We start from the raw sequence: 911656 nt of genomic DNA, 5'->3' as shown, positions 1-911656 counted from the left end.
TCCGAGCTGCGCGAGCTGGGCGTCCCGCTGGAGACCGGCCGCCGCTCGATCTTCGACCAGCACGACGGCTACCGGATCGCCCGCGCCGACTACGAGCTCGGAGAGATCGAGCTCGAACCGGACGAGGCGACGGCCGTCGCGCTCGCCGCGCGCCTGTGGGACTCCCCGGAGCTGTCCGGGCTGGCCCAGGGCGCGCTGGTCAAGCTGCGGGCGGCGGGCGTCGAGGTGGACGAGTCGCAGGGCGGTGCCGTCGCGCCGCGGGTGCACGCCGGTGAGCCGGCGCTCGGCCCGCTGCTGTCCGCCGTCGAGTCCGGCCGGGTGGTGACGTTCGACCACCGGCGCGGCGGTCCCGGCGGGGAGGTCGTCCGGCGCACCGTCGACCCGTGGGGTGTCGTGTCCTGGCGCGGGCGCTGGTATCTCGTCGGCCACGACCACGGGCGCGACGACGTCCGGTGCTTCCGCCTGTCCCGGATCTCCGGGTCGGTCCGGGCGACCGGCCCGACCGGCGCCGTCGAGATACCGGACGGCGTGGACCTGCGCGGACTGGTCCGGGACTCGGTGGCGCCGCCGCCGGTCAGCGGCAAGGCACGGATCTGGGTTGCCGACGGCAGGGCGCACGGTCTGCGCCGCCTCGGCCGCGATGTCGGGCCGCGCAGGCGCGGGGAGCGCGACGGCGTCGAGATCGAGGTCGAGCTCCGCAGCCCCGGCGTGGTGGCGCGCTGGGTGGCCGGCCACGGCGGGGACGCCGCCGTGCTCGACCCGCCCGACCTGGCCGACGCCGTGCGGGCGCTGTGGATGGGCGCGGCAGGGGAGGCCGTGGCCGCAGGGCCGGCGGACCGGACGGGGCAGCGGTGACCGGCGGCGGCGTGACCGACCGGCTGCCGCGCCTGCTGTCGCTCGCGCCCTACCTGCGGGCGCACCCCGGCGTGCGGATCGCGGACATGGCCGAGGACTTCGGCGTCGACGAGCGACAGCTGCGCCGCGACCTGGAACTGCTCTGGATGTGCGGGCTGCCCGGCTACGGCCCCGGCGACCTGGTGGACCTGTCGTTCGCCGGGGACACCGTCTCGGTCGTCGAGGACGCCGGCATGCAGCGCCCGCTGCGCCTGACGACGGCGGAGGCGACCGCCCTGCTCGTGGCGCTGCGCACCCTCCACGAGACGCCCGGCCTCACCGACACCGACGCCGTCGCCAGGGCCACCGGCAAGATCGAGGCCGCGGTCGGCGAGGCCGCTCCGGGCATGGTGGTCGACACCCCGGCCCCGGAACACGCGGGCACCGGCACCGTCCGGCGCGCGCTGGAGCGGGGTCGCGCCCTGCGGATCGTCTACTACACGGCCGGCCGGGACGCCGTGTCGCGGCGCGTGGTGGACCCGATGCGCCTGCTGCTCGTCGACGGGCGCGGCTACCTGGAGGCGTGGTGCCGCCGGGCCGAGGGGGTCCGGCTGTTCCGGCTGGACCGGGTCGAGGACGCCGAGGTGCTCGACGAGCCGGCCCAGCCGCACCCGGACGCCGAGCCCACCGACGTCTCCGACGGCGTGTTCCGGCCCGCCGCAGACCAGCGGGCGGCCACCCTGGAACTGGGCCCGGACGCGCACTGGGTCGCCGAGTACTACCCGGTGGACGACGCGGCCGAGCCGGACGGGGCCGGGACGATCCGGGTCGTCCTGCGGTTCTCCGACCCGGACTGGCTGGTCCGGCTCGTGCTCGGCCTCGGCGGCGCCGCCCGCGTCGTGGACCCGCCGGAGCTCGCGGCCACGGTGGCCGAACGCGCCCGGCAGGCGCTGGCCGCGTCCGCCGGCTGGTGACGCGCGCACGAACCGCAGGCGCGGATACGGCGAACGCATCAGGGGATCCCCGCCGTCCGGGCGACGTGACCGGGCGGCGAACAACGGACGACGACGGGTGGGCGCGGCCGGGCATCCTGGTCACGCCGCGTATGCTCGCCATCGAGTCCACCGACTTCGACGGAGGTAGACCCATGCCGGGTGGCTACGAGTGGCTGATCATCATCGGCGTCCTGTTGCTGCTGTTCGGGGCGAAGAAGCTGCCGGACATGGCCCGTTCCGTCGGCCAGTCGGCGCGCGTGTTCAAGGGCGAGATGAAGGGCCTGAAGGACGACGCGAAGACCGCCGACCCCCGCGAGGACCTGAAGCCCGACGCGCCGCAGCAGGTGAACCAGGCCGCGCCGGCTACGACGCCGGAGCCGACCCCGCCCGCACAGCCGGCCGCACAGCCGGCCGAACAGCCGGCCGAACGCCCGGAGGGTGAGCCCCCCGCCCCGGCGCAGCACGACCGCACCGACGCACGCTGAGCCCGCCGCCGTGAAGGCCCCGTTCCGCAGACGTCGGCGGAGCAATCCCGACGGCACCATGACGCTCGTCGAGCACATGTACGAGCTGCGCAACCGGCTCGGCATCTCGCTGCTCGCGATCGCGGTCACGACGGTCTTCGGCTACATCTGGTTCGAGGTCGCGTTCTTCGGCCTGCCGAGCCTGGGCAACATCCTGAAGGAGCCGTACTGCGCGCTCCCGCCCGGATCCCGGGCGGTGCTCTCGGCCGACCCGAACTCCTGCACGCTGCTCGGCACCGGTCCGTTCGACCAGTTCATGCTGCGTCTCAAGGTCGGCGCGACGGCGGGTGTGGTGCTGGCCTGCCCGGTCTGGCTCTACCAGCTGTGGGGGTTCATCACCCCCGGCCTGAAGACGAACGAGCGGCGGTACGCGCTGTCGTTCGTGTCGGTCGCGTCGGTGCTGTTCCTCTGCGGTGTGGTGCTGGCCTACCTGGTCATCCCGCAGGGACTCGGCTTCCTGCTCAGCATCGGTAACGAGATCCAGACCACGGCGCTGGCCGGCAACCAGTACTTCGACTTCGTCATCGCCCTGCTGGTGATCTTCGGGGTGAGCTTCGAGCTGCCGCTGCTCGTCGTGGCGCTGAACCTCACGGGCATCGTGTCCTACGAGCAGCTCAAGCGGTGGCGCCGCGGGCTGATCTTCGCCCTGTTCGTGTTCGCCGCGATCGCGACGCCGGGCCAGGACCCGATCTCGATGATCGCGCTCGCGATGGCGCTCACGCTGCTGTTCGAGCTCGCCATCCAGATCTCCCGGATCAACGACAAGCGCAAGGCGAAGCGGCGCCTCGACGAGGGCTGGGACACCTGGGACCCGGATACTCCCTCGCCGCTGGACACCACGCCGTCGGCGATCGAGCCCCCGTCGGCGATCGAGCCGCCTGCGGTCGTCCACCCACCGTCGTCGGTGGAGCCGCACACCACGAACGGGAACTCCGCCGACCGCCGCCGGGACATCGACGACGTCACCTGACCCTCCCGCCCCCGGCGCACCGCGCGCCGCCGCATCGGCCGTACGATCCGGCCCGGCAGCGCACGGAGCGGCACGCGAGGAGCGGTGACTCAGGTGAAGTACGAGCGGGTGGTCATCAAGCTCAGTGGCCAGGCGATGGCCGGCGCCGACGGGTTCGGGTTCAGCGCGCAGGCCCTGCAGCACCTGGCGTCGCAGATCCTGCAGATCCGCAAGCTCGGGGTGCAGGTCGCCGTCGTCGTCGGTGGCGGGAACGTGTTCCGCGGCAACCGCTCCGACACCTGGGGCATCGACCGCGTCGAGGCCGATAACATCGGCATGCTCGGCACCGTGATCAACGGGCTGCTGCTGCGCGGCAAGCTGTCCGCGCTCGGCGAGGACAACGTCCGGGTGATGACCGCCATCCCGATCAACGCGGTCGCCGAGCCGTTCCTTCGGCTGCGCGCGAAGCGCCACCTGGACAAGGGCGCGATCCTGATCTTCTCGGGCGGTAACGGGCAGCCGTTCATCACGACCGACTACCCCAGCGTGCAGCGCGCGCTGGAGATCGGCGCGGACGCGCTGCTCGTCGCCAAGCACGGCGTGGACGGCGTGTACGACGCCGACCCGGGTACGAACCCGGACGCCCGCCGCTACGAGCGGCTCCCGTACGACGAGGTCGTCGGCAAGGGTCTCAAGGTGATGGACCAGACCGCGTTCATCCTGGCCCGCGACCACGGCATCCCGCTGCACGTGTTCGACATCGAGCGCGACGGCCTGATGGCCGCGATCTGCCAGGGCGAGCACCACGGCACGGAGATCAACGCGGCGGTCACCGAGGCGGAGTTCGCCGCGCCGTAACGGATCTCGCCGGTGGCCCGGCCCGGGATGTGACAGATTGGGGGAGTGGTCCCCCGTACCGCGCACACGCCCGACCCAGCCGCCGCTTACGCCGCGGCCAAGGACCGGTCCGCCCGCCCGCACCTCTCCGAGTTCGCCGGGCTCCTGCCGTTCGACCTGGACCCGTTCCAGCGCCAGGGCTGCGAGGCGCTCGAGGACGGGCACGGCGTGCTCGTCTGCGCCCCGACCGGCGCGGGCAAGACGGTGGTCGGCGAGTTCGCCGTGCACCTGGCCATGGCCGAGGGCCTGAAGTGCTTCTACACGACGCCGATCAAGGCGCTGTCCAACCAGAAGTACGCCGACCTGGTGGCGCGCTACGGCGCCGACGCCGTCGGGCTGCTCACCGGCGACACCGCCGTCAACGGCGACGCGCAGGTGGTGGTGATGACCACCGAGGTCCTGCGCAACATGATCTACGCCGAGTCCGATGGCGCGACCCGGCGGCTCGACCAGCTCGGCTACGTGGTGATGGACGAGATCCACTATCTGGCCGACCGCTTCCGCGGCGCGGTGTGGGAGGAGGTCATCCTCCAGCTGCCCGAGCACGTCGCCGTCGTCGGGCTGTCGGCGACGGTGAGCAACGCCGAGGAGTTCGGCGACTGGCTGGTCGAGGTCCGCGGCGACACGACGGTCGTCGTCGACGAGCACCGGCCGGTGCCGCTGTGGCAGCACATGATGGTCGGCACCCGGCTGTTCGACCTGTTCGGCGAGCGCCGCAGCGTCGAGCGCGAGGGCCCGGCCCGCGTCGAGACCGTCGTCGACCCGGATCTGGTGCGCCACACCCGCGAGATGCAGCGCCGCGACGTCGCCGGGCAGCGTGCCACCGACCGCGGCGGGGACCGCGGGCCGCGTGGCCGCAGCCGCGGCGGCGGGCGGGACCGCCGGGTGGAGCGCTCCCGCAACGAGACCGCGGTCGTCGGGCGCGGGTCCCGGTCCGGAGGGCCCGGTGGGTCCGGACGGGGTGGCTTCCGGCCGCCGTCGCGGGTGCAGGTGATCGACCGCCTGGACCGCGACGGGCTGCTCCCGGCCATCACGTTCGTGTTCAGCCGCGCCGGGTGCGACGCTGCCGTCGGCCAGTGCCTGCGTTCCGGGCTGCGGCTGACCGGCCCGGACGACGTGGACGAGATCCGCCGCATCGTCGAGAAGCACACCGGCGACCTCCCCCAGGCAGACCTGGAGGTGCTGCGCTACTGGGAGTGGCGCGAGGCGCTGGAGCGCGGCGTCGCCGCCCACCACGCCGGCATGCTCCCTGCGTTCAAGGAGACCGTCGAGGAACTGTTCGTCGCCGGGCTCGTGCGCTGCGTGTTCGCCACCGAGACGCTCGCGCTCGGGATCAACATGCCGGCCCGCACGGTCGTGCTGGAGCGGCTGGTCAAGTACAACGGCGAGGCGCACGTCGACCTGACGCCGGGGGAGTACACGCAGCTCACCGGACGAGCCGGGCGGCGGGGGATCGACGTCGAGGGCCACGCCGTCGTGATCTGGACGCCCGGTGTCGACCCGGAGCACGTCGGTGGCCTGGCGTCCACCCGGACCTACCCGCTGCACAGCTCGTTCCGGCCGGTCTACAACATGGCTGTCAACCTCGTCGCCCGCCTCGGCACCGACGACGCGCGGGAGATGCTGGAGCGCTCGTTCGGCCAGTTCCAGGCGGACCGCTCGGTGGTCGGGCTGGCCCGGCGGATCGACCGGAACGAGGAGGCCCTGGCCGGCTACCGCGAGTCGATGACCTGCCACCTCGGCGACTTCACCGAGTACGCCGACCTGCGCCGCCGCATCTCCGAGCGGGAGAAGTCGCTGCGGCGCCAGAACACGGCGTCCGCGCGCGAGGAGACCGAGGAGTCGCTGCGCGCGCTCAAGCCGGGTGACGTGATCGCCGTGCCGGGTGGGCGACGGGCCGGGCTGGCCGTCGTGCTCGACCCCGGTCTCGGCGGGCACGCCGGGCGCGACGAGCCCCGCCCGCTGGTGCTGAACGAGGACCGGTGGGCCGGGCGGCTGTCGGTGTCCGACTTCCCGGCCGCGGTCGCCCCGCTCGGGCGGATGCGGCTGCCCAAGCGCGTCGACCACCGCTCGCCGCAGGCCCGGCGGGACCTGGCGTCGTCGTTGCGCAACACCGGGATCGAGGCGCCCGCCTCGGAGCCGCGCGGGCGTCGCAACGGGACCGGCAGCGCCGCAGGCGACCCGGAGCTGGACACGCTGCGCCGGGCGCTGCGGGCGCACCCCTGCCACGGCTGCGACGACCGGGAGGCGCACGCCCGCTGGGCCGAGCGCCACAACCGGCTCGAGCGCGAGACCGAGCAGCTGCGCCAGAAGGTCCGGGCCACCACCCACTCGCTGGCACGCGCGTTCGACCGGATCCGCGGGCTGCTCGCCGAGCGCGGGTATCTCGATCTCGAGGCCGACGCCGTGACCGAGCACGGGCAGGCGCTGTCCCGGCTGTGGGGCGAGTCCGACCTGCTGGCGGCCGAGTGCCTCCGGCACGGCGTCTGGGAGGGCCTGGAGCCCGAGGAGCTCGCCGCCGTCGTGTCCGCGCTGGTCTACGAGTCCCGCCGGGACGACGCGCCGATGCCGCGGCTGCCGTCCGGACCGGTCTCCGACGCCCTGGAACGGACCGTCGAGCTCTGGACGGAGCTGGACGCCGACCAGCGGCGGCACAAGGCCGAGCGCACCAGGGCGCCGGATCTGGCGTTCGCCTGGCCGATGCACCGCTGGGCCCGCGGCGAGTCGCTGGCCCAGGTGCTGGAGGCCGCCGAGCGCAACGGGCACGAGCTGTCCGCGGGAGACTTCGTCCGCTGGTGTCGCCAGGTGCTCGACCTGCTGGACCAGATCGCCGGCGTGGCGGGCCGCAAGGACGGCGTCGGGCGGGTCGCGCACCGGGCGGCGAGCGCCGTGCGGCGGGGCGTCGTCGCCGCCGGGATGGCCTGACCCGGGGCGTCCCCGCGAACGGTGAAGTGGGAAAATCGAGCGATGAGCACCCCGCAGGGACCGGACCGCTACGGCGCCGACCGTGATCCGGACCTGGGCGGCCCGCCCACCTGGGGTACCCCGCCGCCCGGGGGCTGGGGCAGCGACCCGGACGCCGGTCCGCCGACCGGCGCGTGGGACCCGGCCGCCGACGACTACGACGACCGTGCGGCCGGCCGGGGCCACGACCAGCCCTACGGCGACCCCGCCCCGGCCTACGGCGGTCGCCGCCGGGCCGAGGACCGCCACGACGGCGACGGCTGGGGCGCCCCCGCCGACGCGCCGTGGGGTGACCAGTACGGCGAGCGGTACACGGACCAGTACGGGAACGCGCCGCAGCACGGCGCGTACGCCGCCCCGGACGACCCGTGGAACGACCCGGACCGGACCGCGGCGTGGGGCGCCGAGCCGCAGGCCGGCTTCGCGTCCGGTGACGAGCCGTGGGCGCCCCGCGCCGAGTCCCGCGGCCCGCGCCGCGGACCGTTCGGTCTCGGCAGGGGAGCGCTGGCCGGGATCGGCGTCGGCGCCGTCCTCGTCATCGCGCTGCTGGTGGGGCTGTTCGTCTACCCCGGATGGGCCGTGGCCCGAACGCTGGACAAGACGGCCCTGCAGAACGGCGTCACGCAGATCCTGACCCAGGACTACGGCCTGCAGGTCGGGGCCGTCGAGTGCCCGGACGATGTGAAGGTCGCCCCGGACACCGGGTTCGCCTGCCAGGCACTGATCGACGGCGAGCCGGTCACCGTGCCGGGCAAGGTCACCACCGACGAGGGCGACTACCAGGTCAGCAGGGTCTGATCCCGGTCTGATCCGCGAAACCCGGCGACAGCCGGGGCGGTCGGCGGCGATCCTCGGGATCGTGGACGACGACCGTGACGTACGCCTGCTCCGGCCCGACGAGATGCGCGCGGCCGCGGACCTGTTCCGCGGCGCGCTGCACCACCCGCCGGTGTCCGACGTCGAGTGGGACACCAACCCCGTCGGGGACTGCGAGGGCCGGACGTACGGCGCGTTCGAGAACGGCGAGATGGTCGGGACCACCTGGTCGTTCGCGACCAGGACGGCCGTGCCGGGTGGGGCGACGCTCCCCGCGGCGGCCGTCACCCGCGTCGGCGTGCGCGCCGACCGCACCCGTCGGGGGCACCTGACGGCGATGATGCGCACCCAGCTCGCCGACGCCGCCGCCCACGGCGGCGTGCTGGCCCAGCTGACGGCCAGCGAGTCGGTGATCTACGGGCGGTACGGCTACGGTGTCGCGACCCGCGGCGAGCACGTCCGGATCCGGCCGCGGACCGGTGTCCGCGCCGCGGCACCGGAGCGCGGCGAGATCCGGATGCTGCCCCGCGACGGTGCCCGTGACGTGCTGGTCCCGCTCTACGAGCGGCTCGCCCCTGCGCGGCCGGGCACGATGGCGCGCAACGCCGACTGGTGGACCCGGTCACGGGCGTGGGCCGTGAACGATGGCGGCGTGCTGGAGACCGCCGTGCACACCGGCCCGGCCGGCGACGACGGCTACGTCGTCTGGACCGTCGACCGCGGCGACGACTGGGTCCTGCGGGTGTCCGACCTGCACGCCGCGACCCCGGCCGCGGCGGCCGGCCTGTGGCGGTTCCTGCTCGGTGTGGATCTCGTCGACCGGATCGTCGCGTACAAGCGGCCGCTCGACGAGTCGGTCGATCTGCTGCTGACCGACGCGCGGGAGGTACGTGTCGACGGACGCGTCGACGAGCTGTGGGTACGCCTGCTCGACGTGCCGGCCGCCCTCGCCGCCCGGACGTGGGGCGACGGGCCCGCCGTCGTGCTGCGCGTGCACGACCACCTGATCCCGGCGAACGACGCCACGTTCCGGATCGGCCCGGACGGCCCGAAGCTCGTCGAGGGCGACCCGGCCCCCGACCTGGAGTGCGACGTCGACGCGCTGGCCATGGCCTACCTGGGCGACCGGCGGCCGTCGGAGCTGGTCGCGGCGGGCTGGTGGCGCGCGCACGAGCCGTCCGCGCCGGCCCGGGCGGACGCGCTGTTCGCGACCGGCGTCGTGCCGTGGTGCGGGACGGGCTTCTGACGGCGGCTCACACGTCGTCGAACAGGCGCGGCACGTCGACCGCGCCACCGTCCTCGGCGAACTCGGCGGCGACGGCGTCGCGCAGGCGCTCGTCGGCCAGCAGGTCCGCGACCGTGTGCGCGAGCCCCGCTGCGCCGTCGCGCACCGCGGCGTCCCCGGCAGGGCCGCCCGCCGCCGTCGCGAACGCCGGGGTGTGCAGCGACGTGCCGGGCTCGGCCACCGCGATCATCGGGTGGATCGACGGCACGCGCAGGCTGACGTTGCCGAGGTCGGTCGACCCGGTCTCGGACTCCGGCACGACCCCGCGCGGCAGCGCCGTGCGCCCGCGCTCGGCCTGGTGCACGGCCCAGCGGGCGGCGAGCGTGCGGTTGTGCCGGATCGGCAGGTAGGCGGGCGTGGCGTCCCAGGTCAGCTCGTAGCCGCAGCCGGTCATCGCGGCCGCGCCGATCGCGATCGCCTTCACCCGGGTCGCGAGGTCGTGCAGCGCGTCCGGGTCCTGGGAGCGCAGGTAGTAGCGGGCCGCGGCCCGGTCCGGCACGACGTTCGGCGCGCTCCCGCCGTCGGTGACGATCCCGTGCACGCGGTCCGGGTCCGGCAGGTGCTGGCGCAGCATCGCGACGCCCTGGTAGCCGAGCACGACGGCGTCCAGCGCGTTGCGCCCCATCGACGGCTGGGCCGACGCGTGCGCGGCCACCCCGTGGTAGACGACGTCCAGGCGGCGGCGCCCGAGGAACGGGTGCTCGGCGACGTCGTGGGCGAACGGGTGGAGCATCACCGCGGCGTCGACGTCGTCGAACGCGCCGGCACGGGCCATCGTCTCCTTGCCGCCCCCGCCCTCCTCGGCGGGCGTGCCGTACAGCCGGACGGTGCCCGGCGGCCGGGTGCGCGCCAGCGCCAGGAACGCGCCGACGGCGGCCCCGCAGATCACGTTGTGCCCGCACGCGTGGCCGATGCCGGGCAGCGCGTCGTACTCGGCCAGGACCGCGACGACCGGCCCCCCGCTGCCGGTCTCGGCCCGCAGCGCCGTGTCCAGACCGTGCACCCCGACGTCGGCGGCGACGCCGTGCCGGTCCAGCAGCGCCGCGACGGCGGCCGCGGCGCGGTGCTCGGTGAACGCCACCTCGGGGTCCGCGTGCAGCGCCCGAGACAGGGCGACGGCGTCCGGCCCGACGGCCTCCAGCGCGTCGGACACCCTGCGGCGCAACATGTCCGGGGCGCCGTCGTGGGGCGACGTCAGCGGCTCGGCTGCCGCCGCGCGCGCCGCGGTCTCGCGTGCGGCGGCGTCCAGGAACGCGCGGCTCGGTGTCTCCGGGGAGGCGGGGTCGTGACCAACCACGTCCCTCGTTCTACCCCGCCGCCTTCTCCAGCGCCGCCTTCAGGCGCCCGACCGACGACTCCAGGCCCCACCGGGCGGCGAGCGCGTCGAGCAGCTCCCCGTTCGCCGGCTCGGTCGGCAGCGCGGTGTCGCCGCTGAGGTCCACCGGCGCCTCGAGCGCCACCCGCACGACCGGTTCGACGACGGCCAGGTAGTCGGTCGCCTTCGCCATCTTCGCGCGCACGGACGCGCCGATCCGGGTGTCCGCGCCGTCCGAGACGGCCGCGACCAGCTCGTCCCACGTGCCGAAGCGCCCGACGAGCGTCGCCGCCGTCTTCTCCCCGACGCCGGGGACGCCGGGCAGGCCGTCGGAGGGGTCCCCGCGCAGCATCGCCATCTCCGCGTACGCCGCGCCCGCCCGCTCCAGCGGCACGCCGTACTTCGACGCCACCTCGGCCGGGCCGAGGTGCTCGGCCTTGTTCAGCCCGCGGCCGATGTAGAGCAGCCGGACCGGGGTCGGCTCGTCGCGCACGATCTGCATCAGGTCCCGGTCGCCGGACACGGCGAGCACCGGCCCGTCGGCGTGGTGGGCCAGCGTGCCGATCACGTCGTCGGCCTCGTGCCCCACCGCACCGCCGGTGGCGATGCCCGCCGCACCGAGCACGTCGAGGATCACCGGGACCTGCGGCGCCAGCCCGTCCGGCACCTCCTCCGGCACTCCGGCCGGGACCTCGTCGGCCGTGCCGTCGGCCACCCGGTGCGCCTTGTACGACGGCAGCGCCTCGACCCGGAACGCCGGACGCCAGTCGAGGTCCAGGCAGGCGACCAGCCGGGCAGGCGGGCGCTCCGTGACCAGTCGCGCGATCATGTCCAGGAACCCGCGGACGGCGTTCACCGGCGTGCCGTCCGGGGCGGTGACCGACTCGGGCACGCCGTAGAACGCGCGGAAGTACATGCTCGCCGAGTCGAGCAGCATCAACGGGCGGTCGGTCATGGTCGGAGACTATGGCAGGACGGGTGCCCGGCCGGGCCCGCAGGTGCCAGGCATGATGGTGCGGTGAGTGAGAGGGAGCGCCGATGAGCGACGACGTCCGGGAGTGGGAGACCGACCGCGAGCGGTTCGTGGGGGCGCAGGGCAGCTCCGAGTCCATCGACGTCGCGGGCGACCTCGACGGCCTCGACGAGGCGGGCCCGCTCGCCCGCCAGTTCACGCAGCTCACGCAGTCGCTGCTGTCCGCGTCGTCGGTCGGCGAGGTGCTGATCCAGGTCATCGCCGGAGCGCGCCGGATCATCCCGGCCGTGCACCTGGCCAGCGTGACGCTGCGGGACACCGACGGCTCGTTCCACACGCCTGTCGAGACGGACCCGATCGCCGTCGAACTCGACCAGGTGCAGTACCGCAGCGGGCGGGGACCGTGCGTCGAGTCCGCCCGCCGGGACGGGCCGGCCATGGCGATCGCCGACGACCTGGCCACCGACGGCCGGTGGCCGGAGTTCGCGGCCGCCTCGGTGCGCGCCGGGTTCGGGTCGATCCTCGCCACGTCGCTGATGCCGGACCGCACCGGCGCCGACCTGCCCGGCGCGCTGAACCTGTACTCGCGCGGACGGACCGCGTTCACCCCCTCCGACGTCGACCGCGCGCTGCTCCTCGCCACGCACGCGTCGCTCGCGCTCGCGACGACGGCCGCCGTGTCCGCCGCCGATCTGGAGCGCAGCCAGCTGAAGTCGGCGATCGCCTCGCGGGACGTGATCGGCCAGGCCAAGGGCATCCTGATGGCCCGTCGCGGCCTGACCGCCGACGACGCGTTCGACGTGCTGCGCCGGACGTCACAGGACATCAACGTCAAGCTCGTCGATCTCGCGACGACCGTCACCCAGCGGCCCGACGCGCTCGACACGCGCTGAACCCTCGCCCGCCGACCGACTTGCCGGGTGCGCGGGCCGCTGCCACGATCGGGAGATCATGTCGGGTTGAGGACCAGCTCGGCCGCTTGCCACATCGAGCAGCCGGAGGTCATCGACGATGACGACCGTCGATCCCGTCACCCGCCTGTCACTGGACGGCCCCGACCGGCCCGGTCCGGACGGCTCCGGCGTGCACGTGCTGCACGTCCGCGGGCCCCTCGACCGGGCGGCGGGCGCGCGCCTGCTGCGCCTCGCCGACGCCCGGCTCGCGCTCGTGCGGGCAGGCACCCGGCACGACCGACACCTCGTCGTCGACGTCTCCGGGGTGACCGGTACCGACACCGGCGGACTGGCCGCGCTGCGGCACCTGCGCTTCGCGTGCGACCGGCTCGGTATCGGCGTGCACCTCGCCGGGACCGACGCGCTCGGACACGCCGGGGCGCACCTCGGCGGGCAGCTGGCCGGCTTCGACCGGTACCCGACGGCCGCGGTCGCCGTCCGTGCCCTGTGCGCATCGTGACCGGCGCGGTGCCCGGCCGGTCCTCGCCCGCCGGACGTGCCACCGGCGCGCTCGACGTCGCAGCGCCGGGCCGCGTGGCGACCCGGACCTGACCCCGGCCACGGTCCGTGTCGGCCTACCCTGGCCGCATGACCGACGCCGTCCCGACCGAGTTGCTCGCCGACCGGCTCCGACGCGCGGGCGAGGCCGCCGCCGAGCAGGGCACCGACGTCCTGTTCGTCACCCCGGGCACCGACCTGCGCTACCTCACCGGCTTCACCGGCGCCTCGCACGAGCGGCTGACCTGCCTGGTCGTGCCCGCCGCGGGCCACAGGGCGCCACCCGCGCTCGTCGTGCCCGCGCTGGAGGCGCCCGGGTTCGCCGACGTGCCGCTGGAGGCGCTCGGCATCGAGCTCGTCACGTGGACCGACGGCGACGACCCGCACCTGCTGGTCAGCGACCTGTCCGGCGGCCCGACGTCGATGGCCGTGGACGACGACATGCCGGCCCGTCACGTGCTCGGGCTGCGGGACTCGTTCCCCGAGGTGCCGCAGTCGCTCGCCGGGCCGGTGCTGCGCACGCTGCGCATGCGCAAGGACCCGGCCGAGATCGCGCGGCTGCGCGCCGCCGGTGCGGCGATCGACCGCGTGCACGCGCGGATGGGGGAGTGGCTCCAGCCCGGCCGTACCGAGGCGCAGGTGGGTGCGGACATCACGGCCGCGATCGTCGCGGAGGGGCACGCCGAGGCCGCGTTCGTGATCGTCGGGTCCGGGCCGAACGGCGCCAGCCCGCACCACGACGTGTCCGACCGGGTGATCGAGCCCGGCGACGTCGTCGTGATCGACATCGGCGGCCCGTTGCCGGACGGCTACAACTCCGACTGCACCCGCACGTACGCCGTCGGGGGCGAGCCGCCCGCCGAGGTGAAGGAGACCTATGCCGTGCTGCAGGAGGCGCAGGAGCGCGCCGTCGCTGCCGTGCGCCCGGGTGTCAGCGCCGCGTCGGTGGACCGCGCCGCCCGCGGCCCGATCTCCGAGGCCGGGCACGGTGCGCGGTTCATCCACCGCACCGGCCACGGCATCGGGCTCGACGTGCACGAGGAGCCCTACATCGTCGACGGCAACGAGCTCGTCCTCGAGCCGGGCATGGCGTTCAGCGTCGAGCCCGGCATCTACACGCCCGGCTCGTGGGGCGCGCGGATCGAGGACATCGTCGTGGTCACCACCGACGGCGTGGAGCGCCTGAACCACAACCCGCGCGACCTCGTCGTCCTCTGAGCCCCGCCCTCGTCCCGCCGTCCTCACGCGCCCGTCCCCACGCCCCCGCCCCCGCCCTCCCATTCGGGCCCGGGTGGGGCGTGTGGGGCAGGTGAGGCGGGTGAGTACAGGTGGGGGGCTGTCGGATCAGTAGGGGGCAGGGCCCTCGCCCGCGACGGGGACGTGCAGCAGCGTCGGGCCGGTCGCGGCGAGCGCGTCGCGCAGGGCGGCCGCCAGGGCGGCCGGGTCCTCCACACGGCGGGCGTCGACGCCCATCGAGCGGGCCAGCTCGGCGAAGTCGATGCCGCCGAGGCGGGTACCGGGCAGCTTGTCCCCACCCGCGCGCTCGCCGAGCAGGCGCACGGCCGCGTACTCGCTGTTGTCCAGGATCACGAACACGGCGCGGGCCTGCTCCCGGGCGGCCGACCACAGCGCCTGGATCCCGTACATCGCCGACCCGTCGCCCAGCACGCCGACGACGGACCGGTCCGGACGGGCCAGCGCCGCCCCGACGGTCGCCGCGATGCCGTAGCCGAGCGCGCCGCTGGCCGTGGTCAGGAACCCGGCGTCGGTGGAGCGGATCGGCAGGTGGTCGTGCAGCGCGCCGCGGTGGCTCGGCCCCTCCTCGACGACGACGGCGTCGCCCGGAAGCACGCCGGCGAGCGTCGCGTAGACGAGCGCCGGGGTGAGGCCCTCGGCCGGGTCCGGCACCTCCGGGAGGACCCGTCCGGCCGTGACCGGCGGGACGTCGGAGGCGGGCACGACGGACAGCAGCGCCCGCAGCACCGGACCCGGTGAGGCCAGCACGCCGTTCCCGTGCGGGGTGCGGGCCAGCACGTCCGGGTCGTCGGACACGACGACCGTCGGTGGCAGCGGCGCGACGTCCCCCGGCCGCTGCACGTGGTAGGTGAACGCCGGCGCGCCGAGTACCACCACCAGGTCGTAGCGCTCCAGCTCGGCGCCCAGCGCACGGCGCTCCGGGGTGAGGAACCCGGCGAACAGCGGGTGGTCCTCCGGGAACGAGCACCGCCCGGACAGCGGTGCCGCCCACACGGCCGCGCCGCAGCGCTCGGCGAGCGCGACCAGATCCGGCACCGCACCGTCGGCGTCCACGGCCGCACCGGCCACGATCGCCGTCCGCGGCCCGCCGTCCGGACCGGCACCGAGCGCGTCGCGCACGGCGTCGGCCAGCGCCGTCACGTCCTCGACGTGTGCGGCGACCCCGCGCCCGGCCGTCGGCGCGACGTCCGGCATCGGCCCGTCGAACGGGCGCTCCCAGTCGTCCACCGGGATCGACACGAACACCGGCCCGTACGGCGGCGTGGACGCGATCCGGTACGCCCTGGCGAGCGCGATCGGGACCTCGCCCGCGTGCGCCGGCTCGTGCGACCACTTCACGTGCGGGCGGGGGAACGCGGCCGCGTCCGGGGCGCCGAGGAACGGCTCCTCGGCGAGCATCGCACGGGCCTGCTGACCGGCCGTGACGATCAGCGGCGACCGGTTCGCCGACGCGTTGAACACGGCGCCGAGCCCGTGCCCGACACCGCCCGCGGAGTGCAGGTTCACCAGCACCGGACGGCGGGTGAGCTGGGCGTGCGCGTCGGCCATCCCGACCACGACCGACTCCTGCAGCCCCAGCACGTACCGGAAGTCGTCCGGCCACCCGGACAGGAACGGCACCTCCGTCGTCCCCGGATTGCCGAACACCGTCGTCAGCCCCAGCCGACGCATCAGCTCCCGCGTGGCCTCCAGGACAGTTCCCGTCATTCGCCCTCCCGCTCCGGTCTACGACCCCGATCATGCTGCCGCCGTTCGCCGTCCGGGGACCGGGGTGGGAACTCGGGGCGGCGGTCCGGGCGTTCCCCGAGTGAACCACCCGCCCCACGGGGCAGAGTGGACACCAGAACGGCCGGACGTCCCGGTCGCGCCGGGAGACCCCCGGTGGAAGGAGGACAGCGAGATGCCCCAGACCGCAACGCTGAGCAGGCCGCGCAACGGCAAGGTGATCGCCGGCGTGTGCGCCGGGCTGGCGGACCGCCTGGGATGGGGACGCAACACCGTCCGCCTGCTGTTCCTGCTCTCCTGCCTGCTGCCCGGCCCGCAGTTCGTGATCTACCTCGTGCTGTGGCTGATCATGCCGAAGGCCCAGTACTGATCACTCTCACGACCACCGGAGGGCCGGTCCGGCAACGGACCGGCCCTCCGGCTATCCTCACGCCCGTGATCGTGCGGACCTGTTCGACGGCGGCGACGTGTCGCTGCTGTACGCCGGGTCCGCGCACGCTCGGCCGCCTCTAGAGAGCGGTCGCCGGCGCCGACCCGTTCCGGTCCCGAGTCCGCGCCCGCCCGGCCGTCGTGCCGGTGCCCGCACGTCTGCGATCACACAGTGACCTCCACCCCGCACCACCCGGATCTGTCCGGGCACACCGTCCTCGCGCTGCACGCCCACCCCGACGACGAGTCGATCTTCACCGGCATCACGCTGCGACGGCTGGCCGACGCGGGCGCTCGCGTCGTTCTCGTCCTGGCCACCGGGGGAGAGGCGGGTGGCTCGCGGCTCCCGCTGGCCGGCGACACCGTCGCGCTGCGGCGGCGCCGCGAGCTGGAACGGTCCGCCGCACTGCTCGGCGTCGAGCGGCTCGTCCTGCTCGGTCACCGCGACTCCGGCCTGCCCGGCGGCCCGGACCTCGGTCACGAGCAGGCGCTCGCCACTGCCGACCCGCTCGCCCTCGGTCGCCGCGTCGCCGAGCTGGCCGACGCCGAAGGTGCCGCGACGCTCGTGTTCGACGACGACGCCGGCATCTACGGCCACCCCGACCACCGCGCCGTGCACGCGATCGGGAGCACGGCCGCCGCGCTGACCGGAGCCGCCGCGTACCGGACGACCGTGGACCGGGAGCACCTGCACGTCAGCGCCCGCGGGCGTCATCTCGTGCACGGTGCCGCCGCGGCCGCGTCCGTCGCGTTCGGGCGGGTCACCGCCGAGATCACGACGGCGGTCACCGGCTCGGCGGCCGACCTCGCCGTGAAGCGGGCGGCGATGGCCGCGCACGCCAGCCAGATCGACCCGGACCTGCTACCGGGTGCCGACGGTGGAGACTTCGCCGGGACCTACGGCTACGAGTGGTTCCGCCGCGACGGCGCACCGGGCGTGCTGGACGCGCTCGGCAACGTGCACCTGCTGGCCGGAGCCCGCTAGTTCGCCGGACCGACCCACAGCGCCTCGGCCAGGGCCGGACCGATCTCGTGCTCGGTGGCGTCGTCGCCGTCGCCAGCGGCGACCCGGAACGGCCCGCCGAACGGGCGGCGCTCCAGCATCGTCAGGGTGTCCCCGAGCCCGACGGCGCACTCGGCCAGGTAGCGCAGCTTGTCCGGGTCCTCGTCGTCGACCCGCACGAGGCGCCCGCGGGTGCCCGGGTCGACCGTGGACAGGCGCCGGGCGGACACCGTCGGCAACGTCCCGTCCTCGCGCGGGATCGGGTCGCCGTGCGGGTCGAACGACGGGTGCCCGAGCTTCGCGTCGATCCGGGACAGCAGCAGGTCGGAGATGTGGTGCTCGAGGACCTCCGCCTCGTCGTGCACCTCGTCCCAGCCGTAGCCGAGCTCGGAGACCAGGTAGCACTCCAGGAGGCGGTGACGGCGCAGCACGTGCAGCGCCCGGTCGGTGCCCTCGTCGGTGAGCGTGATCCCGCCGTACGGCCGGTGCTCGACCAGCCCGGACCCGACCAGCCTGCGCACCATCCCGGACACCGACGACGCGGACACACCCAGCTTCCCGGCCAGCGTCGACGTCCCGACGTGGACGGTTCCCCGCTCGATCAGCGAGTAGACCATCTTCAGGTAGTCGTCGACGGCGGGCGTGTGCTCCACGCCGTCTAGTCTGCCCTGGTGGCCACCACGGAACGAGCACCGGTCGCAGCCTCGTCGCCACCTCCGAGCCGCGTCTGGCGGGTCCGGCTGCTGACCTGGCTCCTGGCCACCGCGGCCGGCGGGCTGCTGTACGTGAGCTTCCCGCCCCGAACGCTGTGGTGGCTGGCCCCGATCGCGTTCGCCGTGCTCGGCGCCGCGCTGCGGGGACGGCGGCTGCGGTCCGGATTCGCGCTGGGCTTCTGGTTCGGCGTCGGGTTCCAGCTGCCGTTGCTGGTCTGGATCGGGTCGCTGGTCGGCTCGCTGCCCTGGATCGCGCTGGTCGTGTTCGAGTCCCTGTTCCTCGGGCTGGCGGGTGCCCTGATGGCCGCCGTCTCCCGGATGCGCGGCGCGCCGGTCTGGGCGGCCGCCGTGTGGATCGCCGTCGAGGCTCTGCGCTCGCGGGTGCCGTTCGGCGGGTTCCCGTGGGGGCGCCCCGGGTTCGGGCAGGCGGACGGCCCGTTCCTGCCGGTCGCCTCGATCGGCGGGGTCCCGCTGCTGTCGTTCGTGACGGTGCTCGCCGGCCTCGCGCTGGCCGAGGTCGTCCGCAGGGCGCTGCGACGGGAGTGGCGCGCGTTCGCCGTGCCCGCGGCCGTGCTCGTGGTGGCCGCGGCCGCCGGACCGGTGGCCGCGCTGGTGCCGCCGACGCCGGGGCCCGCCGAGCGGACCGTCACGGTCGCCGCGATCCAGGGCAACGTGCCGCGGCTCGGCCTGGACTTCAACGCCCAGCGCCGGGCCGTGCTGGACAACCACGCCCGCGTCACCGAGCAGCTCGCCGCGGACGTCGCAGCGGGCCGGCAGCCGCAGCCGGACCTGGTGATCTGGCCGGAGAACTCGTCGGACATCGACCCGCTGCGCAACGCGGACGCGGCCGCGCGGATCGACGAGGCCGCCGCCGCGATCAGGGCGCCGATCCAGGTCGGGGCCGTGCTGTCCAACGGCGACCGCACCACGAGCAACGCGGCGCTCGTCTGGGAAGCCGGACGCGGTGTGGTCGACCGCGCCGACAAGCGCCGGATCCAGCCTTTCGGTGAGTACATGCCGTGGCGTTCCTTCTTCCGCCTGTTCTCGTCCTACGTGGACCGGGCCGGGTACTTCGTCCCGGGGCAGGGGCCCGGCGTCACGCAGATCGCGGGCGTGACCGCGGGTGTGGCGATCTGCTGGGAGGTCGCGTTCGACGACCTGGTCTCGGACAGCGTGGACGCCGGCGCGCAGATCCTGACCGTGCCCAGCAACAACGCCACGTTCGGGACGAGCGAGATGACGTTCCAGCAGCTCGCGATGTCGCGGGTGCGGGCCGTCGAGCACGACCGGCCGGTCGTCGTCGCGACCACCAGCGGCGTGAGCGCGATGATTCGCCCGGACGGCTCCGTGACGCAGGCGACCGGACAGTTCGTCCCCGGAGTGCTGGTCGAGCGTGTCCAGCTGGAGGGCACGACTACGCTGTCCGGGCGACTCGGAGCGCTGCCCGAGTGGGCCCTCACCGTCGTGGGTGTCCTCTCCGTGATCATCGCCTCCGGTGCGTCTCAGCGGTCGTTCAGGGCGCTGGGCGTAAGGTCGTCGGATCGCACGGGCCGAGGAGAGGACGAGCATGGCTGAGCCACCGGGGCCCGTACTGGTCGTGATCCCGACGTACGAGGAGGCCGACAACCTCGGCCCCACCCTCGCCCGTCTGCACGCCAGCGTCCCCGAGGCGGACGTCCTCGTCGTCGACGACGCGAGCCCGGACGGCACCGGGAGGCTCGCCGACTCGCTGGCCGATGCCGACGAGCGGGTCAGGGTGCTGCACCGCCCGGCCAAGAGCGGGCTCGGCGCGGCCTACCTCGCCGGGTTCGGCCACGCGCTGCGCGGCGAGCACCAGGTCGTCGTCGAGATGGACGCGGACGGCTCGCACGCCCCGGAGGACCTGCCCGCGCTGCTGCACGCGATCGACGACGCGGACGTCGTCCTCGGCTCCCGGTACGTCCCCGGCGGGCGGGTGGTCAACTGGCCCGCGCACCGCAAGCTGCTCTCCCGCGGCGGCAACCTCTACTCGCGGCTCGCCCTCGGCGTCCCGATCCGGGACATCACCGGCGGGTACCGCGTGTACCGGCGCCAGGTGCTCGAGGAACTGCACCTGGACAGCGTCTCGTCGCAGGGCTACTGCTTCCAGGTCGACATGGCGTGGCGCGCGGTGCAGGCCGGGTTCCGGGTCAGGGAGGTCGCGATCACGTTCACCGAGCGCACCCGCGGCGCGTCGAAGATGAACGGCTCGATCGTCGCCGAGGCGCTGTGGAAGGTGACCTGCTGGGGCGCCGCGGCGAGGTTCTCCCGACAGCTGCCCCCGGACCCGGTCGACCCCCTGGCCGAGGACCCGGTCCGCGCCTAGCCGTCAGGTCCGGATCGCGGCGAGTTCTCCGGCCAGGTCGTCCAGGCCGAGCGAGCCCTGGGACAGGGCCGTCATGTGCCAGGCCCTCAGGTCGAACGGGCGGCCGTCCGCCTCGTGCGCGCGACGCGCGGCGGCCCGCCCGTCCAGCCACGCCCGTTCGCCGAGCTTGTAGCCGATCGCCTGGCCCGGTCCGCCGAGGTAGCGCAGCAGCTCCGACGACGCCAGCTCCTCCGGGGCTCCGACGTGCCGGTCGAAGAACTCCCGTCCGAGCTCCGGTGTCCAGCGCTCACCGGCGCCGACCGGGGAGTCGTCCGGGATCGGCAGCGACAGGTGCATGCCGACGTCGATCACCACGCGCACGGCGCGCAGCATCTGGCCGTTCAGGTAGCCGAGCCGGGTGCCCGGGTCGGTGTGGTACCCGAGCTCGTCCATCAGCCGCTCCGCGTAGAGCGCCCACCCCTCCAGGTTCGCGCTGACCGCCCCGGCGACGGCCTGGTACGACGACAGCTCGCCGGCCCGCAGCACCCACTGCGCCAGCTGCAGGTGATGGCCCGGGACGCCCTCGTGGTACCAGGTGCTGACCAGGTCCCACATCGGGTAGCGGTCGTCGGCGGTGCGGGTCAGCCACGTCCGTCCCGGGCGGGAGAAGTCCAGCGACGGCATCGTGTAGTACGGCGCCGCCCCGCTTCCGGCCGGCGCCACGCACGCCTCGACGCGCCGGATCTGCTCGGCCAGGTCGAAGTGGGTGCGCCCGAGATCGGCGACGGTGTCGTCCATCATCCGCTGCAGACGCTCACGGGCCGGCTCGGCGCCGGCCACGACGTCGCCGTGGGCGTCCAGGTGTTCCATCGCCGCTCGCGGGTCGGTCGATCCGGGCAGCACGCGACCGGCCTCGGCGACCATCTCGTCGCGCAGCCGCCGGAACTCCGACCAGCCCCACTCGTAGACCTCGCCCGTGTCGATGTCGGCGCCGTTCCAGTAGCGCACGGCCCGGCGGTAGCGCTCCTCGCCGACGCCGTCCGGCGTGCCGTCGGTGGCGGGCAGGTAGTCCGACGCGAGCCAGTCCCGCAGCTCCGCGACGGCGCCGGTGGCGGCTGCGGCGGAGCGGTCCAGCTCGGCGCGCACCGTGTCGCCCACCGCCGCCTGCCCGGTGAACCCGGCGAACCAACCTCGGCCGTCGTCGTCCCGGGTCCACTCGTCGAGCTGCTCGACGAACCGCCGCACCTGCCGCGGCGCGGCGTACAGCCCGCGGCGCCCGCCTTCGACGAGCGAGGACCGGTACTGCGCGAGCGACTCCGGCACCCGCCCCATCCGGGTCGCGACGGTGTGCCAGTCGTCGTCGGTCTCGACCGGCATCAGCGCGAACACCATCCGCACGCCCGGCACCGGGCCGAACAGCTCGTGCACGGCGCGCAGCTGCTCGCCCGCATCGGACATCTCCAGGCGGGCCCGGACGCGCTCGTCGAGCAGCCGGGCGCAGCGCCGCTCGTCCGGGTCCGCAGGCGTCGCGTCGCCGACGAGCGCGGACAGGTCGTCGAGCACGGAACGGTCGAGCGCGTCGATCGCGGCCTGCCCGGCGGGGGAGAGGTCGGGAAGGGCGTCGCGGCCGTCGGAGAACCCGAGGTCCTCGGCGAGCAGCGGGTCCAGCGCGGCGAGACGGCGGACGTAGTCGTCGGCGAGGTCGCGCACCGGCCGGGTCGTGTCGCGGGTCAGGTCGGGCATCGGCCCATCATGCGCACCGCCGCACACACGACGGAGCCGGGCCCCTTCGCGGGACCCGGCTCCGTGGTGGTGTGGCGCGTCGCGGGTGGTTCGCCTCAGGCGATCTCGGCGCGGCGCTCGCGCAGGAGCGCAAGTCGCTCGTCGAGCAGCTCCTCGAGCTCGGCGATGGAACGCCGCTCGAGCAGCATGTCCCAGTGCGTGCGCGGGGGCTTCGCCTTCTTCTGCTCGGGCTCGTTGCCGTCGACACGGCGCCCGACGCCACCCTGCGGGGACTCCCAGGTGGCCGGCGGCTCGGCGTCGTTGGCGAACGGGACCTCGAACTCGTGGCCGTTGTCGGACACATAGCGAACCATCTGCCGCGGCGCCAGGTCGTGGTTGCGATCGGTCTCGTAGCTGACAGCTCCGAGCCGGCTGCCACGCAGTACGCGGTCGGCCATGCGTCACCCTCCTGTACGTTCGTGCCGAGGCCCTGACGAGCGGACCGCGGCGGTCACTTCGGCGCCACCAGGTGTAACGTTCGTGGTGTCACGGTCATTCCGGCGGCGAGGCGCCCGCGAGACCGCCGATGTACTCGGCGGTAACTCCCGTTCGCCCGACGAACCAGTGTGCCCTGTTCGCCGCCGATACACACGCTGATGTGACGTGTCAGCCATCTGTGACCTGTCTCACCACCCGTTAGCGCGATGTTCACGCACCCGAGCGGGGGAGTCTCAGCCGGTGACCGCGGGCGCCGGCCGCACATGGTCCGGCTTGCGCACCGGCAGCACCGCCGCGAGCCCCGCGACCAGCACGAGGATGATCCCGAGCAGGCCGAGCCGGTCTCCGCCGATGACCGTGAACAGGCCGATCAGCGCGGGCGAGATGAACGAGACGGCTCGGCCGGTGGTGGCGTAGAGCCCGAACAGCTGGCCCTCCTGGCCCTCCGGGCACAGCCGGCTCAGGTAGGACCGCGACGACGCCTGTGCCGGCCCGACGAACAGGCCGAGGATCAGACCGAACACCCAGAACAGCGTCGTGCCGGACACGAACAGCAGGATCAGGCCGACCACCACCAGGCCCGCCAGCGACCCGACGACGACGGCCTTGGGCCCGATCCGGTCGTCCAGCCGGCCCCCGGCCAGTGCGCCGAGCGCGGACACCACGTTGATCACGACACCGAAGATCAGCACCGTTCCCGGGTCCATGCCGTACACCGTCACCGCGATCACGCCGCCGAACGCGAAGATCGCGTTCAGCCCGTCGCGGAACAGCGCGCTCGCACCGAGGAAGTAGACCGTGTGCGGCTGGTCGCGCAGCAGCGCCCGCAGGTTCGCCAGCAGCGCCCGGTACGAGCCGACGACACCCAGGCGCGTGCGCTCGCCGGTCGGCCGGATCTCCGGGAGCGTCAGGAACATCGGCAGCGCGAACACGGTGAACCACACGGCGGCCACCAGCACGACGATCCGGATGTTCAGTCCGCCCTCGGTGCTCACCCCGAGCAGCCCGCCGTCGTCCGCGATGAAGCCGAAGTAGGAGACGGCGAGCAGGATGATCCCGCCGAAGTACCCGAGCGCCCAGCCGAACCCGGACACCCGCCCGACGTTCTCCGGCGTCGAGACCTGGGACAGCAGCGCGAAGTAGGACACCTGCGCGAGCTCGAAGAAGATCGACGCCAGCCCGAGCAGCAGCAGGCCGAGCCACAGGTAGTGGTAGTCGTCGTTGCGGACGAAGAACATCAGCAGCATCGCGACGACGACGGCGGCCGTCCACACGCCCGTCGAACGCAGGCGGTGGCCCGCCCGGTCCGCGCTCTGCCCGATCACGGGCGCCATCAGGGCGATCAGCAGTCCGGCAGCGGCCGTCGACCAGGACAGCCAGGCGTTCGGGGAGAGCGACCCCTCCGGCAGGTTCTTGCCGACCGAGTCCGTGAGGTACACCGAGAACACGAACGTCAGGACGATCGTGTTGAACGCCGACGAGCCCCAGTCCCACATGCCCCATGCCCAGACGCGGCCGCGGGACGGAGCGGCGGCAGCAGCGGCGGGGACGGCGTTCACGCGGCGAGCCTAACGGCGGACCCCGACAGTTCCGTCGGCAGAATCACGGATCTCTCCTACCGGACGGACCGGGCGGCCACGACGTCGCGCAGCACGTCCGGGCGGTCCGAGAGCAGGCCGTCGACGCCGAGGTCGAGCAGCCGGTTCATCTCCACCGCGTCGTCCACCGTCCAGACGTGGACCTCCCGGCCGAGCTCGTGCGCGACCGTCACGAACCGCCGGTCCACGACGGTCAGCGGCCCGAACCCGACGGGAACCTGCGCGAGCTGCCCCTCGACCGCCGGCAGCGCGGCCCCGGCCAGCCGGCCGATCGCCGGAACGGCCGACGCCCACGCCCTGCCGCGCAGCCCGAGCACGCCCCGCTGCCCGAGCGACGTGCACAGCCGCGGCCCGGCCTGCGCGCGGGCGGCGGTCAGGCGGGACTCGTCGAACGCGCCGAGGCAGACGCGGTCCCACGCGTCGAGCTCGTCGATCACGGCCAGCGCCGGTGCGACGACGGCGTCGGACTTCAGCTCGATCGTCACCCGCAGCCCGGGGATCGCGCGCAGGACGTCGTCGAGCCGCGGCACCCGCTCGCGCCCGCCGACCGACGCCTCGGCCACGACGGCCACTGGCAGCGCGTCGATCCGGCCGGTCCCGTCCGTCGTGCGGTCCAGCGTGGGGTCGTGGTGCACCACCACGACCCCGTCCGCCGTGCGGTGCACGTCCAGCTCGACGTAGCCGAGCCCCTCGTCGGCGGCGCGGACGAACGCGGCCAGCGTGTTCTCGCACCCGGCGAGATCGTCGACGTGCCAGCCCCGGTGGGCGTACGCGCGCGGGTAGGGACCGTCGAGGTAGGGGTGCCGGTCAGTCATGGGCCCCATCCTGGATCGTCCCCCGGCGAGGAAGGGGGAAACGTTCGGTGTCCAGCAGGGGTGCCATCAGGTCGCCGTGGCGCTCGAGACGTTCCGGCAGGTCGTCGAGCGTGAACGTCAGATCGGCGGGCTCCCGGCAGGCGTGCACCTCGTCCCAGGTCACGGGCGTCGCGACGGTCGGGCGCTCCCGCCCGCGCAGCGAGTAGCTGGCGATCGTCGTCTTGGCCGGGTTGTTCTGGCTCCAGTCCACGAACACCCGGTTCCGACGCCGGGCCTTGGCCATCACCGAGACGATCTCCTTGGGGTGCTCGGCGGCCAGCCGGTCGGCGACCTCGTGCGCGAACTCGGAGGTCTGCTCCGCCTTCGTCACGGTCACCGGCACGTAGAGCTGGAGGCCCTTGCCGCCGGACGTGCGGGGCCACGCCCGCAGCCCGTGCCCGTCGAGCAGCTCCTCGACGTGCTCGGCGACCCGGCAGCAGTCCACGACGGTCGTGCCGTCGCCCGGGTCCAGGTCGAACACGACGAGGTCCGGCGCGTGCCTGCCGTCGCGCGGGCCGAGGCGCCACTGCGGCACGTGCAGCTCCAGCGCGGCCAGGTTCGCGGCCCACGCCAGGTCCTCGGCGCTCGCCAGCACCGGGAAGTCGGCCGACTCCGAGCGTCCACCGGGCGTCCCGACCCGGGCCGTGCGCACCCAGTCCGGGGCGTGCCGGGACACGTCCTTCTCGAAGAACGACTGCTTCTCGACGCCGTCCGGCCAGCGGACCATCGTGACGGCCCGGTCGGCGATGTGCGGCAGCATGACGTCGGCGACGGCGAGGTAGTGCGCCAGGACGTCGCTCTTCGTCGTGCCGGTGCGCGGGTAGAGGACCTTGTCCGGGTTCGTGAGCTTCGCGCGTCCGTGGCCGGTGAGCGGGCCGCCCCGCTTCCGGGCCGACGTGCCGACCTCGACGCGGTCGTCGGATGCCACGGTGTCCTCCGGGTAGGGCGAGGTCTCGGCCACCGCCAGCACGGCGGGCAGCCCCTGTGCGGCGGCGGCCTGGAGCAACTCCGGGCCCGCGTCCGGGTAGACCGGCGCCACCCGCCAGTGCGGGCCCTGCGGCGCCAGCGCGTCCAGACGCTCCCGGCGCTCGTGCAGCGGAAGCGCCCGGACGTCCTCGCCGCCGGTGTGCAGCACGTCGGAGATCCACAGGTCACCGGACGTCGTCAGCTCGGCGTCCAGCAGGTGCCCGCTCGCCCCGAGCGACGGCCCGAACCCGCGCAACGACGACGGCACCGCGATCTCCTGGTTCCCGCCGGTCCCGTCCGGTGCCAGCAGCGTGACCCGGCCGCCGTCGCTGCGGACGAGCACCCGACGCCCGCCGAAGCGCACCTGCAGCCACCAGCCGTCGCCGTCCGGCAGCGCGTCCGCCTCGGTCGCGACGGCGAGCGGCAGGTCGCGGGGGAGCGGTTCCCCTTCCTGCTCGTCCGTCCCGCCCTTCATCCGGCGCAGCATCCAGGTGTCCCGCTTGCCGTCCGGCCGGTGCAGCAGCACGAACCGCCCGCGCGCCTTCGTGCCGTGCAGCGCGACGGCGACCTCGCGCTCGTTCCACTTCTCGGTCTCGTAGCGGCCGGTGTCCCACACCGACATCCGGCCGCCGCCGTACTCGCCCGCCGGGATCTCGCCCGCGAAGTCCAGGTACTCCATGGGGTGGTCCTCGGTCCGGATCGCCATCCGGACGGTCGAGGTGTCGGTCGGCAGGCCCTTCGGCACCGCCCAGGACGCGAGCACGCCGTCACGCTCCAGGCGCAGGTCCCAGTGCAGCGCCGTGGCGTGGTGCTCCTGGATCACGAACCGGTCGCCGGCGCCGGTCACCGACGGGTCGGTGTCCGGGATCGGTTCCGGTGTCCGCCGCGCGTCGCGCTTGCGGCGGTAGTCGTCCAGGGGCACGACGACAGCGTAGTGAGACCGGCGCCGGAGATCCTTGTGTCTGAGGGTGATCAAATGTCAGCATAGGTTTGCCTTCACCCAGGGAAGGGGCCGCTGTGTTCGCCTGCATCTGCGCCGCCGCGACGGAGTCCGAGGTGCGCTCGTGCGTGCACGCGGGCGCCCGGTCCGTCGACGACATCGGCGACGCGTGCGGCGCCGGCGCCGGATGCGGCAGCTGCCGCGAGCGCCTCGGGATCCTGCTGGCGACGTCCGCAGCGCCGGCCGAGCTGGACGGTCTCGCCGCCAGCGCCTGACCTTCCCCCAGGTAAGCCTCTGCGTTACCCAGTCCGTCCTGAGCGACGGACACGATCGGGTGCTGTCCTACCGTCGTCGCCGACACTGAACACCGGCGACGGATCGGACGGACGGCCATGCGCGGCGACCCCGAGGTCATCTCCCTGCTGAACGACCAGCTGACGAGCGAGCTCACGGCGATCAACCAGTACTTCCTGCACGCGAAGATGCAGCAGAACTGGGGCCTGACGAAGCTGGCCTCCTACACCCGCAGCGAGTCGATCGACGAGATGCGGCACGCGGAGAAGATCACCGACCGCATCCTGTTCCTCGAGGGCCTGCCCAACTACCAGCGCCTGTTCACGCTGAACATCGGGCAGACGGTGCGCGAGCAGCTGCGGGCCGACCTGCAGATCGAGCTCGACGTCGTGGAGCGCCTGCGCCCCGGCATCCGCATGTGCCGGGAGAAGGGCGACATCACCTCGGCGAACCTGTTCGAGGAGATCCTCGCCGACGAGGAGCACCACATCGACTACATCGAGACGAACCTGGAGCTGATGGACAGCCTCGGCGAGCAGCTCTACCTCGCCCAGCTCGTCGACCAGCCGCCGAACCCGGGCTGATCCCTCGTAGGACGCCGTCGCCGAGGTGTGGACGCACGCGTTCGAAGGTACGTTCGACCCATGACGGACGACCACAGCACCGACACGGCCGACCCGGGTACCGCCGAGAAGGACCCGGCCGACTGGACCACCGGCGACGAACCGATGACCGGCCCGCAGCGCTCCTACCTGGAGACGCTGCTCCAGCAGGCCGGGGAGGACGCCCCGGACGACCTGGAGCAGCTCAGCAAGTCCGAGGCGTCGCGGCGGATCGATGCCCTGCAGGAGCAGACCGGGCGGGGGCAGTAGCCGGTCGGCGACCCGCTCACCCGGCCCCGCTCGACGTGAACGTCACGGTCGTCGGAGGCTCGTCGAACCGCGCTGACGTTCACGTCGACGCCCCGCCCGGCGCACACGACGGGTGACAGGGCGCGTGCGACCTGACGCGAGCCGCGCCCGTCGTGGCACCATCGCCCGTGTGACCAGCCGACCCGCCGGCGACCAGCGCCTGCGCGACCTCGCGCGCCTGCGGCGTGTCCGCGACCGGATCGACCGCGAGTACGCCCAGCCCCTGGACGTCGAGGCACTCGCCCGCGGCGCGAACATGTCGGCCGGTCACCTGAGCCGCGAGTTCAAGCGCGCCTACGGCGAGTCGCCGTACAGCTACCTGATGACCCGCCGCATCGAGCGCGCGATGGCGCTGCTGCGCCGCGGGGAGCTGTCCGTCACCGAGGTCTGCTTCACCGTCGGCTGCTCGTCGCTGGGTACGTTCAGCACCCGGTTCACGGAGCTCGTCGGTGTCTCGCCGAGCGTCTACAAGCGACAGGCGGCGCGGGCGGCGGAGGGCATCCCGTCGTGCGTGGCGAAGCAGGTCACGAGACCGGTCAGGAATCGAGAAGCACCGGCGGGCATGCCGCTCCTAGCGTGAACGGCATGGACCTCAGCATTCACGTCACCGCCCTTCCGCACGACGATCCCGATGCCTCGCTCGCGTTCTACCGCGACGTCCTCGGATTCGAGGTGCGCAACGACGTCGGCAGCGGCGCCATGCGTTGGATCACGATCGGCCCGGCCGACCAGCCGGGGACGTCGATCCTCCTCGCGCCGCCGACGGCCGATCCCGGGATCACCGACGACGAGCGCCGCACGGTCGCCGAGATGATGGCGAAGGGCACCTACGGCTGGATCATGCTGGCCACCAAGAACCTCGACGAGACGTTCGACCGGCTGCAGGCGGGCGACGCCGAGGTCGTCCAGGAGCCGACCGACCAGCCGTGGGGTGCGCGCGACTGCGCGTTCCGCGACCCGGCCGGCAACCTGGTCCGCATCACGGAGCAGTCGTGAACGCCCTCCGGTCGGTCACCCTCGAGGTGCCCGACCCGGATGCTGCGCGGGCGTTCCACAAGTCGGTCCTCGGAGCCGACCTGCCGGTGCACGTCCGCGCGGGGGACAGCCCGACCAGCGGGTTCCGCGGGTACACGCTCTCGCTGGTGGTGGCCCGGCCCGGCATGGTCGACTCGCTGGCTACCGCGGCGCTCGACACCGGAGCCACCACGATCAAGCCGGTCGCGAAGAGCTTCTGGGGCTACGGCTGCGCCCTGCGGGGACCGGACGGGGCGGTCTGGACGTTCGCCTCGTCGTCGAAACGCCACGACGGGCCCGCCGAGCCGGTGATCGACAGCACCGTCCTGCTGCTCGGCGTCGCCGCCGTCACGGCGTCGAGGCAGTTCTACACGGGCAGGGGCCTCACGGCGGCGAAGAGCTTCGGCGGCAGGTACGTGGAGTTCGACCGCGGCGGGTCACCGATCACGCTCGCCCTGCTGGGCCGCAAGGCACTGGCGAAGAACGGCGGCGTCGACCCCGACGGCACCGGGTCGTCGCGGATCGTGCTCGGTGGGGACACCGACCCGTTCACCGACCCCGACGGCTTCGTCTGGGAAACGTCTTCCTGACCCCGCGCGATTCAACACCGCGAGAACCCGCACATTCCGGACGGAGACCGATGAGCACCAGCACGGACACGCGGTCGGCGGCCGAGCACACCGCCGACACCCACGATCTGATCCGGGTCGTCGGTGCGCGGGAGAACAACCTGCGCGACGTGCACGTCGAGATCCCGAAGCGACGGCTGACCGTGTTCACCGGCGTCTCCGGCTCCGGCAAGAGCTCCCTGGTCTTCCACACGATCGCCGCCGAGTCCCAGCGGATGATCAACGAGACGTACAGCTCGTTCGTGCAGGGGTTCATGCCGACGCTGAACCGGCCGGACGTCGACGTTCTGGACGGCCTGACCACCGCGATCATCGTCGGGCAGGAGCGGATGGGCGGTGACGTCCGCTCCACCGTCGGCACCGCGACCGACACCGGCGCGATGCTGCGGATCCTGTTCAGCCGGCTCGGACAGCCGCACGTCGGTGGCCCGCAGGCGTTCTCGTTCAACGTCGCCTCGATCAGCGGCGCCGGTGCGGTGACCGTGACCAAGGGCGGCCGGGAGGTCAAGGAGCGCAGGGAGTTCAGCGTCACCGGCGGCATGTGCCCGCGCTGCGAGGGCCGCGGCACGGCGTCCGACTTCGACCTCACGGCGATCTTCGACGAGAACAAGTCGATCAACGAGGGCGCGATCACGATCCCCGGCATGAGCATGGACGGCTGGTTCGGCCGGATCCTGCGCGGCACCGGGTTCTTCGACCCGGACAAGCCGATCAAGCAGTTCACGAAGCCCCAGCTCAACGCCCTGCTCTACAAGGAACCGACGAAGCTCAAGATCGAGGGAATCAACCTCACCTACACCGGACTGATCAACCAGATCCAGAAGTCGTTCCTGTCCAAGGACCGGGAGGCGATGCAGCCGCACATCCGGGCGTTCGTGGACCGGGCCGTCGTGTTCACCACCTGCCCGGAGTGCGACGGGACGCGCCTGGCCGAGACGGCCCGCTCGTCGAAGATCAAGGGGGTCCACATCGGCGAGGCGTCTGCCATGCAGATCAGCGACCTCGCCGAGTGGGTCCGCGGGCTCGACGAGCCGTCGGTCGGGCCGTTGCTGGAGAACCTGTCCGAGACGCTCGACTCGTTCGTCGAGATCGGGCTCGGGTACCTGTCGCTGGACCGGCCGGCCGGGACGCTCTCCGGCGGCGAGGCGCAGCGCACGAAGATGGTCCGTCACCTCGGGTCGGCGCTGACCGACGTGACCTACGTGTTCGACGAGCCGACCGTCGGCCTGCACCCGCACGACATCGACCGCATGAACAACCTGCTGATCCGGCTGCGGGACAAGGGCAACACCGTGCTCGTCGTGGAGCACAAGCCCGAGACGATCGCGATCGCCAACCGCGTCGTCGATCTCGGGCCCGGTGCGGGCTCGGCCGGCGGGGAGATCGTGTTCGAGGGCACGCTGGACGAGCTGCGGGCCTCCGACACGCTGACCGGCCGCCACCTCGACGACCGCGCCCGGATCAAGGAGAGCGTGCGGACGCCGAACGGCGCGCTCGAGGTTCGGGGCGCGGACGACCACAATCTGAAGGGCGTCGACGTCGACATCCCGCTCGGCGTGCTGACCGTCGTCACCGGTGTCGCGGGCTCCGGCAAGAGCTCGCTGATCAACGGGTCGGTGGCGAAACGGGACGGCATCGTCGTCGTCGACCAGTCCGCGATCAAGGGCTCTCGGCGCAGCAACCCGGCCACCTACAGCGGGCTGCTCGAGCCGATCCGCAAGCAGTTCGCCAAGGTCAACGGCGTGAAGCCGGCCCTGTTCAGCGCGAACTCCGAGGGCGCCTGCCCGAACTGCAACGGCGCCGGTGTGATCGACACCGACCTGGGCATGATGGCCGGCACGGCGACCCTCTGCGAGGTGTGCGAGGGCCGCCGGTTCGACGAGTCGGTGCTCGAGTACAAGCTGGGCGGCCGTGACATCGCGGAGGTGCTCGCGATGTCGGTGGCCGAGGCGATGGACTACTTCGCGGCGGGGGACGCGAAGACGCCTGCCGCGCACAAGATCCTCGTGCGGCTGGGCGACGTCGGGCTGGGCTATCTCAAGATCGGTCAGCCGCTGACCACGCTGTCCGGTGGTGAGCGTCAGCGCCTCAAGCTGGCCACGCAGATGGCCGAGTCCGGTGGGGTCTACGTGCTCGACGAGCCGACCACCGGCCTGCACCTGGCCGACGTCGAACAGCTGCTCGGGCTGCTGGACCGGCTCGTCGAGGCGGGCAAGTCGGTGATCGTCATCGAGCACCACCAGGCCGTGATGGCGCACGCCGACTGGATCATCGATCTCGGTCCGGGCGCGGGTCACGACGGCGGGCGGATCGTGTTCGAGGGCACGCCCGCCGATCTCGTCGCGGACCGGTCCACGCTGACCGGTCAGCACCTGGCGGCCTACGTCGGCGCCTGAGGAGTCCGGGAAGCACGTGGGGCCCGGCCGTCTCGGCCGGGCCCCACGTTGTGACTGTCGTGTACTCAATGATCCAGATGCTTGGAGGCTGTTCTGATGGATCACCCTCCCACTCGTCTCGATCCGGTCGCCGTCCCTGTGGCGTTCACGACTGCCTTCTCATCGACCACCCCGTGATAGCCGATCCTGCCGGCCGTCGTCAAGACGTGAACGCCGAAGCGACTCGGACGATGCTCCGGGGGACCGCCGGCATCGGTCACGGTGCGGGGCAGCGGGACGTCGCGCTGAGGCGAACGCCACCCCGGCTTGATCGACAGCACTACTGAGGTTAGGCTTACCTCGTCGCTTCGTGGTGGGAGCGGCGCGTCAGTTCGGGTGGATGGTGGCCCGGCCGCCGGTGCAGGTCGTGCGGTCGGGCCACCATCGTGTCGCGCCCGAGCAGGGACGGGAGCCGGCGGGCGGGAGAGGCCCGTCAGCTACCGTCGGCCGATGGACCTGGCGCAACGGATCGAAGCGCGGGGGAGTGAGTTCCTGCTCTTCGCGTTGACTCCACCGCGACTGACCGTCACTCGTGAGCAGGCCCAGAAGGTCGCCGACGTGACACAGAAGCGCCTGGCCCCGGTGGGCCTCGACGGTCTCGTCCTGTACGACATCGACGAGGAGAGCGACCGCAACCCCCAGGAGCGGCCGTTTCCCTTTCTGCCCACGATCGATCCGGCAACCTTCCGTGCCCGGAACCTGGAGGGCTGGAGCACGCCGGTCGTGGTGTACCGCGCCGTCGGCAAGTACGAGGAGAGTGATCTCCGTGCATGGTTGGAAGCCCAGGACGCCGATCACACACTGACGGTGTTCGTCGGTGCGTCGTCCCGGGACAGGCAGTCGGCGACCTCGCTCGTCCGTGCCCATGAGCTGTGGGCGCGGACACGACCCGATCTACGACTCGGGGGCGTCACGATTCCCGAGCGGCACACCCGCCGGGGCGACGAGCACCTGCGGCTGATCTCGAAACAGGAAGCCGGGTGCTCCTTCTTCGTCACGCAGGTCGTCTACGACGTCAACGCAGCGAAGAACCTGGTGTCGGACTATCGCTACGAATGCGCCGCGCGGGGCCTCGATCCCGTGCCGGTCGTGTTCACGTTCTCGGTGTGCGGCTCTCTCAGGACGCTGGAGTTCCTCGGGTGGCTCGGCGTCGACGTGCCCCGCTGGATCCAGAACGACCTGCGCCACGTCGCCGACACGCTCCAGGCGTCGTACGAGCACTCGCTCGGCGCCGCACGTGAACTGATCGAATACTGCCGGCGCATGCGGGTTCCGTTCGGGGTCAACGTCGAGAGCGTCTCGATCCGTCTCGCCGAGATCGAGGCCTCGGTGGCCCTCGCGCAGCAGCTCGAGCGGGAGCTCCGTCGCCCGAGGTAGCCGAGATGCGTCGTCGGTGATCGACACCCAGGTATTGAGCCGATAATGTGCGTTATGACAGTTCCGGTGTAGCCGGCCCCCCTGGCGGGACCCGTTGTGTGCGTGGACGATCCGCACTCAGGCGGTCTCCTCGATCACGGCCAGCACCACCGGGGCGTCCTGACCCGGCCAGGTGCCGGTGAGGGCCGGACGGTTCGCGGCGTCGACGCCGTCCGGCAGCACCCGCGCGACGATCACGTCCACGGCGCCGGCCTGCACCGTCGTCGACGTCCCGTCCTCGACGAGCGTGACCCGGGCGAAGCGCGGGACATCGATCTCCGTCGACGTCGCACCGCGGACGAGGACGTCCGGGTCGCGCGGCATCTCCAGGCCGCTCGCCTGCTTGATCAGCACCGGCGCCTGCTCCCCTCCGGTGAGCACGGTCGTCGCCAGCGCGGTCAGGTACACGTGGTCGCCGCACCCGTCGTAGACGTAGCGCGTGCCCAGCACGGAGTGCTCGGTCGTGCCGATCAGGTGGTCGTCCATGCCGAACGGCTTCCTCGCCCGGTAGGTGACCGGGATGTGGAGTGTCGCCGTCCCCGCTCGCACGACGTGCGTCTCGATGCCGACCTCACCCGCCGGGTCGTCGAACCGGTAGGCGCCGACGCGCTCGAGCTCGGTCGCCCCGGCGGCCCACGGCTTCGACGGCAGCCACCCGGCCAGCAGGTCGTACTTGCCGGGCGTCAGCTCTGCCTCGTAGATCACGGCCACGGAGCGGACGGTACCGCTCGGGCGCCGGCCGGGTGAGATGACGCTGATGGTTCCCGGCCTCTCCCGGCCGAACGATGGAGGTCATCTCACGCGGGGTGAGAGCTGAACCGCCACACCCGCCGGGTCAGCGGACGCTCTCGCCGGTCTCCTCGTCGATCGCTCCACGCCGGACGCGCGGCGGCGGTGGCGGCTCGAGCGGGGCGGTCACCCCGGCAGAGCCCGGTCCGCGACGCAGCCAGAGCGTCACCACGGTGTGCGGGGCGACCCGCTCCCCCGGCCCCGGCTTCTGGTTCTCGACGAGGAAGTCCTGCGACTCGTCGTCGAACGGCGGCAGCAACGGGTCGTCGCTGACCCCGTGCAGGGACGACCGGTGCAACCGGGCGAGGGCCGCCTGCCATCTGTGGCCGCGGACGTCGGGCACCGGGATCGCCTGCCGGTCGCCGTGCACGAGGGGGTCCTCCGGATCCACCGGCCGTCCCTCGGCATCCAGGTCCCTCCAGCGCTCCCACGCCGATTGGCGGGTGACGCCGAGGCGCGTCGCGATCTCGGCCCACGAGCGGCCGTCGGCGCGGGCGTCGCGCACCGCCTCCAGCTCGACGCGGTCCAGCAGGCGGCGCAGCTCTCCGATATCGGTCAGGGCCTCCAGCGCGTCGGCACGCCGACGACGGGCCAGGCGCTGCCACGCCTCGCTCCCCTCGTCCCACATCCGATCGGCCACGTCGTGTGGCTAGCCTGACAGCGGCGCCCCTTCAATGCGGATCTTTGGGACACCCCACCCTTGCGACGTGCAACCTCGCACGTCGAGGGAGAGGCTGTCCGGACGACCGACGAGGGGGCGATCCGATGGCGGACACGGCATCCACGACCGGGACGGCGGCGGTGCTGGACCGCCTCCCGGTGACCGGATGGCACTGGCGGCTGACCGTGCTGGTGGGGCTCGGGTCGTTCTTCGACCTCTACGAGGTGTTCCTCGGCGGCGTGCTCGCCCCGGTGCTGGCGACCGAGTTCGGGCTGGGCAGCACCGGCAAGGCGCTCGTGATCGCGGCCGGGTTCGCCGGCATGTTCGTCGGCGCCAACGTGCTCTCCGTCGTCGCGGACCGGCTCGGGCGCCGACGGGTGTTCATCCTGAACCTGCTCGTCTACTCGCTGTTCTCGCTGGCCGCCGCGTTCTCGCCGAACATCGAGACGTTCCTGGTGCTGCGGTTCATCGCCGGCATCGGGCTGGGTGCGGAGCTCGTGCTGGTGGACACCTACCTCGCCGAGTTCGTCCCCGGACGGGTGCGCGGGCGGATGACGGCGTGGGCGTACACGGTCGGGTTCCTCGGCGTCCCGCTGGCCGCCCTGCTCGGCGGCAAGCTCGTCGCGAAGCAGGAGCTGTTCGGCATCGACGGCTGGCGCTGGCTGCTCGTGTTCGGCGGCCTCGGCGCCGTGTTCGTCCTGCTCGTGCGCGCCATGCTGCCGGAGTCGCCACGCTGGCTGGAGAGCGTCGGGCGCGACGCCGAGGCGTGGTCGGTCGTGCGGTCGGTCGTGGCGAAGGTGGCACCGGGGACGGCCGTGCCGGAGGAACCCGGGCCGGCCCGCACCCGCGAGGACGCCCGCGGGGTCGGCGAGGTGCTGCGGATCGCGTTCCGCGACTACCGCAGACGCAGCGTCATGCTCGTCGTGTTCCAGATCCTGCAGACCGTCGCCTACTACGGGTTCGGCACGCTCGCCCCGCTCGTGCTGGTGGCCAAGGGGTTCGAGGTCACCGACTCGCTCGGCTACGCGGCGCTGAGCTTCGCCGGCTATCCGCTGGGCTCGCTCGCCTCGGTGCCGCTCGTGGAACGGTTCGAGCGCAAGTACCTGATCATCGCCTCGGCGCTGGGGATCGCGGTGTTCGGCATCGTGTTCGCCGCGGCATCCACTGTGGTCCTGATCGTCGCGGCCGGATTCCTGCTCACCGCCGTGTCCAATGTGTTCTCCAACGCGTTCCACATCTACCAGGCGGAGATCTTCCCGACGGCGATCCGCAGCACGGCCAGCGGCGTCGCGTACTCGTTGTCGCGGGCCACCTCGGTCGTGCTGCCGTTCATCGCCGTGCCGCTGCTCGGCAGTCTCGGCCCGGTCGCCGTGTTCACCGGCTCGGCGGTGCTGATCGTCGTGCTCTGCCTCGACGTCGGCCTGCTCGGTCCACTGTCGACCGGCCTGTCGCTGGAGGAGGTCAGGGGAAACGCCGCTACCGAGCAGTAACCTCGACGCTCCCCCGTCGTTGATCCTCGCGAACGCACCGATGCGAGGGGGACGACGTGGGTCGACGGGGACGGATCGCCGGGATCGTGGCGGCACTCGCCGTGGCGGGTGCGCTGGTGGCGGTGGCGCCGATGGCCGAGGCCTCTCCCCCGCCCGCCCCGAACGTCCTCGACCCCTCCCCTCCGGGGTCCAACGACTGGTCGTGCGAGCCGTCCGAGGCGCACCCGAACCCCGTCGTGCTCGTGCACGGCCTGTCCGCGAACCAGGCCAACAACTGGGGTTACATCGCACCGCAGCTGGCCGGCGCCGGGTACTGCGTGTTCTCGCTGACCTACGGCGCCAGCGGACCGCCCACCGTCGGCGGCCTGGCTCCGATGGAGCAGAGCGCCGAGCAACTGTCCGCGTTCGTCGACCGCGTCCGCGACGCGACCGGCGCGGCCAAGGTCGACATCGTCGGCCACTCCGAGGGCAGCCTGATGCCCGACTACTACGTCAAGTTCCTCGGCGGCGCCGAGAAGGTCGACCGCTACGTCGGCATGACGCCCCTGTGGGACGGCACCGAGACGGCCGGGCTCGCGCTGCTGAACCGCACCGGGCAGCAGCTCGGTCTCGACCCGGTGCTGCGCGCGTCGCTGGACCCGGTGTGCGGGTCCTGCCGCCAGTTCCTCACCGGCTCGGACTTCCTGAAGAAGCTGAACTCCGACGGCGGGCCGGCCGTCGAGGGTGTCACGTACACGATGATCCTGACCCGCTACGACGAGCTCGTCGTCCCGTACACGAGCGGGCTGCTCGACGGCGCCACGAACATCGTGCTGCAGGACGGCTGCCCGACCGACCTGGCCGAGCACGTCGCCGTTGCGTTCGACCCGGTCACGTTGCAGCACATCCGCAACGCCCTCGATCCGGACCACGCCACGCCGGTGCGGTGCACGCCGGTCGGGCCGGACGCGCCGACCGCCGCCACGAGCTGAGTGACAGGCTGGTCGCCGTGAGCACCGCGGCCGACCTCGCCGACGCCGTCTCCCGGGGAGAGGCGTGCACCGACCTCGATCTCACCGAGGCCCGGCTGCGCGACACCGACCTGTCCGGGGCCCGCCTGACCGGTTGCGACCTGTCCGGCGCCGACCTGCGCGGCGCGGCGCTGGACCGGGCGCGGATCGACGGCGGGTCGCTGGCCGGTGCGGACCTGCGGGAGGCGGACCTGTCGGACGCCGTCCTGACCGGTGTCGACCTCTCCGGTGCCCGGCTGGGCGGGGCACTGCTCGGAGACACCCGGTTCGACGGGTGCCGCATGATCGGCGTCGACCTGCGCGGCCTGCGCGGTCTGGCGGCGGCGTTCCACCTGTCCGGCTGCAACCTGCAGGTCGCGGACATGCAGGAGCTGCACCTCAAGGGCATGCGGATCGTCGAGTGCGATCTGTCCGAGGCCGATCTGCGCGGCGCGGACCTGCGCGAGACGGTGTTCGAGCGCTGCCGCCTGCGCGGCACGGCATGGCGTCACGCCCGCCTCGGTGCGGCCGATCTACGCGGCTGCGACCTCGGGGAGGTCACCGCGGACACGCCACGTGATCTGGCCGGTGCCATCGTCTCCCCCGCCCAGGCGGGTGCGATCTGCACGGCGCTGGGGCTCACCGTCCTGGAGTGAGGGCGGTCGCGACCGTGATCGGTCCCAGCGGAGGACGACGGCCACCGGTGGCCGCTCCGCTCCGCACTCGCCGATCATGGGTTTCGCTCAGCTGTCGCCCCGCGCGTCGAGAAGCTGGCCGTCGATCCACGGGTCGCTGGAGCGCTGCGTGCCGAACACGTCGAGCAGGCCGCAGTCGCGACCGACGATCTCGTTCCCGTCGGTCGACCCGCCCATCTGCGGGATACCGCCCCAGGAGCAGGACCGCCGGTCGTCGGCCTTGTCCGCGTCGGCCTTGCGCTTCTCGTCGGCCTTGCGGATCTGCTCCGCGTCCTTCTGGAACGCGGTGATCTGGTCCTGGCTCTGCTGGCCGGCAGCGATGTCCCGGGCGCGGGCGTCGCCGCGGACGTCGTCGACGAGCGCGTCGATCGACTGGCGCTCCTGCTCGCGCTGCCGCTCCCCCGCCTGGCCCGCGGCCTTCGACGCGTCGGCCGCGACGGTGGTGACGTCCGGGCCGATGCCGAGGTCCGGCTGGTTCAGTGCCACCGAGGTCGGTGTGGGGATCGGTGTGGTGACCAACGCCGTTCCGGCGGCCTCGGGTGTGGTCTGTGCCGTGGACCCCACGGCAGCGGTCACCACACCGGCCAGGCCGAGCACCGGAACGGTACTGACGAGGGCGCGTCGTGCCCCCGCCACCTGCGCTCGTCGATGCCGTCCGCTCATCGTCATCGCCTCCCGGATCCTTTGTGCCCCGGGGGCCGAAAATCCAAACACGGACGGTGGCGACTTTCCCGGCGAGGTCACTCCCCGTAGGAGGAGAGCAGCTGGCCGTCGATCCACGGGTCGTGCGAGCGTTCCCGGCCCCGGCCGTCGACGTACCCGCAGTCCCGGTTGGTGATCTCGTCCGGATGGGCCGGGTCGTCGAAACGTGGAGGGCCGTCGAGATCGCAGACGCCGGCACCCGCCGATCGGTCCTGGTGCGCCTCCTGTTGCTTCTGGCGCTCCTGTTCGGCCTGGGCGCGCTCGTCGCGGAGCTGCCGGGCAGCTCCCGCCGCGTCCCCGGCAACGCCGGCGAGCGGTCCTGGTCCGGCGGCGTCCCGGAGCCAGGTCGGCACCGTGCCTCCGGTGGCGCCCGCCGAGATCGGTGCCGCAGCCGCCGGGGATCCCGAGCTCACCCTCGGGGTCGCGAACGCCCCACCGCCGAGCACGACGGCGGCCGTGAGACCCGCCGCGGCGATCACCGGGACGGTCGCCATGAGCAGGCGCCGCACGCGCCGGTCACGCGCCCGGTACCGGTGCCGTCCGCCCATCGCCATCCCGTCCTCGCGCCGGGGATCCACCGCCGGATCCGATGCGACGACTATGCGACCGAAAGCAGGTGACGCCTATCCACCGACCGGGCGCATCTGCCCCACCACACGGTCGCAGTGCCGGGCTGCGGCGCGACCGGTCCGCGTCGTGATCCGGAGAACGCGTTGCGGTCGGGAGAACGCGTCCGCCCGGACACGCGCGAACTCCGGATCAGCGTGCGTGTACCGGATCAGCGCGCGACTGGATCAGCGCGCGACTGGATCAGCGCGCGACCGGGTCAGCGCACAACGGCCGGACCGACCCGCGGACCGGGTTCGGCTCGTCCGCAGGAACGCACGGACCGGATCAGCGCGCGAGCCGGACTCGGCGCGATCGGTCCGCGCCGTGATCCGGACAACGCGCGGCGGTCGGGAGAACGCGTCCGCCCGGACGCGCGCGAAGTCCCGATCAGCGTGCGTGTACTGGATCAGCGCGCGACCGGGTCAGCGCACGACGGCCGGACCGACGCGCGGACCGGATCAGCGCACGAGCCGGCCGCGGCGCGACCTGTCCGCGCCGTGATCCGGACAACGCGCTGCGGTCAGGAGAACGCGTCCGCCCGGACACGCGCGAGCTCCGGATCAGCGTGCACGCGCCGGATCAGCGCGCGAGCCGGGCTCGGTCCGACCGGTTCGCGTCGTGATCCGGACAACGCGCTGCAGTCAGGAGAACGCGTCCGCCCGGACACGCGCGAACTCCGGATTAGCGTGCACCCGCCGGATCAGCGTGCGTCTACCGGATCAGCGCGCGGGCCGGAGGCGCCCACCTGGGTGCCTCAGTTGTTCCGGCCACCCAGGAGCGAGTCGAGCAGCCCGCGCGGGGTGCTCGGCGTCGTGCTCGGGGCCGGGGTGCGGCTGGGGCTCGGCTTCGGGGCGGGGGCGGGGGCGGTGGTCGGCACCGGTGTCGCCGGGGGCGCGACGGACGCCCGGTCCCGGGCCTCCTGGGCGGCACGAGCCCTCTGCGCCGCGTCGGCCACCTCCCGTTGACGGGCCGCCTCGGCGGCCGCGGCGCGGGCCTGGCGCTGCTGCTCCGCGCGCCGCGCCGCCTCGGCACGCTCGTCCTTGATGCGCTGCACGGCCGAGCTGCCGGACGCCGAGACGTTCATGATCATCGGTGTGGCCTCGGGCAGTGCGGAGGGCAGCGCCGCCGTCGTCACGCCCGGGGCCGACGTCGGGGCCCCGTCCGGCCCGATGCCGAAGCGGGGCACCTCGATGCGCGCCGTGGACGTCGCGGGTGACACACCGCCCATGAACGCGGCGACCGTCATGCCCACCACGGCGACGACCGGGACGACGGCCGCGAGCAGCGGCCGGATCGTCCGGTCCTCGCCGGCGAATCGGTGCCGTCCCGGCATCGCCACCCCTCCCGTGCGCGCTACGCCGTTCAGAGTAGGGCACCGGAGGACGGGACGGACAGCCCGTCGTCAGGCGAGCACCGACCGCAGTCGCCCGAGCCGGGTCGTGCGGTCGTTCCGGATGCCGTGTGCCGTGCCCGGAGCGACGCCGTTGAACCGGGGGGATCTGCGCCCGGACCGCAGGCGAGCGCCCGCGCGCGAGGACGTCCAACTCGCCGAACGCGGTCACGACCACCGTGTAGGCGCCGCGTTGCCGACGGTCCGGCGACCTCGACCGGCCGCGGAGCACGCCATGGCGACCAGGGGCGGCCGCCCCGTCGCCGCACCACGGCAGTCCGGGAAGTCGGTCAGCGGAGTCCGGGACGCCGGCCAGCGGAGTCCGGGACGCCGGCCAGCGGAGTCCGGGACGCCGGCCAGCGGAGTCCGAGATGCCGGCCAGCGGAGTCCGGGAAGCCGGTCAGCGGAGTCCGGGACGCCGGCCAGCGGAGTCCGGGACGCCGGCCAGCGGAGTCCGAGATGCCGGTCAGCGGAGTCCGGGAAGCCGGTCAGCGGAGTCCGGGACGTCCGTCAGCGGGCGACGGCCGTGCCGACCGTCGCCCACGGCGGGTTCAGACGGGTCGCCGAGCACGCGGTGCCCTCCCGGGGCACGAACACCGGGCCGCTGCCGCCGGGCGGCAGGATCCGCAGGCCCCGCACGTCCTGCGGGCGGCACTCCGCTGCGTCGTAGCTGCCGGCGTCGCGCACGTCGAACGGCACGACGGCGGCCGCGCGCGGTTCCAGCCGGACCGCCGCGCCGCGGGGCCCGACCGGCAGCGCCGGGTCGCCGACCTGCGTGCCCTCGTTGCCTGCGACGGGGACCACGGACGGGAAGCCGCGCACCACGCACGCGGCGGTGCCGGCGTTCTGCAGGATCAGGTCCTGGGTGACGGAGTCACCGGTCCCGCTCGTCGGGCCCAGCGAGACGGCAAGGCGGTCGCCGGTGCACGGACCGGCCGGACCTCCCGCATCGTCTGACGACGGCGGCCCGGGTGTCGCCGAGACCGCCACCGGCGGTGGGGCCGGTGCGTTCGACAGCGCCCCGCGCAGCTCGTCACCCGCGCCGCACCCCGTCGCGCCCGCCAGGACGCCCGCCAGGAGGCAGGCCGTCAGCGCTGCGAGGGCGGCGGGACGGCGCATGCCGCCAGTGTGTCGCGCGGGGATCATGGGCTCGCGGACAGGTCGTCGGGCACCGCTCGGCTGGGCACCAGCAGGCGGGTCAGAGCCGGTCGAACATCGCCGTGACCGGCCCGTCGATCCGGGCGCCCTGCTTGCGCAGCCAGTCGTCGAGCTTGCGCTGCACCTGGTCCAGGCTCGGCCGTCGCGCCGGCTCGGTGCGCAGCGCCGCCTTGAGCAGGCTCAGGTGCGCGGTGCGGGTCGGCAGGTGGGTGAGCTTCGCGCCGGACGCGGCGGCCCGCAGACCGGCCACCGCGTCCTGGCTCTCGCCGCGGGGGGCGTGCCCGCTCAGCGCGAACGACACGGCCGCCGCCAGCTGCCACCCGTCGGACGCCGGCGTCGCCGGCTGGCCCGCCGCTGCCTCGGGCGCGAGGTAGTCGGGGGTGCCGAGGACGAACCCCGCCTGGGTCAGCGTGGAGTCGCCCTGCTTGCGGGCGATCCCGAAGTCGATCAGGTGGGGCGAGCCGTTCGGGTCCACGACGATGTTGCCCGGCTTGATGTCGCGGTGCAGCACGCCGCTGCGGTGCGCGTCGTCGAGCGCGCCGGCCACGCCGGTCCAGACCCGGGCGGCGGACACGTCGTCGAGGACCCCACGGTCGGCGACGAGCTGGCCGAGCGAGACGCCGTCGACGAACTCCATGACGATGACCAGCCCCTCCATCCCGACGAGCCCGGGATCCGACGAGGCGGGGAGCAGGTCGAAGATCCGCACGCACGCCGGGTGGGTCATGCCGCCGAGTGCGGCCGCCTCGCGACGGATCCGCTCCTCGGTCTCGGCGTCCGGGGCGTGCGCCGACTTCACCGCGACGGTGTGCCCGAGCTTCGCGTCGTGGGCGAGCCACACCCGTCCGAACCCGCCGGCGCCGAGGCGGCGGATCAGGCGGAAGCGGGGCCCGCGCACGGCGCCGGTGCCGGGGGGCCGCATCCCGGGTGCCGGTGCGACGAGCGTCGGTCGCGGTGGCGGGCCGGTGGGCGGCCCCGGCGGGAACTGCCCGCTCGGCGGCCGGAACCCGCCGGACGGGACGGGCGGTGGGCCGGTGCGTGCCGGTCCCGGCGGCAGCGGCGGAGCGGGGGCCGCGCCGGACCATCCGTTCGGCGCCCGTCCGGACGCTCCGCCTGCGCCGTTGCTCCCGGGCCCCGGCGCGACGCCGCCGAACTCGACCGGGTTCTCCGGGCTGCGCTGGGCGAACCGGCGGGCGAGACGGTCGGCCACGGTCCCCTCGGCGGCCGCGCCGGCCGCTGCTCCGGAGGCCTGCGGAGGACGTCGGGACCCGGTCGGCACCGGGGCGTGACCGGACGGCGGGGCCGGCAACGAGCGCCGTTCCGCCGCGGCCAGCGCGGCGCGCGACGGCGGTGGCACCAGTAGCGTGACCACCACGCCGACGACACTCGCGACGAGGATCCCCGCCCACAGGTGCTCCGCCGTCCCCTTCGGTACACCGGCCGTCAGCACGATCAGGGCGAACAGCGGGATCCAGAAGAACTTGGCCGGCCAGCGCGGTCCCCGACGCAGCGCCGTCCGGGCCTGCACGGCGACCAGCAGGACCGCCACCAGCGGCACCACCCCGAGCAGCACGACCGCGATCACCGACTGCACGGCGTCGCCGCCGATCGACTGGGCGACCGTGCCGGAGCCGAGGTAGCGGCTCTGGGTGCCGACGACCTCGCACACCGACGTCCGGATCGTGCGGGTGGTGGCCGCGCTCAGTCCCGGGACGGGCTGGCCCTCGGTCGCCGAGGAGAACACCCGGCCCGCGGCCATGAACGCGAGCAGCGGCAGCAGGCCCGCGCCGAGCACGCCGAGCCCACAGACGAGCACGGACGCCGACGTCCCGTACGTCGAACCGATCCGGCGGCGGAGCACCGCGACGGCCACCGCCGCGGCCGTCGGCAACAGGCCGACCAGCACGCCGAGCGCCGTGACCGACCACGCCCACGGTCCGGGGCACAGATCGGCGGGCACGACGCCGCGCAGGCCGTCGAGCAGCCCGGCGACGAGCGCCACCAGCGCGTCCACGCTCCCCTGACCCCCTCCGCAGTCGGAATCCCCACTATGGCATCACGGCGCGTGGTGACGGGCGCGGACACCGCGGACAACTCCGGCGCGGGTGGTCAGCGCACGAACAGCTCCAGGTCGGTGTTGAAGCGGTCCAGCAGGCCGGCCAGCGCCTCGCGGTCGGCGTCCGGCCAGTGGTCCATCACCTCGCGCAGCGGGGTGAGGCGTGCGGTGCGCACCTCGTCGCGTGCGGCGGCACCCGCCCCGGTCAGGGAGACGCTGACCGAGCGCGGATCACGCTCGTGCGGCGACACCGCGACCAGGCCGGCCCTCGCGAGCCGGGACACCTGCCTGCTGGCCGTCGGCTTGCTGACGCCGAGCTTGAACGTCAACGAGGTCAGCGAGTGCGGCCCCTCCTCGTCGAGCAGCATCAGCACCGGGTACGTGTACCGGTCCACGGCGTCGTTCGGGCCGTAGCCGTGTGACCAGACCGACTCCATGGTGCGCCGGACGAGCAGGGTGATCTGCTTCTCCAGGCTGTGCAGGGAGTCGTCGGGATCCGCACGCGTCGCCGTGGCGGCCCCTCCCGAGGTCGTGTGCGCGCTAATCGGACGTTCCGGACGTTCTCCCATGCCCGAAGAGTACACGCGTTGCGAGTTGCAACGTTGCAAGGTGGAATGCCGTTACGACCCGTTAACAAACGAGGGAGGCTTCCGCCCTGTGTGTGGAATCTGCGGCTGGATCGACTACCGGCACGACCTGGGCTCCGACGAGCACGCCAGGACACTCGCCGCGATGAACCAGACGATGAGCTGCCGTGGCCCTGACCAGGAGGGAATCTGGACCGGCGGCCCCGCGGCGCTCTGCCACCGGCGCCTCGCCGTGATCGACATCGAGGGCGGGCGACAGCCGATGTCCCTCGACGACGACGGTGCCGCGGCGGGGGGCTCCACGCTGCACATGGTCTACAGCGGTGAGACATACAACTTCCGGGAGCTCCGCGCCGAGCTCGAGTCGGCCGGCCACCGGTTCCGCACGGCCAGCGACACCGAGGTGGTGCTGCGCGGGCACCGCGAGTGGGGCCGGAGCGACCCGCGCGACGTCGCGCGCCGGCTGAACGGGATGTTCGCCTACGCCCTGTGGGACACCGCGACCGAGGAGCTGGTGCTGGTCCGCGACCGGCTCGGCGTCAAGCCGCTCTACTACTACCCCACCCCGCACGGTGTGCTGTTCGGCTCCGAGCCGAAGGCGATCCTGGCGAACGCGGAGGCCGAACGCGTCGTCGACATGGACGGTCTGCGCCGCGCGCTGGCCTGGGTGCACGACCCGTCGAACGCCGTGTTCCGCGGCATGCGCGAGGTCCCGCCGGGCTTCGTCGTGCGGATCTCGCGCCAGGGCGTCCGCGAGGAGCGCTACTGGCAGCTCGAGGACACCGGGCACACCGACGACGTCCCGACGACCGTGCAGCACGTGCGTGACCTGCTCGACGACACGGCCAAACGCCAGCTGATCGCGGACGTGCCGCTGTGCACGCTGCTCTCCGGCGGGCTCGACTCGTCGGCGCTGACCGCGATGGCCGCGAACCACCTGCGCGACGAGGGCCGCGGGAAGGTCCGCTCGTTCGCCGTCGACTTCGCGGGCTACGCGGAGAACTTCCAGGCCGACGACGTCCGCGGCACGCCGGACACGCCGTACGTGCACGAGGTCGCCGAGTTCGTCGGCACCGACCACCGGGACATCCTGCTGCACACCGAGGACATGATGGACCCGGCGGTGCGGGCCGCCGCCCTGTACGCACGGGACCTGCCCGCCGGCATCGGTGACATGGACACGTCGCTGTACCTGCTGTTCAAAGCCGTGCGCGAGGAGTCGACGGTCGCGCTGTCCGGTGAGTCGGCGGACGAGGTGTTCGGCGGCTACCGCGACTTCCACGACCAGGACACAGTCGCCGCGGACACGTTCCCGTGGCTGGCCGGGCGCATGATGAACCACGACGCCACGGACCCGGGGCTGTTCAACCGGACCCTGTTCGAGAAGCTCGACGTCGCCGGCTACGTCGACGACCAGTACCGCACGGCACTCTCCGAGGTGCCGGAGCTGACCGGTCCGGCGGCGAAGGATCCGCACGAGCGCCGGATGCGCGAGATCTGTTACCTGTACCTGACCCGGTTCCTGCCGAACCTGCTCGACCGCAAGGACCGGATGAGCATGGCCGTCGGGCTCGAGGTGCGGGTGCCGTTCTGCGACCACCGGCTCGTCGAGTACGTGTTCGGCACGCCGTGGGCGCACAAGACGTTCGACGGCCGGGAGAAGTCGCTGCTGCGGCACGCGACGAAGGACCTGCTGCCGGAGTCGGTGGTCAACCGCGTGAAGAGCCCGTACCCGTCCACCCAGGACGAGGGCTACGAGAAGTCGTTGCGCGACAGGGTCACCCAGATCCTGTCGAAGGGCGAGGACGCCCCGGTGGCCCCGCTCGTCGACATGAACGCGGTCCGCGAGCGTCTGGACTCGGCGTCCAGCCACGAGCAGAACAACATCGGCAAGCGGATGCAGCTGGAGCGGATCATCGACCTGGACGCCTGGTTGGCCGACTACCAGGTGGAGCTCAACGTCTGATCGTTCCCGGGAATCGGTGCGGGTGGGGTCCGCGTTGGCCGTGACATGGGCCTCACCCGCACCGACGGACCGCTGTCCCCGTACGCGCCGAAGACCGTCAACTATGTGATCGACGGACCGGCGCACAAGCTGCTGATGCACCCGTTCCCGCGCCGGGTGCGCGCCGAGTTCGCCGGGCGCACCGTGCTCGACACGACCGAGGGGCAGCTCGTCCACGAGTCGAACCTGCTGCCGGTCCTGTACGTCCCGACATCGGATCTGGACGCGTCCGCGCTGGTCGACACCGACCACACCACGCACTGCCCCTTCAAGGGCGACGCGACGTACCGCTCGCTGCAGGTCGGCGACCGGGTCGCGGACAACGCCGTCTGGACCTACCCGGAGCCCACGCCGGACGCGCAGTGGTTGCGCGGGTACTCGGCGCTGTACTGGAACTCCGCGGACGCCTGGTACGACGAGGACGAGCAGGTCTTCGCCCACCTCACCGACCCCTACACGCGGATCGACGTGCGCCCGACGCGCCGCCACGTCGTCGTGAAGCACGGGGACACCGTGCTCGCCTCGTCGGAGGCGCCGGTGGTGCTGTCCGAGACCGGGCTGAGGAACCGCTGGTACCTCGCACCCGAGGACGTCCGGGTCCCGTTGCGCCCCAGCACGACGCGGATGCGCTGCCCGTACAAGGGCGAGTCGTCGTACTGGAACCTGGACCTGCCGGACGGCACCGAGATCCCGGACGCGGCCTGGAGCTACCCGGACCCGCTTCCGGAGTCGTCACGGATCGCCGGGCTGCTGAGCTTCACCGACGGCGAGTCCACCGGCATCACGATCGAGGCCGACGGCCGCCCCGCCTGACCGCTCTCCACGCCGTCTCCGGCGCATGATCGGGAACTCGGCAGCCCTGACGGACAGTTCTGTCCGGCGACGCTGCCGGGAACCCGATCATCCCCGGGCCGGGTGCCGGTGTGGTGAGGTGGGCCCGTGACGACCGTGCCCACCGGTGACCCGGTCGCCGCGGCGGCAACCGCGGCGATCCACGAGGGCCGGGTCGACGACCTGCGCGCGCTCCTGGCGTCGCACCCCGGGCTGGCGACCGTACGGCTCGGGTCCGACGAGCCCGGCGCGATGTCCAGGACGCTGTTGCACGTCGCGACGGACTGGCCGGGTCACTTCCCGCGGGTCGGCGACACGATCGCGGTGCTCGTCGAGTCCGGTGCCGACGTCGACGGCCGGTTCGCCGGTCCGCACGAGGAGACTCCGCTGCACTGGGCGGCGAGCTCCGACGACGTCGAGGCCCTGGACGCGCTGCTCGACGCGGGCGCGGACATCGACGCGCCGGGCGCCGTGCTCGGCGGCGGCGGCCCGATCGCCGACGCCCGCGGCTTCAAGCAGTGGGCGGTGGCCGCGCGGCTGGTCGAGCGCGGTGCGGCGACGACGTTGATGGACGCCGCCACGCTCGGCCTCGACGACCGCGTCGCCGCCTACCTGGCCGCCACCCCCGCCCCGTCCGGTGAGGAGATCGACCTCGCGTTCTGGGGCGCCTGCCACGGGGCGCGCCGCACGACGGCGGAGCTGCTCCTCGACGCCGGGGCGGACCCGAACCGCGTTCCCCCCTGGTCGGAGGGGACGCCCCTGGACGCCGCGCTGGAGGACGGCCCGTCCGAGCTCGTCTACTGGCTGCGCGGGCGCGGCGCCCGCTCGGTGGTGGACCCCGCTTAGGGCCCGGTCACCGACCTTGATCACCGACCTCGGAGGAGACCGTTCGTCGAGCGAACGGCCCACGCCACGACCGGCGATCATGGTCCGACGGACGTCCCGGGTTCGGCGACCCACTCCCCGTGATCGATGGATGAGGAGCGAGGCATTCGCCACGCGAACGCCTCGCTCCAGAAAACGCGATCATGGACTCGGCGGAGCTGACTCGCGCCACTGCCCCGGGGCAGCAGGGCGCGCCGTCAGTCCTCGTCGGCGACGAGCAGGGCCTCCAGCGCGGGGAGCGCCGCGTCCAGGGCCGCGCGCTGGGCGTCGTCGAGACGGTCCAGGCGACGGGCGATCAGCGCGGTCCGGTGGCTGCGCATCTCCTGCAGGCGGGTGCGCCCGGTGTCCGAGATGCTGATCAGGACGCCCCGCGCGTCGCCCGGGTCGGGGGCGCGCACCACCAGGCCCTGCTCCTCCAGCGCGGTGAGCACGCGGGACATCGTCGGCGCCGTCACGGCCTCCCGACGGGCGAGCTCGGAGAGCCGCAGCGGGCCGTGCAGCTCGACCGTGACCAGCGTGGACAGCTGCAACGGGGGTAGCGACTCGCTGTCGTCGATCCGGATGCGCCGGTTCAACCGGCCCACGGCGAGACGCAGCCGTGCCGCCAGCTCGTCGTCCGCCGATTCGAACCTGCTGGTCACGGTCCCCGTCCCGACGTTGCCGCCCATCCGCACATGGTGCCAAACCGCGGTCAGAGCTTGCGCAGGCGCACCCGTGTGATGTTGTGGTCGGGTCCCTTGGACAGCACCAGGCTGGCCCGGCTGCGGGTCGGCAGGATGTTCTGGGTCAGGTTCGGCGCGTTGATCTCGTCCCAGATCGACTGCGCGCGAGCGACGGCCGCCTCGTGGTCCAGCTCGGCGTAGCGGCGGAAGTACGACTGCGGATCCCGGAACGCGGTCTGGCGCAGCCGCAGGAACCGCTCCACGTACCAGCGCCGCACGTCGGCGGTCGCGGCGTCCACGTAGACCGAGAAGTCGATGAAGTCGCTGACCGTCAGCGCACCGGACGTGGCGGGCTGCAGCACGTTCAGGCCCTCGATCACGACGATGTCCGGGCTCTGCACGATCGTCGTCTCGTCCGGGACGATGTCGTAGACGAGGTGCGAGTACACCGGCGCCGTCACCTCGGGTCGCCCGCCCTTGATCTCGGAGACGAACCGGAGGAGCTTGCGCCGGTCGTAGGACTCCGGGAAGCCCTTGCGGGACATCAGCCCGCGCCGTTCCAGCTCGGCGTTCGGGTAGAGGAACCCGTCGGTCGTGACGAGCTCGACGCGCGGGTGCTGGGGCCAGCGGGCGAGCAGCAGGCGCAGCAGGCGGGCGGTGGTCGACTTGCCGACCGACACCGACCCGGCGATCCCGATCACGAACGGCGTCCGCGCCGTCGTGCCGCCGAGGAAGCGCCGGTAGGCGCGGTAGAGCCGCCCGCCCTCCTCGACGTGCAGGTTCAGCAGCCGGGACAGCGGGAGGTAGACCTCGCGGACCTCGTCGAGGTCGACGAAGTCGCCGAAGCTGCGCAGCTGCTCGAGCTCGTCGGCGGTCAGCGGCAGCCGGGTGGACGCGGCCAGCTGCGCCCAGGCGGCGCGGTCGAAGTCCACGAACGGCGACGCGTGGCCCTTGGCCAGGCCCGTGGGCCGGTCTCCGTTGACGGACGCGCCGACCGGGCCGCTCACTGCGTCACCGAGGTGACCGGAACGCGCCGGCCATGGGGCGGGGCCGGATCCGACGTCGCTTCCGTGCGGGCCGTCATGGCCATCCAACCTAGACCGTTCGGGCACGGATGACCGGGGTGACCTCGCTCGCATCCCGGACGACCGGCCGAGCCCGCCGGGCGATGTGTCCGGACCGGCGTATCGTTGCTCGACGACCGGGATCCGTACCGGAAATCCAGGAGTGTCCGTGCCCGTACCGGTTCGTCCGGCCGGAGTCCCGCGGTGACCGTGCTGTTCTCGGTGCTGGGGCTACTGGCCGTCGCCGCCCTCACGCTCGGCACCGCGGTGTCCGTCGCGTCCGAGTTCTCGCTGACCGCGCTGGAGCGCAGCCAGGTGGACGCGCACGTCGCGCACGTCGGCGACCGCCGCGCCCGTTCCGTGCAGCGCGCGCACCGCTCGCTGTCGTTCCAGCTGTCCGGTAGCCAACTCGGGATCACCGTCACGACGCTGGCCACGGGCTACATCGCCGAGCCCGCCATCGCCGAGCTGCTCGGCCCCGGCCTCGAGGCCACCGGTGTCCCCACCGGACTGTCCACCGCCATCGCCACGGCGCTCTCGCTGGTGATCGCGACGGCACTGTCCATGGTGTTCGGCGAGCTGGTGCCGAAGAACCTGGCGATCGCGCACCCGCTCGGCGTCGCCCGCGCCGTCGTCTGGCTCCAGGCCGGGTTCGCGTCCGCGTTCCGGTGGCTGATCAACGGGCTGAACGGGACCGCGAACGCGATCGTCCGCAGGCTCGGAGTGGAGCCAGCCGAGGAGCTGCGTTCGGCGCGGTCGCCGCACGAGCTCTCGTCGCTGGTCCGCTCCAGCGCCGAGCACGGGACGATCGACCCGGGCACCGCGGCGTTGCTGGACCGCTCGCTGCGGTTCACCGACCGGGTCGCCGACGAGCTGATGACTCCCCGCGTGCGGGTCGAGACGATCGACGCGGACGACACCGTCACCGAGCTGATGGCGCTCTCGCGGCGCAGCGGCTTCTCCCGCTTCCCCGTCCAGGACGGCGACCCGGACGCGATGCTCGGGCTCGTGCACGTCAAGCAGGCGTTCGGCGTGCGGCCGGAAGCCCGTGCGACGACGGCGGTGCGGGACCTGGCGCTGCCGGTCGAGACGGTCCCCGGCTCCCTCGACGGCGACGAGCTGATGGCCCGGCTGCGCGACTCCGGCCTGCAGATGGCCGTCGTCGTCGACGAGTACGGCGGCACCGCGGGCCTCGTGACGCTCGAGGACCTGATCGAGGAGATCGTCGGCGACGTCCGCGACGAGCACGACCGGGCCGAACAGGCCAGGGTGCGCGCGAGCGTGCCCGGCACGTGGATCGTGTCCGGGCTGCTGCGCGCCGACGAGCTGGCCGAGGCGACCGGGTTCGTGATGCCCGACGGCGACTACGAGACGCTCGCCGGGTTCGTGCTGACCCGCCTGGGGCGGATCCCGGACGTCGGGGACCGGGTCGAGGAACAGGGGTGGACGCTGACCGTGCTGCGCCGTGACCGCAACCGGGTGGCCGAGCTGCGGTTGCAGGCGGGCGCCCGCACGCCGGTCGCGGCGGGAGAGCGTGAGGGGGCACGCCGTGAGCGGTGACCTGGTCGCGCTGCTGGGCGCCGTCGCGCTACTGGCGGCCAACGCGTTCTTCGTCGGCGCCGAGTTCGCGTTGATCTCGGCGCGCAAGGACCGGCTGGAGGCGATGGCCGAGAGCGGATCGGCGGGCGCGCGCACCGTGCTCGGCGCGTCGGCGGACCTGTCCCGGATGCTGGCCGCGTCCCAGCTCGGCATCACGATCGCGTCGCTGCTGCTGGGCCGGCTCGGCGAGCCCGCCGTCGCGCACCTGATCGAGGCGCCGCTCGACGCCGTCGGGATCCCGGAGTCGCTCCTGCACCCGATCGCGTTCGCGGTCTCGCTGGTGCTCGTCGTGATCGCGCACATGCTGCTCGGCGAGATGGTGCCGAAGAACATCGCGATCGCCGGGCCGGAGCGCGCGGCGATCCTGCTGGTGCCGCCGTTCCTGATCTGGACGACGATCGCCCGCCCGTTCATCGACCTGTTCAACTGGATGGCGAACTCGACGCTGCGGCTGATGCGGGTGGAGCCGAAGGACGAGCTGGAGTCCGCGTTCACGTCCGGCGAGCTGTCCGAGATGATCGCCGACTCACGGCGGGAGGGCCTGCTCGACGACGAGGAGTCCAGCCGGATCGTGCGGACGCTCTCGTCGGCCGAGGCGACGGTCGCCGACGTCGCCGTCCCGACCGAGGCGCTCGTCACGCTGCCGGCGCGCCCGACGGTCGACCAGCTCACCGCGGCCGTCGCCGAGACCGGGTTCTCCCGGTTCCCGGTCCGCGGCCCGGAGGGGCGGCTCACCGGTTACCTGCACGTCAAGGACGTGCTCGACCTGGCCGACGGCTCCGGCATCGTGATCCCGCCACAGCGGATCCGGAGCCTGCCCGAGGTGTCCGCCGACGACCGCCTGGACGTCGCGATGTCGGCGCTGCGCGCGGCGCGGGCGCACCTGGCCCGCAGCGTCGACCGCGACGGGCGCACGATCGGCCTGGTGACGATGGAGGACCTGACCGAGGCCTACGTCGGTACGGTCCGGGACGCGACGCACGCCGGCGAGCCGTGACTGTCGCGCTCGCCGAACTGGCCGAGTCCGAGTGGCGCGACGCCGCCGCCCGGCACCGGGAACGGATGGGGCGCTGGACGGCGCCGCACCGGGAGCGCCGCCGCCGCGGTGAGGCGCACCCGGTGCGGGACTTCCTGTTCACCTACTACTCGCACCGCCCGGCGAAGCTCGAGCAGTGGGACCCGGGTCCCGGAGTCCGGCTGCTCGGCGACGCGAGCGGGTTCCTGGACCGGCCGGGCTACCGCATCGACGGGGACGCCGTCGTGTTCGACCCGGACCGTGCACCGGACCGGCTGCGCGCCACGGCGGGCTTCCTGCACGGCCTGCTGACCGCGACGGCGTCGCGCGCACCCCGGCTCGGGTGCTTCGGCCTGCACGAGTGGGCGATGGTGTACCGCACCGACGCTCCCCGGCACGGGTCGGTGCCGCTGCGTCTCGGCGCGGCCGGCACGGACGCCGTCGTCGAGGAGCTCGACGTGCACTGCACGCACTACGACGCGTTCCGGTTCTTCACCGAGGCGGCCCGTCCGCACAACGCGCTGGAGCCGACCCGGGAGCGACAGACCGAGCTGGAACAGCCCGGGTGCCTGCACGCCACGATGGATCTCTACAAGTGGGCCTACAAGCTGGCGCCCGCCTGCCCGTCGGAGCTCGTCGGGGACTGCTTCGCACTGGCCCATGACGTGCGCGAGCTGGACATGCGGGCCAGCCCGTACGACCTGGCCGCACACGGGTACGCCCCGGTGCCGATCGAGACCCCGGCCGGGCGCGCCGAGTACGTGCGCGCCCAGGCCGGGTTCGCCGGGCGGGCCGCGCCGCTGCGGGCGCGGTTGATCGACCTGTGCGAGCTGCTGCTCAGGCCGTGACGAGCTCGTCCAGCACGCCACTGCGCGCCGAGGCGACGAGGTCGGCGAGCTGGTCGGTGCTCATCCGGATCTCCTGCCCGAAGTCGTCGGTGATCACGATGCGCTTGTCCGGCGCGGCCTGCTCGTCGACGTACAGCTCGGGGCAGCCGCAGTTGCAGCTCCCGCAGAACGTGGCGATGTGACGCACGGTTCGGGCTCCTCCCGGGTCGGTGACCTGTCGGAGAGTGGTCGCCCGGTGGCGGGCGGGAGTTCCCCGGGTCAGCCCTTCGTGGCCGTCACGAGGTCGCTGGAGAACTCCGTGCCGTCCGGCATCGGGCCGAGCTCGCGCCCGTAGCCGCGGGCGACGTCCGGGCTGTGCCGGGTCGCGACGTCCCAGCCCAGCTCGTCCAGCCTGCGCGCGGCGGGGGTGCGCTCCTCGGGAGAGGCCAGCACGGCCGGGTCCACGCCGAACGGCGCGGTCAGCGCCGCCATGCCGCGGTGGTGGCCGAGCATCCCGATCGCGTCCGCGAAGTGCTCGGCGGCGATCACGCTGCCGGGTGCGCTGAGCTGGTCGATCGTGCGCAGGAGCTGCTCCTGCGCGTCGGCCGGAAGGAACGGCAGGAGCCCTTCGGCGAGCCAGGCCGTCGGCTTCGACGGGTCGTGGCCGGACGCGCGCAGGGCCGCGGCCCAGTCGTCGCGCAGGTCCACGCCGACGACGCGACGGTCGCAGGTCGGGCGCCCGTCGTGGGCGTCGACGACCTCGTCCTTGAACTCCATGACACCGGACTGGTCGATCTCGAACACGGTGACCGACGGGCCCCACACGAGCCGCAGCGCTCGGGCGTCCAGGCCCGCGGCGAGCAGCACGACCTGGTGCACCCCGTCGGCGACGGCCCGGTCGAGGACCGTGTCGAAGAACCGCGACCGCACGCCCTGGTAGCTGGTCATCATCGTCCAGAAGGCGTCGACCTCGTCCTGCACGCCCGGGGCCGGGTCGGACAGCTCCCAGGTCTGGTCCGGACGCACCGGGACGGTCGACGGCGGCTCGGCGGCGGCGACGAAACGGGCCGCCCACGGGTCGTCCACCAGCGGACGGTCCTGGTGTCCCTCGACGGCCCGCCCGGCCGCCACCAGCAGCGCCGTGAAGCCGATGCTGCTGACGATGTCCCACTGCTCGTGCTGATCACTCATCGGTGCTCCCCGGCGCTCGACGTCCTTGATCCATATCGATCGTCGGTGAACGTCGACTCGGACGCCGGGCCGACGTCCGAGATGCCGGGATTCAACCCAGCGTGATCGTTGTCACACGAAGTGTCAGCGTCGTCTCAGCGCTTCTCCACGAAGAAGTCCAGCTCCGGATCGTCCCCGCCGCCGTAGCCGGACAGGTCGGTGACTCCGGACTCGGCCAGCGCGTCCTCGTCGATGAGGACGCGGCCGGTCGGGAGGGCCGGATCGGTGAGCAGCGCGACGGCGGCGTCGGCCATGATCTCCGGGCTCCGCGCCTTCGACGCCGCCTCCTCGCCGCCGAGCAGGTTCACGACGGCGGCCGTCGCGATCGTCGTCTGCGGCCAGAGGCAGTTCGCCCGCACCGAACCGGCGAACTCGGCCGCGAACCCGAGGGTCAGCAGTGTCATGCCGTACTTGGAGAGCATGTAGGGCGGGAACCTGCCGAGCCACGCCGGGTCGAGGTTGATCGGCGGGGACAGCGTCAGGATCTGCGCGTCGGAGGACTTCTGCAGGTGCGGCAGGCAGGCCCTGGTGAGCAGGTAGGTGCCGCGCGAGTTGATCGACTGCATCAGGTCGTAGCGCTTGGGCGTGACCTCGGCGGTGCCCGTGAGGTTCAGCGCGCTCGCGTTGTTGATCACGATGTCGACGCCGCCGAACGACTCGACGGCGGTGGCGACGGCGCGTTCGACGTCGGCCTCCTCGCGCACGTCACCGACGACCGCGACGGCCCTGCCGCCCGCCTGCTCGATCTCCGCGACGGCGGTGTGCACGGTGCCGGGCAGGCGCTCGTCGGGCTGGTCGGTCTTGGCCAGGATGACCGCGTTCGCGCCCTGGCGGGCGGCCGCGAGCAGGATGGCCAGACCGATGCCACGGCTCCCGCCGGACATCACGATCGTGCGGCCCTGCAGGGTCGGGCGGGCGTCGTCGCTCATGGGGGCACCGTAACAGTCAGCGCTGACTGTCCAGTCCGGCTCAGTGCCGGAGATGGGTCACACGCGCGGACCGCAACCGGTTCAGCGCTGCGGCGATCTCGTGGCGGCGCGGCAGCGCGAAGTCCGACAGCGCGCCGTGCGCGAGGCTCTCCAACCCGTCCTCGACGACGTCGCGGTCCAGCCCGTCGAGCACCTCGGCGACGCTCCGCTCGCCGTCCAGCAGGTTCGTCCGCACGGCGTGCGCCAGCGCCATCCCGACGCCGGTGACCTGCGAGGAGTCGGCGAGCTGGGCGACCGCGGACAGGTCGACGTCGTCGGCGCCGAACGTCAGCCGGGCCGTCCCTCGGGCGGTGACCTTGCGCCGCCCGCGCACCTCGGGGTCGACCGACGACGGGTCGACCACCCGGTGCGTCACCGGCGGGAACCCGGTGTGCTCGGCGGCCCGCTCCCCCGCCGCCGCGGCGGCCACCTCGTGCGCCCGCGCGGTGATCTCGTCGGCGCGGTAGGCGTCCATCAGGATCACCGTGTCGGCCTTGTCGAGGTAGTCCCCGGACCCGCCCATCACGAGCACGGTGGACACGCCGAGCTCCTCGTACAGCGGCCGGACGCGGTCCACGAACGGCACCAGCGGCTCGCGCTCCGGGGAGATCAGCCGCTGCATCCGCGCGTCGCGGATCATCACGTTCGTCGCCGACGTGTCCTCGTCGATCAGCAGCACGTCGGCGCCCGCCTCCAGCGCCTCGACGGTGGAGGCGGCCTGCGAGGTGGAGCCGGACGCCGCCGTCGTCGAGAAGTCGTCGGTCGGCTTGCCGTTCGGCAGGTGCGAGACGAACGCGCTGACGTCGACGCGGGTGACGCCGCGCTCGTCCTCGGCGCGGATCTTCACGGCGTCCGGCCGGGTCACGGTCCGCTCGCGGCCGTCGGCGGGCACGTGGTCGTACACGCCGGTCTCCAGCGCGCGCAGGAGCGTCGACTTGCCGTGGTAGCCGCCGCCGACGATCAGCGTGACGCCCTCCGGGACGCCCATGCCGTCGACCGGGCCGCTGTGCGGCGTGTCCAGCGTGACCCGCAGCGACGCCGGGGATGCGAACGGGACGGCGTCGCCCAGCGGGCGGTCGTCGACACCGCTGCGGCGCGGCAGCACGGCACCGTCCGCGACGAACCCGACGAGCCCACGGTCGGCGAGCTGCCCGCGCAGCGCCCTCGCGTCTTCCACGGTGTGCACGAACCGTCGACCCGCGTCGCGATCCACGTCGGACCAGCGCAACGCCGTGCGGACGGCGTCCGGCAGGTCGCCGGTGAGCGTCCGGGCCGCCTTGTGCCCGGCGATCCGCCGCCCGTTGCCCGGGAACGGCGCGCCCAGCTGCACCGTCACGGTCCCGTCCGGATCCACCCGGATCGCGCTGCGCTCCAGCACCTCCTGCCGTCCGGCGTCCACCGTGACCGGGGTGCCGGACAGCGCGTCGCGCAGCGCGCGGGCCAGGAAGCCGCCGAGCGCGCGGCGGCGCACGTCGTTGTCGCGCAGGTCCTCCGGGAGCTCGGCGGACTCCGGGGGCACGACGACCCGCAGCCGCGACGGCGGCGCGAACGGGTCCGACTGCACCCTGCGGACCTCGAGGGAGAACCCGTCCATCTCCCATGTGCCGGCCAGGCTCTTGTAGCGGCCGTAGCTCGCGCCGTCGAGCCGGTGCAGCGACGACGCGAACGCGTCCGTGTCGCCCAGGGTGCGGGTCATCGGTCGTGGGCTCCTCTCGTCCGGTGGGCGCGGGTGCGCGTCGGGGCGTTCCCGCTCCGACGCGTCCCAATCCTCCCGGTTCCCCGCTACCGCGCCCGCAACGTCGCGATCTCCAGCTGGTCGCCGGGCGGCGTTCCCGCGCAGCCGGTGCCCTTGCGGACGACGATCAGCGACGCGGTGTCGCCCGGCGGGTAGACCCGCAGCCCGTTGGACGGTGCGGGTCGGCATGCGGCCGCGTCGTAGTTCTGCACGTTCGTCAGCTTCAGGTCCGCGCCCGCCGACCCACCCGGCGCCAGCCGGACGTCGCCACCGCGCGGTCCGACCATCGCCGCCGACGGCCCGAGCTGGAACAGTCCGGATCCCTGCGTGTAGGAGACGCCAGGGAACCCGCGCAGCGTGCACGTCCGGCCGCTCGTGTTCGTGAGCACCAGCTCCTGGTGCACCGACCCGGCCGCGCCCTCGGCCTTCCCCAGGGAGGCCTTCAGCTCGGGTGTGGTGCAGCGGGTCGCCGCCGCACCGCCGCCCTGGCCACCACTACCCTGTCCGCCGCCGGAACCCGTCCCGTCCCGGGTCGGCTCCGCACCGGCCACGGGACTGGATGGCGCCGACGTCTCCGTCGGTGGTGCCGTCGTCTCCGGTGGCGCGGCCGCCGTCGAGGACGCGCCGCCCCCGTTCGGCCACTCCGGGCCGTCGCTCCCGCATCCGGCCAGCGCCACGACGGCCAGCGCGGCGGCCGCGATCCCGGCCAGCGTCCTGCCAGTGCATGTCATCGCTCTCCCCCGATCGTCGATGTCCTGCAACGGATAAGACGTCCGAGGCGGCTGTGGGTTGCGTATGACAACGATTCCCCGACGTAACGGCAGCGGGTCCGGCGCGAGTGAGTGTCCGACGTGGAGCGGGCCGGGGAGCGGACATGGACGTGCGCACGAGCGCACCGGCGGCGGTGGCCGGGATGGTCGGGCGGACCGACGACCTGGTCAGGCTGTGCCGTGCGACGGGCCGGGAGCGGCTCGTGACGGTCACCGGGCCGGGTGGGTGCGGCAAGACCCGGCTGGTGTTCGAGGCGGTCTCCACGGGGGGCGCCGGCGGCGTCGTCGAGCTCGCCGGGACGGGTCCGCACGCCGACCCGGCCGCCGCCGTGCTCGCCGCATGCGGGTTCCGCGAGGAGCCGGGCCGGGCCGCGGTCGACGTGCTCTGCGACCGGCTCGCCCGCGCTCCGCGGACGGTGGTCCTGGACAACTGCGAGCACCTGCGGGGCGCCGTCGCGGCACTCGTCGCGGAGCTGCTCGGACGGTGCGCGGAGCTCCGGGTCGTCGCCACCAGCCGGGTACCGCTCGGCGTGCCGGGCGAGGTCGTGCTGACGCTGTCCGGTCTGGATCCCGCGGGTGACGGCGCCGACCTGTTCCTGGAGCGCGCCCGCCGGGTGCAGCCGTCGCTGCCCGACGACGGGCCGACGCGCGCCACGGCGGTGGCGATCTCCGAGATGGCCGACGGGCTGCCGCTGGCGATCGAGCTCGCCGCGGCGCACGCCCGGTCGCTGCCGCTGGACGGGATCCGCGACGGGATGGCCGACCGGCTCCGCTTCCTGCGGGCACGCAACGGCACGACCGCCGGGCGGCACTCGTCGCTGCTGTCCTCGCTGGACTGGAGCGCCGAGCTCGTCGGGGCGCCCGCGCGATCGGCGCTGTGCGCGCTGGCGCTGCTCGACGGGCGGTTCGAGCTCGACGCCGCGCTGGCCGCGACCGGCGACCGCGAGGCGCTCGAGGCACTCGTCGACCACTGCCTGGTGCGCTTCGACGCCGCCGACGGGCGATACCTCCTGCTGGACACCGTGCGGGCCTACGGGCTGGACGGTCTCGACGACGCCGGCAGGCGGCACGCCCTCGACGGCCTCCTGGCATGGGCCGCTCGCCTGGCCGGCGACGTCCGCGCCGGACTGGAACGCGCCGATCCGGACGCGCTGCGACGCGTGGACCGCGCGGACGCGGCGCTGTGCAGCGTGCTCGACCGGTCGCTGGAGACCGGCGTCGGCCGTGACGTCGCGGCCGCGATCGCCACCGACATGGCGTTCGGCTGGTCGCTGCGCGGGCGGTGCGCGGAGGGTCTGTCCCGGACGACCCGCCTGGTCGCGACGCTGGACCCGGTGCCGCCCGGTCTCGCATGGGCGCACGGGTTCCTGGCCCTCTACGCGGGCGACGTCGACACCGGCCTGGCGTTCTCCGAGCAGGCCGTGCGGACCGGCGGGGACCGGGTCAGGGCCCGCGCGTTGATCGTGCTGGGCATGGTGCAGGCGTTCGTCGACCCGGCCGGGGCCGAACCGGTGCTCGCCGACGCCGAAGCCGCCGCCGCGGCGGCGGGTGACGACTGGGGACAGGTCGAGGCCGCGCAGATCCGGGCGTACACCCACGTCCACCGGTCCTCCGGCGCGGCCGCGCTGCGCTGCGCGGACGGCGTGCTGCCGGTGCTGGAACGGATGGGGCACGGCCAGCTCGCGGCGTGGGACGCGGCGATCCGGGCCGACGTCGCGGAGGCGGCGGGCCGTTACCCGGAGGCGCTGCGGGAGGGCTACCGCGGACTGGAGGCCGCGACGACCGTGGGCGAGCCGGTCAGCGCGGCCGGATCGTGGATCCCGCTGCTGCGTGCCCTGGTCGCCGTCGGGGACGTCGAGCAGGCCGGCCGCGTGCTCGACGACGGTCTCCGCTTCTTCGACGCGCATCCCGGGCTCGGCATCGACGGCTTCGTGTCGATCGGCACCGCGCTGGTGGCCTCGGCCGGCCCGGCGGCCGAGGCCGTCGACGCCGCGGCGGCCGCGGCGCAGTGCCCCGGCATGGTGCCGGTCGGGGCGGCCGAGGTGGGTCTCCTGCTGGGCGTGGCCCGGCTGCGCTCCGGCGATCCGTGCGGTGCACGGCGGGCCGCGGCGGAGGCCGCCGATGCGGCGCGGTCGCTGGGGCACCGGGGCTTCGTCGCCGTGGCGGACATGGTCGTCGCCGCGGCGGCGCGGGCGGAGGGCGGCACCGTCCCGCTCTCGGTGTTCGACCTGCTCGGCTCGATCCACGACGTCGGCCTGCGTCCTCTGGTCCCGGACGCGCTCGACCTCGTCGCAGCCCTGCACCGGGACGCCGGACGCGATCCCGCCGCCGCCCGGCTGCACGCCGCCGCGACCCACCTGCGGGCGGCTCTCGGCGTCGTCGCGAGCCCCCTGGCGCGCACGCTCGCGCCGCCGCCGGAGTGGTCGGCCGCCCCGGAGCTGGCCGGCGCACGGGCGGAGGGCGCGCGGTTCGGGGAGGCGGGCGCGGTCGGCTACGCGCGGAGGGCCAGGGGCCGGCGCGGGCGGCCGAGGGCGGGCTGGGACAGCCTGACCCCGACCGAGCGCGACGTCGTCGCGCTGGTGGCCACCGGCCGGTCGAACGCCGAGATCGGGGCGAGCCTGCTCGTCTCCCCCGGCACCGTCCGGACCCACCTGCGCAGCGTGTTCGCCAAGCTCGGGGTGACCAGCCGGACCGAGCTGGCGGCACGCGCCGCACAGGCCGGGTCGTAGGTTCCCTCTGCCGTGCGGCAGATGTTCACGCGACCGCGTCTCCCTAACGTCGCCGCCATGACGACACTTCGTGAGCACCCCAACGCCGTCCTGGTCCGTGAGCGGTTCGCCGCTCTGAACGCGGGCGACGTCGCCCCGTTCTACGACGCGGTCCGCGAGGACTTCCACAACGTCAACGACATCGGCGCCGGACCGTGGCACGAGAACCACGGCCGCGACGCGTTCTTCGGGTTCTTCGCCGACTTCGCGGGCCTCTTCGACGACGAGCCGTTCGGGCAGGAGGTGCTCGACGTCCTCGGCTGGGACGACCGGGTCCTGACGATCGTGCGGGAGACCGGCGTCGCCCAGGGGCAGCGCTTCGACAACCGGGCGCTCTACGTGCTCGGTGTGGACCCCGACGGGCGGTACACGTCGCTGTACACGACGGACATGGACCAGGAGACGATCCGCCGCTTCTGGGCCGGCGTCGCGCTGCCCGCGTCCGCGCCGGCCTGGGACGGCGCCGCGGTCGTGTGACGGTCCCGGCGCGCCGTGGCACACTCACGCCCCCACGTCGGAGCCCGACGGCCGCGGATCCCCGCGGGTCGTCGTCGTTCGTCCCGGGAGGACGCCCGTGCCCGCTCGCCGTGACGGCACTCCGCCCCGCTGGCTCAGGCCGACGAACCGTGTCCTGATGACGCTCAAGCGTCTCGGGGTCGGGAGCATGAAGGAGCTTCCGGTGCTCACGCTGCCCGGGCGGCGCAGCGGGCAGCCGCGCCGGACGCCGGTGTCCGTGCTGGAGTTCGAGGGCGGGCGCTACCTGCTCTGCGGCTACCCGACGGCCGAGTGGCCGCGCAACGCCCGCGCCAACGGCAACCGCGGGACGCTGAACGTGTCCGGTGCGGACGAGGCGATCCGGCTCGTCGAGCTCGACGAGCCGGACGCGCTCGAGATCCTGCGGGTCTGGCCGGTCGAGATCCCGCACGGCGCGAAGGTCATGAAGGACGCCGGAGTCGTCGACGAGGTGTCCCCGGAGGCGTTCGAGGGGCTCGTCGGCCGCTGCCCGGTGTTCCGGATCGAGCCCGACGGTGCGGCCGGGGACGGCACGTGAACCCTGCCGTTCCCACGGCGTCCGGAGCCCTGGGTGGGCAACGTGCCGCCCGATCGTCACGATCGTCCTGACGCCGCCTGCCGAGTGTGACGTTCGGGCGGTGCGGGCCACCCGAACGTCACACTCGAGTGACCGGAGACGTGTCTAGTCGACCGGGCGCCACGGGCGCGGCGGGAGCGTCGGCAGCCCGCTCGGCGAGCACTGCCCTCCGCGTTCTCCTGCCATCCGGAACACGAGCCAGCCGGAGATCGCGGCCAGGATCGACCCGGTCAGGATGCCGATCTTCGCCTCGGCGATCAGCAGGTCGTCGTCGAGCGCCAGCTCCGTGACGAACAGCGCGACCGTGAAGCCGATCCCGGACAGCGCCGACCCGCCGAGCAGCTGGCCCCAGCGCAGCGTGTCCGGCACCTTCCCGATGCCGGTGCGCAGCGCGATCCAGGTGGCGGCGGCGACGCCGATCGGCTTGCCGACGACGAGCCCGAGCACGATCCCCCACGTCAGCATCGACGTGAACGCCGCGGACAGCGTCGGGCCGTCCAGCACGACGCCGGCGTTGGCCAGCACGAACAGCGGAACGATCACGTAGCTCGACCACGGCTGGATGCGCAGCTGCAGCCGCTCGTTCGGCGACACCGCCTCGGCCGCGGCGGCCTGGGCGCTGCGGGCACGCTGCGGGGTCGGGTCGAGCAGGAAGCTCTTGCCGGCCAGCAGCGCGCCGGTCATCTCCTGGCGGCGCGGCGCGTACGCGTTCACCAGCAGACCGAGCGCGACGCCGACGACGCTCGGGTGCACGCCGGAGCGCAGGACGGCCAGCCAGGTCAGCACGCCGATCACGGCATAGAACGGCGTGCGCCAGAACCTCACGTAGCGCAGCGCCAGCAGACCGACCAGCAGCACGACGGCGACGAGCAGCGCAGGGGCGTCGATGTCGTCGGTGTAGAACAGCGCGATCGCGACGACGGCACCGATGTCGTCGACGATGGCCAGCGCCAGCAGGAACACCCGCAGCTGGTCGGGGCAGCGCGGGCCGAGCAGCGCGAGCACGCCGAGCATCACGGCCGTGTCGGTGGAGATCGCGATGCCCCACGCGTTCGCCGCCTCGCCCCCCGCGTTGAGCGCCAGGAACACCAGGGCCGGGACGACGAGCCCGCCGACGGCGGCCGCGGCGGGCGCGGCGAGTGCGCGGAAGCCCCGGAGCTCGCCCAGCGTCGTCTCCCGCGCGATCTCCAGGCCGACGGTCAGGAAGAACAGGACCATCAGGCCGTCGTTGACCCAGTGCCGCAGGTCGAGGTCCAGCTCCGCGCCGCCGAGCCGCATCGACAACGTGGTGTGCCAGAACGCCTCGTAGCCCGCCGGGAGGTTCGCCCAGACCAGTGCGATCACGGCGGCCGCGACGAGCAGCACCGCCGACCCCGACTCGGTCGTCAGGAAGCGCCGAGCCGCGGTCGAGAGATCGCCGCGATCGGCAAGGGTCGTGACCGCCATGCGTAGGATTCTGCCGGTGAGCAGCGTGCAGGCGTCCGGGGAGGTCCGTCACACATGACGACCCGGCTGGACCCGCCGGTCGGTCCGTACGACCACGTCCTCGGCCCGCCGGACGCCGAGCTCACGCTCGTCGAGTACGGCGACTACGAGTGCCCGTACTGCCGGGACGCCGCGATCGTGATCGACGACGTCCGCGCCAGGCTCGGCGACCGCCTGCGGTTCGTGTTCCGGCAGTTCCCGCTGCACGAGGTGCACCCGCACGCCATCGCGGCCGCCCTCGCCGCCGAGATGGCCGGCATCGAGGGCCGTTTCTGGGAGATGCACGACGCGATGTTCACCCCGGGACCGCCGCACCTGACCCAGGACGACCTGCGCGCGCACGCGTCGTCGGTCGGCGTTCGCCCGGAACGGGTCGTCTGGCCGGCCACCCAGATCGTCGAGGACCGCGTCGAGGCCGGCTTCAACGCGGCCGTGCGCACCGGTGTGCGCGGCACGCCGACGCTGTTCGTGAACGGCGAGCGCTACGAGGGCGACGTCACCGTCGACGCGCTCCTCGACGCGCTGGAGTCGCAGGCGCGGTCGGCGTAGTGCGACCGGACCCCGCCCGGCCTACGACGGGAGCTGGTCGGCGGTGACGAGCTGCATGTCGCGGAACGTGCCGGACAGGTCCTGCCGGTTCTGCGCGTGCACCCGGAACCCGAACCGTTCGTCCCGGTAGGCGCCCACGGCCACCCAGCCCCCTGCGCCGTCCTCGCCGAAGTAGACCGGCCCCTGTGGCACGAGCGCGATCTTCCACTCGGACTCGTAGCTCGTCCGCCCGGCCCCGGCGTCACGGACCGCGAGGGCCGCGTCGTCCGCGGACGCCCACTCGACGAACTCGGCCCTGGCGCGGGTGCGGGGGTGGTCGCAGGCGAGCACGGCGTCCGCGGTGTGCCCGGCGGACGTCGTGAGCGCCGGCGACGGGACGCAGCCGCGCCGCCCGATCTCGGGGAACGCGAGGCGCAGGGTGGTCGTGTCGGCCGGTGCCGCCGCGGCCGGCGGGGTCGCGCCCTGCCCGGTCAGCACGGCCGTCACGAGGGCGGCTCCGACCAGGATCGCGACCGCGACCACCACCGTGACGACGACCCCGATGCGGCGGCTGCGAGGCGGCTCCCCAGCCGGCGGAACGCTCTCCGCGGGTGGAGTGCCGTCCGCCTGCGGGAGGGCGGAGGAGTCGTCCGCCGGCACCGGGAGCGTGCACGGCGCCGTCCCGTCCAGCCGTTCGGCGGTCGCGTGGTCCGGTCGACGGGGCGGACCGGCGGCGCGTCGGTCTCTCTGGCCGTGTCCGGCGTGGTCGGGTCCGGCGTGGTCGGGTCCGGGCCGCCCGTCCTGCGGCGCCGAAGCAGCCCTGCGCGCGTCGTCGGCGTCCGGTCGGAGGGCCTCCGAGGCGCGGCGGGCCAGCTCCCCCGCCGACGACGGCCGCGCGGCCGGGTCCTTCGCCATCCCGTCGCGCACCACCCCGCTCAGCCCCGACGGAAGATCCGGCCGCGCGGCGGCCGGGTCCGGGGGCGGGGTGTGCAGGTGGTGGTGGAGCAGCTGCGCGGGGGCTCCGTCGAACGGGCGGCGACCGGTCAGCGTCTCGTACAGCACGCAGGCCAGCGCGTAGACGTCCGCGCGACGGTCCGCGGTCGCACCGGCGACCACCTCGGGCGCCAGATAGGCGAGCGTGCCGGGCGCGGCGTCGGAACCGGTCAGCGCGGGCCCGGTGCCGGGGTCGACCGACCGGGCGATCCCGAAGTCGGCCAGGTGCACGAACCCGTCCGGCTCCCCCACCAGCACGTTCGACGGCTTCACGTCCCGGTGCACGAGCCCGGCCGCGTGCGCCGCGTCCAGCGCGTGGGCGACCTGCTCGACGGTGCGCACCGCCCGTTCCGGAGGCAGCGGGCCGTCGCCGAGCAGGGTGTCCAGCCCACGGCCGTCGACGAGGCGCATGTCGAGGAACAGCACGCCGTCGATCTCGCCGAAGTCGTGGATCGGGACGACGTGCGGCGACGACAGCCGGGCCGCCAGCCGGCATTCGCGACGGAACCGCTCCCGGTACCGCGGGTCGTCGGCGAGCACCTCGTTGAGCCGCTTCAGCGCGACGGTGCGTTCGCGGCGGGTGTCGAACGCGCGGTGGACCGTTCCCATCCCGCCCCTGCCGAGCAGCTCCCCGACCCGGTACGGCCCGAACGACCCCGCCTCGTCCACGGCTCCCTCCCCCGCCGCGATCACCGTAGCCGGTCGGTACGGACGTGACACCGGCGCCGATCACGCGCACCGACGTCACCTCCGCACCACGCTGCGGCGGGGTGGCAGCGGAGTCAGACGCGCGCGGGCGTCCGTTCGCGGTCCTGCACGGCCTCGATCTCGTCGAGACTCAGATGCGCCGTCTCGCGGGCGCTGTACGCGGCCCCGGCTGCGACCAGGCAGATCACCGCACCGAACACGGCGACCGGTACCCAGCCGCCCGTCGTGTCCCCCGCGAGGCCCGCGGCGATGGTCGGGGCGAACCCGCCGAGGGCGAACCCGATCTGGGTGCCGACCGCGGTGCCGGTGAGGCGGACCCTCGCCGGGAACATCTCGCCGTAGAACGCCGGCCACACGCCGTTCGCGGCGCTGTAGACCACCCCGGACAGCAGGATCCCGGTCACGAAGATCAGCACGTAACCGCCGGCGGACACCGCCCACAGGTAGGCGGCCAGCGCGAGAGCGCTGCCCAGCGCACCGACGACGAACACCGGACGGCGGCCGATCCGGTCGGCGAGCGCGGCCAGCAGCGGGATGGCGGCGAGCGCGACGACGTTGGCGCTGACCACGACCCACAACATCGTCGAGCGGTCCAGCCCGACGGTGTTCACGGCGAACGACAGCGCGAACACCGTCATCAACGTGCTGACCGAGGCGACGGTCGCGGCGAGCGTGACGCGCAGCAGGTTCGGCCAGTGGTCACGCAGCAGTGCGGCGACCGGCAGCCGGTCCGCCTTCGTGGGGGCGGGCGCGCCGTCCGGGGTCGCGCCGGCGATCTCGGCCTCGAACACCGGTGTCTCGCGCAGCGTCCGGCGGATCAGCACCCCGGCGACGAGCACGACGACGCTCGCCCAGAACGGCACCCGCCAGCCCCAGCTCAGCAGCGCGTCCTCCGGCAGCATCGCGATCGGCAGGAACACCGCGGTCGCGATGATCTGGCCGGCCTGGGTCCCGGAGAGCGTGAAGCTGGTGAAGTAGGCCCGCCGGCGCTGCGGTGAGTGTTCGAGCGTCATCGAGTTCGCGCCGGCCTGCTCGCCGCCCGCGGACAGCCCCTGCAGCAGCCGGCAGGTCACCAGCAGCGCCGGGGCGAGCACCCCCGCCGTCGCGAACGACGGCAGGAAGCCGATCGCGACCGTCGCGACCCCCATCATCAGCAGGGTCGCGACGAGCACCTTCCTCCGCCCGAAGCGGTCCCCGATGTGTCCGAACAGGACGGCGCCGAGCGGCCGGGCGACGTAGCCGACACCGAACGTGGCCAGGGCCAGCAACGTCCCGGCGGCCGGGCTCGTATCGGGGAAGAACACCTTGTCGAACACGAGCGCCGCCGCCGTGCCGTAGATGAAGAAGTCGTAGTACTCCAGCGCGCTGCCGATCCAGGCCGCCAGCGCGGCCCGCTTCGGCTGGGCGGTCGGGGACGAGGGGTCACTCACCGGGACCTCCGGACGTGTGCGTCGTTGCAGGCACTCCGCGGCCGCGCCGCGCTTATGTACCGTCTAGTTACGTACCGGATAGTGAGTTGAGAGTCGGGGGCTGTCAAGCCCCCGTGCTCAGTCCTGGCCCACGTGTGCGGTCAGGTACTCCACGACCAGATCACCGACCATCCGCCGGTACTGCGCCCGGCGGCCGTGTTCCAGCAGGTCGCGGCCGAAGATCGCGCTGAACGTGTGCCGGTTCGCCACCCGGAACACGCAGAACGCACTGATCATCATGTGCACGTCGAGGGCGTCCACGTCGTCGCGGAACAGGCCCGACGCGCGGCCGCGGGTCAGGATGCCGTCCAGGACGTCCACCGCCGGACCGGCCAGCCCGGCGAGCACCGGGGACGTGCGCAGGTGCTCGGCGTGGTGGATGTTCTCGATCGCCACCAGGCGGATGAAGTCCGGATGCGCCTCGTGGTGGTCGAACGTCAGCTCGGCGACCGCGCGCACGGCGCGGGCCGGGGCGAGGTCGTCGACCTCGAGGTCCTGCTCCAGCGCCCGGATGCCGACGTAGGCCCGCTCGAGAACGGCCAGGTAGAGGCCCTGCTTCGAGCCGAAGTAGTAGTACAGCATCCGCTTGGTCGTGCGCGTGCGCGCGGCGATCTCGTCCACCCGGGCACCGGCGTAGCCGCGCTCGGCGAACTCCCCGGTCGCCTCGTCCAGGATGTCCGCGCGCGTCCGCTCCGGGTCGCGCCGGCGACCGGCATGCTCCGGCGCTGCCGCCACGTGTGGACCTCCTCGCTCGCGCACCCGCTCGCCGGACGGTACCCCGCGGGATGCCCGTCACTCTGGCGCGGCGCGCTCACCATCCGGTACAACTAACCAGACAGTACAAAGAGTCGTCGGGAGGCAGCGTGCGTGCCAGCCAGACCGTCACCGGGACGGACCGCCTGCGAACCGGGCTCGTCGGCGCCGGGATCGGCCCGTCCCTGTCGCCCGCGCTGCACGAGCGGGAGGCGGACGCGCTCGGCCTGCCGCTGCGCTACGACCGGTGGGACCTGGACGCGATGGGCGTCGACACGGCCGACGTCGGCACGGTCCTCGACCACGCTCGCGCCGCGGGCTACCGCGGGCTGAACGTCACGCACCCCGCCAAGCAGGCGGTCATCGCCCATCTCGACGGGCTGTCCCCTGACGCCGCCGCCATCGGAGCGGTGAACACCGTCGTGATCGGCGCGGACGGGTCGTTGACCGGCCACAACACGGACTGGACCGGTTTCCGCGACGGGCTGCGGGACGGGCTCCCAGGTGTGCGCCCGGAGCGGGTGGTGCTGCTCGGCGCCGGCGGTGCCGGCGCGGCGGCCGGCTACGCGCTCGCCCGCGAGGGCGTGCGGTGGCTGCACGTCGTGGACGTCGACGGCGGGCGCGCGACGGCGCTGGCGGCCGCGCTGGCCCCGCAGCTGTCCGCGGGTTCGGTCGCCACCGGGCACGGCCGCGACGAGCTCGAGGACCTCCTGCCGCACGCCGGCGGGCTCGTGCACGCCACCCCGGTCGGGATGGCCGCGCACCCCGGGTCACCCTGTGACGCCGCGCTGCTCGCCCACCGGCCGTGGGTCGCGGAGATCGTCTACCGCCCGTTGGACACGGCGCTGCTGGCGGACGCGCGTGCGGCCGGCTGCCGGACCGTCGACGGCGGGCGGATGGTGGTGCACCAGGCCGCCGAGGCGTTCCGGCTGTTCACCGGCCGCACCCCGGACACCGGACGCATGCTCGGCCACCTCGCCGAGCTGGTCGGCGCCGAGCAGGGCTGTGGGCACGGCTCCGAGCACGGCTCCGGGCACGGCTCCGAGCGGGACGGTGCGGACGACGAGGGGAACGGCGCAGGCCGTGTCGCCTGAGAGCCCGCACCTGTCCCTGGCCACGGTGTGCCTGTCCGGCACGCTGGAGGACAAGCTGCACGCGGCGGCCGTCGCCGGCTTCGACGGCGTCGAGGTGTTCGCCCCGGATCTGATCGCCGAGGCGCTGTCGCCCGACGAGATCGGCCACCGGTGCCGGGACCTGGGACTGTCCGTCGAGCTCTACCAGCCGCTGCGCGACATCGACTCGACCGACCCGGACCGGTTCGCCGCCAACCTGCGCCGCGCCGACGCCACGTTCGACGTCATGTCCGGCCTCGGCGCGGACACCGTGCTGGTCTGCTCGTCGGTCTCGCCGGACACCGTCCCCGACCGCGACCGTCTCGCCGGTCAGTTGCACACGCTGGCCGAGCGTGCCCACGCCCGCGGGATGCGGATCGCCTACGAGGCGCTGGCCTGGGGACGTCACGTGCACACGTGGGACGCGTCGTGGGAGGCCGTGCGTGTCGCCGACCACCCCGCGCTCGGGATGTGCCTGGACTCGTTCCACGTACTGGCGCGCGGGTCGGACCCGGCGCCGATCGCCGACGTCCCCGGCGAGAAGATCTTCTTCCTGCAGCTCGCGGACGCGCGCGAGGTGTCCATGGACGTGCTCAGCTGGAGCCGCCACCACCGGCTCTTCCCGGGACAGGGCGCCTTCGACCTGCCCGGGTTCCTCGGGCCGGTCCTCGACGCCGGCTACTCCGGCCCGCTGTCGCTGGAGGTCTTCAACGACGTGTTCCGCCAGTCCGACCCGGTGCGCACCGCGGTCGACGCCCGACGGTCGTTGCTCGCGCTCGCCGAGGCCACCGCGCAGCGCGGCAGCGGCGCCGACCCGGTCGCGACGCCGCCCGCGATCTCCGGACCCGCGTTCGTCGAACTGCGGGACCCGGGCGCGGGACCGCACGGCGAGCTCGGCGGGGTGCTGCACGCGCTCGGCTTCACCCGGACCGGCGTGCACCGCACGAAGCCGGTGGAGCGCTGGGAGCAGGGCGACGCGCGGCTGCTGGTGAACGCCGCCGGCGAGGACGGCAGCAGCGCGATCGCCGCGATCGGCGTCGAGTCGGCCGACCCGCGGGCCGCCGCCCGGCGGTCCGAGCGGCTCTGTGCCCCACCGCTGCCCCGCCGGACGGGGCCCGGCGAGGCCGACCTCACCGAGGTCGCCGCGCCGGACGGCACGTCGGTGCTGTTCTGCCGCTCCGCTCCGGACGGACCGGGCCCGGCCTGGTCGCAGGACTTCGTGCCGACCGGTGACCCGGTCGCGGCGGGCACCGGTGTCGCCGGGATCGACCACATCGGACTGACCCAGCCCTACGACGCGTTCGACGAGGCCGTGCTGTTCCACCGGGCGGTCCTCGGTCTGGACACGGTCGCCGACGGCGAGTTCGCGGCGCCGTTCGGACTCGTCCGGAGCCGCGCGCTCGCCGACGACGCGCGCCGGACCCGGATCGCGCTGACCGTCTCGCTGCTGCGGCGCGGCAGCTGGGGTCCGGCCGTCACCGACCCGCAGTACGTCGCGCTCGCCACCGACGACGTGCTGGCCACCGCGTCCGCCGCCCGCGCCGCCGGGGTGCGGCTCCTGGACGTGCCGTCGAACTACCACGACGACCTGGCCGCCCGACTGGACCTGCCGGCGGACCGGATGGCCGCCTACCGCGAGCTCGGCGTGCTGCACGAGCGCGACGCCGACGGCGACCTGCTGCAGGTCTGCACGGAGCTGCTCGGTGGGCGGCTGTTCCTCGCGCTCGTCCAGCGCACCGGCCGCCACGACGGGCACGGCTGGGCCGACGCGCCGGTCCGGATGGCCGCGCACCGGCGGTCCCGCAGGAACGCGACGACGGCCTGACGGCCCGGTCCGACGGCGCAGTCAGCCCGGGCCGGGGACGTGCTTGGCGCGCAGGTACTCCCCCACCGACTTGCCGATCTGGTCGACCCGCAGGTTCGCCGACCCGCCGCTGCCGAGCAGCCCGACGAGCACCAGGTGCACGGCGCGCAGGTGCGGGAACTCGTGGCGGACGATCGCGCCACCCGCCTCCGGCAGCAGCTCCGCGGCGCGCTTCGTGGTGAGCGTGGCGCGCAACCACTCCCAGTGCTCCGGATCGGTCGCCCAGACCCCGACGTTCGCGTTGCCGCCCTTGTCCCCCGCGCGGGCGTAGGTGAGCGTTCCCAGCTCGACCGGTGATCCGGTCGGTGCGGGCAGGTCGGGCTCCGGGTGCGCCGGTTGGGCCGTCTCCTCCGGCGTCGCCGTCCGGGACGCGCGGGGCACCTCGACGCGGGAGCCGTCGTCGAGCACGGCGTGGTGGTCGAGCAGCGCCGACTCCAGCAGGGCCGGCCAGTACTCGATCCGCGGCCACGGTTCGGACGCCCGGGGCGCGTGCCCGTCGTGGTGGAAGCCCGGGAACCCCTGCAGGTAGAGCGACCCGACAGCCGGAGCGAACCGCCGCAGCGGCTCCTTCTCCCGGGCCGTGGCGATCACCCGGATCGGAACGGTGGCCTCCCACTGGGTGGCCGGGTCGACGGCGGCGACGCCGAGCGGGGTGACGTCGAGCTGGTCGACGTGCCCCTCCAGCGCGGCGCGCAGCTGGTCGCGCAGCAGCGCCACCTTCCCGTCGACGTCCGGAGCGGTGCAGAACAGCATCGTCGAGATCTCGTAGCCGATCGGGGCGAACACGGCGACCTTCGCCGTCGGCGGTGGCGGCGAGCCGGTCACCGGCCCGATCGCCACCCGGTCCGGGCCCTCCTGGGTGAGCGCCGCGGTGTCCAGGTGCACCGTGACGTCCGGGTTCAGGTAGCGCGGGCCCTGGATCTCGTAGAGCAGCTGCGCGGTGACGGTGTCCACCGTGACGGCGCCGCCGTCGCGGGCGTGCTTGGTGATCACCGACGAGCCGTCGGCCGCGATCTCGCCGATCGGGAACCCGGGCCGGGTGATGCCGGGGATCGTCCGGAACCCGGAGAAGTTGCCGCCGGTGGCGTGCGCGCCGCACTCGATGACGTGCCCGGCCGTGACGGCGCCCGCGAGCGCGTCGAACTCGTCCGGATCCCAGCCGTGCCACCAGGCCGCCGGGCCCGCGGTGAGCGATGCGTCGGTGACCCGTCCGGTGATCACGATGTCGGCGCCGGCGGCCAGCGCGGCCGCGATGCCGAACCCGCCGAGGTAGGCGTTCGCGGCGATCGGCCGGGCGCCCCAGTCCTTCAGTGGTGCGCCGGTGTCCAGGTGCTCCATGCCGTGACCGTCGGTGTGGAACTCGTCGAGCCGCCCGTGCACGCCGTCGCCCGCGACGGTGGCGACCCTCAGCGACAGCCCCGCGTCGGCGATCCGGTCGCGGAGCTCGTCGGCCATGCCGGGCGGGTCGAACCCGCCGGCGTTCGTGACCACCCGGATCCCGCGCCGGGCGATCTCCGGCAGGTGCGGCGTGAGCTGGTCGAGCGCGTACTCGACGTATCCGGGCTTCCCGCGTCCGGCCGCTGCGGCGAGTGCGGCCAGGGTGATCTCGGCGAGGTAGTCGCCCATCAGGACGTCCACCGGATCGCCCGCCATGGCCTCGTCGACGGCGGTGAAACGGTCGCCGAGGTAGCCGGAGACGTTGCCGATGCGGACGGGTCGCTGGGCCATGCCCGCGACGTTAACCGCTCGACCTCCACGGCGGTTACCACGCCCACGGGCGCCGGATCACCGATCATCGGTCCGTTGACGGCTCCCGCGGTCCTCACGCACGGTGCTCGGGTGTATACCGGCGCGGTGACGACGTACACCAGGCGTTTCGACGAGCTCGGCGCGACCGACGTGGAGACGGCCGGGGGCAAGGGCGCGAACCTCGGCGAGCTGACCCGGGCCGGCCTGCCGGTGCCGCCGGGGTTCGTCGTCGTGACGCCCGCCTACGACGCGTTCGTCGCCGCGAACGGGCTGCAGGCGCGCATCGACGCGGGTGGACCGGCGGAGATCCGGGCGGCGTTCGAGGCGGGCACGGCGCCGGAACCGGTCGCCGCCGCCGTCACGGCCGCGCTGACCGAGCTCGGTTCCGGGCCGCTCGCGGTGCGCTCGTCGGCCACCGTCGAGGACGTCGCCGACACCAGCGCGGCCGGTCAGCAGGACACGTACCTGAACGTCGAGGGCCCGGACGCCGTGCTGGACGCCGTCCGGCGGTGCTGGGCGTCGCTGTTCACCGACCGCGCGCTCGCCTACCGCGCGAGCCGCCGGATCGCGCCGGAGGGCGTGCGGCTCGCCGTCGTCGTGCAGCGGATGGCCGACGCCGAGGCGTCCGGTGTGATGTTCACGGCGAACCCGTCGAACGGGCGGCGCGACCAGCTCGTGATCGGGGCGGCGTGGGGGCTCGGCGAGTCCGTCGTCGGCGGCACGGTCAGCACGGACGACCACGTCGTCGACGCGGCCACCGGCGCCGTGCTGTCCCGCACCGTCGCGGACAAGACGGTGATGACGGTCCCGACCCCGACCGGCACCGAGGAACGGCCGGTCCCGCCGGAGCGCAGGCGCGCGCCGGTGCTCGACGACGACGCCGTCCGCGAGCTGGCCGCGCTCGGCACCCGGATCGCGGCGCACTACGGCAGCCCGCAGGACGTCGAGTGGGTGCGCACCCCGCTCGGCTTCGTGGTCGTCCAGTCCCGGCCGGTGACGGCGTTGCCGGAGCCGATGGCCGACCCGCCGGCGGACTGGCCGATCCCGTACGACGGCGGCTGGTACTTCCGCGCCAGCATCGTCGAGCAGATGCCGGACCCGCTGACGCCGCTGTTCGCCGACCTCGTCGACGGCGCCGTCACCCGTTCGATCACCAGGCTGATGAACGGCGTGATGGGCCACGGCGCGGTGCGCGACGGCGACGTGTCGCTGCCGACGGTGAACGGCTACGCCTACTACTTCTACCGGACGTCGTCGCTGGTCCGGATGCTCGGCGCGACGCCGACGGCGCTGCGGGCCATGGCCGGTCGGCCGGTGGAGGGCGCGCCGCCGTTCGGGCTCGACGGGTGGCGGGACCGGGCGCACCCGGAGTACGAGCGGACCGTCGCGGACTGGACCGCGCGCGACGCGGCCGGTCTCACACCGTCGCAGCGCTACGACGGCGTCGTCGCCCTCCTGGACGCCGGGTGCGTCTACTACACCTCCGTCCAGTCGATCATCCCGCTGGCCGCGACGAGCGAGCTGGCGTTCCGCGCGTTCCACGACCGTCTCGTCCGCCGCGACGGCGAACCGGCCGGTTACCAGCTGCTGCTCGGGTTCGACTCCCGTCCGGTGCTCGCCGAGAAGTCGCTGTTCGACCTCGCGACGGCGGCCCGCACCGACGGCGTCACGGACGTCCTGACCGGATCCGACGGCGTGACGCTCGCCGGACACCTGCCGCCGTCGAGCCCGCCGGACGGCGCCGACCCGGACGCGTGGACCCGCTGGTGCGCCCGCCTGGCCGAGCACCTCGACCGCTACGGCCACACCGTCTACAACCTGGACTTCGCCGACCCGGTCCCGGCCGACGACCCGGCCCCGGTGCTGGACTCCGTCCGCTTCCACCTCCTCGGTAGCGGGACCGACCCGTACACCCGGCAACGAGCGGCGGCCGGCGAGCGGGACCGCTGGACCCGCGACATCGACGCCCGGCTGGACCCGCTGCGCCGCAGGATCTTCACTGCGCTGCTGAGCTGGGCGCAGGACACCGGCCCGGTCCGCGAGGACGCGCTCGCGGACATGGGCCTGGCCTGGCCGCTGATGCGCCGCATGCTGCTCGGGATCGGTGCCGGGCTGGTCGACGCCGGGACCGTGGACGAGCCAGCGGACGTGTTCTGGCTGCGCGGCACCGAGCTGCGCAGCGCGCTCGACGGCGGCGCCGATCCCGACCTGCGCGCCCGGATCGCCGAGCGCCGGATGCTGTGGCGGGGACGCCGGACCGTCACCGCGCCGCAGCTGCTGCCCGAGCACCCGGCGATGAAGGCCCTGCTGGCCCGCGTCATGCCGGCCTCCGACCAGGCGCAGACCGGCGCCACGATCACCGGGGTGGCGGCCAGCGGCGGCCGGGTCACCGCTCCGGCCCGCGTCGTCGACGGCCCCGGCGGGTTCGCCGACCTGCGGCCCGGCGAGGTGCTCGTCGCCCGGATCACGACGCCGGCCTGGACGCCGTTGTTCACCCGTGCCGCGGCCGTCGTCACCGACGTCGGCGGGCCGCTGAGCCACAGCTCGATCGTCGCCCGCGAGTACGGCATCCCGGCCGTGCTCGGCACCGGGTCGGCCACCGGGCGGATCCGCACCGGTCAGCAGGTGCTCGTGGACGGCGACCGCGGCGCGGTGACCCTGCTGGAGGACGGGGCGACTCCCGAGGAGCCCGACGCGCCGAGCCGCCGGACCGGAGCCGTCCTGGCGGTCGCCGGCGGGTTGGGCGCCGCGGCCGTGCTCGCCGTGCGACGACGGCGTCGGCGCGCCAGTGGGTGAGCGGCCCGCCCGCCCGGCTCGGCACGGCGTGAGGAAGGCGTCCGCCCCGCGTGATCGGCTTCCCGGCAGCGTCGGCGGACACATCTGTCCGGTCACGCCGGACTCCCGATCACCTCAGTAGTCGGTGACCGTCTCGTCCGGCAGGCCGGACCGGTTCGGCAGCCGGCGCAGGTGGACCAGGCGGCTCAGCCGGATCACCGGGCGGATCAGCAGCTCGACGCTGCCGATCACGAAGAGCCAGGTGCCCGCGTACGTCGTGGCCTCGGAGAAGAACAGGATGCTGCCGATCAGGAACCAGGCCGCGACCAGCACGTCGTTGACGATGCTGAGCACCTCGTAGCGCTTCCGGATGACCAGCTCGTCGTGGCCGATCCGGATCGTGATCGGGTGCGGTGTTGCGGGGGCCTGCTCGCTCATCTCCATGACATCGTCGCGCACGCTCAGGTGTCACGCTCGAGGACGGGGCGGGCGGCCAGCCGGGCGGAGTAGATCGAGTAGCCGTCGATCCAGCGGGCCACGGCCGTGGCCAGGAACGTCGCGGCCACCGACGGCACCATCAGCGCGAAACCGGAGTGCGTGAGCTCGAGCACCATGGCCAGGCCGGCCAGCGGTGCCTGCATCGCGGACCCGATCAGCGCGGCCGCCCCGATCAGCGCGTACGTGCCGACCGGCGTGCCGGGCCAGAGCAGCGACCACACCGCCCCGAGTGCCGCACCCAGCGCCGCCCCGGAGGACAGCGTCGGCGTGAACAGCCCGCCGGACGCCCCACTGCCCAGGCACAGCACCGTCATCAGCGGCTTCAGCAGGGACAGCGCCGCGAACAGGGCCACCCCTGAGGTACCCGCGACGAACGCCTGCTCGGCCATGTCCTTGCCGTTGCCGAGCAGCTGGGGCAGCGCGAGGCCGGTCACGCCGAGCAGGCCGAACGCCAGGATCGGCGCCGTGATCTGCCACCACCAGCGCGACGGCTGGTGCGCCGACACCCAGCCGATCGCCCGGACGAACCCGACGGCGACCACCCCGATCACCGGCCCGGCCAGCACCGCCCAGACGACGGTGTCGAGGGTCAGCGTGTGCGCGGGCAGATCGGCGTAGGTCGGGCCGGACGGCAGGTAGACCCAGGCGACGAGCGTCGCCGTCGCCGAGCAGGCCAGCGCGGGCAGCACCACCGGCAGCCGCAACGCCCCGACCAGCACCTCCGCGGTGAACAGCGCGCCGGCCAGCGGCACGTTGTAGACGCAGGCCAGGCCGGCCCCGGCACCACAGGCGACGACCAGCCGTCGTTGCGGGACGGAGAGGCCGGACCACGTGGCGAGCAGGCTCCCGCACACGCCGCCCATCAGCTTCGGCGCGGCCTCCCGGCCGAGTGAGGCGCCGAGCCCGACGACGATCTCGGACAGCACCGACGTCCCGGCGCTGCGCCCGAACGACAGCTTCCCGTCCCCGGTCCAGATCGAGTCGTCCACGTCGGTGCTGCCTCGCACGTAACGCCGCAACAGGAACCAGCCGACGCCGGCGACCACGCCGCCGACCAGCAGGGGCGTCAGCCGCCCGACCGGGGACGCGCGTTCGACGGCGGCCTGGAAGTCCTCCGCGGCGCCGGGCCCGAACGCGAGCTCGGACACCAGGTTCAGCAGCGCCATCAGCAGGGCGCCGAACAGCCCGGCACCGACCCCCGTCGCGACGAGCACGACCCAGAACCGCACGGTCAGCGGCACGTCCCCGTCGCCGGTGACGTTCGGCTGGTCCATCGCCGCCCGTCGTGACGCGATCCGCCTGCGCAGCAGCGGCTGCGGCCACCGTTGCCGCTCCGAACCGGCGGGCCGCCGGCGCGGGGAGTCCGTCGCCATGGCGTCATCCTCCCGCGACCGGTGCCCGGGGCCCGACGGCCCCGCACATCGGGGCCGGCGCCCGGTGATGACCGGCGGCCGGGTCCGGATCGGAGCGGACTTCCACCACGATCCGGCCGGCCGATCATGGGTGCCGGGACGGGCCCGGTGCCGGGCCCGCCCGGTACGTCAGGCGAACGCCTCCGGCGGCGGGCAGGAGCAGACCAGGTTGCGGTCGCCGTGCGCGCCGTCGATGCGGCGCACCGGCGGCCACACCTTGCGGTCGTGCACGCCCGGTGTCGCGCCCGTCGGGTAGGCGGCCACCTCGCGCGTGTACGGGCGGTCCCACTTGTCGACCAGGCAGGCCACCGTGTGCGGGGCGCCGCGCAGCGGGTTGTCCTCCACCGGCCACTCCCCCGCGGCGACCCGGTCGATCTCGGCGCGGATCCCGATCATCGCGTCGACGAACCGGTCGATCTCGGCGACGTCCTCGCTCTCGGTCGGCTCCACCATCAGCGTGCCGGCCACCGGGAACGACATCGTCGGTGCGTGGATGCCGTAGTCGATCAGCCGCTTGGCCACGTCGTCGACCGTGACGCCGGAGTCCTTGGTGATCTTCCGAAGGTCGAGGATGCACTCGTGCGCGACGGAGCCGTCCTCGCCCGCGTAGAGCACCGGGTAGTACTCGCGCAGCCTCCTGGCGACGTAGTTCGCGGCCGCGACGGCGGTGAGCGTCGCCCGGCGCAGCCCGTCCGGGCCCATCATCCGCAGGTAGGCCCACGAGATCGGGAGCACGCCGGGGCTGCCGTAGCGGGCGGCCGAGACGGCGCCGACCTCACCGCGGCCGGGCAGGAACGGCGCCAGGTGCTCGGCCACCGCGACCGGCCCGACGCCGGGCCCCCCGCCGCCGTGCGGGATGCAGAACGTCTTGTGCAGGTTCAGGTGGCTGACGTCCCCGCCGAACGCGCCGGGCCGGGCGACGCCGACGAGCGCGTTCAGGTTCGCGCCGTCCACGTAGACCTGGCCGCCCGCGTCGTGCACGGCCGTGCAGACGTCGCGCACCTGGGCCTCGTACACGCCGTGCGTGGACGGGTAGGTGATCATCAGCGCGGCCAGCCGGTCACCGTGCTCGGCGATCTTGGCGTGCAGGTCGTCCAGGTCGACGTCACCGCGGCCGTCGGTGCCCACGACGACGACGCGCAGTCCCGCCATCACGGCCGACGCGGCGTTCGTGCCGTGCGCCGACGACGGGATCAGGCAGACGTCGCGCTCGTGGTCGCCGCGCGAGCGGTGGTAGGCGGCGATCGCCAGCAGCCCGGCCAGCTCGCCCTGGCTGCCGGCGTTCGGCTGGACCGACACGGCGTGGTAACCGGTCAGCTCGGTCAGCCACCGCTCCAGCTGGGTGATCATCTCCCGGGTGCCGGCGCTGTCCGCCTCCGGCGCGAGCGGGTGCAGCTCGGCGAACTGCGGCCAGGTCACCGGCTCCATCTCCGACGCCGCGTTGAGCTTCATCGTGCACGAGCCGAGCGGGATCATCGTGCGGTCCAGCGCCAGGTCGGCGTCGGCGAGGCGGCGCAGCCAGCGCATCATCGACGTCTCGGACCGGAAGTCGTGGAACGTCGGGTGGGTCAGGTACTCCGACGTCCGCAGCAGGCCATCGGGCAACGCGTCCGACGTGGACTCGTCGAGCGCGTCCACATCGGACACCTCGACGTCGAACGCCGCCCACACCCTGTGCAGGTGCTCGACCGTCGTGAGCTCCGAACAGGACACACCGACGGTGTCGGAGTCCATGGGGCGCAGCGCGATCCCGGCCTCGTGGGCGTTCCTGACGACCTCGGCCGCCCGCCCCGGCGTCCGCGCGACGATCGTGTCGAAGAACGCGTCGTTCTCGAGCTCCACACCGCCCGCGCGCAGTCCGGCGGCCAGCACGGCGGACATCCGGTGCGTGCGCCGTGCGATCGCCGCCAGCCCGTCGGGGCCGTGGTAGGCGGCGTAGCAGGCGGCCATCACGGCGAGCAGCACCTGCGCCGTGCAGATGTTCGACGTCGCCTTCTCCCGCCGGATGTGCTGCTCGCGGGTCTGCAGCGCGAGCCGCAGGGCGGGGTTGCCGTCGGCGTCCCGTGACATCCCGACCAGGCGGCCCGGCAGCTGGCGGGCCTGCTTCTCGCCGACCGAGAGGTAGCCGGCGTGCGGGCCGCCGAACCCGAGCGGCACGCCGAAGCGCTGGGTGCTGCCCACCGCGGCGTCGGCGCCGAGCTCGCCGGGCGGGGAGAGCAGGGTCAGGGCCAGCAGATCCGCGGCGACCACGACGAGCGCGCCGCGGTCGTGCGCCTCGGAGATCAGCGACGACGGGTCGGCGATCCGCCCGGACGCGCCCGGGTAGCTGAGCAGGACGCCGTACATCTCGCCGTCCGGCAGGCCGCCGGACACGTCCGCGACCTCCAGCTCGATCCCGAGCGGCTCGGCCCGGGTGCGCAGCACGTCGAGCGTCTGCGGCAGCGTGTCCGCGTCGACCACGAACCGGGGGCTCGCCGACTTCCCCGCGCGTCGGAGCAACGTCATCGCCTCCGCGGCGGCCGTCGCCTCGTCGAGCAGCGACGCGCCCGCCACCGGCAGGCCGGTGAGGTCGGAGACGGTGGTCTGGAACGCGAGCAGCGCCTCGAGGCGGCCCTGGCTGATCTCCGGCTGGTACGGGGTGTACGCCGTGTACCAGGCCGGGTTCTCCAGCACGTTCCGCCGGATCACCGACGGGGTGCGGGTGCCGTGGTAGCCCAGGCCGATCATCGGGACGGTCACGGTGTTGCGGTCGGCGAGCGTCCGCAGCTCGGCGAGCATCTCGGCCTCGGTGGCCGCGTCCGGCAGCGTCGTGGCGACCGGCTCGGTGTCCCGGATGCTGTCCGGCAGCGCGCGTGCGGCCAGGTCGTCGAGCGAGGACACCCCGATCGACGTCAGCATCCTGGCCAGGCCGTCGGTGTCCGGTCCGATGTGCCGGTCGGCGAACGGTACGCCGCGTTCCAGCTCGGAGAGGGTGTGGCGGGTCTGCGTCGAGGTCACGGTGCCTCCGGTGGGCAGATCGGGGCCAGGGCTTCTACGGCCCTCCCCCTCTGTCCGTGCCCGTGACCCGGGCGCCTGAGAGATTCACCGGAGGCTTCCGGCTTTCCCCGTCGGCGGACGGGCGCCCCGTGGCTCCCGTCGCTTTCCAGAGGCGTCTTCCCCGAGCGGTCCTGGGTGCCTGAGAGATTCCGGGAAGGGTTTGCTCCTTCGGCGCCCGGCGCGTGCTGCTCCGCTGGGACTCTCCCGCTCGGGTTCGGCGACTACCCGGCGAAGGATACCGCGACTTGCGTAGTTCCACGGCACCGATCGCCGAGTGGGGTCGCCACGCTTGCGCCATGACGAACTCGAGCACGCAGGCCCCGTCCGCATCGACCACGGCCGCGTTCCACATCCAGGCGATCCTGTCGTTCGGCGTGTCGCTGGCCGCCGTCGTGATCGGCGTCCTCTACCTGCCGGCCGACCCGTGGATCAAGGCGTTCCTGGCCGTCGGCGTCCTGTACGTGACGACGTCGGCGTTCACGCTGGCCAAGATCGTGCGCGACCGTCAGGACAGCCAGACCGTCGTGAGCCGGGTCGACCAGGCGCGGATGGACAAGCTGCTGGCCGAGCACGACCCGTTCAAGAACGTCGCGTGATCGTCGGCAGGGCTCAGGAGATGGCGCGCCGCGCCCGGCGGCGAGCCAGCTCGTCCTCCGGCGTGTCGTCGACGGTCCCGCCGTCGGCGCGCTCCGCGGGGAAGTCCTTGATCACGCCGCTGATCTCGCGCATGGCACCGGAGACGGCGATCCCGAACACGCCCTGACCGCCCTGCAGGAGGTCGACGACCTCTTCCGGCGACGTGCACTCGTAGACCGTGGTCCCGTCGCTGAACAGCGTGATGCCGGCGAGATCCCGGATGCCGCGGCGACGCAGGTGGTCCACGGCGATCCGGATGTTCTGCAGTGACACGCCTGCGTCCAGCAGCCGCTTCACGATCTTGAGGACGAGGACGTCCTTGAACGAGTACAGACGCTGGCTGCCGGATCCGGCGGCGCTGCGGATGGACGGCACGACGAGCCCGGTGCGGGCCCAGTAGTCCAGCTGCCGGTAGGTGATCCCGACGACCTGGCACGCGGTGGGGCCGCGGAAGCCGACCAGATGGTCCGAGACCCCGTCGAACCCCTCACCGACCAGCGGGTCCGGGAACAGCTCGCCCTGCCCCGGGCCCTCGGGTGGCGTGTCCACGCAGATCTCCGATCCTGCCGAGCGGTCCACCCCGTCGCGACGGACATCACGACGGTGTCCGGAAACCGTATGCCGCCTGACCAGGCCGGTCAACGCGGCTCGCCGGTGCGGGGGACCCACTCGTGGGCGTTTCGCACCCACACGGGCCACCACTCACCTGCTCGGCCGAACATCGCCACGCAGGGTCGCGGCGGAGGTCAGCCCTTGGCGCCGCGGAAGTCCTCGGGAGAGACCGAGTCGAGGAACTCGCGGAACTTCTCGACCTCGTCCTCCTGCTCGTCCGGGATCACGAGCCCGGCCTCGGACAGGACGCTCTCGTCCGCGTGCACCGGGACACCGGTGCGCAGCGCCAGCGCGATCGAGTCGCTCGGGCGCGCGGAGACCGTGACACCGCCGTCGAAGATCAGTTCCGCGTAGAACGTGCCCTCCTGCAGGTCGGTCACCCGCACCTGCTCGAGGCGGCGTCCGAGTGCCCCGATCACGTCCTTGAGCAGATCGTGCGTGAGCGGGCGGGCCGGCTTGACGCCCTGCTGCTCCAGCGCGATCGCCGTGGCCTCCACCGACCCGATCCAGATCGGGAGGTAACGGTCGCCGTTCGTCTCCCGCAACAGGAGGATCGGCTGGTTGGCGGGAAGTTCGACCCTCACACCCACGACGCGCATCTCGCTCATCCGCCCGCCTCCTCAGCTCGCCGCAGCGTCCAGCCCCTGCGGCCCACTACGTGCATGCACTGCCCGGCCCGTTTCCGGCCCCGCGACCGCGTCCCTCCGCCCCACGACTCGTCCCCGCACCGGGTGCCGACGACGCTACACGGACGACCGGCGCGACGCGCGCCTCCGGACGGGCCCGTTGCCGGGGATCGCCGACCGGAGCCCGCTCCCGACCCGCGTGGGTCAGCCGCCCATCCCGGGCTCGCGCGGACCGGTCAGGAACACCAGCCGGAACTTGCCGATCTGCACCTCGTCGCCGTTCGCCAGGACGGCGGTGTCCACCGGCTCCCGGTTGACGTAGGTGCCGTTCAGGCTGCCGACGTCGACGACGACGAACTCGCCGGCGTCACGGCGGAACTCCGCGTGCCGACGGGAGACCGTCACGTCGTCGAGGAAGATGTCGCTGTCCGGATGGCGGCCCGCACTCGTCGTCGGGATGTCCAGCAGGAAGCGCGAGCCCGCGTTCGGCCCGCGCCGGACGACCAGCAGCGCCGATCCGGGAGGGAGGCCGTCCACGCCGGAGACGGGCTGCTCCTGCTGGGCGGGGTTCTCGGCGTCGGCGAGGAAGTCGGCCCGGAAGACCGACGTCGACTCCTGGGGACGCTCCGGGGGGATGTCCGGCCGGTCGTTCGGTGTCACCTCGGGGACTCCTCCTGGGGTGTACGGGGTGTGTCGGGTCGTGCTGCCCCGGCGGGGCGGGCGTCGCGGCGAAGTAGTGAACGTACCGGTCCGCACCGGTGCGTGCCGACCCCCCGACCGGCCTGTCGGCGCGACGTCAGGACGCGTCGGTGAGCTGCTTGTAGGCGTCGGCGTCGAGCAGCGAGCCGAGCTTCTCGACCGCGCCGTCGGCCAGCCGGATCTCGACGATCCACCCGTCCCCGTACGGCGAGGAGTTCACGAGCTCCGGTGTGCTGTCGAGGCTCTCGTTCACGGCGACGACCTCGCCGCCGACCGGCGCGTAGATGTCCGACACCGATTTCGTGGACTCCACCTCGCCGAACGAGTCGCCCTCCGAGAGGGTGTCACCCACGTCCGGTAACTGGACGAACACCACATCGCCCAGCTGCTGCTGGGCATGGTCCGTGACACCGATCCGGACGATGCCGTCCTCGGTGGTCCGGACCCACTCGTGGGCCTCGGTGTAGACAAGATCAGCCGGGATTTCCGAACTCACGCGGGGAGCCTATCCCCCGCCGGCCGGACCCCCCGAGGGGGTCACCGGGCGGCGCAGCGCGAGAACGAACTGCGCCACGTAGAGCACCCCGGTCCACAGGTAGAGCGCCGTCCCCCACCCCGCGAACGCGACCGCGATCGCCCGCACGACCGCCTCGACGGGGCCGGGACCGTCTCCGAGCAGTAGCAGCGGGAACGCGTAGAGCAGCACGAACGTCGCGGCCTTGCCGAGATAGGTGACGACGAACGGGCCGTACCCGCGGCCGCGCATCACGAGCACGCAGACGGCCAGGACGACGTCGCGGGCGATCAGGGCGGCGACCACCCACCAGGGGACGATCTCGCGCAGCCCGAGGCCGACGAGCGCGGCCAGGATGTAGAGGCGGTCGACGGCCGGGTCGAGCACGGCGCCGAGCCGGCTGTACTGGTTCAGCAACCGGGCGAGCTTGCCGTCGAGCCAGTCGCTGATCCCGCCGGCCGCGAGCACGGCGACCGCCCACCCGTCGGCCTGCGGCCCGAGCATCAGCCAGAGGAACAGCGGGACGCCGAGCAGGCGCAGCACGCTCAGCGCGTTGGGGACGGTGACCCACCGGTCCCGCACGGGCTCCTCGACCGTCACGGCGGGAGGCTACTCCGACGTGCTTTTCGGCTGCCCGGCCGTCAGGATGCCGGTCATGGATACGACCTCGCTGCGCGACGTTCAGGGCCCGCTCAAGCAGCAGTACAAGGACGACCCGGAGTCCGCCGTCGTCACGCTCCACGCGGACGGCGAGCTGGACGGCAGCGGCGTGGCCTGCAAGGTCAGCACCGGCAGCGCGCTGGCCGAGGCCGGGCTGCACCCGGCGACCGGCGGTGACGGCACCCAGCTCTGCTCGGGCGACATGCTGCTGGAGGCGCTCGTCGCCTGCGCGGGGGTCACGATGCGGGCCGTCGCGACGTCGATGGAGCTGAACGTGTCCGGCAAGGTCAGGGCCGAGGGCGACCTCGACTTCCGCGGCACGTTGGGCGTCGCGAAGGACGCGCCGGTCGGGTTCCGCGACATCCGCCTGACGTTCGCGATCGACACGGACGCCGCCGAGGACCAGGTCGCGTCGCTGATCAAGCTGACCGAGCGCTACTGCGTCGTGCTGCAGACGATCAAGGGCAGTGCGAACCTCGACGTGTCGGTGACCACCGGTTCCTGATCCGGACGGGTACACGTCGGCGGCTGTGATCGCCCGTTCGGCGGACGGACGATCGTCCCCGTCACCGGGTCGGCGCCGCGACGTGGCCGTTCGTGCACCCGCTCGGCGCGGTACGTTGTCGCTTCGGCGCGACGGACGGCTCGTGCGGGCCACCTGGACGTAGCGTGCTGACGCGGGACGTCCCAGGTCCCGGATTGGTGTCGTGACCACGTGATCAAGCTTGCGGATGACCTGTCATCCGGAGATCACGTGTGCGCGATCCCGGACAGCGAGGAGCATCTCAGCGAGCTGTCCGCCCAGTTCGTCGCGGAGGGTCTCGACCGCAACGAGAAGATCTTCTACTACGACGACGACGGCGCGGCCGACGCGATGCTGCGGAGGCTCTCCGACGACGGCGCCGCGGTCGACGGGCCGCTCAGCAGCGGCCAGCTGACCATCGTGCCCGAGCAGACGACGCACGCGACGTTCCGCACCCCGTTGGGCCAGCTCTACCGCGGGGTGACCGACACCGTCACCGACGCGCTGCGCGAGGGCTACCGCGGCGCTCGGCTCACCGGCCAGATGCACTCGTCGCTCGCTCCCGGCGCGTCCGCCACCCTGCCCGAGTTCGACGGGCTGCTGGACCGCCTGTTGCAGGAGAACCGCCTGACGGCGCTGTGCACCTACGACCACGGGCACTACAGCTCCGAGCAGATCGAGATCATGCGTGCGCTGCACCGGGACCACCTGGCCCCGGTCGGCGCCTACGACGACGGGCTGATGCGCATCGTGCGCACCGGCGTCGCGTCGGCCCGCCTGGCAGGCGAGATCGACCACAGCAACCGGCCCAAGATCACCACCCTGCTGCAGTCCTCACTGGACAGGTCGCTGCGATCCCCGGACGTACCGCCCGAGGTCGTGCTGGACATGGCGTCGGTGCGGTTCATCGACGTCGCGACGGCCGTGGGGCTGGTGCACGCGGCCGAGATGTTCCCGGCCACCCACCGCCTCGTGCTGCACCGCGTCCGGCCACGGGTACAGCGCATCCTCGACCGGTGCGGCGCCCCGTTCGCCTCCCAGCTGGAGGTCACCGCCGACACGGCGGAGGCATCCGAGACCTCCGAGGTGTCCGAGACCTCCGAGGTGCCCGAGACGTCCGAGACATCCGAGACGGACATGGCGTCGTGAGGGCACGATGAGGGTCAACGAGGCCCGTACGCCACGGTTCCGGCACGGCCTGGTGCTGCACGACGGGCCGCAGGACGCGGTGTCCCGGATGCTGCCGCTCGCCTGTGCCGTCCGCGACCGCGGCGGCCGGCTCGCGCTCGCGGTCTCCGACGAGGTCGAGGCCGGGCTGCGCGAGCACGTCGGGAGCGACGCCGTCACGTCGCTCACACCGCTCACCCGCGCCGCGCGCGAGTCCGGTCAGACCGTCGCCGCGTGGCGGGCCCGGGAGCTGCGCGCGATGACCTCGGCCGGCCAGGAGATCGTCGTGCTCGCCGAGCACGACGCGGATCTCGACGGGCCGGACGGCAGTTACTGGACCGAGCACGAGGCCGCGCTGAACATCTCGCTCGGCACACTGCCGGTGACCCAGGTCTGCGCGTACCCGCAGCTGCCGCTGCACCGCGTCGTCTCGGACGCCGCCAACGCGAACCACCCGCTGCTGCTGTACGGGGCGGAGCTCGTGCCGAACCCGGACCACCGCACCCCGGCGGAGGTGTTCGCGAGCATGCCGGTGGCGGCGCCCTACGTGCTCGGTCCGCCGGACATCTTCCTGCGCTACAACACGTTCGAGCTCAGCCGGGTGCGCCGTGCGGTCGAGGACGCGGTGCGCGAGAGCCGTCTCGACCGGGAGCGGGCCGAGGACCTGGTACTGGCCGTCAACGAGATCGCGACGAACGCCGTCGAACACGGGTCCGCGCAGGCCGAGCTGTTCGTCTGGGCGTCGCCCGACGAGCTCGTCTGCGAGCTGCACGACGAGGGCGACCTCGGACTGCCGCTGATCGGCCTCGCGCCGCCGCACCCGTCGCAGCCGCGGGGGCGAGGGACGTGGATCGCACGCCAGCTCTGCGACGCCCTGCACGTCTGGCGGGATGATTCCGGAACCCACGTGCGACTTCTGGCCCACGCCTGAGCTATCCTCGGTGACGGCCGTCGCACGGAGCCGCCCGCCGTCCGTGCCGGTCTATTCCTGCTGTGCCCGCACGACGCGGACGCGCGTCGCCGGGTGTGCGGGTCCTGCCGCGGGCCGACACGCCACCACAACCGAGGGCAAGCCATGTCCGACGATCATCGTCGATCCGTCTCGTCCGTACCCACCGTGCATCTGCTCGGGGCATTCGCCCTGCACACGGGTGGGGAGACCATCCCGCTGCCGGTGGACTCGCGCCGGCTGGTCGCGTATCTGGCCGTGCATCCCCGCCCGCAGCCGACGGCGGCGCTGGCGGCCGACCTGTGGCCGAGCGTGGGCCCGAAGGCAGCCGCGCGGCTGCTCGACGAGGCCGTGGCAGGGGTGGACGTCCCCGGCCTGCTGGCCGCCGACGACAAGGGCCGGCTGGCGCTCGGGCCGGACGTCGCGACCGACCTGTCCGACGCGATGCTGTTGATCCGGGCGCTGTCCGCGAGCCGGATCGAGCAGCGCCCGGACGTCGAACTGCTGGAGCACGACATCCTGCCGTCCTGGACGGCGTCCTGGATCGCGGTCGAGCGCGAGCGGTTCCGCCAGCTGCGCCTCTCCGCGCTGGAGCGTCTGTCCGAGGGCCTCACCGCGACCGGGCAGCACGAGGACGCCGTCGCGATCGCCCGCCGCGCCGTGTCCGCGGCGCCGAGCCGCGAGCGGTCCCGTCGCGCGCTCGTCGAGGCGCTGCTGGCCGGCGGCGACGTGGCCGGTGCGATGCGGGAGTACGAGGAGTTCCAGGAGCTGCTGCGCTCCAGCATCGGCGCGACGCCGGACTCCGAGATGGATCGCCTGCTCGCCCCGCACGACTCCGGGTGGCCGCTCGGTCCTGGCCTGCACCGCCCGGTCCAGCGCTGGGGCGTCGGCATGCCGGGCGTGCGCGCCGGCCGTCCGGCGGGCCGCCGCCTCGCCGCCGGGAGCCCCGCCTCCGGGCGCTGAGCTCGGCCGCCCCACCTCCGCCTCCCGGGCGCAGGCGCGGCCCCCTCCCCCCTTTCCGAACGAACGGCACCTTCGAGCAATGTGACTGCTCGAAGGTGCCGTTCGTTCACGTGGGGGGTGGGCCGGATGGGGGTAGGGGCGACGATCAGTGGAAGCGCGGGGCGCGCTTCTCGGCGAACGCCGTCAGTCCCTCCGTCGCCTCCGGTCCGGCCGCGCTCGTCGCGATCGCGTCGGCCTCGGCGGCCAGCTGGTCGTCCAGCGAGCTCGACCACGTGCGGTCCAGCAGGCCCCTGATCCGGCCGAGCGCAGCCGTCGGGCCCTGGGCGAGGCGGTGCGCGAGCCCCTCGGCCGTGGACACCACCTCCTCGTCCTCGACGACGTCGGCCGCGATCCCGTACTCGGCGAGCGTCCCGGCGTCGAGCACCTCGTCGGACAGCAGGATCCGGCGGGCCCGTGCCGCGCCGACCAGCCGGGGCAGCGTCCAGCTCATGCCGCCGTCCGGCGAGAAGCCGATCCCCGGATAGGCCGGACGCATCCGGGTCGAGCGGCCGGCCACGATCAGGTCCGCGGCGAGCGCGACGCTCATCCCGGCCCCGGCCGCCCAGCCCTTCACGGCCGCGACGGTCGGTACCGGGCTCGACGCCAGCGGGCGCAGGAACTCGTGGAACGTGTCCGCCAGGTGGTGCACGAACGCGTACCGGTCGTCGGCCGAGACGAACCCGCGGACGTCGCCGCCGGTGCAGAACTGGTCCCCGTCGCCGAACAGCAGGATCGCGCCGACCGAGTCCGGCGCCGTCGGGTCCTGGCCGGCGAGTGTGGTCAGCGCATCGGTGATCTCCGGCATCTCCTCGCCGGACAGCGTGCCGTGCTTGCCCTTCGAGATCCGGACGCGCAGGACGCGGCCGTCCTGCTCGGTGACCGGCGCGGTCACGCGTGCTCCTCGCCGGCGCCCGTCGGCCGCGGCCCCCGGGGTGCTGTGCTCGATGGTGAGCTCGCACGCTCGCTCACGAGAGCGCCCGCAGCTTCGGCATGACGTCCTCGGCGAACTGGGACAGGAAGCGTTCCTGGTCGTCGCCGGGACCGTGGAACACCAGATGGTTCAGCCCGGCGTCGACGTACGGCTTGATCTGCGCCACGGCCTCGTCCGGATCCGAGGTGACGATCCACCGGCCGGTGATCTGCTCCAGCGGCAGCTCGTCGGCCAGGCGCTCCATCTCCTCCGACGAGCTCACCGAGTTCTTCTGCTCGGCCGAGAGCGACAGCGGCGCCCAGAACCGGCAGTTCTCCCGCGCCGCCTCCGGATCGCGGTCGTAGGACATCTTGATCTCGATCGTCCGATCGATCGTCTCCGCGTCGCGCCCCTCCTTCTCCGCACCCTCCCTCACCCCGGGGATCAGCTTGTCGGTGTAGAGCTCCATCCCCTTCCCGGACGTGCAGATGAACCCCTCACCCTGCCGCCCGGCGTAGCGCGCCACCATCGGCCCACCGGCCGCGACGTACACCGGCACCGGCGTCGACGGGCGGTCGTAGATCTCCGCGTCGACCGTCGTGTAGTAGTCGCCCTCGAAGTTGACCTTGCCGTCCTCGGTCCACAGTGCACGCATCAGCCGGACCGACTCGCGCAGCCGGGCGAACCGCTCCTTGAACTCCGGCCACTCCATGCCGGACACGGCGATCTCGTTCAACGCCTCGCCGGTGCCCACACCCAGGGCCACGCGGCCGTCGAACAGCAGCGCCATCGTCGCCAGCTCCTGGGCGAGCACGGCCGGGTTGTAGCGGTAGGTCGGGGTCAGCACGCTGGTACCGATCTGCACGCGGCTCGTCCGCTCCCCGACCACGGCCATCCAGCTCAACGCGTACGGCGCGTGACCGCCGTTGTGCCGCCATGGCAGGAAATGATCCGACGCCCAGACACTGTCCAGCCCGAGCTCCTCCGCCCGGACGGCGTACTCCACCAGGTCGCGCGGCCCGAACTGCTCCGCCGACGCCTTGTAGCCGATCTTGAGGTCCACGACACGTCCTCCGTGTGGGTGCGACGCCTTCTGGTTCCGCGGCGCCGCGGGGTGCTGCTCCCCAGCCTGCCGCACCGGCGCGCCGGGCGCCCACCACGGTGGTCCGCGGTGTCGAATCCCTCGCCGGGACGGCGCGTCGGCACCGTCGCGGGGCCGCCGCTCAGTACCGTCGACACCGGATCGGGGGTACTTCACACGGGGGACGTGCATGCTCGGTGCGCGACGGAGGGCGATCCTCCGCCAGATGCTGCGGCCCCCGTACGTCCACCGTTGGACGACGTTGGTCGCCGGGACGTACGTCGTCGTCGTGCTCACCGCGACCGGACTCACCCACACACCCACGCCGGTGGCCGTGGCGGTGCCCGCCGCTCCCGCTCCCGCGCCGGTTCCGAGGGCCGTCCCGGCGTCGGTGCTGGCCGGGACCGCGCAGCCGGGCAGGACCGTCACGCTGACGTTCGACGACGGACCGCACCCGGTCTGGACCCGCCAGGTCCTCGACGTGCTCGACCGGTACCACGTCCCCGCCGTGTTCTGCATGGTCACCGGCCTGGCGAAGGAGCACCCGGACATCGTCCGCGACGTCGTCGCACGCGGGCACACGCTCTGCGACCACACGTCGGACCACGATCCGGGGCTCCGCCTCCGGTCGGACGCCGTGATCGCCCTGGCGATGACCGCGTCGTCCGCCGAGCTCGTCGACGCGTCCGGGGACCCGTCGGTGCGGATCCCGTTCTTCCGTGCGCCGGAGGGAAAGTGGACACCCGCGCTGGAGGGCGGAGCCGCGGAACTCGGGATGCGGCCGCTCGGCTGGTCGGTCGACTCGCGGGACTGGACCGGCATCCCGGCCGACGCCGTCCTGCGCACGGTCCGCTCCGAGCTGGGCGACGGTTCGGTGATCCTGATGCACGACGGCGGCGGTGAGCGGGCGACGACGGTCGCGGTCCTGCGGGGGCTGATCCCGACGCTGCAGGACCAGGGGTACCGGTTCGTCGTCCCGGACGGCACGGCGGAGGTGCCCCGGCCCACGCCCGCGGACGGATCCGGAGAGGTGACCACGGGACGGTGAGGCCCGCTCGTACGATCGCGGGCGTGCCGGACACCTCTCTGCCCGCCGACTGGGGCACCGATCTCGACGAGATCCCGCCGCCGGAGCCGCCGCCCGAGGACGAGGAGTTCGGTGAGCCGTACTCCGAGCCCGAACCGGCCGACGAGCGGCCGAGGTTCACCGACCCGCACGACGTGCTTCGACGTGTGTTCGGCTACGACGCGTTCCGCGGCGAGCAGCAGGAGATCGTCGAGCAGGTGGTCGGCGGCGGGGATGCCCTGGTCCTGATGCCGACCGGCGGCGGCAAGTCGCTGTGCTATCAGGTGCCCGCCCTGGTCCGCGACGGCGTGGGGGTCGTCGTCTCGCCGCTGATCGCGCTGATGCAGGACCAGGTCGACGCGCTGCGGGCGCTCGGCGTGCGCGCCGGGTTCCTCAACTCCACCCAGTCCCCCGACGAGCGCCGCGACACCGAGCGGGCGTTCGTCTCCGGCGAGCTGGACCTGCTCTACCTCGCTCCGGAGCGGCTGAAGGTCGAGTCGACGGTGCGGCTGCTCGACCGCGGCCGGATCGCGCTGTTCGCGATCGACGAGGCGCACTGCGTCGCGCAGTGGGGGCACGACTTCCGACCCGACTACCTGCTGCTGTCCGAACTGCACACGCGCTGGCCGGACGTGCCGCGGATCGCGCTCACCGCCACCGCGACGGAGGCGACCCGCACCGAGATCGCCGAGCGGCTGCAGCTGACGGCGGCGAAACACTTCGTCGCGAGCTTCGACCGTCCGAACATCCAGTACCGGATCGTCGGCAAGAACGAGCCGCGCAAGCAGGTGCTCGAGCTGATCCGCGGCGAGCACCCCGGCGAGGCCGGGATCGTGTACTGCCTGTCCCGCAAGTCGGTCGAGCAGACGGCCGAGTTCCTGACCGCGCAGGGCATGACGGCGCTGCCGTACCACGCCGGCCTGGACGCGTCGGTGCGCCGCGAGAACCAGGCGCGGTTCCTGCGCGAGGACGGTGTCGTGATGGTCGCGACGATCGCGTTCGGCATGGGCATCGACAAGCCGGACGTCCGGTTCGTCGCGCACCTGGACCTGCCGAAGTCGGTCGAGGGCTACTACCAGGAGACCGGCCGCGCCGGCCGCGACGGGCTGCCGTCCACGGCGTGGCTCGCCTACGGGCTCCCGGACGTCGTGCAGCAGCGCAAGATGATCGACGACTCGGAGGGCGACGCCGCGCACAAGCGCCGCCTCGCGTTGCACCTGGACGCGATGCTGGCGCTCTGCGAGACGGTCGCGTGCCGGCGCGCCCAGCTGTTGCGCTACTTCGGCCAGGAGCTCGGCGGCGACGCGAGTAGCGCAGGCGGATCGCGCGTCGACACTGCCTGCGGCAACTGCGACACGTGCCTGAACCCGGTGTCGTCGTGGGACGGCACGGTCCCGGCGCAGAAGGTGCTCTCCACCGTCTGGCGTCTGAAGAACGAGCGGCGGCAGAGCTTCGGCGCCGTGCACGTGATCGACATCCTGCTCGGGCGGAGGACGGCGAAGATCGAGCAGTTCGACCACGACCAGCTGTCGGTGTTCGGCGTCGGCTCCGACCTCACCGAACCCCAGTGGCGCAGCGTGATCCGCCAGCTCGTCGCGCGCGGGATGCTCGCCGTGGGCGGTGCGCACTCGACGCTCGTGTTCACCGAGGACTCCCCCGCCGTGATGCGCGGCGACACTCCGGTCATGTTCCGCACCGAGCCGGAGCGGGCCGCCCGGTCCCGCACCCGGTCCGGCACGAAGGCGCAGGCGGCCGAGCTGTCCGCGGACGCGGCGCCGCTGTTCGAGAAGCTGCGCGCCTGGCGCGCGGGTGCGGCGAAGGAGCAGGGCGTCCCCGCCTACGTGATCTTCCACGACGCGACGCTGCGCGAGATCGCCTCGCGGGCTCCCGGCGACCTGGCCGCGCTCGGCACGATCAGCGGCATCGGCGAGGGCAAGCTCGCCCGCTACGGCGAGCAGGTCCTCGCGGTGCTGTCCGGAGAGGACGCGTGAGCAGGCACCCGGTGGTCGGGCTGACGTCCTACGGTGAGCGCGCCAGTTACTGGATCATCACCGATGAGCAGGTCGTGCTCCTGACCCGCAACTACGTGGACATGGTCGCCGCGGCCGGTGGGACGCCGGTCCTGCTGCCTCCGACCGCGACGGCGGCCGACGCCGTCGACGTGTGCGACGCGCTGCTCGTCGTCGGCGGGCCGGACGTCGACCCCGCGCGGTACGGGGCCGAGCCGGGACCGCACTCGGACCCGCCGCGGACCGAGCGGGACGACTCCGACCTGGCCGCCCTGCGACGGGCGCTGGACCGTCGGATCCCGGTGCTCGGCGTGTGCCGTGGGCACCAACTGCTCAACGTCGCGCTCGGCGGGACGCTGCACCAGCACCTGCCGGACGTCGTCGGGCACCTGCGGCACAGCGTGGAGCCGGCGACGTTCGGTCCGGTCACGGTCGCGCCGGAACCCGGCTCGCGGGTGGCGCGTGCGCTCGGTGGCGATGAGGTCCAGGTGTGGTGCCACCACCACCAGGCGATCGACCGGGTCGCCGACGGCCTGACCGTCACCGCCCGCGCCGACGACGGGACCGTCGAGGCCGTCGAGCTGGACGGGCACCCGTTCGTCGTCGGGGTGCAGTGGCATCCGGAGCAGGAGCCCCGGGACGTGCGGATGTTCGCCGCGCTCGTCGAGGCCGCGGCGGGCTAACCGCCCAGCCGGGCCTCGGCCAGTCCGGACAGGACGTCCGCGGTGTCCTGCGTGGACAGCCCGCGGCCCGCGGCGAGCTGGTCGTAGGTCTCGAACGCGGTCAGCACCCAGAGCACGTCCAGGGCCGTGCCCGGCGGCACCGCCAGCCGGCCGGCCTCGTCGAGCCGGCGCACCGTCGTCTCCAGCAGGGACAGCCGGCCCGCGTCGTGGCGACGCAGCAGCTCCCCCGCCGCCGGGTCGGCGGACCCCGCGGCGAGGATCTTGCGCGCGAGCGCCGGGTCGGTGGCCCAGTACCGGCAGCCCTCGGTGACCATCGCGCGGAGCAGGGTCTCCGGCGGCCCCTCCTCGACGACGGCGGCCAGTGCCGGGAGGTCCGCCCGGCGCTCGTAGTCGGTCAGGACGGCCTCCAGCAGGCCGAGCTTCGAGCCGAACCGCTGGTACACGGTCGCCCGCGCGACGTCGGCCCGGCGGGCCACCTCGTCCAGCGACGAACGGTGGAAGCCGCCGTCGCGGTACAGGTCGCGCGCGGCCGTCAGCACGCGCTCGCGGGTGTCGGCGACGGCCGCGGCGCGCGCCCCGAGGGTGTACCGGCGGGGGCTCACGGCCTTGAGCCTAGCGCCAATCAGTCATACGCTCTGTCTGACTGAATTGGGGGCCTCACCGAGGAGCCGCGATGGACGCGACGACCGGCACCACCCCGCTCGCGAGGGCCGCCCTCTGGCTGATCCCGGTGCACGCGGCACTGCTCGCCGTCGGAGCCGTCACCCACGAGCCGGACCGGGCGGACCTCGGCGCCTACGCCGCGTTCGTGACGACCGGACCGTTCCTGGCCGGCCATCTCGTGGCGAGCGTTCTCGGCGCGGCGCTCGGCTCGGTCGGTGTCGTCGCCGCGCTCGCGTTCCTGTCCGCCGGACCGTCCGGCCGCGCCGCGGCGTGGGGTGCCGCCCTCACCGTCGCCGGGAACGTGATCAGCACGGCCGTGTTCGGCACGGCGGCGTTCGCCCAGCCGGCCATCGGGCGCGCGATCGAGCGCGGCGTGCCGGGCATGTCCGAGTTCGACGCCGACGTGTACGGCACCCCGCTCGTCCTCACCGCCGTCGTCGGGCTGCTCCTGCTCCTCGTCGGTGGCGCCCTTCTCGGCCGGGCGGTGTCCCGAGCCGACGGGCTGCGTGCGGCCGGGATCGCGTACGCCGTCCTGCTCGCGCTGTTCGTCGTCGCCGGGTTCTCCGTGCAGATCGTCCAGCCGTTCGCGGCACTGGGGATGACGGTCGCCGCTGTCGTGATCGCGCTGCGGCTTCCCCGCCGGGCGGTCGCCCCGACGCCGGCCGCCACGACCCGGGTCGCCTGAGCACCAGCATGATCGGCGGGGCCGTTCCGGGCTGCGCTCGGTGATCGCCGGTTCGGTGCGGATCGGCGCCATCAGTGGCCTACATCTGCACCCGATCGGCGATCATGCACGTATCGTCCCGGGCCGCGTTCAGTGATCGCCGGTCCGGCGCGGATCGGCGCCACAAGCGGCACACATCCGCGCCGGACGGCCGATCATGGGTCGCCGGGGACGAGGCTGGCCCGCCGGGGCCGGATCGGCGGGCGCCGCGCGGGCCACCGAGCGTCGACCCGTCAGGCGGTGACCGGCGCCGGGGTGCTGCTCACCGCCGACAGATAGGTGCGGACGGCGGCCGGGTCGGTGGTGCGGAGTGCGAGGTACCCGTCCGGACGGACGAGGATCAGTTCGCCGGGCTCCGGGTGGTACACGGCGGCGACGTGTCCGCTGTGGTCGGACAGATCGGTGTCGGACACCTCGGAGCCCCTGGGGACGATCGAGGCCGTGTGCACACCGGGGTGCGGGTCCGGGACGGTGCCGTACCCGAGCAACGTCCAGCCGGGGTGACGGAGCAGATCGAACAGGCGGGTCCGCGTGCCGTCGGCGGAGCGCATCGGCGCGTCCGGAGCGCGGTCGCCGGAGCACGGTCCGGACGCGGCAGCAACCGCATCGGTCGAGCCGACGGCATCGGGCGAGGGCGAAGCGTCCGTCGAGGCGGACGCAAGGGTCGAGGCAGCGGCGTCGAACCCACGCGGCGACCCGTCCGGTCCCGGCGTGAGCGGGCCTCCGCGGTAGCCCACGCCCAGCTGGAGCGTCCGGGTGCCGTCGGCGCCGCGGTCCTCGAACCGGCGCAGGGTCAGAAGCCCGGACAGGCCGAGCACGTCGGCGGCGACCGGCATCCGCTCCGCCTCGTACGTGTCGAGCAGGCGCTCGTCGGCACCGGCGAGCACCGCAGCCAGCTTCCAGCCGAGGTTCGCACCGTCACCGATGCCGGTGTTCAGGCCCTGTCCGCCCGCGGGCGAGTGCACGTGCGCCGCGTCGCCCGCCAGGAGAACCCGTCCGACCCGGTAGCGGTCGACCATCCGCACGTTGAGCCGCCAGCGCGAGCTCCACCGCACCTCGCGCACGCGGGCGTGACCGGCCCCGGCCTCGTCGAGCACGTCCTGGAACACGGCCGCCGTGAGCGGCCCGTCCCGGTCCACCCCGCCCGCCTGCAGCGCGAACGTGTCCGTCGCCGGGAGCGGGCAGAGCGCGGTGAACGGCTCCCACATGTGCCAGTGGTCGCGGTCCACACCCTCCACGACGACGTCGGCGACCAGCATCCGGATGTCCTCGTTCGTCTCGCCGAGGAACGACACCCCGAGAGCGTGGCGCACGACGCTGGACCCGCCGTCGCAACCGACGACCCAGGACGCGGACAGCGACCCGCCGTCCGTCGTGACCGTCACGCCGTCGTCGTCCTGCTGCACGTCCCGGACCAGCGTGTTCCAGCGCACCTCGACGCCGAGTGACGCCAGGTGCTCGCGCAGGACCAGCTCGGTCCGCCACTGCGGCACGATCAGCGAGCGGGCGTACGGCGAGTCCGGCGTCGGCTCGACGCCGGCGTGCATCTCGTGGTCGACGCCGACGGGCTCCCCGTCCTCGCCGGTCCCCCACCGACGCAACGGGATCCGGAACCGGCCGAGCGACACCAGCCGGCCCGCCAGGCCGAGGTGGTCGAGCAGCTCCAGCGTGCGCGGCTGCACGCCCTTGCCCCGCGATCCCTCGAACGGTCCGGACGCGCCGTCGACCACCTCGACCCGCACCCCGCGGCGCGCCAGCTCGCACGCCGTCATCAGGCCGGTCGGCCCGGCCCCCACCACGATCACGTCGGTTCTCATGGCCCGAACGATAGCCAATTCTGAGACTCAGTACCAGATGTAACTCAGTGCCAATTGAGATGAAGTGACAAACCGTGCGATACTCCCCCGGTGAGTACCGAGGTGGGTGGGCTGCGCGAGCGCAAGAAGGCCAGGACGCGCGCCGATCTGCAGCGGCACGCGCTGCGGCTGTTCCGGGACCGCGGGTACGCGGAGACCACGGTGGACGACATCGCGGCCGCGGCCGAGGTCTCACGCAGCACGTTCTTCCGGTACTTCGCCGGCAAGGAGCAGACCGTCCTCTACGACGACGTCGACCCGCTGATGGCGGAGGCGTTCGGCGAGGTCCCGGAGGGCACGCCGCTGCTCAGCGCGCTGCGCACCGCGATGCGCACCGCGTTCGAGCGGCTGCCGGACGAGAAGCGCGAGCTCGAGGAGGTCCGGATGGACCTCTCGCGCCGCCAGCCGGAGATCCGGGCGGCGCTGCGTGAGGCGTTCAGCGTCGGAGCCATCGCGGAGCAGCTCGCCGCTGGCGTCGGCCGCTCCGCCGACGATCCCGAGGTGGTGGTGTTCGCCGGCGTGGTGGTCGGGGGACGCCTGGCCGCGCAGGAGATGGTCGCCCGGTCCCCCGGCAGCAGCTACATCGAGGCGCTGGACGCCGTGTTCGCCCGGCTCGAGCACGGCATCCCGCTGGCCGACCTGCCGATCGTCGGTACCCCGCGCAGCCCGCTCGCGGACCGGTGACAGTCGTTGTCCGCATTCGGTCATAGCGTGCCCCCATGAGCTCGACGACGACGATCGACTGGAACCACCAGCTGCTCGACCAGCTCCGCTTCGAGTGGGACGCGCAGCTGCGTCCCCGCATCGAGGGACTGACCGACGACGAGTACCACTGGGAGCCGTCGCCCGGCATGTGGGGCGTGCGCCGGCGCGGCGACGCCACCAGCCCCTACGCGGCGGGCGCAGGCGACTGGGTGATCGACTTCGCGTTCCCGGAGCCGGACCCCGCCCCGGTCACGACGATCGCGTGGCGGCTCGGGCACATCATCGTCGGCGTGTTCGCGATGCGGGTGGCAGGCCACTTCGGCGGTCCCGCCGTCGACTACAACTCGTTCGACTACGCCGGAACCGCCGACGAGGCACTGGCCCAGCTCGACGAGCAGCACCGCCTCTGGACCGACGGCGTCGCGGCACTGGGCGCGGACGGCCTGGCCGCGCCGTGCGGGCCCTCCGAGGGCCCGTACGCCGACGAGCCGATGGCCACGCTCGTGCTGCACATCCACCGCGAGGTGATCCACCACGGCGCCGAGGTCGCGCTGCTGCGCGACCTCTACCGGGCCCGCGACCGCTAGGAGACCCGTTGGACCTGGAACGAAGGCTGGCCCGTCCCGGAGCGGAGATCGCGTTCGCGGACACGGGACCCGGGGGACCCGCCGTCGTGCTCACGCACGGCGCCGGACTGGACCACACGATGTTCGACGACCAGGTCGCCGCGCTCACCGGCCGGGGCCACCGCGTCGTCGTGTGGGACATGCGGGGCCACGGGGCGTCGACGCTGGAGCCCGCCGCCCGTTTCACCGCCCCCGACGCGCTCGACGACCTCGGGGCGCTCCTCGACGCATGCGGGCTCGAGCGGCCGGTGCTGGTCGGGCACTCGCTCGGGGGCAACCTCGTGCAGGCGTTCGTACGCTCCCGCCCGGACCGGGCCGCCGGGCACGTCGTCCTGGACTCGACGTGGAACGCGGGGCCGCTGTCCGCGGCGGGACGGCTCGCGCTCGCCGCGGCGGCGCCCGCGCTGGCGATGATCCCGGCGCGGTCGCTCCCCCGGCAGATGGCCCGCGTGTCGGCCGTCGTCCCGGACGTGGTGGCGCGCCTCGAGGAGGTGTTCGCGCGGATGCCCAAGCGCACGTTCCTCGACGTCTGGCGGGCCACCGCGTCGCTCGTCGAGCCCGACCCCGGCTACCGCGCGCCGGTACCGCTCGTGCTCGTGCGCGGCGCACGCGACCGCACCGGCAACATCGCGACCGCCATGCCCCGCTGGGCGCGGGCGGAGGGCGTGCGCGAGACCGTCGTCCCGGACGCCGGGCACGTCGTGACGTGGGACGCGCCGGACGCCACGTCGCGGGTGCTGCTCGACGCCCTGGAGCTCCGGCACCGGTGAGCCCCGGTCAGTCCCGGGGGACCCGCTTGAGCACCGGCGGCAGGTCGCCGGTGTAGAGGACGCCGAGCCGCTGGGTGGCGCGGGTGAGCGCGACGTACAGGTCGTTCAGCCCGCGCGGGGACTCCTCCAGGATCTCCGCGGGCTCGACGAGCACGACGGCGTCGAACTCGAGCCCCTTCGCCTCCTCCACCCCGAGCACGACGAGCGGCGCGTCGAGGTCCTCGGCGTCGGCGCCGGGCGGCAGCAACACCCCCCGCAGTGCCGTGATCCGGGCCGCGGGGCCGAGCACGGCGGTGCGCCCCTCCCCCACGGCCGCCTGCTCCGCGGCGACCCGCTCGGTGATCACCCGCTCGGCGCCCTCGCCGGGCAGCTCGTGCGCCCAGGGCTGGGTACCGGTGCTGCGGACCGAGCTGGGCGGCTCCAAGGACGGGTCGATCTCGGCCAGCACGTCGTCGGCGATGTCGGCGATCTCCGACGGCGTCCGGTAGTTCACGGTGAGCTGCTCCAGACGCCAGCGGCGCTCCACGAACGGCCGCAGCACCTCGTCCCACGACCCGGCGCCGCCGCGGTCACCGGTCTGCGCGATGTCACCGACGACGGTCATCGACCGGGACGGCGAACGGCGCATGACCATCCGCCACGCCATCGCGGACAGCTCCTGCGCCTCGTCGACGATCACGTGCCCGTAGGTCCACTCGCGGTCGGACGACGCGCGCTCCGCCGTCGAGTCGTAGCGGGCCACCTGCAGGCGCTCGGCGAGCCGGTCGGCGTCGATGACGTCGGTGGCGCGCAGCAGCTCCGGGTCCAGGTCCTCCTCCAGGTCCAGGACGTCCAGCACGCCCTGCGCGTACTCGACCTCCTCGCGCAACGCCGCCGCCTCGGCCGCGGCGCGCGCGCTGCCGTCGTCGCCGAGCAGCTCGGCCGCCTCGTCGAGCAGTGCCACGTCCGCCGCCGTCCAGCGCTCGCCCGGCGGGGTGCCCTCGTCCGGCTCGTCGCGCTCCAGGCGGGCCCGCTCGTCGGCCGGGATCCGGCGGGCGACCGAGTTCAGCCGCTTGCGGTCGGCGAACAGCTCGCCGAGCAGCCGCTCCGGCGACAGCGTCGGCCACAGCTCGTCGATCTCGCGCATCAGCTCGGCGGACTCGGCCAGCTCGTCGCGGATCTCGTCGACGTCGCGCCGGTCGAGCAGATCCTTGCCGACGCCGCGGGCGACCTGGTCGGCCAGCAGCCGCAGCAGCTCCTTGCGGAACACCCGGCGTGCCTCGTTGTGCGGCTTGCGGGCCCGCCGCGCCCGCGTGCGGGCCTGTCCGACGGTGTCCTTGTCCAGCACCACCCGCTGCTGCTCGACGACGAGCTCGATCGGCCGTCGCGGCACCTGCTGGCGGTCCCGCACGGCGGCGGCGATCACCGCGGCCATCTCGGCACGGCCCTTCAGCGCGGCCGTGGCCGGGTCCTCGTGGCGGCGCGCGTCGAGGTCGGGGTAGAGCTGGGCGACGGTGCCGAGCACGACACTCGTCTCGCCGAGTGACGGCAGCACCTGGCCGATGTAGCGGAGGAACGTCGGGTTCGGCCCGACGACGAGCACACCGCGGCGGGCCAGCCGGTCCCGGTGGGTGTAGAGCAGGTAGGCGGCGCGGTGCAGGGCGACCGCCGTCTTGCCGGTGCCCGGCCCGCCCTGCACGACGAGCACGCCGGACGGTTTGGATCGGATGATCGCGTCCTGTTCGGACTGGATCGTCGCGACGATGTCGCCCATCCGGCCGGTACGCGCCTCGGACACGGCGGCCAGCAGCGCGGCCTCGCTGGTCAGGCCCTTCGAGGACGCGGCGGCCTCCGCGTCGGACAGGTGCAACGGCTCGTCGTCGACCGCGGTGATCGACCGCAGGCGGGTACGCAGGTGCCTGCGACGGCGCATGCCCTCCGGGGAGGCCGCCGTCGCGGTGTAGAACGGGCGGGCGGCGGGCGCGCGCCAGTCCATCAGCAGCGGCTCGTACTCGTTCTGCTCGTCGAGCAGCCCGATCCGGCCGATGTACCGGATCTCGCCGGAGTCGGTGTCCAGGCGCCCGAACGCCAGACCGTGCTCGGCGGCCCGAAGCGAGGCCAGCCGGTCGGCGTACAGCGCGGCCGCCGCGTCCCGCTGGGTCAGCGCCTGCGGCGTGCCCACGGTCTCGTCGTGCAACGTGTCGTGCAACCGCTTCGCGGTCTCGCGCCGTCGCTGTTCGAGCTGCTCGTAGAGCATCGCGACGTAGGCCTGCTCACGGGCGAGCTCCGTGTCCGGCCCCGCGTCGGGCCCGGAGTCGGCCGGGGTGGGTTTCGGCACCTGAAGGACTTCCTCCACCGAGTGACGTGACGACCGGCCGTCCCGCGCCGCACGACACCCCCGTCGCGGACCGGCCGACGCTCCAAGCTACCAGCGCCACCCCCGTGCCCGCCGCGACATAACGGCGATCAACGGACAGGTACCCCGATGGGGCGGCCCGCGCTCAGCCTCGCTGGTGCGGCGCCCGCCCGTAGGGCTGCTCGACCGGCTCCACCCACTCGACGGCAGGCAGCGGCAGCGTCATCGGGTCGTCCCCGAGCGCGACCGGCTCGTCGTGGTGGCGCAGACGCATCGGCGCACCGCTGACGAGCTGGTACTCGGCCTCGCCCGGCGTGATCGTCACCCGGATCTGGCGGCCCTGCCAGCGCAGCCCGAACGACACCCGCGACAGCGAGGCGGGCAGCACCGGCGCGAACGACAGCCCGTCGGCGTCGCAGCGCATCCCGCCGAACCCGAGCACGATCGCCGACCAGGTCCCGGCCATCGACGCGATGTGGATGCCGTGGTCGGTGTTGCCTCCGAGGTCGTGCAGGTCGATCAGCGCGGCCTCGCCCAGGTAGTTGTAGGCGAGGTCGAGGTGCCCGGTGCGGGCCGCGATGACGGCCTGCGTGCACGCCGACAGCGACGAGTCCCGGACCGTGATCCCCTCGTAGTAGGCGAAGTTGCGGCGCATCTGCTCGTCGGTGAACGCGTCCGCCCGGATCTGCATCGCCAGCACCAGGTCCGCCTGCTTGACGACCTGCTTCCGGTACAGGTCGAAGTACGGGAAGTTCAGCAGCAGCGGGTAGTGCTCGGCCGCGGTGCCCTCGAAGTCCCAGAGCTTGTGGCTGGTGAAGCCCTCGGACTGCGGGTGCACGCCGAGCCGCTCGTCGAACGGGATGAGCATCGCCGCGGCGGCGTCGCGCCAGCTGGCGACCTCCTCGGAGTCCACGCCGAGCCGGGCCGCCGACCGCGGGTGCTTGGCCGCGACCTCGGCCGCGTAGCGCAGGTTCTGCTGCGCCATCAGGTTCGTGTAGACGTTGTTGTCCGCGACCGCCGAGTACTCGTCGGGGCCGGTCACGCCGTCCACCCGGAAGTTGCCCTCCGAGTCGTGGTGGCCCAGCGAGCGCCACAGCCGCGCCGTCGCGACCAGCAGGTCCAGGCCGACCTCGAGCTCGAACTGGGTGTCCCCGGTGGCGTGGACGTGGCGGCGGACGGCGTCGGCGATGTCGGCGTTGATGTGGAACGCGGCCGTGCCGGCGGGCCAGTAGCCGGAGCACTCGTGGCCGCGGATCGTGCGCCACGGGAACGCCGCACCCTTGAGGCCGAGCGTCTCGGCCCGCTCGAACGCCTGGGGCAGGATCGACTGCCGCCAGCGCAGTGCGTCGGCCGCCGCATCCGGGGCGACGAACGAGAGCACCTGCAGGCAGAACGTCTCGGTGTCCCAGAACGTGTGCCCGTCGTAGCCGTCGCCGGTCAGGCCCTTGGCCCCGATGCAGCGGCGCTCGGCGCGGGCACCCGCCTGCAGGACGTGGAACGTCGCCAGTCGGATCGCCTGCTGGAGCTCCGCGTCGCCGTCGATCTCGACGTCGGCGGTCGACCAGAAGTCGTCGAGGTACTCCCGCTGCTCGCTCACCAGGCCGTCCCAGCCGGTGTAGCGGGCGGCGGCCAGGGCGGCACGCACCTGGTCGTAGATCGCGGGCAGGCTGCGGCGCGACGACCAGCCGTAGGACAGGTACTTGACGACGCGCAGCGTCTGGCCGGGCTTGACCCGGGCAATGATCGTGGTGCGGGCGAGGTCCTCGTTCGCGTCCGAGCTGATCTGGACGCCGTCCGGGCCGGTGACCTCGTGGTCCATCGCGGCGCCGACGCGCAGCTCGGACTTGCGCGTGCGGTGCACCAGCGTCGCGTCCGTCTGGCCGGCACGCGACTGCTCGGACTCCAGGACGTCGTCGAGCGCGGTGTCCAGGCGGGGGTCGCCCTCGTTGCGGCCGGGCAGCTGCTCGTTCGCGACGAGCTCGGACTGCAGCACCAGCAGCGCGCCGTCCGTGGCGGAGTTGCCGTCGGAACCGTCCGAGAGCACCTCGACCTCGTAGGAGATCGCGGCGATCGCCCGCTGGGTCAGCGACACCAGCCGGGTGGACTTCACGCGCACCGCGCGCCCGGCGGGCGACTCCCACTCCACCTCGCGGTGCAGCGTGCCGGCCTGCATGTCCAGCACGCGCTCGTGCTTGCGCAGCGTCCCGTAGCGCAGGTCGAACGGCTCGTCGTCGACGAGCAGCCGGATCAGCTTGCCGTTCGTGACGTTGATGATCGTCTGGCCGGACTCCGGGTACCCGTAGCCGCCCTCGGCGTAGGGCAGCGGGCGCACCTCGTAGCAGGAGTTGAGGTACGTGCCGGGCAGGACGTGCGGCTCGCCCTCGTCGAGGTTGCCGCGCAGGCCGACGTGTCCGTTGGACAGGGCGAAGACCGACTCGGTCTGCCCCATCGCGTCCATGTCCAGCCGGGGTTCACGGACGACCCACGGCTCGACGGTGAACGTGGGCAGGTGCTCGGGCTTCACTTCTGCTCTCCCAGCAGGTCGGCGAGATCGTCCACGACGACGGTGGCGCCGTGGTCACGGAGGGCGTCGGCCTGGTCGAGGCGGTTCACACCGACGACGGCGCCGAAGCCGCCCGCGTGCCCGGCCTCGACGCCGGCCAGCGCGTCCTCGAACACGACGGCGGCCTCCGGCGGCACGCCCAGGTCGGCCGCCGCGGCCAGGAACGTGTCCGGCTCCGGCTTGCCCGGCAGCTTCCGCTCCCTGGCGACGACACCGTCGATCCGGAGGTCGATGAACCGGTCCAGGCCGGTCACCGACAGGACCTGCTCGGCGTTGGCCGACGACGAGACGACGGCCGTGGCGATACCGGTGTCCCGCACCGCCTCGAGGTAGCGGACGGAACCCGGGTAGACGTCCACGCCGTTGGACTTGATCTTCTCCTGCACGAGGTCGTTCTTGCGGGTCGACAGACCCCAGAGCGACTCGGTGTCCGGCGGGTCGTCGGGCGTCCCCTCCGGCAGCTCGATCCCGCGGGAGGCGAGGAAGCTGCGGGTGCCCTCCAGGCGGGGCTTGCCGTCGACGTAGGGCCCGTAGTCCGCGGAGATGTCGAAAGGGCGGAAGGCCCCGACACCGGAGCCGTCCCTGGCGCGCAGGAACTCGTCGAACATCGTCTTCCAGGCCGCGGCGTGCACGCTCGCGGTGTCGGTGAGCACGCCGTCGAGATCGAACAGCAGCGCGCGCGTCCCCTCGGGAACCCCCAGCATGCGCGCACCGTATCCGGCGGCGAGCACCAGTGGCGAGCCGGTGGGTGGATCGATCAGGACGGGCCGGCGACCAGCGGCAGGGCGAGCACGACGACCGGTTCGCCCGACTCGCCCACGGCGGCCGTGACCAGGCATTCCCCGTCGCCCGTCGTGACCGCGACGGAGCCGCCTTCCGGATGTGGTTCGACCCACTGCTGCACGGCCTCGCGGACGGCCGCGAGCACGGCCAGCGGCGGGACGGGTGCTCCCGCCAGGTCACCCGCGTCCGGCACCGAGGTCTCCAGGCGGCTGCCGAAACGCGCGTGCTCGATCTCGAGGTAGGCGCGCACGGCGGCCAGCTCCTCGTCGAGCCGGATGCTCGCCTCGCCCGCGCGGTCGGCGGCCCGGGACAGGTCGGCGAACCCGAGCAGCAGCTCGCGGGCCCGCGGCGGGTCGGTGCGGACGAGCGCGGCGATCGTGTTCAGTGTGTTGTAGACGAAGTGCTGTTCCAGGCGCCGGGACAGCGAGCCGTGCCACGGGGCCGGAGGGGCCTCCTCGATCTCCGCGGTGGGTGCCTCTGGCTCGGCGGGCGGTTCCGGGACGGGCTCCGGCCACTCGCTCTCCAGCTCCGGCTCGATGTCGTCCGGCGCGACGAGCCCCAGCCAGGACGGCAGCACGAGACGCCCGGCGGCCGTCCGCCCGCGGTGCTCGACGAGCGCGACCAGGCCCGGCTCGAGCCACCTGGCCTGCTCGGCGATCTCGGCGGGGACACCCGTCGACGCACTCCGCCCGGCGTCGGCGCCGCCGACGCGGAACGGCGGGACGTCCGTGCGGGGCGCCGCGACGATCGCGGCGACGTCCTCACGGTCCTGGGAGGCGCCGAGCCCGACCCGTCCGACGTACTCCGGTCCGTCCGGACCGGGCAGACCGAGCAGCACCGCGGCGATCCGGTCCGGCCCGGAGCGTGGCCATCCGGAGCGCGTCCCGTCCCGCGAGACCGGGACCCACCCGCACACCAGTGCCTGACGGCGCCGGCGCAGCGGCACCCGCAGCCAGTGCCGGGTGCGCCGTCCCGGCTGGTAGGGCACGTCGAGACGCTTGAGGTGCAGGCTCTCCAGCCCGTACTGCTCCGCCGTCCGGACCACCAGGTCCGCCTCGTCCAGCGAGAACGACGGCGGCACCAGGATCGGCGAGCCCAGCCCGAGCTCCTCCAGCTCGCGGCGGCGGTCCCGGTACGGCAGGTCGGCGGTCCGCCTGCCGTCGCACCACAGCAGGTCCGTGGCGACGTAGCCGACCGGGACCTCCTCGACCAGCTTCGGGTCCGGGCGCACGGTGGCGGTGCGGCGCATCAGCGACGGCCGCGACGGGCGTCCGGCCTCGTCCAGCGCGACCACGACGCCGTCGAGCACCATGCCCGCCCCCGGCGCCTGATCGCCGAGCGGAGCCAGGTCCGGGAACGAGCCGGTGACGCTGCGGGCCGTGGACGACAGCAGACGCACCCGCCCCGGCCGCGCGTAGGCGACGCAGCGGTGGCCCACCCAGGCGAACTCCACCGCCCAGCGCGACGCGTCGGTCGCCTCGTCGAGCTCACCGGCGGCCGGGAGCATCGGAGGGACGAGGTCGGGCATGTCCCGCCGGTCCGGCCCCCTCACAGGGCTGCACGGTAGTCGTCGTGCGACCTGCGACGATGAACGGGTGGTTTCCCCGTTGCTGACCGACCGCCTCCCGCACGGCGACGACCCCGACAAGCTCGTCGAGGTGTTCGCGGACTGGGCGTTCGACGAGCGCGGGCTCTCGCTCTACCCGGCGCAGGAGGACGCGCTCCTGGAGCTCGTGACCGGCGCGAACGTCATCCTGTCGACGCCGACCGGGTCCGGGAAGTCGCTGGTCGCGATCGGGGCGCACGCCGTGGCGCTGGCCCGCGGCGAGCGCTCGTTCTACACGGCGCCGATCAAGGCGCTGGTCAGCGAGAAGTTCTTCGCGCTGATCGAGGTGTTCGGCGCCGACAAGGTCGGGATGATGACCGGCGACGCGGCCGTCAACGAGAAGGCCCCGATCATCTGCTGCACGGCTGAGATCCTGGCGAACCTGGCGCTGCGCGAGGGTCGCTCGGCCGACGTCGGCGCGGTGATCATGGACGAGTTCCACTTCTACGCCGACCCGCAGCGCGGCTGGGCGTGGCAGGTGCCGATCGTCGAGCTCGGTCAGGCGCAGTTCCTGCTGATGAGCGCCACCCTCGGGGACACCGACTTCTTCGCAGAGGACCTGAAGCGCCGCACCGGGCGGGAGACCGCCCAGATCACGTCCGTGGAGCGGCCGGTCCCGCTGGTGTTCCGCTACGTCCTCGAACCGCTGCACGAGACGATCTCCGAGCTGCTCGTGACGCACGAGGCGCCGGTCTACGTCGTACACTTCACCCAGCAGGCCGCCATCGAACGGGCCCAGTCGCTGACCAGCGTCAACGTCGCGTCCAAGGAGGACAAGGCGGCGATCGCGGAGACGATCGGCAGCTTCCGGTTCACGGCAGGCTTCGGGAGGACGCTGTCCCGCCTGGTCCGCCACGGCATCGGCGTGCACCACGCCGGCATGCTCCCCCGCTACCGGCGCCTGGTGGAGACGCTCGCCCAGGCCGGGCTGCTGCGGGTGATCTGCGGGACGGACACGCTCGGCGTCGGGATCAACGTGCCGATCCGCACCGTGCTGTTCACGGCGCTCTCGAAGTACGACGGCAGCCGCGTGCGTCCGCTCAAGGCGCGCGAGTTCCACCAGATCGCCGGACGGGCAGGGCGGGCCGGGTACGACACCGTGGGCACCGTCGTCGCGGAGGCCCCCGAGCACGACATCGAGAACGCCAAGGCGCTGGCCAAGGCGGGCGACGACCCGAAGAAGCGCCGCAAGGTGGCGCGCAAGCAGCCGCCGGAGGGGTTCGTCGGCTGGTCGGAGGTCTCGTTCCAGAAACTGCAGGCGGCCCGGCCGGAGCCGCTGACCAGCCACTTCCAGGTCACGCACGCGATGCTGCTGAACGTGGTCTCCCGCGGCGGCGACACCTACGCGGCGATGAAGCAGCTGCTCACCGACAACCACGAGCCGCGGTCCCGGCAACGCAGGCACATCCTGCGGGCGATCGCGATCTACCGGGCGCTGCGCACCGCGGGTGTGGTCGAGGAGTACACCGTGGAGGGTGCCCCCCGACCTCGCGTCCGGATCGTCGACGAGCTGCAGCTGGACTTCGCGCTGAACCAGCCGCTGTCGCCGTTCGCGCTGGCCGCCATCGAGCTTCTCGACCGGGAGAGCCCGGAGTACCCGCTCGACGTGGTCTCCGTGATCGAGTCGACGCTCGACGACCCGCGCCAGGTGCTCGCCGCGCAGCAGAACAAGGCCCGCGGCGACGCCGTCGCGCGGATGAAGGCCGACGGCATCGAGTACGAGGAACGCATGGCGCTGCTCGACGACGTCACCTACCCGAAGCCGCTCGACGAGCTGCTGCACGCGGCCCTGGAGACCTACCGCCGGGGCGCGCCATGGGTGGAGGACGCGCGGCTCTCGCCCAAGTCGGTCGTGCGGGACATGAGCGAGCGGGCGATGACGTTCACCGAGTACGTCTCGCACTACGGTCTCGCCCGCTCCGAGGGGCTGGTGCTGCGCTACCTGGCCGACACCTACCGGGCGCTGCGCCAGACCGTCCCGGAGCACGCCCGCACCGAGGAGCTCTCCGACCTCATCGAGTGGCTCGGGGAGCTGGTCCGGCAGACCGACTCCAGCCTGCTCGACGAGTGGGCGACGCTCGCGGCGGGCGCGGACGTCGGCGACGGCGCCGAGGTCCGACCGGGCGGGGCCGGCGGGCCGGAGACGGCACCGGACGGCGTCACGGCCAACCCGCGCGCGTTCCGGGTGCTCGTGCGCAACGCGATGTTCCGCCGGGTCGAGCTCGCCGCGCTGAGCCGCTGGGAGGAGCTCGGCGAGCTGGATCGCGAGTCCGGGTGGACGGCCGAGCGCTGGCGGGAGGCGTTCGCGCCGTACTTCGAGGTGCACGACCGGATCGGGTTCGGAGCCGACGCCCGCGGACCGCAGATGATCGACATCACCGAGGAGGCGGACCGCTGGCTCGTCCGTCAGGTGGTGGACGACCCGGCCGGGGACCGGGACTGGGCGCTCACCGCGGAGGTTGATCTCGCGGCGTCCGACGAATCCGGCGAAGCGGTGATATGGATCACCGCGTTCGACGACCGGTCCTGACACGGCGTGTGTCCGCGTGTCGGTCAAACGGTCTTGCCCGAACCGCCCTATCGGATGACACCGTTGGTTAGGGTGTTCCGTGGTCACGATGAGTGAACGGCGATAGTCTCCGCGTCGAACCCCGGGGGCTCGGGACCCACGGAGTACGAGACGGCCCCCATGAGCGAGGTGCAGCGAGCGGTGCGACGGCCAGGCCGGCGGCCCGGCCCGGCGTCGGCGCCAGGCGTGGCGCGAGGGCCGGCACCGACGCTCGTCCCGTGCCGGTGAGCGCCGCGGTGTCCCGCGGAACGGAACCGGCCCCCGGCGGGGATCCGCTGCGGAAGTCCCGGGTGCCCACCGCGGAGAGTCTCGCGACACTCCTGCTCGGCCGGATCGTCGACGGCCAGGGCTACCTGGTCCGCTCCGGCGACGAGACCCGCGGCCCGCTGACCCGCTTCGCGGAACAGGTGCTGGTCGCCGTGCTCGCCCCGGAGCACGACGCCGAGGCCGCCCGCGCGGCCGGTCGCGCGCTGGTCGAGGCGCATCTCGTCGACCCGGCCGCGCTGGAGAGTGCCCAGGCCGCCGTCGGCGAGGCATGTGCACCGGCCGCCGACTCGCCGGGGCGCGTCCTGCGCCTGTCCGCCGTCGTCGGGGCCGTGGGCCGCGGCTACGCGCAGGCACTGCGGGTCCGCGCGCTCGGCGAGCACGAGGAGATCACCAGGGCCGCCCTGATCGCCCGCCGCCGGGCCGACGAGGCCCGCTGGTCCAGCGAGGCCCGGTTCCGGGTGCTGTTCGAGCACTCACCGGTCGCGATCGCGATGATGAACCCGCAGGGGGCCTCGATCGAGGCGAACCGCGCGGCGGCCGAGCTGGTCGCCTCGTCCGTGGAGGGGATCCGCGAGACGACGCTGGCGCACTGGCTCCCACCGGACGAGCACCCCGTCTTCTGGGCGGACCTCGCGCGCCTGACGGCAGGCGAGGTCGAGTCGATCGAGGTCGAGCACGCCGTCCTGCGTCCGGACGGCAGTCAGGTCTGGCTGGAGAGCGTCGTCTCCGCGGTCCGCGACGAGGACGGCGGCGTGCGCTACCTGGTGTCCATCACCAAGGACGTCACGGAGCGGATGGAGCTGCAGCGCCGGCTGCGCCACCAGGCCGGGCACGACCCGCTGACCGGCCTGCCGAACCGGTCGCTGTTCTTCGAGCGCCTGCAGTCGGCGATCGACGACGCGGAGCAGGACGGGGCCCGCCCCGGCGTCTGCTACCTGGACCTGGACGGGTTCAAGGTCGTCAACGACACGCTCGGCCACGAGACCGGCGACCGCCTGCTGCAGGCGCTGGCCGAGCGCCTGCGGGACAACCTGGAACCGGCCGGGCACCTGGTCGCGCGGATGGGCGGCGACGAGTTCGTCGTGCTCGTGGAGCGCAGCCCGGACCGGGAGATGCTCGAGGAGGTCGCCGCACTGGCCCTGGAGACGGTCCGGCACTCGGTCCGGATCGGCGAGCACGACATCGCGATCTCGGCGAGCGTCGGCGTCGTCCGGCACGACACCGGCGGCCCCGCGGAGCTGATGAAGGCCGCCGACACCACCCTCTACTCGGCCAAGCACGACGGGCGCGGCCGGTACGCGGTGTTCGACCGCGAACGCCATCAAGCCGACGTCCTGAACTTCGAGCTGTCCGCCCAGATGCCGGAGGCGCTGCGCAAGGACCACTTCCACGTGCTCTACCAGCCGATCGTCCGGCTCTCCGACGAGACGATGGTCGGTGTCGAGGCACTCGTGCGGTGGCTGCGCCCGGACGGCGAGCTGATCGGGCCGGACCGGTTCATCCCGCTCGCCGAGGAGACCGGGCTGGTCGTGCCGCTCGGGAGGCGGGTCCTGGAGGAGTCCTGCCGGCAGGCCCGTCGCTGGCTCGACGCCGACCCGTCGAACCCGTTGGTGATCAGCGTGAACGTGGCCGCCCGGCAGGTCACCGAGAACGACCTGGTCGCCGACGTGGTGCGGGTGCTCGGCGAGCACGGGCTGCCGCCGGAGCTGCTGCAGCTCGAGCTCACCGAGCGGGACCTGATGGACACCCAGGACAAGCCGGCGTCGGTGCTGCGGGAGATCGCCGACCTCGGCGTGCGGATCGCGATCGACGACTTCGGCACCGGGTACTCCAACCTCGCCTACCTGCGCCAGCTGCCGGTGCACCACCTCAAGCTCGCCGGCAGCTTCGTCGGCGGCGCGGGCGACCGCGACGACGTGATCCTCCGCGCGCTGGTCAAGCTCGCGCGGTCGCTGGACCTCGAGGTCACGGCGGAGGCGGTGGAGACCCGCGAGCAGGCCGTCCGCCTCCGCCGCTACGGCAGCGCCAACGCCCAGGGCTGGTACTACGCCCCCGCCGTCCCGGCGGAACGCATCCCGGGCCTGGTGCGGTACCCGTTCGTGCGTTAGCGCCTGTTCTGCTCGTCGCGCCAGGCGATCCAGTCCCGCAGCAGGGCCAGGTCGTAGCCGTCCTGCCCGTCCTGGCCGACCGTGAACAGCCGGACCCCGGCCTCGTACAGCGCCGGGCCGTCCTTCTCCGGTGCGTCCCGCACCCCGGCCGACCGCTCGATCTCCGACGGGTCGCGGCCCAGGTCGCGGCAGTGCCCGTCGAGCACGCCGCACTTGTGTGCCACGGTCTCCGCGTCCCCGAAGCCGTGCCAGATCGACGCGTGCTCCGCCGTGTAGCGCAGCGTCTTCTTCTCGCCGCCACCGCCGATCAGGATCGGGATGTCGCGGGTCGGGGCCGGGTTCAGCTTCCCCCAGCGGTCCCGGATCCGCGGCAGCGCGGCCGCGAGGTCGTTCAGCCGTCCGCCCGCCGTGCCGAACTCGTAGCCGTACTCGTCGTAGTCGCGCTGGAACCAGCCGGAGCCGATTCCCAGGATCAGCCGGCCGTCGGAGATGTGGTCGACGGTGCGGGCCATGTCCGCGAGCAGTTCCGGGTTCCGGTAGCTGTTGCACGTGACCAGCGCGCCGATCTCGACGCGGGACGTGGCCTCGGCCCAGGCGCCGAGCATCGTCCAGCACTCGAAGTGCTTGCCGTCCGGCTCACCGTAGAGCGGGAAGAAGTGGTCCCAGTTGAAGACGATGTCCGCCCCCGCCTCCTCGGCGGCGGCGACGGTACGGCGGATGTCGGCGTAGTCGGCGTGCTGGGGCTGCAGCTGCAGCCCGATCCGTACGGGACGATCGGTGCTCATGCGATCATCCTCTCCGCATCCGCGGAGTTCGGCGCGGCGGGTCGCTCCTACAGCCGGCGCAGCCCGGACAGCACCCGGTCGAGCAGCGCCATGTCCGGCCCGCCGTTCGGGTCGACGCCGAGATGCACCCGCAGGCGCCCCTCGATGGCCAGGTCGTCGATCAGGACGCGGGCGACGCCGAGCGGAACGCCGGTCAGGGCGGCGACCTCGCTGACCGAACGGGGGTTGGCGCACAACGTGATCACCGTGTGCCGCTCCCCGTACTCCCCCGCGGCCGGTCCGGTCGCCGACACCATCGTCTCGATCCGCAGCTCGGCCCGGACCTTCGTGCGCCCGCCGGTCAGCACGTACGGACGGGCCGCGATCGCGACGGCCGGTTCCTCGACGATCCGGGGCAGCTCCGCGGTCGGGCGGTCCTCCTCGGGCTCGGGTTCCGGCTCCGGCGCGGGGAGCTGTGCGGCCTGCTGTTTCTCGGCCAGCCGCTCCTTGCGCGACTTCCGCCCCCGACCACCGAAGCGGGCGCCGGTGAGGCCGACGTCGTCTGCGGACGCGTCGTCCACGGTGGACCCGGTGGTGGCCTGCGGTTCCTCCACCGGAACGCCGTGCGGCGCATCCGGATCGGGATCGTGCCGCGCGCGGCGGGCGGGCGCGCCGAACCGCGCGCCGGTGCGACCGGTCTCCGGTCGGCCCATCCGTCACGCTCCGCTCGGTTCGACTGCTCCACCCCGGTGACATGCCGGGAAAGCCCGAATATGGCGAAGCCCTGCTACCGGTCCGTGTCCTCCGTGTGACGGTCGTGTGACGGCACGCACCGCGTTCCCGTGCTCAGGCCAGCAGGTCCCGGAACGCGGCCAGGGCCGACGCCACCACCGTGTCGGCCGCGTCCACCACGCCGAGGAACGCGGCGAACCCGTGGATCAGTCCCGGCCCCTCCACCCGGTGGACGGTGACGCCGGCGCGTTCCAGCTGGTCGGCGTAGGCCCGGCCCTCGTCGCGCAGCGGGTCGAACTCCGCGGTCGCGATCACGGCGGGAGCGACCCCCCGCACGTCCGTGCCGAGCAGGGCGATGTCCGGGTCCGTGGCACCCGCGCCGCCCGGCAGGTACTGCTCCCAGAAGAACGCCATGTCGGCGGCCGTCAGGAAGTACCCGTGCCCGTTCTCCGCGACCGACGGGTGTGAACCGGTCGGGTCGGTCGCCGGGTAGAACAGGAGCTGCGCGTCGACCCGCATCCCGCCACCGCGTGCCGCCCGCACGGCCAGGCCCGCGGCGAGGCTGGCTCCCGCACTGTCGCCGGCCACACCGATCGGACGGCCGTACGCGCTCGCCGACAGGTAGCGCAGCACCATCTCCGCGTCGTCCAGCGCGGCCGGGTGCGGGTGTTCCGGGGCGAGGCTGTAGTCCACCGACACGACCGTGGCGCCGGTCGCGTTCGCGACGCGGCGGCAGACCGGGTCGTGCGTGTCGAGATCCCCCACGACCCACCCCCCGCCGTGCAGGTACACGACGATCGCGCCGGTGTCCTCTGCCGGGCGGTAGCTCCGCACCGGGATGTGGTGGTCGGGTCCGCCGGGGAACTCGCCGTCCGCGACGTCGGCGACCTCCTCCGGCACGAACCCCGGGCCCCGGCGTGCCATCGACAGCTCGCGGTAGTGCGCCCTGGTCGCGAGGGCGTCGCCATCGCGGACGAGGGGCACGGCGTCCGCCCGCTCCAGCGTGTCCAGGACGGTACGGAAAGCCGGGTCGAGCGCCATGGGGTCGGACGCTAGTCCCGTTCCGCGCCACGGCACTAGCCGAGCGGGCTCCGCGGCAGCAGGCGGTCGGCGACGATCTTGCGCTGGATCTCGCTGGTGCCTTCGAAGATCGTGGTCAGGCGCGCGTCGCGCCAGTGCCGCTCCACCTGGTGCTCGGTGGTGTAGCCGTTGCCGCCGTGCAGCTGGATGCCGTCGCCGGTGACCTCGGCGGCCATCTCGGTGGCGACGAGCTTGACCATCGCCGCCTCCCGCTCGCACGACTCGCCCTGGTCGATCCGGTGCGCGACGTGCTGGTAGAAGCTGCGGGCCTGTTCGACGCGGGCGGCCATCGTGGCGAGCGTGAACCGGACGGCCTGGAAGTCCCCGATCGGGTGCTCGAACTGCCGCCTGCGTTGCAGGTACCCGATGCAGTCCTCGACGGCGGCGCGGGCCAGCCCGACCGCCCGCGCGGCCGTGTGCACGCGGGCGATGTTCAGCCAGGCCTGCGTGGACTGGAAGCCCTCACCACCCGCCGAGAGCTGGTTCGCCACCGGGACCCGGAGCCCGTCGAACTCGAGGTCCCAGGTCTCGAACCCGTGGTAGCCGATCTTGTCGATCGGGGTGCCGGTGATCCCGGGCGGGAACGCGTCGCGCTCCTTCTCGACGACGATCGTGGCCAGGCCCGCGCTCCGCCGCTCCCCCGGCTCCGGGTCGCCGGTCCGGACGAGCACCTGGATGAAGTCGGCGGCCTTGGCGTTGCCGGTCCAGCGCTTGTGCCCGGTCACGACGAACTCGTCGCCGTCGCGCTCGGCCCGCGTCCCGACGGCGGCCAGGTCCGATCCGGCGTCCGGTTCGGACAGTGCGATCGCACCGATCCACTCACCACGGGCGCTGCGCCGCAGCAGCTCCGCCCTGCGGTCCTCGTCGGCGACGCCGGTGCCGGCGCCCTGTGCCCGCGCGATGATCGACCCGACACTCATCCACGCACGGGCCAGCTCCTCGGCGACCATGCAGTACTCGAACGCCCCGAGGCCCATCCCGCCGTACTCCGACGGCACGGTGATGCCGAAGTAGCCGAGCTCGCCCATCTCGTCGAGCAGCTCGCGCGGGATCTCGCCCTTCTTCGGGTCCAGCTCGCCGGCGAGCGGCAGGACCCTGCCCATCGCGAACTCGCGGGCCTGCTTCTGCAACGCCTCCCGCTCCGCGGTGTGGAACGGGGACGGCACGACCGGGATCGGCGGCTCGAGGAACTCGACGGCATCGGAGTCGCTCATGCCGGCAGTATCGACGGTCCCCGCCGCCGTGGCGCGCCGACCTCCCCGGCGGACCAGGCTCTCGTCGTGCACGCCTCGGCGGGATCCCGCAGGTCAGGGCCTCGCGCAGGCCGGGCCTCGTGACCCGTGCCTCACGCCGTCCGCACGCGGTGCTCTGCTCACCTCCACGCGACGGGCTCGGCCACCGTCCGGGCGAGCCACTGCTCCGACCGGTGCTGCGCCGGTGTGAGCAGAGCACGTGGCCTCCCACCGACCCGCATGATCAGCGGCCGACCATGATCGGCGGAACTGGCACGAACACGCCACCGGTGGCGGGATCCGACCGATCCCGCCGATCACGCAGGGCCGCGCCCCCGCCGGGCCGACCGTGATCGGCGGAACCGGCACGAACATGCCACCCGTGGCGCGACCCAGCCGATCCCGCCGATCATGCTGGTCGCCACCACGCCGCTGCACCATGATCAGCGGAACCGGCACGAACACGCCACCAGTGGCGCGGCCTGACCGATCCCGCCGATCACGCCGGGCCTTGCCACCGCCGGAGCGGCCGTGATCAGCGGAACTGGCACAGACGCGCCACCAGTGGCGCAGCCTGACCGGTTCTGCCGATCATGCGGGCGCCTCCACTGGGCGCTGCCATGATCAGCACATGTGGCGGGTAGGCGACACGCATGGCGCGGTCTGCCCGACCGCGGCGAACACTCCGGGCGCCACCACACCACCGGCCACCCGTGATCAGCGGAACCGGCACAGACGCGCCACCAGTGGCGCGGTCTGACCGGTTCTGCCGATCACCAGGTCGGACCGGTCGTGGCCTGGCACGCGGAGCCAGGTTGCGGTCGTGGCCCGGGCGGGGCACCCCGGCCGTCGATCAGGAAGGGCCCTGATGATCAGCGGGTCCGGCAGCTCAGTAGGCGGGCGCGAACGCGTCGGGCCATGGCCCGGAGTGCGTCGGCCGTCGCACCGAGCGCCACGCGGAGCTGGCCGCCGGACGCGGCGGCGGGGGCGCTGCCGGTACGGGCGGCCTCGTCGACCGAGCGGCCGAAGTCGGCGAACAGGCGGCGGCTGACGTCACCGGCCAGGGCGCGTCCGAACTGGGCGATCCGGCCGGAGAGGTAGAGATCCGCGTCCGCGACGAGCGTGCTGCCGCCGTCGCCGACGGGCTCGACCCGCAGGGCGATCACCGCCCGGGTGGCGCTCCCACCCGCGTCGGCCCCCTGGGCCAGTACCCGGAGAGTGCGCGCGTCCGGGTCCCGCTCGACGATCTGGGCGAGCCCGTCGAACCGCAGCTTCACCGGACCGAGCGCGACCGTCGCCCTTCCCCGGTGCCGCCACTCGTCCAGCGACTCGACGAGCTCCGCGCCGGGCAGGCAGCGCACCAGGAGCCCGATGTCGTCGAGCACGCGCCACACGTCGTCGACGCCGGAAGCGAGGGCGCTGCGGACGGCGACGGTGGCGGACGGCTCGCCCGTCGGCATCCGCACCTCGTCCGGGACCGCAGGGCCCGGCGCGGGTTCGCCGGACGGCGCGGCACCGGCGCGCGGAGAACCCGACCGGCCGACCAGCGTGCGCGGACCGCAGTTGCGCGGAGCCGGCACCCCGTCCGGGTACTCGCCGGCGACATCCGAGACGGCGGCGAGGATCCCGCGGTACCCGGTGCACCGGCAGAGCACGCCGGACATCTGCTCCGGCAGGTCGTCGGCGTCGACGGCGGGGTCGTGGGTGAGCAGGTCGTAGCCGGACATCAGCATCCCGGGCGTGCAGAACCCGCACTGCAGGCCGTGGTGGTGGGAGAACGCCCGCTGCAGCGGGTGCTGGTCGTCGGCGGAGCCGAGTCCTTCGACGGTGACGACGTCGGCGCCGTCGCACTGCACGGCGAACAGCAGGCACGCCCGGGCCGCGTCGCCGTCGACGAGCACCGTGCACATGCCGCACACCCCGTGCTCGCACCCCAGGTGCGTGCCGGTCAGGCCGAGCCGCTCGCGCAGCACGTCCGCGAGGTGCATGCGCGGCGGCACGGACACCGTCGCCTCGGTGCCGTTGACGGTCAGCGTCACGTCGGCGAGCTCGTCGGCCGCGATCTTCGCGACGGGCCGGGAGGTCCGGCCTTCGGTGGTGGTCATCCGGCCTCCCGGGACGGCGTTCGCCCGTGCGGTCCGGGCCGGGCGACCGAGCAGCCCCGCGATGTGGCAGCCGCCCGGCCGGGTGTCGACCGATCCCCGTCGAGATCGCACCCATGGCTGTGGTCCCGCGTCTCGCACCACCACCGGTGCGATCTCGACGGGGCCGCTCCGGGTGCGGCGGGGTTCCGACGCCTGTTCGTGCCGGTCATGCCACCACCGCTCGGGTGTGCGCGGCGGCCAGTTCGCGGGCGGCCAGCACCGAGAACAGGCGGCGGCGGTAGCCGGTCGAGCCGTGCGCGTCCCCGCCGGTGTCGACGACCCGGGCGGCCAGTTCGGTCGTCGCCGGGCGGAGCCGCTGCGCGAGGTCGTCGACGGCCGGACGCCGCGCGAGGTCGTCGCCGGGTGCACCGGCGGCAACGGCCCGGGTCGACGGTGCCGTTCCCCCGATGCGAGCGGCGGCGACCGATCCGTCCCGCGACGGACCGTCCGATCCGTCGGTGGCCGTCAGCTCGGCGCGCACCAGCTCCGTCACGTCCTCGGTGACCGGGCGGTCGGAGATGCCGAATCCGGTGAGCACGGCGGACGCGAGCGAGCCGTCCCGGTCGACCCGGACCACCGTCACGACCCCGGCCAGAGCGAAGTCCCCGTGCCGACGGGCGATCTCGGCGAACCCGAAGCCCTCACCGGGGCGGGCCACCGGCAGTTCGACGGCCGTGACGACCTCGTCCGGACCGGCGGCCGTCGTCATCGCGCCGGACGCGAACCCGTCGCCCCGGACCCGGCGCCGACCGCGCGGACCGGCCACCTCCACCGAAGCGCCGAGGCAGGCCACGACGGCGGGCAGCTCGGCGGCCGGGTCGGCGTGCGCGAGGCTGCCGCACACCGTGCCGCGGCTGCGCAGCTCCCGGTGCCCGACGAACGGCAGCGCCCGCCCCAGGAGCGGCACCGCGCCGGACAGCGGGGACCGTTCGACGGCGCGCTGCCGCACGGCCGCGCCGATGCGGAGGACGCCCGGCCCGTCCGAGGCCCCGTCGCCCCGGGCGAGCTCCCCCAGCTCCGCGACGGCCGTGATGTCCACCAGCGTCGACGGGCGCCCGAGGCGCATGGCGAGAACCGGTGCGAGCGACTGTCCACCCGCGAGCACCTTGGCGTCGCCGCCGGTCAGCTCGGACAGGACGTCGTCGAGCGAGCCGGGGCGGACGTAGGCGAACGGGGCCGGTTTCACGTCGTCAGTGCTCTCTGCTCGCTCCGCAAGCTCCGCTCACCGCCCCGTGAACTCCGCCGGGCGCTTCTCGGTGAACGCCGCGACGCCCTCGGCGAAGTCGTGTGTGGACCGCAGCATCGCGTAGGCCTTCCGCTCCAGGTCGATACCGGTGTGGAGCGGGCCGTCGATGCCCTTGTCCAGCACCTCCTTCGCGGTGCGCTGCGCCGCCGGCGAGAACCCGGCCATCCTGTGCGCGAGCTCGTCCGTGGCCTTGTCCAACGAGGGCCGGTCGTCGTACAGCGACGACAGCACCCCCCAGTCCAGCGCCTGCTGGGCGTTGATCCGGGTGGCCGTCATGATGTGGTACTTCGCCCGGGACAGGCCGATCAGGCGGGACAGCCGTTGCGTGCCACCGGATCCGGGGATCATGCCGAGGTTCATCTCCGGCAGCGCGAGCTGCGTGCGCGGCGTGCCGAGGCGGACGTCGCAGGACAGCACCATCTCGCAACCGACACCGAAGCAGTAGCCGTCGATCGCGGCGATCACCGGCTTCGGGCTGCGGGCCGGCGCGGTCACGTTGTGCCCCAGGTCGGTGAAGTCGATCGGGTCGACCTCCATGAACCCGGCGATGTCCCCGCCCGAGGTGAAGTGCTCGCCGTCGGAACGGACCACGACTACCCGGACCGCCGCGTCGGCGTCGATCTCGGCGAACCGGTCGGCGACCTTCTGGCGCATGTCCCAGGTCACCACGGTGTACTTCCCGTGGGACAGCGTCAGGTACGCCACGGGGCCGTCGACGTCGAGCAGGACGTCGCCGCCGGTCAGTGCCATTGCTTCTCCTCGTGATCGGACAGCAGCTGGTGCAGGACCTCGCCGTGCAACGGGAGGCGGGTGATCGCGACGCCGTGCGGGGCGAGCGCGTCGGCGACGGCGTTCGCGAACGCCGCCGGGAAGCTCATCGACGAGCCCTCGCCGGACCCCTTGGCGCCCAGCGGCGTCAGCGGTGACGGGGACACGACGTGGTCGGTGCGCAGCTCGTAGCCGGCCTCCGCGCTCGTCGGGCACAGGTAGTCCAGGAACGTCGCCGACGTCGGCTGCCCGGACGTCGCGTAGGTGAACTCCTCGTACATCGCACCGCCCAGGGCCTGGGTCAGCGCGCCGTACACCTGGCCGTCGAGCAGCTGCTGGTTCAGCACGGTGCCGGCGTCGTGCACGGACGAGACGCGGTCGATCGCGATCTCGAGCGTGTCCGGGTCGATCCGGACCGCGACGATCTCGGCGACGAACCCGTAGCAGAGCGAGGAGTTGATCCGGTCGTCCCGGGTCGCGGCGCGGACCTCGCGGGGCGTGAACGCGGCCTCCTCGTAGAGCCGGGCCGACGTGCCGTCCGGCAGCGCGCCCGGATCCCAGTGCACGACGCCGGCCGCGTGCCGGAACAGCACCGACTCGCCGGACGGGGCGCGGACCGTGCCGTCGACCAGCACCAGACCGTCCGCGGGAACCTCCAGCAGCACCGACGCCGCTGCACGCACCGTCGCCCCGATCCGGTCGGCGGCCTCGACGACGGCGCTCGTCACCAGCGGCGCGAACCGCGACGAGTAGCTGCCGGACGTGACGGTCCACGGCGTCGTCGCCGTGTCCATGTCGATCACGACGCGCACCTGCTCGACCGGCAGCCCGAGCCGGTCCGCCGCGACCTGCCGGGCGACGGTGGCGTGCCCCTGCCCCTGCGGCACCGACCCGAGCATCACGGTGACCCGGCCCTGCAGGTCCACCGACATCCGCACGTGCTCGGTGCTCCCGGACTTGTCGCGGCCCGGCTTGCGCTCGGACGCCGGCGTCGCGAGCCCGACGTAGCCGATGTTCGTGCCGGACGGGTCGGTGACCAGCGCGACCCCGATCCCGTAGTAGCCGCCCTCGGCGCGGACGGACGCCCGGGTGGCGCGCAGCGAGTCCAGCTCGGCGTTCTTCACCGCCAGTTCGACGGCGGCCGCGTAGTCCCCGGAGTCGTAGACACCGCCGGTCGGCGTCTCGTACGGGAAGCGGTCGACCAGGTTGCGCCGCCGGACCTCCACGGCGTCCAGGCCGGTGGCGTCGGCGACGGCGTCCATCAGCCGTTCCAGCCCGAAGTAGAGCTGCTGGCCGCCGAAGCCGCGGTTCAGACCGGTCGGCATCTGGTTCGTGACGACGGCACGCGCCCGGATCCCGACGGCCCCGATCCGGTACGGGCCCGTGATGTTGCCGAAGCAGCGGTACAACGTGGACGGTTCCGGCGGGCGCATGTAGGCACCGACGTTGTCCACCAGGTCCATCCGCAGTGCGGTGACCGTTCCGGAGTCGTCGACGGCGGCGGCGCAGCGCATCACACGGTCCGCGCCCGTCGAGCTGGCCAGCAGGTGCTCGACACGGTCCTCGGTCCAGCGCACCGGCGTCCCGGAGTGCCGGGAGGCCACCGCCATCAGCACGACGTACGGGTAGATGCCCGCCTTGATCCCGAAGCTGCCGCCGATGTCGGCCGGCACGTGCAGCCGCACGCTCGACGTCGGGAGACCCAGCGCGCCGGCCATCACCGGCACCATCGTGAACGGGCCGTGGAAGTTCGCCCACGTCTCGACGGCGGGCCCGTCCGCATCCTGCGTCCAGTGCGCGATCACCGAGTAGCACTCCATCGGCACCGACGAGTAGCGGGGGAAGTCGTACTCCCCCTCCACGACGTGCGCGGCGTCCTCGAACGCCTGCTCCACCGGTCCGAACGAGAACGTCCGGTCGGTCGCGACGTTGGACCCGTTGTCCGCGTGCAGGAGCGGCGCGTCCGGCTCCAGCGCCGCACGGACACTCGTGACCACGCCCAGCGGCTCGTAGTCGACGCCGACGAGCTCCGCCGCGTCCTCGGCCGTGTACCGGTCGGACGCGACGACGACCGCGATCGGCTCCCCGACGAACCGGACCGTGTCCACACCGGACGGCAGGTACGGCATCGCCGCGCCGGTGGACAGCGGGAACGGCCGCACCGCCTCGCGCACCTCGTCCGGCCCGATCACGGCGGCCACGCCGGGATGCGCCCGGGCACGCGAGAGGTCGACGGACACGAGCCGGGCGTGCGGCTGCGTCGACCGCACGACGGCCGCGACGAGCGTGCCGGGCAGCGGGTCCAGGTCGTCGAGGAACCGCCCGGTGCCGCTGACCAGCGCGGCGTCCTCCACCCGGGACGGGGTCCAGCGCTCAGCCACGCGCCTCACCCCGCGCCTCGAAGTCGCCGGCGACCAGCACCCGTCGCAGCGTCTTGCCCACGCCCGAGCGCGGGATCGCGTCGACCGCGACGATCCGCTTGGGGCGCTTCAGCGACGGCAGCGTCTCGCGGGCGAACGCCATCGCCTTCTCGGCCGTGACCGCCGGGTCCGCACCCGCGACCGGCACGACGAACGCGGTGACCGCCTGCCCCCAGCGCTCGTCGGGCAGGCCTGCGACGCACACGTCGTCGATCTCGGGAGAGCGGGCCAGCGCCGCCTCGATCTCGTCCGGGTAGACGTTCTCGCCACCCGAGTTGATCATGTCGTCCACCCGGCCGGACACCCAGAGGTCGCCGTCGGCGTCGGCGACGGCGAGATCGCCGGTGTAGTACCAGCCGTCGCGGATGGCCTTCGCGTCCGCGTCCGGGCGCCGCCAGTAGCCGGCGAACGCCTCGGGACTGTCCAGCGACGCGATCACCTGGCCCTGCTCCCCCGGCGCGACCTCGGTGTCCGGCGGCGCACCCGGCTCCGGCGCCACGAGCCGGACCCGGGAGAAGATCCCGGCCCGCCCGGCGCAGCCCGGCTTCCCGGCGGCGTCCGGGTGCACGGTGAACGTGTAGACCTCGGTGGACCCGAAGTGGTTCACGAACGACTCCGGCCGCACGACGCCGGCCAGCTCCTCGGCCAGCGACGGCGTCATCGCGGCTCCCGCGTACGCGAGCTTCCGCAGCTCCGAGGCATGATCGAGTCCACCGGCGCGCAGCAGGGACCAGAACATCGTCGGGACCAGGTAGAGCGACGAGACCCGCTCGGCCCTGAGCAGTTCGACGGTCCCGGCCGCGTCGAACACCGGCTGCCCGACCCACGTCCCGCCGACGACGATCGAGCAGACCAGGGTCCGCAGGCCCATCGTGTGGAACAGCGGCATCACGCCGAGCACGCGCTCGCCCTGCGCCTGCCGGGTCTGCACGGCGTGTGCGACGGCGGCGGTGCGCTCGGCGCGATGTGTGCGCGGCACGCCCTTCGGGCGACCGGTGGTGCCGGAGGTGTAGAGCACGACGGCGGTGTCCTGCTCGGACGGCGGCGGGCCGGGCGCGGCGTCCGGATGCCCGTCGGCGGCGCGGTCGAGCTCGGCGGCCGTCCGCAGCGGCACGTCCCCGACGGCCGCGGCCGTCCGGCCGGCCTGGGCCTCGTCGGTGACCGCCAGGACCGCGCCGGAGTCGCCGACGCAGTAGGCCAGCTCGTCGACCCCGAATCGGGTGGACAGCGGCACCGGCACCGCGCCGAGCGTCTGCGCGGCCAGGATCAGCGACGCGAGCGGCTCACCGCCGGTCATGGACAGCACGACCCGGTCCCCCGGCCCGACGCCGGCCGCCCGCAGCGCGTGCGCCAGCCGGCTCACGCGGGAGACCCAGGCGGCGTAGGTGAGCGTGCGCCCCACCCCGGACACCGCGGCCCGGTCCGGGTGGCGCTCGGCCGTCCACCGCAGCGTGGTCGCCAGATCCACAACGTCTCCCTCATACCGTCTGAAACAGACCATATGGAGGAGAGTGTCGGTGCCGCAAGAGGCGATAGGGTGCCGTGCATGGCGGTGCGACTGTCCACGACGTCCTATGTCGTGCTCGGGATGATCGCCCTGCGCGGGCCGTCGACCCCGTACGACCTGAAGCGGGCCGTCGGGCGCTCGGTCGGCTACTTCTGGCACTTCCCGCACGCGCAGCTCTACAACGAGCCGGACCGCCTCACCGCGGGCGGCCTCCTGGAGTGCGAGAACGAGCACGGCGGGCGGCGCCGCAAGACGTACTCGCTGACCGACGACGGCCGGGACGCGTTGCGCGACTGGCTCTCCGCCCCGACCGACGAGCACTTCCAGATGCGCGACGTCGCCGAGCTCAAGCTCTTCTTCAACGAGGTCGGCTCACCCGGCGACGTGCCGCGCTTGGCCGAGGAGCAGATCGCGCAGCACCGGGCACGGATCGCCGAGTACGAGCGGATGGTCGAGCGGTTCGGCGATGCGGACTTCGCGCAGCCCCGCATGATCACGCTCGAGCTCGGGCTGGAGATGGAGCACGCGGCGCTGCGGTTCTGGCAGGCGCTGGCCAAGGACGACCTGGACGGTCTCCGGACCCGGCGGAACGCCTGACCGGCCGGGCGGACCGGCAGGGACGTGAGCCGGTGCACCGGACGGCTCAGCCGCGTTCGCCGGCCCGCCGGTAGAGCTCCGCGGCGGCCCGGGAGAAGCCGTCCGGCACGTCGACGGCGGCCAGCGCGTCCGCGGCCTCCTCCATCTCCCCCACCCAGCGCCAGCCCTTGGACGCCGCCTTCGCGCGCACGTCGGCCAGCGCCGACTCGAACCCGACGCCCGCGCGGTCCAGCTCGCCCCGCAGCTCGTCGGTGACCCCGTAACGTTCCGCGGCCTCCGCCAGCGCCAGCCAGACCGTCGGCAACGCCTTGCTCTGCAACGCGAAGCACGCCTTGAGCCCGCTCGCCGTGCCGATGGTGCTGTCGCCCGCCCGCCCGGTGAGCACGCGGGCGTCGAACGGGGAGCCCTCGAACAGCCCGGCCGCGACGGCCGCGCCGGGGCCGGACAGCCACAGCACGGTCGTCCCGCGCTCCCACGCCGGTGGCCCGATCACGGCGCCGTCGCAGACCGTGCCGGCTCCCAGCACCCGGTCGATCTCCGCGACGGTCGCCGGGGACACGGCGTTCGCGTCCACGTAGAGCGGGCGCTCCGCGCGGTCGCCGAGCCCGGCCGCGACCTCCGCCGCGACGTCCCGGGCCGCGTGCGGCGGGCAGATCGAGACGATCACGTGCGCCCGCCGGGCCAGCTCCGCGACGTCCGGGACGGCCTGCAGGTCGGCGATCTCGGCCCGCTTCGCCGTCGGGTGCGAGCGGCCGGCGTCGGCCCAGATCACGGCGCCGGCACGGGCCTTGAGCGCGGATCCGAGCGCGGCCCCCATCGTGCCGGGGTGCAGGATCCCGACCACCGGACGGGCCGGGACGTCCATCACGTACATGCCCGCATCATGCCCGCACCCGGCGCCGCGATGAGGCACAGTGCCGGGGTATGGACGAACTACGCTTCGACTCGGACCTCGTCGGCGGCTGGCTCCAGCTCCCCTCCCCCGCGACGGCCGAGGTGGTCGGGTCCGTCGGCTTCGACATGGTGGTGATCGACGCCCAGCACGGGCTGATCGGCGAGGACGCGCTGCTCGGCATGCTGCAGGCGTTGTCCGCCACCGGTACCCGTGCGCTGGTCCGGGTTCCGGGGCACGGTGACGAGCCCGTCGCCGCGGCGCTGGACCGTGGCGCCGACGGCGTGATCGTCCCGCTGGTGAACTCGGCCGCCGAGGCCTCCGCGGCCGTGGCCGCCTGCCACTACCCGCCCCGCGGTCGTCGCAGCTACGGGCCGACGCGGCTGGGCTGGCACGGCCGCGACACGGCGGCGCCGGGGCGGTGCGTCGTGATGGTGGAGACCCGCGAGGCCGTCGAGGCGCTGGAGGAGATCCTGGTCGTCGACGGGCTGGACGCGATCTTCGTCGGGCCGTCCGACCTGGCGCTGGCGCACGGCATGGAGCTGGCCGCCCAGCACGGCGACCCGGAGTACGACGCGCTGCTGTCCCGGATCACCGACGCGTGCCGGGCGGCCGGGGTGCCGGCCGGCATCTGGTGTGCGGGGCCGGAGAACCTGCACCGCTACCGGTCGCTGGGGTTCACCTTCTTCGGGCTGTCCGCCGAGCACGCCCTGCTGCGCGCGGCGGCGACCGAGGCGCTCGCCCGCAGCCGCCCGGGCGGGCTCGGCTGAGACTCAGGACCCGGTCGGGCGCGGCGACGGGGTCGCGGGCAGCCTCCGCGTCGCACCGCCGGACGGCGCATCCTGCGGCGACGTGGCCGGCGGCTCGGGAGCCGGCGCCGTCGTGCCAGGTGGTGCGTCCTGCGCGGCCGTTCCTCCCGGCACGGGCTCGTCGGACGGCAGCCGCACCGTCCCGGTCTCCCGCGGCGGAGGCTGCTCCACCACCCCGCGCCGGTCCTTGAGCGGCATCGGGTGGAAGTGCTGGATCGACGCGTTCAGGTGCGCTCCGATCACGACCGCGAACCCGATGAAGAAGGCGGCCAGCAGGAACGCGATCGGCGCGGCCAGGGCGCCGTACGTGTAGCCGGTCGTCGTGATCGCGCTCAGGTAGACCCGCAGCCCGGTCACGCCGACCAGGAACACGACGGCGGCCAGCAGCGCACCCGGCAGCCCGCGCCGCCACGGCGGCTTCGCCGGGAGGGCGAGCCGGTAGAGCGTGGTCAGCGCCAGTACGAGCCCGACGCCGAGCACCGGGTAGTACATCCAGCCGATCAGCGACGTGACATCGTCCTGCCACGCACCCGGCAGCAGCCGGGTGATCCGGTCCGGTCCGAGAGCGAGCAGCGGCAGCGCCACGATCCCGACGACGAGCCCGACGACGTAGAGCAGCAGCGCGAGCGTCCGCTGCCAGATCGGGTTCCGCACGCCGTACTGGTCGTGCGCGCGGGTGATCGCGTCCACGAACGACGACATCGCCGACGACCCGGACCACAGCGAGATCACGAACCCGAGGCTGACCAGCTCGCTGCGGCCGGTCGTGAGGATCGAGTCGACGGTCGGCGCGATCACCTCGTGCACCGCGTCCCCACTGAACACGCCGTCCGCGACGTGCAGGATCTCGTCGCGCACGAGATCCAGCGTGTTCGGCGCGAACCAGGACCCGACGTAGCCGAGGCTGCCGAGCAGACCGAGCAGCAGCGGCGGCAGCGACAGCGTCTGCCAGAACGCGGCCGCCGCCGACTCGGAGAAGATGTTGTCGTCCCAGGCGCGCACGAGCGTGCGCTTCACGGTCGCGCCCGCCCGCGCACCGGAGGGCTCCGCCACGGTCGGGGCGCCCTCGGATACGTCGCTCATCGGTCCAGGATGCGGCGGATCGCCCGCTCTGTCCTGCGCTGTCCGCGGCGTGTCCGCGGTGACCGGCGGTTCTGCTCGATCGTGGCGCTCTGTTGCCGCGATCGTCGGGCGATCCCCGCCGAGATGCGGTTCTCCGGGCCGCGACGATCATCGTCGGCCCGCCGAGCCGCATCTCGCCGCGTCCGACCGTCGCCCACCGCCCGCTCGCGGGCGGCTGGGCCACCGAGTCCGGTGCCGAACGCGTCCGCGGCGCGGTACCAGGGCTACCCCCGGGGGTGACCGCCGATCGACCGCTGGTCGGGCGGCAGGCTCCCCCGGCACCGCGCTCGTCGCACCAGCTGCGTCGCTTTTGTAGGAATTGTCAGCGACGTGTGCTACATCACGTCCAGCCGGACGACGCCGTCCGACAACCATGGAGGGGGAATCCATGAGCCAGGCACAGGAGATGTCCCCGGCAGGGCTGCGACGACGGGTCGCCGTCGCGAGCTGCGCGGGCACGACCATCGAGTTCTACGACTTCTTCATCTACGGCACCGCTGCGGCACTGGTGTTCCCGAAGGTGTTCTTCCCGGCGTTGGGCACCGCGGCGGGCACGGTCGCGTCGTTCGCGACGTTCGCCGTCGCGTTCTTCGCCCGGCCCGTCGGGTCGATCCTGTTCGGGCACTACGGCGACCGGATCGGCCGCAAGCGCACGCTGATCTCGACGCTGCTGCTGATGGGCATCGCGACCGTGCTGATCGGCCTGCTGCCCGGTGCGGCGACGCTCGGCGTGGCCGCACCCGTCATCCTCGTGATCCTGCGCTTCCTGCAGGGCTTCGCCGTCGGCGGCGAGTGGGCCGGCGCGACGCTGCTGGCCGCCGAGTACGCCCCACCGGGCAAGCGCGGGCTGTACGCGATCTTCCCGCAGCTGGGTCCGGCCATCGCGTTCTTCCTGTCCAGCGGCACGTTCGTGCTCAGCGGCCTGCTGATCGGCTTCGACGACGAGGCATTCCTCAACTACGGATGGCGCGTCCCGTTCATCGCGTCGATCCTGCTCGTCGGCATCGGGCTGTACGTGCGCCTGAGGATCGAGGAGACGCCGGTGTTCCGGCGCCAGCAGGAGCAGGACTCGTCGGCGCCGCCCACCGGGCTGCCGTTCGCCGGTGCCGTCCGCGACCAGAAGCGGGAGATCCTGCTCGGCGCGGGGATGGCGACCCTGTTCTTCGCGTTCTTCTACATGGGGACGACGTTCTTCACGACGTTCGGCACGGCGAAGCCACCGAACGGCGCCGGGCTGGACCGGATCACCGTCCTGTCGCTCGGCATGGTCGCCGCCGTGTTCTTCGCCGGCATGACGGTCCTCGCCGGGATCCTGTCCGACCGGTACGGCCGCAGACGGATGATCATGGTCGCCAACGGTCTCGCGATCCCGTGGGCGCTGCTCGTGTTCCCGGTCCTCGGCTCGGGGACCGTCGGGTTCGCGATCGGGCTGGCCGTCACGCTGGTGATCTTCGCGATCGCCTACGGCCCCGCTGGTGCCTACCTGCCCGAGCTGTTCGCGACGCGGTACCGCTACACCGGCGCGGGGCTGGCCTACAACATCGCCGGCGTGCTCGGCGGTGGCATCCCGCCACTGATCGCCACCGGACTGCTCGCGTCCTACGGCGGCTTCGCGGTCGGGATCATGCTGGCGGGCATCGCCGTCATCAGCCTGATCTGTGGCCTGGTCCTCGGCGAGACGGCCGACCAGGAGCTCCGGGGCGAGCCGGTCTCGAGCAGCGCCTGACGCGGCGGCCCGGGTCCGTCCCCCACGGGGGCGGGCCCGGGTCAGCCGAGGACGTCGAGGATGGTCTGCGCCGCCAGCGTCGGTGTCAGGTCTCCGGTGCGCACCTCCCGGGTGAGCTCGGGCAGGCGCTCCTTGAGGCCGGGGTCGGTGAGCAGGCGGTCCATCATCCGGTCGCGGACCATCGACCACATCCAGTCGATCTGCTGGTCGGCGCGCCGGGTGGCCAGCTCGCCCGCCTTCTCCAGCGCCTCGCGGTGGGCGAGGACCTTCTCCCACACCGCGTCCAGGCCCATGCCGGTCTGCGCGGAGCAGGACAGCACAGGAGGGCGCCAGTTGTCGCTGGCCGGGGCCATCATGTGCAGCGCGCCGGCCAGCTCGCGGGCCGCCGCCCTCGCGTCACGCTCGTGCGGTCCGTCGGCCTTGTTGACGGCGACGACGTCGGCGAGTTCGAGGATGCCCTTCTTGATGCCCTGCAACGAGTCGCCGGTGCGCGCGATCGTCAGGAACAGGAACGTGTCGACCATCCCGGCGACCGCGATCTCGGACTGGCCGACGCCCACGGTCTCGACGAGCACGACGTCGTAGCCCGCGGCCTCCATCAGCACCATCGTCTCGCGGGTGCGCCGGGCGACGCCGCCGAGCGTGCCGGCCGTCGGCGAGGGCCGGATGAACGCGTTCGGGTCGTTGGACAGCGTCGCCATCCGCGTCTTGTCCCCGAGGATCGACCCCTTCGTGCGCGTCGACGACGGGTCCACGGCCAGCACGGCGACCTTGTGCCCGTTCTCGGTCAGCCGCCCGCCCATCGCCTCGATGAACGTCGACTTCCCGACGCCGGGCACGCCGGAGATGCCGATCCGGACGGCCTGGCCGGCGCCGACGGTCGTTCCGCCCGCGCTCCTCTCGGCCTTCGGCGTGACCTCCAGCAGGAGTTCCTGGGCGGCGCGCTGGTGGTCGGACCGGCTGGACTCGATCAGCGTGATCGCGCGGGCGAGCGTGGTGCGGTTGCCGTCGAGGACCCCCTTCGCGAGGGCGGCGACGTCCGGGGTGCGGGCGGCCATCAGTCGGCGTACACGCTCCCGGCCTCCGGCTGACCGGCATCGCCGTGACCGAGCTCCGCCGCCAGCTTCTCCAGCAGGTCGACGGCCGCCTCGGCGATCACCGTACCCGGCCCGAACACGGCCGCGGCGCCCATTTCCAGCAGCTCCGGCACGTCCTTCGGCGGGATCACGCCGCCGACCACGACCATGATGTCCTCGCGGCCGAGCTCGGCGAGCTCGCTGCGCAGCTCCGGGACCAGCGTGAGGTGCCCTGCGGCCAGCGAGCTGGCGCCGATCACGTGCACGTCGGACTCGACGGCCTGGCGTGCGACCTCGGACGGCGTCTGGAACAGCGGGCCCACGTCGACGTCGAAGCCGATGTCCGCGAACGCCGTCGAGATCACCTTCTGGCCGCGGTCGTGCCCGTCCTGGCCCATCTTCGCGACCAGGATCCGGGGCTGGCGGCCCTCGTGCTCGGCGAACTCGGAGACGAGCTCGCGGGCGCGGTCGATCGCCGGGTTCTTCCCGGCCTCCTCGGAGTACACACCGGAGATGATGCGGATCTGACCGGCGTGGCGCCCGAACACCTTCTCCAGTGCGTCGGAGATCTCGCCGACGCTGGCGCTGTTGCGGGCCGCGTCGACGGCGAGCTTGAGCAGGTTGCCGTCGTCGTCGCGGGACGCGCCCTCGGCGATCTTCTCGGCGGCACCGGTCAGGGCGCGCAGCGACTCGTCGACGGCGCGGTCGTCGCGCTCGGCGCGCAGCCGCTGCAGCTTCTCGATCTGCTCGCGGCGCACCTGGGAGTTGTCGACCTTGCGGACGTCGAGCTCCTCGTCGGCCTCGACCCGGTACTTGTTCACGCCGATCACCGGCTGGCGGCCGGAGTCGATCCGTGCCTGGGTGCGGGCCGCGGCCTCCTCGACGCGCATCTTCGGGATGCCGGCGTCGATCGCCTGGGCCATGCCGCCCGCGTTCTCGACCTCCTCGATGTGCGCCCATGCGCGGCGGGCGAGGTCGTAGGTCAGCCGCTCGACGTAGTGGCTGCCGCCCCACGGGTCGACGACGTTCGTGGTGCCGGACTCCTGCTGCAGCAGCAGCTGGGTGTTGCGGGCGATCCGGGCGGAGAAGTCGGTCGGCAGGGCGAGCGCCTCGTCGAGCGCGTTGGTGTGCAGGCTCTGCGTGTGGCCCTGGGTGGCGGCCATCGCCTCGACGCAGGTGCGGACGACGTTGTTGTAGACGTCCTGCGCGGTCAGCGACCAGCCGGACGTCTGTGAGTGCGTCCGCAGCGACAGCGACTTCGGGCTCTGCGGCTCGAACCTGTTGACCAGCTTCGACCAGAGCAGGCGCGCGGCCCGCATCTTGGCGACCTCCATGAAGAAGTTCATGCCGATCGCCCAGAAGAAGCTCAGCCGCGGCGCGAACCTGTCGATGCCCAGGCCGGCGTCGACTCCGGCCCGCAGGTACTCGACGCCGTCGGCGAGCGTGTAGGCGAGCTCCAGGTCGTTGGTCGCCCCCGCCTCCTGGATGTGGTACCCGGAGATGGAGATCGAGTTGAACTTCGGCATCTCCCGGCTGGTGAAGCTGAAGATGTCCGAGATGATCTGCATCGACGGCTGCGGCGGGTAGATGTAGGTGTTGCGGACCATGAACTCCTTGAGGATGTCGTTCTGGATCGTCCCCGTGAGCTTGTCCGGCGTCACCCCCTGCTCCTCGGCCGCGACGATGTAGAGCGCGAGCACCGGCAGCACGGCGCCGTTCATGGTCATCGACACGGACATCCTGTCCAGCGGGATGCCGTCGAACAGCTGGCGCATGTCCAGCATGGAGTCGATCGCGACGCCCGCCATGCCGACGTCGCCGCCGACGCGCGGGTGGTCGGAGTCGTAGCCGCGGTGCGTGGCCAGGTCGAACGCGATCGAGAGGCCCTTCTGGCCGGCCGCGAGGTTGCGCCGGTAGAACGCGTTCGACTCGGCCGCCGTCGAGAACCCGGCGTACTGGCGCACCGTCCACGGCTGGCTCGCGTACATGGTGGCGTACGGGCCGCGCAGGTACGGGGTGATGCCCGGGTAGGTGTGCAGGAAGTCCAGCTCGGCCGTGTCCGCCGCGGTGTAGAGCGGCTTGACGTCGATGCCCTCCGGCGCCTCCCACGGCGTCGGGGCCGGGTCGGGGGTCCAGTCGCGGGACGGCGTCGTGCTCGAGGTCAGGTCGACACCGGTGAAGTCGGGAATGGTCACTTGTCCGCCTCCAGGGCCGAGTACACGTCGTCGATGACGGCCAGCGCGTCGCAGCCGGCGTAGAGGTAGCCGTCCACGCCCGGTACGTCCTCGGGTGGGCGGCCCGCCAGCAGGATCCGCTGCGCGCCCGCCTCCCGCAGCACCGAGGCGGTCTCGGCGGCGCGCTCGTCGTAGACCTTGTCCGAGGAACAGAGCACCGCGACCGGCGTGCTCTCCTTCCGGAACGCCGCGACGACGTCGTCGGCGGACTCGGTCGGGCCCGCCTCCGGTGCGGCGATCCCGCCCGCCTGCAGCAGGTTGCGGGTGAACCCGGCGCGCGCGGTGTAGGTGGCGAGCGGGCCGAGCGTGGCCAGGAACGCCGACGGCCTGGCGCCGGAGTCGGCGAGGATCGCGTCCGAGCGGTCCCGGTAGGTCTCGTACGCCTCGGCCGGCCGGTACAGCGGCAGCCCGCCGCGTTCGACGGTCTCCATCGGCTCGCGCTCGACCGGCTGCTCGTCGAGGTCCGGGAACTCGCTGACGCCGGTCAGCGGCGCCTTGCGGGTCGCGACGGCCTGCTCCCGCCCGGCCCGCACCTCGCCGACCGTGCGCGCGACGAGCCCGGAGTCCAGCGCGGCGACGGCGCCGCCCTCGCCCTCCAGCTGCTGGAAGTAGGCCCATGCGGCCGTGGCGAGGTCGTCGGTGAGGTGCTCGACGTACCAGGACCCGCCCGCCGGGTCGATCACGCGGCCCAGGTGCGACTCCTCGACGAGCAGCCGCTGCGTGTTGCGCGCGATCCGCCGGGAGAACGCCTGTGGCCTGCCGAGCGCGGTGTCGAACGGCGGGACCGTGACGGCGTCCGCGCCACCGACGCCCGCGGCGAACCCGGCGACCGTGCCGCGCAACATGTTCACCCACGGGTCGCGCCGGGTGAACAGCGCGTCGGACACGACGGCGTGCTGGATCTGCGGCACTCCGGTCTCGCCGGACGCCTCCAGCACACGGGCCCAGAGCCGGCGTCCGGCGCGCAGCGTCGCGATCGTCGGGAACTGCTCAGGGGTCGCGGCGTAGCGGAACTCCAGCTGGTTCGCGGCCGTCGCGACGTCCAGTCCGGCGTCGACGAGAGCGCGCAGGTAGGCGACGCCGGCGGACAGCGAGAAGCCGAGCTGCTGGGCGTCGGAGCCACCGGCCTCGCGGATCGGCGTTGCGTCCACGACGATGGCCCTGACCTGCGGGTGGTTCTCGGACGCACGCGTCGCCAGCGCGGTGACCGAGGCGACGTCCTGGCCGTCGCCGGTGCGGGCGCGGTCGCCGATCGGATCCAGGCCGAGCGTGCCGAGGAGGTCCGCGCCGTGGGAGGCGCCGAGTTCCAGGTACGCCTCGGCGACGTCCGGCCCGCCCTCGACCACGACCGGCGCCAGGCTCAGGTCGACGCCGTCCAGTGCCTTGGGCAGGTCCGCGGCGGAGACACCGGTCAGCCAGATCGAGGTGACGCCGCCCTCCAGGTCAGCGAGCACCGCCTCCGGGTCGACGCCGACGTGGCGCTGGCGCGTGTCCCAGCCGTCCGGCACGTTCCCGGCGGCGTGCGATCCCCTGGTGAACGGCCACGAACCCGGGACGCCCGCCTCCGGAAGCCCCTCGACGTCCTCGGCGGCGTACAGCGGCGCGACGGTGATGCCGTCCGGGCTGGTGCGGGACAGCTTCGTGTAGCCGGCACCGAGCAGCGCGTCCTCGCGGATGCGGCCGCTCTTCTGGACGATCACGTCCACGGCGTCCAGCCAGGCGTCGCGGGTGGGGGCGTCGAACTCACCGGCCAGTACCAGCTCGTCGGGCTCGACGGGCCCCTCGTCGGGGACGTCGGGACCGTCGTCGGACCGGGTCGCTGCCATCACCACTCCTCACCGGCCCGGACGGCCGCACCGACACGCCGGACGGCGGGGACGACCGCGTCCGGAAGGTGCCGGGGAGTCTAGTGAGCGGCCCGGGAACCGGCAGGACTGTGTGGCGCGACGCGCACCGGCTGTGACGGATCCGACGCCGTCACCAGTCGCAGGGCCCGTAGCGGGCAGGCGCGTACGGCGTCGCGCGCGTCCCGCCGCAGGGCACGCGGGACGTGCGGGTCGCGGACGACCGGGTAGCCCCACTCGTCGCGGTCGAGGAGCTCGGGGAGGAGCTCGGTGCACAGCCCGCGACCGTCGCAGCGCGTCCAGTCGACGTGGAGTCGGTCGGTGCTCACGGGGTGCCTCCGATGCTCGTGGGTGCCTCCGATGGCGCTCCGTCGTCGCGCTCCCGAGCGCCGCCTGGTCGCCGCCCACCTCCGGCGCGGCAGTGGCCCGACAGATGGGCCTCGACGTCGTCGGCGAACACCCGCAGCGCCGACGCGGCCAGGCGTGCGGTGCCGTCCGGGTGGTGGCAGGCGCCGCGCCCGGTCACCAACGCGCCCAGGCGGCGGACCTCCCCGGGCAGGCTCGCGTCCCGCTCCCCCGCGGCCAGGCGGTGCAGCGTCGCGGCCATCACGGGCAGGCCGTTGCGGCACGGGCCGCACTGCCGCGCGGACGCCCCCGACAGGTATCCGACGATGTGCGCCGTCTCGGCGAGGCCGCAGGCGCCGGGGGCGAGTGCGATCAGCACGCCGGCACCCGGGGTCGCGCCGTACGGGGCGAGCCCGGCGCGGGACAGCCGGGCACCGGCCGCCTCGGGACCGGCGAGCCAGGCTCCGTGGAAGCCGCCGACCAGCACCGGTCCGGTGACGTCGGCACCCAGCGCGACCGGCAGCGGCACGCCGAGTGGGACCTCCCGTACCAGCTGCCGTCCCTCGACGGTGGCCGTGACCAGCATCGTTCCCGGCTCGTCCGGCGTACCGGCAGCACGGAACGCGTCCGCGCCGTACCGGCCGACGAGTGCGGCGTGCGCGAGCGTCTCGATGTTCGCCACGGCCGTCGGTCGCCCACCGACGCCGACCTCGACGACCCGCCGGGCCTTGTCGCCGGGCAGGCCCGGTCGTCCGTCGATGGCGTTCACGGCGGCCGTCTCCTCGCCGGAGAGGAACCCGTCCGGAGCGTCGACGACGCGCACCGGGACCGGGTCGTCGTGGAACCGGGCCGCTCCGGCGGCACGGACGAGGTCGACGGCCTCCGCCGTCACGTAGACGACGGCGCTGGTCGCCCGCGCCGCGGCGGCCGCGATCTGGAGGCCGTCCAGCACGAGGTGCGGGGCCGCGTGCAGCAGCGTGCGGTCCTTGGCACTGGCCGGCTCGCCCTCCGCCGCGTTCGCGACGACCACGCCGCCCGGCCGGGCCGCGAGCGCGTCGAGCTTGCGCCACAACGGGAATCCCGCGCCTCCACGGCCGGTGAGCCCGGACCGTCGGAGCTCGGTACGGAGTACGTCCGGGCGCAGGGGACCGAGCGGGCCGTGCCGGCGCCGGTGGCCCGCGAGGTCCGGAGCCCCGGCCGCGAGCAGTCCGCCGGTCGCGACGGGATCGAGCGTGGCGGTCATCGGGCTGCCCTTTCCGCGGTGGTCGTGCGCCGGGCGCCGGGCCCGACGTCGCAGGGGTTCTCCCGACCGCGCAGGACATGCGCGGCCTGCGGGGTCGGTCCTGATCCTGCGAGGTCGGGTGGCAGGGCGCCGGCGCGGCGCTCGGCGACCGAGCCCGACTCGGCGAAGCGCGGGGAGAACCGCCACGCGACCGCGCCGGCGACGGCCGCGACACACAGGCCGGTCAGGACCGGCATCCAGGCCGAGCCGGCGTCGGTGCCCGAGCCGAGGCCGTGTGCGAGCGCGACCGGCCAGGCCAGGTAGGCCGTCAGATGGAGCCGCTTCCAGATCCCGGGCGGGATCCGGTGCCGCAGCAGGCTCGTCACAACGAGCGCCGCGACCAGGTCGAACGCGACCGCCCCCAGGCCGTACCAGAACGGCTGGGCCTCTGCCGTGAACGGCACGACGAGGGCCAGGACGTCGAGCTGCGCGTACGGGTCGAACAGGAGGGTCAGCACGTGTATCGCCAGGAACACGACCGAGAGCAGGCTCGCCGCGCGGTGCACGGCGGCGACGGCGAACCGCGGCAGGCCGGCGATGCTGCGCCCGGACCGTCCGGCGATCCCGAGCACGACAACCACTGTCAGCAGCACCAGCGACACGACGCCGGACCCGCGACCGAGGTACCAGAGCGCGTCGGTCATGCCGGCCAGCTCCCGGCCGTGACGATTCGCCCGGACCGGCTCACCAGCCGCGCCGGCACGCCCAGCTCGCGCAGCCACGGCACCGCTTCCAGACCGCGGACGATCGCGGCGGTGCTGAGCGTGTTCGCCTCCACACACGTCCGGGCGGCGACGGTCACTGTGTCCCACACCGGATCGGCGGGAGTTCCGCGGCGCGGGTCGAGCACGTGGTGCAGGACCTGGCGACCGCGGGTCCACCGGCGGCTCGTCGTCGACGACGTGGCGACGGCGTCCCCGTCGGCGATCCGCACCGTCGTTCCGGGGGCATCCGGACCGTCCTGGACGAGCACGTCCCAGCCGCCGCCGGCGCTGCGGCCCGCGGTCGCGACGTCACCACCCAGCGCGACGAGCACACCGGTGCCGCAGATCCCGGCGACGTCGGCGGCGCAGCGGTCCGCGCACCAGGCCTTCGCGGTGGCCCCGAGGTCCAGCAGGACACCGGGCGGGACGGTCAGCCACGCGGCGTCCGGGCCGTCCGGCTCGACGCGGATCCGTCGCCATCCCGGCACCGGCTCCGGCGGCGGGCCGGTCAGCCGGCCGGCGACGCGCGGAACGAGCGTGAAGTCGCGGTCGTAGCCGAGCGCGGACAGCGGGCGCCCGAGCGTGGGGTCGACGTCGCCGCCGGTCCGCTCCGCGGCCCGCAGCGCCTCGGTGACGAGGTTCCCGAGCAGGGCGCTCACCCGGACCGGCCGTCCGTCGTCCGGGAGGCGGGTGACCTCGGAGTCGGTGAACCGGCTGCACGCGCGTTCGACGGCGCGGGTGTGCTCGTCGACGATCAGTCGGGCGCGGTCCAGCTCCCCCGCGTCGGCGACGACGATCCGCGCCGTGGTGCTCCACAGTGGCCATTGGGTGCTGCCGGGGACCGGCGGCAGCGTCTCGAGGAGCGTCATCACGAACCGCCGGAGGTCGCGACGCCGGCGCCGTCGGAGCCCTGGCTCACGGTCGCGCCGGACGGGGTCCAGGACTGCTGGTCGCTACTGCTCGTGCTGCTGTCGTCGTTCGTCCCGCTGCTCACGCTGCCCGAGGCCGACGAGGTGCCGGCCGACGACGTCGCGGCGGACGCGCCGTCGGCGTTCCCGACGGCCGCCACGACGGCCACCGTCCCGGTCCCGACGACCGCCGCGGCCGCGAGCCCTGCCGTGACCATCCGGCTCCGACGGCGTCCGGTCTCCCGGACCGTCCTGGGATCGACGGGCGGTGGGTGATGGTCGGACACGGTGGCCTCCTGCCTCGGGGATGCACCCGAGGTTGGCCGTGGACCCTGTGCGTCGGCTGTGGCGCCGGTATGGCCGGACCGTGGGTCCCCCGGCACGCCGTCCGGGACTGCCGGCCACCACAGATCGGCGGGTCCGGAGCGGAACGGCCACCAGCGGCCGCCATCCTCCGAAGTCGCTGATCATGGTCGGCGGGGTGCCGCAGCCGGCCGATGATCGGCGGGTCCGGAGCGGAGCGGCCACCGGCGGCCGTCTCCCTCCGAAGTGGCCGATCACGGGTCGGCTGCGTGCCCAAGACCCGCCGCGGTGCGGCCGGGCAAGCGCGGGAGCACGTCGGCGCCGAGGCGGGCGACGTTCTCGCGGGTTCGGGCCGGGTCGCCCGTGCAGTCGGTCAGCAGCACGACGTGGTCGACGCCGGTCGCCTCGGCACTCGCCACGAGGCGGGCGACGGCGTGGTTCGCGTCGCCGACGGGGTGCAGGTCGCAGAGCAGGTCCGTGTACTCGTGCGCGTCCCGCGGGGTGCGTGGGGCGCCGTCGAACCGGACGTAGCCGGCCAGGCCCGGCTCCAGCCAGCGTGGGAGCGCCTCCCGCACGACGGCTCGGGCCCGGGCCGTCGAGTCCTCGACGTGCGCGATCCCGGCCGAGACGTGCCGGGGCACGACCTGCCCGCGGTCTTCCCCGCGGTCTCCCCGGCGGGCGGTCGACGGGCGATCGGCACCGACCCGTCCGGAGTCGGGGTGGACACCACCGGACCGGACCGAGCGGCCCACCTCCCGGGCCGCCGGCCGGAGGTCGGCCCCGGCCCGGGCCGGCCGGAGATCGGCCCCGGCCCGGTCGAGTGGCGGGCCGCCGTGACCGGCGCGGCCGGACGATGGGCCACGGTGCCGGCCCGGGTCGGCGACCAGCTCGTCGTACTGCTCGACGAACCGGGCCTTCTCCGCGTCGTCGGCGTGCATGCCCAGCAGCATCGGGAGCCCACGGCCGGCGGCGGCGGAGATCCCGGACCCGGACGTCGCCGCCAGGATCGGCGCCACCCCACCGCGTGGCGCCCCGGGTCGCGGCGCGGGCGTCACCGGGACCGGGCGGAACCGGAAGTGTGGCCCGTCCGCGGACACCGTCGGGCCGTCCAACGTGGACAGCAGGGCGTCCAGGGCCTCGGTGTACCCGCCGTCGGACCAGCGGTCGGCGCCCGTGCCGAACACCTCGAGATCCACCCACGGCCCGCCCCGCCCGAGACCGAGCCGGAACCGCCCGCCGGACACCTGGTCCAGCAGGAGCGCCTGCTCGGCCAGAGCGACCGGATGCGCCGTCGGCAGCACGCTCACCGCCGTCCCGACGGTGATGCGACGGGTGGCGCCGAGCAGGTAGCCGGCGAGCGTCACCGCCGACGGGCACAGGCCGTAGGTCGTGAAGTGGTGCTCGGCGACCCACACGTCGTCGAACCCCGCCTCCTCAGCGGCGACGGCGGCATCGACGGCCGCGCGCAGCGTCGCGCCGTGGTCGCGGCCCGGCCACCCGGCGGCCAGCAGGAACATCCCGATGCGCACGGCCCTACCCTCCCCTGGTGCCCGAACCGTCGACGCTGTACCTCGTCAAGCGCCTCGAGCTGGCGATCCGCAAGGTGCTCGACGACGTCCTGCGCCCGCACGGCCTGACGGCGCCGCAGTACACGGCACTGACGGCGCTCGCCCAGCGCGACGACGCCGGGGCCGACGGTCTCACCTCGGCCCAACTGGCCCGGCGCTCGTTCGTGACGCCGCAGACCATGCACGAGCAGGTGATCGCGCTGGAACGCGCCGGGCTGGTCGCGCGCGAGCCGGACCCGTCGAACCGCCGCCTGCTCCGGATCCGCCTGACCGGGGCGGGCCGGAACCGGATGCGGGAGTGCGCCGACGTGGTCGCCGACCTGGAGGGGCGCGTCGACACCGCGCTGGGACCGGACGAGCGGGACGGGGTCCGGGACGCGCTCGGCCGGGCGCTCGCGGCCGTCGAACCGATGGCCCGCGGCTGACTTGCGATCCCGTCGCGACGTCCCTCATTATCAGGGACCCTGATATCGGAGGTGCCCCGTGCCCGGCGAGTTCACGACCGTCCGCATCGACGTCGACCCGGACGGCATCGGCTGGCTGTACTTCGCCCGCCCGGAGAAGCGCAACGCGATGAGCCCGACGCTCAACCGCGAGATGATCGAGGCGCTGGATCTCCTGGAGGCCGACGACGCCGTCCGCTGCGTGGTCCTCACCGGCGACGGCGACGCCTGGTCGGCCGGGATGGACCTCAAGGAGTACTTCCGGGAGGTCGACGACGCCCCGCCGCACGTCGAGGTCCGCGCCCGGCGGGAGTCCGCGGAGTGGCAGTGGCGCAGGCTGATCCACTTCCCGAAGCCGACGATCGCGATGGTCAACGGGTGGTGCTTCGGCGGAGCGTTCACCCCGCTCGTGTGCTGCGACCTCGCGATCGCCGACGAGGACGCCACGTTCGGCCTGTCCGAGGTGAACTGGGGCATCCCGCCCGGCGGGCTGGTCTCGCGGGCGCTGGCGGAGACGCTCCCGTCGCGCGACGCGCTCTGGTTCGTGATGACCGGCGAGACGTTCGACGGCCGCCGCGCCTCCGAGATGCGGCTGGTCAACGAGGCGGTACCGACCTCCCGGCTGCGCGAGCGCACCACCGAGGTCGCGCGGAAGCTGGCCGGGATGAACACGCACGTGCTGCGCGCGGCGAAGGTCGGGGTGAAGAAGGTCCGGCAGATGTCGTGGGACACCGCGGAGGACTACCTCTACGCGAAGCTCGACGCCGCCACCGGCCACGACCCGGAACAGGGCAAGCAACAGGGGCTCGGCCAGTTCCTGGACGACAGGACGCTGCGCCCCGGGCTGGGCGCCTACGAGCGGGGCTGAGCCGTGCTCACGCTGCGCGACGAGGGGCTCGGCTCGTGGCTGCACCGCCGTGCCCGCACCCGCGCGGACCGGCCGGCGTGGTCCGGCGCCGGTGAGCCTCCGGTGACCTACGCCGAGGCCGCCCGCCGGTGCGACCGCGTCGCGCACGGCCTGGCCCGCCGCGGGATCCGGCCCGGCGACCGGGTCGCCTATCTCGGGCCGAACCACCCGTCGTTCCTGGAGGCGCTGTTCGCGACGGCCGCGGCGGGTGCGGTGTTCGTGCCGCTCAACACCCGTCTCACCGTGCCCGAACTGCGTCATCAGCTCGACGACAGCGGCGCGACGCTGCTCGTCGTCGCCCCCGGACAGGATGCCGGCGGCCTGGAGACCGGCACCGTGACCGTCGACGATCTCGACGACGGCGTCGACGCCGGGCCGCCCGGTCTCCCGATCACACACGCGGACCCGGCGGTCATCCTCTACACCTCGGGTACCACCGGCGCGCCCAAGGGCGCCGTGCTCACCCACGGCAACCTGACCTGGAACGCGCTGGACGTCCTGCTCGACGTCGACGTCCGGGCCGACGAGCGCGCACTCGTCTACACGCCGCTGTTCCACTCCGCGGCGCTCGGGATGGTGACGCTGCCGGTGCTGCTGCGCGGCGGCCACGTCGCGCTCCAGCCGTCGTTCGACGCGGCGACCGTGCTCCGCCGCGTCACCGACGAGCGGATCACGCTGATGTTCGGCGTCCCGGCCACCTACGACGCCGTCGCCGCGCTGCCGGAGTTCGACGCCGCCGACCTGTCGTCGTTGCGCACGCTGCTGTGCGGCGGGGCGCCCGTCCCGGTCGCGACGATCCGGACATGGCAGGACCGTGGGCTGGTGTTCCTGCAGGGCTACGGCATGACCGAGGCCTCACCGGGGGTGCTGCTGCTGGACGCCGAGCACGCGACGCGGAAGGCCGGGTCGGCCGGTGTGCCGCACTTCTTCACCGACGTCCGCGTCCGGACCCCGGACGGCGCCGACGCCCGGCCGGGGGAACGCGGCGAGGTGCTGGTCCGCGCCCCGCACCTGATGGACGGCTACTGGGGACGCCCGGACGCCACCACCGAGGCGATCGAGGAGGGCGGCTGGTTCCGCTCCGGTGACGTCGCATGCGTGGACGACGACGGCTACGTCCGGATCGTCGACCGGCTCAAGGACATGTACGTCTCCGGCGGCGAGAACGTCTACCCGGCCGAGGTGGAGAGCGCCGTGCACGACTTCCCCGGCGTGGCCGACTGCGCCGTCGTCGGTGTCGCCGACGAGCGATGGGGCGAGGTCGGGCGTGTCGTCGTCGTGCCTGCGGCCCGGGCGCGGATCGACCCGGACGAGCTGGTCGCGTTCCTGCGCGGGCGGCTGGCCGGCTACAAGGTGCCGCGCTCGGTCGTGTTCGCCGACCACCTGCCCCGCACGCCGTCCGGGAAGCTGCGCAAGAACGAGATCGCCGCGACGCACGGCGGCCGAGGGGAACAGAGCGGCGACCCGGGCACTTGAGGCATGCATGCCCCCTGTGACCCGCGGCTTCGTCGGCAGGCGCCGCCGGGACGTCCGCCTCCCACCCGGCCAGTACGACGTCGGCGACCAGTGGCCGGTGCTGACCGCCGAGCGCGCCCCGCACCTCGACACGGACCGCTGGACGTTCCGCGTCGAGGGCCTGGTCCGGCGCGAGGTCGAGTGGACGTGGGACGAGATCCGCGCGCTGCCCCGCGACCGGTGGGACGGCGACATCCACTGCGTCACGACGTGGTCGAAGTTCGGCATGCGGTTCGACGGCGTCCCGGTCGACACGTTGCTCGAGGCCGCCGGTCCGCTGCCGGAGGCACGTTTCGTCGTCGCGCACTCGCACTCCGGCTACACGACGAACCTGCCGCTGGCCGACGTCACCGGAGGGCGGGCGTGGGTCGTGTTCGAGGCACAGGGCAGGCCCCTGACCCGCGAGCACGGCGGTCCGGCCCGGCTGCTCGTGCCACACCTGTACTTCTGGAAGAGCGCGAAGTGGGTGTCCGGGCTGCGACTGCTGTCCGACGACGAGCCGGGCTTCTGGGAGCGCAACGGCTACCACGACCGCGGCGATCCGTGGCGCGAGCAGCGCTTCCAGGGCGACTGATGGCGGGCGGGATGGACACCACCGCCCGGCGCACGCTGCGCTGGCAGGCGGCGACCGTCGTCGGGATCCGCGACGAGGCGCCGCGCGTGAAGACGTTCCGACTGCGTCTCGAGCGCGTCTCCGACCACCTCCCCGGCCAGTACTACGTGCTGCGCCTGACCGCTCAGGACGGGTACACGGCGCAGCGGTCGTACTCGGTGGCGTCGGCGCCGGACGGCTCGGACGAGATCGAGCTGACCGTGGAGCGGCTCGACGACGGCGAGGTCTCGGAGTTCCTGCACGACGTCGTCGTCCCCGGCGACGTGCTGGAGGTGCGGGGCCCGGTCGGCGGCTGGTTCGCGTGGACGGGCGACGTCCCGGCGCTGCTGGTCGCAGGCGGGTCCGGGCAGGTCCCGCTGGCCGCGATGCTGCGCTACGCGCGCGACCGCGGACGCCCCGACCTGGTCCGGATGCTGGTCTCGGTGCGCACGCCGGACGACCTGTACGCCGGGCTGGACGGGCCGGAGGTGACCGTCGTGCACACCCGGCGCGCGCCGCTCGACGCGCCGCGCCCTCCGGGACGGCTGACCCTGGCCGACGTCGCGCCGCTCGTGCGCGGCGGCGAGACCGCGTACGTGTGCGGGTCGGCCGCGTTCGCCGGCGCTGCGACGGACCTGCTGGCCGCGGCCGGGGTGCCGGACACCGCGATCCGGATCGAGCAGTTCGGGCCCACCGGCGGCTGACCCTCGACAGATCCGTCCGGTACCGCCGGGTCGAGTTCCTGGTGCGCACGCTGTCCTGAGCGCCGGCCCGCGATCGTCGCTGGTCACGGCCGTCACGCACCGCGCACGGGACACTGCACGACGGAGCGATACCGTGCGGGGATGATCGGCACGCGGGTCCGTGGCGCCCTCGTCGGCGTCGCCGCGCTGGCGCTGACGGGCTGCAGCGCAGCGGTCGTCGCCCCGACGACGGCCGCCGGGCAGGCGGCCGACGCGCCCGGCGAGTGGTCGCAGCGGCCGGTCGTCGACGCGTCACTGGACATCGCGCCGGACCTGGCGACCGCGACCGGCACCGAGACGGTGACCGTCACACCGGACCAGCCGGTCTGCGAGCTCGTGTTCCGCGTGTGGGCGAACCGGCCCAGCACGGTCGTCGGCGGCACGTCGTCCACGGTCACCGGTGCGTCGGTCGACGGGAACCCGGTCGCGCCGCGTGTCGACGCGGCGGGCGCGCCGCCCGGGGCGCCGGGCACGCTCGTCACGCTGCCGCTGGCGGCGTGCGCCCGGGCCGGGACGCCGATCCGCGCCGACCTGCGGTTCACGCTGGCGATCGGCCGCGGCGACGCCGACGAGCGCGTCGGGCACGCCACCGACACGGACACCGCATGGCTCGGCACGCCGATGCCGCTGCTCGCGTGGGTCCGCGGCGAGGGCTGGGAGCGCGACCCGGCCGTCCGGATGGGCGGCGAGTCGGCCGTCTCCGAGGAGTTCCGGCTGGCCGCGCTGCGCGTCACGGCCGGGACCGACCAGGCCGTCACCGGCACCGGGACGGAGACCGGCACGTCGTCGCCGGCGCCGGGTCGCACGACGCACACGTACACGGCAGAGTCCGTCCGGGACGTCGCGGTGGCGGCCGGGGACTTCGCGCTCACCGAGGCGACGGCCGGCGGGACGCGGGTGCACGTCGCGGTCCCGAGGGCCGGTTCGATCGGCTCCGGACAGGAGTGGGCCGACGAGACCACCCGGCAGCTCGCGGCACTGGAGAGGCTGCTCGGCCCGTACCCCTACCCGGACCTGTGGGTCACGGTCGCGTCCGGGCAGGTCAGCGGCATCGAGTTCCCGACGCACGTCCAGTTCGGCGACGTCGGCCGGGTCACCCGGCCATCACTCGTCGCACACGAGCTGTCCCATCAGTGGTTCTACTCGCTCGTCGGGAACGACCAGTCCCGCGACCCGTGGCTCGACGAGTCGTTCGCGACCTTCGCCGAGGCCACCGTCGCCGGCGAGCGGGACACGTACCGGCTCCGCGCGCCGGGCGACCCGGACGTGGTCGGACCGATCGGCGCGCCGATGGCGTTCTGGGACGCACGCGGCGGGTTCAGCGCGTACTCGGTCGGTGTCTACGAGCAGGGCGCCGCCGCTCTGCTGGAGGGGCGCGACCGGGTCGGCCCGGAGCGCTTCGACGCCGCCCTGCGCGCCTACATCGGGGCGAACGCGCACCGCGTGGCGCACCCGTCCGACGTCGAAGCCGCGTTCCGGGACCTCCCGCAGGTACTCGACGTGCTCCACGAGCGCGGCGCGTTCCGTACCTCATAGTTCTGGCCCTCGACCTTCTACACGGAGTAGAACTATGCCTGAGTTCTACACACGGTAGAACCTCGGAGGGGATCCGATGGACGCGCTCGACCTGGCCCGATGGCAGTTCGGGATCACGACGATCTACCACTTCCTGTTCGTCCCGCTGACGATCGGGCTGTCCGTGATCGTCGCGTCACTGCAGACGGCGTGGGTCCGGACCGGGCGCGAGGACTACCTGCGCGCCACGAAGTTCTTCGGGAAGCTGTTCCTGGTCAACTTCGCGATGGGCGTCGTGACCGGGATCGTGCAGGAGTTCCAGTTCGGGATGAACTGGAGCGCGTACTCGACGTTCGTCGGCGACGTGTTCGGCGCACCTCTGGCGATGGAGGCGCTGCTCGCGTTCTTCCTGGAGTCCACGTTCATCGGTCTGTGGATCTTCGGGTGGGACCGGCTCCCCCGCCGCGTGCACCTGGCCTGCATCTGGGCCGCCGCGATCGGCTCGAACCTGTCCGCGTACTTCATCCTGGCCGCCAACGCCTGGATGCGGCACCCGGTCGGCTACGAGGTCGACCCGGTGACCGGGCGGGCGCGGATGACCGACATCGGCGCGGTACTGACGAACGACCAGGCCTGGTCGACCTACCTGCACGTGGTCTCGGCCGCGTTCGTGATCGCCGGGCTGTTCGTCGCGGCCGTCAGCGCCTACAAGATCATGAAGAAGCGGTGGGACCACCCGTCGGAGAAGGGGATGTTCCGCCGCACGATGCGGGCCGGGTTCCTGGTCACCGCGGTCGCCGGTGCGTTGCTCGCGATCTCCGGGGACCACCAGGCGAAGCTGGCCGCGACCTACGAGCCGATGAAGCTCGCCGGCGCGGAGGCCCTGTGGGAGACCGAGCACGGAGCGGGCTTCTCGCTGTTCGCCGTCGGCGACATCCAGGGCAGCCGCAACCACATCAACGTGCAGGTCCCGAAGGTGCTCTCGTTCCTGGCCACCGGCTCGTTCGACGGCGACGTGCAGGGCATCAAGAACGTGCAGGCGCAGTACGAGGCGATGTACGGGCCGGGCGACTACCGGCCGAACATCGCCGTCCTGTACTGGTCGTTCCGGCTGATGATGGGGCTGGGCATGGCCGGGGTCGCCGTGTCGGTGGCCGGGCTGTGGCTGACCCGCCGTGGACGGCTGCCGTCGCCGGCGGGGTGGCGGCGATGGATGTACCGCGCCGTGGTCGTCGCCCTCCCGTCGGCCCTGGCGGGCAACATCTTCGGCTGGGTCCTGACCGAGATGGGCCGCCAGCCGTGGACCGTGCACGGTGAGCTCCTGACGGCGGCGAGCGTGTCGCCCGGGGTCTCGCTCGGCGAGGTGGCGACGTCGTTGACCGCGTTCACGCTGCTCTACGGCGTGCTGGCGGTCGTCGAGTTCCGGCTGCTGCTGCGGTACGTGAAAGCCGGCCCGGGCGCGGTGATGCCGTACCCGTCCTCACCAACCCCCGGCGACTCCCCCCGCGAACCGGCCTTCACCTACTGATCGGGAGGAGCCCACGATGGATCTGCCCACTGTCTGGTTCGTGGCCGTTGCGGTGCTCTGGACGGGCTATCTGGTGCTGGAGGGCTTCGACTTCGGCGTCGGGATGCTGCTGCGCGTGCTCGGGCGTACCGAGGACGACCGTCGCGTCGCGCTCGGTGCGATCGGTCCGGTCTGGGACGGCAACGAGGTCTGGCTGATCACGGCCGTCGGCGCGATGTTCGCGGCGTTCCCGGTCTGGTACTCGTCGATGTTCTCCGGGCTCTACCTGCCGGTGCTGGCCGTCCTGCTGGCGCTGATCGTGCGCGGGGTCGGGCTGGAGTACCGGGAGAAGGTCGACGACCCCGTGTGGCGCGCCCGGTGGGACGCCTGCATCGCCGTCGGGTCGCTGGTGCCCGCGTTCGTGTGGGGGCTCGTGCTGGCGAACCTGGTGCGCGGCATGCCGTTCTCGTCGGCCGGGGTGGTCGACGCCGGGTTCACCGACGTCGTCGACGGCTACGCGCTGCTCGGGGGCCTCACCGTGACGGCGCTGTCGGTGCTGCACGGCGCCGTGTTCCTGGCGCTCAAGACCCGGGGGCCGGTGCGCCTGCGTGCCCGCAGGCTCGCTGTCGTCGCCGGCGTTCCGGTGATCGTCGTGGTGGCCGCGTTCCTGTGGTGGACGGTGTCGCTGCGGCCGGGTTCGTGGACCGTTCTCGTCGCGGGCGGCGCCGCCCTCGCGCCTGCCCTTGCCGTGGTCGCGGCGGCCCGCGGTCGTGAGGGCTGGGCGTTCACGGCGACCGCGACGGCCGTGGCAGGGCTCGCGGTCGTCGTGTTCGGCTCGCTGTTCCCCGCCGTGCTGCCGTCGACGACCGATCCGGCGCTGACGCTGACGGTCGCGAACGCGTCGTCGGCGCCGTACACGCTCGGGATCATGACCTGGGTCGCGGCGATCTTCCTCCCGCTGGTGCTCGCCTACCAGGCGTGGAGCTACTGGGTGTTCCGCCGCCGTCTCGGTGGTGACCCGGTCGCGCCGGAACCCGTGGCGACGACATGACCTCCACGGCGCCCACCCACCCCGCTCCCACCCACCTCCCCTCCGAACGAACGGCACCTTCGGGCAGTGACATTGCACGAACGGCACCCTCGTTCGGGCACGCGACGGGAGGCGGCCACGGAGCGGCCGACCCGCGGGGCGGCGCCGTGCTCTGCTCACCGATACGCGACACCGACCGGACCGGCGACGACACGTCCGGCCCACCCGAGCGGTGCACCGAGGTGAGCAGAGCACAGCCGGCGCCGGAGGAGCCGCCGGAGCCCGCCGGCGGGCCGCCGGTCGATCCGCGGCTGCTGCGCGTCGCGAGTGCCGTGCGCGGCCACCTCGTCGTCAGCGTCGTGTGCGGTGCGGCGTTGACCGGGCTGATCCTGCTGCAGGCCTGGCTGATCGCCCGCGTCGTCGCGGGGGCTACCGACGGCGCGGACCTGACCACCCTCGCGCCGCTGGTCGCGCTCGTCGCGGGGGTGGCGGTGGCCCGGGCGGTGCTGGCCTACGGATCCGAGTCCGCCGCGCTGGCCAGCGCCGCCCGGGCCAAGTCCCAGCTGCGGATGCGCCTGGTCCGCCACCTCGCGTCCCGGCCGCCGGATCCCGACGGCCCCGGCGCCGGCGAGCTGGTCACGCTCGCCACCCGCGGGCTGGACGCGCTCGACGACTACATCGCCCGCTACCTCCCCCAGCTCGTGCTGGCCGTGATCGTGCCGGTCGCGGTGCTGGTCGTGATCACCGACGCGGACTGGATCTCGGGCGCCGTCGTCGCCGTCACGCTGCCGCTGATCCCCCTGTTCATGGCGCTGGTCGGGATGCACACCCGGTCCCGGACCCGTCGTCAGTGGCGGATGCTGGCACGCCTCGGCGGGCACTTCCTCGACGTCGTACAGGGGCTGCCGACGCTGCTGCTGTTCCGGCGGGCGGCGGCCGTCGCCGAGAAGGTGCGGGAGACGACCGACGCGCACCGGCGGGCCACGATGGGGACACTGCGGATCGCGTTCCTGTCCGCGTTCGTGCTCGAGGTGCTGGCGACGCTGGCGGTGGCGCTCGTCGCCGTCGAGGTCGGGCTGCGGCTGCTGTCCGGGAACCTCGACCTCGGGACGGCCCTGCTCGTGCTGATCCTGGCGCCGGAGGCGTACCTGCCGCTGCGCGAGGTCGGGGCCCGGTTCCACGCGAGCATGGAGGGTGTCGCGGCCGCACGACAGGTGTTCGACGTGCTCGACGGTCCGCGCTCGTCGGCCGCCGACGCGCCCGACGCGCCCGACGCGCCCGACGCGGGATGGTCGACGGTTCGGCCGAGCCGCCGGACCATGATCGGTGGATCGGACCGGATCAGGGCGGAGGACAGCCTCGATCCGGACTCGACGGCCGATCACCCGCGAGCGGCGGGGCCGATGATCGACGGTTCGGCGCGCGTCGGCGCCACCCACGGCACCGATCCGCACCCGACCGGCGATCACGCGACGGCCCCGACCTCGGAGATCGACGGTTCGGCGCGCAGGCGTGCCGTCCACGGCACCGATCCCCACCGGACCGGTGATCACGCGGGAACGACGCTCGACCTGGACGGCCTCGTCGTGCGCCATCCCGGCCGCGAGGACGCGGCGTTGGACGACCTCTCGCTGCACGTGGCCGCCGGGGAGTCGGTGCTGGTCCGGGGCTGCAGTGGTGCCGGGAAGAGCACGCTGCTGGCGGTGCTGCTCGGGTTCGTCGAGGCCGAGGCCGGGTCCGTGCGCGCCGACGGAGCGGACGTCCGTGGCCTCGCCCCGGACGCGTGGCGGCGGCGGATCGCGTGGGTCCCGCAGCACCCGCACCTGTTCGCGTGGTCGCTGGCGGACAACATCGCGCTCGGTGAACCGGACGCGGCCCGTTCGGACATCGAGCGGGCCGCGGGACGGGCCGGGTTGGACGCCGTCGCGGCCGCGCTCCCCGACGGCTACGACACCCCGCTCGGCGAGAACGGCACCCGCCTGTCCTCCGGTGAACGGCAGCGGGTCGCGCTGGCCAGGGCGTTCCTCCGGGACGCGCCGCTGGTTCTGCTCGACGAACCCACCGCGCACCTCGACCCGGACACCGCCGCAGCCGTGCGCTCGTCGGCTGCGGAGCTCCTCCGCGGGCGGACCGCGCTCGTCGTCGCCCACGACGACGGCTGGGGCGACCTCACCGGCCGCACCGTCGAGCTCCGCGACGGCCAGGTTGCGAACGAACGCCACACCTGCGCCGCCGGGACGGAGCCGCACGCGCGGACGGTGCGGCGCGCCCTCGCGGGCGCCGACGCGGCGACCGAACCCGGCCCGTCACCCGACCCGGCGAACGAACGTGACACCCGTACCGACGGAGCGGACGAACGCCACGTTCGTGCGGGTGGGGTGGGCTCGCGCACGCGGGCGGAGTTGTCCTGGACCACCGGAGCGGAGCCCCACGGGCGGGAAGTCCGCGCCGCGCTGGCGCCGGTGCTGCGGCCGAGGAGCCGGCAGATCCTCGCCGGGGCGCTGCTCGGAGCGGCCGCGACGGCGTGCGGGGCCGGTCTCCTCTCGCTGGCCGCATGGTTGATCGCGACGGCCGCCACCCAGCCGCCGATCACGGCCGTCGCGGTCGCGGTCGTGCTCACGCGCGCGTTGGGCGTCGGGCGCGGGGTGGCCCGCTACGCGGAACGTCTGGTCGGGCACGACGCGGCGCTCCGTGCGCTCGCCGACGTCCGGGCGCGCGTCTACGCCCGTCTGGCCGCAACCGGACCCGTCCGCCGCCTCCGGACGGGCGATCTCGTCAGCCGGCTGGTCAGCGACACCGAGTCGGTGCAGGACGTGGTCGTGCGCGGCGTGGTCCCGGTGGCCGCGGCCGCCGTGGCCGGGTCGGGCGCGGTGATCCTGGCCGGGGCGCTGTTCCTCCCGGGCGGGCTCCTGCTCGCGGCCGGGCTGGTGCTGGCCGGCGTCGGTGTACCCGCGCTGGCCGCGGCCACCGGTCGCGGGCCCGCCGCACGGGCCGCGCGGGACCGGGCGGGCCTGTCCACGGCACTGGTCGACACGCTGCACGGCGCACCGGACCTGATCGCCTACGGCGCGATGGACCGGTCCGTGGACGCCGTCGCCGACGCGGATGCCCGGCTCACCCGGTGCGCCCGGCGCGACGCGCGGGTGCTCGGCCTCGGGGCCGGTGCGTCCGCGCTGGTGGCGGGCCTGACGCTGGCCGGGGCCCTGCTGCTCGGGGTCGGCGCGGTGGCCGGCGGGACGCTCGGTGCGATCCCGATGACGGTGCTGGTCCTGACCACGCTGGCCGCGTTCGAGATCGTCGCACCGCTGCCCGGACTGGCTGCACGGGCCGGAGCCACCCGGGCCGGGGCGCGGCGCGTGGCGTCCGTGCTGGCCACCCCTGCGCGACGTGCAACCGCTCCCCGTCCGGACCGAGCCGTTTCCGTTCCGAACGCCGCCACTCCCGCCACTCCGAGCGGAGGCGACCCGGACCCCGGCGACGCCACTCACCGGCCGGCCGGACCCGGCTCACACGACATCCGGACACCCGACTGCCGGCGGACCGGCAGAGGGGGCGCCCACGCCGTCGCACCCACCCCCCTGCCGACCGGAGGCGACCTGCGGATCCGCGGACTGACCGTCGCGTACCCCGGTGGTCCCCCGGTGCTCGACGCTCTCGATCTCGACCTCCCGGCGGGCGCTCGCCTGGCGCTGGTGGGTCCGAGTGGTGCCGGGAAGTCGACACTGGCCGGCGTCCTGTTCGGATTCCTCGAGCCGGGCGCGGTGCGGGCCGGGTCGGTGACGCTGGACGGCGTCGAGCTGCTCGGGCGGGACCCGGACGAGGTCCGCGCCGTCGTCAGCGGCGTCCCGCAGGACCCCCACGTGTTCGACTCGACCGTCCGGGAGAACCTGCGTCTCGCCCGCCCGGACGCGACCGACGCCGAGCTCCGGGACGTGCTCGACCGCGTCGGACTCGACCGCCTGCACCTCGAGGAGCTGGTCGGCACCCACGGCAGGCGGCTGTCCGGCGGCATGCACCGACGGGTCGCCGTCGCCCGCGCCCTGCTCGCCGACCCGGCCGTACTCGTCCTCGACGAGCCCACCGCGCACCTCGACCCGGACACCCGCGACGCCGTCCTCGACGACGTGCTCGGCGCGACCGCGGGCCGCTCGGTGCTGTTGATCACCCACGACCCGGCGTGCCTGGACCGCGTGGACGCCGTGCACCGGCTGGCGCCGGTGACGAGGGGGTAACGAACCCGGTGATCGTTCCGACGGCGACGATCGGGGCCCCGAACCGCTGAAACCGAGGGCTCCGAATACCGTGGAGCCGGCTCTCAGCACGGTCACAGGGGCCCGGTGCCAGTCTGTGCCCGTCCGATCTTCCCGCGACGTGAAACATGAGGTCATCCAGCGTGCGAGCGCGTTCCCGACACCCTGCCGCCCCGGTCCGCCGGACCGGCGCTCTGGCGGCCCTTCTCGTGGCCGTGCTGGCGCTCGCCTCCTGCTCGTCGTCGGGATCCGGATCCAGCGCGCCGACCACCGCCGAGGACGCGTCGGCCCGCGCCGTCGACCTCGATCAGGGATGGACCTGGAACAAGCAGCCCGGCCCGATGGAGCTCGGCGTCACGCACACCCGCCAGAGCCTCGACGACACCGAGCCCGCCGAGGCGCGCGAGCGCGGCACGCAGATCCTCGCCGGAAGCGGCGAGGAGTACCAGAACCACCACCTGATGGGTTTCGGCACGCTGAACCCGGAGCCCGCGCCCGGCCAGTACGACTGGTCGTCGCTGGACCGCCGGATGCAACTGACGAAGGACACCGGCGGCAAGGCGATGCTGACGCTCTGCTGCTCGCCGGACTGGATGAAGGGCGGACAGCCCGGCCAGACCGACTGGAGCACGATCGAGCAGGCGCCGACCCCGGACCACTACGGGGACTACGCGACGCTCGCCGCCGAGGCCGTCACACGTTACCCGCAGGTCGACCGCGTGATGGTGTGGAACGAGTTCAAGGGCTTCTTCGACGACGGCCAGAACCGCTGGAACTACGAGAACTACACGAACTTCTACAACCAGGTGTACAAGGCCGTGAAGGCCGCCCGGCCGGACATCCAGGTCGGCGGTCCCTACGTCGTCATGGACAGCGTCGCCCAGGGCTCGCCGTTCGCCTCGGACGTCAGCGGCCCGTGGGGGACGCTGGACCGGCGCCCGCTGGAGGTCCTGGACTACTGGCTGAAGAACAAGGCGGGGGCCGACTTCGCCGTCGTCGACGGGTCGACCACGAACAAGGGCGTGCAGGACGCGATCAGCCCGGTCGACGTCGGAGCGCAGAAGTTCGGCGTCGTCCAGGACTGGATCTCGAAGCGGGCGCCGGAGCTGCCGGTCTGGTGGGCGGAGTTCTACGCGAACGTGCCGGCCGACGCGAAGGCCGGTTACGACACCGAGGCCAGCGCCGTCTCGACGCTCGCCGTGGTGGCGTCGATGAGCCGGTCCGGTGCGGGAGGTGCGCTGCTCTGGGGCCCGGAGGGCGACGAGGGCCTGGACTACTCGTCGCTGTGGACCCCCGCGTCCGAGGCGAGCGGCGGGCAGCCGACCCCGCTGACGGACCCGTGGCGCTGGCTGGTTCCGCGGCTGCGGGACGGCGACGTCGAGATCGGACGCTCGCAGACGAACTCGCTCGCCGCGTTCCGCGATGCGGACGGCAACGCGCTGCTGATGAACCTCAGCGAGAACCCGGTCACGGTTCCCGGGCAGGAGGACCTCCCGGGCTGGTCGGTCGTCGAGGTGCCGGCCACGACCTGATCACCGGTGGGCCGGGCGGACGGCTCCGCCCGGCCCGCCGGAGGGGTCAGTCCAGAGCCCGGCGGGTGACGGTCGCCGCCGCGGCGAGCTTGCCCGCCGCGTTGCGGACGTCCGAGCGGACGACGGCGAACGACCGGCCCTGGTGCACGACGTCGGTGCGCACCGTCGTCGGCCCGTCCATCAGTGCCGGCCGCAGGTACGTGACGTGCAGCGAGCCCGTCGCCATCGGCCTGTCCCGGCTGCCCGGCACGACGGCGACGGCGGCCAGCTCGGCGGCCGTCGCCAGGATCCCGCCGTGCATGGTGTCGCGTTCGTTGGCCAGCGCCGGGCTGCCGGGCAGCGTGAGCGTCGGCCGCACCTCTCCGGCCGCGCGGGCCGGCGCACCGACGACGACGTAGGCGCCGAGCACGGCGGCCGCGTCACCGCCCGGAGGGACGACGTCGGACCCCGGGTCGTCGGCGCCGACGTCCGGCACCTCGGGGATCAGACGCCCCCACTCGGTGGCCACGCCGATCAGCGAGCCGTCCGGGCCGAGCATGTCCCCCCGGGCGACGATGCTGTGGCCGGCGGAGCCGATCACCCATGCCCGGACCGTCACCTCGCCCTCGTCGGGGACCGCGCCGGTCAGGTCCACGGTCATCTCCGTGGTGACCGGCCACATGCCCTCCGGCCGCCCGGCGATCGTGGCCTGTCCGAGCACGGCGTCGAGCAGCACGCACAGCGACGCGAGCCCTGGCCGCCCGTCCGGGCCCACCGTCCACGGGCCGCAGCGCATGGACGCCTCGACGGTCGTCGGACCCGTCGGGCGCAGTGGGCCCACCCGGAACAGCCGGTCGGGACCGCTCGGCGGCAACGGTGCCGCCTCGGTGGCCGTCACGCCTTCGGACCACCGGCGACGTAGATGACCTGGCCGGACACGAAGCCGGACCGCTCGTCGACGAAGAACGACACCATGTTCGCGATGTCCTCGACCGCGCCCGCGCGCTGGACCGGGATCTCCTTGGCGCGCATGGCGACGAAGTCGTCCCACTCGACACCGAGCCGCTCCGCGGTGGCCTTCGTCATGTCGCTGGCGATGAAGCCGGGCGCGATGCAGTTCGCGGTCACGCCGAACCGGCCGAGCTCGATCGCGAGCGTCTTCGTGAAGCCCTGCAGGCCGGCCTTCGCCGTCGAGTAGTTGGCCTGACCGCGGTTGCCCAGCGCCGACGTCGACGACAGGTTCACCACACGGCCCCACCCGGCGTCGACCATGTGCTTCTGGACCGCCCGCGTCATCAGGAACGACCCGCGCAGGTGCACGCCCATCACGGCGTCCCAGTCCTGGTCGGTCATCTTGAACAGCAGGTTGTCCTTGGTGATGCCGGCGTTGTTGACCAGCACGGTCGGCGGGCCCAGCTTCTCCGCGACGGTCGCGACGGCGCTCTCGACGGCGGCCGAGTCGGACACGTCGGCACCGACGCCGACGGCGGTGCCGCCCGCCGACTCGATCGCCTCGACCGTGCCCTTGGTGGCCGCCTCGTCGAGGTCGACGACCGCGACGGCGAGGCCGTCGGCGGCCAGTCGGACGGCCGTGGCCGCCCCGATCCCGCGGGCCGAACCGGTGACGACGGCGGTGCGTCGCTGTGACTGGGTCATCCCTGTTACTCCTGAGGTCTCCCGGTGCTTACCCGGTGATGCTGTCATCCTGCCCAACCCTCTGCGCAGGGACCGGAGCGGCGTTCCTCACGCTCTGTCCGCGAGGCGGATTCGACTACCTTCGAGAACGTCACGTCGTCGACTCGGAAGGTGCACTCATGGCCGTTGACCGACTCCCTCCGAACCTCCGGCTCGCCCTGCCGGACGCAGCCCAGAGCTACGAGCAGGATGCCGAGTGGTGCGTCGTCGACGACGGATCGGGCTGGCGGGAACTCCGGTTCCACGACTACCACGAGATCTACACGGTCCCGGGCCTGTACGAGAAGCTGTTCTACGAGGTACTGCAGTGTCAGTCGCCGCCCGTGGTGACCGACCTGCTGGTCGAGCAGATGGCGACCGAGCGGCTCGACCCGGCGGGTGTCCGGGTGCTCGACGTGGGGGCCGGGAACGGCATCGTCGCCGAGGAGCTCCGCACGCGCGGCGTCACGAAGGTCGTCGGGGTGGACATCATCCCGGAGGCCGCGATGGCGGCCGAGCGCGACCGTCCGGGCGTCTACGACGACTACCGCGTGGTCGATCTCACAACGCTCGACGTGGACGCGGCCGCCGAGATCGCGGGTGGCGGCTTCGACGCGCTGACGGTCGTCGCGGCGCTCGGGTTCGGCGACATCCCTCCGGAGGCCTTCCGGGTGGCCTTCGACATGGTCCGGGTCGACGGCTTCGTCGCGTTCACCATCCGGGACAACTTCCTCTCCGAGACCGACACCAGCGGCTTCGCCGGGCTGATCCGGTCGATGATGGAGTCCGGGGAGCTGGAGGAGCTCGGCGCGGTCACCTACCAGCACCGCCTGGCCACCACCCGGCAGCCCGTGCACTACCGCGCGATCGTCGCGCGCAAGCGCCGTCCGAGGGACTGAGTTCCGCTCCGATCGGCACTCAGGCGCCCTGGGTCGCGTCCGACGCGGCACAGGGCGCGTGAGTCCGGCGACGGCCGGGCGCCGGTACACATAGGGTCCGGCCCATGACCGTCATGGACCGTTTCCGCCTGGATGGCAGGGTCGCCGTCGTGACCGGGGCCTCGTCCGGCCTCGGCGTCGCGTTCGCGAAGGCGCTGGCCGAGGCAGGTGCCGACGTCGTGCTCGGCGCGCGTCGCGCGGAGAAGATGGCCGACACTGCGACGCTCGTGGAGTCCGCCGGTCGGCGGGCGCTCGCCGTCCCGACCGACGTCGCACGTCAGGAGGACTGCCAGGCGCTCGTCGACGCCGCCATGAGCGAGTTCGGACGCGTCGACGTGCTCGTCAACAACGCGGGCATCGGCACCGCGGTCCCCGCCACCAGGGAGACCGTCGAGGAGTTCACGCAGGTCATCGACATCAACCTGAACGGCTGCTACTGGATGGCCCAGGCCTGCGGGAAGGTAATGGGTCCCGGATCGAGCATCGTCAACATCTCGAGCGTCCTCGGGCTGACGACGGCCCGGCTGCCACAGGCGGCGTACGCGTCGTCGAAGGCGGGTCTGCTCGGCCTGACCCGGGACCTGGCCCAGCAGTGGGCGAGCCGAAAGAACATCCGGGTCAACGCGATCGCGCCCGGGTTCTTCACCTCCGAGATGACCGACCAGTACCAGGACGGGTACCTGGACCAGATGTCCGAGCGGATCCCGATGTCGCGCATCGGGGACCCGGAGGAGCTGGCCGCGGCGGTCGTGTTCCTGGCCTCCGACGCCGGCGGCTACGTCACCGGCCAGACGCTTCCGGTGGACGGCGGGCTCACCATCGCCTAGCTCACGCCATCCCGTGCGGTGGCGGTCGCCGATCTAGGGTGAAGCGACCGTTCACCGACGAGGACGAGGTGTGTGCCCGTGGACGACCTGCAGATCGCCAAGTCAGCCAGCCTGATCCCGCCGGCCGACGTGGCCGCGGCGATGGGACTCGACCCGGCCCTGCTGGAGCCCTACGGCACCGACGTCGCGAAGGTGAGGCTGGACGCCGTCGCGGCCATGGCCGACCGCCCGAAGGCGAAGTACGTGATCGTCTCGGCGATCACCCCGACGCCGCTCGGTGAGGGCAAGACGACCACGACGGTCGGTCTCGGGCAGGCGTTGAACAGGACCGGGCGGAAGGCCACGATCGCGATCCGCCAGCCGTCGATGGGCCCGACGTTCGGGATCAAGGGCGGCGCGGCGGGCGGCGGGTACTCGCAGGTCGTGCCCATGGAGAAGTTGAACCTGCACCTCACCGGCGACTTCCACGCCGTCACGTCGGCGCACAACATGCTCTCCGCCGTCCTGGACAACCACCTCTACCAGGGCAACGCGGCGCAGCTGGCGCCGCACTCGATCACCTGGCGCCGTGTGCTCGACATCAACGAGCGGGCACTGCGCAACGTCGTCACCGGCCTCGGCGGCCGGATGGACGGCATCCCGCGCGAGAGCGGTTTCGACATCTCCTCGGCCAGCGAGGTGATGGCCATCCTGGCGCTGGCCACGTCGCTGACCGACCTGCGCGAGCGGCTGGGGCGGATCGTCGTCGGCTACACCGGCGAGGGCAAGCCGGTCACCGCGGAGGACATCCAGGGCGCGGGCGCGATGGCCGTGCTGCTCAAGGACGCCCTGATGCCGAACCTGCTGCAGACGTTGGAGAACACGCCCGCGCTGGTGCACGCCGGGCCGTTCGGCAACATCGCGCACGGCAACAGCTCGGTCGTGGCCGACCAGATCGGCATCCGGACCGGCGAGTACCTGGTCACCGAGGCAGGGTTCGGCGCGGACATGGGCGCCGAGCGCTTCTTCAACATCAAGTGCCGGACGTCGGGCCTCGCACCGGACGCCGCCGTCGTCGTCGCGACGGTGCGTGCGTTGAAGGCGCACTCGGACAAGTACACGATCGTCGCAGGCAAGCCGCTCCCGGAGGAGCTGCTCACGGAGAACCCGGACGACGTCCGGGCGGGCGCGGCGAACCTGCGCAAGCAGGTCGAGAACATGCGCCGGCACGGCGTCTCGCCCGTCGTCGCGATCAACGCGTTCCCGACCGACTTCGACTCCGAGCACCGCGCGATCGCCGAGATCGCCGAGGAGCTGGGCGCCCGGTCGGCGGTGTGCACGCACTTCGCCGACGGCGGCGCCGGCGCGACCGATCTGGCCGACGCCGTCGCCGAGGCGGCCGCGGAGCCGTCGGAGTTCCGGCTGCTCTACCCGGACGAGATGCCGCTGCGGGAGAAGATCGAGACGGTGGCCCGGGAGATCTACGGCGCGGACGGCGTGGACTACACCGGACCGGCGGCCAAGCAGCTCGACTCCTACGAGGCGAACGGGTTCGGCACCCTTCCGGTCTGCATCGCCAAGACGCACCTGTCGATCTCGTCGGACCCGACGCTCAAGGGCGCTCCGACGGGCTGGCGGCTGCCGGTCCGCGAGGTGCGGGCGTCGGTGGGCGCCGGCTTCGTCTACCCGATCTGCGGCGACATGCGCACCATGCCCGGCCTCGGGGCCAACCCGGCCGCGCACCGGATCGACATCGACGAGAACGGCGAGACCGTCGGGCTGTTCTGACGTCGGTCGGGCTCGTCAGGGCAGATCGCTCGTCAGGACAGATCCCTCGTCGGGGCAGATCGGGAGGCTGTCCCGCACACGTCGACGACGGCGATCATGGATCGCGTCATCCCCGAGACCATGGAGGTCCCCGTGCCCGACGACTCCCCGCAGGCCCGCATCGGCAACGTCCACCATCCGGTCGGCGACGTCGGTGCCGCGGTCGCGTTCTACACCGACGCGTTCGGCCTGTCCGCGCTGTTCACCGACGGCGACCGCTACGCCGCGCTGGACGCCGGTGGGACCAAGCTGGCGCTCGCCGGGCCTGCGGAGGACGTGACCGGAGGGGTGGCCGCGCCGTCGTTCAAGGTCGACGACGTGGCTGCGGCGCTGGAGCGGCTCACATCCGCGGGCGGCACGGTCGTCCGGGACGCGGAGGCCGGGCCGCACGAGACCCGCGCCGTGGCCAGGGACCCGTGGGGCAACACGGTGATCGTCTACGGTCCCCGCTGACGCCGGTTCGCGCTGTGATCCGCGGTTCGCACGTCGGTTCGGGGTTCGCACGCGTCCGGGCGCGCGCGTTCTCCGGAGCACCACGCGTTTCGCCGATCACCGCGCTGGCGGTGCTGGCCCTCCGGTTCGCCGTGCGGCTCCTGGTGAGACGGACCTGATCAGTCCAGCAGCACCGTACGGAGGTCCAGGCGGTGCAGGACCCGGTCCGCCGCATGCGGGTCGACCCCCGGCTCCCGACGAGCGGCGAGCACCTCGGCACGGGCGGCGGACAGCGCGGCGGCCTGCGCCGCGGAGACGCGGTCGCGGGTGTCCCGCAGGACGGCGACGCGCTGACGGTCCTCCTCGGACGTCGGTTCGCCGGACAGCACCGCGGCCAGCTTGGCGACCTTGTCCTTCATGCCGGACGCGACGTCGTCGGGCAGGCCCTGGACCTTCTGCTCGAACTCCAGCGTCGCCGCGGCGGCCCGACGGGCACGGAGCACGATCTGCTTCTCGGCGTGGCGCTCCGCGTCCGCCTCGGCGTCGACGCCGAGCAGCCGGACCAGCCACGGAAGCGTGAAGCCCGGGATCACGAGCGTCACCACCAGCACCGACACGGCGATCAGCGTGAGCTCGGAACGTGCCGGGAACGGGGCGCCGGTCGCCGTCGTCACCGGCAGGGACAGCGCGAGCGCCAGGGTGGCGAGCCCTCGCATGCCGCACCACGCCATCAGCGTCGCCTCGCGGCCGGTACGCGGGGCCGCCGACGGGTCGTCCCGGCGTCGCACGGTCCGCCATGCCCCGGTCATCCACAGTGCACGGACGACGACCACGACGGCGCACACGATCGCCGCGTGCCATAGCATCCGCGGGAGCTCGTCACCGGCGTCCTCGACGACCTGGCGCAGGTCGAGCCCGATCAGCCCGAACGCGATACCGGTCACCAGCATCTCGACGACGTTCCACAGCGACGCGGTCGTCAGCCGCTCCCCTGCCTCGTCGGCGTCCGCCCTGGCCCGCAATTGCAGCGCCAGCACGACGACGGCGATCACCCCGGACGCGCCGAGCTCGTCGGCGATCAGGTAGGTCGCGAAGGGCAGCACGAGGGTCAGCGCCGCACGGCCGGTCGAGTCGGTCAGCCTGCTGAGCACGGTCCGGGCCACCCACGCCACGCCGAGCCCGATCAGCACGGCGCCGACGGCACCCGCCACGAACCGGACGGCGAGCAGGGCCGGGCTGATCTCGCCGCCCGCGACCGTCGCGAGCACCGCGGCCTGGAACACGACGAGCGCCGTGGCGTCGTTGAACAGGCCCTCGGTCTGCAGAACGGCCAGCACCCGCCGCGGGATCGACACCGAACCGGCGACCGCCTCGACGGCGACCGGATCCGGCGGCGCGACCATCGCGCCGAGCGCGATCGCCGCCGTCACCGCGATCCCGGGTACGAGCACGTACACCGTCCCGGCCACCAGCGTGATCGTGACGAGCACGAGCGCGACGGCCAGCATCAGGATCGACCGCCACCGCGCCCGGAACACGGCCCACGACGTGCGCTGCGCCGTCGCGTACAGCAACGGCGGCAGGAACAGCGGGAGGATCAGGTCCGGATCCAGCTCGAACCCGTCGGGAAGCCCGGGGATCGACGCCACGACCACACCGAGCACGAGCATCAGCGCGGGCCACGGCAGCCGCAGCCGGTCCCCGAGCCCCACCAGCAGGACGGCGGCCAGCATCAGCCCGACGACGAGCAGCAGGATCTCCACGGCCACACTCTGCCGCAGGTGTGCCAGGATCCCGGAACATGCCCCGCAATCCTTACGACGATCTCCCCCAGGTTCCCGAGTTCACGGTCACGAGCACCGACCTGACCGACGGCGGAACCCTCGCCACCCCGCAGCTGTCCGGCATCTTCGGCGCCGGCGGCGAGGACGTCTCCCCCCAGCTGAGCTGGAGCGGAGCGCCCGACGGCACCCAGTCCTACGTGGTCACCTGCTACGACCCGGACGCGCCGACGGTCAGCGGCTTCTGGCACTGGGCCGTGTTCGACATCCCGGCGTCGACGACCGAGCTCCCGTCCGGCGCGGGCGACGAGAACGGCACGGGACTCCCGTCCGGAGCCGTCCAGCTCCCGAACGACGCGAGCCTCGCGCGCTACCTCGGTGCCGCCCCGCCGGCCGGGCACGGCCCGCACCGCTACTACTTCACGGTGCACGCGCTGGACGCCGCGACCCTGGACGTCCCGCCGACGGCCACGCCGGTGTTCCTGATGTTCAACACGTTCGGCCGGGTCCTCGGCCGCGCCACCATCCTCGGCACCTACGCCAACCTCAGCTGACCGGGTGGGTGGCGGGCGCTCGTTCGACGAGCCGAGCGCCCGCCACCGTCCTAGCATCGGCCGGTGCCCGACATCACGACGCTGATCCTCGACGACCACAACTGGTTCCGTCGTCAGTTCGCGGCGCTCGACGAGCTGCAGGCCGCACCCACCAGCGACCCGCGCGAGCTCACGGCCCTCTGGGAGCCGCTCGCGAACCGGCTCGACGTGCACGCGATCGCCGAAGAGAAGATCTTCTACCCGCAGCTGCTCGAACACGGGGAGGACCCCGAGGACGAGACGCTCGACGCCATCGGGGACCACAACGAGATCCGCGACGGCGTCGCGCAGGCGGCGCGGAACCCGGTGGGTTCCCAGGGGTGGTGGGACGGCGTCTGGGCCGCCCGCCGCGCGAACGACGAGCACATGGGCGAGGAGGAGAACGAGGGCCTCGCCAACTTCCGGCTGAACGCCACGACCGGTCTGCGGGATTCGCTGGGCGCGCAGTTCAGCGAGTTCATGGAGGCCCACCCCACGCCGGAGGACCTCGACAACCGTGACAAGGATCCCGAGGACTACGTGGCCCGCAACGACCCCGACGCCGACGCGCCCGGCCGGGGACTTGGCATCGGCAGCCTGAAGGAGGACTCCCAGTGACCGCCCAGAACCACCTTCTCCGCGACAAGGCCCCCATCCCGGAGCTGGCCTGGAAGGCCGTCGACGACGAGGCCCGCGAGCGGCTCAGCCCGCTGCTCACGGCCCGTCGCCTGGCCGACTGGAACACCGGCACCGCCGGCTGGGAGGTGTCCTCTGTGGACGTCGGCCGGGTCCGCCGGCTCGACGGCCCGCCGCCAGGGGTCAAGGCCGACGGTGCGAAGGCCCGCCTGCGCCAGGTGCAGCCGCTCGCCGAGTTCCGGGTGCCGTTCACGGTGTCCCGCGACGAGATCGACGACATCCAGCGCGGCGCCCAGGACCCCGAGTTCGACGATCTCGCGCGCGCCGCGCGGGAGGCTGCGGTCATCGAGAACCGGGCGGTGTTCCACGGCTGGCCGGAGGCCGGCATCTCGGGCATCTGCGAGGTCTCGCCGTACGACGCGCTGCACCTCGGCGACGACACCGAGCGCTACCCGGACGTCGTCGCGCGGGCGGTGGACCAGTTGCGCCGCAACGGTATCGAGGGCCCCTACGCGATGGCCATCGACCCGGAGGGCTACACCAGGATCGTCGAGACGGCCGAGCGGGGCGGCACGCTGCTGTTCGAGCACCTGAGCCGGATCCTCGGCGGGCAGATCCTGCGCGCCCCCGGTCTCGACGGTGCGCTGGTGGTCAGCCAGCGCGGCGGGGACTTCCTGCTCGACGTCGGTCAGGACCTGTCCATCGGCTACTCCGACCACGACGGCGACACGGTGCACCTCTACCTGGAGGAGAGCTTCACGTTCCGCGTCGTCGAGCCGGACGCGACGGTCACCCTGCGCTGAGCTCGGCCCGTCCGCCGACGCCCGCCCCGCCTTCTCCGCGGGGCGGGCGTCGACGTGTGAACCGCCGTGATCAGTGGAACCGGCCGGAACGCGCCACGGTTGGCGCGCTGATGCTACTCCCGCCGATCATGACCAGCCGGTCTCGCCCCGACCCCGCGCGGCGCCGGTCTCCCACCCGGTGATCGGCGGAACCGGCCGAGACGCGGCACCCGTGTCGCCCTGATGCCACTCCCGCCGATCATGACCAGCCGGGCCCCCCTCAGGCGCCCTGGTGCCACTCCCACCGATCATGACCAGCCGGTCTCGCCCCCGACGCCGGTTCCCCGCCCGGTGATCGGCAGAACCGGCCGAAACGCGCCACCTGTGGCGCCCTGATGCCACTCCCGCCGATCATGACCAGCCGGGCTCGGCCGGGCCCCCCGCGCGGCGCCGGTTCCCCGCCCGGTGATCGGCGGAACCGGTCCCAACACGCCACCTGCGGCGCACCCACGCCACTCCCGCCGATCGTGACCGACCCGGCCCCGCGCGGCGCCGGCCCCCATCCCGTGATCGGCGGAACCGGCCGGAACGCGCCACCTGTGGCGCGCTGATGCCACTCCCGCCGATCATGACCGGCGGGTCGGGCCGCGCGCCCTGCTGGCCGGGACGGGTGCCGGCACGGCAGGCTGACCGGCGTGGACGCGGACGGCACGGTCGACGAGGCAACCGACGAGCTGTACCGGGTCGCGCCGGAGGACTTCGTCGCCGAGCGGGACGCGCGCGTCGCGGTCGCGAAGGAGAACGGCGACAAGGACGCTGCCAGGGCGCTCGGGGCACTGAGACGTCCGTCGCGGGCGGCGTGGCTGGTCAACCTCCTCGTCCACGACCGTCGCGACGAGGTGGAGGGTCTGCTCGGGCTCGCCGAGACGCTCGCCTCAGCCCAGCGCACGCTGGACGGTGCCGCGCTCCGGCAGATGACCGCGCAGCGGAACAAGCTGGTGGGGGCGCTGTCGCGGCAGGCGACCGCGCTCGGCCGCGAAGCCGGGCACCGGGTCGACTCCGGACTGGAGCGCGACGTCCGCGGCATCCTCGAGTCCGCGCTGGCCGACTCCGAGCTGGCCGACCGGATCCGTTCCGGGCGGCTGGTGAAGGCCGAGCGGCACGCCGGGTTCGGTCCCGAGCCGGAGGCCGGCGCCGCACCCCGCCCGGCCGGCCGGGCGCCGTCGGGCAACGGCGATGCCGGAGCCGACCGCGGTGAGACCGGCGACGACGACACCGGCGACGACACGGAGGACGCAGGCGAGCAGCGGCGTCGGGAGAAGCAGATCGCCGAGGCCGAGGCCGCACTGCAGAGGGCCGAGCAGGCGGCGACGGAGGCCCGCGGGACCCACGACCGCACCCGAGAACAGGCCGAGGAGGCGACCCGGCGCCAGGAGGAGAGCCGCGACCGGGTCACCGAGCTGATCGAGGAGCTCGACCGCGCCCGCGACGAGTACGCGGCGGCGAACAAGGCCGCCCACTCCGGGGCGAGCGCGGAGAAGGAGGCCGCCCGCACGGCCCGCGCGAAGGACACGGCGCGCGACCGGGCCGCCGCCGCGCTGGACGAGCTCCGATCGTCCTGATCGCGTATCCGACTGTGCCGGTCGGCGTGGGACCGAGGTGCGGGTGGCGACGTTCGTCGGTACCGCTCGCCGACCTCGCGGGCGGCGGGACGGACACCGGTCGGTGACTGCTCGGGGGTCCCGGACGCTGCCGGCCGGTCGGCACGCCCCGGAGCCGGTCGCGGTGGTGCTGGAGCAGGTCGGGACGGTCACGGAGGTGGCGTCCGTCGCGGTCGACCACACGGGGGCGCGCCGCCAGCCGGACGGCCGCGGCCGCGGGCGGGCGACGCTGTCGGTCGTGCCGTCCGGCCCGTCCGGCGACGCGGGCGTCCCCGGCGCGCTGAGCAGCCTCTGCTCGACGGTGCAGACACCGCCGCTCGCGCACTGCACGCAGGCCGGGCTCGACGTCGGTCGCGTCGACCTGCGCGTCGTGTGGCGGGAGCGCCGGCCGGGCGCCCGCCGAGCGACCCCGCGGAGCGAACGTCGGCACTAGAAGGACTCCCGGATCTCCTTCTTCCGGATCTTGCCGGTCGCCGTTCGGGGCAGCGGCTCGTCGGTCCACCGCACGTGCGCCGGGGCCGCGAACGCACCGACGCGGGCGGTGACGACGGCCCGCACGGCGTCGTCGTCGCGGGCAGCACCGGAGGCCACCCTCACGAGCGCCGCGACCTCCTCCCCCAGGTTCGCGTGCGGCACACCGAAGACGGCGACCTCGACCACGCCGGGCACCTCGTGCACGGCGGACTCGACCTGCACCGAGTAGACGTTCTCGCCGCCGCGCAGCACGACGTCCTTGAGCCGGTCCACGACGTACACCCACCCGTCGCGGACGTGACCGAGGTCGCCGGTGCGGAACCACCCGTCGACGAACGCCGCGGCGTCCGCCTCCGGGTTGTTCCAGTAGCCGCGCACCACGTTCGGGCCGCGGAACCACAGCTCGCCGACGCCGGCGTCGTCCGGCGAGTCGATCCGCAGCTCCGCGCCGGGGTACGGCCGCCCGACCGAGTCCGGGTGCGCGAGATAGTCGGCGCCGGCGTTGAAGCACACCGCCGAGGTCGTCTCGGTGAGCCCGTATCCGTTCGCCGCGCCCTTCCCGAGCCCCTGGCCGATGCGCGCGACCAGCTCCGGCGGGATCGGCGCCCCGCCCATCCCGATCGAGGTCAGCGATGCCAGGTCGGCCGGGTCCGCGCCGGGTCCGCCGTCCACGAGCTGGGCCATCGTGGACGGCACACCCGCCGTGCGGTCGAGCCGCTCCTCGCGCACCAGCGCACGGGCCTCTGCCGGGTCCCAGCGGTAGAGCGTCGCCAGCTTCGCCCCGGTGAGCGCGGCGCCGACGAGACCGTTGATCCCGGCGATGTGGAACAGCGGGTAGGCAAGCAGCAGGCCCGGGTCGGCGGGCGGTTCGGCGCCGGACAGCTCCCGGCCCGCCCGTCCGGACAGCGCCGTGTTGAGGATGTTCGTGCAGTGGTTGCGGTGTGTGCCGACGGCGCCCTTCGGCCGTCCGGTCGTGCCCGACGTGTAGAGGATCGTCGCGTCGTCGTCCGGCGCGACCGGCACGTCCGGCAGCGACGGGTCGGGGTCGAACGCCCTGGTGACGTCGTCCCACTCGATCACGCCGTCCGGTGGCGGACCGCCGCCGCGCACCCGGACCACCGGGACGCCGGAGCCGGCGAGCATCGCGGCCCGTTCCGGATCGGCCACGACGACGCGGGAGCCGGAGTCGGCCACCGCCCACTCCAGCTCGGACACGCTCCACCACGCGTTCAACGGCACCGCGACGAGCCCCGCGCACGCCGCCGCGAAGAACGTCACCGACCACTCCGGCACGTTGCGCGCCGCGATCGCGACCCGGTCGCCCGGCACCAGCCCGTGCGCGTCGCGCAGCCACCGGGCCAGCCCGGCGACCAGTGCGCGGTGCTCGCCGTAGGTGCAGCGCTCGCCCTGGTAGACGGTGAACGTCCGGTCCGCGAACGCCTCGGTCGCGACGAGCAGGTCCCGCAGCGTGTGCGGACCGCGTCGATACACCCGCATCACGACGTCCACCCCGCGCGGCCCCGGCACCGTGACCGTCTCCATCTCGAACTCGGCACCGGGTGCGGTCAACCCGGTGATCACCGGACCCAGCCCGACCTCGTCGGCGTGCTCGCCCACGCGCCACCTCCTTGTCAACGCTCACGATCGTCGCACCGGGTGATCGGAATCAATCCCCGCCGGTCGGCGGATCCGGTGGAGCCCGGCTTAGAGTCGGCCGGTGGGCGCACGGACCGAGCAGGGGATCGCGCGCCTGAAGGGCATCTCCTGGGGCCGCTGGGCGCTGCTCGCCGCCCTGACCGTCGTCGCCACCGTGCTGCTCGGCGCCGTCGACGTCCCCTCCCCCGCGCTGTTCGCCGGGCTGCTCGTCGCGACAGTGCTCGCGCTCGCCGGGTGGGGCCCGGCCCGCGTCGCCAAGCCGGCGACGTCGGCCGCGCAGGCCGTGATCGGTGTCGTGATCGGACTGCTGGCGCGCCCGGACACGCTGGCCACGGTGGCCGACGAGTGGCTGCCGGTGCTCCTGATCAGCCTCGGCACGCTCGGGGCGAGCATGGGCGCCGGGCTGCTGATGGGCCTGCAGCGCGGCGTGTCCCCGCTGACCGGGATGCTCGCGCAGACGGCAGGCGGCGCGTCCGGCCTCGTCGCGATCAGCCGCGAGCTCGGCGGCGACGAGCGGATCGTCTCGGTGATCCAGTACCTGCGGGTCGGGCTCGTCACGGCCACCATGCCGGTCGTCGCGGCACTGGCGTTCGGGGCGAGTGCCTCCGGGGCGGGCGGGTCGCCGGACCCGGGGAACGCGCCCGCCTGGGTCGGGCTCGTCGTGACGGCCGTGTGCTGCGGGATCGGCATCCCGCTGGCCCAGCTCGTGAAGGTGCCCGCCGGGTCGCTGCTCGGGCCGATGGTGATCGCACTGGCGCTCTCGCTGACCGGGCTGTCGTTCGGTGCGTCGGTGCCGTCGCTGCTCGTCGACGTCGCGTACGCGGTGATCGGCTGGCAGGCCGGGCTGCGCTTCACCCGCCAGGCGCTCGGCACCGTCGTGCGGGTGTTGCCGATGGCGACGGCGCTGATCCTCGGCGTCGTCGGGATCTGCGCCGGCCTCGGGCTCCTGCTGTCCGCGACGACCGGCATGACGCCGCTGGAGGGCTACCTCGCGACGACGCCGGGCGGCGTGTACGCCGTACTTGCGACGGCGATCTCGTCCGGTGTGGACGTCACGTCCGTGGTGGCCGTGCAGGTGCTGCGGGTGATCCTCATGCTGCTGGTCGCGCCGTACATCGCCCGTCTGGTCGGGCGGCTGACCGGGGCGCGGGCGCCGGACTGATCGGGGCTGCCACCGAGACGCGGTTCAGCGGGAGTCGCCGCTCTCCGGCGCCCCGCTGCGCTGCATCTCGGCGGGCACACCCGCTGGGCCGAACGGGCGATGCTGACGCAACGGCCGTTGCGGTACCGTCCGGCACGTCGCCCGATCGTGGGCGTGGTGCTCGTGGAAGAGGAACCGTGTCGGGCCTGACGTCGTCGCTGTTCGCCACCGGGAACGGGTGGTTCACCGGCTCGGTCGTCGTCGCCGTGCTGCTGCTCGGCTGGTGGCTCGGGGTCGTGCTGATGGCGGTGCGGTCCCGTCGCGGGACACCGGGGCACGACGACGTCGCGCACGAGGAGCGGCCCGCCCGCCGCCCGTCGCTGTCCGGGTTCTAGAGACGCACGACCCGGCCCGGCGGCGGCTCCGGCACGGCGTCCGGGTGCAGCGCCCAGGCGATCGCCTCGACGCCGTCGACCAGACGCGGTCCGGCCCGCACGACGAACGACGCGGAGTCCAGCGCCGCGACCGGCACCCCGGCCGGAAGACGGTCGCGCACCGCACGGGCCTGCGCGACGGCGTCGTCGAGACCGAACCCGCACGGCGCGACCAGCACCGCGTCCACCGGTTCCGGCAGCGCGTCCCACTCCACCGCGACACTGCGCCCGCCCGGGGTCGCGCCGACGGCCTCCCCGCCCGCACGGGACACGAGCTCCGGCACCCAGTGCCCCGGCAGGAACGGCGGGTCGGTCCACTCCAGCACGAGCACGCGCGGCACCGGCCGTCCGGCGACGGCCGCGGCCACCGCGTCGAGGCGGTGCGTCAGGCCGCCGACCAGGTCCCGCGCGGCGGCGACCGCACCGGTGGCGGCGCCGACGTCGTGGATCGCGGCGAACACGTCGTCGAGACCGTGCGGGTCCAGCGACAGCACGCGGGCACGGGTCCCGATCGACTCCTGCGCCTCGTCGACGGACGCCTGCGGCAGCGCGCAGACCCGGCACAGGTCCTGGGTGAGGATCAGGTCCGGGTCGACGCGGGCGAGCGTGTCGCGGTCCAGCTCGTACATCGGGAGCCCGGCCGCGGCGCGCTCGCGCACGGTCCGGTCGATGTCGGCGGGGGTCATGCCGTGCGCGAGGACCGTGTCCACGACGACCGGGCACCGGTCCCGGATCCCGGCCGGCTCGTCGCACTCGAACGTCACGGCAGCCAGGTCGTCGCCGAGCCCGAGCGCCCCGACGATCTCGGTGGCGGCCGGCAGCAGCGACGCGATCCGCACATCCGGCACCGTACCCGCCCGGCGCACGTGCCACGGCGCGCCGGATACGGCAGGGTGGGAGGACGACGCACGATCGCGAACGAGGAGACATCGATGTCCGTGCACGACCGCGCCGGCACCCGGGCCCGGCCGGAGGACCTGGTGAACGTGCCCGCGTTGCTCGCCGCCTACGCCGAGGACCACCCGGACCCGTCGGTCGCGGCGCAGCGCGTCGCGTTCGGCACGTCCGGGCACCGCGGGTCGTCGCTCACCACGACGTTCAACGACGACCACATCGCGGCCACCAGCCAGGCGATCTGCGAGTACCGGGAGGAGCAGGGCACCGACGGGCCGCTCTACCTCGGCCGCGACTCGCACGCCCTGTCCGAGCCGGCGTGGCGCACGGCGACCGAGGTCTTCGCGGCGAACGGCGTGCAGGTGCTCGTCGACGCGGGCGGCAGGTTCACCCCGACCCCGGCCGTCTCGCACGCCATCCTCGCGACGAACCGCGGCCGGTCGTCGCGACTGGCCGACGGCGTCGTCGTCACGCCGTCGCACAACCCGCCCGCGGACGGCGGCTTCAAGTACAACCCGCCGGACGGCGGCCCGGCCGGCACGGACGCGACGACGTGGATCGCGAACCGGGCCAACGAGCTGCTCGAGGCCGAGCTGCACGGCGTGCGGCGGGTGCCGTTCGAGGCGGTGTCCGCCGACGTCGGGCACTACGACTTCCTCGACGCCTACGTGTCCGAGCTGGACCAGGTGCTGGACATGGACGCGATCCGCGCGGCCGGCGTCCGGATCGGCGCCGACCCGCTGGGCGGGGCGTCCGTCGACTACTGGGCCGCGATCGCCGAGCGCTACTCGCTCGACCTGACGGTCACGAACCCGGAGACCGACCCGGCGTTCTCGTTCATGACGCTGGACTGGGACGGCAAAATCCGGATGGACTGCTCGTCGCCCTACGCGATGGCCTCGCTCGTCGAGATCATGCGCGGCGGTGCTGAGGCTCGTTCCGCTGGCGCTCCTCTCGCTGCTCCCTACCGGATCGCCACCGGCAACGACGCCGACTCCGACCGGCACGGCATCGTCACCGCCGACGGCGGGCTGATGAACCCGAACCACTTCCTCGCCGTCGCGATCGACTACCTGTACCGCAACCGGTCCGGCTGGCCGGCCGGCGCGGCCGTCGGGAAGACCGTCGTCAGCTCCACCATGATCGACCGCGTGACCGCCGACCTGGGCCGGGAGCTCTACGAGGTGCCGGTCGGGTTCAAGTGGTTCGTGCCCGGCCTGCGGTCCGGCGACCTGGCGTTCGGCGGCGAGGAGAGCGCGGGCGCGTCGTTCCTGCGGCTCGACGGCACGCCGTGGTCGACGGACAAGGACGGGATCATCCTGGCGCTGCTCGCCTCCGAGATCACGGCGGTGACCGGGAGGACGCCGAGCGAGCACTACGCCGAGCTGACCGCCCGGCACGGCGAGCCGGCCTACGCCCGCACCGACGTCGCCTGCTCGGCCGAGGACAAGCAGCGCCTCGGCAAGCTGGACGCGGGCGCGGTGACGGCGACCGAGCTGGCCGGCGAGCCGATCACCGCGAAGCTGACGTCGGCGCCGGGCAACGGCGCCGCGATCGGCGGCCTGAAGGTGCAGACGGCGAGCGGCTGGTTCGCGGCACGCCCGTCCGGCACCGAGGACGTCTACAAGGTGTACGCGGAGAGCTTCCTCGGTCCGGAGCACCTGGCCCGGATCCAGGACGAGGCTCGTGACGTGGTGGCCGGTGCACTCGGCGGAGCGAAGGCAGGGGTATGAGCGGGAAGAAGCACCTCGGGTTCGGGATCGACATCGGTGGCTCCGGCATCAAGGGCGCACCGGTCGACCTGCACAAGGGCAAGCTCGCCGACGAGCGCCTGCGCATCCCGACGCCGCAGCCGTCGACCCCGGAGGCGGTCGCCAAGGTCGTCGGCGAGATCCTCGACCACTTCGACTGGAAGGGCGAGTTCGGCTGCACGTTCCCGGCCGTCGTCCAGCACGGGGTCACGCAGACCGCGGCGAACGTCGACGAGTCCTGGATCGGCGCCGACGCGGAGAAGGCGCTGAAGTCCGCGACCGGGCGGAAGGCGCTGGTCGTCAACGACGCGGACGCGGCGGGCGTCGCCGAGGTCGAGTTCGGTGCGGCGGACGGGCACACGGGCACCGTCCTCGTCGTCACGCTCGGCACCGGCATCGGGTCGGCGTTGATCTCGCGGGGCAAGCTCGTGCCGAACACCGAGCTCGGCCATCTGGAGATCGACGGGTACGACGCCGAGAAGCGCGCCGCCGACTCCGCCCGCGAGCGCGAGGACCTGGACTGGCAGGCCTGGGGCGAGCGGCTGACCCGCTACTTCCAGCACCTGGAGAACCTGGTCTGGCCGGATCTGATCGTCGTGGGTGGCGGGGTGAGCAAGAAGTTCGACAAGTGGTCGCCCTACGTGGACAGCCGCACGAAGATCGTCCCGGCGACGCTGCTGAACGAGGCGGGCATCATCGGCGCCGCGATGCTCGCGCACGAGCACGCCTGAGCCGTGCGGCCCGTGAGGCCGTGATCGGCAAGGTCGGCGATCACCCGGCCGCGGGCAGTGATCAGCGTGTCAACGCGGCCGCGATGAGCGGGATCGTCTTCTGCAGGCCGTACGGGATGCTGAGCGCGGACGGGAACGCGATGGAGACGGCCGTCGTCGTCTCGACCGGGACGTAGGCGCCGCGCCGGACGGCCGGGATCTGCTGGAACAGCGGCTCGGCCTCCACCTTCTGCCGCGACGCCGCGTTCGAGTAGGACAGGATCATCACGTCCGCGTCCAGCGTCCTGAGCAGCTCCGGACTCACGACGGCGCGGCCCGGCAGCCGGTCCCCCGCCAGCCCCAGGACCGACGGCGAGAGCGTCAGGCCGAGGTCGGACAGGAACCGGGCGGACGCGTCGTTCGTGCTGTTGATCGTGTAGACGGTCCCGTCCGGGGTGACCGGCCCGATGGTGAACGTGCGGCCGGCGAATCCGGGGTTCTGCTCGCGGGCCGCGCGGATCGCGGCCTCGATGCGGGCGACGGTGTCCGCGGCGGCGCGCGCCCTGCCGAGGGCCTGCCCGACGCGGTTCGTGGTCACCTGCCAGGTGTCCTTGTTGTACCCGGAGGCGCTGGACAGCGTCGGCGCGATGCCGGAGAGCGTCCCGTAGTCGTTCGCGAGTCCACTGTAGTCGGTTCCGATGATCAGGTCCGGCGCCAGCGAGGCGATCTTCTCGAACGGCATGCCGCCGGTCGTGGCGAACAGCTCGGGCATCGGGGAGCCGCCGATCCGCTCCTTCGCCCACGGCGTGATCCCGCCGGGGATCATCGGCGGGAGCTCCGCCGCGGCCACCGGCACGACACCGAGTGCGAGTGCGGCGTCGATGTCCCGGTAGGTCCCGACGGTCACGACGCGCTGCGGCTCGGCGTCGACGGTCGTCGGACCCTCGATGCCCTCGACGGTGACCGGGAAGACCCCGTCGGACGCCGGGGCCGGACCGGTCTCGGTGCGCCCGCAGGCGGCCAGCACGGCGCCGGCCACGCCGGCACCGGCCGCGCGGAACAGATGACGTCGTCCGACCCGGGGAGCGATCTGCGCAGGAGCCACGCCCGGATATTAGGGGAGGCTCTCCTATTCCGCGAGGGTCAGGAGACGGCGGCCACGGCCGCGCGGGCACCGTCGGCGTGCAGGATGCGCAGGCTCTCGGTGAACGCGGCGGCGAACCGCTCGTCGTCGGCCAGATTGCCGAAGACGGGCGTGTAGCGCAGGAACGCCAGCGGGTCGGTGCTCTGCTGCTGCGCGAGCGGGGTGAGCTCGTCGGCGAGACGGTCCTGCTGCTGGATCGGCTCGCCCTGCTCGTCGGTGGCCTCCGCGTACCGCGCCCATCCGGCGACGACGGCGGCGCTGCGCTCGACCGGCCCGCCGTGCTCGAGCTGGTGTCGGACGACCGGCAGCAGGAAGAGCGAGATCCGGTCCGAGGAGCCGTAGTTGATGCGCAGCAACGTGTCCGCGACCGCCGGGTTCGCGAAGCGCTCCATCAGGGTGGACTTGTACTCGTCGAGGTCGATGCCGGGCACCGGACGCAGGGTGGGGGTCGCCTCGACGTCCATGTACGCGCGCAGGAACGGCGCGAACTCCGGGTCCTGAGCGACCTCGTGCACGTAGCGGTGCCCGGCCAGGTAGCCGAGGTAACCCAGCGCCTGGTGGGTCGCGTTGAGCAGGCGGAGCTTCATCATCTCGTAGGGCACGACGTCGTCGACGAGCTGGACGCCGACCCGGTCGAACTCCGGACGCCCGGCCGCGAAGTGGTCCTCGAGCACCCACTGCGTGAACGGCTCGCAGACGACCGGCCAGCCGTCGTGCACGCCGAAGCGCTCGGCCAGCGCTTCCCGGTCGGAGTCCGCGGTGGCCGGAGTGATCCGGTCCACCATGGAGTTCGGGAATGTGACCGACTCGGCCACCCACTCCCCCAGCTCCTTGTCCCGCAACGCGGCGAAGCCGGTGAAGACCCGGCGGGCGGTGTCGCCGTTGCCCTGCATGTTGTCGCAGCTCATGATCGTCAACGGGCCGGTGCCGCGTTCGCGTCGTCGGGCCAGCGCCTCGACGACGAGGCCGAACACGGTGCGCGGCACCGCACCCTCGGCCAGGTCGGCCTGGATGCCCGGGTCCGAGGGGTCGAACTCGCCGGTCACCTGGTCGATCACGTACCCGCCTTCGGTGATCGTCAGCGAGACGATCCGGGTGGAGGGGTCGGCGATCTTCTCGATCACCCTCTCCGGGTCGTCGGGCGCGAACAGGTAGTCCACGATGGACCCGATCACCCGCGGGGACAGCGTGCCGTCGGGTTCCTTGCGCACCAGCGCGTAGAGCCCGTTCTGGGCGTCCAGGACCTGCTGCATCCGGCGGTCGCCGTCGAGCACCCCTACGCCGCAGATGCCCCAGTCACGCGCCTCGCCGGCCTCCAGCAGCGCATCGACGTACATCGCCAGGTGCGCCCGGTGGAACCCGCCGACTCCGAAATGGACGATCCCGGTGGTGATGCCGTCGCGGTCGTAGCCCGGCACGTCCACGCCCGGGATGCCGTCGGTCCACACCGACCCGGTCTCCAGTGACCCCTGCGACTGCATCGACGAACTCCCCCTCGAGTTGCGGAACCGGACGAGCCCCGACCCTACCGACGACGACCAGGGTTTCGCCTACACTCGTCGCAACCTGAACGGCGCGCCGACCAGCATCGCAAGTATCCGTTTGAGCAGCTAATTTGAAACTCAGCTCTTGCGATGAGCGCAAGTCGATGGCTACCGTCACGTCTCGTGCCGGACATCCACCCCGCCGCGGGCGACACCGAGGTCGCCGGACGGGTGCGCGATTTGGTGGAGCGAGGCGGGTGGACCCAGCGCCGGTTCGCCGAGGAGATCGCGCTGGAGGAGACGAAGCTGTCCAAGGCACTCGGCGGCCGCAGGCGCTTCGCGGCGACCGAGCTGGTCGCGATCGCGGACCGCACCGGCGTCACGGTGAACTGGCTGCTGCACGGCCGCGACGACGCCCGTGGCCGCACGGCGGTTCCCGGCGGCGCGGCCGTCACCGAGTCCGGGGACCGGACCTCGCGCGGCGCGTTGGCGCGCGGCCGGATCCTGGACGCCGCGTGGGAGCTGATCGCCGACCGCGGCTACCACCAGGTGCGCACCGCCGATGTGGCGCACGCCGCCGGAACCAGCCCGGCCGCGATCCACTACCACTTCCCGACCCGCTCGCAGCTGCTGGACGAGGCGTTGCGGCACAACGTGAAGCTGGCGTTCGACCGGCAGGTCGCCGGGCTCGGTGAGATCGACGACCCGCACGAGCGGCTGCTGCTCCTGATCGACCTGCAGCTGCCGGTCGGCCTGGTGCTGCACCGCGAGTGGTCGATCTGGATCCAGGTCTGGGCGGAGTCCGCGATCGACCCCGGCCGTCGCGGGCTGTACTGGGACTCCTACGACCGCTGGTTCCGCAGCGTGCTGATGACGCTGCAGGACGGGGCGGACGCCGGCGTGTTCGTCGCCGGCCGGGCCGAGGTGCTGGCCCACCAGCTCACCGCGCTGATCGACGGCCTCGGCATCCAGGTGATGGCCGGGACGCCCGGCACCGGGCCGGACGACATGCGGGAGCTGTTGCACGACTTCATCGACCGGGCCGTGCTGGCGCGTCCGCACGGTGCCGGGGCAGAGGACGACCCGAGCGGAACGGAGCACGGATGAACCGTGACGTGATCATCACCTGCGCGGTGACCGGGGCCGGGGACACGGTGGGCAAGAGCCCGCACGTGCCCGTCACCCCGGCCGCGATCGCCGACGACGCGATCGCCGCCGCCCGCGCGGGCGCCGCCGTCGTGCACATCCACGTGCGCGACCCCGAGACCGGGCAGGGCTCGCGCGCCGTCGAGCTCTACCGGGAGACCGTGACGCGCATCCGCGACGCGGGCGTGGACGTGGTCCTGAACCTGACCGCGGGCATGGGCGGCGACCTGGTGATCGACGCCGAGGACCCGCTCAAGCCGGTCGACGGCACCGACCTGGTGAACGCCCTCGAGCGGCTGCCGCACGTCGAGGAGCTGCTGCCGGACATCTGCACGCTGGACTGCGGCTCGCTGAACTTCGGCGAGGGCAACCAGATCTACGTGTCCACACCGGACATGCTCCGCACCGGCGCGAGGCGGATCCAGGAGCTCGGTGTGAAGCCGGAGCTGGAGATCTTCGACACCGGCCAGCTCTGGTTCGCCTCGACGATGGTGGCCGAGGGCCTGATCGACGCTCCGCCGCTGTTCCAGCTGTGCATGGGCATCCCGTACGGCGCGCCGGTGGACACCGGCCTGCTGGCGGCGATGGTCGCCATGCTCCCCGAGGGGTCGCAGTTCGCGTCGTTCGCGATCGGTCGCGACCAGATGCCGTGGGCCGTGCAGTCGGCGCTGCTCGGCGGCCACGTGCGCGTCGGGCTGGAGGACAACCTCTACCTCTCGCGCGGCGTGCAGGCGACGAACGCCCAGCTCGTCGAACGCGCGGTGGACGTCGTCCAGGGCCTCGGCGCGCAGGTGGCCACGCCGGACCGGGCCCGGCAGATCCTCGGGCTGAAGGAGCGGGCCGGTGTCTGACAGCGGTGTCGCGGACATCCGCACCGTCGCCTGCATCGGCGCCGGTGTGATCGGCGGCGGCTGGGCCGCCTACTTCCTGTCCCGCGGCCTGCGCGTGCGGGCGTGGGACCCGGCCCCGGACGCCGCGGACCGGTTGCGCCGCATCGTCGACGCGGCGTGGCCCGCGCTCACCGACCTCGGTCTGGCCGACGGCGCCGACCCCGGCGCGATCGAGACCCTCCCGACGGCGGCCGACGCCGTCGCGGGCTCCGGGTTCGTGCAGGAGAGCGCGCCGGAGGACCTGGAGCTGAAGCGCTCCCTGCTCGCCGAGCTCGCCGCCGCGGCCGGACCGGGCGTCGTCGTCGCGTCGTCGACCTCGGGATTCCCGATGTCGGACATGGCGACCGCGGCCGCCGACCCGTCGCGCCTGGTCGTCGGGCACCCGTTCAACCCGCCCTACCTGATCCCGCTCGTCGAGGTGGTCGGCGGCACGGAGACGGCCCCCTGGGCGACGGAGCGGGCCGCGGCGTTCTACCGGCACCTCGGCAAGTCGGTGATCGAGATGGACCGGGAGCTGCCCGGGTTCATCGCGAACCGGCTCCAGGAGGCGATCTGGCGGGAGGCGTTGCACATGGTCGCCGCCGGGGAGGCGACGCCGGAGCAGATCGACCGCTCGATCACCGACGGCCCCGGCCTGCGCTGGCCGGTGCACGGCCCGTGCCTGACGTTCCACCTGGCCGGCGGGGAGGGCGGCATGGCCCACATGCTGGACCACTTCGGACCGTCGCTGAAGGCGCCGTGGACCCGCCTGGACGCGCCGGAGCTGACGTCCGAGCTGCGCGACGACATGGTCGCCGGTGCCGACGTCAGCGCAGGCGGGCGGCCGATGGCCGACCTGGTGGCCGAGCGGGACCGCGCCGTGATCGCCGTCCGGCGCGCCGTCGCCGCGGCCCGGGGGCGGGCATGACCGTCCTGCACACGGACACCGTCCGCGACGAGTGGATCGACTACAACGGCCACCTGTCCGAGCCGTACTACGTGCTCGTGTTCGGCGACGCGACGACCGAGCTGATGGAGCGCACCGGCATGGACGCCGGGTACCGCTCGGCGACCGGGTGCTCGCTCTACACCGTCGAGGCGCACGTCCGGTACCTGCACGAGATCGGTCCGGGCGCGTTGCTCGAGGTCACGACACGCGTGCTCGGCCGGGACGCCAAGCGGCTGCGGATCTGGCACGAGCTGTACTCCGGCGGCCGTCTCGCGGCGACCGAGGAGCTGATGACGCTGCACGTCGGACCGGACGGGGCGTGCCCGTTCCCGGAGTCCGTCGCTGCCGAGCTGGACGCGTTCGCGTCGCCGGACGACGCCGAGCCGGAGCACGCGGGCCGGGCCGTCCGGGCGATCGGGGTGGTGCGCCGGTCCACGACCTGACCCACCCACGCCCCGGGGGACCGGGGCCCTGCGCGAGGAGACCCTTCTCATGATCAGCCCGACGGCGGGCGCCCGGCTCACGCTGAGCCGGAGACGCCTGCTCGGCAGTGTGGCCGGGCTCGCCGGAGCGGCGTTGCTGGCCGGGTGCGGCGCACCCGCCGGAGCCCGCGACGCCGGACCGCCCCGCCGCGGCGGAGTGCTGCGGGTGGGTGTGACCGGCGGCGGCAGCTCGGACACGCTGGACCCGCACTCCCCCGCCACCAACCCGGACATCGCCCGCACGCTCTCGCTCTACGAACCGCTGGTGCACTGGGACGACGCCTACACGCTGCAGCCGGCCGTCGCCGAGTCCGTGCGACCCGACCCCGGCGCTCGGAGCTGGACCGCGACGCTGCGCCGCGGGATCGTCTTCCACGACGGCCGCCCGGTCACCCCGGACGACGTCGTCGCCACGTTCCGGCGGATCACCGACCCGAAGGACCCGAAGTCCGGCGCGTCCGGGCTGTCGATGCTGCGCGAGGTCGTCCCGGCCGGTGACCGGCAGGTCCGGTTCGTGCTCTCCGAGCCGTCACCGGTGTTCGACCAGTACCTCGCCGAGTACTCCAACGGCATCGTCCCCGCTGACTTCGACGTCGACCGCCCGGTCGGCACCGGGGCGTTCCGGTTCGAGTCGTTCACCGCGGGGCAGCAGAGCGCGTTCGTGCGCCACGACGGCTACTGGCGTCCGGACCAGCCGTGGGTCGACCGCCTCGAGCTGATCAACTTCGCGGACGACGACGCGCGGATCAACGCGCTGCTCTCCGGTCAGGTCGACGCGATCGACCAGGTGCCGCTGTCGCTGACCGAGGTCGTCGGCGCCTACGACTCGGTGCGGCTGCTCACGTCCCAGACCGGGTCGTGGCTGCCGATCACGATGCGGGTCGACGCTCCCCCGTTCGACGACGTGCGCGTCCGCCAGGCGCTGCGGCTGATCGCCGGGCGTCCCGAGATGATCAACCAGGTGCTGTCCGGGCAGGGCGCGCCGGCCGCCGACGTCTACGGCCGGTTCGACCCGGACTTCCTGTCCCCGACCCGCGAGCAGGACATCGGGCGCGCCCGGGACCTGCTGGCCGCCGCGGGCAGGCCCCGGCTCCAGCTGGAGCTCGTCACGTCCCCGATCCAGGCCGGCGCCGTCGAGGTCGCGCAGGTGTTCGCGACGCAGGCGAGGGCGGCCGGCGTCGAGATCGGCCTGCGCCGGGTCGACACGTCGACGTTCTTCTCCGACCAGTACCTGAGCTGGGAGTTCGCCCAGTCGTTCTGGTACACGCGCAACTACCTCCCGCAGGCGGCGAACTCGTCGATGCCGGAGGCGCCGTTCAACGAGACGCACTGGACCGACCCGCAGTACGTGGCGCTCGTCCGTCGCGCCCGGTCCGAGGTGGACGCCGGGCGCCGGGCCGCGCTGGTGCGCCAGGCCCAGCAGATCGAGTACGAGCGCGGCGGCTACCTGATCTGGGGCTTCCCGGACCAGGTGGACGCCGTGCAGTCCTATGTGGGCGGCCTGGTGCCGAACCGGACCGGGCTCTCCCTGTCCGGCTACGAGTTCCGGAAGGCGTGGGTGGCGTCATGACCGCCGTGTCCGTCACTGCAGACCGGACCTCCTCCCCGCTCGTGCGCATGATCGGCAAGCGCCTGCTGGTCAGCGTGCTCGTGCTGTTCGTGGTGTCGCTGCTGGTGTTCGGCGCGACGCTGCTGCTGCCCGGCGACCCGGCCCGCGCGATCCTCGGGCCGCAGGCCACCCCGGAGCGGGTGGCGGCCCTGACCCAGCAGCTCGGCCTCGACCGCCCGGTCTGGGAGCGCTACCTCGACTGGCTCGGCGGCGTGCTCACCGGCGACCTCGGCTACTCCGCGGCCACCCAGGGCCCGGTGTCCGACCTGCTCGCCGGACGGCTCGGCGCGTCCGGGCTGCTGCTCGTGATCACCGCGGTGATCAGCACGCCGATCGCGTTCGCGCTCGGCACGTGGGCCGCCGTCCGGCGCGGCACCCGCACGGACTCCGTGCTCTCCGGGATCAGCCTCGTGCTGGCGGCGCTGCCCGAGTTCGTGATCGGTGTGCTGCTCGTCGTGCTGCTGTCCACGTCGGTCTTCCGGGTGCTGCCGTCGGTGACGATCGCGCGGCCCGGCGAACCGGTGTGGACACGGCCCGAGCAGCTCGTGCTGCCGGTGCTGACGCTCGCGCTCGTCGTGATCCCGTACGTGATCCGGATGACCAGGGCGACCTTGTCCGAGGCGCTGGACGCCGGGTTCGTCGAGATGGCCCGGCTCAAGGGCCTGCCGGAACGCACGGTGCTCCTGCGACATGCCGTGCCGCACACGATCGGCCCCGTCGCCCAGGTGGTCGCGCTGCAGCTGGCGTGGCTCGCCGGCGGCGTCGTGGTCGTCGAGTTCCTGTTCCGCTATCCGGGGATCGGGCAGGCGCTGATCGACGCCGTCGCGAACCGGGACGTCGAGGTCGTGCAGGCCATCACGATGATCATCGCGGCGTTCTACGTGCTGGTGAACCTCGCCGCGGACGTGGCCGGGATGCTGGCCGACCCGCGTATCCGGACCGGGGGTGCCCGATGAGGAACGGTCTTCTCGCCCGCACCGCCCGCCGTCGCCAGGCGCGGATCGGGGCCGTGCTGACGCTCGTCGTCGTCGTGATCGCGGTGCTCGGGCCGGTGCTCGGCCCGCTGCTGACCGGATTCGGCGTCGACGACTTCGCCGGACGCCCGTTCCGCGCGGACGGCGTCGCGGGCACCGACGACCTCGGCCGCGACGTGCTCACCCGCTTCCTCGCGGGAGGCGGTCCGGTGCTGCTGTACGCGCTGGCCGCCACGGCGATCGGCGTCGTCGGCGGCGCCGTGTTCGGCATGCTCGCCGGCTACTCCGGCGGACGTCTCGACTCGATCGTCATGCGTGGCGGTGACGTGCTGCTGTCGTTCCCGCAGCTCGTGCTCGCGCTGCTCGCGGTCGCCGTGCTCGGCTCGTCGGGACTGCTGCTGGTACTGGTCATCGGCATCACGCACATCCCTCGGGTGGCGCGGGTCGCGCGGCAGGCGACGCTGGCGGTGGCCGGTCAGGACTACGTGCTGGCCGCCCGGATGTACGGCGTACCGCGACGGCGGGTCCTCGCCACCGAGGTGCTGCCGAACATCACGGGACCGCTGATGGTCGAGGTGGGCCTGCGGCTGACGTACTCGATCGGCTACGTCGCGTCGCTGTCGTTCCTCGGGCTCGGCGTGCAGCCCCCCGCGGCGGACTGGGGCCTGCAGATCAACGAGAACCGGATCGCACTGATCGTCGCGCCGTGGGGCGTGCTGCTGCCGGTGATCGCGATCGCGGTGCTGACCGTCGGCACCAACATGATCACCGACGCGATCGCCCGCGAGTCCGCCGACACGACAGGGGAGGCCGTGGCATGACGTCCACACTCGACTGCCGAGGCCTCCGGGTCGCGACGACCGGTGGCCGGGAGGTGCTGCACGGCGTCGACTACGCCGTCGCGCCGGGCGAGATCCTGGCTCTGGTCGGCGAGTCCGGCTCCGGGAAGACGACCGCCGCGCTGGCCGCGCTCGGGCACTTCCGCGCCGGACTGACGTGCACCGGCGGGACGATCGCGTTCGACGGCCACACGGAGTCCTGCCCGGACCTGCTCTCCGAGCCCGCGGCGACGCTGCGCGGCCTGCGCGGACGCCTGATCAGCTACGTGCCGCAGGACCCGGCGCTGTCGCTGAACCCGTTGCTGCGCATCGGCACCCAGATCGACGAGGTGCTCTCGGCCCACGGGCGGGATGCCGGCGCGGGCGAGCGCACCCGCGAGGTGCTCGCCGACGTCGGGCTGCCGACCGACGACGCGTTCCTGGCGCGGTACCCGCACCAGCTCTCCGGCGGGCAGCAGCAGCGGGTCGGGATCGCGGCCGCGTTCGCGTGCCGCCCGGACGTCGTCGTGCTCGACGAGCCGACCACCGGTCTCGACGTGACCACCCAGGACCTGGTGCTGGACACGGTCCGCGAGCTGGTGACCCGTTCCCGGACGGCGGCGGTCTACATCAGCCACGACCTCGCCGTCGTCGCCGGGCTGGCGGACCGGGTGGCGGTGATGCGCTCCGGCGAGGTGGTGGAGACCGGACCGGTGGACCAGGTGCTGCGGTCGCCGGAGCACCCGTACACGCGCGACCTGATCGCGGCCGTGCCGGACCTGAACCGCGCCGTGTCCCGTCCGGAGCTCCCGTCCTCGGACGCCCCGCTGCTCCGGGTCAGCGGAGCCGGAAAGCGGTACGGGCGGAAGACCGTGCTCGACGGCGTCGATCTGGAGCTCGCGCCCGGCGAGTGTTTGATGCTGCTCGGCGAGTCCGGATCCGGGAAGACGACGCTGGCCCGCGGCCTGTCCGGGCTGCTGGACCTGGACGCCGGGACGGTCACACTGCGCGGTGAGGAGCTGTCCACCCCGCGCACCGCGGCCCAGCGGCGCGGCGTGCAGTACGTGTTCCAGAGCCCGTTCGCGTCACTCAACCCGCGGCGCACGGTGGCCGGGTCCCTCGAGGTGCCGCTGCGGCACCTGACCGACATGGACGCCGGCGCCCGGCAGGCGCGCGTGATCGACATGCTGAACCAGGTGCGGCTGGACGAGTCGTTCGCCGGCCGGTACCCGGGCGGCCTGTCCGGCGGCGAGCGGCAGCGGGCGGCGATCGCGCGGGCGCTGGTGACGGCGCCGGACGTGCTGGTCTGCGACGAGGTCACCTCGGCTCTGGACGTCTCCGTCCAGGCGTCCGTCCTGGAGCTGCTGGCGCAGGTCCGCCGCGAGCTCGGGACGGCGATGCTGTTCGTGACGCACAACATCGCGCTGGCCCGCGAGGTCGCCGACCGGATCGCGGTGCTGCAGGGCGGCCGGATCGTCGAGCAGGGCGCCGTCGACGACGTGCTGTCCGACCCGCGGCACTCCTACACCCGGGAGCTGCTGGCGCACACGCCGTCGATGTCACGGTGATCGCGCGGGGTTCGACGGCGCCGGGTTTCGGCGCCGTGGCCGACGCGTTCGCCGACGTCATGGCCGGGTCCGCGGGCGCGTTCTCGGTCGTGCGCGGCGGCGACACGCTCGTCGAGCTGTACGGCGGGCGGGCGCCGTCCGGGCCGACCGGCGCCGGCCCGGACGGTCGGAGCTGGGACGCCGACACCGTCGCCGTCCTGTTCTCGGGCACGAAGGGTCTGGCCGCGACGGCGTGCGCCGCGCTGGCCGGGCCCGCGCCGCACGGTCTGGACCCGGACGAGCCGGTCGCCCGCTACTGGCCGGAGTTCGCGGCGGCCGGGAAGGAGTCGGTCACGGTGGGGCAGGTCCTGTCGCACACGGCAGGACTGCCGTCCGTGGACCCCGCACCGGCCGCGATCGCGTCCGATCTGGACGACCGCGCCGGGGCTGCCGCACTGGCCCAGCAGGGTCCACTGTGGAAGCCGGGGACCCGCACCGCCTACCACGCGCTGACCTACGGGCACCTCGTCGCGGAGCTGCTGCGCCGGGTCACCGGACGTGACCCGCGCGCCGTCGTCGAGGAGGTGGTGGCCCGGGTGCCCGGCGTGCGGGTGTTCCTGCGGACCCCGCCGCCGGCGCCCGCGCGGATCCTCCGGTGCCCCGGCTACCGGCTGTCCACGTTCCTCGACGGCGACCCGGACCGCCGCGCCGCCGTCGACCGGATGTACCGGGCCCTGAGCGATCCCGAGCTGGTGAACACGCCGGCCTGGTACCGGTCCGGTGCGCTGGCCGGTGCCGGGGTGGCCGGCGCGACGTCGATGGCCCGGCTCTACGCCGCGCTCGCCGACCCGGCGCGCTCTCCCGTCCCGGCCGCGGCGCTGGCCAGGGCGACGACCACGCACGCCGAGGGCGTCGACGCGATCAACGACCGCCCGTTGCGCTACGGGCTGGGGTTCGAGCTGGCCGACCCGATCGGCACGTACGGCCCGGAGCCGGTCGCGTTCGGGCACAGCGGCGCGGGCGGCGGACGGCACGGGGCGTGGCCGGAGCGCCGGATCGGGTTCTCCTTCCTGCCCGGCGAGCTGCGCACCGAGGACGCCGACGACCGGGCGTCCACGCTGCTCACGGCGCTGCACACGTGCCTGTGACCGGGCCCGGCGCTGGCCAGGCGATCTGTGGAGGCACTATGTTCCGGCCGTGGGACTGACCATCGAGACTCTCGGCGGCGACATCCCCATGGTGCACCGTGTGTGGTCGGCACGCTGTGACGCCACGACGGTCCTCACCTCGGTGGCCAAGAGCTCTTCGATGATCGCGTTCGCCCGGTCCCGGGACGGGACGACGGTTCACCTGCGCGGACCGGAGACCGCAGCGACACGCCTGACCTGTGAGGAGGGGTGGGAGTTCTTCGGTGTCGAGTTCCGGGTCGGCGCGTACGTTCCCCTGTTCCCGCCCTGCGGTCTGCTCGACCTGAACGACGCCCTGCTGCCCACCCCGTCCGGAAACCGGATCCTGCTGGGCGACCACGACTGGGAGATGCCGGACGAGCAGAACGTCGACGTCTTCGTCGGCAGGCTCGTGCGGGCGGGGCTGTTGTTCTTCGACCCCCTCGTCGACGAGATCCGTCACGGCGAACGGCCGCCGGCGCTGTCCGAACGGTCGGCGCAGATCCGGTTCCGGCGGGCCGTCGGTGTGTCGCGCCGCAAGCTCGTCAGCATCGAGCAGGCACGGCAGGCCGCGAGGCTCCTCGCAACGGGACAACCGATCGCCGACGTGGTCGTCGCCGCCGGCTACTACGACCAGCCCCAGCTCACGCGGGCGGTGAGATGGGCGACCGGCCACACCCCTGCCGAGCTGAGATCCGGCGTCCCGCTCCTCGCGTACTGACACCGGCCGAGCGCCACGCCGGACCGGGCGCGATTCGGTTCGATACAAGACGGACCGATCATCGGGTTGGTTCGCTGCCGGAATGCGCACACTGATCGAATACGACCACCTCTCGCTCGACGGGCGGTTTACCGGCGAGGACTTCTGGTCCGCACAGATGAAGCTCGCCCCCAACGAGAACCACTTCGACTACCAGTTCCGGTTGCTGGAACGCGCGGTCGGTCTCGTTCTCGGGCGGCTCACCTACGAGGGCTTCGCCGCGACGTGGCCGAGCATGACCGGCGGCCTCGCCGAGAAGATCAACTCCCTTCCCAAGCACGTCGCCTCGACCACGCTGACGGAGACCACCTGGAACGCCGAGGTACTCGCGGGGGACGCCGTCGACGCCGTGGCCCGGCTCAAGGAGTCCGGCGACGGCACGTTGGTCAAGTACGGCAACGGTCCCTTCAGCCGGGCCCTCCTCGAGGCGGGTCTGCTCGACGAGCTGCACCTGAGCGTGTCCCCCTTCGTCGCGGGTTCCGGTGAGTCGCTGTTGTCCGGCGTCGGCACCACCGCCATGGACCTGATCGGAGCGACCGACATCGGCAACGGCGCCGTCGTGCTGGCCTACGCGTGCGGTCGGTAGCCACGGCCCGTGCGGGACCATCCGGGGCCGGACGCCGTTGCGGCACAGCGGATCAGGAACGGTCGGTGATCCCCCAGGAGCCCGTCCAGGACTCCCCCGACGCGAGCCGGACGAGCCCGTCACCGGAGTTCAGCGCGTCCGGCGGGCAGGTCATGGGTTCGACGGCGACGGCCCGCCCGACGCCCGGGAAGTCCGACGGGGTGAACACCTGAACCCAGCCGAACGCCGGGTCGGCCCACAGCTCGGTACCGGTGCCGTCGGGGGCGACGACGCGGTGCCGGACCGTGCCGCCCTCGTCGGGCCGGCAGTCGGCGAACGCGTCGTCGAGATCCTGACCGCGCAGGGCGAGGTCGACGACCTCGGCGGGCTCCGGCGGGCCGTCCGGGAGCTGGTCGCGCAGCGGTATCCGGGACCCGGCCGCGAGCGTCAGCCGAAGGTCGTCGGCCGGGACGTCGCCGACCCGCAGGTACGGGTGGAAGCCGAGCCCGAACGGCACCGGCCCGTCGCCGAGGTTCGTCGCGACGGTGGAGACGGTCAGCCCGTCGCCGTCGCGCACGGTGTAGGTGACGGCGACCCGGATCGGCTGCGGCCACCCGGGCTGCACGGTCGCGACGGCGACGAGCGTGACCGATGCGGCCTCGCTCGCGACCGGCGTCCACGGCACGTGCCGCAGCAGCCCGTGGATCGCGTTGCCCGCGGCTGGCTCGGTCAGCGGGAGCTGTTGCGCCGCACCGTCGTACGTCCACCGACCGCCGCGGACGCGGTTCGGCCACGGCGCCAGCACGGCTCCAGCGCCCTTCGGCGGACGTCGCGTCGACGGGTACGGCTCGGTACGGGCCAGGCCGCCGATCGCCGTCCCGGCCAGCGTGGCGCCGACCTCATACACGACGGCGCGGGCGTCGCCATCGACGATCTCGAAGGTCGTGCCGGAAGCGTCCATGGTGCTCACGCGCCCCAGTCTGGACTGCCCGGTCGCGGAGACGTCCCGGCCCCGTCGCACCCCCGCCGGCGTGTCGCACCCCGCGTCGGCGTGCCGCACCGATTGCAGCGGGTGCGCCACGCCGGGAAGGGGTGCGGCACGCCGGAGCAGGTACCGCCGCCGAGGCGGGCTCGGCATGCGGGGCGAGGTGCGGCGCCGGGGCTCCGCGCGGTGACCGGGTGCGCGGTCACCGGGTGCGCGGTCACCGGAGTGCAGGCGGCCCGGGGCGGAGCGCAGCCGCCGCGCCGCCGCGCCGCACCCGGGTCGGCCCGCCGCACCCCGCGTCGCCGTGTCGCACCCCGTGTCGGCGTGTCGCACCCCGTGTCGGCGTGTCGCACCGATTGCAGCGGGTGCGCCACGCCGGGCAGGGGTGCGGCACGCCGGACGGAGGTGCGCGGCCGCCGGGCAGACGTGCGCCACGCCGGACCGAGGTGCGGTCCGCCGCAGCGGTGCATCGCCGGCCGGTCAGCCGACCGGCGTGGCCCGTGCCGCGTCGGCGTCCACCGGGTCCTCGACGGCGGCGGGCGGCGCGAGCGCGGCGACCGTGAACTCGTGCCCCGCCATGCGGGCCAGCGTGACGAGGTGGTCGTGGTGGGTGAACAGCAGCACCTGGAACCGCTGGGCCAGTTCGGACAGGACGGCGGTCGCGGCGACGGCGCGCTCGTCGTCGAACGTCATGAGGACGTCGTCCAGCACGACCGGCACCGTCGGCAGCCCGGCCGCGACCCGGTCGGCCTGCAACTGCTCGATCCCGGCCAGCCGCAGAGCGAGGTGCACCTGGTCGGCCGTGCCCTCGGACAGCCGCGTCGGGTCCAGCTCCTCTCCGTCGGCGCGGACCGCGACGAGCCGCCGTCCGCCCTCGGCGGGCGGGCGGAGCGCGACGAACCGGCCACCGGTCAGGCGCTCCAACAACGCGCCGGCCGCGACCAGCAACGGCGACGCGTGGGTGCGCTCGTAGGTGTCCAGCTCGCGCCGCAGGATCTCGCGTTGCATGTGGACGACGAGGTAGCGCTCGGCCGCGTCGGCGGCGCGGGCCAGGTGCTCCTGGGCCTCGGCGTGCAGCGTGGCCGCGCCGTCCGCGCCCTCCAGCTCGCGACGGCGGGACCGCAGACCACCGAGCTGCTCCAGGATCTCGGCGCGGGTCGTCTCCAGCTCCCGCTCGGTCTCCTCGCAGCGGGCGCGGTGCTCGTCCAGCGCGCTCGGCTCGACCTCCGGAGCCGACGCGACGAGGTCCTCGCCGTTCAGATCGGGCGCGGCGGCGGCCAGCAGGCGGGACGCCTCCGCGATCTGCGCATCGAGTTCGACGGCGCGTGCCCCGCGCTCCGCGGCCGCCTCCAGACCGCCCGCGTCCAGTGTCTCGGTGAGCGCCAGCTCGACGGCCAGCCGGTCCAGCACGGACCGTGCCCCCGCGGCCGCCCGGGCGGACCGGCCGGCCTCCTTCTCGGCCTCGACGATGCCGTCGTCGAGGTGGGCGGCCGACACGGCGGCCTCGGACGCGGCCCGGACCCGCTCGACCAGCTCCGGGAGCCGTCCGAGCGGATCGGCCGGGATCTCCGGCAGGTGGGTCCCGACGAGTGCGGCGACGGCGTCGCGGTGGCCGTCGACGGAGCGCTGCAGGCGGTCGGCCTCCGCGTCGGCGCGGGTCGCGGCCCGTCCGGCCTGTTGCGCCTCGCCGACCGTGTCGCGTCGGGTGCTCCACCCGGCGGGCTCGAGATCGCCGGGCAGCCCGGCCGCGCGGAGGCCGTGCCGCCAGCGCAGCCCGGCCGCCTCGCACTCGTGCCGGGCCGCGTCCGCCGCGCCGCCCGCCCGGTCGGCGTCCGAGCGGAGACGTCCGAGGAGCACCCGGCGGTCGTGCACGCGGTCCGCCTCGGCAGCGAGGTCGGCGGCGGACACGAGCAGCACGTCGAGACCGGCCCCGTCGCGCGGACGGCCCGCCCGGGACAGCGCCGTCGCGAGCGCCTCCTCCTGCGCGCGCGTCTGCTCGTAGAGACCGGCCAGGCGCTCGTCGGCGCGGACGACGTCGGCGTGCGCGCGTGCGGCCTCGGTCAGCGACGCACACACCGCGTCCGCGTCGTCCGGATCCGGTGCCGCGACGCCGTGGGCACGCCAGAGTGCGGTCCACTCGGTCTCGGACTCGATCCTCCGCTTCTCGGCCGCCTCCGCCGCGGTGTCCGCCGCCCCGGCGTCCTCCCGGGCGGTGGCCAGCTCGGACTCGCGGTGCGCGAGCTCGGCGACCCGGTCCGCGGAGTCGATCATGTCGTCGGCCACACGGTCGGCGGCCCCGATCGCCCGCTCCGCCGCCGCGGCCGCCGCAGCGAGGTCAGCGGGACTCGTCGGTTCCCCGCCCTCCGGCACTCGTGCGCCCTGAGCAGCGTCGGACGCCACCGACGGCGCCTGACTACCGGGGCCCCTGCCGGCTCCACCCGGCACTCCAGCGTGCTGAGCCGCATCCGGCGCCGCGAGTCGGGCGGCTCCGCCGTGAACGGCGTCCGGGATCGGGTCGGTGGAGCGACGGAGGGCGTCGAGCAGGGCCTCCACCCGGGTGTCCCGCTCCGCGCGGGCGGCAGCGAGTGTCGCGGGGTCGACCGGACGGCCGCCCCCCGCGACGGCGTCCCGGGCCGTCGTCGCAGCTCGGAGCCGGTCGCGAGCGGCCTCGACGTCGCGGGTCGCGGTGACGGCCTCCTGCGCGGTGTCACGGACGGCGCTGCGCAGGCGCCGCATCACCCGGGCGGGCGGTGTCGCGATCCGGGGGTGCTCCGACTCGGCCGTCTCCGCTGCCTGCCCACCATGATCGGCAAGTGAGGTGGAAATCCGGCCACCCGTGGCCGTTCGCCTCCGGTTCCGCCGATCACCGGTCGTGGGATCGGCCGCGGCCCCGGCGTCCGGCCACAGGGTCCACGCGCCGGCCTCGTCCACCGAGCGGCGGCGCGAACGGCGCTCACCGGCCCTGCTCGCCACCCCGGCACCGGACGCGGGTCCGGATCCGGCCGCGGCCGGTTCACCAGGCGCGGCCGCTGCCCCAGCCACCTCACCGGTCGCGGTCGCCGGCCCGGCCGCGCCAGGCGCGGCCGCTGCCCCAGCCACCTCACCGGTTGCGGTCGCCGACCCTGCCGCACCAGGCGTATCCACCGACCCGGCGACGCCACCCGGCAAGGCCGCCGATCCGGCCACGTCACCGGGCACGGTCGCCGACCCGGGTGCTCGACCCGCTGTCGACGGCCCAGGTATCGAGGCGACCGATCCGTCGGCAGGCGATCCGTCGGCAGGCGATCCGCCGCCAGCCGATCCGCCGCCAGCCGATCCGTACTCGGCGCCGGTCGCCGGCACCGGCCCCGTCGACGGCACCCACCCCGCGGCGGCGAGGGCGTCGTCGCGCCGGGCCCTGGCGTCGGCGCGGTCGGTGACGGTCGCACGCCACTGGGCCGCGGCCGACCCCTCTGCCTCGATCGCGCGTCGCACCTCGGCCACCTGCGCGACCCGGTCGAGGTCCAGCCCGCCCACACCGTCCGCGGCGTCGCGGACCTCGCCGAGTGCGGCCCGGTGCGCTCGTTCGGCCCGCTCCCGCTCGTCCTCGGCGGCCTGGACGGCGGCGGCGAGCTCGTCGAGATCCCGGATCCGGTCCGCGGGCAGGTGCACGGCGGCCAGGCGGTCGGACACCGGCCCGTCGGGCGCGGCGAACAGCGCGGACAGCGCCGTCTCGGCCCGCCGGTGCAGATCGGCGACCTCGGCCCGCAGCGCGGCGGCCCGCTCCGCGTCGGCGTGCATGGCCTGGGCCGCGGCCTCCAGCTCGCGGATGCGGGCGGCGTCGGCGAGCAGCACGTCGTCGACGTCCAGCCCGGTACGACGGGCGCGCAGGTCGTCGGCGCGGGCGCGGTGTTCCTCGGTCGCGCGCTGGGCGGCGGCGAGATCGGCCGACGCCTGCTCGAACTCGTCGAGCCGCACCGCGTCCAGCACGGCGCCGGAGGCCGACAGCGCCGCCCGGTCGACCCGCAGTCCGGCCAGCGTCCGGGCCGGCTCGTGACCGCGACGGGTCTGGCGGGCGTGCTCGCTGTCCCGCGCCGCGATCGTCCGGGAGCGCGCCAGCTCCGAGGCCCTGCGCTCGAGCCTGCCGATCTCGTCGACGAGCGCGGTGACCTCACCGGCCCGCGACATCTGCTCGGCGGCCATCTCCTCGGTGCGCTCGTAGCGCCCCATCGCGGCCCGGACCTCGACCGTCTTGCTGCCGCGGTGGTCGCGGAACAGCTTGTCCGCCTCGCCGTCGAGCGCCCGGGCGACGGCCCGCACGTCCCGGCCGCTCCGGGCGGTGAACACGAGCTCGGCGAGGTCGCCGCCGCCGTCGCAGAGCCGTCGTCCGCCCTCGCGCAGCTCCTCATGCCCGAGCCCGAAGCCCTGCCGCCACCGCTTACGTGCCTCGGCGCCGCCCGGACCCCACGGCGCATCGATCGGGGCGTCGTCGGAGTCGTGGAGCCCGCGGGTGCTCCGCCGGACCGTGATGTCGCGGCCGTCCACGTGCACGCACGCCTGCAGCCCGAGCCGCGACGGGCTGAACTGCCACGCGTGCCGCACCGGCCGCGGCATGCCCCACAACAGGTCCGACAGGGCGTCGAGCAGCGTCGTCTTGCCCGCCTCGTTCGGGCCGCTGACGATGGTCAGGCCGTTCCCGAGGTCCAGCTCCCGGTCCGACCAGCCGCCGTAGCGCTGCAGGACGAGCGTGCGGATCCGCATCAGGCGCCGCCCTCGCCGCTCTCGGTGCCGACGCCCGTCCCGCGTCCGCTGCTCTCGGGCGTGCCGGCGAGCTGGGCCAGCAGCTGTTGTTCGGCCTGACGGGCCAGGCCCGCGAGCCGGTCCGGGTCGCGCAGGTCGAGCAGGCCGGCCTCGCGCAGCGGGCGGCCGATCTCGCGCTCGAGGCCCGCGGCGAGCTCGCGGACGCGGTCCGGGTCGTCGACCAGCCCGGACGCGGCGGCCGCGACGGCGTCGGTCAGCTCCGGGTCGACGATCAGCGCGTCCGCGGGCGGTCCGGTCCGGTTGCGGATCTTCTCGACGACCGCGCCGGCCTTCGCGGCCAGCAGGTCGATCTCCGAGCGCAGCCACTCGGCGTCGGTGAGCGCGGGCGCCGCGCGGGTCGAGCCGGTCAGCGTCACCTGCGCGACGACGGCCCGCGGCGCCGCCTGCACGCACCGCTCCCGCAGGGCGCTCTCGACGGCATCGAGCACGTCGTCGCCGTCGGTGCAGCCCGCGGCGTCCACGACGACCAGTTCCCAGCGCGCGACGTCCAGCGTCAGCGGGGTCAGGGTCGCTCGCTCCCCGGGTTCGACGTCGACGACCAGCGCGCCCTTCGCCCCGGTCTCCTGCGGATGCCTGCCCTGCAGGTTCCCGGAGAACGCGGCGACGTGCGGCCCGTCGCAGACGACCCGCTGCTCGTGGATGTGCCCGAGCGCGAAGTACTCGTACCCGCAGCCGGACAGGTCGTCCGGGCGGCACGGAGCGTACGTGTCGTGCCGGTCGTCACCCTGCACCGACGTGTGCAGCATCCCGACGTTGACCAGGCCCTGGATGCGGTCCGGGTAGGCCGGTACGAGGTTCTCCACGACGGCGCGGCGGGCGAACCCCTGACCGTGCACGGCCAGCCCGACGTCGTCGAGCACGACCGTCTCCGGAGCGTCGACGGACAGACGGTGCGTGTTCGACGGCAGCCGCAGCGACCGCGTGATCTCCGACTCCGCGTCGTGGTTGCCGTTGATCAGGAAGACCGGGATGCCCGCGTCGTCGAGGCGGGCCAGTTGGCGTACGAAGAACGCGCCGGTGGCGTAGTCGCGCCAGTCCCCGTCGTACACGTCGCCGGCCAGCAGCAGGGCGTCCGCCTGGTGCGCGATCGTCTGGTCGACGAGGTTCTCGCAGGCCCGGCGGGTCGCGCCGCGCAGCGTGTCGGCCAGGTCGGAGTCCCCGAGCCGGGCCAGTCCGCGCAGGGGGCTGTCCAGGTGCAGGTCCGCCGCGTGCACGAGTCGCATCCGGCCCCCTTACGACGGCGTCTGGAGAAATCACACACCTGTAACTCGTGGACGAGCGTACAGCGGGGTCTGGGGAAACCACGCGTCGTGCGCCAGTTCACGTCGTCAGGAGTCGGCGTCAAGGCCCTGAGTGTGTCAGCCTGAGACGCGCGGCCGTCGACGTCCCGTCAGTGTCCCAACGACTCCGGAGCGTGAGATGACCCTCCTGTGCGAGCGGTGCTTCGGCCCGATCGACCCGTCCCGCGAGCAGTACTTCCAGCTCGCGCACATCGCGCACGCCGACCGCACCGGCAACGTCGCGTGGAACCACGCCGCCGTCCACACCGCCCCCTGCGGCTCGGCGGAGCCGGTCGCCGACGTCGGCGGCGAGCAGCGCCGAGCGGCATGACGCTGCTCTGCGAGCGGTGCTGTGGTCCCATCCACCGCTCGACCGAGCCGCTGCGGCTGACCTGGCACCGCGTGCCCGACGAGCGGGGCGGTCCGGCCCGCTGGCTGCAGTCCGCCGTGCACGCGCTCCCGTGCGAGGAGCCGGACGTCGGTGAGTGGGACACGATCCGCCGTGGTGCCGCCCCGGCCGCGCTGCGCTGGGCCGCCGAGCGCGACGACCACCGCTAACGCGCCGGAGCCCGCACGCCGAGCGCTGCCGCCGTCCCGGCCATGGCGAGCACGGCGATCGACCCGAGCGCGACGAGCAGCGGCACTGTCCAGCCGGCGGTTCGGTCGTGCACGGCGCCGAGCACGGTCGGCCCGGCGGCCGCGATCGTGTAGCCGACTCCCTGCACGGTGGCCGACATGCGCCGGTTCTCCGTCTCGTCCCGCGCTCCGCGCACCACCAGCGCGAAGATCAACGTGAGCCCTCCGCCCTGGGCGACGCCGCCGACCGCGCACCACACGGCCCAGCCGCCCGGTGCGAACAGGAGCCCGGCAACCAGGACGACCCATGCCGCCACCACACAGCCGACCGCGACGGCCGCACTGCCGCGGCGCAGCAGCAGCGGCACCCCGAACGCTCCGGCGATGGCCGCGATCTGGAACGGCGACGACGCGACCCCGGAGGCCTCGGCCCCCAGCCCGGCGAGGTCGCGCAGGATCAGCGGCAGCCAGCCGGTGATCCCGTAGTAGGCGAACGCCTGCCCGGCGAACGCCACCGACAGGGCCCACACCAGCGGCCGGCGCCACCACTCGTCGCCACCCGTATCGGTCGCCGGCGCAGGCGGCAGGTCCGGCCTGTTCCGCATCGCCCACCACCACACGGCGGCGCTGACCAGGACGAGGACGCACCACGTCAGCAGCGCGAGCCGCCAGTCGACGACGGACGCGATCGGCGCCGTGAACGACAGGGTGATCATCGACCCGACGTTCAGCGACGACGTGTACATCGCCAGCACGCCGTTCGCCCGCTCCGGCAGGTCCCGCCCGATCACGACCGGGACGGCGACGTTCCCGACCGTGATCGCGCCCCCGATCAGCAGCGTCCCGGCGAGTGCGGCGACGAGCCCGTCGGCCGAGCGCAGGACCGTGCCGGCCAGCAGCACGCCGAGCCCGATCAGGACGCCGCGCCGCAGTCCGGCCCTCGCGAGCAGCCACGAGGCGGGCGGGCTGAGCACGCCGAAGCACAGCACCGGAAGGCTGACCAGCAGCGCGACGGTCGCGGCGGACGCACGCAGGTCGGCGCCGACGACGTCGAGCACCGGGGTGACCGCGACGATCGGTCCGCGCAGGTTGAGCGCGAACAGGACGATCGCGGTGATCAGCAGCGCTGCTGACGCCGGACGGGGAGCGTGCACGCGATCATTCTGCGGCGCGTCAGGCGTGTCCGGGGTCGTGTGGTGACCGGTCGAACGCGTCCGGGATGCCGTCGCCGTCGGAGTCGGTGGTCTCGGCGGCGGCGATCCGGCGGTGATGGGCGTTGCGAATCCTGAGCACGACGGTCGCGAGCAGCGCCGAGACCAGCGACCCGAGCAGCACGCCGATCTTGACGTGGTCGTCGGCCGGGCTCCCGGCGCCGAACGCGAGCTCGCCGATCAGCAGCGACACCGTGAACCCGATCCCGGCCAGCAGGGACAGGCCGAGCACGTCGGGCCAGCCGAGGTCGTCGGCCAGGCGGGCGCGGGTGAACCGCTGGACGAGCCACGTCGCACCGAGCACCCCGACCGTCTTCCCGGCGACCAGTCCGGCGACGATCCCCCACGTCACGGTGTCCGCGAACGCCGCGCCCGCTCCCCCACCGACGACCGTCACGCCCGCCGCGAAGAACGCGAACACCGGCACGGCGAACCCGGCGGACAGGGGCCGCCACCGGTGTTCGAGGTGCTCGGCGAGGCCGGGTCCCGGCCCTCCCGTCCGCCGGATCACCGGCACGGCGAAACCCAACAGCACGCCCGCGACCGTGGCGTGCACGCCGGACGCGTGCACGAGCGCCCAGGTCAGCGCCGCCAACGGGAGCAGCAGCCACCAGGATCTGATCCTCCGCTGCACGAGGACCGTGAACGCCGCCAGCGGCAGGAGCGCCAGCAGCAGCGGAACGACCTGCAGGTCGTCGGTGTAGAACAGCGCGATGATCGTGATGGCCAGCAGGTCGTCGACGACGGCGAGCGTCAGCAGGAACGTGCGCAGCGCCGACGGCAGCGAGGAGCCGATCACGGCCAGCACGGCGAGGGCGAACGCGATGTCGGTCGCGGTCGGGATGGCCCAGCCGACGGCCGCTCCCGGAGTGGAGAGAGTGACCGCCGTGAAGATCAGCGCCGGGACGGTCATGCCGCCGACGGCCGCGGCCACCGGGAGCACGGCGCGACGCGGGTCGTGCAGGTCGCCGACCACGAACTCGCGCTTGAGCTCCAGGCCCGCGACGAAGAAGAAGATCGCCAGCAGGCCGTCGGCGGCCCAGGCGGCGAGCGTGAGGTCGAGGTGCAGCGACGCCGGTCCGACCGTGAGCCCGCCGAGCGCGGTGTAGCCGTCCCGCCACGGCGAGTTCGCCCAGATCAGTGCGACGACGGCGGCCCCGACGAGCAGCGCGCCCCCGACCGTCTCGGCGCGCAGGACATCGGCGACGCGTGAGACCTCGCGCCACGAGCCGCGGGAGAACAGTCGGGACGGTGTGGTCATCGGGTTCCTCGAGGTCGTCCAGGTCGGCGCACGCTCACGCCACCGCCGACCAGACTTCCCGGCACACCGCATAGCATCGTAACCGGCGAACGACTGCGCGACACCGGGATGTGTCTGGCCACGCACCGCGTACCTGCGGGACGACCCCAGACCGCCGCACCCGTTCCCGACGTACCGCACCCCGGGCGGCGTGCCGCACCTCGCCCGCGGGCCACACCCGTCGCCCGCGGGCCGCACCCGCACCGGCGGGGGCCGCACCGTCGCACCGGCGGGCCGCACCCGTCGCACCGGCATGCCGCACCCCGCACCACGCACCCCGCACCCGGCGTGCCGCATCCCGTCCACCGCCGGGGCCGCGGTGCTGGGCCGCTGCACGCGATCGGGCCGCCCGTCGCACCCCGCGCCGCACCCCCAACCGCTGGGCCGCACCCCGCACCAGCGTGCCGCACCCCGTCCACCGCCGGGGCCGCAGCCCGAACCGGCGGACCGCACACCGCACCGGCGTGCCGCACCCCCAACCGCTGCGCCGGGGCCGCGTTGCTGGGCTGCTGCACGCAATCGGGCCGCCCGTCGCACCCCGTGCCGCACCCCAACCGCTGTGCCGCACCCCGCCTCGGCGTGTCGCACCCGTCGCAACCGGTGCGACACGCCGGGGCGGGGTGCGACAGGTCCTCCGCCGGCTCCCCGCCGAGGACACAGGCCGCGGCGAGCCACCGCCGAGATCGGCGGAAGTGGCACGGGAGCGACACCATCGGAGCGGTCCGACCGGTCCCCCTGATCATGAGGGTCGACGCGAGCCCGCGGACCAAGATCGGCGGAACTGGCACCGACGCGACACCCGTGGCGCGATCCGGCCGATCCCGCTGATCATGGGACGGCGGACCAGCCCACGATGGCGGTTCAGCGCAGCTCGGCGCGACGGCCCCGGCGGCCGGACCAGGACTCGGCAACCGAGTGAGCCGGCGCGCCACCGTGCGCGGGAGGCGGCGCGACGTTGTAGGCGGGAGCCGCCGCCGGGACCGGCTCGTGCCCCGGGGCAGGCGCCGTGTCGGACGCGGGGGCGGTGTCGGGCGCGATGTCGGGCGCGATGTCAGGCGCGATGTCACGAGCGATGTCAGGCGCGGCGGCCGGGGGGCGCAGGGCCGCGGCGTCGGCGGCGAGGGTGCGGACCCGGTCCCAGTCGCCCGTCACGACGGCGTCGGCCGGGGTCAGCCACGATCCGCCGACGCAGCCGACGTTGCCCAGAGCCAGCCATGCCGGCGCGCTGCCGGACGTGATCCCGCCGGTCGGACAGAAGCGCAGGTCGGGCAGCGGTCCGGCGACTGCCGACAGGAACGGTCGCCCACCGGCCGCCTCGGCCGGGAAGAACTTCATCTCCCGCACGCCGCGCTCGGCGACGGCGAGCATCTCGGCGATCGTTGCGACACCCGGCAGGTACGGCAGGCCGGAGTCGTCCATCGCGTCCAGCAGCGACGGTGTGGCGCCGGGGCTGACCAGGAACTGCGCGCCCGCGGCGACGGACTCCTTCACATGCAGCGGCGTGCGCACCGTGCCGACGCCGACGACGGCGTCCGGCACCTCGTCGGTGATCCGGCGGACGGCCTCGAGCGCGGTCGTCGTCCGCAGCGTCACCTCGATCAGCGGCAGGCCGCCGTCGACGAGGGCGCGGGCGAGCGGAACGGCGCGCTCCGGGTCGTCCAGGACGACGACCGGGACGACGGGTGCGAGGTCGAGCAGCGAGCTGGTGGTGGTCAACGGTTCTCCTCGGTGGAGTCGGACAGCGTCTGGTCAGTGGGGTCCGCGATCACGTGGATCGGCGGTGCCGGGCCGACCACGCCGGTCCGCGATACCGGGCCGATCACGCCGGTCCCCGATGGCTGGGCCGACGCGGCCCGCCGGTGCGAGCGCGGCTGGGCCACGTGCCGGGCACGGTCGTCGGGCCGGCCCGAGCGCAGTCGGCCGAGCCCGGTCACGGGCCGAGCACCCTCAGCCGGTAGCCGGCCGGCAGCGACGGCGCGCGCGAGTCGGCAGGCGTCCCGTCGTGGTCCGACGCCGGCACCCGACCCGAGGCGGTCTACAGGTCGGCAGCGCCGCGGCGGTGCAGCACCCAGCCGGCCCGATGTCGTCACCCAGCACAACGTGATCAGCGGGTCGGCAGCGCGACGGCGGCGCCGCGGTCGGCCGGTCCGACGGCGTCGCGGAACGCGGCGAACAGTTCGCGCCCGGTACCGGCGGTGGCAGTGGACGGGGCGGACGGGACCGGGCGGCCGTCGAACTCGTCGGCGTCGACGAGCAGCGACACCGTGCCGGTGAGCGTGTCCAGACGGATCACGTCGCCGTCCCGGACGCGGGCGAGTGGCCCGCCCTGCGCGGCCTCCGGCGTGACGTGCAGCGCGGCCGGGACCTTGCCGGACGCTCCGGACATCCGGCCGTCGGTGACGACGGCGACCCGGTGGCCCCGATCCTGCAGCACACCGAGCGCCGGTGTGAGCTTGTGCAGCTCCGGCATGCCGTTGGCGCGCGGTCCCTGGTAGCGCACGACGGCCACCATGTCCCCGTCGAGCGAACCGCCCTCGAAGGCCGAGAGGAGGGCGGCCTGGTCGTCGAACACCCGGGCGGGCGCCTCGACGATCCGGTGGTCCGGCTCCACGGCCGACGTCTTCACGACGGCGCGGCCGAGGTTGCCGTCCAGCACGCGCAGGCCACCGTCCGGGGCGAACGGGTCGGACACGCCGCGCAGCACGGTCTTGTCCAGGCTCTCGCCAGGGCCCTCGCGCCAGACCAGCTCGCCGTCGGAGAGGAACGGTTCGCGCGTGTAGCGGGACAGCCCCGGACCGTCGACGGTGACGACGTCCTCGTGCAGCAGCCCGGCGCCCAGCAGCTCCCGGATCAGGAGCTGCATGCCGCCCGCGGCCTGGAAGTGGTTGATGTCGGCCGTGCCGTTCGGGTAGATCCGGGCCAGCAGCGGCACGATCGAGGACAGGTCCGAGAAGTCGCCCCAGGTCAGCTCGACGCCCGCGGCGGCGGCCATGGCCACGAGATGCATCGTGTGGTTCGTCGACCCACCGGTGGCCAGCAGCGCGACGACCCCGTTGACGACGGCGCGCTCGTCGACGACCTCGCCCATGGGGGGTGCTGCCGCCGTCACGATCCGGCGGGCGGCCTCCGCGGTCAGCGCGTCGCGCAGCGGCGTGCCGGGGTTCACGAAGCTCGCACCGGGCAGGTGCAGGCCCATGACCTCCATCAGCAGCTGGTTCGAGTTCGCCGTCCCGAAGAACGTGCAGGTCCCGGGCCCGTGGTAGCTCTTCGACTCCGCGTCGAGCAGCTCCTCGCGCGACGCCGTGCCCTCGGCGTGGCGCTGGCGGACCTCGGCCTTGCGCTTGTTCGGCAGGCCGGAGCTCATCGGCCCGGCCGGCGCGAGCACGACCGGCAGGTGCCCGAACGACAGCGCGCCCATGACCAGCCCGGGGACGATCTTGTCGCACACCCCGAGGAGGACGGCGCCGTCGAACATGTCGTGGGACAGTGCGACCGCGGTCGACATGGCGATGACGTCGCGGCTGAACAGGGACAGTTCCATGCCCTCGCGGCCCTGGGTGATGCCGTCGCACATGGCGGGCACGCCGCCCGCGACCTGGGCGACACCGCCCGCCTCGCGCGCGGCGGACTTGATCAGCGCCGGGTAGGTCTCGAACGGCTGGTGGGCGGACAGCATGTCGTTGTAGGCGGTCACGATCGCGACGTTGCGGGCGGGCGTCGCGGTGAGCGCGATCTTGTCCGGCCCGCAGGCGGCGGCGCCGTGCGCGAGGTTCGCGCAGCCCATCCCCTCCCGCGCGGGTGCGGCGGGCGGAGCAGCGGCGGTCCGGATGCGGCTGAGGTAGTCGGCCCGGCGCGTGGCGCTGCGGGCGCGGACCCGATCGGTGACGGCGGCGACGGCCGGGTGCAGGTCGGGTGGTGTGACGGTCACGGGGCTCCTGACGAACGAGGTGGTCGGGCCGTGCGCTCCGTACTTTATCGATACACTTCGGTACTCGCAAGACGTTACTAGCCGGTCATCTGCGTTCGCGCAGGTTGAAGCACTGTGGTTCACTGGACGAATGCGAGGACGCACGCCCACGAGCGCGCCCGCGACCGCCGGCGAGATCTTCCGGCTGGTGCGCGAGGGCACGGCCGGGACCCGCACCGAGATCGGGCGGGCGACCGGGCTGTCTCGCACGGCCGTCGCGGCCCGGGTGGACCGGCTGCTCGCCGACGGGCTGGTCACCGAGGTGCAGGGTGCGGCGGCCACCGGCGGACGCCCGGCGGCCCGGCTGGAGTTCCACGCGTCCGGTGGCGCGGTGCTCGCGCTCTCGGTCGGGATCAGCCGCACGAAGGCGGCCGTCTGCGACCTGGCCGGTGAGGTGCTGGCCGAGGACGTGCTGGAGCAGCCGGCGTCGAGCGGTCCGGAGACGTTGCTCGGGGCCGCCGTCGAACTGCTGGACAAGCTGCTCGACGGCGTGGACAACCCCGTCGTGCGCGGGATCGGGCTGAGCATCCCCGGCACCGTCGACGGCGGCGTCGGCGGCAGCGCGGGCGTGCCCGCCCTGCCCGGCTGGGAGGGCATCGAGCTCCCGCCGCTCCTGACCACCCGCTTCGACGTGCCGGTGCGCGTCGACAACGACGTGAACGTGATGGCGCTGGCCGAGCACGCCGCCCATCCCGAGGTCGACGACCTGCTGATGGTCAAGGTGTCCACCGGCGTCGGGGCGGGCGTGGTCGCGGGTGGCGTGCTGCAGCGCGGCGCGTGGGGCGCGGCCGGGGAGATCGGGCACACCCCGGTGCACGACGGTCCGGGCATCGGCTGCGGCTGCGGGAACGTCGACTGTCTCGAGGTGCTCGCCAGCGGCGCCGCCCTGGTCCGCGACCTCGCCGCCGCCGGGCGCGACGTGAACGGGATCGCGGACGTCGTCGCACTCGTGAAGCAGGGCGACCCGGACGCGGTCCGGCTGGTGCGCACGGCCGGCCGGCGGCTCGGCGAGGTGCTGGCCGCAGCCGTGAACCTCGTGAACCCGGCCCTGGTGACGATCGGCGGCGACCTGGTCGGGGCCTACGACCCGCTCGTCGCCGGTGTCCGCGAGGCGATCTACCGCCGCTCGGTGGCGGCCGCGACGCAGGACCTCCGGATCGAGCCGGGCCTGCTCGCCGGGCGCAGCGGCGTCACCGGCTGCGCGATCCTCGTGCTCGACGAGGTGCTCGCGCCGTCCTCGGTGGACGCGGCACTGTCCGACCAGGACGAATGAGAACCCTCCGATCAGGAGCGATCGGAACGATCGGGAGCCCGCACCAGGTCGAAGCACATCGGCCGGGAGAACACGAACCCCCATCGCCGGTACTGGCGCAGCGCATGCTCGTTCGCCGCGGACGCGTGCAGCATCGGCCGGTCGCCGCGCTCGACGACGTGGTGCGCGACAGCGCGAACCAGGCGCTCCGCGTAGCCGCGCCCGCGGTACGCCTCGTCGGTGCACACGGCGCTGATCTCCGTCCACCCCGGACCGCGCATGCGCTCACCCGCCATGGACACGAGCTCGTCGCCGTCCCGGATGCCGAGGTAGAGGCCCAGCTCGCCGGTCCGCAGCTTCCACGGTCCCGGCCGGGTGCGGGTGACGAGGTCGGCCATCGCCTCCCGGTCGGTGCCCCCGAGCACGACGGCGCCGGGGTCGGGCCGGGTCTCCAGCGCGCCGCCGTCCATCTGCACGCCGTCCAGCGGGATGATCGCCTCCCAGCCGTCGGGAAGCTGCTCGCGCGGCCCGGTCAGCACGGCCGTTCCGCCCGGTCCCAGCAGCGCGGCCAGGTCGGCCCAGTCGGTCGCGCCCGGATCGGCGCCGACGCCCGCGAACGGCGTCACGTCCGCGTCGAACACGGCGGCGCGGCCCTTGCTCCGCCCGAACCCGGCGAGCGGCCCGCCCAGCGCGTCGAGCGCGGGCCGCTCGGGCAGCACGTCGTCCATGGCATCGATCATGCACCTCGCGCGGCGCGCACCGGACCCGCGTGGCGGCGTGAGTACGGTGACACCGTGACTTCCGCGCCGGAAGAAACCCCCCGCGACGGATGGGCCCGCCTCGACGGCAGCCTGCGCGCCGTCGCGGTCGAGGTGCTCCGGCACGGCCCGCTCCCCCGCGCCGAGCTGGCCCGGCGGCTCGGGCTGTCCCCCGGCTCGCTGACCCGCCTCACCCGCCCCTTGCTGGAGGACGGTCTGCTCGTCGAGGGCGGTCCGGAGCTGCAGTCGCGCACCGGGCGGCCATCGGTCCCGCTGGACGTGCGCGCGACCCGCGCCCGGTTCGTGGGCGTCACGGTCACCGCCGACGAGGCGATCGCCGTCGTCACCGACCTGCGGTCGCGGCTGCTGGACCACGTCATGGTGCCGCTGCCCGGCCGGAGCCCGGACGACGTCGTCGAGTGCGTGGCCGGGATCGTGCGGCGGTTCGCGCCGGTCGAGGGCCTCGGCGTCGGGATCGGCGGGCTGGTCGCCGAGCACCGCGACGTCGTCGTCGCGCCGTTCCTCGGCTGGGACGAGCCGGTCGCGCTCGCTCGCCTGCTCGCCGGGGCGACCGGCGTTCCGTCCTCCGTGGACAACGACGTCAGAGCGCTCGCGGCCGCCGAGCACTGGTTCGGCGCCGGGCGGGGTCTGCACTCGTTCGCACTGGTCACGATCGGGAGCGAGGTCGGGGCCGCGCTCGTCGTGCACGACGACCAGGTGTGCGGCGCACGCGGTCTCGGCGGCGCGGTCGGCCACCTCCCGCTGGTGCCGGCCGACCACCCGGCCGCCGCGGGCGGGCCGTGCGAGCTGGGCCACCGCGGCTGCGCGCAGGCCGTGCTGAGCACCTCCGGGATGGCCGCGGCCGCCCGCGCCCGGTTCGGCCGACCGGTGTCCACCGACGAGCTGTGGGAGATCCAGCCCGTTCTGGACGCCGCCGCCGAGGCGCTCGCCGTGCTCGTCGGCGGCGTGGTCGGGCTCGCCGACCCGGAGGTCGTGCTGGTGTCCGGCACCGGCGCCGGGCTCGTCGACGCCGCGCGGCCCGCGCTCGAGACCGGTCTGGGCGCCGGTCGGCGACCGCAGGCTCCCGCCGTCCCGGTGCGGGTGGCACCGTTCGCCCGCACGGACTGGGCACGCGGCGCCGCCGTCGTCGCCGTCCAGGACCATGTCCGCGGCACTCCAGGAGGTACGCACCGATGACCGTTCTCGCCGACCACTTCCAGGCGCGCTGGGAGCGGCCGCCGTCCGGCACGTGGTTCGCGCCGGGGCGGGTGAACCTGATCGGCGAGCACACGGACTACAACGACGGGTTCGTGCTCCCGTTCGCGCTGGACAAGCGCACTCTCGTGGCCGCGGCGCCGGCGTCCGGGCGGACCCGGGTGGTGTCGCGCAACGAACCGGGCGACGCCGAGTTCGACACGTCGACCGTCGCCCCCGGTGACGTCCCGGGCTGGGCCGCCTATGTCGCGGGCGTCGCGTGGGCGCTGCGCGAGGCCGGGCACCCGGTGCCGGACGCGGACCTGCTCGTCGAGTCCGACGTGCCGGTCGGGGCCGGGCTGTCGTCGTCGGCGGCGCTGGAGTGCGCGGTCGCCGTCGCGCTGACCGATCTCGCCGGGATCACGCTGGACCGCACCGCGATCGCGAAGATCACCCGACGCGCGGAGAACGAGTTCGTCGGCGCCCCGACCGGCGGCATGGACCAGATGGCCGCGATGCACGGGAAGGCCGACATGCTCGTCTTCCTGGACACGCGCGACGACCTGATCGAGCGCGTCCCGTTCCGGCTGGCCCGCTACGGGCTGGCGCTGCTGGTGATCGACACCCAGGCCCCGCACGCGCACGCGGGCGGCCAGTACGGGGAGCGCCGCGCCGACTGCGCCGCGGCCGCGGAGGCGCTGGGCGTGCCGGCGCTGCGGGACGCGACCGTCGCCGACCTCGACCGGATCTCCGACCCGCGGATCCGCCGTCGCGCCCGGCACGTCGTCACTGAGGACGACCGGGTGCGGCAGGTCGTGGACCTGCTGTCCGGCGGCGTCGACCCGCGCGCGATCGGCCCGGTCCTGGACGCCTCGCACGCGTCGATGCGCGACGACTTCGAGATCACCGTCCCGCACGTCGACGTCGCCGCCGCGTGCGCGCGCTCGGCCGGCGCACACGGGGCGCGCATGACCGGCGGCGGGTTCGGCGGGTGCGTGATCGCCCTCTGCGACGACGGCGACGTGGCCGGCGTGACGACGGCCGTCGAGAAGGCCTACGCCGAGCGGGGCTGGACCGCGCCCGTCGCGTTCACGGCCGTCCCGTCGGCGGGCGCCGCGCGCCTGGAATGACGGCTCACCCCGGCCGAGATGAACGTCACCGCTCCGCAGCCGGCTCCGGACGACGGTGACGTTCACGTCGAAGGCGCTGACGTGGCGGTGGCGCGCGGAGGCACGACACCGATCGCGGAGCTGTGACGTACCGCTCGGCGCATCAGCCGTCAAAATCCCTTCTTTGGCTCGCCAGAGACGGATATGAATCGTTACAGTCGACGTCGTGGCACCTCTTCCCGTGACCGACCCGGCCGACGTCATCGTGTTCGGCGGGACCGGAGACCTGGCGATGCGCAAGCTGTTGCCCGCGCTCTACCTGCGCGATCTCGACGGTCAGCTGGACGGGGACGCCCGGATCGTCGCCGTGTCGCGGTCCGGACTGGACGACGCGGACTACCGCGACAAGGTCGACTCCGAGCTGCGCCGCACCGCCCCGCGCTGGACCGGCGCCGACGCCCTCGACGACGACCGGCACGCCGCGTTCCTGCGCCGGCTGCACCACGTCACGCTCGACGTCGCCGACGACGACTGGTCCGGGCTCACCGACGTGCTGGGCCCCGCCGACCACCGGATCCGCGTGCTCTACCTGGCGTCCGCGCCCAGCCTGTTCGGCCGGATCTGCACCGGCGCCGCCGCACACGGCATCGTCGACGAACGCACCCGCGTCGTGCTGGAAAAGCCGCTCGGCACCGACCTGGCGTCCGCGCAGGCGATCAACGACGAGGTCGGCTCCGTGTTCGCCGAGGACCAGATCTACCGGATCGACCACTATCTCGGTAAGGAGACCGTCCAGAACCTGCTGGTCCTGCGCTTCGGCAACTCCCTGTTCGAGCCGCTGTGGAACGCGGGCCAGATCGACCACGTGCAGATCACGGTCGCCGAGTCGCTGGGCGTCGGGAACCGGGCCGACTACTACGACGGCAGCGGCGCCCTGCGCGACATGGTCCAGAACCACCTGCTGCAGCTGCTGTGCCTCGTCGCGATGGAGCCGCCCGCCCGCATCGACGGCGAGGGCGTTCGCGACGAGAAGCTGAAGGTCCTGCAGTCGCTCAAGCCGCTGACCGGCCCGGACGTCGTGCGCGACACGGTCCGCGGCCAGTACACCGAGGGGCTGGTGGACGGCGAGGCCGTACCCGGCTACGCGACCGAGCTGGCCGAGTCGCGCGCCGGCACGCCGCGGGAGAAGGACGCGAGCTCGACGGAGACGTTCGTCGCGCTGCGCGCCGAGGTGGCGAACTGGCGCTGGGCGGGCGTGCCGTTCTACCTGCGCACCGGCAAGCGGCTGGCCCGGCACGCGTCGGAGATCGTGGTGCAGTTCAAGCCCGTCCCGCACTCCATCTTCCCGGCGTTCGGCGAGCAGATCCCGCCGAACCGGCTGGTCCTGCGCCTGCAGCCGGACGAGGGCGTGCGCCTGCACATGACCGCGAAGGCGCCGGGGCCCGGCGGCATCCGCCCGCATCCGGCCCCGCTGGACCTCAGCTTCGCCCGCACGTTCGGCGACCGGCTCCCGGACGCCTACGAGCGTCTGCTGATGGACGTGTTGCGCGGCAACCCGACGCTGTTCATGCGCCGCGACGAGATCGAGGCCGCGTGGCGCTGGGCGGAACCGGTGCTGCGCACGTGGGAGGAGACGAACCAGCTCCCCCGCCCGTACTCCGCGGGCGGCCACGGACCGTCTGCGTCGGCCCGGCTGATCGAGCGCGACGGGCGCGCATGGCACGAGGACTACCAGGACGTCGGCTGAGCCTCGGCCAACTCGGTCAGGGACAGCATCGACGCCGTCAGGATCGACCGCAGCCCCTCGGTCCGGTGGGCCTCCGACGGGGCGAGCTCGGCGTGCACCTCGATCGCCGTGCCGTCTCCGTCGGCGGCCAGCCGCCACGCGAACCGCACGTCGTTGACCTGACAGGAGATCGACACCCGGCCGGCCGCCGCGTCCGTGCGCATCCGTTGCGGCATCGGGAGGTCCGGGTCGCCGCCGAGCCACCACGTGAAGTCCTCCGGCCCGTCCGGCCGGACGGTGCCGTACCACCACTCCGGGAACCGGCTCGGGTCGAACAGCAGCTTCCAGACCTCTTCGACGGGCGCGCCCGCGCGGCCCGTCACGGTGAACTCCGGCATGTCCCGCCATTCGCTACCGTGTCGATCTCCGCCGTCAGCCGGGCGATCTCGCGGTCCGGCTCGACCAGGCCGGCCACCGGCGGGCGGCCCAGGTCGACGAAGTTGGTCATGAACTCGGTACCGCGGTCCGCGCCGTGGTACCGCCGCCACCCGGCCAACGCTTCCTCCAGCCTGCGGAGATGCGCCGTCCGGTCCCCGCGGGCACCGGCGACCAGGCCCTGCACGCGCGCCATCCGCGGAACGAGCGACCACGGCCGGTCGTGCGGCCCGATCTCCTCCTCGGCGGTCCGTCGCAGCTCCGCCTCTGCCTCCTCGGCGAGGCCCTGCGCGGCGAGGGCCTCCGCCATGGCCAGCCGGGCCGCGGGGCGGCTGAACCCGTGCGTCGGGAACGCGAGCGCGTCGCCCAGCATCGTCGCGGCGTCGACGTACCGGTCCGCGGCCAGCGCGACCATCCCTGCATCGTGGCGGGCCGTGCCGACGTGGTCCGGGGTGTCCATCCGCTCGGCCATCACCAGCTGTGTGAACGCCACGCGGCGCGCCTCGTCGTGTCGCCCGAGGTGCCCGAGCAGGTACGCCAGCGCGGACAGGCAGGGCTGCTCGAGCACGGCGATGCCGCGGGTCGTGTCCACCGCGGCCTCGGTCTGTGCCAGCGCCCCCTCGACGTCGCCGCCCGCGCTCAGCGCGCTCGCCGCGTTGACCCGGATCGCGTAGGCCAGGTCCGGGCGCCGTGCCCGCGCCGCCGCCGAGCCGCCCCGGTCGGCGACGGCCGTGCACTCGTCGAAGCGCCCGAGGCGGATCACGGTCATCAACCGGACGTTCTCGATCTCCGCGACGGTGGCGTCGTCCGGCTCCGGCACCAGCGCGGACGCCTGTTCCAACAGCTCCTCCGCGCGCCGGGGATCGGCGGCGCTCGACTCACCCCACGCCTGGCCGAGCAGCACGTCGACGCGCAGCCGGACCGGCGCGTCCGCGCGAAGCGACGCGGCCGCCCGCCGGTAGGCCTCCAGCGACGCCGACGGACGGCAGACGACCGTGCGCAGGACCGTTCCACGCCGGCACCACGCGGCCGCCAGCTCGTCGGGTTCGAGCAGGTCCAGCGCGAGCCTCCACTCGCGCTCGAACTCCTCGGACCGGCCGCTCCATCCGTGGACCTCGGCCAGCTCCAGATGCAGGTCGCCCGCGTCCGGTCGGCAGCGGACGGCCTCGCCCCAGAACCCGGCGGCCTCGGGCAGCGCGCCCAGCGTGCGGGCGTGCCGGGCAGCGCGCTCCCAGCGGGGTCCGGCGAGATCGTCGCGGCCCGCCGCACGCAGGTGCCCGGCCACCTCCGCGGCGACGGCGTCCGGGTCGGCCCCGGGGTCGTCGGCGGCGGCCCGCTCGATCGCCGTCCCGGCCCGCAGGTGGCTGCGGCACGCGTCGCGTCGCTCGGCGCGGGTGGCCTCGGCGAGCAGGGCGTGCCGGAACCGCAGCGACCCGGACGCGCGGTTCAGCAGCCCGGTGTCCAGCACCAGCTGCTCGGTCCCGTCCGGCACGCCGAGCGCGGCGATCTCCGGCGCGGTCAGCGCGCGCCCGGCGGCGGCGACGCACTCGAGCAGCTCACGTCCCGGGTGGTCCAGCGTGCCCAGCACCGCGCGGACGGCCGCCCGCAGCGTCGGCGGCGGGTCGGAGAGCCCCGCGGCCAGCGCCCGGGCACTCTCCACCGCGAGCAGCGGGTTGCCCTCCGCGGCACGGACCGCGCGACCGACGTCGTCCTCGTCCAGTGCGGCGGACGCCCGTGCGACCTCGGCCAGCGCGGCGTCGTCCATCGGGCCGAGATCGATCTCGCCGACGTCGACACCCCGGCCGCCGACGTCGGCCAGCAGGGCGTCCGCCTCCGGGCGGGCCGGCCGGTCGCGGCGGGTCAGCAGGAACAGCACCGGGAGCGCGGCCAGCCTCCGTCCGATGTGGGCACAGAGCGCCATGCTGGCCCGGTCGGCACGGTGCACGTCCTCCGCGACGAGCAGCACCGGGCGCCCGGACGCGGCCCACTCGACGAGCCGCAGCACGGCGTCGGACACCCGCAGCCGCTCCAGCTCCGGCGCCGCGACCGGGGCGGGCACGTCGGCGCGCCCGAGCGCGTTCGCCAGGTCGGGCGCGAGCCTGCCGAGCTCGGCGGGCCAGCGGGTGCCGTCCGGTGGCGGCGCGACGACGTGGACGAGCTCGCGGGCGAGCTCCTGCCACATCGCGAGCGGCGCAGGGTCCCCGACGTCGACCCCGGCACCGACGGCGACCCGGGCACCCGCGTTGTCCGCCCGCCGGGCCAGCTCGGTCACCAGCCGCGTCTTGCCGATGCCGCCCTCGCCGGTCACGACGACCACCCGGCCACGACCCGCCCGCGCCTCCGACCAGGCGTCGGTCAGCGCTCGCAACTCCGCGGCCCGTCCGAACAGCGGGCGCCGCGGTGGACCGGTCCCGGTGCCGGCCTGTTCGGGGTGGCGCAGCGCGGCGAGCGCGGACCGGGTCGGTGGGGCGGGCGGGACGCCGAGTTCGTCGTGCAGCCGACGGACCAGCTCCCGGCCGACGACGACGGCGCCCGCCCGATCCCCGGCCGCGGCCAGCCGTCGCATCAGGGCGCAGTGCGCGGGCTCGTCCAGAGGGGTGAGCGAGCAGCGGGCGCGGCTGTGCGCGGCCGCCGCGGACGGGTCGGACGCCGCCTCCGCGTCGTCGGCGAGCGCGTCCAGACGGCGCACCAGGCGGTTCCGGTGCTCGTCGCGGGCGCGGGCCGCCCAGTCCTGCGGCCATCCGGCGAGCAGCTCCGGGCCACCGGGGTCCGGCTCGTCGACGTCGGTGGCGACCCGAGACGCGTCCAGACCGACGTCGGTGCGGGTGGTGACCACGGTGTCGGCGCCGACGGCCCTGCGCAGCCCCCACACGGCCGTCCGCAGGTTCGCCCGCGCGACGCCGTCCGCCGCGTCCGGCCAGAAGCACGACGCCAGCGCATCGCGATGGTGCGGTCCGGGATGCAGGACGAGGTAGGCGAGCAGGCGTCGCAGCGGCGCCGTCAGCTCGATGGGCTCCCCGTCACGCTCGGCCGACGGCTCGCCGAGCAGCCGCACCCGCAGCATCGGGGCACGGTAGACCCGTCAGCGGTGCATCCGGGAGGTTCCGGACACGGGTACGTCCGGCTCCCCGCTCGGATTGGCCCGAACGGTCGTGACCCACGCTGGGTTGACGGTCCGGTGGACGGGCGCCGGTGACCGTCGTCCCCGACGCCGCCCGCGGTGGGCGGCCGGGAAGGGACGGAATCATGGACGAGGGAATGCTCAACGAGCTGCTGGGCCGGTTCGTCACCGACCTCGGCGCGACGATCGGAGCCGGCGGCATCGTCGTCGGGCACCGGCTGGGTCTGTACCGGGCGCTGGCCGAGGGCCCGGCGACACCGGAGCAGCTGGCGCGCAGGACCGGGACCGACACCCGGTACGTGACCGAGTGGTGCTACGGGCAGGCGGCCGGAGGGTACGTCGAGCGCGACGCGGACGCCTCGACGTTCTCGCTGAGCGAGGAGCAGGCGTTCGCGCTGACCGACCCGTCCGGGCCGCTCTACCTGCCCGGCGCGTTCGTGCTGGCCCTCGGCACCCTGCGGGCCGAGCCGCAGATCACCGAGGCGTACCGCACCGGCGCCGGGATGGGCTGGCACGAGCACCACGAGGACGTGTTCACCGGGTGCGAGATGTTCTTCCGGCCGGGCTATCTGGCCAACCTGGTGGCGACCTGGATCCCGGCGCTGGACGGCGTCGGCGAGAAGCTCGCCGCGGGCGGGCGGGTCGCCGACATCGGGTGCGGCCTCGGCGCGTCGACGGTGCTGATGGCCGAGGCCTACCCGCGCACCACGGTCACCGGCTCGGACTACCACGAGGGGTCGATCGAGATCGCCCGCAAGCGTGCCGCCGACGCTGGCGTCAGCGCGAACACCCGCTTCGAGGTCGCTCCGGCCGACGGATTCTCCGGAAGCGGCTACGACCTCGTCGCGACGTTCGACTGCCTGCACGACATGGGCGACCCGTCGTCGACCGCCCAGCACGTCCGGCGGGCGATCGCCGACGACGGCACGTGGCTGATCGTCGAGCCGATCGCCGCCGACACCGCGGCGGACAACATGAACCCGGTCGGCCGCGTCTACTACGGCTTCTCCGGCTACCTGTGCGTGCCGAACGCGAAGTCGCAGTCCGGCGGGTACGCGCTCGGCGCGCAGGCGGGCGAGGCGGCGATCCGCGACATCGTCACGGCAGCCGGGTTCACCCGCTTCGAGCGGGCGAGCGAGACGCCGTTCAACGCCGTGTTCGCGGCGCGGCCGTAGGTCCGATGAGTTCCCGGTCCCGGTGGCGTCTGTAGGAGCAACAGCCCACCGAGACCAGGAGCCACCCCTATGGACACCACCGCCACCACCGGCCAGTACGTCGACGTCAACGGCATCAGCCTCTGGGTCGAGACCCACGGGACCGGACGGCCGATGATCCTGCTGCACGGCGGGATGATGTCCGGCGAGTCGTTCGGACCGCTGCTGCCCGCGCTGACCGCGGACCACCAGGTCATCACCGTCGACCTCCAGGCACACGGCCGCACCGCCGACATCGACCGCCCGCTCACGCTGGAGGCGATGGCCGACGACATCGCCGCGCTGATCGCCCACCTCGGCCTCGACCACCCGGACCTGGTCGGCTACTCGCTCGGCGGTGGCGTCGCGCTGCACGTCGCGGCGAAGCACCCGGACGCGGTCGGCCGGCTCGTGCTGACGTCGGTCTTCACCCGGTCCGACGCGCTGGACCCGGAGATCCGGGCCCAGCAGGGCCAGGTCAGCGGCGCCGCCGCCGAGTTCATGACCGAGACGCCGATGTACGAGCTGTACCAGCGTGTCGCACCCCGACCCGAGGACTTCCCACGACTGCTGGACAAGCTCGGCGAGTGGATGTCCCACGACCTCGACCTCACCGAGGTGGTCCGCGGCCTGCGGGTGCCGACGCTGATCATGGCCGCGGACGCCGACATGGCGCCGGTGAGCCACTTCGCCGACGTGTTCGCGCTGCTCGGCGGCGGCCTGCGCGACGGCGGCTGGGACCGTTCCGGACGTCCGGCCGGTGGGCACGCGCTGGCGATCGTCCCCGGCGCCACCCACTACGACATCACCGAGTCGCCGCTCTACGCCGCGACGGTCCTTGCGTTCCTCGAGAGCTAGTGCCCCGTCAAGGAACGTCGGTGCCGAAATCGGCGGATCCAGGCGTTCGCCGGCAAGGCGCCGGCCGGGCCTCGTACCGGGCGTACTCGGCCCGGTCGGCAACGCCGCCGGCGGGCGCCTGGGCCGCCGAGTTCCGTGCCGAACGTTTCTGGACGGGGCACTAATTGCGCCAGCGCCCGTACGAGGTCGCGACACCGTCCGCGGTGAGCAGGCACGGGTTCTCCGCGGACGGCACCTGTGGCCACCCGGCGGGCGAGTCCTCCCAGGTCTCGCCACGGCCGTAGGGCGCGAGGTCGAGCACGCCGTTGACGAACGCGAGGCGGTCGATCCCGCGGGCGGTGGTGGCGTAGGAGCGGTACACGTCGTTCCCGTCGCGCAGGAACACCGAGAGCGCGAACCCCGACCCGGCACCGGTGTCGTCGGCGAACGTCGTGCCGCGCGAGCACGCGTAGGGCATCGTCCAGCCCTTGCGCTCCCGGTAGGCGGCGAACCGGTCGAGGTCCATCTCGGTCACGTGCATCCAGCGCACGCCGTGCTCGGCGAGCAGCGTCGGCGCGTGGGCGGGGACGCTGTCCGAGAAGTACGTGCAGCCCGAGCAGTAGTGATCCGGTCCGATGTCCATGAACTGGTAGGTGACCAGCACGTCGTGGCCGTCGAACAGCCCGGCGAGCGTGCGCGGGCCGTCCGGCGTGGTGAACGTGTAGGTGTCCGGGAACGGCGTCATCGGCAGCCTGCGCCGGCGGGCGGCGAGCGCGTCCAGAGCGCGGGTCGCCTCCTTCTCCGCGACCAGCAGGTCGTCGCGGGCGGTCTGCCAGACATCGGGTTCGACGATCTCGGGTCGGGTCATGGCTCCTCCTCCAGGTGCGTCGTGAGCCGGTCCAACGGGCCGTCCCAGTCGCGGGCCAGCGCGGCGAGGAACCGCTGCGCGACCTGCATCGGGGAGGACCGGAGCCGGTAGCGGATCCGGCGTCCCTCGCCGGGCTCCGCTTCGACCAGGCCGGCGTCGGCCAGCCGGGTCAGGTGCTTGGTGATCGCCTGCCGGGTGATCGGCAGGCGGGCGGCGAGGTCGGTGGCCGTGGCCGGGCCGCCGGTCGCCAGAGCCGCGAGCAGCGCCCGGCGACTCGGGTCGGCGAGCGCGACGAACACCCGCTCGGCGACCTGTTCGTCCTCGGTCATGCCGCCAGGGCGTCCACGAGCTCGCCGAGCTCGCGGCCCCACCCCTCGACGTGCCCGTCGTACGCGGTGCGGTGGTGGGCGCCGTCCAGCTGCGCGAACCCGGTCTCGACGACGGTGAGCAGCGTCCCCTCCCCGTCCGCGACGAGTGTGAACTCGACGTAGCTGCGACGCGGGTCGCCGGACGGCACGCCGTCCATGGGCCAGGTGAACGCGAACAGGTGCGGAGGCTCGACGCGCTCCACCCTCAGCTCGGCGTCCTTGCCGACGTCGGTCCACATCAGACGGGCGGCGCCTCCGGGGCGCAGGTCGATCTCGGCGCGGTCGCCGAACCACGACGCCAGCCCTTCGGCCGTGGTGAGGGCGTCCCACACGACCTCCGGTGCGCGACCGATCCGCACCGTCCGCTCGATCCGGTCCGGGAACCCCATGCCGCCTCCCTGTCGCAACTGAACGGTTGCAACGTTAGTCGCAACCGATGAGTTGCGTCAACCGAGAGGTTCGACGGCCCTAGCGCGAGATCAGCGAGAGCGTCCGGATCGGGGCCGTATGCGGCGCCGGACCGGACCGCGTTGCCGATCACCACGCGGGCGAGCGTCGGTCCCGGCCTTGTCAGGCCCGGTGGAGTCGCTCGTCGAGCAGTGCGCGCAGCGGCGCGAGGTCACCGTCGAACGCCGCGCGGGCGGCAGCGCGGTTGCGCTCGCGGTCCAGGCCGTCCCAGTCCAGGGACCAGCCGGCAGTACGGACGAGCTGTGCCGTGAACGCGCGGATCGTGCGCCCGTTGACCTCCCGGAACGGGTGCAGCCATACGAGATCCGTCATCAGTCCGGTCGCGGCGCTCAGGACGTCCGAGCGACCGAGTTCGCGCAGGTGGACCGGATCGGTGCGGTCGTCGAACAGCGTCGAGGCCCGCGTCTCGATCTCCTCGGGTGCGCAGAACATGTTGCCGCCCTTGCCCATCCGGACGGTCCGGATCTTGCCGGCGAACGGGTAGACGTCACCGGCGATGAACCAGTGCATGTGCTGGAGGTGCGGGAGGTCGTAGCCGCCGGGGATCGGCTTCTTCGCGACGTCCCGGATGCGCACGGTCGTCGCGGCCGCCTCAGCCGCGGCCAGCGCAGCCGGATCAGTCATCTTCAGGCGGTTGCGGAGTACCCCGTGTTCGAGGTCGAGATCCGGGTCCCAGGTCACGCCGTGTAGTGCGCCACGATCTGGGCGATGGCCCCATCGGTGGTCAACTCGCCCGCACAGACCGCCTCGATCACCGACATGCCGAACGCATCTGGCTCCAGACCCTCGGCGCGCACGGACCCCAGCGCACTGCGCGCAGCCTGGTCCAGCGTCCGAGCAGCCGGGTCGGCGGCGGCACCGTAGTGGTCCAGCGACACCACGCTCACCTCGATCCGTCGTCGGCGTCCGGGGACACGGTACCGCAGCTCAGGTCCTGCAGCGGTCAGCGGAGTAGAGGTGCGAGTCGGGGAACGCCGTCGCAGCCAGCGCCTCCCCCACGATGATCACGGCGGTGCGCTGGATCCCGGACTCGTCGACGGCCTTCGGCATCTGCTCCAGGGTCCCGCGCAGGACGGCCTCGTGGGCCCGCGACACGTGCGCGACGACGGCGGCCGGACAGTCGGCACCGTAGGACGGGACGAGCGCGTCGACGACCTCGCGGATCCGGTGCACGGCCAGATGCAGCACGACGGTCCCGCCGGCCTTCCCGAGCTCGGCCAGCTTTTCGTGGTCGGGCATCGGCGTGGCCCGGGCGGCGATCCGGGTGAGCGTCACGGTCTGCGCGACGGTCGGGACGGTCAGCTCCCGGCCGAGCGCGGCGGCCGCGGCGGCGTAGGCCGGGACACCGGGGCACACGTCGTAGGGCACGCCCTCGGCGTCGAGGCGCCGCATCTGCTCGGCCATCGCGGAGAACACCGACGGGTCGCCGGACGCCAGTCGCGCGACGTCGAGCCCGTGCCGGTGTGCGCGGACCATCTCCTCGACGATCTCGTCGAGCGTCATCAGCGCCGTGTCCACCGTGCGCGCACCCGGCGGGCAGAGGTCGAGCATCTCCGGCGGCACGAGGCTCCCGGCGTACAGGCAGACCGGCGCGGCGGCAATGATGTCCCTGGCGCGCAACGTGAGCAGGTCAACCGCCCCGGGTCCGGCGCCGACGAAGTGGACGGTCATCGGTTCAGGCTCCAGATCGTCACCGGCATCGACTGCCTCCATCCGTGGAATCCGCCGACCGGCTCGGCCCGGCCGACCTGGACGCGCACGAGCGTCCCGCCGTGGCGGGCGTGCGCGGCGGCGAGTACCGCCTCGGTCTGCACGGTCACCGCGTTCGCGACGACGCGGGCTCCGGTCGCGAGCACACGGTCCAGCACGCCGTCGCGGGTCAGGCCGCCGCCGACGAACACGGCGTCCGGTGTGTCGAGCCCGTCGAGCGCCTCCGGCACCGAGCCGACGACGACCCGCAGCCCGGGCACGCCGAGTGCCGCGGCGTTCGCCGTGATCCGTTCCGCTCGGACGGCCCTGGCCTCGACGGCGACGGCGCGGCACGTCCGGTGCGCGCGCATCCATTCGATCCCGATGCTGCCGGACCCGGCACCGACGTCCCACAGCAGCTCGCCGGGTCGGGGCGCGAGATGGGCGAGCGTCACGGCGCGGATCTCGCGCTTGGTGAGCTGCCCGTCGGAGTCGTACGCGTCGTCCGGCAGTCCCGGTGACTCGCCCAGCAGCCGCGCGTCCGGCTCGGCCACGCAGTCCAGCGCGACGACGTTCAGCGCCGCAGAGGGTCCGCTCCAGCCCCCCGCCGTCCCGCGCACGACCCGCTCGTCGGGGCCGCCGAGATTCTCCAACACGCTCATCCGCGACGGACCGAACCCGTGCCGGGACACCAGCTTCGCGATCTCCGCCGGCGAGTCCTCTCCCGAGCTCAGTACGAGTACGCGCACGCCAGGTGCGAGCCGCCGGACCAGCGCGTCGACCGGACGCCCGACGACGCTGACGGTCTCGACGCCGTCCAGGGCCCACCCGAGCCGAGCGCAGGCCAGGCTCGACGACGACGGGTGCGGGATCACCTGCAGCCGCTCGGCTCCGGCGACCCGGACGAGCGTCGTCCCGATCCCGAAGAACATCGGGTCGCCGCTGGCCAGCACGACCACGCGACGTCCGTCCAGCTCGTCGAGGATGTCGGGGACGGCCGGGACCAACGGCGACGGCCAGGCCCGGCGCGCACCGGTCACGTCGCCCGGGAGCAGGTCCAGCTGACGCGGCCCACCGAGCACGACGTCGGCCGCGACCAGCGCGTCCCGAGCGGTTCCGGTCAGGCCCGCCCACCCGTCCGTCCCGATCCCGACGACCACGATCGGCGGACGCTCAGCCACGGGTGATCCACCGTCGTGGAGCCGGGCGTTCGGTGAGCGAACGACCTGCGCCGCAGCCGTCGATCACCGGCCCCGTGGAGGCAGGCCGCGACGGGGTGATCGGTGAGTGCGGAGCGATCCGGCCATCACGCGTACGGATCGCTCCGGAGTCTCCGATCATGACGTCTCACCGGTCTTGTCGGTCACCCCGGCGCTGTCGAACGTCGCGACGTCGGCGAGAGCGCGGGCCGCGCCATGGAGGAGCGGCAGGGCCAGCAGCGCACCGGTGCCCTCGCCGAGCCGCATCTCCATGTCCAGCAACGGCTCCAGACCGAGGAACGACGACGCGAGCGCACTGCCCGGCTCGACCGACCGGTGCCCGGCGATGCAGTATCCGACGGCGTTCGGAGCCAGCCCGGCCGCGACGATCGCGGCGGCACCGGCACTCACGCCGTCGAGCAGCACGGGCACGCGCAGCGCGGCGGCGCCGAGCACGAGACCGGCCAGGCCCGCGTGCTCGAGGCCCCCGACGGCGGCCAGCGCGCCGAGTGGATCGGCAGGCCCCGGGTGGTGCAGCGCGAGTGCCCGGCGCACGACGTCGGTCTTGCCGGCCAGCGTCTCGTCGTCGATCCCGGTGCCGCGCCCGGTCACGTCGGCCGGGTCGGCGCCGGTGAACGCGCAGATCAGCCCCGTGGCGGCGGTCGTGTTCGCGATGCCCATGTCGCCGGTGAGCAGGCAGCGGTTCCCGGCCGCGACGAGGTCCCTTGCCACCTCGATGCCCACCTCGACGGCGTGCTGGGCCTGGGAACGGGTCATCGCGGGACCGGTGGTCATGTCCGCGGTACCCGGCGCGACCTTGCGCGGCAGCAGGCCGGGCACCGGATCGAGATGGGCGGCCACGCCGACGTCGACGACCTGCACCTCCACGCCGAGCTGCCGTGCGAACGCGTTCACGACGGCGCCGCCTGCGGTGAAGTTCGCGACCATCTGTGCCGTGACCTCCTGCGGCCACGGTGTGACGCCCTGCGCGTGCACGCCGTGGTCCCCGGCGAACACGGCGACGGCTGCGGGCTCCGGTACCGGCGGAGGGCAGGCCCCGGCGATCGCGGACAGCGTCGCGGCCAGGTCCTCGACCCGGCCGAGCGAGCCGCGCGGCTTGGTCATCCGGTCCAGCCGCTCGCGGGCCGCGTCCCGTGCCTCGGCGGACGGCGGCACGATCTCCCGGAGCGTCGAGTCCAGCAGATCCATCGGTTCCTCCCCGGGCAGCGCGCGCCGCCCCCACCGCTCGTCGTGCACGGCCCACTCCAGCGGACGCCGCCGGGCCCACCCGGCGCCGGCCAGCTCCGGCTCGTCCGGGAACTCGTCGACGTGCCCGACACACAGGTACGCGACGACGTCGACGTGCGCCGGGATGCCGAGCATGCCGCGCAGCTCGGCCAGGCCGTCGTCGTCGAAGAAACTGACCCACCCGACGCCGAGCCCCTCGGCGCGCGCGGCCAGCCACAGGTTCTGCACGGCCGAGACGGCGGAGCGCTCGGCCATCTCCGGGCGGGCGAAGCGGCCGAGCGTGTGCCGGCCGCCACGCGTCGGATCCGAGGTCACGACGACGTTCAGCGGCGTCTCGAGGATCGCCTCGGTGCGGATGGCCCGCAGCGCCGACGCGCGCGCCGCGGGCAGGGAGGCGGCGTACCGGTCCCGATGCGCAGCGGCGAGGGCCTGGACACCCGCGCGGACGGCCCGGTCACGGACGAGCAGCACGTCCCACGGCTGCGAGAAGCCCACGCTCGGGGCGGCGTGCGCGGCCCAGAGCACGCGTCGCAGCACGGCGTCGTCGACGGGCACGTCCGGCCGGAAGCCGGTGCGCACGTCGCGGCGGGCGTGCACGACGTCGTAGAAGCCGTCCAGCGGACCTGCCTCCACGAACCCTCCTCGTCGTCGACCCCGACCGAGGACTCGACCACGGGGCGCACGCGGGGGTCAACGCGGCGGGCGGAACTCACACGTCAGTCCGGAGGGACCAGGCGCCCGTACAGGCGCCACCCGGCCGTCGTCGGCTCCCAGTGCAGGTACGGGGTCGGGTCGGGGTCGATGCGCTCCATCGCGGCCCACAGGACCTGCTGGGTGCGCAGGATCTGCAGGACGCGGGCGAGGACACCGTCGAGGGTCGAGGTCATGCGTCCACCGTCCGGCACCGGGCGACGAACCGGAATCGGCAGGAACGACACAGTACAGCGAGATCCTGCCACCCGGCGATCGATTAGCGTGGCGAACGTGCTCCCCGACTCCCCCACCGGCGGCCCGCTGGACGGCGTGCTCGTCGCCGACTTCTCCCGGGTACTGGCCGGCCCGTACGCGACGATGGTGCTCGCCGACCTCGGCGCCACCGTGATCAAGGTGGAGGGACCGGGCGGCGACGACACCCGCACCTGGAAGCCGCCGGTGCGCGACGATGTCGCGACCTACTATCTGTCGATCAACCGCAACAAGCGCTCGATCGTGCTGGACCTGAAGGACCCCGACGACCTCGCCGACGCGAAGCGCCTGGCCGCCCGGGCCGACGTGATGATCGAGAACATGAAGCCGGGCGGGATGGTCCGCTTCGGACTCGACCACCCGTCCGTCGCGGCGACGAACCCGTCGGTCGTCTACTGCTCGATCTCCGGGTTCGGCACCCGCGGCGGAGCCCACCTGCCGGGCTACGACCTGCTCGCCCAGGCCACGTCCGGGCTGATGAGCCTCACCGGCGACGCCGACGGGAAGCCGTTCCGGGTCGGCGCCGCCATGTTCGACGTGCTCACCGGCCTGCACGCGGCCGTCGCGATCCTCGCCGCGCTGCGCCACCGGGAGGCGACCGGCGAGGGCCAGCTGCTGGAGACGAACCTGCTGTCCACCGCGCTCGCCTGCCTGGTCAACCAGACCGAGGCGTACGTCGGCGCCGGCGTGGTCCCGCAGCGGATGGGCAACGCACACCCGAGCGTGTTCCCGTACGAGCCGATGCCGACCGCGGACGGCGAACTGATCGTGATCGCCGCGAACGACGGCCAGTTCCGCAAGCTGTGCACGGTGCTCGGCGACCCCGCGATGGCCGAGGACCCGCGGTTCGCCACGATGTCCGGCCGCGTCGAGCACCGGGTGGAGATCAAGGACCGGCTGCTGGCCCGGCTCGCCACCCGCACGACGCGCGAGTGGTTCCAGGCGATCACCGACGTCGGGATCCCCTGTGGACCGATCAACTCGATCGAGGGCGGCGTCGAGCTGGCCCGCGAGCTGGGACTGGAGCCGGTCGCGACGGCCGCCGACGACGCCGCCGTGCCGACCGTGCGCAGTCCCGTCGACTTCTCCGCGACACCGCCCACCTACCGGCGCTCGCCCCCGCGGCTCGGGGCCGACGGCGACGAGGTCCGGGCCTGGCTCCAGAACGGGTAGCGCAACTATCCACTCTCGGATAGTCTAACTATCCATGACGGTCGAACGCACGACACACGACACGAGCAGCGGCGGCGACATCGTCGTCTTCCTGATCGGGATGCGGATCAACAAGCCGTGGCGCCCTGACGCCTGGTGGCCGGTCGCGTCGGCGATGCCGCGGATGCTGCGCGAGCTGGCGCAGGACCCGGACTCCGGCCTGCTCGGCTACCGCCTGGCGATGAGCAAGGACGGGCCGATCGTGATCCAGTACTGGCGCGACGTCGAGTCGCTGTACGGGTACGCCTCGGACCCGGACCGGCAGCACCGTCCGGCGTGGACGGAGTTCTTCCGGCGGGCGAAGAGGATCCCGGGAGCGGTCGGGATCTGGCACGAGACCTACCACGTGTCGGCCAGCGAGAGCGTCTACGGCGACATGCCGGAGCTGGGTCTCGCCGCCGCCGTCGGCCGCGTCCCGGTCGGCCGTGGGACCGACCGGGCGCGGCAGCGGATGGCGTCCTGAGGCGGGACTCAGAACACCCTGCGGGCCAACGGGATCCGACGCAGCAGCCAGGCTGCTGACCAGCAGACCGGGATGCCGACGGCCAGCAGGATCAGCGCCTTGACCGCGGCCGGTGCGGCGAACCCGCCGAGCGCGACGCCGAGCCACACCAGGATCGGTGCGTGCAGCACGTACACGGCGAACGCCTGACCGGACAGGAACGTCCACACCGGACCGTCACGGTCCAGCAGCTGGCGGAACAGCACCAGCACGACGACCATCGTCGTGGCCGCGAAGACCCCTCCGCACACCGCGGCCACCAACGACGTCACCGAGCCGCCACCCGACGCCGCCGGACCGCCGGCCAGCTGCACCGCGAGCTGGCCGACGATCGTGCCGAGCGCGATCGGTGCGCAGGTCCAGGCCGTCCGCACCCGCAGCGTCCGCAGCCACTGCCTGCGGGCGGCCAGCAGTCCGACCACGAACGCGCCCGCGTACTGCGGCAGGTAGCTCGGCGACGGCAGCCCGACGACGGTCCAGTAGCTACCGTTCGGCGTCCCGATCATCCAGACCCAGGACACGACGCCGAGCGCAAGCCCGAGCCCGAGCACCACGCCGATGCCCGGCGTCCGGCCGATGCGCGTCTCGCCCACACCCGCCCCGAACGCCCGAACCGCCGCGTAGACCAGCGAGAACACCAGCAGCACGAGCACGAACCACAGCGGGCCCGAGTCGAAGTAGCGGACCATGTACGTCGGGAAGTCGGTCCCGGTCGCCTGTCCCCCGCCGTCGGCCCACCCCGGGTACCGGAAGATCGGCGACAGGACGAGCGCGAACAGCACGTACGGAACCCCCAGCCGTAGCAGCCGTCCCCGCACGAAGCCACCAGCGCCGTGCCGGTCCACCGCCGACGGCGCGAAGTAGCCCGCGATCAGGAAGAACAGACCCATGAACCAGGACTGGTTCACCGCGACCAGCGCGTCGAGCGCCACCGAACTGCCGTCGCGGGGCTGCTCCCAGTACGGCCAGAGCGGAAGGTCCGAGTAGGTCAGCGCGGCGTGGTGGGCCAGCACCAGCACGGTCAGCCAGACCCGCACGTTGTCCAGCCACGCCGTCCGCGACGCCCGTGGCGGCGTGGTCGTCGGTCGCGGCGCGGTCGCCGCTCCCCCGGTCTCGATCACTGTCATCTCTCCCCCCGTTCGTCCGGGTGCTACCCGGGTCCGCGGACGGCCGCGACGACCAGGTCCGCGAGCTGCGCTGCGTGCGCCATCAGGTCGTGCTCCGGGTGGACGGCCCAGTAGCCGAACATCGCGTCCAGCGACGCCTGGACGGTCACCGCCATCACCCGGTGGTCGAACTCGCGCGCGGCCCCCTGCTCGACGGCGGCCGCGTACATGTACTCGAGCCCCTCGTAGAGCGCCTCGTTGTCCCGCGCCGTGTAGCGCAGCGAGCCGTCCTTCGTGCGCAGATGCGTGACGATCTCCCCGACGGCGAGGATCTCGTCGCGATGGGTCATCCCGTCGTGGGCGACCGAGAGGATGTGCTCGCGGATCATGTCGAGCGCCGACAGCCCCTCCAGCTTCGGGACGACCCGCTCCGCGATGCCGGTGTAGACCCGCTCCACGCAGGCCTCCATCAGCTCCTCCTTGCCGGAGAAGTGGTACGAGATCACGCCCTTCGACACCCCCGCCGTCCGCGCGATCGCGGCGAGCGACGCCGCCCCGAAGCCCTGCCCGGCCACGGTGGCGACGGCCGCGTCGACGATCTGGCGCCGCCGGGCCTGTTCGATGAACGTCGACCCCTTCTGGCCGTCCGTCCCGGAATCTGACCGCACGGCCAGAAACCTAGCCAGATGGCCAACGGCGGTCAAGGGGATCCCGAGTTGCGCAACGCCGCCGGACGCCGGTCCGCACGGCGACGCTCGGGGTGGCCGCCGCGCTGTTCCCGTTCCTCCTGCTCGTGCTCGTCGCCGTCGTCGCGTGGTTCCGTCGCTACCGGACGGTGGAGCTGGTCACGCGGTTCCGTCCCGCCGCGGCCCGGTGACAGGTGGCGGGACGTGCGCCCGCACCGGGGGCGGGTCGCCGTCGAAGCGCTCGAGCTGCACGGCGCAGAGCTGCCCGGTGCACCCCTGGGCCAGCTTCGACGAGCCGGCGTCGCGGGTGACGACGTTCGGGTTCCCGTGCCGGCACGTGCCGTCCGGTTCCGGGTCCCACCAGGCACCGGTCGGCAGCTGCACGACGCCGGCGCGGATCTCGTCGGTGACGCGGGCGGTGGCCAGTGCGGCGCCACGGTCGTTGGCCATGCGGACGACGTCGCCGTCGGTGATCCCGCGCGCGGCGGCGTCGTCCGGGTGCATGCGCAGCACCTCGCGGCCCCCGCGTTTGGCCCCCCGGCTGTGCGCTCCGAAGTCGAGCTGGGAGTGCAGGCGGGTCGACGGCTGGTTCGCCACCAGCCACAACGGGTGCCGGGCGTCCGGGCGTTCGACGGGCTCGAGCCACGCCGGGTGGCCGGGGCAGTCGTCGTAACCGAACCCGGCGATCGTCGACGACGCGATCTCGATCAGGCCGGACGGTGTCGGCAGCCGGTGCCCCTCCGGGTCGGCGCGGAACCGGGCCAGCACTCCGCCGTCGTCCGGGCCCGGCGGGAGCTCGAGCTCCCCGGCCGCCCAGAAGTCGTCGAAGTCGGGGGCGGGGTCGCCGCGGTCGACGAGCGCCTTCTGGGTGCGCAGGTACAGGTGCCCGAGCCACTCGCGCGCGGTGCGCCCCTCGGTGAACTCGCGGGCGTGGCCCAGGCGTTCGGCGAGCTCGGTGAAGATCGCGTAGTCGTCGCGGGAGCCGCCGACCGGAGCGGACAGCGGCTTCATCGCGACCAGCAGCGGATCGGATCCGGACGCGCCGATGTCCTCGCGCTCCAGCGTCGTCGTGGACGGGAGCACGACGTCGGCGTGCCGGGCGGTGGCCGTCCAGAACGGCTCGTGCACGACGAACGTGTCCAGGCGGCCGACCGCGCGTCGTAGCCGGTTGAGGTCCTGGTGGTGGTGGAACGGGTTGCCGCCGATCCAGTACGCGAGGCGCACGTGCGGGTAGGTGCGACGCTCGCCGTTGTAGTCGTAGGGCTCGCCGGGGTGCAGCAGCATGTCCGCGACGCGCGCGACGGGGATGTACTCGCGTACCGGGTTCGGCGTGCGCTTGAGCGTCGGCACCGGCACCGCGTTGCGCGGGCGCCCGTAGTGCCCGAGCGAGCCGAGACCGTAGCAGAACCCGCCGCCGGGCAGCCCGATCTGCCCGAGCACGGCGGCCAGCGCCATGCCGCCCCAGACCGGCTGCTCGCCGTGCTCGGCACGCTGCAACGACTGCGCGCACGTCACGAGCGTGCGCCCGGTTCCGAGGCGGGCGGCGAGCTCGCGGATCGTCGCGGCGTCGATGCCGGTGATCACGGCGGCCCACTCGGGGGTCCTGGAGGCGAGGTACGGCTCGAGCGTCTCCCAGCCGGCGCAGTGCGTCGCGAGGAACTCCCGGTCGTGCCGTCCGGCCGCGACGACCTCGTGCATCAGCGCCAGCATCAGCGCGACGTCCGTGCCCGGCTCGATGGGCAGCCACTGGGCGTCGACGTCGTCCGGGAGGTCCGGCCTCAGCGGACTGACCAGCACGAACCGTGTGCCGCGGGCCCGTGCCGACCGCATCGCACCGCGTTCGACGTGCCTGCTGACGCCACCGGACGCGACGGTCGAGTTCTTCAGCGCCATGCCGCCGAACGCGAGCACCGTGTCGGTGTGCGCGGCGACCTGGTCCCAGCTCACCGAGTAGCGGGTGACGGCGTCGAACCCGCCCAGGATCCGCGGCAGGATCACCTCGGCGGCGCCGCCGGAGTACGTGTTGACCGACTGCGTGTAGCCGCCGGTGACGGCCAGGAAGCGGTGCAGCTGGCCCTGCGCGTGGTGGAAGCGCCCGGCGCTCGCCCAGCCGTAGCTGCCGCCGTAGATCGCGGCGTCCCCGTGGTCGGTGCGGACGCGGGACAGCTCGCCCGCCAGGCGGTCCAGCACCTCGTCCCAGCCGACCTCGACGTACTCATCGGTGCCGCGGCGGTCGTCCGGACCGGGTCCGTTCTCCCACCAGCTGCGGCGGACCGCGGGGGCGGCGACGCGGGCCGGGTGGTCCAGCGCGTCCGGGATGTTGTCCAGCACGGGCGACGGGTCCGGGTCGCCCGCGTGCGGACGCACCCGCCAGCGCCCGTCCTCGCGACGGGCGTTGAACACACCCCAGTGCGCGCTGTGCGTCACGTCGGTCACGCACTCCACGCTAACCCGGCACATCCCCAAGACGAACGATGTGAGGCGACCGTCCGGCTTCGTACAGTGACGACCGCTCCGGCCGGACCGGACGCGGGGCACGGTGGGGGGCGAACGTGACGGGCGGGGATCTTCTCGACGAGCTCCGCCTGGCCCTGGCCCGGCTCGACGCGCGTCTCGCCGAGCTCGTCGAGCGCGCCCGTGGGGATCGCGGTCCGGTGCACCCGTGGAGCGGTGTCGCCGTCGGGCCGGACGAGGTCGCCGATCTGCTCGCCCGCCCGGCAGGGGCCGTGCTCGGCGTGCCCGCAGGGCGGCCGTTCTCCGCGTGCGTGCGACCGGGATCGGCGCTCGATCGGCTGCGCGAGCGGTTCGGCCTGTCCGGGTTCCAGCTGGACGTCGTCCTGGTCGCGCTGGCCCCCGAGATCGACCTGCGCTACGAGCGGATCTACGGCTTCCTGTGCGACGACCTCACCCGCCGCCGCCCGATCGTCGACCTGGTGCTCGGCCTGCTCTGCGCCTCGGACGCGGAGCGGCTGACCGGACTCGCCGAGTTCGTCGGCGGCTCCACCCTCGTACGGACCGGTCTGCTCCGCGTCGACCCCGATCCGGCGACGCCGGCCGCACCGCTCGCGGCACGCGCCGTGCGCATCGACCCGGACGTCGTCGCGGCGTTGCTCGGCCTCCCCTCTGAGCCCGCGCCCGGCACCCGGACGGTGACGGCGGGACGGTCGCCCGGCGGTCTCGGACGGTCCGGTGTGGACCGGATCGCGGCGCAGCTGCTCACCTCGGTGCGTCCGTACCTGTGCGGGGACACCGACGCGGTCGCGCGCGCACTCGAGGAGCTCGCGGACGGGTTCGACGTGCCGGTCACCGAGCTCGACATCCGCGACGACGCGGTGCGCGCCGACCCGGTCGCCGCCGTGCGGTCCGCGCTGGTGCGGGCCACGGTCCGGGACGAGGTCGTCTGCCTGCGCCTGCACAGCCACACCGACCTCGCCGCGCTCGGGGACACCATCGCCGGGCATCCGGCCACGGCGCTGCTCGCCGGATCGGTCCCCGCGGCCGCGCTGACCGTGCCGCCCGGCACGCTCGCCGAGACGCCCGTGACGACCGGCCCGGCCGACCGCCTGCGGGACTGGCGGGACGCGCTCGACTCCGCGGGCATCCGGCTCCCCGACGACGAGGTCGCCACGCTCGCGCGCCGCTGCCCGCTGCCGGCCGCCACAGCGGCCCGCGCCGCCGTCGTCGCGGCAGGGACCGTCCGCCGGCCGGAACCCGCCGACCTGCGCCGGGTCGCCCGCGCCGCCTCCGGGCACGACCTGGACGCCATCGCCACCCGGATCGACGACGAGGTCGCCTGGGACGAGCTGGTGCTCGACCCGGACCGCGAGGCGCAGCTGCGGGAGCTGTGCCACCGCATCGAGCACCGCGACGAGCTGACCGGCAGCTGGGGCTTCGGCGCGCACGCCAGGGGCACGGCGGGAGTCGGGGCGCTGTTCACCGGACCGCCGGGCACCGGGAAGACGCTCGCCGCGTCCGTGGTCGCGACCGAGCTCGGCCGCCCGCTGCACGCGATCGACCTGGCCCGGGTGGTCAGCAAGTACATCGGCGAGACGGAGAAGAACCTCGACCGGATCTTCGACGCGGCCGACGATGCCGGCTCCGTCCTGCTGTTCGACGAGGCGGACGCGTTGTTCGGCAAGCGTTCCGAGGTCCGCGACGCCCGCGACCGGTACGGCAACATCGAGGTCGCCCACCTGCTGGCGCGGATCGAGCGCCACCGCGGGCCGGTGCTGCTGGCCACGAACCTGCGGCACAACATGGACGAGGCGTTCCTGCGACGCCTGGCGTTCGTCGTCGAGTTCCCGGCCCCGGACGCCGCCGTCCGGCTCCGGATCTGGCGGGCGGTCTGGCCGGACGCCGGGCGGCTCGCCCCGGACGTCGACCTGGCGTTCCTGGCCGAGCGCTTCGAGCTGACCGGCGGCTACATCCGCAACGTCGCCGTCGCCGCCGCGAGCCTGGCCCTCGCCGACGGAGCCCGCACGGTCGGGATGGCGCACCTGGTCGTCGCCACCCGGCGGGAGTACCAGAAGCTCGGCCGCACGCTCGTCGACGGCGAGTTCGGGACGCACGCCCACCTGTTGCGATCGGCGCGGGTGGCGGTCGCGTCGTGATCAAGGATCTGGACGACTCGCTGCGCGCGATGCTGACCGGCGAGGCAGCGACCGGATCCGAGCTGGCGGGCGCCGCGATCTCGTTCGCCACACCGACCGCGGACTGGCGCAACACGGCGAGTGGCCTGCGTCTGAACGTGTACCTGTACGCGATCGAGCACGACCGCGAGCTGCGCTCGCCGGAGCGTCGCAGGCGCGTCGTCGACGGCGTCGTCCTCGTGGAGCCCTCCCCGGCCCGCGTCGTGTGCAGCTACCTCGTCACGGCCTGGAACAAGATCGACCCGGCGGGAGGGGAGGCCGAGCCGCAGGAGCACCGGCTGCTGTCCGACGTGCTCGACGTGCTGCTGCGCAACCCCGTCCTGCCCCGGCCGTACCTCGTCGGGCGCGCCGCGACGGTGGACCCGGCCGTCGTCGCCGCCGAGCCGGGCGGTACCGGCGTCGGCCCGGAGTTCTGGACGGGCCTCGGCACGCCGCTGCGGCCGTCGATCACGGTGCGGGTGCGGGCCGCGCTGCCCCCGCCCACGCTCGACGCCGGGATGCCCGTCTCGACCGTGCGGGTGCGGGTCGCGGGCGCGGACCGGTTCCAGATCGGCGGGACCGTGCACGGCCCGGCCGGCGCCGTCGCCGGGGCGTGGATCCGGCTGGCCGGCGCGGGCACGACCAGCGAGACCGACGACGACGGCCGTTTCGTGCTGCCGGTCGGCGCGGAGGGCACCGCGACGGTGCAGGTCCGCGCGACCGGCTTCCGTCCGGCCCAGCGCGACACCGCCGTCCCCGTCCCGGACGGCCGCTTCGACATCCGCCTCGACCCGCTCTGACCCACGGCCCGACGACAGGAGTGGCGCATGCCCGACCACCAGACGCTCGCCCCCGGCGTGCACATCGAACGGATCGAGCCCACCGGCCCGATCGTCGGCGTCGGCACGAGCGTCGCGGCGTTCCTCGGGCTCGCGCGGGCCGGCGAGGACGCGACGCCGCGCCCGGTGTTCGGCTGGGACGAGTTCGTCGAGCGGTTCGGCGGTCCGGTCGAGGGCAGCCACCTGGCCACCGCCGTCCGCGGGTTCTTCGACAACGGCGGCACCACGGCGTGGGTCGTGCGCGTCGGCGGGGCCGTCCGCTCGGAGATCGGGCTGGCGGCCGCGGAGGCGGACACCGGAGACGCGCTGCGCCTGCGCGCCAGGGAGCCGGGTGCACCCGGCGACGCGATCACGGTGACCGTGCACGACGACCCGGTCCTCCCGGCCGGTGCGACGCCCGCGGCCGTCGTCCGGCGGGCCACCGGCACCGTTGCCTCCGCGGACGGCCGGACGCTCACCCTCGACGACGACCACGCGTCCCGGTTCGCCCGCGGCGACACCGTCACGACCGGCACGAGTGCCACGGCCGTCGTCGTGCGGACCGCCGCCGACACGGTGGTGCTCGACCGGGCGCTCGAGGTCGGCTCGAACGCGACGCTGCGGATCGCCGATCTCACCGTCGGGCAGCGGTCGTTCCGCGTCGAGAACGGAGCCGGCGTGGAGGCGGGCACGGTGCTGCACCTCGCACAGGACGCGACGGCCGAGGACGTCCTCGTCGACGGCGTCGCCGGTGACCTGGTGACGGTCGCCGCGCCCGGTCTGGCCGAGACCTACGCGCTCGGGAGCTCGGCGAAGCCGGTCGGCCTGAGCACAGCGGAGTTCGCGCTGGGCGTCAGCGGCCCGGCCGGTCCGGAACCGGAGTTCCGGCACCTGTCGATGGACCCGCGGCACAGCCGGTACGCGCCACGCGTCGTGGTCTCGGACAACGTCGTCGTGGACCTGCCGGACGAGCCGACCACGGCGGGACCCGCGGGCAGGCGCCCGGCGTCGACGTCGGCCCCGCAATCGTTGACGGGCGGCGAGGACGTCCCGGCGAGCGTCGCGCCGGAGGCCTGGGACCGGGCGCTGACGGCGCTGGCCGGAGTCGACGAGGTCAGCATCGTGTGCCTGCCCGGTGTCGTCGAGCCCGACCTGCAGCAGGTCGCGATCGACCACTGCCAGACGCTCGCGGACCGCTTCGCGATCCTGGACGCGCCGGCGGGCGCTGACATCACCGGCGCCGTCGCGCACCGGGCCGAGCTGTCCTCCCCGAACGGATACGCCGCGCTCTACCACCCCTGGATCGAGATCGTCGATCCCGCCGACCGGACCGGACGGGGACGCGTGCACGTGCCGCCGTCCGGGCACCTCGCCGGCATCTACGCCGGCAGCGACGCCCGGCGCGGCGTGCACAAGGCACCGGCGAACGAGGTCGTCGCCCGGGCCACCGGGCTCGCGTCCACGGTCGTCGAGGCCGAACAGGCGATGCTCAACCAGAAGGGGATCAACGCCCTGCGCACGTTCCCCGGGCGGTCGCAGCCGGTCGTGTGGGGAGCGCGCACGATCGCCGACGAGACGGCGTGGCGCTACGTGCCGGTGCGCAGGCTGATGCTGTTCCTGGAGGAGTCCATCCAGGAGGGACTGCGCTGGGCGGTGTTCGAGACGAACGACCCGGTGCTGTGGAAACGGCTGGAGCGCAGCGTCGGCGAGTTCCTGGACCGGGTCTGGAAGTCCGGCGCGCTGTTCGGGACGAGCGCCGAGCAGGCCTACTACGTCCGCGTCGACGAGCAGATCAACCCGCCGGCCCGCCGGGAGGTCGGCGAGGTCGTCGTCGAGGTGGGGGTCGCGCCCGTCCGGCCGGCCGAGTTCGTGATCGTCCGCATCGGCATCGGTACCGGCGACCCCGGTTCCGGGAACTAGGAGCGCGTCGCATGGCACAGACCGGGGAGCGCATCGACCCGTACCTCGCGTTCAACTTCCTGGTGGAGCTCGACGGCATCGCGCAGGCGAGCTTCCGCGAGTGCAGCGGGCTGTCGTCGACCACCGAGGTGATCGAGACGCGCGAGGGCGGCGACAACACGACGGTGCGCAAGCTGCCGGGCAAGACGACGTACTCGGACATCACGCTCAAGTGGGGTCTGACGGCATCCGACGAGCTGTGGCAGTGGCGCCGCGAGGTGACGCAGGGGGCGTTCACCCGCCGCAACGGCTCGGTCGTCGTGTTCGACCTGTCCAACCACCACGAGGTCGCGCGGTGGAACTTCGTCGCGGCGTGGCCGACCAAGTGGGACGGCCCCGCGTTCAACGCGACCGGCAACGAGATCGCCGTCGAGACCCTCGTGCTCGCGCACGAGGGCATCACGCGGGCATGAGCGGGATGCTCGTCGTCGAGCACGAGTTCACGCTGCCGCTCGGCTACGTCGACGCCGACGGCACGCTGCACCGCCGGGGCACGATGCGCCTGGCGACCGCGGCCGACGAGATCCTCCCGATGCGCGACCCGCGGGTGCAGGCCCTGCCCGCCTACCTGATCGTGATCCTGCTGTCCCGGGTGGTGCTGCGGCTCGGCACGCTCCCCGCGGTCAACCCCGGTGTGATCGAGGGCCTGTTCAGCGCCGACCTGAGCCACCTGCAGGAGCTCTACAACCGGATCAACGCGCTGACCCCGCGCACCGTCACCGCGACCTGCCCGTCCTGCCGCTCGGAGGTCGTCGCCGAGGTGCCGCCGCCGGGGGAATCGTCGGCTACCCCCGCGACCGGGTCTACCGGGAGGTCGCCGAGCTCGGACGCCGTGTCCACTGGACCCACCGCGAACTGATGGAGATGGACCACCGTGACCGCGGCGACTGGCTCGCCGCCGTGCTGGACAGCGAGGGCCGGTCGTGACGGCACCCGAGCCGGACGCCGCGCCGGACGTCGACACGCTCGGCACCCGGCTCGCGGCGAGCGCCCGCGAGCTGGTCGACCGGCGCACCCACCGTCCGGTGTGGACGGCGGGTGCGGCGCCGGTGCTGGCCCGCGCGGCGGAGCGCCCCGAGCCCGCCGACCGGTTCCGCCGCGTCGAGCAGCAGGCGGGCCTGCCCGCGCTGCCCGGCGATCCGGAGCCGGAGTGGAACCCGCTCGGCGCGACCGTCACCGACCGGCTGCCCCCGGGGCTGCGCGCGGCCGGGAACGCGATGCGGGTGCGGACGGCCGCTCCGGACGCGGTACCCGGCGCGGACGCGGTCACCTCCGGGGATCGCACCTCGTTCCGCGACGGCGCGTTCCGCCCGGACGAGCCCGCCGGGCTGGGCCTCGTCGCGCACGAGGCCGCGCACGTCGAGGCCGCCGGACGTCCCGGCGCTGCCTGGCGGCGTTCGACGGCGGCGGGGCGCGCGGACGAGGAACGGTGGGCCCGCACCGTCGAGCGGGAGGCGGTGCAGCGGATGCCCGTCGCGCCGCCGCCGCCCGCTCCGGCCGCGCCGGCACCGTCCGTCCCCGACGTCGGAGCCCCGCAGGCCCACCCGATGGCCGCCGCGACCGACCGGGACACCGTCGCACCGCCGCCGCCCCCGGTGGCCGCCGCCGGTGCCGCCCTGTCCGACGCCGCGTACCGCGAGCTGCTGCGACGCCTGCGCGTCGAGATCGAGCGGGGCGGGTGACATGGCCGCACTCGCGAAGGCGGTGTTGATCGACACCGGCTCCGGTGAGCACGTCCCGGTGATGTACAACCCGGAGGAGTACCGCCTGGAGCAGGGCAACGAGATCGCCGAGATCCCGATCCCCGGTCGCGCGACGCCGCCGGTGCAGTACGTGCGCGGCCGCTCCCGGACGTTGTCGATGGAGCTGTTCTTCGACACCTACGAGCGCGGCGGCACCGACCGCGACGTGCGCGGACCCGTCCGGCGGATCCTCGACCTGCTCGCGCAGCGGCCGTCGACGCACGCGCCGCCGGTGCTGCTGTTCGTGATGGGCTCGATGAGCTTCCGCTGCGTGCTCGTGCAGGCCGACCAGCGGTACACGATGTTCGCCGAGGACGGCACCCCGGTCCGCGCGGCCCTGTCGGTCCGCCTGCAGGAGTACGCGACGGCCGAGGTGACGGTCGAGCAGGGACTGTTCGTCGGACCGCCCGCGGTGCACACGCTGGCCGGCGGGGACACGCTCGCCGGTCTCGCCGCCACCTACCTCGGGGACCCGGCGCGGTGGCGCGAGCTGGCCACCGAGAACGGCATCGTCGACCCGATCGCGCTGCCGTCCGGCACCACGCTGCGGATCCCGGGGGTGACCCGGTGACCGACCGGTTCGCCCCGCGGGCGGTGGTACGTGTGGCCGGCACGCTGCTGGCCGCGGACGTCTCGGCCCGCCTGCTGTCGGTGCGCTACGACAACAACACCGACCTGGCCGACATGGTCACGCTCGTGCTCGACGACAGCGACCACCGTTTCGTCGACGGCTCCCTGTTCGACATCGGTCACCGGCTCGAGCTGAGCATGGGATACGGGTCCGCGCTGCAGGAGATGATGCGGGGCCGGATCGCGTCGATCGCGCCGTCGTTCCCGGCGGGCGGCGCCGCGACGCTGACCGTCACCGCCTACGACCTGTCCCAGCGGCTGCGCCACGACACCGTGACCCGTCCGCCGTGGCAGGGCGTGAACGACGCGGTGATCGCCGCCCGGATCGCGGGCGAGGCCGGGCTGGTCCCGGTGGTGGACCCGTCGCGGTTCGACCACGAGCGCAAGCTGCCGCACGAGGGCACCGACTGGGAGTTCCTGCAGCGCCGTGCCCGCGCCAACCACTTCGACCTGTTCGTGCGCGGCGAGGAGCTGCACTTCCACCATCCGCGCCCGCAGACCGAGGCCCGGGTGCTGGAGTGGGGCGCGACGCTGGCGGGTTTCACCCCGCGGCTGTCCGCGGCGGCCCAGGCCGGCACGCAGGTCGTACGAGGCTTCGACGACGGGTTGGGCCGCGCGGTCGTCGGCGTCGCCTCCGCCGCCGACCTCGGTCTGGAACAGCTGGCCGAGAAGCTCGGCGACACGGTCGTCGAGTCGCTCGTCGGGGCCGGCCTGCGGATCGCCCGCGGCGAGGCCGTGACGTCACCGCTGGACGCCGCGACGCTCGCCCGCTCCCTGCTCGAGGAGATCTCGGAGGGACTCTACGAGGGATCCGGCGAGACCGTCGGAGATCCGGGGCTGCGGGCCGGGGACCAGGTCGAGATCCGCGGCGTCGGGAAGCGGTTCAGCGGACGCTACCGGCTGCGCCAGGTCACCCACACCTACGACGGCGGCGGCTACCGGACGTCGTTCGAGGTCAGCCAACGATGGGGCACGAGCCTGACGCAGCTGCTGCGGTCGTCCACGTCGGACACGGCCGCGCCGGGGCAGGCGCCGACGCACGCCGGCGTCGTCGTCGGCGTCGTGGTCGCGGTCGACCCGGAGAGCCACCGGGTGGAGGTGGAGCTGCCGGGGCGCTCCGAGGAGGACCGCACCGACCCGGTGCCGTGCGTGGCGCTGGGCGCGGGCCCCGGCCGCGGGGTCGAGTTCCTGCCGTCGGTGAACGACCAGGTGCTCGTCGCGTTCCTGGACGGGCGGCTCGCGACCCCGGTGGTGCTCGGGTCGCTGTGGACGGAGGCCGAACCACCGTCCGGGACGGCGGACGTCCGCCGGATCCGCACGACGGCACACACCGTGACGCTCGACGACACCGAGGGGAAGGAACAGGTCGTGATCAGCGACAAGGGGGGAAGCACGGTGACCATGAGCCACGACGGGACGGTCACCGTCCGGGCGAGGCACGGACTCGTCCTCGACGCGGGCGACGGGGACGCCGCCATCACCGCCCGGAACGTGACGGTCACCGTCGCCGCCGACGGGCACATGGACGTCGACCGGAAGGCGTGACGGCGTGGATCCGCAGAACGTGCTGACGACGGCCGGCACCGTGCTGTGCGGGCACGGCGCGCCACCGCCTGCCGCTCCGGTCACCGGCCGGGTCGCGCTCGGGGACGGCGCCGGGATGCTCCGGGTCCGGCTACCGGGCGTGACCGGCACCGCGGCCACGGCGCACCCGGTCCTGGTCACCGACGACGTGGTGCCGCGCGTGGTGGACGGCTGCCCGCGCAAGGACGTGTCGCCGCCGACCCCCTGCCTGACCGTGCAGTCCGTGACCCCCGGCAGCACCTCGGCCGTGCTGCGGGCAGGCGGCGCGCCGGTCCTGCTGGCCGGCCTGGACGGCGTCACCGAGGGACAGCCGACGCTGTCGCTGCAGGTGACGGCAGGCCAGAGTGTCCTGCGGGCCGTGTGATGACGACCGACCCGATCGCCGGCGACCTGCACGGACGCGGCCTGGCGTTCCCGCTGCGGCTCGGGCCCACCGGCGCGCTGGCCGAGTCCGCGGGCGTCGAGCGGATCGAGGAGTCGATCCGGATGATCCTCGGCACCCGGCCGGGCGAGCGGGTGATGCGCCCGACGTTCGGGTGCGAGCTCGGGAGCCTCGCGTTCGCGCCGAACGACCCGACCACGGCGCACCTGGCCCGCCACCACGTCGAGACGGCGCTGCGGACGTGGGAGCCGCGGATCGAGGTCGTCCGCGTCGACGCGGCGCCCGACCAGGTCGATCCCGCCGTGCTCCTGGTCGTCGTGCTCTACCGGATCACCGGCGAGACCGTCCCGCGACGCCTCGACGTCCCGTTCACCCTGGAGCATCCGTGACCGCACCGACGCCGGGGCGGGGTCGCATCCCGGTCCCCGACCTCGACGACCGCACGTGGGCCCAGCTCGTCGACGACGTCCGCGCCCTGATCCCGAAGTACGCACCACAGTGGACCGACCACGGGCCGTCGGACCTCGGGATGACGCTCGTCGAGCTGTTCGCGTGGCTGGTGGAAGGCCTGACGTTCAAGCTGAACCAGGTCCCGGAGAAGAACTACGCGGCGTTCCTCGACCTGCTCGGCATCACCCGTCGTCCGGCGACCCCGGCCCGGACGCTGCTGCGGTTCGTCCCCTCCCCCGGCACGGGCGCGGACACCGTCGCGTCCGGGACGCGGGCCGCGACCCGGCCCAGCGGCTCCGAGGCGCAGATCGTGTTCGAGACCGACACCGACCTCGCCCTGGCCCGCCGGTCCCCGGACGCCGCCGCGTTCGTCGCCGACCTCGACGGCGCCCGCACCCCGCACGACCTGACCACCGCGCTGCTGGCCCCGCTGGCTCCGGCGGGCACGACGGTCGTCGTGCCCCCTGGCACCGTCGGCCTCCTCTGCCTCGGCCTCGCGCAGCCACCGACCGGCGCGTTCGACGTCCACGTCGAGCTGGACGATCCGTTGCCCGCCGGGGCGCAGCCGCAGGTGACGTGGCTGCACTCGGCCGCCGTCGCGCCCGCGGACTGGCCGGCGTTCGTCGCCGCGGCCGACGCGACCGGCGGCCTCCGCCGGTCGGGCGCCGCCCGGCTCACCCCCACCGCCGGCTGGACGCCGCAGAAGCCCGGCGACTGGCAGCTCGGCACCGAACCCGGCGGCACCGACCCGGTGGACCGGGCCACCGCACGGTTCTGGATCGGCGTCCGGATCGCGCACGCGCCGCCGTCGACCGGCGCGTCCGAGCCGGCGACGGTGCGGATCCGGCTGGCCGGGACGGACACCGTCGCCGCCACCAGCGCGCTCACCGTGCGCGTCCCGGAGACGCTGGGGCGCAGCGACGGCACGCCGTTCCAGATGTTCGAGCTGCGCAACCGGCCGGTCCACGGACCCGGCACCGTCGTGAAGGTCGACGGGACGGAGTGGACGCGCCGCGACGAGTTCCCGACCGGGCCCGGAACCTGGTACCGCCTCGACCCGGTCACCGGAGAGGTCCGGTTCGGCGACCACGTCGACCTCGGGACCGGCCCGTCCACCGGCCTCGAGCAGCATCACGGGACGGTCCCCCCGGCCGGCGCGGCGATCACCGCCCACTACCGGTACGTGGAGACGGCGGCCGCCGCGAACGTCGCCCCCGGCACCGTCGTCACCCTGCAGACGCCACCCCCGGGCGTCGTCGCGGTGACCAACCCGGTCGGCGGGCGGGGCGGTACCGACGAGGAGCCGGTGGAGGACGCCAAGGCCAGGGCGCCCGAGCTGCTGCGCAACCGCAACCGGGCGGTCACGGTCGACGACTACGAGTACCTCACCGCCCAGGTCCCCGGCGTGACCGCGGTCCGTTGCCTGCCGCCCCGGACCCTCAGCGAGACGGAGGCCACGGCAGAAGGGGGCGTCGTCGGCCCGATCGGGACGCCGTGGACGTTCGCCGGTCTGAGCCGCGCACCGGGCACCGTGCACGTGCTCGTCACCCCGGACGCGTCGCTCGACGAGCCGCGGCCCACCCCGTCGATCGCCCTCGTGCACGATGTGCGGGCCGAGCTGGACGGCCGCCTCGACCTGGCCGCCAACCTCGTCGTGACCGGTCCCTGCTACCTGCCGATCCGCATCCGGATCGCGGCCCGCGTGTTCCAGCGCGCGCTCGACGAACGCCGCGTCGACAGCGCCGACACCGTCTACGCCGAGATCGAACGGCGGGCCGGGGAGTTCCTGCATCCGGTCCACGGTGGACCGGACGGCGACGGATGGCCCGCCGGACGGTCCGTGTTCGCCAGCGACGTGTACGCGGCGGTGCGCCCGCCGGTGGAGATCGGGTACGTGGCCTCCCTGGTCCTCGGCGCCGAGGTCCCGCTGTACCACCCGACGGGCGTCACCTTCGACCGGAAGCTGCACCGTCCGGTCCCGTTCAACGACGAGCTGCCCACGCCGGACACCGAGTTCGGCCCGGTCGTCCGGGTCGCCGAGTACGAGCAGGTGTGCCTGCACGAGGCGCTCGTCGTCAACAAGGCGGTGGAATGACCGCGCCCGGGTACGAGCGGTTCCTCCCGCCGGTCGTCCGCGCCAGGGCCGACGCGGCCGGCATCGACCTGGACGGCCTCCTGCAGGCGTTCCGGGAGGCCCTCACCGGGCCGTCCGCTCCCGACGCCGCCCGCCCGGCGCCCGGCGAGCGGATCGACCGTCTGGACCGGTTGTTCGACCCGTGGTCCACCGACCCGGAGCTGCTGGACTGGCTGGCCGGCTGGGTGTCCTTCGCCGTACCGCCGGCATGGGACGACAACTACCAGCGACGACGCGCGGTGGCCGAGATCGCCGGAGTGCACGCGCACCGCGGCCGCCGCGAGGGAATGGCCCGCTACCTCGACCTGCACGCCGTGGCGGCGGTACGGCCCCGCGTCGCGATCGACGACGGTGCCCGGATCCTGTTCGCCCGCCCGCGCCCGGACGTCGCCGTCGAGGTGCACGCGCTCCTGTCGTCGGGACCGCTGCTGGAGAGGGCGGCCGGCGCGACCCGGGTGGTGCTGGACGGGCTGGTGCAACCGACCTGCGTCACCCTCACCCCGGAGCTCGACCTGCTGCTCGCCGACCTCGGCGGCCCCGCAGGCGCGACGCAGGTGCCTCCCGGGCTGTGGCGGGTCGACCGCACCGGCCGGGTCGAGCACGCGGGCGCCCCGCCGCTCCCCCGCCGGCTCGGACCCGTCGACTGGGCGCCGCCCAGGGACCCGTCGGACCCGCCCGACCCGGGCGACGTCCCCGCCCCGCACGCGCCGGTCGGGGTCGCGGTCGTCGCCGGTCCGACGGTCTACCTGCTGGACGCCGACCCGGAGGCCGCGACGCCGGGGCGCCTGCTCCGGCTGACCGGTGAGCGGCTCGACGTGGTCGACGAGGTGGCCCGGTGGGACCAGCTCGGTCTCGTCCGGCCGGTGGCGATGGTCGCCCTCGCCGAGGGGGACCTCGTCGTCCTCGACGCACCGGACGGCGACGCCGCACTCGTCGAGATCGACCCGTCGGCGATCCCCGCGGGCGGCACCCCGCCGGGCCGCCACACGCTCGCCGGGCTGGAGGGCGCGGTGTCCCTGCTCGCCCTCGGCGACGGCTCCCTGGTCGTCGGCGCGCTCGGGGGCGACGGCGGACCGGCCGAGCTCGTGCGGGTGTCCCGGCCGTCGTGGACGGCGACCCGGCTTCTGTCCGGAGTGGACGGTGAGCGGAACCCGATCGTCGCGCCCACCGCCGTCGTCGAGGAGGACTCCGCACGGCTGCTGGTCCTCGACGTCGGGCTGAGGCCCCTCGCGGCCGAGAAGGACAACCCGTTCCTGCGCGACGTGGCCCGCCCCGCCCTCGTGCACCGCGTCGACCTGAGCACGTCACCGCCGACGGTGTCGACGGCGTGCCGCCCCGGACGTCTGGTCCATCCGACCGGGATGGTCCTGCACGACGGGACGCTCTACCTCTGCGATCCCGGCGAGCCGGAGATCACGAGCTGGCCGCGTCGGCCGTGGCGCACGACCGACGCCGAGTTCGGCGTGCTCGTGCACTTCGCCGTCGGACCCGCGCTGTCCCGGCCACCGACCGCCGAGCAGGTGGAGATGCAGAAGGCGATCCGGGCCGGCATCGAACGGATCGTGGCCGACCAGCAACCCGCCAGAGCCCTGCCGTCGGTGACGACGGCGGTCTGAACCGAGGACGAGGAGACAGCGATGGACGACGTCGAGCAGTGGGTCCGGGACCGGCGCGAGGTGCTGGTCCGCGAGCGGGAGATCGGCGAGACCAGGCTGCGGGAACTGGAGCGCGAGGTCGCGGTCCTGCAGCGCTCGCTGGTGGAGGTCGGCGGCGCGGTGCGGGTGCTCGACGAGCTGCTGACCCGGATCGACGCGCCGGAACCCGCGTCCGGCGACGCGTTGCGGGTCGGCTGAACCCGCCCGAGAACCGGACGAGGAGCCCTCATGGCCGACATCGTCGGACTCAAGCGCACGGCGTACGCCACCGCCTCGGGCCAGCCGCAGACCGGGACGGTCGGGCGAGCGGAGGCGAACGTCGACTGGTCGAATTACGTCGCGCCGTTGGAGCAGGTGCACAACCGCCTGCACGGGTCCGGTGTCTGCCAGGGCCTCGAGGTGACGGCCACCCGCGACACCGCGAGCGTGCGGGTGCTGCCCGGGGTCGCGGTCTCGCCGTCGGGACGGCACATCTGGCTCGCGGTGGGCGCGCCGGCACGCGTGGGCACCACGAGCGTCACCGTCCCGGACAGCGGCGGCGTCCGCGTCCCGACGTCGGGTGACGGCGAGCGCCTGGTTGTCCTGACCTGGAACGAGCGCATCACGACCGGCAACCAGGTCGAGCACTGCCCGATCCTGACCGTGGAGAACGCGACCGTCGCGCCGGGACCGAACGCCGTCGTCCTCGCGTCGGTCACGCTCACCGCGGGCTCGGTGACGGCGCTGACCGCCGGGGGCCGGTCCGGGCCGCGGCCGGTCACCGGGGGTCTGACCGTGCGAAGGTCGTGGTCACGTGACGAGGCGGGAGCACTGTCCGTCCATGACGCCGGGAGCGGGGAGATCGCCCCGTCCCGCAACGGCACCGGACTGGCGCTCACCTCGCCCGGCGGCATCGTCGAGATTCCCGGAATGGTCCTGATGGGCCGGGTCGACGGGTCGTCCACCGCGGAGGGGGAGCTGCTGGGGGGTGTCGGGTTCGCCGGCATGGGCGTTCAGCACGGTCAGCTGTCGTTCCGCGCGAGGTTCGGCTTCGAGCTCGTCGACCGGTCCCCGACATGGCCGGGGCTCGACTACGACAGGGACACCGTCGAGTACGCCGACCTGACGCTGCGCAACGCGGACGTGCGCGGCGCACTCGGTGTGTCCGGCGCGCACGCCGTCGGCGGCCACCAGACCATCGGCGGTGGCCAGACCGTCGGGGGCGGGCAGACCGTGAACGGCGACGCGACCGTGAACGGCAACGTCACGGTGACCGGCGGCCAGATCGTGGCCGGACACCACCGGGCAGGTGGCCAGACCGTCGACGGGAGCCAGACCGTGGGCGGGGACTCGTCGGTCGGCGGGACCGTCCAGGCGGGCGCAGCGGTGCGCAGTCCGTCGTTCGTGGCGGGCACCGATGTCCGGGTCGGATCGCCCGGCGGACCGCTGGGCGGCACCGGGACCGTCCAGGTCGCCGGAAACGTCGCGATCTCCTCGCCCCGGAAGGGAGACGTCGGCAACGGTTTCGCCAGCTGGAGCGGCGGCGGGCTGTCCACTCACGACGTCTTCGTCCGCGGCGCCCTCTACGCCGGCGGCGACCCGCAGAACCCTCTCGTCGAGATCTACGCGAACGGCACCGTCAGCGCGTCGGTCAAGAACTTCCGGATCCCGCACCCGCAGGATCCGGCGCGCGTGCTCGTGCACGGCTGCGTCGAGGGTCCCGAGAACACGGTGACCTACCGGGGCCGGGCTCGCCTCGCCCGCGGACGTGCCCGGATCACGCTGCCGGCCTACTTCGAGGCGCTGACCCGGCCAGAGGACCGGACCGTGCAGGTCACGCCCGTGCTGGCGGACGGCTCCGCGGTCTCGCCGCTCGGCGCCACGGAGGTCTCCGGTGGCGCGTTCGACGTCCGCACCCTCGACGGCGGCACCGGCGACGGCGAGTTCTGCTGGCAGGTCACGGCCGTACGCGCGGACGTCGACCCGCTCGTCGCGGAACCGGAGCCGGAGCGCGCCGAGGCGGCCGTCGGGTGACCGGTCCGGCCCCGCGCACGGATCGCGCCGAGCCTGCCGAGCTCGCGACGGCAGCGCCGACGACGGTCCCGCTCCCGGCCGCCGGCGCTCCCGAGTGGTGGCAGTCGACCGCGGGCAACCGTGCGACGGCGCTGTGGGCGAGCACGATGATGCTGCCCCCGAGGTCGGCCGGTCGCGCCCCCGAGCCCGCCGCGCCGGCACCGGTGGCGGAGCGGGACGCCGACCCCGGGGTCCTCGACACGATCGGCGGCGCACTCCAGGGCGAGTTCCGGGAGGACCCGACCGTCCCGATGATCCTGATCGACACCGCCGTGTCGCTGATCCCGGGGGTCGACCAGGTCGCCGACGTCCGCGACGTGGCCGCGCACCTCCACTATATGATCAACAACGGCGAGTACCGGAAACCGATGCGCTGGGTCGGGCTGTCCTTCTCGCTGGTCGGCGCCGTGCCGGAGGTCGGGACCGTCGTGAAGGGCATCTCCAAGCTCGCGATCAGGCAGGGACGCCGCCGCGCGGGCGAGCTCGTCGAGCTCGCCCGCCGTGTTCTGCCCGGTGGCGACGACCTCGGACGTCTGCTCGCCTGGTGGAGCGCCCACTGGTCGAGCTGGGTCGCGTACGGCCAGGTGCTCTGGGCGAAGGTTCTCGGGCAGGTCCGGACGACGCTGGAGCGGATCCCGCAGCTCGCCGGCCGGTGGAAGACGCGCCTGCTCGGCGAGCTCGCCGAGATCGAGCGCCGGAGCGTCGACGCGCTGAACGGAGCCTTCTCCGACCTGTACGCGAAGGCCGACGAGATGGTCCGCCAGTTCCTGGGCGTGTTCGGCGTGGACGCCGAGAAGGTGGCCGAGGGTCTCGGGATGCGGCCCGCCCTCGCCACCTCGGGGGCCGGAGGTACCGCGGCGGTCCGGCGGGCCGATCCCGCCGCTCCGCGCACGACGATGATGATGAGCGGCCCCACCGGCAAGAGCGGGACGAACGCGGCAGACCCGAAGGCGTATTCGACCGGCATCCACGGTGACCCGGCGCCCGGTCTCCACCGACACGAGCCCTTCCACAACAAGTACCTCGAAGTGAAGAAGCTCATCGTCGGACGACTGAAAGACGCTGTCTCCCGGGAGAATCCAGTGATCCGACTGCCCGACAAGGTGCACACCATGGTCACCCGGTTCCAGCACTACCTGGGTCTCTTCGACGAGAAGGCGCTCGCCACGATGTCGGTCGACGAGGTCCTCTCGCTCAACCGCCACGCGATGGAGAGTGCCGCAGCGATGCTGCAGATACCCGAGTTCTCGCGCAAGGTGATCGACGAGGTGATGCTGCTGTCCGAGAAGTACGCCCGCAAACTGTTCCCGGAGTAGCCACCGCACCGACGCGGCGGGACAACTAGGGTTCGAGCCGGTTCTCGATCACCGAGGAAGGGACGACCATGGCGAACGCCGCCGCCGTCATCGCCGACGCGTTCGGCAGGATCCGCGAGGACGTGACCTCGGCCGTCGAAGGCCTCGACGACGAGACGCTGGCCCGGCGCCCCGACCTCGGCGACGGTCCGGGCAACTCGATCGCCTGGACGATCTGGCACGGGACCCGCGTGCAGGACGACCACCTGGCCGAGGCGTTCGGGACCGAGCAGGTCTGGACGTCGCAGGGCTGGTCGGAGCGGTTCGGGCTCCCGTTCGACGACGGCGCCACCGGCTACGGCCAGAGCTCCGACGAGGTCGGGCAGGTCCGGGTGAGCGGGGACCTGCTGATCGCCTACCACGACGCCGTCACCGAGCGGACCCACCAGCTGCTCGACGGCCTGACCGACGACGACCTCGAACGGATCCTGCCCGGGACCTGGGGCGACGGGATCTCGCTGGCCGTGCGGCTCGTCAGCGTGGTCGGCGACGACATGCAGCACATCGGGCAGGCCGCGTACCTGCGCGGACTGTTCGGGAAGTGACGCATGGACACCGTCACCGAGGACGGCGTCACGCTGCACTGGGAGTCGACGGGCGACGGTGACCCGATCCTGTTCGTGCACGAGTTCGGTGGCGACCACCGCTCGTGGGCGCCGCAGGTCGAGCACTTCTCCCGCACGCATCGCTGCCTGACCTACGACGCCCGCGGCTACCCACCGTCCGGTGTCCCGGACGACCCGGAGGCGTACTCGCAGGAGCGTGCCGTCTCCGACGCGATCGCCGTGCTGGACGCCGCCGGGGAGACGGCCGCCCACGTCGTCGGGAACTCGATGGGTGGGTTCGCGACGCTGCACCTGGGTCTGCGCCACCCGCAGCGGGCGCGCTCGCTCGTCGTCGCGGGCTGCGGGTACGGCGCCATGCCCGAGGACGACGCCGCGTTCCGCACCGAGTCCCGCGCGCTCGCCGGGCGCTACCGCAACGAGGGCGCCGAGGCCGTCGCCGCCGACTACGGGTCGAGCCCGGGCCGGTTGTTCCTGCGGGACAAGTACCCGGACGCCTACGCCGAACACCTGCGGATTCTCGCCGAGCACGACGCGACCGGTGCGGGGCTGACCATGCTCGGCGTGCAGGCGTCGCGGCCGTCGCTCTACGAGCTGACCGACGAGCTGTCCGCGATGCGGGTGCCGACGCTGATCGTGGCGGGCGACCACGACGGATCCGTCCCGGACGTCGGGCTGATGCTGCTCCGCACGCTCCCGGACGCGGGCCTCGCCGTGCTCCCCCGCTCCGGGCACCTCACGAACCTGGAGGAGCCGGAGCTGTTCGCGGCACTCGTCGAACGGTTCCACGCCCGCGTGCGTTGACCGGGACCGCGACCGGGAGTCCGGGCGGCTACGCCAACACCGCGTGGGCCAGGGTCGATCTCACGGTCACACCCAGTACGTGTCGTGCCGGAACATGAACTCGTCGCGGCCCTCGGCCTCCATCCGCTCGCGGCGGGCCGCGTCGGCGAGCACCTCGAAGTACTCCTCCCGCGGTGCTCCCGGCGCGAAATGCAGCAGCATCGACGCCGGTTCGCCGGACTCGTTGCGGAAGCCGTGGATGCCGCCGGGCGGCACGTGCACGAAGTCACCGGGACCGCACTCGACCCAGCCGCGGCCGTCGTGGATCCGGACCACGCCGGTGAGCACGTAGAACGACTCGGAGATCGACCGGTGGAAGTGCGGCGCGGGCCCGGCCGGCTCCGGCCCCATCATCCAGCGGTAGAGGCCGTACAGCCCGCCGGTGCTCTCGCCGGTGGCGAGGTAGTGGGCGGTCGGGAGTTCCGGTTCCCGGTCCGCGGGGACGCGGACCGCGGAGGGCTCCCCGCTGTCACCGTGGTAGAGGTCGGGCGGGTACGGGCGCGCGAGGCTCATGGCGGCCGATCCTGCCGTCGCCTGCGCCGTCACGGGGAACGTGGTGTGCGAACCGGTGCTCCGGCGACGACAATGTGGGTGCGGTCGCGCGGCCTCCGAGCCGCGGGAGCTTCGAGGGAGCCCAGCTATGGCGTACACGACGATCCCCACGTCCGACCCGTTCGTCCCGTCGCCGGTCGTCCCCGCGCCGGCGACGACCCCGTCGGAGGAGGAACGCACGCTCGCGATCCTGGAGGCGGCCCGGGCGATTCTCGAACGCGGGTGGCTGCAGGACGGGTGGTACCGCACCGGGCCCCGGCCGCTGCGTCAACGTCTGTTCGGCCCGACGCCGGGACCGGACGGGATCGACTCGGCCTGTCTCGTGGCGGCCGTCGCGGTCGCCGGGCACGGTGGCGGGGCGTTCACCCACATCGACCGCGATTCCGGGCCGGCCGTGGACCGGGTATGGGAGTCGCTGCAGGAGATGAAGCGGGGACACCACGACGCACCGGAGGGTGCGGTCGCGCCGATCGTGCGCCGGGCGCGGATGCGTGAGCTGGTCCGGTGGAACGACACACCGGGCCGCACGCGGTCCGAGGTGCTCGGTGTCATGGATCGTGCGATCAGCCGGACGATCCTGGCGCAGATGCGCTGACGCGGCGGTCAGCCCTCGTCGCGCTCCTCGGCTCCGGTCTCGTCGTCGACAGGGTCGACAGGGTCGACAGGTGGACCACACGTCGTCCGGACAGATGTCGGGGCCCGGTTCGGCCACCCCCGAAGCAGTCGAACCGGGCCCCTGGCGAGGCGGGGTGGACGGCTCCCCAGCGTCCGGGCCCACCTGGATTGGTCTACGGTACGTCGCGTTGGCGATGGGGTCCCCGCATCGCACTCGACGAAACCCGGATCCGGCAATCATCACCCGGAGTGCGCAGTAACAGCGCGAAGACTGTCGCGTAGCGGCCCACCGGATCACCCGATCCGGTGACGCCAGGCCGGACAGGTAGTCACACGGTCGGGTGCTCCGGGTCGTCGCCGACGCCCCGGGACCGGACGACGGCCACCGCGCGAGGTCCCAGGCCGCACTCCCGGATCAGGCGGTCGGGTTCACGGCAGGGAGCGCAGTCGTCGATCCCGGGGTGGACCCGGAGTCATGGCGACCGCTCGGCGAACCACGGTTGCGCCCGCTCGGATCGGCGGGACGATCCGTACGTGCTCTACATAGGACCGGTGGAGGTCCCCGGCGGGGACGACCACGAGGGCTACGTCAGCGGGGTGGCCCCGGACGGCGGGCGGTCCGACATCTGGACCGACGCCCGTCGCCTGCCGGAACCGACGATGTACGCGCCGGCCTGCGAGTGCGGCTGGCACGGCACGGCCGTCCACCCGTCCGGTCCGGACGGTTACCGGGCGGCCCAGCGGTCCTGGATCGACGAGCACTTCGCGCTGCTCGCGGAGGTGCTGCCGGTGGTGGACCGGCTCGGCAGGCCGTTGCGTCCGGACTCGGACTTCCTGACCGGCTGACCTCACGCCGCCGTCAGCGCGGCGTACCGGCCCTCCGCGGCGACGAGCGCGTCGTGCGTGCCGGACTCGGCGACCCGCCCGTGGTCGAGCACCACGATCCGGTCGGCATGGCGCACCGTGGACAGGCGGTGCGCGATCGTGATCGTCGTGCGGCCGACGGCGAGCTCGTCGAACGCGGCCTGCACGGCCCGCTCCGTCTCGGTGTCCAGCGCGCTGGTGGCCTCGTCGAGCACCAGCACCCTGGGGTCGCGCAGCAGTGTCCGCGCGATCGCGATCCGCTGCTTCTCGCCGCCGGAGAACCGGTGGCCCCGGGATCCGACCATCGTGTCGTAGCCGTCCGGCAGGGACTCGATGAGGTCGTGGATCTGCGCGGCCCGCGCGGCCTCGACGATCTCGGCGTCGGTCGCGTCCGGGTTGGCGTGACGCAGGTTCTCCCGCACGGTCGCGTGCAGCAGGTACGTCTCCTGGCTGACCACGCCGACGATCCGGGTGAGGTCGGCCGAGGCGATGTCACGCACGTCGACGCCGTCGATCGTGACGCGTCCCGCGGTCGGGTCCTGCAGGCGTGCGACGAGCCCGGCCAGCGTCGACTTGCCGGAGCCGGTCTCGCCGACGACCGCGAGCGTCGTACCCGACGCGACGTCCAGGTCGATGCCCGCGAGAGCCGCCGTGTCCGCGCCCGGGTAGGCGAACGTGACGTCCTCGAGGCGCACGTGCCCGTCGACCCGTGCGGGGTCGATCGCGACCGGGTGCTCCGGCTCGGCGACATCCACCGGCAGGTCCAGGTACTCGAAGATCCGCGCGAACAGGGCGAGCGACGACACGATCTGCACGCCGAGCGAGAGCAGGCTCATCACCGGGCGGAACAGCCCGGCCTGCAGCGCGGTGAACGCGACCAGCGTGCCGATCGACAGCGACACGAACGGCATTCCGGCGGACAGGTAGATCACGGCCGGGACGGCGGCGAACACGACCTGCGTGACGGCCATCGTCCAGCGCCCGGCGAGCTGCGACCGCAGCTCCAGCCCGACCAACCGGTGCGACGACGCGTCGAACCGGCGGATCAGCTCCGGCCCGCTGCCGAGCGTCTTGGACAGCGACGCGCCACTGATCGACAGGCTCTCCTCGACGGTCACGTTCAGGTCGGCCAGCTCGCGCTGCTGCTCGGTGGTGATCGCCCGGCGGGTCCGCGCCACCCGTCGCGTCAGGAAGATCGCAGGCGGCATCACGACGAGCGAGACGAGCGTGAGCGGCCAGGACAGCGCCAGCATCGCGACCAGGGTCGCGATCGTGGTGGTGACGTTCGACGCGATCGACGTCGCCGTCGAGGTGACCACGGACTGCATGCCGCCGATGTCGTTCGTGATCCGGGACTGCACCTCGCCGGTGCGGGTCCGGGTGAAGAACGCCAGCGACTGGCGCTGCAGGTGCGCGAACACGGACGTGCGCAGCCCGTGCATGACCTCCTGACCGATCCGGGTGGATATCCAGGTCTGGGCGACGCCGAGCGCGGCCGTGACCGCCGCGACGGCGACCATGCCGGCGGCGAGCCAGGCCAACAGGACGACGTCGCGCTGCGGGAGCGCGACGTCGATGACCTCGCGCAACAGGAACGGGGACGCCATGCCGACGACGGCCGCCGCGGAGATCGCGGCGATGACGACGGCGAGCGAGCGCCGGTGGGGACGGAACAGCGCGCCGATCCGGCGCAGGGAGACGTCACGGGCCTGGGACTTCTCTTCGCTCGTGGCGGAGCGGGAGCCGCGGCGCCCGGACGGGGGCGTGACCTGTCGGGGATCCAAGTGGGACTCCGTTCGGTGAGGGTCGTGGGTTCGGGAGCGTCAGTAGGGTCGTGAGGGAGGCATTCAGTGAGGTTGCCTCAGTATGAGGCTACAACAGCACTTCTTGCTAGGCTGTTCCCGTGGCCGATCCCGAGTCCCCGACCGAGCTGGTCGACGCGTTCTGGTCGGTCGCCCGGCGGCTGCGGCACGTCTCGGCCGAGGCGCTCGCCCGGTGGGAGCTGTCGCCGTCGCAGGCCAGGGCCCTGTCGGTGCTCGCCCGGCACGGCGAGATGCGCCCCGGGGAGCTGGCCAGGCACCTGCGGATCGCGCCGCGGTCGGCGACCGAGGTCGTCGACGATCTGGCGGACCGCGGTCTGTGCGAACGCGTGCCGGACCCGCACGACCGCCGCGCGACGCTCCTGCGGCTCACCGACCACGGCGTGCGGGCCGCCGAGGGCGTGCGGGCGTCGCGCGGTGAGCAGGCGGATGCGCTGTTCGGGCACCTCTCCTCCGTCGACCGCGCCGAGCTCACCCGGCTGCTCGGATCGCTGCGCGCTCATGTCGAGGACGACGCGCACCGCGACCTCCCGGACGCGCCGCCCGATGGGGCACGATCCTCGACATGACCGACACGGACGCGGCGCCCGTCGACCGGAAGAAGGTGCGCGCGTTCGCCCGCCACCTGTTCGGCGTCTACACCCACGGGGCGCTGAGCTACATGATCGACATCGGGCACCGGACCGGCCTGTTCACCGCTGCGTCCGAGGGGCCGGCGACCTCGTCAGAGCTCGCGGCCCGCGCCGGGTGCGACGAGCGCTACGTGCGGGAATGGTTGGGCGCCATGGTCACCGCGGAGATCATGACGTTCTCCGCCGACGACGATCGGTACGCGCTCCCGCCGGAGCACGCCGCGGCGCTCACCGGCGGCGGGTCGAAGAACATGGGCCCGATGGCGGCGATGGTCACGCTGATGGGCCGCAACCTCGACGGCGTGGAGCGCGCGTTCCGCGAGGGCGGCGGCGTCCCGTACCCGGCGTTCGCGCCGGAGTTCACCGGCGTGATGGACGAGCTGAACCGCCGTCCGCTCGACGAGCTGCTCGTCGACGCGTGGCTGCCGCTGGTGCCCGGGTTCGCCGAGGCGTTGACGTCCGGCATCCGCGTCGCCGACGTCGGGTGCGGCACCGGGCACGCGCTCGCGCTGCTGGCGGCGGCGTTCCCGGCGTCGACGTTCGTCGGCTACGACCTGTCCGAGGACGCTCTCCGGGCCGCCCGCGCCGAGACCGCGGAGCTCGACAACGTGACGTTCGAGGTCGCCGACGCGGCGGCGTTCTCCCCGGCGTCGCCGTTCGACGCCGTCGTCGCGATCGACGCCGTGCACGACCAGGCCGATCCGGCCGGCATGCTCCGCTCGATCCACGACGCGCTCGTGCCCGGCGGCCGGTTCGTGATGGTCGACATGGCCGCGCACTCCGGAGTCGCGGACAACGTGGGCAACCCGTTCGCGCCGTGGATCTACGCGATCTCCACGCTGCACTGCATGACCGTGTCGCTGGCCGCGGGCGGTGCCGGGCTCGGAGCCGCGTGGGGCCAGGAGACGGCGAGGGCGATGCTCGCCGACGCGGGCTTCGGCGACGTCGAGACGCACCCGGCGCCGGGCCAGGCGTTGAACCTGATCTACGTCACGTCACGGCCGGGGTGAGCGGCGCCCGCCGGCGCCCGATGATCAGCGCGTCGGTCCGGATCGCGGCGGAGTCCCGCGCCGATCCGGACGCGTCCGCCGATCAGCCGCCAGGGGTTGACGCCGCCGGGAACGCGGCGCAGCGTCGAGGCATGGCCGCACCGACCGCCCCGCGCCCCGACTCCGCCGACACGATGTCCGAGTTCGAGCCGACGCAGGAGGGAATCGCGCTCCCCCGTCCGCCCGAGTTCGCCACGTCCGCCGAGGAGCGGCTGCACCGCAAGCAGCAGCTGGCCGGGGCGTTCCGGATCTTCGGGCGGTTCGGGTTCGGCGAGGGCGTCGCCGGGCACATCACCGTCCGCGACCCGGAGGACGAGCACCTGTTCTGGGTGAACCCGTTCGGCATGTCGTTCCGGCACATCCGGGTGTCCGACCTGATCGCCGTCGACCACGACGGCGTCGTCCGGCACGGGAACAAGCCGGTCAACCGCGCCGGTTTCGTGATCCACTCCGAGGTGCACAAGGCCCGCCCGGACGTCGTCGCCGCGTGTCACGCGCACTCGGTGCACGGGAAGTCCTGGTCGTCGCTGGGGCGCACGCTGGACCCGATCACGCAGGACGCGTGCGCGCTGTACGGCAACCACGTCGTCGTCTCCGAGGGTGCGGGCGCCGTCGTGGTCGACCAGGAGGCCGGTCGCCTGCTGGCGAAGGGCCTTGGCGAGGCGAAGATGGCGTTCCACCAGAACCACGGGATCTTCACCGTCGGCGACACCGTCGCCGAGGCGGCATGGTGGTTCATCTCCACCGAGCGCAACTGCCAGGCGCAGCTGATGGCCGAGGCGGCCGGCACGCCGACGCTGATCAACCCGGAGAACGCCGAGTTCACCCGCAGGCAGACCGGCAACGCGTTCGCCGGCTGGTTCGCGTTCCAGCCGCTCTGGGACGAGGTCGTGCGGACGGACCCGGACCTGTTCGACTGACGGTCCGACCTGGTCGACATGGCGCTGACGGCTGTTCGACCACGTCTCGGACAGCCCTCACTGCCAGGTCAACGGAGGTTGATCCCTCCGGCTCAGGTCACCCGCCAGGTACCGGTGTAGTCCGGGTCCCGCCGGTCGACGAACGCGCGGAGGCCCTCCGGGGCGTCCGTCGCGAAGTTGATCGTCTGCGTCCGGGCCTCGGCCTCCAGCGCCTCGCGCATCGACGACTGCACGCCGGAGTTCAGCAACGCCTTCGTCTGCGCCAGTGCGACCGGCGGGCCGGACGCGAGCCGGGCCGCCAGGGCCGCGACGTGGTCGGCCAGCTCCTCCTCTCCCACGATCTCGGTGACCAGCCCGAGCGCGAGCGCCTCGTCGGCGCCGAGGATGTCCGCGAGCAGCGCGATCCGCTTCGCCTGCTGCAGCCCGACGACGCGCGGCAGCAGCCACGAGCCGCCGAAGTCCAGTGACAGCCCGCGCCGGGCGAAGATCTGCGAGAACCGGGCGCCCGGGGTGGCGACGACGAGGTCGCACCCCAGCGCCAGGTTCCAGCCGGCCCCGACCGCGATGCCGTCCACCGCGGCCACCGTCGGCTGCGGCAGCTCGTGCAGCAGCAGCGCGATGTCGTTGACCCGACGCATGCCGCGCAACGGGTGCTCGTCCGGCACGCCGCCGGACAGATCAGCACCCGCACAGAACGCCCCGCCCGCACCGGTGACCACCACGGCCCGCACCGACGCGTCGTCGGTGATCGCGGCCAGGGCCTCGGCGAGCGCGTCCCACAGTGCCCGGTCGACGGCGTTGCGCCGGTGCGGGCGGTTCAGCGTCAGCGTGCGGACGCCGCCGTCGTCGCTGCTCAGCAGCACTGGTTCGTCGGCCACGGCGATCACCCTCCCACCGCAGCTGCAGGCCGTACAGCTCGCCGCGACTCCGCTCCGGTCCGCCGAGACACGCCGCTCGACGAGCGTCGCGAGATCGAGTGGTGGGTTCGGGCGGTAACGGTCGCCGCAACGCGCCACTCGACGCAGGCGGGGCGATCGGGCGGCGTGTTCGGGGGCGGTCACCTCGCCGCGGCGCCGCGCCGCAACGCGCGCGGGGACTCGCCGAACCAGCGGCGCGACGCCCGGGTCAGCGCCGACTGCTCGGCCAGCCCGACCATCGCCGTCACCTGGGTGAACGGCAGATCGGTACGGGTGATCAAGCGGTGCGCGGCCTCGCGCCGGACCTCGTCGAGCACGGACTCGAACGTCGTGCCCTCGGACGCCAGGTGACGCTGCAGCGTCCTCGGGTGCATCCGCAGCAGTCGCGCGACCGACCCGATCCGGGCCGGCCCGGTGCCGAGCGACCGGGCCAGCGCCGTCCGCACGCGGTCGGTGACCGTGCGGCCGGGCCGGTCGAAGTGCGTCTCGAGGTAGTCGACGGCGATCGCCCGGACCGTCTCGTCGCCACCCTCGCGCGGGCGGCTGGCCAGATCGGCGGGCACGCGCAGGACGGCGGCCGGCCGCTCGAAGCGGACGTCGGTCCCGAAGAACTCGCGGTAGCGCTGCTCGGCGGCCAGCGGCGGGTGCGGCAGGTGCACCGACCGCAGCCCGTACGGACCGCCCGCGAGCAGCGTGATGATCCGGTGGAACACCCCGATGCCGAGGTCGACGCTCTGCGCGGGCGGTGGCCCGGCACCCGGCTCGTCCCCGCGGCCGTCGTAGAGCAGTCCCATCACGCCGTGCGCGGACTCCGGGTCGTCGATGCGGGCGACGCGCAGCGCGGGGCTGTGCACGAACAGGTAGCGCCCGGCGCCCTCCAGGGCCTCCCCCAGCGTCGGCGAGTTCTCCAGCACGACGGCGAGCGGCCCGAGGATGTCCAGGCCCTGCCTCTCGGCGAGGCGCAGCCCCAGGTCCGGGCAGTCGAGTGTCGCGGCGGCGGCCTCCAGGATGCGGGCTGCGGTGGCGGCGCGGATCAACACGTCGCCGTCCGGGCCGTCGCCGGCGGTACCGTCGTCCGGCGGGTCGACGGCGTCCACCGGCACCCGGAACCGGCCGAGCAGCGCGGCACCGTCACCCCCGAGCGCGTCCACCAGCGGGGTGAGCCCCCGTAGCGCCGCGGCTCGGATCATGGAGACCATGTCGTGCGAGGATAAGTATGTGTCGCCTCAGGTCAAGTTACGACGCTCGGTGGCGGCGACACTGATCGTGCACGCACCGATCGTCGAAGGAGACATCTGATGGCTGCGAAGGACATCGAGCACCTCGACGTGCTGATCGTCGGAGCCGGGCTGTCCGGCGTCGGCGCCGCCTGGCGACTGCAGCAGGAGATGCCCGGCGCGACGTACGCGCTGCTGGAGCGACGCGAGGCGATCGGCGGCACCTGGGACCTGTTCCGGTACCCGGGCGTGCGGTCCGACTCGGACATGTTCACGCTGGCGTACCCGTTCCGGCCGTGGAAGGGCGAGAAGTCGATCTCGTCAGGGGACAGCATCCGGAACTACATCCGGGACACCGCCGACGAGGCCGGCATCACCCGCCACATCCGGTTCGGGACGAAGGTCCTGCGCTCGTCGTTCTCGTCGGAGACGGCACTGTGGACGGTCGAGGCAGAGACGGCGGACGGGCCGAGGACCTACACGGCGAACTTCCTCTACATGTGCTCCGGCTACTACGCCTACGACCACGGCTACCAGCCGGAGTTCCCCGGCCGCGAGGACTTCGCCGGCACCTGGGTGCACCCGCAGTTCTGGCCGGAGGACCTGGTCTACGCCGGCAAGAAGGTCGTCGTGATCGGCAGCGGTGCCACCGCGGTCACGCTGATCCCGGCCATGGCGCAGGACGCCGAGCACGTCACCATGCTGCAACGCTCCCCGTCGTACCTGACGGTGCTGCCGGAGAGCGACCCGGCGGCCGACCGCCTGCGGAAGCTCCTCCCGCCCACGGTCGCGCACACGCTGCTGCGCATGCAGTACGTGACGCTGACGCAGGCGTTCTACCAGCTGGCCCGCCGCCGCCCGGAGCGCGTGAAGAAGATCCTCCGCGGCCTCGCCGTGCGCGCACTGAAGGACGAGTCCTACGTGGACGAGCACTTCACGCCGACCTACGAGCCGTGGGACCAGCGCCTCTGCGTGGTCCCGGACGGCGACTTCTTCCGCGCGATCCGCGACGGCCGCGCATCGGTGGCCACCGACCAGATCGAACGGATCACCGAGAAGGGCATCCTCCTGCGCTCCGGAGAGGAGCTCGAGGCGGACATCATCGTCTCGGCCACCGGCCTGTCGCTGCAGCCGTTGGGCGGCATGCAGATCGACGTCGACGGCACGCAGGTCGACATCGGCGACACGGTCGCCTACCGCGGCATGATGCTGTCCGGCGTGCCGAACCTGGCGTTCTGCATCGGCTACGTCAACGCGTCCTGGACGCTGCGCGCCGACCTGGTCAACCGCTACGTCCCGAAGCTCCTCAAGCACATGCGGGACAAGGGCTTCGCGATCGCCACCCCGTTCGCCGAGCGCACCGGCGACCGCCCGCTGCTCGACCTCACCTCGGGCTACGTGCAGCGCTCCAAGCACCTGTTCCCGAAGCAGGGCGAGCGCGACCCGTGGCGCCTGCGCCAGAACTTCTTCTCCGACGCGCTGCGGATGAACCGCGCCGACGTCGAGAAGGACATGGCGCTCATCCCGAAGTCCGCCCTCAAGAACAAGGAGCTCGCGTCATGAGCAGCCTGTCCCCCTTCCGTTTCGCCGAGGGCACCGCCGTCGTCACGGGCGCGGCGGGCGGCATGGGCGAGGAGATCGCGAAGCTGCTCGCCGTGCGCGGCAGCGACCTCGTGCTCCTGGACCGCGACGGCGACCGGCTGGAGTCCGTGGCCTCCGCGATCCGCGACCGGCACCCGGGGCTCACGGTGGAGACGATCGTCGTCGACCTCGCCGACCGCGACGCGCTCGACGCCGCCGCCCGGCAGGTCCTCTCCGCGCACGCGGAGATCCGGCTGCTCGTGAACAACGCCGGTGTCGCACTCGGCGGCGACTTCGCCCGGCTCACGCTCGACGAGTTCGAGTGGGTCATGGACATCAACTTCCGGGCGCCGGTCCGGCTGACCCACCACCTGCTTCCCGCGCTCACGGCGCGGCCCGGCGGGCACCTGGTGAACGTGTCCAGCCTGTTCGGGCTGATCGCGCCGCCCGGACAGTCGGCGTACTCGTCGAGCAAGTTCGCGATCCGCGGCTTCTCCGAGGTGCTGCGTTCCGAGCTCGAGACGTCCGGCACCGGCGTGACGACCGTGCACCCCGGCGGCATCAAGACCCGGATCGCCGAGACCGCGCGCGTCGGCGTGAACATCCCCGCCGAGGAGGCCGAGAAGGGCAAGCGCGACTTCCAGAAGCTGCTCACGTTCCCGGCGGACAAGGCCGCCGAGCTCATCGTGGACGGCATCGAGAAACGGCGCGGGCGGGTCCTGATCGGGATCAGTGCCAAGGTCCCGGACGTGCTGGCCCGCCTGTTCCCGGCGAACAGCATGAAGGTGTTCGCGAAGCTCGTCGGGGCGTCCGGTCGTCGCAGCGCTCCGTCGCCGGCGAACCGGTGACCGTCGCCGTCGACGAGGGCCTGCGCGAGGTCCGCGTCTCCGGCGCCCGGATACGCGTGCGCACCAGCGGTTCTCCGGACGCGCCACCGGTCCTGCTGCTGCACGGCATCGGGCGCAGCCTGGAGGACTGGTCCGCGCAACACGACCTGCTCTCCGACGGCTACCGGGTGATCAGCGTCGACCTCGCGGGCTTCGGCCTGTCCGACCGGCTGCCGGGCCCGGCGACGATCCGCTCCCTGACCGGCGGGGTGCTCGGCACGCTGGACGCGATCGACGAGCGCCGCCCGCTGCACGTGATGGGCAACTCGCTCGGCGGGGCGGTCGCGCTGACGCTGCTCACCCGGGGACCGGAGCGGGTCGTCTCGCTCACGCTGGTCGACCCGGCCGGTTTCGGCTCCGAGGTGACACCCGCGCTGCGGATCCTCGGCGTGCCGTTCCTCGGCGCGTACCTGCTCCGCTCGATCGACCGCGCCGCCGCCCGTCGTACCGAGCGAGCCCTGTTCGTCGACGACGCGTTCGTCACCGACGAGCGGGTCGAGCACGGCCTCGAGGTGGCCAGGCACGCGGACCACGCCGCCGTGTTCGCCGAGATCGCGACGGAGCTGGGCACGGTCCGCGGGGTACGCCCCGGGTGGCGCTGGGCACTGCTGCGCGAGGTCACCCGCCACCCGCGTCCGACGTTGATCGTCTGGGGCGAGCGGGACGTGATCCTGCCGGCGAAGCACCTGCGCACGGCACTCGCGGCGATCCCGCACGCCCGCTCGCACGTGTTCGGCGGGACCGGACACATGCCGCAGATCGAACGCGCCGACGAGTTCGCCGGTCTCGTCAGGACGTTCCTCGGTAACGCGGTGGCCGAGCGCTCCTAGTCCCTGCGGCGAGATCCCGACGCCCCGAGGAGACGACCATGGCTCCGTCCACGTACACCGTCGAGCGCACCCTGACGATCCAGGCACCGGCGCCGGAGGTCTACCCGCACATCGCCGACTTCCGCCGCTGGATCGACTGGTCGCCGTGGGAGGGCATGGACCCGGACATGACGCGCGAGTACTCGGGAGCCGAGTCCGGCCCCGGCGCCGTCTACTCATGGTCCGGCAACCGCAAGGCGGGCCGGGGCCGGATGGAGATCACCGGTGCCCAGGAGCCGACGCACGTCACGATCGACCTGCGGTTCGAGAAGCCGTTCAGGTCCTCCAGCGAGACCGTGTTCCTGCTGGAGCCCGACGGCCCGGGGACGAAGGTCACCTGGCGGATGACCGGCCCGTCGACCGTCATGACGAAGGTGATGGGCCTGTTCACCAGCATGGACTCGATGATCGGCCCGGACTTCGAGAAGGGTCTGGAGCGCCTGCGCGGGGTCGCCGAGTCCCCGGACTGAGATCTGAACACCTGATAGGTTCGTCAGGTGTCGCTCCCCCTGTCACGCCGTACGTTCCTGCTCGGGGCGGCTGCCCTGCCGCTCGCCGCCTGCGCCGGACCCGCTGGTGGTGGCGGCGAGGCCCTGCGCGTCGCGTTCGCCTCCGGCGGCGCGAAGGAGACGCTCGACCCGCACGTCCTGCCGCTCTACGTCGACCAGGCGCGGGCGAAGGCCTGCTTCGACACGCTGGCCGGGTGGTCGCAGCAGATGACCGCCGAGCCGCGGCTGGCCGAGTCGTGGGAGCCGGACGCGACCGGCAAGCGGTGGCGGATCCGTCTGCGCCGCACGGCGTTCCACGACGGTCGCCCGCTCACGGCCGCGGACGTGCTCTACAGCTTCCGCCGGATCGCGGACCCGGCGACGACCGGCATCGCGGCCGCCCTGTTCCGCGGTGTCGACTTCGCCGCGAGCCGTGCCGTGTCCGGCACCGAGCTCGAGATCGTGCTCGGTGCCCCGAACTTCCTGTTCCCGTTGTCCTGGGGCGCGCCGGGAGCCGAGATCGTTCCACAGGGGACGACGTCGTTCGCGAACCCGATCGGTACCGGCCCGTTCCGGTTCGTGTCGTTCACACCGGGCGGTCCGGCCCGCTACGCCGCCAACGACGCGTACTGGGGCGGGAAGCCGCCGTCGCCGGAGCTGGAGTTCGTGCCGATCCAGGACGAGGAGGCCCGCCTCGGCGCGCTGCTGTCCGGTCAGGTCGCCTACGCGCACGACCTGCGCGCCCCCAGCGCGGTCCGGCTGGAACGCGACAGCCGCACCCGGGTCCTGTCCGCGCCCTCGGCAGCGACCCAGTCGCTCGCGCTGCGCGTCGACCGGCCGCCGTTCACCGACCCGCGCCTGCGCGAGGCCGTCCGTCTCGGCCTGGACCGCGAGGCGCTCGTACGGATCGTCCTGCTCGGGCGCGGGCAGGTCGGCAACGACATGTTCGGTCGGGACCTGCAGTACTACCCGTCGCAGATCCCGCAGGTCGGCCGCGATGTGGCCCGGGCGCAGGACCTCGTGCGCCAGGCCGGGGCACAGGGCCTGGCCGTCGAGCTGCAGTCGAGCGGTGCCGACCCGACGTTCGACCCGGCCACCGCCGTGATCACCCAGCAGCTCGCCGAGATCGGGCTGAGGGTCACGCCGCGCACGCTGCCGTCGGACGGCTACTTCAAGCAGATCCAGAAGGTCGGGGTGTTCTCCCAGACGTCCACCGGCACCCTGCCGATCCCGGACTACATCGGACGCCGGATCGTCAGCTCCGCGACGAGCTACCGGTTCACCGGCTTCACCAGCCCGGAGATCGACCGCCTCTACGCCGCAGCCGTCGGTACGCCGGACGAGGCGGCCCGGACGGCGGCGCTGACGCGTATCCAGGAGCTGTTGCGGAGCGAGTCCGGCGGGCTCGTGTGGGCGAGCCGGGACTGGGACGTCGGCGTCGCGGCCGAGCTGTCCGGGATCGATGCGGCACGGCCGAACACGGCGGCGTGGGCGCGGTTCGACACGGCACGGCTGGGCTGACGCTTTCGCCAGTTGATCGCAACTACCCGATCGTGATGACATGACCTCGATGCTGGGGTCGTTCCGTGCGCTGTCCGTCCCGGCGCGCCTGTTGGTCGTCAACCAGTTCGGGATCAACGCCGGCTTCTACCTGGTGCTCCCGTTCCTGGCCGTGTACCTCGGGAGCCTCGGCTACGCGGCGGCGACGATCGGGCTGGTCCTGGCCCTGCGCAACCTGTCCCAGCAGGGACTGTTCCTGGTCGGCGGCTCGGCCGCGGACCGGATCGGCCCCCGGCCGATGATCATCGCGGGCTGCGCGCTGCGGGTCGTCGCGTTCGGGCTGCTCGGGCTCGTGCAGTCGCTGCCGGGGATCGTCGCTGCGGCCGTCCTCACCGGACTGGCCGGAGCGGCGTTCAACCCCGCCGTCCGGACCTACCTCACGCACGAGGCCGGTCCGCGGCGGGCCGAGGTGTTCGCCGTGTTCAACGTGTTCGCGAACGCCGGCATGCTCGTCGGGCCGCTGCTCGGCGCTGCGCTGCTGGCCGTGGACTTCCGGCTGACCGCGCTCGTCGCCTGCGCCGTGTTCGCCGCGCTCACGCTCGCCCAGCTGTTCGCGCTGCCGGCCCGCCCGGTCGCACCCCCGGAGCGTGGCGTGCTGGGCAGCTGGGGCGAGGCGCTGGCGAACCGCCGTTTCCTGGTGTTCGCCGCGGGCGGCGCGACGTACTTCGTGCTCTACAACCAGCTCTACCTGGCGCTCCCGATCGAGGCGCGACGGGTGACCGGCGTCGAGGGCGCGGTGGCCGCGGTGTTCGTGCTGTCCACGGTGATCGGCCTGCTGTTCCAGGTCCGGATCGTCGCCTGGTGCCGGGCCCGCTGGAGCGCCGGACGGTCGATGGCCGCCGGGCTCGTCGTGATGGGTGCCGGGTTCGTACCGCTCGCACTCGCCGCACCGCTGTCCCCGACCGCACCCGCGGGCGACTGGACGCCCGGCGCAGCGCTCGCCGTCGTCCCCGTACTCGTCGGGACGGCGCTGTTCACGGTCGGGATGGCCGTCGTCGACCCGTTCTACATGGCGCTGCTGCCGGTCGTCGGCAGCGAGCGGCTGGCCGGGACGTACTACGGGCTGTACTACCTGGTCTCGGCCGCCGCCGTCGCCGGCACGAACCCGGCCACCGGGGCGCTGCTCGGCTGGTCCGGCTCGGCCGGTGTCCCCTGGGTGCCGTTCGCCGTCCTGGTCGCCGTCGGGCTCGCCGGGGCGGCGGTCGTCGCGACGCTGGAGCGCCGCGGCGCGCTGGACGAACACCCCGCTCGCCCGGGTCCGCAGCACGGGAGCTCCGCTCGTCGCACCACGGAGGCGGAGTCGTGATCCGCCACGCGGCCGGCCCGACCGTCGCCCGCCTGGCCGTCGCACTCGCCCAGTTCGCGGCCGTGTCCGTGATCGTGTTCCTGCTGACCTCGTCGCTGCCGGGAGACGCGGCGGAGATCGTGCTCGGCCGGGACGCCACCGCCGAGCAGATCGCGACGCTGCGGGCCCAGCTCGGCCTGGACCGGCCCCTGACCGAGCGCTTCGTGTCCTGGCTCGGCGGCCTCGTGCAGGGCGACCTCGGCACGTCGCTGGTGACCGGACGTCCCGTCGTCGACGAGGTGGGTGACCGGCTGGGCGTGACGGCGCTGCTGACCGTCGTGTCGCTGGCCGTGCTGGTGCCGCTCGCGCTCGCCGCGGGGACCGTCGCCGGCAGGCGTCCGGGTTCCACGGTGGACCGAGGGCTGACCGGGCTGCTGGTCGGCCTGCAGGCGGTGCCGGAGTTCGCGCTCGGGCTCGTGCTGGTCGGCGTGTTCGCGCTGCAGCTCGCCTGGCTGCCCGCGACGGCGGCGGGTGGCGCGTTCCTCGGACCCGCGGTGCTCGTGCTGCCGGTCGTCGTGCTCGTCGCGAACCAGCTCGGCCGGCTGGCCCGGCAGATCCGGGTCGGGGTGGTCGCGACCGACACCGCAGAGCACGTCGTCCACCTGCGACGGCTCGGCCTGCCGGAGCGCACCGTGCTGCTGCGTCACGTGCTGCCCGGTGCCGCGCTGCCGTCGATCCAGCAGCTCGCCCGGATCGTGGACTCGCTGCTCGGTGGCGTGGTCGTCGTCGAGGCGCTGTTCGCGCTGCCCGGCGTCGGGTCCGGGTTCGTGGAGGCGGTGGGCGCCCGGGATCTGCCTGTCGTGCAGGGCTACGCGCTGCTGTACGCGGCCACGACGATCGGCGTGAACCTCGTCGCCGACCTCGTGTCCGCACGTCTGACACCGCAACGAGCGGTGCTCGCGTGAGCGCCCGGTCCCGCACGGCCGTCGTGCTCGGTGTGGTCCTCACGGCGGTCCCACTGCTGGCGGCGCTCGCCGGCCCACTGCTCGTCGGACCGCTCGGCCTCGTCGCCCCGACGGGGACGGACGCGCTGCTCCCGCCCGGCGACGGGTTCGTGCTCGGCACGGACGCGCTCGGCCGTGACGTCGCCGGGCTGGCGCTCACCGGCGGCACGACGGTCGTCGCACTCACCGTGGGCGCGCTGGCGTGCGCCTATCTCGTCGGGACGCCGATCGGGCTGCTGCTCGCGGCGACCGGGCGCCGTCGCCTCGACGGGTTCGTGCTGCGGGTGCTCGACGTGCTGCTGGTCCTGCCGTCGCTCCTGCTGCTGCTCGTGCTCGCGGCGACCGGGCGGCGCGGCGTGGTCTGGCTGGTGCTGGCCGTCGCGCTCGTCCAGCTGCCGTCGGTCGTGCGGCTCGTGCGCAGCGCCGCGGCCGCGCCGACGCAGCGGCCCGCGTTGGAGGCGATGACGCTGTCCGGCGAACCGTGGTGGCGCGTGCACCTGCTGGAGTCCGGACGGGCGGCGCTCGGCCCGGTCGCGGTGGACGCGGGCACCAGGGCGGTGCTCGTGCTCGCGATGCTGGCGAGCGCGAACTTCCTCGGCGTCGGCCTGGACCCGGACACGGCGGACTGGGCGGTGGTGATCGAGCAGAACACGTCGTCGCTGTACCTGGCGCCTGCCGCGCTGCTCGTGCCCGCCGGGCTGCTCGTCGCGCTGTGCGCCGGGATCAACCTGCTGGTCGACCAGCTGCTGGACCCGGGCGAGGTCGCGGCGTGAAGGTCCGGGGTCTGGGCGCGACGGCCGGTGCCGCCGTCCTGCTCGACGGCGTCGACCTGGATCTCGACGCCGGCCGGGTGCTGGCCGTGCTCGGCGAGTCCGGCTCCGGGAAGAGCACGCTCGGGACGGCGCTGCTGGGCGCCGCCGCACCCGGCGTGGTCGTGCGCGGCGAGGTCCGCGCCGGCCGGGTCGCTCTGCTCCCCCAGCACCCGGGCGCCGTGCTGGATCCGGTGCGTCGGGTCGACCGCGTGCTCGGCGAGCTCGCCCCCGGCCGAGCCGCTGTTGATCGCGCGCTGGATCTCGCCGGTCTGGAACGCGCTGTGGCGCATCGGTTCCCGCACCAGCTCTCCGGTGGGCAGCAGCAGCGGGCGGCGTTGGCGATGGCACTGGTCGTCGGGCCGGACGTGCTCGTGCTCGACGAGCCGACGACGGGTCTCGACCCGGCGACGACGGACGAGGTCGTCGCGAACCTGGCCGGGCTCGCCCGGACCGGGACGGCGATCGTGCTGCTCACCCACGACGTCGCCGTCGCCCGCGCGCTCGCCGACGACGCGGTGCTCCTGCGGGCCGGGCGGGTCGTGGCCCGCGGACCGTCCGTGCTGGACGCGGCCGCCGTACCGTCCCGCGTTCCGGACCGGCCCGCCGGCGAGCCGGACCGGTTGTCCGTCATCGGGTTGCGGGTCGCGGCCCCGGGCGGTGCGGTGATCCTCGACGACGTGTCGCTGGCCGCCGGACCGGGGACCGTGCACGCGGTCGTCGGGCACTCGGGAGCGGGGAAGACCACCCTGGCCCGCTGCCTGGCCGGGCTGGTCCGGCCGGAGACGGGGACGGTGAGCGTCGACGGCGAGGTGCTGCCGACGGCGGATGCACGGTCGCTCGCGCAGCGGAGGCTGGTGCAGTACGTGCACCAGGACGCCCGGTCGTCGTTCCTGCGCCGCAAGCCGGTGCTCGACCAGGTGGCCCGGCCCGCCGAGCTGTTGCGCGGCGTCGCTCCCGCGTCCGCTCGGGACGAGGCGACCGCGCGCCTCGATCGTCTCGGTGTCGACGCGGCGACGGCGGCGCGGCGGCCGTCCGGGCTCTCCGGCGGTCAGCTGCAACGGGCGGCGCTCGCGCGGGCGTTGCTCGCGGATCCGGCCGTGCTCGTCGGGGACGAGATCACGTCGGCACTCGACGCGGCGCACCGCGACGAGCTGCTCGCCGTCCTGGACGCGCTGCGCGCCGAGCGCGGTACGACGGTCGTGCTGGTCAGCCACGATCTGCCGCTCGTCGCCTCGGTCGCCGACGAGGTCACCGTGCTCGACGGCGGCCGGGTCGTCTCCACCGGCCCCGCGATGTCCGGAGGGTGAGGCGCCCTTCTTCCCGAACGTCGGGCGTGGTGGTCGGGGCCGGCCGGGCACCGGGGCCGTCGGCTGCGGGGGTGTGGTCGCGGTCAGCCGAGCACGGCCTTGTCGAAGCGACCCCAGTCGGCGGTGTTCGGAACCGCGTCCGGGACTCCGGTGAGGTCGGCCGAGATCGCCGACAGCGCGTCCCCCACTCCCCACACGATGTTCCCGGACGCCTCGTGCAGCCTCCGCTGGACGTCGGCGAACGCCTGCGTGCGGGCGGCCTCGTCGGTCGTGGACACGGCACGGGTGTACAGGCGGTCGACCTCCGGGTCCTTCCAGCCGGTGAAGTTGCCGGTCCCGGAGGTGACGAGCTTGCGGCCCACGTAGTCCGGGATCGGGAGGCGACCACCGCTGGTCGCGGCAGCGGCACCGGTGCGGCGGACCTCGCCGTAGTAGTCCGATGCGGGGACGGTCCGCGTCGTCGCGCGCAGCCCGATCTCGGCGAGCTGTTCGGTGATCAGCCTGGCGGCCGGGACGAACGTCGGCTCCAGTGTGGACACCAGCAGCTCGACCTCGCGACCCCGCGCACCGGCCGCGTCGACGAGCGACCGTGCCCGGTCCACGTCGCGGACGACCTGCGGGATACCGGCGTCGTAGTACTGCGCGCCGCGGCCGCGCAGGTCGTTGCCGACCCGGCCGCGACCGAGAAGCACGACCCGGACGAGCGCGTCCCGGTCGATCCCGTACCGGACCGCGTCGCGCAGCCGGGGGTCGGAGAACGGCGGCCGGTCGACCTTGAGGCACAGGTACTGGTGGTTCGAGTCCGCGGCGGCCAGCAGGCGCACGCGGCCGTCGTCGGAGATCCGCCTGCCACTGGCCGGCTCCAGCCCGTACACGCAGGCGACCTGGCCGGAGAGCAGCGCGCCGAGCCGGGCCTGCTCGTCGGCGATCGGCACGATCTCGAGCTCCGGCGACGGCGGCGGGCCACCCCAGTAGCCGTCGTAGGAGCGGTAGCGCGCGGGCGCGTCCGGCGAGAACGAGACGTACCGGAACGGTCCGGTGCCGACCGGGTTCGCGAACGACGTCGTCCCCTGCGGCACGATCTCGGTGCCGGTCGCGCCCCAGGACAGCGGGAACAGGAAGTTCGGGTTCCCCAGCACGACCTCGACGTCGGTGTCGGACACCGCACGGCTGGCCGTGACGTCGACGTCGGCGTAGAGCTGCGCGGCCGTCGCGGTCGTGGCCGGGTCGGCGATCCGGCGGAACGAGTACAGGACGTCCGCGGCCGTGAACGGGCGCCCGTCGTGCCATCGCGTGCGGCGCAGGCGGATCCGCCAGCGGGTGCCGGTCGCGTCGACCTCCCACGACTCGGCCAGCCGTGGCACGGCCGTCATCTCCGGGGTGTAGCCGACGAGCGTGTCGAAGCAGGCGCGCGCCCGGATCTGGTCCACGAACTGCGGTGCGACGTGCGGGTCCAGGTTCTCCTTCGCCCCGCGCCCGGCGATCGCGACGCGCAACGGCTCGCCGCCGCCGGTGGTGCCGCCGCCGCAGGCCGTCACGAGCGGGAGCGCCGCGACACCGAGTGCTCCGGCCAGTACGGACCGGCGGCCGAGCGGTCGCGTCACCGGATCGCCGCGAGCATCCGGCGGTCCAGGAGCTGGGTGACGGTGCCGACCTCGGCGAACCCTGCTCCGCGCAGGGCGGCCTCCCACTGGCCGATCGTGCTGCCGCCGCTGCGCTCCCGGCCGGCGAAGCGGCGCTCCCGGTCCGCGACGACGTCGGCGAGCGCCGGCTCCCGCACGACGGCCGCCCACCACGCCTGGAAGTCCTCGAAGTCCGACGAGCCGGTGCGCGCCTCGGTCCGCGCGATCCGTAGCTCGGCCGTCATCGCGGCCAGGCGGGCCGGTTCCGGGTCGGCCTTCAGCGTGTCGAAGTCGACGAACACTCCGCCCGGCCGCAGCACCGACGCCAGCGCCTCCGCGAACCCGGGCAGGTCGTCGGCCGCGAGCCAGTGCAGCGCGGTGGCCGAGACGGCTGCGTCGTACCGGTCGCCCACCACGTCGGTCCATTCCGGACCGGACAGGTCGGCGTCCACCCAGGACGCGGCGTCGCCGGTGGTGCGGCGCGCGAGCTCGAGCATGACCGGGTCGAAGTCCACGCCGGTGACCTGGGCGCCGGGAAAGCGGGCGAGCGCCCGGCGGGCGAGCGATCCGGGCCCGCACGCCAGGTCCAGCAGGCGACCGGGTGCGGCGCCGAGGCCGTCGACGACGTCGAACATCAGGTCGAACATCGCCTCCCGGTCCGGGACGTAGCCCTCCTGCTGGACGTCCCAGCGCCTCAACCATTCCGCCGCGTCGAAGTCGTAGCTCGTCGCCACCGCTCCCCCATCCTCGTCGTTGCCACTCGGAGGCGATTGCACAAGATGGGCGACGATCATCGCAACCGTCCGTTCGCACAGGCACCTTCTCTGCCGCTTCGGCATATTTGCCGAACCGGCAGAGTTCTGCGTACGCTCGTCGTCGTGGCGGGACTGCGGGAGCGGAAGAAGCAGCAGACACGCGACGCGCTCAGCCTGGCCGCGTTGCACCTGTGCCTGGAGCGCGGGTGGTCGGCCGTGACGATGGAGGACGTGGCCGAGGCCGCGGGCGTCTCGGTGCGGACGCTCGGGAACTACTTCCCGCGCGGCAAGGCCGAGGCGATCGCGTCGCGGCACCTGGACCGGATGCGCGCGGCGGCCGACGCACTCGACGAACGGCCCGTCGACGAACCGCTCGCGGAGTCCGTGACGCGCGCCGTGCTGACGCAGTTCACCGGCGGGACGACGGAGGGCACCGACGCCACGCCGCCGGACCCGGACCGTCAGCGAGCCACCCGGTTCGTGCTCGCCGCACCGGAACTCGAGGCGGAGGTACTGCGCGCCAACGCCATGGCGGAGCAGCGCCTGACCGAGGTGCTGGCGAGGCGCACCGGTTCCGACCCGGACCACGACCTGCGGCCCGCGCTGACCGCGGCGCTGCTCGTCGCGGCCGTGGGGTTCGCACTGAACCACTGGCTCCGGGCCGACCCGCCGGTCGCGCTGGAGCCGCTGCTGCGCGAGGTGCTCGACGAGGCGTCCCGGGGCTTCTCCGGGCCCGATGGAGAGGGGAAGCGATGACCGAGCAGGTCGATGTGCTGATCGCGGGAGCCGGGCCGGTCGGCCTGATGCTCGCCGCCGAGCTGGCGCTGGGCGGAGCCCGGCCGGTGGTGCTGGAGCCCCGGAAGGAGCCCGGCGCGGAGCTGCGGGCGAACGGGCTGGTCGGTCAGGTCGTACCGATGATCGACCGGCGCGGCCTGTACGAGGAGCTGGCCGGTGCGCCCGGCCCGCCCGAGCCGAACCGCGCCTACTTCTTCTTCGGCGGCCTGCCGCTGGACCTGAGCCTGCTCGACGACAGCCCGGTGTTCACCCTGGCCGTCCCGCAGGCACGGATCGTCGCGGTGCTGGCCGCCCGAGCGGTCGAGCTCGGCGTCACCGTCCGATGGGGACACTCGCTGACCGGCCTGACACAGGACGACGACGGTGTCGTCGCCGACGCCGTCGGTCCGGACGGCGACGCCGTCTCGATCCGGGCCCGCTACGTCGTCGGCGCCGACGGCGCGCACAGCGTGGTACGCAAGGCGTCCGGCATCGGGTTCCCCGGCATCGGGCTGGACCGGATGACGACGTTCTCGGCGCAGGTCGCGGTCCCGTCCTCCCTGCTCGATCCGGGGACCGGCGGACTGCGCGTGCCCGGGCTCGACGTCGTCCGCCCGTTCCTGCCGACCCGCACACCGCACGGCGGCATCACCTGGGCGCCGTTCCCCGGCCGCGCCCCGATGATCAGCACGCTGGAGTGGGACCTGCCCGCCGCGGACGGGCCGATGAGCCACGACGAGATGCTGGCCAGCGTGCGCCGCGTCGTCGGCACCGATCTGCCGCTCGACCCGCCCGACGGGGACGGGCCGCACCTGCTGCGCCGCCTCGACGGTGGTCAGATCCGGGTCGCCGAGCGGTTCCGCGACGGGCGGCTGTTCCTGGCCGGCGACGCCGCGCACGTCTACGCCGCGGGCGGCGGGCCGGGACTGAACCTGGGCCTGCAGGACGCGGTGAACCTGGGCTGGAAGCTCGCCTCCGTGCTGCGCGGCACGGCGTCCGACGCGCTGCTGGACACCTACTCGTCGGAACGTCATGCCGCCGCGCACCGGGTCCTGACGGCGGCCCAGGCCCAGGCCGCCCTGCTCGCTCCCGGCGCGGACGTCGACGGTCTGCGCTCGCTTCTCGGTGAGATCCTCACCGACGCCGCGGCCGTCGCGCGTCTGGCCGCGGTCGTCGCCGGGACCGACGTCCGCTATCCCGTCGAGGACGACGCGCACCCGACCGCCGGCTACTTCGCCGCCGACCGGACGATCCACACCGCGTCCACCGCCACGCTCACGGGCACCGGCACAGCCCGCCTTGCCGAGGCCGCCAGCTCTACGGGGTCCGCCGAGTCCGCCGGGCCGATCCGCCTCGCCGAGGCCGCCGGCTCTACCGAGCCCGCCGAGTCGGCCAAGTCCGCCGAGCCCGCCGAGTCGGCCGAGCCCGCCGAGCCCGCCGAGCCCGCCGAGCCCGCCGAGTCGGCCAAGTCCGCCGAGCCCGCCGAGTCCGTCGAGCCCGCCAAGTCCGCCGGGCCCGCCAAGTCCGCCGGGCCCGCCAAGTCCGCCGGGCCCGCCGGGCCCGCCGGGCCCGCCGGGCCCGCCGGGTCCGCCGGGTCCGCCGGGTCCGCCGGGTCCGCCGGGTCCGCCGGGTCCGCCGGGTCCGCCGGGTCCGCCGGGACGATCCGCCTCGCCGAATCCGCTCGCTCGGGGAAATGGGTGCTCGTCGACCCGACGGCCGACGGGCGCCTCGCCACGCTGGCGGCGTCGGTGCCAGACAGCCCGGAGGTGTTGCGCGGCAAACTGTCCGGCGACGGCCCGACGGCACTCCTGGTCCGGCCCGACGGCTACGTCGCCTGGGCGTCGGACCACAACGAGCCGGACGACACCGAACTCGACGCGCTCCACCGCAGCCTGACCCGCTGGTCCGGCCTTGTGTCCACACCCGCTCGATGATCAGCAGATCCGTCCGGATCAGGGCGGTGGTCGGCTCCGATCCGGACCGACTCGCCGATCATGGCCCCGCGGCAGGCATCCGCGCCGGTCATGATCGGCAGGAGTGGCCGGAACGCACCACCGGTGGCGCGCTGCTTCCACTTCTGCCGATCATGAGCACACCGGCCGGCACATGATCGGCGGAACCGGCCGGAACGTGCCACTGGCGGCGCGCTGCAGCCACTTCCGCCGATCACAGTAGAGGCCGGGCTGGTTCCCGCGAGCGGCCGGTCCGCCGGTCCGCCGGTCCGCCGAGCTGCCGGTCCGCCAGGCCGCCGGTCCGCCGATAGGGCTGCTCCCGCACGGAGCCTCCCGTGCATGATCAGCGGAAGTGGTCGCGACGCGCCACCAGTGGCGCGCAGCATCCAGTCCCGCCGATCATGACCAGGCGCGACTCACCTTGATCGGCAGAACTGGCAGGAACACGCCACCAGTGGCGCACTGCTTCCACTTCTGCCGATCATGGTCCGAGGGCCGCGCCGCGACCGAGCAGAGACGGCCCACGAGCAACCCGCCCGGCCCCCGAACATGATCAGCAGAAGTGGTCGGAACGCGCCCCCAGTGGCGCGCAGCATCCAGTCCCGCCGATCATGACCAGGCGCGACTCACCTTGATCGGCGGAACCGGCCGGAACGCGCCACCAGTGGCGCGCTGCTTCCACCTCCGCCGATCATGGTCCGGGGGCCGCGCCGCGAGCGACCAGGAGACGGCCCACGAGCAACCCGCCCGGCCCCCGAACATGATCAGCAGAAGTGGTCGGAACGCGCCCCCAGTGGCGCGCAGCATCCAGTCCCGCCGATCATGACCAGGCGCGGCTCACCTTGATCGGCGGAACTGGCAGGAACGCGCCACCAATGGCGCGCTGCTTCCATTTCAGCCGATCATGGTCCGGGGGCCGCGCCGCGAGCGAGCAGGAGACGGCGCACGAGCAACCCGCCCGGCCCCGATCATGATCAGCGGAAGTGGTCGGAACGCGCCACCGGTGGCGCGCAGTGTCCAGTTCCGCCGATCATGGCCGGGCGGGCCGGGAATGATCAGCGAGAGCGGACCGGGTGCGCTCGTTCTGTCGCCCCGACGGCCGTTCCCGGTGATCCGCGGCGGTCAGGCCGGGGCCCGGCGGGGGCCGCGAAGGAGGCGGCCGGGCAGGGCGTCGGTGGGCTCGCCGTCGACGTACGTCTCCTGCCCTGCGACGAGGGTGTGCCGGTATCCGGTGACGCGCTGTTGCAGGCGCCGGCCACCGGCCGGGAGGTCCTGGTGCATCTCGGGGGCGTGGAGGCGCATCGCGTCCAGGTCGATCACGGTGAGGTCGGCACGGTAGCCCGGCGCGAGCACGCCCCGGTCCAGGAGCCCGACGGCGCGGGCCGTGTCGCGGGCCTGGCGCTGGACCACGAACGGCAGGTCGAGGCGGGCACCGTCACGGTCGCGGCACCAGTGCTGGACCAGGGTCGTCGGGAACGAGCCGTCGCAGATCGTCCCGACGTGCGCGCCGCCGTCGGACAGTCCTGGCACGGTCAGCGGGTGGACGAGCATCTCGTGCACGTCGTCGAGGTTGCCGTGCGCGTAGTTCGCGAACGTGACGTAGAGCATCCCGCCGGCCGCGACGACGTCGTAGGCGATCTCCGCAGGCTCCACCCCCGCCCGGGCCGCCCGCTCGGTCAGCGCCGACGAGGGCGGCGGCTCGTAGTCCGGCGGGTCGCCGAGCTCGTACATCAGGTGGTACTTGTGGATCATGTGACCGCCGAGGCGGCTGCGGTCCTTCTCCCTGGTCTGTGCGGCCAGGACCTCCTCGCGCACCTGCGGGTCACGCATCCGGGCCGCCTGCTCGGACGGGGCGAGCCCGTCGCAGTGCCCGCGCCACACCGGGTTGGTCATGAACGGGTTCAGCGTGTTCGCCAGCCCCATCAGCATGCCGACCGGCCGGGCCGCGACCTGCCCGCGGATGGTCAGCCCGTCCGCGGCGGCCGACTCCATCAGCGACAGCAGCAGCTTGTGCTTCGAGTGGTCCTCCGGGAACTGCAGCAACGAGAACGACAGCGGCCGTCCTGACGCCCCGGCCATCCGCCGGAGCAGCGCGAACTCCGCCTCCGGGTCCGGGAAGTCGGACACCAGTTGCAGCACCCCGCGTCCGGTCTCCCCCACGGCCGACGCGATCGCCACGAGCTCGTCCGCGCCCGCGTCGTAGGAGGGCGTGAGCTCGCCGTCGATGCTGCGGTGGTTCAGCGTCCGGGACGTGGAGAAGCCGAGCGCCCCGGCCTCGATCCCCCGGCGGGCCAGCGACGCCATCGCGGCGATCTCGTCGGGCGTCGCCGGCTCGTGCGCCGCGGCGCGCTCGCCCATCGTGTGCACCCGTAGCGCGGCGTGCGGCACCTGGGTGGCGAGGTCGACGTCGTGCGGGAGCGCCTCGAGAGCCGACAGGAACTCGTCGAACGACTCCCAGTTCCAGGCCAGGCCCTCGTGCAGCGCGACGCCGGGGATGTCCTCCACGCCCTCCATCAGCTCGATCAGGCGGTCGTGGTGCTCCGGGCGGGCCGGGGCGAAGCCGACACCGCAGTTGCCGGCCACCACCGTCGTCACCCCGTGCCACGACGACGGCTGCAGCCGCGACTCCCAGGTCGCCTGCCCGTCGTAGTGCGTGTGGATGTCGACGAACCCGGGCGCGACGACCGCGCCGGCGGCGTCGATCTCCCGCCGTCCGGTCCCGGACACCCGCCCGACCTCGACGATCCGGTCGCCGTCGAGAGCGACGTCCGCGGTGACCGGCGGACCCCCGTTCCCGTCGACCACGCTGCCGCCGCGTACCACCACGTCGTGAGCCGCCATGCCTCCTCGATACGGCGTCCCCGGTCGTCGGGCAACGCGTGACCCCGAATCGGAGCAATGCTCACGATCGGACGAGGAACTCCAGCGACAGCCGCGCGAGCGGCAGGTAGGCGGCCAGAACGGGGGCGGGCCCTTCGACGGTCAGCCAGGTGCGCGTGCCGGATCCGACCGGCGCGACGCCGTGGTCCAGCGACAACGCGAGCGGTCCGAGCGCGACGTCCCACGACCACGTTCCCGCGTCCTCGTCGACGGCGGTGACCGCGAACGCGGCGGTCAGGCCGAGCGGCCCGCGGACCGTGCCGGTGCTGCCGGGGACGATCCTCGGCTCGGTGCACTCGACGCCCAGGATGTACGGCGCCCACACCGGCCAGCGCTCCGGCACCGCGTAGCGCTCCCACACCTCGGCGGCCGGGCGCGGCCCCCGGGCGTGGATCGTGATGCGCACGCCACGATCCTGGCGGCGAACCGGCGCGGGCGCGCGTCCTCGGGCAGGATCCGGACGGAGGTTCCCGTACGAAAGCTGGTCATGCGCCACTCCCGCACCCTGCTCGCGACCGCACTCGCCGGCGTCGCGCTCGTCGTCACGACCGCCTGCGCCGGACCGAACCCGGTCACGAACGCCGCGGCGGGCGGCGAGGCACCGTCCGCGGCCGCCCCGTCCGGCCTGGTCCCGGCGGCGCTGAGTGTCCCGGCGGCACTGGCACAGGACCCGCTGGACGCGCCGCGCACGGTGCAGATCCCGGCGGGCTGGACGATGTCGGTGTTCGCCCGCGTCCCGGACGCGCGGCTGGCGGCCTGGGCTCCGGACCGGACGCTGCTCGTCTCCGTTCCCGAGGAGGGACGGATCGTGCGTCTGGTTCCCGACGGGCGCGGCGGGGCCACCGAGTCGACGCTGCTCGAGGGGCTCGACCAGCCGCACGGCATGGCGTTCACCGGGTCGACGCTCTACGTCGCGCAGTCCGACCGGGTCGACGCGTACGCCTACGCCGACGGGCGGGCCGCGGCTCCGCGACCGGTGGTCACCGGACTGCCGGACGCGAAGAGCCCGGACCTGCGCGGGGCGTACGCGCACGCGTTGAAGAGCGTCGCGGTGGGGCCGGACGGGGCCGTCTACGTGTCGGTCGGCTCGACCGGCAACATCTCCGAGCAGGACCTGACGGCGACGCCGCCACGGGCGTCGATCCTGCGCGTCCCGCCGGGCGGTGGGCCCGCCGCACCGTTCGCGGTCGGGGTCCGCAACGGGACCGGGCTCGCCGTCGCACCGGACGGAGCCGTCTGGACCGCGGTGAACAACCGGGACAACATCCAGTACCCCTACGACCGGCCGTACGCGAACGCGTCCGGCTCGTCGCGCGGCGACGTGATCGACGAGTACGTCACGGCCCAGCCGGCCGAGGCCCTGGCCAAGCTGACGCCCGGCCGGAACCTGGGCTGGCCGTACTGCAACCCGGACCCGGACGAGCAACCGGGCGTGGCGGGCAGCCCGCAGCGCCTGTCCGACATCGGGTTCGTGAACGACCAGGAGACCAATCCGGACGGGTCCATGTTGGACTGCGCTGCCCTGCCCCTGGTCGAGCAGGGCTTCCCGGCCCACTCCGCGCCACTCGGACTGGCGTTCACCGACGGCACGTTGCCCGCCCCGTACGCCGACGGTGCGCTGGCCGGCGTCCACGGCTCGTGGAACGCGAGCCCGCCGCGGGCTCCCGAGGTGTCGTTCTTCCCGCGTCAGGGCGACGGTCTCGGTCCGCAGCAGACGCTCGTCGGCGGGTTCCAGGACGCGGACGGCTCGCGGTGGGGCCGCCCGGTCGCGGCCGTGGCCGGGCCGGACGGCGCCGTCTACGTCACCGACGACGAGGCCGGGGCGGTGTACCGGCTGGCTCCGCCCGGCCGCTGACCCTTTCGTTGCGAAATCGCGACGGCCGCACGGTGGACTGACTCACCGGCAGGTCGGTAAGAAACCCTAGGCGATGGCGCACCGGAACTGCAGTCGAATCGGACATCCAGCAGTGCTCACGACAATTCGTCGGAGCCCACACGGCACGTGATCGCCGCTCGATGTGGTCGACGACGAGGGGGTTCGTGTGACATCAGCGACGCAATCCGTACGGAGTCTCATTCCGGCCCGGATCGACCGATTGCCCTGGTCGCCATTCCATACACGAATGGTCCTCGCGCTCGGAACGGCGTGGATCCTCGACGGGTTCGAGATCACGATCGCGAGCAACGTCGGTGACAAACTGTCCGACTCGTCGCGGCTCGACCTGTCCGCCGCCGCGGTCGGCGGCCTGGCCACCGCCTACCTGATCGGCCAGGTGGTCGGCGCGCTCGTGTTCGGCAACCTGTCCGACCGGCTCGGGCGGCGCCGCCTGTTCATGATCACGCTGGCGATCTACTTCGGTGGCAGCGCGCTCACCGCGTTCACGGTCGGCAGCGGCGCGTTCGCGGTCTCGTTCATCTACCTGACGCGGTTCATCGCGGGCGCCGGCATCGGCGGCGAGTACGCCGCGATCAACTCGGCCATCGACGAGCTGATCCCGGCCCACTACCGCGGTCGCGTCGACATCGCCGTGAACGGCACCTACTGGGCGGGCGCCGCGATCGCGGCCATCGCGCAGGTCCCGCTGCTGTCCGGCGCGATCGATCCGGGCATCGACTGGCGGATCGCGTTCCTGATCGGCCCGGTGCTGGCGATAGTGATCGTCGTGTTGCGCCGCAACCTGCCGGAGAGCCCACGCTGGCAGATCATGCACGGCCGCTCCGCCGAGGCCGAGGAGTCGATCAACTTCATCGAGCACGAGGTGGAGGCGACCGGCCGGACGCTGCCGCCGGTGGACGAGTCCCGCGCGATCGAGGTCAAGCCCGCCGACCAGACGGGCTATCTGACGCTGCTGCGCATCCTGTTCCGCACCTATCCGGGCCGCTCCACGCTCGGCGCGGCGCTGATGATCACGCAGTCGTTCCTCTACAACGCGATCTTCTTCACCTACGCGACCGTGCTCGGCACGTTCTTCGGCATCCAGAACACCGCGATCTACTACATCCCGTTCGCGATCGGGAACTTCCTCGGCCCGCTGCTGCTGGGACCGTTGTTCGACACGATCGGCCGGAAGAAGATGATATCCGGGACGTACGTGCTCTCCGGGATCCTGCTCGTGATCAGCGCTCTGCTGTTCAAGGCGGGAGCGCTGACCGCGACGACGCAGACGGTCGCCTGGTGCATCATCTTCTTCTTCGCGTCCGCCGGCGCGAGTGCGGCCTATCTGACGGTCAGCGAGATCTTCCCGATGGAGGTGCGTGCGAAGGCGATCGCGGTGTTCTTCGCGATCGCGCAGGCGTTCGGCTCGATCGCCCCGCTGTTCTACGGCTCGCTGATCGACAAGGACCACCCGGACCCGTCGAAGCTGTTCGTCGGCTACATCGTCGGAGCCGCCGTGATGATCGTCGGCGGGATCCTGGCGTGGATCCTCGCCGTCGACGCGGAACGCAAGTCGCTCGAGGACGTGGCGATGCCGCTGTCGGTGGTCCGTGCCACCGGGGCGTCCAGCCCCTGACAGCCCCTGAGCCCTGACCGGCCGGGCCGTCCGCCTCACTCACCAGGGCGGGCGGCCCCAGGTCGGCGGCAGCTGCTCGATCGCGCTCGGATACGCACCGGCCGCGACGATCGCCGCGCACCACGGCCGCAGGAGAGCGAGCAGCTCGTCGAGCTGGTCGCCGAGCGCGTCCAGCAGCGGTGCCTGCTGGACGTCCGTCGCGACCTCGATCGCCTCGCGCAGCGCGGCACCCTCGTCCGTGAACACGGCCGGCTCGCCACGGACGAGGCCCTTGTCCCGCAGCCTGTCCAGCCCCTCGTCGAGCGTGGCCTCCGGCCAGCCACGGGTCAGGTGGTAGCGGCGGCGCGGCATGTCCGCGTAGACCTCGGCCAGCAGCCCGGCCTCCACCGGATCCAGCCCGGCCGCCGTCCACGCCGCGACGTGCGCGTCGCCGCGGTGCTCCCGGACCATGTCCGCGGCCCGCCACAGCGCGCCCCACGGCGCGGCCGGCATCGGCAACGACCGCAGGCCGGCGAACAGCGGACGCCCGCTCACCCGTCCGGCCATCGCCGCCCGCAGCAGCAGGTCGGTGGCCCTGGCCGGGTCACCGAGCGGGCCGAGGATCCGCTCCATGGCGGCCGTCGCACCCCGCTCGCGAGCCTCCATGATCTCCGGGTGTGGCGCGGTCGCCCATCCCCGCCCGGTCTCCGGGACGACGACGGCCGGGTCGAACACGCCGAACACGGACGCGACGACCTCGCCGGGCACCCGCCCCATGCACCCGGCGCGGCTGCAGAAGTAGGCGGCCAGATCCGGGAGATGCAGGTAGCCCTCCCCCGGACCGCCTGGGTCGCCCCGGGTGAAGCCGAGCGCGGCGAACGCGTCGTGCACCTCGGGAGCGAAGTAGACCTGCGCGGCGATCGGCTCGACGGCGCCGCGCAACGCGCGGGCGTTGCGGGACAACACGTCGTCGGGAACGGAGGTGGTGAACGCCTGGGGCCTGCTCATCGGGTCGCTCCGATCTCAGGGCCGGGGTCCGGGCGGTGCGGGACGCCGGGGCACGGCTCGCGGGCGGCCGCCGGCACCCGCCCGCGGTAGGCCTCGGCGCCGAGGACCATCGGATCACCTCCGTCGGTCCCCGGCATCCTGCCGACCCGGCGGCCCGACCTGCGAACGGGGACGACACGGCAACGCCCCGCCCCCGGGCACGGCCGGGAACGGGGCATCGGGACGGGTCGTCAGTCGAACGTGACGTCGCCCTGGGCGTTCGTGATCGTCGCCGTGTGCTGCTCGTTCTGGGCCGGGCTGTCGACCACCGCGAGCGTGCACTGGAACGTCGTGCCCGGTCCGCCGACGACGACGGCCTTCCCGTCGGCACAGGTCGCCGTCCACCTGGTGTCCGGGAAGTTCTTCGTCGCGGCGTCGGTGAGGGCCTTCTCCGCCTTCACCGTGGCCGCCCATCCGTTGCTCTGGAAGTCCACGTTGCCCTGGTCGTCCTTCTGCGTGACCGTGAACGGCAGGTTCTGGCCTTCGACGACGGCGGTGCAGGTGAACGTGCCGCCGACCTGGACGTCGACCGAGTCCGGGCAGGTCACGGCGCTCGTCGCCGTACCGGTCTCGGTCTGGGTGGTGGACGCGATCCGGGTCTCGATCTGATCGGTGTTCAGGGTCGGCGTCGCGAGCAGCGCGATCGCCACGATCCCGGCGACGATCAACGTGCCGAGTCCACCGATCACGATGCCCGCGACGGCCAGGCCGGTGCCACCCTCGCCGCGCTTGCGGATCTGGACGAGCGCCACGATGCCCAGGATCAGGCCGATCGGGGCGAGCAGGAACGCTAGGACCAGGGAGACGATCGCCAGAACGTTCGTCCGGCGCGGTGGCGGCACCGGCGGGTAGGGGTACCCCGGCGGCATCCCCTGCTGCTCGGGGATCATCCCGGCCGGCGGCGGTCCGCCCTGGTACGGGAGGCCCGCCGGCGGGCGCTGGTCGTACGGCGACCCTCCGGGCGGCGGACCGTCGTACGGGGAACCGGCCGGCGGCGGCTGGATCTGGGTCATGGCGTCCCTCGACTCCGATATGTGCGCTGCGTCGCGACGGTGCTCGTCGTCACGAGCCTGCGCGTTACCGCCCAGGAGGGGTCCCGCGCGACGACGGCAGCGGGGAGACTCGGCGGCATGGAGCCGCTGCGTGTCGTGGAGTGGGACGGGGACGGGGACGGCCCGGCCGTCGTGCTTCTGGACCAACGGGCCCTCCCCGGCGCCGTCGAGTACCTCCGCGCCAGCACGGTCGCCGAGCTGGGTGAGGCGGTGCGCGAGCTGGCCGTCCGCGGCGCGCCCTGCCTGGGCCTGGCCGGGGTCTACGGCGTCGCGCTCGCCGCGCACCGGCACGGCTCCGTCCACGGCACGGACCTCGACACCGTCCGCCGCGAGTCCGAATGGCTGGCCCGCGTCCGGCCGACGGCCGTGCCGCTGCGCCTCGGGGTCGAGCGGGCGCTCCGGCACCTCGCCGACGGGCCGGCCGCCGTTCTCGCCGAGGCGCACGCGGCCGCCGCCCAGGGGGCGCAGGCGAACGCCGCCGCCACGTCCCGGGCCGCCGACCTGGTGGAGGAGCTCGTCGGGCACCGTCCGATCCGGACGCTGACGGTCTGCAACACCGGCGACCTCGCGACCGGGCCCGGCGGCACGGCGTTCGGCGCGATCCGGCGGCTGCACGAGCGTGGTGTCCTCGCCGAGACGCTCGCCTGCGAGACCCGTCCGCTGCTCCAGGGCGCCCGGCTGACGATCTGGGAGCTGGAACGGGCCGGTATCGGCCACCGGCTGTGCGTGGACTCGGCCGGACCGGCGGCGATCGCCAACGGGCTGGTCGACGCCGTGCTCGTCGGAGCGGACCGGATCGCGGCGAACGGCGACGTCGCGAACAAGATCGGCACCTACATGCTGGCCTGCGCCGCACAGCGATCCGGCGTGCCGTTCCTCGTCGTCGCGCCCGAGGAGACGATCGACCCGGACACGGCGACCGGCGCGGACATCCCGATCGAGGAGCGGGCCGCCGCGGAGGTGACCGCACTGGCCGGGGTACCGACGACCGTGCCCGGCACCCCGGTCTACAACCCGGCGTTCGACGTCACCCCGTTCGAGCTGGTCACGGCCGTGGTCACGGAGACGAGGGCGTGGTGCTCGGCTGTCCGTACGTGACGAACCGGGGAACGACGGCGCCGACCTGCTCGGCCGTCAGCTCGGCCGGGACACCCGCGGCCCTGGCGCGCAGCCACACGTCGCAGAGCCATTCGAGCTGCCGCGCGCCGTCGTAGGCGGTGCCGAGGTCGGGACCGAGCACGATCGTGCCGTGGTGGCGCATCACCGCCGCCCGGCAGCGCCCCGCTGGCACGGACTCCATCGCCGCGCGGACCGACGCGGCCAGCTCGTCGGTGCCGTACGGCGCGTACTCCGCGACCGGGACCGTTCCGCCGAACATGGCCAGCTGGTAGTGCACCCGCGGCACCGCGTCGCGGAGCAGCGACAAGGCCGTCGCCGCCGGTGAGTGGGTGTGCACCACGGCCGTGCCTCCTCCCAGCTCGTGCAGCGCGACGTGCAGCGCGGTCTCGCTGGTGGGACGCCGGTCCCCGCTTCGGACCGCACCGGCTTCGGACAGCTCCACCAGGTCGTCCGGCCGCATCGTCGCGTAGTCGACGCCGGTCGGCGTGATCAGGATCGAGTCCCCGTCGCGGACCGAGACGTTGCCGGACGTGCCGACGACCAGCCCGTCGGCGACCATCCGGCGGGACAGGTCGCAGATGTCCTGCCTCACGAGACGTGGAAGTCGGCGAGGTCGGCCTCCCGGGTCATCGCCCAGTAGTCGACGATCCGGTACGGCGAGTTCGTGACGACGCGCCCGGCCGGGTTGCGGTAGTAGGTGCTCATCCCGGGGTGGCTCCACACCATCCTCCGGTGTCGACTGTCCACGTCGGCCACCGACGCGTCGTGGACGTCACCGCGGACCTCGACAGTGGACAGTCCGGCAGAGGCGATCCGGGCGACCAGGTCCACGATGTACCGGGCCTGCGACTCGGCCACGAAGATGAAGCTGCCCCCGGCTCCCGCGTTCGTGTTCGGCCCGTACATCAGGAACAGGTTGGGGAACCCGGGCACGGTCATGCCGAGGTGCGCCGTGGCGTCGTGGTCGCCCCACACGTCGTGCAGCCTCGTGCCGTCCCGGCCGCGGACGTCGATGTCGGCCAGGTAGTGCTGCGCGTCGAAGCCGGTGGCGAGCACGAGAACGTCGGCCTCGTGGTGCTCACCGGCGGTGGTGCGCACACCGTCCGGGGTGACCGCGGCGACCCCGTCCGCGACGAGCGTGACGTCGTCCCGGCGCAGGGTGGCGTACCAGCCGTTGTCCAGCAGCATCCGCTTGCCGAACGGCGGGTAGTCCGGGACGGACGCCTCCAGCAGGTCGGGCCGCCCGTCCAGTTCGGACTCGATGTGGCGGGTGAAGTAGCGGCGGTGGCCGTCGTTGACGGCGTTCAGCGACCGGTCCGGGTGCTCCCACTCCGGGTCGATCTGCAGCGACGGGTGCACCCGGTCGTTGAACGTCCACGCCAGACGGAAGCGGTACCAGCGGTGGTAGTACGGCAGGTTCCGCATCAACCAGCCGACGTCGTCGGGGAACGGGGTGAAGTACTCCTCGTCCGGCGCGATCCACTGCGGGGAACGCTGGAACACGGTCAGGTGGTCCGGCTTCCCGGCGATCGCCGGGACGACCTGCTGGGCGCTCGCCCCGGCCCCGACGACGGCGACGCGCTTCCCGGTCAGGTCGAGATCGTGCGGCCACGCGGTGGTGTGGAACGCGGTGCCCGCGAACGATCCGAGGCCGGGAAGGTCCGGCACGACCGGGTTCGTGAACAGCCCGACGGCGCTGACCAACGCCGTGCCGGTCCACTCCCGCTCCCCCGCCCGGACCGTCCAGCGACCGCCTGCCCACTCGGCCTGCTGCACCGCGACACCGAACTCGGTGCGGTCGTAGATCGCGAAGCGCGTCGCGACGTCACGCAGGTAGCCGATCATCTCGTCGCGCTTGCCGAAGTGGGTGGACCAGTCGTGGTCGGCGAACGAGAAGGAGTACAGGTAGCTCGGGGTGTCGACGCCCGCGCCCGGATAGTCGTTGACGAGCCAGACGCCTCCGACGTCGTCGTGGCGCTCGAGGATCGTGTAGCCGATGCCGGCCCGCTGCAGCCGCACGGCCGCGGCGATCCCGCACACCCCGGCGCCGATGATCAGGACGTGCTGCGCGGTGCCGTCCACCCGCACCGGCCCGGGGTCCGGCTCGATGCCCATCTCCTCGCGCATCAGGCGCACGTAGTCGTCAGGGACCTCCTCGGCGACGGCGGTGGAGAGCATGCGGCGCAACAGGTCCGGCTCCGGCTCCGGCACCGCGGGCGGCCTGCCGCCCGACCATTCCGTGATCGCCTCGACGGCCGAGCACCTCAGCTCGGCCGCGGTGGGCTCGTCGAAGCCCCCGGAGTCGTTCGGACCCAGGCCCGGAGCTCGACGGGGCCGGAACGGGTCGGCGAGCCACCGCTCGTCACCGGTCAGCTGGAACGTGACCATCGCCAGCGTCGGCAGGTTCGCCGACCCGACGGCCGTCCGCAGCCGGTCGGTGTCGATCGGACGTTCGGGCTCTGGCACTCCGGTCTCCCCTCGTCCCTCCCAGCATGACCCAGACCGGCCCGCCGGGTCAGGCGTGCGCTGTGGTCGACGTGAACGTCACGGTCGTGCGGCACCGCCGGCGGAGCACTGACGTTCACGTCGGCGGGGACCGGGCCGAGGCCCGATCCGGAGCCATCGGGGCGCGCCGGGCCACCGCGGTCGTGACGGATCGGGCATCCTCTGGGCGGACGGACGATGCGGGGAGGCGCGGCGTGGATGCTGACGTGATCGTGGTGGGCGCGGGACTGGCCGGGCTGGTCGCGACCGCGGAGCTGGCCGACGCCGGGCACTCGGTGATCGTCCTCGACCAGGAGCCCGAGCAGAACCTCGGCGGGCAGGCGTTCTGGTCGCTCGGCGGACTGTTCCTCGTCGACACGCCGGAGCAGCGGCGGCTGGGGATCAAGGACTCGGCCGAGCTGGCGCTGTCGGACTGGCTGGGGAGCGCCGCGTTCGACCGCGGCGTCGACGACCCGTCCGGCGAGGACTTCTGGGCGCGGCAGTGGGCCACCGCCTACGTCGACTTCGCGGCCGGCGAGAAGCGCTCGTGGTTGCACGACATGGGGATGCGGTGGATCCCGATCGTCGGGTGGGCCGAGCGCGGGGGGCACCTGGCCGACGGGCACGGCAACTCGGTGCCCCGGTTCCACCTGACCTGGGGCACCGGGCCGGGCGTGCTGGAGCCGTTCGTGCGACGGGTGCGGGCCGCCGTCGACGAGGGCCGCGTCGAGCTGCGGTTCCGGCACCGGGTCGACGAGCTGACGGTCACCGACGGCGTCGTGGACGGCGTGCGCGGCGCGGTCCTGCGCCCGGACGACGCGGTCCGGGGCGCCGCGACGAGCCGCGACGAGATCGGTGAGTTCACGCTGGGGTCGGGCGCCGTGCTCGTCACGGCGGGCGGCATCGGCGCGAACTTCGACCTGATCCGGGCCAACTGGCCGGAACGCCTCGGCACCGCGCCGGAGCACATGGTCTCCGGCGTCCCGGAGCACGTCGACGGCCGGATGCTCGGGATCTCCGAGCGGGCGGGCGCGCGGCTGGTGAACCGCGACCGGATGTGGCACTACACCGAGGGCGTCCAGAACTGGGACCCGATCTGGGCCCGGCACGGCATCCGGATCATCCCGGGCCCGTCGTCGCTGTGGCTGGACGCGTCCGGGCGGCGGCTCGAGGCGCCCAACTTCCCCGGCTTCGACACGCTCGGCACGCTGGAGGCGTTACGCGCCACGGGTCACGAGTACAGCTGGTTCGTGCTGACCCAGAAGATCATCGAGAAGGAGTTCGCGCTGTCCGGGTCCGAGCAGAACCCGGACATCACCGGGAAGGACCTGCGCGCCACGCTCGGCCGGATCCGCCCCGGCGCGCCGGCCCCGGTCGAGGCGTTCAAGGAGCGGGGCGCGGACTTCGTCGTCGCGGACACGCTGCCCGAGCTCGTCGCCGGCATGAACAAGCTCGCCGCCGACAGCGGAGGGCCGGAGATCGATCTCGCCGACCTGGAACGCCAGGTGATTGCGCGCGACCGGCAGCTGGACAACCCGTTCGGCAAGGACCTGCAGGTCATGGCCATCCACAACGCGCGCCGCAGCCGGGCGGAGAAGCTGAGCCGCACGGCCACGCCGCACCGGATCCTCGACCCGTCCGCCGGGCCGCTGATCGCCGTGCGGCTGCACGTGCTGACCCGCAAGACGCTCGGCGGGCTGCAGACCGACCTGTCCGGCCGGGTGCTCGACGACGCCGGCTCCCCGGTGCCCGGGTTGTGGGCGGCCGGCGAGATCGCCGGGTTCGGTGGCGGAGGGGTGCACGGCTACCGCTCGCTGGAGGGCACGTTCCTCGGCGGCTGCATCTTCTCCGGGCGGCAGGCGGGACGGTCGCTGGCGCTGGCCGCGCGCGCGTGAACGAGGAGAGCACCTACGCCGGGCTGCGCGTGCTCGACCTGTCCGCGGTGATCGCGGGCCCGATGGCCACCATGATCCTCGGCGACCTGGGCGCCGACGTGATCAAGATCGAGCGGCCGGGCGGCGAGGACGGGCGCCTGCTGCCGCCGTTCCGGCACGGCACGTCGACCGTGTTCAGCGCGTTCAACCGGAACAAGCGCAGCATCGAGCTGGACCTGACCAGCCACGACGGTCGCGAGACCGCACTGCGGCTGGCGGACACCGCGGACGTGCTCGTGCAGAGCATGCGTCCCCGCAAGATCGACGCGCTCGGCCTGGGTCACGGGGCGCTGGCCGCCCGCAACCCGCGGCTCGTGTACTGCTCGGTGTCGGCGTGGGGCACCGGTCCGCTCGGGCGGGACCTGCCCGGCTACGACCCGGTTCTGCAGGCGTTCACCGGGATCATGGCGCCGAACGGGCACCCCGGCGGGCCGTCGGCGCGGGTCCCGGCGTCCGTCGTGGACATCACGACGGCGATGTGGGCGGCCACCGCGATCCAGGCCGCACTGGCCCGCCGGGAGCGGACCGGACGGGGCGAGCTCGTCGAGATGGCACTCGTCGACTCCGGGTTCGCCCTGATGTGCCACCAGATCCTCACGACGCTCGCGACGGGACGACCGCCGTCGAAGACCGGTTCGGTGACGCCGATGGCGGCGCCCTACGAGACGCTCGCGACACGCGACGGGGAGGTCATGATCGCCGCGGGCAACGACGGCCTGTTCCGCAGGCTGTGTGCCGCGCTGGACGCGCCCGAGCTGGTCGGCGACCTGCGGTTCGCGACCGTCGCGGACCGCGTCGCACACCGCGACGAGCTGCACGCGCTGCTGGAGGCGCGGACGTCCACGATGGACCGCACCGAGGCCGAACGCCGGCTGGGCGCCGCCGAGGTGCCGGTGTCCGCCGTCAACCCGCTGGACGTGGCGCTGGAGACGCCGCTCGGGCGGGAGCGGCACATGGTCGTCGGCGAGGAGGACGACCCGCTGGTCCGGCTGCCGTTCCTGTCCCCCGGCCAGCGGCTGCGCCGCCCGCCCCGCTGCGGCGAGCACACCGCTGAGATCCTGGCCGAGCTGGACCGGCCGTACTGATGCGCAGCTCCGCAGGCTCCGTGCTCAGTACATGACCAGCCCGGCGGCGACGTTCACGTCCTCGCCGGTGATCGCCGCGGCACGGGCCGACGACAGGAACACGGTGGTCTCCGCGACGTCGCCCGCCGTGACCAGGCGGCCCAGCGGCGACCCCTCGGCGAACCGGCGGCGGGCCTCGTCCTCGCTGATCTCCTCCGACTCCGCCTGCCCGGCGATCACCCGGTCCAGCCGCGGCCCCTCCACGCCGCCCGGCGACACGAGGTTGACCCGCACCCCGTGCGACCCGGCCTCGACGGCTGCCGTCCGCACGAGACCGACGAGTGCCATCTTCGACGCCGCGTACGGCGTCCGGTCGCGCAGCGCCCGCTTCCCGGTGATCGAGCCGATCACCACGACCGACCCGGCCCCGGCCGCGTACATGTGCGGCAGGAACGCCTTCAGGCACAGGAACGTGCCGGTCGCGTTCACCGCGAACGTGTCGTTCCACTCGTCGAGCCCGACGTCGACGAGCGGTGCCGTCGGCCCGGCGACGCCACTGTTCGCGACGAGCGCGTCCACCCGTCCGAACTCGGTGACGGCGCGGTCGGCCAGGCCGGCCACGGCGTCCGGGTCGTGCAGGTCCGTCGGCACGACGAGCGCCCGGCGGCCCTGGTCGCGCAGCAGCCCGGCGACCTCCTCCATGGGCTCCACCGACCGTCCGGCCAGCACCACGTCCGCACCCGCAGCGCCCATCCGCAGCGCGATCTCGCGCCCGATGCCCGTTCCGGACCCCACCACGACCGCGACCGCCCCGTCCATCAGCACGGGGCCCACTCTGCTCGGCGGGGTCGCGCGGCGCACACCAGGTCATGACCGACCACGCCCGGGCGATCACCCTCCCCGACACCGTCCTGAGCGCCTGCATCACCTGGTCACACATATTGGGAGACATGCCCTGGCTATCATTCGCAGCGGATGAGGAGATGACTCCTGACCGTCGTCTGATCGCCGTTTCTCGCTCTATTCTCCTGGAGTCTTCGAGGGGGCCTCGATTCCCCGTAGGACCAGATCTGCAATGATCTCGCCAACCTCTGTGCTGTCGAGTCGTCCGCCCGGGTGGAACCAGGCGTACGGACTGTTCACCAGGAGGATGATGCTTTTCAGGCCGGCCGGGTCGACCTGTCGCATTTCACCTGCCTCCTGACCCTCGTGCAGGACGGATGCCCAGATGGCTTCGACGTCGGCCTGCATCTGACGGAACCGCTCACGGCGCTCTCCGGTCAACGCGTACCCGTCGCGCATGTATATGATCAGCTGGTCGCGACGATCGAGGAGCGCCTGGGTCTGGAACACGATCATGCGCCGGAACCGTTCGGCCGCAGGCAGCGGCTCGCCGGCGATCGTCCGCCCCTGCTCCAGGACCGCCTCCACGATTTCCGAGACGATCTCGAACAACAGCTCCTCTTTTGCCTGGATATGATAGTAGAGGGCGCCGCGTTGGATACTCGCACGCTCGCCGATATCCGAGAGAGAGGTCGCGTAGAACCCGTTCTGCGCGAAGAGCTCGATGGCAGCTTCTCGGATGCGCAGTCGGGTCTTGGAGCCCTTGGGTGTCTTTCCGGCTCGCTGAGTGTTCTCCGAGGGCTGGGTCGAGGCCATTTCTGTACTGTATCCCCGGTACAAAGTGAAGGTGACAGGGCCGACCGGCCGGCGGGATCCGGCCGGCCCTGTCGGTCAGGTGGCGAGGGACGGGGCGGTGTAACCGGGGAAACCCTCGGGGTAGATGTCGGCGACCAGGAGACCGGCGCAGGACGGGCAGTAGTACTCGGCCGACATCACCCGCGGCTCGGCCGATCGGCGTCGGACGAACATCCCGAGCCGGTCGAAGCGGTCCACCACGGGCTGCTCGTCACGGCGGGCTGCCTCTCGCCAGTTCCGGGTGATCTCTCCGAGGTCGGCCCGGCAGTACCCGCAGAGCCATCGCTGGTCGCCGTTCCCCGGAGGGGAGAGGACCACCGAGATGCCCATCGACTCAGGCGAGCGCTGTTCCCGCACGGGCTCGCCGCCGAGCCGCGCCTGCCGCATCGTCCGGCGACGGGAGTCCGTCGCCGCGACGTCCGGGGCGCCTGACGGGTCGAGGACCACACCGTAGGCGGTCCGGGCGTGGTCCTGGGTGATGTACTCGTCGTGGACGTCCCGGGCGACCGCGCCCGGCTCGCGCAGGAGTGGGTCGCCCAGACCGCCGCCGGCCCCGCAGCGCATGTGCAGAACGTCGCCCTCGCTCAGGGTGAGGCCTGCGATGTTGGACGGCCGTCGGGGTCGCTCGCCGGTGAGGGTGTCCTCGACGACGGTGCTGCCGCCGGACATGCGCTCGGCGACGTTGGTGTCGTGGATGCTGCTCCAGGTGCCGGTCGCGGCGGGAAGTCCACCGCCTGCGCCTCGTGCCGGGGTCTCGGCGCAGCCGATGGTGACGGCGCCCTGGAGCTGGTCGGTGCCGTGGACGGCCCAGGCGAAGTCCAGGGACTGACCGCCGCGATGGGTTCCGGGTCCGCCGGAGTTGACGTCGAGCTTGCGCCACAGGTAGAGCGCGGGTTGCTTGCTCTCGTTGACCTCGACGCTGGGCAGGCTGACCCCGGGGCTGATCGTCATGCCGTAGGTGTCGAGCCCGTCACCGGGGGTCTGGGCTCCGCCTCCACCGCCGCCGACCGCGTCCATGAAGAACACGACCGTGGGGATTCCGCCGAGTCCGGCACCGACGAGCGGTGACAGGCCCGCGGCGTCCCACGACTGGGCCGCGACCCGGCCGCGCAGCTCCTCGTCCTCGCTGAGGGCGAGGGCCTGGTTCAGCACGTCCTTCACCATCTTGGTGACCTTGGTGCCCGCGATCGCGTGCGCGCCGGTGACGGGAACGGGTTCGGTGGCGTTCACGACGGTCCCCGCGCGGGCGAAGTTCACGGTGATGGGCCACCAGACCCCGGAGTTGAACGGCAGGTCGCCGTAGCACAGGGTGGTCATGACCGTGGACATCAGCGACCCGTGGACCAGCCCGGGGGTGCCGTTGACGAAGGCGTTGACCTGGGGGGCGCCGTCGAACACGAAGTTCAGCTCGGAACCCGAGACCGTCAGTTCGCAGCTGACCTCGAGGAGGAGTTCCTCGCCGTGGCCGTCGTACTCGATCCAGTCGCAGGTCCGGTACACGCCATCGGGTAGCCGCGAGATCCGCGCCCGGAGCGCCTTCTCGCTGAGCTGCTTGTTGATGGTCGAGTACTCCTGGTGGGTCTCCAGGCCGAAGCGGTCGATCAGCTCGACGAGCTTGGTCTGGGCGACGTTGTTCGCCGCGATCATGCTGCGGAGGTCGTTGAGCACGAGATCGGGAATGCGGACGTTGGCCGCGATGTAGCGCTCCCACTCGGGTTCGATCCGGCCGTCGCTGATGATCCGGGTCGGCGGGAAGCGCAGCCCCTCCTCCAGGATCGAGTGTGCGGTGGGGGCGAACCCGGAGATGCCGAGGCCGCCGGTGTCGAGGACGTGCACGTTCGCGAAGGCCCAGCCGATGTGTCCGCCCCGGTAGAACAGCGGCGTGATGATGGCGACGTCGGCCTGGTGCATGGCGCCGCCGGTGTAGGGGTCGTTGACGATCCACCCGTCGCCGGGCCTGACCTCGCGGTCCCCGACGGTGTCGATGATGGCCCGGGTCCCCATGAGGGAGGACCCGGAGTGGAACAGGATCGTCGCGGACAGGCTGAGCTGTTCCCCGGAGGTGTCGAGCAGGGAGGTGGCGAAGTCCTGGACGTCGTAGATCACCGGGGAACCGGAGGTCCGGGTGAGCGTGATCGCCATTTCGTTGGTGATCGCGTCGAGGGCGCGGCGGTGGATCTCGACTGCGACCGGGTCGTGGGTCGTGGTGGTCCTCGGTTCGGTCGTGGTCATCTCACACCTCGCTGATCGTCAGGACGATGTTCATGTGCTCGTCGCGCTCGGCGACCACGGCCGGCGGCACGTAGATCGTCGTGTCCACCGCGTCGATGATCGCGGGGCCGACGAGGCGGCTGCCGGAGGTGAAGCGGGCCTCGTCGTAGGCCGGGATGACCTGTCGGCTCTGTTCCGAGGGCAGGTAGACCTCCCGCTCCCCGCGACGCATCTCGTACTCGGGCGTCGGGTTGGCGGGGTGCGGGACGGCCGGGGGGTGTGGCTGTGGCGCCGAGACCGTGACGGTGTAGTTCAGCATCTGTTGCGGCGCACCGGGCCATGCGGTGCCGACGCCGTAGGTCCGCTCGTAGACGGCGGTGAAGGTGTTCTTCAGCTCCGGAACGTCGGCGGCGGTGATGTCCCGGTCCGGTAGCGGGATCGACAGCGCGTGCACCTGGCCGAGGTACTGGAAGTCGGCCTTGCGGGTGACCGTGATCTGGGCGGGGTCGAATCCCTCAGCGCGCAGGTCCTCGACGGCGGCGTCGATGATCTGTTGCGCCTGTCTGTTGACCCGCTCGATCTCCTCGTCGGAGTCCAGCGTGGACTGGACGCTCTGGTCCTGGCGGAGCAGGAAGTCCGAGACCAGGAGGCCACGGGCACAGAAGACGGCGCTGTTCGCGGGAACGACCACGGTGCTGATCCCCAGCGCCCGGGCGATCTCGACGGCGAATGCGGGCAGCGTGCCGCCGTAGGCGAGGAAGACGAAGTCGCGGGGGTCGTAGCCCTTGTTGACGCTGACCTCGCGCACCGCGTTGGCCATGTTGGTGACCACCAGGTTGTGCACCGCTCCGCTGGCCTGGTCGATGTCGTAGCCCAGCGGTTCGCCGAACCTCTTCACCAGTGCGGAGCGGGCGGCGTCGGGGTGCAGGGAGATCCGGCCGCCGAGGTAGTTGTCGGTGTCCAGGATGCCCATCGAGATCAGGGCGTCGGTGACGGTGGGCTCGGTGCCCCCGGTGCCGTAGGCCACCGGGCCCGGGGTGGAGCCGGCGCTCTGCGGCCCGACCTGGGGGACGCCCCGCTCGCTGATCCAGGCGATACTGCCACCGCCTGCGCCGACCGACACCACGTCGACGAGCGGCAGCAGCGTGCGGAAGCGCCCCACCTGCACCGCGTTGTCGACCTGGACCTCGTTGTCGTGCACGATCCCGGTGTCGAAGCTGGTGCCGCCCATGTCGCCGAGCAGCACCCGCTTGTGTCCCATGCGGGCCGCGAGGTCGTTGGCGCCTGCGGCGCCCGCCGCCGGGCCCGCGCCCAGCAGTGCGAGCGGGAACTGTTTGGCCCGCCGGCCGGTGATGCCACCACCGAGGCCCTGGTAGAAGGCGACACTGCCGGCGAGACCGGCGGAGTGCAGCTTGGTGCTGAGGGTGTCGAGGAAGGTCTCGGCGTTCTGGTGGACGAACGCGTTGAGTACCGCGGTGATCCATCGCGGGTACTCGCCGAGCACCGAGCTCACCTTGCTCGAGGTCGTCACGAAGACCTGCGGATGGCGCGCGGAGATGAGCTCCGCGGCGCGGTCCTCGTGGACGCTGTCGGCGTAGCTGGACAGGAAGCAGACCGCGATCGCGCTGACGCCCCGCTCGTCGACCAGCCGGCGGGCGGCCTCGATGACCTCGGCGTCGTCGAGCGGCACCAGGACCGATCCGGAGCGGTCGATGCGCTCGGAGATCTCGACGGCGTTCCGGCGGTCGAACAGGTCCGGAACGTTGGTCTGCAGGTGGTCGTCGACGACGCGCAGCCGTGGCCCGCCGGCGAAGCGGAACTCGTCGCGGAAGCCTGCGGTGACGAGCACGCCGATGTCGGCGCCCTTGAGCTGGGTGATCGCGTTGGTGACGACGGTGGTGGCGTTGACGAAGAAGCGGGTACGGGTGAGGAGCGTCTCGAGGGTCAGGTCGAGGTTCGCTGCGGCCACGGAGACCGCCTCGAGCACACCCCGGCTGAAGTCGTCGTAGGTCGTGAAGGCCTTGCCTCGGGCTTCTCGCTCGCCCATGACGACGTGCACGTCGGTGTGGGTTCCGCCGACGTCGACACCGATGAACGCCTCGCCGGCGTCGAGGGGCTCTGAACTGCGACTCATGAGTCTTTCTCCTTCGAAAGGCTGGCGGTCAGTGGTCGAGGTCGACGTGTGCCTGGCGGTCGGCCAGCTCGGCGAGGATCTCGGTGGTGTGCTGGCCGGGTTCGGTGGCCGGGCCCTGGATGCGTGCCGGGGTTCGGCTGAAGCGTGGCGCCGGGGTCGGCTCACGGAGCCCGTAAGTGCTGCTCACTGTTTGTCGGGCCATGTGGTGCGGGTGGGTCTCGAGCTCGTCGAGGTCGAGCACGGGGGCGTAGCAGACGTCGAGGTCCGTGAGCTGCTGGTCCCAGTGGCTGAGTGGTTCGGCGGCGAAACGCTCCTCGAGCAACCCGGTCAGCTTCGGCCAGGTCGACCGGTCCCATTGCGGGTGATCAGCGGGTGGGATGTCGAGAGCGGCGAGCAGGGCGCGGTAGAACTGCGGCTCGAGCGCGGCGACGGTGACGTAGCGGGCGTCGGCGGTTCGGTAGGCCCGATACCAGGGTGCGCCACCGTCGAGGAAACTCCGGCCCCGCTCGCCGGTGATGATGCCGTCGCGGCGAAGCTGGAACAGGCTGGCCGCCAGCATGGTGACCCCGTCGAGCATCGCGACGTCGAGCAGCTGACCTGTGCCGGACCGCTCCCGTTCGTAGAGGGCGGCGGTGATGCCCATGACCAGCAACATGCCGCCACCGCCGAAGTCGGCGACCAGGTTCAACGGCACCGGCGGTGGTTCGCCCGGGGTGCCCATCATCGCCAGGGCGCCGCTCAGGGCAAGGTAGTTGAGATCGTGGCCGGCTCGTGGAGCCAGCGGGCCGTCCTGGCCCCAGCCGGTCATCTGGGCGTAGATCAGGCGCGGTCGGGACTCGCGGATCTCAGGGCCCAGGCCGAGGCGCCGGGTGACTCCGGGTCGGAACGGGTCGATCAGGACGTCTGCGTCGTCGATGAGCGCCAGAGCGGTCCTGGTCCCCTCGGCCGTCTTCAGGTCGAGCGCGATGGATCGGCGCCCACGGCTGAGCGGGCCGGTCATGGTGACGGTGTCCTCGGCTACCGGGGTGAGCCGATCGATGCGGATGACGTCTGCGCCCAGGTCGGACAGGACCGTGGCCCCGAAGGCGCCCGGTCCGATGCCGGCGAGCTCGACGACCCGCACACCGGCTAGTGGCCCACTCCCCCGTAGGGGCTGCTGGCCTGCGGTTCCTGTCGTGCTCATGAGTCGAGCCGGAACTTCTGCACCTTGCCGGAGGCGGTGCGAGGCAGCGCCTCGTCACGGAACAGCCACAGCCGCGGCACCTTGTACCCGGCGAGCTGATCGCTGCAGTACGCGGTCAGCTCCGCCTCGGTGGCCGACCGGCCCGGCGCGAACACGATGTGGGCACAGCCGATCTCGCCGAGACGATCGTCGGCGACGCCGGTGACCGCCACCTCCGCCACGGCCGGATGGTCGGCAAGAATCTGCTCGATCTCCGCCGGGTAGACGTTCAGCCCACCCGAGATGATCATGTCCTTGGAGCGGCCGGAGATGTAGAGGAAGCCCTCGTCGTCGACCCGGCCGCGGTCGCCGGTGCGCAGCCATCCGTCGACGATCGCCCGAGAGGTCTCCTCCGGCTTGTTCCAGTAGCCCTGCATCGTCGCCGGGGAGCGGCAGATGATCTCGCCGTCCTGGCCGACAGGGACGTCGATGCCGGTGTCGTCGACGACCCGGAGCTCGGCGAGGCCGGTGGCCTTGCCGGTGGAGCCTGCCTTGGAGCGGCCGTAGCGGGGGTCCAGGGTCGACATGACGGTAGGGAACTCGGACTGGCCGTAGGCCTGGACGACCTGGGCTCCGGGTACGGCCTTGTCCAGCCGGTCGAGCAGTTCCACCGACACCGGTTCGCCCCCGACGATGAGGTAGCGCAGCGTGCTGACGTCGTGGCGGTCGACGGCGCCCGAGTCGAGGACCCGCCGCAGCACAGCGGGCACGATCGTCATGGCGGTGACCCGCTCCGCTTCGATGAGCGTGCACAGGGCGTCCGGGTCGAAGCCCGAGCTGGGGTTGAGGACGATGGTGGCTCCGCGCTGGATCCAGGCGAACAGCCCGGTGTGCAGGCCCGCGGCCCAGCAGAGCGCCGGGATCCCGAGGTAGACGTCGTCGGCGTCGATGGACATGTCCATGACCTGTGAGACGGCGTTGAGCACGATCCCCGCTTGGGTGTGGACGGCGCCCTTCGGACGTCCGGTGGTGCCCGAGGTGTACTGCAGGAGCGCGATGTCGTCGCCGTCGACAGGGGGAAGCGTCGCAGCGTCGGGGTCCGTGGCGAGCAGGTCGTCGAGCGCGAGCTCCCCGGGGTTCGGGGTGCCGTCGATGGCCACGACCCGATGTCCCGGCCGCTCCGCCGCGAGTGGACGCAGGACGTCGAGGAATCGGTCTTCGACGAAGGTCCACGTCGCGCCGGAGTCGTCGAGGTGGTAGCCGATCTCGGGACCGCGCAGCAGGTAGTTGACCGGAACGACGATGGCCCCGGCCTTCACCGCACCGAGGAACGCGACGACGTACTCGGCTCGGTTGTGGGACAGGATCGCGATCCGGTCGCCCTTGTGCAGCCCGCTGACGACAAGACCCGCCGCCAGGCGACCGCTCAGGTCATCGAGCTCCGCATAGGTCAGCCGGGTGGCTCCGAAGACCAGTGCTGTGTGCTCGGCCTCTCCGCGAGACAGGCGAGACTTGCGGAAGAGGTCGGCGACAACCGATCCGCCCATGGTGCCCTCCCTTTCCTGAACGTGGTACCGGTCAGCCGTTCTGGGTCGTGTATTCGGCCTCGGCATCGATACGGAGCACCCGACGGACCGATCGCAGGAGCCCGCTGCCGTCCGCGTCGTGTTGCCAGACCTGCTGGCAGCACAGCTGTGCAGCGGCCAGCAAACTCTGTCGTGCGAGCGCGGGACCGGATTCCGTCTCGGCCTCGGCCCTGGCCACGAGATCGGCGACGTGGTCGGCTGCTTCCTCCGACCACGTTCGGAGGGTGTCGGGCCAGGTACCGGCGTCGGGCAGCGCCGCTATGACCGTGGCACGGTCGCGGGCCGCTCCGCGGTCGATCTCGAGCCGGATGTTGCTCAGGATCGTCAGTGCCGCCCGCAACGACGCGTTGCCGTGCGGGTCCACGACATGCGGGAGAACGTCCGCGCGCAGCCCGCGCTCCACGAGATCGAGCGCCCCCGACGTGGGAATGACGCTCATCGGCCAGCCTCGTCGAGGGCGTCGAGGATCATGACACGCAGTTTTGGAAGGGCGTGGGTCCACCGAGCGATTCGAAGATCGTCCAGGCGTCCCGCTCGCCAGAGCGCCGTACTCCTCAACCACATGGCGGTGGAATAGACCAGCATGAACACGTCCCAGTACGCGATCGACGACGGCGAGATATCACCGCCGCCGGCACGTCGGTAGTCGGCCACGAACTCGGCCACCGGGACCATGTCGCAGGCGAGATCGTCGGACTGTCGATTCGACTTCGCCATGAACCAGGCGAGGTCGCGGGCCGGATCGCCCACCTGAGCGAACTCCCAGTCCAGGAGACCGCTGATCCGCTCGCCCTCGAACAACAGGTTCCCCGCCCGGAAGTCTCCGTGGACCAGAGTGGGTTCCGGACAAGGCGGAAGGTTCGCGTCGAGCCAGCCCAGGGCGTCGGTGAGGATCGGCTCCGCCTGGACGACGTTCCCCTCCACGGCGGAACGCAGGCGCTTGAGCGTCGCTCTGCCGGAGTCGGACGACGGGAGTCCGACGGCACGGACGACGTTCTCCCCGTCAACCGGGACCGAGTGAACACCCACGAGGATGTCGAGCAGTTGAGCCCCGGCTGGACCGCGGCCCGCTCGAGCGAGGAACTCACGTCCCGCCGATGACCATGGCACCACCGCGGCACCCGGCAGACCCGCTGTGGCCAGGAACGGCAGCCCCAGGATGTCGGGGTCGGGCTCGAAGAACAGTGCGGGTGGCGCCGGGACCCCGTGCGCGACGACATCCCGGAGCAGGTGGAACTGCGCCGCACCGTCCAGGCTCAGCAGCTGGTCGTCGACCCGTTCCTGAGCGCGGAGGACGATCCTCTCCCCGTGGTGCAGATCGACCAGCAGCGTCGACGCGGACATGCCCTCGGACGCGAGACTCACCTCGGCGATGTCCGCGGTCCGACCGAGCCGATCACTGAGATACGGCCCCAGAGCCGCGGCCCGCTCGCGGATGCGTGCAGGCGCGGCGTCCGAGCCGCTCGTCTCGTCGACGCTCACGTCGTCGCCAGATCGAGAAGCTCGGCGACCCGGCGGAGCGCTGCTTCGCGCCTGCGGGGGACGTACTCGGTCGGGACCCCGTCCTCGGGAGCGGAGTAGTCCTTCAGGACGGAGCGCGCGACGACCGCGCGATGCACCTCGTCAGGGCCGTCGTAGATGCGAGAGGCCCGGCCGGCGCGGTACATGGCCTCGAGTGGCATGTCGGTGGAGTAGCCGATCGAGCCGTAGGTCTGGATCGCCCGGTCGAGGACGTCGAGGAGCATCCGGGCGCCGTAGTACTTGATCATGCTGATTTCCCGGCGCGCCGCGCGGGATCCTTCGCTGTCGATCCGCCACGCGGCGTGCAGCGTCATCAGCCGAACGGCGTGCAGCTCGGCTGTCGAGTCGGCGATCCAGTTCTGGATGCTCTGGTGTTCGCCGAGCATTCGACCGTGGCTACGGCGGTACAGCGCACGCTCGCAGAGCATGTCGAGCGCTCGCTCGGCCTGGGCGATCCACCGCATGCAGTGGTGAATGCGTCCGGGCCCGAGACGCTGCTGGGCGATGGTGAACCCGGCGCCGACCTCACCCAGCACCTGCGAGGCGGGGATTCGGCAGTCCGCGAAGGTGAGAACCGAGTGGGTCTCGAACGACGACGGCCCCGGCACCGGATCGTGCATGGACCCGATGGCGCGTCCGACGTGACAGCCTTCCTGCGCCCGGTCGACGATGACGATCGATGCTCGACGGTGCGGCTGCTCATCAGGGTCCGTCACCACCATGACCAGGAAGAAGTCGGCGACATCGGCCTGGGTGATGAACCACTTGCTCCCGTTGAGGACCAGCCCGTCGCCGTCCGGGACCGCCCGCAGCTGCAGCAGCGTCGGATCGCTGCAGGCGGTGTCCAGCTCGGTCATCGCGAACGCCGAACGCAGCCGCCCGGCCAGGAGTGGCTCCAGGTAGCGCGTTCTCTGCTCGACGGTGGCGTTGAGTGCCAGGATCTCCGCGTTGCCGGCGTCGGGGGCTCGGCTCCCGAACACGAACGGCCCCAACTCCGAGCGGCCGACCTGCTGGTTGAGCAACCCGAGCTTCAGCTGCCCGTAGCCCTGGCCGCCCAGCTCCGGATCCAGATGCGCTGCCCACAGACCCCGCTCCTTGACCTGTTCCTGGAGCGGCGCGAGAGCACGCTCGAGCTCGTCGCGCGGAAGATCGACCGTCTCCAACGGCTCGACCTCCTCGACCATGAGTCGCCGCGCCCAGTCGAGCTCCGACTGGAAGTCCGCCTCAGTGCTGAAGTCCCAACCCACGAGCGAACGCTAGCGATTTTTTGTACCGGTTGGCAAGTACAAAATTCCGCCAGAGTTCGTCGTCGCAGGCCGGCCCTTCCCTGTCGGGTCCAGCGAGCGTGTGACCAGGTAGAGGAATGTCAACGCCACCTCGTCGGTCGGGAGCGGACGGTCTCTGCCCGGCAGACGAGGTGGCGTTGGAGGCAACCGGCAACAGCGACGCGATCGCGAACCTGCTGGTCTCGCGTGTGGCCAGGGTGGTGGTGTCGAATCCGTCGACGACCCGCGCGATCGCCGAGGCGAAGGTCAGGGAGACGTGCCCCTAGAGCAGGTCGCTGCGGCTGAGCACGCCGACCAGCCGCCCGTCGGACTCCACGACCGGGACCACCCGGAAACCGCGCTCGACGAGCAGGACCCGCGCCGCATTCAGCGGGTCGTCCGGCCCGACGACCTCGACGTCGACGGTCATCGCGGCCCCCGCCGTGCGGGCGGCACCCGGACGGGACGGGCCGAGCATGTCGGCCTCGCTGACGACGCCGAGCAGCAGGCCGCCCTCGTCGGTGACCACCGGGACGTTCGTGAACCGGTAGTCGAGCAGCAGCTGCGCGACGTCGACGACGGGCGTGGACCGGTACACGACGGCGATCCCGTCGCCGCTGTCGTCGGTCATCACGTCGCGGACCTTCAGTGTCGACGGGTCCCGCCCGGCGAGCCGCCCCTCCCCGCGGTGCGCGACGACCGGGAGCTCGCGCGAGTCGTCGGCGCGGCCGGTGAGCTTGCGCGCGGCACGGGCCAGCGGGTTGTCCATCTCGCGGCGGCGCAGCAGGTCGCTGCGGGTGACGACGCCGACGAGCTCGCGACGGTGCACGATCGGCATCACCCGCACCTCGCCGTAGGTGCGCATCCGGTTCGCGATCACATCGACACTGACCGTCGGAGCCATCGACAGCACGTCGGCCGTCATCACCTCGGAGACGAGCGTCTCCGGCCCGAAGCGCGGGTCCTCACGGGCGCGCAGCACGTCGACCAGGCTGATGATCCCGACCAGCCGGCGGCCCCGGTCCACGACCGGCAGAGCACTGAAGTGCATCTCGGCCAGCCGGTTCTCGGCACGGCTGACCAGGTCGTCCGCCTGGACGGTGACGACACGGTGGGTCATGACGTCGCGGGCGCGCAGAACCATGACCAGTGACCGTATCGGAGTACCGATCAGCGGTGCTCCACGTGCCCGAACCGGTGGCGTGTCCGGCTGATCGCCTGTTCGCGCAGCACGGTGAGCATCTCCCTCCGCCCGTCGCGGACGACCGGTGCGTCCAGGATCGACGCGCCCGCCTCCGCGGCGGCGACCCGCAGCTCGTCGGGCACCGTGCCGACCACCCGGATCCGTCCACCGGGCCGCGGCTCCGGGAACCCGCCGTGGCGGTTCGCACCGGGCAGCGGCGGCTCCGCCCAGCCGTACACGTGCACCGGCACCGACGCGCACGCCGCCGCCAGCACGACGCGGGCGACGTCACGGCCCGTCGCACCCTCGCCGGCGACGAGCGCGAGCTCGGGCACCGAGCGGTAGCGGAACACGTTCGACTCGGCGGCCAGGCCGGTCGGGTCGTGCTCGACGGAGAACTCGTCGCGCCAGGCCGCCGCATCGGACGCCGCCGCCTCCCGGAGCCACTGCCGGTCCACCTCCGGCAGGTCCACCGCTCCCAGCACGGCCCGCACCCGGCGGGCGGGCTCCGCGGCCGCGCTCGTCGGCCCGTCGGTCCAGGTCCCGAACTGCGCGACGTAGTTCGGGCCACCCGGCTTCGCACCGGGGCCGACGACGGAGCCCTTCCATCCGCCGAACGACTGCCGCTGGACGATCGCGCCGGTGATGTGCCGGTTGACGTAGGCGTTGCCGACCTCGACCTCCGCGCACCACCGGTCGATCTCGGCGGGGTCGAGCGAGTGGATGCCGCCGGTGAGGCCGTAGCCGGTGGCGTTCTGCCAGGCGATCGCCTCGTCCAGGTCGCGGGCGTACATCAGCCCGAGCACCGGCCCGAAGCACTCGGTGAGGTGGAACCACGAGCCCGGCCGGACGGGCGCGCGGACGCCGGGCGTCCAAAGCGTCTCGCCGATCCTCCTGGGGCGCACCAGCCAGCGCTCGCCACGGTCCAGTGTGGTCAGTGCCCGCTCGAGCTTGCCCTCCGGCGGCGCGATCAGCGGGCCCATCGTCGTCGACGGATCGGTGCCGTACCCGACGCGCAGCGTCCGGACGGAGTCGGCGATCTGGCGCCGCAGCCGCTTCCCGGTCTCCGAACCGGTCGCCGCTGACCCGACCAGGATCGCCAGCGACGCGGCGGAGCACTTCTGTCCGGCGTGGCCGAACGCGGACCGGACGAGGTCGGCGACGGCGAGGTCCGGGTCGGCGCTCGGCGTGATGACCAGCGCGTTCTTGCCGCTGGTCTCGGCGACCAGGTGCAGGTCGGGACGCCAGGTGCGGAACAGCCGAGCCGTGTCGGTGGCACCGGTGAGCACGACGCGGTCGACGTCCGGATGCGTGATCAGGCGCCGGCCGGTGTCGTCCTCCTCGGTGTGGACGAGCTGCAGCGCGTCGGCCGGGATGCCGCCGCGGTGCAGCGCGGCGACACCGACCTCGGCGCACGCCCGCACCTGCGGCGCAGGCTTGATCACGACGGCGGCGCCGGCGGCCAGCGCGGCCAGGCAGCCGCCGAGCGGGATCGCGATCGGGAAGTTCCACGGCGGCGTGACGACGACGACGCGGTCCGGCGTGAACGGGGCGTGGACCAGCTCGTCGGCGCGGTCCGCGTAGTACGCGGCGAAGTCGATCGCCTCGGAGATCTCCGGATCGGCCTCGGCGACGGTCTTGCCGCCCTCGGCGACCATCACGGTGAGCAGCTCGGTGCGCGCGGCGGCCAGCGCGCGGGCGGCCTCGCGCAGCAGCCGTCCCCGCTCGGTCGCCCGCACGTCGCGCCAGCCGGAGGACCTCGCCGTCGCGACCACGTCGTCGACCTCGTCCGGAATGGACAGACGCCGGCCCGCGACGGCGGGCGCCCGCGCGGCGACGGCGCGGCGGAACCAGTCGCGGTTCGCGGCCAGCGCCGGGTCGGTGTCCGGCTCGTTGCGGAACCCCGGGCCGCGGTCCGCGATCTCCTCCCGCGACCGGTCCTGGGTCCGGCGCGGCGTCTCCGGAACGGCGTCCCGGTCCCGGACCGAGGCACGGAACCGGTGCACGTACGTGGACGGCCCGCCGCCGGAGCCGCTCGCGAACAGCGCGTAGAGGTAGTTCTCCGGCGCCGCGTTCTCCTCGAGGCGCCGGACCAGGTAGGAGACGGCCGCGTCGAAGTCGCCGCGGTGCACGACCGGCGTGTAGAGCACGAGCGGGTTCGGGACGTCGGCGGCGACGACCCGGGCCCAGTCCGGAGCCATGCCCTGCAGCATCTCGACGTCGACCTGCGCGGTCGCGCCCCGCGCGTCGGCCAGCTCCAGCGCGAGCGCGACATGGTGCAGATGGTGGCTCGCGACGCCGAGGCGCAGGGCGTGCGCGTGAGCGCCGCCGACAGGAGCGCCAGCGGAACGAGAAGCGGCACCGATCCCCCGGTCCAGGAGGCGGACGTAGTTCGCGTCCACCTCCTCCTTCGTGAGGTACGGCGCCTGCGGCCAGTCGTGCAGCTCGGCCTCGACCCGCTCCATGGCCAGGTTCGCGCCCTTGACCAGCCGGACCTTGACCGGCGCTCCCCCGCTCTCGACGCGGCGCGTCGCCCACTCGCTCAGCTCGCCGAGTGCCCGGACCGAGTCCGGCAGGTACGCCTGCAGGACGATCCCCGCCTGGAGCCCGGCCAGTTCCGGCCGGCTCAGCAGCGTCGTGAACAGCGCGACCGTGAGGTCGAGGTCCTTGTACTCCTCCATGTCGAGGTTCACGAACACGCCGTGCTCGGCGGCCGCCCGGTAGAACGGCAGCAGCCGCGCGACGAGCCGGTCGCGGCTGCCCTCCACGTCCCACGGGACGAGCTGGCTGGCCACCGACGACGCCTTCACCGACACGTAGTCGACGTCCGGTCGTCGCAGCAGCGCGAGCGTGCGCTCGAAGCGCCGGTCCGCCTCGTCCTCGCCCAGGACGGCCTCGCCGAGCAGGTTCAGGTTGAGCCGCACCCCGTCCTCGCGGGCGGTCGCGAGATGGTGGGCCAGATGACGGCCGTCGGCGTCGACGATCAGGTGCCCGACGAGCGCGCGCAGCCGTCGTCGTGCCGCGGGGACGACGACGTGCGGCATCCGCGGCGCGAGCACCGCACCGGTGCGCAGCAACGCCTTGTCCGCGACGCCGAGGAAGCCGGGCAGGCTCGCGCCCGGTCCGGCGATGCCGGCCAGCGCCCGTGCGGCGGCGCGATCGTCGGCGGGCCGGGCGACGCGGTCGACGAACCGGAGCGTGAAGTCCACCCCGGCCGGGTCGTGCATGAGCGCGGCCAGCCGGGCCGACGGCCCGCTCCCGCCCCCGGGCGCGGCCCGCACCGCCCAGCGTCGCACGCGTTCCTCCGCACGCGAGACCAGCGCGTCGTCGATCGGGACCGGGGGCGCCAGGTGGGTGGACTCGCTCACCGGACCCATTCTGGACCCGGCCCGGCCGGGCGGCTCAGGACTCGGTGAGGTCCCGGGTCGGGCAGGTCGCCGAGCAGGGCGAACGCCTCCGGGCACGGCTCGCCGTCACCGCGCTCGGTGCACGCGCGCAACGGGTCCGCACAGCGGCGGGACGTCAGGGGCCGCGAACCCACCACGCCGTCTAGTGCCGTGTCGCGCAGGCACGGGCGGCGTCCACGAAGTGCGCCACGGCGGGCGAGCGGTCCCGACGGCGCCATGCGACCTGCAGCGACACCGACGGCGACGGGCCGGCGAGCGGGCGGAACTCCACTCCCGGCGGGCGCAGGTTCGCGTAGTAGGAGGGCTGCAGCGACACCCCGATCCCGGCCGCGACGAGGCTGAGCTGGGTCTCGATGTCGGCGCCCTCGGCCACGATCCGCGGGGAGAAGCCGTGCTCGCGGCAGTAGGTCGTGATGATGTCGAAGAACGCCGCCCCGGTCGGGCGCGGCCAGAGCACGATCGGCACGCCGTCGAGGTCGCGCGGGTCGACCGTCGCGGACCCGGCCAGCGGGTGGTCGGACGGCAGGACGGCCAGCAGCGGCTCGGACACGAGCTGCTCGACGGCGACGGACGCCGTCGGCGCGGCCTCACGGACCAGGCCGGCGTCCAGGCGACGGTCCGCGATCGCCACCATCTGCGCGGCCGTGTCGTGCTGCGAGACCTCGAGGTGCAGGTCGGGAAAGCGCGCCCGGACCTGGCGCAGGATGCGCGGCGCGATACTCGCCAACGCCGTGCCGACGGACCCCACGAGCAGGGACCCGACCGCGCCGACGGCCGCCTGCGTGACGCGGTCCTGCGCTCGCTCCGCCTCGTACAGCACCCGTGGCGCCGCCTCCAGCAGCGCCCGCCCGGCGGGCGTGAGCTCGGTCGCGCGGGCGCTGCGGTCGAACAGCGGCGCGCCCAGCGCGCGCTCCAGCGTGCGGATCTGCTGGCTCAGGGCAGGCTGGCTGACGTGCAGCCGGGCCGCCGCGCGGCTGAAGTGGAGCTCGGAGGCGACGGTCAGGAACACCCGGAGCTGGCGCAGCTCGACGTCCATAAGGTCTTCCTTATACCAGCATTCCCAGCGGTGATCGGTGAATCGCGGCCCGTTCCGCCGGGCGACAGTGAGGCTCGTGAACCGCGATCACGCGTTCGTCGTCGTCGGCTGCGGGAGCGTCGGCTCGGCCGCCCTGTACTGGCTGTCCCGGATGGCGGCACCGTACGCGTCCGTGCTCGGGCTGGAGCGCGGCGCGGCCGGGAACGCACGCGCCGGCCGGACCGCCGCCGTCGCGCACGCGGGCGGACGCGACGCGCACGCCGCGCTCGCCGGCCCGGCCCACCTGGCGTGGCGGCAGGTGGAGAGCGTGTCCGGCCAGCGGCTCGTGACCCGGACCGGGGGGCTGGTGATCGAGGACCCGGACGTGCCCGCCGTGCGCGGGACCGTCGACCGGCACCTCGCCGTCGCGGCCCGGCACGGGATCGAGGTCGAGGAGCTCGACGCGGGCGGCCTGGTCGCCGGCTGGCCCCAGTTCCGTCCGCGCGGCGGCGAGCGGATCGTGCACCGGCCCGGCGTCGCGATCGTCGACCTGCACCGCGCGGACGCCACGCACGTCGCGCTCGCCCGCGGCCACGGCGCCGAGATCCGGGAGTACGCCCCGGTACGGGCGCTGCACGACTCCGGACGGCACGTCGAGGTCGTCACCGACGACGAGGTCTACCGGGCCGAGCACGTCGTCGTCGCGGCCGGGGCCGGGACGGACGCGGTGCTCGAGGGCATCGCCGCACCCGTCCCCCGGACCGTCGTGCGCGAGCAGGTCACCCGCTACGCGACCCCGCACCTGATCGACTTCTCGCCGGGCCGGTTCCCGGTGTTCACCTGGCGTGGCGCGGGCACATTCCGGGGCCTGCCGGTGCACGGCGAGGTCGCGACGACGCTGTGCCGCCCCGGCGAGCCGGCCGACCGCTCGGCCCGGGAGGCGTTCCTGGCCGAGCGCGTGCCCGGGTTCGCCGGGCCGGAGCTGTCCACGGCCACGCGCGTGGCGAGCGTCCCGGCCGACCGCGAGCCCGTCCTCGACACGGTGGCGTCCGGACGGGTCGGCGTCGCGGCGGGCACCGACCGGTCCCCCGGGCTCGTCTCGCTGGCCGGACGGATCCTGGCCGAGCTGGCCTGCGCCGGGACCACCCGTCATCCGATCGCCGACTTCGCGATCGACCGTCCCGCCCTCACCCGTCCCCCGGCCGAGGTGGAACCGGTACCGCTTCGGTCACGACGCTGGACCTGACACGAAACGGACGAGACCATCGCGCGCGAGCGCGGGGGGTGATCATCGCCGACGGACCCGCGGACGAGAGGGGAACAGTCGATGAGCACACCCACGGGGGACCAGGGCGGGAACCCGCAGTACGGCCAGCAGCCGGAGGGCGGCGGGCAGTACGGCGGGCAGCCGCAGCAGTACGGCGACCAGCAGTACGGCAACCAGCAGTACGGCGGGCAGCCGTATCCGAACCAGCAGTACGGAGCGCAGGCCTACCCGGGCGGGGCTCCGGGGCAGCCGGGCGCGGCGCCCAAGAACGGGCTCGGGATCACGGCGCTCGTGCTGGGCATCCTGGCGATCCTCACCAGCTTCTTCCTGCTCGGCGGACTGCTCGGGCTGATCGCGATCATCCTCGGCGCGATCGGGGTGAACCGGGCGAGCAAGGGCCTCGCGACGAACAAGGGAGTCTCGATCGCCGGCATCGTCACCGGAGCGCTAGGCGTGATCATCGTGATCGCGCTGGTGATCGGCGGTGTCAGCTTCTTCTACTCCAGCGGAGGCGGCGACCTCGTGAGCTGCCTGCAGCAGGCCGGCCAGGACTCGAGCGCGCAGCAGCAGTGCCAGCAGGAGTACCAGAACCAGGTCCAGCAGCAGTACGGAGGCTGAGCCGCCTGCCCGCGCGCGCCTCGGCACGTCGTGGTCGACGATCACGACGTGCCGACGGTCGTCCTGCTGGTCGACGACCTCACGCGGCCGCTGGTGCCGGTGTGCGCGGCCGCGGCGGTCGCCGGAGTGCTGCTCACGCTCGGAGCGGTCCGCGAGCACGGCCGGCTCACGGCCGGCGTGGACCCCGGCGTGCTCCGCCGGCTGCTCCGGTGGAACCTCGCGCGGTCCCTGGCCTGGACCCTCGGCGGCGTGACGGCGCTGGTGCCCGCCGCCGCGTGAGGTCCGGTGGTGCGGCGGCCGCCGAGGTGATCGGATGTCGTCGTGACCGACATCGAGCGGGTGCTGGTGATCGCCGCGCACCCCGACGACATCGACTTCTCCTCCGCGGGCACGATCGCGAGCTGGACCGACGCCGGGATCGCGGTGTCCTACTGCATCGTCACCGACGGCGACGCGGGCGGCTTCGACCCGGCCGTCCCGCGGTCGGAGATCGGCGGCATCCGCCAGGAGGAGCAACGCAAGGCCGCTGCCGCCGTCGGGGTCTCGGACATCGAGTTCCTCGGCTACCCGGACGGGCGGCTGACCGTGACGCTGGAGCTGCGCCGCGACATCTCCCGCTCGATCCGGCGGGTGAAGCCGCAGCGGGTCGTGCTGCCGTCGCCGGAGCGGGACCTGCGCAGCATGTACGGGAGCCATCCGGACCACACCGCGACCGGGGAGGCCGCCCTGTGCGCGGTCTACCCGGACGCGCGCAACCCGTGGGCGCACCCGGAGCTGGCGGCCGAGGGCTTCGAGGCACACACGGTGTCCGAGGTGTGGGTGACCAGCTCGAACGACCGCGCCGACCACTACGTCGACGTCACCGACACGTTCGACCGCAAGATCGCGGCACTGCGCGCCCACGAGAGCCAGACGGCGCACATGACCGACCTCGAGGGCATGCTCGGCCAGTGGGGCGGGCACCAGGCCAAGGCGGCCGGGTTCGAGTCGGGCCGGCTCGCCGAGGGCTACCTCGTGCTCGACACCCGCTGAGTCAGCCGCGGCGGGCCCTGACGTCCAGCTGCGACGCCGCCGTCGCGCCACACCGCTCCAGCGTGCGGGCCAGCCGCGGCCGGACGCCGGACAGGACCAGCCGGTGCGACGACGGCATCTCCTCGGCCGCGTGCACGACACTGACGACCGTCGCGACGTCGGCGAAACGCAGCGACACGACGTCCAGCACGAGGTCGACCGACCGGGACGACGCCGACCGCAGCGTCTCCTCCCGCATCGGTTCGAGCACGCGACGTACCTGCTGGCGATTGCTGTGGTCGACCTCGCCGGCCAACCGCGCCACACCGCCGCGACCGCGCGTGATCCGGAGCAGCCCGTCGTCGTAGAGCGAGTCGTCCGGGACCTCCCGCGAGTGCAGCGTCTGCATCTCCTCGATCAGCGACGACGGGAAGCGGGCCCGGTCGTAGATGCACAGCACGCGGGCCGGTCGCTCGCGCACGACCCGGTCCACGACGCCGTCGACCTCGTGGAGCAGGACACCGCCCGGACGGTCGAGACCGTGGGCGAGGTCGCCGGTGAACCGCAGGCCCCGCCAGCCACCGGCGAGTGCGGTGTCGACGGCACCGTGCAGCAGGCCGCCGAGCGCCTCGGGCCGGGCCTCCAATGCGGACCGGGTCGCCTCCGGCGGGATGATCTGCAGCTGTCCGGTGCGCAGCGGGTCCGCCGTGTCGACCCCGTCGTCGGCCAGGCGCTCCAGCACGGCGGCCGCCATGCCGTCGTCGAAATAGGACACCTGCTCGCCCGCGCCGAGTCCACTCGCGACGAACTCGGAGGCCTGCTCGCGCAGCTGCTCGTCGCTCACCGGCACGACGAGCTGGTGGTCCGGTGCGTCCGCACCGGAACGCTCGTCCGTTCCGGGTACCGCCATCACCGTCCGTTCCCGGGGTCCGCGCCGGGGAGTTCGCGCGTCGACCAGCTGTGACGTTCGGAGCACTGTACGTCATCCGACCGGGTAACGCGATCTCGTCCCGGCCGCTCACGTGGACGGTCTCGATCTGAGACGGCGCCGGTGGGCCGTTCGCGGGAGGCTTCCGCGATGGAGGCGCAGCGCTGGGTCACCGACGTCGGGGGCGGGCCGATGGTGGCCCGGTGGGGCTCGGAGCACCCGTCGGTGCCCGTGCTGGTGCTGCTGCACGGCAACGGCACCAGCGAGCACTCGTTGATCGAGATGTCGCCGTGGCTGCCGCACGGGCCGGTCGCGTACGTCGCTGTGCGGGCGCCGTTCGAGCGCAGGCAGGGCTACGGCTGGTACACCGATCCGGGCGACGGTCCGCCGGACCCGGACGAGCTCGCGCGGTCGGCGCGGTGGCTGCTGGACTGGATCGAGACCGAGGGCGACCCGGAACGTCCGGTCCTGCTGCTCGGCTTCCGGGAGGGCGTGACCGTGGCGGGCGCGATGATGCTGCTCGCCCCGGAACGGTTCGCGGGCGGCCTGCTGCTCTACGGCGCGCTGCCGCTGGACGCCGGTCTGCCGACGGAGCGGGGCCGCCTGCTGGGGATGCCCGTCTACCTCGCCCAGGGCACCGACGACACGCGCACGCCCGCGGCGCAGCTCGCCCTGACCCGGGCGTGGCTCGCCAGGGAGAGCGGCGCACCGACGTGGGCCGACGAGGTCGAGGGCGGCGACCAGGTGGCGGGCAGCGTGGTCGGCGGCGTCGGCACCTGGCTCGCCGACCGGCTCGACCACCTGCGCGCGCACGGCGAGAACCCGCTGCCCGACGGGGAGGAACCGCCGTGGCCCGAGCTTCCGGGCGGCAGGCTCCCGGCCCGCGTCGGCGAGCCACCGGAGACGACCGGCGCGATCCCGCACCGGCAGACGTCGCAGGTCCCGCCGGCGGAGATGCGGGAAGCGCTGTGGGACAAGCTGTCCTCGTTGGACGGTGTGACGCCTGGCGAGGCGACCGTCGGACCGGCGGGTACGCGGTCGCTGCTGCTCGACCGGGGCACCGCCCGTGGACCGGACATCGCCTACCTGTTGCCCGACGACGGCGAGTTCGCCCACCTGCACCCGCCGGACGACGGCGCCCTGCACCTCGCGCTCCCGGAGGCACTGGCCTACGACGCGACGGCGAAGGGCTGGGCCGTCCCGCATCCGCTGGCCGGGCTGCGCCTCGGGCCGGGCGCGGTGCTCGTCCCCGGTCCGCGCGACGACGACGAGCTCGGGGTCGTCGCGGCGATCGTCGCGGCGGCGCACCGGCACGCGACCGTTCCCTCCTGATCCCGACGCGACCACCGCCCCGGCGCGGCCACCTCACCGCGGACCGCCTCCGGCACGGCCTCCCGCGCGACCACCCGGACGCGCGATGCCGCCGCCGAGCGCGGACCGTTCGGCACTGCGAGGCTGGCTCCGTGCCGTCGTCCGGTTCCCTCCGACCCCTCCGGTCGGCCCTGATCGCGGCCGTCGCCGCGGTGACCGTCCTCTCCGCCGGGTGCACCGGGACGTCGAACGCGGCCGCGCCCCCGCCGGCCACCCCGTCCCCGGCCACGACGCCGGGGCCCGTCGCCGCGGCGCGGGCGCCCGGCCCGGACCGGATCGCCGGTGTGCTCGACCGGACGGTGCCGCCGTCGGGCACCGGGCAGTTCGACGTCGTGCCGGGTGGGTCCCCCGCGCCCGCGCGGGGCCGAGTCACAGCCGTCCGGGTCGAGGTCGAGAAGGGACTGACGATCGACGGGCAGGCGTTCGCCGCGTTCGCGCTGGCCACGCTGAACGACCCGCGCAGCTGGGGCCGCGACGGGAACGTCGGGTTCTCGCGTACCGCGGGCGACGCCCCGATCCACATCAAGCTGGCGACACCCGCGACGACCGACCGCCTGTGCGGGTCGCTCGGCACCGAGGGCCGGCTGTCCTGCCGGCAGGGTCCGGACGCGATCCTCAACCTCGCCCGCTGGGTCACCGGCATCCCGGACTACCGCGGCGACCTGACCGGCTACCGGCACTACCTCGTGAACCACGAGATCGGGCACGTCCTCGGCCACCATCACGTGCTCTGCCCCGGCCAGGGCGTCCCGGCGCCCGTGATGCAGCAGCAGACGCTCGGCCTGGACGGGTGCCGGCCGAACCCGTGGCCGTACCCCTGAGTGACCATCCGGGCGGCGTTCGGCGGATTGCCCCCGGCCGGGCGGCGCACCCACACTGACCGGCCATGACCGACGCTCCGGTGCTGAGCACGGGCTGGGAGCGCGACGTCCCGGTGTCCGACACGCTGTCCCGGCGGTTCGTGTTCGCCTACGCCGACCGGATCCAGGAGATGGCCCGGCGCTCGGGTGGCCGCACGGCCGAACGCCCCGGTGCCCGGATGGCCGATCTCGGTTCGCCGTTCGGCTACGACAACGCCGTCGTGCTCACCGAGCCCCCGCGACCGGAGCAGATGCCGTCGCTGATCGCCGCGGCGCACGAGTTCTTCCCGCCGGAGCGGTGGTGGGTGCTGCTGTCGCTGTTCGCCACGCCCGACCTGGGCGAGCTCGGCCTGGTGCCGGTCGGGCACCCGCCGCTGATGCTGCGCCCGCCGGCGCCCGCTCCGCCGCCGCACCCGGACCTCGACGTCCGCACCGTGACCGACGAGGAGACGCTCGCCGACTTCGGCCGGACGCTGGTCACCGGCTACGGGCTCGACGACGTCGGCGTGCCGGCCGTCGCCGACCTCTCGCTCGTCGGCACGCTGCTGCACCTGGTCGTCGGGTACGCGGACGGGGAGCCGGTCGCGACGGCGGGCTCCGCCGTGCACCACGGCATCGTCGAGGTCGACTGGGTGGCCGTGCTGCCCGGGGTGCGGGGCTGGGGTTACGGCGGAGCCGTGACCGCCGCCGCGACGACCGTCGCACCGGACCTCCCCGCCCTGCTGATCTCCAGCGACGACGGTCACCCGGTCTACCGACGTCTCGGCTACTGGGACCTGTACCGGACCACGATGTGGGAGCATCCGCCGCCATGATCCTCACGGGTGCCGGGGTGGACGCGACAGTGCCGGAGATCTGGTCCGCCCGGCCGGGCGACGGGATCGTCGAGCCGGCGGACGTCGTGATGGACCGCGGCTTCGACGTCCGGGCCGCGCTCGAGGCGGTCTGGCCGTGGCTGGTGCAGCTCGGCAAGGGCCGGGCCGGGTGGTACCTGCCGCGTCGGCTGGAGCGGTTGCTGCCCCACGGCAACCGCGCCGCACGGTTGATCGATCCCCGATGGCAGGCGCTCGCGGTAGGCGACGTGATCCCGGACTACGGCGGGCGCGACGAGACGTTCACCGTCGCGTCGATCGACCCGCCGTCGTCGCTCGTGTACCGGTCGACGCGTGGCCGGATGGGCGTGAGCTGGGCGATCACGCTGCGCCCCAGCGGGAGCGGGTCGCGCGTCCACCTGAGACTGCGGCTCGGCCCGGTGCGTCGGCGGTGGCTCGCGACCACCGTGGGGGAACTGTTCGACGCCCTGACGATCGCGGGCATGGCGGCGGGACTGGCCGAGCGGGTGGCTCAGCCGTCCGACGCCGCGCGCCGCAACGCGCGGTAGAGCAGCGCGGAGTCCCCGAGCCTGCGACGCAGCTCGCGCTCCAGCCCGCCGATCGGGTACAGGTTCTGCGGAGCGCGGGAGTCCTTGTAGGACACCGAGGCGAAGCGGGGCAGGACCCGCTGGGTGACTGCGGCGGTGCGGACGGCCGCGTCCGGGGACAGGGTCGCGGAGCACTCGACGCGCACGACGCCCGCCCACGGCGCGCCCGGCGGGCACGGCAGCCGCAGATACCAGGTGTGGCGCTCCCACGAGCCGACGATCCGGAACACCGGCGTCCGCTCCCCCGCCCGCAGGCGCGGCACGACGGCCGCCAGCTCGGACGGCAGGTAGTCGCTGCGGTGGGTCTTCACCACACCGATCACCCGCGGCAGGTCCTGGCTGCCGCGCACCGGACCGTCGACGACGAGCAGGTCGTCGGTGTCGCTCCGTCCGTCGCGTGCCGTGCCCGCCGCGACGAGCTCGGCCTCGGCCAGGTCGCGCTGCAACGCCAGCGACAGCAGCTGCATCGGGGCGACGTCCGGCCGGTCCGGTGTGGACGTCGCGCGGTAGGCGCCCGCGCCGGTCACGACGTCGACGGCGTCCGGCGCGGTGGTGAACAGGCCGCGGCGGACCACGACGCCGGACTCCAGGTGCGCGCCATCGGCGCAGCAGCAGACGACGCCCGCCGCGTAGGACGCGCACAGCCCCGGCGCCGCCGCACCGTCCGACCCTCCGACCCACACCTGCGCGTCCACCCGGCGGACCCCGTCCACGAACAGCACCGCGGACGGCGGCTCGACGGACGGGTCGAGCGGCACCGGCGCCCACGCCGACGGCGCGACCTCGACGCCGGCGTCCACGTCGGCGGCAGGCTCCTCCGGGCCGGAGTCCAGGCTGGTGCCGTACGACGGGTCCCACGGGTCGACGCTGAACTTCACGGCTGACCACCGCCGTCCGCGCGCTCGATCGTCGACGTCCGCTGGTCGCGCCGCACCACGAACCGCACCGGGATCCGTTCGGCCAGCGCGGCGACGTGGGTGATCACCCCGACCATCCGGTCGCCCCGGGTGGCGAGGTTCTCCAGCGTGCTCGCGACCGTCTCCAGGTTCGCCTCGTCCAGCGTGCCGAACCCCTCGTCCAGGAAGATCGACTCCAGCCGGGGTGCGCCCTGCGCGGCCAGGCCGGACAGCTGGTCGGACAGGGCCAGCGCCAGGGCCAGGCTGGCCTGGAACGTCTCCCCGCCGGACAGCGTCTTCACCGGGCGCAGCGCGTCCGCGTCGGCGTGGTCGACGACGAGGAACTCCCCCTTGTCGTGCGTCAGCGCGAACTGGCCGCCGGACAGCACGGCGAGGCTCTTCGACGCGTCCGTGACCAGGGCGTCGAGCGCGGACGCGACGAGCCACTGCGGGAACCGGTCCGAGCGCAGCTGGTTCCCGAGCGTCCTGGCGACCTGCTGGCGCTCCCGCGCGGTCGCGTGGTCGGCGCGGAGCTCGTCCGCCTCGGCGCGGCGCAGGGTGATGCGGGCGTGCTCGGCCTTCGCCTCGGCCAGCGCGGTCGCGACGGCGGCCGGGGCACGCCGCGCGAGCTCGTCGGCCCTCTCCCCCGCACCGACCGGGACCTGGGATCGGGTCAGCTCGTCCCGCAGGCCCGCCAGCAGTCCGTCCCGCGCGGCGTCGGCCGCCTCGGCGGTGGCGGTGGCGTCACGGACCCGCTCGTCGCGGATCGCCGTCTCGGCGACGGCCCAGGTGGTGAGCGCCGACCAGGCCGGTTCCAGACCGGGTCCCTCCGGCAGCGACGGCGGACCGAGCGCGAGGACCGCCTCCCGGGCGTTCCGCAGCTCGTCCTGCGCCGCGGCGACGTCCCGGCCGGTCCGCTCCGTGTCGGCCCGCGCTGCCCGCAGCTCCGCGCGGGCCTCGCCCATCGCCGCCTCCGCCGCTGCCGCGTCCCGCTCGAGTGCGGCGACGCGCTCCAGCTCGGTCGCGGCCCGCGCGTCGGTCGGTGCCCCGTCGAGCGCGGCGCGCAGCTCGCCAGCACGCCCGTCGGCGGCGTCCAGGGTGGACACGGCCTGCTGCTCGGCGCGGACGGCGGCCGTCTCGGCGGTCCGGGCCGCTGCCGTCCGTTCGCGGGCGGCGGCGAGAGCGGCGCCCGCCGTGTCCCGGTCCCGCACCGCGGACGCCGCGGTCTCGCGGGCGGCCGGGATCGCCGCGTCGCGCACCGTGCTCTGCGCGGCGGCCCAGGCGACGAGGTCGTGCCACCCGGCCACCGGGTCGGCGGCCGACGCCGGCATCCGTTGCCCGTGCTCGCCCGGCTCGATACGGCCGAGCGGTTCGCGCGCGGACTGCAGACCGCTCGCCAGTGAGTCGGCGTCCCGGCGCAGGGAGGCGACCCGTTCCGTGGCCGCGTCGCGGTCCCGGCGGGCGGCGCGCACCGCGGTGGCGGCGCTCTCGGCGTCGGCGGCGCGGCGCCGCAGGTCATCCAGCGCTGCGTCGACCCCGGCCGCGTCCGGCCGGCCGGCGAGAGCGAACTCCAGGCGGTCGACCTCGGCGGCCGCCCGCTCGGCCGCGCCGGTGGCCGTCGTGGCCGTGGCCCGTGCACGGTGGTCGTCCGCCTGGGCCGCCTCGTCGGCGTGCTGTGCCTCCTCGACCGCGGACCGCAGGGCCGCGAGATCGCCGTCCGGCAGCGGCGGCGGGAGCACCGCGACGGTCTGCGCGCAGACCGGGCAGTCGTCGCCCTCGACGAGCGCGGGGCGCAGCACGGCGGCGAGGTCGGCCCGCTCGGCGGCGGCCAGCGCGGAGCGTGCGTGCTCGAGGCGGTGCCGGGCACCGTCGCGGAGCTGCCCCGCCTCGTCCGCGGCGTTCCTGGCCCGCTGCCTCTCCGTCTCGGCGGCGCGGGCGGCGTCACGGGCCGCGGCCAGCGACTCGTGGTCGCGGCGGGCACGTTCCAGCGGCTCACGCTCCGGAGCGTCGGCCACGGCGGCACGGACCGTCTCCTCGGCGGCCTCGGCCTCGGCGAGCACCCGGTCGTGGTCGGCGAGCGCGGCGTCCGCATCCGCACGACGGGTCGCCAGGTCGTCGAGGCCGTCCGGGAGCCCGAGCGCGGCCAGTGCATCCCGGTCCGCGACGAGTGTCGCGACCGCCGTCTCCGCCTCGGCCGCGGCCGAGCTCGCCCGCTCGTGGGCGGCACGTGCGTCGTCCTCGGCGGCCGATGCGGCGGTCACCGCGGCCGTCGCGGCCCCGGCCGCCGCCGACGCGTCGTCCCGCGCGGCCAGCAGCCCCGGCCGTGCGGCATCCAGGCGGGCGAGCTCCGCGTGCCGCTCTCGGACCTGCTCCAGCCGCTCCCGGCCGGGTGCCGCCGCGCGGGCGGCGCGGGCCGCGGCATCGGCACGCTCGGCCTCCTCCGCCCGCGCGGCCGCGGTCTCGGACCGCGCCAGGTCCCGCGCGCGGCGCGCGTCGAGCTCGGCGACACCGTCCGGCACGGTCAGGCCGGCCAGCGTGGTCCGCTCGGCGGAGGCGGTGGCGGCCGCCGTCCGCGCGGCGTCCCGCTCGGCCGTCAGCGACTCCAGGCGCGGCACCAGCTCGCCGACCCGCGTCTCCAGCTCGGTGACCAGCGTGACCCGCCGTGCGGCGGCGTTCTCGGCCTCGGCGGTGTCCGCGGCATAGCGCTCCAGCTGCTCGTCGAGGAACTCCACGCGGTCCTGCTGCGTGCGTGCCTCGCCGTTGGCGCGGCGCATGATCTGGTCGTAGACGCCGAGCCCGAGGATCCGTTCGAGCTTGTCCTGGCGCTCGCGCGGCGCCGCGTGCAGGAAGTCCGCGAAATCGCCCTGCGGCAGCACCACACACGTGCAGAAGTCGTCGAACGGCAGTCCGAGCAGCGTCTCGACGGCCTCGGACACCTTCGACGAGCCGTCCTCGACCGGGATCGTGTCCTCGCCCGGCTCTCCGGTCCCGTTCGGGTCGACGAGCTTCTCCAGCCGCGCCTCCCGCACGGTCACCGACCCGCTGGCGGCACGACGCAACTCGCGCGCGACGACGTAACGCTCGCCACCGACGTCGAAGACCAGGGAGACCGTGCCGCGTCCGGCCGTCGGCGCCAGGGCGAGGCGGACGGCGCGCCGGTCGTCCCAGCGCGGGACGGACCCGTAGAGGGCGAACGTCATCGCGTCGACCACCGTGGACTTGCCGGCGCCGGTGGGGCCGACGAGCACGAAGTAGTCGGCGCCGGTGAAGTCGACGACGGTCGGCTCACGGAACGCGGCGAACGACTCCATGCGCAGGACGACGGGCCGCATCAGCGGCTCCCGGTCACGTCGTCGTGCAGCCGCGCGAACAGCGCCTGAACGCGTTCGTCGGCGATGCCGTTCTCGGTGAGGTACTCCGCGAACAGCTCCGACGGGTGGCGTTCCGGCCCGGTCCGCGGCCGGGACACCGTGAGCGGCGCGGCGAACTCGGGGTCGATGCGCACCTCCAGCGCGTTCGGCAGCAGGTCGGTCACGTCGTCGCGCAGGCCGGCCCGTGCGGGTTCGCGCACCCGGACGCGCAACAGGGCGTCGCCGACGTCGTCGGCCATCTCGGCCAGCTCGGCGACGGTGCCGGTCACCGTCCGCAGCCTGCGCCCCTCCGTGATCGGCACGTCCGTCACCTTCGCGGGCGTCGTCGGCGTCACGTCCACGACGCACACCACCGGCTGGTTCTCCTGCTCGCCGAAGTCGACGGCCAGCGGGGCGCCGCTGTAGTGCACCGGGCAGGCCGCCGGCATGCGCTGGCGGCGGTGCAGGTGACCGAGCGCGACGTAGTGCGCGTCCACCGGGAAGATCGTCGCGGGCACGGCGTACTCGAGGATCGACTGGGCCTCCCGCTCGCCGCCGCCCCACGCACCCCCGCGGACCGTGAGATGCGCCGTCACGAGGTTCACCGTGTCCGCGCCGAACCCGGCCGTGAGCGCGGAGAGGATCTCGCGCAGCTGCTGGTCGTACTCCGCGGTGTGCCGATCCGGGGTCTGGGTGACCAGGTCGGCGGCGGTGACGGCATAGCGCTGGGACAGGAACGGCAACGCGGCCAGCCGGGCCCGCTCCCCGGTCCGTGCCGTCAGCTCGACGACTCCGCCCTTGTCGGCCGTGCGCACGTCGCCGACCAGCGTGATGCCGGCGGCCAGGGCCAGCGGGCGGTAGGCCTCCAGCGCGCGGGCGTGGTCGTGGTTGCCGGCGATCGCGACGACGGAGGCGCCGTCCCTGGCGAGCCCGACGAGGGCGCGCATCACCAGGCGTTGTGCCTCCGCCGACGGGGCCGCCGTGTCGTACAGGTCGCCCGCGACGAGCACGACGTCGACCTCGTGGGAGCGCGCGACCTGCACGATCTCGCGCAGCACCCGCTCCTGCTCCTCGAGCCGGGAGCGGCCCTTCAGCGTCTTGCCGACGTGCCAGTCGGCCGTGTGCAGGATCCGCATCAGAACGGGGCGTCCTCGTCGTCCGCCGGACCCGGCATCCGCGCGAACGGGTCCCGCGACGGGCGCCCGTTCGACCGCGCCGACGGCGGCTCGGGTGGGCGGGACGTCACGTCGGCCTCCGACGAGCGCGTCGCCCAGGCCGGGAACGGGAACTCGACGGCGAGCGGAACCGGGATCTCCGGCTGGGACACGAACATCGCACCCGGCTTCGCCAGCGTCGCGCGGGTGCGCTGCGAGGACGGCAGGAACCCGTACTCCGGGCGCCCGGCCTCCGCCGGGTCGAGCCTGCCCACCACCTTGATCGACGAGTTCGAGACGATCCGGCGCTCCACCTCGCTGGCCGTCTGCTGGGCGCCGATCAGGATGATCCCGAGCGAGCGGCCGCGCTCGGCGATGTCCAGCAGCACCTCCTTGATCGGGCTGGAGCCCTCGCGCGGGGCGTACTTGTTCAGCTCGTCGATCATCGTGAACAGCAGCCCTCCGGTGCCGGACGACTCCTTGCGCGCCGTCTCCGCGGCCAGCACCACGCCCACCACGAACCGCTGCGCCCGCTCCGGCAGGGTGTGCAGGTCCACGACGGTGACCTGGTGGTTCTCCGTGGAGACGGTGCGGCCGGGCACGTCCGCGAGATCCCCGCGCACGAGCCGTCGCAGCGGCTTGAGACTGGAGCGCAGCCGGCGCAGGAACGCGTTGATCGTCCCGGTGCCGGTGACCGGGCCGGCCCACTCCCGGCGGTCCTCCTCGTCGGCGAGCCGGTCGGACACGAACTCGACGAGATCGTCGTACGTGCGCAGCGTCCGGCCGCCGATCCGGACGGCGCCCTGGTCGATCTCCGTCGCGTCGTGCCGCAGCCGGGCGGCGACCTGGTGGATCACGGTCGTGTACTGGTTGCGCTCGTCCTCGGCGTCCGCGAACGCGTACGGCAGCAGCTCACCGCGGCAGAACTCGGCGAGCGTCCACCAGAACGGCGTGACCCCGGACGTGCGGCCGGTCACGTCCGGGCGGCCGGACGGGTCGTCCACCACCGGCGGCGCGAAGAACCCGGCCGACGAGAACGGCTCGGCCGGCAGTCCGAGCTGCGTGTATCGGGCACGCTGCTCGTCGTCCAGCCGGGCGTTCGCGTGGTCGAGGAACAGCAGGTCCTCGCCCTTGACGCTGAACACGAGCGCCTTCGTGTTCACGGCGCGGCGGCCGAGCACCGTCGAGTTGAAGATCGAGTACAGCAGGAACAGCGCGAAGCTCGTCTTCGTCGCGACACCGGAGATGCCGCTGATCGAGACGTGCCCGCCGCGGGTGCCGTCCAGGAACTCGAAGTTGCAGAACACCGGCTCGCCGTCCCGGCCGAGCCCGACCGGGACGCGGTGGTCCATCTGGTCGAAGTACAGCGCGGACTCGCGCTCCTCACCGGTCGCGCGACGCGCCTCGGAGCCAGGGGTCGGCGGGACGTAGCACTCCGGCTCGACCCGCGTCGTCGTGATCTCGGCGATCTCCTGCACGTGCGCCGGGAGCACGCCGTCGGCGATCAGGAACACGTCCGACCCGAACGTCGCGCCCTCGTGCCGGGCACGCACCTCGGTGACCACGCCGGACGTCGAGACCGTCCCGATCCCGGGCACCGGTCGCCGGGTGACCACCACGTCGTCGAGCTGCAGGTACTGGCCGGGCGCCAGCCCGACCGAGAACAGCAACGGCGTCGAGTCCTCGGTGCCGGCGACGAGGCCGACGGGGTCCGGATCGGTCACGGCCGTGACGATAGGACCCGGCACCGACAACCGTGCCGCTCACCCGACCGGGGCACTCACGGTGTTCGGCGCGGTCCGTTCGCCGGGGCGCGCATCGGCACGACGACGCGGCCGGGTGCGTGGCCCGGGTCCGGCGCGGTACGCCCGGCCGGGCCGGTGAGCACGTCGATCACCACGGACAATGACGGGTAGTTGCCGTCCGGCAGCCGCCCGATCGCCTGGCGCAGCGGGCCGCCGACGCCCCACGAGTCGGCCTCGGCGATCACCTCCCAGCGCCGGGCAGGGAACCGCAGCCCGGACAGCACGTGCGCCAGGCTCTCCCGGAGCTGGGTGACGTGGGTGGGCGGCGCCGGGCGCGCCTGCGCAGGTTGCGGCGTGCCCTCCGGACGGCGTGGAGGCGTCTGGCCTGCGGGAACGCTCATGCCGCACGCTCCGCGTCGGCGTCGGCGTCGGCGTCGGCGTCGGCGTGCTGGGCGCCGGTGCAGGCCGGGTCGTCGTCGAGATGCCGGAAGCTCAGCCGCTCGACCGGCGTCACGTCCGGTTCGACCGGTTCGGCGTGCCGGAACACGCGGAACACGGTGCCGGTCGACAACGGTCTCCAGCATCGTTCGCAGAGTCGTGTGCGTGGGGAGTCGGGCACGATCGTCACCACCTGAGGAGTCGCAGTGCAACCTCGCCCCCCTTCGCCCGGCGATCACCGAGCGTATGGTGAGGTCTGCCACAGTGTGTGGTATGGACCACGCCCACGGCCACCCGTGACAGGGTGACGTCCCACTGTGCGGAACGAAACGCCCTAGTCTTCCGGTGAGAGTGCGATCGCGTCGTCCACCGCGGCCAACCGGATCCGCCGCCCGGCCGTCAGCTCTCCGGACAGCAGCAGGCGGGACAACGGGCGCTCGACCTGACGTGCGATCGTCCGGCGCAACGGACGGGCGCCGTGCTCAGGACGGTGGCCGTCGCGCGCGAGCAGGGCGACCGCCTCGTCGTCGACGACGAGCTCGACGCCCCGGTTCCGGAGCCGCCCGACCGTCTCGTCGAGCAGCATCCCGGTGATCCGCTGCAGCTCGTCCGGCCGCAGGGGCTCGAACAGCACGATCTCGTCGATGCGGTTGCAGAACTCGGGCCGCAGCCGGCGGCGGGCGAGGTCGACGACGTCGTCACGCAGAGTGTCCACCGGTGTCCCGGAGGCGGCCGCGGCGAGCAACCGGTCGGCCCCCAGGTTGCTGGTCATGATGATCACCGCGTGCCGGAAGTCGGCCGTGCGGCCGCGGGAGTCCGTGAGCCGCCCCGCGTCGAGCACGCCGAGCAGCGTCCCGGTGACGTCCGGGTGTGCCTTCTCGATCTCGTCGAGCAGCACCACGCAGTACGGGTCGCGGCGGACCGGCTCGGTCAGCTGCCCCGGCTCGTCGTGGCCGACGTAGCCCGGCGCCGCGCCGACCAGGCGGCTCACCGACGCCGCGTCGGCGTACTCGCTCATGTCCAGGCGCACCATGCGGTCCGCGGAACCGAACAGCGCCTCGGACAGCGCCCTGGCCAGCTCCGTCTTGCCGACGCCGCTCGGCCCGAGGAACAGGAACGAGCCGACCGGTCGGTCCGGGTGCCCGAGCCCGGCCCGGTTCGAGCGGACCGCGTCGGCGACCGCCCCGACGGCCTCGTCCTGTCCGACCACGCGCCGGTGCAGGTGCTCCTCGAGGTTCAGCAGGCGGTCCCGGTCGGTCACCGAGACGTCGGCCACCGGGACCCCGGTGCGGGCCGCGACGACCTGCGCCACGTCGTCGGCGGTGACCTCGGGCCGTCCGGTGGACGGCCGGGCCGTGCCCAGCCGTTCCAGCTCGCGGGTCAGCAGGGCGGCCCGCTCGAAGTCCTCGACGTCGACGGCGACGTCGCGCGCCCGGCGCAGCTCGTCGGCCTGGCGGTCCGGGTCGTCGGCTCCGCCTCCGGCTCGCAGCGCGACGCGGGCCGCCGTGCGGTCGATCAGGTCGATCGCCTTGTCCGGGAGGAACCGGTCGCGCACGTAGCGCACGGAGAGCATGACGGCGGCGTCCAGGGCGGCGTCGGTGAGCGTGACGCCGTGGTGGCGCTGGTACCCGTCGCGCAGGCCCCGCAGGATCGCGGCGGTCCGCTCCGGCGACGGCTCCGGGACCACCACCGGCTCGAACCGCCGCTCCAGCGCCGCGTCCTTCTCGATGTGCCTGCGGTGGTCGGCCGCCGTCGTCGCGCCGATCATCCGCAGCTCGCCGCGGGCGAGCGCGGGCTTGAGGATGGCGCCCGCGTCCATCGGAGCGCCCTCCGCGGACCCGGCGCCGACGACCATGTGCAGCTCGTCGACGAACAGCACGACCGACCGGTCGGCGGCCACCTGGTCGACCACCGCGGTGAGCCGCTGCTCGAACTCGCCCCGGTACTTCGTGCCGGCGACCATGCCGGCCAGGTCGAGCGCGACGATCCGGGCGTCGCGCAGCGCGGCGGGTGCCGCACCGTCGGCGATGTGCTGGGCGACGGCCTCGACGACGGCCGTCTTCCCGACGCCCGGGTCGCCGAGCAGCACCGGGTTGTTCTTCGTCCGGCGCCCGAGCACCTCCAGCACCTGGGCGATCTCGTCGTCACGGCCGATCACGGGGTCGAGGCGCCCGGCGCGGGCGTCCGCGGTGAGGTCGCGGCCGAAGCGCTCCAGCGGCCCACCGCCGCGCGTGCCGGGCTCACGGGGGCGGGACCGCCCGTCGGGCTCGTCGTCGCGTTCCAGTCCCTCGAACAACCGCCCGACGAGGTCCTCCAGCGGGCCGAACGGGTTGCTCGGCCGGGGGTCGTCGGGCATGGCGGGTCCTCCTGCGGTGGGTCTCCCGCCATCATGCGCCCACCGGCGGGTGCTCCGCCGACGATCAGCTCCCGGACGCCCGGTCCAGCGCCGCCAGCACCTCCTCCGGCTCCCAGCCGACGCGGGTGAACGACGCGGTCACCCGGCCGCCGGCGTCCAGGACGTGCAGCTCGATCCGGTGCCTGCCGACGGTCGACGCGCCGTAGCCGACCCCGAGGTCGAAACGCGCGCGCAGCTCGTCGAAGCCGGAGACCGCCCGGAAGAACCGGGTGTCCGGACCGAAGCACAGGCCGCGGTCGGCGCCGTAGGTGCGGAGACGGTCCGGACGGTCGAACGCGGGGTCGTACGTGATGCCGGCGATCCGGACGGTCGGCCCCCCGGCGTCGAGCGCACGGCGCAGTGCGACGAGCCGGCTCACGGTCGCGGAGCACTTGTACGGGTTCTCGCAGCGCGTGTGGAAGAACGTGACCACCGACGGCCGGCCGACGACGAACTCGTCGAACCCGATGTGCCCGCCGTCCTGGTCCTCGAGCTCGACCGGGCCCGTCCCCACCCCGTCCGGGATCACGGCCGTGGACGAGCAGCACGGGTGGACGGGCTCCGGGGCGTCCTCCGGCAACGCCGCGACGGCCTCCGCCACCCGGGCCCTTGCGGCGGCGGGCAACCGGCGGCTCTCGCCGGCCAGGCCGAGGAGCACGGCGCGAGCGGTCGGATGCGACGACGCCAGCGCGACGAGCGTGGTGATCACCTCCTGCGTGCCGGTCGTCGGGCTCGTGAACGGCCAGGACGGCCGGTAGCTCTCGAACGAGACCGTCGCGTCGATCGCGACGAGGTGCCGGACGGCCCGGCCCAGCGCCGCGACGACGTCCGCTGGCGGGTCGGGGTGGCCGCGCACGCCGATCGCCGCGCCGGCGATCTCGTAGGCCTCCGCGCCGAGCTCGAGGGACTCCCGGACGTACGGCAGCGCAGCGTCCGGCATCCCGGCGTCGGCGAACGCGGCGAGCACGTACCCGCGGATCCGGGTCGCCTCCGGTGCGTCGCGCCCGTCGAACAGCGGGCCGTTCTCCGGGAGGAGCGCGACGAGCTCGTCCCCGGCATCCGGGCACCGGCGCAGGGTGTCGATCCACTCCCCCGCGTCGGTCCCCGGAGCCGGCCGGGCCGCGGTCATCGGTCGGGACCGCGGTCGAGCATCTCCTGTGCGGCGGCCGCGGCGTGCGGTGCGGAGGCGTCGTCACGGATCTCCCGCACCCGGTCCAGGAACGCGCCGTCCTGATAGACCGCCTCGGTGTCCCCGAGGTGCTGGAGGGCGGAGAGGCTGACGGTGCGGACGTCGTCGTAGTCGCCCGAGTCGACCGCGATCTCCTTCGCCACCTCCTGGAAACGGTCCGGGTCCAGTGCCCGCAGCGACGCCGCGCTCTGCTGACGCACGGCGCGGTACTCGTCCTGGTTGCGCAACGCGGCCTCGACCTCGTCCCGCGCATCCGGATACGACCCCAGGTAGCGGATCGCCTCCTGACGTTCGTCCGGCGAGTCGCTGGCGAGTAGCTCGCGCAGACGCGGGAGGTTGTCGAGGTGGTCGTCCTCGGCCAGGGCACGGATCGCCGTCGGACGGTCGACGGGGAGGTCGCCGTTCCCGTCCAGTCCGTCGGCCAGCATCTCCTGCAGCACCGGGTCGTGCTCGTTGGCCAACGTGCTCACGGCCCGTCTCCGCAGGTCGGCATCGTCATCGGTCAACAGGTCCCGGAGCACGTCGCGATACGCCGTCAGGTACGGCTCGAACGTGTCGACGAAGAACGCCGCGGCCCGCAGTGCGGCCAGCGCGTCGAGCCGGAGCGAGGACGCGTTCGCACGCTCCCCGACGACCTGCAGGAGGCACTCGATGCCCCGGCCGGTCGAGACCAGGACAGGTCGGCTGCGACGCAGCACCTCGGTGCGACGATCGGCAGGCAGGTCGGTGTCGGTCAGCGCGGCGGCCGCGGCGGCGATGTGATCGTCCGTGGTCGCGCCCTGGTCGGAGGTGAGCTCGGCGACGTAGGCGTCGTAGTCGGCGGCCACCCGGTCGATCTCGCTGCGGAGCCGGGCGTCCTGGTCTGTCGGGGTGTCGGACATCGGTGTCTCCCTCGATCAGGTCGCGACGCCGTACGGGACGTCGTCGTAGCCGAAGTTCATGTCGGATCCGGGTGAGAGCAGACCGTGGTAGTCGATCATGTCGCCGACGGTCGGTTTCGCGGCCTGCGCCGGCCAGGCGGCGGCGGGCACGGGCACGAACGCTCCCCGGGGAGCGTTCGGCGGTCGACTCGGGTCCTGGGCCTGGGTGATGCCGTTCCACGGCCACATCGTGTCGAGCAGGTTGTGCCCGATCTGCGTGGCCGGGTTCGACCGGGCCGTGCCACGGAAGAAGTACGTCCTGATCTGCGTGCCGTCGAAACGGTCGTTGAGCCGCTGCCAGCGGGCCCACAGCCGATCGACGTTGCTGTGCAGCAGGAAGAACATCGGATCGCGCGGGGCGGTGTTGGTGGCCGAGAGCCACCCGTCGAAGCTGCTGTGCGCGGCTCCGTGCGGATCACCCTCCATCCGGCGGAACCCGCGGAGGGTGTCGGCCTGCTGGGTCGTGACGCCACCGTTGTCGAAGAACGCGCCCGGCGCGGGACCACCGAGAGCCAAGGTCGTCGCCTCCCCGCTGACGAACGCCGGTTGGTCGGCCGCGAACTGCGGCTCGCGCCAGATCCCGGGCTCACCGTCGGTCTGCCAGTTGCTCAGCAGGTTGTTCGGGTCGAACACGACGTTCCTGGCCGCACCCTGGCGACCCATGAACTGCTCGGTGAAGACGTTCGGGGCGGGTCGGTCGAAACGCCAGTACGGCAGGGTCACCGCGGGGTTCTTCTTCTGCAGTTCCCGCTCGAGGTCCAGCAGGTAGGCGCGGTGCCAGGCCAGGAAGCCGGAGAAACCATGCGCCTGACGCAGGGCCGACCGTTCCCGGTGCATCTCGCGGAAGTTCTGGAACAGACCGTTTCCCTCGTCGTTCACCTGGGCGAACGCCGTTGTGAACCGGACCTGCTCGGCCGGGGTCAGCGTGTTCGCATCCTTCCGGATGCGGACCATGACGGACTTCGAGGCCAGCACCGGCTTGTCCGGCTCCGCGACGGACAGCCCCGCGTCCAGGTCGTCGATGCTCGCCGTGCCGCCGGCGACCCAGAACTCGACGGTCGCGCCGGGATCGAGCTTCAGGTCGAGCGTCGGCGTCCGTTCCATGTTCTGCCGGTTCGTGCCGAAGACGAGCTGCCCGCCGGTGTCGGCGCTGTTGGCGAGGCGCACGGTGACCGCGCTGAGGGCACGGCCCCCGGGGTCCGTGCGCGTGAGGGTGGCCCGTGTCGGGGCCCAGGTCAGGTAGTTCCGCCCGGACTGCTTGTCCGCGCGGTCGATCGTGATGTCGATCTGCATGGGACACCTCCGTAGGACGGTGGTTGCCCCGGCGAACTCGCACGTAGCGGGCCCGCGTTACCCCCTCACGCCTGCTCTTCCTCGAGCAGGTCGGCAGTGACTGCGGACTCCGTATCCGGGATACCCAGATCGGCCGCCCGCTTGTCCGCCATGTGCAGCAGACGGCGGATCCGGCCCGCGACCGCGTCCTTCGTCATGACCGGGTCGGCCAGCTGGCCCAGTTCCTCCAGCGACGCCTGCGTGTGCTCGGCACGCAGCCGTCCGGCCGCCTGCAGGTGCTCCGGCACGTCGTCCCCGAGGATCTCCAGCGCGCGCTGCACACGGGCGGCCGCGGCGACGGCGGCACGGGCCGAACGGCGGAGGTTCGCGTCGTCGAAGTTCGCCAGGCGGTTCGCGGTCGCGCGCACCTCGCGGCGCATCCGCCGCTCCTCCCACACGAGCACGCTCTGGTGCGCTCCCATCCGGGTCAGCAGCGCGTGGATCGCGTCGCCGTCGCGCACCACCACCCGGTCCGCACCGCGCACCTCGCGCGCCTTGGCCGTGACGCTCAGCCGCCGCGCGGCACCCACCAGTGCCAGCGCCGCCTCGGGTCCGGGGCAGGTGACCTCCAGCGCGGAGCTGCGGCCCGGTTCGGTGAGCGACCCGTGCGCCAGGAACGCGCCCCGCCAGGCCGCCTCGGCGTCGGAGAGGTCCCCGGAGACGACGGGCGGCGGCAGCCCGCGGACCGGACGGCCACGGTTGTCCAGCAGGCCGGTCTGGCGGGCCAGGCCCTCACCGTCGCGGACCACGCGGATCACGTAGCGGGCGCTGCGCCGGAGCCCGCCCGCGGTGATCACGTGCGCGTCGGCCGTGTGCCCGTACAGCTCGTGGATCTCGCGGCGCAGGCGCCGGGCGACCGACCCGGTGTCGACCTCGGCCTCGATGACCACACGGCCACCGACGATGTGGAGTCCCCCCGCGAAACGCAGCAGGGCGGCCACCTCGGCGCGCCGCGACGACTGCTTGGTGACCGAGAGCCGGCTCAGCTCGTCCTTCACCGACGCGGTCATGGCCATCGCGGGCTCCCTCCGCTCGGGTTCTGCTGCATCACGTCTCCCTCGCCCAACGCCCACACCTCGCGCCCCGGTACGCCCGTACGGAACACAACCGCCTGGTCGGAGCATCGCTGTTGCGCTCCGTCACCGGTCGCGCCCTCCCCCTGCACCGACCAGGTCCACCAGACACTCGGCCAACGCCGCCGGATCGTGACGCGGTGTCGACGATCCACCGTCCGCGACCTCCGCGAACCGCACCTGCCCGTCCGGCGCCAGCATCGTGGCGGCCGATCGGCGGAGCCGCTCCGGCAGCGGCACCGACGCCGTGTCCGCCAGGACCGCGTGCACCGCGAACGACGGCGCGTGTCCGGACAGTACATCCAGATGCTGCTCCGGCGAGAAGCCGGCGGTCTCCCCCGGCTCCGGCGCCAGGTTCAGCAGCACGACGCGGCGGGCGGCCGTCTTCAGCAGCGCGTCCCGCAGCCCCGGTACGAGCAGGTGCGGCAGAACGCTGGTGAACCAGGATCCGGGCCCGAGCAGCACCACGTCGGCGTCGACGACCGCCTGGACCGCCTCCGGGCACGCGGGGGGCTCGTCCGGCCGCAGCCAGACGCGATGCACCCGGCCCGGGGTGGACGCGACCGCCACCTGGCCCCTGATCCAGTGCGTCCCGCCGACGTCCGGCAGCTCGACCTCGGCCTCGATGTCCAGCGGGACGGTGGCCATCGGCAGCACCCGGCCGTGGCAGCCCAGCAGACGGGCCAGGGCGTCCAGGGTGGCGACCGGGTCGTCGGTGACCTCCAGCAGCCCGGCCAGCAGGAGGTTCCCGACGGCGTGCCCGGCCAGCGCGCCGGTGCCCCCGAACCGGTGCTGCACCAGATCCGCCCAGAACCGGCCCTGCTCGTCGTCGGCGGCCAATGCGGCCAGCGCCATCCGCAGGTCCCCCGGCGGCAGCAGCCCGAGCTCGCGGCGCAGGCGCCCGGACGACCCGCCGTCGTCGGCGACCGTGACCACGGCCGTGACCTCGGAGAACACGTCCGGGCGGCGGCGCAGCGCGGACAGCGTCGCGTGCAGGCCGTGTCCGCCGCCGAGGGCGACGACGCGCAGACCCGTCATTCCCGCCCCACGTCCCGGTGGGCGACGTTGACCTGCACGTTCTCCTCCCCCGCGAGCCGGCGGCCGAGCTCCTCGGAGATCGCCACCGACCGGTGCTTGCCGCCGGTGCACCCGACCGCGACGGTCAGGTACCGCTTGCCCTCGCGGCGGTACCCGGCCCCGACCAGGCCGAGCAGCTCCAGGTAACGGTCGACGAACTCCCCGGCGCCCTCCTGGGACAGCACGTAGTCACGGACCTCGGGGTCGCGGCCGGTGTGCCCGCGCAGCTCCGGGATCCAGTGCGGGTTCGGCAGGAACCGGACGTCGACGACCAGGTCGGCGTCCAGCGGCAGCCCGTACTTGAAGCCGAACGACAGCACGGTCACGCGGGTCGCCGCCTCGGTGCCCGGATCGGCGAACGAGCGCTCCAGCGTCGTGCGGAGGTCGTGCACGGACAGGTTCGACGTGTCCACGACGAGGTCGGCGTCCTCGCGCAGCGGGCGGAGCACCTCGCGCTCGGCGTTCAGCCCGTCGGTGATCCGTCCGTCGCCCTGCAGCGGGTGCGAGCGCCGGTTGTTCTCGAACCGGCGGACCAGGACCGCGTCCGACGCCTCCAGGAACAGCAGCTTCGGGCGGTACCCGCGACCGTCGAGGTCCTTGATCACGGAGCCGAGGTCGTCGGTGAACGCCCGGCTGCGCACGTCCATCACGACCGCGATCCGGGTGACCTCGCCCCTGGCGCGCGACCCGAGCTCGACCATCGTGGCGATCAGCTCCGGCGGCAGGTTGTCCACGACGAACCAGCCGAGGTCCTCCAGCACCTTGGCCGCGGTGCTCCGGCCCGCCCCGGACAGGCCGCTGACGACGGCGACCTCGATGCCGGGGGCCGCCGGGCCGCCGTTCGGGTCCGTGGCCCCCGCCGTCGCCGTCATCGCCGTCCCTCCGTGCCGACCGTCTCCTGGTCCGCGCCCGCGCCACCGTGCAGTGCCGCGAGCACCGACTCCGCCGTGCGCCGCCCGAACCCGGGCACCTCGCTGATCTCGTCGAGGCCCGCCGCGCGCAGCTTGCGCACCGACCCGAAGTGCTTGAGCAGGGCCTGCTTGCGCGCCGGGCCGAGGCCGGGCACGTCGTCCAGCGCCGAGGTGGTCATACCCTTGGAACGACGCTGGCGGTGATAGGTGATCGCGAACCGGTGCGCCTCGTCGCGCACCCGTTGCAGGAGGTACAGGCCCTCGCTCGAGCGGGACAGGATCACCGGATCCTCGTCGTCCGGCAGCCAGACCTCCTCCAGGCGCTTGGCCAGGCCGCACACCGCCACGTCGGTGATCCCGAGCGCGGCCAGCTCCGCCGCCGCGGCGTCGACCTGCGGCTTCGCGCCGTCGACGACCAGCAGGTTCGGCGGGTAGGCGAACTTCTTCGGGCGCCCGGTCTCCGGGTCGATGCCGGTGCGGATCGCGGGCTCGGCCTCCTGCGTCGGGTCCACCTCGCCCGATCCGCCCGTGTCCAGCGTCTCGCCCGCCGTCTCGGCGAGGTACCGGCGGAACCGGCGGCGCACGACCTCGGCGATCGACGCGACGTCGCCCTGCTCCGCCGCGTCCTTGATCTCGAACCGGCGGTACTCGGACTTGCGGGCCAGCCCGTCCTCGAACACGACGAGCGAGGCGACCACGTTCGTGCCCTGCACGTGGCTGATGTCGATGCACTCGATCCGCAGCGGTGCGCTGTCCAGCCCGAGGTTGTCCTGGATCTCCTGCAGGGCGGCCGACCGGGCCGTGAGATCGCCTGCCCGGCGCAGCTTGTGCTGGGCGAACGCCTCCTTCGCGTTGCGTTCGACGGTCTCGGCGAGCGCCCGCTTGTCACCACGCTGCGGGACGCGCAGCTGGACCCGGGAGCCCCGCAGGCCGGACAGCCAGCGCTCCTGCGACGCGGCGTCGTCCGGCAGGACCGGGACGAGGATCTCCTTGGGCACCGGCTGGGTGGCGTCGTCGGCCGCCTCGGCCAGCGCCGCCTGCTCGCCGTAGAACTGGCTGACGAACCGCTCGACCAGCTGCGCCGTGTCGGTCGGCTCCACCTTGTCGATCACCCAGCCGCGCTGGCCGCGGACCCGGCCGCCACGCACGTGGAACACCTGGACGGCGGCCTCCAGCTCGTCCTCGGCGAACGCGACGACGTCGGCGTCGGTCCCGTCGCCGAGCACCACGGTCTGCTTCTCGACGGCGCGGCGCAGGGCCCCGAGGTCGTCCCGCAGGCGGGCGGCCCGCTCGAACTCCAGGTTCTCCGACGCGTCGGCCATGTCCCGCTCGAGCCTGCGGATCATCGCGTCGGTCCGGCCGGACAGGAACTCCGAGAAGTCCTCGACGATCTCGCGGTGCCGCTCGGCGGTGACGTTGCCGACGCAGGGTGCGGAGCACTTGTCGATGTAGCCGAGCAGGCACGGTCGCCCGATCTGCCCGTGCCGCTTGAACACACCCGCACTGCACGTCCGCGCGGGGAACACCCGCAGCAGCAGGTCGAGCGTCTCCCGGATGGCCCAGGCGTGCGCGTACGGCCCGAAGTAGCGGACGCCCTTGCGCCGCGGACCCCGGTAGACGTAGAGGCGCGGGTACTCCTCGTTCATCGTCACGGCGAGCACCGGGTAGGACTTGTCGTCCCGGTACCGGACGTTGAACCGCGGGTCGTACTCCTTGATCCAGTTGTACTCGAGCTGGAGCGCCTCGACCTCGGTGCCGACGACGGTCCACTCGACCTTCGCGGCCGTGGTCACCATCCGGCGGGTGCGCGGGTGCAGGCCGGACAGGTCCGCGAAGTACGAGTTCAGCCGCTGGCGCAGGCTCTTGGCCTTGCCCACGTAGATGACCCGGCCCCGCGGGTCGGAGAAGCGGTAGACGCCCGGCGACTCCGGGATGGTGCCGGTCGCCGGACGGTAGGAGCTCGGGTCGGGCATGGTGACTCCCAGAGTAGATCCGGGCACCGACAGGTTGTCGCCGCACCCGGGGCGCGGGCCCGACGATCACGACGGTGTAAGGAACTGTCGGTGGGCCGGGGTACACATCCGCTCGACCGAACATGAGTTCGAAGGAGGCTCGAGATGCTCCCCACCGACGCGCGCCTGGACCGGGTCCGCAAGCTGCTCGCGAAGGCAGAGCGGGCCGGCACGCCGGACGAGGCCGAGATCTACACCGCGAAGGCCGTCGAGCTGATGGCCCGGCACGGCATCGACGACGCGGTGCTCGCCGCGGGATCCGCGGGTCCGGCACGTGCCGATCCGATCGGCGCGCTGCGGATCACGATCGAGGACCCGTACAGCGGCGGGAAGGCGCGGCTGCTGGGCTGGACGGCCGCGGCGTCCGGCTGCCGGTGGGTGATGCACGACGCCAGGGGCGGGCGGGTGGGCGCGGTGACCGTCTTCGGGCACGCGTCGGACCGGGAGCGGGTGGAGCTGCTCTACACCTCGCTGCTGCTGCAGGTGGCCCGTCCGCTCGCGGCGCTACGCCCGCCGGATCCGGGCGAGTCGGTCGCCGCGTACCGCCGGTCGTGGCTCTACGGGTTCGCCGTCCGGATCCACGACCGCCTGCGGGCGGCCGCCGAACGGGCCGCCGCGGAGCACGACGCCGCGGCCCCCGGCGGAGCGCGCACGTCGGCCGCGCTGGTGCTGGCCGACCGGGCCGACCAGGTCGACCGCGCCTACGCCGAGGAGTTCGGTTCGTTACGACGCGCGCGCCGGCCCACGGTGTCCGGCTCCGGCTACGCGCGTGGGGCGGCCGCCGCGGACCGGGCGGACATCGGCGGAACCCGGCTCGACGGCGCGGGACGGGACCGTGTGCTGCCCGGGCGCTGAGCGGCCACTACTGCTCGGGGGTGCGCACCGCGTCGCGGTGCAGCGCCCGCAACCGCCGGATCCCGTCCACGGCGAGACCCCGGTCGACGGCCTGGACCGCGAGGACCGGGTGGTACTCGTCGTCCGGCAGGTCCAGGCGGGCCCACGACGTGCCGTCCGGGAACGCGACACCCTCGACCTCGTCCCAGCCGAACCAGCGTGCGGTGACGATGTTGCGCACCTCGATGCCGCGTGCGTCGGCGCGGACCCGCGGTCGGGCCATGAGCAGCAGACCGCCCGCGATCAGCACGCCCAGCACCATCATCGAGACCTGGTCGGCCGGCCGGAAGATCACGCCCGTGTCCTCGGCGGGCATCAGGTAGGCGACCACGGCGAAGATCACCAGGACGGCGACGGCGCCGACCCACGCGCAGATCAGCAACAGCCGCGGCCGCAGCACGATCGCGTCCGGGCCGGGGCCGGCCTTGTCCTGCTGGTCGTTCATGCCCGCACCGTTCCGTTCTCCTGTTCCGCGCCGTCCCGCAGGCCGCGCAGCACCAGCGCGGACTGCAGCGCGGCCGTGCAGGCCTCGGCGCCCTTGTCCTCGGCGGAGCCGGCGCGCCCGGAGCGCTCCCAGGCCTGCTCGACCGTGTTCGTGGTGAGCACGCCGTTGCCGACCGGGATCCGCTCGTCCAGCCCGACCCGGGTCAGGCCGGCGGTGACCGAGTCGCACACGTACTCGAAGTGCGGCGTGCCCCCACGCACGACGACGCCGAGCGCGACGACGGCGTCGTGCGTGCGCGCCAGCTCCTGGGCCACCACCGGCAGTTCCAGCGTCCCGGCCACACGGACGACGGTGGGCTCGGCACCGGCCGTGCGCGCGGTCGTCAGCGCCCGGTCGAGCAGGACCTCGACGATGTCGGCGTGCCAGTCGGTGGCGACGATCCCGATCCGCAGACCGTCGGCCCGCAGCCGTGTCCCGCCGCCCGGACGGCCCTCACCGCTCATTGCCCGGCCTCGCCGGCGCTCGGCCGACTCGGCCGACCCGGCCGCTGGATCGATGACTCACTCGCCGACGCTCGCTCGCCGAGGCCGCTCGGCCGGCACGCTGTTCGGTGTCCCTGTGCGCGAGCGCTGTGCCGATGACCCGCTCGCTGACGCTCGCTCATGGGTCGATTCTCTCCGCCGGCCGCCCGTGACGCACCGGTGGGGTGGCCGCCGATCTCAGCCGGTCGGCTCGCCCGCGTGGGGACCCGCGGCCGGCGGGGACGGAGGGGTCGCGACGGCACCGCCCAACTCGGGCAGGTCGTGTCCCATCCGGTCCCGCTTGGTCTTGAGGTAGCGGAGGTTCTGCGGCGTCGCACGCACCGGCATCGGTACCCGGCCGGTGACGGTGAGCCCGTAGCCCTCCAGGCCGGCCCGCTTCTCCGGGTTGTTCGTCAGCAGGCGCATCGAGCGCACGCCGAGGTCGGACAGGATCTGCGCGCCGATGCCGTAGTCCCTGGCGTCCGCCGGCAGGCCCATCGCCAGGTTGGCGTCCACCGTGTCCGCGCCGGCCTCCTGCAGCTGGTAGGCCTGCAGCTTGTGCAGCAGGCCGATCCCCCGGCCCTCGTGCCCGCGCATGTACAGCACGACACCCCGGCCCTCCTTGGCCACCGCCTCGAGCGCGGCGTCCAGCTGCGGCCCGCAGTCGCAGCGCAGCGACCCCAGCACGTCCCCGGTGAGGCACTCCGAGTGCACCCGGACCAGGACGTCCTCGCCGTCGCCCTCCGGGGTGCCGACGTCGCCGACGACCATCGCGATGTGCTCGATGCCGTCGAGCAGGGAGTCGTAGCCGTGGGCCAGGAAGTCGCCGTGCGCCGTCGGGATCCGGGCGGACGCGACCCGCTCGACGTGCTTCTCGTAGCGCCGCCGGTAGGCGATCAGGTCGGCGATCGTGATCAGCGTGAGGTCGTGGTCGGCGGCGAACACGCCGAGCTCCTCGCCGCGGGCCATGTCGCCGTCGTTCTTCTCGGAGACGATCTCGCAGAGCGCGCCGGCCGGCGGGAGTCCGGCCATCCGGGCCAGGTCGACGGCCGCCTCGGTGTGCCCCGGCCTGCGCAGCACGCCACCCTCGCGGGCCTGCAGCGGCAGCACGTGGCCGGGGCGGACCAGGTCGTTCGCGACGGTGCCCGGGTCGGCCAGCAGCCGGATCGTGTGTGCCCGGTCGGCGGCCGAGATGCCGGTGGTGATCCCGTTCTTGGCGTCCACGGTCACCGTGAACGCGGTGCGGAACGAGTCGGCGTTCGTGTGGTGCATCGGGGGGAGGTCGAGGCGGGCACAGTCCGGCTCGGTGAGCGCCACGCAGACGTAGCCCGACGTGTAGCGCACCGTGAACGACACCAGCTCCGGGGTCGCGCGTGCGGCCGCGAAGATCAGGTCGCCCTCGTTCTCCCGGTCCTCGTCGTCCATCACGACGACGGGCTTGCCCTCCGCGATGTCCGCGATCGCTTTCTCGATCATCGCGAACCGCTCGGCCCGTTCGGCCGGGTCCATCGTGATGTGCGACGTGTTCGGCAGCTTGTTCCGTCCGTTGCTCACCGGCCGTCTCCTTCGGTCTCCGGCCGGTATCCGGCGGTCGTCCGCTCCACGTACTTCGCGACTAGGGGCCACCTGAACGGCATGCTCACCAGGCTATTCGCTGGTCGCCGCCAAGCGGCGCGACCTGCAACGTCCTTCACCTGCACCCTCCCCGTCGGAGATCTCCCGCCATCATGACTCACCCCGCGCCCACCGCGGATGTGACATGACACGCCGACCGTCCACCGTGTCCCGCCCCGGCACAACTCCGACCGTGTCGTCACAACCACCGGGTGACGCCCCGACATCCGAGCGACCAGAGCCAGGTACCACCCGGTCCGTCCTCGGGAACATGGCGCACACCGTAGCCACCACCCGATCCCCGGAGTCCATGGGAGATCCACCCCCGCCAGACGGAACCACCGCCACGCCTCCCGGTCGCCCCGGCGCGTGCACCCGAACGGGTCGCCATCCGGCAATGGTCTGTCACACAAGCCATCCACGCCACGCCGACGCCCTTCTGGCACGGCGATGCGGGGCCGTCACGGCAGCGGTGATCACCCGCGGGGCGGTATGGGGCCAGCACACCACCCGCCACTCCAGGGCTGACGTCCGGCACGGGACCGTACGGAAGCCGTCAAGATCGAACGCCTGACGGTTCATCTCGCGGAGGTTCTGCACCGCAACAAGCGGCGATGGCGAAGCGCAGACCTCGACTCGTGCGCCGGCACGTTTCCTTGTCGCAACTGCCCGACGGCGAGCGCCGGGAACGACGAGCGACGTCGGTCCCGGTGCTCGACCGGCCGGTCTCCAGCGGATCAGGCGCCGATCAGCCGGTGCGGATCGCTCACGAACTTCCTCGCCGCCCCGGAGGCGAACTGGGCGTACCCCTGCGGCGCGTCGTGGAGGGTGATCACCGTGGCGTTGACCGCCTCCGCGATCCGGACCTTGTCGCGCAGGATCGCGTCCATCAGCGGCCGGTCATTGCGCGCCCGAAACGGGGCGTACATCACGAATGTATGCATGAACAGTCGATCAGGTGATCTCATCGCTCGTCGTGAGCAAGCGTGCGGTGGTGGCGTTCGTGGCGGCGGCCCTGGTGCTGTCGGGCTGTGGGGCGGGCGGATCGGGAGGCGGCACACCCGACCCCGACGGCGAACTGGCGGTGGCGCTGCAGTTCCCACCGCGAGCGGCCTATGCATTCGACGCCGACGACGGCGCACGGCTCCAGTCGCTCGGAGTCGCCGAGACTCTGACCAGCGTGGACGACCAGGTCCGGCCGATCCCCTCGCTCGCGACGGCGTGGACGCAGCAGGGCCGTAGCTGGCGGTTCACGCTGCGCCCCGGCGTCGTGTTCCACGACGGCACCCCGCTCACTCCGTCCGCGGTCGTCGCCGCCCTGCGTTACGTCGCGTCGGTGTCCGCCCCGCCACGGTCGATCCGCGGCATCGGATTCACGATCGACGCGGACGGCCCGGACGCCGTCCGGATCACCACAGCGGCGCCGGACCCGGTGATGCCGCTGCGCCTGTCCAGCGGCAACCTCGGGATACTGTCGCCCGGCGCGTACGCCGGAGGCGGGGCACCAGAGGTACGGCGCACCGCTACCGGCCCCTATGTGCTGGACCAGGTGAACGGCACCGACTCCGCCGTCCTCGTGCGCAACGACCGCTACTGGGGCACGCGTGCCGGAGCGGCCCGGGTGACCGTGCGCTACGTCACCGACCCGCAGGCCCGCGCGCTCGCGGTACAGTCCGGCGACGTCCAGTTCGCCGAGGGACTTCCCCAGGCCCAGGTCGAGCAGGTCCGCTCCGCGGGCGCCGAGGTCGTCGAGTACCCGAACGCACGCACGGTCCCGTTGCAGCTCAACCAGTCCGCCCGCCCGTTCTCCGACCTGCGGGTACGCCAGGCCGTCACGGCGGCGATCGACCGCCCGGTCCTGGCCGGACAGGTGCTCGGCGGCGGGGCCGCACCGGCCGCCGATCTGTTCGGCGCGGCCGTACCGTGGGGCGAGCGCACCCCTCCCCCGGGTGCGGACGTCGAGCGGGCGAAGGCACTGCTGGCCGAGGCCGGCTACGGGCCGCAGAACCCGCTCACAGTGCGGCTGTGGACGTTCCCGAACCGCCCGGAGCTCCCGGCGCTGGCGAACGCGATCCAAGCGATGCTCGGCGCGGCGGGCGTCCGCGTGGAGGTCACCGTCGGCAACTACGACGCGCAGGAGCCGCAGGTGCTCGCCGGCGAGTACGACATGTTCCTCAACTCGCGCAGCTACCTGTCCGACTTCCCGGACGCGGCCAGCACCCTGACCTCCGACTACACCTGCGGTGGCAGCTACGCGATCGACCAGTACTGCAGCCCGGCCTACGACGCGCTGATCGCCCGGCTGAACGGGACCGCCGACACGGCGGCGCGCCAGACATTGTTCGCCGAGGCGGCCCGGATGCTCACCGCCGACGCCGTCGGGGTGATGGTGGTACACCCGCTGAACACGGCCGTGCTGCGCGGAGCGACCGGGTTCGTGCCCGACCCGCTGCAGATCCGCCCGGTGCTGCCGCAGCTGAGACCGACGGCCTGACCCCCGTGGGCGCACTCCTGCTGCGCCGGCTCGTACCGGTCCCGGTCATCCTGCTGCTGGCGTCCGTTCTGGTGTTCGCGCTGCCCCGGCTCGTCGGCGTCGACCCGGCGCGCGCCGTGCTGCGGGCGCGCAGCGCGGACGCGGTGCCGGACCCGGCCGCCGAGGCGCTGGTCCGGACCGAGCTGGGCCTGGACCGTTCGCCGGTCGAGCAGTACCTGCGCTGGCTCCGGTCAGTGCTGCACGGCGACCTCGGATACGGATACGTCGCCCGGACACCCGTCGCCGATCAGATCACGGACGCCGCGGCGGTCTCCGGCCTGCTCGCCGTACTCGCGGTGCTGGTAGCCGCCACGGTCGCGATCCCCGCCGGGGTGTACGCCGCCCGCCGGCCGGGAGGTCCTCTCGACCGGGTGCTCGGGGCCGCGACGATCGCCGGCGTCTCCGTGCCGGAATTCGTGCTCGCGCCCTGGCTGGTGCTGGTGTTCGCGGTCGGCGCCGGCCTGCTTCCCGCAGTCGGCTGGGGCGGGCCGCAACACGTCGTCCTGCCGGTCCTCACGCTCGCCGCCTACCCGGCCGCGCTGGCGGCCCAGCTCGTCCGGGCAGAGACCGCCGACATACTCGGGCGTCCACACGTGCTCCAGGCCCGCGCGAAGGGACTGTCCAGCCATCTCGTGCTCTGGCGCCACGGCGCACGGCTGGCGACGACGTCGGTGACCGCCCTGTCCGGCATGTTCGTCGCCGGCCTGCTCGGCGGGTCGGTCGTCGTCGAGGTCCTGTTCGGGATCCCCGGACTGGGGCGCCTGCTCCACGACGCCGTGCTGGCCCAGGACCTGCCCGTCGTCCAGGGCGGGACGATGCTGGTCCTCGCCGTCGCGGCGACAGCCGGAGTTCTGGTCGAGGTCGCGGGGATCGCGGTCGACCCGATCCTGCGGTCGCGCTCGTGAAGCACGCGCCTGCGGCTGTGCTCGGGGCGGCAACGGTCGTCCTGCTCGTCGGCCCGCTCCTGCTCCCGGATCCGGACGCCGCCGACTTCGCCGCGCTGCTGGCCGGTCCGTCGGCAGCTCATCCCCTGGGCACCGACCAGCTGGGCCGGGATCTCCTGGCCCGTGTGGTCGACGGCGGACGGCTGACCATCGGGCTGAGCCTGCTGACCGTGCTGGTCACCGGACTCACGGGAGTCGCGGTAGGCCTGCTGGCGGCGGCGACCGGGGTCGTCGGCCAGGCACTCATTCGGGTCGTCGACGTCCTCGCCGCCATACCGGTCGTGCTGTTCGGGCTCCTGGCGGCTGTCGTACTCGGCCCGGGGATCGCCTCGGTGCTGATCGCCGTGTCGCTGATCGGCTGGACCCCGTTCGCCCGCCAGACCTACCTCCTCGCGCTCGTCGAGTCGGGCCGCGACTACGTGTCCGGGGCCGTCAGTCTCGGCGCGGGTCCGGTCCGCGTTCTCGTGCGCCACGTCGGACCCAACATCGCCGCTCCGCTCGCCGCGCACGCGCGCGTCCGGTTCGCGGCGACGCTGCTGACGATCTCCGGGCTGTCGTTCCTCGGTCTCGGGGTGCAGCCGCCGACGGCGGAGTGGGGCGCGATGGTCGCCGAGGGGCGCGAGTACCTCTTCACCGCGCCACAAGTGGTCCTGGTGCCCTCGATCGCCGTCGTACTCACCGCCGGAGCGGTCGCGTGGTGGGGACGCTCGAGAACCAACGAATCCTGACAGGCTCGCAACGTTCGGCGTACGAAGAGAAGAGCTTCACCGAGTTCGCCGAGTGATCGTGGTCCGACGAGCCACGGCTCATATCGTGACCCGGAGCGGCTTGCTTGTCGACCGAACTCCACCGAGACAGCATTCTCGCAGCTCAGGCTATCTATAGTCAGCGGTCATCCGCTCCACGTACTTCGCGACTAGGGGCGACCTCAACGGCATGCTCAGCAGGCTCTTCGCTGGTCGCCGCCGAGCGGCGTGACCTGCAATATCCTTCACCTGCGCACCCTCTCCTCGCCGAGATCCTTCCATCATGACGCACCCCGCTCCCACACGGGATGTGACATGACGCGTGACTCCCCGACCATCTTTCAACCGAAACGACGCCGCCGGGCCAGTCAACCACCCGACCCCCGCACCGATCGGCCACGCCTCCGGCACAACACGTTCAGGGCGCCATCCTTCCCAGCGCCGTGTTCGTCGATCCGCCCCAACAAGGCCGTGGCGCCCTTCCGCGCGCAGACGCGGACCGCAGTCCGACCGTGACGCCCGCACCGCGGCCCTCCATCGGGCGGAAGGTGGGCAGGTGTCCGGAGAACCGGGTCAGGCTCCCTGTTCGCCATCGCCGCCGAGTGGGTCGCCCGCCTGGCCCACCACGCCGGGTTGAAGGCAGACCTGGATTCGAGCTAAGGCGTCCCACGCAACCGGACCACACTGGCGCGATCGCAGATGTGAGGGTGCTCCGTTGCCGCCGAGGTTACCGCCGGGTCCGAGCAGGACTGCCACCGGGTACTCGAGCGACTTCTTCCCGTACGTGAGCCCTATCAAGATCTATAAGGTCGAACCGGAGAAATCCGGTCGGTCAACGCTCGTTCTCAGCTTCTACAACGCCGGTTACGCATCGGGCGTCAAGGACTTCCATCTGCGCATGCGTGTGGTCACCCGCAGGCCTTTTCACATTCTCGTCCAACTCCTGTACGACTCCGACGACGTCATGACGCGGGACGCAGTGATCGTCCGAATAGGCCATGAGTGGCTCGAGGCGCACGTCGGCACGGTCGACGGCGTGGTGCGGCCGGGGAGGGACGCACACCAGGCGGAGATCGACGATTACCTCGAGCGCGCCGACCGAGCACTCAACGCCTGGTGACACTGACCGTCGACGCTTCGATCGGCCCCGCCGCGGGCCGTGCTCGCAAAGTCTTCTAACCTCCGAGGTCTCCGCTCCCCACGGAGGTGCACATGGCGCGCACCCTGCGCTCCGCACCATTCGGTTCACCGGCCTACCGAGCCCTGGTACAGGTCGTCCGGCAGGTCAAGGGCGACGATCCGCTGCGGCCGGTCACGGTCGTCGTGCCGTCCGAACGCGTCGGCGTCGCGGCCCGGCGGGCCCTGGCCCGGGGCGACGGCACACCGGGCATCGCGGCGCTACGCATCACCACGCTGCGACGCCTGGCCGAGTCCCTGGCCGCCACCGAACTCGTGGCCCAAGGCCGGCGTCCACTGACCGGAACCCGGCTTGCCGCAGCCGTTCGCGATCTCCTGACCGAGGAACCCGGCGTGTTCGGGCCGGTCGCCGAGCATGTGGGAACGCTGCGGGCGATCGTCGACGCCCATCGAGACCTCAGGGAACTCCCGCCTGGAGCGACGGATCGGATCCCTGACGACGAGGCCGTCGCACGGGACACGGCACGAGTTCACCGCGCCCTCCTCGAACGGGTTCGGCTGGACGGCTACGACGAGGTCGATCTGCTCGACGCTGCGGCCGCAACGGCGCATCGGGTCGAGGACGACGTCGTCGCATTCCTCCCGCGTGACTCGACGGCGCCCGAACGGGCCCTGCTGGACGTAATTGCGGCGCACGGAGAGCTGCACGTGATCGACGGTGCCGAGGATCCGACGGTCGTCGCGGATCGCGTCGTGCACGCCTCCGATCCCGACGAAGAAGTCCGCTCGGCAGTACGCGATGTCGTCGACGTCCTGCGCGACGGGACTGCGGGCCATCGCATTGCGTTGCTGCACACCGCAGCCGATCCCTACGCCCGGCTTCTGCACGACCATCTCTCGCGGGCCGGAGTGACGTACTCCGGACGCGGCGTCCGCACGACGGTGGAGACACGGTTCGGACGCGGGTTGCTGCGAATGCTCCAGCTTCCCGAGCACGGCTACCGCCGCGACGAGGTGATCGGCTGGCTCACCGATGCTCCCGTCCGCGACCACGGCGAACGGGTGCCTGCCTCACGATGGGACCGGATCTCTCGGACCGCCGGCGTCATCCGGTGGGCCTCACCTGGCGGATGGGAACGTCTTACCGCGTTCGCGGCCGAGCGCCGCACGAGAGCGGAGACCGCCGAGCCTGCTCCGGCCGATCGGCTGCGACGAGAGGCAGACGACGCCGACGCGTTGCTGGCGTTCGTCACCGACCTGCGCGACCGGCTCGAACGCTGCGCCCACGCGACGACCTGGGCCGATCTCGGCGACGAGCTGACAGGTCTGTGGGCCTCGGCCGTGGCCGGGGAGGACTTCGATCGACTGGCCCCGGACGAGGCACGCGCCGTCGAACGCATCGGCGCCGCCGTCGAGGGGATCGGCGCACTCGGTGACGGCACGCCCGACGCGGTGATGGCACGGGAGTTGCTCGAGATGCAGCTCTCGGAGGACACCGACCGGGTAGGGACGATCGGGACCGGAGTGCACGTCGGCCCGCTGTCCGAGGGGTACGGCGAGGACGTGGACCACGTCATCGTGCTCGGCATGGCGGAGGGGCTGTTACCCGGACGGCACGTCGACGACCCACTGCTACCCGACCGGGTCCGGGAGCCGCTCGGACTGCCGACGATCGCCGAGCGCACCCGCCGCAGGCACCGGGACCTGCTCGCGGCGCTCTCCGCGGCCCCGAGAGGCGGGCGGACCCTCAGCTTCCCGCGCGGTGACCTGCGCGGCGGCGGCGTCCGGGTGCCGTCCCGCTGGTTGCTGCCGACGTTGCGGGCGCTGACGGGCGATGACTCGGTCAGCAGCACGTCCTGGGACCGGACTGCCGCCGGAGTCGAAGAACGACCGTCCTACGCCGGCTCGGTCCTCGGACGGGCTGAGCCGGCGACACCGCAGGAATGGCGGCAGAAGGCGGTCGCCGCCGGTAGCCCGCCGTCCGACGAGATCCGGGAGCGGGCGGCGCAGGTACGGGCCGAACGCAGCGTGCGGACGTTTGGGCCGTTCGACGGCGACCTGTCCGCCGAACGTCTCCCGGTGCCCGGGGAAGTCTCGTCGATCTCCGCGACCTCGCTGGAGGGGTGGGCTCGCTGCCCGTTCGCCTACTTCGTGAGCCGGATGTTGCGCGCGGCCGCCCCGGTCCAGCCGGAGGACGTGGTCACCCTGTCGCCGCTGGTCCGCGGTGACATCGTGCACCGCACACTGCACCAGCTGGTCGCGACGGCAGGGAAAGAGGGATGGCTCCCGGAACCAGGGCGGCCGTGGCCGGACGACACGAGAGAGGTGCTCGACGAGCTCGCCCGAGAGCAGTTCACCGCGGTCGAACGAGCCGGACTCACCGGCGCAGCGCTCCTCTGGCGCGACGATCAAGAGGCCATCCTGGAAGACCTGACGGCGTGGATCGGGCACGACGACGCCTTGCGCGGTGGCGGTGACCTCCGACCGGTCGTCACCGAGTGGGAGTTCGCGGGCGTCGACCTGCCGCTGCCGGACGGGCGGACGGTTCGGCTCCGCGGAGCCGTCGACCGCATCGACCGCGATCCGTCGGGACGGATCGTCGTCACCGACTACAAGACCGGCCGCCGGCCGCGTTCGGACGACACGGATCCCTGGAACGGCGGACGCCGGCTGCAGCTCCCCCTCTACGCGCTCGTCGCGGCCGAGGAGTTCGAGCACCCGGCGGGCGAGCCGGTCCGGGCCGGTTACTGGTATGTGACCGGTCGGGAGAGGTTCGAGCGGACCGACCTGGAGATCGACGACGAGCTGCGGGCCAGCGCACTGACGACCGTCGGCGCGATCGTGGACGGCATCGCAGGCGGCTTATTCCCGCCAAGACCCTCGGGTGCCCAGCACTACCTCGGGCGCGTCCGCATCGACTGCCCGGCCTGCGAGCCGGACGGTCTCGGCGAGCGTGTCGACGGCGACGACTGGATGCGCCTCGCCGACGACGACCGCCTGGCCGAGCTACCCGCCGTACGCACCCTGCTGTTCGGGGAGGAGTCGTGACCTCGAGCGCGCCCCGGACCCGGCCGGTCGACCAAACCGACCGGGACCGCATTCGCGACGATCTCGATCGCTCGCTGTTCGTCGAGGCCGGAGCGGGATCGGGGAAGACGCGGAGTTTGGTCGAGCGGATCGCCGCGCTCGTCACCTCGGGCGTGCCGATGCGGAAGATCGCCGCGATCACGTTCACCGAGAAGGCCGCCGCCGAGCTGCGCGACCGTCTGCGCGACGAACTCGACGGCCGTGGTGCGGTCGTGGCCCTCGACGAGCTCGACGGCGCCGCGATCGGCACGCTGCACGCCTTCGCCCGGCGGATCCTCTCCGAGCACGCGATCGAAGCCGGGTTACCGCCGCTGCTCGAGGTCCTCGATCATGTGGCGTCCCAGGTCGCCGTGGATCGACGATTCGACGAGCTACAGACCGAATTGCTCGACGACCCGGAGATGTCCTCCACGCTGCGTCTGGCTTTCGCCGCCGGGCTGAAGCTCCCCCACGTGCGGGAGCTCTACCGGGCGTTCGACAGCGAGTGGGATCTCGTCTCGGAGCGGGTCGACCCGACCCCGCCGCCGACGCTCCCTCCTCGGATCGACGATCTGCGGCTGCGCGCCCGGGAGCTGGCCGCACAACGCGACCGCTGCGACAACCATGCGGACAAGCTTGCCGTCCGTCTGGCCGAGCTGGAGGACTGGGCGGACCGAGCGGACGTCGTCGACGAGGCACGGATCCTCACCTCACTGGGTTCCGCGCCGAGAGCGGGTCGGATCGGTCAGGCCGGCAACTGGGGCGGTGCGGCTGGGATCGCCGCGGTCAGGGACGAGCTCGTGGCCTGGCGCGACGACGTCGAGACACGCCACGGCGAGGTCGTGGATCGGGTGCTTCGTCGGCTGGCGGCCTGGGTCGGCTCCCGGGTACTCGCGGCCGCCGACGAGCGCCGCGCGCAGGGACGCTTGCAGTTCCACGATCTGCTCGTGCTTGCTCGGCGGTTGGTCCGGGACAGTGCCGACGCCCGTGCCGCGTTGCAGCGGCGCTTCCCGCGGCTGTTGCTCGACGAGTTCCAGGACACCGACCGCATCCAGATCGAGGTCGCGCTGCGCATCGCCTGCGGCGCGGAGGCGGACGCGTCCGACTGGCGTGACCTCACTCCCCCGCCCGGGTCGGTGTTCGTAGTCGGCGACCCGAAGCAGTCGATCTACCGCTTCCGCCGCGCCGACATCGCGACCTATCTCGACGCTCGCGACGTCCTGGACGACCGCGTCGACCTCACCACGAACTTCCGGTCGACGCACGCGATCATCGACTGGGTCGACACCACGTTCGCTGCGTTGATCAGCGAGCGGGCCGGCGCCCAGCCGGCGTTCGTCCCGCTCGAGCCGCGACCGGACGCCGAGGGCGGGGATCCGGTCGTCGTACTCGGCGCTGCTGCGCACGCCGAGCTCCGGGCCGACGCTGTCCGAGCCGAAGAAGCCCGAGATATCGCCTCGCTGATCACGACGGCACTGTGCGACGGCGATGTCGTGCGGGATGGCGACGGGACCCGGCCCGTGCGCGCTCACGACATCGCGATCCTGGTGCCGACCCGCGCCTCGATCCTCGGGCTGGAGGAGGAGCTGGACCGGGCCGGGATCGCCTACCGCACCGAGGCGGCGACGTTCGTGTACTCGGCGCCGGAGATCCGCGAGGTCATGCTCTGTCTGCGCGCAGTGGACGACCCGTCGGACGAGCTCGCGGTGGTCTCCACGCTGCGCAGCTCTCTGTTCGGGTGTGCCGACGCCGAGCTCTGGCGATGGCGCGACGCAGGCGGGTCGTGGAACCCGTTCGCACCGACGCCCGACGGGCAGGGTGACTGCAGGGTCGCCGATGCGATGAACGTCCTCTCCCGGTGGTCCCGAGGACGTTCCCGCCGCACCCCCGCGGAGCTGCTCGACGACGTCCTGGACGCCCGTCGGGTGCTCGAAGCCGCCGTCGATGGCCCCCGCTACCGCGAGACGTGGCGGCGGCTGCGATTCGTGGTCGACCAGGCACGGGCGTGGTCCGAGGCCGAGCGGGGCTCGCTACGTGAGTACCTGCGCTGGGCCTCACAGCAGGCCGAGGACCGGGCCCGGGTCACCGAGACCGTGCTGCCCGAGCGGGACACCTCCGCCGTGCGGATCACGACCGTGCACGCGTCGAAGGGGCTGGAGTTCCCTTTCGTAGTGCTCGCCGGGCTGGGGTCCGGGCCGGCCACAGTGCGTCCGACAGTGCTGTGGCCGGCCAGCGGCAACTACGAGCTCCGACTCGGCAAGGACCGACCCACCGCCGGCTACGAGGCCGCGGACGCCGAGGAACTGGACCTCGAGGCGTGCGAACGGATCCGGCTGCTCTACGTCGCCGCGACGCGCGCGACGAGCCGGCTCGTCGTATCGCTGCACCGGCGAAGCGGCAGGCAGTGCGCGGCCGCGACCCTCGCGGCCGCCTGCCCGATCGTGCCCTGGACCAGGCCCGACGACATCGCGCCGCTGCCGGGTAGACGACCACATGTCGAGCCGCTCACACGGTGGGAGGTGTGGGACGAGGCGCGACATCGTGCGCTGGCCGCTGGGAAGCGGCCGGAGGCCGAGTCCGCGACCGACATCGCGCACGAGAGGGCTTCGGCCGAGCTGCCCTCGCTGGTCCGCCATGGCCTGGCCAAACAGCCGCGCGACCTGGAGCTATCCGCCTGGCGGAAGGGCCGGTACGGAACGGCGATCGGACGGGCCGTACATGGTGTCCTGCAGACAATCCCGCTGGACACCGGAGAGGGGCTGAACGAGCTGGCCGAGGCCCAGGCCATCGCAGAGGACGTTCCCGGTTACATCGACGAGATCGCCGCCGCGGTCCGTTCCGCGCTGGCAGCACCGACGGTGCAGCGGGCGGCCGGACGGTCTCCGCTGCGGGAGATCTACGTCGGCACGGAAATCGACGGGACACTCGTCGAGGGGTACGTCGACCTGCTGTTCCGCGACGACGACGGGCTCGTACTGGTGGATTACAAGACCGACCAGGCGACCGGCGCCGAATCGATCGCGGCCTACGTGACCCAGCTCGAGGTCTACGCCCGGGCGATCGCCGATGCGGTATGCGAGCAGATCGTGCGACGAGTTCTGGTGTTCCTGCGTCCACGAGGCGCCATCGAGTACGAAGTGGAGGAATCGTGATCGACACGAGCGGCCGCCACGGCGAGAGACGACGGAGGCCATCATGGACAATCTGCTGGTCGTGAACGGCACGTCCGCGACAGCCGCCGGCGAGACGAGCCTGCACGAGCACAACCTGATGGAGCGTCAGCACCTGCAGGAATGGGTGATCGAGAACCCGCAGGTCCTCGGCGACGACGTCCTGATCATCACCTCCGAGTTCGGCAGTTGGGCCGCCGACGCGGACGGGACCCCCGCACACGACCGGCTCGATATCCTGGCCATCGACGGCAGCGGGCGACTCGTCGTCGTCGAACTGAAGCGCGGGACGGCGACCCGCGACGTCCACCTTCAGGCCATCACCTATGCGGCATTGGTCTCCCGATTCACACTCGACACCCTCGCTGAAGCTCATCGCGACTTCCTTCGGCGCCGCGGCAACGAGTCCGACGTGGACGCCGCCCGATCGAGACTGCTCGACCACGTCGGCGACGATCTGGACCCCGAGCTGCTGAGACGCCCCCGGTTGGTTCTGATCGCCACCGGGTTCCCGAAGCAGGTGACCCACACGGTCGTGTGGCTGTCGGAGATGAACCTCGACATTGACCTCGTTCAGGTCTCCGTCTGGCACGTCGGCGGCCAAATCCTGGCCGGTTTCAGCCGCATCTACCCGATCCCCGAGGTGGACACGTTCACGTTGGCTCCTGCCCGGGAGGAGACCAGCACCGTCACGGCGCGGGTCCAACAGCGCACGCGGAGCCGTAACGCGGTTCACCTGATCGTCGAAGCTGGGCTGCTCCCGGACGGAACGCGGATGCGGATGGTGCCGGGCCATGGCACCACTCCGCGAATCCGCGACGACATCGCCGCGTGGGTGGCGGCCGATGACCGGCGTCGATGGGCACGCTGGCACAACAACAGGTCCAAGCCGCTGAGGTGGGAGGCGGACGGCGAGCTCGACAGCGCGACTGGACTGGCCGAGCGTGTTTTCACTGAGGTGACCGGCCAGAAGGCGACCGGCATCCAGGGCACTGCCTGGTGGGTCCTGGATGACGGCAACGCCCCGGATGGTGTTGACCCCGAGGACTGGGCGGCATTGCAGAGCCGCACGCTGGTCGGTCTCGTCGAGGAGGTCAGACCGTCATCGCGCGACTGGAGCGACCTCCACGAGATCCTCACCGCGCTGCCCGAGGGGCGCTGGACAAGCTACGGCGACCTCGCCGAAGCGATCGATAGCCACCCCGTGCCGGTGGGATCGCACATCGCGCGCTGCAACCTCTGTCCGAACGCGTGGCGGGTTCTGAACGCGTCCGGCCGGGTGAGCGCCGGGTTCCGGTGGACCGATCCCGATTGCCTTGACAGACCAGCTGACCTGCTGGTCGCCGAAGGTCTCTCCATGCCTGGAGAGACCGCCGCCCAGACCGATCGTCTGCGCCCTGACCACCTGCGCGCGCTGCTCGACGATGCCGGGCCGTGACGATCAGCGACGAACGAACCGGAGGACACCCCTGATGTGGCGAAGTGGTTGGCTCGGCATCGACGCCTATGGCCAGGACACCCATGGTTTCGCGAACCTCGACACCGACCGGGACGGTGCCGTCGAAGCCGAGATCCACTGGCTCGCCGAGACCGGCGACGTCCATACCTCGTTCCGCCTGCGTTACGCCCCGGACGTCGGCGTAGTCGAACTGCTCGCGAACTTCGCCGCTGAGCATGAGCCTGGCGAGGATGACGACGCGGACGCGTCCGGATGGTCGATCGAGGACACCACAGCGGTCCCGGCCACTCTCATGCCGTACCTTTCGGCCGGCGTGTCGCCTGAACACATGTTCACCGCGCTGGCGTCGCTGCATTCCGAGATGTTTTCGGTGCTCGAGGACGCCCACGGCCTGGGCTGGGATCACCACTGGCTCCCCGGGCCTGGCCCCGACGAGCTCTGGCAGCCCGCCGATCTGGGCACCGGTGCCGGCCCTTTCGCGGTTCGTTCCTGATCGGCCCGCGACCATCAATGCGATGGTGGTCCTCAAGCGTTCCCCAGCAAGCCTATTCTCCCGTCCCGGGTCTGATGGAGACCATCAGACGTGAAGAATGAGCTGCGGGAGCGAGCGATTCGGCTCGTGCTCGACGCGAAGGGCGACCCGCCAGCGCGGGCACAAATGTGTTTAGCCGGATCGGGGGAGCAATTGGGGATCAACCCGGAGATGCTGCGCGGTTGGGTCAAGAAAATCGAGATTGACAACTGCACTCGCCCGGCACGACGACCGACGAGGCGGCCCGTGTCGCGGACCTCAACCGTGAGATCCGCGAGCTGCGGCGGGCGAACGTCATTCTCGAGTCCGTTTCAGCTTTCCTAGCGGCGGAACTCGACCGCCCCCAGCACTTGGTCCTCGACTACATCAACAGGCACAGAGCCGAGCTCGGGGTCAAGCCGATCTGTGCGGTATCGAAATACCGGTGCGAAGATCGCCCCGAGTTCCATGCGTCGAGGACGCGGCCGCCGTCGGCGCGGGCGATGATCGATGCCGAGAACCTCAAAGAGATCGAGGACCCGCAGTGCTGCGCCGGGGCAGGTGACGGATGCAGATCGCGTACGTCGACGCGGCGCGATCGTCGTGTCCATGTCCCGCACATCGCTGCTCCTTGCGGCCCTGTTGCGCTGGACCGGACAGGTCCTCACGAACGCGTACGACACCCGCCGGACGCGACACCGTAGACCCGCTGTCCTACCGACGCTGCGACAGGGGCACCCCAACCGTCTGGTCGACCGTGCTCCACAATCGTCGGGTGCCGACGGCGGTCCACGCCCGTGGGGCGTGCGGCCGGCCGGACTCGTACGGAGGTGTTCCGCCCTGGGCTTTCTCGACAGGTTCCGGCTCGACGAACCGCCGCCGCGCCCGGCCCCATCGGCTGGGCCCACACGATCGGCGGCGCCGACCTCGGTCTGGATTCCACCGGGCTCTCCGGTCGACGTACTCGACTACCGGCTCCCCGATGGAATGGTGTTCGTGGGGCAGCGGCTACGCACGCAGAGCGGCGCCACGGAGCCATCGCTGATCGACCCCGCGCTCCCGGTCGACCGTGCGCGGCCGGACTGGGAGGGCGACGACCTCTTCTACTGGCCGAGCTACGACAGCATCACGCCGGCGTCCCGCGCTGCCTACCTGACCTGGCTCGCGACCGGCCGCCGGCATCCCGGAGTGCCGCTGGGCTACGTGTTCCTGTTCTTCTACGGCCTGGAACGCCGCGTCCTGGTCGACGTGATGGGCGGGCGGCCCGACGCCCGGGCGGAGCTCGGGGCGATTGATCAGGAGGTCCGCGGTCTTCTCGACGTCTACGGCGGGGGCAATGCCCTCGACCGGTACGCGGCGGACTTCCTGGACACCGTTGCTCTGCTGCGGGATGGGCCGGACGAGACCGCGCCGGCGTACGCCGACGGCGACCCGTGGCGGGTACCGCACGCGCTGCGGCTCGGGCTCGCGCGATTCGCGGCGGAGGGCCGCCCCCTCCCGGCCGAGTGGGCGCTGTCGTGGTCGTGGTTCCACCCGGCCGTCTACGCACGCACCCCGCAGACCCGGTGCCCGGCGGAGTTCGCGGAGCTGTTCGCCGTCCGCTACCGGCAACGCCACGGAGACGGTCTCCAGCTGCCGCTCGACCGCCCAGCGCTGCGGCTGCGGTACTCCCCTGCCAGCTCCGGCCTGCTCGGCACCGACGTCGAGCTGCAGGGTGTGCCCGACCTGCTCGAGGAGCCCGGCGCCACCCGTGACCTGAAGGCGCTCGTCGACGACGTCACGACCGAGCTCGAGGCCTACAGCCGCCACCTCGGTCGCCATCCCGAGCAAGCGGGCACGCTCACGGCGGCCGCCCTGCTGCCCGTCGAGCTGGCCGGTTCGACGGGAGCGGCGGCACCGTTCCTGAGCTGGGCACGCACGGCACTGGGCACCGACGCCAGCGTCGTCGTGGACGGCGACGAGCTGATCGGGTTCTGGCCCACCACCCAGTCGTCGAGAATGACCAAGAAGGAGGTCGTCACCTGCGCCCAGCTGCTCGAACGCCACGGCATCGGGATCGAGCCGGACATCCGCCTGGGTGGCCCGGCGCTCGCCTCGGGACCTGTCGTGCTGTTCGACGCGGGCGACGATCCGCCACGCAGCGCGGGTCCTGAGTACCTCGCCGCGACCACGCTGCTACAGCTGGCGGTGGCCGTCAGCGGCGCCGACGGCACCGTGGACTCGTCCGAGCAGGTCGTGCTGCTCGACCACCTCGGCACAGCCCTGTCCCTGACCCCCGGCGAGGTGGAGCGCCTGATCGCCCACCTGCACTGGCTCACGGCCACCGGCAGCAAGCTCACCGGGCTCACCAAGCGGTTGCGCGGGCTGCCCGACGACCGGCGACGCTCCATGGCCGACGTGCTGGTCGCCGTCGCCGCCGCGGACGGTGTCATCTCACCCGAGGAGGTGGCGACGCTCACGAGGATCTACAAGCTGCTCGGCCTGGACCCGGACGCGGTCTACTCCCGGTTGCACAGCCAGGCCGCGGCCGTGACCGGCGCCGCGACGTCCACCGAGCGCCACGGGCGTCGGCGCCACTCCCGGCCCGGCACCACGGTGACCACGGAGCGGCCCGACCCGGCGCCGGCCGGGGTGGTCGAGCTGGATCCGGCGGTGCTCGCCGCGTCCGCCGCGGGCACCGCTGCGGTCTCGACGCTGCTTTCCGAGGTCTTCGCCGACGACTCCGGGCAGGAGGACCCCGAACGGGACGGCGAGACCACCGATCCCGATCAGCCCACTGATCCCGCGGACGGCGCGGCCGTGGTTCCTGGCCTCGATCACGACCACGGACGGCTCCACCTCGCGGTCGTCGCCCGGCCGTCCTGGAGCCGCGCCGAGTTCACCGAGCTCGCCGAGCGGCACGGTCTGCTGCCCGATGGCGCGCTCGGTGTCCTCAACGACCACGCCGTCGAGATCTGCGGCGAACCGCTCCTCGAGGACGAGGGCGACCTCGTGCTCAACGACTACGCAGTGCAGGAGATCCCCCGATGACCGACGCACCCGCGGCGACCCGTATCCGCCCGAAGGACCGGGATGCGGTCCTGCAGTCGCTGCGCGCCGGCGTCGTGCCGCGAGCCGGGCTGCAGCACGTCGCGGTCGGCAGACCGGACGAGATCACCGCCCTGATCACGGACATCGGGCGGGTCGCGGACGGTGGCTCCGCCTGCCGGTTCGTGATCGGCGACTACGGGTCCGGGAAGACGTTCTTCCTGCAGCTCGTCCGGTCGATCGCGCTGCAGCGCAACCTCCTCACCGTGCACGCGGACCTCGCACCCGACCGCCGCCTGCAGGCGACCGGCGGGCAGGCCCGCGGCCTGTTCGCCGAGCTCATGCGCAACATCGCCACCCGCGGTCAGCAGGACGGCGGCGCGATGACCAACGTCGTCGAGAAGTTCGTCGGGACGGCGATGGCCGAGGCCCGCCGGGACGGATCCGATCCCGAGGCCGTCATCCGCGGCAGGCTCTCCCGGCTGAGCGAGCTCGTCGGGGGCTACGACTTCGCGGACGTGATCGCATCGTACTGGCGGGGGCACGAGTCGGGGAACGAGCAACTCCGCGCGGACGCCGTGCGGTGGCTGCGTGGCGAGTTCTCCACCCGCACCGACGCCCGGTCGGCGCTCGGGGTGCGCTCGATCGTCGACGACTCGCAGTTCTACGACCAGCTCAAGCTGATGGCGCGCTTCGCGAAGCTGGCCGGTTTCGACGGGTTGCTGGTGTGCCTGGACGAGATGGTCAACCTGTACAAGCTGGCGAACTCGCAGGCCCGCAGCTCCAACTACGAGCAGATCCTGCGCATCCTCAACGACTGCATGCAGGGCAGCGCCGAGCACCTCGGCTTCCTCTTCGGGGGCACGCCGGACTTCCTCCTCGACCCCCGTCGCGGCCTGTACTCGTACCAGGCCCTGCAGAGCCGCCTGGCCGAGAACACGTTCGCGGTCGACGGGCTGAAGGACTTCTCCGGCCCTGTGCTGCGGCTGGCGAACCTCACCCAGGAGGACTTCTTCCAGCTGCTGCGCAACCTGCGCCACGTCCAGGCGGGCGGGCAGCCGGACGCCTACCTGCTCCCCGACGACGCACTGGTCGCTTTCATGCGGCACTGCTCGGAGCGCATCGGCGACACCTATTTCCGCACCCCGCGCACCACGATCCGGTCCTTCCTGGACCTGCTCGCGGTCCTGGAGCAGAACCCGGGCACGGACTGGACGCACCTGATCGGCGCCGTCGTCGTCGAACGCGACAGCGACCCGGCACTGACGGACCCGGCCCTCGCCGATCCGGACCCCCAGACGACGACGGCGGACGACGATGAGCTCAGCGACTTCAGCCTCTGAGCAGATGCGGCTCCACCTCGGCGTCCAGCGCTGGCTGAACGCGACGGGATGGAGCTCGCTACGGCCGGTCCAGGCCGCGGCCGTCGGCCCAGTGCTCGCCGAGGATCCGGACGTGATCATCACGGCGCCGACGGCGGGCGGGAAGACCGAAGCCGCGTTCCTGCCGATCTGCTCGCGCCTGGCCGGCTCCCGCGACGACGGGCCGGTCCCGGCGGGCGTCGAGGTGCTCTACGTCAGCCCACTCAAGGCGTTGATCAACGACCAGTACGACCGGCTCGGGCTGCTCTGCCGCGACCTCGAGATCCCGGTGCACCGATGGCACGGCGACGTCCCGGCGTCGGCGAAGGCACGGATCCGTCGCAGCCCCGCCGGGATCGTCGTGATCACCCCGGAGTCGTTGGAGGCGCTGTTCGTCACTGCGGGTCCCGACGTCGCGCGCATCCTCGGCGGCCTGCGCTACGTCGTCGTCGACGAGCTGCACGCGTTCCTCGGCACCGAGCGGGGCATGCAGCTCCAGTCGCTGCTGCACCGCGCCGAGGAGGTGCTCGGGCGGCGGGTCCCGCGGATTGCGCTCTCCGCGACGCTCGCGTCGTCGCAGGCCGCCCGGGAGTTCCTCCGGCCGGGCGCCGGTGAGCAGGTGCAGCACATCGACACCGGCCAGCGGGGCGACGTGCGGCTGCGGGTGTTCGGCCACCAGCGCCGGAACCCGACGACCACCGGCGCCGAGGACGAGCCGTCCGACCTCGTCGCGATCAGCGAGCGGCTGTTCACCGGGATGCGCGGGCGTGACCATCTCGTGTTCGCGAACCGGCGCTCGGACGTCGAGCGCTTCGCCGACAAGCTGTCCCGGCTCTCCGACGAGTACCGGGTACCGAACGAGTTCTTCGCCCACCACGGCAACCTTGCCAAGCAGGAGCGCGAGTTCGTCGAGCAACGACTGAAGGACGACGGCCTGCCGACGACGGCGGTGTGCACCTCGACCCTGGAGATGGGCGTCGACATCGGGTCGGTGGACGCGGTCGCCCAGATCGGCCCGCCACCGGGCGTCGCGAGCCTGCGACAGCGGATGGGCCGTTCCGGTAGGCGGGGTGGCGTGCCGCGGCTGATGGTGCACGTCGGCGAGGACGAGATCTCGGAACAGATCTCGCCGCTGGACGAGCTGCGGCCCCGGCTCGTCCAGACCGTCGCGATGATCCAGCTGATGGGCGACCGATACCTGGAGGCGCCCGATCCCGCCCATCCGCACCTGTCGACGCTGATCCAGCAGGTGCTGTCGGTCATCGCGCAGCGCGGTGGTGCCTCCGCATCGGCGCTGTTCGGCACGCTCTGCGACCGCGGTCCCTTCCGCCGGGTTGACCAGCCGATGTTCGTGGACCTGCTGCGCGCCATGGGCGCCGCCGAGCTGCTGCAGCAGGGCTCCGACGGGCTGTTGCTGGCCGGGCGTGTCGGCGACCGGATGGTCAACCACTACAGCTTCTACACCGCGTTCCATACCCCGGAGGAGCTGCGGGTGGTCCACGGGTCGCGCACGCTGGGCACGATCGCCGCCGACCACACGATCCGCGTTGACGGCCTGCTGCTGTTCGGCGGGCGCCGGTGGCGGGTGGTCGAGGTCGAGACCGACAAGAAGATCGTGATGGTGACCCCGTCGTCCGGCGCCCGCCCGCCGAGGTTCGAGGGGTCCGGCGGCCCGCTCGTCGCCGACGAGGTCCGGCGCCGGATGCGGCGGATCTACCTGTCCGACGACGTGCCGGGCTGGATCGACGCCGAGGCCGCCGGGCTGCTCGGCGAGGGTCGGGCGGCGTTCGCGCGACTCGGCCTCGCGCACACCGGGTTCGTGTCCCGTGGCAACGAGACGCTCGTCCTGCCGTGGCGCGGCGACAAGATCATGAACACGCTCGCCGTGCTGATGCAGACCCACGGTCTCGCCGTCGCGCAGGACGGGGTCGCGCTGACCGTCGACGGCGTGTCCGCGCAGTCGCTGCAGGACCTGCTCGCCGGGCTCGCGGCCTCCCCCGCACCGGACGCGCTCGAGCTCGCGGCCGAGGTTCCCGGGCTGGAGCTGGACAAGCACGACCGGTACCTGCCCCGCGAGCTCCTGGTGCACTCCTACGCGGCCCGGTTCCTGGACGCCCCGAACACCTGGCAAGCCGTGCGCGACCTGGGTTCGACCGCCGCCACGACCCCGGCACCCACGCAGGTGCCGGCAAGGGGCCGGGCGACGCTCGGGACGACCCCGTTCGCCGTCGTCGACGCCGAGACGACCGGGTTCGACGCCGACGGCGCGGACCGGATCGTCGAGATCGCCGTCGTACGCCTCGCCCCCGACGGTTCGCTGCTCGACTCCTGGTGCACGCTGGTGAACCCCGGCCGGTCCGCCGGTCCGACAGCCCTGCACGGCCTGACGAGTGCCGACCTGGCCCGGGCACCCGCCTTCGACGACGTCGCGGACGACCTGCTCGCCAAGCTGGGCGATGCGATCGTCGTCGCCCACAACGCCGACTTCGACCACCGATTCCTGCACACAGAGCTGACGCGGGCCGGGCGACCCGCCCCGCAGTGGCCTGTCCTGTGCACCCGCCGGCTCGCCTACCGCCTGGCCAGCGCCACCAGCCGGCGCCTCACCGACCTGTGCCGCTCCGAAGGACTCCACCACGAGGGGGCCCACTCCGCCCTCGCCGACGCCGACGCCACGGGCCGACTGCTCAGCGTCTACCTCAAACGCGCCGACGCAGGTGGCATCACCACCGCCGCCGACCTCGGCGTCGCACCGCTCGTCCTCCCGACGGCGCCGCCCGCACCGTCGAATCCGGCCGAGGTCCACCTCCGCACGACCGCACCGCCCGACCGACGCGTGCTCGCAGGCGACGCCAGCGGGGACCCACGCCTGGACGCCTTCCTCGACCTGCTCGAGACCGTCCTGGCCGACCACGTCATCACCGCGGACGAGGAACGCAGGCTGACCGACCTGGCCACGGCCACCGGACTCACGGCCGCCCAGGTCGCGGCCTGCCGGCACGCGGCGAACGTGGCCCGTCCCGAGCGCCCGATGTTCCGAACAGCAGGTATCCCCCGCCCGTGACCGCGGGCGGTCGACCACAAGCAGCCTGCCGCACGGAGACCCCCGCTCCCCCCGGAGGCGACACCGCATGACGACCCCGCCGGATCCCCTCGTCGACGTGGTCCTCACCCTCGCCGACGAGGACGGCTCCACACCGGACGAGGTCAAGTACCTCGTCCTCGCCGCACTGGACGGCGACGCCGCGCTCGCCGACGCCGCCGACGGCCGGTACGACTGCCCCGAGCCGGCGCCCGCGGGCAAGGGGTCCTCGACCGAGCCGGTCGGCGCCTTCCTGCAGTCGATCACAGTCAGCGGCTTCCGCGGGGTCGGCCCCGAGCGCACGTTGACCCTGCACCCCGCACCCGGCCTGACGGTCGTCGCCGGTCGCAACGGTTCCGGGAAGTCCACGTTCGCCGAGGCCCTGGAGGTCGGCCTCACGCGGAAGAGCTACCGCTGGGCCGAGCGCGCCGCCGACTGGCAGAACGCCTGGGGAAACCTGCACGTACGCGGGCCGCGGCACATCCGCATCCGGATCGGCGAGCAGGACGTCGGCACGACGACTGTCGGGATCGACTGGGCACCGGGCGTCGAACGGTTCGACGACCTGACCAGCTGGGTACAGCGGCCCGGCGCGAAGCGCGAGGACGGGCTCGGCAGCCTCGGCTGGGGCACCGCGATCGGCCTGTACCGGCCGATCCTGTCCTACGAGGAGGTCAGCGGCCTGCTGACCGCCGAGCCGAAGAAGCTCTACGACGCGCTGTGCGCGATCCTCGGGCTCGACCAGCTGGTCACGGCGCAACAACGCCTCGACACGCTGAAGAAGACGACATCGGCTCCCGTCGACGACGCCCGGACCGGGGCGACGGCCGTGAAGAAAGCGCTCGCGGAGTCGACGGACGAGCGCGCGATTGAAGCGCTGCGGCTGCTGCGCAAGCACTCCCGTGATCTCGATGCGCTCCGCGCCCTCGCGACCGGTTCCCGGGCGACCTCCGCCGGCGCGCTGGGCTCCCTGCGGAACCTCGCCGACCTGGAATTGCCGGACCGCGCGACCGTCGACCGAGCCGCCGGGGACCTCCGGGCCGCCGTCGGCGACCTCGCCCTGTTTCTGCCGCGCGCCACCCGTCCGGGGAGCCCGTTCCGGTTCGTCGTGCTCGACGACCCGATCCAGGCCATGGACCCCAGCAAGATCGACGGCCTGGTGTCGGTGCTGGCCGAGCACGCCCGGACCCGTCAGGTCGTCGTGTTCTCGCACGACGACCGGCTGCCGGAGGCGGTCCGCAGGCTCGTCCCGGACGCCCGGATCGTCGAAGTCACCCGCGCCGCCGGTTCCGTCATCGAGATCGGCGACACGCAGGACCCCGCCCGACGCGACGTGGACGACGCCCGGGCGTTCGTCCGTGACCCAGCGGTTCCGGACGAGTTGGTCCGCCGGGTCGTGCCGCGACTGTGCCGGTCCGCCGTCGAGACCGCCGCCCGGGACGCCTGGTACGCCCGTGCGTTCGCCGGCGGCGCGGACCGGCAGGTTGTCGAGTCCACCTGGTCCGACGCGCGCAACCAGCCCCAGCGGATCGCGCTCGCCCTCCATGGAGACCGCGAGCGCTCCACGGACGGCTGGCTCCGCGCGGTGGCGTACTGGTCGACCGCGCTCGGTGTGTGCGGCAGCGCGAACCACGACACGCTCCGCTCAGATCCGAAGTATGCGGTCGAGTGCGTAGGCAGGCTGGTCGACGATCTGCGCGCGACGATCCGATGACCTCCGCCGAGGCGCTGCTGAATCAGGCCGGCGACGTGCTCGACGGCACCGTCCACGTCCCGACGGCCCAGCGGACCCGCTCGGCCGGACATCTCGGCCGGCAGGCGCTGGAACTCGTCGTCGCTCAGGCCTGCCTCGCGCACGACGCCGACCTGCCGGGCGCGCCGATGCGGACCCGGCTGATCGTCCTTGACACGCTAGCGCCGGCCGACGTGTCCCGAGCCGCTCGCTCGGCATGGGAGGGACTGAGCCGGAGCTACCACCGCCACGCCTACGAGCTGCCGCCGACCGACATCGAGATCCGTGTGCTGCTCGCGACCGTCCGGACACTGCTCGACTCCCATGGGAACCGCAGCGACGGGTGACCCGGCAGTCAGTTCACAGCTCCGCCTGTGATGCCGGCGACGACGCGACGGGCCGGCATCAAACAACGCGGGACTTCGCCTGGCATCCGGCGGCGTATCGCAGGCTAGATCAACAATCGTGTCGCACTCGCGACCAGCCCGACCGGCAGCTGGCCACAGCAGATCCGACGCGATCATGTCTCCCCAGTTCTGAGGATCATCGTTAACGAGCCCTCACCAGCTCCCGACAAGCGGACGAACCGCTAACGAGGAGAGGGGCAGCATGACGCTGAGCAACTCGGCCGACGTCACCAACAGCCAGACCGACGGATCCGGCATCGATCCTGGGCTGGCCGCGATCATCCAGGCCACAGAACAGGAACAGCCAGGCCCACAGTGGATCAACCTGCTCGCCGGACCATGGCTGGTGCAAGGCCGACCGGTAAGCGCCGCAGCGTTCGTCGACGGGACACGCGACTCCCTGTTCAACTCCGTGTGGAACACCCCTGACGCTCGCCGATTCCGCGGTTCGGACGCCGAGAAGCGCCAGATCATCCTGCAAGACCTGCAGCCCGCGATGGGCGTCGTTGAGCAGTCTGCGCATGTTGCCGCCGCGGTCCTGCACCTGGTTGACGTCACGATCGTGACGGCGACCGGTCCGTCGCTGCACCCACCGGTGATCCGCATCAAAGCCAACTCTGTCGACGCCTGGTGGGTGACCGACTTCGAGGTCAAGCAGCCCAAGGGCGGCGGAGGCATCGGCGTCGGGTTCAGCTTCTGAGCCCGGTCCGCCCCGAAAGCCAAGGTCGTCCGGCGTCGACCACCGCTCCGCTGTGCCCGGCGTGCACGCGCCGGGACCGAAGGCGGAGACGGGCCGGCTGCCACGGCGAGTGACATGGGGCTTGTCCGGCCGCCGTTCAGCGTTCACCACATGGGTAGGTAAACGCACCTCCGGCTTCAGCAACGGACTCGTCCTCGGTGAGCCCGTCCCCCCGGTAGCGACCGACGGCGTCGACCGCAGTCCGGAGTGCGACCGTTCCGGCCGCGTCGGGAATCCGGGCCTCGGCCTCGTCTCCGCTCAATCGCCCGGAGACGACATCACGGAGTAGGCGCTCGAGCTCAGCCCGGCACTCGCGAGGGTCCCCGCCGCCGACTGCCGTCTCTGGCACCCCAGTGGCCGGGGTCGAGGTCTGCGATGTCGCCGCATCGGTCGAACCCTCGGAACCGATCTTGGCCAGAAGAGTCGGGGGTAGATCGTCGCCAACTCCGATCAGTGTCTCGATCTCGTTCTGGCTGACCGTGAGGACGCGTCCGTCGTCGTTACACATCAGGCGGGAGGTCACCGAGACCGGCTCGCCCGCCGCACTGATGATCCACTGAAACGACCGGCCGTCGACATCGCGGAAGTTGTCCACGGTCTGACCACGCATCCCGGTGCTGCGAAAGTCCCCACCGGTCCCCAGGAACGCAACCGGCTCCCGGGCCGAGCAGTAGAGCTTGCCCAGTTCGATGGAGGTGCATTCACGTGGGACCACGGCCGTTACCCTCGGATCGGATGAGGTCGCCGCCACCGTGCAACCGAGAGGCGACCTCCCGGTGCGGGCCTGCGACGTCGTGCCCGATTCACCGTTGTCGTTCGATGCGGTTACCGCGAGCGTGATGACGACAACTCCCACCGCACCCAGGACGACGATCGCCACCACCGCCATCCACGCCGTCGGCCCCTGCCGTGGCCGACGCACTACATGGAGGGGCTGCGTCGGGCTTTCGTCATACGGCCATCGAGGTGGGCGCTGGGAAGGCAACAGTCACTCCGGGATGACGCACGGATTCAGACCGATGACCCTAGCGAGATACTGTCACCAGCTTCACCCAGGCCTGCTCTCGAGCAGTGACGGCCGACGGCGCACTCGAAGCGCCGCCCTCCGTCACCGGTGCCGACCTGCAGCCAGTCAAGCATGCTCCGCCGATAGCCTCGACCTCACCTGAGGCCGACCTCTGTAATGATCGGGGCAACACGAATGCGCGAACCCACCCACCAGGAAAGCCGGGCAATCAGGGTGTTGGGGTTCATCGCCCTGACCGCATTCGCGGTGTGGCTCCCATTCTATCTCGCGGGAACTTTCGATGGCCCGCATACCGTTGACTCGGCTCCCGCATCGTCGGAACCGCCGACTCCAAGGCCATCGGCTCCGCCGCCTGCGGCGTCATCCGCGGCGACCAGCGGTACCGTCGCATGCACGATCCAATCCGGATCTGGGACTTTCTTCGTCAACGTATGGAGCCAGCCGACGGCAGTTTCGTCGACTGCCAGGGAGGCACCGTTATTCCGGGTGACGCATACGATCTGCTGGATCGCCCCGGCGTCGACCTACGGTGCCGAATCAACACGGAGACTCCCGGTGCGGTGTCGTTCACAGGGGTTTACAGCGATATTGAGAAGCCGAACCTGGCGGCCGCGCGCCAGTTCTGTAGTACTCACGGAGGTACGCCGACGACTGACCTTCGCACCCATGGCGATGGTCGGCATCGTTATCAACCGTCAAATGAGACAGTCAACCGGGCCATCGGCGAGCGGCTCAACCGGCCACCGTGCAGACCCCGTCTCTCCCGGTTGGCACTCACGATCGGCTTGTTCCTCCATAGGCTGCTGGTTGACGCACAGAGGTAGGCCGGGTCGCCGTCGACGGGGGCAACCGGCGACGGTGGCGACGCCGTCCCTGCAAGCCTGCTCGGTACTGTCCGCGCGTGGCCGGGCAAGAAGCTGCGATGCGTAGCGAGCCAGAGACGACTGCGGCCCGTCTCGAACTCCTCAACGAGTACTTCGCTCGGGAGCTGCTCGGGCAGGGCGGAATGGTCTGCGCGAGCCGGGACGAGTGCCGACGATCCGCACTGTTCACCAAGAACGCGGCACCACGGGCGGGGGTCGCGTTCGCCGAGGCGCAGCTCCCCCATGTCGGCCAGCACTTCGATCTCGTCGAGGGCGAGACCGCGCTTCGCATCCTGATCGTTGGCATGGAGATGGGCGAGGCCGAGGAGTGGATCTCCATCGAGCGTCGACGGCAGCAGATCATGGCCTCGGCCGCGAAACCGATGATGGCGAGAAACCCGCACATGCAAGGCGTGACCAGCGCGCTCCGTCTCGGGCTCGGTCGCCCTATCGGCGCGGACCGTCTCGGCGAGCTGCTCGACCTCGACGAGCCAACACACATCTTCGACGCGTGCGCCACCAGCAACGTGCGGCTCTGCTCCGCTCACGGTGACGGCCGGAAATCGCACGGCACCCGCTTCATGTCCGACCGCTGCCTGCGGCACCTCGCCCACACGATCGAGATCCTCGAGCCGACCCTGATCATCGCCCAGGGCGAGGTCGGCACGGCCATCAACGCGGTCGTAGAGCACCGCGAGGACGCCGGCGCACACCTGTCCCGGATCATCGTGCGCGGCGTGCCCACCTTGCTCGTTCGGTTCACGCATCCCAGCGCGTGGGGCAAGGACGGCTGGAGCGGGCTGAACCGGGCCTATCTCCGGAATGTCGTCGTTCCGGTGATGACCGCCGCACGCTCAGCGATCCACCAGACCTGAACAGTGTGCGCGCTGCGCTTGCTCGTCAAAGGTGATGAATGGCGCTAACGGCGTAGCGGGCTGATGCGCTGAATGGACGTAAACAACGCGCACACGTCGGAAGGTGTCGCCATGATCCAGCCGCCAGACACTGCCTCACCCGGACCGACCGGTGGCGTCGCGGGTGCGCCCGCCACCGGCCCCGGTCGCGGGCCCCGGCTCGGGTGGATCGCCGCGGCACTTGGCTGCACGCTGCTTGTGATCCTCGGCATTGTGCTGGTTGTAGGCGGTTCTCCCAACGAGCCGGGTGTCAGCCAGCAGTCTTCGGCGGCGCCGTCAGCTGACGCGTCCCGCGAGCCGGACGACCCGGCACGGTTCGGCTATTCCACGGTGCCCGCACTGATCGGGCTGACCGGCGACCAGGCCAGCGCGGCGTTGAGAGCCGCGGATTTTCGAGCCGTCGACTTCACGGTCAACTATGCGGCGATGAACTCGACCGTCGAGTGGCAGTCACCGGCACCCGGAACCCTGTGGAGCAAGACGTCCTCGGTGAGGCTGACGCTTGACCCGACGACTGCCACACCGGCCCTGCCGCAGCCGAACCCGGTCTACACCGCGGCCCCCGCGGCGCCGACCACGCCATATGTCGAGCCGAGCTCGACCTACACCTACAAGGTCACCGGCCGGAATCGCGCGATGATCACCTACAGCGCCTCGGGCGGGAACACCTCGCAGGTCTCGTCAGCCAGGCTGCCGTGGTCGAAGGCCGTCGACTCCCCGGGCATCAGCGGCATGGACTTCGCCTACGTCTCGGCGCAGAACTCCGGCAGCGGCACGATCTTCTGCCAGATCATCGGACCATCCGGGAACGTGATCTCGGAGAACTCCTCCGAGGGCCCGTACGCGATCGTCACCTGCCAGAAGTAGCGCACGAACTGCTCACCGGGCGACGAGGACAACCATGCAGAAGGAGTGCGCGAACTGCCACACAGGTCTCGGAGTTCCCACGCACAGGTCGGGTGGCGTCCCGGCTGCAGTGGCGTGGAAGAACTCGTGCCGCCCGTGTGCGGAGGTGGCCTCGGAGATGACCGAGCTGGAAGGGGACCGCCCGGGCGGCGCGGCGATCCAGATCTGGCGCTGCCGCGTGTGCGGCTCTCGACGGGCGTGCCGGCCCGGTTGGCGGACTCGCTGTCATTCGTGTCTTGATGAGCGGACCGTGCTCGACGACGCGGTGCTCGACGGCCTCGCCGAGGAGCTGCGAGAGCACCTCGACGAGGAGCGGACCGCCATGCTGCGCGACGGTTTGAATCTCGGCCCGGACGAATGGGTCGACGATGTCGAGGCGTTTCAGCTGTTCTCCGCGCTCGACGTCGAAGACGAGCTGGGGTTCTACGACCGGGCGGGGTGGACGCTCGTTGCCGGCAACCTGAAGGGGCTGCCGTGGGGATGGACCGACGACCCGCACAGCCACGGCGTCTGGGGCCGCCATGACGCGTGCGGAACCCTGCAGAACGTGCGCCGGCTCGCCGAGTGCGCGGTGTGCGAGCCCGAGCCCGGCTCGCGTACCCACCGTGCTCGGGCCGACCGTCAGCAACTGCTCTACGTGGTCGGCTTCGACCACCCCGAGCTCGGCCCGCTGCTCAAGTACGGCCACGGCGACCGCGAGCGCCTCAAGGCCCATATCGCTGGCGGCGCCGAACCCGTCTGGGTGCTGCAGGCTCCCCACCACCAGGTCGTGGCGGCCGAACGAGAATTGCGACGCGAGCACCGCAGCATCGCGATCGGACCCACCACCGGCCTGCCCTCCTCGTTCGGCCGCGGCCGGGAGGTCGTCCCGGCTTCGGTCGATGTAGCGCTCTACGCCGGGCTGCGCGACGCCGGAGCACAACTGGTGACCTCGCAGTTCCTGCGACGGCGCCCGCTCGCGACCTGAGAATCCCGAACCGCCGCCGACGCGGCAGCTCCGATAGTCAGTACTGACTACGCCGATCAGCCCTCGCTAACACCGGCCATCTGGCCGCGATTCGACTGATGACACGCGCGATAGACACCAATCGGATCGAGGAGAGCAGATGGACGCACGCCTGACCGGCCGCCAGCGGCGGACCGTCGACGCCGAGATGTCCCGGGTACTGGGCAACGACGATCGACCGCCGATGGTCTCCGGCTGGACCGAATTCGTGCACAACGTCCAGGCGGAGTCCCAGATCGCCCACGGACAGCCGCGGTTCCCACACGCCATGCACGTCATGCTCACCGTACTGACCGGCGGTTTATGGGCGCTGGTCTGGTGGGCCCACTGGATGGGCTCTGCCCGCCGCCGTTATCAACGTGCCCGCCGCGCCGAGCTGCGCCAGGCCGGCCTCTACAACGCCCGCGACCTGTTCACCCCGGGCGGGCCGCACACCCGCGCCCCGGGTCGATGAGAGAGACGCCTGCCATGACCCTCGCCGACGAGTTCCGCCAGAGCCAGCTCGACGTCTGCGCCGAGCTGATCCGCGACACCCCCTACCGGCCGACCCGCTTCCTGCACGAGATCGGGCAGCACACCGGAGACGAGGCCGTCGAGTTCACCTGCCGCTTGATCATGCAACCAGTGATTTCGTCATCCGGGTTCCGGCGCATGCTCGCACTCGACCGAGCGACCCAAACCATCGAATACCAGGTGCTACTAGAACAGTGGCGGCCGCTGTTCGGCGAGCGCCCCGACGACGTACTCGACATGGCACGGTGGCGTCTCACCCACCACGGCGTCACACCTCCCGACGCCGTCGTCGCCCAGCGACGATGACGCGGGTGACGACTTCGCGATCAACTTAGCCCGGCTCGATACTCGCCGGACCACTCGGCCGATCGGTCGACCCGCTCGCCAAGCGCTAGCCGAGCCCGGAGCGCGTGACGAGTTCACGCGTGCAGGACCACGATCCCTGCAGCGCAGATATCTAGAACTCAACGCTGGAGCGGCATGCTCAACCGAGCGGTCCGGTCCAGACGGCTATCTTTCCAGCTCAGAGCGGGTATAACCGCCCGACAGGCGCTCCACGTACTTCGCGATCACATCCACCTCGATGTTCACCGGGTCACCGGGGTGCAGGGACCCGAGTGTGGTGTCCGCCAACGTAGTCGGGATCAGCGCGACACCGAACCCGTCCGGGTGCAGCGCGGCCACGGTGAGCGACACGCCGTCCACGGCGATCGAGCCCTTCTCCACCACGTACCGGGACAGCTCGGCCGGGAGGCTGAAGCGGACCTCGTCGCTGCGCTCGCCCGGCGTGCGGCCGACGAGCGTGGCGATGCCGTCCACGTGTCCCTGCACGATGTGGCCGTCCAGGCGGCCGTCGGCACGCAGCGCACGTTCCAGGTTCACCCGTGACCCGGGCCGCAGCGCGCCCAGCGACGTGCGTTTGAGCGTCTCCGGCACGAGTTCGACGCGCATCTCGCCACGGCCCGGCGGGCGGACCGCGGTGAGACAACAGCCGTTCACCGCGACCGAGTCGCCGTGCCCGACCTCGACCGCGCGCTCGCCGCGCACCGTCAGCGCGACGACGTCGTCATTGTGGACGAGGTCGACGACCTCGCCGACCTCCTCGACGATTCCGGTGAACACGCCCTCGCCCCTTCCCGGCTTCCCACGACACTCGTCCCGTCCGACCACCACACGACCGCGATCGTCACCCCGATGCCCCGCTTCCGGCCACTCCGGGCGCCCACCGGTGCGGGCTGGTGCGCCGCACCGACTCCCGCAGTGCCGCGACGGCCCGCCCCGGATCGGCGGCCCCGTAGACGGCCGACCCGGCCACGAAACAGTCCACACCGGCCTCGGCGGCCGCCTCGATCGTGTCCGCGTTGATCCCGCCGTCGATCTCGACGAGGAGCGTCAGATGGCCGGTGTCGACCAGGCGGCGGGCGGTGCGCACCTTCTCCAGCACGTCGGCGATGAAGCTCTGCCCGCCGAACCCGGGCTCGACGCTCATCACCAGCAGCGTGTCGTAGTGCCGGAGCAGTTCGACGTACGGCTCCAGCGGCGTTCCCGGCTTGATCGACAGCCCGGCCAGGGCACCTGCGGCGCGCAGGTTGCGCGCCAACGCCTCCGGCTCGTGCGCGGCCTCGACGTGCACGGTGACGTTCGCCGCGCCGGCCTCGGCGTACCCGATCGCCCACCGGTCCGGGTCCTCGATCATCAGATGGCAGTCGAGGGGGATGTCCGTCGCGGCGCGCAGGCTCTCCACGACCGGCAGCCCGAGCGTCAGGTTGGGCACGAAGTGCGCGTCCATGACGTCCACGTGCAGCCAGTCTGCGCCCCCGCCCTCGGCGCCACCGCCCGGACCGGCCACCGCCGCCGCCTCGTCCGCGAGGCGGGCGAAGTCCGCGGACAGGATGCTCGGCGCGATCATCGGCTGCACACGCGCAGGCTACTTCCCGCTCGGGTCCCCGATCGGTGCCCCCGAAGGAGTCGTGTGCCACACCACGCCCACATCACGCCGCTGCCACTCCGACCGGTCCATGATCGGCGGAACCGGCACAGGGGCGCCACCGGTGGCGCGTTACCGCCACTCCTGCCGATCATGGTCAACCGGGCGGCGCGCACACGGCGGGATACGTCCTCGTCCGCCGGCGCCGGCGCAGCCCCTGCGCCCGGCCTCGCCCAGCGCCCGCCCAGCCTAGCCCAGCGTCCGGGACCGACCTTGATCAGCGCAATCGGTCAGGACGCGCCACCAGTGGCACGTTCCGACCACTCCCGCTGATCATGCGGGCGCGGGTCCACCACCGTGCCCGCCCGGCGTCGCCCAGCGTCCGGGGCCGAGCATGATCATCGGAATCGGTCAGGACGCGCCGCCAGTGGCACGTTCCGACCACTCCCGCTGATCATGCGGGTGCGGGTCCACCACCGTGCCCGCCCGACCCCTCCATGATCAGCAGAACCGGTCCAGGTGCGCCACCAACGGCGCATTCCGGCCACTCCTGGCGATCACGGGCGGCGCACCGGATCAGCCCGGAGTCCTGCTGGGCCGTGATCAGCGCAATCGGTCAGGATGCGCCACCGGTGGCACGTCCTGACCACTCCGGCCGATCGTGGTCGGCGGGTGGCCGTCGTCGCGCCGGCGGGGCTGATCGTCGCCGTCGTCCGGGGTGCTGCGCCTGCCCGGCCTCGACGAGTCCCCGGTCCGGCCGGGCCGGCCCCCGGTGAGCCCCGGCGCGCCACAGGCCGTCGGGCGGACGGTCAGCTCTCGGTCGGGCGGCGGAGGAGGGCGATGAACATCGCGTCGGTGCCGTGCCGGTGCGGCCACAGCTGCACCGTCGGACCCTCCCCCAGCGCCGGAATGCCGTCCGGCATCGCCGCTCGTGTGTCCAGGCGCTCCACCTCGGCCAGCGGCGTACCGCGGCGCAGCGCCCTGACCAGCACGCCGACGGTCTCGGACAGGTGCGGCGAGCACGTCACGTAGGCGACGACCCCGCCCGGCCGCACGTGCCGCAGGCCGGCCAGCAGCAGCTCGCGCTGCAGGGTCGCGAGCGCGGTGATGTCCTCCGGCCCTCGCCGCCAACGCGCCTCCGGCCGGCGACGCAGAGCACCGAGCCCGGTGCACGGGGCGTCGACGAGCACGCGGTCGAACGTGTCGTCGGGCAGAGGCGCGGCACGGCCGTCGGCGGTGTGCACGGTGACCGGCAGCTCCGCCACCGCGGATCGGACGAGGTCGGCGCGGTGCTCGGTGATCTCGACGGCGTCCAGCGTCGCTCCGGAGAGCTGCGCCAACCCGCCGAGCAGGGCGGCCTTCCCGCCCGGCCCGGCACACAGGTCCAGCCACCGACCGCCGTCCGGCCCGACGAGCTCGGCGCGGGTCAGGGCGAGCGCGGCGAGCTGGCTGCCCTCGTCCTGCACGAGCGCCATGCCCTCGGCCACCGGCTCCAGCTCGCCGATGTCACCCGCTCCGGCCTCGAGGTGCACACCGTACGGCGAGTAGGGCGCGGGCTCCCCACCCGTGGTGAGCGCCAGTTCCTCGGCCGAGATGTCGCCGGGCCGTGCCAGCAGGTGCACGACCGGCCGGGTGTCGTCGGCGGCGAGCGCGGCCGTCAGCTCCTCCCCGGTCGAGCCGAGCGCGTCGGCGAACGCGCGGGCGATCCAGACCGGGTGCGCGTGCCGCAGCGCCGCCGAGCCGACCGGGTCCTGCTCCGCGTCCGGTGCCAGGCGGTCCAGCCAGGTCGCCTCGTCGTTCTCGCCGATCCGGCGCAGCACGGCGTTCACGAAACCGGCCGACCGCGAGCCGGCCTCACCGCGGACGAGCTCGACGCACGTGTCCACCGCCGCGTGCGGGGGCACCCGGGTGCGCAGCAGCTGGTAGGCGCCGAGCCGCAGCGCGTCCAGCAGCGGGTGCTCGATCTTGCTGAGCGGGCGGTCGGTGCAGGCGTCGATGACGGCGTCGAGCAGGCCCTGTGCCCGCAGCGTGCCGTAGCCGAGCTCGGTCGCCAGCGCGGCGTCCCGGTCGCGCAGGCGGTGCCTGCGCAGGATCGAGGGCAGCGCCAGGTTCGCGTAGGCGTCCCGCTCCCGGACGGCGGTCAGCAGGTCGTACGCCGCCTGCCGGGCGGGGTCGACGCTCGGCGGCCTGCCGGGGCCGACCCGCCCGCGGGGCGGACCGGCGTTGCGCGGCCCGGGCCCGGTCCGTCCGCCGGCACGGCCACCACGGTCTCCCCGGTCATCGCGATCAGAGCGATCACGGCGGTCGGGGCGATCGGAACGGCCGCCGGCACGGTCGAAGCGGTAAGGGCCCCGATCGTCGGAGCGGTTCCGTCCACCGCCGTCCGGACGCCCGCGGCCACGGGCCACGTCGCCGCCGGAACGGTCGTGGCTCGGACGTTCCCCGTCCCGCGTTCCGCCGCCACGCGGACCACCGCGCCCCGCGTCGCGGCCCGACGCGCCTCGTCCGGGCTCCCGGCCGTCGCCACGGCCGGTCTCGCGACCAGCACGACCGGGACGGTCGTCGCCATCGGGGCGTCCACCTCGGCGGTCGGCCCCGTCGCGCGCACCACCGCGGTCGGGCCCGCCGCGCGCACCACCGCGGTCCGATCCGCCGGGTCCTCCGCGGCGGTCCGATCCGCCGGGTCCGCCCCGTCGGTCCTGCCCGCCGGATCCGCCCCGTCGGTCCTGCCCGCCGGGTCCACCCCGTCGGTCCTGCCCGCCGGGTCCACCCCGTCGGTCCTGCCCGCCGGATCCGCCCCGTCGGTCCTGCCCGCCGGATCCACCCCGTCGGTCCTGCGCGCCGCGTCCGGCGTCCCGTCCGCGACCAGCTCCGCGGTTCTGGCCGCCGTCGCCACGACGGCCGGAGCCGGCGCCCCCGCCCGACTGCCGATCGCTCTCGCCCCGGCCGGAGCCGGGCGCCTCGCCCTCCCGACGCTCCGGATCCTGCTCGCTCACCGTGTCTCCTCGCCGTTCCCGCGGCGCCGGGTCGTCGGCACCGGACGGATCATCCCCGTCGTCCGTGCCACTCCCGCCACCGGCGCCGTCGCGCCGGACGCCGGCCGGACCGGGTCGGGCCGCGTCTCGTTCGAGCCCGCCGTCGGCCCGGTCCCGTTCGCCACCGGCCCCGCGTTGCCGATCCGTCCGCCGTCGTGCCCCGCGGAACCGGTCACGCGAGCGTCTCCCCCGCCTCGATGCGGGCGCCGCGCGCCCAGTCCGTGGCCGCCATGGCGCGCTTGCCGACCGGACGGACCTCACCGAGCTCCACCGGGACCGTCGACGTCCCGGCCAGCACCCGCTTGCGCTCCACACGCAGCTCGCCGGGAGCGAGCACCACGTCCGCCGTGCCGGTCCGCAACGGGGCGACCGGACCGACACCGAGCCGCTCGCCGCGGAACTCCACCCAGGCGCCCGGATCGGGCGTGACGGAGCGGACCAGCCGGTCGACGACGACGGCCGAGGACTTCACGTCCACCCGCGCGTCGGCGGTCGTGACCTTCGGAGCCGTCGACACCCCGTCGGCCGGCTGCGGGACGGCCTGCACCGTGCCGTCCTCGATGCCGTCCAGCGTGGCCGTGAGCAAGCCGGCCCCGGAGATCGCGAGCCGGCCGAGCAGGTCGCCCGCCGTGTCCGACGGGCCGACGGTCTCGGTCACCACGCCGAACGTCGGGCCGGTGTCCATGCCCTCCTCGAGGCGGAACGTCGTCGCACCGGTCACGTCGTCGCCCGCCCGGATCGAGGCCTGCACCGGTGCGGCACCGCGCCAGGCGGGCAGCACCGAGAAGTGCAGGTTCACCCAGCCGTTCGCCGGAACGTCCAGGGCGGTGCGCGGCACGAGCGCGCCGTAGGCGACGACCGGCACGCAGTCCGGCGCGGCCTCGCGCAGCGCGTCCAGGAACTCCGGGTCCGACGGGCGACGCGGCTGCCACACCGGCAGCTCGGCCTCGTCGGCGAGCGACGCGACGGGCGACCGCACGACCTTGCGGCCACGTCCGGCTCGGGCGTCCGGCCGGGTCAGCACGGCGACGACGTCGTGGCGGGGCGAGTCGAGCAGCGCCCGCAGGGACGGCACCGCCGGCTCCGGGGTGCCGGCGAAGACCAGTCTCATCGGGCCTTGCCGAACAGCGGGTGCGGGCTGGCCTTCACGACCGGCTCCGGCTCGTCGAACCAGGCCGCCTCGCGGATCTCGCGCATCGCCTGCTTGCGGGTCTCCGGGTCGAGCCGGTCGACGAACAGGACACCGTCGAGGTGGTCGGTCTCGTGCTGGATGGCGCGGGCGAGCATCTCGCTGCCCTCGACGACGAGTGGCTCGCCGTGCATGTCGAACCCGCGGGCCACGACACGCAGCCGCCGGCGGCAGTCCCATCCCAGGCCCGGGATGGACAGGCACCCCTCCATTCCGAGCTGGTCCTCGTCCCCGACCGCCTCCCACGTCGGATTCACCAGATGACCGGTGAAGCCGTCGGCGTCGTAGACGAACACCCGCGCGCTCACGCCGATCTGCGGCGCGGCCAGGCCGGCACCGCCCTCGTCGTGCATCGTGTCCATGAGGTCGGAGACGAGACGGCGCAGCTCGGCGTCGAACGACTCGACCTCGGTCGCACGGGTGCGCAGGACCGGGTCGCCGAAGAGCCGGACGGGCTGGATCGCCACAGGTCTCTCCCTCGCTGCTCACAGTTGGCCGGGTGCGGATGCCGCCGTCCGATTCTGCCACCTCGGCGCGGACCGCCCGATGGCGGCGGAACACCCGTCAGCCGATGCCGGTCGGATCCATCCGCACACGGACCGTATCGGTGGCCTTGCGGGCGCTGCGGCCCGCCTGGGCCGCCGCCAGCGCGGCGGCGAGGCGCCTGCCGTCGGCCCGCGGCACGCGCAGCAGCATGCGTTCGCGCAGCTGGTCGTCCGATCCAGGGGGGCGCTCGCCGGGCCGGTCCGGCGGGTCGATCTCGACCGGGCCGAGCAGCTCCAGCGACTCCGGCGCGTCGGCGGACGCGGTCACGGCGTCGACGGTCTCGGCAACGGCGTCGGCGGCACCCTCGACGGCAGCCATCCGCACCGCGGGAGGGAACCCCACCTCGGCGCGGGCGGCGAGCTCGTCGACCGCGTGGCCGGCCGGGTCCCATCGCACGAGCGCCTGCACCGTGGGGAGCGAGGAGTCCGCGACGACCACGACCCGCCCGCCGTCGGCGTGCGGGACGACGGCCGCCGCGGCGCCCATCCAGCGGCGCAGCGTCTCCTCGGCCACGGCCAGGTCGGGCCGGGACAGCATCGCCCAGCCGTCCAGCAGGAGGGCGGCGCCGTAGCCACCGTCGACGGCCGGTTCGGCACCCGGCGTGGCGACCACCAGCGACGGACCGGCGGGCACCGCGTCCAGCACCGGCGCGCCACCTCCGGACGTCCGGATCGTGACGCCCGGGAACGCGCGGCCCAGCTCGTCGGCCGTCCGTCCGGCACCGACCACGCCGGCGCGCAGCCGCCGGGACCCACACCCGGCACACCGGAACGCCGGCTCGGCCCGCCCGCACCACCGGCAGTGCGGGAGCCCGGCGGCCGCGGCATCAGCGGGCGCGCCCCGCCCGGATCCCGCGCCGACCGGCCCCGCACCGTCGGGTACCCGACCGCCGGGCCTCGCGGCGTCGGCCGCCTCTGCTCGCCCGGGTCGGGCGCCGCCCGCAACGGTGTCGGGAGCGGCCCCGCGACCGCCGGCTCGATCCTCGACCGCCGACGTGGACCGAGCGCCACGGCCGGAGAAGGACGGGCGGTCCGGTCCGGATCCGTTCGCCGAGGACGGCTGGGGCAGGCCGAGAGGGCCGGCGCAGTGCCGGCACCGGGCCGTCTCCCGGCACGTCGCGCACGCGAGCCATGGCAGGTACCCGGACCGCGGCACCTGCACCAGGACCGGTCGTTCGCTCCCGAGCGCGGCGCGGGCGGCCTCGAACGCGACGGCCGGGACGCGGGCCGCACGGGCCGTCGGGTCCCTGGCGAGCTGGGTGTCGGTCTCGCCGATCGCGGTGACCCGGGGCGAGCGCGCCCGCACCGTGGCCCGGTCGGCCATCACCTCGCTGGCCCACCCCGTCGCGACGAGCACCTGGGCCTCCGCCGTCCTGGCGAACCCGCCGACGAGCAGCGCCGCACCGGCCTGGTGCGCGCGCAGCACCAGCACGTCCCGCACGTGCGGGTAGGGGGCGCGCGGTTCGGTGTGCGAGTCGTCACCGTCGTCCCAGATGGCGAGCAGGCCCAGCCCGGACAGCGGCGCGAACGCTGCCGACCGCGTCCCGACCACGACGCGGACGGCGCCGCGGCGCACGGCCAGCCAGCGCCGGTAGCGCTCTGCGGGACCGAGGTCGGCGCTGAGTGCGACGACCCCGTCCGCACCGACACGGGCGGCGCAGGCGGCCTCCAGCACGTCGACGTCGCGCTGGTCCGGGACGACCAGCAGCGCGCTCCGCCCCGCGCTCAGCGTCGCGACGGCCGCCTCGGCGAGCCGCACGGCCCAGGTCTCCCCCGGCAGCGCCTGCCAGACGGCGTGCGCGACCCGGCCTCCGGACAACGCGTCCAGCAGCGCGGATCCACGCGGGTACGACGTCCAGCCGTCCGGATCGGGATCCGGCAGCGGCGGCGTCTCGGTCCGCGAGCGGGGCGTCTCCTTCTCCACCCGCGCGTGCCGCGGCGGGACCGCGAGCCGCAGCACGTCGGTGAGCATGCCCGCCTGGCGGTCCGCGACGGAGCGGCACAGCCGCTCGACCTCCGGCGTGAGCACCGGCTCCGGGGACACGACCTTGTCCACCCAGGCCAGGCGCCCGGTGTGGGCCGACTCCTCGGCCCGGTCGAGCAGGAACCCGTCGACCAGTCGCCCGGCGAACCGCACGCGCACACGCACGCCGGGGACGGCGTCGGCGTCGAGATGCGCGGGTACGCGGTAGTCGAAGGGACGGTCCAGGTGGGCGAGCCCGACGTCGACGACGACGCGGGCCACCGGCGCCGACGGCGCGGGCCGCCATTCGCCTCGGGTCCGGCTCGCCGGTGGGGTGCTCACGCTCCGGGGTCTACCAGACCACCCGGACCCGGCCCGCCACGGACCGGCGCGCGGACCGGCGGGCCGGGCGGCGTGTGGGTCGGTGCAGGTGGGGCTCACGTGCCGGAGCATGCGCCGACCCACCGACATTCTCGGGTGCACGCAGCCCGTGATCAGCGAAAGCGTCCGGATCGAGGCGGGAATCCGCCCGCATCCGGACCGTCCCGCCGATCACCGGCGCGGGGCACGGCCGCTCGACCGTCCCCGCCGGGCTCGGCGCGCCGCCGGCGACGCGGCCACGGCGATCGCGACGCCGCCGCCGCCGGGATCACGCCCGGACCACCGCACGACCGCCACATCCGTGCGGTGCGGGATCACCGCCCGGGCACACGCGTGGCCGGGTCCGGCGAACCGGACCCGGCCACGGGCGTCGGACAGATCAGCTACCGGCGACCGACTTCAGGGCGTCGGCACGCGAAGTGTCCTCCCACGGCAGCTCGACGTCGGTGCGGCCGAAGTGGCCGTACGCGGCGGTCGGGGCGTAGATCGGACGCAGGAGCTTCAGGTCGCGGATGATCGCGGCCGGGCGAAGGTCGAAGACCTCCTCGATCGCGGCCTGGATCTTCGCCGGGTCCACGTTCTCGGTGCCGAACGTCTCGACGAACAGGCCGACCGGGGCCGCCTTGCCGATCGCGTACGCGACCTGGACCTCGAGCCGCTGCGCGAGACCCGCGGCGACCGCGTTCTTGGCCACCCAGCGCATCGCGTACGCGGCCGAGCGGTCCACCTTCGACGGGTCCTTGCCGGAGAACGCGCCACCGCCGTGACGGCCCATGCCGCCGTACGTGTCGACGATGATCTTGCGGCCGGTCAGGCCCGCGTCACCCATCGGACCGCCGGTGACGAACCGGCCGGTCGGGTTGACCAGCAGCTTCGGCGCCGACGGGTCCCAGCCCAGCGCCTCCACCTCCGGCGTGACGACGTGCTGGAGGATGTCCGGGGTCAGCATCCCGTCGAGGTCGACGTCCGCCGCGTGCTGCGAGGACACGACGACGTTCTCGATGCCGGCCGGCTTCTCGCCCTCGTAGGCGATCGTGACCTGGGTCTTCCCGTCCGCACGCAGGTACGGCAGCGTGCCGTTCTTGCGCACCTCGGTGAGGCGGCGGGACAGCCGGTGCGCCAGCGCGATCGGCAGCGGCATGAGCTCCGGCGTGTCCATGCAGGCGTAGCCGAACATCATGCCCTGGTCACCGGCGCCCTGCTTCGCGATCTCGTCCTCGGCGGACTCGACGCGCTTCTCGTAGGCCGTGTCGACACCCTGCGCGATGTCCGGGGACTGGGCGCCGATGGCGATGTTGACACCACAGGTGGTGCCGTCGAAGCCCTTGGCCGACGAGTCGTACCCGATCTCCAGGATCCGGTTGCGGACGATCTGGTTGATGTCCGGCTGGGCGGTGGTGGTCACCTCACCGGCCACGTGCACCTGACCGGTCGTGACCATCGTCTCGACCGCGACACGGCTGCTCGGATCCTGCTCGAGCATCGCGTCGAGGACCGAGTCGCTGATCGCGTCGCAGATCTTGTCGGGATGACCCTCGGTCACCGACTCGCTCGTGAACAACCGACGGCTCGTGTTCGCCACGCGCTGTACTCCATCCGATTCGACTGTCGCGGCCGGATCGCCGCGCTTCACACGGCCGCGCTCATGATCAGCGCGACCTCTGGCGGTCAACCCTAGTGCAGAACCGCCGTCCGTCCGGGATGGAGAATCAGAAAGTAGTCACACAGCGTGACATCGCCCTAGATGTCGTCACCCCGGGTCGCCGGATGTGGTGATTGCCGCACGGATCACGCATCCCGGCATCCCCCAGTCGTTGGACCGGACAGAGCAACGCATCCCGCCAGATGCGTCAGCTCAGTTGCCACGGCCACGGAGCCGGGTCCACCCAGGAGGTCATCGGATGAACACTCGACGTCGGATCACGCTCGCCGTCACCGCGCTCGCCGTCTGCGGGACGTCCGCCGGGATCGCGGTCGCCGGCACCGCGTCCGCGGCAGGCACCGGCACCTGCACCGACACCGTGAAGGTGCGCTCGGAGCCGTCGAAGACCGCTCCCGTCGTCGGTACCTGCGAGAAGGGCCAGAGCACCCGGGTCGGCGCCACGAAGAACGGCTTCGTCCAGCTCGACGAGTTCGGCGGCTGGGCGTCGGAGAAGTACGTGAAGACCGGCTCCGCCTCGCAGGGGCGCACGGCGCCGAACACGACCGACGACTCGGACGGCCGCCGGAGCACGTCGCCGGCCGGTCAGGACCGGGACCGGGATTCGTCCGCGCGCGAGGGCTCCTCCGGTCAGAGTGATTCCGGTCGCACCGGCGACCGCGACGCCCCCGAGGCCACCGGCAGCGGCGGCGCAGACGCGGTCGGCGGCCTCACCGGCCGGTAGGCCCTACAGGCGGGCGCGGACGGCGTCCCACAGCCGGGACGCGAGCAGGGCCTTCGAGCCGTTCGGGATCTCCTGCTCGCCGCCGTCCGCGCCGAGCAGCCACCCGGCGTTGTCGCTGACCTCGAACGCCTTGCCGTCCCCGACGGCGTTCACCACCAGCAGGTCGGAGCCCTTCCGGCGCAGCTTCTCCCGGCCGTGGTGCAGTGGGCCACCGGTCTCGTCGCCGGTCTCCGCGGCGAACCCGACGACGACCTGCCCGGCCGGACGCTCGCGCACGAGCCCGGCGAGGATGTCCGGGTTCTCCGCCAGCCGCAGTGGCGGCACCTCGCCGCCACCCTTCTTGATCTTGTTCTCGGCGAGGTCGACCGGCCGGAAGTCCGCCACCGCCGCGGCCATCACGACGGCGTCCGCGTCGGTGGCCGCCTCGTGCATCGCGACCTGCATCTCCCGCGCGGTCGGCGCGTGCACGACGTGCACGGCGGCCGGGTCGGCCAGCTCGGCCGTGTGTCCCGCGACGAGCGTCACGCGCGCGCCGCGCTGCGCCGCGACCCGTGCGATCGCGTACCCCTGGCGGCCCGACGACCGGTTGCCGAGATAGCGGACCGGGTCCAGCGGCTCCCGGGTGCCACCGGCACTGACCACGACGTGCCTGCCCTCCAGGTCACGCGGCAGCGCGTCCGCCCGCTCCAGCAGCAGGTGCGAGAACTCGAAGATCTCGGCCGGGTCCGGCAGGCGGCCGGGTCCGGTGTCCTTGCCGGTCAGGCGGCCGGACGCCGGCTCCAGCACGACCGTCCCGCGCGAGCGCAGCAGCGCGACGTTGTCCCGGGTGGCGGGGTGCTCCCACATCTCGGTGTGCATCGCGGGCGCCAGCAGCATCGGGCAGCGCGCGGTGAGCAGCGCCGCGGTCAGGAGGTCGTCGGAGCGGCCGTGCGCGAGACGCGCCATCAGGTCCGCGGTCGCCGGTGCGACGACGACGAGGTCCGCCTCCTTGCCGAGGCGCACGTGCTGGACCGACGGAACGTCGGAGAACACGCCGGAGGCGACCGGCTGCCCGGAGAGCGCCTCGAACGTGGCGGCGCCGACGAACTCCAGCGCCGCCTCGGTCGGCAGCACGCGCACGGCGTGCCCGGACTCGGTCAGCCGACGCAGGAGCTCGGCGCTCTTGTAGGCGGCGATGCCGCCGGAGACGCCGAGCAGTACCTGCGGAGGTGTACTACTCACCCTCGGTGTGCTCGAGCATGCCGGACTGGATCTCCCGCATGGCGATCGACAGCGGCTTCTCGCGCGGGCCCGGCTCGACGAGCGGGCCGACGTACTCGAGCAGGCCCTCGCCGAGCTGCGAGTAGTAGTCGTTGATCTGGCGGGCGCGCTTGGCCGCGTAGATGACCAGCGCGTACTTCGAGCTGACCTGGCCCAGCAGGTCGTCGATCGGGGGGTTGGTGATGCCCTCGGGGGCCTGGCCCACGGGGGTGCCGGTCATCGGCGTGCTCACTGAGTCACTCCTGAGGAAGGTTGCGGGACGGCGCGCTCGGCGCGGGAGGTGCGGGGACGGCCGGAACTCCGCGGCCGACCACCAAGTCTACCAACCGTCCGACGGCGGACTGCACGTCGTCGTTCACCACGACGACGTCGAACTCGTCCTGGGCCGCCATCTCCTCGACGGCGGTCCGCAGACGGCGTTCCCGCTGCTCCGGCGACTCGGTCCCGCGGTCGGTGAGCCGCCGCGAGAGCTCCTCGAACGACGGCGGCGCGAGGAACACGGTGACCGCCTCCGGCACGGCCGCCTTCACCGACCGCGCACCCTGCAGGTCGACCTCGACGAGCACCGGGCGGCCCTGCGCCATGGCCTCGTCCACCGGCCGGCGCGGGGTACCGGAGCGCTGCAGGCCGCCGTGCACCTCGGCCCACTCCAGCAGGTCCCCGCGCTCGATCAGCGCGTCGAAACCGTCGCGGTCGACGAAGTGGTAGTCCCGCCCGTCGACCTCGCCGGTCCGCGGGGGCCGGGTCGTCGCCGAGACGCTGAACAGCAGCTCGGGGACGGCCAGGCGCAGCTCGGAGACCACCCGGCTCTTCCCGACGCCGGACGGGCCGGCCAGGACCAGCAGCCGGCCGGTCGGTCCGTCGGGGGAGAGCGCGTCGGTCATCCGGGACGGATCAGGCCGCGAACTCGTCGAGCAGCGCCTTGCGCTGCCGCTCGCCCAGGCCGCGCAGGCGACGGCTCGGGGCGATCTCGAGGCGCTCCATGATCTGCGCCGCGCGGACCTTGCCCACGCTGGGCATGGCCTCGAGCAGGGCGGAGACCTTCATCTTGCCGAGCACCTCGTCGGTGTCCGACTGCTTGAGCACCTCGCCGAGGGTCGTCCCGCCGCGCTTGAGGCGGTCCTTCAGCTCGGCACGGGCCCGGCGCGCGGCCGCCGCCTTCTCCAACGCTGCGGCGCGCTGTTCCTCGGTCAGCTGGGGAAGGGCCACGGTTCTCCTCCGGTCTCGTTTCTGGTCTCGCTCCGACGATCACGCTCCGCCATCGGCCGGCGATCCGGACCGGCGGGCGCGCCGTCGGAGTCCGGGTGACGTCCCCGGATCCTCAGCGAACGTACCCATCAGACCAGGCACGACGCCATTGGGGGTCCCACCTCAGGGTTTGCCGATCGGTGAGCGATCATCCCGGGCGACGGTCCGGATCGCCGCTGGGCTCGAATCGCCGTCGGGTCGGCGCACCGCTGTCCGGTCGGCGAGCGCCGCCCTCCATCCGGCGCGGCCCGGCGTGTCCGTGCCGAGCCGCCCGGCTCGTGGGCCCGACATCACGGCGTGCGGCCCGCCGTCGCACCCGTGAGCTGGTCGTTCAGCGCCGCGGCCGTACCGCGCAGCGCCTGCGGGTCCGGTCCGGCGGCCAGCACCGACCGTGAGGCCGACGGAAGGACCGGACCGGCCACGCCGGTGAACCGTGCGGCGACGTCCGCCGGCCCGGCGCCCTGCGCACCCAGGCCGGGCACGAGCACCGGCCCGTTCAGCGCGGACAGGTCCAGGCCGTGGTCGGCCGTGGCGCCCACCACGACGCCGACGGCACCGGCTCCCGGCCCCGTGTTCTCGGCCGCGGCGGCGTCCACCACCGCCTGCGCGACGGTCGGCACCGACGGGTCCAGCGGACGCGCGAGCTGCACCTCGGCGCCCTCCGGGTTGGACGTGCGGGCCAGCACGAACACGCCGCGTCCGGCGGAGGCGGCCGCGTCCAGCCCGGGCCGCAGCGACCCGAACCCCAGGTACGGCGTGAGCGTCACCGCGTCCGCCCCGAGCGGCGCGCCGGTCCTCAGGTAGGCGTCCGCGTAGCCGTCCATGGTCGAGCCGATGTCGCCGCGCTTGACGTCCAGCACGGACAGCGTGCCGGTCCCGGCCAGCCCGGCCAGGAGCCGTTCCAGCACGGCGATCCCGGCCGCGCCGTGCCGCTCGAAGAACGCCGACTGCGGCTTGACCGTCGACACCTGTCCGGCGAACGCGGCCAGGCAGACATCGGCGAACCGGGCGAGGCCGTCCGGCGTGTCGTCGAGACCCCACGACGCCAGCAGCGGGGGGTGCGGGTCCACCCCGACGCACAGCGGGCCGTACCGGGCGACGGCGTCCCCCAGCCGGTCGCCGAACGTCACGACGGTTCCTCGACGCGGGCGTGGTCGGCCGCGAGCGCAGCGTGCGCCTCCTGCAGGGACCGCACGTCCAGCCCGCCCGCGATCAGCGCCTCGATGCCCTGCACGGCCGCCGCGGCGCCCTGGACGGTCGTGATGCACGGGACGCCGCGGGACACCGCGGCCGCGCGGATCTCGTAGCCGTCCACGCGTGGCCCGGGATTGCCGACCGGCGTGTTCAGGATCAGATCCACGTCGCCGGCCAGGATCGTGTCCACGACGGTGGGCTTGTCCGGTGTGGACCCGTCGCTGTGCTTGCGCACCACGTCGACCTTGATCCCGTTGCGGCGCAGCATCTCCGCCGTGCCGTCGGTGGCGAGGACGCGGAACCCGATGTCGGCCAGTCGTCGCACCGGGAACACCATCGCGCGCTTGTCCCGGTCCGCGATGGACACGAACACCGAGCCGGTCACCGGCAGCGACCCGTACGCCGCGGACTGGGACTTGGCGAACGCGGGGCCGAACGACACGTCGAAGCCCATCACCTCGCCGGTGGACTTCATCTCCGGTCCGAGCAGCGGGTCGACGCCCTGGCCGGACGGCGTGCGGAAGCGGTTGAACGGCAGCACCGCCTCCTTCACCGCGACGGGCGCGTCCGGGTCCGGGCGGCCGCCGTCGCCGTCGGAGGGCAGGAGCCCCTCGGAGCGGAGCTGCTTGATCGACGCACCGAGCATGATCCGGGCCGCGGCCTTGGCCAGCGGGACCGACGTCGCCTTGGACACGAACGGCACCGTCCGCGACGCCCGCGGGTTGGCCTCCAGCACGTAGAGCACGTCGCCGTGCAGCGCGTACTGCACGTTCAGCAGGCCCCGCACCCCGACACCGTGCGCGATCGCCTCGGTCGCCGTGCGGACCTGGTCGGTGACGCTGCGCCCCAGCGTGATCGGCGGCAGCGTGCAGGAGGAGTCGCCGGAGTGCACGCCAGCCTCCTCGATGTGCTCCATCACGCCGCCGAGGAACACCTCGTCGCCGTCGCACAGCGCGTCGACGTCGATCTCGATCGCGTCGTCGAGGAAGTTGTCGACGAGCACCGGGCGGTCCGGGGAGACGGTCGTGGCGCGCGCGATGTACCCGGCCAGCGACGACTCGTCGTAGACGATCTCCATGCCGCGCCCGCCGAGCACGTAGGACGGACGGACGAGCACCGGGTAGCCGATCCGCGAGGCGATCTCGCGGGCCGACTCGAAGCTCGTCGCCATCCCCCAGTCCGGGGCGGGCAGCTTGGCCCGGCGCAGCACCTCGCCGAACGCGCCGCGGTCCTCGGCCAGGTCGATCGCCGCCGCGGACGTCCCGACGACCGGGACCCCGGCGTCGGTGAGCCGCTGCGCGAGCCCGAGCGGGGTCTGCCCGCCGAGCTGCACGATCACGCCGGCGACCGTGCCGCTCTCCTGCTCGGAGTGCACCACCTCGAGCACGTCCTCGAACGTGAGCGGCTCGAAGTAGAGGCGGTCGGCCGTGTCGTAGTCGGTGGACACGGTCTCCGGGTTGCAGTTGACCATCACGGTCTCGAACCCGGCCTCGCGCAACGCCATCACCGCGTGCACGCAGGAGTAGTCGAACTCGATGCCCTGCCCGATCCGGTTCGGGCCGGACCCCAGGATCACCACCTTCGGCTTCGACGTCTGCGGCTCGACCTCGGACTCGGCCGCCGGGTCGGTCTCGTAGGCGCTGTAGTGGTACGGGGTCCTCGCCGCGAACTCGGCGGCGCACGTGTCCACCGTCTTGAACACCGGCCGGATGCCCAGGCGGTGCCGCAGTGCCCGCACGCCGTCCTCACCGGCGAACTCCGGCCGGATGACGGCGAGCTGCCGGTCCGAGAGCCCGTGGCGCTTCGCGCGGCGCAGCAGCGCGGCGTCCAGCACCGGCGCCGCCTCCAGCTCCGCGCGGAGCTCGCCGAGCAGCGCGACCTGGTCGGTGAACCACGGGTCCACACCGGACTCCGCCGACACGTCCGCGACCGACCGTCCACTGCGGAGCGCCCGCTCGATCTCGTAGATCCGGCCGTCCACCGGGGTGCGCACGGCGGGCTCGCCGTGCGGGTCGGGCACGGTCCAGAACCCGGTCGCCGGCGTCTCCATCGAGCGCAGCGCCTTGCCGAGCGCCTCCGGGAACGACCGGCCGAGCGCCATCGCCTCGCCGACCGACTTCATCGTCGTCGTCAGCTCGGGGTCGGCGCCCGGGAACTTCTCGAACGCGAAGCGCGGGATCTTGACCGCGACGTAGTCCAATGTGGGCTCGAACGCGGCGATCGTCTCGCCGGTGATGTCGTTGCGGATCTCGTCGAGCGTGTAGCCGACGGCCAGTCGCGCCGCGATCTTGGCGATCGGGAACCCGGTCGCCTTCGACGCCAGCGCCGAGGACCGGGACACCCGCGGGTTCATCTCGATCACGACCAGGCGGCCGGTCTCCGGGTGCACGGCGAACTGGATGTTGCAGCCGCCGGTGTCCACGCCGACGGCGCGCAGCACGGCGATCCCGACGTCGCGCATGTGCTGGTACTCGCGGTCGGTCAGCGTCATGGCGGGCGCGACGGTGATCGAGTCGCCGGTGTGCACACCCATCGGGTCGAGGTTCTCGATCGAGCAGACGACCACCACGTTGTCGCGGTGGTCGCGCATCAGCTCGAGCTCGAACTCCTTCCAGCCGAGCACCGACTCCTCGATCAGCACCTCGGTGACCGGGGACGCGGACAGGCCGGTGGACGCCAGCCGCTCCAGGTCGGCCTCGGTGTGCGCCATGCCGGAGCCGAGCCCGCCCATCGTGAAGCTGGGGCGGATCACGACCGGCAGGCCGAGCTCGCCGGCGGCGTCGCGGACCTCGTCCATCGAGTGGCACACCCGCGAGCGCGGGACGTCCCCGCCGACGCCGACCACGATGTCCTTGAACTTCAGCCGGTCCTCGCCGCGCTGGATCGCGTCCACGTCGGCGCCGATCAGCTCGACGCCGTAGCGCTCCAGCACGCCGTTGTCGTGCAACGCGATCGCCGTGTTCAACGCCGTCTGGCCGCCGAGCGTGGCCAGCAGCGCGTCCGGGCGCTCCTTGGCGATCACCTTCTCCACGAACTCCGGCGTGATCGGCTCGACGTAGGTGGCGTCGGCGAACTCCGGGTCCGTCATGATCGTCGCCGGGTTGGAGTTGACCAGCGACACGCGCAGGCCCTCGGCGCGCAGCACCCGGCAGGCCTGGGTGCCGGAGTAGTCGAACTCGCACGCCTGCCCGATCACGATCGGACCGGAGCCGATCACCATCACGTGCTCGATGTCCTGGCGGCGGGGCATCAGCGGCCCTCCTCTCCGGACTCGACGTCGGACGACGGGCCGGACCCGGCGGGCGGCGGCCACGGCCGGTCGCTGACCGGCCCGGATCTGCGGGTGTCCGGCGGTGGGTCGGCCTGCGGCTCCGGACGGACCTCCGCCTGCGGTTCCCGGCGGCCGATCGAGTCCTCCACGTCGGAGAACGGCGCGGTCAGCGGGTCCAGCGGGTCCGGCTCACCGGGGCCGGAGCGCGGAACGACCGGCAGCGCGCTGGTCTCCGGCTCACCCGACGCAGGGGACGGCGCCTGCACCGGCAGCGCGCTGGTCTCGGCGTCCTCCACCGACGGGGGCGACGGGACGTGCTGCGGCAGATCCGGCCGGGCCGGTTCCGGCTGGGCGATGTCCGGCTGCTGCGCGGCGTCCGGGACGGTCGCCCCGGGCAGCGGGATCCCGGCCGCTCCCGCGTAGCCGACCGGGTTGTCGACCATGAGCTGCACGAACCGGTCGAACAGGTCCGCGGCGTCGTGCGGACCGGCCGCGGCCTCCGGGTGGTACTGCACGCTGAACGCCGGGAAGTCCTCCCCGGCCAGGCCCTCGACGCAGCCGTCGTTCGGGCAGGTGTGGGTGATCACCGCGGAGCCGTACGGCGTGCGGAAGCGCTCGCCCGCGTCGCCCTGCACGGCGAACCCGTGGTTCTGCGACGTGATCGCCACCCGCCCGGTGGCGTGCTCGATCACCGGGATGTTGATGCCGCGGTGGCCGTAGCGCAGCTTGTACGTGCCGCGCCCGAGCGCCCGGCCGAGGATCTGGTTGCCGAAGCAGATCCCGAACAGCGGGATCCGGCGCTCCAGCACCTGCTTCGTCAGCGCCACAGGGCCGTCCGCCGTCGCGGGGTCGCCCGGGCCGTTGGCCAGGAAGAACCCGTCGGGGCGCAGCTCGTCGATCTTCTCGATCGGGGTGTCGGCGGGCAGCACGTGCACCTCGACGCCGCGGGCCGCCAGCATCCGCGGGGTGTTGTACTTGATCCCGACGTCCAGGGCGGCCACGACGAACCGCCGCTCCCCCACCGCCGGGACGATGTACGGCTCGGCCGTGGTGACCGCGCCGTAGAGGTCGGCGCCCTCCATCGGCGGGCTCTGCCGCACGCGGTCGACCAGCACGTCGTCGCTGACACCGCCGGCCAGCGACGGACCGGAGAACACGCCCGCCCGCATGGCGCCGTGCTCGCGCAGGTGCCGGACGGCGGCGCGGGTGTCGATCCCGGCCACTCCGACGACGCCCTGTGCCCGCAGCGCGTCGCCCAGCGAGCCCGTCGCCCGCCAGTTCGACGGCGTGCGTGCCGGGTCCCGCACGACGTAGCCGGCGACCTGGATCCTCGCGGACTCGTCGTCCTCGCCGTTCCAGCCGGTGTTGCCGATCTGCGGCGCGGTCTGCAGCACGATCTGGCGGTGGTACGAGGGGTCGGTCAGCGTCTCCTGGTAGCCGGTCATGCCGGTGGTGAACACGGCCTCGCCGAGCGACTCCCCGACCGCGCCGTACGGCTCCCCGCGGAAGATCCGCCCGTCCTCCAGGACCAGGACCGCCGTGCCGTCCCCCGCCGTCTCCCCCGTCATGCCTGCACCTTCCCGTCCCGCGCCGTCACTCGGCCACGCAGAACCGTCGCGACCACCGCACCGGGCAGTCGCATTCCCTCGTACGGAGTGTTCGACGCCCGGCTCGCCAGCGCGGCCCCGCGGACCGTCCAGACGGCGTCCGGGTCGACGAGCGCGAACGTCGCCGGCTCGCCCTCGGCGACCGGTCGTCCCTGGTCGGGCAGCCCGCCGATCTCGGCAGGGCGCTCGGACAGCACCCGGGCCACGCCGCGCCAGTCCAGCAGGCCCGGCTCGACCATCGTCTCGACGAGCACCGAGAGTGCCGTCTGCAGGCCGAGCATGCCCGGCTTGGCGACCTCCCACTCGGTGTCCTTGTACTGCGACGCGTGCGGCGCGTGGTCGGTGGCCACGACGTCGATCACGCCCTCGGCCAGCGCCTCGCGCATCGCGCGGGTGTCGTCCGCGCCGCGCAGCGGCGGGTTCACCTTGTGCACCGGGTCGTAGGACGCCAGGCGCCCGTCGGTGAGCAGCAGGTGGTGCGGCGTGACCTCGGCGGTCACCCGGACCCCGGCCGCCTTCGCGGTGCGCAGCACGTCGATCGTGCGGGCCGAGCTGACGTGGCAGACGTGCAGCGCGGCGCCCGCGTCGCGGGCCAGCGCGCAGTCCCTCGCGACGACGGTCTCCTCCGCCGCGGCGGGCCAGCCGGTCAGGCCGAGACGGGCCGCGGCCGCGCCCTCGTGCGCCTGCGCGCCGCCGGTCAGCCGGTGGTCCTCGGCGTGCTGGGCGATCACCGCGTCCAGCGCGCGGGCGTACTCCAACGCCCGGCGCATGATCAGCGGGTCGTTCACGCAGCGGCCGTCGTCGGAGAACAGGCGAACCTGGGCGCGCGAGCCGGCCATCGTGCCCATCTCGGCCAGCCGCTCCCCGCCGAGCCCGACGGTCACGGCGCCGACCGGGTGCACGTCGACGAGCCCGATCTCGGCACCGCGCCGGTGCACGTGCTCGACGACGACGTCGGAGTCGGCCACCGGGTCCGTGTTCGGCATCGCGAACACGGCCGTGAAGCCGCCGAGCGCCGCGGCGTGCGAGCCGGTCTCGATCGTCTCGGACTCCTCGCCGCCCGGTTCGCGCAGGTGGACGTGCAGGTCGACGAAGCCGGGCAGCAGCACGGCGCCGTCGGCGTCCAGTACGTCGGCGTCCTCGGGCGCTTCCAGCCCCGGACCGATCCGGTCGACGACCCCGTCGACGACCAGGACGTCCGTGGGGTCCTCGCCGTACGGGCGGGCGTTCTTGATCAGGAGGTCGGTCATTCGGGAGCTCCCGCGAGCAGGTGGTAGAGGACGGCCATCCGCACGTGCACACCGGTGCGCACCTGCTGCAGGACCGCGGAGGACGGCGCGTCGGCCACCGCGGGCGCGATCTCCATGCCGCGGATCATCGGGCCGGGGTGCATCACGACGGCGTGCTCGGGCAGCAGCGCCGCGCGCGTCTCGGACAGGCCGTAGCGCACGGCGTACTCGCGCGCGGACGGGAAGAACCCGCCGTGCATCCGCTCGGCCTGCACGCGCAGCATCATCACCGCGTCCACGGCGGGCAGCTCGGCGTCCAGCTCGTGCGAGACCCGGCACGGCCAGTGCTCGACGCCGACCGGGAGCAGCGTCGGCGGTGCGACGAGCACCACCTCGGCGCCGAGCGTCGCGAGCAGCAGCACGTTCGAGCGGGCGACCCGGCTGTGCAGCACGTCGCCGACGATCGCGACCCGCCGCCCGGCGATCCCGCCGAGCCGGTCGCGCAGCGTCGCAGCGTCCAGCAGCGCCTGGGTGGGGTGCTCGTGCGTGCCGTCGCCGGCGTTCACGATCGACGTCGGCGTGCCCGTCGTCTCCCGGTCCCGGTCGATCCAGGACGCCAGCCGGTGCGCCGACCCGGACGCCGGGTGCCGGACGACCACACAGTCCGCACCCATCGAGGACAGCGTCAACGCTGTGTCGCGCAACGACTCCCCCTTGGACACCGACGAGCCGGAGGCGCTCACGTTCACCGTGTCCGCGCTCATCCACTTGCCGGCGACCTCGAACGAGACGCGGGTACGGGTGGAGTTCTCGTAGAACATCGTGATCACGGTGCGGCCGCGCAGCGTGGGGAGCTTGCGCACCTCGCGGCCGAGCAGCGCCTGGCGGAGCCGGTCGGCCGTGTCCAGCAGGGCGGTCGCCTCGGTCGCGTCCAGGTCGGCGACGGAGAGCAGGTGCCTCACTCGTCCACCTCCGTCGCCCCGTCGGCGTTGTCGCCGTTGTCGGCGCTGTCGATCGCACCCGACGGGCGCTCGATGAACACGCCGTCGGAGTCGTCGGACTCGGTGAGGCGGACGTCGATCCGCTCCGAGCGCGACGTCGGCACGTTCTTGCCGACGTAGTCGGCGCGGATCGGGAGCTCGCGATGCCCGCGGTCGACGAGGACGGCCAGCTGCACGGCGCGGGGCCGGCCCTCGTCGCGCAGCGCGTCCAGCGCGGCGCGGGTGGTGCGGCCGGACATCAGCACGTCGTCGACGAGCACGACGAGCTTGTCGTCCACGCCGCCCTCCGGCACGGCCGTGGACTCCAGCGCGCGGGCCGGGCCGCGCCGCAGGTCGTCGCGGTAGAGGGTGGCGTCGACGGACCCGACGGCCGGGGCGGTGCCGGTGAAGTCCCGGATCGCGGCGGCCAGCCGGTGCGCGACGTGCACGCCGCGGGTCGGGACACCGAGCAGGACCAGGTCGTCCGGCCGGTCCGGGCCGAACGCCGTCTTCTCGATGATCTGGTGCGCGATGCGCGCGATGGTGCGGGTGACGTCGGCGGCACTCAGCAGTTCCCGTACGGGTACCTGCGCGCCGGCGTCCCCGCGGCGGTACTGCGCCACGAGGTTCTCCTTCCCCGCCTCTCCGGACGGGCTTAAAGGACGGTCTCCAACGCCGGTCAACCTACAGGCGTTCACGCGCCGGAACCGCGTACGCACCGCCCGACGCGACGAACGCCACGCCTGCGGCGCCGACGAGCCACCCGGAGGCGCCGGAGTGTCACGGTCCCATCACGATCTGCTCGACAGCGGCGTGTGCTCCCGGGTTCGCGATACACCGGTCCGGTCGCTTGCGGCTCCGTCGCCGGTGGCATGACCGGGACCGAATTTGCGAGGTGGAACCCTGCGCTACCGCCGACGAGGGACGAGCGTTGCCCCGTTCGGGTAGGAAATGCCTCGTCACCGCCCCGAGGAGGGGTATCAGCTTGACCACGCCGGACCGGACCCGGAGGATTACTCTCCGTATCAATTGGTGAACGTGAGGGTGTGCGACCACGGGATACGGACCGTGCGGCGCCGTCTCAGTGACCCGCTGCCGGTCGGCCGCCCCGCGGACCGACCGAACCCCGGCCGGGTCGAGGACGTTACGAGGGAACGAAGGGATCGCCACATGGGCGACTACGCCAAGGCTCTGGGGGGCAAGCTCCGGGCCATCCGGCAGCAGCAGGGGCTGTCGCTGCACGGCGTCGAGCAGAAGTCGGGTGGACGCTGGAAGGCGGTCGTCGTCGGCTCCTACGAGCGCGGGGACCGTGCGGTCACCGTGCAGAAGCTGGCCGAGCTGGCCGACTTCTACGGCGTCCCGGTGGCCGAGCTGCTGCCGGAGGGTCGGATCCCGTCCGGGAGCGAGCCGGCCACGAAGATCGTCATCAACCTGGAGCGGCTGCAGCAGCTCCCCGCGGACAAGGTGGGCCCGCTGGCCCGCTACGCGGCCGCCATCCAGAGCCAGCGCGGCGACTACAACGGCAAGGTCCTCTCGATCCGCGCCGAGGACCTGCGCTCGCTCGCGATCATCTACGACATGTCCCCCGGCGAGCTGACCGACCAGCTCATCGAGTGGGGTGTGCTGCCGCAGGAGGCCCGCCCGGCCCACCGGGTCGACTGAGGACGGGCGGACGGCCCGCCCGCGAACACCGGGACGTTCGACCTCGCCGGCCCCGGACGGACGCCGCTGCCGTCGTCCCCGGGGGACCGCCATCCTGGCCGCACGGCCCGACCACGGGTCGACCCGTCCCGGGAGGTCGAGATGTCGAGCGCGCGGCTCCGTGCGGGTGCGGTCGATCCGATCGACCGGGCGAGTCCCTCCGACCTGCTCCAGCTCGCGGTCGACCGCGGTCCGGTGCCGTGGCAGGTCGGCGCGTTGCTCGTGACCGACCGCCCCCTCGACGCCGCCGCCGTGCGTCGCGCGCTGGCCGACCGGGTCCGGTCGGTGCCGCGGCTGCGTCGTCGGCTCGTGCGCACGCCACCGCTGTGCGGGCGCCCGGTGTGGGTCGACGATCCGGGGTTCGCCGTCGGACGGCACGTGTCCGAGGCGCGGTGCCCGCCGCCGGGTGACGAGGCCGCGCTGCTCGACATCGCGGTCCGGTCCGTCGGCACCCGCCTGCCGCTCGACCACCCGGCATGGGGCGCCGTCGTGGTCACCGGTCTGGCAGGGGACCGCGGCGCGGTCGTCCTGGTGGTCCACCACGTGCTCGCCGACGGCGTCGGAGGGCTCGCCGCGCTGGCACGGCTGCTCGACGACGCCCCGCCCGACGAGCACGACCCGTTCCCCAGGAGACCCCCGGCACCACACCGCCTGTTCGCCGACGCGCTCGCCGCGCGCGTGCGGGCCGCGACCCACCTGGCGCGGGGACTGCGCAGGGTCCGGGACGCCGCGGGCGAGCTCCGCGCGGCGCGTGCGCCGCGCGCGCCGCGGTCGTCGTTGAACGGCCCGGTCGGCGCGCGGCGCGCGCTGCGGGTGGTCCGCGCCGACCTGTCCGCCGTGCGTGCCGCGGCGCACCGGCACGGCGGCACGGTCAACGACGTCGTGCTCGCGGCCGTGGCCGGCGCCGTCGGCCACCTGCTGGGCGGGCGCGGAGACGGCGCCGGGGAGATCGTCGTCTCGGTTCCGGTGTCGTCCCGGCGCCGCACCGACGCCGGGCGGCTGGGCAACGCGGTCGGCGCGCAGCCCGTATCGGTGCCCACCACGGGTACTCCGCACACCCGTCTGGCCACGGTCGCGCGGCGGACGGCCGGACGCCGGTCGGCGCCGCGCGGGGCGTCCGCGTTCCTGCTCGACGCCGCGTTCCGGGCCGTCGCGGCGACCGGCGCGCTGCCGTGGCTGCTCGCCCGCCAGCGCCTGGTCACGACGTTCGTGACCGACCTGCGTGGACCGGGGGCGCCGGTCGCGTTCCTGGGCGCGCGGGTACGCGAGATCGTGCCCGTCGTGTCGACGACGGGCAACGTCCCCGTCGTCGTCGCGGCCCTGTCCTACGCCGGGACGCTGGCGCTGGCGGTCGTCGCCGATCCCGAGGCCTGCCCCGAGCTGGACGCGCTGGCCACCGACCTGGGCGCCGAGCTCGAGGCCCTCTGCCGGTCAGGGGACGGACCGGACGGCGACGAGCGGCGGCCGGGACCCGCCGGGACCTAGTGCCCTGTCGCGCCTGCCTGCGGGCGAGCAGGCTGCGGCCATGTCACGTTCCGGGACCACCGACCGCGGACGTCCGGTGCGGATCGTCGTCGCCGGCAGCGGCCTGGCCGGTAGCTGCGTCGTCGTGCAGCTCGCGGCGCGCGTGCGCCGACCGATCTCGGTCCTGGTCGTCGACGACGGCTCCCGCCCGGTCGACGACGCCGCGTGGGCGTTCTGGGCGCGGGGACCGCACACCCTGGACCCCGCCGTCTCGGCGCGGTTCGATCGGCTCCGCGTCTGCGCGGGCGGACGGGACCGCGTACTGGACCTCGACGGTTACCGGTACCGGCGGATGCGCGGCGCCGACCTGCGCGGGCTGGTGGAGTCCGCGACCGCGGGCGACGACCGGTTCGCGTTCCGTACCGGGCACGTCGAGCGGATCGAGGACCGTCCGGACGGGGTCGCGGTGCACGTCGACGGTGAGGCGGTGCCGGCCGACTGGGTGCTCGACTCGGTCCTCGGGCCGCCGGACCCGCCACCGCTCGACGCCCGGCTGGCCTTCCACGGGCTGTACGTGCGCACGGCGGACCCCGTGTTCGACCCCTCGACACCGACCCTGCTCGACTTCCGCACCCCGCAGGTCGACGGGGCCTCGTTCGTCTACGTGCTCCCCGACGGGCCGCGCCGCGCGCTGGTCGAGCACACCACGTTCCTCGCACCGGAGGCCACCGCTCCGGACCCGGACCGCTCGGCCGCGGCGGTCGCCGCCTACCTGCACGACGTCCTCGGCTGCCGGGAGCACGTGGTGGAACGGGTCGAGCGGGCGACGCTGCCGCTGCGCTCGCGCCCGACCCGGCGTCGCAGGGGACGCGTCCTGACCGTCGGCGAACGAGGTGGCCTGGTCAAGGCCGCCACCGGCTACGCGTGCGATCGCATCCAACGCGACGCGGCGGCGATCGCCGCGTCCGTCGCGCGCCACGGCCACCCGCTGGACGTCCCCGGCCCTGACCGGCGTCACCGCCTGCTCGACGGCGCCCTGCTCGGGTCGCTGCGCGACGACCCCGGCCTGTGGGAGCGCACCGTCGACGCCCTCCTCGACGGCACCCGCACGGCCACCGCGCTGGCGTTCCTCGACGAGGACACCACGCCGATCGAGGAGGTCAGCCTGTTCGCGGGGCTCCCGGCGGGCAGGCTGGTCCGCGCGCTCGCCCGACGGCAGGGGCGTTGACGCCGGTCGTGACCGCGGGGTCAGGCGTGGACCGCGGCGGCCGCCCGCGCGATCTCCAGGTCCTCGCGGGCGGTCACGACCACGGTCTCGACCTCGGCGCCCACGGCGGAGATCCGGGCGTCGCCGCGCGCGTCGGCGTTGCGCGCCGGGTCGATCCGGACGCCCAGGTGCGCGAGCCGGTCGGCGAGGTCGGCACGAACCGGGGCCGCGTGCTCGCCGACACCGCCGGTCGCCACGAGCACGTCGATCCCCCGGGTGGCGGCCGTCATGGCGGCGACCTCCCGGGCGAGGCGGTGCCCGAACACGTCCAGCGCGAGCGCGGCGTCCGCGTCGCCCGCGGCCCGCGCGGCGAGCACGTCCCGCATGTCACCGGTGGTGCCGGTCAGCCCCGCGAGCCCGGCCCGGTGCTCGAGCGCGTCGGCGAGGTCGTCGATCCCGACACCGCCGCGCGCGAGCAGCCACAGCAGCAGCCCCGGGTCGACCGAACCCGAGCGGGTCGCCATCACCAGCCCGGCCAGCGGGGTGAACCCCATCGTCGTGTCCACGCTGCGACCGCGGTCCACCGCGGCGAGGGACGCGCCGGCGCCGAGGTGCGCGCTCACGACGCGCAGGTCCTCCACCGGGCGCCCGACGAGGGCGGCGGCGCGCCGCACCGCGTAGGCGTGCGACAGCCCGTGGAAGCCGTAGCGGCGCAGACCCCACCTGCGGTTCCACTCCCGCGGCAGCGCGTAGGTCGACGCGGCCGGGTCCAGCGTGGCGTGGAACGCGGTGTCGAACGCCGCCACCGCCGGGACCGCGGGCAGCAGGCGCGTCACCGCCCGCACCCCGGCCAGCGACCGCGGCTGGTGCAGCGGGGCGAGTTCGGTGAGCGCGGCGAGCCGGTCCAGCGTCCCGCCGTCCAGCGCGGTGGGTCCGGACAGCGTGGGGCCGCCGTGCACGACGCGGTGCCCGACGACGTCCACCGGACCGTCCACACCGGACAGGAACTCCTCGATCGGCGCGAGCTCCTCCTCACCGGCCCACCGCTCGACGGTGCGCGCCGCGACCGGCCGCGGGTCCGGCGTCCCGTCCTGGACGTCCAGAAGCGACAGCTTCAGGCTGCTGGAACCGGCGTTGACGACCAGGACGCGCATCAGGACCGGTGCGCCCAGTCGCCGAGCGTCCAGTCGCGCACCTCCGGCATGTCCTCCAGGTGCTCGACGACGTACTCCTGGTGGCGGGCCAGCTGCGCGGTGCACCAGTCGACGAGGTCACCGGCGCCACGCGGTGTCCGGCGCGCGTTGTTCAGCGCGTCCACGACCAGGTGGTAACGGGAGGCGCCGTTGCGCACGACCATGTCGAACGGCGTCGTCGTGCTGCCCTGCTCGACGAACCCGCGCACGTGGAAGCGGTCCGCGCGCGGGCGACCGTGCACCAGCTGGTGGACCGCGCCGGGGAAACCGTGGAACGCGAACACGACGTCGACGTCGTCGGTGAATACCTCGCGGAAGCGCCGCTCGCTCATCCCGTGCGGATGGTCGCGCGGCCGGACCAGGCTCATCAGGTCGACGACGTTCGCCACCCGGACCCGCAGCCGGGGCAGCCGCTCGGCCAGGATCGCCGCCGCGGCCACGGTCTCCATCGTCACCACGTCCCCGGCACAGGCGAGCACGACGTCCGGGTCGTCGGTGTCGTGGTCGGTGCCCGCCCAGTCCCAGACACCCGCCCCGGCGGCGCAGTGCGCCCGCGCGGACTCGAGGTCGAGCCACTGCAGCTGCGACTGCTTGTCGATCACGACGAGGTTGACCCGCGACCGGGAGCGCAGCACCCGCTCGGACACGGCCAGCAGGCAGTTGGCGTCGGGCGGCAGGTAGATGCGCGACACGGTGCCGCGCTGGGTGAGCACGTTCTGGATCAGGCCCGGCCCCTGGTGGGAGAAGCCGTTGTGGTCGTTGCGCCACGCGGTGGAGGTCAGCAGCACGTTGAGGCTGGGCACCGGCGCCCGCCAGGCGAGCTCGCCTGCCTCCTCGAGCCACTTCGCGTGCTGCACCGTCTGCGACGCGCTGACCATCGCGAACGCCTCGTAGGTCGCGAACAGGCCGTGCCGGCCGGTGAGGGTGTAGCCCTCCAGCCAGCCGTGGCAGTTGTGCTCGGAGAGCACCTCCATCACCCGACCGCCGTGCTCGACGGCCACGTCGTCCGGCTCGGTCCGCTCGGCGAACGCCCGGTTCTCGACCTCGAACACGGCGCCCAGCCGGTTGCTGGTCGTCTCGTCCGGACAGAACAACCGGAAGCGGTCCGGGTTGCGGGTGTAGATCTCGCGCAGCAGCTCGCCGAGCTGCCGGGTGGACTCCGCGCGCACCGTCCCGGGGCGGAGCACGTCGAGCGCGTACCCCCGCACGTCGGGCAGGTCGAGGTCACGGGTCAGCAGGCCGCCGTTGGCCTGCGGGGACGCGCTCATCCGCAGCTCCGCCGGGACGTTCCCGGCCTCGACGACCGGGGTCGGCGCGCCCTCGGCGTCGAACAGCTCCTCCGGGCGGTAGGAGCGCATCCAGCGCTCGAGCAGCGCGAGGTGCTCCGGCCGCTCCCGTACCCCGGCCAGTGGCACCTGGTGGGAGCGGAACGTACCGGCGACCCGGACGCCGTCGACCTCCTCCGGCCCGGTCCAGCCCTTCGGCGTGCGGAGCACGATCGCCGGCCACCGCGGTCGCTCCCGGCGGTCCTGCGGGCCGCCCTCGCGGGCACGGCGCTGGATGGCACGGATCCGGTCGTACGCCTCCGCCAGCCCGGTGGCGAAGCGCTGGTGCATGCCGGGCAGGTCGTCGCCGGAGACCTCGAGCACGTCGTAGCCGTGCCCCTCCAGCAACGACCGCACCTCCTCCGGCGGCTTGCGGGCCAGCACGGTCGGGCCGGAGATCTTGGCCCCGTTGAGGTGCAGCACCGGCAGGACCGCTCCGTCGTGGCGCGGGTCCAGGAACGACACGCCCTTCCAGGAGCCCTCGAGCGGGCCGGTCTCCGCCTCGCCGTCGCCGACCACGGCCAGCGCGATCAGGTCCGGGGCGTCGAACACCGCCCCGAACGCGTGCACCAGCACGTAGCCGAGCTCGCCGCCCTCGTGGATCGAGCCGGGGGTGGTCACCGACACGTGGCTCGGGATGCCGCCCGGGGTGGAGAACTGCCGGCACAGGCGGGCCAGCCCCGTCGCGTCGCGGCCGACCCTCGGGTAGATCTCGCTGTAGTGGCCCTCCAGCCACGAGGCCGCGACCAGGGCTGGACCGCCGTGTCCCGGGCCGGCCAGATAGATCATCCGCTGGCCGGTGTGCCGGATCAGGCGGTTGGCGTGGGCGTACACGAACGACAGCCCGGGACTGGTCCCCCAGTGCCCCAGCAACCGGGGCTTGACGTGCCCGGCCAGCAGCGGCTCGCGCAACAGCGGGTTCGCGGCCAGGTAGATCTGGGCGACCGTCAGGTAGTTCGCGGCCCGCCACCAGGCGTCCACCCCGGCCAGCTCGTCGTCGTCCCACGGCGGCACGCCGTCCCCGTCGGTCACTTCTGCTCCTCACCGTGCTCGACGGCCCGGACGACGGCGACCGGGCAGTGCGCGTGATGGACGGCCGCCCGGCTCACCGACCCGAGCAGCGTCCCGACCAGCTCGCCGTGGCCACGGGACCCGACGACGAGCAACTGTGCCCCGGCCGACCCGGTCACCAGCGCCTCCGCCGGCCGGTCGACCACGAGGTGCTCCCGGACCGCCACCGCGGGGAACCGGCGCCGCCAGGGGGCGAGCGCCTCCCGCAGCGCGGCGGACTCGTTGCGTTCGAGCTCGGTCCGGTCCAGGAACCCCGCCGCCGGGCCGGGCACCTCGTCGCTCCAGGCACGCACGGCGACCAGCGGTGCCCCGCGCTCCGAGGCCTGCGCGAACGCGAACCCGAGCGCGGCCACGCCGTCGGCGGCGTCGCTCACGCCGACGACGACCGGGGCGCCATCCGGACCGAGGACGCCGCGCACGACGACGACCGGGCAGCGTGCCGTCGCGGACACCGACACCGCGACCGAGCCGGCCACCAGGCCCGCGAACCCGCCGCGACCGCGGTCGCCCACCACGAGCAGGGACGCGTCCTCGGACGCTGCGCCCAGCACCGTCGCGGGCCGCCCGTCACGCACGTCGCCGTCGACCCGGTCGCGCGGCAGCGTCCGGGCCGCCTCCGCGGCGGCCAGCTCGATCTGCTCGCGGGCCACCCGGAACGCCGCCTCGCGCGGCTCGTCCGCCTCCATCGCCAGCGGACCGAGCGCCCGGAACGACGACCACGGCACGGCCGCGACGAGTCGGACCGGCCGGTCGCGCCGCAGCGCCTCGCCCGCCGCCCAGCGGGTCGCCTTCAGTGCCTCCTCCGATCCGTCGATCCCGACGACGATCGGGCCCTCGCTGTGAACGGTCATCGCGTCTCCCCTCGCATCCTCACCGCGTCCCGTGCGCCACGACGACGGTGCACGCCGCGAACCCGACCAGTGCCCGGCTGCTCGACCCGAGCTGCATCCCCTCGGGCGGTACCCGGCCGTAGGGGCCGACCACGAGCGCGCGGGCGTCCCGTCCGGCGTCGAGCAGCGCCCGCAGCGCCGTTCCCTCCACGATCTCCGTCTCGACCGTGACGCCGGGCTGCCGGTCCTGCGCGGCGGCCCGCGCCGCGTCCGTGACGGCGCGGGCGCGGTCGCGCAGGGTCTGCCAGCCCTCCCCGGAGCGGTGCAGACGCTCACCGGCGTGGGTGACGACGTCCGACCAGGCGTGCACGAGACGCAACGGCGCACACCAGGCCGCGGCGAGGTCGGCTCCGAGGCCGATCGCGTCCGCGTCCCGGCCACCGGCGACACCGACGACCACCGCGTCGCCCTCCGCCCCGGGACGCACGACGGCCACCGGGCACCCCGCCCCGGAGCTGACGGTGTCCGCGATCCGGCCGGCCAGGAGGCCCGTGCCGTGTCCGTGGCTCCCGAGGACGATCAGTCGCGCCCCGGCCGCCGCGTCGAGCAACGCCGAGCCCACGTCGTCGCCCGGCGGGCACACCTCGGGCCGACCGCCGTGCCGCCCGGCGAGCTCGACCAGCCATCCGGCCGGCCGCAGGTCCGGGCCGACGTACGCCACCCGCAGGTCGGCGTCCCAGTGCCGGGCGATCCCGGCCGCCCACTCGACGGCCGTTCCGGAGTCCGCCGGACCGTCCGCCCCCACCACGACGGCGCCGGCCCCGGCCGCTCCGTCTCGCGTCGTCATCACTCGCCTCCCGTACCGCGTGTGCCTGCACGTCCAGCATCGGGCCCACCGGCACGCCCCCGTCAGGGTCGACCGGCCGGACGGACGTCCCGGATCGCCCGACCGGATCCGGACCTTCGGCCCTGGCCGGTCGGGCCCTGCGTACCGGTCCGCCTCGGCCGCCGCGCCGCTACCGTCGTCAGGGCTTCGACTCAGGGAGGTCGACGACATGGACCGCTCCCGGCAGGCGCACGCGGACCTCCACGGGACGACCGACGTCGTGGACCTGGCGATGCGGGCACTCGAGCTCGCCGTGCGTGCTCCGTCGCTGCACAACACGCAGCCGTGGCGGTGGCGGGTCGCGCCCGGGCGGGTCGAGCTCCACGCCGACCGGGGCCGGCGTCTCCACGAGACCGATCCCGACTGCCGGGACCTGCTGATCAGCTGCGGCGCCGCGCTCCACCATCTCCACGTCGCGTTGGCGGGACTCGGAACGGCGAGCAGGACCGACCGGTGGCCGGACGTCGAGGACCGCGACCATCTGGCGACGGTGCGTCTCGTCCCCGGGCCGCCGGACCAGGACGAGGCCGCGCTCGCGCCCGCGATCCGCCGACGCCGGACCGACCGTAGGGCCCACCGGCCGATCCCGGTCCCTCCCGCCGTGCTCGAGACGCTGGGAGTCCGAGCCGCTCGCCACGGCGTGCAGGTGCGTGCGGTGGCCGGCGCCGCGGGCCGGGCGTGCGTGGACGGCGTGCTCGGCGAGGCGGCGGACGCCCAACGACGACGTCCCGGCTACCTCGCCGAGCTGATGACGTGGACGAGTCGCTACGCCGGCGCGCGGGACGGCGTGCCGGCACGGGTGCGGCCGGCGCGGTCCACGGCGACCGGGCCGCAGCACCGTTTCCCGACGGGCCGGCTCACCGGCCCCACACCGCTGGGCGGCGAGAGCGGGACCCTGGTCGTGCTGACGACCGAGGACGACGACGACCGGAGCCGACTCGCCGCAGGGGAGGCGACCAGCGCCGTGCTGCTGGAGGCTACGCGGGCCGGTCTCGCGACCGCACCGTTGAGTCAGGCGCTCGAGCTTCCCGGGACGCGTGCGCGGCTGGCCCGGGAGGCCCTGCACGTCGCGGACCACCCGCAGATGATCATCCGGCTGGGGTGGCCGGTGGACGACGTCGAGTTGCCCGCGACGCCGCGTCGGCCGCCCTCGTCGGTACTGCTGCCGCCCTGACGGCGCCCCCGGTGTCCGGATCGAGGCCCACGTCGCGGACGACCGCCCCGGGTCCGATCGTGACCCAGGTGACCTCCGGCAGGCAGCCGGGTGCACCGACCACCAGGGCGTAGGCCCCGTCCGCCGGAGCAGGCACCCGATAGGAGCCGTCGTCCGCGGCCCGGTCGTGCCCGGCCTCGCGTCCCCCGCCGTCGACGAGGGTCGCGGTCGCTCCGGGAACCGGCCGGCCGTCGGTCCGGTGCCGGACGAGGCCCCGGACACCGGGGCCGTCCGGAGGGGGCCCGGCCGCTCCGCCGCTCGGCGACCGGTCGGGCCGAGCCGGTCCGGTCGCCTGCCGCGGCCGGCGGGAACGGACGGCGTCGGCGATCCCGATCAGCAGCGCCAACGCGACGAGCCCGACGGTCACCCGCAGACCGATCGAGATGGCCACGTCCCAGTCACCGCGGCTGCTCGCCAGGTGACCGAAGAACACGGCCCCGACCAGCGAGATCCCGACGGCCGACCCCACCCGCTGCCCGGTCTGCAGCACGCCTGCGGCCGTCCCGCCGTCCCGCGGTGGGATGTCCTCCAGCGCGAGCGTCTGGTTCGGCGCGATCACCAGCCCGCCACCGACACCGGCGACCAGCAGCGGCCCGGCCACGACCCATCCGGCGTGCGCGAACCCGGCGGCGAGCAGCAGGTCGGTGGCGAGCAGACCGAGCACGACCAGCACCAGCCCGATCACCACGAGGGGCTTTCCGAGCCGGGAGACGAGCCGTCCGCCGACGGCCGCGGACACCGCCGACCCGAGCGCGAACGGCGTCAGCGCCAGCCCGGACTCGAGCGCCGTGTAGCCGAGCCCGGCCTGCAGGTAGATCGTCAGAACGAAGAAGATGGAGGTGAACCCGGCGAAGTAGACGAGCCCGAGCGTCGTCCCCCAGACGTAGCTCGGAGCCTTGAGCAGGGCGAAGTTCACCAACGGGTGGCCGTGGCGGCGCGCCGCCACGCGCTCCCACAGCACGAACACCACCAGCAGCGCCGCGGCGACGGCCATCAGCCACCACGGCGCCGACGCGGTGTCCTGTTCGGACTCGACCAACGGCAGCATCACGGCGACGACGGCGGCGCCGAGTAGCAGCGCACCGACGAGGTCGAGCGGACGGCGCTCGCCCGACGTCTCGTCGCGCGGGAGCAGACGGGCCCCGGCGACCAGCGCGGCCACGCCGATCGGGACGTTGACGTAGAACACCCACCGCCAGCCCTCGGTGTCGCCGCCCCACTGGATCAGCAGGCCGCCGAGCAGCGGACCGACGGCCGTCGAGATCCCGATCGCGGTGCCGAACAGGCCGAACGCACGTCCTCGCTCCGGGCCGCGGAACAGCTGCTGGATGAAGCCGACGACCTGCGGGTTCAGCATCCCGCCCGCGACCCCCTGCAGCAGCCGGGCGACCACCAGGAACGTCGGGTTCGTCGCGAGCCCGGCCAGTGCGCTGGTGAGCGTGAACAGCGCCAGCGAGATCAGGAACATCCGGCGGCGGCCCCGGTCGTCGCCGAGCCGCCCGGACGAGACGAGCACCAGGCCGAACGTCAGCGCGTACCCGGACACCACCCAGGACAGCTCGGCCGACGACGCGCCGAGACCGGTCTGCATCGACGGCAGCGCGACGTTGACGATGCTGACGTCGAGCAGGGTCATGAACCCGGCGACGAGACAGACCCACAGCGCCTGCCAGCGCCGGGGGTCGGGAGCGGGGTCGGCGGTGGTCACCCCGCCATCGTGACCCGCGCACGCGGGGAGCGCTCTACAGCGTCGCCCGGAGGTGCTCCGCGATGTCCGAGATCTGCCCGAGCACGCCGTTCACGTAGCGCGGACTGTCGTCGGTGGACAGTGTCCTGGCGAGCTCGACGGCCTCCGTGATGGCCACCGGGTCGTCGACCTCGTCCACCCAGAGCAGCTCGTAGATCCCGATCCGCAGCAGCGTCCGGTCCACCGCGGGCATGCGGTCGACCGTCCAGCCCTCGGCGTGCTCGGTGATCAGCTGGTCGATCCGCTCGCGGTGCGCGGTGACGCCCTCCACGAGCAGGGCGGCGTAGTCCTGGACGGGCGGGGCGTCGTCGGAGTCCCGACGTGTCCCGAGCACCGCGAGCGCGTCCTCGTCGCGCGCCTCGGACTCGAACAGGATGTCCAGCGCGCGCTTGCGTGCCTTCGTGCGAGCGCGCACGTCAGACGCGGCCGAGGTACCGGCCGTCGCGCGTGTCCACCTTGACCTTGGTGCCGGTCTCGAGGAACAGCGGGACCTGGATCTCGGCGCCGGTCTCCAGCGTGGCGGGCTTCGTGCCGCCGGTCGAACGGTCGCCCTGCAGGCCGGGGTCGGTGTGCTGGATGACCAGCTCGACCGACGTCGGGAGCTCGACGAACAGCGGCGCGTCCTCGTGGAACGAGATCTGCGCGGTCGCGTTCTCCAGCAGGTAGTTCGCCGCGTCCCCGACGACCTTCTCCGGGATCGGCTGCTGGTCGAACGTGTCGCCGTCCATGAACACGAAGTCGGCGCCGTCGCGGTACAGGTAGGTCATGTCGCGGCGGTCGACCGTCGCGGTCTCGACCTTGGTGCCCGCGTTGAACGTCTTGTCCACGACCTTGCCGGTCAGCACGTTCTTCAGCGTGGTGCGCACGAAGGCGCCGCCCTTGCCCGGCTTGACGTGCTGGAACGCCGTCACCGACCAGAGCTGGCCCTCCAGGTTGAGCACCAGGCCGTTCTTCAGGTCGTTCGTGGTCGCCACGTTGCGGTCTCTCCTGACGGTTCGCGGTTGTCTGCGGGCGGGCGGCCTCGCGGAGGGTTCGGGCGCCGATGCGCGCGGACAGGACCCGGGCGCGCACGGCCTGTGTCCAGGATACCGCTGCGCCGTGCCGCGACGCCGGTGCCCCGGTGTGTCCACGATCCCCGCCCGCCCTCCCGGCCTGCCAGGATGTCCGCGGCGGGGCGAGGGGGAGGCACGAATGGTCACGCGGGTGCTCGTCGTCGACGACCAGGCCGTCGTCCGGGCAGGGTTCCGCGTCGTGCTGGGCGGCGCGGACGACATCGAGGTCGTCGGCGAGGCGGCCGACGGCGCGGACGGTGCCGAGCAGGCGGAGCGGCTGCGACCGGACGTCGTGCTGATGGACGTGCGGATGCCCGGCACCGACGGCATCGAGGGCACCCGGCGTATCGCCGCGCTCACCGATCCCCCGGTGCGGGTGCTCGTGTGCACGACGTTCGACCTGGACCGGCACGTCTACGACGCGCTGCGGGCCGGGGCCAGCGGGTTCGTGCTCAAGGACGTCACACCGGAGGACCTGCAGGTCGCCGTCCGCACGATCCGCGCGGGCCACTCGCTGTTCGCGCCGTCGGTGACGAGCAGGCTGGTCGACCAGTTCGTGCCGTCCGAACCGGAGCCGTCGCCGCCGCCGCGCGTCGCGCTCACCGACCGGGAGCGCGACGTGCTCGGCCTGGTCGCGGCCGGCCTGTCCAACGCCGAGATCGCCGACAAGCTGTTCCTCGGTGCGACGACGGTGAAGACGCACGTCTCGCACCTGCTCACGAAGCTGGAGCTGCGGGATCGGGTCCAGCTGGTGGTGTTCGCCTACGAGCACGGCCTGCTCCATGGCTGAGAACCGCTCGGCCGAGGACGGCCCGACCCCGCGCACCACCGACCTCGTCCTGATCGCGCTGCTGCTCGTCTACACGGTCGCCTCGCTGTTGCTGGCCGGCCTGCCGGCGGGGTCGAATGCGGGCGGCATCGCGGTCACCCTGGTCACGCTCGCGGCCGTCCCGCTGCGCCGCACCCGGCCGCGGGCGGCGCTGCTCGTGCTGGCCGTCCCGGACGCCGTCGGGTACGCCCTGCAGTGGCCCGCGCAGGCGCTGCTGTGGGCCGTCGTCGCGTTCGCGCTGGTGCGCGGCCCGGTCAAGGCGGGCCGCCTGCTCGCCCCCGCCGTCCTCGCGGTCGGCGCGGTGTCCGGCGCCGGCGTCGGGCTGGGTGCCGGGGAGGTGGCCTTCGGGATCGGCTACGGGGTCAGCATCGCGTTCCAGATCGGTCTCTACACGCTGGTCGGCGCGCTGCTCGGGCTGGTCAGCCGCTCGGTGCGGGCCCGGGAGGAGACCCGCAGGCGTTCGGAGGAGCGCGCCCGGACGGCGGCCGTGCTGGCCGTGCAACGGACCCGGATCGCCGACGAGCTCGGCAGCGGTGTGCTCGACGGCCTGCGCCGGCTGGTCGCCAGGACCTCCACGCCGGACAGGGACCGGACCGACGTCGGGGCCGAGGAGGTAGCGGGGCTCGAACGCGACGCCCGGGACGTGCTGACCCGGATGCGCCGCACGCTGGCCGCGCTCCGGGAACGGGATCCCGCCGCGTCCGTCGCCTCGCCGGACCTCCCGGACGACGGCCCGCGGACCGGGTGGCGGGCCTGGCTCCCGACGGGCTCCGGGCTCGGCCTGTCCGCCGCGATCGGCCTCGTCGTCCTCGGTGTGGGCGCGCTGCCGCTGCGCCCGATCGGCGTGCCGTACATCGACCGCAGCATGGCGCTGCTGGACATCCCGTGGTCCACCCCGGCCGCGGTCGCGTCGCTGGCCGTCCAGGTGCTCGCCGTCGCGTGGTGGCGCAGCGCCCCGACCACCGCGTTCGCCGTCGCGACGGTTGCCGCGATCGTCACCGGCTCGTTCGGGGGATCGAACGCCATCGTCGAGACGTCGTGGATGTTCCTGGTCTACGCGCTCGCGGTGGGAGCCCCGCCCCGGCGTTCCGGCGTCGTCGCGGCCGTCGGGACGCTCGCCGTGCTCGGCGCATACCTGTCGGTCCCCGTGATGCGGGCGGAGATCGGGGCCGACGCGGCCGGCATCGCCGTGGCCTACCTCGTCGTGCCGTTCCTCTGGTTCGCGGGCGTCCGCCGCCGCGCCCACCGCCTGCACGCCGAGCAGCTGCGCCGCGAACGCCACGAGGCCGAACGTCATGAGGCGCTCGAGGAGGAGCGGCTGCAGGTCGCCCGCGAGCTGCACGACGTCGTCGCGCACCACGTCTCGGCGATCGCCGTCCAGGCGGGCGCCGCCCGCATCACGAGCGATCCGGAGGCCCGCCGCGAGGCGTGGGAGCACATCGCCGCCTCCGGCGCCCGGATCGCGGAGGCGCTGCCGGAGCTGGAGTCGCTCACCCCCGATCCGGGTGGCGTCGCGCTGACCGTCGACGGGGTGGAGGAGCTCGTCGCGCCGGTCCGCGCGGCGGGTGTGCCGGTGACGTGCGAGGTGCGCGGCGACCCGGGCCCGGCGGCCGGTGACCCCGAGCTGTTCGCCCAGCGCATCCTCACCGAGGCGCTGACGAACGTCGTCCGGCACGCCGGTGCCAGCGCCACCCGGGTGCTCGTCGAGCACGGGGCGGACGCGGTGACGGTGCAGGTCGCGGACACCGGACCGGCGTCGGGCCACCGCGCCTACCGGCACGGCTCCGGGCTCGGGACGGCGGGCATGCGCGAGCGCGCACGGATGCTGGGCGGGACCGTGGAGGCGGGACCGGTCGACGGCGGCTGGCGGGTGCACGCGCTGCTCCCCCGCCCGGGCGTGGCGGCCAGTGGGCTCCTCCTCCGCGAGGACGAGGGAGCCGTGTCGATCTCGTCCGCAACGACGACGCGACCGGCCCCCGGTGCCGCCTAACGTCACCGTCGGACGTTGTCGAGGAGGGCGAGGACGATGAGCGAAGCGACCGAACGACCGGAGCTGGTTCCCGCGGAGGGGTCGGGAACGAGCGCGTCGCAGCGGTGGCGTCCCGGCGCGGGCCCCGCCGGGAGACCGTCGCTGGGCTGGACCGAGATCGGGATCGGGATCGTCGCGTGGTTCGTGTTCTCGGTGGTCGCGTTCTTCGTGACCGGTCTGCCCGGCCCGCAGGGGCAGAACACGCTGCCGGTGCTGGCGTCGGGAGCGATCGCGTTCCTGCTGGCGGTGGCCGTCGCGCTGGTCGTGCGGGTGCGGTCGCCGGCCGCGGTCGGTCTGCGGTCGACGACGTGGCGGTGGCTGCTCGCGGGCGTCGGCGTCGGTGTGCTGGCGCGGGTGCTCGCGTTCGGGCTGATCCTCGGCTACATGGCGCTGACCGGCGACAACTCGAACCCGCAGGACTACCTGACCGGCACGGCGGCGGCCGGTGGGCTCCAGCTGGTGGGCCTGATGCTGCTCGGCGCCGTGCTGACGCCGATCGCCGAGGAGCTGTTCTTCCGCGGGGTGCTGTTCGGCGGGCTGCGCCGGTACGGGGTCGTCATCGCGGTGATCGTGAGCGCCCTGCTGTTCGGGATGGCACACGGGTTCAACGTCGTGCTGCCGGTCGCGGTCGTGCTCGGTGCGCTGAACGCCCTGCTCTACGAGCGCTCCGGCTCGATCTACCCGCCCATGATCGCGCACGGGGTGCACAACGCGCTCGGGTTCGCGCTGGCCGCGATCGTGCTGTCCTGACCGCGTCGCCGGGTCAGAGCTCGACGAGCTCGCGCGGGGCCGCTGTCAGCGGCTCCGCGCCGTCGTCGTGCACGACGAGCGTGTCCTCGATCCGGACACCGCCGAGCCCCTCCAGGTAGACGCCCGGTTCGACGGTCACGACCTGCCCGGCCGCGATCTCCCCCGTCCCGCGGGCGGACAGCCACGGCGGCTCGTGGATCTCCAGCCCGACGCCGTGCCCCAGCCCGTGCAGGAACTCCTCACCCCGCCCGGCCGCCACGACGACGTCGCGCGACGCGGCGTCCACGACGGTCACGTCGGTGCCCGGCCGCAGCGCGTCGCACCCGGCCCGCTGCGACCCGGCGACCAGCTCGTGCAGCTCGCGCTGCCACTCGACGGGCGGGCCGAGCACGAACGTGCGGGTCATGTCCGAGTGGTAGCCGCCGACGAGCGCGCCGAAGTCCAGCTTGACCAGGTCGCCGCGACGCAGCTGGGCGCCGGTCGGACGGTGGTGCGGGATCGCCGAGTTCGGGCCCGCGGCGAGGATCGTCTCGAACGCCGGGCCATGGGCGCCGAGCCGGCGCATCCGGTCCTCGAGGTCGAGTGCCACGTCGCGCTCGGTGCGCCCGACCGCGATGCCGCCGTCGGCGAGCAGGGCGGACAGTGCAGCGTCGGCGAGCTCGCAGGCCGCGCGCAGGGCCGCGACCTCGTCGTCGTCCTTGACCATCCGCAGGCGCCCGACCAGGCCGGGAGCGCGGCGGAGCAGGATCGGGCGACCCGACTCGCGGGCCAGCTCCTCCAGGCCGCTGTGCTGATCGACGGTCACGTGGTCGGACTCGAACCCGATCGCTCCGCCGACGCCGGTGTCGCCGACGAGCGCGGACGCGCTGGCGCGGTCGACGACGGTGCGCACGTCCGGCACCTCGTCCGCGGCCTGGGTGCGGTAGCGGCCGTCGGTGGCGAACACGTCGGCGTCCGGTCCGTCCGCGCCGACGACGAGCGCGGCGTTCGACCCGGTGAAGCCGGTCAGGTACCGGACGTTGACCAGGTCGGTGACCAGGAGGGCGTCGAGGCCGTCGGCGCGCAGCAGCGACCGGAGCGCGTCACGACGTTGCGCAGGGGGCATGCGACGAGCCTATGTCCGCTCCGAGGCGGCCGCGTCGCCCGTCATGCCGCACCCCGCCGCGCCACACCGTCCGTCCTGCCGCTCCGGGGTGGCCGCCCACCCGCACCTCTCCTCGGCGTGCCGCACCTCTCCTCGGCGTGTCGCACCGGTCGCGTCGGGTGCGACACGCCGAGACGGGGTGCGTGGACCGGCGTCCCGGCGTGCCCCGGGCGCGTCGACCGGTGTCGGCCCACACCAGCCGGGCCCGGCGCCACGCCTAGGCTGCGCGGTCATGAGTCTGTACTTCCGCCAGCTCCTGTCCGGCCGGGACTACGCCGTGGGTGACCAGGTGGCCACGCAGATGGTCAACTTCTCGTACCTGATCGGGGACCGGGAGTCCGGCGAGGCCGTCGTCGTGGACCCGGCGTACTCGCCGGACGAACTGCTGGCCGCCCTGGACGCCGACGGCATGCGGCTCACCGGAGTGCTCGCCACCCACCACCACCCGGACCACGTCGGCGGATCGATGATGGGCTTCGACCTGGTCGGGCTCGCCGAGCTGCTCGGCAAGAACCCGGTGCCGGTGCACGTCCAGCGCGACGAGTCGGACTGGGTGACGCGGGTGACCGGCCTGTCCGCGACCGACCTGACACCGCACGACCACGACGACGTCGTCGAGGTCGGCGCGCTGCGGATCCGGCTGCTGCACACGCCCGGCCACACGCCGGGAAGCCAGTGCTTCCTGTTCGACGGGCCGGACGGGCCGATGCTGGTCGCGGGCGACACGCTGTTCCTGCAGGGCTGCGGGCGGACCGACTTCCCGGGCGGCGACGTCGAGGCGATCTACCACAGCCTGCAGCAGCTCGCGTCGCTTCCGGGCAACCCGACCGTCTACCCCGGACACCGGTACTCGGACGCCCCGAGCGCGCCGCTGGACGACGTGCGGCGGACGAACATGGTGTTCCGCGCCGGGTCGGCCGAGCAGTTCAAGGCCGCGTTCGGCCGCTGACCGGGTGACGCCCGCCCTCGCAGGCGCCCTCGTCCTCGTCGAGGGCGAGAGCGACCGCGCCGCGCTGGTGGAGCTGGCGGGGCGGCGCGGCTCGCCGGGCGGTGCCCGGTCCGGCGGCGACGCGCTCGGCGGAGCCCCGTACGGAGGCATCGCCTCCGGCGGTGTCGCACTCGTCGTGATGTCCGGGTACACGAACGTCGCGCGCGAGCTGCGTCGCGCCGGGCCCGCGGACCGGGTGGCGGTGCTCTGCGACCGCGGCGCCGAGGCGTTCGTGGCCCGTGCCGTGTCCCGCGTGGGCGTCGAGGCGGGGATCTTCGTCTGCGACGAGGACCTGGAGGACGAGCTGATCCGCGCGCTCGGCACGGACGCCGTGCTCGCGATCGTCGACGCGGAAGGTGAGCGGGACTCGCTGCGGCGACTGCAGAACCAACCCGCGCACCGTCACGGCGACCTGCGCTCGCAGCTGCGCCGCTTCCTGGGCAGCAAGGCCGGTCGCAAGGAGCGCTATGCCCCACTGCTGGCCGCCGCGCTCCCGCTCGACGGGGTGCCGGGCCCGCTGGCCGACGCCCTGGACCACGTGGGTCTCTAGTGCCGTGTCGCGCAACGTTGGTGCCGGAATCGGCGGATCCAGGCGTTCGCAGGCAAGGCGCCGCCCGCAGCTCATACCGGGCGTCTTCGCAAGGGCGGCAACGCCGCCTGCGCGCGCCTGGGCCTCCGAGATCGGTGCCGAACGTTTCGCGATGCGGCACTAGCCGGTCAGCGCCGCGTAGGCCCGCTCCAGCAGCTCCGGCTCCGGACCCTCGAGGCGACCGGGGTTCGCCAGCCCGTCGAGGACGACGAACCGCAGCATCCCGACGCGGGACTTCTTGTCCCCCTGCATGGTCGTCACCAGCTCGGGTAGCACGCCGGGCTCGTAGGAGACCGGGAGGCCGACGCTCTCGAGCACCGTCCGGTGCCGGTCCGCGGTGGCGTCGTCCAGGCGCCCGGCGACCCGCGCCAGCTCCGCGGCGAACACCAGTCCGACGCTGACCGCGTTCCCGTGCCGCCACCGGTAGCCCTCGCGGCGCTCGACGGCGTGCCCCAGCGTGTGGCCGTAGTTCAGGATCTCGCGCAGGTGCGACTCGCGCAGGTCGGCGCCGACCACCTCGGCCTTCACCCGGATCGAGCGCTCGACGAGCTCGGCCAGCACCGCGCCACCGGGCTCCAGGGCTCCGTCCGGGTCGGCCTCGACGAGCTCCAGGATCCGCGGGTCGGCGATGAAGCCGGTCTTGAGGATCTCCGCCGACCCCGCGACGAGCTCGGACCGCGGCAGCGTGCGCAACGTGTCCAGGTCCACGAGCACGGCCGAGGGCTCGTGGAACGCACCGACCAGGTTCTTGCCCGCGGCGGTGTTGATCCCGGTCTTGCCACCGACCGCGGCGTCCACCATGGCCAGCAGCGTGGTCGGGACGTGCACCACCGGTACGCCGCGCATCCAGGACGCCGCGACGAACCCCGCCAGGTCGGTGACCGCTCCCCCGCCGAACCCGACGACGACGTCGGAGCGGGTGAGCCCGGCGTCGGCACACGCCTGCCAGCAGGCCGCCAGGCTGTCCAGCGACTTGCCGTCCTCCGCGTCCGGCACCTCGTGGAGGAGGGCCCGCACGCCGGCGGCGTCCAGGTGCCGCGCCGCGGCGGCGGCCGGGCCGGCGAGCGTCGGCGGGTGCAGGACCAGCACGGTCCGGGCACCGAGGTCCTTCACCGTCGCGGGCAGCCGCGACGCGACCCCCGGCCCGATCCGGACCGGGTACGGGCGCTCGGCCGCGACCTCGACCGTGACCTCGTCCGCCGCCCTGCCGACGATCTCGTCGGCGCCGACCCCGGTCATCGCCCGTCCTCCCCGGCCCGGGCCGTACTCCCGGGCCCCGCTTCGCTGTCGATCCGCGGTTCGATCCCTGCCCGCGGCTCGCGCTCGGCCCGCGGCGGCGCGCCCCCGCTCCGCAGCTCGTCCTCGCCCCGCGGCTCGCCCCCTGCCGGCGGCGGCCCGTCGGACATTGGCCCGTCGGACAGCGGCCCGTCCGTCACCCGCCGCTCACCGAAGCCCGGCGTCGGGAGAGGCGCGCTCTCCCGCGGCGTCGGGCGGTCGTGGGGGTCCTCCGCGTCGTGCCGGGCAGGCGCCACGTCCAGGGGCGTCTCCCCCAGCTCGGTCAGGACGAGCGCGACCACCTGGTTCGGGCTCCGCCGCGACGTGTCCACCCGCACCGTGGCGACCTCCCGGTAGAGCGGTGCGCGCGCGGCCAGCAGCGACCGGAACGTCGCCCGCGGGTTCACCCCGGCCAGCAGCGGGCGGGCGGTGGACATACCGGTGCGCCGCATCCCGTCGGTGAGGTCGACGTCGAGAGCGACGACCCGGTGCTCCCGCAGCAGCGCACGCGTCGCGTCGGCCAGCACTGCGCCGCCGCCGAGCGCGAGCACACCGTGCCCCGCGTCCAGCGCCTCGGCGATCACCTCGCGTTCGAGCAGCCGGAACGCGTCCTCGCCGTCGGTCGTGAACATGTCCGAGATCGTGCGACCGATCCGGTCCTCGATCAGTGCGTCGGTGTCGGCGAACGCGACGCCGAGCTTGCGCGCCAACAGCTTCCCGATCGTCGACTTGCCCGACCCCGGCGGTCCGACCACGACCAGATCCGGCGCCCCGCTCATCGCGCGACCTCGCTCGGATCCGTTTCCTCGCGCGCGCTCGGTCGACGGGTCATCGGGGCGTCTCCGCGAGACCGCGCCGGTAGGTCTCCACATAGGACGCCGCGTTGCGGCGCGTCTCCTCGAGCGAGTCCCCGCCGAACTTGTCCAGCGCGGCCTGGGCCAGCACGAGCGCGGTCACCGACTCGACCACGACGCCCGCCCGCGGCACCGCGCACGCGTCCGAGCGCTGGTGGATCGCGGTGGCCTCCTCGCCGGTAGCGGTGTCGATCGTGCGCAGCGCTCGCGGCACCGTGGAGATCGGCTTCATCGCGACCCGGACCCGCACCGGCTCGCCGTTGGTCATGCCCCCCTCGAGCCCGCCGGCGCGGTTGGACAGCCGCTTCACCGGATCGCCGGGGATCATCTCGTCGTGCGCGGCGCTGCCCCGCCGGTGCGCCGTGCGGAACCCGTCGCCGATCTCGACGCCCTTCATGGCCTGGATTCCCATCAGCGCACCGGACAGCAGGGCGTCCAGGCGGCGGTCGGCCTGCACGTACGACCCGACACCGACCGGCATCCCGTAGGCGATCACCTCGATCACGCCACCGAGCGTGTCCCCGTCGTCGTGCGCAGCGTCGATCTCCGCGACCATCCGGGCCGATGTCTCGGCGGAGAACGCGCGGACCGGGTCCGCGTCGACCGCCCCGAGGTCGTCGGGGCCGGGCACCGGGTCGCCGTCCGGCGCGTCCACGGCGCCGATGCCGACCACGTGCGACACGATCCGGACCCCGAACGCCTGCTCCAGGAAGCGCTTCGCGACGGTGCCGAGCACCACCCGGGACGCCGTCTCGCGCGCGCTGGCGCGCTCCAGGACGGGGCGGGCGTCGTCGAAACCGAACTTCGTCATGCCGGCGAGGTCGGCGTGCCCCGGACGCGGACGGGTGAGCGGCGCGTTGCGCGCCCGGTTCGCGATCAGGTCGGGGTCGACCGGGTCGGCGGCCATCACCGTCTCCCACTTCGGCCACTCGGTGTTCGCGATCCGCACCGCGACCGGTCCGCCCTGGGTGAGCCCGTGCCGGACACCGCCGATCACCTCGAGCTCGTCCGCCTCGAACGACATCCGCGGGCTGCGACCGTGCCCGAGCTTGCGCCGCTCCAGCTCCGCCGACATGTCGCCGGTGGTCACCCCGACGCCGGCCACCATGCCCTCCAGCACGGCGACGAGGGCGGGTCCGTGCGATTCCCCCGCGGTGATCCATCGAAGCACGGCCGTCATCCTCTCACCCGGCCGCTGCGGGTCCCCGTCGTGCCGCTCACATCCGTCACGTGCCCTCACGAGACCACCGCTCCGGCCGCGGTGACCGTCCACGCCGCGCCGAGCAGCGCCGGTCCGTGAGGCAGCGCGGTACCCCGGCCTGCTCGTCCCAGCGCCACCGCCGCACCGGCCAGGCCCGCCGCCAGTACCGCCGCGAGGGCCACGCCGACCGGCAACGCCGGCCACGACGTCCCGGCCAGCGCGGCGCCGACGGCCGCGGCCAGTTTGACGTCGCCACCGCCCACCGCGGACGGCGCGGCGAGCCGGACGGCGGCGTGCACGGCCCACAGCACGACCGCTCCGATCGCTCCGCGCAGCACCGCGGTGCCGCCCAGCGGAACCAGCAGGGCCAGCACCAGCAGGACCGCGGGCAACGTGAGCGCGTCCGGCAGCCGCCGCACCGCGACGTCGACGGCCGACCCCGCGACCGCGAGCCAGCCCAGCCCGAGCAGCAACGCCATGGCGGCACCGGCGACCATGCCCGCGGCCCACGCCGCGATGACCACGCCCCACAGCAGTCCGACCCCGATCTCGCACCACGGCGCCGGGATCCGCGCCCCACGGCGGAGGCGGCCCAGCCACCGCCGCGTCAGCGCGCCGACCACGAGACCGACGATCGTGACGAGCACGGTCGCGGTGGCGGCGAGTGGGAGCGGCATGCGTCGATCGTGCGCCGGCACGGAGCTCGCGGCGGTACCGATCGCTCCGCTGTGGACGGACCGGCCGGGTTGGGGACGGCCGCCACGCATCCGGCCCAGAGGCGCTCGAACCGTCGGGGGCACGTGGTAGCCGCGCCGGTGGCCCGGCCCCGAGGTCGTCCTGTCCTCTGTTCACGTCCGCGCCGCACCTCCGTACTGCATCCGTGTCAGTGCTGGTCCGGGTGGTGATGCGCCGAGGTGAGCAGAGCAAAGCCTCGCCGGGGAGGAGTCCACGGACCGGCCGCGACGCCGGCGAGCCTGCCGGGGCGCGCGTGGCGGACGGGATGCGGCGGAGGAGGATCGACCGTCGTGCCAGACCAGCGTCCGCCCGACCGAGCGTCGCCCCGGATGATCCGCGCCGACGTCGACCACGGGGTCGCCGAGCTGATCCGCGACCCGGACCGGCCGCAGAGCTGGACCCTGCTGCTGGACGGGACGGCGCAGTCGCACGTCGACCTCGACGACCCGGAACACCTGGAGTTCGAGTACGTCCGGCGGATCGCGCACGTCGCGGACCTGGCCGCGGACGCCGGGCAGCCGGTCCGGGCGCTGCACCTCGGCGGTGGCGCGTGGACACTCGCGCGCTACCTCGCGGCGACCCGGCCGGGATCGACACAGCTCGTGGTCGAGATGGACGCGGCGCTGGTCGAGCTGGTGGCTCACCGGCTTCCGGGGCCAGGGCCCGACGACGGGCTCGACATACGGGCCGGCGAGGCGCGGGCGACGCTGGACGAGCTGCCGGCGGGCGCCTACGACCTCGTCGTGCTCGACGCGTTCTCCGGTGCCCGGACACCGGCGCAGGTGACCACCGCCGAGTTCCTGGCCGGGGTGCGACGCGTGCTGGCACCCGGCGGGACGTACGTCGCCAACCTCGCCGACGGCGACCCGTTCCCGTTCCTGCCCGGCCAGATCGCGACGGCGGCCGCGATCTTCACGCACCTCGCGATCGTCGCGTCACCTGAGGTGCTGCGCGGGCGCCGGTTCGGCAACGTGGTGCTGGCCGGACGCGGGCCGGCGCCGGGCCCGCTGCCGATCCCGGCGCTGACCCGGCGCGCGGCGGCCGACCCGTTCCCCGCGCGCGTGCTCGACGACGACCGGACGCGCGCGCTGGCCGGGGACGCGGCCGTCGTCACCGACCGCACCGCGTCCCCGTCGCCGAAGCCGCCGGCCGGGTTCTGGGGGCAGTAGCCGCTACCCGAGGGACGGGTCGACCAGCACCTTCATCTTGTGCCCTGCGTGCAGCGCGTCGAAGCCCTCCTGCACGACGTCCGCCATCGCGATCTTCTCCATCCAGCCCGTGGTGTCGTAGTGCCCGCGGGACATCAGCTCGATCACGGCGCGGTAGTCGTCGCCGGTGTAGCAGAGCGAGCCCTGGATCCGGGACTCGGCCAGCACGAGCGAGAGCAGGGTGACCTCGAGCGGCTTCTCGTAGATCGCGACGCTGACCAGCGGCTTACCGGCCCCCACCGTCGCGACGGCGGTGTCGATGGCCGCTTGCACCCCGGCCGCGTCGTAGGCGGCGTCCGCGCCTTTCCCTCCGGTCGCGTCCTTGACGGACTCCGGCACGTCGACCGACGTCGGGTCGAGCGTCGTGGCACCGAGCTTCTCGATCGCGGCCCGCCGCGTCGGGGACGGCTCGACGACGAACACCGACTCCACGCCGGTGCCCTTCAACGCGTGCCACAGACCGATCCCGATCGGCCCGGCTCCGAACACGACCGCGGTGTCCCCGCCGCGCACCTGACCGAGCTTCGCCGCATGGAAGGCGACGGCCATCGGCTCGACGAGCGCACCCATCTCCAGCGAGACCGAGTCGGGCAGCTTGTGCAGCATCGTCGCCGGAACGACCGTGTACTCGGCCATGCCGCCGTCGTGCATGAGGCCGTGGAAGCCGATCGACGAGCAGGCGTTGTAGCGCCCGGAGCCGCACCGGTCGCACTGGCCGCAGGTGTAGAGCGGCTCCACCGCGACCCGGTCGCCCTCGGCCACCGACGTCACTCCCGACCCGACCTCGACGACCGTGCCGGAGAACTCGTGGCCCAATGTCAGCGGCAGCTCCCGGCCGGTCAGCGGGTGCGGCGCCCCGTCCGGGATGAAGATCGGCCCGGCGAAGTACTCGTGCAGGTCCGAGCCGCAGATCCCGTTGTAGCCGACCTGCAGCGTGACCTGTCCGGCCCCGACCTGCGGCTCCGCGACGTCGGTGACCCGCAGGTCCCCGCGACCGTGGTAGACGACCGCTCGCATGGCCCACCTCTCCCGTGACGACGACGTTGTCCCGCGGTCCGGTCTAGCAGTGACACACGTCGCACAGAAGGGTTGCCCGCGGGTTGCGACCCGCGCGGGGTCAGAACGCGCCGGCCTCCTGGGCCCTGGCGACGTTCGCCTGGTGCTCGGGGTAGGTCACGGCGAAGCAGGACGCGCCCTCGGTCGTGCACCGCACGAAGAAGAACCACGGTCCGGGCGCCGGCTGCAGCGCCGCGGCGATCGCGCCGTCGGACACGGAGCTGACCGGCGTCGGCGGCAGCCCGACGTTGAGGTAGCTGTTGTACGGCCCTGGCGCGCCGCGTGCCTCCGCGGTCGTGCGCAGGGCCTGCACGTCGAGCGGGTAGTTGACGGTCGAGTCCAGCTCGAGACGCTGGTTCGCGCCGAGTCGGTTCGTGATCACCCGGGCCACCCGCGGCATGTCCGGCGCGATCGCCTCGCGCTCGACGAGGGACGCTCGGATCAGGGCCTCGTACGACGACGCGTCGCGCCCCAGCCCAGCGCGTCGCAGGCGCGGTTCGGACGACGCCAGGACGCTGCGCAGCACCTGCAGCGGCGGCTGGGTCGGGTCGATGTCGTACGTGCCGGGCGCGACGAGCCCCTCCAACCGCCGCACCGGAGCGGCCTTCGCCACGCCCGTGCGGGCCCACTCCGGGACGCCGAGCGCGGCCAGGTCGCTCTCGGCCATCACCTTCCGCAGCTCGTCGGCGGGGACGCAGTGACGGTCGTCGTCCTCCCCGACGCAGGTCGCGGTCGAGATCTGGCTGAGGACGCCCGGCGTGACGGTGCCGTTCGGGGCCTTCGTGTCGTCGAGCTGGACACCACCCTTGACGTCCATGAACCCGACCCGCGCGTCCGGTTCGACGAGCGCCTCCGCGGCGGACTCGCCGGACATCCGGTCGCGCAGCTGGTAGTAGCCGGGCTGGACGCGCTGGATCTCCGGCACGTCCTCGGCGGCCCCGACGAACGCGGCGCGGCTGGCCACCACCCCGCGGGCGACGAGCATGTCGCCGATCGCCCTCGTCGAGTCGCCGCGCTCCACCCGGACGACGACGGTGCCGTTCCCGTCGCCCGGGTAGTCGTCCGGCCCGAGCACGATCAGGGCCGACGCCACCAGCGCGGCGCCGAAGACCAGCGCCGTGGCCAGCAGGAGCAGCCGCCGTCGCCGTTGGGACTCGGCGGCAGTGGACCGCGCGTTCACCGGGGGGACCACCGGGCCGGTACGCCGGGGCCGGCGATCGTCACGTCCACGCCGGGTCCGGTCACGCGTTCGAGGGTAGCCGCCACCCCCGGTCCCGAGAGACCGCTCCCCGTGAGTCGATCATGGCCGGGCATGGGGTAGGAGGGTTCAGTGGCCGCGTGCGGCGTCCAGCCAGCCCTGCAGGATCGCGACGGCGGCGGCCTGGTCGACGACGGCGCGTTGCTTGCGTCCGCGCACGCCGCGCCCGGCGAGCTGGCGGGTCGCGACGACGGTCGTCATCCGCTCGTCGGTCAGCTCGACCGGCACGTCGAGCACCCCGCGCAGGGCGTCCGCGAACTCCTGCGCGGCCTGCGCGGCCGGGCCGTCCTCGCCGCGCAGGTTCCGCGGCAGACCGAGGACCACACCGACGGCGAGGTGCTCGTCGACGAGAGCGGCGATCCGCCGGACGTCGGTGCCGCCGGAGGCGTCCCGGGGCACCGTCTCGAGCGGCGTCGCCAGGATCCCGTCCGGGTCGCACACGGCCACCCCGACCCGCACCGCGCCGACGTCGATCCCCAGCCGGCGCCCGCGCGTCCACGTCACCTGTCCTCGCACAGGATGTGGTGGCCTCGCACACGCCCGGGAGCGTGCGAGGGCACCGGAACGTGTGCGAGCACGCGACAGGTCACCCGCGGATCGCCTCGCGCAGCTTCCGGATGGCCGCGTCCACTCCGGACGGGTCGGTCCCGCCGCCCTGGGCCAGGTCCGGCTTCCCGCCACCCCGACCGCCGACGGCCTCGGCGAACTCCGGGATCAGCTTGCCTGCGGCCAGGCCGTCGTCCCGGGCGGCGGCCGTCGTCGCGACGACGAACGCGACCTTCCCGGCCGCCCCGTCCACAGCGAACAGCGCGACCACCCCCGGCACCGAGCCGAGCTTGCCGCGCACGTCGGAGGCCAGCGTCCGCAGGTCGTTGCCGGTGACGCCGTCCGGCGCGGTGACCGCGACGAGCTTCGTGCCGTCCAGGTCCTCGGCCGCCTCGGCGAGCGACCCGGCCGAGGCGAGCACGGCGTCGGCGCGGTGCTTCTCCAGGTCCCGCTCGGCCGTGCGCAGCCGCTCGACCAGCGACTGGACGCGGTCCGGCAGCTCCTCCGGCCGGGCCTTGAGTTGGTCGGCGAGCTGGTTGACCAGCAGGTGTTCGGTGGTGGCGTGCTGGAACGCGTCGAGACCGACCAGGGCCTCCACCCGTCGCACACCGGAGCCGATCGATGCCTCGGACAGGATCCGGACCAGGCCGAGCTCGCCGCTGCGGCGCACGTGTGTGCCGCCGCAGAGCTCGCGCGAGTAGTCGCCCATGTCCACGACGCGGACGCGGTCGCCGTACTTCTCGCCGAACAGCATCATCGCGCCCAGCTTGCGGGCCTCGTCCATCGTCGTCTCGTACGTCTGCACCTCCCGGTCGGACTGCAGGACCGAGTTGACCTCCTCCTCGATCTCGGTCAGCGCGGCCGGGGGCACGGCACCGGTCGGCGAGGTGAAGTCGAACCGCAGGCGGCCGGGAGCGTTGAGCGAACCGGCCTGGGCGGCGGCGCTGCCCAGCGCCCCGCGCACGCCGGCGTGCACCAGATGCGTGGCCGTGTGGGCACGGGAGATGGCGGCACGACGGGCGGGGTCGACGGCGGCGACCACCTCGGCGTCCAACGTCACCGTCCCGTTCGCCACCACGCCACGGTGCACCCGCAGCCCGGCGACCGGGGACTGGACGTCGTCGACGCGCACGACGAACGAGCCGCCGGTGATCGTCCCGGTGTCGGCCTGCTGGCCACCGGCCTCGGCGTAGAACGGCGTGCGGTCCAGCAGCACCTCGACGGAGTCGCCCTCGGACGCGGCGGGCGCGGTGGCGCCGTCGCGGAGCAGCCCGACGATCCGGGCCTCGGACTGCAGCGACTGGTAGCCGAGGAAGTCGGTGGCCCCGTGCGTGTCCAGCACCGCGCGGTAGATCGAGGCGTCGACGAAGCCGACCTTGCGCTCGGCGGCGTCGGCCTTGGCCCGGGAACGCTGCTCGTTCATCAGCGTCGTGAACCGCTCCCGGTCCACCGACAGCCCGGCCTCCTCGGCCATCTCCAGCGTCAGGTCGATCGGGAAGCCGTATGTGTCGTGCAGCTGGAACGCCTTGTCGCCGGGCAGCGTCGAGCCACCGCCCCGCCTGGTGTCCTGCACCGCGGTCTCGAAGATCTTCTCGCCGGCCGTGAGCGTGGCCAGGAACGTGTCCTCCTCGGCCCGGATGACAGCCGAGATGCGCTCGAAGTCGGTTGCGAGCTCCGGGTAGGTGGGCGACATCGCGTCGCGCACCACGGTGGCGAACCGCTCCAGGCACGGGCCGGTCACACCGAGCAGGCGCGCCGAGCGCACGATCCGGCGCAGCAGCCGTCGCAGCACGTAGCCGCGGCCCTCGTTGCCGGGCGTCACGCCGTCCCCGATGATCATCACCGACGAGCGGGCGTGGTCGGCGATGACGCGGAACCGGACGTCGTCCTCCTCGCCATCGCCGTACCGCTTGCCGGACAGCTCCTCCGCGGCGGCGATCACCGGCCGGACCAGGTCGGTCTCGTAGACGTTGTCCACGCCCTGCAGCAGGAACGCGACCCGCTCGACGCCCATGCCGGTGTCGATGTTCTTGTGCGGCAGCTCGCCGATCGGCGGGTGCCCCTTCTTCGGAGACAGCTCGCCGCGCTCGTCCTGCATGAAGACGAGGTTCCAGATCTCGAGGTAGCGGTCCTCGTTCGCGATCGGGCCGCCCTCGACGCCGTAGCGCGGCCCGAGGTCGTAGAAGATCTCCGAGCAGGGGCCCCCGGGACCGGGTACGCCCATGTCCCAGTAGTTGTCCGTGCCGTCCCGGCGCTGGATGCGCTCCGGCGGGAGCCCGGTGATCTCCTGCCAGAGCGCGAACGCCTCGTCGTCGGTCTCGTAGACCGTCGGCCAGAGCCGGTCCGGGTCGAACCCGTAGCCGCCGTCGGAGACGGAGTTCGTGCACAGCGACCAGGCCAGCTCGATGGCGCCGCGCTTGAAGTAGTCGCCGAACGAGAAGTTCCCGGCCATCTGGAAGAACGTCGCGTGCCGGGTGGTCTTGCCGACCTCGTCGATGTCCGGGGTGCGCACGCACTTCTGGATCGACGTGGCGCGCGGGTACGGCGCCGGGACGTCACCGAGGAAGTACGGCTTGAACTGCACCATGCCCGCGTTGACGAACAGCAGCTGCGGGTCGTCGAGGATCAGCGAGGCGCTGGGCACCGGGGTGTGGCCGGCGTTCTCGAAGTGGGCCGTGAAACGGCGGACGATCTCGTGGGTCTGCACCGGAGGACTCTCGTGACGGGTACGGCGACGGGCCGGCCTTGCGGCCAGGCGGTCACCCTACGGCGGCTGACCTGCGCCCGATCGAGCGGGCGCCGATCAATCACCCTCCACGGTACCCGCGCGGGTCCACCGGATTCAGACCGCGACGGCGACCGGCTCGTCGACCCGCTGGGCGGGGATCATCGGCGCGACGGCGATGTGCGGCATCGGCGCCAGCCGGCGGGCCGCACGAGCGGGACGGGCCCGGCGCACCGAGAGCCGGACCGGCGCCGCGGGGGCGGACGGGACGGCGGGCACCTCGGCGACGACCTCGCGTCGCACGGCACGGTCCGCGAGCTCGCGGCGCAGCCGCTGCAGCGCACGGTGCTGGGCCACTCGCACGGCACCCGGCGTCGACCCGATGGCCTCCGCGGTCTCCTCGGCCGTCAGCCCGACGGCGATGCGCAGCGTCAGGATCTCCACCTGGCGGGAACCCAGCACGCCCAGCAGGTCGCCGAGCCGCTCGTTGCGCTCGGCCTCGAGGACGAGCTGCTCCGGCCCCTGCTCGGCGCTGGTGCGCTCCGGGAGCTCCTCGACGGCGTCGCAGCGGTTGCGCGCGATGGCCCGGAACGCGTCGGCGATCTTGTGGCGGGCGATCCCGAACACGAACGCGCGGAACGAGACACCGGCGAAGCGGTAGTCCGGCAGCACGGCCAGGACGGCCATGCACACGTCCTGGGCGACGTCGTCGGCCGAGCCCATGGTCGTCTCGCGGCGGCCGAGGCGGGCCCGGCAGAAGCGCTGCACCTGCGGCTGGATCCGGCTGAGCAGCTGGGCCGTGGCCCGCGGGTCCCCTGCGACGGCGGCGCGCAGCAGCTCGGGCGGGAGCATGTCGTCCTCGCGGGCGCGGTCGGTGGTCTCCGTGACGTCGGTGGTGTCGACCGTGCCCTCGACGACGACCGGGGTCTCCGCACCGTCCACCACGTTCTCCCCGTCCACGAGCAGCATGTCCCTGCACCCCTCCGGCACGGGTCGCCGCGCCGTTCTCCGGCATCACCGAGTACGCCCCGTGACCACACGGGGCGTCGGTGACGCCAATCGGTGTCCTCAGAGCGGGGCGATCTGGGGTCGCTCCGCCTCCGGTCGCGGGGTCCTCCCGCGGCCCGCCGGCCCCGGCCGCGGCCCGGTGGCTCCGGGTCGCCGACCGCCGGTCGGTGTGGGGATAACCCTGGTGGGCGGCGGCCGGAGGGTCAATGCAGATGCTCAATTCTCGGTATGCCGAACGGTGCAGCCCCAGACACCCACCCGACTTATGCCGTCGATCGAGGGCGACCGCATCGGGTGATCACCACGAGTGATGACGTGACCTGAACGGAGCAGGGTCGTTGGGACGGTGACGTCCCGTGCAGCCCACCGGAGGACCGACCCGTGCGCATCCCCCGCTCCGCCCGCCCGCGCCGCGTCGCACTGGCGCTGCTCGCCGCGGGTCTCGCGACCGCGGCGGCGGTGACGGCGGTGCCCGCCGTCGCGGACGTGCCGGGCCTGCCGGACGACGGCGGTCTCACCGAGGAGGCGGCGACGGCACTGGTGCCCGCGGTGCGGGACGCCGCAGGTACCGCGCTGGCCGGGATCTGGTTCGCCCCGGACACCTCGGAGTCCCCGAGCGGGTCGTCCGGCGACGCGCGCGGCAGGCTCATGGTCGGCACCTGGGAACCCGTGCTCGCACCCGTGCTGTCCGGGCTCGGCGCGACACCGGTCGTGCGGGAGGGCCCGCGCCGGGACCCGGAGGGGGCGCTGCGGCTGCTGACCGAGCGCACGGCGGACGGGATGCCACCGTCGATCGCCGACTTCGGCGTGGACGAGGTCGACCAGACGCTCGTCGTCACGGTCGTCGGGCACCCGCTGCTCGGCACGCTGCTCGACGGCCTCGACCCGTCGGTGCTGCGGATCCGGTCCACGCCGACCGCGCCACGCCTGCAGGCCGCGATCGGCGGGGGCGACACGATCACCGACGGGACGAAGCGCTGCACGGTCGGGTTCACCGCCACCGACGGGCGCGCCGACTGGCTGGTCACCGCCGGGCACTGCACCCGCGGCTCCGCGGACTGGGTGTCCGGGCCAGAGTCGGTCGACGTCGGCGGCGGCGCACGGACGGCCGACAACGGGCCGGACGCGGGCGCCATCCCGGTCGCGGGCGGCTGGACCGCCGTCCCGACGGCGGGTGGCGTGCCGGTGCGGGGGTCCCGGGTCGCGCCGGTCGGCGCCCCGGTCTGCCTGTTCGGTTCGACGTCCGGGCGCAGCTGCGGCCCGATCGCGCGGCAGAACGTCGTCGTGAACTTCGGCGGTCAGCAGCAGTCCGGGCTCAGCGCCGCGAACCTGTGCGCCCGCGAGGGCGACTCCGGAGGCCCGTACGTCACCGACGACGGCCAGGCGCAGGGCGTGCACACCGGCGCAGGCGGGCCGGACGGCTGCACGGCGTACTTCACGCCGGTCGGGACGGCGATGGGGTCGCTCGGCCTGACGCTGCGGACCGGCTGAGCCGCCCCTCGGCCCATGATCGGTGGAACCGGCAGCAACGCGCCACCAGTGGCGCACCTCGACCAGTTCCGCCGATCATCGGCCGGGGGCCGGCACCGACCCGGGTTCAGCGGCCGCGCACGGCCCGTCGCAGCTTCGGGACCCGTTCGGCGAGCGTGCGCTCGGCCCCGTGCGTGCCGGGCTCGTAGTAGTCGCGCCCGACCAGGTCGTCCGGCGGGTACTGCTGGGTGAGCACGCCGTCCGGGTCGTCGTGCGGGTACCGGTAGCCGACGGCGTTGCCGAGCTTCTGCGCGCCGGCGTAGTGCCCGTCGCGCAGGTGCGCCGGCACCGCCCCGACGGCACCCGATCGCACGTCGGACATCGCCGCGTCGATGGCGGTGATCACCGAGTTGGACTTCGGCGCCGTCGCCAGGTGCAGCGTCACCTGGGCCAGCGCCAGCCGCGCCTCCGGCATCCCGACGAGCTGGACGACCTGCGCGGCGGCGGTGGCCGCGGGCAGCGCCGTCGGGTCGGCCAGCCCGATGTCCTCGCTGGCGTGGATCATCAGCCGCCGCGCGATGAACCGCGGGTCCTCCCCCGCGACGATCATGCGGGCCAGGTAGTGCATCGCCGCGTCCGGGTCGGAGCCGCGGATCGACTTGATGAACGCGCTGATCACGTCGTAGTGCTGGTCGCCCGCCCGGTCGTAGCGCACGGCGACCTCGGTCACGGCACGCTCGACGGCCTCCAGATCCACCGTGTCTCCGCCATCGGCGACCACCCCGTCGGCGGCCGCCTCCAGCGCCGTGAGCGCCCGCCGCGCGTCGCCGGCGGACAGCCGCACGAGCGCGTCCTCGCCGTCCTCGGCGAGCGTCACGGCGCCGCCCAGCCCCCGCTCCGAGGCGACGGCCCGGCGCAGGAGCTCGCGGACGTCGTCGGGCTCGAGGGACTGGAGCCCGAGCACGAGCGAGCGCGACAGCAGCGGTGACACGACCGAGAACGACGGGTTCTCCGTGGTCGCGGCGACGAGCAGCACGACCCGGTCCTCGACGGCGCCGAGCAGCGCGTCCTGCTGGGTCTTGGAGAAGCGGTGCACCTCGTCGATGAACAGGACCGTGGGTGTGCCGCTGCGGTCGCGGCGCACCCGGGCCTCGTCGATCACCGCGCGGAGCTCCTTGACGCCCGCCGACAGCGCCGACAGCGCGACGAACCGCCTGCCGCCCCCTCCGGCGCCCGCCATCAGCCGGGCGAGCGTCGTCTTCCCGGTGCCCGGCGGGCCGTGCAGCAGCACGGACGCGGGCGCACCGCCCTCGAGCAGCCGTCGCAGCGGGGCCCCGCTGCGCAGCAGCTCCCGCTGCCCGACGACCTCGTCCAGGCTGCGCGGCCGCATCCGGACCGCGAGCGGGGCGCCCGGGGCGGGTGCGTCACCGGCGCCGGCGTCGTCGTCGCCGGCCGGGGGGTCGATGTCGAACAGGCCGTCGGTGCTCATCGTGCGTCCAGCCTGCCACTTCTCCGGTGCCGCCCTCGGACGGCACCGGAGGAGCTCACTGGTGCAGCTCGCCCACCAAGCGCGGCGTGTGCACCTGCCCGGGCGCCTCCCAGTGCCGCAGCTCTGCGTAGGTGACGACGGAGACGCCGACCCCGACCAGGCTGAGCGGCACCAGCAGGATCTGCAGGACGATCGAGCCGATGCCGGACAGCACGGTGCCGTCACCGGTTCCGAAGATCGCTCCGACCAGGAACGTGAACACGAAGTAGTAGATCGTGGCCGCGACGCCGTAGAGCAGCAGTCGCCCGACCGTCGGCCAGAACCGGCGGTTGAACAGCGAGAAGCACCGGTCGATGCCACCGCGCTCGTACATGATCACGCCGACCAGCGTCGCGCCGAACACCAGGCTGAGGTACACGCCGGGCAGGATCAGCAGGATGAAGCCGACGAACGTCATGATGCCGGCGAGGATGCCCCACCCGAGCAGCGGCAACGCCCGGCCCGCGCCGAACCGGAACGCCTCGGCCAGCGTGACCTGCTGACCGGCGGCGTCGTGCGTGACGTAGTAGATCGACACGCCCTGCGCGATCAGCACTCCGGCGACGATCAGGACGGCCGCGATCACGCCGAGCACGATGATCAGCGCGATGCTCTGTGTCAGTACACCGATCAGGGTGAGCAGCCCGCCGAGGATCACGGCCGGGACGTACGACGCCAGGTGGATCAACAGCAGCGGCTGCCAGCTGCGCGTGAACACCCCCAGTCCCTTGCGCATCCACTGGTCGAAGTCCGTGGCGACCAGCGGGTCGGCCGGGTCGATGTAGGCGCCGGGCTGGTCCGGCGCCGGGTAGGCCGCGTAGCCGCCGTAGGCCTGGCCCTGCGGGTATCCGCCCTGCTGGGGATACCCCTGCTGCTGGGGGTACCCCTGCTGCTGCGGATACCCCGGCTGCTGCGGATACGGCTGCTGCTGCGGATACCCCGGCTGCGGATAGGGCTGCTGCCCGGGCGGCGGGTAGCCACCCTGGCCGGGCTGCTGCGGCGCTCCCCCGTACGGCTGCCCCTGATCGTCGGGCCCCCGCTGCGGGTCATTACCGCCGGGAGGAGGCGGATAACTCGTCATGCGCGCGGACAATAGCGCCGCAACCGGAAGGACTGCGACGACGTTCTCTCCCGGGACCGAATCGTGATCGTCGCCGTAACCGTGCGCATCCGGAACGCAACCGGCACGACACACGCGGTGACGAGCGGGCAACCCCGCTGCGGCACACTCGTCGCGCATGGACCTCGTCACCCGCACGTCCTGCCCCCACTGTGGACGGCCGCGCACGGCCGACGACGCCCGCGGCCTGGACTGGAGCAGCACCCACACCCCGGACGGCGTCGGGTTCTTGTGCGGCCCGTGCACCCGGGACCGCCTGACCGAGATCGAGTGCGGCCTCGTGGACACCTGACCGGGCCGACGGCGACCGTTCCCGACGGGACGTAAGGTCGCCGTCGTGCGGGAGATCCTGGAACTGCTGGAACGGGACGCCACGCTGTCCCACGACACCATCGCGACGATGGTCGGCCTGTCCGTGGAGGACGTCGACGCCGCGGTGGCGGAGTGGACGCGCACCGGTGTCATCCGCCGGCACAAGGCGGTCGTGAACTGGGCGGCGTACGACCGGGCGGTCGACGAGGACGGCAGGCGCGGCGACAGCGAGGTGACGGCGTTCATCGACGTGTCGGTCGCACCGGCGCGCGGCGTCGGGTTCGACGACGTGGCGGCCCGGATATCGCGGTTCGACGAGGTGCGCGACTGCTACCTGGTCTCCGGCGGACACGACCTGCGCTGCACGGTCGTCGGCCGCACCATCCACGCGGTCAGCGACTTCGTCTCCCAGAAGCTGTCCACGATCGACCGGGTGCAGTCAACGGCGACCCACTTCGTGCTGGCGACGCACAAGCGCGACGGCGACACGTTCGCCGACCCGGAGCCCGACCACCGCCTGCCGGTGACCCCGTGAGGCCGCTCAACGAGACGATCACCGCGTGCCCGCCGTCGGGCATCCGGCGGTTCTTCGACATCGCCGCCGAGATGGACGACGTCGTCTCGCTCGGGGTCGGGGAGCCGGACTTCGTCACGCCGTGGCGGATCCGCGAGGCGGGCATCTACGCGCTCGAGCACGGGCACACGACCTACACCGGCAACGCGGGCCTGCCGGAGCTCCGACGCCTGATCTGCGACGACCTGGCGAGGCGCTACGACGCGCGCTACACGCCGGACCGCGAGTGCCTGATCACGACGGGCGTGTCGGAAGGGCTGGACCTCGCCCTGCGGGTGCTGCTGAACCCGGGCGAGGAGGTGATCGTTCCGGAGCCCTGCTACGTCGCCTACCAGCCGTGCGTGTCGTTCGCCGGCGGGATCCCGGTCGGTGTCCCGACGCGTGCCGAGGACGGGTTCGCGATCGACGTCGACGCCGTCGAGGCCGCCGTCACGGACCGGACGAAGGCGATCCTGATCGGCTCCCCGGCGAACCCGACCGGCGCCGTGCAGCCGCCCGCCGTGCTGCGCGCGCTCGTCGCACTCGCCGAGCGGCACGACCTCTACCTGGTCTCCGACGAGATCTACGACCGGCTCACCTACACCGGCACGCACCACTGCCTCGGCGCGGTGCCGGGCGCACGGGAGCGGACCGTCGTGCTCGGCGGGTTCTCCAAGGCCCAGGCGATGACCGGGTGGCGGGTCGGCTGGCTCGCCGCGCCCGGCCCGATCGCCGACCTGGCGCTGCGCGTGCACCAGTACACGATGCTGTGCGCGCCGCACGTGTCCCAGGTGGCCGCCGTCGAGGCGCTGCGCGCGGCGGAGGGCGACGTGGCGGAGATGGTCGCGGACTACGACCGTCGCCGACGGGTGTTCGTCAAGGGCCTGCGCGAGCTCGGCCTGGAGTGCCCGGAGCCCGCGGGCGCGTTCTACGCGTTCCCGTCGATCAGGAGTTCCGGGCTGGACTCGGAGACGTTCGCGGAGCGGCTGCTGAAGGCGGAGTCGGTGGCGGTCGTGCCCGGCGGGGTGTTCGGGCCCTCCGGCGAGGGGCACATCCGCTGCTCCTACGCGACGGCGCTCCCCCAGCTGGAGGTGGCGCTGGAGCGCATGGGGCGGTTCCTCTCCTCGCTCTGACGCCCGATCCCCGAGACGGCGGCGAGCGTCGCGCTCCCCGGCACGAGATAGCCGTCGTGGCCGTGGGCGCCGCCGGTCGGCAACGGACGGGCACCGAACGCGGGGTTCGCCGGATCGGCGCCGTGACCGACGTCGCCGAGGCGCACGTGCGGCACGAAGCGGATCCAGTCGTCGGCCGCCAGGGCCGCCCAGACCCGTGCGCGGGTGCCCAGCGCCGTGACGTGCGGGGCCCGTGCGCCGGGTGAGGCGAGCAGCACGACGTCGTCGGCGTCCAGGCCGGAGGCCGCCGTCCCGACCACGACGGACCCGTAGCTGTGCCCGACGACCGTGACGTGCGCGGTGTGCGGGCCGCGCAACCGCGCGACGTCGGCGGCCAGCAGCGGTGCGGCGGCGCGGGCCAGCCGCCCGGACGCGGCGTCCAGGCCGACGCTCTCCGGCGTCGGGTAGCCGACCCACAGCACGACGGCGGCGTCCGGGTCGAGACGGTGCAGTGACCGCGCCCAGGCGAACGGCCGGTGCTGCGGCGCGACCGGGTCGTCGAGCGTGTGCAGGTCGATGCCGGCGCCGGGGACGAGCACGACGAGCCGCGGTGCCGTCGCCGGGTCGCCGAGCGCGACGACCGCGCGGCCGCGTCCCACCGGGTCGCACCCGAGCACCCGGACGTCCGGACCGGCCAGACGGCTCCGCAGTGCCGAGGCGCACGACGGGTCGTTCCCGACCGGGCTCAGCGCGAGCGCCCCGGCGGGCCGGACGAGCATCGTCAGGCCGCTGACCAGCAGTGTCAGCGCGGTGAGGGCGGCGGCGTACCGGCTCGTGTTCACGGCCGGAACGCTGCAGGGCGGCGGCGCAGAGAGCGTCCCGCTGCGGAGCCGTCCTGCGGGCACCACCACCGGGGCGCGGCGGCACCGGACCGGTACCCGGGTACCGGTCGGGACGTCGCTCCGCAGTACGACGACCGGCGCCGTCGCCCTGGCTAGTCTCCGTCAGGTGTCCGCACCGTCCGCTCCCGACCGCACCGCGGAGCTCTGGCGCCGTCCCGGACGCGCGCTGCGGGCGGCCGCGTGGGGCGCCGGGCCCGGGAACGACCGGTGGGTGCGCGCCGGGCGCAGGCACCGTGTCGCGCCGTGGGTGCTCGGCGTGCTCGGCATCGCGCTCGCGGTGGCCGCTGGCGGGTCCGAGTTCACGCCGGACCGCGGGTTCCCGGCCGTCGGCGGGTTCCTGCTGGCCCTGCCCGGTGCCGTCGCGCTGGCCCTCGCGCCGCGCAGGCCGCTGGACGCGTGGCGGATCGCGACGCTGTGGGTGCTGGTGCTGCCGTTCGTGCTGCCACCGCCGGTCACCGGCAGCGTGCCGCCGCTGGAGTGGTGGACCTGGGTGGTCTGGGTGCCGCTGCTGTTCGCCGCCGCGTGGGCCGCCCCCGGGATCGCGACGCTCGGGGCCGGGGTGCTGTCCGGGCTGGTCGTGGCCGCGCTCGTGCTGGTCGGGCCGTGGCCGGTCGCGGCGACGGCGCTGCCGCTGAGCCTGCTCGCGGTGGCGGTCCCGGTGCTGCTCGGCGTGCTGCTAGCGGCCCGCCAGGACGCCGGGGTCGCGCTGGCGCGGGAACAGGAGCGGCGTGCCACCGTGCAGGCCGAGCGGGGCGCGCTGGCCGAGCGGGCCCGGATCGCCCGCGAGATGCACGACATCGTCGCCCACCACATGTCGATGATCGCCGTGCGCTGCGAGACGGCGCCCTACCGTCTGAGCGGGCTGGACGGGCCCGCCGCCGAGGAGTTCGGTCAGGTCGCCGGTGCGGCCCGGGAGGCGCTCGCGGAGATGCAGACGCTGCTCGGCGTGCTGCGCGCCGACGACCAGCCGGGCGCCCGCGCGCCCCAGCCCGGGCTCGCGGACGTCGAACGGCTGCTGACCGACACCGCGGACGCCGGGACGGACGTGCTCTGGTCGGTCGTCGCGGGTCCGGTGCCGGACCAGGTCGGGCTCTCGGCCTACCGGATCGTGCAGCAGTCGCTGGCGAACGCGGCCCAGCACGCGCCCGGCGCGCCGGTGCGGGTGCGGCTGGCGGGCGGGGACGCGGCCGTCGAGATCGAGGTGGTGAACGGGCCCGGCAACGGTCCGGGGCGGCCGGGTGGCGGCACCGGGGTGGCCGGGATGCGGGAGCGGGCCGAGCTGCACGGCGGGCACCTCGAGGCGGGCCCGTCCTCCGATCGGGGATTCGCCGTCCGGGCCGTGCTGCCGCTCGACGGGGAGCCACGGTGAGCGAGCCGATCAGGCTCGTCCTCGTCGACGACCAGGCGATGGTCCGGGAGGGCTTCGCGGCGCTGCTCGGCGCGCAGCCGGACCTGGAGGTGGTCGGCACGGCCGGGAACGGTCGCGTCGCGCTCGAGACGATCGCCGGGCTGGGCTCCGACGGGCGGGCCCCGCACGTCGTGCTGATGGACGTGCGCATGCCGGAGCTCGACGGCATCGAGGCCACCCGCGAGCTGATGGCGCGGCCGGACCCGCCGCGCGTCGTCGTCCTCACCACGTTCGACCTCGACGACCACGTCTTCGACGCGCTGCGCGCCGGCGCGAGCGCGTTCCTGCTCAAGCACGCGCCTGCCGCCGAGCTGGTGCACGCCGTGCGCGTCGTCGCGTCCGGGGAGGCGCTGCTCGACCCGTCGGTGACCCGGCGGCTGATCGCGCACTTCGTCGCCGCCCGCCCGGAGCAGCGCCCGACGCCCTCCGCCCTCACCGCGCTGACCGAGCGGGAGACCGAGGTGCTGCGGCTGATCGCGCGCGGGCTGTCCAACGCAGAGATCGCGGCCGAGCTGGTGCTGGCCGAGCAGACGGTGAAGACGCACGTCAGCCACGTACTGACGAAGTTCGGGCTGCGCGACAGGGCCCAGGCGGTCGTGCTCGCCTACGAGACCGGGCTCGTCCGCCCGTCGGCCTGACCGGCGCGCAGCCCCTCCACCAGGCCACGCGCGATGACCGGTCCGAGGTCGCGGCTGCGCCGGACCAGCCACGGAAGGCCCTGCCCGACGATCCACGCACCCCGGTGCCACGCCGTCACCACGCGCCCGCCCGCGCACTCCAGCGCGACCGGGCGGCCCATCTCCCACCCGGCCGCGACGAGCAGCTCGCCGAGCCCGCGGGCGAGCAGCCGGTGCCCGCGCTCGGACGGGTGCAGGCGGTCCACGCTCCACGACTCCGGCTCGTAACCGCCGGGCAACAGCGCCAGGTCGAGCACGCCGACGCCGGGTGCGCCGGCCACCGCCTCGTCGAGCGCCGCGTTCAGCGCGGCGATACGCCCCTGGAGAGCCCGCCGCAGCGGCGCCGGGAGCCGGAACACGCGGGTGTGGTCGTGGTAGCGCAGGACGATCACGTGCGCGCCGGAACGACGGAGCACGGCCAGCGACTCGGCATAGTCCCGGCCGATCGCCGCGGCGTCGAAGTCGGAGCGCAGCGTGTCGTTCATGCCGGCGCACAGCACCACGACGTCCGCCCCGAGTGCCGCGGCGGCCGGGACCTGGGCGTGCCGGGTGTCGGCCATCCGCGCGCCGCTGCGCGCCAGCGTGGTCAGCCGCACGGCGCCCGGGTCGCCGAGCGCGTCGCACAGGAGGGCGGGGAAGCCGCGCCAGCCGCCACCGGGCAGCGGGTCACCGATGCCGACGGCCGTGGAGTCGCCGACGGCGACCAGGTGACGGACGGTGCGGGCGGGCGACGGGGTCGGGACGGGAGTCGGTGAGGCGGACGTCGACGGGTCGGGAACGATGTCGATCGCGGTCACGACGCAACGATCGGATCCCGACCAACCGTCCGGGTGTGCACACGGTGACGTGTCCCGGACGGGGATCCGAACAGTTGCGTCTCACACCCTGGCCCGGAACGCGGGGAACACCGGCAGCACGCGCGGCGAGTCCGGGAACCGCTCGTCGATCGCGGCGGTCATCAGCCCGGCCAGCCCGGTGGTCGCGGGGAGGGTCGCGGCGGCCCGCTCACCCAGGCCGTACCAGTAGTGCCGCAACGCCGTGGACAGCCACGGCGTGCGGCCCGCGTCCCGACCGAGCGGGCCGTCGCGGTGTGCCAGCCGGGGCAGCAGCGTCCACGTGCACCACCAGACCCACAGCACGTCGGCGTCGACGAGCCGGGGTTCGAGCAGGCCGGTGTCGTCGAGCTCCGGCCAGACCCCGGCCACCTCGGACCGCCATGCCGCGAGCATCTGGGCCGACATGCCGTCGGGCAGCGCGAAGCTCGACGGGCACGCCGGGAACGGGACGCGGAAGTACGCGGCGTCCAGTGCGACGTCGCGGAAGCAGCCCCGCTCGAAGTCGACGAACCGGACACCCAGGCTGGTCACGAGGTTGTTGTCCGGGCAGGTGTCGGCCGTGGAGAACGCGCGGAAGCGGGTGCCGCCGAGCAGCCGCGCCGTCGTCCGCGCCTCGACGGCCGCCTGCGGCGGCACCGTCACACCGAGCACGTCGGCGACGAGTGCGGGCACCTCCGCGAGGGCCGCCCGCGCCTGATCGGCGATCGGGTCCCGGCGGACCCGTTCCCCCAGGCGCCGCAGCAGCGCCCCGAAGTCGTCCTCGCGGCCGGCCGTGCACGCCTGCATCCGCCCCAGCGCGCGTGCCCAGGACAGGAGGCAGCGCGTCGCCGTCTCCGGGTCCGGCCCGAACAGCTTGTCCGCCAGCGAACCGCTGCGCCCGAGGTCCTCGAGCACGAGCAGCCGCTGGTCCGGGTCGTGCGCGATGATCACCGGGGCCGGCCGGGCATCCGCCGGGAGTGCGGTGAACAGCTGGCAGCTCGCCACCTCGTAGCGGAAGGGGTCCACCCCGTCGTCGGAACCGAGGTACTGCTTGACGACGACGCTGCGCCGGTCGGAGAACGGGTTGTGCGTCATCCGGGTCCGGACGACGACGGACTCGCCGTGGCCGCCGAGGTCCTCCGGCTCGGTCAGGTGCACGGTGGCACCCGCTCGGCGGGACAGCAGCCGCTCGGCGCCCGCCAGCGCGTCGTCCAGCGACGGGGACACGGTCATCCCCACGACCCTAAACCGTCAACCCTCCGACAGGGGCCGATCCGGACCGGGACGTCCTTTCCGCCGGGCGCCGTAGAGCACCGCGGAGGCCGCCACGACCACCCCGACGATGTTGATCAGCAGCTGCGCGACCGACAGCCCGGCCTCGGTCCACCGCCCCTCGACGGCGGCCACCGAGGCGAACGCCGCGGCGGGCACCGTGGCGATCGAGATGAACACCCCGACCAGCGCCGACGACCTCGCCGACGTCAGCGACAGCATCCCGGCGGCACCCGCCAGCAGCGCCACGATCAACGAGAACCAGCCGACCTCGTAGATGAAGTCGACCTGGTCCAGGCTGTCCAGATCGGCGCTGTTCATCAGCCCCAGGCCGTCGAACAGCAGGGTGGCCAGACCCGTCACCACCATCGCCGCGAGGAAGCCGATGCCGAGTGCGACGGCGCCGCGCCGCGCCAGATCGCGCCTGCGCAGCACGATCCCGACGGAGACGGCGGCGAGCGGACCGAACTCCGGCCCCAGCACCATCGCCCCGATCACCGTGACCGGGGAGTTCGTCACCGCGCCGATCGCCGCGAGCAGGCAGGCGATGGTCAGGAACGCGAGGAACGCCCCGGACAGCCGGGAGTCCTCGCCGGTGCGTGTCACCAGCTCGTCCCACACGACGGCGTCCTGGCCGTCACCGGGCGCGGCCTCCTCGGCGGCGTCCGCGGCGTCGGACAGCACCGTGTCCAGCGGCTCCAGCGTGATCCCGCCGGTGTGGTCGACACCGAGCGCGGACAGGTCCGCGAGCAGGTCGTCGACGCACTCGCGGGCGACGTCAGCCTCGACCATGTCGCCCTCCGGCTGCACGGCGACTCCACGGAGCACCGCCAGGTGCGCCACGCCCGGGCGGTCCCGGAGCGCGGCGCAGACCTGGTCGGTGACGTCAGCCGGGCTGACCACCCGCAGGTGGAGCACCGCAGGTCAGGCGGCGGGGCCGGGCTTCTCCGGCGCACCGCCCCCGGTCTCGCCCGGCTTGCCGGGCGCCGAGCCGCCGGGGGCCTTCGCCTCCGGCTTCGCGTCGACGCCCGCCTCCTTGCGCTGTGCGGCCGTGATCGGCGCGGGTGCCTGGGTGAGCGGGTCGAAGCCGCCGCCGGTCTTCGGGAACGCGATCACCTCGCGGATCGAGTCCATCCCGGCCAGCAGCGCCGTGATCCGGTCCCAGCCGAACGCGATGCCGCCGTGCGGCGGCGGGCCGTAGGCGAACGCGTCGAGCAGGAAGCCGAACTTCTCCTTCGACTCCGCCTCGGTCAGCCCCATCACCTCGAACACGCGCTTCTGCACGTCGGCCGAGTGGATACGGATGGAGCCCCCGCCGATCTCGTTGCCGTTGCAGACGATGTCGTAGGCATAGGCCAGCGCGTTCCCCGGGTCGGACTCGAACGAGTCGATCCACTCCGGGGTCGGGGAGGTGAACGCGTGGTGCAGTGCGGTCCAGGCGCCGGAGCCGACGGCGACGTCGTCGGTGTCCGCCGCCGACTCGAACAGCGGCGCGTCCACGATCCACACGAACGACCACGCGCTCTCGTCGATCGCCCCGATCCGGCGCGCGATCTCGCCGCGGGCGGCGCCGAGCAGCGCCCGCGCCTCCGACGGCTGCCCGGCGGCGAAGAAGATGCAGTCGCCGGGGTTCGCGCCGACGGCGGCGGCCAGCCCGGCCCGCTCGTCGTCGGACAGGTTCTTCACGACGGGCCCGCGTTCGTCGACCGAGCCGTCCTCGCCGATCAGCACGTAGGCCAGGCCGCGTGCGCCGCGCTGCTTGGCCCAGTCCTGCCAGCCGTCGAGCACCTTGCGCGCCTGCGACGCGCCGCCCGGCATCACGACGGCGCCGACGTAGGGGTTCTGGAACACCCGGAAGCCGGTGTTCGCGAAGTACTGCGTGAGCTCGGTCAGCTCGATGCCGAAACGCAGGTCCGGCTTGTCCGAGCCGTAGCGGCTCATCGCCTCGGCGTAGCTCATCCGCGGGATCGGCAGCGTGATGTCGTGGCCGACCAGCTTCCACAGCGCGACGAGCACCTTCTCGGCCAGCGCGATGACGTCGTCCTGCTCGACGAAGCTCATCTCGATGTCGAGCTGGGTGAACTCGGGCTGGCGGTCGGCGCGGAAGTCCTCGTCCCGGTAGCAGCGGGCGATCTGGTAGTACCGCTCCAGGCCGCCGACCATGAGCAGCTGCTTGAACAGCTGCGGGCTCTGCGGGAGCGCGTACCAGGACCCGGGGCGCAGTCGCGCCGGCACCAGGAAGTCGCGGGCGCCCTCCGGCGTGGAGCGGGTCAGCGTCGGCGTCTCGACCTCGACGAAGTCCTCGCCGGCGAGCACGTCGCGCGCCGCCTTGTTCACGTCGCTGCGCAGCTGCATCGCCCGGGCCGGGCCGGGGCGACGCAGGTCCAGGTAGCGGTGCGTCAGCCGGATCTCCTCGCCGACACCGGTGTGGTCGTCGACCGGGAACGGCAGCGGCGCGGCCTCGGAGAGCACGCGCAGGTCGGTGACGGTGACCTCGATGTCGCCGGTGGGCAGCTCCGGGTTCTCGTTGCCCTCCGGGCGCCGGACGACCTCTCCGGTGACCTGGACGCAGAACTCGGCGCGCAGCCGGTGCGCCCGCTCGGCCATCTCGCCCTCGCGGAACACGACCTGGGCCGATCCGGAGCGGTCGCGCAGGTCGATGAAGATCACGCCGCCGTGATCGCGACGGCGGGCCACCCATCCGGCGAGCGTCACGGTCTGGCCGGCGTTCTCGGCACGCAGCGTGCCGACGGGGTGCGTTCGCATCACGGCGGTCAAGGCTAGTCGCCGTGAGGTGGGGGCCTGCCAGCAGGTTTCAGGTGCCGCAGAACGTCGTGTAGCCGCCCGAGCCGGGCTCGGTGTAGCGCTCGAGACCGGGGCGTTCGACGAACGGGTCGGCCAGCACCTCGTTCAGCCGGTGGAACGGATCGAAGTCCCCCGCGACGGCGGCGGTCAGCGCCTCTTCGACGAGGTGGTTGCGCGGGATGTAGACGGGGTTGACCCGGTCCATCCCGGCCGCGATCTCCCCGCGGTCACCGGACGGCAGCGCCGCACGCCAGCGGGCCGCCCACGCGTCGAACGCCTCGGGCTTCGAGAACAGGTCGCGCACCGGGGCGTCGTCGCCGCGGACGGCGTGCGCGAGCGCGCGGTAGAAGCGCGTGTGGTCGATCCACTCGTCGCGCAGCACGGTCGCCAGGTCCTCGATCAGCGACGGGTCCTCCGGCGCGTCCCGCTCCAGCCCGAGCTTGGCGCGCATGCCGGCGCGCCAGTGCGCGGCGTGCCGGTCGGTGAACGACTGCAGCACCTCCGTGGCGGCGGCGACGGCGGCGTCGGCGTCCGGGTCGATCAGCGGGATCAGCGTCTCGGCGAACCGCGCCAGGTTCCAGGCCGCGACGACGGGCTGGTTGCCGTAGGCGTACCGGCCGCCCTCGTCGATGGAGCTGTAGACGGTGGCCGGGTCGAACCCGTCGAGGAACGCGCAGGGCCCGTAGTCGATCGTCTCGCCGGAGATCGTCATGTTGTCCGTGTTCATCACGCCGTGCACGAACCCGACGAGCATCCACTGCGCGACCAGGTACGCCTGCGCCTCGACGACGCGTTCGTAGAACGCCAGGTACGGGTTGTCGGCGTCGCGGGCGTCCGGGTGGTGGCGGTCGATCGCGTAGTCGGCGAGGCGCTTCAGGAGCTCGACGTCGCCGGTGGCCGCCGTGTACTGGAACGTGCCGACGCGCAGGTGGCTGGACGCGACCCGGGCCAGCACGGCGCCCGGCTCCGGCCCGCGGTCGCGCATGATCATCTCGCCGGTTGCGGTCACGGCCAGCGCGCGGGTCGTCGGGATCCGCAACGCGTGCATCGCCTCACCGACGACGTACTCGCGCAGCATCGGCCCGAGCGGCGCCTTGCCGTCCCCGCCGCGGGCGAACCGGGTGCGCCCGGAGCCCTTGAGATGGATGTCGTGCCGGGCGCCCTTCGGGTCGATCAGCTCCCCGACGAGCAGGGCACGCCCGTCCCCGAGGCGGGGCGAGTAGCCGCCGAACTGGTGACCGGCGTAGGCCTGGGCGATCGGCTCGGCACCCTCCGGCACGACGTTCCCGACGAGCACGCCGACGCCCTCGTCGGTGCGCAGCGCGTCCTGGTCCAGCCCGAGCTCCCGGGCCAGCTGCTCGTTCAACGCGATCAGACGGGGGTTCGGGGCCTGCGCCGCCGACCAGCGCTCGTAGAGGCCGTCGAGATCGCGCACGTAGGTGTTGTCGAACGTGAACGAGGGCCGTACCGCGGTGGTCATGCTCTCCAGGGTAGGCGCGATGGCGCATCCTGCCCGGTCGGTCAGACCTTGTCGACCTGATTCCCGGGGGCGGCGAGGTAGGCGCGCAGGTTCTCCGGGGTGTACCGGCAGGCCCCGTTCTCCGTGCGGTCGACCGCGGTCGACGCGGCCGCCTCCGTCCGCGGGTCGGTGGCACCGAGCTCCCTGCTGATCGGGATGAGCAGCCGGTACGCGAGCGTCATCGAGTCATGGATCGGGTCACACCCGACACCGGCGTTCACGACCGGTCCGGCGCCGGGGGCGCCCGCGGTGCCGGGCAGGAACGCGAGCCCTGCGTCGGCCGCGCCCTCGACCATCCAGCGCAGCGTGACGTCCGCGAGCTGCCGGTCCGGGTAGCCGCCGCCGACGTCGCTGTGCACGCCCGGGAACCAGACCTGGCGCCGCGGCACGTCCCCGGCGGCCGGCGGCGCCCAGATCGACGGCTCGAACGGTCGGCGGTGTTCGTCGATCGCCAGCGCCTGCCGGGCGTGGTCGACGCTGGAACTGAGCTTCGTGTCGTGGAACTGCCACGGCTGGTTGACCTGGTCCACGAGCGCGTTGCCGGACAGCGGGATGCCGAGCGCTCCGACCGTGTCCCAGACGCCGACGAACCGGATGCGCGTCTCCTGGGAGTACCGGTCGCGGAAGGCCTTCGACTCGTCGGCGTCGGGCGCGGACGCGTCGTCGCGGCGCCGGTAGAGGTCGTAGGCCTCCCGGGTCCGGCCGATGTTCTCGCGGGTCAGGGCGCCGCAGTTCCGGATGAAGCCGGCCGTGCTGCGGGCCGTGTAGGCGCCGCGGCTGAAGCCGAGGAAGTACAGCTCGTCGCCGGCGTCGAAGTTGGCGACCACCCAGTGGTAGACGTCCAGGATCACGTCCGAGAGGCCGACGCCGAACAGCCCGCCCGCCAGCCGGTCCCACCAGTCGGTGCCCACCCCGCGGTGGTAGTGGATCCGCTGCTCGACGTCGCCGCCCGTGGGCGCCACGCTGTCGTGGAACCGCGACACGTTCGTCGGCGACGTCTGGTCGGCGGTGTTCCAGGTGCCGTCGCAGCAGACGACGAGTCGCTTCATGGGTCCTCCGCAGCTCGGCGTGACCGGTCACCGACGACCGGGTCACCATGTCAGCACCGACGGTGACCGTTCGGCGTCGTCAGAACTGCCGATACACCGCTCAGATCAGGCTCATCTGGCCCTCCTTCGGGTCCCGGGGTGCCTCCACCGCGCCCGACGTCGTCCGCGGCGTCGGGAACGGGCGGTCCAGCCCGTGCCGGGAGAGCAGCGGCGCGACCCGGCGCGCCAGGAGCTTCCGGTACTCCGGGTCGGCGTAGGCGCCGCGCCGGTAGAGCCGCTCGTAGCGCGGCACCAGCGCCGGGTACTCGCGCGCCAGCCACCGCAGGAACCACTCCCGGGTGCCGGGGCGCAGGTGCAGCGCGATCACCGTCGCGCCACTCGCCCCGGCCGCCGCGACCTCGCCGAGCACGGCGTCCAGCGCCTCGTCGGAGTCGGTGAGCAGGGGCAGCACGGGAGCGACCATCACGCCGCACGTCAGGCCGGCGCCGGTGATCTTCCGGACCATGTCGAGGCGGGCAGCCGGGCTGGGCGTGCCCGGTTCCAGGTGGGACTGCAACGAGCGGTCGACCAGCGCGATCGAGACCCCGACACCGACCGGCACGTCTCCGGCCGCCGCCGTCAGGTCCGGCAGGTCGCGCGTCAGCACCGTGCCCTTCGTCAGGATCGAGAACGGCGTCCCGGACCGGCCGAGCGCACCGATCACGCCCGGCATCAGCCGGTACCGGCCCTCCGCGCGCTGGTACGGGTCGGTGTTCGTGCCCATCGCGACGTGCTCGCGACGCCAGCTCCTCCGGGCCAGCTCGCGTTCCAGCACCCGCGCCACGTTGACCTTGACCACGATCTGGGAGTCGAAGTCCTCCCCGGCGTCCAGGTCGAGGTAGGTGTGCGTGTTGCGGGCGAAGCAGTTGTGGCTGACGACCCCGGCAGCGAGGAAGTCGCCGGTGCCGGTCGTGATGTCGTACATCGGCTGTTCGACGCCCAGCGCCTCGACCGAGACGACCCGCGGCGCACCGCAGGGCGGCGCCGAGAGCGCGGCGCCGGACACGTCGCGGACCCGCCCGACGGCCGGGTCCGCGAGCGCGATCAGTCGCAGGTGCTCCGCCGCACCGCCGCGCACGCACAACCGCACCGCGTCGGCCGTCCGAGCGGGCTCGGCGACCACGCCGAAACCGTTGCGTCGCAGCTCGTCCAGCGTGCGACGGGCGAGATCCCGCCCGACCGGGACCAGTACGACACCGCGCGGCCCGACCTCGCCGCACGCGTCGAGCACACCGGCCAGGAAGCCGGCCGACCACCCGGGTGTCGGATGATCCGGCCACGCGGTCGCCGCCGCCGTGACGGAACCGCCTTGCGCCGCCCCGGTCGGTGCCGCCACGGCATGGGCGATCCCGGTCTGCGGAAGCCCGCTACGCGCCACCGCGGAACGCCCGGCCCCTGCCCCCATGGCACCGGCCCGTGCTGCATCGGCCCGCGCGAGCCCGGCATGCTCAGCCACGACGCGATCGGTCCCGGCGGGCTCGGCACCGGTGTGCCCGGCGGCGGCGAGCTCGGCCCTGCCCGTCGGACCGGCGGAATCGGCGCCTCGGCCGGAGCCGGTTCGATCCGTCGCGGCCGTCCGAAGCCCGGCGAGCAGGTGGTGCACCCGCGCGAGAGCCTCCAGCTCCACCCAGTCCGACGGGAACGGCTCGGCCGTGACCCTGCTCCGCGCCGCGTCCGCGCGGACCAGCCCGCAGACGTACCCCTCGCGGTAGCCCTCCCGACTCGCCGCGCCCCCGCTCGCGACGGCGGCCCGTCCCGGTCCCTGCAGCGCCGTGCCCGGACGGAGGTGCGGACGCCGCCCGCTTCGACACCAGCCGGGCGTCACGTGCCGCCAGCCCTCGTCGGTGAGGAACCGGTGCTCGTCGCTGGTGACGAGCACGACGCCGTCGTCCAGCGTGAGCCGGTGGGCCCGGCGGCGCGTGGACCAGTGCGCCAGCACCGGCGTGCGGACGTACCGGCGGCCGCCAGCGCCGTCCGGCTCGGTGCCCAGCACCTCGTCCCCCTCGCGCAGGTCCGCGATCGGGCGGGTGGACCCGTCCGCGAGCGTCACCGGCGTCGCGCCGTCCAGGCAGTACACGCAGGCGTGCGAGCAGCCGCGGTACGGGTTCACCGTCCAGCCGAACGGCATCGGCGACGTCGACGGCACCCGGTTCAGCGCCGACCGTGCCTCGACCTCGTGGAACACGGTGCCGACGAACTCCGGGGTACGGACCGACCGCAGCAGCCCCCGCATCCCGGGCAGCGCCGCGTCGCCGCCGATACCCTCGTCCCGCACCTGCTGTCCGCTCCACCGCACCAGTTGAGTCGAACAGATGTTCGAGGCCAGCGCAAGTCCCGTGCGCCCGACGGTCGAACGACGATCAGGCAGAGTGCGGGCGTGCGTACGACGACCACGCTCGTGGTGATGGGCGTATCCGGCTCGGGGAAGAGCGCGGTCGCGGCGGCGCTGACCGGCGCGACCGGGTGGACGTTCGTCGAGGGCGACGACCTGCATCCCGAGGTGAACCGCCGGACGATGGCGGCGGGCACCCCGCTGACCGACGACGACCGGTGGCCGTGGCTCCGACGGATCGCCCAGCGCATCGGGGCGGGCGAACAGGCGTGCGAGAACCTCGTCGTCACCTGCTCCGCGCTGCGGCGCTCCTACCGCGACCTGCTCCGCGACGGTCACCCGTCGGTGCGGTTCGTGTACCTCCACGTCGGCGGCGACGTGCTGCGCGAGCGGGTCGCGGCCCGGCACCACGAGTACATGCCCGCGGCGCTGCTGGACAGCCAGCTCGGCGCGCTCGAGCCGCCGGACGCCGACGAGCGGGCGATCACCGTGGACGCGGCGGGACCGGTCGAGGCGACCGTGGCCGCGGTACTGGACGAGGTCGGTGTGCGCGACCCGCGGTGAGAGGCACCGATCGTCCGGGTGGATCCGGCGGCTCGTCCGGGTGACGGGCCGTCATCGGGCGTGACGGGCTTGGCAGGATGCCCGCGTGCAGTCGCAGGAGCCCCCCACCCCGGACGGTGAGCAGAGGTCCGGCCACGCCCGGCACCGCAGGCACCGGACCGATCCGCCGATGCCGCCGGACGGGGCTCCGCTGATCCGCAAGGAGCCCCCGCCGCGCACCGTCGCCGACTACCTGGCCCGCCGGGACCGCGATGGAGGCGTTCCCCCTCCCCCGTGGGCGCCCGACCGCGCCGACCCGCACGGCAGGCTCGAGCAGGGCGGGACCGACCGGCCGGAGTCTCCCGGATCGCCGTGGTCACCGGCGTTCACCGAGACGGTCGGGTCGCCGGACGACGCATCGGACGCGGTGTGGCCCCCGGTCGCCCCCGGATCGTCGGCCCACGACGCGGCCCACGACGCGGTCCCCGACGACGACACGCCGGTGCAGACCTCCGGCGCCGGCCACCCGCCCGGATCCGACGAGGACGACGAGGAGCCGGAGCGGGCCGAGGACCACGGGCCCTCCGGCGCTCCCGGCCGGACCACGGCCCGGCCCGACGACCCCGACCACGCCGTCCCGGGACGGGCCTCGGCCTGGTTCGACGCCGGCGAGCCGGTGGCACCGTCGGCGGGCGTTCCGCGCCAGGCCGACCGGTCGGCGGCGGACCGGTCGCACACCGACCAGGCAGCCGGCGTCCGAACCGCGTCCGACAGCGCGCCCGCCGCGTCCGCCGGCGCCGACCGGCCACACGCCGTCGCGGCGTCGGCCGGGCAGGTCCGGGTCGCCGCACCACCCGAGAACTCGGACGACGGATCGGCCGTCCTGGCGCGGCACATCCCGCGTCCGCGGCCCAGCCCCGGCCCGCGCCGTCCGGTCGGGCCGGGCGCCCCGTCCCCGGACGCTCGCCACGCCGTTCCCGGCGACGTCCCGGAGAGTCCACAGGAGACGACCGGTCCGGTCCTGGACCGCCCCCTGCACGACCGGGCCCCGCACCGCCCCGGACTCGACCGCGGCTCCGACGGGGCCGGTGCCGGCGGCGTCCTCCGTGACCCCGGGCCGCCGGCGCCGCGCTCCACGCCACCGGACGACCCGGTGGACACGGGCGGCGCCCCGAACGACGAGGCCCAGGTGGCGTCACGCGCAGACCCGTCGACGGACGCCGATCTTCCGGTCGACGCCCCTCCGCCCCGGCGTCGTCGCACGCTCCGCCCGGATACCGACCGCTCACGCACGGTGTCCGACGCCGCCCGCGAGCGAGGGTTGCCGGTCCGCGAGCTCGTCGAACCCGCCGGCGCGCCGGGCGGCCCGCCGGGCACCGGGCACGGACACGGGCACGGGCCGGCCACGCCCGCCGGGAAGCGGGTTCGCATCCTGCTCGCGGCGCTGCTCGTGCCGTGTGCGCTCGCGGCGCTCGCCGGTGTCGCGCTGCTGTGGCCGGGCACGTCACCACTGCCGTCGATCCCTCCCCAGCAGCAGGTGCACGGAGACGTCCAGGCGGTCCAGGCGGCCGACTGCACGCCCGGTTCCGGCAGCGGCGGATGCACCGGCGTGACGGTCCGGATGACCGACGGGCCGCGGTCCGGGAGCGATCTCGTGCAGCTCGTGCCCGCCGAACCGTCGACGCCGCGGTTCGCGGTCGGCGACAAGATCGTCCTCGCGTACTCCGGCGGCAACCCGGACGAGGCGGGCTCGTACCAGATCACCGACTTCCAGCGCGGCGCGCCGCTGCTCTGGCTGGCCGCCGCGTTCGCGGTCGCGGTGCTGGTCCTCGGGCGGTGGCGTGGTCTGGCCGCGCTGGTCGCGCTCGGGTTGAGCTTCGTCGTGCTGCTGCTGTTCGTCCTGCCGTCGATCCTGTCAGGGCACAGCCCGCTCGCGGTCGCCGTGACCGGTGCCGGCGTGATCATGTTCGTGGTGCTGTACCTGTCGCACGGGTTCTCGGCCCGGACGTCCTGCGCCGTGCTGGGCACGCTGGTCTCGCTCGTGCTGATCGGCGGGCTGGGGGCGCTGTTCACGGTCGCCACACGCCTCACCGGGCTGGACGACACGACGGCGAACCTGATCGGGACGCTCGGCAACATCCCGATCGACGCCCGTGGACTGGTCCTCGCCGGCCTGGTCATCGGCGCACTGGGTGTGCTCGACGACGTGACGGTCACCCAGGCCAGCGCCGTCTGGGAGCTGCGCGACGCGAACCCGTCCCTCGGCGCGGGCACGCTGTTCGCGGCAGGCATGCGGATCGGGCGGGACCACGTCTCCTCGGCCGTGAACACGCTCGTCCTGGCCTACGCCGGTGCGGCGCTGCCCCTGATGCTGCTGTTCACGGTCAGTTCGACGTCGTTCGGTCAGGTCGTGACGAGCCAGGACGTCGCGACCGAGATCGTCCGCACGCTCGTCGGCAGCATCGGGCTCGTCGCGTCGGTGCCGGTCACGACCGGACTGGCCGCGGTGGTCGCCGCCCGCCGCTGAGCGCTCGGGCCCGACCAGGCCGGCACCGGCAGGCGACGACACCCCCGCCGAGATGCGGCTCAGCGGGGAGCGGAGATCGACAACTCCCGCTCACCCGCATCTCGGCGCGGCCGGCCCGGCCGCGCCCTGGCCGGTCAGCTCCGCCGGGCGAGCAACGTCGCCTCCCCGTTCCCTTCCTCGTGGTGCAGGACCTCGAGCTCGTCGAACGCGGAGAGCAGTTCGCCGGGGGCCGCACGGAACCGGCCGCCCTCGTCCCCGACCTCGCTCAGCACCGTGAGCACCAGCAGCCCACCGGGAGCCAGGCCCGCCGCGAGAGCCGGGTAGAGCGCCGGGTCGCGGAAGCGCTGGCAGACGATCACGTCCCAGGTCCCGTCGGGCAGGCCGTCGTCCAGGTCGGACTCCACCCACCGGACCGTCACCTCGTGCGCGGCGGCCAGCGCCGCACCGCCCCGGAGCGCGACCGGTGACACGTCGACGGCGTCGACGGCGAAGCCGCGCAGCGCCAACCACACGGCCACCTGCCCCGACCCGCACGCCAGGTCCAGCGCCGCGCCGCCGGCCGGCAGGAGCCCGGAACGTCCCCGCAGCGCATCGGGCGGCATCGGCACCGGCGCGGAGACGACGGCGTGCCGCCGGTCCCAGCGCTCCCGGTCGGTCGCCGTCATCCGACGCGGTCGAGCGCCGCCAGCACCTCGTCGACGCACGTGTCCAGCGCGACCGGCGTCTGCTCGCCGGACACCAGGTCCTTGAGCCCGACGGTGCCGGCCTCGATGTCCCGGTCCCCCAGCACGAGCGCGAACCGCGCACCGGACCGGTCGGCCGACTTCATCGCGCCCTTGAGCCCGCGGCCGCCGTAGGACAGGTCCACCCGCACCCCGCGCGAGCGCAACCCGGCCGCGACCGAGACCAGCCGCCGCTTGGCCTCGTCCCCGAGCGGCACGCCGAACACCTCGACGCGCGCCTCCGACCAGGGCCGGACGCCCTCGACACCGCAGGCCATCAGCGTGCGGTCCACACCGATGCCGAACCCCACGCCGGACAGCGACGGGCCGCCCAGCGTCTCCATCAGCCCGTCGTAGCGACCGCCGCCGCCGATCCCGGACTGCGAGCCGAGCCCGTCGTGCACGAACTCGAACGTCGTCTTCGTGTAGTAGTCCAGACCCCGGACCATCCGCGGGTTCGGCGTGTAGGCGACGCCCAGGTCGTCCAGGTACTCGAGCACGCGGGCGTGGTGTTCGGCGGACGCCGACGACAGGTGGTCAACCAGCAGCGGCGCGTTCTCCATCGCCGCGCGCACCGCGGGCCGCTTGTCGTCGAGCACCCGCAGCGGGTTGATACGGGCGCGCTCGCGGGTGGGCTCGTCGAGGTCGAGTCCGGCGAGGTACTCCTGCAGCAGCGCGCGGTAGGCCGGGCGGCACTCGTCGTCGCCGAGGGAGGTGATCTCGAGGCGGTAGCCGCTCAGGCCCAGCCGCTGGAAACCTTCGTCCGCGACGGCGATGACCTCGGCGTCCAGCGCCGGATCGTCCACACCGATCGCCTCGACGCCGACCTGCTGCAGCTGCCGGTAGCGCCCGGCCTGCGGCCGCTCGTAACGGAAGAACGGCCCCGCGTAGCGGAGCTTGACCGGGAGACCCTGCTTGTCGACGTTGTGCTCGATCACCGACCGCACGACGCCCGCGGTGCCCTCGGGGCGCAGGGTCACCGAGCGCTCGCCGCGGTCGGCGAACGTGTACATCTCCTTGGAGACGACGTCCGTCGACTCCCCCACCCCGCGGGCGTAGAGCGCGGTCTCCTCGAACACCGGCAGTTCGACGTAGCCGTATCCGGCACGCTCGGCGGCCGCGGCGAGCGTGTCCCGGACATGGGTGAACCCGGCCGACTCGGGTGGCAGGTACTCCGGGATCCCCTTCGGGGCGGCGAGCGGATCGGGCCGCCTGGCCCTGTCCGCCCGCTCGTCGGTCGCCGCACTCATCCCGCCAGCCTAGATGCCGCCCCGAGGCCCCGACCTCCCAGTATCCGACCTCTCAGGATCATTCTCAGGAACGATCGCTACCCTGCGCCGCGTGGCGACCAACCAGATGCGCCGGGACGCGGCGAAGCGCAAGCTGGCCAACCAGCAGAAGCGGCGCGAGGAGCAGCTCCGCAGGCGCAAGCGCAACACGACCATCGCATCGATCGTCACGGTCGTCGTCGTGATCGCCGCGGGCGTCGGCGTCTACCTCTACGCGACGGCGCCCGAGCAGCTCGGCCCGGACACGTCCGGCGTGGCGACCGCGCCGCTTCCGAAGCGCCCGCAGGCGCTGCCGGCGTCGGTCGACTGCACCTACCCGGCCGCGGAGGCCGCCGCGAAGCCGGTCAGCCCGCCCGCGAACGGACCGGTCAGCACGAACGGCACGGTCGCGGCGAACCTGGACACGAGCGCCGGTCCGATCGACATGACGCTGGACCGCTCGCTCGCCCCGTGCACCGTGAACAGCTTCGTGAACCTGGCCCAGAAGGGCTTCTACAACGACACGACCTGCCACCGCATCACCACCGGCCAGGGCCTTCAGGTGCTGCAGTGCGGCGACCCGACCGGCTCCGGTTCGGGCGGCCCCGGCTACAAGTTCGACGACGAGGTGTTCCCCGGCCTGAAGTACGGCCGCGGCCTGCTGGCCATGGCGAACTCCGGCCCGAACACGAACGGCAGCCAGTTCTTCATGATCTACGGGGACGCCGAGCTGCCGCCGCAGTACACGGTGTTCGGCTCGATCGGCCCGGAGGGCCTGTCCACGCTGACCGACATCGGCAAGGCGGGCGTCGGTGGCGGCGGGGACGACGGCGCGCCCGCGACCCCGGTGCAGATCAGGACCGCGACCGCGTCCTGATCACCCCAGGCGCGACCGGCAGAACTCGAACACCAGCGCCCACTGGAACGCGCGCTGGGCGTTGTCCGCGGCGCCGCCGTGCCCGCCCTCGATGTTCTCGTAGTACTCCACGCGGTGGCCCTGCTCGCGCAGCCGGGCGACCATCTTGCGGGCGTGCCCGGGGTGCACACGGTCGTCCCGGGTGGACGTCGTGACCAGCACCGGCGGGTAGTCGGCGCCGGCGCTGACGTGCTGGTACGGCGAGTACCCGCCGATGAACTCCCAGTCCGACGAGTCCGGGTCGCCGTACTCGGCCATCCAGGACGCGCCGGCCAGCAGCAGGTGGAAGCGGCGCATGTCCAGCAGCGGCACCATGATCACGATCGCGCCGAACAGCTCCGGGTAGCGGGTGAGCATCACGCCCATCAGCAGCCCGCCGTTGCTGCCGCCGTGGATCGCGAGCCGCTCGCGGGTGGTGATCCCGCGCGCGACGAGGTCGCGTGCGACGGCAGCGAAGTCCTCGTAGGCCCGGTGCCGGTTCTCCAGCAGCGCCGACGTGTGCCACGACGGCCCGTACTCGCCGCCGCCACGGATGTTCGCCACCACGTAGGTCCCGCCGCGCTCCAGCCACCCGCGGCCGATCAGCCCGCTGTACCCCGGCGTCAACGAGATCTCGAAGCCGCCGTAGCCGGTCATCAGCACCGGCCCGGTCGCGTCCGGAGCGCCGACCACGAAGTACGGCACCTGCGTCCCGTCGTCGGAGGTGGCGAAGAACTGCCGGACGGCCACGCCGGACGCGTCGAAGAACGTCGGGGCCTGGCGGAGCGTCTCCAGCGGCGCGTCCGGATCGGCGAGGTCACCGCGCATCAGCGTGGACGGCAGCGTGTAGCCGTCCACGTCGAGCAGGTACACGTCGTCGAGCCGCGGGTCCGCGTCCATGATTCCCGGCGAGGAGAACGCCGGACCGGCCGGCAGCTCGCGCGACGCCCAGCCGTCCGCGGGGGTGAGCACCTCGAGGTGCGTGACGACGTCGTCCATGACGGACAGCACGAGGTGGTGGCGCGTCCAGTCCCACCCGGACAGCGAGCGGTGCGCCGTCGGCGTGAACAGCACCCGCCCGTCGCGCCCGCCGGCGAGGTAGTCCTCCAGGTCGAACACGACGAGCGACCCGGCCGGGTGGACGGTCGGCCCGAGCGTCCAGTCCGAGCGCGGCCGCACGAGCAGCCACTCCCGTTCCAGGTCGGCCGCCGCGTCCGCCGGGACGTCGACGAACACCCGCGAGCCGTCCGGTCGCAGCACGTGACGCTCGCTGGTGTGGAAGTCCGGGCTGCGTCCGACGATGTCGCGCTCGTACCCCGGCGTGCTGTCGTGCGCGGCGAACGCGGCGACGTCCGTCGGCTCGGCCTCGAACACGACCGGCGCGTCGGCCACCGCCGTGCCGCGTGACCAGCGCCGGATCACCCGCGGGTAGCCGGACGTGGTGAGCGAGCCCTCCCCCAGATCGGTGCCGACGAACACGGTGTCCCGGTCGATCCAGGACAGCCGGTGCTTCGCCTCGGGCAGCACGAACCCGTCGGTCACGAACTCCTTCGTCGGGAGATCGAACTCGCGGACGACGGTCGCGTCCGCACCGCCGCGGGACAGCTGCACCAGCGCCCGCTCGTAGTCCGGGAACAGCACCGCCCCGCCGGCCCAGACCCAGTTCTCGTCCTCGGCCGCGGCGAGCGCGTCGAGGTCGATCAGGATCTCCCAGTCCGGAGCGGCGGTGCGGTAGGAGTCCAGGGTGGTGCGACGCCAGAGGCCCTTCGGGTGGTCGGCGTCCTGCCAGTAGTTGTAGAGCAGCTCACCCCGGCGCCGGACGTACGGGATCCGGTCGGTGGAGTCCAGGACCGCGCGCAGCCCGTCGCGGACCTCGGCGAACTCCGCGTGCCCGGTCAGCGACGGCAGGCTCTCGTCGTTGCGCTCGCGCACCCAGGCCAGCGCGTCGTCACCGGTGACGTCCTCGAGCCAGATGTGCGGGTCGGCCGGTTCGGGAGCGCTCATGCGCCCCAGTCTGCGCGACGATCAGGTCGCGCTCGTCACCCGGTACACGTCGTAGACGCCCTCGATGTTGCGGACGGCCTGCAGCAGGTGGCCGAGGTGCTTCGGGTCGCCCATCTCGAACGAGAAGCGGGACACCGCGACCCGGTCCTTCGACGTCGTCGTGGAGGCCGACAGGATGTTGACCTTCTCGTCGGCCAGCACCTTCGTCACGTCGGAGAGCAGCCGGTGCCGGTCCAGCGCCTCGACCTGGATCGCGACCAGGAACACCGACTCCGGCGACACCGACCACGCCACGTCGACGAGCCGCTCGTTGCGGGTGGTCAGGTCACCCGCGTTCGTGCAGTCCGTGCGGTGCACGCTGATCCCGCCTCCGCGGGTGACGAACCCGAGGATCTCGTCGCCGGGTACCGGGGTGCAGCAGCGGGCGAGCTTCACGTAGAGGTCGCCGACCGTCTCGCCGTCCTCCGCCAGCACCACGACGCCCGCGTTCCCACCCGTGCGCCGTGGCCGGACCGTCGACGGGGTGGCCCGCTCGGCGAGCTCCTCCTCCGCGTCCTCCTCGCCGCCGAACCACGCGACCAGCCGCTGCACGACGTGCTGGGCGCTGGCCTGGTGCTCGCCGACGGCGGCGTAGAGCGCGGAGACGTCCGGGTAGTGCATCTCCTTGGCCAGCGTGGACATGGCGTCCGCGGAGACCAGGCGCTGGATCGGCATGCCGGTCCGGCGGGCCTCCCGCGTGATCGCCTCCTTGCCCTCCTCGACGGCCTCCTCGCGGCGCTCCTTGGCGAACCACTGCTTGATCTTCGCCTTGGCCCGCGGGGACTTCGCGATCTGCAGCCAGTCCCGGCTCGGCCCGGCGTCGGTGGCCTTCGACGTGAAGATCTCCACCACGTCGCCGGAGGACAGCTGCCGTTCGAGCGCGACGAGTTTGCCGTTGACCCGCGAGCCGATGCACCGGTGCCCGACCTCGGTGTGCACGGCGTAGGCCAGGTCGATCGGGGTCGATCCGGTCGGCAGCGTGACCACGTCGCCCTTCGGCGTGAACACGAAGATCTCGCGCGCGGCCAGGTCGAAGCGCAGCGAGTCGAGGAACTCGCCGGGGTCGGCGGCCTCGCGCTGCCAGTCGAGCAGCTGGCGCATCCACGCCATCTCCTCGACCTCGACCTCCTTGCCTGCGGCCGCACGCACCTCCTTGTAGCGCCAGTGCGCTGCGATGCCGTACTCGGCGGTGCGGTGCATCGACCGGGTCCGGATCTGCACCTCGAGCGGCTTGCCGTCCGGGCCGATCACGGTCGTGTGCAGCGACTGGTAGACGCCGAAGCGCGGCTGGGCGATGTAGTCCTTGAACCGGCCGGGCATCGGCTGCCACAGCGCGTGCACCATGCCGATCGCGGCGTAGCAGTCGCGCACCTCGTCGACGAGCACCCGGACGCCGACGAGGTCGTGGATGTCGTCGAAGTCGCGGCCCTTGACGATCATCTTGCGATAGATCGAGTAGTAGTGCTTCGGCCTGCCCTCGACGGTCGCCGGGATCCGCGCCGAGTCCAGCTGCAGCGTCACCTCGTCGATCACCTGGCGCAGGTAGGTGTCCCGCGACGGCGCCCGGTCGGCGACCAGCCGCACGATCTCCTGGTACTTCTTCGGCTGCAGGATCGCGAACGACAGGTCCTCGAGCTCCAGCTTCACGGTGGCCATGCCGAGCCGGTGCGCGAGTGGGGCGAACACCTCCAGCGTCTCGTTCGCCTTCTTGACCTGCTTCTCCGGGCGCAGGAAGCGCATCGTGCGCATGTTGTGCAGCCGGTCCGACAGCTTGATCACCAGCACCCGTGGGTCCCGGGCCATCGCGACGACCATCTTGCGGATCGTCTCCGCCTCGGCGGCCGTGCCGAACTCGACCTTGTCCAGCTTGGTCACGCCGTCGACCAGGTGCGCGACCTCGTCCCCGAACTCCGCGCGCAGGCGCTCCAGCGAGTAGTCGGTGTCCTCGACGGTGTCGTGCAGCAGCGCCGCGACCAGCGTCGTCGTGTCCATGCCGAGCTCGGCGAGGATCGTCGCGACGGACAGTGGATGCGTGATGTAGGGGTCACCGGACTTGCGGGTCTGGCCCTCGTGCTTGAGCTCCGCGACGTCGTAGGCGCGCTGGAGCAGCATGAGGTCGGCCTTGGGGTGCAGCGAGCGGTGCACCGCGGCCAGCGGCTCCAGGACCGGCTTGACGATCGCGACCCGCTGCGGCGTCATCCGCCGGGCGATCCGGGCCCGCACCCGCCGGGTGGCCGACGGCCGGGCGGGCTCGTCGGCGGCGCTGCCGCCGGTCTCCTGGGTCTGCCCCTGGTCGAGATCGGTCACCAGGCCGCTCCGTGCGGGGTGGACCACGAGCTCATCGCTCCAGAGTAGTCCCCGGACCGCCGCGACGCCGAGACCCGGCCGCGTCCGGGTGCCCGTCCGCGCCGGGTGGTCTGCCCTCAGCCGCTCAGCAGCGCGTCGACCCGCACACCGTCCAGCTTCGCCCGCCCGTCGAGCGCGGTCAGCTCCAGGAGCGTGCCGAACCCGACGATCTCGGCGCCCGCGTCGGTGAGCAGCGCGCAGGCCGCGGCCGCCGTGCCGCCGGTGGCCAGCACGTCGTCGACGACGTAGACGCGCGTTCCCGGTTCGACGACGCCGGCGGGCAGCTCGAGCGTCGCCGTCCCGTACTCGAGGTCGTAGGTGCGGCTGGCCGCGACGGCGGGCAGCTTCCCGGCCTTGCGCACCGGTACCGTGCCGACGCCCGCGACGAGCGCGACGGCCGCGCCGAGCAGGAACCCGCGCGCCTCCACGCCGACGACCACGTCGGCCTCGCCGGTCCGGGCGGCGATCTCGGTGGCCACGGTCGCGAACGCCTCGCCGTCGGCGAGCACCGGGGTGATGTCGCGGAACAGCACGCCGGGCTGCGGGTAGTCCGGCACGCTCCGGACGAGCTCGGCGACCCGGTCCAGCTCGACGGCGGAGTCGAGGTCGGTGTCGATCACCTGGACCGGCGTCGTCACCGTGCCCGCCCCGCCCCGCCGGCCCCGCCGGCTGCCGACCCTCGTCGCCTCTTGCCGGTCGGGCGTCCGGACTTGCCGGTGGGGCGCGCTCCCGGGCGCGGAGCCGTGCCCGACGTGCGGACCGCGGAGCCGCCGGTCGCGGTCGTCGCGAACTCCGGCTCCTCGTCCGCGTCGAGCTCGCCGGCCCGGATGGCGGCCGCACGCTGGCGCCGGGCCCGCACCCTCTTCTCCTGGTCCACGAAGCGCTTGTCGCGCATCTTCAGGTCGACCAGCAGCGGCGTCGCCAGCAGCAGCGACGACACCGCACCGGCCAGCATGCCGACGAGCTGGACGAGCGCGAGGTCGGCGAGCGTGCCGACGCCGAGCAGCCCGACACCGATCACCAGCAGGCCGAGCACCGGCAGCACCGCGATCAGCGACGTGTTCAACGACCGCATGAACGTCTGGTTCAACGCCAGGTTCGCCGCCTCCGGGTAGCTGCGACGGGTGAGCTTGAGCAGCCCGCGGGTGTTCTCCCGGACCTTGTCGAACACGACGACCGTGTCGTAGAGCGAGAACCCGAGGATCGTCAGCAGACCGATCACCGTCGACGGCGTGACCTCGAAGCCGACCAGCGAGTAGATGCCCGCCGTGACGACGATGTCGTGCACGAGCGCGACCAGCGCCGCGATCGCCATGTCCCGCTCGAAGTAGAACGCCAGGAACAGCGTGACCAGCACGAGGAACACGCCGAGCGCGATCAGCGCCTGGGTGGTGATCTCCCCGCCCCACGTCCCGGACACGGCGCTGTCGCTGACCGCGCCCGCGCTCGGCTGCCCGTTCGGGCCGAGCGGCTTGAGGTCGTCGAACAGGCGTTGCTTGAGCGGGTCGAGCTGGGCCGGGCCGAGCGACTCCGAGCGGATCTGGATCGACGCCGAGTCGCCGGCGCCCACCGACTGCACCGAGACCGGCGGCTGCCCGACGACCTCGGTGTAGATCTGCTCGACCTGCTGGCTCGTGATCGTCCCGTTCGCCCCGGTGGCCGGCATCTGGATCTGCGAGCCGCCGGTGAAGTCGATCCCCAGGTTGAAACCGCGGATCACGATCGACAGCACGCAGACCAGCACGAGCGCGCCGAACGCGATGTACCACGTCTTCCTGCGCCCGACGACGTCGACGTTCGCCGTGCCGGTGGTCAGCCGGGTCAGCGCGCTGTCGCGCTCCGGCCGCCTCGTCGTGGCGGTGCTCATGCCCGGCCTCCCCTCGTCGCGCCCGCACGCTCGGCGGTGTCCTCGTTCGCTCTGCGCTGCCGTGCACCGATCCGCGCGACCGCACCGAGCCCGGACAAGCTCGGCTTGCCGAGCGTCCTGGAGCGCGACATGAGGGCGACCAGCGGGTGCGTCACCAGGAACACGACGACGAGGTCGAGCACCGTCGACATGCCGAGTGTGAACGCGAACCCGCGCACCTCGCCGACGGCCAGGATGTAGAGCACGGCGGCGGCCAGGAAGCTGACCGCGTCCGCGGTGAGGATCGTGCGCCGCGCCCGTTCCCAGCTGCGCGGCACCGCGGAGCGGTAGGTTCTGCCCTCCCGCATCTCGTCCTTGAGTCTCTCGAAGAAGATCACGAACGAGTCGGCCGTGATGCCGATCGCGATGATGAAGCCGGCGACACCGGCCAGGTCCAGCGTGAACCCGATCCAGCGTCCGAGCAGGATCAGTACCGCGTAGACGACGGCGCCGGACAGCACGAGCGACAGGATCGTCAGTACCCCGAGCAGCCGGTAGTAGATGAGGCAGTAGACGAACACCAGCAGCAGGCCGATCGCGCCGGCGATCAGACCCGCCTCCAGGGAGGCGATGCCGAGCGTCGCGGACACCGTCTGCGCCTGGCTGGAGTCGAACGACAGCGGCAGCGAGCCGTAGCGCAGCGTCTCGGCGAGGTCCTGCGCACGCTGCTGGCTGAAGTTGCCCGAGATCTGGGTCGGGCCGTAGATCGGCTGGTTGATCCGGGCGTCGGAGACGACGGCGCCGTCCAGCGTGAACGCGACGGTCTTGCCGACGTTGGCCGTCGTGTACTTGCCCCAGATGTCCGCGCCGGTCGCCTTGAACGTCACGGACACGACGAACCCGGCGCCCTGCTGGTTCTGCTCGGCCTGCGCCGAGTTGATCTCGGTGCCCTCCAGGAACGAGGGGCCCAGGATGTACTTCTGCGTCTTGTCCTCACCGCAGACCACCAGCGGCTTGGTCGGGTCGTCGTAGCCGCGCAGCGGGTCCTCGGCGTTGCAGTCCAGCTCGAGCGCGGCCTGCTGCAGCGTGGCCTGGTCGGTGCTCTGCCGCGTCTCGCGCAGCTTGGCGACGATCGCTGCCTGTGCCGGGTCGGCGGGCGACGACGTGCCTGCGCCGTTCTGCGCGGGTGCGGGGGGCTGCGGGGTCGGCGGCGGCGTCGGGTCCTGACGCGGGGCGTCGCCGTCGAGCGGCGTCGAGTACGACACGGGTGCGACGGCCGGGCTCTCCCCCTGTGACTGCGGCTGCGCGGGGGTGCCCTGCTGCTGACCGGGCGTGGCGCCCGGCTCCGGAGTCGCTCCCTGCCCGGGCGTGGTCTGGCCCGTCGCACCCTGGCTCGCCGGGATCGGACCGCCGGTCACCTCGCGGAACCGCAGCTGGGCGGTCTGGCCGAGCTGGCGGGCCTGCTCGCCACCCTCGCCGGGGACCGTGATCGTGATGTTGCTGCCGTCCAGCACCACCTCGGCGTCGCTGACGCCGAGGCCGTTCACCCGCTGCTCGATGATCTGCTGGGCCTGCTGGAGCTGGTCCCGTGGCGGAACCCCACCGTTCTCGGTCCGCGCGGTCAGCGTGACCCTCGTGCCGCCCTGGAGGTCGATGCCGAGTTTCGGCGCGAGCCCTCCACCACCGGTGAAGAACACCAGCGAGTAGAGGACGACCATGACGCCGACGAACGCCACGAGATAACGCCAGGGACGGAACGTCCCCGTGCTTGAGGCCACTGCGGAAAACTCCCTGCCGGTCCGGGCGCGGACGCGGATCGCCGAACCCGTGGGGCCGATCCGCCGAGCCGATCTGCTGGCCCGGCGATGCTACCGACCGCCCGTCGGGGGCTTGACACCGCACACGCGCGAGGGGCACCTCCGCACATCGCGGAGATGCCCCCTGTCCTCGCGCGGCCTCGCTGCGCTCGGTTTCCCTCGCTCCGCCCGGCCGACGTGTGGTCGTCACCGGGCGGTCGGACCGCTCAGTGGATGATCGGCTTGCCCTCGCTCGGGGTGACCTTCGCGTCGGACGACGTCGACGCCGTCTCGTCCGCGTCGTCCTTCGTGTCCTCGACGGCCGGGGTCGCGTCCGCGGCGTCGGTGTTGACCTTCTCCCGGACGGCGGCGCGCAGCCAGGTGGTGACCACGCCGTCGGCGATCTCGATGTCGATCGTCTCCTCGTAGGAGGCGTCGGTGATCACGCCGCGCAGGCCCGAGGTGGTGATGACCACGTCACCCTCACCCAGCGCCTGCTGCATCGCCTGGGTCTCCTGCATCTGGCGACGCTGCTTGCGGCCGTTGAGGAACAGCGGCACGAACAGCAGCAGGATGATCAGGAACGGGAGGAACGTCATCAGCGAATTACCCATTTACCGGCTCTCTCGTCTCGGGTCGAGGCCCCGAGTGTGCCAGCGGGACCGATGTGTCGAAGGGCGGGCCTGCGCGGGCCGCAGGCATCCCGGAGTCCAACGTCCGGGGGCCGCAACGGGTTCCCCCACCAGGGAACCGGACGAATGGTATCGCCTCCTGCCCGAGGTCAGAACAGCGCGGGCGGGGCGTCCGGCGGCGGAGCCGTCAGCCCGAGGTGCGACCACGCCGCAGGCGTCGCCACCCGGCCCCGCGGTGTGCGGGCCAGCATGCCGGCCCGCACCAGGTACGGCTCGCAGACCTCCTCGACCGTGCCCGCCTCCTCACCGACGGCGACGGCGAGCGTCGAGATGCCCACCGGTCCGCCGTGGAAGCTCTGGACGAGCGCCCGCAGCACGGCCCGGTCCAGGCGGTCCAGGCCGAGCTCGTCCACGTCGTAGACGGCGAGCGCAGCCTGCGCGATGTCGCGGCGGATGACGCCGTCGGCCCGGACGTCGGCGAAGTCCCGGACCCGGCGCAGCAGCCGGTTCGCGATCCGCGGGGTCCCGCGGCAGCGCCCGGCGATCTCCTCCGCGCCGTCCGCGCGCAGGTCGATGCCGAGGATCGCGGCGGCGCGGTGCAGCACCTGCTCGAGCTCGTCCGGCTCGTAGAACTCCATGTGCGCGGTGAAACCGAACCGGTCGCGCAGCGGGCCGGTCAGCGACCCGGCCCGGGTGGTGGCGCCGACCAGCGTGAACGGTGCGACGTCGAGCGGGATCGACGTCGCACCCGGCCCCTTCCCGACGACGACGTCCACCCGGAAGTCCTCCATCGCCAGGTAGAGCATCTCCTCGGCCGGGCGGGCGGTGCGGTGGATCTCGTCGATGAACAGGACGTCGCCGGGCACCAGGTTGGACAGCATCGCCGCGAGGTCCCCGGCCCGCTCGAGCGCCGGACCGGACGTCAGCCGCACCGACGCGCCCAGCTCGGCCCCGACGATCATCGCCAGGCTCGTCTTGCCCAAGCCGGGCGGGCCGGACAGCAGGATGTGGTCCGGCGGGTCCCCGCGCTGCTTCGCGCCCGCCAGCACGAGCTCGAGCTGCTCGCGCACGCGCGGCTGGCCGACGAACTCGTCGAGGTTGCGGGGGCGCAGCGACGTCTCGACGTCACCGTCCTCCGGGTGCGCGACGGCGTCGACCTCACGGAGGTCGCCGTCCTCGGCCGGGTCGACACCGCTCACCGCGAGCGGCCCAGACTGGACAGCGCGGTACGCAGCAGCGCCTGCGAGTCGACGTCGGGCGTCGCGGCGAGCACCGCGTCGACCGCCTGCTCGGCCGGCCGGGCCGTGAACCCGAGCCCGACGAGCGCCTCGACCACCTGGTCACGCGGCCCCAGCACGGGCGCGGGCATCCGGGCCTGCTCCCCCGCTGCGCCCGCCGGCTCGGGCGCGGTCACCTTGTCCCGCAGTTCGACGACGAGGCGTTCCGCGCTCTTGCGCCCGACGCCGGGGATGCGGGTCAGGACGGCGAGGTCACCGTCGGCGATGGCGCGGCGGAGCGTGTCCGGCTCCAGCACCGCGAGCGTGGCCAGCGCCAGCCGGGGACCGATCCCGGACACCGTCTGCAGCAGCGTGAACAGCTCCCGCTCCTCGGCGTCGGCGAAGCCGAACAGGGTCAGCGACTCCTCGCGCACGATCATCGACGTGGCCAGCCGCGCCGTCTCCCCGCGCCGCAGACCCGCGAGCGTGTTCGGCGTGGCGAACACACCGAGACCGACACCGCCGACCTCGACCACCGCGTGGTCCAGGTTGATCTCCAGCACCGTCCCGCGCACCGAGTGGATCACCGCTGCTCCTGCTCCTCCGAGGCACGAACGCCCGTTCGATCCGGGACGCTACCGTGCGGGTCCGACATTCCCGCGTCCCGCCCGATGCGTGTCGCCCGGTCCTGTCCAGGCGCGTCTCCGTTCGCCGCCGCGCGTTGCGAGCCGGCCCGACCGGCGCCCGCGGCCCGCGCCGTACCCACCGCCTGATCCGTATCCACCGCCTGATCCGTATCCGCGGCCTGACCCGTATCCGCGGCCCGACCCGTACCCGCGGCCCGACCCGTACCCGCGGCCCGACCCGTACCCGCGGCCCGACCCGTACCCGCGGCCCGACCCGTATCCGCGGCCCGACCGGGGTCCACCGCCCGACGAGAGCCCCGGCTCCGGTCGGCCGCCGCCGGCGCGGTGTCCGGCGTCCGGCCCGCGTCCGGTGTCGACCGGCTGCCGCCTGCGGTTCGGCGGCTGCCCGCGGTCCGCGCCCCGCCCGCGGCCCGGCCACGGAGGGCCGAGCGTGCCGCCAGCTCCTCCCAGGTCGCGGGCGCACCGGGGCGCGCGGCCTGGTCCTGTCGTGCTGCCACGTCCGCCCAGGTCGCGGCGGCGCCGCGGGCCGCGTCCGAGAGGCGCGCCCGGTGCACCGCGGCGAGCTCGGCGGCGCGGGCCTGCGCCTCGGCCATCCGGTCCTGCATCGGCGCCCGCCAGCAGTGACAGATCGCCAGCGCGAGCGCGTCCGCCGCGTCCGCAGGCTTCGGCGCCTCTGCCAGCCCGAGCAGCCGGGTCACCATGGCCCCGACCTGCGCCTTCCCTGCCCGACCCTCGCCCGTCACGGCGGCCTTGACCTCGCTCGGGGTGTGGAACGCGACCGGGAGCCCTGCCCGCGCCGCGACGAGCGCGACGACCCCGCTGGCCTGCGCCGTACCCATCACGGTGCGCACGTTGTGCTGGCTGAACACGCGCTCGACGGCGACGACGTCCGGCCGGTGCCGAGCCACCCACTCCTCGACCGCGTCCGCCACACCGGCGAGCCTGCGTTCCAGCGGCACGTCCGTCCCGCTGCGCACGACACCGACGTCGACGCAGCTCACAGCCCGTCCGGACCCGGACTCGACGACACCGAGCCCGCACCGAGTCAGCCCCGGGTCGACCCCGAGCACCCGCACGCGCACCCCTCCCGACTCCCCCGACGTCGGTTCAGCAGGCTACCGGCGGGCCCCGTCCCGTCCGGCCGGGGCGCGCCGCCACCCTCGCGCCCGCTCGAGCGCCACGCCGCACGGTGCGGACCGGCACGGTCCCACCGCGCCCGTCGCACACCACGCCGAGGCGACACCGGCCCGGGGTGAGATGACGTCAGTCGTTCCGGCGGACGCCCGGGAGAACCATGAGCGTCATCTCACGGGGGCCGGCGCCGTCGCGGACCGGCGCCCGCAGTCGGTCCCGTCGCCCGACGAGCCTCGCGACCCCGTCGAGAGACGACCCGACACCGGACGAGAGGCCTACCCGGACGCACGTCCACCGCGCGTAGCGTCGACCGCGTGGACCGAGACCCGGTGGAGATCACGACTCTGATCGTGTCACCGGTGCACGCCTACCAGGGCCGTCCGGCCGACGGTCCGCGGGCCGATCCGGAACCGGTCACCCGGTCGTCGGTCCTGGTTCGGGCCGGCGACGGGCTCGTCGGCGACCGGTACTGCGGCCACCCCGCGCACCGCCACGCCGCGGTGACCGTGTTCGCCGCGGAGTCGCTGGACACCGTCCGCGACGAGCTCGGGCCGGGGCCCGCGTTCGCACCGGCGACCGCACGCCGCAACATCGTGCTGCGCGGCGCCGACGTCGACGCGCTGGCCGCGCCGGGACGCGGCGGCACCGGGGCCGTGTTCACCCTCGACTCCGGCGACGGCCCGGTGCGGTTCCAGGCCTACCGGGCCGCGCATCCGTGCGGGTGGATGGACGTCGTACTCGCACCCGGCGCGTTCCGAGCCTTGCGCGGCCGGGGCGGCGTCCGTTGCACCCCGCTCGACGACGGCGTGCTCCGCCTCGGTCCGGCCGAACTGGGCATCCTGATGCCCGCAGCCGGCGCCCGTGCAGGCTGACCTCGCAGGCCCCGGCCGGACGTCGCAGGCCCCGCACGGCCTGTGACGTCGCGCGATGCCCTGCGAGGTCGGTGACCCGGCGGGACCGCGCCGACTCAGTGCGCGGCGCTGTCCCAGCTGCGCCCGTAGCCGACGGACACGTCGAGCGACACGGTCAGCTCGGCCGCGGCCGCCATCTCCCGCCGCACGAGCTCCTCGCAGGCCTCGCGCTCGCCGTCGGCGACCTCGAACACGAGCTCGTCGTGCACCTGCAGCAGCATCCGGCTCCGGAGGCCCTCCGCGGCGAGCGCACGGTGCACCCGCAGCATCGCCTCCTTGATGATGTCCGCGGCGCTGCCCTGGATCGGGGCGTTCAGCGCCATCCGCTCGGCCATCTCGCGACGCTGCCGGTTGTCGCTGGTCAGGTCCGGAAGATAGCGGCGGCGGCCCATGATCGTCGCCGTGTAGCCGTCCTTGCGCGCCTGGTCGACGACGCCGCCCAGGTAGTCCCGCACCCCGCCGAAACCGGCGAAGTACTCGTCCATCAGGCCCTTGGCCTCGTCGGTCGGGATCCGCAGCTGGGTGGACAGGCCGTACGCGGACAGCCCGTAGGCCAGGCCGTAGTTCATCGCCTTGATCTTGGCGCGCTGCTCGACGCTGACGTCCGGGGCGTCCACCTTGAACACACGCGCCGCCGTCTCGGCGTGGAAGTCGTGCTGCGAGCGGAACGCCTCGATCAGCGCCTGGTCCTCGGACAGGTGCGCCATGATCCGCATCTCGATCTGGCTGTAGTCCGCGGTCATCAGCTCGCCGTAGGCAGCGCCGTCGGAGCCCGCCCCGCCGTCCCGGCCCACGACGAACGCGTCCCGGATCCGCCGCCCGGCCGCCGTGCGGATCGGCACGTTCTGCAGGTTCGGGTCGGTCGAGGACAGCCGCCCGGTGGCCGCGATCGTCTGCGAGTACGTCGTGTGGATCCGGCCGTCGTCGGCCACCGACTTGATCAACCCGTCGACGGTGACCTTCAGTCGGGTCGCGTCCCGGTGCGCCAGCAGGTGCCGCAGGAACTCGTGCCCGGTCTGCTCGTAGAGCGTCTGCAGCGCGTCCGCGTCGGTCGTGTAGCCCGTCTTCGTGCGCTTCGTCTTCGGCATCTCCAACTCGTCGAACAGCACGGTCTGCAGCTGCTTCGGCGACCCGAGGTTGATCTCCTTGCCGATCACCGCGTACGCGTCCTGCGCGGCCTGGCGGACGGCGGCGCCGAACTCCGACTCCAGGTCGGACAGCATCTCCTGGTCGACGGCGATCCCGGCCGCCTCGAGGTCGGCCAGCACGAACGCGAGCGGCAGCTCCAGCTCGGCGAGCAGCTCCGACCCGCCGCGCTCGGCGAGGTCCGCGTCCAGCGCGTCCGCCAGCTCCTGGATCGCCGACGCCGCGAGCATCTCCTGCTGCGCGGCCTCGTCGTCCTTCTCCTCCTCGCCGCCGAGCAGCGAGAGCTGGCCGTCGTCGGGGGCCTCGGTGCGCAGCTCACGGCGCAGGTAGCGCAGCGCGAGGTCGGCCAGGTCGAACGTGCGCTGCCCGGGCTTGGCCAGGTACGCGGCGAGCGCCGTGTCGCTGGTCAGCCCCGCCAGCGTCCAGCCGCGCGAGCGCAGCGCGTGCAGGACGGCCTTCACGTCGTGCGCCGCCTTCGCGACCGACGCGTCGGCCAGCCAGTCACCCAGCGCCTTCTCGTCGTCCGGCGTCAGGGACGCCAGCGCCAGGTACCCGGCCTGTGGCACACCGGCCTCGGCGCCCGCCGCCCGGTCCTCGACGGTCGGCTCCCCGACGGCCAGCGCGATCCCGAGCACGTCCCGCGCCGCGACAGGCCCGCTGACCCCGGCGAACGACAGCGCGACGCGCCGCCCGTCGCGGGCGTGCGTGTCCAGCCAGGACCGGACCGAGCCCGGCTCGATCACCGAGCCCGCGACCTCGAACCCGGACTCGGCCTCCGGCTCGGCGCTCTGCAGCGTCGCGAACAGGCGCTCGCGCAGCACGCGGAACTCCAGCTCGTCGAACAGCCGATGCACGGCATCCCGGTCCCAGGCCCGCACCTCCAGCTGCGACGGACCGGCCCCCAGGTCGACGTCCCGCACCAGCTCGGTGAGCTGCCGGTTGAGCGTGACGTTGGCCAGGTTCTCGCGCAGCGCGTCCCCGGCCTTGCCCTTGACCTCGTCCACCCGGTCGGTCAGCTCGGCCAGCGACCCGAACTCGCGGACCCACTTGGCCGCCGTCTTCTCCCCCACGCCCGGGATCGACGGCAGGTTGTCCGACGGGTCCCCGCGCAGCGCCGCGAAGTCCGGGTACTGGGCCGGGGTGAGGCCGTAGCGGTTGTCCACCTCGGCCGGGTCGATCCGCCCCAGGTCGGACACGCCGCGCTTCGGGTACAGGACGGTCACATGATCCGTGACCAGCTGGAACGCGTCCCGGTCCCCGGTGGTGATGAGCACGTCGAAGCCCTCGGCCTCGGCCTGCGTCGCGAGCGTGGCGATCAGGTCGTCCGCCTCGTAGCCGTCCACGCCGAACACCGGGATGTTCAGCGCGTTCAGGACCTCCTTGATGAGGTCGATCTGGCCGCGGAAGTCGTCCGGCGTGGTGGACCGGTTCGCCTTGTACTCGGCGTAGCGCTCGGCGCGGAACGTCTTGCGCGAGACGTCGAACGCGACGGCCAGATGCGTCGGCTCCTCGTCCCGCAGCAGGTTGATCAGCATCGAGGTGAAGCCGTAGACGGCGTTCGTGGTCTGCCCGGTGCCGGTGCGGAAGTTCTCCGCGGGCAGCGCGAAGAACGCCCGGTAGGCCAGCGAATGACCGTCGAGCAGCAGGAGCCGGGGGTGGTCCGATCCGGCCTTCTTCACTGTGGTCTGCGTCGCGGTGCTCATCGGTGAGGAGTCTAGAACCGACCCCCGACAGGAACGGCGGCCGCGCCCCCGTCGGCCGTAACGCGGTTCGCTGCTCTTGCGAGTGGGTATCGACGCCGACCTCGACCGGCTGTCGGCGATCGGGCCCGGAGGACACGATGCCGAAGACGAGTGCGCGCGTGCTGGTTGGTTTCGTCCTGTTCAGCAGTGTGTTCCTGGCCGGTTGTCCCGGTGGCGTTCGGGCCGGGGCCCAGGTCGGCGACGACGTCGCGCGTGAGGTGCGGGTTCTCGCCGGCGCTGGTCGTGAGATCCCGTTGCCGAAGCCGCGTGTCACCGTCGCTCCGGTGGAGCTGACTCCGCTCGCCGACCGGGTCGCTGTTCAGACCGAGTCCATCGTCGCTCCGCACGTCGACGATCTGGAGATCGACGACGCGAGGCAGGTCGTCTCCGCCGCGTGCACAGCCAACGACGTCGCGGACCTCTATGGGGCGGAGAGCTGGGAGGACGCCGCTGACACCGCACTGGGGATGACGAACTCCCCGGCCGGGGCACGACAGCGAGTCGCCTCGCTGGCCTCGGACATTGACGATGCAGAATCGAGCTCGGACATCGCCACCTCGGTGGCCGCCTACGCGATCTGCGAGACCACGTAGGCGGCGGCCGTCGCGCTCAGCCGACCTCGGCCATGACCTCGTCGGAGACGTCGAAGTTCGAGTACACGTTCTGCACCTCGTCCGAGTCCTCCAGCGCCTCGATCAGCCGGAAGATCTTCTTGGCGCCGTCCGCGTCGAGCTCGATCTGCATCGACGGGAGGAACGTCTGGTCCGCGGAGTCGTAGTCGATGCCGGCCTGCTGCAGCGCCGTGCGCACCGCCACCACGTCGCCCGCCTCGGACACGACCTCCCAGCTGTCGCCGAGGTCGTTGACGTCCTCCGCGCCCGCCTCCAGGACGGCGAGCAGCACGTCGTCCTCGGACAGCTCGCCCTTCGGCAGCACGACGACGCCCTTGCGGGTGAACAGGTAGGCGACCGACCCGGGGTCGGCCATCTGGCCGCCGTTGCGGGTCATCGCCGTCCGGACCTCGGTGGCCGCCCGGTTCTTGTTGTCGGTCAGGCACTCGACCAGCAGGGCGACGCCGTTCGGGCCGTAGCCCTCGTACGTGATGGCCTGGTACTCGACGCCGGCGCCGTCCGCCCCGGAGCCGCGCTTGACCGCGCGGTCGATGTTGTCGTTCGGGACCGAGCTCTTCTTCGCCTTCTGGATCGCGTCGAACAGCGTGGGGTTGCCGTCCGGGTCACCGCCGCCGGTCCGGGCCGCGACCTCGATGTTCTTGATCAGCTTGGCGAACATCTTGCCGCGCCGGGCGTCGATCACGGCCTTCTTGTGCTTCGTCGTCGCCCACTTGGAGTGACCGCTCATCGGCTCCCCACCTCTCATCTGCTCGCGTCCGGGCCGCCGAGGGAAAGGGCCCCGCAGCCGTGCAGGTCGAACGTGCCGGGCACGGACCTGCGTCAACCTCCCGATGCTACCGGCGACGGCGATCGCAGGCCCGGCCCCCTGTGCGGGCGATCATCGCCGCGTCCGGTACCGGGCGTTGTGCGTACGCGGCCGGAAGAACGCCGTCGACGACGGGTGGAACAGCAGCGCCAGCGCGACCAGCACCTCCAGGACGTGCAGGCTGCGCAGACCGGCCACCGCGAGATCGGCCCATCCGGCCGTCGCCAGGAACGCCCCGACCGATCCCCCGGCGGCCAGATACCCGATCGGCTCGACCACGAGCGACAGCATGCCGACCCCGCCGATCACGACGGCGACCGTCCAGCGGACGGCGTTGCTCCCGGTGCGCAGCGTCAGGACGAGCGCGCCCAGCACCAGGTAGACGCCGAAACGCACCATCACGGCGGGACCGGTCGGCGCGTCCGGAGTGGACAGATGGACGAACGTCTCGGCGACGCCGGCGAGGATGGCGCCCAGCCACAGCGCGACGCTCAGCGTGACCGAGGACGGCCGGACCGGCCGGACGGGATGCGACGGGTGGAGCGGGACGGTGGTGGCCATGAGGAGTCCTCCTCCGACGGCGTGACGGGCTCCACCAGCGTGTCCGCACGGACGTCGCCGCCCCACACGGTGCGCCCCCGGCCGAGCGTGGGGAACGCCTCACCCGGCGGACTCGGGACCGCTGGTCAGAGCGTCGCGCGCACCATCTCGACGAACAGGCCGTGCACCCGCCGGTCGCCGGTCAGCTCCGGGTGGAACGCCGTGGCCAGCACCGGCCCCTGACGCACCGCCACCGGGCGGCCGGCCGCGGCGCCCGCGTCCTCGCCCTCGCTGGTGACGTGCGGGACCGACGCCAGCACCTCGACGTCGCCCCCGGCCTTCTCCACCCACGGCGCCCGGATGAACACCGCGTGCATCGGGCCGTCCGGCACGCCCCGGAACTCCAGGTCCGTCTCGAACGAGTCGACCTGGCGACCGAACGCGTTCCGCCGCACCACGACGTCCAGCCCGCCGAGCTGGTGCTGGTCCGGGCGGCCGTCCAGGATCCGGTCCGCGAGCAGGATCATCCCGGCGCACGACCCGTAGGCCGGCATGCCGTCGCGCAGGCGGTCGCGCAGCGGCTCGAGGAGCTCGAACACGTCCAGGAGCCTGCTCATCGTCGTCGACTCGCCGCCGGGCAGCACCAGACCGTCCACCGCCGCGAGCTCGGACGCGCGCCGCACCGCGATCGGCCGTGCTCCGGACGCGGCCAGCGCCTCCAAGTGCTCCGGGACGTTGCCCTGCAGCGCCAGCACACCGACGGTCGGGGACGACATGCATCCAGGATAACCCGCTGCTACCTGCGGTAACCGGCCGTACGGCGGTGACCCCGGGCACCGTCCGGCGGTGTCCCCGCCGCGGGGCCCGGCCGGATTCTGGTGTGGCGCGGACGCCTCCCACACGTCCGCGTGCGGAGGGGAACAGATGAACATCGGTCGTACGGTCCGGGTATTCCGGGCCGAACCCGTCATGAGTCCGGTCGCCGAGGCCGGGATCACCGAGGAGGAGACGCCCGACACGACGGCACCGGTCGAGGTCGACGCGACGGCGACGGCTCCCGCCGTCCGGGTCGGGGTGTGACCGCCCCGGCACCCGAGTCCCACGGCGATCCCGAGGCGGGCACGGCGCCGGACGTCGCCGGCGTCGTCGTCGGATGGCGGACCTGGCAGATCCGCGACCCGGACCGCGCCCTGCTGCGGTCCCCGCTGCAGGTGTCCACCGAATGGCACGGCGGGGCGCCGCTGGCAGCGGCGTGCGAGCTGCGCGGACACCCGGCACCGGACCCGGACTGCACCTGCGGGATCTACGCGGCGCGGGACCCGGCCGACGTCGGCGGCGTCGGGTTCGGGCGGGTCACGCTGCTCGGGTGCGTCGCGCTGTGGGGCACGGTCGTCGAGGGCGAGCGGGGCTGGCGCGGTGGCGTCGGGCAGCCCGTCGTGCTGTTCTGCGGCCCGGCGCTGCGGCCGGAGATCCGGGCCGAGCTGACCGCGTCGTACGGCGTGCCCGTGCACGTCCTGCCGCAGCCGGTCGCCCTGACCGTCGAACGGCCAGGGATCGACCGTGCCGCCGAGCGCGTCCGGAGCGCCGCCGAGGAGCCGGGCGCGCGCCTGCTCGACCGGGCCGCCCGCGCGTTCGTCGACGCCGCAGGGGCGCCGGTCCGGGAGCCGGTGCGCGCCGCGCCGCCCGCCCGCCGGCGTCGGCGGTTCACGGTCGGGTCGGCCGTGCTGGCCGTCGTCGGAGCGTCGGTGCTCCTGCTCCCGCCGGTCGCCGCGGCACCGGTCGTGACCACGCCACAGGTGGTCAGCCCGCCGTGACCTGGCCGCGGCGGGCCAGCTTCGTCGCGGTGCCGCGCAGCGCCTCGGCGACGGCGGGGGCGACGGTCGTGTCGAACACGCTCGGCACGATGAACGACGGGTTCGGCTCCGACACGACGTCCGCGATCGCCGCCGCGGCGGCCAGCAGCATCTCGTCGGTGATCTCGTGCGCCTGGGCGTCGAGCAGCCCGCGGAACACGCCGGGGAACGCGAGCACGTTGTTGATCTGGTTCGGGTAGTCCGACCGCCCGGTCGCGACGACGGCCGCGTGCTGGGTCGCGACCGCCGGGTCCACCTCGGGATCGGGGTTGGCCAGCGCGAACACGATCGAGTCGTCGTTCATGGTGGCCAGCTCGTCGGCCCCGAACAGGTTCGGCGCGCTCACCCCGACGAACACGTCCGCACCGACCAGCGCGTCGGCGAGCGAGCCGGTGCGCTTGTCGCGGTTGGTCTGCGACGCGATCGAGACGAGGTTGTCGTCCATGCCCTCGCGGTCCGGGTGCACGATCCCGTCGACGTCGACGGCGATCACGTCGGCCGTCCGCTCCGAGGCCAGCAGGCGGATGATCGCCGACCCGGCCGCGCCCACCCCGCACACCACGACCCGGACGTCCGCGAACCGCTTCCCGACCACCCGCAGCGCGTTGCGCAACGCCCCGAGCACGACGACGGCGGTGCCGTGCTGGTCGTCGTGGAACACCGGGATGTCGAGCAGCTCGCGCAGGCGCGCCTCGATCTCGAAGCAGCGCGGCGCGGCGATGTCCTCCAGGTTGATCCCGCCGTAGGTCGGGGCCAGCACCTGGACGGTCCGGATGATCTCCTCGGTGTCCTGGGTGTCCAGGCAGACCGGCCACGCGTCGACGTTGCCGAACTGCTTGAACAGCGCCGCCTTGCCCTCCATCACCGGCATCGCGGCGGACGCGCCGATGTTGCCCAGCCCGAGCACGGCCGACCCGTCGGTCACGACGGCGACGGTGTTGCGCTTGATCGTCAGGCGCCGGGCGTCCTCCGGGTTCGCCGCGATCGCCATCGACACCCGCGCGACGCCCGGGGTGTAGGCCCGCGAGAGGTCGTCACGGGTGCGCAGGTTGACCTTCGAGCGAACCTCGATCTTGCCGCCGAGGTGCAGCAGGAACGTGCGGTCGGAGACCTTGCGGACAGAGAAGCCGTCCAGCGTGTCGATCGCGGCCGTGATCGCCTCGACGTGGTCGGTGTCGCGCGCGTTGACCGAGATGTCGACGACCAGCGACTCGGTGCGCGCCTCGACGACGTCGAACGCGGTGACGACTCCCCCGGCGTGCCCGACCGCTGCGGTCAGGTCTCCGGTGGAGGTGGGACGGGCGGGGGCGTCGACGCGGGCGGTGATCGCGTAACCGGGACCGGGAACGGGCACGGACGGCGACCCTACCGGGCCCGGGAAGCACCCTCGGCCGATCGGGGGTTGTGATCTCGGACGGCGAAGGTGTGTGATCCAGAGCACATCGCTGCCGGAGGTGGTCGCCATGACGGTCAGAGCAGAACGTCAGGCGGGGGGTGCGGCGACCGCGGTCGCCGCGGCCGCACCCGCCGACATCCGCAACGTGGTCCTCGTCGGGCCCTCCGGATCCGGGAAGACGACGCTGGTGGACGCGCTGCTGGCGCACACCGGCACGATCCCGAGGGCCGGCTCGGTCACCGAGGGCACCACCACCTGCGACCACGACCCGGCCGCCGTCCGGCAGCACCGGTCGATCGGGCTCTCGGTCGCCCCGTTCGTGCACGACGGGATCAAGGTCAACCTGCTGGACACACCGGGATACGGCGACTTCCTCGGCGAGCTGCGGGCCGGGCTGCGCGCGGCCGACGCGGCGCTGTTCGTCGTCCCCGCCGCCGAGGGCAGGGAAGGCACGCTCGACCCCGGCACGCTCGCCCTGTGGGAGGAGTGCGTCGCCGCCGGGATCCCGCGCGCCGTCGTCGTCGCGCGGTGCGACGCGGCACAGGCCGACGTGGAGAGCACGCAGCTGGCCTGCCAGGACGTGTTCGGCAGCGGCGTCGCGCCCTGCTACCTGCCGATCCGGCGCGACGACGGCGGCATGGACGCGCTGTACGGGCTGCTGTCCCAGACGCCGGCCGGTTCCGCCCCCGACGGAGCCGAGGACGCCCGGTCGGTCCTGATCGAGGGGATCATCGAGCAGTCCGAGGACGAGGCCCTGATGGAGGGCTACCTGGCCGGCGAGGAGATCCCCGTCGGGACGCTCGTCGACGACCTGGAGACGGCCGTCGCGCGCGGCGCGTTCCACCCCGTCGTGCCCGTGTGCTCCGCCTCCGGCATCGGGCTCGACGCGCTGCTGGAGATCATGACCGGCGCGTTCCCTTCGCCCCAGGAGCGCCCGCTGCCGCGCACCGTCGACGGGCGCGAGCTCGCCCCCGACCCGGACGGCCCGCTCGCCGCCGAGGTCGTGCGCACGGCGTCCGACCCGTACGTCGGCCGCGTGTCGCTGGTGCGCGTGTTCTCCGGGACGCTGCGCCCCGACACCACCGTCCACATCGGATCCGGCGGGGTCGTCCCCTCCCCGCGGACGAGCCCCGAGGCGCACGACGGCGACGAGAAGGTCGCCCACCTGTACTCCGCGCTCGGCTCCGCGCTGACCGAGACCGCGGCCTGCCCCGCTGGAGACATCTGCGCGGTCACCCGCCTGTCCGCGGGCACCGGGGACACGTTGTCCGCCACCACCGATCCGCTCGACCTGGTGGCCTGGGACCGGCCGGAGCCGCTGCTCCCGATCGCGCTCGTGGCCCGCAACCGCGGCGACGAGGACGCCGTCGCGCGGGCGTTGGCGAAGCTCGTCGCGACCGACCCTGCGCTCGCGCTCGAACGCAACCAGGAGACCCACCAGACCGTGCTGTGGTGCACCGGGGAGGCGCACGCCGACGTCGCGCTGTCCCGGCTGCGCGACGCCGGCGTCGAGGTGGAGACGGAGGAGGTCCGGGTCCCGCTGCGGATCACGCTGGACCACGCGGGCCGCGCGACCGGCAAGCACGTCAAACAGTCCGGCGGGCACGGCCAGTACGCCGTGTGCCACGTCGAGTTCGAGCCGCTGCCGCCCGGGTCCGGATTCGAGTTCCGGTCCGCCGTGGTCGGCGGCTCGGTGCCGACGCAGTACGTGCCCAGCGTGGAGAAGGGCATCCGCACGCAGCTCGAACGCGGGCTTGCCGTGGCGGACGGGGAGCCGGCACACCCGGTCGTCGACGTGAAGGCGACGCTGGTGGACGGCAAGGCGCACAGCGTCGACTCGTCCGACGCCGCGTTCCAGACGGCCGGCTCGCTCGCCCTGCGCGAGGCCGTCGCCGCCTGTGGCACGACGCTGCTCGAACCGCTCGACGAGGTCCGCATCCGGATCCTCGACGAGCATCTCGGGGCCGTGCTCGGCGACCTGTCCGGCCGCCGCGGCCGCGTGCTGGGGACCGATGTGGACGACACGCCGGGCCGCACCGTCGTCCGCGCCGAGGTGCCGAGGACGGAGCTGCTCCGGCACGCGATCGACCTGCGCGCCATGACGTCCGGCACGGCGACCTGCACCCGCGCGTTCGCCCGCTACGCCGAGCGCGCCTGACCGCCCCGCCCCGCCCACCCCGCCACGCCCGCCAACCCAGCCACGCCCGCCAACCCCCGTCCCGAACGAACGGCACCTTCGAGCAATGCCGTTGCTCGAAGGTGCCGTTCGTTCGGAGGTCGGGGGCACTGCTCCCCGTGCCGGCCGGCTGCAGCTCGTCGGTGGGCAGGAGCACCGTCAGGACGTCCCGGCCGAGCCCGAGCAGCCCGCTACAGGTCGCGGTTGCGGGCGTCCTCGTCGTACATGCCCGCTTCCGCGTCGAGCGTGTGCAGCAGGCCCGGGTCCAGGCGCGGGATCTGCCCCGTGTCGGCGTCCGCGACGGCGGTGCGCGCGGCCGAGTCGGTCGGCGCGGAGTTGCCGAGCGCCGCCAGTGCGGCGTCGTTGCCGACGTCGGCGCCGGCACGCTCGGAGAGGATCCACCGCACCTCGAGCAGGTCGCAGTAGGCCTGCACCGGCGTGCCCACCCCGCCCAGAGCCTCGTGCGCCGCAGCCGTGCCGGGGTCGAAGCAGACGTCCCGCCAGCTGCGCGCCAGCTCGTCGCCGCCCGCCTCGTGACCGGTCCGACGTCGCAGCCAGTCCTGGTGGGCACGCAGGTCGCCGAGCAGGATCGTCGCCTGCCCCTCTCCCACGTCCAGTCCGGTCAGCTCCCGCAACCGTTCACTGTGGAACGTCTTGTCGCCCACCGCGACCTGCAGGCGCGCCTGCCCCGCGTCGCCCTCGACGGGCCGTAGCGACAGCTCGTCGACGGCGAACCCGAGGTCGTTCAGCTCGCGGATCTTGCCCTCCACCCGGTACCGGTCGCCGAACGCGAACGTCGGGGTGGCGTGCAGCGCGTCCCAGAGCGCCCGGTACCGGTCCGGAATGCCCTGCGCCTCCTCGATCAGCTGCGGGTAGATCTCCGGCGGGCGCTCCAGCCGCGTCGCCAGGTCGATCATCCCGCTGGCCACGTTCTCGACCATGATGTCCAGGTCGTGCTCGCGCTGGCCGTTCGAGATCGTGGCGTGGACCTCGCTGGTCTCGGCGTCCACCAGGTAGGCCGCGAACAGCTGCCCGTCGCGCATGAACAGCGTGTTCGCCAGCGAGCAGTCGCCCCAGAACACGCCGTGCCGGTGCAGTTCGACGAGCAGCCCGGCCATCGCGTCGAACAGCCGGGCGCGGTGGCGCGGGCGGTTGGGCGGCAGCCGCAGGAACAGCCGCCGGTACTGCCACGACCCGACGAGATAGCGCGTGACCAGGATCGACGCGTCGTGCTCCGGCTGGTGCACGACCCCCGCCGGTCGCACGGCGGGCAGCCCGTCGACCTCGAGCCGGCGCAGCACCTCGTACTCGCGGCGCGCGATCCGCTCCGGCAGCTCCTTGAGCGCCCACAGCGTCCCGTCCGCCTCCACGAACCGGACGAGATGACGGCTCGGCCCCACCGGCACGTCGCGGATCGGGACGTCGGTGACGCTCCACTCGCCGAGCGGCTGGTCCCACGGGAGAGCCAGCAGCTCGGGGCCGGTGGCGCGCATCGTCAGCTCCGGAACCGCCATCACCGCCTCCTCCGTCCGAGAGCACGATCCGGGCGGGGCGGCCCGGTGCTGCCACGCACCACCAGCCGGGTAGGGACCAGGACCGGCGCCTCGAACGCCTCACCACGCAGGCCGGCGACGACCATCCGGCCGGCGATCGTCCCCACCTCCCCGGCGGGTTGGCCGACCGTGGACAGGTCGGTCAGCGCGGCCAGCGGGTGGTCGTCCACGCCGATCACCGACACGTCGTCGGGCACCCGCAGGCCGGCCCGGCGCAGTGTGCGGAGCGCACCGAGCGCCACCTCGTCGGAGTGCGCGTAGACCGCCGTCGGCGGTGCCGACCGCCCGAGCAAAGTGCCCATCGCCTCGGCCCCCTCGTCCGCGCCCCAGCCCACGGTCCGCACCAGCTCCTCGTCCACCGGCAGCCCGGCGTCGGCCAGCGCCGCGAAGTACGCCGACGTCCGTCCGGCCGGGTGCGCGCCGCGCTGCTCGGGATCGTAGGCGGCGATCATCGCGATCCGTTTGTGTCCGAGATGGACGAGGTGGTCGACGGCCTGGCGCCCGGCCACGTGGTCGTCGATCCGCACCGACGGGTGCGGGGCGACCTGGGCGCCCGCAGCGACGATCTGCACGCCGATCCGCTCCAAACGGCCCCGTTCCTCGTCGTCGACGGCCAGCCCGACCAGCACGACGGCGTCGACCTTGCGCCGCGCCGGTAGCTCGGTGAAGAACGCGGCGCGGTCCGCGGCGTCACCGACCCGGTAGAGCAGCAGGTCCAACCCGGCGGTCCGCAGCCCCGCCTCCAACCCCTCCAGCACGGCGCCGAAGTACCAGCGCGACAGGTGCGGGACGACGACCGCAACCCGGCCCGTCGCCCCTCCGGCCAGCCGGGACGCCTCCGGGGACACGACGTACTCGAGCTCCCGCGCGACCCGCCAGACCCGTTCCCGCGTGCTCGGTGCGACGTGCGGATGGTCGGACAGCGCCCGTGACGCCGTCGCCGGCGACACCCCCGCCAGGCGGGCGACGTCGGCCAGATTGACCGAGGAGGGCACGGCTCACGATAACCCGAAATCTTGGAAGCGTTTGCACTTACTTCTGAATCTGGCTGAATCTCTCACGCAGCCATAACGATCACGATTGTGACCCTTGACACCTATCACACGAAGGGGTCAGAGTTCGAGGTTGAAAGCGTTTCCAGGCGAGGGGCCTGCCGGATCCGACCTGCCGGGACGTCGACGAGGGGGAGGTCCGTGCCGGTGCGCCCGAACGGACCCGTCCCCGCTCCCCTCCCCGACGAACGGTCGCCGCCCGCGCCGGGCACGTCCGCCGTCCCTGTCCCCGTCCCGTCCGTCCCCGTCCCGCAGAGAGTTCGGAGTTGAACGCCCATGCGTCGCCGTAGATGGAGGAGCCGCGTCCTGGCGGCCGGTGTGGCGGTCGCCGCCCTCGCCGGTCTCGCCGGATGCGCCGGAGGGCCCGCCGGGCCACCGACCCTGACCTGGTTCATCAACCCGGACGACGGCGGCCAGGCCGAGATCGCGCAGAAATGCACGGCGGCGTCCGGCGGGAAGTACCAGATCGCCGTCTCGACGCTGCCGCGCGAGTCGTCCGAGCAGCGCCAGCAGCTCGTCCGCCGCCTCGCCGCGAACGACACGTCGATCGACATCATGAGCATCGACCCGCCCTACATCCCGGAGTTCTCCGAGGCCGGGTTCCTGGCTCCGGTGCCTGCCGACGTCGGTCAGCGCACCACCGCGGGCGTCGCGAACTCCGCGAAGGAGGGCGCGAGCTGGGACGGCAAGCTCGTCACCGTCCCGTTCTGGGCGAACACGCAGCTGCTCTGGTACCGCAAGTCGATGATGGCCGGGACCGGGCTGGACATGTCCAAGCCGGTCACGTGGGACCAGGTCATCGCCGCGGCGCAGAAGAAGAACAAGCAGGTCGCCGCACAGGGCAAGCGCGCCGAGTCGCTGACGGTCTGGCTGAACGCGCTCGTCGAGAGCGGCGGCGGCGAGATCATCACCAACCCGTCGCCCGGCGACCCGAAGGGTGTCCAGCTCGGGCTCGACTCACCGGCTTCGACGAAGGCCGCCGAGATCATGAAGGCGACCGCACCCGTCGCCGGGTCCAGCTTCTCCACGTCGGGCGAGGACGAGAACGCCACCGCGTTCCAGGACGGCGACGCGATGTTCTCGCCGATCTGGCCGTTCATCTGGGGCAAGGTCAAGAGCGCCGTCGAGGACGGCACCGCCCCGGCCAGCACCCAGTCCGACTACGGGTGGGCGCTCTACCCGCGCACCGACGCGTCGAAGCCGAGCGCCCCGCCCTACGGCGGGATCAACCTGGGCGTCAGCGCGTTCAGCACCAACGTCGACCTGTCCTACCAGGCGACCGAGTGCATCGTCTCGACCGAGAACCAGAAGCAGTACTTCCTGACCAACGGCAACCCCGCGGCGAAGATCTCGGTCTTCACCGACCCGGAGGTGGTCAAGGAGTTCCCGATGGCCCCGGTCATCGCGCAGTCGCTGCAGCAGGCGAAGCCGCGCCCGCAGACGGCCTACTACTCCGAGGTCTCGGAGTCGATCCAGCGGCTCTACCACCCGCCGGGCGGTATCGACCCGAACACCGTCGGCCCCGCGACCGCGGACCTGATCCGCGCGGTCCTGGCGAAGGAGAAGCTCCTGTGACGACCACGACGGAACGGACTCCCTCCACGACGGACCCGGCTCCGGGACCGGGCGGCGCCAGCGACCGGGCGAAGGCCGAGCAGCGGCTCGGCTGGATGCTCGCCGGACCGGCGTTCGTGATCATGTTGCTGGTCACGGCGTACCCGATCGTCCAGGCGTTCTACTACTCCCTGTTCGACTACCGGCTCACCGACCCGGAGAACCGCGAGTTCATCGGGATCAACAACTACCTCGTCGTGCTCGGCGACGAGATCTGGTGGACCTCGTTCGGCGTCACGCTGTTCATCACGGTGGTCACGGTCGCCGTCGAGCTGGTGCTCGGCTTCGCGCTGGCGCTGGTGATGATGAAGGCGCTGCAGGCGATCCGGCCGATCCTGCGGGCCGCGATCCTGATCCCGTACGCGGTGATCACCGTCGTGTCCGCGTTCGCCTGGCAGTTCGCGTTCTCGGCCGACTCCGGGTTCGTGAACTCGTGGTTCGACTGGATCCCCGGCATCACGGCGGACACGGCGTGGTTCGACGGCACGTGGTCGTCGCTGTTCGTGATCTGCCTGGCCGAGATCTGGAAGACCACGCCGTTCATCTCGCTGCTGCTGCTCGCCGGACTGGCCCAGGTGCCCGACGTGCTGCAGGAGGCCGCCAAGGTCGACGGCGCGTCCTGGTGGCAGCGGATGACGAAGGTGACCATCCCGAACATGAAGGCCGCGATCATGGTCGCGCTGCTGTTCCGCACGCTGGACGCGTTCCGCGTGTTCGACAGCGTGTTCGTCATGACGGGCGGCGCGAACTCGACGGAGACGGTGTCGTTCCTGGCCTACCGGCAGACGATCTCGCGTGTCGAGATCGGGCTCGGATCGGCGGTCTCGGTGCTGCTGTTCCTGTCCGTCGCGTTGATCTGCGCGCTGTTCATCAAGGGATTCAAGGTCGACCTGTCCCAGGCACGAGGGGAGAAGTGATGTCCACCCGGGAGAAGGTTCTCTGGTACATCGCGGGCGTCGTGATCGTGATCTACGCCCTGTTCCCGGTCGGCTGGATCATCTCGCTGTCGCTGAAGTCGTCCGACGACATCTCGAACAAGGCGTTCCTCCCGACGCAGATCTCCTGGGAGAACTACTCCCAGATCCTCGTCGGCGACGCCGCGGACCTGTTCCTGCCCGCGTTGCGGAACTCGTTCGGGATCTGCCTGATCGCCACGGCGATCGCGTGCATCCTGGCGATGTTCGCCGCCTACGCGATCGCCCGGCTGGACTTCAGGGGGAAAAAGCTCATCCTGTCCACGGCGCTCGGCGTGGCGATCTTTCCGGTGATCTCGATCGTGACGCCGCTGTTCAACCTGTGGCGGCTGATCGGGCTCTACGACACCTGGCCCGGCCTGATCATCCCGTACCTGTCGCTGACGCTGCCGCTGTCGATCTGGACGCTGTCCGCGTTCTTCCGCGAGATCCCGTGGGAGATGGAACAGGCGGCGCAGGTGGACGGCGCGACGACGTGGCAGGCGTTCCGCAAGGTGATCGTCCCGCTGGCGACGCCGGGCGTGTTCACCACCGCGATCCTGGCGTTCTTCATCGCGTGGAACGACTTCGCCTACGGCATCTCGCTCACGTCGTCGGGAGCGGCCCGTCCGGTGCCCGCGGCACTGGGCCTGTTCTCCGGCGCGTCGCAGTTCGAGTCGCCGAACGGCCCGATCGCCGCCGCCGCGGTGATCGTCACCATCCCGGTCGTCGTGCTGGTGCTGATCTTCCAGCGCCGCATCGTGGCCGGTCTGACCAACGGCGCCGTCAAGGGTTGATCCCGTACTTCTCGAGAAAGGAACCGACCGGCCATGGCGTCGATCGAGATGAAGAACATCGTCAAGAAGTACGGGGACGGCTTCCCGGCCGTGAACGACGTGAGCATGGACATCGCCGACGGCGAGTTCATGATCCTCGTCGGCCCGTCCGGCTGCGGGAAGTCCACGCTGCTGCGGATGATCGTCGGACTGGAGGACATCACCTCCGGTGAGATGGACATCGGCGGCACGCGGGTCAACGAGAAGGCCCCGCGCGACCGGAACCTGTCGATGGTGTTCCAGAACTACGCGCTCTACCCGCACCTGTCCGTCTTCGAGAACATCGCGTTCCCGCTGCGCCTGGCCAAGGCGCCGGAGGACGAGGTGCGCAAGAAGGTCAACGAGGCGGCCGACGTCCTGGAGCTCCACGAGCACCTGCAGCGCAAGCCGGCCAACCTGTCCGGCGGTCAGCGCCAGCGCGTCGCGATGGGCCGGGCGATCGTGCGGGACGCGGACGCGTTCCTGTTCGACGAGCCGCTGTCCAACCTGGACGCCAAGCTCCGCGGCCAGATGCGCACGGAGATCGCCCGCCTGCAGCGCAGGCTGGGGATCACGACCGTCTACGTGACGCACGACCAGACAGAGGCGATGACGCTCGGGGACCGGGTCTGCGTGCTGCGCAAGGGCGTCATCCAGCAGGTCGCGTCGCCGCGTGAGCTCTACGAGCAGCCGGTCAACCTGTTCGTGGCCGGGTTCATCGGCTCGCCGCCGATGAACTTCCTGCCCGCCACGGTGTCCGGTAGTGCGCTCGAGACCCCGTTCGGAAAGATCGAGCTCGACTCGGCGCGCGCCGAGAAGATCAAGGGCAAGGACCTGGTGCTGGTCGGGATCCGGCCGGAGTACTTCGAGGACGCGTCGCTCGTCGACGAGGCCAAGAAGCACGTGGGCTCGACGTTCTCGGCCCGCGTGGACGTCACCGAGTGGCTCGGCGACTCGCAGTTCGCCTACATCCCGTACGAGGCCCCCGAGGAGGTCGCGGCGCAGCTCAAGGAGCTGTCCCGGGAGCTGGATTCGGACCAGCTGCGCACGCAGGCGATCGTGTCCATCGACTCGACCAGCCGGATCCGGGAGGGCCGCGAGGCCGAGTTCTGGCTGGACGCGCGGAAGATCCATGTGTTCGACCCGTCCACCGGCGACAACCTCACCCGCGACCCGGAGGCCGGCGCCGAGCTGACCCGCATGGCGAGCGAGGACCGCGCCGAACAGGTGGCGCAGGCCCGCGAGCACGGCACGTCGGTCACCGGCAGGCACCACGCCGAGGAGAAGTAGGCGCCCACCCACTCGTCCGGGCCGCCCCACCTCTCCCCTTCCGAACGAACGGCACCTTCGAGCAATGCCATTGCCCGAAGGTGCCGCTCGTTCGCGGGGCGGGGCGGGTGGCGCGAGTGGGCCGGGTGAGGCGGGGGGGACGACCGCGCGAACGAACGGGCCGTTCGAGCAACATGATTGCTCGAACGGCCCGTTCGTTGCGTGTCGGGGTCAGTTGCGTCTCGGGGTCAGAGGGCCCGGACGGCCTGGCGGTGCCGGGTGACGGCGACACCGGCGATCGTGCGGGCCATCACCGCGAACACGAACCGGCTCGCGGGCTGTACCGCGAACCAGTAGGCCCGGCCGGCCATCCCACGCGGGCGGAACGTGACGCGCTGGACGTAGCGGCTCGTCCGGCGCCCGGTCTCCTCGACGCGCAGCTCCAGACGAGCCGTTCCGGGCATCTTGGCCTCGGCGCGCAGCTGCAGCCGGCGCCCGGGATCGACCTCCTCGATCCGCCACCAGTCCAGCGCCTCCCCCGGCGCGAACCGGGACGGCCGCGTGCGCCGGTCACCGGGCCCTCCGGCCAGACGGTCGAGCCAGCCGCGGACGGTCCAGACGCCCGGCACGGTGTACCACCCGGTGTCACCACCGAGCGTCTCGATCACCGCCCAGACCGCGCGGGCCGGTGCGTGCACGTCGTGCGCGTGCTCGGAGACGAGCTCGAGCGGCCCGGCACCGGGTGGGTCCGCAGCGCCGCGGCCGGCGTCGCCGTCCTCGTCGAGAGCCCGTCGCACGGCCTCGGCGTACGGCGTCGGTCCGCCAGGTGGCTCGCCGACCAGGTGCCACAGCTCGTCGAGACTCTCCTTGTCGCACACCAGCTCGTGGCGCATCGACTCGACGAGCGGTTCGGCCAGGCCGCGCCCGACCGGCGTCAGCGCCGAGACCGCCCGCGCGGTCAGCCGGGGGGCGGAGACCGGCACCGGCAGCGGGAGCGGCTGGGCCAGCCCCGCGACCTCGGCGTACCCGGCCATCAGCCCGTGGTACGTGAGCACCTCCGGCCCGCCGACGTCGAAGGCACCGTGCACATCGGACGGAAGACGCAGGCATCCGACGACGGCGTGCAGCACGTCGTCGACGGCCACCGGCTGGATGCGGTTCCACAGCCGGTCCGGCAGCGGCAGCACGAGCGGCCCGTTCATCGCCGTCTCGGTGAGGTGCCGGATCATCTCGAAGCTCGCCGAACCGGTACCGACGACGATCCCGGCGCGCAGCACGACGGTCGGCACCGGCCCGTCGAGCAGGATGTCGCCGACCTCGCGGCGCGAGCTCAGGTGACCGGACACCTCGCCGTCCGGCGCGTCCGGCTGCAGACCGCCGAGGTACACGATCCGGCCGACGCCGGCCTCCGCGGCGCCGTCGGCCAGCGCCCGCGCGGCGGCCCGGTCGCGCTCGGCGTAGCCAGGACCGTCCATGGCGTGCACGAGATGCACGACGGCGTCGGTCCCGCGGCAGGCGGACGCGACCGTCGCGGCATCGGTGGCGTCACCGACCCGGACCTCGACGCGATCGGGTGCCCAGGCGTGCCCGTCGAGCCGCGACGGGGTCCGCACCAGCACCCGCACCGCGTGGCCCGCCGCGAGCAGGCGCGGGACGAGCCGGGACCCGATGTAGCCGGTGGCGCCGACGACCAGAACGCGCATGCCCCGATCCTGACGGTCGTCGGGTTCGTCCGCTCGCCCGGCCGGTGTGAGCGCGGTCGCCCGACCGGAGATCGGCGCAACCGGTCACGGCGCGCCACAGGTGGCGCGATCCAGCCGGTTCCGCCGATCACGCTGGGTGGGAGCGAGCGCAGCCCCGGCCGCCGTCATGGGAGACCGCCGTCCTCTGCTCGGTGGACGCGCCGGCGTTCTCCGAACGATCGGTGGCCATGATCGGCGGGAGTGGTCAGGACGCGCCACATCGGGCGTGATGCGGCCGATTCCGCCGATCGTTCCGGGTGGCTACGGCTGCAGGTGAACCGTGATCGCCGGAACTGGTCAGACTGCGCCACTGGTGGCGCGTCTGTGCCCATTCCGCCGATCATGGCAAGTCGGGAGCCACCGCGCCCGCTGCGGTGAACGCGTCCGCGCCGCACCGTCAGGAGATTCCCAGCGGGCCGCGGTCCGACCGTGATCGGCGGAACCGGTCAGACTGCGCCACTGGTGGCGCGTCTGTGCCCATTCCGCCGATCATGGCAAGTCGGGAGCCACCGCGCCCGCTGCGGTGAACGCGTCCGCGCCGCACCGTCAGGAGATTCCCAGCGGGCCGCGGTCCGACCGTGATCGGCGGAACCGGTCCAGCCGTGCCACACCGGTGGCGCGATCCGGCCGGTTCCGCCGATCACGGGACACCGACCAGTCGCAGACCGGCGGCCGTGCCCGCGGCCAGGAGGACCACGACGATGAACGGCAGCCGCTTCCAGGCCGCGACGCCGGCGACCAGGACGGCCGCCGGGCGGGCCCAGCCGGCGAAGGCGTCGCCCTCGAACCAGGTGCCGGTCGCGGTCAGGGCCACCAGCAGTGCGACCGCGCCGAGCTCGACCAGGCGGATCGTTCGGGCGGACAGTGACATCCGGTCGTGGGCCATCAGAGGAACGAGCCGCATCAGGTAGGTACCGACGGCCAGGACGGCCAGCGCAGCGACGGTCATGACGGCCTCCCCGGAGCGGCGAACATCAACTGGTGGACGCGGTCCCACCTCGCGAGGACCGTGGTGCACCGGCGCCCGACCGATCGGCGTCCGCCGTCCGGGCCGCCGCCGTCCGGGCCGCCGCCGTCCGAGCCACCACCGTCCGAGCCACCACCGTCCGAGCCACCACCGCCGGAGCCGCCACCGCCAGAGCCGCCACCGCCCGAGCCGCCACCGCCCGAGCCACCACCATCCGAGCCACCACCGTCGGAACCTCGGCCCGCACGGCGCCCGGCCAGACCGACGCCCAGCAGTCCGGCCAGCACCGGGACCCCGGCAGGCGCGAACGGCGAAGCGACCAGCGCGACGGCGGCCGCTCCGGCACCGACCCGGCGCGCGTCGGCCTGACGCAGCATGGGCAGCAGCATCGCCAGCATCGCGGCCGGGAACGCGGCGTCCACACCGAACGCCGTCGGCTCCGGGACGATCGTGCCGAGCACCAGGCCGAGCGCGGTGCCGACCTGCCACATCAGGTACTTGAGGACGCCCAGGGTCCAGAAGGCCCGTCGTGCCCGAGCCGTCCCGCTGCCCCTGGCCAGGACGAACGCTGTCGACTCGTCCGTCACGACGTGTGCCGCGGCGAGCCGCGACGGGCCCCGGCCGAGCGTCGAGGCGATCGCCAGACCGAACGGCAGGTGGCGCAGGTTCAGGACCAGACCCGCGACGACGGCGGCCACCACACCACCGCCCGCCGCGAGGATGCCGGTGACGGCCAGCTGCGCCCCTCCGGCGAAGACGACGACCGACATGGCCATCGTCATCGCCGGGGACAGGCCTGCGGACGGCGCGAGCGCTCCGAACGAGACGCCGACCACTCCGACCGCCACCGCGATCGTCGCGGCATCCCGCACGTCGGCGCGCCGCACCGAGCGATCCGTTCGTTCTGCCGAACACATAACCGGTACAGTGAACGACAGCCGGAACGTTCGTCAAGCCGAACGAGGAGACCGATGGATCGAACGCCGCCCCTCGCCGCGATCGCCGCCGCCATCCGGAGGGAGCGGAACCGGCTCGGGATATCCTCCGCCGAGCTTGCGCGGCGGGCCGGGATCGCGAAGTCGACGCTGTCCCAGTTGGAGTCCGGCACCGGCAACCCGAGCGTCGAGACGCTGTGGGCGATCGCCGTCGTCGCGGGAGTGCCGTTCAGCTCGCTCGTCGAGCCGGAGACGACCGGCGTCCGGGTGATCCGCGCCGCGGACCGGCCCGCGATCGGTTCGGACGAGTCGCCGTTCACCGGGAGCCTGCTCGCCGCCTGCCCGCCGGGGGCCCGGCGGGACATCCATCTGATCACGAGCGAGACCGGGGACGCCCGCAACGCCGCCCCGCACAGCCCCGGCACGACCGAGCACATGATCGTCGCCGAGGGCCGGTGGACGGCCGGACCGGCCGGCGAGGAGGTCACGCTGGACCCGGGTGACTACGTCACGTTCCCCGCCGACCGGCCGCACGGCTACCGCGCCCTGACCGACACCGCCTCCGCGGTGCTGATCATGGAGTACCAGTGACGCCGCTCGGGCCACGCTGGGCCGAGCCGGTCGGGTCGGGGGCGCCCTCGGTGAGGCGGCCGAGCGCCCCGCCGACGCCGTCGAGCAGGCCCTCGGAACCCCCCTTGTCGTCACCGGCGCTCTTGTCGTCGCCGCCCTTGGAGTCCCCCTGCTCGCTCTCCGGCAGCGGATACTGGCGGACCCAGTCCACCTGCATCTCGGACGGCTTGACGCCGCCGCCCCCGTTTCCGGGGAACCAGTCGAGCTGGATGCACAGGTGCATCGGGCCGGGCGGCAGGATCGACGTGTCCGTCGTGGACCACCACTGCTTGCCGTCGACGTAGGTGGTGATCTTCTCCGGCGTCCACTCGACGGCCCAGTTGTGCCACTGGGTCGCGTCGATGTCGACCTTGCCCTGCACCTGGCTGTTGTCGGCGCCGTAGTGCAGGAACAGGTTCGTCTCCTGCCGGAGGTGGTCGGTCATCTCCATGAAGTCGACCTCGCCGCCGACCGGGAAGTTCTCCGCGTCCGGCCAGAGCAGGAGCAGTGCGTTGTACGTCGGGTCGGACGCGGGCGCCTTGACCCGGCCCTCCCAGCGGCCGTACTTCTGCCCCGGGTTCCACGCCATGCCGGCCGTCGTCCCGTCCGCGTCCCCGTTGATCGTGAGCAGGCCGTCCTTCGTGGACGCCGCGTCCGGTGAGCGACGGCCGTTGCCGGCGTGGCCCTCACCGTCGTAGAGGGACCAGTCACCGAGTCCGTTGGTGAAGTCGTCGACTCGGTTCGGCTTGCCCCAGTTGTGCATCACCGCAGCGCTGGTCGCCGCTCCGGCCGGTGCGGCGGGGTCGGCGGGCGCTGCCGGGGCCTTCGGTGCCGCACAGTCGTCGGGCTCGGTGGCCCCGGCCCCCGCGGCCGGCTTGTCGCCCGCGGGCCGGTCACCCGCCGGAGCCTGGGCCGGGTCGTCGCCGGTCGCCGGATCAGCCGCCGGCTTGTCGCCGGTCGCCGGATCAGCGGCCGGCTTGTCGCCGGTCGACGACGTCCCGGAGCCGCCGTCGGCCGGATCCTCGCCCGAGGGCTTGTCACCGGTGGACCGGTCGCCGGTGGACTGGTCACCGCCGGAACCGTCACCGCCGGACTTGTCGTCGCCCTGCCCGCCGGATCCGCCGGACCTGTCCCCGTCGCCGGACCCGCCGGAGCTGCCGGACTTGTCGCCGGAGCTACCGGATCCACCGGACTTCTCGCCGTCGCCGGAGCCGCCGGAGCCACCCGAGCCGTCCGACTTGTCCCCGCCCGAGCCATCGGGCTTGTCGCCACCACCCGAGCTGCCGGACCCGTCGGACTTGTCCCCGCCCGAGCCGTCCCCGGCGGGCGGGTCGTCCGCGACGCCCTCACCGGAGCCGGAACCAGAGCCGGAACCGGAGCCCGGGTCGGCCCCCGAACCCGCGTTCGCCCCGGCGCCGTCGTCCTGGTCCGGCTTCTCCGCGCCGGACTTGTCGCCGGCCGGCTTGTCGGCACCCGGCTCGTCCGCGTCCGGCTTCTCACCCCCGGCCGTCCCCGGGTTCCCGGCAGGGTGGTCACCCCCCGTCGCCGGGTCACCCGTTCCGGATCCGCCTCCGGGGTCGCCCCCGGCCGGCCGGCAGTCCGCCGGCTGTGCAGGTTCCGCCGCGGCGAGGGTCTGATCCGCGAACGCCGCTGACGGGAGCACCGCCAACGACACCACGACGATCCCCGCGATCACCACAGAGCGTCTCATCCGACTCCTCCGCCACAGTCGCCTCGTGAGTCACGAGAGACGCTAGGTGTCACAGCGTCACCATGCGTACCTGTGTCATCACATCGGGCGCGACGCCCGTCGCACGGGTGAGTGCGGAGCGTGGCGGTCCGGAACCGGAGGCTGCTCCTCACACGAAAGCGCCCCGCCCGGAGACCCGGACGGGGCGTGTGTTCGGAAGGGAGTGTGTGTTACCAGCCGCGGCTGGCGTAGCGCTGCTCGGCGGGCAGGTCGGCGACGTTCAGGCCGACCATCGCCTCACCGAGACCACGCGAGACCTTCGCGATCATGTCGGGGTCGTCGTGGAACGTCGTCGCCTTCACGATCGCCGACGCGCGCTGCGCCGGGTCGCCGGACTTGAAGATCCCGGAGCCGACGAACACGCCCTGCGCGCCCAGCTGCATCATCATCGCGGCGTCCGCCGGCGTCGCGATCCCGCCCGCGGTGAACAGCACCACCGGGAGCTGCCCGGTGCGCGCGATCTCCGCGACGAGCTCGACGGGCGCACGCAGCTCCTTCGCCGCGAGGTAGAGCTCGGCCGTGTCCAACGTCGACAGCTTGCCGATCTCGGAGCGGATGGACCGCATGTGCCGGGTCGCCTCGACGACGTTGCCGGTGCCGGCCTCACCCTTGGAGCGGATCATCGCCGCGCCCTCGGAGATCCGGCGCAGGGCCTCGCCCAGGTTCGTCGCGCCGCACACGAACGGCACGGTGTACTGCCACTTGTCGATGTGGTGGGCCTCGTCGGCCGGGGTGAGGACCTCCGACTCGTCGATGTAGTCGACACCGAGCGCCTGCAGCACCTGGGCCTCGACGAAGTGCCCGATCCGGGCCTTCGCCATCACCGGGATGGACACCGCCTCGACGATTCCGGTGATCATCTCCGGGTCGCTCATGCGAGCCACGCCGCCGTTCGCCCGGATGTCGGCGGGGACGCGCTCGAGCGCCATCACGGCCACCGCGCCGGCGTCCTCGGCGATCTTCGCCTGCTCCGGGGTGACCACGTCCATGATCACGCCACCCTTGAGCATCTCGGCCATCCCGCGCTTGACGCGCGCGGTTCCGTGCTCGGGGCCGGCGTTCACGGGGACGGACTCAGCGGACACGGTGCTCCTCAACCTCATTGATGGCGTCGGAGGGATTCTACGTCAGCGTTCTCCGGCGCCCGTAGGGCGCGGAGGCGCCGGTGCGCCGGCCGCGTCCGGCTCCGGGTCGACGATCTCGAAGTAGACCGGGACCGGTGCCGTCCCGGCGAGGTGCAGCCACCGGACCAGGCGCCGCGACCGCAGGCCGAGCGTGTCCCGTACGGCGTCGTTGTGCACCCGGCGGGCGAGGATCACGAGCTGCTGGGCGTCGGCCAGCTCGTCCGTCAGCTGCGTACCGATCCCTGCCCTGTCGACGACGGCGAGTTGCCTGGTCAGCACGTTCTCCGCGGCTTCTCGGGCCTGACGGGAGCCGGCCGGGTCCCGGCCGTCCGGGGTGGGCGCGTCGCCCGCGCCCGCGGTCCGCGCGGCCGTCCGCAGACTCTCCCCCGCCGGCCCGAGCGCGTCGGCGACCCGTTCCGCGACCTCCACCCGCCGGCGCAGCGCCTCCCCCAGCCCGGCCCGGGCCGCGTCGACCCGGACGTGCAGCCGGTCGAGACGGTTGACCCGTGCCCCGCACCACACCGTGAGGCCGATCACGACCAGCACCGCGGCGGCGACCAGCAGGACGAGCAGGATCGCGTTCACGCCGCCCCGCCTGCGACGACGCGTGGGTCGGCGGCGATCGCGGCGCGATAGACCTGCAGCACCTCCCGCGCCACGACCGGCCAGTCGAACGCGGCCGCCCGCTCCCGTCCGGCACGGGTCAGCGCGGCGCGGGCGCCGTCGTCGTCGAGCAGCCCGCCGAGAACCCGGGCCAGCGCCGGTGCGTCACCGGTCGGCACGAGGCGCCCGGCGTCGTCGCCGACGACGGCCCGGAACGCCTCCATGTCACTGGCCACGACCGGCGCTCCCGCGGCCATCGCCTCCAGCAGCACCATGCCGAAACTCTCGCCGCCGAGGTTGGGGGCGCAGTAGACGTCCATCGACCGCAGCGCGGCCGCCTTCGTCGGCTCGTCGACGGCGCCGAGGAAGTCGATCCGCCCGGCGAGGTCCGGGCCGGCCTGCCGGCGCAGCGCCGCCTCGTCGCCGCGGCCGACGACGAGCAACCGCAGGCCGGGCCGGGTCCTGGACAGCGCGCGTACGGCGTCCAGCAGCACCGGCATGCCCTTGCGAGGCTCGTCGAAGCGGCCGAGGAAGCCGACGGTCGGGCCGGGTGGGCGTCCGGGGAGCACGGGGCCGTCCGCGAACCGGGCGACGTCGACGCCGTTCGGCACCTCGGTCGCGTCCCCGCCGAGGTGCTCCACCTGAACCCGCCGGGCCATGGCGGACACCGCGATCCGGGCGGTCACCTTCTCCATCAGCGGCCGCAGCACCCCACCGAACGCGACGAGCGCGCGAGAGCGCTCGGTCGACGTGTGGAACGTGGCGACGATCGGCCCCTGCGCGGCCAGCAGCGCCAGCACCGAGATGCTGAACGTCGTCGGCTCGTGCAGGTGCAGCACGTCGAACTCGCGCTCGGCGAGCCAGCGCTTCACCCGCTGGTAGGTGACCGGCCCGAACGTCACGCGGGCGACGGACCCGTTGTAGGGCACGCCGAGCGAGCGGCCCGCCGACGTCACGAACTCCGGCATCGCGGTACCGGTCTCGGCCGGGGCCAGCACCTCGACGTGGTGCCCGAGCACCCGCAGCGCGGCGGCCAGGTCCAGCACGTGCGCCTGGACCCCGCCGGGGACGTCCAGCGAGTACGGGCAGACGATCCCGACGCGCAGCCGGTCGCCGGTCATCGCGCGGCCATCGCGGGAGTCGGGGCGTCGGCGGCCCAGATCGGCTGCAGCATGTGCCAGTCCTGCGGGCGCTCGGCGATCATCGCGCCGAACGCGTCGGCGATCGCCTGCACGGCCGGTGCGACGGCGGCCCGGTCCGGCACCGGGATCTCCTCGCCGACGAGCACGCCCCACGCATCGTCGGTGAACACGGCGCAGGCGGGGTGCAGCGCGGCACCGGTCAGCGCGGCCAGCCGGGCGGGTCCGGACGGGAAGCGCGCGGGCTCGTCGCAGAACCGCACGTCGACGCCGGTGCCTGCCAGATCGCGGTCGGCGATCAGGCAGACGACGCCGCCGGAGGCCAGCCGCCGGGTCATCGCCCGGTGCGCGGCGCGACCGGCCGCACCGGACTCCGCGGTGACGATCTCGAAGCCGAGCGACTCGCGGTAGGCGACGAACCGGCGGAACAGCGACTCCGGACGCAGCCGCTGCACGACGGTCGTCATGCCGGCCGGCAGCCCCATCCGGACGAGCTCGCGCACGATGTAGACGCCCGCGACGTCCCAGTTGCCGGAGTGCGGCAGCGCGTAGATCACCCCGCGCCCGGCCCGCAGCGTGTCCAGCGAGGACCCGATGCCGTGCACGTGCGGGTCCATCGCCGCGTGCAGCGCCTGCGGGTCCATGGCCGGGAGCCGGAACACCTCGTGCCAGTAGCGGGCGTAGCTGCGCAACCCGTCGCGGACGAGCAGGTCGAGCTCGGCGGCCGACACGTCCGGCCGGACCCTGGCCAGGTTCGCGCGCAGGCGTGCCACGCCGTCACCGCCCCGGCGGGCGGCCAGGTCGGCTCCCGCCCGGAACGCGCGCGCCACCAGCGGCTCCGGCAGCCGCCGGACGAGCGCCCATGCCGCGGCGTACTCCGCCCCGGCCAGGCGCTCCTTCCAGCTCTCGCCGGTCACGCCCGCTCCGCGGCGCTGCGGCGCACGGCGAACACCCGCTGCGCGAGCGTCACGACGGTGCCCGCGGCGAGCAGGCCGAGCGCGACCGGCAGCGCGTAGGGCACGCCGACCCCGGCCAGGAACGCGCCGAGCAGCCCGAGGATCAGGCGTTCCGCGCGTTCCACGAGCCCGCCCTCCGCGGCCAGCCCGACGCTCTCCGCGCGGGCCTTCACGTAGGACACCAGCTGCCCGCCCACGAGACAGACCAGCGCCGCCGCACCGGCCACGCGTTCGTCGCCCCCGCCGAGGCACCACCACGCCAGCGAGGCGAACAGCGCGCCGTCGACGATCCGGTCGCACGTCGAGTCCAGCACCGCGCCGAACGGTGTGCCGTAGCCGCGGGCGCGGGCCATCGCGCCGTCCACGAGGTCCAGCAGCACGAACGCGGTGATCAGCAACGGGCCGGCGACCAGGCCGCCCCACGGCAGGAACCCGACCGCGCTCGCGACGGCGCCGACGGTCCCGGCGACCGTGATCGCGTCCGGGCTCAGACCGCGGTCCACCAGCCAGCGCCCCACCGGGTCGGTGACCCGGTTGACGTGGCCACGGGCGAACAGGTTGAGCATCGGGTACGAGCGCTCTTCTCGTGCGGCGGCAGGTGGGCGCCAGACTAGTCGGGAGCGCCCGGCCCTTCCCACGCGGCGGCCAGCTGTGCTCGTGTCTCGGCGAGCAGCTGCGGGATGACCTTGGTCTGCCCGACGACGGCGATGAAGTTCGCGTCGCCGCCCCACCGCGGTACGACGTGCTGGTGGAGGTGGTCGGCCAGCGAGCCGCCCGCCACGTGCCCCAGGTTCAGGCCCACGTTGAACGCGTGCGGCGCGGCCACCTTCTTCATCGTGACGACGGCCTGGCGGGTGAACGCCATCAGCTCCAGCATCTCGCTGTCGGTGAGGGCCTCGAGGTCCGCGACGTGCCGGTACGGCAGCACCATCAGGTGGCCCGGGTTGTACGGGTGGAGGTTCAGCAGGGCGTAGACCTCGTGGCCGCGCGCGACGACGAGGCTGTCCTCGTCCGGCTCCGACGCGATCCGGCAGAACGGGCATCCCGTGTCGGCCGAGTCCTTGATGTACGCCAGCCGGTGCGGGGTCCACAGGCGGGCGAAGCCGTCCGGCGTCCCGACCCCGTCCTGCGCGACCCACTCCGGATCCTGCGCACCGGTCCCCTCCTGCATGGCCCGATCCTAGGGGCCGGGAAGAAGCCGGTCGCCCTGCGGCGTTGCACCGGTCGTGGTTGATGCTCTCGATGTCCCGCTGTCCGTGCTCGACCTCGTCCCGGTCGCGGCCGGGACGACGGCGACCGACGCGCTCGCGCACAGCACCCGGCTGGTCCGCCGGGCCGAGGAGCTCGGCTACCACCGGTACTGGGTGGCCGAGCACCACGCGATGCCCGGCATCGCCAGCTCGTCGCCGCCCGTGCTGATCGCCCACCTGGCCGGCGCCACCGAGCACATCCGCGTCGGGTCCGGCGGCGTGATGCTGCCCAACCACCGCCCGCTCGTCGTCGCGGAGCAGTTCGGCACGCTGGAGGCGTTGCACCCCGGGCGGATCGACCTCGGCCTGGGCCGCGCCCCCGGCACCGACCCGCGGACCGCGGCCGCCCTGCGCGGCATCCGCCCCGAGCAGCTGTCCGCCGACGACTTCCCGGACCAGCTCGTCGAGCTCGCCTCCTACTTCCGCGGCGATGCCGCCGTGCCCGCGGTGCCCGCCACGGGGAACGCCCCCGCGCTCTGGCTGCTCGGCTCGAGCGGCTACAGCGCCAAGGTGGCCGGGCTGCTCGGCCTGCCGTTCGCGTTCGCGCACCACTTCAGCGCCGAGAACACCTTGCCCGCGCTCGCGATCTACCGGGAGAACTTCCGGCCGTCGACGATGCTCTCCGAGCCGTACGCCCTGGTGGCCGCCGCCGCGTTCGTCGCGGACACCGACGAGCGGGCACGTGAGCTGGCCCTGCCTGCCGCACTGCAGTTCCTGCGGTTGCGGCTCGGCCAGCCGGGTCCGCTGCCCTCGCCGCAGGAGGTCGCCGACTTCGAGTGGTCCCCGTCGGCCCGCCGGTTCGTCGACGACCGCCAGGCCGACCAGATCATCGGCTCGCCCGACACCGTGCGCGAGGGCCTGGACAAGCTGCTGGCCGAGACCGGGGCGAACGAGCTGATGATCACGACGTCGATGTTCGAGGGCACCGACCGACTGCACTCCTACGAGCTGCTCGCCGACGCGGCCGGGCTGGTGCCGTCGGGGCGCGCCGCGGCCTGACAGCGGGCCGTGATGGGATGCCGGACATGACCGATCCCGTCACGGCCGGGCCCGCCGCGTTCCGGGCCGCGATCGAGGCGGGCGACATCGCCGCTGCCGTCGCCCTGTTCGACGACGACGTGGAGTTCCTGTCGCCCGTCGTGCACGCTCCGTACAGGGGCCGGGACGCGTTGCGGCGCATCCTGGATGCCGCGTTCGCGACGTTCGAGGACTTCCGCTACGTCCGCGAGTACGCCGGTGACGACGGTCACGTCCTGGAGTTCGAGGCCCGTGTCGGCGAGCGGTCGATCCAGGGGGTCGACATCCTGCGCGGCGGCGGGTCCGGTGGGGCGATGACGGAGCTCACCGTGCTGGTCCGGCCCTACTCGGCGGCGACCGCGCTGCGCGAACGGATGGGTGCGCTGCTCGGCTGACGCGCCGACCTGCACGGACGCCGCCCGGTGCTGATCATGAACGGGAGATGACCGTCCGGCTCGCTCCACCGGCCGCCGAACCCGGATGTCCTGAATGTCGCAGGGTTCGATCGGCAGGTCGTCGCAGCATGCCTGCCGCTGCTCGACGCACACCCGTGATCATGAGCGCGCCCGGGCGGTGCGGCGCACGATGAAACGGCGGCTCGACCTGCGTGGTCAGGGGCCGGTCACGGACCGGATCCGGCACGTCGAGGTGGTGCCGACATTCGAGTGACGTCGTGCACGGGGCACATCGCGGGCCGCACGGCGCTCGTTGATCCGCCGGAAACATCGCCCCGACCCGGGGCCGGGAAAGGAGAAGCCGGGTGCCCGCAGGTCCCACTCCACCGTCGCGGCGGCCGTCGTCCGACGCCCCCGGTGACCGGCGTGCTGGTGACCGACGGCGCCCGGAGGGCAGGCGCGACGACCGGCGACCGGATCCTGCGGACGGTGGCGACGAGCGCGGCAACCGGGGACCGGAGGCTCGCGACCATGGCGGGCGGGCGCCCGGCTCCGACTCCACGTCCCGTGTGGGCCTGCGGGTCCGGGGCGGCACGGTCCCGCGCGACCCCGGAACGGTCCCGAGGGACCCGGGAACGCCGCCGCCCGCCCCGCGCGAGCCGCAGACCCCGCCGCCCGGCAGGCGTCCCTCCGCCGCTCCGCCCCCGGCGCGACCGGCCGACCGGCCGGCGACTCCCCCGCCGGCGACACCCCCGCCCGACGCCCGTCCGCCTGCGGCAGCTCCGCGGCGTGGTCCCCGCACGGCCCAGCCGGACGGAGCACCGGCGAACGGAGCGCGTCGGAACGGTGCTCCCGCCGACCCGACCCGCCCGGACGGCGCACACGCGAACGGCGCGCGGTCCAACGGTTCGCGGCCCGATGGCGCGCACTCGAACGGCGCACACGCGGACGGCGCCGGTGCCCGGCAGAACGGACGCCGGCACGGCGACGCCACCCGGGACGGCGCCGCGCGCAACGGCGCCCGGCACGACGACACGCGTGCCGACGGTGTGCCGCCGAACGGAACCCCGACGCGTGGCGTCCACGTGGCTCAGGATCAGGGAACGGCCACGACCGGTAGCCGCACCGGACGTCACGGCGCACCCGACCGTGGCCCCGACGGCCCCCCGACACGCATCGCGGGCGACGGCCGGACACGGGCCACCGCAGCCGGAACCACCGGACCGGACGGTGATGGCGCGACCCGGACGATGCCCGCCGACCGCACCACCGCACGGCACGGCCGCGAGGCCCCCACCCGCGCGTCGCAGCGGACCGGAGCCGGTGACGAGGGCGCGCCACCCCGCCGCCGTCGACGCGCGGCCCCCGTCCCGGCATCCGGGCCGCTCGGCAAGGTCGTCGCGTTCGCCGGCCCGGGGATCGAGTTCGCCCGCACGAAGCTGGGCATCCTCGACGCCGAGCAGAAGGCCGCGCTGTCACCGGAGCAGCTGCGCACCCGTCGTCGCAGGCAGATCACGTTCTCGCTGATCGGGACCGCGGCGTCGATCGTGCTCCTGCCGCTGCTGCTGTTGGGGCTCGGCTGGGCGTTCTTCTCCGTGCCCAACCCGGACGACGCGGTGAACAACCAGGTCGCGACCGTGTCCTACGCGGACGGCGCGCAGCTCGCACGGCTCGTTCCCGAGCAGGGCAACCGGATCAAGGTCGGGATCAACGACGTCCCGCAGCAGGTCCGGGAGGCCGTCCTCTCGGCGGAGGACCGCAGCTTCTACTCGAACCCCGGATTCGACATCACCGGCATCCTGCGTGCGGCGTTCAACCAGCTCATCGGCGTGGGCGGCGGCGGTTCGACGATCACGCAGCAGTACGTGAAGAACACGCTCGTCGGCAACGAGGCGTCGTACTGGCGCAAGTACAAGGAACTGATCATCTCGTTGAAGGTCTCGCAGTCCAAGACGAAGGACGAGATCCTCAACGACTACCTGAACGCGATCTACTTCGGCCGCGGCGCGTACGGCATCCAGTCGGCCAGCTTCGCCTACTTCGGCAAGCCGGCGAACCAGCTGTCGCCCAGCGAGGGCGCGCTGCTGGCCGGCGTCATCCAGTCGCCGTCGCGCTGGGACCCGGCGATCGACCCACAGAAGGCGCGCGAGCGCTGGTCGTTCGTGATGGACGGCATGGCCCAGATGAACTGGATCTCGAAGGCCGACCGCGCGAGCGCCCAGTTCCCGCAGACGATCTCGCCGCAGAACAGCTCCGCGTCGAGCTCGCTGACCGACGACCGCGGTCACATCCTGAACGCCGTCAAGTCCGAGCTCTCCAACCTCGGCATCTCCGACCAGGCGTTCTCCCAGGGCGGGCTGCAGGTCACGACGACGATCGACCCGGGCCGCCAGCAGCAGCTCACCGACTCCGTCCAGAAGCAGATGGAGGGGCAGCCGGACGTCCTGCGCACCGGCGCGGTCGCGATCGACCCGAAGACCGGTGGCATCGTCGGCTACTACGGCGGCAAGGACGGCACCGGCATCGACTACGCGAAGGTGTCCAAGCAGCCGGGATCGACGTTCAAGCCGTTCGTCGTGCTCGCCGGGCTCATGAACGATCCGCCGATCGGGCTCGGCCAGACCTACGACGGCTCCGAGCAGGTGGGCCTGCGCAACGCGGACGGCGCGAACTGCCCGAAGTGCGACCTCAAGCAGGCCCTGACGATCTCGAACAACGTCGTGTTCACGAAGCTCGCGGCCGAGGTCGGACCACAGAAGGTCGCCGACGCGGCCCGGCTGGCCGGCATCACGTCCCCGCTGGACAATCCGGACGCGCGCCTCGCGCTGGGCAACAAGGAGACCACCCCGGTCCAGCTGGCGTCCGCCTACGCGACCATCGCCGACGGCGGGGTGTGGCACGCGCCGCACCTCGTGTCCAAGGTTGTCGACTCCGACGGGCGGGTGCTGTACGAGTACCAGCCGGGCGAGGGCGAGCAGCGCTTCCCGGAGCAGGTCGCGCGCAACGTCGCCGAGGGCATGATGGACGTCGCGAAGAACGACGACCTGGCGCTGCCGTCCGGCCAGGAGGTCGCCGCGAAGACGGGCACCGTGCAGTCGCGCATCGAGGGCCAGAACAACGACGCCTGGTTCGCCGGGTTCACGCCGGACATCGTCAGCGCCGTGTGGGTCGGCACCGACCGCAACGACCCGATCCAGGACGCGAGCGGTGCGCCGATCAACGGCAAGGACCTGCCGGGGCACGTCTGGCAGTCGTTCATGGCGGACGTCGTGCGGGCCGGTCAGGCGGTCGACTTCCCGACGTTCAAGGCGATCGGCAAGCCGCCGTCGGACCGTGCGCCGAACGAGCCGGACACGCCCGTGACGCCGGTGCGACCGGCCACGCCGGAGCCGACGCAGGCCCCCGAGCCGACGCAGGCGGCCCCGCCGCCACCTCCGCCTCCCCCGCCGGCGCCGGCGACGTCGTCCCCGCCGCAGTCGACGGCCAATCCGTCCGACGACTCGAACGGCGGCGGCGGGCTCCTCGGCGGCGGGTCCGACCGGTCCGGCGACGGGACGAACGGCTGACCGGTGCCGACCGCGGACCCTGCCCGCCGCGTCGGCCGACCGGCTACGGTTGTCGGTGTGAACGGACGCCATCACTTCGACGTGGTGGCCTGGCGGGCCGATCGCCGGTTGACGCTCTACGTACCGGGGATCGAGGCGTCGACCACCGTCGACGATCCGCGCGGCGCGGAGGACGCGGTGCGCGAGCTCATCGCGGACCTGACCGGGGTGCCGGCCGACGAGATCACCTGCGACATCCGGCTGGGCAGGCCCTGGCGCAGCGGGGCCTGACCCGTCACCCGCGCGGGACCAGCACCCCGGCCGCGACCCGCCGGACCGACGCGGCCAGGTCGTCGAGCACGGTCGTGCGCATCCGCCAGTGCTGCCAGTACAGCGGCACGTCGAGGTGGCGCTCGCCGCCGATCAGCACCAGGTCGCCGGTGGCGGCCTCGGCCATGGCCGGCGCATCGGTGAACATGCCCCAGCCGAGTCCCGCGCGGATCGCCGCGTGGTACCCGTCGGCGGCCGGGACGCGGTGCGCGGGACCGGTGCACGGCCGGTGCGTGATCTGCCGGACGAACCGGGTCTGCAGCCGGTCCTTCGGTCCGAAGTCCACCCGTGGAGCAGCCGGGAACGCATGGACCGGGTCCTGCCCGTCGAACCACTGGGCGGCGATCCCGGGCGTTGCGACGGGCCGGTAGCGGGTCGCGCCGAGCGGCTCGGCGACGCAGCCCTGCACCGGCTCCGGTGCGGTCGTCACGGCACCCACGACCGTGCCGTCGCGCAGCAGCGCCGCGGTGTGCTCCTCGTCGTCGACGTGCAGGTCCAACCGGACGCCGTGCGCGACGACCAGCGGGGTCACCGCGTCCAGGAACCAGTGCGTGAGCGAGTCGGCGTTCACCGCGACCGGCAGGTGGGTCGCCTCCCGCGGGTCGCCCAACGAACGGGTCACCTCGCCCTCGAGCACCGAGATCTGGCGGGCCAGCCGCAGCAGTGCCTGCCCGGCGTCCGTCGCGCGGCACGGGCGGGTCCGGCGGACCAGCACCTGGCCGGCCTGCTGCTCCAGAGCCTTGATCCGCTGCGACACGGCGGAGGGCGTGACGTGCAACCGAGCGGCGGCCGGCTCGAACCCGCCCTCGTCGACGACCGCGCTCAGCGTCGCCAGCCGCTCCCGGTCGTACATGAAGTGATTCTAAGGCTCATGAAGAAACATGAGTTGGACGCCGGGCCACGGGCTTCCTAGCGTCGATCACGTGCTGACGCTCCTCGCCGGTTTCGGGACCGGTATCGCCCTCATCCCCGCGATCGGCGCGCAGAACGCGTTCGTGCTGCGCCAGGGCCTGCGACGGGAGCACCCGGTGGCGGTCGCGTCGTTCTGCTCGGCGGCGGACCTGGTGCTGATCGCGGCGGCGATCGCCGGGGTCGGGGCGCTGGTGACCAGGGTTCCCGGGCTGCTGGAGGTCATCCGGGTCGTCGGAGTGGTCTACCTGCTCGTGTACGCCGCGTTCGCGCTGCAGCGGGCGGTGCGGCCGGGATCCCTGCACGCGTCCGGGCGGGGTGGGTCGCTGCTCACCGTGCTGGGCACGGCCGCCGCGCTGACCCTGCTCAACCCGCACCTCTACCTCGACGTCCTGATGCTCGGCTCGATCGCGAACGCGCACCAGGGCGACGGGCGGTGGCTGTTCGGGGCGGGCGTGATCACCGCGAGCGTGACGTGGTTCTTCTCGGTCAGCCTGGGTGCGTCACGCCTGGCCGGGATGTTCGCCCGCCCCACGGCATGGCGGGTGCTCGACGTGACGGTGGCCGCGGTGATGGTCGCGCTGGCGGTGTCGCTGGCCGTCGGCACGTCATGATCGGCGGACGAGTCCGGTTCGGCGCAGTCTCCCGCCCTGATCCGGACCGGCTCGCCGATCATCGACGCCCGGCCACCCCGCGGCGGTCAGCCCACCTCCACCACCCGGTCGGCCCGGGCCCGGGTCGCCTGCACCAGCCGGGCGTTCGGCTCGTCGACGTCGTGCACCCACTGCCGCGCGAACTCCGGGGCCTTGCCGAACCGCTCGTGCCGGGCGACGAGCCGCTCGAGGCGCACGTCGTCCGGCGGGTCGACGAACCACACCCGGTCCAGCTCGGCCGCGACGGCCGGCCACGGGTCGTCGTCGAGCAGGAGGTAGTTGCCTTCGGTCAGGACCAGGCGCGCGCCGGGCCCGACCCCGATCGCCCCGGCCAGAGGCTGTTCCAGCTCCCGCTCGAACGCGGGCGCCCACACGGTCTCCGGCCCGTCCGCGCGCAGGCGGCGCAGCAGCGCGAGGTAGCCGTGCGCGTCGAACGTCTCGGCGGCGCCCTTCCGGTCCCGCAGCCCGAGCGATTCCAGAGCGACGTCGGCGAGGTGGAACCCGTCCATCGGCACGTGCGCGATCCACTCCCCCGGCCGGTGTCCGGGTGGCGGCACGTCGCGCAGCGCGGCGACCAGGTCACGGGCGAGCGTCGTCTTGCCCGCCCCCGGCGCCCCGGTGACGCCGACGAGCACCCGTCCGCTCCCGTCGCCGACCAGGCTCAGCAGCTCCCGCGCGAGATCGTTCACGACGCCATCTTGCGGTTGACGCGGCGTCAACGCCTAGCGTTCCGCGCGTGACGGAGAGCTGGTCCACGGCCGAGCTGGTCCGCCTGACCGGGATCAGCTCGCGGACGCTGCGGCACTACGACCACGTGGGGCTGCTCGTCCCGGCCGGCACCGGTGCGGGCGGCCAGCGGGTCTACGGACGTGCCGAGCTGCGGCGGCTTCAGCACGTGCTGCTGCTGCGCGAGCTCGGGATGGGCCTGGCGGAGATCGCGTCGGTGCTCGACGGGCAGGACGACGAGGTCGCGGCGCTGCGCCGCCACCACGACCGCCTGCTCGCCGACGCGGACCGCCTGCTGCGGCTCGCCGCCACCGTCGCGAAGTCCATCGACGAGTCCGAAGGGGGAGACCCGATGAGTGCCGAGGAGATGTTCGCGGCGTTCCGCGACGACCCGCACGGCGCCGAGGCGCGCGAGCGGTGGGGCGACGAGGCCGTCGCCGTCCAGCAGACGGCGGCCGGCTGGGACCGGGAGACGGCGGCGGAGGTGCACGGGGAGATGAACGCCGTGCACCGCAGGCTGGCCGAGCTGATGGCGGCCGGCACGCCCGTCGATGCCCCGGCCGTGCAGGACGCCGTCGGCGCGCACCACGCGTGGGTCAGCCGGTTCTGGGTCCCCGGCCGGGAGGCCTACGTCGGGCTCGGCGAGATGTACGTGTCCGACCCGCGGTTCACCGCGACGATCGACGGCTACGCCGAGGGCCTGACGCCGTACCTGCGCGACGCGATGACCGTCTACGCGAACGCGCAGCTGCAGTAGCCCACCCACTCGCCCGCCTCGGCGAACGAACGGCACCGTCGAGCAATGCCACTGCTCGAAGGTGCCGTTCGTTGCGAAAGAGGGGGCGGGTCAGGCCGCGGCGGGCTGCGGCGAGCGGGACTCGTCGGCGCCCGCCGCGGGCGCGGTCGACGTACGGCGGGCGCGCAGCTTCGACCAGAGGCCGCGGCTCGGACGCTCGGCGAGTGCGGACGTGAAGCGGTCCAGGAAGATCGCCACGATCACGACCGCCAGTCCGCCCTCGAACCCGGACGCGATGTCCAGCTGGGTCACCGCGCTCACCACGACGGTGCCCAGTCCCCCGGCGCCTGCCAGGCCGGCGACGACCACCATGGACAGCGCCAGCATGATCACCTGGTTGATGCCTGCCATGATCGACGGCAGCGCCATCGGCAGCTGCACCTCGCGCAGGATCTGGCGCGGGTGGGCGCCGAACGCGTGCGCCGCCTCGACGACCTCGGAGTCCACGCCGCGGATGCCCAGCTCGGTCAGGCGGACGGCGGGCGGGATGGAGAACACGGTCGTCGCGACCACACCCGGGGTGACGCCGATGCCGAAGAAGAACACGGCCGGGATCAGGTAGACGAACACCGGTGTGGTCTGCATCAGGTCCAGCAGCGGCCGCAGCACCGTGCCGGCCGCCCGTCTGCGGGCCGCCCAGATGCCCAGCGGGACGCCGATCGCCGTCGCGATCACCGCGGCGACGATCACGACGCCGAGCGTCTCCATCGTCTCCTGCCACAGGTTCAGCGAGTCCACCAGCAGGAACGCGACCAGCGTGAACACGGCCAGGCCCCAACCGCGGACCAGCAGCGCGGCCACCGTCAGGATGATCACCCACACCCAGAACGGCGGCCCCGTCAGCACGACCGTGAGCGCGTCGACCACGGCCTCGACGACGGCCCCGATGCCGTCGAGCAGGCCGGGTATCGCCTGCAGCAGCCAGAGGACGAACGCCTCGACATAGCTGCCCAGCTCGATCCGTGGCATGTCAGCTGCTCCTGTTCGGGTCGGAGAGGGCGGCCAGCACGGCCCCGCGGGGCACGACGCCGAGCAGCCTGCGCTCGTCGTCGATCACCGCCAGCGGGACGGGGTTGCGGCCCACCTGGTGCAGCAGGTCGATCAGCGGACGGTCGGACTCGGTGGTGCGGAACTCCTCGACGAGCGCGTTCCGGTCGATGCCGGAGTTCCCGTTCGACGCCGCGGTGCCCAGCCAGTCGTCGCGGATCACGCCGAGGATGCGCCTCTCGTCGTCGACGACGTAGGCGCCGGTCGCCTCCGCCTTCCCGAGCCGGACGAGCACATCGGCCGGTCGCTCGTCGAGTGTCACCGTGATCCGCGGGTCCCGGATCACGTCGGACGCGGTGAGTACCCGGCTGCGGTCCACGTCGGACACGAAGTCCCGCACGTAGTCGTCGGCAGGCGACTCGAGGATCTGCGGCCCGGTCCCGACCTGGACCAGCCGGCCGTCCTTGAGCAGCAGGATCCGGTCGCCGAGCAGCATCGCCTCGTTGAGGTCGTGCGTGATGAACACGATCGTCTTGCGGAGCTCCCGCTGCAGCCGCACCAGCAGGTGCTGCATGTCCCGGCGGATCAGCGGGTCGAGCGCCGAGTACGGCTCGTCCATCAGCAGCACGTCGGTGTCGCTGGCCAGCGCGCGGGCCAGACCGACACGTTGCTGCATGCCGCCGGACAGCTGACCCGGACGGGCGTCGGCCCGGTCTCCGAGACCGACCTGCTCGAGCGCCCACTGAGCCTTCTCCCGACGTTCCCCGGGATCGACGCCGCGGATCTGCAGCCCGTACTCGGCGTTCTGCCGCACGGTGCGGTGCGGCAGCAGCGCGAAGTGCTGGAACACCATGGCGATCCGCTTGTTGCGCAACGACCGCAGGTCCGCGTCGCCGAGCGAGCCGAGATCGCGGCCGTCGACCTCGATCGACCCGGACGTGGGCTCGATCAGCCGGTTCAGCAGCCGGACCAGTGTGGACTTCCCGGATCCGGACAGGCCCATGATCACGAACAGCTCACCGGGCTCGATGTCGAACGACACGTCGTGCACGGCCAGCGTCGCGCCGGTGCGCTGCTGGATCTCGCCGCGGCCGATCCCCTCGCCCGCCAGCGCGACGGCGTCGTCGACGGTCTTGCCCTCGCCGAACACCTTGGTCAGGTTCCGGACCGAGATCATCGGGCTCATGCTGCTCCCACCCACCTCTGCACCAGCTGCGGGTGCGTCGCCACGTAGTCCCTGGCCACCGTCTCCACGTCCTCGTTGTCCACGTCGACGCGCCTGAGCATCGTCTCGACGTCGGGCAGCGGCAGCTGGAAGCGCTCCAGCATCGAGGCGAACCGCGGCGCCGTCGTCCGCAGGTCCTTGCTGATCGCCGTCCACGCCGAGTAGTCCGGCATCGCGCACGCACCGTCGCCGGTGTCGAAGCAGCCGTCCTCGTACGGGGCCGGTTCCTGCAGCTGCGTCATGTCGAACTGCTGGAACACGTACGACGGGTGGTAGAGGAACACCAGGATCGGCGCCCGGCGCTCGTAGGCCCGCTGCAGCTCGGCGATCTGCGCCGCCTCGCTGGACGTCACCTGCTCCAGGTCGAGCTTGTACCCGGACAGGCGCTTCGCGTTCTGCTCGGTCGTCAGGAAGCTCGGGTCCGAGTCGATCAGCTTGCCGTCCAGGGCGGGCGCGTACCGGTTGAGCTGGTTCACGTTGCGCAGCCCGGCCAGTGGCTGCCCGGGGGCGAGCGCGTAGGTCGGTACGAACCAGCCCTGCTCGGCGCCGCTGTACGTCGGGCGGAGCACGTCGATCCGGTCCTTCGCCTTGTCCGCCAGCTTCCGCTGGTTCGGCATGGCGATCTCGGACAGCACGTCGACGTCGCCGCGCTGTGCTCCCGCCCACGCCGTCGCGGGGCTCACCTGGATCGTCTTCCAGTCCGTGACACCCAGCTCGGGATGGGTCGTCGCGACCTCGGACAGGATCGTGTTCGTCAGCTTCGCCGCGCTCCACGGGAACTGGGCCGCGCGCACGGTCACGCCGCCGGTGTCCGGCCCCGACGCGCACCCGGTCACGGTGGCCGCGACCAGGAGCACGGCGAGCAGGAGCCGCCGCACCGATCTCACCGTCAACGCAGCACCTCGACGCCGACCGGCCCGTCGCCGCGCAGCGTGACGCGGTGCATCACGCGCCGCGCGTCGCCGTAGTCGCGGTTCGCGTAGTGGGCGGTGGACCGGTTGTCCCACATGGCGACGTCACCCTCGGCCCAGCGGTGCCGGACGATGTGCTCCGGCTTCGTCAGGTGTGCGTAGAACAGGTCGAGCAGGTGCCGGCTCTCGGCCTCGGAGACACCGACGATCCGCGTCGTGAAGCCCGGGTTCACGAACAGCGACCTCCGCCCGGTCTCCGGGTGCACCCGCACGACCGGGTGCACGACCGGCTCCAGCGCCGTGATCGTCTCGCCGTCCCACTCGCTGCCCTGGCCGCCCTGGCGCTGGTGGAGACGCTCGCCGAAGTCCTTGAAGCCGTCGTGCTCGGCGGTCAGCTCGTCGGCCAGGCGCTGGACCGGGGCGGACAGGGAGGCGTACGCCAGCTCCAGGTCGGCCCAGTTCGTGTCACCGCCGGACGGCGGCAGCGTCACCGCGCGCAGGATCGAGCCGAGCGGCGGGCGCTTCATGAACGTGACGTCGGTGTGCCAGATGTCGGAGAACCCGTCGTCGGCGCTGTCCAGCGCGTAGATCTCGGCGTGCGCGGCGTCGATGCCGGGCACGACCGGGTGCGACGCGGTCAGCTCCCCCAGCCTGTTCCCGAGCCGCACCTGGGCGTCGGGGTCGAGGGTCTGGCCGCGGAAGAACAGGACCTTGTACTCGGTCAGCGCGGCACGGACGGCGGCCAGGCGCGTGTCGTCGGCGACGGCCAGGTCGAGGTCGTGGACGAGCACCCCGAAATCGGGGCCCAGTGGCTCGAGGTGGAGGACGTCGGAGGGGCGGGGAGCGGCGCTCGGGACGGTGACGGACACAGTTCTCCCTGGAACGAGACGTGCGGAGGGTCGGAGCGGTCGCTCAACGACAGGCGGACGAACGGGTCCGGCACAGGTCGACGTGCAGTCGAGCCCAGAGCCGGAGGTCCACGATCACCGGGCGATCCTGACCGACCGCCGGTACGGCACGCAAGCGGGCGAGCGATGCCGCACGGACGTCCCCCGGAAATCACCCGTGCCCGGACCGCCGGTGTTCGGCAGACTGGGCCGGTGCCGGACGTCGTCCCGGAGTACGCGCCGGCACGGCCGCCGGCCGTGCTGGCCGGTCACGTGCGCCGGTACCTCGGCTTCCGGGAGTTCAGTGCCGCACCGGTGCGGCGCCGCCAGGCGCCGGTCGGGAGCTGCGCGCTGGTCGTCTTCTTCGGCACGCGGATGTCGATGCGCGGCGCGTTCGGCGCCCTCGAGTGCGGATCGTTCGTGGCGGGGATGGGCGACTCGGCGGTGCTCACCGAGTTCACCGGCGAGCAGTCCGGACTGCAGATCGACCTCACGCCGCTCGGCCTCTACACCCTGCTCGGACACTCGACGGAGTCTCTGACCGGCCGCGTCCCAGCCCTCGACGAGCTCGGCGACCGGGCGCTCGCGTCCATGCCGGAACGGCTGGCGGCGCTGCCCGGCTGGCCGGCACGGATCGCGCACGTGAACCGGCTGCTCGCCGGCCGGATGCTCGACGACCGGGCCCGGCACCCGGATCCGGAGGTCCGCCACGCCTGGTCGCGGCTGTGTGCCACCGCCGGGGCGGTGCGGGTCGATGACCTCGCCGCGGAGACCGGCTGGAGCAGGCGCCACCTGCTGACCCGGTTCCGCGACCAGGTGGGTCTCGCCCCGAAGACGACCGGGCGGGTGCTGCGCTTCGAGCGGGCGTCCGGGCTCGTGGTGGCCGGCACCTCGTCGCTGGCCGACATCGCCGCGACCTGCGGATACTCCGACCAACCCCACCTCGTGCGCGAGTTCCGCGCGCTGGCGGGCGTCACGCCGACGGCGTTCCGGTCGGAGTGGGGTCTCACACCACGCCTCCCGGAGGACGCCCGGCTGTAGCCCGCGTTCCCATTCGTGCAATCCGGTGGGCTCCGCCGCCGCTAGCGTTCCGCGCCATGAGCATGCACCCGACGCTGCGCTACGACGACCCCCGCGCGGCCATCTCGTTCCTCACCGGCGCCCTCGGCCTGCGTGAGGTCGCCGTGCACGCCGACGACTCCGGGACCGTCGTGCACGCCGTCCTGGCCTGGGACGACGGCGACGACACGGACACCCTGCTGCTGGCCCAGCGCTCCGATCCCGCCGGCGCGTTCGACAGCGGCACAGCGGTCCTCTACCTGACCACCGACGACCCGGACTCGTTGCACGACAAGGCGGTCGCCGCGGGCGCGACGGTCGCGCTCGGCCTGACCGACCAGCCGTACGGATCGCGGGAGTTCGCCGTCACCGATCCCGAGGACAACCGCTGGTGCTTCGGGACCTACCGTCCGGGGTCGTGAGCGACGACCCTCTGCCCCGCCTGCGGGAGATCTGCCTGTCACTGCCCGAGGCGACGGAGAAGATCAGCCACGGCTCGCCGACGTGGTTCGTCCGCAAGTCGTTCGTCAGCTACACGCCCTACCACCACGGCAGCGAGCACCTCGCGTTCTGGTGCGCCGCACCACCCGGCGTGCAGGAGGAGCTCGTCGCCGAGGAGCCGGGGCGGTTCTTCCGCCCGCCGTACGTCGGGCACCGCGGCTGGCTGGGCGTGATCCTCGACGGCGAGGGCGAGCTGGCACCCGACTGGGAGGAGATCCGGGAGATCGCCACCGACGCGTACCGGTGCGTGGCGCCGAAGAAGTTGATCGCCGTGTTGGATGGCCAGGCGTGACGCTCTCGACCCTGGATCTGGACGGCCTCCGCTTCGAGTACGACGACGTCCCCGGCCTCGACGACCGCGCTCCCCTGCTGTTCCTCCACGAAGGACTCGGGTCGGTCGGGCTCTGGCGCGGGTTCCACCAGCGGATCGCCGTGGCCTCCGGCCGGCGGGCGGTCGCCTACTCACGACTCGGTCACGGCTTCTCCGACCTGCCGCCCGGCCCGCGCCCGACCACGTTCATGACCGACGAGGCGAAGGGCGTGCTCCCCCGGCTCGTCGACCGGCTCGGGCTGGACCGTCCGGTGCTGGTCGGGCACTCCGACGGCGGCACGATCGCCCTGCTCGCGGCCGCCGGTCCGGTGCCGGTCACCGGCGTCGTCGTGCTCGCCCCGCACACGTTCGTCGAACAGCGGGGCATCGACGGGATCGCCGCCGCCCGCACCGCCTACGACGACGGAGGCCTGCGCGAGCGGATGGCCCGGCACCACCGCGACGCCGACGTCACGTTCCGCAGCTGGAACGACGTCTGGCTCGCCCCGGAGTTCCGCGACTGGGACGTGCGCGCCGAGCTGTCCGGCATCACCGCGCCGGTGCTCGCCGTGCAGGGCGACGACGACGCCTACGGCACGCTCGCGCACGTGGAGTCCGTGCGGGACAACGCCCGCGGCGACGTCCGGATCGTCGAGCTCGGCTGCGGGCACTCCCCGCACCTGGAGCTTCCGGACGACACCGACCGCGCCGTCGTGGACTTCCTGTCCGGTCTCCCCTGAGCCGGCGCACCGCCGGACCGGCCGGCACCGCGCCGGTCACCGCGTGCCGCACCGGTTCGCTCACCGCCGCACCCCGCTCCGGCGTGTCGCACCCGCCGCAACCGGTGCGACACGCCGGGCGGAGGTGCGACACGCCACCCGGCGGGGTCAGGTCGCGGTCCAGCCCGCCCACGCGGTCGGGGTGAACACCAGGACGGAGCCGTCCGGGCGCTCCGCCCGGTACGGCTCGTACTTGTCCTGCAACGCGTCCAGTGCCCGTTCGCGCAGGTCGCCCTCGGTGTGCTCGGCCGCCGTCGCGTCCACGCGGACCCACCAGAGCTGCGACCAGTCGTCGTCGTAGCGGTCGACGACGAGCGCGACGCGCGGGTCCCGGTCGATGTCCCGCAGCCGCGCCAGCCTGCTGTCCGCCTTCGGCTTGATCCTGTCGATCGCCGAGCACACCACGCCGTCGACGACGGCGAACGTCATCGGGATCAGCCGTGGCGTGCCGTCCTTGCGCAACGTCGCCAGCCGGGCGACCCGTGCGGCGGCGAGCCGGTCGTGGCAGGCGGCTTCGTCGAGCTGGGGCACTCGTGTCGTCTCCTCGCTCGGCGAGTCCCGCTCAGGCGGCCGCCGGCACGTCGACGCGCGCGCAGAGAAGGGCGCCGAGGCGGGTCTCGCGGCGCTCGTGCTCGGCGAAGCCGGGCGCGGTGCACAGGTAGAGCGTGCGGCCGTCGGCGCCGCCGAGCATGCAGGCGTAGCAGCCGACCGCCTCCGTCGAGATCTCCTCGGCGATGTCACCACCTTGCCGGACGCGCACGACGCGGTTGTTCTTCGCGTCGGCCACCCAGATCGCGCCCTCGGCGTCGACCGTCGAGATCCCGTCCGGCGCGACGGTCAGCGCGCCGAGCGCCTCCAGCGGCTCCTCGCTCTCCGGCACCGGCCCGAACGCCGCCCAGTCGCGCCGGTCGGACAGCGCGCCGTCGGGGCCGATGTCGAACGCGGACAAGCGGTTGCCGAACGTCTCCGCGACGACGAGCGTCCCGGAGTCGACGAGCGTCGGCCCGTTCGGGAAGTGCAGCGGCTCGCTGGCGACCGACACCGTGCCGTCCGGGTCGACGCGCAGCAGCGGTGCGGCCCTGCGCGGCGCGAGCGACATCAGGTCGAAACCGAAGCTGCCGACCCACGCCGTGCCGTCCTCGGCGACGACCATGTCGTTGAGCAGCGTGTCCGCATGCGACGACAGGTCCGCGTGCGTGGCGAGGGATCCGTCGTGCTCGCGGCGCAGGACCTTGCCGTCGCGCATGGAGACGACGAGCATCCGGCCGTCCGGCAGCCACCCGGTCCCGGACGGTTGCTGCGGCACCTCAGCCTCGGTGCGCAGGTGCGAGCCGTCCTCGTCGGCGGAGAGCACGCGGTGGGTGTAGAAGTCGCTGACCCAGATGCGGCCGGAATGCCATCGCGGCCCCTCCAGGAACGACAGCCCCTCCAGCACCACCGACAGCTCACTCATGTGATCCGCTCCTTCCGACGCCCATGTCGACCGGGGCCGAGTCTGGTGCCTCGCGCGTCGCGGCGCACGGGAATGCGCCGTGCGGTCGTGCGGTTCCATCGGGCACACTGTTGAACACGCAACAACCTGGCACCCCGGAGGTCCCGATGCCCGCCGTGACCGTCTCCGACGTCACCACCCTTCCCCGCGTCCCGGAACCGGGGCCGACCGACCTCGACCGCGGCGTCCGCCAGGTGACGACCGCCCCGTCCGGCCACGAGGGCGAGGGCTTCCCGGTCCGCCGCGCGTTCGCCGGGGTCGACATGCGCGACCTGGACCCGTTCCTGCACATGGACCAGATGGGCGAGGTCGAGTACGCGCCCGGCGAGCCGAAGGGAACCGACTGGCACCCGCACCGCGGCTTCGAGACCGTCACCTACATCATCGACGGCACGTTCGAGCACGGTGACTCGCACGGCGGCGGTGGCACGATCACCAATGGCGACACGCAGTGGATGACGGCGGGCTCCGGCCTGCTGCACATCGAGCGGCCGCCGGAGGCGCTGGTCCGCTCCGGCGGACTGTTCCACGGCCTGCAGCTCTGGGTGAACCTGCCGCGCAAGGACAAGTGGGTCGAGCCGAAGTACCAGGACCTCCGGGCGGCCGAGGCCGGCCTGCTCACCTCGTCGGACGGCGGCGCCCTGCTCCGCGTGATCGCCGGCGACGTCGGGGCGGTCAGCGGCCCCGGCGCGACGAACACCCCGATGGCGATGGTGCACGCGACGATCTCGCCCGGCGCGCAGCTGCGCCTGCCGTGGCCGCGGGAGTACAACGCGCTGGTCTACGTGCTCTCCGGAGCGGGCACGGTCGGCCGCGACGGTCAGCCGATCCACACCGGACAGCTCGCCGTGTTCGGACCGGGTGACCTGATCACCGTGTCCGGCAACACGTCCCAGGAGTCCCGCCTGCCCGGCCTGGATGTCGTGATCCTCGGTGGGCTGCCGATCCGCGAGCCGGTCGCCTGGGCCGGGCCGTTCGTGATGAACACCCGCGAGGAGGTCATGACGGCGTTCGAGGACTACCAGCGCGGACGCCTCGGCGTGATCCCGGCGAACTACGTCCCGCACGGCAGCCTGGGCAACACCACGCCCTGAGCCGACCGCGCTCTCGTAACGAGGGGCACCTTCGAGCAGTGTGATTGCTCGAACGTGCCCCTCGTTCGCGTCGGGGCAGGCTTTTTCAACCTGGGGGTTGAATACGTCGGCGCCGACGGCTACCGTTCTATTCAACCGAGAGGTTGAGAACGGGGAGGGACATGGACGACCGGCTCTCGCGGGTGTTCTCCGCACTCGCCGACCCGATCCGGCGCGACATGGTCGCCCGGCTGGCGGCCGACGACGCGACGGTGAACGAGCTCGCCGAGCCCTACGACGTGTCCCTGCAGGCCGTCTCGAAGCACCTCAAGGTGCTCGAGGACGCGGGGCTCGTCTCCCGGACCCGGGAGGCCCAACGCCGTCCGGTCCACCTCGAGGCGGAGGTGTTCGACCTGATGACGGCATGGATCGAGCGGTACCGGCGGCAGGCCGAGGCGCGCTACGAGCGTCTCGACGCCCTGCTCGCCGCGATGGATTCCCCTGAGCACGACCACACCGAGGAGCAGTCATGAACCAGACCACCAACCCCACCAGCATCACCGCCGACCCGGCCCTGCCGGTGATCCGCATCGAACGCGAGTTCGACGCACCGGTGCACAACCTGTTCCGCGCCCACACCGAGGCGGACCTGGTCAAGCAGTGGCTCGGCCCGCGCCGCCTGCGGATGACCATCGACCGGTTCGACGCGGTCACCGGTGGTGGCTACCGCTACGCCCACCACGACGAGAACGGCACGTACTCGTTCTACGGCTCGTTCCACGAGGTCCGGCCGGACGAGCGGATCGTGCAGACGTTCACGTGGGAGGGCATGCCCGACGGCGTGTGCCTGGAGACGCTGACGTTCGAGGACCTGGGCGACGGGCGGACCAGGCTCGTCGGCACGTCGACGTTCGAGAGCGTCGACGCCCGGGACGGCGCGATGGCCAGCGGCATGGAGGTCGGCATCAACGAGGGCTACGAGCAGCTCGACGAGCTGATGGGCCGGCTCTGAGGTCCGGCTCGGCCCGGCGGCCGTCGGAGTCGTCGGGCCGGCCCGTGGCGAGAACACCGTCGACGGCGGCGGTGTAGCCGTCCCACTGCCGCTCCCGATGGCGGAGCGAGCGCAGCCCGGCGTCGGTCAGCCGGTAGCGGCCAGGACCGTCGGAGGCGACGAGATCGTTGCGGGCGAGGTGGTGCAGCTCCGCGTAGACGGTCCGGACACCGATCCGGAGGCGTCCGCCGGAGCGCCGGGCGAGCTCCCTGTCGAGATCCGCTCCGCTCGCCGGGCGGTCACGCAGGCCCGCGAGCAGCACGAGGTGCAGGTGGTGGCGGTCGCGCAGTGTGACGGTCATCCACGCCTCCCTTCCGTCGGCACGGATACCCACCCTGGGGCCCGCCGGAACTGTCGGTGGGTACTTCTAACCTGGGTTCGTGCTCGTGGTGCATGCCCTCTGGTCCCCCGGTCGGGGCGTGCTGCTCTGGGCGGAGGACGGGGAGCGCCCGGCCCGCACGTCACGCCGGTCGGTGCGCAGCGCGCGGCCGCACCCGTTCGCCGTGCCCTCGGCGGAGCTCGCGGCGATCCACCCGGGCCGCGCGGCGTCGGTCACGCTGCTGCTGCCGTCGCACCCGAACGGTCCGCACGACTCCCCGGGTCTGGTCCGGACGGCCGGTGGTGTGCGGTCGCGGTCGGAGCCGATGCTCGCGCCGTGGAGCGTGCCCGCCGTGGCCGTGGACGCGGCCGAGCTGCTCGACCCGTCGCCCGACGTCCGCTACGCGGACTCGGCGGAGCACCTGCTGTCGGTGCTCCGGCTGGCCGACGAGCTGGCGGCTCGCGGGAGGGTGCTGCCGACGCTCGACGGGTCGGGTCCGGAGCACCGCGCGCGGTGGCGGCCGGTGGTGCAGGGGCTCGACGAGGTGGCGCGGGCGACGCTCGTCGAGTCGATGCCGCCCGAGGCACGGGCCGAGCAGCGCCGCGCCGGTGACGTCGCCGGGCACGACCCCGGTGAGCTCGTCGACGCCGCGCTGGCCGCGTTCACCGACGCCGCGGTCCGTGAGCGGCTCGGCCGGTCCGGCGAGCCACTGCGGCTGGTCCCGGAACGGCGCACGCGCGCGGCCCCGTCCGACGTCGAGGCCTGGCTCGCGGCGCTGACCAGCGACGACGACGTGCTGACCGGCGACGCCGAACCGACCGGCGAGCTGGCCGACGCGCTGGAGTCGTGGGACGAGATCGGCACCGAACCGCCGGGCCCGGCCCGGGCGGTGTTCCGGCTGGCCGAGGTGCGCACACTGCACGACCCGTCGGACCCGGGGCCCGACGAGGAGGACCAGACCGGCGACGGCACGCGCTGGGAGCTCCAGTTCGCGCTGCGGTCGACCGAGGACCCGAGCCTGCAGCTGGACGCGGGAGACGTGTGGTCGGGTACGGCGGACCGGCTGATCGACGGCGCCCAGGAGCTGCTGCTGGCCGAGCTGGGCCGGGCGGCGCAGGCGATGCCGTCGCTCGTGCCGTCGCTGCGCCAGGCCCGCCCGCAGGCGTTCGACCTCGACGTGGCCGGCGCGCACCGGTTCCTCACGCACGACGCGTCCGTGCTGGTCACGGCCGGCTTCGGGGTGCAGCTCCCGGCCGGGTGGAACGGGGCGCGCCCGATCGGACTGCGGTTGTCCGCGAGCTCGGCCGCGGCGCCCGGAGTGATCACCCGCGGCGGTCTGGGGCGGGACGAGCTGGCGTCGTTCCGCTGGTCGATCGCCGTCGGCGACGAGGAGCTCGGCGAGGAGGAGATCGCTGCGCTGGTCGCGGCGAAGGCGCCGCTCGTGCGGGTGCGCGGTCAATGGGTGTCGGTGGACGCGGACGCGCTCGCCCGCGGGCTGGACTTCCTGCGCCGCAAGCGCTCCCACGCGCCGACGGCAGCCGACGTGCTGGCCGTGAGCCGCGGGGAGGTGGACGCGCCGCTGCCGGTCACGAGCCTGCGGGCCGACGGCTGGCTGGGCGATCTCCTGGACGGCACGGCCGAGCGGACGCTGGAGCCGCTGCCCGCCCCGGAGGGACTCGAGGCGACGCTGCGCCCGTACCAGGAACGCGGGGTCGCATGGCTGGCGTTCCTGTCCTCGCTCGGGCTCGGCGCCTGCCTGGCCGACGACATGGGGCTCGGCAAGACGGTGCAGCTGCTGGCCCTGGAGTGTCACGACCGTGCCGAGGGGGCCGGCGCGGACCGGGCGCCGACGCTGATCCTCTGCCCGATGTCGCTGGTCGGGACGTGGCAACGGGAGGCGGCGAGGTTCGCGCCGCACCTGCGGGTGCACGCCCACCACGGCGCCTCCCGCCCGCGCGGCGAGGCGTTGTCGGAGGCTCTGGCCGGCGCCGACCTCGTCGTCACCACGTACGGTACGGCCGCTCGCGATCTCGACGAGCTGGAACCGCGCCGATGGCACCGGGTCGTGCTCGACGAGGCCCAGGCGATCAAGAACGCGAACGCCGGACCGTCGCGCACCGCACGCCGGCTGGACGCGGGCCACCGGATCGCGATGACCGGCACGCCGATGGAGAACCGGCTGGCCGAACTCTGGTCGGTGCTGGACTTCCTGAACCCCGGACTGCTCGGCAGCCCGGAGCGGTTCCGGAACCGGTTCGCGGTGCCGATCGAGCGGCACGGCGACGCGGAGTCCGCACGCACGCTGCGCCGGATCACCCGGCCCTACCTGCTGCGCCGGGTCAAGACCGACCCGGAGGTGATCGACGACCTGCCGGAGAAGATCGAGATCCTGCAGGACTACCGGCTCACCCGGGAGCAGGCGTCGCTGTACCGCACGGTCGTCGACGACATGATGGAGAAGATCGAGGGCTCCGACGGGATCGAGCGCCGCGGCAACGTGCTGGCCGCCATGGCCAAGCTCAAGCAGGTGTGCAACCACCCGGCGCAGCTGCTGCACGACGGCTCCCCGATCGCGCACCCGGACGGCCGACCGCGCTCCGGGAAGATCGCGCGGCTGGACGAGCTGCTCGGCGACATCCTCGCCGCGGGCGACAAGGTGCTGCTGTTCACGCAGTTCACCGAGTTCGCGGCGATGCTGCACCCGCACCTGTCCGCGCGGTTCGACACCGAGGTCGCCTACCTGCACGGCGGCACGTCGAAGACGAAGAGGGACGCGATGGTCACCCGGTTCCAGTCCCCGGACGGCCCGTCGGTGTTCCTGCTCTCGCTGAAGGCCGGCGGTACGGGGCTGACGCTGACCGCGGCCAACCACGTCGTCCACCTGGACCGCTGGTGGAACCCGGCCGTCGAGAACCAGGCGACCGACCGGGCGTTCCGGATCGGGCAGAAGCGCTCGGTGCAGGTCCGCAAGTTCTGCTGCCCCGGCACGGTCGAGGAACGGATCGAGGCGTTGATCGAGTCCAAGAAGTCGCTGTCCGGCATGGTCGTCTCGGACGGCGAGGACTGGCTGACCGGGCTGTCCACCGGCGAGCTGCGGGACGTGTTCGCGCTGGGTGAGAACGCGATCCTGGACGGCACCGAGGGGGCAGACGCCGATGCCTGACGGCCGCCCGTTCTGGGCCGACGAGGACTACACGCCGCGCAAGCCGCTCCCGGTGCCGGGCGGCGGCATCCAGATCCACTCGACGCGCGGCACGGTCGCGCGGACCTGGTGGTCGGCCCGCTTCCTGGACACGCTCACCGATCTCGGCGTCGGCGGTCGGCTCTCCCGGGGCCGCACGTACGCGCGGTCCGGGCAGATCGTGTCCCTGGACGTCGCGGCGGGCGCCGCCGTCGCGCTCGTGCAGGGCACCCGGCCGAAGCCGTACACCGTGCGGATCGGCGTGCGGACATGGGACAAGTCCGAGTGGACGCGGGTGGAGCAGGCGCTCGTCGACGACGCCTGGTACGCCGCAGCGCTCCTGGCCGGGGGGATGCCGCCGGAGATCGAGGAGCTGCTCGGAGGGCTCGGCCTCGCGTTGTTCCCGGAGTCCGGCGCGACCGACCTGTCCATGGACTGCACGTGTCCGGACGTCACGGTGCCCTGCAAGCACCTGGCCGCCGCGTTCTACCTGCTCGCCGAGCGCTTCGACGCCGACCCGTTCGAGATCCTCGCGCTACGAGGGCGGGACCGGGAGACGTTGCTGGAGAACCTCCGCGAACGCCGCGGGACCACGCGCGCGGAGATCGGGCCGTCCGAGCCGTCGGCGTCCGTCCCGCCGCTGGCCGACGTCCTGGACCGCTTCTGGACGTCCGCGCCGGTGGACACGCTCCCGCCCGCTCCCCCGGCGACGTCGCCGGACGCGGTGCTCGACCAGGTGCCGGAGCTCCCGGTGCGGGTGCGCGGCAAGCGGGTGACCGACCTGCTGCGCCCGGCCTACCTCCGGATGGCGGACGAGCCGTAGTTCCGGCCGGACCGGGTCCCGCTGCCCGCGGCGGGTCGCCGGTCGCTCGAACCACAGCGTCGAGTCGCGACCGCTGTCCCGCACCCCGCCGGGGCCAACTTCTACCGGGTGTCGCAACCCGCTCGACGTGAACACCAGGGTCGGCCGCGGAGCCTGGGAGGACGCTCACGTTCACCTCGAGCGGTCGGTCCCTCCGGCCGATGAGTTTCCGACGGGCAGGCGGTCCACCGCATCGAGAGCCCCAGCCGTCCCCCCGGGAGGACATGTGACCAGCACCGAGAACGCCCGTCCCGACTTCGCGCCGACCGCGTCGGCGGTGGCCGCCGTCGTCGCCGGTGTCCGCGACGAGCAGCTGACCGGCCCGACGCCGTGCCCGGACATGACCGTCGCCGCGCTGCTCCACCATCTGCACGGCCTGACCTGGGCGTTCACCGCTGCGGCCGAGAAGTCACCGGAAGCGGGCGGCACCGCGCCGCAGGCCGACGCCGCCGCACTCCCGGCCGCGTGGCGGGACGAGATCCCGGCCCGGCTGGACACGCTCGCCATGGCGTGGGCCGATCCGGAGGCCTGGACCGGCATGACCGCCGCCGGTGGTCTCGACCTGCCGGGCGAGATCGCCGGCACGATCGCCCTGGACGAGATCGTGCTGCACGGCTGGGATCTCGCCGTCGCGACCGGGCAGACGTTCTCGCCGGACGACGACGCGGTCGAGGCCGTGCACGGCTTCACCGCCGCCATGTCCGCACCCGGCCAGGAGGCCGGTCGCGAGGGCCTGTTCGGACCGGTGGTCGAGGTCGCCGCGGACGCGTCGCGGTTCCACCGTGCCCTCGGCTTCGCGGGCCGCGACCCGCACTGGACGCCGTGACAGGACCACCGGAGGCGGCGCTGTGCGCGGTCACCGGGCCGCCGCCCTCACGGCGCGGGGGAACCGCACCGACGTGGCACCCGTAGCGATGATCCGAACGGATGTCACGTTCGTTCGGCGTGGGACGTGGACGGTGCGGCCCGGACCGCGGCGGGTCCAACCGGGGGCGGCGACGCGGAGCCGGCTCAGCCGTCCCGGCCGTTCAGGTACTGCGGGTCGGGGGCCGGGAGCGGTGTCGGCGGAGCGCCGCCGAGGATGTCCCCCATCGCCCGGTAGAACGTGCGGGCCGGTGCCATGCCGCCGTAGATGTTGCCGCTCCCGCAGCTGTAGGGCGGGCTGCCCTCGCAGATCGGGCGGGGCGAGTTCGAGTCGTCGAACACGATGTCGGCGCCCGCCAGATCCGGTGTCGCGCCGACGAACGTCGCGGACTTGTACTCCTGCGTCGTCCCGGTCTTCGCCGCGATCGGGCGGGCCCACTGCTCGGTGCCCGCCGCCGCGGCCGACGTCCCGCCCGGCTGGTCGTCCTTGCTCAGCCCGTTCATCAGCGTGTCCGCGATGCCCGGCGCGATCGCCTGCCGGCAGCCCTCCTGCGGGATCGGGACCGGCTTGCCGTCCGGCCCGGTCACCGACGTCAGCGGCGTCGGCGGGCAGAATGTGCCGTGCGAGGCGAGGGTGGCCTGCACGTTCGCCAGCTCGAGCGCGCTGGTCGGGGTGACGCCGAGCGTGAACGACGCCTGGTTGGACGCCTTCATCGTGGCCGCGATCGACTGCGCGTCGTCGTCCCCCGCGGGCTTCTCGGCGAGCGAGGTGAGCCCGAGGTTGACCGCCATGTCGACAACGGGTGACACGCCCGTCGTCTCCTCCAGCTTCACGAACGCGGTGTTCGGCGACTGTGCGAGAGCGTCCTGCAGCGACAGCTGGCCGGCGTAGTTGCCGGCGTTGCCGACCGGGATCGGATTGCCGTCGCCGTCCTTGTAGATCGGCGACGCGTACCCGCTCGGCGGTACCGGGATGATCGAGTCGATCCCGATGTCGTGCTGCTGCAGCGCCGTCGCCGCCGTGAAGATCTTGTAGACCGAGCCGGCGCCCATGTTCTCCGGCTCGAACGGCAGCCCGTAGGACGACTCCCCGTCCGCGTTGCCGAACGTCCGGTTCGCCGCCATCGCCGTCACCGGGTGGCTCGTGGCCCCCGGCTTCACGATCGACATCACGTTCGCGACGTGCGGCTGCCCGGGCGGCACCTGTCCGTCGACGGCCGCCTTGAGCTTGCCGAGCTGGTCGCGGTCGAGTGTCGTGCGGATCGTGTAGCCGCCGTCGGTCAGCTGCTGCCGGCTCATTCCGGCCTTCTCCAGGTAGGAGAGCACGTAGTCGCAGAAGTAGCCGGCGTCCCCGGCGCCGGTGCAGCCCTCGGCAGGCACCTCGGGGTCCGGTCGCACGCCCAGCGGCGTCGCCTTCGCCGGGGTGGCCTGCGCCGGGGTGATCGAGCCCGCCTGCTGCATCTGGTCGATGACGAGGTTCCGCCGCGCGGTCGAGTCGGCCGGGTGGTTCACCGGGTCGAACTGGGCCGGACTCTGCACCATCCCGGCGAGCATCGCGGCCTGGCCGACGGTGAGCGCGCTCGCATCGACGCCGAAGTAGGCCTGCGCCGCGGCCTGCACCCCGTACGCGCCGTGTCCGAAGTAGACGAGATTCAGGTATCCGGTGAGGATCTGGTCCTTGGTCTGCTGGTGGTCCAGGCTGACCGCCAGCTCGGCCTCCTTGATCTTGCGCGCGTAGTTCGGCGCGACGGCGGCCTCCCGCTCGGCGTCGGTGCGCGCGACGACGTAGAGGTCGTAGTTCTTGACGTACTGCTCGGTCAGCGTCGACCCGCCCTGCTGCGCCCCGCCGTTGGAGTTGTTCACAAGGGCGCGCGCCGCACCGACCGGGTCCACTCCGCCGTGCTCGAAGAACCGGCGGTCCTCGATCGCGACGATCGCCGCCTTCATCGCCGTCGAGATCTTCTCGCTCGGCACGCTCTGCCGGTAACGGTCGTAGAAGTACGCGACGGGCGCACCGGACGAGTCGGTCATCACCGACGTCGTCGGCAATTGCCCACTGCGAATCGAACCGGACGTCTCGGCCGCCGATTCCGCGACCTGGCTCGCGAGAATGCCCGTACCGCCCACCAGGGGGAACAGCATTCCGGCCAGCAGCACTCCGGCGACGACGATCAGCGCCGCCATCTGGCGACCACGCTCCACACGCACGCGTGCAGGTCTACCAGGCGATCCGCCCTCCGTGCTGGACCACCCGATCCGGACGCCGTTCACCGGGGACCACCAGCGACGGACGATTCCGACAGTTCCTGGGAATGGCCTGAGAATGCCGCCACACGGACGGGTGGGCGCGGGTCGGAACGGGCAGACTGACCGATGCGGAGAGGAGTGGGCATTGGGTGAGATGAGTCCGTGGCACTGGCTGATCGTGATCGCGATCGCGGTCCTGCTGTTCGGTGCCCGCCGGTTGCCGGACGCCGCCCGCAGCCTGGGCCGTTCCGCGCGGATCCTGAAGGCGGAGCTGCACGACGAGCCGCGGGACGGCGCGTCGTCGGACGCCACCCCCGCGCCGTCGGAGACGGGATCCGAAGACCCCGCGGACCGCTCCGGACGGGCGGACGGGCCGACCGGCACCTAGCTGCGCTCCGTGCGGAGTCCTTGGGAGAGAACACGACCGCACACGGATGTCGTATTGACCGCTCTCCTCGGCCCTCGCGACGGTGTCGGTACGGGCCGCGCAGCGAGGCGCGGCCTCCAGGTGAGGGGACACCGCATGGGACGGGTCGAGGGCAAGGTCGCTCTGGTCACGGGCGCGGCGCGCGGTCAGGGCCGCAGTCACGCCGTACGTCTTGCGCAGGAGGGCGCCGACATCGTCGCGCTCGACATCTGCCAGGGCCTCAAGACGGTCAAGTACGACGGCGCCACGGACGCCGACCTGGCCGAGACGGCGTCGATGATCGAGGACCTGGACCGCCGGGTGATCAGCCGCAAGGCCGACGTGCGGGACCTGGCGGCGATGGAGTCCGCCGTCGCCGACGCCGTGTCCGAGTTCGGCCGCCTGGACATCGTCGTCGCGAACGCCGGCATCGCCACGGCCGCTCCCGCGTGGGAGCTGACCGAGGAGATGTTCCAGGAGATGGTCGACATCAACCTGGTCGGCGTCTGGAAGACGGTGAAGCCCGCCATCCCGGTGATGATCGAGCAGGGCAGCGGGTCGATCATCCTGACGAGTTCGACGGCCGGTCTGGTCGCGTTCGGCAACCTGGCCCACTACACGGCCGCCAAGCACGGCGTCACCGGCCTGATGCGCACGCTCGCCGTCGAGCTGGCGCAGCACAACGTCCGGTGCAACTCCGTGCACCCGACCACGGTGGACACCCCGATGATCCAGAACGACGTGATCCGGGAGCTGTTCCTCGGCCGCACCGGCGCCACCCGCGACGAGGCGATGAACGAGTTCAAGGGCGTCAACGCGCTGCCGATCCCGTGGGTCGAGGCGGTCGACATCTCGAACGCCGTGCTCTACCTCGCCTCCGACGAGGCGCGGTACGTCACCGGCCACACTCAGGTCGTCGACGCGGGCGGCACCGCCCCCTACCGGAACCCGAACGTCTGACGTGACGGGAACGAATCGGGAGCGCCGCGACCGCATCGCCGCCGACCTCGTCGGGCGGCGCCGGGAACTGGATCTGGTGCTGGCGGCCGTCACGGCGGGCCGGGACATCCTGCTGGAGGGCCCGCCGGGGACCGGCAAGTCGACCGTGCTGCGCGCGATCACACGCAACTGGGACATCCCGTTCGTGCTGGTCGAGGGCAACGCGGAGCTGACGCCGTCGCGCCTGGTGGGGCACCACAACCCGGCGCGCGTGCTGCGCGAGGACTACTCGGAGGACAACTTCGTCGCCGGGCCACTGCTGGAGGCGATGACCACCGGCGGGTTCCTCTACATCGAGGAGCTCAACCGGGCGCCGGAGGACACGCTCAATGTCCTGCTGGCGGCGATGGCCGAGCGCGAGGTGGCCGTCCCCCGGGTCGGCACGATCGCGGCGCTCCCGACGTTCCGGGTGCTGGCGTCGATGAACCCGTTCGACAACGTCGGTACCGCCCGGATCTCGGACTCCGTCTACGACCGCTGGTGCCGGCTCGCCGTCGGCTACCAGGACGCGGCCGAGGAGGCGGACATCGTCCGGGTCCGCACCGGCGCGACCGACGACCGGCTGGTCACCGACGCGGTGGCGATCACCCGGGCCACGCGCGACCACGGCGAGCTGCGCCGCGGGTCCAGCGTGCGCGGGGCGATCGACACGGTCGCGCTGGCCGTCGAGCTGGACAACCTCGGCACGTACGACTCCCACGAGCAGCGGGTGCTCGACGCCGCGCTGCTCGCGCTCTCGGCGCGGGTGGCGGTGGACGAGGCGGCCGAGGTCGGTCCGGAACAGGTGATCACCGAGATCTGGGAGAACCATTTTTTCTCCTCCCCCGGCGGGCAGCGCCGGGTCCGCACCGCCTGAACATCGACAACGCCGTCGCGCTGCCCACCGCGTCCAGCGGTGCCCGACGGACGTGGGAACCGTTGCGCCGCAAGCCGAAGCTGCTCGACGCGGCGCCGTCGGTGTTCCAGCACGGTGCCGGGCCACCGGTCGTCGTCGACCTCGGTTCCCAGCGGGGCGACGGCGACACCGACCGTCAGGAGGCGGGCGGCCAGGGCGTCGTGCTGACGTCGCAGACGGCCCGGGTGCGCGGCCTCGACGAGCTGCTCGAGGACGCTCCGCCGGACCGCGAGGTCGCCCGGATGGCGCAGCGGATCGCACGACGGCTGTCGCTCCGGCGGCGACCGCGCGACCCGCGGGCCGAGCGCGGGAACGGCGCGCTGGCGTCGGTCCCGTACCGCTACCGCAGCGACGACATCGACCTCGACCGCACGATCGAGGTGCTCACCGAGCGCCCGGTGCCGGAGGACACCGACATCGTCGTGCGCGAGCGGATGCGACCGCGCAAGGCCGCCGTGCTGATCGTCGACGTGTCCGGCTCGATGCGTGGGGAGAAGGTGCGGATCGCGGCGGCCACGGTCGCGGCGCTGTCCGCGGACCTGTCCGGTGACCAGATCGCGCTCGTCGCGTTCTGGTCGGACGCGGCCGTGCTGTCGCCGCTGGTCGTGCCGACGACGCCGGCGCGGATGCTGGACCAGCTGGTCCGGATCCCGGCGCGCGGGCTGACGAACGTCGGGTTCGGGCTGTCCGTCGCGCTGACCGAGCTGGAGCGCTCGTCGGCCCGGCGGCGCACGGCCGTGCTGCTCACCGACGCCGTGCACAACGCGGGCCCGGACCCGCGCCTGATCGCCCGGCGCTTCCCGGAGCTGCACGTGCTGCTGGAGACCGACGGCGAGCACGACGCCCCGCTGGGCCGCGACCTGGCCCGTCTCGGCCGCGGCCGGATGGCGCCGGTGGCCACGCACCGTGACGTCGCACCGGCACTGAACCGGCTCCTGGCGGGATGAGGAAGGCCCGGTTAGCGTCGACGGACGTGAAGGTCAGGATCGGGATCGGTTCCATCGGCCCGTCGGGTTCCGAGCCCGGCGCCGAGTTCGACGAGTTCGTGGATGCGATCGAGAAGGCGGGCATCGACTCGCTGTGGTTGCCGGACTTCGTGTCCCAGGGCGGGCCGGACGCCACGATCGGGATGGCGTGGGCCGCCGCCCGCACGCAGAACCTCAAGGTCGGCACCGGCGTGCTCGTGCTGCCGGGCCGCAACCCGTCGCTCGTGGCCGCACAGCTCGCGACCATGGCCGTCCTGGCGCCGAAGCGGATCCTGCCCGCGTTCGGCGTGCGCGCCGCGACGAAGCGGGAGCGCCAGTTCTACCCCGTCGACGGCACGCGTGCCGACGTGTTCGAGGAGGCACTCGTCGTCGTGCGACGGCTGCTCACCGAGGAGTCCGTCACCCACCACGGCGCGTACTTCCACCTCGACGAGGCCCGTGTCGTGCCGCGCCCGCAGAAGCCGCTGGATCTCTGGCTCGGCGGCCGCGCGGACGTCGGACTCCGGCGGGTCGGGCGGCTCGCCGACGGCTGGCTGGGCAGCTTCCTCACCCCGGACGAGGCGGCCCGCGCCCGCACGGTGATCGAGGACGCGGCGCGAGAGTCCGGCCGCGAGGTCGAGGACGACCACTACGGCACGAACATCTCGATCGTGCTTCCCGGCATCGACCCGGACACCGCGCTGCAGCGCGCCGTCGCGCAGCGACCGGACGTCGACCCGAAGTCCCTGGTCGCGGACGGTTGGGACGGCGCCGCCGAGCTCGTCCGGCGCTACGTCGAGGGCGGGCTGACCAAGTTCGTCGTGCGCCCGGCCGGTCCGGTGGCGGACTGGCAAGGATTCATCGACGAGTTCACCGCCGAGATGGGCCCGCTGGAGGACTGAGGGCCGCACCGGCTCGCCTCCCTCGCACCGGCTCGTCCCGCGGCGCCCGCTCGGCTTGGTATGCACCGATCCGGCGAACACTCGCTGTTCCCACGAACGCACGCAGATCCGGCGAACGCACGCAGATCCGGCGAACGCACGCAGATCCGGCGAACGCGCCCGTCCGGACGCGCGCGTTCCGCCGATCAGAGCGCGTTCCGCGGACCAGAGCGCGTCCCGCGGACCAGAGCGCACCCCGCCGACCAGAGCGCACCCCGCCGACCAGAGCGCGTCCCGCGGATCAAAGCGCGTTTCGCCGATCAGAGCGCGTTCCGCGGACCAGCACGCACCCCGCCGACCAGCACGCACCCCGCCGACCAACGCGCGTCCCCCGGATCAGAACGCGTCCCGCCGACCAGCACGCACCCCGCCGACCAGCGCGCATCCCGCCGGCGCGGTTCGGCCGCTACTTACCGCGTCGTCCACATCCCACCGTCCACCGGGATCACCGCGCCGGTCACGTAGGAGCCGGCCCGTGAGGCCAGGAAGCGGCTCGCACCGATCACGTCGTCCGGGCGCCCGATCCGCCCCAGTGGTGACTCCGCGGCGATCTCGTCCCCGGCCGCCTCCAGCGTCGCGCGCATCATCTTGCTGGGGAACGGCCCCGGCGCGATCGCGTTCACGGTGATCCGTCGCGGTCCGAGGTCGCGGGCGAGCACGCGGGTGAGCTGGTGCACCGCCGCCTTGCTGGCCGAGTACGAGTAGTTCGGCAGCTCGGGCACACGCAGGCCGTCGATGCTGCCGATGTTGATCACGCGGGACGGGTCGTCCTCGGTCGCGCCGGCCTCCAGCAGCGGCAGGAACGCCCGGGTCAGGAAGAACGGCGACTTCACGTTGAGGTCGAGCACCTTGTCCCACGCCGCCGCGGGGAAGTCCTCCAACGGCGCGCCCCAGGTCGCGCCCGCGTTGTTCACCAGCACGTCGACCCGCTGTTCGCGGCCGCCGACCTCGGAGGCGAGCCGCAGGCACTCGGCCTCGGTGGAGAGGTCCGCGGCGATCCCGGTGACGCCGAGCTCGGCGGCGGTCTCGGCGACCGCGTCCGCCTTGCGGCTGGAGACGTAGACCGTCGCCCCTGCCTCGGCGAAACCCCGGGCGATCATGCGCCCGATCCCGCTCGTACCGCCGGTGACGACGGCAACCTTGCCGCCGACGTCGAAGAGATCACTCATGCCGCGACCGTAGTCGTGTGCCAGGGTCGGTCACATGGCACGGGACCGCGACGAGCAGGGCCGGGCACGCAACGCGCGCCCGCGGGACGCGGCCGGACGCCCGTTGCCACACGGTGCCGATGGCGTCGAGCGGGTACCGGAGGACCTGGTGCTCGAACCCGACGACGCGGTCGCCGAGGCCCAGCGACTGCTCGACGACGGCCTGCCGTTCCAGGCGCACGAGGTCCTGGAGGGCGTCTGGAAGGCGGCCGGGCCGGAGACCCGTGAGCTGTGGCGGGCACTGGCGCAGGTGGCCGTCGGGCTGACGCACGCCCAGCGCGGCAACGCCCGTGGTGCGGTCTCGTTGCTCGAGCGCGGCGCCGAAGGGGTGCGGCGATGGCGGGTCGGCGCGACCGTTCCGGCCCCGGCCGGCCTGGACCTCGACGGGATCTGCCGCCATGCCGACGACCTGGTGGAGCGGATCGGAACGGACGGCGATGCGCCGGCGGACGGGCTGTGCCCCCGCCTCCGCGGCTGACCCCGCCTCCACCCGGCCCCGCGGGCCCGCCGCCCACTCCCTTCCCGAACGAACGGCACCTTCGCGCAATCACACTGCTCGAAGGTGCCGTTCGTTCGGAAGTGGGCGGGGTGGGTGGGGCGGGCGGGGCGAGTGGGATCGGTGGGACGGGACGGGTGGGATGGGTGGGGTGGCGGGTCTGTGGGGCTGCGCGGAGGCGGGGTCAGCCGGCCACCTCGTCGGCGGCCCGGAGCACGCGCAGCGCGTTGGCCCCGGCCAGCCTCGTGCAGTCCTCGCTGCTCCAGCCGCGGTCGAGGAGCGCGTCGAACAGGCGCGGGTAGCCGGACACGTCCTCCAGTCCGGACGGCAGGTCGGCGACGCCGTCGTAGTCGCCGCCGATCCCGACGTGGTCGATCCCGGCCGCCTCCCGCACGTGGTCCAGGTGCGCGACGACGTCGTCGACCGTCGCCCGGGGCGCCTCCGGCCCGTCCCAGCGCTCGGCGAACGCGTTCCGCGCGGCGAGGTCCCGGTGGTCGAGCCCGGCCGCGTCCATCGCGTCGGCGAGCCGGCCGTCCCACTCGGCCACGGCGCCGGACACGAACCGCGGCACGAACGTCACCATGCACACCCCGCCGTTGCCCGGCAGTGCGGCGAGCACGTCGGACGGCACGTTGCGCGGGTGGTCGGTGACCGAGCGGGCGCCGGAGTGCGTGAACAGGACGGGCGCGGACGTCGAGGACAGCGCGTCGCGCATCGTCGTCGCGGCCACGTGGGACAGATCGACGATCATGCCGATCCGGTTCATCTCGGCGACCACCTCGCGCCCGAACGGGGTGAGCCCGCCGTGCACCGGCTCGTCGGTGGCGGAGTCGGCCCAGTCGTTGTTCAGGTTGTGCGTCAACGTCATGTAGCGGACGCCGGAGCGGCGCAGCGACCGCAGCACGCCGAGCGAGTTCGCGATCGCGTGCCCGCCCTCGGCCCCCATCAGCGAGGCGATCCGCCCGGCCCCGAACGCCGCGTCGACGTCGTCCGCGCTGCCGGTCATGGCCAGCGACGGGTAGCGCGCGGCGAGCTGGTGCACGCGGTCCACCTGCTCGAACACGGCCGTCACGGCGCTGTCGCCGGTGAACGACCCCGGCACGTACACCGACCAGAACTGCGCCCCGACCCGCCCGGCCCGCAGCCGCGGCAGATCCGTGTGCAGCCGCGGCTCCCCCGCCTCGAGGTCCGGCTCCGGCCCGTCGAGCTCGCGCAGCGCCCAGGGCAGGTCGTTGTGCCCGTCGAGGAGCGGGACGCGGGACAGGAGATCGGCGGCGCGCATACCCCGAGTATCCGCACGCCCCGCCCGTGGGAGCCTGCGGGCATGGATCTCGGCATCAGCGGGCGGACCGCGGTCGTCTGCGCGTCCACGAGCGGTCTCGGCGAGGCGACGGCACGGGCGCTGGCCGCCGAGGGTGTCCGCACGGTGGTCTCCGGGCGCCGGGGCGCGACGGCGCAGGCCATCGCCGCGGAGCTGCCGGAGGCGGTCGGTGTCGAGGTCGACCTGACGGCGACGGACGGGCCGGGCCGGCTCGTCGACGCGGCCGTCGCGGCGTTCGGCCCGGTCGACATCCTCGTCCTGAACAGCGGCGGACCGCCGCCGTCGGTCGCGGCCGAGATCTCCGACGAGGAGGTCCTGTCGGCCGTGAACACGCTCGTCCTCGCGCAGCGCAGGCTCGTGTCGCTCACGCTCCCCGGCATGCGCGAGCGCGCCTGGGGTCGGGTGCTGGCGATCGGGTCGAGCGGCGTCGTCGCGCCGATCGCAGGGCTGGCTCTGTCCAATGTGGGCCGGGCGGCGCTCGGCGGTTACCTGAAGACGCTGTCGGCCGAGGTCGCGGCGGACGGCGTCACGGTCAACATGCTGCTGCCGGGCCGGATCGCGACGGCCCGCACGGACGCCGTCGACCGGTCGATCGCCGAGCGGGAGGGCGTCGACGTCGCCGACGTCGCGGCCCGCGGTGCGGCGAGCGTCCCGGTCGGCCGCTACGGACGCCCCGACGAGTTCGGCGCGGTCGCCGCGTTCCTGTGCTCCGAGGCCGCGTCCTACGTCACCGGCACGGCCACCCGCTGCGACGGTGGCGCCGTCCCGTCGTTGTAGCGCTCAGCCGGCCGGAGTCATGATCCGGACGCCGTGCGCCGCGGCGTGCTCGGCGACCGCACCCGGCTCCGGCTGGCCCGCCTGCCCCAGCCGGCCCATCCCGCGCAGGAACGACACCTGGGTCGCGCCGGTGACCAGCACGAGCAGGCGCGCCGAGGCGTCCGAGGCGTTCCGGTAGCGGTGCACGATCCCGGCCGGGATGCGCGCGACGTCGCCGGCGCCCAGCGTGTGCGTCGCGCCGTCGACCTCCACCTCGAGGACGCCGTCGGCCAGGTAGAACACCTTGTCCGCGGACAGCGTGTGCGGCGGCGAGGCCGCGCCGGGCTGCAGCGTCAGCTCGAGGGCCTCCCAGCCGTCACCGGTGTCCGCGCCGGTGGCGACCGGGACCGCCCGGGTGTTCGGCATCGCGAACGCGTCGGCGGTGGCGTTGGTGATGACGGTGGTGTCCATGTCGTCCTCCGTGGTGGTCGTCGTCGGTGCTGGTCGGTGCTGGTCGGTGCTGGTCGGTGCTGGTCGGTGCTGGTCGGTACGGAGAACGCTAGGCAGCGGCGGGCGTCGGCCCCATCCCTGCTTCCAGGGGGTGTCACGTTCCAGGGCCCGCCGCCGAGTACTCCCGTATGCGCGCGATGGAGACCGTCGTGCGCGGCCTGGACGGATCGCTGGACCACGTCACGTTGCGGCAGCGGGCCTCGGCCGCGCTCGGTGACCGGGTGCCTGCCGACCTCGCCGTCTGGGCCGTCCTCGACCCGGCGACGCTGATGTGGTCGCACTGCGTGCTGGACGGCGCCGCCCGCGACGTCGACCTCGAGAACGCGGTGTTCGACAACGAGTACCGCGTCGACGACGTGCTGAAGGTCGCCGACGTGGCGGCCGGCGGTCACGCGGTGACGCTGCATTCCGCGACCAGCGGGGACCCGGCGTCGAGCGCACGCTACCGCGACGTGTTCACCCCGCGCGGGATCACCGACGAGCTGCGCCTGCCCCTGCACGACGGGCGCACGACGTGGGGCCTCGTCGTGCTGCTGCGATCCGGCGGGACGTTCTCCCCGGACGAGGTCGGCGCCACGTCGGAACTCGCCCGACCGCTGGGCACGGCGCTGCGGGACTCGCTGGTGCGGACCGGCCGGGACCTGGTCGGCGGCAACCCGTCCGGAACGATCCTCACCGCCCGCGACGGGCGGGTGCTCGACCTGTCCGACGACGCCCGCGCGCTGCTCGGCTCGGACGGACCGGACGCCGTCCCGGCCGTCGTGCAGGCGATCGCGGCCCGGCGCGCCGCGGGCGGACCGGCCAGCGCGACCACCCCGACCCGCGACGGCCGCTGGCTCGCGCTGCACGCGTCGGCGCTCGGGAAGCAGCTGGCCGTCGTCGTCGAGGAGGTCCGGCCACACCAGGTGGCCGACCTCGTCGTCCGCGGCAGGGGCCTGACGCCACGCGAGCGGGAGGTGCTCGCCGCCGTCGCCAGGGGCCTGTCCAACCGGCAGGTCGCCCGCGAGCTCGCGATGAGCGAGTTCACCGTGCTCGATCACGTCAAGAAGCTGTTCGCGAAGTTCGGGGTGGCCAGCCGCGGCGAGCTGACGGCGTCGCTGTTCTTCGACCACTACGCGCTCCAGCACACGACCTGATCCCATTCGTCCAAGACCGGGACCGGGTCGCGTTCCTACCGTCGTCGGCATGACGACGACCACGACCGCGAACCGAGACCGCCTGATCGGCATGCTGTTCGGCTTCTTCCCGGCCCAGGTGCTGCAGACCGTCGCGCAGCTCGACGTGGCCGAGCACCTGGCCGGCGGGCCGCTTCCGGTCACCGACCTGGCCGTCCGCACCGCCACCGACCCGGACGCGCTGTACCGGCTGGTCCGGGCCGCGTCGATCCTCGGGCTCGTCGAGCTCGACCCGGACGGCACCGTCACGGTGACCCCGGACGGCACGCTCCTGCGCCGCGGCGAACCCGGCTCGGTCGGGCGCCTGGCGATGCTGTTCTGCGGCAAGCAGACCTGGGGCTGCTGGGGCGACATGGCCGAGAGCGTCCGGACCGGCGACAACGCCTGGGAGCGGCTCACCGGGCGTTCCACGTTCGCGTTCTTCGACGCCGACCCGGAGCTCTCCGACACGTTCACCGAGGCGATGGCCGAGGGCACCCGCGCGGCCGCACCGGCGATCGTCGACCACACCGATCTGGACGGTGTCAGCACGCTCGCCGACCTCGGCGGCGGCAACGGCACGCTGCTCGCCGCGTACCTGCGTGCGAACCCCGGTCTGCGCGGCATCCTGTTCGACGGGCCGGGCGCGGTCGGCGACGCCGCGGAGGTTCTGGGCGGGTGTCCGGCCGAGATCGTCACGGGCGACTTCTTCACGTCCGTCCCGGCCGCGGACGCCTACGTCGTGAAGAGCGTGTTGCACGACTGGGACGACGAGCGGTCGCTGGCGATCCTCGCGTCCGTGCGGGCCGCGATCCCGGACGGCGGAGCACTGCTCGTCGTCGAACCCGTCGTCCCGACCGACCCCGGGGCGCTCGCGGAACGACACACCCTGCTGATGAGCGACCTGAACATGCTGGTCTGTACGGGCGGCAAGGAGCGCACGCACGCCGAGTTCGACGATCTGCTGTCCCGCGGCGGGTTCCGGCTGGAGTCGGTCACGCCGTGCCCGCCGTCGGGCTACAGCGTCCTGCGCGCGGTCCCGGCATGAACCGGGCCCGGTCCGCGACGGTGCGGACCGGGCCCGGAAGTCCGGCTGGTGCGATCAGGCGTCGTACTTGATGACCGCGCGCACGTTCTTGCCGTCGTGCATGTCCTGGTAGCCCTGCGCGACCTCGTCGAGCGAGTAGGTCTTCGTGACCAGCTCGTTGAGCTTCAGCGCGCCGGAGCGGTACAGGTCGAGCTGGCGCAGGATGTCCCAGTTCGGGTTCGAGGCGCCGAACAGCGAGCCCTGGATCCGCTTCTGGAACAGCGTCACGTCGGCGAGCGACACCGGCAGCGGCGTCGTGTCGGCGATGTTGCCCAGCGCGGTCACGACGACCGTGCCCGCCTTGCGGATCGACGCCATGGCCTGCCCGATGTACTCGGGCTGGATCACGCCGACGGTGACGATCGTCTGGTCGGCACCCTGGCCGTTCGTGAACTGCTTCGCGAGCTCGGTGGCCTCCTCCATCGTCTCGACGGCGTGGGTCGCGCCGAGCTCCTGGGCCTTCTCCCGCTTCAGCGCGACCGGGTCCACCGCGATGATGTTCGACGCGCCCGCGTGCGACGCACCCTGCACCGAGTTGATGCCGATGCCGCCGATGCCCATGACGATCGTCGTGTGGCCGGGCTGCACGCCACCGGAGTTCACCGCGGAGCCCCACCCCGTGCCGACACCGCAGCCGACGAGGCAGGCCACGTCGAGCGGGATGTCCTCCGGGACCTTCACGCAGGAGTCCTGGGCGACCGTCGTGGTCTCGCAGAACGTCGAGATGCCACACATCTGGCCGACCGGGGTGCCGTCGGTCAGCTTGAGGCGCGTGGTGTCCTCCTCCCACCGGGTGCCGGCGAGCAGGCCGGCGCCCAGGTCGCAGAGGTTCTGCTGGCCGGAGGCGCACCAGCGGCAGTGGCCGCAGGAGGGCAGGAACGAGAAGACGACGTGGTCGCCCTCCTTGATCCCCTTGGTGTTCTGGCCGGCCTTCGTCACGATCCCGGCGCCCTCGTGGCCGCCCGCGAACGGGTAGACGCCGACCGGGATGTCACCGGTGGCGATGTGGTCGTCGGAGTGGCAGAGGCCCGACGCCACCATCTTGACCTGGATCTCGCCGGCACGCGGGTCGTCCACCTCCAGGTCCACGACCTCGTACTTGCCCGGCGCCTGCCGGACGATGGCTCCACGCGTCTGCGTCACGCCTGTCCTCCTCGGGACGTCATCGTCAACTCGGATGCGGAGGCGACCATATGACGTGAGGCACCTGCGGGGAAGTGCCACAGCAGGATCACGCTGGATCGGATTTCTGTCGCCTGTCAGCGGGGCATCCGGCGCCACACGGCGCGCGGCAGCAGGCGCAGGACGGCGAACAGGAGACGCAGCGTGCCGGGCACCCAGACGTCGCTGCGGCCGGACCGCAGCGCGGCCACCGTCGCGTCCGCGACCTGGTCCGGTGTGGACGACAGCGGAGCAGGGCTCATGCCGTCGGTCATCCGCCCGACGACGAACCCGGGCCGCACGACGAGCAGCCGCACCCCGGTGCCGTGCAACGCGTCCGCGAGACCGGACGCGAACCCGTCGAGCCCCGCCTTGGCCGATCCGTAGACGTAGTTCGCGCGCCGCACCCGCACCCCGGCGACCGACGAGTAGACGACCAGCGCACCGCTCCCCTGCCCGCGCAGCGTCGTCGCCAGCTCGGTGAGCACGTGCACCTGGGCGAGGTAGTCGGTGTGCACGATCGCGGCGGCATGGGCGGCGTCGGTCTCGGCGCGGGCCTGGTCGCCGAGGATGCCGAACGCGACCACGGCGACGTCGATCCGCCCGTGCCGCGCGACGACGTCGTCGATCAGCGTGCGGTGCGACGTGAGGTCGTCGGCGTCGAACTCGACGGTCTCGACGGTGCAGCTGCTCGTTCCGCGTCCGCTGCTCTCGGCAGCTCCCGCGGCGCGGACGGCGTCGGCCTCGGCCGACAGGTCGTCGCTGCGCCGCGCGGCCAGCACGACCGTGCCCGCCTCCCGCCCGGCGAGCCGCTCCGCGACCGCGACGCCGATCTCGCTCCGCCCACCCAGCACCAGCACGGTTCCGCCCACGCCGCACACCCTGGCAGGCGCTCTGGGGCAGGATCGCGGGGGTGGGAGACGTGAGCGGTCCGGTGTTCGACTCGGTGCTCGACGGCGTGGGCGCGACGCCGCTGGTCCGGCTGCGCCGGATCGTGCCCGACGGCGGCGCCGAGGTCTGGGTGAAGACCGAGTGGACGAACCCGGGCGGCAGTGTCAAGGACCGCGCGGCGCTCGCCATGGTGCTCGAGGCGGAGCAGAGCGGCGCGTTGCGGCCGGACGGCGTGATCGTCGAGGGCACGTCCGGCAACACCGGCATCGGGCTGGCCATGGTCGCGGCCGCCCGCGGCTACCGGTCGATCTTCGTGATCCCGGACCGCACGACGACCGAGAAGGTCTCGCTGCTGCGCGCGTACGGCGCCGAGGTGATCAAGACGCCGGGTCTGGTGCCGCTGGAGGACCCGCGGCACGTCAAGAAGCTGGCCGCGACGATCGCGCGGGACACCCCGGGCGGCTGGCTCGCCGACCAGTACGGCAACGCGGCGAACCCGGACGTGCACGAGCGCACGACGGGTCCGGAAATCTGGGGGCAGACCGCCGGGCGGGTCACGCACCTCGTCGCGGGCATCGGGACCGGCGGCACGATCACCGGCACCGGCCGCTACCTCAAGCGGGTCGGCGGCGTGACGGTGATCGGCGCCGACCCGGAGACCTCCCGCTACGGCGGCGGCGACGGCAGCCCGTACTACGTCGAGGCCGTCGGGCACTACCTGCACCCGCTGACCGGCGAGGACGACTGGCCCGCCGTCTACGACACGTCGCTGCCGGACCGGATCGAGCGGATCGCCGACGGCGAGTCGCTGCGCACCGTGCGGCGGCTGGCCCGCGAGGAGGGGCTGCTGGTCGGCGGCTCGGCCGGGACCGCCGTCGCCGCGGCGCTCCGTCTGGCCGCGTCCACCGGGCCGGACGCCGTGATCGTCGCGGTGCTGCCGGACTCGGGACGGATCTACCTGTCCAAGTACTTCGACGACGGGTGGCTCACCACCCTCGGTTTCCTCGACGCCGGCACCGGTCCCCTGGTGCGGGACGTGCTCGGTCCGTACGAGCCGGGGCTGCTCGTCGCGGACGCCACGACGACCGTCGCCGAGCTCCGGTCCACACTGGACCGGCTGGACGACCCGCCGTCGTCGGTGACCGTGGTGCAGCCGCGCCGGACCGACGCGACGAGCTGGTCGGTGCCCGACGTGCTCGGTTCCATCCGGCACGACGGGCTGGCCGGGCTCGTGGCCGGCGACCGCGTCGGGACGTGCGCCGGTCCGCCGCCCGCGACCGTCGGTCACGGGGAGGACGCCGTCGCGGTCCGTGCGCGGCTCTCCGGTCTCGCGCCGTCCGACCCGGTCCTGGTGCTCGTCGACGGGCGCGCGGTCACCCAGGTGGAGCGCTCGACGCTGGGATGAGCCGTGTCACATCGCGGGGATCCGGATGAGCACGGTCCTTCGGTGCGTTGTGTGCTGACACGACGACCGTCCGTTCCCGGGAGGGATCCACGTGGACCTGTTGCTGCACCACGGGTTGACCGCGTTCGGCCAGTTCGTGTCCTGGGCCGAGCTGATCGGCCAGCTCGCCGCACTGGCCGTGGTCTTCCTCGCGCAACGACGGAGCATCACGACGTGGCCGGTGCAGATGGCCGCGTGCGTCCTGCTGTTCGCCGTGTACACGTCGGCGCATCTGGGTGGGCTCGCGTTCCGGCAGGTGATCGTGTTCGCGTTCTCGGTGTTCGGGCTCGTCGCGTGGCTCCGCCGTCGCGACCCGGTCTACGGACTGGCCGTGCGGACCGCGACCTGGCCGCAGCGTGCCGGTCTGGCCGGGCTGTTCGTGGCGGGCACCGTCGTGATGGCGCTGGCGCTCGACGCGCTGGACGCGTCCTGGGCACCGTGGCCGGACGCTGCGATCTTCGTCGGGACGGCCGTCGCGTTCCTCGCGCAGGGACTGCGACTGATCGAGTTCTGGTTCGTGTGGCTGGTCGTCGACGCGATCGGGGTACCCCTGCAGATCGCGTCCGGACTGTGGTTCTCGGCGCTGATCTACTCGGTGTTCGCCCTGCTCGTCGTATACGGCTGGTGGACGTGGGTGCGGTCGCGCCGCACGGCGGCGCTCGGCGCCGCCGAGCCGAGTCGCGTCTAGGCCCGCGGCGTCGGAAGCGGGCCCGCTCGCAGGGAGGCCGGCCCGACCGTGTCCCGGCGCGGCATTAGCATCCGGCCGGTGACGTCCCGCCGAGCCGCCGTCCTGGGCTCCCCGATCGCGCACTCGCTGTCGCCCGTGCTGCACCGCGCGGCGTACGCGTCGCTCGGCCTGGCCGGCTGGAGCTACGACGCGCACGAGGTCGACGAGGCCGGCCTGGCCGGGTTCGTCGCCGGGCTCGGGCCGGAATGGGCGGGTCTGTCCCTGACGATGCCGCTCAAGCGGGTCGCGCTCGAGGTGGCCGACCGGGCCGCCGACACGGCGGCCGCGATCGGTGCGGCGAACACGCTCGTCCCAGAACCGGACGGATGGCGGGCGTCGAACACGGACGTCACGGGCCTGGTCGTGGCTCTGAGCCGGGCGCGGGCCGGATCCGCGACGGCCGGAGGCGCAACGGCCGGATTCGCGACGGCCGGCTCGGAGCCGACCGGATGCGTGGCCGGGTCCGGCCGGTCCGGCTGGGGCGACGGCGCACCCGGCTCGGTCGCGGCAGACCACACAGCCGGGTCGCTGACGGCCGGAGGCGCGGCGGGCCGTGATGGCGGTGCGGTCCCGCCGTCTCCGACCGACCGTGCGGTGGGCGCGTCCCCGGCGAGCCCCGGCCGGGCGGTCGTGCTGGGCGCGGGCGGGACGGCGCAGGCCGCGCTGGCCGCGTTGCGGGAGCTGGGCGTCGACGACGTCACGGTGCTGGTCCGCGACGCAGGTCGCGCCGATGCGTTGCGCGACACGGCATCCCGGCTCGGCGTCTCCCCCACGATCGCGCCGGTCCTGACCGATGCCGTCGCCGCGGCCCGCGTGCTGGACGGCGCCGACGTCGTGATCTCCACGCTCCCCGCGGGCGCCGCCGACGAGCTGGCCGGGGCGCGCTGGCGGCCCGGGGTCACGCTGCTCGACGCGGTCTACGCACCCTGGCCGACGGCGATCGCCGCCGGAGCCGCCGCGAGCGGGGCGACGATCGTCAGCGGGCTGGAGATGCTGCTGCACCAGGCGATCGCGCAGGTCGAGCTCATGACCGGTCACCCCGGCCCGGAGCCCGCCATGCGTGCCGCCCTGGACGAGGCGGTCCTCGCACGAGGCTGATCGGGCACGCACAGGCCGGTCGACGGACGAGCGACACGACCTGATCCCACCGCGGAGACCGCGGTCGCCGCCGAGCCGCCGAGCCGCCGCGCATGATCATCAGGACGTGAACGTTGTTCGATCACACGCCAGGAGCGCTGATGTCCTGATGATCTCGCGAGACCGCGACGGACGGTGCACGCTGGGCCGATGGCAGGCTCCTCCCACCCCGACGCGAAGACCTGCGCGGTGTGCGGCCGGACGATCGAGTGGCGCAGGAAGTGGGCCGACGACTGGGAGAACGTCCGGTACTGCAGCGCCGCGTGCCGTCGTCGCGGCGTGAAGCCGGTCGACCGGGATCTGGAGTCCGCGATCACCGACTTGCTCGACGCCCGCAAGGCAGGCGCGACCATCTGCCCGTCCGACGCGGCCCGGCGCGTCGACCCGGACGGCTGGCGCGACCTGATGGAACCGGCCCGGCGGGCGGCACGCCGGCTCGTCGACGCGGGGACGGTGGAGATCACGCAGAAGGGGAAGGTCGTCGACCCGTCCACCGCGAAGGGTCCGATCCGCATCCGGTACGCGCTGAGGCAGAGTGCCGCCCATGCCCCGTGACACCTACACGCACGGTCATCCCGAGGTCGTCGTCCGCTCGCACGCGTCGCGGACCGCGGAGAACTCGTGCGCCTACCTGCTACCGCACCTGAGCGCCGGGACGTCGGTGCTCGACGTCGGGTGTGGGCCGGGCAGCATCACGGTCGACCTGGCGGAGCGGGTCGCGCCGGGCCGGGTGCGTGGGATCGAGGTCGTGCCGGAGCCGCTGGAGCAGGCCCGCGCCGCCGCATCGGAGCGGGGCGTCGACGTGGAGTTCGCCGTCGACGACGCCTACCGTCTGTCCGATCCGGACGACACGTGGGACGTGGTGCACGCCCACCAGGTGCTCCAGCACCTGTCCGATCCGGTCGCCGCGCTCCGCGAGATGCGGCGGGTGGCGAAGCCCGGCGGGCTCGTAGCCGTGCGCGACGCCGACTACGCCGCGTTCCACTGGTGGCCCGCCGACGAACGGCTCGACAGGTGGCTCGCGCTCTACCGGGCCGTCGCGCACGGCAACGACGCCGAGCCCGACGCCGGGCGCCGACTGCTCGCCTGGGCGCACGAGGCGGGGTTCACCGACGTGACGCCGTCCGGGTCGGTCTGGTGCTACGCGACGCCGGAGGAGCGCGCCGCATGGGGCGGGATGTGGGCCGACCGGGTGCACACCGGCGTCGGTCGGATGGCGCGCGAGCGCGGCCTGGCGACCGAGTCCGATCTGGACGAGATCGAACAGGGGTGGCGGGAGTGGACCGCCCACCCGGACGCCTGGTTCGCCATCCCGCACGGTGAGGTGCTGGCCCGGGCCTGACCCGTGATCCTCCGTCGTGGCGCAGAGGATTCGGCCTTCGCGCGCCTCACTCCTCGACCGGAGATCATGCCGCGTTGACCTGACGATGATCCGCAGTTGTGGCGCGGAGCGATCGGTCGGCGAACACCTCGCTCCTCGACTGCGGATCAAGCCGCGGCGATCCCGACGACGATCAACGGTTTTGCCGCCGAGCGTTCGGGAGGCGAACGCCGGCCTCCGGAACGGGTGATCATGCCGGTCCGCGCGTCGGTCAGGCCGGCCGCACGTGACGGGAGACGGCGTAGGCGCCGCCGTCGTACGGGTCACGCGACCACGTCGACCAGCGGTCCGCGAGTTCCAACCCGGCAGCCGCGCACCAGGCGTCGTACTCGTCGAGTGTCGGCCACCCCGGCTGCAGCTGGAACCCGGCGACGAGCGAGCCACCCGTCTCCAGGTGCCGCGCGCAGCCCGCGACCACGCCGGCCCGGTCGGCCGCATAAGGGATCACGTTGCCCGCCAGCACGACCACGTCGAACCGCCGTCCGAGGTCCAGGTCCTCCAGTCCGGACCGGACCCACGCGAGCTCCGTGGCCTTCGCGCGCGCCGCGTCGATCATGTCCGCGTCGGGGTCGACGCCGACGACGGCCAGGCCGCGCCGGGCCAGCTCGATCGCCACCCGTCCGGTGCCGCACCCGCCGTCGAGCACGCTCCTCGGTCCGAGCCCGTGCACCAGGTCGGCCTCACCGTGCGGGTTGTGGCCGGCCGCCTCCATCGCGGCCCACCGCTGGTCGTAGCGGTCCAGATCGACCTGGTCCCGCCACGCCGTCCAGTCCCCGGGAAGCTCCTTCTCGCTCACGCCGGCGACCCTACGGCCCGGCTCCCGTCCGGGCTCTCGGGCGAGGCTTTGCTCTGCTCACCTCCACGCATCGGCTCGCTGGTCCGACCGTGTTCCCTGCTGGTCCGACCGGTGGTGCGTCCGTGTGAGCAGAGCAAGGCGGCCCCGCGGAGGCATCGCAGGCCACCGATCCGAGCGGCCGGTCCGGCCATCACCGTGTCCCCGTCGCGGTGATCGTCGGTTCGGTACCGGAACGCGCCACGGTTGGCCGACCCCGCTACCGAACCGACGATCACCGGGCTGTGGGGCGACGCACCGGGTCCGACGCGCCGCGCACCGGCCCTCGCCGCGGCCTGTCGATCAGTCCGCATGCCGCCCACCCCACGCACCCCGCGTTGGCGTGTCGCACCGGCTGCGACGGGTGCGGCACGCCGGCCCGGGGTGCGGCACGCCGGTATGCCGGCACGGGCGCGGCACTGCGGCACGGGCGCGGCACACCGGCACTGGGCGCGGCACGCCAGCACAAGGCGCGGCGCCGGAACCGGGCGCGGCACGCCGGAACGGGTCGCGCGGCGCTGGACGGGGCGCGACACCGAGGGCCGGCCCGCGAGTTGCGACGCCGAGGGACGGGTGTGACACCCGGCCCCGAGGGACGGCAGGTCGACACGGGGTGCGGCACCGTGGGCTGGGCGTGTGACAGATCCGGCCCAGGTGCGACACGCCAGCCGGGGGGTGCGCGCCAGCCGACCCGGCCGCCGGTGGTGACATGGCCACGCGTCCGGCGGAACGCGCACCGATCCGGAGAACGCACGCGCCCGGACACGGGCGCCCGCCGACGAGGCGCGCGCACTCCGGATCACCGTGCGCACTCCGGACCACCGTGCGGCATCAACCGCCGGGCTGGACGACCGGGCCGGACGACCGGATGCGCCAGATGCCCGAGCGCAGGCGGTGACACGGCACGCGACCGGCCAGAACGCGCACCAGTTCGGACAACGCACACTCCCGGACGCGCGCAGACTCCGGATCGCAGCGCACACCCCGGATCGCAGGCCCACTCCGGACCAGCGCGCACTCCGGACCAGCGCGCACCCCGGACCACCGCGCGGCATCACCCGGCCGGACTGGACGACCGGGCTGGACGACCGGATGCGCTCGATACCCGAGCGCAGGCAGTGACACGGCACCCGACCGACCAGAACGCGCACCAGTTCGAACAATGCACACTCCCGGACGCGCGCGAACTCCGGACCACCGCGCACACCCGGGATCGCAGCGCAAACTCCGGACCATCCCGGACCACCACGCGGGCTCCGGACCAGAGCGCGGACTCCGGACCACCACCCTGCGCGCACCCCGGACCGCCGCGCGGGCTCCGGACCACCGCGCGGACGTCGGGTGCCCCGCGCGGACGTCGGGTGCCCCGCGCGATCAGCCGGGCGAGAGATCAGACCGACAGGTGGTCGACCAGTTTGCGGCGCATCCAGCGGCCCAGGCGGTGGCCGCGGAACAGCGGGTGCACGAGGAGTACCGGCTCGGCGCCCGCGGTCGGGTCCAGCTCGTCGGCGAGCAGGGCCGAGCCGAGGCCGACGAGCGCGCCGCCGTCGGTCCGCACCACCAGGCAACCTCCGCCGGGCGGGACGAGCACGGACCGAAGGTCGGCGGCCGTCCAGTCCAGGTCGGAGCCGGTGTCGTCGGCGTCGGGCAAGCCGGCCAGGCAGGTGCGCAGCAGCGAGTCCAGCTCGGTGATCTCGTCGCCGGTGGCGGGTCTCGCGGTCAGCTCCTCACCGGTGGACAGGACGATCTCGTACCCGGCCTTCCGCGACGGGGCGTCGACCGCACGCAGGAACGCCTCAGCCCTGGCGCGTTCGGTGACCGTGAACGGCGCCCAGCCCCGGCGTGCGAGCAGCCAGTTCCCGGACGGTGCCGGCAACGCCAGCAGGCGCTCGTCGTCCGCGGCGGGCTCCCCGGGAACGGAGATCACCTCGTCGGCGTGCAGGAGCGCCGCGAGGCCCCTGGCGAGGCCGTCGTCGGTCCGGCCGCGCGCCTGCACGAGCAGGTCGAGAGCGCGCGTCGGGGCGTCGACGAGCTCGTGCGGGTCGGCGCGCACCACCAGCACCGCGTCCGGCTCCGACGTGCGCACCGCCGACCGGACCACCTGTTCCAGCCCCTCGGCTCCGAGTGAACCGCCGACCAGCATCTCGTCGACGACCGAGCGCGAGTCCTGCCCGTGCACGGCGAGGCTCAGGATGTTGCCGCACGCCCCCGCGACCGCGGCGGTCAGCCGGGCCAGCGCACCGGACTCGTCGGGCAGCCGCACGCGCACCTTGTGCAGCCCGGTCAGGACGGTGATCCCGGAGTCGGAGGAGGACGGCGAGTCGGGTGACGGGGACGGCGACGGCACCACCCGGAGCACCGGCCGGTCGTCGGAGGAGCCCGCGGACGCCGTCGGCGCCGCTCCCGGCCCGCCGACGTCCCCGACGCTGCTCACGGGACCCGGTCCGACGTCCGCTCCCGCATCCCGCTGTGTGTCCTTGTGCCGCATCCGCGCCTCCACACCACCACGATCGGGGCACGGTGTTGCCGTGTCGCAACGCGATGGTTGCCGGACGGTAAGAGCGTGCCGTCACCGATCTGTGACCCTGGGCGACCACCATGACCCGCCCCGTCCGGCACGGGCCAGGAACGCTCGGGGACCGACCCGCCGTCGTCGGCGAACGGTCGGAGGCGGGCGGTCAGGGACTGCGTCGCTCCGGCTCCCCGACACCGGCCCGCCGGGCCCGCTCGACGGCCTCCGCCCTGCCGTGCACCTGCAGCTTCGTGAACACCGACGACAGGTGGTTCGCGACGGTCTTGCCGGCCAGTCCCAGCTTCTGTCCGATCGCGACGGTCGTGAGCCCGGCGGTCAGCAGCTCGAGCACCTGCCGTTCCCGCGGGGTGAGCTCCGGGAACGGTTCGGAGTCGGCGGACGGGCCGGAGAGCTGGCCGAGCACCCGTCGCGCCACGCCGGGTCCGAAGATCGCCTCCCCTGCGGCGACGGCCTGCACGCCGCGCACGATCTCGTCCTGGCCGGCGCCCTTGAGCAGGTAGCCGCGGGCGCCGGCGCGCATGGCGGCGAACACGGAGTCGTCGTCGTCGAACATCGTCAGCATCAGCACGGCGACGTCCGGGGCGGCGCGGGCGATCTCGCGGGCGGCGGCGACACCGTGCAGGTCGGGCATCTGCAGGTCGAGCACGAGCACGTCCGGCGCCAGCGTGACCGCCTGGCGGACGGCTTCCCGCCCGCCGGACGCCGTCCCGGCCACCTCGATGCCGTCGCGGGAGGCGAGCAGGGCGGAGAGCCCGTCGCGCACGACGGGATGGTCGTCGGCGATCACGACGCGGACCGTCACGCGACCGTCTCCCGGGTACGGGTCACCTCAGCGACGGCGTCCGCGGGCACGACACTGCCCAGAGGCAGCCGAGCGACGACCCGCCCGCCGTCGGAACCGGCCGTGAGCCGCACCGATCCGCCCAGCTCCGCGGCGCGTTCCGTCATCGAGGTGAGCCCGACGCCGGGTGTCCACCCGCCCTCGGAGCCGCCGTCGTCGCGGACGTCGAGCTCGAGCTCGTCACCGACCGCGATGGTCAGCGTGACGTGCCCGGCTCCGGCGTGCCGGACGGCGTTGGTCAGCGCCTCGGCCCCGATCCGGTAGGCGGCGACCTCGGCGGCCGCGGGCAGCGGCGGCAGCTCGTCCGGCGCCAGCACGTCGACGGCCGGTGCCCCGGCGCCGAGCTGGTCGGCGTGCTGCCGCAGCGCACCGACGAGGCCGAGCTCGTCGAGCGCGGGCGGGCGCAGGTCGTGCACGAGGCGGCGGACGTCCTGGATCGCCTCGGTGGCGGCGGCCCGCAGCGCGGTCAGCAGCTCGGCGGCCCTTGCCGGGTCGGACGCGAGGAGGTTGCCCGCGGCGTCGGCCTGGAACGAGATGCCGGTGAGCACCGGGCCGAGGCCGTCGTGCAGGTCGCGGCGCAGCCGTCGTCGTTCCTCCTCGCGGGCGGCGACGATCCGTTCGCGGGACCGTTGCAGCGACGCGGACAGCTCCGTCGCCCGTACCGCGACGGCGAGTGGTGCGGCGAGCACGTCCAGCGCGGCCCGGTCGGTGCGGTCGAGTGCCCGCTGCCCGGACCGGACACCGACGACCAGCGCACCGACCTCCTCCCCGCGGTACACGAGCGGCACCGACTCGACCGCGCCGTCGGGCGAACCGTGGCGGGCCCGCTCGATCCCGTCCCGCACGACCGCCGCGGACGGCAGCCGCAGCGCGTCGCACACGGCCGCCAGCACCGGCCCGATCCCGTCGCCGGGGTCTCCGGCGCGCAGCCGCTCCCCCATCCCGGACAGCGCGCGGACCGGGTCCGACCGGTCCCCGTAGAGCGCGCGGTCGACCAGCCGCTGCAGCCGCACCCGCACGGGGTGGAACGCGATCGCGACGACGAGCGCGGCCAGCACCGCGTTGCCCGGCAACGAGCCGGCGAGTACCCGGTTCGCGAGCGTGACGAGCCCGAGGTACGTCGCCGCCACCAGCGCGGTCAGCACCACGTAGAGCACGGTCCGGGACAGCACCAGCCGGATGTCGAGCAGCTGGTGGCGCAGCACCGCGACCGCGATCGACGCGGGCACCAGCGCGATCGCCAGCAGCTGCAGGATCGGGCCTGCGTCGAACAGCCCCCACGGCACGATGACGACCACGACCAGCACGAGCGCCAGCACCAGCCACAGCAGCTGCCTGCGCCGCTGCTCGTCGCCGCGCCGGTAGCGCACCACGAGGCCGATCACGGCCAGCACGTAGACGAGCAGGTTCAGGATCTCGACGGCGGTCCCGACCGTCGTGATCGCCGGGATCACCAGCCACGGCTGGACCGGGTCACCGGCGACGCCGTCGCCCGCGACGTGCACCGCGAACAGCGGACCGTTGAGCACCGCGAGCGCGGCGGCGGAGCGCCGGAACCGGCCGGTCAGCCCGCCGTCCGGGAACAGCAGCAGCGCCAGCGGGAGGAACGTCGCGATCGACCACGGCCAGGCGTAGCCGGACAGGGTGGCGAGCGTCCGCAGCATCGGCTCGGACGCGCCGTGCTGCACCGCGAGGTCGAGCGGTGGTGCGCCGGCCACGGTGCCGGACTGGCTCACCGCGGCCGCGAGCAGCAGCCAGCCGACCGGGTTGCGCGGTCGCTGCCACGCGATCAGCACCCCGGCGACACCGCAGGACAGCCCGATCGCCGCGTTCGTGACGACGAACGCGTCGATCGCCTCGGAGAGCGTCCACCCGGCCGCGATCGCGGCGCTCACGCCGGTCCCGAGCTCGAGCACGACGAGCGCGGACAGCGCGAACGCGACCGTCGTGCCGATGCGGGAGGGGCTGCTCACGGCGGAAGTGTGGCGCAGCCGGGGGTCCGCTGTCCCGGACCGGTTCCCGGGTGGACCCGGGAAACCGCCCGGGTCATGCCCGATCGACGTCCCTGTCCGGTGGGCGCCGGCCGGCCGCAGGCTCTCCGGCCATGACAACCACCGCACCCGCCCCGCCCACCGGCGCGGCCCGCACCACCCGCCTGCCGGGCCTGGTGCTGCTCGCCGCCGCCGGACCGCTCGCCGTCTCCGTGCTGCGCGGGATCCTGCCCTACTCCACCGACGACTCCAGCCGCACGATCGTGGACAAGATCGCCGCGGCGCCGGGCACGCAGACCGCCGTGCTGTGGCTCGCCTACCTGGCGCTGCTCACGCTGCCGCTCGGCGTGCTGGTCGTCGGCCGGGCCGCCGCGGCCGCCCGGCCGGTGCTCGGCCGGATCGCCGCGACGCTCGCCTGGCTCGGGTTCACCAGCCTGTTCTGGCTCGCCGCCACCGACCAGATGCCGCTCGCCGGCGCGAGCTCCGGAGCACCTCCCGGAACCGTCGCGTCGCTGATGGACGCCGTCAACGCCGAGCCGACCGTGTCGGTCGCCTCGCTGGTGTTCGTGGCCGGGCACATCCTCGGCACCGTCCTGCTGGGCGTGGCGCTCTGGAAGGTGCTGCCGCGCTGGGTCGCCGTCGCGCTGATCGTGTCCCAGCCGCTGCACCTGGTGTTCGCCGTCGTCGTCCCGAACCACCTGCTGGACGCGCTCGCCTGGGCGCTGACCACGCTCGGGTTCGCCTGGACCGCCGCGGTCGCCGGGGGTTCGCGATGAGCGCCGCCGTGCGGACCGGGCTGGTACTGCTCGGGCTGCTGTCCCTCGTGGACGTCGTCGGCGTGTTCACCACCGACGGCACCAACCCACCGATGTCGATCGCGGTGCTGGGCACCGTGCTCGGTCTGATCTCGCTGGTCCTGATCTGGTGGGCGTGGCGCGGGGAGCGGTGGCCGACGGTCGCGCTCGTCGTCGTCCGGCTCGTCTCCGCCGCGACGGCCGTGCCGGCGTTCTTCGTCGGGGACGTGCCGGGCGGGGTGGTCGTGTTCGCCGGAGCGCTCGTGCTGCTGACGCTCGTCGGCTGCGGCCTCGTCCTCCCGGCACTGCGCAGGGCGGGTGCCGGAGCCCGATGACCCTCTGGTCGGTGCACCCGTCATCCCTGCGGGTGCGCCTCCAGGTGCGCCAGGACCGCCAGCACCCGGATGTGGTCCTCGTCGGACGGGACCAGGCCGAGCTTCCCGATGATCGAACCGGTGTGCGTCTCCACGGTCCGCTCCGTCAGGTGCAGGCGGCGCGCGATACCGCGGTTCGTGCGGCCCTCGGCCATCAACGTCAGCACCTCCCGCTCGCGCGGGCTCAGGCGGGCCAGCCGGTCGATCTCCCGGCGTTGCCCGATCAGCCGGGACACCACCTCCGGATCGAGCGCCGACCCACCGGCCGCCACCCGCTCCAGCGCGTCCAGGAAGTCGGCGACGTCGAGCACCCGGTCCTTGAGCAGGTAGCCGAACCCACCGGTCGGCACGAGCTCCACCGAGTGCCGGGTCTCGACGTGCTGGGAGAGCAGCACGATCGGTTGGCCCGGCCGGGCGGCCCGGATCTCCCGGGCCGCCCGGGCGCCGTCGTCGCGGCCCTCCGGCGGCATCCGGATGTCGACGACGGCGAGGTCCGGCCCGTGCTCGAGCACCGCGTCCACCGTGGACGGTGCGTCGGACGCCGTCGCGACGACCGCGTACCCGGCGTCGGCCAGAATGCGGGCCAACCCCTCCCGGAACAGCGCCGAGTCCTCCCCGATCACGATCCGCACGGGAGCTCCGCGGCGACCGACGTGCCGGCGACCGTGCTGGTCACGGTCAGGATCCCGCCCGCGGCGGCGACCCGGTCGGCGAGCCCGTCCAGCCCGCCGCCCGGCCGTGCCGCGGCACCGCCCCGGCCGTCGTCGCGGACGTCGATGCGCAGCCGTCCCTCCTCGCGGGCGACACCGAGGCTCAGCCGGGTCGCCGACGCGTGCTTCACCGCGTTCGCCAGCGCCTCGCTGGCCACGTAGTAGGCCGTGGTCGCCGTGTCGTCCGGCACCTCACCGGGGGCGACGTCCAGGTCGACAGCAAGCGGGGTCGTCGCGGTCAGGCTGCGCAGGGCGGGCCCGAGGCCGTCGTCGAGACAGCTGGGGCGCAGGCCGTTCGCGATCTGGCGCAGCTCCGCCACCGCGGTGGACAGCTCGGCCACGGCCGAGTCGAGCACGCCGTCCATGTCGACGGTGCCGTCGGCCGTGCCCGTGTCGAGGTGGCGCTGGGCCAGCCGCAACGACATGCCGAGCGAGACGAGCCGCTGCTGGGCGCCGTCGTGCAGGTCGCGCTCCAGGCGGCGGCGCTCGGCGTAGGACACCGAGAGCAGGCGGGCGCGGCTGGACTCGGCCTCGACCACGGCCCGGTTCAGCTCCAGCCGCAGCCCGACGACCTCGACCAGCAGCCCGGCCGCGTCGGCGATCTCACGCAGCAGCTCCCGGGACCCACGGTCGCCGCGCAGCAGCACACCGACCTCGCGCCCGTCGCGCAGCACCGGCACCCAGAGCGACGGGCCGGGGTCGAGCGGCTCGCCGTCGGCGTCGACCAGCGTGTCCGTCCCGGGCGGGCGGTAACCGACCCGCAGCCGCGGATCCCGCAGCGCCGCGCGCAGCGCGTCCTGCAGCTGCTCCGGCCGAGCCGTGCCGTCCCGGGCCTTGTCGCGCAGCGATCCGACGGCGGCGAGCGCGGCCCGGCGTTCCGGGTACACGCGCCGGTCCACCCGTCGTTGCAGCCGGGTCCGCAGCGGGGCGAGCGCGAGCGCGCACACGGCCGTCGCCGCGGCCGCGACCGGCGCCGACTCGCCCCCGAACACGACCCCGCCCGCGAACGCGACGGCCGCGTAGACCACGAGGAGCGCGCCGGCCAGCGTCGTCCAGGTGAGCGTGACGCTGAACGCGCGGTCGACGTCGTAGAGGTCGTGCCGCAGCATCGCGACGGCCGTCGCGGCCGGGACGGACAGGTACAGCCCGACCAGCCCGATCACGACGAGAGCCGGTGACCCGAGCGTCAGGAAGCTCCCCATGCACAACAGCAGCGTCACCGGCAGCCACATCCCGGCCAGCGCCAGCCAGCGCAGCTGGGCCCGCCGCACCGGGTCGTCCGAGGACCGGCGGCGGCGCACCAGCGCGACCGCCGCGGCGACCAGGAGGCCCAGGAACACGAAGGACAGCGCGTACACCGGCACGGTCGTCCAGTCCGGGAGCGTGCCGAGCGTGTGCGGGAAGTCCGGGTTCGGAGCCTGGAACGGGCCGGGCGCGACCGCCCCGAGCGCGGCCGAGAGCACGGCGACCGCAGGCAGCGCGACCGCGACCGGACGCCACCGACGGCTCGGCAGGCGCCCCTCCGGGAAGTACAGCGCCAGCAGCGCCAGCGGGACGAACCACCACATCCACGCCATCTGCAGCGCCAGCGGGACCACCAGCCACGCGCCGGGCGGGTCGGCGCCGATCTGCACCGAGACCGCGTAGGCGTCGGTGAACGCGTTCAGGCAGGCGGCGAACCCGGACAGGCACAGCAGCGGACCGATCACGGTGCTCCGGCGGCGGGCGGCGATCACCAGCCCGAGCGCCAGCATCGGCAGGGCCAGCAGGACGCCGAGCAGCGGCCCGACGGGGTCCGTGCCCGGGAGTGCGGTCGCGCCGACCACGAGCGCCACGGCGAGCACGGTGAGCAGCACCGAGAGGGCGCGCGGCCAGGTCATGTCCGAACACTAGGTCGGCGGCGCCCCCGTGTTACCCGTGCTCGCACGGAGGGTCCGGCCCGTTCCCGCCACGATGTGGCGCGGGGTCGTGATCACCGATCGTTCCCGGCAGTCGTCCCCTGTCCCTCCCGGAGGCTGTCATGTCCGATTCCCGCGTGATGCGTGGCGCGATACTGCTCGTCGTCCTGGCCGTGATCGACATCGTCGGGTCGCTGGCCCTGCCCGCGCCGGACGCGGCGCCGCCCGGGTCCGAATGGATCGGCGCCGGGCTGGGAGTGCTCGCGCTCGTCCCGGTGCTCGCGTGGTTCGGCCTGCGCGGGTCGGCGGGCGGCCGGGTGGCGATGTGGATCGCCGTCGTGTTCCGGATCCTCTCGGCCCTGCTGCCGATCCTGGGGCTCGGCGAGATGCCGGTCTGGATGGCCGTCGTCAGCGTGCTCCTGCTGGCGCTCGCGGTCGTCGGGGTGGTGATGGTCCGCCCGGCGCTGGGCCGGCGCGCGACCGCCACGGCCTGAGTCCGGCCGTGCCCGGGCCGGCTGCTCGCCGGCCCGGGCACCGGCGTCAGCCCTCGATCCCGGTGAGCTCGCCGACGGCGGCGCGCTCCGCGTCGTGCACCCGGCCCAGTGCCCCGGCCAGCGCGGCGAACAGGTCCGTCCGCTCCGACGGGCCCAGCGGCGGCTCGGCACTCAGCCCGGCCCGCAGCGCCCACAGCTGGGCGGCGTCCCGCGCGGCGTCGTCCCGTCCGGCGTCACCCTCCGCGGTGATCGACTCCTGGACGGCGGCGGTGAGCTCGCGGAGGCGGGCGAACGCCGGGACCTCGATCGGCAGCGCGGTCTCGGCGACCGCCCGCCAAGCACCGGCGGCTTCCCGCCACGCCGCAGCCGCCCTGTCGAGCGGCGTGTCGATGACCGGACTCGCCTGGTCGAGCATGTCGGCAGTCAGATCGCGCAGGTGTCCACCGGTCATCCCGGCCGGAGAGGCGCCCTCCCAGATCGACGCCAGCGCGTCCACCAGCCCACGGCCGTCGTCGAACACCCTTGGCCATCCCTTCGCCGCCTTCGCGTCGGTCATCAGCCGCGACCACTTGCGCCAGGCGGGCAGCGCGAACGACGTGGACGTCCCGGCGAGGCGGGCGGCGCAGTCCGCGATCCCGGACCGCAGCGCGGCCTGCAGGACCGGCACCGGCACGTCGCCCGCCGGCGCCGGGGCGACCAGCAGGTTGCGGTAGGAGCCGACACGGGCGCGGGCCGCGGCGAGCTCGTCGGCCGGCACGGACAGACGTGCCAGCGTCCGGTCGTCGACGAGACAGGCGTCGCCGGACGTCCCGTGCACGACGACGGGGTGGCCGCCCATCCCGTCCATCGACGCCGGGAGGTGCCGGTACCCGAGCCCGACCCGGTCCGGCCAGACGATCGCCGGCGCGCCGTCGGCCAGGCTCTCGGCGAGGACGCCGGCGGCGCCGACCGAGCCCGCCGTGCGGTGCACCCTGGCCGGAACGCCGAGCCGCTCGAGCGAGGAGAGCAACGCCCGGTCGTGGTACTGCCACTGCGAGGAGAACCCGATCACGACCGGCCGGCTGTCGTCGTGCGCGAACTCCCACAGGATGTAGCCCGCGCCAGGACCGCCCGCGGCGCCGAACACCAGCGCCTCGGTCAGCTCCGCCCCGCCGGAGCGCACGCCGTGGTGGGCCAGCACGTTCGCCACGGACGCCGACTCCGGGTGCACGCCTCCGCGCAGCCGGTACCCGCCGACGGACGTCTCCGGAGCCGGGCCGGCGACGTGGCGCAGGGCGGTGCTGTAGCTCTCCCCGGTGCGCGCCATCCGGGCGCGGACGCGGATCTTGAGCTGCTTGCGACTGGTCATGACCGTGCTTCCCCGGCCGGTCGGCGGACACGACACCACGCCCGTGCACCGCCCCGGCCGGATCAGCAGTTCCTGCGCCGGTCCTGGCCCGACCGAGGCTCTCGAGGTCCCCTGCGCCTCCGCGGCGCCGGGTGGCGTGGGCACCCGGTCTGGAGGTCCGGCGCGGTCGTCGCCGTGGCCGGTGATCCTGCCATACCGACGTCGGTCACGGCACTCGTCCGCGCCTACCCGCAGACCGCCCCGTCGGCCGCCGAGGAGACGAGCTTGGCGTACTTGCCGAGCACGCCGTACCGGTTCGTCGGCTCGGGACGGGTCCACGCCGCCCTGCGGCGCTCCAGCTCGGTGGCGTCGACCTGCAGGTTCAGCTCCCGGTTCGCCATGTCCAGAACGACCGTGTCCCCGTCGGCGACGAGCGCGATCGGCCCGCCGTCCGCAGCCTCCGGAGCCATGTGCCCGACGCACAGGCCGGTCGTCGCACCGGAGAAGCGGCCGTCCGTCACGAGCAGCACGTCCTTGCCCAGCCCGGCACCCTTGATCCGGCCGGTGACGGCGAGCATCTCCCGCATCCCGGGCCCGCCGCGCGGGCCCTCGTAGCGGATCACGATGATCGTCCCGGCCCCGATCTCGCCGTTGTCGACGGCGTCCAGCGCGCCCTGCTCGCCGTCGAAGACGCGGGCGGTCCCGGTGAACGTGGCCTCGTCGAACCCGGCGGACTTGACCACGGCGCCCTCCGGGGCGAGCGAGCCCCGCAGGATCGTGATCCCCCCGGTGGGGTGGATCGGGTTCTTCAGGTCGTGCACGACGGTGCCGTCCAGCCCGGGCGGGGTGAGCTCGTCGAGGTTCTCCGCGACGGTCTTCCCGGTGACCGTCATCGGGTCGCCGTGGATCAGGTCCGCGTCGAGCAGCGCCTTCATCACGACCGGGATGCCGCCGACCTGGTCGACGGCGTACATCAGGTGCGTGCCGAACGGTTTGACGTCGGCGAGGTGCGGGATCCGGTCGCCGACGGTGTTGAAGTCGTCCAGCGTGAGACCGACGCCGGCCTCCCGGGCGATCGCCAGCAGGTGCAGCACGGCGTTCGTGGACCCGCCGAACGCCATCACGATCGCGATCGCGTTCTCGAACGCGTTACGGCTCAGGATCGTCCGCGCGGTCAGCCCGCGGCCGATCATCCCGATCGACGCCTCCCCGGACGCGCGGGCCACGCCGTCGCGGCGGCGGTCCACGGCGGGCGGGCTGGCCGACCCGGGCAGTGCCATGCCGAGCGCCTCGGCGGCGGCGGCCATCGTGTTCGCGGTGTAGAAGCCGCCGCAGGACCCCTCGCCCGGACACATCGCCCGCTCGATCGTGTCCAGCTCCTCCTCGGTGATCAGGCCGCGCGCGCAGGCGCCGATGCTCTCGAACGCGTCCGAGATGTTGACCTCACGGTCGCCCACCCGGCCGGGCATGATCGTCCCGCCGTAGACGAACACGCTCGCCAGATCCAGTCGCGCGGCGGCCATCAACATGCCCGGCAACGACTTGTCGCACCCGGCCAGCAGCACCGTGCCGTCCAGGCGCTCCGCCTCGACGACCGTCTCCACCGAGTCGGCGATGATCTCGCGGCTGACCAGCGAGTAGTGCATCCCGCGGTGTCCCATGGAGATCGCGTCGGACACCGAGATCGTGCCGAACTCCAGGGGGTAGCCGCCCGCCGCGTGCACGCCCTCCTTCGCCGAGGTCGCGAGCCGCTGCAACGACAGGTTGCACGGGGTGATCTCGTTCCAGGACGAGGCGATGCCGATCTGCGGCTTGCGGAAGTCGTCGTCGCGCATGCCGACGGCACGGAGCATGCTGCGCGCCGCGGTGGCGCCGATCCCGTCGGTGACCTGGTGGCTGCGCGGCTTCAGGTCCTGGCCGCGGTCGGTCGTCGTCATCGAGGCTCCTCGCAGGTGGTGGGCGACTCCTGCCTACCCCGCACGGGCGAACGCCACAACAGCAGCGCACCGGTCACGCTGCGCGGTCGTTGATCGCTACGAGAGTAAACGGCTGCCCGCGAGAGGACCTCGAAAAAGATCATGACCCAGCGCTCCCGACTCCTCAGCGGACCCCGGCTGATCGCCGTCGTCGCCGCCGCTCTCGTGCTCGGCCTCGGTGCCGCGGGCACCGCCGTCGCCGGACCCGGCAACGCCGAGGGCACCCCCTGTTCGACGGCCGCGCGTGCCTGCGTCGAGCTCGACGCCAACAAGGCCTGGCTGATCAAGGACGGGAAGGTCGAGCGGGGACCGGTGGCGATCAGCCACGGTGGACCGGGGGCGGACACGCCGCGCGGGGACTTCTCGGTGCAGCGCAAGGACAAGGACCACAAGAGCGCGGAGTTCGACAACGCGCCGATGCCGTGGGCAGTGTTCTTCGCGCCGGGTGGGATCGCGTTCCACGAGGGCCGGACCGACACCCCGTCGGCGGGCTGTGTGCGGCTGGCCCCTGCCGACGCGCAGGCGTGGTTCGAGTCCCTGCAGATCGGCGACAGGGTCGAGGTGCGGTAGCAACCCTTTCACAACGAAGGGCACCTTCGAGCAATCACATTGCTCGAAGGTGCCCTTCGTTCGTGGACGGGGGTCAGCGGCGGGCGGTACCCGCGGCGTCCCGGTCACGGCGCACGTTCGCCTTGCGGCCCTTGAGCGTCGTGCCACCGCGGAGCGTCTTCAGGACGTCGTCCGCGGCGTGCTCCGGGATGTCGACGAGCGCGTGCCGCTCGTGGATCTGGATCGCGCCGATGTCGCGTCCGGACAGACGCGACTCGTTCGCCAGCGCACCCACGATGTCCTGCGGGCGCACACCGGACGCGCGACCGGCGGACACGAACAGACGGGTGGTGCCGGCCTTGGGCGGCCGGGCACCCTGGCCGCGGCTGCCGGGCTCGCGACGCGGGCCACGCCCGGGCTCGCGGTCCCGGCTGCTCCCGCCGCGGCTGCGTACCTCGGGGATCTCGACCTCGTCGTCCGGCGCCGACGTGCCGGAGCGCGCCATCCGGACCGCGGCGGCCGCGATCGTGGCGAGGTCGTGCTCACCGGCCAGCTCGACGACCAGCTCGTGCACGCCGTCGTCGACCCCGCCCTCGTCGGACGCGATCTGCTCGCGCACGGCGCGGGCCGTGCGCTCCAGGCGGGCCGCCTTCAGGTCGGCCACCGACGGGACCGGCGCGGTCGGCACCGACGCGCCGATGAGCCGCTCGATACCGCGCAGGTGGCGCACCGATCCGGGCGTCACCAGCGTGATCGCGACGCCCTCGCGCCCGGCCCGACCGACGCGGCCGATCCGGTGCACATAGGACTCCGGCGAGGACGGCACGTCGTGGTTCACGACGTGGGTCAGCGTGTCGATGTCCAGGCCGCGGGCGGCGACGTCCGTCGCGACCAGCAGGTCGGTCCGGCCGGACTTCAACCGGTCCACGACGCGCGTGCGGTGCTCCTGGTCCATGCCGCCGTGCAGCGCCTCGGCCCGCAGGCCGCGGCCGGTCAGCGTCTCGGTGACGGCGTCGACGTCGGCGCGGGTGCGGCAGAACACGATCGCCGCCGTCGGGCGCTCCATCTCGAGCACCCGGCCCAGCGCCGTCGTGACGTGGCTGCGCGGGACGTGGTACGCGGTCTGGCGGACCTTCGGGGCCTCGCCCTCCGGCGTCGCCTCGCGGGCGATCCGGATGTCCACCGGGTCGTTCAGGTGCTTGCTCGCCAGCGACACGATCCGCGACGGCATCGTGGCCGAGAACAGGACCGTCTGGCGGGTGGGCGGGGTCGAGGACAGGATCTGCTCGATGTCCTCGACGAAGCCCATGTCGAGCATCTCGTCGGCCTCGTCGAGCACGGCGACCTCGACGGAGTCCAGGTTCAGCGCCCTGCGCTCGATCAGGTCGATCGCGCGGCCCGGGGTGGCGACGACGACGTCGACGCCGCGGCGCAGCGCGCCCAGCTGCGGGCCGATCGGGGCACCGCCGTAGACGGTGACGACCTGCGCGCCGAGCCCGCGGCCGTAGCGGGCGACCGCCTCGCCGACCTGCATGGCCAGCTCGCGGGTGGGGGCCAGCACCAGGCCGAACGGCTTGGGGCCGCGGTCACGCCCGGCCCGGCCGTCGGCCAGGCGCTGCAGCATCGGCAGCGCGAACGCGGCCGTCTTGCCGGTGCCGGTCGCGGCCTGGCCGAGCAGGTCACGGCCGTCGATCAACGGGCGGATGGCCTGCGCCTGGATCGGGCTGGGCGTCTCGTAGCCGAGCTCGTCGAGCTCGGTCAGCAGCTGCGGAGCCAGTCCCAGGTCGGAGAACGCCGGCCCGGCCTCGTCGGCGCTGTCGTTGTCGGTGTCATCGCCGTTGTCGTCGGCGTCGGTCACGTCCGCTTCGACGGCGGGGAGCTCGTCGGTGGGGAGATCGGTGGAGAAGTCGTCGTGCTGTTCCAGCAGAATGCTCACTTGGTCCTCGGTCACGGCAGGACGTGCGTTCCGGGGTTCCGGAGGCATCGCCCGCTCCTAGCCCCGGAGGCCCGCGCCGGCACCGCGTACCGTGCCCTACGAACTGGACCCTTGAGGGCTCTCGGCTGACGTCATCGCTGACAGCCGATGACCACCATTCTTCCATGCCCCGCGCGATCATGTGACGCCCGGGGCACGCGACCTGCACCACGCCGCGTGATCGAACCCACGCGGTGCCGGACGTCACGAGCGTCCCCACGACGTCGACGGCCCGACGATCGTGGGAACCGTGGCCGTCTCCTCCCCCGCACGCCCCACCCTTCCCGCGAACCTCCGCGACGTCGGCGGCATCCGCACCGCCGACGGTTTCGTCCTGCGCGACGGCGTCCTGTACCGCGGCGACGCCCCGCAGCCCGGCGACCCCCGCTCCGCCCACCGGCTGGGCCTCGAGCCGACGGCGACCTGGCCCCCGTCCGCCGTCGTCGACCTCCGTTCCGAGTCCGAGACGCGCGGACGGCGGCACCCGCTGGCCGACGTCGCCCGCGTGCACCGGGTCGCGCTCGGCGACTCGCTCGCTCCCGACCGCGTCGCCGACGTGGCCGCCTCGGACCGCGACCTGACCTGGGCCTACCGCCGCCTTGCCGCCGAGGCCGGACCCGAGATCGCCCGGATCGTCGGCCTGCTCGCCCGCGAGCCCGGGCCGCTGCTCGTGCACTGCGCCGCCGGCAAGGACCGCACCGGCCTGGTGATCGGGACCGTGCTCGCCGCCCTGGACGTGCCGCGGGACCGGATCGTCGCCGACTACCTGCGCACGAACGACGTCCTCGACGCGCTGTGGGCCCGCCTGCGTGCCTCCGGTGTCCCGGACCCGGACCACGACTCGCTGTTCGGCGTCGAGGCGGCCGCACTGGAAGCGGTGCTGGACGACATCGAGGCCCACGACGGCGGCGTGCACGGCTTCCTCCGGGCCGCCGGCACCGACCCGGACGACCTCCGCCGCCTGGCCGAGCGCCTCCTCGTCCCCGACGCCGCCATCGCCTGACCGACTACCCGTGCCGCCGATGATCGGCGGAAGTGGTCAGGACGCGCCACCGGTGGCGCAGTTCGGCCGGTCCCGCCGATCACCGGAGCCGGCGAGCACGGCACCCCATGATCAGCGGAAATGGTCAGAACACGCCACCAGTGGCGCAGTTCGGCCACTTCCGCCGATCATGCCGTAGGCGGCGGGGCCGGCTACCCCTTCTCGATCGCAGATTGGTCCGGATCGAGGCAGGAACCCGCCTTCATCCGGACCCGACCGTCGATCACGGTCGGCGCCGCCCCCGCCGCTCAGTCCTTTCCGAACCCGGCCTTGCGCAGGGCCTCGGCCATGGCGTCGTTCATCGGGCCCGGCTTGCGGTTGTCCCGGCTGCCACGGTCGCCGCCGCGCGGGGCGCCACCGTCGCGACCCCCGCCCTTGCCGCCGGTACCGCCCTTGCCCTTTCCACCAGGGCCGCCCCTCCCGCCGTCGCGCCCGCCACGGTCGCCGCGAGGTCCGCCGCCCGGCTTCCCGCGGCCGCCCTCACCACGGCCGCCCTGGCCGCCGTCACCCTTCGGCTTCCCACCGGCGCCCGGCTCGTCGTCCAGACGCAGGGTGAGCGAGATGCGCTTGCGGGCCTCGTCGACGTCGAGCACCTTGACCTTCACCACGTCGCCGGACTTCGCGACGTCGCGCGGGTCGGACACGAAGTCCTTGCTCATCGCCGAGACGTGCACGAGCCCGTCCTGGTGCACCCCGACGTCGACGAACGCACCGAACGCGGCCACGTTCGTCACGACACCCTCGAGCAGCATGCCCACCCGCAGGTCGGCGATCTTGTGCACGCCCTCGGCGAACGTGGCGGTGCGGAACGCCGGACGCGGGTCACGACCCGGCTTCTCCAGCTCGGCCAGGATGTCGGTGACGGTCGGGAGCCCGACGGTGTCGTCGACGAAGTCCTTCGGCTTGATCTGGTGCAGCGCGGCCGTGTTCCCGAGCAGCGCGTCGACGTCGACCTTCGTGCGCTCCACCATCTTCCGGACGACCGGATAGGACTCCGGGTGCACGCCGGAGGAGTCGAGCGGCTCGTCGCCACCGCGGATGCGCAGGAAGCCCGCGCACTGCTCGAACGCCTTGGGGCCCAGCCGCGGCACGTCCGAGAGCGCCGTGCGGGTGCGGAACGGGCCGTTGGCGTCCCGGTGCGCGACGATCGCGCCGGCCAGCGACTCGCTGATCCCGGACACCCGTCGCAGCAACGGGGCGGACGCCGAGTTAAGGTCCACCCCGACCGCGTTCACGCAGTCCTCGACGACCGAGTCCAGCGACCGGTTCAGCGCCGACTCCGGCAGGTCGTGCTGGTACTGGCCGACACCGATGGACTTCGGGTCGATCTTGACGAGCTCGGCCAGCGGGTCCTGCAGCCGTCGCGCGATGGACACCGCGCCGCGCAGCGACACGTCCATGTCCGGCAGCTCGGCCGACGCGTACGCCGACGCCGAGTACACCGACGCGCCCGCCTCGGACACCATGACCTTGGTCAGCTTCAACCCGGGGTTGTTCTTGATCAGGTCGCCGGCCAGCGCGTCGGTCTCCCGGGACGCCGTGCCGTTGCCGATCGCGATCAGCTCCGCGTCGTGCTTCGACGCCAGGTCGGCCAGCGTCTTCTGCGCGCCCGCCTTGTCGTTGCGCGGCTCGTGCGGATAGATCACCGCGGTGTCGACGACCTTGCCGGTCGCGTCGACGACGGCCACCTTCACGCCGGTGCGCAGGCCGGGGTCCAGCCCGATCGTGGCGCGGGTTCCGGCGGGCGCGGCCAGCAGCAGGTCGCGCAGGTTCGCCGCGAACACCCCGATCGCGCCCTCCTCCGCTGCGGCCCGCAGCCGGACGCGGATGTCGATGCCCAGCGCCGTCGCCATCCGGGTGCGCCAGGCCCACCGCACGACGCCGAGCAGCCACGCGTCGGCCGCGCGCCCGGAGTCGGCGATGCCGTACTCGGCCGCGATCGCGCGCTCGTAGGCGGTGGGCGTGTCCTCGTCGGCCGGGTCGAGCGTGACGTCCAGCGCCTCCTCGGTCTCGCCGCGGAACACGGCGAGGATCCGGTGGCTGGGCAGCGTCGTGAACTTCTCGGAGAACGCGAAGTAGTCGGAGAACTTCGACGCGGCCTGGTCGTTCTCCTTGCCCTCCCGGACCGTCGTGACCAGCCGGCCGTTGGTCCACATCCGCTCGCGCAGGCCGCCGACCAGGTCCGCGTTCTCACCCATCCGCTCGACCAGGATCGACCTGGCGCCCTCGAGCGCCGCCCCGGTGTCGGCGACGTCGTCGCTCACGTAGTCCTGCGCCGACGACACCGGGTCCTGCGTGGGGTCACCGAGCAGCAGGTCGGCCAGCGGCTCGAGCCCCTGCTCCCGGGCGATCATCGCCTTCGTGCGGCGCTTCGGCTTGTACGGCAGGTAGATGTCCTCGAGCCGGGCCTTCGACTCGGCGGCCCAGATCCGGGCCTCCAGCTCCTCGTCGAGCTTGCCCTGCTCGCGGATCGACTCCAGGACCGTCGCGCGGCGCTCCTCCAGCTCACGGAGGTACCGCAGGCGCTCCTCGAGCGTGCGGAGCTGCGCGTCGTCGAGCCCGCCGGTCGCCTCCTTGCGGTAGCGCGCGACGAACGGGACGGTCGCGCCCTCGTCGAGCAGGTCGACCGCGGCCTGGACCTGGTCGGCCCGCGCGCCGAGCTCGTCGGCGATGCGGGTGCGGATGGAACGGTGCTGCTGCTGCGGGTCCCCCGAGACCGTCGTGCCTGTCACCCGACCATCGTCGCGAACCGGTCCGGCGGGGCAACCGCCGGGTGGGCGGTCCGTCGCGGGCGAACGGCGTTGATCGCCTGACCTGTCCGGATCGTGGCGGAAACCGGCCGGGATCGCCGACCGTCCCACGATCTCCGGCGCGTCGGTCACACCTGCGTCACACCACGTCGGTCGAGGACGATCCTCGTGGCGTGGACGTCTCGCTCGTGCACGGCTGGCTCCCGCTCGCCGTTCAGTTCGTCGCCGCGCTCGCCCTGATCGCCGTGCTCGCCCGTCGAGGACGACGGTGGTGGGTCGCGTGGGTACCGCTGGCCGCGGTCCTCGGCGTGGCGACGGCGTTCACGGCGGCCGGGATCGCGGGCGCGGCCGGGCTCGTGGCGGATCCGGCGCCGGCGACGTTGTGGGTGTGGGCGGGCGCGGTCGTCGCGGCGCTCGCGCTCGCCGTGACCGGATGGCGACGGGCACGCTGGTGGCGCCGCGGGGTCGCCGTCCTGGCGATCCCGCTGGCCGCGATCGCCGGGACGGTCGTGCTCAACCAGTGGGTCGGCTACGTCCCGTCGACGGCCGTGGCCTACGCGCAGGTGACCGGCGCCCCGCTGCCCGACCAGGTCGACGAGGACGCGCTCGGCGGGCCCGTGGCCACGCCACCGCCGAACGGTGCCGTCGTGCCGATCGGCGTCCCGAACACGGCCAGCGGCTTCGTGCACCGCCAGGAGTACGTCTACCTGCCGCCCGCCTGGTTCACCGCGCGTGACCGGGCGGCCCTGCCGGTCGTGATGATGCTCGGCGGCGAGTTCAGCGTCGCCACGGACTGGATCCGCACCGGGGACGCGGTCGCGGTGGCCGACCGGTACGCGTCGGAGCACGGGGGGATGGCCCCGGTCCTCGTGTTCCCGGACGCGAGCGGCTCGTTCCAGAACGACACGGAGTGCGTGAACGGTCCCCGCGGGCGCGCCGCCGACCACCTGACCGGCGACGTCCGCCCGTACGTGATCGCCCACTTCGGACTGTCCTCGGACCCGGCCCACTGGGCCGCAGCCGGGTTCTCCACCGGCGGCACCTGTTCGCTGGACCTGGCCGTCATGCACCCGGACATGGTCGGCACGTTCGACGACATCTCCGGCGACCGCGCCCCGAACGCCGGCACGAAGACCCAGACGATCACCCGCCTGTTCGGCGGGGACGCGGCCGCCTACGCCGCCTTCGACCCGGCCACCGTGCTCGCGAGGCACGGCCGCTACACCGACCTCGCCGGCCGGATCGACATGGGCACGAACGGCCCGGCGTACCAGCGGGCCGCGGCCACCGACCTGTGCGCGGACGCCGAGCGGGTCGACGTCCGCTGCTCGGTCCGGACGACGCCGGGCGGGCACAACTGGCAGTACGCCGCCCGCACGTTCGCGTCCGAACTGGACTGGCTCATGGGGAGGCTGACCACCCCGCCACCGCCCGGTCCGCGCAGCGGATGATCGATGCATGGTGAGACCGGACAAGGAGCGACCCGACACGCTCGGGCTGGCGACGCAGGCCGTGCACGGCGGGAACGCGGTGGACCAGGGCACCGGCGCGATCCGCACCCCGCTCGTGCTGGCGAACTCCTACGCGCTGCCCGAGGACCCGTCGTCGCTGAGCTGGTCGCAGTTCGACGTCCCGCTCTACACCCGCAACTCCGGCGCCAACCAGATCGCGTTGCAGCGCAAGCTCGCCGCGCTCGAACAGGCCGAGGACGCGCTCGTGCTGGCGTCCGGCGTCGCGGCCCTGCACGCCGTGTTCTTCACGCTGTTGCGCACCGGTGACCACGCCGTCGTCTCGGACGTGACCTACGAGGCCGTCTGGCGGCTGTTCGCCCAGATCCTGCCCGACCGCTACGGCGTCGAGGCCACGTTCGTCGACGCGAGCGACCCGGACGCCGTGCGCGCCGCGATCCGCCCGACCACGAAGCTCGTGCACACCGAGGTGATCGCCAACCCGACGACGCGTCTGTGCGACGTCGAGGCGCTGGCCGGGATCGCGCACGAGTCCGGCGCGCTGCTCTCCGTCGACTCCACGTTCACCCCTCCCCCGCTGTACCGGCCGCTGAGCCGTGGCGCCGACCTCGTCGTCCACTCGCTCACCAAGTACGTCAACGGCCACGGCGACGCCATGGGCGGAGCGGTGATCGGCGCGAAGGCCCTGCTCGACCCGATCCGTGCCGACGCGATGGTCGACGTCGGCGGCGTGATCTCCCCGTTCAACGCGTGGCTGATCGGCCGCGGCGCGATCACGCTGCCGCTGCGGCTGCGCCAGCACCAGGCGAACGCCCGGCTCGTCGCCGAGTTCCTGGACGCGCACCCGGCCGTCGCGTACGTCCGGTACCCCGGGCTGCCGTCGCACCCCCAGCACGACCTCGCGCGCCGACTGTTCGACGGCAGGGGGTACGGCGGGATGATCGCGTTCGCCCTGGACGGGGACGCCGACCTGCAGAACCGTTTCGTCGCCGAGCTGAAGGTGATCACCTCGGCCGTCTCCGTCGGGCACGACGAGTCGCTGATCGTCCACGTCGGCGCCGGCACACGGGGCCGCGCGGCGTACTGGCCCACCGAGTTCCAGGAGCGCGGTCACCTGCGGTTCTCGGTCGGTATCGAGGAGCCCGACGACCTGATCGCCGATCTCGACGCGGCCCTGGACGCCGTCGCGCCCGCGCGCCGACCCCGGCCATGATCGGCGCAACCGGCAGCAACACGACACCAGTGGCGCGATCCGGCCAGTCCCGCTGATCACCGGCCGACGCCGCCCTCATGATCGGCGCACGTGGCACCAGCACGACACCACCGGCGCGATCCGACCGGTCCCGCCGATCACCGACCGGCGACCGACTCGTCCGAACCGTCGGGCCACGGCGATCGAAGGGCCCCTCATGGCACGCCGAGCTCCCCTGCTCCTCATCGTCGCGGCGCTGGCCGTCAGCGCGGCCTGCTCCAGCGATCCGCAGACCCCCGCCCCGCCGACCGAGGCCCCGGCGTCTCCCGGCGTGGCCGGCGTCCCGGCACGGTTCGCCGAGCCGCTCCCGCCCCCGGCCGAGCCGGCCACCTCACCACCGGTCACCGCCCGTCCGGCAGGGCGCACGGTGCCGGTCGGAGCGCTGCCGGAGGGGATCGTGGCCGACGGGCCGAGCAGGCGGGTCGCCGTCGGGGTGCGCGACCCGAACCAGCTCGTGCTGCTCGACGCCGACTCGGGCGCCGTCGCGAGCCGGGTGCCGCTGCCGGGCGTACTGCGTCACCTGCAGGTCGACGAGCCGGGCAGGTCGGTCCTGGTGCCGGACGAGAGCTCGAACTCGCTGATCCGGGTCGCGCTGCCGAACGGGCCGGCCCGGTCGCAGGTGATGACCGGGACGATGCCGCACGACGCGACCAGGGCCACGAACGGCGACGTCTACGTGGCGAACGAGGCGGGCGGCAGCGTCGTCGTCGTACGCGGGGACCAGGTCGTGCACACGTTCACCGACGTCACCCAACCCGCCGGGCTGGCACCGGTCGGCGACCGCACCGGGCTGATCGACGTCCGGGACAACTCGCTGACGATCTACGAGAACGGCACGTTCGCCGGCGTCCGGGAGCTGCCCGCCGGCGCCGGACCCACGCACCTGGTGGCGGACAGGCGCGGGCGCATGATCGCGACGGACACCCGCGGCGGGCAGGTGCTCGTGTTCGACCCGTCCGGCACGCCGCGCCAGGTCGGGCAGGTCGCCGTGCCGGGCGAGCCGTACGGCCTCACCTACGACCCGCAGCGCGACCGGCTGTGGGTCACGGTGACCGCCGCGAACCAGGTCGTCGGCTTCGACATGGCGGACCCGACACCACGCGAGATCGCCCGGATCCCGACGGTCCGCCAGCCGAACACGGTCGCCGTCGACCCGCAGACCGGACGGCTGTTCGTCACCGGCACGGCCGACGGCGTCGTCCAGATCGTCGACCCGCCGGCGTGACCGGTCACGATCCGGGTCCTGCGGTCGCTGTCGCGGCTCACTCCCGGCGCAGGACGAACACGAACGGCTGCTCCAGGCCGCGCAGGTCCATCAGGCCGAGGACGGTGTCGTCGTCGACGAGCCGGAACACGTCGTGGATCGGCAGGGCGTCGTAGCACATCGTGGCGCTGACGACGCCGCGGTACTCGGTCATCCGCAGCCGCGCCGTCGGCGCCGTCGTCGCGAGCAACGGGCCCGCCGTGCGGGCGATCCGGGCCAGCGTCGCGTTGCGCAGCGCCGCCGGGTAGCGCAGCAGCGTCGGCAGCGGGACCAGCGCCGGGTTCAACGAGAACCGCCCGCCGCCGTCGCGCACCATGACGAGCGGGTGCACGTCCTCCGGCGAGTCGAACCGCTTGCCGTGCCAGCCGAAGCGGCCGAGCAGGCCGTCCATCGGGTTGCCGGTCGGGACCTCGCCACCGCTCCAGTTGCCGAGCATCTGCGGCACGGTCACGGCGGGCAGCGCGTCGAAGAACTCCAGCGCCTCGTCGATCGTGGCGCCGTACTCCAGGCGACGCAGGGTCTCCGACGGATTCGCGAGGTCGGTCATGGGCCGACCGTACCGGGGGGTGGCTCCGATCGCGGCACCTTGATCGACGAACAGGTCCGGACCGCGGCGGGATCTGACCCCGATCCGGACCGATCCGCCGATCATGCGGTGCGGGTGGCGCCGCTGCTGGTCCGGGCCTGGCCACGTGATCGGCACGACCGTCCGGATCAGGGCAGGATTCCGCCCTGATCCGGCCCCATCCGCCGATCATGCGAGGTGGCGGGTGGTCGTGAGGTCCGGCTGCCGGTCACGCCGCGGTCGTGGCCTCCGCCTCCGCCCCGGTCGCGGCGATCTCGGACAGGTACTTCTCGCCCTCGTCGCTGGCGAACGTGACCACGGTCGTTCCCGGGTGGGCCGCCAGCCACGAGCGGGCCACGACGAGGTGCGCGCCCGTGCTCGGTCCGACGAACACGCCGAACTCGCGGGCCAGGCGCGCCGTCTCGGCGAGCGCGTCGACGTCGGCGACGTCCACCACGTCGTCGATCTCCGAGCGGTGCCGGTCCACGATGCCGGGGACGAACCCGTCGGAGATCCCCTCGATGCGGTGCCGCCCGATCTCGCCGCAGCACAACGTTCGCGACCCGGACGGCTCCACGCCGATCACGGCGCAGCCGGGGTTGGCCGTGCGGAACGCCCGCCCGACCCCGACGAGCGTGCCGCCGGTCCCGATGCCGCAGACCACGGCGTCCGGTGTGGACGGGAGTCCACCCAGGATCTCCGGACCGAGACCGGTGGCGTTGGACTCGACGTTCCACTCGCCGTCGAACTGCCCGGGGTGGAACCAGCCGTCCTGCTCGCCGAGCGTCCGGGCGAGGTCCTGCGCGTCGTTGACGTGGAAGTCCCCGACCTCGACCACCTCGGCGCCGAACGCCCGGGAGATCGCCGTCCGCTCGGGCGACAGGCCGGCCGCGGTGACCACGACCATCCGGTAGCCACGGACGGCCGCGACCATGGACATCGCGTTGCCGGTGTTCCCGGAGCTGGCCTCGACGATCGTGTCCCCGGGCCGCAGCAGGCCGGACTCCGAGGCCCGGTCGATCACGTGCCGGGCCATCCGGGCCTTCACCGAACCGGACGGGTTGAGGAACTCGCACTTCACCCACACGCCGTCGACCTGCACCAACGGCGTGTTCCCGATGGCGTCGAGAATGCTCATGCGGCCCCCTCCTCCCCCGACGGCACGGACACGAACTCGCCCAGCTGCGTGCGCACCCACGTGTGGAACGACTCGATGTGGTGCTCGGTCGGCACCAGCACGCCGCCGGACCGGTAGCTGCGTGAGGACATGCCGTGCTGGCAGCGCTCGCAGGCGTCGAAGTCCTGGCGGTTGACCCGGTCGAACAGCTCGACCGAGCGGGAGATGTCGGTACCGGCCCCGACGACGGACGGCTCGACGAGCCAGTCGCACTCGACGACCGTGCGGTCCGGCGCCATCGGGAACATCCGGTGCACGATCACGTGGTCCGGCACCAGGTTGAGGAACACCTGCGGCAGGACGGTCGCGGCGAAGTAGCGGCGGTCCTGCTCGTCGTCGATCCCGGGCAGGCGCCCGAGCCCCTCGGACCCGTCGACCGTGAACCCGTCGACCTTGTCCCCCATCAGCGCGCCGTGCCCGACGCCGACCTGCGCCGCCCACCCCTGCGCGAACTCCGGCAGCACCCCGGTGAGCTCCGGGTGGATCGTCGCGCAGTGGTAGCACTCCATGAAGTTCTCGATCACGAGCTTCCAGTTCGCGGCCACGTCGTAGGTGATCCGCTGCCCGAGCGCGAGACCGTCGATGCCGTAGCGGTCCACGGCGGACAGATCACCGAGCCGGGCCGCCACCGAGGCCATCACACTGTCCTCGAAGGACGGCGGGTCCTCGGCCAGGCACACCCAGACGTAGCCGACCCACTCCCGCAGGTGCACGGTGTGCAGGCCGAGCTCGGCCCGGTTCACGTCCGGCATCTGCGGCAGGTGCGGAGCCCCGGCCAGGTTGCCGTCCAGGTCGTAGGACCACGCGTGGTACGGGCAGCGGAACGTGCGGCGCACCTCGCCCGCGGGCTCGGTGCAGAGCATCGCGCCCCGGTGGCGGCACACGTTCAGGAACGCGCGCGCCTCTCCGGTGCGCGAGCGTGTGATCAGCACGCTCTCCCGCCCGACGGTGACGGTGCGGAACGTGCCTGCCTTCGGGATGTCCGTCGAGGCGACGGCGCAGAACCAGTTCGCCTCGAAGATGCGCTCCCGCTCGGAGTCGAAGGTGGACGGATCGGTGTAGGCGGACCCGGGCAGGGTCGGCCGCAGGCTGCTCATGCGACGTGCTCCGGAGTACGGACGAGTGCGGGGCGGGTGGGGTCGAACAGGCCGATCGGGTGGCGGGTCACCCCGTCGGCGACGAGATCGGAGACGATCTCGCCGACGACCGGGACGAACTTGAAGCCGTGCCCGGAGAACCCGCAGGCCAGTACGACGTCGTCGTGGCCGGGGTGCGGTGCGATCACGAAGTGGTGGTCGGGCGTGCAGGTGTAGAGACAGGTCTTGGCGCGCACGAAGTTCCGGACCGCACCGGGCACGTGTCGCCCGACGAACGTGGCGATCTCGTCGACCTCACCCGGGTACACGGTGCGGTCGACCGAGTGCGGGTCGCACGGTGCGCCGCCGCGGAAGAACGCGACCTTCACCGTGCCGTCCTCGCCTGCGCCGAACCCGTAGGCCTGCCGGTCGTTCTCGCCCTCCCAGATCCACACCGGGTGCCCGGCGAACGCGGCCGGGTCGTCCGGGGCGAACCAGAACTGCACGTACCGCTCCACCTGCAACGGGAGCCCGAGATCGGCGATCACCTCGGTCGCCCACGCGCCGGGGGCGAGCACGAGCTTGTCGGCGGAGTAGACGCCGTGGTCGGTGCGCACGCGCACGCCGTGACCGGTCGACGTCCAGTCCAGGACCGTCTCGCCGTGGTGCAGGCGGGCACCCGCCCGGCGTGCGAGCGACAGGTGCGCCCGCACGCTCTCCTCCGGGTTCACGACGCCCGCCCGGCGCTCCACGAGCGCGACGTCGGTGTCCGACGGGCGCAGCTGCGGGAAGCGGGAGCGGATCGCCGGAGCCTCGAGCAGCTCGTGCTCCAGCCCCCACTCCCGCGCGCTGGCCAGCGAGCCGGCCACCGTCGGGCCGTCCGGGCGACCGACCATGACGCCGCCGGTCCAGTCCACGAGAGACCGTCCGGACTCGACGGACGCCTGGTCCCACAGCTCCGCCGCCCGTTGCAGCAGCGGCACGTAGGCCGGGTCCTCGAAGTAGGCCTGGCGCGTGATCCGCGAGCCGCCGTGGCTGGACCCCCGGTCGTGCGCCGGGCCGAACCTGTCCAGCCCCAGCACCGACAGCCCGCGCTCGGCCAGCCGGTACGCCGCGGCCGAGCCCATGCCGCCCAGGCCGACGACGATCGCGTCGTAGCCACCGGAGTAGCCGCTCATCGGGCACCCCGCATCCGGGCCATCGACGGGTCGTACAGCGGGCCGTCCACGACCTCCGCCCCGAGCTTGCGCCCGAACGCCTCCACCTCGACCCGCGTGCCTGCGGTGGCCCGCTCGGCGGGCACCCAGGCGTGCGCGATCGACGCGCCGACCGTGTGCCCGGTCGCCGCCCCGGTCACGTGGCCGATCACCGGCTGGTCGCCGCCGACGGACGTGGCGCCGTCGGCGAGCAGCACCGGGCCGCGCGTGAACCGCCGCGCCTCCGGCACGTCGTAGACCGGTTCCTGGCCGTGCAGCACGGCACCGCAGTGGTCGAGCACGAGCGTGACCAACCGTCTCGGTGGTGACCCGGCCGCGCGAGCCTGATGGACGGCCGCGCGTCCGACGAACGGACCCTTGTCCATGGACACGGCGAACCCGAGCCCCGCCGCGTCCGGCCCGTGCTCGGTGGTGACGTCGCTCCCCCACGCCCGGTAGCCCTTCTCCAGGCGCAGGGAGGAGAACGCGTGCCGGCCCGCGGCGACAAGGCCGTGCTTCGCGCCGGTGGTGTAGAGCTTGTCCCACAACGCTTCCGCGTGCTCGTTGGCGGTCGTCAGCTCCCAGCCGTACTCGCCGACGTAGGAGACGCGCAGGCCGGTCACCGGTATCCCGCCGAGCTCGAACTCGGCGCCGCGGAAGAAGCCCAGCGACGGCGCCAGCCCGTCCAGGATCTCCGGGACGGCCGGGCCCCAGATGCCCAGGCAGCAGGTCTCGGCCGTGCGGTCGACGACGGTGACTCCGTCCTGCGGCAGGTACCGCTGCAGCTCCGCGACGTCGAGCCGGTTCGTGAGCCCCACCAGGAACCGCTCCTCGCCGAGGCGGGTCACGGTCAGGTCGGCCAACACGCCGCCCGCGGCGTCGAGCATCAGGGTGTAGACGACGCGTCCGACGGGCTTGTCGAGGTCGTTCGTCGTGAGCCGCTGCAGGAAGGCCAGCGCCCGCGGGCCGGTGACCTCCACCCGTCGCAGCGGCGTGAGGTCGAACAGCCCGGCCGCACGACGGGTGACCAGCGCCTCCGCGCCGGCGACCGGCGACCAGTTGCGCGCCGCCCACCCGCGCCGCGGGGCGATCTCGCACACCTCCGGCAGGCCCGCGTTCGCGTCGTACCACAGTGGACGCTCCCAGCCGCCCTGGTCGGTGAACACGGCCCGCAGCTCGACCTCGCGCGAATGGAACGGCGTCGTGCGCACCGGGCGCGCGACGGCGGGCGGGTCATGCGGGTGGATGATGTCGTAGACCTCGTCGAACGCCCGGCATGCCCTGGCGCGCACGACGTCCGGGGCCAGCTGCTCGGCGTCGAAGCGGTTCAGGTGGGCGGGCGACAGGTCGATCGGTTCGCCGCCGACGGCCGGGCGCCCGGTCACGATCCACTCCGCGACCGCCTCCGCGACGCCCGCCGAGTGCGTGATCCACACCGCCTCGGCGGACCAGAAGCCGCCCAGCTCCGGCGACTCGCCGAGCAGCGGCATCCCGTCCGGCGTGAACGAGAAGACGCCGTTGATCCCCTCCTCGACCTTCGCGTCGCCCAGGCAGGGCAGCAGCGCGGCCGCGGCCTCCCATGACGGCTCGAAGTCCTCGGGGGTGAACCGGCGCTCCGACGGCATCGCCATGCCCGGGTCGGTCGTGTCCAGCTCGCGCGGGTCCATCGGCATCGCGCGGTGCCCGTAGGCGCCGATCCCGAGCCGGTCACCGTGCTCGCGCACGTAGAGGTCCGCGTCCTGGTGGCGCAGCATCGGCAGGACCGGGTCGGCGCGGCCGGTCGTCGACTCGAGCGCGTGCACCGACTCCAGCGCGCCGAGCAGCGACGTCTTCGCGTACTGGTGCGCCATCGGCACGAGCGGGATGTCGATGCCGGCGAGGTCGCCGACCAGCGGCCCCCACATCCCGGCGCAGGACACGACGACGTCCGCGGCGAACCACTCGTCGCCGCAGCGCACACCCGTCACCCGGCCGCCGGAACGCTCGATCGCGCTCACCCGGCGGTGCGGCAGGAACGTGGCGCCGCGGGTGCGGGCGGCGTCGGCCTGCGCCCGCGCCGCGACCAGCGGGACGGCGAGCCCGTCGGACGGGATGTGCAGGCCGCCGAGGATCTCGTCGCGGTCGATCAGAGGGTGGATCTCCGCGCACTCGGACGGGTCCAGCACGCGGGTCGCGATCCCGGACGCGGATGCCCAGCCGTGCCGGCGCTGCAGGTCGTCCAGACGCTCCGGCGTGGACGCGACCTCGAGGCCGCCGACCGCGCGGAACCCGCGGACGCCCTGTGCCGCAAGGCCGGAGTACTTCGCGACGGTGGCGCTCGCCAGCCGGGTCATGGTCCGGCTGCCGGTCGTCTGGAAGACCAGGCCAGGTGCGTGCGATGTGGACCCTCCGGTGCGGAACAGCGGGCCCTGTTCGAGGACGGTGACGTGCGCGTGGCCGCGCCGGGTGAGCTCGTCGGCCAGTGCGCAGCCGACGATGCCCGCTCCGATGAGAACGATGCGTGGGGTGGTGGTCGCCATGGTGCTTCTCCTGCGAGGACGTTCCCGCGTTGCCCATGCGGCAGCACCCGCCAGTGGCGAGTGGGACACACGAGGGTGCGCCGACGGCGACGACGTTCGGCTGCGTGTGTTGCCTTATATGCAACGACGCTGTAGTGACCGCAACACAGTCGCGCCCGGAAATCCGTCGTGTCAAGGGCGCGTCGACCAGCGGATTCTCCGGGTTTCCGGCGGCAACCCTCCGGTAGCCGTCCGGAAACAACCGCACGGACCTGGCGATCTCCGGTCACGGTCCCGTCGTCGCAGCGCACGACGCTCCACAGTGGAACGGGCAGGTCGGACGGCGCGGCAGTGCCGGGTCGGGCGTTGCGCAAAAAGCAACAGATGCGTCGTCACGTCTGCTGACGATCACGAGGCCGTTCGACGCAACTCCGGTGCTACGGTCGGCCGATCGGCCTTGTTCTCCCCGTCGCGGACTTCGGACCGCTCCTGGTCGGTGCGGTCCTCCTGGCGGCGCTGTTGCACGCCGCGTGGAACGCGATCGCGCACGCCGTCCCCGACCGGATCGTCGGGTTCGCGATGATCGGTGCGGCGGACACCGTGGGTGGCGGCCTGCTCGCCGCGCTCGGCGGTCCGGTGCCGGACGCGGCGTGGCCGTTGATCATCGCGTCGGCGGTGATCCACGTCGTCTACAACCTGCTCCTGCTCGCCGGCTACCGCCTCGGCGACTTCGGGCAGGTCTATCCGCTGGCCCGCGGGACGGCGCCGTGGCTGGTGGCCGTCGCGTCGGTCGTCGTGCTCGGGAAGGACCTGCCGCCGCGCGAGCTGGCCGGGGTCGTCGTCGTGTCGGCGGGACTGCTCGCGCTCGTGCTCGCCGGGGGCGTACCGGGCCGCGCGCAGCTGCCCGCGGTCGCCGCGGCGCTGGGGACCGGGGTGATGATCGCCGGGTACACGGTCGTCGACGGCGTCGGCGTCGGCGTGGCACCGGTCGTCGCGTACACGGGGTGGATGTTCCTGTTGCAGGGCCCGCCGCTGGTCGCGTTCGCCGTGTGGCGGCGCGGCCGCGCGTTCGTCCCGGCCCTGCGCACGTCCGGTGTGCGCGGGCTGACCGGCGGGGCGATCTCCCTGCTCGCCTACGGCCTCGTGCTCTGGGCCCAGACCAGCGGGGCGCTCGCCCCGATCGCGGCGCTGCGCGAGACGAGCATCCTGTTCGGGGCGGTGATCGGGGCGCTCGTGTTCCACGAGCGGCTCGGTGCGCGACGGCTGGTGGCCGCCGCCGTCGTGCTGACCGGGGTGATACTGCTGGCGGCAGGCTGAGGAGGGCAGGTCGTGACCGAACCGGGTCGGGCGTTCGAGGACGGCGTGCCGGGCTGGCTGCGCAACGTGGAGCGCTCACGCAACACGGTCCGGCAGCGGCTCGTCGCGGACCAGGTGGCGGCGCTCGTGGGCGGGGCGGACGCGCTGCGGGTGCTCGACGTCGGGTGCGGGCAGGGCACGCAGGCGCTCGCTCTGGCGCGGCGGGGACACGCCGTCACCGGCCTCGACCCGTCGGAGGAGCTGCTGGAGCGGTTCGCCGGGGACGCCGAGGCGGCCGGTGTGGACGTGCGTCTGGTGCGCGGCCCCGGCGAGAAGGCCGCCGAGCTGGCACCCGGCCCGTTCGACCTCGTGCTCTGCCACGGCGTGCTGATGTACCTCGACGATCCCGCGCCGCTGCTGGACGCGCTGTCCGCCGTCGCGGCACCGGACGCCCGCCTGTCGCTGCTCGTGCGCAACGGGCTCGCGCCGGCGATGCGCCCCGGCCTGCGCGGTGAGTCAGGGGCGGCGCTGGAGGCGTTCGACCGGCCCGACTACACAACCCGCCTCGGCCTCGCGGCCCGCATGCACACGCCGTCGGAGCTGGACGCGCTCCTCGTCCCGGCGGGCTGGCGGCCGCTCCGCTGGTACGGCGTGCGCGTGTTCTCCGACCACAGGGCCGACCCCGGCCCGTCGGAGCTCGACGACCTCGTCGCCGCCGAGGCCGAGGCCGGCGCCCGCGACCCGTACCGGCAGGTCGCCGCCCTCCTGCACGTGCAGTACCGGCGTCCGGACAGGACGATCGACCGGTGACCGCACCCGACCTCCTCGCCGAGCTCGCCGAACTGCGCCGCCGCGTGGACACGCTGGAGTCCCGCGAGAGCATCCAGCTGCTGCGCAACCGCTTCCACGACTACGTCAACACCGACCGGTGGGACGAGATCGGGTCCCTGTTCACCGACGACGCGGAGCTGGACTACGACACGGTCGGCAGCGCGTCCGGCCGCGCGGCGATCACCGAGTTCTTCGCCTCGATCCCGGAGACGCTGCCGTCGGGCCGGGGACCGTTCATCCGGCAGTTCATCCACGCGCACTCGGTGGAGGTCGACGGCGCCACCGCCACCGGCACCAGCCATCTGTTCGCCACCCCGGTGTTCGACGGCGTCAGCCACGTCGTGTCGGCGCGGTTCACCGACACCTACGCCCGTGTCGACGGCGGCGAGTGGCTGTTCGCGTCGGTGACGATGAACGTCTGGTACGCCGTGCCGATCGCCGAGGGCTGGGCGGGCGAGGACCGCAACCGCCTGTAGCCCGTCGGCAGGCGGTGTGGCCGGAGTCTCGGCACGCGGTTCCGATAGGTCCGGTTCCTACCGGAAATTCCGCTGACCTCGAGCGCGGTTCAGGTCATACGGTCGATGACGTCGCTCTGCGAACCGACCCTCTGGAGCCCGCATGCCCTCGTCCACCCGCCGCTGGTGGATCCTCGTGGTGATCGGGATCGCCCAGCTGATGGTGATCCTGGACAACACGATCGTCAACATCGCGCTGCCGTCCGCGCAGCTCGACCTCGCGTTCTCCGACGCCCAGCGCCAGTGGATCGTGACCGCGTACGCGCTGTCGTTCGGGTCGCTGCTGCTGCTCGGCGGGCGGATGTCCGACGTGTTCGGCCGCCGCGGCGCGTTCCTGACCGGGCTGGTCGGGTTCGCGGTCGTGTCCGTGCTGGGCGGGCTCGCCCCGAACGTCGGCGTCCTGATCGCGGCCCGCGCGCTGCAGGGTGTGTTCGGCGCACTGCTGGCGCCCGCCGCGCTGTCGCTGCTGACCACGACGTTCCCCGGCGGCCGCGACCGCGCCGTCGCGTTCGGTGTGTTCAGCGCGGTCGCCGGCTCCGGCGCGGCGACCGGGCTGCTGCTCGGCGGCGCGCTCACCCAGTTCGTCGACTGGCGCTGGTGCATGTACGTGAACGCGGTGTTCGCCGCCGTCGCGATCGTCGGAGCGGTCGTGCTGCTGGACCGCCACGTGCCCGGCACCCGTCCGCACCTGGACCTGGTCGGGACGGTGCTGGCCGCAGCGGGGCTGTTCTGCCTGGTGTTCGGCCTGGGCATCGCGGAGTCCGACGGCTGGTCGTCGCCCGTGGTGCTCGTGACGCTGCCGGTCGGGGTCGTGCTGCTCGGGGTGTTCGTGGCGACCCAGCGCCGGATCCGCTCGCCGCTGCTGCCGCTGCGCGTGGTCCTCGACCGCAACCGCGGCGGGGCGTTCCTGACGATCCTCGCGCTCACGCTGGGCATGTTCTCGCTCAGCCTGTTCCTCACGTTCGTCCTGCAGCGCAACCTCGGGTTCTCGCCCCTGCTCTCCGGTGTCGCGTTCCTGCCGATGGTCGCCTCGATCGTCACGACGTCGACGACGATGCCGTCCACCCTGCTCCCCCGCGTCGGACCGAAGCCGCTGATCGTGGCCGGGCTGCTGCTCGGATCCGGTGCGCTGTTCTGGCTGTCCCGGATGGAGCCGGGCGTCACCTACGCCGGCGGCATCCTCGGACCGCTGATCCTGATGGGTCTCGGGATGGGCACGGCGATGTCGACGTCGATCAACACGGCGACGCTCGGCGTCGAGCCGTCCGACGCGGGCGTCGCGTCGGCGTCGGTGAACACGATGCAGCAGGTCGGCGGATCGGTCGGCACGGCGCTGCTGTCCAGCGTGGCCGGGACGGCCGGGGCCGCGTTCGCCGCGACCGGTGCCGCCTCGCCGCAGGACGCGGCGCTGCACGGCTACGGCGTCGCGTTCGCCGTCAGCTCGGCGGTCTTCCTCGGCATGGCCGTGATCGCCGGCCTGATCGTCCCGTTCGGACGCCCGCACCGTGCGCGCGGCGAGGAGGAGGCCGCCGCTCCGGCCGCGGACACCGTCGAGGAACCCGCTTCCGCGGCGCCCGCCCCTGCCCTCGTGCCCGCGATCGTGGGGCAGGTGCACGGCGCGGAGTCCGCCAGCGTCCTCACGCTGATCGATGTCACCGGCCGTCAGGTCGACCGCGCCACGGCGGGCGACGACGGGCGCTACCGCCTCGTCGCACCGTCGCCGGGCACGTACACCGTCATCGTCGGGGCGGACGGGTACCACCCGGTCGCCGAGCGCCTGTCGCTCACCGCGGAGGTCGCGCACGAACTCGCCGTCCGGATGCGCCCTGCCGTGCCCGCCTGACCCGTCGTCGCACACGTTCCGGTGCCCTCGCACGTGCCCGAGCGTGTGCGAGGGCACCAGTACCTGTGCGACGGCCTCAGCGCAGCACGGACCCCTTCGTCTCCGGCAGGGTCAGGATCGCCACGAACGCGATCGCGGCGCCGACGGCCACGTAGACGAAGAACCAGAGGGCCAGCCCGGCCTCCTGCAGCGACTGCACGACCAGGGGCGCCGTTCCGCCGAACACCGCGACCGTCAGGTTGTACCAGGCCCCGATGCCCAGGCCGCGCAGTTCCGTCGGGAACAGCTCGCTCATGATCGCCGGTGCGATCGAGGTCATCGCCGTGTACAGCCCGAGCCCGACGACGAACACCACGAGCAGGTTCCAGAACCCCGGCCCGATCAGGAACGACAGCGGCACGATCAGCACCGCCGTCGCCGCCGACCAGGCCAGGAGCTGCGGTTTGCGCCCGCGCCGGTCGGACAGGATGCCCATCGGGTACTGCAGCGCCACGAACAGCGCCGTCGCGATCGAGAGGGCCAGGAACACGTCGGTCGCGTCGGCGCCGCGGGACTTCGTCGCGAACGGGGTCAGTGCGGAGAAGAACGTGTAGTAGCAGAGCGTCGAGAGCAGCGTGAAGCCGACGAGCTGCCCGACGGCCTTCGGGTGCTCCCGCAGGGTCAGCATCAGCGGGTTCCGGATCCGGGCCGCGGTGCTCTTGTTCTGCTCGAACTGCTCGGTCTCGGCCATGCTGCGGCGCATCCAGAGCCCGATCAGGCCGAGCACGCCGCCGATCAGGAACGGGACCCGCCAGCCCCAGGACGACAGCTGGTCGTCGGAGAGCGTGGCGGACAGCACGAAACCGAGCACCGAGGCGATCAGGACGGCCGCACCCGTCGAGATGTAGAAGAACGACGAGTAGCGCCCGCGGTGCGCGGCGGGCGCGATCTCGCCGAGGTAGGCCGACGCGTTCGACACCTCACCGCCGAGCGACATGCCCTGCGCGATCCGGGCCACCAGCAGCAGGACCGGCGCGAGCCAGCCGACCATCTCGAACGTCGGCAGGATCCCGATGACCACCGATCCGCCCGCCATCAGCAGGATCGTCACGAGCATCGCCGTCCGGCGACCGCGCAGGTCGGCGAACCGGCCGAGGATGAACCCGCCGAGCGGGCGGAAGAAGAACGCCAGCGCGTAGGTGGCCAGCGTCGAGATCAGCGCGAGCGCCTCGTTGCCGGGCGGGAAGATCTGGGTCGCGAAGTAGATGGAGAACGTCGCGTAGATCGTCCAGTCGTACCACTCGACGGCGTTCCCGATGGACGCTGCGACGAGCGTGCGGACCGGTAGCCGGTGCTTCTCCCCGACGGTCGGTGTGGACACGGCGGGCCCCCTGTCGTCGTGCCGGAATTATCCGGGTCACTCTAGGTGGCCGGATCCGGCATCGGAACCGTTCCGGGCGATGGCGCGCAGCGGTTCCGGTGACGATCGGTATCGACTCAGTGGTCGACGAGCCAGTACCCGGAGTCCTCACGGGACTGGCGCGGCGCCGGGACGCCGAACCGCAGGTCGCGCTCGTGGGCGCGCTGCTCGTTGCGCAGCCGCACCGCGGCGGCGTTCGCCTTCCACTCCCGGCGACGGGTTGCCGTGTCCCGTGACACGGCCGCGGTCGCCACCAGCCCGGCCACCACCAGGACCGCCATCAGAACCGCCAGCACCACCATCTCCGCGAACCCCTTCACGATCACCCGGGCGGCCGCTCCGCCCGATACACCTCCTACGACGGCGGATCACGGTCCGCGGTTGCCCGGCCACGCCTGAGAATCAGCTGTGTGCTGCGCGACCCGCGTCACGGTGGTAGTCCGGAGGCACACGCACCGACCGAGCACCCAGGAGCCTGCATGCCCACCGGATCCCCGGTCGACGGCTTCACCCTGACCTACGACCGGCACGGGTCACCGGCGCCCGGGCGCCCGACCGTCGTCCTGCTGCACGGCTGGCCCGGGGACCGCACCGACATGGGCGCCGTCGCCGAGCGGCTCGCCGGCGACCACGACGTCGTCGTCCCCGACCTGCGCGGGTTCGGCGAGTCGGACAAGCACCACCTCGACCCCGCCGAGTTCTACGGGCCCGCCGGGCAGGCACGCAGCGTCGCAGGGCTCGTCGAGGAGCTCGGGATCGCGGAGATCGTCGTCGGCGGCTACGACGTCGGCAGCCGCGTCGGCCAGCAGCTCGCGAAGAACCGCCCGGACCTGCTGCGCGCGCTCGTCGTCACCCCGCCGGCGCCGGGCGTCGGTCAGCGGATCCTCGGCGAGGCCCCGTTCGCCGAGTTCTGGTACCAGTCGTTCCACCAGCTCGACCTCGCCGAGCGGCTCGTCGACGGGAAGCCGGAGGCGGCGCGGGACTACGTCGGGCACTTCTGGTCGCACTGGTCCGGCCCGGCGTTCACACCGGACGACTCCCGGCTGGACCACATGGCGTCGGTGTACGGGCCCGCGGGGGCGTTCGTCGCCTCGATCGGCTGGTACCGCGCCGGGGGCGGGGTTGTCGCGCGATCGCTGGCCGAGACCGTCCCCGACCCGGCCGACCGGATCACGGTGCCGACGACGTTCGTCTGGCCGGAGCACGACCCGCTGTTCCCGCGGGCCTGGTCGGACCGGCTTGACGAGTTCTTCGCCGACGTGTCGGTCGTCCCGGCCGACGGGGTCGGGCACTTCGTCCCGGTCGAGGACCCGGACACGTTCGCCGGCGCCGTGCGCGCCGCCACCGGAGTGGAGGCTCTGCGATGACGACCGACGTTGCCGAGGACGAGCGTGCACGCAGGCTCGTCGAGGCCGAGAAGATGGCGATCGAGCTGTTCGACGAGACGAGCCGCCGCGGCCTGATCGAGGCCGGCCGGACCGAGAAGGAGGTCAGCGACCGCGTCCGCGATCTCGGCGCCGAGCTGTTCGGCACCGACCGGCACTGGCACAAGCGGGTCGTGCGCTCCGGGGAGAACACGTTGCAGCCGTACGCCGAGAACCCGCCGGACCGCGTGATCGAGGCCGACGACATCGTGTTCTGCGACTTCGGGCCGATCTTCCACGAGTGGGAGGCGGACGTCGGTCGCACGTACGTGCTCGGTGACGACCCGCTGAAGCAGAAGCTGCGCGACGACCTCCCCCTGGTGTTCGACGCAGGCCGGGCGCACTTCGAGGCGCACCCGGAGATCAGCGGCGAGGAGCTCTACCGGCACGTCTGCGGGCTGGCCGAGGAGCACGGCTGGACGTTCGGCGGCCACCACAGCGGGCACCTGGTCGGCGAGTTCCCGCACGAGTGGATCGACGGGGAGCGGATCGAGTCCTACATCACGCCGGGCAGCACGCACGCGATGCGGCGCACCGACCCGTCCGGCAGGCAGTGCCACTGGATCCTGGAGATCCATCTGGTGGACCGGGAGCGGCGGATCGGCGGGTTCTACGAGCAGCTGCTGACGCTGTCGCACTGAACCGCCCGTTCGGACGGGACACCTCCCGCTCCGGACCGGCCATCCTGTGTCGCATGTCCGGTCCGGTCCATCCCCCGCAGGCGCGGCGCTCCCGTGGCGGGCGGATCGCGCTGATCGTGTGGCTCGCCGTGTTCCTTCTGGTCGCGGGCGCGACGGCCTGGTCGGCGATCTCGTACGCCGGGCAGCCGGAGGACCAGCGCGTCCCCTCCGGCGGGGGCGACGTGCTCGTCTCGGAGCCGGGCGAGTACGCCGTCTACTCCGAGACCACCAACGGCACGACCGGCTCACCGGCCACGGTCCGGTCGCTCACCGCCCCGTCCGGCGCGTCGGTGCCGGTGACCCGTCCGGGGTTCTCCGAGAACTACACGTCGGGCACCCGGGTGGGGTCCCGGGTCGGCACGTTCACCGCCACCGAGACCGGCTCGTACCGCATCGTCGGTGACAACCGGGAGTCGACGCTCGGGGACCAGCTCGTGGTCAGCACCCGGACGGTCGGATCGATCTTCGGGGTCGTCGGGGGGGCGATCGCGACCGGCGCCCTGCTCGTCGTCGGTCTGGTCGGCGGGCTGGTCATGCTGCTGGCCGGTCGCCGCAGGCTCCCGCCGCAGGCGGCGTACCCCGGCCCGTACGGCGCCTACCCGCCGCACCACCCCGGCCCGTACCCGAGCACCCGGCAGTCCCCGGGCAACCAGCCGCATCCCGCCACCCGGCAGTACCCGGGGTACCCGGCCACGCAGCGGTACCCGGGCAGCGGACCGGAGCCCGGACCGTCGTACCCGGTGGTGCCGTACCCGGACGCGGCGGGATCCGGCCCGCCGTCGGACGACCCCACGATCAGCGCCCGTCGCGACGGCGAGCCACAGGAGCCCGGCGACCGGACCTGAGCGGCGCCCTACCCCGTGTCACGATCGGCGGATGAACTCGCCGAGGGTGCAGGACGACGGGACGGTCCGGCGGATCACGTTGGACCGGCCGGAGAACGCCAACGCGCTGCGTGCCGACGACGTCGACGCGCTCGCCGAGGCCGTGCGCGGCATCGGGCCGGACACCCGGGCCGTCGTGATCACCGGCAGCGGGGACCGCTCGTTCTGCGCCGGCATGCACCTGGACACGTTCCGCGAGATGGAGCCGTCCGGCGGGCGGGCGTTCATCGGCCGCGTCGCGGCGATGCTGGACGCCGTGCGGCGCTGCCCGGTCGCGACCGTCGCCCGCCTCAACGGCACGTGCGTCGGCATCGCGTTCGAGCTCGCGCTGGCCTGCGACGTGCGGGTGGCGCACCCGGGCGTCCGGGTCGGGCTCCCCGAGGTGAAGCTCGGCATCCCGTCGATCGCGGACGCGGCGCTGCTGCCGTCGTTCCTCGGACCGGCGCTGGCCCACGAGCTGATCCTGACCGGCGACCTCTACACGCTCGACGAGCTCGGCCCGTCGCGCCTGATCAACCGGCTGGTGTCGCCGGAGCTGCTCGACGAGGCCGTCGACGACCTCGTCGGGCGCCTGACCGCTCCGACCCGCGAGGTGATCGCGGCGCAGAAGGGCCTGTTCGAGACGTGGCGCAACCACGGCATCGCGGACAGCGTCACGGCCAGCATCGACGTGTTCGGCGACGTGTTCGCCGACCCCGCCACCCGGACGGCCATCAACGGCTACCGCCGCTGAGCCGGGCCCGGCGCGCAGGATCCCGGCGTCACTACCGTGGGGCCCGTGCCACCCACGACGAAGATCGCCGACCTGACCGGCCCCGGCCTCACCGACGCGTTCGGGGTCGGCGGCACCGACCTGGGCATCATGACGACGGCCCCCGACGGGCGGCTGGTCGCGGTGTTCGGCGACACGTTCGACGACGCGGGGGTCGGCGGCCCCGGCTGGCGTTCCCCCGTCGTGCTGTTCGCCGACCCGCGCAGCGCCACCTCGCCGGGCGGGCTGCTCTGGACCGGCTCGGGAGGCGACCGCAAGGCGTACGCCTGCCAGCTCGTCGACCACCCGCCCGCAGGGTGGATGTGGAAGCGGCGGATCACCACGATCCTGCCCGCCGACGTGATCACCGTCGGCGACACGATGTACCTGCACGCCATGGCCAACCGCGGCCTCGGCAACGTGCTCTGGACCGAGGTGCTCGCGTCCACCGACAACGGCGTCACCTGGGAACGGACCGGGTGCGAACGCCCGGGTGACCACTGCGCCGGGCTGTTCCAGCAGCTCACCTGGTGCCACGGCGACGACGGGTACGTCTACGCCTACACCACCGGCTTCCAGCGCAACGCCGGGCTGCTGCTGCACCGGGTACCCGCCGAGTCGATCACCGACCCGGACGCGTGGGAGCCGTGGGGGTTCGCCGACGAGCGCTGGGCGTGGGGCAACCCGGCGACGATCACGATCCCGGGCGCGCTCGGCGAGCTGAACCTGCGCCGCGTCCCCGGCCCGGACGGCACGCTGCACTGGCTGCTGACGTTCTTCGACGCCGGGAACTACCGGATCGACTCCCTGCTGCTGGACCGGCCGAACGCCGACCTCTACCGCGCTCCACGGGCGACGGTCCTGCACGGCTGCTCGTGGGACGCCGAGGACCACGCCCGCGGGCACGTCGCCCAGCTCTACGGCGGCTACGTCGTGCCCGGTTCGACGCTGTCCGACCTGCACCTCGTGGTCAGCCAGTGGAACACCGGCACGAACTGGCCGTACCGCTCGATGCAGTTCCGCACCGACCTCAGCGAGCTGGTGGCAGCAGGCTGAGGTACCAGCGGTCCCGTTCCTCGGTGATCGACAGCGTGGTCGCCACCGTCCCGGACCGGACGACGGCGACGCCGGGCCCCTCGCGCACCACCTCGGGCGTCCCGGCCGCCCGCATCCGGTCGACGTAGTCCCCGGCGAACGCACGGTCGGCGCCGTCGAGCAGCACCTCGTCGAACGCGGACGCGTCGCCGGCGCGCAGGGCGTCCGACGCCCGGGTGACCAGCTCGGCCTCGGAGCCGGCGCCGCGCTCGCCGGAGGCCGCGATCGCGATCCCCACTCCCGCGATCCAGAACGCCACGAACCCGGCCGCCAGCAGCGGCCGATAGGCCTTCCGCCCGCGCGACGTGCCCGGAATCGCCATCCGCGTCCCTCCCGCGATCCACTCTGGCACACGGACGGCGGATGTGTCCCGATACGCCGAACCAGTAGGACCACCCGCTACGAACACCCGAACGGCGGCACGGGACGATCCGCGCTGTCGGAGGGAGACGTCCGTGAGCCGAGCCTGGTGGATCCGCCCGGCGGTGCTGGTGCTGATCGTGCTGGCCGGGACGGCGCTGCTGGTGGCGACCGGCGTTCCGTCGGTCGAGGAGATCCGCGCCTGGACCGCGGCCGCCGGGTGGGCCGCGCCGGTCGTGTTCGCGCTGCTCTACGCCGCGTTCACGCTCGTGCCCGCCCCGGCGACGGTGCTCTCGATCGCGGCGGGCGTGCTGTTCGGCCTGCCGGTCGGGCTGGCCGCGGCGATGTGCGGGGCGACGCTCGGCGCCGTCGTCGCGTTCGGGCTGTCCCGCGGGCTGGGCCGTGCCGCCGTCGCACGCATCCCCAGCGAGCGGCTGGCGTGGCTGGACGGGACGTTCAGCCGCGGCGGGCTGACCGCCGTGATCGGTGTACGGCTCGTGCCGGTGATCCCGTTCCCGGCCCTGAACTACGCGTGCGGGCTGACCGGGATCGGCCTGCGCCCCTACGTGCTCGGCACGGTCGTCGGGATCGTCCCGTCGGCCACCACCTACACGACGATCGGCGCGTACGGCGCGGACCCGGGATCGGTGCCGTTCCTGCTGGCCGTCGGCGGCGTCGCGGTCCTGGTCCTCGGCGGGTTCGTCGTGTCCCGGCGCCGCAGGCGCGCCGCGGCCGCCGTGCCGGGCGTCCCGGCCACGGCCCTCGACGACACGCGCCCCCTCGACGTCGTGCGCTGAGGCGATCAGGACGCCGGAGCTGCGGGCAGAAGATCGAACCCTGGCGTCTGCTCGACGGCCTCGAGCCGCCGGAGGACGGCGGCGCCGTGGATCCGGGTGGGGCGAGGTGTCGGGGGATCCCTCACCCCACCCGGGGCTCGTGGGAGCTCAGGCGGTGACGATCGTCCCGACGTGCTCGCCGGCCAGTGCCCGGGTCAGGGTCCCGGACACCGTGCCGTTGACGATCTGGAACTGCCGCACGTGCTTGGCCCGGCCCAGCAGCTCCAGCGCCGCGCGGTCCACCGGGTACGTCGCGCTCTCGTCGGCGAGCAGCTCGGAGGCGGTCGCGGTGGGGCGCGGCGCAGCGCCGTCGAGGACGCCGTCGACGTCGCGGACGTAGGTCAGCGACCGGGCCCCGTACGCGTCGGCCAGCAGGAGCGACCCGGCGTCCGTGCGGTGCGGCGGGATCTTCCCGACGGCGGGCGGGAACTCGTGCACGCCGTACGGCGGGAAGCCGTTGGTCACCATGGCGTTCGACGCGGCCAGGTGCACCGGCAGCTGGGTGCCGACGGTCTCGTGGCCGAGGTAGGCCACGCCCTGCTCGGCGAGCAGCGCGGCGACCATGTGCCCGTTCTGCTCGGCCTCGCACCCGGCCAGCTCGGCCAGCGCCCCGGTCGGCAGGCCCAGGTCCAGCCCGACGCCCATCACGTGGCGGGCCCGGATGCCGGCGCCGGTGCAGATCAGGAGCTTGCGGTCGGCCATCGCGGCGCGGAGCTCGTCGACGACCGGGAGCAGCACGCCGCGGCCGCCGTCGATGATCGACCGGCCGCCGAGCACGACGACGTCGAGCATCGGCAGCATCCGGATCACCGGTTGCTGCTGGTCGACCGGCCGCACCTGGCTGCGGTCGAGCAGGGTCTGGCGCATCAGCGCCGAGTCGACGTCCTTGGCGTAGGTGCTGCTCATGCGTGCTCTCCAGCGGTGATGATCGTGCCGACGTGCTCGCCGTTCAGGGCACGGGTGAGGTTGCCGGGCTTGAGCCCGTTGACGATCTGGACCGAGCGCACGAACCGCGCGTGCCGCATCAGGTCCAGCACCGGGCGCTCGATGATCACGTCCGGAAGGTCGCGGGCGATCAGCTCGTCGACGGTGATCTCCGGGATCAGGGTCGCCGACGGGTCGTTCTTCGGGTTGGCCGTGTAGAGGCCGTCCTCGTCCTTGACGAAGATCATGTTCTTGCAGCCGTAGGTCTCCGCGACCAGGTAGCACCCGGCGTCGGTGCGGTACGGCGGGATCACGCCCTCCTCGGGCAGCGGCTGCCACATGCCGTACGGCGGCATCCCGGCGAAGATCGCGGCGCGCACCTCGGACAGGTGCAGCGGCAGCGCCTCGAACCCGGCACCGGCGACGACCGGCACGCCGTGCTCGGCCATCAGGTAGCCCAGCATCCGCGCGTTCTGACCGGCCACGGCGTTGCCCACCTGGGACAGGACGCCGGTCGGCAGGCCCAGCTCGGCGGCCAGCGAGTACGCGTGCCGGGCACGGGTGCCTCCGCCGGTGCCGATCAGCAGCCGGTGCGAGCGGCGCGCCTCCAGGATCTCCTCGACGAGCGGGTAGACCGCCTCGCGGCCGCGGTCGACGAAGCTCTGCCCGCCCACCTTGATCACCGACACGTCCGGCAGCGTCCGCTTGTCCGCGACCGCGTCGGTGGCGGCCAGCAGCTCGGGGTCGCCGAGCGAGCGGGTCATCAACAACGACTCCAGCTCGGCGGCGCTGGTGGCACCTGTCATGGACGTCTCCTCCTCGTCGTCCGCGCCCCCGACCGGTGACGCCGGAACCGACCGTAGCGGTTCCCGGAGAGGCGCTCTGACGTGCACGAACGCGGTCCTGCGTCGGCACGGGACCCTCCACGCCGCGACGGCGTCGACGGTCCCGGCGCCCGTCCCGCATCCGCGTCGACGACCGCCGACCGGGTGATTCGCGGCACACGTCCGTGATCGGACACTGTGGAGGATCCCGGCCGCACACGGCCGCTCCGCTCCGCAGTCCCCGATCACCGGGTGATGTCGATCGCGAACCTCGGCGGGGAATCGGTCCCTGGAGCGTCGCGGGTTCCGGACGCTGTCCCACGTGGACTGGGCCGACCTGCTGCGCGTGCAGGCGGGGTCGTGTCCGACGCGCAGGCGATCGCGCACGGCGTCGCCGCCCGGACACTGCGGCGGAGGGTCGCCGACGGCGAGTGGTCCCGCCCCGCGCCGGGCGTGCTGCTGGTCGGCGGGCACCGGCTCACCGACGAGGCCCGTGCACGCGCGGCGTGGCTCTGGGGAGGGCCGGAGTCGATGCTCAGCGGTTCGGCCGGCCGCGTTCTGGTTCGGGTACCTGTCCGTCCTGCCCGCGGAAGTGCGCCTGACGGTGCCGCCGGCGACGCGGCGCACTCCACCGCCCGGCGTCCGGATGCGACGGCGCGCCGTGGACCCCGCCGACCGCGCGCTGGTGCAAGGGGTGGCGACGACGGCCGGACCGCTGACCGTGCCGGAGACGGCGGCGGAGCTCGACGACGGCGCGTCGCTCCTGGACCGGGCGCTCCAGCGTCATGTCCGGTTCCGCGACGTCCACCGGGCGTACTGCCGTTCGGTGTCCGCTCGCGGAACGGCCCGGGCGGGCGAGCTGATGATCGCCGCCGCGGACCGTGCGGACTCGGGGCTGGTGCGCCGGCTCCGCGGCGCTGCGGGCCGGAGGGCTGTCCGACGGGCTGGTGCTCGGCGAACCGTTCGGACCGTGGGAGATCGACCTCGCCTATCCGGCCGTCCGGCTCGCCATCGAGGTCGACGGCTGGGCGTGGCACTCGGACACGACGCGCTTCCGCAACGACCGCCGGAAGGGCAATGCGCTCGTCGCATCCGGATGGATGCTGTTGCGCTTCACCTGGCACGACATCACCGAACGCCCGCTCGCCTGCGTCGCCGAGGTCCGGCACGCGCTACATCGCGCCGCATGATCGGGCACTCCGGAGCGATACGGCCGCCTGCGGCCGGATCCCTCCGGACCGGCCGATCATGCCGGTCAGGACGCGACGAACGCCGACAGGCCGTCCAGGAGGCGGTCCACGTCGGAGTCGTCGACGTACGGGGCCAGCCCGATCCGGAGCGATCCGCTGTCTCCCAGGCCGAGGCGGCGCGAGGCCTCCAGGGCGTAGAACGAGCCGGACGGCGCGCTGACCCGGCGTTCGGCCAGGAAGCGGTGCGCGTCGACGGGGTCGCGGTCGTCGAACGTCACGAGCAGGGTGGGGGTCCGCCGCGCCGCGCGGGAGCGGACCCGCAGGCCGGGGAGCTCGGCCAGACCCTTCTCGATCCGGGTCCGCAGCCGCTCCTCGTGCTCGTGCACCGCCGCCATCGACGCCGCCACCGCCGCCCGGCGGCCGTCGTGCGGCGAGCCCGCGATGCCCGCCAGCACGTCCACCGCGGCCGTCGTCCCGGCGAGCAACTCGTACGGCAGGGTGCCCAGCTCGAAGCGCTCCGGGACGGCATCCGTGGACGGCGCGAGCTTCCACGGGTGCAGCGTCTCCAGCAGCGCCGGGTCGGACGCCAGCACGCCGCAGTGCGGGCCGAGGAACTTGTACGGCGAGCAGGCGAAGAAGTCCGCACCGAGCGCGGAGACGTCGATCGTGGCGTGCGCGCTCAGATGCACGCCGTCGACCATGAGCAGCGCACCTGTGCCGTCCCCACCCCGCCGGCTGCCGACCCCGGGGGCGTGCACGGCCTCGGCGATCCGCGGCACGTCCGGGCACGTCCCGACCAGGTTCGACGCTCCGGTGACCGCGACCAGGCGGGTGCGCGCGGACAGCACCGTGGACACGTCGTCGAGCTCGCAGGTCTCCGGGTCGAAGTCCAGCCACCGCACGGTCGCACCGGCCGCCTCGGCCGCGAGCACCCACGGCCGCACGTTCGCGTCGTGGTCCAGACGGGTGACGACGACCTCGTCGCCCGGACCCCAGCCCGCGGCCAGCGTGCGGGCCAGGTCGAACGTCAGCGCCGTCATGCTGCGCCCGAACACGACCCCGCGCGGATCGGCACCGAGGAAGTCGGCCATCGCGGCCCGAGCAGCGACGACGATCGCGTCGGATGCCTTCTCCCCCAACGTGATCGAGCCGCGGTTGGCCATCGGCGACGTCATCGCGGCGGCCACCGCGCCGGCTACCGCGTCGGGGACCTGCGAGCCGCCGGGCCCGTCGAAATGGGCGAGTCCGGCCCGGAGCGCGGGGAACCTCGAACGGAGAGCGGCGACGTCGAAACCCATGACACGACCCTTCCATCCGTGTAACGAGTACGCAGGTCACCACCGAAACGAGATATGTTGGTGCTCCCGTGTGAGTTACACCCTTGTGAGGTAAGGCCTGATGTCTCGCTCATGGGACTCGTCCCGGGGACGGCACGTCCCGCGCCGCCGTCGTTCGCTGCACCGGCGGACGCTCGGTCGCATCGTCGTGCTCGGAGTCGCCGTCGCCGCGCTCGCGGCCGGTGGCGCGACGGCGTTCGCGTCCGGATCGGTGCGCGACGTGATCGCCCGCAACCTCAGCGGGGGTGGCGAGACCTCCCAGCAGGCGGCCGCACAGGACGTCCCGCCGGTGCTGACCGTCGCGCCGAACCCGGGCACGACGGACGTCGCGCCACGGGCTCCCGTTCGCGCCGACGTGACGTCGGGCGAGCTGCGTGACGTGGCCCTGACCAGCAACGAGGGCAAGAAGGTCGCCGGAACGCTCGCGCCGGACCGGCGGAGCTGGACGCCGTCGGAGCCGCTCGGCTACGGCCACCAGTACACGTGGAGCGGCAGCTGGATCCGCCCGGACGGCGTCCCGCAGCCGCTCGGCGGCGGGTTCGGCACGGTCGACCCGGACCGCACGACCGACGCGCGGCTGAACATCGACGACGGCGACCAGGTCGGTGTCGCCGCCCCGATCATCATCCAGTTCGACCGCGACCTCTCGGACCAGGCGAAGGCCGCCGTCGAGCGGACGCTGACCGTGACGTCGTCGAAGAAGGCCGAGGGTTCGTGGGCCTGGCTGCCGGACACGGCGGACGGATCGCGGGTGCACTACCGGACGCAGAAGTACTGGCCCGCCGGCTCGAAGGTGACGGTGAAGGCCCCGCTCTACGGCGTCGACATGGGTGACGCCGGCTGGGGCGAGGAGGACCTGAGCAGCACGTTCACCATCGGCCGCAGCCAGATCGTCAAGGCGGACACCCAGAGCCACCAGATCGCGGTCGTCCGGGACGGCAAGGAGGTCGCGCGCTACGACGCCTCCTACGGCAAGGAGTCCGACCCGAACCGGGTCACCCGCGGCGGCACGCACATCGTGATGGCCAAGTCCGAGAAGGTCCTCATGTCGAACCCGGAGTACGGGTACGTCAACCAGCCCGAGTACTGGGCCGTGCGGATCTCGAACAACGGAGAGTTCATCCACGCCAACCCGGCGTCGGTGGGCGCACAGGGCAACCGCAACGTCTCGCACGGCTGCGTCAACCTGTCCACGAAGGACGCCCGCGCCTACTTCGACTCGGCCATGTTCGGCGACCCGGTCGAGGTCACGAACAGCTCGGTGCCGCTGTCCGCGCAGGACGGCGACATCTACGACTGGGCGATCCCGTGGAACGAGTGGAAGGGTATGTCGGCGCTGGCCCAGAAGCGGTAGACCTCAGCCGATCTTCCGCCCGCTCTCGGCCCACGCCTCGTCGCGCAGGACGAACTTCTGGATCTTGCCGGTGGAGGTCTTCGGGAGCTCGTCCGGGAACGTGACGCGCTTGGGCGCCTTGAACCGCGCCAGGTGCGCCCGCACGTGCTCGACGATGTCTTCCTCGGTCGCGCTCTCGCCGTCGCGCAGGGTGACGTAGGCGGCCGGGACCTCGCCCCAGCGCTCGTCCGGGATCCCGATCACGGCGACCTCCAGGACGGCCGGGTGGTCCGCGATCACCTGCTCCACCTCGACGGAGGCGATGTTCTCCCCGCCGGAGATGATCACGTCCTTGCTGCGGTCGCGGAGCTCGACGTAGCCGTCGGGATGCATGACACCGATGTCGCCGGTGCGGAACCAGCCGTCCGGCGCGGCGTCCCGGGTGGCCTGGTCGTCGTCCAGGTAGCCGAGCATGACGTTGTTGCCGCGCAGCGCGATCTGGCCGGTGGTCTCGCCGTCGGCCGGCGCGTCCGAGCCGTCGTCGGTGATCACCCGCACGGCGCAGGCGATCATGTTCCCGACGCCCTGGCGCGCCTTCATCCGGGCCTGCGCCTCGCCGTCGAGGTCGTTCCACTCCGGGCGCCAGTCGCAGAGCATGGCCGGCCCGAACGTCTCGGTGAGCCCGTACAGGTGGGTCACCTCGAAGCCCAGCTCGGCCATCCGCCGCAGGATCGCCGGGCTCGGCGGCGCCCCGCCGGTCGCGACGTTCACGCGCGTCTCGACGGGCCCCGCCTCCGGCGCGTACGCGATCATGGACAGCACGGTCGGGGCGCCCTCGAGGTGCGTGACGCCCTGGTCGCGCACCAGCTCCCAGATCCGCGTCGGGTCCACCTTCGGCAGGCAGACGTGCGTCGCCGCGGCGGCCGTGACCGCCCACGGGAAGCACCAGCCGTTGCAGTGGAACATGGGAAGGGTCCAGAGGTGGACCGACGACGGCGTCAGCCCGGTGTGCCCGACCATCGACAGCGCCTGCAGGTAGGCGCCCCGGTGGTGGTACATCACGCCCTTCGGCTTCCCGGTGGTACCGGACGTGTAGTTGATGGAGAGCAGCGAGCGCTCGTCGTCCGGCACGACGGCGGTCGGCTCGCCGTCGGCGATCAGGCGCTCGTAGTCCTCGCCGACCCGGATCGCCCGCGGCGGCTGCGCGAGCTGTCCGAGCACGTCGGAGACGAGGTCGTCGAACGACGGGTCGTACACCAGCACCGACGCCCGCGAGTGCTCCAGGATGTAGGCGACCTCGCCCACCGAGAGCCGGGTGTTCACCGCGACCAGCGGCACGCCCGCCCACGGCACGCCGTAGGCCGCCTCGATCCCGACGTGCGTGTTCGGCACGAGCACGGCCACCGGCCGCCGGTCCGCGATCGCCGCGAGGCCGCCGGCCAGGCGACGGCAGCGCGACCGCAGCTCGGCGTAGGTCAGGCGCAGGTCACCGTCGACGACGGCGACCCGGTCACCGTGGGCGGCGGCCGCCCGGTCCAGGAACGCGACCGGGGTGAGCGGCTCGAAGGACAGGCTCTGCAGGTCGTCCGGGACCCCGGCGGGATGGGTGGTCACCGGGGCAGCCTCTCCCGACACCGGCCGTCCGGCAACGCCTGCGGGCGGGCGGTGATATGGGCCTGCCGGGCATGGCGCAGGACCGGGGCGGGGCCGGCGTGCCGGGTTGCCGCCGAGGGGACGGCGCCGGGCAGCGGAGCGGTCCGGCCGAGGTGCCGATCCCCGTTGTCGAGGCCTCCAACGCGACCGGCCCCGGTGTGACCGGAGCATGGGTGCGTGGGCCATCCCGGCGGGTTACGTTGCCGGGGAGACGCAGGGCGGCGCAGGGAGGCGACGAGAGAGATGGCGTGGGATTTCTCCACCGATCCGGAGTTCGAGGAGAAGCTGAAGTGGATGCGCGGCTTCGTCCGCGACGAGATCATCCCGCTGGAGACGCTGGATCTCGACCGCCCCACGTTCGACCGGATCACCGCGCCGCTCAAGGAGCAGGTCAAGGAGCAGGGGCTGTGGGCCGCGCACCTGCCACCGGAGCTCGGCGGGGGCGGGTTCGGGCAGGTCTCGCTCGGGCTGATGCACGAGATCCTCGGCCAGTGCCGGTACGCGCCACCGATCTTCGGCAACCAGGCCCCCGACTCCGGCAACGCCGAGCTGCTCGCGATCGGCGGGAGCCCGGAGCAGAAGGAGCGCTGGATGCACCCGCTGCTGCGCGGTGAGCTGCGCAGCTGCTTCTCGATGACCGAGCCGGGCGCGGGCGCCGACCCGACGATGCTCGCCACGTCGGCCGTCCGCGACGGCGACGAGTACGTGATCAACGGGCACAAGTGGTTCTCGTCGAACGCCACCGGCTCCGACTTCCTGATCGTCATGGTGGTCACCGACCCGGAGGCTGCGCCGTACCAGCGCGCGTCGATGATCGTCGTGCCGACGGACACGCCGGGTGTCGACGTCGTCCGCGACATCCCGGTGATGGACCACCCGGAGATCGGCGGCGAGATCTACGGCGGGCACGCCGAGGTGGTCTACCGCGACGTCCGGGTCCCGGTGGAGAACCTGGTCGGCAACCCGGGCGACGGCTTCAAGCTGGCCCAGCAACGTCTCGGCCCGGGCCGGATCCACCACGCGATGCGCTGGCTCGGCCAGTCACGGCGGGCGTTCGACATGCTGTGCGAGCGGGCCGTCAGCCGCGAGGCGAGCGGGAGTCGCCTTGCGGACAAGCAGATGGTGCAGGACTGGGTCGCGACGTCGGCCGCCGAGATGCAGGCCGCGCGCCTGCTCACGCTGCAGGCGGCATGGACGATGGACCAGGTCGGGGCGTCCAACGCGCGGGTCGAGATCGGAATGATCAAGTACTGGGGTGCCCGCGTGCTGCACGACGTCATCGACCGCGCGATCCAGGTGCACGGCTCGCTCGGCTTCTCCGGCGACCTGCCGCTGGAGCAGATGTACCGTGCCGCCCGGGCCGCACGGATCTACGACGGTCCGGACGAGGTGCACAAGGAGTCCGTCGCCCGCCGGATCCTGCGCGGCTACACGCCGGTCGAGGTCCCGACCGAGCACGTCCCGACCCGGACCGAGGCGGCCCGCCGCAAGTTCGCCGCGTACCTGGAGGAGAGCACCGCGAACGCCTGACGCGCGGCTGCAGCCGACCGCCGAGGCACTCAGGCGCCTCCGGCCGCCTCCGGCGCTGCGGAGGGCGCACGGGTCCCACGTGGAGGCGGGGCCGGCTCGTCGAGGCCGGCGCGGTGGTCTGCGACCAGGGCCGTCATCGCCTCCAGGAAGCGGGCGGCGGCGTCCAGCTCGTCGTCGGTGAAGCCGGTCAGCACCTCGTCCATCCGCACGCCGAGCGGGCCGAAGAACGCCGCGCCGACGGTCGCGGCCGCCTCCCCGTGCCGGAGCGTGACACGACGGCGGTCCGTCGACTCGCGGCTGCGGCGCACGTGCCCGGCGCGTTCCAGGCGGTCGACGACGGCCGTCGTCGCGCCCGTCGACAGGTCGAGCAGCTCGCCCAGCGCGCCGGGGGTGAGCGGCTCCCCCGCCGTCTCGGCGCGCAGCACGGCGAGCAGCCCGTGCAGGTCGGTCGGGTGCAGCCCGTGCCGCCCGGCGAACGCGTGGCCGAGCCGCTCGGCCTCCCCCGCGTAGTCCTGCAGGAGGCGCACCAGCTCCTCCCGGCGCGAGGGGTGCGAGGTCGTCACGCGATCACGCCCCCTGCCAGCGCGGCGGGCGCTTCTCCAGGAACGCGGCGATCCCCTCGGCCCGGTCGGCCGAGTCCTCGATCGCCGCGCTCGCGCGGTCGGTGGCCGCCCAGCCGCGCTCGTCCGGCTCACCGACGACGTCCTCGAGCGCCCGCAGCGACGCGGCGACGGCCGTCGGCGAGTTGGCGCAGACCTGCTCCGCCAGCGCGAGCGCCGCGGCGACGGCCCCTCCGGCGTCGGTCAGCTCGTTCACCAGGCCGAGCGTGTGGGCCCGCTCCGCGCCGAGCGGGGCTCCGGTGACCAGCATCTGCTTCGCGACGTTCAACGGCAGCGGCCGGGGAGCCCGGAACAGCGCGCCGCAGTTGGCCACCAGACCGCGGGCGACCTCCGGGAGCCCGAACCGCGCGTCACGCCCGGCGACGACCATGTCGCAGGCCAGCACGATCTCGAACCCGCCGCCGTACGCGAGACCCTCGACGGCCGCGATCAGCGGCGTGGACCGGTCGCGTCGCACGACACCGTAGCTCCCGCCCCGCGCCGTCGGGGTCCCCGCGCCGGAGGCGAGGTCGGTGCCCGCGCAGAACGCCACCGCGTCGCCGGCCAGCACGCCGCACCACAGGGCGGGGTCGTCGTCGAGCTCGTTCAGCGCGGCGTCCAGGCCCGCCGTCATCGCCGGGTCGACCGCGTTGCGCTTCTCCGGGCGCCGCATGCGGATCAGCAGCACGTGGCCGTGCCGCTCGGTCACCACGCGCGAAGGGTCACGCTCCGCCGCCGGCTCGCTCGCAGGCTCGCTCATACCGTCCACCGTAGATCCGGATCCGTAATCTGGAGTCGTGCCGTCCCCGCGCGTCCCCCTGATCGCCGCCTCCACGCTCACCGGGATCGCCGGCGCGACGTGGTGGTTCCGCCGCAACGCCGGTGCCTACGACCGCAGCCTGCGTGCGGTCACGTCCCGATCCCCGCACGCGACGGACGGGATCTTCGCGAACACCGAGCCGGGCGAGCCGCGCCCGGACGTGAGCCCGCGCCGGGTGGTACGGATGGTGCGGCACCGCAACGAGGTCGGCGTGCCGCCGGGCCGGGTGCCGCTGGCCCCGTTGCGCCTGCCCGCCCGCCCGGCAGCGCTGGCCGCGACCTGGCTCGGGCACGCCGGGGTGCTGCTCGAGATCGACGGACGACGGGTGCTGGTGGACCCGGTCTGGTCGAAGCAGGTCTCGCCGGTCCCGTTCATCGGGCCGCGGCGGCTGCACCCCGCTCCGGGACCGCTGTCGGCACTGACCGCGCTCGCCGGAGGCCTGGACGCCGTGCTGATCAGCCACGACCACTACGACCACCTGGACGTCCGCACCGTGCGACGGCTGGCCGCGGACACCACGGCGACGTTCGTGGCCCCGCTCGGCGTCGGCGAGCACCTGCGCCGCTGGGGTGTCCCGGCCGCGCGGATCGTGCAGTGCGACTGGGACGAGACGGCCGACGTCGCCGGCCTGCGCCTGACCTGCCTGGAGGCGCGGCACTTCTCCGGGCGCTGGCTGCGCCGCAACACGACGCAGTGGGGCGCGTGGTCGGTGGCCGGCCCGCAGCACCGGGTCTACGCGGGCGGCGACACCGGCCCGACCGGGGCATTCGCGCGTTCCGGCGCCGCGCACGGGCCGTTCGACCTCACGCTTCTGCCGATCGGTGCCTACGCGACGTTGTGGCCGGACGTCCACATGACACCGGAACAGGCCGTGGACGCGCATCTCGCGCTGCGCGGCGACGTGCTCGTCCCGATCCACTGGGCGTCGTTCAATCTCGGTTTCCACGCGTGGGCCGAACCGGCCGAGCGGCTCGCCCGGGCCGCGTCGGACGCGTCGGTGACGGTGGCGTTCCCGCGGGTCGGCGGCCGCGTCGAACCGGGATCGGTGCTGCCCGACGATTCGTGGTGGACGGTTCTGGACTGATCGGAACCCGCAGCCGGTCGGACGGGAGAACGTAACCCTTTCCTCCGATTGTCTTCGGCCGAACGCGCGTGACGGTGCGGTAGCACACCGTTCTGCCCGTAACACGCATGCGGGGTCGATCGACAACACCGGCACGCATCCCTTATCGTTTCCTCGGAATTTCACGCTACATCTCACACTTCGGATCCGGTGCACGGTTCTCGACGGTCTCCCCGGCTCGTGCGCCCGGAATGCGCTGGAAGGATTCTGCCCGTGGCGAAGCACACCACCGTCACCCTCGTCGACGACCTCGACGGAGGTGAAGCCGACGAGCAGGTGCAGTTCGCCGTCGACGGGAAGTCGTACGAGATCGACCTCTCCTCGAAGAATGCGGAGAAGTTGCGTGACCACTTGGCGCCGTACGTTTCGGCGGCCCGCCGCGCGGGCGGCCGTTCGGCGGCACCGTCGGGCGGCTCGTCCAACTCCTCGAGTGCCTCGGACCGGGCCATGAACCGCGCGGTTCGGGAATGGGCGGTCGCTCAGGGCATGAAGATCTCGGAGCGCGGACGGATCCCGTCGTCGGTTCTGGAGGCGTACCGCAACGCGCACTGAGCCGGAACCGGTTCCAGCAGCCGAAACGGATCCGGGCCCCCTCTCGTCGCCGGAACTGGCAGGATCTCGGGCGGACGCCTGTACCGCCGACGAGAGGGCCCGATGTTCCCAGGAACGTACGCCGCGACGACACCGGACAAGCCGGCGGTCGTCATGGCCGGAACCGGCGAGACGCTCACCTACGCCGATCTCGAGGCCGGCTCCGCCCGGCTGGCGCGCCATCTCGTCGACTCGGGCCTGGGCCGTGGCGACGTCGTCGCGCTGATCACCGAGAACACGCCGCGGCTCTACGAGGTGTACTGGGCGGCGCAGCGTGCCGGCCTCTACATCACGGCGGTGAACCACCACCTGTCCGCCGACGAGGCCGCCTACATCGTCTCGGACTGCGGCGCGAAGGCGCTGATCGTGTCGGCCGGGGTGGCCGGCCTGGCCGCGGCCGTCGAGCCGCTCGTCGACGTCGGGGTCCGCCTCGCGTACGGCGGTGAGATCCCCGGCGCGAGCGGCTACGCCGACTTCGACGAGACGCTGCAGGGCGTCCCGGCCGAGCCGCTGGCCGACCAGCCACGCGGCGCGGACATGCTGTACTCGTCCGGTACCACCGGCCGTCCGAAAGGGATCCGCCCAACGCTGCCGGACCGCCAGATCGACGAGCCGGGCGACCTCTACGTCTCGGTGTTCGGCCGGATGTACGGGTTCGACGCCGACACCGTCTACCTCTCCCCCGCACCGCTGTACCACGCCGCGCCACTGCGGTTCACCGCCACGATCCACGCGGTCGGCGGCACGGTCGTCGTGATGGACCGCTTCGAGCCGGAGGCCGCGCTGGCCGCGATCGAGCGCTTCGGGATCACGCACAGCCAGTGGGTCCCCACTATGTTCGTGCGGATGCTCAAGCTGCCCGACGACGTCCGGACCCGCTACGACGTGTCGTCGCTGAAGGTCGCGATCCACGCGGCGGCGCCGTGCCCGGTGGAGGTCAAGCAGCGGATGATCGACTGGTGGGGGCCGGTGCTCTACGAGTACTACGCCGCCACCGAAGGCGCCGGGATCACGTTCATCGACTCGCAGCAGTGGCTGACCCACCCCGGCTCCGTCGGGCGCGGCGGGGTGCTGGGCGACGTCCACATCTGCGACGACGAGGGCAAGGAGCTCGCCGCCTACGAGGTCGGCACGATCTACTTCGAGCGCGAGGAACGGCCGTTCGAGTACCACAACGACCCGGACAAGACGCGCTCCGCCGAGCACCCGGACCACCAGAACTGGACCACCACCGGCGACCTCGGCTACGTCGACGACGAGGGCTTCCTCTACCTCACCGACCGCAAGGCGTTCATGATCATCTCCGGCGGGGTGAACATCTACCCGCAGGAGGTCGAGGACCAGCTCGCCCTGCACCCGAAGGTGCTCGACGTCGCGGTGATCGGCGTGCCGGACCCGGAGATGGGCGAGTCGGTCAAGGCCGTCGTCCAGCCGGCCGATGGCGTCGAGACCGGGCCGGAGCTCGAGGAGGAGCTGATCGGGTTCGTCCGGGAGCGGATCGCGCACTACAAGGCGCCCCGCACGATCGACTTCACGGACTTCCTGCCGCGCACGCCCACCGGGAAGCTGGTCAAGCGCGAGCTGCGGGACCGCTACACGTCCTGAGCGCCGTAGCGGCGGCGGGCCCACACGGCCGCCGCCACCAGCGGCACGGACACGGCGAGCGCCGCGGCGAACAGCGTCCGGAACCCGCCGGCGTCGGCCAGCGGGGCGGCGAGCGCGGTCCCGGCCGAGCTGCCCAGGAACAGGACGGTGGCGAACAGCGCCACCGCGGTCGCGCGGGCCTGCGGGGTCACCTGCGTCGCCCAGGCCTGCAGCGTGGAGTGCAGGAACGCCCAGGCCCCGCCGAGCCCGGCACCGGCGGCCAGAACCGTCACCGGGTGCACGGCGACCGACGGGGCGGCCCATGCCGCGATCAGGAACCCGCCACCGATCGCGGCCAGGCCGGCAGGGCGGATCCGGCCCACCAGCCGTCGCACCAGGCGGGAGAACAGCAGCGCCGCGACGCCGAACGCCCCGGACACGAGCCCGGCCACGGCCGCCGTCGACCCCAGGGACTGCATCGCGGGCGCCAGGTAGGTGAGCACCGCCAGCACGACGATCCCCTCGACGAACGCGAGGACCAGGATCACCCACGCCCACCCCGTGCCGAGGACGACGCGCAGCGGTGCCAGCAGACCCGCCGGCGCGGCGTCCGACGTGCGACCGGGCTCGGGCAGCCACCGCAGCGCCGCGACCATCCCGGCGCCGGCCAGGGCGGTCACCGCGAACACCCAGCGCCAGCCGACGAGGTCGGCCAGCAGGCCCGCACCCGCCGTCGCCACCGCCGTCCCGAGCGCGGACGCGGCCAGCACGTCCGACAGCGGACGCTGGCGCACCCGCTCCGGCCAGGTGTCCCCGACGTAGACCAGCGACGCCGGGATCAGCGCCGCGAAGCACGCGCCGGTCACCACCCGGCCGACGACCAGCACCGCGACCGTCGGCGCGAGCGCGGACGCACACCCGCCCAGCACCGCGCCGACCAGCGCCAGGCGCATCACCCGCACCCGCCCGAGCCGGTCGCTCACCACCCCCCAGACCACCTGCATCAGCCCGTAGGCCAGGAAGTAGCCACCCGCCACCGCGGCCGCCGTCGCGAGCGGGACGCCGAGGTCCGCGGCGATCGGGACGAGCAGCGGGGCGATCGCGAACCGGTCGCACGTGCTGACCAGCGAGGCCAGCTGGAGCAACCGCAGGCGGCGGACTCCGTCCGGCACGCCGGCGTCGTCCGGGCGGCCCTCGGTCGGGGAGATCACCCGGACACCCTCCCCCGCGGCCGGATCGCTTGCCGGAGCGGGCCGGTGGGGGTCAGAGTGAGCCCGCCCCCGGCGACTCCCCGGGTGGCGACCCCCGACGACGAGGGCGAGGTTCGCGGTGACCAGTGGCACCACTACCGGCACCACCACCGGCCGGGTGACCGGACGCGGGATGACGCTCAGCGACCTCGTCGCCCGGCACGCCCGCACCGGCCCGGACCGGCCCGCGTTCGCCGACTCCCGCGTCCACCGCACCTACGGTGAGATCGACGAGCGGGTGACCCGGCTGGCGAACGCGTTGTCCGCCTGCGGGGTCGGGCACGGCGAGCGGGTCGCGGTGCTGGGGCTGAACAGCGTCGAGCTGGTCGAGGCGTACCTCGCCGTGCTGCGCGCGGGGGCGATCTGCGTGCCGATCAACTTCCGGCTGGTCGCCGACGAGATCGGCTACGCGCTGTCCGACTCCGGCGCGATGGCCGTGATCTGCGACGAGTCGTTCGGGCCCCCGGTGGACGCCGCACGCGAGCACGCCCCCGGCCTCGGCCCGGTGATCACCATCGGAGGTGGGCCGAACCCGCTGGAGACCGTGGTCGCCGAGGCGTCCGACGTGTACACCGAGGCCGCCGTCGCGGACGAGGACGCCGCGTTCATCATGTACACCTCCGGCACCACCGGCCGCCCCAAGGGAGCCGTGCTGACCCACCGCAACCTGCTGCTGCACGCGTTCTCCCAGATCGCCCACCTGGGCATCACCGCGGACGACAAGTGCTGGCTGTCCGGGGCGCCGCTGTTCCACATCGCCGGCCTGGCCGGGATGATCCCCGGCCTGATCACCGGCGGGCGGACGATCATCGCGACGTCCGGTGGGTTCGACCCGGCCGGGACGCTCGCGCTGCTCGAACGCGAGCGCGTCACGTCGTGCTTCTTCGTGCCCGCCCAGTGGGCCGCGATGTGCGCGGTGCCCGACATCGGCGACCGCGACCTCTCCTCGCTGCGCCGGATCTCATGGGGCGCCGCGCCCGCGTCGACGTCGCTGCTCCGCACGATGATCGACACGTTCCCGCAGGCCAGCGTCGTGACCGCGTTCGGGCAGACCGAGTGCAGCCCGGTGACGTGCACGCTGCGCGGCGAGGACTCGATCCGCAAGATCGGCTCGATCGGCACGCCGATGATCAACGTCGAGGTCCGCGTCGTGGACGACGACATGAACGACGTCGCCCCCGGCGAGGTCGGCGAGATCGTCTACAGGGGACCGACCGTGATGCGGGAGTACTGGAACAAGCCCGCCGAGACGGCCGAGGCGTTCCGCGGCGGCTGGTTCCACTCCGGTGACCTCGTCCGCGAGGACCCGGAGGGCTACTACTACGTGGTCGACCGGAAGAAGGACATGATCATCTCCGGCGGGGAGAACATCTACTGCGCCGAGGTGGAGAACGCGCTGGCCGGGCACCCGAAGGTCGCCGACGTCGCGGTCGTCGGTGTGCCGCACCCGCGCTGGGGCGAGACGCCGCTGGCCGTCGTCGTGGCCGCGGACCCGGCGGACCCGCCGACGGCAGAGGAGATCGAGGCGTTCTGCAGGGAGAAGCTGGCCGCGTACAAGCGCCCGACCCAGATCTCGGTCGTCGACGAGCTGCCGCGCAACCCGAGCGGCAAGGTGCTCAAGACCCGCCTGCGCGAGGAGAACGCGGCCGGGACGCTCGTCTCGGAACCGGCCGTCTGACCCACTCCCTCCTTCCTGCCCGTCCCGCCCGCTCCGCCCACCCCGCCCACATCCCGAACGAGGGGCACCTTCGAGCAATGGCATTGCTCGAAGGTGCCTCTCGTTCGGGCAGGTAGCGTCGCGCCGGTGCCCGATCTGACGCCCGAGGAGTTCCGTCGACTCGGTCACCGGTACGTGGACTGGGTCGCCGACCACCGCGCGGGCATCGACGATCTCCCGGTCCGCGACGACGTCGTCCCCGGCTCGGTGCGGTCCCGCTTCGGTCCGGAGGCGTCCGACGGCGCGCAGCCCCTTGACGCGCTCCTGCCCCTGGTGGACGACGTCGTCGCGAGCGCCGACACCCGCTGGCAGCACCCGGGGTTCCACGCGTTCTTCCCGGCGAACGCGTCGCTGACGTCGCTGCTCGGCGAGATCCTCTCCACCGGGCTCGGCGCGCAGGGCATGCTCTGGTCCACCTCGCCGGCGTGCACCGAGGTGGAACAGGCGGTCACCGACCAGCTCGCCCGCGCGCTCGGCCTGCCGGAGGCGTTCACACACGACGGCGGCGGGGGCGGCGTGATCCAGGACTCGGCGTCATCGGCCGCGCTCGTCGCACTGCTGGCCGCGCTGCACCGGCGCAGTGCCGCCACCGGCGGGCCGGCCTGGCGGGAGACCGGAGTGACCGGCACCGAGCGCGTCTACGTCACGGCCGAGACGCACTCGTCGCTGGCGAAGTCGGCGCGGGTGGCCGGACTCGGCGAGCGTGGCCTGCGCACCGTGCCGTTCTCGCCCGGCACGCGCACGATGGACCCGGCCGCGCTCGCGGACATGCTGCGGGCCGACACCGCGGACGGCCTGACCCCGGTGCTCGTGTGCCCGACCGTCGGCACGACGGGCACCGGCGCCGTCGACCCGGTCCGGGACGTCGCACGCGTCGCACGGCCGCACGGCGCCTGGGTGCACGTCGACGCCGCGTGGGCGGGGATCGCGGCGCTGTGCCCGGAACACCGGCACCTCGTCGACGGCGTCGGGCTCGCCGACTCGTTCTGCACGAACGCGCACAAGTGGATGCTCACCGCGTTCGACGCCTCGCTGATGTGGGTCCGCGACGCCCGGTCGCTGCCCGCCGCGCTGTCGATCACGCCGGTGTTCCTGCGGGACAAGGCCTCCGACTCGGGCGCCGTCGTCGACTACCGGGACTGGCAGGTGCCACTGGGCAGGCGGTTCCGCGCGCTCAAGCTGTGGGCCGTGCTGCACGGCCACGGCCTGGACGGGCTCCGCGAGCACGTCCGCGGGCACGTCCGGATGGCCGCCGACCTGGCCGAGCGGGTGCGCACTCACCCCGGCCTGGAGCTCGCGGCGCCGCCGTCGCTGGGCCTCGTCTGCCTCCGTACGACCGAGGGCGACGACGCGACCCGCGTGTTGCTGGAGCACGTGAACGCGTCCGGGCGCGCGTTGTTGTCGCACACCGAGATCGACGGCCGGTACGTGATCCGTGTGGCGTTCGGCTCACTCGGGACGACCGACCGACACGTCGACGAGCTGTGGGCGCTTCTGTCCGGTTCGTGACGCGCGCACACTTCCGTTGTCAGGTTAGCCTGCCCACACGCGGACGGGTGTCGGGGGAGCCGACGGCCGGCCGTACGGCACCTGTACGACGGAAAGGCTCTTCCCCATGCCCCGACCAGGGTCCCTGCTCCGCTCCGTGGCGGCCGTGGCCGTCCTGCTCCTCGCTCTCGCCGGATGCGGCAACGACGCACCCTCCGGTCAGGAGGGCGGCGCACAGGGCGCGTTCCCGACGACGCTGACCCACGCGTTCGGTCGGACGACGATCCCGGCCGAGCCGAAGCGCGTCGTCGCGATCGGCTACAACGAGGCCGACTTCGTGCTGTCCCTCGGCGTCGTCCCGGTCGGCTCCCGCGAGTTCTCCGGCGGTTTCGACTGGCAGAACCGGCCGTGGGCACAGCAGGCGCTCGGCGGGCAGCGCTCGGAGCCGCTGAACGGCACGACGGTCCCGATCGAGCAGGTCGCGGCGCTGCAGCCGGACCTGATCCTCGGCGTCTACTCGTTCATGGACAAGGCGACCTACGACTCGTTGAGCAAGATCGCCCCGACGGTCGCCCAGCCGACCCCGGACGGTGAGGACGCCGCCACCTGGCAGGAGCAGACCAGGATCACCGGGCAGGCGCTGGGCCGCTCCCAGCAGGCCGACCAGGTCGTCGCGGACACGGAGAAGAAGTTCGCCGACGTCCGGGCCGCGCACCCGGATTTCGCGGGCACGAAGCTGACCGTCGACTTCGTCGTCGAGGGCACGCCGACCAACCTCGGCACCGACGACCTGCGGGCCCAGGCGTTCCAGGGACTGGGGTTCCAGGTGCCGGCCACGTCGACCGAGCTCTCCGCGGAACGTCAGGGCGAGCTGGACGGCGACGTGATCGCCGTGCTCGGCCGCAGCAGGGCCGAGGCGATGGCCGACCCGGTGTTCGCGAGCATCCCGGCCGTCAGGGCGGGGCGCGTCGCGTTCCTGTCGGACACGTTCACCACGCAGTTCGCCGGGGCGCTCGGCTACTCCAGCCCGCTGTCGCTGCCGTACGCCGTGGACGAGATGGCGCCGAAGCTGGACGCGGCCCTCAAGGGTCAGGGCGTGACGGGCTCCTGACCGGTCCGAGCGGCGATCCGGCCGGACCCGGTCGCTCGGCGACGCGCTCGGGCATCCGCACGACCTCCTCGTAGAGGTTGCCGAACGCCCAGTGCGCGATCCCGACCCGGATGGCGCCACGCAGCCTGCTCACCGGAACTCCACCTCCCCCGCGCCGGTCAGGCGCACGCACGCGGCCGTCGGCCCCGGTGTGACGGTGACCCCGGGCAGCCCGAACGGCGGTGGTTCGGCACCGGACAGCACGACGTCGTCGATGCCGGTCGCGCCGTTCGGGTGCGCGGGTAGCGGCCGCGGCACGCGCGCCGCCAGCTCGTCGTCGGACATCAAGAGCACCCCCAGGAACGGCATCTCCGACGTGCCGTCGTGCAGCGCGAGCGTCGGGCCGCCGGGCACGGTGTAGTCCCGGAACGCGCCCGGCGGGCGGGTCCCGCGCAGCACGACCCCGAACGGGTACGCCTGCCGGGCGCAGCGCGCGGCGAACCCGAGCCCGGAGGCGCGCTCGGCGTCCGGCTCGTCGATCCACAGCAGTTCGACGAACGCGGCGGCGAACCCGATCCGGCGGTTCCGGGTGCCCTGCCCGTCGTGCCGCATGCCCGCACCGAGCTCCAGGCCGGGCGGCGCCGACTCCGGCGGGCCGGGCAGGAAGACGATCAGGTGGTCCAGCTCCGTCACAGGTCCAGCATGACGCCCCTGCGGTGACACGCCGGTGTGAACGTCCGGTTTCCGGTCGCGGCCGCCGCTTGTCCCGGCGCGCCTGCGGGGCGAGCCTGACCCGGGTCGGCGGAGAAGGGGGCGATGCCAGATGGCTGGATGGACGCTGGTGCACGGCGGGAAGGCGCCGCCCCCGGGCGAGGTCGTGGCACCGGACGAGCGGCTGTCCTGGCCGCGGACGGTCGGGCTGGGTGGCCAGCACGTGGTGGCGATGTTCGGGGCGACGTTCGTCTTCCCGGTGATCATGGGACTGAACCCGAACATCGCGATCCTGGTCAGCGGCGTCGCGACGGCGCTGTTCCTGCTGATCGTGCGCGGGCGGGTGCCGAGCTATCTCGGGACGTCGGCGTCGTTCGTCGGCGGGGTGGCCGCGATCCGCGCGCAGGGCGGCGACTCGGCGGCCGTCACCGGCGCGATCCTGGTCGCGGGCGTCGTGCTGCTGGTGATCGGGCTGGTGGTGCACCGGCTCGGCGCGCACGTCGTGACCCGGGTGCTGCCGCCGGCCGTCACCGGCGCGGTGGTGATGCTGATCGGGTTCAACCTCGCGACCGTCGCGGCGACCGTGTACTGGCCGCAGGACCAGTGGGCCGGGCTGGTCACGATGGTCGTGGTGATCGCCGCGGCGGTGCTGCTGCCCGGGTTCTGGGGCCGGATCGGCGTCCTGATCGGGCTCGTCGTGGGGTTCGCGTTCTCGTTCCTGATGGACGCTGTGGCCGGCCCGATCACCGCTCCAGACGGAGGAGGCGACGTGTCCACGCACCCGCGGGTGGACCTGTCCACCGTCGGGCAGGCGGACTGGGTCGGGCTCCCGCCCGCCACCATGACCGGGCCGGACGGGCAGGAGATCGCCGGGTGGCACCTGCCGACGTTCTCGTGGGTGTTCGTGCTGCTCGTGCTGCCCTCGGTGATCGCGCTCGTCGCGGAGAACACCGGGCACGTCAAGGCCGTGCAGGAGATGACGCGCGCCGACCTGGACCCGTACCTGGGCCGGGCACTGGCCGGCGACGGGCTCGGCACCGCGCTGGCCGGACTGGTCGGCGGCTCCCCCACCACGACGTACGCCGAGAACATCGGCGTCATGGCCGCGACCCGCGTCTACTCCACCGCTGCCTACTGGGTGGCCGCCGCCGTGGCCGTCGTGCTCGGCTTCTGCCCGAAGTTCGGGGCCGTCGTCGTCGCCGTGCCCGGCGGGGTCCTCGGCGGTCTGACGGTCGTGCTCTACGGCATGGTCGGGCTGCTGGGCGCGAAGATCTGGGTGCAGAACCGGGTCGACCTCGGGCACCCGGCGACGCTCATCCCGCTGGCCGCCGGGCTGATCATCGGCATCGGCGGCGTGACGCTGACGATCGGCGGGTTCGAGCTGTCCGGCATCGCGTTCGGCACGATCGTGCTGCTGGTCGCCTACCACGGCCTGCGGGCCGCGCTGCCCCGCGACCGGCGTCCACCAGCCGACGGCCCCGACACCACCGTTCCGGGTGCCGACACCGGGACGCCGGACGGTCCAGGATCGGACGACCACTCGGGGAGGAGCGCGTCATGACCACCACCGTCCGCGCGGCGATCGTCCAGGCGAAATGGACCGGCGACACGTCGTCGACGATCGAGGTGCACGAGTCCTACGCCCGCGTCGCGGCCGAGCAGGGCGCGCAGATCATGGGCTTCCAGGAGGTGTTCAACGCCCCGTACTTCTGCCAGGTCCAGGAGGCGGAGCACTTCGCGTGGGCGGAACCCCTGGACGGCCCGACCGTCACCCGCATGCAGGCGCTGGCCCGGGAGACCGGCATGGTGCTGGTGGTGCCGGTGTTCGAGCGCGAGAGCGCCGGGGTCTTCTACAACACCGCCGTCGTGATCGAGCGCGACGGCGCCGTGCTCGGGAGCTACCGCAAGCACCACATCCCGCAGGTCACCGGCTTCTGGGAGAAGTACTACTTCCGGCCCGGCAACCTCGGCTGGCCGGTGTTCGAGACGTCCGTCGGGACCGTCGGCGTCTACATCTGCTACGACCGGCACTTCCCGGAGGGCTGGCGCGCGCTCGGCCTGGCCGGCGCGCAGATCGTGTTCAACCCGAGCGCCACCAGCCGCGGCCTGTCCGCCTACCTGTGGAAGCTGGAACAGCCCGCCGCGGCCGTCGCGAACGAGTACTTCGTCGCCGCGATCAACCGGGTCGGCGTCGAGGAGTACGGCGACAACGACTTCTACGGCACGTCCTACTTCGTCGACCCGCGCGGGCAGTTCGTCGGCGACGTCGCCTCGGACACCGACGAGGAGCTCCTCGTCCGGGACCTGGATCTCGGCCTGATCGACGAGGTACGCACGCAGTGGGCGTTCTACCGGGACCGCCGCCCGGACGCCTACGGACCGCTGGTGGCGCCGTGAGGACCCGGATCGAGGGCGGCGCCGTTCTGACGGCGGCCGACCAGGTCGCCGCGGACGTGCTCGTCGACGGCGAGACGGTCGTCGCGGTGGCCGCGCCCGGCGCCGTGCCGTTCGAGGCGGACACCGTGGTCGACGCGACCGGCTGCTGGGTGATCCCGGGTGGGGTGGACGCGCACACGCACATGGAGATGCCGTTCGGGGGCACGTACGCGTCGGACACGTTCGAGACCGGCACCCGTGCCGCGGCCTGGGGCGGCACGACGACGATCGTGGACTTCGCGATCCAGTCCCGCGGGTCGTCGCTGCGCGAGGGGCTCGACGCCTGGCACGCGAAGGCCGAGGGCAACGCCGCGATCGACTACGGCTTCCACATGATCCTCTCCGACGTGAACGACCAGTCGCTCAAGGAGATGGAGGCGGTCGTCGGCGAGGGCGTGACCAGCTTCAAGATGTTCATGGCGTACCCCGGTGTCTTCTACTCCGACGACGGGCAGATCCTGCGCGCGATGCAGCGGGCCGGCGAGACCGGCGGCCTGACGATGATCCACGCCGAGAACGGGATCGCGATCGACGTGCTCGTCGAGCAGGCGCTCGCGGCCGGCCGCACCGATCCGCGGTACCACGGAGAGGTCCGGCACGCGCTGCTCGAGGCCGAGGCGACGCACCGCGCGATCGCGCTGGCCCGGGTCGCCGGCGCGCCGCTCTACGTCGTGCACCTGTCCGCGACCGAGGCGCTCGCCGAGATCGCGAACGCCCGCGAGATGGGCGTGAACGCGTTCGCCGAGACGTGCCCGCAGTACCTGTTCCTGGACGTCGACGAGCTGGCGCGGCCGGGGTTCGAGGGCGCCAAGTTCGTCTGTTCGACGCCGCTGCGCCCGGCCGAGCACCAGGCGAACCTGTGGCGCGGGCTGCGGAGCGACGATCTCTCGGTCGTGTCCACCGACCACTGCCCGTTCTGCTTCACCGGGCAGAAGGACCTCGGCGTCGGGGACTTCTCCAAGATCCCGAACGGCATGCCGGGCGTCGAGACACGGATGAACCTGCTGCACCAGGCCGTGCTGGACGGGCACCTCTCGCACCGGCGCTGGATCGAGCTGGCCTGTGCCACGCCGGCGCGGATGTTCGGCCTGTACCCCCGCAAGGGGACGATCGCGCCAGGGTCGGACGCCGACGTCGTCGTCTACGACCCGGCCGCCACGACGACGCACTCCGCCGCCACGCACCACATGAACGTCGACTACTCGCCCTACGAGGGGCGCACGACGGCCGGGGCGGTGCGCACGGTGCTGTCCCGGGGCCGGGTGGTCCTGGACCGCGGCGAGTACCTCGGCGAACCCGGCCACGGGCGCTTCCTGCGCCGCGAACCGTGCCAGTACCTGCGATGAGCGACCTCGACCTCGGTCTGGTGCTGCAGACCGACCCGCCGTCGTCGTTGCTGGTGGAGCGGCTCGTCCGGGCCGAGTCGCAGGGCTTCACGCACGGCTGGACGTTCGACTCGCACCTGCTGTGGCAGGAACCGTTCGTCCTGTACGGCTCCGTGCTGGAACGCACGTCGCGGCTGGTCGTCGGCCCGATGGTGACGAACCCGGCCACGCGCGACCCGTCGGTGCTGGCGTCGATGTTCGCGACGCTCGACGAGCGGCACGGCCCGCGCACGGTCTGCGGCATCGGCCGCGGCGACTCGGCGCTGCGCACCCAGGGCCGCCCGCCCGCGACGATGGCCCGGATGGAGGCGGCGACGCACCTGATCCGGACGCTGACCTCGGGCGGCACGACCGACGACGGCCTGTCGCTGCCGTGGGTCGCGCCGAGCGCCACCCCGGTCCCGGTCTGGATGGCCGGGTACGGGCCGAAGGCGCTCGCGCTGGCCGGGCGGGTCGCCGACGGGTTCGTGCTCCAGCTCGCCGACCCGTACCTGGTGCGCTGGACGCTCGACGCCGTGCGCGCGGCCGCCCTGGACGCCGGCCGGGACCCGTCGGAGATCACGATGTGCGTCGCCGCGCCCGCCTACGTCACCGACGGGTCGGACGACGGCCTGGCGCACGCGCGCGACCAGTGCCGCTGGTTCGGCGGGATGGTCGGCAACCACGTCGCGGACCTGGTCGCCCGCTACGGCGACGGCGGCGCGGTGCCGCCAGAGCTCTCGGACTACATCGGCGCCCGCGACGGCTACGACTACGCGCACCACGGCCGCGCCGGGAACGCGTCCACGGACTTCGTGCCGGACGACGTGATCGACCGGTTCTGCCTGCTCGGACCGCCGTCCGTGCAGCGCGAGCGGCTCGACGAGCTGGCCGGGCTCGGCGTGGGACAGGTCGCCCTGTACGCGATGCACGACGCCGTCGACGCCACCACCGAGGCGTACGGTACGTCCGTCATCGGCTGAAGGGCGGCGGACGTGCAGGGGAGGTGATCACGACGGGCAGGTGAGGCTACCCTGCATCCATGCCTGATTCGGGGGAATCGCCACCCACCGGCGCGACCGTGCTCCGTGGCTCGTTCCGTGCCTTCCGCGGCCGGCTGACCGCCGCGTCGGCCCTGTTCTGCGGGCACCAGGCCGGTGAGGCGCTGGTGCCGGTGCTCGTCGGCGTCGTGATCGACCGGGCGGTCGGCACCGGCGACCCGCTCGCCCTGGTCTTCTGGCTGGCGGTGCTCGGCCTGGACTTCCTGTTCCTGTCCACGTGCTACCGGTTCGGTGCCCGCCAGGCCTGGTTCGCCGACGTCAGCGCGGACGCCCGCCTGCGGATGCAGGTGGCGGACCGGATGCTCGACCCGCGCGGCGGCGCCGAGGCCGGGCGCCTGCCCGGCACGCTGTCGAACATCGCGGTGTCGGACGCGAAGCGGATCGCCGTGGCCAGCTTCATGCTGCCGCTCGGGATCGCCGCCGTGATGGCCGTGCTGGTCTCGACGATCGCGCTGCTGACCATCTCGCTGCCGCTGGGCCTGCTGATCCTGCTCGGCACCCCGCCGCTGCTGTGGCTGATCCAGAAGGTCGGCAAGCCCCTCGAGCGGCGCAGCGAGACCGAGCAGGAACGCGCCGCCCAGGCCTCCGGTGTGGCGGCCGACCTGGTCGGCGGGATCCGGGTGCTCAAGGGCATGGGCGCCGAGGCCGCCGCGGTCCGCCGCTACACCGGCGTCAGCGGCACCGCGCTCGGGGCGACGCTGCGGGCCACCCGCGCCGAGGCCGGGTTCCTCGGGTCGGTCCGCCTGGCGAACGGGCTGTTCCTCGCGTTGATCGCGCTGGTGGGCGGCCGGCTGGCGGCCGAGGGCGATCTCAGCGTCGGCGGTCTGGTCGCGGCCGTCGGGCTGGCCCAGTTCCTGGTCGGGCCGTTGGAGATGTTCGGGGCGGTGAGCGCCCAGCTGGCGCAGGCCAGGGCGTCGGCGTCCCGGATCGCGGACCTGCTGAACAGCCCGCACGCCGTCGGGGCGGGGAACGGGAGCGGTCCGGACGCGCCGCGCGGTGCACTGGCGCTGCACGGCCTGGACACCGACGGCATCGACGGCGTGGACCTCGACGTGCCGGCCGGTCAGCTCCTCGGGGTGGTGGCGCACTCCCCCGAGGCCGCGACCGGTCTGCTGCGCGTGCTCGGACGTGAGACGGAGCCCGCGGGCGGCCGGGTCACGCTGGACGGCGTCGCGCTGGCGGAGCTGACCCCGGAGCGGGCGCGCTCGGCGGTGCTGGTCGCGGCGCACGACGCGCACCTGTTCGCCGGCACCGTCCGGGAGAACGTCCTGGCCGGTGCGCCAGGGGCGGAGCCGGACCCGGCGCTGACGGCGGCACAGGCCGACCAGGTCGTCGAGGCCCTCCCGCGCGGCCACGAGACCGAGATCGCCGCCCGCGGCAGCTCGCTGTCCGGTGGGCAGCGCCAGCGGATCGCGCTCGCCCGCGCGCTGGCCGCCGAGCCACCGGTGCTGGTCCTGCACGATCCGACGACGGCCGTCGACGCCGTCACCGAGAGCCGGATCGCCGACGGCCTGGCCGCGCTGCGGCGTGACCGCACCACGATCGTGATCACGACCAGCCCGGCCCTGCTCGCCGTGACCGACCGCGCCGTCGTGCTCCGCGACGGGCGGATCGTCGGCGACGGCACGCACGCCGAGCTCCTGGACGACCCCGACTACCGAGCGCTGGTGACCGGATGAGCACGCACGAGACCACGACCCGGCTGCTCCCGACGGCGGACGGCGCGCGCGTGCGCGCCGTGCTCCGGGAGCTCGTGCGACCCCAGCGCGGCACGGCCGTGCTCGGCCTGATCGCGCTCGTCGGCGCGGCCGCGGTCAGCCTGCTCGTGGCGCCGCTGCTCGGGCAGATCGTGGACGTCGTCGCCCAGCAGCGCGGCGCGGACGCCGTCACCGGCCCCGTGCTCGGGCTGGTCGGCGCGGCGCTCGGGCAGGGCGTGCTCGCCGTGCTGGGTATCGCGCTGGTCGCGCAGGTCGGCGAGACCATGCTGGCGCGGCTGCGGGAGCGGTTCGTCTCCCGCGCGCTCGGTCTGCGCCTGGAGCGCCTCGAGGACGCCGGTGCCGGCGACCTGACGTCGCGGATCACCGAGGACGTCACGGTCGTCGCGGAGGCCGTGCGGGAGGCGATGCCCGAGTTCGCCCGCGCCGCACTGCTCGTGGTGCTCACGTTCGTCGGGCTGGCGGCGCTGGACTGGCGGTTCCTCGTCGGTGCGCTGCTCGCGGTGCCGATCCAGGCCTGGACGGCGCGCTGGTACCTGAGCCGCTCCGGCCCGATCTACGCCGACCAGCGGATCGCCTACGGCACCCAGCAGCAGCAGCTGCTCGACACCGCGGCCGGGCTGTCCACCGTGCGCGCGCTGCGCCTCGGCGACGAGCACTCCGGCCGGATCCGCGAGCGGGCGGAGAACGTGGTGCGGCTGTCGCTGCGGGTGATCCGGCTGCAGACCCGCTTCTTCGGACGGCTCAACGGGGCCGAGTTCGTCGGCGTCGCGGGCGTGCTCGTGGCCGGGTTCTGGCTGGTCGGCAGCGGGACCGCGACGATCGGTACGGCGAGCGCCGCGGCGCTGTACTTCATCAACCTCTTCACCCCGATCAACATCCTGCTGTTCCAGCTCGACGCCGCGCAGTCCGCGCTGGCCGGGCTGCGCAGGCTGGTCGGTGTGGCCGACCTGCCGCCGGAGCCGGTGCCGGACACCCCGGAGCGACCGGACGGCTCCGGGATCGGCGTCCGCGGTCTGAGCCACTCCTACGTCGCGGACCACCCGGCGCTGCGGGACATCGACCTGGACGTCGAGCCGGGGACGCGCGTCGCGCTCGTCGGCGCCAGCGGAGCCGGGAAGACGACCCTGGCGAAGGTGGTGGCCGGGCTGCACCGGCCGTCGTCGGGCCGGGTGGAGATCGGCGGTGCCGGGCTCGACGAGCAGGGGCCCGAGGTGATCCGCGAGACCGTCGCCCTGGTCACGCAGGAGGTCCATGTGTTCTCCGGGACGCTGGCCGAGGACCTGCGCCTGGCTGCCCCGGACGCGGACGACGCGCGGCTGCACGCGGCGCTGGACGCCGTCGGGGCCGGCGAGTGGGCCAGGGGACTCCCGGACGGGCTGGAGACGGTCGTCGGGGACGGCGCGCACGAGCTGACCGTCGTGCAGGCCCAGCAGCTCGCGCTGGCCCGGCTGGTGCTGGCCGACCGGCCCGTGGTGATCCTCGACGAGGCCACCGCGGAGGCGGGCAGTTCGGGCGCCCGCACGCTGGAGACGGCTGCCGAGGCGGCGCTGGACGGGCGGACGTCGCTGGTCGTGGCGCACCGGCTCACCCAGGCCGCCGCGGCCGACCGGATCGTGGTGCTCGACGGCGGCGGCATCGTCGAACAGGGCACCCACGACGAGCTCGTCGCCGCGGGTGGTGCCTACGCCCGACTCTGGTCGGCCTGGTCCGGCCTGCGCACCCCCGCGCCGGGCGTCTGACCCGTCCGCGCCCCGCCACACCCCCGTCGGACCGAAACGGCTGTGGCATCCGTCCGCATCATCGGAACGGATGCCACAGCCGTGCGGTTCGCGGGGCGGGTCGCGCGGCGGCGTGCGAGCGCGCGCGATGCCGCAGGGCTCAGGTCAGGTACTCGCCCATCCGGCGGAACCAGTCCCCGGCGACGTGCTCGACGTCGTCCTCGTCCCTGACCCGCTGCAGGACCAGGCCGTGCTGGCCGCCCCGCCACGCCTCGGGACCGGCCACGACGATCACGCCGGTGCCCTCCCTGGCGAACACGCGCCCGTTCGTGCCGCCGCAGCGCTCCCGCGACACCGACGCCTCGAGCACCCGCAACCGCCTGCCCTCGTGCAGGCACCACGCGTTCGGGTACGGCCCGGTCTGCGCCCGGACCAGGTTCACCAGGTCACCGGCCGCGCGGTCCCAGTGGATCCGGTTGTCCGGGTCGGCCCGCTTGTGGAAGAACGACGCGTGCGCCGGGTCCTGGGTGAGCCAGTCGGACGGTCCGTTCTCGACGCGGTCGAACGCCTCAAGGGCCAGCGGTCCGAACAGGACGACGGTCCGGTGGAACAGGTCGGCCGTGGTGTCGGTGGCGGTCACCGGGACCGTGCGCTGGGTGATGATCTGCCCACGGTCGAGCTCGGCGTCCATCCAGTGTGCCGTGACACCGACCTGGCTCTCCCCGTTGATCAGCGCCCAGTTCAGCGGCGAGAACCCGGCGTAGCGCGGCAGCAACGAGTCGTGCGTGTTCACCGTGCCGCGGGTCGGGGCGGAGAACACGTCCGGCGAGATCCACGTCCGCCAGTTGCACGCCACCCCGATCTCGGCGCCGCTCTCCTTGATCGTCCGCACGAGCTCGTCGTCGACGGCCTTCTCCCGGTACACCACCGGGATGCCGTGCTCGCGGGCCAGGTCGCCCATCGACTCGTGGAAGATCTCCGGCGCCCACTCCCCCTCTTCGGGGTGGCTGACCGCGAGCACGACCTCGTGCCGGGAGGCCAGCAGGTCGGCGAGCAGCCGAGCGCCCCACTTCTGGTAGCCGAACAGGACGACCTTCATCAGGCGACCCCGGTCCGCGACTTCCGCACGGACGCGGCCAGGTTCTGCACCTCACCGACGGCCTGCTGGTAGCTGAACCGCGGCTCGCCGTTGTAGCCGCCGAGCTGGCCCGCCTTCACGGCGGGCAGGCCGGCGAACGTCGGCTGCTCCTTCACCAGCTGCGCGGGCTGCAGCGAGAACGTCCGGATGTCCATGCAGATCAGGTCGGCCGGGTACTTGGCGGCCTGCTCCCAGGACAGCTGCTCCAGGAAGTCCGTCTTCGGGTCGCCCTTGCGCACGCTGTTCAGCCCGAGCTGGGTGTACCAGAGCAGCGACGCGTAGTACTGCGGGCTCGCGACGTAGAACCCGTCGGTGTCGGCGTAGGCGAACTCGACACGCAGGCCCTGCTTCTCGGCGATCGCCGCCTTCAGGTCGTCCCCGGCCGCGGTGAACTGGTCCCGTGCCTGGCTGATCGGTGCGGCGGCGACGTCGGCGCCCAGGTTCTTCGAGAGCGTCTCGTAGGCGGTGATCACGTCCGGGAGCGGCTTGTTGTACTCCTGGATCGAGTAGACCGGGCAGACCTGCTCGATCTGCGCGATGTCGTCCTTGAGGACCCACCGGTCGGCCGGGGTGGGACCGGCCAGGCTGGCGATCAGCAGGTCCGGGTTCAGCGCGGTGAGCTTCTCCACCGAGATCTGGCTGTAGTCCTCGCCGCCCACGGACTGGACGGCGTTCACGTCCATGTTCCCGGCCTGCAGGTTCGGCTTGCCGTCGGTGTCCTTCGTCGGCCCGTAGACGCCGACCGGTCGCACGCCGAAGTCCCAGAGAGCCGCCGCGCCGCTGACGTAGGCGACGATCCGCTGCGGGCGCGCCGGGAGGCTGATCTTCTTGCCGAGGTCGTCCGTGAACTCCCACGGGCCGCCCTCGGCCGCGCTGCCGCCGGTTCCGGGTCCCTCGGAGCCGCCGCCGCACGCCGTGAGGGCCAGCGCCGCCGCGGCACCTCCGGCCACGGTGAAGAACGAGCGCCTGCTGAGGTCCTGCATGATCACCTCGGTGGTAGTGAATGAAGGGGAGCCTGAGTTGAAGCGATCCTAACCAGACCACGGGCCGTCGGAAACCGGCCCGTTCGTCCGGTCAGCGCCGCCCGCTGAGCTGATCGGCGTCACCGGGGACCGGCACGGCCGGATCGGTGCCGATCTCCACGACCTCGTTGGCCGCGTTCACGTGCACCACCCGCGGTGTGTGCCCGGCGATCTCGTGCGGCTCCAGCGCGGCGAACGTCATGATGATCACCATGTCGCCCGGGTGGACCAGGTGTGCCGCGGCGCCGTTGATCCCGATCACACCGGTGCCGCGCGCCCCGGTGATGGCGTAGGTCTCCAAGCGGGCGCCGTTGTCGATGTCCACGACCTGGACCATCTCGCCCTCGAGGATGCCGGCCTCCTCCATCAGGCCGGCGTCGATCGTCAGGGACCCGACGTAGTGCAGGTCGGCCTCGGTCACCGTCGCGCGGTGGATCTTGGCGTTGAGCAGGGTCCGGTACATCAGCGTCCCTCCAGGTAGCCGGCGAGATCGGCCGGCGTCGGATTCGTGAACAGTTCGGCGATCGGGATCTCCACGCCGAGAGCGGCGTGGATGGTGTCGCGCAGGCGGACCAGCAACATGGAGTGGCCGCCGAGGTCGAACACGTCGTCGTCGGCGCCGACCCGCTCGAGCTCCAGCACCTCGGCGAACGCGGCGCACAGCGCCGTCTCCACCGGACCCTCCGGGTCGCGGCCGGGCGCGTCCGCCTCGGGAGCGGGCAACGCGGCGGTGTCGAGCTTGCCGTTCGCCGTGACCGGCACCGCACCGATCTCGACGAACGCCGACGGGACCATGTAGTCCGGCAGCGTCGCCGCGACGAACGAGCGCAGGGCGGCCCGGTCCGGAAGGTCGTGCCCGACGAGGTAGGCGACCAGCCGCCCGTCGCGGACCACGACGACCGCGCGGTCGACGGCCTCGTGCCCGGCCAGCACGGCCGCGATCTCGCCGGGCTCGATCCGGAACCCGCGGATCTTGACCTGGTCGTCGGCCCGGCCGAGGTACTCCAGGTGGCCGCGCGCGTTCCAGCGCGCCAGGTCACCGGTGCGGTACATCCGGGAGCCGGCAGGCCCGTGCGGGTCCGCGACGAACCGTTCCGCGGTCATACCGGGCTGCCCCAGGTAGCCGCGCGCCAGACCCGCCCCGGACAGGTACAGCTCGCCGGTCACACCCGGCGGCACCGGACGCAGGCCCGCGTCGAGCACGACGGCGCGGGCCCCGGCCACCGGGCGCCCGACGACCGGGGTCGGTGAGTCCGCGACCTGCGCCACCAGCGCGTCCACGGTCGCCTCGGTCGGGCCGTAGAGGTTGTAGGACCGCGTGCCCTCCAGCGCGCGCAGCTCCTCCCACATCACCGGCGGCACCGCCTCGCCGCCGAACCCGACGACCGGCAGCGCGCACCGCGGTCCGGAGATCACGCCTGCGGCGCCGACCTGGGCCAGCTGCGACGGCGTGAGCTCCAGGAAGTCGAGCTTGCGGTCCAGTACCACGCGGGCGAGCAGCGCCGGGTCGCGGCGCGTCTCGTCGTCGACGACGTGTACCTCGTGCCCGTCGAGCATCCAGAGCTGCGGTTGCCAGGACGCGTCGAACGAGAACGGCCACGCGTGGCCGACCCGCAGCGCGCGTCCCCCTGCGGCGTCGACGGCCGGGCGGTGCAGCACGTCCCGGTGTCCGGCGAACAGGTTCGCCAGCGCGCCGTGCGGGACGACGACGCCCTTCGGGCGGCCCGTCGACCCGGACGTGTAGATCACGTAGGCGGCGTCGGCCGGATCCGGGACCGCGCCCCCGGCCTCCCCGGATCCGCTGTCGGACAGCACGACCCGTGGTCGCCCCTGGACGTCCCGGTCGGCGTCGGTGAGCACGACGACCGGGCGCGCGTCGTCCAGGATCTCGGCGATCCGGGCGGGCGGCTGGTCCGGGTCGAGCGGCAGGTACGCCGCCCCGGAGCGCAGCACCGACCAGATCGCCTCCAGGTACCCGGCCCCGCGGGGCAGCAGGATCGCGACGACCTCACCCGGCCCGGCGCCCGCCGCGGCCAGGTGCCCGGCCCTGGCGGCCGTCCGCCGGTCCAGCTCCGCGAACGTCCACGAACCGTCCGCATCGGACAGTGCGACGCGGTCCGGGGTCGCGGCGACGGCGGCCTCGAACAGCTCCGGCGCCGTTCGCGGCGCGGGCGTGGGCTCCGGGCCGGCGCCCCACTCGTCGAGCACCCGGGTGCGTTCCGGCGCGTCCAGGACGTCGATCGCGCCGATCGGCCGGTCCGGGTCGGCCGCGACCGTGGTCAGCACCCGTACCAGGCGCTCGGCCAGCGACGCGACGGTCGGCTCGCGGAACACGTCGAGGCTGAACTCGATCTCGCCCGCGATCCCGTCGGACGTCTCGACGAGGTCGAACGAGAGGTCGAACTTCGCCGTGCGCAGCCCCGCGTCGAGGAACTCCGCGGGCAGCCCGAACACCTCCTCGGCGCGCCCGGGCACCTGGTACACGGCCAGCATCACCTGGAACAGCGGGTGCCGGGCCAGCGAGCGCGGCGGGTTGAGCACCTCGACGAGCCGCTCGAACGGCAGGTCCTGGTGCGCGTACGCGGCGAGGTCGGTCTCGCGGACCCGGCCGACCAGCTCCCGGAACGTCGGGTCGCCCGCGGTGTCCGTGCGCAGCACGAGCGTGTTGACGAAGAACCCGGCGAGGTCGTCCAGGGCGTGGTCGGTGCGCCCGGCGATCGGGCTGCCGAGTGGGACGTCGGTGCCCGCGCCCATCCGCGTCAGCAGCGTCGCGAGCGCGGCGTGCAGCACCATGAACGTGCTGGCGTCGGTCTCGGAGGCGACGCGCCGCAGTCCGTCGTGGACGGCGGCGGGCACGGCGAAGCGCACCCGCCCGCCGCGTCCGGTCGACCGCGCGGGCCGCGTGTGGTCGGTGGGCAGTGCCAGCTCGTCCGGCATCCCGGCGAGCTGGTCGGACCAGTAGCCCACCTGTTCGGCGAGCACGCTGTCGGCGTCCGTGTCGTCGCCGAGCAGCTCGCGCTGCCAGAGCGCGTAGTCCGCGTACTGGACCGGCAGCGGCGCGAGGTCCGGTGCGCGGCCGTCGCACCGGGCCGCGTAGGCGGCGTCCAGGTCGCGGCGCAGCGGCGGCAGCGACCAGCCGTCGCCCGCGACGTGGTGCACGAGCAGCAGGAACAGGTGCTCGTCCGGCCCGAGCTCGATCAGGTGCGCCCGGATCGGCAGGTCGGCGGCCAGGTCGAAGGTGTGGGCCGCGGCCGCGGTCAGCTCCGGCAGCCCGCCGGGGCCGACCTCGAGACGCGGGCGGGCCTCGTCGGACCCGGCGGGCAGCACCACCTGCTCGACCTCACCACCGGACTCCCGGTGCACGGTGCGCAGCACCTCGTGCCGGTCGACGACGTCGGCCAGCGCCCGCTCCAGCGCGGGCGCGTCCACCGGTCCGGTGATCCGCCACGCCCACGGGATGTTGTACGTCGACGACGGCCCGGACAGCCGGTCCAGGAACCACAGCCGCTGCTGGGCGTAGGACTGCGGGATCCGCTCCGGCCGCTGGCGCGGCGTCAGCGGCGGCCGCGCCGCCCGGCCGGTGTCCAGCTCCCCGGCCAGCCGTCGCGGGGTGGGCGCGTCGAACACGGCGCGCAGCGGCAGTTCCGCCCCGAGCACCGCCCGCACGCGGCTCACCAGCCGGGTCGCCAGCAACGAGTGCCCGCCGAGCGCGAAGAACCCGTCCTCCGGCGACACCGCGGGCAGGTCGAGCACCTCGGCGAACAGCTCGCACAGCACCTGCTCCTGCGGCGTGCGCGGCCCGCTGTCCACACGGTGGGTGGTCCGCGGGTCCGGCAGCGCGGCCTTGTCGATCTTGCCGCTGGAGTTGAGCGGGAACTCGTCGAGCACGACGACGGCGAACGGGACCATGTAGGCGGGCAGCCGGTCGGCGGCCGCGGCGCGCACCTGCTCGCCGTCCACGTCGCCGAGGACGTAGCCGACGAGCCGGTCGTCGCGGGCCACGACGGTCGCGCGCCGCACGCCAGGGTGCCCGCCGAGCACGGCGGCCACCTCGTCCGGCTCCACGCGGAACCCACGGATCTTGACCTGCGCGTCGGCCCGCCCGACGTACTCGAGCGATCCGTCGCGGCGCCGCACGACGAGGTCGCCGGTGCGGTACATCCGCTCCCCGGCGCCGGAGAACGGGTCGGCGACGAAGCGTTCCGAGGTCAGGTCGGCGCGGCCGTGGTACCCGCGGGCGAGCCCGTCGCCGGACAGGTACAGCTCGCCGCGCACGCCCGGCGGGACCGGTCGCAGCGCGGCGTCCAGCACGTACGCGCCGGTGTTCGCGACCGGCGTCCCGATCCGGACCTCACCGTCCACGATCGACCAGAGGCTGTCGCCCGCGACCTCCGAGCAGCCGTAGAAGTTCAGCAGGCGCGCCTGCGGCCACCGGGTCGTGACGGCGTCGGCGAGCGCCGCCGGAAGCGCCTCGCCGCTGGTGATCCACGTACGGACGCCGTCCAGCAGGTCCGGCTCGTCGGACAGCCACGTGGCGAGCAGGCCGGGCACGACCGTGACGGTGTCCACACCGGACTCGGCGACGAGCCGGCCCAGCGCGGGCGGGTCGCCCGCCGTCGCGTCGTCGGCGAGCACGACGGTGTCGCCGTTCACCAGACCGCCCAGCAGCTCGGTCGAGCCGTCGATGAACGACAGGGCGCTCTTGGCGATCCGGACGCCCGGAGCTGTGTCGATGCCCGCTCCGCCTGCGCCACGCGGGGCCGACCTCCCCCACGCCAGCCGGTTCGCCAGGGCCCGTTGGGTGCCCGCAACGGCCTTCGGCCGCCCGGTCGAGCCGGACGTGAAGATCAGGTAGGCGAGCTGGTCGGGATGCGGATCGTGCTCCGGGGCGGCGCCCGGCGCCGACGTGTGCGAGGCCGGGTCGATCCGCAGGTCCACGTCCCCGACGTCGCCGACGATCGCCCGCGGGCCGCCGTCGTCGAGCATCAGCGCGATCCGCTCGTCGGGCAGCGCCAGGTCGATCGGCAGGTACGCCGCGCCGCAGCGCAGGACGGCGAGCAGCGTGGCGACCAGGTCGACCGACCGCGGCAGCGCGACGGCGACGACGTCGTCCGGCCGTACCCCGCGCCCGGTCAGGACGGCGGCCAGCACGTCGGCACGCGCGTCCAGCTCGGCGTAGGTGACCGTCCGGTCGCCGTGCCGCAGCGCGACCGCGTCCGGGGTGCTCCGGACCTGGTCGGCGACCATTCCGGCCACCGTGCCGACCGGGACCTCGTCGCGGGCGGTGACCGCGGCGCGCTCGTCGTCGGTGAGGAGGTCGATCGCGTCCAGGGGGCGGTCCGGGTCGGCCAGCGCGCCGGCGAGCAGGCGCCGCCAGCGGTCGACGAGCGCGCGCACGGTGTCCTCGTCGAACACGTCGGTGGAGAACTCGACGTGCCCGCTCACGCCGCCGCCGTCGGGACCGTCGGTCTCGCCGACGAACAGCGTGAGGTCGGCGCGTGCCGTGCCGGTGCGGATCGGCTCGTCGGCGACCTCCAGCCCGGGCAGCCGGACCTGCGCGATCTCGTTGTTCTGCCAGGCCAGCATCACCTGGAACAGCGGGTGGTGGGCCAGCGACCGGGTCGGGTTCAGTGCCTCGACGAGCCGCTCGAACGGCACGTCCTGGTGGGCGTAGGCGTCCAGGTCGACGGCCCTGGCGCGCGCAGTCATCTCGCGCAGGCCCGGTGATCCGCTCGTGTCGGTGCGCAGGACCAGCGTGTTCACGAAGAACCCGACGAGATCGTCGAGCGCCTCGTCGGTGCGGCCCGCGATCGAGGAGCCGATCGGCACGTCGGTGCCCGCGCCGTGCCGCGTCAGCAGCGCGGCCAGCGCGGCGTGCGCGACCATGAACACGCTCGCACCCTCGGCACGCGCGAACGCGGCCAGGTCGCGGCGCAGGTCGGCGTCCCAGCCGAACCGGAACGAGTCGCCCCGGTAGGACGCGACCGCCGGGTGCGGACGGTCCGTGGGCAGCTCGGTGCGTTCCGGCACCCCCTCGAGCACCGTGCGCCAGTGCTCCAGCTGGCCGGCCACGAGCGGGCCGAGGTGATCGCGCTGCCAGAACGTGTAGTCGGCGTACTGCACCGGCAGCGGGTCCCACTGCGGCGCCGTCCCGTCGCGGCGGGCCGCGTACGCGGTCGCGACGTCGCGCCACAGCGGCGCCATCGACCAGCCGTCGGCGGCGATGTGGTGCATCACCAGCACGAGCACGTGCTCGTCGGGCGCCAGCCGCAGCAGGCGGGCGTGCACCGGGATCTCGGCGGGCAGGTCGAACGCGTGACCCGCCGTCGCCGTCACCTCCGTCGCCAGCGCGGCCTCCGAGGTCGGCACCACCGGCAGCTCGACGACCGGGTCGTCGAGCACCAGCTGGTACGGCGCGCCGTCGGTGTCCGGGAACACGGTGCGCAGTGACTCGTGCCGGTCGACGACGTCGGCCAGCGCGGCGCGCAGGGCCTCGACGTCCAGTTCGCCGGTCAGGCGCATCGCCATCGGCATGTCGTACGTCGCCGACGGCCCCTCGAGGCGGTGCAGGAACCACAGCCGCTGCTGGGCGAACGACAGCGGCACCGGCTCCGGCCGGGGCTCGACACGCTGCAGCGGCGGACGGACCGGCTCCGACGATCCCGCCTCCAGCGACGGGGCCAGCGCCTCCGGCGTCGGCGAGGCGAACACGTCGCGGATGTCGATCTCGACGCCGGCCACGGACCGGATGCGCGACACCAGCTTCGTGGCCAGCAGCGAGTGGCCGCCGAGCTCGAAGAACCCGTCCTCCGCGCCGACCGGGACGCCCAGGACGTCGGAGAACAGCTCGCAGAGCAGCTCCTCGGACGGGGTCTGCGGGCCGCGGCCGGTGCTGCGCACGGGTCGCGGATCGGGCAGGGCGGCGGTGTCCACCTTGCCACTGGGCAGCAGCGGGAACCGGTCCAGCACGACGACGTCGGCGGGCACCATGTACTCCGGCAGCCGCTCGGCAGCGCGCTCGCGCAGGCGCCCGGCCAGCGCCGCGACCTCCCGTTGCGCCGCCGGGTGGTTCGCGTACGCCGTCGGTCGGGAGGTGACCGGCCCGCCGCGGTAGGCGCCGACCACCTCGGTCTCCCCGGCCGGTCCGAACACCGCGTCCAGATCGCCGGTGTCCGCCCCGGGAGCCCAGCTCAGCGCGAGCGGACGCCCGAGCCGGTCGGCCAGCGCGTGCAGGTCCTCCGGGTCGGGCGCGGTGCCGGTCTCCGCGAGTGCCGCGCGGGCGTCGGCGGCGGTGGCTCCCCCGGCGTCGACGACGGCGGCCGCGGCGTTCTCGCCGGCCAGGCGCGCGTTGGGCACGCCGGTGATCCGCACCCGGCCGGGGTGCTCGTCCAGCGCACGGGTCAGCGCCTGCTCGTCCTCCCACTCCAGCACCGTCTCCGGCGCGGGAGCCTCCGGTGGTTCGGTGTGCAGCACGACGTCGTAGCGGTGGCGGGTCAGCTCGTTGTGCCGGTGCCCGCGCTTGACCCGGATCTCGACGTGCGCGAACCCGGACAGCGCGCGGAAGAAGTCCGGGTCCAGCACCAGCTCGCCGTCGCGCGCCACCGCGGCGTCGACGTCGGCCGGGAGCGGAGCCGGGCCGTCGCCGTCGTCGGCACGACGAAGGACCTCGACGGCCGTGCGGAGCAGGCGCTGTGTGCGCAGGTTGCGGATGTCGCCGAGGAACACCCGCCCGCCGGGCGCGAGCCGCTCGCGGGCCCGGTCGATCACGTCGACGAGGTAGGTGGCGCTCGGGAAGTACTGCGCCACCGAATTGACGATCACGGTGTCCACATCGGACGCACCGAACCCGTCGAGCTCGTGTGCGGGCCGGACGGCCAGCGTCACCCGTCGCGCGAGGTCCGGGTCGTGCGCGGCCAGGCCCGCCTCGAGGTTCGCGACGGCGTGTGCGGACAGGTCCACACCCCAGAAGTGCTCGGCGTCCGGGGCGACCCGGGACAGCACCAGACCGGTGCCGACGCCGATCTCCAGCACCCGCCGTGGAGCCAGCTCCGTGATCCGGTCGATCGTCGCGGCGTGCCATTCGCGCATCTCGTCGAGCGGGATGTCGGTCCCGTCGTAGCTCGACTGCCAGCCGCGGAAGTTCTCCTCGTACCCTTCATCGCCCGCGTCGGTGAACACCGACTCGTGCAGGTCCTTCCACGCCTGGACCTGCTCGTCCTCTGCGCTCTCGTCACGCTCGGACCGGGGCACCACGTAGGCCAGGACCCGATCGCCGCGCACCGTCGCGAGCGCCGCGGTGACCTGCTCGTCCCCGGCGATCACGTTCTCGATCTCGCCGAGCTCGACGCGGTAGCCGCGGACCTTCACCTGGTTGTCGGCGCGGCCGTGGAACACGAGCCTGCCGTCCGGCGTCCAGCGCACCAGGTCGCCGGTGCGGTAGAGACGCTCGCCGGTCGCGAACGGGTCGGCGACGAACCGCTCCGCGGTCAGCGCGGACCGCCCCAGGTATCCGCGGGCCAGACCGGTGCCACCGAGGTACAGCTCGCCGAGCACGCCCGGCGGGACCGGCGCCAGCGACGGGTCCAGCACGTACACCCGGGTGCCGGGGTCGGCGACGCCGATCGGGACCTCGGACGCGCCGGCCAGCTCGTCGGCGTCGGACGCGCCGAGCGTCGAGTTCACCGTCGCCTCGGTCGGCCCGTAGGCGTTGAACAGCCGCCGCCCGGGCGCCCAGCGTTCGACGAGCTGCGGGGAGACCCGCTCCGTCCCGGCCAGCAGCACCGAGTCGGTGGGCAGCTCGCACTCCGGCGGCAGCGCCTCCAGCAGCGCGGGCGGGAGGATCATGAACGTCGCCCGGTGCTCGCACGCGTACTCGGTCAGCGCGGGGCCCGCCACGCGCCGGTCGGCGGGCACGATCACCAGCCGCCCACCGGACAGGAGCGCGAGGCACAGGTCGAAGAACGCCACGTCGAAGCTCGGGGAGGCGAACTGCAGGACCCGCCGCGTCGCGTCGTCGCCGAACCTCGTCCGCTGGGTCTCGACGAGCCCGAGCACGCCGGAGTGCGTGACGACGACGCCCTTGGGCGTCCCGGTCGAGCCGGACGTGTAGATCACGTACGCGGCGCTGTCCGGCGACGACGGCCCAGGGACGGGACCGGGCTCGGGGAGGGAATCGAGCAGCACCCTCGGGACGTCGCCGAAGTCGGTCTCCCCGTCGGCGGTGAGCACGCAGACCGGGTTCGCGTCGGAGATCATGAACGCGATCCGGCCGGCGGGAAGGGCCGTGTCGATCGGAAGGTACGCCGCACCCGCCTTGAGCACGCCGACCTGCGCGGCGACGGCGTCCATCGAGCGCGGCAGGGCGAGGGCGACCACGGACTCGGGTCCGGCGCCGTGCCGGGCGAGCAGGCGCGCGATCCGGTCCGAGCGCTCGTCGAGCTCGGCGTAGGTCATCGACGCGTCCTCGAGCACGAGCGCCGTGGCCTCCGGGTCACGGGCGACGACGTCGGCGAACACGTCGGTGAACGTGGCCGTCCCGACCGGGTGCCGGGTCCCGCTCCACGCGTCGAGCAGCGTCTCCCGTTCTCCCGCGGCGAGCAGGTCGACCCGGCCGATCGGCAGGTCCGGGTCCGCGACGACGGCGGACACGAAGCGGCGCAGGCGATCCAGCAGCGCGTCCACCGTGGACCGGTCGAACACCTCGGAGTTGTACTCGACGACGCCCTCGATCCCGCCGCCGCCGTCGGCGCGCTCGGTGAGCGACAGCGCCAGGTCGAACTTCGACGTGCCGGTCGTGACCAGCATCGGGTCGACGTCCAGACCGGGCAGCACGACGTCGGCGACGCGGTTGTTCTGCCCGGCCAGCATCACCTGGAACAGCGGGTGGTGCGACAGCGACCGGGCCGGGTTGAGGTCCTCGACCAGCCGCTCGAACGGCAGGTCCTGGTGGCTGTGCGCGTCCAGGTCGCGGTCGCGGACCTGGTCGAGCAGCGCGCGGAACGTCGGGTCGCCGGACGTGTCCGTGCGCAGCACGAGAGTGTTCACGAAGAACCCGACGAGATCGTCCAGCGCGGGGTCGGTGCGCCCGGCGATCGGGCTGCCGATCGGGACGTCCTCGCCAGCGCCGACCCGCGTCAGCAGCGCCGCCAATGCGGCGTGCACGACCATGAACACGGTCGCGTTCCGCTCCCGGGCGAGCGCCGAGAGTCCGGCGTGCAGCTCCGCGTCCCAGCCGAACGTGAAGAGCTCCCCCGCGAACCCGGCGACCGGCGGGTGCGGACGGTCGGTGGGCAGCTCGATCCGGGCCGGCAGGCCGGCCAGTTGCTCGCGCCAGTGGTCGAGCTGGCGGCGGTGCTCGCTGTCCGGGTCGTCGGCGTCGCCGAGCAGGTCGTGCTGCCAGAGCGCGTAGTCGGCGTACTGCACGGGCAGCGGGTCCCAGGCAGGGGCCTCGCCGCGGCGGCGGGCCGCGTAGGCGTCCGCCACGTCACGCCACAGCGGCACCATCGACCAGCCGTCGGAGACGATGTGGTGGAACACGAGCGCGAGCACGTGCTCGGTCTCCCCGAGCACGAACAGGCGGGCCCGCATCGGGATCCGGCCGGCCAGGTCGAACCCGGCCCGCACGGTCCGGGCCAGCTCCGCGTCCAGATCGGACGGTCGCCTCGTCTCCAGCTCGACGCCGGCGTCCTCGGGGGACAGGATCCGCTGGTAGGGGACGCCGTCGTGCTCGTCGAACACGGTCCGCAGGACCTCGTGCCGGGCGACGACGTCGGCCAGCGCGGCCCGCAGGGCGTCGGCGTCCAGCTCGCCGGTCAGCCGGAGCACCAGCGGCACGTTGTACGTGGCGGCGCCACCCTCGAACCGGTCCAGGAACCACAGCCGCTGCTGCGCCGATGCCAGCGGCAGCCGCTCGGGGCGCGCTCGGGCGACGAGCTCGGGGCGCGTCGACGGGGTGTCGGTCCCGCCCGCGTCGTCGACCACGGCCGCCAGCGCGGACACGGTCGGCGCCTCGAACACCGTCCGGACCTGCACCGACACTCCGAGGTCGGCACGCACGCGCGCCACCAGCCGGGTGGCCAGCAGCGAGTGCCCGCCGAGGGCGAAGAAGTCGTCGTCGGCGCCGACCCGCTCCAGGTTCAGGATCTCCGCGAACAGGCCTGCGAGCCGCTCCTCGGCCGGCGTCGACGGCGCGCGGTGCGACGCCGCGGCGACCGGGTCCGGCGACGGCAGCGCCTTGCGGTCGAGCTTGCCGTTCGGGGACAACGGGAGCTCGTCGAGCACGACGAACGCCGCCGGGACCATGTAGTCCGGGAGCGCGCGCGACGCCTCGGCCTTGACGGCGGAGACCAGCTCGGCGTGCGCGTGCTGACGCAGGGGGTCGCTGGTGAGCGCGGCGGGCTCACCGGGCCGGAAGGCCCCCGTCCCGACCGACGCCGCACGACCGGAGCCGTCGTCCAGCTCGGACGGGTGGACGAACAGCACGTCCAGGTCCCCCGGCCGGGCGCCGGACCACGTGCAGTACGCGCGCAGGCCGTGCCGGCGGGCCACCTCGTCGAGCTGGGCCGGGGTCGGGCCGGCCGGCGGCTCCGCACCGACGCCTGCCAGGTCCTGCACGGACGCGGTGGCGGGGCGCGCGTCGAGCTCGGCCAGTGCCGCGGCGGCCGCGGACGAGCGAGCGTGCGGAACACCGTTCACCCGGAGCGGACCGTCGAGCAGGCCCTCCAGCGCGTCCGTCCCGTCCACGTCGGAGCCCCACGACAGCTCCCGGTCCGGTCCGGGCGCGGGGGCCGCCTCGCGGCGCAGCACGACGTCGTAGCGGTAGGCGGACAGCTCGTTCGAGTAGTCCGCCTCCTTCACCCGGACCTCGGCCGCACCCAGCGGCGCGAAGAACTCGGGCGCGACGAGGAGTTCCTTGTCCCCGTCGGTCGCGCGGTCGATCACGCGGCGCAGCGTCCCGGCGTCGGTGCCGGTGTCACCCGCGAACGCCACCGACGCGTGGAACGTGCGGAGCTGGCGCAGGTCGCGGACGTCGCCGACGAACACGGCCCCGCCCGGCGCGAGCAGGTCCAGCGCGCCGCGCAGCACCCGCTCCAGATAGTCCGCGCCGGGGAAGTACTGCACCACGGAGTTGATCACGATGGTGTCGAACCGGCCGGCGGGCAGCCCGTCGAACTCGTCGGCCGCCCGGCACTCCAGGCGCACCGACTCGGGAGCGTCCGACCGCAGCGACTCCACGACGGCCGGCGAGAAGTCCGTCGCCACGTACTCCTCGCACTCCGGCGCGAGCTCACCCAGCAGCAGGCCGGTCCCGACCCCGATCTCCAGCACCCGCCGCGGCCCGAGCGCGCGGATCCGGGCGACCGTCTCGTCGCGCCAGAGCTCCATCTCGCGGCGCGGCAGCGGGCGGCCGTCGTAGCTGGAGTTCCAGCCGACGAACGCGTCGTCCTCCTGCGCGTACAGCGTGTCGTAGAGCTCGCGCCACTCCTCGACACGTGCGTCGCCGCCGCCCTCGGAGGACTCACCGGACGCGGGCACCAGGTAGCCGACGAGCCGGTCGGACTCGCCGACGACGACGGCCTGCGCGACGCCGGCGTGCTCGGCCAGCACGGCCGCCACCTCGCCCGGCTCGATCCGCAGGCCGCGGATCTTGACCTGCTCGTCGGCGCGGCCGAGGAAGTCCAGCGCGCCGTCGGGGCGCAGCCGGGCCAGGTCGCCGGTGCGGTACATCCGCTCCCCCGGGGCGCCGAACGGGTCGGCGACGAACCGCTCGGACGTCAGCCCCGGGCGCGCCAGGTAGCCGCGGGCCAGCTGGATCCCGGCCAGGTACAGCTCACCCGGAACGCCCGGCGGGACCGGGCGGAGCCGGTCGTCGAGCACGTGCAGGCGGGTGTTCCAGACCGGCAGGCCGATCGGGACGGAACCCTCGCGGGACACCGCGTCGGCGGGTGGCAGCGCCCACGACGTGACGTCGACCGACGCCTCGGTCGGGCCGTAGAGGTTGTGCACGACGTCGCCCAGCACCCGCGCCGCGGCGACCGCGACCTCCGGCGAGAGCGCCTCGCCGCTGCACAGGACCCGGCGCAGGGAGACGCCCGCGACGGCGGGGTCGGCGACGAACGCGGCCAGCATGGACGGTACGAAGTGGATGGTCGTGACCCGCTCCGAGCGGATCACCTCGGCCAGGTAGGCGGGATCGCGGTGCCCGTCCGGGCGCGCCACCACCTCGGCCGCCCCGGTGACCACGGGCCACAGGAACTCCCACACCGACACGTCGAAGCTCGACGGGGTCTTCTGCAACACACGGTCGTCGGTGGTCAGGCCGTACTCGTCCTGCATCCACAGCAGACGGTTCACGATGCCCTCGTGCGGCACCACGACGCCCTTGGGCCGCCCGGTCGACCCGGACGTGTAGATCACGTAGGCCGGGTGCGTCGCCCGCAGCGGTGTGGTGCGCTCGGCGTCGGCGACCGGCCCGTCGTCGAACCCGGCGGCGGGGTCGCCGCCGTCCAGCAGGACGGTCCGGTCGTGCTCGACGAGCCCGGCCGTCGCGGACGTCGCGAACAGCAGCACCGGCTCGGCGTCGCCGATCATGAACGCGAGCCGCTCGGCCGGGTAGTCCGGGTCCAGCGGCAGGTAGGCGGCGCCACTCTTGATCACCGCGAGGATCGCGACGACCAGCTCGGCCGACCGCGGCAGCGCCAGCGCCACCGTCGACTCCGGACCGGCGCCCTGGGCGATCAGGTAGCGCGCCAGGCGGTTCGTCCACGTGTCGAGCTCGCGGTAGGTCCAGCTCGTGCCCTCGACGACGAGTGCGGTCGCGTCCGGCGTGCGCCGCGCCTGCGCGTCCAGCAGCTCCGGCAGGGTTCCCGCGGGCAGCGAGCGATCGGTGCTGGGCCGCACCTCGCCGAGCGCGCGGCGCTCGTCGTCGTCGAGCAGTGGGAGGTCGGACAGTCGGCGGCCCGGATCGGCCAGCGCCGCGCGCAGCAGCCGCTCCAGGCGGTCGAGCACCGTCTCGACCGTCGCGCGCTCGAAGATGTCGGTGTTGAACTCGACGATCCCGTCGATGGGGGCGGGACCGTCGGACTCCCCCGCGCGCTCCTTGAGCGAGATCCACAGATCGAACTTCGACGTGCCGGTGCCCGGCATCGTCTCCGACGTCTCCAGCCCCGGCAGCTCCACACCGGCCGTCGGCGTGTTCTGCCAGGCCAGCATGACCTGGAACAGCGGGTGGTGCGACAGCGACCGCGTCGGGTTGAGCTCCTCGACCAGCCGCTCGAACGGCACGTCCTGGTGGGCGTAGGCGTCCAGGCTGCGCTCGCGCACACGGCCCAGCAGCTCGTCGAAGCCCGGGTCGCCGGACGTGTCGACGCGCAGCACGAGCGTGTTCACGAAGAAGCCGACGAGCTCGTCGAGCGCCGGGTCCAGCCGGCCAGCGACCGGCGTGCCGAGCGGCACGTCGGTGCCCGCGCCGAGCCGGGTCAGCAGCGCCGCCAGCGCGGCGTTGACCACCATGAACACGCTGACGCCTGCGGCCTGCGCCCGCTCGGCCAGCTCGGCGTGCAGCGCGGTGTCCCAGGCGAACGTGAACTGCTCCCCCGCGTAGGACGCGACGGCGGGCGCCGGCCGGTCGGCGGGCAGCGCGATCCGGTCCGGGAGCCCCCGCAGCGCCTCGCGCCAGTAGGCGACCTGCGCGTCCAGCAGCTCGTCGGGCGTCTCCCGCTGCCAGAGCGTGTAGTCCGCGTACTGCACCGGCAACGGCGTCCACCGTGGACGGATCCCCTCGCGGCGGGCGGCGTACGCGGCGGCGACGTCGCGCCACAGCGGTGCGAGCGACCAGCCGTCGGCGGCGATGTGGTGCAGCACGAGCGCGAGCACGTGCTCGTCGGGCCCGACCCGGAACAGCGTGGCCCGCACGGGCGGCGCGGCCTGCAGGTCGAAGTCCCGGCGGATCACGTCGTCGAGGCCGTCGGTGCCCTGCACGACGTCCAGGTCGAGCGAGATCGCGTCGGGCTCGAGGATCCGCTGCTCGGCGACGCCGTCGCGCTCGCCGAACACGGTCCGCAGCGACTCGTGGCGCACCATCACGTCGAGCAGCGACGCGTGCAGCGCGTCGACGTCGAGATCGCCGGACAGGCGCACCACGAGCGGCACGTTGTACGTCGCGGACGGCCCCTCCAGCGAGTGCAGGAACCACAGTCGCTGCTGGGCGTAGGACAACGGGATCGAGTCCGGGCGCTGTCGCGGCCGCAACTCGGGGCGCGCGGGCACGGCCGGACCGGCGTCGGCGCCCGCGTGCCCCTCGACCAGCTCGGCCAGTCCGGCCACGGTCGGCGACTCGAACACCGAGCGGACCGACACCTCGACGCCGGTCGCCCTGCGGATCCGCAGCACGAGCCGGGTCGCCAGCAGCGAGTGCCCGCCGAGCGCGAAGAAGTCGTCGTCGATGCCGACCCTGGGCAGCGACAGCGCCTCGGCCATCAGCTCGGCCAGCACCTGTTCGGTCGCCGTGCGCGGCTCCCGGTCGGACAGCGCCGCCGACGGGTCGGGGGCGGGCAGCGCGCGCCGGTCCAGCTTGCCGCTGGACAGCGTCGGGAGCGCGTCCAGCCGGACGAAGCCGGACGGGACCATGTAGTCCGGCAGCCGCTCCGCGGCGAACGCCCGCAGCTCGGCGGCCAGCGCGCGCTCGTCGCGGCGGCCGGCCGGGTCGTTGCCGTACGCACCCGGGTCGCGGCGCAGCGGGCGCACGGGCCGGTAGGCGGGCGCCGTCACGGCGTCCGTATCGGACACGGCGTCGTACACGACGTCCAGCGCGCCGTCGTCGGACCCCGCGTCCCAGGTCACGCGGGTGAGCAGGCCGCGGCTCTCACCGATCTCGCGCAGCCGGGGCTCGTCCGGTACCCCGGTGGGCTCGTCCGGCGCGCCGGTGCCGTCGACGGCCGCGGCGGTCGCGAGCTCGTCGTGCAGGCGCAGGTTCGGGATCCCGGTGACGCGCAGGCGTCCGTCGCGGTGGCCGGCGACCGCAGCGTCCAGTGTGGCCTCGTCGGCGACGTCGACGCCCCAGGTCAGGACGCTCTCGTCGGGCCTCGTGTCGCCGGCGCCGGTGCGCAGCACGACGTCGTAGCGGTGCCGGGTCAGCTCGTTTCCGGTGCTCCCGGACTTGACCAGCACCTCGGCGTCGGCGCCGATCCGCGCCGCGACCGCCGCGAAGTAGTCGGGGTCGAGCAGCAGCTCCGGCTCGCGGGCGATCGCGTCGTCGACCTCGCGGGCCGACGGCGTCCCGCCGGACCGGGTGCGCGCGATCGCGGCTCGGAACGGGCGCAGCGTGCGACGGTTGCGCACGTCGCCGACGACGATCCGCCCGCCCGGCGCGAGCAGCCCGGTCAGCCGGGTCAGCAGGTCGGTCAGGTACCCGACGCCCGGGAAGTACTGCGCCACCGAGTTGATCACGATGGTGTCGAACCGGTGTTCCGGCAGGCCGTCCAGGTCGTGCGCGGGCCGCGCGGTCAGCGTGACCGTGCCGGCCAGCTCCGGGCTCCGTTCGACGTCCGCGCGCGCGTTCGCGATCGCACGCTCGGACAGATCGGTGCCCCAGTACTCGTCGCAGTCCGGGGCGACGCGGGACAGGATCAGCCCGCTGCCGATACCGATCTCGAGCACGCGTCGCGGCTCGAGCGCGCGGATCCGCTCGACCGTCGCGGCGTGCCACTCGCGCATCTGCTCGCGCGGGATCGGCTCGCCGTCGTAGCTGGAGTTCCAGCCGACGAAGTTCTCCTCGATGCCCTCCGCGCCGTCGAAGATCGACTCGTGCAGCTCCCGCCACTCGCCGACGTGGTCGTCCTCGGCCTCCGGGTCGCGGTCACGCCGGACGACGACGTACGCGGCCAGCCGCCGGTCCCCCGGCGTGTCCTCGCGGGCCACGACGGCGACCTGGTCGACGGCCTCGTGCCCGGCCAGTACCGACTCGATCTCGCCGAGCTCCACCCGGAAGCCGCGGATCTTGACCTGGTCGTCGACCCGGTCGAGGAAGTCCAGCCGTCCGTCCGGCAGCCACCGGACCAGGTCACCGGTGCGGTAGAGCCGCCCGCCCGGCTCGCCGAACGGGTCGGCCACGAACCGCTCCGCGGTCAGCCCCGGCCGGTCGTGGTAGCCGCGGGCCAGGCTCTCCCCGCCGAGGTACAGCTCGCCGTCGACGCCGGCCGGGACCGGCCGCAGCGCGTCGTCGAGGACGTAGGCGCGCGTGCCCGGGTCCGGCAGGCCGATCGGGACGGACGAGCCGGCCGGGATGCCCGGGTCGCACAGGCCGAGCGTCGAGTTCACGGTCGCCTCGGTCGGGCCGTAGGCGTTGAACATGTCGCGGCCCGGCGCCCACCGGTGCACCAGCTCCGAGGAGATCCGCTCGGTGCCGGCCAGCAGCGTCGCGCCGTCGGGCAGCGTCACGCCCGCGGGCATCGCCGCCAGCAACGCGGGCGGAAGGATCATGAACGTGACGCCGTGCCGCGTCGCGTACGCGGCGAGCGCCTCGTCCGGGACGCGCAGCTCGGAGGGCACCACGACGAGCGCACCGCCCCCGCCGAAGGCCAGCACGAGGTCCCAGAACGCCACGTCGAAGCTCGGGGAGGCGAACTGCAGGACCCGGCTGTGCGGGCCGATCCCGAAGCGCTCCGTCTGGGTGGCCAGCAGGGGCGCGACGCCGGAATGCGTGAGGACGACGCCCTTCGGACGCCCGGTCGAGCCGGACGTGTAGATGACGTACGCCTTGTGCGCGGACGTGATCGCCACGGCGGGATCGGTCTCCTGCACGACGGCCAGCTCGGCCGTCACCTCCGGCGAGTCCAGCCGCACCACCGGCAGACCGTCGGACACCTGCTCGACACCGGCCCGCGCCGTCGTCACCAGCGCGCGCGGAGCGGCGTCGGCGAGCATGTAGCGGATCCGGTCAGCGGGCAGGTTCTCGTCGACCGGCAGGTACGCCGCCCCGGCGACCATCACCGCCAGCTCGGTGACGATCATGTCGACGGAGCGCGGCACGGCCACCGCGACGACGTCCTCCGGGCCGACCCCGCGGCCGATCAGCAGGTGCGCCAGCCGGAACACCCGCCTACCGAGCTCGGCGTAGTCGAGCTCCACGTCGTCGAACACGAGCGCCGTCGCCGTGCCCCGTTCGCGGACGTGCCGCGCGAACAGCTCGGGCACGGTCACCGGGTCGAGCGTCACATCGGTCGACGTCACAGGTCAGCCATCCATGCGGCGCTGCAGGCTCAGCGGCCGCAGGTCGGTCCAGTTCTGCTCCACGTACCCGAGGCACGCCTCGCGGGTGTCCTCGCCGAACGCCCGCGTCCATCCGGCCGGGACGTCCACACGCGACGGCCAGAGGCTGTGCTGGCCCTCGTCGTTGACCAGCACCAGGAAACGGCCGTCGGTGTCGTCGAAGGGGTTGGTCATGGCTGCTCCTCGCCGGGTCGGGTTCGTCAGCGGATCGTGCGGACGGCGTCGAGCTGGTCGACGGCCGGTGAGCCGGACGGCCTGCCGGCGTCCGTGGATCCGCCGGAGACGATCGAGGAGGCGATCTCTCCCGACCGGACGGCCACGTTGGACAGCAACGTCGACGAGATGCCGTGCGTGTGCTCCGTGGGGCCCTGCACGTAGATGCCCACCGTCACGGGCGTGCCGTCGGCCAGGGCGTCGGTGCCGACCCGGTAGTCCCGCCGGACGTCGAGGCGGCCCTCGACATCGCGGTTGCACGCCTCGGCGAGGTCACCGCCGAGCAGCCAGAGCGGGTCACCCGCCCGGTAGCCGGTCGCGTAGACCACGACGTCGGCGGTGATCACCTCGCGCTCGCCGTCGATCAGCGACTCCACGGCCAGCTCCACCCGGTCGCCGACCTCGACGACGTCGGCGACACGGGAGACGTTGCAGAACTTCAGCCGTTCCTTGCCCGCGACCCGCTCGTGGTAGTGCGTGCGGTACAGGCCGTCGATCAGATCCGGGTCGACGACCGAGTAGTTCGTGTTCGAGTGGTAGTTGAGGATCATCTCCTTCACCCCGTCCGGTGCGGTGTAGAAGTCGTCCACCGCGCCCGGGTCGAAGATCCGGTTCGCGAACGAGCTGTCGTCGGCGGGGCTGTAGCCGTAGCGGGCGAACACGGCGTAGACCTCGGCCGTCGGGAACGAGCGGTGCAGGTAGTCGACGCTCTCCGCGGCGCTCTGCCCGGCACCGATCACCGCCATCCGCTTCGGCTCGGTGCCGGTGAGCTGGGCCGCGTTGTGCAGCAGGTCCTTGTTGTGCCAGATCCGGGAGCCGGGTGTCACGCCGCGCGGCAGGGCGGGACTCAGGCCGGTCGCCACGACGACGTTGCGGGCACGCAGCCGGGTCGTGGTGCTCCCCTTCCGGTACACGACGTCCACGAGCTCGACGGCCTCGGAGCCGGCCGGCCGCACCGGCTCGACCTCGATCACCTCGGCGCCGTAGTCGACCTGGTCGGTGAAGCGCGCTGCGGCCCACTCCAGGTAGTCGTGGAACTCCACCCTGGTCGGGAAGTTGCTGCCGTAGTTGATGAAGTCGACCAGCCGGTCCCGGTCCTTGAGGTAGGACAGGAACGTGAAGCCGCTCGTCGGGTTGCGCAGCGTCACCAGGTCCTTGAGGAAGGAGACCTGCATCGTCGCGTCCTCGATGAGCATCCCGCGGTGCCATCCGAACCGCTCCTGGCGCTCGACGAAGCGGGCCGATACCCGATCGCCGGGCGCGGCCGTCGCGTTGTGCTCGTCCAGCGCGATTGCCAGGCCGAGATTCGACGGTCCGAAACCCACGCCCACCACGTCGTGGACCTCGTGGTCGTTCCCCGTCGTCGCGTCGGTCATCGATGTCCCCTCGCGCTCGTCACCATCGGCATGCCTGTGATTAGGCGAGGCTAACTGGATCATACGAGAGGGCTGGCTGACCAGATGACGTCGCGATGTGAGACGTAACGAACCAACGCCGTGGAGCGACTGGACGAATTGGGCGTCTGGGTCTATACGGCGGATGCGTCGAGCAGAACCCGGACCAGGTCCTTCCACTGCGCGAGCATCGGATCCGACGCGGGATCGCGCGGATCGAACGTATACGTCAGCGCCGTGCCGCGCATCGACGTGAGCAGGAGGTCCCGCAGCTGCTTGAAACGCGGACGGGAGGCGAGCTCGTCGCCGAACATGCGGGCCATCGAGCCCCGGATCGCCGCACCCAGCCGTCGTTCCTCGGGCTGCAGCGCCTCGGCGATCTCGCGGTTGGAGCGGGCGGCCGTCCAGAGCTCGACGGACGCCCAGAAGTGCGGCTCGGAGAAGCTCTGCCAGAGCAGCTCGACGACGCGGTCGGCCCTCTCGAACGTTCCGGTCGGGACACCCTCCAGCAGACGTGTGATCCGCGTCTCGGTGTCGGCGACCCGCTTCACCGCGAGATGCTGAGCGGCGGCGACGAGCAGGCGGTCCCGGGACGGGAAGTGGTGCAGCAGCCGGCCACGGGACACGTCGGCCTCGCCCTGGATGGTGAGCGTCGTCGCACCCGAGTAGCCGCCGTCGACCAGGCAGGCGACGGCGGCGTCCAGGATCCGGGCGCGGCTGTCCTCTGACCGCTGCGCCCGTGACACGGTCACAGGCCGAGACCTCGGCCGATGACCTCCTTCATGATCTCGGTCGTCCCGCCGTAGATCCGGGTGATCCGCGCGTCCGCGTACGCCCGCGCGATCGGGTACTCGTTCATGTAGCCGTACCCGCCGTGCAGCTGCAGGCAGCGGTCGACGACCCGGCCCTGCAGCTCGGTGCACCAGTACTTCGCCTTCGACGCGTCCACGGCGGTCAGCTCGCCCGCGTTCAGCGCGCGCACGCAGTCGTCCGTGTAGTGCTCGGCGATGTCGATCTCGGTGTCCAGCTCGGCGAGCACGAACCTCGAGTTCTGGAACGAGCCGACCGGCTGCCCGAACGCCCTGCGCTCCTTGACGTAGGTCAGCGTGTGGTCCAGCGCCGTGCGGGCCGCGGCGACGGCCGCGATCCCGATCGACAGCCGCTCCTGGGGCAGGTTCGTGACGAGCTGTGTGAAGCCCTGCCCCTCCTCGCCGCCGAGCAGGTTCGCGACCGGGACCTTCACGTCGGTGAACGACAGCTCGGCCGTGTCCTGCGCGTGCTGGCCGAGCTTGTCCAGGTTGCGGCCGCGCTCGAAGCCCTCCATCCCGCGCTCGAGCACCAGCAGGCTCATGCCCTTGTGCTTCTGCGACGGGTCGGTCTTCACCGCGGTGATCATCAGGTCGGCGTTGATGCCGTTCGTGATGAACGTCTTGGCGCCGTTGACGACGTAGTGGTCGCCGTCGCGGATCGCCGTCGTGGACATCGACGCCAGGTCCGAACCGATGCCGGGCTCCGTCATGGCGATACCGGTGATCGTCTCCCCGGACGCGATGCCGGGCAGCCAACGCTGCTTCTGCTCGTCGTCGCAGTAGGCCAGGAAGTACGGCAGGACGATGTCGTTGTGCAGCGTCAGTCCGAGACCGGCCGCCGCCGCACCGGAACGCATCAGCTCCTCGGACTCGACGGCGTTGAAGCGGAAGTCCTTCACTCCCCCGCCGCCGTACTCCTCGGGGATGTCCATCCCGAGGAAGCCTGCCGCGCCCGCCGTCGTGAACAGCTCGCGCGGGACGATGCCCTCGGCGTCCCACCGCTCGTGGTACGGGACGATCTCCTTGTCCACGAAGGACCGGAACGCGTCCCGGAACGCCTCGTGGTCGTCGTCGTACAGCGTGCGCTTCACGACAGTCCCTCCTACCGCGGTGTCATGCGGATGGCGCCGTCCAGGCGGATGACCTCGCCGTTGAGCATCGGGTTCTCGACGATGTGCGCGGCGAGCTTCCCGTACTCCGACGGCTGGCCCAGGCGCGACGGGTGCGGCACCTGCTTGCCCAGCGACTCCTTGACGTCATCGGGCAGCGCGCCGAGCAGCGGCGTCTCGAACAGCCCTGGTGCGATCGTCACGACCCGGATGCCGAGGCTCGCGAGGTCCCGCGCGATCGGCAGCGTCATGCCGACGATGCCGCCCTTCGACGCGGAGTACGCCGCCTGCCCGATCTGGCCCTCCATCGCCGCGACGGACGCCGTGTTGACGATGACGCCGCGGTCGCCGTCGACCGGGTCGCCATGGCTCATCCGCTCGGCGGCCAGCCGGATCACGTTGAACGTGCCGACCAGGTTGACGTTGATGACCTTGGTGAAGTCGGCCAGCGGGAACGGGCCGTTCTTGCCGAACGTCTTGATCCCGTTGCCGATGCCCGCGCAGTTCACCGCGACGCGCAGCTGACCCAGCTCGGCCGCGACGTCGAGCGCCGCGGTGATCTGCTCCTCGCTCGTCACGTCAGCGGAGGCGAAGCGCACGTTCTCGCCGAGCTTGTCCGCGACGGCCTCACCGGCCGACGACGGCAGGTCGACGATCACGACCTTCGCGCCGTTCTCCACCAGCTTCTCGGTGGTGGCCAGGCCGAGGCCGGACGCACCGCCGGTGACGAGTGCGACGGATCCGTTGACGTCCATGTGTCTCTCTCAGTCCTTTCGACAGACAGGCGCGGAACCGAACGAACGGCACCGTCGAGCAATGCCATTGCCCGACGGTGCCCCTCGTTCGGGGTCAGAGCAGCTCGAGGATGGTGGCGTTCGCCTGCCCGCCGCCCTCGCACATGGTCTGCAGGCCGTAGCGGGTCCCGGTGTCGCGCATGTGGTGCACCATCGTCGTCATGATCCGGGCGCCGGAGCCGCCGAGCGGGTGCCCGAGCGCGATCGCGCCGCCGTTCGGGTTCAGCGCGGCCGGGTCGGCCCCGATGTCGGCCAGCCAGGCGAGCGGCACCGGCGCGAACGCCTCGTTGACCTCGAACACGCCGATGTCGGTCAGGCTCAGGCCGGAGCGCTTCAACGCCTTCTCGGTCGCCGGGATCGGCGCGGTCAGCATGATCACCGGGTCGGCGCCGGCCAGCACGGCCGTGTGCACCCGGGCGATCGGGGTGAGGCCCAGCTCGGCCGCCTTCTCGGACGTCGTCATCAGCAGTGCGGCCGCGCCGTCGGAGATCTGCGACGAGTTGCCGGCGTGGATCACGCCGCCCTGGTCGGCCTCCTTGAACACGGTCTTCAGCTGACCGAGCGCCTCCAGCGTGCCGCCGCGGCGCACGCCCTCGTCGGCCGTGACGCCCGCGATCGGGGCCAGCTGGCCGTCGAACCGGCCGTCGTCCTGCGCGGCGGCGGCCTTCGCGTGCGAGGAGAGCGAGAACTCGTCGAGCTGCGTGCGGGAGAAGCCCCACTTCTCGGCGATCATCTCGGCGCCGACGCCCTGGTTCGGGAAGGCGCCGTAGCGCTGCATGAACTCGGTGCCGAACGGGTTCTGGTCCATCAGCGTCGAGCCCATCGGCACCCGCGTCATCGACTCGACGCCACCGGCCACGACGACGTCGTACTGCCCGGCGATCAGTCCCGCGGCGGCGAAGTGCGCCGCCTGCTGGCTCGACCCGCACTGGCGGTCCACGGTCACGCCGGTCACGGTCTCCGGGAAGCCTGCGGCCAGTGCCGCGCTGCGCCCGATGTCGAACGTCTGCTCACCGGCCTGGGACACACAGCCCCAGACCACGTCCTCGATCTGCGCCGGGTCCACGCCGGCGCGCTCGGCCAGCGACCTCAGCACGTGGGCCGACAGGTCGGTCGGGTGCGTCCCGGCCAGGCCGCCCTTGCGCTTGCCCACGGGGGTGCGTACCGCTTCCACGATGACTGCGTCTCGCACGTCCCAGCTCCTTCTCGCGGTGGGATCGCGGCGCCTCGGTGCGCCGCCGACGAGCGCGACGGTAACACCGAACAGTCAGCACTGACTGTCACGGTGGGTGCGAGCCATGTCACCCCTGCGGCAGCACGCCGACGCGGCTGCGCACCCGGGCCTTCGCGACGATCGACTTCAGGTGGTCATGGACGGTGCAGGCGGACACGTGCGGGGCCGTCGGGTCCTGCCGAGATCACCCCACGTGATCAGTCTCGGTCGCGCAGGGCGGACGGCGAATCGCCGGAGTTGCGGACGGGCCGGGTCGTTGTGTCCCCTGACGTGCGGTTCGGGCGGTGAGCGCCGGCGTGACGGCGGTGCAGCTCGCGAACCTGGTCCGCGAGTTCCGGGTCGGGCCCCTCGACCGGCACGCCCGGCGCGACCTCGGTGATCGACAGTGCCCGCACCGGGCTCCTCGGCAGGCCGAGCTCGGCCCGCCACCCGGTCAGCTGCTCCGTCGAGCTGGCGTAGACGATCCGACCGAGCCCGACCCACGCGTGCGCCGCAGCGCACATCGGGCAGTGTTCTCCGGACGTGTAGACGGTGGCCGCGGCCCGCGCGTCCGGAGCGAGGTTGTTCGCCGACCAGCGGGCGATCTCGAACTCGGGATGCCGCGTCTCGTCGCCGCCCGCGACACGGTTGCGGTCCTCGAACAGCACCGCGCCGTCGGCTCCGACGAGAACGGAGCCGAACGGTTCGTCCCCCGCCTCCAGCCCCTCGGCTGCCAGCTCCACGCATCTACGCAGGTGGACCTCGTCCCGATCGTCGATCATGCCGACACGGTAGGCGGCCGTCAGCGGGCGCGGTGCTCGCGGAACCAGGTCGCGATGCCCGGCATGTGCTCCTCGAAACCGCCGGGTGCCGACACGTCGAGCGGCCCGGCCTGCTCGTCGGTGAGGACGAACGGGAACCACCTGCCGATGATCAGCGGGTCCGGAGTCGAGCGGCCACGAGCGGCCGTATCCCTCCGCTGTGGCTGATCACGGTCGTCCAGAGGCGCCGGGTCGGCGGGTCGGGCCGGGACGCGGTCTCGGACAACGATCGGGATCGGCCCTGAGGCCGGCGCCGGTACGACCGATGAGCCGCGGGCGCGGCCGGGGTCTCCCTCCCATGGACACGCACAATCTCGCCGACCGCTACGAGCTCCCCGCCCTCGACTGGTCCTCGATCACCGGCACTCTGGAGGCCGGCGTCGACCAGGTTCCCGGGGCGGGCGGACCCGACCGGCACACCACGTGGCTCACCACCCTCGATCCCGACGGCGCCCCGCACGTCACCGCCGTGGGTGCGCTGTGGCTCGACGGCGGCTTCTGGTTCCAGACCGGCCGGACCACGCGCAAGGGCCGCAACCTGGCCCGTGACCCGCGGTGCACGCTCGCGATCGCGATCCACGACGCCGACCTCGTCGTCGACGGCACGGCCGGGATCGTCACCGACCCCGCCACCGTCGCGCGCCTGGCCGCGATCTGGGCGCAGGGCGGATGGCCGTGCGAGGTCGACGAGTCCGGCACCGCCCTGACCGCGCCGTTCAGCGCACCGTCGGCAGGCGGGCCGCCGTGGTCGGTCTACCGCGTGACCACCCGGTCGGCGAGCGCCGTCGCGACGGTCGAGCCGGGCGGCGCCACCCGCTGGACGTTCTGAGCGTCACACGGGCGAGCGGACCGCCACGGACGCCCGCCCGAGCCCGGAGATCACGTACCCCAGCCCGGCGAACGCGAGCGCGAGCAGCGCGACGTTCCCGGCCACCGCCGCACCGCCGACGGAGCCGGGGTCGAGGAAGTAGTACGGCGCCCGCCGCCCGGCCTCGTTGAGCACGAGCAGCGCGAGTCCGAGGTAGACGACGGGGTACGCGAGCCACGCCAACGGCTGCCACCACCGCACCCCGCCCTGGGTGCGCCCGACGAGCAGCCAGTCGGCCAGCGCGAGCACCGGCATCACGACGTGCAGCAGCACGTTCGCCGGCGAGTAGCCCATGCTCATGCCGGTCAGGAACAGGTTCCACACCAGACCGGCGACCACGACGTAGAGCACCACGGCCCCGCGCAGGCCGGGCCGGGCCGCCGCCCTCGGGCACACCAGCGCCCACAGGTAGTACGCCGCGGCGAGCACGTTGACCTGGTAGGTGAACGTCGTCAGCCGCCACAGCACGCCGGTCCGCGACGTCGTCTCCACCAGCACGAGCGCCGCCAGGACGACGACCATGATCGCGACACGCAGCACCCGGGACACACGGGAGGAACTCCCGGCGTCGAGCCCGGGTTCCGCGACACCGATCACGCCCAGTGCCCGACGCCGCCGATCTTCTCCACGCCGTAGCGCACGATGAACCCGTCGGCGCGCGGTGCCGGGAACGTCGCGTCCGGCGACATGTAGACCTTGGCGAGACGGTCGAGGACGTCCCACGCCCGGTCGCTCGGCTCCACCGTCGCCCGCGCACGGAGCACCGCGTACGGCTGGAGGAACACGCCCTCCTCGCGCGGCGCGAGGAACGACAGCACCACCCTCGGGTCCCGCTCCATGTTCCGGACCTTCAGGTGCCGCGGCAGGTGCGCGGTCACGAGATCGTCGCCGTCGAAGCCCGTCCAGACGACGCTGACCTGAGGGCTGCCGTCGGCGTTGATCGTGGTCAGGTGCACCAGCGGACCGGATTCGACGACGGCGCACAGCTCGGGCGGGATCTCCACCTCGCAGAGCGTAGACCCGGTCACCGCAGGGCGGCGGCGAGTTCGGCGAGCGTCCCGACGTGCAGGTCCGGCTCCGTGATCGACGACGGCGGCGTCGCCCCGCTCCCGGATCGTCCGCGGCGTCGCTCGACCCAGCAGGTCGCGATGCCGAGCCGGGTCGCCGTCGCGATGTCGTGGAACTGGCTCTGCGCGACGTGCAGCACCTCGTCGCGCCCGATCCCGTGCGCGCTCAACCGGCCGAGACACCACACGAACATCTGCTGGTCCGGCTTGTTCACCCCGACGTCCTCGGCCGTGACCACGTCGTCGAACGGGTCGCCGAGCGTGCTGCTCATCGCCGCGGTCGCGGCCCGGTCGGCGTTCGTCAGCGCGACGAGCCGGTAGCGACGCCCGAGCTCGGCCAGCGCCGCGGGGGCATCGTCGAACGCGGGCCAGTCCACGACGGACGACCGCAGCGACGACGCCAGCCCGAGCCGCTCCGAGATCGGGTCGAGCATGGCCGGGAACGGCATCTCCGGGGTGAGCCGTTGCTGCTCACCCTCGGCGTCGCCGAACGCGGCCAGGAAGTCGTGCGACGACGACGGCCTCGCGGCGTCCAGCAACCCCGTCTCGAAGTCGATCAACGTCCCGACCACGTCGAACGTCAGTGCCCGCACGGTCACGGCTCGACCACCAGTTTCCCGACGAAGTCCTTCGAGGCGAACCGCTCCTGCGCGTCGGCCAGACGGGCGAGCGGGTACGTGCCGGCCACCGGCGCACGCAACGCACCGCTCGAGGCGAGCGCGACGACGTCGGCGAAGTCCTCGTGCGTGCCGAACGACGAGCCGATCACCGTGAGCTGACGCAGGTAGACGGTCCGCAGGTCGGTCTCGACGACCGGCCCGGCGATGCCGCCGGCGACCACGTACCGGCCGAGCGGCGCCAGCGCGGCGAGCAGGCGCCCGTACGACGGTCCGCCCACGACGTCGGCGACGACGTCGACCTCCGGGACGGCGTCGTCCCTGCCGAGCACGGTCGAGGCACCCAGCTCGCGGAGTGCGGGGTGCTTGGCGGACGACCCGACCGCCACCACCGTCGCCCCGCGCGCCACGGCGATCTGCACCGCCGCCGACCCGACACCGCCGGACGCGCCGGTGACGAGCACCGTCTCCCCCGCCTTCACCGCGGCGCGGTTGAGCATCCGCATCGCCGTCGTCGCGGCCGTCGGCAGCGCCGCCAGCTCCGCGAACGACAGGTCCCCGCCGACCACGTGCGCGTTCGACGCCGGGACGGTCACGAACTCGGCGAAGCCGCCGTCGCGCTCGCTGCCCAGGTAGTCGGTGTCGACGAGCTCGCGCTCGCCGCCGTCGTAGATCATCGGGTCGACGAGCACCCGCTCCCCCACCCGGCCCGGCGCGACACCGTCGCCGACCGCGTCGATCTCGCCGGCGACGTCGGCGCCCTGGATCCGCGGGAACGCGAACGCGCCGCGCTTCCAACCGGTCGACGCGTCCGGGTCGTCGGCGGAGCCGTAGGCACCCTCGCGGGTCCACACGTCGGTGTTGTTCAGCGACGCGGCCCGCACCCGGATCCGGACCTCGCCGGGTCCCGGCACCGGGTCCGGCACGTCGTCGCGGTACTCGAGCACGTCCGGCCCGCCGAACCGGGTCAGCAGTACGGCCTTCATGATCCCTCCAAGGTATACCGATCGGTTTACTGCTACGACGGCAAAGGTAACCCACCGGTCGGTATAGTGTCGAGTCATGGAGACGACGACCCCCGCCACCGACGCCGGACGGCGCCTGCTCGCGGCCGCGTCCGCGCTGTTCTACGCCGACGGGATCACCGCGGTCGGGGTCGCCGGGATCGCCGAGGCGGCGGGCGTCACGAAGAAGACGCTGTACGACTGCTTCGGCTCGAAAGCCGACCTGGTCGCCGCGTACCTGAACCACCGGCACGCCGTGTGGTGGGAGTACCTGGCCGAGCGCCTGGACGGCGCGCCGTCACCGCGGGTCCTCGTCGTGTTCGACGCCTACCGCGATCATCCGCAGCTCCGGCTCGACCACGGGTGCGCGTTCCAGCGCGGCGCGGCCGAGCTCGGCCACGACCACCCGGGTACCGCGGTGATCCGCGAGCACAAGGGGGCCGTCCGCGCCGAGATCGCGCGGCTGGTCGCCGAGGACGTTCCCGACGACGACGGCGCCCTGGCCGAGCACCTCTTCCTGCTCCTGGAAGGGGCGGCGGCACAGCGCGGGATCGACCGCGACGGCACCGGCCTGGTCCGCGCGCGCGACCTCGCGGCCGACCTCGTCCGCACGGCCGCGAACCGCTGACCCGCGGCGCGTCAGCTCACGGCGTCGTGCGCCGTCGTCAGCGCCCCGTCGATCCGCCGCCGACGGGTCGCCGGCCGTTTCGGCCCCGGCCGGCGCCTCCGGGCTCGTCCGGCGTGCGGACGGGCGCAGCGCGTCCCACCCGGCCGCGAACGAGGGAGCGTGCTCGTCGAACGCCGTCGCGCCGGCAGCGCGCCGGCCGCGCCGGGCGGTCCGAAAACCGGTCGTCGGGCCGGTCGGGGCCGACCTACCGTTCCCGACCATGATTCCCACCGAGTGGCAGGGCCACCGGCGCGCCTCCGACGGCGAGCTGGTCGGCTACCTGGTGCCCGGGGACGGCCAGACCTGGACCCCGGTCACCGTGTTCGGCCTCGCGGTCGACGACGCGTTGGACCGGGACGACGCCGAGCGACGGCTGGACGAGGTCGGCCTGAGCCACCTCGCCGACCGGTGGCTGCTGGAACGGCCCGGGCGTCCGGAGCCGATCGTGGTGCGGATCGTCGAGGCGGACCCGTCGGTGCTGCGGGTCGCGAGCGTCGACTTCGGTGCGGACGTCGAGTACGGCACGGTGTTCGCGCTCGACGTCCCGGTGGACGGGACGCTCCGCCGGGCATGATCGGTTTCGCACTGCAACACTGAATCTTGAGCGATGCTCACGATCTGGAGGCGGTGCATGACGACCACCGGGCACACCCCGGCCGGCGGGAACTCGGTCCCGGGCCAGTGGGACATCACGGAGAGCGTCGGTCTCACGGCGCTCGCCGTGGCCGCGGCACGGGCCGCCGAGTCCGAGCGCCGTGAGGCGCTGGTCCGGGACCGGTTCGCGAACGATTTCGTCCGCGCGTCCGGCCACCCGATGCCGACCGGCACCGACGGCTCCGGCGCGGCATGGACGGCGCTGGTCGACATGATGGCCGTGCGGTCCCGGGTGCTCGACGACCTGTTGCTGCGCGCCGTCACGGACGGCATCCGCCAGGTCGTCGTGCTCGCGGCCGGCCTGGACGCCCGCGCGTTCCGGGTGGCCTGGCCCGCCGGGACCACGCTCTACGAGGTCGACCAGCCGCCGGTGATCGAGTTCAAGCAGCGGGTGCTCGACGTGTCCGGTGCCCGGCCGGCCTGCCGTCGGCGCACCGTGCCGGTCGATCTGCGCGACGACTGGGGCTCGGCGCTGCGCGAGGCCGGGTTCGACCCGTCGACACCGACGGCGTGGCTGGTCGAAGGCCTGCTCCCCTATCTCCCGGCGCAGGCCGAGGCCGACCTGTTCGTCGACGTCGACGCGCTGTCCGCGCCGGGCAGCCGGATGGCGATCGAGGCGATCGCGCTGGATCACGCCGACGAGTTCGTCGGCCGTCCCGAGGTCCGCGAGCTCGGTGCCGCCATGGGCACCGAGCTGCGCGAGCTGTGGAACACCGAGCCGCGCGTCGACGTCGTGGACCGGCTCACCGCGGCCGGGTGGACCGTGCGCCCACGCCAGGTGGCCGAGCTCGGGGCGGAGCTCGGCCGTCCCTTCGACGACGACCTGGGCGCGATGGCCGGCCTGAGCCGGATCGTCGACGCGAGCCGTTCGGCCTAGCGTCCGGCGGACACCGGCTCCGCGTCCTCGGCGTCCTCGGCGGCCGGGGGCCCACGGCCAGCGGGACAGGCATGATCAGCGGGAGTGGTCGGAACGCGCCACCAGTGGCTTATCCGTGCCGGTTCCACCGATCATGGCGAGGCAGGTCAGCGGGCCAGGTAGCCGCCGTCGACCGGGTAGTAGGCGCCGGTCACGAACGACGCGGCGTCCGAGGCGAGGAACGCGACCACGGCGGCCACCTCCTCGGGACGGCCGAGCCTTCCCGGCGCGTGGCGGGCGGCGATCTCGGTCCGGGCCGCGTCGTCGAGGCGGCTCGCCAGCAGCGGCGTGTCGATGTACCCGGGACCCACGGCGTTCACCCGGATCCCGTCCGCGGCGTGCTCCCAGGCCGCGGCCTGCACCAGCCCGACCACGCCGTGCTTGGCCGCCACGTACGACGCGCTGTTCGGCGACGCGACCTGCCCCAGCACCGACGCGATCGTCACCACCGAGCCGCCCCCGGTGTCCCGCATCGCCCGGACCGAGGCCCGCATCGTGTGGAACACGCCGTCCAGGTTGATGCCCAGCACGCGGCGCCAGTCCTCGTCGTCGATGTCGCCGGTCGGCGTCGGCGAGCTCGCGACCCCCGCGTTCAGCACGGCGACGTCGAGGCCGCCCAGCTCGCGCAGCACCTCGTCGGTCGCGGCGTCCACGGCGGACACGTCCCGGACGTCGACGACGGCACCGTGCCCTCCGACCTCGTCGGCGACCCGTTCGACCGCGTCCGCGTCGAGATCCCACACCGAGACGCGCGCACCGGACCCGGCCAGCGCCCTGGCGCACTCGAGCCCGATCCCGGATGCGCCGCCGGTCACGACGGCAACCCGTCCGGCCAGCTGGAAATCGATCATGCGTACCTCCCGACCTCGCAGGCTGCCACCCCACGTCGCAGGTCCTGCGCGACCTGCGAGGTCCGGTGATCCCCTGCGAGGTGCCTAGAACCAGTCGTCGCGTGCGTCCAGGGTCGTGCGGTCCAGTGAGGCCAGCAGGTCCAGCTGCGGGTGCACCGCGGGCAGCTCGTAGCGGTGGAAGTACCGGGCGGCGGCGCGCTTGCCGTCGTAGAACGCGCCATCGGCGTCCCCGACGGCCAGCAGCTGCTCCAGCCAGACCCACGCGACCACCACGTGCCCGACGGCCTCCAGGTACACCGACGAGTTCGCCAGCGTCACGGCCGGATCGCCCGCGCCCCGGAGTGTCTCGGTCACCTCGGCGACACGGCGGACGGCCGCGTCGAGACCCTCCGCGTGCTCGGCCGCCTCACCGCCGGCCTTGCGCGCCGCCTGCACCGTCCGGGAAAGAGTGGACACGAGCAGCTCGAGCCCCGCGCCGCCGGACATGACGACCTTGCGCCCCAACAGGTCCAGGCCCTGGATGCCGTGCGTGCCCTCGTGGATGGCGTTGAGCCGGTTGTCCCGGTAGAGCTGCTCGACGTCGTACTCGCGCGTGTAGCCGTAACCGCCGTGGATCTGGATCGCGAGGTCGTTGGCGCGCAGGCACCACTGCGACGGCCAGCTCTTCGCGATCGGCGTGAGCATCTCCAGCAGCAGGTGCGCGCGGGCCCGGTCCCCGGCGTCCGGGGCGGTGCGCTCGTCGTCGAGGAGCTTGCCGCAGTACAGGTTCAGCGCGAGTGCACCCTCCACGTAGGACTTCGACGCGAGCAGCATCCGGCGCACGTCGGCGTGCTCGATGATCGGCACCTGCGGCGACGACGGGTCCTTGGCGCCGGCGGGGCGCCCCTGCGGCCGGGTGCGGGCGTAGTCCAGCGCGTGCAGGTACCCGGCGTAGCCGAGCGCCGTCGCACCCGCCCCGACGCCGACGCGCGCCTCGTTCATCATGTGGAACATCGACGCGAGCCCGGTGTCCGGCTCCCCCACCCTGTACCCGACGGCGCCCGCCTCGCCGCCCGGCGCGTGCTTGCCCTCGCCGAAGTTCAGCAGCGTGTTGACCGTGCCGCGATAGCCCATCTTGTGGTTCAGGCCGGCCAGCACGACGTCGTTGCGCTCGCCGTTCTCCAGCCACCGCGGTACGACGAACAGCGAGATCCCCTTCGTGCCCGCCGGTGAGCCGGGGATCCTGGCCAGCACCAGGTGGACGATGTTGTCGGACAGCTCGTGGTCGCCACCGGAGATCCACATCTTGGTGCCGTGCAGCCGGTACGTTCCGTCGTCGCGGGGCTCGGCGCGGGTGGTGACGTCGGCCAGCGACGAACCGGCCTGCGGCTCGGACAGGCACATCGTGCCGAAGTAGCGGCCCTCCACCATCGGCCGGACCCACGTGTCGACCTGCTCGCGGCTGCCGTGCGTGAGCAGCAGGTTCGCGGCCGCGATCGTGAGGAACGGGTAGGCCGCGGTGCCGATGTTCGCCGCGTGGAACCACGCGAAGCACGCCTGTGCGACGACGGCGGGCAGCTGCATCCCGCCGACCCGCGAGTCGAGCGCGGCGCCGACGATCCCGGTCTGTCCGAACACCTCCAGGGCGGCGTGCACCTCGTCCGGCAACGTCACCGACTCGCCGTCGAACGTCGGCTCGGACGAGTCGGAGAGCTTGCGGTGCGGCGCGAAGTGCTCGGTCGCGACCTGCTCGGCGAGGTCCAGGACGTCGTCGAACGTGGCGCGGTCGTGCTCGGCGTAGCGCTCGCGCGCGGTCAGCGTCCCGACGTCGAGCCACTCGTGGAGCAGGAAGTCCAGGTCACGACGGGAGAGCAGCAGCGAGCGCACGGAACCAGCCTGTCACGCCGCGCGGGCCCGGTGCAGGGCCACCGCGGCGACGGCCGTGACCGCCAGCCCGGTGCCGCCCGCGACGACGAACGTGACCCGCGGGCCCGCCGCCTCCAGCAGCACGGCCCCGAGCAGGTAGGACACGCCCGCCGCGGCGCCGATCCCGCCGTACAGCGTGCCGAACACGCGCCCGAGCAGCGCGGACGGCACGGTCCGTTGCAGCAGTGTGGTCACACCGACGTCGATCGCCGCCAGCCCGACACCGCGCACCAGCTGCAGCCCGAACGCGACGGCCACCGCCCACGCCGGCCCGGTCAGCAGGTTCCCGGCGCTCGAGACCGCGAACCCGGCCACGACCAGCAGCACCAGCCGTCCGGACCGCCTGCCCAGCACCAGGTATCCGGCCAGCAGGCCGATCCCGACGGCCGCGTACAGCGCCGCCACCGCCCGCTCGCCGGCACCGAGACCGTCGCGCGCCAGGTAGACGAGCGCCACGTCGTCGACGCCGTTGCACGCGACGACCCCGACGAACCCGAGGCACAGCGCCCGCACCAACCGCGCCCCACGCAGGTAGCGCAGCCCCTGCCGCGCGTCGCCGAGCAGCGACGACCGTTCCTCCGGCGCACCGCGCGGGATCGCGGGAAGCAGCAGGAGGATCGCCGCGGACACGACGAACGACCCGGCGTCCAGCGCCAGCACACCGGAGATCCCGACGAGCGGCAGGAGCGCCGCCGCCAGCAACGGCCCGACCGCCTCCGTCCCGTTGGACCCGAGCCCCAGCGCCGCGTTCGCCGCGCCGAGCCGCGGGCCGTCCAGCAGCGACGGCAGCGCCGCCCGCGCCGCGGACTGCCCGATCTGCGCCGCGACCGACCGCAGCGCGACGAGCGCCAGCATCACCGGCAGGCCGGGCAGGGTCAGCGCCAGCACCCCGACCGTGACCGCCTGCACGAGCTCGCAGGCGACCATCAGGCGGCGGGCGTCGAACCGGTCGGAGAGCGTTCCGGTCAGTGGTCCGAGCAGCGCCGGCGCCACGTCGCCGACCAGCAGCAACGCGGCCACGGCGAACGCCTGCCCTGCACCCTCGGACAGGTGGAGCAGCAACGCCACGAGCCCGGCCGAGTCCCCCGCCACGGACACCGCCCGCGCGGTCCACAACGCGCGGAACGCGGGTTCGCGGCGCAGGGCGCGGGACGTCTCGGTCACGAGGGACGGACGCTAGGCCGCACCGCTCGGGCGGGCGACCGCTTTCCCGCCGGCGCGGCAGCGCGCGCTGATCCGGCGTACGCGCGGGTGTGCGGAGAACGCGCGTGCCCTGACGCGCGCGGACTCCGGATCGGTGCGCGGCGAGCGGATCAGCGCGCGCGGTGCGGTGTGGGCGGGCGGCGGCTATCCCCGACCGTGCGTGTCCGCCGGTGCTTCTCCGCCGGCCGGGACCTCCACGCCGCAGCGCTCGCACACCGTGGGCGGGTCCTCGACGGCGAACAGGCCGCACTCCGGGCAGACCCGGTGCAGCCAGCAGGCGGGGTCGCCGCCCTCGTCGCTCATCGCAGGGACGCCAACCGGGTGACCGCCAGCCCGGCGTGCAGTGCGGCCGCGTCGGCGATCACCGCGTCGTCGAAGCGGGCCAGCGGGCTGTGGTTCATCGGGGCCCGCTGCGGGTCCACATCGGACGGGCAGGCGCCCAGCGCGAGGAACGCGCCCGGCACCTCGTCGAGCACGCGGGAGAAGTCCTCGGACACCATCATCGGCGTCGGGGACTCGATCCAGCGCTCGTCGGAGAACAGCTCGGCGGCAACCTCCCGGGCGAAGTCCACCTCCTCGGCCGCGTTGCGGGTGGCCGGGTAGAGGTCCCGGAAGTCGACCTCCACGTCGACGCCGTGCGCGGCGGCGATCCCGCGGCACACCTCGTCGATCACCTCGGGCAGCAGTGCGGCGGTCCGCTGCGACACGCTGCGGATCGTCGCCTCGAACGACGCGGTGTCCGGGATGACGTTGCGCCGCGACCCCGCGCGGACCAGGCCGACGGTGATCACGACCGGGTCGAACACGTCGAACCGCCTGGTCACCGACGTCTGCAGGGCAGTGATCATCTCGGCGGCGGCCGGGATCGGGTCACGGGCGGAATGCGGGCTGGATCCGTGGCCGCCGACGCCGCGCACCGTGACGTCGAGGTCGTGGCAGGCGGCGAAGAACGTGCCCGCCCGGCTGGTCAGCGTCGGCGCGGGGACGATGCCGGACAGGACGTGCAGGCCGTAGGCGTGGTCGACGCGACGACCGGCCGCGTCCAGCACGCCCTCCTCCACCATCACCCGTGCGCCGTCCCAGCCCTCCTCGCCGGGCTGGAACATGAACACGACGTCGCCGGCCAGCTTCTCCCGCTGCGACGAGAGCAGGCGCGCGGCCCCGACCAGCGCGGACGTGTGCAGGTCGTGCCCGCAGGCGTGCATGTTCCCGTTCTCCGACGAGAACTCCTCACCGGACGCCTCGGCGACCGGCAGCGCGTCCATGTCGCCGCGCAGCAGGACCGTCTCGCCCTCACCGGCACCGCCACGCAGGACCGCCGTCACCGACGTCGTCCCGCTGCCGGTGCTGATCTCCAGACCGAGTCCCTCCAGCTCGGCCATCACCCGTTCCTGGGTGCGGGGCAGTTCGAGCCCGGTCTCCGGGTCGCGGTGCAGGTCACGGCGGAGCGCGACGAGGTCGGGCAGCAGCGTGCGGGCGTCGTCCAGGAGGTCCACGCGGGCGAGTCTGCGCGCGCCGCCGCCGGGCGGCAACGCCGCGGAAACCGTCGGTGGGTGGCGTCACCCCGTGGTCGTGAGGCCCCGACAGCTCAGCCCGTCGCCACCACCGGCACCCCGGCGCCGGTCGCCGCGTCCAGTACCCTGGCCGCGACGACGTCCCGGTACGCCTCCGCGCTGCCGAGCAGGGCCGCGTCGGCCACCGCGCGCTTGTAGTAGAGGTGCGCCGGGTGCTCCCAGGTGAACCCGATGCCGCCGTGCATCTGGATGGTGTCGGCGGCGACCCGGTAGCCGGTCTCCGAGCAGGTGGCCTGCGCCATCGCGACGGCGAGCTCCGGGTCGTCGAGCGACGGGTCGGAGAGCGTCCAGGCCGCGTGCAGGGCCGTCGTGCGGGCGTGCTCGGTCGCGACGAGCATGTCCGCGCACCGGTGCTTGACCGCCTGGAACGAGCCGATCGGGCGTCCGAACTGCAGCCGCTCCTTGGCGTAGGCGACGGTCAGGTCCAGCAGGTGCTGGGCGATCCCGACCTGTTCGGCGGCCAGCAGTGTGGCGCCGGTCAGGTAGGCGGCGCGGATCGCGCGGTCCGCGTCGTCACCGGTGGCGAGCACGCGGGCGGTGACGCCGTCCAGCGTGACGCGGGCGTGCCTGCGGGTCAGGTCCAGCGACCCACGCGGAGTCACCTCCGCGGACTCGGTGAGCGCCAGGATCGGGCCGTCCGGTGAGGACGCGACGACGAGCAGCGCGTCCGCCGCCGCGGCGTCCGGGACCTGGTCGACGGTGCCGGACAGCGTGGTCCTGGCCCCCGCACCGCTGGCGGCGACGGTCGTCGCCGATCCGTCGTAGGGCGCGAACAGGGGTGCGACGAGCGCCGCCGTCCTCGTGCCATCGGCCAGCGCGGGCAGCAGCTCGTCGCGGGCGGCGCCGGGCGGGGCGGCGACGAGCGCCGGGATCGCCAGCCCGACCGTGCCGAGCAGCGGCCCACAGAACAGCGCGGCGCCCAGCTCCTCGGCCGCGACGGCCTGGTCCACCATCCCGGCTCCCGCGCCGCCGAGCTCCTCCGGGACGGCCAGCGCCAGCGCTCCCAGCTCCGAACCGAGGCGCGTCCACAGTGCACGGTCGTAGCCCTCGTCGGACTCCATCAGGCGCCGCACGGTCGCCTCGTCGGACTGGCGCTCGCAGAACCGGCGCAGCCCGGCGCGCAGCTCGTGCTGCTCGGACGAGACGGTGAACTCGGCGGGGAACTCCCGGGGCTCAGCCACGGGGGACCTCCTTCCACGGGCGGTCCGAGTCGGCCCGCAGGTCGCCCGGCAGGCCGAGCACGCGCTCGCCGAGGATGTTGCGCATCACCTCGGACGTCCCGCCCTCGATCGTGTTCGCGCGGCTGCGCAGGAACCGCTGCTGCAGGGTGGCGCCCGGATCCGCGGCGAGCCGTTCGGTGCGGTGCATCGTGTAGTCGTCGTAGAGCAGGGCCTCCGGGCCGAGCAGGTCCATGCAGAACTCGTAGATCTCCTGGTTCAGCTCGGCGGCCACCAGCTTGGACACCGAGCCCTCCGGCCCGGGCTGCCCGGCGGTCGCGGTGCGACGGGCCCTGGCCAGGGTCAGGCGGTGCGCCTCGGCCTTCGTCCAGAGCCGGGCCAGCCGGTCTCGCAGCACCGGCGTGCGCTTCTCCGGGTGGGCCTGCCACAGCCCGACCGCCTCGGCGATCGCACCGGAGCCGCGCCGTCCGGTGACGCCGCCGATCGCCGTGCGCTCGTTCATCAGCGTCGTGATCGCGACCCGCCAGCCGGCACCGACGTCGCCGAGCCGGTGGGCGTCCGGGATGCGGGCGTCGTTCAGGTAGACCTCGTTGAACTCGGCCTGGCCGGTCATCTGGCGCAGCGGCCGCACCTCGACGCCCGGCTGGTCCATGTCCAGCACGAAGTAGGTCAGCCCGCGGTGCTTCGGCACGTCCGGGTCGGTGCGCGCCACGACCATCGCCCACCGGGACACGTGCGCGAGCGTCGTCCAGACCTTCTGTCCGTTGAGGACCCACTCGTCGCCGTCGAGCACCGCCGTCGTGGACAGGCCGGCCACGTCGGAGCCGGCGCCGGGCTCGCTGAACAGCTGGCACCAGATGTGCTCGCAGGTCGCGAGCGGGCGGAGCCACTCGCGGGCGAGCTCACGGGTCTGCGTGTACTCGACGACGACCGGGGCGCCCATGCCGTAGCCGATCGGGTTGATCGCGAAGCCGCGCGGACCGCCCGCCTCGGTCACCACACCGTCGACGACGTTCTGCAGGCCACGTGACAACCCGAGCCCGCCGAGCCCCTCCGGGAACCCGACGAAGGCGAGGCCGGCATCGAACAGCGCCCCGAACAGCTCCTCCCGCGACACCGACCGCGGATCATGGTCCGCGACCACGGCGCGGGCCGCCTGTTCGACCCGGACGGCGTCCGAGACGGCGGTGGACGGTACAGCGGTCATCGGCGACCTCCCGGATCCGGCGGTTCGCCCCCGAAACTAGATCAGCCCGGCCGCCCGCGCGAGGACGTCGTCGGCGAGACCGTCTCATCAAGAAAGATGAACCGGGCTAATGGCGACGATCTCCCGCTCGACAGGCGTGGTGTACCGACCGGCTCACCGCCGGGTCCGCTCGCCGACGGGAGCCAACGATGACTGCACCATGGACCGCGAGTCCACCACCGCCGATGCCACCGGTACCCCCGCGGCCGCCCCGCACGGGAGCCCCGCGCTGGGCGATCGCCCTGATCGCGGCCGTCGCGGCGCTGGTGGTCGCGGCCGGTGTGTTCGTCGCGCTCACGCTGACCAGCGGCACCGCGAACGCGAACGAGGTGACCCGCGAGCCGGTCAACACGGCGGGCTCGAACCCGTTCATGCCGGCCGTCGGTACGGACGCCCCGAACGTCGCGACGCCGACGAAGACCGGCGGTACGTTCACGGGCGACACCCCTGGTCTGTACGGCGGCACCCGCGACAACCGCACCTGTGACGCGGCGAAGCTGACCGGCTTCCTGAACGCCCACCCGAGCCAGGCCGCGGCCTGGGCGGGCGTGCTGAACATCCAGACGTCGCAGATCGACAGCTACGTCTCGACGCTGACGCCGGTCCTGCTGCGCTCGGACACGCAGGTGACGAACCACGGCTACGTGAACGGCCGCGCGACGGTCGTGAGCTCCGTGCTGCAGGCCGGATCCGCCGTGTTCGTCGACAAGTACGGCTCGCCCGTCGTGCGCTGTGCCTGCGGCAACCCGCTGACCGCGCCGACGCTGCTCACCGCTCCGGTCTACATCGGCCAGAGCTGGGTGACCTTCAACCAGACCAACATCACGGTCGTGCAGAACACGACGAACGTCGTGAACAACTACACGCTGGTGGACCCCTACAAGAACCGGCCGTTCGAGCGGAAGGTCGGCTACGAGCCGGGCTGGAAGCCGATCCCGGACGGCGACTACGGCGAGACGCTTCCGGGCGGGCAGAACGGCACCACGACGGGCGGAAACGGGACCACGCCGCCCGGGGGCACGGACGGAACCGACGGAACCGACGGAACCGACGGCACGCAGACGGACGGCTCCGGGAACGGCACGCCGGGTGATCCGGGGCTGCGTCAGGCGACGACCGATCCGCTCGAGGCGGCGACGTGCCCCGACGGCACGAAGGCCGGCTCGTCGCAGGCCCAGAGCTCCGGAACGGCCTCCCTGAAGAGCACCGGCGAGCAGGACACGGCGGTGCTCGTGACCTGCGGTGACCAGACCCAGGTCCAGGTCATCGACCCGACCGGATCGGTGATCGACACGCTCACGCCGCAGTCGGTGCCGAACAGCCCGCAGATGCCCGAGTTCCGCTCGGTCGCCCTCAGCGGGACCACCCTCACCGCCACCATGGCCGTGTACGGCGCCGAGGACACGTCCACGCCGAGCGAGACGCAGGACTGGACCTACACCTGGAGCGGCTCGTCGTTCCAGCTCTCGCCGAGTTCGGTGCAGCCGGTCGATCCGGCCGCTCCGACGACGTCGGACTCGCCGGACCTGGTCGCGCCGAACCTCGTCGCGCCGGACACCGGGTCGTCGACGTCCTCGACACCTCCGTCCACGACCACCACCACGACCACCACCGGTTCCGGCGGCTGACGACTCCCCGGCGACGACGGCGGGGCGCCCCTCCGGCGGGGGCGCCCCGCCGTCGTGCGTGCGGGCGCGGGCAGACTGGGACGGTGCCGTCCGAGCTGCCCGACCTGCCCGTGCGGGACGCGCTTGCGGGCGTGACGGCGGCGCTCGACGAGCGGGGCGCCGCCGTGCTCGTCGCACCGCCGGGCACCGGGAAGACGACGCTCGTCCCGCTCGCTCTCCGGGGCCCGTCGTCGCGGGTGCTGGTCGCCGAACCCCGCAGGGTCGCCGCCCGGGCCGCGGCGGCCCGGATGTCCGCGTTGCTCGGCACCGCCGTCGGCGAGGACGTCGGCTACTCGGTCCGCGGCGACTCACGGACCTCGGCGCGCACCCGCGTCGAGGTCGTGACGTCCGGTCTGCTGCTGCGCCGGCTGACGGCCGACCCGGAGCTGCCGGGCGTGCACACCGTGATCCTCGACGAGTGCCACGAACGCCACCTCGACGCGGACCTGCTGTTCACGCTGCTGCTCGACGCCCGCGACGGGCTGCGACCCGACCTGCGGCTGCTCGCGACGTCGGCGACGCTGGACGCCGGGCGGCCCGCGGAGCTGCTCGGCGGGAGCGATCCGGCCCCGGTCCTGACCGTCGAGGCGCGCTCGTTCCCGGTCGACGTGCACCACGTCCCGCCCGCCCGCGGGGAGCGGATCGAGGCGACCGTCGCCCGGGCGGTCCGCACCGCACTGGCGCACGGGAGCGTCCTGGCGTTCCTGCCCGGCGTCGCGGAGATCGGCCGCACGGCCGCGATCCTGCACGACGACCCGTCGCTCGACACGGACGTGCTCGCCCTCCACGGTCGCCTGCCCGCCGCGGAGCAGGACGCGGCGCTGCGCGAGGGGCCGCGACGGCGGGTCGTGCTCGCGACGTCGGTCGCCGAGTCCAGCCTGACCGTGCCGGGCGTGCGGGCGGTCGTCGACGCCGGGCTGGCCCGGTCGCCGCACACCGACCATCGCCGCGGGTTGTCCGGGCTGGTCACCCGCAGGGTGTCGCGCGCGGTGGCCGACCAGCGCGCAGGCCGGGCCGGGCGGGAGGCGGCCGGACACGTGTACCGCTGCTGGCCGGAGGGCGAGACGCTCGTCCGCGCTCCCGAGCCGGAGATCCGGACGGCGGACCTCACCCGGCTCGCGCTGGACCTCGCCGTCTGGGGAACACCGGACGGCGCCGGGCTCCGGTGGTGGGACGCGCCACCGGCCGGTCCCCTCGCGGCCGGCCGGGACGTCCTGACCGCGCTCGGCGCCCTCTCCACCGACGGCGCGGTGACCCCGCAGGGTGCGCGGATGGCCGCCGTCGGGCTGCACCCGCGGCTGGCCAGGGCTCTGCTCGACGACGCCGCCGATCCCCGGACCGCTGCCGAGGTGGTGGCGCTCCTCGACGACGACGGACGGGGCTCCACATCGGAGTCCGATGTGGAGTCATCGCTGCGTGCGCTGCGCTCGGGCCGGGCGCCGGGATCCGGCCGGTGGCGCGACGAGGTGAGACGCCTGTCCGGCCTGGCCCGCAGGCAACGGACGGGTCGGGACGACGATGCCGGGCGGGGCGCGGGCGACCGGGGCGGGTCGACCGACGCCCCTGCCGGCGACACGCGAACCGACCTGCGACCGCGTGACGCCGGTGGACTGTGGACGGCCGAGGCCGAATCGACTGCCGGACGTCGAGGCACCACGCCGCCGGGGAGCAGCAGACCCGACCGACGATCCGGCAGCGGCAGCGGCGACAAGTCGGCCAACGGGGCACCGGGCGACGACCGGCCACCGGGAGCGCGTCGCGGCCCTGGCCGGTCGCAGCGCGACGAGCCGGCCCTGGTCGTCGGGCTCGCCCATCCGGAGCGGCTCGCGCGACGTCGCGACGCGGGGTCGGGCGTGTACCTGATGGCGGGCGGGACGGCCGTCGAGGTGCCGGCGGGACCGTTGCGGGACAACGAGTGGCTCGCCGTCGCCCTCGCCGATCGCCGTCCCGGTGACACGCACGGCCGGGTCCGGCTGGCCGCTCCGGCCGATCGGTCGCTCGCGGAGGAGGCGGGCAGCGCGTTGCTCACCGAGTCCGTCGAGGTGGCCTGGTCCGGCGGCGACGTCTCCGCCCGCCGTGTCCGTCGGCTCGGCGCCATCGAGCTGGACTCGCGCCCGGTCACCGACGCCGATCCCGGCGAGGTGCGCGCCGCACTCGTCCAGGGCCTGCAGGAGGAGGGCACCGGGCTGCTGCGCTGGACCCCGGCCGCCCGGTCGCTGCGCGAGCGGCTGGACTTCCTGCACCGCGCCCTCGGCGAGCCGTGGCCGACGGTGGACGAGCAGAGCCTTGTCGCGAACGCCATCGAGCCGGACGGCTGGCTCGCCGGATCGCTGGCGACCGCCCGTCGTCGTGCTGATCTGTCCAAGGTCGACGCCGGACAGGCGCTGCGCGCGTTCGTCGCGACGCGGGTCGGGGCGGACGTCCGGCGGCTCGACGAGCTCGCCCCGGAACGCCTGCCGGTGCCGAGCGGGTCGCGGATCGCGGTGGATTACACCGGGGACGCGCCGGTGCTGCCGGTGAGGGTGCAGGAGACGTTCGGATGGACGGCGTCGCCCACCGTGGCCGACGGCCGGGTGCCGGTGGTGCTGCACCTGCTCTCCCCCGCCGGACGCCCCGCCGCCGTCACGAGCGACCTGGAGTCCTTCTGGAACAACGGCTATCCGCAGGTCCGCGCCGAACTGCGTGGCCGGTACCCGAAACACGCCTGGCCGGAGGACCCGCGCACGGCCATCCCGGGACGTGGCACCGGCCGCCCCCGCCGGTGATCACCGTTCGCGGAGCGAGCCGTTCGCCCGCCGGCCGGGCGGGCCCGGAGCCGCGGCGCGGGGACCGTCGAGGCCGATGATCGGCATCTTCGGAGCGGAACGGCCACCAGCGGCCGGCTTCCTCCGAAGTGGCCGATCATGGTCGGCCACAGCGGGCCGGGTCTGGACGCCGCTCGGGCGCAGTCCGGAATGACGTGTTCGTCCGTTCACACCGGGCGTCGACGTTGCGCAGCACGGAGCAGCTTGATCGGCCGGTCCGGCTCACGCACGCTGGCCCCCATGGCCGCCGACCCCACCGATCTCCCCACTCCCGACGACGTCCGCGCCGCCGCGTCGCGGATCGCCGGGACCGCGCACCGCACGCCGGTGCTCACCTCCCGCCTCACCGACTCCGAGATCGGCGCGAGCGTCCTGGTCAAGCCGGAGAACCTGCAGCGCACCGGCAGCTTCAAGTTCCGCGGCGCGTTCCACACGCTGTCCCGGCTGTCGGCGGAACAGCGGAGGGCGGGTGTCGTCGCGTTCTCCTCCGGGAACCACGCCCAGGCCGTCGCGCTCGCCGCGTCCGTGTTGGACATCCCGGCGACGATCGTCATGCCCACCGACGCCCCGGCCGGCAAGCTGGCGGCGACGCAGGGGTACGGCGCGGCCGTCGTCGGATACGACCGCTACACCGAGGACCGCGAGCAGATCGCCACCACGCTGTCCGGCGAGCGCGGGATGACGCTCGTGCCGCCGTTCGACCACCCCGACGTGATCGCCGGGCAGGGCACGGCCGCGCTCGAGCTGCTGGAGGACGCGGGCCCGCTGGACGCGCTGTTCGTCTGTCTCGGCGGGGGTGGGCTGCTGTCCGGCTCACTGCTCGCCGCGCAGGCGCTCTCCCCCGGCGCCGCCGTCTACGGCGTCGAGCCCGAGGCGGGCGACGACGCCCGGCAGTCGTTGCGCGCCGGGCGGATCGTGCGCATCGAGCAGCCCCGCACGATCGCCGACGGCGCCGCGACGACCGCGCTCGGCACCCGCACGTTCCCGATCCTGCGCGACCACGTCACGGACGTCCTCACCGTCACCGACGACCAGCTCGTCGACGCGATGCGGACGTTCGCCACCCGGATGAAGATCCTCGTCGAGCCGACCGGCGCGCTCGCGATGGCCGGGCTGCGCGTCGCCGTCGCCGCCGACCCGCAGCGCTTCGCGGGCGCGCGGGTCGGCGTCGTCGTCTCCGGCGGGAACGTCGACCTGGACCGGTTCACGGCCCTGGTCGGCGGGTGAGCGTCAGGCGTACTCGATGACGCCCCGGACGTTCTTGCCGTCGCGCATGTCCTGGTAGCCCTGGTTGATCTCGTCCAGCGTGTAGGTCTTCGTGATCAGCTCGTCGAGCTTCAGAGCGCCGTCGCGGTAGAGCTGGATCTGGCGCTGGATGTCCCAGTTCGGGTTGGAGCCGCCGAACAGCGCGCCCTGCAGGCGCTTCTGGAACAACGTGAGCTCGGAGATCGCGATCGGGACCCCGACCTCCTCCATGTTCCCGATCCCGGTGACGACGGTCGTGCCGGCCTTACGGATGGACGCGAACGCCTGCGCGACGTGCTCGCCGGTCGTCACGCCGACGGTGACGATCGCCGAGTCGGCACCCTGTCCGTTCGTGAACTGCTTGGCCAGCTCGGTGGCCTCCTCCATCGACTCGGCGGCGTGCGTCGCGCCCATCTCCTGGGCCTTCTCGCGCTTGAACGCCACCGGGTCCACGGCGATGATGTTCGACGCCCCGGCGTGCGCGGCGCCCTGGACCGCGTTGATCCCGATGCCGCCGATGCCCATGACGATCACGGTGTGGCCCGGCTGCACCTCTGCGGCGTTCACCGCGGAGCCCCAGCCGGTGCCGACCCCGCAGCCGACCAGACAGGCCACGTTCAGCGGGATGTCCTTCTCGATCTTGACTGCGGACTCCAGCGACGCCGTCGTGTACTCGCAGAACGTCGAGATCCCGCAGACCTGCCCGACCGGCTCGTCGCCGTCGACGGTCCGCAGCCGGTAGCTGCCGTCGGTCCAGCGCGGCCCCTGCAGGATCGACGCGCCGTGGTCGCAGAGGTTCTGCTGGCCGCTGGCGCACCAGCGGCAGTGCCCGCAGGACGGGAGGAACGAGAAGATGACGTGGTCACCCTCCTCGATGCCCTTGCTGTTCGGACCGACCTTCGTCACGATGCCGGCGCCCTCGTGCCCACCCGCCATCGGATACGTACCGACCGGGATGTCGCCGGTCGCGAAGTGGTCGTCGGAGTGGCACATCCCCGACGCCACGAGCTTGACCTGCACCTCGTCCGGTCGCGGGTCGTCCAGCTCCAGATCCACGACCTCGTACTTGCCCGGCGCCTGCCGGACGACGGCTCCACGTGTACGCATGACGATCTTCCCCTGACGGCGTTGTCGTTCGGGTCCGCCGCCGACGCTAGGGCGGACCTGGCCGACGAGATAGGGCGCGACGGGTGAACCGTCCGTCTCCGCGTCCGGCGTGGCCCGGGTGGCGGAGCGCGGATGCGTGGATGCCTCAGCGACGGGTGTCGTGGGCGAGAGCGTCCTGGGCGATGACCGCCTCGCCCGGCAGGCCGGGGACCTCGCGCACGGCCTCCTCGGCGTCCGCGCGCTCGTGCGAGACCGGCTGCTCGGACTCGACGTCGGCCTCGGTGAGCGGGCGGTGGATCGTCGCCAGCAGCCCGACGCCGATCAGGACGACGACGGCGGCGATCACGAACGGCACCGTCGCACCCCAGGCCGCGGCCATCAGCCCGGCGGCGAACGGGGCCAGACCGCCGCCGATGAACCGCACGAACCCGTACGTCGCCGACGCGGTCGGGCGCGGGACCGGCGCGATGCTCATGACGGCCGTCGTCACCAGCGTGTTGTTCAGCCCGACCACGATCCCGGACAGGATCACCGCGACGATCACGACGACCGGCGAGGAGTCGAAGACCCCGATCGCGACGAGCAGCACGGCGATCCCGACGAGCGCCCCGTACAGCGTGCGCGGTGTCCCGAAGTGCCCCTTCAGCCACGGCGCGCCGAACACCGCGAACGCCGCCACGAGCAGGCCCCAGCCGAAGAACACGGCCCCGAGCGCGATCGGCGACAGCCCGCCCATCAGGAACGGTGCGTAACCGAGCAGCGTGAAGAAGCCCCAGTTGTAGAACAGGCCGACGAAGCTCGTCGTGCGCAACGCCTTGTGCCGCAACGCCGTGATCGGCTCGGACAGGCGTGCCCTCTGCGTCGGGACGGGCGTCTTCTCCAGCAGCACGAGGATCGCGACGAGCGCGACCAGCATCAGGACCGAGACGCCGAAGAACGGACCCCGCCAGCTCACCGTGCCGAGCAGCCCGCCGACCAGCGGGCCGGTCGCGATGCCGAGCCCCAGCGCCGTCTCGTAGAGCACGATCGCGCCGGCGAACCCGCCCGTCGCGGACCCGACGATCACGGCCAGCGAGGTCGCGATGAACAGCGCGTTGCCCAGGCCCCAGCCGGCGCGGAAGCCGACGATGCCCCAGATGCCCGACGACATGCCGGCCAGCGCGGCGAACACGACGATCAGCACGAGGCCCGCGACGAGCGTCCTCTTCGGACCGATCCGGGACGACACCCAGCCGGTGACCAGCATCGCCACCGCCGTCACCACGAGGTAGCTCGTGAACAGCAGCTCGACCTCGGCGTGCGTGGCCCGCAGCTGGCCGGACAGCGACGGCAGGATCGGGTCGACCAGGCCGATCCCCATGAACGAGATCACGCAGGCGAACGCGACGGCCCAGACGGCCTTCGGCTGGCGGAACGGGTTGGTCGTAGCAGACGACCCGGACGACACGGACATGGTGAGAATTTCACCAGACAACGCTGATCGTTGGCAATGACAACGACTGTTCCCCGTGTCACCGCACCCCCGGGGGCCGGTCGCCTGCGGAGCCGGCGGGGCGGGGAGGGCAGAGCACCGGCTTCCCGGGAGCACGGTCCGGCGAGTCGACGTACTCGTGGGCGGCCGCGACGTCGTCGAACGCGAACACCCGGTCCACCATCGGCGCGAACGCACCGGACGCCAGCCCGGAACGCACCCAGTGCTCGGCCCGGCGCAGGGCGTCCGGATCACCGGTGACCTCGTGCAGGTGGAAGCGGCGCAACCAGACCGGCGCGTACGTCCCGCCCGGCAGCGGCGTCGACTGCCCGGACAGTCCACCATGGACGATCACGACCCCGCCGGGGGCGCAGGCCCGGACCAGGTCGGCGACCTGCGGGCCGCCGTCGGCGTCGAGCACGAGATCCGCACCCGCGCCGAGCCCGTCGCGCACCGCGGTGACCAGGTCGTCGGCCCCCGAGGTGACGACGACGGCGTCGGCGCCCGCCGCGCGCACCGCGTCGACGTGCTCCGGACCGGCGACGGTCGCGACCACGACGGCACCGGCGTGCCGGGCCGCCCGCAGCGCGGCGACCCCGACGCTGTTCGCCGCGGACGTGACCACCCACCGGTCCCCCGGCCGGGTCCGCACGACGTGCTGGGTCATGCCGTAGACGGCGAGGTACGGCATCCAGATCGTCGCCGCCTCGACGGCGTCCAGCCCGTCCGGACGCGCGACCAGCGCCGACGCCGGGACGACGGCCTCCTCCGCGTAGACCGGGTGGTCGTTCTGGCTGAACGCCGGGAGCACGCTCACCGCGTCGCCGGGCGTCCACCGCCCGACGGACGGCCCCGTCTCGAGCACCGTCCCGGAACATTCGGTGCCCAGCCCCGCGGGCAGCCGCGCGTCCTCGACGTAGGTTCCACGACGGAAGTTGACCTCGGCCCGGTTCAGCCCGATCGCGTCCACCCGGATCCGCACCTCGCCCGGTCCGGGCGCCCGCACGGGGAGATCCTCGATACGCAGCACCTCGGGGCCGCCGAGCTCATGGAAACGAACGGTTGCGACCACGCGACAGGACGCTAGCGGAGGTGGTGCGGGCGATGGACGAGACCAGGTCCGCGATCGGTCACGGGCTGGAACGCACGATGGCGTTCTCCGACGGCGTGTTCGCCATCGCGATCACGCTGCTGGTCCTCCCGCTGACCGACGCGGAGATCGACGGCGACCGCATCGGCGAGAGCCTTCTCGCGCTGGCGCCGACCGTCCTGTCGTTCGTCCTGAGCTTCGCCGTGATCGGGCGGTACTGGATCCTGCACCACAACGTCGTCGACCGGCTGACCCGCGCGGACGGGACCGTGCTGGTCCTGAACCTGGTCTACCTGTTCTGGATCGTGATCCTGCCGTTCCCGACGTCGGTGCTCGGCGAGCACGGCCCCACGACGGCGTCGATCCTGCTCTACGGGGTGAACCTGGTCGCGATCGGCGTCTCGTCGCTGGCGCTGTGGTGGTACGCGTCGCGGCATCGTGCCCTGCTCCAGCCGAGCGTCACGGAGCGCGAGAGGACGGTCCGGCTCGCACGGACGATCGCACCGACGATCGGGATGATCCCGGCCCTGCCGCTCGCCGTCGTCTCACCGCGGTGGGCCGCGCTCTCCTGGCTCCTCGTGATCCCGACGTCGTGGATCGGTGACCGGCTGTTCCCGGAGACGGAGCCGGTCGACTGACCGGCGGAACCGACCCCGGGCCGGTCGCGTCGAACGCCCGTTCTATCCTCACCCTGGATCGCGCCACCGAGACCCGAACGAAGTGAGGCAGTACGTGACCGAGGCCCCGACCGGCACCACCGCGCCCGCCGACGTTCCCGCGGCCCCCGACACCGCCCCGGACGCCGCTCCCGACACCTCCGCGGAGACGACGGTGGAGTCCGGCGCCGAGGAGCAGCCGACCCAGCGCAAGCGGGGCCGCCCCAAGGGCTCCACGGCCCGCACCACCCGTGTCGTCTCGATGACGCTGACGGTGTCCGGTTCCGCGGACGGCGAGTGGCAGGCCGAGCTGAAGAACGGCAGCACCTGGGTCGCCCGCGGGCTCCCGGTCACCGCGTCCGCCGTCTCGCAGGCCGCCGCGGCCCTGCACGCGGACCTCGCGGGCCCGGTGGACGAGGTGATCGACGCGGCCCGCTCGACGCGCGCCGCGCGCGTCGCGGAGCTCGAGGCCGAGCTGGAGCAGGCGAAGAAGGCGCTCGCCGAGATGGAATGAGCGCGCGGCGCTAGGCTGCGCGCGAGTCGATCATCATCACGACACCAGGAGCTGACGTGGCACTCTCCGCCGGAGACACCATTCCCGACGTCACCGTCATGACCATGGGCAAGGACGGCCCGGCACCCGCGCAGTCCGGCGCGCTGCTGGGCTCCGGCACGGTCGTGCTGTTCGGCGTGCCGGGCGCGTTCACGCCCGCGTGCTCGGACCAGCATCTGCCGGGCTACCTCGCGCTCGCCGAGCAGCTGAAGTCGAAGGGCGTCGACAAGGTCGCCTGCATCGCGGTCAACGACGCGTTCGTGCTGGACGCGTGGGGCGAGGCGCGGGGCACCGGGGACGCGATCGAGTTCCTGGCCGACGGCAACGGCGAGTTCGCCAAGGCCGCAGGCCTGGAGCTGGACGGCTCCGGCTTCGGGCTGGGCACCCGTTTCCAGCGCTTCGCCGCGATCATCAAGGACGGCAAGGTCACCGACATCGGCGTCGAGGACGTGCCGACGAACGTGGACGTCAGCAGCGCCGAGGCCGTTCTCGCCAAGCTGTAGCGGCAGTACCCTCGACTCGTGCCGAAGGTGATCGGGGGCTCCCTCGTCGCGCACCGCGACGAGGTCCGCTCCCGGGTGTTCGCAGCGCTGCGCGAGCAGCTCTACGAGCGCGGGTTCGAGTCGGTCACGCTGACCGGTGTCGCGTCGGCGGCCGGACTGGGTCGTAGCTCGATCTACAACCACTTCCCGGACCGCCAGGCGCTGCTCGTCGCGTTCGTCGAGCAGGAGGCCGAGCGCTACGTCGCCGAGCTGGACGCGGCGCTCGCACACGCCGCGACGCCGATCGAGCGGCTGGCCGTGTTCGGTCGTATGCAGCTCCGACGGCTGGCCGAGTTCCACCTGCCGCCGGGGCAGGCACTGGCCGGGGCGCTGGATCCTGCCGCGTACCGCAGGGTCGCCGCGCACGCCGACCCGATCTCCGGACGCCTGGAGCGGATCGTCGCCGACGGGATCGCGGCCGGCGAGATGGCCGCCGAGGGGGCGGGCGGGGACGGCACCGTGCTGGTCGCGATGGTCTCGGCGGCGCTGTCGGCGCGGCGGGTCGTCGACGTGCCGCCGGACGAGCTGGACGCGTCCGTCGAATCGGCCGTGCGGATCGTGCGCCGGATGGTGTCGCCGTCCGGCGATGAAGGCTAGCCTTACCCAGATCGCTGCCCTAGCATCGAGCTGACACGGTGTCAGCTCGATCGGAGGGGCCATGAGCGAACCGCTCTCGACCGCGCTGCGGCAGGCGACCATGGAGGTGCACGAGCGGGCGCACCACTCGTCGTACATGGGGGCGTTGCTGGCGGGTGAGCTGCCGCTGGCGGACTTCACGCTGCTGGCCGAGCAGCACCGTGCGATCTACGGGGCGCTGGAGGCCGCGTCCGACGCGCTCGCCGACGACCCGGTGGCCGGGCCGTTCGTGATCGACGGGCTGCGTCGCGTCCCGGCCCTGCGCGCCGACCTGGAGGCGCTGGGCAGCAGGTCGCCGCGGGTCCTGCCGGCCACGCGCGCCTACGTCGCCCGGATCTGCGCGTCGGTGGACGACCCGCCGCGCTTCGTCGCGCACCACTACACCCGCTATCTCGGCGATCTCGCGGGTGGGCAGATGGTCGGCAAGCTGCTGGAGCGGACGTACGGCGTCACGGGGCCCGGCTCGTCGTTCTACGACTTCAGGGCCCTCGGCAGCCCGTCGAAGTTCCGCACCCGCTACCGCGCGCTGCTCGACGCGGCGCCGTGGGGCCCTGCCGAGCAGGCGCGCGTCGCCGACGAGGCGGTGCACGCGTTCGAGCTGAACATCGCGGTGTTCGACGAGCTCGCGGACGCCGTCGGGATCGCTCCGGCTCTCGCCTCGTAGGACCGGGCTCCGCTACGGTCGTCCGAACTGGACGAACCGGACGGGGGCGCGATGGGCGACGCCACGATCTCGCCCCCGTCCGCCCAGGAGACGTTCGGCCCGTACCGGCTCGAGGCGCTCGTCGGACGCGGCGGGATGGGCGAGGTCTGGCGGGCCTACGACACGCGACGCAAGCGGACCGTCGCGCTCAAGCGCCTGGCCGCCGGGCAGTCCGACCGCCCCGAGTTCCGCGCCCGGTTCCGCCGCGAGTCGGAGCTCGCCGCGCGTCTCGCGGCGCCGAACGTCATCCCGATCCACGACTTCGGGGAGATCGACGGCCGGCTGTACCTGGACATGCGGCTGGTCGACGGCCGGGACATCGCCGCCGTCCTCGCCGCGGACGGGCCGCTGCCGCCGTCCCGGACCGCGTCCGTGGTCACGCAGCTGGCCGCCGCACTGGACTCCGCGCACGCCGCGGGCCTGGTGCACCGCGACGTCAAGCCGTCGAACGCGCTGCTCACCGACGGCGACTTCGTCTACCTGGTCGACTTCGGCATCGCGAAGCCGCTGGAGGACGCGACCGTGGTCACGACCGGCGGCCTGGTCGGGACGCTCGGTTACATGGCCCCGGAACGCCTGCGCGGCGCGGGCGACGACCCGCGCGGGGACGTCTACTCGCTGGCCTGCCTGCTGCACGAGTGCCTCACCGGCGAGCGCCCGTTCCCGCGCACCACGGCCGCCGCCGTCGCGGCCGCGCACCTGCACGATCCCGTCCCGCGACCGTCCGACGTGGACCGGCGCCTCGCCGTCGTCGATCCGGTGCTGGCGCGCGGGATGGCGAAGGACCCCGACGAGCGGTACGCGACGGCCGGGGAGCTGGCGCGGGCGGTCACCGCGGCACTCGCCCGGATCCCGGCCGCCGGGGACGCGGAACCGGCGCGCCCCGACCCCGGCTCGACGCATCCCGCCGAGGCGTCACCCGAACCGACGAGGCCACTCGGTGGGACCGCACCCGGCGCAACCCTCCGGCACCCCGCCGCTCGACGGCCGGACGGGACGCGGGCCGACCCGGGCCGGACAGCCCACGAGCAGGCGCCGGGCGCCCCGTCGTCCCTCGACCCGGGCCCCGACGGTCCGGCCGTGGGCTCCCCGCCCCGCGGCGGGCGACGGATGCTGATCGGTGGTGTGGCCGCCGCGGTCGTGGTCCTCGTCGCGGCCGTCGCGGTGCCACTGCTCGGCCGCGCGGACGACCCGACGCCGTCGGTCCCGGTGCCCGGCTTCGGGACCGGTCCGACGACGAGCCCGACGGTTCCGGCACCCGACCGGATCCCGGTACCGGTCGCCGAGGCCACCGTGCCGGGACGCCCGTCGACGGTCGTGGTCATCGGCGACGGGCGTGCGCACGTCGTCACCGCCCGCACGCCGGGCGTGGACGACCTGGTCACGATCGACACCCGTACCGGCGACCCGATCGGCGAGCCGGTCGACGTCACGGCGGCCGGCGGCGGTCTGGCCGCCTCGCCCGACGGGCGCACGCTGTACGTGCCGCGGTGCCGGGCGAGCCTGTGCGCGCTGGATCTCGTCGACGTCGCGAGCGGGACGTCGACGGCCGGGATCCGCGTCGGGGAGATCCCGACGACCGTCGTGGTCTCCGCCGACGGCACACGGGCGTACGTGCTCGTCTGGCGTCGCAGCGCGGGCGTCGTCGAGTCCGAGGTGGTCGTCGTCGACCTGCGCACGCGCACGACGGTCGGGCAGCCGATCCCGGTCGCGTCGTCCGGGATCGGCGGGCTGGCGCTGTCCGGTGACGGCGCCCGGCTCGTCGTCGCGGACGCGCGGGTCGGCTCGCTGCAGGTCGTGGACACGGCACGGCGGGCACCCGTCGGGCGAGCGATCCCGGTCGGGACCGGCGCGACCGACGTCGCGGTGAACCCGGCGGGCGACCGCGCCTACGTCACCGACGCGGTGGGCGGGACGCTGTCCGTCGTCGACCTCACCGCGGGGGCGTCGGCCGGGCCGCCGATCCGGACCGGTGACGGCGCCGGGGCGGTCACGCTGTCCCCGGACGGCAACCGCGCCTACGTCGCGAACCGGTTCGAGGGCACGCTGTCGGTCGTCGACCTGCCCGCGTCCCGCGTCGTCGGCGACCCGGTCCCGGTCGGCCCGGAGCCGGTCGACGTCACCGCGACCGCGACCCGGGTCGCCGTGCTCGGCGCCACCGGGACGCTGCGGGTACTGGGCTGATCACTCGGCGGCGGGATCCGGGCGCATGAGGCCGACCGGCGTCCCGGACGGGTCGGCGACGAACGCCAGCTCCCCCACCCCGGAGATCACGGTCGCCTCCATCAGCACCCGCCCTCCCCCTGCGACGGCGGCAGTGCAGGCCGTCGCCACGTCGTCGACGGCGACGGTGATCTCGGCGGGCGCGACCGTGCCGTCGTCGAACGTCCGGCGGCCCTGCACCGCGACGAGGAGCCCGGGGTCGCCGCCGCCGGGGTGGCCGACCTTGTAGAAGCCGGGCGGGCCCCACGCCTCGAACCGCCAGTCGAACACGCCCTCGTAGAACGAGCGGGCGGCCTCCAGGTCGTCGGCGTTGATCGCGACGTGCATGACGTCGCCGGTCCTCGGTGTGCTCATGCGGCGATTCTCGAACCGCCGGCACTGGCGCTCCGTCGACGGTGCGCCGCATCCTGTCGCGGATGCGACACGAACCGGACGTGCGGAGCTACGCGGTCACCCACCCCGCGGGCACCGTCGTGCCGCCGCAGCCGCCGGGGTGGCGCCAGGTGCTGTTCGCGGCCGCGGGCGCGATCACCGTCGAGGTGCCGGAGGGGTCGTGGTTCGTCCCGCCGGGCGCCGCCGTCGACGTGCCCGCCGGTGTGCCGCACCGGATCCGCGCCGCCTCCCGCACCCGGCTGCGCAACCTGTACCTGCGCGGCTCCGTCGCGGACCGGACCCGGGTGGTCGCGGTGTCGCCGCTGCTGCGCGAGCTCGTGCTCACGGCCGTCGACCGGGCACCGCTCTACCGCGACGACCCGGGGCACGCCCGCCTGGCCGCGCTGCTGGACCAGGAGCTCGACGGCGCCGCGCCCGTCGAACCTCTGCTGTTGCCGTTGCCCACCGATCCGGTCGCGCGCGCCGTCGCGGACCGGGTGCTCGCCGACCCCGGCGAGCCGGGTGGCACCGACGCGCTGTGCCGCGGCTGCGGTGCCGCGCGCCGGACCGTCGAGCGGCGGTTCCGGGAGGAGACGGGGCTCGGGGTCGCGCAGTGGCGGCGCCGTGCCCGGTTGGCCGCCGCCCTGGAGGCGCTCGCCCGCGGAGATCCACCGTCCCGCGTGGCCGCGCGCGTCGGCTACGCGACGCCGAGCGCGTTCGGGGCGATGGTGCGTGCCGAGCTGGGCACCACGCCGGGTGCGTTGAGCGGAATCTAAAATGGCATCGTGAGCACCGACGAGCCCGTCGGCATCGATCCCGACGAGCTGGCCACCTGCCTCCGTGTCCTGTCCCGTATGGACGACCTGCCGCCCGAGCACCCGGACGCCGTCGCGGTCCGGCGCGCCACGGCCGGGATCTGGAAGTCCGTTCGGCTCCGCAGACGGGCCGAGAAGCGCCGCGCCGTCGTCGACGCCGATGCCGCCGTCACCGCGGCCACCGCCACCGGGGCACCCGGCCGGATCGACGACGAGACCCGCGGCATCCCGCTCGTGTCCACCGCGGCCGGGGCAACGGCGGGCGAGCTGCGCAACGCGCGCAGCTGCTACGTCTGCAAGCAGCGCTTCACGCTCGTCGACGCCTTCTACCACCAGCTCTGCCCGGACTGCGCCGCCGCGAGCCACCGGCACCGCACGGCGCGCACCGACCTCACCGGCCGCCGCGCGCTGCTCACCGGCGGCCGCGCGAAGATCGGCATGTACATCGCGCTGCGGCTGCTGCGCGACGGCGCGCACACCACCATCACCACCCGCTTCCCGCGCGACGCGGCCCGGCGCTTCGCCGCGCTGGAGGACTCGGCGGACTGGCTGCACCGGCTGCGGATCCTGGGCGTCGACCTGCGCGATCCGGGCCAGGTGGTGGCGCTGGCCGACGACGTCGCCGCGGCGGGCCCGCTGGACATCCTGATCAACAACGCGGCACAGACGGTCCGACGGTCGGCGGGCTCGTACTCGGCGTTGGAGGCGGCCGAGCACGAGCCGCTGGCCGGGTCGGACCTGCCGGAGATCGTGACGTACTCAGCCGTCTCGCGAGCGCACCCGTCCGCGCTGGCCGGGCCGGATCTCGCCGCGCTGGCGACGACCGCGCGCAGCGCCACCCCGGAGCGGATCGCCGCAGGGACGGCCGTTGACGCGGGCGGGTTGCTGCCGGACACGGCGGCGGCGAACAGCTGGGTCGACCACGTCCAGCACGTGGAGCCGCTCGAGCTGCTGGAGGTGCAGCTCTGCAACCAGACGGCGCCGTTCGTGCTGATCTCCCGGCTGCGGGCGGCGATGGCCGCGTCCACGGCGGACCGGAAGTATGTGGTGAACGTGTCCGCGATGGAGGGCGTGTTCGGACGCGGGTACAAGGCCCCCGGCCATCCGCACACGAACATGTCCAAGGCCGCGCTGAACATGCTGACCCGCACCAGCGCCGGCGAGATGTTCACCCGCGACCGGATCCTGATGACGTCGGTGGACACCGGCTGGATCACCGACGAGCGGCCGCACCCGCTGAAGATGCGCCTGGCCGACGAGGGGTTCCACGCGCCGCTGGACCTCTCCGACGGGGCGGCGAGGGTCTACCACCCGATCGTCGCGGGCGAGGCGGGCGAGGACCTGTACGGCTGCTTCCTGAAGGACTACGCCGTCTCGTCCTGGTGAGCCCGGTCCCAGACGTTCGTCGCGGACCGTTCGACGATCGCGCGCAGGGCGCCCACGTGGACGTCGAACGCCTGACGACCCTGCGGCGTGAGCCGCACCCGGACCCGCTTGCCGCGCCCGACGCCGTCGCGCTGCAGCTGGACGAGCCCGGCGTCCTCCAGCGTCCCGAGCTGCTTGGACAGGGCCGAGTCGGTCAGCTCCATGGTGTCCCGGAGCAGGCCGAACTCCATCCAGTTCGACGCCGAGAGCAACGACATCAGCGACAGGCGGGTCGGGGCGTGGATGAGCTCGTTGAAGCCCGGTGGCTGGGCCGGCGTGCCCGACACCGCTCAGACCCTCCGTGCGACGACCCGCCGCCACACCAGCCAGCCGGCCAGCACCAGCACCCCGGAGCCGACGGTCGAGACGGTCTGGTCGAACGGGACGTCGTAGGAGCGCATGGGTATGCCGACGGCCATCGCGGCCACGTAGTACGCCACCAGCGCCACCGCGGCCTCGGCCATCTGCCTGCCCGTCGCGGACCTGTGCGCGGTGACCGCGGCGCGGCGGTAGACGATCCACCCGCACACCGCGATCACGACGAGCCCGAGCAGCGGGACGCCCCACTTCGTGAACCAGCCGTTCCACCCCGGGACCTGCGTGCGCAGGTCGGACACCAGGGCGAGCGCCAGCACCACGGCCGCGGCGACGACCGCGAACCAGAGCGGCGAGCTCTCCCGCGCGGCGATCCTCGTGACCTCTCCCCTGCGCCGTTCCACCTCGGTGAGCGCCGCCCGTGCCTGCTCCTCGTCCATGACCCCTCCCCCGGTTCGGAAACTTTCCCGTGCAGGAAGTTTCGCAGATGGTGTCCGCGTCGGCAACCTTTCGACCGGCCGTTCGCAGGCGTGAACACCCGGTCCGTTTCTGTCGGGGACCGCCGATAGCGTGACTCCCGTGCTGGAGCTGCATCGGGCGGAACGCGCGGACACCCTCGTGGACGCGCTCGCCGGCGTGCTCGCCGAACCGGCGGAGGACCCGTTCGCGCCGGAGATCGTCGCGGTGCCGGAACGCGGTGTCGAGCGATGGCTCGCGCAGCGGCTGTCGCACCGGCTCGGCGCCGTCGACGGCCGTGGCGGCGTGTGCGCGAACGTCCTGTTCCCGGCGCCTGCCGCGTTGCTCGGGGAGATCGTGGACGCGGTCACCGGGACGGATCCCGACGAGGACCCGTGGGCGCCCGGCCGGGCCGTGTGGCCCCTGCTCGAGCTGATCGACACCGCGGCCGCGTCCGGGGACGAGCGGTTCACCGGACTGTCCGCGCACCTCGCGAACTCGGGGCACGGTCGGCGGTACGCGCTGGCCCGGTCGCTGGCCGGGCTGTTCGGCTCGTACGCGATGCACCGGCCGGCGCTGCTGCGCGCGTGGGCCGGCGGCCGGGACGAGGTGCCGCCGGACCTGCGGTGGCAGCCGGAGCTCTGGCGGCGCCTGCGCGCCACGCTGAGGGTGGACGGTCCGGCCGAGCGACTGGACCGCGCGGTCGCCCTGCTGGGTGAGGACCGCGAGATCGACGTGCCGTCGGCGGGCGGGGTGCTGCCGCGCCGGCTGTCGTTGTTCGGGCCGACGCGGCTCGCGGCGGAGCACCTCGCGGTGCTGGAGGCGCTCTCGACGCACCGGGACGTCCGGCTCTGGTTGCCGCACCCGTCGCCGGTGATGTGGGACGAGGTCCGCTCCGACGGCGGCCCGCTCCCGGTTCCTCCGGCCCGGGCCGCCGACGCCGGCGCGCGGCGGGTGCGGAACCCCCTGCTCCGGTCCCTCGGGCGCGACGTCCGGGAGCTGGCGCTGCGGCTCCCCGCGGCCGGTCCGGGCGTCGCCGACGTCCACCATCCGGCGGCGGAACCCGGCGGGACGCCGACGCTGCTGCGCAAGCTGCAGGACGCGCTGCGCGACGACGCGGCGCCGGTGCCGCCCGCCGAGCGCCCGGTGCTCGACGGGCGCGACCGCAGCGTCGTCCTGCACTCCTGCCACGGGCCGGACCGGCAGGTCGAGGTGCTGCGCGAGGCGCTGCTGGGTCTGCTCGCCACCGACCCGTCGCTCGAGCCGCGCGACATCGTCGTGATGTGCCCGGACATCGAGGTGTTCGCCCCGCTGATCACGGCGTCGTTCGGGCTCGCCCCGGAGCCGGGCGCGCCGGGCGAGCAGCCGGGGCCCTCGCGCGACGAGCTGCACCCCGGGCACCTGCTGCGGGTACGGCTCGCGGACCGGGCGCTGCGCCAGTCGAACCCGCTGCTCGGCACGGTCTCGACGCTGCTGGAGCTGGCCGGGTCGCGGCTCACCGCGTCCCAGGTGCTGGACCTGGTGGCGTCCACACCGGTCCGGCGCCGCTTCCGGCTGGACGACGAGGCGTTGGAACGGATCTCCCAGCTGGTCACCGAGGCGGGCGTGCGGTGGGGCCTCGACGCCGGGCACCGGGCGCCCTACAAGCTCGGCGGGTTCGCCCAGAACACCTGGCAGGCGGGCCTGGACCGGATGCTGCTCGGGGTCGCGATGGCCGAGACGCCGGGGGCGCCGGCGTGGCTGGGCACGGCGCTGCCGCTGGACGAGGTCGACTCGTCGCGGGTGGACCTGGTCGGGCGGCTCGCCGAGATCGTCGACCGGCTGTCCACCACGTTGGACGCCCTGCGGGGCCCGCAGCCGCTCGACGCCTGGGTGACCGCCCTGGAGGAGGGCTTGTCCGCGCTCACCGACACGTCGCCGTCGGACGCGTGGCAGCGGGCCCAGGCACACGCCGAGCTGTCCGACGTCCTGCGCACGGCCGGGCCCCAGGCGTCCAGCGTGCCGCTGGACCTGCCGGACGTCCGCGGGCTGCTGGCCGAGCGGCTGCGCGGGCGCCCCAGCCGGGCGAACTTCCGGACCGGGACCCTGACCGTCGCGACGCTGGTGCCGATGCGCGCCGTGCCGCACCGCGTCGTGTGTCTGCTGGGCTGCGACGACGGCGTGTTCCCCCGTGCCGGCGTGCCGGACGGGGACGACGTGCTGGCCCGCGACCCGGTCGTCGGCGAGCGGGATCCGCGGGGTGAGGACCGCCAGCTGCTGCTGGACGCGATCTGCTCGGCAACCGAGCACCTCGTCGTCGTGGGGTCGGGGGCGGACGAGCGGACCGGTGCCGAACGCCCGCCGGCGGTGCCGATCGGGGAGCTCTTCGACGCCGTGGACGCGACCGTCCGCACCGCGTCCGGCGAGCGCGCGTCGGACGTGCTGCGGGCGCGGCACCCGTTGCAGCCGTTCGACGGCCGCAACTTCTCCCGCGGCGAACTGCTGGCCGACGGTCCGTTCAGCTTCGACCGGGCCGCACTGCGCGGCGCGCGTGCGGCCGCCCGCGAGCGGGAACCGTTCGCGCTGTTCCCTCCCGAGCCGCTGCCCGACGTCGTCCCCGCCCCGGACACGGTCGAGCTGGAGGACCTGGCGCGGTTCGTGGAGCACCCGGTCCAGGCGTTCCTGCGGCAACGCGTCGGGATGACCCCGCCGGGCGAGAACCCCGAGCCGGACGACGCGATGCCGGTAGCGCTGAACGGGCTGGACAGGTACCGGATCGGCGACCGGCTGCTCGCGGACCGGATCGCCGGCGCTCCGGCGGACGCCGCGGCGCAGGCGGAGTGGCGGCGCGGCGAGCTGCCCCCGGGCGGGGTCGGGCGGACGCTGCTCGACGACATCACCGGGCTCGTCGACGGTCTGGTCGCGGCCGCCGCGGAGGTCGGTGCAGGGGAGGCCGGGTCACAGGACGTGCTCGCGGCGCTGGACGGAACCCCGCTGGAGGGGACGACGGTCGCCGGGACCGTCCCGGGGCTGCACGGCGACACGCTGGTCCGGGTCGAGTACTCCAGCCTCAAGCCGAAGCACCGCCTGCGGGCGTGGGTGCAGCTGCTCGCGCTCACCGTGGCCCACCCCGACCGCCCGTGGACGGCCATCACGATCGGCCGCGGTGGCGGGTCGGTCGCGCGGTCGCTGCTCGGCCCCGTCGATCCCCCGCTCGCGCGGACGACGCTGGCCGACCTCGTCGAGCTGCACCGGGCCGGCCTGCGTGAACCGCTGCCGCTGCCGATCGAGACGTCCCACGCGTACGCGGAGATCCGGCACCGGGACCGTCCGGTCGGGCTGGCGACGGCCCGGGCGCGCACCACGTGGGCCGACGGCGACCTGGGCGACTGGGCCAACCGCGCGACCGCGTTCGTGCACGGCGACCGCGCCCCGTTCGACGTGCTGCTGCGCGGTGCGGGTGCGGGTGGGGAGCCGACCCGGTTCGGCACGCTCGCCATGCGGTTGTGGGCACCACTGCTGGACCACGAGCGGAGGGACGTCCGATGAACGACCTGCTGTCGGCCGAGACGTTCGCCGTGGACGGCCCGCTGCCCGAGGGAACCGTCGTCCTGGAGGCCAGCGCCGGGACCGGCAAGACGTACACGATCGCGGCGCTGGCGACCCGCTACGTCGCCGAGGGCGTGGCCGGGCTGGACCGGCTGATGCTGGTCACGTTCGGCCGGGACGCGACGCAGGAGCTGCGCGAACGCGTCCGGGAACGGCTGTCCGGCACCGAGAGGGCACTGGCCGCGGTGCTGGCGGCGGGTGGGGACCTGGCCGCGGCGCCGGATCCCGCCGATCCGGTCGTGGCGTTGCTGTCGCGCGGCGACCTCGACGAGGTGGCCCTGCGCCGGGAGCGCCTGGCCGCGGCCGCCGCCGGGTTCGACGCGGCGACGATCGCGACCACGCACCAGTTCTGCCAGCAGATGCTCGCCGGGCTCGGGGTCGCCGGGGACAACGACCCGGACGCGGAGTTCGTCGAGCAGATCGACGATGTCGTCACCGAGGTCGTCGACGACTTCTACCTGCGCAAGTACGCCGCGAAAGGGGCGGGACGGCCCCTGTTCAGCCGCGACGACGCCGTGGCGCTGGCCCGCGCCGCCGTCGCCGACCCGCAGGCCGAGCTGGAGCCGTCCGGTGCCGACCCCGGTTCCGCGGCGGCCACCCGGTACTCGTTCGCGTCCGCCGTGCGCACCGAGGTGGATGCCCGCAAGCGCCGGCTGCGCCTCTACAGCTACGACGACATGCTGACCCGCCTCGCGCGGGCGCTGCGCGACCCGCTGCGGGGGCCGGCGGCCCGGGAGCGGCTGCGGTCCCGCTTCTCGGTCGTGCTCGTCGACGAGTTCCAGGACACCGACCCGCTGCAGTGGGAGATCCTGGAGCTGGCGTTCCACCACGCCCCCGGCACGACCCTGGTGCTGATCGGCGACCCGAAGCAGGCGATCTACGCGTTCCGCGGCGCCGACGTGCAGAGCTACCTGCAGGCGGCGCACCAGGCCGACCGTATGGCCACATTGGACACGAACCGGCGCAGCGACTCCGCGCTGCTCGACGCGCTCGAGGCGGTGCTCGGGCAGGCCGCGCTCGGTCACCAGGACATCCTGGTGCTGCCCGTGAAGGCCCACCACGCCGAACGGCGGCTCGCCGGGGCCCCGTCGGACGACCCGGTCCGGTTGCGCGTCGTGGACCGGGACCGGATCGGCGCCGACGACGGCGGACTCGCGAAGGTGGCGCAGGCGCGGCCGGTGGTGGCGCGTGACGCGGCGGCCGACCTGTCGGAGCTGCTCGCCTCCGGCGCGACGTGGGACGGCAAGCCCTTGCGCCCCGGGCAGATCGCCGTCCTCGTGCGGACGAACGCGCAGGGCGTGCAGATCCGGGACGCGTGCACTGGGGCCGGGGTGCCTGCCGTGCTCGGTGGCACGGCCAGCGTGTTCGCCACCGCGGCCGCGACCGACTGGCTGACGCTGCTCGAGGCCGTCGAGCTGCCGCACCTGTCGCTGCGTCTGCGGTCCGCCGCGCTGACCCGCTTCGTCGGGCTCACCGTCGCCGAGCTGTGCGGCCCGGACGCCGACCGTCTGGTCGACGAGCTCGGCGCGGACCTGCGGGCCTGGCACACGATCCTCGCCGAGCGGGGCGTCGCGGCGATGCTGGAGGCGGTGTTCGCCCGCCGCCACCCCGCCGAGCAGCTGCTGCACCGCCCGGACGGCGAGCGGGACCTGACCGACCTGCGCCACGTCGGCCAGGTGCTGCACTCCGCGGCGCTGGAGCGGCGCCTCGGCCCGACCGCGCTGACGGAGTGGCTGCGGCACCGGATCGGCGAGGCGGCCCGGGACACGTCGGCCGAACGGAGCCGCCGGCTGGAGTCGGACGCGGACGCCGTCCAGATCGTCACCGTGCACCGCTCCAAAGGCCTCGAGTTCCCGGTCGTGTACCTGCCGTTCGCGTGGGACCGGTGGGTGAACGAGAAGCCGGCCACGCTGCTCTACCACGAGACCGTCGCCGGCCGTCCGGTCCGCAAGCTCGACATCGGCGCACAGCGCGACGAGGAGCACACGAAGCGCCACCTCGAGGAGGAGTCCGGCGAGGACCTGCGCCTGCTGTACGTGGCGCTCACCCGCGCCTGCAGCCAGGTCGTCACGTGGTGGGCGCCGACGACGACCACGAAGGCCTCCGCGCTGCACCGGATGCTCGTGGGCCGGCCCGAGCCGGGTCACGGTCCGCCCGCCGCCGTCAAGGTACCGGGCGATGCCGTTGCACTGCAGCTGTTCCGCGAGCGTCTCGCCCCCGCCGGGGTGTCGGTGGAGACGCTGTCCGACCGGGATCCGGTGCCACCGGTGACGGCCGGGGAGCGCGACGAGCCGCAGGTCGCGGAGTTCCGCCGGGAGCTGGACACGGCGTGGCGGCGGACGTCGTACACGGCGCTGACCGCCCGGGCCCACGCCGCGCACCGCGCCGTCGACGCCCTCGACACGGCCGACGACGAGCCGGAGGCCACCACCGCACCCGGCGTGCTCAGCGAGCCGGAGCAGGAGGGAACGGTCGACGAGCCGGACACCGGGCCTGGTTCCGGCCCGGTCGCCGTGGGCGCGGCGTCCATGCCGTCCCCGATGGCCGACCTGCCGCTGGGGGCCGACTTCGGCACGCTCGTGCACGCCGTGCTGGAGAACGTCGACACGAGGACGGCGTCCGGCGGGGACGCCGCCCTGCGCGCCGAGCTCGTCGACCGGATCACCGAGGAGCTGGGCCGCCAGCCGTCGGCCGTCGAACCGTCGGAGCTGGCCGACGCTCTGGTCCCGGTGCTGCGCACGCCGCTCGGGTCACTCACCTCCGGGCGGGCACTGGCCGACGTCGTCCCGCGCGACCGGCTGTCCGAGCTGGAGTTCGAGCTGCCCCTGGCCGGTGGGGACACGCCGTCCGGTGAGCTGACGCTGGCCGCCGTGGGAGCCGCCGTCGCGAGGCGTCTCGGTCCGGACGACGTGCTGCACGGCTACGCCGACGCGCTCGACTCCCCCGACCTCGCGGGCCAGCCGCTGCGCGGCTACCTGACCGGCAGCATCGACTCGGTTCTGCGGGTCGACGGGCGCTTCGTCGTCGTCGACTACAAGACGAACTGGCTCGGCCCGCAGGGACCGAGCGGGCGGGTCCCGCTGGTGGCGGCGCACTACACCGCGTCGGCGATGCGGGCCGCGATGGTGGACGCGCACTACCCGTTGCAGGCCCTGCTCTACGCCGTCGCGCTGCACCGCTACCTGCGGTGGCGGGTGCCCGGCTACGCACCGGAGACGCACCTCGGCGGCGTCGGGTACCTGTTCCTGCGCGGCATGTGCGGTCCGGCCACCCCGCTCACCGGCGAGGGCGAGCTCTCCGCGCCCTGCGGGGTGTTCGCCTGGCGCCCGCCCGCCGCGCTCGTGTCCGACCTGTCCGACCTGCTGGACGGAGTCCCCGCGTGACCGCCACCGACGCTCCCGCCACGACACCATCGCGGCCGGAGCGCGACCCGTACGGCCCCCGTGTCGCCCGCACCGCGACCGGGGTGCTCGCGCTGTTCAACGAGGCCGAGGTGCTCGCACCCGGCGACGTGCACGTGGCCCGGCGGCTGGCCCGGCTCGGCGGGCGCGGTGACCCGACCGGCCTGCCGCCCGGTGGATCCGCCGAGCCGGAGTCGGTCGTGCTCGCCGCGGCGCTCGCCGTACGCGCGATCCGCAGCGGCTCGGTCTGCGTCGACCTGACCGAGGTGCGCGAGACCGCCGCTCCCGAGGGCGAGGTCGTCGTCGACGTGTCGACGCTGCCGTGGCCGGAGCCCGCCGCGTGGCGAGCGGAGTGCGCCGCCAGCCCGCTCGTCGCCGACGGCGAGCACGCCCCGCCCGGGTGCCCGCTGCGGCTGGTCGGGAACCTGCTCTACCTGGAGCGGTACTGGCAGGAGGAGGAGCTGGTCCGCACCCAGTTCCAGCAACGCTCCGGCCCGGTCACCGCCGTCGACCCGCAGCGGCTGCGGGCGGCACTGGACCGCCTGCTCGGAGAACCCGGTGCGGAGCGCCAGCGGCTGGCCGCCGCCGTCGCCGCGCTACGTCCGGTCAGCGTCGTCGCGGGCGGGCCGGGCACCGGGAAGACGACCACGGTGGCACGGCTGCTGGCCGTGTTGCACTACCTGCACGGCGCCGTCCCGGGCAGGCCGCCACTGCGGGTCGCGCTCGCCGCGCCGACCGGGAAGGCCGCCGCGCGCCTGACGCAGTCGGTCACCCACGCCGTCGGCACCATGCCCGAGGCGGACCGGGGCGCGGTCGCCGGCACGTCGGCGTCGACGCTGCACCGGCTGCTCGGAGCCAGGGGAACGACCGGCCGCTTCCGCCACCATCGCGGCAACCGGCTCCCGCACGACGTCGTCGTGGTCGACGAGACGTCGATGGTCTCGCTGACGATGATGGCGCGCCTGCTCGACGCCGTCCGGCCGGACGCCCGCCTCGTCCTCGTCGGCGATCCCGACCAGCTGGCGTCCGTCGAGGCGGGCGCCGTGCTCGGCGATCTGGCTCTGGCACGAGGTCCGGAGGAACCCGAACTGCAGGACGCGCTGGTGGCGTGCGGGGCGTTCCGCGCGGACCGGCGCCCGCTCGGATCCGGCGCGGAGCAGGCCGCCGCGGGACCCGGCGAACCGTGTCCGCCGCAGAGAGTGGAGCACGGGGTCGTGAGGCTGACCCGCAACTGGCGGTTCGAGGGCACGATCGCCGCGTTCGCCGCCGCCGTGCAGGGCGACGACGCCGACCGGGCCGTGGAGCTGCTGCGATCGGGCTCTGCCGAGCTGTCGTTCGTCGAGGCCGATCCGGAGACGGTCGGTGCGGAGGGGCTCGCGACGCTGCGCGCCGAGGTCGTCCGGGCCGGCGGCGACCTGATCGGCGCGGCGTCCGAGGGAAACGCCGAGCAGTCGCTGCGGGTGCTCGACGAGCACCGGTTGCTGTGCGGGCACCGCCGCGGTCCCCACGGCGTCGCGCGCTGGACCGGCGAGGTCGAGCGCTGGCTCGCCGCCGCCCGGCCCGGCTTCGACGCCGAGGCCCCCTGGTACCCCGGCCGACCCCTGCTCGTCACCGAGAACGACTACGACCTCGACCTGTTCAACGGCGACACCGGCGTCGTCGTCCGGACCCCGGACGGCCGCCGCGCGGTGTTCTCCCGCGACGGCGTCCCGACCGGGTACGAGCCGGCCCGCCTCGGCGCGGTCGGGACGGTCTGGGCGATGACCGTGCACCGCAGCCAGGGCAGCCAGTTCAACGCGGTGACGGTCGTGCTGCCGCCGCCCGACTCGCCCGTGATGACGCGCGAACTTCTCTACACCGCCGTCACCCGCGCCCGGAAACGCGTCCGGCTGCTCGGCACGGAGGAGGCGGTCCGGGCGGCGATCGCCCGTCCGGCGGGGCGGGCGAGCGGGCTGCGGGAGCGCCTCGCCGTCCGGTGATCAGGCCGGGGTGACGAGGCGTCGTCTCGCCCGGCGGTTGGCCAGGAACGCGACCACCGCGATGAGCCCGATACTGATCCACGACGCGTAGGAGTCGATCACCAGCACGACGTCCACGGCGCTCTGCCCCATGCCGTACCCGAGCCCGGCGACGATCCCCGTCATGAGCAGCGCCCCGAGCAGGTCGAACAGCAGGAACGTCGCGATCCCGACCCGGCTGAGCCCGGCGAGCGCGAACAGCGCACCGGCCGGCATGCCGGGCAGCGCTGCGCCGACCAGCACCGCACGCAGCACCCACGGCGGCCAGGCCCGGACCCGCGCGACGAACCGCTGGGCCCGCTCCCCCGGCGCGAACATCGCGACCACCCGCTCGCCCCACCGCCGTCCGGCCAGCCAGAACAGCCAGTCGAACTTGGCCATCCCGACCACGCCAGCGAGGACGACCAGCCACAGCGAGGTCTCGCCGATCCGGGCGAACGCCGCGCCCGCCCCGATCGCGGACAGGCCGCCGGTCACGAACTCCACCAGAACCGGGTGCGAGGCGAGAAGCAGCGGACGCAGAGGCAACGTCGCGATCGCGAACACGATGACGCCGACGATCAGCCAGAGAAGGACCGTGTCGCCACGACGGGCCGGCCCGTCCCACGGCAGCGCGTCCCGCCACGTCCCGGTGGCCGCGCGGGGCCCGGCCGGCGCGGCGGCCTCCCGGTCACCGGTGGTCGCGTCGTCCATCAGTCTTCCCTCCCGAGACGGGCACGCCGCCGACCGTAGGCAGCCGACGGAGCCGGTGGGGCCGTCTCCGGGGGAACCCCCGGAACTACTGGGCGTCCGACCAGAAACCGGGGCCTACTAGGGTCCGGCGGGGGTTCGGGTCGTCGACAACGACGGGAGGTGCCATGGCTCCGGTGACCAGTGCCGGTCTGCTGCTGCACCGGCGCGGCGAGTTCGGTGTCGAGGTGTTGCTCGGGCACATGGGCGGGCCGTTCTGGGCGCGCAAGGACGAGGCGGCCTGGTCCATCCCGAAGGGCGAGCACGGCCCCGACGAGCAGCCGCTGGACGCCGCGCGGCGCGAGTTCACCGAGGAGATCGGCGCTCCGCCGCCGGACGGCGAGGCCGTCGACCTGGGCACGGTGCGGCAGTCCCGCAAGATCGTCGCCGCGTTCGCTCTGGACGGCGCCGGGTTCACCGGCGCCGAGGCCGTCGCGGACCGCACCGACGACGGCAGCTGGGTGGAGATCGAGTGGCCTCCGAGGTCGGGCCGGACGCTGCGCTTCCCGGAGATCGACCGAGCCGAGTGGTTCGACCTGGACACCGCGCGTCAGAAGATCGTCAAGGGTCAGCTGCCGCTGCTGGACCGGCTCCTCGACACCGTCGGCATCGGTTGATCCGCCGGATCGCGGGTACCCGACGGGCATGGCGAGCAGCATCAAGGACGAGAAGACCTACGAGGCCCTGCGCGACGAGGGCGCGTCGAAGGAGAAGGCGGCGCGGATCGCGAACGCGTCGGCCAACGAGGGGCGCTCGACGGTCGGCAAGCGCGGTGGCGAGGCGGGCACCTACGAGGACATGACCAAGGAGCAGCTCTACGAGCAGGCCAAGAAGGTCGGCATCGACGGCCGTTCGGACATGACCAAGGAAGAGCTGATCGAGGCCCTGCGCGACCACTGAACGTCGGAGCCCGGGACACTGGGAGGCGTGAGACGCCACGACCGCGACGCCGGCGGCGACGCCGAGGTCCTGGAGCGCAAGGCCGCGCTGCGCGACGAGGTCTGGACGGCCCTGACCGAGGCGAAGGTGGCGCGCTTCCCCGGCGCCCGGAACCGGATCTCCAACTTCACCGGCGCCGAGGCCGCCGCCCGTCGTCTGCGTGAGACCGACGCATGGGGAGCCGCGCGGACCGTGAAATCCAATCCGGACTCCGCGCAGCTCCCGGTCCGGCAGTACGCCCTGGAGGACGGCAAGACCGTCTACATGGCCGTGCCGAAGCTGGCCGAGCAGGACCCGTTCTTCCTCCTCGACCCGGACCACCTCGCGGACCCGCCGCGCAAGGCCGTGTCGATCAAGAATGCCACCCGGTCGGCACGGAGGGTGGCGGTGGACGAGCTCGAGCCGGTCGGCCTCGTCGTGACCGGGTGCGTCGCCGTCGGCGAGGACGGGGCGCGCCTCGGCAAGGGCGGCGGGTTCGCCGACCTGGAGTTCGCGCTGGCCCGCGAGGCGGGACTGATCGGCGACGACACGCTCGTCGTCACGACCGTGCACGAGCTCCAGGTGCGTGCGGCGGGCGAGATTCCGTGGGCGTCGCACGACGCGCCCGTCGACCTCGTGGTGACGCCGGACCGGATCGTCGACTGCCGCGAGCACCGGCGGGAGCGCCCGTCCGGCGGCATCGTCTGGGAGTCGCTGACCGACGAGAAGATCGCGTCGATCCCGTTGTTGCGCAAGCTGTCCGAGGAGGTTCGTAGATGACCCGGATCGTGACGGAACTCGGTGACATCACGGAGGCCCGGGTGGACGCCGTGGTGAACGCCGCGAACTCGTCGCTGCTCGGCGGCGGTGGCGTCGACGGCGCCATCCACCGACGCGGCGGACCATCGATCCTGGCGGCGTGTCAGGAGCTGCGCGACGGCGACTACCGGGACGGGTTGCCGACCGGGCAGGCCGTCGCCACCACCGCGGGCGATCTCCCGGCCCGTTGGGTGATCCACACCGTCGGTCCGGTGTACGCGACGTCGGAGGACCGGTCGGACCTGCTGGCCTCGGCCTACCGCGAGTCGCTGCGCGTCGCCGACGAGCTCGGCGCCCGCACCGTCGCGTTCCCCGCCGTCTCGGCCGGGATCTACGGCTGGCCGGTCCCGGACGCCGCACGGATCGCCGTCACCACCGTCCGCGACGCGGGCGCGCAGGTCGAGGAGGCGCGTTTCGTCCTGTTCAGCGACGACGTGCTGCACGCCTTCCGGGACGCCGCCGGCGCCTGACCTGGCGCCTGCCCCACCGCACCGCATCCCGCCGCACCGCATCCCGCCGCACCGCATCCCGCCGCACCGCATCCCGCCGCACCGCATCCCGCCGCACCGCATCCCGCCGCACCGCATCCCTCGTCGGCGCGCCGCACCCCTCCTCGGCGTGCCGCACCCGTTGCAGCCGGTGCGGCACGCCGACGCGGGGTGCGCGAGCTGACCGGATCGGCCCGGTAGCGGCCCGTGCGGCCGTGTCGGGCACGATCACCGCGCCGTGTCCGTGATCGACGCCGAGGAGAACGCATGATCGAGATCAACGGGACGAGCCCGACCGTGCACGAGCGGGCGTGGGTCGCCCCGGGCGCGGTGCTCAGCGGTGCCGTGACGATCGAAGAGGACGCGAGCGTCTGGTACACCTGCGTGCTCCGGGCCGACATGGAGCCGATCACGATCGGCGCGCGGTCGAACGTGCAGGACGGCACGGTCGTGCACACCGACCCCGGCTTCCCCGTGTCGATCGGCGACGGCGTGACGATCGGGCACCGCGCCGTCGTGCACGGGTGCACGATCGGCGACGACGTGCTCATCGGCATGGGCGCCGTGGTCATGAACGGCTGCACGATCGGCGCCGGGTCGCTGGTCGCGGCCGGCGCCGTGCTCACCCAGGGCCTGCAGGTCCCGCCCGGGTCGCTCGTCGCGGGCGTGCCGGGCAAGGTCCGCCGGGAGATCTCCGACGACGAGCGCACGATGCTCGACGTGTCCTCCGCGGCCTACGTCCACTACAAGGGCCTGCACGACGACGCCACCCGCTGATCAGCGCATACGGAGCATCCCGGCCGCCGGTGGCCCGACTCCGCCGGAGTGGCCGATCACGTGCTGACGGCGAGCTGCGGCGCGCCGGGTGACGACGTGCGGGAGCGACGTCAGGCGGCCGGGCCGGGCGGGACCGAGCGCCGGGTTCGGGCGAGCAGCACAGCGACCAGGGCGAACACGACGACGTCGCCGACGATCCACACGCCCCATCCGGCGAGGTCGAGCCACCAGTCGGCGGGGTCGAGCATCGCGACCACCGTGACGGCGAGCCCCGCGACGAACGCCGCCACGGCCCCCAGCGCCCCGACGGTCCGGGGCACATCGGACCGTCGCGCCCCGGGGTCGGTCAGCGCGACGCCGACGAGCACGAGCGTCACGACGCCCCCGACCACCACGAGCATCCCGAGGTTCGCCCACGGCGCCAGCACGTCCGTCATCGGGACATCCTGGACCTTCCGGGCACGGTGGGCCAGCCCTCATCAGGTGGGCCGGCGACAGGGAGACCCGGCACACAGCGTCCGGACCGGCGGGGCTCCCACCAGCGCTGTCTCCGCGATGTCCGCCGCATGAGCAGGGTCACGGGCCCGGACGGCATCGACGAGTTCTGCCGTCGGTTGGACAGAGTAATGACTGTGAACAGCGAAATGGCCACGATCGACCGACTGTCGCCCCGGAACGGTGCCCTGCGGGCCGGGCTCGGGCTCAGCGAGCTCACCGTCGACGAGCTCCGGCGTTCCTCCACCCGGCTCGGCGAGACGGTCGGCGACGCGGAGCTGGAGTCGGCCCTGACCGGCGGCCGCGAACTCGACGACGACCAGTACGACGTCGTCGCGCAGGCGATCAACGAGCGGCTGGTCGAGATCGGGTTGACGCCGATGATCCCGCGGGCCGACGAGATCTGAGACGACCCGCGGGCCGGCTCACCCGCCGATCCGGCTCCGCAGGACGGCCACGCCCGGCCCGTCGACCCGTTCCAGCGCGGCCGGACGCCCGCACACGGCGACGAGCACGTCGAGCCCGCGCCCGCGGATCTCGGCACCGTCGCCGTGAACGAACCCCGCGTCGTCGGCGACCAGGCGCAGCCCGTCGAGCCACCCCCGACGCACGAACCCGATCGCACGCCCACCCGTCACGAACCCCAGGCTGATCCGCACGTCGGCGGGGTCGGGCTCGAACGGCAGGCCGAGCGGGAACGCGATATCCGCGCCGTGCACGAACGCGTCGGTCAGCGGACCGTACGGCCCGACGACGGGCGGGGTGGCCCGGTTGGACGCCCGCTCGCGCAGCAGTGTGAGCAGCTCGGCCCTCGGACGGCGCGCCATCCGGGTGGCGAGCAGCGTGTTCGCACGGTGCGCGTTGCCGCGGGAGCGCAGCACCGCGCCGAGGAACTCGCCCATCGCGGGCGACGACGCGGCGGCCACGTGCCCGGCGACGGTGCGGCAGTCCCACCCGTCGCACAGGCTCGGCATGGCGAGCTGCTCCTCGCTGAGGCCGCCGACCAGCTCGGCGAACGCGCGACGGTTCCGCTCGACGGCGGCGAACACCTGATCGGTCACGGGCGGAGCCTGCCCACGCGCCGGAACCGTGTCCAGGCGACATGCTGGCGGTGTGACCGACCGCGTCCCACAGCTGCGCCAGACCGTGATCGACACGACCGACACCCGGGCACTGGCCGAGTTCTACCGGCAGTTCCTCGGCTACCACTACCGTCCCGGCGACGAGCCGCCCGCACCCGGCGGGCCGGACCCGCAGGCAGGCTGGCTCGTGCTGCACACGCCCGGCGGCGCGTCCGTACTGGCGTTCCAGCGGGTCGAGGAGCTGCCCGAGGTGACGTGGCCGGACGGCGCGCACCCGCAGATGCTGCACCTGGACCTGACCGTCCCGGACGTCGACGAGCTGGAGCACCAGCGCGAGCGGGCGCTGTCCCTCGGCGCCTGGCAGCTGCTCGACCGCACCGACGACCCGGACGAGCCGCTGTACGTGTTCGCGGACCCCTCGGGCCACCCGTTCTGCGTGTTCGTGGGCTGACCCGGGTTCGCATCCCGACACGCGCTCAACGATGCTGGAACCGGCGCCCCACCCCACCACCACAGCGGAGGCCCCATGACGGTCGGCCTGATGGTCACCTGCCTCAACGACGCGTTGTTCCCGGACACCGGCAAGGCCGTCGTGCGGCTGCTGCGCCGTCTCGGCGTCGAGGTCGCGTTCCCGGCCGCACAGACGTGCTGCGGTCAGCCGATGGTCAACACCGGGTATCTCGACGAGGCGGTTCCGTTGCTGCGCAACCACCTCGACGCGTTCGCCGGGTGTGAGGCGATCGTCGCGCCGTCCGGCTCGTGCGCCGGGTCGGTCCGCCATCAGCACCGGCTCGTGGCCGAGCGGGCGAACGACCCGGGCCTGGTCCGCGCCGTCGAGGCGGCCCCGCCCGTGTACGAGCTGACCGAGTACCTCGTCGACGTGCTGGGCGTGACCGACGTCGGCGCCTACTTCCCGCACCGCGTCACGTACCACCCGACGTGCCACTCGCTGCGGATGCTCGGCGTCGGCGACCGCCCGACCCGGCTGCTGAAGGCGGTGCGCGGGCTGCGGCTCGAGGAGCTGCCCGGCGCGGCGGAGTGCTGCGGGTTCGGTGGGACGTTCGCCGTGAAGAACTCGGAAACCAGTATCGCGATGGGCAACGACAAAGCCCGGCACGTCCGCGGGACCGGCGCCGAGGTCCTCGTCGCCGGCGACAACTCGTGTCTCATGCACATCGGCGGCCTGCTGTCCCGGCAGCGGTCCGGGGTGCGGGTCATGCACCTGGCCGAGGTGCTGGCCCGGACCGAGCCGATCGTCTCCGGCTCCGAGCGGGCCGCCGACGACCGCTCGGCGGGTAGCGCACCGACGGTGACCCGGTGAGCGCCACGTTCGTCGGGATGCCGGCGTTCCCGACGGCGGCGAAGGCCGCGCTGTCGGACACCCAGCTGCGTCGCAACCTCGCCCACGCGACCGGCACGATCCGGGCCAAGCGCGCCGCCGTCGTCGGAGAGGTCGACGACTGGGAGGAGCTCCGGCTCGCCGGCGAGGCGATCAAGGACCGTGTGCTGCGGCACCTGCCGCACTATCTCGAACAGCTCGAGGAGTCGCTGACGGCGGCCGGCGCGACCGTGCACTGGGCGCGCGACGCGGACGAGGCGAACCGGATCGTCGTCGACATCGCGAAGCGCCACGAGGCCGACGAGGTCGTCAAGGTCAAGTCGATGGCGACCCAGGAGATCGGCCTGAACGAGGCGCTGGAGGCCGCGGGCGTCCACGCCTGGGAGACCGACCTCGCCGAGCTGATCGTCCAGCTCGGCGACGACCTGCCGTCGCACATCCTCGTCCCGGCGATCCACCGCAACCGCGCGGAGATCCGGGAGATCTTCCTGCGCGAGATGGGCAACGCGGGACGCGCGGCGCCGCCGGACCTGACTGACGTGCCGCGGGAGCTGGCCGCCGCGGCGCGGGCGCACCTGCGGGAGAAGTTCCTGCGCGCCAGGGTCGCCGTGTCGGGCGCGAACTTCGCCGTCGCCGAGACCGGCACCCTGACCGTCGTCGAGTCCGAGGGCAACGGCCGGATGTGCCTGACGCTGCCCGAGGTGCTGGTCAGCGTCGTCGGCGTGGAGAAGGTCCTCCCGACGTGGGCCGACCTCGAGGTGTTCCTGCAGCTGCTCCCCCGGTCCTCGACCGGCGAGCGGATGAACCCGTACACCTCCACCTGGACCGGCGTGACGCCGGGCGACGGGCCGCAGGAGGTGCACGTCGTCCTGCTGGACAACGGCCGCACCGACGCGCTGGCCGACACGGTCGGGCGGCAGTCGTTGCGCTGCATCCGGTGCTCGGCCTGCCTGAACGTCTGCCCGGTCTACGAGCGCACCGGCGGGCACGCCTACGGCTCCGTCTACCCCGGACCGATCGGTGCGATCCTGACCCCGCTGCTGCGCGGCGTCGGGCACGACGAGCAGACCGACTCGTTGCCCTACGCGTCCAGCCTGTGCGGCGCGTGCTTCGAGGTCTGTCCTGTTCGGATCGACATCCCGGAGGTGCTGGTCCACCTGCGCGGCAAGGTGGTCGACGCGCACAAGGAGGGCTCGACGCTGCCGTCGGTGCAGGACATGGCGATGCGGGCGGCGTCGTGGACGCTGTCGTCGTCCGGGCGCACCGGCGCCGCGGAGAAGGTGGCCGGACTCGGGGCCAAGATCGCCGGACGGCTGGCGCACGCGGCCCCCGGCGGCGCGCCCGTGCTGGGTGCGCTGCCCGGACCGGCGTCCGGGTGGACGAACGCGCGCGACGTGCCGGTGCCGGCGACCGAGTCGTTCCGGGCCTGGTGGGAGCGCACGGACGGCGGACGGACGGAGGCGGAGTGACTGCGCGCGAGGAGATCCTGGCGAAGGCCCGCCGGGCGTTGGTCGACGTCCCGGACTCGGCGCCCGAAGCCGATGTGCCGTACGTGCGACCGCAACCGTCGACCGCCCCTGCGACGCCGGAACAGGTCGAGCAGTTCGCCGAACGGGTCGCGGACTACCGGGCCGTGGTGGAGCGGGTCGCGCCGGACGCCGTGGCCGACCGCCTCCGCGCGGCGGTCGAGGGCGCCCGGCGGATCGTCGTCCCGCCCGGATTCCCGGCGTATCTCGTGCCGGACGGCGTCGAGACCGTCCACGACGGACCGGACGTCGACGTCGCCGAGCTCGACCGCTGTGACGGCGTCGTCTCGACGGCCGCGCTCGGCATCGCGACGACCGGCACGATCGTCCTCGATCACGGTGCGGGACAGGGCCGCCGGGCCGCGACGCTGGTGCCGGACCTGCACGTGTGCGTCGTGCGGGCCGACCAGGTCGTCGCCGGCGTCCCCGAAGCCGTGTCCACACTGGACGCCTCCCGCCCGCAGACGTGGATCAGCGGCCCGAGCGCGACCAGCGACATCGAGCTGGACCGCGTCGAGGGCGTGCACGGTCCGCGGACGCTGCACGTGCTGCTGGTCGGGTAGCCGTGGGCCGGCTGCCACAGGAGTTCGACGACGTCCCGTTCTCCGCTCTCGAACCCGGACGGGAGCTGCGCACGACCTACCACCTGAGCGCCGAGCTCGTCGCGGAGTACGACCGACTGGTGGGTGCCGAACGTCCGTCGGAGACGGTGCGCCCCTGGGTGTTCAGCACGTTCCGGCCGATGTTCGCCGGCCTCGGCGGCCGGATGGAGCAGGGGTCGATCCACACCCGGGAGCGGGTCGTCGTGCACGGGTCGGTCCCGGTCGGCGCCGTCCTCGACGTCGTCGTCCGCGTCACCGGCGCGACCGAGCGCAACGGGCGTCGGCACGTCGACCTCGAGATCGCGTACGCCCACGACGGCACCCCGGTCTGCACGACCAGCGGCACCTACCTGTGGGGCGAGGCGACCCGATGAAGCGCGTGTTCACCCAGGACGACGTCGACGCGTTCGGACGGCTCAGCGGCGGCACCGGGCACATCCACACCGACCCGGAGTTCGCGGCCGCGACCCGCTTCGGCCGCCCGCTCGTACAGGGCCTCTACCTGCTCGCCGTCGTCGAACGGGCGCTCGACGAGGTCACCACGGACTGGGCCGACCTGCGGGTCCGCTTCGTCGCGCCGGTCCGGGTGGGCGACGCGTTCGAGGTCACCGTCGTCGACGGCGACGACGGAACGCTGCAGGTCACGGGCTCGACACACGAGACAGCGCTCGTCGGGACGGCCATCCGCGGAACGTGAGCATTGCTGATAGCTCTGACTACGATCTAATCTCGATGGCATGCCCACCACCACCGCGACCGCGCAGGAGCTGTTCGCGGTCGTGACCGGACTGCGCCGGGTCGTGCGCAGGCGGTTGCGCGATCGGGTCCCGGGTCCGCGGCTGCGGGGCGCCCAGCTGGAGTTGCTGCAGGCCGTGGAGGCCGAGCCCGGGATCGGGGTCGCCGCCGCCGCGGACGCGCTGCACCTCGCGCAGAACTCGGTGTCCACACTGGTCAACCAGCTCGTCGCGGAGGATCTACTGGAACGCGGGCGCGACCCGTCGGACCGGCGGGCGGTGCGGCTGCGGCTCACCGAGGCCGCCGAGCAACGGCTGCGCGACTGGCGTGAGGCCCGCGGCCGGCTCGTCGACGACGCGCTGGCCGGCCTGCCCGCCGCCGAGGCCGCGGCGATCACGGCGGCGCTGCCCGCGCTCGCCCACCTGTTGGAACGGATCGAGGAGGGCACATGATCGACGAGCCCGCCGTCGCGTGCCGGGAGCTCCGGTACACGTTCGGCGACACCGTTGCCGTCGACGGCCTGGACCTGGAGGTCCGGCCCGGTGAGGTCTTCGGACTGCTCGGGCCGAACGGGGCAGGCAAGACGACGACGATCCGCATGATCACCACACTGCTGCCCGCCCCGCCGGGCGCGATCTCCGTGCTCGGGTACGACGTCGACCGCCGCCGCACCGCCGTCCGCCGCCTGATCGGCTATGTGCCGCAACAGCTCTCGGCCGACGGCACGCTGACCGGCCGGGAGAACGTCACGCTGTTCGCGCGGCTGTTCGACGTGCCGCGCCGCGACCGGTCCACCCAGGTCGAGACAGCGCTGGACGCGATGGACCTCACCGATGCGGCCGACCGCCCCGCCAAGACGTACTCCGGGGGCATGGTGCGCCGGCTCGAGCTGGCGTGTGCGCTGGTCAGCGCCCCGCGACTGCTGGTGCTCGACGAGCCGACGGTCGGCCTGGACCCGGTCGCCCGCGACGTCGTCTGGGAACGGATCTCCGCCATCCGCGCCACGACCGGGATGACCGTGCTGGTCACGACGCACGCCATGCAGGAGGCCGACGAGCACTGCGAGCGGATCGCGCTGATGCACCGCGGGCGGCTGCGCGCGCTGGGCACGCCGTTCGAGCTCAAGGCGGACGTCGGCGAGGACGCGACGCTCGACGACGTGTTCCGCCACCACACCGGCGACACGCTCGCCGACGACCAGCAGAAGGGGATGCGCGATGTCCGTGCCACTCGTCGCACCGCCGGCCGCCTCGGCTGACCGGGAGCCGGGCCCGCTCGCCCTGACCCGCACGGCGCTGTCCCGGATCGGGACGATGTGCCTGGTCGAGCTGCAGAAGCTCCGCCACGACCGCACCGAGCTGGTCACGCGCGCCGTGCAGCCTGCGCTGTGGCTGATCGTGTTCGGCCAGGTCTTCACCCGGATCCACGCGATCCCGACCGGCTCCACGCCGTACCTGGACTTCCTCGCACCGGGCATCCTCGCCCAGTCCGCGCTGTTCATCGCGATCTTCTACGGAATCCAGATCATCTGGGAGCGCGACGCGGGCGTGCTGTCCAAGCTGCTGGTCACGCCGACGCCCCGGATCGCGCTCGTCGCGTCGAAGGCGTTCGCGGCCGGGGTGCGGGCCGTGGCGCAGGCCGTCGTCGTGCTCCTGCTGGCGCTGTTGCTCGGGGTGGGGGTCACGGGGAACCCGCTGAAGTGGCTGGGCGTGATCGTCGCGCTGATGCTCGGGTCCGCGTTCTTCTGCTGCCTGTCGATCACGATCGCCGGGCTCGTGCTGTCCCGGGACCGGCTGATGGGCATCGGGCAGGCGATCACGATGCCGCTGTTCTTCGCCTCCAACGCGCTGTACCCGGTCGAGCTGATGCCGACGTGGCTGCAGTGGATCAACCACGTCAACCCGCTGTCCTACGAGGTGGACGCCCTGCGCGGCCTGATCGTCGGCACCGACGCGCGGCTCGCGCTGGACTTCGGCGTGCTCGTCGTCGCGGCCGCGCTGCTGATCGCCGTCGCGTCCGCGGTGCTGCCCCGCCTCGCGCGGGGATGACCGGGGCCCGCCGCCCGGCACTGCTGGTCGCGGGCTGCTTCTTCATGGAGTACCTCGACGTCACGATCGTCACGACGTCGGCCGCCCCGCTCGCGGCGTCGCTCGGCACGACGGCGGAGGCGGTCGGCCTGGTGATCTCCGCCTACCTGGTGGCCATGGCCGTGGCGCTGCCGGTGGGCGGGTGGCTGGCGGAGCGCTTCGGCTACCGGCGGGTGCTGCTCGCGGCGATCGCGGTGTTCACGCTGGCGTCGCTGGGCTGCGGGCTGAGCACGGCGTTCGGCGAGCTGGTCGCGTTCCGGGTCGCGCAGGGGGTCGGCGGCGCGCTGATGGTGCCGGTCGGGCGCCTGATGCTCGTCGACGGCGTCGCGAAGCGCGACGTCCCGCGGTTGATGGCGTCCGTGTTCTGGCCCGGCCTCGTGGCGCCGGTGATCGCCCCGCTGCTCGGCGCGCTGCTCACGACGTACGCGGGATGGCGGTGGATGTTCCTGATCAACGTCCCGCTGGGCGCCGTCGGGCTCGTCCTCGCGGTGCGGTGGATCCGGACGTCGGCCGGACGCCCCGTCGCGCCGCTGGACCGGACCGGGCTGGTGCTCACGGCCGTCGGGCTCTGCGGTGTCGTGTGGGCGTCGCATCTCGTGGTCGACGGCGGTGCGACGACGGCCGGGGTCACCGGTGTCGTGGGCCTCGCCGTGCTCGGGTGCGCGGTGCTGCACCTGCGACGGACCGCGCACCCGCTCGTCGACCTGTCCGTGCTGCGGGTGCGCTCGTTCCGGGCCACGGCGGCGGGCGGGGCGCTGTTCTGGATGGTCGTCTCGGCCGTGCCGTTCCTGTTGCCGCTGCAGTTCCAGGAGGTGTTCGGCTGGAGCGCCGTGACGGCGGGTGCGGTGGTGCTCGCCGTGTTCGCCGGGAACGTCGGCGTCCGGCCCGTCTCCACGGCGTTGATCGACCGGTTCGGCCTGCGGACGCTTCTGGTCGTGTCCGGCGTGGTGCTGGCGCTGACGCTCGTGGCCTGCGCGGTCTGGACGTCCGCGGTGCCGCTCGCCGCCGTCGTCGCGGTGTGCGTGGTCAGCGGCGCGGCCCGCTCGGTCGGGCTCACCGCGTACACGACGATGGCGTTCGCCGAGCTCACCGGCGCCGCCCTGCGCCACGCGAACACGCTGAACGCCGTCGTGCAGCAGACGGCGATGGGGCTCGGGGTGGCCGTCGCGGCGACGGCGCTGCAGGGCGGTTTCCGGATGGCGTTCGGGCTGCTCACGGCGCTGACGCTGCTGGCCGTCGTCGACGCGTGGCGGCTCGACCGCGGTGCGGGGGACGCCGTCCGGGCCTGATGGCGATGGGCGGTCCGGCACGGCCGCGCCGCCACGTCCGCCCTGTCACACGTCACGCATGACCGATCCGGGCACCGGTTCCTACCGAGGAGCAGGCACGCCGCCGGGAGCGCGGGTGGTTCCTGCTGCTCGGCGCGTTCCTCCTGATGGTCGCCGTGGCGGGCGCCGTGGTCGGCGCCCCCGCCGCGTACGTCACGTGGCTCGTCCGGCAGGTGCGACGATCGGCCGCCCGCCTCGACGACTGATCGCATGCGGGATGCTGGGCTACGTGCTCGTCCGCCGTGCCTACATCCCGCACCGGTCCCGGCCCGAGCGCCGGGACCGGTGGCCGTACACCGTCCCGTGCATCGCCGACCTCGTCGGACGCGGGCTGGAGTTTCCCGCGCCGGTCACGTTCCTCGTGGGCGAGAACGGATCCGGGAAGTCCACACTGGTCGAGGCCGTCGCCGAGGCGTTCAAGCTGGACCCCCACGGCGGGAAGGCAGGCAACCGCTACGCGCACGACGGCCCGCCACCGTCGCCGCTCGGCGAGGTCCTCGAGCTCGACGTCACCGACCGCGGCCGCCGCATGCGCAGCGGTCCGCGGTCCGCGCGCAAGGGCTTCTTCCTGCGGGCCGAGACGGCATTCGGCTTCTTCGAGGCCGTGCGCGGCGTCCCCGGCTTCTGGTCGGGCGACACCACGGCGATGAGCCACGGCGAGGGCTTTCTCACCGTGTTCGACCAGATGCTCGGCGGGCCCGGCCTCTATCTGTTCGACGAGCCGGAGTCGGCGCTGTCGTTCCAGTCCAGCCTGCAGCTCGTCGCCCTCATGCACGAGCTCGGACGCACCGGCGCGCAGGTCATCTGTGCGACGCACTCACCGATCCTGGCCTCGACACCCGGCGCGGCGATCGTCGAGGTCGGGGACCACGGCACCCGGCAGGCACGGTGGGAGGACCTCGACCTCGTCGCGCAGTGGCGCCGCTACCTCACCGACCCGGATCTCTACCTGCGGCACATGATCGGCTAGCCGCGCCGCAGGATCCGCACGACGACGGTCGCGACCTGCTCCGCGACGACGTCCGGCGGGTGCCGCGGCAGCACCACGTGGCTCACCGTCAGGCGGGTGGCCGTCTCGGCGGCGAGCGCGACGTCGGCCGGGTCGAGGTCCGGCCAGTGCCGGGCGAGGTTGACGACGGCGCGCTCCACCGCGGCGTCGACCATCGGCCCGGAGTCCGCCCCGAACAGCTCCGCCTCACCGGTCAGCAACGCCTTGACCAGCGGGTTCTCCCCCGCCTCCGACAGCGCGGCGCCGACCGTCGCCGACCACGCGGCGTACAGGTCGTCCGCGCCGACCAGCGCCGCCTCCATCCGGCTCAGGAACCCGTCGGTCGCGCGCAGCACGAGTGCGGACGCGACCCCGGCCCGGTCGCCGAACTCGCTGTAGAGCGTCTGGCGGCTGACCCCGGTGCGCGTCGCGAGCTCGCGCATGGACAGGGCACGCGGCCCGTCGGAGACGACCATCTGCTCGGCGACGTCGAGCGCCTCGGCACGCAGGTCCTCCCGCGCCCGCCGGGCCATCGACCGTCGCTCCGCCATTCCGACAATCTAGCGTCCGCCGTCAACTCCCTGGACACATCGGCGCAATATGTCTAACTTCGACGCCGTGACGGTCATGGAACGCGTGCGCCCCGGACGCCTCGTCGACGCGGCGCGGGAGCGCTGGTCGTCGGTGCTGCAGCTGCCCGTCCCCGCCCGGTGGGAGGCGGCGCTCATGGAGCGCGGCCTGCACGGTCGGGACCCCGGCCCGTTCTCCGCGGCGCCGGAGGGTCTGCGGCCGGTGCCCGGCGACTCCGGCCTGCGGGTGCTCGGCCATGCCCTGCCGTACGTGCGGTTCGGCAGCCGGTTCAACCGCGCCCGCACCGACCTGCTCGGGCAGGTCTGGTGGATGCGCGGGCCGACCGGGAACGCCGTCGTCGTCACCGGTCCGTCGGCGACGCGCGAGGTGCTGGCCAACCGGGACAAGGCGTTCTCCCAGGAGGGCTGGCGGTCCACGATCGACCGGTTCTTCCACCGTGGGCTGATGCTGCTCGACTTCGACGAGCACCGCATGCACCGGCGGATCATGCAGGAGGCGTTCACCGCCCCGCGGATCGAGAGCTACGTGGCGCGCACCGTGCCCGTCGTGCGCGAGACACTCCCGTCGTGGGAGGGCACGCTGCGGCTGTACCCGGCGTTGAAGGACCTCACGCTGGACGTCGCGCAGCAGGTGTTCATGGACGCGCGCAGCGGTCCGGAGGCGGCCGCGGTGAATCGCGCGTTCGTGGACTGCGTCAAGGCCGCGAACTCGTTCGTGCGCCGTCCGGTCCCGGGCAGCCGGTGGTGGAAGGGCCTGCGCGGCAGGGCCTTTCTGGAGCAGTGGTTCCGCGACGCGTTGCCGGCCAAGCGCGCGGGGGACGGCGACGACCTGTTCTCCGCCCTCTGCCACGCCGAGACCGACGACGGCGAGTCGTTCTCCGACGACGACGTCGTCAACCACATGATCTTCCTGATGATGGCCGCCCACGACACGTCGACGATCACGGTCTCGTCGGCGGCGTACCACCTGGCCCGGAACCCGGAGTGGCAGGAACGCTGCCGCGCCGAGTCCGACGCCCTCGATCGCACACGGGGTGACGCGGTACCGGACGTCGCGGCGCTGCGCTCGCTGACCAGCCTGGACCTGGTGATCAAGGAGGCGCTGCGGCTCGACGCACCGGTCCCGATCGTGATGCGCGGCGTCGTGCACGACACCGCGGTCGCCGGTTACCACGTCCCGGCCGGCTCCCGCGTCGTCGTCGCACCGGCCGTCAACCACTACGACCGGTCCTGCTGGACCGACCCCGACCGGTTCGACCCGGACCGCTTCGGGCCCGACCGGCGCGAGGACCGCTCGGACCGCGACGCCTGGATCCCGTTCGGCGGCGGCGTGCACAAGTGCATCGGGCTGCACTTCGGCACGCTCGAGGTCACGGCGATCCTGCACGAGATGCTGCGGCGCTACCGCTGGGACGTCGTGTCCGGTCACGAGCTGCGCTGGGACAACACGTCGCTGCCGGTCCCGGTCGGCGGCATGCCGGTGCGGCTGACCCGCAGGTGATCAGGTCGACCAGGTCAGCCCTCCGTCGATCTTGATCGTGGCGCCGGTGGTGAACGACGCCGTCGGCCCGGTCAGGTAGAGCACGGCTCCCACGACCTCGTCGGCCTCCCCGATGCGGCGCAACGGGACCTCCTCGGACTCGAACCGCTCGAGCATCTCCGGCGGCCACGCGTCGGCGATGTCGGTGCGGAACGGGCCGGGCATCACCGTGTTGACGCGGACGTGCGGCGCGTAGGCGTGCGCGAGCCCGACGGTCAGCGCGTTCAGCCCGGCCTTCGCCGTCGCGTAGGGCAGCTCGCGCGGGTTCGGTGCGACGGCGGCGATCGACGACACGTTCACGATCGACCCACCGCCGTTCGCGGCCATGTGTTCGCCACAGCGCGCGCCGAGCCGGAACGCCCCCTTGAGGTTGACCGCGATCACCTTGTCCCACAGCTCTTCGGTGATCTCGGTCAGCGACGGGTAGAGCGGCGACATGCCCGCGTTGTTGACCAGCACGTCGACCCGGCCGAAGTCCGCGAGCACCCGGTCGACGAGCGCGTCGCAGTCCGCCCAGCGGCCGACGTGGCAGCCGACACCGATCGCCTCGACGCCGTGCTCCTCGCGCAGCCGGGCGGCCAGCTCCTCGCACGCCTCGGCCTTCCGGCTCGCGACGACGACCCGGTCCCCCTGCGCGGCGAAGGCCCGGCACATCTCCCGGCCCATCCCGCGGCTGCCGCCGGTCACGACGACGACCCGGCTCACTTCTGGGGGCCCCACTCCCACTCCTCGTCCTCCCTGTCCAGGCGCTCCGTGCGCTCGTGCGCGATCTCCAGCGCGCGAGCCGCCGTCGCCTGGTCCGGGTAGGGGCCCATCCGGTCCTTCGCCGGACAGCCCTCGAGGGGCTCGACCCTCTCGTGCCTGAGACACCAGAACCATTGCTCGTCGCTCATGGGCGAAAGCCTGTCAGTTCGACGGCTCTGGCGCCTCCACCGGTATGTGCACATCGACAAGCACCGCCCGGTCCGCCGGATTCCGGGAACCGGACGACGAGATGGCAGGGTGGGGTCATGGCGCTGGTGCTCGGGGTCGACTCGTCGACGCAGTCCTGCAAGGTCGTCGTCCGGGACGCGGACTCGGGTGAGCTGGTCCGGTCCGGGCGGGCCTCGCACCCGGACGGGACGGAGATCGATCCGGAGCGCTGGTGGGAGGCGCTGCAGCAGGCGCTGGAGCAGGCCGGCGGCCTCGACGGCGTCGACGCGCTCGCCGTGGGCGGGCAGCAGCACGGGATGGTCTGCCTCGACTCCTCCGGCGCGGTCGTGCGGCCGGCGCTGCTGTGGAACGACACACGCTCGGCCGCGGCGGCCGCCGACCTCGTCGTCGAGCTGGGGGCCGAGCGGTGGGCGGAGCTGACCGGCTCGGTCCCGGTCGCCTCGATCACGGTCACGAAGCTGCGCTGGCTCGCCGAGCACGAGCCGGAGAACGCGGCGCGCACGGCCGCGGTGTGCCTGCCGCACGACTGGCTGACCTGGAAGCTGCGCGGTGCGCCCGGCCTGGACGCGCTGGTCACCGACCGCTCCGACGCGTCCGGCACCGGCTACTACGACGCCCGCACCGGCTCGTACCGCACCGGGCTGCTGCAGCGCGCGCTCGGCCGCGACGTGGCCCTCCCCCGCGTGCTGGGGCCGTCCGAGTCGGTCGACGGGCCGGACGGAGTGCGGGTCGGTCCCGGCGCCGGGGACAACGCGGCCGCGGGGCTGGGCGTCGACGCGGGTGACGAGGTCGTCGTCTCGCTCGGCACGTCCGGCACGGTGTTCGCCCGCTCCGAGGTCCAGGCCAAGGACCCGACCGGGATCGTCGCCGGGTTCGCGGACGCGACCGGAGCGTTCCTGCCGCTGGTCTGCACGCTGAACGCGGCTCGGGTGCTGGACGCGGCGGCCCGGCTGCTCGGCTGCGACCTCGACGAGCTCAGCAGGCTCGCGCTGGCCGCGTCACCCGGTGCGGACGGCCTGACCGTCGTGCCGTACCTGGAGGGCGAGCGGACGCCGAACCTGCCGGACGCCACCGGCGCGCTGCACGGCATGACGCTCGCGAACACGACCCGGGAGAACCTGGCCCGCGCGGCCGTCGAGGGCATGCTGCTCGGACAGCGGGTCGGGGTGGAGGCGCTGGCCGAGCAGGGCGTGCGCGTCGAAGCGGTGCGGCTGGTCGGTGGGGCGGCCCGGTCGCGGGCCGTGCGGGAGATCGCGCCGACCGTGTTCGGGGTGCCGGTGACGGTCCCGGAGCCGGGCGAGTACGTCGCCGACGGGGCCGCGCGCCAGGCCGCCTGGGTGCTGAGGCGTGGGGACGCGCCGCCGTCGTGGAAGCCCGCGGCCCCGCCCGCCCGTTTCGAGGGCGTCGAGACCGACGGGCTGTGGGAGCGCTACCGCGAGGCCGCCGACCTGCACCTCACGCGGAAGCGGGACTGATCGACCTCGCGTGATCAGCGGGAGTGGCCGGATCGTGCCATCCGTGGCGCGCTGCCTCCACTCCCGCCGATCATGCGTCACCGACGGCGGCGGCCACCCTCGCGTCGTCGTAGCCGAGCAGGGTGCGGAGCACGTCCTCGGTGTCCGCGCCGAGGTCCGGGCCGACGTTGCGGACCGGCACCGACGCGCCGTCGAGCACCGGGACGACGCCCGGGAAGCCGACGCGGGCCGGAGCGTCGCCGCCGGTGTCCACGTCGAAGTACTGGACCATGCCGCGGGCCGCGTACTGCTCGTCGGCGACGATGTCGGCGGCGTCGTAGATCGGGCCGGCCGGCACACCGGCGTCCAGGAGCTGCTCGAGCACCTCGTCACGGGGCAGCGACCGGGTCCACGCCTCGATGGCCTCGTCGAGCTCGTCCCGGCGGGCCCAGCGGCCGGCGTTGCTCTGCAGATCGTCCGCCGACCCGAGATCGTCGCGGCCGATCACCTGCATGAACCGGCCGTAGATCGAGTCGCCGTTGCCGGCGATCACGACGCTGCCGCCGTCGGCGCACACGTAGGCGTTGGACGGCGCGATGCCCTCCATGCGTCCGCCGACCCGGGAACGTTCGACGCCGTAGGCCAGGTGGTCGGGGATCAGCGACTCCATCATGGACAGAACGGCCTCGTTGAGTGCGACGTCGACGCGCCGGTGCTGCGGCCGGTCCGTCCCCCGGCGGGTCTCCCGCTGGAACAGGCCCATCATCGCGCCGAACGCGGCGTACAGCCCGGCGATCGAGTCGCCGATCGACACCCCGGTGCGCGACGGCGGCCGGTCGGCCTCCCCGACCAGCGCCCGCAGTCCGCCCATCGCCTCGGCGACGGCCGCGAAGCCCGGACGCTTCGACAGCGGCCCGGTCTGCCCGAACGCGGACACCCGCACGAGCACGACCCCCGGGTTCGCGCGGTCCAGCTCGTCCGGGCCGAGGCCCCAGCGCTCGAGCGTGCCGGGACGGAAGTTCTCCAGCACGACGTCGCACTGACGGGTCAGGTCGAGGACGGCGTCGCGGCCGGCGCCCGTGCGCAGGTCCAGCACGATCGAGCGCTTGTTGCGGTTCACCGTGCGGTACAGCATCGACGTGTCCCCGCCGTAGAGCCGCCAGTTGCGCAGCTCGTCCCCGTTCCGCGGCCGCTCGACCTTGATCACTTCGGCGCCGAAGTCGCCCAGCAGGCGCCCGGCCGTCGGGGCGGCGATGTAGTTGCCCAGCTCCAGCACCCGCACCCCGGCGAGCGGCAGGTCCTCATCCGTCACCCGCAGGACGCTACCCGGCGGTCACGGGTGCATCCGCGCTCCCTTGGTCACCTTGTCCACCGCGTTCTTCGGGCCGTGCACGGCGATCGCGACCAGGTCCAGCTCCTCGGTCGCGACGGCGGCCACGGCGGCCCGGTTGTCCTCGTCGTTGCCGGTCGTGAACAGGTCGGAGGTGAACACGGCCATCGGCATCCCGCGGCCGAGCGCCCTGCCGTGCGCCGCCGTGAGCACGTCCTTCGTCGCCTCGAACACGAGCACCGGCTGGCCGAAGACGGGCAGGTAGGTCGCGCCGCCGCCGTCGACGTAGGGCTCGCCGATGAGCTCCGGGACGGCCGCCGCGATGCCGCCGGCCAGGAACGCGGTGACGTTGAGGCGCTGCCAGGGCTCCAGGTCGTCGCGGACCACGATGGCGATCTTCGTCGGGAAGGCGTTCATGCCGCACATCGTCGGACGGCTGCGGCCCCGGGTCTTGTACGTTCCTGACATGGGTTCGGCCGTGCGCGCGTGGCGGCCCGGGGTGCCGGGGATCGCCGAGGTGCTGCACGCGACGTTCACCGACCACGCCTACCCGATGCACACCCACGACGAGTGGACGCTCCTGCTCGTCGACCGCGGCGGCGTCCGCTACGAGCTGCACCGCGACTCGCACGACGCCGACCGGAGCACGGTCATGCTGCTCCCGCCCCAGGTCCCGCACGACGGGCGCACGGCCGACCTGCACAAGCGCGTCGTCTACCTGGAGGCCGGCGCCCTGGAGGCCGAGTTGATCGGTCCGGCGGTCGACCAGCCACATCTACCGGATCCGTTGCTGCGCAGGCGGATCGCAGAGCTCCACGGGGCGCTGGACGACGACGCGCTGGAGGCGGAGAGCAGGCTCGGCCCGATCACCGAGCGGCTGCGCACCCACCTCGCCCCGCGGCTCGACGTTCCGGTCCGGCTCGCCGACCGGCCGCTGGCCCGGCGGCTGCGCGACCTGCTGGACGCTCGGCTCGTCGACGGCGTGACGCTGGACGAGGCCGGGCGGATCCTGCACGCGAGCCCGACCCACCTGGTCCGGTCGTTCGGACGCGAGTTCGGGCTGCCGCCGCACACCTACGTCACCGGCCGCCGGATCGACCGGGCACGGCACCTGCTGCTCGACGGCGTCCCGCCCGCCGAGGTCGCGACGGCCGTCGGCTTCCACGACCAGGCGCACCTGACGCGGCACTTCACGAAGATGCTCGGCGTGGGCCCGGCCCGCTTCGCCGGACGGCGCTGAGCGTGCTGTCGCAAGCCGGGCACCGTGATCAGCGGGCCTGTCCCGCCGGCAGCACGCCGGCGCACGGAACGCGCTCAGGATCGGAGAACGCGTGCGTCGGGGCGCACGCGTTCTCCCTGGCGGAGCGCATCCGACGGATCAGCGTGCGCCGTGTCGGGATGGCCGACGGGGCGGCTACTCCACCGCGAGGGCGGCGCCGAAGCCGAGCAGTGCCACGCCCGTGACGGCGTCCGACGCCCGCCGCACGCGGCGGCGGGAGAACCACGCGCGGGCGCGGTGCACCACCAGGGTCAGAGCCACCAGCCACACGACGCCGAGCACGGCGACCGTCCACGCCAGCAGCAGCGCGTCGCCCACCCCGGTGACCCCGGGCGTGAGGAACTGCGGCAGCACCGACAGGTACATGACCAGCACCTTCGGGTTGGTCAGATTGGACAGTGCCCCGGTGACGAACGCCCGTCGCCGACCACCCGGCGGCACCTCGCCGAGCGCCGCGTACGCACCCCGCCGGGCCGCCCGCAGTGCCTGGATCCCGAGCACGACGAGATACGCCGCACCCACCCAGCGCAGCACCGTGAACAGCACGTGCGACTCGGCGAGCAGCGCACCCAGGCCGAGCGCCGCGACCGTCCCCTGCAGCATGTTCCCGCTGAACACCCCGGCCGCCGTCACCAGGCCGGTCCGCCTGCCGCCGACGAGCGCGGAGCGCAGGAGCACCGCCGTGTCCGGCCCGGGGGCCAGTACGAGCGCGACGGAGATCGCGAGGTAGGGAGCGTAGGTCGCGAGGGTCACGGTCGGCGATGCTCACACACGCCCCCGCGCGGGGTGAAGCGTGTTTCCCGCGACAATGGTCCGGTGACGACGAGACGGCGGCGACGCACCCCGCGCTCCCCGCTGCCGCAGCGGCACGGGCTGGACGCGGCGCGGTTGCGCACGCCCGCCGAGGGCGACTGGCCGACCATGCGGGCGCACCTCGTCGACCGGCTGACCCGCGTCTCCCCCGCCCGGATCGACGAGCTGCTGGCCGCGGGCGAGATCGTCGGGCGCGACGGGCCGGTCGCGCCGGACGCGCCGTTCGTCCCGTGCACGACGCTCTGGGTGCACCGCGACCTACCGGACGAGGCGCCGGTGCCGTTCCGGATCGAGGTGCTGCACCGCGACGACGACATCGTCGTCGTCGACAAACCGCACTTCCTGGCGACGATCCCGCGCGGCAGCCACGTCCGGGAGACCGTGCTGGTGCGCCTGCGTGAGGAGCTCGGCCTTCCCGAGCTCGGGGCGGCGCACCGGCTGGACCGGGCGACCGCGGGTGTGCTGCTGCTGGTGGTGCGCCGGGAGCTGCGAGGGGCCTACCAGTCGTTGTTCGCGAAGGGCCGGGTCGGGAAGACGTACGAGGCGGTCGCAGATCACCACCCGTCGCTGGCGCTGCCGCGCACGGTGCGGTCGCGGATCGTCAAGCACCGCGGCATCGTGCAGGCCCGCACCGAACCGGGCCCGGTGAACGCGGAGACCCGCGTCGAGCTCGCCGGGCACCGGGACGGGACGGCCCGCTACACGCTGCGGCCCCGCACCGGCCGCACCCACCAGCTGCGGCTGCACATGAGCGGCCTCGGCGTGCCGATCCTGGGTGACGACTTCTACCCGGACCTGCACGAACGCCCGCTGGACGACTTCACACGCCCGCTGCAGCTGCTCGCGAGAACGCTCGAGTTCACCGACCCGGTGACCGGCGAGGACCGGCGGTTCGAGAGCCGCCGCACGTTGCAGGCCTGGGACGACCCGGACGGCTGGGCCGAGGGCACTCAGCCCGCGGCGTGACCGTTGCGACCGTGCGGGGCCGCCCCGTTCAGGTCGCCCGTGTTCTCCTCGGCCGCGCGGTGGCGCCCCTCCCGCAGCCCGCGCTGGTAGCTGGCCAGCCGGTTGCGCACCCGGTCCGGCTGACGCTCGGACGCGGCGGGCGCCTGCGGGGCGGGCGGCGGCGAGTTCCGACGCGCGGGCGGCACCATCTGCTGCCCGGGCCGCCGCATCGGGAGACCGTTCGCGGTGACCGGCGGTTCGACGACGCGCTCGGCCCGCGAGCGCGCAGCCTCGAACTCGGCGTCCCCGGCCGTCGTCCAGTTCGTCGGCTCCCCGGACGGCCGGCGGCCGTTCGTGCCGGGAGCGGCGGGTGCGCCGTTCGGCGTCGTGTTCGGGTCCCGGAACCACGCCGACGCGACGGCGGCGAAGATCGGGGTCCCGTCGAGGTCGTCGACCGGCACCGGCACCTCCGAGTCGAACGGCCCGAACAGCTCCACCGGCGGGGTCGTGCCGGACACCGGCAGCGCCTCGGTCACCGGCGGGGCGTCGGGCTCCTCCGGCGGGAACGGCCCCGGCGCGAGCGGGTCCCGGCCCGGCCCTGCCCGGTCCGGCCCGGTCCCGTTCTGCCCGGCACCGCCCGGCCCGATCGGGCCGGGTCCGGGACGGTTCGGTCCGACGCCGTTCGGCCCGGACGGACCCGCGCCGGGAGGGACGGGGCCGGGTTGGTTCGGGCCGGGAAGGTTCGGGCCGCGCTGCGGCGAGCCGGGCTGCTGAGGACCCGGCTGACCCGGGCCGTGCCGGTTCTGTCCGGGCTGGTTCGGGCCGGACAGCTGAGGACCCGGCTGGTCGGGACCGGAGAACTGCCCCGGCCTGCCGGGACCACCCGGACCGCGCGGTCCTGGCGGAATGTGCAGACCCGCGCCCGTCGGACCGGGCGGGCCGGGCGGCGGGAGCGGCGAGCCCTCCTGCGGGGACGACGACGGGGGCGCCAGCGGTGCCTGCGGCTCCTGCGGTGGAGGAGGTACCGGGAGCCGGGCCACACCCGGCCCGGACGGCGTCTCCCGCTGCTCGGCGGGCGAGCCGTACGGGATCTGCGACAGCGGCCCGTTCGGCACGGCGCCCGGCGGACCGGATCCGTTCGGCGCGCCCTCGGTGGAGAACGGGTCGTTCGGGATCGGGGTGTGCGGGTGCGCACCGTTCGTCCCGGCGTCGGCGGCCGGGACCGGTGGCCACGGCGGAGCCGAGGGCTCCGGGTCGGAGGGACCGGACAGCGGGTCGCCGGGCGAGGTTCCTGGCGGAGAGGACGGCGACGGGGCGGACGGCACGAGACCGGTCGGCTCGTCGCCCGCGGAACCGCTGTCGCCGAACACGTCGGACTCGTCGGTGACGGCCGGCTCGTCGGACGAGGACAGGGCGTCCTCTCCCGGTCGCGAACCGCCCGCGAGCACCGACGGCGGCAGCTGCAGCACGGCGACCGGCGACGGCCCGGGAGCCGACGCGACACCGGGCGATCCGCGCACGCCGAGGCGGCCGCCGATCGCCCTGGCGAGCCGCGCGGCCAGGTACAGACCGATCTCCTGCGGAGCGACCGGCCCGTCCGGACGGCCCGCGGACAGCATCCGGTCCAGATCGTCCAGCGGCGTGCGGGTGGGCACCGGGCGCGGGCTGAGCAGCTCCAGCACCAGGCCGCCGTCGGGCCCCCACCGCGTGTGGGCCTCGAGGCGTTCGCCCGGCGCGGTCGCGGCCGTCGCGTGCGCCAGGAGCTCGGCCATGATCTGCGCGAACACCGGGGCCACGGACGGCTCCAGCGACAGGCTGGGCGTCGGCGGGACGACGGTCCGGGACGCGGCCTCGCTGGCCGCCACAGCCGCGGAGAGCGCCTGCCCGAGCGGCACCGGCCCCCCGCCGCTCCCCCGGTCCGGTACCTCGGCGCCTGCCATGACGAGGATGTGGTCGCCGTCGCGCACGCCGCGCCGGGCGGCGGCCGCCAGCTCGGCGAGGTCGGCGAGCGCACCGGGCCGGAGCTCACCGGAGCGCAGCCGCTCGGTCAGCAGCTGCTGGCGCTCGGACCGTGCCCGCAGCCGGTGGGCGAGCGCGGCCAACACGGTGTCGGCCCCTGGCCCGACCGGCGCGGGACCGCCCGGCCCGTGGCCCGTCGGGTCGTCTCGCTGCACGCGCTGTCCTCCGAACGCTGGAACGGAGCCCCCTAGCGGACCCCGACGGCCGATCCTCGCGCAGATTCGGCATGTTCGGGCCCTGAGATTACCGGCCGGTTGACCGGCTGCCTCTCGGCGTGCGGTGGACGGTGCGACACGCGGGGGTCGGCGGTGCACCAGTGGGAACGATCTTCCCAGGTGACAGCGTCGACACGCCCGGCGGACGGGCAGACGCGACGGGCCGTATCCCGGGACGGTGGGGCCGACCGTAGCGCCGATCACCATCCGTCCCACGCACCCCGTGCGCACGGCGTGTCGCGCTAGACTAGCTGTACATATGTCTCACTTCTTGTGGAGGAGGTCGGCGATGCCGGCTGCCGTGTTCCTGGCCCTGGCGATCCTCAGCGAGGTGGCGGCCACGGTCAGCCTGCGGCTCTCCGAGGGGTTCAGCCGGCTGGTGCCGTCGATCGTCGTCGTGGTCGGTTACGTCGCCGCGTTCCTGCTGCTGTCCCGAGCTCTGGTCGCCGGCATCCCGCTCGGCGTCGCGTACGGCATCTGGGCCGCGGCGGGCGTCGCGCTCGTCGCGATCATCGGGGCGGTGTTCCTCGGCGACGGACTGACCCTGGTCCAGCTCGGCGGGATCGCGCTGGTGATCGGCGGAGTCCTGGCGCTGGAGCTCGGGGCGGAGCACCGGTGACCGAGGAGGCGGAGCACCGGTGACCGGGGAGACGGACGGCCGCAGGGCCCGCGGGGACCGCAGACGGGAGCTCCTGCTCGACGCCGCCATGGACGTGATCGCCGCCGGTGGCGCCGGTGCGGTCACCCACCGGGCGGTGGCCGCGCGGGCCGGTGTGCCCGCCGCCGCTCCCGGGTACTACTTCCCCCGCGTCGACGACATCCTGGTCGCGGCCCTGACCCGGGCGGGCCGCCGGTACGAGCTGGCCGTCGAGGACGCCGCGCGGACGGTCCGCGACGGCGGCGAGCCGGTCGCGGCGCTGGCGGCGGCCGTGCAGGGGTGGGACGGCCGTGCCGGCGATGCGGCGATGGCCGCCGAGTACGAGCTCTATCTGCTGGCCGCGCGACGTCCGGAGCTCGCGCCGGTCGCGCTCGGGTGGGCGGACCGCCTGACCACCCTGCTCGTCGACGCGGGCGCCGGTCCGGCGCAGGCACGCGCCGTCGTCGCGCTGGTCGAGGGTGTGCTCCTGCAGTCGCTGCTCGGCCGCACCCTGCCGGCCGACGAACTGGCGGCGGCGCTGAGGCGCCTGCTCAGCCCGTGACCCGGTCGAACCACCGGTCCCACGACTCGTCCCACCGCCCGTCGGACTCCGCCTGGGCCCGTCCGACCTCGGTCCGCACGGCCGCACCGACCGGCCCAGCGAACTCCGGCTTCACGAACACGTACTGCCAGTAGTTCTCGCGCAGCCACACCGACGCGACCCGCTCGTAGCCCGCGGTGACCCGTCCCACGTCGAGCCCGTACGCCGCCACGGGCGGTCCGCCCGCCCCGCCGGTCACGACGATCACGGTCGGGCTCGCCGCCCCGACCACGTCGGTCGGCGCGGCCCCGTGCGCGATCGCCTCGTCGTTGAGCCCGATGTAGTCGATCGCGTTCCACTCGCTGAAGTACGGGATCGCCCCCGCGTCGGTGACCGCCAGCGTGCGCTGCGGGCCGGGCACCGGCGACTCGGCCAGTCCCCTGCCGATCGCCTCGTGGGTGCGCTGCAGGTCCGTCCCGTAGTTCAGGATCACCGGAGCGTCCGGGGCGGACACCCCGGCCACGGCCGTCCATCCGACGGCGACGACACCCACCACCGCCGCGACCACGCGCGGGCGCAGCGCGTCCAGCGCGAGGCCCGCCGCCAGGCACAGCACCGGGACGGCGTGGAACGCGAACCGGTGCACGTAGTCCATCGACGGCCCGGACACGGCGTACGGCGCCCAGAGCAGCACCACGGTCACGAGGGCCAGCACGCCGGGCCTGCGGGTCGCCGTCCTGGCCGCCAGCAGCACGACGAGCACGAGCAGCGGCAGCAGCGCCCACACCGTGGCGGAGATCCAGCGCTCCCCGGCGTCGAGGTGACCGAACTTGACGTAGAACGTGTTCGGCAGCAGGTGCCCGAAGAACGACCACCGCCACAGGAAGTACCCGGCTCCGACGACCGCGGCGCCACCCGTCCAGAGCCAGGCCGTCCGGTCCCGGCGGCGCAGCCACAGCCAGCAGACCAGCGCGGGCGCGACGGCGAGCGCGCCCTCCGGGCGGAGCATGCCGCCGGCCAGCAGCAGGACCGGCAGCTCCCACACACGCGCGTCGCGGCCGTCGAGAACCCGCATCCCGACGATCACCGCGCGCAGCACGACCAGCGCGAACGCCACCGTCTCCAGCCCGGCGACGATGTGCAGGTAGGTCGGCAGGAACAGCAGGAACGCCCCGACCGCACCGACCCGCCCGACCGTCGTGCGCGGCTCGCGCAGCAGCAGCCAGCCGGTCAGCACCGCGCAGACCGCGGACGTCAGCTTCGCGACGACCTCCGGCGGCGCCCCCATCGCGAGGAACGGGACGGCCCACGCCGTCCAGGCGAAGTTCGTGAAGCCCTCGACCGGGTCCTCGCCGGGATTCCAGACCGGACCGTCGCCGTGCGCCCAGTTCAGCGCGTACCGGAACGTGATGAACGCGTCGTCGATCGTCGTCGACCAGGTCGCCCACACACCGACGGCAACCGCGACCACGACGACCGCCATCCCGATCGCCATCGGGCGCGACGGCCGGACACGTTCCGGACGCGCGGACCACCCCTCGGACGGGCGCTCGGGCGCGGTCAGCATGACCCCAGTCTGCCGGGTCCGCGAAAACCCGGTCGTACTACTCCTCGAAGCGGGACGGGTCACCCGCACCGACCCGCGTGATCTCCGGCTCGTCACCCGAGAGGTCGACGACGGTCGTCGGCTCCACTCCGCAGTCACCGGAGTCGATGACGGCGTCGACGGCGTTGTCGAGCTCCTCCTTGATCTCCCAGCCCTGTGTCAGCGGTTCGTCGTGCCCCGGGAGCAGCAGCGTCGAGGACAGCAGTGGCTCGCCGAGCTCCGCGAGCAGCGCCTGCGTCGTGGCGTGGTCCGGGATCCGGACGCCGACGGTCTTCTTCTTCGCCTGCAGCAGCCGGCGCGGCACCTCCTTCGTGGCGGGCAGGATGAACGTGTAGCTGCCCGGCGTGGACGCCTTGATCGCGCGGAACACCGCGTTGCCGATCGTGACGAACTGCCCGAGCTGCGCGAAGTCGGCGCACACGAGCGTGAAGTGGTGCTTGTCGTCGAGATGCCGGATCCGCCGGATCCGCTCGAGGCCCTCCTTGTTGCCCAGCGAGCAGCCGAGCGCGAAGCACGAGTCGGTCGGGTAGGCGATCAGGCCGCCGTCGCGGACGATGTCCACGACCTGGGAGACGCTGCGCGGCTGCGGGTTCTGCGGGTGCACGTCGAAGTACCTCGCCATCGCGGCAGCGTAGCGTCGATCACTATGCGTGCGGGAAGTCCGAACCGGTGTACGGCTTCTGCTCCACCAGGACCAACCAGTTGCCGGAGTTGTCCCGCATGACCGCCTCGATCCCGTAGGGGCGGTCGGCGGGCGGCTGCGGGAACTCGACGCCCCGGGCGGACAGCTTCTCGTAGTCGCCGTGACAGTCGTCGGTGGCCAGCCCGAAACCACCCATCCGGCCGGCGGCCAGTGAACGTCGGACCGCCTCGGCCATGCCGTCGTCCAGGGGCGGACCGGGGACCATCAGCGTCACCTCGAGCTCGGGGTGGTCCGGGTGGTGGATCGTGACCCAGCGGAACCCGTCCCCCATGGACACGTCGGTGTCCTCGACGACGCCGAGCTCGTCCCCACCAGCCGTCGGAACCGGGAGCTGAACGACCCGAGGCTCGAGTAGCCGACGAGCAGGCACACCTCGGTGACCGTCAGGTTCGACGAGCGCAGCAGGTCCTGGGCACGCTTCGAGCGCAGCCCTCGCATGATCGGCGCTCCGGCGTCGATCGGTGCCGCAGGCGGCATCGATCCGTACCGGACCGGTGATCACGGTCTTGCCCGCGGCCCCCCTGCGCGCCAGGATCGCCCGATGCAGGTCGTCGAGTACCGCCCCGAGCGCCACGAGTACGCCTGGACGTTCGGCGGGGTCGCGCCGACGCACCGGATCACGCCGGGCACGTGCCTGAAGCTGTGGACCGAGGACGCGTTCTCCGGCCGCCTGACCAGCACCACGCACCGCGCCAGCGAGGTGCTGGACATGACCGAGGTCAATCCGCAGACCGGCCCCTTCTACGTGGAGGGCGCCGAGCCGGGCGACACGCTGGCCCTGCACCTCGCGCGGCTGACCCCGGCCCGGGACTGGGGCGCGTCGTCGACGATCCCGTTCTTCGGCGCCCTGTCGGTCACCGACCGGACCGCCCTGCTGCACGAGCCGCTGCCCGAGCGGACGTGGATCTACCAGCTGGACCGCGACCGCGGCGTCGTCCGGTTCGAGGCGCAGAGCATCGATCTGCAGCTCGAGCTGCCGTGCAACCCGATGCTCGGCACGGTCGGTGTCGCGCCGCCCGGCCGCGAGGTCCGGTCGAGCCTGGTCCCGGACGTGTTCGGCGGCAACATGGACACGCCCGAGATGCGGGCGGGCGTCACCTGCTACCTGCAGGTCAACGTCGAGGGCGCGCTGTTCTCCGTCGGCGACGGGCACTACCGGCAGGGCGAGGGCGAGAGCTGCGGGACGGCCGTCGAGGGCGCGATGGACGTGACGCTGCTGGTCGAACTGATCAAGGGGCAGCCGGCGCCCGCATGGCCGCGGATCGAGTCGGACACGCACTACGTCGTCGTCGGCTCGTCGCGGCCGCTCGAGGACGCCTGGCGGGCCAGCCAGATCGGCATGATCGCCTGGCTCGGCGAGCTGTACGGGCTCGACCGTCTGGACGCCTACCAGCTGCTCACCCAGGCCGCGGAGTCGCCGCTGGCCAACGTCGTCGACACGAACTACAGCGCCGTCACGAAGATCGCCAAGTCGTTGCTACCGGACGCCGCGGCGTACGGCGGCGTCCACCGTCACCTGCGCGAGCAGGCCAGAACCGTCTAGGAGTCCGAAGTGGATCTGCAGCTGAAGGACCGCGTCGTGCTCGTCACCGGCGGCTCGCGCGGGATCGGGCGGGCGGTCGTCGACGGCCTGGCCGCGGAGGGCGCGCGGGTCGCGTTCTGCGCGCGCGGCGAAGAGGGCGTGAAGGCGGCCGAGGCCGAGCTGACCGCGGCCGGCGCCGACGTGGCGGGCTCGGCGGTGGACGTGGCCGACGGCGCTGCCGTCGCGACATGGGTGGCCGAGTCCGCCGAGCGGTTCGGGCAGATCGACGCCGTGGTCGCGAACGTCAGCGCGCTCGCGATCGGGCCGGGCGAGGAGAACTGGCGGTCGAGCTTCGAGGTCGACCTCATGCACACCGTGCACCTCGTCGAGGCCGCGTTGCCGCACCTGGAGCGCAGCGACGCCGCGTCGATCACCGCCGTGTCCAGTGTGTCCGGACGCGAGATCGACTTCGCGGACGGCTCCTACGGCGTGATGAAGGCGGCGCTCGTGCACTACGTGTCCGGGCTCGCGTTCGATCTCGCCCCGAAGGGCATCCGCGCGAACGCGGTCTCCCCCGGCAACGTCTACTTCGACGGCGGCGTGTGGCAGAACGTGGAGCAGGGCGACCCGGCGTTCTTCGCCACGGCGCTCGGCCTCAACCCGACCGGCCGGATGGGCAACCCGACGGAGACGGCGTACGCCGTGATCATGCTGGTCAGCCCGCTCGCGAGCCGGATCAGCGGGACGAACCTCGTCGCCGACGGCGCCCTGACCCGCGGGGTGCAGCTGTAGATCAGGACGGCACCACCAGCACCGGGCGGTGCTGGTGGCGGATCAGGCCCTGGGACACCGACGGCTCGAGCAGCCGGGACAGCGCCGCACCCGCACCGCCGCCGCGCGACCCGACGACGATCATCGCGACGTCGTGCTCCTCGGCGGCCGCGGACAGCGCCCGTACCGGGTCGCCCCGCAGGACGGTCTGCGTCCACTGCGGACCGTCCAGGTCACCCAGCACGGCGTCGACGTGCGTCCGCAGCCCGGCGACCGCGCGCTCGGTGTCCTCGTCGAACGCGGCGGCGTCCGGGTCGACGGGTTCGTCGCGGATGTCGACGACATGCACCACCAGCAGGGTGGCTCCGATCCGGGCGGCGAGGCCGGCCGCGACGCGGAGCACGTGGTCCCCGTCCGGTCCGTGGCCGTAGGCGACGAGCATGGTCCGGTCCTCCTCGGTGCTCACAGTGCGGCCCGCACGAGTGCGAAACCCGCGGCCGCGGCCAGGACGCCGAGCACGACGCTGACCAGCAGATAGATGACCGCCGTGCGGCGGTCCCCGCGCTCGGTCAGCGAGACGATCTCGTAGCCGAACGTCGAGTACGTCGTCAGCGCCCCGCAGAACCCGGTGCCGACGAGCGCCTGGACGGCATGCCCGAACACTCCGGCGCCCGCGGTCACCGCGCCCAGCACGAGCGACCCGGCGACGTTGACCGCGAACGTCCCCCACGGGAACGCCGACGCGAACCGCTTCTTGGCCGCCGTGTCCGCGACGTAGCGCAGCGGCGCACCGACCACCGCCCCCACTGCGACGAGCAGCACCGTCCAGGCCGTCACGCCGTCGCCCCCACCCGCCGGGTCACGCCGACGCCGACGGCACACGCGAGCACCGCGACGACGGGCGTGACCAGCGCGTACGCCAGCGCGAGCCCGGGACGTCCGGCGTCGACGAGACCGACCGTCTCCACCGAGAACGTGGAGAACGTCGTGTACCCGCCGAGCACGCCGACGCCCAGCAGCGGACGCAACAGGGGGTGCGGCGTGGTCAGCTCGGTGAGCACCGTGTAGAGCACGCCGATCAGCAGGCAGCCGGTGACGTTGATCCAGAACGTGGTCCACGGCCAGGTACCGGGTGGCGTCGCGAACGCGATCCCCAGCAGGTACCGGGCCTCGGCGCCGAGGACTCCCCCGACCGCCACGGCCACGATCACACGGACGGACACGCACACCACCTACCCACAGACGCTGTCGGTAGGAGCCATCAGCACTCCGGTGCGGTTGTCGGCGAGCTCCATCGCCATCCGCGGCGAGTCTAACCGGTCGGGTTCACCGTCCGGACCCGATGCCGGTCAGGGCCCGGACCTCCATCTCCCTGGCCTGCGCCGGATCGGGCGGAGGGGCCGTCAGCACCGTGGTGACGATCCCGACCAGGAACGACAGCGGGACGGACACGATCGCCGGGTTGGTCAGCGGGAACCACGCCACGTCGACGTCCGGGACCAGCGAGCCGGGCCGACCGGTCACAGTCGTCGAGAACCCGATCAGGACGATCGCGCTGACCAGTCCGGTGTAGATGCTCGCGAGCGCACCGCTCGTGTTGAACCGCGGCCAGAACAGCGCGAACACGATCGTCGGGAGGTTCGCCGATGCGGCGATGGCGAGCGCCAGCGAGACCAGGAACGCCACGTTCTGGTTGCGGGCGATCACGCCCCCGACGATCGCCAGTACCCCCACGACGGCGGCCGTGCGCCGGGCGACCTTCACCTCGCTCGCCGGGTCGGCGCGGCCGCGGCGCAGGATCGACGCGTAGATGTCGTGCGCGAACGACACCGACGCGGACAGCACCAGGCCCGCGACGACGGCGAGGATCGTCGCGAACGCCACGGCGGCGACGACGCCCAGCACCGGCGTGCCGCCGATCGCGTAGGCCAGCAGCGGCGCCGCCGAGTTGGCCCCACCGGGAGCGGACAGGATGTCCTCGCGCTTCACGACGGCCGCGGCGCCGAAGCCGACGGCCAGGATCGACAGGTAGAACACCACCATCAGCCACGAGCACCAGGTCACCGACCGGCGGGCCTGGAAGGCGTCCGGCACGGTGAAGAAGCGCATCAGCACGTGCGGCAGGCTGGAGATGCCGAGCACGAGGGCCAGGCCGAGCGACACGAAGTCCAGCCGGTTGGCCGGGCCGCCGCCGTACCAGCCGCCGGGCTCGAGCATCGCGACACCGCCGGGGTTCGCATCCGCGGCCCGGTCCAGCAGCTCGGAGAAGCTCAGGCCGTACCGGCCGAGCACGAACGCCGCCAGCAGCGCGACGCACGCCAGCAGCGCGATCGCCTTGATGATCTGCACCCACGTCGTGCCGCGCATGCCGCCGAACAGCACGTAGAGCAGCATCACCGCTCCGACGCCGACGATCACCATCGACTGCCCGGCGGCGGAGCGCACGTGCAACAGCAGCGCGACCAGGCTCCCGGCGCCGGCCATCTGGGCGATCATGTAGACGAGCGAGATCACCAGCGTGGACACGGCCGCGGCGGCACGGATCGGGCTCTGCCGCAGGCGGTAGGCCATGACGTCGCCCATCGTGAACTTCCCGGTGTTCCGCAGCCCCTCCCCGACCAGCAGCAGGGCGACGAGCCAGGCGACCACCCAGCTCACCGAGTAGACGAACCCGTCGTAGCCGTAGACGGCGATCGCGCCGGAGATCCCGAGGAACGACGCGGCGGACAGGAAGTCACCGGACATCGCGACGCCGTTCTGGGCGCCGCTGAAGCCGCCGCCCGCGGCGTAGTAGTCCTCCGGCGTGTCGTTCCGGTGGCTGACCCGGTAGACGACCCCGAGCGTGATCAGCACGAACACACCGAACACGAGCACGTTCACCAGCGGGTTGCCCGCCGTCGTCGTCCCGGGGTTCATCGCAGGCTCCTGATCTCGGCGTGGGCGTCGGAGGATCCGGCCGCGTACACGGCGCGCAGGTCGCGCACGCGCGGGTCGATCTCGCGCCGGGCGAACCGGCGGTACGCCGCGACGATCGCCAGGGTGGAGGCGAACTGGGCGAGCCCGAGCAGCATGCCGGCGTTCACCGCGCCGAGCACCGGCACGGCCATCAGCGACGGAGCGAACGCCGACAGCCCGACGAACAGGCCGTACCAGGCGAGGAACAGCGGCGTCGCGGTGAACACGAACCGGCGCTGACGGGTGCGCAGCTCCCGGAACCTCGGGTCCCGGCGAACGGCGTCCGCCACCGCTTCGTGCCGCGGCCGCTCGGTCACGTGGGGCCGCCGCTCCGTGGAACCACGCGGAGGTCGGGCCGCCACGTCGACGGCACCCGCGGGTCCGCCGGTGATCGGCTGGGTCACGGCGTCGTCGGGGACGCGCCGTCCGGTCGTGGTCATCGCACCTCGCCGTCCGCCGTCCGGACGGGGCATCGCCGGGACGGCTGGGTCCTCCGGACACGGGCTGCACGGGGCAGCGGGGAGTCGCCGTGGCCGGGGCGGGCGCCGATCAGGGCACGCGAGCCCGCCCGGGTAGACCGTATCAACGACACGGTGCGACCGTTCGGGCGTGCAACGAAGAGCCCGTTCGGAGCAGGTCGCGCGGCCCGTCACGGGAAGGGTGCGCGGTGTCGCACCGGCATCCTCCGGCCATGTCGTGTTCGCCCTCCCGTCACCGCGGCGGCGAATCGTGTGCCCGGTGACCGATGCCGAGAAGACCGACGACGCGCCGACGCCGGAGCCGGGCACGACCGACGCCGCACCCGCCGCGCGGATCGCGCCGGGCGGCGCCGCACCCGACCCGCGCCACGCCGATCTGGACCGCTTCCGCGTCGACGACTCCGACGACGACGACCCCCGTCTCGTCGCCCCCGACGGCGCGGCGGTCGACACCTGGCGCGAGGGCTACCCGTACGAGGCCCGCCTGGACCGCGACGAGTACGAGCGGACGAAGCGCCTCCTGCAGATCGAGCTGCTCAAGCTGCAGAACTGGGTCAAGGACACCGGCAACCGGATCGTCGTGCTGTTCGAGGGCCGGGACGCGGCGGGCAAGGGCGGGACGATCAAGCGGTTCATGGAGCACCTCAACCCGCGCGGCGCCCGCGTCGTGGCGCTGGAGAAGCCGACCGAGCGCGAGCTCGGGCAGTGGTACTTCCAGCGGTACGTGGCGCACCTGCCGAGCGCCGGGGAGATCGTCCTGTTCGACCGGTCCTGGTACAACCGCGCCGGCGTCGAGCGGGTCATGGGGTTCACCGACGCGCGCAGCTACATGGAGTTCCTGCGCGCCGCTCCGGAGCTCGAGCGGATGCTCGTGCGGTCCGGGACCCACCTGGTCAAGCTCTGGTTCTCGGTCTCCCGCGACGAGCAGCGCACCCGCTTCCTGATCCGCCAGGTGGACCCGGTGCGACAGTGGAAGCTCTCGCCGATGGACCTCGCCTCGCTGGACAAGTGGGAGTCCTACACCGAGGCGAAGGAGGCGATGTTCTTCTACACCGACACCGCGGACGCGCCGTGGACGGTGATCAAGAGCAACGACAAGAAGCGCGCCCGCCTGGAGGCCATGCGGCACGTCCTGAACCAGTTCGACTACCCGGACAAGGACGCGAGCATCGCGACGCCGCCGGACCGCCTGATCGTCGGCCCGGCGGCGGAGATGTTCGAGCACGACGAGCACCCGCACCGGTTCCCGCCGCTGCACGAGCAACGCCGTCCGGAGCGGTGACGCGCAGCGCCGTCAGGAGCGGTACCGCTCCTCCAGCGACCGGACCTCGTCGACGCCGACGAGCCGGGCGAAGTCGTCCAGCGCGCCGACCTCGACGTCCGGGACGGCCCCGGTCCGGAGCCGCTGCAGCGTGGCCCGCACCGCGTCCGTCGCGGCCAGGAGCGTGCTGATCGGGAACAGCACGAGCGAGAAACCCAGCTCGCGCAGCCGGTCCAGCGACAGCTGCGGGGTCCGGCCACCCTCGGCCCAGTTGAACAGCAACGTGTGGCCGGTCAGCGCGCCGGCGATCTTCTCGATGTCCGCCTCGGACGTCGGCGCCTCGACGAACAGCACGTCGGCGCCCGCGTCGGCGAACCGGCGGGCACGGTCGATCCCGGCGTCCACGCCCTCGACCTGCACGACGTCGGTCCGGGCGATGATCACGAAGTCCGGGTCGGTGCGGGCGTCGGCCGCGGCGCGGATCTTCGCCTCCATCTCGGCGGACGGCACGACCTGCTTGCCGGCCATGTGACCGCAGCGCTTCGGCATCACCTGGTCCTCGAGGTGCAGCGCGGCGACGCCGGCCTGCTCGTACTCGCGGACCGTGCGCACGACGTTGATCGGGTTGCCGTAGCCGGTGTCCGCGTCGGCGATCAGCGGGACGTCGACGACGGCGGCCATCCGCCGCGCGTTGTCGGCCATCTCGGCCTGCCCCAGCAACCCGACGTCCGGGCGTCCGAGCAGCGAGGCCGTGGTGCCGAACCCGGTCATGTAGACGGCATCGAACCCGGCCTGCTCGACCAGGTGGGCGGTCAGCGCGTCGTAGGCGCCGGGGGCGAGTACCGGCTCGTCGGCGTCGAGCAGTGCACGCAGCCGGGCACGGCGGTTTCCGGGGCGGCTGAGCAGGTCGGCCATCGGGGTCCTCCTCGCGGGACGTGGTTCACCGCCATTCGTACCCCGACCGTGGTTAGGGTGGGCCTATGACCGGCGCGGGCGTCTTCTCCCACCTGGTCGGCGAGTGGCGGCTGACCCGCGAGTTCTCCCCCGGCCTCGGCACGATGACCGGCACGGCACGCTTCCGCCCGATCGGCGACGGCGTCCTGCACTACCGCGAGGACGGTCGCGTCACCTTCGCAGGCGGTCACACCGGCGACGCGTTCCGCGAGTACCACTACCTGCTGGACCCGGACGGCACGATCCGGATCTGCTTCGTCGAGCCCGGCACGGTCGGTCGCACGCTGCACGCGCTCCGGCTGGACGGGACGGAGGCCGAGGCCCTCGCGGCGACGGACACCCACCTGTGCGGCGCCGACACCTATGTCGGGCGCTACGCGTTCGCGCTGCCCGACCGATTCACCGTCGACATGGACGTGCGGGGTCCGGCGAAGGACTACGCCACCCACACCCGGTTCGAGCGGAACGGCTGAGGAGCCTCAGGCGAGGTCATCCAGCTCGCCGTCCTTGATCGCGTCCAGGAAGCCCGCCATGTCGCGGTTCGGGAACGCCAGAACGGCGCCGTCCGGGAACCGGCTGTTGCGCACGGCGACCGTCTTCCCCGCGTCCGCCAGCTCGACGCAGTTGCCCTGGAAACCGCTGCGACGGCTCTTGCGCCACACCAGCTCATTCACGTGCATCTCACCCATGCGAACGCCTACCTCACTTGCATGTGCATCTGGAGCGAACAAACGCAAGGTAGCAGTGCAACGGAACGAGCGCAGTGGCTGCGGGTGATCGGTAGGACAGCGGCGACGGACGGTCGGTTCGCTACCGCTCGGCCCGCAGCTTCGTGAGATGACGCCGGCTGTCGTCCGGGGAGAGCGCGTCGATCGTGAGCCGGTCCATCACCCGGGTGTAGTCCTCCACGTCCGGGCGCTTGTCCAGGTAGAACGCACCCGTGTGCTCTTCGAGGTAGACCAGGTCCGGCAGCTCGGGCTCGGCGAAGCGCAGCATCGTGAACGCGTGCTCCGCGGCGTAGCCGGACAGGTGCCACGGCAGGATCTGCAGCACCACCGACGGCAGCGCGGCCATGTCCAGCAGGTGGTCGATCTGCGCGGTGAGCACGTCCTCACCGCCGATCGGGCGGCGGAGCACGGCCTCGTCGATCACCGCCCAGAACGTCGGGGCGTCCGGGCGGCGCAGGATCCGCTGGCGCTGCATGCGGAGGTTGAGCCGCTGCTCGGCCTCCGGGTCGGTCGCGTCCGGGCGCCCGCCGCTGACGAGGGCGCGGGCGTACTCCGGGATCTGGAGCAGGCCGGGAACGAACAGCAGCTCGTAGGACTGGATCCGGGACGCGGACGCCTCGAGCCCGACGTAGTCCTCGAACCAGGACGGGATGACCTCGTTGTACCTCTGCCACCAGCCGCTCTTGTTGCTCTCTCTGGCCATCTCGATGACCCGGTCCCGGTCCGGACCGTCGGTGAGGCCGTACATCTTGAGCAGATCGCCGACGTCGCGTTCCTTGAACGAGACCTTGCCCGCCTCGAGGCGGCTCATCTTCGAGTCCGAGCCGCGGATCTCGTAGGCGGCGTCGGCCCTGGCCACCCCGGCCCGTTCGCGCAGCCGCTTGAGCATGGCCCCGAGCAGGATCCGCCGGGCGGTCGGACCGGCGTCCGGGATGCCACCGACCTCGTCGTCACCGTCGGGAGTGGGGCTCGAGACCACGGGACGGGCTCCTCCGGTCGCCTGGACGTCGTACTCGACCGCCGCGCGTGCGCGACGAGCGGGACAGTCACCGTACACCGCGACGACCTGCGTCGTGGCCCCCGCGACGTGGCCGGGAGGGCATGGATCGGTGCACGCGACGACCGCTATCGTGATCTCACCCCGGTGACGTCCCGTCACGGGGCGTGTGTGTGAGGGGACGATCATGGCCGGGACGCCGAGCTACATCGACACCTCGAAGGCGAGCATCGCCAGGGTGTACGACGCCGCGCTGGGTGGCAAGGACAACTACGAGGTCGACCGGCAGACCGTCGAGAAACTGAAGACGGTCGCGCCGGAGATCGAGCAGTTCACCGTCGACCACCGGGCGTTCCTGATCCGTGCGACGCGCTTCCTGGCGGGCGAGGCCGGGATCACCCAGTTCCTGGACTGCGGGTCCGGTCTGCCGACCGCGGAGAACACGCACCAGGTCGCCCAGCGGCTGCGCCCGGAGGCGCGGGTCGTGTACGTGGACAACGACCCCACGGTCATCGCGCACGGGCAGGCGCTGCTGGCCGACAACGACCTGACGATGTTCAGCCCCGCCGACATCTTCGACCCGGCGAACGTCGTCGGGGACCCGGCGGTGCGGAAGTTCCTCGACTTCGACGAACCCATCGCCCTGTTCCAGCTCGGCACGCTGCACCACTACGACGACCCGTCGCGGACGCCACAGTCGATCATGGAAGAGTACGTCGAGGCGCTGCCGTCCGGCTCCTACGTCGCGCTCAGCCACTTCATGGACCCCCAGGACGCCGACAGCGAGCTGGCCCGCCGCCTCGAGGACGTGTTCGTCCACAGCCCGATGGGCAGCGGCCGGTTCCGCACCAGGGACGAGATCGCCGGCATGTTCCCCGGCCTGGAGATGGTCACGCCCGGCATCGAGCTGTGCGTGCGCTGGTGGCCGGACGGGCCGGCGATCAAGCCGCTCGCGCCCGCCCAGCGGTGCATCGTCGGCGGCGTCGGCCGTAAGCCCTGAGACGTGAGCACGAGCACCTGAGACGCGAGGACGCGATGGTAGAGGCGACGACCCCCAGCTACATCGACCCGACGAAGGCGAGCATCGCCAGGGCGTACGACTACGCCCTCGGTGGAAAGGACCACTACGAGATCGACCGCGAGACGATCCACCAGGTCGACGCCATCGCACCGGGTGTGCGCCAGGTCGCGATCGAGAACCGGAACTTCCTGATCCGGGCCCTGCGGTTCCTCGTGTCGCAGACCGACGTCCGGCAGTTCCTCGACTGCGGTTCCGGCCTCCCGACCGCGGAGAACACCCACCAGGTGGTGCAGCGGGTCCATCCCGACGCGAAGGTCGTCTACGTCGACAACGACCCGACCGTCGTCGCACACGGCAGGGCGCTGCTCGAGGACAACGAACAGACGCTGTTCCTGCCTGCGGACATCTTCACCCCGCAGGACGTCGTCGGGAACGAGCAGGTTCGCAGGTTCCTCGACTTCGACGAGCCGATCGCGCTGATCCACAACGGGACGATCCACCACTACAACGACCCGGCACGCAGCCCGGAGTCGATCGTCGACGAGTACGTCGAGGCCCTCCCGTCCGGCTCCTACGTCGTGATCGCGCACTTCTTCGACCCGGACGACAACGGTGAGGCCAGCGAGCTCGCCCGCACGCTGGAGGACGTGCTGCTGCGCGGTCCGGTGCACAGCGGACGGTTCCGCACCCGGGCCGAGCTGGAGCCCCTGTTCGCCGGGCTGGAGATGGTCGAGCCGGGTCTCGTGCTGTGCGCCGACTGGTGGCCGGACGGACCCCGCCTGAAGCCGACCACCGTGCCGCAGCGCGTGATCGCGGGAGGCGTGGGCCGCAAGCCCTGATCCCGGCGCGCGATGAGTTCGCCCCCGGCGTGGAGTCGACATCGGTGACCCCACCCCCGGGAGGCCCGCCATGCCTGCGATGCAGGACACCGCCGACCACGTCCTGACCCGGCACCTGGACGCCGGGACGGTGCCCGGTGCGATCACCGCCGTCGTGCGCGGCGGGGACGTCACGGTCGACGTCCGCGGGACCGCCGGGCCCGGCGGAACCCCGCTGCGGCGGGACACGATCGTGCGGATCGCCTCGCTCACGAAGCCGGTCGTCGCCGCCGCGGCGATGGCGCTCGTCGAGGACGGCGTCCTGGATCTCGACGACCGGGTGGACCGCTGGCTGCCCGAGCTCGCCGACCGGCGGGTGCTGCGCCACGAGGGCACCGACCTGGACGACACCGTCCCGGCGCGACGGCCGATCACCGTCGAGGACCTGATGAGCCTCCGGCTCGGGATCGGGGTCCTGCACGTCTCCCCCGCGCGGTACCCGATCCAGCACGCCTACTCCGACGCCGACCTCGGCGGCGACCACCTGCCGGGGACCCGGGTCCAGCCGGAGCCGGACGAGTGGATGCGCCGCCTCGGCGGGCTGCCGCTGATCGCCCAGCCCGGCGAGCGATGGATCTACCACACCGGCTCCGACGTGCTGGGCGTCCTGCTCGCCCGCGCCACCGGCACGTCCCTCGGCGATCTGCTGGCCGAGCGGATCTTCGCGCCGCTCGGCATGCGCGACACCGGCTTCCACGTGCCGGCCTCGGTGCGGCACCGGTTCTGCCCGCTGCTGGAGCCGTCCGGAGCCGTGCTCGATCCGGTCGACGGCGCGTGGTCCGCCCCGCCCGCGTTCGAGTCCGGCGGTGGCGGCCTGGTGTCCACGGTGGACGATCTGCTGGCGTTCGCCGGGATGCTGCGCGACGGCGGTGGCGCGGTCCTCGCGCCGTGCTCGGTCTCCGAGATGACGACCGACCGGCTCACCGACGCCCAGCACACCGGCGTGTTCCCGGACGGCGAGGGCTGGGGCCTCGGCGTGGGCGCCGACGACCGCGGCCGCTACGGCTGGGTCGGAGGCACCGGCGTGGCCTGGCTGTCCGATCCCGCGCACGACACGACGAGCCTGCTGCTCACCCCGACGGCCTGGACGTCACCGGACTGCCTGGACCTGCTGTGGGAGTTCCGCGCCGCCGTGCACGGGTGACCTCAGTGGTGCGCGGCGCGGTGCGCACCCAGGACGTCGAGCCCGAAGTCGCGGGTGGGGTCCCTCCAGACCGAGTGCGCGTGGTTCGCGTCGCGCTGGGTGTTGTCCCACTCCACGAGCAGGCGGGGCCCCTGCAGCCGGTAGTAGTGCCCCGCCCCGGGCTCGGTCGGACCGGCCCAGGCCAGGTGCACGGCGTCCAGCGCCGCGTCGTCGTCGTAGTCCCGCATCGGGGAGAGCTCGTCGGGCACCCGCTTCAGGTAGGTGCCGAGCAGCATCCGCAGCTGCTCGCGCTGCGCGGCGTCCAGCTCGGACGCGGGCACGCCCTTCGGGACGTCGGTCAGCTCGACGACCTGGTGATCGGCCGCCGAGAGCCCCTGCCGGTCCTCGATGCCGTCGCTCATCTCCTGGAGCTTCTCCTGCTCCTCCGGCTTCCCGAACGGAGCACGCCAGATCCCGGCCAGCGGGATCACCCGGTCGCCCTCGCTCACCGTCGTGCGGTTCGCCGCGACGATGTCCGACGGCGCCCTGTCCAGCAGCACCGCCCGTCGCGCCAGCTCGTCGGGCAGCGAGCGGACGATGTCCCGCGCCAGGTCCTCGACCTCGCCGAGCGGGCGCAGCCGCGCGGCCCCGAGCAGCTCGGACGTCGCCGGGTCGGCCCCGAGAAAGCACGGCGTGGACGCGACCACGAGCCCGTCGACGACGAGCATGTTGACCGAGACGTGGTGCCCGCCGAACCGCCAGCCCCAGGTTCCGGACGGGCCGGGGTCGCCGAAGACCCGCAGGTAGTACAGGAACGGGTCGCGGCCGCGGGTGCGGTCGAACATCGTCACGAAGCCCTCGGTGTGGTCGAGGACGTTCTCCAGCCCCATCACGGTCGCCGCCGTGACGTACGCGGCGCGGGACAGACCGGACCCGACGAGCTTCATCGCGGCCCGCTGCTGTGGTGGCTGCTGGTCGTGGAACGTCAGTCCACCGTGGTCGGTCGGGGTGTAGAACCAGCGGCGTCGCTCGGCGTCGGTGTCGTCGTCGGCGGGCGTGTGGCCGGTGGCCGTCGCCCGCTGCGCCGGGTCGAGCCCGTCCAGCCAGGCCCGCGCGGCCTCGGCCATGGCCGCCGCGATGTCCTCGGTGCCGGCGCCGGGGGTGCTCATGACCCCGGACGCTACCGCCGCGTCGCCGGGCGCACAGGACGTCGACCGTGGTACGACACCGCCGTGACGACACCCACGGATTCCAACCCGAACCTGCTCACCGTGATCGCCCACATGAAGGCGGCCCCCGGCAAGGAGGCGGAGCTGCGCCGCGAGCTGGAGGCGCTGGTCGAGCCGACCTCGTCCGAGGACGGCTTCGTCAACTACAACCTGCACGTCTCGACCGAGGACGAGGGCCTCTTCTACCTCTACGAGAACTGGGAGTCCGAGGCGAAGCTCGACGAGCACCTGGCCGCGCCGCACCTCGTCCGCTTCGCCGGGATGCTCGGTGACCTCCTCGACGCGAACGGTCTGACGATCAGCAGGCTCAAGCGGATCGCCTGACCCCCGGTGTCCACCCCGTCCCGCGGGCTCGTCCTGGTCGTCGAGGACGACCGGGCGATCTCCGACCTCGTCGCGCTCTACCTGCGGCGGGACGGGTTCGGGGTGCACGTCGAGTCCGACGGCGACGCAGGCCTGGCGGCCGTCCGCAGGCACCGGCCGGTCGCCGTCGTGCTCGACGTCGGGTTGCCCGGCCGGATCGACGGCATCGAGGTCTGCCGGACGCTGCGGGCGGAGCGCGACGAAATGCCGGTCCTGTTCGTCACCGCCCGCGACGACGAGGTGGACCGCATCCTCGGCCTCGAGCTCGGCGCCGACGACTACGTGACGAAACCGTTCAGCCCGCGCGAGCTCGTCGTCCGGATCCGGACGGTGCTGCGCCGGGTCGGTGGCGCCCCGGTCGGCGACGTGCTCGAGCTCGGCACCGTCCGCCTGGACGCCGACCGCAGGCGGGTGCGCGCCGGGGACGCCGACGTCGAGCTCACGGCGACCGAGTTCGATCTCCTCGCCCACCTGATGCGCGCGCCCGGCCGGGTGTTCTCCCGCGAGCAGCTGCTGGCCGCCGTGTGGGGCTACCCGTCGTCGTCCGGGACGCGCACGGTGGACGTGCACGTCGCCCAGCTCCGCGCGAAGCTCGGCCCGTCCGGTCCGATCAGGACGGTGCGCGGCGTCGGCTACGCCGCCGACGAGCGATGACGGCCCGCCGGTCGCTGGCGTGGCGGGTGACCGGCGCCTGCCTGGTGGTCGCGCTCGTCGCGGTGGCGCTGGCCGCGCTCGTCGCCCTGCAGCTGGTGTCGACGACGGCGCGTCAGGTCGCCAGGCAGGCGCTCGCGGAGCAGGCCGACGTGGTGGCCGCGCAGGGCGGCGACATCGGCCGGGTCGTCGCCGTCCTGCAGGCCCAGGACATCACGGTCGTCCCACTGGACCGAGCCCGACCACCGGGGCCGATCGGCACCGCGGTGACCCGCACCGGCGCCGACCGCGCGCTCACCGGGGTCCCGGTCTCGGCGGCCGCGGACGTCGCGGGGCGGGTCTACCTGGTCGAGGCCCGTCCGCTTCCGTCCGGTGGGATCGCGCTGGTCCGACCCGTCGACACCGGTCCGCTCGGCGCGTTGCGGCGCAACGTCGGGCTGGCGCTGCTGGTCGGTGCGGCCGCCGCCGTGCTGGTGGGTGTCGCGGTCGGGACGCTGTCCGGGCGTCCGTTGCGGGCGGTGACCGACGCCGCGCGCCGGCTGCGCGGAGGGGAGCGCGACGTCCGGGTGCCGGTCCGCGGTCCGGCGGAGGTGGCGGGGGTCGCCTCCGCGGTGAACGAGCTGGCCGACGCGCTGGCGCACAGCGAGGAGCGGCAGCGCCGGTTCCTGCTGTCGGTGTCGCACGAGCTGCGCACGCCGTTGACCGCCGTCCGCGGGTTCGGCGAGTCGATCGCGGACGGTGTCGTGACCGGCGACGACGCGCGGGAGGCCGGCGCGACCGTCGTGCGCGAGGCGGAGCGGTTGGAGGGGCTGGTCGCCGACCTGATCGAGCTGGCGCGCCTGGAGGCCGACGACTTCACGCTGGACATCGCCGAGATCGACCTGGCCGCGCTCGTCGCCGAGGCGGCCGGGGTGTGGGAGATGCGGGCCCGGTCGTCCGGCGTCGTCGTGCGGCGGGAGATCCCCTCGGGGCCGGTCCCGGTGCGGGCCGACCCGCGCCGCCTGCGCCAGGTGATCGACGCCCTGGCGTCGAACGCGCTGCGGGTGACCCCGTCGGGCGCTCCCCTTGTCCTCGCCGTGCGCGACGGGTCGGTGCAGGTCCGCGACGGTGGCCCTGGCCTGACCGAGGAGGACTACGCGGTCGTGTTCGAGCCCGGTGCACTGCACGACCGGTACCGCGGACGGCGCCCGCTCGGTGTCGGCGGCATCGGTCTCGCCCTGGTCCAGGGTCTGGTGACGCAGATGGGCGGGCGGGTCGAGGCCGGCCCGGCACCGGAGGGCGGGACGGCGTTCACGGTCACGCCAGCAGCGGCAGCTCCCTCCGGCCCGGGCCGAGCACCGGCTCCGGGTCCGACGTCAGGACCCCCGTGAGCAGCGTGGCGTAGACGTCACGGAAGTCGACGCCGGCCTTCAGGTCGCCGTCGTCGAGATCGGTGAGGCTCGGCTGCTCGCCGACGAAGCCGCCGCGCACACCGTTGCCCGCGACGAGCACCGGGCCCGCCGTGCCGTGGTCGGTGCCCTCGTTCGCGTTGGCGACCACCCGCCGTCCGAACTCGGAGTAGGCCATGACGACGACCTGCCGGTCCCCCGTCGTGCCCGTCAGGAACCCGGACAGCGCGCCGTCGAGCTCGGTCAGCAGGCGTTGCTGCGTGTCGCGCTCGTCGGCGTGGGTGTCGAACCCGCCGAGGCTCACCGAGTAGACGCGCGTCGGCGCGCCGGCCGCGATGCAGCGCGCGACGACGTCGAGCTGGGCCTTCAGCGCGCCGGTCTTGCCGTCACCGTTGCCGTCGGCGCCGTCGGACCCCTCGACCGCGGCGCCGAACGTCCCCACCGTGCGGTGCAGGTCGGCGACCGACCGCGCGGCCGCCGCCTGCAGCTCCGGCTCCCCCGGCCCAGCCGCGCCCATCGCGGCGAACGCCGTCCCGAGCGTCCCACCGGGCAGCGTGAGCCCGCGCAGCGGCAGCGCGGCACCCGTCGTCGTCGCACCGGAGAGCAGGGGCGGCAGGACCGGTTCCAACGAGATCGCGGCGAGCGGGTCCCGGCCGTTCGCGTCCAGCCAGCGCCCGATCCACCCGGTCGACGACGGGCTCGCCGGATCCGCCGTCTGCCAGATGTCCATCGAGCGGAAGTGGCTGTGGTCCGGTTTCGGGTAGCCGACGCCGCGCACGATCGCCAGCCGCCCGGCGTCCCACTCCTTCTTCAGACCCGTCATGCCCGGGTTGAGCCCGAGTCCCTCGCCGACGTCGAGCACCTCGCCCTGGTCGTAGGCCAGATCCGGGCGGGCGCTCTGGTAGGCGCCGTCGGCCGCGGGGACGACGGTGTTCAGCCCGTCGTTGCCGCCGTACATCGTGACCAGCACGAGGACCGGGGCACCCGGCGGGAGCGGTGTGGTGCGGGCGCGGTCGGCCAGCTCCATCCATCCGACGCTCGCTGCCGCGGCAGCCGCGGTCCCCATGCCGGCCCAGGTCAGGAAGCGGCGGCGGGTAAGAGCATTCAGGGCCATCAGGCACTCACCGTGTTCTCGGGGGACGCGAGGGCGGCTGCGACGAGGTCGGGCGGGCGTCCGGCGAGCGGCGCCAGCGCGGAGGTGGTGCGGGAGCCGAACCCGTCCAGGCCGAGCAGCGCGGCCGTCGCCTCCACCCGGCCCGGCCGCGGCTCGTCGGTGATCGGGGACAGGTCGGCCGTGCGGGCGAGCTCGCGGGCGACCTGCAGCCGGGCGAGCGCGGCTGCCGTCGAGAGCCACGGCGGCCCGGACGGCCACCCGCCGACGTCCGGCGGGCGGAGCGGGATCTGCCCGAGGTCGCGCAGTCCGCTGGTCAGCGTCTGCTGCTTCAGCGCCGACGCCGTCAGCCGCAACGCCCGCAGCGCTCCGACCAGCCAGTCCACCGGCGGGCGGACCAGCACCGACTCCGCGCTGCGGAACTCCTCGGAACCGGCGATCGCCCGCACGAGCGCGGTGACGTCGTGACCGGGGCCGTACGCGGCGACCAGCCGGTCCAGTGTGGAGGTCGACGGCGGGGTGTCCGAGACCAGCCGCCGCCAGATCCGGCCGGCCAGGAACGTCGGCGACGCAGGGCGGGTGACGAGCAGGTCGGTGAGCCCGGCCGCGTCGTACGGCGCGGTCGTGCCGAGCACGGTCTTCGGTGCCGCGTCGTGGTCGCGCGGGTCCTGCGTCGCGGCTCCGGTGCGGAAGTCCACCCGCCAGCCGGTGAGCGCGCGGGCGGCCTGGCGGACGTCGTCCTCGGTGTAGTGGCCGACGCCGAGCGTGAACAGCTCCATGAACTCGCGGGCCAGGTTCTCGTTCGGTCGGCCGACCCTGTTGCCGCCGCCGTCGAGCCAGACCAGCATGGCCGGGTCGATGATCATGGCCTGGGCGAGCGTCCGGAAGTCGCCGCGTCCGAGGCGGCGCAGGGTCTCGTTCTGGGCGAGCATCAACGGCGGGTAGCGCACCTTCTGCGCGCTGGTGGCGAAGTGGCCGTGCCAGAACCAGGTCATGCGCTCGGGCAGGGGTTCGTCGACGGCGGCCATCCGGTCCAGCCACCACGTTCCGAGCTGCGCGGTCTGCTTCGTCGCCTCCTGGCGCTGCTCCGTGCGGGCGTCGGCGTCGTTCTTGCCCGCCCTGCGTTCCAGCGGCGCCAACCCAGGAGGAGGCGTCGCCGCGACGCCCGCGTCCCGTCCCGCGGGACTCATCAGGCCGGTGAGCGTCACGTCGAACCCGTTGCGTGCGGCGGCGTCCGTCTCCCCCGGCCGCGCTCCGAGCCCGACGCGCTGGAGCAGGCGCCGGACGGCCGCGTGCTCGGAGACCGCTCCCCCGGGCGTCGACGGCTCGGCGGACAGCAGCCGGAACGCCGGGCGGGTCATGCGCCGGCCGTCGGAGCGGCGCCGGGAGCGGTGCCGGCCGGTGGAGCGGTACCCGCGGGTGGAGCGCTGATCCGGTCGGCCACGATCGCCTCGCCCTGCTCGGTCCCGGTCACCCGCACCTGGCTCCCGACCGGGAACTGCGCCGCCGCCGCGGGAGCCTTCTTCGTCCCGAACGCCGTCTGCGGCGTCAGCGTGACGGTCACCGGGTGGTTCCTCCCGGTGCTCACCGTCCACGACGGACCGTTCTCCGCCGCGACCGTGCCGCGGACGTGCTCGGCGCCGTCGCCCTTCGCGGCAGTCGCTGCGGGCTCGGCCGCCAGGGCCGCGGCGACTCCACACCCGGCCAGGAGGAGGACGACCACCGCGACGGCAGCGGTGAGGATCGGACGTCGCAGACGCATGCCAGCAGCGTGCCCGGGCAATGTTCGAGGAACGTCAGGACGACGTCCGGGGCGCGGCTGGGAACCCCGACCCGTGATCGGCGCGATCGGAGGCGAGCGGCCACCACCGGCCGTGTCCGCCGGTCCCGCCGATCATCGGGGCAGGCGACCCACCCACGGCGCCGTCGTGGCCGACCGCTCCCGGAACGGCGTCGGCCCGACCCGGCGGGCGGTAGTGTCGAGCCCCGTGGCGGACACGCGGCACGACCACGAGCCCAGCGAGCTCGGACCGATGGACGTCCGGGTGCGCGCTCTCGAGTCGATCCTGGTGGACAAGGGCTACGTCGAACCGGCGGCGCTGGACGAGATCGTCGAGGCCTACGAGACGCGGATCGGGCCCCACCTCGGCGCGCAGGCCGTCGCCCGTGCCTGGACCGACCCGGAGTTCGACGCCCGCCTCACCGCCGACGCCACGTCCGCGCTCGCCGAGATGGACATCGGAGGGCGGCAGAGCGAGCACGTCGTCGCCGTGCACAACGCCGCGGGCGTGCACAACCTCGTCGTCTGCACGCTCTGCTCCTGCTACCCGTGGGCGGTGCTCGGCATCCCGCCGGCCTGGTACAAGTCGTCGGCCTACCGCTCGCGGGCCGTGCTCGAACCACGTGCCGTGCTCGCCGAGTTCGGCACCGAGCTGCCGCCGGAGACGAGGATCAGGGTCTGGGACTCGACGGCCGAGGTCCGCTACCTCGTCGTCCCGCGCCGCCCGGAGGGCACCGACGGCTGGGACGCCGCCCGTCTGTCCACGCTGGTCAGCCGTGACTCGATGGTCGGCGTGCGCGAAGCGAACGCGCCGGCATGAACGGCGCGCACGACCTCGGCGGGACCATGGGCTTCGGCCCCGTCGTCCCGGAGGCGCAGGACGCACCGCACTACCGCGGCGACTGGGAGCGCCGGACGATGGCGCTCACGCTCGCCTGCGCGATGCTCGGACGATGGTCGATCGACGAGTCGCGGCACGTCCGCGAGGACCGGCCGCCCGCGCTGTACCTGACCTCGCCGTACTACCGGATCTGGTTCGACGCACTGGAAGCCCTGCTCGTGGGGCACGGCATCGTCGGCGACGACGAGGTGGAGGCCGGTCGGTCGCTGCGGTCCGGTGAGGCCGGGATCGGCCCGGTGTCGCCGGACCGCGTGACGACCGCGCTCCGCCGGGGCGCCCCGGCCGACCGCGAGCCACCGGGACCGGCAGCGTTCGAGGTCGGTCAGGCCGTCCGGGCGCGCAACGTCCACCCCACCGGCCACACGCGACTGCCCCGGTACGTGCGCGGCCGTGTCGGCGTCGTCGAGATCGTGCACGGCGCGCACGTGCTGCCCGACCGCAACGCGCACCGCCTCGGCGAGGACCCGGAGTGGCTCTACACCGTGCGGTTCGACGGGCACGAGCTCTGGGGCGCGGACAGCGACCCGACCACCGAGGTCTCCGTGGACGCCTGGGAGAGCTACCTTGAACCCGCCTGAGCAGCCGTTCGACGAGCCGTGGCACGCGCAGGCGTTCGCGCTCGCCCACGCCCTGCACGACCGGAGCCGGTTCGCCTGGCCCGACTTCTCGGCCGAGCTGGGCCGCGTCCTGCGCGAGCCGGGCGGCGACGACTACTGGGCGAGCTGGCTGACCGCGCTCGAACGAGTCGTCGTCGCACAGGGCCTGACCTGCCACGACGACCTATCGGACCGCCAGGAGGACTGGCGCCGGGCCGCACGCGCCACCCCGCACGGGCAGCCCATCACCCTCTGAAGCGCGAGGAACGAGAGCACTGCTCTTGACTCGATCCGAGCCCGCACGCGACCTCGCCGGGTTCGCCCAGGACGTCGCGGCCCCCGCTCACATCGACCGCGGCATGACCCGACGGACGGCGTCGGCGAAGCGATCCGGGGCACCGAGCAACGCGAGATGACGCTCGCCGGACAGCTCGGCGACCGCCGTCGTGTGCAACCGGGACGCCGTGGCCGTCGCCGAGTCGCGGTCGAAGCTCCCGTCGCCGTCCGAGAACACGATCCCGACCGGCACCCGGACCTGCAGCTCCTGCGGGTCGGTGAGACCGATCAGCGGCTCACGGGCGATCTCGACGAGCGCGTTCACGGCGCCGGGCAGCAGGAACGGTGCGCGCCAGCGGTCGACGGAGGCGTCGTCGACCGGACAGCCCGGTCCGCACTGGCCGGAGACCAGGCTCCGGATCGGGCCACGGTTCCGAACGCCCGCGGTGATCACCGCGGGCGCGACCGGCGGGACGAGCAGCACCCGCGGACCGCGGCTCCCGGTTCCGGAACGGTCGTCACCGAAGTACGGCGTGCCGTCGCCGTTCGCCGCGACCACCCCGGTCACCGACGCGGGATCGCGCAGCGCCAGCGACAGGGCGATCGCCACCCCGAGCGAGTGCCCGACCACGACCGGCCGTGACAGGTGCAATGTGGACAGCACACCGGCGAGCTGGTCGGTGTCGGCGTCCAACGTGTACGGGCCGACGCGGGCGGTGTACCCGTAGCCGCGCACGTCGTAGGCGTAGACGTCGCGGTCGGCGGCCAGCAGTGGCGCCGCGCGCGACCACACGTAGGTCGACTCGGCGAAGCCGGGAACCAGCACCAGCGGCGGGAGCCCGCTCGGACGGGCGGCCGGCCAGTGCTCGACGTGCGTCGACACCCCCGCCGCCTCGATCGTGAACCCGCCGACCGGTACGTCGAGCCGCTCCGGGTCCAGTCGGTCCCAGCCCAGGTAGGCCCCGCTGGCGGCGATCACCAGGACCACGACCGCCGCCAGCGCGAGCCCCACCCGTCGCACCCATCGCAGGATCAGGTCTACGACTCCTCGAACTCCTGGACCGGGCGCACCTCGATCCGGTTGCCGTGCCATGACCCCGGGCACTTCGCGGCCCACTCGAGCGCGGCGTCGAGGTCCGGGACGTCGAGCAGGTAGTAGCCACCGAGGATCTCGCGGGTCTCGGCGAACGGACCGTCGGTGACGGTACGCGTGCCGTCGTCGGCGACCGCCACCGTGGTCGCGGTCTCGACCGGCTGCAGGGCCTCGCTGCCCAGGCGCACGCCCGCCTCGGCGACCTCCTTCTCGTAGCCCCAGTACGCGTTCATCTCGGCCTCGATCTCCGCGGGCGTCTGCGGGGTCTCGGGGCGGGCACCGTAGATCAGCAGCATGTACTTCACGAGGTTTCTCCCTGTTGTCCGATGCGGCTCGGTTGCCGCACAGCATGACGACGAACGGACGGGCGCGGACTCGACAGCATCGTCGGAGAATTCCCGACGGAGTGCGACGAGCGGTCCGCCCGAGCGGGCGATCCTCGCGCGCACCGCGCGCGCCGAGACGGAACGTGTGGTTCCTGTCGCCTAGCGTGGTCAGCGTGACGTCCGAGGTCCCGGATCTGCCCGGGTTGAGCGACCTCTCCCTACTGGGCCGGGGAGGGCTCGCCGACGTCTACCTGGCCCGGCAGCAACACCTGGAGCGGTGGGTCGCCGCCAAGGTCTTCCGCGTCACGCTCGCCGACGACCAGGCCGCGGAACGGTTCCGCGCCGAGTGCCGGGCGATCGGCCGCCTCGACCAGTACCCGCACGTGCTCACGGTCTACGACGCCGGCGTGCTCGCCGACGGCCGCCCGTACCTGATCTCGGAGCGGTGCGACGGGTCGCTGCACGACCTCGTCGGCATGCGCGGCCCGCTGCCGGTCGACCGGGTCGCGGCGCTGGGTTCGACGATCGGGCGCGCGTTGCGATTCGCGCACTCGGCCGGCATGCTGCACGGCGACGTCACACCGCAGAACCTGCTGCTCCGGACGAGCGGCGCCCCCGTGCTGGCGGACTTCGGCCTGGCCGTGCTGCGCGACCACGCACCGACGGCCGCCGGGTTCACGCTCCTGCACGCCGCCCCCGAGGCGCTGCAACCGGGCGTCGTGATCGACGAGCGCGCCGACGTCTACGGGCTCGGCTCGACGCTGTACACGGTGCTGACCGGCGCGCCGCCGTTCCCGCCCCGGCCCGGGGAGGACGACGCGGCGTACCGGTCGCGCGCCCGCGACGAGCCTGCTCCCCGTCCGGACGGCGTGACCGACCAGATGGCCGGCCTGCTCAGCGCGATGCTGGCGTTCGACCCCGACCACCGCCCGTCCACCGACGAGGTGATCACCGCCCTGGAGACGACGCCGGGGCGGGGCACCCGGCCCGCGCCGTCCGGCGGGACGCTCAGCGCGACCCGTCCGGAGACCGACCTCCCGGTCCGGGAGCCGGTCGCGAACCCGGGGCGCACACCGCGCACGGACCCCGACGCTCGCACCGGCCGCATCAGGACCCCGCGCGTCCGGCGGAGCACGTCCACGCCCCGGCCGTGGGACACGCGGGTGTCCCGGCCGTCGGCTCGCGCGGCGGACGAGCCGTCGGCTGCGATGCCGCCGACGTCGCGGGCCGGCACTCCGGCCTGCGAGCCCGGAGCACCCGGCACACCCGCCGCCGAGCCGGCACCCGGCATCGCGCCCACACCGGCCGGGCCCCCGGCCGTCGAGACCGATCCGCTCGCCGAGCGGCCCGCTGCCGTGCGGTGGGACCCGCTCGTCGGGATGGCTCCACTCCCCCGCCCGGCCGACCCGCCGGAGTCCGTCACGCCGTCGGCGGGTCCGCTGCCCGTCGAGCGACCGGAGACCCGGAGGCCGGATCGGACCGCTGCGACCGCACAGACCGGATCGGCCGACACCGCCGGGGCGGCGACGATCGTGGCCGACCCGCGGTCCGACGACGCGAGCGGGTCGGGAGCCCTGCCGGACGTCGTTCCGAGCCCGACCACCGCCCGTGCGTCCTCCGCCTTCACACCGCCGGGACGGGCCACGCTCCCGTCGCCCCTCTCGACGCTCGTCCTCGGGTCCGTGGCGGGACCGGCCGATCTCGATCTCGATGTCGACCTGGACGCCGTCGCGGCGCCCGTCCGGTTCCCGGGCACCGCCGCCCGGCGTCGACGACGTCGCGGCACGGCCCTGGTCGCCGCCGGCGGTGCGGCGGCGGCTCTGGCCGTGGGAACCGTTGCGGTCGCGGCCTGGCGGGTCGTCGACGGTCTCCCCGACCCGGCGTCCGCCCCATCGGCGGATCCGCCGCACGCGGCACCGGCCGCACCGGTCACGCCGCCGCGGACGACGCAGGCCGACCTGCCCCCGGCGTCCGTTCTCCCGGGCAGCACGCTCGGCGTCGTCCGGGCTCCGCAGCCGACCGGGCGGACCGCGACGCCGCAGCGCACCGGCACCACCGCACCGCAGCAGCCCTCGACGGGCGGCACGGCGCAGCGTCCGGCACCCGCGGCCCGGCCTGCCGCGCCGGTGACACCTCGTCGGACCGCGGACCCCGCCCCGTCGGAGCCGCGTCCGGCAGGCGGAGCACCGGACGCCCCGGCTCGCCGGAGCCCGCCGCCCGCCCCACCGGCGCCGGCGACCCCGGATCCGCAGCCGCCGTCGGCCCAGGGCCTCCCGGACCCGACGACGCAGCCGCGCCCGGAGATCCCCTACCGCTGAGCGGAGCGCCGCGGCCGCACCGGGCGGAATTCCCGTGACCGGCGTCGGTAGGCTCGACGTGCACCGTTTCCCGCTCTTCCCGGAGGTCATCGCCGTGTCCGCACCGTCCGCCCCACCCGCGTCCGCCCCGATCCGGGTGCCGGCCGGGACGACGGCCGGCGCCAGGGTGCGGGAAGGCGGCCTGCCGACCAGCGGGCCGGAGGCGATCGTCGTGGTCGAGGACGCCGACGGTGTCCTGCGCGACCTGGCCTGGGCCCCGGACGCCGACGCCGAGGTCGTCCCCGTCCGCGCGGACACCGAGAAGGGCCGCAGCGTCATCCGGCACTCCGCCGCGCACGTGCTCGCCCAGGCCGTCCAGCAGCTGTTCCCGAAGGCCAAGCTCGGCATCGGCCCGCCGGTCACCGACGGCTTCTACTACGACTTCGACGTCGACACCCCGTTCACCCCTGACGATCTGCGCAAGATCGAGTCGGCGATGAAGAAGATCGTCAAGGCCGGGCAGCGGTTCTCCCGCCGCCGGTTCGAGTCGAAGGACCAGGCCCGCGCCGAGCTCGCCGACGAGCCGTACAAGCTCGAGCTGATCGACCTCAAGAGCTCCGACGGCGCGGACGACGAGGTCATGGAGGTCGACTCGTCCGGCGAGCTGACCATCTACGACAACGTGCACGCCCACACCGGCGACACCGTCTGGTCGGACCTGTGCCGCGGCCCGCACATCCCGACCACGAAGTTCGTCCCGGCGTTCGCGCTCACCCGCAGCGCCGCCGCCTACTGGCGCGGCGACCAGGCCAACCAGCAGCTGCAGCGGATCTACGGCACGGCGTGGGAGTCGCAGGAGGCCCAGGACGCCTACCTGGAGCGGATCGCCGAGGCCGAGCGCCGCGACCACCGCAAGCTCGGCGCCGAGCTGGACCTGTTCAGCTTCCCGGACGAGATCGGCTCCGGCCTCGCGGTGTTCCACCCGAAGGGCGGCATCGTCCGCAAGGAGCTGGAGGATCTGAGCCGCCAGCGCCACGTCGAGGCCGGGTACGAGTTCGTCACCACCCCGCACGCCACGAAGGGCCAGCTGTTCGAGCTGTCCGGGCACCTGGACTGGTACGCCGAGGGCATGTACCCGCCCATGCAGCTCGACGAGGAGCGGGACGCCGACGGCGAGATCAAGAAGCCGGCCGTCGACTACTACCTCAAGCCGATGAACTGCCCGATGCACAACCTGATCTTCCGGTCGCGCGGGCGGTCCTACCGGGAGCTGCCGCTGCGGCTGTTCGAGTTCGGCACGGTCTACCGGTACGAGAAGTCCGGCGTGGTGCACGGCCTGACCCGCGCCCGTGGCTTCACCCAGGACGACGCGCACATCTACTGCACCCGCGAGCAGATGGCCGGCGAGATCACCAGCCTGCTGCAGTTCGTGCTGGACCTGCTGCGCGACTACGGCCTGGACGACTTCTACCTGGAGCTCTCCACCCGCAACCCGGAGAAGTCCATCGGCTCCGACGAGCACTGGGCCGAGGCCACCGAGGCGCTGCGGTCGGCCGCGGAGAGCTTCGGGCTGACCCTGGTCGACGACCCGGGCGGCGCCGCGTTCTACGCCCCGAAGATCTCGGTGCAGGCCAAGGACGCGATCGGTCGCTACTGGCAGCTGTCGACGATCCAGGTCGACATGATGCTCCCGGACCGCTTCGAGCTCGAGTACACGGCGTCCGACGGGTCCCGGCAACGCCCCGTGATGATCCACCGCGCGCTGTTCGGCTCGATCGAACGGTTCTTCGGCGTGCTCACCGAGCACTACGCTGGTTCGTTCCCGGCGTGGCTGGCGCCGGTGCAGGTGGTCGGCATCCCGGTCACCGACGACCAGGAGCCGGCCGTGCGCGACGTCGCGGACCGCCTGCGGCGCAAGGGCGTGCGCGTCGAGGTCGACGCCGGCGACGACCGGATGCAGAAGAAGATCCGCACCCACACGCTGCAGAAGGTGCCGTTCATGATGCTGGTCGGCGCGCGCGACGCGGAGGCGGGCGCGGTCAGCTTCCGGTTCCGCGACGGCAGCCAGCGCAACGGCGTGCCGGTCGACGACGCCGTCGAGCAGATCGCGGCGTGGGTCGCGTCGCGGACGAACGTCTCGCCGTCCGGGGAGACGTTCGGCGCGAGCTGACCGCGCTACCCCGCGGCCGGCCGGCGGGCCAGCCGGTCGGCCGCGACGGCGCCGACCCCGGACAGCAGGACCATCCCGGTCAGGTACGCCGACGCCCCGGCCAGGCCCGCCGGTGAGGCGAGCAGCAGCGTGGACAGGATCGGTGCCAGCGCCCCACCGAAGATCGAGCCGAGCTGGTACCCCACGGACGACCCGCTGTAGCGGATCTCGGGCGGGTAGCAGGACGCGGCCAGCGCCGCCGACGGCCCCCACATCGGAGCCGAGAACCATCGGGCCGCGGCGACGGCCACGGCGATCAGCAGGATCGACGCGCTCGCGAGCAGGGGCAGGAACGCCGCGGCGGCCACCGCCGTGGCGAGCGCGCCGAACATGATCGTCCGGGCGTGACCCCACCGGTCGGACATCGACGAGACCCACAGGATGAGCGGGACCTCGAGCACGGAGACCGCGAGCACCACGGCGATCAGCGCGGTCCGGGACAGGCCGACCTGGCTGGTGCCGTACTGGATGGCGAACGTCGCGGCCATGTACCCGACCGCCGTGATGCCGCCGAACAGCGCGATCCCGCACAGCACCTGCGGGAAGTGCTCGCGCAGCACGGTCGCGATCGGCAGCCTCATCGAGCCGGCCCGCGGCGCGGCGACGAACTCCGGGCTCTCCTCGATCCGCAGCCGTACGTAGAGCCCGACGCCCACCAGCACGGCACTGAGCAGGAACGGCACCCGCCAGCCCCACGACTGGAAGTCCTCCGCCGACAGCAAGCCCGCCACCAGCAGGAACGCCGCGTTGGACGCGACCAGTCCGATCGGGACACCGAGCTGCGGGAAGCTGCCGTAGAAGCCCCGCCTGCCCTCGGGGGCGTGCTCGACCGAGATCAGCACCGCACCGCCCCACTCGCCGCCGACCGCGAACCCCTGCAGCACGCGCATCGCCACCAGCAGGACGGGCGCGGCGACCCCGATCGTCGCGTAGTTCGGAAGCACGCCGATCAGGAACGTCGCCCCTCCCATCGTCAGCAGCGTGGCGACCAGGGTGTTCCGGCGGCCGATCCGGTCGCCGAGGTGCCCGAACAGCACGCCGCCGACCGGGCGGGCCACGAACCCGACGGCGAACGTCCCGAACGCGGCCAGCGTCGCCGCCAGCGGGGAGGCACCGGGGAAGAACTGGGGTGCGAACACCGTGATGGCGGCCAGGCCGTAGATGTAGAAGTCGAACCACTCGATCGACGTCCCGATCAGACCGGCCAGCGCGACCCGGCGGACCCGGCGGACGTCGGGCGGGGACGGCGTCACCCCGGCACCCTGCTGTGTGGACATGGCGGCCTCCGTTGGTCGTCAGACCAACCGGATCGTGCCGAGTGCCCGGAGTGTCCGGAACCGTTCTTCCGTCAGACGGAAACCTGCGGCCCGTGCCCGGGAGGCCCCGATCGGGGTCACCCGATATGGTTAGCATATGCAACTTCCGTCGGGCGACGTCATGACCGGGCGGACGTGGTGGCAGGCGTTCCGGGACCGGGCACTCGCGTCCGATCCCGGACTCGTCCGGCTGATCTCGGCCGGGCGCGCGGTGCTGGCCATCGCGACGGCGCTCGGTCTGGAGCTGCTGCTCGCCGAGGTCACCGGCAGGCCACCGCTGATCCCGCTGATGCTCGGCGCCGTGCTCGCCATGCTCTCCGCGTTCGGCGTCCTCGACCCGACGCGCGGCGGCCAGGCCGTCACGATGTGCTTCCTGCCGCTGTTCCTGCTGGCCGGGATGGCACTCGCGCTCGCCGTCGACCGCAACCGCCCGTTGTCGCTGGCGACGTTCGTGCTCGTCGTGTTCGTGGCCGTGCTGCTCCGCCGGTTCGGACCGCGGTTCTTCACGTGCGGGATGGTCGGGTTCATGGGCTACTTCTTCGCCCTGTTCCTCGGCCTGCGTCCGGAACAGCTGCCGGACCTGCTCCCGCCCGTCGTGCTGGCGATCGCCTGGGTGCTGCTGCTGACGCTCGTGCTCCTGCCGATCCGCAACGACCGGGTGCTGCGGAGGATGATCTGGTCGTTCGAGGCGCGGCTGGCCGCGCTGGCCGAGGCGACCGCCCGGCTGCACGCGGACGGCGACCGCGACGACCCGGACCGCGACGACGCGCAGCGGCGGATCCGCAGCCGCCTGGTCCAGCTCAACGAGACGGCGTTGATGATCGACGGCCAGCTCGGCACCCCGAGCGCGGTCTCCGACGACGCCATGGCCCGCACGCTGCGCCGTGCCGTCTTCGACGGCGAGCTCGCGGCGGGCGCTCTCGTCGACGCCGTCGCCCGGCTCGTCGACGACCCGGCGGCCGACGCGACACACCGGCAGGCGGCCGTCGATCTCCTGGATGCGGTGCGGCACCGGGACTGGGACCGCCTGCACGCCGTGGCCGACGCGCTGACCCACGACGACGGCACACCGGTCCGCGCGCGCCGCCTCGCCGCGGACGCGCTGGTCCTGGCCGCGGTGCGCGCCGAGTGGGCCGGCACCGCAGGGACGGACGACCCGGCCGACGGATCGGAGCCGGAGTTCGCGCCTGCCGTGGAGCTGTTCGCCGGTGCGCTGCCGGGGTCGGCGCCCACGGTGCAGCGGGTGCACGATCCGGACACCGGGACCGGCGCGCCAGAACGGCGGTTCCCCCGGCTGTCGCTGAACACCCGCCAGGCGATCCAGGCCGCGCTGGCGACGGCGGCCGCGGTCGCCGTCGGGGACGCGTTGTCCTCGCAGCGCTACTACTGGGCCGTGCTGGCCGCGTTCATCGCGTTCACCGGCACCGCGACCGTGGCGGAGACGGTCCGCAAGGCCGTGCACCGCACGGTGGGCACGCTGGTGGGGCTGCTGGCCGCGATCCCGCTGGTCCCGCTGATCGGGACGAACGTCGCCGTGGTGATCACCGTGATCCTGGCGAGCGTGTTCGGGGCGTTCTACCTGTTCCGGGTGTCGTACGCGGTGATGATCTTCTTCATCACGCTGATGCTCGGCGAGCTGTACGCGCTGCTCGGCAGCTTCACCGTCGATCTGATGATCCTGCGTCTCACCGAGACCGCGGCGGGCGGTGCGATCGGGTGCCTGGTCGCGGTGCTCGTGCTCCCGACCCGGACGCTCACCGCCGACCGGGAGGCCCGCCGCGCCCTGCTCACGGCGCTGGCCGACCTGCTCGACGCCGTCGATCTGCGGCTGCGTCGCGGAGGCCACGAGACCGACCTGGCGGCCTCCGCCCGCGCGCTCGACGCCGCGCTGCACCAGGCGCTGCTGATCGGCAGGCCACTGGGCCGGACCTGGATGGTGGCGCCGAACCCGTGGGGCGTGCGGCGGCTGACGAGCTACACCGCGCTCGCCCACCACGCCCGCCATCTCGCGCGGACCGTCGATGCGGCCGCGCGCCCGTCGGAGTACCCGGCGGCCCTCACCGCAGCCTGCGCACGCCTGCGCGATCTCGTCGCCGCCACCGCGCACGGCCGCGCTCCGGCACCGGGTGCGCTCACCGCGGTGGCCGACCTGCTCGCCCCGATCTCCGGGTCGGCGGGCGAGCTCGCGCCGCTCGCCCGCGAGGTCGGTCTGCTGGCCGCGGAGCTCGACACGCTGACCGGATCGGCGGGCGAGGACTCCCGGGTCCCCGCCGTCACGCGTCGGATCCAGAGCCCCGGCCGGGAGCCGGTCTCGGCGACCGTCACGCTCGTCGACCCCACCGGGCGGCAGGTCGCCCGGACCGACACCGACGAGCGCGGATGCTTCACGATCACCCCGGAGGCACCGGGCACCTACCTGGTCGTCGCCTCACCGCGGCCCGGCACCGGTTCGGCCGCCCCGCACGGCGAGTACGTCCGTGTCGACCGCGACGTCGTGCTCCCGGACCTCGTGCTCCGGCCCGCCCCGATCACGGTCACGGCTCAGCCGGCCACGGTCTCCCGGTCGAGGAGGCCGAGCTGCGCCATCACGTCGAGCCGGTCCCACGTGATCCGGTAGGCCAGGATCCGGGAGCTGACCTTCCCGAACTTCGACGCGTGCTTGAACGACGCCACCGAGACGGCGCTCGTCTCGACGTCGCGGCCGGTCGGTGCGACGCCGGGCAGCAGCCACGGCAGCTCGCGGTCGTGCGTGAACCGCACGGTCATCTCGTGCGCGACGCGCCGCTGGTCGGACGTCTTGGAGACCCGCGTGAACTCCAGCCCGGACGGCAGGTGGTCGATCACGTCCTCGACGAGGAACCGCCGGATGTCATCGGGCCCGCGCGCCGTGACGACGCCGGACACCGTCTCCAGCACGCCGTCCTCGCCGACGCATGCCAGCGCGGCATCGACGTCGCGGTCGGCGAACACCGCCGTGTGGAACGCGTCGCGGATGCCCTCGATCTTCCACATGAGGTGCTGGATCTCCATGGTCATGGCCGCTCCACCTTGCGTCGTGGCGCGGCGCTGCGCCACCGGTGGCTCAAATCGAGACGGCGGGCTACGCCTCGCGCGCCGGTGACGGGCCGGCGATCGGCGGGACATCGGCCGACGCGGGTCCGGTTCGGACCGGCCGGGAGATCTCAGGAGACGTACGGGCGGACCGCGCGGGCGTCCCGGAGCGCGACGGCCCACCAGGTCAGCCGGCCAGCCGCTCGCCGAGCGCTTCGATCGCCGGCGGGAGGTCCTCGTCGAACGACCGGAGCTCGTGCTGGAGCTCGATGTCGGCCAGGTCCACGACGTCGACCTCGATGGACTCGTGCTGCCGGGCCTGCCGGATCGTCCACTGCGCGGGCGGGGTCCCCAAGCGGCCACGGCGGATGCTGCCGATGATGACGACAAGTCGGATGGGGTGGGTGGCGGACACGTGCTTCCTCCTCGGTCGATGGTGCGCAGTCGCGGAGCGCGACCTGCGACGACGCCAGGACGGGCGTCGGCGGTCCGAATCCGTCGTGTTGCGGTAGTCGTGCCTGATCAGCGGGCAGATCTCCAGGACGTGCTCGTGCGCGGGCAGGCCGGCTAGCGGGCCGTCCGACGTTCCTCCGCACGACCGGTCACCGGACCACGACGCACCGCCGCGTCTCAGCGGGTCGGGCCGGGACCGGCTCCGGTCCGGTCACCGGCGTCGGTGGCGGATCCGCCGCTCCCGGCGCCTCCGGTGCTCTCTGCGCCGTCCGCCGATCCGCCGGAGCGCAGCAGCACCCCGATCGCCACCGCGGACACGGCGGCGACGACGGCGCTGATTCCGGTGGTCACGGCGACACCGTCGCTGAAGGCGTCCCGCGCGGCTCCCAGCAGCCGGTCCCCGTTCGCGCCGCCGAGCCGAGCCGCCTCGGCGGCCGCCTCACCCAGGGTGTTGCGGGCGGACTCGGCCACCGACGCCGGCAGGCCGCCGAGCACTCCGTCACCGAGCGAGCTCCGGTACACGGCCGTGCCGATACTGCCGAACACGGCCAGCCCGAGTGCACCACCGAGCTGCTGGGTGGTCTCGGACATGGCCGATGCGGCGCCCGCACGCTCCGGCGGCGCGGCGCCGACCATCAGGCCGATCGTCAGCATGGTCGCTGGGGCGAGCCCGACGAAGATCACGACGTAGCCGACGACGAGCACGGCAAGACCGCCGCTCGAGGGATCGAGCCGGGTGAGGATCAGGAAGCCGACCGCGGACAGGGCCATCCCGGCCGCAAGGATCGATCCCGGACTGAACGTCGTGGCCAGCTTCGGGGTCATCATCGTCGCCACGACGGCGAACAGCAGGATCGGTAGCAGCCACAGGCCCGCCTCCAGCGTCGACAGACCGAGCGCGAGCTGCATGAACTGCATACCGAAGTAGCCCGTGCCGGTCAGCATGAGCGAGCCGATGGTCAGCGTGAACAAGGACACGCCGAAGGTACGGTCGGACAGCAGGCCGACGTCGAGCATCGGGTCGGCGAGGCGGCGCTGCCTCAGCACGAACAGCACACCGACCACGACGCCGACCGCGATGGCGGCCAGCGACAGCAGGCCCGGACCGCTCTGGGCGATTTGCTGGATGCCGTAGATGACCCCCAGCACGGCGACGACCGCGAGGACGGCGCTGGCCAGGTCGATGCGCCCGACCGACGTGTCCCGGTACTCCGGCAGCAGGATCGGCCCCGCCACCAGCAGCAGCACCATGACCGGCAGGGCGAGCAGGAGCACGGAGCCCCACCAGAAGTGCTCGAGCATGAGCCCGCCGAGCAGCGGACCGATGACGTTCCCGCCCAGCGTGGACATCCCCCACACCGAGATCGCCCGGTTGCGCTGGGTCTGGTCGTGGAACATGTTGCGGATCAGCGACAGCGTCGACGGGCCGATGGTGGCACCGGCGACACCGAGCAGGGCCCGCGCCGCGATCAGGGCCTCGCTGCTCGGCGCGAACGCCGCCAGCAGCGAGGCCAGCCCGAACACCGTCGCACCGATCAGCAGCAGCCTGCGCCGCCCGATCTTGTCCGCCAGCTTGCCCATCGGCACCAGCAGCGGCGCGATGACGAACCCGTAGACATCCATGATCCAGAGCAGCTCGGAACTGCTTGGTCGCAGATCCGCGGCGATTGCCGGAACAGCCAGATGAAGGACTGTGAGATCCATTCCGATGATGAGCGCCGGAAGCACGAGAACGGCGAGACCGGTCCACTCGCGGCGACCGGCCGACGGTGGCGTCGATTCGTCGATGGATGTCTCGCTCATGGCGGGAAGGGTAATGACCGACCGATACCGGCGGCATCCGTCAGATGACCAGTGTGCTGCCGACCGCCCTGCCGACGAGGTCCTTCGGCGCCAACTGCGCTCGCTCGCGAAGAAATCGCGCGACCGCACGACTTCCGATCGTGGTTACACTGAGACCCGTCGAATTCCAGCAGAAGATCGGGGAGACCAGAATGCCGGTCGACGACACCGCCATCCGTGAACAGGCACAGGCCGCGAAACCGATCGGTTTCGTCGCCCGTCGTCTCGACGAAACGGTGACCGAGTACGTCGGGAACCTCCTCGCCGGATTCGGGGCGGAGCGCCGGCACTGGCAGATGATGCGGCGGGTGCACGAGCAGCCAGGGCTCGCGGTCGGCGAGTACGTCGAGTCCGCGCGGGTCTTCTACGCCGAGGAGTCCGTGCTCGCGACGGTCGAGGAGCTCCGCGAACGGGGATGGCTGGCCGTCACCGGCTCCGGCGAGGACCGCCTCATGACGCTGACCGCGGAGGGAGAGAGCACGTTCTCGGCGATGGCCGCCGAGCAGGAGGGTACCTGGGACCGGATGCTCGACGGGCTGAGCTACGCCGACTACCTCACCGTCGTCCGCCTTCTGGAGGCGATGACCGAGAACCTCGAGCGCCACCTGCCCGCCGGCCGCGCCTGAACCGCCGGGCCCCGACACGGTCGGGTCGGTGGACCGTTGCTCAGCCCAGGTCGAGCGCGGCGAGCTCGCCGCGTGAGGAGACGCCGAGCTTGGGAAACGCCTTGTAGAGGTGGTATCCGACGGTGCGCGAGCTGAGGAACATCTGGGTGCCGATGGCGCGGTTGGACATTCCGGTCGCAGCCAGCCGGACCACGGCCAGCTCCTGCGCGGTCAGCCCCGACCCGACCGCGGGCCGGTAGCCGCCGGCCTGGCTCTCCCCCGCGGCGCGCAGCTCGGTGGCCGCGCGCTCGGCCCACGGCCGGGCTCCGAGCTGCTCGAACGTGTCGGCCGCGAACCGCAGCGCGGAGCGGGCGGCGCCGGGACGCCTGCTGCGGCGTGTCCACTCGCCCTGCAACAGCGTCGTGCGGGCCCGCTCGAAGGGCGACTCCGCGTCGTCGCGGTGGCTCGCGACGGCCTGGTCGTAGAGCGCTCCGGCCCGATCCGGCTCGGACTCGGCGAGCAGCGCGCGACAGCGTAGCGCCAGCGACCGGGCCCACGGTCGTTCGACGGCGTCCACCCACTCCTCGAACCAGGCGAGCGCGTCCGCCGCCTCCTTGGGGTGGCCGAGGCGCGCGGACGCCTCGACCAGGTCGGGCACGGCCATCAGCCCCTCCAGCGGGACGGTCCCGTCGACGATGGCACGCAACCGGTCGCGCGCCGACTCCGCGCGGCCGGCCCCCAGGTCGAGCAGGGCGAGCGCGCCCCTGGCCCGCGCCGCCGCGCCACCGGAACCGGTGTCCACGGCGCCGGCCAGCTCGACGCACCGCGGCTCGTCGCCCTCCAGCGCGGCAAGCCGGGCCATCCCGGCGCAGAGCTCGCTGCGGCCGCGGGACTGCTGGGTGTCCTCGACGATCTGCAGTCCCTCTGTCCCCGCGGCGCGGGCCTCGGCGTGCCGGCCGAGATGCAGCGCGGTGCCCAGGTGCAGCGACAGGGCCAACGGCAGCGCCCCGATCGCACCGCGGTCGCGCAGCCCGCGTTCGCGGGCGACGGCCAGGTCGTGCGCCTCGCGCACCTCGCCGAGCAGCAGGCGCCCGGACACCGCCGTGGCGGCGTCGCGCGGCTCCCACTCCCCCGAGCCGAACAGCGACCGGACCGCCGCGACCCCCTCCGCCACCGATCCCGGACCGAGCCGGGTGACGGCCGTGACGAACCGCTCCAGTACCGCCAGCGCCTCCGGGCGGCCCGGGGCGAGCTGTCCGGCCAGACGCCAGGTGTCCTCGACGGTGTGGGTGCTGCCGTCCGACCATGCCGCCTCGGCCGCCCAGACCAGCATGTCCATCGCGACGTCCGGGACCTGCGCGTGCACCGCGCGGGCCGCGTCCACCAGGAGCCCGTGCACCTCGACCGGGCGCGCCTCCTGCTCGGCCACGCGGGCGCGGACGACCGCGATGCGCGCCTGCGACCCGCCGTCGGTCAGCAGCGCCGATGCCCTGCCGGCCAGCCCGTCGGCGCGCTCGGAGTGCCCGCCCTGCACGGCCGCCTCGGCAGCCATCAGCAACCGCCGCCCGCGGTCCGGTTCCTCCCGGCTCAGCTCCGCCGCACGCTCCAGCGCCGAGGCCGCCGCCGAGTGCCCGCCCAGCGAGCCGTCGATCCCGGCGCTGTTCTCCAACGCGGCGGCGACCTCGTCGTCCGGTCCGGTGGTCGACGCGGCCAGGTGCCAGGCGCGCTGGCAGACGTTGCCCTGCGTACCGAACACGCGTGCCAGCTCGGCGTGCACGCGGAGCCGCGTCTGCAGCGGCGCCTCCTGGTAGACCGCGGACCGGATCATCGGGTGCCGGAAGTCCAGCCGCCCGCCGGCGAGCACGACCAGGTTCCCGGACTCGGCGGGCTCGAGGTCGACGGCGGTGCACCCCAGCCCCGCTCCGGCATCCAGCACCACGCCGGGGTCGCCCGACGTGTCCGCCGCGATCGTGACCAGCAGGTCCCTCGTGCGCTGCGGCAGCGCCGCGACCTGCTCGGAGAACATCCTCAGCACCCGGCTGCGCTGCGGCACCCCCCTGGTGCGGAACGGCTCGGTCACCGCCGCGCCGGTGCGCTGGGCCTCGGTGAACTCCAGCAGCGCCAACACGTTGCCCTGCGCCTCGGCGACGATCCCGTCCCTGGTCTCGCGCGGCAGGTCTCCGGCACGGTCCTCGAGCAGTCGGGCGGCCGTCTCGTCCGGCAGAGGTTCGAGCCGGGCCTCCGCGATACCGGGGGCGGGGAAACCGGGCCCGTCGAAGTCGCGCGCGGCGAACAGGAGCACCACGCCCTCCGCGTCGAGCCGCCGCGCGGCGAACAACAACACGTCCGCCGACCCGCGGTCCATCCACTGTGCATCGTCGACCAGGCACAGCAGCGGCCCGTCACCCGCCGCGTCGGAGAGCAGCATGAGCACGGCGAGGCCGAGCAGGAAGCGGTCACCGGGCTGACCGGTCTGCATGCCCAGCGCGACCCGCAGCGCGTTGCGCTGGGGGTCCGGGAGGTGGTCGATCCGGTCGACCACCGGACCGAGCAGCACGTGCAGGCCGGCGAACGGCAGCTCGGCCTCGGACTCGATGCCGACCGCGCGCAGCACCCGCATGTCCGCCGCCGCCGCGGCCGCGTGGTCGAACAGCGCGGTCTTCCCCATCCCGGCGTCGCCGCGCAGGACCAGCGCCGAGCTCTCCCTCGCCCGTGCACGCGCGAGCCGCTCGTCGATCGCCGTGACCTCGTGCTCGCGGCCCAGCAGCATGGACGGGATACTACGCGGGGGGAACGGCCATGATCACCGTCAGCGCCGGAGTCGTCACGGAGGCGAGGCGGCCGCCGCGCGCAGTGGCTCCCACCAGGAGCGGTTCTCGGTTGGTCACGAACAGCAGACCATCTTCTCCGGAAGTGAAACGGCCTGCCGCCGCGGTGGAACGGGCGATCCCGGTGGAACTCCTCGACGGCGATCCCCGTCCCGGTCAGCCGCCGGGTCAGGCGGTGCCCGATGAAACCGCGGGAACCGATAACCGACACTCTTGCCGACGGATCGTCGTGACCGTTCTGATGACGAGAACGCATCGAGTCCTCCGCGGGACGGAATCCATTCGGAACGGCGCTGCGGGGTGTTCCGGCGGCGCCGAGGGAGTCTGCCGGTCCGCATTCACGACGGGACGGCGGCGAGGCGCGCCGATCATTCCCGCGTCATCGATTCTGAAACCGGCCGGAGAACCGCGTCAACCACGCCGGAGAGCCGGACCTGCAAATCTTGTCCAACGGTGTGTGATGCCCGGACGAGCGGGCGGCCGGCTACCGTCACGTGACGGATGCGGCCGGCCACCACCGGGGCCGATCGTCGGGGAGTCATGAGTGCCATGAGTGAGGAATCCCGCGGCGCGTCCTCGACGGGCCCGTCATCCGCAGCGTCGGGAGGAGCCGTGTCCGCCCGCGCCGGGCGGCGCGAGTGGCTCGGGCTGGTCGTCCTGGTCCTTCCCGCGATGATCGTCGGCATGGACCTCACCGTCCTGCACCTGGCGGTGCCGACGATCAGCGAGGATCTCGCGCCCAGCAGCTCCCAGCTGCTCTGGATCATCGACATCTACGGCTTCGTCATCGCCGGTCTGCTGATCGTCATGGGCAAGCTCGGCGACCGGATCGGGCGCCGCAGGCTGCTGCTGGTCGGCGCCGTCGCGTTCGCGCTCGCCTCGGTCCTCGCGGCGTGGGCGCCGACGGCGGGCATGCTGATCCTCGCCCGCGGGCTGCTCGGCGTCGCCGGGGCGACGGTCGCGCCGTCGACGCTGTCCCTGATCCGCAACATGTTCGCCGACGAGGGCCAGCGCACCCGTGCGGCGTCGGTCTGGATGATGGGCAACCTGGCCGGCAACGCCGCGGGCCCGCTGGTGGGCGGCCTGCTGCTGGAGTGGTTCTGGTGGGGCTCGGTGTTCCTGATCGGCGTGCCGGTCATGGTGCTGCTGCTGGTCGCCGGCCCACGGCTGGTGCCCGAGTACCGCGAGAGGCGGCCGGGCCGGATCGACCCGGTCAGCGCGGTGCTGTCGCTCGTCGCGGTGCTCGGGGTGATCTACGGGGTGCAGCGCTCCGCTGAGGACGGCTTCGACCTGGCCGCGCTCGCGGCGGTCGTGCTCGGGGTCGCGGTCGGGATCGCGTTCCTGGTGCGCCAGCGGAGGCTGGAGGACCCGATGCTCGACCTCGAGCTGCTGGCCGGTCGCCGGTTCGTCGTCGCGATGGGCGTACTGCTGCTGGGCTCGTTGCTGATGGCGGGCACCGGCTACTTCGGGATGCAGTTCCTGCAGCTGGTCGAGGGCCAGTCGACGTTCGCGTCGGCGATGTGGTCGCTGCCGCTGCTTGTCGCCGGGTTCGTCGGTGTGTCGCTCACCCCGACGATCGCGGCCCGGGTCCAGCAGGCCTACGTCATGGCGGGCGGTCTGGTCGTGGCCGCCGTCGGCTTCGCCGTGCTGAGCACGGTCCCGGTCGACGGAGGGCTGCCGGGACTGATCGTCGGTTTCGTGTTCGTGTTCCTCGGCCTCGGCCCGTCGACCACGCTCGGCGTCGCGGCGATGGTCGGCTCCGCGCCACCGGAACGGTCGGGCGCCGCGTCCGCGATGTCCGAGACCAGCCAGCAGTTCGGCAATGCGCTCGGGCTGGCCGCGTTCGGGACGATCGGAGCGATCGTCTACCGCTCGCAGCTGACCGACGCGATGCCGGCCGGGATCCCGGCCGATGCCGTCCGGACGGCATCGGACACGCTCGGCGGTGCCGCCTCGGTCGCCGGGACGCTACCCGGCCCGCTCGGCACCGAGCTGTTCCGAGCGGCTCGTGAGGCGTTCGCCGGCGGGCTGCACGCCGCCGCGACGATCACCCTGGTCGTGTCGCTGGCCGTCGCCGTCGCCGTCGCGTTCGTCCTGCGCGAGCCCGGGACGCCGGGCGGGCACGACACCTCCGGCCCGGACGACCGGGACACGGGAGACGGGGACACGGAGGACGGGGACACGGACGCGTTCGGCCGGGACGACGTGCCTGCCGCGGCGTCGTCCGACGGTTCGTCCGACGGGACCGCGCGGTGACCGCCCTGGTGACCGGGGCTCGCGGTGTCGTGGGCCGCAGGGTCGTCGACGAGCTGGTCGGGGCCGGGACGGACGTGCGGGCGATGAGCCGCCCCGGAGCCGGACCGGACCACGATCGACGGCGTGACGCACACCGTGCGGGTGCACGACCGCCCGGTCCCGCTGACCCGCAAGGAGTTCGAGCTGTTGACGCTGCTGGCCTGCCATCCGGGCGACGTGGTCGGGCGGCGGCAGATCCTGCGGCAGGTCTGGGACGACGACGACCTGACCCGCAGCAGGACGATCGACACCCACGTGAACAGCCTCCGGCGCAAGCTGGGCTCGTCGGACTGGGTGGTCACCGTCCGCGGCGTCGGCTTCCGCCTGGCCGAGATCTGACCGGGCGGGGCCCGGTCCGGCCGCACCCGGGGTCATCCTGACTCGACGGCCGGTTCGGGTCGGCGGTAGAGACGCGTCGCCGTGACCGAGCCCGTGCCGTCGGTCTCCGGCGGCTCCCCCAGCACGGTCGCGACCCGGTCGTCGACGGACAGGTACTTGCGCCCCGCGCGCAGGTCGGCGTCGTTGCGCAGGCGGATGATCAGCGGGAACGTCGCGAGCGCGCCGGCGTCGAACAGGCCGGTCGTGTAGACGAGCTGCACCCCCAGCGCCCTGGCCACGCCGAACTGCAGTTCCAGCAGGTACCCGGCGGACGCGCGGCCGATCGGGTTGTCCAGGAACAGCACGCCGGCGTGCGGGCGACGACCCTGTCCCCGCTGGTGGGCCCGCAGCGCGGCCATCGTGCAGTACAGGACGATCGCCGCGGTGAGCTGCTGACCGCCGGAGAACACGTCGCGGATCTCGGAGACCCGCAGCCGCTCGGTGCGCAGCACGGCGTCCGGCTTGAGCATCTCGATGCGCACGCCCTTCGGCATCGCGGCACGCACACCGCGCAGCAGCAGGGACATCCCGTCGCGCAGTTCGCGGGACGCCTTCGGGGCGTTCACCGACGACGCCGCCCGGTCCACGACGTCCCCCAGCTCGTGCCGGAGCACCGCGTCCTCGACGGCCTCGAACCGGATCCGCAGGAACCGCTGCCCGGACCAGTCGCCGAGCCCGTCGGGCAGCTCGGACAGGCGCTCGGCCAGCCGCAGCGTGCGCACCGCCTCCCCGACCATGCCGGTCAGCCGCGTGACGATGCCGGAGCGGTGCCGTTCGATGTGGGCGAGGTCGTCGTCGAGGGAGCGCAGCCGCGGGCGCAGCGCCGCGATCCACTCCGGCGCGAGCCCCGGCATGTCCGCACGGGCGACTCCGGAGATGTGCTTGCGCACCGGGCCGGACAGCGACGAGAACCGTGCGTCCTGCGCGAACTGGGCGACGGAGTCGACGGCCTCGCGCACGTCCTTCTCGGCGCCGTGCCGCTCCGCCGCCGCCGCACGCACGGCCGACTGCCGCTGCTTCGTCGCCTCCAGCGCGGCGTCGACGTCGCCGTCGAACGGGGCCGCACCGGTCGCGTCCGGCGCGTCGTCCATACCGGCGACGACGTGCCCGAATCCCTCCGCGGACCGCACCGCCGACCCGTGCGTGTCCCGGGCCGCCTGTGCCGCTCGCCGCGCCGACACGGCCGCATCCTCGGCCGCCCGACGGTCACCGTCCGCCTGTTCGACGAGCTCGCGGCCGTGGGCGGCGTCGCGCGGGCGGTCGTAGCCGTCGATCGGGCGCGGTCGGTCCGGATAGGACGCCAGCTCCCGCTCGGCGACGGCGAGCGCGCCGGACGCCCTGCGGAGCCGGTCGTCGGCGGCGTTCAGGGCGGCCCGGGCCTGGTCCGACGCCGCGCGCCGGGACCCGGAGTCGGAGCCGTCCGGCGTGCGCAGCAACGCCTCCGCGGCGTCCAGCACGCCGGCCGCGAGGGCGTCGAGGGGCTGCTTCGCCGCGACGACCGCCTGCTCGGCGGACTCCAGGCGGCCCCGCAGGTCCGCGTCGACCTCCGCGGTGGCGTAGGCGGAGTCGGCGCGCCGGAACTCCTCCCGCAGCACGGACAGCGGGCTGTCCGGCGGCTCCGGGAGGGTGTCCGATTCGGACAGCGGCAGGGCCGCCAGGTCCTCACGGGCGCGGACGGCCGTCGACTCCTGCCGGTCGCGGGTACGCCGGGCGTCCACTGCGGACGCCGCCGCCGTCTCCGCGTCGGACCGTGCGCTCGCCGCCGCCTGGATCGCGCGGGCCGCGTCCGCCGTCGCCGCGCGCTGCCGTTCGACGAGCTCCTCGCGGCCGGAGACCCTGGTGCGCAACGCCTCCAGCGCCTCGGCCCGCTCGCGGGCGGCCAGCGCGGCCCGTTGCAGCTCGGGCCGGTCCGCCTCCAGCGCGTCCGCCCGATCGTCGAGCGCCTCGACCGCCGCCGCGGCCTCCGCGACGGCGCGTTCGGCCGCGGTCAGCGCGTCGCGCCGTTCCTGCAGCGCGTCCGCGAGCTCGTCGACCGTCGGGCGGCGCTCCCGCCACGCGGCGAAACGGGTCCGCAGCTCCCGGTCGGCGTCGACGGCGGCGGCCAGCTCGTCGATCCGCGACGCCCGCGCCGCCGTCTCCGCGGTGAGCGTCTCCCGGACCTCTGCGGCGGCGTCCTCGTCGTACAGGGCCGGGTTCGGGGGGACGACGAGCTCGACGCCGGGTGCGGTGTCCGTCCCGTGCATCGCGGCCGTCGTCCCGACCGCCACCAGGCACGACGGCAGCAGCCGCGCCGCCGTCAGTTCCTCGCCGGCCCGGGTGAGGTCGTCGCGGTTGTTGAGCAGCACGCCGTCGACGAGATGGGGCAGCCGCGCCAGCACCTCCTCCCGCGAGCCTGCGGGCAGCATCGTCAGGTAACGCCAGCCGGACCACGCGGTGATCCCGGCCGCCTCCAGGACGCCGAGCGCCGCCTCGACCTCGGGCGGCTCCGGCAGCAGGCCGCCGGACCCGAGCGCCTGCAGCGCCCGCTCGTCGCGCTGCTGCTCACCGGACAGCGTGGTGCGCTCCCGCTCGTGGGTCCCGACCGCGGCCGTGAGCCGTTCGACGAGCAGGTCGGCGTCGGTGTCCGGGCGGACGGCGTCCACGCTGAGCAGCTCGGCAGCGCGCGGTTCGGAGGCGAGCGCGTCCCGGGCGGCGACGGCGTCGTCGTAGGCCGTCGCGGACACCTCGACCGCCGACCGGGCGGCCTCGGCGGCCGACCGCGCGTCGGACCGGCGCTCCTCGGCACCGCGCCGCTCGCGCCGCAGCCGTTCGGACTCGGCGTGCAGCTCGTCGACGGCCCGCGTGGCCTGCCGGGCTCGCTCCCGCACCTCGTCCGCGGCCGTCGCGACGTCGGCGCCCGGCTCCAGACGGCCGTCCCGCTCTGCGGCGCTCACCGCGTCGTCGATCGCGGCGAGGTCGGCGCGCGCCCGCTCGCCGGCCTGCTCGGCGATGGCGGCCTCGGAGGAGCGCTCCACCTCGACCGCGCGTGCCGCCGCGGCCCGACGGTCCGCAGCCTCCTGCTCCGCGCCCGCCGCCTCGGCGGCGGCGTCGGCCTCGGATGCCGTGGCGCGCAACGCCGCTCCGAGCGCGCGGGCGGCGTCGGTGCGGGCGTGCAGCGCCGGACGCGCCTTCTCCTGCTCCGAGTCGACGCGGGTGCGCAGCCGGGCCGCCTCCCCGGCCGCGACCCGGTACCGGAGCACCGGCTCGACGGCCGCCCAGGCCTCCACCGTGGAGCGTGCGTCGTCGCGCTCGCGGGTCGCGTCCGCCTCCGCCCGGGTCGCCGCATCGACCTCGAGGGCCGCCGTCAGCCGTCGCAGCTCCGCGACCGTCTCCTGGAGACGCTTCTCCGCCCGGACGGCCTCCTTCTCGGTGTCCTCGGTGTCGGAGAGCGTCGCCACGGCGCCCGCGACCCGCTCGTCCTCCGCGGCCCGACGGGCGACGATCGCGCCGGCTAGCGAGCGCGCCGCGTCGCGGGCCGCCTGCTCCCTGGTGCGCGCGGACCCGGCGAGCGCCTCGGCCTCCACCAGCGGGCCCAGCCGCTCGAGCGTGCCGTCGACGAACTCCCGCTCGGTCTCGAGCTCCTCGCGCTGGGCGAGCTTCGTCGCGTAGCCGGCGACGAGGTCGGCCAGGTTCTGCGGTTCCTCCGGGTCGAGCACGGCGCGCAGCAGGAAGTCGACGAACGCCTCGTCGGACGGGAACGAGAACGCCTCCGCCGCCTCGCCCTCGCCGGCGTTCATCGTGCGCTGGTAGCGGAACAGCTCCGGGTCGAGACCGGTGTCGACGAGGTGGCGGGTCCAGTCGCGCTGGCCGGTCTCCCAGGTCAGCTCGCACTCCGGGTTCTCCCGGTCGGCCTCGTGCAGCCGCTCGCGGAACGCCGTCGCCGTCACCCGCCGTTTGTCCACCGTGAACGGCAGCTCGTCCAGCCCGAACCCCGTGTGCGGGCGCAGCGAGTACCACGCGTCGGCGAGCTTCTCCGGGTCCGACGACGCGACGTGCCCCCGCCACTCGGACACCTTGCCGGTGACCAGCAGCCGTCCGGTGCCGGTGTGCATCCACTCGCACGCGACGTGCGCGACGTCCTCGGCCAGCACGAACTTCTCCAGCACGCTCGTGCTCGTGGTGCCGACGACCTGACGGCGGCCGGGCAACAGCACCGAGAAGATCAGCTTCAGCAGGACGGACTTGCCGCCGCCGTTCTCCAGGAACAGCACCGACGCGGGCGCGGGCCGTCGCGGAACGCGGGCGGCGCCCTCGAACGGGTCGTCGGCGGCGAACAGGTCCTCCTGGTGCGCGACCGTGACCGGCTCGCCGACACCGCGCAGGTCGAGCGTGACGTCCTGGTACCGGGCGCCCGCCGGTCCCACCGAGAACAGGCGCACGCGGGAGAGCTCATACATCCGAGGCGGGCTCCTTGCGCAACGTGCCCTCGGGCGTCCCGGCCGGGAGCACACCGAGTTCGAGCAGCTCGTCGAACGCGCGCTGGGCGGCCAGCTCGCGCACCTGGACCTGGTAGCGGGCGGTCGTCCGGTACGCGCCCTCGGTGCCGACCGGGTGCAGGAAGCCCTGGTCGGCGAGGAACCGCAGTGCCTTCCCGACGATGCCGCGGGTCGTCGACTCCCCCGCACGGCCGTCCTTCGTCGCGGTCGCCTCCGGGCGGCGCAGCCACACCCGCCAGACGGCCTCCAGCTGCGGCGCATCGGACTCCGGATCGGACTCCTCGGTGCCTGCCACCCGCTCGGAGAGCACCCGCGACGCCTCCCGCACGGCGCCGTCGACCTGGTCCACGGAGACCCGCCCGACGTAGCTGTCGTTGCCGAGGTCGTCAGGGCGCGGGAACGCGAGCGCGGCCGCCGCCAGGTGCGCGAGGCCGTGCAGGACGCGGTCGGCCTGCCGGTTCGCGAGCGCCGTGCGGCGCGCGTACTCGTCCATCTTGATCTCGAAGACGGACTCCTCGACGGCCGCCAGCACGATCCCCGGCGACTTGTCGACGGCCAGCACCACCAGCCCGAGCCCGGACGCCACGCGCTGGACGGTGTCCGCGAACTCGTCGTCCTCGCGGTAGCGGCGCACCAGCTCCGCGTACGCCTCGTCCCGCCCGGGCAGTGCCTTGGGGCGCATGCCGAACGCGACGAGGCGCGCCGCGGACTCGACGTCGACGCCCCTCACGCCGTCTCCACCCCGGCGAGTGCGACGAGCAGGTCGGAGCCGGCGAACTCGTCGTCGCGCAGGACGGTGCCGTCGTCGACGGCGACGAGCACGCGCTCGTCGCCCTGGTTGCGCGCCGTGCCGATGGCCGTCCCGACCGCGTTCAGCGCCCGCAGCGCGACGAGCGCCGGCAGCTCCACATCGGACTCCCTGGCCCGCGCCAGCAACGACGACAGCCGCACCCCGCCCGCGTCCGACGGCAGCACGGCGTCCGCGGCGCCCCAGCGCTGGTCGCCGAAACGTTCCGGTTCCGACGGCGACAGGTCCGGCTCCGGCATCTCCTGGCCGAGCGGGTCGCGCTCCGGGGGCGGCGTCAGGAGGGTCTCGACGAGGCCGCCGAGGCCGGGCACGCTCGGCACCCTGATCCCGGCGCCCGCGGAGAAGAACGCGACGGCCGGGAACCCGGCCATGCCGACCGGCAGACCGAGCGACGGGCGCAGGAGCTGGCCGAACACGTCGATCGCGGCGCGCTGCGGGCGCCCGGCGAACTGCTGGCGGTCCTGCTCGGCGCGGAACGCGGCACCCGCCTCCTGCAGCCGCGCCTGCAGCTGGGTGTGCCTGCCGATGCAGTCCTCGACGACGCCGACCAGCTCCGCGGCCTGCCTGCGGCGGTCCGGCTCGGTCGCGTCGTCGCGGGCGTCGGCGATGTTCGACAGGATCGCCGTCTCGGCCCGGTAGCGGCCCTCGATGTGGGTGAGCGCGTCGTCCAGCAGCGCCGGGACCGACTCCAACCAGTCGACGGACCGGACGTCGCGACGGGTGGACTCCAGCTTGGCGCGCAACGCCTCCGCGTACTGCACGGTGCGGTAGCGGGCCTGCTCGGCCGCCAGGCGCGCGTCGCCGAGCCGTCCGCGGCTGATCAGGTTCTCCAGCTTCACCTCGGCCGCGACCTGGGCGGACTCGACGTCGGTGTCCAGCGCCCCGACGAGCACGTTGATCGCCTCGTCGGACGCCCGCAGGTAGACCTGGCCGTCCGGCGCCGCGACCTCGACGAGCAGCTTGAAGTCGAACCGTCGGCGCACGTAGCGCCCGCCGGCGTCGACGGCCCCGTACTCGACGGCGAACCCCCGGTCCAGGCTGCCGACGTTGATCAGGTTCTCGATCACCCAGTGCCCGACGTGCTCGTGCTCGGCCGTGGGCGAGCCCGGCGCCTGTGCGGCGATGAACGGCTGCAGGCGACGCACGACCTGGTCGGCGTCCGCGCCGTGGTCGAAGTCCATGGCGAGCGTGACCTGGTCGATCGCCTGCAACCCGATCTCGGCCATCTGGTAGCGCGACGCGTCCGCCCAGTCCAGGAGCCCCTTGCGGGCGTCCAGGTCGTGCAGCGGCGCGGTGCAGGCCAACGCCTTGAGACGACGGGCCACCCCCTCGTCCCCGGCACGCGTTCCGCTGGCGGTCTCGGACACCCGCGGCAGTCTACGGAGACCGATCACGCCGCCCTTCTCCCACCCGCACCGGGTCGGTAACCTGGCCGTAACACGGGAGGTGCGCATGGGTGCGGACGTGGTGTCGCTGGACGAGGCACGCCTGCGCCTGCGCGGTGAATCCGCACCGGAGGCCGACGAGGACGCCCCCTGCCGGATCAGCGACGAGGCGCTGCTCGCCGGCGAGCTCTGATCACAACTCCGGTGCGCGCCACCGGGTGCGCACGGCAGGCTGGGGATCATGACCGGCCCGCTCCCCCGGACGATCACCCCCGACCTCGTGCGCGGCGCGCTGGAACTGGTGCGCACCGAGCACGGCCTGCTCCCGCACCGCCTGCCCGCCCGTGCCCGCGCGCAGTGCGCCGACGCCCAGCTCGCGCTGGCGGAGTCGCAGCCGTCCGGGGTGCGGCTGGTGTTCCGGACGCGTGCGACGACCGTCGAGCTGGACACGCTCCGCACGCGGATCGGCCTGCGCGGCGCGCCGCTGCGTCCGGACGGGGTCTACGACCTCGTCGTCGACGGCGAGCCCGCCGCCACGGCGAGCACGTCCGGCGGGCTCGTGCTCTGGACCGACCCGGCCACCGGCGCCACCGAGACCGAGCAGGGCCCGGTCGGGACCGTGCGGTTCGACGGCCTGCCCGACGCCGAGAAGGCCGTCGAGATCTGGTTGCCGCACAACGAGATCACCCAGCTCGTCGCGCTCAGGGCGGACGCGGACGTCACGCCGGCGCCCGCGGAGCGACGGGTGTGGCTGCACCACGGCAGCTCGATCTCGGCGGGGTCGAACGCGGCGAGCCCGGCGACGACGTGGCCCGCGCTCGCCGCCCGCTCCTCCGACGTCGACCTGATCAACCTGGGGTTCTCCGGCAGCGCCATGGTCGACCCGTTCACGGCGCGCGCGATGCGCGACACCGCGGCCGACCTGATCAGCGTCAAGCTCGGCATCAACGTCGTGAACGGCGACGTGATGCGACGACGCGCGTTCGGTTCCGCCGTGCACGGCTTCCTGGACACGGTCCGCGACGGGCATCCGACGACACCTCTGCTGCTCGTCTCTCCGGTCCTGTGCCCGATCCACGAGGACACGCCGGGGCCCGGTGCGGTCGACACGGACTCCCTCGCCGCCGGCACGCTGAGGTTCCGCGCGACCGGGGATCCGGCCGAGATCGCGGCCGGCAGGCTGACGCTGTCCGTCGTCCGCGAGGAGCTCGACCGGGTCGTCGCGGTCCGCGACGACCCGAACCTGCACTACCTGGACGGCCGTGAGCTGTACGGCGACGCGGACGCCGCGGAGCTGCCGCTGCCCGACAACCTGCACCCGGACGCGGCGACGCACGAGCGGATCGGCGCGCGGTTCGCCGCGTTCGCGTTCGGGCCGGACGGTCCGTTCCGCCACTGATCCGCGACCGGCCTACCGCCCGGACTCCGCGCGCAGGATCGCCGCTGCTCCGGCCATCGCGCGCATCTTGCCCTCGGCGCTGTCCCGGGGCAGGTACTTCATGCCGCAGTCGGTGGCGATCACGAGCCGTTCCTCCGCGACGTACGGGAACGCCCTGCGCACCCGGGCGGCCACCACCTCGTCGGACTCCACAGTGGTGTCCGACAGGTCGATCACCCCGAGGACGATCGTCTTGCCGGACAGGTCGGCCAGCACGCCGAGGTCCAGACCGGACTGGGCCGACTCGATCGAGATCTGGTCCGCGGCGCAGTCCGCGAGCTCCGGGAGGAACGAGTACCCCTCCGACGGCCGCCCGGAGATCATCGCCGCGTAGCCGAAGCAGATGTGCACGGCCGTGGTCCCGGTGACGCCGTCGAGCGCGGCGTTCAGCGCGGCCAGCCCGTAGGCGCGGGCGGCGTCCGGCCGGGACTGCATCCACGGCTCGTCGATCTGCACGACGTCCGCGCCCGCCGCGTGCAGGTCCTTGATCTCGGCGTTCACCGCGGCCGCGTAGTCCATCGCCGCGGCCTCGATGTCCGGGTAGTGGTCGTTCTGCGCCTGCTGGCTCATCGTGAACGGGCCCGGCACGGTCATCTTCGCGACGCGGTCGGTGCGGGCGCGCAGGAACCGCATGTCCTCGAGCTGGATCGGGTGCGTGCGCCGGATCGGGCCGACGATGCGCGGCACCGGGATCGGCTCCCCGCTGCGGTTCGGCGCGGTGCCCGGGTTGTCGACGTCGACACCGTCGAGGGCCGTGGCGAAGTGGTTCGAGTAGCTCTCCCGGCGGATCTCCCCGTCCGTGACGACGTCCAGCCCGGCCCACTCCTGCGTCCGGATCGCGACGACCGTGGCGTCGTCGAGCGCCTCCGGCAGGTGCTCCGGCGCGACCCGCCACAGCTCCTTCGCGCGCACCCGAGGTGGCATCCGGCCGGCCAGCCCGGCCCGGTCGATCAGCCAGTCCGGTTGCGGCGCACTGCCGACGAGGGCCGTCGGGAACAGAACATCCGTCATGGTGGATCACCCTGCTCCATCCGCGGCCACACGGCGAGCCCGGAGCCGCCGATCGGCCGTCGACAACCCACCAAACGACCGTCAGACTGCGGGAGACGACGACGTCGATTCGCACGACGAGGTGGATCTCTTGGCCCTGGACGACGCGACCTCCGCCCTGCTCGGCCAGATGGCCGAGACGGGCATGAAGCCCTTGCACGAGATGACACCCGATGAGGCGCGCGGCCTCGGCGGGATGCTCCGCGAGATGTACGGCCCCGGGCCCGGTGTCGGGCGGGTCGAGGACACGGTGGCACCGGGCCCGAACGGTGACGTGCCGGTCCGCGTGATCGTGCCGGAGGGCACGCCGCGCGGCCTGATCGTCTACTACCACGGCGGCGGCTGGGTGATCGGCAACATCGAGGAGACCGATCACCTGGGCCGAAAGATGGCCAACCTGACGCGGTGCACCGTCGTGCTCGTGGACTACCGGCTGGCTCCGGAACACCGCTACCCCGCGGCCTCCGAGGACTCGTGGGCGGCGCTGCAGTGGGCGGCGGCACGGAAGATCGAGCTGGCGGGCGGGGACGTGCCGCTCGTCGTCGCCGGGGACAGCGCGGGCGGGAACCTGGCCGCGATCGTGGCCCAGCGCGCCAAGGTCTCCGGCGGGCCGGCGGTCACCGCGCAGGTACTCGTCTACCCGGTGACCGACGCGGACCTGGACAACGCCAGCTACACCGACCCGGAGAACCAGCTGCTGCTCTCCCGCGAGTCGATGGTCTGGTTCTGGGATCACTACGCGCCGGACCCGGACACGCGCACGAACGCGGACGCGTCGCCGATCCGCAGCGGGGACCTGAGCGGGCTGCCGCCGGCCGTCGTGCTGACCGCCGAGCACGACCCGCTGCGCGACGAGGGCGAGGCCTACGCCGAGAAGCTGCGCGCGGCGGGCGTGGACGTCGAGTCGCGACGCTTCCCGGGGCAGATGCACGGGTTCTTCACGATGGTCGGCGTCCTGCCCGGCCACGACGCCGGGCTGTCCTATGTAGTCGAATTTCTCGAGAAGCACCTGAGCTGAGGGGGACTGTTGTCGCACAACGACGTCGACGCCGTCATCGTCGGAGCCGGGATCGCCGGCCTGTACCAGCTGTACCGGCTCCGGAACGCCGGGCTGTCCGCGCGCGTGTTCGAGACCGCCGACGGCGTCGGCGGCACCTGGTACTGGAACCGCTATCCGGGCGCCCGCTGCGACGTGGAGAGCATGGCCTACTCGTACTCCTTCTCCCCGGAGCTCGAGCAGGAGTGGGTCTGGACCGAGAAGTACCCGACGCAGCCGGAGATCCTGTCCTACATCGAGCACGTCGCGGACCGTTTCGATCTCCGCAAGGACATCACGTTCTCGACGCGCGTCGAGTCCTGCGTGTGGGACGACACGGCCGGCCGGTGGACCGTGACCACGCCGTCGGAGGCGGTGACCGCGCAGTTCGTGATCATGGCGACGGGCTGCCTGTCGCACTCGAAGGCGCCGGAGATCCCCGGCGCCGACCGGTTCCGCGGCCCGATCCACCACACCGGGCACTGGCCGCACGAGGGCGTCGACCTCACCGGCAAGCGCCTGGCCGTGATCGGCACCGGCAGCTCCGGCATCCAGTCGATCCCGATCATGGCGGATCAGGCCGCGTCCACCGTGGTGTTCCAGCGCACGCCGAACTTCTCGATGCCGGCCGGGAACCGCCCTCTCCAGGAGGGCGAGATCTCCGACATGAAGGGCCGGTACCCGGAGTTCCGGAAGGCCCAGCGCGAGTCGGCGTTCGGGGTTCCGGTGGAGCACGCCACCCAGTCGGCGCTGGAGGTCCCGGCGGCCGAGCGCACGGAGAGATACCAGGCGGCGTGGGAGCAGGGGAACCTGGTCGCGGTGCTCGGCGCCTACACCGACACGATCACCGACGCCGCGGCCAACGACACCGCCGCACAGTTCGTCCGCGACAAGATCCGCGAGACGGTCGACGACCCGGCGACGGCCGAGAAGCTGTCCCCGCGCACGTTCCCGTTCGGTACGAAGCGGCCCTGCCTGGACACCGGCTACTACGCGACGTTCAACAAGCCGAACGTCGACCTGGTCGACCTGCGCGAGACGCCGCTCGTCGAGATCACCGAGAACGGCGTGCGGACGTCGGAGCGCGAGTACGAGGCGGACTCGATCGTGTTCGCGACCGGCTTCGACGCGATGACCGGCGCCCTGAACGCGATCGACATCCGCGGCCGCGACGGGGTCTCCCTGCGGGACAAGTGGGCCGACGGTCCGCGCACGTTCCTCGGCCTGGCCGTGGCCGGGTTCCCGAACCTGTTCACGATCACCGGGCCGTCCAGCCCGTCGGTGCTCTCGAACATGATCGTCTCGATCGAGCAGCACGTGGACTGGGTGACCGACCTGATCGAGCACCTGCGCGCGAACGGCCTGGACCGGGTCGAGCCCACGACGGCCGCCGAGGACGAGTGGGTGGAGCACGTCCGCGTCGTCGGTGACGCGACGCTGTTCCCGACCGCGGACTCCTGGTACATGGGCTCGAACGTCCCGGGCAAGCCCCGGGTGTTCATGGCCTACGTCGGCGGAGTCGGACCGTACCGCGAGCAGTGTGACGCGATCGCCGCGGACGGGTATCGCGGGTTCGTCCTCGGTTCGGCCGCCTGACCGCTCCGGCCGGTCGACCACTCGGCCGGTTGGTCGGTCGGCCGGTTGGTCGGTCGGTCGTCCGTCTGACCTGCTTGACGGTCCGGTCCGGTCCGGTCCGGTCCGGATCGGGGCGGGACACCACCCCGATCCGGACCCGACGGCCGATCGCCTGCTGGCCGGCCGGTAGCCGCACCGACCGCGACGACGGAGCGCTGTAGACCCGGGACCGCCCCCACCCCGCGGACGCCACACGCGGCCGTCCAGAGAACGCACGACGATCCGGAGAACGCGCTGTCGTTCGGAGAACGCGCGCGTCCCGACACGCGCGAACACCGGATCAGAGCGCGAACGCCAAAATCGGACCGCGAGCACCGAATCGGACCCCGAACGCCGGATCACACCACGAACACCAACTCAGACCGCGAAGGCCCGATCAACGCGACCGCCGGATCAGAGCGCGAACACCGGACCAGCGCGCGACCGGCCGATCAGCGCGCGAACGCCGGACCAACGCGCGAACAGGCCGAATCAGCGCGCGAACGCCGGATCAGCGCGCGGTCCGGCGATCACCACCGCGCGTCCGGGCGCGACAAGACGCCATGATCGACGGTCGGGCCGCAACCCGTTCGCATATCGAACGCCCGCCTCCACAACCGCTGATCATGAACGCGGCGCGGACCCGAGTGCGGCACAGCGTCACCGATCGCCGTCGAACGCGCACTGATCCGCACAACGCGCACGCACCCGGAGAACACACGCGTCCGGACACGCGCAAACACCGAATCAGGCCGCAAACACCGGATCGGACCGCGAACACCGGATCAACGCGCGGCCGGCGGATCAGCACGCGTCCGGCTGATCAGCGCGCGAACGCCGGATCAGCGCACGTTCCGGCGATCACCACGCCGCCCCCCGGGCGCGACATTGACGCCGTGATCGACGGCTGGGCCGCAACCCGTTCACGTATCGAACGCCTGCCTCCGCAATCGCTGATCACGGACGCAGCGCGGACCCACGACAGCGGCACAGCGTCACCGATCGCCGTCGAACACGCACTGATCCGCACAACGCGCATCCACCCGGAGAACACACGCGTCCGGACACGCGCAAACACCGAATCAGGCCGCAAACACCGGATCGGACCGCGAACACCGGATCAACGCGCGGCCGGCCGATCAGCGCGCGAACGCCGGATCAGCGCGCAGTCCGGCGATCACCACCGCGCGTCCGGGCGCGACAAGACGGCGTGATCGACGGTCGGGCCGCAACTCGTTCGCATATCGAACGCCTGCCTCCACAACCGCTGATCATGAACGCGTCGCGGGCCAGGACGGGCGTGTGCCGACCCGTGCCCGCCCCGCCGACGGAGGTGACACCCGTGCCGATGACGCGAACGAACGTCGCACTCGTTCGGGAGACGGTCGGGATCGGACGCCGGCCGGCAGCACCCCGGCTCAGACCGTCAGGCCCGCGTCGGCGCCTTCGTTGACGGCGCGGACGAAGTCGGCCGGGGTGTCGGCGTCCCCCACCACCCGGACCTCGAGGCCGGGCGGCAGCGCGTCGAGCGCGCCGGTCGGGCGCCACCCGATGGCCAGGGCGACCAGGTCGGCGGGCGTCTCATGGAGGGCGCCGTCGGCGTCGGTCCAGGTCACGGCGTCGGACTCGATCCCCACGACCGTCGCCGACGTCAGGATCTCCACGCCGGCGTCGCGCAGTCCGCGGACCATGGTGCGGCGGGTGATCGCCTCGATGCCGGCGCCGACCGACCGTCGCATCTCGACGATCGTGGTCGGGACGCCACTGTCGGCGAGCAGCTCGGCCGTCTCGCACCCGGTGGCGCTGCCGCCGATCACGACCACGCGCGCTCCGTCCGGCACGGTGATCTGACCGCGCAGCAGGCGCTGGGCGTCGTGCACGTGCGGGGCGTCGATGCCCGGGATCGGCGGCACCAGGGGCGAGGCGCCGGTGGCGAGCAGCAGCACGTCCGGACCCTCCGAAGCGACGACGGCCGGGGTCACGTCGACGCCGACCGTCACGGTGACGCCGAGCTCGTCGAGCACGCGTCGCTGGTGGGCGCGGTAGCGCAGCACCTCGTGCTTGCTGGGCGCCAGCGACGCGACCTCGAGCTTGCCGCCGAGCTCGCCGTCACGCTCCCACAACGAGACCTCGTGACCACGGAGCCGCGCGATCCGGGCGGCCTCCAGCCCGGCCGGGCCCGACCCGACGACCATCACCCGGCGCTTCACGGAAGCCGCCTCCACCACCCAGGTCCGCTCCCGCCCGACCTCCGGGTTCACCGAGCATCGCGCCCGCTCCCCGCGCCCGACGAGATCGACGCACGCGTTGCACGCGATGCACGGCCGCACGTCGTCGAGCCGTCCGGCGGCGACCTTCGACGGCCAGTCCGGCTCGGCGATCAGTCCCCGGCCGAGCAGCACCAGGTCCGCGTCCCCGTCACGGACGGCGGACGCCGCGTCCGCCGGGTCGTCGAGCCGCCCGACGGCCATCACCGGCACGTCGACCGCGCGCCGCACGGCCGCCGCCAAGTGCCGCATCGCCCCGCGCGGTGTCGACATCGGAGCGAGCGTTACCTGCAACGACAGCCACGTCCCGGCCGTCACCGAGATCGCGGACGCGCCCGCGTTCACGATCATGCGGGCGGCCGCGACGGCCTCGTCGATCTCCAGCCCACCGCTCGGGCCGTCGGAGCCGTTCAGCCGCCACACGAGCGGCAACCCCGACGAGTCGACGATCGCCCGCGCCACCTCGACGCTGAACCGGGCGCGGCCGGCGAGATCGCCGCCGTAGGAGTCGGTGCGCCGGTTGAACCCCGGCGACAGGAAGTTCGACGGCAGGTACCCGTGCGCGCCGTGCACCTCGACGAAGTCGAACCCGGCCTCGCGGGCGCGGACGGCGGCCGCCGCGTAGTCCGCGATGACGGAGCCGATCTCGCCCCCGGTCAGCTCGTGCGGCACCGGAGCGGCGGAGTTCAGCGGCACCGGCGACGGCGCGACCGACGGCCCGTCGACGACCTGGCGCCCCGGGTGCATGAGCTGCACGCCGACCGTGACCTCGAAGGGGCGCAACGCGTCCACGAGACCGCGCAGCCCGGGAAGGAACTCCGGCCCGGACAGGCGCGGCTCCGGCCCGACCGTGTCGGCGGAGACGAGGCAGCCCTCGACGGTGATCGTCCCGACGCCGCCCTCGGCGCGGCGGCGGTAGTAGGCGACCGTGTCGTCGGTGATGTAACCGCCGTTGTCCAGGCAGGTGCCCATCGGCGCCATGACCAAGCGGTTCCTGAGCGTCAGGGGCCCCAGCCGGACCGGCTCGAAGAGCACGCCGCTCATGGGTGGAGCGTCAGCGCGCGGACCGGGCAGGCGTCGACGCCGGCCTGGGCGACGTCCTCCTCGCCCTCCGGAACGGGACGGTCGGTGCCGACGGCGCTGAGGCCGTCGTCGTCGAGCGGGAACAGGTCGTAGTCGACGACCATGCACTGGCCGTGTCCCTCGCACACTCCACTGTCGACGGAGACCTTCACACGCTCACCTCCAGCGCCTCCAGCGACCGGGAGGCGACGGCGGGCTTCCAGCGCGGCTCGGCGGCCAGTGCGAGATCCGGCAGCCGGGACACGATGCGCCCCACCGCGATCCGGGTCTCCATCCGGGCCAGCTGCGCGCCGATGCAGGCGTGGATCCCCTTGCCGAACGCGACGTGCGGGTTCGGGCTGCGCTCGATGTCCACAGTAGCCGGATCGGCGAACCGCTCCGGGTCCCGGTTCGCCGCGGCCAGCACGAGGTGCACGCGCTCTCCGGGCGAGATCGTCCGGCCGCGGATCTCCGTCTCGTCGACGACCCAGCGGTTGATCACCTTGATCGGCCCGTCGAAGCGCAGCAGCTCCTCGACCGTCGTGTTCAGCAGGTCGGGGTCGCGCCGCAGGCGGGCCAGGTCGTCCGGGCGACGCAGGAGCGCGAGCGTCGCGTTCGCGATCGAGTTCGTCGTAGTCTCGTGCCCGGCGAACAGCAGCAGCGCGCACATGGCGGACAGCTCGTCGTCGGAGAGCTTGTCGTCCTGCTCGGTGCCCATCATCGCGGTGAGCATGTCGTCCCCCGGCTCGGACCGGCGTTGCTCGATCAGCGAGCGGAAGTACGCGTCCATCTCGTGCAGGCCGCCGAGCGCCCGCTCGTGCCGGTCGCTCCCGCCGCCGCCGAACGCGACCAGGGCGAGCTCGTCGGACCAGTCCCGGAACCTGTCGCGGTCGGCGACGGGGGCGCCGAGCATCGTCGCGATCACCGTGGCGGGCAACGGGTACGCGACACCGGCGATCAGGTCGCCCCCGGTGAAGGCGTCGATCAGCTCGTCGACCAGCGCCGTGATCGACGCGTCCATCGCCGAGATCCGCTGGCCCTTGAACGCGCCGGCGGCGAGCTTCCGAAGGCGGCTGTGTGCCGGTGGGTCGGACACGACCATCCACTCGCTCATCAGCGCGAGCACCCGGTCGGCCGCGCTGTCCGACGTCTCGCCACGGGCTGCCCGGGCAGCGCGCACCGGGCGGACCCGGTCGTTGGACAGCGCCTTGTTCGCGAACGCGGCGGACACGTCGTCGTAGCGGGTGAGCAGCCAGGCGCGGTGGTCGGCGCTCCAGTGCACCGGGTCGTGCTCGCGCAGCGCGTCGAGCAGCGGATACGGGTCCGCCGTCGCCTCCGGGGTGAGGAGGTCGTCGTCGAGGGCTGTGTTCATGCCGTCTCCGCGGGACGGAGTACGTCGGCGGTGTCGTCGCTCATGCCGCCTCCGCCCGGGTCAGGGACCGCGCGAGGTCCTGCCGGTTGCGCACGCCGTACCCGTCCACGACGTCCCCGCCCGCGACCCGGACGAGCGCGACGAGGTGCAGCGTCGCCGGACACCCGACGGCAGAGGGGTCGACGCCGTCGAGCCCGCCCGCGTACGTGCCGGTCCGCGTGACCCGCACGGCGACCCGGTCCCCGGCGGAGAACACGTCGTCCACGCGGTCGGAGGTGTCCGTGACGAGCGCGCGGTCGTCGCCGTCGTCCCAGTGCACGCCGGCGGACGGGAACCCGGCGGCGACCCAGCCCCGCACGACGTTCTCCGCATCCGGGTCGGCGGGCACGGCCACCGTGTCCCACGGCGCGACGGCGGGCGCGTCCACCGGGTCCGGCCGGGAGCCGCAGAGCTGGCGGCGGCGGGACAGGTAGTCCTGCTCGACCCAGTTCTCCGTCAGCTTCCGCCCGTTCCACCGGTAGAGCCCCAGGCCGGACCAGGACGCGGCCGCGCCGCCGTGCCGGTTCGACGCGCCGTGCTCGGTGAAGCGCATGGCCAGCCGGTCGCCGTTGGTCACGACGTCGTGCACGGTCAGGCCCAGCCCCGGGAACTGCGTGAACTGCCTCTCGGCGGCCGGGATGTACAGCTCGTCGCGCCCGGAGATCTCGTGCGCGCCCATCCGCAGCGTGTAGTCCGGCTCCATCAGGTCCGCGCAGACCGACGTGTCGTGCCGGTTCGTGTAGTCCACGACGTACCGGCGCATCAGCGCGACCAGCGGCTCCACCGGAGACTCACCGCCCCTCGAACGTCGGCGTGCGCTTCTCGACGAACGCGGCGATCCCCTCCGCGGCGTCGGCGGTGCCGTGCAGCGCGGTGAGCGCGGCCGTCGAGTGCTCGAACTCCCCGCGGTCGACACCGCGGTTGACCAATGCCTTCCCGGTCGCGACGGCCAGTGGTGCGGCCGCCGCCATGCGCTCGGCCAGCCCGCGCGCCGTGGTCATCAGCGAGGCGGCGGGGACGACCTTCTGCACCAGCCCGATCCGCACCGCCGTGTCGGCGTCCACCCGCTCCCCGCCGAACATCATCAGCTTCGTCCAGGAGCGGCCGATCACCGACGGGGCGCGCAGCACGCCGAACCCGGGCACCAGCCCGACGGCCGTCTCCGGCATCGCGAACACGGCCGTGTCCGCGGCGAGCACGACGTCGCAGGCCAGCGCCAGCTCGCAGCCGCCGCCCATCGCGTACCCGTTCACGGCCGCGACGACCGGCAGCGGGCTCTCCTCGACGGCGGCGAACGTCCGCATGCAGTCGCGCTGGAACTCGCGCTTCGCAGCGGGCCCGTCGAGCTCGGCGAAGCTCGCGATGTCCCCACCCGCCGAGAACGCCTTCTCCCCCGCGCCGGTGATGACCACGACGCGCGTCGCGCCGTCGGTCTCGCATGTGGACAGTGCGTCGCGCAGGTCCGGCCAGAAGTCGCGGCCCATCGCGTTGAGCTTCTCCGGCGCGTCCATCGTGATCGTCGTGACGGCGCCGTCCGTCTGCACCCGCAGCTTCACTCAGGCCTCCTCGTGCGCGGCGACGGACAGCGCCGCCACGACCACGCGCCGGGTCTCGGACGGTTCGATCACGTCGTCGAGCGACAGGTGGGCGGCGGCCTCCCACGGCTCCGCCTCGCTGATCCACTCCGCGGTCAGCTCCTCGACGAGCGCGGCGTGCGCCTCCGGCCCCTGCTCGGCCAGCACGGTCTCGAGTCGCCGCCGGTTCACCGTGCGCACGCCCGTCTCCGGCGCCATGAACCCCAGCTCGGCGGACGGCCAGGCGAACAGGAAGTCCGGCGCCGTCGGCCGCCCGCCCATCGCGAAGTGCCCGCCCCCGTAGGCCTTGCGCAGCACCACACCGATCTTCGGCACGGTGGCTTCCGCGATCCGGGACACGAGCGCCTCGTAGCCGTGCAGGATGCCGCCGCGCTCGGCCGCGGTGCCGATCATCAGCCCGGGCACGTCGTGCAGGAACACGAGCGGGAGCCCGAACGTGTCGCAGAGGTCGACGAACGCGCGTTCCTTGGCCAGCGCGGCCGGGTCCAGCGCGCCGGCCCGCACGATCGGCTGGTTGCCGACGAGCCCGACCGGGCGCCCGTCGATCCGGGCCAGTGCACACAGCACGGAGCCGCCCCAGCCGTCCGCCCACGGCAGCACGGACGACGCGTCGGCGAGGCAGTCGAGAACGTCGTGCATGTCGTAGCCGGAGCGGTTGCCGAGCGGGACCACGTCGTCCCAGTCGTTCCGGACCGGCTCGAGCGGCGCACCCCAGCGGACCGGACCGCCTGCCCGCGAGGGCAGGTAGGACAGGAACGCGGCGATCGCGTCGAACGCGTCGGCCTCGGTCTCGACGACGAGGTGCGCGTTGCCCGCCTCGGTCGCCGCGGACGGCCCGCCGAGCTCCTCGTCGCTGATCTTCTCGCCGATCGCGGGTTCGACGACCGACGGCCCGGACAGCGCCAGCGACGCGCTGCGAGTCATCACTACGAAGTGCGCCGTCGACGCGTGCAGCGCCGAGTCGCCGTAGCTCGGCCCGAGCACCGCGGCGGCGCGCGGCACCGCGGGCGTGCCCGGCCGCGGCTTGAGGAACGTCCGGAAGTCCAGCGGGAGCCCGGAGAACCGCCAGCCGGACACGTCCGGCATGCGGCCGCCGTCGGCGTCGCAGAGCAGGACGAGCGGGAAACCGTGCCGCTGCGCGTGCTCGATCAGCCTGCCCTGCTTGCGCATCGAGACCGGCGCCGTGGTGCCCGCGACGACGCTCGCGTCGATCCCGATCACGCCGATCCGGCGGCCGTCCAGCAGGCCGAACCCGGTGACGACGGCGTCGCCCGGGATGTCCTTGGCCCTGCGCAGCTCGGGCAGCGCGAGCGCGCCGATCTCGAACCACGACCCGTCGTCGACGAGCAGGTCGATCCGCTCGCGCACCGGCAGCCGTCCGGACGCGCGGTGCCTGTCCAGGCCCTCCGGCCCGCCCATCGCCAGCGCCCGCCCGCGGTGCTCGCGCAGCTGCGCCACACGGTCGGCCATGGTCGACGCGCCGGTCGGTCCGACCCGCTGATCCTGCCCTGGCAACGCGCCTCCTCGTCGGCTCGTCCGGTCCGCGATAGAGTACCAGACGGACGGTTGGTAGAAAGCCGTTCTGCCCGGACAGACGGCCTGACAGAGTGGAGCACATGGTGCGCTCGGTCCTCATCGCGAACCGCGGCGAGATCGCCGTCCGGATCGTGCGCGCGTGCCGGGATCAGGGCGTGCGCACGATCGCCGTCTACAGCGACGCCGACGCCGACGCGCTGCACGTGCGCCTGGCCGACGAGGCACACCGCATCGGTCCGGCACCCGCCCGGGAGTCCTACCTGTCCGTCGACGCCGTGCTCTGCGCCGCCGCGGCGAGCGGGGCGGACGCCGTGCACCCGGGCTACGGGCTGCTCTCCGAGAACGCCGCGTTCGCCGCCGCCGTCGTCGACGCCGGGCTGACCTGGATCGGCCCGGCACCGGACGTGATCGCGCGGATGGGCGACAAGGTCGCGGCACTCGAGACAGCCCGTGCCGCACAGGTCCCGGTGCTGCCGGGCAGTGACGGCACCGTCGAGGCCGGGCCGCGGGCTGCACGGATGGCGTCGGAGATCGGCTTCCCGCTCGTGGTCAAGGCGGCGTTCGGCGGGGGCGGGCGCGGCATGCGCGTCGTGCGGTCCCCTGAGGACCTGGACGCCGCGCTGATCGCCGCCGCCCGGGAGGCGAGCGCCGCGTTCGGACGGGGTGACGTCTACGTCGAGCGCTACCTCGACCGCCCGCGCCACGTCGAGGTCCAGATCCTGGCCGACGCGCACGGCACCGTCCTGCACCTCGGTGACCGGGACTGCTCGGTGCAGCGCCGCCACCAGAAGCTGATCGAGGAGGCGCCCGCCGACCTGCCGTCGGACGTCCGGTCCGGGCTGCACGCCGCGGCCGTCCGGCTGGCGCGCGAGGTCGGCTACGTCGGCGCCGGGACGGTGGAGTTCCTCGTCGACGGCGCGCAGTTCTTCTTCCTCGAGATGAACACCCGCCTGCAGGTCGAGCACGGCGTGACCGAGTTGGTCACCGGCGTCGACCTGGTCGCCGCACAGCTGGGTGTCGCGGCCGGGGACAAGCTGTGGTTCGCCCAGGACGACGTGACGGTGGACGGCCACGCGATCCAGGCCCGGATCGCGGCCGAGGACCCGTACGCGGGATTCCGCCCGTCACCCGGCACGGTGCGCGGGCTGCACCTCCCGCTCGGGCCGTGGGTGCGCTGCGACCTGGGCGTCGAGGCCGGTGACGCGGTCGCCCCGGAGTACGACTCGATGTTCGGCAAGATCCTGGCCCGCGGCCCGGACCGGGACTCCGCGCGTCGCCGACTCGGTGCCGCGCTCGACGAGCTCCTCGTCGACGGTGTCCCGACGACGGCGCCCTACCTGCGCACGGTGCTGGACGAGGAGACGTTCGTGGACGGCACGCACGACACCGGCTCGGTCGAGCGGGACTGGGTGCCGACGACGCCACCGGAGGCCCGGCCCGCTCCGGCCCCGGCCTCCGGGCGTCCGGAGGCCGGACCCCGGACCCGGCGGGTGCGGATCGCGACGGACCGGGGTCCGGTGGAGATCGCGATCCCGAGCCGGGCGGACCGGTCGGAGCGGATCCAGCAGGGCTCGTCCGGCGTAGGTGGCGCCACGTCCGGCGCCGCGCCCACCGCCCCGATGGACGCCACCGTCGTCGACGTGCCGGTCGCGGCCGGTGCGGCGGTCTCCGCCGGCGACGTGCTGGTGGTGCTGGAGGCGATGAAGATGGAGATCGAGGTCCGCGCCCCGGTGGACGGGACGCTCACCGCCGTGCACGTCTCGTCCGGGGCGTCGGTCGCCGCCGGCACGGTGCTGGCGGACGTCACCCCGGCCTGACCGGGACCCCGCCGGCTGCGACTCGCCCGCCGAGATGCAGCTCAGCGGGCGCCGATGATCGACGACGCCCGCTGGACCGCATCTCGCCGCGGTTCGCCGCTCAGTGGTGCAGCGCGGCCACGTCGGCGTGCCCGGCGTCGGACGTGTCGTGGTCCGTCGCCGCGGCGTGCCCGGAGCCCTCGTGGGACACCGGCGCGTTCTCGTGCTCGACCGGAGCGGCCGTCTCGTGCGTCTCGTGCGTGGACGGCTCGTGCGTGGTCGTCGGCTCGGACGTGCTCGTCGAGCTGTCCACGTCGTGCGCGTCGCCGGGGAGGTCCTTCACGTGCGAGAACACCTCGTGGTCCGGCGAGTAGCCCGGGTCGATGTCGTGGGCGGGCTGCGTGTAGCCGGGGTCCGGGTCGTGCGCGAGCACCGGGAACGTCGTGGGGGTGTGGTCCCCGCCGGTCGTCGTCGGAGCCGGGTCGCCACCGGCCGGGGCCGGGTCGAGCGGGTCACCCTCGGGGTGCACGGTCTCGTGCACGACGATCGGGTCGTGCGGGCCGTGCGGCGTGGGCCAGTCGTCGATGATCGGACCGGTGACGACGACGGGCGGGGGCTCGACGACGCCGCCGTGCCCGTCGAGCTCGGGCGCGCCGTCGATCGGGGTGTCCTCCGGCAGGCCGAGGTCGTGGTTGACGTGGTGCTCGTCGGTGGCGACGTCGTGGCCGTCCTTGTCGACCTGCGCCTCGTCCTTCGCGAGCTTGTCCTGGTCGGCGTGCAGCGCGTCGGTGTCGGTCTTCAGCTTCGCCGCGGCGTCGTCGAGCGTCCTGTGGGCGTGGGCCGACGAGAGCGCGGCGGTGTGCGCGTCCTGCTCGGCCGTGGCCATCTTCGACTTGGCGAGGGCGATCTCGTCGGCGTCCCCTGCGGCCTGCGCGGCGGCCAGTACCTGCTGCTGGGCCTGGACGCGCGCGGCCGCCTCGGCCAGCGCCCTGTCCGCGTTGACGACGTCCTTCGCGGCCGTGCCCGCGGCCTTCTCGTCGTCGTGGACGGTCTTCTCGTCGTTCGCCACCGTGAGTCGGTCGGCGTCGCGGACGGCGATGTCGCCGTCCAGCTTGACCTCGTCCTGGGCCAGCTTCAGGAGGTCGGCGGTCAGGTCGCTCATGGCGGGCTCCTCGGGATGCGGTTCCGGTGTCGTTGCTGTTACCACCGAACAGTCCTCCGGAACGAGGCCGGTGCCATGAGTAGCGACCTACTCCGAAATTGCCGGCCGCTTACCTATTCGCGGTGAAACGCAGCCCACTGACCAGCACATACCGGTGAAAAAGGGGCGCAATCTACCGACACGAGTAGCGATTCCCGACGAGCCGGGAAAAGCACCCGAACCGGTCAGACACCCCGGGCGGCCAGAGCGTCCGGCGTCGCGATCCCGCGCACGGCCATGCCGGCCAGTTCCGTCGCGATCTGGTCGGCGGAGAACGCGCCGCCGGGCCGGAACCAGCGGTACACCCAGTTCGTCGACCCCAGCACGGAGAGCGCGGCCAGCCGGGGGTCGATGTCGGTGCGGACGAGCCCCTCGGCCTGGCCGGCCTCGATCAGGCCGCGGAACACACCCTGGTAGGCGTGCTCGTTGCCGAGCACCTCGACCCGGCGGTCCGGCGGCAGCGCGGACAGCTCGTGCAGGAACACCGCCGTCGGGACGAGGTTGCGGCACGTGTGCTCGACGTGCCCGACGATCACGTTCTCCAGCCGCTGCAGCGGATCGCCCGGCAGCTCCGCACGGGCCCGGATCACGGCCAGCCCGTCGCGGTGGACGGAGCTGATCACGTCGAAGAGCAGGTCCTCCTTGGACTGGATGTAGTAGTAGAGGCTGCCCTTGAGCATCCCCAGCCGGTCCGCGATGTCCTGCAGCGACGCGCCGTCGTAGCCCTTCTCGTAGAAGACCTGTGTGGCGACCTCGATCAGCTCGGCCCAGCGCTCCTCGCGGGGCTTGCGCTCCCCTCCGGAGCGCCGCACGCTGCGGCCTGCTGGTTGTCGCACGCCTACCTCCTGTTTGGTAGAGGAACTAGCGTACGGCCGCACCCGCATCGACCGGCAACGCCACCCCGGTCACGTACCGCGCCTCGTCGCTGGACAGGAACAGCACCGCGTTCGCGATGTCCACCGGGTCGACCCATGGCACCGGCATCGCGTTCAGCGATCGGAACCCGTCCATCGCCTTCTCCTGCGTCGGCTCCGGGTCCCCCGGCGCGAACATCCCCCACGTACCCGGGTTCTGGATCATGTGGGTGTCCACGTTGGTCGGATGCACGGTGTTCACCCGGATCCGGTCGCCGCCCAGCTCGTTCGCCATCGTGCGCATCAGCCCGACGAGACCGTGCTTGGCGGACACGTAGTGCGCCACCCCCATGATCCCCTTCAGCCCGCCGATCGAGCTGGTGAACACCATCGACCCGCCGCCGCGGGCCCGCAGGTGCGGCACCGCCGCGACGGCCGTGTGCCAGACGCCGGTCAGGTTGACGTCGAGCATCGTGCGCCACATGTCCTCGGTGATGTCCGTGGCGGCACCGTAGGTGGCGATCCCGGCGTTCGCGACGACGGCGTCCAGGCCCCCGAGCTGCGTGACGCCCTCGTCCAGCGCGGCGGCCAGTGCGTCCGGGGAACGGACGTCGGCGACCCTGGCCACGATCCGGCGGTCGAGACGCTCCACCTCCGCGACCGTCTCGTCCAGGTCCTCGCGGGTCGGGAGCGGGTACTTGTCGACGGTGTCGATCGGCGCGCAGGCGTCGACGGCGATCACGTCGGCGCCCTCCTGCGCCAGCCGGACCGCGTGTGCCCGGCCCTGCCCGCGGGCCGCGCCGGTCACGAGCGCGACCTTGCCCTCCATGCGGCGGTGCGTCCCGGTCGGCGCGCTCATCGGATCGTCCATCCCGCGTCGACCGGCAGCATCACGCCGGTGACGTAGCGGGCCTCGTCGCTGGCCAGCCACAGCACGGCGTTCGAGATGTCCACCGGCTCCACCCAGGGGATCGGCAGGGCGTGCAACGACTCGTAGAGCGGCGCGGCGGCCTCGCGCGTCGGATTCTCCGGCGAGAACAGCCCCCATGTCTTCTCGTTCATGATCATGTCGGTGTCCACTCCGGTGGGGTGCACGGTGTTCACCCGGACGCCCTGCTCCGCGAACTCGTTGGCCAGCGTCCGCATGACCCCGACGATCCCGTGCTTGGTCGCCGTGTAGTGCACCGTGTTCGGCGTTCCCTTGATCCCGGCGGTCGAGCTGGTGATCACGATCGAGCCGCCCCCGTTCGCGACGAGGTGCGGCAGCGCCGCCCGGCACGTGTTCCACACGCCGGTCAGGTTGACGTCCAGCATGGTCTGCCACATCGCGTCGGTGATCTCGAGCGCCGGAGCGATCTCGAACACGCCCGCGTTGGCGCACACCACGTCCAGCGCGCCCAGGGAGGACACGCCGGCATCCACCGCGGCCCCCAGCGCGGCGGAGTCCCGGACGTCGGCGACGTGCGACACGATCCGCCGGTCCAGGTCCTCGACCTGACGGACGGTCTCCGCGAGGTCCTCTTCGGACGACGGCCCGTACATCTCGATCGTGTCGACCGGCCCGCACAGGTCGACGGCGATGATGTCGGCGCCCTCCCGTGCCAGGCGCAGCGCGTGGCTGCGCCCCTGGTTCCGGGCCGCGCCGGTGACCAGCGCGACCTTCCCCTCCATCCGTCCCATCAGACCCCCTGGATCATCTTCGTCTCGAGGTACGGCTCTATGCCCTCGACACCGCCCTCACGTCCGAGCCCGGACTGCTTGAACCCGCCGAACGGCTGCGTCACGCACATCGAGGCGTCGTTGACGAAGATCTGCCCGGTCCGCACCCGCCGCGCGACGTGCTCGCCCAGCTCGCGGTCGTCGGTGTAGACGGCTCCGGACAGCCCGTACTCCGAGTCGTTGGCGATCCTGATGGCGTGCTCGACGTCGTCGTACGGGATCACCGTCAGGACCGGGCCGAAGATCTCCTCCTGGGCGATCCGCATGCTGTTGTCCGCGTTCGCGAACAGGGTCGGCTCGACGTACCAGCCCCTGTCGATCCCCTGCGGACGGCCGCCGCCCGTGACGAGCGTGGCGCCCTCGTCGATGCCGGCCCTGATGTAGCCCTCGACGCGGTCACGCTGGCGCTCGGCGGCCAGCGGGCCGATCACGGTGCCCTCCTCGCAGGGGTCGCCGACCTTCAACGACGACAGCACGCCCGCCGCGGCCTCGACGAGCTCGTCGTGGCGCTTGCGGGACACCAGGATCCGGGTGATCGCGGCGCACACCTGACCGGAGTGGCCGAACCCGGCGGGCAGCAGCGAGCCGAGCACGCGGTCGAGCGGGATGTCGTCGCACACGATGCCGGCGCTCTTGCCGCCGAGCTCGAGCGTGACGCGGGCGATCCGGTCGCCGCACAGGCTCATCACCCGTCGACCGGCCGCCGTCGACCCGGTGAACGACACCTTGTCGACGCCCGGGTGGGTCACCAGGTGCTCGCCGACCTCCCGTCCGGCGGGCAGCACCGACACCACGCCCTCCGGCAGGCCCGCCGCCTCCAGCGCCTCGGCCAGGATCAGCGTGCTGACCGGGCCCTCCGGTGCCGGCTTGAGCACCACCGGGCAGCCCGCGGCCAGCGCGGGCGACAGCTTCAGCGACGCCGTCGCGACCGGTCCGTTCCAGGGGATGATCGTCCCCACCACGCCGACCGGCTCACGCACGATCAGCGCCGAGCCGCCGTCCCAGTCGCGGCGCTCCTCGAACGCGACCCGCTCGTGCAGCGTGGCGGCGTCGTCCCACATCGCGGTCGCGTTGCCGTGGAACGCCTGCGAGATGATCGACGGCGCGCCGATCTCCGCGGTGAACGACGCGACCATCTCCGGGATCCGCTTCTGCACCTCCGCCCCGATGCGCCGCAGGACCTCGCCGCGCTCGGCCGGGCTCATCCGGGGCCACGGGCCCTCGTCGAACGCCTTCCGCGCGGCCGCGACGGCGGCGTCGACGTCGGCCGCGGACGCCTCCGGGACGGTGGCCAGGTGCTCCTCGGTGACCGGGGAGACGACGTCGATGACGTTCGACGACGCCGGTTCGACCCAGCGGCCCCCGACGAACAGCTTGTCGAACGAACGGACGGCGGGTGCGGTCGTGGTCATCAGGGCTCCTGTGCCTGGAGGAAGACGATCGGGTCGAACCACTCGGCCACCTGCGTGAGGCGGCCGTCGCGCACGGAGAACCGGGCGATGTAGTCGTTGCGGTACGGCTTGCCGGTGGACAGCATCGTGCAGTCGCTGCGGTACTCCGCGACGAACTCGCCGGGCTCCTCGAGCGCCCAGATCACCTCATCGTGGAAGCCGGGCGGGGTGATCAGCTGCGGGAACCCGGAGTACAGCGCGACGGCGTTCTCCCGCCCCTCGGTGCGTTTCGGCACCGGGTCCGGCGCGTACGGCAGCCGGACCACGACGTCGTCGGCGAACAGGTCGTTCAGCGCCTCGACGTCCAGCTTGTTCATGATCTCGAGGTAGCGGCGGACCGCGTCGCCCGTCGTGTCGGTCGTGTTCATGCCGCCTCCGCGGGAAGAAGTACGTCGGCGGAGCTCATGCCTCGAACCCCTCCATCTGGGGCGCGGTCAGCGGCGAGATCGCGCGGCCGGAGATCTTCCAGGTGTCCCCGACGCGGCGGTACTCGTCGCGGTTCAGCGCGATCGCCTTGATCGTCGCGCCGTTCTTCGTCGACCCCTCGGAGAACACATAGTTCGTGCCGTGGGCGGAGTCCGGCCCGTCGAACTCCACGATGTGGTTGGTCATGATGTGGAACTGCTCGGCCATCGAGTCCGCATCGGCCTGGAAGAACCCACGGATCTCCTCGGCACCCTCGAACCGCTTGAGCCCCACCGCCGTCGCGTCCCAGTACGCGTCGTCGGTGTAGGCGCTCAGCGCCTCGTCGGGGTCGAACAGGTCGAGCCCGCGCGCGTACAGGAGCGTCGCGTTGATGATCTGCTGGATGTCGGTCGCCCGGTCGCTCACTGGGTCTCCTAGGAGTCGTACATGATCACGCCACGCAGGTTCCTGCCGTCCTGCATGTCCGTGAACGCCTGGTTGATGTCCTCGAGCTTGTAGGTGCGCGTGACCAGCTCGTCGAGCTTCAACGACCCGTTGCGGTAGAGCTCCGCCATCAGCGGGATGTCGTTGCGCGAGTTCGTCGTCCCGTACAGCGAGCCCTGCAGGCGCTTGCCGGACATGGCGAACGTGAACAGGTCGAACTGCACGTCGCGCTGCATGATCGGCGCGGCCGAGGTGAGCACCATGACGCCGCCGCGGCGGGTCATCTCCTGCGCGGGCTGCAGCACGTCCCCGGTCGCGACGCCGACGGTGATGATCACCCGGTCCGCGCCCTGGCCGTTCGTCAGCTGCTCGACGACCTTCGCCGCGTCCTCGTAGGACCCGACGGCGTGTGTCGCGCCGAACTCCTGGGCCTGCTCCTGCTTGAACGACACCGGGTCGACGGCGACGATGTTGCGCGCTCCCTTGTGGACGGCACCCTGCACGGCGTTGATCCCGACGCCGCCGATCCCGACGATCACCACGGTGTCGCCGAGCTGCATGTCCGCCGCGTAGACCGACGAGCCCCACCCGGTCGGCACGCCGCAGCCGATCAGCGCGGCCTTGTCCAGCGGGATGTCCTTCTCGATCCTCACGACGGCGTCCACCGGCACCGTCACGTACGGGCTGAACGTGCCCAGGTAGGACATGCAGCCGACGCCCTGGCCGCGGGCGTGCACCCGGTGCGTGCCGTCCGGCGCGGTGCCGGCGAGCACGCCGTTGCCGAGGTCGCACATGTTGGAGCGGCCGGAGACGCACATCCTGCAGCGCCCGCAGGACGGGAGGAACGACAGCACGACGTGGTCGCCCTCGGCCAGGTCGTGGATCTCGTCACCGACGTCGGTCACCACGCCGGCGCCCTCGTGCCCGCCGAGCACCGGCGCCCACGGGAGCGGGATCACGCCGTCGTCGAGGTGCTGGTCGGAGTGGCAGATCCCGGAGGCGGCGAGCTTGACCGTCACCTCGCGCCGCTTCGGCGGATCGACCTCGATCTCCTCGACGCTCCAGCCGGAGTTCGTCCCCGGCTCCCAGAGCAGGGCGCCTACGGTCTTCATGGATCTCCCCTCAGCTCCGCGGCGATCTGCTCGCGCAGAGGTCCCTTGCGGATCTTGGTGCTGGACATCGGCCACTGGGTCACGAACCGGACGTGGCGCGGGATCTTGAACTTCGCGAGCGTGCCCGCGCAGTGGTCCTGCAGCTCCGCGGCGGTGGCGCTCGCGCCGGAGTGGAGCTGCACGAACGCGGCCGGCACCTCCGTGTAGCGGGGGTCCGGAGCGGCGACGACGGCGACGGTGTGTACGGCCGGGTGCCCCGCCAGCACGGACTCGATCTCCAGCGCGGCCACGTTCTCGCCGCCGACCTTGACCATGTCCTTGATCCGCCCGCGGTAGTGGATGCGCCCGTCGGCGTCCACGAGCCCGAGGTCCCCGGAGGCGAACCAGGTGGCCGAGTCGTGCGGTGACCCGCCCAGGTAGCCGGTGAACAGGCCGGTGCCCCTGGCCAGGATCTCCCCCGGCTCCCCGGTGGGCAGCGGCCCGCGGGTGTCCGGGTCGACGACCGTGAACTCGACACCGGGCAGCGGGTAGCCGTTCGTGCCGAGGCGGATGTCGTCCGGGTCGTCGGGGCTCGTGGTCGCCGCGATGCCGGCCATCTCGCTGCTGCCGTAGGACGTCAGCTGGATGGTCCGGGGTGCGCGGGACTGGATGGCGCGCAACGTGTCCGGTGGTCCGACGTTGAGCATCAACCGGACGCCGCGGAAGCACGCGTCGAACTCGGGGTGGGCGAGCAGCGCGTCCATCACGGTCGGGAAGCAGGTGAACGCGACCGTCACGCGCTCGTCGCGGATCTGGTGCAGCGCTCGTTCGGCGTCCATCCGGCGGTCGGTGACGAACGTGCCGCCCGCGTCCAGGATCGCGAGCAGCGGGTTCACGAACGACAGGTGGAACAGCGGTAGCACGTCCCAGAGGACGTCCTCCGGCCCGACGCGGAACCGGGTCCGCCCGACCGCCCTCCCGGCTTCGACGAGCGTGGCGTGCGTGAGCGGACAGCCGCGCGGGTGCGCCGTCGTGCCGGACGTGTACGGGATCAGCGCGATGTCGTGCGGCTGCGCGAACCGGAACGGCGCAGGCGGGCCGTGGTCGTCGTCGACGCGGACGAAGCCGGGTTCGTCGGCACCGATCACCACCCGCCTGCGCAGTGCGGGCACGCCGTCCGCCGTCGCCAGCCGGGTCAGCTCGACGAGCTCCGCGTCCGGCGTGACGACGACCGTGTCCGCCTGCGAGTCGGCGAGCACGTGCCGGATCTCCGACGGCGTGTAGCGCGTGTTCACCGGGACGCAGGCGACGTTCAGCATCCCGCAGGCGAACAGCATCTCCACGCCGGGCACGCCGTTGGACGCCACGAGCGCGACCCGCCCGTGTTCCTCGACGCCGAGGTCGGCCAAGCGCGCCGCGAGCGCCTCGGCGCCGGTGAGGATCCGGCCCCACGGCGCCCGTTCGTCCGGGGTGACGACGCCGGCGTCCGGGTTCGTGAGCGACGCGACCGTGGCCGTGCGCCGGAGCGTGCCGGGCAGCGTGTGCGCGGCGTCGGTGGTGGTGCGATCCATGCGCGGATCTTCCTGCGCCCGGGTCACCTCCGACCACCGCCGACCGGGCTCCGCCCTCGCAGGCCTTCGTCCCACCTCCGAGGCCGTGCGGGGCGTGCGACGTCCTCGGATCCCCTGCGAGCTGCGGCCGATCCGGGAGCCGCGGGGGTCGGCGCGGTCACGAGCGCACCCCTGCCGCGTGGCGTCCGGCGCGGTAGCCGAACACCATGGCCGGGCCGAGCGTCCCGCCCGCGCCGCCGTAGACCATGCCGGTCGTTCCGGCCATGGCGTTGCCGGCCGCGTACAGGCCGGGGATCGCGCCGCCGGTCACATGCAGCACCTCGCCGTCCACGGTGGTACGCGGTCCGCCCTTCGTGCCCAGGCATCCGGAGTGCACCTCGACGGCGTGGAACGGCGGTTCGAGCAGCGGGCCGAGCGTCGCGCCCGGCCCCGGGTAGTGGTCCAGGTCCCCGTTCCAGCCGTCGTAGGCGGACACGCCACGGCCGAAGTCCGGGTCGGTCCCGTCGACGGCGTGGGCGTTGAACCGCGCGACCGTCGCGGCCAGCGCACCGTCCGGAAGGCCGAGGGCCGCGCCGAGGTCGTCGAGCGTGTCGGCCGTCGTCATCCAGTCCGGTGTGGACGCTCCGGGCGGGACGGACAGGAACCCGTAGCGGCGCAGGTGCGCGGCGTCGACCACGAGCCAGCAGGGCAGGTTCGCGTACCGGAACGACGACACGTCGAACTGATGGAACGCCCCGCCGAGCGCGTTGTAGTTCGCGGCCTCGTTCGTGAACCGCCTGCCCGCGCCATTGACCATGATCGAACCGGGCCGGGTGCGTTCTGGCAGCACGAGCTCGGGACGTTCGGCGCCAGGGATCCGGATCGTCGGCACCCACCACGCCTCGCGCATCGTGCCCAGCTCGGCGCCGGCGGCCATCGCCATCCGCAGCCCGTCGCCGGTGTTCGTCGGGACGGAGGCGGGGTCGGTCATCGGCCCGCGCAGGAACGAGTGGACGAGCCCGCGGTCCCACTCGAACCCGCCGGTGGCGATCACCACGGCGTCGGCCTCGATCACCGACCCGTCGCTCAACCGGACCCCGACGACCCGCCCCACCCCCGAACGAACGGCACCTTCGGGCAATCTCGTTGCCCGAACGGCACCCTCGTTCGGGAGGGAGGTCGGCGCGTGGAGCAGTTCCACGGCGCCCGCGCCGAGGCGGGGCTCGATGCCTCGGTCCAGCAGGTACGAGAGCAGGCCTGCGACCAGGGCGTGGCCGCAGCCCCTCCAGTCCTCGGCCTTGCGTCGAGCGCGGTCCGGTGTGCCCGGTGCCAGGCCGTCACCGCCGCCCAGCCCGACCTCCGTCAGCATCAGCCTCGGCGTGCGCTCCGGCATCACGATCCGGTCCGCCCACTCCCCGAGTGACCCGACGCGGAACAGGTCCGGGTCGTGCGAGCGCCCGCCCTTCGGCTTCCCGCCCGGGTGCTCCGGGTGGTAGTCGGGCAGACCGGGCGCAACGTGGAACCCGACCGGCGTGCGCTCCTGCACCCACGCCAGGAACTCCGGTCCGGTGTCGACGAACGCCTCGGCCAGCGACCGGTCGATCAGCCCGTGCGACAACGAGTCCAGATAGGACAACGCGTCGTCGCGCCCGCCCTCGACGGCGGGGATCCACGTCGTGCCGCCGGACAGCGCCGTCGTCCCGCCGACACGCGAGCCCTTCTCGACGACGGTCACGTCGGCACCGGCGTCCGCCGCCGCGACGGCCGCGACCAGGCCGGCGCCGCCGGTGCCGAGCACGCAGACACGCGTCATACGGAGCGGTCCCGTTCCGCCCAGTACGGCCTGCGCAGGTCGCGCTTGAGGATCTTCCCCGTGGGTGCCTTGGGCAGCGCGTCGACGAACTCCACCGACCGCGGCTTCTGGTACGACGCCAGGTGCTGCCGTGCCGTCGCGACGATCTCCTCGGAGGTGGCCGTCGTCTCCGGCTTGAGCACGACGAACGCCTTCACGCTCTCGCCCCACTCGTCGTCCGGGACCCCGATCACGGCGCACTCCAGCACCGACGGGTGCTGGTTCACCGCCTCCTCGACCTGGACCGAGTAGATGTTCTCGCCGCCCGAGATGATCATGTCCTTCGCGCGGTCGACGATGAAGACGTACGACTCCGAGTCCCAGCAGGCCACGTCGCCGGTCCACATCCAGCCGTCGCGCAGCGTGGCCTTGGTGAGGTCCGGGCGGTTCCAGTAGCCGGTCATGTTGGCCTCGGACCGGATGACGATCTCGCCCGCCGTCACGCCGTCCTTCGGGACCGGGTTGCCGTCCGGGTCGACGATCCGCACGTTCGTCACGAACCCCTCGCGCCCGCACGACTTGAGCCGTTCCGGGTGGATGCCGCGCACGGCGTCCGCGTGGTCCTCCTGGGACAGGAAGCACATCGTCGTGCCCTCGGTCTGCCCGTAGCCCTGGATCAGCGTGCAGGGGAACGAGTCCAGCGCCGCCTTGACCACACTGGACGGCATCGGCCCGCCGCCGTACTGGATGTTGCGCAGCGAGTTCAGGTCGTAGCCGGAGAACCCGGGCACGGCCATCATCCAGTTCAGCATCGTGGTGATGCCGAGGAACGCCGAGACCCGCTCCGCCTCGATGATCTCCAGCGACGACGTGGCCTCGAAGTTCATCAGCACCAGCGGGCAGCCGTGGCGCATGTAGTTCATCGAGAGCACGACCGGGATGTGGTACATCTGCCCGGTCAGCATGTAGACGTCGGTCGCGACGATCCGCTCCGCGACGGTCTGGTTCAGCATCCCGAACGACGTCGACGTGTGCGTGTGCAGCGCGCCCTTCGACTCCCCCGTCGTCCCGCCGGTGTAGAGGATGAAGAACGGGTCCGCGTCGCCGACCTGCGCCGTGGTCTCCGGCTCGCTGTCCGGGCTGCGCGCCAGCAGGTCCTCGTAGGACCCGTCGCCGTCCGCGCCGTACTGCAGCCAGTGCGGCACGTCGACGAGGCGGGCGAGCTCATCGGCGGTCGAGCGCCACTCGTCGGAGCAGATCAGGACCTTCGGGGCACCGTCGTCGACGATCCTCGCCAGCTCGGCCACACCGAGACGCCAGTTCAGCGGCTGCGCGACGAGTCCCGCGCGGCCTGCCGCGTAGTACAGCTCCTGGTATTCGATCGAGTTCTTGGCCAGGATCGCCACCCGGTCGCCGCGCGCGCAGCCCAGCGCGAGCAGGCCGTTGGCCAGCCGGCGCACGCGCCCGTCGAGCTCGCGCCAGCTCATCCGACGCCCGCTCGGGGTGTCGACGATCGCGTCCCGCTCCGGCGTGAGCGCCGCCCACTTCTCCGGGATCCGTCCGATGTTGACCATGACGGCCCAGCCCTCAGTAGGGCAGGTCGAGGTAGACGTGACGCTTCGCGATGTGCCAACCGCCGCCGTCGCGGACGAACTCGTCGCGGTACCAGCCCGAGGAGAGCACCTGGATCGCGCCGTTCTCGATGGAGAGCAGCGTGAGGTTGCTGGTGACCGTCGCGGCGTCCGCCGACTCCGACCACACGGTCAGGTTGGAGACGTTGTGCCGACGCTGGTCGGTCTGCGCGGCAAGGGAGTCCGCATGCAGCTTCCGGATCTGCTCCCGGCCCTCGAACGGGCCGATCGTGTCGCCGTCGCGGCCGATCTGCAGCGTCATCGCGGCCGTCTCGGTGAACTGCGACGCGATGAGGTCGACGTCGTTCTCGTCGTAGCCCCAGGACGCCCGCCCCAGGACGTCCTCGATCTCCGCACGTGCGCTCATGGTGATCTTCCTTCGGATCAGGCGGGGGTGAACGTGAGCCGCAGCTCGGACGGTGCACGGGTGAAGACCCCGTGCTCCGGTGGCGGGGTGCCGTCGGTGAAACGGATGTCCCGCATCGCGTCCAGGAGCTGCGCGATGCCGGTCTCCAGCTCGGTCCTGGCGAGCATCGCGCCGACGCAGAAGTGCCTGCCGAGGCAGAACGCCGTGTGGTTGGCGCCCGCGGTGTAGGCGCGGCCCTGGTCCAGGTCGGACCGGTGGACGTCGAAGGAGTCCGGGTCGGCGTAGCGCTCCGGGTCCCGGTTCGCGGCACCGATCAGGCAGGTGACGGTCGTCCCGGCCTCGACCGTGCCGCCGGACAGCTCCACGTCCTCCGACGGCTGTCGCATGATCATGTGCACCGGCGGCGAGTGGCGCAGCGTCTCGGCGAACGCGGCCGGGATCAACGAGGGGTCGGCCCGGACGGCCTCGAGCTGCTCCGGGTGCGCGACCAGGTTGGACATCAGGCTGGCGATCGCCTTGTCCGTCGTCTCCCCGCCCGCGGTGAGCAGCAGGCTGCAGAACGCCTTGATCTCGTGGTCGGTCATCCGCACGCCGTCGATCTCGGCCGTGCAGAGCGTGGACAGCAGGTCGTCGCCCGGGTTCTCACGACGCGCGGCGATGATCGGGATCATGTAGTCGGAGAACTCGCCCTTGGTGCGGATCCCGTCGGCCATCACGGCCTCGTCGCCGGACAGGTTCGAGAGGAACCCCATGATCGACGTGTACCAGCGGTGGAAGTGCTCGTGGTCGGTCTTCGGCAGCCCGAGCATGTCGACGATGACGTTGATCGGGAACCGGGTCGCGTACCGGTCGACGAGGTCGACCTTCCCGTCGGCGGCGAACGCGTCGATCAGCTCGCGGGAGTTCTGCTCGATCACCGGCACGAACTTCTCGGCGAGCTCGCGACCGCGGAACGCCGGCGCGACGAGGTTGCGGTGCGTGGAGTGCTCGCGGCCTTCCATCTGCAGGATCGTGCGGCCGTGCACCGGTTCGAGCTGCCAGTCGTAGTTGCGGCTGGTGAACACCGGGTCCTTGAACGCCTTCTCGACGTCGGCGTACCGGCTGATCACGTAGCTCTGCATCGGCTCGTACCAGATGAGCGGGTGCTCGTCGCGCATCGTGCGGTACGCCGAGTACGGGTCGGCGGCGAACTCGGGCGACAGGATGTCGGGTGCGGACACGGACCCTCCGGGCTTCGACGTCGGTGTCTAACGGCCGTTTGGTAGCGGCGAGATTAGCATCACACCAGGTGGCCGACAAGCGCCCGCGACCTGCGGATCTTCCGCCCACGCGTAACGGAACCGGGCACCCGGCGAGTCCGCTCCGGACACCCGAGGAGGTCCGCATGCCCCGCTGGCTCCTGCCCGCCGTCGTCGGCGACATCGCCGTGATCGGCGTGCTCTACGCCGTGATCGGCTGGCCCGCGCTGATCGTCGCCACCCCCCTGGTGATCTGCTCGATCGTGGTGATCGTCGTGCTGAGCGTGAGCGGGTCCGGCGGCCCGGCGCCGCTCATCTCCAGGGCGTTCGTGAACGCGGCGGGCGGCCACCCGCGCGGCCCGGCCGGACGGTCCGGCTCCCGCGGGCACGGGGACGACGACGGGTATCTCCGGACGCACCAGGCGGGCCACCCGTACCCGCCGTCCGACGACGGAGGGGGCACGCAGCACCACGGACCGCACTCGGGCTGGCACGACTCGCACCACTGGTCGGACAACGGATCGTCCGGATGGTCCGCCCCGGGATGCCCGGACTCCGGTTCGTCCTGGTCGGACTCCGGATCATCCTCGTCGGACTCCGGATCATCCTCGTCGGACTCCTGCTCGTCCTCGTCGGACTCCGGGTCCTCGTCGTCCGACTCCGGGTCGTCGTCGTCCTCGTCCGACTGAGGTGACCGGTCGTCGGCTCCGCTCCCGGCCGAGATCGCACCGGTAGCGGTTCGCGGCCACCCGGAACCGCGATGGCTGCGATCTCGACCGAGCCGGCGCCACCGACGACGACCGCGCCGGCCGAGAGACGGACGATCGCGCAGGCGATCCGGCGTTCCACCTATGGAATCGTCCGGGCAAGTCGCGTTGACTCGGCGCCATGACCACGTCACTGACCGCCGACGACCTCGCGTTCCTCCGCCGCCCGCTACACGGGTTCCTCTCCATGGCCGGCGGCCCGGTCCCTCCACAGCCGCGGCCGGTGTGGTTCGAGGCGACCGACGACGGCACGGTCCAGCTGTTCACCGGCCCGGACTCGCTGAAGCTGCGCCATCAGGAGCGTGACCCGCGCGCGTCGCTCGTCGTCGCCGCCCCGGTCGGGGAGATCGAACGGTGGGTGTCGGTCGCCGGCCCCACGACGGTCGAGTCCGACGGGGCGTCGGACCTGCTCGACCGCCTCGCCGCGCGCTACTGGGACCTCGATGACCCGGCCCGGGCCACCGAGCTCGACGGGATGCGGGCCGAGAAATGGGTCCGCCTGGTCATCCACCCGGAGAGGGTGCGCCGCTTCTCGATGTGACCGCGCGGTGCGCCTCGGCCGCCCGGCGGATCGTGTCGTGCGGGCCGTCGAGGTCACCCGGCTCGGCGCCCGGCGTGAGGATCAGGGCCAGGTCGACGCCGCGGTCACCGAACTCGGCCACCCGTCGCGCGACCGTCGCGCCGTCGCCGAGCGCGCAGAGGTGGTGCACGGCCTCGTCCGGCACGAGCGCCAGCGCGCCGCGCCGATCGCCCGCCCGCCAGAGCGCGGTGGCGCGCTCCAGCCCGTCGAACACCCCGGCGAACGACCGGGCGTGCGTCGGGACCATGGCGTACTGGAGCACCATGCGCCGCAACCGTTCCCTCGCCTCGCCGGTCCGGTCGCCCGCGTAGGCCCAGAACGACGTCATCGCCCACACCGAGCCCGGCTCCCGTCCGGCCTCACGCTCGCCCTCGCGCACGTGGGCGAGCCGCCCGGCCATCTCGGACGGCGGGCACCAGGCGACGAACACGCCGTCGGCGATCCGGCCGGCCAGCCGCAGCATCCGCGGGTTCATCGCGCCGATCACGACCGGAACCGGCGCCGGCGGGCCCATCGACAGGCGGAACCCGCTGACCTTCTCCCCCGCCCACGCCGCGCGCAGCGCCCGGACGTACGCCTCCATCGTCTTCAGTGGACGGTCGTACGGGAGACCGTGCCACTCGCGCACGATCGTCGGGCTGCTGACACCCAGGCCGGCCGTCACGCGACCCGGCGCGGCGGAGGCGAGCGTCGCGAACCCCATGGCGGCCAACGGCGCGGTGCGCGGGTAGATCGTCGCGATCCCGGTGCCGAGCCCGATCCCGCCCGTCGCGCCCGCGATCAGCCCGAGCATGGAGAACACCTCCGGTCCGGCCACCTCGCCGACCCAGACCGAGTCCAGCCCGCGCTCCTCGGCGGTCCGGGCGATCGCCACGTACTCCGGCGCGGAGAGCCCGTCCTCGACGGGCAGGGTGACGCCGAGCCTCACCCGCGGACCTGGCGCGCCACCGAGCGGGTGTCGTACCAGGTGCTCACGCGGGTGATCGCGTCGTCGCCGGCGTCGAACACGTCGAGCGCGTCGAAGCGGATCTCCCGGCCGTCGGCCAGCCGTCCGGTGAACGCGATCTCGCAGACGACGGCGTCCGGCGCCTCGATCCACCGCGTCACCGCGTCCGTGTGCGACGGGTAGTTCGCCAGGACCGCGCGGAAGTGCGCCAGCGCCGCGTCCCGTCCGAGCACCGGGTCCGACCCCGTCGTGTGGATCTCGACGTCCGGCGCGAACACGGCGGCCAGCCCGTCGAAGTCCTCGGTGTTGATCGCCGCGAAGTAGGCCTCGACCAGCGTCCTCACGAGACGTGCTCCTTCAGCTCGCGCATCGCCTTGAACGACCACCCGGCCAGCGACGGGTCGCCGAACGCCGTGATGTTCCACAGCACCAGGTGCCGCAGCCCCTGCGCCCGGTACTCGGCCAGCTCCTCGGCGACCTGCTCCGGCGTCCCGGCGAACGCGTAGTGGCGCACCACCCTCGGCGGGATCGCGCCGATGATCCGCAGCGACTCCTCGCGCGGCACGGTGCTCGGGATGAAGTGGTGGAACCCGGAGTCACCGGCCAGCGGCGGTTCCACCCCCAGGTCACGGAACACCTGCGACGGCAGCAGCACGCACAGCGCCCGCACCAGCGGCGCCTCGGTGAGCCGCTGCACGGTCTCCTCGTCGGGTCCCATCAGGACGTAGCCGAGCATGCCGGGGGTCACCGAGTCCTCGTCCCGCCCGGCCGAGACCGATGCGGAACGGATGGCGGACAACGACTTCCCGTAGTCCGGCGCGGTCATCTTGGTCGGCAGCCATCCGTCGGCCTGCTCGCCGGTCAGGCGCAGCATCCGCGGCCCGTGCGCGGCCGTCCAGATCTCCGGCGGCCGGTCGCCGTACGGGCTCAGGCCCAGCACGGCGTGGTCCAGCGTGTGGAACTCACCGGAGTACGAGACCGGCCCGTCGGCGTCCCACAGCCGTCGCATCACGTCGATGCCTTCGGACAGCCGGGCCACCGGCCTGTCGAACGACATCCCGTACGGCGTGACGTTGAGCCGCTCCCCCGAACCGAGCCCGATGATCGCGCGGCCCCCCGTCACGTGGTCCAGGGTCAGCGCGGACGCCGCGGCCATCGACGGGTCACGGCGGATCAGGTCGGTCACGCACACCCCGACCCGGATCGACGACGTCTGCGCCCCCGCCGCCGCCATCATGATCAGCGGGTCGAAGTAGACGTGCGGCGACGACTGCACCTCGGCCAGCGGCGTGAGGTCCGGCGTCCACATCGTGTCCGGGTGCCAGCCCATCAGGTGGTCCGGCCACCAGACGGCGTCGAACCCGTCGGCCTCCGCCTTCTGCGCGAACTTCACCGCCCCGGCGGCCGGCGGCATGATCTGCCCCGGGACACCGAGCTCCAGGCGTTCCATCAGTAGCGCCATCCTTCGCCGAACGTCGGGATCCGGCGTCCGAGGTAGTCCTCCACGCAGGTCAGGGCGGCGCGGGCGGCGCGGTCCGTCCCGATGCCGCGGGAGCGGAACGTCTCCGAGGCGAACCACAGTCCTTCGACGTTCGGGGCCCGCCAGTGCGGCCGGTAGCGCCCGACCAGCCCGGGCATCTGGATCACGCCGAACGACGGCTCGAACACCAGGTGCCGCCTGCGCCACACCGGGTTCGCGAACTGCGGCCACATCGTCGCGATGTCGTGCTCGAACGCGTCCATCCGCCGGCGGCACCACTCCCGGTCCCGTCCCCTGGAGCCGGGGATGATCGAGCCCATCGTGTGCAGGTGGGTCCCCGGCGGCGAGCTCGACGGGTCCATGGCCGACTGGTCGAACATGAAGCCCGACGACGGGGTGGACGGCGTCGACGTCCAGGTGGACAGCTCCCGGGGGTCGTAGCGCCAGACCGGTTCCTCGGTCGCCAGGTGCAGCCCGAGCCAGGCGATCCGGAACCTGTCCTGGGCCAGGAAGTCGATCTGGGCGGTGTACCACTCCGGCAGCTCGCTGCGCGGCACCACGTTCAGCACCGTCCACACCGGAAGCGTGGAGATCACCGCGGAGGCCTCGAGGATCTCCTCCTCGTAGAACTCGTTCGGCAGGACCTGGGGCTCGCGCCCGACCGCGACGCCGCGCACCTCACCGCCCTCGATCACGACGCGTTCGACGGCGGTGCCGAGCCGCAGCTCGCCCCCGTGCTTCTCGATCGCGTCCGCGAGGTCGCGCCACATCCCGTCCCAGCCCTGACCCGGCCAGCACGAGTAGGCGGCGGTGTTGCGTTCCTCGAAGTGCATCTTGCGGACGTAGAGGTTGTCGCTGGCCGAGTGGTCGTACCAGTTGTCGGTCATGCACTCGAGCACGCTGATGAACTCGAACAGGTCCACGACGCCCTGGTCGTCGGTGTACTGGTGGATCCACTCCCGCATCGGCCGGTCGTCCCACGCGTCGAGATCCTCGTAGGGCGTCTGGACCAGGGCCTTGATGACCTTCTTCAGCTCGCTTCGGTCGGTGTAGCGGTCCCGGACCGACGTCCAGCCCTTCTCGTTGTCCCAGATCGGCATGTCCTCGGAGACCTCGCCGTGCACGAGCTCCTTGCCGACGTGGGAGAACACCTTCGTCAGGCCCGAGCCGGGGTCCTCGATCAGGTGCCCGCCGAGGTTCACCGTGAACCCCTCGTCCGGCACGGCGAGCGCGCGTCCACCCAGGACGGTGCTGCGGTCGAGCACGCACACCCTCTTGCCCTCGGCGGCCAGCAACGCCCCGGCGGACAGGCCCGCCGCTCCCGCCCCGATCACCACGACGTCGTAGCTCGGCATGTCTCCCTACCCCTTCAGCCGCGCCGTTCCGGACAGCGCCCGTACCGGGCCGTCCGGGCGCTGCACGTCCAACCAGACCGCGCACTCGACGACGTCACCACGCCGGGACTCGTCGAGGTCGTCGGAGTCCTTGCGCGGGCCGACGCCGCGGCCCACCCCGCGCTCGCCGCGTCGCGCGACGATCGCCGTGACCTCCCCGCCCGCGATCACGCGCTCGCCCCCGAACACGACGTCGTGGAACCGGATCCGCGTCGACAGGACGTTCTCCGGCCCGCCCGCGGCGCGCGCGAGCATCGTGTGCACCCAGCCCATCGAGATCGGCCCCTGGTTCACGACGCGCGGTCCGAGGCCCAGCGCCTCGGCCGCCGCGGGGTCCAGATGGATCATGTTCGGGTCGCGCAGCAGCGCGGCCATCGTCTTCATCGCGGCCGGGTCCGCCGTCGCCTCCAGCGGCTCGAGAGCCTCGCCGATCTTCACAGCGGGCCCTCGGTCCCGGACCGCCGCGGGAACACGTACGTCGGGCGGACGATCGCGTGCACGTCCCAGTCCGGCCCGGTGAGCTCGATCTTGACGGTGGCGAGGTCGAACGTGCCCGAGGTCCCTGATCGGCGCTTCACGTCCTCGACCTCGGCCATCACGTCGTAGACGACGCCGGCACGGAGGGGCTGCTTGACGTCGACGGCCCACTCGCCGAGCAGCGGGCCCTCGCCGGAGGACGAGCCGAACAGCGCGAAGACCTCCTCCAACCCGACGCCGAGCCCCTCGGTGGCGGCCAGGAACGCGACGGTCGGGTGCGTGACCCCCGAGCCGTCCGGCGCGGGGGCGCTCGTCATGTCCCGGACCAGCCAGTCCACGTAGGGCTCGATCCGCACAGTCCCGCCCGGGAACCGGTGGCCCACACGGGCACGCAGATCCTCCTCGCGCACCTGTCCACCGTCGAGCAGCGCTGCTAGTTTGTCAAACGATTGGTAGGTGATTCTCGATGGCCGGCGCAACGCTGCTCGACCTGCTGGAACGCCGTGCCGCGGACGCGCCGGACCAGGGCGTCGTGTTCCCCGACGGGCGCCTGTCCTGGCCGGCCATGGCCGACGAGGCGCGCCGCCTCTCCGGGGCGCTGTGGGCGGCCGGGATCCGGCCCGGTGACGCCGTCGGTCTCCTGGTCCCGGACGGCCTCGACAGCGCCACCTGGTGGCTCGCCGCCGCCCGGATCGGCGCGGTCACCGTGCCGGTCAACGTCCGGCTGCGCGCCGGGGAGCTCGCCTACCAGATCGACGACGCCGACGTCCGGCTGCTGCTGACCACGAGCGCGTTCGGCGACCGGCTCACCGACGCGCTGCCCGGCCTGGACGCGGCGACGCCCGGACGGCTCGCGCTGCCCGGAACGCCGTCGTTGCGCTCCGTCGTCGCGCTGGACGGTGCCACCCCGCCCGGTTTCCTCCCCGGCCTGGCGGGCGGCGACCCGGACCCGGCCGACGCCGCCCGCGCCGCGGTCCGCCCGGACGACGTGATCCTCAACCTCTACACGTCCGGCACCACCAGCCGGCCGCGCGGCTGCCTGCACGACCACGCGTCGCTCGTCGCGGAGGGAACCGCTGTCGCCGAGCGCCTCGGCCTGCGTCCGGACGACCGCTTCTGGACCCCGCTCCCGATGTTCCATTGTGGAGGGTTCGACGTCGCCGTCGCGGCCATGGCCGGGCGGTGCGGCATGGTCCACTCCGGACCGTTCGAGCCGGGAACGGCGTTGCGCCAGCTCGAGACGGAGCGCTGCACGGTCGGGTTCCCGGCGTTCGAGACGATCTGGCTGCCGGTCCTCGAGCACCCGGACTTCTCCACGACCGACCTGTCCGCCCTGCGGGTCGTCGCGAACATCGGTGCGCCGGAGCGGATGCGCTCGATGCAGGCGCGGCTGCCGCACGCGGTGCAGGTGTCCTGCCTCGGCATGACGGAGTCGTTCGGGTTCTGCTGCCTCGGCGCTCCGGACGACCCGGCGGAGACCCGCGCCACGACGAGCGGGTTTCCGTTGGCGCACATGGAGGCTGAGGTCGTCGACCCGGTGACCGGGGAGCCGGTGCCGCCGGGGACGCCCGGCGAGCTCCGGTTCCGCGGCGCGTCCCGGATCGTGCGCTACCACCGCGACCCCGAGCTGACCGCCGCCCGGATCGACGACGACGGGTGGTTCTCCTCCGGCGACCTCGTCGTGGCCGACGCGGACGGGCGGCTCTCGTTCCGCTCGCGCCTGAAGGACATGTTCAAGGTCGGCGGGGAGAACGTCGCCGCGGCCGAGGTGGAGGGCTTCCTCTCCGAGCATCCCGCGGTCGGGATCGTGCAGGTCGTCGGCGTGCCGGACGCCCGCTACGGCGAGGTCGCGGCCGCGTTCGTGCAGCTCCGCGCCGGGGCCGCCGCCACGGAGGAGGAACTCGTCGCGCACTGCCTCGGCCGGATCGCGACGTTCAAGGTGCCCCGCTACGTGCGGTTCGTCGACGAGTGGCCGATGTCCGGGACGAAGGTGCAGAAGTTCCGGCTGCGGGACGCGCTGACCGCGGAGCTGGCCGAGGCGGGGATCACCGAAGCACCCCGGCTCGCCGCCCCGGCGGGCACGCCGCGCTGACCTGCCGCACCCCTTACCGGCGTGCCGCACCGGCTGCGACGGGTGCGGCACGCCGGGGCGGGGTGCGACACGCGACGGCGGGGCGGGGCGGGGCGGAGGGGTGCGGCGCTCAGGGCTGCCGGGCCGCCGACCTCGCCGAGCGCAGGCGTGGGGCCTCCGTGACACCAGCGGCCTCCAGCTCGGCCGCGATCCGCGCGCGGAGTTCCACCTTGCGGATCTTGGTGCCGGACATCGGCCACTCGGTCACGAACCGCACGTAGCGCGGGACGCGGTAGGTCGCGATCGCGTCCAGACAGTGCGCGATCAACTCCTGCTCGGTGGCGGTCGCGCCGTCGCGCAGCTGCACGTAGGCGGCCGGCACCTCGACGTAGTGCGCGTCCGGTGCCGCGACGACGGCGACGATCCCGACGGCCGGGTGGGTCAGCAGGTGCCCTTCCACCTCGGCCGCGGCGACGTTCTCGCCGCCGACCTTGAGCATGTCCTTCAGGCGCGAGCGGAACGTCAGCCGCCCGTCCGCGTCGGCGACCACGACGTCCCCGGAGTGGAACCAGCCCCGGTCGTCGATCACACGGGCCGTCTCCTCCGGGTCGCGGAAGTAGCCGTCGAACGCGTTCGGGCCGTGGAACCACAGCTCCCCCTCGACACCGGACGGCACGTCGCGCCCGGTGTCCGGGTCGACGACGCGGCAGCGCATCCCGGGCATCGGGTGCCCACCGGTGGTCGCACGGGCCTCGGCCGGGTCGTCGAGTCGGTTCAGCGTCAGGAACGCCGACGACTCGGTCATCGCCACACAGGACACGTGCGTCGCCTGTGGTACCCGGCTCGCCATGTTGCGCAAGCGTTCCGGCACTCCGACGGCCATCACGAGGCGGATCCGGGTCAGGTCGCGCGACGCGAACTCCGGATGGTTCAGCACCGGCATCCAGATCGTCTCGAACGCCGCCAGCGCGACCGTGACCCGTTCGGACTCGAGATAGGCGGGCGTCGACGCGGGATCGAACGTACCGGGATGCACGAACGGCGCGCCCGCGGTCACACAGCTGAGCGCGAACGTGATGCCGCCGCCGTGGAACAGCGGGATCGCCGTCCAGACGCGGTCGTCGGACGTCAGCGCCATCCGCTCGGCGATGCCGGCCGGGAGCCGGGTGAGCGCCTCGTGGGAGAGCATCGCGCCCTTCGGCGCCGCCGTCGTCCCGGACGTGTAGACGATCACCGCGGTGTCCCGGACCCGCACCGCCTCCGCCGCGTACGCCACGTCGGCGTCGGTCGCGCCGGACACGGCGGGCAGGTCGGCGGGCGCGACGACGTGCCGCAGCTCCGGGGCGTCCGCCGGGACGAGGTCGTCGGCGTCGGTGACGAGTACGGCCATGCCGGAGTGCCGCACCAGACCGGCCACCTCGCCCGCCGTGAACCGGGCGTTCACCGGGACGGCGATCGCCCCGATCGTCGTGGCGCCGAACAGGACCGCGAGCAGATCGACGGACGCGGGCAGCAGGATCCCGACCCGGTCCCCCGGCGCGACCCCGAGCCCGAGCAGCCCACGCGCCACCGCGGTGGACCGGGCCGCAAGCTCGGCGTAGGTGTGCCGGTCCCCGGGGAACACGACGGCCTCGTCGCCAGGACGTTCCGTCGCGCGCAGAGCGAGCAGGTCCCCGAGCGTGCGGGCGGAAGCGGACGTGACCACGCGGGGCCTCCTCGTCGACGGCGACCCGTCGATCGTTGCCCGGGGGCGGACGTCGCGTCCAGGGTCAGAGCAAACCCGTCAGAAGGTCGCCAACGAGTCCGAGGCCGCCGCCGTCGTCGTCCCGGCTCGTCCGGTCGTCGCCGTCCTTCTCGTCGTCCTGCGCGTCCGCGGGCTCGTGCGCGTCGTCGCGGGGCTTGTCGACCTGCTGCTTCGACGGCGACGGCGCGGGTGGAGCGGCCCGTCGGGTCATCGGCGCGGGATCCGGGGAGTCACCGTCCTCGGCAACGCGCGCCACCCGCGGTTCCCGGGTCTCGGCGGGCGCCGTCGGCGGCTCCGCGGCCAGTGCACCGAGCCGGTTCAACGCGCTCTGCACCGATCCCACCAGGTCCGACCCCGCCGGGTCGGCGAGGACGGTCGTCGGGCCCGGTCCGCCGAGCTCGACGTCGGGGCCCGGCCGGTGTCCACCGCCCTCGACGACGATCGCGCCGAGCAGGCTCGCCGCGAACCCCGCCGCCAGCGCGGCGGCGAAACCGGGCCTGCCGCGCAACCGGATCCGCCGCAACGCCTGTGCGACATGGTCGGCAGGCCGGGCAGGAGCGGGGACGACCGACGCCAGGGAGTCCTCGAGGCGCCGGCCCGCGCCGACCACCCGGCCGGACTCGGCCGCGGCGCGTACCGCGTCCAGCACCGCTGCCGGCGCAACGCCGCCACGGGCGGCACCGGCCACGCACCGCACCGCGAGCACGGCCAGGGCCCGCAGGTCGTCGTCGGCCCGCTCGTCGGCGCCGGTGGAGGAGACCGGGAGACCACCCCAGCACGGCCTGCCGTTCGGGTCGAGCAGCACGCCGTCGGCGTCGACGGCACCGTGCGCGAGGCCCGCCCGGTGCACGTGTCCGAGCGCATCGGCCAGCGCGAGCACGACGGCTGCCGCGTGGTCCCGGCGCAGCGGTCGCCGGTCGAGCCGGACGGCCAGCGACTCGGTCATCAGCGGGAGCACGAGGAACGCCTCGCTGCCGACCTCGCCGCCGTCGAGGAGGCGCACGAGGTGGGCGTGGTCGAAGCGGTTCAGCGCCGCGGCCTCGGCCCGCCAGCGCGGCGTCGGACCGTCGTCGGTCGCCGGCAGGAACTTGAGCGCGACCGGCCGGTGCAGCACCGTGTCGTACCCCGCGTGCACCCGTGATCGGCGTCCTCTGCCGATCACGTCACCGATCTCGTACCGGCCGTTGCCGACCGACTCGCCGCTCCCCTGGCGCATGGTCGTTCCTCTGCGATCTGCTCCCCGACGACGTGCGACTACCCCCGCCGCGCGGGATCGACACCCCTGCGCCACAGGTCGTTCGCGTCACATGGTCCCCGGACACGGGCGGATCACCAGGAAGACGCGCCGGGAACGGGACGGATCAACCGAGCCGGACGAGCTACCGCGGCAGCTCCCGATACGCCACGATCGCGCCGTGGAACAGTCGGTGGGTCGGGTGGCGCTGGCCGACGGCACCTCCGTCGCGTACGCCTCGGTCGGTTCCGGCAGACCGCTGGTCTACGTGATGGGCTGGCTCACCCACCTCGAGCTGGGCTGGGAGCTCCCCGCCGAGCGGGGGCTCTACGAGGCGCTGGCCACGGGCTGCCGGCTCGTGCGCTACGACCGCGCCGGGTGCGGGCTCTCGCCGCGGGTGGACCGTCCGGCGTCGCTGGAGTTCGAGCTGGAGCACCTGGCGGCGATCGCCGCGGAACTCGGTGAGCCGTTCGACCTGATGGGCACGTCGATGGGGGTGCCGGTGGCCGTGGCGTGGGCCGCCGCGCACCCGGAGACGGTGCGACGTCTGGTGCTCTACGGCGGATGGGCGCGCGGTGACGACCTGTCCCCGCCACTCGTGCGGGACCACGTCCTGGGCCTCGTCGAGTCGCACTGGGGCCTGGGCTCCGACGTGCTGACCGACATCTTCGCCCCGGACGCCGACGCCGCGACGCGCGCCGGGTCCGCCCGCTACCAGCGCGCCTGCTCGGACGCCGCGACCGCGCGGGCGTTGCTCGCGCTCAGCTACGACCTCGACGTCGTCGACCGGCTCGCCGAGGTCCGCGCACCGACGCTGGTGGTGCACCGGAGCGGGGACCGCGCAGCGCCTCTCGCCCAGGCGTCGGTCCTGGCCGACGGCATCGCCGGCGCCGAGCTCGTCGTGCTGCCCGGGCGGTCGCACCTGCCGTACGCCGGTGACCGCGACGAGCTGGTGCGGGTCGTGCGCCGGTTCCTCGGCCTGCCGGTCGGGCGGCGGCGGCCCGACGCGCTGACGCCGCGCCAGCGGGAGGTCGCCGAGCTGGTGAGCGAGGGCTGCACGAACCGCGAGATCGCGACGCGCCTGGGCATCGACGAGCGCTCGGCGGAGGGACACGTCGAGCGGATCCGGCTGCGCCTGGGGTTCCGGTCCCGGGCCCAGATCGCGGCGTGGGTCGGCACGCAGCGCGAGGTGGGGTAGTTCCCCGCCTGACCGGCGGCCGCGATCGGCGCAGGGTGTCCCGGTGACCGATACGACCACCACCCGCTTCGAGACGCACACCGTGCGCGGACCGTTCAACGCCGCGTTCTTCGGCGTGCTGGGACCCGTCCTGGACCGGGACCTGCGCCCGCACAAACGACGCGTGTTCGCCGACCTGCCCCCGACCGTCGTCGAGCTCGGCTCCGGGGTGGGCGCGAACATGCCGTACCTGACACCGGGATCGACACTCGTCGCCGTCGAGCCGAACGTCCCCATGCACCGCGGGCTGCGCGCCGCCGCCGACCGTCGCGGCGTGCACCTCGACCTGCGGCAACGCCCGGCCGAGGACACGGGCCTCGACGACGGCGGCGCCGGCTGCGTGATCTCCTCGCTCGTGCTGTGCACGGTCGCCGACCCGGCCGCGGTACTCGCCGAGGTGCGCCGCATCCTGCGCCCGGGCGGCACGTTCCGGTTCGTGGAGCACGTCGCCGCGGCCGAGGGCACCCCGACGCGCGCACTGCAACGCGCGCTGCGCCGCCCGTGGGCCTGGACGTTCGAGGGTTGCTCCTGCGAGCGGGACCTGGCCGGCCTGCTGCGCGACGCCGGGTTCGCCCGCGTCGACGTCGACGCCTACCGGCTGCACACCCCGTTCGTCCCGTTCAACACCCAGATCGCGGGCGTCGCACACGCCTGAGAGATCAGACCGGGGCGAGCGCCCACTGCACGATCGCGCACAGCTCGCGGCGGTCCGGGCCCTCGTCGAGCGTCGGGGACCAGCCGGAGCGGTACACCGCTCGGGCGCGCTCCTCCACGTCGGCGAGGCTGTCCGGGCCCTTGATCATCCCGAGGTAGGGGCCCAGCGCCGGCCGGATCTCCGGATCCTGCTCGGCGGCGGCCAGGATCATCACGGCCGGGAGCGGCGCGTCGAGGTCGAGGGCGCCGCCGTCCCAGAGGTGCCGCATGGTCGCGTCCGTGCGCACGTGGTCGTCCACCCAGGGCCGCATGGTCACGTCGCACCAGGCCTCGAACGCGTCCCGGTCCGGCGGGCCGCCCGCCTCGTCGACAAGCCGCAGCAGCTCGCGGGCCTGCATCATCGACGTCGCGAGCCCGCGGCCGAACATCGGCGTCGTCGTGCACACGGCGTCGCCGACGAGCACGAGCCCCTCCGGCCGGGCCTGCCCCTGGTAGCGGTTGATCAGCCGCCCGCCGGCGAGCACCGGCGTGATCGGCTCGGCGCGGGCCGGGTCGGTCCACGCGGCCAGGCCCGGGATCGCCCGGCACGCGGCCTCGAACGCCGCCTCGTGCCGCAGCCCGGCCAGTTCCGTCACCTCGACCGGGCGCACGATCAGCACCGAGAAGATGCCGTCCTCGTGCAGGAACACGATCACCTGGTACCCGTCGAGGTCGGCCTGCCATGCCAACGGGTTGGTCATCGGGCCCGGCTCGGCTCCGGGCAGCAGCCGGTACTGCCGGTCCACGTAGGCGACGCCGGTGTCGCCGTACACGGCGGGTTCCGGGCGCAGGTCGCGGGTCACCCGCCCGGTCCGGCCGGAGGCGTCGATCACCAGGTCGGCGGGCATCTCGGCGCCGTCCACGCGCAGGCCGACCGCGCGCCCGTCGCGGACCAGCACCTCGTCGACGTGACCCTGCCGCAGCTGAAGCCCCGGCTCGCCGGTCACGGTCTGCCGCAGCGCGCGCTCGAACGTCTCCCGGCGCGAGCGCATCCCGCCCCGCACGCCGCGCCCGTCCGGGAGCACGAACGTGATCGGCTCGGCGCCCGCGGCCTCCCACGCGGCGTACGCCTCCGGGATCTCGGCCAGCAGCGCCTCCCCTACCTGGGGGCGCACGCCGTGCGCGTGGTGGAACTGCATCACGCCGCGGCGGGCCCACGTGCCGTCCGGGGCGGGGCCTCCGTCGCGGTCCACGGCCGTCACCTCGTGACCCCGACGCGCGAGCGCCGCACCGAGGAACAGCCCCGTCGGACCGCATCCGATGATCGCGACGCGCATGGTGATCACTCCATCCGCTACCCTGGAGAGGAATTCGTTACTACGAGAAGGTACTGGAAACGTGACCGGAGGTCGAGCGGGTATGACGGGCGGGAACGGACGGCGGCCCTACCGCTCGGACCTGCGGGCCCGCCAGGCGCGGGAGACACGTCGCGCCGTCGTGGCCGCGGCCGCCGACCTGTTCGTCCGGCACGGCTACGCGGCGACGACGCTGGATGCCGTCGCCGACGCCGCGGGCGTGAGCCGCAAGACCGTGTTCAACGCCGTCGGCGGCAAGCCGGCGTTGCTGAAGCTGGCGTGGGACCAGTCGCTGGTCGGCGACGACGAGCCGGTCTCGATGGCCGACCGTCCCGCCGTCGCGCAGATCGTGGCGACGACCGACCCGGCCGAGGCGGTCGCCTCGTGGGTCGACCTGATGATCGAGGTCGCCGAGCGGGCGGCGGGGCTGGCCGGGGCGGTGGTCGCCGCCGCCGACACCGACGCGGACGCCGCGGCGCTGCTCGAACGGTCCGCCACGGAGCGCCTGGTGGGCGCCAGGGCGTTCGCCGGCCACCTGCGGGCGATCGGCGGGCTGCGCGACGATCTGTCCACCGAGGACGCGGCGGATCTGCTGTGGGCGTTGAACGAAGGCGCCGGGTACCGGCTGCTCGTCCTCGAGCGGGGCTGGAGTGTTCCGGCGTTCCGGGAGTGGATGGTCCGCGTCGCGCGGGCGTCGGTGCTCGGGCCGTAGATCTCCGCACCCACCCCCGCGCGAGACGGATGCTGGCGGGAACGCGTACCGATGACAGATACTGCGCCGCAACTGCGGTGGTGATCTTCGAGGGGGCGGTCATGCCAGGGACGCGAGCGCGACGGATCGGGGTCGCGATGGCGGGCGCGCTGGCGGTGGTGCTCGCCGGCTGTGGACAGACCGCGGCGCCTGCCACGCCCACGCACGTCGTCACGGACGCGACCGGAGCGCAGGTCACGGTGCCGGTCACGGTGAACCGGATCGCGGACGCCTGGCCGGCACACAACGAGGTCGTCCAGATGCTCGGGTCCGGCGACAAGATCGTCGCCACCGTGTTGAAGCGGGACGCCGCGCCGTGGCTCTACGTCGTGCAGCCCGCGCTCGCCAACGCGCAGACCACGTTCACGAACTCGACCGTGAGCACCGAGCAGCTCGTGCAGACCCGCCCGGACGTGCTGTTCACCGACAAGAGCACGCAGATCGCGTCGAAGGCCGGTGAGCTCGGGATCCCGACCGTACAGCTCGGCTTCCAGACCTACCCGGACCTGAAGACGATGGTCACCGGAACGGCCGACGTCCTCGGCGGCGACGCGCGCACGCAGGCGCAGGCCTACAACGACTATCTCGACCAGGCACTCTCGACGGTCACCGCGCGGACCCGCGACCTGCCGGAGGCGAAGCGCCCGAGCGTGCTGCACGTCTACTCGTTGAACCCGCTGGTCGTCGACGGCACCGGGAGCATCATCGACGAGTGGATCAAAGCGGCGGGCGGTCGGAACGCGGCCGACGTGAAGGGCAACGTCAAGCCCGTGTCCGTCGAGCAGGTGGCGCGCTGGAACCCGGACGTCGTGATCCTGGCCAACAGCGCGTTCGTCGCGAACGACACCGGCGCCCAGACCGTCGCGACACTGCGCGCCGACCCGTTCTGGAGCACGCTGCCCGCCGTCGCGCAGGGCCGGACCGTCGTGAACCCGACGGGCGGCTGGCACTGGGACCGCTACGGGATCGAGTCGGCGCTGCAGCTGCGCTGGGCCGCGAAGACGCTGCACCCGGAGCTGTTCGGTGACGTCGACATGGTCGCCGAGACCCGCGGGTTCTACGGCCGGTTCCTGCACCACCCGCTCACCGACGCCGAGGCCAGGCAGATGCTCGACGCCCGCGATCCCGGATGAGCCGTGCGTGGCTGGTGCCCGCCGTCCTGACCGTCGTCCTGGTGGCGGCCGTCGCGGCGTCGTTCGCGCTCGGGGTGGCCGGGTACCCGCCGGGCGTCGTGTTCCGCGTGGTCGTCGACCACCTCGGAGGCCCGCCGTCCGGCGTCGCCCCGGTGGACGACGCGACGGTGTGGCTCGTGCGGATGCCGCGGATCGTGGCCGCCGTGCTCGTCGGTGCCTCGCTGGCCGCGGCCGGCGCCGCCTACCAGGCGCTGTTCCGCAACCCGATGGTCTCCCCCGACCTGCTCGGCGCATCGGGCGGTGCGGGGGTCGGCGCCGCGACCGGGATCCTGCTGGCGTGGAGCGCGGCCTCGATCCAGCTGGCCGCGTTCGTCGCCGGACTCGCGGCCGTCCTGCTCGCCTACGCGATCGGCTCCGTGCTCGGCCGGGCGGGCGACGCGACGCTGACGCTCGTGCTGAGCGGGATCGTCGTGTCCAGCCTGTGCTCGGCGTTGATCTCGCTGACCAAGTACGTGGCCGACCCCGACAACACGCTGCCGCAGATCACGTTCTGGCTGCTGGGCGGGCTGGACTCGGTGAGCGTTCGTGGCCTGCTCCCGATCCTCGCCCCGATCCTCGTCGGGCTGGTGCCGTTGCTCGTGCTGCGCTGGCGGCTGACCGTCCTGTCGATCGGCGACGACGAGGCGCGCTCGCTCGGCGTCGACCCGCGCGTCGTGAAGGGCGTGGTGATCGTCGGGGCGACGCTGATGACGGCGGCGTCGGTGTCCGCGGCCGGGATCGTCGGCTGGGTCGGGCTGGTGGTTCCGCACGCGGCACGGCTGCTCGTCGGTGCCGACGTGCGGCGGATGCTCCCGGTGTCGGCCCTGCTCGGCGCGATCTTCCTGCTGGTCGTCGACGACGTGGTGCGCACGCTCCTGCCGTCCGAGGTGCCGCTCGGCGTGATGACGGCGCTGGTCGGGGCCCCGTTCTTCCTCGTGCTCCTGGCCCGTCGGGGGCGGTCGTGGACGTAGTCCTCGACGTCGACGGCGTGCGCAGCGGGTACGGCGCGACGGAGGTCCTCACCGGACTGTCGCTGACCGTCGCGGAGTCCGAGGTGGTCTGCCTGCTCGGTCCGAACGGCGTCGGCAAGACGACCCTGTTCCGGACCGTGCTCGGCCTGCTCCCGTTGCGCGACGGGCGGATCCGGGTCGACGGCCGGGAGCTCACCGCGTTCCGGCGGCGCGAGCTGGCCCGCACGGTCGCGCACGTTCCGCAGGCCAGGGCGACGCCGTTCCCGTTCCGCGTGCGTGAGGTCGTGCTGATGGGCCGCACCCCGCACGTCGGCCCCGCCCGGTCCCCCGGCCGGGCCGACGAACGGATCGCGGCCCAGAGCCTGGAACGCCTGGAGATCGCCCACCTCGCCGACCGCCCGTTCACGGCGACCAGCGGCGGCGAGCGCCAGCTCGTCCTGGTCGCCCGCGCGCTCGCCCAGCAACCCCGGCTGCTGATGCTCGACGAGCCCGCGTCCGATCTCGACCTCGGCAACCAGGCCCGGCTCCTGCGCGTGGTCCGCGAGCTGGCCGACGACGGCATGGCCGCCCTGATGGTCTCGCACGCACCGGACCACGCGTTCGCCGTCGCGGACACCGCCGCCGTGCTCGCCCCGGACGGTGAGCTGGCCACCGGCACGCCGGTCGACGTGCTCACCGAGGACCGGCTGGCCCGCGTCTACGGCAACCCGGTGCGGGTGCTCGCGGGATCGACGCCCGACGGCCGGCGTCTCCACTCCGTGGTGCCGGTGGTGGCGCGGGACCGATAGGCACCGAGCCGGACGGACGAGACGCACGAGCGGGCCGCCGGCGGGAACGGCGGCGGGCGGAACGTCCTACGCCGCCTTGGTGAGCGTGTTGATGCTGACGTGCGGCCACCCGATCCGGCCGGGAAGGCCGTCGAAGCGGGGGAGGAAGTCCAGCATGACGATCTGCAGGTACTGCAGTCGAAGGACCGGCGATCCACCCGGCTGCTCCGGCGCCAGCTCGGAGATCCAGAACGTCGACTTCATCGATGCGGCGTTGGCCTGTTTCACCACGAACGGGATGTTGTGGATGCCGCCGGTGTCGAACGTCGTGTCCAGCTCCAGGACCGTGACCCGAGTGAACGTGACTCCCTGGTTCGCGAGCTCGAGCAGCTTGTGCGGCTCGACGGGGTTGAAGCCGGGGAAACCGGGTGCGTCGGCCGGCACGGTGCCGAAGAACGGGCTGTCGTCGAACTTCTTGTAGGGCGCGAGGTAGCGGCTCGACAGGTCGTGCTCGACGCCGAGCGGAAGCCCGTTCACCGCCGGGATGTCGACGGTGTCGGCCGGGTTGCTCGTCCCCAGCGCGAGAACCGAGTCACCGTGCGGGATCGTCGCGAGCCGGGCCACGTCGAGGCCGTCCTCGGTCAGGTTGGCCATGTTCAGGAAGAGGCCCGGCTCGTGGTGGATGGCAGCCCCGACCGCTCCCTGGAACTGGCTGGCGGGCTCGTCCACGACAGCGACCTGATGGATCACCTGCTCGTAGTCGAGCGTGACGATCCGTTGGTCGGTCTGCTGCCCCGCGTCGACACCACGATTCGGCACGGCCTTGTCGACGAGGTCGAACTTCAGCGTCTCGTCGTACTGATTGAGCAGGAGACGGAAGCCCGGCCCACCGGCGAACGGGAGCGCGATCATGTTCCACCCGGTTCCGTGCCCCTCCCAGGTGCCGGGCAGATCCTTGAGCGGCCCGAGGTCGTCGTCACCCCATTGGGCCGGCTCGACCGTGCGCTCCATCTCCTGCAGACGCGGCAGTCTCCCATCCCACATCGTCATTTCGACCACTCCTCGCCTTCTGCTCGAATTCGTCCGATTTCTCCATTCGGGGCATCACGGAAATGCCCGTCCCGAGCGAGTCGCCACCGCGACGGACGCCAATCCTCCGAGGCGGTGACCGGACAGAACAGCCGTGTCACCCGAGCGGCCGAACCTGTGAATTGATCACGGAGCCCACCCTCGCCACCTGCCCGGACAAGCGTGCGACCGGCCGACGCGCCTGCGGTCGGTCGCTACCGGAACGGACGCGCAATTCATGAAGGTACGCCTTAGAAGAGCAGCTCAGAGGTCCTCACGTTCGACCACGATGACGACTGACCAGATCGCCCGAGCGAGCCGCAGGCAGTCCGCTCGGATTGCCTGCCGGTTCACCACGTCCGCGAATCGCGCTGCGACCCGCTGCACGCGGAGAAGAATAGGCTCGGGTGAATTACCCACTTTTAACGAGAGCTGTTGATCGTGGCATCGCGCAATGGAGACGGAGGTGCTCCGTGCACGGACGTCGGGAAAACGAGATCGCGACGGATTTCGTGACCGCTACGAACGAGCCGCCGATCCGCGCCGCGTACGGCCGGTCACCATCCGGCCGCAACGCCGTAGCGGCGGGACAACCGGGCGAAGGCATCCCGGAGCTCGGGCGGCCCGACGACCTCGATGTCCGCGTCGAAGCGGCCGAGAGCAGCGGCCAACCCCGCCCACGACCACGAGCCGACGACGAGCCGGCAGCGGTCCGGGCCGAGCTCCTCGACCATTCCGTCGCGGCTGTAGGTCGACACGACCGACGCCGGCAGGTCCAGGATCACCTCACCGCGGCACGGCCACCCGTCCGGGCCGCGCACCCCCTGGAACCGCGCCTCGACGAACGCGCCGACGTCGCCGCCGGGCACCTCCCGCGGGGCGAAGCGCGGCCCGTTCGGGATCTTCGGCGTGAGGCGGTCGACGCGGAACGTGCGCCAGTCCGCGCGGTCGAGGTCCCAGGCGACGACGTACCAGCGCCCACCCCACGTCACGAGGTGGTGCGGTTCGGCCCGGCGCGGCGAACCGTTCGGCGAGGCGCCAGGGGCCACGTAGTCGAAGCGCAGCACCTCGCGGGCGTGCACCGCACCGCTCACCGCGACCAGGACCGCGCTCTCCACCTGCTCGGTCGCGGGACCGCGGGAGACGCTCGTGAACTGCAGGGTGTCGATGCGGTGGCGTAACCGGGCCGGCATCACCTGCCGGACCGTCGTCAGTGCCCGGGCGGCGGCCTCCTCCAGGCCCGCCCCGCTGGTGACCACCATCTGGAGCGCGACGGCGAGGGCGACGGCCTGCTCGTCGTCGAACAGAAGAGGGGGCATCGCGGTCCCGGCGTCGAGGCGGTACCCGCCGTCCGGACCCTTCACCGCCTGGACCGGATACCCCAGCTCACGCAGACGGTCGACGTCCCGGCGCACCGTGCGGGGACTGACGGCCAGCCGTTCGGACAGCAGCTGCCCCGGCCAGTCCCGCCGGGCCTGCAGCAACGAGAGCAGAGTCAGCAGCCGCGCCGAGGTTTCCCGCATGAATCTCATGATGCACCGAAGAAGAGGCCAGAAACTGGCCGCTACTCTGGGGAGAGTTCGTCTGCCAGCACGACGAACGACGGAGGACCCGATGACCACCACCGCGACCCTCGACGCCGAGCGCGCCGACCTGCTCGACCAGCTCGCCGAGGCGCGGGCCGCTCTGATCGGCGCGGCCGAAGGGCTGTCCGACGAGCAGCTCGGCCAGACCCCGACGGCCAGCGCGCTGTGCCTGGGTGGGCTGCTCAAGCACACGGCGTCGATGGAGGACAAGTGGATGGACTTCATCGAGGGGGGCGCGGCGGCGATGGGCTTCGATCTGCCGGACGGCGTGTCCTGGCAGGACCTGTTCACCGGGAACGCGACGCCGCCACGGTGGATGACCGACCACGGTGCCGAGTTCCGGATGCAGCCGGACGACGACGGTGACGCGATCCGCGAGCGCTACCGGGCGGTGGCCGAGCGGACCGCCCAGGTCGTGGCGGCCGCACCGGACCTGTCGGCTGCCCAGCCGCTGCCCGCGGTGCCGTGGCACCAGCCGGGTGAGACGCGCAGCATCCGCCGGGTGCTGATCCGGCTCGTGCAGGAGATCTCCCAGCACGCGGGACACGCCGAGATCGTCCGGGAGAGCATCGACGGGAAGACCGCGGGCTGAGCGACGCGATGACGACCGTGACCACACTCGACGCGCGGGCGCTCAACCGCGCCGCGCTGGCCCGGCAGTTCCTGCTGGAGCGTGCCGACCTGCCGGCGCTCGACGCCGTCGCCCATCTCGGTGGGCTGCAGGCGCAGGAACCGCAGGAGCCGTTCGTCGGGCTGTGGTCACGGTTGCGCGGGTTCGACCCGGCGGAGCTGTCCGAGCTGCTCACCGACAGGCGGGTGGTGCGCACGCACCTGATGCGGCGCACCGTCCATCTCGTCACCTCGGACGACGCGTTGGCCTGGCGCACACGGCATGACGCGATGCTCGTCCAGCGCCTGCTCGGCGTCTACCGCGGCGAGCTGTCCGGTGTGGACCTCGGCGACGTGGCCTCCGCGACGCGCGCGCTGATGGCCGACGGCGAGCCGCGCACGATGCCGGAGCTGGGACGGGCACTCTCGGCCAGGTGGCCGGAGCCGGGTGCGCGGGTGCTCGGCGAGGCCGCGGTCGTGCTCGTACCCATGGTGCAGCTCCCGCCGCGCGGCGTGTGGGGCCAGGTCGCCGGCGCACGCAACCAGCTCGTGGCGGACTGGCTCGGGCGCGAGCCGGACCCGCTCGACGCCGCCGACACCGCCGGTCGGGCGATGGCGCTGCGCTACCTCGCCGCGTACGGGCCCGCCGCGTCGGCCGACCTGCGGGCCTGGTGCGGCCTAGCCGGGCTGCCCGCCGCCGTGGCTGCCGTGCGCGACGAGCTCGTCTCGTTCCGCGACGAGCGCGGCCGCGAGCTGCTCGACCTCCCGGACGCCCCGCGCCCGGATCCGGACACGCCCGCACCGGTGCGGTTCCTCCCGGCGTTCGACAACGCGATCCTGAGCTACGACGACCGCACCCGGATCGTCGACGACGCCCACAAGGGACTGTCGGTCAACGGGCAGCGAGCCGTGCTCGTCGACGGCCGGGTGGCCGCGACGTGGACGTCCACTCCGGACGGGTCCGTGACGGTGACCCCGTTGCGGCGCTTCACCAGGACCGACCGCTCCGCCGTCGCCGAGGAGGGACGCCAGGTGGCGGCGTTCCTGTCAGCAGGGGCGGGCACCCGGGTGCGCGTCGAGGCGTCACCCCGCTGAGCGCAGCAGCTCGGCCGTCGTGTCCAGTTGTGGTGTGTCAACCACCACAGGCGTGTCCGGCCCGACCGCCGCTACGGTCTGCTGACGTGGTCACCCTCGCAGGCACCGGCCGCGGCGCCCCGGATGTCGCCGCGCGGCGCCGGATCTACCTCATGCGCCACGGCGCCGTCGCCTACTTCCCCGACTCCGGTGTCGCCGACCCCGATGCCGTCGGGCTCACCGAGGAGGGCCGGAGGCAGGCGGCCGTCGCCGGACGGGCGCTGGATGGCGTGACGTTCGACCGCGTGATCACCAGCGGCATGCACCGGGCCGACGAGACGGCACGGATCGTGCTGACCGAGAGCGGCACCGGCCGTCCGGAGCCGGAACCGGAGCCCGATCTGCGCGAGTTCCACCCCGGACGACCGGACGACGTTCCCGACGACGACCTGTACGAGGCCTTCACGATGGCGTTCCGGGGTCCGGAGCAGCCCTCGCGCGATGCCTCCTATCTGGGCGGCGAGACGGTCGGCGCGATGCTGGACCGGGTGAACGCCGTGATCGACCGCCTGCTCGCCGACGACTGGTCGACGATGTTGATGGTGCTCCACGGCGGCGTGAACCGGGCGATCCTCTCCCGGGCCCTGATCGGCAGGGGAACCTATCTCGGCCACATCGAACAGACCACGACCTGCGTCAACGTGCTCGATCTCGACGTCCGCCCGGAGGGCACGGTCTGGCAGGTGCGCGCCGTGAACGTCCTGCCCTACGACCCGGTCCCGGCGGGCCCGCGACTGTCCACGGTGGAGGAGCTGGTGATCGAGTACCGGTCGCTGCGCGACGGGCAGGCGACCCGCACCTGACCGGCGACACCGGGACGACCCCGGATCCCGGCCGGGCCTACTCGTGGGCCCCCACCGCGGGGGACATCAGGACCGCGTCCTCCGGCGGGATGTCGCCGATCGGGTCGCCGAGCTCGAGCACGACCCAGACCTTCCAGTGCGGGTGCCAGATCGCGAGCGGGGGTTGGAACGTGCCTGTGGAGGAACCGAGGCTCGGCGCCCACAGCACGGGCGGCGGGCCGGGGACCGACCCTCTCGGCAGCGATCCGGACGGAAGATCGGTCATGGCATTCCCCTCGTCGACGCCGTTAGCAACCGTGGGCTACCCGTCGATCGCGGCCGGAGAAACGCGATTCCCGAGATCGTCGAAACTGCAGGAGAAATGGTGAAGATTTTCGGGTCAGACGGAGCAGGGCGCAGGGGCGAACGGGCGATTCCGATGCGCGCCGGTGCGAATGCGCATTCATCTGCAGTGTGCATTCGCATCATGCGCCGACAGCGAACCCGTCACCGTGCGTCGTCGTGGTGATCCGGAGCCCGGCCAGCACGGACGCCGCCTTCGCCGGGTCGAGCAGACGCAGTCCCATGAAGTTGTCGCCCACACTGAAGCCGTCGAGCGCCCATACGTCCTCGTAGGGGATCTTCGTGTGCGCCAGGTGCAGCAGGCTGTAGACGTTGTCCCACGGGCAGGTGCCGGGCTCCGGTCGCCACAGTGCGGCGGCGAACGCCGGGTTGCGGAGCACCACGCCGATCTCGCCGATCGCGAGCACGTTCTTGCGCCCGGTCAGCAACACGACGTCACCGGTGCTGAGTGCGGAGATCCGGCGGTCGTGCACGGCCGTGGCACCCCAGAAATGCGACCACCCGTCGGGATGCAATCGATCCAGATCCGCGCGCTGAGCGGTGGTGAGCGCCGGCCCGTGGAGCTCGTCTCGGAACGGGACCGATCGATCGAGAGTGCGGGCCCAGTTCCGTCGGAATCGGGGCAGGCCGAACGACGGCTGGATGACGACGCGGGGCATCGCGGCCCATCATGCCCGACGGCGACGGGCGACCTAGCGCCGCATCGCGAAACGTCCGGCACCGGTCTCGGAGGCCCAGGCGCCCGCAGGCGGCGTTGCCGCCCTTGCGAAGACGCCCGGTATGAGCTGCGGGCGGCGCCGTGCCCGCGAACGCCTGGATCCGCCGATTCCGGCACCAACGTTGCGCGACACGGCACTAGCGTGGAGCGGTGACCACCGCACAGGCACCCGGATCGCCCGCTCGCAGGCACGTCGTCGCCGGCGTCGCCGTGGCCGTGCTGCTCGCCGTCGTCCTGCTGCTGTGGGCGAAGTGGTGGCCCTACGCCCAGCGCGTCGTGACGCTGGCGGGATCCCACACGTGGACCGGGTCGAACGTGCTCGGAGCGGGCGGAGTCCTGCCCGGCGATCCGCCGAGCTGGCGGGCGGCGACATCGTTCACGACGGCCTACCTGGCGTCCGTCTGGCAGGCCCTCGTCGCGGCGCTGCTGATCAGCGCGGCGGTACAGGCGCTGGTCCCCCGCACCTGGCTGCTGCGGGTGCTGGACCGGCCGGGACGGGTCCGGTCCGCCGCGGCGGGCGGGCTGCTGTCCACCCCGTCGATGATGTGCACCTGCTGCTCGGCCCCGGTCGTGGTGACCCTGCGGCGGCAGGGTGTGCCGGTGTCCGCGGCCGTGGCCTGGTGGCTGGGCAACCCGCTGCTCAACCCCGCCGTGCTCGTGTTCCTCGCGCTGGTCGCGCCGTGGCAGTGGACGACGACCCGGCTCGTCGTCGGGATCGCCGTCGTCGTGGGCGGAGCGGCGCTGGTCGGGTGGATCGCCGAGCGACGGCGGGTGACGGAGGTGACGCCGCCTGCGGACGAGCCTGACGACGGGCGGTCGACCGTGCGCCGGTTCCTCGTCGCCCTGTCCCGGCTGAGCATCGTGCTGGTCCCGGAGTACCTCGTCGTGGTGCTGCTGATCGGCGCGTTCCGCGGATGGCTGTTCCCGCTGGGCGCGGCGAGCGCCGGCGTGCTCGCCGTCGTGGTGGCCGCCGTCGTCGGCACCCTCCTGGTGCTGCCGACAGCCGGGGAGATCCCGGTCCTGCAGGGCCTCGCGCTCGCCGGTGCCACGGCCGGGCCGGTCGGCGCGCTGCTGGTGACGCTGCCCGCCGTCAGCATCCCGGGGATCGTCATGGTGGGTCGTGCCGTCGGGTGGCGGGCGACGGCCGCGACGACCGGGATCGTCGTCCTCGGCGGGCTGGCCGGGGCGGCCCTGCTCACGCTGTTGTAGCGGCCGCCTTCGGGAAGTGCGCCCGGACGGCGGGCCGGGTCGCGGCCCACAGCAGCCCGACGAGCACGACCGCCTGCACGATCTGCTCGACGCGCACCCAGACCGGGTACTGGCCGGACAGGATCAGGTACAGGATGGCCAGCAGGCTCACCACGGACAGGATGATGATCCGGATCCAGGAACGACGCCGTCCCCGGCGCAGGGAACGGATGATGAACGTGTAGACGACGGCGATCACGGCGACCGTCGCGACGCGCGACCACAGACTCGCGGTCAGGCCGGTGCGCACGCCCTCCACGTCGGTGCCGGGAGGCAGATTCATCCGGCCGATCTGGTAATCGACGAGGCTGGTGTGGAACACGACCAGCAGAATCGCGAGCAGTGCCGACAACGCGAGGTTGACCAGCAGCAACGTCACGACGGGGCGGAGCTCGGGTGGTGGGGCGTGGTGCGCGGCGGCGTTCGTCACGCCGAAATCGTCACACCATTCCGCGGATCGGTCATCAATTTTATTCGCGTCGAATGCGCAATTCATCCGGATCGGACGGTCTCGCGCGCGGACCTCGTCAACGTTGGCGATGCCGTCGGGCCGGCCGGACCCCACGCTGTGACGTCCCACCTGCCGACGCCTGGAGGGTCGACCGAGATGACGGCGCTCACCGAGACGGCTGCCCACGCACAGCCCGTGAACCCACCCGTTCCGCCGGCCGTCGACGGCACCGGCGACGGCGGCGTCGAGTCGCGGAATCCGCTGGATCTCGCCAACGGGCACGTCGGCGGGGTGGTACTGGCCGTCGTCTCGTTCTGGGTCGCCGCACTGCTGATACCGGGTAGCGACGGCGGCGCGACAGGACTGCCGGTCGGCTCGTCGGCGGCGAACGGCGTCACCGTGCTCCTGCTGGGACTCGCCGTGGTCCTACCTCTGGTCATCATCGGGATCACCTGGTTCACCCTCGGCCGCAAGAAGATCGACTTTGTCGGGCCGATCGTCCTGTTCCTGTTCTTCCTGCTGCTCACCGCGCTCTGGTGGCTGGCCGCGAGTGGGATCCGGCCGTTCACGTCAGCGATGAAGGTCGCGTTCGGCATCGGGGGGACGGCACTGGGCGCGTTGGCGATCGGCCTGTTGTTGTTCCGGACCCTGCGGGTCGCGGCCTCCCTTCCGGTCGTCGTGCTGTTCATCGGTCTGGTCGCCTTCCCCGGCGCACGCGACGTCGCCGGCGATCTGGGGCCGACGCTCGTCAACTGGATGGGTGGCATCCTCGGCGCCTCCGCCGTGGCCGAGGGTGCGACGCAGGTGGCGCGCGTCGTCCAGCGGGGTGGCGTGAGCAAGGCCGTCGCGGACGGGGCGAAGACCGCGGGCATGTCGCCGGGCACCGCGGGCGACCTCCGCAAGGCGCTGCTCCCGGAGGTCAACGAGCGCCTTCCCGGCGACCTCCGCTAGAGCCCGCCGGTCCCGCCCACGATCCGCGGCAGGAGATCCCCCGTCCCGCCACGAAGGACGACGGCCGCGATGTCGTCGTACGGCGTCGGTTCGGCGTTGACGATCACGACGTCCGCCCCGGCGTCGGCGGCCACCTCGACGAAGCCGGCCGCCGGGTGCACGCCCAGCGACGTCCCGGCCGCGACGAGCACGTCGCAGTTCTGCGCGGCCGCGTGCGCCTTGAGCAGCACCCGGGTGTCCAGCGCCTGTCCGAAACTGATCGTCGCGGACTTCAGGATCCCGCCGCAGTCCGCGCAGGGCGGGTCGTCCTCCCCCGCCTCGACGCGGCGCAGCGCGTCCGACATCGGGGCACGCATCCCGCAGCTCAGGCACACGACGTGGTGCATCGTGCCGTGCAGCTCCACCACGCGTTCCGGCGACGACCCGGCGGCCTGGTGCAGCTCGTCGATGTTCTGGGTGAGCAGTGCGACGAGCTTGCCGGAGCGTTCCAGCGTCACCAGCGCCTCGTGCGCCGGACCCGGGCGGGCCGACCAGACCGGGTGCGCCGACCGCTGCCGCCACGACTCGCGGCGGACCTCCGGGTCGTCGACGTAGGCCTGGATCGAGGACAGCCGCTCGGCGGCCGGGTCCTTCGTCCACACACCCTGCGGGCCGCGGAAGTCCGGGATGCCCGAGTCGGTGGACACGCCGGCCCCGGTCAGCACGGTCACGCCGCGGGCGTGCGCGATCAGCCCGGCCGCCCGCGCCACGTCGTCGTCGGAAACGCTCACCGGGCCACCCTCACACGGCGCGGCCCGGGACGTCAGCCTCCGTGCTCGGCCAGCCAGGTGTCCCGGCGGCGCTTCGACGCCTGGGCCAGCCACGCGTCCTGCACGATCTCGGCCAGCTCGTCGCGGCCGAGCTCACCGATCCGGCTCGCGCGCAGCAGGACCGAGGGGTGCCCGTCGAAGTGCGCCGTGGTGAAGAACGGGGTGGAGTCGTCCTGGACGAGCGCGATCTTGTCCGATTCGGACTCCACCCAGAACACGATCACGTCGGCGTACCGCTCCCCGGTCTCCGGGTCCTTCGCGTCCGGACGCGGCGTGCGGAAGAAGACGAACGACCTGCCGCCCACCTGGTAGACCGGGTTCCCGGAGCTGCCGTGGACGACCGTCACGTGCGGCATCCCGGACGCGAGCTCGTGCACGTCGTCCACCCGGGCCCGTCGCGACCTCGCCATGACGGGCACCGTAGTCAGCCCGACACCGCGCGATCCAGCTCCCGCGCGCCGCACGGCACGGCACGGCCGCCGACGACAGCTCGACGGGCAGCTCCGTGCGGCCGACGCGATCCGACTGGTCAGAGCTCCTTGAGATGCGCGGAGTAGGGAACGTAGCTGAATCCGAAAGGCGTCGGGCTCGGTTCGCGGCGCAGCACGTGCAGGCAGTCCGCGCAGCGCGCCACCAGGCACCATCCGGTGACCTCCAGCAGCGGGTAGCCCTGCACCGCACCGCTCCCGCAGGACGGGCAGGTCTCGTCCAGGTCGGTGCGGGTCACCGACAGCTCGGTCTCGCCCGGCCGTCCGAACAGCATGGTCATGCCACACCTCCGCGGAGCTCGTCGGTGCCCGGCCCGTCCACGGCCAGCGCCGCCGGTTCGGTCTCCGGGTCGCCGGTGACGACGACGCCGTAGTCGCGGCGCGCACCGGCGACGGTCACGTACCCGTCGCGGACGTCGCGCAGCACGGCGTCCGCGTCACGGTCCCAGGCCGCGCCCCAACCGCCCGCGCCCGGCGTGCGGACCCGGAAGAGCGTGCCGGGCCCCGCCGCGACGTCGGCCAGGCCGGACACCCAACGACCCTCGCCGGGCGCGGCGGCCGCGCCGTCGTCGTCGAACCAGCCACCCAGCGGGCGCAGCGGCGGGTCGTCGCCGAGCCAGGACTGCGCCGCCGCCGTCCCGTTGCCGGAGGGCTCGCCGATCCACGCGCCGCCCGGACGTCCCGCGGCGCCACCGTCGGCGCCCCACGGAAGGATTCGCAGGTGCAGCAGCATCGGGTAGACGTCGGCGTCGCCGGCGAGCATCCGGTCGTAGACGACGCCCACGCCGCCACGGTGCTCACCGGGCCCGCCGGTGTCGGCCACGAACTCCTTGCGGAGCACGACGACCGGGTGGTCCTCCTCGATCGACTCGATCGACATGTCCATGATGTTCTGCTGGCTCATCGACACGAAGCTCTCGCCGTCGCCGTCGGAGCTCGCGCCGAACCCGCCGAGGGCGAGCATCGGCGCCACGAACAGCTTCCGGCCGGACCCCGCCCCGTCCTCCAGCACGACCGGGATCGACTGCGTCGCCGCGGCGAGCCGCTCCCCCACCCCGCCCGCGGCGTCCCGGCGGCCCGACGACGGGGCTGAGTCCGTCGTGCCGGTCATCAGCAGGCCCATGTTCGAGCCGTAGTGCCCGCCGAAACCGGCCTGGGCCTCGGTGCCGGACAGGATCGCCTTCGTGACGGCATTGAACACCGCCTCGGCGGCGTCGAAGTACATCGTCGTCGCGGCGGGCGGCCGGGCGGTGACGAACGTGCCCTCCGGCGCGACGACCGAGATGGCCCGGAACGCGCCCGCGTTGTTCGGGTTGTGCGGGTCGCACAGGAACTTGAGTGCGGTGTAGACGCCGTTCGCGGCGTCGAACACGGAGCAGTTCACGCTCGATGCGGCCTCGCGGGTGGTGCCGGAGAAGTCGACCTCCACCTCGTCGCCGCGCTTGCGAACGGTCGTGCGCACGACGTAGGGCTCGTCGTGGAACGCGTCGCCGTCGATCCCGTCCTCCCCGACGAAGTCGCCGTCCGGCAACGCGCGCAGGCCCTCCCGCATCGAGCGGTCGGCGTAGTCCAACGTGTACGCCATCGCGTCGTGCACGGTGGCGACGCCGTGCGTGCCGGCGAGCGCGAGCAGCCGCTCCTCGGCGAACGAGCACGCGCTGTGCAACGCCTGCAGGTCGGCCAGCATGTTGTCCGGCAGCCGGGAGTTGTCGAAGTAGAGGTTGAAGCCGGGCGTGTACGGCTCGCCGCCCGAGAACACCGGGACCCCGGAGATCACGACGCCCTCCTCGAACAGGCTGCGCTTGCGCGTCGAGTAGCCGCCCGCCGTCACGCCGCCCATGTCCATCAGGTGCGCCTTGACCGCGACGCCGCCGATCATCACGCCGTCGGCGAAGACCGGCTTGTAGAACCCGTTGTCGTAGACGTGGTTGCCTCCCTTGAACGGGTTGTTCAGCGCGATCATGTCGCCGGGCCGCAGGTTCTCGATGCCGTACTCCCACAGCATGTTCCGCACCATGAACGGCATGACGCCGGAGAAGTGGGCCAGGCTCTCGTTCATCGCGACGACGTCGAGGTCCATGTCGTCGCGCACGCCCGGTGGCGGGCCGATCAGGGTCACGCAGAAGTCGAACGCGTCCCGGATGATCGGCGAGAAGCTGGAGCGCAGGATGATCCGCCCGGCCTGGCGGACGGTCGCGAAGAACGCGCTGCGGATGATCTCGAGGGTGACGGCGTGCTCGCCGCCGACCGGCTGCTCGCTCATCGGTTCCCCCACGTCACGATCAGGTGCCCGGTCGGGTCGACGGTCGCGGCGTCGCCGTCGTGCAGGACGGTCGTCGCCGTCGGCTGTACGACGAGTGCTGGTCCGGCGACGGCCTCCCCCGCCGCCAGCGCGTCCCGGCGCACGATCGGGATCTCCCGCCATCGACCCCCGAGATGCACCCGTCCGGTCTCCGGTTCCCGTCCGTCCGGTGTGGACGACAGCTCCGGCGCGTCCGGCGTGCCGAGCTCGACGGTCGCGGTCACCCGGGCCATCGTCGCCTTCACGTCCGCGCGGCGGACGGCGTAGCCCCATGTGCGGCGGTGCGTCTCGTCGAAGTTGGCGCGCACGGTGTCGATCGCCGCGTCGTCCAGGGGGCCGGCCGGCACCGGGACGCCGTTCGTCTCCCAGGTCTGGCCCTGGTAGCGGCCGTCCAGCCACCGGGTGTAGCCGATCTCGCCGTCCGTGCCGAACGAACGGGCCGTTCGGGCAGTGCCGGTACTCGAGGGTGCCGTTCGTTCGGGGTCGGGAGGGGTGTCGCCCCTGCTCAGAGTGCGTCCGGCCTCGTCGCGCAGGCGCTGGTAGGCCGCCTCGAGCTCGTCTGGTGACAGCGCGCCGAGCGCCCGCACGACGGGCTCGCCGACGTCGCAGCGCAGGTCCGCGAGCGCCAGCCCGTACGCGGACAGCTCTCCCGGCTGCGGCGGGACGATCACCGACTCGGCGCCCAGCTCCCGCCCGATCCGCGGCCCGAACACCGGCCCGGCCGAGCCGTAGACGTAGAGCCCGAACGTGCGCGGGTCGATCCCGTTGTAGACGGACACCTCGCGGGCCGCCTCGACCATCGCCGACGTCGCGATGTCCACGACGGCCTGGGCGGCGGCCTCCGGCGTCAGCGACAGCGAGTCGGCGATCGGCGCGACGGCCGCGCGCGCGGCGTCCGTGTCGAACTCCGCGTTCCCGCCCATGAACCGGGCCGGGTCGAGGATGCCGAGCACGGCGAGCGCGTCGGTGACGGTCGGCTCGGTCCCGCCACGGCCGTAGCAGGCCGGGCCGGGCACGGCTCCCGCGCTGCGCGGACCGACCCGCAGCGCTCCGCGCCGGTCCACCCACGCCACCGACCCGCCGCCGGCACCGATCGAGTGCACGTCCATCGCGGGCAGGGCGATGATCACGTCGTGCTCCAGCTCGAGCTCGGTGGTGAGCGCGGGCCGCCCGTCGGCGATCACCGCGCAGTCCGCGCTGGTCCCGCCGATGTCCAGGGTGATCAGGTCCGCCTTCCCGATCCGGCGGCCTGCGCGCTCGGTCCCGGTCACCCCACCGGTCGGGCCGGACTGCAGCGTGTACGCCGGGCGCTCGCGCGCCGTCCGCGCGGGCAGCACGCCGCCGTTGGACTGCATGAGCATCAGCGGCCCGGTGTAGCCGGCCTCGGCGAGCCTGCGCTCGGCCCGGTCCAGGTAGCGCTGCACGAGCGGGCCGACGTAGGTGTTCACGGCCGCCGTCGAGAACCGCGGGTACTCCTTGAAGCACGGGTGCACGCCGGTGGACGTCCAGACCGGCAGGTCCCCCGCCACGTCCGCGACGACGGCGGCCGCGCGCCGCTCGTGCTTGTCGTCGGCGTAGGAGTTCAGGAAGCACACCAGGATCGCCTCGACGCCATGGTCGACGAGGAACCGCGCCTCCCGGCGGACCGCCTCCTCGTCGAGCGCGACGACCTCCTGACCGGTCCGGTCGATCCGGCCCGGCACGGTGCGCCGCAGGTGGCGGGGGCAGAACGGGTCGCGGGTGTCGCCGAACGCCCGCTGCCATCGCGGGTTGAACTGGTCCCCGCTCGGGCGCTGGCCGCGGCCCATCGCGAGCACGTCCCGGAAGCCCTCTGTGGTGATCACGCCGATCGTCGCGCCGGTGCGGGTGAGGACGGCGTTCAGCCCGACCGTGCAGCCGTGCAGCACCAGCGAGATCCGCTCGACCGGGATGCCGAGCGCCTCGATCCCGGCGAGGAAGCCCTCGGACTGGTCGTGCGGCGTCGTCGGGACCTTGCAGGTGGTGACCGCTCCGGTGTCCTCGTCGACGGCGACGCAGTCGGTGAACGTGCCGCCGATGTCGATGCCGACGCGGAACAAGCGGACCACCCCATCCTCGTGACGTGTGACACATGCTCGCTTCCCGGCCGGGGCTACGCTATGTCGCGACGACCAACGTCGGCCGCGAGTCGTTGTGCCGGCCACGTATCGAGCCCGGGAGCGGCGATGATCGGGACCGACCTGGGGTGGATGGCCGCGGCGGCGGACGTGCTGCGCGCGTTGAACGCCGACGAACCGCGCGACGCGGTGCTCGGCCGGGTCGCCCGGCACACGTGCGAGCTGGCGCGCGTCGAGCGGTGCTCGGTGATGCTGCTCGACCCCTCCGGCGAGCGGCTCGTCGTGCGCGCCGGGCACGCGCTGACCGAGCACTACCTACAGGACCTCGACGCCGCACACCCGCTGCTCGTGCACCCGGCGGACCACACCTCCGATCTGCCTGCCGCGCAGGCGGTCCGCGAGCGCCGGACGGTCCTGCTGCCGGACGTGACGGCGACCGACACGCTGCAGCCGTGGCAGGAGCTGGTGCGCGCCGAGGGCATCCGGTCGGTGCTCGCCGTCCCGCTCGGGGACTCCGACGGGCCGGTCGCCGGCGTGCTCGTCGGCTACACGACGACCGTGCGTGAGTTCGGCTCCGACGAGCTGGCGCTCGCCGAGCTGATGGCCCAGTACGCCGCGACCGTGCTGAAGACGGCGGACCTGCGCGACGCGGAGCAGCGCACGATCGCCGACCTGCTGCGCGAGCGTGAGCGCCGGGAGTGGGCCGAGCAGCAGGACCGCAACGTGATGCGGCTGCTGCTCGACGACGCCGGGCTCGACGGCGTGCTGGACGCACTGGCCCACGCGCTCGGGGCGTCGGTGGTGCTGGAGGCGCTCGACGGCACGGTCCTGGGCCGCGCCGGCGACCCGGCTCCCGGAGTCCCACCGGCGCCACCGACCCGGACGAGCCGGACCCTCCTGCGTGCGCTGTCCACCGTGGACGACGACCGGCGAGCGGTCCGGTTGCGACCGTCGCGCGGGCGGCGTGCGTGGGTGGTGCCGGTGGCGGTCGCCGACGAGCTGGCGGCCCGGCTGTGGGTGTCCCGGCCCGACCCGGGCTCCGGCTCGGGCGGCGACACCGGAGCAGACACCGAGTGGCCGGACCGTCCGGTGATCGAGCGGTTCTCCCTGCTCGTGGCGCTGGAGCTGCTCAAGCGCAGGCGCGCGGTCGAGACCGAGCTGCGGTTGACCCGCGACCTGGCCGTCGAGCTGGTGAGCGGCACCGGCGACGAGCGCAGCCTGCTCGACCGCGCCCGCGCGCTGGGCCACGACCTGACCCGGCCGCACACCGTGGTGTTGATCCCGGCCGCCGCCTCCCCCGGCACGGCGGCGTTGTCCGGCGGGCTCGCCGCCCGGTCGGGCGCCCGGCCGCTCGCCGGCGAGCACGACGGCGCGCTCGTCGTCCTCGTGCCCGGCGATCCCTCCGGACGCGACACGCTCGCCGCGGCGCTGGCCGCGCTCGTCGGAGACCGGGGGCCGATCGTGCTGGGGCGCACGGTGACCGAGGTCGCCGACTACCCGGTCGCGTGGCGGACCGTCCGCACGGCGCACCGGCTCGCCCGCGACGGCGGCGTGATCGACCTCGACCGGCTGGGCGTGGCCGGGATGCTGCTGGAGACCGGCACGCCGGACGGGCTGCGACGTCTCGCCGACCGCCGCCTCGGAGCGTTGGAGGAGCACGACCGCACCCGGGCGGGCGAGCTCGTGCACACGCTGCGGGCGTGGTTGCGCACCGGCTGTTCGACGACGGACACCGCTCGGGCGCTCCACCTGCACCCGCACACCGTCAGCTACCGGCTGCGCCGGGTGGCGGCGCTCACCGGCACGGATCCGCGCGAGACCGAGGGCGTGTTCGAGCTGCAGGTCGCGCTGATGGTCCGCGACGTGCAGCTTGCGCGGGAGCCCCGGCCGGGCAATAGTTAGGGACATGCCTAACTATTCTGACGTACTGGACGGCGCGTTCGGCGCGCTCGCCAGCCCGGTGCGGCGCCGCGTGCTCGTCGAGCTGGCCAGCGGCCCGGCCGCCGTGACCGAGCTGGCCCGGCCGTTCGACATGGCGCTGCCGTCGTTCCTGCGCCACGTCACGCTGCTGGAGGACGCCGGGTGCGTCGCCACCGAGAAGACCGGTCGGGTCCGCACCTGCCGCCTGCTGCCCGCACCGTTGGAGCGCGCGCAGGGGTGGCTCGGCGAACAGCGCGCCGTCTGGGAGGCGCGCACCGACCGGCTCGAGCGGTTCCTGCGCGAGGAGGACCGGTGATCGACACCGAGCTCGACCTGGAGGTCCAGCGCGTGATCCGCGCGCCGCGCGACCGGGTGTGGCGGGCCTGGACCGACCCGGCGCGGTTCGAGCGCTGGTGGGTCCCCGCCCCGGCCCGCTGCCGGGTGGAGGCGATGGAGCTCGTGCCCGGCGGCGCGTTCCGGACCCTGATCAGCACCGACGACGGCGCCTTCGTCCCGCACATGGACGCGTGCGTACTCGCCGTCGACGACGGCGCGCGTCTGCTGTTCACCGACGCGCTGACCGGCGGGTGGCGGCCGTCGTCGCAGCCGTTCATGACGGCCGAGATCACGCTCGCCGACCATCCCGACGGGACCGCCTACCGGGCCATGGCGATGCACCGCGATCGCACCGACCGCGACACGCACGAGAGCCTCGGTTTCCTCGACGGGTGGGGCACGGTCGTCGCTCAGCTGGCGGACCTGGTGGAGTCGTCGTGAGGCTGACACTGACCCAGTTCGTCACGCTCGACGGCGTCAGCCAGGGCCCGGGATCGTCCACGGAGGACACGACGGACGGTTTCACCGCGGGCGGCTGGCTGGTCCCGCACATCGACGAGGCGTTCGTCGCGCGCGCCTCGGAGTGGCTGGCGGGAGCTGCAGGTGCACGGCAGTGCCCGGCTCGGGAACGCGCTGCTCGACGCCGGGCTGGTCGACGTCGTCCGGCTCGTCGTGGCGCCGACCGTGCTCGGGCAGGGACGACGGCTGTTCAGGCACCCGGCCGCTCCGGCCGGTCTCCGGGTGGTACGTCACGACCTCACGCCGGGCGGGCTGCTCCTGCTGGAGCTGGAGTCGACCGGCGCCGCGCGCCTGGGCGAGTACGACGGGATGGCGCAGTTCACCAGCCCGGCCACCCCGGCGGGAGGCTGCTGCGCGCCAGGAAGTGCCAGCCGGTCCACCACCACAGGGCCAGCAGTGCGAGCCGGCCGACCGTGGTCGACGCAACGGTCGTCGCGACGTCGGAGAACGTCGGGACGGTGCTGCCCGCGCGCCGTCCGAGCAGCTCCAGCACCAGGACCGCGACGACCAGCGCGACGTACGCCGTGACCGTCAGGGCGTAGCCGGCGCTCATCGCCGCACCAGCCACCACCCGGCGACGATCCACACGACGTACCCGGCGAACCGCACGACGGGTTCCACGAAGTACGGGCCGAGCAGCCAGCTCAGCGTCGGGAACGACGGCCGGTCGCCGTACGCGAGCGCACCCAGCTCGAGTGCCGTGATCGCGGCGAAGACGACGAACCATGGCGCGGCGGACCACCGGAGACGTCGCCGGTCTCCGTGCCCGACCGCGCTCCGCGAGCCGGCAGGTATCTGCCGCCCGACGCGCTGCGGGACACCGGAGACCATCGCTGCCAGCGCGACGAGCCCGATCGCGCCGGTCACCGCCGTCGACTCCCACGTGTGGGTCGCGATCGGCGCCGCGAGCGACCCGATCACCACGGCCGCTCCGAGCACGACGAGCCGCGTGCCGGTCGGCGACCCGGCCGGTGCGGACGGGCCGGACGGCGGCTCGGGCATGCCTCACCGTAGCGCCGCGCCGTGATCGCCCGGATCGAGCGGCACGTCGTCGCTGCCGACGCCGACCGGCGGACACGCTCCACGGTTCGGCCCGCAGCGTCGACTTCTGAGCTCAGAGCTCGCCGGAGTGCCGCGCCCAGAGCAGGCACCCGGCGGGCAGCAGGCCGAACATGATGACCAGCACGACCGGGATGACCACGTCCTGCGGCACCATCAGGTAGAGCAGCAGCGCGAACGCGCCCGCGACACCGAGGACGCCGAGGACGAGGCGCGCGCTCAACGGCGTGCCGGTCTGGCGCACCGGCGGGTGGAACACGCCGGGACAGCTGCCGAGCCGCGGGCCCATCTCGGGATCGTCGTCGCGCAGATCGCGTTCGATCCCCTGCAGCGCCCGGGTCTCCTCGTCGTCCAGCGGACGTCCGTCGGCGGACCTGTCGTCCACTGCCCCACCTCGACTCGTCGGCGGCAGATCACGACGATACCGGCGTCCGGCGCGCCGGCCCACCCGGCGAGGAGGTGCGATGCTCCCGATCAGCCGGAGCCGGCGGTGACCGGGGAGATGTAGGTGCCCGGCCGGGTGGCACCGTCCTGGCGCAGCACCGGCCCGCCCGGCCACGCGAGGCTCGCCGAGCGCGTCTCGTCCGGCGGCGTGGCGCGGATCGTCGTCGGTGTCCAGCCGCCGTCGGAGAGCCAGGTGATCGTCGTGTGTGCCGTCCCGCCGGGTGCCAGCCGCACCGGCTCGGCGGCGGCCTCCTGGCGGCGCAGCGAGAACACCGGGCCCATCGGGTCGTTCGGGCCTGCCAGGTCGACGCCGCCGAAGCCGGTCATCGTGCACGCCCGGTCCGACGAGTTCGTCCAGACGACCGCGGTGCGCCTCTGCGAGCCACCGGTCGTCGCACCGACGGAGGCCCGCAGGTCGTCGAGACGGCACTTCCCGCCCGCGTCGGCCGCCGGGGAGGTCGCGGCCTCCGAGGTCGGAGCCGCGGATCCGGTCGGTGGGGCCGCGGCACCCGACGTCGGCGACGCCGCCGGGACCGAACCCTGCGGCCAGTCCGACCCTCCCGCACACGCCGTCAGTGCCACACCTGCGGCGAGCACCGCCGCCACGAGATCCCATCGCGTCCTGGCCATCGCTGCTCCCCCGGTTCCGTGCGCGCGTTCGCCTGTGATCATGTCCCGGCACGGTCCGGGGCGGGCACCGGGGCGCCCGCGTTCGACCGGACGAGTGACGCCGCACCTGCGGGGAGACCGCTCCGGGCCCCGACGCACCCCGCTCCGGCGTGCCGCACCGGCTGCGACGGGTGCGGCACGCCGGGACAGGGTGCGGCACGACCCGTCGGTGTGCGCGGCGCCCGGTCAGCGCCCGTCGAACCTCCGTACCGACCGGACGGGCTTCGTGACCGGATCGGCCGCCCGGCCCCGGTCGACCTCGTAGCGCGCCGGAGCGGTGGTGCGGACACGCGGCAGCGCCGTGGTCCGCGGCGTCCGGTCGTCCGGCGCCGAACCGTCACCGTGGAACACGCCGGCCGGGACGGCGGCCGTTTCGGGCTCGGCGGCAGCGGGGACGGAGGGCGGCGCAGGCCGGGCGCCGGTCAGAGACCGCACCTCCATCTCGGCGAAACGCCCGCCACGCTCGGCGTCCGGCCGCCCGAGGAACGTCCCGATCGCTCCGAGCAGGAACGACGCCGGGATCGACACGAGCCCCGGGTTGGACAGCGGGAACACGGCGACGTCCACGTCCGGCAGCATCGACTTCGGCGTGCCGGACACGGCGGGCGACAGCACGATCAGCCCGACGCTGAGCAGGATGCCGCCGTAGATGCTGAACAGGGCGCCCGTGGTGTTGAACCGCTTCCAGAACAGCGAGTACAGGATCGTCGGCAGGTTCGCCGAGGCCCCGACGGCGAACGCGAGGATGACCAGCACCCCGACGTTCTGCCCGTTGGCGACGATCGCCCCGCCGATCCCGGCGGCCCCGACCACGAGCGCGGTCCGACGGGCGACGCGCAGCTCCTGCTGCTGGGTCACGTTGCCGCGCTTGATCAGCCGCGCGTACACGTCGTGCGCGAACGACGCCGACGCCGTGATCGTCAGCCCGGCGACGACCGCGAGGATCGTCGCGAACGCGACGGCCGCGACCAACCCGAGCACGAGCTCGCCGCCGAGCCGGAACGCGAGCAGCGGCACCGCCGCGTTCGACCCGCCCGGCGCGGTCGCGATCCGCTCGCTGCCGACCAGCGCCGTCGCACCGAACCCGACGACGACCAGCGCCAGGTAGAACCCGCCGATCAGCCAGATCGCCCACACCACCGACCGGCGGGCCTCGACGGCGGTCGGCACCGTGTAGAACCGCATCAGGATGTGTGGCAGCGCGGCCGTGCCCAGGACCAGCGCGAGGGTCTGGGACAGGTACTCGAGCTTGCTCGTCGCGGTCGGGTTCTGCAGGCCCGGCGCGAGCAGCGCCTCCCCCTCTGCGTTGCGGCGCACCACGTCTCCGAGCAGCGCCGAGAAGTCGAACCCGTAGCGGCCGAGCACCCAGAACGCGAGCACGAGCGTCACGGCCATCAGCAGGCCGGCCTTGATGATCTGTACCCAGGTGGTGCCCTTCATGCCGCCCGCCAGCACGTAGAAGATCATCACTGCACCCGTCGCGGCGATCACCAGGCTCTGCCCGACACGGTCCGCGTTCGGGATGTGCAGCAGCAGCGCGATCAGCCCGCCCGCGCCGACGAGCTGGGTGAACAGGTAGAAGAACGACACGACGAGCGTCGCGACGGCGGCCGCTGCGCGCACCGGGCCCTGCCGCGTCCGGTAGGCCAGCACATCACCCATCGTGTAGCGCCCGGTGTTGCGCAGCAGCTCCGCGACGAGCAGCAGCGCGACCAGCCAGGTGACCAGCGCGCCGACCGAGAGCATGAACCCGTCGTAGCCGAACTGGGCGGTCAGGCCGGCGACCCCGAGGAACGACGCCGCGGACAGGTAGTCGCCCGCGATCGCCACGCCGTTCTGCGGGCCGGTGAACGAGTGCCCACCGGTGTAGTAGTCCGACGCCGTCCGGTTCGTCCGTCCGACCCGGACGACGACGACCAGCGTGACCGCCACCAGGACACCGAACACGGCGATGTTGACCACCGGGCTGCCGACCTCGGGAGCCTGGGCGAGAGCCTCACTCGTTCGGTGCATGGGGGGCCAACGACCCTGTGACGGGCCGGTTACTCGGCGCCACCCCCGTCCGGCACCCCCGTCAGGCGAACGCGTTGTGCCCGGTGACCGCGCGGCCGACGATCAGCGACTGCACGGTGTCCGTCCCCTCGTAGGTGTAGACGGCCTCCATGTCCGCGTGGTGCCGGGCGACATGGTGGTCCAGCAGGATCCCGTTGCCGCCCAAGATGTCCCGGGCCATCGCCACGACGCGGCGCGCGGACGACGCGGTCTGCAGCTTCGCCAGCGCGGCGTGCTGGATCTCGATCCTGCCCTGGTCCTGCAGCTGCGCCATCCGCATACAGGTGAGCTGCATCCCGACGATGTCGGCGAGCATGTGCGACAGCTTGTCCTGCACGAGCTGGTAGGCCGCGATCGGTTTCCCGAACTGCTCGCGGCGCTTCGCGTACGCCAGCGCGTACTCGTAGGCGCCGACGGCGTGCCCGAGTCCCTCCCACGCGATCGCCTGGCGGCTCTTGGTGAGGCAGAGGTTCGTGTCCGCGAACGTGCGCGAGCCGGCCAGGCGCGCGTCGGCCGGCAGCCGCACGCCGTCCAGCGTGATGTCGGCCTGCCACAGCGCGCGGTTGCTCGTCTTGCCGGTGATCACGGTCGCCTCGTAGCCGGGTACCGGACCCGACTGGTGGTCGACGACGAACCCGCCGACGTTGCCGTCCTCGTCGCGCGCCCACACGATCACCAGGTCGGCCACCGACCCGTTGCCGATCCAGCGCTTGCGCCCGTCGAGCACCCACTCGTCGCCGTCCCGGCGGGCGCGCGTACCGAGCCGGACGACGTCGGACCCGTGGTCCGGCTCGGTCAGCGCGAACGCGCCGAGCGCCGTGCACGCGGCGATCTCGGGCAGCCAGCGCTGCTTCTGCTCCTCGTCGCCGAGCAGCGCGATCGAGGACGCGACGAGTCCGGAGTGGACGGAGTTGAACGTGGAGAAGCTGCCGTCGCCGCGAGCCAGCTCCGCGGTCACGAGACCCTCCGCGACGGCGCTCATGCCCGGGCAGCCGTACCCCCGCACGGACCCACCGGCCACGTTCAGGCCCGCGTACGGCTCGACGAGCTCGCGCGGGAACTCGGCCCGCTCCCAGTAGGTGTTGACGACCGGGAGGAGCTTCTCGTCGACGAACGTGCGCACCCGGTCCCGGACCGCGCGCTCGTCGTCGGTCAACCAGTCGTCGATGGCGAAGAAGTCCGTGCCCTGCGCCTGGTACAGCTCCGGATCCGGCTCGACCGTCGTCATCGGGGCATTCTGCGTGCTCCGGCCGCCGGTGTCAGCCGCGGAACGGGCACCATGACCGGGTGCCGAACCGAGTCCTCGTCGCCGACGACGACCGCGCCATCCGCGAGTCGCTCGCCCGCGCGCTCGAGCTGGAGGGGTACGCCGTGATCGGGGTCGGCGACGGGGTGGAGGCGCTCGCGACGGTGCACCGCGACGCGTTCGACGCGCTCGTCGTCGACGTCATGATGCCCGGTGTCGACGGACTCGGCCTGTGCCGCGTGCTGCGCGCCGAGGGCGACCACACGCCGATCCTGATGCTCACCGCACGCGTCGAGACACCGGACCGCGTCGCCGGGCTGGACGCGGGCGCCGACGACTACCTCCCCAAGCCGTTCGAGCTCGACGAGCTGCTGGCCCGGCTGCGGGCGCTGCTGCGGCGGGCGTCGGTCCAGGCCGAGGTGCACGGCGAGCGGGACGCGCTCGCCGTCGGGGCGCTGCGGGTGGACCCGGCGGCGCGGCGGGTGTGGTGGTCGGACACCGAGCTGACGCTGTCCAAGACCGAGTTCGACGTGCTGGAGCTGCTGGTGCGCAACGCCGGCATCGTGCTCGACCACGGATCGGTCTACCAGCGGATCTGGGGCTACGACTTCGGAGCCGACTCGAAGAACCTGGCCGTGTACGTCGGCTACCTGCGCCGCAAGCTCGCCGCGGCCGGGGCGCCGTCGTTGATCCACACCGTGCGCGGTGTCGGCTACACGGTGCGCGAGCCGTGAGTCTCCGGACCCGGCTGGCGCTGGCGTTCGCCCTGGTCGCCGCCGTCGTCGCGACCGGGGTGGGAGCGCTGAGCTACCACGCGGCAGCGGAACGGACGACCGAGGAGATCGACAGGTCGCTGCGCTCGGTCACGACCGCGCTGGCGGCGGGCGGGACGCAGGTGCTGGCGCCCGTCCCGCAGACGGTCGAGGTCCGTGGTCCCGGCTTCGGCCCCGGCGGTCCCCGCGGCGGGCCGCCGGGCGGGGGTCAGGGCGGGCCCGGCCGGCCCCGTGGCCCCGCCGACGAGCAGGACCGGCAGCCACTCGTCGCGCAGGCCGTCGCCGCGGACGGCACGGCCCGGTTCCTCGGCGGCCGCCCGGTCACGCTCCCGGTCACCGACGACGTCCGCAGGCTCGCCACCGCCCCCGCCGGCCGGACCGCGACCACCGAGGTGGACGTCGGCCAGGACACCTACCGGCAGATGACCACCGCGCTCGGCGACGGCCGCGGTGCGCTGCAGGTCGCGACGGACGTGGACGAGAACCGGCGGGTACTGGCCGGGACGGCCGCGCAGATCGCCTGGACCGGCGCGCTGGTGCTGCTCGCGGCGGCCGCCGTCGGCTGGCTGCTGGCCCGCCAGATCACGCGGCGCCTGGTCCGGCTCACGACGGTCGCGGAGCGGGTTGCCGAGTCCGGCCGCACGGACACGGCGGTCGGCGTCGGCGGACGCGACGAGATCGGGCGGCTGTCCACGTCGTTCACCACCATGCTCGACCGGCTGGCCACGGCCCGCGCCGCGCAGGAGCGGCTCGTCCAGGACGCCGCCCACGAGCTCCGCACGCCGCTGACCAGCCTGCGCACGAACGCGTCCGTGCTGCGCCGCTACGACCGGCTGTCCCCGGACGCGCGGGCCCGGCTCGTCGGCGACGTCGAGGGCGAGACCCGCGAGCTGTCCCGGCTGGTCGACGAGCTCGTCGACCTCGCGCTGTCCCGGCACACCGACGAGCCGGAGGAACCGGTCGGGCTCGCCGACGTCGCCGGACGGGCCGCCGACCGCGTGCACCGGCGCACCGGCCGGGAGATCACCGTCGACGCGGACGACGTCCGGGTCCTCGGGCGCCCGCGCGCGCTGGAGCGGGCCGTCGGGAACCTGCTGGAGAACGCCGTGAAGTTCGACGACGGCGCCGGGCCCGTCGAGGTCCGCGTGCGCAACGGGACGGTCACCGTCGCCGACCGCGGGCCGGGCATCGACCCGGCGGACGCGCCGTACGTGTTCGACCGGTTCCGCCGGGCGGACACCGCGCGCGGCCTGCCCGGTTCGGGGCTCGGGCTGGCGATCGTCGCCGACGTCGCTCGCTCGCACGGGGGCACGGTGTCCGCCCGGTCCCGTGACGGCGGGGGCGCCGAGGTGGGGTTCACGGTGGACCGGTCGCGGTTCTTACCGAACTCCGAACCGGGACACGCGGGCGTCTCACCCGACGGCCGAAGGATGGGCGGCACCTGAACGACCACCACGGGAGTCCGATGTCGACCACGATCTCCGAGCCCGCCCCGCCCACCACGCACCCGGCCGTCGCCCCCGCGTCGCGGAACGTCCGCATGCGTGCCTCGGACGCCGAACGCGAGGACGTCGTGCGCAGGCTGCACGCCGCCGTCGGCGAGGGCCGTCTCGATCTCGACGAGGCCGAGTCCCGCACGACCACGGCGTACGCCACCCGGTACCGCGACGAGCTCGCCCCGCTGGTCGCCGACCTGCCCGGCGGCGGGCCGGTGACCGGCGTCCCGACCTGGTCCTGGATCCGGGAGGCACTGGTCTGGCGGGCGCACCTGCTGGTGCGGGGCCCGGACGCGGCCCGGCCGACCGCCGCGCAGTGCCGCACCGCCGTCCGGCTCGCGTGGGTGGCGGTGGCGTGGTTCGTGTTCTGTGCCGTGCTCGGCGCGCTGGTGGTGGGAGCGTGACCGCCCCGGAGGAGCCCACCGCCGGTCAGGCCGCGACGCCGGAGCCCACGCCCCGACGGCGCCGCCGGTTCCGGCTCCGCGGCCGCCGCTCGCTGCTGGTGCTGGCCGGCCTCGTCGCCGCACTCGGCATCGCGGGCGCCGCCACCGGGATCACGCTCGCCGCCGTCGGCTCTGGCGGGCCGGGCGGCCCCGGACCCGGTCCGGGTTGGGGAGGGCCCGGCCACCACGGGCACGGTCCACCCGGTGTCGGTCAGGAGGACGGCAGGCCCGGCCCCGGCCCCGATCGACTCGTCCCCCCGGAGCAGGACTGAGCACGGCTCGACGACGCGGCGGCGATCACCCGCGCTGACCGGACGCTCCCGGCGGGGCGGGCCACGGACCTGCGATCATGCCGCCGGAACGACCCGATCGCGAGGAGAACGACCGGATGGAGACCAGCGCGGCGCCGGACGTCGACGACGCGGCGGCCTCCGGCCTGAGCACGCAGGAGGCCGCCGCGCGGCTGCGTGCCGGCGAGGGGAACACGGCGGTCAGCGGATCGTCCCGCACGTACGCGACGATCCTGCGGACCAACGTCTTCAGCTTCTACAACACGATCCTGTTCGTGATCGGCGCGACGCTGCTCGCGCTGGGCCGCTACAACGATGCGTTCGTCAGCGTGGGGCTCGGCCTGGTCAACGCCGTGATCGGCGCCGTCCAGGAGATCGGCGCCAAGCGCAAGCTCGACGGGCTGCAGCTGCTGGACCAGAAGTCGGTCACCGTCCTGCGCGACGGCGTGGAGACCGAGCTGGCGGCCGACCAGGTGGTCCGCGGCGACGTGCTGCGCGTCCGGGCGGGCGACCAGATCGTCGTCGACGGGCCGCTGCTGGACGGCGGACGCGTGGAGACCGACGAGTCGCTGCTCACCGGCGAGTCCGACCCGGTCGCCAAAGCGCAGGGCGACGACCTGCGCTCCGGCAGCCTCTGCGTGGCCGGCGACGGGCACCAGCTGGCCCGCGACGTCGGCGCCGCGAGCCACGCGGGACGGCTCACGCTCGAGGCCCGGCGGGTGACCACGGACAAGACCCCGCTGCAGCGGCGGATCGACTTCGTCGTCCGCCTGACGATGGTGCTGGTCCTGCTGATGAGCGGCGCGATCCTGGCGCAGGCCGCGCTGGAGGGGTTCACGCTGCTGCGGGTCGTGCAGACCACGGCCGTGCTCTCCGGGCTGGTGCCGTACGGGCTGTTCTTCCTGATCGCCGTCGCCTACACCCGCGGTGCCGCCCGGATCGCCGGGCGCGGCGCGCTCGTCCAGCAGGTCAACGCCGTCGAGTCGGTCACCCACGTCGACGTCGTGTGCACGGACAAGACCGGGACGCTCACCACCGGACGGCTGACCCTCAAGGAGGTCGAGCCGCTGGGCGGGACGGATGCCGAGAGGACCCTCGGCCGCTTCGCGCGGTCGGTGACCACGCCGAACCTGACGACGACGGCGCTCGCGGCGGCGCTGCCGGGGGACGCCGTGGAGCCGCGCGACGAGATCCCGTTCTCGTCGTCGCTGCGCTGGTCGGGGCTCGTGACGGTGGACGGCGCGTGGGTGCTCGGAGCACCGGACGCGCTCGCCCCGCACATGGCGACCGACCTCGCCGACGCCGTCGCCTCCCGGACCGCGCTCGGCCTGCGGGTGCTGGTGCTGGCCCGCGCCGATGGCCCGCTCCGCGACCGGAACGACCGTCCGTCGCTGCCGTCGCTCGAGCCGGTGGCACTGGTCGTCCTCGCCGACGAGCTGCGCGACGACGTCGTGGACAGCATCGCGCGCTTCCGGGAGAACGGGGTCGCGCTGAAGGTGCTCTCCGGCGACGACCCGCGCACGGTCGCGGCGCTGGCCACCCAGGCCGGGCTGGACGCCGGGGACCCGGTCGCCGGGCCCGACCTCGACGCGCTCGACGACGACGCGCTCGACCGGCTCGTCGCGCGCACGACCGTGTTCGGCCGGGTGGCCCCGGAGCAGAAGGAACGGATCGTCGCGTCGCTGCGCCGCCGCGGGGACTACGTCGCGATGATCGGCGACGGCGTGAACGACGCCCGCGCGCTGAAGGGCGCCCACGTCGGGGTCGCGATGCGCAGCGGCAGCGCCGTGACCCAGGACGTCGCCGACATCGTGCTCGTCGACGACTCGTTCGCGGCGCTGCTGCCGGCGCAGGCCGAGGGGCGCCGGATCATCGACGGGCTCGCCGTGTCGATGTACGTGTTCCTGGCCCGGGTCGCGACCCAGGGCCTGGTGATCCTGACCGTCACGATGCTCGGGCTGGGCTTCCCCTACTCCCCCACGCAGGTCGGTCTGACGCTGCTCACGGTCGGCGTACCGACGTTCTTCCTGACCATGTGGGCCCGCCCGGAACCGCCCGATCCGAACCTGCTCGGCAACCTGGCCCGGTTCGTCGTTCCCACGGCCCTGATCACCGGCGCGTTCGGCAGCGCCGTGTACGCCGCGCTGTACGTGAGCATCAGCAAGGGGTTCTCCAGCGGCCGCACACCGGCCGAGGCGGTCGAGCAGTTCCAGCGCTACACCGGCCTGACGGCCACCGACGCGGACTTCGTCGAGGCGTCCGCGACGATCGGCGCGCAGACGGGCCTGTCGACGTTCGTCTGCCTGGCGTCGTTCGGACTGATCCTGTTGCTCCGGCCCCCGGCGCGGATCTTCGCCGCGTGGCGGGACCCGGTGCCGGACAGGCGGCCCGCGTGGCTCGTCGCGGGCCTGGTCGTCGCGTTCGCCGCCGTGCTGTTCACGCCGGTGCTGTCGGACTACTTCGGGCTGACCGGGCCCGCGCGCCCGGTCTTCGTGATCGTGCTGCCCGCACTCGGGCTGTGGTTCGTCGCGGTGAGCGTGGTGCTGCGGTTCCGGGTGCTGGACCGGGTGATCGGGTACGACCAGCTCCCCGGAAAGCGGTGACGCCCGGCGCGGTTCCTGGACACCCGGCGCCCCGGTTCGCTGGGATGGACCGATGACGTCTTCCCTGGACCGCGTCGTCGACGCGTTCCGCAGCGCACCGGGCGGCGCGGGACACTCCGAACGGACGCGCCGCGAGCTGCGGAACGCGCTGCGGTCCGCCGACCTGCTCGACGACCTCGAGGGTTACACCGTCCGCGAGATCGACGACGACGAGCAGGTCCTGATCCGCAGGGACGGCACCGAGGTCGGCACGTGGCGCGAGGACTACCCCTACGACGAGCGGATCGAGCGCGACCTCTACTACACGCGCAAGCGTGAGCTGCAGATCGAGCTGCTCAAGATGCAGTCGTGGGTCAAGGACACCGGCCAGCGGGTCGCGGTCCTGTTCGAGGGCCGCGACGCCGCAGGCAAGGGCGGCACGATCAAGCGGTTCACCGAGCACCTCAACCCGCGCGGCGCCCGGGTGGTGGCGCTGGAGAAACCGTCCCCGCGCGAGCAGGGGCAGTGGTACTTCCAGCGCTACTTCTCCCAGCTGCCCGCGGCCGGGGAGATCGTGCTGTTCGACCGGTCCTGGTACAACCGCGCCGTCGTCGAACCCGTGATGGGGTTCTGCTCCGACGACGAGTACCGCGAGTTCCTGCGCCAGGCGCCCCGGCTGGAGCAGTCGCTCGTCGAGGACGGCATCCACGTCGTCAAGCTGTGGTTCTCGGTGTCCCGCTCCGAGCAGCGGACCCGGTTCCTGATCCGCGTGCTGGACCCGCTGCGCCAGTGGAAGCTGAGCCCGGTCGACCTCGCCGCGCTGGAGCGCTGGGACGACTACACGCGGGCCAAGGAGGCGATGTTCGCCGCCACCGACATCCCGTCCGCACCGTGGTCGGTGGTGCGCAGCAACGACAAGCGGCGCGGCCGGGTCGCGGCGCTGAGCTGGGTGCTCTCCGGCCTGGACTACCCGGCGAAGGACCCGGACGCCGTCGGCGAACCGGACCCGCTCGTCGTCGGGACACCCGACCGTGTGTACGAGAACAGCGAGCGTCTCTCATGACCGACCCCGGACCGCCGACGATCGTCGTCACCGGCGCGACCGACGGCCTGGGCCGCGCGCTGGCCCGCCGCCTCGCCTCCGACGGGCTGCGGCTGGTCCTGCACGGGCGGTACGAGGGCCGGGTCGCGACCGTGGCCGACGACATCGCCCGCTCTCCGGGCGTCGAGCGGCCGCGCACGGTCGTCGCGAACCTGGACGACCTCGCGCAGGTCGCACGGCTCGGCGCCGAGCTGCGGGACATGCACGTCGACGTGCTGGTGAACAACGCCGGGATCGGCCCCGGCGTGCCGTACGGCCGGGAACGGCGGACCAGCGCCGACGGTCACGAGCTGCGTTTCGCGGTGAACTACCTGTCCGGGTTCCTGCTCACCGAGCTGCTCGCCGACCACCTGCGCGCGTGCGCGCAGCCGGGTGTGCCCTCGCGCGTCGTGCACGTCGCATCGCTGGGCCAACAACACCTCGACTTCGACGACCTGATGCTCGAGCACGGTTACTCCGGGACGAGGGCCTACGCGCAGAGCAAGCTCGCCCAGATCATGGGCGGCTTCGAGATGGCGGGCCGGGTGCCGGCCGCCGAGCTGACCGTGGCCAGCCTGCACCCCGGCACGTACATGCCGACGAAGATCGTCCTCGGGGAGCGGTCGAGCTCCGTCGACTCGCTGGAGACCGGCGTCGAGTCGGTGACCCGGGCCGCGCTCGATCCCGAGCTGGACACCGTGACCGGCGAGTTCTTCGACCGGATGCAGCCGGCCCGCGCGAAGGCGCAGGCCTACGACGCCGGCGCCCGCGCCACCCTGCGGACCCGCAGCCTCGAGCTCGTCGCCCCGCATCTGCCCTGAGCATCGGAGTTGGCCCGCGGGCCAACTCCCGGTCGTCGCGTTTGGTCGTGCGGACATGGTGCGCCCGATGCGATCCGCGTCACACTCGGTGGCCACGCGCAGTCGCGGACATCGAGGTCGACGAGGAGACGTGCAGTGTCGTACCTGAACTTCGGAGTGTTCTTCGCCCCGCACCACCCGCACCACGCGGACCCGGCCCTGCAGCTGCGCCAGGACCTGAAGGTGATCTCCGAGATCGACGACATGGGCTTCGACGAGGTGTGGATCGGCGAGCACCACTCGAACGGCTCCGAGACGATCTCCGCGCCGGACCTGTTCCTCGCCTCGGTCGCCGAGCACACGAAGCACATGCGGCTCGGCACCGGCGTGATGTCGCTGAGCTACCACCACCCGTTCGTCTCGGCGAGCCGGATGGTGCAGCTGGACAACATGACCCGTGGCCGGGTGATCTTCGGGACCGGCCCAGGGAAGCTCCCGCTGGACGCGCACATGATGGGCATCGACACCACCGTGCAGCGCCGGCGCCAGCGCGAGGCGCTCGAGGTGATCATGCCGCTGCTGCGCGGCGAGACCGTCACCGCCGAGACCGACTGGTTCAGCCTGCAGGACGCGCGCCTTCACCTGCTCCCCTACCGCGGGCCGGGCGAGATGGAGGTCGCGGCCGCGTCGATCGCGTCGCCGTCCGGGTCCCAGCTGTGCGGGACGCTCGGCCTGTCGCTGCTGTCGCTGGCCGCCGGCACCGCCCAGGGATTCGACACGCTGCCGAGCAACTGGGCCGCCTACGAGAAGGTCGCCGCCGCGCACGGACACGAGGCACGACGGGACCGCTGGCGCGTGCTGGAGCCGATGTTCCTGGCCGACGACCGCGACGAGCTGGACCGGATCGTCGCCCGTCGCATCCCGTACGCCGCCGAGTACGCCCAGGTGTGGGCCGCGCCGGAGGACGACCTGGCCTGGACGCGGTCCTCGAAGGCGACGATCGACCACTGGCGCGACGAGGGCATGACGATCTTCGGGAAGGGCACGTTCGGCGGCCCGGAGGAGGCGATCGCCCGGATCGAGACGCTCCAGGAGCAGACCGGTGGCTTCGGGACGTTCCTGATCCTGATCCACGACCTGGCCGACCACCAGGCGACGCTGCGCAACTTCGAGCTGTTCGCCTCCGAGGTCATCCCGTACTTCCGCAGCTACCGCAACCAGAACCGGGTCGGCACGCTGGACTTCGCGAAGAACAACGTCGGCATGCTCGCCGGCAACGCGGTCGCGGCCGTCGAGCACGCGACGAAGGAGTACGAGTCCGGCGCGGCCGCCGCCTGGAAGCGGATGTCCGGGACCTGAGGTTCACAGCAAACCCTCAGTCCGTTTTCAGAGGATTGCCGGGTTCGGGGAGCATCCTGGTGGGACGAGCCGACCCACCCAGGGAGACGCCGATGAGCGCCGCCTACGCCGCCCCGGAACCCGACGACCGCCGCGACGAGCCGACGAGCGCGGGTGAGCTCAGCGAGCGCGACCGGCGCGTGCTCGACGAGATCGCCGGCTACGAGAACGGTTCCGACCCGGCCTTCACCGCCCGGCTCCGCGAGCCGGCCCCGACGGCGAGCCCTGCGACCGAGCGGATGCTGCAGATCCTCGCCGTCGCCGCGGTGGCGGCCGTGCTGGTGCCGACGGAGTGGCTGATGGTCGGCGTGATCCTCACGGTGCTCCTCGTGATGCCGGGCCTGCTGGCCTGGTACGGCCGCCGGGCCACGCCACCCGGTACGCGCCAGGCCCCCGAGGACTGACAGCCGTCCCGGACGCGCGGGATCGCGGACCGGCCCGCTCGGGGTCAGCGACTGTCGGTGGTCGCCTTCGCCTCGCGGCGCAACGTGATCGCGGCCAGCCGGACGACGACCGTGTCCACCAGGAAGCCCCCGACCGACCGGAGGTCCAGCACCGTGCCGGGCGCGGTCCCGCCGCCGAGCGCGATGACCGTCGGGACCAGGAACGCGAGCACGCCGAGAGCGCCGACGACGATCGCCGCCAGCAGATCGGCCTGCTTCGTGCGGACCGGCACGACGAACGCGACCACGATCGCCGCCAGCGCGAGCACCGCGAGGATCACGGCCGTGACCGACGGCCACCCGCGGACCGCGTTCAGCACGTGCAGCACCGCCGACGCGACGAGCAGCACGGCGAGCACGCGGCGCGGGATCGAGGACATGGGTCCAGTGTCCCCCGTCCGGTGTCCGGCTTGACCTTCACCCCGACTCGAAGGTCTAGCGTCACCGGCGTGGACCGGTACCGGATCTCGCAGGCGGCCGAGCGCGCCGGGATGCCCGCGACGACGCTGCGCTACTACGACAGCCGCGGCCTGATGCCCGTGCGGCGCAGCCCGTCCGGGTACCGAACCTACGACGAGTCCGATGTGGACCGGTTGCGGTTCATCGGGACCGCGAAGGACCTCGGGCTGTCCCTGGACCGGATCCGCGACCTCGTCGACGTCCGCGACGACGGCCGGTGCCGCGACGTCCGCGACACGCTCGGCCCGCTGCTCCGCGAGCGGATCGCCGACACCGACCGGCAGGTCGCGGCGCTCGACGCCTCCCGCGCGCACCTGGTCGCGGCACTGGGACACCTGGAGGCGTTGCCGGCCAGGGACACCCCGTGCGACCCGGACTGCGCGTTCCTCGGGACCGCGCGGGCACCCGAGCCCCCGATCGCCTGCACGCTGAGCGGCTCCGAGCGGGCCGACCGGATGCAGCGCTGGCGGGACGCGCTGGCCGGAGCCCCCCGCGACGAGCTCGCCGACGGCGGCATCCGGGTCCACCCGCCCGTCGAGCAGATGGCCGAGGTCGCCGCGCTCGTCGCGGCCGAGGCCCGGTGCTGCGCGTTCCTGACGTTCCGCCTGACCGCCGCCCCTGGCGGCGTCACGCTCGACGCGCACGCCCCGTCGTGGGCTCGTGAACTCCTGCGGGAACTGCTCGGATGACCGTGCTGCGGTCGGTCCTGCTGTTCGTCGCCGCCGCCGTGTGCGAGATCGGCGGGGCCTGGCTGATCTGGCAGGGGGTGCGCGAGCACCGCGGCTGGGTCTGGATCGGCGCCGGGGTCGTCGCGCTCGGGCTGTACGGCTTCGTCGCCACCCTGCAGCCGGACGCGAACTTCGGGCGCATCCTGGCCGCCTACGGCGGCGTGTTCGTGGCCGGCTCCCTGGCGTGGGGCATGGTCGCCGACGGGTTCCGCCCGGACCGCTACGACGTGATCGGGGCGCTGATCTGCCTCGTCGGCGTCGGGGTGATCATGTACGCGCCGCGCTGAGCGCGAAGTGCAGGTAGTCCTCGACGGCGCGGGCCGGGATCCGCACGCTGCGCCCCACCCGGACCGCGGCCAACTCGCCGGACTTGACCAGCCGGTACACCGTCATCGGGGACACCCGCATGGTGTCCGCCACCTCGGACACCGTCCGGAACCGCTCGTTCTCGCTCATGGGGAGACCTCCGCTCGACCGCCGCACCGACGAGGTGCGGTCCCGACCCGTACACCGTGGAACCGGCGACCGTCGTTAACGGCAGGCGTCACCCGCGACCCCATCGGGGGACCACGAACGACCAGGAGGTCACCGACGGGTGTCGCGCACGCCACACCCGTCGTACGGTCGGTGGGTGATCACCGGGATCCTCACCCCACCGATGCTCCGGGCGGCGGCGACATGCAGATGAGCCCCCGGGCCGTGTCCGGGATCGACTCCCCGATCGGCGCGGCGAAGGCGTTGCTGGCGCGGTGGCCCGGCGGCGGGACGCTGCTCGACCTCTCCCAGGCCGCTCCCCCGTGGCCAGCACCCGCCGAGATCGTCGACCACGTCCGTGACGTCGCGCGCGAGGACCGGCTGTCCGGCTACACGCCGGTGCCAGGGATCCCGAAGCTGCGCTCCGCCGTCGCCGACGAGCTGAGCCGCGACTACGCGGGAGCCGTCGAGCCGGGCGACGTGGTCGTCACGGCGGGCTGCAACCAGGCGTTCTGCGTGGTCGCCGCCGCACTGACGACGCCGGGCGACGAGGTGGTCACGCCGCTGCCGTACTACTTCAACCACGACATGTGGTTGCGCATGAACGGCGTCCGGCCGGTGTACCTGGAGCCGGGGGACGACCTCGTCCCGCGCGCGTCCGACGCCGCGGCCCTGATCACCGAGCGGACCCGCGCGATCTCGCTGGTCACACCCGGGAACCCGAGCGGCGTGACGATCCCGCCGGAGGTGATCGCGGAGTTCGCCGAACTCGCCGCGCGGTACGACGTCGCGCTCGTGCTGGACGAGACGTACCGCTCGTTCCGCGACACCGACGCCCCGCCGCACGCCCTGTTCGCCGACCCGGCGTGGCGACGGACGGTGGTGTCGCTGCACTCGTTCTCCAAGGACCTGGCGATCCCCGGCTACCGGGTCGGCGCCGTGGTCGCGTCGCCGGAGCTCGGGCGCGAGGTGCTGAAGGTGATGGACTGCGTGGCGATCTGCTCGCCGCAGATCGGGCAGGAGGCCGCGTGGGCCGGGCTGACCGGGGCGCGGGCGTGGCGCGCCGACCGGGCTGCGGAGATCGCCCGCCGCCGCGCGGCGTTCGCCGAGGTGATGGCGGACCGGCCCGGCGGGTTCGAGATGCTCGCGCTCGGCGGGTTCTTCGCGTGGGTGCGCCACCCGTTCGACGACCGGCCCACCCCGGAGGTCGTCGAGGACCTGCTGCTCACGCACGACACGCTCGTCATCCCCGGCACGGCGTTCCTCCCCGACGACCGGCGCACGATGCGGATCAGTGTGTCCAATGCGGACTCGCCCGCGATCGCGCTGCTCGCCGACCGGTTGCGCGCGATCGGCACCCGGAGCACCCACGGGATACGTTGATCGCGTGACGTACTTCCGCAGGGAGGTCTCCGACGGCACGGAGACGCTGGTCCCGGAACCGCGGGCCCGCAGCGGCTGGGGCGGCCGGGGGCAGATCCGCGGGACGGCCGTCAGCGGCGTGCTGGCCAGGGCGGCCGAGAGGGTCGCCGCGGCCCTGGACGACGCGGACGCGTTCCGCCCGGTCCGCTGGACGGTGGACCTGTTCCGGCCCGCCGCACTCGCGCCCACGAACTCCGCGGCGACGGTGGTGCGCTCCGGGCGCCGCATCCGGCTCGTCGACGCCACGCTCACGCAGGACGGCGTCGCCGTGGCACGCGGAACGGCACTGCTGCTCCGGACCGGCGGCGGCGCCGGCACCGGCCGGGTCTGGGCCGCCCCCGATGAGGACCCGCCGGAGGTCCCCGACCTGGAGCCGGGCGAGGAGGCGATGCTCTACTTCAGCGACGGCGTCGGGTGGAGCGCCGAGATGCCCGAGCACCAGAACGGTGCTCGCAAGCGGACGTGGCACCTGCCGGAGGCCCTCGTCGACGGCGAGAAGCCGAGCCCGTTCGTCCGGGTCGCGACGGTCGCGGACTCCTCGAACCTGGTCGGCAGCTGGGGCAGTGCCGGCATCGAGTTCATCAACCCCGACCTGACGCTGACGCTGACCCGGCTACCGGATGCCGACGGCGGCATCGGGCTCGTCGCCGAGGAGCGGCGGGAGGACGACGGCATCGCCGTCCTGCGCACGTCGGTCGTCGACCGGTGGGGCCCGGTCGGCAGCGTGCTGATGTCCACGCTCGCGAACGGCGCGGCCGCCGTCGACTTCGGACGGTCCTGACCGCTAGACCGGGACCGGCTCACCCCCACGCAGCGACGCCTTGTACCGGTCCGGCGACACCAGTGCGGCGACGATCGTGATCAGCACCATCGCCGACATGTAGACCGCGATCCAGTCGTAGCCGCCGGTGGCGTCCAGCAGCGCCGTCGCGATCACCGGGGCCAGTCCGCCCGCGAACACGCTCGCGCCCTGGGCGCCGATCGACGCGCCGCTGTAGCGCACCTCCGGCTCGAACAGCTCGGAGAACCAGGCCGGCTGCGGCGCGTACACGGCGCTGTTGCCGATGTTCACCGCGATCACCGTGGCCAGGATGATCCACGGCAGCGACCGGGTGTCGAGAGCCCAGAAGTACGGCCAGCTCATCAGCAGCAGGACGATCGAGCCCCACAGCACCACCGGCCGTCGTCCGAACCGGTCGCAGGCGTAGCCGTAGAGCGGCATGCTGACCAGCCCGAGCGCGGACGCGACGATCACCGCGATGAGCAGGTCGGCGCGTTGCATGCCGAGCGCCACCGTGCCGTAGGTGAGCACGAACGTCGTGTGGATGTAGAACGTGCTGTTCTCGGCGAACCGCAGGCCCGCCGCCCGCAGAACGTTGCCCGGCTGGCGCCGCAGCACGGCGAGCACCGGCTGGCGTTCGATCTTTCCCGCCTGTTTCGCGCGCTCGAACACCGGCGACTCGGCCACCTTCAGCCGGATCACGATCCCGACCGCGACCAGCACGATCGACGCCAGGAACGGCACCCGCCAGCCCCAGGCGAGGAACGCCTCGTCGGACATCACGGCGGACATCACGAGCAGCGACAGGTTCGCGGTCAGCATGCCGGCGGGCACGCCGGTCTGCGGGAAGCTGCCGAACAGCCCTCGTCGGTGCGGCGGCGCGAACTCGACGGCCATCGTCGCGGCCGCGCCCCACTCCCCGCCGAGGCCGATGCCCTGCACGATCCGCAGCAGCACCAGCAGGATCGGCGCGAGTACCCCGATCGTCTCGAAGGTGGGCATCAGACCGACCAGGAACGTGCCGCCGCCCATCATCACGACCGACAGAACGAGCATCGACTTGCGGCCGATGCGGTCGCCGAAGTGCGCGAAGATCACCCCGCCGAACGGCCGGGCGACGAAGCCGACACCGAACGTCGAGAGCGCGAGCAGCGTGCCGGTCAGCGGGTTCTCGGTCGGGAAGAACAGCTTGTTGAACACGAGCGCGGCGGCCGCGCCGTAGACGAAGAAGTCGAACCACTCGATGGAGGTGCCGATCAGGGTCGCGAACGCGACCCGTCGCGTCTCCTTCGCCGTCGGTGCGGTCGGTGCTGGATGCGCCATCGGATCCCCCCGGCCTCCCGCGTCGGTGCGGGTGTCCTTCGATCGTGTGACGCGAAATCGTACGTACCGGACGCCCACATCACCAGAGTCGTTCGGGGACAGCAGGAACGATCAGGCCACCCGCACGACGGCGCCGCGGCAGCCGTCCTGCTCGCGCCGGTCGGGCTGCCGACTCCCGAATGACCGGGGATTCCCTGGTTTCGGGACAATGTCGGCGACCGGGACGGTGTGCGCGTGCCATGATCGGCACGTCGGTGCCCGCCGGCGGGAAGAGGTGACGGTGCGGCCGGAGAAGCGACGTGAGGTCATCCTCGCCAGAGCCAGGGCGGTGGGGCGGGTCGACGTGGTCCCGCTGTCCGACGAGCTGGAGGTGACCACCGACACCGTTCGCCGCGACCTGCAGGCGCTCGAGAGCCACGGGCTGCTCCGGCGCACGCAGGGCGGCGCCTACCCGGTCGAGACGACGGCGTACGAGAGCAGCATGGACCGCCGCTCCCAGACGAACGTGCCGATGAAGCGCCGGATCGCGGCCGAGGCGGTGGCGTGGCTGCAGGACGCCGAGTCGGTGTTCGTCGACGAGGGCTTCACCCCGTTGCTGATCGCCGAGGAGCTGCTCCGGCTGGAACGGCCGTTGGTGATCGTGACGGCGTCGGTGCCGGTGATCTCGCTCGTCTCGGAGAACCCGCAGGTCACCCCGATGCTGCTGGGCGGGCAGGTGCGCGGACGCACGATGGGCGCGGTCGGGCCGTGGACGACCCGGACGCTCGAGCGGCTCGTGATCGACGTGGCCTACCTGGGCGCCAACGGGGTCTCCGCGGACTACGGCATGACGACGCCGGACCCCGCGGTCGCGGCCGTCAAGGCGCAGGCCGTGGCGTCGTCGCGGCGGCGCGTGTTCATCGGGACGCACACGAAGTTCGGCGTCTCCAGCTTCCACAAGTTCGCCGACGTCCGGGACTTCGAGGTGCTGGTCACCGACAGTGCGCTGTCCTCCGCGGAGGCCGACCGGTACGCCGCCAACGGCGGACCGAAGGTGGTCCGGGTCTAGCTAGCCTTCGCCTTCGACGACGGCGGCCAGCCCGTCCAGGGAGGCCCGCAGCGTGTCCGCGGTCGTCGCCCTGGCCCGCTCGAAGCGGGTCTCGTCGGTCAGGTGCGTCCAGTCATAGGTGTGCGCGACCCGGGTGAGCCCCGGCCCGAGCGGCTCGAGCTCCCAGCGCCACAGGTGGCCGGGTGGACGGCCGCCCGGCTCGGCCGGCGTCCAGGCGATCCGGCGGCCCTCCTCGAACTCCACGACGTGGTTCTCCCGCACCGCGCCCATCGTGAGCGTCGTGGAGAACACAGCGCCGACGGCGTGGACACGTTGTCCCGCAGCGGCGTCGGCGAGGTTGTCGTTGCCGTCCCATGCGGGCTGCCCTGCCGGGTCGGCGATCTGCTCGAAGATCGTCGCAGGGTCGGCGGCGATCTCCCGCTCCACGCGGACGACCGTCGGCACATCGTGCGGTGTCATGCCCCCATCGAAGCAGCCTTGCGAGGTTCGTACGGAGGCGCGGCCCGGCCGAGGTGCAGCGACCGCCGCCGCGTGATCCGAATGTCGCCGTGCGTCAGAACGGCGGCGTATCGCCCGGTTCGGCATCGTCGTCCCGGCAGTCGAGACGCGGCTCGGCGTGCGTCCCGGCCGTCGGCGACGGACCGGTGAGGTCGGTGAGGTCGGTGAGGTCGGTGAGGTCGGCGGTGAGGTCGCGGTAGTCGTACGGGCGGCTGGTCGTGGTCCGTCCGCACGGGGAGATCCAGACGACGTCGCCGTTCGGGTCGTGCGGGTCGGTGATGCAGCTCCAGCCGGAGGCGTCCTTGAGCCGGTGGCAGTGCTGGCAGAAGCCGTAGAGGTTGGCCACGTCGGTGTCGCCGCCGAGGGCCCAGTCCTGGTGGTGGTCGAGATCGCGGACGCGGCGAGTGCAGCGGGGGCCGCGGCAGATCTGGTCGCGGGCACGGACGTGGTCGGCCAGCGCGGCCGGTGGGGCGTAGCGGGTGCGGCCGTGTTCGAGCAGGGTGCCGGTCGCGTCGTCGGTGAGGAGCCGGATGATGACGCTGTCGGCGGCCAGGGCACGGGCGGTGTCGGCGTCGATCGGTCCGTGTCCGACGAGTTCACCGGGCCGGTTCGATCCGGTGAGGGTGTCGATGCCGACGACGACCTGCACGAGCGGTGTGCGTCCGACGCCACCTGGGTCGGGGCGGCGGCTCAGTGCTTCGGCGACGGCGGCGGTGAGGACGTCGGGCGAGATCGTGTGCTCGGGCGGTGGCCGATCCCGAGACCCGCAACCGGCCACCTCACCGGCCGGGGCGACCGCAGTCTCGGCCCCCGCACTCCCGAACCCGGCACTCCCCGATCCTGCGCCGTCGGCGCTCTGTCCGGCGAGAGCTGCGGCGACCGCCGTCTCGAGGTCCGCGCGGTCGGTGACGGTCAACCGGCCCTGCAGGATCTCCATCGACAGGTCGAAGCGCCGCTGGTCCAGCGTCCGCGAGTCCTCCTTGCCCAACGACCGCGCCACCCGGTCCGCGACCTGCCACGCCGACTCGATCTCAGCCGCGGCCCCGTAGAACCACAGCGACGCCATGCCGTCCTCGAGGGCGCGGATCGACACTCGCCGGCCCCGGTCGGCTTCCTTGTGGCGCCGGTACTCGCCGTCCGGGTCGACTCGGGCGATCGCCCGCCGCACCCGGTCCCGGACCTGCCGCAGCGTCGCGTCGTGCGCCTTCGGTAGCACCGTCGCCTCGACCGCGCGGGCCTTGTCGTCGGGCAGGACCGCGGTCGCGCGGGCGATCGCCTCGGCGCGGCGCAGGTCGATCCGGCCGCGTTCGAGTTCGGCGAGGGTGTCTGGAAGGACGTGGGCGAACCGTCTCGCCTGCTCGATCTCGCCGAGCGCCTCCAACCGGGAGACGTTCAGGGTCAGGGCGACCTCGTCGGGCACCCAGCGCTGCGACGGGACCGCCGCGGCCGCGTCGGCCCCGGGCGGTGCCGTGATCGAGCCGTCGGGGTGCCGGTCGACGAACTCGGCCAGCATCCGCGTGCGCAGCCCCATCATCCAGCGGATCTGCCGCTCCGCGGCCTCGACCACATCGAGTACCTCGGCCCGCGACAGCACCCCTGGCATCTCGCCCGCGAACTGCATCTGCGCCGCGAGCCGCGCTCCGGGTTCCCGACGCGGGTCGACCAGCGGGCCGAGGCAGCGGGCGTCATCGCAGCACACGGCCAGGATCCCGTGCGCACAGCGGGTCGTGTCGTGCTCGACGAGGTCGGGTTCCACCTCGGCGACTGATGCGAACATGCGTTCGATACTACCGCCTTGTCAGAAATTATCCAGGATGCGCCCGGAATCGTTCGCGATCGCGAACTGCCGGGCCGGGCGAGCATCCGGACCTGCGGGTTCGCGGGGATGAGCAGGGCGGGGAACGCGGGCGGCGGAGCGAGCAGCCGGCGGGTCGAGTCCCGTTGCCACCACCGCACGCGGGGCCCGTGCCCGGAGACGATCCGATGACTTCGCCGCACGGATCGGGTCGTAGTTCCCATGACCCCTGACGAGCAGCAGATCGACGACCTCATCAGGCGCTGGGCGGCGGCCGTCCACGCGGGCGACATGGACACCCTCCTGGCCGACCACGCCGACGACATCGTCATGTTCGACGTCCCGCCCCCGGACCAGGGCGTGCGCGGCATCGACGACTACCGCACCACGTGGCCGCCGTTCTTCGAGTGGCAGGCGCAGGGTGCGTCGTTCGACATCGAGTCGCTCACCGTCCACGCGGGCGGCGACGTCGCCTACGCCTACGCGCTGGTGCGGTGCGGCACCGAGGCCGAGTTCGCGGACGAGCCGGACCGGCGTCTGCGGCTCAGCATCGGCCTGAACCGCCGCGACGGGCGGTGGACCGTCCAGCACGAGCACCATTCGTTCGTGCACCGGTGATCGTGCGACGCTGGTGACCATGGCCGACCACTCGGACGGGTATGCCACGACGATCGAGCTGACGCTGGACCGGTTCGCCCGGTACGGCGACCGTGTCGCGATCACCGTCGACGATCCGGGCTCGCGGTCGGAGTGGACGTTCCGGGACGTGCTCGACCGTGTCCACCGCGAGGCGCGCCGGCTCGACGGGCTCGGCGTACGCCGCGGCGACGTCGTCGCGATCATGGTCGGCAGCACTCCGACCGGTCTGGTGATGCGGTGGGCGGCCAACGTCGTCGGTGCCGCGTGGGTGTCGTTCGCCGACGGCTCCTCCCCGACGACCGTCGCCGCGCTGCTGCGAACGTGCTCGGCGCGCCTCCTCGTCGTCGCAGGCACGGGGCGCCGGGAGACGGCCGACCGGGCGGCGGCCGGTACCGGCGCGACCGTCGTCGACGTCGACCCCGACCCGCCCGCGGACGCCGCGCCGTTCCCCGTGCGGCTGCGGCCGGACGACCTCGCGTCGATCTCGTTGACCGGCGGCAGCACCGGCGTCCCGAAGGGTGTCCCCCGCTACGCCGCCGTCCCCGCGTACTCGTCGCCCGCCGCGCTCGCCGGCTGGAGCGACACGGTCCTGCTGGTGTGCACGCCGATCGCGCACATCGCCGGCACGCTCTCGCTCGTCACGCTCGCGGCAGGCGGGCGCGTCGTGCTGCAGGCGGAGTTCGACGCGGCCCGGGTGCTCGCCGCGATCGCCCGCGAGCGGGCCACGACGATCCAGCTGATGCCCCGCAACCTGTACCAGCTGCTCGACCATCCCGATCTCGCCACCACCGACACGTCCGGCCTGCGGCGCGTGCGGATCGGTAGCGCACCCGCGTCCGCGGACCGGCTCGGCGAGGCGCTGGAGCGGTTCGGTCCGATCGTCGGCCAGACCTACGGCAGCATCGAGGCCACGACGATCTGCTCGATCGAGCCCGACGAGCTGGCCCGTCCGGAGCTGCGCGGCACGGTCGGCAGGCCGGTCCGCGGCGTCACGGTCTCGGTGTGCGACGACGACGGCACGCCGGTCCCGGCCGGAACCACCGGCGAGGTGTGGGTGCACAGCGGTGCCGTCATGCCCGGGTACATCGGCAACCCGGAGGAGACGGCCGCCGTGCTGCGGGACGGCTGGTTCCGCACCGGCGACCTCGGGTCGCTCGACGAGCACGGCTACCTGACGCTCGTCGGACGGGCCAAGGAGGTGATCTTCGCCGAGCGCGCGCGGATCTACCCGAGCGAGGTGGAGAACTGCCTCGTCGCCCACCCCGGTGTCACGGCCGCCGGCGTGTTCGCCCGCGCGGACGGCGACGGCGTCGAGACCGCGGCCGCGGCCGTCGTGCCCCGCGCCGGCTGCGCGCCGACGGCGGACGAGCTGATCGGGTGGGTCGCCGGACACCGGGGCCCGACGGTCGCGCCGTCGGAGGTCCGGCTCGTCGCCGACCTGCCGCTGACGCCCAGTGGGAAGGTCGACCGCGCCGCTCTGGCGCGGCAGGCATCCGGGTAGCGGCCCACCCGGCGATCGGATGTCGCTCCGGATACGCTCCGTCGACACGGGTGGCGCGGCTCGCGGGGGGTGACGTGCATGGACGACGGCCGGGGTGACGGCGGACCCCTGATCCGGGAGCGCATCGACCGCCTCCGCAGGTCGGCCACGGTCGGCGACACACCGCCCGGGTCCGGGCCGGACGTCGTGACGGCGTTGACGGCCTGCATCCGCACCACCGACCGCGGCGCGGCCCGGACGCTGGCCCTCGCCTGGCTGGACTCCGCCGAGGTCGCCCTGACCGCAGGCGGTGAGCAGGGTGCGCTCGTGCTGCTCGCCCGGGTGCTCGGTGTCCCGGCGGCCTACTTCACCGACCCCGACACGACCCGCGTCGTCGACGGGGGCCTGCGGCTGGCCGCCGGAACGGCGCCCCGCGGCGTCGCGACCCGTGGACCGTGCCGGACCGGTGTCCCGTCCCGGGGAGTCGACACGGTGCGGGAGCGGCTCCTGCGCGAGCTGGAGCGGGCGGACTGAACGACGACCATGCGCCGAAGGGAGGTTCGATGTCCGCACAGGACGCACCGCGCGGCTACGCCGAGCTCGTGACGCTGGCGAGGCGCAGGTTGCGCCGCCTCGACGTGACGCCCCCGCTGGAGCCGGACGCCCTGCGCAGGGCCCTGGAGAAGGAACGGGGTACGACGATCACGGTCGTCGCGACGGACGAGCTACCTCCCGGATCGGCGTTCGCCGTCACCGGGCGCCTCGACGACCGGGAGGTCGTCCTGCACGAGGCCAGGACGACCCGCTCGCACCAGCAGCTGATCCTGCTCCACGAGTACGCCCACATGCTGCTGCGCCACCCGCCGTCGCAGACCCTGCACGCTCAGCCGGACGTCGGGGCGTTCCACGAGATCGACGCCGCGGTCGTCGCCGAGACGCTCGGGCTGGACGCCGGCCCGGCCCGGCCGGGGACGCCGCCCGCCGCGCCGCCGCGCCGGTGGTCCTCCCTGCTCCGGCGACGGCGCGGGCGACCTGCCGAACCGGTGTCCGGGCTGTACGCCGAGGCCGCCGAACAGGAGGCCGAGACGCTGGCGACGATCCTGCTCGGATGGGTACCGGGACACGCCGGACACGTCCCGGCGCGGCCCGCCGGACGGCTCGACGAGGTGCTCGGCGAAGAGGGAGCCTGGTGACGTGCCGGTCGAGATGATCGTCCTGCTGGTCCTGTACTTCCTCCTCTGGCAGGGCTACCAGCTGCGACGACGGGTGAGCAGGTTCGCCCGTGTCGCGCTGTTCGTCCACATCGCACTGTCTCTTCTGAACTCGGGCCAGGCCCGACTGGCCGACGCCGGGTTCTACGGCGATCTCGACCCCAGGGTCATGACGTTCCTGGTCGGGATGGTGCTGCTGGTCGCCGCCACGATCGGGCTGTACCTGTTCCGGCTGGCGGTCGACGGGTACACGCCGACGAGCAGGCGGTCGGTGCTGACCGTGCTCACCGGAGCGGCGGTCGTCGTCGCGATGCTGTGGCTCACGCTGAGCGCGCAGGCCGACGGGCTCCCGATCGCGGGCGGCGCGGAGGCCTACGGGCACGTCCGCGGCGCGATCGCGTTCACGCTGATCGGCTTCTACCTGGGCGGCGCGAGGGCGCTCGTCGTCGTCTGGATGTTCCGGCGCTCCCGGGAGGCCTCGCGGGACCTGCGGTTGGGCATCCGGGTGGCCGCGATCGGTCTCGTCGCCTCCGGCGGCATCTCGGTCGTCCGCGCGATCCCGCCGTTCGTCGTGCTCCTCGGCGGCCCGCTGATCTCGACGCCGTCGTTCCTGCTGGCCATGGCGCCGATCATCGCCACGCCGCTGCAGCTCGGCGGCATGTCCTACCCGCTGGTCGCGGGCCGCGTCCGGGCGGTGGCCGCATGGCGCCGCAACCGCAGGGCGTTCGCCAGGATCGAACCGCTGTGGACGCTCGCGCAGGACGCGTTCCCGCAGGTCGTGCTGCCGAACGGGGACCGGCGCAGGCCACTGTCCTACCGCCTGCGACGACGGCGCGCCGAGTGCCTCGACGCGCTGCACCTGCTCCGTGGCGACGGCACGGCCGCGCGGAACGAGGACGCGGCCGACGAGCTCCGCACCGCGGTGGCCGGTTTCGAGCGCAGCCGGCCCGACGGGGAGCGTCTCTGGACGCTCGTCGACGAGCATCGGGCGACCTCGGACACGGATCCCACCCCGGACGAGCCGCGCGACCACGAGCTGCTCGACCAGCTCTCGAGGATCGTGCGCGAGCGACGGGCCACGGCGACGAGCGCGGTGTGACCGGTGACCGTCGGTGGAGGCGCCTGCCCGGTCACGCACCCCCCTGGCGCGACCGGTGGCCGAGGCCTTCCGTACCGCCCCCGGTACCCGACGGACACCCCGTACAGGCGCCACCACCGACTGAGGGGACCGTAACAGCGAACACTCGGCAACGTCGATCGCTGTAGCGAACAATTCACGTGGTGATCGCTGAGCGGTCACGAGCTCCGGTCGTCGCGGTCCTGCAGGTACTGGTCGACCAGCGCCGCAAGCGCGACGCGGTCCGAGGCGTCGAGGCTCGCCGTGCGCTCGGCCAGTTCGACGAGCCTGCTCGACCGGTGGTGCTCCTCGAGCCGCTCGAGCTCCCCGTCGACCCGGTCCGCGACGTCCGGGTCGGTGAAGTACCCGGCGCTGATGCCGAACGCGGCAGCGAGGTACTTGACGTGCTCCATCCCGGGGTTCGTCTTGACCCCGTTGCGCAGCTCGGAGATGTAGGCCGGCGAGATGGACCCGCCCTGCTCGGTCACCCGGCGGGCGATCTCGCGGGTCGTCACCGGCTTGCCACCGGCGGGGCGCAGGACATCGAACAGCCGGTTCAGCTTCGCGGCGAACGTGTCCGGCCGTTTCGGCGACGACGTACCCGGATCCGGCGAAGCCATGATCACCTCCCACCCTCGACCACCGCCCATTGTCCCATCGGCGCGCCACCGCGGCACGAGGTGGCGCGGCCCCCGCCCTTCGGTGTCTGATGTCCGCGGAGGTGCAACCGTGGACAGGATCGGTCCGGCCGTGCTGCTGGCCGTGGTGTTCGTCTGGCTCGGCATGGTGCTGGCGATCTCGTTCCTGGAGGCGCCGCTGAAGTTCCGCGCGCCCGGCGTGACCGTCCGGCTGGGCCTCGGGATCGGGCGGATCGTGTTCCGGGCGTTGAACGCGGTCGAGCTCGTGTTCGCCGTCGTGACCGTGGCGGTGCTGGCATGGGCACCCGCCGGGGCGCCGACCGTCCTCGTGGTCGCCACCCTCGCCGTGGTGGCCGTCCAGCTCGGCCTCGTGCGACCGGTGCTGCACCGCCGGTCGGACCTCGTCCTGTCCGGCGAGGGCGAGCCGCCGCGCTCGCGGGCCCATCTCGTCTACATCGGATTCGAGGTCGCCAAGGTGGTCCTGCTGGCCGCGGCGGGCGTCACCACGCTCGTCGCGACCGCCTGACGGCCCCGGCGCGCAGCGCGACGACCGCGACGCCGCAGGCCAGCACGACGGGCTGCAGGACGACGTAGCGCTGCACGACCACCAGCTGGGCGAGGATCCAGCCGACCTGCAGAAGCCCGGCCACGACCGACGCCTCGGCGGCGTGCCCGGCGCCACGGATCTCCAGCACGGCCGCGACCGCCGTCGGGACGGCGACGACCAGGATCAGCAGCAGCCCCGGCACGGTCCACGACGCGAACCCGGTGGCGGCCAGCCAGTCGTCGGTCATCCCGATGGCGTTGTCCGCCATCAGCCCGACCCCACCACCGACCGCCGCGGCGGCCATCACGATCTCGAGGACGACGGCGGCGTTGCGACTCCGGGCCATGCACCCAGTCCACACGCCGCGGCCCGTCGCCGGCAGGGCCGAACGTCGTCGCGGACGGGACCTCCGGCCCCTCCTGCGGTCCGGCCGGTCGACGCACGCTGACGGTGTCCGCAGCAGACCCGCCGACCAGCGCCGGAGGCACCGATGACCACGACACTCGACCGCCCGGGACGCGTCCTCGTCCTGCGGGGCTCACCCGACCACGCGACGGCCGGGATCGCGGAGGCGGTCGCCGCCGAGCTCGTCGCGGCCGGGCTGCGCGTCGACGTGACGGTCCCGTCGCGCGTCGGCGGCCTGGCCGGCTACGGCGCCGTCGTGCTCGGGAGCCGGGTGCGGTTCGGGCGCTGGCACCCGTCGGTGCTCCGCTTCCTGCGCCGCCACGCCGCCGTGCTGAGCGTGCGCCCGCTGCGTCTGTTCGCCGTCGGGCACGCGTACGCGGGGCCCCTGGACGGGCCCGCGCCGGTCACGTTCCCCGACGGGGACCTCGGGGCACCACGGCGCTGGGCACGACGGCTCGCGGCGGAGCTGGCCGGGGAACCGGCGGGCCGCGAGTGACCGTGGCGTCGGACGAGGGCACCTCCCCCGCCCGGACGAGCGGAGTTCTCGCCCACCGACGCGCACCACGGGACGGGCCCGGGACCTCGCGGTCCCGGGCCCGTCCCGTTCCGTGGTGTCCGCCGCTCAGGCGGGCGCCTCGGCCGAGCCCGCCGCGCTGTCCGCGAGCACCGGCTCCGCCGCGTTCGGCGGGATGACCACGACCGGGCAGCCGGCCTTGCGCACGCACGCCCTGCCGACCGAGCCGAGGAACGTCGACCCGATCCGGGTCCGGCCGTGGCTGCCCATCACGAGCATCGCCGCGCCCTCCGAGCGGCGGACGATCTCGGCCGCCGGCTGGCCCTCGAGCAGTTCCTCCCGCACGCGCACGTCCTGCACGGCGCCGAGGAGCCCGGCGACCTCCTCCCGCAGTACCTCCCGCTCCGCGGCGCGCGCCGCCTCGATCGACTCGAACACGGCGCCCGGCGGCGAGTACAGGTACGCGGGGTCGAACACCCGTACCGCGCAGACGTCGCGCCCGGCCGTCCGCGCCTCCCGCACGGCCCAGGACAGCGCCGCCAGGCTCGGGCGCGACCCGTCGACCGCGACGACGATCTCGTTCGCACGCTTCGGTGTCACGGCGTCCATCGTTGCTCCTCCGTCCTCGGATCCCGTCCGGATCCTGCGATCCGACCGTCGCACCCGGCGCGGTGCGGTCGCTGCGGGCGAGCGACCGCCGCGCTCGGGACCTTGGTCCCGATCCGGCCGGGACCTGGTACCGGGCCGGAGGTACGGCCGTGCCGCTACGGTCGTCGGTGACCGCTACCCGAGGAGATCCGGTGACCATCTCGGTGTTCCTGCTCGACGACCACGAGATCGTCCGGCGCGGGATCGCGCAGCTCCTCGAGTCCGAGGACGACATCCGCATCGTCGGCGAGGCCGGCACCGCCGCACAGGCGCTGGCCCGGATCCCGGCCGCCCGCCCGGACGTCGCCATCCTCGACGTCCGCCTGCCGGACGGCGAGGGCGTGTCCGTCTGCCGGGACATCCGGTCCACGGTGGACCCGCCGCCGACCTGCCTGATGCTGACCTCCTTCTCCGACGACGAGGCGCTGTTCGGCGCGATCATGGCCGGCGCGTCGGGGTACCTGCTCAAGCAGGTGGCCGGCATCGACCTGGTCGGCGCCGTCCGGACGCTCGCCGCCGGTGGCTCGCTGCTCGACCCGAAGGCGACGGCACTCGTCCTGGAACGCCTGCGCCGCGGCGACGAGCCGGCCGACCCCCGCTACGAGACGCTCAGCCCGCAGGAGCGCCGGATCCTGGACCTGATCGCGGACGGCATGACGAACCGCCAGATCGGCGCGGAGCTGTTCCTGGCCGAGAAGACGATCAAGAACTACGTCAGCTCGCTGCTGCACAAGCTCGGCTACACGCGTCGCACCGAGGCCGCCGTCTACGCCTCCGAACGCCGGCGCCAGACCGGGCGCTGAGCGGGCTCAGGGCAGGGGCACCCGCCAGGCCAACCGCGTCCCGCCGGCCGGGCGCAGGACCACCTCGCACCGGCCGCCGAGGTCCTCGGCGCGGTCGGCGAGGTTGCGCAGCCCGCTGCGGCCCACGTCCGCCGGTATCCCGACCCCGTCGTCGACGATCTCCACCAGCAGGTCGTCGCCGGCGTCGACGGTCACCGTGATCGAGCGGGCGTCCGCGTGCCGGACGGCGTTGCTGACGCCCTCGCGGGCCACGGCCAGCACCTGCGACACCATGTCCGCCGGCACCACCGTGTCCACCGGGCCTGCCGTGCGCACCGACACCGGTATCCCGGACTCCGCGGTGGTGTCGTGGACGGTGTCGAGCAGGCGCCTGCGCAGCCCGGTGTCGTCCTGGGTGGCCGTGTGCAGGTCGAAGATCGAGGTCCGGATCTCGCGGACGGTCTCGTCCAGGTCGTCGACGGCCTGCTGGATCCTCTGCCGCACGTCCTCGCTCCCGCTGCGGCGCAGCGTGCTCTGCAGCTTGAGCCCGGTCGCGAACAGCCGCTGGATCACGTGGTCGTGCAGGTCGCGCGCGATCCGGTCGCGATCGGCGAGCACGTCGAGCTCGCGGCGGGTGCGGTTCTGCTCGGCCAGCTCCAGCGCGAGCGCCGCCTGCTCGGCGAACGAGTTCAGCAGCGGGATCTCGGTCGGCTGGAACGCGTCGTCGTGGGCGTCCCGGACGGCGACCAGCACCCCGATCGTGCGCTCGGCGGAGCGCAGCGGAACCGCGAGCGTGGACCCGTGCCCTCCGGTCCCCCCGTCGTCGAGGAGCGTGCGCGGCGAGTCGGCCAGCACCGGCTCCTGCCCGTCCACGACGTCGCGCAGCGGACCGTCGGCCAGCTCAGCGGAGGGCGGGGTGCGGCCGGCGGACGCGGCCACGTGGAACCGCCCGTCCCCCGTGGTCAGCGCGATCAGCGTCCCGCGGGCGCGGCCCAGCTCGAGGCAGCGGCGCGCGACCAGCATCAGGACGTCCTCGTCGCCCGCTCCGGCGAGGACCTCGTTGCGGATCTCGCCGAGCGCCTCCAACCACTGTTCCCGCAGGCGGCTCCGCTCGAAGAGGTCCGCGTTCTGGACGGCGACGCCCGCCGCCGCCGCGAGGGCCTGCAGCACCACCTCGTCGTCGGCGGTGAACTCTCCCCCACCGCGCTTCTCGGTGAGGTAGAGGTTGCCGTAGACGGCGTCGCGCACCCGGATCGGCACCCCGACGAAGCTCTTCATCGGCGGGTGGTTCGGGGGGAAGCCGACGGACGCCGGATGCGCGCTGAGGTCGGAGAGGCGCAGCGGACGCGGGTCCTCGATCAGCGTGCCCAGCAGGCCCTTCCCCTCGGGAGGGCGGCCGAGCGCGGCCCGCGCGGCGTCGTCGAGCCCCACGTCGAGGAACCGCGCGATCGACCCGTCCGGGGCGAGCACCCCGAGCGCTCCGTAGCGGGCGTCGACCAGCTCCACGGCGGACCGGACGATCTGGCGCAGCGTCGTCTCCAGCTCCAGCCCCGCCGCGACGACGAGCACGGCGTCGAGCAGGGCCTGCATCCGGCCGCGCGCGGAGACGATCTGCCCGATCCGGTCCTGGACCTCTCCGAGCAGCTCGTCCAGGCGCAGGCCGGACAGCAGACCGGACAGTCCGGCGTCGTCCTCCGGAGATCCCGTCATGCGCTCAGGTTTTCAGCGGTCCACCGGACCGGCAAGCGCTGCCCGGTCCCGTGTCGCAGGGCACTCGACCCCCACGTCCCGGGACCTTCGGACCTGGGTCCCGGAGGCGCGGGCGAGCACGCTCGACCCCCGAGACGAAGGAGTGGTCGCCGTGGAAGCATTGGGGCTCACCGCATCGCAGGTCGAAGGTGCCGTCGCCACCGCGGCGAGAGCCCCGTCGCTGCACAACAGCCAGCCGTGGCGGTTCCACGTCCGACCGGACGTGATCGAGCTGCGTGCCGACCCGGCACGGCGGCTCCCGGTCGCCGACCCGGACGGCGTGGAGATGCGCGTCGCGTGCGGCGCCGCGCTGTTCACCCTGCGGCTCGCGCTGATCGAGCTCGGGGTCCGGCCGCTCGTGTCGGTGCTGCCCGACCGCGACGACCCGGCCCTCGTCGCCGCCGTCCGGCACGGCGGCCGTCGCACCATGACGCCCGACCTGCGGCACCTGCGCGACGCCGTCGGGCACCGCCGGACGAACCGGCACCCCTTCACCGGGGCCGAGGTCGGGGCCCCCGAACAGCTCGCGCTGCGACGGGCCGCGCTCGACGAGGGCGCCTGGCTGTACCTCGTGTCGGCGCCGGAGCAGCGGGCGGCGCTCGGGCGACTCGCACGGGCGGCGCACCTGCGCCAGCTGGCGGACCCGGCGTTCACGGCCGAGCTGGCCGCGTGGACCGGCCACGACGGCGGTCGCGACGACGGCGTGCCCGCACGCGCTGGCGGCCCGGCCCCGGCGCCGAACCAGGCGTGGGTCGTGCGCGACTTCTCCGGTGGCACGGCCGCCCCGGCGACCGCGAGCGAGCCGGATCCACTGATCGGCGTGCTGAGCGTGCACACCGACGGGCCGAGGGAGGACGTCCGGGCCGGCGCGGCGATGCAGCGTGTGCTGCTGACCGCGACCGTGCACGGGCTCTCCGCCTCGTTCCTGTCCCAGCTCGTCGAGCTGCCGGACGTGCGCGAGCAGGTCCGACGGCTGCTCGGCGGCACCCGGCCACCGCGCGTCGTGATGCGGTTCGGGCACGGCGTCGCGGTGCCGGGCACGCCACGGCGCGCGACGGCCGAGATCGTCGACGACACGTGAGTGCCGGGCCGGTGGATCACCGGCCCGGCACGGACGTCTCGTAGCCCGGCGTCAGACCTCGGCCGGTGGCTCCCCCGCCGGGCGGACGATCGCCACCGGGCAGTGCGCGTGGTGCACGGTCGCCCGGCCCACCGACCCGAGCAGCAGACCGGCGACCGCGCCGCGGCCCCGCGACCCGACGACGACCAGCTGCGCGCCGTCCGACTCCCGGACCAGCGCGGCCGCGGGCGGGTCCGCGGCGAGTCGCGGGAGGACGGTCACCTCCGGGTACTTCTCCTGCCATGACGCCAGCGCGTCCGCGAGGGCGGCGGCCTCGCGGAGCTCGATCGCGGCGCGGTCCACCAGAGCCGCCAGGTCCGGATCGAAGAACGCGTCGCTCCACGCGTGCACGGCGACCAGGTCGGCGCCGCGCAGCCGGGCCTCCTCGAACGCGAACCCCAGCGCCCCGTCGCCGTCGGCCGAGCGGGGGACGCCGACGACCACCGGGCCGTCCGGCGTCGCGGATCCACGGTGGATGACGACCGGGCAGGCCGACGTCGCCGCGAGCGTCGTCGACACCGAGCCGGCGAGCAGGCCGGTGAACCCGCCCCGGCCGCGGTTGCCGACCACGAGCAGCGCGGCCCGCGCCGACTCCTCCCGCAGCACCTCGGCGGGATAGCCGCTGTGCACGTCCTGGTCGATCCGGTCGTCCGGAAGCGTCCGGGCCGCCTCGGTGCGGGCACGCGCCAGGTGCTCGGCGGCGAACCGCGGCGCGACCTCCCGCGCGGTGTCCGGCCCGAGCATCTCCGGGGCAGGCTGGTAGACCGTCCACGCCGTCACGGCAAGGAGCCGCAGGCGCAGTCCCCGGCGGCCCGCCTCCCCGGCGGCCCAACGGGCCGCGTCCAGCGCGGTGTCGGACCCGTCGACCCCGACCAGGATCGGCCACTCGGCCTGTGCGTCCATCGTCGTCTCCTCTCGACGCCGACGACGCTTCTCCGACCGCGCCGTCGGCACTGCGGTCGCACGGCCCACGCGAGGAGGTCCAGGGTCCCGAACCGGACGGGACCTCGGTCCGGGCCGTCCGGATCACTCGGCCCCTGCCCCGCCGGCGCACGCGGCGCGAGGCTCGTGCCCGACCGCCGGAGGGTCCGGCGCACCTCGCTGGAGGGGTTGATGAACCTCGATCTCGCACGGTGGCAGTTCGCCGTCATCACCGTGTACCACTTCCTCTTCGTCCCCCTCACGATCGGCCTGTCCCTGCTGGTCGCCGGCATGCAGACGGTCTGGGTGGCCACCGGGCGCGAGCACTGGCTGCGCATGACGAGGTTCTGGGGCAGGCTGTTCCTGATCAACTTCGCGATGGGTGTGGTGACCGGCATCGTGCAGGAGTTCCAGTTCGGGATGAACTGGAGCGACTACAGCCGCTTCGTCGGCGACATCTTCGGTGCCCCACTGGCGATCGAGGGACTGCTCGCGTTCTTCCTGGAGTCCACGTTCCTCGGCCTGTGGATCTTCGGATGGGACCGGCTCCCGAAGCGCGTGCACCTGGCCTGCATCTGGCTCGCCGCGATCGGAACCGTCCTGTCCGCCTACTTCATCCTGGCCGCGAACTCCTGGATGCAGCACCCCGTCGGCTCCGTCGTGAACGACGCGGCGGGCCGCGCCGAGCTCCGCGACTTCGGCGCCGTGCTGACGAACTCGACGGCCGTCGGGGCGTTCCTGCACACGATCATGGCCTGCTTCGTGACCGCCGGGATGTTCCTCCTGGCGATCAGCGCGTGGCACCTGGGCCGCCGTCGCGACGCAGAGGTGTTCCGGCCGTCGATCCGGATCGGCCTGGTCACGGTGCTGATCGCGAGCCTCGGCGTGGTCGTCACCGGCGACCTGCAGGCGCGCCTGATGACCGAGCAGCAGCCGATGAAGATGGCCGCGGCCGAGGCGCTCTACGACACGGCGGCGCCCGCGTCGTTCTCGCTGTTCACGATCGGTTCGCTGGACGGCTCGGAGGAGATCTGGAGCCTGCGCGTGCCGCGGGTGCTGTCGTTCATGGCCACCGGCTCGTTCGACGGGTCGGTGGAGGGCGTCAACCAGCTCCAGGCCGCGGCCGAGGCGCGGTACGGGCCGGGCGACTACACGCCGAACATCCCGGCGACGTACTGGACGTTCCGGCTGATGATCGGGTTCGGGCTGCTGGCCGCGCTGATCGCGGTGGCCGGGCTGTGGTTCACGCGGCGACGGGCGAGGCGCGACGTCCCGCGCTGGTTCTGGATCGTCGCCATGGTCGGCCTGGTGCTCCCGTTCGCCGCGAACAGCGTCGGGTGGATCTTCACAGAGATGGGCCGCCAGCCGTGGCTGGTGTTCGGCACCCTGCGCACCGCCGACGGGGTCTCGCCGTCGGTCGGGGCCGGGACGGTGCTCACCTCGTTCGTCGTGCTCACCGTGCTCTACGGGGTGCTCGCCGTGGTGAACGGCGTGCTGATGGTGCGCTACGCGGCCGCGGGGGCACCGCCCGTCGACCCCGACGCACTCGATCCCGACGACACCCCACGGCCGCTCGCCGTGTCCTACTAGGAGTGTCCACGATGTCCCTCAACGACGTGTGGTTCCTGCTCATCGCCGTGCTCTGGACCGGGTACTTCGTCCTGGACGGCTTCGACTTCGGCGTCGGCATGCTGCTGCCTGCCGTCGCCCGCGACGAGACCGACCGCCGTGTCGCGCTCGGGACGATCGGCCCGGTATGGGACGGCAACGAGGTGTGGCTGATCGTCGCGGGCGGGGCCACGTTCGCCGCGTTCCCGGAGTGGTACGCGAGCCTGTTCTCCGGGTTCTACCTGGCGCTGCTGCTGGTGCTCGTCGCGCTGATCCTGCGCGGCATCGCTCTCGAGTACCGCAACAAGATCGACGACGGCCGGTGGCGACGGGTGTGGGACCGGATCCTGGTCGGGTCGTCGGTCGCGCCCGCCCTGCTGTTCGGCGTCGCGTTCGCGAACCTGGCGCGCGGCGTGCCGCTGGACGCCGACCACGAGTACACCGGCACGCTGCTGACGCTGCTCAACCCGTACGCGCTGCTCGGCGGCGTCACGCTCGTCGCCCTGTTCGCGCTGCACGGGGCGGTGTTCCTGGCCCTCAAGACGTCCGGCGACGTCCGGGTCCGCGCGCGGACCGCCGCCATCCGGGCGGGCGTGGCCGTGGTCCCGCTCGGCGGCGCGTTCCTGCTGTGGACGGCGCTCGGCTACGGGCCGTCGTGGCTCCTCGTCCCGGTCGTGATCGCCGCCGCGGCCCTGGTGGTCGCAACCGTGCTGGCCGGCCGCGACCGCGACGGGTGGGCGTTCACCGCGACGGTCGCCGCGATCGTGGCGGTCGTCGTGACGCTGTTCGGCTCGCTCTACCCGGACGTCATGCCGTCCAGCACGGACCCGGCCCACAGCCTGACCGTCACGAACGCCGCGTCCACGCCGTACACGCTGACGATCATGACCTGGGTGGCGGCGGTGTTCACGCCGATCGTGCTGGCCTACCAAGCCTGGACGTTCTGGGTGTTCCGCAGGCGACTCGACCGCTCGACGGTGGGCACCGAGGTCGGGCTGCCCCCGCGACGGACGGAGGCCACGGCGCGATGAGGCCCCTCGACCCCCGCCTGCTCCGGGAGGCGGCCGCCGCGCGGCGGTTCGTCGTGCTCGGCGCCGGCATCGCCGTCGTCGCGGCGGTGCTGGTGCTGGTGCAGGCCGAGCTCCTGTCCCGCCTGGTCGCCGAGGGGTTCCTCGGTGGCGCGGGGCTCGCGGCGCTCGCGCCGGCGCTGGCGGGGGTCGCGGCGGTGACGCTCGGACGCGCCGGGCTCGTCTGGGCCGGGGAGGCGGCGGCCCACCGGGCGGGCGCCGACGTGGTGCGACGGCTGCGGCGCACGCTCGTCGACCGCGTCCTGCGACTCGGCCCGCAGCACCCCGACCTGCCGTCCACGGCGGAGGTCACCACCGTCGCCACCCGCGGGCTCGACGACGTCGCCGGGTACTTCGGGCGGTACCTGCCCGCACTGCTCGTCGCCGCCGTTGTGCCGGTGGTGGTCGGGGTCCGCATCCTGACCGCGGACTGGCTGTCCGGCGTGATCGTCGGCGCCACCGTGCCGCTGATCCCGGTGTTCGCGATCCTCGTCGGCCTGCACACCGAGCGCAGCACGCGACGGCAGTGGCGGGCGCTGGCCGTGCTCGGGCACCACTTCCTCGACCTGCTGTCCGGGTTGGACACGCTCGTCGCGTTCGGCAGGGCCCGCCGCCAGGGTGGGCGGCTCCGGGCGCTCGCCGAGGCGCACCGGCGGGCGACGATGCGCACGCTGCGCGTCGCGTTCCTGTCCGCGCTCGTGCTCGAGCTGGTCGCGACGCTGTCGGTCGCGCTCGTCGCCGTGTCGATCGGCCTGCGGCTCGTCGACGGCCGGTTGGACCTGGCCACCGGGCTGCTCGTCCTGCTGCTCGCGCCGGAGGTGTACCTGCCGCTGCGTGCCGTCGGCGCCCGGTTCCACGACGCCGCGGCGGGCGCCGCGGCCGTCGACGACGCGCTCGCGGTGATCGACCTGCCGGTGCCCGCCCGCGGCGGGGATCCTGCACCGGACCCGGCAGGCGAGACGATCCGGTTGCGCGGCATCCGGATCGACGGCCGCTCCGGACCGGTCCTTGACGGGCTGGACCTCGACATCGCGCCCGGGACGCTGCTCGGCGTCGAGGGCCGGAGCGGTGCGGGCAAGACGACGCTGCTCGACGTGATCACCGGGCTCCGGACGCCGGACGCCGGGTCGATCCGGGTCGGCGGCGTTGACCTGTCCGACATCGACCGCGACGCGTGGCTCGGCCGGGTCGCGCGGGTGTACCAGCGGCCGGTGCTGCTGGCCGGGACGGTGGCCGACAACCTTCTGCTCGGCTCGCCGGGCGCGGGCGTCCAGCAACTCGGACGGGCGGCCGAGCTGGCCGGGCTCGACGTCTCGCTCGACACACCGGTCGGCGAGGACGGGGCCGGGCTGTCGACCGGCCAGAGGCGACGGGTCGCGCTCGCCAGGGCCCTGGTCGCCGACCGTCCGCTGCTCCTGCTCGACGAGCCCACCGAGGGCGTCGACGCGGAGACCGAGGTGGACATCGCGCAGGCGTTGGGGCGCATCGCCATGGGCCGCACCGTGGTCGTGGTCAGCCACCGGCCGGAGCTCCTCGCCCGGTGCGACCGGGTGCTGACGGTGCTCCCGCCGGCACGACACGTCCGCGCGGTCGACGGGCTCGTGCCGATGCCCGCCGCGCGCACGGCGGCGACCCCGACCACGGGCGTCCCCGCCCCGGCGGCACGAGCCGATGCGCCGGCCGGAGCGGTCGCGGTGCCTGCCGTCGCGGACGACCCGTCCCTCACCGCACCCGCCGCGTGGTGGTCCTCGCTCGTGGCGCCCGGGCAGAGGTGGCGCCTGCCGCTCGCGCTGGTCCTCGGCAGCGCCGCGCTCGGCTCCGGGGTGGCGCTGACCGCGACGTCGGCGTGGTTGATCTCGGCGGCCGCGCTGCAGCCTCCGGTGCTGACGCTGATGGTCGCGATCGTGGCGGTCCGCGCGTTCGGACTCGGCAAGGGCGTGCTGCGCTACGCCGAGCGCCTGGTCTCGCACGATGCGGCGTTGCGCGCCGGGAGCGCGGAGCGGGCCCGTATCTGGGCCCGGCTCGTCGCGCTCGGGCCCGCCGCGTCGGCCCGCCTGCGCCGCGGCGACCTGCTGGCCCGGCTGGTCTCGGACGCCGACGCGCCGCAGGACCTCCTCGTCCGGAGCCTGCTCCCCGCCGCGTCCGCGGTGGTCGTGGGAGCCGCCACGACGGTCGGCCTGGCTCTGCTCCGTCCCGCCGCCGGTCTGGCGCTGGCGTGCGGGCTCTGCATCGCCGGGATCGCCGCGCCGGCGCTCGCCGCAGCGACCGCCCGCCGGACCGAACGCCGGAGCGCCGCGCTGCGTGGCGACGTCACCTCCCGCACGGTCGAGCTGCTCTCGGCCGCACCGGAGCTGCTCGTGCTGGGCGCGGCCGAGCGCTACCGCGACGCGCTGGCCGAGGTCGACGACCGGCTCGCCCGGGTGCGCCGCCGGTCGGCGCTGGCGGTCGGGGCCGGTCAGGCGCTGGCCACGGCCGGTCTGGGTGCCGCGACCGTCGCCTGCGCCGCCGCCGGGCTCGTCGCACTGCGGGCGGGCACGTTGCCCGGCCCGGCACTCGCCGTGCTGGTGCTGACCCCGCTCGCGCTGGCCGAGGTCGTGGCCGGCCTGCCCGACGCCGCGGTGCGCCTGCTGTCCGTCCGGCCTGCGCTGCAACGCCTCCGCGCGCTGGACAGGGTGGAACCCGCCGTCGCGGACCGGCCGCTCGCCGCCCGCGTCGACCCGCCGCACGAGCTCCGGGCCCGCGACCTCGCCGTGCGCTGGCCGGGCGCGGGCACCGACGCCGTCCACGGCCTCGACCTGGACCTGCGTGGCAACCGGGTCGCGCTCGTCGGACCGTCGGGCAGCGGGAAGTCCAGCGTGGTCGCGACGATGCTGCGCACGCTGGATCCGGCGGGCGGTCGTCTGGAGGCCGACGGGCGCGGCGTCACCACCGTGGCCGCGGACGACGTACGCGCCGGCATCGCCTGGTGCGGGCCGTGGACCCACCTGTTCGACAGCACGCTGCGGGCCAACCTCGCCCTCGCCCGGCCGGACGCGTCCGACGAGGAGATGGTCGCCGTCCTGCGCCGCGCCCGTCTCGGTGCCTGGTTCGACGGGCTGCCGCACGGCCTGGACACGCCGCTCGGCGAGCACGGCGGCGCCGTCTCCGGCGGGGAGCGCCAGCGCCTCGGCGTGACCCGTGCCCTGCTGGCGGACCGCCCGGTGCTCGTGCTCGACGAACCGACCGCCCACCTCGACCCGGCCACCGCCGACAGCCTGTCCGCCGAGCTCATCGCCGCCACGGAGGGACGCACGGCACTGCTGGTCACGCACCGTCCCGAGCATCTGCCCGGCCTCGACCCGGTCCGGCTCGGGAGGGAGCGCGACCCCGTTCTGTCGGCCTGATCCGGACGGGGCGAGCGCTGCCCGGCCGCGGTGTGCGGCGGGCTCGACACACCGGCGCGTCCCGATCGACGGTAACGCGGTGAGCCGTCCCGCCGATCTCGAAGCACCGTCGACGTCGACGTCGGGGGCGACGCCGCGGTGGGAAGTCCGGACAAAGCACGTAGCGGGTGAGTCGTTCGTGGCGGCCGACACCCGCATGAGCAAGAGTGAGATCACTGCGTGCACATCTCACGAACTCGGGTGGGGGAACGGTGACCGGAACTCGTGGCCTGTTCGGCTTGGTCGCGTTGCTGGTGGCGCTCGTCGCCCTCGCGGGGGTCGTCGGCGCGCCGCCGCCGGTGCCGCCCGCCGCACCACCCCCTCCCCCGGGACCGGCGCGCGTCGTCGCGTCGCCCGGCCCGGGCGCGAACGGTGTGAACCCCGGTCGACCCGCGACGATCGACGTCGCCGACGGCCGGCTGGAGGCCGTCACGCTGACCGAGGACACCGGCAGGAAGATCGCCGGGGCGTCCGGACCCACGAACCGGACCTCGTGGTCCACGACCGGGAACCTCGCGTACGGGCACGCCTACACCTGGTCCGGCTCGGCGACCGGTGACGACGGGAAGCCGGTCGCGATCCGCGGGTCGTTCCGGACGGTGCGGCCCCAGCAGCTGCGTGAGGCACGGTTCACGATCGCGGACAACACGACGGTCGGCGTCGCGGCCGTCGTCGTCCTGCAGTTCGACGGGACGGTGAAGGACAAGGCCGCCGTGCAGCGGGCGCTGACGGTCCGCATGTCGCGGCCCAACGAGGGGGCGTGGGCGTGGCTGCCGGACACCGCCGACGGATCCCGGATCCACTTCCGGCCGAAGGTCTACTGGCAGCCGGGCACGGTCGTCGACGTGACGGCCGATCTGCTCGGCGTCGACATGGGCGGCGGGACCTACGGCGCCGCCGACGTCTCGAACCACCTCGTCATCGGCCGCAACCAGGTCACGAAGGCGAACTCGACGACGCGCACGCTCGTCGTCTACCGCGACGGCAAGCCGGTCCTGCGCGCGCCGGCCAGCTTCGGCATGGGCGACGACCTGAACCTCGTCACCCGCTCCGGCACGCACGTCGTGACGAACAAGGACCCCGTGAAGTACCTGTCCAACCCGGCCTACGGGTACGCGAACGTCTACGTCCGGTGGGCCGTCCGGATCAACAACAACGGCGAGTTCGTCCACTTCAACCCGCTGACGCTGAACGCCATCGGGCAGCAGAACCTGACCCACGGCTGCATCAACATCAACGAGCAGAACGCGCACGCGTTCTACGAGGACACGTTGATCGGTGACCCGGTCGAGGTCACCGGCAGCCCGGTGACGCTGTCCGCCGCGGACGGCGACATCTACGACTGGACGATCCCGTGGGCGACCTGGACGACCATGAAGGCGGCCTGACGCCCTACCGCGTCGAGCACCGCGAGCTCGTCGTCGGTCAGGAGCCGCGAGCGGACGATGAACCGCACGCCCTCCGGCGCCTCGGTGCTGGTGCTCACGTCGGAGGCGGGGAGGACCGGTCGGTCCGCCCCGCCCCGTCGTGCCATGTCCTACGAGGTCAGGAGGCCTCGACCTTCGGCATGATGTCGTTCTTGATCCGCTTGAGGTCGTCGAGCGTCTTCGCCACCGGCACGTCGGCGAACGGCGGCCAGATCAGCGGCATGGTCATGCCGGCCTCCTTGTAGGCCTTGAGCCGGTCGGTGACCTGCTTCTCGGAGCCCACGAGCAGGTTGGACGCGACACCGTTGACGGTCTGGTCGGTGTCCTCGTCGGTGATCACGGTCCAGATCATGCTGCAGATCTCGAGGTCCTTCGACCGCTTCGAGCTGCCGATCTCCTCGAACTGCTGGTCGATCGCGGTGAGCCACTTGCCGAGGCCCTCCGGCGAGTCCTGGATGCCGATCCAGCCGTCGAGGTCGTACTTCGTGATCCGCTTCGCCGAGCGCAGCGGGTCCTTGAGACCGCTCATGAAGATCGGCGGCCGCGGCTGCTGCAGCGGCTTGGCGCCGAACCCGCAGAGGTCGAAGTCGGCGAACTCGCCGTGGTACTCGAAGTGGTCGTTCTCCGCCGCCCAGACGCCCTGCATGATCTCGATCGACTCGCGCACGTGCTTGTGGCGCTTCGGGAAGATGTGCGCGGCGCTCGCCGCGGCGAACTCCTCGGGCATCCAGCCGGAGCCGAGGCCGACGTTGAGCCGGCCCTTCGACAGGTGGTCGATCGTGGCGAGCTCGGCGGCGAGCACGCCCGGCGAGCGGAACGGCGTGTCGATGATGCTCATGCCGATCCGGACCTTCGAGGTCTTCGCGGCGAGCCACGGGATCAGCGGGTAGCCCTGGAACCACTTGCCGCGGGAGGTGACGGGCAGCGCGTTGGGCAGCCCGTCCATCATGCCGAACGAGTACTGAAGTCCCTCGTGGTCCGAGACCTCCGGCACGACGATCCGGTCGAGCGTCCAGACCGAGTCGAAGTCGAGCTCCTCGGCGAGTTCGGTGAGGTCCTCGAGCTCCTTGATCGTGACCTCGTCACGGAAGTTCGGGAGGTACAGAGCGAGCTTCATCGGATACGGCCTCCTCGCCGTTCAAGTACGGTTCGCACACGCCGAGGTCGAGCGGCCGTCGGGCCGCACCCGGGACCTCAGGAGTGCGCGAAGCGTAGTCCGGATCACACTCCGCCCGGAACCCGGAACGCGCAGCGTTGAGATCGCTGTGATGATCGCGTGTGATCGTCGTGACGATCACGATCGGCGCACTGTGGACGATCGACTGGCCGACCGGTCCGGAGCCTCGCGGACGTGGTCGTGAGCCGCGCGGCCGTCGTGGGCACTGCGCGCCGTGTCCTCAGTTCTGATGATTCGGCAGGCGCGATCGCGACCTAGCGTCGGAGCACGGTGCCCACCTCGATCCGTCAGGAGTGTCATGTCCCCGTTCGCGATCGTCGCGATCCTTGCCCTGGTGGGCTACGCGATCTACAAGCAGTCGCAGCGCCACGAGGTCGTCGGTGCGCACCGGTTCACGCTCGCGATCGTCTACGTCGTCGTCGGTCTCGCGCTGGGCGGGCTGGACCTGCCGAACCGGCCCGCCGAGCAGATCCTCCTGCTCGTCTCGCTCCTGCTGAGCGTCGGCGTCGGTCTGGCGCGGGGTCGCCTGACCCGGATCTGGCGCGGCGACGACGGCCGGGTCTACGCGCAGGGCACGGCGCTCACGATCGGCCTGTTCCTCGGGATGGTGATCGTCAAGTTCGGCCTGGGCACGTGGGCGTACTTCCAGGGGCTCAGCGACCAGGGCGGGTTCGGCGAGGTCCTGCTGATGATCGGCCTGATGGTGGCGTTCCAGGCCGAGATCGTCTGGCGCCGCGGTCGCGCGCTCGGCGCCCGGGAGAACACGACGTCCGTCACGACCGCCTGATCCGGCGACGACCCGGCACGGGTATGGCCGAGCGCGCTCCGCTGATCACCGGGCCTTCTGCGGGGCCGACGCCGGGCGGCCCGGCAGTGATCAGCGGAAGTGGTCGGATCGCGTCACCAGTGGCGTGCTGCCGCCGGTTCCGCCGATCATGGGCGGGGAGTCGAGCCGGGTTGGGTCACGCGGATCACGGGCCGTTCAGCGGAGCAGGATCCGCCTGCGGATCACGAGGATCGCGGCGGCGATCAGGACCACCGCCATCGGAAGTTCGACGAGCAGTGCGGACAGCGCGCTGACCAGCCGGTCCGAACGGTCCGCCGTCGTCGTGTCGAACCAGGCGTCGCACACCAGCAGGGTCGCCGTGATCAACGCCGGAACGATCATGGTCGGGCGCGCGCGCCACGCCAGGTAGGCGGTCGTCGCCAGGCCGGCGAGCAGCGCGACGTCGAACCCGACCCACGCCAGCGTCCAGTGCGCGGCGACGTAGCGGTGCGGCAGGGTCAGGGCCAGCACGGCGATCCACGGGACCAGCACCACCGAGCCGGCGGCCGCGACCGTCACGAACCGGCGCCGGCGCCGCTCGGCGGCGCCCGGCTGCTCGGGCCGCTCGAACCGCGCGAGCCGCACCGCGAGGTCGCGACGTTCCTCGACCGACATCGCCTCGAGCAGATCGTCGGTCATACCGCTCCCCTCGGACGACGGTGCGTGTGTCCCAGGAGAGTCTGCCCAGTTCGGGCCGGACGCGGGAGACCGGACGCACTACCTGCCGGACGCACCCAGCGGCGACCACCCAGTGCCCGCCACCTACCTGCCGATCTCACTTACGCCGCCCGGCCGATCCCCGTTACAACGTGATCCCCACCACACATCCGAGGCGGCGACGCATGTCCTCACCCGACGACGGGGCCGAGGCCCCGGTCCACATCCTCTGGCTGAACGCGGGGCTGTCCTGCGACGGGGACTCCGTCGCGCTGACCACGGCCACGCAGCCGACCATCGAGGAGATCGCGCTCGGGGCCCTGCCGGGCCTGCCGAAGGTCGCGGTGCACTGGCCGCTGATCGACTTCGACAACGGGCCGATCGGCTCCCGGAACGACTTCCTGGAGAACTTCTTCAAAGCCGAGCGCGGTGAGCTGGAGCCGTTCGTGCTGGTGGTGGAAGGGTCGATCCCGAACGAGGCGATCAAGGCGGAGGGGTACTGGTCCGGATTCGGCAACGACCCGAAGACCGGGCAGCCGATCACGGTGAGCGAGTGGCTGGACCGGCTCGCGCCGAGGGCGACGATCGTGCTCGCCGTCGGCACGTGCGCCACGTACGGCGGCATCCACGCGATGGCCGGCAACCCGACCGGCGCCATGGGCGTACCGGACTACCTGGGGTGGAGCTGGAAGTCCAAGGCCGGGATCCCGATCGTCTGCGTGCCCGGCTGCCCTACCCATCCGGACAACCTGTCCGAGACGATCCTCTACCTGCTCTACCAGGCCGCCGGACTGGCGCCGATGATCCCGCTGGACGAGGCGCTGCGGCCGCAGTGGCTGTTCGGCGCCACCGTGCACGAGGGCTGCGACCGCGGCGGCTACTACGAGCAGGGCCAGTTCGCCACCGAGTACGGGCAGCCGGAGTGCCTGGTCAAACTCGGGTGCTGGGGCCCGGTCGTGAAGTGCAACGTGCCGAAGCGCGGCTGGGTGAACGGCGTCGGCGGCTGCCCCAACGTCGGCGGGATCTGCATCGGCTGCACGATGCCGGGCTTCCCGGACAAGTTCATGCCGTTCATGGACGCGCCGCCCGGATCGCTGGTCAGCTCGAACGCGAGCAAGACCTACGGCGGCGTGATGCGCAAGCTCCGCTCCATCACCGAGAAGAAGCTCGACGCCGAGCCGAAGTGGCGGCACAAGGGACGCGAGCTCACTACCGGCTACGCGAAGGTCTGGTGACCCGATGACCACCACCCAGCCGAAGCACGCCCAGTCGGGCGAGGACACCACCGGCCTCACCGAGATGTCCTGGGACCCGATCACCCGGATCGTCGGGTCGCTCGGGATCTACACGAAGATCGACTTCCCGAACCGGAGGGTGGCCGAGTGCCACTCCACGTCGTCGATCTTCCGCGGCTACTCGATCTTCATGAAGGGCAAGGACCCGCGGGACGCGCACTTCATCACGAGCCGGATCTGCGGGATCTGCGGCGACAACCACGCCACGTGTTCGGTCTACAACCAGAACATGGCCTACGGCGTGCGCCCGCCGCACCTCGGCGAGTGGATCATCAACCTCGGCGAGGCCGCCGAGTACATGTTCGATCACAACATCTTCCAGGAGAACCTGGTCGGGGTGGACTTCTGCGAGAAGATGATCGCGGAGACGAACCCGGGCGTGCTGGAGTTCGCGAACCGCAAGGAGTCACCGCACGCCGCCGAGCACGGGTACCGGACCATCGGCGACATCATGCGGGCGCTGAACCCGTTCACCGGCGAGTTCTATCGCGAGGCACTGCAGGTCAGCCGCTACACGCGCGAGATGTTCTGCCTGATGGAGGGCAAGCACGTCCACCCGTCCACGTTGTACCCGGGCGGCGTCGGCACGCACGCGACGATCCAGCTGTTCACCGACTACTACGCCCGCCTCATGCGGTACGTGGAGTTCATGAAGAAGGTCGTCCCGATGCACGACGACCTGTTCGACTTCATGTACGAGGCGCTGCCCGGCTACGAGGAGGTCGGGCGCAGGCGGGTGCTGCTGGGCTGCTGGGGCTCGCTGAACGACCCGGACCACTGCGACTTCGACTACAAGAACATGACCAACTGGGGACGCAAGATGTTCGTGACCCCTGGCGTCGTCGTCGACGGGAAGCTGGTCACGAACGACCTCGTCGAGATCAACCTCGGCATCCGGATCCTGCTCGGGCACTCGTTCTACCGTGACTGGGAGGACCAGGAGCAGTTCGTCAAGCACGACCCGCTGGGCAACGCGGTCGACATGCGCCACCCGTGGAACCAGCACACGATCCCGGCGCCGCAGAAACGCGACTTCGACGACAAGTACTCCTGGACGATGTCGCCGCGCTGGTACGACGGCAAGGACTTCCTGCCCCTGGACACCGGCGGCGGCCCGCTGGCGCGGCTGTGGCCGACGGCGCTGTCCGGGCTGGTGGACACGGAGTTCGTCAAGTCCACCGGGCACAGCGTGATCATCAACCTGCCCCGCACGGCGCTGAAGCCCGAGGTCAGCTTCGAGTGGAAGCCACCGATGGACCCCAAGGGCGAACCGCTGTCCAACGCGATCGAGCGGGACCGGGCCCGGACGTACTTCCAGGCCTACGCGGCGGGCATCGCGCTGCACTGCATCGAGAAGGCGCTGGCCGAGGTGCGCGGCGGCAACTCGAAGACGTGGGAGAAGTTCGTCGTCCCGGACGAGGCGATCAGCTGCGGGTTCACCGAGGCCGTGCGCGGCGTGCTGAGCCACCACATGGTCATCCGCGGCGGCAAGATCGCGAACTACCACCCGTACCCGCCGACACCGTGGAACGGCAGCGTGCGCGACCAGTTCGGCACGCCCGGCCCGTACGAGGACGCCGTGCAGAACACGCCGATCTTCGAGGAGAACCGAGGCGAGGACTTCAAGGGGATCGACATCATGCGTGCGGTGCGGAGCATGGACCCGTGCCTGCCGTGCGGCGTGCACATGTACGGCGGCGGGGTGGACCGGCACGTCACGCACTCCCCCGGCTCGCTGAACGTCATCTGAGATGGGTGACCAGCTGGATCCGGTCCAGGTCGCGGAACGCATCGAGGAGGTGCTCGAGTCACTCGACCCGTCGGCACGCCCGGCGGGCGAGGAGCTGGTCCGGCTGCTCATGCGGTTCTACGGCGCAGGGCTGGAGCAGGTCGTCGCGATCAGCCGGGCCGGGACCGGGGACGGTGCGGTGCACCGGCTCGCGGCCGACCCGCTCGTCGGTGCGCTGCTCGCGCTGCACGACCTGCACCCGGTGGACCTGCGCACCCGTGTGGAGCACGCCATCGCCGCGGCGAAGCGGAAGCTGGGAAGCCACGGCGGCGACGTCGACCTGCTGGGCATCGACGCCGACGGCACGGTGCGGGTCGCGCTCGGGGCCGCCGGCTGCGGTGCGGCGACGCTGCGCGAGGTCGTCTCCGACGAGGTGACGGCCGCGGCGCCGGACAGTGCCGGCGTGTCCTTCGTGGACACCGAAGCGGGGCCGACGCTGCTGCAGATCGGGATGCGGGCCTCGTCGTGACGTCCCTCCGGCGTTTCCTGGTCCGGCCCGAACCGGAGCCGGAGCGCTGCGAGCTGTGCGCGACGCCGGTGTCGCACGAGCACCCGCACCTCGTGCATGTGACCGACCGGCGGCTGGTCTGCGCGTGCGGACCCTGCTCGTTCCTGTTCGACGACCCCGGTGCCGGTCAGCACCGCCGGGTGCCGGACCGCTGTCTCGTGGATCCGGCGTTCGCCCTCGACGACGGGCAGTGGGACGCGTTGCAGATCCCGGTCGGGATGGCGTTCTTCCTGCACAACTCGGTGCAGGACGCGCTCGTCGCCTGCTACCCGAGCCCGGCCGGGGCGACGGAGAGCGAGCTGCCGTCGGCTCGCTGGTCGCAGGTGAGTCCGCTCGTCGCCGAGCTGGTCCCGGACGTGGAGGCGGTGCTCGTCCGCCGCGAACCGTCCACCTGCCTGCTCGTGCCGATCGACGCCTGCTACCGGCTCGTCGGGCTGGTCCGGCTGCACTGGCGCGGCTTCGACGGCGGCGCGGACGCCCACGCCGCCGTCGACGCGTTCTTCTCGTCGCTCCTGGAACGCGCGTCGGAGCTCGCGACGTGACCGGCACGGTGACGTTCACCTGCACCGGGTCGCGGGCCGAGGCATACTCCGCCGCCCCGTCGCTGACGCTGGACCTGCGCATCGAGGACGGCACCGGACGTCGCGTGCACGCGATCGCGCTGCGCGTGCAGATCCGGATCGACCCGCGCGGGCGTCGCTACACCGACTCCGAGACGGCGCGCCTGACGGACCTGTTCGGCGAGCCGCACCGCTGGGGCGAGACGCTGAACCCGCTGCAGCTCACGACCGTGCCGGTGATGGTCCCGTCGTTCACCGGGGCGATCACGGTGCCCGTCGCCGTCCCGCTGTCCTACGACCTCGACGTCGCGTCCGGGCGCTACTTCACCGGGCTCGACGGCGGGCACGTGCCGCTCGTGCTGCTGTTCTCCGGCACGCTGTTCTACGCGGGCGACGCCGGGGTGCAGGTCGGGCTCGTGTCCTGGCAGGAGGAGGCCCACCACCGGCTCCCGGTCGCGGTGTGGCGGGACGCCATGGACGCCCACTTCCCGGACGCCGGATGGGTCCGGCTGCGCCGCGACGTCCTCGACCGGCTCGTCGCCTACCGCTCCGCACACGCCGTGACCTGGGACGACGCGGTGGACCGCCTCCTCAAGGAGGCGGGCGCATGACCGATCCGTTCTCCGAGATCGCCGCCCTCGCGGACGCCGTGCTGTACGAGGGCTACCTGCTCTACCCGTACCGGGCGTCGGCGCAGAAGAACCGGGTGCGCTGGCAGTGGGGCGTGCTGATGCCGTCCGGCCACGGAGCCGACTCCGGCGAGGTCTCGTCGCAGCGCGCCGAGGTGCTGGTCGAGCCGCGCGGTGACGACGCGACGCTGCGGGTGCGCGTCCGGTTCCTGCGCCAGGAGCGGCGGGCCCTGTTCGACGCGGACGGCCGGCCGGTCGAGTCGCTCACCGTCGGCGACGTCCGGCATCTGGCGTTCGACGAGGGCGTGCCGTCCCAGGTCGACGCCGTGCCGACGATCGACTCGATCCGCGACGGAACGACGATCCCGATCAGGTTGCCCGCCTCCCGCACCGAGGAGCGTCTGTCCCATCCGGACGGATCGTTCGCCGGGCGGATCGTGCGGACCCGCTCGGCACTGACCGCCTCGGCCGGGCTCACCGCGCGGGAGATCCCCGGCCCGTACGCGACGCTCCGGCTCACGCTGGAGATCCACAACGCCTCCGCCGTGACGCCAGGAGACACCCGCGACGAGGCGCTGCGCACCGCCATGATCGGCACCCACACGCTGATGGCCGTCACGCCCGGGTCGTTCGTGTCGCCGACCGACCCGCCGGAGTGGGCGCGCGAACTGGTCGCCGGATGCGCTTCCGAGAACGTCTGGCCGTCGCTGGCCGGACCAGAGGACCGTTCCGACCTGCTGCTCTGCACCCCGATCATCCTCGGTGACCACGCCCGGATCGCCCCGGAGAGCGGGATCGACCTGTTCGACGGCACCGAGAACGACGAGATCCTCACCCTGCGCACGATGGTGCTGACGGAGGCGGAGAAGGCCGAGGCCCGCGCGACCGACCCGCGCGCCGCCGAGATCATCGATGCCGTCGACGCACTGCCGCCGGAGATGCTGGACCGCCTGCACGGGGCGATCCGGTCCCTGCGCGGCCCGACCGGACGGGCGGACGACGGCGTCCCGACGTTCACGACGCCGGGCAACCCGCCGGCCGAACTGGACGAGGGTGCCGTTCGTGCAATGACACGTGACGAACGTGGCGTTCGTTCGCCTGTGGCGCCGCTCGGGGCGGACTCACCGGAGGCCGCGCCCCCGGAGTCGACGCCGTGGTGGGACCCGGGTGCGGACTCCGATGTGGACCCGGAGACCGACTCGGTGCTGGTCGGGGACCGATCCGTGGCCCGCGGGAGCGCCGTCGTGCTGCGCCCGGGCCGGGGAACCGACGCCCAGGACCGCTTCCTGACCGGCATGCGGGCCACCGTCCAGGCCGTCGTGCACGACGTCGACGGCGGCGTGCACGTCGCCGTATCGGTCGACGACGACCCGGCCGCGGAGATGCAGCTGGCGCACGGTCGCTTCCGCTACTTCCGCCCGGACGAGCTGGAGCCGGCATGAGCGAGCTCGTGAGCGAATCGTCGGCGGCGCCCAGGGTGCTCGTGGCCGGGATCGGGAACGTGTTCCTCGGCGACGACGGCTTCGGCGTCGAGGTCGCGCAGCGCCTGCTGGCCCGGGGCGGGTTGCCGGACGGCGTCGAGGTCGCCGACGTGGGGATCCGCGGCGTGCACCTCGCCTACCAGCTCCTCGACGGCTGGGACGGGCTGCTGCTGGTCGACGCGATGCACCGGGACGGGCCGCCCGGAACGCTCTACCGCCTCGAGCACACCTACGACGGGCCGCCCCGGCGGGCCGGGATCCAGGTCGACGGCCACGACATGAGCCCGGACGTCGTCCTCGGGCTGCTGCGCGAGCTGGCTGTCGCGACCGATGTGGACCGACCTGTCGGGCGGGTGCTGGTGGTCGGCTGCGAACCCGCGACCACCGCTGAGGGCATCGGTCTCTCCCCACCGGTGGCCGCCGCCGTCGAACCCGCACTGGACGTCGTCGACGAACTCCTGGACCTGGTGCTCGAGACGAAGGAGGGAGCTCACCCGTGAAGTTCGTGAAGCTGCTGTTCCTGGCCGTTCTGGCCGGGGTCGCCGCGACGGTGATCGCGTCGGCGGACGAGATCGAGCGGTACCGCAAGATCAGCGCGATGTGAGGGGGACCGACATGTGCCTCGGGATACCCGGCGAGGTGGTCGAGCTGATGCCCGGCCACGAGGACCTGGCGATGGTCAGCGTCGAGGGCGTGCAGCGGGCCGTCAACATCGGGCTGCTGCGCGAGGACGGAGGCGATCTCGACCTGCGGCCGGGCGACTGGATCCTGATCCACGTCGGGTTCGCGCTGTCCAAGATCGACGAGGCCGAGGCGAAGGCGTCGCTGGAGTGGCTCACCGGCGTCGGCGACGCCTACACCGACGAGCTCGACGCGTTGCGCGCGTCCGACATCACGTAAGGGATGAGCTGCAGTGCGGTTTGTTGACGAGTTCCGCGACGCCGGGACCGCCCGTGCGCTGGCCGGCGAGATCGCCGCGCTGTGCGAGCCCGGGCGGCACTACAAGTTCATGGAGGTGTGCGGCGGGCACACGCACACGATCTACAAGCACGGCCTGGAGGACTACCTCCCGGAGACCGTCTCGCTCGTGCACGGTCCCGGCTGCCCGGTCTGCGTGATCCCGATGGGCCGGGTCGACGACGCGATCGCGCTCGCCGAGCACGACGACGTGATCATGACGTCGTTCGGCGACATGATGCGGGTGCCCGGCGGGCGCGGGTCGTTCTTCGATTCGAAGGCCGCCGGGGCGGACATCCGGATGGTGTACTCGCCGCTGGACGCGTTGAAGATCGCTCGGAAGAACCCGGACAAGCGCGTCGTGTTCATGGCGATCGGGTTCGAGACGACGGCGCCGTCCACGGCGATGACCGTGCTGCGCGCGCAGGCCGAGAAGCTCGACAACTTCGCGATCTTCTGCAACCACGTCACGATCCTGCCCGCGATCAAGGCCATCCTGGACTCACCGGACCTGCGTCTCGACGGGTTCATCGGGCCGGGTCACGTCTCCACCGTGATCGGCTGCAGGCCCTACGAGTGGATCTCCCGCGACCACGGGAAGCCGCTGGTCACGGCCGGGTTCGAGCCGCTGGACATCCTGCAGTCGGTCTACCAGCTGCTGCTCCAGTGCAAGGAGGGGCGCTGCGAGGTCGAGAACCAGTACGCGCGGGTCGTGCCGTGGGAGGGCAATCCGACCGCGCTCGGCGTGATCGGACGCGTGATGGAGCTGCGGCCGCACTTCGAGTGGCGCGGGCTCGGGTTCATCCCGCACTCCGCGCTGCAGGTGCGCTCCGAGTTCGCCGCGTTCGACGCGGAACGGATCTTCGACGTGCCGGGCGTGCGTGTCGCGGACCCGAAGGCCTGCCAGTGCGGCGAGGTGCTCAAGGGCGTGCTGCGCCCCTGGGAGTGCAAGGTGTTCGGCACCGCGTGCACGCCGGAGACGCCGATCGGCACGTGCATGGTGTCCTCCGAGGGCGCGTGCGCGGCGTACTACAACTTCGGGCGGTTCAGCCGGGAGCGCCTCGACGCGGCGGTGCGGTCGTGACCTCGCAGGACCTCGGGGCGTCCATCCCGACCCGCGCCGACTGGGCGGAGCAGGCGGTCGCCTCGGAGGGGCCGCTGCCGGGCACCGACCACCCCACGCGCGAGCAACAGGTGCTGGACCGGATCGCGAAGGCCCGCGCCCGCCGTCCGAAGCTGCGCGAGGAGCGGATCACGCTCTCGCACGGCGCGGGCGGCAAGGCGACCCAGACGCTGGTCGAGGCGCTGTTCCTGGAGGCGTTCCGCAACCCGGTGCTCGAGCAGCTGGAGGACGGCGCGTCCGTGCCAGGGGCGGCGCGACTGGCGTTCACGACGGACTCGCACGTCGTCTCGCCGCTGTTCTTCCCCGGCGGCGACATCGGGTCGCTCGCCGTGCACGGCACGGTGAACGACCTCGCGATGACCGGAGCCCGGCCGCTGTACCTGTCCGCGGGCTTCGTGCTGGAGGAGGGCTTCCCGATCGTCGACCTGCGCCGGATCGTCGACTCGATGGCCGCGGCCGCCGCGGAGGCGGGCGTGCAGATCGTCACCGGTGACACGAAGGTCGTCGAACGTGGCAAGGCCGACGGCTGCTACATCACGACGGCCGGTGTCGGCGCCCTGGAACGCGACCTCGTGCTGTCCGCGGCGGGCGCGCGGCCCGGCGACCGGGTGCTGGTGTCCGGACCGATCGGCGACCACGGCATCACCGTGATGCTGGCGCGCGGCGAGCTGGACATCGTCGCCGACGTCGCGTCGGACACGGCGTCCCTGCACGGGATCACGGCCGACCTGCTGGACGCGGCCGGCGCCGGTGTGCGCTGCCTGCGGGACGCCACCCGCGGCGGCGTCGCGACGATCTGCAACGAGGTCGCGACGGCGTCCGGCGTCGCCGTCGTGCTCGACGAGAAGGCGGTCCCGGTGCGGCCGGTCGTGAACGGGGCGTCCGAACTGCTGGGGATCGATCCGCTGTACGTCGCGTGCGAGGGCCGGCTCGTCGCCGTCGTCGCACCGGAAGCGGCCGACGCCGCACTCGCCGCACTGACCGCGCACCCGCTCGGCGAGGGTGCGGCGATCATCGGCACGGTCGCCGACGACCCGCCGGGGCTGGTGCTGCTCAAGACCTCGTTCGGCGGGACGCGGATCGTGGACCTGCTCGTCGGCGACCCGCTGCCCCGGATCTGCTGATGCACGAGTTGTCGATCACGCAGGAGGTCGTGGACCAGATCGTCGCGAAGCTCGGGGACGTGCGGGTCCGACGGGTGCGGCTCGAGGTCGGGCGGCTGTCCGGGATCGTGCCGGACGCGATGGCGTTCTGCTTCGAGCTGGTCACGGCCGGGACCGGGCTGGAGGGCGCCGCGCTGGAGTTCGACCGGCCGTCCGGCTCCGCCCGGTGCCGCACGTGCGGTGCGCAGTTCCGCTGCTCGGAGCCGCTCCCGTTGTGCGACTGCGGAAGTGCCGACGTCGAGGTGACCGGCGGGACGAGCCTGCGGATCAGGGAAGTGGAGGTCGAGCCGGCATGTGCGCCACCTGCGGATGCTCCGACGACGCCGGCGTGAGGGTGACCGCCCCGCACTCGCACGCCGCGGACCACGGGCACGGACACGGGCATGGGCACGCCGTCGACCGGGACACTCGCACGGTCCCGCTCGAGGTGGACCTGCTCGCCAAGAACGACCGGCTCGCCGGCCGCAACCGGCGATGGCTGGCCGAGCGCGGGGTCGTCGCGCTCAACCTGATGAGCTCCCCGGGTTCCGGGAAGACGACGCTGCTGGAGCGCACGATCACCGACCTCGGCGCCGAGCTGCCCTGCGCGGTCCTGGAGGGCGACCAGGAGACGCTGCTCGACGCGGACCGGATCGCCGCCACCGGCGCCCGCGTGCTGCAGATCAACACCGGGGCCGGTTGCCATCTGGACGCGGACATGGTCGCCGAGGGGGTGCGCACGCTCGATCTCGAACAGGGCTCCCTGCTGTTCGTGGAGAACGTCGGCAATCTCGTCTGCCCCGCCCTGTTCGACCTGGGTGAGTCCGCGCGGGTGGTGATCGTCTCGGTGACGGAGGGGGCGGACAAGCCGCTGAAGTACCCGCACATGTTCCGGACCGCGGACCTGGTGCTGGTCAACAAGATCGACCTGCTGCCGTACGTGGACTTCGACGTCGATCGGTGTGCCGGGTACATCCGTCGCGCCCGCCCGGACGCCGAGATCCTGCTCGTGTCCGCCACCGGCGGCGACGGCCTCGACGACTGGTACTCCTGGCTGCGTCGATCCCGCTGACATGGCGCTGAGGGCTGTCCCGACCATGATCGAACAGCCCTCAGTGCCATCTCACCCGGATTCGCGGTAGCGAACCCCGCCCCCGGATCCGGTCCCGGTGTGCTCGTCGCCGGGCGAGCCTCCGTGCATGACGGTGCCCGGTTGGCCCGACGTGTTCCGCGGTTCGGACGCCATCGCCGCCGGCCTGGTCACGCGGGGTGTGCTGCGCGGTCCCCGGTTCCGATGCCTCCTGCCGGACACCTACGCCTCGGCGGGGCCGGAGCCGAACCTGCTGCTCCTCTCGCACGCCGCGTTCCGCTGGTCACGCGGTCGCGGTGTGCTGTCCGGCTACTCGGCGGCGGAGCTGCTCGACGCGTCGTGCGCGCCGCACGGGGCTCCGGCCGAGCTCACCGTGGGTCAGGACGTCCTGCGTTCCCGCGACGACGTCGTCGTGCGGCACGGGGAGCTGCACCCCGGCGAGGTCACGACGGTCGACGGCCTGCGCGTCACCACGGCGCTCCGCACGGCGTTCGACCTGGGACGGCGGCTCGACCTGGTCGAGTCCGTGGTGGCCGTCGACACGCTCGCCCGGGTCCACCGGTTCTCGCCGGACCTGCTGCTGCACTTCGCCATCCGCTACCCGCACACCCGTGGCGTCGACCGGTTGCTGGACACTCTGTACCTGTCCGACCGCCGTTCCGGGTCCCCTCCCGAGACCCGACTGCGGCTGGTTCTCGTCCAGGCCGGACTCCCACGGCCCGTCGTCCAGCACCCGGTCCTCGACGACGACCGCCGGCGCGCCGTCTGGCTCGACCTCGCCTACCCGCGGCACATGCTCGGCGTCGAGTACGACGGCCGCGACCACCTCGACCCGGACCAGGTGCTCAGGGACATCGAACGGCACACCCGGCTCGCCGCCGCCGGATGGCGCGTCCTGCGCTACACGGCCCGCGACATCCGCAGGGACCCGGACCGCATCGTCCGCGAGGTCGCGTCGGCCCTCGGGTGATCGACTCCGGCTGACATGGCGCTCAGGGCTGTCCCGGCCATGATCGAACAGCCGTCAGCGCCATGTCAGCCGGACTCTCCGAACAGGTCCGGCGTCGTCGGGGGCACGTCGTCGAGGAACGCGGTGATCATCGGCACGAGCACCGCCGACTCCCCCGAGATCCCGATGTGCGACGTCGCCGGGAGGATCACCAGGCGCGCCTTCGGCGAGGTCTGCATGATCCCGGTCTCCGCCGCCTGCTGGTCACCGCCGCCGAGCAGCAGGAACATCTCCACCGCGTGCTCCGGCCGCACCCCGTCCGCGTCGCCGACGATCACCATGGCCTTCGCCGTGATCGACCGCATCTCCTCGTCGCTGATCTCCTGGTCCTCGTTGTTCAGGACCTTCATCTTCTCGAGGTAGGCGTCGAACGCGGCCGGGTCGGGCGTGTGTTCCAGGAACGCCGTCTCGACGGGCGTGCCGGCGAACGGCGAGGTGTCGAGGCCCGCGATGCTCGTCAGCACCACCGGGTACCACCCGTCCCTGCGGAACGTCGCGGACAGCGAGACCAGCTTCCCGACCAGCGTCGGGTGCCGGAGCGCGAGCTGGAGCGCGACCCCGCCGCCCTGCGAGTAGCCCATGACGTCCGCCCGCTCCACGTCCAACGCACGCAGGAGCGCCGCGGCGTCGTCGGCGAACTGCTCGTAGGACATCGCGCGGGGCGTGTCCGGGGTGCGGCCGTGGCCCTGCTGGTCGACGACGATCACGGGGCGGTCGGCCGCGAACGCGGACGCCCACACGGCCATCGAGCCGGTGGCCATGAACGCGCCGGGGATCAGCAGCAACGGCGGCGAGGAACCGAGCTCGCCGTACACCTCGTAGTGGAGGTCCAGGCCGTTGATCGGCAGGTGGCCGATGCGCGAGGGGGTCACGATGTCTCCCGGGTTCGACGGACGTGCTCCCCGTTCCGACCGGCGACGACAGCCGAACTCATCGGCGGTGGCGGAGGTCGTCACGGAGGCCCGGGTCTGCCGGGGATGCGATGGAGGGCGGAGCCGGTCCACTCACGGTGATCCGGAGAACGCGTGCGCCCGGACACTCGCCTTCGCCGGATCAGCGCGCGGACGCCGGATCAGCGTGAGCCGGCGATCACGCGTCCGCCCGGGTGCGCGTCCGGATCCTCCCGTGCGGCGGCCACCGCCACCTGCCCCAGGGAGATGCCGCCGTCGTTGCACGGGACCTGCGAGTGGACGAGGACGCGCAGGCCCTCCGCCTCCAGGCCGGAGCGGACGGCCTCCAGCAGGACCAGGTTCGCGAAGACCCCGCCGGACAGCGCCACCGTGTCGCGGCCGCGCGCACGGGCGGCGGCGGTCGCCGCGTCGACGAGCATCGCGGCCAGCCCGATGTGGAACCGTGCGGCGACGACCGGGACCCCGACGCCTGCCCGCAGGTCGCACAACACGGCACGCACGAGCTCGCTCGCGGGCAGCGCGACGGGAGCCGATCCGGCGCGGTCCGCCGGGCGGCCCGGGTCGCGTGCAGGTGGCGCGACCGCGACGGGGACCGGGTAGCCGTCACGCACACGGGGGGCGACGAGCCGCTCCAGCTCGATCGCCGCCTGTCCCTCGTAGGTGATCCGGTCCCGCACGCCGCAGAGCGCGGCGACGGCGTCGAACAGGCGGCCGGCGCTCGTCGTGACCGGCTGCGGAAGGCGTCCGGACGCGTGCGCGTCGAGCAGCGCACCGATCGTCGCCCACTCCGGTGGCATCGGTTCGCCGAGAGTCCACAGCCAGGCGGCGGCGGTGCGCCACGGCTCGCGGATCGCGGTGGCGCCGCCCGGGAGTGGGACCGGCTCGAGGTGCGCGACCCGGTCGAATGCGGCCAGGGACACGTCGAAGATCTCGCCGCCCCAGAGCGTGCCGTCGGTGCCGAACCCGGTGCCGTCGCACGCGATCCCGATCGCGTGCCCGGTCTCGCCGTGCTCGGCCAGGCAGCCGGCCAGGTGGGCGTGGTGATGCTGCACGCCAACACATTCCACATCGGACAGGTCGAGGGCCCACTTCGTGGACAGGTACTCCGGGTGCACGTCGTGCGCGACGACCTCGGGCACGACGTCGAGCAGCCGGGACAGGTGCGCGACGCCGTCGGTGAACGCCCGCAGGGTCTCGGCGTTGGCGAGGTCGCCGATGTGGTGGGAGACGAACGCCTGGTCGCCGCGAAGCAGGCAGAACGTGTTCTTGAGCTCCGCACCGACGCCGAGCACCGGGCGCGGCGTGGCGAGGGGCACCGGGATCGGCGACGGGGCGTATCCACGCGAGCGGCGCACCGGGTAGGGCCGCCCGCGGACGACGCGCAGGACCGAGTCGTCAGCGCGAGTCCGAATCGGACGGTCGTGCGTCAGCATGCCGTCGGCGATCGGGGCGAGGCGCTCGGCGGCGTCGTCGTCGCGGTGCGCGATCGGCTCGTCGGAGACGTTACCGCTGGTCAGAACGATCGGTTCACCGACGGCGTCGAGCAGCAGGTGGTGCACCGGCGTGTAGGGCAGCATCAGGCCGAGGTACGGGTCGCCCGGCGCGACCGACTCCGCCACCGGCGCTCCCGCCCGGCGCCGCACCAGCACGATCGGCGCCCGGTGCGACGACAGCAGCGCCGCCTCCTCGTCGTCGACGTGGCAGAGCCCGCGGGCGGTGGCGAGATCCGGCACCGCGACGGCGAACGAACGATCCTCGCGGTGCTTGCGCCCGCGCAGCGTCCGGACCGCGTCCTCGTCGCCGGCGAGCACGGCCAGGTGGTACCCGCCGAGCCCCTTCACGGCGAGCACCGCACCCGCCCGCAGCACGTCCCCGGCCGCATCGACCGCCGCAGCATCGACCGCTGCGACCCCCGCGACCCCCGCCACCGCCGCCACCTCCGAACGAACGGCACCTTCGGGCAGTGACATTGCTCGAAGGTGCCGTTCGTTCGGCACGGTGGGGTGGAACGCCGGCTCGGGCGGAGCGGGACGGTGGAGCGGCTCGTAGCGCAGGGTGGGCCCGCAGGACGGGCAGCACACCGGCTGGGCGTGGAAGCGCCGGTCACCGGGATCCTCGTACTCCGCCGCGCAGGCCCGGCACATCTCGAACGCGGCCATGGTCGTCGCCACCCGGTCGTAGGGCACGCCGGTGACGATCGTGAGGCGGGGCCCGCAGTTCGTGCAGTTGACGAACGGGTGCCGGTGGCGGCGGTCGGTGGGGTCGCGCAGTTCGGCCAGACAGTCGTCGCAGGTGGCGGTGTCCGGCGGGATGGTCGTGGCGGCCGTCCGGTCGTGCCCGGTGCTGGCGACGATCACGAATCCCCGCTCGCCGCGCACCGGCAGCGGCGCGCACTCGACACCGGTGACGACGGCGAGCGGCGGCCCCTCGCGCACCGCCGCGACCAGCACCTCCAGATCCGATTCCGGGCCCTCGACCTCGAGCAGGACGCCGCGCTCGTCGTTGCCGACGTGCCCGGCCAGCCCCAACCGGGTCGCGACCCCGTGGACGAACGGCCGGAAGCCGACGCCCTGGACGGTGCCACCGACCCGGACGGCCAGCCTCCTCACGGCGCGAGCGCGCGCTGCACCAGCTCCCAGAGCACCTGGTAGACGGTGGTCTGCGCTTCCTGGATGCGGTGCACGGACTGCGACGGCACGACGAGCAGGTGCGCGATCCGCCCCTGCCGGTGCGCCTCGGCGAGCGCCCCGCCGTCGGACCCGGCCACCGCGACCGTCAGCATCCCCCGCTCGTGCGCGGCGTCCATCCCGCGGCGCACGTTCTCCGAGCCGCCGCTGGTGGACAGCCCGAACGCGACGTCCTCGGGGCGCCCGACGGCGCGCAGGGGCCGGGCGAACACGACGTCGAACGAGACGTCGTTGGCCAGCGCCGTCAGCGACGCGACGTCGGCGGGCAGGGACAGCGCCGGCAGCGCGCGGTGGCCCAGACCGGGCGCGGCGTACAGCGAGGCGACGGCGAGCGCGTCGGTCGACGAGCCGCCGTTGCCGAACGCGTACAGCCGCCCGCGGCGGGCGAACCGGTCGGCCATCGCCGTCGCACACGCGGCCAGCGCGGTCGCCTCCCGATCCGCGACGGCCGCACGCAGCCGGCCGATCTCCGCGATCTTGTCCCGGGTGGAGCGGGCGACGGCGGCGTCGAGATCGGCCTGCGGCTCCGGTGCGGCCCGCAGGAACGGGTACAGCCCGTCGGTCGTCACGGAGCGGCCTCCCGACGCACGGTGGCGATCGCCTCGCCCGCGTGCACCAGCACGACGTCACCGACCCCGGCTTCGACGAGCGCGACGCTGACCTCCTCGCGCGTCCCCGCGTCCGTGTCGACCAGCGCGAGCCCGTCGGGCAGCAGCGCGGCGACGACGACCTCGACGGCCGCGTCGGAACAGGTGATGCAGACGTCGCCCTCGCACGAGTCGGTCACGGCACACCTCCGGCCAGGTAGACGTGCACCAGCTCCCAGAGCACGTGGTAGGTGGTCACGTGCGCCTCGCGGACGACTCGCGGGTCGTCCGACGGCACGACGAGCACGTGGTCGGCCCGCGCAGGTGACGGCCCGGTCAGCGCGATCGTCAGCATGTCGTCGGCGGCGGCGAGCGCTCCGGTGAGATCGGGATCGACGCCGTCGGGGGCGAACACGAGCAGCACGTCGCCGGGCTCGCCGAACAGCGCGACCGAGTCCGCGGATCCGCCGTCCGGCAGCTCCAGTGCCGGCAGCGCCCTGGTCCCGACGATCACCGGGTGCACGAACTCGACGACGACGTGTGCGGCATCGGCGGCCGAGAGCCCCCGTCCGGCCGCGAGCAGACGACCACCGTCGCGGAAACGCCCCGCCATGGCGCGGCATGCGGCCGCGAGACGGTCCGCGTCAGTGGCCAGCGCCGCGACGGGGTCGCGGCGTCGCGCGAACGCCGCCGTCACGTCCGGCGCCTCGATCGTCGACATGGGTCATCACCCCCCGTGGTCGATGGCCGGGCAGCCGTTCGTAGCGGTCCATGAACACGTGCAGGGTCATGTGCACGTTGGCCAGCTCCACCGCCTGCGCGTCGAGGGCCGCACGGCCCTCCGGGGTGATGCGGTAGGTGCGCCGCGCCGGACCGACATCGGACGCCTGCCATTCGGACAGCACGAGACCGTGGCGTTCCATCCCGCGCAGCGCGCGGTACACGCCGCCGGCGTCGCCCTCGCCGTCGTGCAACGGGCGGAGTCGGGCGACCAGCCCGTAGCCGTGGTCGTCCTGCTCGCGCAGCAGCAGCAGAAGGCACGGCTGCAGGAAGTTCCGAGGTTCGAGTTCCGACATCGCGAACGGGGCCCCCTGAGGTGGTGGGTGGGGCCTGACCTGCCCGACTCTCCCACTTTGTGATCGACGCCACAACCACGTGGAGCGATTCCGGCGGATTTCACGAATACGAGGATCGATCGATTCGCCGGGGCTCGGGGCGTGGCGCAGAACGCGCCGCAGTCGATCGGCTCCGCCGTCGTCGCCCGAGGCCGGACGGCCGGGCCGCAGCCGCCGGGTCGCGCTGGAGAGGAGGGGCGCGACCCGGCGAGCGGCCCGCCGGAGCGGGAGTGCGACGACCGGGGACTCCCACAGCCGCCGGTCGCGACACCCGAGCCGGACCGGCCCGTCACGAGCCGGTCCTGCGGCGCAACGACGACACCGCCGAGGCTGGTCGTTGCGCGCGCAGCGACCGTACCGCCCACTACCGCTGCACCGTCCGGCCCAGTAGCGAACTCGATATACAGGTGACGCACAGCCGACATCGGGCTGAACGCCGGCTCACCCGAGCGGTTGCGCCCCGACGACGGACAGCAGCTCGAGCTTCTCGTGGCTCTCGCTCCCCGGACGGGCGGTGTAGACGAGCAGCGAGTGCGACTGGTGCGGGTCGAGCAGCGTCTGGCAGTGCAGTTCCAGAGCGCCGAGCTCCGGGTGCACGAAGTGCTTGACCTCGCGCGGCCGGATGCCGACCTCGTGCTCGTCCCAGACCGCGCGGAACTCCTCGTTGCCGGCGAGCAGGAGGTCGGCGAGGTGGGCCGCCCGGGAGCCGGACCCGCGCAGCGTCGCGATCTCGCGCAGGCCGGACGCGAACATCCGGGACAGGAACGGGTGCTCCTCCGGCGCGTACAGCGCCCGCGTCACCGGGTCGGTGAACCACCGGTACCCGATGCTGCGCGACGGTCCGGTGTGGACGGTCATGTCACCGGTGAGCGCCACACCGAGCGGAGTCTGCCGCAGCGTCTCGCCGAGCTCGGTGACGATCTCCGCCGGGGTGTCGCCGAGGCGGTCGAACACCCGCAGCATGCCGGGGCTGATGTGCTCGCCGACCGGCCCGCGGACCGGCGGACGGTGCCCGGCGAGCCGGAACAGGTGGTCGCGCTCGTCGAGCGAGAGATGCAGGCCCTGAGCGATCGACGCGATCATCGACTCCGACGGGTGCGGCCCGCGTTCGCGTTCGAGGCGGGCGTAGTAGTCGGTCGACATGTGGCAGAGGGCGGCGACCTCCTCCCGTCGCAGGCCGCCGGTCCGCCTGCGTGGTCCGCGCGTCAGGCCGACGTCCTCCGGCTGCAGCGACGCGCGGCGGCGGCGCAGGAACTCCGCCAGCCCGGTCCGATCGATCACGGTGTGCCCTCCCTCTGTACTGCACCCGTTCGTACCGCTTGCGCCCCGGCGTATCCACGGCCCGTCGATCCCCCGCCTGCGCGCCTGCGGTGGACGCGCCGGCCACGGATCGGCGGGCCGTGGATACCGTCCGCGCGATCGCCGAGTCTCGGGTGGACACCCACGAGAGGACCCGACCGATGCCCCGTCGTCGACCCGACATCACCGTCCCCGACCTCACCGGCCGCCGCGCCGTCGTCACCGGAGCCAGCGACGGGGTCGGTCTCGGCCTGGCCCGCCGGCTCGCCGCCGCGGGCGCCGAGGTCGTGATGCCCGTCCGCAACCCGGCCAAGGGCGATGCGGCCGTCGCCGCGATCCGCGACCGGGTCCCCGGCGCGGACGTGTCCCTGCGCGAGCTCGACCTGTCCTCGCTCGCGTCGGTGGCCGCGCTCGGCGCGACCCTGCGCGGCGAGGACCGTCCGATCCACATCCTGATCAACAACGCCGGCGTGATGACCCCGCCCGACCGGCAGACGACCGTCGACGGCGTCGAGCTCCAGTTCGGCACGAACCACCTCGGCCACGTCGCGCTCGTCGCCCACCTGCTGCCACTGCTGCGGGCCGGACGCGCCCGCGTGACGTCGCAGGTCAGCGTCGCGGCGAGCCGGGGCTCGGTGAACTGGGCGGACCTGAACTGGGAGCGTTCCTACGACGGCATGCGCGCCTACCGGCAGTCCAAGATCGCGTTCGGGCTGTTCGGCCTCGAGCTCGACCGCCGCAGCCGGGCCGACGGATGGGGCATCACCAGCAACCTCTCGCACCCCGGCGTCGTCCCGACGAACCTGCTCGCCGCCCGGCCGGAGGTCGGCAGGTCCCGCGACACCGTCGGCCGCCGGGTCATCGGCGCGCTGTCGTCGCGCGGCATCCTGTTCGGCACCGTCGAGACCGCGTTGCTCACCGCCCTGTACGCGGCGACGTCACCGGACGTCGGCGGCGGCGTGCTCGTCGGACCGAGCGGGCCCGGGAACGTCGGCGGACCGCCCGGGCTGCAGAAGCTCTACCCACCGCTGCGCAGCGCCGACGACGCGCGCCGCGTCTGGGATCGTTCGGCCGAGCTCGCGGCGGTGGAGTTCGACCCGTCCGGAACATCCTGATACGCCCGATCCGGGGGCGTGCTTGACCCTGCCGTAGCGGCATGGTGTCCACTTCTCCTCGTCGAGGTGGCGTGACCGCACGTCACCGGAACCTGGGGAGAACGGATGTCGGGGGACGGGACGCAGCCGGAGACGGTGGACGCCGCGCAGACCACGGGCACGGATCCGGCGGACGGTGGTGCGGCGGCCGCCGGCAAACCGAAGCGGTTCCGCTGGCGGAGCAAGGACTACTCCCCCGAGGAGATCGCCGAGGCGAAGAAGGCCTGGCGCGACGCGATGCCGTGGGACCACCCGATGTCGCGCGGCGACAAGATCCTGGTGTTCTCCACGCTGGCCGTCCTGCTGCTGATGGCGGCGACCATGCCGTTCCGGCCGTTCCTGCTGGCGTCGCACCCGGTCGCGCTCAGCGCCGTCACCGGGAGCCTGTCCGCGATCGGTGCGGGCGCCGCGTTCGCCCGGATCGGCCAGGGCGACCTGTGGCTCGTGATCGCCGCGGGCGTGTTCGGCATGGTCAAGTTCGACTGGCTGTTCTGGCTCGCCGGACGGCGGTGGGGGGCGAAGATCATCGAGCTGTGGGCTCCCGGAGAGCTCGCGAAGCGGTTCGTCGCCCGGATCCGGTCCTGGCCGCGCTGGGCGATGCCGCTCGTCGTGGCGGCCGCGGCACTGCCCGGTGTCCCCGCTCCCGCCGTGTTCGCCGTCGCGGGGCTCGGAGGCATGCGTCTGATCCCGTTCCTGGTCTTCGACGCGATCGGGGCCGCTGCCATCGCCGGGCTCGTCGCGGGTCTCGGGTTCGGCGTCGGCCAGCACGGGGTCGACGTCGTCCTGATGATCGACAAGTACGCCCTCTGGATCACTCTGGCGCTGGTCGCGGTCGTGACGATCAAGGCCACCCGTCGCAGCTACCGGGAGGACAAGGCCAAGAAGGCGGGGCAGGCCGCCGCGGACCGCGTCCAGCCGGGCGAGCCCGGCTGAACCGTCCCGTCGGAGACGGTCGAGGCGCCGGGTCAGGATCCGCGCCGCGGTCGGTCACGTCCTCGCCCGCCAGCGGGTTACGGTCCGCGCCTGCGCGTCGCCGTCGAGCGCCCGCCCTGCCGGTCGTCCGTTCACGAGCTTGACAACCGCGACGGTTCAGAATGCAATATATTACATGCCCATCCCGGAGGGTGCCGGACCGCTGGAGCGGTCGCTGCTGCGCGACGACGTCTACCTGCGGTTGCGCGATGCCATCGTCGACGGCTCGCTCGCACCCGGCGAGCAGCTGCGCGACGGCGAGCTCGCGCAGTGGCTCGGGGTCTCCCGCACCCCGGTGCGCGAGGCGCTGCTACGGCTCGGGCAGGCGGGACTGGTCGTCGCGGCACCCGGGCGGTCCACGACGGTCAGCTCGCTCGACGCGCGCGCCGCACACGACGCGCAGGCGGTCGTCGCGGCGATGCACGAGCTCGCCGTCGCGACGGCCGTCCCGCTGCTGACCGCCGACGACCTCGCGTCCATGCGCGCGGCCAACGAGCGGTTCCGGACCGCCGTCGCCACGGGCGACGTGGACGCCGCGCTGGCGGCCGACGACGCGTTCCACGCCGTCCCGGTCCGGGCAGGCGGCAACGCGGCGATCGTGTCCGTGCTCGACCAGTTCACCCCGCTCGTGCGCCGCCTCGAGCGGGTCCGGTTCGCCACCCTCGCCGGACGCGCCTCGGTCGCCCGGCACGCCCGGCTCGTCGACCTGTGCGAACGCGGGGACGCGGCCGAGGCCGCCATCGTGTCCCGCGAGACCTGGGCGACCCTCGACCCCCACGGAGAGTCCCGATGAAGCAGTTCCCCCGGCACCCGCTGACGTTCGGCCCGAGCCCGGTCCACCCGCTCGAGCGGCTGTCCGACCACCTCGGAGGCGCCCGCGTCTGGGCCAAGCGCGAGGACGTCAACAGCGGCCTGGCGTTCGGCGGCAACAAGACCCGCAAGCTGGAGTACATCGTCCCCGACGTGCTGGCCAGCGGCGCGGACACGCTCGTCTCGATCGGCGGCGTGCAGAGCAACCACACCCGCCAGGTCGCCGCCGTCGCCGCGCGCCTCGGCCTGAAGTGCCGGCTGGTGCAGGAACACTGGGTCGACCGGGACTACCCGGAGAACGACAAGGTCGGCAACATCCTGCTGAGCCGGATCATGGGCGCCGACGTGCGCCTGGACCCGTCCGGCTTCGACATCGGCATCCGGCGGTCGTGGGAGGACGCGCTCGCCGACGTCGAAGCGGCGGGCGGGAAGCCGTACGCGATCCCGGCCGGGGCGTCCGAGCACCCGCTCGGCGGGCTCGGCTTCGCCAACTGGGCGTTCGAGGTCGCCGAGCAGGAGAGGCAGCTGGGCGTCTTCTTCGACACGGTCGTCGTCTGCACGGTCACCGGCTCGACGCACGCCGGCATGATCGCCGGCTTCGCCGCGCTCCAGGAGAGCGGCGACGGCCGCCCGCGGCGGGTGCTCGGCATCGACGCGTCGGCGACCCCGGACAGGACCCGCGCGCAGGTCGAGCGGATCGCGACGAACACCGCGACACAGATCGAGCTCGGCCGCGACCTGCGACCGGACGAGATCACCCTCCTCGAGGGATGGGCCGGCGACCTCTACGGCATCCCGGTCGAGTCCACGGTGGACGCGATCCGGCTGTCCGGCAGGCTCGAAGGGATGATCATCGACCCGGTGTACGAGGGGAAGTCGATGGCCGGGCTGGTCGACCTCGTGACGTCCGGCGAGATCGGAGCGGACTCGACCGTCCTCTATGCACACCTGGGCGGCCAGCCCGCGCTGAACGCCTACCCGGACGTGTTCGCCTGAACCCGCCCGCCAGCGGTGGACCCGCAGCACCGGAGATCGCCAGAGTGGGCACCGCGCTCGGACCCGTCGTCGTGCGGGTACGTGAGCAGTTCGACGCCTCCGACGACCCCACGGAGAGGGCCGTCGCGTACGGGATCGCGCGATGAGCGCCGTCGAGCCAGCCGTCCCGGCGCACCATGATCAGCGACTCGGGCGGATCACGGCCACCCACGGCCGCCGTCCTCCGGAGCCACCGATCATGGCCACCGGGCCCGACGCCGCACCCGGCGTCGAGCACCGCCCGCGGTGACAGCAACCGGCGGCCGTTTCTCGCCGTCGGCGATCCGTGGTGCCCCCTCGGCCGCTGATCGACGATCGAGGTCGGCGCGGGAGAACCGCCTCCCGGGTCATCGCACTCGTTCGCGACCGAGGAGCCGAATCACCCATGAAGACCACTCACGCGGCGGCCGCCACAGTGGTGTCCGCCGCAGCCGTCGTCGTCCTGTCCGCATGCGGCACCGGATGCCCTGCCGACTGTCCCGCCGCAGAGGGGATCTCGCCCGCACCGGCGTACGCGGCGGCGTCGTACGAGGCCGCCGCGGAGCCGCACAACCAGGCGGACGTCACGTTCGCCACGGCCATGGTCCCGCACCATCAGCAGGCAGTGCAGATGGCGCCCCTGGCCACCGACCGGTCGGCCGACGGGCGCGTCCGCTCGCTCGCCGCCGCCATCCAGCGTGCGCAGGAGCCGGAGATCCAGGAGATGAACGCGATGCTCGCGGCGTGGTGCACGACGAGTCCGGGCCGGCCGGCACCGCAGGCCCCCGCGGGCGCCCCGGCCCCCGCACCCCCCGCCGGGACGGCTGGCATCCCCGGGATGGACCACATGTCCGGCAGGATGGACCAGATGTCCGACGGCACGAGCCACGCATCCGACGGGATGGACCACGCGTCGGACGGGATGGATCACGCCTCCGACGGGATGCCCGGCATGATGAGCGCCGGCCAGATGCGTGATCTCGAGCAGTCGAGCGGACCCGCCTTCGACCGGGCGTTCCTGACGATGATGATCGCCCACCACGAGGGCGGCGTCGCGATGGCCCGCACCGAGCTGGCCTCCGGCGCCAACCCGCAGGCGAGGGCACTGGCCCAGTCCATCGTGGACTCCCAGCAGCGCGAGATCGCTCAGATGCGCGGGATGCTCGCCTGAGTCCCGCGCGAGGAGAACGTCAGGGCCGGGGCGCCGCGTCTGCGATGGATCGCAGGAGCGGCGTCCACTGCTGTGCGCCGAACCGCTCCCCGAAACGCACGATAACCAGGTGCTTGTCGGGCACCACGTAGATGAACTGCCCCAGGTTCCCGACGGCCATGTACCGGCCGGGGCGCGCGACGTCGATCCACCAGAAGTACTGGTAGAAGTCCGCCGGGTCGGTCGTCGTGTCGATCTTCGTCGACTCCCGGACCCAGTCCCCGGGGACCACCTGCCTGCCGTTCACCCGGCCGCCGTCCAGGAACAGGCGCCCGAACTTCGCGAAGTCGACCGCGCGCCCGTTGATCCCGCTGGCCATCTTCTCGAAGCCGTCGGCCGTGCTGTCCAGGCTCCAGGACCCGTCCGCCTCCGCGCCCATCGGCTTCCAGATCTCGTCGGACAGCAGCGACGCGACCGGACGGCCCGTGGTCCGCTCGAGGATCAGTCCCATCAGGACGGTGTCGTAGTCGTTGTACTGCCAGTGCTGCCCCGGCGGTGACGCGGCCTGCACCTGGAGCGCCAGCTTCCGCAGCTGCGGCGTGTAGTAGATCTTGGCGTCGTCGCCGAACGGACCGCCCGCACCGTCCTCTCCGGAGAACGCCAGTCCGGAGGACATCGTGAGCAGGTTCCGGATCGTCATGGTGTCCATCCCGCGGCCGGCGAGCTCGGGGACGTAGCGCACCACCGGGTCGTCGACGCTGCGGATGCGACCCTGCTCGACGGCGATGCCGACCAGGGCGGAGATGAACGACTTCGCCATCGAGAACGACGTCTGCGTGGCGTCGTGACCGGACCCGTTGTAGTAGCGCTCGTAGAGCAGCTGGTCGTCGCGGGCGACCAGGAACGCCGTGGTCCCCGAGTTCGCCATGTACTCGTCCAGCGGCTCGGTGACGGCCGCGCCGCCCCGCTGACCGCCCTCGGTCACCCACGGCTCGCGCTCGTCGGCGGGGGGCGGGGCGTCCGGGTGGCCGGTGACGGTCTGCAGCCATGGCGGCGGGGTGGCCGGCGCGGGCCGGAACGGGTTCCCGTCCGGTCCCGTCGGCACCGGCCGGGACGGGAACCGCTGCCAGTCCTGGTAATCCGCGCCGTGCCAGGCGAGCACCCGGGACAGGTAGAACCGGTCGGTCGTCGTCTCCACCGCGACGAACAGGGCGCCGACCACGACCACCAGAACGGCCAGCACGGTCAGGATCCGCCGTGGACGCCGGGTGAGCACGTTCTTCTCCTCGCTGTCGGCGCGGCGCCGTCGCCAGGGCCCGCGATCTTGATTCTGGACCCGTGCACGATCCGCCGTCGCGCCGGGAGGCCGCCCGAACGGTGTCAGAGCGCGAACGAGTGATCGCGACGACGGGAGAACCGCTGCGCCGCGAACGCCCCGACGACGACCGTGATCACGAGCAGCACGACGGCGGGCAGGAGTGCGGCGTGCACGTCGCCGTCGCTCGCGGCGCGCATCAGCGCGATCGCCCAGTAGCCCGGCGAGACGTGTGCCAGCACCTGGGCCCATCCGGGCATCAGCCCCACCGGGAGCAGCGCGCCCCCGAGCGCGCTCAGCAGCAGCGCGCCGATGTCCGCGACGGCCCCCATCTGGGCACGGCTGCGCACCACCGCCGCGACGGCGTAGCCGAGCGAGAGCAGGCAGGCCGTCCACAGCAGCATCGCGCCGAACAGCTGGACCGGGGCGGCGGGCAGCGGCAGACCGATGACCAGATAGCCGAACGCGAACGGGACGACGAGCTGCGCGAGCAGCAGCAGCCCGGCGGGCACGGCCTTGCCCAGCATCATCTCGACGATCGACGCGCGGCTGCCGCGCAGGCGGTCCCACGTGCCCCACTCGCGCTCGACGACGACCAGGTTGCCGACCAGGTGCAGGGACAGCACCGACACCATCACGACGGGGCCGACGACGACCTGCATCAGGCCGTCGTCCAGCGCGTTCACGTAGAGCGGCCGGAGCACGAGCATCAGCACCATCGGCATGACGAGGTAGCTCGCGACCGGGTAGACGTCCCGCAGGACCAGCGCGACGTTGTGCCGGATCAGGACCCGGGACCGGTGCAGGGTGTCGGTGACGTCAGCGCGGTCAACGGACATCGGAACCCACCAGCGAGCGGTAGAGGTCGTCGAGGGACGGGTCGCGGATGTCCACACCGGACAGCGGGCGGTCGGTGTCCCGCAGCAGTTCGACGAGCATCTGCGCCGGTTCCGTGGTGGTCCGGCGGACCTCGTCGCCGTCGAAGCTCACCGTGACCTCGCTGGGCAGGCCGGCGAGCAGCTCGTCGCTGGTGCCACGGGAGATCACCCGGCCGTTGCGCACGACGGCGACGCTGGCGTGCAGGTCGGCGAGCTCCGGCAGGTAGTGCGTCGTGTAGACGACGGCGGCGCCGTCGCCCGCCTGCTGCTTGACGACGTCGAGCAGCGCCTGGCGGGTCTCCGGGTCGGCGCCCGCGGTCGGTTCGTCGAGCAGCAGCAGCCGCGGGCGGTGGACCAGCGCGATCGCCGCCTGCGTGCGGCGCTGCTGGCCGCCGGAGAGCGTGCCGACGTGCCGGTCGAGGCACTCGGTGAGCTGCAGGGCGGTGACCACGTCCTCGGTCGCGGAGCGCAGCGCCGCGCGGCGCAGGCCGGCGACACCGCCGAACAGCCGCAGGTGCTCGCGGACGGTCATCGCCGGGTACAGCGCCAGGTGTTGCGGCGCGATGCCGAGCAGCTCCCCCGCCTTCGCGGGCTTCCGGCCGTCGATCGTCACCGACCCGGCCTCCGGGCGGATCTGGTTGGCGACGATGTCCAGGAACGTCGTCTTCCCGGCGCCGTTGTGCCCCAGCAGGCCGACGATCTCGCCCGCCGACACGTGCAGGCTGAAGCCGTCGAGCGCGGTGACCGGCCCGTAGTTCTTCCTCAGGTCCTTGACGTCGAGCATGTCAGCGGTGCTCCTCACCGGTCAGAGTTCGATGCTCAGGTCGTAGCGTTCGGCCCACTCGTTGCCGGCGAGCACGCTCTCCAGCCCCTCGCGCTGGAGCGGGTCGCCGGACGGCGGCGCCTCGGCCATCGCCCGCATCACGTCGATGTCGAAGACCCGCAGGGCCGGCGCCTGCCCGTCGGCGACGAGCTTGCCGACGGCGTCCTGCAGCGCGGCGTGGTAGCCGGGGTCCTGCACGGTCGGGTACGGCACCTTCACGCGTTCCAGCACCGACGTCGGGAGCAGGTCGGACACCGCCGCCCGCAGCAGGGTCTTCTCCCGGCCGTCGAACGTCTTCATCGACCACGGCGCGTTGAACACGTACTGGACGAGCCGGTGGTCGCAGAACGGCACCCGGACCTCGAGGCCGACGGCCATGCTCAGCCGGTCCTTACGGTCGAGCAGCGTGCGCACGAACCGGGTCAGGTGCAGATGGCTGATCTCGCGCATCCGCCGCTCGTGGCCGGTCTCGCCGTCGCGGCGCGGCACGTCGGCCAGCGCCGCGGCGTAGCTGTCGCCGATGTAGGTCCCCAGGTCGAGCGTCGCGGCCAGGTCCCGGTCGAGCAGCGACATCGTGCCGGTGTTGTCGATCGCGGCCAGCCACGGGAACGTCGGCGCGTCGACGACGGCCGGGTCGTGGAACCAGCTGTAGCCGCCGAACACCTCGTCCGCGGACTCGCCGGACAGCGCGACCGTCGAGCGCTCGCGCACGGCCCGGAACAGCAGGTACAGCGACGTGTCCATGTCGCCCCAGGTCGGCGCGTCCCTGGCCGTGATGGCCGCCGAGCGGACGTCGGGGGCCAGCAGCTCCGCGGTGTCCAGCACGATGTCGGTGTGGTCGGAGCCGACGTGCCCGGCGAGGTCGGCCACGAACGGCGCGTCGGGGGTCGCGCGCAGAGCCTCGGCCCGGAAGTTCTCGGTCCGCCCCGAGAAGTCCACGGAGAACGAGCGGACGGCCCCGCCACCCGCCGCCCGCGACGTGCGCTGCGCCAGCGCGGTGATCGCGCTGGAGTCGAGACCGCCGGAGAGCAGCGTGCACTGCGGCACGTCCGCGACCATCTGCCGTGCGACGACGTCCTCGAGCAGCTCGCGCACGTGCGCGACGGTCGTCGGCAGGTCGTCGGTGTGCTCGGTGGCCTCCAGCGCCCAGTAGCGGTGCTCGGTGACACCCTCCGGTCGCACCCGCACGACGTGTCCTGGCTGCACCTCGCGCATCCCGCGGTAGTACGTCCGCCCCGGCGACTTGATCTGCGCGAACAGCTCGCGGAACCCGTCCGCGTCGACGACCGGTGGCAGCAGACCGTTCGCCAGGATCGCCTTCGGCTCCGAGCCGAACAGCACGCCGTCGCCGGTGTCGTGGAAGTAGAGCGGCTTGATGCCCATGCGGTCGCGCACGAGCAGCAGCTCCTGGGTACGGGCGTCCCAGATCGCGAACGCGTACATGCCGTTCAGGTGCTCGACCATCCCGGCGCCCCACTCGAGGTAGGCGTGCAGCACCACCTCGGTGTCGCTGGTGGTGCGCAGCTCGTGCCCGCGGGCGGTGAGCTCGCGGGCGAGCTCACGGAAGTTGTAGGCCTCTCCCGAGTACGTGATCGCGACGCCGGGGTGTCCGGCGCGGTCGAACACCATCGGCTGGGCGCCGCCGTCGAGATCGATGATCGCGAGCCTGCGGTGCCCGAGCGCCGCGTGCCCGTCGATGTGGATGCCCGCGGCGTCCGGGCCCCGGCAGCTCATCGTGTCCGTCATGGCCGCGAGGGCCGCCCGTTCCGTGTTCAGGTCCCGCCGGTAGTCGACCCATCCGGTGATCCCGCACATCGCCTGTCTCCCCTCCGCCCGGCACCGGCTACGCGGTACAGAGCAGTCCCTGGTTCGCCGCGTAGAGCCCGGCCTGGAACCGGCTGACGGCGCCGAGCGTGGACATCAGCTCGGCGATGTGCCTGCGGCACGTCCGGACCGAGATGCCGAGCCGGCGCGCGACGACCTCGTCGGTGATCCCCTTCGCCATCAGGCTGGCGATCGTGCGGTGCAGGTCCCCGGTCACGTCGGAGTACCCGCAGTCCACCCGCGTCAGGGGCAGCGCCAGGTCCCAGAGGTGCTCGAACATGTCCAGCAGGAACTCCACGAGCTCCTGCTCCGCGACGCGCGCGGCCGTCGGGTCCTCGTCGGAGCCGGTGCCCAGTAGCACCGCCTGGGACCGGTCGAACACGACGGCCTCCCGCGGCACCCGGCACGCGGTGCGGACGATCGCGCCCGCCTCCAGCAGCCTCTTCATCGTCGTACGGGCCACCATGTCGGCCCGGTTGCGATGCCGGCACAGGATCTGCACCGTGATGCCGCGTTCCAGCAGGTCCAGGCACACCGACGCGAAGTCGTCCAGCGTGTCGGCATCCTCGGAGCCGCTGTGCATCACGAGCACCTCGTCGCGGCACGAGTCCGCGACCGTGCGCAGGTAGCCGCGCACCTCGAGCTCGCCGATCACCGGCTGCGCCGCCGACCACGGCAGGTCCCGGCCCGCGGCCTGGTCGAAGTCGTCGCTCAGGGCCTCGCTCCACTCGTTGACCTGGGCGATGAGCTCCTTGCGCTGGTAGATCTCCTGCTCCATCGGCGACACGAGCAGCGCCGCCGCGATCTTCGGGTCCACCGGCACGAACTGCTGGTCGGCGCCGTTCTGCTCGGCCCGCAGCAGGCGGTTGTCCACCAGCCGCTCGACGGCCTCGCACACCTCGGCGGTGTCCGTGCCCAGGTCCCGGGCGACGGCGTCCATGGAGTCGATGACCCCCCTGCCCGTCGCGTGCCGGTACACGGCGGTGGCCGGCTCGTCGAGAACCGGGCTCCCCCCGCCACACTCCGTCTCGGTCCGCATCTCGTTTCCCCCCACACCACACTGGCCAACCGGGCTGCGACCACCCTGGACGGGTGTCCTGCTCGCCCTCTTCCGATCGGCTTCCCGCCGCCGCGCAGTCGCGGACAGCGGACGGATAGCGAGCCCCGGTACGGCGCTCATCGGGCCGGCTCCAGCACGCAGGCGTGGACCCGCCCGCTGTCCGGCTGGCGGTCGGCGAGCAGCAGCGGGGCGCGCAGCGGCCACCGCGCGGCGACGGCGGCCCAGACGCCGGTGCACGGCGCCCCGGGGCCGGCCGGCTCGATCCCCTCGGCCGTGTCCGTCGTGTCCAGGACCGCGGCCAGCTCCGGCCCGACGACCGCGGGGATGCCCGGGTGGTCCGCGCGGACGCGGACCACGGCCTCCGACGGCGTCGGGTCACCGGGCTCCGCGGTGCGGACCTCGGTCAGGTCACGGACCGCGACGTCGCCCTCGGCGCCGAACACGACCAGCGCGGACGCGTCCGGCGGGTCCGGGGCAGCCGGCTCACGGTCCCACGCGGCGACCTGCTGGTCGATCACGAACAGCGCTCCGGTCTCCGCCACGCCCTCGCGCAGCATCCCCTGCGCGATCCCGAGCGCGGTGAACGCGGCGCAGCCCCCCTGGCCGGACACCGAGAACGGGACCGGAGAGCCGGGCAGCCGGTCCGCGAGGTAGCACCCGGCCACCTCGGGCCGCAGCAGGTCCGGCCGGTCGTAGGCGAGCAGGACGGCGTCGGTCTCCGGCAGCGGGCCCGGCAGCGCGTCGAGCAGCGCGGCGCCCATCGTGACGAACGTGGTGCCGGTGCGTCGCAGCACGTCGTCGCCGGTGTGCCCGCACCAGCGGACCGCGTCGCCGACGTATGACGGGTCGAGGTCGAACACCGGCTCGCTGCGCTCGTCGAACTCGTGGTGCAGCACGCCGGACAGCCGCAGCGTCGCCGTCTCGGTGCTCATCGCCCGGTCCCCTCCCCGATCCGCACGACGGTGCTCGCGAACGCGGCGCCGACACCGGCACTGACCAGCAGCACGACGTCGCCGGGGCGGACCCGGCCGCTGTCCACGACGTCGGTGAGGTTGATGAACGGGTCCGCGCTGTAGCAGTGCGCGTAGCGGCGGACGTTGTCCAGGAACGTCCGGCCCTTCGGGATCCCCAGCGACGCGGAGATCTTGGGCCAGGACAGGCGGTTCACGTTGTGCGGCAGCACGAGCGCGATCTCCGACGGGTCCTGGCGTGCGTCGTCGAGGGCCGCCCGCATCGCGTCGGTGAGGCTGTCGACGTAGAGCCGTCCGTACTCGCGCTGCAGGTCCTCCGGCGACGCGGCGCCCCGGTAGAAGCGGCCCATCACGTGCAGGGCGCGCCCGAGCACGCGGTGCCCGCGGGTGTCCCGGCCGACCAGGCAGGCCGCGGCGCCGTCACCCTGGATCGTCGTGCCGGGGATGACCCGCATCTGCGGCACGAACGTCCGGTCGCCCGCGAGGACCAGCACCTTGTCCTCCGGTGCGCCGCCGGCGAGCAGGGACCGGGCGACGTGCAGCGCGTGCAGGCCCGCGACGCAGTTGACGTGGCTCAGGTCGAACGCGGACGCGTTCCGCAGGCCGAGCTCCCGGCGCACGTCGTCGAGCCGGTAGCGCGGACCGACGTGCTGCAGGCTGTGCGTGTGGACGAGGTGGCGCACGGCGTCCCGGTCGACGCCGTCCAGCGCCCGGTCTCCGGCCGCGACCAGCATGTCGCCCAGCTCCAGCTCGCCCGCGACGGCGATCCGGTCCAGTCCGAAGTAGCGCGTGTAGAGGCGCAGCTCGTCGTCGGAGAAACCGACGACCTCCTGCAGGTCGGCCACGGACACGGTGGTGTCCGGCACGGCCGAGCTCACGCGTTCGAGGTAGAGCACGGGACACCTCCTCGCACGCGTGTCAGGCGGGACGCCAGCGTGGACAGCGGGCGGGCGGAGGTCAGCTCGTCGAGCCGGACGCCCGCCCAGCCGAGCTCGTCGAGCGCGGCGAGCACCCCCGGCGCCCGCAGCACCCGGCCGCCCGCCGACGGGTAGCTCCGCCCCATGTCCACCGGGTCCACCCGGTCCAGGCCGTTCACGTCCGCGACGGCGTCGGCGAGCGCCCGCTCGGCGGGTGTGACCGCATCGCGGCGGTGACGGCCGTCGCCCTCGAGCCGGCCCCCGCCGTCGACCGGTCCGATCCGGAACCGGTCCGGGGAGCAGGCCCCCGGGTACCGGTGGGCGGCGTCCAGCACGTGGGCGCGGAGATCGGCGGGCGTCACCGGCCCGTCGGCCCGCACGTCGGCGACGAGGCCGTGGTCGGTCACCCGCACCGCGGCGTCGTGCACCGCGGCGTGCTCGGCCAGCGCGGCCGTGGTGGCCCGGACGTCGACGGCGGCGTGGCCGAGCTCGACCGGCTCGGGCCCGGGCGGCGCGAAACCCATCGCCGCGGTGGCCTCGCCGACGCGCTGGTCCGCCGCGGCGTCGTGGTGGGTGTGCAGCAGCTGCGCGTAGCCACGCAGGAACGCCTCCACGGCGTCCGCGTCGAACACGCTCGCCATCGCCTGCAGCATCAGCGTGATCCCGTCCGACCACTCGTACACGCGCAGGTAGGTGTCCGAACCTGACAGTGCCCAGTCCCGCGGCGGCGCGTTGCGGGTCACCCGGTCACGCCGGGTGCCGCACGGGCGCGGCGCCAGGTTGAGGAAGTTCAGCTCGGACTCGAGACGCACCGGCTGGCCGCGCCGCTCCCCCTCGCAGGCCATCGACTCGACGACCTCGTCGTAGGGCACGTGCGCGTGCCGCAGCGAGTCGTCGACGCGCGCGGAGGCCCGTCGCAGCACCTCGCTGAACGGCGGGTCGTCGGACAGGTCGACGACCATCGGCGTCGGGTAGGACATGCAGGTCATCACGGACGCGTGCCCGCTGGCCTGGCGCTGGCTGGTGTACATCCGGTGTGCCACGCGCGGCACCCCCGCGTATCCGGCCAGCGTCACGGCGTACGCGGCCAGGTGCACCGCGGACGGCCACACGTGCGCCCGGTCGGCGATGTCGCGGGCGATCCCGAGCAGCGCGGGCGAGGTCAGCGACACGCTGTGCGCCTCGTGCCCGGTGCCGGTCCGCCTGCGCCGTACGAGCGTGTCGGTCGGCAGCGCGGCGACCTCGGCCTGCCAGTGCGTGCTCGCGGGCACGGTCGCGGACGCCGGCAGCGCCGACTCGTGCCGGGCCAGGTCGACCGGCTGGTACGGCATGCCGTCCAGTGCGGCGGGCCCGCCGTCCGGGATCGCGGCCAGCAGCGTCTCGACCTCGGAACGCAGCGTGGCGAGGCCGACGTCGTCGAACGCGAGGTGGTTGAAGACCACGTGCAGCGTCACGGGCACCCCGCCGGTGGTGGCGGCGCACGCACGGATCGGCCACTCGGAACCCAGGTCGAAGTCGGTGACGGTCAGCATGCGCAGCGCCTCGGCCGGCGTCTCGGTGCCGTCCCGCTCGGTGGTCACGGTGCTCAGCGGGAGCGGCGCCGGCGGCAGCACGCGCTGCTGCGGCCACGGCCTGGCGTCCGCGTCGTAGACGGTGCGCAGGGCCTCGTGGCGGCGCACGAGATAGTCGAGCATCGTCCGCAGCCGGTCGAGCGTCGTGCCGTCGGGCAACGGGTAGCTGCCGGTGATGTGCGCGTCGTGCCGGGCGCCGGGCGGCACCGACTGGTACCGCAGCCAGTGGTAGCGCTGGCCCCAGCACAGGTCCGCGGTGCGCGACACGGGCTGTCGTCGTCCAGCGGTTCGTGGCATGCCGGAAATGCTCACCCATTCCACGACCGGGCGACAGGGCTCGACGGCAGCACCTATTTCCCGCCCGGAACCGGACACCGGCGGGCCGCGAATTCCGGGATACGGTCCGGCGAGCACCGATGTTTCGCGCGCGAATTGCCGGTTCGGAGGAACGAGAATGTCCGACACGCTCGAGGAATGCGAACGGCTCGGTCACGAGAAGAGGTTCGTCGACGGGCTCACGGCCGCGCTGGCCGGCGCGGACACCGGCGCACCGCCCGGCCGGGTCGCCGCGCTGCCGGCCGACCGGGTCGGCGGCGCTCCGACGGTCCCGCACCGGCCGGCCGCGCAGGAGGACGTCGCGTTCGTCCGGTGCGACCGGACGGCACCGACGGAGGCGACGACGGCCGTCGCCGCGCGCCTGGCCGCCGTCCGGATCGGCGTGCTGCGGCAGCTGTCCGAGCACGTCGTGGACCACCTGGGCGGCCGGCTCAGCGGTGGCGAGCCGATCCTGCGCAAGCAGCTCGTGCAGGCCACGGTCGCCGACGGCCACACCGAGCTCGAGGCGGCACGGCGCAGGCTGCGCGTCGCCGCGGACGTGCCCGCCGCCGTCGCCGACCTGCACGACCGGCTGACCGCACTGGACTGGGAGCTGGCCCGCCTGCTCGGCGCCTCCGGCTTCCTCTCCGACGGCGGCGCCCGCGCGTCCTACGTCGCGCGGCTGGCCGCCCACTGCTGGACCCCACGGAGGACCTCGTGAACACCGGGACCACGTTCACCCCCGAGCTGCACGACCTGCGGGAGCAGTGCCGCGAGGTGGCGCTCACGCTGCGGGCCAGGGCACTGGCCGTGGACGCCGACCCCGGCGACCACGAGCCGACCCTGGAGCTGCTGCGGGGCCCGTCGTCGACGGCCAGGATCCTGCGCTCGGTGAGCACGCCGGAACGCTTCCGCACCGAGGAGCTGCCGGACGGTGCCGCCGTGCTGACGCGGCGCTGCCTGGCCCGCGTCGTCGCCAACCTGGAGCTGGCCCGCGGCGACGCCGGCGTGCTGCAGTCGATCCCCGGCCCGTCGCTGGCCGGTCTGGCCGTCGACGCGCTCGGCGACGACACGCAGCAGGAGGAGTTCTACCGGGTCGCGGCCGAGCCGGGGACCTGGACGTTCTTCGGCATGACCGAGCCCGACCACGGCAGCGACGCCACCGCGATCGGGTCCACCCTGACCGTCGACGACGACGGCGGCTACCGACTGAACGGCGCGAAGCGGTACGTGGGCAACGCCGCGCGCGGGACGATCGGGGTCGTGTTCGCCCGGACCGGGCCGTCCCCGCTGAACCTGCGGGCCACGCTGCTGCGCCGCCCCGCCGACGGCTTCGACGGCGAGGCACTGGAGATGCTCGGCATGCGCGGGGCGCGGATCGGCGAGATGCGCTTCGACGACGTGCACGTCCCCCGCGCGTCCGTGCTCGGCCATCACCTGCCGGCGTCCCGGCGCGGGATCTGGGGCGCGGGCGAGGCGTTCAACACGATGCGCCTGCAGCTGGCCGCCCAGGCCGTGGGCGTGGCGACGGCCGTCGTCGACGAGGTGCGCGCGCTGCGGCCCGGATGGTCCGGGCACGAGGTCGTCACGGCGGAGCTGGCGGCCGCCCGCGAGCTCGTGTTCGACGCCGCCGGGATCCTCGACGAGGGCCGCGACCGGCGGCAGTGGCCCGCCGTGGCGAAGCTGCACGCGGTGAACCTGGCCGTGCGGCTCGGGGCGTGGGCCGAGGCCGCGGTCGGGCCCGGTGGCCTGCTCGAGCACCCGCTGCTCGAGAAGTGGTGCCGCGACCTGCGCGCCTACGAGTTCATGGACGGCACGACGAACGTCCTGCGCCTGGCCACCGCCGCGGAGCTCGCCCGCGCGGCCTGACCGACGGACTCGGTCCGGCCGGTCGAGGCGGCGGACTCGTTCCCGCACACACGAGGACGGTCCCGCCCGGGTCGGGCGGGACCGTCGTCGCGTACCGGAACTGCGGAACCGGGTCAGACCAGCACCTCCACCGGGGCCGGATGGCCGAGGAACGCGGTCGGGCTCGCGGTCAGCCCGTAGGCGCCGGCCTGGAAGACGCAGACCAGGTCACCCGGCCCGGCGTGCGGCAGCTCCACCCCCTTGCCCAGCAGGTCCAGCGGGGTGCACAGGCATCCCACGACGTCGACGGTCTCGTCGCGGGGCTCCTCGATCCGGTCGGCGACGGCGATCGGGTAGTTCCGCCGGATCGCCTGCCCGAAGTTGCCGGATGCGGCGAGCTGGTGGTGCAGCCCGCCGTCGACGACCAGGAACGTCGTGCCGCGGGACTCCTTGCGGTCGACGACCCGCGTGACGTAGATGCCCGCCTCGCCGACCAGGTATCGCCCCAGCTCGACGACGACGCGCGCGTCCGGATGGTGCGGACGGATCCCGTCCTCCATCAGCGTGGCGAGGTTCCCGCCGACGGCGTCCAGGTCCAGCGGCGTGTCGCGGGCCGCGTAGGGGATGCCGAACCCGCCGCCGAGGTTGAGGTAGCGCAGCGGTCCCGGCACATGGTCGCTCAGACCCCGCACCAGCTCGACGGTCCGGCGCTGCGCCTCCGCGAGGCTCTCCGCGCTCAGGTTCTGCGACCCGGCGAACACGTGGAAGCCACGGAAGTCCAGGTCACCGAGCTCGGCCAGCACGGACGGCACCCGCTCGGCGTCCACGCCGAACTGCTGCGGCCCGCCGCCGAGGCGCATCCCGGACCCGCGCACGGCGAAGTCCGGGTTCACCCGCAGCGCGACGACCGGGCGCAGGCCTGCCCGTTCCCCGATCTCGCGCACCCGTCGCAGCTCGGTGGCCGACTCCAGCTCGACCATCACGCCGGCGGCGACGGCCTGCGCCAGCTCCGCCTCGGTCTTGCCGGGCCCGGCGAAGCTGATCCGGTCCGGCCCGAACGGCGTGTCCAGCGCGTGCCGCAGCTCGCCGGAGGACGCGACGTCCAGGCCGTCCACCAGACCGCTCATGTGCGCCAGGAGCGCGGGCATCGGGTTGGCCTTGACGGCGTAGCTGAGGTGGATCCCCTCCGGCAGTGCGGTCCGTACCGCGGCCACTCGGGTGCTCACCAGCTCCCGGTCGTAGGCGAAGAACGGCGTGCTCCCGACGCGGTCGGCGAGCCGGTCCACCGGGACGCCACCGACGGCCAGCCGGCCGCCGACCCGCCCGAACGCGTCCACCGACGGCGCGGTCATGCGACCACCGTCCGGCGCAGCTCCGGCCGGTCGAACTTGCCGTTGACCGACAACGGGAGCCGGTCGAGCACCTCGACGCGCTGCGGCACCATGTAGGTGGGCAGGTCGTCGGCCAGCGCGGCGCACAGCTTGTCCCCCAGCAGGTCCGCGTCCGGCGCCGACATCGGGGACACGACCAGCACGATGTGCTGCCCGCGCTGGTCGTCGGTGACGCCGAACGCCGCCGCCTCGGCGACGAGCCCGGTGGCGTAGGCCGCCTCCTCGATCTCGGTCGGGCTGACCCGGAAGCCGGACGTCTTGATCATCTCGTCGTCGCGGCCGACGAAGTAGAGGAACCCCTCCTCGTCGCGGGTGACGGTGTCGCCGGACCACACGGCGAGCTCGGGGACGGTCGCCCCGCTCGCACCGGGCGCCGGGCGGAACCGTTCCGCGGTGCGCGCCGGGTCGTTCCAGTACCCGTGCGCGACGAGCGCGCCGCGGTGCACGAGCTCGCCGGGCTCCCCCGGCTCGCACGGCGTGCCGTCCGGGCGCACGACGAGCACCTCGGCGTTCGGGATGGCCTTCCCGATCGAGTCCGGCCTGCGGTCGACCTCGGACGGGTCGAGGTAGGTCGAGCGGAACGCCTCGGTCAGCCCGTACATCAGGAACGGACGCGCGTGCGGCAGCGCCGCACGCAGCCGGCCCAGCGTCGCGCGCGGCATCCGGCCGCCGGTGTTCGCGAAGTACCGCAGCCGGGCCGCGGACTCCTCGGGCCAGTTCTGGGCCGCGAGCTGGATCCACAGCGGCGGCACGCAGGTCAGCGCCGTGACGCCGTGCGTGGCGCACAGCCGGACGACCTCGCGCGGCATCAGGTAGTTGACCAGCACCACCTGCGCGCCCGCGACGAGCGAGGTGGTGATCTGGCTCAGGCCGGCGTCGAAGCTGATCGGCAGCGCGGCGAGCACGACGTCGTCGGGCGTGTGACCGAGGTACTCCGCGACCGACGAGGCGCCGGCGAGCAGGTTGCGGTGGGACAGCACGACGCCCTTCGGGCCCCCGGTGCTGCCCGAGGTGTAGAGGATCGCCGCGAGGTCGGCGTCGATCACGGCCTCCGTGCCCGGCACCGGCCCGCACGCGCCCCGCACGGCGACGTCGTCCCAGCCGGTCACCCGGTCGTCGGAGTCCTGGCCGATCACGACGAGCCGTGGCTGCGGCCCGTCCGCACCGGCGAGTGCCTGGCGCACGGTGCCGAGCCGCTCGGCGGTGGTGACCACCACCCGCGGCCAGCAGTCGGCGACCAGCGACTCCAGCTGGCGGACCTTGAACAGCGGGTTGACCGGCACGAACACCGCTCCGGCCGCCGCCGTCGCGAGGATCGCCACGACGGTCTCGATCCGCTTCTCGGCGTAGACCGCCACCCGGTCGCCGCGGCGCACGCCGAGCTCGCGCAGGCCGTGCGCGGTCTCGGCGACGCGGGCCGCCAGCTCGCCGTAGGTCACGGTCTCGGACCGGAACGTCAACGCCGGGTGGTCCGGCTCGCCGCAGGCGAGGAGCTCGTCGATCCGTCGCGGCTGCCGCTCACACATCGGCGGTCTCACCCGACGCCACGAGCTCGTACACCGTCCGCCACAGCGACCCGACCGTCGCGAACGTCTCCTCCGTCAGCGCCTCGTCCGGCATGACGAACTCGTAGGTGTCCTCCAGGTCGGTCATCAGCTGGACCACGCCCATCGAGTCGAGCCCGAGAGCGGACAGGTCGTCCGACTCGTGCAGCTCCGTCGTGTCGGCGTGCTGGAGGTGCGCCAGCAGAATGTCCTGGAACTTCGCGTCCATGATCGCCTCCTGATCGGCGTCGACAGGCCCCCGCCGACGAGCCGGTGAAAGAAATGGATTCGAGGTGGACGGCTCCTGAGCGGCCGTCCGGAAATGCCGATGCGATTCGGCGCCTCGATCAGCACGGTAACCCGGCTCGGCGGCGTCGCCAGTGGCAGGAAGTGACGACCGGAAGATGGCGCCGCACGACGATTCCGCCCGATGCGGCGATCGTGCGAAATTCGCAGACGAGTTCGCCGAACCCGGAGGTCCCCATGCGTGCGCCGACGCTGCACCGCACCGAGGTCATGGCCCGGCACAACCTGACGCTCCAGCTGCGCGATCCCGCGCAGCTGATCAGCTACGTGCTGATCCCGATGGTGCTGATGGTCCTGCTGCGGCCGCTGTACGACGCCGTCGGCGGCGTGGACGGCACCCAGGCCGCACTCGGGCCGCTCGTGATGTTCTCCGTCTACGCGATGGTCATCGTGGGCAACTCGATCCTCGTCGAGCGGCACTGGCGGACCTGGGAACAGCTGCACACGACGCAGGCGCGCAGGATCGAGGTACTGGTGGCCAAGGCGGTGCCGGTCTACCTGCTGGTGATCCTGCAGCAGCTGGTGCTGATCGGGTACGGCTGCCTGGTGGCGGGGCTGGAGTTCCCGCCGAACATCGGCTACGTGGTCGCCGCCGTGGCGATCTGGGCGTTCACGCTGCTGGCCATCGGGACGGCGCTGGGCACCGTGCTGCCGGACTTCCCGCAGCTGGCGATGGTCGGCGACCTGTCGGCCATCGGCTTCGGCGCCCTCGGCGGGGCACTCGCGCCGGTGGACCTGATGCCCGGCTGGGTCCAGGCGATCGCGCCGTTCACGCCCGTGTACTGGGCGCTGTCCCTGCTGCGGGCTGCGGTGGTCGGCGATCTCGCCGGCGCCGTCGTCCCCGCGCTCGTCTGTCTCGCCATCGGTCTGGCCGCGGGTTGCGTGGCCGTGTACCGGGTCTCCCGCGGCCGTCTCGGCCCGCGGGCCTGACGCCACACCACAACGGAGGAGAACATGACCGTGATCGGAGTGGTCGGCGCCGGGGTGATGGGCATCGGAGTCGCCCAGAACCTCGCGCAGACCGGACACGACGTGGTGCTCGTCGACACCGACGAGTCCATCCTGACCGCCGCGCTGGACGGGATCCGGACGAACTGCCGGATGAGCCCGTTCACCGGTGGTCCCCGGCTCGACCCGGACGATGTGCTGGGCCGGATCCGCACCGCGGTCGGCGTGGCCGGGCTGGCCGGTGCCGAGCTGGTGATCGAGAACGTGACCGAGAACTGGGACGTCAAGCGGGCGGTGCACACCGAGCTGGACGCCGTGCTCGACTCCGACGCCGTCGTCGTCGTGAACACCTCGGCCATCCCGATCACCACGATGGCCTCGGTGCACGGCCGCCCGTCGCGCGTCGTCGGCGTGCACTTCATGAACCCGGTCCCGGCCAAGCACGTGGTGGAGCTGATCCCCGGCGTGCACACGTCGGAGGAGACCGTCGAGCGCACGCGCCGGCTGCTGCACGCCATGGGCAAGCGGGAGATCGACGTGAAGGACGCGTGCGGGTTCGTCTCCAACCGGGTCCTCATGCTGACCGTCAACGAGGCCGCGTTCCTCGTCCACGAGGGCGTCGCCGACGCCGCGTCGGTGGACGAGGTGTTCCGCGGCTGCTTCGGACACCCGATGGGTCCACTGGAGACGGCCGACCTGATCGGTGTGGACACGATCCTCTACAGCGTCGAGGTGCTCCACGAGCACTACGCCGACAGCAAGTACCGCCCGTGCCCCCTGCTCAAGCAGATGACCGACGCCGGCCTGCACGGCCGCAAGAGCGGCCGGGGCTTCTACACCTACGACGGCGGCGCGGCCCGCGCCGTCGCCTGACGACGATCACAACCCAAGGAGCGTCCGCCATGTCGGAGACCGCGCAGCAGATCCTCGAGTTCGTCCGCAACCGGTACCCCCAGGAGCAGATCGACGAGAACCAGGACATCTTCGCCCTCGGCTTCGTCAACTCGCTGTTCGCAATGGAGCTGGTGCTGTTCCTGGAGAAGACGTTCGACATCACCATCTCGCACGACGAGCTGCGGATCGACAACTTCCGGACGGCCGTGGTGATGGACGAGCTCGTCGACCGGCAGCGCTCCGCGCTCGCCGCCCGAACGGCCTGATCGTGGGGGCCCGCGTGGAGACGCTCGAACGGGAGCGGACCGTCGTCGACCGGGCGTCGGCGCGGGAGTTCGTGGACGCCCACGTCGCACCGTTCGCCTGCGGGTTCGAACGGGACGGACGGATCCCGGAGGACCTGTTGCGGCGCATGGCCGCGGCCGGTTTCTGGGCCCCGTTCCTTCCCGAGGAGCTCGGCGGCACCGGGACGGACCTGGCGACGCTCGGCGAGGTGCACGAGGAGTTCGGCCGCGGCTGCTCCTCGGTGCGCAGCCTGCTCACCGTGCACACGATGGTGAGCTGGGCGCTGCGGCGCTGGGGATCCCCGGCGCAGATCGAACGGTACGGCGAGGCGCTCGGACGCGGCGAGATGCTCGGCGCGTTCTGCCTGACCGAGCCGGAGGCGGGCAGCGACGCGGGCGGGATCCGGACGACGGCGGAACGCACCGCGGACGGCTGGGTGCTCGACGGCGTCAAGAAGTGGATCACGGGTGGTCAACGCGCCGACCTGTTCCTGGTGTTCGCCCGCACTCCGGAAGGGGTCGCGGCGTTCCTCGTGCCGAGGACCGCTCCCGGCGTCGGCGTCCGGCCGATCACCGAGATCATGGGTACCAGGGCGTCGATGCTCGCCGAGGTCACGCTCGACGGCGTGCGGCTCGGCGAGGACGGCCCGCTCGGCCCGACCGGGTTCACCGCGGGGATGGTCCTCGCCGGCACGCTCGACCTCGGTCGGTACAGCGTCGCCGCGGGCTCGGTCGGCATCGTGCAGGCCTGTGTGGACGCGTGCGCGTCCTACACGACGCACCGCGAGGTCGGCGGCGTCCCGCTGCGCGACCTGGCCCTGATCCAGGCGAAGGTCTCGGACATGGTCACCGACGTGCACGCCGCGCGTCTGCTGGTGGCCGAGGCCGGACGGCAGAAGGACGCGGGCGACGCGTCCACGATCATGACCACCTGGATGGCGAAGTACTTCGCGTCCACCGCCGCCGCGCGGCACGCCTCCGAGGCGGTGCAGGTGCACGGGGCGAACGGCTGCGGCCCGGACTACCCGGTCGGCCGTTTCTACCGGGACGCGAAGGTCATGGAGATCATCGAGGGCAGCAACGAGATCCAGCGCACGACCATCGCCGACGTCGCCTACCGCGGCGTGGGGAGCAGGGGGGACCGATGAGCCAGGCCGTGGCGGACCGGGTGACACCGGCCAAGCCGGTGCAGGGCCGGATCAAGTGCGTGGTCTGGGACCTGGACCACACGCTGTGGGACGGCGTCCTGCTGGAGGACGGGCGGGTGGACGTGCGCGAGCGGATCGTCGCGCACATCCACGCCCTGGACGCGATGGGGGTGCTGAACTCCGTCGCCAGCAAGAACGACGAGCAGACGGCTCTGGCGCGCCTGCGCGAGCTCGGGCTGGAGGAGATGTTCCTCTGCCCGCAGATCAACTGGAACGCCAAGTCGCACTCGATCCGCGAGATCGCGTCGGCGCTGAACCTCGGTCTCGACGCGTTAGCGTTCGTCGACGACCAGGAGTTCGAGCGCGCCGAGGTGGCGCACGAGCTGCCGGACGTGACCTGTGTGGACGTCGTCGACGTGGACGAGGCGCTGGCGCGCAGCGAGTTCCGCCCGCGCTTCGTCACCGACGAGTCGGCGGGGCGCCGCGAGCTCTACCGCAGCCAGCTGGCCCGCGACGACCAGGAACGCGAGTTCGTCGGGACGAACGAGGAGTTCCTCGCGAGCCTCGGCATGACGTTCATCATCGCGCCCGCCCGGCGCGAGGACCTGCAGCGCGCCGAGGAGCTGACGGTGCGCACGAACCAGCTCAACGCGACCGGGCGCACCTACTCCTACGACGAGCTCGACGAACTCCGCGGCTCCGACGACCACCTGCTGCTGACCGCGTCGCTGACCGACCGGTTCGGGAGCTACGGCAAGGTCGGCGTCGCGCTCGTCGAGACGGCCGGGCCGGTCTGGCGGCTGCACATGATGCTGATGTCCTGCCGGGTGATGTCCCGCGGCGTCGGCATGGTGCTGCTCAACCACGTCATGCGGCTCGCGCGGGACGCGGGCGCGCGCCTGCAGGCCGACTTCGTCGAGACCGGGCGGAACCGGATGATGCAGGTGACGTACGGGTTCGCCGGGTTCACCGAGGTGTCCCGCGACGGCGCCGACGTCGTGCTGGAGGCCTCGCTGTCCGACCTGCAGGAGCCTGCCTCCTACGTCCGGCTGGAGGTGCTGTCGTGAGCGCTCCGACGACGGTCGCGTCGCCGTGGCTCCCGTTCCACAAGGGACAGTCGGGGCTTCCGCTGTTCTGCCTGCCGCACGCCGGCGGCAGCGCCAGCGCCTACCGGCCGTGGCAGGGCGGGATTCCCGGGGTGGCGGTGCTGCCCGTGCAGCCGCCCGGACGGGAGAGCAGGCTGGCCGAGCCCGGCCACGCGACGATGACCACGCTCGTCGACGAGCTCGCGACGGTCGTGCTGGACGCCGCCGGCGGCGAGCCCTACGCGGTGTACGGGCACAGCCTCGGCGCGTTGGTGGCGTTCGAGCTGCTGCGCGAGATCCGCCGCCGCGGCGGCACCGGACCGGTCACGGCGATCGTGTCCGGTTGCGTCGCGCCGCAGTGCGTCACCGAGGACCGCACCGGGGTGGGCACGATGACCACCGCGGAGCTCGTGGAGATGCTCCGCCGGCTCGGCGGGACCCCGTCCTGGCTGCTGGACGACCCGGCCTGCCTGGACATGATCCTCCCCGCGGTGCGCGCGGACTTCGGCGTCAAGGAGTCCTACGCCTACCGCCCGGAGCCGCCGCTGGACCTGCCGGTCACGGTGCTGTCCAGCGACGCGGACCCGCGCGCCACGGACGCGCAGCAGCGGCGCTGGAGCGAGCAGACGACGTCGTCCTGCACGGTCCGCACGCTGACCGGGGGCCACTTCGCGGTGCTCGAGCAGCGCGACACGGCTCGGCGCCACCTGAGCGAGGCCCTGAGTACCTGGGCCTGACCGACCGTACGACCACCACGGCCCCGGAGTCCTCATCGGACTCCGGGGCCGTTCCGCGTCGCCCGCGGCCCGCGACGCCTGCCGCGACGCACGCGCATGATCGACGGTGGTGGCGGGAGCCGTTCGCGCTGCGAACGTCCCGCTCCGCCGGAGTGGATCACGCCGGCGAGAACGGACGGGCGTGCACCCCGGCGGAGACGCCGCGGCGGGGGGCGCCCCGTCGCGCCACTCGACCCGCGTGGGTTCGAGACGGACGTGGCGCCCGTGCGGATGATCCGCACGGGCGCCACGGTCGTTCCGGGCCGGGTCGCTACAGCTGACGGTCCAGCATGGAGAAGATCTCCTCGTCGGAGGCCGACGCCACGCTGAGCTCGACGGTCTCCAGCTCGTCGGTCGCGGTGAGCTCCTTCAGTGCCTGGCGGAGCACGACGGCCACCCGGTCCCGCTCCTCGGTGTCCGCCGCCAGCAGGTCGATTTCGAGCCGCTCCAGCATGTCCCCCACCGTGTCCGCGATGGACGCGGCCTCCGGCGGGGACGGCGCCAGCGACGCGTGCAGGTGGTCGACGACGGCCGAGACCGTCGGGAAGTCGAACACCAGGCTGGGCGGCAGCTCGAGCCCGGTCGCCGCGGTCAGGCGGTTGCGCAGCTCGACGGCGGCCAGCGAGTCGAAGCCGAGCTCGCTGAACGGCTGGTCGGTCGGGACGTCCTCGGCCGAGCCGTGCGCGAGCACGCCCGCCACCTGCGCGCGGACGAAGTCGAGCACGATCGGCCGGGCCTGCGTCTCGGCGGCTCCGGCGAGGCGGTCGGTGAGCGACGCCGCGCCGGCGCCGCCCGCGTCCCGACGGGCGGGGACGAGGTCGCGCAGCATCACCGGGACCGTCCCGCCGCTCTGCGCGGAGCTGCGCAGCGCCGCCTTGTCCCAGCGGGTCGCCACCGTCAGCGGGTCCCCGCCGGGCGCCTCCGCGATCGCGGCGTCGAGCAGCTCGAGCCCCTGCTCGGCGGACAGCGGGGTGATGCCGCCCCGCGTGATCCGCGACGCCTCCGCGTCGTCCAGGCCATCGACCATGCCGGACACCGACCACGGGCCCCAGGCGAGCGAGTGCGCCGCGAGCCCCTGACGGGTCCGCTGCGCGGCCAGCGCGTCCAGGAACGTGTTCGCCGCGGCGTAGTTGGCCTGTCCGGCGTTGCCGAGTACCCCGGCCAGCGAGGAGAACAGCACGAACGCCCGCAGCGGCAGCGCCGCGGTGAGCTCGTGCAGCACCGCGGCGGCGTCGACCTTGGCGCGGAAGACGGTGTCCAGCCGCTGCGGCGTGAGGGCGGTCAGGACGCCGTCGTCGAGGACGCCGGCGCAGTGCACGACGCCGACGAGCGGGCGGTCCGCGCCGACCGACGCCAGCAGGCGGGACACGGCGTCGCGGTCGGCCATGTCGCAGGCCTCGATCCGCACGGACGCCCCGAGCTCCTCCAGCCCGGCGACGAGCTCGTCGGCACCGTCGGCCGCGCGACCGCGGCGCGAGGTCAGCAGCAGATCGCGGGCTCCGTGCCGCTCGACCAGGCGCCGGGCGACGAGCGCGCCCAGCCCGCCGGTGGCGCCGGTGACGAGCACCGTGCCGTCGCCGAGCCCGGGCTGCTGCGCGGCGGGCTCCGGCGTGCGGGTCACGATCCGCGGGACGAGCACCTGCCCGTCGCGGACCCGGCACTGGGACTCGCCTGCGGCGACCGCTCCGGCCACGGCGGCCCACGGGTCGCCGCCGGAACCGTTGTCCACCAAGGCGAACCGGCCGGCGTGCTCGGCCATGGCCACCCGGACCAGGCCCCACACCGCTGCGGACACCGGGTCCTCGCCGCCGGCGAGGAACACCAGCCGCACGCCGGCGAACCGCTCGTCGCCGACCCACCGCTGCGCGGCGGCCAGCGCCTCGCCGGCCACCGCCCGCGCGCGGGCCGCGACGCCCGCGGCGCCGTCGGTCTCGCGGGCGCCGTCGCTCGGGCACGCGAACGCGACGAACGCGGGACGCCCGTCGCCAACAGCACACGCCTCGGCCAGCTCGTCGAACGTCGAGTACCGGGGCAGGCCCGCCACCTCGATCGCCCCGACGCTCGCCCACCGGGCGCCCGCGTCGGCCGTGGCCGTGCACCGGGTCCAGTCGACGCGGTGGCTGCCGACCGGCCCGGTCGTCGAGCCCGCCGCGGCGGCCAGCGCGGCGACCGACACCGGCCGCGTCGCGATCTCCTCGACGGAGAGCACGGCGTTGCCGTCGGCGTCGGCCGCCTCGACCGTCGGACCGGACGGGCCGGTACCCAGGCGAACCCGCAGCGTGGAGGGGTTCGAGCCGGACACCCGGACGCCGCGGAACGCGAACGGCAGCTCCGGGTCGCCCGCCTCGTCGACGCCGTCCAGGATGTACGGGTGGAACGCCGCGTCCAGCAGGACGGGGTGCAGCCCGCAGCCGTCGGTGTCCACGCCGTCGGGCACGGCGACCTCGACGTAGCGGTCCTCCCCGGAACGCCAGGCTCCGACGACGCCGCGGAACGCGGGTCCGTAGTCGTAGCCGAGCTCCTCGAGCCGGTCGTAGGCGTCCTCGACGTCGACCTCGGTGGCGCCCGGCGGCGGCCAGCGGTCGGCCCACACGCAGGCACCGCCCAGTGGCTCCGACGCGGACACAGTGCCGGTCGCGTTGCGCGCCCACGGCTCGTTCTCGTCCGGGCGGGAGTGCACGGACACCGCGCCGTCGCGCACCGCGACCTGCAGCAGCAGCGCCGCGTCATCCGGCAGCACGAGCGGCCGCTCGAACGTCAGCTCGTCGATCCGGCCGTAGCCCGCACGCCTGCAGACCTCGGCGACGACGTCGAGCACGGCCGTTCCCGGCACCACAACGGCCCCGCCGATCCGGTGGTCGGCCAACCACTGCTGGTCGCCGGTGGTCAGCAGCCCGGTGGCGACGAGGCCGTCCTGGTCCGCGACGTCGAGGCAGGCCTTCAGCAGCGGGTGCGCGGCCCGGTCCAGACCGGCCGCCGCCACGTCGACGCGCGAGCGCGCCGGCTGCAGCCAGTACCGCTTGCGGTCGAACGCGTAGGTCGGCAGGTCGGCGACGGTGCCGCCGTCGGTGCTCCACCGGACCTCGCCGCCGGAGACGAACACGTCGGACAGGCAGGCCAGCAGCGCGTCCGGCTCCGGGCGGTCCTTGCGGCACACCGTGGTCACGGTGGCCCCACCGGTCGGGCACCCCTGCACCATCCCGGCGAGCACCGGACGCGGACCGACCTCCAGGTAGGTGGTCGCGCCCGCGGCGGCCAGGCGAGCGACCATCGGGGCGAACAGCACGGCGCTGCGGATCTGGTCGACCCAGTACGCGGGGTCGGTCCAGGTGCGGTCCGGGCCGAGGTTCGTCGCGTAGCCCAGCTGCGGGGCGCCGAACGTGACGCCGGCCAGCACGTCGGCGAACGCGTCCAGCATCGGTTCCATCAGCGGCGAGTGGAACGCGTGGCTGACGTCGAGCCGGCGGGTGCGCCTGCCCTGCTCCGCCCAGCGCTCCGCCACCGCGAGCACCGTCTGCTCGTGACCGGAGACGACGACGCTCTCCGGGCCGTTCACCGCGGCGACCGACACCCGGTCCGCGACGTCGGTGAGCTCGACGGCGACCTCGTCGTGGGACGCGGCGACGGCCACCATCGCGCCGCGCTCGTCGAGCTCCTGCATCAGCCGCGCGCGGGTGGTGACGACGCGCGCGGCGTCGGCCAGGCTCCACACGCCGGCCACGTGGGCGGCGGCCAGCTCGCCGACCGAGTGGCCCGCGACCGTGTCCGGCGCGACGCCGAACGACTCCAGCAGCCGGAACACGGCGACCCCGTAGGCGAACAGCGCGGGCTGCGTCCAGCGGGTCTCGTTCAGCTCGGCGGCGTCCGGCGTGCCGTCGGCCGCCCACATGATCTCGCGCAGCGGGCGGTCCAGGTGCGTGTCGAGCGCGTCGCAGACCTCGTCGAGGGCCACGGCGAACACCGGGAACGTCTCGTACAGCTCGCGGCCCATGCCCGGGCGCTGGCCGCCCTGGCCGGTGAACAGGAACACCCGGTGTCCGGCGGCGGTCGCCACGCCGGTGACCGCGGCACCGGGGCGTCCGTCGACCCAGCCGGTCAGGGCGTCGAGCAGCTCCGCGCGGTCCCGTCCGACGACGACGCCGCGGTGGTCGAACCGGGAGCGGCCCGCGGTCAGCGTGTGCGCCACGTCGACCGGGCGCAGCGACGCGTCGGTGGCCACGTGGTCGCGCAGCCTGCGTGCCTGCTCGGCCAGCGCCGTCTCCGAGCATGCGCTCAGCGGCCACGCCAGCGGCCCGACGTGCTCGTCGGCGGGCACGGGCTCCGGCTCACCGGGCTCCTCGAGCACGACGTGCGCGTTCGTGCCGCCGATGCCGAACGCCGAGACGGCCGCACGGCGGGGCGCGTCGCCGTGGCGCGGCCAGTCCGCGCTCTCGGTGGCGAGCTCGGCCGCACCGGCCGCCCAGTCCACGTGCGCCGACGGCTCGCTCACGTTGATCGAGTGCGGCAGCCGCTCGTGCCGCATCGCCATCAGCATCTTGACGATGCCCGCCACGCCGGCGGCGGCCTGGGTGTGGCCGAGGTTGGACTTCACCGACCCGAAGCGCACCGCGCGCGCGTCGCCCCGTCCCTGCCCGTAGGTGGCGAGGATCGCGCCGGCCTCGATCGGGTCGCCGAGCGGCGTCCCGGTGCCGTGCGCCTCGACCAGGTCGACGTCCTGCGGGGTCAGCCGCGCGTCGGCCAGCGCCTGCCCGATCACCTGCTCCTGGGCGGGGCCGTGCGGCGCGGTGATGCCGTTGCTGGCGCCGTCCTGGTTGACGGCCGTGCCGCGGACCAGGCCGAGGATCCGCCTGCCGTTGCGCTGCGCGTCGGACAGCCGCTCCAGCAGCAGCACCCCTGCGCCCTCGGACCACACGGCGCCGTCGGCGTCGGCGGAGAACGCCTTGCAGCGGCCGTCCTCGGCGAGCCCGCGCTGGCGGGAGAACGCGACGAACGGGTCCGGGGACGCCATCACGGTGACGCCGCCCGCCAGCGCCATGCCGCACTCGCCGCGGCGCAGCGCCTGCGTCGCGAGATGCACGCCCACCAGCGACGAGGAGCACGCCGTGTCCACGCTGACGGCCGGCCCGGTGAAGCCGAACGTGTAGGACACGCGGCCGGAGATCATGCTGGGCGCGCTGTAGACCATGAGCGTGCCGTCGTACTCGGCGGGCGTGTCGCCCAGGTGCTGGGTCGAGTAGTGGTCGTACATCGACCCGACGTAGACGCCGGTGCGGCTGCCGCGGATGCCGGCCGGGTCGATGCCCGCCTGCTCGAACGCCTCCCAGCAGGTCTCCAGCACGAGCCGGTGCTGCGGGTCGATGGCGACGACGTTGCGCGGGCTGATCTGGAAGAACCCGGCGTCGAAGTCCCCGGCGTCGGGCAGGAAGCCGCCGCGCAGCGTGTACGTCGTCCCCGGGTTCGACGGGTCCGGGTCGTAGAGCTCGGAGAGGTTCCATCCGCGGTCGGTCGGGAACTCGCCGACGACGTCCCTGCCCTCGTCGACCACCTCCCACAGATCCGCGGGGGACGACGTGCCGCCCGGGAACCGGCAGCCCATCCCCACCACCGCGATCGGCTCGTGCCTGCCGGCCTGTTCGTCGGCCAGCTCCTGCCGGGTGTTCGCCAGGTCCACGGTCGCTCGTCGGAGGTAGTCGCGGAGCCGGTCCTCGTTCGCCATGAGTGAGTCCTGTCCTCTTCTAGAGCTTGTCGATGAAGTCGAAGATCTCCTCGTCGCTGGCCGTGACGAGGTGGTCGGTGTCCCGGGTGTCGGTCGGGGCACCGCCGAGCCGGGCGGCCGCCTCCTGCAGCAGCGCGGCCAGCCGGCCGTGCTCCTCGGGCGGCGCGCCGGAGCGCTCGAGCTGCCGGGCCACCTCGGCGACGGCGTCGCGGAGGATCTCCTCGGGTTCCGGCGGCGCCGGGACGAGCTCGGTGAGCAGGTGGTCGGCGACGGCCCGCACCGTCGGCTGGTTGAACACCAGCGACGCGGGCAGCCGCAGCCCGGTCTGGGCGCTCAGGCGGTTGCGCAGCTCCACGGACGTGAGCGAGTCGAAGCCCATCTCGCTGAACGGCTGGTCGATGTCGATCCGCTCGACGTCGGCCTGGCCGAGCGTGGACGCGACGTGCGAGCGCACGGTCGCGGTCAGCTCGCGGCCCGCGTCCGGCGGTGCCATCGCGGCCAGCCGGTCGGCCAGCGCCGGGCCCGCTGCGACGGCCTGCTGCGCCGGGCCGTGCGAGGCGCGCGGCCGCCCGACCATGTCGCGCAGCACGGCGGGCACCTCGGCCCCGGAGGCGCGCAGCGAACCGGGGTTCCAGTTCGCGGCGACCACCGTCGGCGTCCGTGCCTCCCCGAGCGCGGCGTCGAACATGGACAGTGCCTGCCGCTCGCTCAGCGGCAGCACGCCGGAGGCCGCCATCCGCGCCGTCGAGACGGCGGACAGGTCCGCGGCCATGCCGGCCGCCCACAGCCCGTACGCGACGGCGACGGCGGGCAGCCCGCGCTCCTGCCGGTGCCGGGCCAGCGCGTCGACGAACGTGTTCGCGGCCGCGTAGTTGCCCTGCCCGGCGTTGCCGACCAGGCCGGCGAGGCTGGAGAACAGCACGAACGCCCGCAGGTCCAGACCCGCGGTCAGTTCGTGCAGCAGCCACGCCGCGTCCACCTTCGGCGCCAGCACGCTGTCCACCAGCTCCGGCGTCAGCCGCTCGATCGTCGCGTCGTCGAGCACCCCGGCGGCGTGCACGACGGCCGACGGCGGCGTCTCGGCCAGCACGGCCGCCAGTGCCGCCCGGTCGGTCACGTCGCACGCCCTGACCAGCACCGAGGCGCCGGCCTCCGTCAGCCGCCCGACGAGGTCGTCGATCCCGGGCGCGTCCGGGCCGCGCCGGGACACGAGCACCAGCTCCCGCGTGCCGTGGCACTGCACGAGACGCTCCGCCACCAGCGCGCCGAGCCCGCCCGTGCCGCCGGTCACCAGGACCGGTCCGCCGTCGAACACCGGCGGTGCGGCGGCGTCGTCGTCGCGCCGCACGATCCGCGGGACGCGGACCTCGCCGCCGGCCACGACGCACTGCTCCTCGCCGTCGTCTAGTGCGGCGGCCAGCAGCCGCCACGCCGTCTCCTCGTGCTCGACGTGGGCGAACCCGAAGCGGCCGGGGTGCTCGACCTGCGCGCTGCGCACCAGGCCCGCGATCGGCGCGCCGACCGGCGAGTCCGGGTCGAGCAGGAACACCAGGCGCGCGTCGGACAGCCGGTCCTCGGCGAGCCAGCGCTGCATGGTGCCCAGCGCCTCGGCCAGCCCGGCCCGCACCGCCTCGCGGGGATCGGTGCCCCACGTGGTGTGCACGCCGCCCGCGGCCAGTACCACCGTGGAGCCGTCCGGGACCGCGGCGACGTCCGCGCAGACCGGCGCCGTCACACCGTCGGTCTCCAGCGCCCGCGCGACACCGGCCGCTCGGGCCGGGTCGCCGACGACGGCCCAGCTCCGGTGCTCCGGGGCGTCGACCGGCTCGACGTCCAGCACCACCCGGTCGATCTCCCGCAGACCCGACGTCGTCGTGGCCGCGCCCGCGACCGGGCGCAGCAGCAGCTCGTCGATGCCGCCGACCCACCGGCCGTCGGTGGCGTACAGGTCGACCCGGTAGGCGGTCCCGTCCCGGACGACGCGCACGCGGAGCGTGTCCGTGCCCGCGGCGTCCGCGCGGATCCCGGCGAACGTGTGCGGCACGAGCAGCTCCGTGCCGTCGTCGGTGCCGTCGTCGGTGCCGTCGTCGGCGCCGTCTGCCAGGTCCAGCACGAGGACGTGCAGGGCCGCGTCGAGCAGTGCCGGGTGCAGCAGGTGATCGTCAGGGCGGACCGGCAGCCGCACCTCGGCGTACCGGTCGGCGCCGTCCCGCCAGGCGGCGACGAGGCCCTGGAACGCCGGGCCGTAGCGGTAGCCCCGCTCGGCCAGCCGCCCGTAGGCGCCGTCGAGATCCACCGGCTCACCGGGCGGGGGCCACGGCAGCGGCGCGCCCGGGACGGTGCCCTCCGCGTCCAGCTCGCCCGCGGCGTGCCGGACCCACTCGTCCTGACCGCTGCGGGCGTGCACGGCGACGGTCCGTCGCCCGCTCCCGTCCGCAGGACCGACGCCGACCTGCACGTCCACCGCGACTCCCCCGTGCAGCACCAGCGGCGCCTCGACGGTCAGCTCGGCGACCGAGCCCGCACCGACGCGGGCGGCCGCGGCGGCGGCGAACTCGACGAACGCCGTGCCCGGCAGCAGCACCTCGTCGCGGACCGCGTGGTCGGCCAGCCACGGCGTCGAGTTCGACGACAGCCGCCCGGTCAGCAGCACGCCGCCGTCGGCGACGGGCACCACGCGGTCGAGCAGCGGGTGCGCGCGGTCGACCGGGTCGAGCCAGTAGCGCGTGCGGTCGAACGCGTACGTCGGTGCGGCCGCCCGGTCGGAGACCGGCCCGAGCACCCGCGGCCAGTCCACCGCCACGCCGCGCACGAACGCCGTACCGAGCGCGAGCCCGAACCGCACCGCTCCACCCTCGCCCCGCCGCAACGACCCGACGGCCGCTCCGCCGGCCCCGGCGTCGGACAGGACGTCGTCGACGGCGCCGACCAGCACCGGGTGGGCGCTCACCTCGACGAAGGCGGGTGCGACGAACCGCTCGACGCACCCGCGCACGGCGGTGTCGAAGCACACCGGCTCGGCGACGTTGCGCAGCCAGTAGTCCGCGTCCAGCACGGACCCGTCCACGAACCCGCCGTCGCACGACGAGCTCAGCCCGATCTCCGAGTCCACGGGGGACAGCTCGCCGAGACGTTCGACGAGCGCGTCGCGCACGGCCGCCACGTGCGGGGTGTGCGCCGCGTAGCCGACGGGCGAGCGCCGTAGCTGGACGACGTCGCCGCACTCGGCGACGAACTCCTCGACCGCCTCGACGTCACCACCGACCGTCGAGCTCGACGGGCCGTTGTCCACGGCCACCCACAGCCGTCCTGCCCACGGCGCGATCAGCTCCGCGGCGCGGTCGGCGGGCGCCATCACGGACACCATCCCGCCGGACCCGTCCAGTTCGGACAGCACGTCGGCGCGCACCACGACCACCCGGGCCGCCTCGTCCAGCGTCAGCGCACCGGACACGCACGCCGCCGCGATCTCGCCCTGCGAGTGCCCGACGACCGCCGCCGGATCGACGCCGACCGCGCGCCACAGCCCGGCCAGCGACACCATCACCGCCCACAGCACCGGCTGGATCACCCGCGAGTCCCACAACACGGACTCGTCGCCCGCGTGCAGCACGTCGATCACCGACCAGCCCGCGTGCGCGGCCACCGCCTCGTCGCAGCGCCGCAACCACCGCGCGAACACCGGGCTCTCGTCGAGCAGGCGCACCGCCATCCCGGTCCACTGCGCACCCTGGCCGGGGAACACGAACACCGGGGCCGGGTCGGCCCCCGCGCCCGCACGGCCGGAGACGACGCCCGCGTGCTCGTCGCCGCGGGCCAGCGCGTCCAGAGCCGCGACCAGCTCCTCCCGCGAGTCCGCCACGACGACGGCACGGTGCGCGAACGCCGACCGGGCGGCCAGCGCCCTGCCGACCTCGGCCAGCTCGTCGGCCGAGCCGGCCCGCTCGGCCGCCGCCCGCAGTCGCGCGGCCTGCAGGCGCAGCGACGCGGCCGACCGTGCGGACACGGTCCAGAGCAGCACCGCGGATCCCAGCACCGGCTCGGGCGGCGCCGGCGACTCCGGCGACTCGGGTCCCTCCGGCGGCTCCGGCCCCTCCGGCGGCTCGGGCGCGGGAGCCGACTCGAGGATCACGTGCGCGTTCGTGCCGGAGATGCCGAAGCTCGACACCCCGGCACGCAGCGGCCGGTCCCCCGCCGCCCAGTCCCGGGACTCCGTCAGCACGGCCAGCCCGCTCGCGTCCCAGTCGATCCGCGAGCTGGGCTCGTCCACGTGCAGCGTGCTCGGCAGCGTGCCGTTCCGCATGCCCAGCACCATCTTCATCACGCCCGCCACACCGGCGGCCGCCTGCGTGTGCCCGATGTTCGACTTCACCGAACCCAGCCACACCGGCGCGTCGGCCGGCCGGCCACGTCCGTACACCGCCTCCAGGGCGGACGCCTCGATCGGGTCACCCAGCGCCGTGCCCGTGCCGTGCGCCTCGACCGCGTCCACATCGGATGGTGACAGCCTGGCGTCGGTCAGGGCCTGCCGGATCACGGCCTCCTGCGACTGGCCGTTCGGGGCGGTGAGCCCGTTGCTGGCGCCGTCGGAGTTCACCGCGACGCCGCGGACGACGCCGAGCACGGTCCGCCCGGCCCGTCGCGCGTCGGACAGCCGCTGGAGCACCAGGAGCCCGGCGCCCTCGGAGAACACCGTGCCGTTCGCGCCGTCCGCGAACGCCTTCGCCCGCCCGTCGGCGGCCAGGCCGTTCTGCCTGCTGAACTCCACGAGCGTGCCCGGGTTGGACATCATCGTCACGCCGCCGGCCAGCGCCAGCGAGCACTCGCCGCGGCGCAGCGACCGGACGGCCAGGTCGATCGCCACCAGCGACGACGAGCAGGCCGTGTCCACGGTCATCGCCGGGCCGCGCAGCCCGAACGTGTAGGCGACGCGGCCGGACGCGACGGACAGCGTCGTGCCGGTCAGCAGGTGACCGGCCGCCCCGCCCGCCGGGTCGTGCCAGCGGGGGCCGTAGTCGCTGTCCATGGCGCCGACGAACACGCCGGTCAGCGAGCCGGCCAGGCTCGACGGCTCGATCCCGGCGCGCTCCAGCGCCTCCCACGACGTCTCCAGCAGCAGCCGCTGCTGCGGGTCCATGCCCAGCGCCTCACGCGGGCTCAGGCCGAAGAACTCGGCGTCGAACCCGTCGGCGTCGTGCAGGAACCCGCCGTGGCGGACCGGCGGTCCGCCACGACCGGCGTCGTCGCCCATCAGCGCGTCCAGGTCCCAGCCGCGGTTGGTCGGCAGGCCGGAGATCTCGTCGGACCCGTCGGCGAGCACCCGCCAGAGGTCGTCCGGCGAGGCGATCCCGCCGGGGAAGCGGCAGCCCATCGCGACGATCGCGATCGGTTCGGCGGCGCCCGGGTCGCCCGCGCTCACGCGCTCGTCCCCACCGAGCCGGGACAGTCCGGCTGCCAGCAGCGACGCGACGCGATCGCGCTCCTCGGACCCCGGCTCCAGCCGGTCCAGCTCGGTCGCCGCCCGGTCCAGTGCCGTGTGGACGATCTCGCCCGGCGACGGCGCGGTCGGTACGAGCTCCCGGCCCAGGTACGCGGCGACGGCGGTGACCGTCGGCTCGTTGAACACGAGCGTCGGCGGCAGCCGCAGCCCCGTCTCGGTGCCGAGCCGGTTGCGCAGCTCGACCGACGTCAGCGAGTCGAAACCCATCTCGCTGAACGGCCGGTCGGCGTCGACGCCGTCCGGGTCGGAGTGCCCGAGTGTGGACGCGACCTGGGCGCGCACCAGGTCGACCAGCGTCCGGGCCGCGTCCTGCGCCGCCATCGCGGCCAGACGGGCCGCCAGCCCGGACAGCTCGGCGGGCGCGGCCGCACCCGTCTCCGGGTCGGTGACGGTCGGCGCCGTCCGTCGGGGACGGACCATGCCGCGCAGCACCGTCGGCAGCCGCTCGGGGTCCGCCGCCCGCAGCGCGGCCGTGTCCCACCGCGCGGCGACGACGAGCTCGTCGCGCCCGCCGGCCAGCACGGCGTCGAGCATGTCGAGGCCCTGCTGCTCGCTCAGCGAGCCGACGCCGGTCGCCGCGAGGCGCGCCGTGGACGTCGCGGACAGCTCGGCGGCCATCCCGCTCGCCCACACGCCCCACGCCACCGACACGGCGGGCAGCCCGAGGCCGCGCCGGTGCTCGGCCAGCGCGTCCAGGCCGGCGTTGGCCGCGGCGTAGTTGCCCTGCCCGGGGTTGCCGAGCACGCCCGCGACGGAGGAGAACAGGACGAACGCGCGCAGGTCGAGATCGGCGGTGAGCTCGTGCAGCAGCCAGGCCGCGTCCACCTTCGGCGCCAGCACTGCGTCCAGCAGGTCCGGCGACAGCCGCTCGACCGTCGCGTCCTCCAGCACGCCCGCCGCGTGCACGACGGCCGACGGGGGGTGCGCCGCCAGCAGCCGCTGCAGCGGGACGCGGCGGGTCACGTCACACGCCGTGACCTGCACCGACGCGCCGAGATCGGTCAGGCGGGCGACGAGCTCGTCGGCGCCGGGCGCGTCCGGGCCGCGGCGCGAGACCAGCAGCAGCTCGCGCACGCCGTGGTTCTCGACCAGGCGCTGCGCGACGAGCCCGCCGAGGTCGCCGGTCCCGCCGGTGACCAGCACCGGGCCGTCGGCGTCGCCCAGGTCGAGCGGCTCGCCGTCGGCGGTCCCGCCGCGCACCACGCGCGGGACGAGGACCTCGCCGTCGTGCACGGCGCACTGCGACTCGCCCGCGTCGAGCGCGCCGGCGAGCAGCCGCCACGCTCCGTCTGCGGCCTCGTCGGCTCCGGTGTCGGCTCCGGTGTCGGCTCCGGTGTCGGCTCCGATGTCGGCTCCGATGTCTGCGAGGCCGAACCGGCCGGGGTGCTCCGCGCACGCCGTGCGGACCAGGCCGGTGACCGGCGCGAGCACAGGGGACGAGCGGTCGGCAAGGAACACGAGACGTGCACCGGCCAGCCGCTCGTCGGTGACCCAGCGCTGCATCGTGTCGAGCACCTCGGACAGCGCGTCGCGCGCGGCGTCGCCGACGTCCTCGGCGTCGGACAGGTCGTCGGCGTCGTCGAGGTCGGCGAAGCACGGCGCGAGGACGACGGCCGTGTCGTCCGGGACCGACGAGAGCTCGTAGCACAGCGGTGCCGTGAACCCGTCCGCGCGGACGGACTCCGCGACGCCCGCGGCGCGCGGGTCGGTGCCCACGACGGCCCAGCGACGCGCGCCGGTGTCCGCGGCGGCGACGTCGGCGGGCACCCAGTCCAACCGGCGCAGGTCGGACCCGGCGGACAGCTCGCCGCCGACCGGCCGGAACGCGATCTCGTCGATGCCGCCGATCCACCGGCCGTCGGTGTCGTGGAGGTCGACGGCGTGGCCGGCGCCCTTCTCGGTCACGTGCACGCGCACCGTGTCGGCGCCGCGGACGTCGATCCGGACGCCGGCGAACGAGTGCGGGACGAGCAGCCCGGCGCCGGTCCCGCCCTGCTCGGCGAGGTCCAGCACGAGCACGTGCAGGGCGGCGTCCAGCAACGCGGGGTGCGCCGTGTAGCCGTCCGGGTCGACCGGCAGCCGCACCTCGGCCCAGCGCTCGGAGCCGGAGCGCCACGCGGCGGTCACGCCGCGGAACGCGGGTCCGTACCGGTAGCCGCGCCCGTCGAGCCGCCGGTAGGCGTCGTCCGGGTCGATCGGGTCGGCGACCGGCGGCCACACGGTCTGCGACGGGCCGGGCGCCGCGTCCGCCGTCTCCAGCACGCCGGACGCGTGCCGGACCCACTCGCCGTCCTCGGCCGAGTAGCCGTGGATCGCCAGCGTCCGGCGCCCGCCGTCGTCCGGTGCGCCGACGGCGACCTGGACGTCGACCCCGACGCCGTGGCCCAGCACCAGCGGCGTCTCGACCATCAGCTCGCCCAGCTGGGTCCCGCCGCCGGTGCCGCCGGTGTCGATCCGGCCCGCGGCCGCCAGCGCGCATTCCACGAACGCGGTGCCCGGCACGAGGACGTCGTCGCGGACGCCGTGGTCGGCCAGCCACGGCGTCGAGTTCGGCGACAGGCGCCCGGTCAGCAGGGCACCGCCGTCGGCCAGCCCGACGATGCGGTCCAGCAGCGGGTGCACGCGGTCGGTCGGCTCGAGCCAGAACCGCCGCCGGTCGAACGCGTAGGTCGGCGCGGGCACCTGCTCGCGCACCGGCCCGAGCGCCGCCGCCCAGTCCACCGCGGCACCGCGCACGAACGCCTCGGCCAGCGCGGCGCCGAACCGGACCGGTCCGCCGTCGTCGCGCCGCAACGATCCCACGGCGGCCTGCTCGACGCCGGCGTCACCGAGGACGTCGCCCACGGCGCCGACCAGGATCGGGTGCGCGCTCACCTCGACGAACAGCGGTGACCCGCGCCCGCGGTCGACGCACGCCCGGACGGCGGCGTCGAAGCACACCGGCTCGGCGACGTTGCGCAGCCAGTACTCCCCGTCCAGCACCGAGCCGTCCACGAAGCCGCCGTCGCACGACGAGCTCAGCCCGATCTCCGAGTCCACGGGGGACAGCTCACCGAGACGCTCCACCAGCGCGTCGCGCACCGCCTGCACGTGCGGCGTGTGCGCCGCGTAGCCCACCGGTGACCGTCGCATCTGGACGGTGCCGGAGTGCTCGGCCATGAACTCCTCCAGCGCCTCCGGGTCGCCGCCGACCGTCGAGCTGAACGGCCCGTTGTCCACGGCCACCCACAGCCGGTCCGGCCACGCGGCGACCAGCTCGCGGGCGCGGGCGGCGGACGCCATCACCGAGACCATCCCGCCGGAACCGTCCAGTTCGGACAGCACGTCGGCGCGCACCACGACCACCCGGGCCGCCTCGTCCAGCGTCAGCGCACCGGACACGCACGCCGCCGCGATCTCGCCCTGCGAGTGCCCGACGACCGCCGCCGGATCGACGCCGACGGCGCGCCACAGCCCGGCAACCGACACCATCACGGCCCACAGCACCGGCTGGATCACCCGCGAGTCCCACAACACCGACTCGTCGCCGGAACGCAGCACCTCGATCACCGACCAGCCCGCGTGCGCGGCCACCGCCTCGTCGCAGCGCCGCAACCACCGCGCGAACACCGGGCTCTCGTCCATCAGCTCCAGCGCCATGCCGACCCACTGGGCCCCCTGGCCGGGGAACACGAACACCGGCATCCGGGCGGCGTCCGCGGCGGCGCGCCCGGTGACGACGCACGGGTGCTCCTCCCCGGCGGCGACGGCGTCCAGCCCGGCGAGCAGGTCGTCGCGCGCCCCGGCGACGACGACGGCGCGGTGCTCGAACGCCGACCGGGCGGCCAGGACCCGGCCGATGCCGGCCAGCTCGTCCCACGAGCCGGCCGCGTCCGCAGCCACCCTCAGCCGGGCCGCCTGGGCCCGCACCGAGGCGGCCGTCCGCGCCGACACCACCCACGCCAGGACGGTCTCCCCGAGAACCGGCCCGGTGTCGTCGTCGGCCGGTGTGGTCGCGGGCGGCTGCTCGAGGATCACGTGCGCGTTGGTCCCGGAGATGCCGAAGCTCGACACCCCGGCGCGGCGCGGCCGGTCCACCGCCGTCCAGTCCCGGGACTCCGCCAGCACCCGGACGGCGCCCGCGTCCCAGTCCACCCGGGAGCTCGGCGTGTCCACGTGCAGCGTGCGCGGCAGCGTCCCGTGCCGCATGCCCAGCAGCATCTTCATCACGCCCGCCACGCCGGCGGCGGCCTGCGTGTGCCCGATGTTCGACTTCACAGAGCCCAGCCACACCGGGTCCCCGCAACGGTCCGCGCCGTATGTCTCCAGCAACGCGTGCGCCTCGATCGGGTCGCCCAGCGCCGTGCCCGTGCCGTGCGCCTCGATCGCGTCCACATCGGATGGATCCAGGTGGGCGTCGGCCAGCGCCTGGCGGATCACCAGCTGCTGGGACCGCCCGTTGGGGGCGGTCAGGCCGTTGCTGGCGCCGTCGGAGTTCACCGCGACGCCGCGCACGAGCCCGAGCACCGGGTGCCCGGCGCGCCGGGCGTCGGACAGCCTCTCCAGCACGAGCAGGCCGGCGCCCTCGGCGAACGCGGTGCCGTTCGCGCCGTCCGCGAACGCCTTCGCGCGCCCGTCGGCGGCCAGCCCGTTCTGCCGGCTGAACTCGACGAGGATGCCCGGGTTGGACATCAGCGTGACGCCGCCGGCCAGCGCGAGCGAGCACTCCCCGCGGCGCAGGGACCGCACCGCGAGGTCGAGCGCCACCAGCGACGACGAGCACGCCGTGTCGACCGTGACGGCCGGTCCGAGCAGCCCGTAGTGGTAGGCGATCCGCCCGGACGCCACGCTCGACGTGGTGCCGGTCAGCAGGTGACCGGAGCTGCCCGGGGTGGGCTGGTGCATGCGGGGGCCGTAGTCGCCCGCCATCGCGCCGACGAACACGCCGGTCGCGGATCCGGCCAGGGTGGACGGCTCGATCCCGGCGCGCTCCAGCGCCTCCCACGACGTCTCGAGCAGCAGCCGTTGCTGCGGGTCCATCGCCAGCGCCTCGCGCGGGCTCAGGCCGAAGAACTCGGCGTCGAACAGGTCGGCGTCGTGCAGGAACCCGCCGTACAGGGCGGCCCGGTCGTCCGGGTCGTCCGCGTCGACCAGGGTGTCGACGTCCCAACCCCGGTTCACCGGCACCGACGTGATCGCGTCGGTCTCGTCGGTGAGCACCCGCCACAGGTCCTCCGGCGACGTGACGCCGCCCGGATAGCGGCAGCCCATCGCGACGACGGCGACCGGGTCGTCGTCGGTCCGTGCGGGGACGCGGCCGGCCGGCGCGGGCCCGGCGTCCGTGCCGGACACGCGGTCACGCAGGTGGGCGGCCAGCCGGTCCGGCGTCGGGAAGTCGAACAGGACGGTGGTCGGCAGGCGCAGGCCGGTCAGAGCGGCGAGACGGTTCCGCAGCTCGACCGAGCCGACCGAGTCGACACCGAGCGCGCGGAACGGCTCCTGCGGGTCGACGTCGGTGTCGGCGTAGCCGAGCACGTCCGCCGTCGTGCGGATCACCAGCTCGCGCAGCTCCTCCGGGGCCACCGACGCGGGCTCCGGGTCGCGGCCGGCGGGCTCCGGGGTCACCGCGGCGGGGCGGGCGGCTGCGCCGTCGAGCCAGTGGCGCTCCCGCTGGAACGGGTAGGTGGGCAGCGCGGTCCGGCGGGCGCCCGGCATCGCGCAGAGCGCGTCCACGTCGACGTCCGCGCCACCGGCGAACGCCTCGAACAGGCTGCGGCGCAGGCGCTGCGGGCCGGGCTCGTCGCGCTGCAGCGTCCCGACGACGGCGGCGTCGCACTCGGCAGCGTCGGCGATGTCGGCGAGGCTGCCGACCAGCACGGGGTGCGGGCTGCACTCGACGACGACGCCACAGCCGGCCGCCAGTGCCCGGCGGGCGGCGTCGGCGAACCGGACCGGGTTGCGCAGGCTGTGGAACCAGTAGTCGGCGTCGAGACCCGCGGTGTCCATCGCCTCACCGGTCAGCGTGGACACGAACATCGTGTCCACCGACCGCGGCCGGATCGGAGCCAGCGCCTCGCGCAGCTCGTCGCGCAGGGCGTCCACGGCGGGCGAGTGCGAGGCGTAGTCCACCGGGAGGATCTTCGAGCGGTGGCCCGGCAGGGCCTCGCGCAGCCGGGCCAGCGCGTCGACCTCACCGGAGACGACGACGGCGTGCGGCCCGTTCACGGCGGCGACCGTGACGTCGTCGGGCAGGTGGTCGACGAGGTCCTGCAGCGCGATCCCGATCGACATCATGCCGCCACCGGAGACGCGCGTGATCGCGCGGCTGCGCAGCGCCACCACCCGGGCCGCGTCCGCGAGGTCCAGCGCGCCGACCACGGTCGCGGCGGCGATCTCGCCCTGCGAGTGCCCGACGACGACGTCCGGGGTCACGCCGTGCGCGCGCCAGACGTCGGCCAGCGACACCATCACGGCCCACAGCGCGGGCTGCACGACGTCGACGCGGTCCAGGTCAGGAGAGCCGGGGACGCCGCGCAGCACGTCGGTGAGCGAGAAGTCCACGAACGGCTCCAGCGCCGCGGCGCACTCGGCGATCCGTCGGGCGAACACCGGCTCGTCGAGCAGGTCGGCGGCCATGCCGGCCCACTGCGAGCCCTGGCCGGGGAACACGAGCGCCGTGCCGCCGGGGCGCGCCCGGCCCAGCACGACCGGGCCGGTGGCACGGCCGCCGGCGAGCGCGTCCAGGCCGTCGCGCCACCCGTCCGGACCGGTCACGACGGCGCGGTGCTCGAACACCGAGCGGGTGCGCACCAGCGAGGCCGCGACGTCAGCGGCCGGGACGTCCGGGTGTGCCGCGAGGTGCTCGGACAGGGCTCCCGCCTGCGCCCGCAGCGCCTGCGCCGACCGGGCGGACAGCACCAGCGGCAGGTCGGCCGCCGCGTCCGGTGCCGGTCCCGCGTCGCCGGTCGGCTCCGGGGCGCCGGCGAGCACCATGTGGCAGTTCGTCCCGCCGATGCCGAACGAGCTGACACCGGCCACCGGACGGCCGTCCGGCCAGGCCTTCGTCTCGCGCACGACGTCGAGCCGCAGGTCGTCGAGCGGGATCTCCGGGTGGGGGTGCTCGAAGTTCAGACTCGGCACCAGCGTGCGGTTCTCCAGGCACAGCGCCACCTTGAGCAGGCCCGCGATGCCCGCTGCGCCCTCCAGGTGGCCGATGTTCGTCTTCACGGAGCCGACGTGCAGCGGCTCGCCGTCCGGCCGCCCTGCGGCCAGGGCGTTGCCGAGCGCCGCCGCCTCCACCGGGTCGCCCGCCGGGGTGCCGGTGCCGTGCAGCTCGACGTAGCGCACGTCGTCCGCGCGCACGCCGGCGCGGCCGCAGGCGAGTCGGATGACCTCCTCCTGCGCGCCCCGGCTGGGCCGGGTCAGCTCGTCGCGGTCCACGCTGCCGTTGTTCGACGCGCCGCCGAGGATCACGCAGCGGACGTCGTCGCCGTCGGCGACGGCGTCGGACAGCGGCTTGAGCACGACGACGCCGCCGCCCTCCCCGCGCACGTAGCCGTTCGCGCGCCGGTCGAACGTGTAGCAGCGGCCGTCCGGGGACAGCGCCCCGAACCGGCCGATCGTCGTGCTCGTCTCCGGCAGCAGGTTGAGGTTCACCCCGCCGGCCAGCGCCAGGCGGGTGTCGCCGCGGCGCAGCTCGTCGCAGGCCATCTGGACGGCCAGCAGCGACGACGACTGGCCGGCGTCCACCGTCATGCTCGGGCCGCGCAGCCCGAACAGGTAGGAGACCCGGTTGGCGATCATGCTGCGGTGCGAGCCGGTGAACGCGTGCGCGTCACGGGCCTCGACGTCCACCCGGTCGCCGAGCGTCGCGTAGTCGCTCGCGATCGCTCCGAAGTAGACGGCCGCGGGCGCGTCGTGCAGCCCGGACGGCGCGATCCCGGCGTGCTCCAGCGCCTCCCAGGCCAGCTCGAGCATCAGCCGCTGCTGCGGGTCCATCGCCGCCGCCTCGTTCGGCGAGACGGAGAAGAACCGCGCGTCGAAGCCCGCGACGTCGTCGAGGAAGCCGCCGCGGCGGTACTCGGCCGCCGCCGGCCAGCGGTCGGCGGGGGCCTCGGCCACCGCGTCGTCGCCGGACTGCAGGAGCCGCCAGAACCGGCCGACGTCGGGGGCGCCCGGCAGCCTGCAGGACATCCCGACGATCGCCACGGGCTCGTCGACCACCGGACCGCCGCTGGTTGAAGGCATTCGTCCACCGCCTGTGAATCATGCGAAGAAGCTGGATAAATCCCAGTCAGCATGTGTCTAGGCTCCCGTGACCGGCAAGATGCGGAAGGGGACCGGAGAAGGCGGGGACAAGCTGACGCCGGTGACGTCGTTGACGATTCCCTCCCGGCGCCGGTAGCAATTGTCACATTGTTCGGAAACGCATCACGGGGAGCGACGAGGAGGCAGATCATGGAGAGGACCATCGACAGCGGAACCGATGTCGTGCTCGAGGGCGGGCCGGCGGGCGCCACGCTCGCGGACGCGCTCGTGGCGGCGCTGCCGACCGGCCCGGACCGGTTGAAGATCCCGCACCGCGGGGGCTACGAGCACTTCGAGCGGCACGACGACGCAGCTCAGGGGCCGGTCGTGTACCGGTGGGTGACCCGCACGACGATCGCCGAGTAGCACGCAGGACGACAGGGCCGGTGGCGGACGCCACCGGCCCCTTCGTCGTGAGGCGGGTCAGGAACGCTTCGAGACGGGCACCACGTTCCGCTGGAACACCATGTCACGCAGGACGTCGTCGCCGCCCTCGATGATCGAGACGTAGCGGACGTCGCGCAGCAGCTTTCCGATAGCGGAATCGGCGGTGTACCCGATTCCGCCGAACATCTCGGAGGCCGTCGACGCGATCTGCCATCCGGTCTGCCCGCAGAACATCTTCGCGACGATCGCGGACTTCAGCGTTCCCTTCCGCAACAGTTCCTCGGCCGCGTCCGGACGCTCCCGGATCGCGTCGACGTCCCGTGCCGCGGCACCGCACTGGTTGGCCATCACCTCGATCTGCATCTCGAACTGACCGAGCCGGCTCGCGAAGACGGCGTTCGTGCTCAGTGGCGCGCCGCCGACCGACTTGGACGCCGCGTAGTCCATGCAGAGGTCCCGGACGCGGCGGGCGATCCCGACGGCGGTGGCGGCGATGAAGATCCGGCTGACGTTCAGCCCGATCTCCAGCAGGCGCAGCCCGTGGCCGCGCAGCGCGTTCCCGGCGGGCACCCGGCAGTCGGACAGCGTCACCTCGTAGGTCGCGGACGCTCGCACGCCCATCACGTCCCAGCGACGTTCGACGGTCAGGCCCGGCGTCTCCCGGGGCACGACGACGGCCCGGTAGTCGTCCGGGTCGTCGGCCGACCGGGCGATCACGACGACGAACCGGGCGAAGTCGGTGTTCGTGGAGAACGCCTTGGCGCCGTCGAGCACGAGCTCCTCGCCGTCGCGGCGCACGGTCGTGCCGATGTTCGCGAGCTCGCTGCCCGCGGCGTGCTCGCTGCCCAGCGTGGCGCAGAAGCCGCCCTCCTCGGCCAGCCCGTCGAAGCACTGCTTGCGCAGCTCGTCGCTGCCGTAGAGGTCCACCATGGTGGTGGCCAGCACGGAGATGAACAGGGTGAACGCGACGCCCGCGTCGCCGTAGGCGAGCGCGGACACCATGCGGGCGCCCCGCTCGACGTCCACCCCGAGGCCGCCGAACTCCTCCGGCAGCCACCAGTTCGCCAGCCCGGTCCGCCCGAACTCCGCGTACAGCGGGAGCGGGGCCTCGGCCAGCGAGTCCAGTTCGGGCTCCCGGCCGAGCACCTCCCTGCGGACGAAACGCTGGACGGTGCGGGTGTGGTCGGTGTCGCTCATCGCGCGCCTCCTGCGGACGACGTGGTCTCGGTCATCGGTCGCTCGACCGGCCGCGCGGCCGGGTGCCGGGTCACGGGCGGGGTGGTGGCCACCACGACCGTCGCGACGTGCTCGGTGGCCAGTGCCCGCTCGACCATCGCGGCCGGTTCCTGCCGTGCGGTGGCGGGCAGCCACGGTGCGGGCTCGACGGTGGTCCAGTGCCCCCGCCTGCCCAGCCGCGCGGCGGCGACCTGGGCGCCGAGCGCGGCGTTCGTCGCGGCGTGGCTGCGGCGGCCGCCGTCGTCGGGCTGCGTGAGCACGACGACCCTGCGGCCGACGGCGTGGTCGGTGAGCACGGAGTCGAGCACCCGGAAGTCGTGCACCGCGGCCCGGCAGGACGCGGCGGGCTCAGCCGGTACCGGCTCGGCCGCGTGCACCACGACGTCGATCCCGCCGAACTCGGCGGCGGCCGCGTCGACGGCGGCGCCGAGCTGCGACTCGTCGGCCGGGTCCGCGGCCAGTACGCGCACGGTCGCGCCCGCGTCCTCCAGCTCGCGGACGTCGGCGACGGTCGCGGCCGCCGGGTCGTCGTCGTCGAGACGGTCCCACTGCTCCCGCGGGGGCAGGGTCTCCCCTCCGGTCAGCACCAGCCGGCACCCGTAGGCCCGCGCCAGGTGCCGGGCGATCGGCCGCCCGGTCCCGCCGAGCCCGTCGGTGACCAGCACCGTGTCCCGGGCACCGACGAGCGGCAGCGGGCCGTCCGGTGGGGCGGGCAGCGGCTCGTAGTGCCGCAGCCACGTACCGCCGGACCGGACCACGCTGGTCCCGTCGTGGCCCCCGACCACGGCCGCGAGCGTCTGCTCGACGTCCGGCTCCGCGTCCACGTCGACGTGCCGGCAGGTCAGGAACGGGTCGTCGGCGGCGGGCGTGGACGGGAGGCCGGCGAGCGCTCCGTGCTCGGGGTGCTCGGCGTCCGGTCCGAGCACGCCGAGCGCGCCCGAGGTCAGCACGACCAGCTCCACCGCGGGTGCGCCGCGCCGGTGCTCGGCCGCGAACGCGTCCACCAGGTCGAGCACGGAGCGCAGGCCCCGCTCCTGGGCGGCCGCGAACCGGCCGTCCAGGTCGGCGTGCGCCGCTTCGTTACCGCCGTCGGCCAGGCTGAACCCGGCCACGACGGTGCGCGGCGCGACCACCTGCGCGCGCAGGAGCTCGGCGTACCGGCCGGGCTCGCCGACCGGGAGCGTGAAGTCGCCGTGCGCCTCGGCGGACAGCGTGTCCCCCGGCCGCACGACGACGGCCTCGGCACCGGCCACGGCCAGCCGCTCGACCAGGTCCTCCCCGCGCTCGTCGTCGACCAGCAGCATCCACGGCCCCGCGGCCCGCAGCCGCGCGTCCAGGTCGCCGAGCGGCACCGTCCGCGGGCGCCAGCTGGGCAGGTAGGCGTCCACCCCGGACGCGCCCGGCCCGCCGGACTCCCGATCCGGCCGCGGCTCCGGTACGGCGGCCGGTGCCCGCTCCTGCGGGACCGCCACGCCCTGCTCGTCGAGCAGGGCGGCGAACGCGCGGGCGGTCGGTGCCTCGAGCAGCGCCACCGGCGGCACGGACCCGCCGAGGCGCTTCCGGACCAGGCCGGTCATCTGCACGCTGAGCAGCGAGTTCCCGCCCAGGTCGAAGAACGCGTCGTCGGCACCGACCGGCTCGACCCCCAGCACCGCCGACCACAGCTCGGCCACGGTGCGTTCGGTGCCGGTGGACGGCGCGACGTACGGCGCCGCGAGGTCCGGGCGCGGGAACCGGTCACCGGTCGTGGCGGGGGCCTGCGCCGGGGCTCCGGCGCGTGGCATGCGGTCGTCCAGACCGGCCACGGTCACCACCCGGCATCCGTCCACACCAGACACGAGCCCGTCGAACGCGGCGAGCGCCTCCGGCTCGGTCATCGCCAGGCGGGCCAGCTCGGCCCCCATCGTGGTCGCGCCGTCCGGGCCGTCCAGGTCCGCCACCGTGCTCCCCCACGGGTCCCAGCAGCCGGTGACCCAGCGGGTGGGCGTCGCGCCCGCGCGGTGGCGGGCGGCCATCTCGTGTCCGACGGCGGACAGCGCGGCGTTGGCCGCGGCGTAGCTGCCGAACGTGATCCCGCCGAGGAGTGCCGACGTCGAGGAGAACAGGGCGCAGAACCCGGGAGCCGCCTCCAGGGGCCGCTCGTCGAGCAGGCGCCGCAGGACCAGCGCTCCGCCGACCTTGGCCGCGAAGTGGTCGGCCACCACGGCCGCATCGGTGTCGGACAGGGCGCGGAACGTGTCCAGTCCGGTGGCCGCGGCGGCGTGCACGACGCCGTCCAGCTTCCCGTCGCCGACCGTCCCGGCCAGCATCGAGCGCATCGCGTCCTCGTCGGTCACGTCCACCGCGGGCGTCAGCACCCTGGCGCCCAGCGTGCGCAGCTCACGCACGGCCGTCGCGCGCAGGTGTGCCGGGTCGTCCGGCAGGCCGGTCCGGCTCGTCAGTACGAGCGTGCCGGCGCCCGCCTCCGCCAGGTGGCGGGCGACGGTGAGGCCGACGCCGCCGAGCCCGCCGGTGACGAGGTAGGTGCCACCGGGACGGACGGCAGCCTGCGCGTCCGTCCCGGGTGTCGTCGGCCGGTACTCCGGCACGAACCGCTTCCCCTCACGGTGGGCGACGAGCACGTCGTCGGTGTCCCGGCACAGCTCGGCGTGCACTGCGGCGGCCGCGTCGTCGTCCGGACCGACGTCGACGGCGCGGCACGACAGGTCCGCGTACTCCTGGTTCGCGACGACGCAGAGCGCCGCGGCCGCGGCGTGTCCGGGCGAGGGACGCTCGCCGTCGCGCACGGCCTGGCCGTTGCGCGTGACCAGCACGACGCGTGCCGGCCCACCGTTCGCCACGGCGTCGAGCCGGGCGGCAACGGCCGCGACGGCGTCGGCACCGGTGCCGTCGGTCTCCTCGCCGGATGCGAGGTCGTCGAGCAGGCGCAGGTCCACGACGACGGCGGTGCCGTCGGCTCCGCCGTCGACGTCGGACGCCACGGTGACGTCGGCGCCGGCGTCCCGCAGGGTCCCGGCCAGCGCCTCGGCGGCGCCGGAGCGGTCGGCCAGCAGCACGCAGCGCGGCGGGACGGTGCCCGTGCCGCCGCCGGGGCCGGTGCCCCCGTCCTCGGTCCACAGTGGTTCGAGCAGCGCGGCCCGCCGGGTCCGGGCGGCGGCCTCGGAACAGCGGCGCCGGGGGGTCGGCTCGATCCAGTAGCGACGGCGCTGGAACGGGTAGGTCGGCAGCCCGGTCTTCGCGACCGGCCGTCCGGCCTGGTAGCCGTCCCAGTCGACCGGCACGCCGGCCAGCCACAGCCTGCCGAGCGTCTCGGTGAGCAGCACGTCGGCGCGCGGGTCGTCCTCGTCGGGCAGCGCGGACACGACCGTCGGCCAGCGCGACGGCGGGCAGTCCGGCCTGCCGCGCACGGACCCGGTCACGGTGCGGCCGGGGCCGATCTCCAGCAGCGCGCGCTCCGGGTCGCGGAGCAGCTCGCCGAGCATCGTGTCCAGCTGCACCGGCGCGCACATCTGCTGCGCCCAGTAGGCGGGGTCGAGCACCTGGGACTCGGTCACCGGCTCCCCGGTCACGGCGGACAGGTACGGGATCTCCGGCGGGCGCGGCGTGATCGTGCGCGCGACGCGCTCGGTCAGCTCGTCGGCGACCGGCTCCAGCATCCGGGAGTGCAGCGCGTGCTCCCCCGGCACCGGGCGGCACGGGATCGCGTCCGCCCCGAGCGCCAGACCCACCGCACGGACCGCGTCCGGCGGCCCGGCGATCACGGTCAGCTCGGGACCGTGCACGGCCGCCGTGTCGACGCCATCGATACCCGCCGCGTCGATCCGCCGGAGCAGCTCGGCCGCGGGCAGCGGGACCGACGCCGTCGCCCCGGCGGGCGTGCGCCCGACGAGCTCGGCGCGGTGGACGAGCAGCGCGAGCGCGTCCGCGGGCGTCAGCACGCCGGACAGGCAGGCCGCGACGTACTCGCCGACGCCGTCGCCCGCCATCAGCGACGGCCGGATCCCCCAGGACCCCAGCAGCCTGCCCATGGCGTAGTGCACGGTGAACACGCCCGCGTCGAGGAGCTCCGGTGCGGGTTCCCGGTCGGCGTGCAGCGTCCAGCCCAGCGGGTCGCGCAGCATCGTCTCGCCGCCGTCGACCAGACCGACGAGCTCGGCCCGGCAGTCGTCGAGCACCCCGGCGAACACCGGCTCGGCGCGGTACAGGTCCGCGGCCATCCCGGGGCGGTGGTCGCCGGTACCGGCGACCAGGAACGCGACCTCGCGGTCGGTGCGGCTGTCCTCGCCGGACACCGGGCCGCGGGCGCGCAGCACGTCCGCGGCGTCCTGTCCTGGCGGGACGACCAGCATCCGCCGGTGCTCGAACACCCGGCGACCGGTCTGCAGCGTGTAGGCGACGTCCCCGGCGGGCACGTCCCCTGACACGTGCTCGGCCAGCCGGGACGTCATCGCGTCCGCCGCGGCGGCGCTGCGCGCCGACCACACCATCAGCTCGGCGCGGTCCGGCCCGCCCGCGTGCGGGGGCCGCGGCGCCTCCTCGACGACGACGTGGGCGTTGGTGCCGCCGATGCCGAACGAGCTGACCCCCGCCCGGCGCAGCCGGTCCGGCCTGGCCGGCCACGGCGTGCGGCTGGTCACGACCTCGATGTCCGCTCCACCGGCGCTCAGCTGCTCGTTCGGCGTCCCGAGGTTGCGGGTCGGCGGGATCTCGTCGTGGTGCAGCGCGAGCGACGCCTTGATCAGGTTCGTCACGCCCGCCGCCCGGTCCAGGTGCCCGACGTTCGTCTTGACGGACCCGATCCGGACCGACTCGCCGTCGAACACCTGCTGCAGTGCCGACAGCTCGACCGCGTCGCCGAGCGCCGTGCCGGTGCCGTGCGCCTCGACGTAGTCGATGTCGGCCGCGGTCAGCCCGGAGCTGCCCAGCGCCTCCTCGATCACGGCAGCCTGTCCCTGCACGCCGGGCGCGGTGAACCCGACCTTGCGGCCCGCGTCGTTGTTCGTGGCCCAGCCGCGGATCACCGCGTAGATCCGGTCGCCGTTCTCCAGCGCGTCGGACAGCCTGCGCAGCGCCACGACGCCGACACCGTTGCCGAGCGGGGCGCCCAGCCCGGCCGCGTCGAACGCCCGGCACTCGCCGTCCGGCGGGGCGATCCCACCCGGCTGGTAGAGGTAGCCGACGCGGTGCGGTACCGAGACCGCGACGCCGCCGGCGAGGATCAGGTCGCCCTCGCACGCCGCGAGGCTGCTGGCGGCCGCGCACACGGCGACCAGCGACGTCGAGCAGTAGCTCTGGATCGTGTAGCTCGGCCCGCCCAGTCCCAGCGTGTGCGCGGCCCGGGTGGTCAGCGAGTCCTTGTCGTTGCCCAGGCCGACGGTCAGCTCCCCGAGCCGGGCCATCGCCTCGCTGTCGGCGAGGTTGTTGGTCATGTAGGAGCTGATCGCGCAGCCGGCGAACACGCCGATCGTGCCGTCGAAGCGCGACGGGTCGCAGCCCGCGTCCTCCAGCGCCTCCCAGCAATGCTCCAGGAACAGGCGGTGCTGGGGATCGATGATCTGCGCCTCGGTGGAGCCGATGCCGAAGAAGTCGGCGTCGAAGTCCTCGACGCCGTCGACGACGGCGCCCGCCCGCACGTAGTCCGGGTCGTCGATCAGCTCCTGCGGCACGCCCGCGGCGCGCAGCTCCTCCTCGGTGAACCGGGTGATGCCCGACTCGCCGGCGCAGATCGTCCGCCACAGGTCCGTGACGCCGGGCGCTCCGGGGAACCGCCCCGCCATGCCGACGACGGCGATGCCGACGGCCTCCTCGTCGTCCTCGACGTCCGCGTCGAAGATCGGCTGGTCAGCCACGTCGGTCCCCTCTCCGATTGGTCGTGCGGGCACGCAGACGGCGCCGGCCCCTGGCCGAGCTGTCCGCGAGCCGCTGTCGGGTCTCGTCCTGCCGGTCGGGTCCGGCGTCGCCCACCGCCGCGGCGAACGCGGCCACGGTGGGGTGCTCGAACAGCACGGCGGGCGCGATGGTCGTGTCGAGCTGCTTCGCGACGGCCCGCACGACGGCCATGCCGACGAGCGAGTTGCCGCCGAGGTCGAAGAACGGGTCGTGCACGCCGACCTCGTCGATGCCGAGGTAGGACTGCCACACCTCGGCGACCAGGATCTCGGTCGCGGTGCGCGCGGGGACGAACCCGGTGCGCAGCTGCGGGCGCGGGAACCGCTCGGCGGCCT

At 73.5% G+C, this 911656-nt stretch carries 791 protein-coding genes, 7 pseudogenes and 3 riboswitches (1 of these 801 only partly in view); of the genes and pseudogenes, 399 read left to right on the top strand and 399 right to left on the bottom strand.

Annotation, left to right across the window (positions count from 1 at the left end; genetic code table 11):
* From EV378_RS35100 to EV378_RS35065, 8 genes are all read left to right on the top strand, one after another.
* Positions 1-855: helix-turn-helix transcriptional regulator (locus EV378_RS35100; RefSeq protein WP_132432366.1), on the top strand; the 855-nt coding region annotated here is incomplete at its 5' end.
* An 11-nt stretch (positions 856-866) separates the two neighbouring features.
* Positions 867-1808: a helix-turn-helix transcriptional regulator gene (locus EV378_RS35095; RefSeq protein WP_243653922.1), complete on the top strand. Its 942-nt coding sequence runs from the start codon at positions 867-869 to the stop codon at positions 1806-1808.
* A gap of 173 nt (positions 1809-1981) precedes the next feature.
* Complete coding sequence (tatA, locus tag EV378_RS35090) at positions 1982-2314, top strand: Sec-independent protein translocase subunit TatA (protein ID WP_132432364.1); 333 nt, start codon at positions 1982-1984, stop codon at positions 2312-2314.
* Between the two features lie 58 nt (positions 2315-2372).
* Positions 2373-3323, top strand: a complete 951-nt coding sequence (gene tatC / locus EV378_RS35085) for a twin-arginine translocase subunit TatC (protein ID WP_132432362.1) — start codon at positions 2373-2375, stop codon at positions 3321-3323.
* Positions 3324-3407: 84 nt separating this feature from the next.
* Positions 3408-4160: a UMP kinase gene (gene pyrH / locus EV378_RS35080; RefSeq protein ID WP_243653921.1), complete on the top strand. Its 753-nt coding sequence runs from the start codon at positions 3408-3410 to the stop codon at positions 4158-4160.
* Positions 4161-4205: 45 nt separating this feature from the next.
* Positions 4206-7124 carry a DEAD/DEAH box helicase gene (locus tag EV378_RS35075; protein ID WP_132432360.1) on the top strand — a complete coding sequence of 973 codons (2919 nt, stop codon included), beginning with the start codon at positions 4206-4208 and terminating at the stop codon, positions 7122-7124.
* A 42-nt stretch (positions 7125-7166) separates the two neighbouring features.
* On the top strand, positions 7167-7961 hold the full coding sequence (locus EV378_RS35070; protein WP_132432358.1) for a DUF4333 domain-containing protein: 795 nt from the start codon (positions 7167-7169) through the stop codon (positions 7959-7961).
* A gap of 61 nt (positions 7962-8022) precedes the next feature.
* On the top strand, positions 8023-9225 hold the full coding sequence (locus EV378_RS35065; protein ID WP_243653920.1) for a GNAT family N-acetyltransferase: 1203 nt from the start codon (positions 8023-8025) through the stop codon (positions 9223-9225).
* Between the two features lie 7 nt (positions 9226-9232).
* On the opposite strand, the gene EV378_RS35060 is transcribed toward EV378_RS35065, so the two are convergent.
* Positions 9233-10561, bottom strand: coding sequence for a M20 family metallopeptidase (locus tag EV378_RS35060; protein ID WP_424511267.1), 1329 nt, complete (start codon positions 10559-10561; stop codon positions 9233-9235).
* 10 nt (positions 10562-10571) lie between these two features.
* Positions 10572-11534, bottom strand: coding sequence for a 5'-3' exonuclease (locus tag EV378_RS35055; RefSeq protein WP_207908953.1), 963 nt, complete (start codon positions 11532-11534; stop codon positions 10572-10574).
* 83 nt (positions 11535-11617) lie between these two features.
* On the opposite strand from EV378_RS35055, the gene EV378_RS35050 reads away from it, so the two are divergent.
* The 3 genes from EV378_RS35050 to EV378_RS35040 all read left to right on the top strand — a co-directional run bounded on the left by EV378_RS35050 (position 11618) and on the right by EV378_RS35040 (position 14221).
* Positions 11618-12445, top strand: a complete 828-nt coding sequence (locus EV378_RS35050; protein ID WP_132432356.1) for a GAF and ANTAR domain-containing protein — start codon at positions 11618-11620, stop codon at positions 12443-12445.
* A gap of 118 nt (positions 12446-12563) precedes the next feature.
* Entirely contained in the window at positions 12564-12965 is a 402-nt protein-coding gene (locus EV378_RS35045) for an STAS domain-containing protein (protein ID WP_132432354.1), read from the top strand.
* A 128-nt stretch (positions 12966-13093) separates the two neighbouring features.
* Positions 13094-14221, top strand: a complete 1128-nt coding sequence (locus EV378_RS35040; RefSeq protein ID WP_132432352.1) for a M24 family metallopeptidase — start codon at positions 13094-13096, stop codon at positions 14219-14221.
* Between the two features lie 126 nt (positions 14222-14347).
* On the opposite strand, the gene mdlC is transcribed toward EV378_RS35040, so the two are convergent.
* Positions 14348-15967, bottom strand: a complete 1620-nt coding sequence (mdlC, locus tag EV378_RS35035) for a benzoylformate decarboxylase (protein ID WP_132432350.1) — start codon at positions 15965-15967, stop codon at positions 14348-14350.
* Positions 15968-16160: 193 nt separating this feature from the next.
* Here mdlC and EV378_RS35030 point away from each other — a divergent pair, with 193 nt between their 5' ends.
* Entirely contained in the window at positions 16161-16355 is a 195-nt protein-coding gene (locus EV378_RS35030; protein ID WP_132432348.1) for a PspC domain-containing protein, read from the top strand.
* A gap of 231 nt (positions 16356-16586) precedes the next feature.
* The gene (locus tag EV378_RS35025; protein WP_132432346.1) at positions 16587-17399 is read left to right on the top strand and encodes a PIG-L deacetylase family protein; all 813 of its coding nucleotides are present in this window, start codon (positions 16587-16589) and stop codon (positions 17397-17399) included.
* On the opposite strand, the gene EV378_RS35020 is transcribed toward EV378_RS35025, so the two are convergent.
* Positions 17396-18070: a metal-dependent transcriptional regulator gene (locus EV378_RS35020; protein ID WP_279389678.1), complete on the bottom strand. Its 675-nt coding sequence runs from the start codon at positions 18068-18070 to the stop codon at positions 17396-17398. The genes EV378_RS35025 and EV378_RS35020 overlap by 4 nt on opposite strands.
* A gap of 18 nt (positions 18071-18088) precedes the next feature.
* Here EV378_RS35020 and lnt point away from each other — a divergent pair, with 18 nt between their 5' ends.
* Both lnt and EV378_RS35010 read left to right on the top strand, forming a co-directional pair.
* Positions 18089-19705 carry an apolipoprotein N-acyltransferase gene (gene lnt / locus EV378_RS35015; protein WP_243653919.1) on the top strand — a complete coding sequence of 539 codons (1617 nt, stop codon included), beginning with the start codon at positions 18089-18091 and terminating at the stop codon, positions 19703-19705.
* Positions 19698-20474, top strand: coding sequence for a polyprenol monophosphomannose synthase (locus EV378_RS35010; RefSeq protein WP_132432342.1), 777 nt, complete (start codon positions 19698-19700; stop codon positions 20472-20474). The genes lnt and EV378_RS35010 overlap by 8 nt, the downstream gene beginning before the upstream one ends.
* Before the next feature lie 3 nt (positions 20475-20477).
* On the opposite strand, the gene EV378_RS35005 is transcribed toward EV378_RS35010, so the two are convergent.
* The 5 genes from EV378_RS35005 to ligD form a co-directional block, all read right to left on the bottom strand.
* Entirely contained in the window at positions 20478-22196 is a 1719-nt protein-coding gene (locus tag EV378_RS35005) for a DUF885 domain-containing protein (protein ID WP_132432340.1), read from the bottom strand.
* A 95-nt stretch (positions 22197-22291) separates the two neighbouring features.
* Complete coding sequence (locus EV378_RS35000) at positions 22292-22633, bottom strand: RNA polymerase-binding protein RbpA (RefSeq protein ID WP_132432338.1); 342 nt, start codon at positions 22631-22633, stop codon at positions 22292-22294.
* A gap of 273 nt (positions 22634-22906) precedes the next feature.
* Positions 22907-24232, bottom strand: coding sequence for an MFS transporter (locus EV378_RS34995; RefSeq protein WP_243653918.1), 1326 nt, complete (start codon positions 24230-24232; stop codon positions 22907-22909).
* A 56-nt stretch (positions 24233-24288) separates the two neighbouring features.
* Complete coding sequence (locus EV378_RS34990; protein ID WP_132432336.1) at positions 24289-25086, bottom strand: glycerophosphodiester phosphodiesterase family protein; 798 nt, start codon at positions 25084-25086, stop codon at positions 24289-24291.
* Positions 25079-27013, bottom strand: coding sequence for a non-homologous end-joining DNA ligase (ligD, locus tag EV378_RS36980; RefSeq protein WP_207908952.1), 1935 nt, complete (start codon positions 27011-27013; stop codon positions 25079-25081). The genes EV378_RS34990 and ligD overlap by 8 nt, the downstream gene beginning before the upstream one ends.
* Before the next feature lie 95 nt (positions 27014-27108).
* On the opposite strand from ligD, the gene EV378_RS34980 reads away from it, so the two are divergent.
* The 8 genes from EV378_RS34980 (at position 27109) to EV378_RS34945 (ending at position 33691) form a co-directional block, all read left to right on the top strand.
* Positions 27109-27306, top strand: coding sequence for a (2Fe-2S)-binding protein (locus EV378_RS34980; protein WP_132432332.1), 198 nt, complete (start codon positions 27109-27111; stop codon positions 27304-27306).
* 117 nt (positions 27307-27423) lie between these two features.
* Positions 27424-27909, top strand: coding sequence for a bacterioferritin (gene bfr / locus EV378_RS34975; RefSeq protein ID WP_132432330.1), 486 nt, complete (start codon positions 27424-27426; stop codon positions 27907-27909).
* Positions 27910-27969: 60 nt separating this feature from the next.
* Complete coding sequence (locus tag EV378_RS34970; RefSeq protein ID WP_132432328.1) at positions 27970-28197, top strand: DUF3072 domain-containing protein; 228 nt, start codon at positions 27970-27972, stop codon at positions 28195-28197.
* Positions 28198-28366: 169 nt separating this feature from the next.
* The gene (locus EV378_RS34965) at positions 28367-28816 is read left to right on the top strand and encodes a helix-turn-helix transcriptional regulator (RefSeq protein ID WP_132432326.1); all 450 of its coding nucleotides are present in this window, start codon (positions 28367-28369) and stop codon (positions 28814-28816) included.
* 5 nt (positions 28817-28821) lie between these two features.
* Complete coding sequence (locus tag EV378_RS34960; RefSeq protein ID WP_132432324.1) at positions 28822-29232, top strand: VOC family protein; 411 nt, start codon at positions 28822-28824, stop codon at positions 29230-29232.
* On the top strand, positions 29229-29840 hold the full coding sequence (locus EV378_RS34955; RefSeq protein WP_132432322.1) for a VOC family protein: 612 nt from the start codon (positions 29229-29231) through the stop codon (positions 29838-29840). The genes EV378_RS34960 and EV378_RS34955 overlap by 4 nt, the downstream gene beginning before the upstream one ends.
* 50 nt (positions 29841-29890) lie before the next feature.
* Entirely contained in the window at positions 29891-32275 is a 2385-nt protein-coding gene (locus tag EV378_RS34950; RefSeq protein WP_132432320.1) for an ATP-binding cassette domain-containing protein, read from the top strand.
* 489 nt (positions 32276-32764) lie between these two features.
* Positions 32765-33691 (top strand): methylenetetrahydrofolate reductase, encoded by a 927-nt coding sequence (locus tag EV378_RS34945; RefSeq protein ID WP_132432318.1) that lies wholly within the window; start codon positions 32765-32767, stop codon positions 33689-33691.
* A gap of 117 nt (positions 33692-33808) precedes the next feature.
* On the opposite strand, the gene EV378_RS34940 is transcribed toward EV378_RS34945, so the two are convergent.
* Positions 33809-34441, bottom strand: a complete 633-nt coding sequence (locus EV378_RS34940; RefSeq protein WP_132432316.1) for a maltokinase N-terminal cap-like domain-containing protein — start codon at positions 34439-34441, stop codon at positions 33809-33811.
* A gap of 124 nt (positions 34442-34565) precedes the next feature.
* Positions 34566-35159: a PASTA domain-containing protein gene (locus EV378_RS35720; protein ID WP_165922626.1), complete on the bottom strand. Its 594-nt coding sequence runs from the start codon at positions 35157-35159 to the stop codon at positions 34566-34568.
* A 125-nt stretch (positions 35160-35284) separates the two neighbouring features.
* On the opposite strand from EV378_RS35720, the gene EV378_RS34930 reads away from it, so the two are divergent.
* The 3 genes from EV378_RS34930 to EV378_RS34920 all read left to right on the top strand — a co-directional run bounded on the left by EV378_RS34930 (position 35285) and on the right by EV378_RS34920 (position 38315).
* Positions 35285-36670, top strand: coding sequence for an MFS transporter (locus EV378_RS34930; protein ID WP_132432314.1), 1386 nt, complete (start codon positions 35285-35287; stop codon positions 36668-36670).
* Between the two features lie 131 nt (positions 36671-36801).
* Positions 36802-37641, top strand: a complete 840-nt coding sequence (locus EV378_RS34925; protein ID WP_132433148.1) for a lipase family alpha/beta hydrolase — start codon at positions 36802-36804, stop codon at positions 37639-37641.
* 17 nt (positions 37642-37658) lie between these two features.
* Positions 37659-38315, top strand: a complete 657-nt coding sequence (locus tag EV378_RS34920; RefSeq protein ID WP_165922625.1) for a pentapeptide repeat-containing protein — start codon at positions 37659-37661, stop codon at positions 38313-38315.
* Between the two features lie 87 nt (positions 38316-38402).
* Here the strand turns inward: EV378_RS34920 and EV378_RS34915 are convergent, their stop codons facing one another.
* From EV378_RS34915 to EV378_RS34890, 6 genes are all read right to left on the bottom strand, one after another.
* Positions 38403-38990 (bottom strand): hypothetical protein, encoded by a 588-nt coding sequence (locus EV378_RS34915; protein ID WP_132432310.1) that lies wholly within the window; start codon positions 38988-38990, stop codon positions 38403-38405.
* 104 nt (positions 38991-39094) lie between these two features.
* A complete protein-coding gene (locus tag EV378_RS34910) occupies positions 39095-39634 on the bottom strand; it encodes a hypothetical protein (RefSeq protein WP_132432308.1) in 540 nt (179 codons plus the stop codon).
* A 785-nt stretch (positions 39635-40419) separates the two neighbouring features.
* Positions 40420-40998: a hypothetical protein gene (locus tag EV378_RS34905; RefSeq protein ID WP_132432306.1), complete on the bottom strand. Its 579-nt coding sequence runs from the start codon at positions 40996-40998 to the stop codon at positions 40420-40422.
* A gap of 567 nt (positions 40999-41565) precedes the next feature.
* Positions 41566-42174 (bottom strand): DUF4232 domain-containing protein, encoded by a 609-nt coding sequence (locus EV378_RS34900; RefSeq protein WP_165922624.1) that lies wholly within the window; start codon positions 42172-42174, stop codon positions 41566-41568.
* Between the two features lie 79 nt (positions 42175-42253).
* On the bottom strand, positions 42254-44227 hold the full coding sequence (locus EV378_RS34895; protein WP_132432302.1) for a serine/threonine-protein kinase: 1974 nt from the start codon (positions 44225-44227) through the stop codon (positions 42254-42256).
* 95 nt (positions 44228-44322) lie between these two features.
* Positions 44323-44838 (bottom strand): MarR family winged helix-turn-helix transcriptional regulator, encoded by a 516-nt coding sequence (locus tag EV378_RS34890; RefSeq protein WP_132432300.1) that lies wholly within the window; start codon positions 44836-44838, stop codon positions 44323-44325.
* Positions 44839-44926: 88 nt separating this feature from the next.
* Here EV378_RS34890 and asnB (EV378_RS34885) point away from each other — a divergent pair, with 88 nt between their 5' ends.
* The 3 genes from asnB (EV378_RS34885) to EV378_RS34875 all read left to right on the top strand — a co-directional run bounded on the left by asnB (EV378_RS34885) (position 44927) and on the right by EV378_RS34875 (position 48538).
* Positions 44927-46822 (top strand): asparagine synthase (glutamine-hydrolyzing), encoded by a 1896-nt coding sequence (gene asnB, locus EV378_RS34885; protein ID WP_207908951.1) that lies wholly within the window; start codon positions 44927-44929, stop codon positions 46820-46822.
* A gap of 45 nt (positions 46823-46867) precedes the next feature.
* The gene (locus tag EV378_RS34880; RefSeq protein ID WP_132432296.1) at positions 46868-47674 is read left to right on the top strand and encodes a DUF427 domain-containing protein; all 807 of its coding nucleotides are present in this window, start codon (positions 46868-46870) and stop codon (positions 47672-47674) included.
* A 126-nt stretch (positions 47675-47800) separates the two neighbouring features.
* Positions 47801-48538 carry an ankyrin repeat domain-containing protein gene (locus EV378_RS34875; protein ID WP_132432294.1) on the top strand — a complete coding sequence of 246 codons (738 nt, stop codon included), beginning with the start codon at positions 47801-47803 and terminating at the stop codon, positions 48536-48538.
* A 236-nt stretch (positions 48539-48774) separates the two neighbouring features.
* On the opposite strand, the gene EV378_RS34870 is transcribed toward EV378_RS34875, so the two are convergent.
* On the bottom strand, positions 48775-49218 hold the full coding sequence (locus tag EV378_RS34870) for a MarR family winged helix-turn-helix transcriptional regulator (RefSeq protein WP_243653916.1): 444 nt from the start codon (positions 49216-49218) through the stop codon (positions 48775-48777).
* 50 nt (positions 49219-49268) lie between these two features.
* On the bottom strand, positions 49269-50198 hold the full coding sequence (gene coaA, locus EV378_RS34865) for a type I pantothenate kinase (protein WP_207909039.1): 930 nt from the start codon (positions 50196-50198) through the stop codon (positions 49269-49271).
* Between the two features lie 309 nt (positions 50199-50507).
* On the opposite strand from coaA, the gene EV378_RS34860 reads away from it, so the two are divergent.
* The 3 genes from EV378_RS34860 (at position 50508) to EV378_RS34850 (ending at position 53765) form a co-directional block, all read left to right on the top strand.
* Entirely contained in the window at positions 50508-51863 is a 1356-nt protein-coding gene (locus tag EV378_RS34860) for a hemolysin family protein (RefSeq protein WP_132432288.1), read from the top strand.
* Positions 51853-52899: a hemolysin family protein gene (locus tag EV378_RS34855; RefSeq protein ID WP_132432286.1), complete on the top strand. Its 1047-nt coding sequence runs from the start codon at positions 51853-51855 to the stop codon at positions 52897-52899. Before EV378_RS34860 ends, EV378_RS34855 begins: the two co-directional genes overlap by 11 nt.
* Before the next feature lie 65 nt (positions 52900-52964).
* Positions 52965-53765, top strand: coding sequence for a 3-methyladenine DNA glycosylase (locus tag EV378_RS34850; protein WP_243653994.1), 801 nt, complete (start codon positions 52965-52967; stop codon positions 53763-53765).
* Here EV378_RS34850 and EV378_RS34845 read toward each other — a convergent pair.
* From EV378_RS34845 to EV378_RS34825, 5 genes are all read right to left on the bottom strand, one after another.
* On the bottom strand, positions 53755-53952 hold the full coding sequence (locus EV378_RS34845) for a hypothetical protein (RefSeq protein ID WP_132432282.1): 198 nt from the start codon (positions 53950-53952) through the stop codon (positions 53755-53757). The genes EV378_RS34850 and EV378_RS34845 overlap by 11 nt on opposite strands.
* A gap of 71 nt (positions 53953-54023) precedes the next feature.
* Positions 54024-54935 (bottom strand): SAM-dependent methyltransferase, encoded by a 912-nt coding sequence (locus EV378_RS34840; protein WP_132432280.1) that lies wholly within the window; start codon positions 54933-54935, stop codon positions 54024-54026.
* Positions 54936-55069: 134 nt separating this feature from the next.
* Positions 55070-55903, bottom strand: coding sequence for an SDR family oxidoreductase (locus tag EV378_RS34835; protein WP_132432278.1), 834 nt, complete (start codon positions 55901-55903; stop codon positions 55070-55072).
* Positions 55904-55943: 40 nt separating this feature from the next.
* A complete protein-coding gene (locus EV378_RS34830) occupies positions 55944-57638 on the bottom strand; it encodes an ABC-ATPase domain-containing protein (protein WP_132432276.1) in 1695 nt (564 codons plus the stop codon).
* Positions 57639-57724: 86 nt separating this feature from the next.
* Positions 57725-58408, bottom strand: a complete 684-nt coding sequence (locus tag EV378_RS34825; RefSeq protein ID WP_132432274.1) for a DUF4232 domain-containing protein — start codon at positions 58406-58408, stop codon at positions 57725-57727.
* 143 nt (positions 58409-58551) lie between these two features.
* Here EV378_RS34825 and EV378_RS34820 point away from each other — a divergent pair, with 143 nt between their 5' ends.
* The 3 genes from EV378_RS34820 to EV378_RS34810 all read left to right on the top strand — a co-directional run bounded on the left by EV378_RS34820 (position 58552) and on the right by EV378_RS34810 (position 62266).
* Positions 58552-61176, top strand: coding sequence for a helix-turn-helix transcriptional regulator (locus EV378_RS34820; protein WP_132432272.1), 2625 nt, complete (start codon positions 58552-58554; stop codon positions 61174-61176).
* A gap of 57 nt (positions 61177-61233) precedes the next feature.
* Complete coding sequence (locus EV378_RS34815) at positions 61234-61692, top strand: nuclear transport factor 2 family protein (RefSeq protein WP_165922623.1); 459 nt, start codon at positions 61234-61236, stop codon at positions 61690-61692.
* Between the two features lie 157 nt (positions 61693-61849).
* Positions 61850-62266: a PNPOx family protein gene (locus tag EV378_RS34810; RefSeq protein WP_243653915.1), complete on the top strand. Its 417-nt coding sequence runs from the start codon at positions 61850-61852 to the stop codon at positions 62264-62266.
* Positions 62267-62410: 144 nt separating this feature from the next.
* On the opposite strand, the gene nhaA (EV378_RS34805) is transcribed toward EV378_RS34810, so the two are convergent.
* Positions 62411-63751: a Na+/H+ antiporter NhaA gene (gene nhaA / locus EV378_RS34805; RefSeq protein ID WP_132432266.1), complete on the bottom strand. Its 1341-nt coding sequence runs from the start codon at positions 63749-63751 to the stop codon at positions 62411-62413.
* Between the two features lie 54 nt (positions 63752-63805).
* Here nhaA (EV378_RS34805) and EV378_RS34800 point away from each other — a divergent pair, with 54 nt between their 5' ends.
* Positions 63806-64339: a DsbA family protein gene (locus EV378_RS34800; RefSeq protein WP_132432264.1), complete on the top strand. Its 534-nt coding sequence runs from the start codon at positions 63806-63808 to the stop codon at positions 64337-64339.
* A 21-nt stretch (positions 64340-64360) separates the two neighbouring features.
* Here EV378_RS34800 and EV378_RS34795 read toward each other — a convergent pair whose 3' ends face one another.
* The 3 genes from EV378_RS34795 to EV378_RS34785 form a co-directional block, all read right to left on the bottom strand.
* The gene (locus EV378_RS34795; protein ID WP_132432262.1) at positions 64361-65980 is read right to left on the bottom strand and encodes a serine/threonine-protein kinase; all 1620 of its coding nucleotides are present in this window, start codon (positions 65978-65980) and stop codon (positions 64361-64363) included.
* 113 nt (positions 65981-66093) lie between these two features.
* Positions 66094-67449, bottom strand: a complete 1356-nt coding sequence (locus EV378_RS34790) for an MFS transporter (RefSeq protein ID WP_132432260.1) — start codon at positions 67447-67449, stop codon at positions 66094-66096.
* A 117-nt stretch (positions 67450-67566) separates the two neighbouring features.
* The gene (locus EV378_RS34785) at positions 67567-68223 is read right to left on the bottom strand and encodes a TetR/AcrR family transcriptional regulator (RefSeq protein WP_132432258.1); all 657 of its coding nucleotides are present in this window, start codon (positions 68221-68223) and stop codon (positions 67567-67569) included.
* A 128-nt stretch (positions 68224-68351) separates the two neighbouring features.
* Between EV378_RS34785 and EV378_RS34780 the strand changes: the two genes are divergently transcribed.
* Together EV378_RS34780 and EV378_RS34775 are read left to right on the top strand one after the other, a co-directional pair.
* Positions 68352-69335 carry a shikimate dehydrogenase gene (locus tag EV378_RS34780; protein WP_243653914.1) on the top strand — a complete coding sequence of 328 codons (984 nt, stop codon included), beginning with the start codon at positions 68352-68354 and terminating at the stop codon, positions 69333-69335.
* Positions 69325-71178 (top strand): sugar phosphate isomerase/epimerase and 4-hydroxyphenylpyruvate domain-containing protein, encoded by a 1854-nt coding sequence (locus tag EV378_RS34775; protein WP_243653913.1) that lies wholly within the window; start codon positions 69325-69327, stop codon positions 71176-71178. The genes EV378_RS34780 and EV378_RS34775 overlap by 11 nt, the downstream gene beginning before the upstream one ends.
* A 21-nt stretch (positions 71179-71199) precedes the next feature.
* On the opposite strand, the gene EV378_RS34770 is transcribed toward EV378_RS34775, so the two are convergent.
* Positions 71200-72945, bottom strand: a complete 1746-nt coding sequence (locus tag EV378_RS34770) for an acyclic terpene utilization AtuA family protein (RefSeq protein ID WP_132432254.1) — start codon at positions 72943-72945, stop codon at positions 71200-71202.
* 126 nt (positions 72946-73071) lie between these two features.
* Here EV378_RS34770 and EV378_RS34765 point away from each other — a divergent pair, with 126 nt between their 5' ends.
* Positions 73072-75762, top strand: coding sequence for a PEP/pyruvate-binding domain-containing protein (locus EV378_RS34765; RefSeq protein WP_132432252.1), 2691 nt, complete (start codon positions 73072-73074; stop codon positions 75760-75762).
* Between the two features lie 114 nt (positions 75763-75876).
* On the opposite strand, the gene EV378_RS34760 is transcribed toward EV378_RS34765, so the two are convergent.
* The 3 genes from EV378_RS34760 to gcvP form a co-directional block, all read right to left on the bottom strand.
* A complete protein-coding gene (locus EV378_RS34760; protein WP_132432250.1) occupies positions 75877-76179 on the bottom strand; it encodes a YrhK family protein in 303 nt (100 codons plus the stop codon).
* A gap of 23 nt (positions 76180-76202) precedes the next feature.
* Positions 76203-77612, bottom strand: coding sequence for a chloride channel protein (locus tag EV378_RS34755; RefSeq protein WP_132432248.1), 1410 nt, complete (start codon positions 77610-77612; stop codon positions 76203-76205).
* Between the two features lie 168 nt (positions 77613-77780).
* Positions 77781-80648 carry an aminomethyl-transferring glycine dehydrogenase gene (gene gcvP, locus EV378_RS34750; protein WP_132432246.1) on the bottom strand — a complete coding sequence of 956 codons (2868 nt, stop codon included), beginning with the start codon at positions 80646-80648 and terminating at the stop codon, positions 77781-77783.
* 40 nt (positions 80649-80688) lie between these two features.
* A riboswitch (glycine riboswitch) is annotated at positions 80689-80803 on the bottom strand.
* Positions 80804-80904, bottom strand: a riboswitch (glycine riboswitch).
* 79 nt (positions 80905-80983) lie between these two features.
* Between gcvP and EV378_RS34745 the strand changes: the two genes are divergently transcribed.
* Positions 80984-81283: a YiaA/YiaB family inner membrane protein gene (locus EV378_RS34745; RefSeq protein WP_132432244.1), complete on the top strand. Its 300-nt coding sequence runs from the start codon at positions 80984-80986 to the stop codon at positions 81281-81283.
* A 13-nt stretch (positions 81284-81296) separates the two neighbouring features.
* Here EV378_RS34745 and EV378_RS34740 read toward each other — a convergent pair whose 3' ends face one another.
* The 5 genes from EV378_RS34740 to clsA form a co-directional block, all read right to left on the bottom strand.
* Positions 81297-81878: a MerR family transcriptional regulator gene (locus EV378_RS34740; protein ID WP_207909038.1), complete on the bottom strand. Its 582-nt coding sequence runs from the start codon at positions 81876-81878 to the stop codon at positions 81297-81299.
* Between the two features lie 191 nt (positions 81879-82069).
* The gene (locus EV378_RS34735; RefSeq protein WP_132432240.1) at positions 82070-82543 is read right to left on the bottom strand and encodes a bifunctional nuclease family protein; all 474 of its coding nucleotides are present in this window, start codon (positions 82541-82543) and stop codon (positions 82070-82072) included.
* A 222-nt stretch (positions 82544-82765) separates the two neighbouring features.
* Complete coding sequence (gene garA / locus EV378_RS34730; RefSeq protein ID WP_132432238.1) at positions 82766-83221, bottom strand: glycogen accumulation regulator GarA; 456 nt, start codon at positions 83219-83221, stop codon at positions 82766-82768.
* Positions 83222-83357: 136 nt separating this feature from the next.
* Positions 83358-83756: a glycine cleavage system protein GcvH gene (gene gcvH, locus EV378_RS34725; protein ID WP_132432236.1), complete on the bottom strand. Its 399-nt coding sequence runs from the start codon at positions 83754-83756 to the stop codon at positions 83358-83360.
* Positions 83757-83765: 9 nt separating this feature from the next.
* Positions 83766-84374 (bottom strand): cardiolipin synthase ClsA, encoded by a 609-nt coding sequence (gene clsA, locus EV378_RS34720; protein WP_132432234.1) that lies wholly within the window; start codon positions 84372-84374, stop codon positions 83766-83768.
* Positions 84375-84429: 55 nt separating this feature from the next.
* Between clsA and EV378_RS34715 the strand changes: the two genes are divergently transcribed.
* The 4 genes from EV378_RS34715 to EV378_RS34700 all read left to right on the top strand — a co-directional run bounded on the left by EV378_RS34715 (position 84430) and on the right by EV378_RS34700 (position 88036).
* Positions 84430-84939 (top strand): OsmC family protein, encoded by a 510-nt coding sequence (locus EV378_RS34715; RefSeq protein ID WP_132432233.1) that lies wholly within the window; start codon positions 84430-84432, stop codon positions 84937-84939.
* 249 nt (positions 84940-85188) lie between these two features.
* Positions 85189-86106: an MEDS domain-containing protein gene (locus EV378_RS34710; RefSeq protein ID WP_243653912.1), complete on the top strand. Its 918-nt coding sequence runs from the start codon at positions 85189-85191 to the stop codon at positions 86104-86106.
* 7 nt (positions 86107-86113) lie between these two features.
* A complete protein-coding gene (locus EV378_RS34705) occupies positions 86114-87055 on the top strand; it encodes an ATP-binding protein (RefSeq protein ID WP_132432231.1) in 942 nt (313 codons plus the stop codon).
* A 144-nt stretch (positions 87056-87199) separates the two neighbouring features.
* A complete protein-coding gene (locus EV378_RS34700; protein ID WP_132432230.1) occupies positions 87200-88036 on the top strand; it encodes an AfsR/SARP family transcriptional regulator in 837 nt (278 codons plus the stop codon).
* Between the two features lie 145 nt (positions 88037-88181).
* Here EV378_RS34700 and EV378_RS34695 read toward each other — a convergent pair whose 3' ends face one another.
* Both EV378_RS34695 and fgd read right to left on the bottom strand, forming a co-directional pair.
* Positions 88182-88967 carry an enoyl-CoA hydratase/isomerase family protein gene (locus EV378_RS34695; RefSeq protein ID WP_132432228.1) on the bottom strand — a complete coding sequence of 262 codons (786 nt, stop codon included), beginning with the start codon at positions 88965-88967 and terminating at the stop codon, positions 88182-88184.
* A gap of 73 nt (positions 88968-89040) precedes the next feature.
* The gene (fgd, locus tag EV378_RS34690; RefSeq protein ID WP_132432226.1) at positions 89041-90048 is read right to left on the bottom strand and encodes a glucose-6-phosphate dehydrogenase (coenzyme-F420); all 1008 of its coding nucleotides are present in this window, start codon (positions 90046-90048) and stop codon (positions 89041-89043) included.
* Between the two features lie 244 nt (positions 90049-90292).
* Here fgd and EV378_RS34685 point away from each other — a divergent pair, with 244 nt between their 5' ends.
* The 3 genes from EV378_RS34685 to EV378_RS34675 all read left to right on the top strand — a co-directional run bounded on the left by EV378_RS34685 (position 90293) and on the right by EV378_RS34675 (position 93824).
* On the top strand, positions 90293-91114 hold the full coding sequence (locus EV378_RS34685; protein WP_165922622.1) for a polysaccharide deacetylase family protein: 822 nt from the start codon (positions 90293-90295) through the stop codon (positions 91112-91114).
* 173 nt (positions 91115-91287) lie between these two features.
* Complete coding sequence (recQ, locus tag EV378_RS34680; RefSeq protein WP_243653992.1) at positions 91288-93123, top strand: DNA helicase RecQ; 1836 nt, start codon at positions 91288-91290, stop codon at positions 93121-93123.
* Positions 93120-93824, top strand: a complete 705-nt coding sequence (locus EV378_RS34675) for a gamma-glutamyl-gamma-aminobutyrate hydrolase family protein (RefSeq protein WP_132432222.1) — start codon at positions 93120-93122, stop codon at positions 93822-93824. The genes recQ and EV378_RS34675 overlap by 4 nt, the downstream gene beginning before the upstream one ends.
* Here EV378_RS34675 and EV378_RS34670 read toward each other — a convergent pair.
* The gene (locus EV378_RS34670) at positions 93821-94426 is read right to left on the bottom strand and encodes a TetR/AcrR family transcriptional regulator (RefSeq protein ID WP_132432220.1); all 606 of its coding nucleotides are present in this window, start codon (positions 94424-94426) and stop codon (positions 93821-93823) included. The genes EV378_RS34675 and EV378_RS34670 overlap by 4 nt on opposite strands.
* 71 nt (positions 94427-94497) lie before the next feature.
* Here EV378_RS34670 and EV378_RS34665 point away from each other — a divergent pair, with 71 nt between their 5' ends.
* Positions 94498-95172, top strand: a complete 675-nt coding sequence (locus tag EV378_RS34665; RefSeq protein ID WP_132432218.1) for a hypothetical protein — start codon at positions 94498-94500, stop codon at positions 95170-95172.
* 272 nt (positions 95173-95444) lie between these two features.
* Here the strand turns inward: EV378_RS34665 and EV378_RS34660 are convergent, their stop codons facing one another.
* Positions 95445-97028, bottom strand: a complete 1584-nt coding sequence (locus EV378_RS34660; protein ID WP_132432216.1) for an FAD-dependent oxidoreductase — start codon at positions 97026-97028, stop codon at positions 95445-95447.
* Between the two features lie 90 nt (positions 97029-97118).
* On the opposite strand from EV378_RS34660, the gene EV378_RS34655 reads away from it, so the two are divergent.
* The 3 genes from EV378_RS34655 to EV378_RS34645 are packed head-to-tail and all read left to right on the top strand — an operon-like array spanning position 97119 to position 99168.
* Positions 97119-97751 carry an acyl-CoA-like ligand-binding transcription factor gene (locus EV378_RS34655; RefSeq protein WP_243653911.1) on the top strand — a complete coding sequence of 211 codons (633 nt, stop codon included), beginning with the start codon at positions 97119-97121 and terminating at the stop codon, positions 97749-97751.
* Between the two features lie 35 nt (positions 97752-97786).
* Positions 97787-98359 carry a DinB family protein gene (locus tag EV378_RS34650; RefSeq protein ID WP_207908950.1) on the top strand — a complete coding sequence of 191 codons (573 nt, stop codon included), beginning with the start codon at positions 97787-97789 and terminating at the stop codon, positions 98357-98359.
* A gap of 8 nt (positions 98360-98367) precedes the next feature.
* A complete protein-coding gene (locus EV378_RS34645; RefSeq protein WP_132432214.1) occupies positions 98368-99168 on the top strand; it encodes an alpha/beta fold hydrolase in 801 nt (266 codons plus the stop codon).
* Positions 99169-99175: 7 nt separating this feature from the next.
* Here EV378_RS34645 and EV378_RS34640 read toward each other — a convergent pair whose 3' ends face one another.
* The 4 genes from EV378_RS34640 to EV378_RS34625 all read right to left on the bottom strand — a co-directional run bounded on the left by EV378_RS34640 (position 99176) and on the right by EV378_RS34625 (position 106401).
* Positions 99176-101404: a HelD family protein gene (locus tag EV378_RS34640; protein WP_132433138.1), complete on the bottom strand. Its 2229-nt coding sequence runs from the start codon at positions 101402-101404 to the stop codon at positions 99176-99178.
* A gap of 244 nt (positions 101405-101648) precedes the next feature.
* Positions 101649-104027 carry a glycoside hydrolase family 65 protein gene (locus EV378_RS34635; RefSeq protein WP_132432212.1) on the bottom strand — a complete coding sequence of 793 codons (2379 nt, stop codon included), beginning with the start codon at positions 104025-104027 and terminating at the stop codon, positions 101649-101651.
* Positions 104024-104770 carry a beta-phosphoglucomutase family hydrolase gene (locus EV378_RS34630; RefSeq protein ID WP_132432210.1) on the bottom strand — a complete coding sequence of 249 codons (747 nt, stop codon included), beginning with the start codon at positions 104768-104770 and terminating at the stop codon, positions 104024-104026. The genes EV378_RS34635 and EV378_RS34630 overlap by 4 nt, the downstream gene beginning before the upstream one ends.
* Before the next feature lie 53 nt (positions 104771-104823).
* Entirely contained in the window at positions 104824-106401 is a 1578-nt protein-coding gene (locus tag EV378_RS34625) for a histidine kinase (RefSeq protein WP_132432208.1), read from the bottom strand.
* Positions 106402-106444: 43 nt separating this feature from the next.
* On the opposite strand from EV378_RS34625, the gene EV378_RS34620 reads away from it, so the two are divergent.
* Together EV378_RS34620 and EV378_RS34615 are read left to right on the top strand one after the other, a co-directional pair.
* Complete coding sequence (locus EV378_RS34620; protein ID WP_243653910.1) at positions 106445-108985, top strand: DEAD/DEAH box helicase; 2541 nt, start codon at positions 106445-106447, stop codon at positions 108983-108985.
* Positions 108986-109314: 329 nt separating this feature from the next.
* Positions 109315-111399: a putative bifunctional diguanylate cyclase/phosphodiesterase gene (locus tag EV378_RS34615; protein ID WP_132432204.1), complete on the top strand. Its 2085-nt coding sequence runs from the start codon at positions 109315-109317 to the stop codon at positions 111397-111399.
* On the opposite strand, the gene EV378_RS34610 is transcribed toward EV378_RS34615, so the two are convergent.
* From EV378_RS34610 to EV378_RS34570, 9 genes are all read right to left on the bottom strand, one after another.
* On the bottom strand, positions 111396-112184 hold the full coding sequence (locus EV378_RS34610; RefSeq protein WP_132432202.1) for an LLM class F420-dependent oxidoreductase: 789 nt from the start codon (positions 112182-112184) through the stop codon (positions 111396-111398). The genes EV378_RS34615 and EV378_RS34610 overlap by 4 nt on opposite strands.
* 47 nt (positions 112185-112231) lie before the next feature.
* Positions 112232-112876, bottom strand: a complete 645-nt coding sequence (locus EV378_RS34605; RefSeq protein ID WP_132432200.1) for a DUF742 domain-containing protein — start codon at positions 112874-112876, stop codon at positions 112232-112234.
* Between the two features lie 133 nt (positions 112877-113009).
* Entirely contained in the window at positions 113010-113936 is a 927-nt protein-coding gene (locus tag EV378_RS34600; protein ID WP_132432198.1) for an alpha/beta hydrolase, read from the bottom strand.
* Positions 113937-113971: 35 nt separating this feature from the next.
* Entirely contained in the window at positions 113972-115189 is a 1218-nt protein-coding gene (locus EV378_RS34595; RefSeq protein ID WP_132432196.1) for an acyl-CoA dehydrogenase family protein, read from the bottom strand.
* 890 nt (positions 115190-116079) lie between these two features.
* Entirely contained in the window at positions 116080-117312 is a 1233-nt protein-coding gene (locus EV378_RS34590) for a xanthine dehydrogenase family Fe-S subunit (protein WP_132432194.1), read from the bottom strand.
* Positions 117313-117517: 205 nt separating this feature from the next.
* Positions 117518-118537, bottom strand: a complete 1020-nt coding sequence (locus EV378_RS34585) for an FAD binding domain-containing protein (RefSeq protein ID WP_132432192.1) — start codon at positions 118535-118537, stop codon at positions 117518-117520.
* A 36-nt stretch (positions 118538-118573) separates the two neighbouring features.
* The gene (locus EV378_RS34580; protein WP_132432190.1) at positions 118574-119347 is read right to left on the bottom strand and encodes an enoyl-CoA hydratase/isomerase family protein; all 774 of its coding nucleotides are present in this window, start codon (positions 119345-119347) and stop codon (positions 118574-118576) included.
* A complete protein-coding gene (locus EV378_RS34575) occupies positions 119338-121746 on the bottom strand; it encodes a xanthine dehydrogenase family protein molybdopterin-binding subunit (RefSeq protein WP_243653909.1) in 2409 nt (802 codons plus the stop codon). Before EV378_RS34575 ends, EV378_RS34580 begins: the two co-directional genes overlap by 10 nt.
* Entirely contained in the window at positions 121739-123253 is a 1515-nt protein-coding gene (locus tag EV378_RS34570) for a class I adenylate-forming enzyme family protein (RefSeq protein WP_132432188.1), read from the bottom strand. The genes EV378_RS34575 and EV378_RS34570 overlap by 8 nt, the downstream gene beginning before the upstream one ends.
* Positions 123254-123331: 78 nt before the next feature.
* Between EV378_RS34570 and EV378_RS34565 the strand changes: the two genes are divergently transcribed.
* Positions 123332-123889 (top strand): PadR family transcriptional regulator, encoded by a 558-nt coding sequence (locus EV378_RS34565; RefSeq protein WP_132432186.1) that lies wholly within the window; start codon positions 123332-123334, stop codon positions 123887-123889.
* Positions 123890-123935: 46 nt separating this feature from the next.
* On the opposite strand, the gene EV378_RS34560 is transcribed toward EV378_RS34565, so the two are convergent.
* Positions 123936-124763: an NAD(P)-dependent oxidoreductase gene (locus EV378_RS34560; protein ID WP_132432184.1), complete on the bottom strand. Its 828-nt coding sequence runs from the start codon at positions 124761-124763 to the stop codon at positions 123936-123938.
* 50 nt (positions 124764-124813) lie between these two features.
* Here EV378_RS34560 and EV378_RS34555 point away from each other — a divergent pair, with 50 nt between their 5' ends.
* Entirely contained in the window at positions 124814-125551 is a 738-nt protein-coding gene (locus EV378_RS34555) for an HpcH/HpaI aldolase family protein (protein WP_132432182.1), read from the top strand.
* 3 nt (positions 125552-125554) lie between these two features.
* On the opposite strand, the gene EV378_RS34550 is transcribed toward EV378_RS34555, so the two are convergent.
* Positions 125555-126673: a YihY/virulence factor BrkB family protein gene (locus tag EV378_RS34550; protein ID WP_132432180.1), complete on the bottom strand. Its 1119-nt coding sequence runs from the start codon at positions 126671-126673 to the stop codon at positions 125555-125557.
* Between the two features lie 427 nt (positions 126674-127100).
* Between EV378_RS34550 and EV378_RS34545 the strand changes: the two genes are divergently transcribed.
* Positions 127101-128438: an MFS transporter gene (locus tag EV378_RS34545; protein ID WP_243653908.1), complete on the top strand. Its 1338-nt coding sequence runs from the start codon at positions 127101-127103 to the stop codon at positions 128436-128438.
* A gap of 41 nt (positions 128439-128479) precedes the next feature.
* Here the strand turns inward: EV378_RS34545 and meaB are convergent, their stop codons facing one another.
* The 9 genes from meaB to EV378_RS34500 all read right to left on the bottom strand — a co-directional run bounded on the left by meaB (position 128480) and on the right by EV378_RS34500 (position 138663).
* Positions 128480-129496: a methylmalonyl Co-A mutase-associated GTPase MeaB gene (gene meaB, locus EV378_RS34540; protein WP_132432176.1), complete on the bottom strand. Its 1017-nt coding sequence runs from the start codon at positions 129494-129496 to the stop codon at positions 128480-128482.
* Positions 129496-131679 carry a methylmalonyl-CoA mutase gene (gene scpA, locus EV378_RS34535; protein ID WP_243653991.1) on the bottom strand — a complete coding sequence of 728 codons (2184 nt, stop codon included), beginning with the start codon at positions 131677-131679 and terminating at the stop codon, positions 129496-129498. Before scpA ends, meaB begins: the two co-directional genes overlap by 1 nt.
* A 26-nt stretch (positions 131680-131705) precedes the next feature.
* The gene (locus EV378_RS34530; protein WP_132432172.1) at positions 131706-133574 is read right to left on the bottom strand and encodes a methylmalonyl-CoA mutase family protein; all 1869 of its coding nucleotides are present in this window, start codon (positions 133572-133574) and stop codon (positions 131706-131708) included.
* Positions 133575-133654: 80 nt separating this feature from the next.
* Positions 133655-133921 carry a ferredoxin gene (locus EV378_RS34525; protein ID WP_132432170.1) on the bottom strand — a complete coding sequence of 89 codons (267 nt, stop codon included), beginning with the start codon at positions 133919-133921 and terminating at the stop codon, positions 133655-133657.
* Positions 133918-135180: an NADH-ubiquinone oxidoreductase-F iron-sulfur binding region domain-containing protein gene (locus tag EV378_RS34520; RefSeq protein ID WP_132432168.1), complete on the bottom strand. Its 1263-nt coding sequence runs from the start codon at positions 135178-135180 to the stop codon at positions 133918-133920. The genes EV378_RS34525 and EV378_RS34520 overlap by 4 nt, the downstream gene beginning before the upstream one ends.
* Positions 135177-135863 (bottom strand): ferric reductase-like transmembrane domain-containing protein, encoded by a 687-nt coding sequence (locus EV378_RS34515; RefSeq protein ID WP_132432166.1) that lies wholly within the window; start codon positions 135861-135863, stop codon positions 135177-135179. The genes EV378_RS34520 and EV378_RS34515 overlap by 4 nt, the downstream gene beginning before the upstream one ends.
* Positions 135860-136792, bottom strand: coding sequence for an FAD:protein FMN transferase (locus EV378_RS34510; RefSeq protein ID WP_132432164.1), 933 nt, complete (start codon positions 136790-136792; stop codon positions 135860-135862). Before EV378_RS34510 ends, EV378_RS34515 begins: the two co-directional genes overlap by 4 nt.
* The gene (locus EV378_RS34505; RefSeq protein ID WP_132432162.1) at positions 136792-137118 is read right to left on the bottom strand and encodes a hypothetical protein; all 327 of its coding nucleotides are present in this window, start codon (positions 137116-137118) and stop codon (positions 136792-136794) included. Before EV378_RS34505 ends, EV378_RS34510 begins: the two co-directional genes overlap by 1 nt.
* A 270-nt stretch (positions 137119-137388) precedes the next feature.
* Positions 137389-138663, bottom strand: coding sequence for an LLM class flavin-dependent oxidoreductase (locus EV378_RS34500; protein WP_132432160.1), 1275 nt, complete (start codon positions 138661-138663; stop codon positions 137389-137391).
* Between the two features lie 17 nt (positions 138664-138680).
* Here EV378_RS34500 and EV378_RS34495 point away from each other — a divergent pair, with 17 nt between their 5' ends.
* The 10 genes from EV378_RS34495 (at position 138681) to EV378_RS34435 (ending at position 152736) form a co-directional block, all read left to right on the top strand.
* On the top strand, positions 138681-139127 hold the full coding sequence (locus tag EV378_RS34495; protein ID WP_424511266.1) for a MarR family winged helix-turn-helix transcriptional regulator: 447 nt from the start codon (positions 138681-138683) through the stop codon (positions 139125-139127).
* A gap of 58 nt (positions 139128-139185) precedes the next feature.
* Entirely contained in the window at positions 139186-140013 is an 828-nt protein-coding gene (locus tag EV378_RS34490) for a p-hydroxycinnamoyl CoA hydratase/lyase (RefSeq protein ID WP_132432156.1), read from the top strand.
* A gap of 3 nt (positions 140014-140016) precedes the next feature.
* Complete coding sequence (locus tag EV378_RS34485; RefSeq protein WP_341540462.1) at positions 140017-141528, top strand: acyl-CoA synthetase; 1512 nt, start codon at positions 140017-140019, stop codon at positions 141526-141528.
* Between the two features lie 7 nt (positions 141529-141535).
* Positions 141536-142141: a sulfite oxidase-like oxidoreductase gene (locus EV378_RS34480; RefSeq protein ID WP_132432154.1), complete on the top strand. Its 606-nt coding sequence runs from the start codon at positions 141536-141538 to the stop codon at positions 142139-142141.
* Positions 142142-142152: 11 nt separating this feature from the next.
* Complete coding sequence (locus EV378_RS34475; RefSeq protein WP_243653907.1) at positions 142153-142863, top strand: FAD-binding oxidoreductase; 711 nt, start codon at positions 142153-142155, stop codon at positions 142861-142863.
* A 141-nt stretch (positions 142864-143004) separates the two neighbouring features.
* Positions 143005-144438 (top strand): M1 family aminopeptidase, encoded by a 1434-nt coding sequence (locus EV378_RS34470; protein ID WP_132432150.1) that lies wholly within the window; start codon positions 143005-143007, stop codon positions 144436-144438.
* 76 nt (positions 144439-144514) lie between these two features.
* Positions 144515-145945 (top strand): cytochrome ubiquinol oxidase subunit I, encoded by a 1431-nt coding sequence (locus EV378_RS34465; protein WP_132432148.1) that lies wholly within the window; start codon positions 144515-144517, stop codon positions 145943-145945.
* 16 nt (positions 145946-145961) lie between these two features.
* Positions 145962-146975 (top strand): cytochrome d ubiquinol oxidase subunit II, encoded by a 1014-nt coding sequence (gene cydB / locus EV378_RS34460; RefSeq protein ID WP_132432146.1) that lies wholly within the window; start codon positions 145962-145964, stop codon positions 146973-146975.
* A 221-nt stretch (positions 146976-147196) separates the two neighbouring features.
* On the top strand, positions 147197-151186 hold the full coding sequence (locus EV378_RS36650) for a thiol reductant ABC exporter subunit CydD/CydC (protein ID WP_165922621.1): 3990 nt from the start codon (positions 147197-147199) through the stop codon (positions 151184-151186).
* Positions 151187-151347: 161 nt separating this feature from the next.
* Entirely contained in the window at positions 151348-152736 is a 1389-nt protein-coding gene (locus tag EV378_RS34435; RefSeq protein WP_165922620.1) for a glycoside hydrolase family protein, read from the top strand.
* 46 nt (positions 152737-152782) lie between these two features.
* Here EV378_RS34435 and EV378_RS34430 read toward each other — a convergent pair whose 3' ends face one another.
* Together EV378_RS34430 and EV378_RS34425 are read right to left on the bottom strand one after the other, a co-directional pair.
* Entirely contained in the window at positions 152783-153613 is an 831-nt protein-coding gene (locus EV378_RS34430; protein WP_132432142.1) for a PaaI family thioesterase, read from the bottom strand.
* On the bottom strand, positions 153610-154371 hold the full coding sequence (locus EV378_RS34425; protein WP_132432140.1) for an SDR family oxidoreductase: 762 nt from the start codon (positions 154369-154371) through the stop codon (positions 153610-153612). Before EV378_RS34425 ends, EV378_RS34430 begins: the two co-directional genes overlap by 4 nt.
* Before the next feature lie 158 nt (positions 154372-154529).
* On the opposite strand from EV378_RS34425, the gene EV378_RS34420 reads away from it, so the two are divergent.
* From EV378_RS34420 to EV378_RS34405, 4 genes are all read left to right on the top strand, one after another.
* A complete protein-coding gene (locus EV378_RS34420) occupies positions 154530-155288 on the top strand; it encodes a class I SAM-dependent DNA methyltransferase (RefSeq protein ID WP_132432138.1) in 759 nt (252 codons plus the stop codon).
* Positions 155289-155392: 104 nt separating this feature from the next.
* A complete protein-coding gene (locus tag EV378_RS34415; RefSeq protein WP_132432136.1) occupies positions 155393-156154 on the top strand; it encodes an SDR family NAD(P)-dependent oxidoreductase in 762 nt (253 codons plus the stop codon).
* Between the two features lie 78 nt (positions 156155-156232).
* Positions 156233-157921 (top strand): formate--tetrahydrofolate ligase, encoded by a 1689-nt coding sequence (locus EV378_RS34410; protein ID WP_424511265.1) that lies wholly within the window; start codon positions 156233-156235, stop codon positions 157919-157921.
* Between the two features lie 132 nt (positions 157922-158053).
* Positions 158054-158413 carry a VOC family protein gene (locus EV378_RS34405; protein WP_243653906.1) on the top strand — a complete coding sequence of 120 codons (360 nt, stop codon included), beginning with the start codon at positions 158054-158056 and terminating at the stop codon, positions 158411-158413.
* A gap of 158 nt (positions 158414-158571) precedes the next feature.
* Here EV378_RS34405 and EV378_RS34400 read toward each other — a convergent pair whose 3' ends face one another.
* On the bottom strand, positions 158572-160155 hold the full coding sequence (locus tag EV378_RS34400; RefSeq protein ID WP_132432132.1) for a Na+/H+ antiporter: 1584 nt from the start codon (positions 160153-160155) through the stop codon (positions 158572-158574).
* A gap of 38 nt (positions 160156-160193) precedes the next feature.
* Between EV378_RS34400 and EV378_RS34395 the strand changes: the two genes are divergently transcribed.
* From EV378_RS34395 to EV378_RS34375, 5 genes are all read left to right on the top strand, one after another.
* On the top strand, positions 160194-160727 hold the full coding sequence (locus tag EV378_RS34395) for a YbhB/YbcL family Raf kinase inhibitor-like protein (protein ID WP_132432130.1): 534 nt from the start codon (positions 160194-160196) through the stop codon (positions 160725-160727).
* A 63-nt stretch (positions 160728-160790) separates the two neighbouring features.
* The gene (locus EV378_RS34390) at positions 160791-161363 is read left to right on the top strand and encodes a hemerythrin domain-containing protein (RefSeq protein ID WP_132432128.1); all 573 of its coding nucleotides are present in this window, start codon (positions 160791-160793) and stop codon (positions 161361-161363) included.
* On the top strand, positions 161360-162184 hold the full coding sequence (locus tag EV378_RS34385; RefSeq protein WP_132432126.1) for a family 1 encapsulin nanocompartment shell protein: 825 nt from the start codon (positions 161360-161362) through the stop codon (positions 162182-162184). Before EV378_RS34390 ends, EV378_RS34385 begins: the two co-directional genes overlap by 4 nt.
* Positions 162185-162858: 674 nt before the next feature.
* Positions 162859-163785 (top strand): hypothetical protein, encoded by a 927-nt coding sequence (locus tag EV378_RS34380; RefSeq protein ID WP_132432124.1) that lies wholly within the window; start codon positions 162859-162861, stop codon positions 163783-163785.
* A 103-nt stretch (positions 163786-163888) separates the two neighbouring features.
* The gene (locus EV378_RS34375; RefSeq protein ID WP_132432122.1) at positions 163889-164257 is read left to right on the top strand and encodes a hypothetical protein; all 369 of its coding nucleotides are present in this window, start codon (positions 163889-163891) and stop codon (positions 164255-164257) included.
* On the opposite strand, the gene EV378_RS34370 is transcribed toward EV378_RS34375, so the two are convergent.
* On the bottom strand, positions 164254-165915 hold the full coding sequence (locus EV378_RS34370; protein ID WP_132432120.1) for a class I adenylate-forming enzyme family protein: 1662 nt from the start codon (positions 165913-165915) through the stop codon (positions 164254-164256). The two genes, EV378_RS34375 and EV378_RS34370, sit on opposite strands and share 4 nt — an antisense overlap.
* Before the next feature lie 100 nt (positions 165916-166015).
* Between EV378_RS34370 and EV378_RS34365 the strand changes: the two genes are divergently transcribed.
* On the top strand, positions 166016-167116 hold the full coding sequence (locus EV378_RS34365) for an AbrB family transcriptional regulator (protein WP_243653905.1): 1101 nt from the start codon (positions 166016-166018) through the stop codon (positions 167114-167116).
* A 176-nt stretch (positions 167117-167292) separates the two neighbouring features.
* Complete coding sequence (locus EV378_RS34360; RefSeq protein WP_132432118.1) at positions 167293-167490, top strand: hypothetical protein; 198 nt, start codon at positions 167293-167295, stop codon at positions 167488-167490.
* On the opposite strand, the gene EV378_RS34355 is transcribed toward EV378_RS34360, so the two are convergent.
* A complete protein-coding gene (locus EV378_RS34355) occupies positions 167487-168368 on the bottom strand; it encodes a TroA family protein (protein ID WP_132432116.1) in 882 nt (293 codons plus the stop codon). The genes EV378_RS34360 and EV378_RS34355 overlap by 4 nt on opposite strands.
* A 93-nt stretch (positions 168369-168461) precedes the next feature.
* Between EV378_RS34355 and pgm the strand changes: the two genes are divergently transcribed.
* Both pgm and ppgK read left to right on the top strand, forming a co-directional pair.
* Positions 168462-170156, top strand: coding sequence for a phosphoglucomutase (alpha-D-glucose-1,6-bisphosphate-dependent) (gene pgm, locus EV378_RS34350; protein WP_132432114.1), 1695 nt, complete (start codon positions 168462-168464; stop codon positions 170154-170156).
* Positions 170153-170905 (top strand): polyphosphate--glucose phosphotransferase, encoded by a 753-nt coding sequence (gene ppgK / locus EV378_RS34345; RefSeq protein ID WP_132432112.1) that lies wholly within the window; start codon positions 170153-170155, stop codon positions 170903-170905. Before pgm ends, ppgK begins: the two co-directional genes overlap by 4 nt.
* Positions 170906-170966: 61 nt before the next feature.
* On the opposite strand, the gene EV378_RS34340 is transcribed toward ppgK, so the two are convergent.
* Both EV378_RS34340 and EV378_RS34335 read right to left on the bottom strand, forming a co-directional pair.
* Entirely contained in the window at positions 170967-171989 is a 1023-nt protein-coding gene (locus EV378_RS34340; RefSeq protein WP_132432110.1) for an ABC transporter substrate-binding protein, read from the bottom strand.
* A gap of 38 nt (positions 171990-172027) precedes the next feature.
* Positions 172028-173509 (bottom strand): mannitol dehydrogenase family protein, encoded by a 1482-nt coding sequence (locus tag EV378_RS34335; protein ID WP_132432108.1) that lies wholly within the window; start codon positions 173507-173509, stop codon positions 172028-172030.
* A gap of 186 nt (positions 173510-173695) precedes the next feature.
* On the opposite strand from EV378_RS34335, the gene EV378_RS34330 reads away from it, so the two are divergent.
* The 11 genes from EV378_RS34330 to EV378_RS34280 all read left to right on the top strand — a co-directional run bounded on the left by EV378_RS34330 (position 173696) and on the right by EV378_RS34280 (position 184418).
* Complete coding sequence (locus EV378_RS34330; RefSeq protein ID WP_243653904.1) at positions 173696-174619, top strand: TetR/AcrR family transcriptional regulator; 924 nt, start codon at positions 173696-173698, stop codon at positions 174617-174619.
* The gene (locus EV378_RS34325) at positions 174616-175509 is read left to right on the top strand and encodes a beta-keto acid cleavage family enzyme (protein ID WP_132432104.1); all 894 of its coding nucleotides are present in this window, start codon (positions 174616-174618) and stop codon (positions 175507-175509) included. Before EV378_RS34330 ends, EV378_RS34325 begins: the two co-directional genes overlap by 4 nt.
* Complete coding sequence (locus EV378_RS34320; RefSeq protein WP_132432102.1) at positions 175502-176455, top strand: 3-hydroxyacyl-CoA dehydrogenase NAD-binding domain-containing protein; 954 nt, start codon at positions 175502-175504, stop codon at positions 176453-176455. Before EV378_RS34325 ends, EV378_RS34320 begins: the two co-directional genes overlap by 8 nt.
* Positions 176452-176919: a thioesterase family protein gene (locus EV378_RS34315; RefSeq protein ID WP_132432100.1), complete on the top strand. Its 468-nt coding sequence runs from the start codon at positions 176452-176454 to the stop codon at positions 176917-176919. The genes EV378_RS34320 and EV378_RS34315 overlap by 4 nt, the downstream gene beginning before the upstream one ends.
* A gap of 49 nt (positions 176920-176968) precedes the next feature.
* Positions 176969-178528 (top strand): ABC transporter substrate-binding protein, encoded by a 1560-nt coding sequence (locus tag EV378_RS34310; protein ID WP_132432098.1) that lies wholly within the window; start codon positions 176969-176971, stop codon positions 178526-178528.
* Positions 178525-179523, top strand: a complete 999-nt coding sequence (locus EV378_RS34305) for an ABC transporter permease (protein ID WP_132432096.1) — start codon at positions 178525-178527, stop codon at positions 179521-179523. Before EV378_RS34310 ends, EV378_RS34305 begins: the two co-directional genes overlap by 4 nt.
* A complete protein-coding gene (locus EV378_RS34300) occupies positions 179520-180362 on the top strand; it encodes an ABC transporter permease (protein ID WP_132432094.1) in 843 nt (280 codons plus the stop codon). The genes EV378_RS34305 and EV378_RS34300 overlap by 4 nt, the downstream gene beginning before the upstream one ends.
* Positions 180359-181927: an ATP-binding cassette domain-containing protein gene (locus EV378_RS34295; protein ID WP_132432092.1), complete on the top strand. Its 1569-nt coding sequence runs from the start codon at positions 180359-180361 to the stop codon at positions 181925-181927. The genes EV378_RS34300 and EV378_RS34295 overlap by 4 nt, the downstream gene beginning before the upstream one ends.
* Positions 181924-183054, top strand: a complete 1131-nt coding sequence (locus tag EV378_RS34290) for a serine hydrolase domain-containing protein (RefSeq protein ID WP_279389677.1) — start codon at positions 181924-181926, stop codon at positions 183052-183054. Before EV378_RS34295 ends, EV378_RS34290 begins: the two co-directional genes overlap by 4 nt.
* A 49-nt stretch (positions 183055-183103) precedes the next feature.
* On the top strand, positions 183104-183793 hold the full coding sequence (locus EV378_RS34285) for a helix-turn-helix domain-containing protein (RefSeq protein WP_132432090.1): 690 nt from the start codon (positions 183104-183106) through the stop codon (positions 183791-183793).
* 82 nt (positions 183794-183875) lie between these two features.
* Entirely contained in the window at positions 183876-184418 is a 543-nt protein-coding gene (locus EV378_RS34280; RefSeq protein ID WP_132432088.1) for a dihydrofolate reductase family protein, read from the top strand.
* A gap of 52 nt (positions 184419-184470) precedes the next feature.
* Here the strand turns inward: EV378_RS34280 and EV378_RS34275 are convergent, their stop codons facing one another.
* The 3 genes from EV378_RS34275 to EV378_RS34265 form a co-directional block, all read right to left on the bottom strand.
* A complete protein-coding gene (locus tag EV378_RS34275) occupies positions 184471-185358 on the bottom strand; it encodes an aldose 1-epimerase family protein (RefSeq protein ID WP_132433124.1) in 888 nt (295 codons plus the stop codon).
* A gap of 504 nt (positions 185359-185862) precedes the next feature.
* A complete protein-coding gene (locus tag EV378_RS34270) occupies positions 185863-190122 on the bottom strand; it encodes an AAA family ATPase (RefSeq protein ID WP_132432086.1) in 4260 nt (1419 codons plus the stop codon).
* On the bottom strand, positions 190122-191405 hold the full coding sequence (locus EV378_RS34265; RefSeq protein ID WP_132432084.1) for a metallophosphoesterase family protein: 1284 nt from the start codon (positions 191403-191405) through the stop codon (positions 190122-190124). Before EV378_RS34265 ends, EV378_RS34270 begins: the two co-directional genes overlap by 1 nt.
* 196 nt (positions 191406-191601) lie before the next feature.
* Between EV378_RS34265 and EV378_RS34260 the strand changes: the two genes are divergently transcribed.
* Entirely contained in the window at positions 191602-191793 is a 192-nt protein-coding gene (locus tag EV378_RS34260) for a hypothetical protein (RefSeq protein ID WP_132432082.1), read from the top strand.
* Positions 191790-192020, top strand: coding sequence for a hypothetical protein (locus EV378_RS34255; RefSeq protein WP_132432080.1), 231 nt, complete (start codon positions 191790-191792; stop codon positions 192018-192020). Before EV378_RS34260 ends, EV378_RS34255 begins: the two co-directional genes overlap by 4 nt.
* Here the strand turns inward: EV378_RS34255 and EV378_RS34250 are convergent.
* The 5 genes from EV378_RS34250 to edd form a co-directional block, all read right to left on the bottom strand.
* Entirely contained in the window at positions 192017-193192 is a 1176-nt protein-coding gene (locus EV378_RS34250) for an MFS transporter (RefSeq protein ID WP_132432078.1), read from the bottom strand. The two genes, EV378_RS34255 and EV378_RS34250, sit on opposite strands and share 4 nt — an antisense overlap.
* 19 nt (positions 193193-193211) lie before the next feature.
* Positions 193212-194510, bottom strand: a complete 1299-nt coding sequence (gene nhaA / locus EV378_RS34245; protein WP_132432076.1) for a Na+/H+ antiporter NhaA — start codon at positions 194508-194510, stop codon at positions 193212-193214.
* A 900-nt stretch (positions 194511-195410) separates the two neighbouring features.
* On the bottom strand, positions 195411-196265 hold the full coding sequence (eda, locus tag EV378_RS34240; protein WP_132432074.1) for a bifunctional 4-hydroxy-2-oxoglutarate aldolase/2-dehydro-3-deoxy-phosphogluconate aldolase: 855 nt from the start codon (positions 196263-196265) through the stop codon (positions 195411-195413).
* Complete coding sequence (locus tag EV378_RS34235; RefSeq protein ID WP_132432072.1) at positions 196262-196483, bottom strand: hypothetical protein; 222 nt, start codon at positions 196481-196483, stop codon at positions 196262-196264. The genes eda and EV378_RS34235 overlap by 4 nt, the downstream gene beginning before the upstream one ends.
* 170 nt (positions 196484-196653) lie before the next feature.
* Positions 196654-198477 (bottom strand): phosphogluconate dehydratase, encoded by a 1824-nt coding sequence (gene edd, locus EV378_RS34230; RefSeq protein ID WP_132432070.1) that lies wholly within the window; start codon positions 198475-198477, stop codon positions 196654-196656.
* Between the two features lie 130 nt (positions 198478-198607).
* Here edd and EV378_RS34225 point away from each other — a divergent pair, with 130 nt between their 5' ends.
* On the top strand, positions 198608-199789 hold the full coding sequence (locus EV378_RS34225; RefSeq protein WP_132432068.1) for an ROK family transcriptional regulator: 1182 nt from the start codon (positions 198608-198610) through the stop codon (positions 199787-199789).
* Between the two features lie 11 nt (positions 199790-199800).
* Here EV378_RS34225 and EV378_RS35710 read toward each other — a convergent pair whose 3' ends face one another.
* Positions 199801-200496, bottom strand: a complete 696-nt coding sequence (locus EV378_RS35710) for a GNAT family N-acetyltransferase (protein ID WP_165922619.1) — start codon at positions 200494-200496, stop codon at positions 199801-199803.
* A 66-nt stretch (positions 200497-200562) separates the two neighbouring features.
* Between EV378_RS35710 and EV378_RS35705 the strand changes: the two genes are divergently transcribed.
* The 3 genes from EV378_RS35705 (at position 200563) to zwf (ending at position 204576) form a co-directional block, all read left to right on the top strand.
* A complete protein-coding gene (locus tag EV378_RS35705) occupies positions 200563-201723 on the top strand; it encodes an ROK family transcriptional regulator (protein ID WP_165922618.1) in 1161 nt (386 codons plus the stop codon).
* Positions 201720-202850 (top strand): galactokinase, encoded by a 1131-nt coding sequence (galK, locus tag EV378_RS34215; protein ID WP_132432064.1) that lies wholly within the window; start codon positions 201720-201722, stop codon positions 202848-202850. The genes EV378_RS35705 and galK overlap by 4 nt, the downstream gene beginning before the upstream one ends.
* Before the next feature lie 205 nt (positions 202851-203055).
* A complete protein-coding gene (gene zwf, locus EV378_RS34210; protein WP_243653903.1) occupies positions 203056-204576 on the top strand; it encodes a glucose-6-phosphate dehydrogenase in 1521 nt (506 codons plus the stop codon).
* Here zwf and EV378_RS34205 read toward each other — a convergent pair.
* Positions 204558-204938: an SRPBCC family protein gene (locus EV378_RS34205; protein ID WP_132432062.1), complete on the bottom strand. Its 381-nt coding sequence runs from the start codon at positions 204936-204938 to the stop codon at positions 204558-204560. The genes zwf and EV378_RS34205 overlap by 19 nt on opposite strands.
* Positions 204935-208054, bottom strand: a complete 3120-nt coding sequence (locus EV378_RS34200; protein ID WP_132432060.1) for an ATP-binding protein — start codon at positions 208052-208054, stop codon at positions 204935-204937. Before EV378_RS34200 ends, EV378_RS34205 begins: the two co-directional genes overlap by 4 nt.
* A gap of 182 nt (positions 208055-208236) precedes the next feature.
* Between EV378_RS34200 and EV378_RS34195 the strand changes: the two genes are divergently transcribed.
* Both EV378_RS34195 and EV378_RS34190 read left to right on the top strand, forming a co-directional pair.
* Complete coding sequence (locus EV378_RS34195; RefSeq protein ID WP_132432058.1) at positions 208237-209286, top strand: class I SAM-dependent methyltransferase; 1050 nt, start codon at positions 208237-208239, stop codon at positions 209284-209286.
* 69 nt (positions 209287-209355) lie between these two features.
* The gene (locus tag EV378_RS34190) at positions 209356-210162 is read left to right on the top strand and encodes an alpha/beta fold hydrolase (protein WP_132432056.1); all 807 of its coding nucleotides are present in this window, start codon (positions 209356-209358) and stop codon (positions 210160-210162) included.
* Positions 210163-210322: 160 nt separating this feature from the next.
* Here EV378_RS34190 and EV378_RS34185 read toward each other — a convergent pair whose 3' ends face one another.
* From EV378_RS34185 to EV378_RS35700, 9 genes are all read right to left on the bottom strand, one after another.
* Positions 210323-211009 (bottom strand): DUF899 family protein, encoded by a 687-nt coding sequence (locus EV378_RS34185; RefSeq protein ID WP_132432054.1) that lies wholly within the window; start codon positions 211007-211009, stop codon positions 210323-210325.
* Positions 211006-211338: an ArsR/SmtB family transcription factor gene (locus EV378_RS34180; protein WP_132432052.1), complete on the bottom strand. Its 333-nt coding sequence runs from the start codon at positions 211336-211338 to the stop codon at positions 211006-211008. Before EV378_RS34180 ends, EV378_RS34185 begins: the two co-directional genes overlap by 4 nt.
* Positions 211335-211766, bottom strand: coding sequence for an SRPBCC domain-containing protein (locus EV378_RS34175; protein ID WP_132432050.1), 432 nt, complete (start codon positions 211764-211766; stop codon positions 211335-211337). Before EV378_RS34175 ends, EV378_RS34180 begins: the two co-directional genes overlap by 4 nt.
* A gap of 181 nt (positions 211767-211947) precedes the next feature.
* Positions 211948-212526: a Fic/DOC family protein gene (locus tag EV378_RS34170; RefSeq protein WP_243653902.1), complete on the bottom strand. Its 579-nt coding sequence runs from the start codon at positions 212524-212526 to the stop codon at positions 211948-211950.
* Positions 212523-212726: an antitoxin VbhA family protein gene (locus EV378_RS34165; RefSeq protein ID WP_207908948.1), complete on the bottom strand. Its 204-nt coding sequence runs from the start codon at positions 212724-212726 to the stop codon at positions 212523-212525. Before EV378_RS34165 ends, EV378_RS34170 begins: the two co-directional genes overlap by 4 nt.
* A 46-nt stretch (positions 212727-212772) precedes the next feature.
* Positions 212773-213516 (bottom strand): precorrin-4 C(11)-methyltransferase, encoded by a 744-nt coding sequence (cobM, locus tag EV378_RS34160; RefSeq protein WP_132432046.1) that lies wholly within the window; start codon positions 213514-213516, stop codon positions 212773-212775.
* Positions 213513-214715, bottom strand: a complete 1203-nt coding sequence (cbiE, locus tag EV378_RS34155) for a precorrin-6y C5,15-methyltransferase (decarboxylating) subunit CbiE (protein WP_132432044.1) — start codon at positions 214713-214715, stop codon at positions 213513-213515. The genes cobM and cbiE overlap by 4 nt, the downstream gene beginning before the upstream one ends.
* A 156-nt stretch (positions 214716-214871) precedes the next feature.
* On the bottom strand, positions 214872-216614 hold the full coding sequence (gene cobT, locus EV378_RS34150) for a nicotinate-nucleotide--dimethylbenzimidazole phosphoribosyltransferase (protein ID WP_132432042.1): 1743 nt from the start codon (positions 216612-216614) through the stop codon (positions 214872-214874).
* An 83-nt stretch (positions 216615-216697) separates the two neighbouring features.
* The gene (locus EV378_RS35700; protein WP_165922617.1) at positions 216698-216868 is read right to left on the bottom strand and encodes a hypothetical protein; all 171 of its coding nucleotides are present in this window, start codon (positions 216866-216868) and stop codon (positions 216698-216700) included.
* Between the two features lie 97 nt (positions 216869-216965).
* On the opposite strand from EV378_RS35700, the gene EV378_RS34145 reads away from it, so the two are divergent.
* Both EV378_RS34145 and EV378_RS34140 read left to right on the top strand, forming a co-directional pair.
* Complete coding sequence (locus tag EV378_RS34145) at positions 216966-218120, top strand: CaiB/BaiF CoA transferase family protein (protein WP_243653901.1); 1155 nt, start codon at positions 216966-216968, stop codon at positions 218118-218120.
* A 34-nt stretch (positions 218121-218154) separates the two neighbouring features.
* Positions 218155-218622, top strand: a complete 468-nt coding sequence (locus EV378_RS34140; RefSeq protein ID WP_132432038.1) for a DUF4188 domain-containing protein — start codon at positions 218155-218157, stop codon at positions 218620-218622.
* A gap of 8 nt (positions 218623-218630) precedes the next feature.
* Here the strand turns inward: EV378_RS34140 and EV378_RS34135 are convergent, their stop codons facing one another.
* The 3 genes from EV378_RS34135 to EV378_RS34125 all read right to left on the bottom strand — a co-directional run bounded on the left by EV378_RS34135 (position 218631) and on the right by EV378_RS34125 (position 222889).
* On the bottom strand, positions 218631-219788 hold the full coding sequence (locus EV378_RS34135; protein WP_132432036.1) for an acyltransferase family protein: 1158 nt from the start codon (positions 219786-219788) through the stop codon (positions 218631-218633).
* A gap of 23 nt (positions 219789-219811) precedes the next feature.
* Positions 219812-220435, bottom strand: a complete 624-nt coding sequence (locus EV378_RS34130; protein ID WP_132432034.1) for a TetR/AcrR family transcriptional regulator — start codon at positions 220433-220435, stop codon at positions 219812-219814.
* A 177-nt stretch (positions 220436-220612) separates the two neighbouring features.
* Complete coding sequence (locus EV378_RS34125) at positions 220613-222889, bottom strand: molybdopterin-dependent oxidoreductase (protein WP_341540461.1); 2277 nt, start codon at positions 222887-222889, stop codon at positions 220613-220615.
* 116 nt (positions 222890-223005) lie between these two features.
* On the opposite strand from EV378_RS34125, the gene EV378_RS34120 reads away from it, so the two are divergent.
* The 17 genes from EV378_RS34120 (at position 223006) to EV378_RS34040 (ending at position 241209) form a co-directional block, all read left to right on the top strand.
* On the top strand, positions 223006-225063 hold the full coding sequence (locus EV378_RS34120) for an ATP-binding protein (protein WP_132432030.1): 2058 nt from the start codon (positions 223006-223008) through the stop codon (positions 225061-225063).
* On the top strand, positions 225060-225881 hold the full coding sequence (locus EV378_RS34115) for a Pvc16 family protein (RefSeq protein WP_132432028.1): 822 nt from the start codon (positions 225060-225062) through the stop codon (positions 225879-225881). The genes EV378_RS34120 and EV378_RS34115 overlap by 4 nt, the downstream gene beginning before the upstream one ends.
* 27 nt (positions 225882-225908) lie before the next feature.
* Positions 225909-227819 carry a phage tail sheath subtilisin-like domain-containing protein gene (locus tag EV378_RS34110; RefSeq protein ID WP_132432026.1) on the top strand — a complete coding sequence of 637 codons (1911 nt, stop codon included), beginning with the start codon at positions 225909-225911 and terminating at the stop codon, positions 227817-227819.
* Positions 227820-227830: 11 nt separating this feature from the next.
* A complete protein-coding gene (locus EV378_RS34105; protein WP_132432024.1) occupies positions 227831-228271 on the top strand; it encodes a phage tail protein in 441 nt (146 codons plus the stop codon).
* Positions 228268-228717, top strand: coding sequence for a phage tail assembly protein (locus EV378_RS34100; protein WP_207908947.1), 450 nt, complete (start codon positions 228268-228270; stop codon positions 228715-228717). Before EV378_RS34105 ends, EV378_RS34100 begins: the two co-directional genes overlap by 4 nt.
* 64 nt (positions 228718-228781) lie before the next feature.
* Positions 228782-229540 carry an eCIS core domain-containing protein gene (locus tag EV378_RS34095; protein ID WP_132432022.1) on the top strand — a complete coding sequence of 253 codons (759 nt, stop codon included), beginning with the start codon at positions 228782-228784 and terminating at the stop codon, positions 229538-229540.
* A 1-nt stretch (position 229541) separates the two neighbouring features.
* Positions 229542-230171 carry a CIS tube protein gene (locus EV378_RS34090; protein ID WP_132432020.1) on the top strand — a complete coding sequence of 210 codons (630 nt, stop codon included), beginning with the start codon at positions 229542-229544 and terminating at the stop codon, positions 230169-230171.
* Complete coding sequence (locus EV378_RS34085; RefSeq protein WP_132432018.1) at positions 230168-231775, top strand: phage baseplate assembly protein V; 1608 nt, start codon at positions 230168-230170, stop codon at positions 231773-231775. Before EV378_RS34090 ends, EV378_RS34085 begins: the two co-directional genes overlap by 4 nt.
* A gap of 4 nt (positions 231776-231779) precedes the next feature.
* Positions 231780-232178, top strand: coding sequence for a hypothetical protein (locus tag EV378_RS34080; RefSeq protein ID WP_132432016.1), 399 nt, complete (start codon positions 231780-231782; stop codon positions 232176-232178).
* A complete protein-coding gene (locus EV378_RS34075; RefSeq protein WP_132432014.1) occupies positions 232178-232585 on the top strand; it encodes a GPW/gp25 family protein in 408 nt (135 codons plus the stop codon). Before EV378_RS34080 ends, EV378_RS34075 begins: the two co-directional genes overlap by 1 nt.
* Positions 232582-234741: a baseplate J/gp47 family protein gene (locus EV378_RS34070; protein WP_132432012.1), complete on the top strand. Its 2160-nt coding sequence runs from the start codon at positions 232582-232584 to the stop codon at positions 234739-234741. The genes EV378_RS34075 and EV378_RS34070 overlap by 4 nt, the downstream gene beginning before the upstream one ends.
* The gene (locus EV378_RS34065; protein WP_165922616.1) at positions 234738-236396 is read left to right on the top strand and encodes a phage tail protein; all 1659 of its coding nucleotides are present in this window, start codon (positions 234738-234740) and stop codon (positions 236394-236396) included. Before EV378_RS34070 ends, EV378_RS34065 begins: the two co-directional genes overlap by 4 nt.
* 21 nt (positions 236397-236417) lie before the next feature.
* Positions 236418-236633, top strand: coding sequence for a hypothetical protein (locus EV378_RS34060; protein WP_132432008.1), 216 nt, complete (start codon positions 236418-236420; stop codon positions 236631-236633).
* A 30-nt stretch (positions 236634-236663) separates the two neighbouring features.
* On the top strand, positions 236664-238448 hold the full coding sequence (locus EV378_RS34055; RefSeq protein WP_132432006.1) for a hypothetical protein: 1785 nt from the start codon (positions 236664-236666) through the stop codon (positions 238446-238448).
* Positions 238445-239803, top strand: a complete 1359-nt coding sequence (locus EV378_RS34050; RefSeq protein ID WP_132432004.1) for a hypothetical protein — start codon at positions 238445-238447, stop codon at positions 239801-239803. Before EV378_RS34055 ends, EV378_RS34050 begins: the two co-directional genes overlap by 4 nt.
* Before the next feature lie 68 nt (positions 239804-239871).
* Positions 239872-240387: a mycothiol transferase gene (locus tag EV378_RS34045; protein WP_132432002.1), complete on the top strand. Its 516-nt coding sequence runs from the start codon at positions 239872-239874 to the stop codon at positions 240385-240387.
* 3 nt (positions 240388-240390) lie between these two features.
* The gene (locus tag EV378_RS34040; protein WP_132432000.1) at positions 240391-241209 is read left to right on the top strand and encodes an alpha/beta fold hydrolase; all 819 of its coding nucleotides are present in this window, start codon (positions 240391-240393) and stop codon (positions 241207-241209) included.
* A 66-nt stretch (positions 241210-241275) separates the two neighbouring features.
* Here the strand turns inward: EV378_RS34040 and EV378_RS34035 are convergent, their stop codons facing one another.
* Complete coding sequence (locus EV378_RS34035; RefSeq protein WP_132431998.1) at positions 241276-241761, bottom strand: cupin domain-containing protein; 486 nt, start codon at positions 241759-241761, stop codon at positions 241276-241278.
* A 127-nt stretch (positions 241762-241888) separates the two neighbouring features.
* Between EV378_RS34035 and EV378_RS34030 the strand changes: the two genes are divergently transcribed.
* Positions 241889-242395 (top strand): DUF6197 family protein, encoded by a 507-nt coding sequence (locus EV378_RS34030; protein WP_132431996.1) that lies wholly within the window; start codon positions 241889-241891, stop codon positions 242393-242395.
* Between the two features lie 554 nt (positions 242396-242949).
* Positions 242950-243261: a hypothetical protein gene (locus tag EV378_RS34025; RefSeq protein WP_132431994.1), complete on the top strand. Its 312-nt coding sequence runs from the start codon at positions 242950-242952 to the stop codon at positions 243259-243261.
* Between the two features lie 2 nt (positions 243262-243263).
* Here EV378_RS34025 and EV378_RS34020 read toward each other — a convergent pair whose 3' ends face one another.
* Positions 243264-245063, bottom strand: a complete 1800-nt coding sequence (locus EV378_RS34020; RefSeq protein ID WP_132431992.1) for an ABC transporter ATP-binding protein — start codon at positions 245061-245063, stop codon at positions 243264-243266.
* A 119-nt stretch (positions 245064-245182) separates the two neighbouring features.
* On the opposite strand from EV378_RS34020, the gene EV378_RS34015 reads away from it, so the two are divergent.
* From EV378_RS34015 to EV378_RS34005, 3 genes are all read left to right on the top strand, one after another.
* The gene (locus EV378_RS34015) at positions 245183-245668 is read left to right on the top strand and encodes a MarR family winged helix-turn-helix transcriptional regulator (RefSeq protein WP_207908946.1); all 486 of its coding nucleotides are present in this window, start codon (positions 245183-245185) and stop codon (positions 245666-245668) included.
* Entirely contained in the window at positions 245665-246741 is a 1077-nt protein-coding gene (locus EV378_RS34010; protein WP_132431990.1) for a class I SAM-dependent methyltransferase, read from the top strand. The genes EV378_RS34015 and EV378_RS34010 overlap by 4 nt, the downstream gene beginning before the upstream one ends.
* A 131-nt stretch (positions 246742-246872) precedes the next feature.
* Entirely contained in the window at positions 246873-247700 is an 828-nt protein-coding gene (locus tag EV378_RS34005; protein WP_132431988.1) for a class II aldolase/adducin family protein, read from the top strand.
* A 92-nt stretch (positions 247701-247792) separates the two neighbouring features.
* Here EV378_RS34005 and EV378_RS34000 read toward each other — a convergent pair whose 3' ends face one another.
* Both EV378_RS34000 and EV378_RS33995 read right to left on the bottom strand, forming a co-directional pair.
* On the bottom strand, positions 247793-248578 hold the full coding sequence (locus EV378_RS34000) for an enoyl-CoA hydratase/isomerase family protein (RefSeq protein WP_207908945.1): 786 nt from the start codon (positions 248576-248578) through the stop codon (positions 247793-247795).
* Positions 248579-248757: 179 nt separating this feature from the next.
* On the bottom strand, positions 248758-249816 hold the full coding sequence (locus EV378_RS33995; RefSeq protein WP_165922615.1) for an AraC family transcriptional regulator: 1059 nt from the start codon (positions 249814-249816) through the stop codon (positions 248758-248760).
* A gap of 99 nt (positions 249817-249915) precedes the next feature.
* On the opposite strand from EV378_RS33995, the gene EV378_RS33990 reads away from it, so the two are divergent.
* From EV378_RS33990 to EV378_RS33950, 9 genes are read left to right on the top strand one after another with little or no spacing between them, the layout of a single operon-like run.
* On the top strand, positions 249916-251397 hold the full coding sequence (locus EV378_RS33990) for a flavin-containing monooxygenase (RefSeq protein WP_132431986.1): 1482 nt from the start codon (positions 249916-249918) through the stop codon (positions 251395-251397).
* On the top strand, positions 251394-252263 hold the full coding sequence (locus EV378_RS33985; protein ID WP_132431984.1) for an SDR family NAD(P)-dependent oxidoreductase: 870 nt from the start codon (positions 251394-251396) through the stop codon (positions 252261-252263). The genes EV378_RS33990 and EV378_RS33985 overlap by 4 nt, the downstream gene beginning before the upstream one ends.
* Positions 252260-253132, top strand: coding sequence for an alpha/beta fold hydrolase (locus tag EV378_RS33980; RefSeq protein ID WP_243653900.1), 873 nt, complete (start codon positions 252260-252262; stop codon positions 253130-253132). The genes EV378_RS33985 and EV378_RS33980 overlap by 4 nt, the downstream gene beginning before the upstream one ends.
* Before the next feature lie 38 nt (positions 253133-253170).
* The gene (locus EV378_RS33975; protein WP_132431982.1) at positions 253171-253641 is read left to right on the top strand and encodes an SRPBCC family protein; all 471 of its coding nucleotides are present in this window, start codon (positions 253171-253173) and stop codon (positions 253639-253641) included.
* A gap of 27 nt (positions 253642-253668) precedes the next feature.
* Positions 253669-255180 (top strand): ABC transporter substrate-binding protein, encoded by a 1512-nt coding sequence (locus tag EV378_RS33970; RefSeq protein WP_132431980.1) that lies wholly within the window; start codon positions 253669-253671, stop codon positions 255178-255180.
* A 40-nt stretch (positions 255181-255220) separates the two neighbouring features.
* The gene (locus EV378_RS33965) at positions 255221-256525 is read left to right on the top strand and encodes an MFS transporter (protein WP_207908944.1); all 1305 of its coding nucleotides are present in this window, start codon (positions 255221-255223) and stop codon (positions 256523-256525) included.
* Positions 256522-257469 carry an ABC transporter permease gene (locus tag EV378_RS33960; RefSeq protein WP_243653899.1) on the top strand — a complete coding sequence of 316 codons (948 nt, stop codon included), beginning with the start codon at positions 256522-256524 and terminating at the stop codon, positions 257467-257469. Before EV378_RS33965 ends, EV378_RS33960 begins: the two co-directional genes overlap by 4 nt.
* The gene (locus EV378_RS33955; RefSeq protein ID WP_243653898.1) at positions 257466-258281 is read left to right on the top strand and encodes an ABC transporter permease subunit; all 816 of its coding nucleotides are present in this window, start codon (positions 257466-257468) and stop codon (positions 258279-258281) included. The genes EV378_RS33960 and EV378_RS33955 overlap by 4 nt, the downstream gene beginning before the upstream one ends.
* Positions 258278-259627, top strand: a complete 1350-nt coding sequence (locus EV378_RS33950; protein ID WP_165922614.1) for an ABC transporter ATP-binding protein — start codon at positions 258278-258280, stop codon at positions 259625-259627. Before EV378_RS33955 ends, EV378_RS33950 begins: the two co-directional genes overlap by 4 nt.
* An 83-nt stretch (positions 259628-259710) precedes the next feature.
* On the opposite strand, the gene EV378_RS33945 is transcribed toward EV378_RS33950, so the two are convergent.
* Positions 259711-261231, bottom strand: coding sequence for an ABC transporter substrate-binding protein (locus EV378_RS33945; protein ID WP_165922613.1), 1521 nt, complete (start codon positions 261229-261231; stop codon positions 259711-259713).
* Positions 261228-261983 (bottom strand): class I SAM-dependent methyltransferase, encoded by a 756-nt coding sequence (locus EV378_RS33940; protein WP_165922612.1) that lies wholly within the window; start codon positions 261981-261983, stop codon positions 261228-261230. Before EV378_RS33940 ends, EV378_RS33945 begins: the two co-directional genes overlap by 4 nt.
* 144 nt (positions 261984-262127) lie before the next feature.
* Between EV378_RS33940 and EV378_RS33935 the strand changes: the two genes are divergently transcribed.
* Positions 262128-262760, top strand: a complete 633-nt coding sequence (locus tag EV378_RS33935; protein ID WP_243653897.1) for a TetR/AcrR family transcriptional regulator — start codon at positions 262128-262130, stop codon at positions 262758-262760.
* Complete coding sequence (locus EV378_RS36860) at positions 262757-264712, top strand: FAD-dependent monooxygenase (RefSeq protein ID WP_132431972.1); 1956 nt, start codon at positions 262757-262759, stop codon at positions 264710-264712. The genes EV378_RS33935 and EV378_RS36860 overlap by 4 nt, the downstream gene beginning before the upstream one ends.
* A 1140-nt stretch (positions 264713-265852) precedes the next feature.
* On the opposite strand, the gene EV378_RS33925 is transcribed toward EV378_RS36860, so the two are convergent.
* Complete coding sequence (locus tag EV378_RS33925; protein ID WP_132431970.1) at positions 265853-267571, bottom strand: N-acyl-D-amino-acid deacylase family protein; 1719 nt, start codon at positions 267569-267571, stop codon at positions 265853-265855.
* A gap of 61 nt (positions 267572-267632) precedes the next feature.
* Positions 267633-268016 (bottom strand): SRPBCC family protein, encoded by a 384-nt coding sequence (locus tag EV378_RS33920; RefSeq protein ID WP_132431968.1) that lies wholly within the window; start codon positions 268014-268016, stop codon positions 267633-267635.
* Positions 268017-268097: 81 nt separating this feature from the next.
* On the opposite strand from EV378_RS33920, the gene EV378_RS33915 reads away from it, so the two are divergent.
* Both EV378_RS33915 and EV378_RS33910 read left to right on the top strand, forming a co-directional pair.
* Positions 268098-269465 carry a PQQ-dependent sugar dehydrogenase gene (locus EV378_RS33915; protein WP_132431966.1) on the top strand — a complete coding sequence of 456 codons (1368 nt, stop codon included), beginning with the start codon at positions 268098-268100 and terminating at the stop codon, positions 269463-269465.
* A 268-nt stretch (positions 269466-269733) separates the two neighbouring features.
* Entirely contained in the window at positions 269734-271122 is a 1389-nt protein-coding gene (locus EV378_RS33910; protein ID WP_243653896.1) for an MFS transporter, read from the top strand.
* 39 nt (positions 271123-271161) lie between these two features.
* Here EV378_RS33910 and EV378_RS33905 read toward each other — a convergent pair whose 3' ends face one another.
* Positions 271162-272109, bottom strand: coding sequence for an SCO6745 family protein (locus EV378_RS33905; RefSeq protein WP_132431962.1), 948 nt, complete (start codon positions 272107-272109; stop codon positions 271162-271164).
* A gap of 230 nt (positions 272110-272339) precedes the next feature.
* Positions 272340-273161, bottom strand: a complete 822-nt coding sequence (locus EV378_RS33900; protein WP_132431960.1) for a DUF4333 domain-containing protein — start codon at positions 273159-273161, stop codon at positions 272340-272342.
* A gap of 117 nt (positions 273162-273278) precedes the next feature.
* Between EV378_RS33900 and mtnA the strand changes: the two genes are divergently transcribed.
* Complete coding sequence (gene mtnA / locus EV378_RS33895) at positions 273279-274298, top strand: S-methyl-5-thioribose-1-phosphate isomerase (protein ID WP_132431958.1); 1020 nt, start codon at positions 273279-273281, stop codon at positions 274296-274298.
* Here mtnA and EV378_RS33890 read toward each other — a convergent pair.
* Positions 274258-274911, bottom strand: a complete 654-nt coding sequence (locus tag EV378_RS33890; RefSeq protein ID WP_243653895.1) for a class II aldolase/adducin family protein — start codon at positions 274909-274911, stop codon at positions 274258-274260. The genes mtnA and EV378_RS33890 overlap by 41 nt on opposite strands.
* A complete protein-coding gene (locus EV378_RS33885; protein ID WP_243653894.1) occupies positions 274908-276785 on the bottom strand; it encodes a flavin-containing monooxygenase in 1878 nt (625 codons plus the stop codon). The genes EV378_RS33890 and EV378_RS33885 overlap by 4 nt, the downstream gene beginning before the upstream one ends.
* Positions 276786-277018: 233 nt before the next feature.
* Here EV378_RS33885 and EV378_RS33880 point away from each other — a divergent pair, with 233 nt between their 5' ends.
* Entirely contained in the window at positions 277019-278698 is a 1680-nt protein-coding gene (locus tag EV378_RS33880; RefSeq protein ID WP_132431956.1) for an FAD-binding dehydrogenase, read from the top strand.
* Positions 278695-279822: a CaiB/BaiF CoA transferase family protein gene (locus EV378_RS33875; RefSeq protein WP_132431954.1), complete on the top strand. Its 1128-nt coding sequence runs from the start codon at positions 278695-278697 to the stop codon at positions 279820-279822. The genes EV378_RS33880 and EV378_RS33875 overlap by 4 nt, the downstream gene beginning before the upstream one ends.
* Positions 279823-279846: 24 nt before the next feature.
* Here EV378_RS33875 and EV378_RS33870 read toward each other — a convergent pair whose 3' ends face one another.
* From EV378_RS33870 to EV378_RS33830, 9 genes are all read right to left on the bottom strand, one after another.
* Positions 279847-280620, bottom strand: coding sequence for an SDR family NAD(P)-dependent oxidoreductase (locus EV378_RS33870; protein ID WP_132433098.1), 774 nt, complete (start codon positions 280618-280620; stop codon positions 279847-279849).
* A 201-nt stretch (positions 280621-280821) separates the two neighbouring features.
* Entirely contained in the window at positions 280822-281460 is a 639-nt protein-coding gene (locus EV378_RS33865) for a TetR/AcrR family transcriptional regulator (RefSeq protein ID WP_132431952.1), read from the bottom strand.
* A gap of 75 nt (positions 281461-281535) precedes the next feature.
* Positions 281536-283731, bottom strand: coding sequence for a hydantoinase B/oxoprolinase family protein (locus tag EV378_RS33860; RefSeq protein ID WP_132431950.1), 2196 nt, complete (start codon positions 283729-283731; stop codon positions 281536-281538).
* Between the two features lies 1 nt (position 283732).
* Positions 283733-285844 (bottom strand): hydantoinase/oxoprolinase family protein, encoded by a 2112-nt coding sequence (locus EV378_RS33855; protein ID WP_132431948.1) that lies wholly within the window; start codon positions 285842-285844, stop codon positions 283733-283735.
* Between the two features lie 28 nt (positions 285845-285872).
* Entirely contained in the window at positions 285873-286967 is a 1095-nt protein-coding gene (locus EV378_RS33850) for a CaiB/BaiF CoA transferase family protein (protein ID WP_243653893.1), read from the bottom strand.
* A gap of 56 nt (positions 286968-287023) precedes the next feature.
* Positions 287024-288553 carry a class I adenylate-forming enzyme family protein gene (locus tag EV378_RS33845; protein ID WP_132431944.1) on the bottom strand — a complete coding sequence of 510 codons (1530 nt, stop codon included), beginning with the start codon at positions 288551-288553 and terminating at the stop codon, positions 287024-287026.
* A gap of 31 nt (positions 288554-288584) precedes the next feature.
* Positions 288585-288995, bottom strand: coding sequence for a hypothetical protein (locus EV378_RS33840; RefSeq protein ID WP_132431942.1), 411 nt, complete (start codon positions 288993-288995; stop codon positions 288585-288587).
* A 32-nt stretch (positions 288996-289027) separates the two neighbouring features.
* Positions 289028-290074, bottom strand: a complete 1047-nt coding sequence (locus tag EV378_RS33835) for a phosphotransferase family protein (protein ID WP_132431940.1) — start codon at positions 290072-290074, stop codon at positions 289028-289030.
* Positions 290071-291360, bottom strand: a complete 1290-nt coding sequence (locus tag EV378_RS33830) for an acyl-CoA dehydrogenase family protein (RefSeq protein ID WP_132431938.1) — start codon at positions 291358-291360, stop codon at positions 290071-290073. Before EV378_RS33830 ends, EV378_RS33835 begins: the two co-directional genes overlap by 4 nt.
* A 170-nt stretch (positions 291361-291530) precedes the next feature.
* Between EV378_RS33830 and EV378_RS36855 the strand changes: the two genes are divergently transcribed.
* Entirely contained in the window at positions 291531-291665 is a 135-nt protein-coding gene (locus EV378_RS36855; RefSeq protein WP_279389676.1) for a hypothetical protein, read from the top strand.
* Here EV378_RS36855 and EV378_RS33820 read toward each other — a convergent pair.
* From EV378_RS33820 to EV378_RS33810, 3 genes are all read right to left on the bottom strand, one after another.
* Complete coding sequence (locus EV378_RS33820; protein WP_132431936.1) at positions 291662-292522, bottom strand: CBS domain-containing protein; 861 nt, start codon at positions 292520-292522, stop codon at positions 291662-291664. The two genes, EV378_RS36855 and EV378_RS33820, sit on opposite strands and share 4 nt — an antisense overlap.
* 26 nt (positions 292523-292548) lie before the next feature.
* Positions 292549-295929, bottom strand: a complete 3381-nt coding sequence (locus EV378_RS33815) for a proline dehydrogenase family protein (protein ID WP_243653892.1) — start codon at positions 295927-295929, stop codon at positions 292549-292551.
* Positions 295930-296110: 181 nt separating this feature from the next.
* Complete coding sequence (locus tag EV378_RS33810; protein WP_132431932.1) at positions 296111-297004, bottom strand: LysR family transcriptional regulator; 894 nt, start codon at positions 297002-297004, stop codon at positions 296111-296113.
* Between the two features lie 76 nt (positions 297005-297080).
* On the opposite strand from EV378_RS33810, the gene EV378_RS33805 reads away from it, so the two are divergent.
* The 4 genes from EV378_RS33805 (at position 297081) to EV378_RS33790 (ending at position 299900) form a co-directional block, all read left to right on the top strand.
* Complete coding sequence (locus EV378_RS33805; RefSeq protein WP_243653891.1) at positions 297081-298229, top strand: FAD-dependent oxidoreductase; 1149 nt, start codon at positions 297081-297083, stop codon at positions 298227-298229.
* Positions 298230-298310: 81 nt separating this feature from the next.
* Positions 298311-298868: a DUF4190 domain-containing protein gene (locus EV378_RS33800; protein WP_132431928.1), complete on the top strand. Its 558-nt coding sequence runs from the start codon at positions 298311-298313 to the stop codon at positions 298866-298868.
* Between the two features lie 48 nt (positions 298869-298916).
* Complete coding sequence (locus tag EV378_RS33795; protein ID WP_132431926.1) at positions 298917-299147, top strand: hypothetical protein; 231 nt, start codon at positions 298917-298919, stop codon at positions 299145-299147.
* Between the two features lie 42 nt (positions 299148-299189).
* Positions 299190-299900, top strand: coding sequence for a PIG-L deacetylase family protein (locus tag EV378_RS33790; RefSeq protein ID WP_132431924.1), 711 nt, complete (start codon positions 299190-299192; stop codon positions 299898-299900).
* A gap of 1 nt (position 299901) precedes the next feature.
* Here the strand turns inward: EV378_RS33790 and EV378_RS33785 are convergent, their stop codons facing one another.
* Complete coding sequence (locus tag EV378_RS33785; protein ID WP_132431922.1) at positions 299902-300789, bottom strand: MEDS domain-containing protein; 888 nt, start codon at positions 300787-300789, stop codon at positions 299902-299904.
* 168 nt (positions 300790-300957) lie between these two features.
* Here EV378_RS33785 and EV378_RS33780 point away from each other — a divergent pair, with 168 nt between their 5' ends.
* From EV378_RS33780 to EV378_RS36645, 4 genes are all read left to right on the top strand, one after another.
* Entirely contained in the window at positions 300958-302139 is a 1182-nt protein-coding gene (locus EV378_RS33780) for a luciferase domain-containing protein (RefSeq protein ID WP_132431920.1), read from the top strand.
* 191 nt (positions 302140-302330) lie between these two features.
* Positions 302331-302999 carry a DUF3152 domain-containing protein gene (locus tag EV378_RS33775; protein WP_165922611.1) on the top strand — a complete coding sequence of 223 codons (669 nt, stop codon included), beginning with the start codon at positions 302331-302333 and terminating at the stop codon, positions 302997-302999.
* Between the two features lie 65 nt (positions 303000-303064).
* Positions 303065-303853, top strand: a complete 789-nt coding sequence (locus EV378_RS33770; RefSeq protein ID WP_132431916.1) for an N-acetyltransferase — start codon at positions 303065-303067, stop codon at positions 303851-303853.
* Positions 303850-304419 (top strand): hypothetical protein, encoded by a 570-nt coding sequence (locus EV378_RS36645; RefSeq protein ID WP_132431914.1) that lies wholly within the window; start codon positions 303850-303852, stop codon positions 304417-304419. Before EV378_RS33770 ends, EV378_RS36645 begins: the two co-directional genes overlap by 4 nt.
* On the opposite strand, the gene EV378_RS33760 is transcribed toward EV378_RS36645, so the two are convergent.
* The 14 genes from EV378_RS33760 to uvrC all read right to left on the bottom strand — a co-directional run bounded on the left by EV378_RS33760 (position 304383) and on the right by uvrC (position 322911).
* Positions 304383-305336 carry a hypothetical protein gene (locus EV378_RS33760; RefSeq protein WP_132431912.1) on the bottom strand — a complete coding sequence of 318 codons (954 nt, stop codon included), beginning with the start codon at positions 305334-305336 and terminating at the stop codon, positions 304383-304385. The genes EV378_RS36645 and EV378_RS33760 overlap by 37 nt on opposite strands.
* The gene (locus tag EV378_RS33755) at positions 305333-308686 is read right to left on the bottom strand and encodes an AAA family ATPase (RefSeq protein ID WP_132431910.1); all 3354 of its coding nucleotides are present in this window, start codon (positions 308684-308686) and stop codon (positions 305333-305335) included. The genes EV378_RS33760 and EV378_RS33755 overlap by 4 nt, the downstream gene beginning before the upstream one ends.
* Positions 308686-309840: a metallophosphoesterase family protein gene (locus tag EV378_RS33750; RefSeq protein ID WP_132431908.1), complete on the bottom strand. Its 1155-nt coding sequence runs from the start codon at positions 309838-309840 to the stop codon at positions 308686-308688. The genes EV378_RS33755 and EV378_RS33750 overlap by 1 nt, the downstream gene beginning before the upstream one ends.
* On the bottom strand, positions 309840-311582 hold the full coding sequence (locus EV378_RS33745) for an ATP-binding protein (RefSeq protein ID WP_207908942.1): 1743 nt from the start codon (positions 311580-311582) through the stop codon (positions 309840-309842). The genes EV378_RS33750 and EV378_RS33745 overlap by 1 nt, the downstream gene beginning before the upstream one ends.
* Positions 311583-311638: 56 nt before the next feature.
* Entirely contained in the window at positions 311639-312004 is a 366-nt protein-coding gene (locus EV378_RS33740; protein ID WP_132431906.1) for a DUF2795 domain-containing protein, read from the bottom strand.
* On the bottom strand, positions 312001-312174 hold the full coding sequence (locus tag EV378_RS35685) for a hypothetical protein (RefSeq protein ID WP_165922610.1): 174 nt from the start codon (positions 312172-312174) through the stop codon (positions 312001-312003). The genes EV378_RS33740 and EV378_RS35685 overlap by 4 nt, the downstream gene beginning before the upstream one ends.
* A gap of 201 nt (positions 312175-312375) precedes the next feature.
* Entirely contained in the window at positions 312376-314397 is a 2022-nt protein-coding gene (locus EV378_RS33735) for an ATP-dependent Clp protease ATP-binding subunit (protein WP_132431904.1), read from the bottom strand.
* Positions 314398-314461: 64 nt separating this feature from the next.
* Positions 314462-315565, bottom strand: a complete 1104-nt coding sequence (locus EV378_RS33730; protein WP_132431902.1) for an SCO family protein — start codon at positions 315563-315565, stop codon at positions 314462-314464.
* Positions 315562-316506, bottom strand: coding sequence for a HEAT repeat domain-containing protein (locus EV378_RS33725; RefSeq protein WP_132431900.1), 945 nt, complete (start codon positions 316504-316506; stop codon positions 315562-315564). The genes EV378_RS33730 and EV378_RS33725 overlap by 4 nt, the downstream gene beginning before the upstream one ends.
* A 15-nt stretch (positions 316507-316521) precedes the next feature.
* The gene (locus tag EV378_RS33720) at positions 316522-317838 is read right to left on the bottom strand and encodes a tyrosinase family protein (protein ID WP_132431898.1); all 1317 of its coding nucleotides are present in this window, start codon (positions 317836-317838) and stop codon (positions 316522-316524) included.
* A 65-nt stretch (positions 317839-317903) separates the two neighbouring features.
* The gene (gene whiA / locus EV378_RS33715) at positions 317904-318893 is read right to left on the bottom strand and encodes a DNA-binding protein WhiA (protein WP_132431896.1); all 990 of its coding nucleotides are present in this window, start codon (positions 318891-318893) and stop codon (positions 317904-317906) included.
* 123 nt (positions 318894-319016) lie between these two features.
* A complete protein-coding gene (locus tag EV378_RS33710; protein WP_132433094.1) occupies positions 319017-319979 on the bottom strand; it encodes a gluconeogenesis factor YvcK family protein in 963 nt (320 codons plus the stop codon).
* A 5-nt stretch (positions 319980-319984) separates the two neighbouring features.
* The gene (rapZ, locus tag EV378_RS33705) at positions 319985-320899 is read right to left on the bottom strand and encodes an RNase adapter RapZ (RefSeq protein WP_132431894.1); all 915 of its coding nucleotides are present in this window, start codon (positions 320897-320899) and stop codon (positions 319985-319987) included.
* Positions 320896-322911 carry an excinuclease ABC subunit UvrC gene (gene uvrC / locus EV378_RS33700; protein WP_132431892.1) on the bottom strand — a complete coding sequence of 672 codons (2016 nt, stop codon included), beginning with the start codon at positions 322909-322911 and terminating at the stop codon, positions 320896-320898. Before uvrC ends, rapZ begins: the two co-directional genes overlap by 4 nt.
* Before the next feature lie 144 nt (positions 322912-323055).
* Between uvrC and EV378_RS33695 the strand changes: the two genes are divergently transcribed.
* Entirely contained in the window at positions 323056-323805 is a 750-nt protein-coding gene (locus EV378_RS33695; protein ID WP_132431890.1) for a DUF2786 domain-containing protein, read from the top strand.
* A gap of 7 nt (positions 323806-323812) precedes the next feature.
* On the opposite strand, the gene EV378_RS33690 is transcribed toward EV378_RS33695, so the two are convergent.
* From EV378_RS33690 to EV378_RS33675, 4 genes are all read right to left on the bottom strand, one after another.
* Complete coding sequence (locus EV378_RS33690) at positions 323813-324289, bottom strand: PH domain-containing protein (RefSeq protein ID WP_132431888.1); 477 nt, start codon at positions 324287-324289, stop codon at positions 323813-323815.
* Complete coding sequence (gene ribH / locus EV378_RS33685; RefSeq protein ID WP_132431886.1) at positions 324286-324792, bottom strand: 6,7-dimethyl-8-ribityllumazine synthase; 507 nt, start codon at positions 324790-324792, stop codon at positions 324286-324288. The genes EV378_RS33690 and ribH overlap by 4 nt, the downstream gene beginning before the upstream one ends.
* Positions 324793-325008: 216 nt before the next feature.
* Positions 325009-326319, bottom strand: a complete 1311-nt coding sequence (locus EV378_RS33680) for a bifunctional 3,4-dihydroxy-2-butanone-4-phosphate synthase/GTP cyclohydrolase II (RefSeq protein WP_132433092.1) — start codon at positions 326317-326319, stop codon at positions 325009-325011.
* A gap of 842 nt (positions 326320-327161) precedes the next feature.
* Positions 327162-327356 (bottom strand): hypothetical protein, encoded by a 195-nt coding sequence (locus tag EV378_RS33675; RefSeq protein WP_207908941.1) that lies wholly within the window; start codon positions 327354-327356, stop codon positions 327162-327164.
* A 44-nt stretch (positions 327357-327400) separates the two neighbouring features.
* On the opposite strand from EV378_RS33675, the gene EV378_RS33670 reads away from it, so the two are divergent.
* The 14 genes from EV378_RS33670 to EV378_RS33605 all read left to right on the top strand — a co-directional run bounded on the left by EV378_RS33670 (position 327401) and on the right by EV378_RS33605 (position 350299).
* Positions 327401-328918: an ABC transporter substrate-binding protein gene (locus EV378_RS33670; RefSeq protein WP_243653890.1), complete on the top strand. Its 1518-nt coding sequence runs from the start codon at positions 327401-327403 to the stop codon at positions 328916-328918.
* 5 nt (positions 328919-328923) lie between these two features.
* The gene (locus tag EV378_RS33665) at positions 328924-329862 is read left to right on the top strand and encodes an ABC transporter permease (protein ID WP_132431882.1); all 939 of its coding nucleotides are present in this window, start codon (positions 328924-328926) and stop codon (positions 329860-329862) included.
* Entirely contained in the window at positions 329859-330629 is a 771-nt protein-coding gene (locus EV378_RS33660) for an ABC transporter permease (RefSeq protein WP_132431880.1), read from the top strand. Before EV378_RS33665 ends, EV378_RS33660 begins: the two co-directional genes overlap by 4 nt.
* An 802-nt stretch (positions 330630-331431) precedes the next feature.
* Complete coding sequence (locus EV378_RS33655) at positions 331432-331767, top strand: hypothetical protein (protein WP_132431878.1); 336 nt, start codon at positions 331432-331434, stop codon at positions 331765-331767.
* Between the two features lie 92 nt (positions 331768-331859).
* Positions 331860-334832: a PD-(D/E)XK nuclease family protein gene (locus EV378_RS36640; RefSeq protein WP_132431876.1), complete on the top strand. Its 2973-nt coding sequence runs from the start codon at positions 331860-331862 to the stop codon at positions 334830-334832.
* Positions 334829-338002: a UvrD-helicase domain-containing protein gene (locus EV378_RS33645; RefSeq protein WP_243653889.1), complete on the top strand. Its 3174-nt coding sequence runs from the start codon at positions 334829-334831 to the stop codon at positions 338000-338002. Before EV378_RS36640 ends, EV378_RS33645 begins: the two co-directional genes overlap by 4 nt.
* Before the next feature lie 43 nt (positions 338003-338045).
* Complete coding sequence (locus EV378_RS33640; RefSeq protein WP_132431874.1) at positions 338046-339458, top strand: MGMT family protein; 1413 nt, start codon at positions 338046-338048, stop codon at positions 339456-339458.
* A gap of 34 nt (positions 339459-339492) precedes the next feature.
* Positions 339493-339972: a hypothetical protein gene (locus EV378_RS33635; protein ID WP_132431872.1), complete on the top strand. Its 480-nt coding sequence runs from the start codon at positions 339493-339495 to the stop codon at positions 339970-339972.
* A 528-nt stretch (positions 339973-340500) separates the two neighbouring features.
* Positions 340501-343020 carry a TerB N-terminal domain-containing protein gene (locus tag EV378_RS33630; protein ID WP_132431870.1) on the top strand — a complete coding sequence of 840 codons (2520 nt, stop codon included), beginning with the start codon at positions 340501-340503 and terminating at the stop codon, positions 343018-343020.
* Entirely contained in the window at positions 343017-344360 is a 1344-nt protein-coding gene (locus EV378_RS33625) for an ATP-binding protein (protein WP_132431868.1), read from the top strand. The genes EV378_RS33630 and EV378_RS33625 overlap by 4 nt, the downstream gene beginning before the upstream one ends.
* A 4-nt stretch (positions 344361-344364) precedes the next feature.
* Entirely contained in the window at positions 344365-347442 is a 3078-nt protein-coding gene (locus tag EV378_RS33620; RefSeq protein WP_165922607.1) for a DEAD/DEAH box helicase, read from the top strand.
* Positions 347443-347509: 67 nt separating this feature from the next.
* The gene (locus tag EV378_RS33615) at positions 347510-349174 is read left to right on the top strand and encodes an AAA family ATPase (protein ID WP_132431864.1); all 1665 of its coding nucleotides are present in this window, start codon (positions 347510-347512) and stop codon (positions 349172-349174) included.
* Positions 349171-349539, top strand: a complete 369-nt coding sequence (locus EV378_RS33610; protein WP_132431862.1) for a hypothetical protein — start codon at positions 349171-349173, stop codon at positions 349537-349539. Before EV378_RS33615 ends, EV378_RS33610 begins: the two co-directional genes overlap by 4 nt.
* Positions 349540-349801: 262 nt before the next feature.
* A complete protein-coding gene (locus tag EV378_RS33605; RefSeq protein ID WP_132431860.1) occupies positions 349802-350299 on the top strand; it encodes a hypothetical protein in 498 nt (165 codons plus the stop codon).
* Between the two features lie 136 nt (positions 350300-350435).
* Here the strand turns inward: EV378_RS33605 and EV378_RS33600 are convergent, their stop codons facing one another.
* Positions 350436-351218: a hypothetical protein gene (locus EV378_RS33600; RefSeq protein WP_132431858.1), complete on the bottom strand. Its 783-nt coding sequence runs from the start codon at positions 351216-351218 to the stop codon at positions 350436-350438.
* Positions 351219-352266: 1048 nt separating this feature from the next.
* Between EV378_RS33600 and EV378_RS33595 the strand changes: the two genes are divergently transcribed.
* The 5 genes from EV378_RS33595 (at position 352267) to EV378_RS33575 (ending at position 355873) form a co-directional block, all read left to right on the top strand.
* Complete coding sequence (locus tag EV378_RS33595; protein WP_132431856.1) at positions 352267-353103, top strand: hypothetical protein; 837 nt, start codon at positions 352267-352269, stop codon at positions 353101-353103.
* A 369-nt stretch (positions 353104-353472) separates the two neighbouring features.
* Positions 353473-354009 (top strand): PASTA domain-containing protein, encoded by a 537-nt coding sequence (locus EV378_RS35680; protein ID WP_165922606.1) that lies wholly within the window; start codon positions 353473-353475, stop codon positions 354007-354009.
* 289 nt (positions 354010-354298) lie between these two features.
* A complete protein-coding gene (locus EV378_RS33585; RefSeq protein WP_132431852.1) occupies positions 354299-355015 on the top strand; it encodes a hypothetical protein in 717 nt (238 codons plus the stop codon).
* Between the two features lie 139 nt (positions 355016-355154).
* Positions 355155-355508 carry a hypothetical protein gene (locus tag EV378_RS33580; RefSeq protein WP_132431850.1) on the top strand — a complete coding sequence of 118 codons (354 nt, stop codon included), beginning with the start codon at positions 355155-355157 and terminating at the stop codon, positions 355506-355508.
* A 14-nt stretch (positions 355509-355522) separates the two neighbouring features.
* On the top strand, positions 355523-355873 hold the full coding sequence (locus EV378_RS33575) for a hypothetical protein (protein WP_132431848.1): 351 nt from the start codon (positions 355523-355525) through the stop codon (positions 355871-355873).
* Positions 355874-356077: 204 nt separating this feature from the next.
* Here EV378_RS33575 and EV378_RS33570 read toward each other — a convergent pair whose 3' ends face one another.
* The 8 genes from EV378_RS33570 to metK form a co-directional block, all read right to left on the bottom strand.
* Positions 356078-356689 (bottom strand): riboflavin synthase, encoded by a 612-nt coding sequence (locus tag EV378_RS33570; RefSeq protein WP_132431846.1) that lies wholly within the window; start codon positions 356687-356689, stop codon positions 356078-356080.
* A 64-nt stretch (positions 356690-356753) separates the two neighbouring features.
* The gene (gene rpe / locus EV378_RS33565) at positions 356754-357476 is read right to left on the bottom strand and encodes a ribulose-phosphate 3-epimerase (protein ID WP_132433090.1); all 723 of its coding nucleotides are present in this window, start codon (positions 357474-357476) and stop codon (positions 356754-356756) included.
* Between the two features lie 827 nt (positions 357477-358303).
* On the bottom strand, positions 358304-359902 hold the full coding sequence (locus EV378_RS33560; protein WP_132431844.1) for an RsmB/NOP family class I SAM-dependent RNA methyltransferase: 1599 nt from the start codon (positions 359900-359902) through the stop codon (positions 358304-358306).
* A 584-nt stretch (positions 359903-360486) separates the two neighbouring features.
* Positions 360487-360705, bottom strand: coding sequence for a hypothetical protein (locus EV378_RS33555; RefSeq protein WP_132431842.1), 219 nt, complete (start codon positions 360703-360705; stop codon positions 360487-360489).
* Positions 360702-361640, bottom strand: coding sequence for a methionyl-tRNA formyltransferase (locus EV378_RS33550; RefSeq protein ID WP_132431840.1), 939 nt, complete (start codon positions 361638-361640; stop codon positions 360702-360704). The genes EV378_RS33555 and EV378_RS33550 overlap by 4 nt, the downstream gene beginning before the upstream one ends.
* On the bottom strand, positions 361637-362185 hold the full coding sequence (gene def, locus EV378_RS33545) for a peptide deformylase (protein ID WP_132431838.1): 549 nt from the start codon (positions 362183-362185) through the stop codon (positions 361637-361639). Before def ends, EV378_RS33550 begins: the two co-directional genes overlap by 4 nt.
* A 97-nt stretch (positions 362186-362282) precedes the next feature.
* On the bottom strand, positions 362283-364568 hold the full coding sequence (locus tag EV378_RS33540; protein WP_243653887.1) for a primosomal protein N': 2286 nt from the start codon (positions 364566-364568) through the stop codon (positions 362283-362285).
* Positions 364569-364986: 418 nt separating this feature from the next.
* Complete coding sequence (metK, locus tag EV378_RS33535) at positions 364987-366189, bottom strand: methionine adenosyltransferase (protein WP_132431836.1); 1203 nt, start codon at positions 366187-366189, stop codon at positions 364987-364989.
* Positions 366190-366508: 319 nt separating this feature from the next.
* Here metK and EV378_RS33530 point away from each other — a divergent pair, with 319 nt between their 5' ends.
* Positions 366509-366991, top strand: a complete 483-nt coding sequence (locus tag EV378_RS33530) for an SH3 domain-containing protein (RefSeq protein WP_132431834.1) — start codon at positions 366509-366511, stop codon at positions 366989-366991.
* Positions 366992-366994: 3 nt separating this feature from the next.
* On the opposite strand, the gene coaBC is transcribed toward EV378_RS33530, so the two are convergent.
* The 10 genes and pseudogenes from coaBC to pyrR all read right to left on the bottom strand — a co-directional run bounded on the left by coaBC (position 366995) and on the right by pyrR (position 378403).
* Positions 366995-368212 (bottom strand): bifunctional phosphopantothenoylcysteine decarboxylase/phosphopantothenate--cysteine ligase CoaBC, encoded by a 1218-nt coding sequence (gene coaBC, locus EV378_RS33525; RefSeq protein WP_132431832.1) that lies wholly within the window; start codon positions 368210-368212, stop codon positions 366995-366997.
* The gene (gene rpoZ / locus EV378_RS33520; protein ID WP_132431830.1) at positions 368205-368471 is read right to left on the bottom strand and encodes a DNA-directed RNA polymerase subunit omega; all 267 of its coding nucleotides are present in this window, start codon (positions 368469-368471) and stop codon (positions 368205-368207) included. Before rpoZ ends, coaBC begins: the two co-directional genes overlap by 8 nt.
* A 16-nt stretch (positions 368472-368487) precedes the next feature.
* Positions 368488-369135, bottom strand: coding sequence for a guanylate kinase (gmk, locus tag EV378_RS33515; RefSeq protein WP_132431828.1), 648 nt, complete (start codon positions 369133-369135; stop codon positions 368488-368490).
* Positions 369136-369145: 10 nt separating this feature from the next.
* Positions 369146-369460, bottom strand: a complete 315-nt coding sequence (gene mihF / locus EV378_RS33510) for an integration host factor, actinobacterial type (RefSeq protein WP_132431826.1) — start codon at positions 369458-369460, stop codon at positions 369146-369148.
* Between the two features lie 329 nt (positions 369461-369789).
* The gene (pyrF, locus tag EV378_RS33505) at positions 369790-370629 is read right to left on the bottom strand and encodes an orotidine-5'-phosphate decarboxylase (protein ID WP_132431824.1); all 840 of its coding nucleotides are present in this window, start codon (positions 370627-370629) and stop codon (positions 369790-369792) included.
* Positions 370626-373943, bottom strand: a complete 3318-nt coding sequence (carB, locus tag EV378_RS33500) for a carbamoyl-phosphate synthase large subunit (protein ID WP_132431822.1) — start codon at positions 373941-373943, stop codon at positions 370626-370628. The genes pyrF and carB overlap by 4 nt, the downstream gene beginning before the upstream one ends.
* A gap of 461 nt (positions 373944-374404) precedes the next feature.
* Positions 374405-375532, bottom strand: a pseudogene (carA, locus tag EV378_RS33495) (glutamine-hydrolyzing carbamoyl-phosphate synthase small subunit); the annotation flags it as partial.
* Positions 375529-376821, bottom strand: a complete 1293-nt coding sequence (locus tag EV378_RS33490) for a dihydroorotase (protein WP_132431818.1) — start codon at positions 376819-376821, stop codon at positions 375529-375531. The gene EV378_RS33490 and the pseudogene carA, both read right to left, overlap by 4 nt.
* Complete coding sequence (locus EV378_RS33485; protein WP_132431816.1) at positions 376818-377762, bottom strand: aspartate carbamoyltransferase catalytic subunit; 945 nt, start codon at positions 377760-377762, stop codon at positions 376818-376820. Before EV378_RS33485 ends, EV378_RS33490 begins: the two co-directional genes overlap by 4 nt.
* Positions 377759-378403, bottom strand: a complete 645-nt coding sequence (gene pyrR / locus EV378_RS33480; RefSeq protein WP_279389674.1) for a bifunctional pyr operon transcriptional regulator/uracil phosphoribosyltransferase PyrR — start codon at positions 378401-378403, stop codon at positions 377759-377761. The genes EV378_RS33485 and pyrR overlap by 4 nt, the downstream gene beginning before the upstream one ends.
* 547 nt (positions 378404-378950) lie before the next feature.
* On the opposite strand from pyrR, the gene bldD reads away from it, so the two are divergent.
* From bldD to EV378_RS33465, 3 genes are all read left to right on the top strand, one after another.
* Positions 378951-379442 carry a transcriptional regulator BldD gene (bldD, locus tag EV378_RS33475; RefSeq protein WP_132431814.1) on the top strand — a complete coding sequence of 164 codons (492 nt, stop codon included), beginning with the start codon at positions 378951-378953 and terminating at the stop codon, positions 379440-379442.
* Between the two features lie 141 nt (positions 379443-379583).
* On the top strand, positions 379584-380966 hold the full coding sequence (locus EV378_RS33470) for a wax ester/triacylglycerol synthase domain-containing protein (protein WP_132431812.1): 1383 nt from the start codon (positions 379584-379586) through the stop codon (positions 380964-380966).
* Positions 380967-381006: 40 nt separating this feature from the next.
* Positions 381007-382173 carry a lycopene cyclase family protein gene (locus EV378_RS33465; protein WP_243653886.1) on the top strand — a complete coding sequence of 389 codons (1167 nt, stop codon included), beginning with the start codon at positions 381007-381009 and terminating at the stop codon, positions 382171-382173.
* Between the two features lie 20 nt (positions 382174-382193).
* Here EV378_RS33465 and EV378_RS33460 read toward each other — a convergent pair whose 3' ends face one another.
* The 4 genes from EV378_RS33460 to EV378_RS33445 are packed head-to-tail and all read right to left on the bottom strand — an operon-like array spanning position 382194 to position 387418.
* Positions 382194-383306 (bottom strand): acetate/propionate family kinase, encoded by a 1113-nt coding sequence (locus tag EV378_RS33460; protein WP_132431810.1) that lies wholly within the window; start codon positions 383304-383306, stop codon positions 382194-382196.
* Positions 383306-385702 (bottom strand): phosphoketolase family protein, encoded by a 2397-nt coding sequence (locus EV378_RS33455; RefSeq protein WP_132431808.1) that lies wholly within the window; start codon positions 385700-385702, stop codon positions 383306-383308. The genes EV378_RS33460 and EV378_RS33455 overlap by 1 nt, the downstream gene beginning before the upstream one ends.
* Positions 385699-386592, bottom strand: coding sequence for a universal stress protein (locus tag EV378_RS33450; protein ID WP_132431806.1), 894 nt, complete (start codon positions 386590-386592; stop codon positions 385699-385701). Before EV378_RS33450 ends, EV378_RS33455 begins: the two co-directional genes overlap by 4 nt.
* Before the next feature lie 19 nt (positions 386593-386611).
* Positions 386612-387418, bottom strand: coding sequence for a universal stress protein (locus EV378_RS33445; RefSeq protein WP_165922604.1), 807 nt, complete (start codon positions 387416-387418; stop codon positions 386612-386614).
* A 208-nt stretch (positions 387419-387626) separates the two neighbouring features.
* Here EV378_RS33445 and EV378_RS33440 point away from each other — a divergent pair, with 208 nt between their 5' ends.
* Positions 387627-388631 carry an Acg family FMN-binding oxidoreductase gene (locus EV378_RS33440; protein WP_243653885.1) on the top strand — a complete coding sequence of 335 codons (1005 nt, stop codon included), beginning with the start codon at positions 387627-387629 and terminating at the stop codon, positions 388629-388631.
* On the opposite strand, the gene EV378_RS33435 is transcribed toward EV378_RS33440, so the two are convergent.
* The 3 genes from EV378_RS33435 to efp are packed head-to-tail and all read right to left on the bottom strand — an operon-like array spanning position 388546 to position 391391.
* Positions 388546-390378 carry an MFS transporter gene (locus EV378_RS33435; RefSeq protein WP_243653884.1) on the bottom strand — a complete coding sequence of 611 codons (1833 nt, stop codon included), beginning with the start codon at positions 390376-390378 and terminating at the stop codon, positions 388546-388548. The two genes, EV378_RS33440 and EV378_RS33435, sit on opposite strands and share 86 nt — an antisense overlap.
* A 34-nt stretch (positions 390379-390412) precedes the next feature.
* A complete protein-coding gene (nusB, locus tag EV378_RS33430) occupies positions 390413-390832 on the bottom strand; it encodes a transcription antitermination factor NusB (RefSeq protein ID WP_132431802.1) in 420 nt (139 codons plus the stop codon).
* A 1-nt stretch (position 390833) separates the two neighbouring features.
* Complete coding sequence (efp, locus tag EV378_RS33425) at positions 390834-391391, bottom strand: elongation factor P (RefSeq protein WP_132431801.1); 558 nt, start codon at positions 391389-391391, stop codon at positions 390834-390836.
* Positions 391392-391608: 217 nt separating this feature from the next.
* On the opposite strand from efp, the gene EV378_RS33420 reads away from it, so the two are divergent.
* The 3 genes from EV378_RS33420 to EV378_RS33410 are packed head-to-tail and all read left to right on the top strand — an operon-like array spanning position 391609 to position 395077.
* Complete coding sequence (locus tag EV378_RS33420) at positions 391609-392259, top strand: response regulator (RefSeq protein WP_132431799.1); 651 nt, start codon at positions 391609-391611, stop codon at positions 392257-392259.
* Positions 392252-394288 (top strand): histidine kinase, encoded by a 2037-nt coding sequence (locus EV378_RS33415; RefSeq protein ID WP_132431797.1) that lies wholly within the window; start codon positions 392252-392254, stop codon positions 394286-394288. The genes EV378_RS33420 and EV378_RS33415 overlap by 8 nt, the downstream gene beginning before the upstream one ends.
* A 36-nt stretch (positions 394289-394324) precedes the next feature.
* Positions 394325-395077 (top strand): CPBP family intramembrane glutamic endopeptidase, encoded by a 753-nt coding sequence (locus tag EV378_RS33410; protein WP_132431796.1) that lies wholly within the window; start codon positions 394325-394327, stop codon positions 395075-395077.
* Between the two features lie 13 nt (positions 395078-395090).
* Here EV378_RS33410 and EV378_RS33405 read toward each other — a convergent pair whose 3' ends face one another.
* Positions 395091-396182 carry a M24 family metallopeptidase gene (locus tag EV378_RS33405; protein ID WP_132431794.1) on the bottom strand — a complete coding sequence of 364 codons (1092 nt, stop codon included), beginning with the start codon at positions 396180-396182 and terminating at the stop codon, positions 395091-395093.
* Between the two features lie 271 nt (positions 396183-396453).
* Between EV378_RS33405 and EV378_RS33400 the strand changes: the two genes are divergently transcribed.
* A complete protein-coding gene (locus tag EV378_RS33400; RefSeq protein ID WP_132431792.1) occupies positions 396454-397170 on the top strand; it encodes an MBL fold metallo-hydrolase in 717 nt (238 codons plus the stop codon).
* A 4-nt stretch (positions 397171-397174) separates the two neighbouring features.
* Positions 397175-397759: an ATP-dependent endonuclease gene (locus tag EV378_RS33395; RefSeq protein WP_132431790.1), complete on the top strand. Its 585-nt coding sequence runs from the start codon at positions 397175-397177 to the stop codon at positions 397757-397759.
* Positions 397760-397918: 159 nt separating this feature from the next.
* Here the strand turns inward: EV378_RS33395 and aroB are convergent, their stop codons facing one another.
* The 4 genes from aroB to EV378_RS33375 form a co-directional block, all read right to left on the bottom strand.
* On the bottom strand, positions 397919-399037 hold the full coding sequence (gene aroB / locus EV378_RS33390) for a 3-dehydroquinate synthase (protein WP_132431788.1): 1119 nt from the start codon (positions 399035-399037) through the stop codon (positions 397919-397921).
* Positions 399034-399852 carry a shikimate kinase gene (locus tag EV378_RS36975; protein WP_132431786.1) on the bottom strand — a complete coding sequence of 273 codons (819 nt, stop codon included), beginning with the start codon at positions 399850-399852 and terminating at the stop codon, positions 399034-399036. Before EV378_RS36975 ends, aroB begins: the two co-directional genes overlap by 4 nt.
* 49 nt (positions 399853-399901) lie before the next feature.
* Positions 399902-401098, bottom strand: a complete 1197-nt coding sequence (gene aroC, locus EV378_RS33380; protein WP_132431784.1) for a chorismate synthase — start codon at positions 401096-401098, stop codon at positions 399902-399904.
* Positions 401099-401163: 65 nt separating this feature from the next.
* Complete coding sequence (locus EV378_RS33375) at positions 401164-401805, bottom strand: prepilin peptidase (RefSeq protein ID WP_165922603.1); 642 nt, start codon at positions 401803-401805, stop codon at positions 401164-401166.
* A gap of 387 nt (positions 401806-402192) precedes the next feature.
* On the opposite strand from EV378_RS33375, the gene EV378_RS33370 reads away from it, so the two are divergent.
* Positions 402193-403032 (top strand): spermidine synthase, encoded by an 840-nt coding sequence (locus EV378_RS33370; RefSeq protein WP_132431780.1) that lies wholly within the window; start codon positions 402193-402195, stop codon positions 403030-403032.
* A gap of 3 nt (positions 403033-403035) precedes the next feature.
* Here EV378_RS33370 and EV378_RS33365 read toward each other — a convergent pair whose 3' ends face one another.
* From EV378_RS33365 to shbA, 5 genes and pseudogenes are all read right to left on the bottom strand, one after another.
* Positions 403036-404088: a 2,3-butanediol dehydrogenase gene (locus tag EV378_RS33365; protein WP_132431778.1), complete on the bottom strand. Its 1053-nt coding sequence runs from the start codon at positions 404086-404088 to the stop codon at positions 403036-403038.
* Between the two features lie 100 nt (positions 404089-404188).
* On the bottom strand, positions 404189-405307 hold the full coding sequence (locus EV378_RS33360; protein WP_132431776.1) for an endolytic transglycosylase MltG: 1119 nt from the start codon (positions 405305-405307) through the stop codon (positions 404189-404191).
* 147 nt (positions 405308-405454) lie between these two features.
* Positions 405455-405889, bottom strand: a complete 435-nt coding sequence (gene ruvX / locus EV378_RS33355) for a Holliday junction resolvase RuvX (RefSeq protein ID WP_132431774.1) — start codon at positions 405887-405889, stop codon at positions 405455-405457.
* Between the two features lie 82 nt (positions 405890-405971).
* Positions 405972-408638, bottom strand: a complete 2667-nt coding sequence (gene alaS / locus EV378_RS33350; protein WP_132431772.1) for an alanine--tRNA ligase — start codon at positions 408636-408638, stop codon at positions 405972-405974.
* Between the two features lie 318 nt (positions 408639-408956).
* Positions 408957-409508 (bottom strand): annotated as a pseudogene (shbA, locus tag EV378_RS33345) (RNA polymerase sigma factor ShbA); the annotation flags it as partial.
* A 537-nt stretch (positions 409509-410045) separates the two neighbouring features.
* Here shbA and EV378_RS33340 point away from each other — a divergent pair.
* Complete coding sequence (locus tag EV378_RS33340) at positions 410046-411155, top strand: S1 family peptidase (protein ID WP_132431770.1); 1110 nt, start codon at positions 410046-410048, stop codon at positions 411153-411155.
* A gap of 106 nt (positions 411156-411261) precedes the next feature.
* Here the strand turns inward: EV378_RS33340 and EV378_RS33335 are convergent, their stop codons facing one another.
* Positions 411262-412623 (bottom strand): replication-associated recombination protein A, encoded by a 1362-nt coding sequence (locus EV378_RS33335; protein WP_132431768.1) that lies wholly within the window; start codon positions 412621-412623, stop codon positions 411262-411264.
* 55 nt (positions 412624-412678) lie between these two features.
* The gene (locus EV378_RS36080; RefSeq protein WP_207908939.1) at positions 412679-413743 is read right to left on the bottom strand and encodes a hypothetical protein; all 1065 of its coding nucleotides are present in this window, start codon (positions 413741-413743) and stop codon (positions 412679-412681) included.
* Between the two features lie 157 nt (positions 413744-413900).
* On the opposite strand from EV378_RS36080, the gene EV378_RS35675 reads away from it, so the two are divergent.
* The 3 genes from EV378_RS35675 to EV378_RS33320 are packed head-to-tail and all read left to right on the top strand — an operon-like array spanning position 413901 to position 415780.
* Positions 413901-414074, top strand: a complete 174-nt coding sequence (locus tag EV378_RS35675) for a hypothetical protein (protein WP_165922602.1) — start codon at positions 413901-413903, stop codon at positions 414072-414074.
* A gap of 45 nt (positions 414075-414119) precedes the next feature.
* The gene (locus tag EV378_RS33325) at positions 414120-414629 is read left to right on the top strand and encodes an Lrp/AsnC family transcriptional regulator (RefSeq protein WP_132431766.1); all 510 of its coding nucleotides are present in this window, start codon (positions 414120-414122) and stop codon (positions 414627-414629) included.
* Entirely contained in the window at positions 414626-415780 is a 1155-nt protein-coding gene (locus EV378_RS33320) for an aminotransferase class I/II-fold pyridoxal phosphate-dependent enzyme (RefSeq protein WP_132431764.1), read from the top strand. The genes EV378_RS33325 and EV378_RS33320 overlap by 4 nt, the downstream gene beginning before the upstream one ends.
* Here EV378_RS33320 and EV378_RS33315 read toward each other — a convergent pair.
* Complete coding sequence (locus tag EV378_RS33315; protein ID WP_165922601.1) at positions 415711-416601, bottom strand: alpha/beta hydrolase; 891 nt, start codon at positions 416599-416601, stop codon at positions 415711-415713. The two genes, EV378_RS33320 and EV378_RS33315, sit on opposite strands and share 70 nt — an antisense overlap.
* 166 nt (positions 416602-416767) lie before the next feature.
* On the opposite strand from EV378_RS33315, the gene EV378_RS33310 reads away from it, so the two are divergent.
* Both EV378_RS33310 and EV378_RS33305 read left to right on the top strand, forming a co-directional pair.
* On the top strand, positions 416768-418030 hold the full coding sequence (locus EV378_RS33310) for a sensor histidine kinase (protein WP_165922600.1): 1263 nt from the start codon (positions 416768-416770) through the stop codon (positions 418028-418030).
* Entirely contained in the window at positions 418027-418707 is a 681-nt protein-coding gene (locus EV378_RS33305; protein WP_207908938.1) for a response regulator, read from the top strand. The genes EV378_RS33310 and EV378_RS33305 overlap by 4 nt, the downstream gene beginning before the upstream one ends.
* On the opposite strand, the gene EV378_RS33300 is transcribed toward EV378_RS33305, so the two are convergent.
* The 7 genes from EV378_RS33300 to EV378_RS36075 all read right to left on the bottom strand — a co-directional run bounded on the left by EV378_RS33300 (position 418674) and on the right by EV378_RS36075 (position 428739).
* Positions 418674-419543 carry an SGNH/GDSL hydrolase family protein gene (locus EV378_RS33300; RefSeq protein ID WP_243653883.1) on the bottom strand — a complete coding sequence of 290 codons (870 nt, stop codon included), beginning with the start codon at positions 419541-419543 and terminating at the stop codon, positions 418674-418676. The genes EV378_RS33305 and EV378_RS33300 overlap by 34 nt on opposite strands.
* An 81-nt stretch (positions 419544-419624) precedes the next feature.
* Positions 419625-420794, bottom strand: coding sequence for a hypothetical protein (locus tag EV378_RS33295; protein ID WP_132431758.1), 1170 nt, complete (start codon positions 420792-420794; stop codon positions 419625-419627).
* Positions 420795-420812: 18 nt separating this feature from the next.
* On the bottom strand, positions 420813-421751 hold the full coding sequence (locus EV378_RS33290; RefSeq protein ID WP_132431756.1) for a DUF389 domain-containing protein: 939 nt from the start codon (positions 421749-421751) through the stop codon (positions 420813-420815).
* Between the two features lie 6 nt (positions 421752-421757).
* Positions 421758-423602, bottom strand: coding sequence for an aspartate--tRNA ligase (gene aspS, locus EV378_RS33285; RefSeq protein WP_132431754.1), 1845 nt, complete (start codon positions 423600-423602; stop codon positions 421758-421760).
* 46 nt (positions 423603-423648) lie between these two features.
* Positions 423649-425118, bottom strand: a complete 1470-nt coding sequence (locus tag EV378_RS33280) for a protein adenylyltransferase SelO (RefSeq protein WP_132431752.1) — start codon at positions 425116-425118, stop codon at positions 423649-423651.
* A 41-nt stretch (positions 425119-425159) separates the two neighbouring features.
* Positions 425160-426206, bottom strand: a complete 1047-nt coding sequence (locus EV378_RS33275) for a DUF2235 domain-containing protein (protein WP_132431750.1) — start codon at positions 426204-426206, stop codon at positions 425160-425162.
* Between the two features lie 100 nt (positions 426207-426306).
* Positions 426307-428739 (bottom strand): intein-containing Rv2578c family radical SAM protein, encoded by a 2433-nt coding sequence (locus EV378_RS36075; protein WP_279389673.1) that lies wholly within the window; start codon positions 428737-428739, stop codon positions 426307-426309.
* Here EV378_RS36075 and EV378_RS33265 point away from each other — a divergent pair.
* Both EV378_RS33265 and EV378_RS36970 read left to right on the top strand, forming a co-directional pair.
* Positions 428623-429141: a gluconokinase gene (locus EV378_RS33265; RefSeq protein ID WP_243653882.1), complete on the top strand. Its 519-nt coding sequence runs from the start codon at positions 428623-428625 to the stop codon at positions 429139-429141. The genes EV378_RS36075 and EV378_RS33265 overlap by 117 nt on opposite strands.
* Positions 429142-429226: 85 nt before the next feature.
* Entirely contained in the window at positions 429227-431647 is a 2421-nt protein-coding gene (locus EV378_RS36970; protein ID WP_341540460.1) for a YibE/F family protein, read from the top strand.
* A gap of 134 nt (positions 431648-431781) precedes the next feature.
* Here the strand turns inward: EV378_RS36970 and EV378_RS33255 are convergent, their stop codons facing one another.
* Both EV378_RS33255 and hisS read right to left on the bottom strand, forming a co-directional pair.
* The gene (locus tag EV378_RS33255; RefSeq protein ID WP_132431748.1) at positions 431782-432312 is read right to left on the bottom strand and encodes a class I SAM-dependent methyltransferase; all 531 of its coding nucleotides are present in this window, start codon (positions 432310-432312) and stop codon (positions 431782-431784) included.
* Entirely contained in the window at positions 432309-433619 is a 1311-nt protein-coding gene (gene hisS, locus EV378_RS33250) for a histidine--tRNA ligase (RefSeq protein ID WP_132431746.1), read from the bottom strand. The genes EV378_RS33255 and hisS overlap by 4 nt, the downstream gene beginning before the upstream one ends.
* Before the next feature lie 91 nt (positions 433620-433710).
* On the opposite strand from hisS, the gene EV378_RS33245 reads away from it, so the two are divergent.
* Positions 433711-434514, top strand: coding sequence for a peptidylprolyl isomerase (locus EV378_RS33245; RefSeq protein ID WP_132431744.1), 804 nt, complete (start codon positions 433711-433713; stop codon positions 434512-434514).
* Here the strand turns inward: EV378_RS33245 and EV378_RS33240 are convergent, their stop codons facing one another.
* The 9 genes and pseudogenes from EV378_RS33240 to ruvC all read right to left on the bottom strand — a co-directional run.
* Positions 434515-436536 (bottom strand): prolyl oligopeptidase family serine peptidase, encoded by a 2022-nt coding sequence (locus tag EV378_RS33240; protein ID WP_132431742.1) that lies wholly within the window; start codon positions 436534-436536, stop codon positions 434515-434517.
* Positions 436537-436557: 21 nt separating this feature from the next.
* Positions 436558-438882: a RelA/SpoT family protein gene (locus EV378_RS33235; RefSeq protein ID WP_132431740.1), complete on the bottom strand. Its 2325-nt coding sequence runs from the start codon at positions 438880-438882 to the stop codon at positions 436558-436560.
* A gap of 116 nt (positions 438883-438998) precedes the next feature.
* Positions 438999-439559 (bottom strand): adenine phosphoribosyltransferase, encoded by a 561-nt coding sequence (locus tag EV378_RS33230; RefSeq protein WP_132431738.1) that lies wholly within the window; start codon positions 439557-439559, stop codon positions 438999-439001.
* Entirely contained in the window at positions 439556-440788 is a 1233-nt protein-coding gene (secF, locus tag EV378_RS33225) for a protein translocase subunit SecF (RefSeq protein ID WP_132431736.1), read from the bottom strand. The genes EV378_RS33230 and secF overlap by 4 nt, the downstream gene beginning before the upstream one ends.
* Positions 440785-442545 (bottom strand): protein translocase subunit SecD, encoded by a 1761-nt coding sequence (gene secD / locus EV378_RS33220; RefSeq protein WP_424511264.1) that lies wholly within the window; start codon positions 442543-442545, stop codon positions 440785-440787. The genes secF and secD overlap by 4 nt, the downstream gene beginning before the upstream one ends.
* Before the next feature lie 245 nt (positions 442546-442790).
* A complete protein-coding gene (gene yajC, locus EV378_RS33215; protein WP_132431734.1) occupies positions 442791-443162 on the bottom strand; it encodes a preprotein translocase subunit YajC in 372 nt (123 codons plus the stop codon).
* 182 nt (positions 443163-443344) lie between these two features.
* Positions 443345-444394, bottom strand: a complete 1050-nt coding sequence (ruvB, locus tag EV378_RS33210; RefSeq protein ID WP_132431732.1) for a Holliday junction branch migration DNA helicase RuvB — start codon at positions 444392-444394, stop codon at positions 443345-443347.
* A complete protein-coding gene (gene ruvA / locus EV378_RS33205) occupies positions 444391-444999 on the bottom strand; it encodes a Holliday junction branch migration protein RuvA (RefSeq protein ID WP_132431730.1) in 609 nt (202 codons plus the stop codon). The genes ruvB and ruvA overlap by 4 nt, the downstream gene beginning before the upstream one ends.
* A 572-nt stretch (positions 445000-445571) precedes the next feature.
* Positions 445572-446135, bottom strand: a pseudogene (ruvC, locus tag EV378_RS36065) (crossover junction endodeoxyribonuclease RuvC); the annotation flags it as partial.
* A gap of 372 nt (positions 446136-446507) precedes the next feature.
* Here ruvC and EV378_RS33190 point away from each other — a divergent pair.
* Complete coding sequence (locus tag EV378_RS33190) at positions 446508-447065, top strand: MOSC domain-containing protein (protein WP_132431728.1); 558 nt, start codon at positions 446508-446510, stop codon at positions 447063-447065.
* A 95-nt stretch (positions 447066-447160) separates the two neighbouring features.
* Here the strand turns inward: EV378_RS33190 and polA are convergent, their stop codons facing one another.
* A complete protein-coding gene (gene polA / locus EV378_RS33185; protein ID WP_132431726.1) occupies positions 447161-449953 on the bottom strand; it encodes a DNA polymerase I in 2793 nt (930 codons plus the stop codon).
* A gap of 137 nt (positions 449954-450090) precedes the next feature.
* Between polA and EV378_RS33180 the strand changes: the two genes are divergently transcribed.
* Positions 450091-450585: a hypothetical protein gene (locus EV378_RS33180; RefSeq protein WP_165922597.1), complete on the top strand. Its 495-nt coding sequence runs from the start codon at positions 450091-450093 to the stop codon at positions 450583-450585.
* A 16-nt stretch (positions 450586-450601) separates the two neighbouring features.
* On the opposite strand, the gene EV378_RS33175 is transcribed toward EV378_RS33180, so the two are convergent.
* From EV378_RS33175 to pdxT, 3 genes are all read right to left on the bottom strand, one after another.
* Positions 450602-451351, bottom strand: a complete 750-nt coding sequence (locus EV378_RS33175; protein ID WP_132431722.1) for a YebC/PmpR family DNA-binding transcriptional regulator — start codon at positions 451349-451351, stop codon at positions 450602-450604.
* A 150-nt stretch (positions 451352-451501) separates the two neighbouring features.
* Positions 451502-451990: a hypothetical protein gene (locus tag EV378_RS33170; RefSeq protein WP_132431720.1), complete on the bottom strand. Its 489-nt coding sequence runs from the start codon at positions 451988-451990 to the stop codon at positions 451502-451504.
* A 125-nt stretch (positions 451991-452115) separates the two neighbouring features.
* A complete protein-coding gene (gene pdxT, locus EV378_RS33165; protein ID WP_132431718.1) occupies positions 452116-452745 on the bottom strand; it encodes a pyridoxal 5'-phosphate synthase glutaminase subunit PdxT in 630 nt (209 codons plus the stop codon).
* Between the two features lie 300 nt (positions 452746-453045).
* Between pdxT and EV378_RS33160 the strand changes: the two genes are divergently transcribed.
* Complete coding sequence (locus EV378_RS33160) at positions 453046-453783, top strand: hypothetical protein (RefSeq protein ID WP_132431716.1); 738 nt, start codon at positions 453046-453048, stop codon at positions 453781-453783.
* Here the strand turns inward: EV378_RS33160 and EV378_RS33155 are convergent.
* Complete coding sequence (locus EV378_RS33155) at positions 453770-455176, bottom strand: NAD-dependent malic enzyme (RefSeq protein WP_132431714.1); 1407 nt, start codon at positions 455174-455176, stop codon at positions 453770-453772. The two genes, EV378_RS33160 and EV378_RS33155, sit on opposite strands and share 14 nt — an antisense overlap.
* A gap of 109 nt (positions 455177-455285) precedes the next feature.
* Between EV378_RS33155 and EV378_RS33150 the strand changes: the two genes are divergently transcribed.
* Positions 455286-457376 (top strand): elongation factor G-like protein EF-G2, encoded by a 2091-nt coding sequence (locus EV378_RS33150; protein WP_132431712.1) that lies wholly within the window; start codon positions 455286-455288, stop codon positions 457374-457376.
* Positions 457377-457585: 209 nt separating this feature from the next.
* Here EV378_RS33150 and EV378_RS33145 read toward each other — a convergent pair whose 3' ends face one another.
* On the bottom strand, positions 457586-458908 hold the full coding sequence (locus tag EV378_RS33145; RefSeq protein ID WP_132431710.1) for a DUF4032 domain-containing protein: 1323 nt from the start codon (positions 458906-458908) through the stop codon (positions 457586-457588).
* Positions 458908-459942, bottom strand: a complete 1035-nt coding sequence (locus EV378_RS33140; protein ID WP_132431708.1) for a LacI family DNA-binding transcriptional regulator — start codon at positions 459940-459942, stop codon at positions 458908-458910. The genes EV378_RS33145 and EV378_RS33140 overlap by 1 nt, the downstream gene beginning before the upstream one ends.
* 375 nt (positions 459943-460317) lie before the next feature.
* On the opposite strand from EV378_RS33140, the gene EV378_RS33135 reads away from it, so the two are divergent.
* The 4 genes from EV378_RS33135 to EV378_RS33120 are packed head-to-tail and all read left to right on the top strand — an operon-like array spanning position 460318 to position 464671.
* Positions 460318-461574, top strand: coding sequence for an extracellular solute-binding protein (locus tag EV378_RS33135; RefSeq protein WP_243653881.1), 1257 nt, complete (start codon positions 460318-460320; stop codon positions 461572-461574).
* Complete coding sequence (locus EV378_RS33130; protein ID WP_243653880.1) at positions 461571-462530, top strand: carbohydrate ABC transporter permease; 960 nt, start codon at positions 461571-461573, stop codon at positions 462528-462530. Before EV378_RS33135 ends, EV378_RS33130 begins: the two co-directional genes overlap by 4 nt.
* Entirely contained in the window at positions 462530-463363 is an 834-nt protein-coding gene (locus tag EV378_RS33125) for a carbohydrate ABC transporter permease (protein ID WP_132431704.1), read from the top strand. Before EV378_RS33130 ends, EV378_RS33125 begins: the two co-directional genes overlap by 1 nt.
* Positions 463364-463396: 33 nt before the next feature.
* Positions 463397-464671 carry an ABC transporter ATP-binding protein gene (locus EV378_RS33120; RefSeq protein ID WP_132431702.1) on the top strand — a complete coding sequence of 425 codons (1275 nt, stop codon included), beginning with the start codon at positions 463397-463399 and terminating at the stop codon, positions 464669-464671.
* A gap of 227 nt (positions 464672-464898) precedes the next feature.
* Here EV378_RS33120 and EV378_RS33115 read toward each other — a convergent pair whose 3' ends face one another.
* The 3 genes from EV378_RS33115 to EV378_RS33105 form a co-directional block, all read right to left on the bottom strand.
* Positions 464899-466353: an SDR family oxidoreductase gene (locus tag EV378_RS33115; protein ID WP_132431700.1), complete on the bottom strand. Its 1455-nt coding sequence runs from the start codon at positions 466351-466353 to the stop codon at positions 464899-464901.
* 679 nt (positions 466354-467032) lie between these two features.
* Entirely contained in the window at positions 467033-467341 is a 309-nt protein-coding gene (locus EV378_RS33110; protein ID WP_132431698.1) for an AzlD domain-containing protein, read from the bottom strand.
* On the bottom strand, positions 467338-468246 hold the full coding sequence (locus EV378_RS33105) for an AzlC family ABC transporter permease (protein WP_243653879.1): 909 nt from the start codon (positions 468244-468246) through the stop codon (positions 467338-467340). Before EV378_RS33105 ends, EV378_RS33110 begins: the two co-directional genes overlap by 4 nt.
* A gap of 84 nt (positions 468247-468330) precedes the next feature.
* On the opposite strand from EV378_RS33105, the gene EV378_RS33100 reads away from it, so the two are divergent.
* Complete coding sequence (locus tag EV378_RS33100; RefSeq protein WP_132431694.1) at positions 468331-468885, top strand: helix-turn-helix domain-containing protein; 555 nt, start codon at positions 468331-468333, stop codon at positions 468883-468885.
* Here the strand turns inward: EV378_RS33100 and EV378_RS36060 are convergent.
* The 7 genes from EV378_RS36060 to EV378_RS33065 form a co-directional block, all read right to left on the bottom strand.
* Entirely contained in the window at positions 468869-470614 is a 1746-nt protein-coding gene (locus EV378_RS36060) for a glycoside hydrolase family 16 protein (RefSeq protein WP_207908936.1), read from the bottom strand. The genes EV378_RS33100 and EV378_RS36060 overlap by 17 nt on opposite strands.
* Positions 470615-470823: 209 nt before the next feature.
* The gene (gene pdxS / locus EV378_RS33090; RefSeq protein ID WP_132431692.1) at positions 470824-471756 is read right to left on the bottom strand and encodes a pyridoxal 5'-phosphate synthase lyase subunit PdxS; all 933 of its coding nucleotides are present in this window, start codon (positions 471754-471756) and stop codon (positions 470824-470826) included.
* Positions 471757-471780: 24 nt separating this feature from the next.
* Positions 471781-472362 carry a LemA family protein gene (locus EV378_RS33085; RefSeq protein WP_132431690.1) on the bottom strand — a complete coding sequence of 194 codons (582 nt, stop codon included), beginning with the start codon at positions 472360-472362 and terminating at the stop codon, positions 471781-471783.
* Complete coding sequence (locus tag EV378_RS33080; RefSeq protein ID WP_132433064.1) at positions 472359-473486, bottom strand: glycosyltransferase family 4 protein; 1128 nt, start codon at positions 473484-473486, stop codon at positions 472359-472361. Before EV378_RS33080 ends, EV378_RS33085 begins: the two co-directional genes overlap by 4 nt.
* 11 nt (positions 473487-473497) lie before the next feature.
* Complete coding sequence (locus EV378_RS33075; RefSeq protein ID WP_132431688.1) at positions 473498-474436, bottom strand: phosphatidylinositol mannoside acyltransferase; 939 nt, start codon at positions 474434-474436, stop codon at positions 473498-473500.
* Complete coding sequence (pgsA, locus tag EV378_RS33070; protein ID WP_132431686.1) at positions 474433-475041, bottom strand: phosphatidylinositol phosphate synthase; 609 nt, start codon at positions 475039-475041, stop codon at positions 474433-474435. Before pgsA ends, EV378_RS33075 begins: the two co-directional genes overlap by 4 nt.
* A 44-nt stretch (positions 475042-475085) precedes the next feature.
* Positions 475086-475646, bottom strand: coding sequence for an HIT family protein (locus EV378_RS33065; protein ID WP_132431684.1), 561 nt, complete (start codon positions 475644-475646; stop codon positions 475086-475088).
* 55 nt (positions 475647-475701) lie between these two features.
* Between EV378_RS33065 and EV378_RS33060 the strand changes: the two genes are divergently transcribed.
* The 4 genes from EV378_RS33060 to EV378_RS33045 all read left to right on the top strand — a co-directional run bounded on the left by EV378_RS33060 (position 475702) and on the right by EV378_RS33045 (position 480973).
* Positions 475702-476724 carry an LLM class flavin-dependent oxidoreductase gene (locus tag EV378_RS33060; protein WP_243653878.1) on the top strand — a complete coding sequence of 341 codons (1023 nt, stop codon included), beginning with the start codon at positions 475702-475704 and terminating at the stop codon, positions 476722-476724.
* A gap of 26 nt (positions 476725-476750) precedes the next feature.
* Entirely contained in the window at positions 476751-477137 is a 387-nt protein-coding gene (locus tag EV378_RS33055) for a nuclear transport factor 2 family protein (protein ID WP_132431682.1), read from the top strand.
* 1250 nt (positions 477138-478387) lie between these two features.
* Entirely contained in the window at positions 478388-480703 is a 2316-nt protein-coding gene (locus EV378_RS33050; RefSeq protein WP_132431680.1) for a transglycosylase domain-containing protein, read from the top strand.
* A 57-nt stretch (positions 480704-480760) separates the two neighbouring features.
* The gene (locus tag EV378_RS33045; RefSeq protein ID WP_132431678.1) at positions 480761-480973 is read left to right on the top strand and encodes a hypothetical protein; all 213 of its coding nucleotides are present in this window, start codon (positions 480761-480763) and stop codon (positions 480971-480973) included.
* A 4-nt stretch (positions 480974-480977) separates the two neighbouring features.
* Here EV378_RS33045 and EV378_RS33040 read toward each other — a convergent pair whose 3' ends face one another.
* Positions 480978-481865 carry a LysR family transcriptional regulator ArgP gene (locus EV378_RS33040; protein ID WP_132431676.1) on the bottom strand — a complete coding sequence of 296 codons (888 nt, stop codon included), beginning with the start codon at positions 481863-481865 and terminating at the stop codon, positions 480978-480980.
* A 70-nt stretch (positions 481866-481935) separates the two neighbouring features.
* Between EV378_RS33040 and EV378_RS33035 the strand changes: the two genes are divergently transcribed.
* Positions 481936-482535, top strand: coding sequence for a LysE/ArgO family amino acid transporter (locus EV378_RS33035; RefSeq protein WP_243653877.1), 600 nt, complete (start codon positions 481936-481938; stop codon positions 482533-482535).
* 86 nt (positions 482536-482621) lie between these two features.
* Here EV378_RS33035 and EV378_RS33030 read toward each other — a convergent pair whose 3' ends face one another.
* Positions 482622-483263 carry a nucleoside/nucleotide kinase family protein gene (locus tag EV378_RS33030; RefSeq protein WP_132431672.1) on the bottom strand — a complete coding sequence of 214 codons (642 nt, stop codon included), beginning with the start codon at positions 483261-483263 and terminating at the stop codon, positions 482622-482624.
* A 47-nt stretch (positions 483264-483310) separates the two neighbouring features.
* On the opposite strand from EV378_RS33030, the gene EV378_RS33025 reads away from it, so the two are divergent.
* Positions 483311-484057, top strand: a complete 747-nt coding sequence (locus EV378_RS33025; RefSeq protein WP_132431670.1) for a MerR family transcriptional regulator — start codon at positions 483311-483313, stop codon at positions 484055-484057.
* Between the two features lie 90 nt (positions 484058-484147).
* Here the strand turns inward: EV378_RS33025 and EV378_RS33020 are convergent, their stop codons facing one another.
* The 4 genes from EV378_RS33020 to EV378_RS33005 are packed head-to-tail and all read right to left on the bottom strand — an operon-like array spanning position 484148 to position 488088.
* Positions 484148-485065, bottom strand: a complete 918-nt coding sequence (locus tag EV378_RS33020) for an ABC transporter permease (protein ID WP_132431668.1) — start codon at positions 485063-485065, stop codon at positions 484148-484150.
* Between the two features lies 1 nt (position 485066).
* A complete protein-coding gene (locus EV378_RS33015; RefSeq protein ID WP_207908935.1) occupies positions 485067-486260 on the bottom strand; it encodes a quaternary amine ABC transporter ATP-binding protein in 1194 nt (397 codons plus the stop codon).
* 5 nt (positions 486261-486265) lie between these two features.
* Complete coding sequence (locus EV378_RS33010) at positions 486266-487195, bottom strand: glycine betaine ABC transporter substrate-binding protein (RefSeq protein WP_243653984.1); 930 nt, start codon at positions 487193-487195, stop codon at positions 486266-486268.
* A 2-nt stretch (positions 487196-487197) separates the two neighbouring features.
* A complete protein-coding gene (locus EV378_RS33005; protein ID WP_132431662.1) occupies positions 487198-488088 on the bottom strand; it encodes a TauD/TfdA dioxygenase family protein in 891 nt (296 codons plus the stop codon).
* Between the two features lie 231 nt (positions 488089-488319).
* On the opposite strand from EV378_RS33005, the gene EV378_RS33000 reads away from it, so the two are divergent.
* The 4 genes from EV378_RS33000 to EV378_RS32985 are packed head-to-tail and all read left to right on the top strand — an operon-like array spanning position 488320 to position 490716.
* On the top strand, positions 488320-489147 hold the full coding sequence (locus EV378_RS33000; RefSeq protein ID WP_165922595.1) for a helix-turn-helix domain-containing protein: 828 nt from the start codon (positions 488320-488322) through the stop codon (positions 489145-489147).
* Positions 489148-489203: 56 nt separating this feature from the next.
* On the top strand, positions 489204-489587 hold the full coding sequence (locus tag EV378_RS32995) for a VOC family protein (RefSeq protein ID WP_207908934.1): 384 nt from the start codon (positions 489204-489206) through the stop codon (positions 489585-489587).
* On the top strand, positions 489584-489958 hold the full coding sequence (locus EV378_RS32990; RefSeq protein ID WP_132431658.1) for an MmcQ/YjbR family DNA-binding protein: 375 nt from the start codon (positions 489584-489586) through the stop codon (positions 489956-489958). Before EV378_RS32995 ends, EV378_RS32990 begins: the two co-directional genes overlap by 4 nt.
* Positions 489955-490716: an alpha/beta fold hydrolase gene (locus EV378_RS32985; RefSeq protein ID WP_132431656.1), complete on the top strand. Its 762-nt coding sequence runs from the start codon at positions 489955-489957 to the stop codon at positions 490714-490716. Before EV378_RS32990 ends, EV378_RS32985 begins: the two co-directional genes overlap by 4 nt.
* A 147-nt stretch (positions 490717-490863) precedes the next feature.
* Here EV378_RS32985 and EV378_RS32980 read toward each other — a convergent pair whose 3' ends face one another.
* Both EV378_RS32980 and EV378_RS32975 read right to left on the bottom strand, forming a co-directional pair.
* Positions 490864-491286, bottom strand: coding sequence for a TIGR03668 family PPOX class F420-dependent oxidoreductase (locus tag EV378_RS32980; protein ID WP_132431654.1), 423 nt, complete (start codon positions 491284-491286; stop codon positions 490864-490866).
* A 31-nt stretch (positions 491287-491317) separates the two neighbouring features.
* Entirely contained in the window at positions 491318-492208 is an 891-nt protein-coding gene (locus EV378_RS32975; RefSeq protein WP_132431652.1) for an SMP-30/gluconolactonase/LRE family protein, read from the bottom strand.
* A gap of 146 nt (positions 492209-492354) precedes the next feature.
* Between EV378_RS32975 and EV378_RS32970 the strand changes: the two genes are divergently transcribed.
* The 3 genes from EV378_RS32970 (at position 492355) to EV378_RS32960 (ending at position 494332) form a co-directional block, all read left to right on the top strand.
* The gene (locus EV378_RS32970) at positions 492355-493341 is read left to right on the top strand and encodes a pirin family protein (RefSeq protein WP_132431650.1); all 987 of its coding nucleotides are present in this window, start codon (positions 492355-492357) and stop codon (positions 493339-493341) included.
* A gap of 161 nt (positions 493342-493502) precedes the next feature.
* Complete coding sequence (locus EV378_RS32965; protein WP_132431648.1) at positions 493503-493853, top strand: ArsR/SmtB family transcription factor; 351 nt, start codon at positions 493503-493505, stop codon at positions 493851-493853.
* Entirely contained in the window at positions 493850-494332 is a 483-nt protein-coding gene (locus EV378_RS32960) for an SRPBCC family protein (RefSeq protein WP_132431646.1), read from the top strand. The genes EV378_RS32965 and EV378_RS32960 overlap by 4 nt, the downstream gene beginning before the upstream one ends.
* Here EV378_RS32960 and EV378_RS32955 read toward each other — a convergent pair.
* On the bottom strand, positions 494286-494672 hold the full coding sequence (locus EV378_RS32955) for a PadR family transcriptional regulator (protein WP_132431644.1): 387 nt from the start codon (positions 494670-494672) through the stop codon (positions 494286-494288). The genes EV378_RS32960 and EV378_RS32955 overlap by 47 nt on opposite strands.
* A gap of 79 nt (positions 494673-494751) precedes the next feature.
* Between EV378_RS32955 and EV378_RS32950 the strand changes: the two genes are divergently transcribed.
* The 3 genes from EV378_RS32950 (at position 494752) to EV378_RS32940 (ending at position 499559) form a co-directional block, all read left to right on the top strand.
* Complete coding sequence (locus EV378_RS32950) at positions 494752-497853, top strand: DEAD/DEAH box helicase (RefSeq protein WP_132431642.1); 3102 nt, start codon at positions 494752-494754, stop codon at positions 497851-497853.
* On the top strand, positions 497846-498694 hold the full coding sequence (locus EV378_RS32945; protein ID WP_132431640.1) for an SWIM zinc finger family protein: 849 nt from the start codon (positions 497846-497848) through the stop codon (positions 498692-498694). Before EV378_RS32950 ends, EV378_RS32945 begins: the two co-directional genes overlap by 8 nt.
* 265 nt (positions 498695-498959) lie before the next feature.
* Positions 498960-499559 carry a TIGR03086 family metal-binding protein gene (locus EV378_RS32940; protein WP_207908933.1) on the top strand — a complete coding sequence of 200 codons (600 nt, stop codon included), beginning with the start codon at positions 498960-498962 and terminating at the stop codon, positions 499557-499559.
* A gap of 185 nt (positions 499560-499744) precedes the next feature.
* Here EV378_RS32940 and EV378_RS32935 read toward each other — a convergent pair whose 3' ends face one another.
* On the bottom strand, positions 499745-501805 hold the full coding sequence (locus tag EV378_RS32935) for a transglycosylase domain-containing protein (RefSeq protein ID WP_243653876.1): 2061 nt from the start codon (positions 501803-501805) through the stop codon (positions 499745-499747).
* A gap of 193 nt (positions 501806-501998) precedes the next feature.
* On the opposite strand from EV378_RS32935, the gene tatA (EV378_RS32930) reads away from it, so the two are divergent.
* The 5 genes from tatA (EV378_RS32930) (at position 501999) to EV378_RS32910 (ending at position 506011) form a co-directional block, all read left to right on the top strand.
* Positions 501999-502232 carry a Sec-independent protein translocase subunit TatA gene (gene tatA, locus EV378_RS32930; RefSeq protein WP_243653983.1) on the top strand — a complete coding sequence of 78 codons (234 nt, stop codon included), beginning with the start codon at positions 501999-502001 and terminating at the stop codon, positions 502230-502232.
* Positions 502233-502367: 135 nt separating this feature from the next.
* A complete protein-coding gene (locus EV378_RS32925; protein WP_132431636.1) occupies positions 502368-503210 on the top strand; it encodes a mycofactocin-coupled SDR family oxidoreductase in 843 nt (280 codons plus the stop codon).
* A 1-nt stretch (position 503211) separates the two neighbouring features.
* Positions 503212-504105, top strand: a complete 894-nt coding sequence (locus EV378_RS32920) for an AAA family ATPase (protein ID WP_132431634.1) — start codon at positions 503212-503214, stop codon at positions 504103-504105.
* Positions 504106-504167: 62 nt separating this feature from the next.
* On the top strand, positions 504168-505091 hold the full coding sequence (locus EV378_RS36625) for a vWA domain-containing protein (RefSeq protein WP_132431632.1): 924 nt from the start codon (positions 504168-504170) through the stop codon (positions 505089-505091).
* 26 nt (positions 505092-505117) lie between these two features.
* Positions 505118-506011 (top strand): TIGR03854 family LLM class F420-dependent oxidoreductase, encoded by an 894-nt coding sequence (locus EV378_RS32910; protein ID WP_132431630.1) that lies wholly within the window; start codon positions 505118-505120, stop codon positions 506009-506011.
* Positions 506012-506460: 449 nt separating this feature from the next.
* On the opposite strand, the gene EV378_RS32905 is transcribed toward EV378_RS32910, so the two are convergent.
* On the bottom strand, positions 506461-507219 hold the full coding sequence (locus EV378_RS32905) for an SDR family oxidoreductase (protein WP_132431628.1): 759 nt from the start codon (positions 507217-507219) through the stop codon (positions 506461-506463).
* 34 nt (positions 507220-507253) lie between these two features.
* On the opposite strand from EV378_RS32905, the gene EV378_RS32900 reads away from it, so the two are divergent.
* Positions 507254-507736: a DUF309 domain-containing protein gene (locus tag EV378_RS32900; protein WP_132431626.1), complete on the top strand. Its 483-nt coding sequence runs from the start codon at positions 507254-507256 to the stop codon at positions 507734-507736.
* Between the two features lie 202 nt (positions 507737-507938).
* On the opposite strand, the gene EV378_RS32895 is transcribed toward EV378_RS32900, so the two are convergent.
* Entirely contained in the window at positions 507939-509036 is a 1098-nt protein-coding gene (locus EV378_RS32895; RefSeq protein WP_132431624.1) for a dipeptidase, read from the bottom strand.
* Positions 509037-509078: 42 nt separating this feature from the next.
* Here EV378_RS32895 and EV378_RS32890 point away from each other — a divergent pair, with 42 nt between their 5' ends.
* On the top strand, positions 509079-509852 hold the full coding sequence (locus tag EV378_RS32890; RefSeq protein WP_132431622.1) for an SDR family oxidoreductase: 774 nt from the start codon (positions 509079-509081) through the stop codon (positions 509850-509852).
* A 3-nt stretch (positions 509853-509855) separates the two neighbouring features.
* Here EV378_RS32890 and EV378_RS32885 read toward each other — a convergent pair whose 3' ends face one another.
* The gene (locus tag EV378_RS32885) at positions 509856-510302 is read right to left on the bottom strand and encodes a cupin domain-containing protein (protein WP_132431620.1); all 447 of its coding nucleotides are present in this window, start codon (positions 510300-510302) and stop codon (positions 509856-509858) included.
* A 167-nt stretch (positions 510303-510469) separates the two neighbouring features.
* Here EV378_RS32885 and EV378_RS32880 point away from each other — a divergent pair, with 167 nt between their 5' ends.
* On the top strand, positions 510470-511477 hold the full coding sequence (locus EV378_RS32880) for a LuxR C-terminal-related transcriptional regulator (RefSeq protein WP_132431618.1): 1008 nt from the start codon (positions 510470-510472) through the stop codon (positions 511475-511477).
* 49 nt (positions 511478-511526) lie between these two features.
* Positions 511527-512543: a methyltransferase gene (locus tag EV378_RS32875; protein WP_132431616.1), complete on the top strand. Its 1017-nt coding sequence runs from the start codon at positions 511527-511529 to the stop codon at positions 512541-512543.
* Positions 512544-512597: 54 nt separating this feature from the next.
* Here the strand turns inward: EV378_RS32875 and EV378_RS32870 are convergent, their stop codons facing one another.
* Positions 512598-513725, bottom strand: a complete 1128-nt coding sequence (locus tag EV378_RS32870; protein ID WP_132431614.1) for an NDMA-dependent alcohol dehydrogenase — start codon at positions 513723-513725, stop codon at positions 512598-512600.
* Positions 513726-513841: 116 nt separating this feature from the next.
* Positions 513842-514615 carry a decaprenylphospho-beta-D-erythro-pentofuranosid-2-ulose 2-reductase gene (gene dprE2 / locus EV378_RS32865; protein ID WP_132431612.1) on the bottom strand — a complete coding sequence of 258 codons (774 nt, stop codon included), beginning with the start codon at positions 514613-514615 and terminating at the stop codon, positions 513842-513844.
* A gap of 50 nt (positions 514616-514665) precedes the next feature.
* Between dprE2 and EV378_RS32860 the strand changes: the two genes are divergently transcribed.
* The 5 genes from EV378_RS32860 (at position 514666) to EV378_RS32840 (ending at position 519284) form a co-directional block, all read left to right on the top strand.
* Positions 514666-516039, top strand: coding sequence for a PLP-dependent cysteine synthase family protein (locus tag EV378_RS32860; protein WP_243653875.1), 1374 nt, complete (start codon positions 514666-514668; stop codon positions 516037-516039).
* A gap of 91 nt (positions 516040-516130) precedes the next feature.
* Positions 516131-516766 (top strand): nicotinamide mononucleotide transporter family protein, encoded by a 636-nt coding sequence (locus tag EV378_RS32855; protein WP_132431610.1) that lies wholly within the window; start codon positions 516131-516133, stop codon positions 516764-516766.
* 78 nt (positions 516767-516844) lie between these two features.
* Positions 516845-517903 (top strand): saccharopine dehydrogenase NADP-binding domain-containing protein, encoded by a 1059-nt coding sequence (locus EV378_RS32850; RefSeq protein WP_165922662.1) that lies wholly within the window; start codon positions 516845-516847, stop codon positions 517901-517903.
* A gap of 189 nt (positions 517904-518092) precedes the next feature.
* Entirely contained in the window at positions 518093-518497 is a 405-nt protein-coding gene (locus EV378_RS32845; RefSeq protein WP_132431606.1) for a DUF2256 and DUF3253 domain-containing protein, read from the top strand.
* On the top strand, positions 518487-519284 hold the full coding sequence (locus EV378_RS32840; RefSeq protein WP_132431604.1) for a methyltransferase domain-containing protein: 798 nt from the start codon (positions 518487-518489) through the stop codon (positions 519282-519284). Before EV378_RS32845 ends, EV378_RS32840 begins: the two co-directional genes overlap by 11 nt.
* A 250-nt stretch (positions 519285-519534) precedes the next feature.
* On the opposite strand, the gene EV378_RS32835 is transcribed toward EV378_RS32840, so the two are convergent.
* The 4 genes from EV378_RS32835 to EV378_RS32820 all read right to left on the bottom strand — a co-directional run bounded on the left by EV378_RS32835 (position 519535) and on the right by EV378_RS32820 (position 525502).
* Positions 519535-520119, bottom strand: coding sequence for a class I SAM-dependent methyltransferase (locus tag EV378_RS32835; protein WP_243653874.1), 585 nt, complete (start codon positions 520117-520119; stop codon positions 519535-519537).
* A gap of 1426 nt (positions 520120-521545) precedes the next feature.
* Positions 521546-522589, bottom strand: coding sequence for an ACT domain-containing protein (locus tag EV378_RS32830; protein WP_132431602.1), 1044 nt, complete (start codon positions 522587-522589; stop codon positions 521546-521548).
* 244 nt (positions 522590-522833) lie between these two features.
* Positions 522834-523490 carry a response regulator transcription factor gene (locus tag EV378_RS32825; protein ID WP_207908931.1) on the bottom strand — a complete coding sequence of 219 codons (657 nt, stop codon included), beginning with the start codon at positions 523488-523490 and terminating at the stop codon, positions 522834-522836.
* A complete protein-coding gene (locus tag EV378_RS32820; protein ID WP_132431600.1) occupies positions 523487-525502 on the bottom strand; it encodes a sensor histidine kinase in 2016 nt (671 codons plus the stop codon). Before EV378_RS32820 ends, EV378_RS32825 begins: the two co-directional genes overlap by 4 nt.
* Positions 525503-525633: 131 nt before the next feature.
* Here EV378_RS32820 and EV378_RS32815 point away from each other — a divergent pair, with 131 nt between their 5' ends.
* Both EV378_RS32815 and EV378_RS32810 read left to right on the top strand, forming a co-directional pair.
* Positions 525634-526296 (top strand): hypothetical protein, encoded by a 663-nt coding sequence (locus EV378_RS32815; RefSeq protein ID WP_132431598.1) that lies wholly within the window; start codon positions 525634-525636, stop codon positions 526294-526296.
* Positions 526293-526649, top strand: coding sequence for a hypothetical protein (locus EV378_RS32810; RefSeq protein WP_132431596.1), 357 nt, complete (start codon positions 526293-526295; stop codon positions 526647-526649). Before EV378_RS32815 ends, EV378_RS32810 begins: the two co-directional genes overlap by 4 nt.
* A 20-nt stretch (positions 526650-526669) precedes the next feature.
* On the opposite strand, the gene EV378_RS32805 is transcribed toward EV378_RS32810, so the two are convergent.
* Positions 526670-527320: a response regulator transcription factor gene (locus EV378_RS32805; protein WP_132431594.1), complete on the bottom strand. Its 651-nt coding sequence runs from the start codon at positions 527318-527320 to the stop codon at positions 526670-526672.
* Positions 527308-529278 (bottom strand): sensor histidine kinase, encoded by a 1971-nt coding sequence (locus tag EV378_RS32800; RefSeq protein WP_132431592.1) that lies wholly within the window; start codon positions 529276-529278, stop codon positions 527308-527310. Before EV378_RS32800 ends, EV378_RS32805 begins: the two co-directional genes overlap by 13 nt.
* Positions 529279-529418: 140 nt before the next feature.
* Between EV378_RS32800 and EV378_RS32795 the strand changes: the two genes are divergently transcribed.
* Positions 529419-529790, top strand: coding sequence for a hypothetical protein (locus tag EV378_RS32795; protein WP_132431590.1), 372 nt, complete (start codon positions 529419-529421; stop codon positions 529788-529790).
* Between the two features lie 46 nt (positions 529791-529836).
* Here EV378_RS32795 and EV378_RS32790 read toward each other — a convergent pair whose 3' ends face one another.
* Positions 529837-531138: a BtrH N-terminal domain-containing protein gene (locus EV378_RS32790; protein WP_243653873.1), complete on the bottom strand. Its 1302-nt coding sequence runs from the start codon at positions 531136-531138 to the stop codon at positions 529837-529839.
* A gap of 224 nt (positions 531139-531362) precedes the next feature.
* Positions 531363-533054: a dihydroxy-acid dehydratase gene (gene ilvD, locus EV378_RS32785; protein ID WP_132431588.1), complete on the bottom strand. Its 1692-nt coding sequence runs from the start codon at positions 533052-533054 to the stop codon at positions 531363-531365.
* Between the two features lie 141 nt (positions 533055-533195).
* Between ilvD and EV378_RS32780 the strand changes: the two genes are divergently transcribed.
* Positions 533196-533663 carry a L,D-transpeptidase gene (locus tag EV378_RS32780; RefSeq protein ID WP_132431586.1) on the top strand — a complete coding sequence of 156 codons (468 nt, stop codon included), beginning with the start codon at positions 533196-533198 and terminating at the stop codon, positions 533661-533663.
* 73 nt (positions 533664-533736) lie between these two features.
* Here EV378_RS32780 and EV378_RS32775 read toward each other — a convergent pair whose 3' ends face one another.
* Positions 533737-535578, bottom strand: coding sequence for a DEAD/DEAH box helicase (locus EV378_RS32775; protein WP_243653872.1), 1842 nt, complete (start codon positions 535576-535578; stop codon positions 533737-533739).
* Between the two features lie 289 nt (positions 535579-535867).
* On the opposite strand from EV378_RS32775, the gene EV378_RS32770 reads away from it, so the two are divergent.
* A complete protein-coding gene (locus EV378_RS32770; RefSeq protein WP_165922594.1) occupies positions 535868-536620 on the top strand; it encodes a tyrosine-protein phosphatase in 753 nt (250 codons plus the stop codon).
* Between the two features lie 287 nt (positions 536621-536907).
* On the opposite strand, the gene EV378_RS32765 is transcribed toward EV378_RS32770, so the two are convergent.
* Positions 536908-539391, bottom strand: coding sequence for a Tex family protein (locus tag EV378_RS32765; protein WP_207908930.1), 2484 nt, complete (start codon positions 539389-539391; stop codon positions 536908-536910).
* A 191-nt stretch (positions 539392-539582) separates the two neighbouring features.
* Between EV378_RS32765 and EV378_RS32760 the strand changes: the two genes are divergently transcribed.
* From EV378_RS32760 to EV378_RS32750, 3 genes are all read left to right on the top strand, one after another.
* On the top strand, positions 539583-540860 hold the full coding sequence (locus tag EV378_RS32760; protein ID WP_132431580.1) for an alpha/beta hydrolase: 1278 nt from the start codon (positions 539583-539585) through the stop codon (positions 540858-540860).
* 7 nt (positions 540861-540867) lie between these two features.
* Entirely contained in the window at positions 540868-542091 is a 1224-nt protein-coding gene (locus EV378_RS32755; RefSeq protein ID WP_132431578.1) for a trans-sulfuration enzyme family protein, read from the top strand.
* Positions 542092-542287: 196 nt separating this feature from the next.
* Entirely contained in the window at positions 542288-543355 is a 1068-nt protein-coding gene (locus EV378_RS32750; protein ID WP_132431576.1) for a YncE family protein, read from the top strand.
* A gap of 37 nt (positions 543356-543392) precedes the next feature.
* On the opposite strand, the gene EV378_RS32745 is transcribed toward EV378_RS32750, so the two are convergent.
* From EV378_RS32745 to EV378_RS32725, 5 genes are all read right to left on the bottom strand, one after another.
* Positions 543393-543941 (bottom strand): DUF4334 domain-containing protein, encoded by a 549-nt coding sequence (locus EV378_RS32745; protein WP_132431574.1) that lies wholly within the window; start codon positions 543939-543941, stop codon positions 543393-543395.
* A 247-nt stretch (positions 543942-544188) separates the two neighbouring features.
* Entirely contained in the window at positions 544189-545097 is a 909-nt protein-coding gene (locus tag EV378_RS32740; RefSeq protein ID WP_132431572.1) for a PLP-dependent cysteine synthase family protein, read from the bottom strand.
* Positions 545094-546233: an aromatic ring-hydroxylating oxygenase subunit alpha gene (locus EV378_RS32735; RefSeq protein ID WP_132431570.1), complete on the bottom strand. Its 1140-nt coding sequence runs from the start codon at positions 546231-546233 to the stop codon at positions 545094-545096. The genes EV378_RS32740 and EV378_RS32735 overlap by 4 nt, the downstream gene beginning before the upstream one ends.
* Positions 546230-547390, bottom strand: a complete 1161-nt coding sequence (gene solA, locus EV378_RS32730; RefSeq protein WP_132431568.1) for an N-methyl-L-tryptophan oxidase — start codon at positions 547388-547390, stop codon at positions 546230-546232. The genes EV378_RS32735 and solA overlap by 4 nt, the downstream gene beginning before the upstream one ends.
* Positions 547387-549927 (bottom strand): GcvT family protein, encoded by a 2541-nt coding sequence (locus tag EV378_RS32725; protein ID WP_132431567.1) that lies wholly within the window; start codon positions 549925-549927, stop codon positions 547387-547389. Before EV378_RS32725 ends, solA begins: the two co-directional genes overlap by 4 nt.
* A gap of 498 nt (positions 549928-550425) precedes the next feature.
* Here EV378_RS32725 and EV378_RS32720 point away from each other — a divergent pair, with 498 nt between their 5' ends.
* From EV378_RS32720 to EV378_RS32705, 4 genes are all read left to right on the top strand, one after another.
* Entirely contained in the window at positions 550426-551223 is a 798-nt protein-coding gene (locus EV378_RS32720; protein ID WP_243653871.1) for an EamA family transporter, read from the top strand.
* Positions 551224-551235: 12 nt separating this feature from the next.
* A complete protein-coding gene (locus EV378_RS32715; RefSeq protein ID WP_207908929.1) occupies positions 551236-552012 on the top strand; it encodes a class I SAM-dependent methyltransferase in 777 nt (258 codons plus the stop codon).
* Positions 552009-552509, top strand: coding sequence for a nuclear transport factor 2 family protein (locus EV378_RS32710; RefSeq protein WP_132431566.1), 501 nt, complete (start codon positions 552009-552011; stop codon positions 552507-552509). The genes EV378_RS32715 and EV378_RS32710 overlap by 4 nt, the downstream gene beginning before the upstream one ends.
* 142 nt (positions 552510-552651) lie before the next feature.
* The gene (locus EV378_RS32705) at positions 552652-554391 is read left to right on the top strand and encodes an MFS transporter (RefSeq protein WP_132431565.1); all 1740 of its coding nucleotides are present in this window, start codon (positions 552652-552654) and stop codon (positions 554389-554391) included.
* A gap of 76 nt (positions 554392-554467) precedes the next feature.
* On the opposite strand, the gene EV378_RS32700 is transcribed toward EV378_RS32705, so the two are convergent.
* Both EV378_RS32700 and EV378_RS32695 read right to left on the bottom strand, forming a co-directional pair.
* On the bottom strand, positions 554468-555751 hold the full coding sequence (locus tag EV378_RS32700; RefSeq protein WP_132431564.1) for an MFS transporter: 1284 nt from the start codon (positions 555749-555751) through the stop codon (positions 554468-554470).
* A 116-nt stretch (positions 555752-555867) separates the two neighbouring features.
* The gene (locus EV378_RS32695; RefSeq protein ID WP_132431563.1) at positions 555868-556116 is read right to left on the bottom strand and encodes a hypothetical protein; all 249 of its coding nucleotides are present in this window, start codon (positions 556114-556116) and stop codon (positions 555868-555870) included.
* A 153-nt stretch (positions 556117-556269) separates the two neighbouring features.
* Between EV378_RS32695 and EV378_RS32690 the strand changes: the two genes are divergently transcribed.
* The 5 genes from EV378_RS32690 to EV378_RS32670 are packed head-to-tail and all read left to right on the top strand — an operon-like array spanning position 556270 to position 560585.
* Entirely contained in the window at positions 556270-557157 is an 888-nt protein-coding gene (locus tag EV378_RS32690; protein ID WP_132431561.1) for an alpha/beta fold hydrolase, read from the top strand.
* Entirely contained in the window at positions 557154-557855 is a 702-nt protein-coding gene (locus EV378_RS32685) for a M24 family metallopeptidase (protein ID WP_132431559.1), read from the top strand. Before EV378_RS32690 ends, EV378_RS32685 begins: the two co-directional genes overlap by 4 nt.
* Positions 557856-557908: 53 nt before the next feature.
* Positions 557909-558739, top strand: coding sequence for a hypothetical protein (locus tag EV378_RS32680; RefSeq protein WP_132431557.1), 831 nt, complete (start codon positions 557909-557911; stop codon positions 558737-558739).
* Between the two features lie 31 nt (positions 558740-558770).
* Positions 558771-559511, top strand: a complete 741-nt coding sequence (locus EV378_RS32675; RefSeq protein ID WP_132431555.1) for an enoyl-CoA hydratase/isomerase family protein — start codon at positions 558771-558773, stop codon at positions 559509-559511.
* Positions 559512-559556: 45 nt separating this feature from the next.
* Entirely contained in the window at positions 559557-560585 is a 1029-nt protein-coding gene (locus EV378_RS32670) for a DUF4185 domain-containing protein (protein WP_132431553.1), read from the top strand.
* On the opposite strand, the gene EV378_RS32665 is transcribed toward EV378_RS32670, so the two are convergent.
* A complete protein-coding gene (locus EV378_RS32665) occupies positions 560560-560946 on the bottom strand; it encodes a hypothetical protein (protein WP_132431551.1) in 387 nt (128 codons plus the stop codon). The two genes, EV378_RS32670 and EV378_RS32665, sit on opposite strands and share 26 nt — an antisense overlap.
* A 133-nt stretch (positions 560947-561079) precedes the next feature.
* Between EV378_RS32665 and EV378_RS32660 the strand changes: the two genes are divergently transcribed.
* The gene (locus tag EV378_RS32660) at positions 561080-561781 is read left to right on the top strand and encodes a TVP38/TMEM64 family protein (RefSeq protein WP_165922593.1); all 702 of its coding nucleotides are present in this window, start codon (positions 561080-561082) and stop codon (positions 561779-561781) included.
* 147 nt (positions 561782-561928) lie between these two features.
* On the opposite strand, the gene EV378_RS32655 is transcribed toward EV378_RS32660, so the two are convergent.
* Both EV378_RS32655 and EV378_RS32650 read right to left on the bottom strand, forming a co-directional pair.
* Positions 561929-562726, bottom strand: a complete 798-nt coding sequence (locus EV378_RS32655; RefSeq protein ID WP_132431547.1) for an amino acid kinase family protein — start codon at positions 562724-562726, stop codon at positions 561929-561931.
* A complete protein-coding gene (locus EV378_RS32650; protein WP_132431545.1) occupies positions 562723-563550 on the bottom strand; it encodes an amino acid kinase family protein in 828 nt (275 codons plus the stop codon). The genes EV378_RS32655 and EV378_RS32650 overlap by 4 nt, the downstream gene beginning before the upstream one ends.
* A gap of 273 nt (positions 563551-563823) precedes the next feature.
* Here EV378_RS32650 and EV378_RS37180 point away from each other — a divergent pair.
* Both EV378_RS37180 and EV378_RS32640 read left to right on the top strand, forming a co-directional pair.
* Positions 563824-564015 (top strand): annotated as a pseudogene (locus EV378_RS37180) (type IV toxin-antitoxin system AbiEi family antitoxin domain-containing protein); the annotation flags it as partial.
* Positions 564016-564449: 434 nt separating this feature from the next.
* Complete coding sequence (locus EV378_RS32640) at positions 564450-564758, top strand: endonuclease domain-containing protein (protein WP_132431543.1); 309 nt, start codon at positions 564450-564452, stop codon at positions 564756-564758.
* 65 nt (positions 564759-564823) lie between these two features.
* Here EV378_RS32640 and EV378_RS32635 read toward each other — a convergent pair whose 3' ends face one another.
* Positions 564824-566056: a cysteine desulfurase-like protein gene (locus EV378_RS32635; protein WP_132431541.1), complete on the bottom strand. Its 1233-nt coding sequence runs from the start codon at positions 566054-566056 to the stop codon at positions 564824-564826.
* A 100-nt stretch (positions 566057-566156) separates the two neighbouring features.
* Here EV378_RS32635 and EV378_RS32630 point away from each other — a divergent pair, with 100 nt between their 5' ends.
* Positions 566157-567449 (top strand): L,D-transpeptidase, encoded by a 1293-nt coding sequence (locus EV378_RS32630; RefSeq protein WP_132431539.1) that lies wholly within the window; start codon positions 566157-566159, stop codon positions 567447-567449.
* Between the two features lie 3 nt (positions 567450-567452).
* Here the strand turns inward: EV378_RS32630 and EV378_RS32625 are convergent, their stop codons facing one another.
* Positions 567453-569009: an AMP-binding protein gene (locus EV378_RS32625; RefSeq protein WP_132433040.1), complete on the bottom strand. Its 1557-nt coding sequence runs from the start codon at positions 569007-569009 to the stop codon at positions 567453-567455.
* 315 nt (positions 569010-569324) lie between these two features.
* On the opposite strand from EV378_RS32625, the gene EV378_RS32620 reads away from it, so the two are divergent.
* Positions 569325-570611, top strand: coding sequence for an acyl-CoA dehydrogenase family protein (locus EV378_RS32620; RefSeq protein ID WP_132431537.1), 1287 nt, complete (start codon positions 569325-569327; stop codon positions 570609-570611).
* A gap of 29 nt (positions 570612-570640) precedes the next feature.
* Here the strand turns inward: EV378_RS32620 and EV378_RS32615 are convergent, their stop codons facing one another.
* Positions 570641-571174 carry a MarR family winged helix-turn-helix transcriptional regulator gene (locus EV378_RS32615; protein ID WP_132431535.1) on the bottom strand — a complete coding sequence of 178 codons (534 nt, stop codon included), beginning with the start codon at positions 571172-571174 and terminating at the stop codon, positions 570641-570643.
* A 4-nt stretch (positions 571175-571178) separates the two neighbouring features.
* A complete protein-coding gene (locus EV378_RS32610; protein WP_132431533.1) occupies positions 571179-571970 on the bottom strand; it encodes an enoyl-CoA hydratase-related protein in 792 nt (263 codons plus the stop codon).
* Between the two features lie 37 nt (positions 571971-572007).
* On the opposite strand from EV378_RS32610, the gene EV378_RS32605 reads away from it, so the two are divergent.
* From EV378_RS32605 to EV378_RS32595, 3 genes are all read left to right on the top strand, one after another.
* Positions 572008-573114: an MBL fold metallo-hydrolase gene (locus EV378_RS32605; RefSeq protein WP_207908928.1), complete on the top strand. Its 1107-nt coding sequence runs from the start codon at positions 572008-572010 to the stop codon at positions 573112-573114.
* Between the two features lie 252 nt (positions 573115-573366).
* Positions 573367-573705 carry a histone-like nucleoid-structuring protein Lsr2 gene (locus EV378_RS32600; protein WP_132431531.1) on the top strand — a complete coding sequence of 113 codons (339 nt, stop codon included), beginning with the start codon at positions 573367-573369 and terminating at the stop codon, positions 573703-573705.
* 102 nt (positions 573706-573807) lie between these two features.
* The gene (locus tag EV378_RS32595) at positions 573808-575349 is read left to right on the top strand and encodes an acyl-CoA synthetase (RefSeq protein WP_132431529.1); all 1542 of its coding nucleotides are present in this window, start codon (positions 573808-573810) and stop codon (positions 575347-575349) included.
* On the opposite strand, the gene EV378_RS32590 is transcribed toward EV378_RS32595, so the two are convergent.
* Entirely contained in the window at positions 575337-576539 is a 1203-nt protein-coding gene (locus EV378_RS32590) for an MFS transporter (RefSeq protein ID WP_132431527.1), read from the bottom strand. The genes EV378_RS32595 and EV378_RS32590 overlap by 13 nt on opposite strands.
* Before the next feature lie 172 nt (positions 576540-576711).
* On the opposite strand from EV378_RS32590, the gene EV378_RS32585 reads away from it, so the two are divergent.
* From EV378_RS32585 to EV378_RS32575, 3 genes are all read left to right on the top strand, one after another.
* Positions 576712-578256 (top strand): long-chain-fatty-acid--CoA ligase, encoded by a 1545-nt coding sequence (locus tag EV378_RS32585; RefSeq protein WP_132433036.1) that lies wholly within the window; start codon positions 576712-576714, stop codon positions 578254-578256.
* 135 nt (positions 578257-578391) lie between these two features.
* Positions 578392-579804 carry a pyridoxal phosphate-dependent decarboxylase family protein gene (locus EV378_RS32580; protein ID WP_207909025.1) on the top strand — a complete coding sequence of 471 codons (1413 nt, stop codon included), beginning with the start codon at positions 578392-578394 and terminating at the stop codon, positions 579802-579804.
* A 106-nt stretch (positions 579805-579910) separates the two neighbouring features.
* Entirely contained in the window at positions 579911-580894 is a 984-nt protein-coding gene (locus EV378_RS32575; protein WP_132431523.1) for an iron-siderophore ABC transporter substrate-binding protein, read from the top strand.
* Here the strand turns inward: EV378_RS32575 and EV378_RS35665 are convergent.
* Both EV378_RS35665 and EV378_RS32570 read right to left on the bottom strand, forming a co-directional pair.
* Positions 580866-581027 carry a hypothetical protein gene (locus tag EV378_RS35665; protein ID WP_165922592.1) on the bottom strand — a complete coding sequence of 54 codons (162 nt, stop codon included), beginning with the start codon at positions 581025-581027 and terminating at the stop codon, positions 580866-580868. The two genes, EV378_RS32575 and EV378_RS35665, sit on opposite strands and share 29 nt — an antisense overlap.
* On the bottom strand, positions 581024-581566 hold the full coding sequence (locus EV378_RS32570) for a VOC family protein (RefSeq protein ID WP_165922591.1): 543 nt from the start codon (positions 581564-581566) through the stop codon (positions 581024-581026). The genes EV378_RS35665 and EV378_RS32570 overlap by 4 nt, the downstream gene beginning before the upstream one ends.
* 130 nt (positions 581567-581696) lie before the next feature.
* Here EV378_RS32570 and EV378_RS32565 point away from each other — a divergent pair, with 130 nt between their 5' ends.
* From EV378_RS32565 to EV378_RS32545, 6 genes are read left to right on the top strand one after another with little or no spacing between them, the layout of a single operon-like run.
* The gene (locus EV378_RS32565; protein ID WP_132431519.1) at positions 581697-583145 is read left to right on the top strand and encodes a uracil-xanthine permease family protein; all 1449 of its coding nucleotides are present in this window, start codon (positions 581697-581699) and stop codon (positions 583143-583145) included.
* Entirely contained in the window at positions 583142-583981 is an 840-nt protein-coding gene (locus tag EV378_RS36620) for a nitrilase-related carbon-nitrogen hydrolase (protein WP_243653869.1), read from the top strand. The genes EV378_RS32565 and EV378_RS36620 overlap by 4 nt, the downstream gene beginning before the upstream one ends.
* The gene (hydA, locus tag EV378_RS36615) at positions 583978-585366 is read left to right on the top strand and encodes a dihydropyrimidinase (RefSeq protein WP_243653868.1); all 1389 of its coding nucleotides are present in this window, start codon (positions 583978-583980) and stop codon (positions 585364-585366) included. Before EV378_RS36620 ends, hydA begins: the two co-directional genes overlap by 4 nt.
* A complete protein-coding gene (locus tag EV378_RS32555) occupies positions 585363-586367 on the top strand; it encodes a TIGR03842 family LLM class F420-dependent oxidoreductase (RefSeq protein ID WP_132431517.1) in 1005 nt (334 codons plus the stop codon). The genes hydA and EV378_RS32555 overlap by 4 nt, the downstream gene beginning before the upstream one ends.
* 59 nt (positions 586368-586426) lie before the next feature.
* On the top strand, positions 586427-588124 hold the full coding sequence (locus EV378_RS32550) for an ABC transporter ATP-binding protein (protein WP_132431515.1): 1698 nt from the start codon (positions 586427-586429) through the stop codon (positions 588122-588124).
* The gene (locus EV378_RS32545) at positions 588121-589902 is read left to right on the top strand and encodes an ABC transporter ATP-binding protein (protein ID WP_132431513.1); all 1782 of its coding nucleotides are present in this window, start codon (positions 588121-588123) and stop codon (positions 589900-589902) included. Before EV378_RS32550 ends, EV378_RS32545 begins: the two co-directional genes overlap by 4 nt.
* Before the next feature lie 139 nt (positions 589903-590041).
* Here the strand turns inward: EV378_RS32545 and EV378_RS32540 are convergent, their stop codons facing one another.
* From EV378_RS32540 to EV378_RS32485, 11 genes and pseudogenes are all read right to left on the bottom strand, one after another.
* Positions 590042-590980: a methionyl-tRNA formyltransferase gene (locus EV378_RS32540; protein ID WP_132431511.1), complete on the bottom strand. Its 939-nt coding sequence runs from the start codon at positions 590978-590980 to the stop codon at positions 590042-590044.
* The gene (locus EV378_RS32535) at positions 590980-592002 is read right to left on the bottom strand and encodes an ABC transporter substrate-binding protein (protein WP_132431509.1); all 1023 of its coding nucleotides are present in this window, start codon (positions 592000-592002) and stop codon (positions 590980-590982) included. The genes EV378_RS32540 and EV378_RS32535 overlap by 1 nt, the downstream gene beginning before the upstream one ends.
* 91 nt (positions 592003-592093) lie before the next feature.
* Entirely contained in the window at positions 592094-592504 is a 411-nt protein-coding gene (gene panD, locus EV378_RS32530) for an aspartate 1-decarboxylase (protein WP_132431507.1), read from the bottom strand.
* Positions 592504-610269, bottom strand: coding sequence for a non-ribosomal peptide synthetase (locus EV378_RS36050; RefSeq protein ID WP_207909042.1), 17766 nt, complete (start codon positions 610267-610269; stop codon positions 592504-592506). The genes panD and EV378_RS36050 overlap by 1 nt, the downstream gene beginning before the upstream one ends.
* Positions 610270-610272: 3 nt before the next feature.
* The gene (locus EV378_RS32515; RefSeq protein ID WP_132431505.1) at positions 610273-610482 is read right to left on the bottom strand and encodes an MbtH family protein; all 210 of its coding nucleotides are present in this window, start codon (positions 610480-610482) and stop codon (positions 610273-610275) included.
* Positions 610483-610508: 26 nt separating this feature from the next.
* The gene (locus EV378_RS32510) at positions 610509-611897 is read right to left on the bottom strand and encodes a lysine N(6)-hydroxylase/L-ornithine N(5)-oxygenase family protein (protein WP_132431503.1); all 1389 of its coding nucleotides are present in this window, start codon (positions 611895-611897) and stop codon (positions 610509-610511) included.
* Positions 611898-612049: 152 nt separating this feature from the next.
* On the bottom strand, positions 612050-612667 hold the full coding sequence (locus EV378_RS32505) for a TetR/AcrR family transcriptional regulator (protein ID WP_132431501.1): 618 nt from the start codon (positions 612665-612667) through the stop codon (positions 612050-612052).
* The gene (locus EV378_RS32500) at positions 612664-613815 is read right to left on the bottom strand and encodes an acyl-CoA dehydrogenase family protein (protein WP_132431499.1); all 1152 of its coding nucleotides are present in this window, start codon (positions 613813-613815) and stop codon (positions 612664-612666) included. The genes EV378_RS32505 and EV378_RS32500 overlap by 4 nt, the downstream gene beginning before the upstream one ends.
* A gap of 11 nt (positions 613816-613826) precedes the next feature.
* Positions 613827-614588, bottom strand: a complete 762-nt coding sequence (locus EV378_RS32495) for a 3-hydroxyacyl-CoA dehydrogenase (protein WP_132431497.1) — start codon at positions 614586-614588, stop codon at positions 613827-613829.
* Between the two features lie 94 nt (positions 614589-614682).
* Positions 614683-615819 (bottom strand): thiolase family protein, encoded by a 1137-nt coding sequence (locus EV378_RS32490; RefSeq protein WP_132431495.1) that lies wholly within the window; start codon positions 615817-615819, stop codon positions 614683-614685.
* Between the two features lie 332 nt (positions 615820-616151).
* Positions 616152-616622 (bottom strand): annotated as a pseudogene (locus EV378_RS32485) (nucleoside deaminase); the annotation flags it as partial.
* Positions 616623-616959: 337 nt separating this feature from the next.
* Between EV378_RS32485 and EV378_RS32475 the strand changes: the two are divergent.
* A complete protein-coding gene (locus tag EV378_RS32475; RefSeq protein ID WP_132431491.1) occupies positions 616960-617490 on the top strand; it encodes a pyridoxamine 5'-phosphate oxidase family protein in 531 nt (176 codons plus the stop codon).
* 3 nt (positions 617491-617493) lie between these two features.
* Here the strand turns inward: EV378_RS32475 and EV378_RS32470 are convergent, their stop codons facing one another.
* The 4 genes from EV378_RS32470 to EV378_RS32455 are packed head-to-tail and all read right to left on the bottom strand — an operon-like array spanning position 617494 to position 620199.
* Entirely contained in the window at positions 617494-618078 is a 585-nt protein-coding gene (locus EV378_RS32470; RefSeq protein ID WP_243653867.1) for a Pr6Pr family membrane protein, read from the bottom strand.
* Between the two features lie 44 nt (positions 618079-618122).
* Complete coding sequence (locus tag EV378_RS32465; protein ID WP_132431489.1) at positions 618123-618533, bottom strand: PPOX class F420-dependent oxidoreductase; 411 nt, start codon at positions 618531-618533, stop codon at positions 618123-618125.
* 20 nt (positions 618534-618553) lie between these two features.
* Positions 618554-619195, bottom strand: coding sequence for an HAD-IA family hydrolase (locus EV378_RS32460; protein ID WP_132431487.1), 642 nt, complete (start codon positions 619193-619195; stop codon positions 618554-618556).
* Positions 619192-620199 (bottom strand): alcohol dehydrogenase catalytic domain-containing protein, encoded by a 1008-nt coding sequence (locus EV378_RS32455; protein ID WP_132431485.1) that lies wholly within the window; start codon positions 620197-620199, stop codon positions 619192-619194. Before EV378_RS32455 ends, EV378_RS32460 begins: the two co-directional genes overlap by 4 nt.
* Before the next feature lie 76 nt (positions 620200-620275).
* Between EV378_RS32455 and EV378_RS32450 the strand changes: the two genes are divergently transcribed.
* The 3 genes from EV378_RS32450 (at position 620276) to EV378_RS32440 (ending at position 622415) form a co-directional block, all read left to right on the top strand.
* Positions 620276-620845, top strand: coding sequence for a TetR/AcrR family transcriptional regulator (locus EV378_RS32450; RefSeq protein WP_132431483.1), 570 nt, complete (start codon positions 620276-620278; stop codon positions 620843-620845).
* Positions 620846-621104: 259 nt separating this feature from the next.
* The gene (locus tag EV378_RS32445; RefSeq protein ID WP_132431481.1) at positions 621105-621458 is read left to right on the top strand and encodes a hypothetical protein; all 354 of its coding nucleotides are present in this window, start codon (positions 621105-621107) and stop codon (positions 621456-621458) included.
* Between the two features lie 57 nt (positions 621459-621515).
* Positions 621516-622415, top strand: a complete 900-nt coding sequence (locus EV378_RS32440; RefSeq protein ID WP_132431479.1) for an SAM-dependent methyltransferase — start codon at positions 621516-621518, stop codon at positions 622413-622415.
* A gap of 146 nt (positions 622416-622561) precedes the next feature.
* Here the strand turns inward: EV378_RS32440 and EV378_RS32435 are convergent, their stop codons facing one another.
* From EV378_RS32435 to EV378_RS32410, 7 genes are all read right to left on the bottom strand, one after another.
* The gene (locus EV378_RS32435) at positions 622562-623305 is read right to left on the bottom strand and encodes an SDR family NAD(P)-dependent oxidoreductase (RefSeq protein WP_132431477.1); all 744 of its coding nucleotides are present in this window, start codon (positions 623303-623305) and stop codon (positions 622562-622564) included.
* 84 nt (positions 623306-623389) lie between these two features.
* A complete protein-coding gene (locus tag EV378_RS32430) occupies positions 623390-625171 on the bottom strand; it encodes an acyl-CoA dehydrogenase (protein WP_132431475.1) in 1782 nt (593 codons plus the stop codon).
* Positions 625172-625183: 12 nt separating this feature from the next.
* Positions 625184-626374, bottom strand: coding sequence for an MFS transporter (locus EV378_RS32425; protein WP_207908926.1), 1191 nt, complete (start codon positions 626372-626374; stop codon positions 625184-625186).
* Positions 626375-626557: 183 nt separating this feature from the next.
* On the bottom strand, positions 626558-626716 hold the full coding sequence (locus EV378_RS35660; protein WP_165922590.1) for a hypothetical protein: 159 nt from the start codon (positions 626714-626716) through the stop codon (positions 626558-626560).
* Positions 626713-627909 carry a M20 metallopeptidase family protein gene (locus EV378_RS32420; protein WP_132431473.1) on the bottom strand — a complete coding sequence of 399 codons (1197 nt, stop codon included), beginning with the start codon at positions 627907-627909 and terminating at the stop codon, positions 626713-626715. Before EV378_RS32420 ends, EV378_RS35660 begins: the two co-directional genes overlap by 4 nt.
* A 92-nt stretch (positions 627910-628001) precedes the next feature.
* The gene (locus tag EV378_RS32415; RefSeq protein WP_132431471.1) at positions 628002-629168 is read right to left on the bottom strand and encodes an acyl-CoA dehydrogenase family protein; all 1167 of its coding nucleotides are present in this window, start codon (positions 629166-629168) and stop codon (positions 628002-628004) included.
* The gene (locus EV378_RS32410; protein WP_132431469.1) at positions 629161-630372 is read right to left on the bottom strand and encodes an acyl-CoA dehydrogenase family protein; all 1212 of its coding nucleotides are present in this window, start codon (positions 630370-630372) and stop codon (positions 629161-629163) included. Before EV378_RS32410 ends, EV378_RS32415 begins: the two co-directional genes overlap by 8 nt.
* Before the next feature lie 224 nt (positions 630373-630596).
* Here EV378_RS32410 and EV378_RS32405 point away from each other — a divergent pair, with 224 nt between their 5' ends.
* The 3 genes from EV378_RS32405 to EV378_RS32395 all read left to right on the top strand — a co-directional run bounded on the left by EV378_RS32405 (position 630597) and on the right by EV378_RS32395 (position 636109).
* Positions 630597-632039 (top strand): DUF6777 domain-containing protein, encoded by a 1443-nt coding sequence (locus EV378_RS32405; protein WP_132431467.1) that lies wholly within the window; start codon positions 630597-630599, stop codon positions 632037-632039.
* 83 nt (positions 632040-632122) lie between these two features.
* Positions 632123-634843 (top strand): ATP-dependent RNA helicase, encoded by a 2721-nt coding sequence (locus EV378_RS32400; protein ID WP_207908925.1) that lies wholly within the window; start codon positions 632123-632125, stop codon positions 634841-634843.
* A gap of 279 nt (positions 634844-635122) precedes the next feature.
* On the top strand, positions 635123-636109 hold the full coding sequence (locus EV378_RS32395; protein ID WP_132431465.1) for a threo-3-hydroxy-L-aspartate ammonia-lyase: 987 nt from the start codon (positions 635123-635125) through the stop codon (positions 636107-636109).
* Positions 636110-636112: 3 nt separating this feature from the next.
* On the opposite strand, the gene EV378_RS32390 is transcribed toward EV378_RS32395, so the two are convergent.
* The 3 genes from EV378_RS32390 to EV378_RS32380 form a co-directional block, all read right to left on the bottom strand.
* The gene (locus EV378_RS32390) at positions 636113-637234 is read right to left on the bottom strand and encodes an NDMA-dependent alcohol dehydrogenase (RefSeq protein WP_132431463.1); all 1122 of its coding nucleotides are present in this window, start codon (positions 637232-637234) and stop codon (positions 636113-636115) included.
* Between the two features lie 145 nt (positions 637235-637379).
* Positions 637380-638687, bottom strand: a complete 1308-nt coding sequence (locus EV378_RS32385) for an MFS transporter (RefSeq protein WP_132431461.1) — start codon at positions 638685-638687, stop codon at positions 637380-637382.
* 58 nt (positions 638688-638745) lie between these two features.
* Positions 638746-639777, bottom strand: a complete 1032-nt coding sequence (locus EV378_RS32380) for a zinc-dependent alcohol dehydrogenase family protein (protein ID WP_132431459.1) — start codon at positions 639775-639777, stop codon at positions 638746-638748.
* Between the two features lie 32 nt (positions 639778-639809).
* On the opposite strand from EV378_RS32380, the gene EV378_RS32375 reads away from it, so the two are divergent.
* From EV378_RS32375 to EV378_RS32350, 6 genes are all read left to right on the top strand, one after another.
* Positions 639810-640433, top strand: a complete 624-nt coding sequence (locus EV378_RS32375) for a TMEM175 family protein (protein ID WP_132431457.1) — start codon at positions 639810-639812, stop codon at positions 640431-640433.
* A gap of 94 nt (positions 640434-640527) precedes the next feature.
* Entirely contained in the window at positions 640528-640965 is a 438-nt protein-coding gene (locus tag EV378_RS32370) for a DUF6319 family protein (RefSeq protein ID WP_424511263.1), read from the top strand.
* 56 nt (positions 640966-641021) lie between these two features.
* On the top strand, positions 641022-641507 hold the full coding sequence (locus EV378_RS32365) for a peroxiredoxin (RefSeq protein ID WP_132431453.1): 486 nt from the start codon (positions 641022-641024) through the stop codon (positions 641505-641507).
* Positions 641508-641525: 18 nt separating this feature from the next.
* A complete protein-coding gene (locus tag EV378_RS32360) occupies positions 641526-642143 on the top strand; it encodes a TetR/AcrR family transcriptional regulator (RefSeq protein ID WP_132431451.1) in 618 nt (205 codons plus the stop codon).
* Positions 642144-642204: 61 nt separating this feature from the next.
* Complete coding sequence (locus tag EV378_RS32355; RefSeq protein ID WP_132431449.1) at positions 642205-642846, top strand: biliverdin-producing heme oxygenase; 642 nt, start codon at positions 642205-642207, stop codon at positions 642844-642846.
* A gap of 51 nt (positions 642847-642897) precedes the next feature.
* A complete protein-coding gene (locus tag EV378_RS32350; protein ID WP_132431447.1) occupies positions 642898-645069 on the top strand; it encodes a serine/threonine-protein kinase in 2172 nt (723 codons plus the stop codon).
* On the opposite strand, the gene EV378_RS32345 is transcribed toward EV378_RS32350, so the two are convergent.
* Positions 645070-645462, bottom strand: coding sequence for a VOC family protein (locus EV378_RS32345; protein ID WP_132431445.1), 393 nt, complete (start codon positions 645460-645462; stop codon positions 645070-645072).
* 62 nt (positions 645463-645524) lie between these two features.
* Here EV378_RS32345 and EV378_RS32340 point away from each other — a divergent pair, with 62 nt between their 5' ends.
* Together EV378_RS32340 and EV378_RS32335 are read left to right on the top strand one after the other, a co-directional pair.
* Complete coding sequence (locus EV378_RS32340; RefSeq protein WP_132431443.1) at positions 645525-646256, top strand: AraC family transcriptional regulator; 732 nt, start codon at positions 645525-645527, stop codon at positions 646254-646256.
* 78 nt (positions 646257-646334) lie between these two features.
* Positions 646335-647681: an SDR family NAD(P)-dependent oxidoreductase gene (locus tag EV378_RS32335; protein WP_132433024.1), complete on the top strand. Its 1347-nt coding sequence runs from the start codon at positions 646335-646337 to the stop codon at positions 647679-647681.
* On the opposite strand, the gene EV378_RS32330 is transcribed toward EV378_RS32335, so the two are convergent.
* Complete coding sequence (locus EV378_RS32330) at positions 647660-648007, bottom strand: transcriptional regulator (protein ID WP_243653866.1); 348 nt, start codon at positions 648005-648007, stop codon at positions 647660-647662. The genes EV378_RS32335 and EV378_RS32330 overlap by 22 nt on opposite strands.
* Positions 648008-648010: 3 nt before the next feature.
* Positions 648011-648475 (bottom strand): hypothetical protein, encoded by a 465-nt coding sequence (locus EV378_RS32325; protein ID WP_132431441.1) that lies wholly within the window; start codon positions 648473-648475, stop codon positions 648011-648013.
* Between the two features lie 139 nt (positions 648476-648614).
* On the opposite strand from EV378_RS32325, the gene recC reads away from it, so the two are divergent.
* From recC to recD, 3 genes are read left to right on the top strand one after another with little or no spacing between them, the layout of a single operon-like run.
* Positions 648615-652019 (top strand): exodeoxyribonuclease V subunit gamma, encoded by a 3405-nt coding sequence (gene recC, locus EV378_RS32320; RefSeq protein WP_132431440.1) that lies wholly within the window; start codon positions 648615-648617, stop codon positions 652017-652019.
* Complete coding sequence (locus EV378_RS32315; protein WP_132431438.1) at positions 652016-655462, top strand: UvrD-helicase domain-containing protein; 3447 nt, start codon at positions 652016-652018, stop codon at positions 655460-655462. Before recC ends, EV378_RS32315 begins: the two co-directional genes overlap by 4 nt.
* A complete protein-coding gene (gene recD, locus EV378_RS32310) occupies positions 655459-657459 on the top strand; it encodes an exodeoxyribonuclease V subunit alpha (protein ID WP_132431436.1) in 2001 nt (666 codons plus the stop codon). Before EV378_RS32315 ends, recD begins: the two co-directional genes overlap by 4 nt.
* Here recD and EV378_RS32305 read toward each other — a convergent pair whose 3' ends face one another.
* Entirely contained in the window at positions 657460-658191 is a 732-nt protein-coding gene (locus EV378_RS32305) for a DedA family protein (RefSeq protein ID WP_132431434.1), read from the bottom strand.
* A gap of 164 nt (positions 658192-658355) precedes the next feature.
* On the opposite strand from EV378_RS32305, the gene EV378_RS32300 reads away from it, so the two are divergent.
* The 5 genes from EV378_RS32300 to EV378_RS32275 all read left to right on the top strand — a co-directional run bounded on the left by EV378_RS32300 (position 658356) and on the right by EV378_RS32275 (position 661229).
* Positions 658356-658844, top strand: coding sequence for an NUDIX hydrolase (locus EV378_RS32300; RefSeq protein WP_132431432.1), 489 nt, complete (start codon positions 658356-658358; stop codon positions 658842-658844).
* Positions 658845-658872: 28 nt separating this feature from the next.
* The gene (locus EV378_RS32295) at positions 658873-659127 is read left to right on the top strand and encodes a Rho termination factor N-terminal domain-containing protein (RefSeq protein WP_132431430.1); all 255 of its coding nucleotides are present in this window, start codon (positions 658873-658875) and stop codon (positions 659125-659127) included.
* 27 nt (positions 659128-659154) lie between these two features.
* Positions 659155-659925 carry a 5-formyltetrahydrofolate cyclo-ligase gene (locus tag EV378_RS32290; protein WP_132431428.1) on the top strand — a complete coding sequence of 257 codons (771 nt, stop codon included), beginning with the start codon at positions 659155-659157 and terminating at the stop codon, positions 659923-659925.
* Positions 659922-660434, top strand: a complete 513-nt coding sequence (locus EV378_RS32285; protein WP_132431426.1) for an O-acetyl-ADP-ribose deacetylase — start codon at positions 659922-659924, stop codon at positions 660432-660434. Before EV378_RS32290 ends, EV378_RS32285 begins: the two co-directional genes overlap by 4 nt.
* A gap of 285 nt (positions 660435-660719) precedes the next feature.
* Positions 660720-661229: a gamma carbonic anhydrase family protein gene (locus EV378_RS32275; RefSeq protein ID WP_132431424.1), complete on the top strand. Its 510-nt coding sequence runs from the start codon at positions 660720-660722 to the stop codon at positions 661227-661229.
* 110 nt (positions 661230-661339) lie between these two features.
* On the opposite strand, the gene EV378_RS32270 is transcribed toward EV378_RS32275, so the two are convergent.
* A complete protein-coding gene (locus tag EV378_RS32270) occupies positions 661340-661666 on the bottom strand; it encodes a hypothetical protein (protein WP_132431422.1) in 327 nt (108 codons plus the stop codon).
* Positions 661667-661795: 129 nt separating this feature from the next.
* Between EV378_RS32270 and EV378_RS32265 the strand changes: the two genes are divergently transcribed.
* On the top strand, positions 661796-662131 hold the full coding sequence (locus EV378_RS32265) for a hypothetical protein (RefSeq protein WP_132431420.1): 336 nt from the start codon (positions 661796-661798) through the stop codon (positions 662129-662131).
* Positions 662132-662149: 18 nt separating this feature from the next.
* Here EV378_RS32265 and EV378_RS32260 read toward each other — a convergent pair whose 3' ends face one another.
* Positions 662150-662785: a maleylpyruvate isomerase family mycothiol-dependent enzyme gene (locus tag EV378_RS32260; protein ID WP_132431418.1), complete on the bottom strand. Its 636-nt coding sequence runs from the start codon at positions 662783-662785 to the stop codon at positions 662150-662152.
* Positions 662786-662837: 52 nt separating this feature from the next.
* Here EV378_RS32260 and EV378_RS32255 point away from each other — a divergent pair, with 52 nt between their 5' ends.
* From EV378_RS32255 to EV378_RS32205, 11 genes are all read left to right on the top strand, one after another.
* Positions 662838-663257 carry a VOC family protein gene (locus EV378_RS32255; protein WP_132431416.1) on the top strand — a complete coding sequence of 140 codons (420 nt, stop codon included), beginning with the start codon at positions 662838-662840 and terminating at the stop codon, positions 663255-663257.
* 75 nt (positions 663258-663332) lie between these two features.
* Positions 663333-664127 carry a (Fe-S)-binding protein gene (locus EV378_RS32250; RefSeq protein ID WP_132431414.1) on the top strand — a complete coding sequence of 265 codons (795 nt, stop codon included), beginning with the start codon at positions 663333-663335 and terminating at the stop codon, positions 664125-664127.
* A gap of 17 nt (positions 664128-664144) precedes the next feature.
* Complete coding sequence (locus tag EV378_RS32245) at positions 664145-665614, top strand: lactate utilization protein B (RefSeq protein ID WP_132433020.1); 1470 nt, start codon at positions 664145-664147, stop codon at positions 665612-665614.
* Positions 665611-666234, top strand: a complete 624-nt coding sequence (locus EV378_RS32240) for a LutC/YkgG family protein (protein WP_132431412.1) — start codon at positions 665611-665613, stop codon at positions 666232-666234. The genes EV378_RS32245 and EV378_RS32240 overlap by 4 nt, the downstream gene beginning before the upstream one ends.
* Positions 666235-666236: 2 nt before the next feature.
* Positions 666237-666647, top strand: coding sequence for a hypothetical protein (locus tag EV378_RS32235; RefSeq protein WP_132431410.1), 411 nt, complete (start codon positions 666237-666239; stop codon positions 666645-666647).
* On the top strand, positions 666644-666970 hold the full coding sequence (locus EV378_RS32230) for a MaoC family dehydratase (protein ID WP_132431408.1): 327 nt from the start codon (positions 666644-666646) through the stop codon (positions 666968-666970). Before EV378_RS32235 ends, EV378_RS32230 begins: the two co-directional genes overlap by 4 nt.
* Positions 666971-667010: 40 nt before the next feature.
* Entirely contained in the window at positions 667011-667460 is a 450-nt protein-coding gene (locus EV378_RS32225; protein WP_132431406.1) for a MarR family winged helix-turn-helix transcriptional regulator, read from the top strand.
* Positions 667457-668266: an ABC transporter ATP-binding protein gene (locus tag EV378_RS32220; RefSeq protein ID WP_132431404.1), complete on the top strand. Its 810-nt coding sequence runs from the start codon at positions 667457-667459 to the stop codon at positions 668264-668266. Before EV378_RS32225 ends, EV378_RS32220 begins: the two co-directional genes overlap by 4 nt.
* Positions 668226-669056 (top strand): ABC transporter permease, encoded by an 831-nt coding sequence (locus EV378_RS32215; RefSeq protein WP_132431402.1) that lies wholly within the window; start codon positions 668226-668228, stop codon positions 669054-669056. The genes EV378_RS32220 and EV378_RS32215 overlap by 41 nt, the downstream gene beginning before the upstream one ends.
* Positions 669053-670384: an MFS transporter gene (locus tag EV378_RS32210; protein ID WP_132431400.1), complete on the top strand. Its 1332-nt coding sequence runs from the start codon at positions 669053-669055 to the stop codon at positions 670382-670384. The genes EV378_RS32215 and EV378_RS32210 overlap by 4 nt, the downstream gene beginning before the upstream one ends.
* A gap of 256 nt (positions 670385-670640) precedes the next feature.
* Positions 670641-671393 carry an AAA family ATPase gene (locus EV378_RS32205; RefSeq protein WP_243653865.1) on the top strand — a complete coding sequence of 251 codons (753 nt, stop codon included), beginning with the start codon at positions 670641-670643 and terminating at the stop codon, positions 671391-671393.
* Here EV378_RS32205 and EV378_RS32200 read toward each other — a convergent pair.
* Positions 671390-671962, bottom strand: a complete 573-nt coding sequence (locus tag EV378_RS32200; protein WP_132431398.1) for a TetR/AcrR family transcriptional regulator — start codon at positions 671960-671962, stop codon at positions 671390-671392. The two genes, EV378_RS32205 and EV378_RS32200, sit on opposite strands and share 4 nt — an antisense overlap.
* A 76-nt stretch (positions 671963-672038) precedes the next feature.
* On the opposite strand from EV378_RS32200, the gene EV378_RS32195 reads away from it, so the two are divergent.
* Complete coding sequence (locus tag EV378_RS32195; protein WP_132433016.1) at positions 672039-673502, top strand: cytochrome P450; 1464 nt, start codon at positions 672039-672041, stop codon at positions 673500-673502.
* Here EV378_RS32195 and EV378_RS32190 read toward each other — a convergent pair whose 3' ends face one another.
* Both EV378_RS32190 and EV378_RS32185 read right to left on the bottom strand, forming a co-directional pair.
* Positions 673503-674261: an SDR family NAD(P)-dependent oxidoreductase gene (locus EV378_RS32190; protein WP_243653864.1), complete on the bottom strand. Its 759-nt coding sequence runs from the start codon at positions 674259-674261 to the stop codon at positions 673503-673505.
* Positions 674243-674434 carry a hypothetical protein gene (locus EV378_RS32185; protein WP_132431396.1) on the bottom strand — a complete coding sequence of 64 codons (192 nt, stop codon included), beginning with the start codon at positions 674432-674434 and terminating at the stop codon, positions 674243-674245. Before EV378_RS32185 ends, EV378_RS32190 begins: the two co-directional genes overlap by 19 nt.
* Positions 674435-674551: 117 nt before the next feature.
* Here EV378_RS32185 and xylB point away from each other — a divergent pair, with 117 nt between their 5' ends.
* Positions 674552-675949, top strand: a complete 1398-nt coding sequence (gene xylB / locus EV378_RS32180) for a xylulokinase (RefSeq protein ID WP_132431394.1) — start codon at positions 674552-674554, stop codon at positions 675947-675949.
* 70 nt (positions 675950-676019) lie between these two features.
* Here the strand turns inward: xylB and EV378_RS32175 are convergent, their stop codons facing one another.
* Together EV378_RS32175 and EV378_RS32170 are read right to left on the bottom strand one after the other, a co-directional pair.
* Positions 676020-677246 (bottom strand): CaiB/BaiF CoA transferase family protein, encoded by a 1227-nt coding sequence (locus EV378_RS32175; RefSeq protein ID WP_424511279.1) that lies wholly within the window; start codon positions 677244-677246, stop codon positions 676020-676022.
* A gap of 15 nt (positions 677247-677261) precedes the next feature.
* A complete protein-coding gene (locus tag EV378_RS32170; RefSeq protein WP_207908923.1) occupies positions 677262-677675 on the bottom strand; it encodes a DUF2000 domain-containing protein in 414 nt (137 codons plus the stop codon).
* Positions 677676-677724: 49 nt separating this feature from the next.
* On the opposite strand from EV378_RS32170, the gene EV378_RS32165 reads away from it, so the two are divergent.
* Entirely contained in the window at positions 677725-678498 is a 774-nt protein-coding gene (locus EV378_RS32165; RefSeq protein ID WP_132431388.1) for a helix-turn-helix domain-containing protein, read from the top strand.
* A 174-nt stretch (positions 678499-678672) separates the two neighbouring features.
* Here EV378_RS32165 and EV378_RS32160 read toward each other — a convergent pair whose 3' ends face one another.
* Complete coding sequence (locus tag EV378_RS32160) at positions 678673-679290, bottom strand: LysE family translocator (RefSeq protein WP_132431386.1); 618 nt, start codon at positions 679288-679290, stop codon at positions 678673-678675.
* Between the two features lie 63 nt (positions 679291-679353).
* On the opposite strand from EV378_RS32160, the gene EV378_RS32155 reads away from it, so the two are divergent.
* Complete coding sequence (locus tag EV378_RS32155; RefSeq protein WP_243653863.1) at positions 679354-680316, top strand: pseudouridine synthase; 963 nt, start codon at positions 679354-679356, stop codon at positions 680314-680316.
* Here EV378_RS32155 and EV378_RS32150 read toward each other — a convergent pair.
* A complete protein-coding gene (locus tag EV378_RS32150; RefSeq protein WP_132431384.1) occupies positions 680301-682469 on the bottom strand; it encodes a hypothetical protein in 2169 nt (722 codons plus the stop codon). The two genes, EV378_RS32155 and EV378_RS32150, sit on opposite strands and share 16 nt — an antisense overlap.
* A 349-nt stretch (positions 682470-682818) precedes the next feature.
* Here EV378_RS32150 and EV378_RS32145 point away from each other — a divergent pair, with 349 nt between their 5' ends.
* Positions 682819-683148, top strand: coding sequence for a DMT family transporter (locus tag EV378_RS32145; RefSeq protein WP_132431382.1), 330 nt, complete (start codon positions 682819-682821; stop codon positions 683146-683148).
* A gap of 19 nt (positions 683149-683167) precedes the next feature.
* On the top strand, positions 683168-683728 hold the full coding sequence (locus EV378_RS32140) for a TetR/AcrR family transcriptional regulator (RefSeq protein WP_132431380.1): 561 nt from the start codon (positions 683168-683170) through the stop codon (positions 683726-683728).
* Here the strand turns inward: EV378_RS32140 and EV378_RS32135 are convergent.
* The 4 genes from EV378_RS32135 to EV378_RS37175 are packed head-to-tail and all read right to left on the bottom strand — an operon-like array spanning position 683718 to position 686454.
* Positions 683718-685274 (bottom strand): glycosyltransferase family protein, encoded by a 1557-nt coding sequence (locus EV378_RS32135; protein ID WP_243653862.1) that lies wholly within the window; start codon positions 685272-685274, stop codon positions 683718-683720. The genes EV378_RS32140 and EV378_RS32135 overlap by 11 nt on opposite strands.
* A gap of 37 nt (positions 685275-685311) precedes the next feature.
* Positions 685312-685935 (bottom strand): L-threonylcarbamoyladenylate synthase, encoded by a 624-nt coding sequence (locus EV378_RS32130; RefSeq protein ID WP_132431378.1) that lies wholly within the window; start codon positions 685933-685935, stop codon positions 685312-685314.
* Between the two features lie 22 nt (positions 685936-685957).
* Complete coding sequence (locus tag EV378_RS32125) at positions 685958-686287, bottom strand: VOC family protein (RefSeq protein WP_341540468.1); 330 nt, start codon at positions 686285-686287, stop codon at positions 685958-685960.
* A complete protein-coding gene (locus EV378_RS37175; protein ID WP_424511278.1) occupies positions 686227-686454 on the bottom strand; it encodes a helix-turn-helix domain-containing protein in 228 nt (75 codons plus the stop codon). The genes EV378_RS32125 and EV378_RS37175 overlap by 61 nt, the downstream gene beginning before the upstream one ends.
* A 103-nt stretch (positions 686455-686557) precedes the next feature.
* On the opposite strand from EV378_RS37175, the gene EV378_RS32115 reads away from it, so the two are divergent.
* On the top strand, positions 686558-687559 hold the full coding sequence (locus tag EV378_RS32115; protein ID WP_132431374.1) for an acetamidase/formamidase family protein: 1002 nt from the start codon (positions 686558-686560) through the stop codon (positions 687557-687559).
* A gap of 9 nt (positions 687560-687568) precedes the next feature.
* Complete coding sequence (locus EV378_RS32110) at positions 687569-688330, top strand: SDR family NAD(P)-dependent oxidoreductase (RefSeq protein WP_132431372.1); 762 nt, start codon at positions 687569-687571, stop codon at positions 688328-688330.
* A gap of 1 nt (position 688331) precedes the next feature.
* Here EV378_RS32110 and EV378_RS32105 read toward each other — a convergent pair whose 3' ends face one another.
* From EV378_RS32105 to EV378_RS32085, 5 genes are all read right to left on the bottom strand, one after another.
* On the bottom strand, positions 688332-688775 hold the full coding sequence (locus tag EV378_RS32105; RefSeq protein ID WP_132431370.1) for a universal stress protein: 444 nt from the start codon (positions 688773-688775) through the stop codon (positions 688332-688334).
* Complete coding sequence (gene crcB / locus EV378_RS32100; protein ID WP_132431368.1) at positions 688772-689146, bottom strand: fluoride efflux transporter CrcB; 375 nt, start codon at positions 689144-689146, stop codon at positions 688772-688774. The genes EV378_RS32105 and crcB (EV378_RS32100) overlap by 4 nt, the downstream gene beginning before the upstream one ends.
* Positions 689143-689532: a fluoride efflux transporter CrcB gene (gene crcB, locus EV378_RS32095; RefSeq protein WP_243653861.1), complete on the bottom strand. Its 390-nt coding sequence runs from the start codon at positions 689530-689532 to the stop codon at positions 689143-689145. The genes crcB (EV378_RS32100) and crcB (EV378_RS32095) overlap by 4 nt, the downstream gene beginning before the upstream one ends.
* Positions 689533-689554: 22 nt before the next feature.
* Positions 689555-689617, bottom strand: a riboswitch (Fluoride riboswitch).
* An 18-nt stretch (positions 689618-689635) separates the two neighbouring features.
* Positions 689636-691225, bottom strand: coding sequence for a solute symporter family protein (locus EV378_RS32090; RefSeq protein WP_132431366.1), 1590 nt, complete (start codon positions 691223-691225; stop codon positions 689636-689638).
* On the bottom strand, positions 691222-691704 hold the full coding sequence (locus tag EV378_RS32085; protein WP_132431364.1) for a DUF485 domain-containing protein: 483 nt from the start codon (positions 691702-691704) through the stop codon (positions 691222-691224). The genes EV378_RS32090 and EV378_RS32085 overlap by 4 nt, the downstream gene beginning before the upstream one ends.
* A gap of 298 nt (positions 691705-692002) precedes the next feature.
* Between EV378_RS32085 and ppk2 (EV378_RS32080) the strand changes: the two genes are divergently transcribed.
* The gene (ppk2, locus tag EV378_RS32080; protein WP_132431362.1) at positions 692003-693025 is read left to right on the top strand and encodes a polyphosphate kinase 2; all 1023 of its coding nucleotides are present in this window, start codon (positions 692003-692005) and stop codon (positions 693023-693025) included.
* Positions 693026-693037: 12 nt separating this feature from the next.
* On the opposite strand, the gene EV378_RS32075 is transcribed toward ppk2 (EV378_RS32080), so the two are convergent.
* Positions 693038-693919, bottom strand: a complete 882-nt coding sequence (locus EV378_RS32075) for an isocitrate lyase/PEP mutase family protein (protein WP_132431360.1) — start codon at positions 693917-693919, stop codon at positions 693038-693040.
* A gap of 65 nt (positions 693920-693984) precedes the next feature.
* On the opposite strand from EV378_RS32075, the gene EV378_RS32070 reads away from it, so the two are divergent.
* The gene (locus EV378_RS32070) at positions 693985-694431 is read left to right on the top strand and encodes a DUF6314 family protein (RefSeq protein WP_132431358.1); all 447 of its coding nucleotides are present in this window, start codon (positions 693985-693987) and stop codon (positions 694429-694431) included.
* A 6-nt stretch (positions 694432-694437) separates the two neighbouring features.
* On the opposite strand, the gene EV378_RS32065 is transcribed toward EV378_RS32070, so the two are convergent.
* Together EV378_RS32065 and EV378_RS32060 are read right to left on the bottom strand one after the other, a co-directional pair.
* A complete protein-coding gene (locus EV378_RS32065) occupies positions 694438-694638 on the bottom strand; it encodes a DUF397 domain-containing protein (protein WP_243653860.1) in 201 nt (66 codons plus the stop codon).
* Positions 694639-694768: 130 nt separating this feature from the next.
* Positions 694769-695665: a helix-turn-helix domain-containing protein gene (locus EV378_RS32060; protein WP_424511262.1), complete on the bottom strand. Its 897-nt coding sequence runs from the start codon at positions 695663-695665 to the stop codon at positions 694769-694771.
* A gap of 205 nt (positions 695666-695870) precedes the next feature.
* On the opposite strand from EV378_RS32060, the gene EV378_RS32055 reads away from it, so the two are divergent.
* The 3 genes from EV378_RS32055 (at position 695871) to EV378_RS32045 (ending at position 698726) form a co-directional block, all read left to right on the top strand.
* On the top strand, positions 695871-696683 hold the full coding sequence (locus tag EV378_RS32055; RefSeq protein WP_132431354.1) for an SAM-dependent methyltransferase: 813 nt from the start codon (positions 695871-695873) through the stop codon (positions 696681-696683).
* Positions 696684-696718: 35 nt separating this feature from the next.
* Positions 696719-697543 carry an SAM-dependent methyltransferase gene (locus EV378_RS32050; protein ID WP_132431352.1) on the top strand — a complete coding sequence of 275 codons (825 nt, stop codon included), beginning with the start codon at positions 696719-696721 and terminating at the stop codon, positions 697541-697543.
* A 70-nt stretch (positions 697544-697613) separates the two neighbouring features.
* Entirely contained in the window at positions 697614-698726 is a 1113-nt protein-coding gene (locus tag EV378_RS32045) for a serine hydrolase domain-containing protein (protein WP_132431350.1), read from the top strand.
* 2 nt (positions 698727-698728) lie between these two features.
* Here EV378_RS32045 and EV378_RS32040 read toward each other — a convergent pair whose 3' ends face one another.
* Positions 698729-699874, bottom strand: a complete 1146-nt coding sequence (locus tag EV378_RS32040; protein WP_132431348.1) for a DUF3500 domain-containing protein — start codon at positions 699872-699874, stop codon at positions 698729-698731.
* Between the two features lie 63 nt (positions 699875-699937).
* On the opposite strand from EV378_RS32040, the gene EV378_RS32035 reads away from it, so the two are divergent.
* From EV378_RS32035 to EV378_RS32025, 3 genes are read left to right on the top strand one after another with little or no spacing between them, the layout of a single operon-like run.
* A complete protein-coding gene (locus EV378_RS32035; protein WP_132431346.1) occupies positions 699938-700258 on the top strand; it encodes a putative quinol monooxygenase in 321 nt (106 codons plus the stop codon).
* Between the two features lie 6 nt (positions 700259-700264).
* A complete protein-coding gene (locus tag EV378_RS32030) occupies positions 700265-700951 on the top strand; it encodes a response regulator transcription factor (RefSeq protein ID WP_132431344.1) in 687 nt (228 codons plus the stop codon).
* Positions 700948-702318: a HAMP domain-containing sensor histidine kinase gene (locus EV378_RS32025; RefSeq protein ID WP_132431342.1), complete on the top strand. Its 1371-nt coding sequence runs from the start codon at positions 700948-700950 to the stop codon at positions 702316-702318. Before EV378_RS32030 ends, EV378_RS32025 begins: the two co-directional genes overlap by 4 nt.
* Here the strand turns inward: EV378_RS32025 and EV378_RS32020 are convergent.
* From EV378_RS32020 to EV378_RS32010, 3 genes are read right to left on the bottom strand one after another with little or no spacing between them, the layout of a single operon-like run.
* A complete protein-coding gene (locus EV378_RS32020) occupies positions 702245-703450 on the bottom strand; it encodes a DUF1501 domain-containing protein (protein ID WP_132431340.1) in 1206 nt (401 codons plus the stop codon). The genes EV378_RS32025 and EV378_RS32020 overlap by 74 nt on opposite strands.
* Positions 703450-704808: a DUF1800 domain-containing protein gene (locus EV378_RS32015; protein ID WP_132431338.1), complete on the bottom strand. Its 1359-nt coding sequence runs from the start codon at positions 704806-704808 to the stop codon at positions 703450-703452. Before EV378_RS32015 ends, EV378_RS32020 begins: the two co-directional genes overlap by 1 nt.
* Complete coding sequence (locus tag EV378_RS32010; protein ID WP_132431336.1) at positions 704805-705209, bottom strand: hypothetical protein; 405 nt, start codon at positions 705207-705209, stop codon at positions 704805-704807. Before EV378_RS32010 ends, EV378_RS32015 begins: the two co-directional genes overlap by 4 nt.
* A gap of 226 nt (positions 705210-705435) precedes the next feature.
* Between EV378_RS32010 and nthA the strand changes: the two genes are divergently transcribed.
* From nthA to EV378_RS31995, 3 genes are read left to right on the top strand one after another with little or no spacing between them, the layout of a single operon-like run.
* Positions 705436-706047: a nitrile hydratase subunit alpha gene (gene nthA / locus EV378_RS32005; RefSeq protein WP_341540458.1), complete on the top strand. Its 612-nt coding sequence runs from the start codon at positions 705436-705438 to the stop codon at positions 706045-706047.
* Positions 706044-706706, top strand: a complete 663-nt coding sequence (gene nthB / locus EV378_RS32000; RefSeq protein WP_132431334.1) for a nitrile hydratase subunit beta — start codon at positions 706044-706046, stop codon at positions 706704-706706. Before nthA ends, nthB begins: the two co-directional genes overlap by 4 nt.
* Positions 706693-706980, top strand: a complete 288-nt coding sequence (locus tag EV378_RS31995; protein ID WP_132431332.1) for a nitrile hydratase accessory protein — start codon at positions 706693-706695, stop codon at positions 706978-706980. The genes nthB and EV378_RS31995 overlap by 14 nt, the downstream gene beginning before the upstream one ends.
* A gap of 87 nt (positions 706981-707067) precedes the next feature.
* Here EV378_RS31995 and EV378_RS31990 read toward each other — a convergent pair whose 3' ends face one another.
* Both EV378_RS31990 and EV378_RS31985 read right to left on the bottom strand, forming a co-directional pair.
* Positions 707068-708021, bottom strand: coding sequence for an alpha/beta fold hydrolase (locus EV378_RS31990; RefSeq protein WP_132431330.1), 954 nt, complete (start codon positions 708019-708021; stop codon positions 707068-707070).
* Between the two features lie 17 nt (positions 708022-708038).
* Entirely contained in the window at positions 708039-708398 is a 360-nt protein-coding gene (locus tag EV378_RS31985) for a YciI family protein (protein ID WP_132431328.1), read from the bottom strand.
* Positions 708399-708592: 194 nt separating this feature from the next.
* On the opposite strand from EV378_RS31985, the gene EV378_RS36850 reads away from it, so the two are divergent.
* Together EV378_RS36850 and thrS are read left to right on the top strand one after the other, a co-directional pair.
* A complete protein-coding gene (locus EV378_RS36850) occupies positions 708593-710737 on the top strand; it encodes a serine/threonine-protein kinase (RefSeq protein ID WP_165922589.1) in 2145 nt (714 codons plus the stop codon).
* Positions 710738-710867: 130 nt separating this feature from the next.
* The gene (thrS, locus tag EV378_RS31975; protein ID WP_424511277.1) at positions 710868-712886 is read left to right on the top strand and encodes a threonine--tRNA ligase; all 2019 of its coding nucleotides are present in this window, start codon (positions 710868-710870) and stop codon (positions 712884-712886) included.
* A gap of 5 nt (positions 712887-712891) precedes the next feature.
* On the opposite strand, the gene EV378_RS31970 is transcribed toward thrS, so the two are convergent.
* Positions 712892-714202, bottom strand: coding sequence for an MFS transporter (locus EV378_RS31970; RefSeq protein WP_132431324.1), 1311 nt, complete (start codon positions 714200-714202; stop codon positions 712892-712894).
* A gap of 136 nt (positions 714203-714338) precedes the next feature.
* On the opposite strand from EV378_RS31970, the gene EV378_RS31965 reads away from it, so the two are divergent.
* The gene (locus EV378_RS31965; protein WP_132431322.1) at positions 714339-716858 is read left to right on the top strand and encodes an FUSC family protein; all 2520 of its coding nucleotides are present in this window, start codon (positions 714339-714341) and stop codon (positions 716856-716858) included.
* Here EV378_RS31965 and EV378_RS31960 read toward each other — a convergent pair.
* From EV378_RS31960 to EV378_RS31950, 3 genes are all read right to left on the bottom strand, one after another.
* Entirely contained in the window at positions 716783-717277 is a 495-nt protein-coding gene (locus EV378_RS31960) for a nuclear transport factor 2 family protein (RefSeq protein WP_165922588.1), read from the bottom strand. The genes EV378_RS31965 and EV378_RS31960 overlap by 76 nt on opposite strands.
* Positions 717278-717479: 202 nt before the next feature.
* Positions 717480-717707: an NADPH-dependent FMN reductase gene (locus EV378_RS35655; RefSeq protein WP_165922587.1), complete on the bottom strand. Its 228-nt coding sequence runs from the start codon at positions 717705-717707 to the stop codon at positions 717480-717482.
* 215 nt (positions 717708-717922) lie between these two features.
* The gene (locus EV378_RS31950) at positions 717923-719548 is read right to left on the bottom strand and encodes an MFS transporter (protein WP_132431316.1); all 1626 of its coding nucleotides are present in this window, start codon (positions 719546-719548) and stop codon (positions 717923-717925) included.
* 191 nt (positions 719549-719739) lie between these two features.
* On the opposite strand from EV378_RS31950, the gene EV378_RS31945 reads away from it, so the two are divergent.
* On the top strand, positions 719740-720213 hold the full coding sequence (locus tag EV378_RS31945) for a MarR family winged helix-turn-helix transcriptional regulator (RefSeq protein ID WP_132431314.1): 474 nt from the start codon (positions 719740-719742) through the stop codon (positions 720211-720213).
* Between the two features lie 40 nt (positions 720214-720253).
* On the opposite strand, the gene EV378_RS31940 is transcribed toward EV378_RS31945, so the two are convergent.
* The gene (locus tag EV378_RS31940) at positions 720254-722962 is read right to left on the bottom strand and encodes a helix-turn-helix transcriptional regulator (protein ID WP_132431312.1); all 2709 of its coding nucleotides are present in this window, start codon (positions 722960-722962) and stop codon (positions 720254-720256) included.
* Between the two features lie 730 nt (positions 722963-723692).
* On the opposite strand from EV378_RS31940, the pseudogene EV378_RS31935 reads away from it, so the two are divergent.
* Together EV378_RS31935 and EV378_RS31925 are read left to right on the top strand one after the other, a co-directional pair.
* Positions 723693-725123, top strand: a pseudogene (locus EV378_RS31935) (MFS transporter); the annotation flags it as partial.
* Between the two features lie 276 nt (positions 725124-725399).
* The gene (locus EV378_RS31925; protein WP_243653858.1) at positions 725400-725654 is read left to right on the top strand and encodes a winged helix-turn-helix domain-containing protein; all 255 of its coding nucleotides are present in this window, start codon (positions 725400-725402) and stop codon (positions 725652-725654) included.
* A 32-nt stretch (positions 725655-725686) separates the two neighbouring features.
* Here the strand turns inward: EV378_RS31925 and EV378_RS31920 are convergent, their stop codons facing one another.
* The 3 genes from EV378_RS31920 to EV378_RS31910 are packed head-to-tail and all read right to left on the bottom strand — an operon-like array spanning position 725687 to position 732343.
* Positions 725687-730129, bottom strand: a complete 4443-nt coding sequence (locus tag EV378_RS31920) for a hypothetical protein (protein ID WP_132431308.1) — start codon at positions 730127-730129, stop codon at positions 725687-725689.
* Positions 730122-730850: a hypothetical protein gene (locus EV378_RS31915; RefSeq protein WP_132432998.1), complete on the bottom strand. Its 729-nt coding sequence runs from the start codon at positions 730848-730850 to the stop codon at positions 730122-730124. Before EV378_RS31915 ends, EV378_RS31920 begins: the two co-directional genes overlap by 8 nt.
* Positions 730851-730894: 44 nt before the next feature.
* A complete protein-coding gene (locus EV378_RS31910; RefSeq protein ID WP_132431306.1) occupies positions 730895-732343 on the bottom strand; it encodes a hypothetical protein in 1449 nt (482 codons plus the stop codon).
* Positions 732344-732428: 85 nt separating this feature from the next.
* Here EV378_RS31910 and EV378_RS36845 point away from each other — a divergent pair, with 85 nt between their 5' ends.
* On the top strand, positions 732429-732554 hold the full coding sequence (locus EV378_RS36845; protein ID WP_279389672.1) for a hypothetical protein: 126 nt from the start codon (positions 732429-732431) through the stop codon (positions 732552-732554).
* A 48-nt stretch (positions 732555-732602) separates the two neighbouring features.
* Positions 732603-733760: an SGNH/GDSL hydrolase family protein gene (locus tag EV378_RS31905; RefSeq protein ID WP_132431304.1), complete on the top strand. Its 1158-nt coding sequence runs from the start codon at positions 732603-732605 to the stop codon at positions 733758-733760.
* Between the two features lie 12 nt (positions 733761-733772).
* On the opposite strand, the gene EV378_RS31900 is transcribed toward EV378_RS31905, so the two are convergent.
* Positions 733773-734810: a uroporphyrinogen decarboxylase family protein gene (locus EV378_RS31900; protein ID WP_132431302.1), complete on the bottom strand. Its 1038-nt coding sequence runs from the start codon at positions 734808-734810 to the stop codon at positions 733773-733775.
* A 130-nt stretch (positions 734811-734940) separates the two neighbouring features.
* Here EV378_RS31900 and EV378_RS31895 point away from each other — a divergent pair, with 130 nt between their 5' ends.
* The 3 genes from EV378_RS31895 (at position 734941) to EV378_RS31885 (ending at position 738713) form a co-directional block, all read left to right on the top strand.
* A complete protein-coding gene (locus EV378_RS31895; protein ID WP_132431300.1) occupies positions 734941-735867 on the top strand; it encodes an alpha/beta hydrolase in 927 nt (308 codons plus the stop codon).
* A gap of 9 nt (positions 735868-735876) precedes the next feature.
* The gene (locus tag EV378_RS31890; protein WP_132431299.1) at positions 735877-737481 is read left to right on the top strand and encodes a flavin-containing monooxygenase; all 1605 of its coding nucleotides are present in this window, start codon (positions 735877-735879) and stop codon (positions 737479-737481) included.
* Between the two features lie 581 nt (positions 737482-738062).
* Positions 738063-738713: a hypothetical protein gene (locus tag EV378_RS31885; protein ID WP_132431297.1), complete on the top strand. Its 651-nt coding sequence runs from the start codon at positions 738063-738065 to the stop codon at positions 738711-738713.
* A 204-nt stretch (positions 738714-738917) separates the two neighbouring features.
* On the opposite strand, the gene EV378_RS31880 is transcribed toward EV378_RS31885, so the two are convergent.
* Genes EV378_RS31880 through EV378_RS31855 form a run of 6 tightly spaced genes read right to left on the bottom strand, consistent with a single transcriptional unit; the run spans position 738918 to position 745349 of the window.
* The gene (locus EV378_RS31880) at positions 738918-740810 is read right to left on the bottom strand and encodes an oxidoreductase (protein ID WP_132431295.1); all 1893 of its coding nucleotides are present in this window, start codon (positions 740808-740810) and stop codon (positions 738918-738920) included.
* A complete protein-coding gene (locus tag EV378_RS31875) occupies positions 740807-741001 on the bottom strand; it encodes a ferredoxin (RefSeq protein ID WP_132431293.1) in 195 nt (64 codons plus the stop codon). The genes EV378_RS31880 and EV378_RS31875 overlap by 4 nt, the downstream gene beginning before the upstream one ends.
* Complete coding sequence (locus tag EV378_RS31870; protein WP_132431291.1) at positions 740998-742200, bottom strand: cytochrome P450; 1203 nt, start codon at positions 742198-742200, stop codon at positions 740998-741000. The genes EV378_RS31875 and EV378_RS31870 overlap by 4 nt, the downstream gene beginning before the upstream one ends.
* Before the next feature lie 40 nt (positions 742201-742240).
* Entirely contained in the window at positions 742241-743023 is a 783-nt protein-coding gene (locus EV378_RS31865) for an ester cyclase (RefSeq protein ID WP_132431289.1), read from the bottom strand.
* A 7-nt stretch (positions 743024-743030) separates the two neighbouring features.
* Complete coding sequence (locus EV378_RS31860) at positions 743031-743795, bottom strand: enoyl-CoA hydratase/isomerase family protein (protein ID WP_132431287.1); 765 nt, start codon at positions 743793-743795, stop codon at positions 743031-743033.
* Positions 743796-745349 carry an acyl-CoA carboxylase subunit beta gene (locus tag EV378_RS31855; RefSeq protein WP_132431285.1) on the bottom strand — a complete coding sequence of 518 codons (1554 nt, stop codon included), beginning with the start codon at positions 745347-745349 and terminating at the stop codon, positions 743796-743798.
* Between the two features lie 101 nt (positions 745350-745450).
* Here EV378_RS31855 and EV378_RS31850 point away from each other — a divergent pair, with 101 nt between their 5' ends.
* On the top strand, positions 745451-747187 hold the full coding sequence (locus EV378_RS31850) for an acetyl/propionyl/methylcrotonyl-CoA carboxylase subunit alpha (RefSeq protein ID WP_132431283.1): 1737 nt from the start codon (positions 745451-745453) through the stop codon (positions 747185-747187).
* A 100-nt stretch (positions 747188-747287) separates the two neighbouring features.
* On the opposite strand, the gene EV378_RS31845 is transcribed toward EV378_RS31850, so the two are convergent.
* The 13 genes from EV378_RS31845 to EV378_RS31785 form a co-directional block, all read right to left on the bottom strand.
* Positions 747288-748328 carry a hypothetical protein gene (locus EV378_RS31845; protein WP_132431281.1) on the bottom strand — a complete coding sequence of 347 codons (1041 nt, stop codon included), beginning with the start codon at positions 748326-748328 and terminating at the stop codon, positions 747288-747290.
* A gap of 224 nt (positions 748329-748552) precedes the next feature.
* Positions 748553-749203, bottom strand: a complete 651-nt coding sequence (locus EV378_RS31840; RefSeq protein WP_165922586.1) for a TetR/AcrR family transcriptional regulator — start codon at positions 749201-749203, stop codon at positions 748553-748555.
* A 25-nt stretch (positions 749204-749228) separates the two neighbouring features.
* Positions 749229-750080, bottom strand: coding sequence for a mycofactocin-coupled SDR family oxidoreductase (locus tag EV378_RS31835; RefSeq protein WP_132431277.1), 852 nt, complete (start codon positions 750078-750080; stop codon positions 749229-749231).
* Entirely contained in the window at positions 750077-750901 is an 825-nt protein-coding gene (locus EV378_RS31830) for a mycofactocin-coupled SDR family oxidoreductase (RefSeq protein ID WP_165922585.1), read from the bottom strand. Before EV378_RS31830 ends, EV378_RS31835 begins: the two co-directional genes overlap by 4 nt.
* The gene (locus tag EV378_RS31825; protein WP_132431273.1) at positions 750901-752352 is read right to left on the bottom strand and encodes an aldehyde dehydrogenase; all 1452 of its coding nucleotides are present in this window, start codon (positions 752350-752352) and stop codon (positions 750901-750903) included. Before EV378_RS31825 ends, EV378_RS31830 begins: the two co-directional genes overlap by 1 nt.
* Entirely contained in the window at positions 752352-752759 is a 408-nt protein-coding gene (locus EV378_RS31820) for a nuclear transport factor 2 family protein (RefSeq protein WP_132431271.1), read from the bottom strand. Before EV378_RS31820 ends, EV378_RS31825 begins: the two co-directional genes overlap by 1 nt.
* 34 nt (positions 752760-752793) lie before the next feature.
* On the bottom strand, positions 752794-753222 hold the full coding sequence (locus tag EV378_RS31815; protein ID WP_132431269.1) for a nuclear transport factor 2 family protein: 429 nt from the start codon (positions 753220-753222) through the stop codon (positions 752794-752796).
* An 8-nt stretch (positions 753223-753230) separates the two neighbouring features.
* Positions 753231-754352 carry an NDMA-dependent alcohol dehydrogenase gene (locus EV378_RS31810; protein ID WP_132431267.1) on the bottom strand — a complete coding sequence of 374 codons (1122 nt, stop codon included), beginning with the start codon at positions 754350-754352 and terminating at the stop codon, positions 753231-753233.
* Positions 754349-755902: a class I adenylate-forming enzyme family protein gene (locus EV378_RS31805; RefSeq protein ID WP_132431265.1), complete on the bottom strand. Its 1554-nt coding sequence runs from the start codon at positions 755900-755902 to the stop codon at positions 754349-754351. The genes EV378_RS31810 and EV378_RS31805 overlap by 4 nt, the downstream gene beginning before the upstream one ends.
* A gap of 157 nt (positions 755903-756059) precedes the next feature.
* On the bottom strand, positions 756060-757694 hold the full coding sequence (locus tag EV378_RS31800; protein ID WP_132431263.1) for an FAD-dependent oxidoreductase: 1635 nt from the start codon (positions 757692-757694) through the stop codon (positions 756060-756062).
* Complete coding sequence (locus EV378_RS31795) at positions 757691-759247, bottom strand: class I adenylate-forming enzyme family protein (protein WP_132431261.1); 1557 nt, start codon at positions 759245-759247, stop codon at positions 757691-757693. Before EV378_RS31795 ends, EV378_RS31800 begins: the two co-directional genes overlap by 4 nt.
* A gap of 13 nt (positions 759248-759260) precedes the next feature.
* Positions 759261-759671, bottom strand: coding sequence for a nuclear transport factor 2 family protein (locus tag EV378_RS31790; RefSeq protein ID WP_132431259.1), 411 nt, complete (start codon positions 759669-759671; stop codon positions 759261-759263).
* A 17-nt stretch (positions 759672-759688) separates the two neighbouring features.
* Complete coding sequence (locus EV378_RS31785) at positions 759689-760891, bottom strand: cytochrome P450 (RefSeq protein ID WP_243653857.1); 1203 nt, start codon at positions 760889-760891, stop codon at positions 759689-759691.
* Between the two features lie 164 nt (positions 760892-761055).
* On the opposite strand from EV378_RS31785, the gene EV378_RS31780 reads away from it, so the two are divergent.
* Both EV378_RS31780 and EV378_RS31775 read left to right on the top strand, forming a co-directional pair.
* Entirely contained in the window at positions 761056-761598 is a 543-nt protein-coding gene (locus EV378_RS31780; protein ID WP_132431257.1) for a hypothetical protein, read from the top strand.
* Positions 761599-761797: 199 nt separating this feature from the next.
* Positions 761798-762217: a pyridoxamine 5'-phosphate oxidase family protein gene (locus EV378_RS31775; RefSeq protein WP_132431256.1), complete on the top strand. Its 420-nt coding sequence runs from the start codon at positions 761798-761800 to the stop codon at positions 762215-762217.
* On the opposite strand, the gene EV378_RS31770 is transcribed toward EV378_RS31775, so the two are convergent.
* The 6 genes from EV378_RS31770 to EV378_RS35645 are packed head-to-tail and all read right to left on the bottom strand — an operon-like array spanning position 762180 to position 766963.
* Positions 762180-763184: an LLM class flavin-dependent oxidoreductase gene (locus tag EV378_RS31770; RefSeq protein ID WP_165922584.1), complete on the bottom strand. Its 1005-nt coding sequence runs from the start codon at positions 763182-763184 to the stop codon at positions 762180-762182. The genes EV378_RS31775 and EV378_RS31770 overlap by 38 nt on opposite strands.
* A complete protein-coding gene (locus EV378_RS31765) occupies positions 763181-763546 on the bottom strand; it encodes a nuclear transport factor 2 family protein (protein WP_165922583.1) in 366 nt (121 codons plus the stop codon). The genes EV378_RS31770 and EV378_RS31765 overlap by 4 nt, the downstream gene beginning before the upstream one ends.
* Complete coding sequence (locus EV378_RS31760) at positions 763543-764652, bottom strand: LLM class flavin-dependent oxidoreductase (protein ID WP_165922582.1); 1110 nt, start codon at positions 764650-764652, stop codon at positions 763543-763545. The genes EV378_RS31765 and EV378_RS31760 overlap by 4 nt, the downstream gene beginning before the upstream one ends.
* Entirely contained in the window at positions 764652-766037 is a 1386-nt protein-coding gene (locus EV378_RS31755; protein WP_132431248.1) for a phytoene desaturase family protein, read from the bottom strand. The genes EV378_RS31760 and EV378_RS31755 overlap by 1 nt, the downstream gene beginning before the upstream one ends.
* A gap of 6 nt (positions 766038-766043) precedes the next feature.
* Entirely contained in the window at positions 766044-766514 is a 471-nt protein-coding gene (locus EV378_RS35650) for a MaoC family dehydratase (RefSeq protein ID WP_165922581.1), read from the bottom strand.
* Positions 766511-766963, bottom strand: coding sequence for a hypothetical protein (locus EV378_RS35645; RefSeq protein ID WP_165922580.1), 453 nt, complete (start codon positions 766961-766963; stop codon positions 766511-766513). The genes EV378_RS35650 and EV378_RS35645 overlap by 4 nt, the downstream gene beginning before the upstream one ends.
* 56 nt (positions 766964-767019) lie before the next feature.
* On the opposite strand from EV378_RS35645, the gene EV378_RS31745 reads away from it, so the two are divergent.
* The gene (locus tag EV378_RS31745) at positions 767020-768645 is read left to right on the top strand and encodes an AMP-binding protein (RefSeq protein ID WP_132431244.1); all 1626 of its coding nucleotides are present in this window, start codon (positions 767020-767022) and stop codon (positions 768643-768645) included.
* A 109-nt stretch (positions 768646-768754) separates the two neighbouring features.
* Here the strand turns inward: EV378_RS31745 and EV378_RS31740 are convergent, their stop codons facing one another.
* Together EV378_RS31740 and EV378_RS31735 are read right to left on the bottom strand one after the other, a co-directional pair.
* The gene (locus tag EV378_RS31740) at positions 768755-770329 is read right to left on the bottom strand and encodes a class I adenylate-forming enzyme family protein (RefSeq protein ID WP_132431242.1); all 1575 of its coding nucleotides are present in this window, start codon (positions 770327-770329) and stop codon (positions 768755-768757) included.
* A 64-nt stretch (positions 770330-770393) separates the two neighbouring features.
* The gene (locus tag EV378_RS31735; protein WP_132431240.1) at positions 770394-771584 is read right to left on the bottom strand and encodes a protein kinase domain-containing protein; all 1191 of its coding nucleotides are present in this window, start codon (positions 771582-771584) and stop codon (positions 770394-770396) included.
* A 199-nt stretch (positions 771585-771783) separates the two neighbouring features.
* On the opposite strand from EV378_RS31735, the gene EV378_RS31730 reads away from it, so the two are divergent.
* Together EV378_RS31730 and EV378_RS31725 are read left to right on the top strand one after the other, a co-directional pair.
* Positions 771784-772800 carry an alpha/beta fold hydrolase gene (locus EV378_RS31730; RefSeq protein ID WP_243653856.1) on the top strand — a complete coding sequence of 339 codons (1017 nt, stop codon included), beginning with the start codon at positions 771784-771786 and terminating at the stop codon, positions 772798-772800.
* A 43-nt stretch (positions 772801-772843) separates the two neighbouring features.
* Entirely contained in the window at positions 772844-773494 is a 651-nt protein-coding gene (locus EV378_RS31725; protein WP_132431236.1) for a class I SAM-dependent methyltransferase, read from the top strand.
* Between the two features lie 4 nt (positions 773495-773498).
* Here EV378_RS31725 and EV378_RS31720 read toward each other — a convergent pair whose 3' ends face one another.
* Positions 773499-774809 carry an FAD-dependent oxidoreductase gene (locus EV378_RS31720; protein ID WP_132431234.1) on the bottom strand — a complete coding sequence of 437 codons (1311 nt, stop codon included), beginning with the start codon at positions 774807-774809 and terminating at the stop codon, positions 773499-773501.
* A gap of 82 nt (positions 774810-774891) precedes the next feature.
* Here EV378_RS31720 and EV378_RS31715 point away from each other — a divergent pair, with 82 nt between their 5' ends.
* From EV378_RS31715 to EV378_RS31700, 4 genes are all read left to right on the top strand, one after another.
* Positions 774892-775539, top strand: coding sequence for a TetR/AcrR family transcriptional regulator (locus tag EV378_RS31715; RefSeq protein ID WP_165922579.1), 648 nt, complete (start codon positions 774892-774894; stop codon positions 775537-775539).
* 101 nt (positions 775540-775640) lie between these two features.
* The gene (locus EV378_RS31710; RefSeq protein WP_165922578.1) at positions 775641-776711 is read left to right on the top strand and encodes an ABC transporter substrate-binding protein; all 1071 of its coding nucleotides are present in this window, start codon (positions 775641-775643) and stop codon (positions 776709-776711) included.
* Positions 776708-777721 carry a FecCD family ABC transporter permease gene (locus EV378_RS31705; RefSeq protein ID WP_132431228.1) on the top strand — a complete coding sequence of 338 codons (1014 nt, stop codon included), beginning with the start codon at positions 776708-776710 and terminating at the stop codon, positions 777719-777721. The genes EV378_RS31710 and EV378_RS31705 overlap by 4 nt, the downstream gene beginning before the upstream one ends.
* The gene (locus EV378_RS31700) at positions 777712-778509 is read left to right on the top strand and encodes an ABC transporter ATP-binding protein (protein WP_132431226.1); all 798 of its coding nucleotides are present in this window, start codon (positions 777712-777714) and stop codon (positions 778507-778509) included. Before EV378_RS31705 ends, EV378_RS31700 begins: the two co-directional genes overlap by 10 nt.
* A 66-nt stretch (positions 778510-778575) precedes the next feature.
* On the opposite strand, the gene EV378_RS31695 is transcribed toward EV378_RS31700, so the two are convergent.
* Both EV378_RS31695 and EV378_RS31690 read right to left on the bottom strand, forming a co-directional pair.
* Positions 778576-779538, bottom strand: coding sequence for a heme-binding protein (locus EV378_RS31695; RefSeq protein WP_207908920.1), 963 nt, complete (start codon positions 779536-779538; stop codon positions 778576-778578).
* A gap of 575 nt (positions 779539-780113) precedes the next feature.
* Complete coding sequence (locus EV378_RS31690; protein WP_207908919.1) at positions 780114-781079, bottom strand: helix-turn-helix transcriptional regulator; 966 nt, start codon at positions 781077-781079, stop codon at positions 780114-780116.
* 91 nt (positions 781080-781170) lie between these two features.
* Between EV378_RS31690 and EV378_RS31685 the strand changes: the two genes are divergently transcribed.
* From EV378_RS31685 to EV378_RS31675, 3 genes are all read left to right on the top strand, one after another.
* The gene (locus EV378_RS31685) at positions 781171-781734 is read left to right on the top strand and encodes a DinB family protein (RefSeq protein WP_132431222.1); all 564 of its coding nucleotides are present in this window, start codon (positions 781171-781173) and stop codon (positions 781732-781734) included.
* An 8-nt stretch (positions 781735-781742) separates the two neighbouring features.
* Positions 781743-782846: a winged helix DNA-binding domain-containing protein gene (locus tag EV378_RS31680; protein ID WP_207908918.1), complete on the top strand. Its 1104-nt coding sequence runs from the start codon at positions 781743-781745 to the stop codon at positions 782844-782846.
* An 86-nt stretch (positions 782847-782932) separates the two neighbouring features.
* Positions 782933-783688: a histidine phosphatase family protein gene (locus tag EV378_RS31675; protein WP_207908917.1), complete on the top strand. Its 756-nt coding sequence runs from the start codon at positions 782933-782935 to the stop codon at positions 783686-783688.
* A 37-nt stretch (positions 783689-783725) separates the two neighbouring features.
* Here the strand turns inward: EV378_RS31675 and EV378_RS31670 are convergent, their stop codons facing one another.
* A complete protein-coding gene (locus EV378_RS31670; protein WP_132431220.1) occupies positions 783726-783953 on the bottom strand; it encodes a hypothetical protein in 228 nt (75 codons plus the stop codon).
* Positions 783954-784152: 199 nt separating this feature from the next.
* A complete protein-coding gene (locus EV378_RS31665; protein ID WP_243653855.1) occupies positions 784153-784503 on the bottom strand; it encodes a 3'-5' exonuclease family protein in 351 nt (116 codons plus the stop codon).
* Between the two features lie 395 nt (positions 784504-784898).
* Here EV378_RS31665 and EV378_RS31660 point away from each other — a divergent pair, with 395 nt between their 5' ends.
* Complete coding sequence (locus EV378_RS31660) at positions 784899-785957, top strand: permease (RefSeq protein WP_132431216.1); 1059 nt, start codon at positions 784899-784901, stop codon at positions 785955-785957.
* On the opposite strand, the gene EV378_RS31655 is transcribed toward EV378_RS31660, so the two are convergent.
* Positions 785944-786561 carry a hypothetical protein gene (locus tag EV378_RS31655; protein ID WP_132431214.1) on the bottom strand — a complete coding sequence of 206 codons (618 nt, stop codon included), beginning with the start codon at positions 786559-786561 and terminating at the stop codon, positions 785944-785946. The genes EV378_RS31660 and EV378_RS31655 overlap by 14 nt on opposite strands.
* A gap of 81 nt (positions 786562-786642) precedes the next feature.
* Between EV378_RS31655 and EV378_RS31650 the strand changes: the two genes are divergently transcribed.
* The gene (locus tag EV378_RS31650; RefSeq protein WP_132431212.1) at positions 786643-787398 is read left to right on the top strand and encodes a hypothetical protein; all 756 of its coding nucleotides are present in this window, start codon (positions 786643-786645) and stop codon (positions 787396-787398) included.
* On the opposite strand, the gene EV378_RS31645 is transcribed toward EV378_RS31650, so the two are convergent.
* From EV378_RS31645 to EV378_RS31625, 5 genes are all read right to left on the bottom strand, one after another.
* Positions 787395-788168: an SIR2 family NAD-dependent protein deacylase gene (locus EV378_RS31645; RefSeq protein ID WP_243653854.1), complete on the bottom strand. Its 774-nt coding sequence runs from the start codon at positions 788166-788168 to the stop codon at positions 787395-787397. The two genes, EV378_RS31650 and EV378_RS31645, sit on opposite strands and share 4 nt — an antisense overlap.
* A gap of 32 nt (positions 788169-788200) precedes the next feature.
* Complete coding sequence (locus EV378_RS31640; RefSeq protein WP_132431210.1) at positions 788201-788617, bottom strand: MmcQ/YjbR family DNA-binding protein; 417 nt, start codon at positions 788615-788617, stop codon at positions 788201-788203.
* Between the two features lie 119 nt (positions 788618-788736).
* Positions 788737-788976 carry a hypothetical protein gene (locus EV378_RS31635; protein ID WP_132431208.1) on the bottom strand — a complete coding sequence of 80 codons (240 nt, stop codon included), beginning with the start codon at positions 788974-788976 and terminating at the stop codon, positions 788737-788739.
* Entirely contained in the window at positions 788973-790958 is a 1986-nt protein-coding gene (locus EV378_RS31630; RefSeq protein WP_165922577.1) for a hydantoinase B/oxoprolinase family protein, read from the bottom strand. The genes EV378_RS31635 and EV378_RS31630 overlap by 4 nt, the downstream gene beginning before the upstream one ends.
* Positions 790955-793084 (bottom strand): hydantoinase/oxoprolinase family protein, encoded by a 2130-nt coding sequence (locus EV378_RS31625; protein ID WP_165922576.1) that lies wholly within the window; start codon positions 793082-793084, stop codon positions 790955-790957. Before EV378_RS31625 ends, EV378_RS31630 begins: the two co-directional genes overlap by 4 nt.
* A gap of 117 nt (positions 793085-793201) precedes the next feature.
* Here EV378_RS31625 and EV378_RS31620 point away from each other — a divergent pair, with 117 nt between their 5' ends.
* The 4 genes and pseudogenes from EV378_RS31620 to EV378_RS36965 form a co-directional block, all read left to right on the top strand.
* Positions 793202-794995 carry a helix-turn-helix domain-containing protein gene (locus tag EV378_RS31620; RefSeq protein WP_165922575.1) on the top strand — a complete coding sequence of 598 codons (1794 nt, stop codon included), beginning with the start codon at positions 793202-793204 and terminating at the stop codon, positions 794993-794995.
* A gap of 4 nt (positions 794996-794999) precedes the next feature.
* Entirely contained in the window at positions 795000-795329 is a 330-nt protein-coding gene (locus tag EV378_RS31615; RefSeq protein WP_132431200.1) for an ArsR/SmtB family transcription factor, read from the top strand.
* Complete coding sequence (locus tag EV378_RS31610; RefSeq protein WP_341540457.1) at positions 795326-795790, top strand: SRPBCC family protein; 465 nt, start codon at positions 795326-795328, stop codon at positions 795788-795790. The genes EV378_RS31615 and EV378_RS31610 overlap by 4 nt, the downstream gene beginning before the upstream one ends.
* A 162-nt stretch (positions 795791-795952) precedes the next feature.
* Positions 795953-796036, top strand: a pseudogene (locus EV378_RS36965) (dihydrofolate reductase family protein); the annotation flags it as partial.
* A gap of 151 nt (positions 796037-796187) precedes the next feature.
* On the opposite strand, the gene EV378_RS36595 reads toward EV378_RS36965, so the two are convergent.
* The 6 genes from EV378_RS36595 to EV378_RS31575 all read right to left on the bottom strand — a co-directional run bounded on the left by EV378_RS36595 (position 796188) and on the right by EV378_RS31575 (position 801320).
* Positions 796188-796421: a DUF6186 family protein gene (locus EV378_RS36595; RefSeq protein ID WP_132431199.1), complete on the bottom strand. Its 234-nt coding sequence runs from the start codon at positions 796419-796421 to the stop codon at positions 796188-796190.
* Positions 796418-796870: a hypothetical protein gene (locus EV378_RS31595; RefSeq protein WP_132431197.1), complete on the bottom strand. Its 453-nt coding sequence runs from the start codon at positions 796868-796870 to the stop codon at positions 796418-796420. The genes EV378_RS36595 and EV378_RS31595 overlap by 4 nt, the downstream gene beginning before the upstream one ends.
* A gap of 112 nt (positions 796871-796982) precedes the next feature.
* Positions 796983-797312 (bottom strand): DUF3040 domain-containing protein, encoded by a 330-nt coding sequence (locus EV378_RS31590; RefSeq protein ID WP_165922574.1) that lies wholly within the window; start codon positions 797310-797312, stop codon positions 796983-796985.
* A gap of 89 nt (positions 797313-797401) precedes the next feature.
* Positions 797402-798001, bottom strand: a complete 600-nt coding sequence (locus EV378_RS31585; protein ID WP_132431193.1) for a DUF4232 domain-containing protein — start codon at positions 797999-798001, stop codon at positions 797402-797404.
* Positions 798002-798226: 225 nt separating this feature from the next.
* The gene (locus EV378_RS31580; protein ID WP_132431191.1) at positions 798227-800053 is read right to left on the bottom strand and encodes a solute symporter family protein; all 1827 of its coding nucleotides are present in this window, start codon (positions 800051-800053) and stop codon (positions 798227-798229) included.
* A 61-nt stretch (positions 800054-800114) separates the two neighbouring features.
* The gene (locus EV378_RS31575) at positions 800115-801320 is read right to left on the bottom strand and encodes an acyl-CoA dehydrogenase family protein (protein ID WP_132431189.1); all 1206 of its coding nucleotides are present in this window, start codon (positions 801318-801320) and stop codon (positions 800115-800117) included.
* Positions 801321-801379: 59 nt separating this feature from the next.
* Between EV378_RS31575 and EV378_RS31570 the strand changes: the two genes are divergently transcribed.
* From EV378_RS31570 to EV378_RS31530, 9 genes are all read left to right on the top strand, one after another.
* Positions 801380-802072: a response regulator transcription factor gene (locus EV378_RS31570; protein WP_132431187.1), complete on the top strand. Its 693-nt coding sequence runs from the start codon at positions 801380-801382 to the stop codon at positions 802070-802072.
* Positions 802069-803556: a HAMP domain-containing sensor histidine kinase gene (locus EV378_RS31565; RefSeq protein ID WP_132431185.1), complete on the top strand. Its 1488-nt coding sequence runs from the start codon at positions 802069-802071 to the stop codon at positions 803554-803556. The genes EV378_RS31570 and EV378_RS31565 overlap by 4 nt, the downstream gene beginning before the upstream one ends.
* A 20-nt stretch (positions 803557-803576) precedes the next feature.
* Positions 803577-804011, top strand: a complete 435-nt coding sequence (locus tag EV378_RS31560; protein ID WP_132431183.1) for a DUF1707 SHOCT-like domain-containing protein — start codon at positions 803577-803579, stop codon at positions 804009-804011.
* Positions 804008-804322 (top strand): hypothetical protein, encoded by a 315-nt coding sequence (locus EV378_RS31555; protein ID WP_132431181.1) that lies wholly within the window; start codon positions 804008-804010, stop codon positions 804320-804322. Before EV378_RS31560 ends, EV378_RS31555 begins: the two co-directional genes overlap by 4 nt.
* A 116-nt stretch (positions 804323-804438) precedes the next feature.
* Positions 804439-806943, top strand: coding sequence for an HAD-IC family P-type ATPase (locus EV378_RS31550; RefSeq protein WP_132431179.1), 2505 nt, complete (start codon positions 804439-804441; stop codon positions 806941-806943).
* A gap of 52 nt (positions 806944-806995) precedes the next feature.
* The gene (ppk2, locus tag EV378_RS31545) at positions 806996-807985 is read left to right on the top strand and encodes a polyphosphate kinase 2 (RefSeq protein WP_132431177.1); all 990 of its coding nucleotides are present in this window, start codon (positions 806996-806998) and stop codon (positions 807983-807985) included.
* On the top strand, positions 807982-808824 hold the full coding sequence (locus tag EV378_RS31540) for an SDR family NAD(P)-dependent oxidoreductase (RefSeq protein ID WP_132431175.1): 843 nt from the start codon (positions 807982-807984) through the stop codon (positions 808822-808824). Before ppk2 (EV378_RS31545) ends, EV378_RS31540 begins: the two co-directional genes overlap by 4 nt.
* Before the next feature lie 135 nt (positions 808825-808959).
* Positions 808960-810162, top strand: a complete 1203-nt coding sequence (locus tag EV378_RS31535) for an LLM class flavin-dependent oxidoreductase (protein WP_132431173.1) — start codon at positions 808960-808962, stop codon at positions 810160-810162.
* Between the two features lie 92 nt (positions 810163-810254).
* Positions 810255-810605, top strand: a complete 351-nt coding sequence (locus EV378_RS31530; protein WP_132431171.1) for a DUF3040 domain-containing protein — start codon at positions 810255-810257, stop codon at positions 810603-810605.
* Positions 810606-810649: 44 nt separating this feature from the next.
* On the opposite strand, the gene EV378_RS31525 is transcribed toward EV378_RS31530, so the two are convergent.
* The gene (locus EV378_RS31525) at positions 810650-811024 is read right to left on the bottom strand and encodes a hypothetical protein (RefSeq protein WP_132431169.1); all 375 of its coding nucleotides are present in this window, start codon (positions 811022-811024) and stop codon (positions 810650-810652) included.
* 69 nt (positions 811025-811093) lie between these two features.
* Between EV378_RS31525 and EV378_RS31520 the strand changes: the two genes are divergently transcribed.
* Together EV378_RS31520 and EV378_RS31515 are read left to right on the top strand one after the other, a co-directional pair.
* Complete coding sequence (locus EV378_RS31520; RefSeq protein ID WP_132431167.1) at positions 811094-811792, top strand: MerR family transcriptional regulator; 699 nt, start codon at positions 811094-811096, stop codon at positions 811790-811792.
* Positions 811789-812118 (top strand): YnfA family protein, encoded by a 330-nt coding sequence (locus tag EV378_RS31515; protein ID WP_132431165.1) that lies wholly within the window; start codon positions 811789-811791, stop codon positions 812116-812118. Before EV378_RS31520 ends, EV378_RS31515 begins: the two co-directional genes overlap by 4 nt.
* Here the strand turns inward: EV378_RS31515 and EV378_RS31510 are convergent.
* Positions 812099-812287: a helix-turn-helix domain-containing protein gene (locus tag EV378_RS31510; RefSeq protein ID WP_132431163.1), complete on the bottom strand. Its 189-nt coding sequence runs from the start codon at positions 812285-812287 to the stop codon at positions 812099-812101. The two genes, EV378_RS31515 and EV378_RS31510, sit on opposite strands and share 20 nt — an antisense overlap.
* 228 nt (positions 812288-812515) lie before the next feature.
* On the opposite strand from EV378_RS31510, the gene EV378_RS31505 reads away from it, so the two are divergent.
* Complete coding sequence (locus EV378_RS31505; RefSeq protein WP_243653853.1) at positions 812516-813688, top strand: aminotransferase; 1173 nt, start codon at positions 812516-812518, stop codon at positions 813686-813688.
* A gap of 4 nt (positions 813689-813692) precedes the next feature.
* Complete coding sequence (locus EV378_RS31500) at positions 813693-814508, top strand: acyl-CoA thioesterase domain-containing protein (RefSeq protein WP_165922573.1); 816 nt, start codon at positions 813693-813695, stop codon at positions 814506-814508.
* A 3-nt stretch (positions 814509-814511) separates the two neighbouring features.
* Here EV378_RS31500 and EV378_RS31495 read toward each other — a convergent pair whose 3' ends face one another.
* The gene (locus tag EV378_RS31495; RefSeq protein WP_132431157.1) at positions 814512-815831 is read right to left on the bottom strand and encodes an MFS transporter; all 1320 of its coding nucleotides are present in this window, start codon (positions 815829-815831) and stop codon (positions 814512-814514) included.
* A 280-nt stretch (positions 815832-816111) separates the two neighbouring features.
* On the opposite strand from EV378_RS31495, the gene EV378_RS31490 reads away from it, so the two are divergent.
* The gene (locus EV378_RS31490; RefSeq protein WP_165922572.1) at positions 816112-816879 is read left to right on the top strand and encodes a DeoR/GlpR family DNA-binding transcription regulator; all 768 of its coding nucleotides are present in this window, start codon (positions 816112-816114) and stop codon (positions 816877-816879) included.
* On the opposite strand, the gene EV378_RS31485 is transcribed toward EV378_RS31490, so the two are convergent.
* Positions 816880-817338 (bottom strand): SRPBCC family protein, encoded by a 459-nt coding sequence (locus EV378_RS31485; RefSeq protein ID WP_132431153.1) that lies wholly within the window; start codon positions 817336-817338, stop codon positions 816880-816882.
* A gap of 94 nt (positions 817339-817432) precedes the next feature.
* Entirely contained in the window at positions 817433-819154 is a 1722-nt protein-coding gene (locus EV378_RS31480; RefSeq protein ID WP_132431151.1) for an HNH endonuclease, read from the bottom strand.
* Positions 819155-819394: 240 nt separating this feature from the next.
* Here EV378_RS31480 and EV378_RS31475 point away from each other — a divergent pair, with 240 nt between their 5' ends.
* The 5 genes from EV378_RS31475 (at position 819395) to EV378_RS31455 (ending at position 823601) form a co-directional block, all read left to right on the top strand.
* A complete protein-coding gene (locus EV378_RS31475; protein WP_132431149.1) occupies positions 819395-819790 on the top strand; it encodes a YybH family protein in 396 nt (131 codons plus the stop codon).
* 19 nt (positions 819791-819809) lie between these two features.
* Complete coding sequence (locus tag EV378_RS31470) at positions 819810-821312, top strand: class I adenylate-forming enzyme family protein (RefSeq protein ID WP_132431147.1); 1503 nt, start codon at positions 819810-819812, stop codon at positions 821310-821312.
* A 78-nt stretch (positions 821313-821390) separates the two neighbouring features.
* The gene (locus EV378_RS31465) at positions 821391-821825 is read left to right on the top strand and encodes a hypothetical protein (protein WP_132431145.1); all 435 of its coding nucleotides are present in this window, start codon (positions 821391-821393) and stop codon (positions 821823-821825) included.
* 29 nt (positions 821826-821854) lie between these two features.
* Positions 821855-822484 (top strand): hypothetical protein, encoded by a 630-nt coding sequence (locus tag EV378_RS31460; RefSeq protein ID WP_132431143.1) that lies wholly within the window; start codon positions 821855-821857, stop codon positions 822482-822484.
* 1 nt (position 822485) lies between these two features.
* Entirely contained in the window at positions 822486-823601 is a 1116-nt protein-coding gene (locus tag EV378_RS31455) for an MAB_1171c family putative transporter (protein WP_132431141.1), read from the top strand.
* 197 nt (positions 823602-823798) lie between these two features.
* Here EV378_RS31455 and EV378_RS31450 read toward each other — a convergent pair whose 3' ends face one another.
* Positions 823799-824239 carry a helix-turn-helix domain-containing protein gene (locus EV378_RS31450; protein ID WP_132431139.1) on the bottom strand — a complete coding sequence of 147 codons (441 nt, stop codon included), beginning with the start codon at positions 824237-824239 and terminating at the stop codon, positions 823799-823801.
* 163 nt (positions 824240-824402) lie between these two features.
* Between EV378_RS31450 and EV378_RS31445 the strand changes: the two genes are divergently transcribed.
* On the top strand, positions 824403-824783 hold the full coding sequence (locus EV378_RS31445) for a hypothetical protein (RefSeq protein WP_132432984.1): 381 nt from the start codon (positions 824403-824405) through the stop codon (positions 824781-824783).
* On the opposite strand, the gene EV378_RS31440 is transcribed toward EV378_RS31445, so the two are convergent.
* The gene (locus EV378_RS31440) at positions 824758-825150 is read right to left on the bottom strand and encodes a hypothetical protein (RefSeq protein ID WP_132431137.1); all 393 of its coding nucleotides are present in this window, start codon (positions 825148-825150) and stop codon (positions 824758-824760) included. The genes EV378_RS31445 and EV378_RS31440 overlap by 26 nt on opposite strands.
* A 144-nt stretch (positions 825151-825294) precedes the next feature.
* On the opposite strand from EV378_RS31440, the gene EV378_RS31435 reads away from it, so the two are divergent.
* Positions 825295-825705 (top strand): flavodoxin domain-containing protein, encoded by a 411-nt coding sequence (locus EV378_RS31435; protein WP_132431135.1) that lies wholly within the window; start codon positions 825295-825297, stop codon positions 825703-825705.
* Between the two features lie 126 nt (positions 825706-825831).
* Here EV378_RS31435 and EV378_RS31430 read toward each other — a convergent pair whose 3' ends face one another.
* Entirely contained in the window at positions 825832-826332 is a 501-nt protein-coding gene (locus tag EV378_RS31430) for a universal stress protein (protein ID WP_132431133.1), read from the bottom strand.
* Between the two features lie 191 nt (positions 826333-826523).
* Here EV378_RS31430 and EV378_RS31425 point away from each other — a divergent pair, with 191 nt between their 5' ends.
* A complete protein-coding gene (locus EV378_RS31425; protein WP_132431131.1) occupies positions 826524-827174 on the top strand; it encodes a response regulator in 651 nt (216 codons plus the stop codon).
* Positions 827175-827180: 6 nt separating this feature from the next.
* Here EV378_RS31425 and EV378_RS31420 read toward each other — a convergent pair whose 3' ends face one another.
* Positions 827181-828863 carry a GAF domain-containing sensor histidine kinase gene (locus tag EV378_RS31420; protein WP_132431129.1) on the bottom strand — a complete coding sequence of 561 codons (1683 nt, stop codon included), beginning with the start codon at positions 828861-828863 and terminating at the stop codon, positions 827181-827183.
* A gap of 151 nt (positions 828864-829014) precedes the next feature.
* Between EV378_RS31420 and EV378_RS31415 the strand changes: the two genes are divergently transcribed.
* Complete coding sequence (locus EV378_RS31415; RefSeq protein ID WP_243653852.1) at positions 829015-829983, top strand: Acg family FMN-binding oxidoreductase; 969 nt, start codon at positions 829015-829017, stop codon at positions 829981-829983.
* 51 nt (positions 829984-830034) lie between these two features.
* Here the strand turns inward: EV378_RS31415 and EV378_RS31410 are convergent, their stop codons facing one another.
* Positions 830035-830925 carry a universal stress protein gene (locus EV378_RS31410; RefSeq protein ID WP_132431125.1) on the bottom strand — a complete coding sequence of 297 codons (891 nt, stop codon included), beginning with the start codon at positions 830923-830925 and terminating at the stop codon, positions 830035-830037.
* A 207-nt stretch (positions 830926-831132) separates the two neighbouring features.
* On the opposite strand from EV378_RS31410, the gene EV378_RS31405 reads away from it, so the two are divergent.
* The 4 genes from EV378_RS31405 to EV378_RS31390 all read left to right on the top strand — a co-directional run bounded on the left by EV378_RS31405 (position 831133) and on the right by EV378_RS31390 (position 838428).
* Positions 831133-832533: a cytochrome ubiquinol oxidase subunit I gene (locus tag EV378_RS31405; RefSeq protein ID WP_132432982.1), complete on the top strand. Its 1401-nt coding sequence runs from the start codon at positions 831133-831135 to the stop codon at positions 832531-832533.
* A gap of 11 nt (positions 832534-832544) precedes the next feature.
* Positions 832545-833582 carry a cytochrome d ubiquinol oxidase subunit II gene (gene cydB / locus EV378_RS31400; protein ID WP_132431123.1) on the top strand — a complete coding sequence of 346 codons (1038 nt, stop codon included), beginning with the start codon at positions 832545-832547 and terminating at the stop codon, positions 833580-833582.
* Positions 833579-837001: a thiol reductant ABC exporter subunit CydD gene (cydD, locus tag EV378_RS31395; RefSeq protein ID WP_132431121.1), complete on the top strand. Its 3423-nt coding sequence runs from the start codon at positions 833579-833581 to the stop codon at positions 836999-837001. The genes cydB (EV378_RS31400) and cydD overlap by 4 nt, the downstream gene beginning before the upstream one ends.
* A gap of 251 nt (positions 837002-837252) precedes the next feature.
* On the top strand, positions 837253-838428 hold the full coding sequence (locus EV378_RS31390) for a L,D-transpeptidase (protein WP_132431119.1): 1176 nt from the start codon (positions 837253-837255) through the stop codon (positions 838426-838428).
* On the opposite strand, the gene EV378_RS35640 is transcribed toward EV378_RS31390, so the two are convergent.
* Both EV378_RS35640 and EV378_RS31385 read right to left on the bottom strand, forming a co-directional pair.
* Positions 838377-838526 carry a hypothetical protein gene (locus EV378_RS35640; protein ID WP_207909041.1) on the bottom strand — a complete coding sequence of 50 codons (150 nt, stop codon included), beginning with the start codon at positions 838524-838526 and terminating at the stop codon, positions 838377-838379. The genes EV378_RS31390 and EV378_RS35640 overlap by 52 nt on opposite strands.
* Before the next feature lie 59 nt (positions 838527-838585).
* A complete protein-coding gene (locus EV378_RS31385) occupies positions 838586-839584 on the bottom strand; it encodes an LLM class flavin-dependent oxidoreductase (protein WP_132431117.1) in 999 nt (332 codons plus the stop codon).
* 358 nt (positions 839585-839942) lie between these two features.
* Between EV378_RS31385 and EV378_RS31380 the strand changes: the two genes are divergently transcribed.
* Positions 839943-840431, top strand: coding sequence for a DUF1453 domain-containing protein (locus EV378_RS31380; RefSeq protein ID WP_132431115.1), 489 nt, complete (start codon positions 839943-839945; stop codon positions 840429-840431).
* Between the two features lie 195 nt (positions 840432-840626).
* Here EV378_RS31380 and EV378_RS31375 read toward each other — a convergent pair whose 3' ends face one another.
* Positions 840627-841109: a hypothetical protein gene (locus EV378_RS31375; protein WP_132431113.1), complete on the bottom strand. Its 483-nt coding sequence runs from the start codon at positions 841107-841109 to the stop codon at positions 840627-840629.
* A 203-nt stretch (positions 841110-841312) separates the two neighbouring features.
* Between EV378_RS31375 and EV378_RS31370 the strand changes: the two genes are divergently transcribed.
* The 13 genes from EV378_RS31370 (at position 841313) to EV378_RS31310 (ending at position 852671) form a co-directional block, all read left to right on the top strand.
* Positions 841313-842362: an NADH-quinone oxidoreductase subunit B family protein gene (locus tag EV378_RS31370; protein ID WP_132431111.1), complete on the top strand. Its 1050-nt coding sequence runs from the start codon at positions 841313-841315 to the stop codon at positions 842360-842362.
* 4 nt (positions 842363-842366) lie between these two features.
* Positions 842367-844172, top strand: a complete 1806-nt coding sequence (locus EV378_RS31365) for a nickel-dependent hydrogenase large subunit (RefSeq protein ID WP_132431109.1) — start codon at positions 842367-842369, stop codon at positions 844170-844172.
* Between the two features lies 1 nt (position 844173).
* Positions 844174-844680, top strand: coding sequence for a NifU family protein (locus EV378_RS31360; RefSeq protein WP_132431107.1), 507 nt, complete (start codon positions 844174-844176; stop codon positions 844678-844680).
* Positions 844677-845261, top strand: coding sequence for a DUF5947 family protein (locus tag EV378_RS31355; RefSeq protein ID WP_132431105.1), 585 nt, complete (start codon positions 844677-844679; stop codon positions 845259-845261). Before EV378_RS31360 ends, EV378_RS31355 begins: the two co-directional genes overlap by 4 nt.
* Entirely contained in the window at positions 845258-845890 is a 633-nt protein-coding gene (locus tag EV378_RS31350; protein ID WP_132431103.1) for a DUF6084 family protein, read from the top strand. The genes EV378_RS31355 and EV378_RS31350 overlap by 4 nt, the downstream gene beginning before the upstream one ends.
* Complete coding sequence (locus tag EV378_RS31345; RefSeq protein WP_132431101.1) at positions 845887-847350, top strand: hypothetical protein; 1464 nt, start codon at positions 845887-845889, stop codon at positions 847348-847350. The genes EV378_RS31350 and EV378_RS31345 overlap by 4 nt, the downstream gene beginning before the upstream one ends.
* Positions 847347-847889, top strand: coding sequence for a hydrogenase maturation protease (locus tag EV378_RS31340; RefSeq protein WP_132431099.1), 543 nt, complete (start codon positions 847347-847349; stop codon positions 847887-847889). The genes EV378_RS31345 and EV378_RS31340 overlap by 4 nt, the downstream gene beginning before the upstream one ends.
* A gap of 115 nt (positions 847890-848004) precedes the next feature.
* Entirely contained in the window at positions 848005-848289 is a 285-nt protein-coding gene (locus EV378_RS31335; protein WP_132432980.1) for a HypC/HybG/HupF family hydrogenase formation chaperone, read from the top strand.
* Between the two features lie 13 nt (positions 848290-848302).
* Positions 848303-849430, top strand: a complete 1128-nt coding sequence (gene hypD, locus EV378_RS31330; protein WP_132431097.1) for a hydrogenase formation protein HypD — start codon at positions 848303-848305, stop codon at positions 849428-849430.
* A 74-nt stretch (positions 849431-849504) separates the two neighbouring features.
* Positions 849505-850593, top strand: coding sequence for a hydrogenase expression/formation protein HypE (gene hypE / locus EV378_RS31325; RefSeq protein ID WP_132432978.1), 1089 nt, complete (start codon positions 849505-849507; stop codon positions 850591-850593).
* Complete coding sequence (locus EV378_RS31320) at positions 850593-850964, top strand: hydrogenase maturation nickel metallochaperone HypA/HybF (protein ID WP_132431095.1); 372 nt, start codon at positions 850593-850595, stop codon at positions 850962-850964. The genes hypE and EV378_RS31320 overlap by 1 nt, the downstream gene beginning before the upstream one ends.
* Positions 850925-851683, top strand: coding sequence for a hydrogenase nickel incorporation protein HypB (gene hypB / locus EV378_RS31315; RefSeq protein WP_132431093.1), 759 nt, complete (start codon positions 850925-850927; stop codon positions 851681-851683). Before EV378_RS31320 ends, hypB begins: the two co-directional genes overlap by 40 nt.
* A 127-nt stretch (positions 851684-851810) precedes the next feature.
* Positions 851811-852671: a DUF559 domain-containing protein gene (locus EV378_RS31310; RefSeq protein WP_132431091.1), complete on the top strand. Its 861-nt coding sequence runs from the start codon at positions 851811-851813 to the stop codon at positions 852669-852671.
* 65 nt (positions 852672-852736) lie between these two features.
* Here EV378_RS31310 and EV378_RS31305 read toward each other — a convergent pair whose 3' ends face one another.
* The 7 genes from EV378_RS31305 to EV378_RS31280 all read right to left on the bottom strand — a co-directional run bounded on the left by EV378_RS31305 (position 852737) and on the right by EV378_RS31280 (position 859291).
* Positions 852737-853582, bottom strand: a complete 846-nt coding sequence (locus EV378_RS31305; RefSeq protein ID WP_207908916.1) for an alpha/beta fold hydrolase — start codon at positions 853580-853582, stop codon at positions 852737-852739.
* A 200-nt stretch (positions 853583-853782) separates the two neighbouring features.
* Positions 853783-856230, bottom strand: a complete 2448-nt coding sequence (gene hypF, locus EV378_RS31300; protein WP_243653851.1) for a carbamoyltransferase HypF — start codon at positions 856228-856230, stop codon at positions 853783-853785.
* Complete coding sequence (locus tag EV378_RS31295) at positions 856227-856877, bottom strand: D-sedoheptulose-7-phosphate isomerase (protein ID WP_132431089.1); 651 nt, start codon at positions 856875-856877, stop codon at positions 856227-856229. Before EV378_RS31295 ends, hypF begins: the two co-directional genes overlap by 4 nt.
* On the bottom strand, positions 856874-857095 hold the full coding sequence (locus EV378_RS36040; protein ID WP_243653850.1) for a HypC/HybG/HupF family hydrogenase formation chaperone: 222 nt from the start codon (positions 857093-857095) through the stop codon (positions 856874-856876). Before EV378_RS36040 ends, EV378_RS31295 begins: the two co-directional genes overlap by 4 nt.
* Positions 857092-857616, bottom strand: coding sequence for a D-sedoheptulose-7-phosphate isomerase (locus EV378_RS36035; protein ID WP_207908915.1), 525 nt, complete (start codon positions 857614-857616; stop codon positions 857092-857094). Before EV378_RS36035 ends, EV378_RS36040 begins: the two co-directional genes overlap by 4 nt.
* Complete coding sequence (locus EV378_RS31285; RefSeq protein ID WP_132431087.1) at positions 857540-857971, bottom strand: PadR family transcriptional regulator; 432 nt, start codon at positions 857969-857971, stop codon at positions 857540-857542. The genes EV378_RS36035 and EV378_RS31285 overlap by 77 nt, the downstream gene beginning before the upstream one ends.
* A 480-nt stretch (positions 857972-858451) precedes the next feature.
* Positions 858452-859291 carry a helix-turn-helix transcriptional regulator gene (locus EV378_RS31280; protein ID WP_132431085.1) on the bottom strand — a complete coding sequence of 280 codons (840 nt, stop codon included), beginning with the start codon at positions 859289-859291 and terminating at the stop codon, positions 858452-858454.
* Between the two features lie 179 nt (positions 859292-859470).
* Here EV378_RS31280 and EV378_RS31275 point away from each other — a divergent pair, with 179 nt between their 5' ends.
* The 5 genes from EV378_RS31275 to EV378_RS31255 all read left to right on the top strand — a co-directional run bounded on the left by EV378_RS31275 (position 859471) and on the right by EV378_RS31255 (position 864430).
* Positions 859471-860424, top strand: coding sequence for an SDR family oxidoreductase (locus EV378_RS31275; RefSeq protein ID WP_132431083.1), 954 nt, complete (start codon positions 859471-859473; stop codon positions 860422-860424).
* Between the two features lie 105 nt (positions 860425-860529).
* Positions 860530-861396 carry a DedA family protein gene (locus tag EV378_RS31270; RefSeq protein ID WP_243653849.1) on the top strand — a complete coding sequence of 289 codons (867 nt, stop codon included), beginning with the start codon at positions 860530-860532 and terminating at the stop codon, positions 861394-861396.
* Between the two features lie 175 nt (positions 861397-861571).
* The gene (locus EV378_RS31265; protein ID WP_132431081.1) at positions 861572-862228 is read left to right on the top strand and encodes a GntR family transcriptional regulator; all 657 of its coding nucleotides are present in this window, start codon (positions 861572-861574) and stop codon (positions 862226-862228) included.
* Positions 862225-863241 carry a 1-aminocyclopropane-1-carboxylate deaminase gene (locus EV378_RS31260; protein WP_132431079.1) on the top strand — a complete coding sequence of 339 codons (1017 nt, stop codon included), beginning with the start codon at positions 862225-862227 and terminating at the stop codon, positions 863239-863241. The genes EV378_RS31265 and EV378_RS31260 overlap by 4 nt, the downstream gene beginning before the upstream one ends.
* Before the next feature lie 424 nt (positions 863242-863665).
* A complete protein-coding gene (locus EV378_RS31255; protein ID WP_132431077.1) occupies positions 863666-864430 on the top strand; it encodes a DUF305 domain-containing protein in 765 nt (254 codons plus the stop codon).
* Between the two features lie 19 nt (positions 864431-864449).
* On the opposite strand, the gene EV378_RS31250 is transcribed toward EV378_RS31255, so the two are convergent.
* The 8 genes from EV378_RS31250 to EV378_RS31215 form a co-directional block, all read right to left on the bottom strand.
* Positions 864450-865685, bottom strand: coding sequence for a serine hydrolase domain-containing protein (locus tag EV378_RS31250; RefSeq protein WP_132431075.1), 1236 nt, complete (start codon positions 865683-865685; stop codon positions 864450-864452).
* A gap of 104 nt (positions 865686-865789) precedes the next feature.
* On the bottom strand, positions 865790-866563 hold the full coding sequence (locus EV378_RS31245; protein WP_132431073.1) for an ABC transporter permease: 774 nt from the start codon (positions 866561-866563) through the stop codon (positions 865790-865792).
* Positions 866553-867386 (bottom strand): ABC transporter ATP-binding protein, encoded by an 834-nt coding sequence (locus EV378_RS31240; protein ID WP_132431071.1) that lies wholly within the window; start codon positions 867384-867386, stop codon positions 866553-866555. Before EV378_RS31240 ends, EV378_RS31245 begins: the two co-directional genes overlap by 11 nt.
* Positions 867387-867407: 21 nt before the next feature.
* A complete protein-coding gene (gene asnB, locus EV378_RS31235; protein ID WP_132431069.1) occupies positions 867408-869240 on the bottom strand; it encodes an asparagine synthase (glutamine-hydrolyzing) in 1833 nt (610 codons plus the stop codon).
* A gap of 28 nt (positions 869241-869268) precedes the next feature.
* Positions 869269-870288, bottom strand: a complete 1020-nt coding sequence (locus EV378_RS31230; RefSeq protein WP_165922571.1) for a helix-turn-helix transcriptional regulator — start codon at positions 870286-870288, stop codon at positions 869269-869271.
* A gap of 137 nt (positions 870289-870425) precedes the next feature.
* Positions 870426-871241: a hypothetical protein gene (locus tag EV378_RS31225; protein WP_132431065.1), complete on the bottom strand. Its 816-nt coding sequence runs from the start codon at positions 871239-871241 to the stop codon at positions 870426-870428.
* The gene (locus EV378_RS31220; RefSeq protein ID WP_132431063.1) at positions 871238-872176 is read right to left on the bottom strand and encodes a 3-oxoacyl-ACP synthase III family protein; all 939 of its coding nucleotides are present in this window, start codon (positions 872174-872176) and stop codon (positions 871238-871240) included. The genes EV378_RS31225 and EV378_RS31220 overlap by 4 nt, the downstream gene beginning before the upstream one ends.
* Complete coding sequence (locus tag EV378_RS31215) at positions 872155-874035, bottom strand: condensation domain-containing protein (protein ID WP_165922570.1); 1881 nt, start codon at positions 874033-874035, stop codon at positions 872155-872157. Before EV378_RS31215 ends, EV378_RS31220 begins: the two co-directional genes overlap by 22 nt.
* A gap of 187 nt (positions 874036-874222) precedes the next feature.
* On the opposite strand from EV378_RS31215, the gene EV378_RS31210 reads away from it, so the two are divergent.
* Both EV378_RS31210 and EV378_RS31205 read left to right on the top strand, forming a co-directional pair.
* On the top strand, positions 874223-874804 hold the full coding sequence (locus tag EV378_RS31210; protein ID WP_165922569.1) for an acyl-CoA dehydrogenase family protein: 582 nt from the start codon (positions 874223-874225) through the stop codon (positions 874802-874804).
* Positions 874801-875952, top strand: a complete 1152-nt coding sequence (locus EV378_RS31205; protein ID WP_132431057.1) for an acyl-CoA dehydrogenase family protein — start codon at positions 874801-874803, stop codon at positions 875950-875952. Before EV378_RS31210 ends, EV378_RS31205 begins: the two co-directional genes overlap by 4 nt.
* Before the next feature lie 113 nt (positions 875953-876065).
* Here EV378_RS31205 and EV378_RS31200 read toward each other — a convergent pair whose 3' ends face one another.
* Genes EV378_RS31200 through EV378_RS31190 form a run of 3 tightly spaced genes read right to left on the bottom strand, consistent with a single transcriptional unit; the run spans position 876066 to position 879095 of the window.
* Positions 876066-877283, bottom strand: a complete 1218-nt coding sequence (locus EV378_RS31200; protein ID WP_132431055.1) for a pyridoxal-dependent decarboxylase, exosortase A system-associated — start codon at positions 877281-877283, stop codon at positions 876066-876068.
* Positions 877280-878848 carry an acyl-CoA ligase (AMP-forming), exosortase A system-associated gene (locus EV378_RS31195; RefSeq protein ID WP_132431053.1) on the bottom strand — a complete coding sequence of 523 codons (1569 nt, stop codon included), beginning with the start codon at positions 878846-878848 and terminating at the stop codon, positions 877280-877282. Before EV378_RS31195 ends, EV378_RS31200 begins: the two co-directional genes overlap by 4 nt.
* The gene (locus EV378_RS31190; protein ID WP_132431051.1) at positions 878841-879095 is read right to left on the bottom strand and encodes a phosphopantetheine-binding protein; all 255 of its coding nucleotides are present in this window, start codon (positions 879093-879095) and stop codon (positions 878841-878843) included. Before EV378_RS31190 ends, EV378_RS31195 begins: the two co-directional genes overlap by 8 nt.
* A 254-nt stretch (positions 879096-879349) precedes the next feature.
* Here EV378_RS31190 and EV378_RS31185 point away from each other — a divergent pair, with 254 nt between their 5' ends.
* The 6 genes from EV378_RS31185 to EV378_RS31160 are packed head-to-tail and all read left to right on the top strand — an operon-like array spanning position 879350 to position 884268.
* The gene (locus EV378_RS31185; protein WP_132431049.1) at positions 879350-880102 is read left to right on the top strand and encodes an ABC transporter permease; all 753 of its coding nucleotides are present in this window, start codon (positions 879350-879352) and stop codon (positions 880100-880102) included.
* Positions 880103-880126: 24 nt separating this feature from the next.
* Positions 880127-880993, top strand: coding sequence for a 3-hydroxyacyl-CoA dehydrogenase family protein (locus tag EV378_RS31180; protein ID WP_132431047.1), 867 nt, complete (start codon positions 880127-880129; stop codon positions 880991-880993).
* Between the two features lie 29 nt (positions 880994-881022).
* Positions 881023-881280 carry an acyl carrier protein gene (locus EV378_RS31175; protein ID WP_132431045.1) on the top strand — a complete coding sequence of 86 codons (258 nt, stop codon included), beginning with the start codon at positions 881023-881025 and terminating at the stop codon, positions 881278-881280.
* Between the two features lie 14 nt (positions 881281-881294).
* Positions 881295-882446 carry an acyl-CoA dehydrogenase family protein gene (locus EV378_RS31170; protein ID WP_132431043.1) on the top strand — a complete coding sequence of 384 codons (1152 nt, stop codon included), beginning with the start codon at positions 881295-881297 and terminating at the stop codon, positions 882444-882446.
* Positions 882443-883513, top strand: coding sequence for an HAD-IIIC family phosphatase (locus EV378_RS31165; RefSeq protein ID WP_132431041.1), 1071 nt, complete (start codon positions 882443-882445; stop codon positions 883511-883513). The genes EV378_RS31170 and EV378_RS31165 overlap by 4 nt, the downstream gene beginning before the upstream one ends.
* Complete coding sequence (locus tag EV378_RS31160) at positions 883510-884268, top strand: thioesterase II family protein (protein ID WP_132431039.1); 759 nt, start codon at positions 883510-883512, stop codon at positions 884266-884268. Before EV378_RS31165 ends, EV378_RS31160 begins: the two co-directional genes overlap by 4 nt.
* Positions 884269-884578: 310 nt before the next feature.
* On the opposite strand, the gene EV378_RS31155 is transcribed toward EV378_RS31160, so the two are convergent.
* Positions 884579-890023 carry a type I polyketide synthase gene (locus EV378_RS31155; RefSeq protein WP_132431037.1) on the bottom strand — a complete coding sequence of 1815 codons (5445 nt, stop codon included), beginning with the start codon at positions 890021-890023 and terminating at the stop codon, positions 884579-884581.
* 19 nt (positions 890024-890042) lie between these two features.
* A complete protein-coding gene (locus EV378_RS31150; RefSeq protein ID WP_132431035.1) occupies positions 890043-903749 on the bottom strand; it encodes a type I polyketide synthase in 13707 nt (4568 codons plus the stop codon).
* 210 nt (positions 903750-903959) lie between these two features.
* Here EV378_RS31150 and EV378_RS31145 point away from each other — a divergent pair, with 210 nt between their 5' ends.
* Positions 903960-904175 (top strand): DUF5988 family protein, encoded by a 216-nt coding sequence (locus EV378_RS31145; RefSeq protein ID WP_132431033.1) that lies wholly within the window; start codon positions 903960-903962, stop codon positions 904173-904175.
* A 57-nt stretch (positions 904176-904232) separates the two neighbouring features.
* On the opposite strand, the gene EV378_RS31140 is transcribed toward EV378_RS31145, so the two are convergent.
* The 3 genes in view from EV378_RS31140 to EV378_RS31130 are tightly spaced (each overlapping or abutting the next) and all read right to left on the bottom strand, a layout consistent with a single transcriptional unit that may run on beyond the window.
* Positions 904233-905393 carry an acyl-CoA dehydrogenase family protein gene (locus tag EV378_RS31140; RefSeq protein WP_132431031.1) on the bottom strand — a complete coding sequence of 387 codons (1161 nt, stop codon included), beginning with the start codon at positions 905391-905393 and terminating at the stop codon, positions 904233-904235.
* On the bottom strand, positions 905390-911281 hold the full coding sequence (locus EV378_RS31135; RefSeq protein ID WP_132431029.1) for a type I polyketide synthase: 5892 nt from the start codon (positions 911279-911281) through the stop codon (positions 905390-905392). Before EV378_RS31135 ends, EV378_RS31140 begins: the two co-directional genes overlap by 4 nt.
* A protein-coding gene (locus EV378_RS31130; protein ID WP_132431027.1) for a type I polyketide synthase crosses the window boundary here: on the bottom strand, positions 911274-911656 show its final stretch. 4381 nt of this gene lie beyond the right edge of the window; 383 of the gene's 4764 nt are visible here — the last part of the coding sequence; the start codon falls outside the window, past its right edge; its stop codon occupies positions 911274-911276. Before EV378_RS31130 ends, EV378_RS31135 begins: the two co-directional genes overlap by 8 nt.

Source organism: Pseudonocardia endophytica (genome assembly GCF_004339565.1).
GTDB lineage: Bacteria > Actinomycetota > Actinomycetes > Mycobacteriales > Pseudonocardiaceae > Pseudonocardia > Pseudonocardia endophytica.
The sequence above is the reverse complement of the archived record's forward strand: the minus strand, read 5'-3'. Positions and strand labels throughout refer to the sequence as shown.

Excerpts from the sequence above, each read along its gene's own strand:
- EV378_RS33800 (WP_132431928.1), top strand. The coding sequence starts at position 298,311 with ATGAGCACACCCACGGGGGACCAGGGCGGGAACCCGCAGTACGGCCAG.
- EV378_RS32740 (WP_132431572.1), bottom strand. The coding sequence starts at position 545,097 with ATGAGCATTCTCGACGCCATCGGGAACACGCCGTTGGTGCAGGTCGAC.
- EV378_RS33730 (WP_132431902.1), bottom strand. The coding sequence starts at position 315,565 with ATGACCGCGGCCCGGCCGGCTCCGGGGACCGACGCGGGGGAGTGGATC.
- EV378_RS31685 (WP_132431222.1), top strand. The coding sequence starts at position 781,171 with ATGACCACCACCGCGACCCTCGACGCCGAGCGCGCCGACCTGCTCGAC.
- EV378_RS31210 (WP_165922569.1), top strand. The coding sequence starts at position 874,223 with ATGTCCGACACGCTCGAGGAATGCGAACGGCTCGGTCACGAGAAGAGG.
- EV378_RS32250 (WP_132431414.1), top strand. The coding sequence starts at position 663,333 with ATGACGGTCGGCCTGATGGTCACCTGCCTCAACGACGCGTTGTTCCCG.
- EV378_RS32350 (WP_132431447.1), top strand. The coding sequence starts at position 642,898 with ATGGGCGACGCCACGATCTCGCCCCCGTCCGCCCAGGAGACGTTCGGC.
- EV378_RS32650 (WP_132431545.1), bottom strand. The coding sequence starts at position 563,550 with ATGACAGGTGCCACCAGCGCCGCCGAGCTGGAGTCGTTGTTGATGACC.
- EV378_RS33020 (WP_132431668.1), bottom strand. The coding sequence starts at position 485,065 with ATGCCACGGATCGAGCTGGGCAGCTATGTCGAGGCGTTCGTCCTCTGG.
- EV378_RS31435 (WP_132431135.1), top strand. The coding sequence starts at position 825,295 with ATGACCACGACACTCGACCGCCCGGGACGCGTCCTCGTCCTGCGGGGC.
- EV378_RS31585 (WP_132431193.1), bottom strand. The coding sequence starts at position 798,001 with ATGGCCAGGACGCGATGGGATCTCGTGGCGGCGGTGCTCGCCGCAGGT.
- EV378_RS33015 (WP_207908935.1), bottom strand. The coding sequence starts at position 486,260 with ATGATCTCGGTCCGGAACCTGACCAAGGTGTTCGGCGAGGGCAAGACC.
- carB (WP_132431822.1), bottom strand. The coding sequence starts at position 373,943 with ATGCCCCGCCGCCAGGACATCGAGCACGTGATGGTGATCGGCTCCGGT.
- EV378_RS33115 (WP_132431700.1), bottom strand. The coding sequence starts at position 466,353 with ATGCGCGTTCTGGTCGTCGGCGCCACCGGCTACATCGGGTCCCGGCTC.
- EV378_RS31790 (WP_132431259.1), bottom strand. The coding sequence starts at position 759,671 with ATGAGCGCACGTGCGGAGATCGAGGACGTCCTGGGGCGGGCGTCCTGG.
- EV378_RS31720 (WP_132431234.1), bottom strand. The coding sequence starts at position 774,809 with ATGCGCGTCGCGATCATCGGATGCGGTCCGACGGGGCTGTTCCTCGGT.
- EV378_RS33460 (WP_132431810.1), bottom strand. The coding sequence starts at position 383,306 with ATGCGCGTCCTGGTCGTCAACGCCGGTTCCAGCAGCCTGAAGCTGTCG.
- EV378_RS33055 (WP_132431682.1), top strand. The coding sequence starts at position 476,751 with ATGACCGATCCCGTCACGGCCGGGCCCGCCGCGTTCCGGGCCGCGATC.
- EV378_RS34420 (WP_132432138.1), top strand. The coding sequence starts at position 154,530 with ATGGCCGTTGACCGACTCCCTCCGAACCTCCGGCTCGCCCTGCCGGAC.
- EV378_RS31825 (WP_132431273.1), bottom strand. The coding sequence starts at position 752,352 with ATGACCACGACCGCACCCGCCGTCCGTTCGTTCGACAAGCTGTTCGTC.
- EV378_RS35675 (WP_165922602.1), top strand. The coding sequence starts at position 413,901 with ATGGACCTCGTCACCCGCACGTCCTGCCCCCACTGTGGACGGCCGCGC.
- EV378_RS32840 (WP_132431604.1), top strand. The coding sequence starts at position 518,487 with ATGCCCCGTGACACCTACACGCACGGTCATCCCGAGGTCGTCGTCCGC.
- EV378_RS32965 (WP_132431648.1), top strand. The coding sequence starts at position 493,503 with ATGGACGACCGGCTCTCGCGGGTGTTCTCCGCACTCGCCGACCCGATC.
- EV378_RS36845 (WP_279389672.1), top strand. The coding sequence starts at position 732,429 with ATGGGTGCGGACGTGGTGTCGCTGGACGAGGCACGCCTGCGCCTGCGC.
- xylB (WP_132431394.1), top strand. The coding sequence starts at position 674,552 with ATGGCGCTGGTGCTCGGGGTCGACTCGTCGACGCAGTCCTGCAAGGTC.
- EV378_RS31880 (WP_132431295.1), bottom strand. The coding sequence starts at position 740,810 with ATGAGCGGCGTGCTCTTCGAGCCGGTCCGGCTGGGGCCCCTGACGCTC.
- EV378_RS32085 (WP_132431364.1), bottom strand. The coding sequence starts at position 691,704 with ATGACCACGACCGGACGGCGCGTCCCCGACGACGCCGTGACCCAGCCG.
- pgm (WP_132432114.1), top strand. The coding sequence starts at position 168,462 with ATGTCCGTGCACGACCGCGCCGGCACCCGGGCCCGGCCGGAGGACCTG.
- EV378_RS34705 (WP_132432231.1), top strand. The coding sequence starts at position 86,114 with ATGAGGGTCAACGAGGCCCGTACGCCACGGTTCCGGCACGGCCTGGTG.
- EV378_RS31640 (WP_132431210.1), bottom strand. The coding sequence starts at position 788,617 with ATGGCGAGGTCGCGACGGGCCCGGGTGGACGACGTGCACGAGCTCGCG.
- EV378_RS31885 (WP_132431297.1), top strand. The coding sequence starts at position 738,063 with ATGATCGACGGTCGGGCCGCAACCCGTTCGCATATCGAACGCCCGCCT.
- EV378_RS36640 (WP_132431876.1), top strand. The coding sequence starts at position 331,860 with ATGGCGCGCACCCTGCGCTCCGCACCATTCGGTTCACCGGCCTACCGA.
- EV378_RS34135 (WP_132432036.1), bottom strand. The coding sequence starts at position 219,788 with ATGACAGTGATCGAGACCGGGGGAGCGGCGACCGCGCCGCGACCGACG.
- EV378_RS34610 (WP_132432202.1), bottom strand. The coding sequence starts at position 112,184 with ATGAGCACCGATCGTCCCGTACGGATCGGGCTGCAGCTGCAGCCCCAG.
- EV378_RS31285 (WP_132431087.1), bottom strand. The coding sequence starts at position 857,971 with ATGTCGGAACTCGAACCTCGGAACTTCCTGCAGCCGTGCCTTCTGCTG.
- EV378_RS35710 (WP_165922619.1), bottom strand. The coding sequence starts at position 200,496 with ATGGACGACGTGCTGCCCGAGCGGCCCGCGCTCGACGCGCTGGGCGGG.
- EV378_RS33695 (WP_132431890.1), top strand. The coding sequence starts at position 323,056 with ATGCTCCCCACCGACGCGCGCCTGGACCGGGTCCGCAAGCTGCTCGCG.
- EV378_RS33370 (WP_132431780.1), top strand. The coding sequence starts at position 402,193 with ATGATCCGCGCCGACGTCGACCACGGGGTCGCCGAGCTGATCCGCGAC.
- EV378_RS34195 (WP_132432058.1), top strand. The coding sequence starts at position 208,237 with ATGGACGAGGGAATGCTCAACGAGCTGCTGGGCCGGTTCGTCACCGAC.
- EV378_RS36595 (WP_132431199.1), bottom strand. The coding sequence starts at position 796,421 with ATGAGCGCCGGCTACGCCCTGACGGTCACGGCGTACGTCGCGCTGGTC.
- EV378_RS31485 (WP_132431153.1), bottom strand. The coding sequence starts at position 817,338 with ATGACACCGCACGATGTGCCGACGGTCGTCCGCGTGGAGCGGGAGATC.
- EV378_RS31540 (WP_132431175.1), top strand. The coding sequence starts at position 807,982 with ATGACCGACCCCGGACCGCCGACGATCGTCGTCACCGGCGCGACCGAC.
- EV378_RS34930 (WP_132432314.1), top strand. The coding sequence starts at position 35,285 with ATGGCGGACACGGCATCCACGACCGGGACGGCGGCGGTGCTGGACCGC.
- EV378_RS31800 (WP_132431263.1), bottom strand. The coding sequence starts at position 757,694 with ATGACGCGTGTCTGCGTGCTCGGCACCGGCGGCGCCGGCCTGGTCGCG.
- EV378_RS32750 (WP_132431576.1), top strand. The coding sequence starts at position 542,288 with ATGGCACGCCGAGCTCCCCTGCTCCTCATCGTCGCGGCGCTGGCCGTC.
- EV378_RS31140 (WP_132431031.1), bottom strand. The coding sequence starts at position 905,393 with ATGAGCGACACCGACCACACCCGCACCGTCCAGCGTTTCGTCCGCAGG.
- EV378_RS32975 (WP_132431652.1), bottom strand. The coding sequence starts at position 492,208 with ATGAGTGAGCTGTCGGTGGTGCTGGAGGGGCTGTCGTTCCTGGAGGGG.
- EV378_RS33275 (WP_132431750.1), bottom strand. The coding sequence starts at position 426,206 with ATGAAGCGACTCGTCGTCTGCTGCGACGGCACCTGGAACACCGCCGAC.
- EV378_RS32170 (WP_207908923.1), bottom strand. The coding sequence starts at position 677,675 with ATGAACGCCTTCCCGACGAAGATCGCCATCGTGGTCCGCGACGACCTG.
- EV378_RS31940 (WP_132431312.1), bottom strand. The coding sequence starts at position 722,962 with ATGCTGCTGGGCCGCGAGCACGAGGTCACGGCGATCGACGAGCGGCTC.
- EV378_RS34040 (WP_132432000.1), top strand. The coding sequence starts at position 240,391 with ATGGACACCGTCACCGAGGACGGCGTCACGCTGCACTGGGAGTCGACG.
- EV378_RS32405 (WP_132431467.1), top strand. The coding sequence starts at position 630,597 with ATGCCACCGGTACCCCCGCGGCCGCCCCGCACGGGAGCCCCGCGCTGG.
- EV378_RS34825 (WP_132432274.1), bottom strand. The coding sequence starts at position 58,408 with ATGACATGCACTGGCAGGACGCTGGCCGGGATCGCGGCCGCCGCGCTG.
- EV378_RS34045 (WP_132432002.1), top strand. The coding sequence starts at position 239,872 with ATGGCGAACGCCGCCGCCGTCATCGCCGACGCGTTCGGCAGGATCCGC.
- EV378_RS32075 (WP_132431360.1), bottom strand. The coding sequence starts at position 693,919 with ATGGCCGACCTGCTCAGCCGCCCCGGAAACCGCCGTGCCCGGCTGCGT.
- EV378_RS33240 (WP_132431742.1), bottom strand. The coding sequence starts at position 436,536 with ATGAGCGCTCCCGAACCGGCCGACCCGCACATCTGGCTCGAGGACGTC.
- EV378_RS34890 (WP_132432300.1), bottom strand. The coding sequence starts at position 44,838 with ATGGGAGAACGTCCGGAACGTCCGATTAGCGCGCACACGACCTCGGGA.
- EV378_RS31420 (WP_132431129.1), bottom strand. The coding sequence starts at position 828,863 with ATGACGGGATCTCCGGAGGACGACGCCGGACTGTCCGGTCTGCTGTCC.
- EV378_RS31410 (WP_132431125.1), bottom strand. The coding sequence starts at position 830,925 with ATGGACGCACAGGCCGAGTGGCCGATCCTGGTCGGGGTCGACGGGTCC.
- EV378_RS32090 (WP_132431366.1), bottom strand. The coding sequence starts at position 691,225 with ATGAACCCCGGGACGACGACGGCGGGCAACCCGCTGGTGAACGTGCTC.
- cydD (WP_132431121.1), top strand. The coding sequence starts at position 833,579 with ATGAGGCCCCTCGACCCCCGCCTGCTCCGGGAGGCGGCCGCCGCGCGG.
- EV378_RS32585 (WP_132433036.1), top strand. The coding sequence starts at position 576,712 with ATGACGCTCAGCGACCTCGTCGCCCGGCACGCCCGCACCGGCCCGGAC.
- EV378_RS32245 (WP_132433020.1), top strand. The coding sequence starts at position 664,145 with ATGCCGGCGTTCCCGACGGCGGCGAAGGCCGCGCTGTCGGACACCCAG.
- pdxT (WP_132431718.1), bottom strand. The coding sequence starts at position 452,745 with ATGTCGTCCCCGACCGTCGGTGTGCTGGCGCTGCAGGGCAACGTCCCG.
- EV378_RS33410 (WP_132431796.1), top strand. The coding sequence starts at position 394,325 with ATGAGCGAAGCGACCGAACGACCGGAGCTGGTTCCCGCGGAGGGGTCG.
- EV378_RS33145 (WP_132431710.1), bottom strand. The coding sequence starts at position 458,908 with ATGGCGGTTCCGGAGCTGACGATGCGCGCCACCGGCCCCGAGCTGCTG.
- EV378_RS34265 (WP_132432084.1), bottom strand. The coding sequence starts at position 191,405 with ATGCGACTCGTGCACGCGGCGGACCTGCACCTGGACAGCCCCCTGCGC.
- tatA (WP_243653983.1), top strand. The coding sequence starts at position 501,999 with ATGAGTCCGTGGCACTGGCTGATCGTGATCGCGATCGCGGTCCTGCTG.
- whiA (WP_132431896.1), bottom strand. The coding sequence starts at position 318,893 with ATGGCCATGACCGCGTCGGTGAAGGACGAGCTGAGCCGGCTCTCGGTC.
- polA (WP_132431726.1), bottom strand. The coding sequence starts at position 449,953 with ATGAGCACCGCGACGCAGACCACAGTGAAGAAGGCCGGATCGGACCAC.
- EV378_RS31470 (WP_132431147.1), top strand. The coding sequence starts at position 819,810 with ATGGCCGACCACTCGGACGGGTATGCCACGACGATCGAGCTGACGCTG.
- EV378_RS33755 (WP_132431910.1), bottom strand. The coding sequence starts at position 308,686 with ATGCGGCCCGTCGTCCTGCGCATGGAGTCGTTCGCCGCGTTCCGTGAG.
- EV378_RS32815 (WP_132431598.1), top strand. The coding sequence starts at position 525,634 with ATGACAACCACCGCACCCGCCCCGCCCACCGGCGCGGCCCGCACCACC.
- EV378_RS34590 (WP_132432194.1), bottom strand. The coding sequence starts at position 117,312 with ATGACCACCACCGAAGGCCGGACCTCCCGGCCCGTCGCGAAGATCGCG.
- EV378_RS34270 (WP_132432086.1), bottom strand. The coding sequence starts at position 190,122 with ATGCGGATCCGCACGCTCGTCCTGCAGCGCTACGGCGGCTGGTCGGAC.
- EV378_RS34180 (WP_132432052.1), bottom strand. The coding sequence starts at position 211,338 with ATGACCGAGGACGAACAGGTCGCCGAGCGGGTGTTCGTCGCGCTCGCC.
- EV378_RS34415 (WP_132432136.1), top strand. The coding sequence starts at position 155,393 with ATGACCGTCATGGACCGTTTCCGCCTGGATGGCAGGGTCGCCGTCGTG.
- EV378_RS32345 (WP_132431445.1), bottom strand. The coding sequence starts at position 645,462 with ATGAGCACACCGAGGACCGGCGACGTCATGCACGTCGCGATCAACGCC.
- EV378_RS35010 (WP_132432342.1), top strand. The coding sequence starts at position 19,698 with ATGGCTGAGCCACCGGGGCCCGTACTGGTCGTGATCCCGACGTACGAG.
- EV378_RS34685 (WP_165922622.1), top strand. The coding sequence starts at position 90,293 with ATGCTGCGGCCCCCGTACGTCCACCGTTGGACGACGTTGGTCGCCGGG.
- EV378_RS34990 (WP_132432336.1), bottom strand. The coding sequence starts at position 25,086 with ATGACTGACCGGCACCCCTACCTCGACGGTCCCTACCCGCGCGCGTAC.
- EV378_RS33470 (WP_132431812.1), top strand. The coding sequence starts at position 379,584 with ATGTCGAGCGCGCGGCTCCGTGCGGGTGCGGTCGATCCGATCGACCGG.
- EV378_RS31745 (WP_132431244.1), top strand. The coding sequence starts at position 767,020 with ATGGCCGGCGCAACGCTGCTCGACCTGCTGGAACGCCGTGCCGCGGAC.
- EV378_RS32070 (WP_132431358.1), top strand. The coding sequence starts at position 693,985 with ATGACCGGCGCGGGCGTCTTCTCCCACCTGGTCGGCGAGTGGCGGCTG.
- EV378_RS31970 (WP_132431324.1), bottom strand. The coding sequence starts at position 714,202 with ATGTCCACACAGCAGGGTGCCGGGGTGACGCCGTCCCCGCCCGACGTC.
- EV378_RS32285 (WP_132431426.1), top strand. The coding sequence starts at position 659,922 with ATGACCCGGATCGTGACGGAACTCGGTGACATCACGGAGGCCCGGGTG.
- EV378_RS32550 (WP_132431515.1), top strand. The coding sequence starts at position 586,427 with ATGCCTGATTCGGGGGAATCGCCACCCACCGGCGCGACCGTGCTCCGT.
- EV378_RS32780 (WP_132431586.1), top strand. The coding sequence starts at position 533,196 with ATGACCCAGCGCTCCCGACTCCTCAGCGGACCCCGGCTGATCGCCGTC.
- EV378_RS32390 (WP_132431463.1), bottom strand. The coding sequence starts at position 637,234 with ATGCGTACACGTGGAGCCGTCGTCCGGCAGGCGCCGGGCAAGTACGAG.
- EV378_RS35660 (WP_165922590.1), bottom strand. The coding sequence starts at position 626,716 with ATGAGCGACGAGGGCGGCGACCCCGCCTGCTGGCTGCACCGGGTCTGC.
- EV378_RS31360 (WP_132431107.1), top strand. The coding sequence starts at position 844,174 with ATGGGTGACCAGCTGGATCCGGTCCAGGTCGCGGAACGCATCGAGGAG.
- EV378_RS32335 (WP_132433024.1), top strand. The coding sequence starts at position 646,335 with ATGGACGACCTGCCGCCCGAGCACCCGGACGCCGTCGCGGTCCGGCGC.
- EV378_RS31960 (WP_165922588.1), bottom strand. The coding sequence starts at position 717,277 with ATGACCATGGAGATCCAGCACCTCATGTGGAAGATCGAGGGCATCCGC.
- EV378_RS31810 (WP_132431267.1), bottom strand. The coding sequence starts at position 754,352 with ATGAAGACCGTAGGCGCCCTGCTCTGGGAGCCGGGGACGAACTCCGGC.
- EV378_RS34800 (WP_132432264.1), top strand. The coding sequence starts at position 63,806 with ATGACGACCCGGCTGGACCCGCCGGTCGGTCCGTACGACCACGTCCTC.
- EV378_RS33295 (WP_132431758.1), bottom strand. The coding sequence starts at position 420,794 with ATGACCGTGTCCCCGTCGCTGGACGACGCGCTGGCGGGCGCCGAGCGG.
- EV378_RS33445 (WP_165922604.1), bottom strand. The coding sequence starts at position 387,418 with ATGACGACGCGAGACGGAGCGGCCGGGGCCGGCGCCGTCGTGGTGGGG.
- EV378_RS32450 (WP_132431483.1), top strand. The coding sequence starts at position 620,276 with ATGGAGACGACGACCCCCGCCACCGACGCCGGACGGCGCCTGCTCGCG.
- secF (WP_132431736.1), bottom strand. The coding sequence starts at position 440,788 with ATGAGCACCGCCACGACGAGGCGGCCGGAGCGCGACAGCGCGCTGACC.
- EV378_RS32890 (WP_132431622.1), top strand. The coding sequence starts at position 509,079 with ATGGATCTCGGCATCAGCGGGCGGACCGCGGTCGTCTGCGCGTCCACG.
- solA (WP_132431568.1), bottom strand. The coding sequence starts at position 547,390 with ATGAGCGGCTACTCCGGTGGCTACGACGCGATCGTCGTCGGCCTGGGC.
- EV378_RS34665 (WP_132432218.1), top strand. The coding sequence starts at position 94,498 with ATGGACGCGACGACCGGCACCACCCCGCTCGCGAGGGCCGCCCTCTGG.
- EV378_RS34010 (WP_132431990.1), top strand. The coding sequence starts at position 245,665 with ATGACCGACACGGACGCGGCGCCCGTCGACCGGAAGAAGGTGCGCGCG.
- EV378_RS32025 (WP_132431342.1), top strand. The coding sequence starts at position 700,948 with ATGACGGCCCGCCGGTCGCTGGCGTGGCGGGTGACCGGCGCCTGCCTG.
- EV378_RS31690 (WP_207908919.1), bottom strand. The coding sequence starts at position 781,079 with ATGCGGGAAACCTCGGCGCGGCTGCTGACTCTGCTCTCGTTGCTGCAG.
- EV378_RS34520 (WP_132432168.1), bottom strand. The coding sequence starts at position 135,180 with ATGACCGCCACGCTCGATCCCGTCGCGACCGGCGGACTGCTCGCGGCC.
- EV378_RS32375 (WP_132431457.1), top strand. The coding sequence starts at position 639,810 with ATGGACGAGACCAGGTCCGCGATCGGTCACGGGCTGGAACGCACGATG.
- EV378_RS31680 (WP_207908918.1), top strand. The coding sequence starts at position 781,743 with ATGACGACCGTGACCACACTCGACGCGCGGGCGCTCAACCGCGCCGCG.
- EV378_RS34510 (WP_132432164.1), bottom strand. The coding sequence starts at position 136,792 with ATGACGCTCCTCGAGACGCTGCCGCCGGTCCCCGGCAGCACCCAATGG.
- EV378_RS31450 (WP_132431139.1), bottom strand. The coding sequence starts at position 824,239 with ATGGCTTCGCCGGATCCGGGTACGTCGTCGCCGAAACGGCCGGACACG.
- aroB (WP_132431788.1), bottom strand. The coding sequence starts at position 399,037 with ATGACCGGGGTCGGCGCCGACGAGATCGTCGGCAGGGCGGCGGACGAG.
- EV378_RS31270 (WP_243653849.1), top strand. The coding sequence starts at position 860,530 with ATGTCGGGGGACGGGACGCAGCCGGAGACGGTGGACGCCGCGCAGACC.
- EV378_RS31440 (WP_132431137.1), bottom strand. The coding sequence starts at position 825,150 with ATGGCCCGGAGTCGCAACGCCGCCGTCGTCCTCGAGATCGTGATGGCC.
- EV378_RS34065 (WP_165922616.1), top strand. The coding sequence starts at position 234,738 with ATGACCGCGCCCGGGTACGAGCGGTTCCTCCCGCCGGTCGTCCGCGCC.
- EV378_RS33915 (WP_132431966.1), top strand. The coding sequence starts at position 268,098 with ATGCGCCACTCCCGCACCCTGCTCGCGACCGCACTCGCCGGCGTCGCG.
- EV378_RS34880 (WP_132432296.1), top strand. The coding sequence starts at position 46,868 with ATGGGCCTCACCCGCACCGACGGACCGCTGTCCCCGTACGCGCCGAAG.
- EV378_RS33050 (WP_132431680.1), top strand. The coding sequence starts at position 478,388 with ATGCCCGCCGACCGCACCACCGCACGGCACGGCCGCGAGGCCCCCACC.
- EV378_RS32020 (WP_132431340.1), bottom strand. The coding sequence starts at position 703,450 with ATGGCCCTGAATGCTCTTACCCGCCGCCGCTTCCTGACCTGGGCCGGC.
- EV378_RS31185 (WP_132431049.1), top strand. The coding sequence starts at position 879,350 with ATGCGTGCGCCGACGCTGCACCGCACCGAGGTCATGGCCCGGCACAAC.
- EV378_RS33420 (WP_132431799.1), top strand. The coding sequence starts at position 391,609 with ATGGTCACGCGGGTGCTCGTCGTCGACGACCAGGCCGTCGTCCGGGCA.
- EV378_RS33580 (WP_132431850.1), top strand. The coding sequence starts at position 355,155 with ATGGACGCACGCCTGACCGGCCGCCAGCGGCGGACCGTCGACGCCGAG.
- EV378_RS32610 (WP_132431533.1), bottom strand. The coding sequence starts at position 571,970 with ATGAGCGAGCCTGCGAGCGAGCCGGCGGCGGAGCGTGACCCTTCGCGC.
- EV378_RS31245 (WP_132431073.1), bottom strand. The coding sequence starts at position 866,563 with ATGTCCGTTGACCGCGCTGACGTCACCGACACCCTGCACCGGTCCCGG.
- EV378_RS31795 (WP_132431261.1), bottom strand. The coding sequence starts at position 759,247 with ATGGTCAACATCGGACGGATCCCGGAGAAGTGGGCGGCGCTCACGCCG.
- EV378_RS33110 (WP_132431698.1), bottom strand. The coding sequence starts at position 467,341 with ATGACCGTCGCTGCGCTGGCCGTCCTGGCCGTCGGTACCTACCTGATG.
- EV378_RS31430 (WP_132431133.1), bottom strand. The coding sequence starts at position 826,332 with ATGGACGCCGTGACACCGAAGCGTGCGAACGAGATCGTCGTCGCGGTC.
- EV378_RS33735 (WP_132431904.1), bottom strand. The coding sequence starts at position 314,397 with ATGCCCGACGACCCCCGGCCGAGCAACCCGTTCGGCCCGCTGGAGGAC.
- EV378_RS31920 (WP_132431308.1), bottom strand. The coding sequence starts at position 730,129 with ATGTATGAGCTCTCCCGCGTGCGCCTGTTCTCGGTGGGACCGGCGGGC.
- EV378_RS32225 (WP_132431406.1), top strand. The coding sequence starts at position 667,011 with ATGCCCACCACCACCGCGACCGCGCAGGAGCTGTTCGCGGTCGTGACC.
- EV378_RS34580 (WP_132432190.1), bottom strand. The coding sequence starts at position 119,347 with ATGGCACTGACCGGCGGCGACGTCCTGCTCGACGTCGACGGCCCCGTG.
- EV378_RS32050 (WP_132431352.1), top strand. The coding sequence starts at position 696,719 with ATGGTAGAGGCGACGACCCCCAGCTACATCGACCCGACGAAGGCGAGC.
- EV378_RS32230 (WP_132431408.1), top strand. The coding sequence starts at position 666,644 with ATGAAGCGCGTGTTCACCCAGGACGACGTCGACGCGTTCGGACGGCTC.
- EV378_RS32630 (WP_132431539.1), top strand. The coding sequence starts at position 566,157 with ATGTCTCGCTCATGGGACTCGTCCCGGGGACGGCACGTCCCGCGCCGC.
- EV378_RS32355 (WP_132431449.1), top strand. The coding sequence starts at position 642,205 with ATGAGCGAACCGCTCTCGACCGCGCTGCGGCAGGCGACCATGGAGGTG.
- EV378_RS32200 (WP_132431398.1), bottom strand. The coding sequence starts at position 671,962 with ATGGCGGAGCGACGGTCGATGGCCCGGCGGGCGCGGGAGGACCTGCGT.
- EV378_RS34755 (WP_132432248.1), bottom strand. The coding sequence starts at position 77,612 with ATGGCGACGGACTCCCCGCGCCGGCGGCCCGCCGGTTCGGAGCGGCAA.
- EV378_RS34335 (WP_132432108.1), bottom strand. The coding sequence starts at position 173,509 with ATGCAGTCGCAGGGGTCACTGGAGACCGGGTCGGTGTGGACCGACGGC.
- EV378_RS31595 (WP_132431197.1), bottom strand. The coding sequence starts at position 796,870 with ATGCCCGAGCCGCCGTCCGGCCCGTCCGCACCGGCCGGGTCGCCGACC.
- pdxS (WP_132431692.1), bottom strand. The coding sequence starts at position 471,756 with ATGAGGTTGAGGAGCACCGTGTCCGCTGAGTCCGTCCCCGTGAACGCC.
- EV378_RS37175 (WP_424511278.1), bottom strand. The coding sequence starts at position 686,454 with ATGCGAGGGCTGCGCTCGAAGCGTGCCCAGGACCTGCTGCGCTCGTCG.
- EV378_RS34395 (WP_132432130.1), top strand. The coding sequence starts at position 160,194 with ATGCCCCGCAATCCTTACGACGATCTCCCCCAGGTTCCCGAGTTCACG.
- EV378_RS34255 (WP_132432080.1), top strand. The coding sequence starts at position 191,790 with ATGACGCTGCTCTGCGAGCGGTGCTGTGGTCCCATCCACCGCTCGACC.
- EV378_RS32315 (WP_132431438.1), top strand. The coding sequence starts at position 652,016 with ATGAACGACCTGCTGTCGGCCGAGACGTTCGCCGTGGACGGCCCGCTG.
- EV378_RS32325 (WP_132431441.1), bottom strand. The coding sequence starts at position 648,475 with ATGGACGAGGAGCAGGCACGGGCGGCGCTCACCGAGGTGGAACGGCGC.
- EV378_RS32410 (WP_132431469.1), bottom strand. The coding sequence starts at position 630,372 with ATGACCGCTGTACCGTCCACCGCCGTCTCGGACGCCGTCCGGGTCGAA.
- EV378_RS34075 (WP_132432014.1), top strand. The coding sequence starts at position 232,178 with ATGACGACCGACCCGATCGCCGGCGACCTGCACGGACGCGGCCTGGCG.
- EV378_RS33490 (WP_132431818.1), bottom strand. The coding sequence starts at position 376,821 with ATGACCGACCTCCTGATCAAGAACGCCCGCCCGTACGGCGAGGACCCC.
- EV378_RS33845 (WP_132431944.1), bottom strand. The coding sequence starts at position 288,553 with ATGGGCGGATCGGTTGTCGCCGACCTCTTCCGCAAGTCTCGCCTGTCT.
- EV378_RS31335 (WP_132432980.1), top strand. The coding sequence starts at position 848,005 with ATGTGCCTCGGGATACCCGGCGAGGTGGTCGAGCTGATGCCCGGCCAC.
- EV378_RS31670 (WP_132431220.1), bottom strand. The coding sequence starts at position 783,953 with ATGACCGATCTTCCGTCCGGATCGCTGCCGAGAGGGTCGGTCCCCGGC.
- EV378_RS32925 (WP_132431636.1), top strand. The coding sequence starts at position 502,368 with ATGGGACGGGTCGAGGGCAAGGTCGCTCTGGTCACGGGCGCGGCGCGC.
- EV378_RS31820 (WP_132431271.1), bottom strand. The coding sequence starts at position 752,759 with ATGAACACGACCGACACGACGGGCGACGCGGTCCGCCGCTACCTCGAG.
- EV378_RS31695 (WP_207908920.1), bottom strand. The coding sequence starts at position 779,538 with ATGACGATGTGGGATGGGAGACTGCCGCGTCTGCAGGAGATGGAGCGC.
- EV378_RS34925 (WP_132433148.1), top strand. The coding sequence starts at position 36,802 with ATGGCCGAGGCCTCTCCCCCGCCCGCCCCGAACGTCCTCGACCCCTCC.
- EV378_RS31195 (WP_132431053.1), bottom strand. The coding sequence starts at position 878,848 with ATGTGTGAGCGGCAGCCGCGACGGATCGACGAGCTCCTCGCCTGCGGC.
- EV378_RS34970 (WP_132432328.1), top strand. The coding sequence starts at position 27,970 with ATGACGGACGACCACAGCACCGACACGGCCGACCCGGGTACCGCCGAG.
- EV378_RS32795 (WP_132431590.1), top strand. The coding sequence starts at position 529,419 with ATGTCCGATTCCCGCGTGATGCGTGGCGCGATACTGCTCGTCGTCCTG.
- EV378_RS34545 (WP_243653908.1), top strand. The coding sequence starts at position 127,101 with ATGAGCCAGGCACAGGAGATGTCCCCGGCAGGGCTGCGACGACGGGTC.
- EV378_RS32620 (WP_132431537.1), top strand. The coding sequence starts at position 569,325 with ATGGCGTGGGATTTCTCCACCGATCCGGAGTTCGAGGAGAAGCTGAAG.
- EV378_RS32185 (WP_132431396.1), bottom strand. The coding sequence starts at position 674,434 with ATGAGCGACGAGCAATGGTTCTGGTGTCTCAGGCACGAGAGGGTCGAG.
- EV378_RS33375 (WP_165922603.1), bottom strand. The coding sequence starts at position 401,805 with ATGCCGCTCCCACTCGCCGCCACCGCGACCGTGCTCGTCACGATCGTC.
- EV378_RS33415 (WP_132431797.1), top strand. The coding sequence starts at position 392,252 with ATGGCTGAGAACCGCTCGGCCGAGGACGGCCCGACCCCGCGCACCACC.
- EV378_RS32535 (WP_132431509.1), bottom strand. The coding sequence starts at position 592,002 with ATGCAGGACCTCAGCAGGCGCTCGTTCTTCACCGTGGCCGGAGGTGCC.
- cobM (WP_132432046.1), bottom strand. The coding sequence starts at position 213,516 with ATGACCGTCCACTTCGTCGGCGCCGGACCCGGGGCGGTTGACCTGCTC.
- EV378_RS31870 (WP_132431291.1), bottom strand. The coding sequence starts at position 742,200 with ATGAACACAGCCCTCGACGACGACCTCCTCACCCCGGAGGCGACGGCG.
- EV378_RS33620 (WP_165922607.1), top strand. The coding sequence starts at position 344,365 with ATGCGGCTCCACCTCGGCGTCCAGCGCTGGCTGAACGCGACGGGATGG.
- rpoZ (WP_132431830.1), bottom strand. The coding sequence starts at position 368,471 with ATGACCGGCACCCCCGTGGGCCAGGCCCCCGAGGGCATCACCAACCCC.
- EV378_RS32265 (WP_132431420.1), top strand. The coding sequence starts at position 661,796 with ATGAGCAGGGTCACGGGCCCGGACGGCATCGACGAGTTCTGCCGTCGG.
- EV378_RS34515 (WP_132432166.1), bottom strand. The coding sequence starts at position 135,863 with ATGACCGACGCGCTCTGGTACCTCGGTCGCGGGTCCGGCGTCGTGTCG.
- EV378_RS32130 (WP_132431378.1), bottom strand. The coding sequence starts at position 685,935 with ATGGCGAGGTACTTCGACGTGCACCCGCAGAACCCGCAGCCGCGCAGC.
- EV378_RS36060 (WP_207908936.1), bottom strand. The coding sequence starts at position 470,614 with ATGAGACGCTCTGTGGTGATCGCGGGGATCGTCGTGGTGTCGTTGGCG.
- ribH (WP_132431886.1), bottom strand. The coding sequence starts at position 324,792 with ATGAGCGGTGAGGGCCGTCCGGGCGGCGGGACACGGCTGCGGGCCGAC.
- EV378_RS31190 (WP_132431051.1), bottom strand. The coding sequence starts at position 879,095 with ATGGACGCGAAGTTCCAGGACATTCTGCTGGCGCACCTCCAGCACGCC.
- EV378_RS36645 (WP_132431914.1), top strand. The coding sequence starts at position 303,850 with ATGATCCTCACGGGTGCCGGGGTGGACGCGACAGTGCCGGAGATCTGG.
- EV378_RS35000 (WP_132432338.1), bottom strand. The coding sequence starts at position 22,633 with ATGGCCGACCGCGTACTGCGTGGCAGCCGGCTCGGAGCTGTCAGCTAC.
- EV378_RS34185 (WP_132432054.1), bottom strand. The coding sequence starts at position 211,009 with ATGACCCGACCCGAGATCGTCGAACCCGATGTCTGGCAGACCGCCCGC.
- EV378_RS34565 (WP_132432186.1), top strand. The coding sequence starts at position 123,332 with ATGGCGGTGCGACTGTCCACGACGTCCTATGTCGTGCTCGGGATGATC.
- EV378_RS31635 (WP_132431208.1), bottom strand. The coding sequence starts at position 788,976 with ATGACCATGCTGTTCGGACGGCCGGGCGAGACCGAGCTGTCGGTGACC.
- EV378_RS31835 (WP_132431277.1), bottom strand. The coding sequence starts at position 750,080 with ATGAGCGCGCCGACCGGGACGCACCGCCGCATGGAGGGCAAGGTCGCG.
- EV378_RS34810 (WP_243653915.1), top strand. The coding sequence starts at position 61,850 with ATGACGCTCAAGCGTCTCGGGGTCGGGAGCATGAAGGAGCTTCCGGTG.
- EV378_RS34700 (WP_132432230.1), top strand. The coding sequence starts at position 87,200 with ATGTCCGACGATCATCGTCGATCCGTCTCGTCCGTACCCACCGTGCAT.
- EV378_RS32705 (WP_132431565.1), top strand. The coding sequence starts at position 552,652 with ATGCCCTCGTCCACCCGCCGCTGGTGGATCCTCGTGGTGATCGGGATC.
- EV378_RS34470 (WP_132432150.1), top strand. The coding sequence starts at position 143,005 with ATGATCGGCACGCGGGTCCGTGGCGCCCTCGTCGGCGTCGCCGCGCTG.
- rpe (WP_132433090.1), bottom strand. The coding sequence starts at position 357,476 with ATGATCGCGCCGAGCATCCTGTCCGCGGACTTCGCCCGCCTCGCGGAC.
- EV378_RS32340 (WP_132431443.1), top strand. The coding sequence starts at position 645,525 with ATGCGACACGAACCGGACGTGCGGAGCTACGCGGTCACCCACCCCGCG.
- EV378_RS33465 (WP_243653886.1), top strand. The coding sequence starts at position 381,007 with ATGTCACGTTCCGGGACCACCGACCGCGGACGTCCGGTGCGGATCGTC.
- EV378_RS32995 (WP_207908934.1), top strand. The coding sequence starts at position 489,204 with ATGAGCATGCACCCGACGCTGCGCTACGACGACCCCCGCGCGGCCATC.
- EV378_RS36035 (WP_207908915.1), bottom strand. The coding sequence starts at position 857,616 with ATGTCGACGATCGAGGCGCCGGACGTGACGGCGGCGTTCGCGCGACGC.
- EV378_RS31715 (WP_165922579.1), top strand. The coding sequence starts at position 774,892 with ATGACGGGCGGGAACGGACGGCGGCCCTACCGCTCGGACCTGCGGGCC.
- EV378_RS31260 (WP_132431079.1), top strand. The coding sequence starts at position 862,225 with ATGAAGCAGTTCCCCCGGCACCCGCTGACGTTCGGCCCGAGCCCGGTC.
- EV378_RS34945 (WP_132432318.1), top strand. The coding sequence starts at position 32,765 with ATGGACCTGGCGCAACGGATCGAAGCGCGGGGGAGTGAGTTCCTGCTC.
- EV378_RS33040 (WP_132431676.1), bottom strand. The coding sequence starts at position 481,865 with ATGTACGACCGGGAGCGGCTGGCGACGCTGAGCGCGGTCGTCGACGAG.
- EV378_RS31385 (WP_132431117.1), bottom strand. The coding sequence starts at position 839,584 with ATGAAGCTCGCTCTGTACCTCCCGAACTTCCGTGACGAGGTCACGATC.
- EV378_RS32675 (WP_132431555.1), top strand. The coding sequence starts at position 558,771 with ATGAACTCGCCGAGGGTGCAGGACGACGGGACGGTCCGGCGGATCACG.
- EV378_RS32685 (WP_132431559.1), top strand. The coding sequence starts at position 557,154 with ATGACGACCGACGTTGCCGAGGACGAGCGTGCACGCAGGCTCGTCGAG.
- EV378_RS33725 (WP_132431900.1), bottom strand. The coding sequence starts at position 316,506 with ATGTCCGACACCCCGACAGACCAGGACGCCCGGCTCCGCAGCGAGATC.
- EV378_RS33605 (WP_132431860.1), top strand. The coding sequence starts at position 349,802 with ATGACGCTGAGCAACTCGGCCGACGTCACCAACAGCCAGACCGACGGA.
- EV378_RS34745 (WP_132432244.1), top strand. The coding sequence starts at position 80,984 with ATGACGAACTCGAGCACGCAGGCCCCGTCCGCATCGACCACGGCCGCG.
- asnB (WP_132431069.1), bottom strand. The coding sequence starts at position 869,240 with ATGTGCGGGATCACCGGATGGGTCGACTACCGGCGGGACCTGAACACG.
- EV378_RS33690 (WP_132431888.1), bottom strand. The coding sequence starts at position 324,289 with ATGAACGACCAGCAGGACAAGGCCGGCCCCGGCCCGGACGCGATCGTG.
- EV378_RS33615 (WP_132431864.1), top strand. The coding sequence starts at position 347,510 with ATGACGACCCCGCCGGATCCCCTCGTCGACGTGGTCCTCACCCTCGCC.
- EV378_RS32635 (WP_132431541.1), bottom strand. The coding sequence starts at position 566,056 with ATGGGTTTCGACGTCGCCGCTCTCCGTTCGAGGTTCCCCGCGCTCCGG.
- EV378_RS31830 (WP_165922585.1), bottom strand. The coding sequence starts at position 750,901 with ATGGGACGGATGGAGGGGAAGGTCGCGCTGGTCACCGGCGCGGCCCGG.
- EV378_RS34105 (WP_132432024.1), top strand. The coding sequence starts at position 227,831 with ATGGCACAGACCGGGGAGCGCATCGACCCGTACCTCGCGTTCAACTTC.
- EV378_RS36080 (WP_207908939.1), bottom strand. The coding sequence starts at position 413,743 with ATGACGAGTTATCCGCCTCCTCCCGGCGGTAATGACCCGCAGCGGGGG.
- EV378_RS35040 (WP_132432352.1), top strand. The coding sequence starts at position 13,094 with ATGACCGACGCCGTCCCGACCGAGTTGCTCGCCGACCGGCTCCGACGC.
- EV378_RS34530 (WP_132432172.1), bottom strand. The coding sequence starts at position 133,574 with ATGGCAGCGACCCGGTCCGACGACGGTCCCGACGTCCCCGACGAGGGG.
- EV378_RS34605 (WP_132432200.1), bottom strand. The coding sequence starts at position 112,876 with ATGGGCCGACCGGAGACCGGTCGCACCGGCGCGCGGTTCGGCGCGCCC.
- EV378_RS31240 (WP_132431071.1), bottom strand. The coding sequence starts at position 867,386 with ATGCTCGACGTCAAGGACCTGAGGAAGAACTACGGGCCGGTCACCGCG.
- EV378_RS31175 (WP_132431045.1), top strand. The coding sequence starts at position 881,023 with ATGTCGGAGACCGCGCAGCAGATCCTCGAGTTCGTCCGCAACCGGTAC.
- EV378_RS32895 (WP_132431624.1), bottom strand. The coding sequence starts at position 509,036 with ATGCGCGCCGCCGATCTCCTGTCCCGCGTCCCGCTCCTCGACGGGCAC.
- EV378_RS31560 (WP_132431183.1), top strand. The coding sequence starts at position 803,577 with ATGTCGACCACGATCTCCGAGCCCGCCCCGCCCACCACGCACCCGGCC.
- EV378_RS35030 (WP_132432348.1), top strand. The coding sequence starts at position 16,161 with ATGCCCCAGACCGCAACGCTGAGCAGGCCGCGCAACGGCAAGGTGATC.
- uvrC (WP_132431892.1), bottom strand. The coding sequence starts at position 322,911 with ATGCCCGACCCGAGCTCCTACCGTCCGGCGACCGGCACCATCCCGGAG.
- EV378_RS31950 (WP_132431316.1), bottom strand. The coding sequence starts at position 719,548 with ATGAGCGAGACATCCATCGACGAATCGACGCCACCGTCGGCCGGTCGC.
- EV378_RS32455 (WP_132431485.1), bottom strand. The coding sequence starts at position 620,199 with ATGAAGGCCGTACTGCTGACCCGGTTCGGCGGGCCGGACGTGCTCGAG.
- EV378_RS33440 (WP_243653885.1), top strand. The coding sequence starts at position 387,627 with ATGGACCGCTCCCGGCAGGCGCACGCGGACCTCCACGGGACGACCGAC.
- EV378_RS31145 (WP_132431033.1), top strand. The coding sequence starts at position 903,960 with ATGGAGAGGACCATCGACAGCGGAACCGATGTCGTGCTCGAGGGCGGG.
- EV378_RS32755 (WP_132431578.1), top strand. The coding sequence starts at position 540,868 with ATGGTGAGACCGGACAAGGAGCGACCCGACACGCTCGGGCTGGCGACG.
- EV378_RS32960 (WP_132431646.1), top strand. The coding sequence starts at position 493,850 with ATGAACCAGACCACCAACCCCACCAGCATCACCGCCGACCCGGCCCTG.
- EV378_RS31180 (WP_132431047.1), top strand. The coding sequence starts at position 880,127 with ATGACCGTGATCGGAGTGGTCGGCGCCGGGGTGATGGGCATCGGAGTC.
- EV378_RS32445 (WP_132431481.1), top strand. The coding sequence starts at position 621,105 with ATGATTCCCACCGAGTGGCAGGGCCACCGGCGCGCCTCCGACGGCGAG.
- EV378_RS33150 (WP_132431712.1), top strand. The coding sequence starts at position 455,286 with ATGACGGTCAGAGCAGAACGTCAGGCGGGGGGTGCGGCGACCGCGGTC.
- EV378_RS33905 (WP_132431962.1), bottom strand. The coding sequence starts at position 272,109 with ATGAGCAGGCCCCAGGCGTTCACCACCTCCGTTCCCGACGACGTGTTG.
- EV378_RS33630 (WP_132431870.1), top strand. The coding sequence starts at position 340,501 with ATGCCGAGAACCTCAAAGAGATCGAGGACCCGCAGTGCTGCGCCGGGG.
- EV378_RS31275 (WP_132431083.1), top strand. The coding sequence starts at position 859,471 with ATGCCCCGTCGTCGACCCGACATCACCGTCCCCGACCTCACCGGCCGC.
- EV378_RS34660 (WP_132432216.1), bottom strand. The coding sequence starts at position 97,028 with ATGAGAACCGACGTGATCGTGGTGGGGGCCGGGCCGACCGGCCTGATG.
- EV378_RS33575 (WP_132431848.1), top strand. The coding sequence starts at position 355,523 with ATGACCCTCGCCGACGAGTTCCGCCAGAGCCAGCTCGACGTCTGCGCC.
- EV378_RS34830 (WP_132432276.1), bottom strand. The coding sequence starts at position 57,638 with ATGACCCGCACCCTGGGCGACACGGACGCGTTCGCGTCGTCGCTGCAC.
- EV378_RS33680 (WP_132433092.1), bottom strand. The coding sequence starts at position 326,319 with ATGGACCCGGCCGAACGGGCCGAGCGGTTCGCGATGATCGAGAAAGCG.
- EV378_RS33170 (WP_132431720.1), bottom strand. The coding sequence starts at position 451,990 with ATGGCCACCACCGTCCCGCTCCACCCGTCGCATCCCGTCCGGCCGGTC.
- yajC (WP_132431734.1), bottom strand. The coding sequence starts at position 443,162 with ATGACGTTCCTCCCGTTCCTGATCATCCTGCTGCTGTTCGTGCCGCTG.
- EV378_RS31155 (WP_132431037.1), bottom strand. The coding sequence starts at position 890,023 with ATGGCGAACGAGGACCGGCTCCGCGACTACCTCCGACGAGCGACCGTG.
- EV378_RS34055 (WP_132432006.1), top strand. The coding sequence starts at position 236,664 with ATGGCCGACATCGTCGGACTCAAGCGCACGGCGTACGCCACCGCCTCG.
- EV378_RS34260 (WP_132432082.1), top strand. The coding sequence starts at position 191,602 with ATGACCCTCCTGTGCGAGCGGTGCTTCGGCCCGATCGACCCGTCCCGC.
- EV378_RS34650 (WP_207908950.1), top strand. The coding sequence starts at position 97,787 with ATGAGCTCGACGACGACGATCGACTGGAACCACCAGCTGCTCGACCAG.
- EV378_RS32305 (WP_132431434.1), bottom strand. The coding sequence starts at position 658,191 with ATGGACGACGCGACCACCGGTGACCGGGAGGCCGCCGCGCCGGCCGGG.
- EV378_RS36620 (WP_243653869.1), top strand. The coding sequence starts at position 583,142 with ATGACCACCACCGTCCGCGCGGCGATCGTCCAGGCGAAATGGACCGGC.
- EV378_RS32195 (WP_132433016.1), top strand. The coding sequence starts at position 672,039 with ATGGAACGCGTGCGCCCCGGACGCCTCGTCGACGCGGCGCGGGAGCGC.
- EV378_RS33120 (WP_132431702.1), top strand. The coding sequence starts at position 463,397 with ATGGCGTCGATCGAGATGAAGAACATCGTCAAGAAGTACGGGGACGGC.
- EV378_RS32545 (WP_132431513.1), top strand. The coding sequence starts at position 588,121 with ATGAGCACGCACGAGACCACGACCCGGCTGCTCCCGACGGCGGACGGC.
- ilvD (WP_132431588.1), bottom strand. The coding sequence starts at position 533,054 with ATGACGACGACCGACCGCGGCCAGGACCTGAAGCCGCGCAGCCACCAG.
- EV378_RS31510 (WP_132431163.1), bottom strand. The coding sequence starts at position 812,287 with ATGAGCGAGAACGAGCGGTTCCGGACGGTGTCCGAGGTGGCGGACACC.
- cydB (WP_132432146.1), top strand. The coding sequence starts at position 145,962 with ATGGATCTGCCCACTGTCTGGTTCGTGGCCGTTGCGGTGCTCTGGACG.
- EV378_RS31225 (WP_132431065.1), bottom strand. The coding sequence starts at position 871,241 with ATGAGCACCGAGACGGCGACGCTGCGGCTGTCCGGCGTGCTGCACCAC.
- EV378_RS34715 (WP_132432233.1), top strand. The coding sequence starts at position 84,430 with ATGGATACGACCTCGCTGCGCGACGTTCAGGGCCCGCTCAAGCAGCAG.
- rapZ (WP_132431894.1), bottom strand. The coding sequence starts at position 320,899 with ATGACGGCGACGGCGGGGGCCACGGACCCGAACGGCGGCCCGGCGGCC.
- EV378_RS31465 (WP_132431145.1), top strand. The coding sequence starts at position 821,391 with ATGGACGACGGCCGGGGTGACGGCGGACCCCTGATCCGGGAGCGCATC.
- EV378_RS34295 (WP_132432092.1), top strand. The coding sequence starts at position 180,359 with ATGACGTCCACACTCGACTGCCGAGGCCTCCGGGTCGCGACGACCGGT.
- EV378_RS32275 (WP_132431424.1), top strand. The coding sequence starts at position 660,720 with ATGATCGAGATCAACGGGACGAGCCCGACCGTGCACGAGCGGGCGTGG.
- tatA (WP_132432364.1), top strand. The coding sequence starts at position 1,982 with ATGCCGGGTGGCTACGAGTGGCTGATCATCATCGGCGTCCTGTTGCTG.
- EV378_RS31345 (WP_132431101.1), top strand. The coding sequence starts at position 845,887 with ATGACCGATCCGTTCTCCGAGATCGCCGCCCTCGCGGACGCCGTGCTG.
- EV378_RS31375 (WP_132431113.1), bottom strand. The coding sequence starts at position 841,109 with ATGACCGACGATCTGCTCGAGGCGATGTCGGTCGAGGAACGTCGCGAC.
- EV378_RS33610 (WP_132431862.1), top strand. The coding sequence starts at position 349,171 with ATGACCTCCGCCGAGGCGCTGCTGAATCAGGCCGGCGACGTGCTCGAC.
- EV378_RS32595 (WP_132431529.1), top strand. The coding sequence starts at position 573,808 with ATGTTCCCAGGAACGTACGCCGCGACGACACCGGACAAGCCGGCGGTC.
- EV378_RS34820 (WP_132432272.1), top strand. The coding sequence starts at position 58,552 with ATGGACGTGCGCACGAGCGCACCGGCGGCGGTGGCCGGGATGGTCGGG.
- EV378_RS34840 (WP_132432280.1), bottom strand. The coding sequence starts at position 54,935 with ATGAGTGATCAGCACGAGCAGTGGGACATCGTCAGCAGCATCGGCTTC.
- EV378_RS31255 (WP_132431077.1), top strand. The coding sequence starts at position 863,666 with ATGAAGACCACTCACGCGGCGGCCGCCACAGTGGTGTCCGCCGCAGCC.
- EV378_RS31230 (WP_165922571.1), bottom strand. The coding sequence starts at position 870,288 with ATGCGGACCGAGACGGAGTGTGGCGGGGGGAGCCCGGTTCTCGACGAG.
- EV378_RS31460 (WP_132431143.1), top strand. The coding sequence starts at position 821,855 with ATGTCCGCACAGGACGCACCGCGCGGCTACGCCGAGCTCGTGACGCTG.
- EV378_RS32495 (WP_132431497.1), bottom strand. The coding sequence starts at position 614,588 with ATGGACGTCAACGGATCCGTCGCACTCGTCACCGGCGGTGCGTCCGGC.
- EV378_RS31445 (WP_132432984.1), top strand. The coding sequence starts at position 824,403 with ATGGTGCTGGCGATCTCGTTCCTGGAGGCGCCGCTGAAGTTCCGCGCG.
- EV378_RS33860 (WP_132431950.1), bottom strand. The coding sequence starts at position 283,731 with ATGACCACGACCGAACCGAGGACCACCACGACCCACGACCCGGTCGCA.
- EV378_RS34600 (WP_132432198.1), bottom strand. The coding sequence starts at position 113,936 with ATGGCGCTCGACCCGGCTTTCCGTACCGTCCTGGACACGCTGGAGCGG.
- EV378_RS31905 (WP_132431304.1), top strand. The coding sequence starts at position 732,603 with ATGACCGGCCCGCTCCCCCGGACGATCACCCCCGACCTCGTGCGCGGC.
- EV378_RS34030 (WP_132431996.1), top strand. The coding sequence starts at position 241,889 with ATGGCGTACACGACGATCCCCACGTCCGACCCGTTCGTCCCGTCGCCG.
- EV378_RS33365 (WP_132431778.1), bottom strand. The coding sequence starts at position 404,088 with ATGCGAGCGGTCGTCTACCACGGTCGCGGGGACCTGCGGGTCACCGAC.
- EV378_RS31755 (WP_132431248.1), bottom strand. The coding sequence starts at position 766,037 with ATGCCGAGCTACGACGTCGTGGTGATCGGGGCGGGAGCGGCGGGCCTG.
- EV378_RS31550 (WP_132431179.1), top strand. The coding sequence starts at position 804,439 with ATGGAGACCAGCGCGGCGCCGGACGTCGACGACGCGGCGGCCTCCGGC.
- EV378_RS32540 (WP_132431511.1), bottom strand. The coding sequence starts at position 590,980 with ATGAAGGTCGTCCTGTTCGGCTACCAGAAGTGGGGCGCTCGGCTGCTC.
- EV378_RS31710 (WP_165922578.1), top strand. The coding sequence starts at position 775,641 with ATGCCAGGGACGCGAGCGCGACGGATCGGGGTCGCGATGGCGGGCGCG.
- EV378_RS33625 (WP_132431868.1), top strand. The coding sequence starts at position 343,017 with ATGACCGACGCACCCGCGGCGACCCGTATCCGCCCGAAGGACCGGGAT.
- EV378_RS34595 (WP_132432196.1), bottom strand. The coding sequence starts at position 115,189 with ATGAGCGACTCCGATGCCGTCGAGTTCCTCGAGCCGCCGATCCCGGTC.
- EV378_RS31775 (WP_132431256.1), top strand. The coding sequence starts at position 761,798 with ATGACCACGTCACTGACCGCCGACGACCTCGCGTTCCTCCGCCGCCCG.
- EV378_RS32115 (WP_132431374.1), top strand. The coding sequence starts at position 686,558 with ATGCAGGTCGTCGAGTACCGCCCCGAGCGCCACGAGTACGCCTGGACG.
- EV378_RS33720 (WP_132431898.1), bottom strand. The coding sequence starts at position 317,838 with ATGCAGATCGACATCACGATCGACCGCGCGGACAAGCAGTCCGGGCGG.
- EV378_RS33990 (WP_132431986.1), top strand. The coding sequence starts at position 249,916 with ATGGCTGCGAAGGACATCGAGCACCTCGACGTGCTGATCGTCGGAGCC.
- EV378_RS34560 (WP_132432184.1), bottom strand. The coding sequence starts at position 124,763 with ATGTACGTGATGGACGTCCCGGCCCGTCCGGTGGTCGGGATCCTGCAC.
- EV378_RS32945 (WP_132431640.1), top strand. The coding sequence starts at position 497,846 with ATGCCTGACGGCCGCCCGTTCTGGGCCGACGAGGACTACACGCCGCGC.
- EV378_RS34325 (WP_132432104.1), top strand. The coding sequence starts at position 174,616 with ATGAACCGTGACGTGATCATCACCTGCGCGGTGACCGGGGCCGGGGAC.
- EV378_RS31320 (WP_132431095.1), top strand. The coding sequence starts at position 850,593 with ATGCACGAGTTGTCGATCACGCAGGAGGTCGTGGACCAGATCGTCGCG.
- EV378_RS31965 (WP_132431322.1), top strand. The coding sequence starts at position 714,339 with ATGCAACTTCCGTCGGGCGACGTCATGACCGGGCGGACGTGGTGGCAG.
- EV378_RS32790 (WP_243653873.1), bottom strand. The coding sequence starts at position 531,138 with ATGACCAGTCGCAAGCAGCTCAAGATCCGCGTCCGCGCCCGGATGGCG.
- EV378_RS35070 (WP_132432358.1), top strand. The coding sequence starts at position 7,167 with ATGAGCACCCCGCAGGGACCGGACCGCTACGGCGCCGACCGTGATCCG.
- EV378_RS31705 (WP_132431228.1), top strand. The coding sequence starts at position 776,708 with ATGAGCCGTGCGTGGCTGGTGCCCGCCGTCCTGACCGTCGTCCTGGTG.
- EV378_RS32810 (WP_132431596.1), top strand. The coding sequence starts at position 526,293 with ATGAGCGCCGCCGTGCGGACCGGGCTGGTACTGCTCGGGCTGCTGTCC.
- EV378_RS33985 (WP_132431984.1), top strand. The coding sequence starts at position 251,394 with ATGAGCAGCCTGTCCCCCTTCCGTTTCGCCGAGGGCACCGCCGTCGTC.
- bfr (WP_132432330.1), top strand. The coding sequence starts at position 27,424 with ATGCGCGGCGACCCCGAGGTCATCTCCCTGCTGAACGACCAGCTGACG.
- EV378_RS36975 (WP_132431786.1), bottom strand. The coding sequence starts at position 399,852 with ATGAGCGGGGCGCCGGATCTGGTCGTGGTCGGACCGCCGGGGTCGGGC.
- EV378_RS34310 (WP_132432098.1), top strand. The coding sequence starts at position 176,969 with ATGATCAGCCCGACGGCGGGCGCCCGGCTCACGCTGAGCCGGAGACGC.
- EV378_RS34905 (WP_132432306.1), bottom strand. The coding sequence starts at position 40,998 with ATGCCGGGACGGCACCGATTCGCCGGCGAGGACCGGACGATCCGGCCG.
- EV378_RS31480 (WP_132431151.1), bottom strand. The coding sequence starts at position 819,154 with ATGTTCGCATCAGTCGCCGAGGTGGAACCCGACCTCGTCGAGCACGAC.
- EV378_RS33865 (WP_132431952.1), bottom strand. The coding sequence starts at position 281,460 with ATGGCCTCGACCCAGCCCTCGGAGAACACTCAGCGAGCCGGAAAGACA.
- EV378_RS31945 (WP_132431314.1), top strand. The coding sequence starts at position 719,740 with ATGCCGGTCGACGACACCGCCATCCGTGAACAGGCACAGGCCGCGAAA.
- EV378_RS33400 (WP_132431792.1), top strand. The coding sequence starts at position 396,454 with ATGAGTCTGTACTTCCGCCAGCTCCTGTCCGGCCGGGACTACGCCGTG.
- mtnA (WP_132431958.1), top strand. The coding sequence starts at position 273,279 with ATGGAGCCGCTGCGTGTCGTGGAGTGGGACGGGGACGGGGACGGCCCG.
- hisS (WP_132431746.1), bottom strand. The coding sequence starts at position 433,619 with ATGAGTGCGGCGACCGACGAGCGGGCGGACAGGGCCAGGCGGCCCGAT.
- nthB (WP_132431334.1), top strand. The coding sequence starts at position 706,044 with ATGAACGGCGCGCACGACCTCGGCGGGACCATGGGCTTCGGCCCCGTC.
- tatC (WP_132432362.1), top strand. The coding sequence starts at position 2,373 with ATGACGCTCGTCGAGCACATGTACGAGCTGCGCAACCGGCTCGGCATC.
- EV378_RS34225 (WP_132432068.1), top strand. The coding sequence starts at position 198,608 with ATGCGAGGACGCACGCCCACGAGCGCGCCCGCGACCGCCGGCGAGATC.
- EV378_RS31845 (WP_132431281.1), bottom strand. The coding sequence starts at position 748,328 with ATGAGCGACCTGACCGCCGACCTCCTGAAGCTGGCCCAGGACGAGGTC.
- nhaA (WP_132432266.1), bottom strand. The coding sequence starts at position 63,751 with ATGGCGGTCACGACCCTTGCCGATCGCGGCGATCTCTCGACCGCGGCT.
- EV378_RS31735 (WP_132431240.1), bottom strand. The coding sequence starts at position 771,584 with ATGCGCCAGGGGAGCGGCGAGTCGGTCGGCAACGGCCGGTACGAGATC.
- EV378_RS32680 (WP_132431557.1), top strand. The coding sequence starts at position 557,909 with ATGTCCGGTCCGGTCCATCCCCCGCAGGCGCGGCGCTCCCGTGGCGGG.
- EV378_RS32300 (WP_132431432.1), top strand. The coding sequence starts at position 658,356 with ATGGCTCCGGTGACCAGTGCCGGTCTGCTGCTGCACCGGCGCGGCGAG.
- EV378_RS32970 (WP_132431650.1), top strand. The coding sequence starts at position 492,355 with ATGCCCGCCGTGACCGTCTCCGACGTCACCACCCTTCCCCGCGTCCCG.
- EV378_RS32655 (WP_132431547.1), bottom strand. The coding sequence starts at position 562,726 with ATGAGCAGCACCTACGCCAAGGACGTCGACTCGGCGCTGATGCGCCAG.
- EV378_RS34835 (WP_132432278.1), bottom strand. The coding sequence starts at position 55,903 with ATGAGCGACGACGCCCGCCCGACCCTGCAGGGCCGCACGATCGTGATG.
- EV378_RS31200 (WP_132431055.1), bottom strand. The coding sequence starts at position 877,283 with ATGACCGCGCCGTCGGTGGACGCGTTCGGGCGGGTCGGCGGCCGGCTG.
- EV378_RS31370 (WP_132431111.1), top strand. The coding sequence starts at position 841,313 with ATGTCCTCACCCGACGACGGGGCCGAGGCCCCGGTCCACATCCTCTGG.
- EV378_RS32125 (WP_341540468.1), bottom strand. The coding sequence starts at position 686,287 with ATGGGGGACGGGTTCCGCTGGGTCACGATCCACCACCCGGACCACCCC.
- EV378_RS32040 (WP_132431348.1), bottom strand. The coding sequence starts at position 699,874 with ATGAGCACCCCCGGCGCCGGCACCGAGGACATCGCGGCGGCCATGGCC.
- EV378_RS31900 (WP_132431302.1), bottom strand. The coding sequence starts at position 734,810 with ATGACGGATGTTCTGTTCCCGACGGCCCTCGTCGGCAGTGCGCCGCAA.
- EV378_RS34305 (WP_132432096.1), top strand. The coding sequence starts at position 178,525 with ATGACCGCCGTGTCCGTCACTGCAGACCGGACCTCCTCCCCGCTCGTG.
- EV378_RS33100 (WP_132431694.1), top strand. The coding sequence starts at position 468,331 with ATGGATCGAACGCCGCCCCTCGCCGCGATCGCCGCCGCCATCCGGAGG.
- EV378_RS32555 (WP_132431517.1), top strand. The coding sequence starts at position 585,363 with ATGAGCGACCTCGACCTCGGTCTGGTGCTGCAGACCGACCCGCCGTCG.
- EV378_RS33635 (WP_132431872.1), top strand. The coding sequence starts at position 339,493 with ATGTGGCGAAGTGGTTGGCTCGGCATCGACGCCTATGGCCAGGACACC.
- EV378_RS34550 (WP_132432180.1), bottom strand. The coding sequence starts at position 126,673 with ATGAGCGACGTATCCGAGGGCGCCCCGACCGTGGCGGAGCCCTCCGGT.
- EV378_RS32955 (WP_132431644.1), bottom strand. The coding sequence starts at position 494,672 with ATGACCGTCACACTGCGCGACCGCCACCACCTGCACCTCGTGCTGCTC.
- EV378_RS33175 (WP_132431722.1), bottom strand. The coding sequence starts at position 451,351 with ATGAGCGGTCACTCCAAGTGGGCGACGACGAAGCACAAGAAGGCCGTG.
- EV378_RS31760 (WP_165922582.1), bottom strand. The coding sequence starts at position 764,652 with ATGGAACGCCTGGAGCTCGGTGTCCCGGGGCAGATCATGCCGCCGGCC.
- EV378_RS31615 (WP_132431200.1), top strand. The coding sequence starts at position 795,000 with ATGCCTAACTATTCTGACGTACTGGACGGCGCGTTCGGCGCGCTCGCC.
- EV378_RS32900 (WP_132431626.1), top strand. The coding sequence starts at position 507,254 with ATGGCACGGGACCGCGACGAGCAGGGCCGGGCACGCAACGCGCGCCCG.
- EV378_RS35045 (WP_132432354.1), top strand. The coding sequence starts at position 12,564 with ATGACGACCGTCGATCCCGTCACCCGCCTGTCACTGGACGGCCCCGAC.
- EV378_RS32010 (WP_132431336.1), bottom strand. The coding sequence starts at position 705,209 with ATGCGTCTGCGACGTCCGATCCTCACCGCTGCCGTCGCGGTGGTCGTC.
- EV378_RS34640 (WP_132433138.1), bottom strand. The coding sequence starts at position 101,404 with ATGCTCTACGAGCAGCTCGAACAGCGACGGCGCGAGACCGCGAAGCGG.
- EV378_RS34735 (WP_132432240.1), bottom strand. The coding sequence starts at position 82,543 with ATGAGCGAGATGCGCGTCGTGGGTGTGAGGGTCGAACTTCCCGCCAAC.
- EV378_RS31340 (WP_132431099.1), top strand. The coding sequence starts at position 847,347 with ATGAGCGAGCTCGTGAGCGAATCGTCGGCGGCGCCCAGGGTGCTCGTG.
- EV378_RS32575 (WP_132431523.1), top strand. The coding sequence starts at position 579,911 with ATGCCCCGACCAGGGTCCCTGCTCCGCTCCGTGGCGGCCGTGGCCGTC.
- EV378_RS34300 (WP_132432094.1), top strand. The coding sequence starts at position 179,520 with ATGAGGAACGGTCTTCTCGCCCGCACCGCCCGCCGTCGCCAGGCGCGG.
- EV378_RS32800 (WP_132431592.1), bottom strand. The coding sequence starts at position 529,278 with ATGACCTGGCCGCGCGCCCTCTCGGTGCTGCTCACCGTGCTCGCCGTG.
- EV378_RS35050 (WP_132432356.1), top strand. The coding sequence starts at position 11,618 with ATGAGCGACGACGTCCGGGAGTGGGAGACCGACCGCGAGCGGTTCGTG.
- EV378_RS32205 (WP_243653865.1), top strand. The coding sequence starts at position 670,641 with ATGCTGGGCTACGTGCTCGTCCGCCGTGCCTACATCCCGCACCGGTCC.
- EV378_RS33405 (WP_132431794.1), bottom strand. The coding sequence starts at position 396,182 with ATGCCCCCTGCGCAACGTCGTGACGCGCTCCGGTCGCTGCTGCGCGCC.
- EV378_RS31530 (WP_132431171.1), top strand. The coding sequence starts at position 810,255 with ATGAGCGCCGCCTACGCCGCCCCGGAACCCGACGACCGCCGCGACGAG.
- EV378_RS31365 (WP_132431109.1), top strand. The coding sequence starts at position 842,367 with ATGACCACCACCCAGCCGAAGCACGCCCAGTCGGGCGAGGACACCACC.
- galK (WP_132432064.1), top strand. The coding sequence starts at position 201,720 with ATGACCGTTCTCGCCGACCACTTCCAGGCGCGCTGGGAGCGGCCGCCG.
- EV378_RS35700 (WP_165922617.1), bottom strand. The coding sequence starts at position 216,868 with ATGACCTCGACCCTCGACGGTGTCCTCGCCCGCGTCCTGCAGATCCTG.
- EV378_RS31575 (WP_132431189.1), bottom strand. The coding sequence starts at position 801,320 with ATGACGACGGTCGAGCCGGATCCGGAGCTGTACCAGGCGCAGGGCACG.
- EV378_RS34465 (WP_132432148.1), top strand. The coding sequence starts at position 144,515 with ATGGACGCGCTCGACCTGGCCCGATGGCAGTTCGGGATCACGACGATC.
- EV378_RS32905 (WP_132431628.1), bottom strand. The coding sequence starts at position 507,219 with ATGAGTGATCTCTTCGACGTCGGCGGCAAGGTTGCCGTCGTCACCGGC.
- EV378_RS32065 (WP_243653860.1), bottom strand. The coding sequence starts at position 694,638 with ATGCACGTGAATGAGCTGGTGTGGCGCAAGAGCCGTCGCAGCGGTTTC.
- EV378_RS32880 (WP_132431618.1), top strand. The coding sequence starts at position 510,470 with ATGCGCGCGATGGAGACCGTCGTGCGCGGCCTGGACGGATCGCTGGAC.
- EV378_RS32055 (WP_132431354.1), top strand. The coding sequence starts at position 695,871 with ATGGCCGGGACGCCGAGCTACATCGACACCTCGAAGGCGAGCATCGCC.
- cydB (WP_132431123.1), top strand. The coding sequence starts at position 832,545 with ATGTCCCTCAACGACGTGTGGTTCCTGCTCATCGCCGTGCTCTGGACC.
- EV378_RS33530 (WP_132431834.1), top strand. The coding sequence starts at position 366,509 with ATGAACACTCGACGTCGGATCACGCTCGCCGTCACCGCGCTCGCCGTC.
- EV378_RS34630 (WP_132432210.1), bottom strand. The coding sequence starts at position 104,770 with ATGCTGGGGGTTCCCGAGGGGACGCGCGCGCTGCTGTTCGATCTCGAC.
- EV378_RS32510 (WP_132431503.1), bottom strand. The coding sequence starts at position 611,897 with ATGACCGACGCGACGACGGGGAACGACCACGAGGTCCACGACGTGGTG.
- EV378_RS31915 (WP_132432998.1), bottom strand. The coding sequence starts at position 730,850 with ATGCGCCCCAAGGCACTGCCCGGGCGGGACGAGGCGTACGCGGAGCTG.
- EV378_RS31580 (WP_132431191.1), bottom strand. The coding sequence starts at position 800,053 with ATGCACCGAACGAGTGAGGCTCTCGCCCAGGCTCCCGAGGTCGGCAGC.
- EV378_RS31505 (WP_243653853.1), top strand. The coding sequence starts at position 812,516 with ATGAGCCCCCGGGCCGTGTCCGGGATCGACTCCCCGATCGGCGCGGCG.
- EV378_RS34475 (WP_243653907.1), top strand. The coding sequence starts at position 142,153 with ATGGACACCACCGCCCGGCGCACGCTGCGCTGGCAGGCGGCGACCGTC.
- EV378_RS32440 (WP_132431479.1), top strand. The coding sequence starts at position 621,516 with ATGACGACCACCGGGCACACCCCGGCCGGCGGGAACTCGGTCCCGGGC.
- EV378_RS35055 (WP_207908953.1), bottom strand. The coding sequence starts at position 11,534 with ATGACCGACCGCCCGTTGATGCTGCTCGACTCGGCGAGCATGTACTTC.
- EV378_RS33180 (WP_165922597.1), top strand. The coding sequence starts at position 450,091 with ATGCCGAAGACGAGTGCGCGCGTGCTGGTTGGTTTCGTCCTGTTCAGC.
- EV378_RS32015 (WP_132431338.1), bottom strand. The coding sequence starts at position 704,808 with ATGACCCGCCCGGCGTTCCGGCTGCTGTCCGCCGAGCCGTCGACGCCC.
- bldD (WP_132431814.1), top strand. The coding sequence starts at position 378,951 with ATGGGCGACTACGCCAAGGCTCTGGGGGGCAAGCTCCGGGCCATCCGG.
- EV378_RS34315 (WP_132432100.1), top strand. The coding sequence starts at position 176,452 with ATGACCGTCCTGCACACGGACACCGTCCGCGACGAGTGGATCGACTAC.
- ppk2 (WP_132431177.1), top strand. The coding sequence starts at position 806,996 with ATGACGTCTTCCCTGGACCGCGTCGTCGACGCGTTCCGCAGCGCACCG.
- meaB (WP_132432176.1), bottom strand. The coding sequence starts at position 129,496 with ATGGCCGCCCGCACCCCGGACGTCGCCGCCCTCGCGAAGGGGGTCCTC.
- EV378_RS34770 (WP_132432254.1), bottom strand. The coding sequence starts at position 72,945 with ATGGCCCAGCGACCCGTCCGCATCGGCAACGTCTCCGGCTACCTCGGC.
- EV378_RS33925 (WP_132431970.1), bottom strand. The coding sequence starts at position 267,571 with ATGGCGGCTCACGACGTGGTGGTACGCGGCGGCAGCGTGGTCGACGGG.
- EV378_RS33995 (WP_165922615.1), bottom strand. The coding sequence starts at position 249,816 with ATGGTCTCCATGATCCGAGCCGCGGCGCTACGGGGGCTCACCCCGCTG.
- EV378_RS33255 (WP_132431748.1), bottom strand. The coding sequence starts at position 432,312 with ATGACGGCGACCGACCGGGAGCGCTGGGACCGGCGGCACGCCGTCGTC.
- EV378_RS33750 (WP_132431908.1), bottom strand. The coding sequence starts at position 309,840 with ATGCGGATCCTGCACACGGCCGACTGGCACGTCGGCAAGACGCTGAAG.
- EV378_RS32045 (WP_132431350.1), top strand. The coding sequence starts at position 697,614 with ATGCCTGCGATGCAGGACACCGCCGACCACGTCCTGACCCGGCACCTG.
- EV378_RS33450 (WP_132431806.1), bottom strand. The coding sequence starts at position 386,592 with ATGACCGTTCACAGCGAGGGCCCGATCGTCGTCGGGATCGACGGATCG.
- EV378_RS31515 (WP_132431165.1), top strand. The coding sequence starts at position 811,789 with ATGACCGTGCTGCGGTCGGTCCTGCTGTTCGTCGCCGCCGCCGTGTGC.
- EV378_RS34850 (WP_243653994.1), top strand. The coding sequence starts at position 52,965 with ATGGGGCGCTGGACGGCGCCGCACCGGGAGCGCCGCCGCCGCGGTGAG.
- EV378_RS32475 (WP_132431491.1), top strand. The coding sequence starts at position 616,960 with ATGGACACGCACAATCTCGCCGACCGCTACGAGCTCCCCGCCCTCGAC.
- EV378_RS32210 (WP_132431400.1), top strand. The coding sequence starts at position 669,053 with ATGACCGGGGCCCGCCGCCCGGCACTGCTGGTCGCGGGCTGCTTCTTC.
- EV378_RS33900 (WP_132431960.1), bottom strand. The coding sequence starts at position 273,161 with ATGACCCAGATCCAGCCGCCGCCGGCCGGTTCCCCGTACGACGGTCCG.
- EV378_RS34200 (WP_132432060.1), bottom strand. The coding sequence starts at position 208,054 with ATGCTGCGGGTGCGGCTGCTCGGCGAGCCGTCGGCCGAGCGTGACGGG.
- EV378_RS32745 (WP_132431574.1), bottom strand. The coding sequence starts at position 543,941 with ATGACCGACCTCGCGAATCCGTCGGAGACCCTGCGTCGCCTGGAGTAC.
- EV378_RS32725 (WP_132431567.1), bottom strand. The coding sequence starts at position 549,927 with ATGGCGACCACCACCCCACGCATCGTTCTCATCGGAGCGGGCATCGTC.
- EV378_RS33820 (WP_132431936.1), bottom strand. The coding sequence starts at position 292,522 with ATGGTTCTGCGCGCCCGCGACGTCATGACCCACCGTGTCGTCACCGTC.
- EV378_RS34175 (WP_132432050.1), bottom strand. The coding sequence starts at position 211,766 with ATGGGGTTCCCGGACCGGATCGAGCGGACGGTGCGGATCGGTCGCGCA.
- EV378_RS31310 (WP_132431091.1), top strand. The coding sequence starts at position 851,811 with ATGACGGTGCCCGGTTGGCCCGACGTGTTCCGCGGTTCGGACGCCATC.
- EV378_RS31525 (WP_132431169.1), bottom strand. The coding sequence starts at position 811,024 with ATGTCCTCGATCCCGCGCCGCGTGCTCGCCGTGCTGCTCGTCGCGTCG.
- EV378_RS33125 (WP_132431704.1), top strand. The coding sequence starts at position 462,530 with ATGTCCACCCGGGAGAAGGTTCTCTGGTACATCGCGGGCGTCGTGATC.
- EV378_RS33870 (WP_132433098.1), bottom strand. The coding sequence starts at position 280,620 with ATGGACGGGGCGGTCGCGGTCGTGGTGGGGTCCGGAACGGGCATCGGG.
- EV378_RS34110 (WP_132432026.1), top strand. The coding sequence starts at position 225,909 with ATGCCCGACCACCAGACGCTCGCCCCCGGCGTGCACATCGAACGGATC.
- gmk (WP_132431828.1), bottom strand. The coding sequence starts at position 369,135 with ATGACCGACGCGCTCTCCCCCGACGGACCGACCGGCCGGCTGCTGGTC.
- EV378_RS36860 (WP_132431972.1), top strand. The coding sequence starts at position 262,757 with ATGACCGAGCAGGTCGATGTGCTGATCGCGGGAGCCGGGCCGGTCGGC.
- EV378_RS34815 (WP_165922623.1), top strand. The coding sequence starts at position 61,234 with ATGACGACACTTCGTGAGCACCCCAACGCCGTCCTGGTCCGTGAGCGG.
- EV378_RS33780 (WP_132431920.1), top strand. The coding sequence starts at position 300,958 with ATGGAGGCGCAGCGCTGGGTCACCGACGTCGGGGGCGGGCCGATGGTG.
- EV378_RS32295 (WP_132431430.1), top strand. The coding sequence starts at position 658,873 with ATGGCGAGCAGCATCAAGGACGAGAAGACCTACGAGGCCCTGCGCGAC.
- EV378_RS34760 (WP_132432250.1), bottom strand. The coding sequence starts at position 76,179 with ATGAGCGAGCAGGCCCCCGCAACACCGCACCCGATCACGATCCGGATC.
- EV378_RS32435 (WP_132431477.1), bottom strand. The coding sequence starts at position 623,305 with ATGATCGATTTCCAGCTGGCCGGACGGGTTGCCGTCGTGACCGGCGGC.
- EV378_RS33335 (WP_132431768.1), bottom strand. The coding sequence starts at position 412,623 with ATGAGCACCGACGGCCTGTTCGACATCGACCCCCCGGCCGGCGACGAC.
- EV378_RS34060 (WP_132432008.1), top strand. The coding sequence starts at position 236,418 with ATGGACGACGTCGAGCAGTGGGTCCGGGACCGGCGCGAGGTGCTGGTC.
- EV378_RS33770 (WP_132431916.1), top strand. The coding sequence starts at position 303,065 with ATGACCGACGCTCCGGTGCTGAGCACGGGCTGGGAGCGCGACGTCCCG.
- EV378_RS34950 (WP_132432320.1), top strand. The coding sequence starts at position 29,891 with ATGAGCACCAGCACGGACACGCGGTCGGCGGCCGAGCACACCGCCGAC.
- EV378_RS34555 (WP_132432182.1), top strand. The coding sequence starts at position 124,814 with ATGGACGAACTACGCTTCGACTCGGACCTCGTCGGCGGCTGGCTCCAG.
- EV378_RS33640 (WP_132431874.1), top strand. The coding sequence starts at position 338,046 with ATGGACAATCTGCTGGTCGTGAACGGCACGTCCGCGACAGCCGCCGGC.
- EV378_RS32385 (WP_132431461.1), bottom strand. The coding sequence starts at position 638,687 with ATGTCCGTGTCGTCCGGGTCGTCTGCTACGACCAACCCGTTCCGCCAG.
- EV378_RS34425 (WP_132432140.1), bottom strand. The coding sequence starts at position 154,371 with ATGACCCAGTCACAGCGACGCACCGCCGTCGTCACCGGTTCGGCCCGC.
- EV378_RS33065 (WP_132431684.1), bottom strand. The coding sequence starts at position 475,646 with ATGCAGGAGGGGACCGGTGCGCAGGATCCGGAGTGGGTCGCGCAGGAC.
- EV378_RS34005 (WP_132431988.1), top strand. The coding sequence starts at position 246,873 with ATGGCCGCACCGACCGCCCCGCGCCCCGACTCCGCCGACACGATGTCC.
- EV378_RS33965 (WP_207908944.1), top strand. The coding sequence starts at position 255,221 with ATGACCTCGATGCTGGGGTCGTTCCGTGCGCTGTCCGTCCCGGCGCGC.
- EV378_RS32565 (WP_132431519.1), top strand. The coding sequence starts at position 581,697 with ATGGCTGGATGGACGCTGGTGCACGGCGGGAAGGCGCCGCCCCCGGGC.
- EV378_RS33810 (WP_132431932.1), bottom strand. The coding sequence starts at position 297,004 with ATGGACGTCGAGCTGCGCCAGCTCCGGGTGTTCCTGACCGTCGCCTCC.
- EV378_RS32845 (WP_132431606.1), top strand. The coding sequence starts at position 518,093 with ATGGCAGGCTCCTCCCACCCCGACGCGAAGACCTGCGCGGTGTGCGGC.
- EV378_RS31805 (WP_132431265.1), bottom strand. The coding sequence starts at position 755,902 with ATGGATCGCACCACCACCGACGCCGCGCACACGCTGCCCGGCACGCTC.
- EV378_RS31165 (WP_132431041.1), top strand. The coding sequence starts at position 882,443 with ATGAGCCAGGCCGTGGCGGACCGGGTGACACCGGCCAAGCCGGTGCAG.
- EV378_RS31620 (WP_165922575.1), top strand. The coding sequence starts at position 793,202 with ATGATCGGGACCGACCTGGGGTGGATGGCCGCGGCGGCGGACGTGCTG.
- EV378_RS33975 (WP_132431982.1), top strand. The coding sequence starts at position 253,171 with ATGGCTCCGTCCACGTACACCGTCGAGCGCACCCTGACGATCCAGGCA.
- EV378_RS31265 (WP_132431081.1), top strand. The coding sequence starts at position 861,572 with ATGCCCATCCCGGAGGGTGCCGGACCGCTGGAGCGGTCGCTGCTGCGC.
- mdlC (WP_132432350.1), bottom strand. The coding sequence starts at position 15,967 with ATGACGGGAACTGTCCTGGAGGCCACGCGGGAGCTGATGCGTCGGCTG.
- pgsA (WP_132431686.1), bottom strand. The coding sequence starts at position 475,041 with ATGCTCAACCTGTTCGCCCGTGGCCACGTCAACCGGGTCACCGACCCG.
- EV378_RS34275 (WP_132433124.1), bottom strand. The coding sequence starts at position 185,358 with ATGGACGCTTCCGGCACGACCTTCGAGATCGTCGATGGCGACGCCCGC.
- EV378_RS32515 (WP_132431505.1), bottom strand. The coding sequence starts at position 610,482 with ATGACCAACCCCTTCGACGACACCGACGGCCGTTTCCTGGTGCTGGTC.
- EV378_RS32690 (WP_132431561.1), top strand. The coding sequence starts at position 556,270 with ATGCCCACCGGATCCCCGGTCGACGGCTTCACCCTGACCTACGACCGG.
- EV378_RS31150 (WP_132431035.1), bottom strand. The coding sequence starts at position 903,749 with ATGCCTTCAACCAGCGGCGGTCCGGTGGTCGACGAGCCCGTGGCGATC.
- EV378_RS34960 (WP_132432324.1), top strand. The coding sequence starts at position 28,822 with ATGGACCTCAGCATTCACGTCACCGCCCTTCCGCACGACGATCCCGAT.
- EV378_RS33550 (WP_132431840.1), bottom strand. The coding sequence starts at position 361,640 with ATGAGACTGGTCTTCGCCGGCACCCCGGAGCCGGCGGTGCCGTCCCTG.
- EV378_RS34480 (WP_132432154.1), top strand. The coding sequence starts at position 141,536 with ATGCCCCCTGTGACCCGCGGCTTCGTCGGCAGGCGCCGCCGGGACGTC.
- EV378_RS34090 (WP_132432020.1), top strand. The coding sequence starts at position 229,542 with ATGGCCGCACTCGCGAAGGCGGTGTTGATCGACACCGGCTCCGGTGAG.
- EV378_RS34280 (WP_132432088.1), top strand. The coding sequence starts at position 183,876 with ATGCGCACACTGATCGAATACGACCACCTCTCGCTCGACGGGCGGTTT.
- EV378_RS32270 (WP_132431422.1), bottom strand. The coding sequence starts at position 661,666 with ATGACGGACGTGCTGGCGCCGTGGGCGAACCTCGGGATGCTCGTGGTG.
- EV378_RS32735 (WP_132431570.1), bottom strand. The coding sequence starts at position 546,233 with ATGAGCAGCCTGCGGCCGACCCTGCCCGGGTCCGCCTACACCGATCCG.
- ppgK (WP_132432112.1), top strand. The coding sequence starts at position 170,153 with ATGAGCGGGAAGAAGCACCTCGGGTTCGGGATCGACATCGGTGGCTCC.
- EV378_RS33280 (WP_132431752.1), bottom strand. The coding sequence starts at position 425,118 with ATGACCACCGCGGTACGGCCCTCGTTCACGTTCGACAACACCTACGTG.
- EV378_RS36075 (WP_279389673.1), bottom strand. The coding sequence starts at position 428,739 with ATGCAGGTCGTCGCCCTCGACGAACGTCCACCCGGTCGCGCCGGTCAG.
- EV378_RS32135 (WP_243653862.1), bottom strand. The coding sequence starts at position 685,274 with ATGCTGACCGCGCCCGAGCGCCCGTCCGAGGGGTGGTCCGCGCGTCCG.
- EV378_RS34100 (WP_207908947.1), top strand. The coding sequence starts at position 228,268 with ATGAGCGGGATGCTCGTCGTCGAGCACGAGTTCACGCTGCCGCTCGGC.
- EV378_RS31495 (WP_132431157.1), bottom strand. The coding sequence starts at position 815,831 with ATGGCGCATCCAGCACCGACCGCACCGACGGCGAAGGAGACGCGACGG.
- EV378_RS32665 (WP_132431551.1), bottom strand. The coding sequence starts at position 560,946 with ATGGCGATTCCGGGCACGTCGCGCGGGCGGAAGGCCTATCGGCCGCTG.
- EV378_RS31630 (WP_165922577.1), bottom strand. The coding sequence starts at position 790,958 with ATGAGCGAGCAGCCGGTCGGCGGCGAGCACGCCGTCACCCTCGAGATC.
- EV378_RS34900 (WP_165922624.1), bottom strand. The coding sequence starts at position 42,174 with ATGCGCCGTCCCGCCGCCCTCGCAGCGCTGACGGCCTGCCTCCTGGCG.
- EV378_RS34190 (WP_132432056.1), top strand. The coding sequence starts at position 209,356 with ATGGACACCACCGCCACCACCGGCCAGTACGTCGACGTCAACGGCATC.
- EV378_RS33740 (WP_132431906.1), bottom strand. The coding sequence starts at position 312,004 with ATGAGCGTTCCCGCAGGCCAGACGCCTCCACGCCGTCCGGAGGGCACG.
- EV378_RS33785 (WP_132431922.1), bottom strand. The coding sequence starts at position 300,789 with ATGGCGGTACCCGGAACGGACGAGCGTTCCGGTGCGGACGCACCGGAC.
- EV378_RS32165 (WP_132431388.1), top strand. The coding sequence starts at position 677,725 with ATGGGTTCGGCCGTGCGCGCGTGGCGGCCCGGGGTGCCGGGGATCGCC.
- hypB (WP_132431093.1), top strand. The coding sequence starts at position 850,925 with ATGTGCGCCACCTGCGGATGCTCCGACGACGCCGGCGTGAGGGTGACC.
- EV378_RS32215 (WP_132431402.1), top strand. The coding sequence starts at position 668,226 with ATGTCCGTGCCACTCGTCGCACCGCCGGCCGCCTCGGCTGACCGGGAG.
- panD (WP_132431507.1), bottom strand. The coding sequence starts at position 592,504 with ATGTACCGGACCCTGCTCAACGCCAAGATCCACCGCGCGACGGTGACC.
- EV378_RS32885 (WP_132431620.1), bottom strand. The coding sequence starts at position 510,302 with ATGGACACCACCGTCATCACCAACGCCACCGCCGACGCGTTCGCGATG.
- EV378_RS32145 (WP_132431382.1), top strand. The coding sequence starts at position 682,819 with ATGCCGGCTGCCGTGTTCCTGGCCCTGGCGATCCTCAGCGAGGTGGCG.
- EV378_RS33855 (WP_132431948.1), bottom strand. The coding sequence starts at position 285,844 with ATGAGTCGCAGTTCAGAGCCCCTCGACGCCGGCGAGGCGTTCATCGGT.
- EV378_RS35005 (WP_132432340.1), bottom strand. The coding sequence starts at position 22,196 with ATGCCCGACCTGACCCGCGACACGACCCGGCCGGTGCGCGACCTCGCC.
- EV378_RS34035 (WP_132431998.1), bottom strand. The coding sequence starts at position 241,761 with ATGAGCCTCGCGCGCCCGTACCCGCCCGACCTCTACCACGGTGACAGC.
- EV378_RS31475 (WP_132431149.1), top strand. The coding sequence starts at position 819,395 with ATGACCCCTGACGAGCAGCAGATCGACGACCTCATCAGGCGCTGGGCG.
- nhaA (WP_132432076.1), bottom strand. The coding sequence starts at position 194,510 with ATGACCACACCGTCCCGACTGTTCTCCCGCGGCTCGTGGCGCGAGGTC.
- EV378_RS32220 (WP_132431404.1), top strand. The coding sequence starts at position 667,457 with ATGATCGACGAGCCCGCCGTCGCGTGCCGGGAGCTCCGGTACACGTTC.
- EV378_RS32875 (WP_132431616.1), top strand. The coding sequence starts at position 511,527 with ATGACGACGACCACGACCGCGAACCGAGACCGCCTGATCGGCATGCTG.
- EV378_RS34140 (WP_132432038.1), top strand. The coding sequence starts at position 218,155 with ATGACGGTCGAACGCACGACACACGACACGAGCAGCGGCGGCGACATC.
- EV378_RS32395 (WP_132431465.1), top strand. The coding sequence starts at position 635,123 with ATGGCCGCCGACCCCACCGATCTCCCCACTCCCGACGACGTCCGCGCC.
- EV378_RS33910 (WP_243653896.1), top strand. The coding sequence starts at position 269,734 with ATGGTCCTCGCGCTCGGAACGGCGTGGATCCTCGACGGGTTCGAGATC.
- EV378_RS31850 (WP_132431283.1), top strand. The coding sequence starts at position 745,451 with ATGGTGCGCTCGGTCCTCATCGCGAACCGCGGCGAGATCGCCGTCCGG.
- EV378_RS31780 (WP_132431257.1), top strand. The coding sequence starts at position 761,056 with ATGCCCCGCTGGCTCCTGCCCGCCGTCGTCGGCGACATCGCCGTGATC.
- EV378_RS31380 (WP_132431115.1), top strand. The coding sequence starts at position 839,943 with ATGTCCCCGTTCGCGATCGTCGCGATCCTTGCCCTGGTGGGCTACGCG.